This window comes from Synechococcus sp. CBW1006, assembly GCF_015840525.1.
Lineage (GTDB): Bacteria > Cyanobacteriota > Cyanobacteriia > PCC-6307 > Cyanobiaceae > CBW1002.
The window spans coordinates 2,863,813-3,762,740 of the sequence record NZ_CP060396.1 but is presented as its reverse complement, the minus strand read 5'-3'; the positions used below and the strand labels follow the sequence as shown (position 1 = coordinate 3,762,740).

At 64.5% G+C, this 898,928-nt stretch carries 902 protein-coding genes, 9 tRNA genes, 1 other RNA gene, 26 pseudogenes and 2 riboswitches (2 of these 940 only partly in view); of the genes and pseudogenes, 466 read left to right on the top strand and 472 right to left on the bottom strand.

The window, feature by feature from the left end; genetic code table 11:
• A protein-coding gene (locus tag H8F26_RS18600; RefSeq protein ID WP_197156454.1) for an FAD-linked oxidase C-terminal domain-containing protein crosses the window boundary here: on the bottom strand, window positions 1-1,383 show its 5' portion. The gene continues 84 nt to the left of window position 1, outside the view; the window shows 1,383 of its 1,467 coding nt (coding positions 1-1,383); it begins with the start codon at window positions 1,381-1,383; the stop codon falls past the left edge of the window.
• 265 nt (window positions 1,384-1,648) lie between these two features.
• Between H8F26_RS18600 and hemL the strand changes: the two genes are divergently transcribed.
• Window positions 1,649-2,887, top strand: coding sequence for a glutamate-1-semialdehyde 2,1-aminomutase (hemL, locus tag H8F26_RS18595; RefSeq protein ID WP_231598337.1), 1,239 nt, complete (start codon window positions 1,649-1,651; stop codon window positions 2,885-2,887).
• 9 nt (window positions 2,888-2,896) lie between these two features.
• Here hemL and H8F26_RS18590 read toward each other — a convergent pair whose 3' ends face one another.
• Window positions 2,897-3,151: a Nif11-like leader peptide family natural product precursor gene (locus H8F26_RS18590; RefSeq protein ID WP_197156452.1), complete on the bottom strand. Its 255-nt coding sequence runs from the start codon at window positions 3,149-3,151 to the stop codon at window positions 2,897-2,899.
• Between the two features lie 185 nt (window positions 3,152-3,336).
• On the opposite strand from H8F26_RS18590, the gene H8F26_RS18585 reads away from it, so the two are divergent.
• The 6 genes from H8F26_RS18585 to H8F26_RS19755 all read left to right on the top strand — a co-directional run bounded on the left by H8F26_RS18585 (window position 3,337) and on the right by H8F26_RS19755 (window position 7,580).
• Window positions 3,337-4,749 carry an NAD(P)/FAD-dependent oxidoreductase gene (locus H8F26_RS18585; RefSeq protein WP_197156450.1) on the top strand — a complete coding sequence of 471 codons (1,413 nt, stop codon included), beginning with the start codon at window positions 3,337-3,339 and terminating at the stop codon, window positions 4,747-4,749.
• A 16-nt stretch (window positions 4,750-4,765) separates the two neighbouring features.
• A complete protein-coding gene (locus H8F26_RS18580) occupies window positions 4,766-5,335 on the top strand; it encodes a DoxX family protein (protein WP_231597964.1) in 570 nt (189 codons plus the stop codon).
• A 4-nt stretch (window positions 5,336-5,339) separates the two neighbouring features.
• Entirely contained in the window at window positions 5,340-5,585 is a 246-nt protein-coding gene (locus tag H8F26_RS18575) for a hypothetical protein (protein WP_197156448.1), read from the top strand.
• 11 nt (window positions 5,586-5,596) lie between these two features.
• A complete protein-coding gene (locus H8F26_RS18570) occupies window positions 5,597-5,824 on the top strand; it encodes a hypothetical protein (RefSeq protein WP_197156446.1) in 228 nt (75 codons plus the stop codon).
• Window positions 5,825-5,895: 71 nt separating this feature from the next.
• Complete coding sequence (locus H8F26_RS19760) at window positions 5,896-6,822, top strand: TolC family protein (RefSeq protein ID WP_231597963.1); 927 nt, start codon at window positions 5,896-5,898, stop codon at window positions 6,820-6,822.
• Entirely contained in the window at window positions 6,765-7,580 is an 816-nt protein-coding gene (locus H8F26_RS19755; RefSeq protein ID WP_231597962.1) for a TolC family protein, read from the top strand. Before H8F26_RS19760 ends, H8F26_RS19755 begins: the two co-directional genes overlap by 58 nt.
• Here H8F26_RS19755 and H8F26_RS18560 read toward each other — a convergent pair.
• From H8F26_RS18560 to H8F26_RS18550, 4 genes are all read right to left on the bottom strand, one after another.
• Window positions 7,508-7,774 carry a hypothetical protein gene (locus H8F26_RS18560; protein WP_197159374.1) on the bottom strand — a complete coding sequence of 89 codons (267 nt, stop codon included), beginning with the start codon at window positions 7,772-7,774 and terminating at the stop codon, window positions 7,508-7,510. The genes H8F26_RS19755 and H8F26_RS18560 overlap by 73 nt on opposite strands.
• The gene (locus tag H8F26_RS18555; protein WP_231605347.1) at window positions 7,771-8,715 is read right to left on the bottom strand and encodes an NHLP bacteriocin system secretion protein; all 945 of its coding nucleotides are present in this window, start codon (window positions 8,713-8,715) and stop codon (window positions 7,771-7,773) included. The genes H8F26_RS18560 and H8F26_RS18555 overlap by 4 nt, the downstream gene beginning before the upstream one ends.
• A 96-nt stretch (window positions 8,716-8,811) precedes the next feature.
• On the bottom strand, window positions 8,812-9,084 hold the full coding sequence (locus tag H8F26_RS19750; protein ID WP_231605345.1) for a biotin/lipoyl-binding protein: 273 nt from the start codon (window positions 9,082-9,084) through the stop codon (window positions 8,812-8,814).
• A 17-nt stretch (window positions 9,085-9,101) separates the two neighbouring features.
• Window positions 9,102-9,911 (bottom strand): SDR family NAD(P)-dependent oxidoreductase, encoded by an 810-nt coding sequence (locus H8F26_RS18550; RefSeq protein ID WP_231598336.1) that lies wholly within the window; start codon window positions 9,909-9,911, stop codon window positions 9,102-9,104.
• A gap of 73 nt (window positions 9,912-9,984) precedes the next feature.
• On the opposite strand from H8F26_RS18550, the gene H8F26_RS18545 reads away from it, so the two are divergent.
• Together H8F26_RS18545 and H8F26_RS18540 are read left to right on the top strand one after the other, a co-directional pair.
• Entirely contained in the window at window positions 9,985-10,887 is a 903-nt protein-coding gene (locus H8F26_RS18545; protein ID WP_231605343.1) for a DMT family transporter, read from the top strand.
• Window positions 10,884-11,870, top strand: a complete 987-nt coding sequence (locus H8F26_RS18540; RefSeq protein WP_197156442.1) for a VOC family protein — start codon at window positions 10,884-10,886, stop codon at window positions 11,868-11,870. The genes H8F26_RS18545 and H8F26_RS18540 overlap by 4 nt, the downstream gene beginning before the upstream one ends.
• Before the next feature lie 24 nt (window positions 11,871-11,894).
• Here H8F26_RS18540 and H8F26_RS18535 read toward each other — a convergent pair whose 3' ends face one another.
• The 8 genes from H8F26_RS18535 to H8F26_RS18500 all read right to left on the bottom strand — a co-directional run bounded on the left by H8F26_RS18535 (window position 11,895) and on the right by H8F26_RS18500 (window position 22,292).
• Complete coding sequence (locus H8F26_RS18535; protein ID WP_197156440.1) at window positions 11,895-13,505, bottom strand: GMC family oxidoreductase; 1,611 nt, start codon at window positions 13,503-13,505, stop codon at window positions 11,895-11,897.
• A gap of 92 nt (window positions 13,506-13,597) precedes the next feature.
• Complete coding sequence (locus H8F26_RS18530) at window positions 13,598-16,333, bottom strand: glucosidase (protein WP_197156438.1); 2,736 nt, start codon at window positions 16,331-16,333, stop codon at window positions 13,598-13,600.
• Window positions 16,330-17,850, bottom strand: a complete 1,521-nt coding sequence (locus tag H8F26_RS18525) for a GMC oxidoreductase (RefSeq protein WP_197156436.1) — start codon at window positions 17,848-17,850, stop codon at window positions 16,330-16,332. Before H8F26_RS18525 ends, H8F26_RS18530 begins: the two co-directional genes overlap by 4 nt.
• Window positions 17,847-18,458 (bottom strand): heme-copper oxidase subunit III, encoded by a 612-nt coding sequence (locus tag H8F26_RS18520; protein ID WP_197156434.1) that lies wholly within the window; start codon window positions 18,456-18,458, stop codon window positions 17,847-17,849. The genes H8F26_RS18525 and H8F26_RS18520 overlap by 4 nt, the downstream gene beginning before the upstream one ends.
• 3 nt (window positions 18,459-18,461) lie before the next feature.
• The gene (locus H8F26_RS18515) at window positions 18,462-20,153 is read right to left on the bottom strand and encodes a cbb3-type cytochrome c oxidase subunit I (protein ID WP_197156432.1); all 1,692 of its coding nucleotides are present in this window, start codon (window positions 20,151-20,153) and stop codon (window positions 18,462-18,464) included.
• 10 nt (window positions 20,154-20,163) lie between these two features.
• Window positions 20,164-21,114, bottom strand: coding sequence for a cytochrome c oxidase subunit II (locus H8F26_RS18510; protein ID WP_197156430.1), 951 nt, complete (start codon window positions 21,112-21,114; stop codon window positions 20,164-20,166).
• 57 nt (window positions 21,115-21,171) lie between these two features.
• The gene (locus tag H8F26_RS18505) at window positions 21,172-21,795 is read right to left on the bottom strand and encodes a DUF2231 domain-containing protein (RefSeq protein ID WP_197156428.1); all 624 of its coding nucleotides are present in this window, start codon (window positions 21,793-21,795) and stop codon (window positions 21,172-21,174) included.
• Window positions 21,795-22,292, bottom strand: a complete 498-nt coding sequence (locus tag H8F26_RS18500; protein WP_197156426.1) for a DUF2231 domain-containing protein — start codon at window positions 22,290-22,292, stop codon at window positions 21,795-21,797. Before H8F26_RS18500 ends, H8F26_RS18505 begins: the two co-directional genes overlap by 1 nt.
• Before the next feature lie 153 nt (window positions 22,293-22,445).
• Here H8F26_RS18500 and H8F26_RS18495 point away from each other — a divergent pair, with 153 nt between their 5' ends.
• Entirely contained in the window at window positions 22,446-22,958 is a 513-nt protein-coding gene (locus H8F26_RS18495; RefSeq protein WP_197156424.1) for an HdeD family acid-resistance protein, read from the top strand.
• A 25-nt stretch (window positions 22,959-22,983) separates the two neighbouring features.
• Here the strand turns inward: H8F26_RS18495 and ggt are convergent, their stop codons facing one another.
• The 13 genes from ggt to H8F26_RS18425 form a co-directional block, all read right to left on the bottom strand.
• Window positions 22,984-24,948, bottom strand: a complete 1,965-nt coding sequence (ggt, locus tag H8F26_RS18490) for a gamma-glutamyltransferase (RefSeq protein ID WP_197156422.1) — start codon at window positions 24,946-24,948, stop codon at window positions 22,984-22,986.
• Window positions 24,948-28,958 (bottom strand): hydantoinase B/oxoprolinase family protein, encoded by a 4,011-nt coding sequence (locus H8F26_RS19745; protein ID WP_231605342.1) that lies wholly within the window; start codon window positions 28,956-28,958, stop codon window positions 24,948-24,950. Before H8F26_RS19745 ends, ggt begins: the two co-directional genes overlap by 1 nt.
• Window positions 28,959-28,963: 5 nt before the next feature.
• Window positions 28,964-29,935: a GNAT family N-acetyltransferase gene (locus H8F26_RS18475; RefSeq protein ID WP_197156420.1), complete on the bottom strand. Its 972-nt coding sequence runs from the start codon at window positions 29,933-29,935 to the stop codon at window positions 28,964-28,966.
• 79 nt (window positions 29,936-30,014) lie between these two features.
• Window positions 30,015-31,205, bottom strand: a complete 1,191-nt coding sequence (locus H8F26_RS18470) for a DUF3419 family protein (RefSeq protein ID WP_197156418.1) — start codon at window positions 31,203-31,205, stop codon at window positions 30,015-30,017.
• Between the two features lie 11 nt (window positions 31,206-31,216).
• On the bottom strand, window positions 31,217-34,000 hold the full coding sequence (locus tag H8F26_RS18465; RefSeq protein WP_197156417.1) for a PEP/pyruvate-binding domain-containing protein: 2,784 nt from the start codon (window positions 33,998-34,000) through the stop codon (window positions 31,217-31,219).
• The gene (locus H8F26_RS18460) at window positions 33,979-34,941 is read right to left on the bottom strand and encodes a hypothetical protein (protein ID WP_197156415.1); all 963 of its coding nucleotides are present in this window, start codon (window positions 34,939-34,941) and stop codon (window positions 33,979-33,981) included. Before H8F26_RS18460 ends, H8F26_RS18465 begins: the two co-directional genes overlap by 22 nt.
• Window positions 34,938-35,441 carry a hypothetical protein gene (locus H8F26_RS18455; RefSeq protein ID WP_197156413.1) on the bottom strand — a complete coding sequence of 168 codons (504 nt, stop codon included), beginning with the start codon at window positions 35,439-35,441 and terminating at the stop codon, window positions 34,938-34,940. Before H8F26_RS18455 ends, H8F26_RS18460 begins: the two co-directional genes overlap by 4 nt.
• 16 nt (window positions 35,442-35,457) lie before the next feature.
• Window positions 35,458-36,477: a hypothetical protein gene (locus H8F26_RS18450; RefSeq protein WP_197156411.1), complete on the bottom strand. Its 1,020-nt coding sequence runs from the start codon at window positions 36,475-36,477 to the stop codon at window positions 35,458-35,460.
• The gene (locus H8F26_RS18445) at window positions 36,468-37,739 is read right to left on the bottom strand and encodes a radical SAM/SPASM domain-containing protein (RefSeq protein WP_197156409.1); all 1,272 of its coding nucleotides are present in this window, start codon (window positions 37,737-37,739) and stop codon (window positions 36,468-36,470) included. The genes H8F26_RS18450 and H8F26_RS18445 overlap by 10 nt, the downstream gene beginning before the upstream one ends.
• A gap of 140 nt (window positions 37,740-37,879) precedes the next feature.
• The gene (locus H8F26_RS18440) at window positions 37,880-38,368 is read right to left on the bottom strand and encodes a YajQ family cyclic di-GMP-binding protein (protein WP_197156407.1); all 489 of its coding nucleotides are present in this window, start codon (window positions 38,366-38,368) and stop codon (window positions 37,880-37,882) included.
• A 47-nt stretch (window positions 38,369-38,415) separates the two neighbouring features.
• A complete protein-coding gene (locus H8F26_RS18435; protein WP_197156405.1) occupies window positions 38,416-39,768 on the bottom strand; it encodes a diguanylate cyclase domain-containing protein in 1,353 nt (450 codons plus the stop codon).
• A gap of 3 nt (window positions 39,769-39,771) precedes the next feature.
• On the bottom strand, window positions 39,772-40,851 hold the full coding sequence (locus H8F26_RS18430) for an RNA polymerase sigma factor RpoD/SigA (RefSeq protein WP_197156396.1): 1,080 nt from the start codon (window positions 40,849-40,851) through the stop codon (window positions 39,772-39,774).
• Window positions 40,852-40,933: 82 nt separating this feature from the next.
• Complete coding sequence (locus tag H8F26_RS18425; protein ID WP_231605341.1) at window positions 40,934-43,831, bottom strand: chemotaxis protein CheB; 2,898 nt, start codon at window positions 43,829-43,831, stop codon at window positions 40,934-40,936.
• A 343-nt stretch (window positions 43,832-44,174) separates the two neighbouring features.
• Here H8F26_RS18425 and H8F26_RS18420 point away from each other — a divergent pair, with 343 nt between their 5' ends.
• The gene (locus tag H8F26_RS18420; RefSeq protein WP_197156394.1) at window positions 44,175-45,239 is read left to right on the top strand and encodes a helix-turn-helix transcriptional regulator; all 1,065 of its coding nucleotides are present in this window, start codon (window positions 44,175-44,177) and stop codon (window positions 45,237-45,239) included.
• 82 nt (window positions 45,240-45,321) lie between these two features.
• Window positions 45,322-45,795: an MAPEG family protein gene (locus tag H8F26_RS18415; RefSeq protein WP_197156392.1), complete on the top strand. Its 474-nt coding sequence runs from the start codon at window positions 45,322-45,324 to the stop codon at window positions 45,793-45,795.
• A 27-nt stretch (window positions 45,796-45,822) separates the two neighbouring features.
• On the opposite strand, the gene H8F26_RS18410 is transcribed toward H8F26_RS18415, so the two are convergent.
• On the bottom strand, window positions 45,823-46,737 hold the full coding sequence (locus H8F26_RS18410; protein WP_197156390.1) for an SPFH domain-containing protein: 915 nt from the start codon (window positions 46,735-46,737) through the stop codon (window positions 45,823-45,825).
• Window positions 46,738-46,795: 58 nt separating this feature from the next.
• On the opposite strand from H8F26_RS18410, the gene H8F26_RS18405 reads away from it, so the two are divergent.
• On the top strand, window positions 46,796-47,215 hold the full coding sequence (locus H8F26_RS18405; RefSeq protein ID WP_231597958.1) for an NfeD family protein: 420 nt from the start codon (window positions 46,796-46,798) through the stop codon (window positions 47,213-47,215).
• Between the two features lie 13 nt (window positions 47,216-47,228).
• Here the strand turns inward: H8F26_RS18405 and H8F26_RS18400 are convergent, their stop codons facing one another.
• The 3 genes from H8F26_RS18400 to ebsA all read right to left on the bottom strand — a co-directional run bounded on the left by H8F26_RS18400 (window position 47,229) and on the right by ebsA (window position 49,314).
• A complete protein-coding gene (locus H8F26_RS18400; RefSeq protein ID WP_197156386.1) occupies window positions 47,229-47,741 on the bottom strand; it encodes a DNA recombination-mediator protein A in 513 nt (170 codons plus the stop codon).
• Window positions 47,742-47,806: 65 nt separating this feature from the next.
• Entirely contained in the window at window positions 47,807-48,883 is a 1,077-nt protein-coding gene (locus tag H8F26_RS18395; protein WP_197156384.1) for a phosphotransacetylase family protein, read from the bottom strand.
• Window positions 48,884-48,933: 50 nt separating this feature from the next.
• A complete protein-coding gene (gene ebsA, locus H8F26_RS18390; RefSeq protein WP_197156382.1) occupies window positions 48,934-49,314 on the bottom strand; it encodes a type IV pilus biogenesis protein EbsA in 381 nt (126 codons plus the stop codon).
• A gap of 67 nt (window positions 49,315-49,381) precedes the next feature.
• Here ebsA and H8F26_RS18385 point away from each other — a divergent pair, with 67 nt between their 5' ends.
• The gene (locus H8F26_RS18385; RefSeq protein ID WP_197156380.1) at window positions 49,382-50,155 is read left to right on the top strand and encodes an NAD-dependent epimerase/dehydratase family protein; all 774 of its coding nucleotides are present in this window, start codon (window positions 49,382-49,384) and stop codon (window positions 50,153-50,155) included.
• A 16-nt stretch (window positions 50,156-50,171) separates the two neighbouring features.
• Here the strand turns inward: H8F26_RS18385 and map are convergent, their stop codons facing one another.
• Complete coding sequence (map, locus tag H8F26_RS18380; RefSeq protein ID WP_197156378.1) at window positions 50,172-51,026, bottom strand: type I methionyl aminopeptidase; 855 nt, start codon at window positions 51,024-51,026, stop codon at window positions 50,172-50,174.
• 65 nt (window positions 51,027-51,091) lie between these two features.
• On the opposite strand from map, the gene H8F26_RS18375 reads away from it, so the two are divergent.
• The 5 genes from H8F26_RS18375 (at window position 51,092) to gltX (ending at window position 54,558) form a co-directional block, all read left to right on the top strand.
• Entirely contained in the window at window positions 51,092-51,445 is a 354-nt protein-coding gene (locus H8F26_RS18375; protein WP_197156376.1) for a peptidase, read from the top strand.
• Between the two features lie 270 nt (window positions 51,446-51,715).
• Complete coding sequence (rplS, locus tag H8F26_RS18370; RefSeq protein WP_197159339.1) at window positions 51,716-52,132, top strand: 50S ribosomal protein L19; 417 nt, start codon at window positions 51,716-51,718, stop codon at window positions 52,130-52,132.
• A gap of 34 nt (window positions 52,133-52,166) precedes the next feature.
• Window positions 52,167-52,239, top strand: a tRNA-Trp gene (locus tag H8F26_RS18365).
• Window positions 52,240-52,971: 732 nt separating this feature from the next.
• Window positions 52,972-53,045 (top strand) — tRNA-Asp (locus tag H8F26_RS18360).
• 28 nt (window positions 53,046-53,073) lie between these two features.
• A complete protein-coding gene (gene gltX, locus H8F26_RS18355; RefSeq protein ID WP_197156374.1) occupies window positions 53,074-54,558 on the top strand; it encodes a glutamate--tRNA ligase in 1,485 nt (494 codons plus the stop codon).
• Between the two features lie 91 nt (window positions 54,559-54,649).
• On the opposite strand, the gene H8F26_RS18350 is transcribed toward gltX, so the two are convergent.
• Window positions 54,650-55,930, bottom strand: a complete 1,281-nt coding sequence (locus H8F26_RS18350; protein ID WP_197156371.1) for a cation:proton antiporter — start codon at window positions 55,928-55,930, stop codon at window positions 54,650-54,652.
• Window positions 55,931-55,951: 21 nt separating this feature from the next.
• Window positions 55,952-56,194 (bottom strand): hypothetical protein, encoded by a 243-nt coding sequence (locus tag H8F26_RS18345; protein WP_197156369.1) that lies wholly within the window; start codon window positions 56,192-56,194, stop codon window positions 55,952-55,954.
• 111 nt (window positions 56,195-56,305) lie between these two features.
• Here H8F26_RS18345 and polA point away from each other — a divergent pair, with 111 nt between their 5' ends.
• Window positions 56,306-59,401: a DNA polymerase I gene (gene polA, locus H8F26_RS18340; protein ID WP_197156367.1), complete on the top strand. Its 3,096-nt coding sequence runs from the start codon at window positions 56,306-56,308 to the stop codon at window positions 59,399-59,401.
• Window positions 59,402-59,450: 49 nt separating this feature from the next.
• Here the strand turns inward: polA and H8F26_RS18335 are convergent, their stop codons facing one another.
• The 4 genes from H8F26_RS18335 to H8F26_RS18320 all read right to left on the bottom strand — a co-directional run bounded on the left by H8F26_RS18335 (window position 59,451) and on the right by H8F26_RS18320 (window position 63,662).
• Complete coding sequence (locus H8F26_RS18335; RefSeq protein ID WP_197156365.1) at window positions 59,451-60,197, bottom strand: hypothetical protein; 747 nt, start codon at window positions 60,195-60,197, stop codon at window positions 59,451-59,453.
• 70 nt (window positions 60,198-60,267) lie between these two features.
• The gene (glnT, locus tag H8F26_RS18330) at window positions 60,268-61,509 is read right to left on the bottom strand and encodes a type III glutamate--ammonia ligase (RefSeq protein WP_197156363.1); all 1,242 of its coding nucleotides are present in this window, start codon (window positions 61,507-61,509) and stop codon (window positions 60,268-60,270) included.
• Between the two features lie 63 nt (window positions 61,510-61,572).
• On the bottom strand, window positions 61,573-62,613 hold the full coding sequence (locus H8F26_RS18325) for an alpha/beta fold hydrolase (RefSeq protein ID WP_197156361.1): 1,041 nt from the start codon (window positions 62,611-62,613) through the stop codon (window positions 61,573-61,575).
• Entirely contained in the window at window positions 62,610-63,662 is a 1,053-nt protein-coding gene (locus tag H8F26_RS18320; RefSeq protein WP_370594651.1) for a fatty acid desaturase, read from the bottom strand. The genes H8F26_RS18325 and H8F26_RS18320 overlap by 4 nt, the downstream gene beginning before the upstream one ends.
• An 84-nt stretch (window positions 63,663-63,746) precedes the next feature.
• Here H8F26_RS18320 and H8F26_RS18315 point away from each other — a divergent pair, with 84 nt between their 5' ends.
• From H8F26_RS18315 to H8F26_RS18275, 9 genes are all read left to right on the top strand, one after another.
• A complete protein-coding gene (locus H8F26_RS18315) occupies window positions 63,747-64,319 on the top strand; it encodes a rhomboid family intramembrane serine protease (protein ID WP_197156359.1) in 573 nt (190 codons plus the stop codon).
• 138 nt (window positions 64,320-64,457) lie between these two features.
• A complete protein-coding gene (locus H8F26_RS18310) occupies window positions 64,458-65,588 on the top strand; it encodes a DUF4912 domain-containing protein (protein ID WP_197159337.1) in 1,131 nt (376 codons plus the stop codon).
• Window positions 65,589-65,999: 411 nt separating this feature from the next.
• Window positions 66,000-66,127, top strand: a riboswitch (guanidine-I (ykkC/yxkD leader).
• Window positions 66,128-66,218: 91 nt separating this feature from the next.
• A complete protein-coding gene (gene speB / locus H8F26_RS18305) occupies window positions 66,219-67,361 on the top strand; it encodes an agmatinase (RefSeq protein ID WP_231598335.1) in 1,143 nt (380 codons plus the stop codon).
• Between the two features lie 3 nt (window positions 67,362-67,364).
• Window positions 67,365-67,832, top strand: coding sequence for a hydrogenase maturation nickel metallochaperone HypA (locus tag H8F26_RS18300; RefSeq protein ID WP_197156355.1), 468 nt, complete (start codon window positions 67,365-67,367; stop codon window positions 67,830-67,832).
• A gap of 159 nt (window positions 67,833-67,991) precedes the next feature.
• Complete coding sequence (hypB, locus tag H8F26_RS18295) at window positions 67,992-68,735, top strand: hydrogenase nickel incorporation protein HypB (protein ID WP_197156353.1); 744 nt, start codon at window positions 67,992-67,994, stop codon at window positions 68,733-68,735.
• Window positions 68,735-70,123 carry a type III glutamate--ammonia ligase gene (gene glnT, locus H8F26_RS18290; RefSeq protein WP_197156351.1) on the top strand — a complete coding sequence of 463 codons (1,389 nt, stop codon included), beginning with the start codon at window positions 68,735-68,737 and terminating at the stop codon, window positions 70,121-70,123. The genes hypB and glnT (H8F26_RS18290) overlap by 1 nt, the downstream gene beginning before the upstream one ends.
• Window positions 70,124-70,353: 230 nt before the next feature.
• Window positions 70,354-71,310, top strand: coding sequence for an ABC transporter substrate-binding protein (locus H8F26_RS18285; RefSeq protein WP_231597957.1), 957 nt, complete (start codon window positions 70,354-70,356; stop codon window positions 71,308-71,310).
• 29 nt (window positions 71,311-71,339) lie between these two features.
• Entirely contained in the window at window positions 71,340-72,119 is a 780-nt protein-coding gene (locus H8F26_RS18280; protein WP_197156346.1) for an ABC transporter permease, read from the top strand.
• Between the two features lie 27 nt (window positions 72,120-72,146).
• Entirely contained in the window at window positions 72,147-72,932 is a 786-nt protein-coding gene (locus H8F26_RS18275) for an ABC transporter ATP-binding protein (protein ID WP_197156345.1), read from the top strand.
• A 54-nt stretch (window positions 72,933-72,986) separates the two neighbouring features.
• Here H8F26_RS18275 and H8F26_RS18270 read toward each other — a convergent pair whose 3' ends face one another.
• On the bottom strand, window positions 72,987-73,169 hold the full coding sequence (locus H8F26_RS18270; RefSeq protein ID WP_197156343.1) for a hypothetical protein: 183 nt from the start codon (window positions 73,167-73,169) through the stop codon (window positions 72,987-72,989).
• A gap of 39 nt (window positions 73,170-73,208) precedes the next feature.
• Between H8F26_RS18270 and H8F26_RS18265 the strand changes: the two genes are divergently transcribed.
• The 3 genes from H8F26_RS18265 to H8F26_RS18255 all read left to right on the top strand — a co-directional run bounded on the left by H8F26_RS18265 (window position 73,209) and on the right by H8F26_RS18255 (window position 74,812).
• On the top strand, window positions 73,209-73,877 hold the full coding sequence (locus H8F26_RS18265; RefSeq protein ID WP_197156341.1) for a TMEM165/GDT1 family protein: 669 nt from the start codon (window positions 73,209-73,211) through the stop codon (window positions 73,875-73,877).
• A gap of 298 nt (window positions 73,878-74,175) precedes the next feature.
• Window positions 74,176-74,337 (top strand): hypothetical protein, encoded by a 162-nt coding sequence (locus tag H8F26_RS18260; protein ID WP_197156339.1) that lies wholly within the window; start codon window positions 74,176-74,178, stop codon window positions 74,335-74,337.
• Window positions 74,338-74,347: 10 nt separating this feature from the next.
• Window positions 74,348-74,812 (top strand): DUF427 domain-containing protein, encoded by a 465-nt coding sequence (locus tag H8F26_RS18255; protein WP_197156337.1) that lies wholly within the window; start codon window positions 74,348-74,350, stop codon window positions 74,810-74,812.
• An 8-nt stretch (window positions 74,813-74,820) separates the two neighbouring features.
• On the opposite strand, the gene H8F26_RS18250 is transcribed toward H8F26_RS18255, so the two are convergent.
• Window positions 74,821-75,159: a circadian clock KaiB family protein gene (locus H8F26_RS18250; RefSeq protein ID WP_197156335.1), complete on the bottom strand. Its 339-nt coding sequence runs from the start codon at window positions 75,157-75,159 to the stop codon at window positions 74,821-74,823.
• Window positions 75,156-76,907, bottom strand: coding sequence for a circadian clock protein KaiC (gene kaiC, locus H8F26_RS18245; RefSeq protein ID WP_197156333.1), 1,752 nt, complete (start codon window positions 76,905-76,907; stop codon window positions 75,156-75,158). Before kaiC ends, H8F26_RS18250 begins: the two co-directional genes overlap by 4 nt.
• Before the next feature lie 64 nt (window positions 76,908-76,971).
• Here kaiC and H8F26_RS18240 point away from each other — a divergent pair, with 64 nt between their 5' ends.
• Entirely contained in the window at window positions 76,972-78,357 is a 1,386-nt protein-coding gene (locus H8F26_RS18240; RefSeq protein WP_197156331.1) for a 1-acyl-sn-glycerol-3-phosphate acyltransferase, read from the top strand.
• A 9-nt stretch (window positions 78,358-78,366) separates the two neighbouring features.
• On the opposite strand, the gene xth is transcribed toward H8F26_RS18240, so the two are convergent.
• Entirely contained in the window at window positions 78,367-79,200 is an 834-nt protein-coding gene (xth, locus tag H8F26_RS18235; RefSeq protein ID WP_197156329.1) for an exodeoxyribonuclease III, read from the bottom strand.
• Between the two features lie 184 nt (window positions 79,201-79,384).
• Here xth and H8F26_RS18230 point away from each other — a divergent pair, with 184 nt between their 5' ends.
• Window positions 79,385-79,702 carry a hypothetical protein gene (locus H8F26_RS18230; RefSeq protein ID WP_197156327.1) on the top strand — a complete coding sequence of 106 codons (318 nt, stop codon included), beginning with the start codon at window positions 79,385-79,387 and terminating at the stop codon, window positions 79,700-79,702.
• On the opposite strand, the gene H8F26_RS18225 is transcribed toward H8F26_RS18230, so the two are convergent.
• On the bottom strand, window positions 79,635-80,468 hold the full coding sequence (locus H8F26_RS18225) for a tetratricopeptide repeat protein (RefSeq protein ID WP_197156325.1): 834 nt from the start codon (window positions 80,466-80,468) through the stop codon (window positions 79,635-79,637). The genes H8F26_RS18230 and H8F26_RS18225 overlap by 68 nt on opposite strands.
• Window positions 80,469-80,589: 121 nt before the next feature.
• On the opposite strand from H8F26_RS18225, the pseudogene H8F26_RS18220 reads away from it, so the two are divergent.
• The 11 genes and pseudogenes from H8F26_RS18220 to H8F26_RS18170 form a co-directional block, all read left to right on the top strand.
• Window positions 80,590-81,207: pseudogene (locus tag H8F26_RS18220) on the top strand (hypothetical protein); the annotation flags it as partial.
• 161 nt (window positions 81,208-81,368) lie between these two features.
• Window positions 81,369-82,013: a hypothetical protein gene (locus tag H8F26_RS18215; protein WP_197156323.1), complete on the top strand. Its 645-nt coding sequence runs from the start codon at window positions 81,369-81,371 to the stop codon at window positions 82,011-82,013.
• Complete coding sequence (larC, locus tag H8F26_RS18210) at window positions 82,013-83,257, top strand: nickel pincer cofactor biosynthesis protein LarC (protein WP_197156321.1); 1,245 nt, start codon at window positions 82,013-82,015, stop codon at window positions 83,255-83,257. The genes H8F26_RS18215 and larC overlap by 1 nt, the downstream gene beginning before the upstream one ends.
• Window positions 83,254-84,384 (top strand): lysylphosphatidylglycerol synthase domain-containing protein, encoded by a 1,131-nt coding sequence (locus H8F26_RS18205; protein ID WP_370594650.1) that lies wholly within the window; start codon window positions 83,254-83,256, stop codon window positions 84,382-84,384. The genes larC and H8F26_RS18205 overlap by 4 nt, the downstream gene beginning before the upstream one ends.
• A 139-nt stretch (window positions 84,385-84,523) precedes the next feature.
• Window positions 84,524-85,030 (top strand): hypothetical protein, encoded by a 507-nt coding sequence (locus H8F26_RS18200; RefSeq protein WP_197156320.1) that lies wholly within the window; start codon window positions 84,524-84,526, stop codon window positions 85,028-85,030.
• A 110-nt stretch (window positions 85,031-85,140) separates the two neighbouring features.
• Complete coding sequence (locus tag H8F26_RS18195) at window positions 85,141-86,016, top strand: hypothetical protein (RefSeq protein ID WP_197156319.1); 876 nt, start codon at window positions 85,141-85,143, stop codon at window positions 86,014-86,016.
• Between the two features lie 232 nt (window positions 86,017-86,248).
• Window positions 86,249-86,737: a hypothetical protein gene (locus tag H8F26_RS18190; protein ID WP_197156318.1), complete on the top strand. Its 489-nt coding sequence runs from the start codon at window positions 86,249-86,251 to the stop codon at window positions 86,735-86,737.
• Between the two features lie 69 nt (window positions 86,738-86,806).
• The gene (locus H8F26_RS18185; protein ID WP_231605340.1) at window positions 86,807-88,015 is read left to right on the top strand and encodes a cation:proton antiporter; all 1,209 of its coding nucleotides are present in this window, start codon (window positions 86,807-86,809) and stop codon (window positions 88,013-88,015) included.
• Between the two features lie 73 nt (window positions 88,016-88,088).
• A complete protein-coding gene (locus tag H8F26_RS18180; protein WP_197156317.1) occupies window positions 88,089-88,577 on the top strand; it encodes a Fur family transcriptional regulator in 489 nt (162 codons plus the stop codon).
• Between the two features lie 401 nt (window positions 88,578-88,978).
• Complete coding sequence (locus tag H8F26_RS18175; protein ID WP_197156316.1) at window positions 88,979-89,572, top strand: Crp/Fnr family transcriptional regulator; 594 nt, start codon at window positions 88,979-88,981, stop codon at window positions 89,570-89,572.
• A 2-nt stretch (window positions 89,573-89,574) separates the two neighbouring features.
• Window positions 89,575-89,886, top strand: coding sequence for a hypothetical protein (locus H8F26_RS18170; RefSeq protein ID WP_197156315.1), 312 nt, complete (start codon window positions 89,575-89,577; stop codon window positions 89,884-89,886).
• 54 nt (window positions 89,887-89,940) lie between these two features.
• Here H8F26_RS18170 and H8F26_RS18165 read toward each other — a convergent pair whose 3' ends face one another.
• From H8F26_RS18165 to H8F26_RS18125, 9 genes are all read right to left on the bottom strand, one after another.
• A complete protein-coding gene (locus H8F26_RS18165; RefSeq protein WP_197156313.1) occupies window positions 89,941-90,540 on the bottom strand; it encodes a ferritin in 600 nt (199 codons plus the stop codon).
• 463 nt (window positions 90,541-91,003) lie between these two features.
• On the bottom strand, window positions 91,004-92,503 hold the full coding sequence (locus tag H8F26_RS18160; RefSeq protein WP_231597954.1) for an iron ABC transporter permease: 1,500 nt from the start codon (window positions 92,501-92,503) through the stop codon (window positions 91,004-91,006).
• Between the two features lie 132 nt (window positions 92,504-92,635).
• Entirely contained in the window at window positions 92,636-93,697 is a 1,062-nt protein-coding gene (locus H8F26_RS18155; RefSeq protein WP_197156309.1) for an extracellular solute-binding protein, read from the bottom strand.
• 152 nt (window positions 93,698-93,849) lie between these two features.
• A complete protein-coding gene (locus H8F26_RS18150; RefSeq protein WP_197156307.1) occupies window positions 93,850-93,993 on the bottom strand; it encodes a hypothetical protein in 144 nt (47 codons plus the stop codon).
• 84 nt (window positions 93,994-94,077) lie between these two features.
• A complete protein-coding gene (locus H8F26_RS18145) occupies window positions 94,078-94,668 on the bottom strand; it encodes a HupE/UreJ family protein (protein WP_197156305.1) in 591 nt (196 codons plus the stop codon).
• A 288-nt stretch (window positions 94,669-94,956) separates the two neighbouring features.
• Window positions 94,957-96,144, bottom strand: coding sequence for a GTP-binding protein (locus H8F26_RS18140; RefSeq protein WP_197156303.1), 1,188 nt, complete (start codon window positions 96,142-96,144; stop codon window positions 94,957-94,959).
• A gap of 67 nt (window positions 96,145-96,211) precedes the next feature.
• The gene (locus H8F26_RS18135) at window positions 96,212-96,655 is read right to left on the bottom strand and encodes a hypothetical protein (protein ID WP_197156301.1); all 444 of its coding nucleotides are present in this window, start codon (window positions 96,653-96,655) and stop codon (window positions 96,212-96,214) included.
• 109 nt (window positions 96,656-96,764) lie between these two features.
• Complete coding sequence (locus H8F26_RS18130) at window positions 96,765-97,313, bottom strand: GGDEF domain-containing protein (RefSeq protein ID WP_197156300.1); 549 nt, start codon at window positions 97,311-97,313, stop codon at window positions 96,765-96,767.
• A gap of 12 nt (window positions 97,314-97,325) precedes the next feature.
• Window positions 97,326-98,132, bottom strand: coding sequence for a PAS domain-containing protein (locus tag H8F26_RS18125; RefSeq protein WP_197156299.1), 807 nt, complete (start codon window positions 98,130-98,132; stop codon window positions 97,326-97,328).
• A gap of 412 nt (window positions 98,133-98,544) precedes the next feature.
• Here H8F26_RS18125 and H8F26_RS18120 point away from each other — a divergent pair, with 412 nt between their 5' ends.
• The 3 genes from H8F26_RS18120 to H8F26_RS18110 all read left to right on the top strand — a co-directional run bounded on the left by H8F26_RS18120 (window position 98,545) and on the right by H8F26_RS18110 (window position 102,347).
• Window positions 98,545-99,615 carry a multicopper oxidase domain-containing protein gene (locus H8F26_RS18120; protein ID WP_197156298.1) on the top strand — a complete coding sequence of 357 codons (1,071 nt, stop codon included), beginning with the start codon at window positions 98,545-98,547 and terminating at the stop codon, window positions 99,613-99,615.
• Between the two features lie 101 nt (window positions 99,616-99,716).
• On the top strand, window positions 99,717-100,565 hold the full coding sequence (locus H8F26_RS18115) for a hypothetical protein (protein ID WP_197156297.1): 849 nt from the start codon (window positions 99,717-99,719) through the stop codon (window positions 100,563-100,565).
• Window positions 100,566-100,721: 156 nt separating this feature from the next.
• On the top strand, window positions 100,722-102,347 hold the full coding sequence (locus tag H8F26_RS18110) for an iron uptake porin (protein WP_370594649.1): 1,626 nt from the start codon (window positions 100,722-100,724) through the stop codon (window positions 102,345-102,347).
• Here the strand turns inward: H8F26_RS18110 and H8F26_RS18105 are convergent.
• From H8F26_RS18105 to H8F26_RS18085, 5 genes are read right to left on the bottom strand one after another with little or no spacing between them, the layout of a single operon-like run.
• Entirely contained in the window at window positions 102,308-102,760 is a 453-nt protein-coding gene (locus tag H8F26_RS18105; protein WP_197156296.1) for a Fur family transcriptional regulator, read from the bottom strand. The genes H8F26_RS18110 and H8F26_RS18105 overlap by 40 nt on opposite strands.
• A 34-nt stretch (window positions 102,761-102,794) precedes the next feature.
• Window positions 102,795-104,141, bottom strand: a complete 1,347-nt coding sequence (locus tag H8F26_RS18100) for a hypothetical protein (protein ID WP_197156295.1) — start codon at window positions 104,139-104,141, stop codon at window positions 102,795-102,797.
• Window positions 104,138-104,902, bottom strand: a complete 765-nt coding sequence (locus tag H8F26_RS18095) for a TIGR03943 family protein (protein WP_197156294.1) — start codon at window positions 104,900-104,902, stop codon at window positions 104,138-104,140. Before H8F26_RS18095 ends, H8F26_RS18100 begins: the two co-directional genes overlap by 4 nt.
• On the bottom strand, window positions 104,878-105,843 hold the full coding sequence (locus tag H8F26_RS18090) for a permease (RefSeq protein ID WP_197156293.1): 966 nt from the start codon (window positions 105,841-105,843) through the stop codon (window positions 104,878-104,880). The genes H8F26_RS18095 and H8F26_RS18090 overlap by 25 nt, the downstream gene beginning before the upstream one ends.
• Window positions 105,840-106,307 (bottom strand): 6-carboxytetrahydropterin synthase, encoded by a 468-nt coding sequence (locus H8F26_RS18085; RefSeq protein WP_197156291.1) that lies wholly within the window; start codon window positions 106,305-106,307, stop codon window positions 105,840-105,842. Before H8F26_RS18085 ends, H8F26_RS18090 begins: the two co-directional genes overlap by 4 nt.
• A 162-nt stretch (window positions 106,308-106,469) precedes the next feature.
• On the opposite strand from H8F26_RS18085, the gene hisIE reads away from it, so the two are divergent.
• Window positions 106,470-107,147: a bifunctional phosphoribosyl-AMP cyclohydrolase/phosphoribosyl-ATP diphosphatase HisIE gene (hisIE, locus tag H8F26_RS18080; protein ID WP_197156289.1), complete on the top strand. Its 678-nt coding sequence runs from the start codon at window positions 106,470-106,472 to the stop codon at window positions 107,145-107,147.
• Here hisIE and H8F26_RS18075 read toward each other — a convergent pair.
• Complete coding sequence (locus tag H8F26_RS18075; protein WP_197159333.1) at window positions 107,144-107,872, bottom strand: esterase; 729 nt, start codon at window positions 107,870-107,872, stop codon at window positions 107,144-107,146. The genes hisIE and H8F26_RS18075 overlap by 4 nt on opposite strands.
• Window positions 107,873-107,969: 97 nt before the next feature.
• Between H8F26_RS18075 and H8F26_RS18070 the strand changes: the two genes are divergently transcribed.
• From H8F26_RS18070 to H8F26_RS18060, 3 genes are read left to right on the top strand one after another with little or no spacing between them, the layout of a single operon-like run.
• The gene (locus tag H8F26_RS18070; protein ID WP_197156287.1) at window positions 107,970-109,007 is read left to right on the top strand and encodes a metal ABC transporter solute-binding protein, Zn/Mn family; all 1,038 of its coding nucleotides are present in this window, start codon (window positions 107,970-107,972) and stop codon (window positions 109,005-109,007) included.
• A gap of 9 nt (window positions 109,008-109,016) precedes the next feature.
• On the top strand, window positions 109,017-109,793 hold the full coding sequence (locus tag H8F26_RS18065; RefSeq protein ID WP_197156285.1) for a metal ABC transporter ATP-binding protein: 777 nt from the start codon (window positions 109,017-109,019) through the stop codon (window positions 109,791-109,793).
• Window positions 109,777-110,619: a metal ABC transporter permease gene (locus H8F26_RS18060; protein ID WP_197159332.1), complete on the top strand. Its 843-nt coding sequence runs from the start codon at window positions 109,777-109,779 to the stop codon at window positions 110,617-110,619. Before H8F26_RS18065 ends, H8F26_RS18060 begins: the two co-directional genes overlap by 17 nt.
• Here H8F26_RS18060 and H8F26_RS18055 read toward each other — a convergent pair.
• Window positions 110,560-111,312 (bottom strand): peptidase, encoded by a 753-nt coding sequence (locus H8F26_RS18055; protein ID WP_197156283.1) that lies wholly within the window; start codon window positions 111,310-111,312, stop codon window positions 110,560-110,562. The two genes, H8F26_RS18060 and H8F26_RS18055, sit on opposite strands and share 60 nt — an antisense overlap.
• 194 nt (window positions 111,313-111,506) lie before the next feature.
• Complete coding sequence (locus H8F26_RS18050; protein WP_197156281.1) at window positions 111,507-112,004, bottom strand: DUF2214 family protein; 498 nt, start codon at window positions 112,002-112,004, stop codon at window positions 111,507-111,509.
• A gap of 303 nt (window positions 112,005-112,307) precedes the next feature.
• On the opposite strand from H8F26_RS18050, the gene H8F26_RS18045 reads away from it, so the two are divergent.
• The 5 genes from H8F26_RS18045 (at window position 112,308) to H8F26_RS18025 (ending at window position 114,968) form a co-directional block, all read left to right on the top strand.
• Window positions 112,308-113,231, top strand: a complete 924-nt coding sequence (locus H8F26_RS18045; protein WP_197156279.1) for a sigma-70 family RNA polymerase sigma factor — start codon at window positions 112,308-112,310, stop codon at window positions 113,229-113,231.
• Window positions 113,232-113,375: 144 nt separating this feature from the next.
• Window positions 113,376-113,720: a YkvA family protein gene (locus tag H8F26_RS18040; protein ID WP_197159331.1), complete on the top strand. Its 345-nt coding sequence runs from the start codon at window positions 113,376-113,378 to the stop codon at window positions 113,718-113,720.
• Entirely contained in the window at window positions 113,720-114,049 is a 330-nt protein-coding gene (locus tag H8F26_RS18035) for a hypothetical protein (protein WP_197156277.1), read from the top strand. Before H8F26_RS18040 ends, H8F26_RS18035 begins: the two co-directional genes overlap by 1 nt.
• 75 nt (window positions 114,050-114,124) lie before the next feature.
• Window positions 114,125-114,397 (top strand): hypothetical protein, encoded by a 273-nt coding sequence (locus tag H8F26_RS18030; protein ID WP_231605339.1) that lies wholly within the window; start codon window positions 114,125-114,127, stop codon window positions 114,395-114,397.
• 40 nt (window positions 114,398-114,437) lie between these two features.
• A complete protein-coding gene (locus H8F26_RS18025) occupies window positions 114,438-114,968 on the top strand; it encodes a phosphate-starvation-inducible PsiE family protein (RefSeq protein WP_197156275.1) in 531 nt (176 codons plus the stop codon).
• On the opposite strand, the gene H8F26_RS18020 is transcribed toward H8F26_RS18025, so the two are convergent.
• Window positions 114,874-115,404 carry a Nif11 domain/cupin domain-containing protein gene (locus tag H8F26_RS18020; protein ID WP_197156273.1) on the bottom strand — a complete coding sequence of 177 codons (531 nt, stop codon included), beginning with the start codon at window positions 115,402-115,404 and terminating at the stop codon, window positions 114,874-114,876. The genes H8F26_RS18025 and H8F26_RS18020 overlap by 95 nt on opposite strands.
• A 14-nt stretch (window positions 115,405-115,418) precedes the next feature.
• Window positions 115,419-115,895 carry a GNAT family N-acetyltransferase gene (locus H8F26_RS18015; protein WP_197156271.1) on the bottom strand — a complete coding sequence of 159 codons (477 nt, stop codon included), beginning with the start codon at window positions 115,893-115,895 and terminating at the stop codon, window positions 115,419-115,421.
• Window positions 115,896-115,985: 90 nt separating this feature from the next.
• Between H8F26_RS18015 and H8F26_RS18010 the strand changes: the two genes are divergently transcribed.
• Both H8F26_RS18010 and H8F26_RS18005 read left to right on the top strand, forming a co-directional pair.
• Window positions 115,986-116,363 (top strand): AbrB family transcriptional regulator, encoded by a 378-nt coding sequence (locus H8F26_RS18010; protein ID WP_197156269.1) that lies wholly within the window; start codon window positions 115,986-115,988, stop codon window positions 116,361-116,363.
• Between the two features lie 2 nt (window positions 116,364-116,365).
• Window positions 116,366-116,857, top strand: a complete 492-nt coding sequence (locus H8F26_RS18005; RefSeq protein ID WP_370594648.1) for a c-type cytochrome — start codon at window positions 116,366-116,368, stop codon at window positions 116,855-116,857.
• A 16-nt stretch (window positions 116,858-116,873) separates the two neighbouring features.
• Here H8F26_RS18005 and H8F26_RS18000 read toward each other — a convergent pair whose 3' ends face one another.
• The gene (locus H8F26_RS18000) at window positions 116,874-117,143 is read right to left on the bottom strand and encodes a YciI family protein (RefSeq protein WP_197156267.1); all 270 of its coding nucleotides are present in this window, start codon (window positions 117,141-117,143) and stop codon (window positions 116,874-116,876) included.
• A 98-nt stretch (window positions 117,144-117,241) separates the two neighbouring features.
• Here H8F26_RS18000 and H8F26_RS17995 point away from each other — a divergent pair, with 98 nt between their 5' ends.
• The gene (locus H8F26_RS17995; RefSeq protein WP_231605338.1) at window positions 117,242-118,471 is read left to right on the top strand and encodes an aminotransferase class I/II-fold pyridoxal phosphate-dependent enzyme; all 1,230 of its coding nucleotides are present in this window, start codon (window positions 117,242-117,244) and stop codon (window positions 118,469-118,471) included.
• On the opposite strand, the gene H8F26_RS17990 is transcribed toward H8F26_RS17995, so the two are convergent.
• From H8F26_RS17990 to H8F26_RS17975, 4 genes are all read right to left on the bottom strand, one after another.
• Entirely contained in the window at window positions 118,434-119,237 is an 804-nt protein-coding gene (locus H8F26_RS17990; RefSeq protein WP_197156263.1) for a class I SAM-dependent methyltransferase, read from the bottom strand. The genes H8F26_RS17995 and H8F26_RS17990 overlap by 38 nt on opposite strands.
• Window positions 119,238-119,505: 268 nt before the next feature.
• On the bottom strand, window positions 119,506-120,348 hold the full coding sequence (trpA, locus tag H8F26_RS17985; protein WP_197156261.1) for a tryptophan synthase subunit alpha: 843 nt from the start codon (window positions 120,346-120,348) through the stop codon (window positions 119,506-119,508).
• A 39-nt stretch (window positions 120,349-120,387) separates the two neighbouring features.
• On the bottom strand, window positions 120,388-120,723 hold the full coding sequence (locus tag H8F26_RS17980; RefSeq protein ID WP_197156259.1) for a DUF3007 family protein: 336 nt from the start codon (window positions 120,721-120,723) through the stop codon (window positions 120,388-120,390).
• A complete protein-coding gene (locus H8F26_RS17975) occupies window positions 120,720-120,962 on the bottom strand; it encodes an NAD(P)H-quinone oxidoreductase subunit L (RefSeq protein WP_197156258.1) in 243 nt (80 codons plus the stop codon). Before H8F26_RS17975 ends, H8F26_RS17980 begins: the two co-directional genes overlap by 4 nt.
• 44 nt (window positions 120,963-121,006) lie before the next feature.
• Between H8F26_RS17975 and H8F26_RS17970 the strand changes: the two genes are divergently transcribed.
• Together H8F26_RS17970 and H8F26_RS17965 are read left to right on the top strand one after the other, a co-directional pair.
• Window positions 121,007-121,090 (top strand) — tRNA-Leu (locus H8F26_RS17970).
• 196 nt (window positions 121,091-121,286) lie between these two features.
• Window positions 121,287-122,345: an integrase gene (locus tag H8F26_RS17965; RefSeq protein ID WP_231605337.1), complete on the top strand. Its 1,059-nt coding sequence runs from the start codon at window positions 121,287-121,289 to the stop codon at window positions 122,343-122,345.
• On the opposite strand, the gene H8F26_RS17960 is transcribed toward H8F26_RS17965, so the two are convergent.
• Complete coding sequence (locus H8F26_RS17960) at window positions 122,325-122,624, bottom strand: hypothetical protein (RefSeq protein ID WP_197156256.1); 300 nt, start codon at window positions 122,622-122,624, stop codon at window positions 122,325-122,327. The two genes, H8F26_RS17965 and H8F26_RS17960, sit on opposite strands and share 21 nt — an antisense overlap.
• A gap of 177 nt (window positions 122,625-122,801) precedes the next feature.
• Here H8F26_RS17960 and H8F26_RS17955 point away from each other — a divergent pair, with 177 nt between their 5' ends.
• Complete coding sequence (locus tag H8F26_RS17955; RefSeq protein WP_197156255.1) at window positions 122,802-123,950, top strand: hypothetical protein; 1,149 nt, start codon at window positions 122,802-122,804, stop codon at window positions 123,948-123,950.
• On the opposite strand, the gene H8F26_RS17950 is transcribed toward H8F26_RS17955, so the two are convergent.
• Window positions 123,924-124,997: an IS630 family transposase gene (locus H8F26_RS17950; RefSeq protein ID WP_370594615.1), complete on the bottom strand. Its 1,074-nt coding sequence runs from the start codon at window positions 124,995-124,997 to the stop codon at window positions 123,924-123,926. The genes H8F26_RS17955 and H8F26_RS17950 overlap by 27 nt on opposite strands.
• Window positions 124,998-125,113: 116 nt before the next feature.
• Here H8F26_RS17950 and H8F26_RS17945 point away from each other — a divergent pair, with 116 nt between their 5' ends.
• The 4 genes from H8F26_RS17945 to H8F26_RS17930 all read left to right on the top strand — a co-directional run bounded on the left by H8F26_RS17945 (window position 125,114) and on the right by H8F26_RS17930 (window position 128,980).
• Complete coding sequence (locus H8F26_RS17945; RefSeq protein WP_197156254.1) at window positions 125,114-126,847, top strand: DUF3987 domain-containing protein; 1,734 nt, start codon at window positions 125,114-125,116, stop codon at window positions 126,845-126,847.
• A 415-nt stretch (window positions 126,848-127,262) separates the two neighbouring features.
• Window positions 127,263-127,367 (top strand): type IV toxin-antitoxin system AbiEi family antitoxin domain-containing protein, encoded by a 105-nt coding sequence (locus H8F26_RS20320; RefSeq protein ID WP_197156253.1) that lies wholly within the window; start codon window positions 127,263-127,265, stop codon window positions 127,365-127,367.
• Between the two features lie 22 nt (window positions 127,368-127,389).
• The gene (locus H8F26_RS17935; protein WP_197156252.1) at window positions 127,390-127,641 is read left to right on the top strand and encodes a hypothetical protein; all 252 of its coding nucleotides are present in this window, start codon (window positions 127,390-127,392) and stop codon (window positions 127,639-127,641) included.
• A 784-nt stretch (window positions 127,642-128,425) separates the two neighbouring features.
• Window positions 128,426-128,980: a hypothetical protein gene (locus tag H8F26_RS17930; RefSeq protein WP_197156251.1), complete on the top strand. Its 555-nt coding sequence runs from the start codon at window positions 128,426-128,428 to the stop codon at window positions 128,978-128,980.
• 222 nt (window positions 128,981-129,202) lie between these two features.
• On the opposite strand, the gene H8F26_RS17925 is transcribed toward H8F26_RS17930, so the two are convergent.
• Window positions 129,203-129,436 carry a transposase gene (locus tag H8F26_RS17925; protein ID WP_197156249.1) on the bottom strand — a complete coding sequence of 78 codons (234 nt, stop codon included), beginning with the start codon at window positions 129,434-129,436 and terminating at the stop codon, window positions 129,203-129,205.
• Window positions 129,437-129,576: 140 nt separating this feature from the next.
• Between H8F26_RS17925 and H8F26_RS17920 the strand changes: the two genes are divergently transcribed.
• The 8 genes from H8F26_RS17920 (at window position 129,577) to H8F26_RS17885 (ending at window position 141,590) form a co-directional block, all read left to right on the top strand.
• The gene (locus H8F26_RS17920; RefSeq protein ID WP_197156247.1) at window positions 129,577-130,062 is read left to right on the top strand and encodes a hypothetical protein; all 486 of its coding nucleotides are present in this window, start codon (window positions 129,577-129,579) and stop codon (window positions 130,060-130,062) included.
• Entirely contained in the window at window positions 130,019-130,729 is a 711-nt protein-coding gene (locus H8F26_RS17915; protein WP_197156245.1) for a hypothetical protein, read from the top strand. The genes H8F26_RS17920 and H8F26_RS17915 overlap by 44 nt, the downstream gene beginning before the upstream one ends.
• The gene (locus tag H8F26_RS17910) at window positions 130,716-132,302 is read left to right on the top strand and encodes a hypothetical protein (RefSeq protein ID WP_197156243.1); all 1,587 of its coding nucleotides are present in this window, start codon (window positions 130,716-130,718) and stop codon (window positions 132,300-132,302) included. Before H8F26_RS17915 ends, H8F26_RS17910 begins: the two co-directional genes overlap by 14 nt.
• A 7-nt stretch (window positions 132,303-132,309) precedes the next feature.
• On the top strand, window positions 132,310-133,467 hold the full coding sequence (locus H8F26_RS17905; RefSeq protein WP_197156241.1) for an ATP-binding protein: 1,158 nt from the start codon (window positions 132,310-132,312) through the stop codon (window positions 133,465-133,467).
• Between the two features lie 11 nt (window positions 133,468-133,478).
• Window positions 133,479-134,738 carry a VWA-like domain-containing protein gene (locus tag H8F26_RS17900; RefSeq protein WP_197156239.1) on the top strand — a complete coding sequence of 420 codons (1,260 nt, stop codon included), beginning with the start codon at window positions 133,479-133,481 and terminating at the stop codon, window positions 134,736-134,738.
• 165 nt (window positions 134,739-134,903) lie between these two features.
• A complete protein-coding gene (locus H8F26_RS17895) occupies window positions 134,904-135,269 on the top strand; it encodes a hypothetical protein (RefSeq protein WP_197156237.1) in 366 nt (121 codons plus the stop codon).
• A gap of 472 nt (window positions 135,270-135,741) precedes the next feature.
• A complete protein-coding gene (locus H8F26_RS17890) occupies window positions 135,742-139,860 on the top strand; it encodes a tetratricopeptide repeat protein (RefSeq protein ID WP_197156235.1) in 4,119 nt (1,372 codons plus the stop codon).
• Window positions 139,857-141,590 carry a hypothetical protein gene (locus tag H8F26_RS17885; RefSeq protein ID WP_197156233.1) on the top strand — a complete coding sequence of 578 codons (1,734 nt, stop codon included), beginning with the start codon at window positions 139,857-139,859 and terminating at the stop codon, window positions 141,588-141,590. The genes H8F26_RS17890 and H8F26_RS17885 overlap by 4 nt, the downstream gene beginning before the upstream one ends.
• A gap of 18 nt (window positions 141,591-141,608) precedes the next feature.
• Here H8F26_RS17885 and H8F26_RS17880 read toward each other — a convergent pair whose 3' ends face one another.
• From H8F26_RS17880 to H8F26_RS17840, 10 genes and pseudogenes are all read right to left on the bottom strand, one after another.
• Window positions 141,609-142,082, bottom strand: a complete 474-nt coding sequence (locus H8F26_RS17880) for a YbjN domain-containing protein (protein ID WP_197156231.1) — start codon at window positions 142,080-142,082, stop codon at window positions 141,609-141,611.
• Window positions 142,083-142,837: 755 nt separating this feature from the next.
• Window positions 142,838-143,224, bottom strand: coding sequence for a hypothetical protein (locus tag H8F26_RS17875; protein ID WP_197156229.1), 387 nt, complete (start codon window positions 143,222-143,224; stop codon window positions 142,838-142,840).
• 8 nt (window positions 143,225-143,232) lie between these two features.
• Window positions 143,233-144,465, bottom strand: a complete 1,233-nt coding sequence (locus H8F26_RS17870; protein ID WP_197156227.1) for a VWA-like domain-containing protein — start codon at window positions 144,463-144,465, stop codon at window positions 143,233-143,235.
• A 22-nt stretch (window positions 144,466-144,487) separates the two neighbouring features.
• Entirely contained in the window at window positions 144,488-145,519 is a 1,032-nt protein-coding gene (locus H8F26_RS17865) for an ATP-binding protein (RefSeq protein ID WP_197156225.1), read from the bottom strand.
• 51 nt (window positions 145,520-145,570) lie between these two features.
• Window positions 145,571-145,729: pseudogene (locus H8F26_RS19740) on the bottom strand (AbrB family transcriptional regulator); the annotation flags it as partial.
• Window positions 145,730-146,215: 486 nt separating this feature from the next.
• A pseudogene (locus H8F26_RS19735) lies at window positions 146,216-146,470 on the bottom strand (toll/interleukin-1 receptor domain-containing protein); the annotation flags it as partial.
• Between the two features lie 89 nt (window positions 146,471-146,559).
• Entirely contained in the window at window positions 146,560-148,041 is a 1,482-nt protein-coding gene (locus tag H8F26_RS17855; protein ID WP_197156222.1) for an ATP-dependent DNA ligase, read from the bottom strand.
• Window positions 148,038-148,739, bottom strand: coding sequence for a hypothetical protein (locus H8F26_RS17850; RefSeq protein ID WP_197156220.1), 702 nt, complete (start codon window positions 148,737-148,739; stop codon window positions 148,038-148,040). Before H8F26_RS17850 ends, H8F26_RS17855 begins: the two co-directional genes overlap by 4 nt.
• 3 nt (window positions 148,740-148,742) lie before the next feature.
• Window positions 148,743-149,342, bottom strand: a complete 600-nt coding sequence (locus H8F26_RS17845) for a hypothetical protein (protein ID WP_197156218.1) — start codon at window positions 149,340-149,342, stop codon at window positions 148,743-148,745.
• Between the two features lie 101 nt (window positions 149,343-149,443).
• Window positions 149,444-149,956: a hypothetical protein gene (locus H8F26_RS17840; RefSeq protein ID WP_197156216.1), complete on the bottom strand. Its 513-nt coding sequence runs from the start codon at window positions 149,954-149,956 to the stop codon at window positions 149,444-149,446.
• A 183-nt stretch (window positions 149,957-150,139) separates the two neighbouring features.
• Between H8F26_RS17840 and H8F26_RS17835 the strand changes: the two genes are divergently transcribed.
• Window positions 150,140-150,436 carry a BRCT domain-containing protein gene (locus H8F26_RS17835; RefSeq protein ID WP_197156214.1) on the top strand — a complete coding sequence of 99 codons (297 nt, stop codon included), beginning with the start codon at window positions 150,140-150,142 and terminating at the stop codon, window positions 150,434-150,436.
• 12 nt (window positions 150,437-150,448) lie between these two features.
• On the top strand, window positions 150,449-151,351 hold the full coding sequence (locus H8F26_RS17830) for a S1C family serine protease (protein WP_197156212.1): 903 nt from the start codon (window positions 150,449-150,451) through the stop codon (window positions 151,349-151,351).
• A 129-nt stretch (window positions 151,352-151,480) separates the two neighbouring features.
• Here H8F26_RS17830 and H8F26_RS17825 read toward each other — a convergent pair whose 3' ends face one another.
• The 5 genes from H8F26_RS17825 to H8F26_RS19730 all read right to left on the bottom strand — a co-directional run bounded on the left by H8F26_RS17825 (window position 151,481) and on the right by H8F26_RS19730 (window position 156,310).
• Window positions 151,481-152,254, bottom strand: coding sequence for a hypothetical protein (locus H8F26_RS17825; protein WP_197156210.1), 774 nt, complete (start codon window positions 152,252-152,254; stop codon window positions 151,481-151,483).
• 61 nt (window positions 152,255-152,315) lie between these two features.
• Window positions 152,316-153,809, bottom strand: coding sequence for an IS66 family transposase (locus H8F26_RS17820; protein ID WP_197154297.1), 1,494 nt, complete (start codon window positions 153,807-153,809; stop codon window positions 152,316-152,318).
• Window positions 153,810-153,843: 34 nt separating this feature from the next.
• Window positions 153,844-155,262, bottom strand: coding sequence for a hypothetical protein (locus H8F26_RS17815; RefSeq protein ID WP_197156209.1), 1,419 nt, complete (start codon window positions 155,260-155,262; stop codon window positions 153,844-153,846).
• A gap of 44 nt (window positions 155,263-155,306) precedes the next feature.
• Window positions 155,307-155,573: a hypothetical protein gene (locus H8F26_RS17810; protein ID WP_197156207.1), complete on the bottom strand. Its 267-nt coding sequence runs from the start codon at window positions 155,571-155,573 to the stop codon at window positions 155,307-155,309.
• 518 nt (window positions 155,574-156,091) lie between these two features.
• Window positions 156,092-156,310, bottom strand: a complete 219-nt coding sequence (locus H8F26_RS19730; protein WP_231605695.1) for a hypothetical protein — start codon at window positions 156,308-156,310, stop codon at window positions 156,092-156,094.
• 411 nt (window positions 156,311-156,721) lie between these two features.
• On the opposite strand from H8F26_RS19730, the gene H8F26_RS17805 reads away from it, so the two are divergent.
• Window positions 156,722-156,895: a hypothetical protein gene (locus tag H8F26_RS17805; RefSeq protein WP_197156205.1), complete on the top strand. Its 174-nt coding sequence runs from the start codon at window positions 156,722-156,724 to the stop codon at window positions 156,893-156,895.
• Window positions 156,896-157,328: 433 nt separating this feature from the next.
• On the opposite strand, the gene H8F26_RS17800 is transcribed toward H8F26_RS17805, so the two are convergent.
• Entirely contained in the window at window positions 157,329-157,799 is a 471-nt protein-coding gene (locus H8F26_RS17800; protein WP_197156203.1) for a hypothetical protein, read from the bottom strand.
• Between the two features lie 306 nt (window positions 157,800-158,105).
• Here H8F26_RS17800 and H8F26_RS17795 point away from each other — a divergent pair, with 306 nt between their 5' ends.
• Window positions 158,106-158,966 (top strand): M28 family peptidase, encoded by an 861-nt coding sequence (locus H8F26_RS17795; protein WP_231605336.1) that lies wholly within the window; start codon window positions 158,106-158,108, stop codon window positions 158,964-158,966.
• Between the two features lie 909 nt (window positions 158,967-159,875).
• Here the strand turns inward: H8F26_RS17795 and H8F26_RS17790 are convergent.
• Window positions 159,876-160,943: a hypothetical protein gene (locus H8F26_RS17790; protein WP_197156199.1), complete on the bottom strand. Its 1,068-nt coding sequence runs from the start codon at window positions 160,941-160,943 to the stop codon at window positions 159,876-159,878.
• 137 nt (window positions 160,944-161,080) lie between these two features.
• On the opposite strand from H8F26_RS17790, the gene H8F26_RS17785 reads away from it, so the two are divergent.
• The 7 genes from H8F26_RS17785 to H8F26_RS17755 all read left to right on the top strand — a co-directional run bounded on the left by H8F26_RS17785 (window position 161,081) and on the right by H8F26_RS17755 (window position 171,360).
• Complete coding sequence (locus tag H8F26_RS17785) at window positions 161,081-161,440, top strand: hypothetical protein (RefSeq protein WP_197156197.1); 360 nt, start codon at window positions 161,081-161,083, stop codon at window positions 161,438-161,440.
• Between the two features lie 9 nt (window positions 161,441-161,449).
• Window positions 161,450-162,754, top strand: a complete 1,305-nt coding sequence (locus H8F26_RS17780) for a hypothetical protein (protein ID WP_197156196.1) — start codon at window positions 161,450-161,452, stop codon at window positions 162,752-162,754.
• Window positions 162,755-162,757: 3 nt separating this feature from the next.
• Window positions 162,758-163,201, top strand: coding sequence for a hypothetical protein (locus tag H8F26_RS17775; protein ID WP_197156194.1), 444 nt, complete (start codon window positions 162,758-162,760; stop codon window positions 163,199-163,201).
• Between the two features lie 23 nt (window positions 163,202-163,224).
• The gene (locus H8F26_RS17770) at window positions 163,225-164,631 is read left to right on the top strand and encodes a hypothetical protein (RefSeq protein ID WP_197156192.1); all 1,407 of its coding nucleotides are present in this window, start codon (window positions 163,225-163,227) and stop codon (window positions 164,629-164,631) included.
• The gene (locus H8F26_RS17765; protein WP_197156190.1) at window positions 164,628-166,331 is read left to right on the top strand and encodes a hypothetical protein; all 1,704 of its coding nucleotides are present in this window, start codon (window positions 164,628-164,630) and stop codon (window positions 166,329-166,331) included. The genes H8F26_RS17770 and H8F26_RS17765 overlap by 4 nt, the downstream gene beginning before the upstream one ends.
• A 64-nt stretch (window positions 166,332-166,395) precedes the next feature.
• Window positions 166,396-166,581, top strand: a complete 186-nt coding sequence (locus H8F26_RS17760; protein WP_197156188.1) for an RES family NAD+ phosphorylase — start codon at window positions 166,396-166,398, stop codon at window positions 166,579-166,581.
• Between the two features lie 90 nt (window positions 166,582-166,671).
• On the top strand, window positions 166,672-171,360 hold the full coding sequence (locus H8F26_RS17755) for a tetratricopeptide repeat protein (protein WP_197156186.1): 4,689 nt from the start codon (window positions 166,672-166,674) through the stop codon (window positions 171,358-171,360).
• Here H8F26_RS17755 and H8F26_RS17750 read toward each other — a convergent pair.
• The 3 genes from H8F26_RS17750 to H8F26_RS17740 all read right to left on the bottom strand — a co-directional run bounded on the left by H8F26_RS17750 (window position 171,332) and on the right by H8F26_RS17740 (window position 175,062).
• Window positions 171,332-173,395 carry an ATP-binding protein gene (locus H8F26_RS17750; RefSeq protein ID WP_197156184.1) on the bottom strand — a complete coding sequence of 688 codons (2,064 nt, stop codon included), beginning with the start codon at window positions 173,393-173,395 and terminating at the stop codon, window positions 171,332-171,334. The genes H8F26_RS17755 and H8F26_RS17750 overlap by 29 nt on opposite strands.
• A 138-nt stretch (window positions 173,396-173,533) precedes the next feature.
• The gene (locus tag H8F26_RS17745) at window positions 173,534-174,055 is read right to left on the bottom strand and encodes a hypothetical protein (protein WP_197156182.1); all 522 of its coding nucleotides are present in this window, start codon (window positions 174,053-174,055) and stop codon (window positions 173,534-173,536) included.
• Window positions 173,995-175,062: a C-type lectin domain-containing protein gene (locus tag H8F26_RS17740; RefSeq protein ID WP_197156180.1), complete on the bottom strand. Its 1,068-nt coding sequence runs from the start codon at window positions 175,060-175,062 to the stop codon at window positions 173,995-173,997. Before H8F26_RS17740 ends, H8F26_RS17745 begins: the two co-directional genes overlap by 61 nt.
• Before the next feature lie 364 nt (window positions 175,063-175,426).
• Here H8F26_RS17740 and H8F26_RS17735 point away from each other — a divergent pair, with 364 nt between their 5' ends.
• Entirely contained in the window at window positions 175,427-175,996 is a 570-nt protein-coding gene (locus tag H8F26_RS17735; RefSeq protein WP_197156178.1) for a LysR family transcriptional regulator, read from the top strand.
• A gap of 115 nt (window positions 175,997-176,111) precedes the next feature.
• Window positions 176,112-176,435 carry a hypothetical protein gene (locus H8F26_RS17730; RefSeq protein WP_197156177.1) on the top strand — a complete coding sequence of 108 codons (324 nt, stop codon included), beginning with the start codon at window positions 176,112-176,114 and terminating at the stop codon, window positions 176,433-176,435.
• Window positions 176,436-176,485: 50 nt separating this feature from the next.
• Here the strand turns inward: H8F26_RS17730 and H8F26_RS19955 are convergent, their stop codons facing one another.
• From H8F26_RS19955 to H8F26_RS17720, 3 genes are all read right to left on the bottom strand, one after another.
• Entirely contained in the window at window positions 176,486-176,614 is a 129-nt protein-coding gene (locus H8F26_RS19955; RefSeq protein ID WP_255518578.1) for a hypothetical protein, read from the bottom strand.
• A 252-nt stretch (window positions 176,615-176,866) separates the two neighbouring features.
• A complete protein-coding gene (locus H8F26_RS17725; RefSeq protein ID WP_197156175.1) occupies window positions 176,867-177,616 on the bottom strand; it encodes a hypothetical protein in 750 nt (249 codons plus the stop codon).
• 194 nt (window positions 177,617-177,810) lie between these two features.
• Window positions 177,811-178,050, bottom strand: a complete 240-nt coding sequence (locus H8F26_RS17720; protein ID WP_197156173.1) for a hypothetical protein — start codon at window positions 178,048-178,050, stop codon at window positions 177,811-177,813.
• A 172-nt stretch (window positions 178,051-178,222) separates the two neighbouring features.
• Here H8F26_RS17720 and H8F26_RS17715 point away from each other — a divergent pair.
• Both H8F26_RS17715 and H8F26_RS17710 read left to right on the top strand, forming a co-directional pair.
• Window positions 178,223-178,374 (top strand) — tRNA-Leu (locus H8F26_RS17715).
• Window positions 178,375-178,432: 58 nt separating this feature from the next.
• Window positions 178,433-179,416, top strand: a complete 984-nt coding sequence (locus H8F26_RS17710; protein WP_231605334.1) for an SDR family NAD(P)-dependent oxidoreductase — start codon at window positions 178,433-178,435, stop codon at window positions 179,414-179,416.
• Between the two features lie 14 nt (window positions 179,417-179,430).
• Here the strand turns inward: H8F26_RS17710 and H8F26_RS17705 are convergent, their stop codons facing one another.
• Window positions 179,431-180,108, bottom strand: a complete 678-nt coding sequence (locus H8F26_RS17705; RefSeq protein WP_197156169.1) for a serine/threonine protein kinase — start codon at window positions 180,106-180,108, stop codon at window positions 179,431-179,433.
• 156 nt (window positions 180,109-180,264) lie between these two features.
• On the opposite strand from H8F26_RS17705, the gene H8F26_RS17700 reads away from it, so the two are divergent.
• The 3 genes from H8F26_RS17700 (at window position 180,265) to H8F26_RS17690 (ending at window position 185,307) form a co-directional block, all read left to right on the top strand.
• Window positions 180,265-181,779, top strand: coding sequence for a cobaltochelatase subunit CobN (locus H8F26_RS17700; RefSeq protein ID WP_231605333.1), 1,515 nt, complete (start codon window positions 180,265-180,267; stop codon window positions 181,777-181,779).
• 94 nt (window positions 181,780-181,873) lie between these two features.
• Entirely contained in the window at window positions 181,874-183,109 is a 1,236-nt protein-coding gene (locus H8F26_RS17695; RefSeq protein ID WP_197154771.1) for an IS256 family transposase, read from the top strand.
• Between the two features lie 200 nt (window positions 183,110-183,309).
• Window positions 183,310-185,307, top strand: coding sequence for a cobaltochelatase subunit CobN (locus H8F26_RS17690; RefSeq protein ID WP_231605332.1), 1,998 nt, complete (start codon window positions 183,310-183,312; stop codon window positions 185,305-185,307).
• Window positions 185,308-185,820: 513 nt separating this feature from the next.
• On the opposite strand, the pseudogene H8F26_RS17685 reads toward H8F26_RS17690, so the two are convergent.
• From H8F26_RS17685 to H8F26_RS17675, 3 genes and pseudogenes are all read right to left on the bottom strand, one after another.
• A pseudogene (locus H8F26_RS17685) lies at window positions 185,821-185,952 on the bottom strand (AbrB family transcriptional regulator); the annotation flags it as partial.
• 1,126 nt (window positions 185,953-187,078) lie between these two features.
• On the bottom strand, window positions 187,079-187,789 hold the full coding sequence (locus H8F26_RS17680; RefSeq protein WP_197156167.1) for a restriction endonuclease: 711 nt from the start codon (window positions 187,787-187,789) through the stop codon (window positions 187,079-187,081).
• A 161-nt stretch (window positions 187,790-187,950) separates the two neighbouring features.
• Complete coding sequence (locus H8F26_RS17675) at window positions 187,951-188,124, bottom strand: hypothetical protein (protein WP_197156165.1); 174 nt, start codon at window positions 188,122-188,124, stop codon at window positions 187,951-187,953.
• Between the two features lie 230 nt (window positions 188,125-188,354).
• Between H8F26_RS17675 and H8F26_RS17670 the strand changes: the two genes are divergently transcribed.
• The 4 genes from H8F26_RS17670 to H8F26_RS17655 are packed head-to-tail and all read left to right on the top strand — an operon-like array spanning window position 188,355 to window position 191,494.
• Complete coding sequence (locus H8F26_RS17670) at window positions 188,355-188,999, top strand: hypothetical protein (RefSeq protein ID WP_197156163.1); 645 nt, start codon at window positions 188,355-188,357, stop codon at window positions 188,997-188,999.
• A 4-nt stretch (window positions 189,000-189,003) separates the two neighbouring features.
• Window positions 189,004-189,873: a Mov34/MPN/PAD-1 family protein gene (locus H8F26_RS17665; protein ID WP_197156161.1), complete on the top strand. Its 870-nt coding sequence runs from the start codon at window positions 189,004-189,006 to the stop codon at window positions 189,871-189,873.
• Complete coding sequence (locus H8F26_RS17660; RefSeq protein WP_197156159.1) at window positions 189,866-191,155, top strand: ThiF family adenylyltransferase; 1,290 nt, start codon at window positions 189,866-189,868, stop codon at window positions 191,153-191,155. Before H8F26_RS17665 ends, H8F26_RS17660 begins: the two co-directional genes overlap by 8 nt.
• A 9-nt stretch (window positions 191,156-191,164) precedes the next feature.
• The gene (locus H8F26_RS17655; protein ID WP_197156157.1) at window positions 191,165-191,494 is read left to right on the top strand and encodes a hypothetical protein; all 330 of its coding nucleotides are present in this window, start codon (window positions 191,165-191,167) and stop codon (window positions 191,492-191,494) included.
• A gap of 76 nt (window positions 191,495-191,570) precedes the next feature.
• Here H8F26_RS17655 and H8F26_RS17650 read toward each other — a convergent pair whose 3' ends face one another.
• Window positions 191,571-192,221, bottom strand: a complete 651-nt coding sequence (locus H8F26_RS17650; protein WP_197156156.1) for a hypothetical protein — start codon at window positions 192,219-192,221, stop codon at window positions 191,571-191,573.
• Between the two features lie 179 nt (window positions 192,222-192,400).
• Window positions 192,401-192,574 carry a hypothetical protein gene (locus H8F26_RS17645; protein WP_197156154.1) on the bottom strand — a complete coding sequence of 58 codons (174 nt, stop codon included), beginning with the start codon at window positions 192,572-192,574 and terminating at the stop codon, window positions 192,401-192,403.
• Between the two features lie 192 nt (window positions 192,575-192,766).
• On the opposite strand from H8F26_RS17645, the pseudogene H8F26_RS17640 reads away from it, so the two are divergent.
• Window positions 192,767-192,946 (top strand): annotated as a pseudogene (locus H8F26_RS17640) (SIMPL domain-containing protein); the annotation flags it as partial.
• A 1,032-nt stretch (window positions 192,947-193,978) separates the two neighbouring features.
• Window positions 193,979-194,413, top strand: a complete 435-nt coding sequence (locus tag H8F26_RS17635) for an ISAs1 family transposase (protein WP_231605331.1) — start codon at window positions 193,979-193,981, stop codon at window positions 194,411-194,413.
• A 150-nt stretch (window positions 194,414-194,563) separates the two neighbouring features.
• On the opposite strand, the gene H8F26_RS17630 is transcribed toward H8F26_RS17635, so the two are convergent.
• The 3 genes from H8F26_RS17630 to H8F26_RS17620 all read right to left on the bottom strand — a co-directional run bounded on the left by H8F26_RS17630 (window position 194,564) and on the right by H8F26_RS17620 (window position 196,358).
• Window positions 194,564-194,830 (bottom strand): hypothetical protein, encoded by a 267-nt coding sequence (locus H8F26_RS17630; RefSeq protein ID WP_197156152.1) that lies wholly within the window; start codon window positions 194,828-194,830, stop codon window positions 194,564-194,566.
• Window positions 194,831-194,977: 147 nt separating this feature from the next.
• Complete coding sequence (locus H8F26_RS17625; RefSeq protein WP_197156150.1) at window positions 194,978-195,547, bottom strand: hypothetical protein; 570 nt, start codon at window positions 195,545-195,547, stop codon at window positions 194,978-194,980.
• Window positions 195,548-195,812: 265 nt separating this feature from the next.
• A complete protein-coding gene (locus tag H8F26_RS17620; RefSeq protein WP_197156148.1) occupies window positions 195,813-196,358 on the bottom strand; it encodes a hypothetical protein in 546 nt (181 codons plus the stop codon).
• A gap of 990 nt (window positions 196,359-197,348) precedes the next feature.
• Here H8F26_RS17620 and H8F26_RS17615 point away from each other — a divergent pair.
• Window positions 197,349-197,618 (top strand): hypothetical protein, encoded by a 270-nt coding sequence (locus H8F26_RS17615; protein ID WP_197156147.1) that lies wholly within the window; start codon window positions 197,349-197,351, stop codon window positions 197,616-197,618.
• A 71-nt stretch (window positions 197,619-197,689) separates the two neighbouring features.
• On the opposite strand, the gene H8F26_RS17610 is transcribed toward H8F26_RS17615, so the two are convergent.
• The 3 genes from H8F26_RS17610 to H8F26_RS17600 all read right to left on the bottom strand — a co-directional run bounded on the left by H8F26_RS17610 (window position 197,690) and on the right by H8F26_RS17600 (window position 199,891).
• The gene (locus H8F26_RS17610) at window positions 197,690-199,399 is read right to left on the bottom strand and encodes a recombinase family protein (RefSeq protein ID WP_197156145.1); all 1,710 of its coding nucleotides are present in this window, start codon (window positions 199,397-199,399) and stop codon (window positions 197,690-197,692) included.
• Between the two features lie 77 nt (window positions 199,400-199,476).
• The gene (locus H8F26_RS20315; RefSeq protein WP_197156143.1) at window positions 199,477-199,644 is read right to left on the bottom strand and encodes a hypothetical protein; all 168 of its coding nucleotides are present in this window, start codon (window positions 199,642-199,644) and stop codon (window positions 199,477-199,479) included.
• A 43-nt stretch (window positions 199,645-199,687) separates the two neighbouring features.
• Window positions 199,688-199,891: a hypothetical protein gene (locus tag H8F26_RS17600; protein ID WP_231605330.1), complete on the bottom strand. Its 204-nt coding sequence runs from the start codon at window positions 199,889-199,891 to the stop codon at window positions 199,688-199,690.
• 63 nt (window positions 199,892-199,954) lie between these two features.
• Between H8F26_RS17600 and H8F26_RS17595 the strand changes: the two genes are divergently transcribed.
• Window positions 199,955-200,557, top strand: a complete 603-nt coding sequence (locus tag H8F26_RS17595; protein ID WP_197156141.1) for a short chain dehydrogenase — start codon at window positions 199,955-199,957, stop codon at window positions 200,555-200,557.
• Between the two features lie 390 nt (window positions 200,558-200,947).
• Window positions 200,948-201,280 (top strand): hypothetical protein, encoded by a 333-nt coding sequence (locus H8F26_RS17590; RefSeq protein ID WP_197156139.1) that lies wholly within the window; start codon window positions 200,948-200,950, stop codon window positions 201,278-201,280.
• Window positions 201,281-201,301: 21 nt separating this feature from the next.
• Here H8F26_RS17590 and H8F26_RS17585 read toward each other — a convergent pair whose 3' ends face one another.
• A complete protein-coding gene (locus H8F26_RS17585; protein ID WP_231597939.1) occupies window positions 201,302-201,739 on the bottom strand; it encodes a biotin/lipoyl-binding protein in 438 nt (145 codons plus the stop codon).
• A gap of 60 nt (window positions 201,740-201,799) precedes the next feature.
• Between H8F26_RS17585 and H8F26_RS17580 the strand changes: the two genes are divergently transcribed.
• Window positions 201,800-202,219: a DCC1-like thiol-disulfide oxidoreductase family protein gene (locus H8F26_RS17580; RefSeq protein WP_197156137.1), complete on the top strand. Its 420-nt coding sequence runs from the start codon at window positions 201,800-201,802 to the stop codon at window positions 202,217-202,219.
• A gap of 23 nt (window positions 202,220-202,242) precedes the next feature.
• Window positions 202,243-203,040, top strand: a complete 798-nt coding sequence (locus H8F26_RS17575; RefSeq protein ID WP_197156135.1) for a hypothetical protein — start codon at window positions 202,243-202,245, stop codon at window positions 203,038-203,040.
• A 28-nt stretch (window positions 203,041-203,068) separates the two neighbouring features.
• On the opposite strand, the gene H8F26_RS17570 is transcribed toward H8F26_RS17575, so the two are convergent.
• Both H8F26_RS17570 and H8F26_RS17565 read right to left on the bottom strand, forming a co-directional pair.
• Complete coding sequence (locus tag H8F26_RS17570; protein ID WP_197156133.1) at window positions 203,069-203,515, bottom strand: TspO/MBR family protein; 447 nt, start codon at window positions 203,513-203,515, stop codon at window positions 203,069-203,071.
• An 85-nt stretch (window positions 203,516-203,600) separates the two neighbouring features.
• Window positions 203,601-203,786 carry a hypothetical protein gene (locus H8F26_RS17565; RefSeq protein WP_197156131.1) on the bottom strand — a complete coding sequence of 62 codons (186 nt, stop codon included), beginning with the start codon at window positions 203,784-203,786 and terminating at the stop codon, window positions 203,601-203,603.
• A 146-nt stretch (window positions 203,787-203,932) separates the two neighbouring features.
• Between H8F26_RS17565 and H8F26_RS17560 the strand changes: the two genes are divergently transcribed.
• From H8F26_RS17560 to H8F26_RS17550, 3 genes are all read left to right on the top strand, one after another.
• Window positions 203,933-204,541, top strand: coding sequence for a flavin reductase family protein (locus H8F26_RS17560; RefSeq protein ID WP_197156130.1), 609 nt, complete (start codon window positions 203,933-203,935; stop codon window positions 204,539-204,541).
• Window positions 204,542-204,582: 41 nt separating this feature from the next.
• Window positions 204,583-206,355, top strand: a complete 1,773-nt coding sequence (locus tag H8F26_RS17555; protein WP_197159327.1) for an ATP-dependent DNA ligase — start codon at window positions 204,583-204,585, stop codon at window positions 206,353-206,355.
• An 83-nt stretch (window positions 206,356-206,438) separates the two neighbouring features.
• Window positions 206,439-208,922 (top strand): ligase-associated DNA damage response DEXH box helicase, encoded by a 2,484-nt coding sequence (locus tag H8F26_RS17550; protein ID WP_197159326.1) that lies wholly within the window; start codon window positions 206,439-206,441, stop codon window positions 208,920-208,922.
• Window positions 208,923-209,194: 272 nt separating this feature from the next.
• Here the strand turns inward: H8F26_RS17550 and H8F26_RS17545 are convergent, their stop codons facing one another.
• Window positions 209,195-210,685, bottom strand: coding sequence for an IS66 family transposase (locus H8F26_RS17545; RefSeq protein ID WP_197153750.1), 1,491 nt, complete (start codon window positions 210,683-210,685; stop codon window positions 209,195-209,197).
• 22 nt (window positions 210,686-210,707) lie between these two features.
• On the opposite strand from H8F26_RS17545, the gene H8F26_RS17540 reads away from it, so the two are divergent.
• Together H8F26_RS17540 and H8F26_RS17535 are read left to right on the top strand one after the other, a co-directional pair.
• Entirely contained in the window at window positions 210,708-212,816 is a 2,109-nt protein-coding gene (locus H8F26_RS17540; RefSeq protein WP_197156129.1) for a CHASE domain-containing protein, read from the top strand.
• 91 nt (window positions 212,817-212,907) lie between these two features.
• Complete coding sequence (locus H8F26_RS17535) at window positions 212,908-213,660, top strand: gamma-glutamylcyclotransferase (RefSeq protein WP_370594718.1); 753 nt, start codon at window positions 212,908-212,910, stop codon at window positions 213,658-213,660.
• A 45-nt stretch (window positions 213,661-213,705) separates the two neighbouring features.
• On the opposite strand, the gene H8F26_RS17530 is transcribed toward H8F26_RS17535, so the two are convergent.
• Entirely contained in the window at window positions 213,706-215,829 is a 2,124-nt protein-coding gene (locus H8F26_RS17530; protein ID WP_197156125.1) for a 4Fe-4S binding protein, read from the bottom strand.
• A gap of 78 nt (window positions 215,830-215,907) precedes the next feature.
• On the opposite strand from H8F26_RS17530, the gene pdeM reads away from it, so the two are divergent.
• Entirely contained in the window at window positions 215,908-216,576 is a 669-nt protein-coding gene (gene pdeM, locus H8F26_RS17525) for a ligase-associated DNA damage response endonuclease PdeM (RefSeq protein WP_197156123.1), read from the top strand.
• Here the strand turns inward: pdeM and H8F26_RS17520 are convergent.
• Window positions 216,533-216,970, bottom strand: a complete 438-nt coding sequence (locus H8F26_RS17520) for a CBS domain-containing protein (protein ID WP_197159325.1) — start codon at window positions 216,968-216,970, stop codon at window positions 216,533-216,535. The genes pdeM and H8F26_RS17520 overlap by 44 nt on opposite strands.
• Before the next feature lie 102 nt (window positions 216,971-217,072).
• Between H8F26_RS17520 and H8F26_RS17515 the strand changes: the two genes are divergently transcribed.
• The gene (locus tag H8F26_RS17515) at window positions 217,073-217,633 is read left to right on the top strand and encodes a CDP-alcohol phosphatidyltransferase family protein (RefSeq protein ID WP_231597938.1); all 561 of its coding nucleotides are present in this window, start codon (window positions 217,073-217,075) and stop codon (window positions 217,631-217,633) included.
• On the opposite strand, the gene H8F26_RS17510 is transcribed toward H8F26_RS17515, so the two are convergent.
• The gene (locus H8F26_RS17510; RefSeq protein ID WP_231605329.1) at window positions 217,602-218,522 is read right to left on the bottom strand and encodes an NAD-dependent epimerase/dehydratase family protein; all 921 of its coding nucleotides are present in this window, start codon (window positions 218,520-218,522) and stop codon (window positions 217,602-217,604) included. The two genes, H8F26_RS17515 and H8F26_RS17510, sit on opposite strands and share 32 nt — an antisense overlap.
• 67 nt (window positions 218,523-218,589) lie before the next feature.
• Window positions 218,590-219,696, bottom strand: coding sequence for an HD-GYP domain-containing protein (locus H8F26_RS17505; protein ID WP_197156119.1), 1,107 nt, complete (start codon window positions 219,694-219,696; stop codon window positions 218,590-218,592).
• 256 nt (window positions 219,697-219,952) lie between these two features.
• Here H8F26_RS17505 and H8F26_RS17500 point away from each other — a divergent pair, with 256 nt between their 5' ends.
• The 8 genes and pseudogenes from H8F26_RS17500 (at window position 219,953) to H8F26_RS17470 (ending at window position 227,348) form a co-directional block, all read left to right on the top strand.
• Window positions 219,953-220,588: a hypothetical protein gene (locus H8F26_RS17500; protein ID WP_231597937.1), complete on the top strand. Its 636-nt coding sequence runs from the start codon at window positions 219,953-219,955 to the stop codon at window positions 220,586-220,588.
• Window positions 220,585-220,770, top strand: a pseudogene (locus H8F26_RS19725) (hypothetical protein); the annotation flags it as partial. The gene H8F26_RS17500 and the pseudogene H8F26_RS19725, both read left to right, overlap by 4 nt.
• Window positions 220,771-220,875: 105 nt before the next feature.
• The gene (hisA, locus tag H8F26_RS17495; protein WP_231605667.1) at window positions 220,876-221,664 is read left to right on the top strand and encodes a 1-(5-phosphoribosyl)-5-[(5-phosphoribosylamino)methylideneamino]imidazole-4-carboxamide isomerase; all 789 of its coding nucleotides are present in this window, start codon (window positions 220,876-220,878) and stop codon (window positions 221,662-221,664) included.
• A gap of 249 nt (window positions 221,665-221,913) precedes the next feature.
• Entirely contained in the window at window positions 221,914-222,276 is a 363-nt protein-coding gene (locus tag H8F26_RS17490; RefSeq protein ID WP_197159322.1) for a Fur family transcriptional regulator, read from the top strand.
• A gap of 149 nt (window positions 222,277-222,425) precedes the next feature.
• Window positions 222,426-224,102 carry a DUF3685 domain-containing protein gene (locus tag H8F26_RS17485; protein WP_197156115.1) on the top strand — a complete coding sequence of 559 codons (1,677 nt, stop codon included), beginning with the start codon at window positions 222,426-222,428 and terminating at the stop codon, window positions 224,100-224,102.
• A 69-nt stretch (window positions 224,103-224,171) separates the two neighbouring features.
• The gene (locus tag H8F26_RS17480; RefSeq protein WP_370594647.1) at window positions 224,172-224,753 is read left to right on the top strand and encodes a thylakoid membrane photosystem I accumulation factor; all 582 of its coding nucleotides are present in this window, start codon (window positions 224,172-224,174) and stop codon (window positions 224,751-224,753) included.
• Between the two features lie 73 nt (window positions 224,754-224,826).
• Window positions 224,827-226,245: a class II fumarate hydratase gene (fumC, locus tag H8F26_RS17475; RefSeq protein WP_197159320.1), complete on the top strand. Its 1,419-nt coding sequence runs from the start codon at window positions 224,827-224,829 to the stop codon at window positions 226,243-226,245.
• A 185-nt stretch (window positions 226,246-226,430) separates the two neighbouring features.
• Complete coding sequence (locus H8F26_RS17470; RefSeq protein ID WP_197156113.1) at window positions 226,431-227,348, top strand: diguanylate cyclase; 918 nt, start codon at window positions 226,431-226,433, stop codon at window positions 227,346-227,348.
• A gap of 33 nt (window positions 227,349-227,381) precedes the next feature.
• On the opposite strand, the gene H8F26_RS17465 is transcribed toward H8F26_RS17470, so the two are convergent.
• Entirely contained in the window at window positions 227,382-227,642 is a 261-nt protein-coding gene (locus H8F26_RS17465; RefSeq protein ID WP_370594646.1) for a hypothetical protein, read from the bottom strand.
• Window positions 227,643-227,841: 199 nt separating this feature from the next.
• Here H8F26_RS17465 and H8F26_RS17460 point away from each other — a divergent pair, with 199 nt between their 5' ends.
• The gene (locus tag H8F26_RS17460; protein ID WP_197153752.1) at window positions 227,842-229,095 is read left to right on the top strand and encodes an IS256 family transposase; all 1,254 of its coding nucleotides are present in this window, start codon (window positions 227,842-227,844) and stop codon (window positions 229,093-229,095) included.
• Window positions 229,096-229,316: 221 nt separating this feature from the next.
• Here H8F26_RS17460 and H8F26_RS19720 read toward each other — a convergent pair whose 3' ends face one another.
• The 3 genes from H8F26_RS19720 to H8F26_RS17450 form a co-directional block, all read right to left on the bottom strand.
• The gene (locus H8F26_RS19720; RefSeq protein WP_370594645.1) at window positions 229,317-230,183 is read right to left on the bottom strand and encodes a DDE-type integrase/transposase/recombinase; all 867 of its coding nucleotides are present in this window, start codon (window positions 230,181-230,183) and stop codon (window positions 229,317-229,319) included.
• Entirely contained in the window at window positions 230,180-230,641 is a 462-nt protein-coding gene (locus tag H8F26_RS19715; RefSeq protein ID WP_231605328.1) for a helix-turn-helix domain-containing protein, read from the bottom strand. The genes H8F26_RS19720 and H8F26_RS19715 overlap by 4 nt, the downstream gene beginning before the upstream one ends.
• Before the next feature lie 416 nt (window positions 230,642-231,057).
• Entirely contained in the window at window positions 231,058-232,551 is a 1,494-nt protein-coding gene (locus H8F26_RS17450) for an IS66 family transposase (protein ID WP_197154297.1), read from the bottom strand.
• A 170-nt stretch (window positions 232,552-232,721) separates the two neighbouring features.
• On the opposite strand from H8F26_RS17450, the gene H8F26_RS17445 reads away from it, so the two are divergent.
• Complete coding sequence (locus H8F26_RS17445; RefSeq protein ID WP_231605327.1) at window positions 232,722-233,501, top strand: SIMPL domain-containing protein; 780 nt, start codon at window positions 232,722-232,724, stop codon at window positions 233,499-233,501.
• A gap of 3 nt (window positions 233,502-233,504) precedes the next feature.
• On the opposite strand, the gene H8F26_RS17440 is transcribed toward H8F26_RS17445, so the two are convergent.
• A complete protein-coding gene (locus tag H8F26_RS17440; protein WP_197156111.1) occupies window positions 233,505-234,884 on the bottom strand; it encodes a PhoH family protein in 1,380 nt (459 codons plus the stop codon).
• A gap of 125 nt (window positions 234,885-235,009) precedes the next feature.
• Here H8F26_RS17440 and H8F26_RS17435 point away from each other — a divergent pair, with 125 nt between their 5' ends.
• The 15 genes from H8F26_RS17435 to fba all read left to right on the top strand — a co-directional run bounded on the left by H8F26_RS17435 (window position 235,010) and on the right by fba (window position 248,565).
• Window positions 235,010-236,230, top strand: a complete 1,221-nt coding sequence (locus tag H8F26_RS17435) for a F420-0:Gamma-glutamyl ligase (RefSeq protein WP_197156109.1) — start codon at window positions 235,010-235,012, stop codon at window positions 236,228-236,230.
• Window positions 236,231-236,414: 184 nt separating this feature from the next.
• Window positions 236,415-237,428: a hypothetical protein gene (locus H8F26_RS17430; protein ID WP_197156107.1), complete on the top strand. Its 1,014-nt coding sequence runs from the start codon at window positions 236,415-236,417 to the stop codon at window positions 237,426-237,428.
• A gap of 67 nt (window positions 237,429-237,495) precedes the next feature.
• A complete protein-coding gene (gene ruvX / locus H8F26_RS17425; protein WP_197156104.1) occupies window positions 237,496-237,969 on the top strand; it encodes a Holliday junction resolvase RuvX in 474 nt (157 codons plus the stop codon).
• Window positions 237,970-237,990: 21 nt separating this feature from the next.
• Window positions 237,991-238,545 carry a DUF3727 domain-containing protein gene (locus tag H8F26_RS17420; RefSeq protein WP_197156101.1) on the top strand — a complete coding sequence of 185 codons (555 nt, stop codon included), beginning with the start codon at window positions 237,991-237,993 and terminating at the stop codon, window positions 238,543-238,545.
• Window positions 238,545-239,084: a YqeG family HAD IIIA-type phosphatase gene (locus tag H8F26_RS17415; protein WP_197156099.1), complete on the top strand. Its 540-nt coding sequence runs from the start codon at window positions 238,545-238,547 to the stop codon at window positions 239,082-239,084. Before H8F26_RS17420 ends, H8F26_RS17415 begins: the two co-directional genes overlap by 1 nt.
• Window positions 239,085-239,120: 36 nt before the next feature.
• Window positions 239,121-240,275: a glutamate 5-kinase gene (gene proB / locus H8F26_RS17410; RefSeq protein WP_197156096.1), complete on the top strand. Its 1,155-nt coding sequence runs from the start codon at window positions 239,121-239,123 to the stop codon at window positions 240,273-240,275.
• A 44-nt stretch (window positions 240,276-240,319) separates the two neighbouring features.
• Window positions 240,320-241,357, top strand: a complete 1,038-nt coding sequence (gene lpxD, locus H8F26_RS17405) for a UDP-3-O-(3-hydroxymyristoyl)glucosamine N-acyltransferase (RefSeq protein ID WP_197156094.1) — start codon at window positions 240,320-240,322, stop codon at window positions 241,355-241,357.
• Between the two features lie 87 nt (window positions 241,358-241,444).
• Window positions 241,445-242,524, top strand: a complete 1,080-nt coding sequence (gene leuB, locus H8F26_RS17400; protein ID WP_197156091.1) for a 3-isopropylmalate dehydrogenase — start codon at window positions 241,445-241,447, stop codon at window positions 242,522-242,524.
• A gap of 71 nt (window positions 242,525-242,595) precedes the next feature.
• Window positions 242,596-243,498 (top strand): phosphoribulokinase, encoded by a 903-nt coding sequence (locus H8F26_RS17395; RefSeq protein ID WP_197156090.1) that lies wholly within the window; start codon window positions 242,596-242,598, stop codon window positions 243,496-243,498.
• Between the two features lie 59 nt (window positions 243,499-243,557).
• Window positions 243,558-243,932 carry a hypothetical protein gene (locus tag H8F26_RS17390; protein ID WP_231597933.1) on the top strand — a complete coding sequence of 125 codons (375 nt, stop codon included), beginning with the start codon at window positions 243,558-243,560 and terminating at the stop codon, window positions 243,930-243,932.
• A 16-nt stretch (window positions 243,933-243,948) separates the two neighbouring features.
• Window positions 243,949-244,803, top strand: coding sequence for an A24 family peptidase (locus H8F26_RS17385; RefSeq protein WP_231597932.1), 855 nt, complete (start codon window positions 243,949-243,951; stop codon window positions 244,801-244,803).
• Between the two features lie 27 nt (window positions 244,804-244,830).
• Window positions 244,831-245,709: an acetyl-CoA carboxylase, carboxyltransferase subunit beta gene (gene accD, locus H8F26_RS17380; RefSeq protein ID WP_197156088.1), complete on the top strand. Its 879-nt coding sequence runs from the start codon at window positions 244,831-244,833 to the stop codon at window positions 245,707-245,709.
• Between the two features lie 6 nt (window positions 245,710-245,715).
• Window positions 245,716-246,123 carry a hypothetical protein gene (locus H8F26_RS17375; protein WP_231605326.1) on the top strand — a complete coding sequence of 136 codons (408 nt, stop codon included), beginning with the start codon at window positions 245,716-245,718 and terminating at the stop codon, window positions 246,121-246,123.
• A gap of 35 nt (window positions 246,124-246,158) precedes the next feature.
• Window positions 246,159-247,292: a Gfo/Idh/MocA family protein gene (locus H8F26_RS17370; RefSeq protein WP_197156086.1), complete on the top strand. Its 1,134-nt coding sequence runs from the start codon at window positions 246,159-246,161 to the stop codon at window positions 247,290-247,292.
• A gap of 199 nt (window positions 247,293-247,491) precedes the next feature.
• Entirely contained in the window at window positions 247,492-248,565 is a 1,074-nt protein-coding gene (fba, locus tag H8F26_RS17365; protein ID WP_197156084.1) for a class II fructose-bisphosphate aldolase, read from the top strand.
• Between the two features lie 97 nt (window positions 248,566-248,662).
• Here fba and H8F26_RS17360 read toward each other — a convergent pair whose 3' ends face one another.
• Entirely contained in the window at window positions 248,663-251,509 is a 2,847-nt protein-coding gene (locus H8F26_RS17360) for a UPF0182 family protein (protein WP_231605325.1), read from the bottom strand.
• A 158-nt stretch (window positions 251,510-251,667) separates the two neighbouring features.
• Here H8F26_RS17360 and thrC point away from each other — a divergent pair, with 158 nt between their 5' ends.
• The 4 genes from thrC to H8F26_RS17340 all read left to right on the top strand — a co-directional run bounded on the left by thrC (window position 251,668) and on the right by H8F26_RS17340 (window position 254,752).
• Window positions 251,668-252,966 carry a threonine synthase gene (gene thrC / locus H8F26_RS17355; RefSeq protein ID WP_197156082.1) on the top strand — a complete coding sequence of 433 codons (1,299 nt, stop codon included), beginning with the start codon at window positions 251,668-251,670 and terminating at the stop codon, window positions 252,964-252,966.
• Between the two features lie 38 nt (window positions 252,967-253,004).
• Window positions 253,005-253,280 carry a MoaD/ThiS family protein gene (locus tag H8F26_RS17350; protein ID WP_197156080.1) on the top strand — a complete coding sequence of 92 codons (276 nt, stop codon included), beginning with the start codon at window positions 253,005-253,007 and terminating at the stop codon, window positions 253,278-253,280.
• A 105-nt stretch (window positions 253,281-253,385) separates the two neighbouring features.
• A complete protein-coding gene (locus H8F26_RS17345) occupies window positions 253,386-254,372 on the top strand; it encodes a cupin (protein WP_231605323.1) in 987 nt (328 codons plus the stop codon).
• The gene (locus tag H8F26_RS17340) at window positions 254,369-254,752 is read left to right on the top strand and encodes a PAS domain S-box protein (protein ID WP_231597928.1); all 384 of its coding nucleotides are present in this window, start codon (window positions 254,369-254,371) and stop codon (window positions 254,750-254,752) included. The genes H8F26_RS17345 and H8F26_RS17340 overlap by 4 nt, the downstream gene beginning before the upstream one ends.
• Window positions 254,753-254,771: 19 nt before the next feature.
• On the opposite strand, the gene ftsH (H8F26_RS17335) is transcribed toward H8F26_RS17340, so the two are convergent.
• Window positions 254,772-256,571 carry an ATP-dependent zinc metalloprotease FtsH gene (gene ftsH, locus H8F26_RS17335; protein ID WP_231605663.1) on the bottom strand — a complete coding sequence of 600 codons (1,800 nt, stop codon included), beginning with the start codon at window positions 256,569-256,571 and terminating at the stop codon, window positions 254,772-254,774.
• A 268-nt stretch (window positions 256,572-256,839) separates the two neighbouring features.
• Between ftsH (H8F26_RS17335) and rpmF the strand changes: the two genes are divergently transcribed.
• Window positions 256,840-257,016 carry a 50S ribosomal protein L32 gene (gene rpmF, locus H8F26_RS17330; protein WP_197156077.1) on the top strand — a complete coding sequence of 59 codons (177 nt, stop codon included), beginning with the start codon at window positions 256,840-256,842 and terminating at the stop codon, window positions 257,014-257,016.
• Here the strand turns inward: rpmF and H8F26_RS17325 are convergent.
• From H8F26_RS17325 to H8F26_RS17315, 3 genes are read right to left on the bottom strand one after another with little or no spacing between them, the layout of a single operon-like run.
• Window positions 256,980-258,080 carry a hypothetical protein gene (locus H8F26_RS17325; RefSeq protein WP_197156074.1) on the bottom strand — a complete coding sequence of 367 codons (1,101 nt, stop codon included), beginning with the start codon at window positions 258,078-258,080 and terminating at the stop codon, window positions 256,980-256,982. The two genes, rpmF and H8F26_RS17325, sit on opposite strands and share 37 nt — an antisense overlap.
• Window positions 258,077-258,424, bottom strand: a complete 348-nt coding sequence (locus H8F26_RS17320) for a DUF565 domain-containing protein (RefSeq protein ID WP_197156073.1) — start codon at window positions 258,422-258,424, stop codon at window positions 258,077-258,079. Before H8F26_RS17320 ends, H8F26_RS17325 begins: the two co-directional genes overlap by 4 nt.
• Before the next feature lie 14 nt (window positions 258,425-258,438).
• Window positions 258,439-259,194 (bottom strand): HAD-IA family hydrolase, encoded by a 756-nt coding sequence (locus tag H8F26_RS17315; RefSeq protein ID WP_197156071.1) that lies wholly within the window; start codon window positions 259,192-259,194, stop codon window positions 258,439-258,441.
• 55 nt (window positions 259,195-259,249) lie between these two features.
• Between H8F26_RS17315 and recJ the strand changes: the two genes are divergently transcribed.
• From recJ to H8F26_RS17300, 3 genes are all read left to right on the top strand, one after another.
• Complete coding sequence (gene recJ / locus H8F26_RS17310) at window positions 259,250-261,184, top strand: single-stranded-DNA-specific exonuclease RecJ (RefSeq protein WP_197159312.1); 1,935 nt, start codon at window positions 259,250-259,252, stop codon at window positions 261,182-261,184.
• Window positions 261,184-262,509 (top strand): chloride channel protein, encoded by a 1,326-nt coding sequence (locus H8F26_RS17305; protein WP_197156069.1) that lies wholly within the window; start codon window positions 261,184-261,186, stop codon window positions 262,507-262,509. Before recJ ends, H8F26_RS17305 begins: the two co-directional genes overlap by 1 nt.
• A 158-nt stretch (window positions 262,510-262,667) precedes the next feature.
• Window positions 262,668-265,196: a sensor domain-containing diguanylate cyclase gene (locus tag H8F26_RS17300; protein WP_197156068.1), complete on the top strand. Its 2,529-nt coding sequence runs from the start codon at window positions 262,668-262,670 to the stop codon at window positions 265,194-265,196.
• A gap of 165 nt (window positions 265,197-265,361) precedes the next feature.
• Here H8F26_RS17300 and H8F26_RS17295 read toward each other — a convergent pair whose 3' ends face one another.
• Window positions 265,362-266,498, bottom strand: coding sequence for an IS5 family transposase (locus H8F26_RS17295; RefSeq protein WP_197153730.1), 1,137 nt, complete (start codon window positions 266,496-266,498; stop codon window positions 265,362-265,364).
• Between H8F26_RS17295 and H8F26_RS17290 the strand changes: the two genes are divergently transcribed.
• Complete coding sequence (locus H8F26_RS17290) at window positions 266,424-267,131, top strand: EAL domain-containing protein (RefSeq protein WP_197156055.1); 708 nt, start codon at window positions 266,424-266,426, stop codon at window positions 267,129-267,131. The genes H8F26_RS17295 and H8F26_RS17290 overlap by 75 nt on opposite strands.
• 291 nt (window positions 267,132-267,422) lie before the next feature.
• Here the strand turns inward: H8F26_RS17290 and psb30 are convergent, their stop codons facing one another.
• Window positions 267,423-267,530 carry a photosystem II reaction center protein Ycf12/Psb30 gene (gene psb30 / locus H8F26_RS17285; protein ID WP_197156052.1) on the bottom strand — a complete coding sequence of 36 codons (108 nt, stop codon included), beginning with the start codon at window positions 267,528-267,530 and terminating at the stop codon, window positions 267,423-267,425.
• A 173-nt stretch (window positions 267,531-267,703) separates the two neighbouring features.
• On the opposite strand from psb30, the gene H8F26_RS17280 reads away from it, so the two are divergent.
• The 11 genes from H8F26_RS17280 to fmt all read left to right on the top strand — a co-directional run bounded on the left by H8F26_RS17280 (window position 267,704) and on the right by fmt (window position 278,519).
• A complete protein-coding gene (locus tag H8F26_RS17280; protein WP_197156049.1) occupies window positions 267,704-268,063 on the top strand; it encodes a YkgJ family cysteine cluster protein in 360 nt (119 codons plus the stop codon).
• A complete protein-coding gene (locus tag H8F26_RS17275) occupies window positions 268,060-268,425 on the top strand; it encodes a TMEM165/GDT1 family protein (RefSeq protein ID WP_197156047.1) in 366 nt (121 codons plus the stop codon). Before H8F26_RS17280 ends, H8F26_RS17275 begins: the two co-directional genes overlap by 4 nt.
• Before the next feature lie 55 nt (window positions 268,426-268,480).
• Complete coding sequence (locus tag H8F26_RS17270; RefSeq protein ID WP_197156044.1) at window positions 268,481-268,849, top strand: TMEM165/GDT1 family protein; 369 nt, start codon at window positions 268,481-268,483, stop codon at window positions 268,847-268,849.
• A gap of 246 nt (window positions 268,850-269,095) precedes the next feature.
• Window positions 269,096-271,489: an RNB domain-containing ribonuclease gene (locus tag H8F26_RS17265; RefSeq protein WP_197156043.1), complete on the top strand. Its 2,394-nt coding sequence runs from the start codon at window positions 269,096-269,098 to the stop codon at window positions 271,487-271,489.
• Window positions 271,490-271,493: 4 nt separating this feature from the next.
• The gene (locus H8F26_RS17260; RefSeq protein ID WP_231605321.1) at window positions 271,494-272,111 is read left to right on the top strand and encodes a flavin prenyltransferase UbiX; all 618 of its coding nucleotides are present in this window, start codon (window positions 271,494-271,496) and stop codon (window positions 272,109-272,111) included.
• A 57-nt stretch (window positions 272,112-272,168) separates the two neighbouring features.
• Window positions 272,169-272,753, top strand: coding sequence for a hypothetical protein (locus H8F26_RS17255; RefSeq protein WP_197156038.1), 585 nt, complete (start codon window positions 272,169-272,171; stop codon window positions 272,751-272,753).
• A 62-nt stretch (window positions 272,754-272,815) separates the two neighbouring features.
• On the top strand, window positions 272,816-273,292 hold the full coding sequence (locus tag H8F26_RS17250) for a DUF2996 domain-containing protein (protein WP_197156036.1): 477 nt from the start codon (window positions 272,816-272,818) through the stop codon (window positions 273,290-273,292).
• 93 nt (window positions 273,293-273,385) lie between these two features.
• Window positions 273,386-274,495, top strand: coding sequence for a magnesium-protoporphyrin IX monomethyl ester (oxidative) cyclase (gene acsF / locus H8F26_RS17245; RefSeq protein ID WP_197156034.1), 1,110 nt, complete (start codon window positions 273,386-273,388; stop codon window positions 274,493-274,495).
• 190 nt (window positions 274,496-274,685) lie between these two features.
• Window positions 274,686-276,056 carry a TldD/PmbA family protein gene (locus H8F26_RS17240; RefSeq protein WP_231605662.1) on the top strand — a complete coding sequence of 457 codons (1,371 nt, stop codon included), beginning with the start codon at window positions 274,686-274,688 and terminating at the stop codon, window positions 276,054-276,056.
• A gap of 3 nt (window positions 276,057-276,059) precedes the next feature.
• A complete protein-coding gene (locus H8F26_RS17235; RefSeq protein ID WP_197156029.1) occupies window positions 276,060-277,433 on the top strand; it encodes a TldD/PmbA family protein in 1,374 nt (457 codons plus the stop codon).
• A gap of 21 nt (window positions 277,434-277,454) precedes the next feature.
• Entirely contained in the window at window positions 277,455-278,519 is a 1,065-nt protein-coding gene (gene fmt, locus H8F26_RS17230; protein ID WP_197159311.1) for a methionyl-tRNA formyltransferase, read from the top strand.
• 43 nt (window positions 278,520-278,562) lie between these two features.
• Here the strand turns inward: fmt and H8F26_RS17225 are convergent, their stop codons facing one another.
• The 6 genes from H8F26_RS17225 to H8F26_RS17195 all read right to left on the bottom strand — a co-directional run bounded on the left by H8F26_RS17225 (window position 278,563) and on the right by H8F26_RS17195 (window position 284,508).
• Window positions 278,563-279,999 (bottom strand): NAD(P)/FAD-dependent oxidoreductase, encoded by a 1,437-nt coding sequence (locus H8F26_RS17225; protein ID WP_197156026.1) that lies wholly within the window; start codon window positions 279,997-279,999, stop codon window positions 278,563-278,565.
• Window positions 280,000-280,006: 7 nt separating this feature from the next.
• Window positions 280,007-280,939, bottom strand: a complete 933-nt coding sequence (ppk2, locus tag H8F26_RS17220) for a polyphosphate kinase 2 (protein WP_370594717.1) — start codon at window positions 280,937-280,939, stop codon at window positions 280,007-280,009.
• A gap of 598 nt (window positions 280,940-281,537) precedes the next feature.
• Window positions 281,538-281,720: a hypothetical protein gene (locus H8F26_RS17210; protein WP_197156020.1), complete on the bottom strand. Its 183-nt coding sequence runs from the start codon at window positions 281,718-281,720 to the stop codon at window positions 281,538-281,540.
• A gap of 90 nt (window positions 281,721-281,810) precedes the next feature.
• On the bottom strand, window positions 281,811-283,175 hold the full coding sequence (locus H8F26_RS17205; RefSeq protein ID WP_197156017.1) for a DEAD/DEAH box helicase: 1,365 nt from the start codon (window positions 283,173-283,175) through the stop codon (window positions 281,811-281,813).
• A 150-nt stretch (window positions 283,176-283,325) separates the two neighbouring features.
• Window positions 283,326-283,679: a DUF6464 family protein gene (locus H8F26_RS17200; RefSeq protein ID WP_197159309.1), complete on the bottom strand. Its 354-nt coding sequence runs from the start codon at window positions 283,677-283,679 to the stop codon at window positions 283,326-283,328.
• A 13-nt stretch (window positions 283,680-283,692) separates the two neighbouring features.
• Complete coding sequence (locus tag H8F26_RS17195; RefSeq protein ID WP_197156015.1) at window positions 283,693-284,508, bottom strand: hypothetical protein; 816 nt, start codon at window positions 284,506-284,508, stop codon at window positions 283,693-283,695.
• A gap of 70 nt (window positions 284,509-284,578) precedes the next feature.
• Here H8F26_RS17195 and H8F26_RS17190 point away from each other — a divergent pair, with 70 nt between their 5' ends.
• The gene (locus tag H8F26_RS17190) at window positions 284,579-285,361 is read left to right on the top strand and encodes a hypothetical protein (protein WP_197156013.1); all 783 of its coding nucleotides are present in this window, start codon (window positions 284,579-284,581) and stop codon (window positions 285,359-285,361) included.
• Between the two features lie 20 nt (window positions 285,362-285,381).
• On the opposite strand, the gene H8F26_RS17185 is transcribed toward H8F26_RS17190, so the two are convergent.
• Window positions 285,382-286,122 (bottom strand): hypothetical protein, encoded by a 741-nt coding sequence (locus H8F26_RS17185; protein ID WP_197156011.1) that lies wholly within the window; start codon window positions 286,120-286,122, stop codon window positions 285,382-285,384.
• A 43-nt stretch (window positions 286,123-286,165) separates the two neighbouring features.
• Window positions 286,166-287,068 (bottom strand): hypothetical protein, encoded by a 903-nt coding sequence (locus tag H8F26_RS17180; protein ID WP_197156009.1) that lies wholly within the window; start codon window positions 287,066-287,068, stop codon window positions 286,166-286,168.
• A gap of 100 nt (window positions 287,069-287,168) precedes the next feature.
• Here H8F26_RS17180 and mfd point away from each other — a divergent pair, with 100 nt between their 5' ends.
• Both mfd and H8F26_RS17170 read left to right on the top strand, forming a co-directional pair.
• Window positions 287,169-290,783, top strand: coding sequence for a transcription-repair coupling factor (mfd, locus tag H8F26_RS17175; protein ID WP_197156007.1), 3,615 nt, complete (start codon window positions 287,169-287,171; stop codon window positions 290,781-290,783).
• 193 nt (window positions 290,784-290,976) lie between these two features.
• On the top strand, window positions 290,977-291,633 hold the full coding sequence (locus H8F26_RS17170; protein ID WP_197156006.1) for a hypothetical protein: 657 nt from the start codon (window positions 290,977-290,979) through the stop codon (window positions 291,631-291,633).
• A 90-nt stretch (window positions 291,634-291,723) separates the two neighbouring features.
• On the opposite strand, the gene H8F26_RS17165 is transcribed toward H8F26_RS17170, so the two are convergent.
• Window positions 291,724-292,551 carry a transposase gene (locus H8F26_RS17165; protein ID WP_197156004.1) on the bottom strand — a complete coding sequence of 276 codons (828 nt, stop codon included), beginning with the start codon at window positions 292,549-292,551 and terminating at the stop codon, window positions 291,724-291,726.
• 323 nt (window positions 292,552-292,874) lie between these two features.
• Here H8F26_RS17165 and H8F26_RS17160 point away from each other — a divergent pair, with 323 nt between their 5' ends.
• Window positions 292,875-294,131 (top strand): IS256 family transposase, encoded by a 1,257-nt coding sequence (locus H8F26_RS17160; RefSeq protein ID WP_197156002.1) that lies wholly within the window; start codon window positions 292,875-292,877, stop codon window positions 294,129-294,131.
• Between the two features lie 359 nt (window positions 294,132-294,490).
• Window positions 294,491-295,354 carry an IS3 family transposase gene (locus H8F26_RS17155; protein WP_231605660.1) on the top strand — a complete coding sequence of 288 codons (864 nt, stop codon included), beginning with the start codon at window positions 294,491-294,493 and terminating at the stop codon, window positions 295,352-295,354.
• Window positions 295,355-295,479: 125 nt separating this feature from the next.
• On the opposite strand, the gene H8F26_RS17150 is transcribed toward H8F26_RS17155, so the two are convergent.
• On the bottom strand, window positions 295,480-295,623 hold the full coding sequence (locus H8F26_RS17150) for a hypothetical protein (RefSeq protein WP_197156000.1): 144 nt from the start codon (window positions 295,621-295,623) through the stop codon (window positions 295,480-295,482).
• Window positions 295,624-295,867: 244 nt separating this feature from the next.
• Window positions 295,868-296,785, bottom strand: a complete 918-nt coding sequence (locus H8F26_RS17145) for an NAD-dependent epimerase/dehydratase family protein (protein ID WP_197155999.1) — start codon at window positions 296,783-296,785, stop codon at window positions 295,868-295,870.
• A gap of 431 nt (window positions 296,786-297,216) precedes the next feature.
• Between H8F26_RS17145 and H8F26_RS17140 the strand changes: the two genes are divergently transcribed.
• Window positions 297,217-297,444, top strand: coding sequence for a hypothetical protein (locus H8F26_RS17140; protein WP_197155996.1), 228 nt, complete (start codon window positions 297,217-297,219; stop codon window positions 297,442-297,444).
• Between the two features lie 119 nt (window positions 297,445-297,563).
• Here the strand turns inward: H8F26_RS17140 and H8F26_RS17135 are convergent, their stop codons facing one another.
• The 5 genes from H8F26_RS17135 to H8F26_RS17115 all read right to left on the bottom strand — a co-directional run bounded on the left by H8F26_RS17135 (window position 297,564) and on the right by H8F26_RS17115 (window position 300,748).
• Complete coding sequence (locus H8F26_RS17135; RefSeq protein WP_197155994.1) at window positions 297,564-298,346, bottom strand: phycoerythrobilin:ferredoxin oxidoreductase; 783 nt, start codon at window positions 298,344-298,346, stop codon at window positions 297,564-297,566.
• A complete protein-coding gene (locus H8F26_RS17130) occupies window positions 298,343-299,074 on the bottom strand; it encodes a 15,16-dihydrobiliverdin:ferredoxin oxidoreductase (protein ID WP_197155991.1) in 732 nt (243 codons plus the stop codon). Before H8F26_RS17130 ends, H8F26_RS17135 begins: the two co-directional genes overlap by 4 nt.
• 9 nt (window positions 299,075-299,083) lie before the next feature.
• Window positions 299,084-299,674, bottom strand: coding sequence for a phycobiliprotein lyase (locus tag H8F26_RS17125; RefSeq protein WP_197155989.1), 591 nt, complete (start codon window positions 299,672-299,674; stop codon window positions 299,084-299,086).
• Between the two features lie 28 nt (window positions 299,675-299,702).
• Window positions 299,703-300,416, bottom strand: coding sequence for a heme oxygenase (biliverdin-producing) (locus H8F26_RS17120; RefSeq protein ID WP_197155987.1), 714 nt, complete (start codon window positions 300,414-300,416; stop codon window positions 299,703-299,705).
• Window positions 300,417-300,532: 116 nt separating this feature from the next.
• The gene (locus H8F26_RS17115; protein ID WP_197155985.1) at window positions 300,533-300,748 is read right to left on the bottom strand and encodes a hypothetical protein; all 216 of its coding nucleotides are present in this window, start codon (window positions 300,746-300,748) and stop codon (window positions 300,533-300,535) included.
• 149 nt (window positions 300,749-300,897) lie between these two features.
• Here H8F26_RS17115 and H8F26_RS17110 point away from each other — a divergent pair, with 149 nt between their 5' ends.
• From H8F26_RS17110 to H8F26_RS17095, 4 genes are all read left to right on the top strand, one after another.
• Complete coding sequence (locus tag H8F26_RS17110; protein ID WP_197155982.1) at window positions 300,898-302,034, top strand: IS5 family transposase; 1,137 nt, start codon at window positions 300,898-300,900, stop codon at window positions 302,032-302,034.
• 477 nt (window positions 302,035-302,511) lie between these two features.
• Window positions 302,512-303,072 (top strand): class 1 C-phycoerythrin subunit beta, encoded by a 561-nt coding sequence (gene cpeB, locus H8F26_RS17105; protein WP_197159308.1) that lies wholly within the window; start codon window positions 302,512-302,514, stop codon window positions 303,070-303,072.
• Between the two features lie 52 nt (window positions 303,073-303,124).
• Window positions 303,125-303,619, top strand: a complete 495-nt coding sequence (gene cpeA, locus H8F26_RS17100; RefSeq protein ID WP_197155979.1) for a class 1 C-phycoerythrin subunit alpha — start codon at window positions 303,125-303,127, stop codon at window positions 303,617-303,619.
• A 46-nt stretch (window positions 303,620-303,665) separates the two neighbouring features.
• Window positions 303,666-304,343, top strand: a complete 678-nt coding sequence (locus H8F26_RS17095) for a HEAT repeat domain-containing protein (protein ID WP_231605320.1) — start codon at window positions 303,666-303,668, stop codon at window positions 304,341-304,343.
• 33 nt (window positions 304,344-304,376) lie between these two features.
• Here the strand turns inward: H8F26_RS17095 and H8F26_RS17090 are convergent, their stop codons facing one another.
• Complete coding sequence (locus H8F26_RS17090; RefSeq protein ID WP_231605319.1) at window positions 304,377-305,222, bottom strand: HEAT repeat domain-containing protein; 846 nt, start codon at window positions 305,220-305,222, stop codon at window positions 304,377-304,379.
• A 168-nt stretch (window positions 305,223-305,390) separates the two neighbouring features.
• Between H8F26_RS17090 and H8F26_RS17085 the strand changes: the two genes are divergently transcribed.
• Together H8F26_RS17085 and H8F26_RS17080 are read left to right on the top strand one after the other, a co-directional pair.
• Window positions 305,391-305,861 carry a DUF2656 family protein gene (locus H8F26_RS17085; protein WP_197155976.1) on the top strand — a complete coding sequence of 157 codons (471 nt, stop codon included), beginning with the start codon at window positions 305,391-305,393 and terminating at the stop codon, window positions 305,859-305,861.
• A gap of 430 nt (window positions 305,862-306,291) precedes the next feature.
• A complete protein-coding gene (locus H8F26_RS17080) occupies window positions 306,292-307,638 on the top strand; it encodes a HEAT repeat domain-containing protein (RefSeq protein WP_197155974.1) in 1,347 nt (448 codons plus the stop codon).
• Window positions 307,639-307,937: 299 nt separating this feature from the next.
• On the opposite strand, the gene H8F26_RS17075 is transcribed toward H8F26_RS17080, so the two are convergent.
• The 13 genes from H8F26_RS17075 to H8F26_RS17015 form a co-directional block, all read right to left on the bottom strand.
• Complete coding sequence (locus H8F26_RS17075; protein ID WP_197155971.1) at window positions 307,938-308,558, bottom strand: chromophore lyase CpcT/CpeT; 621 nt, start codon at window positions 308,556-308,558, stop codon at window positions 307,938-307,940.
• A 3-nt stretch (window positions 308,559-308,561) separates the two neighbouring features.
• Window positions 308,562-309,095, bottom strand: a complete 534-nt coding sequence (locus tag H8F26_RS17070) for a phycobiliprotein lyase (protein ID WP_197155970.1) — start codon at window positions 309,093-309,095, stop codon at window positions 308,562-308,564.
• 265 nt (window positions 309,096-309,360) lie between these two features.
• On the bottom strand, window positions 309,361-310,107 hold the full coding sequence (locus H8F26_RS17065) for a phycobilisome rod-core linker polypeptide (RefSeq protein ID WP_197155967.1): 747 nt from the start codon (window positions 310,105-310,107) through the stop codon (window positions 309,361-309,363).
• A 59-nt stretch (window positions 310,108-310,166) separates the two neighbouring features.
• Window positions 310,167-311,693 carry a phycobilisome rod-core linker polypeptide gene (locus tag H8F26_RS17060; RefSeq protein ID WP_197155965.1) on the bottom strand — a complete coding sequence of 509 codons (1,527 nt, stop codon included), beginning with the start codon at window positions 311,691-311,693 and terminating at the stop codon, window positions 310,167-310,169.
• A gap of 108 nt (window positions 311,694-311,801) precedes the next feature.
• Window positions 311,802-312,677, bottom strand: a complete 876-nt coding sequence (locus H8F26_RS17055) for a phycobilisome linker polypeptide (RefSeq protein ID WP_197155962.1) — start codon at window positions 312,675-312,677, stop codon at window positions 311,802-311,804.
• A gap of 209 nt (window positions 312,678-312,886) precedes the next feature.
• Complete coding sequence (gene hemH, locus H8F26_RS17050) at window positions 312,887-314,086, bottom strand: ferrochelatase (protein ID WP_197155959.1); 1,200 nt, start codon at window positions 314,084-314,086, stop codon at window positions 312,887-312,889.
• Between the two features lie 24 nt (window positions 314,087-314,110).
• Entirely contained in the window at window positions 314,111-314,806 is a 696-nt protein-coding gene (locus H8F26_RS17045) for a pentapeptide repeat-containing protein (protein WP_370594644.1), read from the bottom strand.
• Window positions 314,807-314,966: 160 nt separating this feature from the next.
• Window positions 314,967-315,566, bottom strand: a complete 600-nt coding sequence (locus tag H8F26_RS17040; protein ID WP_197155956.1) for a phycobilisome polypeptide — start codon at window positions 315,564-315,566, stop codon at window positions 314,967-314,969.
• Between the two features lie 31 nt (window positions 315,567-315,597).
• On the bottom strand, window positions 315,598-316,062 hold the full coding sequence (locus H8F26_RS17035) for a hypothetical protein (protein WP_197155954.1): 465 nt from the start codon (window positions 316,060-316,062) through the stop codon (window positions 315,598-315,600).
• A gap of 165 nt (window positions 316,063-316,227) precedes the next feature.
• Entirely contained in the window at window positions 316,228-316,986 is a 759-nt protein-coding gene (locus H8F26_RS17030) for a phycobilisome rod-core linker polypeptide (protein WP_197155953.1), read from the bottom strand.
• A 479-nt stretch (window positions 316,987-317,465) separates the two neighbouring features.
• Window positions 317,466-317,957 carry a phycocyanin subunit alpha gene (gene cpcA / locus H8F26_RS17025; RefSeq protein ID WP_197155951.1) on the bottom strand — a complete coding sequence of 164 codons (492 nt, stop codon included), beginning with the start codon at window positions 317,955-317,957 and terminating at the stop codon, window positions 317,466-317,468.
• Window positions 317,958-317,999: 42 nt separating this feature from the next.
• Window positions 318,000-318,518, bottom strand: a complete 519-nt coding sequence (locus tag H8F26_RS17020) for a phycocyanin subunit beta (RefSeq protein WP_197155949.1) — start codon at window positions 318,516-318,518, stop codon at window positions 318,000-318,002.
• A gap of 380 nt (window positions 318,519-318,898) precedes the next feature.
• Window positions 318,899-319,135, bottom strand: coding sequence for a hypothetical protein (locus H8F26_RS17015; RefSeq protein ID WP_231605317.1), 237 nt, complete (start codon window positions 319,133-319,135; stop codon window positions 318,899-318,901).
• Between the two features lie 187 nt (window positions 319,136-319,322).
• Here H8F26_RS17015 and H8F26_RS17010 point away from each other — a divergent pair, with 187 nt between their 5' ends.
• A complete protein-coding gene (locus H8F26_RS17010) occupies window positions 319,323-319,820 on the top strand; it encodes a transposase (RefSeq protein ID WP_370594643.1) in 498 nt (165 codons plus the stop codon).
• On the opposite strand, the gene H8F26_RS17005 is transcribed toward H8F26_RS17010, so the two are convergent.
• Window positions 319,754-321,304 carry an IS5 family transposase gene (locus H8F26_RS17005; protein WP_197155761.1) on the bottom strand — a complete coding sequence of 517 codons (1,551 nt, stop codon included), beginning with the start codon at window positions 321,302-321,304 and terminating at the stop codon, window positions 319,754-319,756. The two genes, H8F26_RS17010 and H8F26_RS17005, sit on opposite strands and share 67 nt — an antisense overlap.
• 142 nt (window positions 321,305-321,446) lie before the next feature.
• Between H8F26_RS17005 and H8F26_RS17000 the strand changes: the two genes are divergently transcribed.
• Complete coding sequence (locus H8F26_RS17000; RefSeq protein ID WP_231605316.1) at window positions 321,447-322,349, top strand: IS256 family transposase; 903 nt, start codon at window positions 321,447-321,449, stop codon at window positions 322,347-322,349.
• 272 nt (window positions 322,350-322,621) lie between these two features.
• On the opposite strand, the pseudogene H8F26_RS16995 reads toward H8F26_RS17000, so the two are convergent.
• From H8F26_RS16995 to H8F26_RS16965, 8 genes and pseudogenes are all read right to left on the bottom strand, one after another.
• A pseudogene (locus tag H8F26_RS16995) lies at window positions 322,622-322,969 on the bottom strand (transposase); the annotation flags it as partial.
• A 373-nt stretch (window positions 322,970-323,342) separates the two neighbouring features.
• Entirely contained in the window at window positions 323,343-324,944 is a 1,602-nt protein-coding gene (locus H8F26_RS16990; protein ID WP_197155943.1) for a vanadium-dependent haloperoxidase, read from the bottom strand.
• A gap of 87 nt (window positions 324,945-325,031) precedes the next feature.
• A complete protein-coding gene (locus tag H8F26_RS16985) occupies window positions 325,032-325,343 on the bottom strand; it encodes a hypothetical protein (RefSeq protein ID WP_197155941.1) in 312 nt (103 codons plus the stop codon).
• Between the two features lie 45 nt (window positions 325,344-325,388).
• A complete protein-coding gene (locus H8F26_RS19950; RefSeq protein ID WP_255518215.1) occupies window positions 325,389-325,520 on the bottom strand; it encodes a hypothetical protein in 132 nt (43 codons plus the stop codon).
• A gap of 442 nt (window positions 325,521-325,962) precedes the next feature.
• Window positions 325,963-326,568 carry a nitroreductase family protein gene (locus H8F26_RS16980; RefSeq protein ID WP_197155939.1) on the bottom strand — a complete coding sequence of 202 codons (606 nt, stop codon included), beginning with the start codon at window positions 326,566-326,568 and terminating at the stop codon, window positions 325,963-325,965.
• A pseudogene (locus H8F26_RS16975) lies at window positions 326,559-327,119 on the bottom strand (cyclic nucleotide-binding domain-containing protein); the annotation flags it as partial. The gene H8F26_RS16980 and the pseudogene H8F26_RS16975, both read right to left, overlap by 10 nt.
• Window positions 327,120-327,495: 376 nt before the next feature.
• Window positions 327,496-328,047, bottom strand: coding sequence for a mechanosensitive ion channel domain-containing protein (locus H8F26_RS16970; protein WP_197155935.1), 552 nt, complete (start codon window positions 328,045-328,047; stop codon window positions 327,496-327,498).
• Window positions 328,048-328,086: 39 nt separating this feature from the next.
• Complete coding sequence (locus H8F26_RS16965; protein ID WP_197155933.1) at window positions 328,087-329,115, bottom strand: ligase-associated DNA damage response exonuclease; 1,029 nt, start codon at window positions 329,113-329,115, stop codon at window positions 328,087-328,089.
• Window positions 329,116-329,224: 109 nt separating this feature from the next.
• Here H8F26_RS16965 and H8F26_RS16960 point away from each other — a divergent pair, with 109 nt between their 5' ends.
• Window positions 329,225-330,292 (top strand): class I fructose-bisphosphate aldolase, encoded by a 1,068-nt coding sequence (locus H8F26_RS16960; protein ID WP_197155931.1) that lies wholly within the window; start codon window positions 329,225-329,227, stop codon window positions 330,290-330,292.
• 29 nt (window positions 330,293-330,321) lie between these two features.
• Here the strand turns inward: H8F26_RS16960 and nadA are convergent, their stop codons facing one another.
• Window positions 330,322-331,293 (bottom strand): quinolinate synthase NadA, encoded by a 972-nt coding sequence (gene nadA / locus H8F26_RS16955; protein WP_370594642.1) that lies wholly within the window; start codon window positions 331,291-331,293, stop codon window positions 330,322-330,324.
• Between the two features lie 139 nt (window positions 331,294-331,432).
• On the opposite strand from nadA, the gene H8F26_RS16950 reads away from it, so the two are divergent.
• The 3 genes from H8F26_RS16950 to H8F26_RS16940 all read left to right on the top strand — a co-directional run bounded on the left by H8F26_RS16950 (window position 331,433) and on the right by H8F26_RS16940 (window position 334,601).
• On the top strand, window positions 331,433-332,353 hold the full coding sequence (locus tag H8F26_RS16950) for a TIGR04168 family protein (protein WP_197159304.1): 921 nt from the start codon (window positions 331,433-331,435) through the stop codon (window positions 332,351-332,353).
• Window positions 332,308-333,480, top strand: coding sequence for a hypothetical protein (locus H8F26_RS16945; protein ID WP_370594641.1), 1,173 nt, complete (start codon window positions 332,308-332,310; stop codon window positions 333,478-333,480). Before H8F26_RS16950 ends, H8F26_RS16945 begins: the two co-directional genes overlap by 46 nt.
• A 515-nt stretch (window positions 333,481-333,995) precedes the next feature.
• Complete coding sequence (locus H8F26_RS16940) at window positions 333,996-334,601, top strand: endolysin (protein WP_370594640.1); 606 nt, start codon at window positions 333,996-333,998, stop codon at window positions 334,599-334,601.
• Between the two features lie 123 nt (window positions 334,602-334,724).
• Here H8F26_RS16940 and H8F26_RS16935 read toward each other — a convergent pair whose 3' ends face one another.
• The gene (locus H8F26_RS16935; protein ID WP_197159302.1) at window positions 334,725-335,522 is read right to left on the bottom strand and encodes a TPM domain-containing protein; all 798 of its coding nucleotides are present in this window, start codon (window positions 335,520-335,522) and stop codon (window positions 334,725-334,727) included.
• Window positions 335,523-335,714: 192 nt separating this feature from the next.
• On the opposite strand from H8F26_RS16935, the gene H8F26_RS16930 reads away from it, so the two are divergent.
• Window positions 335,715-336,959, top strand: coding sequence for a class I SAM-dependent methyltransferase (locus tag H8F26_RS16930; RefSeq protein WP_370594639.1), 1,245 nt, complete (start codon window positions 335,715-335,717; stop codon window positions 336,957-336,959).
• A 63-nt stretch (window positions 336,960-337,022) separates the two neighbouring features.
• Here the strand turns inward: H8F26_RS16930 and H8F26_RS16925 are convergent, their stop codons facing one another.
• The 3 genes from H8F26_RS16925 to recQ form a co-directional block, all read right to left on the bottom strand.
• Window positions 337,023-337,682: an SDR family oxidoreductase gene (locus tag H8F26_RS16925; RefSeq protein ID WP_197155928.1), complete on the bottom strand. Its 660-nt coding sequence runs from the start codon at window positions 337,680-337,682 to the stop codon at window positions 337,023-337,025.
• A gap of 125 nt (window positions 337,683-337,807) precedes the next feature.
• Window positions 337,808-338,992 (bottom strand): 3-dehydroquinate synthase, encoded by a 1,185-nt coding sequence (aroB, locus tag H8F26_RS16920; RefSeq protein WP_197155927.1) that lies wholly within the window; start codon window positions 338,990-338,992, stop codon window positions 337,808-337,810.
• Between the two features lie 29 nt (window positions 338,993-339,021).
• Window positions 339,022-340,887 (bottom strand): DNA helicase RecQ, encoded by a 1,866-nt coding sequence (gene recQ, locus H8F26_RS16915; protein ID WP_231605315.1) that lies wholly within the window; start codon window positions 340,885-340,887, stop codon window positions 339,022-339,024.
• A gap of 39 nt (window positions 340,888-340,926) precedes the next feature.
• Here recQ and H8F26_RS16910 point away from each other — a divergent pair, with 39 nt between their 5' ends.
• From H8F26_RS16910 to H8F26_RS16895, 4 genes are all read left to right on the top strand, one after another.
• Window positions 340,927-341,853 (top strand): carbohydrate ABC transporter permease, encoded by a 927-nt coding sequence (locus tag H8F26_RS16910; protein ID WP_197155925.1) that lies wholly within the window; start codon window positions 340,927-340,929, stop codon window positions 341,851-341,853.
• Window positions 341,854-341,926: 73 nt separating this feature from the next.
• The gene (locus tag H8F26_RS16905; RefSeq protein WP_197155924.1) at window positions 341,927-343,270 is read left to right on the top strand and encodes a 5-(carboxyamino)imidazole ribonucleotide synthase; all 1,344 of its coding nucleotides are present in this window, start codon (window positions 341,927-341,929) and stop codon (window positions 343,268-343,270) included.
• 6 nt (window positions 343,271-343,276) lie between these two features.
• Window positions 343,277-343,458: non-coding RNA, 6S RNA (gene ssrS / locus H8F26_RS16900), on the top strand.
• Window positions 343,445-344,887: an APC family permease gene (locus tag H8F26_RS16895; RefSeq protein ID WP_197155923.1), complete on the top strand. Its 1,443-nt coding sequence runs from the start codon at window positions 343,445-343,447 to the stop codon at window positions 344,885-344,887. Before ssrS ends, H8F26_RS16895 begins: the two co-directional genes overlap by 14 nt.
• 43 nt (window positions 344,888-344,930) lie before the next feature.
• Here H8F26_RS16895 and H8F26_RS16890 read toward each other — a convergent pair whose 3' ends face one another.
• Window positions 344,931-345,578 (bottom strand): NAD(P)H-dependent oxidoreductase, encoded by a 648-nt coding sequence (locus H8F26_RS16890; protein ID WP_197155922.1) that lies wholly within the window; start codon window positions 345,576-345,578, stop codon window positions 344,931-344,933.
• Window positions 345,579-345,616: 38 nt separating this feature from the next.
• On the opposite strand from H8F26_RS16890, the gene H8F26_RS16885 reads away from it, so the two are divergent.
• Window positions 345,617-346,057: a hypothetical protein gene (locus tag H8F26_RS16885; RefSeq protein WP_197155921.1), complete on the top strand. Its 441-nt coding sequence runs from the start codon at window positions 345,617-345,619 to the stop codon at window positions 346,055-346,057.
• Window positions 346,058-346,073: 16 nt separating this feature from the next.
• Here the strand turns inward: H8F26_RS16885 and H8F26_RS16880 are convergent, their stop codons facing one another.
• Both H8F26_RS16880 and clpS read right to left on the bottom strand, forming a co-directional pair.
• On the bottom strand, window positions 346,074-346,349 hold the full coding sequence (locus H8F26_RS16880) for a DUF2103 domain-containing protein (protein WP_197155920.1): 276 nt from the start codon (window positions 346,347-346,349) through the stop codon (window positions 346,074-346,076).
• A 36-nt stretch (window positions 346,350-346,385) separates the two neighbouring features.
• Complete coding sequence (clpS, locus tag H8F26_RS16875) at window positions 346,386-346,691, bottom strand: ATP-dependent Clp protease adapter ClpS (protein ID WP_255518590.1); 306 nt, start codon at window positions 346,689-346,691, stop codon at window positions 346,386-346,388.
• Window positions 346,692-346,952: 261 nt separating this feature from the next.
• On the opposite strand from clpS, the gene petN reads away from it, so the two are divergent.
• On the top strand, window positions 346,953-347,054 hold the full coding sequence (petN, locus tag H8F26_RS16870; protein ID WP_197159300.1) for a cytochrome b6-f complex subunit PetN: 102 nt from the start codon (window positions 346,953-346,955) through the stop codon (window positions 347,052-347,054).
• A gap of 307 nt (window positions 347,055-347,361) precedes the next feature.
• Window positions 347,362-348,759, top strand: a complete 1,398-nt coding sequence (locus H8F26_RS16865; RefSeq protein ID WP_197155917.1) for a hypothetical protein — start codon at window positions 347,362-347,364, stop codon at window positions 348,757-348,759.
• Here the strand turns inward: H8F26_RS16865 and psb29 are convergent.
• Complete coding sequence (psb29, locus tag H8F26_RS16860) at window positions 348,722-349,453, bottom strand: photosystem II biogenesis protein Psp29 (protein WP_197155915.1); 732 nt, start codon at window positions 349,451-349,453, stop codon at window positions 348,722-348,724. The two genes, H8F26_RS16865 and psb29, sit on opposite strands and share 38 nt — an antisense overlap.
• Window positions 349,454-349,578: 125 nt before the next feature.
• Between psb29 and clpP the strand changes: the two genes are divergently transcribed.
• Window positions 349,579-350,169: an ATP-dependent Clp endopeptidase proteolytic subunit ClpP gene (clpP, locus tag H8F26_RS16855; protein WP_197155913.1), complete on the top strand. Its 591-nt coding sequence runs from the start codon at window positions 349,579-349,581 to the stop codon at window positions 350,167-350,169.
• 234 nt (window positions 350,170-350,403) lie between these two features.
• Here the strand turns inward: clpP and ftsH (H8F26_RS16850) are convergent, their stop codons facing one another.
• The 4 genes from ftsH (H8F26_RS16850) to pyk all read right to left on the bottom strand — a co-directional run bounded on the left by ftsH (H8F26_RS16850) (window position 350,404) and on the right by pyk (window position 355,937).
• Window positions 350,404-352,386 (bottom strand): ATP-dependent zinc metalloprotease FtsH, encoded by a 1,983-nt coding sequence (gene ftsH, locus H8F26_RS16850; RefSeq protein ID WP_197155911.1) that lies wholly within the window; start codon window positions 352,384-352,386, stop codon window positions 350,404-350,406.
• A gap of 101 nt (window positions 352,387-352,487) precedes the next feature.
• Complete coding sequence (locus H8F26_RS16845) at window positions 352,488-352,760, bottom strand: DUF1830 domain-containing protein (RefSeq protein ID WP_231597921.1); 273 nt, start codon at window positions 352,758-352,760, stop codon at window positions 352,488-352,490.
• 144 nt (window positions 352,761-352,904) lie between these two features.
• Window positions 352,905-354,134 (bottom strand): ABC transporter permease, encoded by a 1,230-nt coding sequence (locus tag H8F26_RS16840; RefSeq protein ID WP_197155907.1) that lies wholly within the window; start codon window positions 354,132-354,134, stop codon window positions 352,905-352,907.
• Window positions 354,135-354,152: 18 nt separating this feature from the next.
• Window positions 354,153-355,937: a pyruvate kinase gene (gene pyk, locus H8F26_RS16835; RefSeq protein WP_231605314.1), complete on the bottom strand. Its 1,785-nt coding sequence runs from the start codon at window positions 355,935-355,937 to the stop codon at window positions 354,153-354,155.
• A 44-nt stretch (window positions 355,938-355,981) separates the two neighbouring features.
• Between pyk and H8F26_RS16830 the strand changes: the two genes are divergently transcribed.
• Together H8F26_RS16830 and H8F26_RS16825 are read left to right on the top strand one after the other, a co-directional pair.
• On the top strand, window positions 355,982-356,311 hold the full coding sequence (locus H8F26_RS16830; RefSeq protein WP_197155905.1) for a nucleoside triphosphate pyrophosphohydrolase family protein: 330 nt from the start codon (window positions 355,982-355,984) through the stop codon (window positions 356,309-356,311).
• A gap of 40 nt (window positions 356,312-356,351) precedes the next feature.
• On the top strand, window positions 356,352-356,873 hold the full coding sequence (locus H8F26_RS16825) for a hypothetical protein (RefSeq protein WP_231605313.1): 522 nt from the start codon (window positions 356,352-356,354) through the stop codon (window positions 356,871-356,873).
• A 10-nt stretch (window positions 356,874-356,883) separates the two neighbouring features.
• Here the strand turns inward: H8F26_RS16825 and H8F26_RS16820 are convergent, their stop codons facing one another.
• The 4 genes from H8F26_RS16820 to ilvA form a co-directional block, all read right to left on the bottom strand.
• Window positions 356,884-357,372, bottom strand: a complete 489-nt coding sequence (locus tag H8F26_RS16820; RefSeq protein WP_197155903.1) for a hemagglutinin — start codon at window positions 357,370-357,372, stop codon at window positions 356,884-356,886.
• Window positions 357,369-357,665, bottom strand: a complete 297-nt coding sequence (locus H8F26_RS16815; RefSeq protein WP_197155902.1) for a YggT family protein — start codon at window positions 357,663-357,665, stop codon at window positions 357,369-357,371. Before H8F26_RS16815 ends, H8F26_RS16820 begins: the two co-directional genes overlap by 4 nt.
• A 24-nt stretch (window positions 357,666-357,689) precedes the next feature.
• Complete coding sequence (scpB, locus tag H8F26_RS16810; RefSeq protein WP_197155901.1) at window positions 357,690-358,238, bottom strand: SMC-Scp complex subunit ScpB; 549 nt, start codon at window positions 358,236-358,238, stop codon at window positions 357,690-357,692.
• Window positions 358,239-358,342: 104 nt separating this feature from the next.
• Window positions 358,343-360,043, bottom strand: a complete 1,701-nt coding sequence (gene ilvA, locus H8F26_RS16805; protein WP_197155900.1) for a threonine ammonia-lyase, biosynthetic — start codon at window positions 360,041-360,043, stop codon at window positions 358,343-358,345.
• An 87-nt stretch (window positions 360,044-360,130) separates the two neighbouring features.
• Between ilvA and dxs the strand changes: the two genes are divergently transcribed.
• Together dxs and H8F26_RS16795 are read left to right on the top strand one after the other, a co-directional pair.
• Window positions 360,131-362,050 (top strand): 1-deoxy-D-xylulose-5-phosphate synthase, encoded by a 1,920-nt coding sequence (gene dxs / locus H8F26_RS16800; protein ID WP_197155899.1) that lies wholly within the window; start codon window positions 360,131-360,133, stop codon window positions 362,048-362,050.
• Between the two features lie 28 nt (window positions 362,051-362,078).
• A complete protein-coding gene (locus H8F26_RS16795; protein ID WP_231605312.1) occupies window positions 362,079-363,278 on the top strand; it encodes an NAD(P)/FAD-dependent oxidoreductase in 1,200 nt (399 codons plus the stop codon).
• A gap of 110 nt (window positions 363,279-363,388) precedes the next feature.
• Here the strand turns inward: H8F26_RS16795 and psaK are convergent, their stop codons facing one another.
• Genes psaK through H8F26_RS16780 form a run of 3 tightly spaced genes read right to left on the bottom strand, consistent with a single transcriptional unit; the run spans window position 363,389 to window position 364,399 of the window.
• Window positions 363,389-363,646 (bottom strand): photosystem I reaction center subunit PsaK, encoded by a 258-nt coding sequence (psaK, locus tag H8F26_RS16790; protein WP_197155898.1) that lies wholly within the window; start codon window positions 363,644-363,646, stop codon window positions 363,389-363,391.
• A 55-nt stretch (window positions 363,647-363,701) separates the two neighbouring features.
• Complete coding sequence (locus H8F26_RS16785; protein ID WP_197155897.1) at window positions 363,702-364,037, bottom strand: DUF3593 domain-containing protein; 336 nt, start codon at window positions 364,035-364,037, stop codon at window positions 363,702-363,704.
• The gene (locus H8F26_RS16780) at window positions 364,034-364,399 is read right to left on the bottom strand and encodes a DUF2499 domain-containing protein (protein ID WP_197155896.1); all 366 of its coding nucleotides are present in this window, start codon (window positions 364,397-364,399) and stop codon (window positions 364,034-364,036) included. The genes H8F26_RS16785 and H8F26_RS16780 overlap by 4 nt, the downstream gene beginning before the upstream one ends.
• Window positions 364,400-364,455: 56 nt before the next feature.
• On the opposite strand from H8F26_RS16780, the gene csaB reads away from it, so the two are divergent.
• Complete coding sequence (gene csaB, locus H8F26_RS16775) at window positions 364,456-365,496, top strand: polysaccharide pyruvyl transferase CsaB (RefSeq protein WP_197155895.1); 1,041 nt, start codon at window positions 364,456-364,458, stop codon at window positions 365,494-365,496.
• Window positions 365,497-365,532: 36 nt separating this feature from the next.
• Here csaB and H8F26_RS16770 read toward each other — a convergent pair whose 3' ends face one another.
• The 9 genes from H8F26_RS16770 to H8F26_RS16730 form a co-directional block, all read right to left on the bottom strand.
• On the bottom strand, window positions 365,533-365,868 hold the full coding sequence (locus H8F26_RS16770) for an MliC family protein (protein WP_197155893.1): 336 nt from the start codon (window positions 365,866-365,868) through the stop codon (window positions 365,533-365,535).
• A 270-nt stretch (window positions 365,869-366,138) separates the two neighbouring features.
• The gene (locus H8F26_RS16765) at window positions 366,139-367,053 is read right to left on the bottom strand and encodes a metallophosphoesterase (RefSeq protein WP_231605310.1); all 915 of its coding nucleotides are present in this window, start codon (window positions 367,051-367,053) and stop codon (window positions 366,139-366,141) included.
• 24 nt (window positions 367,054-367,077) lie between these two features.
• Window positions 367,078-367,629, bottom strand: coding sequence for a peroxiredoxin (locus H8F26_RS16760; protein WP_197155891.1), 552 nt, complete (start codon window positions 367,627-367,629; stop codon window positions 367,078-367,080).
• A 70-nt stretch (window positions 367,630-367,699) separates the two neighbouring features.
• A complete protein-coding gene (gene rpmB, locus H8F26_RS16755; RefSeq protein WP_197155889.1) occupies window positions 367,700-367,936 on the bottom strand; it encodes a 50S ribosomal protein L28 in 237 nt (78 codons plus the stop codon).
• A gap of 120 nt (window positions 367,937-368,056) precedes the next feature.
• The gene (gene htpG, locus H8F26_RS16750; RefSeq protein ID WP_197155888.1) at window positions 368,057-370,006 is read right to left on the bottom strand and encodes a molecular chaperone HtpG; all 1,950 of its coding nucleotides are present in this window, start codon (window positions 370,004-370,006) and stop codon (window positions 368,057-368,059) included.
• 225 nt (window positions 370,007-370,231) lie between these two features.
• Window positions 370,232-370,456 carry a ferredoxin family protein gene (locus H8F26_RS16745; RefSeq protein ID WP_197155886.1) on the bottom strand — a complete coding sequence of 75 codons (225 nt, stop codon included), beginning with the start codon at window positions 370,454-370,456 and terminating at the stop codon, window positions 370,232-370,234.
• Between the two features lie 74 nt (window positions 370,457-370,530).
• Entirely contained in the window at window positions 370,531-371,703 is a 1,173-nt protein-coding gene (locus H8F26_RS16740; RefSeq protein ID WP_197155884.1) for an ATP phosphoribosyltransferase regulatory subunit, read from the bottom strand.
• Between the two features lie 47 nt (window positions 371,704-371,750).
• Entirely contained in the window at window positions 371,751-372,698 is a 948-nt protein-coding gene (locus H8F26_RS16735; protein ID WP_197155882.1) for an inositol monophosphatase family protein, read from the bottom strand.
• Entirely contained in the window at window positions 372,695-373,063 is a 369-nt protein-coding gene (locus H8F26_RS16730; protein ID WP_197155880.1) for a 2Fe-2S iron-sulfur cluster-binding protein, read from the bottom strand. The genes H8F26_RS16735 and H8F26_RS16730 overlap by 4 nt, the downstream gene beginning before the upstream one ends.
• 89 nt (window positions 373,064-373,152) lie before the next feature.
• Between H8F26_RS16730 and H8F26_RS16725 the strand changes: the two genes are divergently transcribed.
• Window positions 373,153-373,239, top strand: a tRNA-Ser gene (locus tag H8F26_RS16725).
• Between the two features lie 32 nt (window positions 373,240-373,271).
• On the opposite strand, the gene H8F26_RS16720 is transcribed toward H8F26_RS16725, so the two are convergent.
• The 4 genes from H8F26_RS16720 to pstC form a co-directional block, all read right to left on the bottom strand.
• A complete protein-coding gene (locus tag H8F26_RS16720; protein ID WP_197155879.1) occupies window positions 373,272-373,724 on the bottom strand; it encodes a hypothetical protein in 453 nt (150 codons plus the stop codon).
• Window positions 373,725-373,870: 146 nt separating this feature from the next.
• Window positions 373,871-374,686 (bottom strand): phosphate ABC transporter ATP-binding protein PstB, encoded by an 816-nt coding sequence (pstB, locus tag H8F26_RS16715; protein ID WP_197155877.1) that lies wholly within the window; start codon window positions 374,684-374,686, stop codon window positions 373,871-373,873.
• A 61-nt stretch (window positions 374,687-374,747) separates the two neighbouring features.
• Window positions 374,748-375,659, bottom strand: a complete 912-nt coding sequence (gene pstA / locus H8F26_RS16710) for a phosphate ABC transporter permease PstA (RefSeq protein ID WP_197155875.1) — start codon at window positions 375,657-375,659, stop codon at window positions 374,748-374,750.
• A gap of 75 nt (window positions 375,660-375,734) precedes the next feature.
• Window positions 375,735-376,688, bottom strand: a complete 954-nt coding sequence (pstC, locus tag H8F26_RS16705) for a phosphate ABC transporter permease subunit PstC (RefSeq protein WP_197155873.1) — start codon at window positions 376,686-376,688, stop codon at window positions 375,735-375,737.
• Between the two features lie 162 nt (window positions 376,689-376,850).
• Between pstC and dnaK the strand changes: the two genes are divergently transcribed.
• From dnaK to murQ, 4 genes are read left to right on the top strand one after another with little or no spacing between them, the layout of a single operon-like run.
• Window positions 376,851-379,145 (top strand): molecular chaperone DnaK, encoded by a 2,295-nt coding sequence (gene dnaK, locus H8F26_RS16700; RefSeq protein WP_197155871.1) that lies wholly within the window; start codon window positions 376,851-376,853, stop codon window positions 379,143-379,145.
• A 32-nt stretch (window positions 379,146-379,177) separates the two neighbouring features.
• A complete protein-coding gene (locus tag H8F26_RS16695) occupies window positions 379,178-380,221 on the top strand; it encodes a DnaJ domain-containing protein (protein WP_370594638.1) in 1,044 nt (347 codons plus the stop codon).
• A 59-nt stretch (window positions 380,222-380,280) separates the two neighbouring features.
• Window positions 380,281-380,685 carry a DUF3110 domain-containing protein gene (locus H8F26_RS16690; protein ID WP_197155869.1) on the top strand — a complete coding sequence of 135 codons (405 nt, stop codon included), beginning with the start codon at window positions 380,281-380,283 and terminating at the stop codon, window positions 380,683-380,685.
• Complete coding sequence (gene murQ / locus H8F26_RS16685) at window positions 380,682-381,728, top strand: N-acetylmuramic acid 6-phosphate etherase (RefSeq protein ID WP_197155867.1); 1,047 nt, start codon at window positions 380,682-380,684, stop codon at window positions 381,726-381,728. The genes H8F26_RS16690 and murQ overlap by 4 nt, the downstream gene beginning before the upstream one ends.
• Here the strand turns inward: murQ and mtnP are convergent.
• The gene (gene mtnP, locus H8F26_RS16680; protein WP_197155865.1) at window positions 381,698-382,630 is read right to left on the bottom strand and encodes an S-methyl-5'-thioadenosine phosphorylase; all 933 of its coding nucleotides are present in this window, start codon (window positions 382,628-382,630) and stop codon (window positions 381,698-381,700) included. The two genes, murQ and mtnP, sit on opposite strands and share 31 nt — an antisense overlap.
• A gap of 192 nt (window positions 382,631-382,822) precedes the next feature.
• Here mtnP and H8F26_RS16675 point away from each other — a divergent pair, with 192 nt between their 5' ends.
• Window positions 382,823-383,263, top strand: coding sequence for a peptidylprolyl isomerase (locus H8F26_RS16675; protein ID WP_197155864.1), 441 nt, complete (start codon window positions 382,823-382,825; stop codon window positions 383,261-383,263).
• Here H8F26_RS16675 and ribBA read toward each other — a convergent pair.
• Window positions 383,247-384,917 (bottom strand): bifunctional 3,4-dihydroxy-2-butanone-4-phosphate synthase/GTP cyclohydrolase II, encoded by a 1,671-nt coding sequence (ribBA, locus tag H8F26_RS16670; RefSeq protein ID WP_231597917.1) that lies wholly within the window; start codon window positions 384,915-384,917, stop codon window positions 383,247-383,249. The two genes, H8F26_RS16675 and ribBA, sit on opposite strands and share 17 nt — an antisense overlap.
• 68 nt (window positions 384,918-384,985) lie before the next feature.
• On the opposite strand from ribBA, the gene argC reads away from it, so the two are divergent.
• Window positions 384,986-386,074, top strand: coding sequence for an N-acetyl-gamma-glutamyl-phosphate reductase (gene argC, locus H8F26_RS16665; protein ID WP_197155862.1), 1,089 nt, complete (start codon window positions 384,986-384,988; stop codon window positions 386,072-386,074).
• Here argC and purN read toward each other — a convergent pair.
• Window positions 386,013-386,621, bottom strand: a complete 609-nt coding sequence (gene purN / locus H8F26_RS16660) for a phosphoribosylglycinamide formyltransferase (protein WP_231597916.1) — start codon at window positions 386,619-386,621, stop codon at window positions 386,013-386,015. The two genes, argC and purN, sit on opposite strands and share 62 nt — an antisense overlap.
• 130 nt (window positions 386,622-386,751) lie before the next feature.
• Here purN and H8F26_RS16655 point away from each other — a divergent pair, with 130 nt between their 5' ends.
• The 3 genes from H8F26_RS16655 to H8F26_RS16645 are packed head-to-tail and all read left to right on the top strand — an operon-like array spanning window position 386,752 to window position 389,811.
• Window positions 386,752-387,096, top strand: coding sequence for a DUF1257 domain-containing protein (locus H8F26_RS16655; protein ID WP_197155858.1), 345 nt, complete (start codon window positions 386,752-386,754; stop codon window positions 387,094-387,096).
• Between the two features lie 13 nt (window positions 387,097-387,109).
• On the top strand, window positions 387,110-388,876 hold the full coding sequence (locus H8F26_RS16650; protein WP_197155856.1) for a M61 family metallopeptidase: 1,767 nt from the start codon (window positions 387,110-387,112) through the stop codon (window positions 388,874-388,876).
• On the top strand, window positions 388,873-389,811 hold the full coding sequence (locus H8F26_RS16645) for an N-acetylmuramoyl-L-alanine amidase (RefSeq protein WP_231605309.1): 939 nt from the start codon (window positions 388,873-388,875) through the stop codon (window positions 389,809-389,811). The genes H8F26_RS16650 and H8F26_RS16645 overlap by 4 nt, the downstream gene beginning before the upstream one ends.
• Window positions 389,812-389,848: 37 nt before the next feature.
• On the opposite strand, the gene H8F26_RS16640 is transcribed toward H8F26_RS16645, so the two are convergent.
• A complete protein-coding gene (locus H8F26_RS16640; RefSeq protein WP_370594637.1) occupies window positions 389,849-390,631 on the bottom strand; it encodes a helicase DnaB in 783 nt (260 codons plus the stop codon).
• Between the two features lie 296 nt (window positions 390,632-390,927).
• Here H8F26_RS16640 and H8F26_RS16635 point away from each other — a divergent pair, with 296 nt between their 5' ends.
• Entirely contained in the window at window positions 390,928-392,529 is a 1,602-nt protein-coding gene (locus H8F26_RS16635) for a glucose-6-phosphate isomerase (RefSeq protein ID WP_197155854.1), read from the top strand.
• Between the two features lie 3 nt (window positions 392,530-392,532).
• Here the strand turns inward: H8F26_RS16635 and leuS are convergent, their stop codons facing one another.
• Window positions 392,533-395,238, bottom strand: a complete 2,706-nt coding sequence (gene leuS, locus H8F26_RS16630) for a leucine--tRNA ligase (RefSeq protein WP_370594716.1) — start codon at window positions 395,236-395,238, stop codon at window positions 392,533-392,535.
• Between the two features lie 64 nt (window positions 395,239-395,302).
• On the bottom strand, window positions 395,303-395,545 hold the full coding sequence (locus tag H8F26_RS16625; RefSeq protein ID WP_197155852.1) for a hypothetical protein: 243 nt from the start codon (window positions 395,543-395,545) through the stop codon (window positions 395,303-395,305).
• A gap of 81 nt (window positions 395,546-395,626) precedes the next feature.
• On the opposite strand from H8F26_RS16625, the gene dapF reads away from it, so the two are divergent.
• The 5 genes from dapF (at window position 395,627) to H8F26_RS16600 (ending at window position 400,842) form a co-directional block, all read left to right on the top strand.
• On the top strand, window positions 395,627-396,817 hold the full coding sequence (gene dapF / locus H8F26_RS16620; protein WP_197155850.1) for a diaminopimelate epimerase: 1,191 nt from the start codon (window positions 395,627-395,629) through the stop codon (window positions 396,815-396,817).
• Entirely contained in the window at window positions 396,798-398,072 is a 1,275-nt protein-coding gene (locus H8F26_RS16615; RefSeq protein WP_197155848.1) for a cysteine desulfurase family protein, read from the top strand. Before dapF ends, H8F26_RS16615 begins: the two co-directional genes overlap by 20 nt.
• Before the next feature lie 26 nt (window positions 398,073-398,098).
• Window positions 398,099-398,788: a DUF1995 family protein gene (locus tag H8F26_RS16610; RefSeq protein WP_197155846.1), complete on the top strand. Its 690-nt coding sequence runs from the start codon at window positions 398,099-398,101 to the stop codon at window positions 398,786-398,788.
• A 124-nt stretch (window positions 398,789-398,912) separates the two neighbouring features.
• The gene (locus tag H8F26_RS16605; protein WP_197155844.1) at window positions 398,913-399,440 is read left to right on the top strand and encodes a DUF4330 domain-containing protein; all 528 of its coding nucleotides are present in this window, start codon (window positions 398,913-398,915) and stop codon (window positions 399,438-399,440) included.
• Between the two features lie 91 nt (window positions 399,441-399,531).
• On the top strand, window positions 399,532-400,842 hold the full coding sequence (locus H8F26_RS16600) for a D-alanyl-D-alanine carboxypeptidase/D-alanyl-D-alanine-endopeptidase (RefSeq protein WP_197155842.1): 1,311 nt from the start codon (window positions 399,532-399,534) through the stop codon (window positions 400,840-400,842).
• 28 nt (window positions 400,843-400,870) lie between these two features.
• On the opposite strand, the gene H8F26_RS16595 is transcribed toward H8F26_RS16600, so the two are convergent.
• Both H8F26_RS16595 and coaD read right to left on the bottom strand, forming a co-directional pair.
• Window positions 400,871-401,830, bottom strand: a complete 960-nt coding sequence (locus H8F26_RS16595) for a hypothetical protein (RefSeq protein WP_197155840.1) — start codon at window positions 401,828-401,830, stop codon at window positions 400,871-400,873.
• 1 nt (window position 401,831) lies between these two features.
• Complete coding sequence (gene coaD, locus H8F26_RS16590; RefSeq protein WP_197155838.1) at window positions 401,832-402,323, bottom strand: pantetheine-phosphate adenylyltransferase; 492 nt, start codon at window positions 402,321-402,323, stop codon at window positions 401,832-401,834.
• 97 nt (window positions 402,324-402,420) lie between these two features.
• On the opposite strand from coaD, the gene H8F26_RS16585 reads away from it, so the two are divergent.
• The 5 genes from H8F26_RS16585 (at window position 402,421) to H8F26_RS16565 (ending at window position 407,405) form a co-directional block, all read left to right on the top strand.
• Window positions 402,421-402,915 (top strand): flavin reductase family protein, encoded by a 495-nt coding sequence (locus tag H8F26_RS16585; RefSeq protein WP_197155836.1) that lies wholly within the window; start codon window positions 402,421-402,423, stop codon window positions 402,913-402,915.
• 28 nt (window positions 402,916-402,943) lie between these two features.
• Window positions 402,944-405,076 carry an excinuclease ABC subunit UvrC gene (gene uvrC / locus H8F26_RS16580; protein WP_197155834.1) on the top strand — a complete coding sequence of 711 codons (2,133 nt, stop codon included), beginning with the start codon at window positions 402,944-402,946 and terminating at the stop codon, window positions 405,074-405,076.
• 77 nt (window positions 405,077-405,153) lie between these two features.
• Entirely contained in the window at window positions 405,154-405,444 is a 291-nt protein-coding gene (locus H8F26_RS16575; protein WP_197159290.1) for a hypothetical protein, read from the top strand.
• Between the two features lie 25 nt (window positions 405,445-405,469).
• Window positions 405,470-407,017, top strand: coding sequence for a cryptochrome/photolyase family protein (locus H8F26_RS16570; RefSeq protein WP_231605308.1), 1,548 nt, complete (start codon window positions 405,470-405,472; stop codon window positions 407,015-407,017).
• Window positions 407,018-407,042: 25 nt separating this feature from the next.
• Entirely contained in the window at window positions 407,043-407,405 is a 363-nt protein-coding gene (locus H8F26_RS16565; protein ID WP_197155833.1) for a hypothetical protein, read from the top strand.
• On the opposite strand, the gene H8F26_RS16560 is transcribed toward H8F26_RS16565, so the two are convergent.
• Window positions 407,393-407,680 (bottom strand): hypothetical protein, encoded by a 288-nt coding sequence (locus H8F26_RS16560; protein ID WP_197155831.1) that lies wholly within the window; start codon window positions 407,678-407,680, stop codon window positions 407,393-407,395. The two genes, H8F26_RS16565 and H8F26_RS16560, sit on opposite strands and share 13 nt — an antisense overlap.
• A gap of 510 nt (window positions 407,681-408,190) precedes the next feature.
• Window positions 408,191-408,895 (bottom strand): EF-hand domain-containing protein, encoded by a 705-nt coding sequence (locus H8F26_RS16555; protein ID WP_197155829.1) that lies wholly within the window; start codon window positions 408,893-408,895, stop codon window positions 408,191-408,193.
• Window positions 408,896-409,147: 252 nt separating this feature from the next.
• Here H8F26_RS16555 and grrP point away from each other — a divergent pair, with 252 nt between their 5' ends.
• The 8 genes from grrP (at window position 409,148) to H8F26_RS16520 (ending at window position 416,476) form a co-directional block, all read left to right on the top strand.
• Complete coding sequence (gene grrP / locus H8F26_RS16550) at window positions 409,148-410,020, top strand: extracellular substrate binding-like orphan protein GrrP (RefSeq protein WP_197155827.1); 873 nt, start codon at window positions 409,148-409,150, stop codon at window positions 410,018-410,020.
• 59 nt (window positions 410,021-410,079) lie between these two features.
• Window positions 410,080-410,493 (top strand): GrrA/OscA1 family cyclophane-containing rSAM-modified RiPP, encoded by a 414-nt coding sequence (gene grrA, locus H8F26_RS16545; protein ID WP_197155825.1) that lies wholly within the window; start codon window positions 410,080-410,082, stop codon window positions 410,491-410,493.
• On the top strand, window positions 410,487-411,692 hold the full coding sequence (gene grrM / locus H8F26_RS16540) for a cyclophane-forming radical SAM/SPASM peptide maturase GrrM/OscB (protein WP_197159288.1): 1,206 nt from the start codon (window positions 410,487-410,489) through the stop codon (window positions 411,690-411,692). The genes grrA and grrM overlap by 7 nt, the downstream gene beginning before the upstream one ends.
• A gap of 351 nt (window positions 411,693-412,043) precedes the next feature.
• Complete coding sequence (locus H8F26_RS19705) at window positions 412,044-412,331, top strand: transposase (protein WP_231598098.1); 288 nt, start codon at window positions 412,044-412,046, stop codon at window positions 412,329-412,331.
• Window positions 412,332-412,341: 10 nt separating this feature from the next.
• Window positions 412,342-413,214 carry an IS3 family transposase gene (locus H8F26_RS16535; protein WP_370594715.1) on the top strand — a complete coding sequence of 291 codons (873 nt, stop codon included), beginning with the start codon at window positions 412,342-412,344 and terminating at the stop codon, window positions 413,212-413,214.
• 59 nt (window positions 413,215-413,273) lie between these two features.
• Window positions 413,274-413,555 (top strand): thiamine pyrophosphate-binding protein, encoded by a 282-nt coding sequence (locus H8F26_RS16530; protein WP_231605307.1) that lies wholly within the window; start codon window positions 413,274-413,276, stop codon window positions 413,553-413,555.
• A 208-nt stretch (window positions 413,556-413,763) separates the two neighbouring features.
• Complete coding sequence (locus H8F26_RS16525) at window positions 413,764-415,293, top strand: IS5 family transposase (RefSeq protein WP_231605306.1); 1,530 nt, start codon at window positions 413,764-413,766, stop codon at window positions 415,291-415,293.
• A gap of 79 nt (window positions 415,294-415,372) precedes the next feature.
• Window positions 415,373-416,476, top strand: coding sequence for a thiamine pyrophosphate-dependent enzyme (locus tag H8F26_RS16520; RefSeq protein ID WP_231605305.1), 1,104 nt, complete (start codon window positions 415,373-415,375; stop codon window positions 416,474-416,476).
• A gap of 163 nt (window positions 416,477-416,639) precedes the next feature.
• Here the strand turns inward: H8F26_RS16520 and H8F26_RS16515 are convergent, their stop codons facing one another.
• Window positions 416,640-417,812, bottom strand: coding sequence for a DUF6398 domain-containing protein (locus tag H8F26_RS16515; RefSeq protein WP_197155823.1), 1,173 nt, complete (start codon window positions 417,810-417,812; stop codon window positions 416,640-416,642).
• A gap of 182 nt (window positions 417,813-417,994) precedes the next feature.
• Here H8F26_RS16515 and hemJ point away from each other — a divergent pair, with 182 nt between their 5' ends.
• From hemJ to H8F26_RS16500, 3 genes are all read left to right on the top strand, one after another.
• Entirely contained in the window at window positions 417,995-418,594 is a 600-nt protein-coding gene (hemJ, locus tag H8F26_RS16510) for a protoporphyrinogen oxidase HemJ (RefSeq protein WP_197155821.1), read from the top strand.
• Window positions 418,595-418,672: 78 nt separating this feature from the next.
• Window positions 418,673-419,350 carry a PHP domain-containing protein gene (locus tag H8F26_RS16505; protein WP_197155819.1) on the top strand — a complete coding sequence of 226 codons (678 nt, stop codon included), beginning with the start codon at window positions 418,673-418,675 and terminating at the stop codon, window positions 419,348-419,350.
• Window positions 419,351-419,378: 28 nt separating this feature from the next.
• Window positions 419,379-419,909, top strand: coding sequence for a hypothetical protein (locus tag H8F26_RS16500; protein ID WP_197155817.1), 531 nt, complete (start codon window positions 419,379-419,381; stop codon window positions 419,907-419,909).
• 28 nt (window positions 419,910-419,937) lie between these two features.
• Here the strand turns inward: H8F26_RS16500 and cobN are convergent, their stop codons facing one another.
• Complete coding sequence (gene cobN, locus H8F26_RS16495; protein WP_197159287.1) at window positions 419,938-423,777, bottom strand: cobaltochelatase subunit CobN; 3,840 nt, start codon at window positions 423,775-423,777, stop codon at window positions 419,938-419,940.
• Between the two features lie 73 nt (window positions 423,778-423,850).
• On the opposite strand from cobN, the gene H8F26_RS16490 reads away from it, so the two are divergent.
• The 3 genes from H8F26_RS16490 (at window position 423,851) to H8F26_RS16480 (ending at window position 428,980) form a co-directional block, all read left to right on the top strand.
• Entirely contained in the window at window positions 423,851-424,768 is a 918-nt protein-coding gene (locus H8F26_RS16490; RefSeq protein ID WP_197155815.1) for a branched-chain amino acid transaminase, read from the top strand.
• A gap of 19 nt (window positions 424,769-424,787) precedes the next feature.
• A complete protein-coding gene (gene metH / locus H8F26_RS16485) occupies window positions 424,788-428,630 on the top strand; it encodes a methionine synthase (RefSeq protein ID WP_197155813.1) in 3,843 nt (1,280 codons plus the stop codon).
• A 77-nt stretch (window positions 428,631-428,707) separates the two neighbouring features.
• Entirely contained in the window at window positions 428,708-428,980 is a 273-nt protein-coding gene (locus H8F26_RS16480; protein ID WP_197155811.1) for a DUF4090 family protein, read from the top strand.
• Between the two features lie 66 nt (window positions 428,981-429,046).
• On the opposite strand, the gene H8F26_RS16475 is transcribed toward H8F26_RS16480, so the two are convergent.
• Window positions 429,047-429,277 carry a hypothetical protein gene (locus tag H8F26_RS16475; protein ID WP_197159286.1) on the bottom strand — a complete coding sequence of 77 codons (231 nt, stop codon included), beginning with the start codon at window positions 429,275-429,277 and terminating at the stop codon, window positions 429,047-429,049.
• A 117-nt stretch (window positions 429,278-429,394) separates the two neighbouring features.
• Here H8F26_RS16475 and H8F26_RS16470 point away from each other — a divergent pair, with 117 nt between their 5' ends.
• Window positions 429,395-429,793 (top strand): DUF2237 family protein, encoded by a 399-nt coding sequence (locus H8F26_RS16470; RefSeq protein WP_231597912.1) that lies wholly within the window; start codon window positions 429,395-429,397, stop codon window positions 429,791-429,793.
• 9 nt (window positions 429,794-429,802) lie between these two features.
• On the opposite strand, the gene H8F26_RS16465 is transcribed toward H8F26_RS16470, so the two are convergent.
• The gene (locus tag H8F26_RS16465) at window positions 429,803-430,570 is read right to left on the bottom strand and encodes an SDR family NAD(P)-dependent oxidoreductase (protein WP_197155810.1); all 768 of its coding nucleotides are present in this window, start codon (window positions 430,568-430,570) and stop codon (window positions 429,803-429,805) included.
• A gap of 70 nt (window positions 430,571-430,640) precedes the next feature.
• On the opposite strand from H8F26_RS16465, the gene H8F26_RS16460 reads away from it, so the two are divergent.
• The 7 genes from H8F26_RS16460 to H8F26_RS16430 all read left to right on the top strand — a co-directional run bounded on the left by H8F26_RS16460 (window position 430,641) and on the right by H8F26_RS16430 (window position 438,835).
• The gene (locus H8F26_RS16460) at window positions 430,641-431,552 is read left to right on the top strand and encodes an NAD(P)H-dependent glycerol-3-phosphate dehydrogenase (RefSeq protein WP_197155808.1); all 912 of its coding nucleotides are present in this window, start codon (window positions 430,641-430,643) and stop codon (window positions 431,550-431,552) included.
• A gap of 28 nt (window positions 431,553-431,580) precedes the next feature.
• Window positions 431,581-432,498: a PhzF family phenazine biosynthesis protein gene (locus H8F26_RS16455; protein ID WP_197155806.1), complete on the top strand. Its 918-nt coding sequence runs from the start codon at window positions 431,581-431,583 to the stop codon at window positions 432,496-432,498.
• Between the two features lie 95 nt (window positions 432,499-432,593).
• Window positions 432,594-433,523: a SpoIID/LytB domain-containing protein gene (locus tag H8F26_RS16450; protein ID WP_197155804.1), complete on the top strand. Its 930-nt coding sequence runs from the start codon at window positions 432,594-432,596 to the stop codon at window positions 433,521-433,523.
• On the top strand, window positions 433,513-434,424 hold the full coding sequence (locus tag H8F26_RS16445) for an ATP adenylyltransferase (RefSeq protein ID WP_322758733.1): 912 nt from the start codon (window positions 433,513-433,515) through the stop codon (window positions 434,422-434,424). Before H8F26_RS16450 ends, H8F26_RS16445 begins: the two co-directional genes overlap by 11 nt.
• Window positions 434,425-434,654: 230 nt before the next feature.
• Window positions 434,655-435,458, top strand: coding sequence for a sigma-70 family RNA polymerase sigma factor (locus H8F26_RS16440; protein ID WP_197155803.1), 804 nt, complete (start codon window positions 434,655-434,657; stop codon window positions 435,456-435,458).
• 394 nt (window positions 435,459-435,852) lie between these two features.
• Entirely contained in the window at window positions 435,853-437,529 is a 1,677-nt protein-coding gene (locus tag H8F26_RS16435; protein ID WP_197155801.1) for a DUF3370 family protein, read from the top strand.
• Window positions 437,530-437,557: 28 nt separating this feature from the next.
• Window positions 437,558-438,835, top strand: coding sequence for a molecular chaperone DnaJ (locus H8F26_RS16430; RefSeq protein ID WP_197155799.1), 1,278 nt, complete (start codon window positions 437,558-437,560; stop codon window positions 438,833-438,835).
• A gap of 1,394 nt (window positions 438,836-440,229) precedes the next feature.
• On the opposite strand, the gene H8F26_RS16425 is transcribed toward H8F26_RS16430, so the two are convergent.
• Window positions 440,230-440,724 carry an allophycocyanin subunit alpha-B gene (locus tag H8F26_RS16425; RefSeq protein WP_197155797.1) on the bottom strand — a complete coding sequence of 165 codons (495 nt, stop codon included), beginning with the start codon at window positions 440,722-440,724 and terminating at the stop codon, window positions 440,230-440,232.
• A gap of 105 nt (window positions 440,725-440,829) precedes the next feature.
• Here H8F26_RS16425 and rlmD point away from each other — a divergent pair, with 105 nt between their 5' ends.
• The gene (gene rlmD, locus H8F26_RS16420) at window positions 440,830-442,359 is read left to right on the top strand and encodes a 23S rRNA (uracil(1939)-C(5))-methyltransferase RlmD (RefSeq protein WP_197155795.1); all 1,530 of its coding nucleotides are present in this window, start codon (window positions 440,830-440,832) and stop codon (window positions 442,357-442,359) included.
• A 31-nt stretch (window positions 442,360-442,390) separates the two neighbouring features.
• Here the strand turns inward: rlmD and pheT are convergent, their stop codons facing one another.
• Window positions 442,391-444,826: a phenylalanine--tRNA ligase subunit beta gene (gene pheT, locus H8F26_RS16415; RefSeq protein ID WP_197155793.1), complete on the bottom strand. Its 2,436-nt coding sequence runs from the start codon at window positions 444,824-444,826 to the stop codon at window positions 442,391-442,393.
• A 112-nt stretch (window positions 444,827-444,938) separates the two neighbouring features.
• Between pheT and rpmG the strand changes: the two genes are divergently transcribed.
• The 3 genes from rpmG to H8F26_RS16400 all read left to right on the top strand — a co-directional run bounded on the left by rpmG (window position 444,939) and on the right by H8F26_RS16400 (window position 447,531).
• Entirely contained in the window at window positions 444,939-445,133 is a 195-nt protein-coding gene (gene rpmG / locus H8F26_RS16410; RefSeq protein ID WP_197155791.1) for a 50S ribosomal protein L33, read from the top strand.
• A 122-nt stretch (window positions 445,134-445,255) separates the two neighbouring features.
• Window positions 445,256-445,477 (top strand): 30S ribosomal protein S18, encoded by a 222-nt coding sequence (gene rpsR / locus H8F26_RS16405; RefSeq protein ID WP_010308434.1) that lies wholly within the window; start codon window positions 445,256-445,258, stop codon window positions 445,475-445,477.
• Window positions 445,478-445,617: 140 nt separating this feature from the next.
• On the top strand, window positions 445,618-447,531 hold the full coding sequence (locus H8F26_RS16400; protein WP_231605304.1) for a ribonuclease catalytic domain-containing protein: 1,914 nt from the start codon (window positions 445,618-445,620) through the stop codon (window positions 447,529-447,531).
• On the opposite strand, the gene H8F26_RS16395 is transcribed toward H8F26_RS16400, so the two are convergent.
• Window positions 447,514-449,328, bottom strand: a complete 1,815-nt coding sequence (locus H8F26_RS16395) for an FAD-dependent oxidoreductase (protein WP_197155789.1) — start codon at window positions 449,326-449,328, stop codon at window positions 447,514-447,516. The two genes, H8F26_RS16400 and H8F26_RS16395, sit on opposite strands and share 18 nt — an antisense overlap.
• Window positions 449,318-449,965, bottom strand: coding sequence for a Mo-dependent nitrogenase C-terminal domain-containing protein (locus H8F26_RS16390; protein ID WP_197155787.1), 648 nt, complete (start codon window positions 449,963-449,965; stop codon window positions 449,318-449,320). Before H8F26_RS16390 ends, H8F26_RS16395 begins: the two co-directional genes overlap by 11 nt.
• A gap of 173 nt (window positions 449,966-450,138) precedes the next feature.
• Here H8F26_RS16390 and metG point away from each other — a divergent pair, with 173 nt between their 5' ends.
• Both metG and lptC read left to right on the top strand, forming a co-directional pair.
• Complete coding sequence (metG, locus tag H8F26_RS16385) at window positions 450,139-451,752, top strand: methionine--tRNA ligase (protein WP_197155786.1); 1,614 nt, start codon at window positions 450,139-450,141, stop codon at window positions 451,750-451,752.
• On the top strand, window positions 451,749-453,095 hold the full coding sequence (lptC, locus tag H8F26_RS16380; RefSeq protein ID WP_197155785.1) for an LPS export ABC transporter periplasmic protein LptC: 1,347 nt from the start codon (window positions 451,749-451,751) through the stop codon (window positions 453,093-453,095). The genes metG and lptC overlap by 4 nt, the downstream gene beginning before the upstream one ends.
• Here the strand turns inward: lptC and H8F26_RS16375 are convergent.
• Complete coding sequence (locus H8F26_RS16375; RefSeq protein WP_231597908.1) at window positions 453,001-453,696, bottom strand: cofactor assembly of complex C subunit B; 696 nt, start codon at window positions 453,694-453,696, stop codon at window positions 453,001-453,003. The genes lptC and H8F26_RS16375 overlap by 95 nt on opposite strands.
• A gap of 86 nt (window positions 453,697-453,782) precedes the next feature.
• On the opposite strand from H8F26_RS16375, the gene H8F26_RS16370 reads away from it, so the two are divergent.
• The 8 genes from H8F26_RS16370 to H8F26_RS16335 all read left to right on the top strand — a co-directional run bounded on the left by H8F26_RS16370 (window position 453,783) and on the right by H8F26_RS16335 (window position 459,987).
• Window positions 453,783-454,190, top strand: a complete 408-nt coding sequence (locus H8F26_RS16370) for a tellurite resistance TerB family protein (protein WP_197155783.1) — start codon at window positions 453,783-453,785, stop codon at window positions 454,188-454,190.
• A 16-nt stretch (window positions 454,191-454,206) separates the two neighbouring features.
• Window positions 454,207-454,944: a photosystem II repair protein Psb32 gene (gene psb32, locus H8F26_RS16365; RefSeq protein ID WP_197155781.1), complete on the top strand. Its 738-nt coding sequence runs from the start codon at window positions 454,207-454,209 to the stop codon at window positions 454,942-454,944.
• A 45-nt stretch (window positions 454,945-454,989) separates the two neighbouring features.
• On the top strand, window positions 454,990-456,135 hold the full coding sequence (gene pxcA, locus H8F26_RS16360) for a proton extrusion protein PcxA (protein WP_197155780.1): 1,146 nt from the start codon (window positions 454,990-454,992) through the stop codon (window positions 456,133-456,135).
• Between the two features lie 7 nt (window positions 456,136-456,142).
• Window positions 456,143-456,697, top strand: a complete 555-nt coding sequence (gene cobU, locus H8F26_RS16355; protein ID WP_322758740.1) for a bifunctional adenosylcobinamide kinase/adenosylcobinamide-phosphate guanylyltransferase — start codon at window positions 456,143-456,145, stop codon at window positions 456,695-456,697.
• Between the two features lie 3 nt (window positions 456,698-456,700).
• A complete protein-coding gene (locus H8F26_RS16350; protein WP_197155776.1) occupies window positions 456,701-457,171 on the top strand; it encodes a tRNA (cytidine(34)-2'-O)-methyltransferase in 471 nt (156 codons plus the stop codon).
• 211 nt (window positions 457,172-457,382) lie between these two features.
• A complete protein-coding gene (locus H8F26_RS16345) occupies window positions 457,383-458,339 on the top strand; it encodes a M23 family metallopeptidase (protein ID WP_231597907.1) in 957 nt (318 codons plus the stop codon).
• A gap of 59 nt (window positions 458,340-458,398) precedes the next feature.
• Window positions 458,399-458,472, top strand: a tRNA-Met gene (locus tag H8F26_RS16340).
• A 180-nt stretch (window positions 458,473-458,652) separates the two neighbouring features.
• Entirely contained in the window at window positions 458,653-459,987 is a 1,335-nt protein-coding gene (locus H8F26_RS16335) for a hypothetical protein (protein WP_197155772.1), read from the top strand.
• Window positions 459,988-460,187: 200 nt separating this feature from the next.
• On the opposite strand, the gene istB (H8F26_RS16330) is transcribed toward H8F26_RS16335, so the two are convergent.
• Entirely contained in the window at window positions 460,188-460,745 is a 558-nt protein-coding gene (gene istB / locus H8F26_RS16330) for an IS21-like element helper ATPase IstB (RefSeq protein WP_304623234.1), read from the bottom strand.
• 84 nt (window positions 460,746-460,829) lie between these two features.
• On the opposite strand from istB (H8F26_RS16330), the gene H8F26_RS19695 reads away from it, so the two are divergent.
• Window positions 460,830-461,117: a transposase gene (locus tag H8F26_RS19695; RefSeq protein WP_231597691.1), complete on the top strand. Its 288-nt coding sequence runs from the start codon at window positions 460,830-460,832 to the stop codon at window positions 461,115-461,117.
• 10 nt (window positions 461,118-461,127) lie between these two features.
• Window positions 461,128-462,000 (top strand): IS3 family transposase, encoded by an 873-nt coding sequence (locus H8F26_RS16325; protein WP_231598222.1) that lies wholly within the window; start codon window positions 461,128-461,130, stop codon window positions 461,998-462,000.
• Here H8F26_RS16325 and H8F26_RS16320 read toward each other — a convergent pair.
• The 3 genes from H8F26_RS16320 to H8F26_RS16310 all read right to left on the bottom strand — a co-directional run bounded on the left by H8F26_RS16320 (window position 461,931) and on the right by H8F26_RS16310 (window position 464,735).
• Window positions 461,931-462,275, bottom strand: coding sequence for an ATP-binding protein (locus H8F26_RS16320; RefSeq protein WP_197155770.1), 345 nt, complete (start codon window positions 462,273-462,275; stop codon window positions 461,931-461,933). The two genes, H8F26_RS16325 and H8F26_RS16320, sit on opposite strands and share 70 nt — an antisense overlap.
• A gap of 41 nt (window positions 462,276-462,316) precedes the next feature.
• Window positions 462,317-463,687 (bottom strand): IS21 family transposase, encoded by a 1,371-nt coding sequence (gene istA / locus H8F26_RS16315; RefSeq protein ID WP_197154250.1) that lies wholly within the window; start codon window positions 463,685-463,687, stop codon window positions 462,317-462,319.
• Between the two features lie 148 nt (window positions 463,688-463,835).
• A complete protein-coding gene (locus H8F26_RS16310; RefSeq protein WP_197155768.1) occupies window positions 463,836-464,735 on the bottom strand; it encodes a helix-turn-helix domain-containing protein in 900 nt (299 codons plus the stop codon).
• A 261-nt stretch (window positions 464,736-464,996) separates the two neighbouring features.
• Here H8F26_RS16310 and H8F26_RS19690 point away from each other — a divergent pair, with 261 nt between their 5' ends.
• Both H8F26_RS19690 and H8F26_RS16305 read left to right on the top strand, forming a co-directional pair.
• A complete protein-coding gene (locus H8F26_RS19690; protein WP_231605303.1) occupies window positions 464,997-465,338 on the top strand; it encodes a hypothetical protein in 342 nt (113 codons plus the stop codon).
• Between the two features lie 13 nt (window positions 465,339-465,351).
• Entirely contained in the window at window positions 465,352-465,720 is a 369-nt protein-coding gene (locus tag H8F26_RS16305; RefSeq protein ID WP_231605302.1) for a helix-turn-helix domain-containing protein, read from the top strand.
• Between the two features lie 188 nt (window positions 465,721-465,908).
• Here the strand turns inward: H8F26_RS16305 and H8F26_RS16300 are convergent.
• The 5 genes and pseudogenes from H8F26_RS16300 to H8F26_RS16280 form a co-directional block, all read right to left on the bottom strand.
• Window positions 465,909-466,994, bottom strand: a pseudogene (locus tag H8F26_RS16300) (IS256 family transposase); the annotation flags it as partial.
• 102 nt (window positions 466,995-467,096) lie between these two features.
• Window positions 467,097-468,323, bottom strand: a complete 1,227-nt coding sequence (locus H8F26_RS16295) for a transposase (protein ID WP_197155767.1) — start codon at window positions 468,321-468,323, stop codon at window positions 467,097-467,099.
• Window positions 468,324-468,466: 143 nt separating this feature from the next.
• Window positions 468,467-469,960 carry an IS66 family transposase gene (locus H8F26_RS16290; protein WP_197154297.1) on the bottom strand — a complete coding sequence of 498 codons (1,494 nt, stop codon included), beginning with the start codon at window positions 469,958-469,960 and terminating at the stop codon, window positions 468,467-468,469.
• A gap of 102 nt (window positions 469,961-470,062) precedes the next feature.
• A pseudogene (locus tag H8F26_RS16285) lies at window positions 470,063-470,350 on the bottom strand (transposase); the annotation flags it as partial.
• Between the two features lie 63 nt (window positions 470,351-470,413).
• Window positions 470,414-470,641, bottom strand: coding sequence for a hypothetical protein (locus H8F26_RS16280; RefSeq protein WP_197155763.1), 228 nt, complete (start codon window positions 470,639-470,641; stop codon window positions 470,414-470,416).
• A gap of 253 nt (window positions 470,642-470,894) precedes the next feature.
• Here H8F26_RS16280 and H8F26_RS16275 point away from each other — a divergent pair, with 253 nt between their 5' ends.
• From H8F26_RS16275 to H8F26_RS16255, 5 genes and pseudogenes are all read left to right on the top strand, one after another.
• The gene (locus H8F26_RS16275) at window positions 470,895-471,113 is read left to right on the top strand and encodes a helix-turn-helix domain-containing protein (RefSeq protein ID WP_370594636.1); all 219 of its coding nucleotides are present in this window, start codon (window positions 470,895-470,897) and stop codon (window positions 471,111-471,113) included.
• Window positions 471,114-471,187: 74 nt separating this feature from the next.
• Window positions 471,188-472,066, top strand: a pseudogene (istA, locus tag H8F26_RS19685) (IS21 family transposase); the annotation flags it as partial.
• A 622-nt stretch (window positions 472,067-472,688) separates the two neighbouring features.
• Complete coding sequence (gene istB / locus H8F26_RS16265; RefSeq protein WP_231597868.1) at window positions 472,689-473,483, top strand: IS21-like element helper ATPase IstB; 795 nt, start codon at window positions 472,689-472,691, stop codon at window positions 473,481-473,483.
• Window positions 473,484-473,890: 407 nt separating this feature from the next.
• Window positions 473,891-475,441 (top strand): IS5 family transposase, encoded by a 1,551-nt coding sequence (locus H8F26_RS16260; RefSeq protein WP_197155761.1) that lies wholly within the window; start codon window positions 473,891-473,893, stop codon window positions 475,439-475,441.
• Window positions 475,442-475,549: 108 nt separating this feature from the next.
• On the top strand, window positions 475,550-476,275 hold the full coding sequence (locus tag H8F26_RS16255; RefSeq protein WP_231605300.1) for an IS3 family transposase: 726 nt from the start codon (window positions 475,550-475,552) through the stop codon (window positions 476,273-476,275).
• A gap of 235 nt (window positions 476,276-476,510) precedes the next feature.
• Here H8F26_RS16255 and H8F26_RS16250 read toward each other — a convergent pair whose 3' ends face one another.
• The 11 genes from H8F26_RS16250 to H8F26_RS19680 all read right to left on the bottom strand — a co-directional run bounded on the left by H8F26_RS16250 (window position 476,511) and on the right by H8F26_RS19680 (window position 484,500).
• The gene (locus tag H8F26_RS16250) at window positions 476,511-476,747 is read right to left on the bottom strand and encodes a hypothetical protein (protein ID WP_197155759.1); all 237 of its coding nucleotides are present in this window, start codon (window positions 476,745-476,747) and stop codon (window positions 476,511-476,513) included.
• Window positions 476,748-476,796: 49 nt separating this feature from the next.
• On the bottom strand, window positions 476,797-477,159 hold the full coding sequence (locus H8F26_RS16245; RefSeq protein ID WP_231605299.1) for a carboxymuconolactone decarboxylase family protein: 363 nt from the start codon (window positions 477,157-477,159) through the stop codon (window positions 476,797-476,799).
• Window positions 477,160-477,199: 40 nt separating this feature from the next.
• Window positions 477,200-477,685 (bottom strand): ATP-binding protein, encoded by a 486-nt coding sequence (locus H8F26_RS16240; protein WP_197155757.1) that lies wholly within the window; start codon window positions 477,683-477,685, stop codon window positions 477,200-477,202.
• A gap of 6 nt (window positions 477,686-477,691) precedes the next feature.
• Window positions 477,692-478,015, bottom strand: coding sequence for an anti-sigma factor antagonist (locus tag H8F26_RS16235; RefSeq protein ID WP_197155756.1), 324 nt, complete (start codon window positions 478,013-478,015; stop codon window positions 477,692-477,694).
• A 41-nt stretch (window positions 478,016-478,056) separates the two neighbouring features.
• A complete protein-coding gene (locus tag H8F26_RS16230; protein ID WP_370594714.1) occupies window positions 478,057-478,338 on the bottom strand; it encodes a hypothetical protein in 282 nt (93 codons plus the stop codon).
• Window positions 478,339-478,428: 90 nt separating this feature from the next.
• Window positions 478,429-480,333 carry a glycogen debranching protein GlgX gene (glgX, locus tag H8F26_RS16225; RefSeq protein ID WP_197155752.1) on the bottom strand — a complete coding sequence of 635 codons (1,905 nt, stop codon included), beginning with the start codon at window positions 480,331-480,333 and terminating at the stop codon, window positions 478,429-478,431.
• Window positions 480,334-480,335: 2 nt separating this feature from the next.
• On the bottom strand, window positions 480,336-480,662 hold the full coding sequence (locus H8F26_RS16220) for an STAS domain-containing protein (RefSeq protein WP_197155751.1): 327 nt from the start codon (window positions 480,660-480,662) through the stop codon (window positions 480,336-480,338).
• 14 nt (window positions 480,663-480,676) lie between these two features.
• Window positions 480,677-482,506, bottom strand: coding sequence for an AGE family epimerase/isomerase (locus tag H8F26_RS16215; protein WP_197155750.1), 1,830 nt, complete (start codon window positions 482,504-482,506; stop codon window positions 480,677-480,679).
• A gap of 45 nt (window positions 482,507-482,551) precedes the next feature.
• Window positions 482,552-483,133, bottom strand: a complete 582-nt coding sequence (locus H8F26_RS16210) for a DJ-1/PfpI family protein (RefSeq protein ID WP_197155749.1) — start codon at window positions 483,131-483,133, stop codon at window positions 482,552-482,554.
• A 196-nt stretch (window positions 483,134-483,329) separates the two neighbouring features.
• Entirely contained in the window at window positions 483,330-484,163 is an 834-nt protein-coding gene (locus H8F26_RS16205; protein WP_231598221.1) for an IS3 family transposase, read from the bottom strand.
• A gap of 49 nt (window positions 484,164-484,212) precedes the next feature.
• The gene (locus tag H8F26_RS19680) at window positions 484,213-484,500 is read right to left on the bottom strand and encodes a transposase (protein WP_231597691.1); all 288 of its coding nucleotides are present in this window, start codon (window positions 484,498-484,500) and stop codon (window positions 484,213-484,215) included.
• 109 nt (window positions 484,501-484,609) lie between these two features.
• On the opposite strand from H8F26_RS19680, the pseudogene H8F26_RS20310 reads away from it, so the two are divergent.
• A pseudogene (locus H8F26_RS20310) lies at window positions 484,610-484,735 on the top strand (transposase); the annotation flags it as partial.
• 191 nt (window positions 484,736-484,926) lie between these two features.
• On the opposite strand, the pseudogene H8F26_RS16200 reads toward H8F26_RS20310, so the two are convergent.
• The 8 genes and pseudogenes from H8F26_RS16200 to H8F26_RS16170 all read right to left on the bottom strand — a co-directional run.
• Window positions 484,927-485,688, bottom strand: a pseudogene (locus H8F26_RS16200) (transposase); the annotation flags it as partial.
• A 29-nt stretch (window positions 485,689-485,717) separates the two neighbouring features.
• Window positions 485,718-486,941 carry a transposase gene (locus tag H8F26_RS16195; protein WP_197155748.1) on the bottom strand — a complete coding sequence of 408 codons (1,224 nt, stop codon included), beginning with the start codon at window positions 486,939-486,941 and terminating at the stop codon, window positions 485,718-485,720.
• Between the two features lie 102 nt (window positions 486,942-487,043).
• A pseudogene (locus H8F26_RS20305) lies at window positions 487,044-487,259 on the bottom strand (IS5/IS1182 family transposase); the annotation flags it as partial.
• Between the two features lie 107 nt (window positions 487,260-487,366).
• A pseudogene (locus tag H8F26_RS20300) lies at window positions 487,367-487,772 on the bottom strand (transposase); the annotation flags it as partial.
• A gap of 597 nt (window positions 487,773-488,369) precedes the next feature.
• Window positions 488,370-490,391 carry a PP2C family protein-serine/threonine phosphatase gene (locus H8F26_RS16185; protein ID WP_197155747.1) on the bottom strand — a complete coding sequence of 674 codons (2,022 nt, stop codon included), beginning with the start codon at window positions 490,389-490,391 and terminating at the stop codon, window positions 488,370-488,372.
• 274 nt (window positions 490,392-490,665) lie between these two features.
• The gene (locus H8F26_RS16180; protein WP_197155746.1) at window positions 490,666-491,049 is read right to left on the bottom strand and encodes an integrase core domain-containing protein; all 384 of its coding nucleotides are present in this window, start codon (window positions 491,047-491,049) and stop codon (window positions 490,666-490,668) included.
• A gap of 35 nt (window positions 491,050-491,084) precedes the next feature.
• Entirely contained in the window at window positions 491,085-491,420 is a 336-nt protein-coding gene (locus tag H8F26_RS20295; protein WP_370594635.1) for an IS3 family transposase, read from the bottom strand.
• Between the two features lie 115 nt (window positions 491,421-491,535).
• On the bottom strand, window positions 491,536-491,730 hold the full coding sequence (locus H8F26_RS16170; RefSeq protein WP_197155743.1) for a transposase: 195 nt from the start codon (window positions 491,728-491,730) through the stop codon (window positions 491,536-491,538).
• Between the two features lie 646 nt (window positions 491,731-492,376).
• Between H8F26_RS16170 and H8F26_RS16165 the strand changes: the two genes are divergently transcribed.
• Window positions 492,377-492,886 (top strand): carbonic anhydrase, encoded by a 510-nt coding sequence (locus H8F26_RS16165; protein ID WP_231605297.1) that lies wholly within the window; start codon window positions 492,377-492,379, stop codon window positions 492,884-492,886.
• An 876-nt stretch (window positions 492,887-493,762) separates the two neighbouring features.
• On the opposite strand, the gene H8F26_RS16160 is transcribed toward H8F26_RS16165, so the two are convergent.
• Window positions 493,763-494,974, bottom strand: coding sequence for an IS256 family transposase (locus H8F26_RS16160; RefSeq protein ID WP_197158913.1), 1,212 nt, complete (start codon window positions 494,972-494,974; stop codon window positions 493,763-493,765).
• 580 nt (window positions 494,975-495,554) lie between these two features.
• Between H8F26_RS16160 and ltrA the strand changes: the two genes are divergently transcribed.
• Window positions 495,555-496,673 (top strand): group II intron reverse transcriptase/maturase, encoded by a 1,119-nt coding sequence (ltrA, locus tag H8F26_RS16155; protein ID WP_197155739.1) that lies wholly within the window; start codon window positions 495,555-495,557, stop codon window positions 496,671-496,673.
• Window positions 496,674-496,721: 48 nt separating this feature from the next.
• Here ltrA and H8F26_RS16150 read toward each other — a convergent pair whose 3' ends face one another.
• Complete coding sequence (locus tag H8F26_RS16150; protein ID WP_197154297.1) at window positions 496,722-498,215, bottom strand: IS66 family transposase; 1,494 nt, start codon at window positions 498,213-498,215, stop codon at window positions 496,722-496,724.
• A 128-nt stretch (window positions 498,216-498,343) separates the two neighbouring features.
• Here H8F26_RS16150 and H8F26_RS16145 point away from each other — a divergent pair, with 128 nt between their 5' ends.
• Window positions 498,344-498,508 carry a hypothetical protein gene (locus H8F26_RS16145; protein ID WP_197155737.1) on the top strand — a complete coding sequence of 55 codons (165 nt, stop codon included), beginning with the start codon at window positions 498,344-498,346 and terminating at the stop codon, window positions 498,506-498,508.
• A gap of 564 nt (window positions 498,509-499,072) precedes the next feature.
• Here the strand turns inward: H8F26_RS16145 and H8F26_RS16140 are convergent.
• Complete coding sequence (locus H8F26_RS16140; RefSeq protein WP_197159279.1) at window positions 499,073-499,438, bottom strand: AbrB family transcriptional regulator; 366 nt, start codon at window positions 499,436-499,438, stop codon at window positions 499,073-499,075.
• Between the two features lie 381 nt (window positions 499,439-499,819).
• Between H8F26_RS16140 and H8F26_RS16135 the strand changes: the two genes are divergently transcribed.
• Entirely contained in the window at window positions 499,820-500,017 is a 198-nt protein-coding gene (locus H8F26_RS16135; RefSeq protein WP_231605296.1) for a hypothetical protein, read from the top strand.
• 244 nt (window positions 500,018-500,261) lie between these two features.
• On the opposite strand, the gene H8F26_RS16130 is transcribed toward H8F26_RS16135, so the two are convergent.
• Both H8F26_RS16130 and H8F26_RS16125 read right to left on the bottom strand, forming a co-directional pair.
• Window positions 500,262-500,429 (bottom strand): hypothetical protein, encoded by a 168-nt coding sequence (locus tag H8F26_RS16130; RefSeq protein ID WP_197155733.1) that lies wholly within the window; start codon window positions 500,427-500,429, stop codon window positions 500,262-500,264.
• 45 nt (window positions 500,430-500,474) lie between these two features.
• Window positions 500,475-501,707: a glycoside hydrolase family protein gene (locus H8F26_RS16125; protein WP_197155732.1), complete on the bottom strand. Its 1,233-nt coding sequence runs from the start codon at window positions 501,705-501,707 to the stop codon at window positions 500,475-500,477.
• Window positions 501,708-501,778: 71 nt separating this feature from the next.
• On the opposite strand from H8F26_RS16125, the gene H8F26_RS16120 reads away from it, so the two are divergent.
• From H8F26_RS16120 to H8F26_RS19665, 3 genes are all read left to right on the top strand, one after another.
• The gene (locus H8F26_RS16120) at window positions 501,779-502,129 is read left to right on the top strand and encodes a hypothetical protein (protein ID WP_197155731.1); all 351 of its coding nucleotides are present in this window, start codon (window positions 501,779-501,781) and stop codon (window positions 502,127-502,129) included.
• A 602-nt stretch (window positions 502,130-502,731) separates the two neighbouring features.
• Window positions 502,732-503,127 (top strand): hypothetical protein, encoded by a 396-nt coding sequence (locus tag H8F26_RS19670; protein WP_231605694.1) that lies wholly within the window; start codon window positions 502,732-502,734, stop codon window positions 503,125-503,127.
• Window positions 503,128-503,167: 40 nt separating this feature from the next.
• A complete protein-coding gene (locus tag H8F26_RS19665) occupies window positions 503,168-503,497 on the top strand; it encodes a hypothetical protein (RefSeq protein ID WP_231605693.1) in 330 nt (109 codons plus the stop codon).
• 317 nt (window positions 503,498-503,814) lie between these two features.
• Here H8F26_RS19665 and H8F26_RS19660 read toward each other — a convergent pair.
• Both H8F26_RS19660 and H8F26_RS16110 read right to left on the bottom strand, forming a co-directional pair.
• Window positions 503,815-503,934: pseudogene (locus H8F26_RS19660) on the bottom strand (gamma-glutamylcyclotransferase); the annotation flags it as partial.
• Window positions 503,935-504,004: 70 nt separating this feature from the next.
• Window positions 504,005-504,319 carry a hypothetical protein gene (locus H8F26_RS16110; protein WP_197155729.1) on the bottom strand — a complete coding sequence of 105 codons (315 nt, stop codon included), beginning with the start codon at window positions 504,317-504,319 and terminating at the stop codon, window positions 504,005-504,007.
• A 379-nt stretch (window positions 504,320-504,698) separates the two neighbouring features.
• On the opposite strand from H8F26_RS16110, the gene H8F26_RS16105 reads away from it, so the two are divergent.
• The 3 genes from H8F26_RS16105 to H8F26_RS16095 all read left to right on the top strand — a co-directional run bounded on the left by H8F26_RS16105 (window position 504,699) and on the right by H8F26_RS16095 (window position 505,891).
• Entirely contained in the window at window positions 504,699-504,863 is a 165-nt protein-coding gene (locus H8F26_RS16105) for a hypothetical protein (RefSeq protein ID WP_197155728.1), read from the top strand.
• A 274-nt stretch (window positions 504,864-505,137) separates the two neighbouring features.
• The gene (locus H8F26_RS16100) at window positions 505,138-505,437 is read left to right on the top strand and encodes a hypothetical protein (protein ID WP_197155727.1); all 300 of its coding nucleotides are present in this window, start codon (window positions 505,138-505,140) and stop codon (window positions 505,435-505,437) included.
• Window positions 505,418-505,891 carry a TA system VapC family ribonuclease toxin gene (locus tag H8F26_RS16095; RefSeq protein WP_197155726.1) on the top strand — a complete coding sequence of 158 codons (474 nt, stop codon included), beginning with the start codon at window positions 505,418-505,420 and terminating at the stop codon, window positions 505,889-505,891. Before H8F26_RS16100 ends, H8F26_RS16095 begins: the two co-directional genes overlap by 20 nt.
• Before the next feature lie 115 nt (window positions 505,892-506,006).
• Here the strand turns inward: H8F26_RS16095 and H8F26_RS16090 are convergent, their stop codons facing one another.
• From H8F26_RS16090 to H8F26_RS16080, 3 genes are all read right to left on the bottom strand, one after another.
• Window positions 506,007-506,255 (bottom strand): hypothetical protein, encoded by a 249-nt coding sequence (locus H8F26_RS16090; protein ID WP_197155725.1) that lies wholly within the window; start codon window positions 506,253-506,255, stop codon window positions 506,007-506,009.
• 322 nt (window positions 506,256-506,577) lie between these two features.
• Complete coding sequence (locus H8F26_RS16085; protein WP_197155723.1) at window positions 506,578-506,745, bottom strand: hypothetical protein; 168 nt, start codon at window positions 506,743-506,745, stop codon at window positions 506,578-506,580.
• Window positions 506,746-507,040: 295 nt separating this feature from the next.
• The gene (locus H8F26_RS16080; protein ID WP_197155721.1) at window positions 507,041-507,553 is read right to left on the bottom strand and encodes a hypothetical protein; all 513 of its coding nucleotides are present in this window, start codon (window positions 507,551-507,553) and stop codon (window positions 507,041-507,043) included.
• Window positions 507,554-507,827: 274 nt separating this feature from the next.
• Here H8F26_RS16080 and H8F26_RS16075 point away from each other — a divergent pair, with 274 nt between their 5' ends.
• Both H8F26_RS16075 and H8F26_RS16070 read left to right on the top strand, forming a co-directional pair.
• Window positions 507,828-508,052 carry a hypothetical protein gene (locus H8F26_RS16075; RefSeq protein WP_197155720.1) on the top strand — a complete coding sequence of 75 codons (225 nt, stop codon included), beginning with the start codon at window positions 507,828-507,830 and terminating at the stop codon, window positions 508,050-508,052.
• The gene (locus H8F26_RS16070) at window positions 508,052-508,438 is read left to right on the top strand and encodes a type II toxin-antitoxin system VapC family toxin (protein ID WP_231605295.1); all 387 of its coding nucleotides are present in this window, start codon (window positions 508,052-508,054) and stop codon (window positions 508,436-508,438) included. Before H8F26_RS16075 ends, H8F26_RS16070 begins: the two co-directional genes overlap by 1 nt.
• Window positions 508,439-508,479: 41 nt before the next feature.
• Here the strand turns inward: H8F26_RS16070 and H8F26_RS16065 are convergent, their stop codons facing one another.
• From H8F26_RS16065 to H8F26_RS16040, 6 genes are all read right to left on the bottom strand, one after another.
• On the bottom strand, window positions 508,480-508,647 hold the full coding sequence (locus H8F26_RS16065; protein ID WP_197155718.1) for a hypothetical protein: 168 nt from the start codon (window positions 508,645-508,647) through the stop codon (window positions 508,480-508,482).
• Window positions 508,648-508,901: 254 nt separating this feature from the next.
• Window positions 508,902-509,096 carry a hypothetical protein gene (locus H8F26_RS16060; protein ID WP_197155716.1) on the bottom strand — a complete coding sequence of 65 codons (195 nt, stop codon included), beginning with the start codon at window positions 509,094-509,096 and terminating at the stop codon, window positions 508,902-508,904.
• 124 nt (window positions 509,097-509,220) lie between these two features.
• Complete coding sequence (locus tag H8F26_RS16055) at window positions 509,221-509,649, bottom strand: type II toxin-antitoxin system VapC family toxin (protein ID WP_197155714.1); 429 nt, start codon at window positions 509,647-509,649, stop codon at window positions 509,221-509,223.
• Window positions 509,649-509,915: a ribbon-helix-helix protein, CopG family gene (locus H8F26_RS16050; RefSeq protein ID WP_197155712.1), complete on the bottom strand. Its 267-nt coding sequence runs from the start codon at window positions 509,913-509,915 to the stop codon at window positions 509,649-509,651. The genes H8F26_RS16055 and H8F26_RS16050 overlap by 1 nt, the downstream gene beginning before the upstream one ends.
• Window positions 509,916-510,061: 146 nt before the next feature.
• Window positions 510,062-510,517 carry a hypothetical protein gene (locus H8F26_RS16045; protein ID WP_231597904.1) on the bottom strand — a complete coding sequence of 152 codons (456 nt, stop codon included), beginning with the start codon at window positions 510,515-510,517 and terminating at the stop codon, window positions 510,062-510,064.
• Between the two features lie 44 nt (window positions 510,518-510,561).
• Complete coding sequence (locus H8F26_RS16040) at window positions 510,562-510,747, bottom strand: hypothetical protein (protein WP_197159373.1); 186 nt, start codon at window positions 510,745-510,747, stop codon at window positions 510,562-510,564.
• Window positions 510,748-510,789: 42 nt separating this feature from the next.
• On the opposite strand from H8F26_RS16040, the gene H8F26_RS16035 reads away from it, so the two are divergent.
• From H8F26_RS16035 to H8F26_RS16025, 3 genes are all read left to right on the top strand, one after another.
• A complete protein-coding gene (locus tag H8F26_RS16035) occupies window positions 510,790-510,957 on the top strand; it encodes a hypothetical protein (RefSeq protein WP_197159372.1) in 168 nt (55 codons plus the stop codon).
• A 99-nt stretch (window positions 510,958-511,056) separates the two neighbouring features.
• On the top strand, window positions 511,057-511,293 hold the full coding sequence (gene vapB / locus H8F26_RS16030) for a type II toxin-antitoxin system VapB family antitoxin (protein ID WP_197155710.1): 237 nt from the start codon (window positions 511,057-511,059) through the stop codon (window positions 511,291-511,293).
• Between the two features lie 8 nt (window positions 511,294-511,301).
• Window positions 511,302-511,700, top strand: coding sequence for a type II toxin-antitoxin system VapC family toxin (locus H8F26_RS16025; RefSeq protein WP_197155708.1), 399 nt, complete (start codon window positions 511,302-511,304; stop codon window positions 511,698-511,700).
• 78 nt (window positions 511,701-511,778) lie between these two features.
• Here the strand turns inward: H8F26_RS16025 and H8F26_RS16020 are convergent, their stop codons facing one another.
• Both H8F26_RS16020 and H8F26_RS16015 read right to left on the bottom strand, forming a co-directional pair.
• Complete coding sequence (locus H8F26_RS16020; RefSeq protein WP_197155707.1) at window positions 511,779-512,093, bottom strand: hypothetical protein; 315 nt, start codon at window positions 512,091-512,093, stop codon at window positions 511,779-511,781.
• A 76-nt stretch (window positions 512,094-512,169) separates the two neighbouring features.
• Window positions 512,170-512,334 (bottom strand): hypothetical protein, encoded by a 165-nt coding sequence (locus tag H8F26_RS16015; protein WP_197155705.1) that lies wholly within the window; start codon window positions 512,332-512,334, stop codon window positions 512,170-512,172.
• Between the two features lie 120 nt (window positions 512,335-512,454).
• Between H8F26_RS16015 and H8F26_RS19655 the strand changes: the two genes are divergently transcribed.
• The 5 genes from H8F26_RS19655 (at window position 512,455) to H8F26_RS15995 (ending at window position 515,799) form a co-directional block, all read left to right on the top strand.
• Window positions 512,455-512,742: a transposase gene (locus tag H8F26_RS19655; protein WP_231597691.1), complete on the top strand. Its 288-nt coding sequence runs from the start codon at window positions 512,455-512,457 to the stop codon at window positions 512,740-512,742.
• A 10-nt stretch (window positions 512,743-512,752) separates the two neighbouring features.
• Window positions 512,753-513,625: an IS3 family transposase gene (locus H8F26_RS16010; protein ID WP_231598222.1), complete on the top strand. Its 873-nt coding sequence runs from the start codon at window positions 512,753-512,755 to the stop codon at window positions 513,623-513,625.
• Between the two features lie 27 nt (window positions 513,626-513,652).
• A complete protein-coding gene (locus H8F26_RS16005) occupies window positions 513,653-514,864 on the top strand; it encodes a DUF6880 family protein (RefSeq protein WP_370594713.1) in 1,212 nt (403 codons plus the stop codon).
• Between the two features lie 307 nt (window positions 514,865-515,171).
• Entirely contained in the window at window positions 515,172-515,450 is a 279-nt protein-coding gene (locus H8F26_RS16000) for a CDGSH iron-sulfur domain-containing protein (RefSeq protein ID WP_197155701.1), read from the top strand.
• Window positions 515,419-515,799 (top strand): VOC family protein, encoded by a 381-nt coding sequence (locus H8F26_RS15995; protein ID WP_231605294.1) that lies wholly within the window; start codon window positions 515,419-515,421, stop codon window positions 515,797-515,799. The genes H8F26_RS16000 and H8F26_RS15995 overlap by 32 nt, the downstream gene beginning before the upstream one ends.
• A 487-nt stretch (window positions 515,800-516,286) precedes the next feature.
• On the opposite strand, the gene H8F26_RS15990 is transcribed toward H8F26_RS15995, so the two are convergent.
• The 4 genes from H8F26_RS15990 to H8F26_RS15975 form a co-directional block, all read right to left on the bottom strand.
• Window positions 516,287-516,619 (bottom strand): DUF86 domain-containing protein, encoded by a 333-nt coding sequence (locus H8F26_RS15990; protein WP_197155697.1) that lies wholly within the window; start codon window positions 516,617-516,619, stop codon window positions 516,287-516,289.
• On the bottom strand, window positions 516,619-516,906 hold the full coding sequence (locus H8F26_RS15985; protein WP_231605293.1) for a nucleotidyltransferase domain-containing protein: 288 nt from the start codon (window positions 516,904-516,906) through the stop codon (window positions 516,619-516,621). Before H8F26_RS15985 ends, H8F26_RS15990 begins: the two co-directional genes overlap by 1 nt.
• Window positions 516,907-517,110: 204 nt before the next feature.
• Window positions 517,111-518,247 (bottom strand): IS5 family transposase, encoded by a 1,137-nt coding sequence (locus tag H8F26_RS15980; RefSeq protein WP_197155695.1) that lies wholly within the window; start codon window positions 518,245-518,247, stop codon window positions 517,111-517,113.
• A gap of 422 nt (window positions 518,248-518,669) precedes the next feature.
• Complete coding sequence (locus H8F26_RS15975) at window positions 518,670-518,870, bottom strand: type II toxin-antitoxin system Phd/YefM family antitoxin (protein WP_231605292.1); 201 nt, start codon at window positions 518,868-518,870, stop codon at window positions 518,670-518,672.
• 194 nt (window positions 518,871-519,064) lie between these two features.
• Here H8F26_RS15975 and H8F26_RS15970 point away from each other — a divergent pair, with 194 nt between their 5' ends.
• Complete coding sequence (locus H8F26_RS15970; RefSeq protein WP_197155691.1) at window positions 519,065-519,706, top strand: hypothetical protein; 642 nt, start codon at window positions 519,065-519,067, stop codon at window positions 519,704-519,706.
• A 43-nt stretch (window positions 519,707-519,749) separates the two neighbouring features.
• On the opposite strand, the gene H8F26_RS15965 is transcribed toward H8F26_RS15970, so the two are convergent.
• Complete coding sequence (locus H8F26_RS15965) at window positions 519,750-520,481, bottom strand: chitin deacetylase family protein (protein ID WP_231605291.1); 732 nt, start codon at window positions 520,479-520,481, stop codon at window positions 519,750-519,752.
• Between the two features lie 511 nt (window positions 520,482-520,992).
• On the opposite strand from H8F26_RS15965, the gene H8F26_RS19650 reads away from it, so the two are divergent.
• Entirely contained in the window at window positions 520,993-521,280 is a 288-nt protein-coding gene (locus tag H8F26_RS19650; RefSeq protein WP_231597691.1) for a transposase, read from the top strand.
• Window positions 521,281-521,290: 10 nt separating this feature from the next.
• On the top strand, window positions 521,291-522,163 hold the full coding sequence (locus H8F26_RS15960) for an IS3 family transposase (RefSeq protein ID WP_231598222.1): 873 nt from the start codon (window positions 521,291-521,293) through the stop codon (window positions 522,161-522,163).
• Between the two features lie 213 nt (window positions 522,164-522,376).
• Here the strand turns inward: H8F26_RS15960 and istB (H8F26_RS15955) are convergent, their stop codons facing one another.
• The 7 genes and pseudogenes from istB (H8F26_RS15955) to H8F26_RS15925 all read right to left on the bottom strand — a co-directional run.
• Window positions 522,377-523,171 carry an IS21-like element helper ATPase IstB gene (istB, locus tag H8F26_RS15955; protein WP_231597868.1) on the bottom strand — a complete coding sequence of 265 codons (795 nt, stop codon included), beginning with the start codon at window positions 523,169-523,171 and terminating at the stop codon, window positions 522,377-522,379.
• A gap of 574 nt (window positions 523,172-523,745) precedes the next feature.
• Window positions 523,746-524,633, bottom strand: a pseudogene (gene istA, locus H8F26_RS19645) (IS21 family transposase); the annotation flags it as partial.
• A gap of 162 nt (window positions 524,634-524,795) precedes the next feature.
• Complete coding sequence (locus tag H8F26_RS15945; RefSeq protein WP_197155689.1) at window positions 524,796-525,185, bottom strand: type II toxin-antitoxin system death-on-curing family toxin; 390 nt, start codon at window positions 525,183-525,185, stop codon at window positions 524,796-524,798.
• Window positions 525,182-525,376 (bottom strand): DNA-binding protein, encoded by a 195-nt coding sequence (locus tag H8F26_RS15940; RefSeq protein WP_197155687.1) that lies wholly within the window; start codon window positions 525,374-525,376, stop codon window positions 525,182-525,184. Before H8F26_RS15940 ends, H8F26_RS15945 begins: the two co-directional genes overlap by 4 nt.
• A 128-nt stretch (window positions 525,377-525,504) precedes the next feature.
• Window positions 525,505-525,717, bottom strand: a complete 213-nt coding sequence (locus tag H8F26_RS15935; RefSeq protein WP_197155686.1) for a type II toxin-antitoxin system HicA family toxin — start codon at window positions 525,715-525,717, stop codon at window positions 525,505-525,507.
• Complete coding sequence (locus tag H8F26_RS15930) at window positions 525,717-525,914, bottom strand: type II toxin-antitoxin system HicB family antitoxin (RefSeq protein ID WP_197155684.1); 198 nt, start codon at window positions 525,912-525,914, stop codon at window positions 525,717-525,719. Before H8F26_RS15930 ends, H8F26_RS15935 begins: the two co-directional genes overlap by 1 nt.
• A gap of 36 nt (window positions 525,915-525,950) precedes the next feature.
• Window positions 525,951-526,337 (bottom strand): annotated as a pseudogene (locus tag H8F26_RS15925) (DUF3427 domain-containing protein); the annotation flags it as partial.
• Window positions 526,338-526,469: 132 nt separating this feature from the next.
• Here H8F26_RS15925 and H8F26_RS15920 point away from each other — a divergent pair.
• The 3 genes from H8F26_RS15920 (at window position 526,470) to H8F26_RS15910 (ending at window position 528,420) form a co-directional block, all read left to right on the top strand.
• Entirely contained in the window at window positions 526,470-526,907 is a 438-nt protein-coding gene (locus H8F26_RS15920; protein ID WP_197155682.1) for a hypothetical protein, read from the top strand.
• Window positions 526,908-527,118: 211 nt separating this feature from the next.
• Window positions 527,119-527,298 (top strand): hypothetical protein, encoded by a 180-nt coding sequence (locus tag H8F26_RS19640; protein WP_231605288.1) that lies wholly within the window; start codon window positions 527,119-527,121, stop codon window positions 527,296-527,298.
• A 3-nt stretch (window positions 527,299-527,301) separates the two neighbouring features.
• Window positions 527,302-528,420 carry a DUF262 domain-containing protein gene (locus H8F26_RS15910; protein ID WP_231605286.1) on the top strand — a complete coding sequence of 373 codons (1,119 nt, stop codon included), beginning with the start codon at window positions 527,302-527,304 and terminating at the stop codon, window positions 528,418-528,420.
• Between the two features lie 41 nt (window positions 528,421-528,461).
• On the opposite strand, the gene H8F26_RS15905 is transcribed toward H8F26_RS15910, so the two are convergent.
• Window positions 528,462-529,976: an IS66 family transposase gene (locus tag H8F26_RS15905; protein WP_197154224.1), complete on the bottom strand. Its 1,515-nt coding sequence runs from the start codon at window positions 529,974-529,976 to the stop codon at window positions 528,462-528,464.
• 124 nt (window positions 529,977-530,100) lie between these two features.
• Here H8F26_RS15905 and H8F26_RS15900 point away from each other — a divergent pair, with 124 nt between their 5' ends.
• From H8F26_RS15900 to H8F26_RS15870, 7 genes are all read left to right on the top strand, one after another.
• The gene (locus tag H8F26_RS15900; RefSeq protein ID WP_197155678.1) at window positions 530,101-530,832 is read left to right on the top strand and encodes a hypothetical protein; all 732 of its coding nucleotides are present in this window, start codon (window positions 530,101-530,103) and stop codon (window positions 530,830-530,832) included.
• Complete coding sequence (gene hsdR, locus H8F26_RS15895; RefSeq protein WP_197155672.1) at window positions 530,829-534,185, top strand: type I restriction-modification system endonuclease; 3,357 nt, start codon at window positions 530,829-530,831, stop codon at window positions 534,183-534,185. Before H8F26_RS15900 ends, hsdR begins: the two co-directional genes overlap by 4 nt.
• A gap of 124 nt (window positions 534,186-534,309) precedes the next feature.
• On the top strand, window positions 534,310-534,534 hold the full coding sequence (locus tag H8F26_RS15890) for a type II toxin-antitoxin system RelE/ParE family toxin (protein WP_304623227.1): 225 nt from the start codon (window positions 534,310-534,312) through the stop codon (window positions 534,532-534,534).
• A 4-nt stretch (window positions 534,535-534,538) separates the two neighbouring features.
• The gene (locus H8F26_RS15885) at window positions 534,539-534,820 is read left to right on the top strand and encodes a HigA family addiction module antitoxin (RefSeq protein ID WP_197155661.1); all 282 of its coding nucleotides are present in this window, start codon (window positions 534,539-534,541) and stop codon (window positions 534,818-534,820) included.
• A gap of 38 nt (window positions 534,821-534,858) precedes the next feature.
• The gene (locus tag H8F26_RS15880) at window positions 534,859-535,119 is read left to right on the top strand and encodes an antitoxin (protein ID WP_197155658.1); all 261 of its coding nucleotides are present in this window, start codon (window positions 534,859-534,861) and stop codon (window positions 535,117-535,119) included.
• 41 nt (window positions 535,120-535,160) lie between these two features.
• A complete protein-coding gene (locus H8F26_RS15875) occupies window positions 535,161-535,529 on the top strand; it encodes a PIN domain-containing protein (RefSeq protein ID WP_231605285.1) in 369 nt (122 codons plus the stop codon).
• Complete coding sequence (locus tag H8F26_RS15870) at window positions 535,529-536,989, top strand: N-6 DNA methylase (protein ID WP_231605283.1); 1,461 nt, start codon at window positions 535,529-535,531, stop codon at window positions 536,987-536,989. The genes H8F26_RS15875 and H8F26_RS15870 overlap by 1 nt, the downstream gene beginning before the upstream one ends.
• 436 nt (window positions 536,990-537,425) lie before the next feature.
• On the opposite strand, the gene H8F26_RS15865 is transcribed toward H8F26_RS15870, so the two are convergent.
• On the bottom strand, window positions 537,426-538,460 hold the full coding sequence (locus H8F26_RS15865; protein ID WP_197155644.1) for an IS5 family transposase: 1,035 nt from the start codon (window positions 538,458-538,460) through the stop codon (window positions 537,426-537,428).
• A gap of 48 nt (window positions 538,461-538,508) precedes the next feature.
• Here H8F26_RS15865 and H8F26_RS20290 point away from each other — a divergent pair, with 48 nt between their 5' ends.
• The 11 genes from H8F26_RS20290 (at window position 538,509) to H8F26_RS15810 (ending at window position 546,468) form a co-directional block, all read left to right on the top strand.
• Window positions 538,509-539,057 (top strand): restriction endonuclease subunit S, encoded by a 549-nt coding sequence (locus H8F26_RS20290; protein ID WP_197155642.1) that lies wholly within the window; start codon window positions 538,509-538,511, stop codon window positions 539,055-539,057.
• Window positions 539,058-539,102: 45 nt separating this feature from the next.
• Window positions 539,103-540,617, top strand: coding sequence for an IS66 family transposase (locus tag H8F26_RS15855; protein ID WP_197154224.1), 1,515 nt, complete (start codon window positions 539,103-539,105; stop codon window positions 540,615-540,617).
• A 306-nt stretch (window positions 540,618-540,923) separates the two neighbouring features.
• On the top strand, window positions 540,924-541,592 hold the full coding sequence (locus tag H8F26_RS15850) for a hypothetical protein (protein WP_231605281.1): 669 nt from the start codon (window positions 540,924-540,926) through the stop codon (window positions 541,590-541,592).
• Entirely contained in the window at window positions 541,589-542,380 is a 792-nt protein-coding gene (locus tag H8F26_RS15845) for an AAA family ATPase (protein WP_197155639.1), read from the top strand. The genes H8F26_RS15850 and H8F26_RS15845 overlap by 4 nt, the downstream gene beginning before the upstream one ends.
• Window positions 542,381-542,515: 135 nt before the next feature.
• Entirely contained in the window at window positions 542,516-543,172 is a 657-nt protein-coding gene (locus H8F26_RS15840) for an AAA family ATPase (protein ID WP_231605280.1), read from the top strand.
• The gene (locus tag H8F26_RS15835) at window positions 543,169-543,978 is read left to right on the top strand and encodes a hypothetical protein (RefSeq protein ID WP_197155637.1); all 810 of its coding nucleotides are present in this window, start codon (window positions 543,169-543,171) and stop codon (window positions 543,976-543,978) included. Before H8F26_RS15840 ends, H8F26_RS15835 begins: the two co-directional genes overlap by 4 nt.
• A 295-nt stretch (window positions 543,979-544,273) precedes the next feature.
• Window positions 544,274-545,224 (top strand): hypothetical protein, encoded by a 951-nt coding sequence (locus H8F26_RS15830; protein ID WP_197155635.1) that lies wholly within the window; start codon window positions 544,274-544,276, stop codon window positions 545,222-545,224.
• Window positions 545,221-545,676, top strand: a complete 456-nt coding sequence (locus H8F26_RS15825; RefSeq protein ID WP_197155633.1) for a PIN domain-containing protein — start codon at window positions 545,221-545,223, stop codon at window positions 545,674-545,676. The genes H8F26_RS15830 and H8F26_RS15825 overlap by 4 nt, the downstream gene beginning before the upstream one ends.
• Window positions 545,677-545,715: 39 nt before the next feature.
• Complete coding sequence (locus tag H8F26_RS15820; protein ID WP_197155626.1) at window positions 545,716-546,087, top strand: hypothetical protein; 372 nt, start codon at window positions 545,716-545,718, stop codon at window positions 546,085-546,087.
• Window positions 546,074-546,265 (top strand): BrnT family toxin, encoded by a 192-nt coding sequence (locus H8F26_RS15815; protein WP_231605279.1) that lies wholly within the window; start codon window positions 546,074-546,076, stop codon window positions 546,263-546,265. Before H8F26_RS15820 ends, H8F26_RS15815 begins: the two co-directional genes overlap by 14 nt.
• Window positions 546,262-546,468 carry a hypothetical protein gene (locus H8F26_RS15810; RefSeq protein WP_197155624.1) on the top strand — a complete coding sequence of 69 codons (207 nt, stop codon included), beginning with the start codon at window positions 546,262-546,264 and terminating at the stop codon, window positions 546,466-546,468. The genes H8F26_RS15815 and H8F26_RS15810 overlap by 4 nt, the downstream gene beginning before the upstream one ends.
• Before the next feature lie 11 nt (window positions 546,469-546,479).
• On the opposite strand, the gene H8F26_RS15805 is transcribed toward H8F26_RS15810, so the two are convergent.
• The 6 genes from H8F26_RS15805 to H8F26_RS15780 are packed head-to-tail and all read right to left on the bottom strand — an operon-like array spanning window position 546,480 to window position 550,266.
• The gene (locus H8F26_RS15805) at window positions 546,480-546,989 is read right to left on the bottom strand and encodes an HNH endonuclease (RefSeq protein ID WP_197155622.1); all 510 of its coding nucleotides are present in this window, start codon (window positions 546,987-546,989) and stop codon (window positions 546,480-546,482) included.
• Entirely contained in the window at window positions 546,965-548,239 is a 1,275-nt protein-coding gene (locus H8F26_RS15800) for an AAA family ATPase (protein ID WP_231605278.1), read from the bottom strand. The genes H8F26_RS15805 and H8F26_RS15800 overlap by 25 nt, the downstream gene beginning before the upstream one ends.
• Window positions 548,240-548,253: 14 nt before the next feature.
• Entirely contained in the window at window positions 548,254-549,195 is a 942-nt protein-coding gene (locus H8F26_RS15795; protein ID WP_197155620.1) for an HNH endonuclease, read from the bottom strand.
• Between the two features lie 50 nt (window positions 549,196-549,245).
• Window positions 549,246-549,632 carry a hypothetical protein gene (locus tag H8F26_RS15790; protein ID WP_197155618.1) on the bottom strand — a complete coding sequence of 129 codons (387 nt, stop codon included), beginning with the start codon at window positions 549,630-549,632 and terminating at the stop codon, window positions 549,246-549,248.
• Between the two features lie 11 nt (window positions 549,633-549,643).
• Window positions 549,644-549,907 (bottom strand): HEPN domain-containing protein, encoded by a 264-nt coding sequence (locus H8F26_RS15785; protein ID WP_197155616.1) that lies wholly within the window; start codon window positions 549,905-549,907, stop codon window positions 549,644-549,646.
• An 11-nt stretch (window positions 549,908-549,918) separates the two neighbouring features.
• The gene (locus H8F26_RS15780) at window positions 549,919-550,266 is read right to left on the bottom strand and encodes a nucleotidyltransferase domain-containing protein (RefSeq protein ID WP_197155614.1); all 348 of its coding nucleotides are present in this window, start codon (window positions 550,264-550,266) and stop codon (window positions 549,919-549,921) included.
• A gap of 172 nt (window positions 550,267-550,438) precedes the next feature.
• Here H8F26_RS15780 and H8F26_RS19630 point away from each other — a divergent pair, with 172 nt between their 5' ends.
• The 3 genes from H8F26_RS19630 to H8F26_RS15765 all read left to right on the top strand — a co-directional run bounded on the left by H8F26_RS19630 (window position 550,439) and on the right by H8F26_RS15765 (window position 551,489).
• Window positions 550,439-550,759: a hypothetical protein gene (locus H8F26_RS19630; protein ID WP_231605277.1), complete on the top strand. Its 321-nt coding sequence runs from the start codon at window positions 550,439-550,441 to the stop codon at window positions 550,757-550,759.
• On the top strand, window positions 550,756-551,001 hold the full coding sequence (locus H8F26_RS15770; protein ID WP_197155612.1) for a type II toxin-antitoxin system HicA family toxin: 246 nt from the start codon (window positions 550,756-550,758) through the stop codon (window positions 550,999-551,001). Before H8F26_RS19630 ends, H8F26_RS15770 begins: the two co-directional genes overlap by 4 nt.
• Before the next feature lie 278 nt (window positions 551,002-551,279).
• Window positions 551,280-551,489 carry an addiction module protein gene (locus H8F26_RS15765; protein ID WP_197155610.1) on the top strand — a complete coding sequence of 70 codons (210 nt, stop codon included), beginning with the start codon at window positions 551,280-551,282 and terminating at the stop codon, window positions 551,487-551,489.
• A gap of 212 nt (window positions 551,490-551,701) precedes the next feature.
• Here H8F26_RS15765 and H8F26_RS15760 read toward each other — a convergent pair whose 3' ends face one another.
• Window positions 551,702-552,331, bottom strand: coding sequence for a Fic family protein (locus H8F26_RS15760; RefSeq protein WP_197155608.1), 630 nt, complete (start codon window positions 552,329-552,331; stop codon window positions 551,702-551,704).
• Window positions 552,328-552,480, bottom strand: coding sequence for a hypothetical protein (locus tag H8F26_RS15755; RefSeq protein WP_197155600.1), 153 nt, complete (start codon window positions 552,478-552,480; stop codon window positions 552,328-552,330). Before H8F26_RS15755 ends, H8F26_RS15760 begins: the two co-directional genes overlap by 4 nt.
• 186 nt (window positions 552,481-552,666) lie before the next feature.
• Between H8F26_RS15755 and H8F26_RS15750 the strand changes: the two genes are divergently transcribed.
• The 8 genes from H8F26_RS15750 to dcd all read left to right on the top strand — a co-directional run bounded on the left by H8F26_RS15750 (window position 552,667) and on the right by dcd (window position 556,517).
• On the top strand, window positions 552,667-552,939 hold the full coding sequence (locus H8F26_RS15750; protein WP_197155598.1) for a DUF1778 domain-containing protein: 273 nt from the start codon (window positions 552,667-552,669) through the stop codon (window positions 552,937-552,939).
• A complete protein-coding gene (locus H8F26_RS15745; RefSeq protein WP_197155596.1) occupies window positions 552,939-553,439 on the top strand; it encodes a GNAT family N-acetyltransferase in 501 nt (166 codons plus the stop codon). The genes H8F26_RS15750 and H8F26_RS15745 overlap by 1 nt, the downstream gene beginning before the upstream one ends.
• A gap of 313 nt (window positions 553,440-553,752) precedes the next feature.
• On the top strand, window positions 553,753-554,019 hold the full coding sequence (locus H8F26_RS15740) for a type II toxin-antitoxin system RelE/ParE family toxin (RefSeq protein ID WP_197155595.1): 267 nt from the start codon (window positions 553,753-553,755) through the stop codon (window positions 554,017-554,019).
• A complete protein-coding gene (locus H8F26_RS15735; RefSeq protein WP_197155593.1) occupies window positions 554,012-554,347 on the top strand; it encodes a helix-turn-helix transcriptional regulator in 336 nt (111 codons plus the stop codon). Before H8F26_RS15740 ends, H8F26_RS15735 begins: the two co-directional genes overlap by 8 nt.
• Before the next feature lie 446 nt (window positions 554,348-554,793).
• Window positions 554,794-555,003, top strand: a complete 210-nt coding sequence (locus tag H8F26_RS15730; protein ID WP_197155591.1) for an addiction module protein — start codon at window positions 554,794-554,796, stop codon at window positions 555,001-555,003.
• Window positions 555,000-555,236, top strand: a complete 237-nt coding sequence (locus H8F26_RS15725) for a hypothetical protein (protein WP_197155589.1) — start codon at window positions 555,000-555,002, stop codon at window positions 555,234-555,236. Before H8F26_RS15730 ends, H8F26_RS15725 begins: the two co-directional genes overlap by 4 nt.
• 297 nt (window positions 555,237-555,533) lie before the next feature.
• Window positions 555,534-555,623: a hypothetical protein gene (locus H8F26_RS20285; RefSeq protein ID WP_197155587.1), complete on the top strand. Its 90-nt coding sequence runs from the start codon at window positions 555,534-555,536 to the stop codon at window positions 555,621-555,623.
• A 369-nt stretch (window positions 555,624-555,992) separates the two neighbouring features.
• Window positions 555,993-556,517, top strand: coding sequence for a dCTP deaminase (gene dcd / locus H8F26_RS15715; RefSeq protein WP_197155585.1), 525 nt, complete (start codon window positions 555,993-555,995; stop codon window positions 556,515-556,517).
• Between the two features lie 49 nt (window positions 556,518-556,566).
• Here dcd and H8F26_RS15710 read toward each other — a convergent pair whose 3' ends face one another.
• Window positions 556,567-556,842: a hypothetical protein gene (locus tag H8F26_RS15710; RefSeq protein ID WP_197159271.1), complete on the bottom strand. Its 276-nt coding sequence runs from the start codon at window positions 556,840-556,842 to the stop codon at window positions 556,567-556,569.
• Window positions 556,843-556,978: 136 nt separating this feature from the next.
• On the opposite strand from H8F26_RS15710, the gene H8F26_RS15705 reads away from it, so the two are divergent.
• The 4 genes from H8F26_RS15705 (at window position 556,979) to H8F26_RS15690 (ending at window position 563,739) form a co-directional block, all read left to right on the top strand.
• Window positions 556,979-558,484, top strand: a complete 1,506-nt coding sequence (locus H8F26_RS15705; protein WP_197155584.1) for a glycosyl hydrolase family 57 — start codon at window positions 556,979-556,981, stop codon at window positions 558,482-558,484.
• Window positions 558,485-558,528: 44 nt separating this feature from the next.
• Window positions 558,529-560,094 carry a class I adenylate-forming enzyme family protein gene (locus tag H8F26_RS15700; protein WP_197155582.1) on the top strand — a complete coding sequence of 522 codons (1,566 nt, stop codon included), beginning with the start codon at window positions 558,529-558,531 and terminating at the stop codon, window positions 560,092-560,094.
• 289 nt (window positions 560,095-560,383) lie between these two features.
• Entirely contained in the window at window positions 560,384-563,212 is a 2,829-nt protein-coding gene (locus H8F26_RS15695; RefSeq protein ID WP_231605276.1) for a cyclic nucleotide-binding domain-containing protein, read from the top strand.
• 122 nt (window positions 563,213-563,334) lie between these two features.
• Window positions 563,335-563,739 carry a molecular chaperone DnaJ gene (locus tag H8F26_RS15690; protein ID WP_197155580.1) on the top strand — a complete coding sequence of 135 codons (405 nt, stop codon included), beginning with the start codon at window positions 563,335-563,337 and terminating at the stop codon, window positions 563,737-563,739.
• A 222-nt stretch (window positions 563,740-563,961) separates the two neighbouring features.
• Here the strand turns inward: H8F26_RS15690 and H8F26_RS15685 are convergent.
• From H8F26_RS15685 to H8F26_RS15670, 4 genes are all read right to left on the bottom strand, one after another.
• Window positions 563,962-564,026, bottom strand: a tRNA-Leu gene (locus tag H8F26_RS15685).
• Window positions 564,027-564,293: 267 nt separating this feature from the next.
• A complete protein-coding gene (gene xisR / locus H8F26_RS15680) occupies window positions 564,294-564,497 on the bottom strand; it encodes an excisionase family protein (RefSeq protein ID WP_197155578.1) in 204 nt (67 codons plus the stop codon).
• 23 nt (window positions 564,498-564,520) lie between these two features.
• Entirely contained in the window at window positions 564,521-564,826 is a 306-nt protein-coding gene (locus tag H8F26_RS15675) for a hypothetical protein (protein WP_231605275.1), read from the bottom strand.
• A 495-nt stretch (window positions 564,827-565,321) separates the two neighbouring features.
• Complete coding sequence (locus H8F26_RS15670) at window positions 565,322-566,356, bottom strand: IS5 family transposase (protein ID WP_197154765.1); 1,035 nt, start codon at window positions 566,354-566,356, stop codon at window positions 565,322-565,324.
• A 115-nt stretch (window positions 566,357-566,471) separates the two neighbouring features.
• Here H8F26_RS15670 and H8F26_RS20280 point away from each other — a divergent pair, with 115 nt between their 5' ends.
• From H8F26_RS20280 to H8F26_RS15655, 3 genes are all read left to right on the top strand, one after another.
• The gene (locus H8F26_RS20280; RefSeq protein ID WP_197155568.1) at window positions 566,472-567,131 is read left to right on the top strand and encodes a YkgJ family cysteine cluster protein; all 660 of its coding nucleotides are present in this window, start codon (window positions 566,472-566,474) and stop codon (window positions 567,129-567,131) included.
• A gap of 236 nt (window positions 567,132-567,367) precedes the next feature.
• On the top strand, window positions 567,368-567,694 hold the full coding sequence (locus H8F26_RS15660) for a hypothetical protein (RefSeq protein ID WP_197155566.1): 327 nt from the start codon (window positions 567,368-567,370) through the stop codon (window positions 567,692-567,694).
• Window positions 567,695-567,764: 70 nt separating this feature from the next.
• Complete coding sequence (locus H8F26_RS15655; protein ID WP_197155564.1) at window positions 567,765-567,926, top strand: hypothetical protein; 162 nt, start codon at window positions 567,765-567,767, stop codon at window positions 567,924-567,926.
• A gap of 84 nt (window positions 567,927-568,010) precedes the next feature.
• Here the strand turns inward: H8F26_RS15655 and H8F26_RS15650 are convergent, their stop codons facing one another.
• Complete coding sequence (locus H8F26_RS15650) at window positions 568,011-568,514, bottom strand: type II toxin-antitoxin system YhaV family toxin (protein ID WP_231605274.1); 504 nt, start codon at window positions 568,512-568,514, stop codon at window positions 568,011-568,013.
• Between the two features lie 2 nt (window positions 568,515-568,516).
• Window positions 568,517-568,831, bottom strand: coding sequence for a type II toxin-antitoxin system PrlF family antitoxin (locus H8F26_RS15645; protein ID WP_197155562.1), 315 nt, complete (start codon window positions 568,829-568,831; stop codon window positions 568,517-568,519).
• 103 nt (window positions 568,832-568,934) lie between these two features.
• On the opposite strand from H8F26_RS15645, the pseudogene istA (H8F26_RS19620) reads away from it, so the two are divergent.
• Together istA (H8F26_RS19620) and istB (H8F26_RS15635) are read left to right on the top strand one after the other, a co-directional pair.
• A pseudogene (istA, locus tag H8F26_RS19620) lies at window positions 568,935-569,813 on the top strand (IS21 family transposase); the annotation flags it as partial.
• Between the two features lie 622 nt (window positions 569,814-570,435).
• Window positions 570,436-571,230 (top strand): IS21-like element helper ATPase IstB, encoded by a 795-nt coding sequence (gene istB / locus H8F26_RS15635; RefSeq protein ID WP_231597868.1) that lies wholly within the window; start codon window positions 570,436-570,438, stop codon window positions 571,228-571,230.
• Between the two features lie 213 nt (window positions 571,231-571,443).
• On the opposite strand, the gene H8F26_RS15630 is transcribed toward istB (H8F26_RS15635), so the two are convergent.
• The gene (locus H8F26_RS15630) at window positions 571,444-572,277 is read right to left on the bottom strand and encodes an IS3 family transposase (RefSeq protein ID WP_231598221.1); all 834 of its coding nucleotides are present in this window, start codon (window positions 572,275-572,277) and stop codon (window positions 571,444-571,446) included.
• Window positions 572,278-572,326: 49 nt separating this feature from the next.
• Window positions 572,327-572,614: a transposase gene (locus H8F26_RS19615; RefSeq protein WP_231597691.1), complete on the bottom strand. Its 288-nt coding sequence runs from the start codon at window positions 572,612-572,614 to the stop codon at window positions 572,327-572,329.
• Window positions 572,615-573,096: 482 nt separating this feature from the next.
• On the opposite strand from H8F26_RS19615, the pseudogene H8F26_RS15625 reads away from it, so the two are divergent.
• A pseudogene (locus tag H8F26_RS15625) lies at window positions 573,097-573,467 on the top strand (DUF3427 domain-containing protein); the annotation flags it as partial.
• A gap of 9 nt (window positions 573,468-573,476) precedes the next feature.
• Here H8F26_RS15625 and H8F26_RS20000 read toward each other — a convergent pair.
• A complete protein-coding gene (locus tag H8F26_RS20000; protein ID WP_370594712.1) occupies window positions 573,477-573,749 on the bottom strand; it encodes a HEPN domain-containing protein in 273 nt (90 codons plus the stop codon).
• Between H8F26_RS20000 and H8F26_RS20275 the strand changes: the two genes are divergently transcribed.
• Window positions 573,690-573,830: a hypothetical protein gene (locus tag H8F26_RS20275; RefSeq protein ID WP_231605272.1), complete on the top strand. Its 141-nt coding sequence runs from the start codon at window positions 573,690-573,692 to the stop codon at window positions 573,828-573,830. The two genes, H8F26_RS20000 and H8F26_RS20275, sit on opposite strands and share 60 nt — an antisense overlap.
• Before the next feature lie 36 nt (window positions 573,831-573,866).
• On the opposite strand, the gene H8F26_RS15615 is transcribed toward H8F26_RS20275, so the two are convergent.
• Window positions 573,867-574,190, bottom strand: a complete 324-nt coding sequence (locus tag H8F26_RS15615) for a nucleotidyltransferase domain-containing protein (protein ID WP_197155551.1) — start codon at window positions 574,188-574,190, stop codon at window positions 573,867-573,869.
• Between the two features lie 21 nt (window positions 574,191-574,211).
• Between H8F26_RS15615 and H8F26_RS19995 the strand changes: the two are divergent.
• The 9 genes and pseudogenes from H8F26_RS19995 to H8F26_RS15575 form a co-directional block, all read left to right on the top strand.
• Window positions 574,212-574,640 (top strand): annotated as a pseudogene (locus tag H8F26_RS19995) (DUF3427 domain-containing protein); the annotation flags it as partial.
• A 55-nt stretch (window positions 574,641-574,695) separates the two neighbouring features.
• A complete protein-coding gene (locus tag H8F26_RS15605) occupies window positions 574,696-574,902 on the top strand; it encodes a type II toxin-antitoxin system HicB family antitoxin (RefSeq protein WP_197155549.1) in 207 nt (68 codons plus the stop codon).
• A complete protein-coding gene (locus H8F26_RS19600; RefSeq protein WP_231605268.1) occupies window positions 574,895-575,110 on the top strand; it encodes a type II toxin-antitoxin system HicA family toxin in 216 nt (71 codons plus the stop codon). Before H8F26_RS15605 ends, H8F26_RS19600 begins: the two co-directional genes overlap by 8 nt.
• Before the next feature lie 6 nt (window positions 575,111-575,116).
• Window positions 575,117-575,440, top strand: a pseudogene (locus H8F26_RS19595) (DUF3427 domain-containing protein); the annotation flags it as partial.
• A gap of 28 nt (window positions 575,441-575,468) precedes the next feature.
• Window positions 575,469-575,687, top strand: a complete 219-nt coding sequence (locus H8F26_RS15595; RefSeq protein ID WP_197155547.1) for a DUF433 domain-containing protein — start codon at window positions 575,469-575,471, stop codon at window positions 575,685-575,687.
• Complete coding sequence (locus H8F26_RS15590; protein ID WP_197155545.1) at window positions 575,684-576,028, top strand: DUF5615 family PIN-like protein; 345 nt, start codon at window positions 575,684-575,686, stop codon at window positions 576,026-576,028. The genes H8F26_RS15595 and H8F26_RS15590 overlap by 4 nt, the downstream gene beginning before the upstream one ends.
• Window positions 576,027-576,356, top strand: a pseudogene (locus H8F26_RS15585) (DUF3427 domain-containing protein); the annotation flags it as partial. The gene H8F26_RS15590 and the pseudogene H8F26_RS15585, both read left to right, overlap by 2 nt.
• A gap of 42 nt (window positions 576,357-576,398) precedes the next feature.
• Window positions 576,399-576,695, top strand: a complete 297-nt coding sequence (locus H8F26_RS15580; RefSeq protein WP_197155543.1) for a nucleotidyltransferase family protein — start codon at window positions 576,399-576,401, stop codon at window positions 576,693-576,695.
• A gap of 40 nt (window positions 576,696-576,735) precedes the next feature.
• Complete coding sequence (locus tag H8F26_RS15575; RefSeq protein WP_197155541.1) at window positions 576,736-577,035, top strand: DUF86 domain-containing protein; 300 nt, start codon at window positions 576,736-576,738, stop codon at window positions 577,033-577,035.
• 18 nt (window positions 577,036-577,053) lie between these two features.
• On the opposite strand, the gene H8F26_RS15570 is transcribed toward H8F26_RS15575, so the two are convergent.
• The 5 genes from H8F26_RS15570 to H8F26_RS15550 form a co-directional block, all read right to left on the bottom strand.
• Window positions 577,054-577,551, bottom strand: coding sequence for an AAA family ATPase (locus H8F26_RS15570; protein WP_231605266.1), 498 nt, complete (start codon window positions 577,549-577,551; stop codon window positions 577,054-577,056).
• A 94-nt stretch (window positions 577,552-577,645) separates the two neighbouring features.
• Window positions 577,646-578,233, bottom strand: coding sequence for an AAA family ATPase (locus H8F26_RS15565; RefSeq protein WP_197155537.1), 588 nt, complete (start codon window positions 578,231-578,233; stop codon window positions 577,646-577,648).
• A gap of 545 nt (window positions 578,234-578,778) precedes the next feature.
• Complete coding sequence (locus H8F26_RS15560; RefSeq protein ID WP_197155535.1) at window positions 578,779-580,452, bottom strand: YdiU family protein; 1,674 nt, start codon at window positions 580,450-580,452, stop codon at window positions 578,779-578,781.
• Window positions 580,453-580,656: 204 nt separating this feature from the next.
• Complete coding sequence (locus H8F26_RS15555) at window positions 580,657-581,916, bottom strand: serine hydrolase (RefSeq protein ID WP_197155533.1); 1,260 nt, start codon at window positions 581,914-581,916, stop codon at window positions 580,657-580,659.
• 444 nt (window positions 581,917-582,360) lie between these two features.
• Window positions 582,361-582,873: a thermonuclease family protein gene (locus H8F26_RS15550; protein ID WP_197155531.1), complete on the bottom strand. Its 513-nt coding sequence runs from the start codon at window positions 582,871-582,873 to the stop codon at window positions 582,361-582,363.
• Window positions 582,874-583,332: 459 nt separating this feature from the next.
• Between H8F26_RS15550 and H8F26_RS15545 the strand changes: the two genes are divergently transcribed.
• Window positions 583,333-583,707 carry a DoxX family protein gene (locus tag H8F26_RS15545; RefSeq protein ID WP_197155529.1) on the top strand — a complete coding sequence of 125 codons (375 nt, stop codon included), beginning with the start codon at window positions 583,333-583,335 and terminating at the stop codon, window positions 583,705-583,707.
• A gap of 98 nt (window positions 583,708-583,805) precedes the next feature.
• Here the strand turns inward: H8F26_RS15545 and H8F26_RS15540 are convergent, their stop codons facing one another.
• Both H8F26_RS15540 and H8F26_RS15535 read right to left on the bottom strand, forming a co-directional pair.
• On the bottom strand, window positions 583,806-585,299 hold the full coding sequence (locus tag H8F26_RS15540; RefSeq protein ID WP_197155527.1) for an IS66 family transposase: 1,494 nt from the start codon (window positions 585,297-585,299) through the stop codon (window positions 583,806-583,808).
• Window positions 585,300-585,663: 364 nt separating this feature from the next.
• Complete coding sequence (locus H8F26_RS15535; protein WP_190545080.1) at window positions 585,664-585,807, bottom strand: chlorophyll a/b-binding protein; 144 nt, start codon at window positions 585,805-585,807, stop codon at window positions 585,664-585,666.
• A gap of 226 nt (window positions 585,808-586,033) precedes the next feature.
• On the opposite strand from H8F26_RS15535, the gene H8F26_RS19990 reads away from it, so the two are divergent.
• From H8F26_RS19990 to H8F26_RS15520, 3 genes are all read left to right on the top strand, one after another.
• Complete coding sequence (locus tag H8F26_RS19990; protein WP_197155519.1) at window positions 586,034-586,453, top strand: hypothetical protein; 420 nt, start codon at window positions 586,034-586,036, stop codon at window positions 586,451-586,453.
• A gap of 244 nt (window positions 586,454-586,697) precedes the next feature.
• Window positions 586,698-586,964 (top strand): hypothetical protein, encoded by a 267-nt coding sequence (locus H8F26_RS15525; RefSeq protein WP_197155517.1) that lies wholly within the window; start codon window positions 586,698-586,700, stop codon window positions 586,962-586,964.
• A gap of 72 nt (window positions 586,965-587,036) precedes the next feature.
• A complete protein-coding gene (locus tag H8F26_RS15520) occupies window positions 587,037-587,252 on the top strand; it encodes a chlorophyll a/b-binding protein (RefSeq protein ID WP_197155515.1) in 216 nt (71 codons plus the stop codon).
• Window positions 587,253-587,273: 21 nt separating this feature from the next.
• On the opposite strand, the gene H8F26_RS15515 is transcribed toward H8F26_RS15520, so the two are convergent.
• Together H8F26_RS15515 and H8F26_RS15510 are read right to left on the bottom strand one after the other, a co-directional pair.
• Window positions 587,274-587,570 carry a hypothetical protein gene (locus H8F26_RS15515; RefSeq protein ID WP_197155513.1) on the bottom strand — a complete coding sequence of 99 codons (297 nt, stop codon included), beginning with the start codon at window positions 587,568-587,570 and terminating at the stop codon, window positions 587,274-587,276.
• 70 nt (window positions 587,571-587,640) lie between these two features.
• Complete coding sequence (locus H8F26_RS15510; protein ID WP_197155511.1) at window positions 587,641-587,892, bottom strand: hypothetical protein; 252 nt, start codon at window positions 587,890-587,892, stop codon at window positions 587,641-587,643.
• A 104-nt stretch (window positions 587,893-587,996) separates the two neighbouring features.
• Between H8F26_RS15510 and H8F26_RS15505 the strand changes: the two genes are divergently transcribed.
• A complete protein-coding gene (locus tag H8F26_RS15505; protein WP_197155509.1) occupies window positions 587,997-588,329 on the top strand; it encodes a helix-turn-helix transcriptional regulator in 333 nt (110 codons plus the stop codon).
• A gap of 109 nt (window positions 588,330-588,438) precedes the next feature.
• Here H8F26_RS15505 and H8F26_RS15500 read toward each other — a convergent pair whose 3' ends face one another.
• Window positions 588,439-589,374, bottom strand: a complete 936-nt coding sequence (locus H8F26_RS15500; RefSeq protein WP_197155507.1) for a carbon-nitrogen hydrolase family protein — start codon at window positions 589,372-589,374, stop codon at window positions 588,439-588,441.
• Window positions 589,375-589,446: 72 nt separating this feature from the next.
• Here H8F26_RS15500 and H8F26_RS15495 point away from each other — a divergent pair, with 72 nt between their 5' ends.
• From H8F26_RS15495 to H8F26_RS15480, 4 genes are all read left to right on the top strand, one after another.
• Window positions 589,447-590,829 (top strand): glutamate decarboxylase, encoded by a 1,383-nt coding sequence (locus H8F26_RS15495; RefSeq protein ID WP_197155505.1) that lies wholly within the window; start codon window positions 589,447-589,449, stop codon window positions 590,827-590,829.
• Window positions 590,830-590,845: 16 nt separating this feature from the next.
• A complete protein-coding gene (locus tag H8F26_RS15490) occupies window positions 590,846-591,796 on the top strand; it encodes a DnaJ C-terminal domain-containing protein (RefSeq protein WP_197155503.1) in 951 nt (316 codons plus the stop codon).
• On the top strand, window positions 591,789-592,097 hold the full coding sequence (locus H8F26_RS15485; RefSeq protein WP_197155494.1) for a chaperone modulator CbpM: 309 nt from the start codon (window positions 591,789-591,791) through the stop codon (window positions 592,095-592,097). Before H8F26_RS15490 ends, H8F26_RS15485 begins: the two co-directional genes overlap by 8 nt.
• An 87-nt stretch (window positions 592,098-592,184) precedes the next feature.
• The gene (locus H8F26_RS15480; protein WP_197155492.1) at window positions 592,185-592,421 is read left to right on the top strand and encodes a hypothetical protein; all 237 of its coding nucleotides are present in this window, start codon (window positions 592,185-592,187) and stop codon (window positions 592,419-592,421) included.
• Window positions 592,422-592,558: 137 nt separating this feature from the next.
• Here the strand turns inward: H8F26_RS15480 and H8F26_RS15475 are convergent, their stop codons facing one another.
• A complete protein-coding gene (locus H8F26_RS15475; RefSeq protein ID WP_197155490.1) occupies window positions 592,559-592,858 on the bottom strand; it encodes a hypothetical protein in 300 nt (99 codons plus the stop codon).
• Window positions 592,859-593,078: 220 nt separating this feature from the next.
• On the opposite strand from H8F26_RS15475, the gene H8F26_RS15470 reads away from it, so the two are divergent.
• Window positions 593,079-593,669, top strand: coding sequence for a peroxiredoxin (locus tag H8F26_RS15470; RefSeq protein WP_197155488.1), 591 nt, complete (start codon window positions 593,079-593,081; stop codon window positions 593,667-593,669).
• Between the two features lie 195 nt (window positions 593,670-593,864).
• Here the strand turns inward: H8F26_RS15470 and H8F26_RS15465 are convergent, their stop codons facing one another.
• From H8F26_RS15465 to purS, 3 genes are all read right to left on the bottom strand, one after another.
• The gene (locus H8F26_RS15465; protein WP_197155486.1) at window positions 593,865-594,872 is read right to left on the bottom strand and encodes an LD-carboxypeptidase; all 1,008 of its coding nucleotides are present in this window, start codon (window positions 594,870-594,872) and stop codon (window positions 593,865-593,867) included.
• A gap of 16 nt (window positions 594,873-594,888) precedes the next feature.
• A complete protein-coding gene (gene purQ, locus H8F26_RS15460; RefSeq protein ID WP_197155484.1) occupies window positions 594,889-595,542 on the bottom strand; it encodes a phosphoribosylformylglycinamidine synthase subunit PurQ in 654 nt (217 codons plus the stop codon).
• A 75-nt stretch (window positions 595,543-595,617) separates the two neighbouring features.
• Window positions 595,618-595,875: a phosphoribosylformylglycinamidine synthase subunit PurS gene (gene purS, locus H8F26_RS15455; RefSeq protein ID WP_197155482.1), complete on the bottom strand. Its 258-nt coding sequence runs from the start codon at window positions 595,873-595,875 to the stop codon at window positions 595,618-595,620.
• 91 nt (window positions 595,876-595,966) lie between these two features.
• On the opposite strand from purS, the gene H8F26_RS15450 reads away from it, so the two are divergent.
• Window positions 595,967-596,356 carry a hypothetical protein gene (locus tag H8F26_RS15450; protein WP_197155473.1) on the top strand — a complete coding sequence of 130 codons (390 nt, stop codon included), beginning with the start codon at window positions 595,967-595,969 and terminating at the stop codon, window positions 596,354-596,356.
• Window positions 596,357-596,363: 7 nt separating this feature from the next.
• On the opposite strand, the gene cobW is transcribed toward H8F26_RS15450, so the two are convergent.
• From cobW to H8F26_RS15435, 3 genes are all read right to left on the bottom strand, one after another.
• Entirely contained in the window at window positions 596,364-597,464 is a 1,101-nt protein-coding gene (gene cobW, locus H8F26_RS15445; RefSeq protein WP_197155471.1) for a cobalamin biosynthesis protein CobW, read from the bottom strand.
• An 8-nt stretch (window positions 597,465-597,472) separates the two neighbouring features.
• Window positions 597,473-598,021: a HupE/UreJ family protein gene (locus tag H8F26_RS15440; RefSeq protein ID WP_231605265.1), complete on the bottom strand. Its 549-nt coding sequence runs from the start codon at window positions 598,019-598,021 to the stop codon at window positions 597,473-597,475.
• Window positions 598,022-598,185: 164 nt separating this feature from the next.
• Window positions 598,186-598,332: riboswitch (cobalamin riboswitch) on the bottom strand.
• A 127-nt stretch (window positions 598,333-598,459) separates the two neighbouring features.
• Window positions 598,460-598,975, bottom strand: a complete 516-nt coding sequence (locus H8F26_RS15435) for a pentapeptide repeat-containing protein (protein ID WP_197159267.1) — start codon at window positions 598,973-598,975, stop codon at window positions 598,460-598,462.
• 125 nt (window positions 598,976-599,100) lie between these two features.
• On the opposite strand from H8F26_RS15435, the gene upp reads away from it, so the two are divergent.
• Genes upp through ilvD form a run of 3 tightly spaced genes read left to right on the top strand, consistent with a single transcriptional unit; the run spans window position 599,101 to window position 601,906 of the window.
• On the top strand, window positions 599,101-599,763 hold the full coding sequence (gene upp / locus H8F26_RS15430) for a uracil phosphoribosyltransferase (protein WP_197155467.1): 663 nt from the start codon (window positions 599,101-599,103) through the stop codon (window positions 599,761-599,763).
• A gap of 34 nt (window positions 599,764-599,797) precedes the next feature.
• Window positions 599,798-600,190, top strand: coding sequence for a hypothetical protein (locus tag H8F26_RS15425; RefSeq protein WP_231605263.1), 393 nt, complete (start codon window positions 599,798-599,800; stop codon window positions 600,188-600,190).
• Window positions 600,191-600,235: 45 nt separating this feature from the next.
• The gene (gene ilvD / locus H8F26_RS15420) at window positions 600,236-601,906 is read left to right on the top strand and encodes a dihydroxy-acid dehydratase (RefSeq protein ID WP_197155459.1); all 1,671 of its coding nucleotides are present in this window, start codon (window positions 600,236-600,238) and stop codon (window positions 601,904-601,906) included.
• A 23-nt stretch (window positions 601,907-601,929) separates the two neighbouring features.
• Here ilvD and H8F26_RS15415 read toward each other — a convergent pair whose 3' ends face one another.
• The 7 genes from H8F26_RS15415 to glpX form a co-directional block, all read right to left on the bottom strand.
• The gene (locus H8F26_RS15415) at window positions 601,930-602,334 is read right to left on the bottom strand and encodes a hypothetical protein (RefSeq protein WP_197155457.1); all 405 of its coding nucleotides are present in this window, start codon (window positions 602,332-602,334) and stop codon (window positions 601,930-601,932) included.
• A gap of 4 nt (window positions 602,335-602,338) precedes the next feature.
• Entirely contained in the window at window positions 602,339-602,920 is a 582-nt protein-coding gene (locus H8F26_RS15410) for a CIA30 family protein (protein WP_197155455.1), read from the bottom strand.
• 42 nt (window positions 602,921-602,962) lie between these two features.
• A complete protein-coding gene (pgl, locus tag H8F26_RS15405) occupies window positions 602,963-603,679 on the bottom strand; it encodes a 6-phosphogluconolactonase (RefSeq protein ID WP_197155453.1) in 717 nt (238 codons plus the stop codon).
• Between the two features lie 76 nt (window positions 603,680-603,755).
• Window positions 603,756-605,174 carry an NADP-dependent phosphogluconate dehydrogenase gene (gene gndA / locus H8F26_RS15400; RefSeq protein ID WP_197155444.1) on the bottom strand — a complete coding sequence of 473 codons (1,419 nt, stop codon included), beginning with the start codon at window positions 605,172-605,174 and terminating at the stop codon, window positions 603,756-603,758.
• A 162-nt stretch (window positions 605,175-605,336) separates the two neighbouring features.
• Window positions 605,337-606,632 carry a glucose-1-phosphate adenylyltransferase gene (locus H8F26_RS15395; RefSeq protein WP_197155443.1) on the bottom strand — a complete coding sequence of 432 codons (1,296 nt, stop codon included), beginning with the start codon at window positions 606,630-606,632 and terminating at the stop codon, window positions 605,337-605,339.
• 104 nt (window positions 606,633-606,736) lie between these two features.
• On the bottom strand, window positions 606,737-608,047 hold the full coding sequence (locus H8F26_RS15390; RefSeq protein ID WP_197155441.1) for a glutamyl-tRNA reductase: 1,311 nt from the start codon (window positions 608,045-608,047) through the stop codon (window positions 606,737-606,739).
• 63 nt (window positions 608,048-608,110) lie between these two features.
• Entirely contained in the window at window positions 608,111-609,115 is a 1,005-nt protein-coding gene (gene glpX, locus H8F26_RS15385) for a class II fructose-bisphosphatase (RefSeq protein WP_197155439.1), read from the bottom strand.
• A 284-nt stretch (window positions 609,116-609,399) separates the two neighbouring features.
• Between glpX and rpe the strand changes: the two genes are divergently transcribed.
• Window positions 609,400-610,083, top strand: a complete 684-nt coding sequence (rpe, locus tag H8F26_RS15380) for a ribulose-phosphate 3-epimerase (protein WP_197155436.1) — start codon at window positions 609,400-609,402, stop codon at window positions 610,081-610,083.
• Between the two features lie 118 nt (window positions 610,084-610,201).
• Here rpe and ccsB read toward each other — a convergent pair whose 3' ends face one another.
• The 8 genes from ccsB to H8F26_RS15340 all read right to left on the bottom strand — a co-directional run bounded on the left by ccsB (window position 610,202) and on the right by H8F26_RS15340 (window position 619,715).
• On the bottom strand, window positions 610,202-611,116 hold the full coding sequence (gene ccsB, locus H8F26_RS15375) for a c-type cytochrome biogenesis protein CcsB (protein WP_197155435.1): 915 nt from the start codon (window positions 611,114-611,116) through the stop codon (window positions 610,202-610,204).
• A 33-nt stretch (window positions 611,117-611,149) separates the two neighbouring features.
• A complete protein-coding gene (locus tag H8F26_RS15370) occupies window positions 611,150-612,322 on the bottom strand; it encodes an LptF/LptG family permease (protein ID WP_197159265.1) in 1,173 nt (390 codons plus the stop codon).
• Between the two features lie 11 nt (window positions 612,323-612,333).
• Window positions 612,334-613,062, bottom strand: coding sequence for an LPS export ABC transporter ATP-binding protein (gene lptB / locus H8F26_RS15365; RefSeq protein ID WP_197155433.1), 729 nt, complete (start codon window positions 613,060-613,062; stop codon window positions 612,334-612,336).
• The gene (locus H8F26_RS15360; RefSeq protein WP_197155425.1) at window positions 613,059-613,460 is read right to left on the bottom strand and encodes a hypothetical protein; all 402 of its coding nucleotides are present in this window, start codon (window positions 613,458-613,460) and stop codon (window positions 613,059-613,061) included. The genes lptB and H8F26_RS15360 overlap by 4 nt, the downstream gene beginning before the upstream one ends.
• A 376-nt stretch (window positions 613,461-613,836) precedes the next feature.
• Entirely contained in the window at window positions 613,837-614,280 is a 444-nt protein-coding gene (locus H8F26_RS15355) for a DUF309 domain-containing protein (RefSeq protein WP_231605262.1), read from the bottom strand.
• Window positions 614,281-614,287: 7 nt separating this feature from the next.
• Window positions 614,288-616,096, bottom strand: coding sequence for a translational GTPase TypA (typA, locus tag H8F26_RS15350; protein WP_197155423.1), 1,809 nt, complete (start codon window positions 616,094-616,096; stop codon window positions 614,288-614,290).
• A gap of 254 nt (window positions 616,097-616,350) precedes the next feature.
• Window positions 616,351-618,993: a U32 family peptidase gene (locus H8F26_RS15345; protein WP_231605261.1), complete on the bottom strand. Its 2,643-nt coding sequence runs from the start codon at window positions 618,991-618,993 to the stop codon at window positions 616,351-616,353.
• On the bottom strand, window positions 618,990-619,715 hold the full coding sequence (locus tag H8F26_RS15340; RefSeq protein WP_231605260.1) for a D-alanyl-D-alanine carboxypeptidase family protein: 726 nt from the start codon (window positions 619,713-619,715) through the stop codon (window positions 618,990-618,992). The genes H8F26_RS15345 and H8F26_RS15340 overlap by 4 nt, the downstream gene beginning before the upstream one ends.
• A gap of 115 nt (window positions 619,716-619,830) precedes the next feature.
• Here H8F26_RS15340 and chlP point away from each other — a divergent pair, with 115 nt between their 5' ends.
• Window positions 619,831-621,231 (top strand): geranylgeranyl reductase, encoded by a 1,401-nt coding sequence (gene chlP, locus H8F26_RS15335; protein ID WP_197155415.1) that lies wholly within the window; start codon window positions 619,831-619,833, stop codon window positions 621,229-621,231.
• Between the two features lie 87 nt (window positions 621,232-621,318).
• Here chlP and glyS read toward each other — a convergent pair whose 3' ends face one another.
• Window positions 621,319-623,496 (bottom strand): glycine--tRNA ligase subunit beta, encoded by a 2,178-nt coding sequence (gene glyS / locus H8F26_RS15330; protein WP_197155413.1) that lies wholly within the window; start codon window positions 623,494-623,496, stop codon window positions 621,319-621,321.
• A 108-nt stretch (window positions 623,497-623,604) separates the two neighbouring features.
• Here glyS and sir point away from each other — a divergent pair, with 108 nt between their 5' ends.
• Together sir and H8F26_RS15320 are read left to right on the top strand one after the other, a co-directional pair.
• The gene (gene sir, locus H8F26_RS15325) at window positions 623,605-625,422 is read left to right on the top strand and encodes a sulfite reductase, ferredoxin dependent (protein WP_197155411.1); all 1,818 of its coding nucleotides are present in this window, start codon (window positions 623,605-623,607) and stop codon (window positions 625,420-625,422) included.
• Window positions 625,423-625,508: 86 nt separating this feature from the next.
• Window positions 625,509-625,859, top strand: coding sequence for a hypothetical protein (locus tag H8F26_RS15320; RefSeq protein ID WP_197155402.1), 351 nt, complete (start codon window positions 625,509-625,511; stop codon window positions 625,857-625,859).
• A 15-nt stretch (window positions 625,860-625,874) separates the two neighbouring features.
• On the opposite strand, the gene H8F26_RS15315 is transcribed toward H8F26_RS15320, so the two are convergent.
• From H8F26_RS15315 to H8F26_RS15265, 11 genes are all read right to left on the bottom strand, one after another.
• Window positions 625,875-626,618, bottom strand: a complete 744-nt coding sequence (locus H8F26_RS15315) for a M15 family metallopeptidase (protein ID WP_197155400.1) — start codon at window positions 626,616-626,618, stop codon at window positions 625,875-625,877.
• A 39-nt stretch (window positions 626,619-626,657) separates the two neighbouring features.
• On the bottom strand, window positions 626,658-629,111 hold the full coding sequence (recG, locus tag H8F26_RS15310; RefSeq protein ID WP_231605259.1) for an ATP-dependent DNA helicase RecG: 2,454 nt from the start codon (window positions 629,109-629,111) through the stop codon (window positions 626,658-626,660).
• 47 nt (window positions 629,112-629,158) lie between these two features.
• Window positions 629,159-630,628 (bottom strand): hypothetical protein, encoded by a 1,470-nt coding sequence (locus tag H8F26_RS15305; protein WP_197155398.1) that lies wholly within the window; start codon window positions 630,626-630,628, stop codon window positions 629,159-629,161.
• Window positions 630,629-630,653: 25 nt separating this feature from the next.
• Window positions 630,654-631,316 carry a translation elongation factor Ts gene (gene tsf / locus H8F26_RS15300; protein WP_197155396.1) on the bottom strand — a complete coding sequence of 221 codons (663 nt, stop codon included), beginning with the start codon at window positions 631,314-631,316 and terminating at the stop codon, window positions 630,654-630,656.
• A 247-nt stretch (window positions 631,317-631,563) separates the two neighbouring features.
• Window positions 631,564-632,280, bottom strand: coding sequence for a 30S ribosomal protein S2 (rpsB, locus tag H8F26_RS15295; protein ID WP_197155394.1), 717 nt, complete (start codon window positions 632,278-632,280; stop codon window positions 631,564-631,566).
• A 179-nt stretch (window positions 632,281-632,459) separates the two neighbouring features.
• Window positions 632,460-633,383, bottom strand: coding sequence for a glycosyltransferase family 2 protein (locus H8F26_RS15290; protein WP_197155392.1), 924 nt, complete (start codon window positions 633,381-633,383; stop codon window positions 632,460-632,462).
• 198 nt (window positions 633,384-633,581) lie between these two features.
• Window positions 633,582-633,737: a hypothetical protein gene (locus H8F26_RS15285; protein WP_011293689.1), complete on the bottom strand. Its 156-nt coding sequence runs from the start codon at window positions 633,735-633,737 to the stop codon at window positions 633,582-633,584.
• A gap of 114 nt (window positions 633,738-633,851) precedes the next feature.
• Window positions 633,852-634,604 (bottom strand): DevA family ABC transporter ATP-binding protein, encoded by a 753-nt coding sequence (locus H8F26_RS15280; RefSeq protein WP_197155390.1) that lies wholly within the window; start codon window positions 634,602-634,604, stop codon window positions 633,852-633,854.
• Window positions 634,605-634,681: 77 nt separating this feature from the next.
• On the bottom strand, window positions 634,682-635,869 hold the full coding sequence (devC, locus tag H8F26_RS15275) for an ABC transporter permease DevC (protein WP_197159260.1): 1,188 nt from the start codon (window positions 635,867-635,869) through the stop codon (window positions 634,682-634,684).
• 10 nt (window positions 635,870-635,879) lie between these two features.
• Window positions 635,880-636,800, bottom strand: a complete 921-nt coding sequence (locus H8F26_RS15270; RefSeq protein ID WP_231605258.1) for an HlyD family efflux transporter periplasmic adaptor subunit — start codon at window positions 636,798-636,800, stop codon at window positions 635,880-635,882.
• Complete coding sequence (locus H8F26_RS15265; protein WP_197155386.1) at window positions 636,797-637,537, bottom strand: phycocyanobilin:ferredoxin oxidoreductase; 741 nt, start codon at window positions 637,535-637,537, stop codon at window positions 636,797-636,799. Before H8F26_RS15265 ends, H8F26_RS15270 begins: the two co-directional genes overlap by 4 nt.
• Before the next feature lie 70 nt (window positions 637,538-637,607).
• Between H8F26_RS15265 and H8F26_RS15260 the strand changes: the two genes are divergently transcribed.
• Both H8F26_RS15260 and H8F26_RS15255 read left to right on the top strand, forming a co-directional pair.
• Window positions 637,608-638,903 (top strand): M16 family metallopeptidase, encoded by a 1,296-nt coding sequence (locus H8F26_RS15260; RefSeq protein WP_370594634.1) that lies wholly within the window; start codon window positions 637,608-637,610, stop codon window positions 638,901-638,903.
• Window positions 638,903-640,204 carry a pitrilysin family protein gene (locus tag H8F26_RS15255; protein ID WP_197155382.1) on the top strand — a complete coding sequence of 434 codons (1,302 nt, stop codon included), beginning with the start codon at window positions 638,903-638,905 and terminating at the stop codon, window positions 640,202-640,204. Before H8F26_RS15260 ends, H8F26_RS15255 begins: the two co-directional genes overlap by 1 nt.
• A gap of 55 nt (window positions 640,205-640,259) precedes the next feature.
• Here H8F26_RS15255 and H8F26_RS20270 read toward each other — a convergent pair whose 3' ends face one another.
• On the bottom strand, window positions 640,260-640,637 hold the full coding sequence (locus H8F26_RS20270) for an NAD(P)H dehydrogenase assembly family protein (protein ID WP_197155380.1): 378 nt from the start codon (window positions 640,635-640,637) through the stop codon (window positions 640,260-640,262).
• A 96-nt stretch (window positions 640,638-640,733) separates the two neighbouring features.
• On the opposite strand from H8F26_RS20270, the gene H8F26_RS15245 reads away from it, so the two are divergent.
• The 4 genes from H8F26_RS15245 to H8F26_RS15230 are packed head-to-tail and all read left to right on the top strand — an operon-like array spanning window position 640,734 to window position 645,755.
• Window positions 640,734-641,324, top strand: coding sequence for a biotin transporter BioY (locus H8F26_RS15245; RefSeq protein ID WP_197155379.1), 591 nt, complete (start codon window positions 640,734-640,736; stop codon window positions 641,322-641,324).
• The gene (gene lspA / locus H8F26_RS15240) at window positions 641,321-641,812 is read left to right on the top strand and encodes a signal peptidase II (RefSeq protein WP_197155377.1); all 492 of its coding nucleotides are present in this window, start codon (window positions 641,321-641,323) and stop codon (window positions 641,810-641,812) included. Before H8F26_RS15245 ends, lspA begins: the two co-directional genes overlap by 4 nt.
• A complete protein-coding gene (locus H8F26_RS15235; protein ID WP_197155375.1) occupies window positions 641,809-644,154 on the top strand; it encodes a transglycosylase domain-containing protein in 2,346 nt (781 codons plus the stop codon). The genes lspA and H8F26_RS15235 overlap by 4 nt, the downstream gene beginning before the upstream one ends.
• Entirely contained in the window at window positions 644,151-645,755 is a 1,605-nt protein-coding gene (locus tag H8F26_RS15230) for a YcjF family protein (RefSeq protein WP_197155367.1), read from the top strand. Before H8F26_RS15235 ends, H8F26_RS15230 begins: the two co-directional genes overlap by 4 nt.
• A gap of 357 nt (window positions 645,756-646,112) precedes the next feature.
• Here the strand turns inward: H8F26_RS15230 and H8F26_RS15225 are convergent, their stop codons facing one another.
• The gene (locus tag H8F26_RS15225) at window positions 646,113-647,552 is read right to left on the bottom strand and encodes a pyridoxal-dependent decarboxylase (RefSeq protein ID WP_197155366.1); all 1,440 of its coding nucleotides are present in this window, start codon (window positions 647,550-647,552) and stop codon (window positions 646,113-646,115) included.
• Between the two features lie 235 nt (window positions 647,553-647,787).
• Between H8F26_RS15225 and H8F26_RS15220 the strand changes: the two genes are divergently transcribed.
• The gene (locus tag H8F26_RS15220) at window positions 647,788-648,285 is read left to right on the top strand and encodes a nucleoside deaminase (protein WP_197159259.1); all 498 of its coding nucleotides are present in this window, start codon (window positions 647,788-647,790) and stop codon (window positions 648,283-648,285) included.
• Here H8F26_RS15220 and H8F26_RS15215 read toward each other — a convergent pair.
• A complete protein-coding gene (locus H8F26_RS15215; RefSeq protein ID WP_197155364.1) occupies window positions 648,203-649,393 on the bottom strand; it encodes an alanine--glyoxylate aminotransferase family protein in 1,191 nt (396 codons plus the stop codon). The genes H8F26_RS15220 and H8F26_RS15215 overlap by 83 nt on opposite strands.
• 55 nt (window positions 649,394-649,448) lie before the next feature.
• Complete coding sequence (locus tag H8F26_RS15210; RefSeq protein ID WP_197155362.1) at window positions 649,449-649,979, bottom strand: allophycocyanin subunit beta; 531 nt, start codon at window positions 649,977-649,979, stop codon at window positions 649,449-649,451.
• Window positions 649,980-650,183: 204 nt separating this feature from the next.
• Between H8F26_RS15210 and glnA the strand changes: the two genes are divergently transcribed.
• Together glnA and H8F26_RS15200 are read left to right on the top strand one after the other, a co-directional pair.
• On the top strand, window positions 650,184-651,560 hold the full coding sequence (glnA, locus tag H8F26_RS15205) for a type I glutamate--ammonia ligase (RefSeq protein WP_197155360.1): 1,377 nt from the start codon (window positions 650,184-650,186) through the stop codon (window positions 651,558-651,560).
• A 203-nt stretch (window positions 651,561-651,763) separates the two neighbouring features.
• Entirely contained in the window at window positions 651,764-652,822 is a 1,059-nt protein-coding gene (locus H8F26_RS15200) for a class I SAM-dependent methyltransferase (protein ID WP_197155345.1), read from the top strand.
• Between the two features lie 27 nt (window positions 652,823-652,849).
• Here the strand turns inward: H8F26_RS15200 and H8F26_RS15195 are convergent, their stop codons facing one another.
• Window positions 652,850-653,110, bottom strand: coding sequence for a hypothetical protein (locus H8F26_RS15195; protein ID WP_197155343.1), 261 nt, complete (start codon window positions 653,108-653,110; stop codon window positions 652,850-652,852).
• 36 nt (window positions 653,111-653,146) lie between these two features.
• Here H8F26_RS15195 and H8F26_RS15190 point away from each other — a divergent pair, with 36 nt between their 5' ends.
• Entirely contained in the window at window positions 653,147-653,443 is a 297-nt protein-coding gene (locus H8F26_RS15190) for a DUF6439 family protein (RefSeq protein ID WP_231597886.1), read from the top strand.
• On the opposite strand, the gene H8F26_RS15185 is transcribed toward H8F26_RS15190, so the two are convergent.
• Both H8F26_RS15185 and H8F26_RS15180 read right to left on the bottom strand, forming a co-directional pair.
• A complete protein-coding gene (locus tag H8F26_RS15185) occupies window positions 653,409-653,834 on the bottom strand; it encodes an ATP-binding protein (protein ID WP_197155341.1) in 426 nt (141 codons plus the stop codon). The genes H8F26_RS15190 and H8F26_RS15185 overlap by 35 nt on opposite strands.
• Window positions 653,835-653,866: 32 nt before the next feature.
• Entirely contained in the window at window positions 653,867-654,607 is a 741-nt protein-coding gene (locus H8F26_RS15180; RefSeq protein ID WP_197155339.1) for a GUN4 domain-containing protein, read from the bottom strand.
• An 80-nt stretch (window positions 654,608-654,687) separates the two neighbouring features.
• Between H8F26_RS15180 and mnmH the strand changes: the two genes are divergently transcribed.
• Genes mnmH through H8F26_RS15160 form a run of 4 tightly spaced genes read left to right on the top strand, consistent with a single transcriptional unit; the run spans window position 654,688 to window position 658,343 of the window.
• Window positions 654,688-655,818 (top strand): tRNA 2-selenouridine(34) synthase MnmH, encoded by a 1,131-nt coding sequence (gene mnmH, locus H8F26_RS15175; protein ID WP_197155330.1) that lies wholly within the window; start codon window positions 654,688-654,690, stop codon window positions 655,816-655,818.
• A gap of 23 nt (window positions 655,819-655,841) precedes the next feature.
• Window positions 655,842-656,210, top strand: a complete 369-nt coding sequence (gene psb28 / locus H8F26_RS15170; RefSeq protein WP_197155328.1) for a photosystem II reaction center protein Psb28 — start codon at window positions 655,842-655,844, stop codon at window positions 656,208-656,210.
• Between the two features lie 40 nt (window positions 656,211-656,250).
• Window positions 656,251-657,324: an AI-2E family transporter gene (locus H8F26_RS15165; protein WP_197155326.1), complete on the top strand. Its 1,074-nt coding sequence runs from the start codon at window positions 656,251-656,253 to the stop codon at window positions 657,322-657,324.
• Window positions 657,321-658,343, top strand: a complete 1,023-nt coding sequence (locus H8F26_RS15160) for an AI-2E family transporter (protein ID WP_197155316.1) — start codon at window positions 657,321-657,323, stop codon at window positions 658,341-658,343. The genes H8F26_RS15165 and H8F26_RS15160 overlap by 4 nt, the downstream gene beginning before the upstream one ends.
• 84 nt (window positions 658,344-658,427) lie before the next feature.
• Here H8F26_RS15160 and H8F26_RS15155 read toward each other — a convergent pair whose 3' ends face one another.
• From H8F26_RS15155 to rsmA, 7 genes are all read right to left on the bottom strand, one after another.
• Window positions 658,428-658,634: a hypothetical protein gene (locus H8F26_RS15155; protein ID WP_197155314.1), complete on the bottom strand. Its 207-nt coding sequence runs from the start codon at window positions 658,632-658,634 to the stop codon at window positions 658,428-658,430.
• On the bottom strand, window positions 658,634-659,605 hold the full coding sequence (gene secF / locus H8F26_RS15150) for a protein translocase subunit SecF (protein WP_197155312.1): 972 nt from the start codon (window positions 659,603-659,605) through the stop codon (window positions 658,634-658,636). The genes H8F26_RS15155 and secF overlap by 1 nt, the downstream gene beginning before the upstream one ends.
• The gene (gene secD, locus H8F26_RS15145) at window positions 659,602-661,119 is read right to left on the bottom strand and encodes a protein translocase subunit SecD (RefSeq protein WP_197155304.1); all 1,518 of its coding nucleotides are present in this window, start codon (window positions 661,117-661,119) and stop codon (window positions 659,602-659,604) included. The genes secF and secD overlap by 4 nt, the downstream gene beginning before the upstream one ends.
• A gap of 1 nt (window position 661,120) precedes the next feature.
• On the bottom strand, window positions 661,121-662,104 hold the full coding sequence (locus H8F26_RS15140) for a pyruvate dehydrogenase complex E1 component subunit beta (protein WP_197155297.1): 984 nt from the start codon (window positions 662,102-662,104) through the stop codon (window positions 661,121-661,123).
• A 175-nt stretch (window positions 662,105-662,279) separates the two neighbouring features.
• Window positions 662,280-662,597 carry a DUF3082 domain-containing protein gene (locus tag H8F26_RS15135; RefSeq protein ID WP_197155295.1) on the bottom strand — a complete coding sequence of 106 codons (318 nt, stop codon included), beginning with the start codon at window positions 662,595-662,597 and terminating at the stop codon, window positions 662,280-662,282.
• Window positions 662,594-663,547 carry a 4-(cytidine 5'-diphospho)-2-C-methyl-D-erythritol kinase gene (gene ispE, locus H8F26_RS15130; RefSeq protein WP_197155293.1) on the bottom strand — a complete coding sequence of 318 codons (954 nt, stop codon included), beginning with the start codon at window positions 663,545-663,547 and terminating at the stop codon, window positions 662,594-662,596. Before ispE ends, H8F26_RS15135 begins: the two co-directional genes overlap by 4 nt.
• A 60-nt stretch (window positions 663,548-663,607) precedes the next feature.
• On the bottom strand, window positions 663,608-664,462 hold the full coding sequence (gene rsmA, locus H8F26_RS15125; RefSeq protein ID WP_197155291.1) for a 16S rRNA (adenine(1518)-N(6)/adenine(1519)-N(6))-dimethyltransferase RsmA: 855 nt from the start codon (window positions 664,460-664,462) through the stop codon (window positions 663,608-663,610).
• A 93-nt stretch (window positions 664,463-664,555) separates the two neighbouring features.
• Between rsmA and H8F26_RS15120 the strand changes: the two genes are divergently transcribed.
• Window positions 664,556-664,825: a hypothetical protein gene (locus tag H8F26_RS15120; RefSeq protein WP_197155283.1), complete on the top strand. Its 270-nt coding sequence runs from the start codon at window positions 664,556-664,558 to the stop codon at window positions 664,823-664,825.
• Window positions 664,826-664,851: 26 nt separating this feature from the next.
• On the opposite strand, the gene H8F26_RS15115 is transcribed toward H8F26_RS15120, so the two are convergent.
• Entirely contained in the window at window positions 664,852-665,241 is a 390-nt protein-coding gene (locus H8F26_RS15115) for a YraN family protein (RefSeq protein WP_197155281.1), read from the bottom strand.
• 225 nt (window positions 665,242-665,466) lie between these two features.
• Between H8F26_RS15115 and H8F26_RS15110 the strand changes: the two genes are divergently transcribed.
• Together H8F26_RS15110 and H8F26_RS15105 are read left to right on the top strand one after the other, a co-directional pair.
• Window positions 665,467-665,910 (top strand): pentapeptide repeat-containing protein, encoded by a 444-nt coding sequence (locus H8F26_RS15110; protein WP_197159257.1) that lies wholly within the window; start codon window positions 665,467-665,469, stop codon window positions 665,908-665,910.
• A complete protein-coding gene (locus H8F26_RS15105) occupies window positions 665,904-666,359 on the top strand; it encodes a hypothetical protein (RefSeq protein WP_231605257.1) in 456 nt (151 codons plus the stop codon). Before H8F26_RS15110 ends, H8F26_RS15105 begins: the two co-directional genes overlap by 7 nt.
• A gap of 250 nt (window positions 666,360-666,609) precedes the next feature.
• Here H8F26_RS15105 and H8F26_RS15100 read toward each other — a convergent pair whose 3' ends face one another.
• Entirely contained in the window at window positions 666,610-668,067 is a 1,458-nt protein-coding gene (locus H8F26_RS15100) for an ammonium transporter (RefSeq protein WP_197155279.1), read from the bottom strand.
• Between the two features lie 296 nt (window positions 668,068-668,363).
• On the opposite strand from H8F26_RS15100, the gene H8F26_RS15095 reads away from it, so the two are divergent.
• The 5 genes from H8F26_RS15095 to H8F26_RS15075 all read left to right on the top strand — a co-directional run bounded on the left by H8F26_RS15095 (window position 668,364) and on the right by H8F26_RS15075 (window position 671,852).
• Window positions 668,364-668,705: a P-II family nitrogen regulator gene (locus H8F26_RS15095; protein ID WP_197159255.1), complete on the top strand. Its 342-nt coding sequence runs from the start codon at window positions 668,364-668,366 to the stop codon at window positions 668,703-668,705.
• A 142-nt stretch (window positions 668,706-668,847) separates the two neighbouring features.
• Entirely contained in the window at window positions 668,848-670,104 is a 1,257-nt protein-coding gene (locus H8F26_RS15090) for a glutathione S-transferase family protein (protein ID WP_197155277.1), read from the top strand.
• Between the two features lie 82 nt (window positions 670,105-670,186).
• Window positions 670,187-670,903, top strand: a complete 717-nt coding sequence (locus tag H8F26_RS20265) for a M23 family metallopeptidase (RefSeq protein WP_197155275.1) — start codon at window positions 670,187-670,189, stop codon at window positions 670,901-670,903.
• The gene (locus H8F26_RS15080) at window positions 670,900-671,487 is read left to right on the top strand and encodes a DUF2808 domain-containing protein (protein WP_197155273.1); all 588 of its coding nucleotides are present in this window, start codon (window positions 670,900-670,902) and stop codon (window positions 671,485-671,487) included. Before H8F26_RS20265 ends, H8F26_RS15080 begins: the two co-directional genes overlap by 4 nt.
• A gap of 215 nt (window positions 671,488-671,702) precedes the next feature.
• Window positions 671,703-671,852 carry a hypothetical protein gene (locus tag H8F26_RS15075; protein ID WP_197155271.1) on the top strand — a complete coding sequence of 50 codons (150 nt, stop codon included), beginning with the start codon at window positions 671,703-671,705 and terminating at the stop codon, window positions 671,850-671,852.
• A 141-nt stretch (window positions 671,853-671,993) separates the two neighbouring features.
• Here the strand turns inward: H8F26_RS15075 and H8F26_RS15070 are convergent, their stop codons facing one another.
• The 7 genes from H8F26_RS15070 to H8F26_RS15045 form a co-directional block, all read right to left on the bottom strand.
• Window positions 671,994-674,162 (bottom strand): glutamine synthetase III, encoded by a 2,169-nt coding sequence (locus tag H8F26_RS15070; RefSeq protein ID WP_197155269.1) that lies wholly within the window; start codon window positions 674,160-674,162, stop codon window positions 671,994-671,996.
• A gap of 76 nt (window positions 674,163-674,238) precedes the next feature.
• Window positions 674,239-674,631: a Hepatitis C virus core protein gene (locus H8F26_RS15065; protein ID WP_197155262.1), complete on the bottom strand. Its 393-nt coding sequence runs from the start codon at window positions 674,629-674,631 to the stop codon at window positions 674,239-674,241.
• A 37-nt stretch (window positions 674,632-674,668) separates the two neighbouring features.
• A complete protein-coding gene (locus H8F26_RS15060; RefSeq protein WP_231605254.1) occupies window positions 674,669-676,417 on the bottom strand; it encodes an NAD-dependent malic enzyme in 1,749 nt (582 codons plus the stop codon).
• A 75-nt stretch (window positions 676,418-676,492) separates the two neighbouring features.
• Entirely contained in the window at window positions 676,493-677,224 is a 732-nt protein-coding gene (locus tag H8F26_RS15055; RefSeq protein ID WP_197155260.1) for a pirin-like bicupin family protein, read from the bottom strand.
• A 16-nt stretch (window positions 677,225-677,240) separates the two neighbouring features.
• Complete coding sequence (locus H8F26_RS15050) at window positions 677,241-678,887, bottom strand: glycosyltransferase (RefSeq protein WP_370594711.1); 1,647 nt, start codon at window positions 678,885-678,887, stop codon at window positions 677,241-677,243.
• Window positions 678,888-678,893: 6 nt separating this feature from the next.
• Window positions 678,894-679,451, bottom strand: a complete 558-nt coding sequence (locus tag H8F26_RS19580; protein ID WP_231597883.1) for a hypothetical protein — start codon at window positions 679,449-679,451, stop codon at window positions 678,894-678,896.
• Window positions 679,451-680,158 (bottom strand): DUF4079 domain-containing protein, encoded by a 708-nt coding sequence (locus H8F26_RS15045; protein ID WP_197155258.1) that lies wholly within the window; start codon window positions 680,156-680,158, stop codon window positions 679,451-679,453. Before H8F26_RS15045 ends, H8F26_RS19580 begins: the two co-directional genes overlap by 1 nt.
• A 179-nt stretch (window positions 680,159-680,337) precedes the next feature.
• Here H8F26_RS15045 and H8F26_RS15040 point away from each other — a divergent pair, with 179 nt between their 5' ends.
• On the top strand, window positions 680,338-680,820 hold the full coding sequence (locus H8F26_RS15040) for a PilZ domain-containing protein (protein ID WP_197155256.1): 483 nt from the start codon (window positions 680,338-680,340) through the stop codon (window positions 680,818-680,820).
• A gap of 1,055 nt (window positions 680,821-681,875) precedes the next feature.
• Window positions 681,876-682,256, top strand: coding sequence for a hypothetical protein (locus tag H8F26_RS15035; protein ID WP_197155254.1), 381 nt, complete (start codon window positions 681,876-681,878; stop codon window positions 682,254-682,256).
• A gap of 30 nt (window positions 682,257-682,286) precedes the next feature.
• Here H8F26_RS15035 and H8F26_RS15030 read toward each other — a convergent pair whose 3' ends face one another.
• From H8F26_RS15030 to H8F26_RS15015, 4 genes are all read right to left on the bottom strand, one after another.
• Window positions 682,287-682,523, bottom strand: coding sequence for a hypothetical protein (locus tag H8F26_RS15030; RefSeq protein WP_197155253.1), 237 nt, complete (start codon window positions 682,521-682,523; stop codon window positions 682,287-682,289).
• 77 nt (window positions 682,524-682,600) lie between these two features.
• Window positions 682,601-684,178 (bottom strand): Na/Pi cotransporter family protein, encoded by a 1,578-nt coding sequence (locus H8F26_RS15025; protein WP_231597882.1) that lies wholly within the window; start codon window positions 684,176-684,178, stop codon window positions 682,601-682,603.
• A gap of 170 nt (window positions 684,179-684,348) precedes the next feature.
• Complete coding sequence (locus H8F26_RS15020; RefSeq protein WP_197155249.1) at window positions 684,349-684,819, bottom strand: thiol-disulfide oxidoreductase DCC family protein; 471 nt, start codon at window positions 684,817-684,819, stop codon at window positions 684,349-684,351.
• A gap of 23 nt (window positions 684,820-684,842) precedes the next feature.
• Window positions 684,843-685,082 carry a hypothetical protein gene (locus tag H8F26_RS15015; RefSeq protein WP_197155247.1) on the bottom strand — a complete coding sequence of 80 codons (240 nt, stop codon included), beginning with the start codon at window positions 685,080-685,082 and terminating at the stop codon, window positions 684,843-684,845.
• A 34-nt stretch (window positions 685,083-685,116) separates the two neighbouring features.
• Between H8F26_RS15015 and H8F26_RS15010 the strand changes: the two genes are divergently transcribed.
• Complete coding sequence (locus H8F26_RS15010) at window positions 685,117-685,596, top strand: secondary thiamine-phosphate synthase enzyme YjbQ (protein ID WP_197155245.1); 480 nt, start codon at window positions 685,117-685,119, stop codon at window positions 685,594-685,596.
• A 41-nt stretch (window positions 685,597-685,637) separates the two neighbouring features.
• Here H8F26_RS15010 and clpB read toward each other — a convergent pair whose 3' ends face one another.
• Window positions 685,638-688,256, bottom strand: coding sequence for an ATP-dependent chaperone ClpB (gene clpB / locus H8F26_RS15005; RefSeq protein WP_197155243.1), 2,619 nt, complete (start codon window positions 688,254-688,256; stop codon window positions 685,638-685,640).
• A gap of 221 nt (window positions 688,257-688,477) precedes the next feature.
• Between clpB and H8F26_RS15000 the strand changes: the two genes are divergently transcribed.
• On the top strand, window positions 688,478-689,245 hold the full coding sequence (locus H8F26_RS15000; RefSeq protein WP_231605252.1) for a hypothetical protein: 768 nt from the start codon (window positions 688,478-688,480) through the stop codon (window positions 689,243-689,245).
• A 24-nt stretch (window positions 689,246-689,269) separates the two neighbouring features.
• Here the strand turns inward: H8F26_RS15000 and H8F26_RS14995 are convergent, their stop codons facing one another.
• Entirely contained in the window at window positions 689,270-689,590 is a 321-nt protein-coding gene (locus H8F26_RS14995) for a hypothetical protein (protein WP_197155236.1), read from the bottom strand.
• A gap of 223 nt (window positions 689,591-689,813) precedes the next feature.
• On the opposite strand from H8F26_RS14995, the gene H8F26_RS14990 reads away from it, so the two are divergent.
• The gene (locus H8F26_RS14990) at window positions 689,814-690,062 is read left to right on the top strand and encodes a hypothetical protein (protein WP_231598312.1); all 249 of its coding nucleotides are present in this window, start codon (window positions 689,814-689,816) and stop codon (window positions 690,060-690,062) included.
• Here H8F26_RS14990 and H8F26_RS20260 read toward each other — a convergent pair.
• The 10 genes from H8F26_RS20260 to H8F26_RS14940 all read right to left on the bottom strand — a co-directional run bounded on the left by H8F26_RS20260 (window position 690,023) and on the right by H8F26_RS14940 (window position 699,745).
• Window positions 690,023-690,325, bottom strand: coding sequence for a Nif11-like leader peptide family natural product precursor (locus H8F26_RS20260; protein WP_197155234.1), 303 nt, complete (start codon window positions 690,323-690,325; stop codon window positions 690,023-690,025). The genes H8F26_RS14990 and H8F26_RS20260 overlap by 40 nt on opposite strands.
• A gap of 198 nt (window positions 690,326-690,523) precedes the next feature.
• A complete protein-coding gene (locus H8F26_RS14980) occupies window positions 690,524-690,865 on the bottom strand; it encodes a c-type cytochrome (protein ID WP_197155226.1) in 342 nt (113 codons plus the stop codon).
• 97 nt (window positions 690,866-690,962) lie between these two features.
• Window positions 690,963-692,015, bottom strand: coding sequence for an NAD-dependent epimerase/dehydratase family protein (locus tag H8F26_RS14975; RefSeq protein ID WP_370594633.1), 1,053 nt, complete (start codon window positions 692,013-692,015; stop codon window positions 690,963-690,965).
• Entirely contained in the window at window positions 692,012-693,070 is a 1,059-nt protein-coding gene (gene hemE, locus H8F26_RS14970) for a uroporphyrinogen decarboxylase (RefSeq protein WP_197155225.1), read from the bottom strand. Before hemE ends, H8F26_RS14975 begins: the two co-directional genes overlap by 4 nt.
• A gap of 555 nt (window positions 693,071-693,625) precedes the next feature.
• Complete coding sequence (gene glgB / locus H8F26_RS14965; protein ID WP_370594632.1) at window positions 693,626-695,929, bottom strand: 1,4-alpha-glucan branching protein GlgB; 2,304 nt, start codon at window positions 695,927-695,929, stop codon at window positions 693,626-693,628.
• A gap of 75 nt (window positions 695,930-696,004) precedes the next feature.
• Entirely contained in the window at window positions 696,005-696,790 is a 786-nt protein-coding gene (locus H8F26_RS14960) for a DUF3887 domain-containing protein (protein WP_197155222.1), read from the bottom strand.
• A 60-nt stretch (window positions 696,791-696,850) separates the two neighbouring features.
• Entirely contained in the window at window positions 696,851-698,431 is a 1,581-nt protein-coding gene (locus H8F26_RS14955) for a CocE/NonD family hydrolase (RefSeq protein WP_231605647.1), read from the bottom strand.
• A 56-nt stretch (window positions 698,432-698,487) separates the two neighbouring features.
• The gene (locus H8F26_RS14950) at window positions 698,488-698,673 is read right to left on the bottom strand and encodes a hypothetical protein (protein ID WP_322756999.1); all 186 of its coding nucleotides are present in this window, start codon (window positions 698,671-698,673) and stop codon (window positions 698,488-698,490) included.
• 207 nt (window positions 698,674-698,880) lie between these two features.
• Window positions 698,881-699,273 (bottom strand): DUF4332 domain-containing protein, encoded by a 393-nt coding sequence (locus H8F26_RS14945; protein WP_231605251.1) that lies wholly within the window; start codon window positions 699,271-699,273, stop codon window positions 698,881-698,883.
• Between the two features lie 4 nt (window positions 699,274-699,277).
• Window positions 699,278-699,745 carry a Ycf51 family protein gene (locus H8F26_RS14940; RefSeq protein ID WP_197155217.1) on the bottom strand — a complete coding sequence of 156 codons (468 nt, stop codon included), beginning with the start codon at window positions 699,743-699,745 and terminating at the stop codon, window positions 699,278-699,280.
• 67 nt (window positions 699,746-699,812) lie between these two features.
• On the opposite strand from H8F26_RS14940, the gene H8F26_RS14935 reads away from it, so the two are divergent.
• From H8F26_RS14935 to H8F26_RS14915, 5 genes are read left to right on the top strand one after another with little or no spacing between them, the layout of a single operon-like run.
• Window positions 699,813-704,246, top strand: a complete 4,434-nt coding sequence (locus tag H8F26_RS14935) for a translocation/assembly module TamB domain-containing protein (RefSeq protein WP_197155215.1) — start codon at window positions 699,813-699,815, stop codon at window positions 704,244-704,246.
• Between the two features lie 52 nt (window positions 704,247-704,298).
• Window positions 704,299-705,261: an ROK family protein gene (locus H8F26_RS14930; protein ID WP_370594631.1), complete on the top strand. Its 963-nt coding sequence runs from the start codon at window positions 704,299-704,301 to the stop codon at window positions 705,259-705,261.
• A 7-nt stretch (window positions 705,262-705,268) separates the two neighbouring features.
• Window positions 705,269-706,579, top strand: a complete 1,311-nt coding sequence (locus H8F26_RS14925; RefSeq protein WP_197155199.1) for a glutamate-5-semialdehyde dehydrogenase — start codon at window positions 705,269-705,271, stop codon at window positions 706,577-706,579.
• A 10-nt stretch (window positions 706,580-706,589) separates the two neighbouring features.
• Complete coding sequence (gene folB / locus H8F26_RS14920; protein WP_197155197.1) at window positions 706,590-706,961, top strand: dihydroneopterin aldolase; 372 nt, start codon at window positions 706,590-706,592, stop codon at window positions 706,959-706,961.
• Window positions 706,958-707,548, top strand: coding sequence for a triacylglycerol lipase (locus H8F26_RS14915; RefSeq protein ID WP_197155195.1), 591 nt, complete (start codon window positions 706,958-706,960; stop codon window positions 707,546-707,548). The genes folB and H8F26_RS14915 overlap by 4 nt, the downstream gene beginning before the upstream one ends.
• A 6-nt stretch (window positions 707,549-707,554) precedes the next feature.
• On the opposite strand, the gene H8F26_RS14910 is transcribed toward H8F26_RS14915, so the two are convergent.
• From H8F26_RS14910 to thrS, 5 genes are all read right to left on the bottom strand, one after another.
• Window positions 707,555-709,717 (bottom strand): M3 family metallopeptidase, encoded by a 2,163-nt coding sequence (locus H8F26_RS14910; protein ID WP_197155193.1) that lies wholly within the window; start codon window positions 709,715-709,717, stop codon window positions 707,555-707,557.
• Between the two features lie 52 nt (window positions 709,718-709,769).
• Complete coding sequence (locus H8F26_RS14905; RefSeq protein WP_197155192.1) at window positions 709,770-711,356, bottom strand: NAD(P)H-quinone oxidoreductase subunit 4; 1,587 nt, start codon at window positions 711,354-711,356, stop codon at window positions 709,770-709,772.
• Window positions 711,357-711,498: 142 nt separating this feature from the next.
• A complete protein-coding gene (thrB, locus tag H8F26_RS14900) occupies window positions 711,499-712,446 on the bottom strand; it encodes a homoserine kinase (RefSeq protein WP_197155190.1) in 948 nt (315 codons plus the stop codon).
• A 70-nt stretch (window positions 712,447-712,516) separates the two neighbouring features.
• Window positions 712,517-713,542: a glucokinase gene (gene glk, locus H8F26_RS14895; RefSeq protein WP_197155188.1), complete on the bottom strand. Its 1,026-nt coding sequence runs from the start codon at window positions 713,540-713,542 to the stop codon at window positions 712,517-712,519.
• Window positions 713,543-713,552: 10 nt separating this feature from the next.
• The gene (thrS, locus tag H8F26_RS14890; RefSeq protein WP_231605646.1) at window positions 713,553-715,283 is read right to left on the bottom strand and encodes a threonine--tRNA ligase; all 1,731 of its coding nucleotides are present in this window, start codon (window positions 715,281-715,283) and stop codon (window positions 713,553-713,555) included.
• A 242-nt stretch (window positions 715,284-715,525) separates the two neighbouring features.
• Between thrS and H8F26_RS14885 the strand changes: the two genes are divergently transcribed.
• A complete protein-coding gene (locus tag H8F26_RS14885) occupies window positions 715,526-715,951 on the top strand; it encodes a DUF2605 family protein (protein WP_197155186.1) in 426 nt (141 codons plus the stop codon).
• A gap of 17 nt (window positions 715,952-715,968) precedes the next feature.
• The gene (locus tag H8F26_RS14880; protein WP_197155184.1) at window positions 715,969-716,439 is read left to right on the top strand and encodes an NINE protein; all 471 of its coding nucleotides are present in this window, start codon (window positions 715,969-715,971) and stop codon (window positions 716,437-716,439) included.
• 2 nt (window positions 716,440-716,441) lie between these two features.
• Here H8F26_RS14880 and H8F26_RS14875 read toward each other — a convergent pair whose 3' ends face one another.
• From H8F26_RS14875 to H8F26_RS14855, 5 genes are all read right to left on the bottom strand, one after another.
• Window positions 716,442-717,032: a glycoside hydrolase family 104 protein gene (locus tag H8F26_RS14875; RefSeq protein ID WP_197155182.1), complete on the bottom strand. Its 591-nt coding sequence runs from the start codon at window positions 717,030-717,032 to the stop codon at window positions 716,442-716,444.
• Between the two features lie 348 nt (window positions 717,033-717,380).
• The gene (gene trpS / locus H8F26_RS14870; RefSeq protein WP_197155180.1) at window positions 717,381-718,394 is read right to left on the bottom strand and encodes a tryptophan--tRNA ligase; all 1,014 of its coding nucleotides are present in this window, start codon (window positions 718,392-718,394) and stop codon (window positions 717,381-717,383) included.
• Window positions 718,395-718,399: 5 nt separating this feature from the next.
• On the bottom strand, window positions 718,400-718,924 hold the full coding sequence (locus H8F26_RS14865; RefSeq protein WP_197155178.1) for a hypothetical protein: 525 nt from the start codon (window positions 718,922-718,924) through the stop codon (window positions 718,400-718,402).
• A gap of 15 nt (window positions 718,925-718,939) precedes the next feature.
• Window positions 718,940-719,473: a hypothetical protein gene (locus H8F26_RS14860; RefSeq protein WP_197155176.1), complete on the bottom strand. Its 534-nt coding sequence runs from the start codon at window positions 719,471-719,473 to the stop codon at window positions 718,940-718,942.
• On the bottom strand, window positions 719,466-720,383 hold the full coding sequence (locus H8F26_RS14855) for a cation diffusion facilitator family transporter (RefSeq protein ID WP_197155174.1): 918 nt from the start codon (window positions 720,381-720,383) through the stop codon (window positions 719,466-719,468). The genes H8F26_RS14860 and H8F26_RS14855 overlap by 8 nt, the downstream gene beginning before the upstream one ends.
• 155 nt (window positions 720,384-720,538) lie before the next feature.
• On the opposite strand from H8F26_RS14855, the gene H8F26_RS14850 reads away from it, so the two are divergent.
• The 6 genes from H8F26_RS14850 (at window position 720,539) to H8F26_RS14825 (ending at window position 727,457) form a co-directional block, all read left to right on the top strand.
• The gene (locus tag H8F26_RS14850) at window positions 720,539-722,005 is read left to right on the top strand and encodes a YcjF family protein (protein WP_197155172.1); all 1,467 of its coding nucleotides are present in this window, start codon (window positions 720,539-720,541) and stop codon (window positions 722,003-722,005) included.
• Window positions 722,006-722,352: 347 nt separating this feature from the next.
• Window positions 722,353-723,429, top strand: coding sequence for a photosystem II q(b) protein (psbA, locus tag H8F26_RS14845; protein WP_197155171.1), 1,077 nt, complete (start codon window positions 722,353-722,355; stop codon window positions 723,427-723,429).
• A gap of 382 nt (window positions 723,430-723,811) precedes the next feature.
• Window positions 723,812-724,642: a metal ABC transporter substrate-binding protein gene (locus H8F26_RS14840; RefSeq protein ID WP_322758828.1), complete on the top strand. Its 831-nt coding sequence runs from the start codon at window positions 723,812-723,814 to the stop codon at window positions 724,640-724,642.
• Entirely contained in the window at window positions 724,635-725,444 is an 810-nt protein-coding gene (locus H8F26_RS14835; protein ID WP_197155167.1) for a metal ABC transporter ATP-binding protein, read from the top strand. The genes H8F26_RS14840 and H8F26_RS14835 overlap by 8 nt, the downstream gene beginning before the upstream one ends.
• A gap of 1 nt (window position 725,445) precedes the next feature.
• Complete coding sequence (locus H8F26_RS14830; RefSeq protein WP_197155166.1) at window positions 725,446-726,300, top strand: metal ABC transporter permease; 855 nt, start codon at window positions 725,446-725,448, stop codon at window positions 726,298-726,300.
• Window positions 726,297-727,457 carry a DUF4336 domain-containing protein gene (locus tag H8F26_RS14825; protein WP_197155165.1) on the top strand — a complete coding sequence of 387 codons (1,161 nt, stop codon included), beginning with the start codon at window positions 726,297-726,299 and terminating at the stop codon, window positions 727,455-727,457. The genes H8F26_RS14830 and H8F26_RS14825 overlap by 4 nt, the downstream gene beginning before the upstream one ends.
• A gap of 21 nt (window positions 727,458-727,478) precedes the next feature.
• Here H8F26_RS14825 and H8F26_RS14820 read toward each other — a convergent pair whose 3' ends face one another.
• Both H8F26_RS14820 and lepB read right to left on the bottom strand, forming a co-directional pair.
• The gene (locus tag H8F26_RS14820) at window positions 727,479-727,838 is read right to left on the bottom strand and encodes a DUF760 domain-containing protein (protein ID WP_197155164.1); all 360 of its coding nucleotides are present in this window, start codon (window positions 727,836-727,838) and stop codon (window positions 727,479-727,481) included.
• Window positions 727,839-727,872: 34 nt separating this feature from the next.
• The gene (lepB, locus tag H8F26_RS14815; RefSeq protein WP_197159248.1) at window positions 727,873-728,469 is read right to left on the bottom strand and encodes a signal peptidase I; all 597 of its coding nucleotides are present in this window, start codon (window positions 728,467-728,469) and stop codon (window positions 727,873-727,875) included.
• Window positions 728,470-728,565: 96 nt separating this feature from the next.
• Here lepB and menD point away from each other — a divergent pair, with 96 nt between their 5' ends.
• From menD to murF, 6 genes are all read left to right on the top strand, one after another.
• A complete protein-coding gene (gene menD, locus H8F26_RS14810; RefSeq protein WP_231605249.1) occupies window positions 728,566-730,479 on the top strand; it encodes a 2-succinyl-5-enolpyruvyl-6-hydroxy-3-cyclohexene-1-carboxylic-acid synthase in 1,914 nt (637 codons plus the stop codon).
• A complete protein-coding gene (menB, locus tag H8F26_RS14805) occupies window positions 730,476-731,327 on the top strand; it encodes a 1,4-dihydroxy-2-naphthoyl-CoA synthase (protein ID WP_231605248.1) in 852 nt (283 codons plus the stop codon). Before menD ends, menB begins: the two co-directional genes overlap by 4 nt.
• 91 nt (window positions 731,328-731,418) lie before the next feature.
• Window positions 731,419-732,069 carry a L,D-transpeptidase family protein gene (locus tag H8F26_RS14800; protein ID WP_197155163.1) on the top strand — a complete coding sequence of 217 codons (651 nt, stop codon included), beginning with the start codon at window positions 731,419-731,421 and terminating at the stop codon, window positions 732,067-732,069.
• A 102-nt stretch (window positions 732,070-732,171) separates the two neighbouring features.
• Window positions 732,172-733,713: a glycogen synthase GlgA gene (gene glgA, locus H8F26_RS14795; RefSeq protein ID WP_197155162.1), complete on the top strand. Its 1,542-nt coding sequence runs from the start codon at window positions 732,172-732,174 to the stop codon at window positions 733,711-733,713.
• Window positions 733,706-734,569, top strand: coding sequence for a hypothetical protein (locus tag H8F26_RS14790; RefSeq protein ID WP_197155161.1), 864 nt, complete (start codon window positions 733,706-733,708; stop codon window positions 734,567-734,569). Before glgA ends, H8F26_RS14790 begins: the two co-directional genes overlap by 8 nt.
• A complete protein-coding gene (gene murF / locus H8F26_RS14785; protein WP_197155160.1) occupies window positions 734,554-735,999 on the top strand; it encodes a UDP-N-acetylmuramoyl-tripeptide--D-alanyl-D-alanine ligase in 1,446 nt (481 codons plus the stop codon). Before H8F26_RS14790 ends, murF begins: the two co-directional genes overlap by 16 nt.
• A gap of 27 nt (window positions 736,000-736,026) precedes the next feature.
• Here the strand turns inward: murF and H8F26_RS14780 are convergent, their stop codons facing one another.
• From H8F26_RS14780 to H8F26_RS14750, 7 genes are all read right to left on the bottom strand, one after another.
• Window positions 736,027-737,349, bottom strand: a complete 1,323-nt coding sequence (locus H8F26_RS14780) for a chloride channel protein (RefSeq protein WP_231605247.1) — start codon at window positions 737,347-737,349, stop codon at window positions 736,027-736,029.
• A 16-nt stretch (window positions 737,350-737,365) separates the two neighbouring features.
• Window positions 737,366-738,715 carry a bifunctional UDP-N-acetylglucosamine diphosphorylase/glucosamine-1-phosphate N-acetyltransferase GlmU gene (gene glmU / locus H8F26_RS14775; RefSeq protein WP_197155159.1) on the bottom strand — a complete coding sequence of 450 codons (1,350 nt, stop codon included), beginning with the start codon at window positions 738,713-738,715 and terminating at the stop codon, window positions 737,366-737,368.
• A 27-nt stretch (window positions 738,716-738,742) separates the two neighbouring features.
• Window positions 738,743-739,798: an MnmC family methyltransferase gene (locus tag H8F26_RS14770; protein ID WP_197155157.1), complete on the bottom strand. Its 1,056-nt coding sequence runs from the start codon at window positions 739,796-739,798 to the stop codon at window positions 738,743-738,745.
• Window positions 739,799-739,803: 5 nt separating this feature from the next.
• Window positions 739,804-741,129 carry a 3-phosphoshikimate 1-carboxyvinyltransferase gene (gene aroA, locus H8F26_RS14765; protein WP_197155156.1) on the bottom strand — a complete coding sequence of 442 codons (1,326 nt, stop codon included), beginning with the start codon at window positions 741,127-741,129 and terminating at the stop codon, window positions 739,804-739,806.
• A gap of 65 nt (window positions 741,130-741,194) precedes the next feature.
• Window positions 741,195-741,335, bottom strand: a complete 141-nt coding sequence (locus tag H8F26_RS14760) for a hypothetical protein (protein ID WP_231605246.1) — start codon at window positions 741,333-741,335, stop codon at window positions 741,195-741,197.
• A gap of 34 nt (window positions 741,336-741,369) precedes the next feature.
• Window positions 741,370-741,807, bottom strand: coding sequence for an Rrf2 family transcriptional regulator (locus H8F26_RS14755; RefSeq protein ID WP_197155152.1), 438 nt, complete (start codon window positions 741,805-741,807; stop codon window positions 741,370-741,372).
• A gap of 19 nt (window positions 741,808-741,826) precedes the next feature.
• The gene (locus H8F26_RS14750; protein ID WP_231605245.1) at window positions 741,827-743,440 is read right to left on the bottom strand and encodes a UbiD family decarboxylase; all 1,614 of its coding nucleotides are present in this window, start codon (window positions 743,438-743,440) and stop codon (window positions 741,827-741,829) included.
• Between the two features lie 52 nt (window positions 743,441-743,492).
• Here H8F26_RS14750 and H8F26_RS14745 point away from each other — a divergent pair, with 52 nt between their 5' ends.
• From H8F26_RS14745 to H8F26_RS14695, 11 genes are all read left to right on the top strand, one after another.
• The gene (locus H8F26_RS14745; protein WP_197155150.1) at window positions 743,493-744,248 is read left to right on the top strand and encodes a 2-phosphosulfolactate phosphatase family protein; all 756 of its coding nucleotides are present in this window, start codon (window positions 743,493-743,495) and stop codon (window positions 744,246-744,248) included.
• 85 nt (window positions 744,249-744,333) lie between these two features.
• On the top strand, window positions 744,334-745,152 hold the full coding sequence (locus H8F26_RS14740) for a carbon-nitrogen hydrolase family protein (protein WP_197155148.1): 819 nt from the start codon (window positions 744,334-744,336) through the stop codon (window positions 745,150-745,152).
• Window positions 745,153-745,187: 35 nt separating this feature from the next.
• Window positions 745,188-746,270, top strand: coding sequence for an N-acetylmuramoyl-L-alanine amidase (locus tag H8F26_RS14735; RefSeq protein ID WP_197159243.1), 1,083 nt, complete (start codon window positions 745,188-745,190; stop codon window positions 746,268-746,270).
• On the top strand, window positions 746,267-747,082 hold the full coding sequence (gene murI, locus H8F26_RS14730; protein WP_197155146.1) for a glutamate racemase: 816 nt from the start codon (window positions 746,267-746,269) through the stop codon (window positions 747,080-747,082). Before H8F26_RS14735 ends, murI begins: the two co-directional genes overlap by 4 nt.
• 32 nt (window positions 747,083-747,114) lie before the next feature.
• Complete coding sequence (sds, locus tag H8F26_RS14725; protein WP_197155145.1) at window positions 747,115-748,086, top strand: solanesyl diphosphate synthase; 972 nt, start codon at window positions 747,115-747,117, stop codon at window positions 748,084-748,086.
• 77 nt (window positions 748,087-748,163) lie between these two features.
• On the top strand, window positions 748,164-748,544 hold the full coding sequence (locus H8F26_RS14720) for a hypothetical protein (protein WP_197155143.1): 381 nt from the start codon (window positions 748,164-748,166) through the stop codon (window positions 748,542-748,544).
• A gap of 2 nt (window positions 748,545-748,546) precedes the next feature.
• Window positions 748,547-749,464, top strand: a complete 918-nt coding sequence (locus H8F26_RS14715) for a helix-turn-helix domain-containing protein (protein WP_197155141.1) — start codon at window positions 748,547-748,549, stop codon at window positions 749,462-749,464.
• A gap of 119 nt (window positions 749,465-749,583) precedes the next feature.
• Entirely contained in the window at window positions 749,584-752,112 is a 2,529-nt protein-coding gene (locus H8F26_RS14710) for a type II CAAX prenyl endopeptidase Rce1 family protein (RefSeq protein WP_197155139.1), read from the top strand.
• The gene (locus H8F26_RS14705) at window positions 752,109-752,414 is read left to right on the top strand and encodes a hypothetical protein (protein WP_197159370.1); all 306 of its coding nucleotides are present in this window, start codon (window positions 752,109-752,111) and stop codon (window positions 752,412-752,414) included. Before H8F26_RS14710 ends, H8F26_RS14705 begins: the two co-directional genes overlap by 4 nt.
• A gap of 5 nt (window positions 752,415-752,419) precedes the next feature.
• On the top strand, window positions 752,420-752,521 hold the full coding sequence (locus tag H8F26_RS19575; protein WP_231597873.1) for a sugar transferase: 102 nt from the start codon (window positions 752,420-752,422) through the stop codon (window positions 752,519-752,521).
• A gap of 3 nt (window positions 752,522-752,524) precedes the next feature.
• Window positions 752,525-753,025, top strand: coding sequence for an ATP-binding protein (locus tag H8F26_RS14695; RefSeq protein ID WP_197155135.1), 501 nt, complete (start codon window positions 752,525-752,527; stop codon window positions 753,023-753,025).
• Between the two features lie 43 nt (window positions 753,026-753,068).
• Here the strand turns inward: H8F26_RS14695 and H8F26_RS14690 are convergent, their stop codons facing one another.
• Both H8F26_RS14690 and H8F26_RS14685 read right to left on the bottom strand, forming a co-directional pair.
• Window positions 753,069-753,518, bottom strand: a complete 450-nt coding sequence (locus H8F26_RS14690) for a hypothetical protein (RefSeq protein WP_197155133.1) — start codon at window positions 753,516-753,518, stop codon at window positions 753,069-753,071.
• 94 nt (window positions 753,519-753,612) lie between these two features.
• A complete protein-coding gene (locus H8F26_RS14685; protein ID WP_197155131.1) occupies window positions 753,613-754,254 on the bottom strand; it encodes an HAD family phosphatase in 642 nt (213 codons plus the stop codon).
• Window positions 754,255-754,426: 172 nt separating this feature from the next.
• On the opposite strand from H8F26_RS14685, the gene acs reads away from it, so the two are divergent.
• Both acs and H8F26_RS14675 read left to right on the top strand, forming a co-directional pair.
• Window positions 754,427-756,394, top strand: coding sequence for an acetate--CoA ligase (acs, locus tag H8F26_RS14680; protein ID WP_197155129.1), 1,968 nt, complete (start codon window positions 754,427-754,429; stop codon window positions 756,392-756,394).
• Window positions 756,395-756,441: 47 nt separating this feature from the next.
• The gene (locus H8F26_RS14675) at window positions 756,442-756,990 is read left to right on the top strand and encodes a hypothetical protein (RefSeq protein WP_197155128.1); all 549 of its coding nucleotides are present in this window, start codon (window positions 756,442-756,444) and stop codon (window positions 756,988-756,990) included.
• 114 nt (window positions 756,991-757,104) lie between these two features.
• On the opposite strand, the gene H8F26_RS14670 is transcribed toward H8F26_RS14675, so the two are convergent.
• The 3 genes from H8F26_RS14670 to H8F26_RS19570 form a co-directional block, all read right to left on the bottom strand.
• Window positions 757,105-758,022, bottom strand: coding sequence for a polyphosphate kinase 2 family protein (locus H8F26_RS14670; protein ID WP_197155127.1), 918 nt, complete (start codon window positions 758,020-758,022; stop codon window positions 757,105-757,107).
• A 42-nt stretch (window positions 758,023-758,064) separates the two neighbouring features.
• On the bottom strand, window positions 758,065-758,559 hold the full coding sequence (locus H8F26_RS14665; protein WP_231605244.1) for a sodium-independent anion transporter: 495 nt from the start codon (window positions 758,557-758,559) through the stop codon (window positions 758,065-758,067).
• Window positions 758,560-759,042: 483 nt separating this feature from the next.
• A complete protein-coding gene (locus tag H8F26_RS19570; protein ID WP_231605242.1) occupies window positions 759,043-759,300 on the bottom strand; it encodes a hypothetical protein in 258 nt (85 codons plus the stop codon).
• 289 nt (window positions 759,301-759,589) lie between these two features.
• Between H8F26_RS19570 and H8F26_RS14655 the strand changes: the two genes are divergently transcribed.
• The 4 genes from H8F26_RS14655 (at window position 759,590) to H8F26_RS14640 (ending at window position 762,573) form a co-directional block, all read left to right on the top strand.
• Window positions 759,590-761,086 (top strand): dienelactone hydrolase, encoded by a 1,497-nt coding sequence (locus H8F26_RS14655; RefSeq protein ID WP_197155126.1) that lies wholly within the window; start codon window positions 759,590-759,592, stop codon window positions 761,084-761,086.
• A 299-nt stretch (window positions 761,087-761,385) separates the two neighbouring features.
• Window positions 761,386-761,703, top strand: coding sequence for an HPF/RaiA family ribosome-associated protein (locus tag H8F26_RS14650; protein ID WP_231605241.1), 318 nt, complete (start codon window positions 761,386-761,388; stop codon window positions 761,701-761,703).
• Window positions 761,704-761,860: 157 nt separating this feature from the next.
• Window positions 761,861-762,361, top strand: coding sequence for a hypothetical protein (locus H8F26_RS14645; protein WP_197155125.1), 501 nt, complete (start codon window positions 761,861-761,863; stop codon window positions 762,359-762,361).
• 26 nt (window positions 762,362-762,387) lie between these two features.
• Window positions 762,388-762,573 carry a hypothetical protein gene (locus H8F26_RS14640; RefSeq protein WP_197155124.1) on the top strand — a complete coding sequence of 62 codons (186 nt, stop codon included), beginning with the start codon at window positions 762,388-762,390 and terminating at the stop codon, window positions 762,571-762,573.
• A gap of 256 nt (window positions 762,574-762,829) precedes the next feature.
• On the opposite strand, the gene H8F26_RS14635 is transcribed toward H8F26_RS14640, so the two are convergent.
• Both H8F26_RS14635 and H8F26_RS14630 read right to left on the bottom strand, forming a co-directional pair.
• Window positions 762,830-763,252, bottom strand: coding sequence for a hypothetical protein (locus H8F26_RS14635; RefSeq protein ID WP_231605239.1), 423 nt, complete (start codon window positions 763,250-763,252; stop codon window positions 762,830-762,832).
• A gap of 204 nt (window positions 763,253-763,456) precedes the next feature.
• Window positions 763,457-764,602, bottom strand: coding sequence for a hypothetical protein (locus H8F26_RS14630; RefSeq protein WP_231605237.1), 1,146 nt, complete (start codon window positions 764,600-764,602; stop codon window positions 763,457-763,459).
• A 193-nt stretch (window positions 764,603-764,795) separates the two neighbouring features.
• On the opposite strand from H8F26_RS14630, the gene H8F26_RS14625 reads away from it, so the two are divergent.
• The gene (locus tag H8F26_RS14625) at window positions 764,796-765,995 is read left to right on the top strand and encodes an ABC transporter substrate-binding protein (protein ID WP_197155121.1); all 1,200 of its coding nucleotides are present in this window, start codon (window positions 764,796-764,798) and stop codon (window positions 765,993-765,995) included.
• Between the two features lie 16 nt (window positions 765,996-766,011).
• Here the strand turns inward: H8F26_RS14625 and H8F26_RS14620 are convergent, their stop codons facing one another.
• Together H8F26_RS14620 and H8F26_RS14615 are read right to left on the bottom strand one after the other, a co-directional pair.
• On the bottom strand, window positions 766,012-766,767 hold the full coding sequence (locus H8F26_RS14620; RefSeq protein WP_197155120.1) for a DUF1350 family protein: 756 nt from the start codon (window positions 766,765-766,767) through the stop codon (window positions 766,012-766,014).
• Between the two features lie 39 nt (window positions 766,768-766,806).
• Window positions 766,807-767,271 carry a peroxiredoxin gene (locus H8F26_RS14615; protein ID WP_197155118.1) on the bottom strand — a complete coding sequence of 155 codons (465 nt, stop codon included), beginning with the start codon at window positions 767,269-767,271 and terminating at the stop codon, window positions 766,807-766,809.
• Window positions 767,272-767,774: 503 nt separating this feature from the next.
• Here H8F26_RS14615 and H8F26_RS14610 point away from each other — a divergent pair.
• The 3 genes from H8F26_RS14610 to H8F26_RS14600 all read left to right on the top strand — a co-directional run bounded on the left by H8F26_RS14610 (window position 767,775) and on the right by H8F26_RS14600 (window position 769,694).
• Window positions 767,775-768,539: a 3'-5' exonuclease gene (locus tag H8F26_RS14610; protein WP_370594630.1), complete on the top strand. Its 765-nt coding sequence runs from the start codon at window positions 767,775-767,777 to the stop codon at window positions 768,537-768,539.
• A gap of 125 nt (window positions 768,540-768,664) precedes the next feature.
• Window positions 768,665-768,922 carry a hypothetical protein gene (locus H8F26_RS14605; RefSeq protein ID WP_197155116.1) on the top strand — a complete coding sequence of 86 codons (258 nt, stop codon included), beginning with the start codon at window positions 768,665-768,667 and terminating at the stop codon, window positions 768,920-768,922.
• Between the two features lie 10 nt (window positions 768,923-768,932).
• Window positions 768,933-769,694 (top strand): type 1 glutamine amidotransferase, encoded by a 762-nt coding sequence (locus tag H8F26_RS14600; RefSeq protein ID WP_197155115.1) that lies wholly within the window; start codon window positions 768,933-768,935, stop codon window positions 769,692-769,694.
• A 448-nt stretch (window positions 769,695-770,142) separates the two neighbouring features.
• Here H8F26_RS14600 and H8F26_RS14595 read toward each other — a convergent pair.
• From H8F26_RS14595 to H8F26_RS14555, 9 genes are all read right to left on the bottom strand, one after another.
• Window positions 770,143-770,216 (bottom strand) — tRNA-Pro (locus tag H8F26_RS14595).
• A 14-nt stretch (window positions 770,217-770,230) separates the two neighbouring features.
• On the bottom strand, window positions 770,231-770,590 hold the full coding sequence (locus tag H8F26_RS14590) for a hypothetical protein (protein ID WP_197155113.1): 360 nt from the start codon (window positions 770,588-770,590) through the stop codon (window positions 770,231-770,233).
• On the bottom strand, window positions 770,587-770,775 hold the full coding sequence (locus H8F26_RS14585) for a hypothetical protein (RefSeq protein ID WP_197155111.1): 189 nt from the start codon (window positions 770,773-770,775) through the stop codon (window positions 770,587-770,589). Before H8F26_RS14585 ends, H8F26_RS14590 begins: the two co-directional genes overlap by 4 nt.
• Window positions 770,772-771,116, bottom strand: a complete 345-nt coding sequence (locus H8F26_RS14580; protein WP_231597862.1) for a hypothetical protein — start codon at window positions 771,114-771,116, stop codon at window positions 770,772-770,774. Before H8F26_RS14580 ends, H8F26_RS14585 begins: the two co-directional genes overlap by 4 nt.
• A gap of 79 nt (window positions 771,117-771,195) precedes the next feature.
• Window positions 771,196-772,068 (bottom strand): lysophospholipid acyltransferase family protein, encoded by an 873-nt coding sequence (locus H8F26_RS14575; protein WP_231605235.1) that lies wholly within the window; start codon window positions 772,066-772,068, stop codon window positions 771,196-771,198.
• 90 nt (window positions 772,069-772,158) lie between these two features.
• Window positions 772,159-773,052 (bottom strand): alpha/beta fold hydrolase, encoded by an 894-nt coding sequence (locus H8F26_RS14570; RefSeq protein WP_197155109.1) that lies wholly within the window; start codon window positions 773,050-773,052, stop codon window positions 772,159-772,161.
• 32 nt (window positions 773,053-773,084) lie between these two features.
• Entirely contained in the window at window positions 773,085-773,744 is a 660-nt protein-coding gene (gene msrA, locus H8F26_RS14565) for a peptide-methionine (S)-S-oxide reductase MsrA (protein ID WP_231605643.1), read from the bottom strand.
• 96 nt (window positions 773,745-773,840) lie between these two features.
• On the bottom strand, window positions 773,841-774,104 hold the full coding sequence (locus tag H8F26_RS14560; RefSeq protein ID WP_197155105.1) for a hypothetical protein: 264 nt from the start codon (window positions 774,102-774,104) through the stop codon (window positions 773,841-773,843).
• A 110-nt stretch (window positions 774,105-774,214) separates the two neighbouring features.
• A complete protein-coding gene (locus H8F26_RS14555) occupies window positions 774,215-775,969 on the bottom strand; it encodes an ABC transporter ATP-binding protein (protein WP_197155103.1) in 1,755 nt (584 codons plus the stop codon).
• A gap of 103 nt (window positions 775,970-776,072) precedes the next feature.
• Between H8F26_RS14555 and H8F26_RS14550 the strand changes: the two genes are divergently transcribed.
• From H8F26_RS14550 to H8F26_RS14510, 9 genes are all read left to right on the top strand, one after another.
• Window positions 776,073-776,408, top strand: coding sequence for a DUF3288 family protein (locus H8F26_RS14550; RefSeq protein WP_197155101.1), 336 nt, complete (start codon window positions 776,073-776,075; stop codon window positions 776,406-776,408).
• Window positions 776,409-776,448: 40 nt separating this feature from the next.
• Entirely contained in the window at window positions 776,449-777,483 is a 1,035-nt protein-coding gene (gene trpD, locus H8F26_RS14545; RefSeq protein ID WP_197155093.1) for an anthranilate phosphoribosyltransferase, read from the top strand.
• An 80-nt stretch (window positions 777,484-777,563) separates the two neighbouring features.
• A complete protein-coding gene (gene carA / locus H8F26_RS14540) occupies window positions 777,564-778,733 on the top strand; it encodes a glutamine-hydrolyzing carbamoyl-phosphate synthase small subunit (protein WP_197155091.1) in 1,170 nt (389 codons plus the stop codon).
• Between the two features lie 88 nt (window positions 778,734-778,821).
• Entirely contained in the window at window positions 778,822-779,208 is a 387-nt protein-coding gene (locus H8F26_RS14535) for an STAS domain-containing protein (RefSeq protein ID WP_197155082.1), read from the top strand.
• A gap of 76 nt (window positions 779,209-779,284) precedes the next feature.
• Window positions 779,285-779,641, top strand: a complete 357-nt coding sequence (locus H8F26_RS14530) for a ribonuclease III domain-containing protein (protein ID WP_197155080.1) — start codon at window positions 779,285-779,287, stop codon at window positions 779,639-779,641.
• Between the two features lie 25 nt (window positions 779,642-779,666).
• Complete coding sequence (rlmB, locus tag H8F26_RS19565; RefSeq protein WP_231605234.1) at window positions 779,667-781,745, top strand: 23S rRNA (guanosine(2251)-2'-O)-methyltransferase RlmB; 2,079 nt, start codon at window positions 779,667-779,669, stop codon at window positions 781,743-781,745.
• Window positions 781,746-781,805: 60 nt separating this feature from the next.
• Window positions 781,806-782,066 (top strand): DUF1816 domain-containing protein, encoded by a 261-nt coding sequence (locus H8F26_RS14520; RefSeq protein ID WP_197155078.1) that lies wholly within the window; start codon window positions 781,806-781,808, stop codon window positions 782,064-782,066.
• Between the two features lie 30 nt (window positions 782,067-782,096).
• Window positions 782,097-783,557 carry an Asp-tRNA(Asn)/Glu-tRNA(Gln) amidotransferase subunit GatA gene (gene gatA, locus H8F26_RS14515; RefSeq protein ID WP_197155076.1) on the top strand — a complete coding sequence of 487 codons (1,461 nt, stop codon included), beginning with the start codon at window positions 782,097-782,099 and terminating at the stop codon, window positions 783,555-783,557.
• A gap of 188 nt (window positions 783,558-783,745) precedes the next feature.
• Window positions 783,746-787,300, top strand: coding sequence for a DNA polymerase III subunit alpha (locus H8F26_RS14510; RefSeq protein WP_197155074.1), 3,555 nt, complete (start codon window positions 783,746-783,748; stop codon window positions 787,298-787,300).
• 20 nt (window positions 787,301-787,320) lie between these two features.
• Here H8F26_RS14510 and H8F26_RS14505 read toward each other — a convergent pair whose 3' ends face one another.
• The 3 genes from H8F26_RS14505 to ruvA all read right to left on the bottom strand — a co-directional run bounded on the left by H8F26_RS14505 (window position 787,321) and on the right by ruvA (window position 788,836).
• Window positions 787,321-787,767, bottom strand: a complete 447-nt coding sequence (locus H8F26_RS14505; protein WP_197155072.1) for a PAM68 family protein — start codon at window positions 787,765-787,767, stop codon at window positions 787,321-787,323.
• A 9-nt stretch (window positions 787,768-787,776) separates the two neighbouring features.
• Window positions 787,777-788,046 carry a 30S ribosomal protein S15 gene (rpsO, locus tag H8F26_RS14500; RefSeq protein WP_197155070.1) on the bottom strand — a complete coding sequence of 90 codons (270 nt, stop codon included), beginning with the start codon at window positions 788,044-788,046 and terminating at the stop codon, window positions 787,777-787,779.
• An 88-nt stretch (window positions 788,047-788,134) separates the two neighbouring features.
• Complete coding sequence (gene ruvA / locus H8F26_RS14495) at window positions 788,135-788,836, bottom strand: Holliday junction branch migration protein RuvA (RefSeq protein ID WP_197155060.1); 702 nt, start codon at window positions 788,834-788,836, stop codon at window positions 788,135-788,137.
• A gap of 24 nt (window positions 788,837-788,860) precedes the next feature.
• Between ruvA and H8F26_RS14490 the strand changes: the two genes are divergently transcribed.
• Entirely contained in the window at window positions 788,861-789,325 is a 465-nt protein-coding gene (locus H8F26_RS14490; RefSeq protein ID WP_197159237.1) for a hypothetical protein, read from the top strand.
• Here the strand turns inward: H8F26_RS14490 and H8F26_RS14485 are convergent.
• Window positions 789,273-790,145, bottom strand: coding sequence for a DMT family transporter (locus H8F26_RS14485; RefSeq protein WP_197159236.1), 873 nt, complete (start codon window positions 790,143-790,145; stop codon window positions 789,273-789,275). The two genes, H8F26_RS14490 and H8F26_RS14485, sit on opposite strands and share 53 nt — an antisense overlap.
• A gap of 201 nt (window positions 790,146-790,346) precedes the next feature.
• On the opposite strand from H8F26_RS14485, the gene dnaG reads away from it, so the two are divergent.
• Genes dnaG through H8F26_RS14470 form a run of 3 tightly spaced genes read left to right on the top strand, consistent with a single transcriptional unit; the run spans window position 790,347 to window position 793,870 of the window.
• On the top strand, window positions 790,347-792,518 hold the full coding sequence (gene dnaG / locus H8F26_RS14480; protein WP_197155058.1) for a DNA primase: 2,172 nt from the start codon (window positions 790,347-790,349) through the stop codon (window positions 792,516-792,518).
• 43 nt (window positions 792,519-792,561) lie between these two features.
• A complete protein-coding gene (locus H8F26_RS14475; RefSeq protein ID WP_197155056.1) occupies window positions 792,562-792,831 on the top strand; it encodes a hypothetical protein in 270 nt (89 codons plus the stop codon).
• Between the two features lie 49 nt (window positions 792,832-792,880).
• Window positions 792,881-793,870 carry a sensor domain-containing diguanylate cyclase gene (locus H8F26_RS14470; RefSeq protein WP_197155054.1) on the top strand — a complete coding sequence of 330 codons (990 nt, stop codon included), beginning with the start codon at window positions 792,881-792,883 and terminating at the stop codon, window positions 793,868-793,870.
• Here H8F26_RS14470 and H8F26_RS14465 read toward each other — a convergent pair.
• The 8 genes from H8F26_RS14465 to H8F26_RS14430 all read right to left on the bottom strand — a co-directional run bounded on the left by H8F26_RS14465 (window position 793,847) and on the right by H8F26_RS14430 (window position 800,355).
• Window positions 793,847-794,071 carry a Nif11 family protein gene (locus H8F26_RS14465; RefSeq protein ID WP_231597858.1) on the bottom strand — a complete coding sequence of 75 codons (225 nt, stop codon included), beginning with the start codon at window positions 794,069-794,071 and terminating at the stop codon, window positions 793,847-793,849. The two genes, H8F26_RS14470 and H8F26_RS14465, sit on opposite strands and share 24 nt — an antisense overlap.
• Window positions 794,072-794,224: 153 nt before the next feature.
• Complete coding sequence (locus H8F26_RS14460; RefSeq protein WP_197155039.1) at window positions 794,225-795,538, bottom strand: Y-family DNA polymerase; 1,314 nt, start codon at window positions 795,536-795,538, stop codon at window positions 794,225-794,227.
• A gap of 10 nt (window positions 795,539-795,548) precedes the next feature.
• The gene (locus H8F26_RS14455) at window positions 795,549-796,022 is read right to left on the bottom strand and encodes a LexA family protein (RefSeq protein WP_370594629.1); all 474 of its coding nucleotides are present in this window, start codon (window positions 796,020-796,022) and stop codon (window positions 795,549-795,551) included.
• Between the two features lie 71 nt (window positions 796,023-796,093).
• Window positions 796,094-796,786: a DUF429 domain-containing protein gene (locus H8F26_RS14450; protein WP_197155035.1), complete on the bottom strand. Its 693-nt coding sequence runs from the start codon at window positions 796,784-796,786 to the stop codon at window positions 796,094-796,096.
• Between the two features lie 56 nt (window positions 796,787-796,842).
• Entirely contained in the window at window positions 796,843-797,394 is a 552-nt protein-coding gene (locus H8F26_RS14445; RefSeq protein ID WP_197155033.1) for a hypothetical protein, read from the bottom strand.
• 51 nt (window positions 797,395-797,445) lie between these two features.
• Window positions 797,446-798,831, bottom strand: coding sequence for an oxygen-independent coproporphyrinogen III oxidase (hemN, locus tag H8F26_RS14440; RefSeq protein WP_197155031.1), 1,386 nt, complete (start codon window positions 798,829-798,831; stop codon window positions 797,446-797,448).
• 71 nt (window positions 798,832-798,902) lie between these two features.
• Window positions 798,903-799,592: a biliverdin-producing heme oxygenase gene (locus H8F26_RS14435; RefSeq protein ID WP_197155029.1), complete on the bottom strand. Its 690-nt coding sequence runs from the start codon at window positions 799,590-799,592 to the stop codon at window positions 798,903-798,905.
• Between the two features lie 97 nt (window positions 799,593-799,689).
• Entirely contained in the window at window positions 799,690-800,355 is a 666-nt protein-coding gene (locus tag H8F26_RS14430; protein WP_197155027.1) for a Fe2+-dependent dioxygenase, read from the bottom strand.
• 184 nt (window positions 800,356-800,539) lie between these two features.
• Between H8F26_RS14430 and H8F26_RS14425 the strand changes: the two genes are divergently transcribed.
• From H8F26_RS14425 to H8F26_RS14410, 4 genes are all read left to right on the top strand, one after another.
• Window positions 800,540-800,791: a hypothetical protein gene (locus tag H8F26_RS14425; protein WP_197155025.1), complete on the top strand. Its 252-nt coding sequence runs from the start codon at window positions 800,540-800,542 to the stop codon at window positions 800,789-800,791.
• Window positions 800,788-801,726, top strand: a complete 939-nt coding sequence (locus tag H8F26_RS14420; protein WP_231597857.1) for an ion channel — start codon at window positions 800,788-800,790, stop codon at window positions 801,724-801,726. The genes H8F26_RS14425 and H8F26_RS14420 overlap by 4 nt, the downstream gene beginning before the upstream one ends.
• 196 nt (window positions 801,727-801,922) lie before the next feature.
• Window positions 801,923-802,699: an acyl-CoA desaturase gene (locus H8F26_RS14415; RefSeq protein ID WP_231605233.1), complete on the top strand. Its 777-nt coding sequence runs from the start codon at window positions 801,923-801,925 to the stop codon at window positions 802,697-802,699.
• Window positions 802,700-803,099: 400 nt separating this feature from the next.
• Window positions 803,100-803,474, top strand: coding sequence for a DUF6444 domain-containing protein (locus H8F26_RS14410; protein ID WP_197155023.1), 375 nt, complete (start codon window positions 803,100-803,102; stop codon window positions 803,472-803,474).
• 34 nt (window positions 803,475-803,508) lie between these two features.
• On the opposite strand, the gene H8F26_RS14405 is transcribed toward H8F26_RS14410, so the two are convergent.
• Window positions 803,509-804,645: an IS5 family transposase gene (locus H8F26_RS14405; RefSeq protein ID WP_197153730.1), complete on the bottom strand. Its 1,137-nt coding sequence runs from the start codon at window positions 804,643-804,645 to the stop codon at window positions 803,509-803,511.
• Between the two features lie 14 nt (window positions 804,646-804,659).
• Here H8F26_RS14405 and H8F26_RS14400 point away from each other — a divergent pair, with 14 nt between their 5' ends.
• Both H8F26_RS14400 and H8F26_RS14395 read left to right on the top strand, forming a co-directional pair.
• Window positions 804,660-805,988, top strand: a complete 1,329-nt coding sequence (locus tag H8F26_RS14400) for an IS66 family transposase (RefSeq protein WP_197155021.1) — start codon at window positions 804,660-804,662, stop codon at window positions 805,986-805,988.
• A 109-nt stretch (window positions 805,989-806,097) separates the two neighbouring features.
• Window positions 806,098-807,036, top strand: coding sequence for a phycobilisome rod-core linker polypeptide (locus H8F26_RS14395; protein ID WP_197159233.1), 939 nt, complete (start codon window positions 806,098-806,100; stop codon window positions 807,034-807,036).
• A gap of 147 nt (window positions 807,037-807,183) precedes the next feature.
• Here the strand turns inward: H8F26_RS14395 and H8F26_RS14390 are convergent, their stop codons facing one another.
• Both H8F26_RS14390 and H8F26_RS14385 read right to left on the bottom strand, forming a co-directional pair.
• Complete coding sequence (locus tag H8F26_RS14390) at window positions 807,184-808,485, bottom strand: NupC/NupG family nucleoside CNT transporter (RefSeq protein WP_231597855.1); 1,302 nt, start codon at window positions 808,483-808,485, stop codon at window positions 807,184-807,186.
• Between the two features lie 90 nt (window positions 808,486-808,575).
• Window positions 808,576-809,137 (bottom strand): annotated as a pseudogene (locus tag H8F26_RS14385) (ferritin family protein); the annotation flags it as partial.
• A gap of 198 nt (window positions 809,138-809,335) precedes the next feature.
• Here H8F26_RS14385 and H8F26_RS14380 point away from each other — a divergent pair.
• The 3 genes from H8F26_RS14380 (at window position 809,336) to gorA (ending at window position 811,842) form a co-directional block, all read left to right on the top strand.
• On the top strand, window positions 809,336-809,641 hold the full coding sequence (locus tag H8F26_RS14380; RefSeq protein WP_197155012.1) for a helix-turn-helix transcriptional regulator: 306 nt from the start codon (window positions 809,336-809,338) through the stop codon (window positions 809,639-809,641).
• 41 nt (window positions 809,642-809,682) lie between these two features.
• The gene (locus H8F26_RS14375) at window positions 809,683-810,336 is read left to right on the top strand and encodes a pentapeptide repeat-containing protein (RefSeq protein WP_231605232.1); all 654 of its coding nucleotides are present in this window, start codon (window positions 809,683-809,685) and stop codon (window positions 810,334-810,336) included.
• Window positions 810,337-810,435: 99 nt separating this feature from the next.
• Entirely contained in the window at window positions 810,436-811,842 is a 1,407-nt protein-coding gene (gene gorA, locus H8F26_RS14370) for a glutathione-disulfide reductase (RefSeq protein ID WP_197155008.1), read from the top strand.
• Between the two features lie 5 nt (window positions 811,843-811,847).
• Here the strand turns inward: gorA and H8F26_RS14365 are convergent, their stop codons facing one another.
• From H8F26_RS14365 to cysK, 4 genes are all read right to left on the bottom strand, one after another.
• Window positions 811,848-814,637, bottom strand: coding sequence for a cation-transporting P-type ATPase (locus H8F26_RS14365; protein WP_197155006.1), 2,790 nt, complete (start codon window positions 814,635-814,637; stop codon window positions 811,848-811,850).
• A gap of 81 nt (window positions 814,638-814,718) precedes the next feature.
• On the bottom strand, window positions 814,719-815,117 hold the full coding sequence (locus H8F26_RS14360) for a hypothetical protein (RefSeq protein WP_197155004.1): 399 nt from the start codon (window positions 815,115-815,117) through the stop codon (window positions 814,719-814,721).
• Window positions 815,118-815,271: 154 nt separating this feature from the next.
• A complete protein-coding gene (locus H8F26_RS14355) occupies window positions 815,272-815,736 on the bottom strand; it encodes a CAAD domain-containing protein (RefSeq protein ID WP_197155003.1) in 465 nt (154 codons plus the stop codon).
• A gap of 459 nt (window positions 815,737-816,195) precedes the next feature.
• Entirely contained in the window at window positions 816,196-817,173 is a 978-nt protein-coding gene (cysK, locus tag H8F26_RS14350) for a cysteine synthase A (RefSeq protein ID WP_197155001.1), read from the bottom strand.
• A gap of 238 nt (window positions 817,174-817,411) precedes the next feature.
• Between cysK and H8F26_RS14345 the strand changes: the two genes are divergently transcribed.
• Complete coding sequence (locus H8F26_RS14345; protein ID WP_197154999.1) at window positions 817,412-819,100, top strand: SulP family inorganic anion transporter; 1,689 nt, start codon at window positions 817,412-817,414, stop codon at window positions 819,098-819,100.
• Window positions 819,101-819,127: 27 nt separating this feature from the next.
• On the opposite strand, the gene H8F26_RS20255 is transcribed toward H8F26_RS14345, so the two are convergent.
• Complete coding sequence (locus H8F26_RS20255; RefSeq protein ID WP_370594628.1) at window positions 819,128-819,292, bottom strand: hypothetical protein; 165 nt, start codon at window positions 819,290-819,292, stop codon at window positions 819,128-819,130.
• Between the two features lie 54 nt (window positions 819,293-819,346).
• Window positions 819,347-819,823: a Coq4 family protein gene (locus tag H8F26_RS14340; protein WP_370594627.1), complete on the bottom strand. Its 477-nt coding sequence runs from the start codon at window positions 819,821-819,823 to the stop codon at window positions 819,347-819,349.
• Between the two features lie 103 nt (window positions 819,824-819,926).
• On the opposite strand from H8F26_RS14340, the gene H8F26_RS14335 reads away from it, so the two are divergent.
• Window positions 819,927-821,465: a SulP family inorganic anion transporter gene (locus H8F26_RS14335; RefSeq protein ID WP_197154997.1), complete on the top strand. Its 1,539-nt coding sequence runs from the start codon at window positions 819,927-819,929 to the stop codon at window positions 821,463-821,465.
• A 39-nt stretch (window positions 821,466-821,504) separates the two neighbouring features.
• On the opposite strand, the gene H8F26_RS14330 is transcribed toward H8F26_RS14335, so the two are convergent.
• From H8F26_RS14330 to corA, 7 genes are all read right to left on the bottom strand, one after another.
• The gene (locus tag H8F26_RS14330; RefSeq protein WP_197154995.1) at window positions 821,505-822,710 is read right to left on the bottom strand and encodes a cell wall metabolism sensor histidine kinase WalK; all 1,206 of its coding nucleotides are present in this window, start codon (window positions 822,708-822,710) and stop codon (window positions 821,505-821,507) included.
• 32 nt (window positions 822,711-822,742) lie between these two features.
• On the bottom strand, window positions 822,743-823,447 hold the full coding sequence (locus tag H8F26_RS14325; protein ID WP_197159232.1) for a response regulator transcription factor: 705 nt from the start codon (window positions 823,445-823,447) through the stop codon (window positions 822,743-822,745).
• A gap of 83 nt (window positions 823,448-823,530) precedes the next feature.
• Window positions 823,531-824,175, bottom strand: a complete 645-nt coding sequence (locus tag H8F26_RS14320) for a Crp/Fnr family transcriptional regulator (protein WP_197154993.1) — start codon at window positions 824,173-824,175, stop codon at window positions 823,531-823,533.
• Window positions 824,176-824,521: 346 nt separating this feature from the next.
• A complete protein-coding gene (locus H8F26_RS14315; RefSeq protein WP_197153730.1) occupies window positions 824,522-825,658 on the bottom strand; it encodes an IS5 family transposase in 1,137 nt (378 codons plus the stop codon).
• Window positions 825,659-825,855: 197 nt separating this feature from the next.
• Complete coding sequence (pstS, locus tag H8F26_RS14310; RefSeq protein WP_197154991.1) at window positions 825,856-826,878, bottom strand: phosphate ABC transporter substrate-binding protein PstS; 1,023 nt, start codon at window positions 826,876-826,878, stop codon at window positions 825,856-825,858.
• A gap of 179 nt (window positions 826,879-827,057) precedes the next feature.
• The gene (gene pstS, locus H8F26_RS14305) at window positions 827,058-828,038 is read right to left on the bottom strand and encodes a phosphate ABC transporter substrate-binding protein PstS (RefSeq protein ID WP_197154990.1); all 981 of its coding nucleotides are present in this window, start codon (window positions 828,036-828,038) and stop codon (window positions 827,058-827,060) included.
• 113 nt (window positions 828,039-828,151) lie between these two features.
• Complete coding sequence (corA, locus tag H8F26_RS14300; protein ID WP_231605641.1) at window positions 828,152-829,057, bottom strand: magnesium/cobalt transporter CorA; 906 nt, start codon at window positions 829,055-829,057, stop codon at window positions 828,152-828,154.
• A 517-nt stretch (window positions 829,058-829,574) separates the two neighbouring features.
• Here corA and H8F26_RS14295 point away from each other — a divergent pair.
• From H8F26_RS14295 to H8F26_RS14285, 3 genes are all read left to right on the top strand, one after another.
• The gene (locus H8F26_RS14295) at window positions 829,575-829,859 is read left to right on the top strand and encodes a hypothetical protein (protein ID WP_231605231.1); all 285 of its coding nucleotides are present in this window, start codon (window positions 829,575-829,577) and stop codon (window positions 829,857-829,859) included.
• The gene (locus H8F26_RS14290; protein ID WP_197154988.1) at window positions 829,856-831,028 is read left to right on the top strand and encodes an esterase-like activity of phytase family protein; all 1,173 of its coding nucleotides are present in this window, start codon (window positions 829,856-829,858) and stop codon (window positions 831,026-831,028) included. Before H8F26_RS14295 ends, H8F26_RS14290 begins: the two co-directional genes overlap by 4 nt.
• Window positions 831,029-831,117: 89 nt before the next feature.
• Window positions 831,118-832,053 carry a CHAD domain-containing protein gene (locus H8F26_RS14285; RefSeq protein ID WP_197154986.1) on the top strand — a complete coding sequence of 312 codons (936 nt, stop codon included), beginning with the start codon at window positions 831,118-831,120 and terminating at the stop codon, window positions 832,051-832,053.
• Between the two features lie 55 nt (window positions 832,054-832,108).
• Here H8F26_RS14285 and H8F26_RS14280 read toward each other — a convergent pair whose 3' ends face one another.
• Together H8F26_RS14280 and H8F26_RS14275 are read right to left on the bottom strand one after the other, a co-directional pair.
• Window positions 832,109-832,264: a hypothetical protein gene (locus tag H8F26_RS14280; protein ID WP_197154985.1), complete on the bottom strand. Its 156-nt coding sequence runs from the start codon at window positions 832,262-832,264 to the stop codon at window positions 832,109-832,111.
• A gap of 23 nt (window positions 832,265-832,287) precedes the next feature.
• On the bottom strand, window positions 832,288-833,517 hold the full coding sequence (locus H8F26_RS14275) for an FAD/NAD(P)-binding oxidoreductase (RefSeq protein WP_197154983.1): 1,230 nt from the start codon (window positions 833,515-833,517) through the stop codon (window positions 832,288-832,290).
• 191 nt (window positions 833,518-833,708) lie between these two features.
• Here H8F26_RS14275 and H8F26_RS14270 point away from each other — a divergent pair, with 191 nt between their 5' ends.
• The 3 genes from H8F26_RS14270 to H8F26_RS14260 all read left to right on the top strand — a co-directional run bounded on the left by H8F26_RS14270 (window position 833,709) and on the right by H8F26_RS14260 (window position 835,219).
• Window positions 833,709-833,921, top strand: coding sequence for an acetyltransferase (locus tag H8F26_RS14270; protein WP_197154981.1), 213 nt, complete (start codon window positions 833,709-833,711; stop codon window positions 833,919-833,921).
• Between the two features lie 164 nt (window positions 833,922-834,085).
• Complete coding sequence (locus H8F26_RS14265; RefSeq protein ID WP_197154980.1) at window positions 834,086-834,499, top strand: cupin domain-containing protein; 414 nt, start codon at window positions 834,086-834,088, stop codon at window positions 834,497-834,499.
• 162 nt (window positions 834,500-834,661) lie between these two features.
• Window positions 834,662-835,219 (top strand): thermonuclease family protein, encoded by a 558-nt coding sequence (locus H8F26_RS14260; protein ID WP_231605230.1) that lies wholly within the window; start codon window positions 834,662-834,664, stop codon window positions 835,217-835,219.
• Between the two features lie 164 nt (window positions 835,220-835,383).
• Here H8F26_RS14260 and ppk2 (H8F26_RS14255) read toward each other — a convergent pair whose 3' ends face one another.
• The 5 genes from ppk2 (H8F26_RS14255) to H8F26_RS14235 form a co-directional block, all read right to left on the bottom strand.
• Window positions 835,384-836,196 (bottom strand): polyphosphate kinase 2, encoded by an 813-nt coding sequence (gene ppk2 / locus H8F26_RS14255; protein WP_197159229.1) that lies wholly within the window; start codon window positions 836,194-836,196, stop codon window positions 835,384-835,386.
• Window positions 836,197-836,543: 347 nt separating this feature from the next.
• A complete protein-coding gene (locus tag H8F26_RS14250) occupies window positions 836,544-836,912 on the bottom strand; it encodes a hypothetical protein (protein WP_231597850.1) in 369 nt (122 codons plus the stop codon).
• Window positions 836,909-837,154 carry a hypothetical protein gene (locus tag H8F26_RS14245; protein WP_197154977.1) on the bottom strand — a complete coding sequence of 82 codons (246 nt, stop codon included), beginning with the start codon at window positions 837,152-837,154 and terminating at the stop codon, window positions 836,909-836,911. Before H8F26_RS14245 ends, H8F26_RS14250 begins: the two co-directional genes overlap by 4 nt.
• A gap of 45 nt (window positions 837,155-837,199) precedes the next feature.
• Window positions 837,200-837,826, bottom strand: coding sequence for a DUF4335 domain-containing protein (locus H8F26_RS14240; protein ID WP_197154976.1), 627 nt, complete (start codon window positions 837,824-837,826; stop codon window positions 837,200-837,202).
• A gap of 108 nt (window positions 837,827-837,934) precedes the next feature.
• A complete protein-coding gene (locus H8F26_RS14235) occupies window positions 837,935-838,495 on the bottom strand; it encodes a DUF3038 domain-containing protein (protein WP_197154968.1) in 561 nt (186 codons plus the stop codon).
• A 96-nt stretch (window positions 838,496-838,591) separates the two neighbouring features.
• On the opposite strand from H8F26_RS14235, the gene H8F26_RS14230 reads away from it, so the two are divergent.
• On the top strand, window positions 838,592-839,131 hold the full coding sequence (locus H8F26_RS14230) for an adenine phosphoribosyltransferase (RefSeq protein ID WP_197154967.1): 540 nt from the start codon (window positions 838,592-838,594) through the stop codon (window positions 839,129-839,131).
• Window positions 839,132-839,137: 6 nt separating this feature from the next.
• Here the strand turns inward: H8F26_RS14230 and H8F26_RS14225 are convergent, their stop codons facing one another.
• From H8F26_RS14225 to dapB, 5 genes are all read right to left on the bottom strand, one after another.
• Window positions 839,138-839,350, bottom strand: a complete 213-nt coding sequence (locus tag H8F26_RS14225; protein WP_197154965.1) for a DUF2949 domain-containing protein — start codon at window positions 839,348-839,350, stop codon at window positions 839,138-839,140.
• A gap of 12 nt (window positions 839,351-839,362) precedes the next feature.
• The gene (locus H8F26_RS14220) at window positions 839,363-840,562 is read right to left on the bottom strand and encodes an FAD-dependent monooxygenase (RefSeq protein WP_370594626.1); all 1,200 of its coding nucleotides are present in this window, start codon (window positions 840,560-840,562) and stop codon (window positions 839,363-839,365) included.
• Between the two features lie 55 nt (window positions 840,563-840,617).
• On the bottom strand, window positions 840,618-840,884 hold the full coding sequence (locus H8F26_RS14215; protein WP_197154963.1) for a high light inducible protein: 267 nt from the start codon (window positions 840,882-840,884) through the stop codon (window positions 840,618-840,620).
• A gap of 99 nt (window positions 840,885-840,983) precedes the next feature.
• Complete coding sequence (locus tag H8F26_RS14210; RefSeq protein ID WP_197154962.1) at window positions 840,984-841,628, bottom strand: hypothetical protein; 645 nt, start codon at window positions 841,626-841,628, stop codon at window positions 840,984-840,986.
• On the bottom strand, window positions 841,628-842,512 hold the full coding sequence (gene dapB, locus H8F26_RS14205) for a 4-hydroxy-tetrahydrodipicolinate reductase (protein WP_231597849.1): 885 nt from the start codon (window positions 842,510-842,512) through the stop codon (window positions 841,628-841,630). Before dapB ends, H8F26_RS14210 begins: the two co-directional genes overlap by 1 nt.
• 154 nt (window positions 842,513-842,666) lie before the next feature.
• Between dapB and H8F26_RS14200 the strand changes: the two genes are divergently transcribed.
• Window positions 842,667-846,674 (top strand): magnesium chelatase subunit H, encoded by a 4,008-nt coding sequence (locus H8F26_RS14200; RefSeq protein ID WP_197154960.1) that lies wholly within the window; start codon window positions 842,667-842,669, stop codon window positions 846,672-846,674.
• Between the two features lie 38 nt (window positions 846,675-846,712).
• Here the strand turns inward: H8F26_RS14200 and H8F26_RS14195 are convergent, their stop codons facing one another.
• The 5 genes and pseudogenes from H8F26_RS14195 to H8F26_RS14180 all read right to left on the bottom strand — a co-directional run bounded on the left by H8F26_RS14195 (window position 846,713) and on the right by H8F26_RS14180 (window position 866,310).
• Window positions 846,713-847,372 carry a response regulator transcription factor gene (locus H8F26_RS14195; protein ID WP_197154958.1) on the bottom strand — a complete coding sequence of 220 codons (660 nt, stop codon included), beginning with the start codon at window positions 847,370-847,372 and terminating at the stop codon, window positions 846,713-846,715.
• 190 nt (window positions 847,373-847,562) lie between these two features.
• Window positions 847,563-858,176, bottom strand: a complete 10,614-nt coding sequence (locus tag H8F26_RS14190; protein WP_197154956.1) for an immunoglobulin-like domain-containing protein — start codon at window positions 858,174-858,176, stop codon at window positions 847,563-847,565.
• Window positions 858,146-859,492: an immunoglobulin-like domain-containing protein gene (locus H8F26_RS20250; protein WP_370594625.1), complete on the bottom strand. Its 1,347-nt coding sequence runs from the start codon at window positions 859,490-859,492 to the stop codon at window positions 858,146-858,148. Before H8F26_RS20250 ends, H8F26_RS14190 begins: the two co-directional genes overlap by 31 nt.
• A 55-nt stretch (window positions 859,493-859,547) precedes the next feature.
• Window positions 859,548-865,571, bottom strand: a pseudogene (locus H8F26_RS14185) (beta strand repeat-containing protein); the annotation flags it as partial.
• A gap of 268 nt (window positions 865,572-865,839) precedes the next feature.
• The gene (locus tag H8F26_RS14180) at window positions 865,840-866,310 is read right to left on the bottom strand and encodes a hypothetical protein (protein WP_197154953.1); all 471 of its coding nucleotides are present in this window, start codon (window positions 866,308-866,310) and stop codon (window positions 865,840-865,842) included.
• A gap of 39 nt (window positions 866,311-866,349) precedes the next feature.
• Here H8F26_RS14180 and H8F26_RS14175 point away from each other — a divergent pair, with 39 nt between their 5' ends.
• Entirely contained in the window at window positions 866,350-866,490 is a 141-nt protein-coding gene (locus tag H8F26_RS14175) for a hypothetical protein (protein ID WP_197154951.1), read from the top strand.
• 9 nt (window positions 866,491-866,499) lie between these two features.
• Here H8F26_RS14175 and H8F26_RS14170 read toward each other — a convergent pair whose 3' ends face one another.
• From H8F26_RS14170 to H8F26_RS14160, 3 genes are all read right to left on the bottom strand, one after another.
• Window positions 866,500-867,873: an HlyD family type I secretion periplasmic adaptor subunit gene (locus H8F26_RS14170; RefSeq protein ID WP_231605229.1), complete on the bottom strand. Its 1,374-nt coding sequence runs from the start codon at window positions 867,871-867,873 to the stop codon at window positions 866,500-866,502.
• Window positions 867,874-867,959: 86 nt separating this feature from the next.
• Complete coding sequence (locus H8F26_RS14165) at window positions 867,960-870,119, bottom strand: ATP-binding cassette domain-containing protein (protein WP_231605228.1); 2,160 nt, start codon at window positions 870,117-870,119, stop codon at window positions 867,960-867,962.
• Complete coding sequence (locus tag H8F26_RS14160) at window positions 870,116-871,756, bottom strand: ABC transporter transmembrane domain-containing protein (protein WP_197154947.1); 1,641 nt, start codon at window positions 871,754-871,756, stop codon at window positions 870,116-870,118. Before H8F26_RS14160 ends, H8F26_RS14165 begins: the two co-directional genes overlap by 4 nt.
• A 329-nt stretch (window positions 871,757-872,085) precedes the next feature.
• On the opposite strand from H8F26_RS14160, the gene H8F26_RS14155 reads away from it, so the two are divergent.
• Window positions 872,086-872,760, top strand: coding sequence for a hypothetical protein (locus H8F26_RS14155; RefSeq protein ID WP_197154945.1), 675 nt, complete (start codon window positions 872,086-872,088; stop codon window positions 872,758-872,760).
• On the opposite strand, the gene folP is transcribed toward H8F26_RS14155, so the two are convergent.
• The 3 genes from folP to H8F26_RS14140 are packed head-to-tail and all read right to left on the bottom strand — an operon-like array spanning window position 872,742 to window position 874,581.
• Window positions 872,742-873,623 (bottom strand): dihydropteroate synthase, encoded by an 882-nt coding sequence (folP, locus tag H8F26_RS14150; protein WP_197154943.1) that lies wholly within the window; start codon window positions 873,621-873,623, stop codon window positions 872,742-872,744. The genes H8F26_RS14155 and folP overlap by 19 nt on opposite strands.
• Window positions 873,620-874,354 (bottom strand): triose-phosphate isomerase, encoded by a 735-nt coding sequence (tpiA, locus tag H8F26_RS14145; RefSeq protein WP_197154942.1) that lies wholly within the window; start codon window positions 874,352-874,354, stop codon window positions 873,620-873,622. Before tpiA ends, folP begins: the two co-directional genes overlap by 4 nt.
• Before the next feature lie 32 nt (window positions 874,355-874,386).
• Window positions 874,387-874,581 (bottom strand): RNA-binding S4 domain-containing protein, encoded by a 195-nt coding sequence (locus H8F26_RS14140; protein WP_197154940.1) that lies wholly within the window; start codon window positions 874,579-874,581, stop codon window positions 874,387-874,389.
• 44 nt (window positions 874,582-874,625) lie between these two features.
• Here H8F26_RS14140 and H8F26_RS14135 point away from each other — a divergent pair, with 44 nt between their 5' ends.
• From H8F26_RS14135 to H8F26_RS14125, 3 genes are all read left to right on the top strand, one after another.
• Window positions 874,626-876,362 carry an ABC transporter ATP-binding protein gene (locus H8F26_RS14135; RefSeq protein WP_197154938.1) on the top strand — a complete coding sequence of 579 codons (1,737 nt, stop codon included), beginning with the start codon at window positions 874,626-874,628 and terminating at the stop codon, window positions 876,360-876,362.
• A 61-nt stretch (window positions 876,363-876,423) separates the two neighbouring features.
• Window positions 876,424-876,807 carry a hypothetical protein gene (locus H8F26_RS14130; RefSeq protein WP_231597845.1) on the top strand — a complete coding sequence of 128 codons (384 nt, stop codon included), beginning with the start codon at window positions 876,424-876,426 and terminating at the stop codon, window positions 876,805-876,807.
• A gap of 27 nt (window positions 876,808-876,834) precedes the next feature.
• Window positions 876,835-877,056 carry a DUF6447 family protein gene (locus H8F26_RS14125; protein ID WP_197154936.1) on the top strand — a complete coding sequence of 74 codons (222 nt, stop codon included), beginning with the start codon at window positions 876,835-876,837 and terminating at the stop codon, window positions 877,054-877,056.
• A gap of 130 nt (window positions 877,057-877,186) precedes the next feature.
• Here the strand turns inward: H8F26_RS14125 and H8F26_RS14120 are convergent.
• The 3 genes and pseudogenes from H8F26_RS14120 to carB all read right to left on the bottom strand — a co-directional run bounded on the left by H8F26_RS14120 (window position 877,187) and on the right by carB (window position 882,763).
• Window positions 877,187-878,565, bottom strand: a pseudogene (locus tag H8F26_RS14120) (alanine/glycine:cation symporter family protein).
• 62 nt (window positions 878,566-878,627) lie between these two features.
• Window positions 878,628-879,356 (bottom strand): DUF3386 domain-containing protein, encoded by a 729-nt coding sequence (locus tag H8F26_RS14115; protein WP_197154934.1) that lies wholly within the window; start codon window positions 879,354-879,356, stop codon window positions 878,628-878,630.
• An 80-nt stretch (window positions 879,357-879,436) separates the two neighbouring features.
• Window positions 879,437-882,763 (bottom strand): carbamoyl-phosphate synthase large subunit, encoded by a 3,327-nt coding sequence (gene carB, locus H8F26_RS14110; RefSeq protein ID WP_197154932.1) that lies wholly within the window; start codon window positions 882,761-882,763, stop codon window positions 879,437-879,439.
• A gap of 129 nt (window positions 882,764-882,892) precedes the next feature.
• Between carB and H8F26_RS14105 the strand changes: the two genes are divergently transcribed.
• From H8F26_RS14105 to asnB, 10 genes are all read left to right on the top strand, one after another.
• Window positions 882,893-883,528 carry a DUF3318 domain-containing protein gene (locus H8F26_RS14105; protein ID WP_197154924.1) on the top strand — a complete coding sequence of 212 codons (636 nt, stop codon included), beginning with the start codon at window positions 882,893-882,895 and terminating at the stop codon, window positions 883,526-883,528.
• The gene (rsfS, locus tag H8F26_RS14100) at window positions 883,521-883,931 is read left to right on the top strand and encodes a ribosome silencing factor (protein ID WP_197154922.1); all 411 of its coding nucleotides are present in this window, start codon (window positions 883,521-883,523) and stop codon (window positions 883,929-883,931) included. The genes H8F26_RS14105 and rsfS overlap by 8 nt, the downstream gene beginning before the upstream one ends.
• Window positions 883,932-883,948: 17 nt before the next feature.
• Entirely contained in the window at window positions 883,949-884,452 is a 504-nt protein-coding gene (locus H8F26_RS14095) for a CGLD27 family protein (protein WP_197154912.1), read from the top strand.
• A gap of 57 nt (window positions 884,453-884,509) precedes the next feature.
• Window positions 884,510-885,478 carry an asparaginase gene (locus H8F26_RS14090; RefSeq protein ID WP_197154910.1) on the top strand — a complete coding sequence of 323 codons (969 nt, stop codon included), beginning with the start codon at window positions 884,510-884,512 and terminating at the stop codon, window positions 885,476-885,478.
• Window positions 885,479-885,565: 87 nt separating this feature from the next.
• Window positions 885,566-885,642: transfer RNA gene (locus tag H8F26_RS14085), tRNA-Met, on the top strand.
• A 99-nt stretch (window positions 885,643-885,741) separates the two neighbouring features.
• The gene (locus H8F26_RS19940; RefSeq protein ID WP_255518211.1) at window positions 885,742-885,867 is read left to right on the top strand and encodes a hypothetical protein; all 126 of its coding nucleotides are present in this window, start codon (window positions 885,742-885,744) and stop codon (window positions 885,865-885,867) included.
• 53 nt (window positions 885,868-885,920) lie between these two features.
• Window positions 885,921-887,345, top strand: coding sequence for an urea transporter (locus tag H8F26_RS14080; RefSeq protein WP_197154909.1), 1,425 nt, complete (start codon window positions 885,921-885,923; stop codon window positions 887,343-887,345).
• Window positions 887,346-887,367: 22 nt separating this feature from the next.
• Window positions 887,368-887,679: a hypothetical protein gene (locus H8F26_RS14075; protein ID WP_197159369.1), complete on the top strand. Its 312-nt coding sequence runs from the start codon at window positions 887,368-887,370 to the stop codon at window positions 887,677-887,679.
• Between the two features lie 154 nt (window positions 887,680-887,833).
• Window positions 887,834-888,934 carry an aspartate carbamoyltransferase gene (locus H8F26_RS14070; RefSeq protein ID WP_231605640.1) on the top strand — a complete coding sequence of 367 codons (1,101 nt, stop codon included), beginning with the start codon at window positions 887,834-887,836 and terminating at the stop codon, window positions 888,932-888,934.
• A gap of 55 nt (window positions 888,935-888,989) precedes the next feature.
• Complete coding sequence (asnB, locus tag H8F26_RS14065; RefSeq protein ID WP_197154906.1) at window positions 888,990-891,005, top strand: asparagine synthase (glutamine-hydrolyzing); 2,016 nt, start codon at window positions 888,990-888,992, stop codon at window positions 891,003-891,005.
• Between the two features lie 6 nt (window positions 891,006-891,011).
• Here asnB and H8F26_RS14060 read toward each other — a convergent pair whose 3' ends face one another.
• Window positions 891,012-891,878 (bottom strand): DUF1028 domain-containing protein, encoded by an 867-nt coding sequence (locus H8F26_RS14060; RefSeq protein ID WP_197154905.1) that lies wholly within the window; start codon window positions 891,876-891,878, stop codon window positions 891,012-891,014.
• Window positions 891,879-892,157: 279 nt separating this feature from the next.
• Here H8F26_RS14060 and H8F26_RS14055 point away from each other — a divergent pair, with 279 nt between their 5' ends.
• On the top strand, window positions 892,158-893,480 hold the full coding sequence (locus tag H8F26_RS14055) for a Zn-dependent hydrolase (protein WP_231605226.1): 1,323 nt from the start codon (window positions 892,158-892,160) through the stop codon (window positions 893,478-893,480).
• A 111-nt stretch (window positions 893,481-893,591) separates the two neighbouring features.
• Complete coding sequence (locus H8F26_RS14050; RefSeq protein WP_197159223.1) at window positions 893,592-895,244, top strand: GMC oxidoreductase; 1,653 nt, start codon at window positions 893,592-893,594, stop codon at window positions 895,242-895,244.
• A 222-nt stretch (window positions 895,245-895,466) separates the two neighbouring features.
• Here the strand turns inward: H8F26_RS14050 and H8F26_RS14045 are convergent, their stop codons facing one another.
• Together H8F26_RS14045 and H8F26_RS14040 are read right to left on the bottom strand one after the other, a co-directional pair.
• Window positions 895,467-895,712, bottom strand: a complete 246-nt coding sequence (locus H8F26_RS14045; RefSeq protein WP_197154904.1) for a DUF2811 domain-containing protein — start codon at window positions 895,710-895,712, stop codon at window positions 895,467-895,469.
• A gap of 427 nt (window positions 895,713-896,139) precedes the next feature.
• A complete protein-coding gene (locus tag H8F26_RS14040; protein WP_231605638.1) occupies window positions 896,140-897,210 on the bottom strand; it encodes a sirohydrochlorin chelatase in 1,071 nt (356 codons plus the stop codon).
• Window positions 897,211-897,524: 314 nt separating this feature from the next.
• On the opposite strand from H8F26_RS14040, the gene H8F26_RS14035 reads away from it, so the two are divergent.
• Both H8F26_RS14035 and H8F26_RS14030 read left to right on the top strand, forming a co-directional pair.
• Window positions 897,525-898,112, top strand: coding sequence for a ParB-like protein (locus H8F26_RS14035; RefSeq protein WP_323270848.1), 588 nt, complete (start codon window positions 897,525-897,527; stop codon window positions 898,110-898,112).
• Window positions 898,112-898,928 carry the 5' end (the start) of a cation:proton antiporter gene (locus tag H8F26_RS14030; RefSeq protein ID WP_197154902.1) on the top strand. Its footprint extends 1,304 nt past the window's final position, so 817 of the gene's 2,121 nt are visible here — the first part of the coding sequence; its start codon is at window positions 898,112-898,114; its stop codon lies beyond the right edge, outside the window. Before H8F26_RS14035 ends, H8F26_RS14030 begins: the two co-directional genes overlap by 1 nt.

The following is an 898,928-nucleotide window of genomic DNA, read 5'->3' as shown; positions in this document are numbered from 1 at the left end:
GGGAAAGATCTTGCCGGGATTGGCGAGGCCCTCGGGATCGAAGGCACGGCGCACCAGTTGCATGGTGGCCAGATCGTCGGGGGCGAACATCCAGTCGAGATAGCAGCGCTTGTCGTTGCCGACGCCGTGCTCGCCGGTGATGCTGCCGCCGGCCTCGATGCAGAGGCGCAGGATGTCGGCTCCGAGCTGTTGCACCCGGTCGCTCACGCCAGGTTCGTCGGCCCGGTAAAGGATCAGAGGATGGAGGTTGCCGTCGCCGGCGTGGAACACGTTGGCCACCGGCAGCCCGTACTGGCGCGCCAGCCGCTCGATCGCCGCCAGCACCGAGGGCAGGGCACTGCGCGGCACCACGCCGTCCTGCACGTAATAGGTGGGGGTGATCCGGCCCACTGCTGCAAAAGCACTCTTGCGGCCCTTCCAGAGCAGGGCCCTGTCGGCCTCATCGGTGGCCTGGCGGATCGTGCGGGCGCCGGCCTGGCGGCAGAGCGAGCCGGCCAGCTCCACCGCCGCGCTCACCTCCCGCTCCTGGCCATCGAGTTCGACCAGCAGCACCGCCGCCGCATCGCGCGGGTATTCATCGCGGCCGAACAGATCGTCCACGGCGTTGACCGTGAAGTTGTCCATGATTTCCATGCCGGCCGGCAGCACACCGGCCGCTGTGACCAGGCGGACCGCCTCCCCCGCCGCCTCCATCGAGGCGAAGTCGGCCAGGAGCACGGCCACGCTCTGGGGAGCGCGTAGCAGCCTCAGGGTGATGGCCGTGGCGATGCCGAGGGTGCCTTCACTGCCGATGAAGGCGCCGCGCAGGTCGAGTTCGGGCTGTTCGGCCAGGTCACCCCCCAGGCGGGTGATCGTGCCGTCCGGCAGCACCACCTCCAGAGCCAGCACGTGGTTGCTGGTGACGCCGTATTTGAGACAGTGCACCCCGCCGGAGTTCTCGGCCACGTTGCCGCCGATCGAGCAGACCACCTGACTGGAGGGATCGGGGGCGTAATAGAAGCCGTCTCCGGCCACGGCCCGGGTCACCCAGCTGTTGATCACACCGGGCTGCACGGTCACCTGGCGGTTGTCGAGGTCCACCTGCAGGATCGAGCGCATGCGGCTGGTGGCCACCACCAGCGCCTCCTGTTCAGCCACGGCACCGCCGGAGAGGCCGGTGCCACTGCCCCGGGCCACGAAGGGGATCTGCCCCTGGTCGCAGAGGCGCAGCAGCGCCGCCACCTGCTCGGTGGTCTCGGGCAGCACCACCAGGGGTGGCTGGTGGCGATGCAGGGTGAGCCCGTCGCTGTCGTAAGCCAGGAGTTCCTGGCGCTGTGCCACCACCGCTCGCGCCGGCAGGATGCGGCGGCATTGCCGTTCCAGAGCGGCCCAGTCGATCGTCACACGCCCCTGTCAGCCACCAAGAACTTACCGAGGCTGCACGCGGGGGTTCCGTTCTGGGTCAGGATGGGGGTCATTCCTGCGGTGTCGGGGAACACGACCCGTGGCAGCTTCCTCAGAGAAGCGCCACCAGATCGCTCCTGTCCGCTGGATTCTTCCACCGTTTTCGGACTCCGCCTTGACCTCGGCCTCCACCACGGCTCCAGCATCGGCTCCGGCCCTGAACACCACCCGTTCGGAGGAGCTCTTCGCCGCCGCCCAGACGCTGATGCCCGGCGGTGTCAGTTCGCCGGTGCGGGCCTTCCGCTCGGTCGGCGGCCAGCCGATTTTCTTCGATCGGGTCAAGGGCGCCTACGCCTGGGATGTGGACGGCAACCGCTATGTCGATTACATCGGCAGCTGGGGTCCGGCGATCTGTGGCCACGCCCATCCCGAGGTGATCGCCGCCCTGCACGAGGCTCTCGACAAGGGCACCAGCTTCGGTGCCCCCTGCGCCCTGGAGAACCAGCTGGCGGAGATGGTGATCGAGGCCGTGCCGTCGGTCGAGATTGTGCGCTTCGTGAACAGCGGCACCGAGGCCTGCATGTCGGTGCTGCGGCTGATCCGGGCCTTCACGGGCCGCGAGAAGATCATCAAGTTCGAGGGCTGCTACCACGGCCATGCGGACATGTTCCTGGTCAAGGCCGGCTCCGGTGTGGCCACCCTCGGCCTGCCGGATTCCCCCGGGGTGCCGCGCAGCACCACCGCCAACACCCTCACCGCTCCCTACAACGACCTGGAGGCGGTGAAGCAGCTGTTCGCCGCCAATGCCGGCGAGATCGCCGGCGTGATCCTGGAGCCGGTGGTGGGCAACGCCGGCTTCATCACCCCCGAGCCAGGCTTCCTCGAGGGCCTGCGCGAACTCACCAAGGAGCACGGCGCGCTTCTGGTGTTCGATGAGGTGATGACCGGCTTCCGGATCAGCTACGGCGGCGCCCAGGCCCGGTTCGGCGTCACCCCCGATCTCACCACGATGGGCAAGGTGATCGGCGGTGGCCTGCCGGTGGGTGCCTATGGCGGCCGGGCCGACATCATGGCGATGGTGGCCCCAGCCGGTCCGATGTATCAGGCCGGCACTCTCAGCGGCAACCCCCTGGCGATGACCGCCGGCATCAAGACCCTGGAGCTGCTCAAGCAACCCGGCACCTACGAGCGGCTCGAGACGATCACCAAGCGCCTCTCGGACGGCATTCAGCAGGGCGCCCGCGATGCCGGGCTGCCGATCACCGGTGGATCGATCAGCGCCATGTTCGGCTTCTTCCTCTGTGAGGGGCCGGTGCGCAATTTCGAAGACGCCAAGGCCGCCGACACGGTGCGCTTCGGCAAGCTGCACCGCGCCATGCTCGAGCGGGGCTTCTACCTGGCCCCCAGCGCCTTCGAGGCCGGCTTCACCTCCCTGGCCCACAGCGACGCCGACATCGACGCCACGATCGCCGCGTTCCGCGAGTGCTTCGCGGCGATCGCCTGATTCAGAGCGTCAGTCTTTGTCGGTGGCGCCGAAGCACACCATCAGGGCATCAGCCCAGCTGTTGATGCCCTCAAGGTGGTGATCGGGGGTCTCGGCCACGGCGCGGGCCTGCTCCCGTAGCAACGTGGTCTTGGAGATCGTGTCGCCCTGTTCCGCAGCGATCGCCACCACCTCGTCGAGACCGTTGGCGGCGTGCACCTTGTCCCGCAGGGCAGGGTCAGCGGCGAGGCGGGCGGTGAAGGAGCCCAGGGCGGCCAGGGTCATGGCGGAACAGGAGAGGACGGCCCCAGCATGGCCAAGGATTCGCTGCTCGACCGGTTACCCCGCGCGACCGTTGCATCCGCTCCACTGCTGCGCAGCTTGTCACTGCGTCGCCTGACCGCAGCCGGTGACATGGAACAGACTGATCCGGATGGCGTGAATAGGTTGCGCCCAGTGGCTGTGCGTCGATGGTGAAGGAACGCTTCTTCCTGGAACTCGAGCCCGCCGACGCCAGCCTCAAGGATTGCCCGCACGTGGTGATCGTGGGTGGAGGCTTCGCCGGTCTCAAGGCGGCCCACGTGCTGGCCCGCCAGCCGGTGCGGGTCACGCTGATCGACAAGCGCAACTTCAACCTCTTCCAGCCGCTGCTTTACCAGGTGGCCACGGGCCTGGTGTCCGAGGCGGATGTGGCCTCACCGCTGCGGCAGATGGTGGGGCAGGCCCCCAACGTGCAGGTGCTGCTGGGGGAGGTGGTGGATCTCGATCCGGTGGCGCAGGAGGTGGTGTTCAACGATCGCCGCTACCGCTACGACCACCTCATCCTGGCCGCCGGATCGGGCAGCACCTACTTCGGCCATGAGGAGTGGCGCCCACTGGCGCCACCGATGAAGATCCTCGAGCACGCCGATGAGATCCGCCGTCGCCTGCTGGAGGCCATGGAGGAGGCGGAGCAGACCCCCGATCCGGAGCGCCGCCGCCTGCTGCAGTCTGTGGTGGTGATCGGCGGCGGTCCCAGCGGCTGTGAACTGGCTGGCTCTGTGATCGCGCTGATGGGCCATGCGATCGCCCGGGATTTCCGCCAGCTCGATCCGGCCGACACCCGCGTCACCCTGGTGGATCCTGGCGATCGGCTGCTGCGGGCCATGCATCCGAGCCTGTCGAGCAAGGCGGGCGACTACCTGCGCAACGTGGGGGTCGAGCTGCTGCTGGGCGGGCGGGTGCAGAAGATCGAGGCGGACCGGGTGGTGGTGGGCACGGCCGCCGGCGAGCAGATCCTTGAGGCGGCCACGATCTGCTGGACCGCCGGTGTGCGTGCCTCCCACCTGGGCCGGTTGTTGGCGGAACGCTGTGGCTGCCCGGTGGATCGGGGCGGCCGGGTGGTGGTGGAGCCGGATTTCTCCGTGCCGGGACACCCGCAGATCCGTGTGGTGGGAGATCTCTGCTCCTACAGCCACACCGCCGATGGCAAGCCGCTGCCGGGCATGGCCGGCCCCGCTGTGCAGATGGGCGGCTGGGTGGCCCGCGATCTGCTGGCGATCAGCCGCGGCAGTCGCCAGGCCCCGTTCCAGTGGCTGGATCTGGGCAGCATGGCGGTGCTGGGGCCCTTCAATGCCGTGGCCGACCTGCGCGGCCTGCGGGTGAGCGGTCCCATCGGTTGGCTGCTCTGGGGCCTGGCCCACCTGGCCTTCATGCCGGACAGCGAGAACCGGCTGACCCTGCTCACCAAATGGCTCTGGCAGATCGCCACCCGTGAGCGCGCCTCCCTGCTGATCACCGGCCGCGCCAATCAGCACCTGCAGGTGGAGGTGGGGCTGGAGCGGCGAGAGGCGCAGGGGAAGGCCTCCAACGCAGCGGAAAGCAGCCCAGAGGCTGCAGGGTGAGCGGGTTCTCCCTACGGTGGCGGCAGATCCGGGCCACCCCCTGAGCGCCATGGAGCTCACCATCCTTGAATGGCTGCCGGTGGCCCTGCCGGCCTGGCTCGCCACCGCTGCTGTCTGGCTGGCTGGGGATTCCGGCTTGTTGCCCTGGGCCCTGTTGCTGCTGCGCCTTTTCCTGGGGGTGGCCTTCATCCGCCACGGCTGGCCCAAGCTTCGCCATCTCGATACCTGGGCGCGAGCGCTGAACACGCCGGTGTGGCTCTGCTTCCTCTCCGCCTTCTCGATGTGGGGCTCGGGCATCGCCCTGCTGCCGGGGCTGTTCACGCCCCTGGCGGCCCTCGCCATCCTGGTGTCAATGGCCTACGCGATGGTGCTGGAGATCGCCAAGGGCACGCCCTTCATCGCCCCGGATCCCTACCAGATTCCTCCCGGTGACTACGCCGGGCCCGGGGGGGTGGGGGAGCCGCCCAGCTGGGAGAAGGCCGCCGTCTATGTGGTGATGGCCCTGGTTCTGATCTGCAGCGGCGGCGGTGCCCTGTCGCTCGACAATCTGCTGATCGCCGACCTGATCGAGGCGGCCCTCGACTGAGCCCATGCCCGCGTCGCTCCGCTTCTGGGTGTATGGCCCCTGGGCCGCCTCCAGTCTTGTGGCGGTCCTGGCCGTGCGTCTGCTTCGCGCCGACGACGAAAGCCTCCACCCCCATGGCTGGGGCCTGGTGGGAAGCGCGATGATCTGCTTCTCGATCGGCTGTGTGGCCAAGCTCTCCTGGGAGCTGGCCCGGGCCAATCAGCGCCTGGCCGAGGAGCGCCGGATGCTCGAACGTCTCACCTCCCGCTGATCCCCTGCCCGATGCTCCCGAACCGGTTGCTCCTGGTGGTCACCCTGCCCTGGCTGGCGGCGGCTCTGGTGGTGCTGCTGGCCCTGCGGCAACGGGACACCAGCCTCCGCTGGGACTGGGGGCTGTTCGGCAGTGGGGCCATCTGTTTCTCGATCGGCTGCCTGGCCCGCACCAGCGCGATGGTGGCCGGAGCGTCCCGCGATGGCTCCAGCGGCCCTGGCACGCCGCCGCGGTCGTGATCGACGCTGGCGGGAAGGAGTGCCACCCTCGCCGCCGCCGTGGCTGGTTGCTGTCCGGGCTGATCGCACAGGTGCTGATCGCACCAGTGCTTCTGGCCCCGGGTCTGGCGGAGGCGGGGCGCGCAGGCCTGCCGCCCCCCTCGGAGCTGTTGCTGCGCAGCCTGGAGCGCTTCGAGCGAGATGCCGCTGCCCTGGATCAGGTGGTGCCCGCCGATGCGGTCGACCCCGCCGCTCCGCCCGGCCCGGCCGGTGGCGATGGTCTCAGCCCCGCCGAGCGGGGCCTGCTTGAGCAATTGGCCGCCCCGGCAGCGGCAACGATTCCAGCCGCCGCCGCTGCCGTGACGATCGAGCAGGAGGCGCGCCTCAGCCTGCCCGTTGCCCTGGCGCTGGCCCTGCGCAACAGCCCGGCCCTGGCCCAGGAGGTTGCCAGCGTGCAGGAGCGCCGCCAGTGGCTCCGCTCGGTGCGCGGCCGCTTCTGGCCGGAGCTGTGGCTGGAGCTCGGCGGCGGCGGCCGCCAGATGGCCAGTTACAACAAGGTGTGGCAGGACAACGCTGGTCTTTACCCAGCCGGATCCCCCTTCCTGGTGGATCCAAACGGCTGGAACCGGATCCGGGAAAACCGGCTGCTGGGCACCGCCGCTCTGGCGCTGCGCTGGGACCTGGTCAACTTCGAGCGGGGCGCGGCTCTGGCGGAGAATCGCCAGGAGCTTGAGGCCGCTGAACACCGCTACGCCAACCGTCTGCGCCAGCTGCAACTGGAGGTGAGCCTCAGCTTCTATTCCCTCCAGCTCGCCCAGCAGCTGCGGCGAATCCGCCAGGCCGTGGTCGAGAGCGATCGGGCTGTCTTGGCGGAGGTGATCGCCCTGGAGGGCAGCGGCCTGGTGCCCCGGCTCGAGATCGGCTGCGGGCCGAGGCCTCCCTGCAGCAGAGCCGTTTCCGGTTGGCCCAGACCGAAGCCCAGTGGCGCAGCCGCCAGCGCCAGCTCAGCAACCTGCTGAACGTGCCCTTCACGGTGACGCTCACCACACCGGAGGCGGTGCGGCTGCAGCCCCCCTGGCCCCTGGATCTGGAGCGCACCGTGGTGGCGGGCTTCCGCGATAACCCGGAACTGCTCGCCCTGCAGGCTGCCCGTCAGGCCCTGCTGCGCCAGGCCGACCGCCGTGCCGCCGAGTTGCTGCCGCAGTTGCGCCTCTATGCCAGGGCCGGCTACGGCGAGGGGATTGCGGACAAACCCGAGATCGAGCTGCGCGGCTGCTGCGCGGCCACCAACATCCCGCAGCTCTATCAGCAGAACGGCGCCTGGGAGGCGGGGCTGGAGCTGCGCTGGCGCCTGTTTGACGCCGGGGTGAGCAGCGGAGCCGCCGGAGCGAGCCGAGCTGCCGCTGAACGCACCACCCAGGCGCTGGCCGAGGGGCGCAATGCCATTCGCCAGCGGGTGGAGGCCGCCTTCTTCGAACACCGCGCCGCCCTTGAGCAGATCCTGGCGGCACGGGCCTCCTATGGCTCCGCCCGCGAGGCCTTCCGGGATGTGCGGGCCCGCTACCAGCTCGGGCTGGCCAACTACACCGATGTGAGCGACACGATCCGCCTGCTCACCCAGGCGATGGAGGGGGTGGCCGAATCGATCACCCTGGCCAACGGCAGCTACGCCCAGCTGCTGCGGGAGCTGCTGCCGGTTCCGGATCAGCCCGGCGCCCCGGTGTCGTTGCCGCTGGTGCTGCCGGCCGCTGCCGCCGGGGAGTCGACAGGCTCCTGAGGCCCCTGCGGCGCCCTGGAGCGCTGGACGCGCCGCGTCTGCCAGGCCAGGAAGCGCCAGAGCAACAGCAGCAGCAACACCGCAAACCAGAACCACACCTCCGGAGCGTTGGCATGCAGCAGCACCACCAGCAGGGCGATCTCCACGATCAGCAGCGGCAGTTCCCGGCCCAGCGGCGAGTTGGACAGCTTCATGGCAAGGATCCCTTCTGGCGCAGGGCCGGCACGTCCTGGCGCTCCTGGCCGAGGTTGCGGTAGGAGCCGGTGAGATCGCGGAACACCGGTAGGAGATAGCTGATCGGCGTGCGCCATTCCACGTAGCCATGGGCCCGCAGGGTGAGCCCGGCCCGGATCGGGAACACCGTGCTGCCGCGTGAGAGGGTCCAGCGGTAACCGGCAGAGCTGGGGGCCGTGCTGTCGGGGTCAGTGCTGTTGGGGGCCGTGCGGTCGTCAGAGTTGAGCAGGATGTCGACCCGCATCACCGGGCCGCCTCCCCCCAGCGCCTCGGCCAGCTGGGGATTGCCCAGGGTGGTGTCGATATCCTCCCGGGTGGCCGGCAGCAGCCCCACCTGCTTCACCTGGCCGGTGATCCCCCCGAAGCGGCCTCGCTCATCCCAGTCGGGCACCACCTCCATCGGCAGCGGCGGCCGCAGCCGGCGGGCATCGGCCGGGGCGAAGTAGGCCACGGCCTTCAGGGGGCCCTCCTCACCCTCGGCCAGGGTGCCGAGCCGCTGGCCCGGTTTGACCGACTGTCCCCGCACCACCTGCAGATCCAGCAGGGTGCCATCACGATCCGCCAGCAGGGTGCTCTCGTAGGCCAGGCGGGCACGCAGCACCCGCAGGCTGCGGCGACTGTCCTCGATCCCGTAGCGGCGCCGTTGCCGCTCCGTTTCGATCTCGAGCTTCACCTTCTCGAAGGCATCAAGGGCCTCCTTCTCGCGGATGCGCACGGTCTCGATCGCCACCGCCAGCTGGGTGCTGCGGTCTTCGGTGGCCACCACCTCCTCGGCAAGGGGGGCGACCACCCGTCGCTGGGCCAGCAGCTGGAAATCGGCCGCCTTCTGGTCGTAGGTGCGGCGCAGCGCCCCCAGTCGCTCCTCCTCCCGCCGCAGGTTGGCCAGCGCCGTGTCCCGCACCCGCCCCGCCGCCGCCAGCCGGAGCCGGTCGCGGCGGCTCAGGTCGGCATCGATGCTCTGGAGCTCACGCAGATCCCGCTCCTGTCGCTGTACCTCCTATTCCAGGGCCGGCAGGTCGAGGCGGAACAGCACGGTGCCGCGCCGCACCCGCTCTCCCGCCCGCACCGGGATGGCCAGGATCTGACCCTCAGCGCGGGCGTCCACCACCCGGGCGGCGTTGGGCACGATGAACACCCCCCGGCCCCGCACCTCGGTGGGCACCGGCCAGAACAGCACCCAGGCCGCCGTGAGCAGGGCGACCCCTCCCTGGGCCAGCAGCACCTGCCCCTCCGGATCGGCGACCTGGCGCCCCAGCCAACCGCGCGTCATCTGTCGCTGCTTCCGATTCAGAGGCCCGGGCTGCTCTGCATGATGCCGCCATCGGCGAAGATCGTGGTGGCGGTGATGTAACTGGCGTCGTCGCTGGCCAGGAAGGCCACCACATTGGCCACTTCCTCCGGCTGCGCCATGCGCCCCAGGGGAATGGCGGCATCCAGTTTGGCCAGCAGTTCCGGGTTGTTCATCGTGGAGTCGTTGATCGGGGTGGCCACAGCTCCGGGCCCCACGTTCACCAGGGTGATGCCGTGGGGGGCCAGTTCCAGGGCGGCGGTGCGGGTGAGCATGCGGACGCCCCCCTTGGCCAGGCAGTAGGGGGTGTTGTTCGGCATCGGCCAGTCTTCGTGCACCGAGGAGATGTTGATGATGCGGCCGCCGCCGCCCTGGGCGATCATCTGCTGGGCGGCGTACTGGGTGGCGAAGAACACACCGCGCAGGTTCACATCGAGCACCTTGTCGTAGTCGTCGGGTGTGGTGGTGAGAATCGAGGTGCGGGTTTCGATGCCGGCATTGTTGACCATCACATCCAGGCGGCCGTATTTCTCCACCGCTGCCTTCACCAGGCGCTGGAGATCGTCGAGCTTCGAGACATCCGCCTGCACCCCATAGCTGCTGCCGCCGAAGGCTCCGATCTCCCGTTCGATCTCCTCGGTGGCTTCGGGATGGGAGCGGTAGTCGATCACCACCTTGGCGCCGCGATGGGCCAGGGCTTCCACGATCGCCTTGCCGATGCCGCTGTTCCCGCCAGTGACGATCGCCACCTTCCCTTCCAACAGGTGGGCCAGGCTGCGGGCGGCTTCAGGATTGGCGGTGTTGGTCACAGTACCCACGGGTGACAGGGATGCCCTTGACGCTAAGCATGGGGCGATGGCGGAGACCACAATGGGCTCGTTGATGCTGGGTTCCGGCCTTCTGGTGCTGGCCTTTCTGGCCAACACCGCCCAGAGCGCCTTCGGCAAGGCCCTCGGCAGCGGCATGGGGGCGATGCAGTTCACCTGGCTCACCTTCGTGATCGCCCTTGGGCTGATCCTGCCCTGGCTGCTCTTGCGGGGCGGGCGGGATCTGCGCACGACCGTTCTGCATCTGCATGTGCTGCGCAGCTGCACCGGTCTGGCTGGATTCTTCCTGTTCATCACCGCGGCTCGGCTGGTGAATCTGGTCAATGCCAATGTGCTGCTGAACACCACGCCACTGTTCATCCCCCTGCTGGCCTTGCTGGTGCTCGGTCAGCAGGTGCCCCGCGCCCTCTGGGGGTGCCTCGCGATCGGCTTCGCCGGGATGGTGATCGTGGTTCAGCCGAATGCGTCACTGCTCACCCGTCCCGGTGATCTGCTCGGGCTGGCGGCCGGTCTGCTCTGCGCGGTGGAGTTTCTGGCCGTGAAACGGCTGGACCGCAGCGAATCGCCGCTCACCCAGATGGCCTACTTCCTGATCATCGGCAGCATCGGCGCCACCCTGGCGGTGCTCGGCCCCTTGCGGCCGCCAGGCGTTGGCGCAGCATTGCTCAGCGGTATTGACCCAGCGCAGTGGGCCACGGTCGTGGCCTCGGGAGCTTGCCTGGCCTGTTTTCAGTTCCTGTTGATCAAGGCCTACACCTATGCCGAACCGGGGGCGATCGGCGCTTTTCAATATTCCTCGGTCGTGTTTGCCGGTCTGATCGGCTGGATCTGGTTTGCCGAACAACCCACCCCACCGGTGTGGTTCGGCACCGCGCTGATCACCCTGGGGGGCGTGCTCAGCATCGTGCTGCAGCGGCCCGCCGTATCCGTTCACCCCGCGGCGGGCACCGAGTCATGAGCCCCTCCATCTGCCCCCGGCCGCAGATCCAGTCCGTCGCCTTCACCTGCCGCGATGCCGAGCGCAGCGCCGCCTTCTTCTGCGACAGCCTGGGCTTCACGCTGCTGGGGCAGGACTGCATCCAGGGGGGCGCTGAGGCCGCATTGCTGGGGCTGGGCCAGGGCCAGCTGCGCCGCCTGCGGCTGGGGGTGGGGCAGGAGCGGCTGGATCTGCTGCAGGTGCTGGATCCCGGTGCGGGCCAGCGGCCAGGCCGTGCGATCCCTCCCGAATCGCGCAGCTGTGATCTCTGGTTCCAGCACCTCTGCCTGGTGACGCCCGATCTCGAAACCCTGCACGGGCACCTGCAACCGTTGCTGGCCAATGGCTCGCTCACGGCCGTGTCGGAGGCCCCCCAGCGCCTGCCGGACTGGAACACCGCCGCCGCCGGCATCCGGGCGTTCAAATTCCGCGATGCTGATGGCCATAACCTCGAGCTGCTGCAGTTCCCGGCCGGCAAGGGCGATGGCCGCTGGCACCAGCCTTGCCCCGGCCCCCTCCCGAGGCTGCTCGGCATCGATCACAGCGCCATCGCCATCGCGGACACGGCCCGCAGCCGCGCCTTCTACGCCGCCGTGCTCGGCCTGGAGGCGCTGCCCAGCGGCGACAACAGTGGCCCGGAGCAGGATCGGCTCGACGGCCTCCGGGAGACGCGGGTGACGATCACGCCCCTGCGCTGCCCACAGGGCATGGGCATCGAGACCCTGGATTACCAGCTGCCCAACCGGGGGCGGCCGATGCCGGCCGATCAGGCCCTGCAGGACCTGGCCCACTGGCACATCCGTCTGGCGGTCAGCGATCTTGACCCGGTGGCTGCCCAGGTGGCTGCTTACGGCGGCCAGCTGCTGTCAGCCGGGGTGCTCGACCTGGGCGAGGCTCTCCCCCCTTGGCAGCGGGGATTGAGGCTGGCTGATCCCGATGGCCATGAGTTGATTGTCTTGGAGTGAGCGTTTTCGGGGGGGGCAGGGATTTCAGCGCAGCCGTTCGATCAGGTGATCCCCCACCCGCAGGGCGTTGGCGATGGCGGTGAGGGATGGATTCACGGCGCCGATGCTGGGCATGAAGCTGGTATCCACCACGTAGAGGTTGTCGAGCTCGTGGGCTTTGCAGTTCAGATCCAGCACGGAACTGGCCGGATCGGAACCGAAGCGGCAGGTGCCGGCCTGGTGCCCCACCGCCGCGATCGACATGGCGCTCTTGATGTAGATCTGCCGCTCCACCAGATGCTTGCGCAGGTAGAGGCGCTCCAGCAGGCCGGTGAGCCGGTCGGAGAGGTGCTTGGCGGCGCTCTGGTTGTTGGGCGTGTAGCTGAGGTGGATGTGGCCCTGGCTATCCACCGTGACCCGGTTGTCGGGGTGGGGCAGATCTTCCGAGGAGATCCAGAAATCGAGTGCGTGTGCCGCGATCCGGTCCATCGACCAGCCCGGCATCAGGAAGGTTTCCAGGGGCGCATAGCCCTTCATGATCGCGCCGTTCGTCTTGCCGGTCATCTGGATATTGCCCATCGGGTAGGCGAACTCGGCATCGCCGAGATACCAGTCGTTGATCGACACCGTTTTCTGAAACACGGTGGTGTTGGGCTCATGGGCCAGGGCCACCATCGCCTTGCTGTTGTGGAACATGTAATTGCGGCCCACCTGATCGGAACCGTTGGCCAGCCCCTGGGGGTGCTGGTCATTGGCCGATTGCAGCAACAGGCGGGCGCTGTTGGCGGCGCCGCAGCTCACCACCACCACATCGCCGCTCACCCGCATCGGCTCCCCATCCCGCTCAAGCTCCACCGCTGTGATGCTGCGGCCCGTGGCATCGGTGAGCAGACGCTGCACGTGGGCGCGGGTCAGCAACGACACCGTGGCGGCGGCCAGGGCCGGACGGATGCCGATCACCTCGGCATCGGACTTGGCGTGCATCAGGCAGGGAAAACCGTCGCAGCAGTTGCACTTGCGGCAGCGACTGAAAGCCATGTTGGCTTCATCGAGCAGCACGCCGCTGGGGGCATGAAACGGATGCAGTCCCGCCGATTTCAGATCATCCACCAGCCGCTGCATGCGTGGCTCATGGGCCACCGGCGGATGGGGATAGGGACCGCTGGCGGGCGGCTCGGTGGGATCCTCACCGCGCATGCCGTGCACGTGATACAGCTGCTCGGCCCGTTGGTAGAAAGGCTCAAAGTCGGCGTAGCGCAACGGCCAGGCCGGCGACAGGCCGTCGTGATGGGTCAGGGCCTCGAAGTCCTGCTCCCGCAGGCGGAAGTGGGCGGCGCCGTACATCTTCGTGGCACCCCCCACCATGTAGTGACTGCCGGGTTGAAAGGGCTGGCCCCGCTTGTCGAACCAGGTGTCTTTCGAGACGTAACGGCCTTTCTGAAACACCTCCTCGGCATCCCAGTTCTGGGGCTCCTGCGGCAGCCAGTCGCCGCGCTCCAGCACCAGAATCCGCAGGCCACTCGTCGCCAGATGGCGGGCCAGGGTGCCGCCACCGGCGCCGCTGCCGATGATCACCACATCGAAGTGATCGCCATTGTTCACGATCAACTGGCGCGGATCAGGCAGGGCTGAGGTGTGCAGGGACGGACCGGTCATCTCCATGGGAGCAGGGGGATCGGTGGAGAGGGAACAGTGCGGTGAGCTGAGGCTGCTCTGGCAGGAATGGTGGGATCATTGGGCTGTCCAGCTCAGCTCTCCGGATAGCGGGCCAGCTGTACCAGCATCTTGCAGACCATCGCCGTCCAGCCAGTCTGATGGGAGGCGCCGATGCCGCGGCCGTTATCCCCATCAAAGTATTCGTTGAACTGGATCAGGTCGCGCCAGCGGGGATCGTTGCGGAAGCTGGGCGTGTCTCCCCAGAAGGGCCGGGCGCCATCGTCTCCGAGCCGGAACAGGCCCACCAGGCGCTTCTCCAGCTCCAGCGACACCTGCCAGAGATTCAGCCAGCGCCCCGAGCGGGTCGGGAATTCCACCTGGAAACTGTCGCCATAGAAGTGGGCGAACTTCTGGAGTGCCTCGATCAGCAGATAGTTGATCGGCACCCACACCGGCCCGCGCCAGTTGGAATTGCCGCCGAACATCGCCACCGGACTGTCGGCCGGTGCATAGGCCAGGGTCTGGCTTTCACCAGCTTCGCAATAGGTGTAAGGGTGCTCGCCGTAGACCTTGGAGAGGGAGCGGATGCCGTGGGGTGAAAGAAATTCATCTTCGTCGAACAGCCGTTCGCAGATGCGCTGCAACCGTTCGCGGGGCACCAGGGCGAACAGGATCCGGTCGTTGTTCCAGAGGCCCAGATGCTCCGCCACCCAGGCCGGAGTGGTGCGCTCATGAATCAGCCAGGCCAGGGTGTTGCGCACATCCAGCACCGGCAGACGCAGCACGGTCTCCACATCGAAACTGGTCACGGCCAGCAGGGGGATCAGGCCGGTGATCGAGCGGCTGCGCAGATAATCAAAGCTGCCATCGGGCCGCTGGATCACGTCGTAATAGAAGCCATCCTGCTCATCCCAGCTGAGCACGCTGTTGTCGTCCTGGGAATTGAGCGCGATGGCGAGCTGCACATAATCCACCACGAAGCGCTCGCAGAGATCAGCCACATCCGGTTGCTCCCGGCTGAGTTCCACCGCGATCTGCAGCAGATTGAGGCTCAGCGAGGCCATCCAGGCGGTGCCATCGCACTGCTTGATGTGGCTGCCATCGGCCAGCGGGAAGCGTCGATCGAAAACGGCGATGTTATCGAGGCCCAGAAAGCCGCCGTCGAACACGTTGTCGCCGCTGCGGTCGTTGCGGTTGGCCCACCAGCCATATTCCAGCAGCAACTTGCGCAACGACCTGGCCAGGAAGGCTGAATCCGCTTCCTCGGTGTTCTTGCGATCGATCTGAAAGATGCGCATCGCCGCCCAGGCCCCGATCGGCGGATTTGGATCCGACAGGGCCCATTCGTAGGCCGGTGTCTGGGCGTTGGGGGCGGTGTAATGGGGGCTGCGCAGCAGCAGGCACTGCTCCTTGGCGGTGGTTGGATCAATGCCGGCGAAGGCCACCGCGTGGAACATCAGATCCCACTGGCAGAAATAGGGATACTCCCAGGCATCGGGCATCGCAATCACATCGTGCGCATGCAACCGCTGCCACTCGGCCGTGGCACTGTCCCAGCGCTGCGCCGGTGGGGGCGGCTGGGTCGGATCACCTTCCAGCCAGCGCAGCACGCTCCAGCCGTAGTACTTCTTGCACCACAGCAGACCGGCTGAAGCCGCCAGAAAGATGCGCCGGTCGTCGTCCCCGAGCCCGGGGGCGCACTGGCTGAAGTAGTCGTGCCATTGCTGCTCGCGCAGGTTCAGCAACCGCGAGAACTCCGCCCCAAAGGGATCCGGCGGCAAGGGATCGTGATCCGTCGAGTTCGGGTCGCTCGAAGCCGCGCTCGACGCGCCGTCGAGGGCCTGCAGCCGCAGATCCACCACCCACTCTTCGCCCGGTTCCAGCAGGCGCTGCAGCAGGATCGCCGCTTTGCTGCCACTGCCGGCCGGGTTGACGGCGCCCGTCTCGGCCGCGATCACATAGCGGTGAAACCCATCTTTCTGAAAGGGCGTTGGATTGGGCTTGCCGTACAGACGCGTGTGGTTGGTTTCGTTGTCGGTGAACAACCAGCGACCCGCTTCACCGCAGCGCAGGCCGTAGCGGCCCAGGTTTGGAATGGCCTCGCTGATCAGACCATCACCGCTGGCCTGCAGGCGATGCTCCACCTCTTCGGGATAGCCCCAGCTCCAGGTGTTACGCAGCCAGAGGGTGGGCAGCAGGGTCAGGGGCGCGGCCACACGGGCCCGGTTCACGGCCCGCAGGCGGATCAGGATGTCGGTGGCTGAGGCTTTGGCATAGGTGATCTCGAGATCGAAGTAGCGATCGTCCTCGAAGATGCCGGTGTCGATCAGTTCGTATTCCGGTTGATCGCGGCCGCGCCGGCCGTTCTCCTCCAGCAGCTGCTGGTAGGGAAACTGCCGCTGCGGATAGCGATACAGGCCCCGCATGAAGGCATGGGTGGGCGTGTTGGCCAGGTGGAAGTAGTAGTCCTTGATGTCTTCGCCGTGGTTGCCCTCCGGATTGCCGAGCCCGAAGGGCCGCTCCTTGAGGATCGGATCCACGCCGTTCCAGAGGGCCACCGAGAAGCAGAGCCGGCACTCGGCATCGCACAGCCCCAGCAGACCGTCTTCCCCCCAGCGGTAGACGCGCGAGCGGGCCTGGTCGTGGGGAAAGGAACGCCAGGCATCTCCATCGGCGGAATAGTCTTCCCGCACGGTGCCCCACTGGCGATCCGGCAGATACGACCCCCACAGATCCCAGGGCGCCAGTCCCTGATCCCGTTCAGCGATGCGGCGCGCCTCGCTCGAGTCGGAGTCGGCGGCCGTTGCGGCTGCGCTGGCCTCCGTCATCGCAGGCTGGCCTTGAGGCGATCGGCCAGGCGCAGGGCCAGGGCAATCACGGTGAGGCCCGGACCCACCGCCGGACAACTGGGCAGGATGCTGGCATCGGCGATCGAGAGGTTGGCCAGCTGATGGCAGGCTCCATCGAGATCCACCACCGACCGGGCCGGATCGCTGCCCATGCGGCAGGTGCCGCAGGCCAGACCCATCACACTCAGCGGCGCCTCGCCGCGGGGATAGATCGGCGCCGCCTGCACCACCGTGGTTTCGGGATCAGCCTCCACCTTCTTCATGGTGTCGAGCCAGCGGTACACCAGCCGGTCGTGGGCCTCCAGGTTGTTGGCCAGGTAGTTCACCTGCAGACTGCCGCCGCGGCGCAGGCTGATGCGGTTGTCGGGATCGGGCAGCACCGCGCTCATCGCCCACCAGCAGACCGAGCGCTTGGCCAGCCACTCGAGGGCGCTGTCCGGCAGCAGGCGACTCACCAGCGACAGTACCGGTGGTGATTCGGCGAAGAGCGTGTCCTGAAGCACGCCGCCGCCGTTCTGGATCGATCCCAGCGGGAACGAGACATTGCGATCGCCCCAGTAGTAATCCGTCAGGCCCAGGCTGGGCCCGTAGCTGCCGCTGCCGGGTTGGCTGGCGCGCTGCAGCAGGGCGCTGAGCTGCGGCTTCATCAGGTTGCGCCCCACCTGATCGGAGCCGTTGGCCAGGCCATCGGGATGGCGGTCGCTGATGGAGCGCAGCAGGATGGCGGGGGTGTTCACCGCACCGGCCGCCAGCACGATCTGATGGCCGCGGAACAGCCAGCGCTGGCCATCGATCAGGGCCTCCACCCCACGCACCTCGGTGCCGCTGGGGCTGACATGCAGTGTCTCCACTTCGGCGCCGTACCGCAGGGTGAAGCCCGACTGTGTGGTGGCCCGATCGATGCCGAACCGTTCGGCATCCCCGCTGGGATCGAGCGCCGAGGTGGACCAGCTCAGCGGCAGCGGGTAGGGATGCAGCCCCTGCCGCTCCAGCCCCTGCTGCAGCTGCTCCAGCAGCGGATCGATCGGCCGGGGCGGGTGGGCATAGTCGCCCTGGCGTGGTGGTTCGCACGGATCGAGACCGGCGCGCCCATGGACGCGGTAGAGGGTTTCGGCGCGGTCGTACCAGGGGGCCAGGTCGATGTAGCGCAGCTCCCAGTCGGGCGCGACCCCCTCCTGCAGGGGCAGCCCGCTGAACTCGGCCTCCCGCATCCGCTGCAGGGCACCGCCCCAGATCTTGGTGTTGCCGCCCAGGGCATAGACCATCTGCGGTGCGAACGGATCGCCGTCGCTGCCGAACCAGGGTTCGTCTGGGTGAAAGCGGGGCCGGCGGAACAGGTCCACATCGACCAGGTTCTGCTCGGCCAGGGGCAGGGGACCGCCCCGTTCCAGCAGCAGCACCGAATGGCCGGCGTCCGCCAGCTCACCGGCGAGGGTGCCGCCGCCGGCGCCACTGCCGACGATGACAACGTCGTAGAAATGGTCGTCGATGATCATGAGCGCTGCCAGACGTAGATCAGAACGAACAGCACGATCCAGATCACATCCACAAAGTGCCAGAACAGCGAGACGGCCACCACGCCGGTTTCGCCCTGGTCATAGTTGCCGGGGCGGAACGAGCGCTGCAGCATCAGGCCCATCAGCAGGATTCCCGTGATCACGTGCAGGCCGTGAAAGCCGGTGAGCACATAGAAGGTGCTTCCAAAGATGCCATCACCCAGACCGAAACCGAGGTGGAGCCATTCCAGGGCCTGGCCATAGACGAAGAAGCTGCCCATCGCCATGGTGAGCAGCCACCACAGCCGGAAGCCCACCAGCTGCTGGCGCTTGAGGCAACGCTCCGCCAGCCAGGCCACCCCGCTGCTGCTCACCAGCACAACTGTATTGAGCAGGGGCTCGCGGATCTCCAGCCCCTCCACCCCAGCCGGTAACCACACCGGCGACGACATCTTGAACACGGTGTAGCCGGCGAACAGGGCCAGAAAGATCACGCTCTCCGAGAGCAGGAAGATCACGAACCCGGTCAGGGTGTGATTGGCATGGCCGTGATGCGAGCCGCTCGCCGCGGCGGGATCGTCGGCAGGTAAGGGGGAGGAGAGGGTCATCGATCAGGCCTCCAGGGCGCGGGCGACATAGTGCGCTTCGTTCTCGACCAGGGGCTTGTTCAGGCCATAGCCGTAGGGGCCGCTGATCACGGTGGGAACGTCGTCTTCGAAGTTTTCAGCTGGCGGTGGTGAGGGCAGCAGCCACTCCAGCCCGATCGCCTGCCAGGGGTTGGGTGGCGCCTTCGGTCCGCGCGCCCAGGAGCTGACGATGTTGAGGATGAACGGAATCATGGCTACCCCCAGCAGGAAGGCACCGAGGCTGGCGAGCACGTTGGCGAAGGCGAACTCCGGGTCGTAGGAGGCCACCCGGCGGGGCATGCCCATCAGCCCGGCCCAGTGCATGGGGATGAAATTGAGCTGGGCACCCACGAAGGTGAGAGCGAAATGGAGTTTGCCGAGGCCCTCATAGGTCATGCGGCCGGTGAATTTGGGGAACCAGTGGTAGATGCCGGCATAGACCCCAAAGGTGATGGTGGAGAAGATCACCGTGTGGAAATGGCCCACCACGAAGTAGGTGTTGCCCACATGAATATCCACCGGCACGGTGGCCAGCATCACACCGGTGATGCCGGCGAAGATGAAGTTCACCAGGCCGCCCAGGCAGAACAACATCGCCGTGGTGAGCCGCAGCTTGCCGCGCCAGAGCGTGGCGATCCAGGCGAACACCTTGATGCCGGTGGGAACGGCGATCAGCATGGTGGTGACCATGAAGAGGTTGCGCATCCACTGCGGTGTGCCGCTGTAGAACATGTGGTGCACCCACACGATCAGGCTCAGCACGGTGATGCCGAAGGAGGCGATCGCCACCACCTTGTAGCCAAACAAGGGCTTGCGGGCGTAAACGGGGAACAGTTCGGAAAAGATGCCGAACACCGGGAGCACCATCACGTAGACGGCGGGGTGGGAATAGAACCAGAAGAAATGCTGATACAGCATCGGATCCCCGCCACCTTCCGGTCGGTAAAAGCTGGTACCGAAGCTGAGATCGAACAGCAGCAGCACCGCCCCGGCAGTGAGCACCGGCAGCCCCACCAGCTGGATGGTCTGGGCGGCCATCGCCGTCCAGCAGAAGATCGGCAGGCGGAACCAGCCCATGCCCGGGGCCCGCATGCGGATGATCGTGGTGACGAAATTGATCGCCCCCATGATCGAGGAGATTCCCGACAGGGCCACCGCCAGGATCCAGAGGAACTGGCCGTTGACAAAGTGGCCGAGCGGGTTCTGGATGCTCTGCGGCGGATAGGCCCACCAGCCGGAGCCTGAGGGTCCACCGGGCACCAGAAAGCTGGCCATCAGAATCACGCCGAAGACGGGAAACAGCCAGAAGGCCGCCGCATTCAGGCGGGGAAAGGCCATGTCCGGCGCGCCGATCATCGGCGGGATCAACAGGTTGTTGAGGCCGTTGAGGATCGGAAACAGGAACAGGAACAGCATCACTGTTCCATGCATGGTGTAGAGGCCGTTGTAGACGGATGGATCGACCAGATCCGCCGGTGGTGTGATCAGCTCACCCCGCATGATCATCGCCAGCACACCCCCCACCAGCAGATAGAACAGGGCTGTGGCGATGTACTGGATGCCGATCACCTTGGCATCGGTGTTGAAGCTGAAGAATCGCTTCCAGTTGTCCGGTGCTCCCGGCACTGGATGGGGTGTCTTGAGAACCCGCGGATCGAACGAGACGGAGGACGACATGGTGGCAGGCTCAGGACACATGAACGGCGGCGGGATCGGTGCTCACATGCACCAAGGGGGGTGGGGCCGGCGGCACGGTGGCCCAGCCGCGATCTCCCTCGGCCAGTCGCTTCTCGTAGAGCAGTCGGGCCTCGTTGTAGCCAGGTTTCAGCGGCTGCCGGGCGGCCTGCTCCAGCCAGCGCTGGAAGTTGGCCTCGCTTTCCACCACCACGTCGGTCTGGTTGGAGGAGAAGTAACCACCGCTGAACATCGAATCGCGCAGCCGGTAACGGCCCTCGCGGGTGGGGATGAGGCTGTAATCGATCACGCTGCCGGGGATCATGTCCTGCTTCAACCGGAAGGCCGGGATGAAGAAGCCGTGGATCACATCCGTGGCGATCAGGTGGAAGCTGGAGCGCAGGTTCAAGGGCAGGTGCAGTTCGGTGCTGTGCACGCCGTTGGGATAGACGAACTCCCACGACCACTGTCGGCCGATCACCTCGATCGGGCCGAAGCCGCCGGCTGCTGCCACGCCACCCGGCTCAGCCAGCGCCATGGCTTCGGCCGTGCCGGTGACGCGCACCTTGCCGCCGAGGGTGGCGAGGGTGTCGCTGACGCGGATGGCGTGCCAGGCGATCAGCATCACGATCACCAGGGGAATGATCGTCCAGGTGATCTCCAGCCGCAGGTTCCCCTCGATCGGGTCACCGTCGTCCATGTCGTATTTGGGGGCACGGTTGAACAGCAACGTCCAGCCGATCACGGACACGCACCCCAGGAAGATGAAGGTGCCGATCCCCGTTTCCAGGGCGAAGAGATCGTCCACGTAGGGCGCCGCCGCTGATGCTGGCAGCGGCAGCCACTGGTGCGACCAGTCGGCCATACGCAGGCTGGCGACCCCATCGAGCAGCAGCGCGATCGCCACCAATCCCAGGGTCCTGGGGCGGAGCGGGCCAGCGCTGGCGGCGGAGAGGTCGGTCATGGCGGGGCGGGACTGGGCGGAACTGAACGGGGCGAGGTTTTGGGGGTCAGGCCGGGATCAGGGCAGCCCCTCACCCAGGGCGAGACCCGCCGCCAGCAGTTGATCGGCGGTGACGTGCACGCCGAATTCGGCGGCCAGTTCGGCGCCGAGGGTGCCGTGCAACCCCAGCACCGCAAACAGGCCCAGGCCGACCAGCAGGTAGCTCCATTGCACCTGGCGGCCCAGGTCCTGGCGCCAGCGAAAGCGCTGCAGACCCCGCCAGATCGTCATCGCCACGATCACCAGCAGCAGGGCCACGCCGCCGACGCCGTGCCAAACCATGGTGGCCATGCTCTGCAGGCCAAGGGCGCTGGTCACATCGGGCAGCGGCACCGCCAGCAACATCTCGCCGAAGCCTGCCGCCACGGTGAAGAAGCTGAGCACCGCACAGGCCAGCAGGTTGTACCAGCCCACATCGTGAAAGCCGGAGCGCGTGATCGGCAGCGCCAGGAAGCGGAACACACGCTTCTCAAGGGGATAGAGCGCACCCACCACATCAAAGGCAATGGCGATCACGAACAGGCCGATCGTGAAATGCACCAAGGTGGGGTGAATCGGAATCGCATAGGGCAGCCCGTTCGGCCCCAGGCGTGCCGCAATCTGCTCGATCGGTGGTGGTTCGGGCAGGTAGAGAAGGGCCATCAGATCTGGGCGGCGCGCAGGGCTTCAACCACCTTCACGGTGTGCAGGCCGTAGATCCAGATCAGCTGGTTGCCCAGGGTGACCTGTACGGCCACGAGCACACCGAGCACGGCGCCAGCTCCGAGAAACGGCAGGGGGAGGCTGCGGGGATCCCGGCTGCGGATCACGTAGCGCCAGGCGGACAGCACCGCGAGCACGGCGGCCAGCGACCAGCCGATCGTGCTGTGCAGATTGAGGATGTCGCGCGAGGCGCCGTAGGGCGAGGCCAGGCCAGCCTCGATCTGGCCGAAGATGATCGCCACGAAGATCGCCACCGTGGCGACCAGCAGATTCCAGAAGCTCACCTCGAACAGGTTGGGCCGTCTGGCGAACACGCCGATGAAATCAAAGATCACGCTGATCACCGCCATGGCGATCACGAAATGGACAACGATCGGATGGATCGTGTCCATCCAGGGGAGGTTGTGATCGTTGAGGGGGGGCAGCAGCTCGAGCATGCGGACAGCATCGGGCCGGCATTACATCCAACCTTGCGCGGAGCTGGCAGGAAGCGCGGGCTCTGTGATGGATTGCGACAGTTGCATCGGCATTTGCACACCGAAAGTCGCGATGGCCGCGATTAGCTTTTCAAGACGCCGTTGTTGATTGCTGTGGCTGCTCCCGCCTCTCCCCTGCTGCGCTGGATCACCGCCGGACTGCTGTTTGCAGCGGCCGGTCTGGCGATTGTGATGCCCTTCGTCTCCGCCACCCTGCTCACCATCGGCATCGGCGGTGTGGCCATGGCGGCCGGTATCTCCCAGTTTCTGCGCATCAGTGGCGTGCCCACCACCCAGGCCAAGGTGCTGCGCGGTCTATCGGGCCTGCTCTATCTGGCCGGTGGCGTGTGGATCCTCTTCTTCCCTGTGAGCAGCGAAGTGAGTCTCACCCTGTTCGTGGGTTTCCTGCTGGCCTTCGAGGGTGTGATGGAGCTGGCAGCGGCGGCCGGCAGTGCGGCTCCGGCCCGCGGCCTGGTGCTGCTGGATGGCATCGTCACGGCGATCCTGGGGGTGATGCTGATCGCCGAATGGCCGGCCGACAGCCTCTGGGCGATCGGCACCCTGTTCGGTATCGCCCTGGCCTTTTCTGGGGTGAATCTGCTCACCGCGGCCCCTGCCGCCGAGTGAGCCAATGATGCACGGCAGTTGATCTTCACTCCGCCACGGTGGCTCCTTCGGGGCGGCGCGGATCCGCGACCCCGAGGCTGCCGCCACCGGCTGCCTTGGGCACCACCTCCACGCTGTTGGCCGATCCCATCGCCGCCGTCTTCACCACGTGGTGGCCCAGCTTCTCGAGCAGATCGATCGTGTCTGGGCTGAAGCCCTGCTCCAGGCTGATCTGATCGGGCCAGAGCTGGCTGTGCAGCCGCGGTGAGGCCACTGCCCCGGCCAGGTTGAGCCCGAACACCAGGCGATTGAGCAGTACCTGCAGCACTGTGGTGATGATGCGGCTGCCGCCGGGGGTTCCGGTGGCCAGCCAGGGCTCCCCATTGGCGCGGAACACCAGGGTGGGGCTCATCGAGCTCAGCGGCCTTCGGCCTGGGGCGATGGCGTTCGCCTCGCCCTGCCGCAGCCCGAAGGCATTAGCCGCACCGGGCAGGGCGGTGAAATCGTCCATTTCATTGTTAAGCAGATAACCCGCGCCCGGCACGCTGACACCGTTGCCGTAGGCGAAGTTGAGCGTGGTCGTGAGGGCCACCAAGCCTCCCTGGGCGTCTGCCACCGAGAGGTGGGTGGTGTTGGTTCCCTCCCGGCCCAGGGCTGGTTCGGCCGCCAGCTCCGCCGCGGGCCGGTGCCGTCGCCCGTTGATGCTGCGCCGCTGGGCGGCGAGCCGAGCCGGATCGAGCAAGCGATCCAGGGGCACCGCCACCTGATCGGGATCGCCGAGCAGGGCGTTGCGGTCGCGGAAGGCCAGATTCATCGCTTCCACCATCGGGTGGATCGTGGCGGCACCATTGAGGCCGCTCGCTTCGAGATCCAGCGGTTCGAGCAGCTTCAGCAGTTGCAGCAGGGTCACGCCGCTGCTGGGGGGCGGCTGGGTGAGCACGGTGGCACCGCGGAACTGCGTGCTGAGCGGCCGCACCAGCTGGGCCCGGTAGGCCTGCAGATCGTCGTGGCGGATCAGGCCACCGCGCTCGCGCATCAGGGCCACCAGGTTCTCGGCCGTGGGGCCCCGGTAGAAGCCGCGCTCCCCCTCGGAAGCGATGCGGCTGAGGGTGTCCGCCAGCTCCGGCTGGACCAGCAGCTCCCCCGGCGCGAGGGGGCGCGGTGCAGCGGCAGGGTGGGAAGTCGAGGCCGGCGCATTCGCCCCGAAGAACAGGCGCCGGGAGGTGGGATCGGCCTGCAGCAGCGGGGCGGCAGCGGTGAGGGAATCGCTCAGTACCCGGCCGACCCGGAAACCCTCTCGGGCGAGGTCGATCGCTGGTGCCAGAACGTTCCGCAGCGGCAGGCGGCCATAGCAGTGCTGGGCCAGGGTCAGGCCCGCCACCGTGCCGGGCACACCGGTGCTGAGCAGGCTGCGGGTGGCCCGCTGCCGGTCCACCGTGCCATCGGCGCGCAGGAACAGGTCGGGCCGGGCCGCCAGGGGCGCCTTTTCGCGGAAATTCACTGCCACGGCAGTGCCACCCCCCAGACGCAGCTCGGGATCGCGCTCCAGCGGGCAGCCACGGGCCGCTGCCGGTGAGGCTCCGGGTAACCAGAGCACCAGGAAGCCGCCGCCGCCGATGTTGCCCGCCTGGGGCAGGGTCACCGCCAGGGCGAAGGCCGTGGCCACCGCCGCATCCACCGCATTGCCCCCGGCCCGCAGGGTCGCCGCACCCACCTCCGAGGCGAGGCGGTCCTGGCTGGCCACCACCCCCCGCGGCGACCAGAGCGGATAGAAGCGCTGCCGTCGCTCCTGCAGATCGGCGGCGGCCGGCTGGGGCGGGCCCGGAACGGCAGCGGCGAGCCGAGTCGATTGTTCAAGGGCTGAGGCCGAGCCGATTGGCTGGCCCAGAAGGGCCAGGACGCCTGCCGCTGCCAGAACGCCAGTCGAAGGGCGAATGCCGCCTCGGAGCTGGGCTCGGCGGTTGCCCTCTCGGAGATGGTGATGGGGGGAGGGCCCGGGTGAGCGGTGCATCAGACGTCTCCCTGCTCCATGGCGCCAAAGCCGCCGCCGCCCGGAGTTTCCACCACCAGCCGATCGCCGGGCTCCACGGCAAGCTCAGCGCAACCGGCCACGGCCTCCAGGCTCCCATCGGCGCGCCGCAACCGATCGGTGCCGCACCGGCCCGGCTGTCCGCCCGCCAGGCCGAAGGGTGGCACCCGCCGCGAGCCGCTCAGCAGCGACACGGTCATCGGCTCCAGGAAGCGCAGGTCGCGCACCACCCCATCCCCGCCGGGCCAGTGGCCGGCACCCCCGCTGCCGCGGCGGATCGCAAAGCGCTCCAGCAGCACCGGGTAGCGGTCTTCCAGGATTTCCGGATCGGTGAGGCGCGAGTTGGTCATGTGGCTCTGCACCGCCGCCGCTCCGGCGAAGCCCCGCCCCTGACGATCGATGCCGGCACCGGTGCCGCCACAGATGGTTTCGTAGTACTGGCAGCGGTCGTTGCCGAAGCTGAGGTTGTTCATCGTTCCCTGCGCTGCTGCCATCACGCCCAGGGCGCCGAACAGGGCATTGGCCACCGCCTGGGAGGTTTCCACATTGCCGGCCACCACCGCCGCGGGCGGCTGCGGATGGAGCAGGCATCCCGGTGGCACCACGATCTCCAGGGGCTCGAAGCAACCCTCGTTGAGCGGAATCTCCTCCCCCACCAGGCAGCGGAACACGTAGAGCACCACGGCCCGGGTCACGGCCAGGGGCGCGTTGGCATTGTCGGGCTGCTGGGGGGAGGTGCCGCTGAAATCCACCACGGCCCGGCGGGCCTGCCGATCGACCCGAACCGCCACCTGAATCTGGCCGCCGTGATCGAGTTCGACCCTGTGCTGTCCGCCCTGCAGGCTCTCCAGCAGGCGGCGCACCGCCGCCGCGGCGTTGGCCTGCACATGCCCCAGGTAGGCCTGCACCTCCTGCAGCCCCTCCCGCTCGATCAGGCTCTGCAGCTCCCGCACCCCCAGCTGATTCGCCGCCACCTGGGCCTGCAGATCGGCCAGCAGCTGGCCGGGGTTGCGCACCGGTGGTGTGGCACTGCCCAGCCGCTCCTCCCAGGCCGCTCGATCAAAGCGGCCGCCGGCCAGCAGCGGCACGTTCCTCAGGAGCAAGCCCTCCTCGCCGATGCTGCGGCTGAAGGGCGGCATCGATCCCGGCGTGATGCCGCCCACATCGGCGTGGTGGCCGCGGCAGGCCACGAACAGGACCGGCGCGGCACCGCCCGCTGCCCCGGCGAACACCGGCGTCACCACGGTGATGTCCGGCAGGTGGGTGCCGCCGTCGTAGGGGTCGTTGCTGGCGATCGCATCGCCGGGGCGCAGGGGCGGCAGGCGACCCTCAGCCACGGCCCGCAGCAGGCTGAGCACGCTGGCGCCCATCGAGCCCAGATGCACCGGGATGTGGGGGGCGTTGGCCACCAGCCGCCCCTGGTGATCAAACAGGGCGCAGGAGAAATCGAGCCGCTCGCGGATGTTCACCGACTGGCTGGTCTGCTGCAGGCGCACCCCCATCTGCTCGGCGATGGCGGCGAAGCGGTGGTTGTAGAGCTCCAGCCGCACCGGATCGGCAGCTGCCCTGAGCTCGGCTTTCGCCGTGGGGGCTGCCGGATGGGCGGGCTCGGCTGCTGAACCGCTGGATGCTGGCGAGGCGGACGCGATCGCCTGCAGCAGCAGCTCGCCTCCGGCCAGGGCTCGGGCTGACCAGCCGGGTTCGAGCACCACCATGCCGGTGGTCTCGGCGATCAGGGCCGGGCCGTTCAGGTCACCGCCGCCCTTCAACTGGTGGCGTTGCAGCAGCGGCACCCGGCACCAGCCCTGGGCCGGCAGATACAGCCGTGCGGTGTCTGCGTCCTGATCGGGTTGTGGATGGGGCTGCGTTGCTGGCTCAGACCCGGACCAGGGCCCGAACGCGGATCCGGACTGGGACTTGATCTCAGACTTGGTTTTGGACTTGGTCTCGAACTTGGTTTCTGACTTGGTCTCGGCTTCGGACCGGCCTGAAGGCTGGCCTGGGCTGCTTCGATCTCGGTCCACAGGCCCGGCGCTGGCCGGCTTCGCTGAACCCCGACCACTCACCACCTCCAGCTCCAGCAGCTCCACCATCAGGGGCAGTTCAGGCATCAGGGGCAGTTCAGGCAGGGGCAGTTCAGGCAGGGGCAGATCAGGGGCGTTCGCCTCCTCCGCCCGCTCCTCCAGGGGTGTTGTCGAGGCTGCCGAGCTCCCGGGCACATAGCCGAAGCGCCGTTGGTGGGCGGCGATGAAGCCGCGCCGCAGCCCGGCCAGGTCGTTGGGCCAGCTCAGCCGCAGCCCCTGCTCACTGCCCGGCAGCCGCAGCTCCAGCTGCACCTCCACCGCCAGATCCACGAGGGAATCGCCAGCGGCCTCGAGCCGGGCCCGGCCCTGGGCCAGCAGCTGCTCCGCGTGGCCGGGCAGTGCCTCGAGCAGGACGGCATCGAGGGGTTGGCGCAGGTTCCGCTGCAACAACTGCCGTTGTTCGGCCAGCCCGATGCCATAGGCCGACAACACACCGGCGAGGGGGTGCAGCAGCACCCGGCGCACCCCCAGAGCTTCCGCCAGGCGGCAGGCATGCTGACCGCCGGCGCCGCCGTAGCAGACCAGCACCGCCTGACGGATGTCGTGGCCGCGTTGGATCGAGATCCGCCGGATCGCCTCAGCCATCCGCTCGATCGCCACCGCCAGCGCGCCCTCGGCTACCGCTTCCGCCGTGTAGGCCGTACCCATGCAGGCGGCGCCCATGGCGGCCGCCAGAGCCGCAAACCCCTGCTCGACCACGCCCCGATCGGGGGGCTGGTCGCCATCGACGCCGAACACCGCCGGAAAGTGCGTCGCCTGCAGGCGACCGAGCAGCAGGTTGGCGTCGGTCACCGTGAGGGGGCCGCCGTTGCGGTAACAGGCCGGACCCGGATCGGCGCCCGCCGAGCGGGGCCCCACCTGCAGCCGCTCGCCGTCGTAGTGGAGCACCGACCCGCCACCGGAGGCCACCGTGTGGATCGGCAGCCGGGGCGCCTGCAGCAGCAGGCCGCCGATCTCGGTCTCGGCGCTCCGGTCCCAGGCCAGGGCGCCACGGCCGGGATCGAAGTGGAACACATCGGTGGAGGTGCCGCCCATGTCGAAACCCACGATCGGGCTCGATCCCAGCCCCGCCGCCTCGGCCACGCGCACGGCACCCACCATGCCGCCGGCGGGGCCGGAGAGGATCGTGTCCTTGGCATGGAGCTGGCGTGGCGCGGCCAGGCCCCCGCTCGACTGCATCACCCGCAGGCGCGTGGCCGTGCCCAGGGCCGCCTCCACCTGGGCCAGATAGCTGCCCAGCACCGGGGCGATGCTGGCCTCGGCCAGGCTGGTCTGGCAGCGAGGCAGCAGCCGGGGCTGTGGACTGAGCCGATGGGAGAGCACCACCGGATCGAAGCCGAGCTGCTCCAGCCAGGCCCCCAGCCGCCTTTCGTGGTCGGGATTGCGCACGCTGTGGAGCAGGGCCACGGCACAGCCGCGGATGCCCTCGGCCAAGGCGGCACGCAGCTCCGCTTCCAGGCGTCCATCCAGCTGCAGGGGGCGCAGCTCCGCTCCCGATGCCGTGAGCCGACCCTCCACGGCGATCACCCGCTCCAGCAGGGGCTCGGGCCGTACGATCCGCAGCGCGAACAGATCCGGCCGGTGCTGATCTCCGATCCAGGGCAGGTCGCTGAGGCCCTGGTTGATCAGCAGCACCGCCGGCTGGCCGCAGCGCTCCAGCAGGGCATTGGTGGCCACGGTGGTGCCCAGACGCACCTCCTCGATCAAGCCGGCGGGGATGGGCGCCTGCTCCGCCAGCTCTGCCATCTGCCTCAGGGCCCGCACGGCGGGATCGCCCCGGCGGTGGGGCTGCACCGACAGCACCTTGGAGACGTGCAGCTGGCCCTGGGGATCGCGGCCCACCACATCGGTGAAGGTGCCACCCCGGTCGATCCAGAACCGCCAGCCGGAGGCGGGCTGATGCGTCATGCCGATCACTCCCCCGGGCCGGGGCCGAGGCGGCGGCCCAGCAGCACGTAACTCCTCAGGGGGCGAGCGTAGTGCCGGCTCAGGGCCTGCCCGGCTCCGTTCTCCAGCATCAGGGCATGCACCACCTGCCGGAAGCCCCGCTGCTGGGCCGCGGCGTGGGCCTGCTCCAGCAGCAGCCTCCCCAGCCCTGCCCAGGGGCGGCCCGGCAGCACCGCCAGGGTGCGGATCACCAGGGTGGTGCCGCTGGCATCGGCGGGATGGGCCAGCAGCAGACCCACAAGCTGCTCGCCGGCGAAGGCCAGCAGGCTGCTGTGGGGATCGATGCTGGCCAGGCCGCCGCTCTGGAGCTGGAGCCGGCAGAAGGTGTCCAGGGGCAGCGGCAGAAACCAGGGTTGCCGCTGGAAGGCCCGATGCAGCAGGCCGTGGACCTGGGGCAGCAGAGCCTGGACCTGGGCCAGCCCGGCCGTCGCGTCGAGCTCCGAGGCTCTGCAGATCCGCAGGGTCTCCAGGCGGGTGGGCCTGCCGCGCCGCCGCCGCTGGGTGAGGTCGTTGCAGAGAAAGGAGTGGTAGCGCTGTAGCACGCGGAAACCGCAGCGGCTCAGGGGCGCGATCCATTCGGGGCCGGGCAGGGGCTCGCCCCCGAAACCCGCCAGCGGGTCAGGTGCTGCAGCTGCCGGACTCATCGGCTCGCGGCAGCGGTAGGGCTGCCAGCTGCTGCCGTTCATCGGGGCCAGCACCTGGGTGCAGCCCTGCGTCTCCAGGCGCCGGCAGGCGTGATCGAGCAGGGTGCGGGCGGCGGTGAGATCGGTTGCGAAATCGGTGGAGAGATCGGCGGCGACAGCATCGCCGCCGGTGGGTTGGAACGCGCTCGGACCACGGCCAGACAGGGCGCCGATCGTTCCCAGCCGCCCACCGGCGATGGTCGGCGTGTGGTTCCACCAGAGGGTGCAGCGGGCCCGCTCCCGCCCATCCACCACCACCCTCCAGGCCTCATCGCCGGCCAGCAGAGGGCTGCCGGCCAGGGGATGGGTGCCGGCCGCTGCAGCCGAGCCTGGATCAAGCGGCAGAACGGCGGCGTTGATCGCAGACCTCCCCGGCCAGGCTCCAGTCCATCCTGGCGTCCGCCACCACCAGGCGCTTGTAGAAGAAGACCCGGTCGCGCCGGTGCAGCTCCGCTGCCAGGTCCGCCTGGTCCTGCCAGCTTGCCGGCGGCGCCAGGCGGCAGTCGCGGTCGGCGTGGCGGTTCCAGCAGACCAGGCGGCCACCTGGGGCCGAACGGCGGCGCAGGGCGCCCAACAGCTCCGCCGTGGCAAGTGGCGACTGGTAGTCGAAGAGGTTGCTGAGGTTGAACCGATCGAAGCGCTCGGACGGGTGGGTCGAGGCCAGGTACGCCTCCAGAGAGGTGGTCTGCAGGCGGAGCGCCGCCAGGTTGCGGCGCACCAGCGGCACCACCTCAGGCCGCAGGGCCCGGGGCAGATGGGCCCCGAAGCGGCCCCTCAGGATCCAGTGCAGGTAGGGATTCTCGGCGGGATCCAGGGCGATCAGGGCATGGCGCAGGCGCTCCACCAGCTGCCGGCTCTGGGAGCCCTTGCCGTAGAGCACCTGCTGCGGGCTGGTGCCCAGTCCGCCCAGCAGGAGACGCGAGAACACCAGATGGAGCAGCAGCCGCTGGCCGCGGCTCTGCCAGCGGCGCTGGAACCAGGCGCTGCGTTCCTCAGCATTCAGCCCCTCCAGCAGCGCCTGCCAGCCGTCGGGATCCGCCAGGCGGGGCACGATCCAGCGGCGGAAACGGGCCAGGTAGCGCTCAAACCGTCCGGCCTGCAGCACCCCCGCTGCGATCAGCTGCGGCTGCCGGTCCCAGAACTGGAGGGAGGCGGCATCGAGCCGCTCGCGGCAGCGCCGGTAGAGCTCCAGCCGGTGCAGGCCCACGGCTGGAGAAGAAGACTGCGGGCCCGCGAGTGACAGATCCCCAGTCGCTGGCTCCTCAGGTTGTTCCCAGGCCCCCAGAAACACCAGCAGCTCGCTCGGATCCAGGCAGCCGTAGGCCGCGGCCTTGAGGGCGAGCAGGGCGATCTGGGCGGGATGGCGGTCGATGGCGACCACCTGGCTGGCCCCTTCAGCGAGCAGGGCCAGGCTGTTCTCGCCGCCGGAGGCGATCGAGAGCACGCGGCAGCCCTGCAGGGGTGCCAGGGCCTCCACCAGCCGATCGGCATCCTCCCAGCACTGGCCATAGAGCAGGTGGGACATCCTTGGCCCCATCACCAGGTGCCGGGTTCGGGGCCAGCGCAGCGGCGGACCAATCCGCTGCCGCCATCGATCTCCAGCCAGTCGTCGTTCTGCAGCAGGGAGCTGAGGCCGGCCAGCTCGGTGACCATGGGCAGCCCCAGCTCCCGCGCCACGATCGCCACATGGGAGAGCACGCTGCCCCGCTCCACCAGCAGGGCGCAGGCCTGGGGGAAGAGCAGCACCCAGCCCGGATCGGTGCAGGCGGCCACCAGGATGCGCGGTTCGTTGGCGGTGGCCCCCGGCCCCTCCAGCCAGGCCCGCGGATTGTTCACCAGTGCCACCTTGCCCCGCACGCGCCCGGGGGAACAGGCCGTGCCTTGCCAGACGGATTCAGCGGTGGATGCGGCCACCTGTTCTGCGGCCGAATCCCCGGGATCGCTGAGGGGAGAGGCTGGCTTCGGAGGCGGCGGCAGGTCGAGCGTCGGCAGGCCCCGGGTTTCAAAGCGCCTCGGCAGGGGCGGCTGACGGCCGTGCCGCTGCCATTCGGCGCGGCGCAGGGCGACGAGGCCGCGCAGGTCTGTGGTGGTGCCATTGCCCTCCACCACCGCCATCACCTCGTCCACCTCCAGGAAGAACACATCCTCGGCGCGGTCGAGACGATCGAGGGCGGCCAGGCGACGGCCCAGCTCCAGCAGCAGGCGCCGGGCCAGGCCGAACACGCGGGTGCGCTCGAAGCGCAGGTTCTCCCGGTTCGCCACCAGCCGCCGCAGCTGACGACGTAATCCGAACAGCAGCCAGCGCTGGGGCCCGCGCAACACCCGTGCGGACTGCAGAGGTGCCGAGTCCGTGGCTTGAGCCGTGGCCTGAACCTGAGCCCTGGCCAGGCCTTGAGCCGGAGTCTGGTCCCGTGGAGCTGCCGGTCCCGAGGAAGGTCCCTGTTGGCTTCGCGCCGTCATCGCGGCCGCAGCAGCAGCAGCGGCCCCGAGGGTGCGCAGCAGGGGCAGGGGATCGTCGCGGAGGGTGAGGCTCTCGAGCTTGAGTTCCTCCAGGCAGCGATCGCCGAACACGGCGAGGTAATCGTTCAACGCTGCCTCCAGCTCGGGCACGGTGGCCAGGGCGCGGCGGATGGCCGGCAGGGAGCCGCGCCGCAGCAGGGTCACCAGAGCAGGCTGCTCCACGTCCAGTTCCACCACCAGCGCCGCCATCGCGGCGATGCGACGGGGCGGTTCGCTGCTGATCACCGATCCGATCTCGCTGATCCAGGCATTGCGCAGGCCCCCGCCCGCATCGAGGCCCCAGCGTTCCAGCAGGCGGCCCAGAACGCCGTGCAGCACCATGGCGTAGAAGTCGTTGATCAGGGGCGCATCCCAGCGGTTGAGCAACTCCGCTTCGATGGCGCGGTAGCGCTCCACCAGCTGATCCGGCCGGGCTTCCGCCAGCGCCGTGGCCTCGTGGGCAGCGGGCAGCACCCGATCCAGCCGGGCCAGAAAGTGGCGCCGCCGCCGCTCCAGCGTGAGGTAGTTGCCCAGCAGGGAGCCGCTCGCCCGCACCAGCCGCAGCAGATCCCGCAGGGGAGGCACCGGTGGCTCCAGCCGCAGCTGCTCCCGTTGACGGGGCTCCAGCGGTTGCTGCACCCCGAGCATCTGCTCGAGGAAGGCGGCATTGAGCCCATACCCCGGCAGCAGCGACAGCACCCGATACCAGCTGTGGAGGTTGTAGTAGATCCGCCCCTCCAGGAAGCCGATCATGGTGGCGAACACCCGCCGATGCCGGCGCACGCGGCTGGCGGGCACCCCCATGAACAGACAGAACTGGGTGTAGACCTCGGTGTAGGCCTTGCGGGCGAAGGAGAAGGTGAGCGGGGTGGTGACACCGCTGTAGCTCTCCACGATGTTGCTGTTGTCCCACAGCGCCACGACGCCATCGGGATCGGCGACCCGCGCCAGGGTGGTGATCGGGCGGGCCTGCAGCAGCCAGAGGCGTTCTGGCCCCCCCGGCCGCTCCGGTGCCTCGAGGGCCCATTCCACGTCCTGGGGGGTGCCGCAGTCGCGGGCGACCTGGCGCACTAGGTGATGCACCGCCAGCAGACGTTGCCTGTCCAGCAGGGGCCGACCGGCCTGGAGGGGGCGACTCTCCAGGATCCGGTCGTCCCAGCTGAGGCGGTACAGGTCGCCTTCGGCCCTTCCCGCCAGCAGATCGGCGGCCACGCCCGCCACCGCCTGGATCACGGTCACGCCCCGCTGCCCGGTGAGCGGATCGGCGCTGAACGCCACCCCGGCCACCAGGGGCCGGCGCATCGGTTGCACCAGCACGGCCGGCGCTGTGACGGGGGCTGGGGTGGAGGCTGCCGCCGAGCTGTAGGCCCGCACCGACGGCTCGAACGCCGAGGCCCACACCGCCAGCACCGCTCGAGCGAGGTCGTCTGGCTCCACCTCCAGCACGGAGGTGTATTGCCCCGCAAAGCTGCGCTGTCGTCCGTCTTCCTGAGGCGCAGAAGACCGCACCGCCAGCCGACCTCCGCTGGGCAACTGACTCTGCACGGCCCGGCGCATGTCGGCCTCCAGCCAGTCGGGCAGGCGGCGGGGGCAGGGGTGGTCGGGTTCCAGGGCCAGGGCGAAGGCCTCCGGCAGGATCACAAGCGCCGGCCCCACGGGATGGCCCAGGCCTGCCAGCCGGCGCAGGGCAGCCGCCTTGCCGCCCAGCCGTTTTGCCAGCTCCTCCTCCCGTTCCGGGGTGACCTCAGGCCCTTGCTCCAGGGGGATCCACCAGGCCTCGCGGCCATGCACCTCCATGCTCAACCCCGTCCCACCAGCCATCCAGGCCAGCCCAGGCTGAGGTAGAGGGCCAGGATCCACAGGGCCGTCGCCAGGGCCAGGGGTTCGGCGCCCCCCTCAGCGGCACCTTCAAGCAGGGCCGGTAGCCGGCGCAGCCGCAACCAAAGCACCACCAGGAGCGGCACCAGCACCAGCGCCACCAGGGCACCAGCCTGGATCTCCATCACGCCACCGCCGACAGCCATCGCCGCCAGCAGCGCCGCCCCGCCGGAGGCCAGCAGGCAGCACCACCACAGGGTCAGAGCCGGCCGCAGGCCCCAGAGGGCGCTCCAGGTCTCGACCCCCGGCTCTTCGGCGATCGGTGCCCGGATCTTGCGACCGAGTTCGATCACCAGTCCGGCCAGATAGGCGGTGATCAGATAGAGCAGCAGAGGGACCGGCGGCAAAGCCCCGCCCTGGACGGCACCGCTCTGCAGCCCGATCAGCAGAAGGGCCAGCAGCGGCACGATCACCATGTGGCTCAAGACGTAGACCACCAGGTGGGCCTTGAGCCAGCGGCGACAGCCGAATTCGGCGCACATCAGCAGCAGGTAGCCCCAGAGCACGGCCAGAGCCCCCAGAGCCGTGGGCGCGATCGCCAGCACCAGGGCCAGCTGCACGGCCGTAGCCACTACCCCCACCCCGGCCAGCTCCCGCAGGCTCACCAGTCCGCGCGGCACCGCCCGGTAGGGCCGCCAGCGGCGGTCGTCGTCCAGGTCCTTGAATTCATCGGCAATGCGCATCTGCAGAAACAGCAGCAGGGCCACCACCGATCCCGCCAGCAGCGCCAGCACACTCGCGGCCCTGGCCTGCAGGGCGGCGCCGTAGCCCACGGCCGCGCCGCTGAACACCAGGATCAGTGGCCCATGCTTCAGCAGGGGAAAACGTTCCCGCTGGTATTGCCACAATCGCAGCGCCAGGGGGGAGCGGATCACCCCGGTCATGGCTGGGCTTTGGTTGGGTGGGAATCGGCGGGGCGGGAATCGGTGGGGCGGGAATCGGCCAGGGCCGCCTCGATCTGCACCGAACTCCAACCGCCACGGGCCAGATCCCGGCGGATCCGCTCCGGTGCCATGCCCTGCTGCTGGGCACGGCCGGCATAGGTGGTGAGCCGCGTCACCATCGGGTCGCTGCCCGTCGCGGGCAAGGTCAGGGGCCTCCGCAGTGGGCCGGGCAGGATCAAATTCAGCATCCAGCCGATCAGCAGGGCCAGGGCAAGCCAGAACACCCCGCCGATTCCGGCCGTGCAGACCACCGAAACGAACAGAAGTGCTGCGGCATTGCCCACGGATCCTGTCATCACCACCAGGCCGATCAGCAGCACCGGCAGGCCCAGCAGCAGCAGCCACAGCACGGCTTGTAGCGATGGGGCTTTCCGCCTGGGTGCGGGGCGCTTGGATGGGGTGCCCGGCAGTGACGGCGGTGGTGGAGAGGCGGAGGTCATGGATGCATCAAGCCGTTCAGAGATGGTTGTCGATCACGATGTCCCAGTAGCGAACGAAGCAGATGATCAGGGCCAGATAACAGGGAATCGCAAAGGCGATTTCAATCGGAGCCCCCAGCAGCGGAATCGTGAATCCCGAGAAGTTCGCCACGGCGCTGGCTCCATAAACCCGGATCCCCAGGCTCCAGAGGGTGTATTCGATCGGCAGGGCGATGGAGGTGGCCACCATCAGCGCCAGCACGAATCTCTGGGCGATCGGACGGTGCGCAAAGGAAGACGACACAACGGCGGCGGTGATGGCGATCATCAGGATCCAGAGGCCGCTCATCAACACACTGATGTCGCGATAGAGCATCGACCAGGCCGGAAATCCACGGTTGTCGACCATGGGCTCCACCATCACTTCAAACAGCAGCACCGCCACCAGGGTCAGGCCCAGGCCGCGACCCCAGTGAATCCGCCGCATCGGCAGCAGCAATGGATCTTCCAGCACCAGGCACCAGTACTTGTAGAAGCACAGCACCAGGGAGGTGAACACGGGCACGTAGAACAGCAGCTGCAGCGGCACCCCAGCTACAAAGCCCCCCACCACGGCATCCAGCACTTCGGGCGCATAGCTGCGGATGCCCAACTGCACGACCAGAATTTCCAGGGGCAGGGTGAGCAGCGTGATCAGCAGCAGCTGCACGGTGAAGCGCCGCCAGGCTCGCCAGCGGGGCCGGAGTTGGTCGATGATCTCCACCACCAGCAGGAAAAAGACGCTCCAACCGAAGGTCAGAACCCAGCTGACATCCTGGTAGAGATAGGCCCAGCGGCCCAGGTGGGCGTTGTGCCACATCGGCGCCGTGAACAGCTCGAAGATCAGCACCCCCACGGCCATCAGACCCAGCCGGCTCGGTATCCGATCCCGGAAGCGTGCCAGCCAGGCAAGCGCCGCCAGGCCGAGCAGGATCACGGCGGCCACAAAGCCGAAGGAGGCACCGGTGAGGCTGCGATCCACCGCACAGGCAGTGAGCAGCAGGGGGGTCAGGGCCATGGTGAAGGCTCAGCGGCACTTCCGGCAGACACGGTCTGATCTGGCGAGGGAGCAACCGATGGAACAAGTGATGGAGCAATCGATGGAACAGTGGTGGCCGCCCCGCCCCGCACGGTGGGTTTGGCGCGAAACCCGGAATCCTTCACCTTGCAGCCGCCCCACTTGGCCCGCTGGAAATCTGGATCGTCGCTGAGGCGCTGCCAGACCCGCCAGAGCGGTTCCTGCACGGCATTGCCGAAGATGGCGTGGTTGAAATCACACGACATCACATCGCCATAGGGGGATAGATAGAAGTAACTCGTGCCGCAGGCGCAGCCCACACTGCGGTGGCTGCTGATGTAAGCCGAAAACACCACGCCGGGATAGCGCGGATCCGCATTCCAGCCATCGGCCGAGCGGATCATCCGCTCCACCCAGTCGTCGCCACCGGCATGGCCCTCGCGATCCACCAGATCATCGCGGTGCTGCAACCGACCGCTGGGCAGCGCATCGAAGACCAGCACTTCGTGGGCACCGACCCGGCGGGCCAGCTCCACCAGCCGCTCCAGTTCGCCGGCGGCATAGTCCTCCGGGGTGAGGGTGGCCGAGATGCCCACCGACAATCCCTGCCGGCGCGCCGCCCGCAGCCCCTGCAGGGCCCGCACGAACAGCCCCGGCAGGCCCCGGCGCTGGTCATGGCGAGCCGCATCGGCGGCATCGAGGCTCACGTAGACGCTGTCGAGGCCGGCGCGGCGCAGGGCCACCGCCTGCTCCGCCAGATGCCAGCCATTGGTGAACAGCAGCACGGTGGAGAGATCCTTGTTGACGCTGCGGATGATCTCGCTCAGATCGGGTCGCTGCAGCGGTTCACCGCCCACCAGGTTGATGATCGAAACGCCCAGCTCCTGGGCCTGACGGATCAGTTCCCGGGTCTGCTCAAGGCTCAGCAGCGGGCGGCCGGGTTCCTCGACGCCCTGATAAAAGCTGCAGTGGCTGCAGCGAGCGTTGCAGCCGTCGGTGACGGCCAGACTCATCAGATTGGGGATGTTGCGATTCTGGATGCCGCGGTAGAGCGTGCGGGCAATGAAGTGATGGGCCGGGCGGCTGAACAGTGCCGGGGTGGAGAGGGAATAAACAGGAAATCCATCACGAAAATGGATGATCTTGCTGTGATTCAGATAGATGCGGTAGAGCACATCCACGAAATCATGGGCGCTGCCCAGGCCATGGCTGAGCAGGAACCAGCTCAGCCGTAACTTCCGCAGCTGGGCGAGTCCGCGCATCGTGCCGCAATGTTCCGACCCTTCAAGGTATGGGGCCCGTCTGCGCCTGGACGTTTCTAACGATTATCTTAAGAAAGCCGCTGGCGCCTCAGGGTCCTGGCGCGGCCTGGGCTCAGTGTTTTCAGTTCAGCGGTTTCAGTTCAGCGGTAGTTCTCGAACTGGAGCGGCACCTCCAGATCTTCGCTCCTGAGCAGAGCGATCACCTGCTGCAGGTCATCCTTGTTCTTGCCGGTGATCCGCAGGCTTTCGCCCTGGATCGCCACAGTGACCTTCTTGATGGTGTCACGCACTTTCTTGCTCAGCGATTTGGCCAGCTCCGGGCTCAGACCCTTGCGGAGGGTCACCACTTGCCGCACCCGGTTGCCACCGGCCGGTTCGGGAGTCTGGAAATCGAAGATCTTGAGCGAAAGATCCCGTTTGGTCGCCTTCTGGCGCAGCACGTCTTCCACCGCCTGCAGGGTCATCTCGCTGGCGGTGGTGATCACCAGGCTGGTCTCCTCCAGCTCGATTTCGGTGCCGGAGTCCTTGAGGTCGTAGCGCTGGATCACCTCGCGGCGCACCTGATCAATGGCGTTCACCAGCTCCTGGCGATCGAAATCGGACACGACATCGAAGGAGTAGGAGCTCATTCGCGCAGAGAGTGAAGGCCTCAAGCAAATCGTATGTGTCTGGCGGCTCAGCAGCAGCTGGCCAGATCCGGATGGGCAGCCTGCAGCGGCGGCACTGCCACGGGAAAGCCCCGATTCCCGCCCTGGGACTTGGCCTGGCGCAGGGCTCGGCAGGTGCGGCTGAGCAGATCTTCGGGGCAGTCGCCCGGCTGCTCGAGGGTCACCCCCACGCTGAGCCGTGGCCGGATCCAGTGGCCGCTCACCGGCAGCGGCAGTGCCAGAACCCTGCGGATCGATTCGGCCAGTTGCACCACTTCCTCGAGGCTGCCCATGCCGGCGAAGACCGCCACCAGCTGATCGCCGCCCAGACGGGCCATCAGATCGCTGGGCAGCACCAGCCGGCGCAGGCGATCGGCAAGGGAGCGCAGCACCTGATCGCCGGCCTCGCGGCCATAGCTCTGGTTCAGGAGCCTGAACGCATCGAGATCCCAGCAGGCCAGCCCCACGGGCTGGCAGCGGCGCCAGCGGGAATGATCCAGCTGGCTCAACCGTTGCACGAGAGCCGTGCGGTTCATCAGGCCTGTGAGGCGATCGCTGCCGATGCCGGCCTCCCCCTGTGGTGCCCGTCGATGGGAGCTGTCGCCGTTGATCCGCTCTGCGGCGGCCCCATCCTGAAAGGCAAGAATCCAGCCACAGCAGGCACGTCCCTCGCCGGCCAGGGGCCAGCAGAGGCAGCGCATCCATCGGTCGGTGCCATCGCTGGCCCGAAGGCGCAGCACACTCTGCTGATCCGGGCAGAGGGCGAAGGCCTGGGCGGGATTGAAGTCCGGCAGGAGATCGACGTCCGGCAGGAGTTCAGCGAGGCTGCCACCCAGCAGTTGATGGGAGGTCCAGCCGAGCAGGGATCGCACCGAGGGGGTGATCCAGCGGATGCAGCGGTCTGCGTCGATTTCCACCAGAAACGCCGAGAGCGCCTCGGTCAACAGCCGGTGTCGGTAGGTCTCACTGCCCCGATCGAGGTGTACTGGAGCCAGGCCGCTCAGATCGGTGGCAACCAGACACTGGGTCTCGAGGTCACCATTGCGGAGGCCGCTGCTGCTCATCAGGGTGAGAACGGGCTCCCCGTTGCGATGCAGCAGCACCAGCTCGGCCTGTTCGGTGCGGCCTGGAGACACCTGCCGCAGGCGATCCACCGTGGGCCATTGGCTGGAGGGCGTCAGCGCGGTGAAGGGTTGCCCGCAAAGGGTCTCACGGGCATGGCCGATCAGGTCTGCCAGAGCCTGATTGGCGTAGTGCACCGCACCGGAACTGGAGAGGGTGAGCACGCCATGGCCCATCTGCTCGACGATGGCGCGGTAGGGCTGATCGACATCGACTTGAATGATCCTGGCAGCATTGGCAGGACCCAGTTGCGCAGTCATGCCTCAGGCCGTGCAGGGATCAAGAACCGGCGCCAGACAACGGCGCAGCTTCCGAAAGGTCTGTCGCTCCAGATTCTGAACCACACCTTTGGTCAGCCCCATCATCTCTGCGGTGGAGCTCAGGGAGCGACCATCCGGTTCGGCATAACGCAAGCTCAGAAGACGGCGCTCCCGGTGATCCAGTGCATCCACCTGTTCCCGCAACCACCGGTAATCCTCTTCCAGCACCGGAACACGCTCATCGGCAATCGCATCGATGAGGCAGAGATCGTCTGTTGCGCCGGCAATCGGCTGATGCAGGGAGGTCATGCGGCTGTGTCGAACGGCACGAAGCGAGGCCTCCAGCCGCTCCTCCTCCACATCAAGCGCAGCAGCCAGCTCGCGGGTTGTGAGGCTCCGATCGGAGCGGGCCTGCAGCCTATGGGCGCGGCTGACCAGGGTGATCATCGGGACCGGGATGCGGATGGGAGAGCCCGATTCCCTCAAGCAATTGCCGATCGCTTTGCGAATCCACCAGAAGGCGTAGGTAGAAAACTTATAGCCTCGTTTCGGATCAAATCGCTCCACGGCCTCAATCAAGCCCAGGTTGCCGGCCTGCAGCAAATCAAGCATTTCCAGATGAAGGCCATCGAGACGACTGCTGTATCGGCGTGCAATCATCACCACCAGCCTGAGATTGGCGGACACCATCCGGTTTCTGGCTCTCTCCGCACTGCAACGCAGAGCTTTCGTGGGCTGGGGATCCTTCAGCCATTGCTGCACGATGGCGGCCAGGTGAAGTTCCTCTGATGCCGTGAGCAGCGGAACTCGTCGCAATAAATACAAATATTCCGTGAGTCCATCGGACCCTGAATCAAGAGGCAACGGAGAGTATGACATTGGAAGGAAAGATGAACAATCAGGCGTTACGGCGTCTTGCGCCCCTCTTTCAGTCAGCCAAGGTCCATGGGTCTTTCGGGTTGGAAACGTGCCCCTCCGGTATGGAAAGCCGGTGAATGGATCACCTGCTTTTGGTTTCACATTACGCCGGAAGTGCCGATAGATACATCTGTTTGGCGTGGGCTGCACCTTTGCGTCAAACAAGCACCTCTTCGATAGTTATCTCGACGCTTGCCACCGTTTCCTGTACTCCATGCTTCAGGTCTTGTAGGGCTTGCAGGACTTGTTAGGCCGCCTCCGCTCGCTCCCCGAGGCCGAGGCCAGGCGTCACCTCGGTGAGCGTGCCCACCACGAAACGATCGTCGCCGTCCTTGACGACCCGGCCCGCCTCAACCACCCAGAGCGGCCGGCCTGAGCGGGTGGTGAGGCGGTAGCGCACGGTCCAGCGACCCTGGGTCCAGTCGCGGGCCGCCTCCACGCGGCCACGATCATCCGGCACGATCGCCTTGACGAACCGCTCTGGATGTTCACAGAGTTCGGCGGGGGACCAGCCCGTCAGGGAGTGGATGCGCTGGCTCACGTAGAGAAGCTCGCTCATGCCCTGATTCCACTTCCAGACCACCGCATCGAGGGCATCAGTGAGGCTGGAGAACTCGTTGAGGGCCGCCTCCGCCGCCCGGCTCATCTCCATCAGCTCGGACACATCGGTGAGGGTGACGATGGCGCCGCGGCGTCGACCTTCCAGATCCTGGTAGGGCAGCACCTGAATCAGGTAGGAGACATCTTCACTGCTGGCCTCGAGGCTTTGCCGCGGTTCGCCCTGCAGCACCGCCTCCAGGGCCTCCGGCAGCTGCGGCAGCGGCAGGGTGGTGGGAATGCGCAGCAACGGCTTGCCGAGATCGCTGGCCATCAAGGCGAAGACCCGCACCGCCAGAGGGGTGAAGCGGGTGACACAGAGTTGGCGATCGACGATCACCATGCCCTGGCTGAGCGAACTCTGGATGTTTTCCAGATCAGCGTTGAGCCGCTCCAGCTGTTCGCCGCGGCAGCTCAGCGTCTGGTTCAGCGTCGCCAGTTCCTGGTTGGTGACCTGCATCTCCTCGTTGGAGGCCTCCAGCTCCTCGTTGGACGACTGCAGCTCCTCGGACGACGCCTGCAGCTCCTCGGAAAAGGACTCCAGATCAGCATTCGCCTGCTCCAGTTCCATCAAGGAGCGCTGCAGGGTCTCCTGACTGCTCAGCAGTTTACGCTCAAGGCGCTGGATTTCGCGATCGAAGGCGGCATCCCGTTCCCCCGGTGGCGCCGTTGTGGTGAGGCCGGCCTCCTTCTCCCCCTGCGGCACAAAGCTGAGCAGCAGGATGGAACGGCCATCCACCGTCAGGCAGCGAAGCTCCAGCCGCACCCACTGGTCGAGGTCTTCCAGATGCACGGCGGTACTGCGTGCGGTGGTGTTGACGGCGGGGGTCAGCAGAAACAGGGCCCTGGCCTCGCTGCGCAGTTCGGGCCGGAGAAACGATTGGGCGGCTGTCGTGAGTCGCCCTTCCGGCAGGCGGCAGTAGGGGGTGATGTCGCCGATCACTTCCACCAGATCGTGCCATTCATCCAGCACGAGGCTGGGCTGGCAGAAGGCACGGATCAGCACCTCGAGCAGGGCCATGTGCTGCTCGGGGATGGTCTCTCGCAGCACGGTGATCGAACGGGTCGGAGCTGCAGCGAGCCCCTGCCGGCCCGCGGCAGGACCAGGCGGCAGGGGCTGGCGCGTGAGCGTGTCGCCGGAACGGTGGTACAGGTTCTGTTCCCCATCAGCCAAATGGAAACCGCTGATGCGGCTTCCGAGGGCGTCCGCATGGCCGAGGAACAACAGTCCTCCGGGCACCAGGGCAAAACTGAACAGGGCCAGCACCCGTTCCTGAACGGGTGCGGTGAAATCGATCAGCGTGTTGCGGCAGGCGATCAGATCGAGCCGCGGAAATGGTGGGTCCTTGCCCATGTCGTGGCGGGCGAAGACCATGCAGGTCCGCAATGATTCACAGATCACGTGTTCGGCTCCCCGATCCATCAGGAAGCGCTGGCGTAATTCCGCTGGAATCCCAGCCACTGCGGCATCTGGATACACTCCGAGGCGGGCGATCGACAGGCTCTGCTCACTGAGATCCGTGGCGAAGATCTTCAGCTGGGCAGCCAGATCGTGGGGATGGCCGAGCAGCTCACTGATCAACATGGCGATCGAATAGGCCTCTTCGCCGCTGGCGCAGCCCGGCACCCAGACGCGCAGGAAATGCGGTGCCGGGCGCCTGGAGAGGCCATCGAGCAGGAGCCGTCTCAGGGCCGAAAAGGCCTGGGGATCGCGAAAGAAGGAGGTGCCTGACGCCAGCAGGGTCTGGGCCAGTGCCTGGGCCTCTTCAGGGTCACCCTCCAGCAGGGGCATGTAGGCCTCCAGGTCGCTGAGCTGGTGGGTCGCCATGCGTCGTTCCACCTGGCGGCGCAGCGACGCCTCGGTGTAATGGGACGCATCCAGACCGGTGGCGCGCTGCAAGGGCTCGATCAGCGCGGACAAGCCGATCGGGGTGGCCGGCAGGCCGGAGCCAGGCGCTGGGGCCTCCTCGGCTGCCGCTGGGGTGAGGCTGTTCAGTCCGGCCAGATGCTGCCCGATCGCGCCCGCCTCCAGCACCAGCACAGCGCCGCCGAGGGTGATGGCTGCCCGCGGCATGGCGCCGAACTTCGCCTCTGCCGGGCTCTGGGCCAGGGTGAGTCCGCCCGCTTCCTTGACCGAGCGCAGCCCGAAGGCGCCATCGCTGCCGGTGCCGGACAGCACCACGGCCACTCCGTTGGCACCCCACTCCCTTGCGATCGAGGCCAACAGCAGGTCGATGCTGGGGGCTGGACCGTAGCGAGGAGCCGGCGCCTGAAGACTGAGGCGGTTCGCCACGACCGTGACGTCGTGGTTGGGCGGAACGATGGCGATCACATCGGGCTGCAGCGGTGCCCCATCGCGAGCCAGGACCACGGGCAAACGGCTGGTCCGGGCCAGCAGCTCGAGCAGGTGGCTGTGGTGGTCGGGATCAAGGTGCTGAGCCACCACATAGGCCTGTCGTCCGCCGGCCGTCAGCTGGCTGACCAGATCCGTCAAGGCCGCCAGGCCCCCGGCCGAGGTTCCGATGCCTACCACCCGGGTGATCGTCATGCCCTGGAAGGTTCTCATTCTTGGCGCACCGCGCTGGAGGAGCACGCCATGGGCAAAGGAGAGCCGCTGATCAACTTCAGCCTAGATCTCTGGATCGGTGATGCATCGGCTGGCGAAAGAGGCCAGGATCCAGGGGCCAGCGGCACTGCCACCAGTTTTTATCAGAACCATGCAAAATCGTTGGTGATGTGCAAGTTGCTGTTCAGCGGACGGTCGGTCCTTTGGCTTCGATCCATTAGCGTTTTCTGACTGTCGAAAACGGCGGTGGCATCGATGAACCAACTCGCGATCAGCCGATCTGCCATCCGATCAGCCTGCGGAATTGCGCTGGTCAGCCCTTAGCGTGGCCACCTCGATCCCGCACCCATTCGAGCCGCACCCCCAGGCCGCCGGTCTTACCAATCCCTTTCAGGCCAGGTTGCTGCGGATTGAGGACATCGCCCGCAGTGCCGAGTTGATCAGCACGGTGGTGCCACTGCAGCAGCTCGAAGCCGCCTCCGCTTCCGTGCCGTGGTGGCACTACGGATTCGAGTCGTCGTTCGGTGGCGTTGCGCTGGTGGCTGGCATCCTTCCCCCCTGTCATCTGCAAACGCAGGAGCACGATGGACTCACCGTTGTGCTGGGCTATGGAGGGGAGCAACGGGTCCGCCAGGAGTCCCACGAGTGGTCCTGTCAGGCGGATGACTGCCTGATTCTCAATGGCGCCGCCTATTGCTGCGACACCACAGCGGTCAGCGCCCTGCTGTGTCACCTGCGGCCGGAACGACTCCTGAGGACGGCCATGGTCATGGGAGGGCTCCAGCATTGTCCAGCGGCCTGGAAGGACTTGATGCAGCAGAGTCAGTGCAGGAAGCTCTCCGCCGACAGCGACGGGCCACCGCTTCAGGCCCTGGTTCGCCAGGAGATCAGCCTGGTCAATCAGCTGGTTGATGCCAGTCCGGTGTTGATTGAACGCCTGCAGGTGGATGAACGGATCTACCGGCTGATGGCGGCGATGATGCTGCCGGACTTGCTTCTGGACAGCCCTCTGGATCGGCTCAACCAGAAGGATCGGCAGGGCCGCGATACGTTTGATGAGTTGCTCGACTATATCAAGTTCAACCTTGCCCAGCCGCTCAATCTCACGATGCTGGAGTCGTATAGCCATTACTCCAGGCGCGCTCTGCAATATGCCTTCAAGGAGCGGTTGGGATGTACGGCAACCCAGTGGATCCGCAACCAGCGGTTGGATCAGGCGCGCCGTTGTCTGCAGAATCCTGCGCCTGGTGATTCGGTGGCTCAGATCGCCACCCAGTGCGGCTATCGCTCGCTCAGCCTGTTCAGCGTCGATTTTCAGCAGCGGTTCCATGTCAAGCCCTCGCAGTTGATGCGGGAGGCCCGGGCCACCCGCCCGCCGGAGTCGCGCTGAAGCTCCTGGGCGTCTGCCCTGCCTTGGGAAGGTGGAAGGAGTCGAGGCTTAGAACGGCTTTCGTTTCTCAGGCCCTCAGCTGATGCCGCCCTTCGCGCTTGCCCTGCTGCTCCCTCCGCTTTCGGCTGCTGCGCCGGGCGCCGCCTTCGCCTGGTCGCTGGTGCTGGCGGGTGCCGTGGTGATCGCCAGCCTGATTCCCCTCGCTGCCGGCCGCAGCCAGGCCGATTTCAGCCTGGCGGATCTCTCGGCGCCGCGGGCGATGTTCGAGCGGTTGCCGGCCTGGGGGAAGCGGGCCCAGTGGGCCCATCAGAACAGCTTTGAGGCCTTCGGCCTGCATGCGCCGGCCTGCCTGCTCTGCCTGATCCACGCCCCGTCGATACAGGCGGCCGTCCCCTGGATCGCCCTGGCGGCCTGGCTGCATCCGGCTGCGCGCTTGCTCTACATCGGCGCCTACCTCGCCGATCTGCCGCCCCTGCGCAGCCTCTGCTGGATCAGCGGCCTGCTCTGCACCGCGCTGCTGTATCTGGCCGGCCTCCAGGGGGTGCTGGCCGGCTGATCGGGCGGGAGTCCGCCCCATGGGTGATCAGCTCTTGTGATCTTGCAGGCCCTTGAGGGCGGCGAGCAGGGAGGCGGGGCTCTGGGGATCCACCATCAACACCGAGCCGCCTTCGGCCCGGGCCATTTCCTGCCCCATGGCCATCCAATCCTTGGCCAGCAGCAGCCGCAGGCTTTCGGCTGCGGCGGGATGGGTCTCGATCACCCGGGCCAGTTCCATGGCTGCTGCGGCCCGGGCCGCAGCCAACACTTTCTGCTGATTCGCCTGGGCTTCGGCCTCCATCACCAGCGCCGTCTTCTTCGCTTCGGCGTCGAGCACGAGGGCATCGGCGCGGCCCTTGGCGCCGTTGAGCTGGGCTTCTCGCTCCCCCTCGGAGCGCAGGATCGCCGCCCGCTTTTCCCGCTCGGCGGTCATCTGTTTCTCCATCGCCTGCTGCACCCCCTGGGAGGGCACGATGTCGCGCATCTCGACCCGGGTCACCTTGACGCCCCAGGGATCGGTGGCGGTATCGAGTTCCTTGAGCAGCGCCTCGTTCACCTCCTGGCGGGTGGTGAAGGTCTGGTCGAGGTCGAGCTTGCCCATCTCAGCGCGGATCTGGGTCAGCACCAGGTTGACCATGGCCGCCTGGAGGTTGTCGACGCCGTAGTAGGCGCGGGCATGCTCCAGCAGTTGCCAATACACCACCGCATCCACCTCGATCGAGACGTTGTCGCGGGTGATGCACTGCTGCGGCGGGATGTCCAGCACCCGCTCCTTGAGCGATTCGTGGCTCACCACCTTCTCCACCATCGGCATCACGAAGGAGAGGCCCGGCGTGAGCTGGCGGTCGTACTTGCCCAGGCGTTCCACCAGCATCGAGCGGCCGCCGCTGGTGATCTTGACGCTGCTGATGCCGAGGACCGCCAGCAGGGCCATGGCGGGAAGGGAGAGCAAGGCTTCCATCGGGTCGCTGCCGCAGTGGCTCCAACCTAGGCAGGATGAGAGCAGCGACAACCCGCCCTTGGCCTCTCTGATCTGGCTTGCCATTGCCGGCGGCCTGCTGCTGCTGGAGCTGGTCGGCGCCGAATTCGACGGTTGGCTGGTGGGGGCCGTGGTGGCCCTGCTCCTCTCGATCATCACCGCCCTGGTGCCCCTGGCTCCTGCCTTGCAGGGCCTGCTGGCTGCGATTCTGGCCGGAGCTGGATACACCCTGCTGTGGCGGTGGTCGCACCAGCGGCGTAGGCGGGCCCTGCCACAACAGGCGGGGCAGGAGACTGCCGAGGTGATCACTGGCTTTGACCGGCAGGGCCAGGGGCGGGTGCGCTGGAACGGTCAGAGCTGGGCAGCTGAGAGCCTCGAGCCGGAGCGGCTCCTTGAGGCGGGCCAACAGGTGACCGTGATGGGCCGCGAGGGCAATCGGCTGCAGATCCTGCCGCGCTGAACCGGAAGGCTCCTCAGTCGAAGAACAACAGGCTCACCACCTTGCCCATGTCCTCGGCGACCCGGCAGCTGGCCAGCAGGGTTTCGCTGTCGTGGAAGGCGTAGCAGATCAGCTGATCGCAGCGGGTGATGATGTCCTGGTTGCAGAGACTGCTCGCCATCGGCAGGGGCAGCTCATCGTGCTCGGGCTTCTCGACCAAGTGCAGCACCCGATCCAGTTGCTCGCGTGATTCGACGGGCTGGCGATCGAGACTCTGGGGCAGCAGCACCGTGAGGCGGGAAGCATCCACCTCCAGCACGCTGCGGATCACGGCGGCGTTGACACCCTGGGCTCCAGAGGTGATCAGGTTGTGACCCTCCTGGGCCAGGGAGCGGGCTACCACCTCCACCAGGTGCACCGAGACCACAGGCACATGGCGGCTGCCGAGGATGGCGATACGCCGCTTGCTGCGGTCCTGGAGCATGGCCAGCTCCTGGGCCAGCGTGTCGATCCGGTCCATGGCCGGCAGATCAAGGGACCGGGTCACCAGGTGCTAATCGCCGCAGTGGTTGGGGTGAAACTAGCAGCGTTCCGGAGGGTTCCGGGATCCGGCTACAACGCCGCTGGCAATTGCAGTCGCTCGAACAGCTGGCTGAAATCGCAGTGCTCTTCCACGAGGCGCACGGCATAGGTGGCCTTGACGGACTCATGCAACCGCACATGTCCGAATGCTCGCTCGATCACTTCCACGGTGGTGAGGGTGTCATGCTCTACCTTGAGCAGATGCACCTCCAGTTCCTCGGCACGGTTGATCAGCTGCGGCAGGGGATCTCCGGCCCCGGTCAAGATGAGGCACTGGGTGCTGGCCTCCAGCGCCGCCAGCTGGATGTCGGTGCGGTCTGCCCCTGTCACCACGGCCATATTGCGGCGACGCCGAAAGAATTCCATGGCGGAATTCACGTTCATCGCTCCGATCGAGAGTGTTTCCACCAGCAGGTCGAGGCGATCGCGGCAGCAGAGCACGTCGGCTTCCAGGCGCCGGCCCAGCTCCTCCACGGTGACGCTGCGCAGCAGCGGACTGCGCGGCATCACCCCGTAGACCGGCATGCCCAGACGCTCCAGGGCCGGTTGCACGTCTTCGCGGACCCGCGCCACCGCCTCCAGGGACACGGCGTTCAGCACAACGCCGGCCAAGCGCTCGCCGAGAAGCTCCCTGGCCTGCAGCAGCGGATCGACGCTGCTGCTGTCGGCCCAGAGATGCACAAGCACCACGGAAGCATCAAGCCCTTCCGCAAGCTGGGGCAGGCTCAGGCCATACAGCATCCCTTCGCTCAGGCTGCCGGCGGCTTCCAGAAGGGCCAGGCCGTCTCCGAATCCGATCAGGGTCTGGTGCAGCTGCTCCAGGGCCGGATCACTGGAGAGATCGCCGCGCATCAGCCGGTCGCGGGCATTGTCCGGATCGAGGACAGCCAGCGATGGCAGCAGATGGTCGTCGTCGAGGTGCAGGGTTTGGGCAATGAAGCGGACGTCGGCATCGATCCCCGTGGCTCCCGGTTCGGGGGTGGTGGCCAGGGGCTTGCCGAAGCGGATGACCGCCCCCAGGTGCAGCAGCTGCCTGGCCAGCCCCAGAACCACGGCCGATTTGCCGCTGAAGGGTTCACAGGAGCCGATCAGCAGGGGGGTGGGCATGAAATGGCCTCGCTGACCAGAGGATTGGTGGTCAATTTAGTCATCGTGCTTCAGGCGGTTCCTGACGGAGTGCCCTGCCCGATCAGCAGCCAGCGCCAGAAATTGGCCGGCAGCACCTCACCCTCCCGTTCCATCAGCAACGACAGCAGCTGATGGGTGGGGATGTTGAAGGAGTAGGTGATCGGCTGCCCATCGGGACTGAATTGCTCAGTGAATGTGAGTGTGCAGCGGGCCGGTTCCAGAGGGGCCGGCTCCGCCTGCCAGCGGAGCACGAAGGGATGGGTGCCGCCGTCGCGCAGAGGCCGCTTGCCTTGAAATTGCCCCAGAGCCAGCTGTCGCAGTGCCTCCTCGATCAGTGACTGACGCCCGAGTCCGCCGCAGTAGGGGGCGAACAACGGCAGAAGTGCTGCGTCCAGCAGGGGGGTGGGCATCAGCCTTGAAGGGATCCGATCGTGCTGCGATCCATGCTGGCGCGAAATCCCTGCCCCGCGCCAGACCATGAGTGGCCCGTCTGCCGACCTTCCGCTCCGCAGCCGCCCCACGGTGGCCATCACAGGCGCCAGCGGCGCCCTCGGGAAGGCCCTGCTGAAGGCCTGGCACTGCCGCGGCGCCGAACTGGTGGCCCTGACCCACGGCACCACGATGCTGAAGCTCCAGGACGAGGCCGGCGAGGCGATTCCCTTACGTCAGGTCACCTGGCAGGTGGGGCAGGAGGAGGAACTGAGTCCAGTGCTGGAGAGCGTGGATGTGCTCGTGCTCAATCATGGTGTGAATCTCTACGGTGCCCGTGACAGTGCCGCAGTCGCCACCTCTCTGGAGGTCAATGCCCTGAGCAGCTGGCGTCTGCTGGAGCTGTTTGCCCAGGTTGCCGAGCGGCGCAGCGCGGTTGAACGGCAGGGGCGACACCGCCCCGAGGTGTGGCTCAACACCTCGGAAGCGGAGATCCAGCCGGCCCTCAGCCCTCTCTACGAGATCAGCAAGCGCCTTCTCGGGCAGGTGCTCAGCCTGCGGGCCCTGGATCTGGCCGGCAAGCCAGGCTCAGGTCTGCGGCTCCGCCGCCTGGTTCTCGGGCCGTTCCGCTCGGCCCTCAATCCGATCGGGCTGATGAGCAGCGGCTTTGTCGCCCGGGAGATCCTGCGCCAGGCGGACTGGGATCTGGGGCTGATCATTGTGACGCCCAATCCTCTGACCTATGTCCTGATGCCGTTGACGACCTTGAGCCGCTGGCTGTACTTCAGGTTGTTCAGTGGTCGCTCAGGGGCCCCAGCGTAGCCCTGAACGGCCTGCTTCAGAAGTCGCGGTCGGTGAGGATCTCACAGCCGTCGCTGGTCACCACGATGGTGTGCTCCCACTGGGCTGAGAGGCTCCCGTCGACGGTCACCACCGTCCAGCGGTCGCGCAGGGTGCGGCAATCCTTGCTGCCGGCATTGAGGATCGGCTCCACCGCCAGGGTCATGCCCGCCCGCAGCTTCATGTTGGGCAGATCGCGGGTGCGGTAGTTGAACACCGAGGGCTCCTCGTGCAGGTTGCGCCCGACGCCATGGCCGGTGTAGTCCTCCACCACCGCATAGCCATGCGCTTCGACGTGATCCTGCACGGCACCGGCGATGTCCAGCAGGGTGTTGCCGGCCTTGATGCGCGCCAGCCCCTGCATCAACGATTCCTGCGCAACGCGGGACAGGCGCTCGGCTGCTTCGCTGACTCCCTCACCGACGCAGATGGTGACGCAGCTGTCGCCGTGGTAGCCGTCGAAGTAGGCACCGGTGTCCACCTTGACCAGGTCGCCGGGCTTGATCACCCGCTTGGGGCTGGGGATGCCATGCACCACCTCGTTGTTGATGCTGGCGCAGATGCTGGCTGGAAAGCCGTGGTAGCCCTTGAAGCTGGGCACCGCCCCCATGGCACGGATGCGGGTCTCGGCATGGCGGTCGAGATCGGTGGTGGTCATACCCGGCTCCACCAGCTCGATGATCTCGCGCAGCACCGTGGCCACGATGCGGCTGGCCTTGCGCATGGTCTCCACCTCGCGCGCCGATTTGATCTCAACCCCGCGGCGACTCTTCTGAATCCGAGGCCCGGTCTGGGTGACCCCATTGGTGGTGGCGGCCGTGGTGCTGGCCAGCAGATCGGCGAACAGATTCATCGGGCCATGCACGAGGCGTGGTTGCAAGTTATCAATGGCGGGGATGTCACTGCCGTGGAGTAACGATGGCGGGAAGGAACCCGGCGGCCCCACGCCCCTCCCTGGTGGTGCGTCTGCGCCAGTGGCACGGCAGCCTGGCCCCGGTCGTGCTGGCGCCGCTGCTGCTCACGGTGGCCAGTGGGGTGGCCTACCGCGTCCTGCGCGACTGGGCCGGCTGGGATCGGGATCGGGCTCACCTGCTGATGGTGCTGCACGAGGGCGAATGGCTGCGCCAGTGGTTCGGTCCCCATGGTGAAACCGTTTACGTGGTGCTGAATGGCCTGGGGCTGGTCTCGATGCTGCTCAGTGGTTCGGCCATGGCCTTCCAGCGCCTGCGGCGCCAATGGCAGAAGCTGCGTCAGGGCGTTGCTCAGGGCTGATGCCAGGGGGGGAGGCCCGAGGCCGACACGTGAGAAGGTAATCTCCTTGTTTGGCCAGGTGTCGCGGAGCTGGATGGCTCCCGCTACGGCACCCTTTGAATCGCAGGCTCCGGACTGCCATTCAGAGGACTCGCGGTTTCAGGCTGCGAGAGTGCCCCACGGACCTTCCGCCATCCCCCAACCTCCGGACCACCCCCGAACACCGACCAGCCCGTGACTGAGACCGCAGTGACAGAGACCGCAGAGAACCAGGCTGAAGCGACAGCCGACGTGGCGGAAACCAGCGCCGTGGCCACCCCCGCTGCCGCGGCTGGCGCCTCCACCGGCCGGCTCAGCCCCCAGGATCTGATCCGCGCCTTTGAGGCTGAGCAGCTCAAGAGCGATCTCCCCGACATCTATGTGGGCGACACTGTCAAGGTGGGCGTCCGCATCCGCGAGGGCAACAAGGAGCGTGTCCAGCCCTACGAGGGGGTTGTGATCGCGAAGCGCCACGGTGGCCTCAACTCCACGATCACCGTGCGCCGGATCTTCCAGGGCGTCGGTGTGGAGCGGGTCTTTATGCTCCACAGCCCCCAGGTCGCCTCCATCAAGGTGGAGCGCCGCGGTAAGGTTCGTCGTGCGAAGCTGTTCTATCTGCGAGACCGGGTGGGCAAGGCCACCCGTGTGAAGCAGCGCTTCGATCGCTGAGGTTCAGCCCTCGTTTCAACGGGGACATCGCCTTGCGCCGTTAGTTCAGTTGGTAGAACGCAGGTCTCCAAAACCTGATGTCGGGGGTTCAAGTCCTCCACGGCGCGTTCGATGTCCCCCCCCATGCCGTTTCGTCATCCAGAACATGGAGTTGGATCTACAGCCCGGCGATGTGGTGAAGGTGCTTGAGTCAGCTGCCCTCGGCTGGGTTCGTGCTCGTGTGATCCGTGTCAAGTCGGGTGGCCGTGTGGTTGTCCAGAGTGATCAAGGTCGTGAATTCACAGCCCGTGGTAATCAGGTGCGCCTGATTGAGCCGGCCGGTTTCAGGCCCTGACCGAGCCAAGCCTTGATGGTGGTGTAGAGATGTAGCTTGGTTGAAAGTTGTGAGTCTTCACGGCATTCGCCTTGATTCTTTCTGATCATCACTTTCAAACTTCATCTTCTTCTCGCCTTCAGGATTTCTGCTGCTGAGGTTGTCATCCTTCCTCAGCCATGCCGCCATGGCCGATTCCTCACGGACTCGGTCTTTTGGCGGTTTTGTGGTGCTGGTTGGATGGCCGTGGACCACGCCCGATCTTTCCCTTTCCAGGTCTCCGCACGGGTGCCGCCAGGCCTGATCCGCCGCCGGTTTGGCTGCCGGCCTGCGGCGCTGCAATCGGTTGACGAATGGACGGGTGAACGCCGATACTCATTGGGTCGGAGGGCGGTAACGTCCGCCGCCACGGCCACCGCGTTCAGGTTTGATCTTCGGGTTTCAATCCAAAGGACTTTGATCCAGCGGATCTCTTCGAAGATTGTTGCTGTTGTAGGTTGCCACTGGTCGTGCTTCTGGCCCGGCTGGGACTGTAGTTCAATCGGTTAGAGCACCGCCCTGTCACGGCGGAAGTTGCGGGTTCGAGCCCCGTCAGTCCCGTTTTTGATTCATCCGGAGATCGCCGAAGGTGACGGTACGGGTTCGTCTGGCTCCCAGTCCTACCGGCACGCTGCACATCGGCACTGCGCGGACAGCCGTGTTCAACTGGCTCTTCGCCCGGCGCCAAGGTGGCCAGTTTCTGCTGCGCATCGAGGACACTGACAAGGAGCGCAGCCGGCAGGAGTACACCGACAACATCCTGGAGGGCCTGGCCTGGCTGGGTCTGGACTGGGACGGGGAGCCGGTGATTCAGAGCACCCGTCTGGCGGAGCATCGGATGGCGATCGAGCAGTTGCTGGCCAGCGGCCATGCCTATCGCTGCTACGCCACCGAGGCCGAGCTGACGGCGATGCGGGAGCAGCAGGCGGCGGCCAGCAAGGCCCCCCGCTACGACAATCGCCACCGCGATCTCAGCCCCGAACAGGAGGCGGCCTTCATTGCCGAAGGCCGGGAGGCGGTGATCCGCTTCCGCATCGATGACGATGCCACGATCAGCTGGACGGATCTGGTGCGCGGTCCGATGCGCTGGGCCGGCAGTGACCTCGGCGGAGACATGGTGGTCGCCCGCAGGGCCCCGTCCGATCGGATCGGGGACCCGCTCTACAACCTGGTGGTGGTGGTAGACGATGCCGCCATGGCGATCACCCACGTGATCCGCGGCGAAGACCACATCGCCAACACGGCCAAGCAGCTGCTGCTTTACGACGCCCTGGGGTTGCCCCAGCCGGTCTTCGCCCACACGCCGCTGATCCTCAACAAGGAGGGCCGCAAGCTCTCCAAGCGCGATGGTGTCACCTCGATCAGCGACTTCCGCGGCATGGGGTATGACGCTGTCGCCCTCGCCAATTACATGACCCTGCTGGGCTGGTCGCCGCCGGAAGGCATGGGGGAACGGTTCACCCTCAGCGAAGCTGCCGCCGTGTTCGATTTCGAGCGCGTCAACAAAGCTGGCGCCCGCTTTGACTGGGACAAGCTGAACTGGCTGAACGGCCAGATCCTGCATGCCCTGCCTCCCAGCGAACTGAGAGAGCAGCTCCTGCCGCTCTGGGCCGAGCAAGGCTGGATTCCATCTGCCCAGATCGAGTCAGATCCAATCAAGCCAGCACAGATTGCAGCGTCACAGAGTCAATCCTGGCAACAGGCGCTTTGCGAGTTGATCGGCCCCTCCCTCACCTTGCTCGCCGATGGTGTGGACCAAGCCAAACCCTTCTTCGAGCGGCCGGAGCTGGATCCAGCTGCGCGCGACCAGATCGGCTCCGCCCCAGCCCAGGCAGCCTTGGCTGCCCTGCTGGAGTCGCTGCGCGGCCATGGTGTCGAGGCCCCGCTGGAGGCGGAGCAGGCCCAGCAGCTGCTGGGCGCTGCCTGCAAGGCGGCCGATGTCAAGAAGGGAGTCCTGATGAAAAGTCTGCGGGCTGCCCTCTTGGGCAGCCTCCAGGGCCCAGACCTGCTCAGCACCTGGTTGCTGCTGCACCATGACGGCGAGGATCTTCAGCGCATCGAGCGCTGCCTGTGAGGCCCACGGCCATCGGCTGAGCCCCGATCAGCTAGCTGGCCACCTGATGGAACCTTCTTCACCCCCTGAGCAGGGGTTGCATCGCCTGGCCTCAGGCTGAGGCTTCTGCGGTGGCTTTGCCGGCGTCTGCGTTGCCGCTCCGGGGGTCGCCGGCCTCAGGGCAGTCGGCCTCGGGATCGACGGGACTGATCAGCTGCAGCCGTTGGGCCAGCAGCCGGGCACTGAGTCCCTGCAGCCCGACGGTCATCAGGATCGTGAGGAAGACCAACCCCTGCAGCCGGCCTGCCCCAACCACACCCGCCTCCTCGAGACGAATGGCGAACAGGCTGGCCACGGCTGCGGTGACGATCCCTCGTGGTGCCAGCCAGCTGAGCAGGGTGCGCTGGGGCAGGGTGTACCCCATGCCCCAGGTGGCCAGGCCAATCGCCACCGGACGCACCACCACCATCAGGGCCAGCACGCAGGCCACCCCGCCCCAGCCGAGCGGGCTCAGCTCCGCCCAGCTGACATCGGCCGCCAGCAGCGGAAACAGCATCGTGATCGCCAACTGGGCCAGCTGACGAATCAGCCCGTCGAGTTCCTCCGCATTGGTATCGGGGCGGCGCCCCACCACCACTCCAGCCGCTACAGCAGCCGGCAGGCCCGATTCAGGTAACCAGTGTTCACAGGAGGAATACATCAGGAACAGCACCCCCAGGGTGAGCTGCAGCCGCAGGCCGGCCCGGGAGCTGGAGGGCAGGCGCCTCAGGGCTTCAGCCAGCAGGGCTCCACACACCAGGCCCACCACCAGCCCCACCCCGAGGCGCAGCAGCAGACCGGTGGCCACGGATCGCCAGCCCTGCAGATCGCCCAGCACCAGCTCGAGCAGGAGCAGCGCCAGCACCGCACCGATCGGTTCGAGCACCAGCCCCTCACCCTCCAGCACCTCCCCCAGGGGGGGCATCAGGCCGATCTGCCGCACCAGCGGGGTGACCACCGTGGGCCCGGTGGCCAAAACGATGGCGCTGAAGACACTGGCCAGTTGCCAGCTGAGGCCAGCCAGCCAATGGGCCGCCAGCAGGCCTCCCACCAGGGCCAGCACCAGACGCACCAGCACGATGCGCACCACGAGCCACTTGAGGGCATCGCCGGGCAGACGCAGGTTGATGCCGCCGTCGAAGAGCACCAGGCTCACCAGCAGGCCCACCACGGTCTCGAGGCCGATTCCCAGATCGAGCGGTTCGACCAATCCCAGCCCCGAGCGGCCGATCAGCAGGCCTGCAGAGAGCAGCAACACAACCCCCGGCAGACCGGTGAGCAGGGCGAGGGTCTGGGCCACGGCTCCGGAGAACACCGTGATGCCCCACAGCAAAGTCAGCTTCTCCGGAGTCATGCGGGAAGCCTCCGGTGGAGCTCAGTCATCCACCGATCCGAACTGGGGCTCGACCCGGATGCCGATCACAGCACTGGGGCGCACCACCAGGTATTCACCCTCCAGATCCCTGATCGGCACATTCACAAAGGCTTCCGGTGCGGATGCGGTGAGAACTTCGCCGTACCATTGCTGAAAGGCCTCCAGCGTGGCGAAGTGGATGACTTCGCGTTGGCCGCCGACAAGTAACAGATGAATGTCATAGCGGCGGGCGGTGCGGGCCATGGCGGCGAGTCGCAGCTGCGGTTCGGACCCAGGATGCCGCAAAGGACCGGGAAGGGCTTGCCCTCCTCTGGCAGGCTGGAGTGATCTGCAGGGTCCGACCGGCATGGCGGCATGGCATCGTTGATCGAGAAGGGCCATCCCGCTGCATCGCAGCCGTGCGCGACCGACGAGGTTGTCTCCCCTCCCGGTAGCAAGAGGCCACTTCTGCTGTTGGTGGATGGCCATTCCCTCGCTTTCCGCAGTTTCTATGCCTTCGCCAAGGGAGGTGACGGCGGCCTGGCGACCAAGGCCGGCGTGCCCACCAGCGTGACCTACGGCTTTCTCAAGGCTCTTCTTGACAACGCCCGTGGTCTGTCGCCCCAAGGGGTGGTGATTGCCTTTGACACGGCCGGCCCCACCTTTCGTCATGAGGCGGATGAGGCCTACAAGGCCCACCGGGATGAAGCCCCGGAGCACTTTTTCGAAGACCTGGCCAACCTGCAGGACATCCTCGCGGGCCCGCTCGACCTCCCCATCTGCATGGCCCCGGGGTTCGAGGCCGATGACGTGCTCGGCACCCTGGCCAATCGCGGGGCGGATGCCGGCTGGCGTGTGCGCATCCTTTCGGGCGATCGCGATCTGTTCCAACTGGTGGATGACCAGCGGGATATCGCCGTGCTGTACATGGGCGGCGGTCCTTACGTGAAGAATTCGGGTCCTGTGGAGATCCGCCGCGAGGGTGTGATCGCCAAGCTCGGTGTGCCGCCGGAGGAGGTAGTGGATCTCAAGGCTCTCACCGGCGACAGCTCCGACAACATTCCCGGCGTGAAGGGCGTGGGTCCCAAGACGGCGATCACCCTGCTCCGCGAGAACGGTGATCTCGATGGCGTCTATGCAGCCCTTGAAGCGCTTGAGGGCGCCAAAGCCAGCAAGGGCGCGATCAAGGGGGCTTTGAAGGGCAAGCTCAGCGCCGACAAGGAGAACGCCTATCGCTCCCGCATGTTGGCGGAGATCCTTGTGGACATTCCCTTGCCCAGGGAGCCGCGCCTGCGGCTGGGTCAGGTGAATGGGGAGGCTTTGGCCGGTGCCCTTGAGGAGTTGGAGCTGTTCAGCCTGATGCGCCAGGCCCCCAGCTTCAGCCTCGTTTTCTCGGCCGATGCACCGAACCCTGCTTCGGTGGCGGTGGAAGCCACGGCCGCGACAACGGCCTCCGGGGCAATGGCTGCCGTTGCAGCGGTCACCCCCGCGGCCGAGGTCAGTTCATCCCCGGCCGCGACCACTGGGGCTGGGGTGACTTCGGGTGCTGGGGAGGAAACATCCGCCCCGCCAGCTCTCAAGCCCGAGCTGATTCACAGCAACGAGCAGCTGGAGAGGCTGATCGTCCGGCTGATGGCTGCCACGGATTCTTCGGCCCCCATCGCCCTTGATACCGAAACCACCAGCCTCAATCCCTTCCAGGCTGAACTGGTGGGGATCGGGTTCTGCTGGGGGAATGGCCTGGAGGATGTCGCTTACATCCCGATCGGCCACGAGCCTCCGGATCCTGCGGCGCTGCAGGAGGCTTCACCGCTCCCCATGACCCAGCTGCCACTGGATCAGGTGCTCAGGGCGCTGGCTCCCTGGCTTGCCAGTGCCCAGCATCCCAAGACCCTGCAGAACGCCAAATACGACCGGCTGGTGTTGCTGCGGCACGGCCTGCCTCTGGCCGGGGTGGTGATGGACACGCTCCTGGCGGATTATCTCCGCGATGCCAATGCCAAACACGGTCTCGAGGCCCTGGCCCAGCGCAACTTCGGCTTCAACCCAATCGGATTTTCGGCGCTGGTGCCGAAAGGTGCCACTTTCGCCGCGGTGCCGATCGAGGCAGCTGCCTCCTACTGCGGCATGGATGTGCACTTGACCTGGAGGCTCACCGGGCTGCTGAAGCAGCAGCTGAGCGAGCTCGGGGAGGCTCTGCCCACGCTGTTGGAACAGGTGGAGCTCCCGCTCGAACCTGTGCTGGCGCTGATGGAAGCCACAGGCATCCGCATTGACAGCACCTATCTGAGCAGCCTGAGTCAGGAGCTCGCCGACGCTCTGGCCAGCCTGGAGCAGCGAGCGAAGCAAGCCGCAGGCGTTGAGTTCAACCTCGCGTCACCCAAACAGCTGGGTGAGCTGCTGTTCGACACCCTGGGTCTTGACCGCAAGAAATCGCGGAGGACCAAAACCGGCTGGAGCACCGACGCAGCCGTTCTGGAAAAGCTGGAAGATGCCCATCCGGTCGTACCGCTTGTGCTGGAGCACCGCACCCTCAGCAAGCTCAAGAGCACCTACGTGGATGCGCTCCCGGCCCTGGTTGAGCCTGAAACCGGTCGGGTACATACGGATTTCAACCAGGCCGTGACCGCCACCGGGCGGCTCTCGAGCAGCAATCCCAACCTGCAGAACATCCCGATCCGCACCGAGTTCAGTCGCCGGATTCGCAAGGCGTTTCTGCCCCAGGAGGGCTGGCAGCTGATCAGCGCCGATTACTCCCAGATCGAGCTGCGCATCCTCACCCACCTCTCGGGCGAGGAGGTGCTGCTGCAGGCCTACCGCAGTGGCGACGATGTGCATGCCCTCACCGCCAGGTTGCTGCTCGAGAAGGAGGAGGTCACTCCTGAAGAGCGCCGCCTCGGCAAGACGATCAACTTCGGGGTGATCTACGGCATGGGTGCCCAGCGCTTCGCGCGCGAGACCGGCGTCAGCCAGGCCGTCGCCAAGGAGTTCCTGAGCAAGTACAAGCAGCGCTACCCGAAGGTGTTCGCCTTCCTGGAGTTGCAGGAACGGCTGGCTCTCTCCCGTGGCTATGTGGAAACGATCCTGGGCCGCCGACGGCCCTTCGCCTTTGATCCCCATGGGCTGGGGCGCTTGCTCGGCAAGGATCCGCTTTCGATCGACCTCGCGGTGGCCCATCGTGGCGGTCTGGAAGCCCAGCAGTTGCGGGCGGCTGCCAACGCACCGATTCAGGGCTCTTCGGCAGACATCATCAAGCTGGCGATGATTCAGTTGCAGAGAGAGCTGCAGAGCCGCTCCCTGGCGGCTCGGCTTCTGCTGCAGGTTCACGATGAACTGGTGCTCGAAAGTGCCCCGGAGGCGGTGGAGGAGGTGCTGGCACTGACCCGTCGCACAATGGAAGGGGCCGTGAGGCTCTCGGTTCCGCTGAGGGTGGAGACCGGTGTGGGACCCAACTGGATGGAGGCGAAGTAGGGCCAATGCCCGTGCTTCGCTCGCATGTCTGGGTTGACGTGAGCGTTGCTCAGGGTGCCGCTGGTTTTGGTGCTGAGGTTTTGGGGGGCGCCGCTTTCGGTGCTGCTGGCTGCGGTGTGGAGGTTTTCGGGGCAGCAGTCTTCGGCACCGCAGGCTTCGGGGTCGTCGTCTTCGGTGCTGCTGACCTGGGGGCCGCATTGTCCGTCCCGGCTGACTGGCCAGCCGGGGGCGGGGTGGCTGGGGTTGAGGCCGGGGTGACGTTGGCGCAGAGGTTGGCCATCATTTCGTCCTCACCGCCCAGGGTGGTGGATTCGCCGCGGGAGAAGGGCAGCCGCCAGGTCTCCCAGGGGCTCTCACCCACCCGGCGGGTAAGTTTGAGGGTGTCACAATGAACGGCCACGCTGCCGGTCACAGGCGGGTCGCCGCACGAAACGCCCGTAGTGCGCACATTGCCCTCGGCCAGCCGCCAGCCGGCCCAGTCGTAGCGGCAGGCGCCAAAGACACGCCAGCGGGGTGCCTTGAGACTGCGGATTTTCTCCAGCAATGCCTTTTCGCGGGCTCCAGGTGCCTCGCCGTTGTCTGAGGCGGGGGCTGGTTCAGTGGCGGCGGGAGCCGGCGCAGCGGCACCACCACCCGGTTGGGCCTCCACCGCTGCAACGCCTCCCGGCTGCAGAGCCAGTTCCAGGGGCAGCAGCAGCGCCAGCAGCGGAACAGCCCCCAGACGCCAGGCCTGAAGGCGGGGTGGTGCGGGATCAGCTCCGGAGGGAGTGGCTGTGTGTGGGGTCGTCGTCGCCATGGGCCTCAGGCCTGCATTGCCTTGGTCTCAAGCCTGAAGCATGGCGGCCCTGCTTGCCAACCGGAACGGATCAGGCCGGTTGCAGGGCCTCGTACGCCGTGCAGAACGCTTCACCGAGCGCCTCACGCAGGATCCTGTCCTGCCGGAAGGCATCACGGGCTTCGGCCAGGCTGGATGGCAGGCGTGCCGCCTGATCGGCGGACGGTGGGGTGGCATCGGTGTCGGCATCGCTGCGCGGGCCGGGATCGAGCTGGCGCGCGATGCCATCCAGGCCGGCGGCCAGCGCCCCGGCCTGCAGCAGATATGGATTGGCGGCACCATCGGGCAGGCGCAGCTCCAGCCGTTGATCGTCTGGAATCCGCACCATGTGGGTGCGGTTGTTGCCGCCGTAGCTGATCCAGCCCGGCGACCAGTTGGAGCCGGAGGCGGTGTTGGTGCGGGCCAGCCGCCGATAGCTGGCAGAGATGGGATTGGTGAGGGCGCAGAGGGCGGGCGCATGGGCCAGCAACCCGCCCAGAAAGTGATACGCCAGCTTCGACAGGCCCAGGGGCCCCGCACCATCGTGGAACAGGTTGCGACCCTGATCGTCCCAGAGGGAGCAATGGAGATGGGCACCGTTGCCGGTGAGCTCGGCGACCGGCTTGGGGGCGAAGCTCACCCAGCGGCCGTAGCGCTCCGCCACCGCCTGGGCCATCACTCGGAAGAAGGCGTGGCGGTCCGCCGTGATCAGGGCATCGGCGAAGGTCCAGTTGATCTCGAACTGACCGTTGGCATCTTCGTGGTCGGCCTGGTACGGGCCCCAGCCCAGGGTTTCCATGCCATCGAGCAGTTCACTGATCAGCGGATAGTTGCGCATCAGGGCAAGTTGGTCGTAGCAGGGTTTGCTCTGCTGATCGTGGCGATCGGCGATCACTACCCGTTCCGGGTCGAGCAGGAAGAACTCAGGTTCCACGCCGGTGCGGAAATGCAGACCCTGGGCCGCCGCCCGTTCCAGCTGGCGCTGCAGCACCCGCCGTGGCGATTGCTCCAGCGGGATTCCCTCCACCACCAGGTCGGTGGCGACCCAGGCCACAGTCGGCTGCCAGGGCAGCACCATCAAGCTGGCGGGATCCGGGATGGCCAGCACATCCGGATCGGCCGGGCTCATGTGCAGCCAGGCAGCAAAGCCCGCGAAGCCGGCACCGCTGTCGGCCATCGCCGCCGCCGCCGTGGCCGGCACCAGCTTGGCCCGTTGCACCCCGAACAGATCGCAGAAGGAGAACAGGACATGACGCAGGTTGTGGTCGGCGGCGTAGCGAGCCAGGTCGGTCATGCGGGGGCTCAACGGTGAAGAGGTGGGTCGAAGTCGGGGTGAGTGGAGAAAGGCGAACGGGGATCAGTCGTTCGTCAGCGCGTCGGCGAGCAGCGTGTCCAGTGCCGCTCGGATCACGGCCTGCACCTCCGGAGCATCGCGCGGGTTTCCGGCCCGGTGGCCCAGCACCGACTCGATCCGGCGGAACTGCGCCCCGGGGATCAGGCGGGCCTCGGCGGCACAGTCGTCCGGCGTGAAATAGAGGTCGTGACTGCCGGCCATCACCAGGGTGTCGGCCGTGATCCGGCCCAGGGCTGCCGCGAGATCATCGCCGCAACCTGCCGCGGCGGCCACGTCGTTGGCCAGCCACACATCCAGCATGGTGAGCAGGTCGTGGGGATCGTGGCGCCGGTAGGCCGGCAACCAGGCCTGCTCCACGTACTCCTCCACGCTGGCGTAGCCCTGCCGCCGGTAGGGCTCCGCCCGGTAGAAGGGCTGGCTGGCGGCCCAGCTGGCATAGATCAGTGCAAAGGTGCGCAGCCCCGCCTCTGGAACCCCCTCAAAGCCCGTGCCGTTCCAGCAGGGATCAGCGGTGAGAGCCTGGCGCAGGCTGAGCAGGAAGAGACGATTGTGGGGGGTGGTGCGGGCTGTGCCACAGAGACAGCAGAGGCGCTGAGCCCGCTGCGGTTCCAGCACTCCCCAGTGATAGGCCTGCTGGGCCCCCATCGACCAGCCGTAGACCAGGGCCGGTCGCTCCACCTTGAACACCTCTTCCAGCAACCGCACCTGGGCCCGCAGGTTGTCGCGGTGATCCAGCAACCAGCCGTTCTCCGGCAAGCCGAGGTCGCTGTTGCTGGGACTGCTCGACACGCCGTTGCCGAACTGGTTCACCAGCACGATGCACCAGTGCTCGGGGTCGAGGATCGGTCCCACCACCCAGTCGATGTCGTCTGGCCGGGCTCCGTAGGAACTGGGATAGAGCACCAGATTGGAGCGATCAGCGGCCAGGGTTCCGTAGACCCGGTAGCGCAGCTGGGCCTGGGGAAGGATGCGGCCGCAGGCCAGCGAAACATCACCGAGCTCGAAGGTTTGATCGAGGTTGCTGCCCGGGTCGCCGCTGCTCACAGGGCCAGAGCCGCCAGGTTGCCCAGGAAGCCGCGATGCACCGCCAGATAACCCGGGGAGCAATGGACCAGTTGGGGGGCCAGCTGGTCGTGGGCCTGGGGCAGGGCGTGGAAAGGAAGGGAAGGGTAGAGATGGTGTTCCGTATGGAACGGCATGTTCCACATCAGCCAGCGCAGCGGCGCCAGGGTGAGGGTGGTGCGGGTATTGCGCAACCCATCGGCGCTGGTGCTGCAGCCCCCGTGTTCGGCGAGGAGCACAAACCGCAGCAGCGGCTGGCCCACCGCCAGAGGCAGGAGCCAGTCGAACAGCAGCAGCGGCCTACCCAGCGGAATCGAGACCAACAGAACAGCGGCGTAGACCGCAAATTGGAGGCGCACCGAACGGGCGACCGCGGCGGTGGCCTCCGGGGGGATGTAGGGGGCGCCTGCGAAGTCGCCCCGGAGCGCGCGCCAATGGCCCTGAATCTTGCCGAGCCACCAGGGCAGTCCGCTCAGCTCCAGCAGGTAGGCCGGCAGGGTGCTCGGTGGTGCGTCCTCCAGCTCCGGATCCAGCCCGATCTGGTGGGTGAAGCGGTGGTGCCATTGGTGATAGCGGCGGTAGAAATCAGCGTTGTAGAAGCTCAGAACGCCCATCCACCAGGCCACCGTATCGTTGATCGAACGGCTGGCGAAGGCGGTGCGATGGCCGCATTCATGCATGGCGCAGAAGCCGAAGGCCAGGGCCCAGCCCAGCAGCAGCACCCCTACCAGCTTCACCACCAGAAGCAGCGGTGGCGAAGCAGCGGGGATCAGGGCGGTTGGTGTGATCCACAGCGCCGCGCCCAGCCCCAGCAGGGTGAGATGGCCGATCAGCTGAGCCCAGCCCTCGTCATTGCGGCGGCGATTGAAGACGGCGAGCTGCTCACTGCTCAGCAGCAACGGCTGATCGCCAGGCTCGGCGGCCATCTCACCAGCGGGGGGGTCGGGGGGCAGGGCCGATGGAGCCATCCCCGGCGTGCTGCCAAGGGTCGGAGATTCGCTCGGGAACGGTTGGCCGGCGCGGGTGGGCACGCTCGAACAGGCAGGCTGAGCCCATCATCGTGTCGACAGGAGAACGGCTGGCGGGTTCAGACTGAACCTCCCATCCTTCTGTGCATGGCCGACAGCCTCTCTCAACGCCTGGATCGGGCCTTGGCCCGGGCTGGAACGACGGCAGTGCTGCCCCTGTTGATTCTGGCGATTCCCTGGACCCAGGAACTGATCGATCAGATCTTCTTCGGCGGAACCTGGAATCTGCCGATGGTGCGCGGTGGATCATTTCTCGGGGTGCTCACCGCCCCCTTCAGCCACAGCGGTTTCGCTCACCTGATCAGCAACTCCGTGTGGTTCCTGCCGCTGTCCTGGCTGGTGCTGGCCAAAAGTCATCGTGATTATCTCGCGGTATGGATCGGCGTCTACCTCACCGCCATCCCGGTGTGGCTGTTCTGGCCGATCGGCAGCCACGGATTGTCTGGAGTTGTGTATGGCTTGCTCGGTTATCTTCTCCTGATTGGTGTGCTGGAGCGGCGCCCGCTCTCGATCCTGATCACGTTGGTTGCCTTGGTGGGCTACGGGGGCCTGATCCCGACCCTCCTGCCCTTTCTGACCCCGCCTGGAGTCAGCTGGATCGGTCACGCCTCGGGATTTGCCGGAGGCGTGCTGGCTGCCCTGGCGGTGCACCGGGATTGAGGCGAGCGCCGGTCGTGCGGTGGCTCGTGCTGGGATCGCGATCCCGGATCCGGTGGCGATCTGCTGACAACGCGATCCGAAAACGGCGGGATTCCCCGACGATGGATGTCACAAATCTGAACGAAGCCGATGGAGTCCCTGGGTAAAGCCGTAGCCAATCTCTCCAACCTCACGATTCGACAGCTTCGTCAACTCGCCAGCAGCCTGGGGTTGCCCCGCTACAGCCTTGCCACCAAAGAGGGCTTGGTTCAGGCGATTGGTAAGCGAACCCAGATTCCCTACGGCGAAAGCAGTCCAGAGGCTGGGTCTGCCGCCCCGATGCCTGTCTCCATCTCTGAACCCACCGATGGCGTCAGTCCTGAACCGGTGGTTCCGGTGTCTGTGGAGGCGATGCAGACGCAGGTGGTGTTCTTGCCACGCGATCCCTCCTGGGCCTATTGCTTCTGGACCATCTCCCAGGAGGATCGCGAACGGATGGCCGCCTCAGGCGCCACCAGTCTCTGCCTGCGCGTGGCTGATGTGACAGGTCTCTCCGGCGGCACCGCCCATCCCCATGCCCTTCAGGAAGTGGTGGTCGAGTCCAGGAGCAGCGAGTGGTTCCTGCCGGTGCCGATGCCGGATCGTGATTACCGCGTCGAGCTTGGCGCCCGTCTCTCCGCTGGTGGCTGGCTCTCGTTGGCCTTCTCCTCAGTGGCACGGATGCCTGCCGCGGAACCCAGCATGGAGGTGGCCGATGCTTTTGTCCCCTTCGAGCTCGGGGTTCTGCCCATGGCCGATGCGAGTGTTGAGCCGACCATGCCGGCAGCACCAACGGGCCAGCATGAGCGGTTCTATCAGCAGTCCATGCGCCAGGTGCGTCGTGTGGGATCGGAAATCTTTCAGGACAGCACCGATGATCTCCATGGGGCTGGTCGCGCTGGCCTAACCGATTCCGGTGCCGGACCCTGGGCTAGCGGCCGGCAGGCCTCTGGCGTGGGTGGGGTGATGGCGCGTCAGCGCAGCTTCTGGCTGGTGGCTGACGCCGAACTGATCGTCTATGGCGCCACCGACCCGGCCGCGACGCTCAGCATTGGAGGCGAAACGGTGCCCCTCTCGGCAGATGGCACCTTCCGCCTCCAGGTTCCCTTCCGCGATGGCCAGCAGCTGTACGCGATCGAAGCCGTGGCAGCCGATGGCGAGCAGCGCCGCCACATCACCCTGCAGTTCGAGCGCAACACCCCCGAGGAGCACACCAATCCCAAGGACATGGCTGCTATGGAGTGGTTCTGATTCCGCAGTGTTGCCGCTGATGACAGGATGGATCCACCGCTTCAGCCGGTGACTCCGACCAACAACCCCAGGGCCCTCCATCCGGTCCTGGGGGTTTTTTGCATCCGTTGCACTCCGGTATGGAGAGGGACCTTCCGCCTGGCCCCTCACCGGTTGGCCAGACCTGCGAATGGGGAGCTCCGAGGGGCCAGCGGTCAAGGGGTGGGGCCTTTCCCCCAAGTCGCCTACGGATCGGCCATCAATGGCTGCGTCTCACGCGGAAACCTGTGGAAAAACCCCGGAAAATGGGGGAAAACTGCCCAGAACAGGGGAAAACCCCGATTTCACAGCCTTCGTGATCCTTGACGATCGACACCACTCGGTAGCGAAACGAACCTTGCCGGTCGACGACCTCGGTCACGATGAATCTGCGGAAGATGCCCCTAGGGTTCCGATCCCTTTTCAGGGATGACTGGTCCGAGAGGGGTTCACCGCTGGTGCTGTTGTCCCCTGGGAGAACGCCACCGGCGGCGGCACGGAGGGAGAAAAGCCCGGGAGACCGCAACGCCCAATCACTCCCGTGCCATGACTGATTCCAGTGGCGCCAGCGCTGCCTTTGACCGGCGCTCCGGCGGCAATCCATCTTTGGGCATGCAAGGGCGCCAGGCTCTAGAGAAGGAAGCGGCCCTGCCGCTGACGGGCTGGCAGATGGAAGTGGATCAGGCCCACGCCTGGGGTCTTGAGGCGGCCGAGAGCATCGTCGATCGGCGCATCTCCACCTTCTCGCGCGGTGAGCTGCCCCATTTTGCGGGCATCAATACCTTCATGAAGGCTCCTTACCTGGAGGACGTGCACCGGGTAGGTGAGTTCGATGTGGCGATCGTGGGAGTGCCGCACGACTCGGGCACCACCTACCGCCCCGGAACCCGCTTCGGTCCGCAGGGCATCCGCCGCATCTCGGCCCTCTACACCCCCTACAACTACGAAATGGGGGTGGATCTGCGCGAGTCGATCAAGCTCTGCGACGTGGGTGACATCTTCACCATTCCCGCCAACAACGAGAAAAGCTTCGATCAGATCTCCAAGGGCGTTGCCCACGTCTTTGCCAGTGGCGCCTTCCCGATCATCCTCGGTGGCGACCATTCAATCGGCTTCCCGACCGTGCGTGGTGTCTGCCGCCATCTGGGCGACAAGAAAGTGGGCATCATCCATTTCGATCGCCATGTCGATACGCAGGAGATCGATCTGGATGAGCGGATGCATACCTGCCCCTGGTTTCATGCCACCAACATGGCCAATGCCCCGGCCAAGAACCTGGTGCAGCTCGGTATCGGTGGCTGGCAGGTGCCTCGGGAAGGCGTGAAGGTCTGCCGTGAGCGCGGCACCAATGTGCTCACCGTCACCGACATCACCGAGATGGGGCTCGAGGCGGCGGCCAAGTTTGCGATCGAGCGGGCCACTGACGGCACGGACTGTGTCTACATCTCCTTCGACATTGATTGCATCGATGCCGGCTTCGTGCCCGGCACAGGCTGGCCGGAGCCCGGTGGCTTGCTGCCGCGCGAGGCCCTGAAACTGCTCGAACTGATCGTGCGCAATGTGCCGGTCTGCGGCCTTGAAATCGTTGAAGTCTCCCCTCCCTATGACATCAGCGACATGACCTCCCTGATGGCCACCCGGGTGATCTGCGACACCATGGCTCACCTGGTGGTGAGTGGTCAGTTGCCACGCCGCGAGAAGCCAACCTGGATCTCCCCGGACTGCAACATGCATGTGGATCAGGCCTGGAGGTGAGCCATGCATGAAGTCGATATGACCAAGTGCCTGTTGCTCTCGCTGCAGGAGTGGAAGCTTCAGCACGCTCCCCGCGTTCCTGTGGTGGAGGTGGTGCATCTTCAGGTGGGTGATTTCACCTGCGTCGAGCCGGATGCCCTGAGGTTCACCTATGCCGCGGCGGTGCAGACGACGTGGTTGGCGGGCTCAGAGTTACGGATCGAGCGCATTCCCCTGCAGGCACGCTGTGTGGTCTGCCAGGCCACCTACAGCCCGAATCCGCAGCAGGCCTACCAGTCCCCCTGCTGCAATCACCCGATGGAGGAGATCCTCAGTGGCCGGGAACTGAAGATCCGCTCCATCGATTACGGCTTCCCCGATGCGGCTGATCCAGCCCAATCAGCTCCTGACGGCACGGCCAGCCCAAGCCTGCGGTCGAGCCCTCGGCAACAGGCCGAAGCGATCGTGCCGGAGCCCTGCCCTGTGGCCTGAAGCCTCAGTCCGAGCCCGCCGTCTGCAGAAATCCTCCGCTCCAGCCTTTTGTCGCTCGGCTCGGAGCCCTCTCCCCGGTGAGCACTCCCCGGTGAACCTGAACTCCCGGTTTCCAGGGCGACCAGTGATCGATCCCGTTCTTCATTCTTGCTGACCCCCATGCACATGCCCCTTGAGGACAGCCTTGGACTCAACCTGTTGGCTGCCAATCAGCACCAGGCGGATCACAACCGCGCCCATTTTGACGCCTGGAATCTGCTGTGCCTCAACGTGATGAGCAGCCCCGGTGCCGGCAAGACCGCCTTGCTGGAGCGCAGCCTCGCCGATCTGGCCAGCCGCTGGCAGATGGCCGTGCTGGAGGGTGACATGACCACCCAGCTCGACGCTGAGCGACTGGAGGCGGTGGGTGTGCCTGTGGTGCCGATCACCACCGGCCGCGCCTGCCATCTGGATGCGGCGATGGTGAGTGGAGGTTTATCGCTGCTGCGTCAGCGCCTTGACCCGGCTGATCTGGATCTGCTCTGGGTGGAGAACGTGGGCAATCTGGTCTGCCCGGCTGAATTCGAGGTGGGCGAGCACCGCAAGGTGGCCCTGCTCAGTGTCACCGAAGGCGATGACAAACCGCTCAAGTATCCGGTGATGTTCCGCGAAGCGGATTGTGTGTTGATCACCAAGGTGGATCTGTTGCCCTATCTGCCTGTGGACGTGGAGCGGATCGAAGCCCATATCCATCAGGTCAATCCCCGCGCGGACGTCTTCCAGCTCTCGGCCATCAGTGGCATCGGCTTCGCTGCCTGGCACGACTGGCTGCAACGGCAACGCGATGCCACAACCTCATCCACAACCCTCTCTCCCAGGGTGCGGTCCGATCAGGCCAGTGCCGCCGCACTCGTGGGGGCTTGATGGTGTCGTCATTGACCCAGCCCCAGGTCACCCCTGGCTCGCTTCCCAGCGATCCTGCCGCCCTGCGGGACCACCTGCAGCGGCGTGGGGTTCGCTACGCCCTGGCGAGCTTCGTGGATCTGCACGGGATCGGCAAGGCCAAGGCGGTGCCGATCGACCATCTCCCCGACATGCTGGCGGGATCGGAGCTGTTCACCGGAGCCGCCCTGGATGGTGTGCCTCAGGACGTCAGCGACGGTGAAGTGGCTGCCATTCCTGATCCTGCCAGCACCACGGTGTTGCCCTGGCGGCCTGATGTGGCCTGGCTGGCCAGTGATCTGCATCTGCATGGTCAACCCTTCGAGGCCTGCAGCCGTTCGATCCTGGGCCGCGTGCGTCAGCAGGCTGCGGCGATGGGGTTTCGCTTTCAGCTGGGCATTGAAACGGAGTTCTTTGTGCTGCGCCGCAGTGCGGACGGCACCCTGGAACCTGCCAGCCACCGAGACACCCTCGATAAACCCTGCTACGACCTGATCGGCCTGCTCGACAACCTCGACTGGCTCGATGAGCTGGTGCAGGCCATGAACAGCCTCGGCTGGGGCGTGTACTCCTTCGATCACGAAGATGGCAATGGCCAGTTCGAGGTGGATTTCGCCTATGCCGATGTGCTCACCATGGCGGATCGGCTGATCTTCTTTCGTCTGATGGCCAAGGAGATCGCCCAGCGCCATGGCCTGATCGCCAGCTTCATGCCGAAGCCGTTCGCGAACCGAACCGGTAGCGGCGCCCACTACAATATGTCGCTGGCGGATCTGAACAGCGGCAGCAATCTGTTCGCGCCGGAGGCTGGTGAGGATGGTGGCATCAGCCAGCTGGCCCGTCAGTTCATCGCCGGCGTACTGCGCCATGCGCCTGCGATCTGTGCGGTGATCGCCCCCACTGTGAACAGCTACAAGCGGTTGGTGATGCAGGGGAGCATGTCGGGCTTCACCTGGGCGCCGGTGTTCATCAGCTATGGCAACAACAATCGCACCAATATGCTGCGGATTCCATCGGCGGGATCGCGGCTGGAATGCCGCGCTGCAGATATCTCCTGCAATCCCTATCTGGGATCGGCACTGATGCTGGCGGCAGGGCTGGAGGGAATCCGAAAGCAGCTCGATCCTGGCCCACCCAACCTCGACAACGCCTACACCCTCAGCCCAGAAGAACGGCAGCGTCGAGGCCTGACCCTGCTGCCAAGGACCTTGGAGGAAGCGATTGATTCTTTTGCAGCCGATCCATTATGCCGCTCTGTATTCGGTGATGCCATGTTCGACGCCTTTGTGACCTACAAACGTCAGGAATGGGCCGATTATCACGGTTCCATTTCCGAGTGGGAACGGCAGCGCTATCTCGAGTTCTTCTGAGCACTCCTCCACGTTTCCATCACACCGGCTGAACCCAATGACTTGTGACATCACCGTCCCTGTCAATCTCCAGACGATCGAGCCGGCCAGCTCCTGACGTCACCCCACTCCTGGTCACCTGTTCCCTGATTATTTGATCCCCCATGCGTCTTCGTTTCCCACTTCGCCCCCACAGCTCTGCTGGTCGCGGTGCCCGCAGGGGGCGCCTCCTTAGTCTGTCCTTGATCCTGATGGCTGCGCTTGGCAGCGGCCTGCTGGCGGCTTGCCAGAAGCCCACCGGTACCGAGGTGCCTGTTCGGATCGGCTTCAGCGCTTGGCCGGGTTGGATTCCCTGGCAGGTGACGGATGAGAAGGGGTTGTTCACCGCCGCCGGTGTGCCCGTGACGCTGCAGTGGTTCGACGGGTATCTCGACTCGATCAACGCGCTGAATGCCGGCCAGCTCGATTGCAACAGCCAGACGCTCGGTGACACGATCAGTTCGATCGCTGGTGGCGCCGATCTGCAGGTGGTGCTCACCAACGACAACTCAACGGGCAACGATCAGATCATCGTGGCTCCAGGCATCACCAGCGTGGCCGATCTCAAGGGCAGGAAGGTAGCCGCGGAGGAGGGCACCGTCGATCACTATCTGCTGCTTCTCGGCCTCAAGAAGGCGGGCCTTTCCTCCAGCGACATCACCTTTGTTCCTCTGGAAACCGGTGCCGCCGCCGCAGCCTTTGTCGCCGGCCAGGTGGACGCGGTCGGTGTCTTTGCTCCTTTCACGACCCAGGCCCTCAAGCGTGAGGGCAGCACCACCCTGTTCTCCTCCAAGGACTTCCCTGGCGCCATCAGCGACCATCTGGTCTGCCGCACGGAGTTCGTGGCAAAAAATCCTGAGAAGGTCCAGAAAATCGTCGATGCCTGGTTTGCCACGCTTGCCACGATGAAGGCGGAACCCGGACCCACGCTGGCGATTCTGGCCAAGCGTGCCGGTGTGAGCGAAGAGGAGTACAAGGCCTACGACGCCGGAACCACGATTCTCACCCTGGAGCAGAACCGGGAGGCCTTCAAGCCCGGCAACACGATGGCCTCTCTTCCCTTCGCGGCAGACCAGATCAGCCTCTTCCTCCAGGAGGTGGGCTTGGCCAAGACGCCTCCCAAGCTCGACGGACTGCTCGACTCCAGGTTTGTCGACGCCACTCCCTGACGTCCTCTCCCCCAACCGCCGCTGACGCGATGAGCACCCCACTGCGCCGCATCCAACGGGCCCTTGATCAACCCTGGCTTCTCGGAGTCTCCGGTCTCCTGGTGGTTCTGCTGGCTTGGTATCTGATCGCTTCCAGCGGCGTGGTGGATCCCTTGTTTCTGCCAAGCCCTGCTGCGGTGTGGGCGGCCGGTTCCGCTCAGGCTCGCGAGGGCATCCTGTTCAACGATGCCATGGCCAGTATTGGGCGGGTGATCGGCGGATTTGCACTTTCGGCAATCGTGGCCCTGCCCCTGGGGATCGCCATGGGCAGCAGCCGGGTGATCTGCCAGTTGCTGGAGCCATTGCTGGGACTGATCCGATACATGCCGGCGCCGGCCTTCATTCCGTTGCTGATTATCTACTTCGGCCTGGGTGAGTTACCCAAAATCCTGTTGATCTTTATTGGCACCCTGTTCTTCAATACCCTGATGATCATGGATGCTGTGAAGTTCGTTCCAATCGAGCTAATTGAAACGGCGCGCACCCTGGGGGGAAGATCCAGTCAGATCCTTCTGAAGGTGGTGACGCCCTGCATTGCACCTCAGGTTCTCGATGCTTATCGCATCAATATGGCGGCAGCCTGGAACCTCGTGATCGTGGCCGAATTGGTTGCGGCGAACGAAGGCCTTGGAAAACGCATTAGCCTGGCCCAGCGCTTTCTGCGAACGGATGAGATCTTCGTTGGTCTCATTGTCATCGGCCTGATCGGTCTTGCAATCGATCTCGGCTTTCGCTTTGTCATGAAACGCTCCTGTGCCTGGGCGAACTGAACCTTTCGCTGCATCGTCTCTTTCCCCATGCATCTCTCGGTCTGCGGCGTCAGCAAGTGGTTCGGTCACGGATCAGCCGCCAAGCTTGTGCTGGACAACATCTCTTTTGATCTTCATTCCGGTGAATTCGTGGCCCTGGTGGGCAGCTCAGGCTCAGGAAAATCCACCATGATGCGGCTGGTGGCAGGTCTCGAGCCTGCCAGCACCGGCAGGATTCTTGTGGATGGGCAGCCGGTGCGGGGGCCCGGTCACGACCGCGGCATGGTGTTCCAGAAGTACAGCCTCTATCCCTGGATGAGTGCCGCTGCCAATGTGGCTTTCGGCATGCGGTTACAGGGGCTGCCGGCCTCGGAAGTCAAGGAGCGCACCGCATATTTTCTGGAGGTGGTGGGACTGGCCGATGCGGCCCGCAGGCTGCCGCGCGAACTTTCGGGGGGCATGCAGCAGCGTGTTGCTATTGCCAGGGCCCTGGCGGCAGACCCCAAGGTGCTCTTGCTGGATGAACCGTTCGGTGCCCTGGACCTGCAGATTCGTGAGTCGATGCAGGAGTTCCTGCACGATCTCTGGCGGCGCACCGGCCTGACGGCTCTCCTGATCACTCACGATCTGGAAGAGGCCCTGCTGCTGGCCCAGCGGGTTCACATCATGGCGCCCCGACCCGGACGGCTTGTTCAGACGGTGGAGGCTGATCTGGACCGCAGGGATCTCGCCCATCTGCGCGTCACGCCGCGCTTCCTGGAGCTGCGCGAAGAGCTGGCTCGCAGCCTGCGACAACTGGACGCCGCAGCGTCCGCAGCGGTGTCTGCGACGTGAGTTCCATCGCAGTCTGGAGGCAGCAGGTCAGCGACGTGTTCGACCAGATAAATCCTAGGAAGGGCTGGGGTCCTGGAAGTGTTCCGGCAGAATTCCAAGATAGGCCGCTTCGCGGAACAGATCCTGCCGGGTGGCGTCATCGCCATGCTGCAGGGCCGCCTGATAACGCTGCCGCAACGAATCCACCAGGGACTGACGACGAGGCTCCGGGATGGAAGGGGAATCGGGGGTTTGCATGAGCCGATCCTATCGATTGCCATGGGGGAAGATGGCGCCATGAGCACCCCTTTCTTCAGCGATCCCGGCCTGGCGGCTTTTGGATCGGGGTTGACGGCGATCACCCTGGCAGAAGTCGGGGATAAGACCTTTTTTGTCGCCCTGCTGCTGGCGGCGCGTCACAGCGGTCGCACTGTGTTCCTCGGTGCTTTTGCCGCGCTCAGTGCTGTGACGCTTCTGTCGCTAGGAGTGGGCTACGGCTTGCGCGAACTGCTGCCGGCTGCGTTGATGCCCTGGTTGGCTGCCCTGCTCTTTCTGGGCTTCGGCGCCAAGCTCCTGCTGGATGCGCAACGCCTGCCGGCAGATGACGGATCGGACGAGGAGGAGGAAGCGGCCGCTCTCGTGCAGCAGGCGGAGGGGCGAGGGGAGGCCGATAAGCCCGGAGGTGTGATCTGGGAAGCCTTCAGCCTGGTGTTTCTGGCCGAACTCGGAGATCGGACCCAGATTGCCACCATCCTGCTGGCCGCCGCTCCGGCCTTCACCTTGGTGGGCCTGGTGGCCGGCACTCTGCTGGGCCATGCCCTTGTCACGGCCCTGGCGATCCTGGCCGGCAAGTGGATCGGCCAGCGCATTCAGGAGCGACTGCTCTATCGGCTCAGCGGGGGCCTGTTTCTGGCGTTCGGTCTCGTTTCGCTGCGCCAGGCGATCGGAGTGATGGCCGACAGCTGAGGGTCGGGGGTGTTGCTCTGTGCGCTGTTGCGGTGGCTCATGTTTTCCACAGGCCCTGCGCTAGCCAGTCGATCAGCCAACCCATGTTTGGTCTGAACTGTGGAAAACAGTCCGTTTTCTGGGGAAAGCTGCTGCGTTTTGTGGAAAACCAACGCGTTGTGGTTTTTCTTTCTCTCTCGGATGCAACCTGGCCTGGATCCAACAGCGCGCCTTTTCCGGGTACTGGCTGGGGATGTGGCGGTCCGTGGACAACCCGGAATCGGCTGATTAGGTTCCAGATATCCGCACGGGGAACGCCATGCACACCCATGACATGGAAAACCATGACAACCTCTACGCCGATGAGGTGGCCATGGTGGCCGGCGAAACCGGCGCCGATGCCCAGATGCATGCCTATTGGGCAGTCGGAGCCATTGCCGTGATGGTTTCCGTGCTCGGCATCGCCCTGATCGTGACCTGAGTGAGCCTGGATGGAGCGGGTTGACGCCTACCCTCGTCCACCTCGGCTAGAGCCATGTCAGCGGCACATCCGCGTGGAGGCTCTGGGCATGGTGCTGGCTGAGACGCACCTCAGCCTGCGGGTGCTTGAGACCTTCCATCCACCCACCTATTACCTGCCTCCCGAGGCCGTCAATCACGCGATGCTGCAGCCTGCCCCTGGCTCCAGCTTCTGTGAATGGAAGGGGGTGGCTCGCTATTTCGATCTGGTGGCTTCTGATGCGCGGCTCGAGCGGGCAGTCTGGTGCTACGCCAACCCCACGGCAGCGTTTGCTGCCTTGGCTGGCTGGTTCGCCCTCTATCCCGCTCTCATGGATGGGTGCTGGGTGGAGGGTCAGCTCGTGCAACCCCAGCCCGGCGGCTTCTATGGCGGCTGGATCACACCGGATCTGATCGGACCCTTCAAGGGGGATCCGCTGCATCCGGAACTGATCTGAGCCTGAACTCATTCGATCGCCTGGTTCAGGAAGTCGTCTTCTTCGCTCAGCAAGTTCTCGATGGGTGTGATGTCGAGTGCGGCCCGCACCACATCTTCCTTGGTGAGATCACCGACGATCCGGCGCAGTGGCTTTGGCAGGCGTTTCACGAGGGTGGGAATCGCCAGGATGTGATCCTGCTCGAGTGCTTCTGGGTGAAGCTCGATATCCACGACCCTGAGCTCTACGCGGCCGGCGAGGTCTGTTGTGCAGATGCGTCGGATCGTGGTGATCGCCTGGCTCGAGCGGAGTGAACCTCGCTTCACATACAGGGTCAGTTGCCAATGACGTTGCACTGTCTCTGTCATGCCCTCTCCTCCCGCTTCTGCACCACCGAAGCATTGTTGGCTTGCAACGCACTCTCCCGTTGCTGCTCATCTCGCAGTTCGGCTTCAAAATCAGCTGTCTCCGATTCAATCTCTGTCTGCAGGGCGAGGATCTGGGCCTCCACCGCTGCCCGACGGCTGGACAGGGTTCGTCGGCGTCGCTCGATATCAGCGTCGCGGCTGGCGATGGTTGCGGCGCGGCGCGCCTGCTCAATCTGGCGGCCTGAGCCGGTGATCACCCCCAGGGGTCCCACCTCCACATCCAGCAGCTCCGGGCCCTGATCGGTGAGCAGGAACTCCCGCACCTGATTGGAGTGGGCCATGCCCCGGCTCTTGATCACATAGAGCAGCCGGTTGCGTTCGCCATCGTGCTCCACGTTGCGCAGTTCCAGCCAGGTATCGGTAAGGGAGGAGACCCCGATGGCACTCGAGGCCTCCATACCGGGTTGGATCAGGGTGGTGAACATGAAGGTGATCTGGCGGCTCTTGAGCAGGTCGATCTCCCGGGTCACCATGGCGGCCACCTCATCGTTGGCGCCCACATGGGCAACACTGGCCATGGCATCGATCACGGCCACAGTGGGCTGGTGATCCACCAGTTGCTGCTCCAATCGACCGAGATGCTCTTCAAGGCCGAAACTGGTGGGACGATGGCAGGCAATTCTGAGCAGGCCCGCGGTGATCCACGGCTGCAGATCGACCCCGACTGAGCGCATGTTGCGGATCAGCTGTGCAGGGGATTCCTCAAACGACATCAACAGCGCCCGCTCGCCACGCCGGCAGGCGGCATCCAGGAAATAATTCGCCAGGGTGGTCTTGCCGGTGCCGGCACTGCCGCTGATCAGCACGGTGCTGCCACGGTAAATACCTCCGCCCAGCATGTGATCGAGGCGCGCTACACCGCTGGAAACCAGTTCATTGCTGGCCTCATATTCCAGTCCCAGGGAGGTGATCGGCAGCACAAGAAAGCCACGTTCCGTGATCAGGAATGGGTATTCGTTCGTGCCATGTTCCGAGCCCCGATATTTCATTACGCGCAAACGGCGGGTGGAGATCTGATTCGCGACACGGTGATCCAGCACCACCACGCAATCGGACACATACTCTTCCAGGCCAAAGCGGGTCAGGGAATCGCCCCGGCCCCGCTCCCCGGTGAGCACCGTGGTGAGCTGACGCTCCTTGAGCCAACTGAACAATCGGTCGAGCTCACTGCGCACGGTGAAATCATCGCCGAACGCCCCCAGCAGCAGTTCGATCGTGTCAATCGCTACCCGCTGAGCCCCGATCCGCTCCACGGCCCGCTCCAGCCTCAGGAAGAGGCCGTCGAGATCGAAGCTCCCGGCTTGCACCATCTCCGAGGGCTGGATCAGGCAGGGTTCGATCAGGATCTGGCCGGCCTCAATCAGAGCAGGCAGGCCGAATCCCAGCGAGGCCATGTTCTCGAGGATGTTCTGACGCGATTCCTCAAAGCTGAGCATCACGCCTGCTTCGCCGTAGTCGCGTGCACCCTTCACCAGGAACTCCATGGCGAAGAGGGTCTTGCCGGATCCGGCCCCTCCGGTCACCAGGGTGGGACGACCCCGCGGCAGGCCGCCCCGGGTGATGGCATCAACACCGTCGATCCCGGTGGGGGCCTTGTGGAGCCTTGGCGCCGTCGCGTTTTCGGAGAGGGGGAAGGGGGAAATCAGAGGAGGTGGCTGAAGTGCTCTGCACCTTATGGCTGGATCCATGAGCCACCAGCACGGTGCGGGACCCAATCCTGCCCGAGGCTGGCGTTCAGCCGCGGTCTCCGCCATGCCCCGCTCCTCGATCCGGGCGGCTCAGCCGCCCCTTCGGTTTCTGCCGCCGCGTCAGAGCCCCCGCTTGCGTCGTGCCCTGGGGCTGCTGCTACCGCTGCTGCTGCGCGGTCGTGGTCTGCAGCATTGCCGCATCGAGGGTGTGGAGGCGCTGGCCCACCTGATCGAGGCCCAGCAGAACGGTCGCTGTCGCCTGTTGATCGGTTTTCGCCATCCCAGCACCACCGATCCCCTGGTGATGGCCCACCTGCTGTGGCAGGCGGTTCCGGCAGCCGCCCGGCGACTGGGGCTGTCGCTGCAGGCCCCTGTGCACAGCCAGTTCCTCTACGACCGCGGCATTCCGCTCTGGGCGGGTGCCGGGGTGGGCTGGCTGTTGTCTCTTCTGGGAGGAATCCCGATCCGGCGGGGGCGGGTCGATCGCCCTGCCCTGGCTGCAGCCAGGGCGGTGCTGCTGGATGGGCCGCACCCGCTCGCCGTCGCTCCCGAGGGGGCCAACAACAACCTCTCCGGCCAGATGGCGCCCCTGGAATCGGGTCTGGCCCAGCTGGCCTTCTGGTGTGCTGGAGATCTGGCGGCCAGGCATCGGTCCGAAGCGGTGCAGATCGTGCCCGTGGCCATTGCCTACCACTGGGTCGAGGCCAACTGGGAGTCTCTGGATCGGCGCCTGGCTCGGCTGATGCAGCATCTGGGGCTGGAGCCGGATGGGTCCGGCAGTGGGGATGCGGAGGTTCGCTACGACCGCCTGCAGAGGTTGGGGGAACGGTTGCTGGCGGTGCTTGAAGGCCTCTACGCCCGCCGCCATGATCTGCCGGCAGTCCCGCCGGCATCGTTGCAAGGCAGCGATCCCGCCTCCTCCCCGGCCGATCATCTGGCCGAGAGGATAGAGGCCCTGCGTCAGCGGGCCCTGGCGGTGGCCGAATCACTGTTCGGCCTGCCACCTCGAGGCACCCTGCAGGAACGGTGTCGCCGGATCGAGCAGGCCGGCTGGGAGCGGATCTACCGCGACGATCTCACCGCTCTCCTGCCGGTGGAGCGCAGCCTGGCGGACTGGGAAGCCCGTGAAGCGGATCTCCGCATGGGGCACATGCGCCTGGTGGAGTACTTCGCCAGTGTCAGTGGCGCCTACGTGGCGGAGCGGCCCTGCTTCGATCGCTTCGCGGAGGTCGTCACGATCCTCGAGGACGCGATCGCCTGGATTGAGGACCAGCCTCTGCCTCGACGGCCTTCCTTCGGGCCCCGGCGTGTGATCGTCAGGGTGGGAGACGCCTTGTCCCTGGATGGGCGGCTGGAGAGCTACCACCGCGACCGGCGCCAGGCCGTGCAGGAACTCACGGCTGCCGTGCAGCAAGCCCTTCAGGGTCTGATCGGCAGTGCAGGGTCTTGAGATCAGCCGTCATTCCGCAGCTGAGTCGTCATCCCCTTGCTCATCTGGTGGCCAGGCGAGGTTCACCACCACGGGTGCATGGTCGCTGGGTTGCACGTTCCCGCGAAGCTGTTTGTGGATCACGCAACCGGTGGCGCGGGCTTGCAGCTCTTCGTCCAGGTAGATGTGGTCGATGCGCCAGCCCCGGTCCCGCTCCCAGCCGCCGCTGCGGTAGTCCCACCAGCTCCAGTGGCCGGCCTCGTGTTCGAACAGCCGAAAGGCATCCACCAACCTCTCGGCAAGCACCCGGCGCAGGGCCTGGCGTTCCGGCTCACTGGCCATGATGCCGCCCGTGAGGCGACCCGGATCGTGGAGGTCGCGGTCTTCCAGTCCGATGTTGAAGTCGCCCACAATGCAGAGGGGCTCCCCCTGCTGCGCCAGCACGTCCAGATACCGCTGCAGGCAGCTGAGCCAGGCGAGTTTGTAGGGGTACTTCTCCGACTTGAGCGCAGAGCCGTTGGGGACGTAGAGGTTGAGGATCCGCACGCCATCGATCCAGGCGCTGATCATCCGCTTCTGCTCACTCAGGGCCCGTGCTTCGGGATCGTCGGGGAGCAGGGCGGTGAAGCCCACCTGAACGTCCTCGATCGGCAGGGTGCTGAGGATGGCGACGCCGTTGTAGGCCTTCTGCCCGCTGATCGCCACGGCATAGCCAAGCTCTTCGAAGGCCGCCAGCGGGAAGAGATCGTCGGCCACCTTGGTTTCCTGCAGGCACAACACCTCAGGCCGCTCCTGTTCCAGCCAGGCCAGCACCTGGTCCAGCCGGGTGCGCACCGAATTGACGTTCCAGGTGGCGATGCGCATCGGGAGCCGACAGCGAAGACCACCGGAGGACTAGCAGATCGCCGTTAACATGAACTGCCATGAGAGGAGCGTGGCGATGTGCACCCAACTGATCCCACGACGGATCGCCGGGTCGTTCCCAGATAGGACCACGGCTGCGTCGGCCTCCCTGAACCGGCTTGGGCTTCCGGTCTGCCGCAACGGGTTGGCCCTGCTCACTCTGCTGTTCAGTCTGGCGCCGTCCATCCCAGCCCTGGCCCAGTCTCAGCAGCAGAGCTGGAACCAGCCCTACGGCATGAGCAGACAGGAGAAGGATCTGCTCGATTACGGCCCGGGCAGCGGCCGGGGCGATTCGATCCTCGACACCACGAACCCATTGGATCTGATGAACAAGATCCGCAAGGGCACGGCCATGGACAACGCCACACCGCCCGGAGACGCGGTGGATCAGGCCCTCAGGGACTTTGACGCTCAGCAGCGTCCGCCGACTTCTGGGGCGAGCCAGATGGTGACGAGCCCCTGAGGGGCGCCAGGCCCCAGGCGGCTGCAACCTTGTCGAGGCGCCGGTCCACCGTCTCTGGCTGCAGCTGTCGGGCCTGGGCGAGCAGCTCCTGGGCCCCCTTGGTCTCACCCTTTTCCTGCAGCAGCAGGGCCTGGGCCAGCAGGGGCCTCACATCCCTGGGGAAGGCAGCTCCAAGCCGCAGATAGATGGCCCTGGCCTGGCCTGGCTGCCCTCGCTTCTGCAGCAGATCGGCCAGCAGCAGCCCCACCCCCATCGCCTCGGGGCGCACCTGGGGCTTGCTGAGGCGTTCGAGGGTGGCCTGCAGCTGGGCCTGGGCCTGATCGCCCCGACCCTGCTCAAGCTGCAGCAGGGTCATCAGCTGCAGGGCTTCGATTCGATCAGGCTTGAGGTTCAGCAGTTGGCGCACCTCCCGCTCGGCGCCGGGCCGATCGTTCTGGTTGCGGCGCAGTTCCGCCAGCAGCAGCCTCAGGCTCCAGCGCTCCGGCTGGCGATCGGCCATGGGTTCGAGCAGGGCGATTGCCTCGGGCCGGCGATCCAGAGCGACCAGCAGCTCCAGCAGCCGCTGCTGGTCCGCTTCGCTGGACTGCCCCTTGGCATGGCGATTCTCCAGGGTGCTGAGTTGCTGCAGCAAGGCATCGCGGGGCTGATCGTCACCCTGCCGCCTGGCCTGCCACGTCCCCATGCTCCAGCCTCCGGCCACGGCCAGAACGGCCAGCAGCAGCACCAGCAGGCCTTTTGGGCGCAGAACCTGGCTGCGGCTTGACATCGTCGCGTTGGTGGCAGCGACTCCGAGTCTGCCCTGGCCCGGAACGGGCTGGGCCAGGACTGGCTGGCTACATTGACCCGCACCGGGTGGCCCTCACGGGCCGGCCCCCACCCGAACCCTGATGCGCCAACACCCCATTTCCCCGGTCACCGAGCCGTTGCAGTACCGGGCCATCGGTGTGGTGCGGGGCGTCTACCAACCGGAAGATCCTGAACAGCTCACCCGCGGCCGGCTGCTCACCGATGATGGTGGCGAACTCGAGGCCGTGGTACTCGGACGGCTGCTGACGCTGATGCGGCGCCACCTCGATCTGGCCGAACCCCACCTCTGGGTGGTTTACCCGCGTACCCGTGATGAAGGCACCCTGCACCTGCAACTGGTGGGGGTGTGGGAGCCGAGCACCCTGGACAGCGAGGCCCACTCCGCTGATGAGCCTCTGTCCGACAGCCTGCCGGAGGGGGATGACTACTTCTCGATCCGCGGTGAACTGATCTTCACCAAGCCCGAATCCAACGATCTGGTGGTCAAGGTTCGGGTGTTGCCCAAGCCGGACGGCAGCCGCCCTACCCCGTTCAAGGTCCAGCTCAAGGGTGATGTCCCCCTGCAGCATCTGCGGCACTTCGTGGCCCTGGATGGGCGCCGGCGTGGCCAGGAGTTGCATGTGGAGCAGATCGAGGTGATCGGGCCGGTGAACCAGCGTGGCAACCGCGGTGGCAAGGGGCGTCGTGGTGGCGGAGCTGGCAGCGGTGAGCGAGGCCGTAAGGATGCTGTCCGCAAGGAGCCCGCACGCAACGAGACAGGCCGCGGCGGCCCAATGCTCCCGGTCGTACCAACGCCTGGAGAGAGCAGCTCCGGTGGCCTGCACCGCGCCGCCATCAGCCGTCCCAGCCGCTGACGACCATGACCCAGCCGCTCATGGCCGGACTGGCGGTGCTGCTGATGAGTGTGCTGGCCCTGGTCGGGCCGGCTCTGAGTGTCTCACCCTGGTGGATCACCCTTCTGGCGGCCTTGGGGCTGGGCAGCCTCAGCCTCGATGCCGCCCGCTATGGCGGCCGGGGCGGCCACCTGCTGGCTGAGGCCCTGCCTGGTGGTCAGGCGCGCCTGCGGCGCATCGCCGTCCATGAAGCCGGCCACCTGCTGGTGGCGGAAGCCGAGGCCATGCCGGTCAAACGTGTCCTGGTGGGTAGTCTGGCCTGCCTGCAGGCAGGGCTGCAGAGCGCCGGCTGTACCGAGTTCGCTCCCCCTGAGCACGCCAAATTGCCGGCGGAGGAGCTGCGGCGCTGGAGTCGGGTGCTGCAGGCTGGCATGGCCGCTGAGGCTCTTCTTTACGGCGAGGAGCGTGGCGGCGCTGATGACCGCGCCCTGCTCGGACGCCTCTGGGGCATCTCCGGCTTCGATGTGGACACGGCCCAGCGGGAGCTGAGGCGGGCCCGCCGGGAGGTGGATCTGGCGCTGCGTCAGCAGCGCGACTCTCTGGAGGCAACGGCTGAGCGCCTGCTGGAAGCGGCGCCGCGCCTGGGTCGCACCGCTAACGCCCCGACCTGATGGCCCTGGCACTGCTGGATTGCCCCACCGGCCTGGCGGGCAACATGGTGCTGGCTGCGCTGCTGGACCTGGGTCTGCCGGAGGCCGCCATCCATGCACCCCTGGCGCAGCTCGGCCTGGCGGATCGCTATCGGTTGCGGATTGAGGAGCGGCGCAGCGGCGGTCTGCGGGGTCTGCATCTGGAGGTGGAGACCCTCGAGTCCCAGCCCCCTCATCGCCACTGGGGCAGCCTGCGCCAGCAGCTCAGCAGCAGCCCTCTCGATCCGGCCCTGCGGCAGCGGGTGCTGGCGGTGTTCACCCTGCTGGCGGACGCGGAGGCCACCGTGCACGGCCATGTCCCCGAGCAGGTGCATTTCCACGAGGTGGGCGCCCTCGATGCCCTGGTGGATGTGGTGGGTGTCTGCGCCGGGCTGCTCCATTTCGGTGTGACGTCGCTGCGGTGCACGGTGCCGCCGGCGGGCCATGGCACGGTCCAGACGGCCCATGGTGTGCTGCCGCTGCCAGCGCCGGCCGTCCTGGAGATCGCACGCCGCTGTGGCTGTCCGCTCGGCTCGAGTGAGGGTTTCCCGGCCGGTGAACTCACCACCCCCACGGGGCTGGCTCTGGCGGCCTGCTGGAGCGATGGCTTCGGGCAGGCGCCGAGCCACGTGCCCCTGCGGATCGGCGTGGGGCTGGGCAGCCGCAGCCTGGATCGCCCCAACCTCTTGCGCCTCTGTCTGGCCCGTGCGGTGGAACCGCCCACCGGCGATTCGTCTCCGGAGCCTGAGGCGCCTGGAGCTCAGCCCCGCCTGGAGACGATCGTTCAGCAGCAGGCCCAGATTGACGATGCCACCGCCGAAGATCTGGCGTTCCTGGCCGAGGAGCTGCGGCAGGCCGGTGCCCTTGAGGTGTTCAGCCAGCCGATCGGCATGAAGAAGGGGCGGCAGGGCAGCCTGATCACCGCGCTGGTCAGCGAGCCACAGCGGGCCGCCCTGCGGCAGGTGTGGTGGCGGCACAGCACCAGCCTGGGCCTGCGGGAACAGATGCAGCAGCGCTGGGTGCTTCCCCGAGGCATCGAGGAGCTCTCCACGTCCCTCGGTCCGGTGCGGTTCAAGCGTCACCTGCGGCCCGATGGCCTGGCGCGGTGCAAGGCTGAATACGACGACCTGGCAGGGCTGGCTCGGCAGCACGGGCTTCCCCTGGCCGTTGTGCGCGCCGTTGTGGATCGCTGTCTGGACCAGAGTGGACCCGAAGCGCAACGTTGAGCACCAGGCGCGATGGCGCCCGCTTCTTTGCTCCCCCTTCTCCCTTCCTCGTGTCGTTGCCCCCCGCCCTTGCGAACCTGTTGCCCAGATCGCGGCAGTGGTTCGCGTCTCTGGCTGCCCTGGTGAAGGCCTGGAGCCGGAGACTGCCGGCCCTGCCGCCTTTGCCCGGCGGAACCCGGCTCTGGGTGACGCTGCTCAGCTTCGGCTTTCTGTTGGCGGCCTTGCAGGGGCATGGCCGCCAGCTGCTGCGCTACGGCCTCGATCGCCAGGGCTGGTGGTGGCTGACCCTCGGGGTGGGCGTGAGCCTGCTCAGCCTGGTGGTGAATGGCCTGGCCTGGAATGTGATCCTGCGCTGGCTGGGGCTGCGGCCCCGCTGGGCCGCAACGACGGTCGTGTATCTGAGTACCAACCTGCGCAAGTACCTGCCAGGAGGGATCTGGCATCTGGCCGGTCGCGTGCAGGTCCTGCGCCGTGGGGACACCCCGTTGCTGGCGACTCCGGCAAGTCTTGGCCAGGCGCTGCTGGCAGTGCTGCTGGACCCCCTGCTGGGGGCCATCGCGGCCCTGGCCCTGGTGGCGCCGGAAGCCCTGCTCCAGGGTCGCTGGTGGAGTGGCCTGCCCTGGCTGCTACCCCTGCTCCTGCTGGTTCCCCGCTGGCTGAAGCCCCTGCTGCTGCGGCTCGAACAGCAACGGGCCCGTCAACTGGCCCTTGCCGATCCCTCTCTCCAGAACGCCTCTGAATCAGCCGACCTGGGCGTAGCTCCGCCGTCCCATGTGCCCTGGCTCCCCTTTGGGGCCATGCTCTTGTTTGTGCTGCTGCGCTTCGGCGGATTTGCCTGCTGCGTGCTGGCCTTCGATCAGCAGAACGCCCTGGAGTGGAGTGGCTGGCTGGCTGGCTTTGCCCTCGCCTGGACGGTGGGCCTGGTGGTGCCCGGCGCCCCGGGTGGTCTGGGGGTGTTTGAGGCGGTGCTGTTGTTGCGCCTCGGTGGCTTGCTGCCGGAGGCGCCGCTGCTGGCGGTGGCCCTGAGTTACCGCGCGGTGACCACGGCCGCCGATCTGCTCGGGGCCGCGACCGCCCGGGCCGACCGGCCAGAGCCTCTGGCCGGCATGACCGGGACCTCCCGCTGAGCTGGCCAGGGGGATAGTCAGCTCTGCTCCATCGATGGGATCACAAATCCGGCAGGTTCGGTCGTTTGTTGTGGACGATCTGTCCCCCGTTGCCACGATGAAAGCGATTCCCCGCAATTTGCTGAGGCTCGCTCCATTCATGCCCACTCGACACTCCTGGCTCGTGGCCGGTGGCCTGATCGCCTCCGGCATGGCCGCTCTGTTGCTGTCCCCGACGCCTGTTCGCGCCGAAGTTCTCTACAAACTCGATACGATGTGCTCCGTCAAGGGCGGCGCTCCCCAGCCCTGCACGGTTGAGGCGATCGACGAAGGCGACGCCACCCTCTATCGGCACACGATCGGCAAGACCGTGGCAACCATCCGCGTCACCGATCAACCGGTGACCATGGCCTTGCAGAAGCCTGGTGGTGGCTGGATGACCCTGGTGAATGCCGGTGCACGCTTCTCCACCAACACGATCTGCTTCAACAACCGGGATCTGTGCGTGGTGAATCCGAACTATCTCAACAGTGTTCGGGAGGACAATCCAGACTCCATGGATGGCCGTGATCTGGTGATTGTGCACTTCAATCAGGCCGGCCGGGTGAATGTGTCCTGCTACGACGATGGCTGCGATGTGGTCAAGCATGAGGTGGACAAGAAATGACACGTCTTGCAGGCCTGTCCCTGCTTCTGGCTGGCTGGATGGCCGCTCCCCTGGCCCCAGCGCTGGCTATCCAACCCCTGGATCACGCATCCACGGCGGCATCGCCCACAATGTCCCCTGATGCGCTGATCGCCCGAGGCGGCGGCGGGGGTTCCCGCGGTGGCGGTGGATCTCGCGGCGGCGGTGGTGGATCTCGCGGCGGCAGTGGATCTCGCGGCGGCGGTGGTGGAACCCGCCGCACGGGCTTCAGCGGTTCCGGCACCACTCTCAACCGAGGCTCCAGCAGGCCTTCCGGTGGCTGGAGTCAACGGGCCAGCTCGCCGAGCTCCCCCAGCCTCAATCGCCCCAGCAACATTGGTAACCGCAGCAGCACTGGGAATCGCGGCACTGGCAGCCGCAGCATTGATACTCGCAGCGTTAACCGAGATCTCAACCGGAGCGGCAACCGGGACCGGGACCTGAACCGCAATGTGAGCCGGGATCTCAATCGGAACGTCAATCGGGATGTGAACCGCAACGTCAACCGCAACGTTCATCGCGATGTCAACTGGAACCGCAGGGTGAATGTGCGCGATGTGAACATCCACGCCGGCTGGGCTCGTCCCGGCTGGGGCTATGCCAGACCCTGGAACACAGGTTGGTATAGCGTCTCCCGGACGTCGTCCTGGGGTTGGTGGGGTGCCAATGCGGCCCTCTGGGGGATCGGCGCCCTGGCCACGGCGTCAATCATTAACAATGCTGTGGACAATGCAGTGAGCAACAATGTCACGTACATTGTTGTACCCAACACCGATTACCAGCTGCTCTATGGATCAGTCCAGCCGAGCGGCAGTTCTGCGGTGACCTTTGCGGTCACGGCCGATGACGCGACCTATCAGCTCACTGCCGATTGCAATCGCGGCACCCTGGACGGACGCAACCCCAATAGCGCCGAAGAGGCTGAACTGATCAATGCGGCCTGTCAGGTGGCCTTCGGTTCTGTCTGAGCTGCTTCGTGGCCTGAGCTGCTTCTTGGTCTGAGCTGATGCCCTGATGCTGTCCGTCTTGTCAGATGGTCATCCAGCTGTTCAGATGGTGAGCCAGCTGGATCATCATCCAGCTGGCTGGTCATCGGAGGGCAGGCGGGGACCCAAGAGATCTGGGGCCAGCAACACCGGCCCCGGTAATCTTGACCAACGGCGATTTCGCCGTTGGCTCTTGATCCTTTACTCCAGGCCCATGGCACGCGTTCTCCGTTCCCTGTTGTTGTCCTCCGTTGGCCTGGCCCTGGGTGGTCTGAGTCTGATGGGCGGTGCTGAGGCCCAGGAACGCTGCACCTTTCTGCAGCCGATCGGTGGAGACGGATCATCGCCGATCGTGTCCAAGTCTGTGGGCCGCGGCAAGGTGATGCCGTTCACCCGGCCGAACTGGAACACCGATTTCATCGTGGATCAGCCCTTCAGCAGCTACAAGTTCTTCTTCACGGCTAATTCCTCCGATCCGAAAGCACAGTATCCGGTGGAAGGATTCATGAAGTTCAGCGATGGCACCTCCCTGCAGGTGATCAATGAATCCATGAGTCCGCCGATCGGTACCGGTCGCATGTTCGGCCCCTTCCAAGCGGTTCCTGGCAAGCAGGCCAGCCAGATGAATTTCAAGGTAGGCGCCAGTAATGATCCAGGCGCTCTCGGCTTCAGTTATCGCATCTCTGTGCAGGGATGCAACTGAACCACCATCGCAGGTCTGCGACTGTCGCTCCTGGGGCTCCCACGGGTTGCCTGGATTGATCCGGTAGCGATGATCACGTCGTATCTCGACTGGGCGATCCTTGCCGTCCTGGTGTTCGCCTACGGCTTGGTGGCCGGGCGGCTGAAACAGACCCCCCTCTCCGGAGCGGTGGTGTTTCTGCTCACCGGTCTGATCCTGGGGCCGGCTGGCCTTGGCTGGCTGGGCATCAATGTGACCTCGGAGAACCTGCGGACCATCGCCGAACTCACGCTGGCGTTGATCCTGTTCACCGATGCCGCGACCGCCAATCTGCCGGTGCTGCGCGACAGCCGGCGCCTGCCGATCCGTCTGCTGGCGCTTGGCCTGCCCCTGACCATTCTGCTGGGCATGGGCGTGGCTCAGCTGCTGCTGCCTGCGCTCAGTCCGGTTGAGGCGGCGATCCTGTCGGTCGTTCTCGCCCCCACCGATGCCGCCCTCGGCCAACCGGTGGTGACCAATCCGGCGGTGCCCGTTGCCGTGCGGGAAGACCTCAGTGCCGAGAGCGGTCTCAACGACGGGATCTGCGTGCCGTTGCTGCTTTCCCTTCTGGCCATGGCGCAGAAGGGCAGTGGCGCCGGCGATGGGGTGCTGCTGTTGGGTTGGCTGTTCCTGGAGCAGGTGGGACTGGGGCTGGTGCTGGGCTGCGGCCTGGCCTTTCTCGCCGCTCGGTGCCGCGATCTCTGCCTCAGGCGTCGCTGGATCACCAGCGACTGGCAGCCGGTGCTGGCGATCGCCCTGCCGGTCTGTTGTTTCGCCCTGGCCCAGCAGCTGGGAGGCAGCGGTTTCATCGCCTGCTTCTGTGGTGGCCTCACCTTCGGGGGCCTGACGCCGCAGGAGCGCAAGCAGGAGGAACTGGTGGCCGCCGAAGCCACCGCCGATGTGCTCTCCCTCCTGACCTGGGTGGCCTTCGGTTCGGCCGTCGTGGCCCTGAGCTTCCCTCAGCTTTCCGCCACAACCCTGCTATATGGCCTGTTCAGCCTGACGCTGGTGCGGATGGTGCCGGTGGCTCTGGCGACTCTTGGACTGCGAATCGGACTTTGGACCACCCTGTTCGTGGGTTGGTTCGGTCCGCGCGGCCTGGCCAGCATCGTCTTCGGCCTGCTGGTGCTCGACAGTCCGCTCGTCCACGGCAGCACGATCGCCTCGATAGCCGCGTCCACCGTGCTGCTCAGCATCGCGGCCCATGGCCTCAGCGCCCTCGGCCTGGTGACGCGCTACGGCCGCGTCAGCCGCTCCTGATCGACTCGCGAGGTTTCAAGAGGACCCACTGTTCTCAACAGGACCTATTGTTGAGAAGATCTGTCGAGCCTCGGTGTCCACCCGTCCCGCCGCCGGCCTTGGCAGCCCCTCCGGCCTCGATCCCAGCGCGGCGGGCCTGCGCAGCAGCCTGCATGACCGAGGCCAGCGCCTCACCCCCCAGCGTCAGCGGGTGCTCTCCCTGTTCGAGCGGATCGGCGAAGGGACCCACCTCAGCGCCGAAGACGTCCACCAAAGCCTGCTCCGGGCCAGGGAGCGTGTCTCCCTGGCCACCGTCTACCGAACCCTGCGGCTGCTCAGTTCCATGGGGCTGCTTCAGGAGCTGGAGCTGCCGGAAGGGGGACGCCGCTTCGAGCTGACCGGCGACACCCATCGGGATCATCACCATCTGGTCTGCATCCGCTGTGGCCGCACCGAGGAGTTCGAGAACGGTGCCGTGCTGGCGGCCGGCGAAGCGGCAGCCAAGGTGCAGGGTTTTCGGATGTTGGAGTGCGTGCTCAACGTGCGCGCCCTCTGTCCGAGCTGCGCCGCCGAGTCGACCTGAAGGCGGCCCTGCTGGTTGCACCGTTCGGGGAACCTGGGGTGGAGAGCCACGCCTCTGAGAGAGGAGAGGTCCCGGGAAGCTGCAACTGCTGATCGGCCCACTCGGCCGTGAGGGCGGCCAGCAGGCTGGCCCGGTCGCCACGAAGACGAAACATCGGTGCGGTGCGTCGGTCGTCTTCAGGTTGGAAGGACCGTGCGGCTCAGGCGGTACGGATGTGACGGCGTCGGGCAACCGATGGCACGGTTGAGCGCATCTCACGCACGGACCCGACGACCCGACGCCCTTGCAACTAGCAGTTGTTATTGAGAATCGCTTGCAAAAGGGGGCGTTGTTGTTTAGGTTGCGAGTCATTCGCATTAAGCCCGCAGGCGGTTCTGAGCCCCCTGTGGCCACGCCCATCCATGAGCTTTCGTTTCCTGCCCGACGCTCCGGCCTCCAGCGTGAGGGTCCCCATCGGTCAGACCGTGCTGCTGGATCCCGGTCTGCGCGCTGAAGGCAGCTGCATCGAGGTGCTCGAGGGGATTGCCCGCGTCTACTGCCCCTGCGAGGAAACCGAAGGCATGACCCTCGCCTTCCTCCAGCCCGGCGACCAGCTCTGCACGGATCGTCTCTGCAGCGAAGGGGTCTGCGTCGAAGCTCTCACCCCCCTGGTGTTCCGCACCGACACCGAGGCCGCCGGCAGCGGTTTCGATCCGGTGAATGAGTGGACCCTGCAACTGCTGCGTATCCGCCATCTCGGCAACGCCGAACAACGGCTGCATGCCCTGTTGTCGTTGCTGGTGCGGCGGCTGGGGCGGCGTTGCGGCAACTGGTGTGATCTGCCCTTCCGCCTCACCCACGAGCGCATTGGCGAACTGATCGGCACTACCCGCGTCACCACGACGCGCCTGATCTCCCGCATCCGCCAGGCCAGGTTGATTGAGGTGCCCAGTGGCGCCTCGGTGCTGCGCCTGGCACCAGAACTGGTGGAATCGGCACCTCTGGCGGCTGCCTGATCATGACGTCACCCAGATCAGCTAACCCAACCAAGCTGGGGACAGCCGCAAGCGACCGGACCAGCGACAGCCTGATCACAAGCCTCTGCCGCGAAGCCGATGGCGTGCGCCAGCGCTGCCGTCAGGTGATCGCAGCGCTCGGCTCCACGCAGGAGCAGCGGCTGATCCTCCGTCTGGAGCGGGAGCGAACGCTGCTGCTGCAGCGGCTGCAGGATCTGCGCACCACTGGCCTGGTGCTCCGTCGCCAGGGCCTGAGGCAGTCGATCAGCCTGGCTTTGCTGCTGGAACTTTGCAGTCGTCCACTCTGTACCTGAGACCGGACCCCAGATTGGATCCGGTTCGGCACCATCTGTTCAGGCGGTCTCCGATCAGGCTAGCTGCGCTGGGCTGTGCTGGCCCGCTGCCAGTTCTCCATCGATCAGTAGAACGGCAGCCGGTTGGTTCTGGCTGAGCCGCACCCGACCCAGCAGATGGGCCACCTCATTTTCGGAGGTGATCTGGCCCTGAATCAGGGGGTCGAGAAAGACAGTGGTGCGCGTATCGCCGGATCGTTCAGCCATCGCATAGATCTGTTGCAGCGATGTGGTGAGATCGGCTTCCATCTGGAAGACGGCCGTGAGGATCTCCTCAAGGCCGATCCATCCCTGTCGGGGGGCTGGGATGTCGCGCAGGGGGACCGCCTGGCCGCGGGCGACGAGATAATCGGCAAACTGCGCCGCGTGCTGGCGCTCACTCTCGGATTCCAGCTTGAAGTAGTTGGAAAAGCCGCGCAGATCCCGCTCCCCGAACCAGATCGCCAGGGCCCAGTAGGAGAGGCTGGCCTGCAGTTCCAGCATCAGATGCTCCTGCAGAGCTTCCAGCAAGGAGGGTTCCATGGCCTGGGCCACGGGTCTGCGGAAGGCTCCGATGCCGATGGCTGGCAGGGTCGCCTCAGCGGCGGTGGTGAGGCTGGTCTCAGCTGGTCCCATGCATTGGCTGGCAGTGGAGCTCAGCGTACCCAGATCAGGCAAAGACCGGCCATGCCCCACCCTGTGCCATTGGTTACGTGGCGAGGTGACCAGGCCTGGCCGGCGGCGAATTGCTCCGGAAACGTTCCTACGATGGCGATCAGACATCCAGTCGTCGAGTCACGGCTGTCAGAGCACAGTTGTCAGAAGACGGTTGTCATGACCCGCCTGTCATGACCCGCTTGTCATGATCAAGCTGTCCTGACCCAGCTGACCTGCAAGACGTTCTGGTTGCCGCCCTTTCCCCGTTCTCCTTTCCACCATTTCCTGCCATGTCCCAGCCTCTCGGCCCCAGTGACGACCCACGCCTGCAGGCTCAAGAGCCGGTTGCGCGTGTCAAGACTCTGCGTGTCGCCAAGAAGAAAGGCTGCAAGAAGTCGAAATGCTCCAAATGGAAAGGCGGTCAGTGCCGCTGCGGCCGCGATTAGTGCGGACCCCGCTGCCGTTCCAGGGTGGGGACCAGGGCCATGGCTGCCGCCAGCCCGAGCAGCAGGATCAGCAAGGCCGGTACCAGGGCTGCCCCCACCCGTTCATCGCTGGCGTACTGATACACCCGCACCGAGAGGGTGTCGAAATCGAAGGGGCGTAACGCGAAGGTGAGAGGCAGTTCCTTCACGGTGTCGACAAACACCAGCAGAGCTCCCACCAGCAGCGGACCACGCAGCAGCGGCAGGTGGACCCGCTGCAGCACCTTGAGCCAACTGCATCCCAGGCCGGTGGCAGCCTCATCGACACTGGGGGGAATGCGCTCAAGCCCCGCATCCAGTCCACCCTTGGCCACCGCCAGAAAGCGATCGGCATAGCCCCAGACCAGCAGCAACAGGGGACTCAAGGCCCAGGGCCCGCCCAGCAGCATCAGGGCCAGGGCCAGCACGGCCCCCGGCACGGCGTAGCCCATGCCGGCCAGAAAGGTGATCCGGCGCAGCAGCACCTGGGGAATCCAGCGTTTGGAGATGGCCAGCACCAGGCCAGCTGCGACCGTGAGCAGCGCCGCCAGCAGGGCCAGAGCGAAGCTGCGCAGGGTCAGGGCGATCAGGTCTTGGATCGATTCGCCGTGCATCTGATCCCAGCTCGACACGGCCCAGAGCAGGGGAAATCCCAGTGCCAGCAGGGGGGGCGACAGGGTGATCACCTGGGCCAGAGCGGCCCGCCAGCCGCTCAGGGGCCAGGGCTGCAGCCGGTCTCCCGGCGAGCCCATCCCCCAGCGACGGCTGCGGTGGCGGAGCTGCCGCTCGGCTCCGACCAGCACACTCACGATCACCAGAGCGGCCAGGGCCAGCCCCACGGCGCCCTGCGGATCACCATCGTTCTGCCAGCGTTGCAGGATTCCCACCGAGAGGGTGGGAACGCCGAGCAGTTCCACGGCTCCCAGCTCATTGACGACCTCCATGCCGCTCAGGGCGATGCCTGCCCCGATCGATGGCAGGGCCATTGGCAGGGCCACCCGGCGAAAGCTGCCCCAGGGGCCCACGCCAAGGCTGCGGGCCGCCTCGATCTGGCGGCGTCCACTCACGGCAAAACTCTCGCTGCCGAGCAGGAAGACGTAGCTGTAGGTGCTCAAGGTGAGCACCAGCACAGACCAGGCCAGGCCATGCACGCGCAGACCGTTGCGGCTGCCCAGATCCACCAGGGTGGCGGCCAGCAGGTAGGCCGGAGTAGCCAGGGGCAACAGTTGGGCAATGGCAAGCCAGCGCCGTCCTGGGAAGCTGCAACTGGCCGTGAGCCATCCGGTGGTGGTGCCGAGAACGGCGCCGATCACACCGACCAGCAGCAGCAGGGTCAGGGTGTTACCCAGCTGCAACAGGCCGCCGGGCCCCAGATCCAGAGGCTGCGCGGCAGCGCCGGAGAAGGCGAACTGGACAAGGCCGATCAGTGGGGCGAGGGCGAGGAGGCAGATCAGCCAGACCGCCAGCCCGAGGAGCAATCGCCGCGGTGGTCTGCTCTCAAGGTGATCGACGGGCGATGGCGGACCTGGACCTAGCTCGGTCTCGGGGGCCACCGAGCCTGAAGCAACGGCAGGCAAGAAAGAATCCACGCAATTTTCAGTCGCCAGTCATCATGACCAGCCGTTGGCCTGCATCAACTCCACGGCCTTTCGGTTCTTCTCGCCCATCTGCTGCACCGAGACCCCATCATCTCGGAATGGTCCGAAGTCCTTGAGGATTGCACTGCTGCCGTAACCCTTGAGCGGATATTCAAAATTGGCCTCGGCATAGCCCTCACCGCCGCTGGGGGACGCCAGGAACTCGATCAGACGGGTGGCGGCCTCCGCCTGGGTTGAGTTCCGGGTCACGCCTGCCCCGCTGACGTTCACATGAGCCGGGTCGGGGAACACGACCTTGAGCTGCTTGGCCAGGGACTGATCCGCTTCGCCGCTGAGACCGGCGAGCATGCGACCCACGTAGTAGCTGTTCACCAAGGCCACGCCACACTCTCCCTTGGCCACCGCCCGGGCCAGGGGGGTGTCGGAGGTGTAGAAGGGTTGGCTGACATTGGCCACCATGCCCTTGATCCAGCTGACCGTGGCCGGTTCACCCCGTTGAATCAGCTGATCGGCCACCAGGGATTGGTTGTAGACGCTGCGGTTGTTGCGCAGGCAGAGCTTGCCTTGGAGGGCGGGCTTGGCCAGATCGGCATAGGTGCGAATTGTGGCTGGATCCACCATGGCTGGATTCACCACGACCATGCGTACCCGACGGGTGAGTGCGAACCAGCGGCCCTGCGGATCGCGGAGGTTGGCGGGCACATCGCGATCCAGCTGCTTGGAGCTCACCGGCTGGAACAGATCCATGCCCGCGGCCTTGTCAAGGCGGGCAGCATCCACAAGCACCAGCACATCGGCCGGACTGTTGGCTCCTTCGGTGCGAACCCGTTCGATCAGGGCATCGTCCTTGCCTTCCAGCAGGCGCACCCGGATGCCGGTCTGCTCGGTGAAGCGGCGGTAGAGCTCCTTGTCGGTGTTGTAGTGACGGCCGGAGTAGACCCCGAGTTCCTGCACCGGAGTGCGGCCCATCCGACGGACGACCACGGCGGCCCCCGCCGCCACGGCCAGCAGGGCCACAAGCCCAGCGATCACAGGGACGGAAACCGGACGGCGGGGTTGATTGCTGCGAGACATGGAAAAAGGGACCTGCGCTGAAGATCCGAACGTTGTTGGCGGACCCTACGCAGCAGTTCTGCAGAGACCACGACACAAATGAAGCGGCCCGACGTGACATTGGTCACGCCGGGCCGGAGGGATCTGCAGAAACGGATGGTTCGTGCCGGGATTCAGCGTTGACGGCGCACCGGGATGGGAACCAACACCGGCTGCATCAGACCGCCGCCACCACTGTCGTCGTCGGAGTCTGCCGTGAGCCAGAAGGCGAGACCGAACAGTGCGAGCACTCCGGTGAAGACAAGCAGTTCAGCCATGGCATCCGGTGCGTGTTCGGCTCAGCGTAGCCACGCTGAACAGGGTGGGTGTAGCCGACATGGCGGTTTTCCTGCCTTGGGATCTCAGCTCAGGGGCGCCAGGGCCAGCACGCCGCCCGCCAGGGTGAGCAGCAGGGCCAGTCGCGCCGTCCAGCCTTCCGGAAGACGGCGGACCGCCAGGAAGGAGCCAGCCACCACAGCGCTGGAGGCCAGTCCCACCCCCAGCCACCAGGTCAGGGCACCGCTGGCCTCCTGGCCATGCAGCAGAGCATGGATGGCCACGGCCAGGGCCACTGGACCTCCGACCAGCGCCAGGGCGGGCGGCCTGGAACGACGCTGAACCTGCAGGATCAAGGCACCCACACCGGAAACGGCAAGAGCCGCCAGGGTTTCGGCCAGTGGGACCTGGGCGCCGCCAGTGCCGATCACAGCACCGATTGCCGCGCCGACCAGGGCGAACACCAGCAGACCGGAGCCGATGCAGGAGGCTGCGGCCCCAACTCCCAGCAACAGCAGGAGATGGTCCAAGCCGAGCAGGGGATGGGTGAAGCCACTGCCGAAGCCTGCATCGGCGACGCCGTGGGCGGAAGCGGGCAGGGCCGAGAGAAGGCTGAGGCCAAGGCCTGCCGCCGCGGCCGGCAGCAGGGATCGGCGGATTGAGGGGGGCAGAAGCATGGATGACTCTGTCCGCGCCAGCGCGGTTGGGGAGGGGTGAGCGGTGTTCAGGGAGGCTGGTCCCATCCATGCATCCATGGCCTGCATGGATCGGGCCGGCAGATGTGTCAGTGCAGGGTCAGTGTCGGCAGAAATCAGGGCCGGTGATGGCAGCCAAGGGACAGCACGTCGAGAGAAAGGACTGAAACCAGTATCTCGCCTGCTGTCACAGGGCATCGCAGCAATGGAGACAGTGGTGCTGAGAGCGCCAGGGAGTTAGCCCCACCGCTGCCGCTCTGGCTGCCGATCTCAGGCGAAGCCCTTGCCGGCATGTTTGGCCACGCAGGCCTGGAGTTGCTGACGCAGGCGGGTGTGGTCGAGATCGCGGCCAATCAGCACGATCTGATTCTTGCGCTCATCACTGGGCCAGTCGCTGTCATCGATGGAAAAGCGCTTGCCGGCCAGGTGGAACACGTGGCGCCGCTCACTTTCGTTGAACCAGAGGATCCCTTTGGCACGAAACACACTGCCAGGCAGCTGGTTGTCGAGAAAATTCTGGAACTTGCGCAGGGCAAATGGACCATCGGCAGCGAAGGACAGGGAGGTGAACCCTTCGATCGCCAGATGATCGGGGTGGGCGCCGTGATCATGGTGATGCCCGCCGTGGCCGTGATCGGCATGACTGTGATGGTTGTGATCGTGCTCGGTGTGATCGTGCACGCAATGGCCGTGTTCGTGATCACAGGCGTCGTGATCCGCCGCAGCGGCGGCCCGCTCCTGCTCCGCCTGCTGGCTGGTCGCCACTTTGTCGCTTTCGAACAGGCCCACGCTGAGCAGCAGAGGCAGTGGCACTTCCCCCTTCACCGATCTGAGAATCCGGGCATCGGTCTTGATCGTGCGTAGTTGCCGTTCCAGCTCGGCGAGCCGCTCTTCCTCCACCAGATCGCACTTGTTCAGCAGCAGCATGTCGCTGTAGACGATCTGGGCGCGACCCACTTCTCCGGCCAGAATCTCTTCGCCGAAGTTCTCCGCATCCACCAGGGTGATGATCGAATCGAGGCGGGTCTGCTCGCGCAGATCGCTGCCGAGGAAGGTCATCGCCACCGGCAGAGGATCGGCCAGACCTGTGGTTTCAACCACCAGGTAATCGACGGGGTCAGGACGATCGAGGATGCGGTACACGGCCTCGAGCAGTTCACCGTTAATCGAGCAGCAGATGCAACCGTTGCTGAGCTCGACCATGTCTTCACCGGTGGTGACGACGAGATCATTATCGATGCCGATTTCACCGAACTCGTTCACCAGAACGGCCGTCTTCACCCCCTGCTGATTGGAGAGGATGTGATTCAACAAGGTGGTTTTGCCGGCGCCGAGGAAGCCGGTCAGGATCGTGACTGGCAGGCCTGAGGGCAGCGGCTCCGTCGTTGCCACGGTCGCCGGATCCTGCAGGGGCGCTGTGGCTTCGCTGGCGGCGACACGGCCTGGGGCGGGAGACATGCGCGGTGGGGGAGGACAGCCTGTCTTCAGGGTAAGCGGGCGCGGAGGCTGGTGGCTGCGGCTGGAATCAGGACGGCAGGGCCTGCCGCCACCAGCGCCACCCCTCCAGGTTGATCGCCAGCCCCAGCAGCACCAACACGACCATCAGCACCACTTGACCCAGGCGCGAATCCGGGACGACGATGTCGGCGATCAGGTGGGGAATGTTGGTGATGGTGTAGACGATGCTGAACCAGAAATGAAGGCGCCGCCAGGGTCGCCACCGCCGAGATCCCTGGGGATCACTGGCCGCATAGGCGATCAGAAGCACGGCTAGAAGTGGCAACAGGAAGTATCCCAGCATCGCCCCGAACAGCAGAGGCAGCTGGGCAGCATCCACATGGCTCTCGATCTCCGGCGATTGGCCATGAAACAGAGGCATCAGCCCCAGCTCGACATGGAAGAGCATGGCCAGCAACCAGCAGATCCAGAGGCTGCGCAGTCGCAGGGCGTAGTCGATTGGGAACGTCATCAATGCAGCTGGGAACTGTCGGCTCGGGGCCTCTGCCGCTTCAGTCTGGACAGGATTTTCGCCATTGTTTTCGCCACTGACTTCTCAACGTTGATCGGCTCTCAGGGTTTCAATCATCCAGGACTGGGTCGTAGATCTCCACGGAGTCCCCTTTCTGTCGCTTGGCGCGATACATGGCCAGATCCGCCTGATGCAGAAGGTCAGCAGCAGCTGTGAGAGGGTCGGAGGTCATGGCGATGCCGATGCTGATGCGTGGTTGCAGCACTGCGGTGTCAACGTGCAGCGTGCTGCCCACCTGCTTCTTCAGCCGATGGGCCATGGCGAGCGCCTGCTGCCGACTGCCGCATTGCTCCAGGACAACGACGAACTCGTCTCCAGCAAAGCGCACCAACACGTCGTCGGGGCGCAGTGCGGCCTGAAGACGCTTGGTGATGGCCACGAGCAGGCGGTCACCCACAGTGTGGCCGTAGGTGTCGTTCATTTCCTTGAAGCGGTTGAGATCGCAGAACATCACCACTGCCTGACCGGCGTGGCGGTGCAGGCGATCAAGGGCGGTCTGCAGGTAGTCGCCGAGGGAGCGTCGATTGGGCAGGCCAGTGAGCGGATCCTGGTAGGCCTGGTTCTTGAGATGCTGCAGGTTGTGATGGCGTGAGGTCACGTCCCGCTGAACCTAAATCCAGTGGGTGAACCAGCCGCTGGGGTCCTGCAGTGGGGAGATCGCTATGTCCACCCAGTAGGTGCTGCCGTCCTTGCGGTAATTGAGCACTTCGGCGTTGAAACTCCGCCAGTTTTCCAGGGCCGTGCGCATGCCGGCCCGCACCAGAGCACTGGTCCCGGCTCCCTGGAACATCCGCGGACTGCGTCCCAGAACTTCCTGGTAGGAGTATCCGGTCTGGGAAAGCAGCGCGGCATTGGCATAAAGAATCACGGGGCCAGGAGCTGCGAAGGGCTCAGCTGTGGTCACCAGCACCACGTCGCCGATCGCGTGCAGCAACCGCTCAAACAGTTCCACACGTTGGCGCGCGATGGCCTCGGAGCCACGCTGTGGCTGGAGCAGGCTGGGGCCAGCGAAGCCTTCCTCAAAGGCGAGCAGTCCGACCCCCACGCCATCGTCGGTGCGAAACAGTCTCACCAGCAGAGATGTTTCCTGCCAGGGGAGCCAGAGATCACGAGGACCCTCCTGGGTCATCACCAGGCTGTGCAGCTGGATCGCTTCGGCCAGGGCTGGCCAGAACGGCAGGAGGGCGCCACCGATCGCTGCGCTCAGACCCTCTCCCAGACAGGCATGGGCCTCGCGATCGGCGTAGAGGATCGTGAGGCAGGCCTTATCGATGCCAGGGCTTTGGGGGTCAAGGCCCCTGATCAGCAGCAGACCATCGCCGGGAAGCAGCAGAAAGGGTTCGAGGCCGGCAGAGGAATCCTCCGGGCGCAGAATCACTCCGGTGATCGTTGATTCGCTGTCAGACGCACGCTCCATGGGCTCCGGGCGGGATCGACCCGGCGGATCAAGGCTGGCTTGATCAACCGCGGAGCCGCTGGATACGGATTGAATATCAATGCTAAAGGGTCCTATTGCTGACCCCCCCCGAAGTGTTCCAACAATTTGCTCATTATGCATCAAATCATCTCGCTGGCCATAGACTTGTGGCGCTGGAAACATGTTTCGTGATCCAGGCCTCCACGTCATCCGCCGCTGCGGCGTATCGAGCCGGAGAGGCTTGGGCCACGACCCTGCGGTGCGGCAAGAGGTGAGAAGCCTGTCGGCGGACCTGCCGGACCTTCCATCGGAATCCCGGTAACGGCGGCTTAGCTTGATCGCCTTGCGTTGACGTGGGCACTGCAGAGGATCAGCTCCCAGGCCCCCGTACCTGACCTCTTTGTCCGCCTGCATGCAAGGCCCACCCGATTCCGGCCAGCTCTCTTCAGGTCAGCTGCCTGCCAATCAGCCCTCCTCCAGTCAACCGACGCGATGGAGTCGGCGCCAGATCCTTCCCCTCGCGGCCGGAGCCCTGGGGCTGGGCCTGGGGGGTCTGCTGTTGCCGCGGTCCGGCGGGGTTGGGCGACAGCCTCCCGCCGGTCAACGCCATCCACCGCTGTCCCCTGCCGGCGAAGGGGATAGGCCGCTTCCCTTCGACCCGATGGCGGTCCTGCGGGAGTTCCACACCGGTACCGTCCGGCGGGAAGACGGCCGCATCGTGCGGGAATTCGATCTCACGGCCGATACCACCCTGCTGCCGCTCAACCCGGCCGTGACCTTCAAGGCCTGGGCCCTGAATGGACGGGTGCCCGGTCCGACCCTGCGCGCCAATGCCGGCGATCGCTTGCGGATCGTGTTCCGCAACCAGGACAGCACCTCCCACAGCCTCCACTTTCATGGCATCCATCCGGCGGCGATGGATGGGATCCGGCCCGTGCGCCATGGGCGCAGTACCGTCTATGAATTTGATGCCGAACCTCACGGCATCCATCCCTACCACTGCCATGTGGCCCCGGTGACCCGTCACGTGAGTAAAGGGTTGTATGGCCTGTTGATCGTGGATCCTGTCACGCCACGACCGCCCGCCGACGAACTGGTGCTGGTGATGGGGGGCTATGACCTGAAGGGCCAGGGGCGCAATGATCTGTATGCCTTTAATGGCATCCCGAATTACTACCGGGATCATCCGATCGATCTCTATCAGGATGCTCTGATTCGCCTTTATGTTCTCAACATGGTGGAGTGGGATGGGCCGCTGACCTTTCATCTTCATGCCAACATCTTCAAGGTGTATCGCTCCGGTCTTTCCTCCACTCCGGATGAGCTGAGTGATGTGATCACCATGGGTATGGCGGAGCGCCATATTCTGGAGTTCAGCTATCGCTACCCTGGCCTATACATGTTTCATCCCCACCAGGATCAGATCGCCGAGCGCGGCTGCATGGGGCATTTCAACGTTGTGCCGCGCCCGATCAACGGTTGATCACGCGGCCAGGTCACGTTCGTCACACTTCAGCGTGACAGAAGGCTTTGCCCTTTGCCGAGGCCGGCGGAGGATCGCCCCATCCAGCTGTTGCCGATTCCATGGGTCAGGGGCGCCGTGCCATTGAACTGTTTCTCGCCCTCGGTGCTTCGGCGGGTCTGGCTGTGGGCTGCGGTCTGCCCTATCAGGACGGCGCGGCGGGGCCCGAGAGCGGCGGCGCCACTGCCACGTCCCCTGCCCCTGGCGCAGGCCACCACGAAGGTGGAGAGGGCGGCGAGGGAGGCGAAGGCGAAGTCGGGCACGGCGACACCGGCCATGGCGAACGCATGGATCCAGGTTCACCGCTCACCTACGCCACGGTGCTGGGCCTGATGCAGGGGCACCTGCTGGTGGCCGGCGAGCTGATGCAGCGGGGCCGGGCCGCGGATGCCGAACCCCACCTGGCCCATCCCGCCGATGAGCTCTACGGCGACCTGGAGCCGGAACTCAGCCGCCGGGGGGTGCCTCCCTTCCAGGGCAAGCTCACAGTGCTGCAAGACCTGATCCGCACAGCTCCCACGGCACCGGCCACGGCGCAAGCGGTGGAAGAGGCCCGCCGCTCGATCGATCAGGCCATGGCGGTGCTGCCGGAATGGGAGCGCCGCGATCCGGCCTTTGTGGCGACGGTGATTCGGGAGTTGCTCAACACCGCCGCCAGCGAGTACGAGGCGGCCATCACCGATGGCCGGATCGCTGAAACGGTGGAATACCAGGACTCCAGGGGATTTGTTCTCTACGCCGAGCAGCTCTTCAGCGGCATCGCGCCGCAACTGGCAGCCAGCGACCCTGCTCTGGAGCGGAAGCTGGCGTCCACCTTCGCGGCCCTGAAGCCGGCCTGGCCCGATCCGCTGCCGCCCAGTCGCCCCGTGCTCACGGCTCAGGAGGTGCGGCAACGGACGGCCGCCCTCTGAGAGAGGCCGCTCTGAGCGACTCCCTTTGGACACTCCTCCAACAGGGCGGAGCGTCGACTGAGGCATCCGGTTGATCCAGCAAACTGCTGCAACGGTGAGAATGATTCTTGCTCTTGGCGCAGGGCGCTCGCCGCTTTGTCGCCCCTGATCCCACCGATGTCCCAAACCCCTTCAGCCTTTGTGACGCATCCGATGGTCAGCCCCGCCGCCGCTCGCCGCCGTGCCTGCCTCGCCCCTCTGGCGGCAACGCTGCTGCTCAGCCCCCTTGCCGCTGAGGCAACGGAGCTGAATCTCGAGGGGATGAACCGTTACGCCGCTGCCGCCGGCCTGGAGGGCCAGGAGCAGGTCACCAGCATCAACCAGTTCTCCGACGTTCGCCCCACGGACTGGGCCTACCAGGCTCTCAGCAACCTGATCGAGCGCTACGGGTGCGTCGCCGGCTATCCCAACGGCACCTACAGGGGCGGTCAGGCCATGAGCCGCTACGAAGCGGCGGCCCTGCTGAACGCCTGCCTCGATCGGATCACCGAGGTGACCGACGAGCTCAAGCGCCTGATCAAGGAGTTCGAGAAGGAGCTCGCCGTCCTCCGCGGCCGCGTCGACGGCCTTGAAGCCAAGGTGGGCGAGCTGGAGGCGACCCAGTTCTCCACCACCACCAAACTCTCGGGCCTGGCCACCTTCGTGCTGGGGGGCAATGCCTTTGGCGGCAGCGCCGCCGCGCTGGTGGAGGACAGCCGCCGCCGCTTCGGTGCCACCACGTTCAATTACGACGTCCAGCTCAATTTCGACACCTCCTTCACCGGCAAGGACCTGCTGCGCACCACCCTGCGCGCCGGCAACTTCGAAGGAGACAGCAACAGCTTCGGCGGTGCCGGTCCGACCAACCTCTCCCAGCTGGAGACCGCCTTCCAGGAGGAGGGCGGTCCCAATGTCGTGGGGATCGATCGGCTCTTCTATCAGGTGCCGCTCGGCTCCGGCCTTACGGCCACCATCGGCGCCCGGGTGGGCCAGGAGGACATGCTGGCCCTCTGGCCCAGTGTCTACCCCGATTCTGCGGTGCTGGACGTGCTCACCCTCAACGGGGCACCGGCGGCCTACAACAAGAATCTCGGCGCCGGCGCCGGCCTCTGGTGGCAGAGCGACGGGGGTCTGAGCCTCAGCGCCAGCTACGTGGCGGCCCATGGCCAGGAGGGCAATCCGGCTCAGGGCGGCATCGCCACCGATGGCGCCGGGGGCACCGGCACGGTGCAGATCGGCTACGGCCAGGAGACCTGGGGCGTGGCCGCGATCTGGTCACGCATCCAGAACGGCAACGACCTCGTGGTCTACGGCACCCCCTTCACCCTCGACAGCTACCTGTTGCCTGGCAGCACCGATGCCTTCGGACTGAGCGGCTACTGGCAACCGCAGACGACGGGCTGGATTCCCTCGATCAGCGCGGGCTGGGGCATCAATCGCAGCCGCTACGACGATGCCCCGGCGGGCAGTGTGCGCACCAGCCAGTCGTGGAGCGTGGGCCTGCAGTGGCTCGACGCCTTCGCCAGCGGCAATGCCGCCGGCATGGCTGTGGGACAGCCCACCTTCGCCACCAGCCTCGAGGGTGGCGACACACCCCGCGACGGCAATTTCGTCTGGGAGTGGTGGTACAAGATGCAGCTCACCGACAACATTTCGGTGACGCCGGCGCTCTTCTACCTCAGCCGCCCGCTCGGGCAGGACAGCCCGGACGGCCGCAGCTTTCATCAGTTCGGCGGCCTGGTGAAGACCTCCTTCAGCTTCTGATCCGCTTCGGTCTCCTGCCGCTGCCGGCAGTCGCGGCACAGCCCGAAGAATTCGAGGGTGTGGAACAGGGGCTGGAAGCCGGCCAGGTCCCCGTCCGGCAGGGCCAGGCCATGGACGGGGCAGTGGTGCAGCACCAGGGAGGTGCCGCAGTCGACGCAGGTGAGGTGGTGTTCATCCCGCTCGGTGGGGGCGAACAACGCTTCGCCCGTGGGTAGATGGCGGCAACGCACCAGCCCCCGCTGCTGGAGTTGGCGCAGGTGCCGGTACACCGTGGCCAGCCCCATGGCCTGGGGACTTCCCCGCAGGCGGGCGTGGAGCTCCTGGCCGGAGAGTTCCGCATCGGCCCGGCCGAGCTCCTCCAGCAGACCCTGCTGGCGAGGCGGAAGTCGATCAGTGGTGGGGGGCGGACCCATGGAACGCGAAGCGACAGGCGACGGGGGGTTTGTTCTACCCCGCCGGTAGCCATTGCGCCTGCAGCACGGGCTGATCGAGAGGATCGAGTTCCAGGCGAGTGGCGTCGATCAGTACGGCGCGCGCCGCCGTCACGGTCTGCTTCGGACCCGTCGTGCTGCCCGCCGCGGCGACGGGCCGGAGCGTCGCCAGCAGGCGGTCGGTGCTGGGGTCGTACTGCAACCCCGTACCGGGCTCCAGTTCCCAGCCCGTCAGGGTGCGGCGGCGCAGCAGCCGGCCCTGCCGATCGAGGGAGAGCAAGGTGAGGCGTTGGGCCCCGGTGGCGTCCAGCAGCAGCACCCAGACCCGCTGGCCGCCCCGATCACAGGCACTGGCCATCAGGGCTTGCGAACCCACCCAGAGATGTCGCGGTGCCTGGCCGGGTTCCACCAGCTCCAGCGATCGGCGGAAATCGGGCCAGTGGCGCACCAGCAGGGCCCTGCCGGCCTGGGGGCAGAAGCTGCTCAGATCCCGGCTGCCCGGCAGGATCTGGCGCCGGGCAACCCGGGGGGGCAGATCCACCAGGGCCAGTCCCTCAGGCAGGGGCACCACCGCCGCTCCCCCCTCCGGCAGCAGCTGCACCCCCCCGGAGGCCTCCAGATCGAGCAGGCGTGAGTCGCCCCCAGCTGACCAGAGGCGCAGCACCGATTCTCCCGGCATGCCCATGGTGGACTGGACCAGCAGATCGCCGCGCTGGTTGCCGCTGAGGTGGGCAAACGTGAGGCTTTCGGGCAGCAGAGGTTCCAGGCGGCCCGCCTGGACGGGGCCCAGTCCCTGGGCCAATGGGGCGAGGTTGCGTTGCCGCAGGGGCAGGCGCCAGACCCGGTGCTCCCCCTCCGGCGAACGGCTCACCAGAGCCAGCGAGCGGCCGCCGCCGGTGGGCTGGACCTGCAGGATCCGGTGCCACACCGGCGAGAGGGGATGCCAGCGACCGTCCCGCTCCCGCAGCTGCAGCTGTTCGCCCCCCGGCACCGGCACCACGGCCAGCACCCGCGGCCGCGGATCCCACCACCAGGCGCCAGGCCGCAGGGCCAGCCCGCGCCGATCGCGCCCCTCCAGCTCCAGGCGCAGGGGCTCGCTCAGGCGTTGCCCCGCTGAAAGACTCAGCATCAGACCATCGCCCTCCCCCAGCCAGCGGTGCTCCAGGGGCGGCTGCAGCCGACTGGACCTGGCGATGCTGGCGCTGTCCATCGGCCGGCTGAAGCGGCTGCGCAGGGCCGCAGGGCCGGAGCTGGCGGGCGCCGGTTCGAGGGCCTCCAGCCTTGGAGGCTGGCGCAACAGCCATTGCTGCTGCGCCAACGCCAAAACTGCCGGGACCCCGAGGGCGAGCAGCAGCTGCCTCATGGCTCCAGGGGCCGGGCCGGCCGTGGGATCTCTCGAATCTGGGTGGGCACCACCACCAGACGCTCGCCGCCGGGCTTGCTTTCCAGGGCCATTCGCCCCTCGAGGGCAAGCCACTGGTCGGCCCGAGGCAGGGGCGAGGTTGTCGGCCAGCGGACCGGCATTCCCACGGGGGTGGCATCGGCCAGGCAACAGCGCACGAGCAGGCGGGCCAGCTGCGGAGGTTCCCCCTCCATCGGCAGCACGAAGCCGCTGATGCGCACCGGATCACCGACGAACAGGCGGGGATCGGGCTGGCTGCGCAGCAGCCGGACCCAGTCGGTGAGGCTGCGCTGGGCCGGGGGCAACACGAAGCTGAGGCCCTCCTCGCTGGTGGTGTCGCGGGGGCGCTGGCCCGCCAGATCCGCAAAGGAGGGGTTCGGCGGCACGGCCAGCACCAGCAGGGCGAGCACCGCAGTGCCCAGTAGCCCCGGTAGTTGGTTACGGCGCAGCCGATCCGCTCCAGGGGCCCCGGCCTTGCTTCCCTGGCGCCAGGCCTGGGCCATCTGCAGGACTCCCAGCAGCAGCAGCAAAGCCCCGGCCAGCCAGACCAGCGGATGGAACACCTCGCGCAGCAGCAGGGCGAGCCGGTCGCTGGCGGCACTCTGCAGCAGCACCAGCCCCCACAGGCCCAGTCCCAGGCCCCGCCAGAGGGCGGCCCGCCGGGGCAGATCCCCCCAGCCGGGGCGATGGGGTGGGGTCAGCCGCGCCACAGGTTCACCCATTGCCCAATCAGCAGCACCGTCAGGCTCGCACCGGCGGCGGTGAGGGCCAGTCCTACGGGACGCAACAGCAGCCCCAGCAGACCGACCAGCTTGAGGTCGATCACCGGCCCGAGCAGAAGGAAGGCCAGCAGTGCCCCGGGGGTGACCTGGGCCGCGAAGCTCAGGGCGAGGAAGGCATCCACGCTCGAGCAGACCGAAACGATCAGGCTGAGCAGCATCAACGCCACGATCGACAGGGTGGGGGCGCCGCCCACCGCCAGCAGCCACTCCCGCGGCACCAGGGTCTGGACCAGGGCCGCCATGACGCAGCCCAGCACCAGCAGCACCGCCAGATCGAGGAACTCCTGGCTGCCGTGGCGCAGCACCTCAGACCAGGGTGGCCGCGGCGGGTTGACGGCCGCCGGCACCATGGCGGCATTGCCCCCCAGCACCCCCGTGCTGCGCTCCAGCAGGTTCACGCTGGCCAGGGGCTGATGCAGACGCCGTTCGGCCAGCAGATCCGGCTGCAGCAGGCGGGATTCCGGCAGCAGCGCCAACAGGCTCGCCAGAGCCAGGGCCACCAGCACGGCTCCCAGGGGCCGGGCCAGCAGCAGCCAGGGCTTGTTGGGGAAAGCGGCCCAGGTGCCGGCCAGCACGATCGGGTTCAGCACCGGCGCGGCAAACAGGAAGCCCAGGGCTGTGCCCAGGGGCGCCCCACCGGCCAGCAGGCGGCGGGCCACCGGCACATTGCCGCACTCACAGGCCGGTAGGGCGAAACCGAGGGCAGCCCCGGTAAGGGGACCGCCCAGGGGATGGTGGGGGAGCTGTCGCAGCCAGCGGCCGCCGGGGGCCAGCCAGCGGGCCACCGACGAAATCAGCACCCCCAGCAACAGGAAGGGCATGGCCTCGATCAGCAGCCCCTGGAACAGGGCCCAGGCCGTGGCCAGCCGGGCCGCGTTCATCCGGCCACCTCCGTCCGGAACCAGGTGGGGGTGGCCTCGTAGCAGGCGGCGTTCTTCTCGTTTTCACGGGCCTCCACCTTCCAGCAGCAGGCACGCCCCTCCTCCTGCTCCCGCAGCAGGGTGTTGGCCCAGCCCCACACCAGCTCGGCGCTGGCCTCCATGCCCACGTTGTCCATCACCCGCAGATCGAGGGCGCCGCGGGCGTGCAGGCGTTGCCAGTCCGGCAGGAGCGGGTCGTCGGCATTCACCAGGAAGGTGTGGTCGAACTGGTCGGCGAGGCGCTGCTCCAGGCCGCTGAGGGCTGAGAAGTCCACCACGAAGCCGTGCTGGTCCAGCTGGTGAGCCCGAAACCAGACGGTGAAGGAGCGGCTGTAGCCGTGCACGAAACGGCAGTGGCCGCTGTGGCGCCACTGGCGATGGCAGCAGGGATAGCCGCTGAAGGTCTTGGAACAGGTGTGACTCAAGGGGCTCGGCGGACCGGCGGCAAGTCTGCTGTGTCCTGCGGCCGGTCGGGGCGCTGCAGGGCTCTGCGGGAGCTATCGGCGGGAGTGGGCGGAATCCGTGGGCGTCGGAAGGCGAAACTGGCTGTGGTTCCGCTTCCGACTGACCTGCGGGTCCCGATGACCATGACCGAACCCCTGGAGGGAAGCCTTCATTCGTTGCCCCCGCTGCGCTTCAACGACGCTGGCCTGATCCCGGCGATCGCCCAGGACTGGCTCGATGGGGCCGTGCTGATGGTGGCCTGGATGAACCGGGAGGCGATCGAGCGCACCCTCTCCAGCGGCGAGGTGCATTACTGGAGCCGCTCCCGGCAGGAGCTCTGGCACAAGGGCGCCACCAGCGGTCACTTCCAGCGGCTGCGGGGCCTCCGCTACGACTGCGATGCCGACGTGCTGCTGCTGACCATCGAGCAGATCGGTGACGTGGCCTGCCACACCGGAGCGCGCAGCTGCTTCTACGACCAGGGCCCGCTGGCCACCGCCGGTGGAGCGGAGGCCCCGCCTCCCCCTGCCGACGCCTGCACCGAACTGATGCGGGTGATCGAGGGCCGCCGCGACCAGCCGGAACCGGGCAGCTACACCAACAAGCTGCTGGAGGGGGGCGATAACCGCATCCTCAAGAAGATCGGTGAGGAGAGCGCTGAGTTCGTGATGGCCTGCAAGGACGACGACGGCCCTGCGATCGCCGGCGAGGCGGCGGATCTGCTCTTTCACCTGCAGGTGGCGCTGGCCCACCACGGGGTGAGTTGGCGGCAGGTGCAGGAGGTGTTGGCCGCCCGCCGTGGTGCCCCCCGCCGCGGCTAGTCAGGGCAGCCATTGCCTGGGCCTGCACCCTCGCCCAGCCCTGCCACCACTGCTGGCCACCACTGCGCCGCCACTTCCGGTGTGCCGTACCACCGCGGTCCGAAGGCGCCACCATGGGCCACCCCGGCCAGGGTGATCGCCTCGGATCCAGCCAGCAGGGCCGAAGTCACGGGCACAAGACCATCGCCAGGGGCGTCGGCATCGCCGCAGATGTTGCGGTAGGAGGACGGAGCGAGGCGGCGGGCGGTGGAGCTGAAGGCAGCGGGTGGGAGGTCCCCCGCCACCGAGACGTAGCGCACCTGATCGGCGAAGGGGCAACCGGGCAGCTCCCGGTCGACCCGTTGGCGCAGCGGCGTGGCCCGCCGCGCGGTGTGGGGACTGCCGAGCATCACCAGGGTGTCGGCTCGGGCTTTGCCGTTGTAGGTGCGACCTTCAAAGGGTTGATCCGCCAGGAAGAGGCGCAGCATCACCCCACCGGAGCTGTGGCCGATCAGGGTGACGCGGCCCGTGGAGGAACGGGCGGCCTGTTCGGCCACCAGGACGGCGACCCGATCGAGCAGCCGCACCCAGCCGAAGGGGAAGGAGGTGAGCAGCCAGTCGAACCGGCTGGCGGGCACCAGCAGCACCGGCTGGGAGGTCTGGTCCTGGAGCCAGAGCCGCAGGGGTTCGTAGGCCTCGGCGGTGATCAGGAAGCCACCGAGGATCACGATCGGCTGCTGGGTCATCGCCGGGGGCGTCACGGACAGGCCACCAGCCAACCATCCCCCCGGCAGGATCGGCCCAATCACCTGGGAGAATGATTCTCATGCTTCTGGCGTTGCCATGGCCTCCCTGCTTCCCACGTGCCTGGGCGTCCTGCCGGGGGTGGCACTGCTGCTTCTGGCCGGATGCACTGCCCCCGTCGGTGGGCCCGCATCCCCGCCGACCGCTGAAACCGGGAGGGCCGAATCCGGGGCGATGCCACCTCGGCCGGTGGTTGTCACCACGGTGCTGCCGATCACGTTGCTGACCCGGGCCGTGGCCGGCGACTGCGCCACGGTGGAGCCCCTCTTCCCCTCCACCACCGATCCCCATGACCTGCAGGTGCGACCGGCCGAGATGGCCCGTCTCGCCCGGGCCAGGGTGCTGGTGCGCAACGGCCTCGGCCTGGATGACTTCCTGCTGCCCCTGATCGACGGTGCCGGCCGTTCTGATCTGCGGGTGATCGAGGCCAGCCGCGGTGTCACTCCCCTGCCGGCGGACCACGACGATGGCCATGGGCATGGCGGTGACCACGACCATTCAGACAGCCATGGGGATGTGAATCCCCATGTGTGGCTCGACCCCCTGCGGGCCCGTCAGCAGGTGGGCACCATCCGCGATGGGCTGATCGCCGCCGACCCCAGCTGCCGCAAGGGTTACGACGAGCGAGCGGAGGCCTTCTCGCGACAACTCACCGCTCTCCACCAGACGCTGGATCGCCAGCTGACTCCCTATCGGGGCCGCACCGTGGTGACCTTCCATGATCTGCTGCCTTACTTCGCGGTGCGCTACGGACTCCAGCGGGCCGTGCTTGTCAGCCTGCCCGGGGAGAGTCCCTCCATCGCCGCCCTCGAGCAGGCCGGTCGCATCGCTCGCCGGGAGGGTCTGCGGGGCCTGCTGGCCGAGCCCCAGCAGAACAACCGGGCCCTGGTGGCCCTCTCCCGTGATCTGGGTCTGCCGATCCTGCGCTTCGATCCGTTGGAGCGGGGTGAGGAGAGCAGCGAACCGTCCGCCGCCCGCTATCTGCGCACCATGGAGGCGAACGGTGCCGCGGTGGCCGCCGCGCTGGGAGGGTCGGCGGCCCGGTCCGCCGGGGTGGGCGCTCCCGTGGATCGCTAGGTTGAAGCGATGGCGGAAATGATTCTCGAAGTCAGCGGCCTCACGGTGCGGCGGCGGGGTACCACGGCGGTGGAGAACGTCAGCTTCTCGCTCGCCGCTGAATCCGATACCGCGCTGGTGGGCCCCAATGGCGCCGGCAAGAGCACCCTGGTGCAGGCCATCCTCGGTCTGCTTCCCCATCAGGGCGGCCAGGTCCGGCTGCTGGGCGAACGCCTGGATGGCCGGGGCCGCCTTCCCGTCAGCGTGCGCGAGCAGATCGCCTATCTGCCGCAGCGGCTGGCCCTGACCGGACCCATCCCGCTCACCGTGACGGAATTCGTGGGTCTCGGCTGGGATGGCACCAGACTGCGCCTGCCCTGGAGAGGCGAGGGGCGACGCCGTGATGCCATCCGCTCCGCCCTGGCCAAGACGGGCTGCGAAGGCTTCGCTGAGCAGCGGATCAGTGACCTCTCCGGCGGGCAGCTCAAACGGGTGCTGCTGGCCTTCTGCGTGGTTCGCCCCCGCCGGCTGCTGGTGCTCGATGAAGCCCAGGCGGGCCTCGATCCCCAGGCCTCGGAGGCCTTCCAGCAGCTCCTGTTCAGCCTGCGGCGCAGCGAGGGCTGGACGATCCTGCAGGTCTCCCACGACCTCGACATGGTGCGCCGCACCTGTGATGGGGTGCTCTGCCTCAACCGCAGCCTGCGCTGCTCCGGCAGCCCCGATCATGCCCTGAGTCAGGCCCAGCTGGAGCGGCTCTATGGCCGCGACTATCTGCCCTATCACCACCACCATGGCGCCGGTGGGTGACGCGGTCTCGTTTCCGGAGCTGCTCGCCCTGCCCTTTCTGCAGCGGGCACTGCTGGCGGGTGCCCTCACCGGCGCCCTCGGAGGCGTGCTGGGCAGTTTCGCGGTGCTGCGCCAGCTCTCCTTCTTCAGTGATGCCCTGGGCCACTCGGCCCTGCTCGGCATCAGCCTGGGCGTGGCCCTGGGACTGAATCCCACCCTGGTGCTGATTCCCTTCGCGGTGCTGTTCGCCCTGCTGGTCAATCACCTGGTGGAGCGCAGCCAGCTGCCCACCGACGCCCTGCTCAACATCATCTACTCCTCCTCCCTGGCGATCGCGGTGGTGGCCCTGAGCCTGCTGCCCGGGTACCAGGGCGGGCTCCAGCAGCTGCTCTTCGGCGACATCCTGGGGGTGGACGGGCTTGATCTGCTGCTGGTCACTCTGTTGCTGCTGGGGGTCGGCACTTACCTGTTGGCGACCCGCAGCAGCCAGATCCTGCTCAGCCTCGATGAGTCCCTGGCCCTCTCCCGCGGGGTGGAGGCTCAGCGGCAGCGCCTGCTCTTCGTGGTCGTGCTGGCGGTGGTGGTGGCGGTGTCGATCAAGGCGGTGGGGGTGCTGCTGATCAGTGCCTTCGTGGTGATTCCGGCCTGCGCCGCGCGGCTGGTCAGCCGCCACTTCGGTGGCTATGTGCTGCTGGCCGCCGCCCTCGGCAGCGGCGGCGCCGTGGTGGGCGTGCTGGCCTCAGCGTTTCTCAACCTCCCCTCCGGCCCCTGCGTGGTGATCGTGCAGCTATTGGGCTTCCTGCTCGCCCTGGTTGCCGGTCGGGGGCTGCAGGGCCGGGCCGCCTGATCCGGGGGCGAACACACTGGGCTGCCGCTGCAGCCAACGGAGGGTGGCGCGGTCGCGGGGACCGATCTCCAGCACCGGCTTTGCCCCTGGCACCGCCGCCATCACATCCGCAGGCTGGTCGCTGTGGCCCCACAACCCGAAGGCATGGCCCAGTTCATGCAGGGCGGTGGCTTCGATGCCCAGCTGCCGCTGGTTCGGAGAGAGCAGCACCCGCAGGCGGGGCTCCAGTTGCCAGGTCGCCCCCTGCCTCACCCAGCGCGCCCCCAGGAGCTCGGCGCGCCCATGGCTGGCCCGTTGCTCCCCCTCCAGAAGCCGCAGCGGCGGCCGCCGGCGCAGCACCTGGATCTGGGCTGCGGCAGGATCCTCCACCCGCTCGATCACCAGCAGCTCCTGCCAGCGGGCCAGGGCCGCCTCCACCGCCTCGCTCCAGCGACGATCCCAGAGGGAGGCGTTCTCCCCCAGAGGTTCGATCCAGACGCACCAGGGAGAGCGGTGAATCCAGCCCCAAGGGCCAGGCTGGAGCCGGTGGCGGTAATCCTCGGAATCCTCCGGGCTGGCTGGTGCCGGTGCACTGGGGATGGATGGCCCGGTGATCGGAGCTGCGCTGATCGGTGCCGCGCTGATCGATGTCCTGGTGATCGAGGCTTTGTTGATCTGAGTTTTGAAGACCGGGGTTTCCGGGGGAATGGCCACCAGTACGGCCTCAGGCACAGAGCAGGAAGGCCGGCCTGAGTTTTGCGGCGCTTCCACCGCAGGGCCAGATCGGGGTGGAACCGATCCGGCCGCCAGAGCTGGCTCGACCGTGCCGAGCAGCAAGGCCAGGAAGCCGATCCTCGACAGCCCAGGGCCGATGATTCTTTTGCCAGCCTGCTTTGCCCGCCCAGCCCTCACCCGGCACCACCGGGCAGACCGACGCCGCGGGCCATCAGGGTGGCCAGCAGGGGGATCGCTGCGAATCCGGCCAGCTCGATGTTGAGGATCCAGCTCAGACGCTTGGCCAGTCCCTCGCTCACCTGGGGAGCCTCACCCTTGCGCAGCGGGATGGCCCAGAGGATGTAGGTGATCGTGGGATAGAGCGACAGGGCTCCCACTGAGAGGTACAGGCCCACCTTCCACCAGAACAGGGGGTTTTCGGTGTAGAAGGCGCTGCCCTGGCCGAAGTGGAGCACGCGCAGGATGCCGCTCCCCAGCAGGGCCAGGGCTGCCAGGCCGTAGATCACGTCCGTGATCACCATCAGGGTGGCGTCCTGCTTGCTGGGGTTGGGGCGGATCAACCGCCGCTCCAGCACCAGGGCCCCGAAGCAGAGCATGAAGCTGAGGTAGTGCACATAGGCCACTCCGGCGCTGGTGAGCACCGGGGTGGGCAGGGCGGCGAAGCCAGGCATAGAAGGGGTGAAGCGATGGCAGTGACGGTAGCCAAGGCACTCCAGCCTCAGCGGGCGGCCGCCGCTGCTCCGGACAGACCACTCGCCTGGACAATCCTCTCGGCTGGGGCCGCCGCATCCACGGATCCTGGCCGACCAGTCTGACGGGCTGCAATTGTAATCAGATGAAAGTGTAAGAATTGGAAGAGAATATGTAATCAGTCAAAGGTTACGAAGAGAGTCGAAACGTTGGCTGTTATTCATCTGGCTCGTGCCCCCTGATCAAATCAGCCTAGGTTCAATTCAGTCTCGGTAGTGGTTGTAATGGCGACATCGCTCAGCGCGTATCTCGGTGAAATCGGTCGGCATCAACTTCTCACTCCCGAGCAGGAGCTCACCCTCGGGCGAAAGGTGCAGGCCATGGTGGGGCTGCAGGAGCGCTGCCACGAGGCCGGCGGCAGCGGCCCCGCTTGCGATTACAGCGATCTGGAGCGCCGCACCATGCGTCTTGGGGAGCGCGCCAAAGACCAAATGATCACCGCAAACCTGCGGTTGGTGGTGAATCTGGCCAAGCGCTACCAGGGCAAGGGTCTGGATCTTCTCGACCTGATCCAGGAAGGCACCCTTGGGCTCACCCGCGCGGTTGAGAAGTTCGATCCCACCCGCGGCCATCGCTTCAGTACTTATGCCTACTGGTGGATTCGTCAGGGGCTGAACCGTGCCCTGTCCACCCAGAGCCGCACGATTCGGATTCCCGTCAATGTGAACGAGAAGCTCACCAGGCTGCGCGCCGCCAAGGCCCGCTATCTCCAGGCCAATGGTCTACCTCCCGCCGCCAAGGATCTGGCCCGGATGATGGAGTTGCCCCTGGCCGATGTGGAGGACCTGCTGGGCTGCGAGCTGCGCAGTGTGACCGTGAGCCTGCAGGGGGTGGTGAAATCCAAGGCCGATCCCTCCGAGCTGGTGGACGTTCTGCCCAGCAACGAAATGCCGCCGATGGAGCGGGCTGAGCTGGCCGAACGCAGTGCGTCGGTGTGGGCGCTGCTGGAGCAGGCCAACCTCACCCCCAAGGAGCGCACTGTGGTGCTGTTGCGGTTCGGGCTGGATGGCAGCAACGAATGGCGCACTCTGGCCGAAGTGGCCCGACAACTGGCCTGCAGCCGTGAATATTGCCGTCAGGTGGTTCAGCGGGCCCTGCGCAAGCTGCGGAAAGCCGGCATCGAGAGCGGTCTGGTGGAAGCAGAATGAAGCTTCCGCGCGATCGGCGCCATGACTTCCAGCTCTGCGGCATCTTCAGCACGCCCTTCCTCCTTCGGGGCTGATTCCTTCGCAGCGGATTCCTTCGCAGCTGCTGACCGCGCAGCTGACGGCTTCGATCCCGATCCGCCTCGAATGGAGGTAGAAGCCGAAGTACTCGAAAGCCAGGTGGTTGACGAGGCCGTGCTGCTGCGCCTGCTGCGCCGCGCCGGCCGGTTGGTGGCACGACCGGCCCTGGAGTGCCTTGAGCTGCTGCTGGATGCCTCCACCCCCGCCCAGGTGCGGTTCACCGTGCTGGCGGCCCTCACCTACCTGCTGGTGCCGATCGACCTGATTCCGGATTTCATTCCGGCGGCTGGCTTCAGCGACGATCTGGTCGCGATCACGGCCCTGCTGGGGCTCTGCACGCGCCATCTCACCCCCGACATCAAGCGCCGGGCACAGCGCAGACTGGATCGCTGGTTCCCCCCCGGCCGTTGATGCCGTCCCTGAGCACCGATCAGCGCGAAGATCTCCAGTCTTTCCTCAAAGACTGGCTCCGCCATGCCGGCCGCAACCAGGCCGATCTGCGGCGGGCGCTGCGGGCTGCTTCGATTCGCATGCCTGTACTGGTGGACGTGCTTGAACAGATCCACCACGCCGATGGATTGACGGGCCTGGCGGAGCGGCTCTGCGGCATCGAGGAGCTCTGGCAGCAGGAGGATCAGGGGGTGGACCCTCAGGCAACCGTGGGCCATTCGGCCCTGGACGACCAGCTGGGTGAACTGGACCTGTTGTTGCGGGAGATCCGCGGCGATCATCAGCCCTGACAGCCAACCGGCAAAGTGTGGCCAACCAGCCCATTCCATCCCTTCCAGTCCGACGATCCCCTTGCCTTCTCTGACATGACGACCTCGCGCCGCACCAGCCACCCATTCCTTGCCGGCCTGGCCTTGATCACGGCTTCCACCAGCCTGGCTGTGCTCTGTGCGGACCCCGCCAGAGCCCAGAGCCAGAGGTTCCTGCTCGGCCCGGGCAGCTCGGTCGGCCCCTCCACCAAGGTGAAACCTGAGAACTGCGTCACCGCCGAGGATGGTTCGATCACCTGTGACACCAAGCTGGAGAATTCCCCCAGCGACACGCCGGCAAGGCCCCAAATGGATCCTTTCCCGAACTGACTGACCCAGAGTCGACAGCGATGCGCATGCAGCCGTGCAGATGAAAACGAGGCCCTGGTTTCGGCGTGTCACCGATGATGGTGGCTTCCTGCATCTGATCGATCGAGGGGAGCAGCAGCTGGCCAAGCTGCTGGCCCTGGTGCTCTGCGTGGTGATTGCCGCCGCCACCTTCGAGCTGGTCGGAGTTGTGATCGGTTCGCTGTTCACCTCCAACCGCCGTTGGATGGGGGACGACCTCACCGCAGTGCTGGGTGATCTGCTCAATCTGCTGATCGCCCTGGAGGTGCTGCAGAACATCACCTCCTATCTGCGTCGCCACGTGGTGCAGATTGAGCTGGTGCTGCTCACCGCGATCACCGCCGTGGCACGGAAGGTGATTGTGCTGCCACCCGGTGCGGAGAACAAGCCGCAGTTGCTTGTGGGCCTGGGGATCGCGGTGCTCTGTCTGGCTGCTGCCTTCTGGCTGGTGCGCAGCCTCAGTCTGCGCAAGCCGCCTTCGAGAACAGGGCCAGCCATACGGAACCGGGAGCTGGATCCGTCCTCTCCAGACGATGGGCACGATGAGCACTGATCCAGAGGCTGTCTCCGGCTGTGAGTTGCCGTGCCTCGGGTTCATCAGCAAAGCGCACTGTGGCGCTGCCGCGTAGCAGGACCACCCATTCGTGCTCCTCCTGGTCGTACCAGAAGTGGTCGGGATTGGCGTAGTCGCAGGAATGGATCCGCTCCAGACGCAGGTCCGGCCCCTCAAGTAGCAGTCGGGTCTCTTCGGTTCCAGCGGCTGGACAGGAACCAGCCAGCAGGTTGTCATCCCCGGCGGCGGGGTTCTCCTGCTCTCCCCAGCGGCGACCGATCTCAAACCCACAGCGGCGCGCCAAGCTCACCACCTGATGGTGATCGTTGCAGTCGCGCAGGGCCTGGCGCAGGGCTGGATCCGCTTCGCTGAGGGCCACGAAGGCCTGGAGCTGCCGTACCTTCTCGAGGAACTGCTGCAGCTGGGCTTCGGCCATGGCAGGAGCACGGATCAACGGAGAGCCTTGATCATCCGCCAGCGCAGGAACGTCGCTCCGCCGAAGAGCACCACCTCCTCTTCCTGCACGTCCCAGCCGAGTCGCGTCAGCAGGGGCCGTGACAGCTGGCTGGCCTCGGTGCGCAACTGCGCGCAACCCTGCCGCCGGGCATGGGCTTCAAGCTGGAGCAGCAGGGCCGTGGCGCGCCCCTGGCGGGATGAACGGCCGCGGCAATAGAGCAGAGAGAGTCGATCAATCGGATCGAGCACAGCGAAGGCTTCGATCCTCTGGGAATCGTCTGCCGCGCAACTGGCGAGGCCGTAGCCGTTGCAGAGGGCGGAACGCACCGCATCGCCGCGAGCAGCGTTGGTGGCCCAGGCCTCGATCTGTGTGGTGCTGTAGAGACCCTGAGTCTGGGAGATTACGGCGTCGTGATAGAGGTCAATCAGCTGGTTCAGATCCTCGGCAACCAGCGGACGGATGAGGGTCATGAAACTTGAGTCGGCATGGGTTGGTGTCACGACAACAGCTATGGCTGGTGTACGTTACGGAGGTCGGTCAATCGCTAGCGGAGACATTCCATGCTCATCGGAACGGAACTACTGGCCAAGGTCAAGGAACTGGGTGATGCCAGCAAGTCGGAGATCGTCCGGGAATGCGGCTATGTGTCCTCCAAGAAGGATGGAGGCGATCGACTGAATTTCACCGCCTTCTACGAGGCCCTGCTCGAAGCCAAGGGCGTGGCTTTCGGTGGTGGCGGCAAGGTTGGTAAGGGTGGACGAAAGCTCAGCTACATCGCCACGGTTCAGGGCAATGGCAACCTGCTGATCGGCAAGGCTTACACCGCCATGCTCGAACTGGAACCCGGTGAGGAGTTCGAGATCAAGCTGGGTCGTAAACAGATCCGTCTGCTGCCGGTGGGTGCCGTGGAAGAGATGCTCGAGGACGAGGACGAGTGAGATTGCGGCGCAAGAGTTCATGGGGTGGCCTGGTCACCCCATGGCTGCTGGTGCTTGGGCTGGTCGCTTCGCTGCTGACCCTCCAGCCCAGTGCCTCCCTGGCTCTGGCTGATGCTGAGCTCAGGTCTTCACGGATCAGTGCTGTGCAGATCACTGCTGCCCAGATCAGTGCTGCCCAGATCAGTGCCGAGCAGATCCGTCCTGCGACGATCGCTACTTCTCCCTCAAGCGGTGCTCAGCTGTTCGAGAATCATTGTGCCGGTTGTCACCTGCAGGGGGGCAACATCATTCGACGCGGCAAGACCCTCAAACTGGCGACCCTGCAACGCAATGGCATTGCTGATGCCGAAGCCGTTGCGGCGATCGCACGGGCTGGCCTGGGTCAGATGAGCGGCTATGCCGAGGTGCTCGGAGACGAAGGCGTGTCTGTGGTGGCGGCCTATGTGTGGCAGCAGGCCGAGGCCGGCTGGCCCAGAGAGCCTCGGGGTACCTGAGCCCACGCCTGGCTCTTCAGAACGCCTGGATCCAGGGATAGACCGCAACGGCCGTCCAGATGCCGTTGCGCCAGTAGACGTCGGATTTGACCAGGTCTTCAACCTCCTGCAGAGATCCGGCCTCGAAGATTCCGAACACGTGGGTGCTGGCTTCGGTGGGTCCAAGGGTGACCAGGGTTCCAGCCTCTTTGAGGCGCTGCAAACCCGCCAGGTGCTCCTGGCGGTAGGGCGTGCGTTTTTCGAGAGCGTTGTCGCAGTAGGTGCCCCAGAGCACAAACTTCGCCATCACCAATCGGTCGGTGTGGTCCGACAGTAAGGCCCATGGGACAGCAATCCGTCACAGCAGGAAGCAGCTCGGCAGGGTGGTCTGAGCGCGCGTCAGCCGTGCCACCAGCCGCCGCCAGGCTGGAGGCGGTGGCCAGCCCTGTGATTCCGGAGGTGGCGGCCCTGACCCGCCAGACCCCCGGCACCCTCTCCCTGGCCCAGGGGATGGTGCACTGGGCTCCGCCGCCCGGGGTGGATGTCGCCGTTCGGCAGGCTCTCGACGCCGCTGCCAGCCAGCCAGGCGGCTGCAGCGCCGCCCTGCATCGCTACGGTGCCATGGCCGGCGAGCCGGAGCTGCTGGCGGCGATCGGCACGAAGCTGCGGCACCAGAACCAGCTGGATCTGGAGGGCAGCGCCCTGCTGGTCACGGCCGGCAGCAACATGGCCTTCAACGCTGTGGCCCAGGTGATCTGTGATCCCGGCAGTGAGGTGTTGCTGCCGGTTCCCTATTACTTCAACCACGCCATGGCGATCCAGCTGGCTGGCGGCGTGCCGGTGCCGGTGGAGGCCGGCTGGATTCCGGACCCAGAGATTCTGGCCAGGGCGATCACACCGCGCAGCCGCGCGATTGTGACGATCTCCCCCAACAATCCCAGCGGCCTGGTGATTCCGGCATCGGTGCTGGCGGCGATCAATGTCCTGTGCGAGCGCCACGGCCTGTTCCACATCAACGACGAGGCCTACGAACTGTTCGTGCATGGCGCCGAACCCCACTGGAGCCCGGGCTCCCTGGCGGGCAGTGGTGCCCACACCATTTCGCTGCATTCCCTCTCCAAGGCCTATGGCATGGCGGGCTGGCGGATCGGTTATGCGGCGTTGCCCCAGCAGCTGATGGCCGCTGTGGCCAAGGTGCAGGACACGGTGATGATCTGTCCGCCCCTGCTCAATCAGCGGGCTGCCCTGGCGGCCCTGGAGGCTGGCCCAGCCTGGTGTGCATCGCGCATCGCGGCCCTGGGGGAGCGTCGCCGCCAGCTGGTGAACGCCCTGAATGAGGCGTCTGAAAGCCTGCCCTGTGCCCTGCTGGCCCAGCCGGATGGGGCCTTTTATGCCCTGCTGCGCATCGATGCGCCTGGCGGCACCCTGGGTTCGCGGGATCTGATGCGGCGGCTGGTGCTGGAGCAGCGACTGGCCAGCGTGGATGGTGCGAGCTTCGGGCTGGAGGAGCAGAGGCACGGCTGTGTGCTGCGGCTCAGCTACGGCATGCTCAATGCAGCGGAGCTGGAGGAGGCACTGCGGCGCCTCAGGCAGGGCATCAAGCTACTGATCCAATCCGGCCCCAGCGGCCCATGAATGGCCAGGTGAGATCGATGGGAGCCGCACCATTCTGCGGCCAGAGCGCCCACAGGTCCCTCTCCGCCTCCACCAGGGGATCGACCCCCTGCTCCCGAGCCCGCTGTACGGCAGACCAGGTGCCCAGATGGCCGAGGAAGGTGGCCAGGTCCCAGTGACGCTCAATCGCCAGATCGTCGGGGAAGGGCCATTCCTCTGCGGGAAAGGTCAGATCCTGGTAGGCGTTGTCGACCAGCCGTCGCTCGGGAGGCCACCAGGGCGCCAGGGTGTCGCTGTAGAACGTCTCAAACCAGGCGCGCAGTGCCGCGGAGGGCATGTGCACGGGCAGGTAGCCGATCCAGGCCATGGCGGCACCCGGTCGTGCCACGCGATGCAGCTCGGCTTCGAAGGCGGGTCCGGCGAACCAGTGCACCGCCGCGGCCACCATCACCCCTGAAACGCTGGCGGGCTCCAGGCCACTGGCTGTCGCGGAAGCGCAGCGGTAGTGCACCCGCTCCTGCACTGCGGCCGCTGCCAGTTGCTCGGCACTGGCATCGGTGGCGATCACCTCGCTGAAGTGGCGGGCCAGGGCCAGGGAGGCCTGGCCGCTGCCGCAGCCGCAGTCCCAGACCCGATCACGCTGGGGACAACGCGCCGCGAAGCGGGCGAAGAAGGGCTCTGGATAGGTGAGCCGGTAGCGGGCGTAGTCGCCGGCCACGGCGCCGAACCAGCGGGAAGCGGCCGGAGCACCTGGACTCGTGGACTCTCCTGGTGCGTTTGCCGGCATGAAAGCCATCATGGAGGCAACGGCATGTGGGTGATGGCCCTCCAACGAACCCTCCAGCGGCTCCAAGGCCGTTCTGTTGCAACCCCATTCCTCCTGGTGGTTGCTGGGTTGTTGGCTTTGCTTCCGGCAGGTTGCGGTCCTGCCCTGCAGGTTCAAGCCAACGACCAGCCGGACGTCCCTTCCCCTCAGCCAATCGGTGCAGCCGTGGTTGCAGCCGTCGACATGGCCAACCCCCGGGGCCTCGCCTGAGCCCCCTACCCAGCAAGACTCAGGCGTCCAGACCCAGACGCAGGGTCGAGCAGAACCGGCCGGCAGCAGCGGCGACATCCTCTCCGGCGGCATGGGCTTCGGCCATCACCTTGACCAGAGCGCTGCCCACGATGGCTCCGTTGGCGCCCCAGTCACGCACCTGGCGGGCCTGCTCAGGTCCGGAGATGCCGAAGCCCACGGCCACGGGGGTGCCGTCGCTGGTCTTGAGCTGCTGCACCAGGCTGCCGACGCGGCTCTGCAGGCTGGTCCGCACCCCCGTCACGCCGGTGACACTGACCAGATAGGTGAACCCTCGGCTGGCGGCATGGATGCGGGCCATCCTGTCGGCTGGAGTGGTGGGGGCCACCAGCAGCACCAGGTCCAGCCCTTCGGCGGCGGCGATCGGCGAGAGCTTTTCGGCTTCCTCCAGAGGCAGATCGGGAACCACCAGGCCGGCGGCACCGGCGCTGGCGGCCTCCTTGCAGAAGGTCTCCATGCCCCGGTTGAGCAGGGGATTGCTGTAGGTGAACAACACCACCGGCGTGCGGAGCGCACCGCGCAGACCATCCAGCAGCTCCAGCACGGATGCCGGCGTGGTTCCGGCCCGCAGGGCGCGGCTGGCGGCGGCCTGAATCACCGGGCCATCGGCCAGGGGATCGCTGTAGGGGATTCCCAGCTCAATCAGATCGGCGCCGTTCTGCTGCAGTGTCAGCAGCGTCGCAGCGGTGGTGGCCAGATCGGGATCGCCGGCCATCAGGAACGGCATCAGGGCGCAGCGTCCCTGCTCAGCGAGGGAGGCGAACCGCTGGTCGATGGCCGTAGCAGCGCTGCAGGCGGAAGGTGTCGCGGCAGAGGGGCTCATCGGCCGGTCCGAAGGGGCGTCGAAAGCGAGCCTATGGGGTCACATGTCGGCGTCGGCCTGGAGCTGGCCCACCTCAGCCAGGAGCTTCTCTTGCTCCTCGGGGCTGAGGGAATCGAATTTGGCCTGCAATTGCTCAATCGTGTGGGCGTCGTAGGCCTCGCGGTAGGTGCGACGCTGCTCCATATAGGTCATTTTTCCCGTCACCACCCGCAGCAGGTAGGTAGCCGTCCAGCCCACCACCACCAGCACCAGCAGCACCGAAGAGGCGATGCCGGCACTGAAGCCCTCGTAACCAGTGGCGGTGAAAATGCCATAGCCAATCCCGCCAAGCCCGAAGACCAGCAGACCCAGCAGGATCGCCTGAGCGCGGCTCATGAGCCCGCGTCTCCCTGGCCTGCCATGCGCAGGTTGATGAAGGGAGAGAACAGGATCAGGCCGGGGAAAAAGAGAAACACCAGGCCGTAGACGCCGAAGCGCTCAATCTTGCCCATCACATACCAGCGCTTCACCATCCACCAGTAGAGGGCCAGGGGCACCACCACCAGGTAGGCACCCGCGAGGGCAACAAACGCTCCAAGCCCGAGCAGGTTGTCTGCCGTGAGGAAGCCGGGCATGACCAATCGGAGCACCACTGCGGCGAATTTAGGATGGCTGCGCCGGGGGCATGGCGGAATCGGTAGACGCAGCGGACTTAAAATCCGCAGGTGGCGACACTGTGGGGGTTCAAGTCCCCCTGCCCCCATCGCGATGAAAGCTTGCCGCAACTGAATTTTGGCAAGGCGCTGATGGTCGAGGCGGTTTTAGGGCTAGGCACGATTTAGGCACGAAAATGCCCAAAAAGGGCCAAACTAGGCACGGTTTTAGGCACGCCTGCCATGCCTTCCAGGGACCCGTATCTGACCCGTGTCAACCGGGCTCTTAAGGAGCTGGGATGCAGGGTGGCGATTGAGGTTGCCCCCTCCGGCAAGCGCCTGCGGCTCAGAAGCACGATGCCGCTGCCCGACGGCTCCTGGAAGCAGCAGCGCATCAGCACCCCGATTACCTACCCCGCGGGGTTGGAGCAAGCCCGCAAGCTGGCCGAGGAGCTCGGCCGGGATATCGAGCTCCACCGCATGGGGTTGGACCCCTTCCCCTTTGAGCGGTGGTTCGATGACTCCCACAAAAGTGGAGGCGGGAAGAAGGGTGGGGAGGCCGAAGACGGGATCAGCGGCGTGCAGGCGATCCGCCGCACCGAGCAATGGTGGATCCAGCAGCGCAGGCGTGGTGTGAGTGCCTCGGTCTCCTGGGCCACCGACTACGCCTCGCCCCTCAAGCCACTGCTGTCTCTGGAGAAGATCGATCTGAAGGTGCTGACCGCTTTGGTCGAGAGCAAGGAGGTAGGGAGCCGCAACCGGCGTCGGGCTTCGATCGCGACCGTGGCAGTGGCCCGTGCGATCGAGCTGGGCCCGGAAGCCGTCCAAAAGCTCAAGGATCTCGGCAAGGGGTGCACCCCACAGAAGGATGCCGCCCCGCGTGAGCTGCCCACGGATGCGGTGATTCTTGAGGTGATCGATGCGTTGCCGGCCGATTGGCAGTGGGTTGCCGGTGTTTGCGCCACCTTTGGCACTCGCCCCCATGAGGCACTGATGAAGGCTCAGGTCCAGCCCAATGGCCTCGTGGCGATTGAGGGAGGAAAAACCGGAGCCCGCCAGGGGCTGCCACTCCCGAAAGCCTGGATCGATCGCTGGTCGCTTGAACGCAGGCGCCTGCCCGGCATCAACCTCGATCGGGACCACCGCACGGTGGGGGCACAGCTGGGTGTGGCGCTGCGGCGGTTCGGGGCACCCTTTCAGGCCTATGACCTGCGCCATGCCTGGGCGGTGCGGGCGATTCACAACCCGCAGATCAGCCCGTCGCTGGCGGCCAAGAGCCTCGGGCATTCCCTGATGGTGCACACCTCGCTGTACCAGCGCTGGTTCGACAGCGCCTCGATGGCGTCACTTGTTGCGCAGATGTGAGGCGAAGCCTTCCACGTCCACGTAAAGCGTCCGGCGCCTGCCGGTCTCGCCGGTGGTGGCGCTGACGAACTGAGGCGGGATCCGACCGCGATCGATGGCGACCCGCAAGGCACGGGCGCTGGGGAAGTGAAGGGCCCTGGCGGCTTCCGACAGGGGCAGCCAGGGGCTGCTGCTGAGGGTGGGCTTGAGCTCCAGCCTCGCCTGGATCACATTCAGCTGGGCGCAGATGAGATTGAGTTGCTGCTTGATGTCATCCGCAGCTGTCAGAGATGGGCTCATGGCAGTTGGATTCTCGCAACACCATTTGAGTCCCTGAGATCAGCGATTGAGCGCTGTTGAACCGTGCAAACCGTGTAAGTCCTGGATATCTGCACGGTTTGCACGGTTCAGGGGCATCCATGCAGGCCGTGCAGGAGGTCAAATAAAAAGGCCGCAGCGAAGTTCGCCGCGGCCCTGTTGTTTCGGTCGATCGATTATGGCATCTCCGGCGATTGCTGCGGCTGCTTTCTGCTGCACTGTTCCACAACAGAAAGATGCATTCTGGGCTCCCTACGACCAGGGGGATCGCCCATGAACCCCTGTGAATACAGCGCTCTGAGGGAAGCGACCGGCCATCTGTCCCGGCTGGGGCTCAGCCTGCAGACGGTGATTCCGGTGGCGCTTCCCGCCGAGTCCTATCCCGCGACCAGAAAGAACAGCTCAACCGGTCAGCGGGAAATTCAGCGCGACAAGAATGGCAAGCCTCTGCCTGCCTATGCGGGCAAGAATCCGAGTTTCTGGAAGGCGGATGGAACGCCGACTCAGACGAGTCACCGAAAAGCGGTGGATGAGGCAGAGCTGCTGGCAAGAATTGATATTGCGGAACGCCTTGGAAAGCCGATCGGTCTGGCTGTCATCCCATCCACGGATGTGGTGGTGATCGACTTCGATCGCAAGAATTATCCATCACAGGAAGCTTGCGACCGTGAATGGCTGGGATTGCTGGATCTTTATCCAGAGCTGACGCAGACCCGCATTGAGCGCACGCCCGGCGGCGGGGTCCACATTTACGTGCGACCGGCTGACGGGATGGCCAGCTGGCGGAATGCGGCAGGGAAACGGCACTGCCATTTCACGACCGTTCCTGGCGGTGAGCATCGCGGGGAGGTGCTGGCCGGCACCCGGGTGTGCGTCTGTGCGCCAACCCGCAACGGAGCCGGTGCCTATGAGCTGGTCAATCCCGATCACGCCTACAGCCTGGTCGAGGTCAGGGCCCTCGGGGCCATAGGCATCTACCCCAGGGCAACGGCGACCGGTTCGACCACGAAGCCGCCCCAGAGGCAAAGCCGAACCACGAGCACGCCACCGCAGGGCTCTGCCTCGGCAGCGCCGGCACTGGCGGAGTTGATCGGCAGCAAGGCCAGGGATGTCCTGGCAGGTGGCTGCCCCTATCGCGGAAGTGAGGGAGCGGCGGTGGATCGCAGCGCTCAGCTCACAGGGTTCGTGAAGGAGCTCTACAGCTGGGTCAACCTGCTCGATGCCCACGGTCTGCGCTTCAGCGGCAGTCCGGACGATCTGATCCAGCAGGCTGTCGCGGTCCTAGTGTGCCGTCCCGGAGATTTGTGAGCAAAGTCGCTGGAGCTTTTCAAGTATTGAGTCCGCCGTCGCGGTCCAGTTGAACGGCGCCTTGGTCTTGTTGTAGGCCGCCACGAACTGCTCGATCTTGGCGATCAACTCCTTGACGCTGGAGAAGCTGCCGCGCCGGATCGCCCGCTGGGTGATGATCCCAAACCAACGCTCCACCTGGTTCAGCCAGGAGGCGTAGGTGGGTGTGTAGTGCACGTGGAAGCGAGGCCGCTGCGCCAGCCAGGCCCTCACCTTGGCGTGCTTATGCGTGCAGTAGTTGTCGACGATCAAGTGGACATCAAGCTCCTCGGGGACGGACCTCTCGATCTGGCGCAGGAACCCCAGGAACTCCTGATGCCTATGGCGTGGCTTGCATTGGCTGATCACCTCGCCTGTTGCCACATCCAGAGCAGCGAACAGGGTGGTGGTGCCGTGGCGGATGTAGTCATGGGTGACGCCCTCGACGTAACCGAGGCCCATGGGCAGCAGCGGCTGCGTCCTGTCCAGAGCCTGGATCTGTGTCTTCTCGTCGACGCAGAGCACCATCGCCTTGTCAGGTGGATTCAGATAGAGGCCGACGATGTCTCTGACCTTCTCGACAAAGAAAGGATCCGTCGACAACTTGAACGTCTTCTGGCGGTGCGGCTGGACGGAGAAGGTCTGCAGCCAGCGGTGAACGGTTGTTTTGGAGATACCTGTGGCAGCCGCGAGTGAGCGCGCGGACCACTGGGTACTGCCGTCGGTGGGTTTGGTCTGCAGGGCCCGGTTGATCACCTCAGCCACCTTGTCGTCTTCATAGGTGCGGGGCCGGCCGGGCCGCAGCTCGTCATGGAGCCCTTCCAGTCCAAGGTCCCGGTACCGCTTGCGCCATTTGCCAACGGTCATCCCCGTCAGTCCCATTCGTTTGGCGATCGCCGTATTGGTTTCGCCTGCTCCGCAGGCCAGGACGATCTGGGCTCGCTGCACGATCGAATGCGGCAGCGACCGGGAATTCGCAAGGGCCCGCAACTGCTGAGCTTCGTCCTCGCTGAGGACCAGCGGAGGCATCGGACGACCAAGCGCCACAGGGCACCTCGGGTGACACCCCTGATTTTAGCTGTTATTTCCAGGACGGGACACTAGCCATCGAGGACAAGGCGGATCGTGTCCTGGCCACGATCGACTTGGATCACTGCCGGCATCGGGACAGTGATGCCGCCCTGCGCCGTTACCAGCGCCTGAGCAGCGGCTCAGTCGGCACCCCAGGATCCTCTGGGTCCCCTGGCTCCACAGGTGCGCCTCCAGCGGCGGCAGGGCAGGGAAAGCCCACGTTGCAGCAGGCTCTGGAGGAGCTGGCGGCAGCAGGCCTCAGTGGCTCAGAGCTGTCCTTTCGCCTGGAGCGCATCGCCGGCGACCACGACCGCGGCCTGCGGGACGTGCAGGGTCTGTACCGGGAGCTGATCCAGGAGCAGGAAGCGTCCCTCGATGCCGACGACTCCCTCGATCAGCTGGAGCAGCTCGGTGGCACGGTCGACCTGGACGTCAGCAGCCTGATCCCGCCGGTGTTGTTGGAGGCGCTGGAGGCGATCCGGCGCACAGCGGAGTTTCAGCACAGCACATTGCTGGCTGTCCTGCTGGCTGGGTTTTCAGCCGCCCTGCCGCTGCGCAGCTCGATCGAGCTGGATCCGTCAGAAGACTTCAGTCAGCCGCTGACCCTCTGGGTGCTGTTGCTGATGCCCAGCGGTGAGCTCAAGACCCCCCTGCTTTCGCGGCTCCTGGTCCAGCCCTGGCAGCAGTCAGTCGATGGGGTCGTGGAGCAGGCCCATAGGCGGCAGATGCAGGAGTGGGAGCTCAGAAAGCTGGACGCCGACAACGGGGCCAGCCCGCCAGCGGGCCCCCCTCCCCGGATGCCCCAGACCCTGATCACGGAAGACCTCACCGTGCCCGGCGTGGAGGTTCACCTGGAGATCCACGACAAGTGGGCCAATCGCTCGGTCTGCATCTGGCTGGATGAGGCCGCGGCCACCCTGCGGCAGATGGCGGATCCAGGGCGTGCCGGTAAGGACGCAACGCTCGGAGGCTGGCTCCTCTCCCGTTACGACGGCACCGGTGCCCGTGGCGCCAAGGTCGATCAGAGCCGGGAGAGGCAGTACAGGAGCTGTCGCCTGGCGATGGTGGCGGGCTGTCAGCCGGAGGTGTACCGGGAGATCACTGGTGATGCCGACCAGTCAGGTCTGTCAGCTCGCTTCATCGTGATCGAGCAGTTGAGCGTCCAGCAGCACTTCCCCACCAGCTGCTCCGATGAGGACATCCGCCAGGCTGAGGCTCTCAAGCAGCTGCTGATTCGCTGTTACGGGGCTCTGGCGAGGCAGGAGCAGCTCCAGCTGCGGCTGACTCCGGAGGCATTTGAGCTGTTCCAGGCCGAGCGTGCAGCGATGTATCAGCGCAAGCGCGCCAGTGTCTCCGCTGCCGAGCGCTCCCTGGCGAACAAGGCCGCCGGGCGGATCGGCCGGCTGGCCGCTCTGTTCCATCTGCTTTGGTGCCTGGCTGAACGGCCCGAGGGGCCCATCTCCCTGGGGAATGGCCTGGTCGGTGTGGAGGCGATGCAGCGGGCGATCCGCTTCAACAGGTTTCTGCTCGATCAGACGGTCGGTGTGCGACTCACGTCAGCCGGCAACAGCGAGCTGGGAGCTCTGATGCTGCGGCTGCAGCGGGTTGCCTGGGAGAAGAAGATACCGCTGTCTCTGAGCACGCTGCGCCGTGCCCTGAGCGGCAAGCAGCGGCCTGAGTCCAACGAAGTGCTACACGCCCTGCAGGTGCTGCAGGAGCGGTGCTATGGCGAGCTGGAGCAGATGGAATACAAGGGGCAGCCTGGCTGGAGATACACGGCCACCAAGCCGTTGCTGGCTTCCAGCTGAGGCGGTGTGCTCCACCGCTTGGGGGTGATCCACCCCTGCACAGCCACCGCTTGATCCACCGCTCCAAACGGCCAGAATGCTTGTCAGGTCTGACGTTCAGCCCATAGGGGTGGAGGGTTGGTTGCTGACCCGTGAATGTGGCCATGGCTCAAGGCGCGTCGATAGTTCCTGAAGCACTCCCAGAGTCCACCCATTGGGGGTGATAGGTGCTCAGATCCCAGTTCAGACAAGAGAAGAGAGAGATTTTCCCTCCTCCTTTAGGGGTGGACCGAGGGGTGGCCAAGGGGCGGCCAAGCCCTGGCAAGGGGTGGAGATGCGACGAATACTGCACAGCTGGGTACAGATGTGCAGCTTTGGCGCATGATGTGTGGCCATGACCGCAGTGCTCGACAGGAAATAGACGGCCCTGACGCTTGTGCGCCGCAAGGACCTGTTCCGCACCGGGGAGGCCGTGGCTGTTGGCGTCGATCACTCGACCCTGGCGCGTCTGTGCGAGAGCGGCCGTTCGCAAACACGTTGATCTGCTGATCGTGGCCAGGTGAGTGCCCAGACTGGGCTGCTGCGTCTGGATCAGCCTGCCTCGGGGTGTCTACAGGCCCGCCCTGCAGTTCCCCTTGCTTGAGGTGATCCAGGCGCAGCCGGCGCTGCATCGCCTGCAGATAGAGATGCAGCGCTCCGGTCCGATCCGCCTGAAGATCTACGGGGTGGAGAAAACCCTGGTCGATTGCTTCCGCCACCGCCGCTGGCTCGGCATGGAGCCGGTACTGGAAGCCCTCAAGGATGCAATCAACTAGCAACAGCTGAATGTGGATGAGCTCTGGCAGCAGGCCCGGGCCCAGACTGAGCAGTGTCCAGCACCGCAGGCATGGCCAGCACCATGCCCAGCCTGCGGCGCGATGCTGGCAGTAACGATCGCCGGATTGTTGCCTAACCCCCCATTGGGGAAAGGCCAGCCGTTGAGGCATGTCGCGATACCCTAGATCACCTTGAACGTATATTGCAATGCCACCGATGAACACCCGCAGTGAGACAATGAGCATCATGAGTCCAGTGCCACACGGGATGCAAGATGGCCCCGCATTAGTCGCCACCAAAATATATTGACTGCTAACACGTGCGAAGCCCTGGTCAAACATTGCTGTTGGTCAAAATGGGTGTTGCAACCATTAACCGCCAAAGATCGGCGCCCATTGCGGAGGAGATTGGCGGCTAGCTTGCGGGACCCGTGTCGATGGCATGGTCACCGGTTATAGGACACAGCGGAATGGCAATCGCTGAACATATAGCAGATGCTAGCCTCGGTCGCTATGTCAAGGCTGTTAACATCGTGCGGGTCCTATATGCCATACCCCCTTAGTGCGACGCCGCGAGGCCGCAGGAAAAAGCCACTGATAGAGTTTCAAGCATAGCTAGACCCCGCACATAGCCCCATTGCACTATGTCTACGTTCTGCCCCAGAAGCCAGTGATACCAGTACTTTTGGCCGAATCACCCCGGAAACTTTAGCCGCATTTGCATCAGCAGCACCCCGCCGGTCAGGCACTGCCCGACTGAAAACGGCGCCGGTAGAGTGCTGGCATGGCACACACTCTCTCGATCACTGGCTATTGCGCCTATCGCCGCGAACGTGGCCTTGCTTGCGCCTATACGACGGTCAAGCAAGCTCTTTCACAAGGCAAAATCCGCCAGGGTGTAAAGAGACATGGGCAGCGAGTGCTAATCGACCCGGAGATTGCCGACCGTGAATGGGCCGAATCAGTGCTCAGCCATCAGGGGCGACAGGTGAATATCAGCGGCGACCCGGTGGCGGCGGATGGCGACTGGGCCCCTAGGGCGGTGTCGCAAGCACGAAAGGAGGCAGCGCTAGCAGAAATGGTGGAACTTGAGCTACAAGAAAGGCGCGGCAGTTTGGTGTCTATTGATGAAGTAGAAGAGCTATGGTTTGTAGCAGCCCGGCAGATTCGTGACGCGATGGAATCAATTCCGGCAAGAATCCTGGGGCGAATCTCTGGGATCCTGGGAATCATCGAGCCGGTTCAACAATCCGAGCTGAATGAAGTGCTGGAAGGTGAGATCAGATCTGCCCTAGAAGGCCTATCCCGCAGCATGAAGGATATTCAAGTCCCGGAATAGCCAGCCCATGGGCACGTGGGCAAAGGCCGGGCTAACGCGACCAAGGGTGGCAACTCCGCTGCCTGCCTGGCCGCGAGGCTCATGAAGGCAGGCCAGGCGAGCGCAGCGAACACTGCGTCCGCAGACTGGATCTGTCCGGCGCCGCAGGCTTCTCGTCCTGTTGACCATCGCCATGGCGCTGATTCGTCTCTGACCGACTTGGCCAGACAGGGGCATTCCCCCTCAGCCTGTCGCTGCCACCAGCCCCGGCTGCTGTGATCGTCTGTAGCGGAACAGCTTGAGCAGGTTGTGTGTCGCAGCGATCAGGTGCCATTCGCCGTCGACCTTCTGCAGGCCTCGCAGCAGGAAGCGCCTCAGGCCTCTGGCTTCCTTGATCTGACCGTTCACCGGTTCCACGATCGCTTTGCGCTGGGCGTAGATCTTTGACCCCTTCTTGCTTCTGAGCTTGCGGGCCATCCGGGTTTTCTCATCGGCATCTTTGGGCAGCGGTCCGCGTTTCGGCGGTGGTGGCTTGCCATGCGGCAGGCGGCCGATGCTTCTGCTTCCTTGGCGGCGTCAGCCTGGGCTCTGGCCTGATCGGCCTCCTCCTGCCGTTGATGTGCAGCCGCAGCGGTGGTCTCGGCTTCCATCTGCTTGTGACGCAGCTCATCGGGCAGCTCACTGCCGCGATTGCCCTTGCCGGAACGACGATCTTCCTGGGCATCGAGGATTTCGGCCTTGCACATCAAGGCGTTGAACTCCTTCTCGAGCTCCTTCTCGGCCCTGAGCATGCGCTCGTGGCTCATGGCTTTGTGCTTGAGATCCAGCAGGACAGACACCTGACGGTCCTCGGCCAGCTACTCACACGGCGAGGGATGCAGCAAGGTGGTCTGATCCGGCTGCCAGGGGCGAAAGGTCTTGCGGTTCTGCATGCCCCATTCTCTCGCCCAGATCCATTGCAGTCACTGGGATCTGGGCAGATTCAGGGCGTCTGTGGAGTGTCGCGAGTGGTTCTATGGGCGACAGACCCTTATATTCAGAACAGCGTCTTCTTAGCCGATGGCAGCATTCTTCAGCACCTTCACCGCATCCGAGCCAGATGATGACGGTGACATCATCACTGAAGTTGAGCTGACGATCACCAACGGCACGCCCGGACCAATCCATCGGATTTATTTCAGAAGCTTGCTTCTTGGCGATCAGGACGCCTGCTTTGAAGGTGTCGATAGCTACGAAGACGCTTTTCTGGCACCAGCTGAATCAAGCACAATTAGTCTCGGTAGCAGCGTCAATCAGCGCGAGGTTCAGGAATCCAGCATTTCCATTAAAGCGACAGGCCAGCTTTGTCGGCGTGATTACGCCTTGCTAGGTGAGCTGCCGATTCCCGAGCCTGGTGAATCAATGCGCCTGCACCAGCAGCCAAACTTTGATTGGTGCAATAAGTCTTTGACGGTATTTTTCTCTCGGACTGAGACTGATTCCGACGGCGATTTCAACCTTGAGTACAAATGCCTGATCGGCAATGTCGGCACTCAGCACTTGAAGAGTGTCATTTTTCGAGCCGTGCTTATCGACTCGGAAGGCATTGAGATTGAAGACAAAGAACACGAGGAGGAGATTCAGGCGGAATCATCCATATTCATTAGCGATTACTTTTATCGTCCAAAAGCGAGTCAGTTGGTGGGGGGCAAGGTGATCTTCTCGATCAAGGCTCTTGTTCCTGTGGAGCGCTTTGAGGCTTCTGAAACCACCAGCCTTGCTGACGATTGAATCTAGAGGTGTTTCCATGGGAAAACGTCAGTTACTGCTCGGCTTCCTCCGGAAGATACTGCTGGGCGAAAAGACTGAGGAGGCTCCGGTCAGTAGGTCTGTTCCAAGCGCGATTCCTGTTCAGCCCGCCAGTTCTTTTCAGGCGATGCCATCCAGTGCAGCTCTTCTGAGTGAAGAGATAGCCGCCTCAGCGCCAGCCTCGAAAGCATCTAGCACCACAGCCACCCACATTTCAATGCCTGAAGGCTTTCCTGTTGTATCCGCTGAAATCCGTGATCTGCTTGCCTCCGCTGACTGGGAGGAGGTGAATCAGGGTCTGGAGTTGCTGGCCTCTATCCATGGAGCCGAACAGCTCGCAATTTTTGCCGCGCTGATCGATCCGGCCGGACTTCAGATTCGTGATCGCGATCGATGGGCCTCCGTGCTTGGCATCAGCGAGCTTCATACTCTCAATGCTGTTGCCAAGCTTGCTGGCATCAGTGGTGCTCTTTCTGGCATTAGGAGCATCACGATTCAACGGAGTACCTTTGCTGAATCGGAGCTTCACCTGGATCTCTCACTGTTGGCGGAAGCTGAAGTACTGGAACAGTTGTTCGTCAACGGGCCAGAACTGTCTTCGCTTAGCTTCCTTTCGGGCCTGCAATGCCTGAAGAAGTTGGTGTTGATCTCTGATAGTGTCGATTGGGATAGTGATGAGGATGCAGGGTGCTTTGATAGCCTCAGGCAGCTGCAGTTTCTGGCAGTCTCCAATTGGCCTTGGGAGGACCTGAGCGCACTGGAGCAATGCAAAGCCTTGGAGCACCTGGAACTACGAGGTGGTGAGCTGGAAGGGCTGAAAGGTATTGAAGATCTTAAGGGGCTTCGTTCTCTCTCCCTATCTGACTTCAATTCCCTTAGTGATCTCGATGGTCTTGAGGCTCTCTCCAACATCCAGAAGCTGAGTTTGCGCAGCCTGTCCGTGGATGCCATTGAAGCTGTCACTGAACTGAGACAGCTTGAGTCATTTGTTTTGGAGGCTTCTGAAGCTGTCGATGTCACACCCCTGGGGCAGCTCCCAACTCTCCATTCAGTCGACATTGACTGCAGCGAGGGTACAGGTTTCGGGGCACTGGTTGGCTGCCCGAAGCTCACCGAGGTCAAGCTTGGATTGGTGCCTGATCATGTCTGTGGAGACTCGTCCCGTTGCCGGCTGGGCATCTCTGAGTTCGAAACGCTGATGACTACCTGGAAGGCTGTGAACGTCAGCTCCCGCAAGGTATGTAGAACATTCGCGGGATCCGACGACATCGGTGTTTTTCTGCTTGGCCTCAACCTGCTCGAATGCGTGTCAACCCAGATCAGTGTCGAGCAGTTGCGCCAGCGGTTGGACCTGCTGAGCCTTTGTTACGGTGATCAGCTCAGGAGCCGATGTTACTGGCCTGTTGCGGCAGGCGGCGGTGAGGGGTTCAGTCAGTCGCATCCTGTGGGCCAGTGGATGGATCGATCCCGTCGTGCCGGTGGCCTGACAGCCGAGGCCTGCATGGAACTGTCCGCCGTTCTGGCCGAATACCTGCCCACCATCCCCCAGCGTTGAGCCAGCAATGCCAGCCAGTGATGCCTATGGAGCCAAACTTGATGCCCTCAGCCTGGAGCGGATTCTCAGCCACATCTTCCGCACCAATCTGGCCAATGAGGAGAAGGCCTCCGGCAGCGGACCCGACGCACCCCTGAAGCGGCCCACTCCCATCTGCATCTGGGGTAGCCACGGCATCGGCAAAACCTCGCTGATCAAGGAGTTCGCCAATCGGAATGGCTGGAAATTCCGCTACTGCGCCCCGGCTCAGTTTGAGGAGATGGGAGATCTGCATGGCCTACCCGTCACTCACGATCCCGATCCGCAGGTGCATGGTGACGAGACGACGATCTACCTCCCACCTGATTGGGTGCCCAAGCAAGAGGATGCCGGGCCGGGCATCCTCCTGCTCGATGATATCAACCGTGCGGATGATCGCATCCTGCGCGGGCTGATGCAGCTGCTGCAGGAGTTCGAGATGTTCTCCTGGACACTCCCTCCGAAATGGCAGATCGTCTGCACCGGCAACCCCGACTCCGGTGACTATTCGGTCACCAGCATGGATGACGCCATGCTGACCCGCATGCTCCACTTCACCATGGTCTACGACCTGAAGGCATGGCTGGCTTGGGCCAATACCCATGGTGTGGATCAGCGCGGTATTGCCTTTCTGATGACCTACCCGGAAACGGTTTCAGGTCAACGCACCACACCCCGTTCCCTGGAGCAGTTCTTCTCCCAGATCAGCGGAATCCCGGATCTGCGCAAGGAGCTGGAGCTGGTGAGTGCCCTGGCCCACAGCGCGCTGGATGTAACCACCGCCACCGCCTTTGTGGCCTTCGTCAATGACGAGCTTTCCCAGCTGGTGAATCCCGAGGACATCCTGGATCCAGCACGATGGCCGGACGCCGAACGGCGCTTGCGTGAATTGGCCCAGGGCAGTGAACAAGCCAAGCGGGTGGATCGGCTGTCGACGATCTGCACCCGCCTGGCCCTGCATTTACGCAGGAACGGCCAGCAACTCGACGATCGCGCTGCCGATTGTCTGTGCAGCTTCGTGGTGCATCCCTCTCTCCCCGGGGATCTGCGTTTTTCCCTGCATCGGGATCTGGTGCAGATCGGTGGACGGGTGGCAATCGCCATGCGGCGAGAGGATGTGGCTAAGGCGATCACAGCCGTTCTCTGAGCACCACCGCCGTGGAGAACTCCCTGCTGCAACGGGCTGAATCGGAGCTCGATCAGGCCATCGTGATGGTGCTACGCAAGGAGCCGTTCTATGGCCACCTGCTTGGCTCGGTGGTGCGGAGAATCGATGCGCGCATCGCTACCGCTGCGGTGACACTCTCACCCGTGGGAGTGAGCCTGGTGGTGAACCCTGAGTTCTTCCTTGAGCGGCTCAGTCCTGAAGAACGCTGCGGGGTGATCAAACATGAGATCCTGCACCTGGTGCTGCGTCATCTATTTCGCTTCGAGGATCCAGGCACCGATCGCATGCAGCTCAACGTGGCGGCCGATCTGGTGGTGAACCAACTGGTGCATCCCTGGCCCCTGCCCGCGTCGGCAATCACGCTGGCCTCGTTCCCTCAGCTGCAGCTGCGTCCTGGAAAAAGCGTAGAACACTACTACAGGCGTCTGGAGCAACAATGCCGTCAGGCTTCCGGTTTTGAGAGCACGTTGCGCCGGCTCTGTGACGGCAGCCCGAGCGACCATGGTCACTGGGCTGCTGCCGGCGGAGAAGGATTTTCCAATCCCGGCTCTAGCGAAGTCATGGATGCCGGCAAACCATTGGCACCAGAGCTCAGCGAACAACTCACTCGTATTTTCGAGGAGGCCTTCAACCGCCAGGTACAGCGCGCCCGGGCTCGGTTGTCCGATCGGCAGTGGGGTGATCTGCCCGGCTCCATTCGTTCGCTAGTGGAATCAGCTGCCAAGCAGGCCACTGCGACGGTGGATTGGAAGCGTGCACTACGGCTGTTTGCTTCAGCGGGTTACCGCACCCGGGTGGTGGCCACCACCCGTCGACGTTCCAAGCGTTTCGGCACGTATCCCGGGGTGCGCATCAGCAGAGAGCGCAGCCTGGCGGTGGTGGTGGACACCTCTGGTTCTATCGGACCACAGACGCTGGCACTGTTTTTTGCCGAAATCGATCGGATCAGCCACACCGGCGCCGACATTCTGGTGATCGAGTGCGATGCAGCGGTGGGTTCCACCTACACCTATCGGGGAGTGCCCCCCAGCCAAGTGCATGGTGGTGGTGGCACCGCCTTCAACCCGGCTTTTCGCTGGCTGCGCGAGGAGTCGCGTAAGCGGTATGACGGCTGTATTTACCTCACGGATGGCTATGCCGATGCACCCACCGTGCGTCCTCCCTGCCGTCTGCTCTGGGTGATCTCGCCTGATGGGAGGGGCGGCGAACACCTGCGCTGGGGGAAACAGATCCAGATGGAGGGAATCTGACGCTAAGCTCAGAACCAATGAGGCGGAACGGTTGAGCGAATCGGCTTGCTCCCTCACCGTGCTTCGCAGGAGAAACGCTGTGCGCCGCCTGCTTTCCCCATACCATTGTTCCCGCGCAACGTCCTGATTGTGCCCAAAGTCCTCTTAGCTGCTGAGCAGAACGACATGAGCAAGTTTGTCAAAGCTATTCTTTTTGCCAGTGCTGCGACGCTGGCATCGGTTGCCATGGAAGCCAGTGCCATTGCTCGCCCATTTCTCTATATGGCCAGCTTTGACTACAGCGGGCCCTACAAGCAGTGTGTGGCTAATGCGGAGAAGCTCCTGCGCAGCAGCGGCATCAGCCGTGAGCTGGAAAAGAAAGAATACGAAGAGAGCAAATCTGCCGTGGTCTTCGCCTTCAAGGATGATGATGCGATCACGGTTGAGATTCAGTGCATTCAGAAGGCCGGCATCTCATTGCTGGGTGTTGCTGGACTCGATAATGAAGGCACCTGGGAGCTTTTTAATGAGCTCAGTGCTGCAAGTTGGTGAGTGTCTCGCCTGCCCATCTCACCGGGCAGAAGGGGTGACCTCCAGATGGCAGTCCTTGCCGTCCCGTCTCTCTTGACGACAAGAGGCACGGATCACCGCCAATGACAGATCCTTTCAATGCAGCGCGCTCCACAGGTCGCACACGGTGATCGGAGCCACCAGACCATTGATCACGTGGTGATTGGTGACCACGTCATCAGGAGCGTCAATCCAACCTGATCCCTGGCTGTTTTCTGAGAGGCCTCCGCTGTATCCCTCGATGGTGACGGTAGAGGGAAGGGCAGGACCATGGCGTGATCCGGTGCCAAAGACCTCCACCAGGCGGCACGACAGGCGGAAGCCGGCATCAAGCCCCTGGTCTCGGCTCTCGCCGTCGTTCGCAGCAGACGCTGCAGCCCTGATCGCTCAGCGGATCTACCATGTGAGCACCCCAGATCCGTTGCGGCAGCTATGCAGTTGCTGCACACCTCCGATGACTGATCCTGTTGTGCCTGCAGCTGCAGTGGCCTCCGCAGAACCCCAATCCCGTGAAGTGCGGGTGTTCCTCTCGAGCACCTTCCGGGATTTCATGGACGAAAGGGATCTGCTGGTCAAGCAGGTGTTCCCCTCCTTGAGGAGAAGGGCTCAGGATCGAGGGGTGGAGGTTGTCGACGTTGACCTGCGTTGGGGCATCACTGAGGAGGAGAGCCAACAGGGAAACGTGATTGGCATCTGCCTGGCAGAGATCGAACGCTGCAGGCCGTATTTTGTCGGCATGCTCGGGGAGCGTTACGGTTGGACGCCGCAACAGGGTGACTATCTCCCGGAGCTGCTGGAGCGCGAGCAGCTCCAATGGCTCAAGGGCTACCAGGGCGCCGCCAGCGTCACGGAGCTGGAGATTCTGCACGGAGTTCTGAACGATCAGGAGATGGCTGGGCGGGCCTTCTTCTATTTCCGGGATCCGGCATGGAGCCGGCAGCAAACCGAACCAGGGTTTATCTGTGACACGCTCGAGGAAGAAGCCAGGCTGGCCGATCTCAAGCAGCGCATCCGTGGCAGCCGCTTCCCTGTTGTTGAAAACCTGGCCACACCCCAGGCGATTGCCGATCAGATCGCACAGGATCTCTGGGACCTGATCGATCAGCAGTTTCCAGCGCAGGAGCAGCCTGATGCACTGGAGAAGGAAGCCCGCAAGCATGCCGACTACCGCCGCTCCCGCACCGGAGCCGGGCAATACGTGGGTGGTGAGGCCTACATCCAGCAGCTGGAGCAGTGGCTGGCGGCGGGGCGGCAACAGATCCTGATCACGGGGGAATCAGGAGCAGGCAAAAGCGCGCTGATCGCCAACTGGATGGAGGCCCATCAGCAGGCCCATCCGGAGGATGTGGTGTATGCCCACCACCTGGGCTGCACCAATGACGCCAATGCGCTGCGGCCGCTGCTGGCCCGGTTGATCGATACCGCCTCAGCTCAGCTGCTGGAGGCCGGCCTGATCCCAGAAGCGCTGGCAGTACCGGAGGACTGGTGGGAGCTGGTGGCCAGGGTGGCTGAAACGCTGCAGAGCCTGGGGCACTTGGCAGGGCGAAACGGCTACCGCTGGATCTGGGTGCTGGATGGTCTGGACCGCCTGGATCCCGACGATCAGAACGCCCTGCCGTGGCTGCCCCAGAACCTGCCGGCAGGGGTGCAGGTGGTGGCCAGTGCGCTGGCCTGCCCGGCGCGAACGATCCTCAGCCAGCGGGATTACACCACCTTGACGATCGAGCCGCTGGCTGCGGCGGAGCAGGAGCTGCTGATTCAGCGCTATCTCCAGCGCTACACCAAGGAACTCGATGGTGGCCTGCGCCAGCAGATCCTGCGCCATCCACTGGCGGGATCACCGCTGTTCCTGAAGGTGCTGCTGGAGGAGCTGCGCCAGTGCGGCCGCCACGACACCCTCAAGGAGCAGCTGGACTTTTACCTGAGCTCCCAGACCATTGATGACCTGTATGAGCGGGTGCTGGAGCGCCTGGAGAACGACGGCTGCGGAGAGAATGTTCGCAGGGTAATGACGGCACTCTGGGCCAGCCGGGCAGGGCTCAGCGAACCCGAACTGCTGGCGATCACGGGTCTGGCTCCGTTGCAGTGGGCACCGATCGATCTGGCGTTGGAGAAGGCCTTTGGCCGCAACGGCAACCGGCTGGTGTTTGACCATGACTTTCTGCGGACTGCTGTTGGGGATCGCTATCTGCCCACGGAAGAGCAGAGGAGACAGGCGCACAGTGATCTGGCCGACTGGTATGAGGCGAAGGAGGGATGGGATGAACGGGATGCCGAAGAGCTGCCTTGGCAGTGGCAACAGGCTGACCGGTTGAAAGATCTACGGGAGCACCTTCTCAATCCCGTGCATCTTGCCTATCTGTGTGAATATCGTGGTAGCCGCGAAACGATTAACTATTGGCTGGCGGCTAGGGGCGACGGGGGCGCCGATGATGGCGAGCTGGATGAGCTGATTGCAGAGGACTTGGAGGCAGAGATCGAGAAGCGGCGTGAGGATGCAGAGGATCTGATCTGGTTTTTGGATCGGATCGCAGCGTTGTTGGATGAAGTCGGACTCTATCGCGAGCCACTGCTAAAGCTAAGGACCCTGTCGTTGGTGCTGGAGGAAGCATCAGAAGACAGAAGTGAAGAATCCATGCTTGTCAGCCTGAACTGGCTAGCAGACGCCCAGCGAGATCTTGGCCAATACGATGCTGCATTGCCGCTCTATCAGCGGTGCCTGGAAGCCCAAGAGCGGCTGCTGGGTCCGGAGCACCCCTCCACGCTCACCACGGTCGGCAATCTGGCCGGGCTCTATCAAGACAAGGGCGAGTACGAGCAGGCAGAAGCCTTCTACAGCCGCGCCCTGGAAGCCCGTGAGCGGCTGCTGGGTCCGGAGCACCCCTCCACGCTCACCACGGTCAACAATCTGGCCTTGCTCTATCAAGACAAGGGCGAGTACGAGCAGGCAGAAGCCTTCTACAGCCGCGCCCTGGAAGCCCAAGAGCGGCTGCTGGGTCCGGAGCACCCCTCCACGCTCACCACGGTCGGCAATCTGGCCGGGCTCTATCAAGACAAGGGCGCGTACGAGCAGGCAGAAGCCTTCTACAGCCGCGCCCTGGAAGCCCGTGAGCGGCTGCTGGGTCCGGAGCACCCCTCCACGCTCACCACGGTCGGCAATCTGGCCGGGCTCTATCAAGACAAGGGCGAGTACGAGCAGGCAGAAGCCTTCTACTATCGTGACTTGGAGGCTAGTGAGCGGCTGCTGGGTCCGGAGCACCCCTCCACGCTCACCACGGTCGGCAATCTGGCCTTGCTCTATCAAGACAAGGGCGACTACGAGCAGGCAGAAGCCTTCTACAGCCGCGCCCTGGAAGCCCAAGAGCGGCTGCTGGGTCCGGAGCACCCCTCCACGCTCACCACGGTCAACAATCTGGCCGGGCTCTATCAAGACAAGGGCGAGTACGAGCAGGCAGAAGCCTTCTACAGCCGCGCCCTGGAAGCCCGTGAGCGGCTGGTGGGTCCGGAGCACCCCTCCACGCTCACCACGGTCGGCAATCTGGCCGTGCTCTATCAAGCCAAGGGCGACTACGAGCAGGCAGAAGCCTTCTACAGCCGCGCCCTGGAAGCCCAAGAGCGGCTGGTGGGTCCGGAGCACCCCTCCACGCTCACCACGGTCGGCAATCTGGGCCTGCTCTATAAAGCCAAGGGCGACTACGAGCAGGCAGAAGCCTTCTACAGCCGCGCCCTGGAAGGCCAAGAGCGGCTGGTGGGTCCGGAGCACCCCGACACGCTCATCACGGTCGGCAATCTGGGCCTGCTCTATAAAGCCAAGGGCGACTACGAGCAGGCAGAAGCCTTCTACAGCCGCGCCCTGGAAGCCCGTGAGCGGCTGGTGGGTCCGGAGCACCCCGACACGCTCAGCACGGTCAACAGTCTGGCCTTGCTCTATCAAGACAAGGGCGACTACGAGCAGGCGGAAGCCTTGTTCATCCGCGCCCTGGAAGCCCGTGAGCGGCTGGTGGGTCCGGAGCATCCCTCCACGCTTACCACCGTTTACAACCTGGCTGAAGTGCTGTCGCAGCTGGAGCGCCGTGCAGAAGCCATCCCCTTGCGCCGGCGTGAACTGGCCTGGTGCCGTGAGCAGAATGGAGACAACGATCCAGGCACTCTCACCTCGATCAACGATCTGGCGATCGACCTCCGCGAAACTGGCGAGCTGGAAGAGGCAGAAACCCTCTTCCGCGAACTGGTTGCTGGTAGCCAGGAGGTACTTGAAGCTGGCGACTTCCGGATTGGCCGTGCTCTTGGCGGCCTGGCCAAAACTCTGGAAGCCGCCGGCAAGTTGGAGGAAGCTCTGGCTTATCGCCAGCAGGCCCTTGATCACCGGCTGGCCTATGAAGGCCCTGATGACTGGTGGACGAACCGTGGACGCCTCGATCTGGCCCGGGTCCTGCAGAAGTTGGGACGCCAGGCCGATGCCCTTGCACTGCTGCAGGAGTTGCAGGTGAGCATGGATCGCATTGACGAGCCTGATGATGATGACCAAGCTCTGCGGGCAGAAGCCGATGCTCTGCTGAGCGCCCGCCAGTGATAACCACTTCGTCTGAGCTGCAACCCACTGATGTGCTGCTGGCCCATGGCCTGCTGCAGGATCCCGGGCCGGTTCCCCTGGTCATTGCGGTGGCCGGCCACCGAGATCCGCGGCCCGAGGTGCTGCCCCTGCTGCAACGTCAATTCCGCCAGCAGCTTGAGCAGCTCCTGCGGGAGCTGTCCCATACTCCGCTGCTGATGCTCAACGGCCTGGCGGAAGGCATCGACAGCATCGCCGCCCGTGTGTTCCTTGAGGTGGTAGCCGCAGATCAAGAGCGGCGTGGTGCTGCAGCGCCCCATCACCAACTGGTGGCGGTACTGCCAAAGCCTCCGGACGCCTATCGCCTCGATTTCACCGATCCCGCCGCCCTTGAGGAGCTCAACCAGCTACTCACCTGCTCCGATGGCGTGCTGGATCCCGACAACTGCGCCGATCTGGCGTTGCCTCCTACAGCCGATGGTCGGCCCAGGTCGGCTGATGATCCGGCCTGCTACGGGCAGCAGGGCGTGTTTCTCGTGCGGCACTGCTATGTGCTCTTTGGCTTCTACGACGGCGTGGAAACCCGGCTGGTGGGCGGCACCTCCCAGACCGTCGCCATGCAGAAAGGTGACATCCACCCTCTGTTCCTCAGCGTGGATGAAGTGTTGGCCACCAAGGAACCAGGTGTGCTGGTGCTGCAGCACACACCGCGCATCAAGTCCGGTGGCTCAATCGAGGGGGCAGGTCGTGTGACCTTCTGGCCGGAAGCAACGGGTTCCGGCCATCACGACAGCGTGATTCCTCAATCCCTGCTGGCCATGCCCCATCGCCTGGAAGAGATCAATCGTGCACTTCTGCAGCCTGGTTTTGAACCCACCTTCTACGTCAACGAAGGACGCTTCACCCGCCTGTGGAGCTGGGCTGATCGCGCCGCTCGGTTGAACAAGGGCCGCTATGAGAGCTGGTGCGCTGTGCTGGTGATTGCAGGGCTGGTGCTGGTGCTGGCAGCCCAGCTCGCACCCGTGGCCCAGGGTGTCTGGTGGGCGCTGCTGCTGCTGGCCTTTGTGCTTTTCCCTCGGCTTCAGCAGGGGCCCAAGCACGAGTTCATCGCCAAGCGCTGCCTGGCAGAGTGCCTCACGGTTCAACATCTCTGGTTGGCCCTTGGCATCCCCGATGACGCAGCCGATCTGTTCCATACCCGCAGCAATAGCGAACTGAACTGGATCCGCACCGTGCTGCGGGCCGTTCGGGTGCAACTGCTCGCCTGTCACACCCACGAGCCCCTCAGCTACGGCCATGCCCTGACAAAGGCCAGGCTGTGGATCGATGGACAGGTGGATTTTCTGCAGAAACGCATCGGCGACTTTGAAGTGCTGGCTCGCCGCTGGCAGCTGGCGGCGATGATCCTGGCCGTGGCTGCCGTGGTGGTGGCTGCAGCCCAGAGCATGCCCGGCATGTCGGATGTTCTGGCGGCCTGGGTGGTGGTGCTGCTGGGTGGTTTTGCTTCCGCCCGCGCCTACAGCTCGCTGATGGCCTACGCCGACACTGCCGATCGCTATGGCCGCAGTCTGCAGCAGTTTCAACGCGGCCAACAAGCGCTGGCCTCGATTGATCCGTCGTTACCCGCCGGCGATGCATCAAAACGGGATCGGGAACGGATTGCGGTGGAAGCCGTGGGCCGAGAAAAACTGGATGAACTGAATGACTGGGTGACCAGTCAGCTCCAGAGGGAATATGCCCCCGGCCCCTGACTGACTGGTCAGACAATTTTAAACTTCCACCTCATCCTCGTCTACTTCAATGAAACGCTCACCGCCAAGCCTTGTTTTAAGGCGGTCGTCATAGAGATCGGCGATGTCTATCATCTCCGAGATAATATAGGAGACGAGTTCGGGGCTGGGATTCTCGGCAAAGTACTGGTAGTAATAGCGCACATCCTTGTGTTGCATATTATAATAAATCTGCCCTAGTGAGAGGTCGTTGTTAATCTCATTCAGCAGTGCATAGAGCGCTGGACTTTCTTCTATGTCACGAAGGATAGCGCCCCTGAAGATGAGGGCAGGTGGATCCTGACCAATGCCCACGAAGAGGCCCGAACTGTCTCCAGTGCAAAGAATGTCGCCATCCTCATCAACTTTTACGGAATCGGGATCAATAGAGCACAGCAGCCCGACCGCCTTCTTGGCAATTGCCAATAGCGTGTCTCTGTCGGGCCCTTGGAAGGAGAGGGTGTCATCAGCCATTAGGGGGAGCCTCGCTAGCGCCTCTATACTTTACAGCCTTTAGAGCTCTTTTCCTCTGCACAATTAGCTAGACCACCGGCGCCGCTGGTTGCGGGCTCTGTGGATCACGCAACCGATCCTGCGACGGCGGAGCAGCCGGTGGTTGGCGCGGGCGAGATAGGCTGCATCCGCCACGATCTTGCGCGGTCTGCTCCTCGGTCTGCCGCGCTGACCGCTGTGCACCTGCAGTCTGCCGAACGTCTATCATTGATGGCATTTACTGGATCTGCAGTAAAATGGATAGCGGAAGTCTTGTCGAGAAAATTCAGATCGTAGGTAGATTGCCAAATAAACATTCAGATTCGTATGGCAAGTTGCTATTTCATGGTTCCATAATGTAATGTCACATCTTCGCCGCAACATTTAACAATCAGCGAGTCAGAAGTTTGTAAGCCGCTTAGCTCGCAAAGCTGGGAAGTTGCAGGAATCCCATCAGAACTTGGGCGGCCATTCATGCTTACAGGAATGATTTCTAGCTGGATTTCGATCGATTAGACCTTATTGTGAAGACGGCTTATTCTGCTTCTTCGATGTTAACCCTAATGGGCAGTTTGCGTGGTTGAATTCAGGCAATGTAGCTGGTCTTCTCGACTGGATCGCTGAATGTCTTGCTGTTTAAGCCTAGCATTAGATGTATACTCGTGGCTTTTCTGTTCAAAGGTGACGGATAAGATTGCCAAGCAGAAATGCTTAATTGCATGTCAATGATGTCGACCTCACAAAACCTGCGATGAACAACAAACCCACGGAAGCTCAGCTCCTGAACGCAGCAAAGCAGGCCGTTGGCTCGCCGCCAGCTCAGGCTCTGTTGCCACCAGTAAGTCGGCATCCTCTGGAATGGCGGCGACCTTGCCACCTTCTCGGCAGAACGCCTCGATCAACGAGGGATCAGACGCGCGATCCGTCAGCCAAATTCTGATGTAGCGATAACGGCGTGCCGGGTCAGGCTCGGACCAGTTGCCCGGCAAATCAAGCTCACTGAAGACGACCGTGCCGCAAGCGTCCACTTGGAGGTTGATGTCATCGGAGCGTTCCACGCAGTAGCCCAACAGGCGCAAGGCACGCTCCGGGGTGGTGGCGAGGCTCAGGAGAAGGTGTTTCATCGATTTGCTCAGATCAAGCGACAGATTTCGCCGTAGGGGATGTCTTCGCTGGGTAGCCCGCCCGGCACGATCACCCAGAGCACCGGCAGCTGGGGCGCCTCATTGGGAAAATCTCCATAGCCATCGGTGAGATAGACGCACACCGCCTCCTGATCGCCGCTCCAGGCTTCAAGGGCCGCCTTGAAGAACGGACAGAAGTCGGTACCGCCGCCACCCTCTGGCTCAGGAAGGTCGCGCTGCGCATCGATCCTGTAGGGGCCGTAGCAGGAGGCATCGGCATACCAGAGCTGGCAATCCAGCATCGGGTAGGCCGAAAGGATGCCACTCAATTCCCCGAGAAACAGCGACATCTGTTCGTCGTCAATGGAGCCACTGGTGTCGATACAACAGAACACCTGCACGCCCTCGCCCTCCAAATGGTCGAGGTAGAGGCCTCGATGCAGAAAGCGGCGATCGAAACCGCTGAAATCGGTGGGGGTGCGCACCAGATAACGCCACAGCAGCGACCGCCAATCAATCTGGGGATCGGCAATTTCGCCGAGGTGGCGCTGCATCCCTGCCGGCAGGCTGCCCTGGCCCTGGCTGCTGGCCAGCACCTTCGCCTGCTGGATCGCCTGCTTCCAGTGGGCCTCCAGGGCGCTGCGGTCGTGGAGGTTGTGCAGCTCGCCTGCCGGATCGTGGCTGTTGCCCGGGCCATTCGCCTTCGCTTCAGCATTGCCGCCAGCTTCTCCTCTTACTCCTTCGTCGTCTCTATCGCCTACTCCTGATTTCATTGAGCCTGGCTTGATCAGATCAGCCAGGGGCAGGGTGGGATGCTTTTTTTGGGGCTGTTTCTGGAGCAATTCATAGATCTCCTCGACGCTGAGGTGCTCAAGCTCCTTGTTGCGGATAGCGCTCTGGGGTAAAGCGACACTCTCCTCAGCCGCCACCATGCCATTCACTACGATGTCGGCAGCGATGTTGAACAGCTCGGGGTCTCGTACACCTCGACGACTGGGATGGAGCAGGGCGGCATGCAGCAGTTCATGGAGAAACACCGCATCGCGCTCTGCCGGCTTGAGATCGCCGTAGCCCTCGGGATGAAAGAACAACAACTTCCCGTCGGTGGCGGCGACGGAAACCTCCTCGGTGAAACGAACATCAACAAACAGCGCCAGCGCAGCGAAGAACGGTGAATGACGCCGCAGCCGGATGCGGGTGGCGCTGATCAGATCACTCAGTTGTTCGGCGGTGCGGCTCATGGCGTCGGGGCAGCGCAGGAGCTCATTGGTGGATCAGCTGGCTGTAGTGCTCGAGGTACTTCTGAATCGCTGCATCCTTCATCACCACTTTGGCGAGGTTGGCCAGCTGCTTCCGCCGCTGGAACTGGTTGACAACATCGGCGGCATAGAGCTGAACCCATTCTTCACTGGCCTTGGCGATCAACCACTGAAACACTGCGAGCACCTGCGCTGGCTTCTTCGAACGCACCGTGAGTCCTGTTGTTGTAGCCCAACGACTGGATGCTTCGTTCGGGAAGGCGATCTTGTCGCCCTTTCCGGCAGCGATCGCATCGAGATCGGGGAGGTCGTCGTAGACAGCGAGATAGGCGCGGAATTCCGAGGCCGCACCTTCCCCAACTGCCGCATCCACCGGAAGGTTGGCGCAATGCAACCGACTGGCCATCTCCCATGTCCGCGGCGAAGGCCAGGCCGGTGTCTTGGCGTCAAGCTTGTGGAGCAAGGTGGGGCGGAAGCCCAGGAAGGCGATCACCTGCTCGGAGAAGCCTCGCTCAAGAGCATGGCTCTTGAAGCTGTCGAAGTCGGCCGCTACTGTGAGATGCAGAAAGCGGTTGGCCAGAGGGGCAGGCATTTCAAAGACAGATGCCCGATCTTCCTTCCTGTTTCCTGCGGCCCAGAGAAACCATCCATCTGGCACCACATAGCTGCCGACGCGGCGATCAAGAATCAATTGCTGTGCGACACCCTGCATCGCAGGAGGTGCCATGTTCAACTCATCAAGGAACAGGATGCCTTTACCCTGACGCGGTAGAAATTCAGGGGGATACCAGGTTGAGGTACCGGTAGCATCATCCTTGGCCGGTGGAACGGGTACAGGAAGGCCGCGCAGATCGGTCGGGGCCAGCTGGCTGAGCCGTAGATCGATGAAGTTCATCCCGGCTTCCTGCGCCACCTGAGCGACGATGCTCGACTTCCCGATCCCAGGAGGACCCCAGATCATTGTGCTGATCGGTAGATCCGATGTCACCAGCTGGTTGAGGTAGCTGATCAGTTGGGAGGGCTTGAGGGAGGTCATTAAAAAATGGCTAGAGAACGGTTGCGAAAAATAATTTCACTAGCTAAAGTGAACCCCTTTTGCTTCCAGCAGCGCAGCATAAAACGCTTGATGGTTCAAGCGCTCTTTACCATCAGCCGTGAAGACCACATAGCCGCAGCTACGAACCAGATCCGATTTGCGTGCATCTCCCAGCTCTTGGACCTTTGCAAGTAACTCAGAGCCGCGCAGAGGAACTTTTGTTGCGCCTTCAAGGCTGCTTGAAGAAAATTCCAGATTCGCCAGTCTTATTTCATTTCTGCGGAGCATTATTTTAAAAAAATCCCCAGGCTTGCAACATAGAAGATGCAGCACATAAGGGGGGATCACGATATTGTTAGCACTATCAACTGTTACAAGATTTTCAGGGTGATCATTTCCGAGTGGCACCAAACGGATTGCGCCTTCTTCAACCAGCATGGAGAACTGGTCTCCAGGGAGGAGATCTAAGAGTGACGTGTAGTCCCTGTCGAGAACCAACCTAAACTTATTATTAACTTGCACTGAGTAGCTCAGTCTGCGAGGGAGCTTCTCGTCCAAAACCTGTGGTAATACACTCCTGAGATCTGACTCTAGAAGCCTTGTGACGTTATTGAGATTTCTCAGCACTCTTTCAGTTAGAAGCTCGAAGTCCTCGTCATTACTGGATCCGAAAGCATCAAACCAGTGCGTTTTGGCGAGGTAGTATTCAAATTCATTCTCTGGCTCAATGGGCTCTGTCCTGAAGGGTATAATCATTTTCTTAGCCCTATCGGCAAGCGTCAATTCATTGACTACTTGCCGAGAGTTCATGGAATCTACGGTCCAGATTAGAACCATGATCTGTGAATTCTTGATTGCCCTGGGAATGGCGGCAGCCCAGCTTTCGCCGTGGATAATATCGTCTGGAGCTTTCCAGCACCGAATACCCTTGGACTGCAGATATTGCTTCATTGCATCGGCGATCAACTTATTGCAAGTGGAGTAGCTGATAAAGACGTCAAACGCCATCGTTGATGAGCCTGAGATGTGGCTGTCTTGTGTCATGGCTGCTTGACTTTCCGAGCTTTTACAGTGGGCTTCTTGTTCGTTGCTTTTGTGGCTGAAGGTTTACTTTCAGTCTCTGATGAGATGGGCTGTAGTGTCCCGTCCACCTCCTCCCATCCCTTCTTGATGTTCTCGGCAACCATTGCATCTGCAATCGCATTCGCCTCCTCCTCCGTTCGAGCGGTCCGCAAAGTGCGCTCCAGAGGTGTTTTGCGATCAGCGCTGTAATCGGTGAAGTGAACCAGCCAAGCGGGCCAGCCAGGCCAGGCTTCCTCCTTGCCGCTCCTCCAGACCAGCAGCTTGCGAACGGCGATACCGCCTTTGCCTGCTTTGGTCCACACCTGTCGGCGCACGGGGTGGCTAAGTGGTAATTGACGTGGCTCCACTGCAGCCTGCGCCCCGAGCTCCGGCAAGTGCTCTTGCAGTTGGCTCAGCCGTACGTCGAGGCCATCTGCCGTCTTGTCGGTGCGGCGGCGTACGACGACCGGGTGAATCATGCTGGCTGAATGGGCATCCACGATTGGCTGCCACCCCTCTTCTCTTCCATGACGGAGCACCCAGCGAAGCACGGGCTCGCCGTCGCTGCCGTCTGTCTGTAGATCGGTGCAATTGAGCTCTAGCACCAGCTCCGGTTCTACGAAGCGATAGAGGCTCCCATCGCTACTGGAGTGTCGGAAGCCGCTGGTGCATTCCAGCGGCGCAAGGGCGGCGAGTAATTCGCGGCGCATGTCCTCCCCGGGAAAGTTACCGCAAGCACCTAGTAGTTGGATGTTGTCGTCGTCACGGCGAAGACCCAGCAGCACGGAGCGCACCTGGTCCGGCTCGCTCGCCCTGGTGGTGAAACCAACGACCACGGCGTCGAGACTGAAGGATGGCTTGATCTTGTAGATCTCACCGACTGAGCTGCGGACCACAAGTCCCTCAGCCTTGCCGCTCTCCACCCAGTTCTGCACGTGGGAGCGCAGCTCTCCAGGCTCCTGGAGTTCCTCGGTTGCCACCACCGAGATCGGATGCGCCGCATCCGAATCCACCAATCGCTGCAGGATCTCCAGCCGCTGGTGGTAGTCCGCCGGAGGGGCTGATCCATCCAGCTCGACCACATCAAAAGCGGCCAAGGCCAGCGACTGCTCCTTCCCGTCCGCCAGTGCAGCCGCAACGTCACCCACCCGCTCACGGGCCTCTCCCTTGGCGGGTACATGCAGTTCGCCGGCAATGACCAGTGGCTGCGGACAGCGCTGCGCAATGGACGTCAATGCATCGAGAAGTGGTCCCTTTTCAATCAATCGCCCGCCACGGGCAAACAGGCATGCCTTCCCCTGGTGCAGCTCCGCCAACCAGAGCTCACCATCAATCTTCCGGCTGACGAAGCAGGGCGCATGGGGAATCAGCTGTAGATCACCGGGCCTGATCGCGCGATAGCACCCAGCCACTGAAGCTTTGTAGCGCCGGGCCAGGGATTCAAGTCGGGAATCAGTCATGAGCGGGCCGGGGGCTGTTTGAGCTCGAGGTTGGACAGCCGTAGCAGCAAGCAATAGCCGTTGTCACTGACACGGCCTTCCAAGAAGGCACGCCAGGGCAGACCATTGAGCTGCAACACCAGAGGATCACGAGACTTCTCTCCTGCGCCAAGAAGCACCATCTCATCGGCCTCATCGAGTTCTGCGGCAATGCCGTGCAGGAATTCGTAGGTGAGGCCGTCGGTGTGCCAGAGCTGAAGCGTGCGGGTGAAGGCAAAACGGCGCACCGCATCCAGTCGCTTGATCCGGTTCTTTGTGAAGCGCACAGGAACGTCTTCGCTCACATTGGGAAGCCGGTCCTCCGGGGATCGTCGTTCTTTTTCCTGGCCGAACGGGTCCAGGAGAATTTCAACTACATCTGGAGCCAAGCGCAGCACCTCACGGTTGCTGTCGAGATAGACTGTCCTCGTGCGATCAACTGGACGGCCAATCAGCTCAAGGTCGACGTCAGGATCAGCATCAATCAAAGCTTGAGCGAGCTCTGGTCCATGGGTCAGGTGCAGGGCCTCGTGGGTGTTCGCTTCCCCAGAGGCCAGGTATCGGCGCATGGACACAGGCCGACCGTTGACAACCTTTTGCGGCGGTGGCTGCTCCTTGACGGAGACGAACCGAACGAAGGCGTCGCGGGCATTGGCGTCAGCCAGGTGAAGAGTACGCATCGTTCAGAGCATCTCGAAATCGAGGTCTTCATCGGCTGCCTCGTCGTCCTCTGGTGGCGGGGGGGCATTCGGGGCCAGAAAGCGGAGCTCGATCGGCACACCGACTAACAGGAAGTAGCCGTGTTCATTGGCGGTAAGAAATCCGGTTTCTGAACGGAAATCAGCTCTGTAATTGAAGGGAAACCGCCAGAGATGACCAGCCTGCAGCGATGCAGCGAGGCCGTCGTCCATGGATTCGGGCTCAAGGCAATAGACGGATGTGACGGCAAGGTCCAACAATTCAGTGGCGGGCAATGGCCCCTCAAGATCCATCGGCTCTCCCAGGGTTGAGGCGACCTGCGAGAGGGGTGCGCCATCGCTGTCCTGGGCTCCGATCTCCCTGGTCTCCACTTGGCGCCCATCGGGATCAAACCATCCCTGAGCCGTCATACCTGCAGTGATCAGAACGGCACCGTCATCGGTCAGGGCGGCTCGGGTACAGGGCTGACCAGCTGAGTCGACAGGGATCCGGCGCCTGGCGCCATACAGCTTGCGACGCTCAAGCTTGCTGAGCTGGAACGAGCTCGTCGCGCCGAGGTGAGTCACCACAACAGGCTTGGCCATGCTGCTGAGTCCGATGGAAACAACCTACGCCATCAGAGATGGCATCCCCTGCTCGGTGTCAACTACTTGGGCGGGTTTGCGCAATTACGTTGGCGGGTTGGTCAGCCCATCCCCTGCCATGGCACCCCGCCGCAGAGAGCCAGAGCGTTCTGCAGCGCCTCAAACAGAGCCACAAAGCTCTCGCCGCCATGAATCACCGCCACATGGCACCAACCCGAGAAGGGCAGGCGGAAGTTGAAGAGCCGGTGCTCCAGCACCTCACCGGCCACGGTGATCGGCTCGCCGTTGAGCAGCGTGAACTCGGAGATGCCCATCACGCCGGCGCGGTGCTTTTGCAGATACATCACCTCCTTGGCGGGACCCTGCAGCGCCCGCCACTGCTCCAACATCGGCACCAAGACGCTGTCCCAGACATCCGCGAGGGGATCGGCACGGGTGCGCCAGGTCCGGCCCGGCGGATGCTGGTGGCCTTGGGGTTGCAACTCACCTCGATCGATGCGCTGAGCGCTGCGCATCGAGATGCCAACGGCATCAGCAGCGATCTGCTGGCTGAGCCCCTGGGCTCGCTTGTCCATGTACCGCTCCTTGATCCGCAACGACAGTTGGGCGGGCATCGCGGGGCTCCGGTTGGCGATCGGAGCCCTGTTGTCGCGCCTTGAGACCCGTCTATGTAGTTGCGCCCGCGTACCTAATCGTCGCCGTGCAATCCCCGTTTATTCGCTGAGTGCATAGTCTTGTCAGTGGCTTGCCATCCTGATGAGGGCGTAGTCTGGGGTCACTTGGCAAGGTCTCGCGCGATGAATGACAGTGAACCGGTGGCAGGCTGGGACTGCGAAACGATCCCGGTGTGCAGCGATGCATTTTCAGGCCTGACGGTGGTTATCACAGGCAAGCTGGAGCGCATGGAGCGCAAGGAGGCAGAGCGCTTGGTTGAACGAGCAGGCGGGAACGCCGTTGGCTCGATCAGTGGCAAGACGGATCTCCTAGTCGCGGGCGAGAAGGCAGGCAGCAAGCTGTCCAAGGCCAAGGAGATGGGCGTGGACGTGATCGATGAGGCTGCCTTCATCGCCAGGCTTCAACTTGTTCTCCCCTGAGGACCTGTGCTCATGACGGCCGCGCTGCAGGCTCTGAACGACGAGCTCACCGGCTTGATCCGCCGGGTCTTGCCATCGACAGTGACGATCGAGGGCTATAGCAAGGATCTCTCTGAAAACAGCCAGGGATCCGGCTGGATCTACGCACCCGGCCTGGTGGTGACCAACCATCACGTCATCGACGGCATGGCGAACCCGGTCACCGTCAGCCCGGTTGGGCGTGCCGGCATTACGGGTGACGTGATCGGCAGCGACCCGGAGAACGATATTGCTGTGATCCGCGTTGAGGGGCTGGACGGCCAGCCTCTGCAGCTTGAACCGGAACCACCCAGGCTGGGGGAACTGTGCGTTGCGATCGGGTCACCCCATTCCTACCGGGAATCGGCCAGTCTCGGAATCATCAGCGGCCTGTCCCGCCAGATCCGGTTGGCGGATGGCACCGTGATCGAGGAAATGATTCAGACGGATGCGTCGGTGAATCCGGGAAATTCGGGTGGACCACTGGTCAATATTCATGGCCGAATCGTCGGCATGAACTCCATGGGGCCAGCGGAGACAGTGAATATGGCCGTACCTGCCGAAACACTCGGCGCTGTTGTTCCTGAGCTGGTGAGCCATGGCAGTGTTCTGCGCGCCAGCATCGGCATTTCGATTGCGGTTATTGAGCACCCCGTTGACCTTGGCCTCCAGCGGGCCATCAGTGTGCGCAAGGTGAAGGACGCAGATCAATCTCCACTGGAACGTGGCGACATCCTGCTCCAGATCAATGGCAGACAGCTGAGGCGGCGTATTGATGTGATACGAGCACTGGGACGAGAAACGGTCGATCAGCGAGTGACCGTCTTGATCGAGCGAAACGGTGAGTCCAGGACGGTGGAGGTTCTGGCGAAAGCGAAAACCTCCTCCCGAGGCTGAGTTCGTCGTCAGCCATATGCACAACGCAGAGACCATACACTATTGTGCGACAAATCTGGTAGGTAGCAATCGAAAGATAGGACGCCTCGGACCCACAAAGACTTCAGGGTGCTGCTTTTGTTCGACAACTTATGAGGCTAGCAACTGCATTTTGACTTTTGCAACCTTTGAAGCAGTATTAAATGTGCAACCGCCAAGCTCTGGCAAGGACCCCGCAGGGAACTGCAAATATTCTAGGGCATTCATGTTGAGGATCGGCCGGAGTTCATCCTTCTTGATCTGCCTATTGTCAAGATCAAGAGCTATCAAATTCTCCAAGCGGGTTAGATTGGTCAAGTCAATATCCCTATAGCAAACCAGTCTGAGCCTGCAGACTGGTAGTTTTGACAACATCTCCACAACCGCATCTGGCAAGCTCGATTTGCCTTCCATCTCGATGTTGATCCAAAGGTCTTGATTGCTGGCAAGTGGCGTAAGATCATTGATCGTTGGAATCCTCGACATGGTTAGCAGTATTTCTGGGATCTTTATGCTCATGCGCAGATTCTCGACTGTCTCCAAACCGTGCACTGTCTGAAGATGCAGATGTTTATCGTAGGTAGGGGGAAGATCGCCAATCTGGCGCGTTGCCAGATCGGTCAGGAATAAATGCCTCAAAGAGTCGGGCCAACGCTCAGGCATCTTGACCAGCTTTGTGCATCCTGAAATGGAGACACTCTCTAGATTGGGGAGACTGCCTAAAACTCCCATGTCAACAAGGTTACTACAATATTTGATAATCACCTCCTCAATTGTTGAGAGTGCTGCCAAATCATCAATAGTGGTCAGATTCTCTAAATCTTTGAGAACCAACCTTTTAAGACTCTGTATCCGTTCAGGGGCCGTGACGCAGCCGCGCAGCATTCACCGCCCTTGATCGCTGATCACCAAGCGACCACAGACACCACGATCGATGACGGCCGGCTCAGGGATTCGGCAACAGCGATGGCATCTCACCGCCGCGATGATGGGCGATCAAGGCCTGCTCCAGGAACTGCCAGATATCACGGCCCTGTTGCCGCAGGCTGGTGGTGACCGTGAGCAACCTGCTGCGGCAGATTGCACCCTGGCGGGATTGGACGCCATGGCTGATCTTGCGCTGAATCACCGAATGGCGCAGGGCACGCTCGGCTGCGTTGTTGGTGGGCTCGATCCCTTCAATCTCCAGGAAGGTCCAGAGGCCATCGCTCACTTGCAGCAACTGATGGCAGGTACGCACCGTCTTGGCCCACGGCGTTCGCTCGCCGCGCTGGCAGCCCAGCTCCACAACCCGCTGCAGCGTGCCCACAAACGCCTGGCGGATCGGCCGACAGCCCTGCTGCAACGTGGACCAGTCGATCGTTCCGTCTTTGTAGCGGTGCCACTGGGCAAACAGCTGCTGCTGCAGGCCCAGCAGCTCCGCTCCAATCTCACCGCTGGCGCCCTGACGGTCAGCGATGGCGGTGAGATCGCGGATCACGTGCGCCCAGCACAGCTGGCGCTGCTCCAGCGGGAGATGGTTGTAGGCGGAGAAGCGATCGCTCACCACAATTCCGCCAAAGGCATTCCCGAGCAGGTCGATCGCGGCGGCAGCCGAGCGGCTCAGGCTCTGCAAGAACACTGTCACCCCCATGGCGGTCACCATGACCCACTCCCAGCCGCGCCGGCCATCGGGGTTGCCACCGTCAGCATTACCGGTGGGGGCACCGGTTTCATCGACGTAGACCACCGACTGCTGACGGGCAAACGCAAGGGCCTCCTGCATGGGCTGCTCCAGTGCTGCACTCAAGCGCTGGCGGATAGTGGCCATCGCTCCCCGGCTGATCTGTACCCCCAGCAGCTGATCCAGCAGCGCCTGGGTCTTGCTGAAACTCAACGGGAAGGCACTACCCAGCAGACCCACCAGAGCACTGAGCCGGGGACCGTAATGGCTTACTTCCACCTCCGCCGGTAACGAGGCACAGGTGCTGGTGGAACAGCAGGGGCAGACCAGGCGGTGCAGCCGGTGCTCGATCACCAGAGGCGTGATCGGTGGAATCTCGATCACCTGGTGCCTCAAGGGCTCGGGATCCTGACCCTGTAGCAACGTGCCGCAGCGGCGGCAGGCCTGGGGGTGGTGCTCGACCACCTCATCCACCCGCTCGATCGGCAGCAGCTCCGGCCCAGATCCGGGATGGCCCGGCTGGCCGCCGCGCTTGCGGCCACTGCCCTTGCGTCGTTCGGGCGGCCTAAACCCCTGGCCATCACTGGAGGGAGGCTTGGAAGAATTGCGGGAGCTGCGGCCGATCCGCTCGCGCAGATGGGCCAGTTCGGTCGCCAGGGCGGTGAGCTGGACGCGGAGCTGCACCATCTCCTCCTGTTGAGCCAGGATGAACTCCCTGGCACCAGCTGGCCACGACAACCAGTCCACCTCGGAAATGCCAGCAGGAGGGGCGCCCATCTCAAGCAGTCTCTGCCTGAGATGCAAACGGGAATCAGGACGCCGTCAAGGGTTCAGCAGAGACGATGTTCGCCGCGTGCTGTCCCGACCCCTGAATGCTTACAAGACTCTTTAGCTTATCAATGCCTTTGAGGTTTGAAAGCGGCAGGTCCCCTAGCTCAAGACAGGCACCCTCAAAACACGGAAAATACTGCAAGCTGTCAATGGCTGCTTTCCTGATGCGCAGATGATCTTCAGTGATCCTCGCCGTCTCCAGGCCACGGAGACTGGGCAACTGCTTGCAGATGTCGATATTGAGACCTTCAATTTGCTGGCAACCGGAGAGCGGCTCTAGCGTCGTGATACCCGTGCCAGATAGATTAATGTATTTCAAGGACTTGCATATAGCCGAAAGGGGAGTCAGGTCTGTAATGGAAGTATGGCTAATATCAATTGTTGATAGATGAGTGCATTGAGATGCGCCGTCGATCTCCTTGAACTCCGCGCCGACCAGTGTCAAGTCTTTGAGCTTCGGAGCATCCAAGTAGTCAAATTGTATTGTTGCACCATCTGCCATGCTTAGAGATAATTCGGTTAGGCTCAAAAGCCCTGACCAACTGGCCGATAAACGAAAAGAATGCCTGGTTTTGTCAGGTTCGAGAATGTGAATGCGTATTTTCTCTACATTCTCGAATGACTTTAATTCCGGCAGTGCGATCGCTTCGATATGATCTAGGCTTTTAATGCCTAGCCGCAACGCTTCGGCTCGACTGCCAGCAGGAGATCGGGATAGGATTCCGAGCAGTGCGTAGTAAGAGTAGGGATGAGTGAAGGAGTCACCAAGTCTGAATCGTCTACCAGGGAACAGCTCCCCATCGACAACTTCCACTTGGTCAAGCAATGGATCACCGGCAGTGGGATCCGTTTGAAGGAGAGCTTCCAGGAGATCCAGTCCTTCGTTGATCGTAGGGATTGATCGACGTCGCAGCTTTGCCCAGCAGGCCTTGAGATTCTCTGGAAGGCGAGGCACCGGCGTGAGATTTGGATCTACAGGGGCTAGTAGCCGGTCTGCTTGCAGGACATCGTTCAGCAAGGAGGCAAGCTCGGCATCGTCGATGACAAGCTTGCGGGGATGCTGCCGCCTGAGATCGTTGATATCGCCTGAGTCACCGACAATCAGATCAGCCTCTGCAGGCTCTTCACAGATTGCACCCCCTGCCTCGAGGATCAGCCGAATGAGCTCGAGGTCGGGGTTATTGGCTACAAGGTTGATCTGCATGTGTTGACATGGCAGCTCATCGATCAGGGCAATCTCCGACGATTCATCAAAATGGATCATGAAGACACCTTCGGCCGACTGACCAAGCGCGCTGGCTACGCAATGGCTTGTGACTGCAAAGCCCTTGTCAAGCAGATGGTTGACAAGACGCATCAGTCGGTCGGGATTGTTGGCAAGAGAAAACAGTGCTTGCATTGGAGGCTGAGATCAATGGAGGTGCGGCATGAGCGCTTTTGACGTCACTCATCATCTGCTAATTCATACTCTCTCAACTCCTCCAAAAGCTCCATGACTGAATCAAGTCCATGGCTAGCAATGTGTGCTTCGACGTCGACCGTTGGGAATTCGTGGAAGATATAGATGAAAGCTTCAAAGACATCCTGCGAAGTGCTGCTAAGGTCTTTGATGTCATCGCTATGCCGATCTCGAAAGATCCGTGCATCTTCGTAAGCTTCATGGAATTCTTTGTATTCAGCCTTTGGCACTCCATCAAAGCGGCGCGGCAATATCCACACTGCTCTACAGTAGGCTCCTTGCCTCTCCACGGTGAACCAGAAATAAAATCTTGATCGAGTTTCGCAACTAGCTCAAGCAGGTCGTAGCCAGTGAGTCGCATCCTTTGAGCTGCAATGCCGCTGCAGGGGACGGACCTTCATCGATGGTAAGGCTGAACTCAGTCATGGGCTTGACCTGTGAAGAATCCCTATGGGCGGCTGCCATGGCTCTCAGGGACAACCTGGGATGGCAGGGCTGATTAATCGGTATGCCGAGCTCAGTGCCTGAGCTGGTTTTCGCCAGCCCAGCAGTGCCAGCAAGCCGGGACTGTCATGGGCCAAGGCGGCCTGCTGCCCCGAGTGCCCTTGCAGAACACCGCCAGGATGGTGGCGCTGCCAGGCCAGTTCTCCACCACCCACTCCGGTGCGGGCAAGCCCCGCAGCGTCCAACGCAGGTCACGTCCGTGCTTACGCTCGCGACGACTGCATTCGAACACTGCCTTGCGGCCATAGGTCAGGCGATCTCGCCTTTACAGGGTCCGCTGCAGCGGAAGCCAGTTCACATCAGGCTTCTGCCGCTGTAGGTGCTCCAGCAGCGTGATCGGCGTCAACGCCGGCGCTCGCTGCAGCAACGGCATCAGCTCCTCCTCCCACACCCCCGCAAGAGGATCGGGCGGGTGTGGAGGAAGATCAGTGGAGATGTCCCCATCCGCGCCGATGCATGGGCCTGGCGTGAAGACATTGGTCAAGACATCGCCGTGCACTGACAAATGAGAATCAATCATTGAAGCCGATCAGCGACTTGAGCGTTTCAGTCAAGAGCTTGAGATCAAGCGATCAGAGATGTTGCATCTCTGAGGGGATGGAGTGGCTAACCGCACATGGCTAGCTTGATTCAAGTTGACTTGAGCATGATGATCTAGACTGTCAACTGGCCACGTCGTCAAGCAGTCTGGAGTCCACGCGTAGCGAGAAAGAAGATCTGAGCCAGGCTGCACAAGAGATCCCAGCCCAGCCGGACGCGAAGCCGCTCGACGGTGTTGGTCCAGGCAATCGCGTCTGGGCACTTCGTCCTACGGGATCAAGCAGCTCGTCGATCGCGCGAATCTTTGCCGCTGCCAGCCCAGGGTCGCAACACTGAGATCAATCACAGCAACCCCATGACCCGCATCACCATCCAGTGGCAAAACCAGTTCGGTTTCTGGCAGCACTACACCACCAGCCACCACGAGGCCAGTGCCTTCCGCAGTGCCCAGCAGCGTGCCCGCTCCACCGGCAGGCGCCATCGCCTGATCGACGACGAAGGGCGGGTGCTTGACATCATCGAGCCATGAGCTCTGATGATCAGGAGGCCCAGGGGCCTCCTGCAGACGTTCGCTTTCAGACGTTCGCTCCCTTCATCTCAAGCTTCAGCGCCAATCCTCCAGGGGATTGCCGGTCAACAACCTGAGTCCGTTCCCGCTGGGCAAGGTGGTCAATCCTTGAACCCCGAGGGAGTGATGAGCTGGGCCAAGGGATTCCTGAACGGAAATCGGCCAGAGCAGACCTGGTTCAACCGGCACGGACTCAACCCCCACCGCTGCTTCGCCCCTGCGAGCTCGCCCTGCACCGAGCACCTGCGGCTGAACAGGGCCAGCTGGGTGAGGGTGAACTGGCAGCTACAGAGAGAGGAGGACATCAGGTCAATGAGCAGAGATCAATGAACGGAGGACAGGACTGAAAACGACAGACGGAGGGGGAGGGACAGGCTGGATTCGGGGTGGAGGTTCAATCCAGGTCGATGGATTCGAGCAGCAGCCGGCTGCGCATCAGCCGGTCGGCATCGATCGACCAGGCGACGATCTGGGAGTGCTTGGCGTCGGTGTCGTCCTGCATCTCCTTCACCACATCGTCGTGGAAGCTCTCCAGATGGCGCACGATGGTCAGGGCGATCTGCTGGTCTTCGGCGGCATCGGTGTCGAGCTTCTCGATCAGATCCAGCACCTCCTTCACCTTGGCGCTCTGCTGGCGCTCAGGCTTTTCGGGGCGCTCGGGCTTGTTCTGCTGCATGGCGATCAGTTCCTGGGGGCTGTTGGGGATCTCGGAAGCAATGGGCTGGGGCTGCTCGGCTTCGACCATTTCGGGGTGCACGCCTTCGTTGGGATCGATGGCCTTGCCGCCGCAGTAGCGGTAGCGACCGCTGCGGCTGCGGTGCTCATCCGAGGAGGGGTTCTGCGGATGGTCGGCGGGGGAGCTCATGTGTGATTCAGCGGGGATGTGATCAGAATCACCCCAATCAACAGTGCAGGGATGACTTCCCATGCGATCAACAACGAGCCACTGCGGTGCAAGGCTTCTCAGGCGTAGCCACTTCCCGCTCCGCTCTGGCAATCACCTCCTTCATGGGTGAACAGCCCAGGCTTGCAGCTGCTGATCGCCCCTCTCCCGGAACAGGGCAGCAACGGCGTTGTTCGCGTGAAAGATCCACGAGAAGCCAGGCAATCCATGCAACCTGAGCAACAACGCAGACCCGCTGGAGGACTCAGCCACTTGATGCATTCACCGTTGTCCAGGATCAGTCCTGACCCATCCCGCCGCAAAGGCCTGCAGCAGCGATTGCGGATCCATCTGGAGCAGCTGGTGCGGCCCCGCCATCTCCACTGGGATCCCCTCGGCCTGATGGCGGTACGCAGCTATCTGCTCGAGCAATTCAACCGCCTGGGTGCGGTCGAGCAGCAATCCTTCGAGGAGGGTGCCGGTGAGGGGATCAATGTGATCCTGCGCCTGCCGGGTCAGGAGGCACAGCTGGCGCCGTTGCTGGTGGCCGCCCACTACGACGGTCCGATCAGCTCTCCCGGTGCTGACGACAACGCCTCCGGACTGGCGGCTCTGCTGGAACTGGCCGGTCGCTGGGCAGCGATCCCGCCCCGGCGGCCGGTGTGGATCGTCGCCTTTGATCAGGAGGAGTGGGGCATGCTCGGCAGCAGGGCCCTGGCCCGGCAGCTCAAGGCCAGCGGCCAGCCGCTGCAGCTGATGCTCAGCCTGGAGATGCTCGGTTACACCGCCGCACGCCAGAGCTATCCGCTGGCGCCGATGCGGAGGCTCTACGGCGATCGGGGCGACTTCATCGCCCTGGTGGCGAACATCGCCGCCACCTCTCTGCTGCCTGGTCTGGCCAGTGGGATGGGCGCGCACGTCAGGACCAGGGTGCTGCCGGTGCCCTTCCACGGGCGTCTGCTGCCGGATGTGCGGCTGAGTGACCACAGCCCCTTCTGGGATGCGGGCTACAACGCCGTGATGGTGACCGATACCTCCTTCTTGCGCAATCCCCACTACCACCAGCCCAGCGACACGATCGATACGCTCGACCTGCCATTTCTTGCAGCCGTCACCGATGGCCTGGATGCGGCGCTGCGGGAGCTGTAGATCGCTGCGGCCGGGTGGTGGTACGTGGGATCCGCTTGCCTGATGATTCAAGAGGCGGAATGCCTGGCAGGCTTACCTCACCCTTAAACAGTATTGGCCGGACGTGATCCATCCATTCGGGCAGCCGGAGCCTGTCTTGTGGATGGCTTCGCGGGCATTCTGGGTCGCCAGGCAATACGGGCCGGAAGTGATGAACCCAGAGGGACAGGTTCCGACGCGCTCGATCGCGCCACGGGCATTGGGGCCTGGAGTGCAGTAGGCCCCGGAGCTGATGTAATTCGATGGGCAGTTGCCCTGTCGTGGCAGGGGTCGCACAGGCTGCTGAGCCAAGGCGATGGCTGGCAGAAGAGCCACCAGAACTGTGAGCAGTTTTTCGGTCATCATGAGAGGGTTGTGTGAGCTTCTGGAGGTGACGATCCGGGCCTAGCGACGCTTCCGGGTCTGTCTGGTGCGCCTGGCCTTTCTCGTCCCATTCCGTTGGGCCAGGGTGCGGCCCTGCCCCCGCCGACTCCGGCTATCGATCTTGCCAGTCTTTATCCGCTTCAAGGAAAACATGGAGTTGTTGTGGTGTGATGGAAGTACAGAGTTGTGAACCCCAGCGCAGACAACAAGATCTGACCGTGAAGGAACCCGCCGGGATCAGTGCTGATTCACGGTGTCCAGCAAAGGGCGAACGCCCATCAGGCGAGCCCTAAAACAGCCCCTTGGAGAGCGACGGGCACTTCTGCGCGACGTCTGCGCGAATCGCCTCGCGCACTACTGCCCAATCGGTCCTGGGGCAGGAGGGCGGGCGTGAGGAGTGAAACCATGGAATCGGCGGCGGTGAGCATCACCTTCCCGCCAGTCAGGCTCTTCGGGGACTGATCACGTGCGATCAACGTTGCGATCAACGCGTGGTGCGAATCCCGATCAGGCACGTCCCCATGGATAGTCCTCCAGCACACGCTGCAGCGCCGCCAACATGGCGGTCACATCGATGGGGGTGACGGCGCGGCGGGCTCCGCTGCGACTGGGGTGGCCCATCCAGTTGCCGAAGACGCGCACCTGATGCAGACAGCTGAGGATCCACGGGTTGACCTGCTCCCGCGTCAGCACCTGCAGCCCCTGGTAGAGGGTGCCGCGACGCCAGCCAAGCCGTTGGCGCACCAGCCGTTCCACCAGGCGACGGCCATGCAGTCCCAGAGCCACTGCCGTGGTCTGCAGTCCGCCGAGCTGATGCACCAGCTCGGCCACGTCCCCTTCCACATCCAGCTCAGGGTGCCGGCGGCTGAAGCTCTGGAGTGCGGCGAGAAGCTCGTGCGGCGCCAGACCCCGGCCCGCCAGGTCCAGCAGCTGGCGCTCGCTGGGATTGCGCTGCAGCTCCTCGTCAATCCGGGTGGCCAGCTGTTCGAGAGGCGCCCGCTGGCGGTCGAACAGCACCAGCCGCTCCAGGTCGGGAACGTGGCGGAAGCCATCACGGCAACGTTCAAGCAGGGCGGGAAAGAGCCGCTCTGGCTGCACCCCCTGGTTGCCGGCGCTGAGCAGCGGCGTGGCCACGCTGGGGCAATCGATCCCATGGAGAGGAAGCAGCGCCAGCAGGCAGAACAGCTGCTGGAAGGCAGGCCAGGCGTTGGGCGGTGCCGAGGCGGCCGGGTCAGGGGCCGTGGCCGGGCTCTCCACCACGGCGATCCGCCCGAAGCGGGTGCGGGAGTTCCGGGGCCACCGGTCGTCTGGCAGCTGCTCCGCCAGGGGCGGACTCACCCAGGCGCCTACGGGTCCCCCGGTCAGATCGAGGGCCCGGGGCAGCGTGCCCAGCTTCAGCCCACAGGTCTCCTGGAGCCGGGCCACCAGCGTTCCGGGCACGGGGTCGTAGTTGCCCGCATAGGCCGACACCACCAGCAGATCAGCCTGCAGGCCAAGGGCGAACAGCTCACCGGCCCGCAGCTCCAGGTTGCGCTCGGCTGCACCCGGGTCGACGTCGAAGGCGTTGAGCAGCACGGGGGATGGCGGCGAGCCTGGCTGGAACAGTATGTGGAAACCGCATGGTTCGCGGCTGGATCACGGCAGCGAGGTGCTACGGATCGTTGTTGGGATGTGCTGTTTCCCCTAGGATCCGCCGATACGACGACGCATGGATGGCCGCCGACGAGCAAGGGAATGACGGCCTGTCAACACCACCGCCTCACCCCGAGTTGCGTGGCTATAACGCTGCTGACACCATGCCAAGCAACGTATCCGAGCTGCTCACCCGCGCCCAGCTCGACAATGCACGCGATGTCTACAGGTTGATCGAATCGCGCAGTGAACTCAATCCTTACCAGGACCGAGAGCTGGCCGTGAAGATCATTAACAAGCTGGTTGGCTTCCATGATGATTGCATCGACAAGCTGATTGAAGATGGGAAGGCCGAATCGATTCCCGGCTGGGCGATCGACCTGCATCGCCTCAAACTGGCGATCGATTTTCTGGAAGGCGTTGACCTCTCGGATGATTGAGCCATGGGTATGACACCGAGCCAGGGAAAAGCGGGCAAGATCGACATCGAGGCCCTGTTCAACTGGTTGGAGCAGCAGCCGGAGCTGGAGCACCTGCGGGCCAGGGCTGATGGTGCTCTGTGCGAGTACAAACCCGGCGAACAGACTGCTCAAGAGCGCATCACGGTCAACGACAAGCTGGAGATCGGTGCCAACAAAAAGAGTTGGTTCCGCGGCTTGAAGGAAATTGTCTGGGTCCCTGCCCAAAACATGAGAGGGACAGCCTTCGCGACCCACGAGCTGGATGCCTCGCTTGGCTCGGTGGCAAAGCTGATGTCCATCTCCAGCCTCTGGGACTTCTTCACCACCATTCCACTGTTTCAGTTCAGCCTGTCGGGCCCGCTTGGCTTGGCCTCGGGGCCAGGGGCAATCGTGCTTTCATTCCTGTTGCTGTACGCGTCAAACACCTCCGGTGAAAACGCGACCAACCGCAGCAAGGGCCATGGCTCGAAAGCCACGTGGAGCCTGGCAGCGTTTGTTGTTCTCTGTACCGCTAAAACCCTGTTTTCAGGCGTGGGTGTGGACCTCTGGATCGGCGCCAAGGGAATTGCGTCCACCTATGCGGCCGAGCTGGCGGCCACCAAGCTGGCCAGGGACAAGACCGAGCTCAAGCGCCTGCAAACCGGAGGTGCCGATTTCGAGGCAGCCGCCAGGAGCTGCTCCGATCTCGAGCAGCAGATGAAGAGCCTCGATCGCAACAGGAATGAGACGCAGTACATCTCCCTGTTTGTGCGCGCCTATGGACCCAATGCCGTGACGGTGGCTGACCGAGGACTATCGCCGCCGCAATTGATTGAACGCTATGGCTCTGTCGGCTCCATCCCTGGAGTCTGTCGTCAGCGCAATGTCCTGCGGGCCCTCAACATTGAAAAAGCCAAACCCCTGGAGGCATCCATTGAACGGAAGTCCCAAGCCCTTGCCCAGAAGCCACCATTGGCTTTCCTGGAGCAGGAGGAGCCCGAGCTGTTCCGTGAACATTTCCGCAATGTGAACGGCAGGTTTGAGTGGGTGAACGGCACGGAGGCCGTGGGCCAGGCGACCAATCAGTTCTATGCCAATTTGTTCGCCGGCAAGTTCGGACTGCTGGGATTTTCGCTGTTCACCCTTTCCGTTTCGGTGATCCTGACAGGGGCGGCCGCGATCATGCTTTACCTCATCTCCCTCAACACTCAGGTCAAGGCCTCCTTCACGGAAGACCTCAAGGAATTCCGTGATAAACGGCTGGAGGAGTACCAGCAACGCATCGTGACTGAGAATCTGAACCGCGAGGACTGAGCCATGCCCTGGATTCCCCTGGAGTCGCGTCCAGCCGAGCTGCAGAGCCAGGTGGCGGCAACCAGCTCCGCTGCCGACGTGGCTGCGGCCACCTACTACAACCAGAACGACCTTGGCCTGTTGCCGGATGTCGACCTCGCCGCCTGGTTAAGGCAGGCCAGGTCCGATGCAACCCCCCAGGGGCAGCCCTCTGCAGGGCCTGATGCGGAGCCAGAGGAGCTCCCTGAGATCGGGGAGTCAGAGGCCTACGACGTGCGAACTCTGCGTTGGCTGAGGCTGAATGGGCGTACGGCGGCCGACAAGGCCTACGCGAAGCAGCTCTATCGCCAGTTGTTGTTTTCACTGTGGCGAAAGCATGTGGCCCAGACTGGACAGACTTATTACCCGAAGCTGCTCAATGACCTGAAGGATCACTATCGAATGATGTGTGACCCCAGCCTCAACTGACCTTGTTCGTCCTGGCGGCAGGGGTGGTACTTCCGCCTGCAGGGGAGGCTGAAGTGCTGGCGAACCGGCAGGAAGTCTGGCGTCATCTGGCCCTCGAACTCGCCGAGCAGGTCGGTGCCGCCAGCTCCAGCTGTTCCTGTGCTCTGTGGATCAGCTGCGCCGATGGTCTGCCCCCGCCGGATGCGCTCAGCGGCGCCGTTGCCGAGCTCGTCGCCAGTTTGCCCGATCTCACCCTGGTGAATTCCACCACCTGTCTGGTCGATCAGCCCCGTTGGCTGCTGGCGAGCCAGGTGGTGGTGCTGCTGGGCTTTGAGCCCGGGCCCGACGGCACTGGCGCCAGCGTGGACCGGCTGCGCAACGAGCGCCTGAACGGTGCCTTGCCGCAGGACACCACCATTGCCCTGACCCTGCATCGCCATCACGATGGCGTGCGCCACGCTCGCTACGCCGGGGCGACGCCGCTGGGCGCGGATCAGACCCACAGACCTCCAGCACGGGCGCTCGCCGCGTCTGCGACGGACTGGCTTGAAGCGCGGCAGCGTCTCACCGATACGGCGCCCTGCTCTGCCTTCACGCCGCAGGGCTGGAGCACCGCGCTCTGTGTGGCCTGGGCGCTGGAGCGGAGCCGCACCCTGCTGCGCCGCAGCGACCGGCGGCTGCTGATCAAAGCCCTGGCCCTGGCGACGCTGCTGGTGCTGTTGGCTCCGTTGCTGCATCAGCTCACCACCCGCTTGATTCCTGGGGTGGTGCTGTTGGCGGTGGGCGCCCTTGGGCTCAGGTATCAGCCCCTGCGGCAGAGGGCGCAGCGATGGTGGTGCCTGGCCCAGGCGCTCTGGGTGCAGGACACCTGGCACCGGTTCGGTCTGGCGGATGGGGTGGCCGAACAGCTGCCCCTTCGCCAACCGCTCGACTCGGGACAGCTCGGCCAGCTGCGCCAGCTGCTGCATGCCCATGACCTGGCCCTTGCCCTGGCGGACCCTCCGCCGCCCTGGGGTCGAGCGGAGCTGGCCGATGCCATCGAGGGGCTGGAGCAGCACTGCGACCTGGTGGCAGCCACCATCCGCTACCGCCTGGGCGAGCAGAGGCTGATGGTGGTTCCTGCCCTGGTGTGTGGCGTGCTGCTCCTGGGGGTCGCGGTGGCCAACGCCGTGGTGATCAAGCAGGCGATCCTGGCGGCGGCAACGGCCCTGATCGCCCTGTGGCTGCATCGGCCCCTGCCGCTGGTGCGGCGCGAGCGGCTGGTGCGGCACCTGCGGGCGCTGCAGGCGGAGTTGCCCGAACTGCGGCGCGGCCTCTCGGGTGCCGATCTGAGCGAACCGAACCTGAGGGCGTCGCTTGTGGCCAGCATCCATCGCATCGGTGCGGAATGGATCGATCTGGCCAAAGATGCGCTGGAGGCTTCCGCCTCGACCTGGACGTTAAGCCCATGAGCCCTTCCGATCTGCCCGCGGCGGTTTTGATGGATCCCAGCCCCGTGCCGCTGGTGGTGGCGGTGGTGGGCCACCGGGATCCGATCGCCTCCGAACTGCCGCGGCTGCGAGATGCCTTCCGCCGGGACCTGGAGGAGCTGCTGCTGAAGCTGCCCCACACTCCGCTGCTGATGCTCAACGGCCTGGCCAGCGGGATGGACAGCGAGGCGGCGGAGGTGTTCCTGGAGGTGATCCAGGGAACACGCAGGCGGGGAGCCGGTGGCCCCGGGCATCAGCTGGTGGCGGCCCTGCCCAAACGGGTGGCCAACTACCGGCTCGACTTCCAGGATCCAGATGAGCTGCAGCGATTCGAGGCGCTGCTTGACCGTTGCGATGCGGTGCTCGATCCCTCCAACTGCGATGAACTGCGGGGCGATGCAGCCCCTGGCGACGACCTGCCCAGCCCCGCCTGTTACGGGCGGCAGGGGGTGTTTCTGGTGCGGCACTGCTACCTGCTCTTTGCCTTCCACAACGGCTTCGAGACCATGGAAGTGGGCGGCACGGCCCAGTCGGTGGCGATTCAGAAGGGGGAGGTGCATCCGCTGTTTCTGAATGTGGATGAGGTGATCGCCACCCGTGAGCCCGGGGCCCTGATCGAATACGACACGCCACGCCACAAGAACCGGTTTGAGGGGAAGCGGCAGCCGCACACCTATTGGCTGGAGTCGCAATGCACAGCGCCCCGCAATGCGAAGCAGGGCGCCCCAGAGCCCTTTGCTCTGCAGAATCTGCTGGCGATTCCGCGCCAGCTGGAGACGATCAACCGCAGCATGGCCACGGAGCCCGGCGAGCCCCTTCCCTGGGCCGCGCGCCCCACGGCCCTGTGGCACTACGCCGATGCGATCGCCACCCGCGACAAGGCGCGCTATCTGCGCTGGGCCCTGGTGCTGATGATGGCGGGCTGGCTGATCAGCCTGCTGCTCTCCCAACAGCCGTGGCAGTCGGTGGGGTTGGTGCTGATCGTGGCGGCCCTGCTGTTGTTTCCCCGTTTCCAGAAGGGCCCCAAGCACCGCTTCATCGTGCACCGCTGCCTGGCTGAAAGCCTCACGGTGCAGGACCACTGGGCTGAACTGGGGGTGGAACGCGATGCCGCCGACCTGTTCTACAGCCAGATCCACCGCGACCTGGGCTGGATCCGCACGGTGTTGCGGGCCCGACGGGTGCAGCTGCTGGTGCGCTTCAGCCGGGAGCCTGAGCCGATCGAACCGGTGGCGAAAAGGGTGCAGGGCTGGATGGAGGGTCAGGTGACCTGGCTGGACGGCACAATTGAGCGCCAGGCCCGTCAGGACCGCTTGCTGCTGCGGGCAGCCCTGGGCTGTTTTGTGGCGGCGCTGGTGCTGTCGCTGGCCACGATGCTGATGGCTGAAGCATCGCCGGCTCTGGCCTGGATCACGGAGGCCTGCATCGCCAGTTTCGTGGCGGTGCTGGCCTACCGGGAACTGCTGGGCTACGAGGAAACCAATGCCCGCTACGCCCGCAGCCGCGACCAGTTCCGGCGGGGCCTGAAGGCCTTTGAACAGGCCCTGCGCACGGCGGCCGATGAACCCCACCGCCTGCAACGGCTGCGCTGCGCCCTGGAGGCGGTGGGCCGCGAAAAGCTGGATGAACTCAACGACTGGGTGGCCGACCAGCTGAAGCGGATGTACAAGCCGGGGGGGTGAGGCCTCTGCTCAACTGACCCAAGCTGAACCGCTGGCTGGTGGAGATCGAGATCCCACTGGAGCAGTGGGAGCGGCATCGCGGCGCTGGGGCGCCCAGTGTCTGGGCGGCGGGGCCTCGCTGCTGGCGACGGTGCCCTCGGTGATCGTTCCGGAGGAGTCGAATGTGCTGATCAATCCCAGGCATCCTGGCTGCGCTGAGCTTGTGATCCGTGTCCACCGCCAGTGGAACTACGACGATCGGCTGTTGTAGGTCTCGCGGCTTGTTGTTCGCACCAAGGCAAGGGCACTGAAATCGCCACTCCCCCTACCCTGGCTTCAGGCCACTTCGTCCCGGTTGCGCATGCCCTCGGATCGTCCCCAGGTTCGCGCCTTTCTCTCCTCCACCTTCTCTGATTTCCAGGAGGAGCGCGATCTGCTGGCCAAGCAGGTGTTTCCTGCCCTGCGCCAGAAGGCCAGGGAGCGGGGCGTGGAGGTGGTGGATGTGGACCTGCGCTGGGGCATCACCCAGGAGCAGAGCGAACAGGGAAGAACGCTGCCGATCTGCCTGGCGGAGATCGATCGCTGCCGGCCGTATTTCATGGCCCTGCTCGGTGAGCGCTACGGCTGGGTTCCGGATCCTGGGCAGTACAGCCCGGAACTGCTGGAACGCCAGGGCTGGCTGCGGGAGCACCAGGGCGGCACCAGCGTGACGGAGCTGGAGATCCTGCACGGTGTGCTCAACAACCCGGACATGGCCGGGCGGGCCTTCTTCTACTTCCGTGATCCGGCTTACAGCACGGCCAGGGTTGAGGCGGGTGAGGAAGGCTGGCGCAGCGAGGGTGAGCAGGAACGCCAGAAGCTGGAGACCCTCAAGCAGCGCATCCGCGCCAGTGGCTTTCCAGTGGTGGAGGGGCTGGCCGATCCGCAGGCGATTGCCGAGCGCATCGAGGCTGATGTGTGGGCCCTGATCGATCAGCAGTTTCCCGAGGGCGAACAACCCGATGCGCTGGCCCTGGAGGCCGCCAGACATGCCAGCTACCGGGCGGATCGAACCGGCCTGTATCTGGGCGGCGAGGGCTATATCGAGCAGCTGGAGCAGTGGATCAAGGCGGGTGAGCAGCGCATTCTGATCACCGGCGACTCCGGCAGCGGCAAGAGTGCCCTGATCGCCAACTGGATAGCCGCGCATGAGCAGAGCCAGCCAGGCGATGTGATTTACAGCCACCACCTGGGCTGTACGAATGATGCCAACGCCGTGCGCCCCCTGCTGGCACGGCTGATCGACACCGCCGCCCAGTTGATTGAGGAAGACATCAAGGTTCCCCAGGACTGGTGGGAGCTGGTGGCCGCGGTGGGCGAGACCCTGGCTCGCCTGAGCATCTGGGCCCGGCGGCACAAGCGCCGCTGGATCTGGGTGCTCGACGGCCTTGATCGCCTGGCGCCCGACGACCAGCAGGCCCTGCCCTGGTTGCCGCTGACCCTGCCCGAGGGGCTCCAGGTGGTGGCCAGTGCCTTGGATTGCCCGGCCCGCACGATCCTGCAGGAGCGGGGCTACCGCAACCTCACGATCGGTCCGTTGCAGAGAGCCGAGCAGGAGGCCCTGATCGATCGCTACCTCCAGATCTTTGCCCGCCAGCTGGAGGCTGGCCTCAAGGAGCAACTGCTGGCCCATGCCCTGACGGGTTCACCGCTGTTTCTGCGGGTGCTGCTGGAGGAGCTGCGCCTCTGCGGCCGTTTCGACACCCTGGCGGAGCAGCTGGAGTTCTACCGGAGTGCCGCCACGATTGATGACCTGCTTGAGCGGGTGCTGGAACGGCTGGAGGCCGATGGCCACGGCGAGGCCGTGCGCAAGGCGCTCACGGCCCTGTGGGCCAGCCGGGCGGGATTGGGTGAACCGGAGCTCCTGGAGATCACGGGGCTGCCGCCCGCAGGCTGGGCACCGATTGCCATCGGATTGCAGGAGGCGCTGAGCCAGAGCAATGGCCGGCTGGTATTCGGCCACGACTATCTGCGAATTGCCGTGGAAGATCGCTACCTGCCGACCGACCAACTGCGGCGCCAGGCCCATAGCGATCTGGCGGACTGGTATCTGGACAGGGATGGATGGGACGCACGTGATTCTGAGGAGCTGCCCTGGCAGTTGCAGCAAGCCAACCGCCTGGAGGATCTGCGGAACTGGCTGATGGTGCCAGGGATCCTGGCCTCCTTAGTCGGAGACCAAGGCAGCCGCGAGGTGGTCAACTACTGGCTCCTCGCCAGGGCCGAGGGAGATGGCGAACTGGATGAACTGATTGCTGATGCAGTGGCAGAAGAGATCGACCAACGACAAGACAATGCAGACAATCTGATCTGGTTTGTGGACCGGCTAGCCGATTTACTTGATGAGGCAGGTCTGTACCGGGAGCTGCTGCTGACGTTGAGAACCCTGTCGCTGCAGCTGGAGGAAACGACCGAGGGCCGAGATGAACAATCGCTGCTGAGCAGCCTGGCCTGGCTGGCTATTGCCCACAGCGCCAAGGGCGACTACGACCAGGCGGAGGCGTTTTACACCCGCTGCCTGGAAGCCCGTGAGCGACTGCTGGGGCCTGAGCACCCCGACACCCTCATCACCATCAACAATCTGGCCGAACTGTTCCGCAACAAGGGCGACTACGACCAGGCGGAAGCGTATTTCAACCGCTGCCTGGAAGCCCAGGAGCGGCTGCTGGGGCCTGAGCACCCACACACACTCACCACCATCGTCAATCTGGCCGGTCTGTTCCGCAATAAGGGCGACTACGACCAGGCGGAGGTGTTGTACAAGAGAGATCTGGAGGCCAGTGAGCGGCTGCTGGGGCCTGAGCACCCCTCCACCCTCACCACCGTCGGCAATCTGGCCGGTCTGTTCCAGGACAAGGGCGACTACGACCAAGCGGAGGCGTTTTACAAGCGCTGCCTGGAAGCCCGTGAGCGACTGCTGGGGCCTGAGCACCCCGACACCCTCACCACCATCGGCAATCTGGCCGGTCTGTTCCGCAATATGGGCGACTACGACCAGGCGGAAGCGTCTTTCAACCGCTGCCTGGAAGCCCAGGAGCGGCTGCTGGGGCCTGAGCACCCCTCCACCCTCACCACCGTCGGCAATCTGGGGCTGCTTTACAGCAACAAGGGCAACTACGACCAGGCGGAGGTGTTGTACAAGAGAGCTCTGGAGGCCAGTGAGCGGCTGCTGGGGCCTGAGCATCCCCACACCCTCGCCACCGTCGGCAATCTGGGGCTGCTTTACAGCAACAAGGGCAACTACGACCAGGCGGAGGTTTTGTACAAGAGAGCTCTGGAGGCCAGTGAGCGGCTGCTGGGGCCTGAGCACCCCGACACCCTCACCACCATCGGCAATCTGGCCGGTCTGTTCCAGGACAAGGGCGACTACGACCAGGCGGAGGTTTTGTACAAGAGAGCTCTGGAGGCCAGTGAGCGACTGCTGGGGCCTGAGCACCCCTCCACCCTCACCACCGTCGGCAATCTGGCCGGTCTGTTCCAGGACAAGGGCGACTACGACCAAGCGGAGGCGTATTACAAGAGAGCTCTGGAAGCCCGTGAGCGACTGCTGGGGCCTGAGCACCCCGACACCCTTACCACTGTCAATAATCTGGGGCTGCTTTACAGCGACAAGGGCGACTACGACCAGGCGGAGGCGTATTACAAGAGAGCTCTGGAAGCCCGTGAGCGACTGCTGGGGCCTGAGCACCCCGACACCCTTACCACTGTCAATAATCTGGGGCTGCTTTACAGCGACAAGGGCGACTACGACCAGGCGGAGGCGTATTACAACCGTTGTCTGGAAGCCAGTGAGCGGCTGCTGGGGCCTGAGCACCCCGACACCCTCACCACCGTCGGCAATCTGGCCGGTCTGTTCCGCAACAAGGGCGACTACGACCAGGCGGAGGCCTATTTCAACCGTTGCCTGGAAGCCCGTGAGCGGCGGCTGGGGCCTGAGCACCCCGACACCAACAACACCCGCTACATGCTGGCAGATTTGCTTTCTGATCAGAAGCGCTACGACGAATCGATCCCGCTGCGCCGCAAGGAACTCGAAGTGGCAGCCAAGCGTGATGGCCGTGATGCACCAGGCACCCTCACCTCGATCCAACGGTTAGCAGAAGATCTCTACCGGAATCACGAACTGGAGGAATCTGAACAACTCTACCGGGAAGTCCTGTCAGGGCGCATCACGGCTCTTGGTGATAACGATGTCACCACCATGGCAAGTCGCTATGGGTTGGCACGCACCCTCAGTGCATTGGGCTGCTACTTCGAGTCAATTGAACTCAGGCGTGTGGAGCTGGCGTGGTGTGAAGTGCAGACCGACATTGAAGATTCCGGCACCCTCATCTCAATGTATGGCCTTGGCTGTGATCTGCTGAGCGCCGGAGAGGAGGCGGAAGCGGAGGATCTGCTCACGCGCTGCCTGGAGGCCCGTGAGCGGCTGCTGGGGCCTGAGCACCCCGACACGATAAGTACAGTATTCAAACTTGCAACCGTTCTGAGCAACCAAGAACGCCATCAAGAAGCTATTCCCCTGCGCCGGCGTGAGCTGGACTGGTGCCGACAGCAAAGCGGTGATTGTGATCCAGGTACCATAACCTCGATCCACAAGTTGGCGATCGATCTGCGCGAAACCGGGGAGTTGGAGGAAGCAGAATCCCTCTTTCGAGAACTCATAGCAGCGCAGAAGCAGTCACTGGATCCAGACGACTTTGAGATCGGCACTGTCTTGGGCGACTTTGCCGTAACCCTTTGGAGATCCGACAAGGATGAGGAGGCCATGCTCTATGCCCAACAAGCTCTAGATCACCGCCTTCGCTTCGAAGGGCCAGGCAGTTGGTTCACGAATTCCGAACGCCTTTCAGCGGCTTGGCTGCTTGGCAAGCTCGGGCGCAATACAGAAGCACTGGAGCTGCTTGATCAGCTGCAACGCAGCCTGGGCACAAAAGCAGAACCGGACGACGACGATCGCAACCTCCTGGAGGAGGCCGCCGAACTCACGGACGAGATCCGGGCCAGCCTGTAATCCCCTCCCCATACCCACCCAGCCACCGCCGGAAGTCCACATCCCGCTCTGATGTCCACTGCGGCACATCAAGTTCTACCGGATAGGGATGGCTGGAGTCGACGCTGGGCTCCAGGCAGTGGGGCGCCTGGGGGTGGGGGGTCCAGCCATCGCCCGGCAGGGGTCTGGAGAGGCGGATCTGGCACAGCGGAAAGCGCTGCAGACCCTCCCGCAGGAACCCGAAGACCGCTGCTGTGCAGTGGAACCGCACCGTCACCAGCCAGGGCGCCATTCGCTCCGGCTCGTCGCTGGCCAGATCCAGCTGGGCCTGCAGGTCGTCGCCGAAATAGATCCCGCCGCACACCTCCATCAGCCGCGCGAGCCGCGCCACCGCCTCCCGGCGCCGCTCGGGGGGCCGCTCCGGTGGCCGTTGCTGGCCGCGCTCCAGCTGGCGCCAGCCCAGCCGGTCGAGCCGTTCGCAGCGGATCAGGCCCTCGCTCCGGCCGACTCCATCCTCCTCATAGGCCAGATACCAGCCGATGTTGTGAAACACCAGCTGCAGCGGCCACACCCGCAGCTCCCCCTCCGGCGACTCCGCATGGCGTGCACTGCCCCCATAGCGCTGCAGCACCACCCACTGATCGGCCTCGATCGCGGCCTCCAGCTTTTCGGCCTGGTGGGGCAGCGCCAGCGAATCGCTGCGCACCAGCTCCGGATGCACGATCGAGCGGTTGGCGAACACCCGCACCGGCAGGGCATCCTCCGGCAGAATCCCTCCCCAGCGCAGCCGTTCCTCCAGCTCCTGCAGCAGGTCCTGGGCTGAAGGGTCCCCCAGCCGGCCGGCCTCCTGGGCCACCAGGTGGTGCAGCTCCAGCAGCCGCCCCGCCGGCAGCAGCGCTGTGCCCAGGCCATGGCCATGGCGCACGTTGTCGTTGCGGGGGCGGAAGCCGTAGGGGCTCAGCACCAGCTGGATGTCCTTGCGCAGACTGGCGGCGGCCCGTGGTGCGTAGGTCCCCTCGATGCCCTGCAGCTGGTTGATCAGATGTTGCGCCAAGGGCGTCCCGGCCTGGCGATCGAAGGGCTGCTGCAGCAGGTGGCGCAGCAGCACCATCACCCGCACGAACACCGCCCGGTCGGCCAGGTGGGGCCAGCCCCCCAGATCGGCGGGTCCATCCGCCAGCCGCGGTGGTGGCATGATCGGCGTGCGCACCGGTCGGGCCTGCAGGAATCCCTGGCGTTCCAGCCAGGCCAGATCCATCTCCAGCGCATCCACATCCGCGTAGCAGCGGCCCCGCAGCGGCCCCAGCAGGGCGGCAGCCCGCTGGGCCATCGACCCCTCAGGCAGCGGGCCGGCGATGTCTTCGAGCTCGCGGCGGCTGGCATGGTCGCTGGCGGTGAGCCCCGGGAAGCGGCTGAGCAGTTGCAGGAGATAGAGCAGCCGCTCCAGATCCAGCAGCCGCGAGTAGCCATGCAACTCGAGCTTGCTGTAGCGGCTGCGGAGCGCCCGGATGCTTCGGTCCAGCCCCTCCAGCTTCCGTTGCAGCATGGCCTCGGGATCGGATTCCGTACCGGGATCCAGCTCCAGTACAGCCGCAAAACCCTCGGACCGATCAGGCTGGAAGCCCTCCTGTTGCAGTGCCCCGTACAGCCTGCACAGCACGGCTTCAGGCACGGGCTGGGGGCGCTGGCGATTCCAGGCCTGGCAGACCGGGAGTTCCGTCTGCAGCCACCAGCCGATCCACTCCACCGGCTGCGGCAGCGCCAGGGCCTGGGTGAGGGCGAGGCGCCAGGGTCGCCGGGCATGGGTGGCATCGACGATCACGCTGCGGCCTGCCGCCACCGCAGCCTGCAGGCGCTCCTGCAGCAGGGCCTCCAGTTCCGGCCAGGGGCCCTGAATGGAGGGGTCGCCGTAGAGCTCCGCGCGCAGCTGGTCAGTGGCCAGGATCTCGGCCGGCTGGTCGGCGCTGCCCACCAGAGGCGCCAGCAGGGCGGCGAGGCTGCTCTTGCCGCTCCCGGGCGGGCCGATCAGCAAATGGCAGCGCAGGAAACCGGTCATGGCACCCAGCCTGCCTGGTGAGCGGGTCTGCGGCCATCCCGGGCAACACCTTGCACTTCAGCCGCCCGTGATCGTTGATTCCCGGCGATGGATCCACCGGAGCAGGAGGTGACTCCAGGCGACTCAGGCACCAAACAGCTACTGACCATTCAGCAGCGTTTCCGTTGGGTCTCCGGACTGTCCGTACAGCACACTGAGATCAGTGTCTGCCGACCCTGTGAAGGTTGTTCCTGCCGCCGGTGCGATCGTCGCCACCAGTTGCTTGGAGCTGAAGATCTGATAGCCAGTCGTGATTGTCTGCCGTCTCCAGCCCCGGCCCGATGTCTTCGTCTGGGCGACGATGTCGTAGGAACCCTGGAGGCCCGACAACACAATGAAGTCTTCCCCTTGGGTGTAATGATTGATCTGTGCCGATCCGGTATTGACACCGCTGTAGGCATCACCGCTGAAGTCAGAGGTTCGCAGATCAAAGACATCCAGTGCGCCCTGGGTGCCGGTCAAGACGTCCACGGCTTTGGTTTTACGCTCCTGGGAACTGGCGAAGATGCCGCCACCGATCATCCAGTTGCGATAGGAGCTACCCGTGATCGTGTCGGCATTCAGATTGCCATCAATGACCAATTGCCCATTGAAGGTTGGTCGCTGCAGGTCGCCAGGCACCCCTGCGCCCCTTCTTTTGGAGCAACTGGAAGGTCTATGGAGAAGACCAGGGGGATTTCAGCGATTCCGTCAATGTTCCGCTCTGATTCCGCTAGATCGTCCCACTTGCCATTGTCTGTTGATACCGAGTCTGAACTCAGATAGGTCATAACGGCATAGTCCTGGCCGGTTCCAGAGAAGAAGGTCGAATTATCGGGTTGTCCTGTAAGCCAGTTGGTAGAATTAAAGCTCTCTCCCGACGACCAGACCCAGGTCCCCTCGATCGTTGCATCCGTGGCTCCGATCCAGTGGCTGGGGCGGGTCTGGTTTCTCTCCAGGCCAACGGAACCGGGAGCAGGGTCTGGATAGCTGAAGTTGTCCTGCAGGAACTGGTTTTCATTCGCATCACCCACAGTTGCGAGATGACCGCCCAGTGCCACCGCGTTCGCTTCTGCCTGCGTCCAGGTGGGCCCCTGGACAATTGTGTAGAGGCTGTTGGCGCGGATCAAGCTGACAGCGGCATTCTCCACTGGCACGTTTATCAGATTGATCGTTGCTGAACCGGAATCGTTCTGTGTTCTCAGGGCTGCCTTCTGCCCATCGCCAAGAATCTCTCCTGCCAGCAACCTTGAAAACATCTCTCCTTCATCGCCAGCAGTGTCCTCCGCATTCAGAAGTCCATCCAGGTGATGCCCGAGTTCCTCGGTGAGCACGGCAAACACCTGCGCCTTGCTCGCCGTGACCAACCAATCAGCGTTGAGATAGATCTGCCCTGTGGCTTGGGCATACGCAGCTTTCGCTCCATGGATGTCTGCCGAGGAGAGCAGCCCGATGGAGGGTAGGGAATGGAAGTCAGCCGCAGACCACTGACTCACCAGTTTCGTGAATTCCTGAGCATCCCCTGGCACCAGGAGTGCCTCCTGGGCAGCGGCGGTCAGGCGACCGTCGGACGCCCACGCCACCAGCATCTCGTGCCATTCGGGCAGAAGATCGGTCAGAAGCTCAGTGGACGTGTCGGCGCTTGTCATCGGCACTGCTACAAAGATCATTGATTCGATTCAATCCCAGCCAGTTATTTCTGATTTCCGCCTTGGGACTATCACCAGATCGATGCTAAGCCGCGGGCGTCCGAATCGAGCCCTTCTGGCTCTGGTTCTTGATGCTGATTCTGCATAGATCGGCGCTTCATGCATTCTTTGCATAGCCCTGGCATTGGTGCGGTCTCTTTGCTTTGATTGCTTCTGCAGCCCAGCTTGTCCGTTGAGCGTGTCCACTGCCCGTACGGACGGCATGCTGGGGACATGGGTCACGGGTTGCAGTAGTTGTTCGCATGGATCCTGGGCTCGAACTGACCTGGAGCGCAGAAGCTGGGCGCCTCAGCCGTGTGATCCGATGCGCCAGACCTCCTCCGCTTACGTCATCCCCAACGCCCTGCGGGATCTTGTGTTGCTTGATCTGGTGTCGCTAACCGGAAGCACCACGGGAGCAGGCCAGCACCTGCATCTGTCGCAACCCACCGTGAGCCGGCGCTGCCGGCGGCTGGCGGCGGAGCTGGGGCTGGGTCGCCGAGATGGGGGTGCCATAGGTGATCGCTATGGCGACTCGATCTGCCTGCGGCTGCTGCGCAAGGGGGTGAATCGCCATCGCTGGGATGCGGGGGTGTTGCGGCTGGGGGGCTGCCGCGCAGAGGCGCAGCACCTGGCCGCTCTGGCGGGGATCGAGTGGGTGGCGCTGGATCGGGTGCCTGTGCAGCGCTGGCCGATGTTGCTGCGCCGCGAGCTGCTTGATGGGGTGGTGGTGAACGCCGCGGATCCGCTGGGCGTTGCATGGCACGGCTGTCAGCGCCATGGGCTTCGGCTCGGGGCAGGCTGCAGCGCGGTGCAGGCACGCCGCCACCCGATGATCCGGCGGTTGCTGCAGGCTCGCCTTGGCGGTGACTCGGTGTCGGAGCTGGTGGCGTGAGGCGCTGGCTGGATCCGATCGGACTGGATGCGGTGGGCGTCATCAGCATTGTGATCGCCGCCGGCGTTGTGGTGCTGGGCTCCTGCTCGGTGGTGGCCCCCTGCGTCATCGCTGGATGGGTCCCAGAGCCCTCCCCCTGGATAGCCAAAAGCTGCTGGCGGTTGACTGCGGTGTGGACTGCGTGGCCTACCGCTACCCGCTCGCAGCAGCCACCCTTGGCGGCGATGGAATCATCCGGTTTCCGGTGCGCATCGAGGTGGAGGTGAGTCGACCTTGGCCGGAGGAACAGTTCCGCTCCCGCTATGGCCCCGGAACGGTGATCCGCCGTGATCTGAGTCTCGGGATCGCTGTGTGGAGGAAGACCCCGAAGACCGGCTGGATCCTGGATCCGGGCTCAGGTGATGGCTTCTGGCCGGGTTTGTGGTCGGCAGTGATGTGACGTTGAGGGTTGAGAATGGTGTCGTCACATGCGCCTGCTGCGTTACGGCTTCAGCCGAGCGGAACGTGCCTGAAGGGTTCGCGCCGTAAGCGCCGGTAGACATCGAAGTCGCTGTCGTGGTCCACCAGGTGATAGCGCCGGGGTTGACGGCTGCTGCAGCTCGGCAAGGCGGTGGGCATCGGTTCAGAGCTCAGCTTGGTAGGGGGTGGATCGCTCTGGGCGGTCGTGCTGATCGGCTCGGCCGCTCATTTCTGGCTCACTCTGAGCAGCCATCGGTCTCAGCTCTGATCGTCAGGTTCTAGATTTTCCGTGCAGACATGAAGATGTCTCTAATGTGCCTATCTACTTTGATCTGTCTCCTTGATTGCAAGGCAAAACCCCATCAGCGGCCACAACGTGGGCCCTTCGGCTCACCGGATAGGAAAGCCGGCTCAGCCTTCCTGGCGCTCACTGAGTTGCTGAAACTTCCAGCCGCGATTTTTCCCTCCCCCATCCTCTGCGGCTTCCACCACGTACCAATGGGACCCCATTTTCAAAGGGCATGGTCCAAGACCTCCACCATTCGTCCAGGCAGATTCCGCCTGACGTCGGATGGTTGAATCATTGTAATTGAGAATCTTGGAAAGCTCAAAAGACGTGTAGATGCGCGGGTCAAGCTGTACCGCAGGAAGCTTCTGGTGACTCTCGCCCAGTGGCACAAGCAGTTCGCTCTTGAATTGCTTGTGGCGATCCGAGGATGTGGTCAGGCCGAGCTGGGCACCGATGAAACTCTGCACGATCCGGTTGAACTCAAGGCTCTGATCCGAGGTGATCTGGTGTTCATTCAGTTTCCACCAGGTGATGAGCAAACTCATCCCCTCCCGGGCATCGCTGGGGATCTCCTCCGAGCGCACGAAGCGACTCAGCTGCTCCAGAACCCTCCGGCCGCCTTCGTCCTCGAGGCTGTCATCAAGCCAACCTGTCGGCTCTGGATGGCTCGGGGCCTCCGGGATTGGGCTGAGCGGCTGTCTGTCCCGGAAGGCTTCTCGGCTTCTTTCAAAACGAAGGACGATCTGTGTCGGCAGGCGGGGAACCGCATGGATGCGGGCCGGAGCGTGCAGATCGGCGAGGGCAGCGACGGCGCCGAGGTTGCCAATCGAGCCGAGGGGGGCAATGGCATTGAGCCCCAGTCCGATCTCCATGGAGGCGATGCGGGGGGCGCAGGCCTCCGCGATCCGGCGGAGCGACTCGGTGCCGGCCAGGGCATCGAGGCCCACGCCAATGGTCGGTATCCGCAGCCGCTCCATCAGCCCCTTGCACGGATTCGCAATCTCCGCCAGGCGCTTCCAGCGCTCGCTCTCCGACTCCAGCAGAGGGTTCATGCCTTGCAGGGCCGTCATGCCGGCAACTCCCGGAGGCGATCCAGATCGGCAGAAATCAGGTTCCAGATCTGGATGTCTGCAGTCAGGCCCCTGGCGAAATTCGCCTCAAGCGCAGAGGTGAGAGCCTTCACCCTGCTGGCCTTGGCGAGCGCCGCCGCCGCGCTGTGCCGCCTTGCCAGAGCCATCCCTTCCTGCAGGGCTCTTTCCTCGCCTGCGGTGGTGAGGGTCTCGGCTGGCGCTCTTGAGATGGACATACCCATGGTCGCCGGTCGAGCCGCACCCGGTATGACTGAGGCTCATCTGCGACGAAGTGTAGCGGGATTTCCCGATCTGCTCCCAGGCGTTCCCACCACTGCTGGTGCCAGGGGTCTCGATCAGCTGCGCTGGGCACCATCAGTGGATTCCTACCGCCAAGACATGCCCTCTGGGGCGATGATGCTCAAATCGGGCCAGCTGCGTCCACGATTAGGCACGAACTAGGCACCCCTTGGCTGAGAAATCCTTTGAAAGCTGCTTTTATGACGGACTTAAAATCCGCAGGTGGCGACACTGTGGGGGTTCAAGTCCCCCTGCCCCCATCGCGATGGCTGTGATGACCACACTGTGACCAGCACAGCAGGTGGCCCGTCAAGACACGTGCTGCTCACCGGTGGCAGCTCCGGCATCGGCTTTCAGGCAGTCGCCCAGCTGTTGCAGGCCGGCCACCGCCTCACCGTGCTCTGCCGGGATGCCGCCACCGCCGATCGCCTGCGCCGCCAGCTCAGCGGCCGGCTCCAGACCATCCTCTGCGATCTGGCTGATCTGGCCAGCATCGAGGCCTGCGCGGATGCCCTGCTGGCGGCAGCAGGGCCGATCGACTCGCTGGTGCTCAACGCCGGCCTGCAGTACAGCGGTGCGGCTGAGCCCCGCTGGTCAGTGCAGGGCTTTGAGCTCACCATCGCAGTGAACCACCTGGCTCACCAGGCCCTGCTGCAGCGACTGTTGCCCCTGCTGCTGCAGGGCATCGCGCCGCGACTGGTGGTCACGGCCTCGGAGGTGCACGACCCCAGCACGGCCGGCGGCAAGGTGGGCCAGCCCGCCGGTCTCGCTGACCTTGCCGGCCTGCGGCAAGGGCCCGGTGCCGCAATGCTGGATGGCGGCGCCTTCCATGCCGAAAAGGCTTACAAGGACAGCAAGCTCTGCAACCTGCTGATGGCCCGGGAAGTGGAGCGGCAGCTGCGGCAGGAGGGCACGCCCTTGCCCGTGCTCGCCTGGAGCCCGGGGCTGGTGATCCCCCGCGGCAACGGCGGCTTCTTCCGCTACAGCCAGCGCCATAACCCGACCGGCCAGATCCTGTTCGCCCTGGTGGCCCGCGACCTGCTGCGGCTCACCGAAACGCCCCAGAGAGCTGGTGCCCTGCTGGCTGGCCTGGCCACCGGGTCACCGCCGCAGCCCAGCGGATTCCAATACTGGAGCAACCGGGTCCTGGGCCCAGGCAGGCGACGGTTTGAGGTCAGTGAGCCCAGTGCCGAGGCCTGCTCAAGCGACCTGGCCCGTGAGCTCTGGACCCTCTCGGCCCGGCAGCTGGGCATGGCGCCTGAGCAGGGTTTTCCGCACGCAAGCCCCAAATCAGTGCCGTGAGGCCCAACGGCCACTCAGTGGCTGCGGCCCTGCGAATTCAGGCGCCGATAGAGGCGGTAACTCCTGCGCACCAGGTCAAGCACAGGTCCTGGTGCCTGCAGGCCCAGGGGGGCGATCAGGGGGCGATACAGACGGTGGTAAGCCCAGCGCAGGTCCTGCCATGCCCGGCAGGGTTCCGGGTTGAGGAAGTCCGAGATGTCCACGATCAGGCCCCGCCCCTCGTGGACCATCACATTGCGGCCATGCACATCGTGACCGTGCAGTCCGCGGCTGACGGCATAGGCGATGGCCTCATCAATGTCCTGCATCGCCTGCAGTGGGATGGGACTACCGGTGCGGATGCAGTCGTACAAGGTGATCCCCTGCAGACGCCGAAGCACCAGATAGCCCTCGCCCACGTGAAAGCACTGGGAGTAGGCGGCATGGTGGCCGATGCGGCGGTACACCTCCGCCTCCTGCTCAATGCCTGGTCGACCCGGTGCGTAGAACTTCACCACCTGCTCGGGATGGTCAGGGTGAACGAGCACCGCGGCGTAGTTGCCGCAACCAAGCGTGCGCCAGGGCTGGGGGATCCTGTCCACGCGGACGGGGTCATGGGGATCGACGCTTCGAATCAGCAGCCCGGGGCGCAGCTGGTCTTCAACCCGCTCCAGCAGTGTCGACAAGCGGTGGTCGGCCGTGCGTTCGTTCACTGATGGGCCTGAAGAGCGAGGTCGCTTCTCGAGCTGGAGGCATTGACTGAACCATTATCGATTCATCAAGCAGAGGTTGCGGCCCGGTCACCACTTGAGCCAACGGACTGATCAGGTCCGCAGCAGAATCAAGTCATGGCGATGCGGGGGGCTGCCATGAAAAGGATCGTGCTGCTGGCCGGCTTCGAGGCCTTTAACGCCGGTCTCTACCGCCAGGCGGCTGAACAGGCGATGGCCCAGTGCCCCGAGCTCTCGATCGCCGTGTTCAGCGACCGTGACCTCAGCGATCGCCCGGCTGATGTGGCAGCCGCACTGGAGGGTGCCGATGCCTTCTTCGCCAGCCTGATCTTCGATTTCGATCAGGTGGAGTGGCTGCGCCAGCACGCGGTGACGGTTCCGATCCGGCTGGTGTTCGAGTCAGCGATCGAGCTGATGGAGCTCACCCGGTTCGGGCGGTTCACGATCGGAGGCAGCAGTGCCGGTATGCCGCGGCCGATCCAGGCCCTGCTGGCCAAATTCGGCAGCGGACGGGAGGAGGACAAGCTGGCTGGCTACATCGGCTTCCTCAAGGTGGGGCCGAAGCTGCTGCGCTTCCTGCCCTTCCGCAAAGCCCAGGACCTGCGCCACTGGCTGATCCTCTACGGCTACTGGAACGCCGGCGGCAGCGAGAACGTGGCGGCCCTGTTCCTCTATCTGGCTCGCCATGGCCTCGGCCTCAGGCCTGGGGCGATCCCGCCGCCAAGGGAATCGCCGAATCTCGGTCTGGTCCATCCCGATCACGACGGCTTCTTCCTCTCACCACGGGAGTACCTGGCCTGGTTCCACCAAACGCGGCCCCAGAGCGCAGCCGGGCATGGCAACTGGCCGGTGGTGGGGCTCCTGCTCTACCGCAAGCATGTGATCACGGCCCAGCCCTACCTTCCCCAGCTGATCCGCGCCTTCGAGGCCGCCGAACTGGTGCCGCTGCCGGTGTTCATCAATGGCGTGGAAGGGCACATGGCCGTCCGCGACTGGATGACCAGCGCCACCGAACTGGCCACCGCTCAGGTTGCCGAGCAGACCTCCGAGCAGACCTCCGAGGCTCCGGCCAGTGGTGCCCGACGGGATGCCGTGGCTGTGGACGCCATCGTCTCCACGATCGGCTTTCCCCTGGTGGGCGGCCCGGCCGGTTCGATGGAGGCAGGCCGCCGCGAGGAGGTGGCGCAGCGCATCCTGCGGGCCAAGAACGTTCCCTATCTGGTCTCTGCACCGCTGCTGATTCAGGACCTGCATTCCTGGACCCGCCAGGGGATCGGCGGGCTGCAGAGCGTGGTGCTGTTCGCCCTGCCCGAATTGGACGGCGCCATTGACCCCGTGCCTCTGGGGGGACTGGTGGGCGATCGCATCTATCTGATTCCCGAACGGCTGCGGCGACTCACCGGGCGCCTCAAGGCCTGGATCGCCCTGCGTCGCAAACTCGCCGCCGAACGTCGACTGGCGATCGTTCTCTACGGCTTCCCGCCTGGCTATGGCGCCACCGGCACCGCCGCTCTGCTGAATGTCCCCGACTCCCTGATGGCCGTGCTGAAGGCGCTGGCGGCTGAGGGCTACGACGTGGGCCCCCTGCCGGCTTGCGTCCCCTGTGTTGGTGTAAATCCCTGGGGACCTCAACCCCGGCGTAGCCGGGGTTGAGCGCGCACCTCAGACGTTCCGCTCAGCGGCCAGCGTTGCAAGGGGTGGGCAGGCCCGTGACCCTGGTTTGAGCACTACCTCAACCAGACGAACCATGCCCACGTCCAATCGTGCCGCAATTGAGCTGGCGCCGCTACTGGATGGCAGCAGCGCCGGTGAGCTGATCCCCGAGCTGGTGCGCCACGGCCTGCAGCAGCTGATCGAGCTGGAGGTCGCTGCCGTGCTCGGCGCAGAGCGCCATGAGCGCAGCGAGGAGCGGCTCGGCTACCGCAACGGCTACCGGCCGCGCACCCTGGCCACCCAGGTGGGGGACATCGATCTCCGCATCCCCAAACTGCGCTCCGGCAGCCACCTGCCCTCGATCCTGGAGCCGCGCCGCCGTGTGGACCAGGCCCTCTACGGCGTGGTGATGGAGGCCTATGTCGGCGGCATCTCAACGCGCAAGGTCGACGCCCTGGTGGCCGCCCTGGGAGTCCAGAGCGGCATCTCCAAATCTCAGGTGAGCCGCATCTGCGCTGACATCGACATCCAGGTGCAGGCCTTCCTGAACCGCCCCCTTGAGGCCACCGGCTACGCCTACCTGTACCTCGATGCCACCTATCTCCACGGGCGTCTCGGCAAGGCGATGCAGGTCTGCTCCAGGGCTGTGGTGGTGGCCATGGGCGTCAATGCCGATGGTCGCCGCGAGCTGCTCGGCATCAAGGTGGGCGACAGCGAAACCGAGAGCTTCTGGAGCGAGTTCATTGGCTCGCTCAAGGAGCGCGGCCTCACTGGGGTCAAGCTCGTGATCAGCGACGCGCACGTGGGCCTCACCAAGGCGATCCGGCGGATGCTGCAGGGCAGCTGCTGGCAGCGCTGCAGGGTCCATTTCGCCAGAAACCTGCTCCAACGGGTGCCCAAGGCCCACCAAGGCATGGTCACCGCTGCCTTGCGCTCGGTGTTCGCCCAGGAGAAAACGGACGAAATCGAGGCCCGCTGGGACGATCTGGCCAGCTCACTGGTGGATCGCTTCCCCAAGGCTGCTGAGCTCATGCTGCACGCCCGGGAAGACGTGCTCGCCTTCCGTCACTTCCCGCCTCAACACTGGAAAAAGACTTGGAGCACCAACCTGCTCGAGCGCCTCAATGAGGAGATCAAACGCCGCACTCGGGTGGTTGGCATCTTCCCGAATGACGCCTCGATCACCCGCTTGGTGGGGGCTGTGCTGCTGGAGCAGGACGAGCACTGGCAGCTGGAGGGCCGGCGCATGTTCTCCGCCGAGAGCATGGCCGCCATCCCCTCACTGGCGGAGCTGCCCACGCAGCCTTCCTTGCAAGAAGCAGCGGCCTGAGCCTCAGGCCCCAGGAGATCGCGCCGTAGCGCCCCCACAGGGCGCAGCGGCGGCGATCACCGCCCGGGGGCCGGCACCGCAGACGTCACGACCAAGATTGCAGGTGTAGCCCACAACCGATCGGCAATCCAGACGAAAGACTTGACAAGTCAATCGTCTGGATTCATCGTGAAATAACGAGGTGCACATGCGCCTCGAGAATGACAGCCCGTCATTCACCCCTGTTCTCCCTCAGTCCAGGGCAATCGGGCCTCGGGATTTACACCACGCCAAGGGACGCGGCCCCCCTGCCGGCCAGTGGTGAGGAGCTGATCCGCCAGGTCAAGGACGCCGACGACGCCTGGGTTGCCCGCATTCCCGAAGGGCAGAGTTTTGAAGACACCGGGAGCGTCACGGTGACGGCGGACACCCTGCGCCAGTGGCTGGGACCGCTGCACACCGCTCGGATCGAAAGGCAGTGGGGGCCACTGACGGCCACCGGCATCCGCACCCTCGGGGATCGCTTTCTCCTGGGCGGAGTGCGGCTTGGGAAGGTGTGGATCGGGGTGCAACCGCCCCTAGGGGTGGCAGGCGATCCGATGCGGCTGATGTATGAGCGGGATCTCACCCCCCACCCCCAGTACGCCGCCTTCTACGGCTGGCTGCAGCATGGCTTCAAGGCTGACGCGGTGCTGCACTTCGGCATGCACGGCACGGTGGAGTGGCTGCCCGGTTCGCCCCTGGGGAACACGGGCACCTCCTGGCCCGACCTGCTGCTGGGCCACCTGCCGCATCTGTATGTCTATGCGGCCAACAACCCGTCTGAGTCGATGCTGGCCAAGCGGCGCGGCTATGGCGTGATCGTTTCCCACAACGTGCCGCCCTACGGCCGCGCCGGCCTCTACCGGGAACTGATCGCCCTGCGGGAGCTGATCGCTGAATACCGGGAGGATCCCGAGCGCAACGAGGCCCTGCGGGAGGGCATTCTCAAGCAGGTGAGCGACAGCAGCCTCGATGCCGACTGCCCTGCACCCGGCAACGTTCGCACCGACCAAGGTGCCTTCCACACCTGGGTCGTGCGCCTCAGTGGCTATCTGCAGCTGCTGGAGAGCCGCCTGTTCTCCAGTGGTCTTCACACGCTCGGCCTGCCGCCGGATCAGGAGCAGCGGCTCGGGTACCTCAGGGCCTACGTCGGCGACGCGCTCGAACCGGAGTTGCTGGAAGCGATCAGCCGGCTGACCCCTGCCGCCGATCAGCCGATGGTGCGCGCCCAGGCGGCGGAGCTCGAGCACCTCCATCCCGGCTTGTCAGCTGAGCAATCCCAGCGGCTGCTGGATGCTCTGACCGTCTGCCAGCTGCTGGAGCGCAGCACCGAGGAGATCGACCATCTGCTCGATGGCCTGGGGGGCGCCTACATCCCCCCTGCTCCCGGTGGTGATCTGCTGCGCGACGGCCCTGGCGTTCTGCCCACCGGCAGGAACATCCACGCCCTCGACCCCTACCGCATGCCCTCGCCGGGGGCGATGGTGCGGGGCCGTGCGATCGCCCTGCGCATCCTCGAGAAGCACCGGAGCGAGAATGGCGGCGCCTGGCCCGAGACCGTGGCCGTGATGCTCTGGGGCCTTGATGCGATCAAGACCCGCGGCGAATCGCTGGCGATCCTGCTGGAGCTGGTGGGTGCCGAACCGGTGAAGGAAGGCACCGGTCGGATCGTGCGCTACGACCTCAAGCCCCTGGAGGCCCTCGACCACCCGCGCATCGATGTGCTGGTCAACCTGTCGGGGATCTTCCGCGACAGCTTCGTGAACATCATCGAGCTTCTGGACGACCTGTTCCGCCGTGCTGCCAGCGCTGATGAACCGGAGGAGCGCAACGCCATCCGCCGCCACGCCCGGGCGCTGCAAGCCCAGGGGATCGACAACCCCACAGCCCGTCTGTTTTCCAACCCCGCCGGTGACTTCGGCTCGCTGGTGAACGATCGGGTCACCGATGCCAACTGGGAGAACGGGGAAGAGCTGGCGAGCACCTGGCAGGACCGCAACGTGTTCAGCTATGGCCGCGCTGACAAGGGCCAGGCTCGCCCCCAGGTGCTGGCTGCGTTGTTGCGCAGCACCGAACGGGTGGTCCAGCAGATCGACTCGGTGGAGTACGGCCTCACCGACATCCAGGAGTATTACGCCAACACCGGCGGCCGCCATCTGCATGTGCCCGGCCATTGAGGATTGCCCTGGAACTTCAGGAATCGATCACATCCAGAAGGCGCCAATCGTCATCGACCTAGCGATGCCGTTTACCTGTGCTTTTACCACGGTTCTGGGCAGTTCGAAAGGCATCAGCATCGTTGTGGTTGGCCTGTAAGGGCTGCCAGCGACGGAACTGATTCTCCAGTTCGATGTTGACTATTGGCATATCCATAACGCCAGATTGACCGTACTCAAAAAACTTAATTGTAATTGGAACAATGAAATAGCCCTTGCAAACGGCAAAGGGCTACGCCGGTTATCGCTATAGGGATACAACTGTTGCGGCACAGGCCTTTGATTTATGTCTAGCACCAAGACAAAGCTTTGGCAACATCGCAAAAAATCTCGCAGAAACTCAATCAATACACAATATTGCATTAGGAATGTGTTTAACTTCCTTTCATTAAGACTAGAACACACATGTTCAACATGTAGCAGCACAGCCACACTTCGACTTATATAGAACAGATCGCAATTGTGAAATCAGAAAACGCCCTTGGCCTTCATCAAAGCATCATAGAAGGCAGTAAAGTGGAGGGCCTCTTTACCCGACTTGCCAATAGAGAAGTAGCCACAAGAGCGCACAAGATCTTCCTTACTAGCATCTCCAAGCTCCTTCATCTTTGCCAATAAGTCATCGCCTGTAAGATGGGTAGAAGTAAAAGGAAACTCAGCGACGTCTCCATCCTTCAAGGATTGCTCTTCCCGATATTGTTGCGTGAGAAGCTCTGATAGTCCGAATGACTCAGGCTCAACAATACAGCCATTCTCACCAAAACCCTCTAAATCGTACCAAGTTGATCCTAGATTGTAACAACATCCATCTTGCAGGTAATTTTCGTCGCCAAGCCATTCATTAAGCTTATCTTGACTAAATACTTTTGTTCCGTCGTCAAGCATTACTAGCCACTGATTAATGATATGTGTGGGCCCGCTCATTAAATAACGGGCTCCAATCCATCTGAAAAGTATCAATTCATTATTGCTCCCATCCACTTCAAGAAATGGCTCTGATAAATTTACCTCGATAGTTCTCACAAACTCAAAATTATTTTCTGATAGTATGTTAACGTTGTCCACAACATACTCAGCAGTGAAATTATCATTTGCCAATTCCAAGGCTTCATTTGTGTTGCCATTCCTAAGTAGAGAAACAATTTCTTGGTACCATGGCTCAGTGACTATTTCATCTATATCTCCCGGATATGCGCCTTGACAATAGCCTTCAAGAACGAATTGGGTTGATTCCATTTAAGTAAAGCATGAACAATATCTATTATGGCTGTGTTCTTATTGTTTGTCAACTATTAATTTGCCCTCGCATAATGACTCAGCTCACCCTCTCGCTCTGGAATCTGCAACGACATGCGGTGACCCAAGGCCTTTAATCTCGTGCGCTGAGTCACTTCTCAGCCTCACTAACGAACGCGGAATTAAGGCTTAGTCCAGATAACAATAGAGTGAACTATGTTTGTTATCATTGCGTAGTTTGGATGCACACCTAGTGTGCGGTCCCGGAAATGATAGCTTGAATCAGGAATGTCACTGAGGTACCCTTGGATTCCCCAGCCCTTCACTAGACATTGATCGACCAACAGCAGAACTCGGGACCGGATTGACATATCCGGAATGCCAAGATGACGCACATCTCTCTATTCGTTTTCCGTCACAGTGTTCGCCAACTGGAACCAAGAGAACTGAGCCAAGACTATATGACTCTTCGGCGAGGTATTGGATCAGGTGAGCATCAATATGTCGACGCAAAAAACAAAGCCTTGCAAGATGGACATTCCACTTTGCCTCTCCTGCCCGCAGCAAGTCTGAGCTTCTGGCCACATCGCTCGCACGCAATCACCACACTATTGCTTGAGGTAGCCTGAGCACTCTTCTGATCCTGGAGCCTTTCGCTACTGTTCCCGCTGCCGGCCTTTTGGGTTTGACGAATTAGCTTAGCCAGCCCATCTCGATCAATCAGCTCGCAGGAGGAATGACTCGCAAGCTTCTCCGCGCCAGGCGTAAAATAGTTATTGGTGACAACCATCGCCTTGTTGCACTTGTATTTGTGCATTCCCGCAACGGCTTGCTGAACGCCGCCCAGACTCACAGCTTTAGAATAGCGCTTGACTTGTATTGCGATCCGCTCTCCGCCACGCTTGGCCACCACATCTACGCCAAAGTCTCTGCTTTGCTGGGTCACGGATGCTTGATAGCCAAGCTTGCGGAATAGAGCAGCTATATACTCCTCGAATTCAGCCCCCTCCATCTCGTCGATTTCAGCAAGGTCATAGGTCGAGAGATCTTCTTGACGTTCAATCCAGTGATAGAGCAGCCATCCAAGCAGGATGACCGCTGCGATGGAGAGGAATGCATAAGGGTAGGATACTGCAGCTCCCAGAGCGGCCAGGATGGCAATCAGAATGAGAGTTGGTGAATCGAATTGCTTGCGTCGCCTGGCCATGCTGGTTGCACTTGTTGGAAAGAACCTATCACGACAAGCCCTATCTCCTCGCAACTCTTGACTGGTGCAGCCTAATGCATGACTCACACTGTGACTTGATTGCTTGAGGAGGAAACCGCGTGCACTCTCTGAACAAACTCGGGCGATGAGGTGAGCCTGGTCTAAGGATCAACCACATCCAGCAGTTGTCCCTCATCATCGACCAGGCGATAGCGTTTACCGGTAGATCGAGCGCGCTGCTGTGCGGTCCGGTAGGCATTGGCCTCGTTGTGCATCGTCTGCACGTGCTGCCAACGTCCGAACTGGTTCTGCACCTCGATGTGGATTTTCGGCATGCCGATGCGTCTGTGGTTGATGTTGCTGCTTAGCTTGCTCCACCATGACAATGATGGCAGTCGTCTACTGCGAATGACGAGCGGTTGAACGCCAACCCCTGTGGTCGTTGCTGTTTAGTCGAGTGGCGCATCCGTGGCCGCTGATGCGTTGGTTGGGCCGTCTTTCGCACAATGCAGGCTCGCGTGGAAGTACCTGGCCCCGACCATTGCCTCAGCCCATTCCACCCGCCATGAATCCCCCTCTCAAGGACGCCGCCGCCGAACGCCGTCGCCAGCTGGCGGCCCAGCTGCTCCGCGGCGAATCCGTGATGGTCACCCAGCAGGGGGCCATCCAGCCGCTGGGCTCCAACGCCAGCAGTGGCAGTGCCGCCATCACCGTGCCTGAGGGCAAGCTTGCTGCCCCCTCTCTCTACTGGTACGAGCGCGATCCGCAGCTGTTTCAGGGGGAGTTGGAGGCAATGAACCACTTCTTCCCCCAGTTCCGCCCCGATCGGCTGCCCGATGGCCGCATGTCCTGGCTGGGCTCCCTGGCCAGCGGCCTGCCCGGCAGCGAGCGCATCTGGCATCTGCAGCTGGTCTACGACCACGACCATCCCCACAACAACGACTATGGCGGCTCCATCAGCGTCTTCTCGATCGAGCCTGATCTGCTGACGCTGGAGGCCCAGCTGGGTGAATCGATCCCCCATACCCTGCGCCATCCGGATGGTGGGTTGAGCCTCTGCACCGTGGAGGCCGGCAGCTTTCGCAGCGACAGAAACCGCAGCAGCACCGCCGCCAGCAGCCTGGCCTGGGCCGCCAAGTGGATTGCTGCCTTCGAGCTGTGGATGCTCGGAGATCTGAGCAGCGAGCAGTTCAGAGGACATCACATCTGAGCCGATGTTGAACCTCCACTTCTGGCCGCGTACCTCTGAGCGTGTCATCTTCTCGAGCCGTGCCCATGCGGCGATCGTGGCCGAAACCCACGCGCAGCATCCCAACGAAACCGGCGGCATCCTGCTCGGTCACCACAGCCAGGGTCGCTGGCATGTGATTGAGGCGATCGATCCAGGTCCGGCCGCCCGCTTCTCGCCCGCCACCTTCGAATACGACACCACCTATGTGACCCACCTGGCCCGCAAGATGGCCGGTGTTTATGAAGAGCCCCTCAGCCTGATCGGCCTCTGGCATCGCCATCCCGGCAGCTTTGATCGCTTCTCCGCGGAGGATGACGTCATCAACCGCCGCTACGCCGAGCAGTCACCTGCCGGGGCCATCTCCTGCCTGGTCAACCTCGATCCCCATTTCCGGATCACGGCCTATCACGTACCGGCCGACCTGGCCTATCGGCGCCTGCCCATCTCCTGCGGGGATCAGGCCATCCCCAGGGCCCTGCTCGAACCCCGCCACCGCAGCTGCCTGCACCCCGCCGCGCTGGAACACCACCGCCAGCAACGGGTTCTGCAGACCCTGCTCGCTGCATGTGTGGATCGCTGCTCCACACCACAACCACTGGCCCCGGGGCTGACGGCGCTGTTGGAGCCGCTGCTGGAGCAGCTGGAGGCGCAGGATCGCCTTGCCTATGCCCTACAGCCCTGCGGCAGCGATCTCTGCCTGGCCCTGGTGGAGCGCTCGGGCCCGCAGCAACGCGCCCTGCTTCTTCAGGCCTGCGAGGACCAGTTGTGGGTTCAGGTTCCTGGATCCAGGGAACGACTCCGCTTGGAACCCGAGCAGCTGTCGCTGTTGTGGACAGAGCCCTGCCATGCCTGATCGCCCCTCACCACCCCAATCCCACGTGCGCACGACCGTGCTTTTTCCCGCCGATCTGGCCGGCTGGCCGGACGGCAGCCCCCTCTACGGCTACGCCCACCCCGACACAGGTCAGACGCTGGTCCTGGACAGCTGTGGCAACCAACCTCCGCGGCATCAACCCCGAGCTGTGCTGCTCGGTTGGCTGGAACCCCAGGCCACTGGCAATGACGAGCTGGCAGCCGCTGACGCCCCATCGCTTGTGGTGCGCCGCGATGGCGAGTTGCTGCGCTTCTGGCTCGACGGCCAGCCCTGCCAAGCCCAGCCCTACGACCTGGAGAGCGCCCTGTTTTCCAGACACACGTGCCTGCTGGAGGAGCGCCGCCTGCAGGACGCGGGCGTCATCATCTGCGGCTGCGGCTCGGTGGGCGGCCTGGCGGCCCTGGAGCTGGCCCGCAGCGGTGTGGGGCGCTTCCTGCTGATCGACCCCGACCTGCTGTCGCTCGAGAACCTCTGCCGCCATCCCTGTGGCCTGGCTGACGTGGGCCGCCGCAAGGTGGATGCCACCGCCGAGCGGATCCATCAGATCAATCCCAACGCGGTGGTGCAGGTGCAGGCCACGACGATCGAGCGGCTCGATCCGGCCGTGGTGCAGGCCTTCGCGAGTGGGGCGGAGCCTTCCGGAGAAGCGCAATGTGCTGAAGCCGCACGGCAGGGCGGGCCGATCACGCTGATGCTGGCCTGCGCCGACAGTCGCAGGGCTGATCGTCATGCCGCACGCCTCGCCGCCGCGCTGGAACTGCCCTTTCTGGCGATCGGCCTGTGGGAGCGGGCCTTCGCGGGTGAGATCTTCTACAGCCACCCGGCTGAGCCGATGCCCTGCTACGGCTGCGCCTTCGAGGAACTGAGCCAGGGAGGGCAGGGCAACCACGGGACCGGAGAAATGGGTGGAGAGGAACGCCAGAGCCTTCAGGCTCTCAGCGGCAAGCAGGAGTCGCAGCGACGCTTTTATGCCACAGAAGCAGCACTCGAGAAGCTCGACTTCCAACCGGGTCTCGGCATCGACATCGCCTACGTCACCCAGATCGGCCTCAAGCTCGCCCTCGATCTGCTGAACCTCCACACCCCCTCCTACGCGCCAAGGCTGCTCGGCAAGCTCAGCCAGTTCACGTTGGTCTGCAACAGCAACGATCCCCGTCTCGGCGGCGAGCGGGCCGAGATCTTCTCCCATCCACTGCAGGTCACCACCTCCATCCAGGTGGGGTACGGCCAGGGGTGCCCGCCCTGCCGCTGGAGGGACTGAGGCGTCGCCATGCCATTCAACGACAAAGGCGAGTTCATCCGCTCTGAATCCCCGCCAGCCCCACGCTCCACTCCCTCCCGCGCCAGCAGCGGCCAGCACCACGTTATTCCGCCCGGTCGAGCACGGGTCACCAGCAGTGCTGATCGCCCCCAGCAACCACGATCCCAAGGCCATGCCTCCGGGCCTGACCCCTGGGAGGTGGTCGGAGCCGTCCTGGCCATCGTGATCGGGCTTGCGGTACTGGCCGGCGCGATCTGGCTGGTGGTGGCGTTCTACCAGTGGTTCCTCATCGGTCTGGTCCTCTGGCTGATCAGCTCGATCCGCAAGCTGTTCAGCTGAACTGGCTTGACTCGGCGTCCTGGTCTGTGACAGACCTTGCGTTGTGCTCGATAGCCCAGAAGCTCGGCAAGCCTCATCATGCCGTCGAGCCGGATTGGCCCGCCTGCAACAACCCATAGCCGCCCGTGATCACCTGACCATCGGATCCCAGCAAAAACCGTCGTTGTGATTGGCCGACCTGCATCCCACCGATCGGTCTTGAATTCTCAAACGTGACGGGAAGACGGCGGGGGTTGATGCCGTACTGGTCAAACCAGGTCTGCTCGCGCCGTGTCCATTGCAGATACCCCTTGGCCCGGAAGCGCCTGAGCTCTCGAGAAGCCCAGCCCTCCGCTTGCTCACGGCTATTGCAGAAGGCCTTGGGCACGTCCCTCACGCCATAGACCGCCGGCATGTAGCGGACCCAGACGTATGCATCCATCGGTTCATCGGCCCAGGCCTCCCAGGCGCGACGATCCGCTTCCAACTGCTGCTCGGCCTCCTCCTGATCGAGCTCCAGGCAGCGGCGCAGCTCCTCAGGATCACGCTTGAGAGCATTGATCAGCTTCTCGAGCCATTGATCCGTGATCGGCTCTCCCACCTCAAAGCAGCCGATCAGGCTGCCCACTCTGGAGATGTTCGTGGCGCCGAGCAGGGCTGCGACCTGACCAGGCCTGAGGCCCAGCTTCTTGCGCTGAGCCATGAGAAGCCGCGACAGATGGGTCGTGCGGCGAGCACCGAAAGACATCTTAAATTCAGGTAGCGTTCCTGCTCATCAACCCTTCAGGGTTCCAGGATTGACCACCTTGCCCAGCAGGAACGGACGGCAGGTTGGTGACTGGCAATCCCCTGGAGGATTGGCGCCGGTGCTCGGGATGAACGGAGCGAACTCTTGAAGGAGGCCCCTGGGCCTCCTGGCACAAGAACTCAGGGCTCGATGATGTCGAGCACCCGCCCTTCATCGTCGATCAGGCGATGACGCTTGCCGGTGGAGCGGGCACGCTGCTGGGCACTGCGGAAGGCACTGGGCTCGTGGTGGCTGGAGGTGTAGTGCTGCCAGCGGCCGAACTGGTTCTGCCACTGGATGGTGATACGGGTCATGGGCGTTTCTGTGAATGATCTCAGTGTTGCGACAGTGCGGCAAAAAATGAAGCTGACTTGTGCGAACCACGAGCTGGTCGTACGCGAAGGCGGAGCTGGGGGTGGGCCTGACCAATGCCAATGGGGTGCTGATCGGGTGCTGGGATGTCGCCAAGATCCATCGGATCTCTTGAGAGATCGGTGCGCTGGTGGGCTAGGGCGATTGCCAGGGAGGCGGGCTCCAGCGTCGGTGCAATCACCAACGCCGACACGGGTTCATTCCAGATCACGGCGCCGAGTTCTACCGAGGCCAGCGATACGGGCTCCTACGACACCGGCACCATCGACAAGGACATCACCGCCGTGATGGCCGTGACCTTCCGGGTGGAGTGAAACCCACCGGGTCGCGGCAGAAGAGCCAGCGGGTCGATCAGCAGGTGATCCGTCGGTGTGAAGCGCATGGTGATGGCGGAATCAGGTAGAGAGGGTCCCTCCGCTGATCCAAATCCGTCGCTATGTTGGTGCAGATAGACAACCAATCGGCGGTCGCACCGGGAAAATCTCCGGAAGCGCCGACCGCGTTGACGGGGGATAGGCAACACACGCCGGTAGCAAGCCAAGCCTTCGTCGTACACGGGTCATCCCAAACCCTGGCCGAACGTGATCTGCGCCCTTCATTGGCGCCACCAAGAGCTCAGCTGCTGACATTGAGGGCGTGCTTCGCAGGAAGACTTCTCATAAGAGGAGCCGGATCGCCAAGGCTGCAGGCATCGCCTCGGAGTCCATTCCCTTGTCCCGGTTCCTGACGCAGCCTCTGGAGCTGCTCGCCACGCTCGTGCCCGTGCTGCTCCTGGCTGTGCTGGTGGCCAGGGCAGAGGAGTCCAGGCCGTGCGCGGCCACACCTGCACTCCAGCGCCCCGCTGTTCCTGCAGACGTGCGTGGCTCAGGGGGCAGCGAAACAGGGATTTCCACCCACTCCCAGCTGGTCTGCGGATCGGAAGCCCCAAGGATCTGGTGATTGGTGGGTTCAACGCCACCACGACTGGAGCTGGAACGGGATCAGGGCGTTGCTGATTCCATCGCTGGGGTGGATGGGGTGCAGGTTCACCACCGCCTGGTGCATCAGCCCAACGCAACCTCCAGCCGGCGGAGGCGCATCAGCTGATCAGCAGCCCACGACTCCGCCTGCACTTGGCTGTTGCAGAAGGCCTTGGGAAGCTCTCGCCCGCCGTAGACCGCCGGCCCATAGCGGATGGAGAGAAAGGGAGCGATCGGTTGGGCATGGCCAGGCCTGCTACGCCACTGGCGAAAGCCACGAGCGGGCGGTGCTGCGGCAGCTGCTTGGCGAGCTGGATCTGGAGGGCGTGCTCATCCAGGCGGATGCCCTGCATACCCAGAAACCGTTTTTCAGCAGCTCCAGGAGCAGTGGGCGACTTCCTCCTGACGGTCAAGGCCAACCAGAAGACGCTGCATCGCCAGAGCTGCAGCCACTTCCAGGGCAAGCGCAAGATCCCTTTCGTGGCGACGGATCACGAGATCAGCCACGGCCGACAGATCAACTGGACTCTGCGTGCCAATGCGGCCCCAAAGCACATCGCTCAGTCCTGGATCGGCACCAGCTCGATCGTCGAGGTGGTGGCCACCGGAACCCTTGACGGCAAGCCCTGTCATGCCACGCATCTGTTTCTCACCAGCCTGGGCACCACCCCAGCAGCGCTGCTGCAACTGGTGCGAGACCGCTGGAGCATTGAGTGCTGGCACTGGATCCGTGACACCCAGCTCCATGAAGATGCCCACCGCTACCGGGGCAATGGTGCTGGCGTGATGGCCGCGGGCCAGCCATCCCCGAATCCATGGTGAGACTTTGAATCAGCCCTGGGACGGCTCGGGCCCCCCACCAATCGCTGAACCTCATGCCGTCCGGGACGGCCAGGGACGTATCGGACATGGTGCCGGGTCGTCTCGGGTTGGGCTGTGGCTGTCGCCCCGTAGCGGCGATTGCCAGCGGCATCATCCAATTGGGTGAGGGTCGATCACCGTTCCGAGTGATTGTCCCGCCAGCCAGACCGCAGGCGCATCCTTGAACAGCTGCAGATCGCGCAGCATTGCGGCGGCGCGGCTCCGTTCGGCTTCCACCTCCCCACGGTCTGGGCTGCCACTAGCCGTCACCCATGTTTGCTGCAGGGCTTCAACGTATTGCTCCAGGGGTATCGCCCCACCGTCGTGGCGGTAGCAGTCGCGTTCGCTGGGGTGCTCGGTCAGGGAGAACCCAAGCACCGCCCGACTGGCCTCATGGCAGGTGGTGGCGATCTCCAGTAGGCGATCGAGGCTGAGCTCACAGTCCTCCGGCTCCAGGTGCGTCGGCGGGCCGGTGATGGCATACCGCTCTGAGTGACGCTGCGCCTGTTTTTTGCACCGTTCGCTTCAGGTGCGGGCGGTCTTGCGTTTCACCTGAAACAGCTCACCGCAGACTCGGCAGCGTCCCGTGCGGCTGGCCAGTTCGGTCGATCGTTGCCGCCGCTGCTGCCGCTTGCGTTCGGTGATCTGATCGACCGCGACCGCATCACAGGCGGCGCTGCATTGCTGCCTGCCGCCGAACAGTCGCGTGGTGAGGAACAGCCCATCGCAGGCGCGGCAACGGCTGAGGCGATTCAATCCGTCAGGCAGCTGCAGGTGCTCGCAGGTCTGGCGCCCCAGGTCGATGCACAGGGCACTGCTACCGCTGCGAGCAGCCCTGCCACCGCTCGTTCGCAGGCGATCGTGCGAGTAGTCGGGGGGCAGCCCGAGGCGTTTCTCCATGGCGTTGAGATCCGACCACCACTGCCGTGCGACGGGGTCGCCGTACTCGGGCTGTGGCTTGCGCTGCCGCCATTCGTAGAGCGCCTGTTCCTGGCGGTCGATATAGCTCCAGTGATTGGCGAGTTGCTGCGCGGTGTCGCCCGGCAGCTCTCCTGCAGGAAGCCGATCCATGGTGTCCCCGTAAGTGGTCCTCATGGGGCGCCGTCCCCGTTGGGACAGCTTACCGGGACAGTTCCATCGGCGCCCAGCGGGCCGGGCCGCCGGAGCCCAGGCTCCCGGAATCGGGAACCCCCCCACGCACACGGCACCTGCCGCGCCGTGGCAGCGGGCTGCTTCCGCCGGCGGCTGCCGGGGGAAGCAGAACCTCCTGGCAGCCGTCGGCAGTGGGATGCCCCCCGGCGCCGGGGGGCGCCGGAAGCAATACCTCCTGACGGAAGTAGCAGAAACCGCGCCGGGCTGGCTATTCCGATACCTTCATGCTACGGGATAACCCTTCCAGGGCAGATCTAATCTCACCTTCCAGCACCTCATTCAGCTTGGATTGTTGAACCGGGTCGATGACTCCCATGATTCCAGAGATTCGCCCCAGGATTCTCGCCGGAATTGATTCCATCGCGTCACGCATCTGCCGACACACGACGAACCATAGCTCTTCTACTTCATCAATAGGCACCAAGCTTCCGCGCCTTTCTTGTAGTTCTAGTTCCGCCATTTCTGCTAGCGCTGCTTCCTTCCTTTCTTGCGACACTGCCCTAGGGGCCCAGTCGACATCCGCCACCACCGGGTCGCCGCTGATATTCACCTGCCGCCCCTGATGGCTGAGCACCGATTCGGCCCATTCGCGGTCGGCAATCTCCGGGTCGATTAGCACTCGCTGTCCATGTCTCTTTACACCCTGGCGGATTTTGCCTTGTGAAAGAGCTTGCTTCACCGTCGTATAGGCGCAAGCAAGGCCACGCTCCCGGCGATAGGAGCAATAGCCAGTAATCGAGAGAGTGTGTGCCATGCCAGCACTCTACCGGCGCCGTTTTCAGTCGGGCAGTGCCTGACCGGCGGGGTGCTGCTGATGCAAATGCGGCGAAAGTTTCCGGGGTGATTCGGCCAAAAGCGCTGGTATTACTGGCTTCAGGGGTAGAACGTAGACATAATACAATGGGGCTATGCGCGGGGTCTAGCTATGCTTGAAACTCTATCAGTGGCATTTTCCTGCGGCCTCGCGGCGTCGTACCTATAGGGGGAGGTATAAAGGACCCGCACGATGTTAGCAGCCTTGACATAGCGACCGAGGCTAGCATCTGCTATATGTTCAGCGATTGCCATTCCGCTGTGTCCTATAACCGGTGACCATGCTATCGACACGGGTCCCGCAAGCTAGCCGCCAATCTCCTCCGCAATGGGCGCCGATCTTTGGCGGTTAATGGTTGCAACACCCATTTTGACCAACAGCAATGTTTGGCCAGGGCTTCGCACGTGTTAGCGGTCAATGTATTTTGGTGGCGACTAATGCGGGGCCATCTTGCATCCCGTGTGGCAATAGACTCATGATGCTCATTGTCTCACTGTGGGTGTTCATCGGTGGCATTGCAATAAGGGACAGCGGCCACTGGGATGTATGGCGACAGCCAGATAACGCAAGCCCTCCAGGTGAGGAGAGAACGAGGAGCGTGGTGGGTCGGAATCGATAGACATGGTAGGGTCAAGACAGTCATGAACTCTGATGACCTACGCGGGTGCTGGGCTGTCTGGGCGCCGTAGCCAACGCGAGAAGCTGAGCATCAGTCATGGTGGAGAAGGTAGTGAAAGCGAGGTGGCCCAGTGGGCCAAGTAATCCTCCTTGGGCATAGCCGTATATATGGATGAGTCGACCCGCAAAAAGTAGCCAGCTATAGAAACCTTCGATGCCTATCGACAGGTTGGATCTAGCCACGCGTTCCCCTGCCCCAGTCTTCCGGCAATGGCATCCAAGGCATGGCTTTCAACGCAAGATGCGGCCGATTTGTTAGGTATTCGCCGGCAGTTCCTCCTGGAGAGTGCTGAGCGTCTGGAGGTCCTGGGCCAGGCCCTCAAGCGCCAGTGCCGCTGGAGGTTCGACCCTGACGGCCCCCAGGACGCCTATCAGGCCACCTGCAGGCGGCAGCGGCACAGCGGGGCTCCACCCCCGGACGCGCTCTCCGTGGCCCGCCTGCGGGCTGCCAAGGCCGAGCTGCCCGCCCGGAGCGCCGAGCTGCAGATCGCGCTGGCCAGAGAGGTCGCCGATACGCTGTGAGTCTTGGTTGCAGACCTGGAAGGTGTCACCCGAGCAACGGCAACGGCTGATCAGGGCCATGACCAGGGGGCTCAAGCCTCAGCGGAGCTGAGCCGCCGCTCCACCCTTGCGGAGAAGTCCTGAGCTTTCCTGTCAGCTGCCTCTCGCACCCAATCTGGCACCGCCTCCTGCGAAATCTTCCCGCTGTCCGCCAGCGCTACGGCGACCACCGAGCTGAGCCCCTCCTCCACCACCGTTTCGGGCAGGCCGCGATACCGCAGGGCCCAGGCCTGATGGTGCCTGCCGTCGAGTTCCATGGCCCAGCTATTCCGCACCGGATCGGTGGCCGTGATCCGCACCCCCGAGGCCAGGAGCCAGGCATTGAACCGCTGCCGCACCTCCGGCTGCTGGAGGCTCTCGGCGATGAACTTCTCCACCTGCCCGTGGATGGCCTCCTCCAGCTCCAGACCGGTGAGGTGGGCACCCATCTCTGCCTGTCGCCGCTGGAGCGCCTGGAGCGCCTCCTGGGCCTCGCTGGCGGCGGCGAGGGCCTGGTCCACCTGCGCGGCGATCAGATTCGCTGCCTTGGCGCTGAGCCTACCCTCGCCTAACAGGGAGCCGAGCTGGGCCTGGGAGCGCTCGGCCTGGGCCTGGTGCTTGGCCACCTCCGCCTCGGCCGCGAGGATTTTCTGGCGGAGTTTGCGATCCTCATGCCGGCGATCTGAGGCGGTGAAGTAGTGTCTCCAGCGTTCACGCATTAGGGCGCGGAGTATCACCTCCTCGTCGTACTTGACGTTCTGGCTGTCACAGTGCCCGTGGCGCTTTCCCACGCAGGTGAGGTATTCGTAAAGGGTCTCCCCGCTGCGGCTACGGCGTGACTGGTAGCTGAGCAATCTTCCGCAGGTGCAGTAGGAGTGACCTTGAAAGAGATTGCGGATCGCGTCACCCTTGCCAACCTGTCCCTTACGGCTGTTCCGCAATGTGATCAACTTGTGGCAGCGGTCGAACTCGGCGCGGGTGATCACCGCCGGAAAGTAACCCGGCACCACCGTGCCATCGCTCCAGGGGCGGTCGCCGACGATGCGCGGGTCGCTGATGACCTTGTGGACGTTGGCATATGCCCAGGTGCGCCCCTTGGCAGTGCGGAACCCCTCAGCGTTGAGCGCCTGAGCGATGCGGATAAGCCCGAGACCTTCGAGGCAAAGCTGTGTCATCCGCTGCACGGTGGCGGCGTGGGTGTTGAGCACGTAGTCGGCGCCATCCCAGCCACACCAGAAGGGCCTGAACCCGGCGATCTTCTCGCCCTGGAGTGATCGCTCGCGGCGGTGCCGCCAGGAGGCGTCGATCCGCTCCGAGAGCTTGGCGCTGTAGTCATGGGCGGCGTCCGCCCGGATGGTGAGCATCAGCCGCACGGCCAAGTTGGTGTCGTAGATGTCGCGATCCACGATCCGATCGTCGCGGCACACCCCGAGCGCCACCCCTGCGTCGAACAGACCCAGCAGGAGCGCCTGCTGGCGGCTGGCCACCTCACGGCTGAACCGATCGAGGTCTTCGACAACGAGGATGGTGCCCATCGGCCAGTGGCCTGCCATGGCCGCCGCGATGAAGGCAGCCAGACCACCCTCGCGCCGGTGGCGGCCCTTGAACGCCGACACTCCCTCATCGACCACGGCGGCGGGCGCGGGCGTCAGGCCGTGGCGGCTGCAGAAGGCGGCGAACGCTGCTGCCTGGCGATCGAGGCCGGAGCGAGCCTCGCCGACCTGCTCGCCGGTGGACACCCGCTGATACGAGACCGCCAGCATCTTCGTCATTTCTTAAGAATTCTCCTTCCGGCATGACACGGGCCCTGGAGGCTGGAGCCCGAGAACCCTCTCCACAGCTAGCACACCCCGTATCTGTCAAACAAACTATTTGCCCCCATACCGGTGAACAGGGCGAGATCCAGTTCTGCTGTGCTCTGCCTGCCGTCACCGCTTGCTTCATCGGGCAACACCCCCACCACCAGGTGCCCCTCCACCCGAGCTGCGCCGCGGCTGGCCGCAGCCATCACCCCCGCCGGCCGGCCACCGGTGAGTAGCACCGCTGGCGGGTCATGTTGTCAGTCCAGCCCTGGCAACGACTGGTGAGGTGAGCAGCGGGATGCAATTGGGGCCGGCGTGGTGCCTGAACCAGTGGCTGGTCATGCAGACCTTGCGGCTGCGGGTGCGTAGCAGCACCTCCTGATCGAGGTAGGGCCACTCCTCGATCGGTTGCTCCAAGGATCCACTGTCGCTCATCGACAGGATGGGCCTCAAGGTTGGGAAGCAACACCGCAAGGGATTATTTTTCAGAATCGGCCAACGAAGAGACGTCTTCTTATGAGAATTGTGCTCATCGGAGCAGCTGGGACCATCGGCCAGGCGGTTGATCAAGCCCTTGCAGAACGGCACCAACTGATTCGCGTCAGCCGCACCAGGGGCGATCAGCAGGTGGACATTGCCCAGCCGGAATCCATCCGAGCGTTGTTTGAAGCGGTGGCTCCGTTCGACGCTGTGGTCTGCGCAGCTGGGCAGGCCGCTTTTGGATCAATCGCAGACTTGTCCGATGACGACTTTCAACTCGGTCTCACCAGCAAGCTGATGGGGCAGGTCAATCTCGTCCGTCTGGGTCTGGCTTCGATCTCAGATGGAGGCTCGTTCACACTGTCAAGCGGCGTTCTGGGTCGGAATCCTGTTCCAGACAGCTGCTCGATTAGCATGGTCAATGCCGGCCTCGACGCCTTCACGCGGGCAGCAGCGCTGGGGATGCCCCGAGGGGTACGCATCAACGTGGTGTCGCCACCGTGGGTTCGCGAGACGCTGCTTGCATTGGGGCGCGATCCCACGCCAGGTTTGTCCGCTTCGGTCGTCGCGAAGGCGTACGTCGACAGCGTGGAAAGCGAGATGACCGGCGAAAGACTCGATCCACGCGACTACGTGTAAGCAGATGCTTCAGACTCCGGCTCTTGATCCTATGCTGGGGAGTCTGCTTCTAGCGCATGAAAGATGGCGCCACAGTGCTGTCCTTGGCGGCAAAGTACCTGTTGGATGGGGATTTGGATCTGGCGCTGGAGCTTGTTGGCAATCAATGTCCGATTATTCCATGGGACAGTCGGAAGGCAGCGCCTGGAGGGAGTGGAAAAGAATGAAGAAGTGCTCCTTTGCCGTCGGAACTTGTTGAGGCCAGGACCTATACACAGCTTCAGTCGCTCCAGGTGTTCCATGATGATGGTTGCATTGATCGGTACACCGGTAGAAGGCTCATGTGCCCTGCGGCGTTGTACGCGCTATCCCATGCAATGCCATTGGTGTTTCCATGCAATTGACACGCCGGTGGAGCGAGCCCTTTCCGCCCTGCGCAAACTGCGCAACGCCTTTGCCCATTCAGCAGAGTCTGCGTCTCTCGCTGATCAGAGCCGCAGCTCCCGGTTGGCAGAGATCTATGCGGAGGCTCGCACCAATCCCCTCTGGGCGCCGCGGGAAACAGTGCTGGCCGCCCAGTTGCCTTCCCCCCAGGGGAACCTCGACCCCCATCTCCGCGGCTACATCCTGTTGATCACGATTCCGGTGGCCTTCCTGGAGGCCACGGCCCAGCAGCTGGAGCCCTTCAAGCCGCCGGTGGTGATGGGGTTCTCGGGTGTGATGCGCCAAAGGACCACTTGGTGAGCAGTCCTGAGAGCAATCGGCTCAGCTCCTCTCCCCTTGGGCGCTGCTGTCGCTTGTGATCTGTCCATCCTGAAGCCGCACGATCCTGTCACTGCGATGGGCCACCGCCGGATCGTGGGTCACCAGCACGATACCCGCCACCACCCGATCCCCCTGATCCACCAGCAGTTGGCTGACGCGCCCGGGCTGCTTGGGGCTGATGTTCACAGGCGTGATCGGCCGGATCGATCCCGCCGCCGTCACCCGGATCGCAATCGCACGCTGCTGCACCGCGGCTGTCTGGGCGGCAAGCGCACGCTCCTCCTGCGAGCGCCGGTTCTGCTGCCACAGCAGCCAGCCGCCACCGGCTAATCCAACCGCCAACAGGGCGATCAGGGGCAGCCGCATGCTGAGCCCATGGCGGCCTGGCGTGAGGGTCGGTGGACCCAAGGGAAGGGAGAGCGGAGGGTCTGCGTCCACCACCCTCCCTAGCCAGGGTGACCAGACTGTGACCCAGGATCCCCGTAGTCGTGACAGGCCATGACCCTGACCCCTGATCCGGTGCTCGTCTACGACGGTGGCTGTCCGTTCTGCAGTCACTTCGCCGTTCTCAGCGAGCTGCGCGGTGGGATTCCCGGTCTGCGGATCGTCGATGGCCGCGACGCTGCAGAGCTGCGGCACCGGCTGGCAGAGCGAGGCTTCCATCTGCGGGATGGGGCGATGCTGCTGCAGGGGGAGCAGGTGCTGCATGGCGCTGCGGCGATCACCTGGATCTGTGAGCGCCTGCGCCCCAGCGCCCCCTTGCTGCAGGTGCTGGGTCCGTTGTTTCGGGGACCGGAACGGGGCCGGCGCCTCTATCCGTTGCTCCTGCTGGGCCGCCGCCTTGCCCTCGCCCTGAAAGGGCTGCCCGTGGATCCGGATGGGCCGTCGGTGCCGCTGATGCAGCATGGCCAGCGGTAGATCCTTGGGCGCTCAGGAATCCGATGACCGATGCAGCCACACCTGATGCAGCCACCTGGCTGAGCGATCTGGGTGATCTGTTCGATCGGGTGGAACAGGTGGCCGGTGTGCCTCTGCAGACCCTGTGGGTGTCGGAGCTGGAGGATCAGTCGATCCTGCTGCCCGCCAGCGACGCCGATCCGGTGCATCGCATTCTCTACAGAGACAACACCCACGAGACCACGCCCTATCTGGTGGCGATGGAGGCGGTGCAGCTCCTGCGCGTTCTGCAGGCTCCCGGCGAGCAGCAACTGGCGATGCTGCCGCGGCGGGAGGCGCGGGAGCGGGTGGTGAGCGAGGCGGAGCGACGCAACCGGGATCTCTCGCTGGCGCAGCAGCGTCAGGTGGGGCTGAATCTGTACAACACCACCCTCAGCCAGTTACGCACCGTGCCGCCGGCGATGGCGGTGGATCGCTGGTTGTTCGAGCAGTTGCCCCAGCTGCGCAGCCGCCAGGACGCTTTCCTGCGGCAGCAATGCCAGGAGCTGGCGGAGGGCCTGGCCCTGGGCATGGATCGGCGCATGCCACCCCTGGTGCTGCAGGCCAACAGGGCCATGGATGCCGCCTACGCGATTCATGCCGCCACCCTCAGCGGCGTCCCGGAATTCTCGCTTCCCTACCAGGGAAGTGCCTGGGAGGAGCTGGGCACCGAGCTGCTGCAGCTCGCTCAGGCCTCGACCTCGGATGCGGCCGAATCCACGGAGGTGAGCGATCCGGATCGCCAGGTGATCGATGCCTGGGCCGAACGCCTGGGCATCGCCCGCTGGTACGACTGGAGCTGAAGGGCTGCTGACGTCAACGCCCAGCGGCTCAGCGATTCAGCCGCTCCATTCGCCAGGTCACGAACGTGCCCACCGGGCTCCAGAGCAGGAAGGGCACCAACAGCCCTGCCGCCGGCCGCGACACCGGCAGCACCGAGACGGCCAGACCCACGCCCCAGATCCAGCCCGCCAGGCCAACGGCAGTGCCGTTTCGCAGCCGGCGCGTGCGGCAGATCACCCAGGTGTAGCTCTGCACCAGCAGCAGCAGCAGCAGGAAGCCGGCCATGGCACCAGCGCTGGCCGTGGCCTGCCATACCAGCAGGGCCGAGCCGTAGAAGCAGAGGTAGATCGCCAGCCAGATCAGCGGGATCCATCGCTCGAAGGTGAGCCATCTCGGCCGGCGTAGCTGCAGAAACCATCGGAACTCCGCGCGGGACGGATTGAGCAGTGCCCCGACGGCCACGATCACAGCCAGGATCACCAGTGCAGCCAGCATTGCTTCAATCCCATCACTTCCAGGCTGATGCGCTAGGCCCTGCGTGGAGGTTCTGCCAAGCGTTTCTGTGATGTGATGGTGTTGCTCAAGGCTTGGTGGGGGCAGCGCCGGCAGATGCCGCTGGCGACACGCCTGGTGACACACCTGGCGACGCGGTTGGCGGTGGATTGAGGGAGTCGTCGAGGCCCAGGTCGATTTCCCCGATCCAGAGCACCAAACCGGCCAGGCAGGCCAGGGCTGCGAGCAGCAGCAGCCAGTGACGACGATCCATGGCGCAGCAGATCAAGGGCTGCGGAATTTCAGCACGTCGCTCGGGGGGCGGAGCCGTGCCTCCAGATCTCAGGACCCTCAGCCAAGACCTGGTGCAGCATCATTCGCTTGACGTTCAGGGTGCGCTGTATGGCCGAGCCCGCGCCGATGCGATCCATCGATCCCGACAGCCTCGATGGCGGCGCCCTGTATCGGCTCTGCACCAGCCTGGTGGTGCCTCGGCCGATCGCCTGGGTGAGCAGCATCAGCGGCGACGGTCAGCCCAACCTGGCGCCGTTCAGCTTCTTCAATGCCCTGAGTGATCAATCGGCCGTGCTGATGGTGTCGATCGGTGCCCACCGGGATCGCGAGAAAGACACCCTGCGCAATCTCCGTCAGACCGGCTGCTTCGCCGTGCATGTGGTGGATGAAGCGTTGGTGGAGCCGATGAACATCACCGCCGCCGACTATGCCCCGGGCATCAATGAATTCGAGGCAGCGGGGCTCCAGGCCGTGGCCTGCAGCCGCATCGCCGCCCCCCGGATCGAGGCCGCTGCGGCCTGCATGGAATGCGATTGCATCGATCTGATCCCAGTGCCCGGCACCCGTTTCACCATGGCCCTCGGCCGCATCGTGATGGTCCATGTCCAGAGCCGCTGCCTGACGGAATCCGGCATGGCCTCGCCGGAAGCGCTCCGCCCCGTGGGGAAACTGGCCCTGAATGCCTATACCAAACTCGGCGAACTCTTCGAGCTGCAGCGTCCCAGGCTGGGGTGATCCGGATCCGCCAGGATGGCACCAGCGTCCATTGGCCCGGCATGCAGGCGTTCGTGGCCCTGTTCGCCCACCTCGATCACACCACCGCCACCCGCGCCAAGGTGGAGGCCCTGGCTGCCTACTTCGCCGCCACCGCTGCCCGTTCCCCCGCCGATGCGGCCTGGGCGCTGCACTGCCTGCTCGGCAAGCAGCGCCGCCGCCTGATCACTGGTCGCCGCCTGCGCCAGATCTGTCTCGAGGGCACCGGCCTGCCGGACTGGTTGTTCGACGACTGCCATGCCCAGGTGGGCGATTCCGCTGAAACCATTGCCTTGCTCTGGCATCAGACCGCCCCGGAGGTTGCCCCACCACGCACCACAAGGGCCGCCGCACCACCCGCCTCGGATCCCACGGCTCTTCTCCCTCCCATGGCCCTCCCCCTTGCCCACTGGATGGAGCAGCTGCTGCCCGGCCTTGCCGGGCTGGAGGGCGAGCAACAGGCGGCTGCCGTGCAGGCCCTCTGGCAGCAGCTGCAACCGCAGGAGCTCCTGGTGGCCAACAAGCTGCTCACCGGTGGCTTTCGCGTCGGCGTCGCCCAGGGACTGGTGATCCGGGCGCTCGCCCAGCTCAGTGAGCTGGAGGAGCCGTTGCTGGCCCATCGCCTCATGGGCGGCTTCCAGCCCGGTGCCGCCGCCTGGACGCAGCTGCTGGCTCCCGCCGAAGCCGGCGGCGCCTGCAGCAGTCGCCCCTATCCCTTCTTCCTGGCCTCCCCGCTGGAGGCCAGCACGCACTCACCTCTTCCGGGTTCCCCCGCCGATTGGCTGGTGGAGTGGAAATGGGACGGCATCCGCGGCCAGCTGATCCGCCGCGCTGGTGAGAGCTTCCTCTGGAGCCGCGGCGACGAGCTGATCAATCCGGTGTTCCCCGAGCTGATCGCCCTGGCGGACAGCCTTCCCGATGGCACCGTGCTCGACGGTGAGGTGATCGTCTGGCCGCAGGAGGCCGATCGTCCGGCCCCCTTCGCCCAGCTGCAGCGCCGCCTGGGCCGCAAGGCACCGGGCCGTTCGATCCTGGCGGAGTGCCCCGCCGCTTTCGTGGCCTACGACCTGCTGGAGCAGGGGGGCCGCGATTGCCGTTCCGAACCCCTGAGCCTCCGCCGCGCCGCCCTGGAGGCTCTGCACCGGCAGGTCACTGCGGCGACACCCACCCCCGCAGCCGGGCTCCTGCGTCTCTCCAGCCTGCTGCCGTTCGATCACTGGGACGCGCTCGAACCGCTGCGGCACCACTCTGGCGCCGCCGGCGCGGAGGGTCTGATGCTCAAGGCCATCGCCTCGCCCTACCTGGCCGGTCGGCGGCGGGGCCACTGGTGGAAGCACAAGAAGGAGCCGCTGCGCCTCGATGCGGTGATGCTCTACGCCCAGGCCGGCAGCGGCCGCCGCGCCAACCTCTACACCGACTACACGTTTGGCTTGTGGGAGCGGGATCCGGCTGATTCCAGCGGCGATGCCGGCCAGCTGGTCACCTTCGCCAAGGCCTATTCCGGCCTCGATGATGCCGAGATCAGCGAGCTCGATCGCTGGATCCGCAGCCACACCCTGCAGCGGTTCGGGCCGGTGCGGGCCGTGGCGCCGGACCAGGTGTTCGAGCTGGCCTTTGAGGGGTTGCAGCCCTCCCGTCGCCACCGCAGCGGCATCGCCGTGCGCTTTCCCCGCATCGCCCGCTGGCGTCGTGACAAACCCGCCGCCGAAGCCGACAGCCTCGCTGCGGCGCGGCGCCTGCTTGAGAAGCAGTCCGATCTGGGCCAGTCCGACCAGGCCCAGTCCGATTCGTGCTGACCGTGGTTGTACGGAACAGCCGCAGCCACCGTGCCCTGCTGGCTCCGATCGAGGCCTGGTTCGCCCAGCGCGGCTGGCGGCCGATGCCATTCCAGCGGCAGTGCTGGACCGCCGATCTGCAGGGCCGCAGTGGCCTCATCCAGGTTCCCACCGGCTCCGGCAAGACCTACGCGGCAGTGATGGGCCCGATCGCCCAGCTGCTGGCCGAGGCGGAGGCCGCCGGCGGAGCCGGCCTGGCTCCCGGGATTCGCCTCCTCTACCTCACCCCGCTGCGGGCCCTCAGCCGCGATCTGGCGCTGGCCATCCGCGAACCGATCGAGGCGATGGCCTGGCCCCTGAAGGTCGGCATCCGCAACGGCGACACCAGCAGCAGTGAGCGGACCCGCCAGCTGCGCACCCCGCCCCAGATCCTGATCACCACGCCGGAGTCCCTGTCGCTGCTGCTGGCGAACCAGAGGGCTGCGGAGTTGTTTGCCCAGCTCGATGCGGTGGTGCTCGATGAATGGCACGAGCTGCTCGGCAGCAAGCGCGGCAGCCAGAGCGAGCTCTGCCTCAGCTGGCTGCGCCGCCAGCGGCCGGGGCTGCGCACCTGGGCGATCAGCGCCACGATCGGCAACCTCGAGGAGGCGGCGCGGGCCGCCGTGGGGGTGAGCGACATCGATCCTCTGATCGTCACGGCCCGGCTGAAGCGCCAGACCCGCATCCGCAGCCTGCTGCCGGAACGGATCGATGGCTTCCCCTGGGCCGGTCACCTTGGCCTGCGCATGTACGAGACGCTGGTGGATGGCCTCGAACCGGGTGTTGCGACCCTGCTGTTCACCAACACCCGCAACCAGGCCGAGCGCTGGCACCAGTGCCTGCGCTACGCCTGCCCGGAGATGGAGGGCGCCCTCGCCCTGCACCACAGCGCCATCGACCGCTCCGAACGGGAGGCGATCGAGAGCGGCGTCAAGAACGCCGAGATCCGCTGGGTGGTGTGCACCAGTTCGCTTGATCTCGGCGTGGATTTCCAGCCGGTGGAGCGGGTCGTGCAGATCGGCAGCGCCAAGAACCTGGCCCGCTTGCTGCAGCGGGCGGGCCGCAGCGCCCACAGCCCCGGTGGCATCTCCCAGGTGCTGTTCATGCCCACCAACGCCCTCGAGCTGCTGGAGGTCAGCGCCATGCGGCGGGGTCTGGCCGCCGGTCTGGTGGAGCAGCGCCGCCCGCCTGACGCTCCGATCGATGTGCTGCTGCAGCACCTCACCACCCTGGCCTGTGGCCCCGGCTTCAACCCTGAGCAGGAGCTGGCGACGGTGCGTACGGCCTGGAGCTACCGCCAGCTTGATGACGCCACCTGGCAGTGGTGTCTGCGTTTCCTGGAGGACGGGGGCGATTGCCTGGGGGCCTATCCCCGCTACCGCAAGTTGCAGCGGGCGGCGCTGCTGCCTGACCGCATCGACCGCGAGCGCCCGCCCAGCCCCGGAGAACCCTTCGCCTATGTGGTGCGCGAGCCGGCGATCCAGCGCCTGCATCGGCTGCACATCGGCACGATCACCGCCGATCGCGCCGTTATGGTGCGCGTCGTGCGCGGCGCCGTGCTGGGCCACGTGGAGGAGGCCTTCATCTCCCGCCTCAAGCCCGGCGATGTGTTCTTCTTCGCCGGTCGCCAGCTGGAGTTCGTGCGGCTGCGTGAGATGACAGCCCAGGTGAAGGCCAGCAACCGCCGCAGTACCACGGTGCCGGCCTGGGCGGGGGGGCAGATGGCCCTCTCCGATCTGCTCAGCACCCAGCTGCGGGCCGAGCTGCACCGCTGTGCCCTGGCTCTGGCCCGATCGGAGCCGAATCCCGCCGGCCTCGACACCCCGGAATTACGCGCTCTCGAGCCCCTGCTGCGCCGCCAGGCGGATCTCTCCCATCTGCCGCTGGAGACGGAATTCCTGGTGGAGATCTGCTCCAGCCGCGAGGGTCAGCACCTCTATGCCTACCCCTTTGATGGCCGCTTCGTGCACGAGGGCCTGGGCTTCCTCTGGGCCTGGCGCCTGGCCCGCTGCCAGGCCACCACCTTCACGGTGTCGGTGAATGATTGCGGCTTCGAGTTGCTGGCCCCGCGTGGTTACCCCCTGCTGGAGCTGTTCGAGCTGCAGGCGGAGGAGCTGCTCGACGACTCCTGCCTCGAACGTGATCTGGAGCAGGCGGTGAATCTCTCCGAGCTCTGCCGCCGCCGCTTTCGTTCCATTGCCCAGATTGCCGGGTTGGTGCGTCATGGCTACCCTGGACAGTCCAAAAGTGGTGGCCAGCTGCAGATCAGTGCCGCCCTGCTGTTCGAGGTGTTCGGTCGGCATGAGCCGGACAATCGTCTGCTGGAGCAGGCGCGCCGCGAAGTGATGGCCGAGCAGCTGGAGTTGCCCCGGCTGCGCCAGGCCCTGCGGCGGCTGCTACGCTCCGAGTTGCGCCTGGAAACCCCACAGCGGCAGGGTCCTCTGGCTTTCCCTCTGCTGGTGGAGCGGCTGAACAGCCGCATGAGCAATGAATCGGTGTTGGAGAGGGTGCGTCGCCTGATCGCCGAGGCTGAGCGGCGCGAAGGCTGATGAAGAGCTGTTCGGTTGGGTTGGCGTTGCCGTTTTCTGGGCTCCAGAGCAGCCATACTGAAGGGGCGATCTCCTGCTGGCCTGCATTCCCACGGCGCTCCAGTTCCAGCCATGACGGATAGCGAACCCCCTCTGGAGGCAACGAGCGAAGTTCCGTTCTGGAGACAACGACACGTATGCGTTCAGGGGTCGGGACGCCCCACCGCACGAATGCAAGCCTGATCGCTCACCGCTGAGCGATCAGAGACTCTTCCTTGTCCTTTCTTCTGCCTTCAGGGATCGCTCAGCAGTGACGGCATCACCCCATCGCGGTGATGGGCGATCCAGGCCTGCTCCAGGAACTCCCAGACATCCCGCCCCTGTTGCCTGAGGGTAGTGGTGACCGTGAGCAGGCGGCTCCGGCAGATCGCACCTTGGCGGGATTGGACTCCTTGACTGATCTTGCGCTGAATCACCGATTGGCGCAGGGCACGTTCTGCGGCGTTGTTGGTGGGCTCTATTCCCTCGTTCTCCAGGAAGGTCCACAACCCACCTGTCACCTTCTGGAGCTGCTGGCACGTGCGCACTGTGCTGGCCCAAGGCGTTCGCTCGCCGCGCTGGTAGCCGAGCTCTACTACCCGCTGCAGCGTGGTCTCAAAGGTCTGGCGGATCGGCCGGCAGCTTTGCTGCAAGGCGGGCCAGTCAATCTTTCCCTCCTTGTAGCGGTGCCAGTGGCCAAACAGCTGCTGCTGCAGGCCCAGCAGCTGGGCTCCGAATTCAGCGCTGGCGCCCGGGCGTTCGGCGATGGCCGTCAGGTCGCGGATCAGGTGCGCCCAGCACAGCTGGCGCTGCTTGGTGGGCAGGTGGTTGTAGGCCGAGAAGCGATCGCTCACCACAATCCCGCCAAAGGCGTTCCCCAGCAGCTCGATGGCAGCGGTCGTCGATCGACTCAGCCCTTGCACAAATACCGTCACCACGGCGGTGACCATGACCCACTGCCAGCCCCGCTTTCCAGTGGGATTGTTGCCGTCGGCATTGCCGGTGGGGGCGCCAGTTTCATCTACGTAGGCCACCGGCTGCACGCGGGCAAAAGCAAGGGCCTCCTGCATGGGCTGCTCCAGTGCTGCACTCAAGCGCTGGCGGACCCGTGCAATCGCGCCGCGGCTCATCTCCACTCCTACCAGCTGCTGGAGCAGGGCCTGGGTCTTGCTGAAACTCAACGGAAAGGCACTGCCCAGCAGGCCCACCAGTGCACTGAGCCTTGGGCCGTAGTGACTGGCCTCCACATCCGCCGGCAACGAGGCGCAGGTGCTGGTGGAACAGCAGGGGCAGACCAGGCGATGCAGCCGGTGCTCGATCACCAGCGGGGTAATCGGCGGGATCTCGATCACCTGATGGCGCAGGGGATCGAGATCCTCTCCCTGGAGCAAGGTGCCACAGCGGCGGCAGGCATCAGGGTGGTGATCCACCACCTGATCCACCCGCTCGATCGACAGCAGCTCTGGTCCGGATCCGGGATGGCCCTGCTGGCCGCCCCGCTTGCGGCCACTGCCCTTGCGCCGTTCTGGCGGCTTAAAACCCAGACCATCACTGGAGGGAGGTTTGGATGAGTTGCGAGAGCTGCGTCCGATCCGCTCACGCAGGTTTGCCAACTCGGTGGCCAAGGAGGTGAGTTGGCCGCGCAACAGCTCGATCTCCTGCTGCTGGGCGTTGATCAGCGCTCTGACGCTGGCGGGAGTTTCCAGCCAGTCGGCTTCTGGAATTCCAGCCGGATGTGCGGTCATCACAGGCGGGTCTCTACCTGAGATGCAACCGGAAATCAAGCTGTCGTCAAGGGTTCAGCAGGGCCGATGTTCGCCGCGAGCTGTCACGCCCCCTGAACGGATACAACGACACTTTGTCTATCAGGTGTTGCCGCAGGTTGTTTTCTCCCTAAGTCTGTTGCTCACGGCCGTGGCCGTGGAGTCTGCACGACAGCGGGGGATCAAGGAGCATCTCCGCCTCGAAAAGGCGCTGGCAGATGATATCCGGGACGCGGTCGAACGGCGTTTTGAGGTCAATACGGCTCTGCTCTCCTCGGTGGTGGGCTTGTTCAACGCCTCAGAGGATGTGGAACGGCAGGAGTTTCAGAGCTTCTTCCGTGAGATCGCAGGAACGGCAACCAATCTCAGAGGGATTCAAGGAGTTGGCTTTTCGCGATTGATTCCAGAAGGCCAACTCAAGCCCTTCTTGAATAGCATGCGATCGAAAGGGCGCAGCGATTTTCGCGTATTCCCTGAGGGCCGGCGACAAATTTATACCACAATTGAGTTTCTTCAGCCAAGCGACTGGCGTAATGAGCGAGCAGTCGGCTATGACATGTATAGCAACCCTGTGCGGCGTGAGGCGATGAAGCGTGCCGCGCTGACGGGGCTCCCCTCTCTTTCTGGGAGGGTGAAACTTCTTCAGGAAAATTCAGACGATGTCCAGGCAGGGGCGCTGCTTTATCTGCCCATCTTTCGTGATGGCAGTCGCATGCACGTCAAGGGTGTGTTTTCCCCGGCAGGACGTGGAGATGCTGCGTTCAAGGACTTGCTCGGTTGGGCTTACTCCCCCCTGCGGATGGCTGATCTGGTCCAGGCTGCACTGGTGCCGATCAGGAACCCTTATCTCCGCCGAGCCAGCTTTGCATTGTACGACGGCAGTCTTGCGACACCAAGTGAACTGTTGTTCAGTCAGTCGGCTGGACGGGTGTTAACCCAGCAGGCGGATGGGTCTGGTACTCCCGATTTGAAGTATGCCTCCTTCTCGAGATTCAATGTTGGCGGCAGGACCTTTCTGCTTGGCGTTCAGTTGGGTCGAACCAGTGGACAATTCTGGGGGCTCAATGCCATCGCCTGGATCACCCTTGCGATTGGTGTTGTTTTCAGCAGCGCCATCTGCGGGATCACCTGGCTGCTTGTCCGGAATCATCGGTTGGTGCTGAATCAGCTGACCATCTCGCAGGCCCGCAACCGGGAGCGGGCCCTGGCGGCCACTGTCTTCGAGCAATCGTCGTATGGCATCACCATCACCGATTCAGATGCAAGACTGATATCCTGCAATCAGGCCTTTTCTCAACTCACGGGCTATAGCCGGCAAGAGTTGCTTGGCCAAAATATGAGCATCCTCAAGTCCAACCGGCATGACAAAGCTTTCTTTCGACAGCTCTGGGAGTGCCTTCAGCATCAGGGTCGCTGGGAAGGAGAGATCTGGAACCGCCTGAAGAATGGCGAGTTGAGGCGGCATGAACTCACCATCAAGGCGGTCTGCAACGACGGTGAACAACTGATTTGTTATGTGGGGATGTTGCACGACATCAGCGATCGCTACAGGCAGGAGGCTGAGATTCGTTTCCAGGCTCGGCATGACTACCTCACAGGCCTGCCCAATCGCGCCGAGCTGATTGTTCAGATGGATCAGGCCTTGGCCCGGGCCAAGCGCTATGGCTTGCGGGTGGCGCTGGTGTTCCTGGATCTCGATGGCTTCAAGCCCATCAATGATCAGCTCGGCCATGCCACAGGCGATCGTGTGCTCAAGACCGTGGCGGCACGCCTTCAGCTGGTGATCCGTGAAAGCGACACCCTGGCCAGGCAGGGTGGTGATGAATTCGTGTTGCTGATTCCCCAGGCTTCCGATCAGAACGGACTGATCACGCTGGCGCACAAACTGCAGGAGCAGGTGGAGTTGCCCATCCCCGAGCTGGAGGGGCTACCGCTGTCTGTGAGCATCGGTATCGCCCTGTTTCCGGACCATGCCGCCAGCGCTGAGCAGTTGCTCCACCTGGCGGATCAGGCCATGTATCAGGCCAAGCAACAACGTCAGGGCTCCAGTGGACATGTCGCCATCGCAACCCCCGACGCAGGGGAAGCGATGCCATCGCAACGCCCTGCCTGAGAGGCTGGGCTCAGTTGCTCAGGCCCGTTCGAGTCGTTTGACGATCCAGGTCATCAGGCCGAGCGAGGCCGCCAGAGCAAGCAACAGCGCAATGGTCATGGACGACATCAGCAGGTCAACGGATTATCCCAGTCGCGCTGCCACCCCTGGCCTGCAGGCCGTCTTCGTCTACGGAACACTGCTGCGGGGCCATCGGAACCATGGCTGGCTGGCTGGAGCTCGGTTTCTGGGCCGGGGGTGCCTCGGCGGAGCTGTTCTCTATGACCTTGGCCCCTTCCCGATGGCTGTTGAGATGGATGGCTGCTTCCCTGTCGCCTCGCCCAGCGCATCCGCGTCGCCATCATCCCCAACCCCCTCAACCGAAAACGGGGTCATCCACGGGGAGGTCTATGCCGTGAATGAGGCTCAGCTTGGCGATCTCGATCGGCTGGAAGGTGTGCCGCGGCTCTATCGGCGCCAGCGGCTTGTTCTGCTGGATGGTCGAGAGGTGTGGGTCTATCTCGGACGGGCCCGGCAGGTGCGGCATGTGGCGCCGATTCCCGATGGCCGTTGGCGCGGACCTCGCCAATCCCGGGGGACGCGGCGCTCACCCGTCACGCCGCTGGCGCTGTCGGGATGGTTGGCGTTGGGGCTTGGGTTCATGCCCAGCCAGGTCCATGCCGACAGCCGCCACGACTGCCAGCTCTGGAGGGGGAGCAGCGGCAGCCAGCGGGCGATCGTGGGTAACCGGCTCGGCGCTGAGCATCTGCTCACCAAGGATCACAAGCTGGCCCAGACCCCCACGGATCAGCCCGTGGCGCTCTATCGCCGCAGTGATCTCGAGCGCCTCTGCCGTGGCTACTGATCGTCTGAGCCACGGATCTTCAGTTCCGCAAAGGCAGGACCGGGTTCAGGGCAAAGCCACCAACCAGCGACCGCCCGCACCGAGGCCCAGCACCAGCAGGGGACCCAGAAGCCAGCGCCAGCGGTCTGCCTGGCGCAGGCGGCGCTGCAGCACCCACGACCCCACCACCCCCACCAGCACCACCAGGCTCTGGCAGAAGGTGATCACGTGCGGATCTGCACTCCAGCCCGGCAGGGTTGCCGCCAGATCCGGCGCCAGCGGCGTCAGGCTCACCGGCAGCAGCTGGCCGGCCTCGACCATGCCCAGCGGCAGGTAGCGGGCCAGCAGCAGCGCCCAGAGCAGGGGCAGCAGGCCGTAGAGCACCCGCTGGCGCCGCAGCGGCACGGCCAGCCAGCGGGTCGCCAGGAAGGCGGCGGCGGGCAGGGCCAGAGCCAGGCTCGCGAAGGCCAGCCGGGGCAGCAGCGGTCCGCTCTGCAGCGACAGGGGCGCCAGCGGCAGCCAGCCCAGCAGCTTCGACCAGTAGGTGAGGGTCACGCCACCCGCCAGCACCAGGATCAGGCCGGTCTCACCGGCCGGTGGCGCCATGCTGCGCTGGATGTCTGCGGCGGGGGGGCGCAGGCGCAGCTGCACCGAGCGGTGCGGGCAGGCCTGGGCGCAGGTGAGGCAGAGCACGCAATTGCGGTTGTCGGCCAGGTGGGCCGGATGGGTGCCCACTGGGCAGCCGCCGGTGGCCATCCCCTCGCCTTCGGCGGGGCCGCCCTTGAAGCAGGCGTAGGTGCTGCAGCTGCCGCTGCAGGTGCCCACCTGGGCGCGCAGTTCCAGGATCGAGAGCTTGGCGAACAGGCCGTTCATGCCTCCCACCGGGCAGAGGTAGCGGCACCAGAAGCGTTTCTCGAACAGCAGCGAGCAGACCACCGCGCCGGCGGTGATCAACAACAGCAGGCAGCTGCTCAGCCTGGCCGTATTGGGCAGGTCGGCCAGGTCCTCCCAGAGCAGGATCGCGGCAAAGCCGGCCGCCAGAACCGGTGCCCCCCAGCGATCCGTATCGCCGCGAGGCCAGGGGCGCGGCTTCAGGCCGAGGCGACGCCCCAGCCGCTGCACGATCTCGCCCCAGACCATGAAGGGGCAGAAGGAGCACCAGAGCCGGCCCACCAGGGGGTAACCGAGCAGGATCAGGGGCCACCACCAGGTCCAGAACAGGTTGAGCCCGCCGTTGCTGGCCCGGTCCTGGGGGCCCAGCCACAGCCAGAGGTTCACCAGCACGAACACCCAGCTGACCAGGCCGAACAACAGGCCGTTCCAGAGCCGTGGGGATCGCATCAGGTCACGCAGCATCGGCTTCCAGCGCCAGAGGTCGAAGCGCAGACCCTGATAGCGATGGCTGGGGCCGGTCCAGAACACATCTTCCGGTAATTCGGCCGGTTGCTGGGCACTGCACTGGCGCAGGGCCCGGGCGATCAGGCCATCGAGTTCGCGCAGGTTGTTGGGGAAGTCGTAGGTCTGGAGCCGCTTCACCACCGTTTCGGAGACCTCCGGTGGCTGCTTCCAGCCAAGCTTGCGGGTCCGCTGCCGCACGCCGTAGCGCAGCCATTCACCCAGGTCCTTGCGCCGCACCCGCAGGGGCGGAACCCGGATCTGGGCCCCGAGGCCCTCGAAGCCCGGCACCGGCGCCTCGGCGGTGAAGAACACCCGGCCGCTGAAGTGGTGCACGGGCGCCGATTCGCTCGGCCCCCGCCATTTGCCCGTGCGGGCCAGTTCGAGCAGGGCCGGCAGCAGCTCCGGGTCGACCAGATCCACCTGGTCGATCAGCAGGGACCCGTCCCCCAGGCAATCGAGCACGCTGCCCTCCCCCTGGCCGCTGGCAGGACCGAACAGATCCGAGCCATCGGGCCGCAGCAGGGCGCCGTTGAAGCGCACCAGCAGGCGGGTGCGGCGACGAGACCCGAAGTGGATCAGGGCCGCGATGTTGTCCTTCTCCAAACCTGGTTCGCCGCTGATCAGCACGGGCGGCGCCAGGGGATCGGCCGCCGCCTTGCGGATGTCGTCGCGAAGGCGCTGGGCGTAGCGGCTGCTGCCGACGATGCCGCGCCGCACCCGGCCCTGCACGAAGGGCGCCAGTTTCAGCAGGCAGGCGGTGCTGTCGGCCGTGGCGGGAGACGGCGAAGACACGCGAAGAAACCTTGGGAACCATCAGCATGGCCCGATTCGGGGTGGGATGGCCCTGCTGCGGTGGAGGGATGTACGCGGATGACCGTCTTTCAGTGGGGCCAGCACCAGCTGCTGTTCCTGGGGGACAAGGCGGTGTGGGATCCGCGGCAGGGCCTGCTGCTGGTGGCGGATCTGCACCTCGGAAAGGCCGAGACCTTCCAGGCCCATGGCATCCCGCTGCCCAGCGATGGTGATGGCGCCACCCTCAACGTCCTGCTGGCCCTGGCCCACCGCTGGCGGCCCCGCCGGGTGGTGGTGCTGGGGGATCTGATCCACAGCCGCCTTGGGCTCACCGCCGAGTTGCGCCAGAAGCTGGCCGCCCTGCCGCAGCTGCTGGGCTGCCCCCTGCAGCTGATCGGCGGCAACCACGAACGGGGCAGCTGGATCGATGGGCTGCCCCAGGAGCCCGCCCAGGCGGCAGGCGCCCTTTGGCTCAGCCACGAACCCGATCCGCGGCCGGGACGGCTCAACCTCTGCGGTCATCTGCATCCGGTGGCGCTGCTGGGCCGGCGTGGCGATCGCCTGCGCTTGCCCTGCTTCGCCTACGACCCCCAGGGCCAGCGGCTGGCTCTTCCCTCCTTCGGGCAGTTGACGGGCGGTCATCCCCGTCCCCAGGGTGAGCAGCTCTGGCTCGTGGCCGAAGGGACCGTGGTTCCGCCAACGCTCACTCCACCGTCGCCAGGGCCCGCACCACGTCGCCACGGGTGAGCACTCCCACCGGCCGCTGGTCGGCATCGAGCACGAACAGCCGTTGGGTGCTGCTCTCATGCAGTTGCCGTGCCGCGGCGGGCAGGCCCAGATCGGCGGGGCAATGGTGGGGATGGCGGCCCATCACCTCCCCCACGGTGCTGCCGAGCACCTGATGCACCTGTTTGTCCCATTGCAGGGGATTGCGCAGGTAGATCACCGCATCGAGCAACATCACATAGGGCCCGGCATCGAAACCGCTCTCGCGCACCATCAGATCCTGCTCGGTGAGCTCACCCACCAGCTCGCCAGCGCTGCCCACCACCGCCAGGGCGCCGATGTGGTGCTGGCTCATCAGCTGCACCGCATCCTGCAGGGGGGTGTCGGGGCCCACGCTCAACACCGGCGCGGACATCACTGCGGAGACCGGCTGTTGCACCACGGTGACCAGAACGAACTGCGGCCATTCTGCGGCGGGGAGGGTTCAGGATCGGCCTCACGCCACATGCCCCCTGCCATGGCCTCCCTCCGGCGCGCTGCCGATGCCCTCACCGTGCTGCGGGCCCTGCTGGGGCTGCCCCTGCTGCTGGCCCTCGCGGCTGGCTGGCAGGGGCTGGCCTGGATCCTGCTGCTGCTGGGGGGCCTCAGCGATGCGGCCGATGGTGCCCTGGCCCGTCGGGCCGGCGGTGGCTCGGTGTGGGGCGCCCGCCTCGATCCCCTCACCGACAAGATCCTGATCAGCGCCCCCCTGCTCTGGCTGGGGGCCGCCGGAACCCTGCCGCTCTGGGCCGTGTGGCTGCTGCTGGCCCGCGAGCTGTTGATCTCCGGCTGGCGGGCCGGCCAGAGCAGCGGTGGACCCGCCTCGGCCTCCGGCAAGGCCAAGACGATCCTGCAGTTCGCCGCGCTGCTGCTGCTGCTCTGGCCCGAGACGTGGAGCCTGGCTGGGGTCGCCTCGCCGGGGTTGCCCCTGGTGCTGCGGCAGCTGGGCTGGTGGCTGTTCTGGCCCTCCCTGCTCCTGGCCCTCAGTTCAGCCCTGGGCTACCTGGTCAGCCGGCCAGCAGCCGCTCGTCAGAACTGAAATCGGGACTGGTGGGCATCCGCAGGGCGTAATCGTTCACGAAGCTGTCGCGGAGGCACTGATCCAGGTCGTGGGCGGGGCTCCAGGCCAGTTCGGAGCAGACCCGGTGGATGTCGGTGAGGAAATGGTTGAGGCGCAGCGGAAAGGCCTTGCGCGCCTTGGGATCGAGACCGGCGGGATCGAAGCTGCGGATCGGCACGGCGGCGGGATCCTTGCCGCAGGCGCGGGCGGCCGCCTCCACCAGTCCGGTGAAGGTGACGCCCTTGGCCCCCGTGCAGTTGTAGATGCGGTTGGTGGCCGCCTCCACCTCGATGCAGCGCGCCATGGCAGCGGCCAGGTCGTTGACGTGGCCCAGCTGGGTGATGGTGCTGCCATCGCCGGGCAGCGGCACCGGCCGATCGTGCACGATCCGATCAAAGAACCAGCTCTCGACGGGGTTGTAGTTGCCGGGACCCACGATGTAGGTGGGCCGGAAGCTGGTGAAGGGGATGCCCTGCTGTCGCAACCAGGCTTCGGTGTCGGCCTTGCCGGCGTGACGGCTGGCCGGATCGGTGGGGGATTCCTCGTCGAGGGGCCACTGGGCGCTGTCGGCGTAGACGCCGGCGGAGCTCACATAAACGAAGCGTTGGCCTGGCGCACCGGTGCGCTCGATCACGGCGCTGGAATCGCTGAGCGTGCGGCCGGAACTGTCGACGATCACCTCGAAACGGCGCCCCCGCAGCTGGTCCAGGCTGGCCGGGTCGGTGCGGTCACCCACCAGGTGCTCCACCCCGGCAGGCACCGCATTCCTGCCGCGGGTGAACAGGGTGAGTGCATGGCCGGAGGCGATCAGCTGCTCCACGAGGGGCTTGCCCACGAACCGGGTTCCGCCCATCACCAGGATCTTCACGGCCGCATCACCAGGAACTGGCGCCATTGTGCTGGGCCCGGCGCCGCCGCTCAGACCCGGCGCCGACTCAGGTCTCAGCGAAGCGGTGACGGATGGCCTCCACCTGGTCGCTCTGGCTGCGCACCACCGCGACACAGTCGGGATCCAGGCTGCCCTCGCTGACCAACCGCTCGAGTTCGGTCAGGGCTTGCTCCACCGACCAGGGCTGTTTGTAGGGCCGCACGCTGGTGAGGGCATCGAGGACATCGGCCACGGCCACGATGCGCGCCTCGATCGGAATCTCATCAGCCCTGAGGCCAGCGGGATAGCCCGATCCGTCGAGGCGCTCGTGATGGCCGGCCACGATGTTGCGCATCACGATCGAATCGGCCAGTTCCTCCAGGGCGAACTGTCCGATGATGCGTTCAAGGATCGCGACACCCTTGTTCACATGGGTCTTCATCACCTCCCTTTCGGCAGCATCAAGACGTCCGGGCTTGAGCAGGATGCTGTCTGGGATGCCGATCTTGCCGATGTCGTGCAGGGGGGCGAACAGGAAGACATGCTCAACGAACTCATCGCTCAGGCTGAACTGCGGGGCGACGCCCTTGGCAATCAGGCGGCAGTAGTGCGCCATGCGTTCGAGATGGGTGCCGGTCTCGAAATCACGCAGCTGGGCAAAATCCCTGGCCACGCTGGCGGAAGCGAGTAATGAGCGGACCACACCGATCTCCTGGGAGATCGTCATATTGATCAGCTTCGAGAATAAGGAGAGATTGCGCTGTACTTCCGGCGTGAATGCAGCCGCCTGGCAAGAGTCGTAGAAGAGGAAGCCGATGAAATTGTCATTGTCAAACAGTGGAAGTGTTAACGAGGATCGATAGTCTTGCTCCAGTAACCATTTGGAATGCTGGTTGCCGGCTTGGATTGTGCTGGGGATGTCGTCGATCACGCGGTGCCGCCGGGTTCGGACTAACTCGCTCAGGGATCTGCTGCCGCCCAGGGGGAATTCATAGGCTGCGATCGCTGCGCCGCTGCGGGTGCTGTTGATGAACGTCTTCAGCAGATCGGTGCCTGGGTCGTAGAGAGCACAGGCGATCCGATCAATGGTCGGCACCAGATCCAGGAGCTGCTGGTGCAATTGCTCCAGCCGTTGGGTGAGCGCATTGCCCGCACTCTTCAGATGCAGGGGCAACCCAGGCAGAGGGGTCTGAACCTCTTGTGGTTGAACCTGTTGAGGTTGAACCTCGTCCGACGACGAGGCCCCGGGGACGGGAGTGGGGGTGGATCTCATCGGTGGCACCGGCGCCGGTCCAGTGGGGCAACCGCCCAGGCCGACCGGTTCAGCATGGCTCACCAGGCAGCTCTGAGGCCATCCAGCTCTGAGATCATCGGATGGCGGCAGGGCTCGCCAGGATGGCGACGCAGCAGGGAGGGCCCTTGGGGCCTGGATGTCGTTCACTGCAGGGGTGATCGCCGCCGCGACGAAGCCTTTGGATTCCCTTTCCGCTCCTGATCCTTCGGGTCTGCCTGATGGGGTCACCCTGGAGGCGCTGGAACGCCGCTGTCGCCGCCAGGGCAGCGGTATCGGCGCGCCGCAGCTCGAGGCCTGCTGGTGTCTGCAGAGCGTCTGGCGCAAGGGTCGGCAGACCCCGGATCGGGTGGCCAGTCCCCTGCTGCAGCTGCTGGGGGCACGGCTGGAGATTCGCAGTGCGACGTCTGCGCCAACGACCACCACGGTGCCCCTTCCTGCGCCTTCACCTGCGTCTGTCTCGGTGGATTCATCAACCCTTCACCTCACCAATGCGGTGCGCCTGGGGCGATTGGAGCTGCGCTTCAGCGGCCAGGGTGCCTTGGTGGGCAAACGGCCTCTGCTCCGCTTCAGCTTCAACCTGTTGGAGCTTGGCTGGTTGGAGGCCAACGGAGGCTTCCGGCCGCTGTGGAGCCGCCCCCTGCCGGAAGGCGGTGATCCGCGGCGCCAGCCCTTCTTCGCCCTGATCGCGGCCGAGTCCGACTGGCTTGCGGCCCGGGGCCGCGGCGGCGGCCTGGCGCTGTGGCGGCGGCGCGCAGAGGCTGATCTGCGATGACACCACAGCCAAGGGGCCGCGGGGCTGGCCGGCGGCAGCTGGCCCGGCACTGGACGGCCCAGGACAGGAGCCTGGCCCGCAGCCAGGGCTATCGCCACTTCACCCTGGTGGGTCGACGGGGACGGGCGCGCGATCCGATCGCCGCCTGCGCAGCCGAACTGGAGGCGGTGCTGCAGCCCGGTTTCCGGCTGCTGGTGCCGTTGCCGGAGCTGCACGACCCCAGCCTCTGGTGCAGCGGCTGGCTGTCCCTGCCTGCCAGGGAAGATGGGGCCAGTCACCGCCGCCCCATGCAGATTCTCCCCGCCATCGACCTGTTGGCCGGTCAGTGCGTGCGGCTGCACCAGGGCGACTACGACCAGGTGACCCGCTTCAGCGACGACCCCGTGGCCCAGGCCCTCGCCTGGCAGCGCCAGGGAGCGGAGCGGCTGCATCTGGTCGATCTCGACGGCGCCCGCTCCGGCGAGCCGGTCAACGATGGGGCCGTCAAGGCGATCACCGCCGCCCTCGACATCCCGGTGCAGCTCGGCGGCGGCGTGCGCTCCCTGGAGCGGGCGGAGGAGCTGCTGGCCTGCGGCCTGGATCGGGTGATTCTGGGCACGGTGGCGATCGAGCAGCCGCAGCTGGTGCTGCGTCTGGCGGAGCGCCATCCCGGCCGGATCGTGGTGGGCATCGATGCCAAGGACGGCAAGGTCGCCACCCGCGGCTGGATCGAGGAGAGCACGGTCGAGGCCACGGCCCTGGCCCAGAGTTTCGCCGGCAGCGGCATCGCCGCGATCATCAGCACCGACATCGCCACCGATGGCACCTTGGCGGGCCCGAACCTGGAGGCCCTGCGCGCCATGGCGGACGCCAGCCAGGTGCCGGTGATCGCCTCCGGTGGCATCGGCTGCCTCGAACACGTGCTGTCGCTGCTGCCGCTGCAGGCCCTGGGGGTGGAGGGCGTGATCGTGGGCCGGGCCCTCTACGACGGGCGCCTCACCCTGGCCGATGCGCTGCACGCGGTTGGTGAGGGCAGGCTGCAGGACGTGCCACCGCTGGGGACACCGTTTGGCTTGGGTGGGGGCGTCGTCGCCTGAACCGCTTCCCCCCCTACAGCTGTCGCCCCCCTATAACAGAGCCATACCCACTTCGCTTTACCCGTGGTCGCCGCCCCCGCCGAATCCGTCGCTCCGGCACCGGCTGGGTCGGCTGATGCTCAATCGGGATGCGTCGCCGCCGAATCCCTGGCCGCCTCCGGCTCCACCGAAGACTCTGGCCTCAACTCTGATGAGCCCCGTCTGCCCGGCAGCGTCGACGACGTGTATCAGCGGTGCCGCGATCTGGGGATGCGGCTCAGTCGCCAGCGGCGCATGGTGCTGGATCTGCTCTGGGCCGAACGGGATCACCTCAGCGCCCGCGACATCTTCGAGAAGCTGAACGATCTAGGCCGCAACATCGGCCATACCTCCGTTTATCAGAACCTTGAGGCGCTCCAATCGGCCGGCGTGATCGAATGCCTCGACCGCGCCAATGGCCGGCTCTATGGCTACCGCGCCGATCCCCACAGCCATCTCACCTGCAGCGAGACCGGCGCCATCCAGGACCTGGACGTGGTGCTGCCCGAAGCCCTGGTTCGGCAGATCGAAGAGCTCACCGGATTCGCGATCGAGTCGTACACCCTGCATCTCACCGGCCGGCCACGCCGCTGAGTTTTCAGCGGTTCCAGCCCCATCACGTCGATCGCCGACGCTGAGTTCACCCCGTCAAAGCACCTGGTCAGTCCATCCGGTCAACCCGCCACACCTCTGGAGTTCTGAGGCAGTGATCGGTACCTTGGGCCCACTCCGTGCCCCTGGGCGTGCGTTCCACATCGGGCTCGTCGCCCCCTGACTCCGTTCCGCAGCTGCTGCTGTTGGCCGACCCCCTGCTGCGCCATGGGCTGGCGAGCCTGCTCAGCGGTGAGCCCAGCGGCTACCGGGTGGCCCTCACTGCCGAGGCGCTTCAGGGTGCGCCGCAGTTGATCCTGTGGTGCCTGGCGGCCCCCTTGCCCGCACCTGAGGCCTTGCTGACCGAAGTGCAGCACCTGCAGGAGCGCTGGCAACCGGCACCGATCCTGCTGACCCTGCCCGCCGGGGCCACCGACCGGCGCGAACAGTGGCTGGCTCTGCCGGTGCAGGGACTGCTGCAGGACCCCGACCCCGACGCTCTGCTGGAGGCGATCACGACCTTGCTGGCCGGCGGGCGGGTGGTGCACCTCGCTGCCAGCGGCAGCGCAGCGGCGGCTCCGCCGAGCAGCGCGCCGGTGCTGGGGCTGGGTCAGTGGTTGCTGCTCAGCGGGCTGCAGCAGATCGATGCCGATCTGGCCCTCTGCGCCCACCTGCTCGATCCGCCGCCGCAGAGCCTGTTGCAGCAACTGCTGCTGGAGGGCCGCCAGCGGGAGCTGCGGGTCGCCCGGCAGTTGCTGCTGTGGATCTGGGCACCGGCCCAGCTGGCCTGGAGCCAGGAGATCCCGGAGCTGCCGTCTCCCCCCGATGAGGCCAGCGGCACGGCCCTGACCCGCCGCTCCAGCACCAGCCTCACCCTGCGCCAGCGGGATGCCAGCAGCGTCTGGCAGGCGATCCGAGCCCGCCTGCAGGAGACCTGCCGCGCCGAGCTGGCCAACCGCAGTGGCCTGCTGCTGGCCCTTGAGGGGCTCAGCCCCAGCCGCCGGGAAGACCTGCTGCTGGCCCTGCTGGAGCAGTTCGACCGCCTGCGCCTGCGGCTGATGCAGGACAACCAGCGTGGTGTGGCCCTGCAGGACAGCTGGCGGGCCTGGCAGGCGGAGCTGCGCCGCGAGGCCCTGCGCTGCATGGCCGGCACCTACGTGCAATTGCCCTGCGATGGCAGCCTCCGGCCCGTGGCCGACACCCTGCTGGCCAGTGCGGCACTCACCGACGACGACCCGGAACTGCCCGATCCCCAGCCGATGCTGATCAGCCTGGTTCAGGCCCAGCCGGTGATGGTCGACGGACGGCTGCTGGCGCCGGATGAACCGCTGGCCTTGCTCCACCTCGAACTGCTGGTCAGCAACTGGCTGGTGCGCAGCGCGGAGCTGATCTGCCTCGATGTGCTGGCCTGCTGCGGGGCCTGGCCGGAACTGCGCCGCTATCTGCTGCGGCCCGAACTGCTCTCGACCCGCAACCTGGAGCGGTTGCGCAACCGCCTCAGCGCCCAGCAGCGCTGGAGCGAATGGTTCGAGCGGCCCGTGCTGCTCTACGAAAGCCGGCGGCAGTTGTTCCGGCTCGACCAGGGTGCCATCGAGACCCTCGCCCTCACCGAGCCCCGTGATCAGGAACTGCGCCGGCTGGGCTGGTGGCAGCAGCTGGTCACCCTGGCGCTGGAGGGCCGCGATGCCCTGGCTCCCCAGCTCCAGGCCCTGCTGCGCCGGCTCGGCGATTTCGTGGTGGTGCTCCTCACCCAGGTGGTGGGTCGCGGTCTGGGCTTGATCGGCCGCGGCATCCTGCAGGGCATGGGCCGCAGTGTGGGCCGCAGCTGATCCCCTGCCGGGCTGGCCAGGTCAGTCCAGACGGGCGCGCGTCACAATGGCGCCACCCGCCCATGCCCGTTGTTGTCTTCGGCCCTGCTTCCTGTTCTGCGGCGCGCCATCACCCGGCTGGTGGCGCTGGTGCTGCTCAGCCTCGGCCTGGTCGCCCTGCCCGCCGGAGCCCAGGCCTCGCTCACCAACGACAACTACGACGGCAACATCTACGCCCTCTACGCCGGCAACGGGTCGCTCGTGCCACCCCGCAACAGCCTGGCGGACGCCCTGGCGGCTCACCGGCCGTCGGTGGTGATCTATTACCTCGATGATTCAGCCGCCAGCAAGCAGTTTTCGCCGGTGGTGTCGGAGCTGCAGCGGCTCTGGGGCAACAACATTGACCTGCTGCCCCTGGTGACCGATCCGCTTCAGAACCGGCCCGATGGCGGCAGCAGCGATCCGGCCCACTACTGGAAGGGCACCGTGCCCCAGGTGGTGGTGCTGGATGGAGACGGCACGGTGCTGCTCGACGCCGCCGGCCAGGTGAACCTCGAGGCGATCAACGATGCTGTGAGCCGCGCCACCGGGATCGCCCTGCCGGAAGGGCAGGCCACCAGCACCACCGTCAGCTTCAACGAACTCAATGCCGAGGTGGTGACCAGCCGCTGAGGGGTGGCCCGATCCCTGTCCAGTTTCTGATCCAGTCCCAGCCCAGGTCGTGCCCCCGTCTCTGCCCCAGATCGTGCCCCCGTCTCCGCCTCTCTCTCCGTCCCAGCCCGGTGCTGCCGCCACCCGGATCGAAACGGACAGCCTTGGGGAGGTGGCGGTTCCGGCCGGCCATCTCTGGGGAGCCCAGACCCAGCGCTCCTTGCGCTATTTCGGCTTCGGGCAGGCCATGCCCCTGGAGGTGGTGCATGCCTTCGCTCAGCTCAAGGCGGCCTGCGCTGAGGTGAACCACGAGGAGGGCAAGCTCACCGCCGATCTGGCGGAGCGGATCGTGGCTGCGGCCGAGGCGGTGGCCAACGGCGAGCTGGATGGCGAGTTTCCGCTGCGGGTGTGGCAGACGGGCTCCGGCACCCAGACCAACATGAACGTCAACGAGGTGATCGCCAACTTGGCGATCAGGGCCGCTGGCGGTGTGCTGGGCAGCAAGAGTCCGGTGCATCCCAATGATCACGTCAACCTCAGCCAGTCGAGCAACGACACCTTCCCCACGGCCCTGCACATCGCCGTGGTGATTGGCCTTGAACGCCGACTGAGGCCAGCGCTGCAGGCCCTGATCGAGGCGCTGCGGGCCAAGGCCGAGGCCTATGCCGACGTGATCAAGATCGGTCGCACCCACCTGCAGGATGCGGTGCCCCTTGGCCTGGGCCAGGAGTTCGGCGGCTACGTGGCCCAGCTGGAGCTGGGCCTGGAGAGCCTCAAGGCCACCCTGCCCCAGGTGCACCAGCTGGCGATCGGCGGCACCGCCGTGGGCACGGGGCTGAACGCCCCGCGGGGCTACGGCGAGAAGGTGGCCGCCCGCCTGAGCCAACGGATCGGGCTGCCCTTCACCAGCGCGCCCAACAAGTTCCAGGCCCTGGCGGGCCATGAACCGCTGGCCGCCGCCCATGGCGCCCTCACGGTGCTGGCCGGCAGCCTGATGAAGATCGCCAACGACATCCGCTGGCTCGGCAGCGGCCCCCGCTGCGGCCTCGGGGAGCTGATCCTGCCGGAGAACGAGCCGGGCTCCTCGATCATGCCCGGCAAGGTGAATCCCACCCAGTGCGAGAGCCTCACCATGGTGGCGGTGCAGGTGATGGGCAACAACACCGCCGTGCAGATGGCGGCCAGCCAGGGAAATTTCGAGCTGAATGTGTTCAAGCCCCTGATTGCTCACAATCTGCTGGAAAGCATCGAGCTGCTGGCGGGGGCCTGCTCCAGCTTCCGGGAGCACTGCATCGAGGGCCTGCGGCCAGATGAGGGCCGCATCGAAGCGCTGCTGGATCAGAGCCTGATGCTGGTGACGGCGCTCACGCCGGCGATCGGCTACGACCGGGCCTGCTCGATCGCCAAGCATGCCCACCAGCACCAGCTCAGCCTGCGGGAAGCGGCCCTGGTGCTGGGCGACCTCACGGCCGAGGAGTTCGACCACTGGGTGCAACCCGAGCAGATGGTGTGAGCCTGCAGAGAAATCCGGCACATGGGTGGGGCTTCACCCGTACGGCCAACGACTCCAAGGGCGAACAGCATTGAAGAGCCTTGCAGACCAGGCTCCAGATGGCGCAAATCCCTTCATTCTCTGTCTGAATGAACTCTTGCCCAGCAGGATGATCCCAGGTGTGCTGAACCCCTCGCTTCCGTTCCATGACCAGCGCTGCACTCCCCGCCGATGAAGCTCTGCGCCTGGAGGCACTGCAGCGGAGCGCGCTTCTGGATGGTCCCAACGAAGAGAGGTTTGATCGATTGACCCGGCTGGCCCGACGCCTGTTTGATGTGCCGATCGCCCTGGTGACCCTGGTGGATGCCAACCGGCAGTGGTTCAAATCCTGCATGGGGCTGAATACAACTGAAACCCCTCGCGATGTGGCTTTCTGCGCACACGCCATCCTGGAAGACCACATCTTCCTCATTCCCGATGCCCGTGCAGACCAACGCTTTGCGCACAACCCCCTGGTCACTGGCGAGCCGAACATCCGCTTCTACGCAGGCAGGCCCTTGAAGGATCTCCAAGGCTTTGCCCTTGGAACCCTCTGCCTGATCGATCAGAAACCCCGCGAGCTGTGTGACGACGATCTGGCCACATTGGAGGATCTGGCGCAGATCGCGGAGAGTGAACTGGCCGGCTTCCAGCTCTCGATCACCGATGAACTCACCGGGATCACGAATCGGCGGGGATTCCTGAATCTTGCAGCCTACGGCCTTACGCTCTGCCAGCGCCAGAAGCTCCCGGCAACATTGGTGTTCTTCGATCTCGATGGGCTGAAGGCGATCAACGACACCAGGGGCCACGCCGCCGGCGATGGCCTGATTCGTCAGTTCGCCTCACTGCTGGCGGTGGCCTTCCGCAGCTCGGATCTGGTCGCTCGGTTGGGAGGCGACGAGTTCGTGGCATTGCTGGTCAACGTCACCGTGAGTGACGCGCGCAGGGCAGTGGCAGCCCTGGAGCTTGCAGCCATTCAGGAAAAACAGAAACCCGAGAATACGTGGGACTTGCAGTTCTCCTGCGGGGTCGTTGCCTTCGATCCATCACGCCATGGAAGCATCTCTGATCTGATCCGGTGACTTTCAGGGAAGGTGTCACTCCTTGGCTGCCATTTAGACGGCCTCGGTTAAGGGTAGCGCGAGGATCGGATCGGGTTCCTCTGGTGGCTTGTTGATCCACACTTCTTCGGGTTGACGCCAGCAGCGGGTGCTTCGGCTCCAGCGTCTTGGATGGGCCTGACGGGCCTTCTCGTAGACATTGGCTCGCTGCTGGCAAATTGCCTTCGCGGCACCGCTGTGACGCTGGTGAGGCGTCACGAATTTGATGCCGCTGTGGCGGTGTTGATGGTTGTACCAGTCGACAAACGCCGACACCCACTCACACGCCTCTTCTTTGCTGGTAAACGGCCGACTGGGGCTGGCGTCCCAAGGCTTGGTGTAAATCCCCCGGCACCCCCACCCCGGCGTAGCCGGGGTGGGCCGCGCACCTCAGGTGGCTGGCCCAGCGGCTGGCGTTGCAAGGGGTGGGCAGGCCCGTTTCCCTGGTTCGAGAACCACCTCAACCAGACGAACCATGCCCAAGACTTACTGTGCCGCACCCGACCTCGCGCCGCTACTGGATGGCAGCACTGCCGGTGAGTTGATCCCCGAGCTGGCCCGTTACGGCCTGCAGCAGCTGATCGAGCTGGAGGTCGCTGCCGTGCTGGGTGCCGACCGCCACGAGCGCACCGAGGAGCGGCTCGGCTATCGCAACGGTTACCGGCCCCGCAGTCTGACCACCCAGGTAGGCGACATCGACCTGCTGATCCCCAAACTGCGGGCTGGCAGCTTCCTGCCCTCGATCCTCGAGCCCCGTCGCCGGGTGGAGCAGGCCCTCTACGGCGTGATCATGGAGGCCTACATCTGTGGGGTCTCCACCCGCAAGGTGGATGCCCTGGTCGCCGCCCTGGGATCCCAGAGCGGTATCTCCAAATCCCAGGTCAGTCGCATCTGCCAGGAGATCGACCAGCAGGTGCAGGCGTTCCTGAGCCGGCCCCTGCAGGAGTCCGGCTACGCCTACGTCTACCTGGATGCCACCTACCTCAAGGGCAGGCTGGGCAAGGCCCTGCAGGTCTGCTCACGGGCTGTCGTCGTCGCCATGGGGGTGAACGCGGACGGCCGCCGGGAGTTGCTGGGTCTCAAGGTGGGCGACAGCGAAACCGAGGGCTTCTGGAGCGAGTTCATTGCCTCGCTCAAGGAGCGCGGCCTCACTGGCGTCAAGCTGGTGATCAGCGACGCCCACGTGGGCCTCACCAAGGCCATCAGGCGCCAGCTGCAGGGCTGTGTGTGGCAGCGCTGCCGCGTCCACTTCGCCCGCAACCTTCTCCAGCGCGTCCCCAAAGCCCACCAGGGCATGGTCACCGCCGCCCTGCGCTCGGTGTTCGCTCAGGAGGATGCCGGAGAGATCCTCAGCCGCTGGGATGACCTGGCCGCCTCGCTGGCGGAGCGCTTCCCCAAGGCCACCGAGCTCATGAACGAGGCCAGAGAGGACGTGCTGGCCTTCCGTCACTTCCCGCAGCCTCACTGGAAGAAGGTCTGGAGCACCAACCTGCTGGAGCGGGTCAACGAGGAGATCAAGCGCCGCACCCGCGTCGTCGGCATCTTCCCCAACGACGCGTCGATCACCCGCCTGGTGGGCGCGGTGCTGCTGGAGCAGCACGAGCATTGGCAGCTGGAAGGCCGCCGCATGTTCTCCGCCGAAAGCATGGCTGCCATCCCGGAGCTGGAGGATCTGCCGGCCCTGCTCAGCGCCGCCGCCGCAGAGGTGCAAGACGCAGGCCCCAGGTGATTGAGGTGGCAGCGCCCCCACAGGGCGCAGCGGCCTCGATCGCCGCCCGGGGGCCGGCGCTGTAACCCCTGGGCTGCATAGAAGACTCCTGCCGCTCACAACACAGCCGCGATCAGACGAGAGACTTGACAAGTCAATCGTCTCGTTTCATCGTGGAAGAACGAGGTGCATCTGCACCTCAGGAATGACAGCCCGTCATTCCACCCTGTTCACCCTCTGAGTCAGGGCATTCGGGCCTCGGGTTTTACACCACGCAAAGGGACGCGGCCCCGACTGGGGTAGTCGGGCCGGTACTTGAACGTGCGGAACAAGGCTTCCGAGAAGGGATTGTCATTCGAAACCCTGGGCCGAGAGAACGACCGCAGGACACCCAACTCCTCCAGCCGCGCCTCGAGTGTGGCGGCGCGCATGGCATTGCCGTTGTCGGCATGGAGGATCAGCGGCAGGGGGGTGGACTGGTTGGCGCCACATCCCCTTGGGCGGCGGTAACGCTCCTTGAGACAGGCTCGCTGCACCAGATCCGCCGCGATCTCAGCCGATTCCACCTCAGCCATATCCCAGGCCACCACCTTGCGGCTCCAGACGTCGACCACTAGGTAGAGGTAAAGCCACACACCCCGGACTGTGGTCGGCAGATAGGTGATGTCCCAGCTCCAAACCCGGTTTGGGCCATCCGCCCTGAGGCGCGGCACGGAGCGCGGTTCCTGCGGCAACCGGGCCCGCCCACGTCGGTGACACTGCCCTGCCTGGTGCAACACCCGGTAGAAACTGCTCTCGGAGGCGATATAGAGGCCCTGATCCGCCAGCGCTGGCACGATCTGCCCGGGCGGAAGCGAGGCGTACTCCGGTTGGTTGCACGTCAGCAGGATCCGCTGGCGCTCCTCCTCCGTCAGCCGGTGAACGACCAGGCGAGGACTTCCTTTACGGCGGTCCTCGCCGTCCCCATCACCCAGAAAGGCCTTCCGCCATCGTTTGAGGGTACGCAGGCAGATGCCGATCTCACCGCATGCGCTCACCAGGCCGGCTCCAGCCGCATGCGCCTCGCCGATCAGCTCGATCACCTTCCGCCGGTGCGCGGCGCTGGTCAACCTTCCGCGTCCTCCGAGCAGAAGGCATCCCACTTTTTTCGCAGCACCAGCAAGGCCGCCGCCTCCGCCAGGGCCTTCTCCTTGCGCTGCAGCTCCTTCTTGAGTGCTTTGATCTCTCGCTGGTCCTGGGCACGGAGCCTTTCGAGCTCCTTTTGCTCGGCCATCGTCAGCACCGGCTTGGCGTTGGCATCCTGAGCGGTCTGACGCCAGCGGCTCACCTGCTCAGGAAAGAGCCCCCGCTCGCGGCAATAGGCACTGAGCTCAGTGGCGTTCAACCCGGCCGTCTCCAGCACCACCGTGAACTTGTCGGCAGCACTCCAGCCATCTGGTTCCTTCTGAGATGCCGGCACCACCTCTCCCTGCAACCGCCACGTCTTCCTCCATTTGTAGAGGGTGATCACGTGGATGCCCAGCTCTTCTGAAATCCGGGCCACGCTCTGCCTGTGCGGCGGGCTCATCCGCCTTCTCACATCAGCCTTGACGGCCTCGCTGTAACGACGCATTGGTCATGTCCTCAAGCCCCCGGATGTACGGATGAGAGGGGTGACATCTTTCCTGAAACCGGGGGATCGAGGAGGGAGATGCTCTGATGTACCAGGCGAAACGAAAGAAAAGCTAGAATCACTAAACTATCTTTTCACGTCTCCTTGCTGAGTGGATGCACCATGCACTCGCGAGGCACCAGTGGATGAACCTTGGCATCCATCCGCGCCCGAGACGGGGCATTGCAATCCTTCGCCCATCAGATCAGCTCTAGGGACCACCGTAAGCTTTCCGTATCCGTTCAGGGGCCGTGACGCAGCCGCGCAGCATTCACCGCCCTTGATCGCTGATCACCAAGCGACCACAGACACCACGATCGATGACGGCCGGCTCAGGGATTCGGCAACAGCGATGGCATCTCACCGCCGCGATGATGGGCGATCAAGGCCTGCTCCAGGAACTGCCAGATATCACGGCCCTGTTGCCGCAGGCTGGTGGTGACCGTGAGCAACCTGCTGCGGCAGATTGCACCCTGGCGGGATTGGACGCCATGGCTGATCTTGCGCTGAATCACCGAATGGCGCAGGGCACGCTCGGCTGCGTTGTTGGTGGGCTCGATCCCTTCAATCTCCAGGAAGGTCCAGAGGCCATCGCTCACTTGCAGCAACTGATGGCAGGTACGCACCGTCTTGGCCCACGGCGTTCGCTCGCCGCGCTGGCAGCCCAGCTCCACAACCCGCTGCAGCGTGCCCACAAACGCCTGGCGGATCGGCCGACAGCCCTGCTGCAACGTGGACCAGTCGATCGTTCCGTCTTTGTAGCGGTGCCACTGGGCAAACAGCTGCTGCTGCAGGCCCAGCAGCTCCGCTCCAATCTCACCGCTGGCGCCCTGACGGTCAGCGATGGCGGTGAGATCGCGGATCACGTGCGCCCAGCACAGCTGGCGCTGCTCCAGCGGGAGATGGTTGTAGGCGGAGAAGCGATCGCTCACCACAATTCCGCCAAAGGCATTCCCGAGCAGGTCGATCGCGGCGGCAGCCGAGCGGCTCAGGCTCTGCAAGAACACTGTCACCCCCATGGCGGTCACCATGACCCACTCCCAGCCGCGCCGGCCATCGGGGTTGCCACCGTCAGCATTACCGGTGGGGGCACCGGTTTCATCGACGTAGACCACCGACTGCTGACGGGCAAACGCAAGGGCCTCCTGCATGGGCTGCTCCAGTGCTGCACTCAAGCGCTGGCGGATAGTGGCCATCGCTCCCCGGCTGATCTGTACCCCCAGCAGCTGATCCAGCAGCGCCTGGGTCTTGCTGAAACTCAACGGGAAGGCACTACCCAGCAGACCCACCAGAGCACTGAGCCGGGGACCGTAATGGCTTACTTCCACCTCCGCCGGTAACGAGGCACAGGTGCTGGTGGAACAGCAGGGGCAGACCAGGCGGTGCAGCCGGTGCTCGATCACCAGAGGCGTGATCGGTGGAATCTCGATCACCTGGTGCCTCAAGGGCTCGGGATCCTGACCCTGTAGCAACGTGCCGCAGCGGCGGCAGGCCTGGGGGTGGTGCTCGACCACCTCATCCACCCGCTCGATCGGCAGCAGCTCCGGCCCAGATCCGGGATGGCCCGGCTGGCCGCCGCGCTTGCGGCCACTGCCCTTGCGTCGTTCGGGCGGCCTAAACCCCTGGCCATCACTGGAGGGAGGCTTGGAAGAATTGCGGGAGCTGCGGCCGATCCGCTCGCGCAGATGGGCCAGTTCGGTCGCCAGGGCGGTGAGCTGGACGCGGAGCTGCACCATCTCCTCCTGTTGAGCCAGGATGAACTCCCTGGCACCAGCTGGCCACGACAACCAGTCCACCTCGGAAATGCCAGCAGGAGGGGCGCCCATCTCAAGCAGTCTCTGCCTGAGATGCAAACGGGAATCAGGACGCCGTCAAGGGTTCAGCAGAGACGATGTTCGCCGCGTGCTGTCCCGACCCCTGAATGCTTACAGCTTTCCTTACGTAGGGCTGCACTCCGACCCAGCGGCGCTTGCATCGGAGCAGCGAAGGTCCTGCCATGTCCACCCCCGCATCTCCCGCCCCGGATCGGGGCAGCGCTGCCGCCTTTCTGGGTCCGCTGCGGCGCACACCCCCCCTGGTGTTCGCCATGGCGGTGCTGGGGTTGGGCCTGGTCACAGCCAGTGCCGTGGCGGTGAAGGGGCTCCGTCGCGCCAACGACGCCATCACCGTGACTGGCGCCAGCACCGAACGCATCCGCAGCGACTTCGCCGATTGGATGGTGGTGGTGAGCGCCGGCGGCGCCAGCCAGCAGGAGTCGTGGCAGGCCCTGCAGCCGCTGGTGCAACGCAGCCGCACCTGGCTCCAGGAGCAGGGCATCGCGGCGGCGGAGCTCTCGCTTGATCCGGTGCGTTCGGACCGGGAGGAGGTGCGCGATCCCCGCACCGGCGAGTTGCGATCGGTGAGCTGGACCAGTCGCCAGACCCTGCGTATCGCCAGCCCCGATGTGGACCGGATCGCGCGGGTCTCGGCCGGCATTGGCAGCCTGATCGGCGAGGGCATCCCGCTCACGATCGAGGAGCCGGCCTACACCTTCACCAAGCTGGCGGAGAAGCGGGTGGACATGCTCGCCAAGGCCACCCGTGATGCGCGGCAGCGGGCCGTTGCCATCGCGCGCGAGGCCGGCAGCGGCATCGGCGCGATCACCAACGCCGACACTGGCCTGTTCCAGATCACCCGTCCCAACTCCACGGACATCGGCGACGGTGGCTCCTACGACACCCGCACCATCGACAAGGACATCACGGCGATCATGGGGGTGACCTTCCGGGTGGAGTGAGGCTCAGAGGAGGTTGGCCGCCAGTTCCGCCAGGGCCGAGCGCTCACCACGCAGCAAGGTGACATGGCCCGCCAGGGGCTGGCCCTTGAAGCGCTCCACCAGCCAGGTGAGGCCGTTGCTTTCCGCATCCACGTAGGGATTGTCGATCTGATAAGGATCGCCGGTGAGCACGATCTTGGTGCCCTCGCCCACCCGGGTCACGATCGTCTTCACCTCATGGGGGGTGAGGTTCTGCGCCTCGTCCACCACCATGAACTGGCGTGGAATCGAGCGGCCGCGGATGTAGCTGATCGCCTCCACTTCCAGCAAGCCCATCCCCTTCAGATCCGCCCAGCTGTTGCGTGGCCCCCGCTGGCCGGCCCGCATCGACCCGCGGTCTTCGCCGCCGAGCAGGAAATCGAGGTTGTCGATGATCGGTTGCATCCAGGGACCCATCTTGTCCTCCAGATCCCCCGGCAGAAAGCCGAGTTCCTTGCCCAGGGAGATCACCGGCCGCGTTACCAGCATGCGGTCGTAGCGGTGCTCATCCGCCACCTGATGCAGCCCCGCCGCCAGGGCCAGCAGGGTCTTGCCGGTGCCCGCCTTGCCCACCAATGTCACCAGCTGCACGGCCGGATCCAGCAGCAGATCGAGGGCAAAGCTCTGCTCGCGGTTGCGGGCCTGTACCCGCCCCAGCTTCACCTTCGTCACCCGCTGCAGCGGATGGATCGCCCCATCGGCCGCGTCATAGCGGGCCAGCAGGGTGTGGCTGGGCTGGGCTGGATCCACCAGCATCACCCCTTCATTGGCCTGCAGCGTTCCGCCGGGAATGGCCCCATCCGGCAGCGCCGCGATCGCCAGTCCCCCATCTCCTTTGACCTGATCCATCCGGCCTGCGTCGATCCAGACCTCGCAGACGCCGGGATAGAGATCGGCGATGTCCACCTTGTCGGTGGTGTAATCCTGCGCGGTGAGTCCCACCGCATCGGCCTTGATGCGCAGGTTGGTGTCCTTGGTGACCAGCACCACCGGAGGTTGGCTGCCCATCACCTCCGAGAGCCGCTGCTCAAGGGCTACGGCCAGGATGTTGTTGTCGCCATTGCCAGCCTTCAGTTCCGGCGGCAGTTGGGTGAGGGTTTCACTGCGGCAGAACACCACCTTGAGGTGTCCGCCATCCCTGCCGTCGAGCGGCACTCCTTCCGAGAGATTGCCGCGGCTGCGCAGGTCGTCGAGCAGGCGCGACACCTGGCGGGCATTGCGCCCCTTTTCAGAGGGATCGCGCTTGAAGCGATCGATCTCCTCGACGACCTCGATCGGAATCACGACGTTGTTGTCTTCAAAGCGACGCATCGCCTCGGGGTCGTGCAGCAGCACATTGGTGTCGAGAACGAAGGTCTTGCGCATACCGGAGCTCTCGCCCGATCGGTGCTGGCGAAGCTAGGGCGGCCAGGCCATCTACGCTCCGGCCGTTCGCGCCTCGTAGCGAATCGGATCGGCGGCGCCGATTCCCAGCTCTTTTGTCCCCGCCCTTGCCCGTGCTGCTCCCCTCGATCCTGCTGGTGGCCCTCGCCTTCGGCCTCACCCTGCTGTGGCTGGAGCTGCGCCACCGCCTGAGGCCCGCATCGCCCCTGCGGCTCAGTTCCGGTGCCTGGCGGGTGCAGCGCTGCAACGCAGGCGGCAGCTCAGGTGAACAGGGCGATGCCGGCAGCGGCGGCAGCGTGGAGCTGAGCGGCAGCCTGACGCTGCGCAATCCCCACCCCCGCATGGAGGTGTTCGTGCCGGAGCTGCGGGTCAATCCCGTGCTGCTCGGCCGCGGTGATCTCTCCGCACTCCGCGTCTCCACCCGGGTGACGCCCCATCACCCGGATGAAGACGCCCGCTCCGATGGCTACTGGTTCGCCTACATCCTCAAGGGCCGCAAGAGCACCGAGGTGGAGGTCTCGGTACGGATCAGCGCAGCGGCAGACGTGGACCTCCGCTCCCTGCTCGACACCCTCTGGCTGGAGGTGTTCTGGATCAACTACGGCCCCTTCGGCCGACTCGAGCGGCGTGACGGACTGCTGGTCCCCCTGCGTAAGCCTGGTGTGCTCACCGAGGTCGAGGCCCCCTGGCGCGAGGGTGAACGCTGCCGGGTGTTGCCGATCCGCACCCATCTGCTGGGGGTGCTCGACGATCCCGAGGCTGTGCTGCAGCGCTACGCCGGCCCTCTGCTGCAGCCCGGCGACATCCTCACCATCGGCGAGACGCCCCTGGCGGTGATGCAGGGCCGCTACCACCATCCCGCCACGGTGCAGCCCTCGATGCTGGCCCGTCTGCTCTGCCGTGTGTTCCATCCCACCAGCAGCCTGGCGAGTGCCTGCGGGCTGCAGACCCTGATCGATGTGGTGGGTCCGGCGCGGGTGCTCTGCGCCTGGCTGGCGGGATCGGCCATGAAGCTGGTGGGGCTCAAGGGTGGCTTCTACCGACTGGCCGGGGATCAGGCCCGCCTGATCGACGACATCACCGGCACCACCCCCCCCTACGACCAGACGATCGTGCTGGGCCCGCATCAGCCCGAGGACGTCTGTGAACGCCTGGCTGCCGCCCTCGGTGTGGGTGTGGCGATCGTGGATGTGAACGATCTGGGCCGCGTCAAGGTGCTGGCGGCCAGCCAGGGTTGCGATGAAGCCCTGCTGCAGAGAGCCCTGCGGCCCAATCCGGCCGGTAATGCCAACGAGCGCACGCCGCTTGTGCTGGTACGCCCGGCCTAAACTGGGACAAGGCCTGCGAGGGTCGCCACGCTGCGGGAACGCCGTGCCAGCCGCCATCAGCCGCAACATCAGCGCTGCCCGATCCACGTCTGGGCACGCCACCAGCTCGGGTGAAGGCAGTTCACATCCGGCCGATCAGGCTGCGGCTACGCCGCCATCGGCAGGAATTCCCGCCGACTGGGGCGTGCAGCCGCTGCAGCCCTGGCATCTGCCGCTCCTCGATGATCCGGCCTTCCTGCCGCTCCAGCCGCTGCTGCAGCGGGCCGTGCTGCTGGCCCTGCCGGCCCGGCTGATCCATGCCCTCACCCCCCGCCAGCCCCTGGCTCCCCAGGTGCTGGTGGCGACGCGCATGCTCTTCGGAGCCAGCCTGCCGCTCGGACTTGTGGTGGTGCGTCCCCTCAACCGCACCGGCAGTTGCTGGCAGGTGCAGCATCTGCGGCTGGCCCGTGGACTGGAGGGCGATCCGGGTCGCCGTTGCGTCGCTGTGGCCCTGCTGCGGGAAGCGATCCAGCGCACCACCGGAGCCACCAGCTGGATCGCCAGCGCCGCCAGCCTCGACACTGACCGCCAGGCCCAACTGCGCGAACAGGGTTTTCAGCCCCTGCGCACCGACCGGATCTGGCGCTGGCAACCCCAGGGGCAGGCTCCCCAACCCATCCCATCGGAGCTGCAGCTGCGTCGCCTGCAGCGCCGCTCCGGACCATTGCTCTGGCATCTGGAGCAGGCCGCCTGCCCCGCCCAGCTGCGCCAGTTGCTCGATCGCCGCCCCGAAGATCTGCTGGATCAGAGCCAGAACCGCGGCTGGATGCTTGTCGATCCCTGTCGGGATCAGGCGGTGGCGGGGGTGCGCTGGCTCGGCGACCATCCCGGCGGGGGCCACGACGTTGAACTGAGCGTGCATCCGGGCTGGGTGGAGCTGGTCGGTCCGGCCACCGAACTGCTGCTGCAGCGCCTGGCGGCCGAGCTGACGCCGACCGAACCCCTGTGGCTGGCCTGCGACGTGACCCAGCCCTCGCCGCACCAGTGGCTGGAGCACCTCGGTGCAGAGGCCTGCGGCGAACGGATCCTGATGGCCCGCAGCGTCTGGCGCCGTCAGGAACGGGCGGTGGTCCACCCGGCGATGAAACGCCTCACCGCCCTGCTGGAACCCCTGCAGCCCCGCCGGCGCCCGGTTCCCTCCCCGCTGCGGGACCATTGAGCCAGGCCATCAAGCCTCGCCATCCAACTCTGCGCCCTCGCCCCCGCGCAGCCTCCCCACCCCCCGGATGCCTGTCCCCCGTCGCCGCTCGGTGCTCGCCCTCGACGTGGGCCGCAGGCGCATCGGCCTGGCCGGCTGTGACCCGCTCGGTCTCACGGTCACATCGCTGCCGCCGTTGCGGCGCGGGTCCTTCCCGGCCGATCTGGCTGTGCTGGAGCCACTGGCTCGCCAGCGCCGCGTTGAGGCCCTGGTGGTGGGGCTGCCCCTGGATCAGCAGCAGCAACCCACCGCCCAGGCGGTCCATTGCCGCCGGTATGGCGAACGGCTGGCCCGGCAGCTGAACCTGCCGCTGGCCCTGGTGAATGAGTTCGCCAGCAGCTGGGCCGCCGCCGAGCTCCATGGCCTGCACGGCGATCGCAGCGGCGCCCTGGACAGCGCCGCCGCAGCCCTGTTGCTGGAGCAGTGGCTGGGGGAGGGTCCCGAACCGGTCCTGCCGGCGACCCCGAATTCCTGCAGGTCGGACCATGCTGATCCATCCTGAGGGGGACAACGCTCCTCCCCCATGAGTCCCGACGGACCCACGACCCCGTCCTCCGGTGATGTGCCCACGGTGCTCGTGCGGGACAGCCAGCAGCGGCAACTGCTCTGCTTCCTCGAGCAGCTGATCCCGCTGGATGGCAACGACTACGGGCTGCTCACTCCGGTGGACACCCCGGTGTGCCTGTTCCGGCTCACCGATGACGAGACCAACCCGGAACTGATCGACACGATCGAGGGCAACGAGGCGATCTTCTCGGTGGCGGATGTGGTGCTGCAGGAGCATGACCTGACCCTGGTGCGCTCAGCGGTGACTCTTACCGTGAGCGGCGAGCTCGATGAGCCCGATCCTGACGACTTCGACGAGGATGAGGACGAGGATGAGGACAGTGAGACCTATGAGCTGCTGATCCAGTTCAAGGCGGATGGTCAGGACTATGGCCTCTTCATTCCCCTCGATCCCTTCTTCGTGGTGGCCCGGATGAACGGCAGCGAAGCCGTGCTGGTGGAGGGCGAGGAATTCGAGCGGATTCAGCCCCGCCTCGAGGCGGAACTGGAGGAGCGGGAGCAGGGGGACTGATGCCCAGCCGGCATGCAGCCAGCCTTGCCGCCCTGCCGCGGCTGCTCACACCCGATCTGGTGGTGCAGGGAACTCTGGTGGACCTCTCCCTGGAGCGGCTGCAGGACCAGTCGATCGCCGCTCTGGTGCTCGATGTGGACCGCACCATGCTGCCGCGTCACCGTTCCGAGCTGCCGGCCCGGGCCGAGCAGTGGTTGCGACGTGCCCAGGCACGGATGCCCTTGCACCTGCTCAGCAATAACCCATCGCGGCGGCGGATCGGTGGCCTCGCCCAGCAGCTGGGGCTGCCCTTCACCACCTCGGCGGGCAAGCCGCGCCGCTCCGCCCTGAGGAGGGTGCTGGCGGACCTGGACCTGCTCCCCGAGCAGGTCGCCCTGATCGGGGATCGTCTGTTCACGGATGTGCTGGCGGGTAATCGGCTGGGCCTGTACACCGTGCTGGTGCGGCCGATCGATCCGAATGGGGAGCCGTGCCGGCAGGATCACCTGCAGCGGATCGAGCTGGGCCTGGCGCGCTGGATCGGAACCCCCCTGGCCTGATCGGATGCCGACCCGTGCGCCTCACCCTCTAGGCGGATGACCAACAGCAGTCCTGCAGGCGGCGGCCTGCGTCGTGTGATCAAGGTGGGGACCAGCACCCTGCAGGGTCAGCCCGATCGGCCCACGAGCGCCGTGGTTCACGACCTGGCCGCCAGCCTCAGTCGCCAGCAGCGTCGTGGCGATGCGATCGCCCTGGTGACCAGTGGGGCCGTGGGCCTGGGCTGTCGCACCCTGGCGCTGGAGCAACGTCCCAGCGAAGTGGTGGCGCTGCAGGCGGCGGCGGCGGTGGGCCAGGGGCAGCTGATGGCCCTCTATCAGGACGCCTTCGCGGTGCGCGGTGCGCGGGTGGCCCAGGTGCTGCTGACCCGCGGCGATCTGGCCTCCAGGCGGCGCTACCAGAACGCCTGCCGCACCCTGGAGCAGCTGCTCGCCTGGGGGGTGGTGCCGGTGGTGAACGAGAACGACACCCTCGCCACCGAGGAGCTGCGCTTCGGCGACAACGACACCCTCTCGGCCCTGGTGGCGGTGGCGATCAACGCTGACGAACTGATCCTGCTCACTGATGTGGATCGCCTCTATTCGGGTGATCCCCGCAGCGATGCCGAGGCGGTTCCGATCGATGAGGTGCGCGATCTGGCGGAACTGGAGAGCCTCCGAGGCGTGGCCAAGGGAGGCGGTCGCTGGGGGACCGGCGGCATGACCACCAAACTCGCGGCGGCCCGGATCGCCACGGCCAGCGGCATCCGTGTGCGGCTCGCCGATGGCCGTGATCCCGCCGTGCTCGATGCCCTGCTGGCCGGTGAACGGGTGGGCACGGTGTTCCATCCCTCCACCACTCCGTTGCCTGATCGCAAGGGTTGGCTGGCCCATGCCCTGCTGGCCAAGGGCAGCCTCACCCTGGATGCCGGCGCCGAGCGGGCCCTGGTCCATCGGGGGGCGTCCCTGCTGGCGGTGGGGATCCGTGCGGTGGAGGGCGACTTCCGCCGCCGCGATCCCGTGCGCCTGCTGGCCGCCGATGGCCGGGAGCTGGGCCGTGGTCTCTGCAGCCTCAGCAGCGACGAGCTGCGTCAGGTGGTGGGGCTCAGCAGCGAGGCCGTGCGCAGCCGGCTCGGGGCAGGTGGAGATGCGGTGGGCGATGCAGTGGTGCACCGCGACCACCTGGTGCTCACCTCCGTGCCGCCGCCAGCCTGACGGAGCCCAGCCCTACGATCCGGCCTCGATCCCTCCTCCCAGGCATGCGTTTCAGCCAGCTGCTCGGCCAGCTCAGCCAGGTGGCGGAGAGCACTCCCAGGGATCTGGCTGCAGACCCGGAGATCGGCGGCGCGGCTGCCCTGGATCAGGCCAGCGGTGGTCAGCTGAGTTTCCTGGAGCCCGGCAACGCCCTGGCGGCGGCCCTGGCTGCCACTGGCGCCAGTGCCGTGTTGCTCCCGGCCGACGCCGATCTGCAGCACCAGGCCAGCGAGCGGGGCCTGGCCTGGGTGGCCCTGGCCGATCCGCGCCTCGGATTCGCCGAAGCCCTGGAGGCCCTTTACCCACGGCGTCCCCTGCCTGCGGGGGTGCACTCCAGTGCCGTGCTCGATCCCAGCGTCCAGCTCGGTGAGGCGGTGCACGTGGGTGCCCATGTGGTGATCGGCGCCGCGGTGACCGTTGGCAACGGCTGCACCCTGCACCCCGGAGCTGTGCTCTACGACGATGTGCAGCTCGGCGAGGGCTGTGAGATCCATGCCAACGCCGTGCTCCACCCGGGCAGTCGCCTCGGCCGTGGTTGCGTGGTGCACTCCAACGCTGTGATCGGCTCGGAGGGGTTTGGCTTCGTGCCCACCGCCGCCGGCTGGCGCAAGATGCCCCAGACCGGGCTGGTGGTGCTCGAGGATGGCGTGGAAGTGGGCTGCGGCAGTACCATCGATCGCCCCTCGGTGGGCGAGACCCGCATCGGTGCCGGCAGCAAGATCGACAACCTCGTGCACGTCGGCCATGGCGTGGTGACCGGGCGGGGCTGTGCCCTGGCGGCCCAGGTGGGCATTGCCGGCGGTGCCCGTCTCGGCAATGGTGTGATCCTGGCCGGCCAGGTGGGCGTGGCCAACAAGGCCGTGATCGGCGATCGGGCGATTGCCTCCTCCAAATCCGGCATCCACGGAGAGGTGGCCGCCGGTGAGGTGGTGAGTGGCTACCCCGCCATCCCCAACCGGCTGTGGCTGCGCTGCTCGGCTGCCTTCAACAAGCTGCCGGAGATGGCCAGGACCCTGCGGCAACTGAAAAACAGCTCCAGCTGAGGAGCCTGGTCCGGGAGCTCTGAATCCGTGCCCAGAAGGTCGCGGCGTAGCCTCGCGCCCAGCCCGCTTGTCGCTCCTCCGGCTCCCATGACCAGCTACCGGATCACCCTGCTTCCCGGCGACGGCATCGGCCCGGAAATCACCGCGGTGGCCCGGCAGCTGCTGGAGGTGGTGAGCCAACGCCATGGCTTCAGCCTTGTCTTCGACGAGCAACCGATCGGTGGTGCCGCCATCGACGCCTGCGGTGAACCCCTGCCCGCCAGCACCCTGGCGGCCTGCAAGGCGGCCGATGCCGTGCTGCTGGCGGCGATCGGCAGCCCCCGCTTTGATGCCCTGCCCCGCTCGCAGCGGCCCGAGACGGGTCTGCTGGGCCTGCGGGCCGGCCTGGAGCTGTTCGCCAACCTGCGGCCGGTGACGATCATTCCCGCCCTGGCTGACGCCAGCAGCCTGCGGCCGGAGGTGATCGAGGGCGTCGACCTGATGGTGGTGCGGGAGCTCACCGGCGGCATCTATTTCGGCCAGCCCAAGGGACGCGTCGAGGCCGATGGCCACGTGCGCGCCTTCAACACGATGGTCTATTCCGACCACGAGATCGACCGGATCGCCCGGGTGGGCTTCGATCTGGCCATGCAGCGCGGCCGCAGGCTCTGCTCGGTCGACAAGGCCAATGTGCTGGATGTGAGCCAGCTCTGGCGCGATCGGGTGGAAGCGATCGCCTGCGACTACCCGGAGGTGGAGCTCAGCCACATGTACGTGGACAATGCCGCCATGCAGCTGGTGCGGGCACCGAAGCAGTTCGATGTGCTGCTCACCGGCAACCTGTTCGGCGACATCCTCAGCGACGAGGCCGCCATGCTGACCGGCTCGATCGGCATGCTGCCCTCCGCCTCCCTCGGATCGGACGGGCCGGGGCTGTTCGAGCCGGTGCATGGATCAGCCCCGGACATCGCCGGGCAGGACAAGGCCAACCCGATGGCCATGGTGCTCAGCGCCGCCATGTTGCTGCGGGTGGGCCTCAGGCAGGACGCGGCCGCCGCGGCTCTGGAAGGGGCCGTGGATCGGGTGCTGGCGGCTGGCTACCGCACCGGTGATCTGCTCAGCGAGGGCTGCAGTGTGCTGGGCTGCAGCGCCATGGGTGAGCAGCTGCTGGCGGCGCTGGAGGCCTGAACCAGGCGCCCAGCAGGGAGGCGGACCGGCGACCTGCAAAACTCACTACGGTTTTTCTGCAGTCCGCGCCGATGTCGAAGCGTCACCCCGTCGTCGCCGTCACCGGTTCCTCCGGCGCAGGAACCAGCACGGTCAAGCGTGCCTTCGAGCACATCTTCGAGCGAGAAGGCATCCAGCCTGCGGTGGTGGAGGGCGACAGCTACCACCGCTACGAGCGCGGCCCCATGAAGGAGGCCATGGCGGCAGCCCTGTCTAAGGGCGAGAACTTCTCGCACTTCGGTCCCGAGGCCAACCTGTTCGACAAGCTCCAGGAGCTGTTCCAGAGCTACGGCGAATCCGGCGGTGGCCAGAAGCGCTACTACCTCCACTCCGTTGAGGAGGCCGCTGATCACAACAGCCGCCTCGGCACCAGCCTGGAGCCCGGCCAGTTCACCCCCTGGGAACCCATCCCCGCCGGCACCGACCTGCTCTTCTACGAGGGTCTGCACGGCGGTGTGGTTGGTGAGGGCTACGACGTGGCATCCCTGGCGGACCTGCTGGTGGGCGTGGTGCCGATCACCAACCTGGAGTGGATCCAGAAGATCTCGCGCGACAACGCCGAACGTGGTTACTCCGCCGAGGCGATCGTCGACACGATCCTGCGCCGGATGCCGGACTACATCAACCACATCTGCCCGCAGTTCAGCCGCACCGACATCAACTTTCAGCGGGTGCCCACCGTGGACACCTCCAACCCCTTCATCTGCCGCAACATCCCCACCCCGGATGAGAGCTTCGTGATCATCCACTTCCGCAAGGGAGCCCGGGACAAGTGGGGGATCGACTTCCAGTACCTGCTGGACATGATCCACGATTCCTTCATGTCCAGCCCCACGAGCATCGTGGTGAACGGCGGCAAGATGGGCTTTGCGATGGAGTTGATCCTCACCCCGATCATCCATCGCATGATCCAGGACAAGAAGACGCTCGCCTGAGTTCCAGCTCAAGCCCGGTGCACGATTGGTCTCACCCCCTGCCAAGACCTCTAAGGTGGGTGAATCAGTCGGACAAGGTGGGGCCGATTCCCTTCACCGGACGTGCCACTTCTTCCCCCTCCTTCCTGATCCAGGGAGCCAATGGATCCACTGGCTCGTCTCCGCGGCCGGAACTGCGGCTGGATCAGATCGATAGCCGTCAGGTGTTTCAAGACGCCCGCAGGGCCTATTTTCACTACCTCGAGCAGTGCCCGGGTGGGGCCGAACCCATCGGCATCATCTGGCAGCAGGCTCCGGTTCCGCCGCGGGTGGTGTTCGAGTTGCCGGTGCTGCTGCCGGAGGAACACTTCGTCCCGATTGAGATGATCCGGGGCCGGCCCAACCGCACTGCCTCCACCCGGCTGCGCAATCCGCGCTCCAATCTGCGCCCCTGAACCCGCCGCGTCAGCCATGCTCAGCAGCAACGGGTCGCCCCTGATCATGGAGCCCTCGACCCTGCCCCTGCTTGCCGCGGTCCTCGGTGCCTGCGTGGGCAGCTTTCTGCAGGTGGTCGCCTTTCGCCTGCCTCGGCAGGAGTCGCTCATCCATCCCGGCAGCCACTGCCCCCACTGCGGCACCCCGCTGGCCTGGTTCGAGAACGTGCCCGTGCTGGGCTGGCTCTGGCTGGGCGGCCGCTGCCGGACTTGCCGCCGCAGCATCAGCCCGCGCTATCTGCTGGTCGAACTGCTCTGCGCCGGCCTGTGGGTGGCGATGGTGTTTGCCCAGCCGGCCGGTCTGGGGCCGGCCCCTGCCGCCTGGATGCTGGTGGCGGCGGGCTGGCTGCTGGTCAGCTGGCTGATCCCGCTGGTGCTGGTCGACCTCGACGCACTCTGGCTGCCTGAGCCCCTCTGCCGCTGGGGACTGTTGCTTGGGCTGGCCTGCACGGCGGTGATCGGCTTCAGCCAGGGTGAGGAGGTGGGCCGGGCGCTGCTGTTTCAGCATCTGCTCGCCGCCGGGATCGGCCTGCTGGGTTTCGAGGGCACCAGCGCCCTGGCCGAACGGCTCCTCGGCCGCCCTGCCCTGGGCCTGGGCGATGCCAAGTTGGCTGCCCTGCTGGGAGCCTGGCTCGGTCCCACCGGTCTGGGCCTGGCCGTGGCCCTGGCCATCGGCGGCGGAGCAGTGGTGGGCGGGCTGGCCCGCCTGCTGGGCCGGCTGGGTCCGCAGCAACCCTTTCCCTTCGGTCCGTTCCTGGCCTGCGGTGGCGTGCTCGTCTGGATCGGCGGCCATGGCCTGTGGCTGCAGCTGCTGGGCTGGCCCGGTCCTTAAATGTGATCGGATCCTCCGAGTTTTCCCGTGTCGCTGTTCGACTGGTTCGCTGACCGCCGCAAGGCTGCACCAGTGGTGCGCGTCAACCAGGAAAGCGATGAAGGCGATGGTCTCTGGAGCAAGTGCCCCGAGTGCGGCCTGGTCACCTACCGCAAGGATCTGCAGGCCAACGCCAGCGTCTGCAAGGGATGCGGCTATCACCACCGTATCGACAGCGAGGAGCGCATCCGGCTGCTGGCCGATGAGGGCAGCTTCGAGCCCCTTGACACCGAGCTGGCCCCCACCGATCCCCTGGCCTTCAAGGATCGCCGCCACTACGCCGACCGGCTGCGCGACAGCCAGCGCAGCACCGGCCTGCGCGATGCGGTGGTGACGGGGTTGTGCCACCTCGATGGCCATCCGCTCGCCCTGGGGGTGATGGACTTCCGCTTCATGGGTGGTTCGATGGGTTCGGTGGTGGGCGAGAAGCTCACCCGTCTGATCGAGAAGGCCACCGATCGCCAGCTGCCGGTGCTGATCGTCTGCGCCTCCGGCGGTGCCCGCATGCAGGAGGGCATGCTCAGCCTGATGCAGATGGCCAAGATCTCCGGGGCGCTGGAGCGGCATCGCCGGGCCGAGCTGCTCTACATCCCCCTGCTCACCCATCCCACCACCGGCGGAGTGACCGCCAGCTTCGCCATGCTGGGCGACCTGATCCTGGCCGAACCGAAGGCGCTGATCGGCTTCGCCGGCCGCAGGGTGATCGAGCAGACCCTGCGCGAGAAGCTGCCCGATGGCTTCCAGACCGCTGAATACCTGCAGGATCATGGCTTCGTGGACACGATCGTGCCCCGTCCCCAGCTGCGCAGCACCCTGGCCAGCCTGCTGCGGCTGCATGCGCCCAAGACCTGTCTGTCCCTGTCCTGAGCCCCCATGGACGATGTGATGCACCGCTGGATCCGTTATCTGGGCCGCCTCGGCCTGAGCCTGGCCCTGCTGCTGCTGCTTGCCCTGCCGGCCCAGGCTGGTTCTGTCGACTGGCGGGAGCTTCCCGCCACCGAGGAGGGCAAGCAGTGGTGGGATGCGGGCAGCCTGCGGCGCACCCGTGACGGCAACCTCAGCGTGTTGTCACGCTATCTGCCGCCTCCGGAAGAGGAGGGTCGCCCTCGCCTCGGTGATCTCTATGTGATGGAGCTCGACTGCGGTCAGAAGCTCTACCGCGACACTGCCGTGAACGGCGTTCCCCGATTCAAGGCCGACTGGCAGCCAGCCGGTGGTGATCAGCTGCTCGACGCCATGATCGACGCCGTCTGCGCCGCCGGCTCCGACCTGCCCGCCTGAGTGGCCCCAGTCGCTCTCCCTTCCCGATTGTCACAATGAGTCCAGCTCTGTCGACCCTTGGCGGCCGCCGTTCCAGCCAGCCGGTGCGGGTGGCCGTGGCGGGTCTGGGTTTCGGGGAGACGGTGCATCTGCCCGCCCTGCGCAGTGGCCTTCTCACCGAACCGGTGGCCCTGTGGCATCCGCGGGCCGAGCGATTGGAGCAGGCCTGTCACCGCGCCGAACTGCCCGGCCACACCGATTTCGATGCCCTGCTCGGCGACCCGCAGATCGAGGCGGTGGTGATCGCCACCCCACCGGGCCCCCGGTTTGATCTGGCCCGGCGCGCCCTGCTGGCGGGCAAGCACCTGTTGCTGGAGAAGCCCGTGGCCCTGGAGGCGGCCCAGATCGAGGAGCTGCAGCGCCTTGCCCTGCGGCAACGCTGCTGTGTGGCGGTGGATTTCGAATACCGGGCTGTGCCGTTGTTTCAGCAGATGGCAGCCCTGATCGCAGAGGGGGTGCTGGGTGATCCCTGGCTGGTGAAGCTGGATTGGCTGATGAGCAGCCGCGCCGATGGCCAGCGTCCCTGGACCTGGTATTCCCAGGTGGAGCAGGGCGGCGGGGTGCTGGGCGCCCTCGGGACTCACGCCTTCGACACGCTCCACTGGCTGGTGGGCCCGACCCGCAGCCTTCGGGCCCAGCTCAGCACTGCCATCACTGAGCGTCCCCTGCCGGGGCCGGGCGAGGGTCGGGCGGCGGTGGATGCCGAAGACATCGCCCTGCTGCAGATGGTTCTGGGCACCGCCTCTGGCGTCCGCACCCCGGCCCAGGTGACGCTGGCCTCGGTGACCCGTCAGGGCCGGGGCTACTGGATCGAGCTCTATGGCAGCGAGGCCACCCTGGTGCTGGGTTCGTCAAACCAGAGCGATTATGTGCACGGCTTCCAGCTGTGGATGGCCCGGCCGGGCGAGGCGCTGCGGCCGCTCCCAGCCGATCCGTCACTCGCCTTTGCCCGCACCTGGGAGGACGGCCGGGTGGCACCGGTGCAGCGGATTCAGCAGTGGTGGGCCGAGGCGATCCGCGAGGGCCGTCCGATGCTGCCGGGCCTGGCGGAAGCGGTGGCGAGCCAGCGTTGCTGCGACTGGGCACGGCAGGGCACGTCGGGCGAAGCGTCCCTGGCGCTTGATCCCTGAGTCAGGCCGTGGAGCGGCACTGGTGAGGGCCTGGGTCTTGAGGGGGATCCCCTAGACTCGCCGCCAGACCAAGGCGGGTTGACCGACCCCGGCCCGGCTCCTGAGCCGGACCCCTTCAGAGCACGGCTCCACCCGAGCACGGCCCTACCTGTCCCCTGGTGTCACCCAGTCCCATACCCACCGATCCGAGGTTCTATCCATGGCGCTCGTTCCGCTTCGGCTGCTGCTCGACCACGCCGCTGAGAACGGCTACGGCATCCCTGCCTTCAACGTCAACAACCTGGAGCAGGTGCAGTCGATCATGGAGGCTGCCTACGAGACCGACAGCCCCGTCATCCTGCAGGCATCCCGCGGTGCCCGCCAGTACGCCGGTGAGGCCTTTCTGCGGCACCTGATCCTGGCCGCCGTGGAAACCTATCCCGACATCCCGGTGGTGATGCACCAGGACCACGGCAACAGCCCTGCCACCTGCTTCGGTGCCGCCGCCAACGGTTTCACCTCGGTGATGATGGACGGCTCACTGATGGCCGACGCCAAGTCGCCGGCCAGCTACGAGTACAACGTGGCTGTGACCAAGGAAGTGGTCGACGTGGCCCACGCCATCGGCGTGAGCGTCGAAGGCGAACTGGGTTGCCTGGGTTCCCTGGAGACCGGCATGGGTGAGGCCGAGGACGGCCACGGTTTCGAGGGCAAGCTCGACCACAGCCAGCTGCTCACCGATCCCGCTGAGGCCGCCGACTTCGTCGCCAAGACCAAGGTCGACGCCCTGGCCATCGCCATCGGCACCAGCCACGGCGCCTATAAGTTCACCCGCAAGCCCACCGGTGAAGTGCTGGCGATCAGCCGCATCGCTGAAATCCACAAGGCCATCCCCAACACCCACCTGGTGATGCACGGCTCCTCCTCGGTTCCCCAGGAGTGGCTGGACATGATCAACAAGTACGGCGGCGCCATCCCCGAGACCTACGGCGTACCCGTCGAAGAGATCCAGGAGGGCATCCGCAATGGCGTGCGCAAGGTGAACATCGACACCGACAACCGCCTCGCCTTCACTGCCGCCGTGCGGGAAGCCGCCTTCAAGGATCCCGCCAACTTCGATCCCCGCCACTTCAACAAGCCCGCCCGGGCCTACATGAAGCAGGTGTGCCTGGATCGCTACCAGCAGTTCTGGTGTGCCGGCAACGCCAGCAAGATCAAACAGCGCGACATCAACTACTACGCCGCTCTCTACGCCAAGGGCGAACTCGATCCCAAGACCGCCGTGGCTGCCTGATTGATTCCCGGTACGTCACCGGTTGACAAGCAGGTCACATTGAATCGGTCCAGGGGAGCATAAGCTCCCCTTTTTTCATGGATGCATGCCGCTCTGGCTAAGGATCAGCTATCGGTGCCTGAGGTGAAGGACTCGCTTGGGTCGCCAGGTTGGAACGACGCGGATCGAGGAGGGCCTCAATCCCTTTCTCCAGGGTCTCCTCCATGGCGATGCGAGTACCGTCGCTCACCACCACCCGCGTCAAGGTGGGCAGACCGCCGTTGCGCGCCTTGAGATACACCGGCTCGACATAGAGCAGCGCCTCGCCAACCGGCATCACCAGCAGATTTCCCTGGATCACCTGGGAACCAGCTCGATCCCAGAGACCGAACTGCTGACTGATCCTGGGATTCTGATTGATCAGGGCCTGAATCTGCTCTGGCCCGAAGATCGGTGTCTGGCTGGGGAAGCGCAGCAGCACCAGTTCACCGTAGTGGGGAGCATCGCTGCGTGCCGCAAGCCAGCCCGCCAGGTTGGGGCGTGCCAGGGGGGTGAGGGGCTGCAGCAGCAGGAATTCAGGTTGTTGCCGGCCAGCCACCTGGCCGCTGATGTGATATGGCTTCACCGGCACCTGACTGTTGCCGTAGAGCTCCATCGGCACCTGCCAGACGTCGTCGCCGCTGTAGAACACGCGGGGATCGGTCACGTGATAGCGCAGCAACTGGGTCGTCTGTAACTCAAACTGGCGCAGGGGATAGCGGATATGGGCCTGCAAAACGTCGGGCATCTTCCAGAGGGGTTGAAACAACCCCGGGAACAGACGCCTCCAGCTGGCGATGATCGGGTCAGTGGGCTCACTCACATACAGCTGCACGGAGCCGTTGTAGGCATCGACCACAGCCTTGACGGAATTGCGCAGATAGCGGATGTCCGGGTCGCCTGGCACGGCGGCGCTGTAGGGATAGGTGCGGCTGGTGGTGAACGCATCCACGATCCAGTACTGATGCTGCGCGCGGGGGAAGTGGCCATCCTGCCTGAGTTGGACTGAAACCAGATAGGGCTCATTCTCGAAGCGGAGAAACGGCGCCAGGGTGCGAAGTCGTTCACGCACCTCGCGGCGCAGCAGCAGGCGGGTCGAGCTGGTCAGAGCCCCCTGGCTGAGCAGTTTCGGTTCGCTCAGGTAAAGCGATGCCGCCAGCCGCTGCCAGGGATGGCCGATCGGTACGCCGGCGGTGCCGCTGTACCGCGAATAGAAGTTGTCGTCTCCCTGGGGGTAATCGAACTCTTCCACCTTCGACGGAGCCAGGGCATAGGGGGAGCTGAGGGCGCCGAAGTAGAGCGCCGGCCGGCCGATCGGGATGCCGGCCTTCACGGCTGCGGCGCTGATCCCCAGTTGACGACTGCCCTGCACTCGGGTGGAAGCGCCCAGATCACTGATGAAGAATTCAGGCAGTCCATCCGGACCGCTGGTGTTCACCGGCGACACCGTGAAGCCATTGCCGTGGGTGAAGACCAGATGGCGGTTGAGCCAGGTGCGCGCCGCCGTGGGCAGGGCCGCCTGATCCATTTCCCGTGGCGTGATGATCACCTGTTGCCGCCCGCTCCCCTGGCTGTGGCGCAGTGCGTAGCGATCGACGGCCGGCTCGGAGAAGCGGTAGTAGACACGGAGCTGCTGCAGCTGGCGGTTGGTGGCCAGCAGGGGCTGGCTGTCCCAGAGGCGGATGTTGCGCAGGGTGGCCTGACCCTGCTCGACATCGGCGCGGGTCAGCCGGTCGCGTGGGTTGACATTGCGACTGGAGATCCGATCCAGCTGAAAGGCATGGCGGGTCGCTCGGATCGAGCGCTCCAGGTAGGGGGTCTCCCGCTCGAGCTCCCGCGGCTTGACCACCAACAGCTGAACCAGCGGCAGCAGCAGGGCCTCCACCAGTGGCGTGGCCGCCAGGGCGAGAGCCGTGCAGCCGATGGCGGCCCCCCGCAGGCCCCGCCGCGGCAGGGGCACCAGAATCACCACCGCCAGCGTCAACGCCAGCAGGGCGGCGAGGGTGCGCAGGGGTAAGGAGACGTGCACATCGAACCAGCCAGCTCCGGGCACGCTGCCCACGGTGCTGAGCAGGAGCTGGTGGCGTCCCAGCCAGAAGGCGGCGGCGGCCAACAGGGACAGGGCCGCCAGGGGGGCGCGCAGGGCCAGCAGCTGGGGGGGGGTGAAGCCGGCGAAACGGCCATCGCTGAGCTGGGGTGGCCGGGCCAGCACACCCCAGAGTCCGCAGGCCAGTCCTCCGATCAGCAGACAGCTCAGCAGGGTGAGCAGAAAGGCGAGTGCGGGGAAACGCAGCAGGGCGAAGCTGATGTCGGCCCCGAGCAAGGGTTCGGTGATCCCCGCATCGCGGGCCACCAGGGCCACGCTCCAGAGGCTCCAGCCTCGAGCCAGGGCCATGGCTCCCGCGGCACCCAGCACACCCGCCACCAGCCGCGCCGTTGCCATCGGCCGGATCAGCAGAGCCAGCAGGACCAGGGCGCTCGCCAGCAGCATGGGCATGGAGGGAGGCCCCTCCAGGGCGATCAGGCCATGCAGGCGGCTCGGATCGAACGGGGCCAGCAGCAACCGCCGGGCCAGCCACAGCGCAATGGTCAGGGCCACCACCTGCAGCCCGGCCAGCAGGGTCAGAACGCCGCCATAGGCCAGGGGCGGCAGGGTGTGGCGCTCCGGAGCGAGGCGCGGCAGACGCCAGAGATGACGAAGCCAGAGCTGCAGCCCCAGTGCCAGGGCCAGACCCACCCCGAGCCCTGCCAGCTGCAGGGTCCAGCGCAGCAGAAGCACGCCGCTGAAACCGAACTGGGCGAACCACTGCCACTCGATCCAGAGGCGCGCTGAGCTCCAGAGCAGCAGCACGCCCATCATCCCCACCACCAGAGAGAGGAGCAGGCGCTGGGGAAGGGAGAGGCCGGACAGCCGCGGCGTTGTCATGGGCACGCGGATCGCTGATTGAGCGTAGGCAGGCGCGTTGCAGCCAGCACCAGCAGCGCGACAGCCAACGTCACGATTGAAATCCCTACTCTCAAAGTCGGGATTGATGCAGGCTGCTCGAAACCGCTGATAGCCTCTGTTGAGCTTCAGTCGTAGCCGTGACGGTCACCCTCTCCCGCTCCACCCTGACGGGGCCCACCTTCACGGGGCTGCGCTGCAAGGAATGCGGCCACGCCTATGAGGCCACCGCCCGTCATGTCTGCGAAGACGTCTGCTTCGGGCCGCTGGAAGTGGTGTACGACTACGACGCGATTCGCGCCCGCGTCAGCCGCGCCACGATCGAGGCCGGCCCCACCTCGATCTGGCGCTATCGCGAGTTTCTGCCGATCCAAGGCGACCCGATCGATGTCGGCACCGGCTTCACGCCCCTGCTCAAGGCCAACCGTCTGGCCCGCCGGCTCGGTCTCAAGAATCTCTACATCAAGAACGACGGTGTCAACATGCCGACGCTCTCGTTCAAGGATCGGGTGGTGTCGGTGGCGCTCACCCGGGCCCGCGAACTGGGCTTCACCACGGTGAGCTGTGCCAGCACCGGCAACCTGGCCAATTCCACCGCCGCCATCGCCGCCCATGCCGGCCTGGAATGCTGTGTGTTCATCCCCAGTGATCTGGAGCTGGGCAAGGTGCTCGGCACCCTGATCTACAACCCCACCCTGATGGCGGTGAAGGGCAACTACGACCAGGTGAACCGCCTCTGCTCCGAGGTGGCCAACACCTATGGCTGGGGGTTTGTGAACATCAATCTGCGCCCCTATTACTCCGAAGGTTCCAAGACCCTCGGCTACGAGGTGATCGAACAGCTCGGTTGGCAACTGCCCGACCACATCGTGGCGCCCCTGGCCTCTGGTTCCCTGTTCACCAAGATCCGCAAGGGCTTTGATGAATTCATCAAGGTAGGCCTGGTGGATGAGAAGCCGGTGCGCTTCAGCGGCGCCCAGGCCGAAGGCTGCTCCCCGATCGCCCAGGCCTTCGCCGAAGGCCGCGACTTCATCACCCCGGTGAAGCCCAACACCATCGCCAAGTCGATTGCCATTGGTAACCCCGCCGATGGTCCCTATGCCATCGACATCGCCAACAGGACCGGTGGCAGCATCGCCGCGGTCAACGACGAGGAGATCGTCGAGGGCATCAAGCTGCTGGCAGAAACTGAGGGCGTGTTCACCGAGACCGCCGGAGGCACCACCATCGCCGTGCTCAAGAAGCTGGTGGAGCAGGGCAAGATCGACCCCAACGAAACCACCGTGGCCTACATCACCGGCAATGGCCTCAAGACCACCGAAGCCATTGCCTCCGCCATCGGTGAACCCTTCCTGATCGAAGCCCAGCTCGACAGCTTCAACAGTGCCTGGGAGCGGGCCCAGGCCCTGCACCGGGCCGACTGGGACACGATCGGCTGATCGCTCGTTCTTCGCTCTGTTTCTTCTTTCTTTCCTCCATGGCGATTCAGGTTCTGATCCCCACCCCCCTGCAGAAGTTCACCAGCAACGCCGCCAGCGTTGATGTGGACGCCACCAGTGTCGACGAGTTGCTTCAGGCCCTCGAAGGCCATTTCCCCGGGATCCTGGCCCGTCTGTGTGACGAGAACGGCAAGTTGCGCCGTTTTCTGAACGTCTACGTCAACAGCGAGGACATCCGCTTCCTTGACAACCAGGCCACCCCACTCAAAGACGGCGACGAAGTCAGCATCGTGCCCGCCGTAGCCGGCGGCTGACCAGGAGGGGAGGCCCATGGTTTTCCGCGCCCAGCTGTGCCTGCCAGCACTCAATGGGGCAGGGATTGTCCATAGGCTCAGCGCATCTTCCGTGCAGCTGGATCCATGACCCAAGCTCCCGATGCCCCCATGGCACTGAAGCCGGATCAGAGCGCCGCCCTGTCGATGGCGGCGGCGGGCAAGGCCCAGCTCTTTGACTACCGCCAGGCCGCCAATCCGGTGCGGCGCGGCCTGACCGAGCCGATCCCGGAGGGGCGCTGGGGGCCTGAGCTGCACGCCAACGGCCCCAGCGCCATTCTTCCCCTCGATCTCAGCGACGAACTGGGTTGTCGGGGTCCGGCCACCAGTCCTGCCCTGAGTGCCAACTTCATCCGCATCCTGGCGGGTGAAACAATCAGCGCCGGGGCCAATGCCACCAGCTTCCTGTTTTATGTCTGGCGTGGGGCCGGCCATTGCCTGCGGCCAGCCGGTGCCTACGGCGGTCCGTTGAATCAGCCCTGGAGCCAGGGGGATCTCTTCGTGCTTCCCTGCGGTGAGGCGGCCCAGCTGGAGGCCCAGGAGGAGAGCGTTCTCTACTGGGTCCATGACGAGCCCCTGCTCAACCACCTGGGGGTGAGCGCCGATCAGCCCCGCTTCGAGCCCACCCACTACCCAGGCGAGTGGCTGCGGCGGGAGTTGGCGGCCCTGGCGGCCGACCCCAGCAGCGCCCGCAGCAACCGCCTCAGCCTGCTTCTGGCCAACAGCGATCTGCCCAGGAGCCGCACCGTCACCCACACCCTCTGGGCCATGTATGGGTTGGTACCGGCCGGGGCCATCCAGCCCCCCCACCGCCACCAGTCGGTGGCCCTCGACCTGGTGATCGCCTGCGCACCGGGCTGTGCCACCCTCTCTGGGCCCGAGCTCAATGCTGATGGCACGATCCGCAATCCCCTGCGCATGGAGTGGGAGCCCGGGGCAGCCTTCGTGACCCCGCCGGGCCACTGGCACGGTCACATCAACGAGAGTGGCGAAGACGCCCTGCTTCTGCCGATCCAGGACGCCGCCCTGCACACTTACCTGCGCAGCCTTGACATCCGCTTTTCCGCTCCTTGAACGACACTCTGACCAGCATTGAGCAGCTGCGGCACACCGGGCATCCCTTCATCTTGGCCGATCACCAGGGTCTGATCCTGGAAGTGAACGACAGTTTTGAACAGGTGTATGGCTGGCATCAGGCCGACCTGGTCGCCAAGCCGCTCAGTGTGATCCTGCCGGATGCCTTCAAACTGTCCCATCACCTTGGCTTTTCACGCTTTCAGGTCACTGAAGAATCGAAGGTGCTCAACCATCCCCTGCGTCTGCGCACGGTCTGCAGCTCCGGCGCCGAAGTGGTGTCGGAGCACTACATCGTGGCCGAAAAGCGTGGCGATTACTGGTGCTTCGGCGCCACGCTCACACCCCTGCCTGAAGGCACCGAGCCCACCGTGGGCTGACCTGATCAGTGAGGGCGGATCAGATCCGGCAGGCTGAAGAGACCGAGGCTGCAATGTCTTCGGCCACTGCAGGCGATGGCTGGCCGGCACCGGCTGAAGCGGCGGCGGATTCATAGGCCTCCACGATCCGGCGGAAGTCCTCACCCTGCAGCGTTTCTTCCTCCACCAGGCGATCCACCAGGTCGTCGAGCAGGGGGCGGCGTGTCTCCAGAAGAGACACCGCCTGATCGAGGGCTTCCTGGGCCAGCGTGCGCACCCGCAGGTCAATCTCGCGGCCGGTGCGATCGGCGTAACCCGGACGGGTATGGATCAGATCACGGCCCAGAAACACTTCGGCACCATCACCCTCCAGAGCCACTGGCCCGAGGCTGGAGAAGCCATAGCGGGTGACCATTTCGCGGCAGATCCTGCTGACCAGCAGCAGATCTCCACTGGCACCCTGGGTCACTTCGCTGGCCCCGAACACGACAAGCTCAGCGGCTCTGCCGCCCAGGGCCACCACCAAGCGAGCCTGCAGATAGGCCTTGGTGATCAGGCCGGAATCGAGGATGTCCTCGTCGGGCATCATGCGAGCAAAACCGCCCACACCACCAGCCCGAGGGAGCAGGGTCACCTTGTCGAGTTTGTCGGCATGGGGCACCAGCGTGGTGAGCAGGGCATGGCCCACCTCGTGGTAAGCGATCAGGCGTTTCTTGGCACCGTCCTGCAGGGGAGCCACCGTCAGCCCCATGGTGATCCGCTCGAGCGCATCGGAGAGGGCGGCATCGTCGAGAACGGTCTGCTGTCTGCGGGCGGTGAGGATCGCGGCCTCGTTCAGCAGGTTGGCCAGGTCGGCACCTGAAAAGCCTGGGGTGCGGCTGGCCCAGACCCCGAGGCTCACCTTGGGACCCAGGGGCCGGCTGCGGGCATGGACCGCCAGGATGGCCTCGCGGCCGCGTCGATCCGGCAGGTCGACAGTGATGCGGCGATCGAACCTGCCGGGCCGCATCAGGGCCGAATCCAGCACATCCGGACGGTTGGTGGCCGCCAACAGAATCACGCCGGAGTTTTCCTCGAAGCCGTCCATCTCGGTGAGCAGCTGGTTCAGCGTCTGCTCGCGCTCGTCATTGCCGCCACCGATGCCGGCGCCGCGCTGGCGTCCGACCGCATCGATCTCGTCAATGAAAATGATGCAGGGCGCCTTGGCCTTGGCTTTGCGGAACAGATCGCGAACCCGGCTGGCGCCGACTCCCACGAACAATTCGACGAATTCCGATGCCGCCATCGAGAAGAACGGCACACCGGCTTCGCCGGCGATCGCCTTGGCCAGCAGTGTCTTGCCGGTGCCGGGAGGGCCCACCAGAAGAACACCTCTGGGGATCTTGGCACCGAGGCTGGTGAAGCGCTCCGGTGACTGCAGAAAGGTCACCACCTCCTGCAACTCCTCCTTGGCCTCGCCGATGCCGGCCACATCTTCGAACCGCACCGTCACGGTGCCGTCCTCCTGAAGCCGCGGCTGGCTGCGGCCGAAGCCCATCGCCTTGTTGGCCGCCGAGGCGGAGCGGCGTAGCAGCAGACTCAGCCCTGTGAGCAACAGCACCACCAGCAGCACGTTGCCCAGCAGGCCTGCCGCGGCCTCGTCCTTGCGGTCGTCGCGCACCGTGAGCGGCACGCGAGCCTCCTCCGCGGCGCGCAGCAACATCTGGTCGTTGCTGAACACCGCCACCGACTCCTTGCGGCCGTCCTGGAAGGTGACGCGCACCTCCCGCTGACGTGGCGACAGCTCCAGGTCCTTCACCAGGCCCTTGTCCAGATCCCGGAGCAGCTGGCTGTAGCTCAGCTCGGCAGGGCGGCCTGAACTGGTGCCAGCAGCCGAAGGAGCAACAGAAGAATCTGCGGCGGCTTTCGCCGGAGCCTCTGCGCCGGAGGAGGGAGAGGCGGCGCCAGGAGCGGCACCATCAATGGGTTTGGACTTGGGATCCCCGTTCGGGGAGGCCGTTGAAGGGCTGGCGCTCACGGGATCTTCGTTCTGAAGACGAGCTTAGCGATTTGACGAAAGGCAAGTTGACCACGGAAGATCGTTGTTTGGCTGCTAAGGAAACCCAGGGATGGCTGTTCCCAAGAAGAAAACCTCCAAGGGCAAGCGCAATCAGCGCCATGCCACCTGGAAGGGCAAGGCTGTTGTGGCGGCCCAGAAGGCCCTCTCGATCGGCAAAGCCGTGTTGAGTGGCCGTGCCCAGGGCTTCGTCTACCCCGTTGCTGACGACGACTCCAGCGCAGACTGAGGATGGAAGTCGGCCTGAGGGCCTGGACCGCTCCAGAGGCAGCGGCGTCTGCTGTCCAGCAGGATCACAGCTTCAGCGGACAGGTTCTGGTACCAGTTGGGCGGCAGGCTGTAGATGCAGGAGCGCACCAACCCCTCCAGACGCTCCATCGGTAAAGCCGATCCACTCAGTCGGCGTTGCCTTGCTTCGGCCTGAAAGCGCCAGCGCCGCGCCAGGCTCCAGCGCTGGGGGCGCAGTTGCCATAGCGCACTCAGCTCCTGCCAGAGGGGCTGATAGCTCTTGAGATGGCAATTCCAGATCGGCAGCCAGGCCTGTTCCTCCGCACTCAACCCCGGAGGGATGAGGCTGATCAGCCGATCAGCAGTGGCGCTGTGCGTTCCTGCGAATCTTTTTTCGGCCGCGTAGCTCTCGCTGGAAAGAAGGGCCTGAAGAGTGGCTTCCGGTATCTCCCGGCAGCCCAGGAGCCAGCCGTCGAGCAGGAGCAGCTGCGGTTCGCCTTGCCACTGGCCACAGCGATCCCCTTCCCCCTGCCGCAGCCGCTTATCAAAGCGGGGCAGCACCAGCGTTCCGCCCCGGCGCCACTGGGCGATGGCAGCCTGGGCCAGGGCGGGATCGTGGCTGCCGGGTGGACCGCGCAGCACACCGAAGGGATTGCCGGCCATGGCCTGCTTTCGCTCCGTCCAAGGCAGATAGAGGTCGTCGATCGATGCCACCGCGATCGGCAGGTCCAGCTCCCGGGCGAGGCGTGTGATCAGGGCCAGCAGGGTGCTCTTGCCGGCGCCGATCGGGCCATTCAGGCCGAGCACATGGCGTTCGCCGCTGTCGACCAGCTGGCGGCAGCGTTCCAGCAGCGGCAGCCAGCCGCCCCAGAGCAGCGATGGATGGGCCGTCGGCGCTGGGCTCAGGTGCGCCAGTTGGGTCTTCCACTTCTGCACCCAGCTGACCGGCTCAGTGACGCCGCCGATGGCCAGCAGGTCTCTGTAAGGCTGTTCAGGAAACATCCTGGCCGGTTCCGGTAGCCAGAGCGGGGCGGCGGAATCGGTATCGGTCACGACGCGACTCACGATCCCAGCTTGAACGCCTCCAGCACCACGGCGTACACCCCACCCATCCGCAGGTTGTCAACCAGAACCCAGATCAGGGGTGGCTCCTGCCGGACCCAGCGGGTGCGGAGCCGCACCAGCAGTTCGGTCCCCAGCACACAACCCAGCACCACCATGGGCCTCCCTCCTGGGGCCTTCAGCAGGAGTAGGGAGGTGAGGTTCTGGCCCAGGTAGAAGCCGATCAGCAGGGCCAGCAGGGCCAGGCTGCGCACCCGCCAACCTCCTGCCACCGCACCGCGCAGCTGCTGCAGCCAGCGGTCCTGGGCCTGTTGCCAGCGGGTCTGGCTGAGGGGAAGGCGGGTCATGGGCGTGCCGGATTTCAGGCCGGATCCAGCAACGATTGCAGATAGGAGAGCGTGATCTCCCCCTGCACGCAAGTCGGCCCCCGCTCGATCCGGTTGGGATGCTCCGCCTCACCAAGGTGATCCACCACGGCGGCGGCCTTGGCGAAGGCCTGGGCCGGCTCGGCCGCGCTGAAGGCGCTGCGGCTGATCAGGCAGGTAAGCCCCGCCCCGCAGGCGGCCCGCAGACCGTTGACGGAATCCTCAAGGGCGATGCTGCGGCCGGGCGTCGCCCCCAGCTGCTCGCAGCCGAGCCGATAGGCCTCGGGGTCGGGTTTCTTGCGGGTCACGTCGCCTCCGCAGATCCACACCGGAAGCAGGCTGACCGCTTCAGGCAGCTGCGCCTCCATCAGAGCTGCCACCGCCTCGCGTCCGCTGGTGGTCACGATCGCCTGGGCCAGCCCTGCTGCTGCCGCCTGCCTCATCAGCCGCACCACACCGGGTCGCAGCTCCACCCGCCCCTCGCCCAGCAGGCGGCGGTAGTGCTGTTGCTTGCGGCGTTGCAGCGCCTGCACCCGTTCCGGGTCCGGCGCGACGCCCTCCACCTCGGTGAGGAAGGCGCTGATCCGCTCGTGGCCGCCGCTGATCGCCAACAGGCGGCCGTAGGTGTCCACATCCCAGTGCCAGGGCAGGCCCGCCTCGGCGAAGGCAGCGTTGAAGGCCGGCCGGTGTCCGTCGCGCTCGGTTTCGGCGATGGTGCCGTCCACATCCCAGAGCAAGGCCTCCAGTGGCATCGGCAGGTTGACAACGTCTGACCTCAGGCTGCCAGGCCTGCGGCAGCGCCGCAGAATGGGGAGCCTTCGCCGCGCACCGTTGCTCCCTGAGCATCCCGAGCAACGCTGGCAGCTACCGCCGCCCTTGCCCGCAGGCGATCTCACGCCCTCGCTGGATGGCCAGGCATTGCCAGCCGAGCTGCTGGCGGTGTTGCGTCGCCGCGGGCTGAAGAGTGCCGCCGCGATCGAGGCCCTGCTCGATCCACCGGCAGCCCCCGATCCCCATGCCCATTTCGCCGATCTGGCCGTGGCGGTGCAGCGGCTGGAGCAGGCCTGTCGCGAGGGTGAACGGTTAGCGATCTGCGGCGATTACGACGCCGATGGCATGACCAGCACGGCCCTGCTGGTGGGGGTGCTGCAGCGCCTGGGCGCCCGGCCGATGGCCGCCATCCCCAGTCGGCAGGACGATGGCTACGGCCTCAATGCCGCCATGGTCGAATGGCTGGCCGGCGAAGGGATTGCCCTGCTGGTGACGGTCGACAACGGCATCGCCGCCGCGGAGGCCCTTGAGCGCGCCCGCCAGCTGGCCGTGGAGGTGATCCTCACCGACCATCACACGATTCCTGAGCAGCGGCCGCCCTACCTGGCCCTGCTCCATCCGGCCTGCACGCCGCCCGAGTCCCCCTTCCGCAGCCTGGCCGGGGTGGGCCTCGCCTACGTGCTGGCCATGGCCCTCAGCCAGCAGATGGGCAGCCGCCAGGGCCTGGACGCTGCCCGCGATCTGTTCTGCATCGGCACCATTGCCGACATGGCGCCCCTGCTGGGGGTGAACCGGCGCTGGTTGCTGGATGGCCTGCCCCAGCTGCGCCGCAGCCGCCTGGCCGGCCTGCAGGCCCTGCAGCGGGTGGCGGGCCTGGAGGACGATGCTGTGGATGCGCAGGTGGTGGGTTTCCAGCTCGCTCCGCGGATCAACGCGGTGGGGCGCCTCGGCGATCCCGAGCTGGTGGTGGAGCTGCTCACCACCGACGACCCTGATCGCGCCCTGGAGCTGGCGCGTGACTGTGAAGCCCTCAACCGCCAGCGGCGCGAACTCTGCGGCGCCATCGAGGCCGAGGCCATTGCCCTGGTCGACGCCGATGGCCCCCATCGCAGCCACTTCCTGCTGCTCGCTCAGAGCCATTGGCACCACGGGGTGATCGGCATCGTCGCTTCGCGCCTGGTGGAGCGCTATGGCCGGCCGGTGGCCCTGCTGGCCGGCGAGGGAAACGGCCGCTTGAGGGCCTCGGTGCGGGCCCCGCGTGGTTTTGCCGTGGACAGGGCTCTGCAGGAGTGCACCGATCTGCTGGAGCGCCATGGCGGCCATCCCGCCGCCGGGGGGTTCACGGTGCTGGCCGAACGGGTGGCGGCCCTGCATGAGCGGCTCGATGGCCTCGCCGCCGCCTGGCTGGGGGGCCAGGCCGGTGGCCCGGTGGTGGAGCCGGATGCGCTGCTGCGGTTGGAGCGGATCGACCGGCCGTTCTGGCGGCAGCTGCAGCGGCTCGAGCCCTTCGGGATCGGCCATGCCACGCCGGTGTTCTGGGCTGCGGACTGCCAGGTGAGCAGCCAGAAGTTGCTGCGTGGTGGCCATCTCGAGCTGGAACTGCGCCAGGGGGAGGCGGCCCTGCGGGCAATCGCCTGGCGCTGGCAGGGCGAGGCTGTGGTGCCACCGCGGGTGGACGTGGCTTTCCAGCTGCGCAACAACCGCTGGCAGGGGACCGAACGGCTGCAGCTGGAGTTGGTGGCCCTGCGACCCAGCGGTGCCGAGGAGGTGCTGCTGCAACGGGCCCATCGCACCTACCGATGTCGCCGCCAGGGGGAGGCGGTGCTGATCTGCAATGCCGCCGGTGAGAAGCTGCTGTCTCTCCCCGATGGTCGCCTCACCGACGCGGATAGCGGCTGCAGCCGGCCCGAGCATCCGTACCTGCGCACCCTGGTGCAGGAGGCTTCGATGGCCCTGGGACTGGTGGCCTGATGGTGCGCCCCAGCCCCCGTGCCCAGATCCAGCATCTCGGTCGCCATCTGATCGACCTGGGATTTCTCGGCCTGATGGTGGGGGCCGCCTGCTGGCCCCTGAACCTGGTGGACCGCTGGCAGGATCGCCTGCTGGAGAGGATGCCCGGTTTCGGCGGGGGGGCGTGGTCGGCCGCCAGTCTGGCGCTGGTGCTGGTGCCGCTGGTGGTGATGCCCCTGCTGCTGGTGCTGCAGGCGGGCCCCTGGAAGGACGGGCGGGGATCGGGCATCCCCCAGACGATGGAAAGCCTTCACGATCCGGAGCGGCGGGAGCTGCTGCTGGCGGCCACGCCCACCTGGCGGCGCTCCCTGCTCTGGACGGTCGCCAGCCTCGCCCTGTTCTCGCTGGGACGGGAAGGCCCGGTGGTGCAGGTGGGGGCCAGTGTGGCCCATGCCCTGCGCCGTCGCTTCCCGGCGCTGCTGCGGGGGCTGGTTCCTGGCGGCGTATTGGCGATCGCTGCCGGAGCCGGTTTGGCGGGTGGCTTCAACAGCCCCCTGATGGGGGTGGTGTTCATGGCTGAGGAGCTCACCGGTCGCTTTCAGTCGGCCCTGATCTGGCCGGGCTTGATGGTCTGTGCCACCGCTGCCCTGATGAGCCATTGGGGTGGCGAACCGCTCTACGGACTTGGGGTGGTGGCCAATGCCACCCCTGAGACCGAACTGCTGCTCTGGGCGGTGCCGATCGGCCTGTCAGCCGGACTGCTGGGGGGGGCGTTTGCCTCGCTGCTGCTGGCGACAGCGCGACAGCTGCGCGTTCGGGTGCTCCGCCACCCCTGGCTCTGGGGGCTGGGGCTGGGTCTTCTGGTCAGTCTGATGCTGCTGGTCAGCGGCGGCCTCAGCGGCGGGGATGGCGAGCGCCTGATGACCCTGCTGATCGATGACCAGAAGCCCATTGCCACCGGCTGGCGGTGGTTGGGGCTGTTGGTTCTGCGAATTGTGGCCCCGATCATCCCGCTGGCGGCAGGTGTGCCAGGCGGCCTGATCGATCCGGCCTTCACCCTGGGGGCCGTCTTCGGCTCCGGGGTGATCGAGTGGTTCGGTGGTGATCCTCACGTGGGTCTGGCTCTTGGCATGGTGGCGGCCCTGGCCGGCGCCACCCAGTTGCCGGTGATGAGCATGCTCTTTGCCCTGCACATGGCAGGAGATCAGCAGCTGCTGGCCGGCCTGCTGCTGGCAGGGGCCCTGGGGGCCTATGCAGGGCGGATGTTGCTGAAATTGCCGGTGTACCACGCTCTGGCGGCCCTGGATCAGCCGAATTCGAACGCAGGCAGCGAGGCTACGTCGTGAAGTGATGTTGCATCGTCTGAGGCCCAGACCGCTTGCATCGGTGCGCGGCATTGCTGGCACATAGAATTGGATTTGGAGGAGTCCTGACTCAGTAATCGCCTCCCTAGGGCTATCTCCTCTCCGGTAAGGGCCCACCACAGACGAGGCAGTACTGCATCATGGGTAAGGCCATCCCTGGTCGTGGTGGTGGTCGCAGTGATGAGAGGAGCGGAGCCCATCGAGGACAAAGCAAGCGGGCCAGGCCTGCCCGTCCTCACAGTGATGTTTCGAAGGACTCGAACTTTTCGCCCACCTCCGTCGGGCTGGCTGAGCTGGAGGCACCTCTCGATCTGATCGAGTGCAATGACCTCTCGATTCGGCGACCCGATGCCGTACAAGCTTGCGCAGCCGTACTCATCTTCGCCGAGGGAGAGCATCCCTTGGTGGCAGCCTCGGAGAACTGTGCGGCTCTGTTTGACCTCAGCCTGCCGGAGCTGTTGAAGCGCTCACCTGAGCAGCTCTTCGGTGGGGAGGCTGCCGCCGTTCTCGCCGGGGTGTTGACCCAGGATCGAGGTCTTCAGAATTTTTCCCTCGAGACCAGCAGCGGTCTTTCCCTTCAGGCGAGCTGTTTCTCCTGCAGGCCCTACGTGGGGCTCTGCCTGGAGCACCCGAGCCTTGCGGACCATGCCGGTCGGCAAGAGGAGCCGAGTCCAACGGAGCTGTTGCGATCCATCACCACCGCCACTTGCCTGCTACAGACGATCGATGAAGCCTCGGAGGATGGATTGGAGCCTTTCTCCAACACCATGGTGAACGTGGTGCGCACCATCACCGGATTTGACCGGGTGATGCTCTATCGCTTTGATTCTGATTGGAACGGCATTGTCATTGCTGAAGATCGGGCCCCAGAGGTGGCGACCTCCTACCTGGGATTGCACTTTCCTTCTTCGGACATTCCCAGGGCAGCGCGGCAATTATTTCATGCCAATTCGGTACGCACCTTGGTGGACATGCAGCGCCCAGCTTCAGCTCTGCAGTACACCAAGGCGTATAGCCAGGCTCAACCTGTCGATTTGGGCCAATGCCATTATCGCGATGTGTCGGATGTTCATCGTCGCTATCTAGTCAACATGGGAGTGCGTTCTTCCCTCACTTTCGCATTGTCAGTCAATAACAAGCTCTGGGGGCTGATTGCCTGTCACAACATGGACCGCTCCCGGCAGATCAGTCCCACTCAGCTGGTCATCTTCAAAAGTTTTAGTGACATTATGTCAGTGGGGCTCTCGCGGATCTTGGCGCGGCAAGAGAAGCAGGCTCTAGATGAGATCACGAGACTTTGCAATTGGATTCGCGATCAGTCGGCCAAGTCAGTTTCCACTAACTTTGTAGAGGTAATTCTCAGGCCAATCGTTGATCAACTGCCTGATCTTATCGGTTGCGATGGATTTGTCTACATCTCTCCGACGGTACTGTTTTCCAGTGATAACGCTCCCAGTGCTTCCGGCATCGAGAAAGTGCGTTGTTTCTTTCGTGATTGGTCGCGTCATCAGCAATCATCCAGTCTAATCACAGCACGTCTGCGTGATTACGGTGTTTCCCTCTCCAGTTCAGATCAAACGAAGGCTGCTGGTGTCATTGCGATTCAAAATGCTGATGATGCTACGAAGATGTTGTTATTCCGCCGACCCCGATTATTCTCTAGCACCTGGGCTGGAGATCCGAAGCATCGTGTGGTCAGGCTTGAGGGTGGTGGTGGGCTTGACCCCCGTTCCTCCTTTGAACGTTTTGTCGAGGAAAATCATCACAGCTGCTTGGAGTGGACCCTGGCCGACCAGGCCGTGGCGTTCCAGCTGTTTGATACGCTCAGCCATGCTCAATTTGTGATGGATCGCCGCGACAGTGTCGAGGCACTGAAAATCGCGAAGCTAGAAGCGATTGAGGCAACCGAACGCATGACTCATGCAGCCATGCACGATGAGCTCACGGGATTGGCAAATCGGCGCATGCTTGAGATTGAACTGCAAGGCTCGATTGAACGGAGTCTCCTCAGCCTCGATGAGCCTGAAGCTAAGCTCACGGCACTATTGCATCTCGATCTTGATGGATTCAAGCGGATGAACGATACCCTTGGTCATGATTCAGGTGATCAGTTGCTGGTCATGGTCGCTCATTCAATTCGTGGATGCCTTCGGCGCGAAGATCTGGCGGCGCGAATGGGTGGCGATGAGTTCATCGTACTAACTTCTTGCGGCCGAAGTAAGGATGCTATTGAAGCATTGGCTTCGAGATTGCTTCAGGTTCTGAGCAATCCAATCCAGATTTCGGGTAAAGTCTGCCGGATCAGCGCAAGCATCGGCATCGCGATTGTCAATCGCCAGGATAATTCGTCCTCAAGCCTGCTGCGTCGAGCGGATATTGCTCTGTATGAGAGCAAGCGAAAAGGCAAGGGCTGTTATTCTTTCTATGATGAAAATCTCGATAAGGCTTTTAATCAGGAAGTTCAGCTTGCCGAGGAATTTGAGATCGGTTTTTCCCGATCCGAATTGCTACTTTATTACCAACCCCTCTTTCGTGCCGATTCTCGCCGCTTGGTAGGGGCTGAGGCTCTGGTGCGCTGGAATCACCCCAGGATGGGATTGCTTGCACCGGGACAGTTCTTCAATGCTGTGGATCAGGCCAGGATGATGGCCGCATTAGGAGTTTGCTGAAAAACCAACCCACGAGCCAGTTTTCCACAGGCATCAGTGGATTTCCGGCTCAAAAAGACGGATCGGCGGCTATCAGAGCCGCAAACAGCCCGATTTCGGCATCGTTGGCCTCTCTGCAAGGCATTGGTTGAGGCCTATTGGGCACACCTCTGGACAACGGGCTGTTCATGCCGCCTCCATCGCGGGCTTGAGCAGGTTGCCCAGGCGGATCAGGTTGTAGGCGATCACATGCAGGCCAAACACGGCGCCGACCTTCTCGGTACCGCGCAGTTTGAACTGGCGCAGCCCTCCGAACGCCTTGATCCAACCAAACACCTTTTCGATCCCCCGGCGGGCGTTGATCGATTTGGAGTAGCCCACGTGACGGGTGGTGCGGCCATCAATGGCTGAGCCACCGCTGCGGGCCGTGTTCTGGGCCACGTGGGGCGTGACACCGATCCGCCGCATCTCAGCGACAAACCCTTTGGTGTCGTAGTTCTTGTCGGCGCCGACGGTCTTCTGGTGGGCACCGGTGAGGTCTGCTGCCATCTCTTTGGCGGCATCCCGCTCACCGGTGCCCGTGGCCTGGGTGACGCGGCAATCGACGATCAGGTCGTGGCGGTTGTCCATGAGGACATGGCCCCGATAGCTCAGCTGCGCTGGATGGGCATTCGATTTCCGGGCCAGCCGTGCCTCAGGATCGGTGCTGGAGCGGTGGGTCTCGTTGCTGAGCTTGATGCCGCGAAAGTCCCCTTTGGCGCGCTTCTTTCCCTCTTTGGGAGCACCGAATCCTTCGCCAGGACCTGTGGGCGGAGGCGGAGGATCCTCCTGGCCATCGATCCGCTCCAAGGAAGCGTGTGACGCCCAGGCCTGGAGCAACGTGCCGTCCACCGAAAAGTGCTCGTCACTGAGCAGCGGTTTGACCTCGGGTGCTCCCATCAGCTTCTCCAGGAACAGCCCCATGACGTCGTCAGTGAGGAGCCGATCACGATTCTTGGTGAATGTGGTCGGATGCCAGATCGCATCGTCAGGGCTCAAGCCCACAAACCAGCGGAACAGCAGGTTGTAGTGGACCTGCTCCAGCAGCAGCCTCTCGGAGCGGATGCCGTAGAACGCCTGCAACAACGAGGCCAGCAGCAGCTGCTCTGGCGGCACCGATGGTCTCCCTTCTGAGGCATACAACCTGCAGAAGGTGGGATTGAGTCGATCGAGGGCCTGATCCGCCAGCTTGCGAATCCGCCTGAGTGGATGGCTGGTCGGGATCCGCTCCTCGATCGAGACGTAGGAGAACAAGGAGCCGCTGCGCTCCTGCTGACCTCGCATCAAACCTGGGGCAGTTGCCCTATTTTCGCAGAGGCGGCGGGGTTTTTCAGCAAACTCTTAGATCATTTCTCCCTGAGCCAGGCGCGTGACGATCTCCGGAGATGGATGGAGCAGGGGTTGTCGCTGAGCAAACTATCCGTGAATGTGTCTGCGGATCGGTTGCTATCACAGGATCTTGTCAAGCACGTCCGCGCTCTGGACTTCCCTGATGGGGTACTCGTGTTTGAGCTGCTTGAGTCGATTTATCTGGATTATCCCGATCAGGATCTCCTGGACAAGATCCGCGACCTGCAGGATCTGGGGGTACGAATCGAGCTGGACGACTTCGGCACAGGACGCACCTCTGTGATCAGCCTGATGTCCGTCAAACCCTCCGGCATCAAGCTGGATCGAGGCCTGGTGATTCCAAGCCAGGAATCGCAAGACGCTCGGTGTCTGATGAAATTGGTGGTCGATATGGGCCACTCACTGGGGATCTCCGTAACGGCAGAGGGAGTGGAAAACATGGGAACCGCAAAGCTGGCGCACGACTTTGGATGCGACATGTTGCAAGGATATGGACTGGGAAGGCCAATGCCCCCAGATCATTTCCTGGGCTTCGCACTGAAAAATCATGCAGAAACTATGGCCTAGATCAGCATGCACCCTCATCATGCCAAGACCGAAACTAATAATATGATGGCGTGATCCCAGCCGTTTCATTATCTCTATTAAGCATCATCAAGTAATGCTTATTCTGTTCACGCGCTCGTTTTTGATGCAAATCCCAGCTGCTTAAGTGGGCAAAGTAGATACAGGATCAAATGACTGCGAAATGAGTGAATTGATCGTGCTGATAAATAATCAACGAACTATTTGAGATCAGTGCAACTCACAACGGCTCGGACGTCATTGAGCCAAAGGAGTTGATCCGTTGGGCGCTTTTCAGAGTGCGCCGCGACGGTAAAAGAGGATGAAGATCACGGCCGGCCCGGCAATGGTGATCAAGGCCAGGGCAGCGAAGTTGGCAATCAGGTGAAAATCAATGCCCATGAGGGGTCAGGTCGGTTGTGGATTTGCCCCGCACTCTACGGATGGCCTGGGGGGAGGTCCTGACCTGCGCGTTGATTGTGAAGCGATGTCACAACCGCCCGGCTTCGGGCTGCCAACCCGCTGTCTGCGAGGCCCCTCGCCATGCTGATCGCTGGAATCACCATTTTCTTTGCATGAGTAAGCCGGAACGCTGGCAGTGCATCGCCTGCTGCGGCGCCTGCTGCCGGCTCGATCCCAGCCTGCGCGAGGACGCGATCGCGGCGCTCAGCGACGAGCAGCGCCGCACGTACCTCGCGATGGTGGGCGAAGACGGCTGGTGCATCCACTACGACACCGGTGCCCGTCGATGCCGGATCTACGAGGATCGGCCTGATTTCTGCAGGGTTGAGAACCTCATGGCCCTGTTCGGCGCCGAGGCCGGTGAGGCGGATGCCCTGGCGATCGACTGTTGCAAGCAGCAGATCCGCAGCGAATACGGCGGCCGTGGCAGGGTGATGCGGCGATTCCGGCGCGCCATTCGCCAACGGCCATGAGCAGCACCTCCGGCAGCGACAACAGCCACGCCGGCAGCTGGGGAGCTGCCTTCCTCACCACAGCCACCACCGTGTTTCTGGCGGAGCTGGGGGACAAGACCCAGCTGGCCGCCCTTCTGCTGTCGGCGCAGTCCGGTCAGCCGGTGGTGGTGTTCATCGGGGCCTCCCTGGCCCTGATCAGCTCCAGCCTGGTGGGGGTGGTGCTGGGCCGCTGGCTGGCCAGTGTCATGCCGGCCCATCAGCTCGAGCGACTGGCCGGGCTGGTGATGGTTGCTCTGGGGCTCTGGCTCGGTCGCCAGGCCGTGCTTCACCTGTCTTCGCTGCACCCTGACCTGCTGCATCTCCCCCAGATCCAGCCCTGAAGGGCCTCGCACCGAGGTCTACCCCTGTGGCTTCCTTCGAACTCCCGCCCTTGCCATGCCGCTCGCCCTCCTGGCTTCAACCTTCGCCACGGTGTTTCTGGCGGAACTGGGCGACAAGACCCAGCTCGCCATCGTCACGATCAGCGGCACCTCCAGCCGCCCCACGGCGGTGTTCGCCGGCAGTTCCGTGGCCCTGGTGCTGGCCAGCCTGCTTGGGGCGGCTGCCGGTGGCTCCCTGTCCAGTGTGGTGCCCACCGATCTGCTGCAACTGGTGGCCTCCCTTGGCTTTCTGGTGATCGGCCTGCGCCTGATTCAGCGCTCCAGGGTCAGCGAGGACGACCTGGCCGGTGGCGAAGCACTGGCCGGTGACGATCTGGTGAGGGTCGACGGGGTGGTGTCCAGAGCTCAGGAACCCCCGGCCTGAGCGATCCGATCCCCGGCTTCACATCGATCCGGCACTGAGATCGTTCCTCCTGGTTGGTCGACTGGCTGGTCGTCTGGTTGTTCGCCTGGGTTCTCCCCTGGTCATGGTCTCGGCTTTGTTGTGGGGCCAGGGTCGGCTGCTGCCTAGAGTCTTGTCGAGAAAAGCATCGCTGCCGCGCCCACGCTTCACGGCCGGACAGCTTCGGTGCCTTTTGCCGTCACGGTTCCACCAGCGCACCCTCGCCGCATGAAGTTCACGGTCGCCGACCTGCTCGACCAGCTCACACCCGACAGCACCGTGCCCGTGGCACAACTGGAGAAGGCCCTCGGTCTCTCCGGAGAGCCTGAGCAGCAGCACCTGCGCATCGGCCTCGATGGTCTGGTGCGTCTGGGTCTGCTGGAGGAGAGCGAGGCCGGTCTGCAGCGGCGCCAGGATGACACCCTGATCGAGGCGAGGCTGCGCTGCTCGAGCAAGGGCTTCTGCTTTGCCCTGCGGGATGACGGCGGCGAAGACATCTACATCCGTGACCACCAGCTCAACCACGCCTGGAACGGCGATCGGGTGCTGGTGCGCATCACCCGCGAGGGTGGCCGCCGCCGTTCACCCGAAGGCGGCGTGCAATGCATTCTGGAACGGGCCACCAGCAGCCTCCTGGCCCAGGTGGAGGAGCAGAACGATCGGCTGTTGGCCGTGCCGCTTGACGATCGGCTGCTCACCAGCCTGGAGCTGCCCAGTGCTGATGCCGTTCACCTCGACCCCAGCCAGTCTTCGGTGGTCGAGGTCATGGTGGACCGTTACCCGGTGGGCCAATTCGCTCCCCAGGGCCACGTGGAGCGCCAGCTGCCCATCCACGGTGGCGTGGAGGCCGACCTCGACCTGCTGCTCACCAAACATGGCTTGCGGGAGCGGCCTGCCGCACCGCGCGCCACCCTCCGGACCCCGGCTCCCAAGGATCGGATCGATCTCACCGCGCAGACCACCCTGCTGCTGGAAGCCTGGAGCAGCGAGGCCCCGGGGCTGCCGGCGCTGGCTCTTGAACCCCGCGAAGACGGCGCCGGCTGGCGACTGTGGGTCCATGCCCCCTGCGTGGCGGAACGCCTGGCCCTTGGCTCCTCGCTGGATCTGTGGCTGCGGGAGCAGGCCGAGGCCTTCTGCGTCGGTCCCTCCTGGCTGCCCCTGCTCACCCCTGCCCTGGCCAAGGCGAGTGCGTTCCAGCCCGGCCGCAGTGAGTCGGCCCTCTCGGTGGCCCTTGATCTCTCCCCCGACGGCGCGCTGGAGCATTACCGTTTCAGCAGGAGCACAATCCGCCCCACGGCACGGGTCGACCTGGCCGCCCTCACGGCCCTGGCGGAGCGCAAACCCAAGGCCCGCACGGTGCCGGCCGGCCTCAAGGCGCTCAAAGATCACATCCCGCTGATCGAACAGCTGATTGGTGTTGCTGAGCTGTTGCGCCAGCGCCGTTTGGCGGGGGGCTCGATCGATCTGGCCCTGCCGATGCCTGCGATCCCCGGCCTTGGCGATCTGCTCACCCCTGGCCCCGATGGCGCCAGCCAGGGCTGGATGGTGGACCTGCCGCTGCAGCATCCCGTGGCCCTGCTGCGGGAAGCCGTGTTGCTGGCCCATCGTGCTCTGGGGGGGCACCTGGCCGCCCTGAACCTGCCGGCCCTGTATGCCATCAATCCAGCCGCCGAAGCGAGCGAACTGAACGAGGTGGCCAAGGCTGCCCTGGCCCTCGAAATCCCCCTGGAACTCTCGGCTGAAGGCAATGCCAGCGCCGCCGAGCTGGCCGCCGCCTTCGCCGCCACCGACCGCAGCCGGGTGTTGCAGCAGCAGTTGCGCGACACGCTGGAGCCTGTTCAGATCAGCGAGGTGCCGGGTCCCAATGCGGTGGCAGGCGAGGAGGTGGCGGTGGCTCCCTGGTGTTGCCCCGGTCTGCACTACGCCGACCTCTGGAACCAGCAGCTGCTCACCAGCCTGCTGGTTGATGGCAAGGATCGCCCCACGGTCCGTCACAAGGTGACCGTCGATCTGGCCAGTGATGCCTGCCGTTCCGCCACGATCGATTGGTCGTTGCTCACTCCCAGCCAGCTGACTCCTTATCAGGAGGCGATCGCCCACGGCCTGGCCCAGAGGCTTCAGGGCCGGGCTCGCTTCCTGCAGGAGGTACAGAGCGATGCCCTCGCCATGGCCCAGGCCCGGCAGGCCGAGCCGCTGGTGGGTCAGGTGATGCCGGGGGTGATCAGTGGCGTGCAGAGCTACGGGTTCTTCGTGGAAGTGCCGCCCTCCCAGGTGGAAGGTCTCGTGCACGTCAGCTCCCTCAAGGACGACTGGTACGAGTACCGGGCCCGCCAGAACCGATTGGTGGGGCGTAAGAACCGCCGCACCTACATGTTGGGCGATGCCGTGGAGGTGGAGATCCAGAAGGTGGATGCCCTGCGCCATCAGATCGACCTGGTGGTGCTGCTGCCCGAAGGCGATGACCTGACAGACAGCAGCGAGATGACCAGTAGCTCCGGGCCTGATGCTCTGGGTGCCTCCTCCTTCGACAGCCCTGGCTTCGCCGCCTCTGCTGACGGGACTTCCCAGTTCGGTGCTGACGAGGACGAATCCTCCAGCGACGACGACCTCAGCCAGGACTGAGCGCGTGACCCTGCCGGTGGTGCTAGCCGTGTCCGGGGCCTCCGCTCAGCCCCTGGCTGAACGGGCCCTGCAGCTGTTGCTGCAGGCCGGAGAAACCGTGGAGATGGTCACCAGCCGTGGCGCCATCGGGGTCTGGCAGGCGGAACTGGGCCTGCGGGTTCCATCCGAACCCGACCTTCAGGAGCGGTTCTGGCGTGAGCGCACCGGTTGCAACGGCGGCCAGCTCCGCTGCCACCGCTGGAATGACCAGGGGGCGGCGATTGCCAGTGGCAGCTACCGCACCCGCGGCATGGTCATCCTGCCGGCGAGCATGGGCACGGTGGGGCGGATTGCCTCGGGCGTGGCCCTCGATCTGGTGGAGCGTGCCGCCGATGTTCACCTCAAGGAGGGCAGACCGCTGGTGATTGCCCCGCGGGAAACTCCCTGGAGCCTGGTGCATCTGCGCAATCTCACGGCCCTGGCCGAGGCCGGCGCTCGGATCGCGCCGGCCGTTCCCGCCTGGTATCAGCAGCCCCGCAGCCTCGACGACATGGTGGATTTTCTGGTGATCCGCGTCTTCGACGTGCTGGGTTACGACCTGGGCCCGCTCAACCGCTGGCAGGGCCGGCCGGCGCTGCGTTGAATCTGCATTGCATTGCACCTGTGCTGTGTTGAGTCCCTGCCGAGCTGATCCCCTGCTGTGACTCCGCTTCTGCGTCGCCTGCTGTTGCTGCCCTTGCTGGCGCCCCTTCTGGCGGTGCTCGTGGTGGCTGCCCTCAATCCCCGTCCGCCCTTGCGGCTGCGGCTGCTGCTCTGGGTCAGCCCGCCGCTGCCCAGCGGGCTGTGGCTGGCCACCGCCGGCCTTGCCGGAGCGGCCCTCAGCGCCACCGCCACGGCCCTGGCCCTGCGGGGGGGATCATCAGGCCCCACTGCGGCGGAGTCGCCGCCGTTTACAGCAAGGCGTAGCTCCCGCACGGGTGCCGAGGCCGGTTCGGAGTCCTGGTCGGAGGGGGCTGGTCGCCAGGAACCCTGGGACGCCCCCCCTCCCGGCACTGCCGGGCCGGGCCGCTCCCCCGGCGAACCACCGCCGACTGTGAGTGTTCCCTATCGGGTGGTGCGGCAGGGATCGGCAACGGCCCAGGCGACCACGACAACAGCGGCCCGTGCCGCGTGGACAGCTGAGCCGAGGGCCGCTGCCTCCAGGTCCGCGGGCGCCGCATCCTCGGATGGGTCCAGCGCAGACCTTGGAGACTGGGGAACCCCGCCGCCCGGCGAAGACTGGTGAGCAGGTACTCCGTCAGGACTGCCTAGAGTCGATACCAGCACCCCGCTACGAGGCCAGCTCCGGTGAGCGATTCCGCCAATCCCGCCCCTCAGCCTGCCGCCAGCCCGGCTCCTGCCAGCCCAGCCGCCGCTGCTCCTGCTGCTGCCGCTGCTGCGGCGAAGCCCAAGGCCAAGCCACCGGCCCCGGAAGACCAGCCCTTCGCCAGCTTCGTGCCGGACCTGCTGCTGCCGGCCCTGGCCAAGGAGATCGAGGCCTATGGCGGCCCAACTCCCGACCTTCGCTTCTGCGAGGGCCCGATGCCGGTGGTGGGCAGTCCATGTTGGATGGTGCAGGGCAGCCTGCCGGGGGATCGCCGCTTCTGGCTCTGCTTCACCCAGCCGGACATCTCCAGCGCCAAGACCGTGGCGGTGGCCGAGTCGGGCAGTGAACCCAGCCTGCTGGAGTCGTTTCTGATCGACGAGCGCAAGATCACGCTGGCTCTCCTGGTTTCTCGCCTGGTGCAGCGGCTGAATGGCCAGAAGTGGCTCGGCCCGAACTGATCACTGCCTCCAGATCGAGACGCACTGTCACATCCAGTCGGCAGCGGAGTTGCCCCCACTACGATGGGGCCACGCTCGATGCCGACCTGCGCGATGGTGCCACCCGCTGCCACGACCGCCCCAGCCGCAGCCGCGATCCCCGATGCCGCCATCGGCACCGCGGATGCGCCGGCGTTCAAGGATCCGGTGAAGGACACGATCCTGACGCCGCGCTTCTACACCACGGATTTCGACGCCATGGCGGCGATGGATCTGCGGCCCAACGAGGTGGAGCTGGAGGCGATCTGCGAGGAATTCCGCAAGGACTACAACCGTCACCACTTCGTGCGGAACGAGGAGTTTGAGGGCGCGGCCGACAAGCTCGACCCTGAAACCCGCAAGGTGTTCGTGGAGTTCCTTGAGCAGAGCTGCACCTCCGAATTCTCGGGCTTCCTGCTCTACAAGGAACTCAGCCGTCGGATCAAGGAGAAGAATCCGCTGCTGGCGGAGTGTTTCGCCCATATGGCCCGCGATGAGGCCCGGCATGCCGGCTTCCTCAACAAGTCGATGAGTGATTTCGGGCTGCAGCTGGATCTTGGCTTCCTCACCGCCAACAAGGCCTACACATTCTTCAAGCCGAAGTTTATCTTCTACGCCACCTATCTCTCCGAGAAGATCGGCTACTGGCGTTATATCGCCATCTACCGGCACCTTGAGCAGCACCCGGAAAGCAAGATCTTCCCGATCTTCAACTTCTTCGAAAACTGGTGTCAGGACGAGAACCGCCATGGCGATTTCTTTGATGCCCTGATGAAGGCCCAGCCCGACACCGTGCGCGGCTTCACCGCCCGCCTCTGGTGCCGCTTCTTCCTGTTGGCCGTGTTCGCCACGATGTATGTGCGCGACGTGGCCCGCAAGGAGTTCTATGAAGCCCTGGGGCTCGATGCCCGCGATTACGACAAGTACGTGATCGCCAAAACCAACGAGACCTCCGCCCGCGTCTTCCCCGTGGTGCTGGATGTGGAGAACCCCAAGTTCTACGAGCGCCTTGAGCGCCTCGTCCAGAACAACGCTGCCCTCGCCGCTGCCGACAGCTCCGAGGCTCCCGCTCCGATCAGAGCCCTGCGCAAGCTTCCCTTCTGGGCGGCCAACGGCCTGGAGATGGCGAAACTGTTCCTGATGGCGCCCATCCGCAGCGAGCGCTTCCAGCCGGCGGTGCGCTGAGGCCGGGCTGCCTGGCTAGCCTCACTGCCATCACCACTGGTCTGCAGCCCGCTGCGACTGGCCGGTGATGGCTTTTTGATTTCTGCAAGACACCGCCTTGGTCGCGTCCCTCCCCAGCAACGCTCCAGCGGCCGAGGCGCCGCGCGCCAGTGCCGGCCCTTCCGGTTTTGATGCCAGCTGGAGTGGTCGCCTGGAGCCTCTGCTCAGCGCCGGCCGCGGTGCTGGTGCCGATCTGGTGGAGGTGTTTCTCGAGCGCACCGACCACCTTGGCGTGCTCGCCGAACAGGACACGATCACCAACGTGAGCCCGGCCTTCGGCATGGGTGCCGGCATCCGCGTCTTCCTCGGGGAACGGGATGGCTTTGTCTCCACCAATGATCTCAGTGCGGCGGGTCTGATGGCCGCCCTTGATCAGGCTCTGGGCATGCTGGCTCTGGTGCGCAGTGTCCCGGATCGATCCCCCTTTGAGGGTCTTCCCGGTCTGCGTGACTTTGGTGCCGCCAAGCTCGACTGGCTCGACCGCTGCCCCGACCTGCGCGAAGCCACCCATCGTTTGCTGGAAGGCACTGATCGGCTGCAACGGCATGGCAGCCACCTTCAGGCCCGCCGCGGCAGTTACGCCCGCGACTGGCAGGAGGTGCTGGTGGCCGCCAGCGATGGCACCTTTGCCCGCGATATCCGGCTGCATCAATCCGTGGGACTGAATGTGCTGGCCGCCGATGGCGATCACCGCGCCGGCGTGGGACGCCGCTACGGCACCTCCGGCCGACCGGACGACCTGCGCCAGTGGAACGCCGAGACCTCAGCCCAGGAGGTCTGTGCCAGCGCCAGCACCATGCTCTACGCCGACTACGTCGAGGCCGGACAGTGCCCGGTGGTGCTGGCCAACCGCTTCGGCGGCGTGATCTTCCACGAAGCCTGCGGCCATCTGCTGGAAACCACCCAGGTGGAGCGGGGCACCACTCCCTTCGCCGACCGGGTCGGCTCCGCGATTGCCCATGAGGCCGTCACCGCCATCGACGAAGGCCTCAGCGATGGCGCCTTCGGTTCCCTCTCGATGGATGACGAGGGCATGGAGCCCCAGCGCACCGTGCTGATCGAGAATGGCGTGCTGCAGCGTTTCCTCAGCGACCGCGCCGGCGAGCGGCGCACCGGCCATGCGCGCACCGGCAGCGGCCGGCGCCAGAGCCATTCGTTTGCCGCCGCCAGCCGCATGCGCAACACCTACATCGCCGCTGGACCCCATACGCCCGCTGAGCTGATCGCCTCGGTGGATCGGGGTCTCTACTGCAAGGCCATGGGTGGCGGCAGCGTCGGACCCACCGGCCAGTTCAACTTTGCCGTGGAGGAGGGCTATCTGATCGAGAACGGTGAACTCACCAAGCCGGTGAAGGGCGCCACCTTGATCGGTGAGGCCAAGGAGGTGATGCCCCGCATCTCCATGTGCGCCGATGACCTTGAACTGGCTGCGGGCTTCTGCGGCTCGGTGAGCGGCAGCATCTTCGTGACCGTGGGCCAGCCCCACATCAAGGTGGATTCGATCACCGTGGGAGGCCGCTGAGTCATGACCCGCTCTCCTTCCGGTCTCGATGCCGAGACCCTCCGCTCCCGCCTCGATCAGATGGCCGCCCGTTCGGGCATTCGCCAGTGGGATCTTGGTGCCGCCTGCAGCACCGACACCTCGGTGCAGGTCGACCGCGGCGAGGCGAAGCAGATGAAAGGGGCTCAGCGCAGCTCCATCACCGTGCGGGTCTGGAACGACGACGGCCTTGTGGGCATCACCAGCACCTCTGATCTGTCCGATGCCGGCCTGGAGCGGGCCCTGGCCGGTGCCAGTGAGGCCAGCGCCTTCGGGAATGCCGACGACATCCCCGCCTTCTCGCCCCTGGCCACTGCGCCGTTGCAGCCCCTGGATCAACCGATCAAGGACCCGGTCAGCATCCTTGATCTGCTCGCCACCCTCAAGGATGCGGAGCACCAGCTGCTGGAGAGCCATCCCGCCATCGACACCGTTCCCTACAACGGTCTGGCCCAGCGCAGCAGCGACCGCATCTATCTCAACAGTGCCGGTGCCTGCCGCCAGCAGCAGCTCACCACTGCCAGCCTCTATCTCTACGCCCGGGCCGAAGAAGCCGGCCGCAAACCACGCAGTGCCGGTGCGGTGCGCCTGGCCTACGGCGCCGCTGACCTCGACATCGCCGGCTGCATCGAGGAGGCCGCTGGGCTCACGGCCTCCCACCTCGATTACGCCCCGATCGAGACCGGCCGTTACACCTGCGTGTTCAGCCCCGAGGCCTTTCTTGATCTGATCGGCGCCTTCAGCAACCTGTTCAATGCCCGCGCCGTGCTCGATGGCGTCAGCCTCAGCAACCGGGAGTCGCTGGGGGAGTCTCTTGCCGTTCCCTTCCTCGACCTGCACGACCACGGTCGCCATCCCGGCAACATCGGCGCCTCTGCCTTCGATGGTGAAGGCACACCCACGGCCCGCTTGGCCTTGCTGGAGGGGGGCGTGTTGCGCCATTTCCTCCATTCGGAAGCCACCGCCCGTGCCTTTGGTGTGGCTCCCACGGGCCATGCGGGCATGGGTGCCAAGGTGTCGGTGGGTCCCGATTGGTTTGAGATCGGTCCCACCCCGGGCAGCGGCGGCGGCCAGCAGGGCCTGAATCGCTTCACCGCTGCCGATCCGATCGTCTGGATCGACTCACTCTCGGCGCTTCATGCCGGCGTCAAGGCCAGCCAGGGGTCGTTCTCCTTGCCCTTCGACGGCTGGTTGCTCAGACGCGGTGAACGCCGCTCGATCGAGGCCGCCACCGTGGCCGGGGATATCCGCCAGGTCTTGAAGGCGATCGTCGGTTTCGAGGGGGAGCCGCAGATCACCCCGGATGGGGTCTGCCCGCATGTCTGGGTGGAAGGGCTTTCGATCACCGGCGAGGCCTGACGCTCCGGCCCCGCGATGGCGTTGAAGATCCTGTTCTGGGGCACTCCTGCCTACGCAGTTCCCAGCCTTGATGCCCTGGTGGCAGCAGGCCATCAGCAGGTGGGCGTGGTGACCCAGCCGGATCGGCGGCGTGGCCGTGGCAAGGCGCTTCAGCCTTCGCCGGTGAAGGCACGGGCCCTGGAGCTGGGCTTACCCGTGTTCACACCCGAACGGATCCGACGCGAACCCGAGTGCCAGGCCCAGCTGGCTGCCCTCGGCGCCGACCTCTACGTGGTGGTGGCCTTCGGCCAGATCCTGCCGCCAGCGGTGCTGTCCCAGCCGCCGCTGGGCTGTTGGAACGGCCATGGCTCCCTGCTGCCTCGCTGGCGTGGCGCCGGCCCGATCCAGTGGAGCCTGCTGGAGGGGGATGCCGAGACCGGCGTGGGGATCATGGCGATGGAGGAGGGGCTCGATACCGGGCCGGTGCTGCTGGAGCGCCGTCTGCCGATCGGCCTGATCGAGAACGCCGAGCAACTCGGCCAGCGGCTCAGTCAGCTCACCGCCGAGCTTCTGATCGAGAGCCTGCCCCTGATCGAGGCGGCCGGATCCGGCCCGGAGGCGGAGCGGCTGCAGCGGCTCGGGGTACGGACTCAGAGCGAAGAGGGCACGACCTACGCCCGCATGCTCACCAAGGACGACCTCCAGATCGACTGGGCCAGCTCGGCCCTGACCCTGCATCGCCAGGTGATGGGCCTCTACCCCGGCGCCGTGAGCCAGTGGCGGGGCAAACGCATCAAGCTGCTGGCCACCGAGCCTCTGGTGCAGCGCCTGCGCGACCAGCTCAGCGAAGCGGGGGCGGCGTTGTGTGATCGCTGGAGTCAGCCAGGAGTGCCAGAGCTCCCCACGCAGTCAGGAGTGCCCGATCCTTCGAGTGAGGCCGTTCCTGGCACGGTGCTGGCCGTGGCACAGGGGGTGGGACTGGTGATTGCCACGGGTGGTTGTCCCGTGTTGCTGCGCACGGCGCAACTGGAGGGCAAGGCTCCTGCGGCGGGCCAGAGCCTGCTGCAACAGCTGGGGGCCCAGCCAGGGGATCGCTTCGGCGTCTGATCCTGGCTCCGACGCGCTGGCCCAACCGGCGTCTGAGCCTTGATCAGGCTGCCGTTGCCTCTTCTTGAGCCGGAGTTTCAGACAGGGATACCGTGGCTGGCAGTCGTTCGGAACGTTCGGCAGGCATCAGTCCCACATCGACACCCAGGTGCTGATCCGGGCGGCCGGTGATCAGCAGGGCCGTGCGCTGGCGGGTGGCGATCTGCCACATCCACTTGCTGAACAGCGCGATCCGGTTCTCCGTGTCGGGGATGAAGGCCAGATGGGCCAGGGCCCAGACGATCCAGCCGGCCAGGCCGGTGAGATGCAGGCCGCGCAGATCCGCCACGGCATACCAGGGGCCGATCACCGCCATGCTGCCCAGATCCATCCAACGGAACGGTGCATGGGGCTGGTCGTTGAGCTTGGCGAGCAGGTCGCTGGCCACCCAACCGCCCATCTGCACGGCCGGTCCGGCCATGCCAGGCACGGCTTTGCTGTCCTGGGTGTGGCTGTAGCAGCAGAGATCACCCACCACCCGGATTTCGGGATGGCCCGGCACCGAAAAATCCGGGTTGACCACCACACGACCGCCCCGATCCAGCTCACAGCCGGTGGCGTCCGCCAGACGCTTGCCCAGCCTTGAGGCCCGCACACCGGCCGTCCAGCAGATGGTTGCCGCTTCCAGCTCGTCTACGAGTTTGGTGGCGGTGCTGCGCATCAGAACCCGGCCGGGCTGAATGCTCTCCACCATGGTGTTGAGCCGCAGATCCACCCCCTGACGGGTGAGATAGTGACCGGCATCGGCGGATAGGGCTGGCGCCATGGTCGGCAAGACCCGATCCACCGCATCGAGCAGCACCACCTGACAGTCTTCGCGCTTCAGTTGTTTGAAGTCGCAGCGGACGGAGCGGTGCATCAGCTCGATCAACGAACCGGCCAGTTCGCAGCCGGCCGGACCTGCCCCCACCACCACGGCGGTCTGCAGAAAGCGACGGCGTTCCGGATCGCGGGTCTGTTCCGCTTCCTCGAGGGCCATCAGCAGGCGCCGCCGGATTTCATCGGCGTGCTCCAGGATCTTCATCGGTGGCGCCAGCGGCCGCCACTCCTCGCGGCCGAAGTAGGTGCTGCCCGACCCGCTGGCCAGGATGAGGTGGTCGTAGCTGAGGCGGCGATCGTTGAGCACCACTTCGCGCTTGTCGGCATGGATGTCCACCACCTCGCCCAGCAGAATCTGCAGGTTGGGGGCCTGCCCCACCATCTGCCGCAAGGGTGAGGCCACATCGGCCTCGGAAACCAGGCCTGAGGCCACCTGGTAGAGCAGGGGCTGGAACAGGTTGAAGTTCCGCTTATCGATCAGTGTGACCCGAACATCCTTGTTCTTGAGGGTGTGGCAAACCTTCAGACCCGCAAACCCACCACCCACCACCACCACATGGGGACAGCTGCGCAGCGACTCCTGGGGGGGATCGAGTTCGAGATAGTAGTGCTGGTTTGCCATTGCCGGCTCAGGGATAGCAGTTGGGAACAAAGAACTGCTCATTCATCGGCGGCCGTTGGTAATCACCACCGCTCTTGCGAGGTGGGAGTTCAATGGCTTCGGGCGTCATGTCCTTGTATGGCACCTTGCTCAACAGATGGCGGATGCAGTTGAGCCGGGCGCGACGTTTGTCATCCGCCTCGACGGTGAACCAGGGTGCTTCGGGGATGTTGGTATGCAGGAACATGTCGTCTTTAGCCTTGCTGAATTCCACCCAGCGATCCCTGGATTCGAGATCCATCGGGCTCAACTTCCAGCGGCGGGCAGGATCCTGGAGCCTGGAGCGGAACCGTGCTTCCTGCTCGTCATCGCTGACCGAGAACCAGTACTTGATCAAGGTGATGCCACTTCTGACCAGCATCCTTTCGAATTCGGGACAAGACAGCATGAATTCATCCACCTGTTCAGGCGTGCAGAATCCCATCACCCGTTCCACGCCGGCCCGGTTATACCAGCTGCGATCGAACAGAACCAGTTCGCCAGAGGAGGGAAAATTCTCGACGTAACGCTGGAAATACCATTGATTTTTCTGCCTGTCCGATGGGGTCCCCAAGGCCACCACATTGCAGCCCCGGGGATTGAGGGGCTCCGTGATGCGCTTGATCGTGCCGCCTTTTCCGGCAGCATCGCGGCCCTCAAAGAGGATGATAATGCGATAGCCAACATGTTTGATCCAATATTGCATCTTCACCAGCTCCACTTGCAGCCGTTCCAGCTCTTTCTCGTACAACTTGCGATTCAGTTTGGGTTGCTTGCCTTCGGAATTGACGGAGAAGTCGTCGAGAATCGGCGATGGATGGTAGCGGTCAAGGGAGACAGCCTTGCTGGGTCCATGCTTGCTCTTGCCACTGATGAGATTGTTGGCTTTCTTCTTTTTCTTCTTCTTTTTTTTCTCCTTCATGCCATTCTTGATTTCCTTCTTGTCTTTGGCCGTTTCGGTCAGGTCCATCTCCAGTTCATTGTCTGCCATAGGGACGAAGTCGATCGGCGGCATTGACCAAGTTAAGCCCCCTGGGCCTTCAGCCGTTGGCCATCGTCGCTACAGCATCTCAAACCCATCACTATTTGCGTGATCTCGACGGAATCAAGTGGTGTCGTTCGTGTTGTTCTTTCAAGACTTCAGGTCGAACCTGGCAGGCCTGCTCTGAATTCAGAGGCTCTGCTGGATCCTGTCGGGGTGGCCTGGGCAAGTGACGTGGGCAAGAGACTGGAGAAAGATTCGTCATGGCACGGATGTGAGTCTGAAGCTCAGATCCGGCGAGTGCTTTGGCTTGCCAGCCCCTCCTTGATCCAGGTGTTCCGATGGATGGCTAGCGCCAGATCACAAGATGACGATCAGATCAATCTTCTCTGGAGACGAATTGATGATTGCCATTGCTCGTGATTGATGACATCCACAAGATGGCAAGGATTCAGGAATGGCCTCAACTACAGATAAACCATTGTGCACGAAAGCCATGGGTTTGACCAATGGCACAAGTCGAATCAGTGGCAGAAGCTCAGACCAGTGTCGAGGAGCGGTGGCTGTCGTGCAGACCTTCGAGCTGGCTGTAGACCGACACCAGCTGATCACGGATGGGCGCCGAATCGGAGATGCGATTAAGCGACAGGAGCATCGATTCGATCTGGGCCTTGCAGTCGATCAGAACGCGGCATTCGGTGCTTCCGGGTTCGTAGGGCATGGAGCTGCGAGAGCTGGAGGCAGGGACACCGCTATCTGAACGCACTCTGCTGATTCGGACTGTCAAAACGACTGCGGTTTTGACAGATGCTCAGCCCCGTCGCTGGGGCCGCCGGCCGGATTCAGGGCGACCTGCTTCGGACCGCCCGCCGCCCCCACCACGGCGGCCACTCGGTGCAGATGATGAAGGCCTGCGGCTGCCTGTGCGGGGTGGGCCGCCCCGGCCCCGGCCGCCGCTCAGATCCAGGGGAGGCGCTGACAGAACCTTGGGTTCAAACCCAGGCACCTCCTGGCGCGGCAGGGCGGTGCCGATCATCTTCTCGATGGCACGCAGCAGCTCATGCTCCTCCGCCGCCACGAGAGACACGGCGTGGCCGTTGTGGCCGGCACGGCCGGTGCGGCCGATGCGATGGACATAGTCTTCCGCCTGGTTGGGCAGATCCAGATTCACCACGTGGGGCAACTGGTGAATGTCGATGCCGCGGGCGGCAAGATCGGTCGCCACCAGAACCCGCAACTCGCCGCTCTTGAATCCCGCCAGGGCCCTGGTGCGGGCCCCCTGGCTCTTGTTGCCGTGGATCGCCGCCGCCGCCATCCCCTCCTGGGTGAGCCGTTCGGCCAGGCGGTTGGCGCCGTGCTTGGTGCGGGAGAACACCAGCACTTGCCGCCAGTCATTGCTGGCAATCAGATGGCAGAGCAGATCCGGTTTCCGCCCCATGTCGCAGGGATGGAGGATGTGCTCCACCGTGGTGGCGGTCCGATTCTCGGGGGAGGCCTGAAGCTGCAGGGGGTTGTGCAGCAGCCCCGTGGCCAGCCGGCGGATCGAGGGGTTGAAGGTTGCTGAGAACAGCAGGTTCTGACGCTTGGCCGGCAGCAGGGCCAGGATCTTCTGGATGTCGCGGATGAAGCCCATGTCGAGCATCCGATCGGCTTCATCGAGCACCAGGATCTCGACGCGATCCAGGCGGAGAGCCTTCTGCTGATGGAGATCCATCAGCCGACCGGGCGTGGCCACCAGCACGTCGGTGCCACGCTGCAGACGGGAGATCTGGGGATTCACCTTCACTCCACCGAAGACCACGTCGGAGCGCAGATCCAGGTAGCGGCCATAGGCGGTCACGCTCTCACCCACCTGGGCGGCGAGTTCGCGGGTGGGGGTGAGCACCAGGGCTCGAACCACGCCGGCCCGGGCATGGGGCCCATGGCGCAGACGCTCCAGCATCGGCAGGGTGAAGCCGGCGGTCTTGCCGGTGCCGGTCTGGGCGGCGGCCATCACGTCGCGGCCGCTCAGCACTGCCGGAATGCAATCCCGCTGAATCGGCGAGGGAACCCGATAGCCCTTGTCGGCCACAGCCCTCAACAGAGGCTCGCCGAGCCCAAGAGAGTCGAAGTCGACGGCGGGGGGCTCGCCGGTGGAATCGGGAGAGCGCTGCAGGGGAAGCCATTCGTGGTTCATCACCCTAGGGGGTGGGGTCGGAACTCCCAGCCCCGTGACAGGCAGGCTCACGATGGAATGCAGCGACGCAGCGGTCTGCTGCTCCTTGAGTGCTTTGCTTCGCTCAGAGAGCCAGCGTGATCGTCACGACCGGACCGCTCGGACACCGGTTCATGTGGTGGCGTTGGTGAAGTGGGCGCAGCGGTCACAGGGCCCCTCCGGGAGCACGGCGCAGCGGAGCAAGGGCGTGCGGGCATTGAAGCGGCAGGAGGGATCACCGATCACCCACCGGCCCTGCCACCACCGGGCATCGGCAGGCTGGCTCTGGGCTTTCACCTCCAGAGCGATGGTCGCCAGCTCGTAGCGGCCGTTGCGCAGTTGATAGCGGTGCCGGCGTTGCAGCACCAGAAAGCTTGTGCCTCCGCAGGTGATCCAGCGGCCGGGTTGGGGGATCTCGCCGAGCTCGGCCACCTCAAGCCGATCCAGCAGCCGGTCGCTGTCGATCTGGCGCAGTTCCACCCGCAGGCGGCTGGTGGTCTCAGGGTCGGCCATGGCCGCTCTCTTCGAGGTCGAGGCTCCTGCTGGGCAGGCTCCCTGTCTCCAGGGCAGGGACGGGACGGCGCACTGAGAAGCCCCAGGCGAACAGCAGTCCCACCACGATCAGCAGCGACCATTCCGGCGGCACCACCTGGGGCAACGCCAGCCGCAGCAACAGGCGGATGCCCACCAGTCCCACCGCCAGGTAACCGGCCGTCTCCAGATGGCGGAACACCCCCAGCCAGCGGATGAACAGTTCGGCGGTGAGCCGCAGCGCGATCACCCCCAGAACGCCGCCGAGCATCACCAGCCACAGCCGATCACTTACCGCCACCGCGGCGGCGACGCTGTCGAGGGAGAAGGCCAGGTCCGTGAGGGCCAGGGTGGCCACCACCGAACCCAGCGAGGCATGGTGATGCCCTTGAGACGGGTGGGAGCCATGGGCTGGCAGAGCCTCAGGCCTGGCTCCCTCCTCCGGCTCGTCGTCGTCTGCGTTGAGTCCGAGCAGCTGGCTGCCGCTCAACCAGAGCAGATAGCCCGCCGCCAGGAGCTGGAGGGGCCAGAAGTCGAGCACCCACTCCGCGGCGGCGATCAGGCCGAGGCGGAACACCAGAGCCAGGAGCAGGCCAAGGTTCAGGGCCTTTTCCTGGCCGGCGCGATCGCCCACCCGGCGGGAGATCGCGGCCAGGGCGATGGCGTTGTCGGCCGAAAGCACTGCCTCCAGCGCCAGCAGCAGCGGCAGCAGCAGCAGCACCTCTCCCCACTGATCCGCCGACGCCAGTAATGGGGTGATCGACTCGATCGACTCCGCTTCCATTGCGCTTCCCGGCGACCGCAGCGGGGCCTGAAAGGGTCACTCTAGAAACGCGCCTTCCTCCTCCACTTCGATGTTGCTCGAGGTCCAGCTGGTCCACGCTGAAGTGGGCGCCCGGGTGGTGCGGGCCCATGCCGTTGCCGCTGGCGTGCCCCTGGGCAGCGCCCTGGGGGAAGGCGCGACGGCTGAGGAGGCGGAAGATCGAGCCCGGGAACGGCTGCTGGCTCAGATCGGCCCTCTTGCTTATTCCGCACTGGTGCATCGCCCTGCTGCGGTCAAGCCACCTCCGCAGCCTCCATCGTCACAGCCGTCAGTCCCGCAGCCGCGACCCCACCCAGCACCGATCGCCCCATCCGGTCCTGTCGACCTCACGCCTGCCGCCAAGCCAGTGGAGCCCGAACCCGAACCTGCCGCCGAACCTCAGGCCCCCGCTGAGCCCGCCGCCGAACCGCCCCTGGATCCTGAAGACTGGAGCGCTGAGTTGGCCCGACTCGATCTCGCCCTGCAGCGCCTGGGTTGGAAGCGGGAGCAGGAATGCCTCTATCTGGAGAGGGCCTTCGGCCATCCCAGCCGCAGCCGCCTCACCACCTATGCCGATCTGATGGCTTATCTGCGGGCGGTGGAGAGTCTTGGCGTGCCCAGCGATCCAGCTGCCGCGCCGCTGCCGCTGCGCCGCTGCGATCTGCTCAGTCAGTGCGATGGATTGCTGCAGTTGCTGGGCTGGGATGCCCAGCGAGGTCGGCGATTCCTGGAGGAGCAGTTCAACCGCGGCAGTCGCCAGCAACTCAGCGACGATGAATTGCTGCGGTTCAACATGCTGCTGGAGACCGCGATGCTGGAGCAGGCTGCGACCTGACAGAGAGCCAATCTCCTGGCTCAGCTCAGACAGTGGCTCTCGACCAGGGCACGCCCCAGTTCGAGATGGTGCTGGTTGGCATAGGCCTCCCGCTCCAGTACCTGTTCACTGGGTGACGCCTTGGCATAGATCGGCTCATCGAGGTTGCGTTCCAGCCGAGCATCCATGCGCGTGGTGAGCCCCAGCGGCCGTGGTGCCGCGCGCAGATTCCCGTTGCCGCAGCTCTGAGCCACGTGAATCGCCTCATGGTTGAGCACTTTGGCAAATTCCTCGCTGCCCTTCTCCACCACATCCGGGCGGATGCGCAGGGTGCCGGCCCTGGGATCCCACTCGCCTGCCGCACCCTGTTTGTGGGGCTGCACCAGGTCGATGCGCACCTGCGCCCGCTCCAGGCTGTCAAGCAACGCCACGATGGCGTTGCGTTCCTGCAGAAAGCTGGGGGGGCGATCAATCAGGTCCTTGATCTCCGGGATGGAGAGCTCTGGATCGCCGCTGCGGCGTTTGTAGAGGTAGCGGGTGCCGCCATCGGGCAGAGCCTCGGCGCGGGGGATCCATTCGCGATCTGCGGCGGCCAGATCGTCCATCAACTGGGCGCGGGCCTGGGGGTCCAGGCCCGCCGGACCCTCCTCCACGCGGGCATCGATGGCAGCATTGGTGCCAGAGGGTTGGTCGGGTCCCAGCAGCCGGGGGAGGATGAGAGCCCCCAGGCCGAGGAGCAGCAGGGTTCCAGCCAGCATGGGCCAGGGTCCCGTCGAGGTCATCCGCACAAGCGGGTGGCCGCAGCGGCCGCAGAGCAACGTGCCGTCAGCGCGGCGGTGGGCCCGCAGGGGCTGGGATTGACAGGTGGGACAGCGGTAGACGGCCAGGACCGGAACCGGCGCGTTTGCCGGACTCGCTCGATCCAGTCTGGCCAGCACCAGGCCGGCAGTGCCGCCGCAGAAGCTGCAGGCTCAGATCAAGTTGATTGTGGTTGGCGTAGGCCTCCTGCTCCACAATCCGTTCCGTGGGCGAGGCACTGGCATAGACCCGATGGGACAGCTGGCGATCGAGGACCGCGGAGGCTGGTCGCGGTAAGCCGAGGGGCTTTGGCATGGAGCGCAAGCGGCCGCTGCTGCAGCTCTGGGCCACATGGATCGCTTCGTGGTTCAGCATGCGGGCGAAGCTGCGGCTGCCCCGATTGGCGGCGTCTGGCCGGATGCGCAACACGGCTGTCTTCGGTTCCCATTCCGCCAGGGCGCCACTCTTGCGGGGCGGGCCCAGCACCAGGGTGACGCCGAGGCGGCGCAGGGCCTGCAGGAGGGCGGTGATCACAACCCGTTCTTTCTCGTAGCTCGGCGGATTGGCAACCAGACGGCGCAACTGGGTCGCCGTGAGAGGCGTCTCGCCCGGTTCCCTGCGGTAGGTGATGGCGACCCCGCCGCCGGGACCGGGGATGGAGGTCATCCGCGGCCGGCTGCGCTGATCCCCTTGATCGAGCTGGCGAAACAGCTGCAGCTCCTGACTGGGGGTGAGGGCGGCGTCCTGGGGCCGCAGGGCCGTGGCGGCACTGGCCTGCCGCAGCCAGGTCCGGCCAGGGCCCAGACCGGCTGCCAGCAACGGTGCCAGGACCAGCAGGGTTCCTGTGATCGTTGCCACTCCATCCATGCGCCTGGCCCCTTGAGGGGATCCGGCAGGGCAGCGCCAGGAGAATCGCGGAGGGAATCGCATCACGATCTCCAGGCTGCAACGCCGCGGCCCTTCTGGCCAGACCATGCCGCGATGCCCGCCACCGGTTGCGAAGATCTGGGGTCGTTCGCCCCAGCTCCCGATGCCCCTCACCGCCCTGGTGCGTCAGCTGCAGCAGGCGACCCTCACCAGTGAGGTGCTGGAGCGCAGCAAGCGGCCCCAGCGCCTGCGGCTGAGCGGTGCCGGCCGGGCGGCGCGGGCCCTGGTCAGCAGTGCCCTGGCGGGGGCCGCCGACGCGCCGCTGCTGGTGGTGGTGCCCACCCTTGAGGAAGCCGGCCGCTGGGCGGCCCTGCTGGAGCTGATGGGCTGGGGCAGCTGCCAGCTCTACCCCACCAGCGAGGGCAGCCCCTACGAGCCCTTTGATCCCACCAGTGAGATCACCTGGGGTCAGCTGCAGGTGCTCAGCGAACTGCTGGACGGGACGGAGCAGGGGGCGAAGACTGGCAACGCCCGTCGCCTTGCCATCGTCGCCACGGAGCGGGCTCTCCAGCCACACCTTCCGCCGCCCGAAGCCCTCAGAGCCGAGTGCCTGAGCTTGCGCAAGGGCGATACGGTCGATCTCGAGGTGCTGGCTGCAACGCTGACGCGCCTGGGTTACGAGCGGGTGCCCACGATCGAGCAGGAGGGCAGCTGGAGCCGCCGCGGCGACATCGTCGATGTGTTTCCAGTGAGTGCCGAGCTGCCCGTGCGGCTGGAGTTCTTCGGCGAGGAGCTGGAGAAGCTGCGGGAGTTCGATCCGGCCTCGCAGCGCTCCCTTGATGGGATCGCCGTGGTGCGGCTCACCCCCACCGGCTATGGCCCGCTGATCGCCGAGGCCCTGCGCGAGTCGATGCCCGATGGGCTGGAGCAGCTGCTCAGCCCCGAGGCCACTGAGCAGTTGCTGGAGGGCGGCACGCCGGAGGGGATGCGGCGCCTGCTGGGTCTGGCCTGGGAGCGACCCGCCTCACTGCTCAGCTATCTGCCGGCCAACACCCTGATCGCGGTGGATGAGCGGCGCCATTGCCTCTCCCATGGCCAGCTGTGGGTCGACCACGCCGGCGACCACTACCGCGATGTCTGCGAGGAATTGGCGCGGGCCTCGGGCGACACCGATGCCGCCGCCATCGCTGCCCTGCTGCCGCCGCTGCTGCACCGTCCGCCGCTCGAGGCCCTGGAGCAGACCGATGGCTTCGCCGGCTTTGATCTGGCGGAACTGCACGAGACCGACAACCACCCCAACAGCCTGGATCTGGCCAGCCGCTCGGTGCCGGCCTATCCCAACGCCTTCGGCAAGCTGGCGGGCCTGGTCAAGGGCTTCGTGGCGGAGAAGGCAAGAGTGTGGCTGCTCTCGGCCCAGCCCAGCCGCGCCGTTGCCCTGCTGGAGGAACACGACTGCCTCGCCCGCTTCGTTCCCAATCCGGCCGACTTTCCGGCCATCGATCGATTGATCGAGCAGTACACCCCCGTGGCGCTCAAGACGCGGGGCACCGCTGAGATCGAGGGCCTGCAATTGCCGGCCTGGAAGCTGGTACTGATCACCGATCGCGAGTTCTTCGGCCAGCACGCCCTTGCGGCCACAGGCTATGTGCGCCGGCGTCGCAAGGCCGCCAGTCGCACGGTCGACCCGAACAAGATGCAGCCGGGTGATTTCGTGGTGCACCGCAACCATGGCATCGGCCGCTTCCTGAAGCTGGAAAAGCTGGTGATCAGCGGTGAATCGCGCGATTACCTGGTGGTGCAATACGCCGATGGGTTGCTGCGCGTCGCCGCCGACCAGCTGGGCAGCCTCGGCCGCTACCGCGCCACCAGCGACAACCCGCCGGATCTGAACCGCATGGGCGGTGTGGCCTGGACCAGGGCCAAGGAGCGGGCCCAGAAGGCGATCCGCAAGGTGGCGCTCGATCTGGTGAAGCTCTACGCCGAACGGCACCAGGCACCGGGGTTTGCCTTCCCCGCGGATGGCCCCTGGCAGAACGAACTCGAAGACTCGTTCCCCTACGAACCCACCCCCGATCAGGTGAAGGCGATCGCGGACGTCAAGCGTGACATGGAGCAGTCCAAGCCGATGGATCGGCTGGTCTGCGGCGACGTGGGCTTCGGCAAGACCGAGGTGGCGATCCGCGCCATCTTCAAGGCCGTCACTGCAGGCAAGCAGGTGGCGATGCTGGCCCCCACCACGGTGCTGGCGCAGCAGCACTGGCGCACCTTGAGTGAGCGTTTTGCCCCCTATCCGCTCAAGGTGAGCCTGCTGAACCGCTTCCGCACCGCTACCGAACGCAAGGCGATCAGCGAGGGGCTGGCCGCCGGCACCGTGGATGTGGTGGTGGGCACCCATCAGCTGCTGGGCAAGGGCACCCGCTTTCAGCAGCTGGGCCTGCTGGTGGTGGATGAGGAGCAGCGTTTCGGTGTGAATCAGAAGGAAAAGATCAAGGCACTGCGGAAGGATGTGGATGTGCTCACCCTCTCGGCCACGCCGATCCCCCGCACCCTCTACATGAGCCTGTCGGGGGTGCGGGAAATGAGCCTGATCACCACGCCGCCGCCGATGCGTCGCCCGATCAAGACCCATCTGGCCTCCCTGGATGAAGAGGCGGTGCGCAGTGCCATCCGTCAGGAACTGGATCGCGGTGGCCAGGTGTTCTATGTGGTGCCGCGGGTGCAGGGGATTGAGGAGGTGGCCGCCCAGCTGCGGGTGATGCTGCCGGGGTTGCGGCTGCTGGTGGCCCACGGCCAGATGGCGGAGGGAGAACTGGAGAGCGCCATGGTGGCGTTCAATGCCGGTGAGGCCGATCTGATGCTCTGCACCACGATCGTGGAGAGCGGTCTGGATATTCCCCGCGTCAACACGATCCTGATCGAGGATGCCCACAAATTCGGCCTGGCCCAGCTCTATCAGCTGCGTGGTCGGGTAGGACGCAGCGGCATCCAGGCCCATGCCTGGCTGTTCTATCCCGGTGATGCGTCCCTCAGTGAAGCGGCGCGGCAACGGCTGCGGGCGATTCAGGAATTCGCCCAGCTCGGCAGTGGCTACCAGCTGGCCATGCGCGACATGGAGATCCGCGGCGTGGGCAATCTGCTGGGGGTGGAGCAGAGCGGCCAGATGGAAACGATCGGCTTCGATCTCTATATGGAGATGCTGCAGGAATCCCTCGCGGAGATCCAGGGGCAGGACATCCCCGCCGTGGACGACACCCAGATCGATCTACCGATCACGGCCTTTATCCCAGGCGACTGGATCACCGAGAACGACGAGAAGATGGCGGCCTACCGGGCGGCTGCCGACTGCTCCAGCCAGGAGGCTCTGGTGGAGCTGGCCGCCGGCTGGGTCGATCGCTATGGCGCCATCCCGGCACCGGTGATCTCGCTGCTGCAGCTGATGAAGCTGAAGCTGCTGGCCAGGCGTTGCGGCTTCTCCCGCATCAAATCAGAGAAACCCAACATCGCCCTGGAAACACCGATGGAGGAGCCCGCCTTCCGCCTGCTGCGTCAGGGTCTGCCCCAGCACCTGCACGGCCGGTTAGTCTATCAGGCCGGTAGTGGCAGCACCGCCAAGGTGCTGGCCCGTGGCCTGGGGGTGCTGCCGATGGATAAGCAGCTGGACCAGCTGATGGAATGGCTCAACCAGATGGCCGCCCAGATCCCCGGGGCGGACGGCCTCACCGAGACTGAGCGGGCAGCGCAGATGAAGGCCCAGAACCAGGCGGTGCTGAGCCTTTGAACGGCGATGATGGCAGTGATCGCTGTGGTGGCCAACCACCATGAACAGAACCAGCTGCCCAGGCGCAAGCCCATGCTCCAGGAGCCAGCCCATGGCCCAGACGCAAGCCGGATGTTCTGTTCCCGCCCGCAGGTGAGATGACACGGCTGGCCGGCTGGAACAGGGTTGGTCTGGAGGCTCGTTTATTCTTCTGATGTTCAGCCAGCTCCTTTCCGCCTCCAAAGCCTCCAAGGCGCTCAGCGAGCGCCTGCGCCTGATTCGCAATTACCAGAACGACGTTTTCCCACCGCAATTTCGTCGTGACAATCTGATCTTTCTGCCGATCCCATGCAGTGGCGGAGATCTTTTCCTTGATGCCTATCTTGGTTTCCAGATCAGGCCTCTGACGGTGGAGGAATGTTTCAGGTGCGATCGGCTGTTCTTCAGTTCAGCGTTTGTCTATGCTTTTGTCCGTCATCCGATCGATCGCTTTCTCGCGGTTATGCGCCGTGTGGATGCGGGCCAGCAGATCACTCAGCTGACCGCTTTACGCCGTGAATTGATGCGTTTTGGATCGTCAGCAGATGCGATTGCCGCCAACGTTGAAGCCGATTCACCGTTGCTGTCCCATCCCCTGTTTCGACCTCAGCATAGGTTCCTGGAGTTCAAGGAAAAGCTCTATGTTGATCGTGTGTTCAAGGCGGAGACCTGGAAAGCCGATCTTGATCTGTTGCAGACAATCACAGGCATCCAGCTTCGCTCACCCGACCCTGTCCAGGTGGAAGCGGCCCTGTCAATCGATGCGTCAGCATCAGGGCTAAGTGATGTGGCGATCGCCAACCTACGCAGGATCTATGCTAGGGACTCCTGAAAAAGATTCTCGGCCCATCGGCGCCGGATTCGTCCGTTTGCTTCGCGTTAATCAGGCTGGCAAGCGCGATGACATCAAGTCGGCCAGATCTCAAAAGCCTGGCTTGCAGATGCCCTCAGGCGCTCTGATCGCTGACCAGGCCATCAAAAAGCTGTAGATCCACCCATAAAGAAGGACAAAAAAGAGGCGCAGCAGCCTCAAGACCTTTTCCGCGCACATCACGACAAAGGCCATCGAGATGGAGGATTCGGCACCAGCTGGTAGACGAGCCATGATCAGATCCAGGGAATACTTGCGCTTTCCAGAGCCAAAGACGCCTTCCACTTCATTGCGTCGAGCTTGATCAGATCGGAGCTGGTGCTTGTGTGCAGTGGTGACATCAGGATCCTTGGGCGGGCGACCCAATCGCTTGCCGGAGAGGCGAATACCGTTCCTCGTGCAGAAATGCCTATTCTTGGCCGTGATATAAATCCGGTCGGCGCAGATTCGCTCTGGGTAAGATCCTGTATCCAGCTTGTATTTTTCCGCCTGAGCGATAAGGCCTTCTCCTTCGTTGTAGGGGTTCCAGCTTATGCGGTGCAAGAACGGAAAGCCGTTATGAACCGAAACACTGATTTTGGCTCCAAACTCCACCGCAGCACGTGCTTTGCCTCGCACCATTGGGCGGATATGGGTCTGCACAAGATTCACCAGGCGGTCTGGAATGCTGTTGGTCTGAGAGGCGAGCAGAAGGCCCTGTTGCCGCTCCAACTCGCTGCAGGCCAACAACTTCTGCCACCAATGCCTCTTAAGCTCGGAAAGCCTTGCCCCGCAGCCGATCAGAGCATCAATGGCCTTGAGATTCTGCCGCACATAGCCAAGCTGATGTTTAATGGCAGCCTTCACTTTGCGGCGACGTGGTCGTTTTTGCTTCGCCACTCTCAGGAAATGAGCACGAGCAAGGCCACGGTCGTAGCGAGGTCGATGTCTCCTGAATCCCGATGACTGACTGCACAGATCATCAATGACTCCCTCGGTCGTTGTGCGAGCCTCGTTGAGGAGCTTGAGGTCTCTGGGATAGGTGATGTCGGCTGGAGTGCAACTGGCATCAAAGCAGCGTCCCGTGGAGTGGTGTAACTCAGGAGGAGCAGCCCCGGCGTAGCCGGGGCTGACGGCTCGCCTCCCTCAGTTCTCTGTTATGGCAATGGGTGGGCCGGTCTGTGACCCTGTTCGGAGCACTACCACCAAACCGAACACAGACCATGACCCTTTCCCATAGTGGCGCCTCCGAGCTGAGACAGCTCATGGAGGGCACCACCGCTGGCGCGTTGATCCCGGAGATCGTGCGTCGGGGCTTTCAGGACCTGCTAGAGGCCGAGGTTTCCGCGCTCACCGGAGCCCAACTCCACGAGCGTTGCCCCGATCAGCGCTCTACGCACCGCAACGGCTACCGCAGGCGACTGCTCACCACCCAGGTGGGCGACCTGACCCTGGCCATCCCAAAGCTGAGGCAGGGCAGCTTCTTGCCCGACTGGCTGGAGCCCCGACGGCGGATCGACAAGGCCCTCTACGCCGTGGTGATGGAGGCCTACACCGGCGGCATCTCCACCCGCAAAGTCGACGCCCTGGTGGAGGCTCTGGGCGGCGACAGCGGCATCTCCAAATCGGAGGTGAGTCGCATCTGCCAGGGCCTTGATGAGCAGGTCAAAGCCTTTCTGGGCCGGCCACTGGAGCATGCCAGCTTCCCCTACGTCTACCTCGACGCGACCTACCTTCACGGCCGTCTGGGCCGCAACCTGCAGGTGGTCTCCCGGGCGGTGGTGGTGGCGATCGGGATCAATGCCCTCGGCTACCGCGAGGTACTGGGAATCGCCGTGGGCGACAGCGAGGCCGAGGGCTTCTGGCGCCAGTTCCTGGGCTCACTCAAAGAGCGTGGCCTGACTGGCACGCGGCTGGTGATTTCGGATGCCCACCTGGGGCTGACAGCCGCGATCAAGCGCATGTTCCAGGGCAGCAGCTGGCAGCGGTGCCGAGTGCACTTCCTGCGCAACCTCCTGAGTCATGTCCCAAAGGTTGGCCAGGACATGGTGGCGGCGGCGATGAAAGCGGTGTTCGTGATCCAGAAGCCTGAGCAGGTCAGAGCCCACTGGCAGCAGGTCACCGAGATGCTGCGCAAGCAGTTCCCCGGCGCCGTGCCCGTGATGGAAGCCGCCCGGGACGACGTGCTGGCCTTCCTGCACTTCCCCCAGGAGCACTGGCGCAAGATCTGGAGTACCAACCCGCTCGAGCGCCTCAACAAGGAGATCAAACGCCGCACCAACGTGGTCGGCATCTTCCCCAATGACGCCGCGATCGTGCGGTTGGTGGGCAGTCAGCTGCTGGAGCAGCAGGAGGAATGGCAGCTGGAGCGCCGCCGCTTCTTCTCCGAGGCCACCATGGCAAAAATCCCCGAGCTCGAGGAAATGTTGGAGCCCACCGATGGTGATCCGGCCAAGCGGGCGGCAGTAGCCATGAGCTGAAACGCACCAACTCCTTCCTCGATCTACACGAATCCCCTCGATCGCTGAGTTGCACATTCAGCGATCAGGGTTCATAGTGGAACGATGGAGCTGCGCAATCAGCTCCCAAGCAGTCATCCCCTGACTGCTCCTGATCACCCTCCTGAAAGGGTCACAGGACCTCCTGAGTTACACCACTCGAAGGGGCGCTACCCTGGAGGGTGCCAGCGACCTGTTCACCCGTGGCAACAAGACACAGGCCAAGGACGAGAGCCAGGCCAAGGAGGCTGAGCTGTTCCAGCAGATCGGCAAGCTCCAGATGGAGCTGGAGTGGCTGAAAAAAAAGTCTCAACTGCTCTGATGCCCGTGTACTACGCAAACTGGTCGATCATGACCATCCTGAGCTCACGGTCAGCCGCCAGTGCGAGCTCCTCGGATTGTCACGATCGACCCTCTACTACAAGCCCGTGCCTATCAATGAGTCCACCCTGCGGATCATGGCAAGGATCGATGCCTTGTACCTGGAGGATCCCACCACCGGTAGCCGGCGAATGGTGCAGTACCTGGACAGAGAAGGAATCCCCATCAGCCGTGACCGTGTCCGAAACCTCATGCGGCGCATGGGTTTACGGGCGATCTATCAGAGACCAAGGACAACAGTTCCTGGTAGCCCATCCGAGCGTTTTCCCTGCCTGGTGGACCTCCAGCAGCTCAAGGCCCCAGATGAGGTCTGGGCGACGGATATTACCTACATCCCGCTGCGGAAAGGCTTCCTGTACCTGGTGGCCGTTGTCGATCTGTTCTCACGGCATGTGCTCAGCTGGAAACTCTCCAACAGCCTTGACACGGAGTTTTGCCTGGAGGCCCTGGAGATGGCTCTGGCCAGTGGCCGCAAGCCACAGATCTTTCACTCGGATCAGGGGTGTCAATTCACCTCTGGAGGCTTCGTGGCGCGGCTCAAGGCAGAAGACATCAAGATCAGCTGGTCAGGCAGGGGGCGGTGCTTTGACAACATCCTGGTGGAGAGGCTCTGGCGCACCGTCAAATATGAGGAGGTCTACCTCCGCGCCTATGGCGATGGCTGGGAAGCTGAGATCAGCCTGGCCCGCTTCTTCTGGAGGTATGGCCATGTAAGACCACACAGCTCCCTGGGAGGCAAAACTCCCCATGAGGTCTACACTGAGACCAAACCCTGTTCCTCCCGCCCGGAGTTAACGATGTCAGGGGCCGAATCTGTCCAATAAAAGCCATCCACCTTAGTCAGTCAAGCCTAGAGATGGATGGAAGTGTTGGCCGCACAGGCCATGAAGTTAATTTCTTCACTTCCCGCTCCAGATCCACGATGATTGCTCTATCCGCGGCAGGATGATCAAACCATGATCCTGAAATCGATCGCCGCAACACCCTTCGCTGCCAGCGAGCGGCCGTGGATCCGGTTCGGGACAAACCAGCTTGCCAGCACGATCTTTTTCAGACAATCACCGGCTGGTCTGGGGTAGAGCAGGTGGTACAACCCGGCCAGTGGCCAGATCGCACGACTGCAGGGCATCTGATCGATGAATTTGATGCTAAAAATTTTCAGAAGTATGATTGGAACGGCTATTTAACGACAATCTATTGTGTAGTCTGCCAGCAAGTTTGCCCAAGGGGCCATTCGATCTGAACTTTGGCTGCCTGTTGAACCCAGGCAACTTTGTGCATCTTATGATTGAATACGGTGAGGAGCATTTGCTGGATCGAAGGGTTGAACACCTCCATCAGTCCGCCATACATGGCTGAGTCAAAGTGAAGCCAAGTTGCTTGAGCTTGGCATTGCTCACTCTGGCGTTGAGCACACGATCGGTTGTGTCCATCGTCAACCATCTTGTCATCGGCAGGCCAGCCTGCTCGCACAGTCGATCGCTGAGCTCCTGACCGGTGAGCTGGGTGTCATTCACCAGATTGTAGGTGTCATTGAGATTGCGTTCAAAAGCGAATGAAACGCCACGAACAATATCATCAAGATGAATCCAGCAAGGCACATTCCGACCATTGCGCTGTACGAGTCCGCCTGCCGCTGAGAGGAGCATGCCAGGAATATCGCGTCCAGGCCCATAGATACCGCCCAGTCGTAGAATGCAGACATTGATGTTCTCTGATCGGACGGATTGAATCATCTCTTCGGCTCTTGCCAGCACCTCATTGACCGGGTGAAACGAGTCGAGTGGGTCACTCTCATCTGTTAATGCACCACGCCGGTTGCCATAGACGCCGCAACTACTCAGATGGACCAATTGAAGAGGGGCATCGCTTGGACGCCGACCCAAGGCATCAAGTAAAACTTGAATTCCGCCAAGAAATGTTTCTCGGTATTGAACGACATCAACCTGAGCACTCTTCGAAGGTGCAAACGACACCAGAATCCCATCAAGATTCCCGAAAAAGTCAAGGCTGCTCCGGGAATCTGTGGAATCAAAAACTACTGGCGAATCAACGAGCTCGGCCAGCTCAGTCAAGCGTTCATGTCGGGTTGTGGTTCCCCAGAGTTCATGCCCCTCTTGCTTCCAGTCCTTGGCGACCGCCTTACCCACGTAGCCGCAACCAAGGATGGCGCGCCGTTCACCGGAGGGCAGGATGGGGCGTCGCTCCTTGGCCAGCAACTGGTAAAGCGATGCCAGATCAGGAGAGGGCGTCATTCAACTGTTACGTTTCTTAAACCTTAGCCAACAGATCGCTGATGTGTGTGTTCGTGCCTACCGTTTCTCTCCATCAGGAGGCTTTCTGGCTCTGCCTTGCGTGAGAGGGTGGTTTGAGGCGCGCTGTTCCAATGTCCAACTTCCGGATCACTGGGGAGGGACTGGAGGGCTTTCGGGTGACCTGTCCAGGTTGCAGTGGTGACGCCCTCGTTCTGGCCCTCATCGACCGGGACATGCGGAGCGATAAAGTGCACCGGCGCAGCGATGACGGTCGCAATTGGTGGTTTCAAGTGACCTTTGGCCCCGAAGGGACTGGAGCCAACGAAGACAGGTCTGTCACCAAGGTTTTCAGCGTCTATCGAATCGAAGATTAATGGTTAGATTGACAGTGCTGGTCTATCTCACCACTGCTGATACGGAAATCCCTGCTGGTGTCAAGCAACCAGCCGTTCAGCGAGTGGGAGAATGTCATCTCCATTAACGCCATGACGATGGCTCCGGGCGACCGGCTGGTGGTCCGCAGCACGAGCATCCTGATCAAAGGTGAGAGCGACAGGGGGAGCGGGCACGGCGTACCGGCAGGGCAACCCGCTAACGTAATCGCGCAAAGCGCGGTGGTGCATCAGGCCAAAGAGCATGCCGAAGTTCCGTCCCGGTGATAGCGATGCGGAGAGGCAGCCATTGAGCAGACCGAGCCCGAACAGGAAAACCAAAATGAAAAAATGGGTGCCATGGTCGGAGCTGCCACGGCCGTCCCTTTCTGCCGGTAGGGCTGATCTCAGAGGTCGAAAAGAACCCTGTGGATGTAGGCTTCGGTCCACTCCTTCCCATGGAATCGACTGAGCATCCCGCGGGCTGGATCCTTCTCCGCGCGGTAAGCCACATAACGGTGCTGCCCGGCCAGCAGCTCTTGGCGGCGCTCGTCGCTCACGGGCTCCGCCTCGGCCACCAGCTGGAGGTAAAGGTCAAGGTAGGCCACGAAGGCCGGGAACACTGCGCTCTCGATCAGTGTGTCGCCGTCGCCCTCCAAGGGAAGCCTTGTCCAGAGGAATCCTGGCGAGAAGTAAGGCTCAGCCTCGGCTGGAATCGGCCCACCCGAGGGAAGAACCTTCTGCCACTGCTCCCAGATTGGCAGCAGTCGCTCCCACACAGGGGTGGTGTGTCGTTGGTCGGCCTTCAAGGCTGGCTGAAGGTCAAGCGCGATCAGGTGACCCGACGGCAAGGTGACCAGATCGGCGCCGAAGAATGGCAGATCGAAATCACAGGAGGGATTAGCCACGAAGTTCAGCACTGAGGCGGCACTGCCCGCTTCCACGCAGGCCGCCCGCACCTGCCGTAGTTTCGACGTGCTGCAGCCCCAGGAGGCGGTGGTCACAGCAACCGGCTGGGCCTTGGAGCCGGCGATCCCCTCACGACGAAGAAACTGCGCTTCGATCGGATAGGCGGCCGGCTCGAACGGCTGCAGAGCGGCGACCGCATGGTCGAGGAAGGGGGCCCAACGCCAGCCGCCAAGGGCAACGGGATCGAGGCTGCAAGGCTGGGGCAGGGCGGAAGACGTCATCGGGAAATCTCGGTGGGAGGAGCCGGTACAGGGCCACTGCCGGGGAACAGAAACTCCTTCAGGAAGCGATCCGACCAGGCTTTGCCGAAATGGCTGGTGAAGAGACCATGGGCGGGATCTCGTTCTGCGCTGTATACGTCGTAAGCATCCTGAAGGCGTTGTACCTCTTCCGGATTCAGGCCAGCGACCGTTTGGGGGCGGTCATGGAGGGCCCAGTAGCTGGCGAGGAACGCCGTGAACGCCGCAGGCAGCGAACCCTCGGCTTGTTCGGCGTTACCCCTGCAGAAGAGAAGCCATGGCGAGAAGTACTGGTGCGGATCGTAAGAGCGCATGGTTTCCTCGCCGTTCAGGTCTGGGAATCGCTCATGAAGCTGCCGCAGATCTTCCAGGTGATGGGCCAGATACTCCGGCGTCTGGAGCAAAGGTTGGAAATCGAGAACTGCGACCAGTTTTTGGCGGGTTCCGAACCACAGCAGGTCGATCCCCAGCAGTGGCTGATCGCGGTTGAATTCGGGATACGCTACGGAATTGAGCACCTGGAGGCTCTCCCCGGCATCAAGCCGGGTCACCCGCCACCGGCGAATGCCAGGCAACTGCCAGAGCCAACTGCGGATCACGCTGGTGCCCTTGGCAGAGCGGCACTCTGCCAGGCCGTTCGGTATCTGCAGGGATTCGCCTCCCCTGGACCGGATCTGTGCGTGAAGCTCGTCGAGGAAGGGATCGAACATGGTGTGCAGTTAGCTTGCTGAAGCAGGCGGCTGTGAGGCGGGTGGGAAACGCTCCCGTGCCGTTGCCCTGATGGCTTCCAGCTGAGCGCCATTGGGGCAGCGCAGCTCGGTGCAGTAAGTCGTCATGCTGACGCCATCAAGGAATTGCACACTGCTTACACGGATGCGTACGCCTTCGGTGACGAACCAGCAGCGCTCTATCCCTACATTCGTGTCGTAACGAGTGGTAATGGTGAGCATGCCGTCCTCGGCAAAGCAATAGTTGCTGATCACGGGTTGTTTCTCTATGTAGCCCTTGTCCCGGAGTAGAAATCCATGGCGTGGGTTCTCAATGTTCACAACATCTAGCAGAACGGCGGCATGGTCCTCACTGCGACTGTTCTCCTTAAGGTTGCTCTCCCACCAGAAGCGCGCACCACCTCTTACCTGGCTTGTGGCCACCCCAAGGCTTTCGCAGATCTTCCGTACAGCCGAATCTGATGCACCAAAAGGCTCGATGGTGAGATTGGAGTCACCGGCTTCGTCGTCCTGGTGATCCAGATGGTGCACGGCGCGGCGCGTCAGCCAAGTTCCGGAGCTGGCGCCCAGGAAATCCGCCATGGTCAACGGTGGAAGCACTGCCATGTTCTCAGGCGACCACGGCCTCGGTGCTGCCGGTCCGGAGTCGCCGGGTGAGGAAGCCGAAAAGAACCTTCCCGATGGCGGCGACCAGATTTCCCTCCAGTTCCTGGAACATCTTCATATTGCAGTGGAAGGCCTGGTTCGCCTCCGCCACGATGCGGTCTGCCAAGGTCTGATCGATGGGGAGGCTGTCGAGGATGGTGCGGTAGTTGGTCTTGAAGGCCTTTTCGTCGTCGATGGCATCGAACTCGTAGAAGCGCAAGCCGTCGTGCTCGCCCAGGCTCATGGCCTTCTGGGCGATGTTCTTGAGGATCTGGCCCCCGGAAAGGTCGCCGATGTAGCGCGTGTAGTGGTGACCCACCAGCAGCTCAGGGGCCGTCTGGGCCACCTCGTGGATGCGGGCCACGTAGTCCTGGGCGCCTGGGGTGGCTTTGACCTGATGTCGCCAGTCAGGGCCGAAGTAGAAGGCCAGGTCCTGCTCCAGTGCAGGCCGCCGGTTGAGCTGGGGGAAACTGATCGGACCCACAACCGGGTGATCGGCGAGTTTGCCGATCTCCTCCTCCATGGCGCTGTACACATGCCAGAGATCACCCACCAGGGTGCGGTAGCTGGCCTTGTCGACCACCCCCTTGAGGAAGCAGCTCACGAAGCCTGTGTTCTCAGCCATGGTGTGGGCCTTCTTTGTCCCCTCCCGCAGCTGGAGAGCAAGGTTGACAGCCATGGCTACAAGGAACGAATGGATTCTGGCTTGAACCTAAGGGAGGATCGTCCGGGATCAGCTCAGGAAGTTGCAGCCCTCAATGCAAGGCCAAGCATGCACGGCTGGTCTGCATCGGATCAGGAAGGAGCGTTCGCATCGAGTTGGCTAGCCAGCTGGATCAGGACCGCTTCGATGCGCTGCAGTTCGGCGTGGGAGGAGAGGGTGGCCTCCACCTGCTTCTGGGGGAGCTTGAGCCGCTGGCCCATGGCCTTCACATCGGTGACCAGGCGGTCGCGGTAAGCGGTGAGCACTTCGATTGACTCGAGACAGTCCTGATGGCTGGGATCGGTCATGGAGCGGAGAAGGTTTCTCTGGCCAGGGTAGGGAGTCATACGACCCCAGGGGTCATCACTGCGTCCCGAATCTCCCTGGTGGGGGGGGGCTAGGAGTTCGCTGAAAAACCCGGCCACCTCTGCGAGAATGGGCCAGCTGTCCAGCCCAGATGCGAGGTCAACGGGAGCGCAGCGGCTCCCTGTTCTCCTACGTGTCGATTGAGGATCGGATCCCGGCCGGCCATCCGCTGCGGCGGATCCGCAAGCTGGCCGATCAGGCCCTCGATCGCCTCAATCCCACCTTCTGTGATCTGTACGCCGCAGAAGGCCGGCCATCAGTGCCGCCGGAGCAACTGCTGCTGGCCTCGTTGCTGCAGGCGTTCTACGGCATCCGCTCGGAGCGGTTGCTGCTCGAGCAGCTCCACTACAACCTGCTGTTCCGCTGGTTTGTGGGGCTGAGCCCAGATGATCCGATCTGGCATCCCACCACATTCACAAAAAACCGGGAGCGGCTGCTGAACGAGCAGGTGATGGGGAAGTTCCTGGAGAAGCTGATGGGTGCTCCCGAGGTCAAGCCGCTGCTCAGTGACGAGCACTTCTCCGTCGATGGCACCTTGCTGCAGGCCTGGGCCTCCCATGCCTCACTGGAGCGGACCTGTGGGCAGGACGATCCGCCGCCACCGCCGTCAGGCCCTGGCGAGGGTTTTGGCGCTCCAAAGCCCGGCAAGAAGCGAGCGAAAGGGGATTTCCGCGGCATCAAGCTCAGCAACAAGACCCATCGCTCCAGCGTCGATCCAGACGCGCTGCTGTGCCGGAAGTCCAAGGCCCACCCCGCACTCCCCAGCTACCGGGGGCACGTGCTCATGGACAACCGCCATGCCCTGATCGTCGACTGCCGCGTCACACAAGCGACGGGCACCGGGGAGAGGGATGCCGCCAAAGCGATGGCGGCTGCCGTCCCCGGTGCCCACCAGAAGACCATCGGCGCCGACAAGAACTACGACACCAAGGGCTTTGTCGCCGAGATGCGCCGCATCGCCGTGACACCGCATGTCGCTCAGAACACCAGCCGCCCTGGTGGTTCCGCCATCGATGGCCGCACCACCCGCCACGTGGGCTACGCCAAGTCGATCCATGCCCGCCGCGGCATCGAGAAGGTGTTTGGCTGGATCAAACAGTGGGGAGGTCTGCGCCAGTTCAAGCTGCGCGGCACCGAGAAGGTGAGTGCGGTGTTCGGCCTGAATGTGATCGCCTACAACCTGATCCGCCTGGGCAACCTGCTCAAACCGGCGATGGCGGCGGCGTGACCAGCGGGTTGCCCAGAGGTGTGGCCAGGCGGCCGCGCTCAGAGAGCCCCAATGCGGCAAAACACACCAAAAGGGGAGCTCTGAGCCGCTGAAACCCTGAAAACCAGCCCGATAGGAGCTCCGGCCCAGGTCTCAGGAGGGAAAAACGCGACTTCTCAGGCGGTTTTTCCGCAAACTCCTAGGCCCAGGCCGAGGAGATTCTCCAAACGGGAGCCCTTGGCCAACCCGAGAGATCAGTTGCGCGCCAACGCATCTGGGCCGGCAGTCCAGGGCCTGGGAATCGCTCGATCGGGCTTTGATCACGAAATCTTGCGTTACCCTCCTATCGGCAGCCCCGACAATGCAGTCAGGCTAGTTTCATGGGGCTTCAATCCTCAGGACCAGCTCAATAGCGGCTTTTCAATTGCCTTTGCGGCAACTTCGAAATGCCCGAGCCCGAAAGAAGCTTCCCAAGTCCCTAACCAGGCTTCTCCCAAAATGCTCGACGCCTTCTCCCGCGCTGTTTTAAGCGCAGATTCAAAAAATGCTGCTATCGGCACCGGTGAACTGGCTGCTCTTCGTGGCTATGTTGCTGCGGGCAACAAGCGTCTTGACGCCGTCAATGCCATCTCCTCCAATGCATCCTGCATCGTCTCCGATGCGGTCACCGGCATGATCTGCGAGAACACCGGACTGATCCAGGCCGGTGGCAACTGCTATCCCAATCGCCGCATGGCTGCATGCCTTCGCGACGGTGAGATCGTGTTGCGTTACATCAGCTATGCCTTGCTGGCCGGTGATCCCTCCGTTCTTGACGACCGTTGCCTGAACGGCCTGAAGGAGACCTACATCGCTCTGGGCGTGCCCCTTCAGTCCGCCGCCCGTGCCGTGGGAATCATGAAGGCGTCTTCCACCGCTCACATCAACGAAACCAACACCACCGGCACCAATCCGGACGAGACCCGTTTCCGCAAGATGGAAACCATCCAGGGCGATTGCTCCGCACTGGTGGCCGAAGCAGCTTCCTACTTCGACCGCGTAGCCAGCGCTCTGGCTTGATCGGCTTCATCCTGTAGTCTTTTCACCCTTTTTCCATCCTAGGAACCATTCAATGAAATCTGTTGTCACTACTGTCGTGACCGCTGCTGACGCCGGCGGTCGCTTCCCCAGCCAGAACGACCTTGAGGCCGTTCAGGGCAACATTCAACGCGCCACTGCCCGCCTGGAAGCCGCTGAAAAGCTGGCTGCTGGAATGGACAAAGTTGTGCGAGAGGCCGGCGATGCCTGCTTCAAGAAGTACCCCTATCTCAAGCAGCAGGGCGAAGCTGGTAGCAACCAGACCAAGGTTGACAAGTGCTACCGCGATCTCGGCCACTACATGCGCCTGATCAACTACTGCTTGGTGGTGGGCGGCACCGGCCCCCTCGACGAGTGGGGTATTGCCGGTGCCCGTGAGGTTTACCGCACCCTTAACCTCCCCACCGGCGCCTACGTAGAAGCACTCACCTACACCCGTGACCGGGCTTGCGCCCCTCGCGACATGAGCCCTCAGGCTCTGAACGAGTTCAAGAGCTACCTCGATTACGCCATCAATTCCCTCTCCTGATTGTGGGGTGATTCCACGGGGGGAGGCCTAAGGCCTCCCTTTTTTATTGACTGTAGGTTTCTTCCGCCTTTCCCTTAGTAACGTCAACATCCCGATGGCTACTGCCACCAGCACCGGCTCCCTCGATCAGCTGTTCGACGATCTTGGGCATCCCAATCCCTACGTGCAGACAGAGGCGTTTCTGGAGATGGTTCGGCACCATGCCGATGCTTCACTGCCTCGGCTGCTTCTCATGCTGGATCATCAGGATGTGGTGAGGCGAAGGGCAGCGGTGCGCGCTCTTGGTGTTTTCGCGGATCGGGCGATGCTGCCGCTTGCCGCCAAGTTCCACGCAAGTTCCGATGCGACAGTGCGCGCCAGTTGTGTGAAGGCCTATGCCCAGATCGCTTCCAATCGATCCGGCATCGACTTTCCTCCTGAAGCCATGGCTGTTCTTGAGGCCGCCTTGCATGACGGATCCCCCGTGGTGGCGATCACCGCTGTGATGGCCCTTGGCCAGGTTGGCATGCAGGCACTGCCGCTCTTGCTCCAGGTCTGCCGAGGGAACAACGAGGCGCAGGCAGTGGCGGCTGTGACCGCCATGGCGGTCATCGATCATCCGGATGTGGCTGCTTGTCTGATCGAGTTGTCCACAGCCGACAACACCGATCCCTACGTCCTGGAAACGGTGATCTCCTCGTTAGCCAGGTTGGACGATCTACGGAACCGACAGGTATCAGCCTGATGGAGGTCAACCACGATGACGCTCAGAGATCCGTCAGACGTCGTCAACATCTCGTTGATGTTTACGCAGCTGCTGAAGTGAAACCTGCAGCACAGGTTTGACTTGATCGCTGGCTTCTGCAGCGAGAGCAACCTCAAGCTCGGAAATGGCATCCATGGCTCGCAGCTTCATCAACGAAAGGGCGGCATTTTTGCGTACCTGATCCGAACTGTCGCGCAGCAACGGCTGCAGGAGCGGTGATGCCCAGATCGGATCATGCAGCTTCCCCAGCAGAGTGGCGGCCTCTGCGCGCACCAGTTCAGCAGGATCGCCGAGAGCCTCGATCACCAGCAACCTGGCTTCTTGATCGTTGAGGGCCTGGATCTGCTCACCAAGGGCCGCAATGGCCGCCGTACGCACTTCAGTGTGAGCAGAACGGGCGGCACGGCGCAGTGCTTCTGGTGCCTGGGCACCGACGAAGGCAAGTCCCCAGCTGGCCAGACCCATGTGCATGGCGGTGCTTTCGGGATTGGAGAGAACAGCGATCAGAGCCTCCACGGCGCACTCGCCGGTGGCGGCCATAGCACCAACGGCGGAGCCTTGCACGACTGGATCCGGATCATTGAGAAGTGCAGCCAGGAGGTCGGGGAGGGCAACCGGATCACCGATCAGGGTGAGAGTTTTGGCGGCTGCACGGCGTACGGTCACATTGTCGTGGGTTCGCAGGGCCTGGCACAGAGCCGGAACGGCTACGGAACCGACGGCACCGAGGCTCTCGGCAAAGGTGAGCCGCATCAGACCCCGTGGATCGCCGAGCCCCGCCACCATCTTGTTGATCAACTCCTGATCTCCGGGGGGGCGATCTCCCGCACGCAACTGGCGCTTCAGCTCCGAAGCCAACAGGGCTGCTTCCGCTTCACTGAGGGAGGTGGACGTCGATTCTGGCGTAACTGGTTGAGTCTGGTGGATCAAGGTGGCGCGGCATCCCAGCACCTATTCTTGACGCTCAGCCAGTCGGCACCCGGCTGGCGTGTCTCCCCGTAACATGTACTTCATTGGCGCAAAGCAATGACGACCTTCTTCGTATCCCACAACCTGCAGGTGGCCAGTGATTCTTGCCCCCCTTGGGATGGGCAGAAACTGGCGGAAGGGCTGAAACGGTTCTGCCCAGAGGTCACCTCTGCGGAAGCACTCTCCCACCCTCACTGGCGTCTCCAGATGGAGAGCCCGCTGGATGCCGCACGTTTTGCCGAGGAACTGGTGCGAGGTTGGTCCTCACTACGCAGCGAATGCGGCCACAGTGTTCAGCACGTTTTTTTAGCGCTTGGAGGGCGTAGGGACACCCCCGCAGCCAGCTCTTCTCCGCTCGGTTTGGGCGCCTGGGGGGTCGACGTCGTCGAGACTCCTGATGCAGTTGCTTTTCTGGAGGGCATTCAATGGGAACAACTCAAGGCATGCCGCCCCGCCGATGGCGTGTTTGAGGTGCTCTACAAGCCGCTCCAGGTGTCAGCTTCAGGTACGCTTGCTCCTGGAGGCTGACTTGGCTGACTGTCGGCTGCCGCGCTTACTCTCTTTGGCCCGATCAGGCTCCGACTGCTCGGCTTCAGTTGATGGGAGTGCTTCCAAGCTCGCCTTAGTTGAACTTGGCTGGTGTGTTCCACCGTCATCACCATGGGTGTTAGATAGGCTATTGACAGTCAGTGTCAATCCCTGCCGGCGAAGTACATGCATCACGGCGCTCAGGGTTTGCAGTGGGACTCGAATTGTCCTGCATGCGACGTGCCCACCACTCAAGGATCCGATCACGCTCACGTAAAATGTCTCACCCATTCTAGTGGCCATGCTTTCTTGGGTAGTATAGTCGGACCGCCACTAAGCCGTGTCGGGCTCACCCATCGCTACACATTCTGACACCTGCCTGCGCTGCCGTGATCGTTAGTGCATGGCACAATGATCGATGTAATCAAGGATGAACGAACCTGTGAGTTCAACCCGCTTCAATAACATACATCCGGGTCTTACTCAGGAAGAGGCCTTGCGCATCCTGGCTCTACCAGTCGACCAGTTGGAGGCAAGCAGTGATCGCTACATGGCAGCGGCCCAATTGCTCAACTTTCCAGGCAGGCAATCCGAATTTGCTTTGCTTCAGCTCCTCGCAGATTCTGACGACACGCAGGCAACCCTACTCGCCAAACGCAAAGCCGTGGAAGTGTTGGCACGCCTCGGTTGCAGAGATGCGATCAAAAGTATTGGCACGTGCCTAGTCAGTGACGACCATTACTTAGTGGAGAATGCTGCCTGGGCCTTACATCAGTTGGATTGCCAAGATCACTATATCATCAAACAGATGATGGCCCTTTTGGCAGATCAACGACAGAATCGGCGTGTGCTGATTCAGAGTTTGGCGGGGTTAGGGCTTGTGCAAGCAGTTCCTGAGATTAGGTCTCTCCAAGATGACGATGCCCCGGGTGTCCGTGGTGCAGCAATCGCGGCTTTGGCTACTCTGGACGGATCAAGAGATCGGATCCTGAGCCTTGGCGAACTTCTGTTTCTGCCTAATCAGATGGACCGGCAGTCGGCTATTCAGGATGTGATTGATGCCGGCGCAACAGAGCTGCTGGCGGAGGTTCTGCGCGCACCTGTTTCGCCTGTGTTTCGGATGCGGGCGGTGCGTCTGCTCTGGCCTCAATCCCAGCCGCTGAGCAACGGCCTATCGCTCTTGGAGACACTTGATTCGCTGCTACTGGACTCCCCTGCAAGCCTTCAACTCGTTCATCGCTATGCCGAACAACAAGAGTCTCTGTTTTTAATTAATGAGTTGTTTGGCACTGATTTCAGCCGCTGCTATCTTGCGCTGCAAGCACTTGCCGACGAACAGGGTGACCGCCTATGGCCTCTGCTTGAGCAGCGTTGGCTGGAGGAGGCTCACAACGACTATGGAGCTCACTACTTCTTTCTGCGCCTGTTTTCCATGATTGATAGCTGGGGGGACGAAAAGGGTAAGGTTGAAATGCTTTGCGAAGATGCCATCTTCAACCGCCGGCCACAGTTTGCCAAGTCTCGGCCAGCGGCGATTCTGGCTCTATTGGATCTTCAACCCGTCAGATTGAGGTCGCATTTTGCACAACTGCTTGATCCTGAAGCGGAGTCGAACTGGGAATGCCGCTATGCGACGTGGATGGCGGTAGAGCAGATGGTGTCAACAGGAATGTCAGTCGGCACTCAAGTACTGCCACAGTTTAACAACTTTACTGATCCATGCGCTTTTGTGGAGAGCAAGAAACAGAGCGTAGCTAGGCTATTCGCTGATTTCTGAAAACCGTGTCTTCGTACTTCCATTGTTTGCCCAATAGCTAACTATGGCATGCGCTGCAGGCCGTGGAACTCTTGCAGATGCACGAAGAATCTTGAAAGTGCGCTTTGGGCCCATCGGCCAGGCGCCTACTTCCCTAATTGTAATGATCTCACCTCCTAATGAAAGCAGACATTGTTCGAAGCGCTCAATCAGAGATTGATCAACTGTCTCAAAGATAAAATCAGTCCCACGACAAATCAGATGCTGCGAACGGATCCAGTATTCTAGCTGTTGATGAGGATTCTTTGTGTCCATAATCTTTAGCAAATCTCGTGATCATCCTGTAGCCAGGCTTCATCGAGATGGTCGCCAAAGCGTTGTGATCGGACAAAGCGTAGTGGGCCATGCTCAGCTCCCCAGAGATAGGCGTGTGTGCTGGGGTCAAAGCCACGATCTTGACTTACCCAGAAATTCTCTCCAAAGTTAACTTCGCTGACAAGATAGGTGAGCTGACCATCTCTAGGGATCAGGCATCTGCAGCCCGGTTCCACTTCACCCAAGAAAGAACCATCTTCCTTCTGCCGAAAGACCATCGCGCAGCCTGGACGGGGCAGCAGATCACTGGCGACGATGCCAGACAATAGTTCGGGCCGAGATCCTGCTCCAGCCGTTCGAATTCCGTTGCGAAGGCCAAAGTTGAGCATCAGAAGATGATCGTCAGCAGCGATCAAATGATGAACTCCTTGACGGTATGGGCGCCAAGGATCATAATCATAACTCTGTTCAGAGTAAAACCAAGGCCCACGAAGGATACTCCAACGAATCGGACGGAAAAAAATATTAATATGTGAAAATCTGGTTGGTTCCGCCCGTGCCTGTAGATGGTTACTGAAACAGCCTGAGAGTGTTTGAGCAAAATATAGTACGGAAGAAGGATCCATTGCTCAAGTTGCTAATCTTTTGACTTCTGAGCTGAAGGAAGTCTGCAGTATGCCAGACCCCTCTGAAGTACGAAGAACAGATGATCGGCAACGTACATGCTCAGAAAGAAACCAGATGCGCTCCTCGGCTATCGATTGGCCATAGACAGACTTGAGGATAAATGTGCCATCATCAAGAAAGCTGTAAGATGACATTACTGCTTCCGATTCTGCATATCCTTTGCTCCGCATAAGTAGGCCCGTTCGCTTGGTTTGAGGAATGGGAACTAGGAAGCAGGTGCCTTGGGAAACTGCCGTAGGATCATCGGGTTCCCAGTCTGACTCTGCTTCCCAGGTCATCTGAAAAGGGCTTGAGATTGTTCCAGGAATGATCGGCACTGAAAGCAGAAAGTTAACGAGTTCTTGATTATCTGCTGGTAAGCGCTCAATCATAATATTGCTGATAACATCTTCAAATTGCCTGAATGCGAGAGAGTGTGCTGAACGCATAGAGCGCCATTGGCCCTCTGATTGGGCAACGAACTGCTCAATGCTCATGTCTCAATTGCTCTAGGTGTGGGAGCCTATCAGTTTCTAGGCGGGCGGCCTGCACCATGTGGACCAAGCTGTTGATCATCAAATCCATCGCTACAGTCGAGTTGGCCTTGGACATTATGGATTGGACCTGTGCGGACTCAGATTGGGATTGCATGATGGTTCAAGGAGATCAGCCAGTGGTGGGAAGTGCAAGAATGCTTCTCAAAAGATCAAACATCGTTGACTGTCCCACCACAAGCCAGACTAGGAGTGCAGAATCTTCCGATCAGCCATTTGTCACGGACAGAATTGAACCACCACGACGTTGCACACTCTGTAGGGTGGAGGTGAGGCTGCTGAAGGGGACAACGGAGATTTGAACAGCGCGTCGGTTCACTCCTGTTGGAGACGATGTGCTCCAACTAATGCGGTAGCGACGCTGATTGCGGCTTGAATGTGCACCCCGGTTACCGCGAGCAGCCGAAGTCGGTGCCGATCCCGTTGCAAGACTTGCTTTCAGGATCGGGCGTGTGCCACCATCAAAGGCTGCGAAATCACCCCTGAGATTCAGGGAACGGACATAGGTCAGATTGCTCTCACCAGTGGTGGTGACGGTGGTACGCGAGTACGGAACGCTGTCGAAACCGAAGGCGTCGGCGTACTCAGCGGAATACACGTAACTGTCTATTTCGGCTTGATACCCTTCAGCTGCAAGACGCTGAACATGCTCACTCAGTTCAGTTTGGTTGCGTGGTGCTCGGCCGAGCAGGTGCTTGAAGTTGAGTTCAACGAATCGATAGGGACCATTCTTTTCGAGGAATAGACTTCGATAAGTGTCTGAGGATGCAAGGGCAGAAACTAGCCCCTGAACTGTGAGATCTCCCTCGAGGAATAGGCTTTCAGCAGTCGGAACGAGCTGCTCTTCCATCAAGTGTGCATTGCCAAACACCTGACGGTAGGCAGCCCGCAGCACATCCTGTGCATGGGCAGGGTCATGCACTGTTGAAGTGGCGAGAGTAATGGTCTTTGTCATGGAGAAAAGAGCGAAGGGAGAATGGAGTGCTGAGAACGAAATAGTAGGAATAGCCAGTCTTAGGCAACTTCAGTGATTGAGATGATGCGTCCACCACGACGGTGGATGTAGGCCAATTGCGTGGTCATGTCCTTACCAGAGACAAGGTAACTGGCGTTTGGTGTGCGCTGGCGGCCGCCTGCGGGTTGCGCCTGAACGGCAATCCGATAGCGCTTTGTGGTGGGGTCGACCGAACCGCTGAAGGCCGAGCGGCGGTTCAGGCGCACCGTTGTGGTGCTCCAGCCGCTTGGCAGAGCCTTGGCACCCAACGAAGTCACAAGGCTGGAAGAGCTTTGAACGGTGTCGCTACTGGAGTAGCCCTGCACGAGCGCCAAGTGACGATTGAACCCGATCTGGTCGCGGCCATTCTCCGTTTGAATGCGGGCGAAGGGAACAGTGTATTCGCCAAAGCACAGTTGGTATTCGCTGCCATCAAGGTAGCTGCTGATTTCTGCTTCGTAGCCTTGAATCGCCAGTCGCTGGATGTGTTCACTCAGTTCGGCCTGGGAAGCAGGCGCGCGGCCGAGCAGATGCTTGAAGTTGAGTTCTACGAAGCGATAGGGAGCATTGCTTTCGAAGAAACGGCGCCTGTATTCCGGTGAACAGGCAATTGCGCGCACCAATTCACGGGTGCTGAGATACCCCTCTGCAAACTTGCTTTCGGCGCTGAGAACCCGTTCGCTTTCCATGAGATGGGGGTTGCCCATCACCTGGCGGTAGGCAGCACGGATCAAGCCCTGAATCTGATCGGGTGTGTCTCCTGGGACACGTTGGAAGATTTCCTGGCTGCGCTGACCGAGCCCAAAACCCACATACAGATCTCCACGCAGCGGAATGGAATCTCCTCCATCGCTGCTGCTGCGACGCACAGGCGCATACACACTACGACCTGTGGCCGTTCCGCCGAAGCCTCCAGAGCTTTGCGCTCGATACACCTGGGCCGGTACACGAATCGTGATTGGCTGATTCCTAGCCAGACTGCCGAGAAGCTGACTCATGGAGCCAATGGCGGAATCGCTGCCAGCAAAGTTTTGCTCCAGGGCGGCGATTCTATTGAATGCGGATTGAGGCGAGCCTGCAGGGCTGTTCCAAGTGCGGATGTAAGGGGCCGTGTGGTCCCCAAAAGAGTTTTCGTACTCCTCGGAATCAATGAGGGCATCAATGCTGGCGTCAAAGCCGGCGTGAGCTATTCTCGCCACTTCGGTGCTCACTTCTGCCTCATCAATAGGCGGGCGTCCAAGTAGATGTTTGATGGCCAGTTCAACGCAGCGATGTGGCGTTACCGCTTCGTAGAAGCGTGAGCTGTAGAACGTTGACTTCGCGAGGGATCGAACGAACTCTCTGACCGTTAGGTTTCCATGTTTCAGCTGTGATTCCGAAGACTCGAGACGCTCGCTTTCCATCGGCATGGTGTTGCCGAAAACATGCCTGTAGCAGGCGCTGATCACTTGGCTCAGACTGGATTCGTCATCACCAGCTTTATAGGTAACTGGATTGGTAAGAAGAGACGTAGCGCCAAAGCTGAGGGCAAAGGATTGGTTGCACATGACGTGGGGCGGGGGTGGGGAGGAGATTGGGGTGTGCTGGGGCAGCGAGCGACTATGCCGCCAAACAGGTTTGGACGTTCTCTGAGTCAAGTGGCAATCATTGAAGAATCATATAGCGGCAATACTGGCGATCACTCCTCCTTCGCGATGAATCTGCTTATACTTAGTTGATAGCTGATTGAAGGGTACGAAGTAGGTTCGGTTCGATTTCTTGTAACGAGAAACCGGTTTTACGTTATTGGCGCGATACGCCGTAACATCCACTCGATAAATGCGCCCTTCTGCTCCAGCGCCTACTCCCAAGCGCGTCTGAGCATCCTGGAGATTAGAAGATGGCCTGAAACTCCACCCCTGGCTGTCGGCGGAGGAGGGTGGAATCACTGCAACCGCTCGGTTGAGATAGGCATTTCCACCGAGTCGCGAAGCCTTACCGGCAAGACTGCCCTTGAGGCTGCTGCTGCTGGCTCCCCTGAGCAACTGGAAGCTCCAGGTGAACTCCTGCATGGTGAGACAGCTTTCCGTCTTCCAACCCCTCTGGAAGGGAATAGTCCACTCACCGAAGGCGCTCTGGTATTCGTCTGAATCGATGAAGCTGTCGATGTCTGCGTCATAGCCGTGACTATCGAGGCGCTCTGCGTGGGCACGCATCTCTTCAAAATCTGCAGGTGCACGGCCCAGCAGGTGCCTGAAGGCCAGTTCGATATAGCGGTAGCGTGTGCAGGCATCGAAGAATCGAGCCCGATAGAGATCGCTCTTGGCGATGGTGCGAATGAACTCACGTACGCTGATCTCACCCAGCTTCAGCTGGGACTCTGGAACCAGTTGGCGCTCGCTCTCCATCACATAGGCGTTACCCAACACTTGGCGGTAGGCGGCCTGAATCAGCTGCTCTTTGTTCGCGCTGCTATCACCAGGAAGCAGCTCGAGGGGTCCTTCGCTGTCGAATCGTTCAACGCCCAGGATCGAGGCGGGGCCGAAAGACATGAGATACCTTTCCTTAGACTACTCGTTGAGCATGGTATGATTTAGGGCAAATTTAGCAGTAGTTTCACAAATCGCAACTCTCTCCTTTTCTGGCTGGCTGGAGGAACTGGTGTTCTACACAGCCCATTGCTGCAGGCCCATCGTGACTGGGTAATCTGTTTCCCATGAGGCACGGGCACCAGCCGAACACAGTGGATATCCCGGAGTTTTCAAAGCAGCCCTAGGCCATGCAGTGGCCCGTGCCGACTGATCACCTCCATCAGGAAGGCGGCAATGCCGAGCATCGCCAGCCGGCCGTTCCAGAGTTCGGAGCTGTTGTTCCAGCCCCAGCCCCACTTGTCCTGGGGGTTGAGATTCACCTTGGTGGGCAGCTGAGCGGCTTGATCGAGATCGGTTTCCGTTTCAGCCATCGCCTGCTGCACCAGGTCGGTCAGGGCGGCAATGAACGCCGGATCCGTGTCCAGCGCCGGTACGCGACGGAAGTTCTTCACGCCGGCTGCTGTGGCGAGTTCACGGTATTCCATGTCGATTTCCTCGAGGGTTTCGATATGCTCACTGACAAAGCTGATCGGCACTACCACAAGATCTTTCACTCCTTGCTCCCCCAATTCCTGCAGGGCATCTTCGGTGTATGGCTTGAGCCATTCCACCGGACCGACACGGCTCTGGTAGGCGAGGGTAAAGGGGTTGGTATGGCCCAGCTGCTGCTCCAGGCGCTGAAGGATCAGCTTGCTGCAGGCCACGATCTCCAGTTGATAGGGATCTCCGGCATCCTCCACATAGCTCTTTGGCACACCATGGGCGCTGAAGAACACATGAGCGGCTGCCGGATCCCCACAGGCTTCTATTTCGCGGGCGATCAAACTAGCCAGCGCTTGGATGTAGCCGGGATGGTCATACCAGCTACGGATGCAGCGGATTGGCAGGCGGCTGAAGGCCGGATCGGTGTTGCGCAAGCGCTGCAGCTCGCGGAAGCTTGAGCCACTGGTGCTGATCGAGAAGTGAGGGTAGAGCGGCAGCACAACCACTTCATCCACTCCATCGGCCTTGAGGTCTGCTACCGCGGATTCGGTGAACGGATGCCAGTAGCGCATGGCTACGTAGCTGTTGGCATCCACTCCATGCTGTCGCAGGCTGCTCTGTAGCTCTCGGGCCTGCTGCTCGGTGATGCGTCGCAACGGCGAACCGCCACCGATTGAGCGGTAGGCCTGCCGCGACTTGCCGCTGCGTAAGCTGCTGATCAGCCAGGCGAATGGCTTCTGCAGTGCCGATAGTGGCAGGCGGATGATCTCCGGATCGGAGAACAGATTGTACAGAAAGGGCCCGACGTCCTGGATGCGTTCCGGTCCGCCAAGGTTCAGCAGGAGCACGCCGACTCGGGGCTTTCGTTTCGTTGCAGAAGGTTCCATACCGTCAGTAATTCAAGATTGGCTTCAGCCAAGAAGGCTTTCGCGCGTCGTTCGGCGTGTCAGTGGGTTCCAGCAGTCGAGTTCCTGGAAGGCCCTGCCAAGCAGAGATGTTCGAAGGGCATCGGGGTAGATTGCATCTGAAAAGTCTGCCCCGCGAATGCAGCCAGCGGTGCTTAATTCAACGTTGTTGAGATCTGCACATCGGAAATCTACATAGTCAAGCTGGCAGTTCAGGAATCGAGTCTCCTCACATAAAGCACCTCTCAATCTGGCATGGCGTAGATCTGCTCCAGCCAGTCGCGCGCCACGCAGGCAAGCACCAGAGAGATCAGCTCCACTGAGATAGGCGCCCATCAACGATGCTTCTTCCAGATCCATCTCGGAAAGATCCGCACTGTTGAGAAAGGCCCCATTCAGCTTTGCCTGCGGGCCGATCGCCCCACAGCTTCGGAAATCGAAGCCGTTCGGCCAGATTGTATGACTGTCATAGCGAGCCAGTCGGAGATCCGTGCCTTCAAGTCGGCAGCCATGAAGGTCAACACCTCTGAGATCTACTCGGCATAATCGCGCTTTAGAAAGATCTATCTCACCCAGTGTTAGGTTGCGCCAGTCGGCTCCCCTGGCGTCAAATGCGCCTTCATGCACATTGCCAGGAGGTTTCTGCTGTTCGGGGGTGGTGCTGTAAAAGGAGAGTGAAGCCAAGCGGGAAGGTGAAGTCACGATATCTGTAGATTTGTTGTTTCGTTTGGATATTGGCATCTAGTTTGCATTTATCGCCATGGGCTTCGATCCAATGGCGCTCCAGGCCAAAGCAGGAATGTAGTTTGAATCGGTTGGCAGGCTTTAGACACCGGCGCTATAAGTGATTGAACTAACAAGATCATAGGAGAGCCTCAGTGGCTGAATTGGATATCTGTTGCAACTGTTGGATCATCTGCTCAAGGTGCAGAAGGGCCTCTCCTAAAAGGGATGCATCACTTGGGCTCGAATAGGTTGAATAGTCTGAAAGTGCCTCAGCCTTGAGAAAACCTATCGCAAGCGCCATGCTGCTGATTGGCACAGCTAGTTCCCGATACAAAACACCAAGGCCCTTTACTCCGGGAAGATGGGTGAACGCTGGGCGACCTGCCGCAACGGCATAAATGGTTACTCTCAGAAAATGCCAGCAGTCGCGCCAACACGCTTCCGCTCTTGCCTCAGGGTATAGTGCACCGCCGGGCAGGATTAAGCCTGGATCTTCCAGAAGCAATCGACTCTTGGCAGAGGCAACGATCAGTGGAGTGTTTGATTGAAGCCGCTGCAGATGATCAGCATTGACAGCAGTGAAACTACAGATGACGCCCAAGTCATGGCCGCTCAATGGCCGAGCTTCGGTATCTGCTTGCTGAATTCTTTCACGAACTGACGATGGCAGAGATTGATCGTACATCAAGCCGAGTATGCGCGCCTCGGCTCTTAGCTGTTTCAGTCTTTCGTCCATGGGATCATTCAGGGTTCAGCTGTTTCAGGTCTTAGGTGCTTGCAGTGGCTTGAAGCGTGGTGTCACCTGAGTCTTGCTCCTGATGGAGAACGGGCGTGGCGACGAGGTGGCCATGGCGCTCAAAGTAAAGTGCCCAGGTAACTTTTCCGGCAATACCCGGACAGTTCAAGAGGACAGAATTCACCAAGCCAGAGTTTAGGCCAAGAGCATGCAAAAGCAACCTGCAATCATCTTGACTCCTTACAGAAGCAGGGCGAATTGCTGCTCCTACGACCCAGCCGAGTGAGGTATCTTCAAGTGGCCCCGTGGAACTTAAGCAAGCCAACAGGAGATTGGTGTCCTCACCAGCAATTTGCTTATGCTCTAATCTCCATAGCTCAAGATTCTGAGGATTCAGGGAAATTCGGAATCCGGGCTGACTGGCGTCAGGGACAACCTCGTCTTGGCCTTGATGGGCGCCGATAATAGCATTGAGCTGGCGAAGGGGATCGGTCATCTCAGTTCTCGTTACAGGGAGAAGATCTTAATCTGGCTCACCTTCTGCAGTACGACAGCATAACCCTTCACCTCGGCCATCAGTTGAGCCCATCAGTAGCTGGATTGACCATGAACCCATGGCTCAAAGGATGATGACTGTAACCCGGCTGCTTTGTACTCACTTCTATTTTACTCCAGTGCTCAGCATGGCAGCTGCGATCCAGAGCACGAGTCCCGTGATCACGAAACCACCGGTCGCCACGGTGTTCTGCCAGAGCTTGCGAGCCCACGGTGCTGGGGCGTTGGCGAGCCAGGCCGGTCGTTTGGTGATCGCATTCTGCCAGTCCTGCTTGGCGGGAGCTCGCATGGCGGCTTTGTCCCTCCAGGCACTGTCGTAGCGTGGGGCCTGCTGGTTGAAGGGCATGGTGCCCAAGACTTGGCCCGGCAATGTGCGTGACCTCTGGCAGGGAACAGCATTGTATCCAAATGTATCCATGTATTCTTCTGAATCCAGTAGTGTATTAATAAACGCACCCAGACCCTGCTGGGCGATCAGGATGGAGTAGGCGAGCCGTTCACGATTGCCGTGTACAGGACGGCCTAGGACCCGGTTCACCACCTGCTCAACCATGCGGTAGTTGTTGTTGCAGCGGTAGAAATCGTCCCGGAATTTGCGAGACAGCAGCAGACCACGCACGAAATCCCGCATCGTGATCTGACCGTTTCGCAGCTGCGACTCAAGCGCTGGATCACGATCGACCTTGAAAGCGTGAAAGAAGATCTGTTGGTAGGCCTGTGCAATCTGGCTCTCAAAGTTGCTGTTGCCGCTGAGCCCACCAGCTTCGGACTGTAACTCACGGCTGTCCTGTCCGCCGGGCACAAGGAAGCTGTTCACCCGTGCATTCATGGTAAGCAGCTGTGTAGCAAGAAGCGGGAGGGCCATGGGCGAATACAATCTGTTGAATTATCCAACGCCTTTATGCTGCATCAGATCTCGTCAGGATGCATGTACATCAAGCTTCACTTCTGTTGATCTGGTCAGCGGACACTCCCCTTGCCTGTGGCTGCGACTCGAGGGAGCCGGCGCCTGGGTGCATCCAGAAGCAAGTTGCTGAGCAGGCCTTTGCCGCTATGGGGGTAGTGGCAGCATCGAGTGCCCCGTCGATCGACGGCGAGGCAGACTTTGTTTACTTGGAGGATCCAATCTTTCGTTACTGGTGCTCAGTCTTGGTTGTATTCGGCGCAGGAGTCGATTGAGCTGGTAGAGGCCCCCTGCCCATGCAGAGCGGCGTTGGTTCTGACGCATTCCCTAACATCTGTTGGTGGCATTGTCAGCCAGTAGCAGGCATAAAAAAGGGCTCCGACTGGAGCCCTTTGCGCTATGGTAGTAATCCGGTGTTGAGCCAGGGGGCTAGAACGAGGTCAAACCAACGCGTTGATGGCGTAGTCGATGTAGTTGTTGGCCTCGGTTGCCGCTTCCCCGCTAAGTCCGTGGTTGGACTTAATGTAACTCAGTGCTTCCACGTACCAGGACGGGGAGAGCTCAAACGACCGGTTGATCTCATCGATACCAGCAATCAAGTATTCATCCATTGGGCCAGTTCCGCCAGCCACAAGGCAGTAAGTGACCATTCGGAGGTAGTAACCGATGTCACGAGCGCACTTGTCTTTGCCACGTTGGTCGGCTGCGTAATTGGCCCCTTGCATCTGGATTGTGTAAGGAAACTTGCTGTAGACTGCTTGAGCAGCACCATTGACCAAGTTGTCAGCTTTCGAAGTCAAGGCCTTGGCTGCTTCAAGGGCTACCTTGGCCCGTGTGAAACGTCCAAATGCTGCGTTGATTTCGGTGTTGCTCAAGAAGCGTCCTTGAGAGTCAGCTGAGGAAACGGCTTCGGTTAGGGGAGTCTTTGACATGGTTGAGGGGGCGGATGAATGGAAACCTGATCGGGATGTTGATCAGCCGACAGCGGCGGCGGCGCGATCGAAGTAAGTACCGATCTCGGAGACGAGGGCGGTGCAGTTACCAGAGGTGATGCCGGTGCGGTCATTGACCGTGGCAACCGCAGCTTCCTTCATCTTGCGAACACCCTCAGCAACTGATGCTCCAGGGGTGCCAAGGGCCAAATAGGTTTCACGAAGCCCGTTGAGGCAGCGATCTTCCAGCACAGAAGCGTCGCCGGCGAAAATGGCGTAGGAGATGTATCGGAGGATGATCTCCATGTCGCGCAGGCAGGCGGCCATGCGACGGCTGGTGTAGGCATTCCCACCTGGGGCAATCAGGCTTGGCTGCTGAGCGAAGAGTTCGCGAGCAGCGTTGGTCACGATCTTGGATGCATTGGATGTGATCCGGTTGACTGCATCCATGCGCTTGTTGCTGTCGGCCACCATCGCCGCAAGGGCGTCGATCTGACCAGCATTGATGAATTCGCCGCGGGCATCAGCCTGAGCAACGACCTTGGTGAAGGCGTCGAACATGTAAAAAAAGCTCCTGTTCTCGACGGGTTTGGGTCGGGAGTTGTGTATTCAACACGGTGAAGGCGCCATAAGGGACCTCACCTTCCAGGTGTTGGAGTCTGGTGAAGACCGGCAGAACCGGTTAGCCGGCTACGCCGAGCGACGCCCAGAAGGACCTCGGCTGGACCTAGGTATTTTTGTCCCTTGGGCCTTCGGTTTGGCCGATGATTCACAAATGGTCATCCCTGGATAAAGCGTTGCCGCGCAGGCCTTCTTGGGTGTTTGCCTCTGGTTGCGAACCCGTGGAGCCCCTTTGTGCCGCTGGTCCAAGACATTTGTGTTGCCCCTTGAACAGCAGTCGAGGGGTCCTAGGTCGTGATTTTCCCTCTGCTAACCGCCTGTCACATCAGTGAACTTGCCAGTTGCCCAGCTTCCAGTCCAGGGGCAGCGGCTCCAGTTCGCATGGCATCAATCGTGAGAGTGCCCCAATTCTTTCCTTCTGGCCAGTCAGCAGGCTTGATCAACGCATCAAGTTCTAGCTGAGCGCCTCCTCCACTGGAATCACGATCATCATGGTCGTCATCGTCTGCTGCCTGAGCAAGTGCTTCTAGAAGGATCTCTTTGCCGCGCTGCACCACCAGCTCGTTGATACGGCGCAGATCCTCGTCAGAAAAACGCTGCTGGCGTCCCCAGCAGTGGTGTAAATCCCCTGGGCCTCAGCCCCGGCGTAGCCGGGGCTGAGCGAGCACACCTCAGACGCCTGGCGTTGCAAGGGGTGGGCAGGCCCGTTTCCCTGGTTCGAGAACCACCTCAACCAGACGAACCATGCCCAAGACCCATCGTGCCGCAGTTGACCTGGCGCCGCTACTGGATGGCAGCAGTGCCGGCGAGCTGATCCCGGAGCTGGCCCGCCACGGCCTGCAGCAGCTGATCGAGCTGGAGGTTGCCGCCGTGCTGGGTGCCGACCGCCACGAGCGCACCGAGGAGCGGCTCGGCTATCGCAACGGTTACCGGCCCCGCAGTCTGACCACCCAGGTAGGCGACATCGACCTGCTGATCCCCAAACTGCGGGCTGGCAGCTTCCTGCCCTCGATCCTCGAGCCCCGTCGCCGGGTGGAGCAGGCCCTCTACGGCGTGATCATGGAGGCCTACATCGGGACTCCTGAAAAAGATTCTCGGCCCATCGGCGCCGGATTCGTCCGTTTGCTTCGCGTTAATCAGGCTGGCAAGCGCGGTGACATCAAGTCGGCCAGATCTCAAAAGCATGGCTTGCAGATGCCCTCAGGCGCTCTGATCGCTGACCAGGCCATAAAAAAGCTGTAGATCCACCCAAAAAGAAGGACAAAAAAGAGGCGCAGCAGCCTCAAGACCTTTTCCGCGCACATCACGACAAAGGCCATCGAGATGGAGGATTCGGCACCAGCTGGTAGACGAGCCATGATCAGATCCAGGGAATACTTGCGCTTTCCAGAGCCAAAGACGCCTTCCACTTCATTGCGTCGAGCTTGATCAGATCGGAGCTGGTGCTTGTGTGCAGTGGTGACATCAGGATCCTTGGGCGGGCGACCCAATCGCTTGCCGGAGAGGCGAATACCGTTCCTCGTGCAGAAATGCCTATTCTTGGCCGTGATATAAATCCGGTCGGCGCAGATTCGCTCTGGGTAAGATCCTGTATCCAGCTTGTATTTTTCCGCCTGAGCGATAAGGTCTTCTCCTTCGTTGTAGGGGTTCCAGCTTATGCGGTGCAAGAACGGAAAGCCGTTTTGAACCGAAACACTGATTTTGGCTCCAAACTCCACCGCAGCACGTGCTTTGCCTCGCACCATTGGGCGGATATGGGTCTGCACAAGATTCACCAGGCGGTCTGGAATGCTGTTGGTCTGAGAGGCGAGCAGAAGGCCCTGTTGCCGCTCCAACTCGCTGCAGGCCAACAACTTCTGCCACCAATGCCTCTTAAGCTCGGAAAGCCTTGCCCCGCAGCCGATCAGAGCATCAATGGCCTTGAGATTCTGCCGCACATAGCCAAGCTGATGTTTAATGGCAGCCTTCACTTTGCGGCGACGTGGTCGTTTTTGCTTCGCCACTCTCAGGAAATGAGCACGAGCAAGGCCACGGTCGTAGCGAGGTCGATGTCTCCTGAATCCCGATGACTGACTGCACAGATCATCAATGACTCGCTCGGTCGTTGTGCGAGCCTCGTTGAGGAGCTTGAGGTCTCTGGGATAGGTGATGTCGGCTGGAGTGCAACTGGCATCAATCGTGAGAGTGCCCCAATTCTTTCCTTCTGGCCAGTCAGCAGGCTTGATCAACGCATCAAGTTCTAGCTGAGCGCCTCCTCCACTGGAATCACGATCATCATGGTCGTCATCGTCTGCTGCCTGAGCAAGTGCTTCCAGAAGGATCTCTTTGCCGCGCTGCACCACCAGCTCGTTGATACGGCGCAGATCCTCGTCAGAAAAACGCTTGCGAAAGTGCACCATCATCGAGGCATCAAACGGTGCCTTAGCTGTGTAGCCCGCAAAGCCGAGAAAGAACTGAATATAGGCGTTCTCTCTGATCTGATGGACTGTCTCTTCGTCGGTGAGCCCTAACTTCTGTTTGATGTAGAGAGCACCAAAGGCCATTCTCACTGATTTGGCTGGAGCGCCAATTGTGGCGCTGAATTGAGGGGCATAGGTTTCTTCCAGCTCATCCCATGGGATCAGCCCCTCCAGTTGAACCCAGCGATTCTCGGGATCAAGTGTGCCGCCAAATGGCAGGTGGAACTCCTTGATTGAGATCTGACCGTTATTGTGCCTCCGGTACATATTGAGCGATCAGGAGTAAAGGCAATCACGGATTGCCTGATTCACGGCTACTTTAGCGGTTTCTCATGCTTGAGACCAGCTGCGGCGCAATGGATCTGGATTTTTCAGGAGACCCTACATCTGTGGGGTCTCCACCCGCAAGGTGGATGCCCTGGTCGCCGCCCTGGGATCCCAGAGCGGTATCTCCAAATCCCAGGTCAGTCGCATCTGCCAGGAGATCGACCAGCAGGTGCAGGCGTTCCTGAGCCGGCCCCTGCAGGAGTCCGGCTACGCCTACGTCTACCTGGATGCCACCTACCTCAAGGGCAGGCTGGGCAAGGCCCTGCAGGTCTGCTCACGGGCTGTCGTCGTCGCCATGGGGGTGAACGCGGACGGCCGCCGGGAGTTGCTGGGTCTCAAGGTGACAGACAGCGAAACCGAGGGCTTCTGGAGCGAGTTCATTGCCTCGCTCAAGGAGCGCGGCCTCACTGGCGTCAAGCTGGTGATCAGCGACGCCCACGTGGGCCTCACCAAGGCCATCAGGCGCCAGCTGCAGGGCTGTGTGTGGCAGCGCTGCCGCGTCCACTTCGCCCGCAACCTTCTCCAGCGCGTCCCCAAAGCCCACCAGGGCATGGTCACCGCCGCCCTGCGCTCGGTGTTCGCTCAGGAGGATGCCGGAGAGATCCTCAGCCGCTGGGATGACCTGGCCGCCTCGCTGGCGGAGCGCTTCCCCAAGGCCACCGAGCTCATGAACGAGGCCAGAGAGGACGTGCTGGCCTTCCGTCACTTCCCGCAGCCTCACTGGAAGAAGGTCTGGAGCACCAACCTGCTGGAGCGGGTCAACGAGGAGATCAAGCGCCGCACCAGGGTGGTCGGCATCTTCCCTAACGACGCGTCGATCACCCGCCTGGTGGGCGCGGTATTGCTGGAGCAGCACGAGCACTGGCAGCTGGAGGGACGCCGCATGTTCTCAGCCGAGAGCATGGCCGCCATCCCGGAGCTGGAGGATCTGCCGGCCCTGCTCAGCGCCGCCGCCGCAGAGGTGCAAGACGCAGGCCCCAGGTGATTGAGGTGGCAGCGCCCCCACAGGGCGCAGCGGCCTCAATCGCCGCCCGGGGGCCGGCGCTGTAACCCCTGGGCTGCATAGAAGACCCCTGCCGCTCACAACACAGCCGCGATCAGACGAGAGACTTGACAAGTCAATCGCCTCATTTCATCGTGGAAAAACGAGGTGCATCTGCGCCTCAGGAATGACAGCCCGTCATTCCACCCTGTTCACCCTCTGAGTCAGGGCATTCGGGCCTCGGGTTTTACACCACGCAAAGGGACGCGGCCAAAACGCTTGCGAAAGTGCACCATCATCGAGGCATCAAACGGTGCCTTGGCTGTGTAGCCCGCAAAGCCGAGAAAGAACTGAATATAGGCGTTCTCTCTGATCTGATGGACTGTCTCTTCGTCGGTGAGCCCTAACTTCTGTTTGATGTAGAGAGCACCAAAGGCCATTCTCACTGATTTGGCTGGAGCGCCAATTGTGGCGCTGAATTGAGGGGCATAGGTTTCTTCCAGCTCACCCCATGGGATCAGCCCCTCCAGTTGAACCCAGCGATTCTCGGGATCAAGTGTGCCGCCAAATGGCAGGTGGAACTCCTTGATTGAGATCTGACCGTTATTGTGCCTCCGGTACATATTGAGCGATCAGGAGTAAAGGCAATCACGGATTGCCTGATTCACGGCTACTTTAGCGGTTTCTCATGCTTGAGACCAGCTGCGGCGCAATGGATCTGGATTGTTCAGGAGTCCCCAAGAAGTCTTGTGGTATCAGGCTTCGAGAGATAGTGACACTTGGATCACACCAGCAGCGAATAACTCTGTTCAGGAGAAAGTTCCTGCCTCAGAGGTTGACGAGGGGGCCTGTTCAGAATGGCCAGTTCGCCTCAACTGGCTATGGACCGTATATAACTGAGCTCACGATCATGCTTTTGGCTAAACCATGGAGGCATCTTGATTCTTTCGGAGACGTTGTAAGTGTCAATTCTAAAGCATCCGGTAGCGGCGGTATTTACGACCAGAGATCAGAGATCTGATTGAATACAGCTTCGCCTATCTGCTGCCCAAGCAGGAGCCCACCCTGGTTTGCGTCGTCAAAATGAATGCCACCATAAATACGAGAAATCCCTGATTCCAGCCAGGCGTCTTGCCATGTAGCCCATGACAGTGTAATCGGGATATTCTTTGACTTCTCAATTAGTGATGTTGTGGTTACAGAGGCGCCAAAATATGCGTTGCCAGTGATAAGATCGATAATCTTGCCAGCGGCAGAGGAAAACGTACTGTGCCCAGATACAAATTCGGCAAAAGGCGGAGAGTATCCTGCTCCAAGTGTCTGATACGTCTCCCAGTCGACGCCATTGATAAGCTCTCGCTGCTGTGTCTCTCTAGAGTAGGCAAAGACTTGAATTCCAGGAGCCAGCAAATCCTCGTCGCGTAGCAGGCCAAGACGACTGAGTTCTGTGATCGCTGATTGAGGCCGACCATAATCAGTTTCTGTCTTTAAGCCCCAGGCGGCCACCCCAGCTGAATGAAGGGCTTGTCCGATAGCAAAGAAGAGACGTGCGTCTTCGCTTCGATTGTTATCGTTTAGCTCTGATGCAAATCTGCCGAATTCCATCCATGTACCAGGCGGGAAGCCTGTTCCTGCTCCATCCTCCCAGAACTCTGCAATCAGCTTCTCTTCTGGCGTGAGATTTGCGCTGGCGTCGACAACGCGCTGAGCCTGAGCGATGAACCTGGGGTTGATCAGTGTACCTATGAGCTCAGTGGTAATGGGCTGGGTTTGTCCATCATAAGTTATTGTCCCATTGGCCAAGTCATATGAAGCACCATCAACAAGTAAGAAAGGCTCGGGTCGTGAAACGCTATCCTTGAGAGTATCCAGCTTTTTCCCGCCAAGAATCTGACGTACATCTCCCCACTGCGGCGTCAAGAATGTTTGCAAGCCACTGGATGGATCTCCCCCTACACGGTACTCGGGGCTCCAGCGATCTATGATCCGAATCTCTGTCGGCCCGCCATTCACGGACTCGTAATTGACAGAATCAGTAGAGCCGTCGTTGGCATAAAAATCATTGACACGGACTGCAATCTTATTGCCAAGCTTGCGTGCCTTCGCATCTAACTTGGATGGAATCGATTTTAAAATACTTGGCAGTGATAGCTCAATCAGCGGCGCTGAGTCGGGAGCTTGCGCAAGCATCGTTGCGCCGGCTGCGTAGGCAGTTACATTGTCTATGAACTTTTCACGGAGTTCATCGCTTAGATCTTTGGTGAATTTTATGACTTGACGCTCAAGTAGTCGGTCCGACTTCTTCGATCCTAGGCTTGTGAAGCTATTGGGGTCAAAAAGTTGATCAGCTTCGTAAAATGCCGAGCCTGCTGCTGCATAGAAACGTGCCGCAATTGTCGGTCCGATGAGGCCGTCTATCTTGACGGTCTTCGATGCAACCGCTTCGGTCGCTAGATGTGCGAGTTCGAAGATGACAGTCGTATTGCCATCTGTGCTTACTGTTTCGGTGTTAAGGGTAGGGGAGTCGAGATCAACCCGCTGCAGGATTGGTGTCGAGACTTCTATCGCGTCCAGGGCGCGCCTTTCTGAGTTCGACACAGTTCCAAGATAGAACGATCCTCTTGTCTAACCCATCGTGGTCCCGAACCATCTCTTGGGCCTGAATCGGCTAGAACTCATCTGACTTTATTCAGGGCTGATGGCCTGAGCTGGTTCTCGCCAGCCCAGCAATGGCAGCAAGCCCTTGATGTCGTGCGACAACGCGGCCAGGTCTTTGATGATCGACCAGAACCCATCGAAGTGCAGCGCATCCATCGTCAGGCTCCTGAGCGTGGCCATGATCTGAACGCCGTTGTCCTCGCGGTCGCGTTGGGCGCCTTTCTGTCGCTGGGTATCGCGAGACCGGTGCCAGCTGTTCTCCATGTTCCGGCGATTACAGACCTGCTGCGGCAAGGCCCCGGCACCGACGAACCGGTAGCAGAAACTGCCCTGGTTCATCCACGGCATCCACTGCTCGCCTCACCTGCTTCCAGATCGCTGGCTTCACCTGTCACTCATCCTGCAGGCTCGGCCGAGGCCCGGCCCCAGCATCAGGGCCGGATCCATCGCCAGTGCCTGGCGGGCGCTGGTGTCTACATCCAGCAGCACCGCAGAGGCGGCCAGCTGCTGGACCATGCAGGGGGGCGTTGCAGCACAACGGGCAATCCTAATGCCGGAAATGTCAAGCTTCCGATGCAGGAAGACGTGGTTTTTGATGTAGCCAAGAACGAGACGGCCAAGGCGTTTCGTCTGGGCACCAGCTTCTACTCCCTCTTCTTTTTCCAGTCACTCCTGCTTCTCAGGGGCGACCGTGGCGAGTTTCTGAACCCCCTGTGGCTCAGCAGCTTGGTCTTCACCGTCTCGTCGGTGATGTCGTTCCATTCCAGCACCCCCTCAGGTTGCTTTGTTGCCCGCAGATCCGCCCCGCCCAGGGCCGTGAGCGCCCCCAGGATTGTCCTGAAGCTCGGCAGCGTCGCTGAGGTGGCTCCTGACGGTCGTGGTCAATGGGGGCACTGCCCTGCCTCCAGTGATCCCAGCAGGATTGGGGGCCGACAAGCTTGATGTGCCCTGCAATGGCTCAGAACCCGTTTTCGACCACGAGCTCCTTCAGCGGGAGCTGGCCGGGCTTTGGCCAGGGCTCCTGGGTGCCCTTGCCGATCGCCACCATCGGCCCCATCACGTGGTCTGCCGGCAGGTGGATCAGCTCGGCCAGTTTCTCGATCTCGAAGCCGATCATCGGACAGCTCTGATAGCCCATGCCGGTGGCGGCCAGCATCAGGGTCTGCATGGCCAGGCCGATCGAGCGCTGGGCTTCATCGCGCTGCAGCCACTCCCTCCCGTCATGGAAAGGGCCCATCCAGCCCACCAGCAGATCGGCCACCGGCTGGGGAGCTCCTGCCCAGTAGCGCTGCGGCTGCTTGCTCCAGGCCTTGACGTCGGCGGTGAACAACACCAGCAGCGAGGCATCGGTGATCTGGGCCTGGTCGTTGCCGTACTCCTTGCGGATCGTGCTCCGCAGCGCCGGATCACGCAGGATCACAAACCGCCAGTGCTGGATGTTGAAGCTGGTGGGCGCCTGGATGGTGGCCTCGAGCAGCCGCCGTTCCTCCTCCGCGGTCAAGCGATGGATCGGATCGAAGTGCTTCACGGCCCGCCGCGCGTAGATGGCGTCGATCACGTCCATGGCAAGGCGGGGCAGAGGTTCTGGATGTCGACCCTATCGGCCCCGGCTGGATTTCTCCAGATCTCCACAATCCTGCCGCTGACCAAGCCGGTCACGGGGGGGCACGGGACAGTCGATTGGTCGTGTCGGCTGCATGGTTGGTTGGACAGCACCTCTCGCAGCCGATCGCGCAACCTCTGCAGCGGCTGCACCAGGTCGACATCGTCCAGCAGGCCTCGCTCGGGCAGGCAGGTTTCATCGCTGCGCCGCACATCACTGAAGCGGGCCACGGCCTGCGACACCGTCTCCGAGAAGTCGGGTCTAGCCGCCAGCAGTTCCCTGAAACTGCCACTGGGGATGTCAAACACGAGGCTGTCTTCCGTGGCCCACATCGAGGTGGGATAAGCCACCGGCAGTCGATGGGGTTGTTCACCGAAGAACTCCGCCTCACCGAAGCTGAACAGTTGGCGGCTGATGCGATCCGTCTCCTGGATGGCGGTGATGCGACCCTCCAGTACCAGATGGAGCGCAAGACTGTCTTCTGCCTTGTGGATCAGCACCTCTCCGGCTGCAACCCTTCGGCGAGCGTCGCTTCCACCAGTTCACGCAGCCTGCGGGCATCGAGATTGCTGAAACAGGGAATCTCTGCCAGCCGCTGCTCCCGTGCCGGCAGGGGCTTCGGATGAGGCTTCGGTTATGGCGCGGTGGGCGTCTCACCGGCCTGCGGCCTCGCCATCCTGCTGGGCAGGAGTTGCATCATCTGCTTCTCGCCCTGAAGGTGAATCCCACGGGCGCTGAGTCCATGCTGAATGGCGTAAGTCAGGGCGCTGCGCAGCAGGGCCTGGCTATGGATGGCGCTAGTCCAGACCCACAACTCGAACTCCAGCTTCTGTGGCACCGCCAACCCCGCCTCCAGCAAAGCCTCCGTCACTAGCAGGGGTTACAGCTCTACATCACGCTCACCACCACATCGACCCGCCCGTCGCTGCTCGCGTCGCTGAGCTTGTGTACCGGGGTGTTGGTGATCATGGCGTTGGGCAGCACGATCTCTGGCCCCTGGAACGTGCGGATCACCGTGGAGCGAAAGGAGATCTCGCGGATGTAGTCGCAGATGGAGGCGGATTCGATCAGATCGCCCACCTTGAGCCTGCTCTTCAGCAGCAGGGTGAGGCCACTGCTGAGGTTGCGGGTCAGGTCCTGCAATCCGAAGCAAACACCGACGCTACGGGCCCCGTACATGACTGCCAGGCCCCGGAAATCGAGCCCCATGCCCTGGGCCACGGCCACGTCGCCGAACGCCGCCAGTCCCAGGGCCAGCAGCGTTCCGATCGCCTCGCGGCGACTTTCCTTCAGGCCCAGCCAGACCAGCACCCCCTTGGCCAGCACAAAGCGGAGCAGTCGTGCCGCCGCGGTCACGACCAGCAGCAGGCCTCCCACCTGCAGCAACCGGAGTAATGACAGCGATTGCCGCCCCAGCGGAATCAGCGGTGCGCTGAACAAGCGGTGCGCTGAACAGCCGTGGCAGCCAGTTCAGTGGGATCAATCCATCTCGGCTCCATCCTCCCCCCGATCGGCCACGCCGTGCCCCTCCAGTGGTTCGGCGCTGATCCCCTCGATCTCACGCAGATAGCGGGCTAGGCTATCGGCCTTACCATGGGTCACGTACACCTGCCGGGCGCTGGTGTCCTTGACCGTGCGCACCAGGCCGTCCCAGTCGGCATGGTCACTCAGCACGAATCCGCGTTCGAAGCCCCGGCGTCGCCGGGCGCCGCGCACCGCCATCCAGCCGCTCACGAAGGCCGTCTGGGGCCATCGGAAGCGCTTTATCCAGGCTGAACGATGGGCGGCCGGTGGCGCGATCACCAGGCGGCCCGCCAGGGAGTCGCTTCGCGGGATTGCGCTCACTGCCTGGGTGGGGGGCAGTGCCATGCCCGCCTCGCGGTAGGCCGGCATCAGGGCCTGAACGGCGCCATGGAGCAGCACTTCGTCGCTCACACCGATGGCGTGGAGTTCCGCCAGGATTCGCTGCGCCTTACCGAAGGCATAGGCAAACAGAATCGATGGACGATCCGGTGCCGTCTGCCACCACCGCTGGATCTCAGTGGCCACCTCGGCGCCGGGACGCCAGCGGTAGATCGGCAGGGCGAAGGTGGCTTCTGTGATGAACACATCGGCCTGCACAGGTTGGAACGGCTGGCAGCTGGGATCGGCGCAGCGCTTGTAATCGCCGCTCACCAGCCAGCTTTCGCCGCCGGCCTCCAGCCGCACCTGGGCCGAACCGAGCACATGGCCGGCGGAATGGAATGACACCCGCGCCGCGCCGATTCTGAGCTCCTGGTCGTAGACGACGCGGTTCAGCTCAATGGCGCTGCCGAGCCGTTGCCGCAGGATCGCCTCACTGGCGCCGATCGCCCAGTATTCACCGCAGCCGGGGCGGGCATGGTCGGCATGGGCGTGACTGATCAACGCCCGCGGCACCGGTCGCCAGGGATCAATCCAGGCCTGGGCCGCCGGGCAGTACAGGCCCTCGGGGGTGAGCTGCAGCAGACCATCCGGCGGCAGGGGCATGGCGCGGAACGAACAGGGTGCTGGCGCGATCACCGCATCCTGGCGATGCTGCGCCGTTGACGGCGCGCTGCAGTCCCTCTAGCCATGGACTAACTGATGCAGCAGGCCCATGGCGCTCGACGCCTTTCGCGAAGAGCTGGCGAGCACGGCGGCCGCTCTGGCGGCTCCAGGCACCGGTCTGCTGGCGGCCGATGAATCCACCGGCACGATCGGCAAGCGCTTTGCGGCGATTGGAGTGGAGAACACCGAGGAGCATCGCCGGGCCTATCGCACCCTGCTGGCCACCGCCCCAGGCCTGGGCGACGCGATCAGCGGCGTGATCCTCTACGAGGAAACCCTGTTTCAGGATGCCCCTGACGGTGGCTCGATTCTTGATCTGTTCAAGGCCCAGGGCCTGGTGCCGGGGATCAAGGTCGATCAGGGGGTGGAGCCTCTGGCCGGTGGGCTGTCCGGTGAGAGCTGGTGCACCGGCCTCAAGGGTCTCCAGCAGCGGGCCGCCCGGTACTACGAACGTGGTGCCCGCTTCGCCAAATGGCGCGCGGTGCTGCGCATCACCGCCGATGGCTGCCCGTCGGAGCTCTGCGTGCGTGAGAACGCCTGGGGGCTGGCCCGTTACGCCCGCACCGTGCAGGAGGAAGGACTGGTGCCGATCGTGGAGCCCGAAATCCTGATGGATGGCGACCACGACATCGAGACCACTGCCGCGGTGCAGGAATGGGTGCTGCGCCTTGTCTACGAGGCCCTGGCGATCAACGGAGTGTTCCTCGAGGGCAGCCTGCTGAAGCCGTCGATGACCTTGCCGGGCATGGGTTGCGCCCAGGCTCCAAGCCCCGAGCAGGCCGCCGCTTATACCCTGCGCACCCTCGAGCGGACGGTGCCGGCCAGTGTGCCGGCGATCCTGTTCCTCTCCGGTGGTCTCAGCGAAGAGGAAGCCAGCGTCTATCTCAATGCCATCAATGCCGCCGCCGATGGGGCTCCCTGGCATCTGGGTTTTTCCTATGGCCGGGCCATGCAGCAGTCGTGCCTGAAGCACTGGGCCGGCGTTGACATCGAGGCCGGTCATGGGGCCCTGCTGGCCCGGGCCCGGGCCAATGGGGATGCGGCGCGGGGGATCTACGTGCCTGGCTCCCAGCCCTCCGATGGCAAGTCTCTGTACGTGGCCAACTACAGCTACTGAGCAGCCCAGGCAAGCTCCAGGGAGGCTGCTCAGCGGCTCATCTCCAGCATCCGCTGGATCGGCATCAGGGCTCTCTGGCTGGTGGATTCATCGAGTTCGATCGCCGGGCTGAGATCCCGCAGGCAGCGCCACAGCTTCTCCAGGGTGTTGAGCCGCATGTAGGGGCAGCTGTTGCAGCTGCAGCCATCGGCTCCGGGCACCTCGAAGAACGTCTTGGAGGGCGCCGCCTTGCGCATCTGGTGGAGGATCCCTGGTTCAGTGAGCACGATCAACTCCTGGGCCGGGCTGGCTGCGGCGCGGTGCAGCAGCTTGCTGGTGGAGCCGATGAAGTCCGCCAGGTCCAGCAGATGCTCCTGGCACTCGGGGTGGGCCAGTACCTCGGCGTCCGGGTGCTCCAGTTGAAGCTGCAGCAGCGCCTGCTCACTGAAGGTCTCGTGAACCATGCAGCTGCCGGGCCAGAGGGTGAGCTCCCGGCCGCTCTGGCGCTGCACCCAGCGGCCCAGGTTCTGATCGGGAGCGAACAGGATCGGCTGGTCGGCCGGTAGTTGCTGCACCAGATCCACGGCGTTGCTGCTGGTGCAGATCAGATCGCTCTGGGCCTTCACTGCTGCGGAGCAATTGATGTAGCTCACCACGAAGTGCTCGGGATGCTCGGCTCGAAAGGCGGCGAAACCATCGGCCGGACAGGCATCCGCCAGGGAGCAGCCGGCCTCCAGGTCGGGCAGCAGAACGGTCTTGCCGGGATTGAGGATCTTTGCGGTCTCGGCCATGAAATGGACGCCGCAGAACACGATCACGTCGGCGTCGGTGCTGGCCGCCTTGCGGGAGAGTTCGAGCGAATCACCGATGAAGTCGGCGATGTCCTGAATGGCGTCGTCCTGGTAGTAATGGGCCAGGATCACGGCCCGCCGCTCGCGGCTGAGCTCGCGGATCGCCGCCGCCAGATCCCTGGGCACCTCCAGGGTGTCGGTTGCGTTGGTGAGCTGGGCGGCTGAAACCAACCGGAACCTCGGGGCAGGCAGGATGATCCCAGCCTAGGGATCCGTATTGGCTGAACGATCGGTCTCCGCAGCAGGCCTTTCCCGCTCAGGTGGCTCCCCGTCGGGCGGTCCCTCATCCGGAGCGTCCTGCGGCACGCTGCTGAGGATCGCGATCGCCGGTGATCCCCATGATCAGTGGGACCAGAGCGATCACGCTCTGCTGGAGCTGATCCGGCCCGATGCCCTGCTTCTGGTGGGGGATTTCAGCGACGGCAAGCCCCGCATCCCCTCCCTGCTGCGCCGCCTGGAGCTGCCGCTCGCCTGCATTCTCGGGAACCACGACAGCGGCCACGATTCCAGCGGTCGCACCCTGCAACGCCAGCTGGACCTGCTCGGTGATCTCCACTGCGGCTGGGATCTGCGGCAGCTCTCCCCCCCCGGCCTGGCGGTGGTGGGGGCACGACCCGGCAGTGCCGGCGGCGGTTTTCACCTGTCCCGCGCCGTGCGAGCTGTGTTCGGACCGGTGGAGATGCGGGAATCGGCCCGGCGCATCTGTGAGGCGGCGTTGTCCGCCGATCCCTCCCTGCCGCTGCTGGTGCTCTCCCACTGCGGTCCGAGTGGCCTGGGCAGTGAACCGGGCGATCCCTGTGGCCGCGACTGGAAGGCCTCCGCCGGCGACTGGGGCGATCAGGATCTGGCCCTGGCCCTGGAAGGGATCCGCCGTCAGCGGTCCGTTCCTCTGGTGGTGTTTGGCCACATGCACCATGCCCTCAGGCGTGGACAGGGGGAGCGGCGGAGCTTCTGCCGCGATCGCAGTGGCACCGCCTACCTCAACACCGCCTGTGTGCCCCGCCATGGAGAGGATCAGGCCGGCCGCACCCTGCGCCACTTCAGCTGGGTGGAATTCCGGGGAGTGGAGCTGGCGGCCGTGAGCCACCGCTGGTATGGCCTGGATGGCTCCCTGCATTACGAGCAGAAGCTCTGGCGGTCTGAGCCAGCCCCAGGCCCGGCTCCCCTGGCTCCCCCTGCCGCGGCATGCTCCGCAGCCGTTACCGACAGCACGGCCTGTTCCTCATGTTGATCCTGGCCTGCGTCAGTGCCCACGGTTTCGGGCATGGATCCCGAACGGCCTCCGTGCTGGCCGAACTCGTCAAGCTGCGGCCCGGCTGGCGGCTGGTGCTCAGCACGGCTCTGCCTGCCTCGTTCCTGGAGCTGGCTCTTGGGCCTGTTCCCCATGAGCAGCGGCCTTGCCGCTGGGATGTGGGGGTGATTCAGGCCGATGCCCTTGGCGCCGATCCGGCCGCCACCCTCGAGGCGCTCGAGGAGTTGGAGCGGGCCTTGCCGGATCAGCTGGAGCGGGAGGCGTCCTGGTTGGTGGAGCAGGGGGAGCCTGCCCTGGTGCTGGGCGATGTGCCGCCGGCGGCTGCCCAGTTAGCCGGCCGTACGGGACTGCCCCTGGTCTGGTTGGCCAGCTTTGGGTGGGATGCGATCTACGGGCCGATGGCCGCCGATCCCCAGCTGGAACCGGATCAGGCCAAGCGTTTCGCAGACTGGGCCGAGCACTGCCGCACCCTGTACCGCTGCGGGGATCTGCTGCTGCGCTGTCCGCTGGCCCTGCCGATGCCCTGGGATCTGCCCGAACAGGCGATCGGCCTCACCAGCAGCAGCCCCCGGCTCGATCTGGCTGATCTGGCGCAGCGGCTGCAGCTACCTCCTGATCGGCAGAGCTGTGTGCTGATCAGTTTCGGCGGCATGGGCTTCCCGCTCGATCCGGCCTTGCTGGCCCGCTGGCCCGACCATGTGTTCCTTGGGCCCGATCCCGCCATGACGGCCGCACCCAATGGCCGGCTCCTGCCGCCTGGGGTGCGACCACTCGATGCAATGCCCCTGATCGGTCGGTTGATCACCAAACCGGGTTATAGCAGTTTCTGCGAGGCCCTCAGCCAGGACGTGGGCATCCACCTGGTGCATCGCGAGGGTTTTGCCGAGGCGGCGGTGCTGGAGGCGGATCTGCAGCGGATCGGCTGGCATCGGCTGCTCAGCCAGGAGCAGCTGCGACGCGGCGACTGGCAACTGGATCAGCCCTTGCTGCCCCCAACCGGAACTCCACTCCCGACCCAAGGGGCTGCTGAGGCCGCTGCAGCAATCGTTACCCTTGCTGAGGAAAGATCAGCAGTGCCGATGTATCTGCGGCGCACAATTGGATGATCTGTACCCAAAATCCCTCGAAATCCTGTCGGGACGGTGGTTTGAATGCTGCAGTTCCGTTTCTGATGCGAGTGGACACTCGTGCGACCGTCACGATCAAGATCGCGTTGGGTGCCCTCGTTAGCCAAATTGGCCTCGCATTGAGTCTCATGCTTCCAGGCTGATGTCGAAGAATTCCGCCGGCGATGGATCGGTGCTTTCTCTCCAATTCGGTCAATCATCGAGCAAGTAAGGTTCAGTTTTTTTACAACTCCTTCTACATTCCTTTTGATTTCCGCGTGATGCGTCATGCGGACTGCGCCATTCCACGGCTATAGGGATTTGTTTCCTAGCCCTGCCTTGACCTGTCCTTCGCTGCATCCGTTTTGCTTCGTCGCTCCTTTTCACTGATTTCGGCCCTCTCAATGTTGGGCTCCGCCAGTGCCTCTGTCCTGGCAGCTCCGGCCGGAGCCGCCGAAGCCACTGATCCCTGGAGTTCCCTGCCGCAGGCTCCGGCCCCTCGAGTTTCCACCCGGATGGTCCAGCCGTCCACGCCACCGCCTGCTCCGGCCATCTTCGCCATCACCCCCGAGCGTCGTGCCCTGCTCAACACGATTCGCTACGCGGAGGGCACCTGGGCCAACGGTGGTGACCTCGGGTACTGGATCATGTTCGGTGGTGGCCTGATGGACAGCCTCGAACGCCATCCCAACCGAGTGGTGCGCTCGGCCCGCTATGCCAGTGCCGCAGCCGGTGCTTACCAGTTCATGCCCTTCACCTGGACGATGGCCAGTCAGGCCCTGGGCCTCGTGGGCTTCAATGCCCACGCTCAGGACCAGGCAGCCATTTTCCTTGTCCAGCGTCGCGGTGCTCTGGCCTTGGCTGATCAAGGGGAACTCACGCCCCAACTCGTGGCAAAACTCGCTCCGGAATGGGCCTCCTTCCCTACCCTGGCGGGCTCCAGCTTCTATGGCCAACCCGTGAAGCGCTACAACGACCTGAGGCGCTTCTACGAGGAAAATCTGGCCCGGCTCCGAGGCGAGTTGCAGCGTGAATTGCAACTGGCTTCGGTTCCAGCCCGCCCAGCCTGCGATGACGACTCCCTGAAGTGCCGTCTTGAGGCCGTGGGATCGGCGCGTTGAGGTTCAGGCCTCTTCGCCCCAGTGTCGGGCGCTGAATCGACTGGTCTAGTTCCTTTCAGGACCGGCAGTACCAGACCACTGGCGTTTCCGGTCCCTTTCTTGGATCTGAGACTGAATTCGGGTTCAGGAGTTTGAGCTTGGATCCGACCCTTCCGCTGGCAACTTGTGGCGACCGATCGTGGCGCCTGCAATCTGATAGGCAGCCAGGGCGGCGCCGAGAAAGGCCAGGGAGTTGCGGACCACCGGCAGCAGATCACTGGTACGGGTCACCACCGGTCCCAGCCCCAGGGCGCCGAACAGGATCAGCCACAGAGGGGAGAGCAGCATCACCCATGCCCACTCCACCCGGCGCCCCTCCTTGCGGGGATAGGCCGCGATCCCCGCGATCACGCCGCCAAGGATGGAGGTGGAGAGGGTGAGCAGCCATTGCTCGCGGGGCAGGCCTGGCACCACCTGACAACCGCCCCGTTCCAGGCAGCCCTCCACTGCGGTGAGTGCAGCCACGATGGCGCCGTCTTCGCCATGATCGCGCACGTAGTACTGGTTGCCGTAGCGCGTCTGCAGCTCCACCCAGAAGGTGCGCGGCATCAGGGCGAACAGGGCTTCACCCACGTTGAAGTTGAGCAGGTTGCCGCCGCGGGGATCGGCCACCAGCAGCAGGCTGCGCTCATCCAGATCCCAGAAATCCCGCACCGCCAGCCCCGGGGTGCGTTCGTACTGGGTCAGCACCCGCAGCTTCCAGCCGCTGCTCTGCTCGAAGCCCTCGAGCTGCTGCTCGAGGCTGTTGCGCTGCTGGTCGGTGAGGGCCTTGGCCAGATCGATCACCGGGGTGGGGTGATCCGGCAGTAGCTCCGGGTTGTCGTAGGCAAAGGCCGGCGCTGCGGCCAGGCCAGCGAATCCCAGGCCCCCCAGCAGCAGCATCAGGCCCAGGGCCAACCCCGCCAGCCGCTGCCGAAAGGTTGCACGGTTCTGTTGCAGTCCAGAGCTCCTGTTCGGGCCGAGGCTGTCAGGCCTGATCTGCTTGGCCCCGATCCCCTCAGCCCCGATCGTCTCGATGCTGCCCATGCCGACTGCTTCAGTAGCTCTGCATTCTCTCCGTCCAGGCCGGCTGACGTGACCCGCCCCCCTGCTCCCCGGCCGGCCCCCGCCAGTTCCGCTCCAGAGGCCTCCACGCCGCCGGCCTGGCTGCTGGAGCGGCTGCACAGCGCCGGTGGTTCGGTGCCCTTCCGCACCTTCATGGCCTGGGCGTTGCACGATCCCGAGCACGGGGCCTATGGCAGCGGCCATCTCCGCATCGGCCCCCGCGGTGATTTCGCCACTGCCCCCTCCCTGGGGGGCGAATTCGCGGCTCTGCTGGCTCCCCAGCTGGCCGCCTGGCTGGAGGAGCTGGCGGCCCAGGGCAGCGGGCCCCTGGCCCTGGTGGAAACGGGCCCCGGCGAAGGTCAGCTGGCCTGCCAGCTGGCCGAAGCCCTGCAGCAGCACTGGCCCCAGCTGGCGGCCCGCACCGAACTGGTGCTGGTGGAGCCCAATGCCGGCATGGCCGAACGCCAGCGGCGCCAGCTCGAGGGCCTCAGCCTGCCGCTGCGCTGGGCCAGCTTCGAGCAGCTGGCGGCGCAGCCGCTGCGGGGGGTGGTGCTGGCCCACGAGGTGCTCGATGCCCTGGCGGTGGAGCGGATCGTCTGGGACGGGGCCCTCTGGCGCCAGCAGGTGGTGGCCCTGCACGAGGGGGGCAGCGCCGGGCTCGCGCTGCGGCTGGAGCCCGGCAAACCCCTGGAACCAGAGGCCCTGGCGCAACTCGCAGCCCTGGGGCTCCCGCCCAGGGCCAGCGAGGCCGCTGCTGGCCCCGCCGTTCCGCCGCTGCCTGCGGGTTGGTGCACGGAGCTGCATCCCGAGCTGGCCCCCTGGCTGCGCAGCTGTGCCGCCGGGCTGAGTCGGGGCCGGCTGCTGGTGATCGATTACGCCCTCGAGGCCCGCCGCTACTACGCCCCCCAGCGCCAGGACGGCACCCTGATGGCCTACCGCGACCAGACGGCCAGCGCCGATCCCCTGCGGGACCCTGGCCACTGGGATCTCACCGCCCACATCTGCCTGGAGAGCCTCGAGGCGGCGGCCCTGGCGGAGGGATGGCAGCCCCTGGGACAGTGCCGCCAGGGTGAGGCGCTGCTGGCTCTGGGGCTGGCCGAACGGCTGCATGGCCTGCAGCAGGGCAGCGGCGCCGATCTGGCCGCCTTACTGGCCCGCCGCGAGGCCTTGCTGCGGCTGGTCGATCCCCATGCCCTCGGCGATTTCCGCTGGTTGGCCTTCAGCAAAGGCGAGCCAGGTTCCTTGTCCACCCCAGCCTTTCTGCGCCAGCCCTGAGCCGAAGCAGCCCTGAGCTGCCCACACCGCCCGCGGGCTGAGCCTGCGGGATCGGTGGTGAGCTCAGGCCCCCAGCCAGGTGCCCAGGCTCTGGGGCGGCAGAGCATCGCTGCTGGTGATCTCCACGATGTGGCCGATGCTGGCCGGGGTCTCGAGGGCCTCCAGGCACACCTGGGCCACCAGCCGCCGGGGAATGCTGTCGCTCTCCTGCTCGTCGGGGCCGCTGAACCGCACACCCTCGCTCTCCAGACCCTCCTCCCGCTCGCTCAGTCCCCCGGGCCGGATCACGGTCCAGTCGAGGCCGCTGCTCTCCAGCCAGGTCTCACCCAGCCCTTTCCACACCAGGATCAGACCGAACAGGTTGAGGGGGTGCAGCCAGCGACCGGCGCAGAGTGAACTCACCAGCACCACCCGTTGCACGCCGGCGTCACGGCAGGCGGCGATCTGGTGCCGGATCGCCAGGGCATCCACCTTCAAGGGGCCGAGCAGATCCACCGAGGGCCGGGCGCCGGTGGCGATCACCAGAGCATCGCAGCCGCTCAGGGCCGCCGCAAGGGCGACCTGATCGTGGAGCTGCAGTCGCACCACCTCCGCCCCCTCAAGACCAGCCGGCAACTGGGACTCGGGGCGCACGATCGCCCGCACCGCCTGGCCGCGCTTCAGGGCCTCCTGCACCACCCGCCAGCCGGTCTTGCCGGAGGCGCCGCTCACCGCCAGAGTCATGGTTCTGATCGTTTTGCCTGACCCTAAAAAGGCCAGCCCATATCCAGCTGCTTCGATCAACCGGACCGATCAGCCGATCCCGATCCAGGGGGCCTGATCAGGCAGCACTGCGCAAGCTGAGTTGATCAAACGGCACTGATCAGCTCCGGGGAATCCACCCGATCCGGCGCTGTGATCCGATCCAGGGCCGCCAGGATCGTGGCGGTGTCCACGTCGTCGCGGATCTCCACCGTGCCGATCGCCGTGGGCAGCACGAACCGCACCCGGCCCTGCTTCACCTTCTTGTCGCCCTGCAGGCAGGCGAGCACCGCCTGCGGCTCCAGCGGCGGCCAGGCCAGGGGAAGCTGGGCGGCGGCGATCAGGCGGCGCTGCCGCTCCTGGTCGTCTTGGCTCCACAGACCCCGTTCCACGGCAATGGCGCCGGCGGCCAGCATCCCCAGCCCCACCGCCTCGCCGTGCAGGTAGGTGCCGTAGCCGCTGAGGGTCTCCACCACATGGCCGAGGGTGTGGCCGTAGTTGAGGATCGCCCGCAGGCCCCCTTCCCGTTCGTCGGCGGCCACCACGCGCGCTTTGGCGGCGGCGGAGCGCAGCAGCAGCGTGTCGAGCAGGGCCGGACCCACCGCCTCGCGGCTGGCCAGACCGGCGTGTGCAATACCGACTGGGGAGGTGGCGGCGGCTTCCAGGGCCCCGAACAACTCGGGATCGCCGATCACGCCGTACTTGATCACCTCGGCCATGCCCGCCCGGAACTCCCGCTCGGGCAGGGTGGCCAGGGTGAGCGGATCGATCAGCACCAGCTTCGGCTGGTGGAAGGCGCCGATCAGGTTCTTACCGCCGGCGTGGTTCACGCCGGTCTTGCCGCCGATCGCCGCATCCACCATCGCCAGCAGGGTGGTGGGCACCTGCACCACGGCGATGCCCCGCAGCCAGGTGGCGGCGGCGAAGCCGGCCATGTCGCCCACCACGCCGCCACCGAGGGCCACGATCAGCGAGCCGCGCTCCAGCTTGCGGGCGAAGGCGGCGTCGTGGATCAGGGCCACGGTGGCTGGAGTCTTCTGGTCTTCGCCAGCTTCGATCACCAGGGTGCTGGCCTCGAAGCCGGCGGCCGACAGGCTCGCCAGGGTGGTGGCGCCGTAGTGCTCCTGCACCACCGGATTGGTCACCACCATCACCTTGGTGCCGGCCCTGACCCCACGGTCACGGATCTGCTCCCCCAGCCGCTCCAGGGCGCCTGCGCCGATCACCACCGGATAGCCGTTCTGCTCCAGGGCCACCTCGATCGTGCGCAGGGGCTGGAGGGCGGTGCTCATCGCTGTGGCGCGGCTGATAGGCCCTGAGGCTACGGCGACGGACTGGCGCTGGAGGCCAGCAGCTCCAGCAGGGCGGTGCCGTAACGCTCCAGCTTGGCGGCGCCGATACCGCCGACGCTGCCCAGTTCCGCCAGGGTGCTGGGCCGGCGGGCGGCGAGCTCCAGCAGGGTGCGGTCGTGGAACACCACGTAGGGGGGCACTCCCTGCTGGCGGGCCTGGTCGGTGCGCCAGCTCTTCAGGGCTGCCGCCAGCTGCGGATCGGCTTCGCCCCAGTCCGTGGAGGCGGCCGCCGCCGCCGAGCTGCTGCGACCGCTGCTGCGCCGCCGCTCCCTGCGCGGCGGCGGCAGGGGCAACTCCAGCGGCGTCTCACCGCGCAGGACCGGCCGCACGGCGGCCTCGGCTCCCCAGCGCAGGCCGCCATGGCCCTCCGGCACCGGCTCCAGCAGGCCCAGGGCGCAGAGCTGGCGGATGAGGGCCCGCCACTGCTCCTTGTCGAGCTCCGTGCCGATGCCGTACACGCTCAGGGCGTCGTGGCCGAGGCTGCGGATCCGTTCGGTGCTGGCTCCAAGCAGCACATCGACCAGATGGGCAGCGCCGAAACGGTGGCCGGTGCGGTGCACCGCCGAGAGCAGTTTCTGGGCCGCCACCGTCACGTCATGGCGGGTCTGGGGTTCAAGGCAGGCGTCGCAATTGCCGCAGGGCTGATCCAGCGCTTCGCCGAAGTGGCGCAGCAGCACCTGGCGGCGGCAGCTGGCGGCCTCGGTGAAGCCGATCAGGGCGTCGAGCTTGCCGTGCTCGATCCGCTTCTGGGCCAAGGGGGCCTCGGAGTCGTCGATGAAGCGGCGCAGCTGGGGTACATCGCCCGGGCCGTGGATCATCCAGGCCACCGCCGGCAGGCCGTCGCGGCCGGCCCGGCCCGTCTCCTGGTAGTACGCCTCCAGGCTCTTGGGCAGGTCCACGTGGGCCACGAAGCGCACATCCGGTTTGTCGATGCCCATGCCGAAGGCAATCGTGGCCACCACCACCACACCGCCGCCGCGGCGGAAACGATCCAGGGCCCTGCTGCGCTCAGCGGCCTCCATGCCGGCGTGATAGCCCACGGCGTCGTAGCCGGCCCCCTGAAGCGCCGCCGCCAGCTGGTCCACCCGGCTGCGCGAGCGGGCGTAGACGATGCCGGAATCGCCGCGGTGCTCCTCCAGAAACCGCAGCAGCTGGGCCTTCGGCTCCTCCTTGCCCCGCAGCAGATAGCGGATGTTGGGCCGGTCGAAGCTGGCCAGGAACACCCGACCCTGCTGCAGGCCCAGCCGGTCGACGATCTCGTCACGGGTGCGGGGATCGGCTGTGGCTGTGAGGGCCAGCCTGGGCACCTGCGGGAAGCGGTCCGCCAGGATTCCCAGCTGGATGTACTCGGGCCGGAAGTCGTGTCCCCACTGGGAGACGCAGTGGGCTTCATCGATGGCGAACAGGGCCAGTTGCCGTTCCGCCAGCCGCTCCAGCAGGTCGCCGGCCAGCAGTCGCTCCGGCGAGACGTACAGCAGATCCAACGCCCCCTCGTTCAGCTGGCGCCAGAGGGAGGCACTCTCCTGCGGATCGAGGGCGGAGTGGAGCGCCGCCGCCGCCACACCGGCCTGACGCAGCGCCTCCACCTGGTCCTGCATCAGGGCGATCAGGGGTGAGACCACCACCGCCAGCCCGGGCCGGCACAGGGCCGGAATCTGGAAGCAGAGCGACTTGCCACCGCCGGTCGGCATCAGCACCAGGGCCGAGCCGCCGTCGATCACGTGGCGCACGATCGACTCCTGGGGCCCGCGGAAGCTGGCATAGCCGAACACCTGCCGCAGCACTTGCAGCGGATCGTTGATAGCACCCTCCACCCTGTCGTTGCCCTGCGACACGCTTGTGGTCAGTCCGTTGCTCTCTTCCACAATGGCGCCATGACACGGTCTTCCCCCCAGGATTCCCCAAGGCCGCCGGCCGCCGCCGCTCCGGGGACCGGTGCCCGCAGCGCCTGGACCTTCCTGGCGCCGGCGCTGCTGCTGCTGGCGTTGTCGGTGCTGATCCCAGCGGCGATGGCACTGCTGATGAGCTTCACCCAGTCGGGGCTGGACGTGAACGAGCCGCTGCGGTTCATCGGCCTGGCCAACCTGCGCCGCCTGCTCGCCGATCCGATGTTCTTCCGGGTGAGCGGCACCACCTTCCTCTATCTGGTGGGGGTAGTGCCTCCGATCGTGCTCGGTGCCCTCGCCCTGGCCGTGCTGGTCAACCAGTCCTTGCCCGGCATCCACTGGTTTCGCGCCGCCTTCTACACACCGGTGCTGGTGTCGATCGTGGTGGCGGCGATCGCCTTCCGCTGGCTCTATGCCGAGAACGGCCTGATCAATGGCTGGCTGGTGGCCCTGCTGGGGGAGCGCTTCTCGCCGATCGCCTTTCTGTCGTCGCCCGCGCTGGCCCTGCCCTCGGTGATGCTCGTGACCCTCTGGAAGGGCCTCGGTTACTACATGGTGATCTTTCTGGCCGGTCTGCAGGGCATCCCCACCGACCTCTACGAGGCCGCCGAACTCGATGGCAGCAGCGGCTGGCGCAAGCATCTCGACATCACCCTGCCGCTGCTGCGCCCCTACCTCACCCTCGTGGCGGTGATTTCGGCGATCGCCGCCACCAAGGTGTTCGAGGAGGTGTATCTGATGACCCAGGGAGGTCCGGCCGATTCCACCCGAACCCTGGTGTATTACGTCTACGACCAGGCCTTCGCCGAGCTGGAGATCAGCTACGCCTGCACGGTGGGTCTGGCCCTCTTCCTGGCGGTGCTGCTGCTCAGCCTGCTGCGCTACCTGTTCGCCGGCGATCGGGGGTTCACCTGAGCGGAGTGGCAGGATCGTCGATTGGCCCGATCCCGCCGCCCTGATCCGGCAGCCCCGATCCCACCGAGGTGCGATGACCCCACTGGACGACTCCAAAGCTGCCGCGATCGGCGTGGTGGGCGGTGGCCAGCTGGCCCGGATGCTGGCCCAGGCTGCGGCGGAGCTGGGGGTGCCCCTGCATGTGCAGACCCCCTCGGCCAGCGATCCGGCTGCACCCCTGGCCGCAGAACTGGTGCTGGCCGATCTCAGCGATGCGGCCGCCACCCGGCGCCTGGCAGAGGATTGCGCCGCGATCAGCTTTGAGAACGAATGGCTCGACCTTGAGGCGCTTGCCCCCTTGGCCGACGATGGCATCCGCTTCATTCCCAGCCTGGAGGCCCTGCAGCCCCTGATCAGCAAGCGCAGCCAGCGGGAGCTTCAGCAGCGGCTTCAGTTGCCGTCCCCCCGCTGGTTCCCCCTGGATCTGGCCTTGCCGCCGCTCTTGCCAGTGCCGGCTGCCGCGGTTGCAGGCCCCGCCGGCGTGCCGGCCGGCTCTGCTGATGCCGCTCTGCCCTCAGCCGACACCGATGGCATCGGGTCCGCGACGAGCGATCGCCGTGCTCCCAGGCTGCCGCAGGGGTTCAGCTACCCCCTGATGGCCAAGGCGGCTCGCGGCGGCTACGACGGCAAGGGCACCGCCCTGCTCCAGGGTCCTGAGGATCTTGAGGAGCTGCTGGAGCGTGTCGATCCGGCCACCTGGATCGTGGAGGAGTTCGTCGCCTTTGAACAGGAGCTCTCGGTGGTGGCCTGCCGCGACCGGCATGGCCGGGTGCTTTGCTATCCGGTGGTGCAGACCCACCAGCATCAGCAGGTGTGCGACTGGGTGCTCGCCCCAGCGGCCGTACCCCATGCGGTGCAGGCCTACGCCCGCAATGTGGCCTCCTCCCTGCTCACGGCCCTGGACTACGTGGGGGTGCTCTCGATCGAGTTCTTCTACGGACCCGCCGGGTTGTTGATCAATGAGATCGCGCCCCGGACCCACAATTCCGGCCACTACACGATCGAGGCGGCACGCACCAGCCAGTTCGCCCAGCAGGTGCGCATCGTGGCCGACCTGCCGATCGCCTCCCCCGACCTGACGGTGCCCGGTGCCCTGATGGTGAACCTGCTCGGATTCGAGCAGGGCAACGCCGACTACGGTCCCCAGCGCGCTGCCCTGGCCCAGCTGCCTGCAGCCCATGTGCATTGGTATGACAAGACCGGCAGCAGCCTGGGGCGCAAGCTGGGTCACGTCACCCTGTTGCTGAAGGGAGCCAGCCATGAGGCCCGGGCCACCGAGGCCGAGCGGCGCCTGGCTGAGGTGCGCACGATCTGGCCCCTGCCTGCGGCGCAGCCGGATGGGCTGGAGGACGCTCGAAGGGCACCGATTTCCGCTTAAGGTGGTTCCGGGCTGCTGTGTTGGTGACTGCCTTTCACAGTTTTCTGATCTGACTCCCTTTCGATATGGGGGGTCTGCAGCGACGGCAACGTAAACCGGTCTCGAGCCGGAAACGAAGCCCCGCCTTTGACCCCCCTCCTGGTTCTTCCAGGTCGAACACTGGGGCAAGACGGCATGGCGGTCCACCCCATTCCGGGTTCCCGGAACCCCGGATTCAACCGGGAGTTCTTCGCGGTGCCTTCTCCATCTGAGTCCCCCCCCAGCCAGGGCTCGTTGCTCCACATCCTCGGCGCCAGCTTTGGCATCGCCGGTGCTGTGGGTAGTTCGATCGGTGCCGGCATCCTGCGGACACCGGGCCTGGTGGCGGCCCAGCTGGGCAGTGCTCCCCTGATGCTGCTGGTCTGGCTGGGCGGTGGGATCTACTCCCTGTTCGGCGCCCTGGCGGTGGCTGAGCTGGCCGCAGCCTTGCCTTCGGCCGGTGGCTGGTACGTCTACGCCCGCCGTGCCGCCGGCGATCAGGCCGGCTTCTCGGTGGGCTGGATCGACTGGCTGGGTCAGTGCGCCGGTCTGGCCTGGGTGGCGGTCACGATCGGTGAATACAGCGCAGCGCTGTTGCCCTGGCTGCCAGTCGGCAGCAAGGCGATCGGCCTGGTGGTGTTGTTGACCTTCGCCCTGGTCCAGTTGCTTGGCCTGGCGGCGGGCAGCCTCAGCCAGAAGCTGCTGAGCCTTGCCAAGGCCGGGGCATTCCTGATCCTGATCGCCGCCTGTTTCTGGTTTGCACCACACGCGGCCAGCAGCGCAGCCCCGGCGTCCGCCGGGCCCCTGGCCGATGCCTCACTGACCCCGCCGCAGGGGCGAGCTCTGGCCGTGGGCCTTGTCTTTGCGCTTCAGGCGGTGATCACCACCTACGACGGCTGGCACAGCCCCATCTATTTCGCGGAGGAGTTCTCCGATCCCGCCGCTGCCCTGCCCCGATCCCTGGTCGGTGGCGTGCTGGCGGTGACCGGCCTCTACCTGCTCGTCAACCTGGCGCTGCTGCAGGTGCTGTCGCTGCCGGAGCTGGCCGGATCGCGGCTTCCCCTGGCCGATGCGGCCCGGCTGTTGTTCGGCGGCGGAGGGGCGCAACTGATCACGGTGCTGGCCTTGATCTCCTGTCTGGGCCTGATCAATGCCGTGATCATGGCGGCCCCGCGGGTGCTCTACGGCCTGGCTCGAGACGGACTTTTCCTCAATGCCGTGGCAGGGGTCAGCTCTGCAGGAACACCACTGTTCGCCCTCGGAATCACGACGCTGACGGCGGCGGCGCTGCTGCTGGTGGGCGACTTCGCCATCCTGCTGGGCATGGCCGCCTTCTTCTATGTGTTGCTCTATGCCACGGGGATCGCGGCCCTGTTCGTGCTGCGCTGGCGGGATCCAGAGCTGGCTCGGCCCTTTCGCGACTGGGGCTATCCCTTCACCGCAGCCACGGTGGGGATCACCTCCTTGGCCTTCCTGGTGGGGGAGGTTGTCTCCGATACGCGCAACAGCCTGCTGGCCGTGGGGTTGATCCTGCTCAGCTGGCCGTTGCATCAGGCGTTTCGGCGGCTCAGCCTTCGATTAGCTGAATGCATCAGCTGAACCAGTCAGCTGAAATCAAGAGGCTGAGAACGGTTCACCGCGTTCAGAGTCGCTCGATCAGGCTGCTGCCGCGATAGCGCACCTTGGCCAGCCTGGCGTACTTGTCGTCTGGCTGGCGATAGCCAGCCGCGCAGACCACACAGGAGCGGTAGCCACTGGTCTCCAGATCCAGGATGCGGTCGTAGTCCGTGGGGCTGAAGCCTTCGATCGGACAGGTGTCCACCCCCAGCAGGGCAGAGGCGGTCATGAAGGTTCCCAGGGCGATGTAGACCTGATTGCTGGCCCAGCGTTCGATCTGCTCGCTGCGGGGCCCGTCGACCAGATCCTTCTGCATCATTTCTCGATAAAACGCCAGCTGTTCCACCGGGACGCCGCGCACTTCGCTGGTCCGTTGAATCAGTCGGTCCAGTTCCGCGGCTCCGATGGTCTGCTGGCGCAGGAACACAACAAGGTGGGAGCAGTCGGTGACCTGACTCTGATCCCAGGAGTGGGGGCGCAACTGCAGGCGCAAGCCCGGATCTGTGATCACCAGGAATTTCCAGGGCTGCAGCCCGTAGCTGGACGGGCTCAGCACCAGAGTCTGCTCAAGAGCAGCCCAGGTCTGGGCGTCGATGCGGCGGGACCGATCAAAGACTTTTGTGGCATAGCGCCAGTTCAGGGCCTGCAGGAGCTCAGACGGGGGCAGGGACATTGGGTAGGAGGGCAGCAACCCTCACCGCGTGGTTGGTGATGGGCCGCATCATTCTGAGGGTCGAATCCCGGAGTGTGGTGATGGGTGAGTTCCAGAACGCGTTCAATCAGTTGCTTGGCCTGGCTCCCGGGCCTGTCTTCCCCAGGGCTCGTCAGCTCTACCTGCGGAAGTACTGCCTCGAGGGCCGTGAAGCTGTTGGCCGATTCCGTACCTTTCTGCTTGAGGAGGAGATCCAGGAGAGCAATGAGGGGGTGGTGCGGGTGCGGGCCCTCGCTTTTGCGGTGGTGCACTGGCAGGCAGCCCAGCTGCCTCTGGCCAGCTACAGCGCCTATCTGGCGGAGCAGTGGCAGATCGAGCCCCAGCAGCTGCAGCTGGTGGAGGCGGAGTGGTTCCGGCAGGGAGGTGCCTATGCCCGCTTCACGGCGCCGGCGGTGTTTGAACGCAGCAGCAGCGGTGAGCTGCTGATGGCGGATGGCTGACGGTTCCCGGCAGGTTTCAGGCCGTCAGGCTGTCGAGGGCCTCCTGGAGACGTTCGCGACTCCAGCTGGTGACCACAAACACCTCCTGGGCCGTGCTGCCGCGGCGGGCCACCAGCTTGTGCCCCCCCGTGATCGGCGTTGAGACCCGCAGGCGCAGCAAAGGGCTTCGCCCCCGTACGCGGCTGATCACCGCCGGGGTGATCGTGTCGATGCCCGGCTGGCGGGCCAGTTGTCGCAGCAGCGGGACCAGCCCTTCCACATAGGTGCTGTGGGTGATCACCACGCGGCCCATGGCTTGATCCCTCCGGAATGATTTCAGTCCCCAGCGTCAGTCCCGTTGCAATGGGGCCATGGTGAGGCCCTCGGCGGCGAGCAGCTGGTGGTAGAGCTCCGCCTGCTCCAGGGGACCAGTCCAGACCACCGCCGAACCCTCACCGTCGATCCGGTGCGCCAGGTCCCAGGCTCGATCGGTGAGCATGCCGGGAATGTGACGCACCAGGCACTCCACCACGTGCTGGAAGGTATTGATGTCGTCGTCGAGCACAACCACCCGCGCTTCGGGGTAGGGAGCCCGCTCCAGCAGCGTGGCTGATCGTGTTGCCGTGCCGGGAGTCGTGACGGTGGCACGGGTCAGACCGAGGGGCAAGGCGGAACCGTCAGACGAAGGAGAGCCGAGGGACGAAGGGGAACCGTGGGCCATGGAACGAGCGGGAGGAGACGGCAGGGCCCCTGACGCGGGCCGGAGACGTGACGACGGGTCGGCCGGACCGAGCAAATCGGCTGGACCGATGGCAGCGTGGGAGTCGAACCCCATTGTGGGGCGCGAGTGCCCCGAGCTGTGCCGGTGGCCTGCCCCATGTCTGGCTACAGTGGGATGACGACAATTCCTGATCCGATGCTGATCACCCTGGGCTGGGCTTCGCTTGCTGCCATCTTCAGCTTCTCGATCGCCATGGTGGTGTGGGGCCGCAATGGCGACGGCACCTTGAATTTCTGAAACTCTCCCTCCACATCCCGTGCCTGAAGCGACCTTCGGCGGCTCCAATCTGCTGGCGCTGACCGCCGTGGTTCTGTTGCTCTTTGTGAGCGTTGGGGTGATCTATCTCTCGGCGATTGAGTGGCGCGACCGTCGCCGGCGTTACGCTCACGAACGCGTTCAGGCTGGTCAAGACAGAAGGGGAGGCGTCAAAGGCAAGTCTGCAGCTGCCCCAGCACGATCGGCTTCCCCGAAGCCACCACGGTGACACCTTCGCTATGGCAGCGTGCCCGCAGACCAAGCCAGCCGTAGACCAAGCCAGCGCCTGATGGACCGGCTTCCCTTGCTGGCCCGTTACCCATGGGTCCGGCCTCAATCTCCCCGGATTCCTCTACGGATCACAGCACTGACCCTGTTGCTGCTGATCCTGTTACCTGTCTGGCAGCTGCAGCGTCAGCCCCGTCCCCGTGCCCAGGGGCTCGAGCGGGTGATGGCCCTTGCTGCCCTGATCCAGAGTTTTTCAGCCACTCCCCAGCGGCCTGTGCCGACCCTCTGGCAGGAGCGGCTTGGCAAGCCCTTGGCCGAGCGTGTCTGGCGGCAGCAGCGCACTCCCTGGTGGCAGCTCTGGAGCCGCAATGGTGACGGTGGCGTGGTGCTGGCCCTGCCGGCTGCAGCCCTTGTTGGGATCCCGACTGCGTCCAGACCGGCTCAGATGCTGGTGGTGGACGATCTTCTGTTGCTCGCGCCCGATCCCCTCACACGTCAGTGGCTGAGCCAGCAGCTGAGCAGCCGTCCCCGCCCCCTGCGGGGTCTGGAGAGGGTCTGCCTTCAGCGACTGGAAACCTCCCAGGCTGTCTTCTGGACTCCCACCGCCCTGGCGGAGATCGCTGGACCCGTGGCTCCGCTGCTGCAGCGCTTTCAGGAGGGCTGTCTGAATCTCAACCTGGCTGGAGCCGGCCTGGCATGGAGTGGAGAGGCTGCGGCGGCGACAGGGCTGCTCTCAGGTCCCGGTTCTGTGGTGGCCGCCAGCGCGGAGCGCGGCCCAGCAACTCCCCTTCCCCTCGCCTCGGACGTGCTGCTGGAATTGCGGGGCTCGTCCCTCGATCTGGTGCTGCAGTCCCTGCTGGCACGGCAACTGATCCGGGATCCGCTGGCCGCTCGTTATGGCATGGGCCCGGCCCAGTTACCACTCTTGCGTCAGGCTCCCTTCCGTCTGCGGGTCCGTCCTCTCGCCTCAGGCCCCTTCCAGGCCGCCCTGGAACTGCAGCTGGCGGTTGGGTCCGATCGCAAGGCCTGGATCACGATCCTGTCCGCCCTGCGGAGCGCTCTGGAAGAGCAAGGGCTGCAGATCATGGCCACCGCAACGGCCGACCCACTCCCCACGGCCACCTGGACCCGGGAGGATGGGGTTGTGATCGGAGGCTGGCGCTGGGTGAGTGTGCGCGGTGCGGCTCCCGAGCTGCAGTTCTTTCTTGGCCCGCTGCCTAAGACGGCCGTCCAGGAGTCCGCACTGGCGGAGGCCCTGCCCCCTGAGGCCAGACGTCTCAGCCAGCTGAGCCTGCGTCTGCAACCTGCCGAGCTGGAGGAACGAGGGTTGCTTCCTCCTGCATTACCGGCCGTGATCCGCTCGGCCAGTCGACTGGAAGTGACCGCCTTGGCAGATCAGGCGGGACGCAACCCAGATCCCCTCAGCCTGCTGACGGGACACCTTGATCTGAACCCTTGACCTCACTGGCGATCTCTCGCTCCTGCTCCGTGGCGATTGCCTGGCGTTCACGGCGACGCCGATCGGCAGCGACGGTCTCCTCCATCAGCTCGACCGCCTGGGCCATCTTTTCGAGGTTGCTGGTGTAGAGCGTCAGGTCCTTGTCGAGGCGCTCACGCAAGAGGCCCATGGCCTCTCCCACATCGTGGGCTGACTGGCGCAGGGCCTGGGGATCCAGGGACTCGGCTCCGCGAGCCTTCTCCAGCAGGCTCAGCAGACCGACGGCCATCAGGCGGGAGTAATGGAAATCGGCACGCTTCACATTGGCCAGCACCGTGGCGACCGGCTCGGGGGCTCCGGCACCCTGCTGTTCGATCCATTGCTTGACCTCGTCGACACTGTGCTCGCCCATGGCGGCCATGGCGCCATCGCGGAGCTCGCGCAGGCGGGTGGCGTCGAAGCCCGAAGAGGTGCAGAGGGCCTCCAGGAGTCTGTCGCGCTGTTCAGGGGGCCGGTACCCCTTGGAGAAGCCGTCAAACACCTGCATCAGCCCGGCGGCAAACAGGGAATCGGCCTGAAATCCTTTCTGCCGGCTGAGCAGATGCAGCTCCACCAGCAGTTCGTCCACCATGCGCCGGTAGAGGGGTGCGATCACATGGGGGAAGGCGCGATGAAAGACGCGCTTGCTATCGGCGACGGTGAGGCAGGCGCTCACGCTCCTCGGGCAGTGTGGTTCTGACCATAGCGCTGCTGCCTGCGGGGCCCGGATCTGTTCGTGCTTTGCCGATTCCGTTGCCACTCCTGGATCAGTAGGATCGCGCCAGCCATCGTTCCCAGCCCATGATCCCGATCGTGATCGAAGAGTCGGGACGGGGAGAGCGCGCCTTTGACATCTACTCGCGCCTGTTGCGCGAGCGGATCATCTTCCTTGGCGAACCCGTCACGGCCGAATCTGCCAACCGTGTGGTGGCCCAGCTTCTGTTCCTCGAAGCCGAGGACCCGGACAAGGACATTTTCCTCTACATCAACTCTCCAGGAGGTTCCGTCTACGATGGCCTCGGCATCTTCGACACGATGCAGCACATCAAACCAGATGTGCAGACCGTGTGTCTTGGCCTGGCGGCCTCGATGGGTGCGTTCCTGCTCTGCGCTGGCACCAAGGGCAAGCGCAGCAGCCTCACCCATTCCAGGATCATGATTCACCAGCCCCTGGGTGGTGCCCGCGGCCAGGCCAGTGACATCCGGATTCAGGCGGATGAAATTCTTTATCTCAAAAAGAAGCTCAACCAGGAGCTTTCCGATCGCACAGGCCAGCCCCTCCCCCGCATTGAGGAAGACACGGATCGCGATTTCTTCATGTCTCCAGCCGAGGCTGTCGACTATGGCCTGATCGACAAGGTCATTGACAAGCGCCCAGTCCGTGCCCTCTGAGCCCTGTTTTCGGCTATGGGTCCTGCTTCCCGCTCAGCTCGCCGCTTGAAGATCCTGCTTCGAGATTCGCCCTGAGTCGTTGAGTCACTCTGCGTCTCTACGACGCTGTACTGAACACAGGGCTTCTTCCACCCAATCGCAACGAAAAAGCCCGCCATATGGCGGGCTTTTTATGGGTGACGTTCAAATTCTGATGTCGCTTAGCTGGTCCTCAAAGGCAGCCGCCGAAAATGCTCATGCCTGAACAGCTGGTTCCGGCTCAATACCTCCAGGGCTAGAAGCGCTGTCCTGGTTTAGAGCCTCGCTCTGCAGCAGTGGAGAGAAGCGCTCTTTCTCGGGAATCTGAGCAAATTCCGAAACGATGGCACGGAACTCGTCACCATTGAGGGATTCTTTTTCGATCAGAAGTTCAACCACTCGATCCATGCAGTCTCGGTGCTGGGCCACCAAGGCCACCGTTTCGGCGTAAGCCGTCTGCACGATCTGGCGAACGGCGTCATCGATCTTGCTGGCCAGCCGATCGGATCCATCATTGCGGGTCATCAGGTCACGGCCCAGGAATACCTCCTGATTACCGGCCTCAAACGACACCTGGCCCAGATCACTCATGCCGAAGCGGGTCACCATCTGGCGGGCGATGGAGGCCACCTGCTGAATGTCACCACCGGCTCCCGTGGTGACCTCCGAGTGGCCGAACACCACATCCTCTGCGGCTCGACCACCCAGGGCCCCCATGATGCGGGCCCGCAGCTGTGCCCTGCTTACCAGCATCTGCTCCTCATCCGGAGAGAACCAGGTGAGCCCCTGGGCCTGACCGCGAGGGATCAGGGTGACCTTCTGCACAGGGTCATGGGCTTTGACAAGGGTTCCCACCAAGGCATGGCCAACTTCGTGGTAGGCAATCAGCCGTTTGCTGCGCCCATCGGTGAGTGGTTTGCCCTCCATACCGGCAATCACCCGATCAACAGCGTCGTCAATCTCGGCGAGGCCGGTGGCCTGTTTGCGGCGACGGGCCGTCAGGATGGCAGCCTCATTGAGCAGATTTGCGAGATCAGCGCCGGAGAAGCCGGGGGTGCGGCGGGCAATGGTCTCAAGACTCACATCATCGGCGAGGGTTTTGTCGCGGCTGTGAACCTTCAGCACAGCGAGACGACCTTTGATGTCAGGGACATCCACCTGAACCTGACGGTCGAAGCGACCCGGTCGCATCAGGGCTGAATCGAGGACATCCGCTCGGTTGGTGGCAGCGATGATGATGATGCCGCTGTTCCCCTCAAAGCCGTCCATCTCAGTGAGCAGCTGGTTGAGGGTCTGCTCCCGCTCGTCGTTGCCGCCTCCGATGCCGGCGCCGCGCTGACGACCCACCGCATCGATCTCGTCGATAAAGATCAGACACGGACTGTTTTCCTTGGCGCGCTTGAAGAGGTCACGCACACGGCTGGCTCCGACGCCAACGAACATCTCGACGAACTCGGATCCTGAAAGCGAGAAGAACGGCACGCCTGCCTCCCCAGCGATCGCCTTGGCGAGCAGAGTTTTGCCGGTGCCGGGAGGGCCCACCAGAAGCACACCCTTGGGAATCTTGGCCCCGACCGAGGTGAAGCGTTCAGGGGTCTTCAGAAAGGTCACGACCTCCTGGAGATCCTGTTTGGCTTCTTCCACACCGGCCACATCGTCGAATTTGACGCCGGTTTCGGCTTCCATGGCGAAACGGGCTTTGGTCTTGCCGAACTGCATCGCCTGGCCAGGACCACCAGGCATGCCCGAGGAGCGACGGGCCAGGAAGATCAGCGAGCCGATCAGGAGGAGCGGAAAGAGCAGATTGCCGAGCAGGCCCAGAACAGGAGGAGCATTCTTTGGAGGATGAATGTCAAAGCTGATGCCTTGCTCCTTGAGCTTGTTCACCAGCTCAGGTGCCACCCCGGGCAGATCAACCCTGAGGCGCTGAACCCTGTTGTCAAGGTCGGGGTCAACAGCTTCGATCACGGCACTGCGGCCTCCATCAAAAATGTCGACGGCCGTCACACGACCGGCATCGACATAGTCGAGAAACCGCCCATAACTCATGCGGGCCACCGCCGTGTTTCGGGGTGCCGCTGCGGTGCCATCGGGCTGGAGCCGGGAAGTGACCCCGCTGCCAAGCAGTTGCCAGGCGAGAAAGCCGGCCACAGCCAGCGGTAGCAGCCAGAGAGCGATCAGACGCCAGCGCTGGTTCATACCTGAGAGTAATTCTTACCAACTGTAACGCTGCGACAGCGCCAACTGGAGAAAGTTCTTCAAATGCTCCTTGCCATCGCGTGGCCAGCGCTGAAGCTGGATCAGCCGGTCTGAAGCCAGGGGGTGGGCGCGGGGGTCAGGTTCATGGTGGTTGGGCTGAAGGGCTGTTCGATCAGCAGTTCACGACCCTGAAGACGCTCCAGAAGTTCCGGTCCCCCGAGCCCATGGGTCCAGATTTCCACGTCGCCCTCGGGGGGGCAGTGAAAGCTGAGCAGCTCAAAGGGGAACACCACGCGTTCCAGGTAAAACTGATCCGGTCCACAGCAGCGCACGATCACCATGCGCTCTGTGGTGTTGCGATATCCGCAGGACATCAGTTCCAAGGCCAGAGACAGGTGGGATTCTTGGAACCATCAACCCATTAACCCCGTCTCGGTTTGGTGACCATGGCCACGCTTTTTCGGGTTTAACAGTTTCTTCGGTCTTGACCGGGCATCCGCGGGGTTGGCAGGGGAGCCCTACAGACTGCGAAGCGCCACGATCGGATCCAGCCGTGCTGCCCGCCTGGCCGGGACGACGCCGAAGAACAGGCCGATTGATCCCGACAACCCCACGGTGATCAGCACCGTTCCAGCGCCCACAGCCGCCGGTAGGGGTGTGAAGGTTGCCACCGCGGCCACCGCCGCCAGTCCCACGGCACTGCCGATCACGCCGCCGAGGCTGGAGAGCACCAGGGATTCCACCAGAAACTGACGCAGCACGTCGCTGCTGCGAGCACCCAGCGCCTTGCGCAGGCCGATCTCCTGGGTGCGTTCGCTGACCGACACCAACATGATGTTCATGATGCCGATGCCGCCCACGAGCAGAGAGACGGCCCCGATCGCCGCCAGCATCAGGGTCAGCCCACCAGTGATCGTGCTCACGATCGTCAGGGCATCCTTCTGGGTGCGCACGGCGAAGTCGTCCTCCCGCAGCAGGCGGTGGCGCTGGCGCAGCAGGTTGGTGATCTGAAACTTGGCGGCGTTGATGCTGTCGTCGTCGCGGGCTTCCACGCTGATGAAGTTGAGACTCACTCCATAGGTGGGATCACGGCCGCTCAGTTTGCTCACCATGGTGGTCAGGGGTACGTAGGCGGCTTCGTCCTGATTGGAGCCGAACACGGCCCCCTTGGCCCCCAGAACGCCGATCACCTCAAACGACTGATCGCGGATGCGCAGTTGCCGGCCGATCGCGCCTCCGGTGGGCAGGAGCTTGTCACGCAGATCGGGGCCGATCACGGCCACATTGCGTGCGGAGCTCAGATCGCCGCTGTTGAAGAACCGGCCCTGGGCGAGATCAAAGCTGCGTACGGTCAGGAATTCCGGCGTCACCCCCGACACAGACGCGGAGGTGCTCAGACCGCCTGCCTGGATGACTTCGCTGAGGGTGATCTGGGGGGCGACCCGCCGCACGCTCGGCACCTGGGAGGCGATCGCTTCGGCATCCTCCAGCACCAGCGTTTTGGGGAAGTCGATGCCCTGACGACGGGTGTCGTTATTGCCCGGCACCACAAACAGCACGTTGGCTCCGAGGGTGCTGAGCTGGCCTTCGGCCAGGTTCTGGGCTCCCTGACCCACCCCCACCAGGCTGATCACCGAGGCATTGCCGATCACGATGCCGAGCATGGTGAGCAGGCTGCGCAGCCGGTTGGAGCGCAGGGTGGTGAGCGCCATCCCGACCGTTTCGGCCAGCGGAAGTCTCGAGGCCATGGAGGGGATGCAGCCGACCTACAGGATGGACCGATAACCGTCGGCGTTGTGGCTGCGAGCACCACGGTGCACCAACCCCTCCGGAACATCCAGGGTGACGATCTCCCCCTGTCGCAGATCCGTGGTGGCATTGATCACACCCACGATCGCCGGGATGCCGATCCGTTCGGCGATCACGGCGGCATGGCTGTCGCTTCCCTCGGTTTCGGTGATCATCCCCTTGGCCTTGCGGATCGCATCCACATAGGCGGCGGAGGTTTCCGGCACCACCAGAATTTCACCCACCTGCAGCATGGCGGCCTCTTCCGGGGTTCTGGCCAGCCGTACCCGGCCACTCACCGAGCCGCCACCGACGCCGGTGCCCCTGCCCAGCACTGCCGAGACGATCCCCACCTTGATGAAGTCGGTGGAGCCACTGATGCCAGCCAGGGTGCCGGCGGTCTGGACCACCAGATCGCCATCGCTGAGCAGAGCCATCTCGCGGGCGATGCCCATCGCCATGCTGAAGGTGCTGGTGCTGGAGTTCTGCTCCTTCACCAGCAGGGGCGTCACGCCCCAGACCAGTTGCAGTTGCCGTGCGACCGCCACGTCACCGGTGATTGCCAGGATCGGTGTGCTCGGCCTGAACTTGCTGACATTGCGAGCGGTGGCGCCGCTCTTGGTGAGCGTCAGGATCGCGGAAGCACCAAGCTGGCGGGCGATGCTGCTCACCCCCTGGCTGATGGCGTTGGGGATTGTGTTGGCCAGATGGCTGTCAAGCGTGCGGCGCGGGTAATCGCGCTCGATGCGTCGCGCGATCTGATCCATGGTGGCCACAGCTTCCACCGGGAAGTCCCCCACGGCTGTCTCGTTGGAGAGCATCACCGCATCGGTGCCGTCGAGGATGGCATTGGCCACATCGCTCACCTCGGCGCGGGTGGGCCTGGGGCTGGACGCCATCGAATCGAGCATCTGGGTGGCCGTGATGATCGGGATGCCGAGGCTGTTGGCCTTGCGGATCAGCTCCTTCTGAAGCAACGGCACTTCCTCAGCTGGCATCTCCACACCGAGATCACCACGGGCCACCATCACCCCGTCACAGAGGGGAAGGATGGCGTCGATCTGATCGATCGCCTCGAACTTCTCGATCTTCGCCACCACCGGCGTGTTGTGACCCTGGCTGTGGATCAGATCGCGGATCTCCTGCATGTCGGAGGGGTTGCGCACAAAGCTCAGAGCCACCCAGTCGACGCCCTGCTGCAGTCCGAAGGTCAGATCTTCGCGATCCTTGTCGGTGAGGGCTCGGATCGAAAGCTGCACATCGGGGAAGTTGACCCCCTTGTTGTTGGAGAGAACCCCGCCGACCGTGACGCTGCAGTGAAGGGTCTGCTCGGCCTGATCCACCTCCTCCACCAGCATCTCGACCCGGCCGTCATCGAGGAGGATGCGGCTGCCGCAGGGCACTTCGTCGGCGAGTTTGTTGTACGTGACGGTGGCGATGGTCTGGTCGCAGCTCACATCCCTGGAGGTGAGACTGAAGCGATCACCGTTCGCCAACGTGATGGGGCCGCCAACGAAGCGCCCCAGGCGGATCTTCGGACCCTGCAGATCCTGAAGGATGCCGATGTTGGCTCCCATCTGATGCGCCACCTGCCGGATGGTGGCGATCCGGGTGGCATGGTCGGCGTGATCGCCGTGGGAAAAATTGAGCCGGAAGGTGGTGGCACCGGCTTCGATCAGTTGCCTGAGCCGTTCCGGCGATTCGGTGGCGGGCCCGATGGTGGCCACGATCTTGGTGCGACGCATGGGACCGGACAGAACCATCGGTGACAGCCGGAAACTACCATCCAACCTGACGATCTCCAGTCATGGATTTGCGCAGCTATCAGCAGCGCTCCCGGGCCACGGCCCGTTACCCCGATGCTGGTGCCAACCCGATCTATCCCACCCTCGGCCTCTGCGGTGAGGCCGGCGAGGTGGCCGACAAGGTGAAGAAGGTGCTGCGGGATCGCGGTGGTGTGTTCGACGCCGCCGTGCGGGAGGGCCTCAAGGCGGAGCTGGGGGATGTTCTGTGGTACGTGGCTCAACTGGCCACCGAACTGGATTTCGATCTGGAGGAGGTGGCCACCGCCAATCTCGCCAAACTGGCCAGCCGGGCAGCCCGCGACGTGATCGGCGGCAGCGGCGACGATCGCTAGGGCGGATTCGGTAGACCGGAAGGCAGTTTGCGTCTCTGCCATGCACCGCGTCCTGGCGGCGTCCTGGGAAACGTCCTTGCGCGTCCTGCGGCATGCTTTGGTCGTGGGGCTGCTGCTGGGCTCATTGCTGGGGGGGGTCGCCCCTGCGCTGGCGGCCGAGCTGGGCGTGCGCGAGGTGGTTCTGGAGCCCTGCCCCCGCAGTGATGTGGGTGCCCAGCCGGAGCAGGGACGCAGCGGCACAGCCAGTTGTTACGCGTTGCGGGGCGTGGTGGCAAACCCCAGCCGTCGGGCGGTGGTGGATACGGATGTCTACGCCGTGATTCTCGATGCCAGTGGCGAGCCGGTGCTCCAGAACCGCACCCGGGTGGGCTCGATCGGTGATGTGCCGCCCGGCGACTCCGCCTTCGCTCTGCGTCTGGCTGTGCCGGCTGGAACCCCTGGCCCGCTGCAGGTTCGCCATGTCAAGGCGCGGGGATTCAGCGCGCCCGTGCGGCGGCGTGCGGGTGAGAACGATGAACTGCTGCCGCTTGAGCAGGCCCTGGATCCTGTCGACCCTGCCTGAGTGTTGCTGCTCAGGGGTGGTCGCGGTGGATATGGCCATCGCGCCAGCTCCAGATCCACGGACTCAAGGCCAGCAGTTCCTGAAGATCCTGCCGCTGCCGCAGGCTCAACGGGATGAATTCAGTGGCGTAGCTGAACTGGGGATCCCGCACCGACTGGTTCAGCACGATGCTGCCCTCTTCCCCCGAAAACGAGCGATGCAGGGTGCCGATCGGGATCTGCAGGGCACCCATGGCCCGCTGCAGATGCACGACATGGTGCGGCTGATCCCAGGAGGGGTTGAGCAGCACGAAGGTGCGGCTGCCACTGAGCACCAGGTTGTGATCCACCTGATGCTGGTGCCGGTAGAACTGAAAAAAGTCCTCGTCGTCGGGGGGAGAGACAGCCGGACCCTCGTGGACCACCACGTCGGTGCCATTGCTGTGGGGAACGCTGGCATCGAAGAAGGTCACCAGCGGGGTGTGCCGGAAGACGTGGATCGGAACGAAGGTGAGGGTCATCCGTACATCGACGCCTGGGCCATCAGCGAGGCGCTGGCACCGCCCAGCAGGCTCTGGAGCAGTTGCAGGGCGATGAAGGCCAGAATCGCCGACAGGTCGAGGCCACCCAGGGGTGGGATCAGGCCCCGGAAGGCATTGAGGTAGGGATCGGTGATCGAGCTCACGGTGGAGAGCAGCGGGTTGCTCCAGTCCAGGTTGGGGAACCAGCTCAGCAGGACCCGCACCAGCAGGATCAGCGTGTAGATCTCAAGGGTTCTGGCCAGAACGGCCAGCAGCAGGCTGAGGATTTCCATGGGTCGGGTGCCGTCTGCTCGACTCTATGCAGCCTTCTGATCCGGAGCCCGATCCGGAGACGGTGGGGATTCCCCGTTCGCCGCTCCCTGCTCGTCGGCCCGGGCCGGCAGCACGGCGAAGGTACGGTGAAACTTCTCGCTCAGGCTGATCCAGTAGGAGCGCCCATCACTCTGGCGTTTCCGTTCAATGAAATTCTGAGCGAGCAGTTCCTTGATGTGGTCGTAGGCGCCGGAGCCACGCAGCTCCACCAGATCGGACTGCAGCAGTCGCTTCTTCAGCGCGATCGTGGCCAGGGTACGCAGGGCGGCGGTGGACAGGTCCACCGGCAGAAGGCTCTGGACCAGATCGCCGAGGCTGTCCTTGAGCTGCAGCCCGTAGTGCTTGCCCTCCTGGCGGATCTCGAGGGCCGTATCACGATGGGCGTAATCGGCGATCAGGGCGATGAGGCCCAGTTCGGTCTCTTCTGGGGTGGTGGCCGCGATTGCGGCCAGTTCCACCAGGCTGAGGGGGCGCCCCTTCAGATAGAGGATCGCCTCGAGGCGTGCCGGCAGGGAGAGGGTGTCTCGGGCCATCGACGCGAGAGCAGGGGGGAAAGGGCGGCGCTGCGGGCGTCACCGAAACCTAGCGGAGCTGGCAAGGCCAGCTCTGGCGGCCGATTGCACGATCTCGGCATGGCCTATTCGCCGGCCGTGGGCTGCTCCAGCCTGTTGGGAGGTTGATCGGCTCCCAGGAACAATCGGTAGGCGGGATTGCCCGTCTCGTTCCAGTGGCGATAGGCCAGGCCTGCCAGAAACTGCTCCCAGGCCGCCTGCTCGTTCGGAGGCACCTGCAGACCCACCACGATCCGCCCCACGTCGGCGCCCTGGTTGCGGTAGTGAAAGATGCTGATGTTCCAGCTGGCATGGAGTGCCTGCACGAAGGTCATCAGGGCACCCGGTTTTTCCGGGAACTCAAAGCGGTAGAGCAGTTCTTCGCTCTGGGCGGCGGCGGCTACGGCACCGGCGGGCAGGCGTCCACCCACCATGTGGCGCAGGTGCAGCTTGGCCAGTTCGTTGTCCGAGAGATCGAGGCAGGCGAACCCGCCGCTTCGCAGTTCCCCGATCAGCTGCCGGGTGTCGCGGTGGCCGCGGATCTGGACCCCGATGAAGATGTGCGCCACCCGGGGATCGGCCATGCGATAGCTGAATTCGGTGAGGCTGCGCCCCCCCAGGAGCTCACAGAACTGACGCAGGCTGCCGGGCCGCTCCGGAATCTCCACGGCCAGCATCGCTTCGCGCTCCTCGCCCAGTTCGGCCCGTTCCGCCACGAAGCGGAGTCGATCAAAGTTCATGTTGGCGCCGCAGGCCACTGCCACCAGGGTCCGCCCTTTCAGGCCCCGCCGTGCCACGTCGGCCTTCATGCCGGCCACCGCCAGGGCTCCGGCCGGCTCGAGGATCGAGCGGGTGTCCTCGAACACGTCCTTGATCGCGGCGCAGATCTCGTCGGTGCCCACGGTCACCATCGCATCCACGTATCGCTGCGCCAGCGCGAAGGTGTGCAGCCCCACCTGCCGCACCGCCACCCCATCGGCGAACAGGCCGACCTGCTCCAGGATGACTCGCTCCCCGCAAGCCAGGGAGCGGGTCATCGCATCGGCGTCGGTGGGTTCCACGCCGATCACCTCCACAGCGGGCCAGAGGCTTTTCACATAGGCGGCGATGCCGCCGATCAGGCCGCCGCCACCCACTGCCACGTAGATGGCATCGGGGGGTGAGGAGCACTGCCGCAGGATTTCAAAGGCGATCGTGCCCTGGCCGGCGATCACCTCCGGATCGTCGAAAGGGTGGATGAACGTGAGTCCGCGCTCGATCTCCAGCCGCCGGGCTTCCGCGCAGGCCGCGTCGTAGTTGTCGCCATGCAGCACCACCTCGGCGCCTCGGGCCGCCACGGCCCGCACCTTCATCTCCGGCGTGGTGACCGGCATCACGATCACCGCGGTGCAGCCGAGCTTGCGGGCCCCGAGGGCCACGCCCTGGGCATGGTTGCCGGCGCTGGCGGCGATCACCCCCCGTTCCAGCTCGGCGGCAGAGAGCGACGCCATCTTGTTGTAGGCGCCCCGCAGCTTGAAGCTGAACACCGGCTGCAGGTCTTCGCGCTTGAGCAGCACGGTGTTCTCAAGCCGGCCCGAAAGGTTGGGGGCCGCATCGAGTGGCGTTTCGATCGCCACGTCGTAGACGCGCGCCCGCAGGATGCGTTGCAGGTAACTGCTCGCTTCGGGCAACGGCTCGTCCCTGCCGTTGGCATCACTGCCGAAGGCCTGCCCGTCGGTGGTCGGCCCGCAGCTGGTCTGGGACGCGACGGCGCGGGATGAAGGGGCACTGGAGCGTGGGTCGATCATGGGCGTCAGTGTCGCAACCCCCTGTAGCGGATGTCGCCGTCCCCCGGGAACGACCACCTAGATTGACCTCCACGAGAGAGCCAGGGCATGCATCTCAGCGAGCTGAGTCACCCCAATCAATTGCATGGGCTCAGCACCGCTGACCTTGAGGCGATCGCACGACAGATCCGGGAGCGCCACCTGGAGGTGGTGTCCACCAGCGGCGGCCACCTCGGTCCTGGACTTGGCGTGGTGGAACTCACCCTGGCCCTCTATCAGACCCTCGACCTCGATGAGGACCGGGTCGTGTGGGACGTGGGCCATCAGGCCTACCCGCACAAACTGATCACCGGCCGCTACAACGATTTCGACAGCCTGCGCCAGAAGAGCGGGGTGGCCGGTTATCTCAAACGCAGCGAGAGCCGCTTCGACCACTTCGGTGCCGGCCACGCCTCCACCTCGATCTCGGCTGCCCTGGGCATGGCCCTGGCGCGAGATCGCCGTGGCGAGGATTTCAAATGTGTGGCCGTGATCGGTGATGGCGCCCTCACCGGTGGCATGGCCCTGGAGGCGATCAACCACGCCGGCCATCTCCCCCGCACCCGATTGCTGGTGGTGCTGAACGACAACGACATGTCGATCAGCCCGCCGGTGGGGGCTCTCTCCACCTACCTCAACCGCATGCGGCTGAGCCCGCCGGTGCAGTTCCTCTCCGGCAACGCCGAGGAGGCCATCCGCCATCTGCCCTTCCTGCATGGCGAGCTGCCCCCGGAGCTGGAGCGCATCAAGGAGGGCATGCGCCGCCTGGCCGTTCCCAAGGTGGGTGCCGTCTTCGAGGAACTGGGTTTCACCTACATCGGCCCGATCGACGGCCACAACATCCCCGAGATGGTGCGCACCTTCGAGCTGGCTCATCGCACTGAAGGCCCCGTGCTGGTGCACGTGGCCACCACCAAGGGCAAAGGCTATCCCTATGCCGAAGCCGATCAGGTGGCCTATCACGCCCAGTCGGCCTTTGACCTTAAAACCGGCAAGGCCTATCCCTCCAGCAAGCCGAAGCCGCCCAGTTACAGCAAGGTCTTCGGTCAGACCCTGGTCAAGATCTGTGAGCAGGATCCGCGGGTGGTGGGAATCACCGCCGCCATGGCCACGGGCACCGGGCTGGATCTGCTCGAGAAGGCCCTGCCCAAGCAATACATCGATGTCGGCATCGCCGAGCAACACGCCGTCACCATGGCGGCCGGCATGGCCTGTGAGGGGCTGCGGCCGGTTGTGGCGATCTACAGCACCTTCCTGCAGCGCGCCTATGACCAGCTGATCCACGATGTGGGCATCCAGAACCTGCCGGTCACCTTTGTGATGGACCGGGCCGGCATCGTCGGAGCCGACGGCCCCACCCATCAGGGCCAGTACGACATCAGCTACCTGCGTGCCGTGCCCAACTTCACGGTGATGGCTCCGAAGGACGAAGCCGAACTGCAGCGCATGTTGGTGACCTCCATCCACCACACCGGCCCCTGCGCGATTCGCATCCCTCGCGGTGAAGGCGAGGGGGCTCCGCTGATGGAAGAGGGCTGGGAGCCTCTGGAGATCGGCCGGGGTGAACTGCTCACCGATGGCGACGACCTGCTGATCGTGGCCTATGGAGCCATGGTGGCGCCAGCCATGGCCACCGCCGGTCTGTTGCAGGAGAAGGGAATCCGGGCCGCCGTGGTCAATGCCCGTTTCCTTCGCCCCCTTGATGAAGCCCTGATCCTGCCGCTGGCTCGCCGCATCGGTCGGGTGGTGACCATGGAGGAGGGTGCCCTGCCCGGTGGCTTCGGTGCGGCCGTGGTCGAGAGTCTCAACGATCACGATGTGCTGGTACCGGTGCTGCGCCTCGGCATTCCTGACGTGCTGGTGGATCACGCCACCCCGGAGCAGAGCAAGCTGACCCTGGGTCTGACGCCACCCCAGATGGCGGAGCGGATCCAGCAGCGCTTTGCGGGCGTCTTCGTGACCGCGGAACGCCAGGCGCTTCCGGTCTGAGCCGGGTGCATCACAGAACGGCTGTGCCGTGATCGACGGCGAGCATCTCACATGCGACGTGCTGATCGTTGGAGCAGGGCCGTCTGGGGGCCACCTGGCCCGGCTGCTCGCGAGCCACGGTGTGGATGTGCTGCTGGTGGATCAGCTGCCCGATCTGAGGCGGGCGGCCTTCAGCAGTGCTGCCCTGCCGATCGAGGCTGTGGCATCGTTTGGCCTGCCGGCTGAAGTCGTGGCCAGCCGCTGGCGCAGCTGGCAGTTGATCGGTCCAGCCCAGGCCTCGCGCCACTGGAGCTCGGCCGTACCCCTGGGGGTCGTGCTCGACTTCGGCGCCCTGCGGCTCTGGTTGGCGGAGCAGTGCCGCTGCTGGGGGGGACGCGTCGAGCTGGGCCTTCGGGCCCTTGGCTGTCAGGAGGTGTCTGGTGGTCTGCTCACCCACCTGCGCCGCAGTGATGGTTGCCCTGTGGTTGTGCGCAGCAGCTGGGTGGTGGATGCCAGCGGCCAGGGGCGCGCCCTGCTGGGCGATCCGTCAGAGCTGGTGGTGGGGCGTGGCGTGGAATGGCTGCTGCAGGTGGATCCTTCGCCAGCGCAGCGCTGGGCCGATCAACTCACCTTCCTGCTCGGCAGCGACTGGGTGCCTCAGGGCTATGGCTGGGTGTTCCCGATGCAATGCGGCCGGCTGAAGCTGGGGGTCTGCCGCCTGGATCAGCCGCTCTGTGCCTCCTCCTCCAGCCGCCAGCGTCCCCTTGGGCCTGATCTGCAGACCCTGCTGTGCCGCCTGGATCTGGACGGTGCCCGGGTGCTGGACCGCCACGGCGGCCTGATTCGCAGCCGTATCGATCGCCGTGAGCCCCATGGCCGCGGGCGCCTGATCGGCCTGGGTGATGCGGTGAGCACCGCCAACCTGCTCGGTGGTGAGGGGATTCGCCATGCGATGGCCAGCGCTGGCCTGCTGGCGCCGCTGCTGTTGCAGGAGCGTGATCCTGATCGCCTGCGGCGGCGCTACCAGCGGCAGTTGAGCAGGCACTTCGGCTGGCGCTGGCCCCTGAGTGGCCGGCTGGCACGGCGCACCTGGCTGGCGTTGCGGGATCGCCGTGCTGATCACCGTCTGGAGAGGTTGCTGGCCGGCCTCGAGACCTGCGAGGCCGCCGATCTTTCCGCCCTGCTGTTCGACTACCGCTTTGAGCGGTATGGCCTGCGGGCGTTGCCCTATCTGCTGGGCTGGCGCTGACGACGTCGACGTCTGGCTGGATTCCGTCTCGGTCTGGTTCCCATCAAAAAAGCGGCCCCTTGGGACCGCAGGCAGGCCAGGTCTCTGGCCTGCGATCTCAATCGGCGGGTTCAGACCACGCCGCGGGAGGCCAATCCGAGGATGGCGCCGATGCCGAAGATGTGCCCCAGGCTGGTGGTGGCCAGCAGGGAGGCATGGCTCATGCCGCCGAACATGGCGGAGTTGGGCAGTTGGGCGCCCACATTGGGCTGTTGGATGGTGGCCTTGCCGATCGCGATGGCGATCACGTTGCAGACGATCATCACCAGGGCCACTTTCGGGGACCAGGAGATAGAGGCAGGGGCCAGAGCCAGAAGCGGAGCGATCATGAAGCAAAAGCCGACGACCCATCTTCCGGGCAGCGCGGCCTTCAGCCGATTCCCCTTAAGACTTGTTCATGCCGCCGGCGCTGCCTTGGCGGACGCTGCCCACGCCGGCGAAGCCCAGCAGCACCAGCAGGTTGCTGATCGTGAGGAAGCTCTCAGCCCCGCCGTGGAGCAGGTCGACGTTGGCGAGCTGGTCGCCGAAGCGCACCTGGGCGATCACCGCCGCCACGATCGTGATCGCCACGAACAGAAGCGTGGCCTGGAAGCCGCGCAGGGCCAGGCGCGGGAATCCACGGATCCTTGACGCCCACCAGAGAAAGGCCAGATAGGGCAGCAGGGAGAGCACGAACAGGGGTGCCGGATCGATACGGGCCAGCAGGGTCAGAACGCTCATGGCTGGCTGGTCGGCAGGGTGGAGCTGATGACGGTTCCGGGGGGTGAGACGTCGGCGGCACTGGTCGGCAGGGGCTGGTGGCGCCAGAGATTCCAGGCCGCCAGCGCCAGGGCGGAATTACCGAGGGCGGTGCATCCCGCCTGAAAGACCACCAGCCCATCCAGGGCCGGGGTGTTGTCGAACAGGTGCCAGGTGCAGGCCGCCATGGCGCTCACCAGGGCCGGCAGCATCGCCAGGGCCAGCCAGCGCCAGCCCCCCTCCTGGCGGCGACGTCCCCAGACCACCACCGCCACGATCGCCGCCATCCACTCCAGCACCGAGGTGATGTGGATCCACCAGGTGGGCAGGGACAGGGCATGCATGGCAGGGGAGCCCGCGGTGATCCGTAATGTACGGAGCCTGCCCGGGTGCGTGTTCCATGCAGGCCCTGCTCTGCGGTTATTACGGCGAGCACAACCTCGGCGACGACGCCCTGCTTCAGGCCCTGCTGGCCCAGCTTCCCTCGGGTTGGAGCGCCCTGGTCACCGCCCACGACGAAGCCGAGGTTCAGCACCGATTCGGTGTGAAGACGGTGCAGCGCCGGGGGGTGGCGGGGGTGCTGCGGGCCTTGGATCGCTGCGATGCCCTGGTGTTCGGCGGCGGCAGCCTGCTGCAGGACTCCACCAGCTTTCGCAGCCTTCTGTATTACGCCGCTCTGATCCTCAAGGCCCGCTGGCAGGGGAAACCGGTCATCCTCTGGGGTCAGGGCCTCGGACCCCTGCGCCGCCGTCGCAGTCGCGCCCTGGTGGGGTTGGTCCTGCCCAGGGCCACGGCGATCAGCTGGCGAGACCCGGACTCCGCCAGCCTGGCCAGACGCTTGGGTGCCAAGGGTCTGGTGGGCAGCGACCCGGTCTGGGGCCTGGCGGTCACAGCTCCTTCTGCGTCTCCGCAGGAGCGGCCGATCGTGCTCTGCTGGCGACCAGTGGCGCAGCTGCGGGGCGAGGCCTGGCGGCCCTACCTCGAGGCAGCCGCGGCCCTGGCCCTGTCGGCCGATCGCACCGTGCTGTGGATGCCATTTCACCGGCACCAGGACCAGGGCCTGCTGGCCCGTCTTGAGGCTGAAGGATTGGTGCCGCCAGCCTTGCTGGAGCGCAGCCGCGAGCTGACGGTGCGCTGTCCAGAGGAGGCGATGGCCGTGTTCGCCCAGGCCGGTCTGGTGATTGCCATGCGCCTGCATGGACTGATCCTGGCTGCCCTGTCCGGAGCTCCCTGTGCGGCTCTCAGCTATGACCCCAAGGTGGCCGTTGCCGCAGCGGCGATCGGTTGTCCTTGTCAGGATCTGGCTGATCTGCCCGACTCTGCTGCCCTTCTCGCCTCCTGGCGCGCCGTGCTGGATGTGCCGATGGAGCGCGAGCGCATCGAAGCTCAGCGCGCTGACGCAGCTGTTCACCAGCAGCTCCTGCTCCAGGCCCTCCACTGAATCGCGAGTGGCATGGCTGCTGACACGAGCGGATTGTCAGGGGCGTTTCAGCCTGCAATCCTCCAGGCTGGTCTCCCAGCTGCCATCGGATCCTCGGGTCTGTGCGAAGGCTCCATCGCCCTTGACCCACCACACCATTGAGGCGTCGTCGCTGTAGCGGGCACCCGACCCGGAGACGATGTTGGGCAGGGTCTGCCGGCTCCCCCCAGGCAAGATCAGGCGGACAAAGGCAAGGCTGTCGTCGTTGAGGCTGTAATAGCTGGCTCTCACCTCTCCGCCGCCGCGGCAGCGATAGTGGGCTTGTTCACGCAGCTCCACACGCAGGGGTGCCGCCTCGGTCAGGGGAATCCGCCCTTTCAGAGACGCGGCCATGGCCGAGCCCTGCAACAGCGGCATCAAACCCAGGGCAAGGCTTGACCCGACCAGTCTCGGAAGCGTGAGAGTCGTCATGGAGACGGATCAGGATGGAGAGAAATCAGCATGGCGACAGATCAGGCCGTGCAGTTCTGGTTGCCAGGCTGTTTCATGCAGGACCGCCGGACAGCATGCCGCTGGAGACCATGGACTAGGCAGCTATACCGCTGAAAGTCGTGCACCTGGATTGTGGGCTGAGGATTGTGAGCTGACAACGCGGGCTCGTGCTCAGGGTTGCGCCGTCAGTTGCACCTGATCGATACGCTGTCCCTTGCTGTCCCAGGCCCGCAGCTCAAGTTGGGTGGGAGTGAAATCGAGTTCAGCGAAGCTGTAGACACTGGCGGCCCGGGCGCTGCGGGCGTTGGCTTTGACCGGTCGCAGCCAGGCCCCAGCACCGCCCACCGTGAGGTAAGTGATGCCATCAATCGGCTTTGTGCGCTCGTAGTTGTGCTCGTGGCCGTTGATGTACAGCTGCACGCCGTGTCGTTTGAACAGTGGTGTGAGTCGATGGATCAGGTGCGGCTGGTCGCCGTAATGACCCGATGAGTAAATCGGATGGTGGCCTACCACCACCTTCCAGGGGGCCTTGGAAGCGCTCAGGGCACTCTGAAGCCACGGTAACTGTCGGTTCCAGTCGGCGTTGCCATTGGTGTCGAGCAGAAAAAACTCCACCGGCCCTCGTCGCAGGCTGTACCACCGTCCTGCCATGCCGAAGGGTTTGTAGTGGAGCTGCGGAGTGCCGTTCGCGGTGCGGATGTCGTGATTGCCCAGCACCGCATGAAAGGGCACCCCCGCCTGAAGCAGGGCCCGGTAGGGACGCTCAAAGGTGGACTGCACCAGCTTGATGTTGCCGTCTGGATAGATGTTGTCTCCGCCCATCAGCACCAGATTGACTGGCTCTCGGCGATGCAATGCGGCCATGCGATCGGCCACGGCCTGTTGATTGGCGTTGCCGCTGCCGCTGTCAGCGATCGCCAGAACCCGCAATCTGGTGGGCGGGCCCTGACTTGCAGACCGGCCAGACCGGGGAATGAACCAGGGCGCTGCTGCGATGGCGATGCCCAGAGAGGGCAACATTCTGAGCAACTGACGGCGGCGCAGCCGAGGCAACTGGCCTTGCAGACTCCGGGGGAACGGGGCCATGGGGCGGATATCGCAGCCGACACCCTAGGGGTGTTTGCCCTGAATGCTTTGCAGTGCGGCCAGCACCTCCTGGCTGTGCAGGGTGGGGCGAACCGCCACCCAGCGCTGCCGCAGGATGCCGGCCGGATCGATCAGAAAGGTATGCCGTTGTGAGAATGGGGGGATCCAGGAGCCGTAGCGTTGGCTCACGGTGCCACCCGGATCAGAGAGCAGAGGGAAGGCCAGCCCTTCGCTGTCGCAGAAGGACGCGTGGGCCTCGGGATCATCGGCGCTGATGCCGACCACGTTGGCATCCAGCGCAGCAAAGGCGGCCAGGTCACGCTGGAAGCCACGAGCTTCGAGCGTGCAACCGCCGGTGAAATCCTTGGGATAGAAATAGAGCACCAACCAGCGGCCGGCGAAGTCGGTGAGACTGCGGTGGATGATGGCTCCAGCCACGACGCCCTCAAGATCAAAGGCCGGAGCCTCTGTATCGAGCGAAGGAAGTGTGCCTCCCATTGCAAAAGCCTGCCTGGGATGTCCAAGCAGGCCAAGAGCCGCCATGGCCAGGCCTTGAAGAAGGGGTCGGCGATGCATGGCAGGATTCAGAACTTGATGGCGGCGTCAGCCTCAGCTGCCCCAGCAGAGCGGCCGGAGCCGATGCTCTTCAGATTTTGGCCAGGTTGACCCCCAGTTCGCGGGCATAGGCACCCAGGCCTTTCTTCTGAATGGTCTTGAGGGCACGGGTGGAGACCCGCAGCTTCACGAAGCGTTTGCCCTCGGCCCACCACAGGCGTCGCTCCTGGAGGTTCACCTGCTGAAGTTTCTTGGTGCGCACGTGGGAGTGGCTGACGGCCATCCCGTTGTTGGCGCGCTTGCCGGTGAGCTGACAAACCCGGGACATGACGTTCTACCGAAACAACACAACGCTCGGGCATCAACGCCCAAGCGAAGATCTTACCAAAGGGGCCCCAGGCATGGTTGGGGCCCCGGTTCAAGCTGGCCCGGAGGGCCGGATTCAGCTTCAGAGGCCCCGTTCCATCAGCCGGCCCATCAGATCACCGCTGCGCTGCTGGAAGCCCGCCAGCTGATTCGGCTCCAGACCTCCCACAGCCAATCGGGCCAGCTCATAGATATGGCGGCTCAGGTCGCTGGAGAGTTGCTGACTGGGGGAGCTGGCCGCAGCGGCGGGCGAGGTGAGAACCGCGCCAGCGGAGAGCTTCAGCAGGCCCTCCACAAGCCGGTGACGGCGGTTGATCACCAGCACGTGATGATCGGGCAATCCCGGCAGGCGCTGCTCCATCAGGGCGCCCATGTCGTTGATACGGCGCATCTGTTCCGGCAACAGGATCAGGGCGGCCGGGGCACTGTCGCCCTTGAGGGCCTGCACCTGGATGGTCACCCTGTCGTCGTTCAGGGCACTGCGGAACAGGTCTCGCAACTTCTCAGAGGCGTCTTTGCCATCGGCATCGGCCAGCTCGCTCTCCTGTTCCTTGAGGCTGTCGTCGAGTTCGGCATCGACCCGCTGGAATTTCAGCTCCTCGTGGCGGTGTTCCAGCCAGGGGATGAACTGGGTGTCGATGAAGGTGTCCGCCAGCAGCACCTCGGCGCCCTGGCTGCGCCACAGGGCCAGTGCCCCGGCCTGGCCGGCTTCATCGGTGCAGTAGAGGATGCGTTTGTCGTTGCCGGCAGTGAGGCGGCTGCGATAGCCGGAGAGCGTGGTGTAAGTCTTCCCATCGGTGGGGATGGGATCGAGGGCAGTTGCTTCGGCAGCGGCGTTGTCATCGGTATCGCTGGAGGGCGATTCAGCCGCAGGAGCCGTGGTGCCGAACAGCACCAGATCAGCCACCTGGTCGGCGAACTTCTCGTCTTCCATGGCACCGATCTTGATGAAGGGGGCCAGCGATTCCCAGATCTCGGCGTAGCGCTTCGGTTCGTCGCGATGCAGCTGCTTGAGCCTGTCGCCCACCTTCTTGGCCACGAAACCGCCGATCGAGCGCACCCGTCGGTCGGTCTGCAGGGCCGAGCGGCTCACGTTCAGGGGAATATCCGGCGAATCGATCACGCCGCGCAGGGGCAGCAGATAGCGCGGCACCACCTCCTTGATGGAGTCGCTCACAAACACCTGGTTGCAGTAGAGCCGGATCTCTCCCTTCTCCCAGTCGGCCCGGCCGCTGGAGCGGGGGAAGTAGAGAATTCCCTGGAGGTTGTAGGGGTAATCGGTGTTGAGATGCACCCAGAGCAGCGGGTCACCCTGGAAGGGGTAGAGATACCGATACAGCTCGATATAGTCGTCATCCTTCAGCTCGCGGGGGCTTCTGCGCCACGGCGCCTCCCGCTTGTTCACCGTTTCACCCTCGAGCTGCACCGCCACCGGCAGGAAGTCGCAGTAGGTGGTGATCAGGGTGCGGATGCGGGAGGGCTCGATGTATTCGAGTTCCTCCTCCATCAGGTGCAGGATCACATCGGTGCCCGGCTCGCTGCGCTCAGCGCTCTCGAGGCTGAAATTGGGCGAGCCATCGCAGCTCCAGCGCACGGCCTCGCTGCCGTCGCGGGCGCTGAGCGAGACCAGCTCCACCTGCCTGGCCACCATGAAACTGGAGTAGAAGCCGAGGCCGAAGTGGCCGATGATGGCGTCGTCTTCCTGCTTGTATTTCTCGAGAAAGTCTTCAGCGCTGGAGAAGGCCACCTGGTTGATGTAGCGCTTCACCTCATCGGCTGTCATGCCGATGCCGTTGTCGCTGATCGTGAGGGTCTTGGCGTCCCGATCGATGCGGATCTGGATCTCGCCTTCCTGACCTTCACTGCAATCGCCGCCCATGGCGGCCATGCGGCGCTTGCTGATGGCATCGACGCCGTTGCTCACCAGTTCCCGCAGAAACACCTCATGACCGCTGTAGACGGCCTTCTTGATGATCGGGAAGATGTTTTCTGTATGGATCTGAATCTGGCCTGTCTCTTCCAGCACCGGCATTGGTCAGGTTTGGATCACTGCTGCTGACCGTAGAGGCCTGGTGGTGAACTGCTCAAGCCATCAGAGGGAGGGGTCTCCGAACTTGTCGCTTGATGCCATCAGGACAACCTCACTGAAGCCACCACAACTCGAGAAGGTCGAGTCGGCCTCTCAACCGTCTTGTTCTTGTTGGGGGTCAGGTGCCTGGGAAGCGGGAGACACGCTGCCGTATGGATCCCCGCAGCCTCAGCCTGCTCGCTGGAGCTCGGGTTTCTCTTCCGGAAGGATGGCCCCCTCCACGGGGCATACCTGCAGACAGATGCCGCAGTCAATGCAGGTGTCGAAGTCGATCCAGAAAAAGCCCGTGCCCTTGCTGTTGGCCCCCTGGCCGGGATGAATGCAGGCCACCGGGCAGGCATCGACGCAGTCGGCCACGCCCTCGCACACATTGGTGACGATCGTGTGGGCCATGCAGGGTTGAACCGGTGGGCTCTGATCCTAAGGATTGGCTTTCGGCCTCTGTGCTTCCGGCCACTCCGGGGCATTCAGTCCGGCAGCCAGATGGCTCCACGACAGCCGCGCTCGCGGGCGATGGTGTCGGCCTCGGCCTGGCTGGCACAGGATTTCGGGCCCAGTTCCGCCGCTTCCTCGGCGACGTGCAGTTGTTGGAGCCGCTGCAACGCCTTCGGCAGGCCAGCGCTGGTGCGACAGCTCACCAGCCAACGCGGCTCGGCCTGCCCCTCGGCGCTGCCCAGCAGGTCACGGATGGCATCGATCGCGAAGGCAAAACCCACCCCCGCCGCCTGGCCGGCATCGCTGCAGAAGCGCCCCACGAGCTTGTCGTAGCGCCCCCCGCTGGCGATGTCGCGGGGGGCGTCTGCAGCCTGGCAGACCAATTTGATCACCAGGCCGTCGTACAGGGCGAAGTGAGGCTGAAAGGTGGGATCGAGTTGCAGGGCCACTCCAAGTGATGCCGCCATCGGTGCAACGCTGGCCAGGGTCTGGGCGAGCTCGTTGAGCGGCTCGATCGGCCCGAGCCATTGCTCGAGCTGGTACAGCACCGCCGTGGGTTCTCCCCGTAGCCGCATCAGTTGCTGCAATTGGCTGCGCTGCCCTCCCAGCAGCGCTAGCTGGTCAAGGGCGAGGGGATCGAAGCTGGTGAGGGCCTGTCGCACCGCACCAGCCAGCTCGACAGGAATCGATGCCAGCAGGGCCGAGAGGATGCCGTGGTGCCCCACCAGCAACCGGGGCTGGTGGTGGGGCTGCAATCCCAGGGTGGCGGCTGCGGCGAGCAGCAGATGCAGCAGTTCCGTGTCTGCCGCGGCGGAGGGCTCCCCCAGCAGCTCCACGCCGCATTGCACCTGTTCGCTGATCCGCTGGTCGCCGCCATCGGCGATCACGCTGCGGAAGGTGTTGCCGCTGGCCCACAGCCGCAGGGGCCGTGGCCGGCCGGCCAGGCGCGTGCTGGCGGCCCGGGCGATCGAGGCTGTCAGTTCAGGACGCAGGGCCAGCGGATCGTCGGAGGCAAGCCGAACCATCTCGCTGGCGGCGATGGCGCCACCGGCTTCGAGGGTGTCGATCCGCTCGATCGTGGGGGGGTCCACCTCCTGATACCCCCAGAGGCGGAACACACCAGCCAGCAGCTCCACCAGCCTGCGGTTCCTCTCCACCTCGCGCGGGTGGCGGTCCCGGGCGCCGGCGGCGGGTTGCAGAGCCATGGCGATCGGGCGAGGGAGAAGGCTGGGCGATCCTATGGACCGCACCGTCAGGGTCCATCCAGCTCAGGGGCTCCGAAGCTGGCGCCGCTCAGCGGACGGCAGGCGGCCAGGCCTGCCACCAGGCCACCATGCAGCTGGGGGCCGCAGGCGATCAGGCGACCACTGCTGAGATCGAAGGGACTGCCGTCGTAGCTGCTGATCAAGCCACCGGCCTGTTCCACCAGCACCACGCCGGCGGCCAGATCCCAGGGGGACAGGCCGCGCTCCCAGTAACCGTCCAGCCGTCCTGCCGCCACAAAGGCCAGATCCAGGGCGGCGGCACCAGCGCGCCGCACGCCGTGGCTGCGGTGGGTGAAGTAGGCGAACTCGGCGTAGTTGTTGTCGAGGCGGTTGGTGCGGTCGTAGGCGAAGCCGGTGACCAGCAGTGCGTCACTGAGTCGGTCGCAGCAGCTCACCTGCAGCCGGTGGCCATTGCACCAGGCCCCCAGGCCCGGCGCGGCCCAGTAGAGCTGATCGAGCCCCGGTGCGGCCAGGGCGCCGAGCAGGGGCTGGCCCTGCCAGGTGAGGCCCACGGAGGTGCCATAGAAAGGAAACCCATGGGCGTAGTTGGTGGTGCCGTCCAGAGGGTCCACACACCACTCGAGATCGCCGGAGCGTTGGCGGCGACCGCTCTCCTCTGCCAGCACTCCGATCTGGGGTGTTTCCGCCTCCAGAAAGGCCAGCACGGCGGCTTCTGCGGCCAGATCAGCCTCGGTGACCAGATCGCCGGCGCGACCCTTCTCGCGGACCTGCTCGAGCTGACCATCAAAGCGCCGCAACTGGGTGCCACCGGCCTCGGCGGCGCGGCGGGCGATGGCCACCAACCGCTCCAGCTCGCCGAGGGAGAGGCCCGAGGCCGCCAGGGCGTCACCGGACACCGACAGCGGCGGACTCACGAGACCATCGGTCCGAGCGTTCGACGGGGCGGTGGGCAGGGAGCTGGTGGAACCGCTCATTCGTCGTCGAGGGGCAGGCCGGCACGCACCTTGCCACGGCCGAAGAACCGACCGAACTGCAGGTCATAGACCTCGTCTTCGTCCTGGGTTTCGACTTCAAGCGGTCCGAGGGCCCTGGCCACGCAGAGCAGGCCGTAGCCCTTGGCGCGTAGCTCCCGCGACAGCCCCAGGGCTTCGCGCTGGTCGATCTCCCCGGACAGCACCCGCACCGCGCAGGCCGTGCAGCAGCCGTTACGGCAACTGAACGGCAGCGGTTCACCCTGCTGCTCGAAGCTACGCAGGATGTACTCCCCTTCCGGCACCTCCCTGCGGATCACCCGGTTGGCCTGACGCCAGTGGACCGTGATCGGATGGCTGCGGGTCATGAACAGGAACGCTGGAGGGGCGGGGTCGATGGGCGGGAAGCCGCCGGACCTGCTGCTACATTGCCACTTGGTTGCCCCATTTTGCCCCCGGAGAGGTGGCCGAGTGGTCGAAGGCGCAGCACTGGAAATGCTGTATAGGGGCAACTCTATCGAGGGTTCGAATCCCTCCCTCTCCGTTACCTCCGCCGGCTCTTGAAGCCGGCTTTTTTTATGGATGACCGGAGCGATGTCTGCACAGTGATCCTTGCCCCTGATCCTGGCGATCGTGGTCTGAGTTCATTCGGATTAGGCCTTGAATGCGCCTTACATTGCGAGCTTCATGGCATGCCTGCCATCGTCGTCGTTGCGGCGCAGTTGGTTGCAGAGGCGGCATCTTGAGCGATTCCTCCGATTGTCCCTTGTGCGCTGGTTCCAGGCTGCCTGCCTCGATCGCCGCTGAACGATCCCGGATCCGACGCCGCCGCCAGCGCCGATAGGCCACCACGCTCCAGAGCATCTCCGCCACCATGAAGGGCCAGACACCCGCCAGAAGCCCGTAGATGCCGGAGGCCAGGCAACCAGCCGCAAACACCAGGATCCAGCCGGCCGCGCTCTCTTCCTGGATGTAGGCGATCAGCATGACCGCGACCGCGGCTACCCCGAAGATCGTGAGGGAATCCATGGGCAAGCGGGCGCAGGCTTGTCAATCGTGGAGGTTCAACTCACCCGGAATTCAATTGAATGTCAATTCTGGTGAAGCAAGTCTCGTCAGAAGAAGACCAAGGCAGCAGCAAGTTTCATCGTGAGCCGATTCACTGGTCGCTTGACTCAGCCGAAGCGGCCGGAAACATAGTCCTGCGTGGCCTGTTGCCCCGGGGCATTGAAAATCCGCTCAGTTTCACTGAACTCCACCAGATAGCCCACCTTGCCGGAGCCTCCCTCCACGGCCTCGGCATTGAAGAAGGCGGTCATGTCCGCCACCCGCACGGCCTGCTGCATGTTGTGGGTGACGATCACAATCGTATAGCTGCGCTTGAGCTCGTGCATCGTCTCCTCGATCTTCAGGGTGGAGATCGGATCAAGAGCTGAGCAGGGTTCATCCATCAGGATCACCTCCGGCTCGGTGGCAATGGCGCGGGCGATGCAGAGGCGCTGCTGCTGGCCGCCGGAGAGAGCGAGGCCGCTCTCCTGCAGTTTGTCTTTGCATTCTTCCCACACGGCCGCCTTGCGCAGGGAACGTTCGACCAGTTCATCCATGTCGCCGCGATAGCCATTGATCCGGGCACCGAAGGCGATGTTCTCGTAGATGGTCTTGGGAAAGGGATTGGGCTTCTGAAACACCATGCCGATCCTCCGGCGTACTTCGACCGGATCCACATGGGGTTCGTAGAGGTCGTGGTTGTCGAAGATCACCCTGCCCTTGAGATGGCAGCCCGGGATCAGATCGTTCATCCGGTTCAGAGCTCGCAGAACCGTGGACTTACCGCACCCGGATGGACCGATGAAGGCCGTGACCTGGCCGTGAGGGATGTCGATGTAGACATTACGGACTGCCTCAAACTTACCGTAGGAGATCGTCACGTTCTGCAGTGACATGCAAATGTCTTGTGCGAGAGCCTTTGGTTTTTGCAGCGTGGAAGTCATCGGAGCAGAGCGGGGGGAATCGGGCGGGGAGTAAATCGGTACTACAAACGAAGAAGAGAACTCATCTCTGGGCGATGCTGCTGAACCAGCGGGCCAGCAGATTGGCGATCAAGATCATCACCACTAGCACGAATGAGGCGGCCCAGGCCAGGGCGTTCTGCGCCTCGTAGGGCATGATCGCGAAATTGAAGATCAAGACCGACATCGTCGCGATCGGGCTCAGCAGACTCTCCGGCCAGAAGTAAGAGAACAGGGCTGTGAAGATCAGCGGAGCCGTTTCTCCTGCGGCCCGAGCGATTGCCAGCACCACGCCGGTGGCAATCGGCGTGAAGGCCGACGGCAGGGTGATCCGCACGATGGTGACGAAACGGGAAGCACCGACGCCATAGGCACCCCAGCGCAGTTCCTGCGGCACCAGCTTGAGACCTTCGTCGGTGGTCTTGATCACGGTGGGCAGCATCAGCACGGCCAGGGCCAGGCCGCCAGCCAGGGCGCTGTAGCTGCGGTCGAAGAGAATGCGTGAGGCGACGATCGCCCCGTACACAAACACGCCGCAGATGATCGAAGGCACCCCCGCCAGCACGTCGTTGCCGAAGCGCACAAAGCGTGCGAACCACCCACCCATCGAATATTCGCTCAGATAGATCCCCCCTCCGACGCCCACTGGGATCGCCACCAGAGCAGCGACCAGGGTGACGACCAGCGTGCCGAGCACCGCATTGCCGATGCCTCCCCCGTCCAGGCCCGGAGGCGGCGGCAGCTCGGTGAAGAGCCCCAGGGTGAGCAGCCTGCCCCCCTGGACCAGCACGTGGAAAATCACCAACACCAGCGGCAGGATGGCGATGGCGGCAAACAGTCCGGCAACGCCTGTCAGCAGCCGATTACTGCGGTTGCGTTTCAGGCCCGGATCGAAGCTCAGCGGCCGTCGGTCAAACAGATCGTCCTGCGCCGGGCCGATGGTGCTGCTGCTCATGGGGGCGGAGGAGGAAGGCAAGGGGGGTGGGGGGAGCTGGGGCGAAAACCACTGAATCAAGCCGAAGCAGGACGCTCAGTAGCGAAGGCTGAGGCGTCGTACCAGCAACTGCGCCAGGACGTTCACAGCGAAGGTGAGCACCATCAGCACCAGGGCCGCATACATCAGTGCCGAAACCTGAATGCCGGAGGCCTCACCGAACTGGTTGGCGAGCATGGCGGAGATTGTGTTGCCGGGAGCGAGCAGAGAGAAGCTGAAGTTGAGCGAATTGCCGATGATCATCGTCACGGCCATGGTTTCGCCCATGGCCCGGCCCAGCGATAACATCACCCCCCCGACGATGGCCGAGATCGCTGCTGGAAGAATGATGTTGAAGATCGCGCCCCAGCGGGTGCTGCCAATGCCGTAGGCGGCCTGACGCAGCTCAAGGGGAACCTGGTTGAGCGCATCGCGAGAGATGGCCGTGATGATCGGCAGAATCATCACCACCAGAATCAGGATCGCTGGAGCCATGCCCGGTCCCTGGGGAACCGTGTCAAAAAACGGCGTCCAACCCAGCAGCCGATGCAGCAACTCCAGGGCTGGGCGGATGGCTGGCTCCATCACGAAAATCGCCCACAGCCCCAAGACCACCGAGGGGATGGCAGCCAAGAGCTCGACCATCAGACCAATGGCACTGCGCAGCCCGGTGGGGATCAGGTCTTCGGTGATGAAGATCGCGGTTCCCACGCCCAGTGGCACGGCAATGGCCAGGGCCAGAAGGGACGACACCATCGTGCCGTAGATGGCCACCAAGGCTCCGTACTGATTGTTGACCGGATCCCAGGCGGAGCTGACCAGGAATCTCGCGCCGAAGGTGGCAATGGCCTCGTGGGCGCCTTCGGCGATCGTGAGGAAAATGCCCAGGAGCAACAGGGCCACCACGGAAGCCAAGGCCAGGGTGAGCTGGCGGAAGCCGATGTCCAGAAACCGTTCGAACGCCGGACGACGACGGAGGGTGAAGGCGTCGTTACTGGAATCCGTCGTCATGGGGGGGCGGAGCAGATCACGGTGATGTGCGAACGGCACCGCCCCTCGAATCTAAGGAAATGGGTTGTCCCAACCGTTTAAAGCCCGATTAACGGCCCGGCTCCCCTTGAACGGAGTGCCCACAGCGGGAGTCGGTAGCTTTGGGGCACGCAACGGGAATTCATGGGCCGCATCGTGGGCATCGACCTGGGCACCACCAATTCGGTGGTGGCGGTGCTGGAAGGTGGCCGTCCCCAGGTGATCGCCAGTGCCGAAGGCGGTCGCACCACCCCCTCTGTGGTGGGTTTCAGCCGGGACCAGGAGCTGCTGGTGGGCCAGCTGGCGCGGCGTCAGCTGGTGCTCAACCCGCGCAACAGCTTTGCCAACCTCAAGCGCTTCGTGGGGCGCAGCTGGGATGAGCTCGATGAGGGCAGCCTGGCGGTGCCGTACACGGTGCGGGCCAACGAGGCCGGCAATGTGCGGGTTGTCTGCCCTGCCACCGAGCGGGAGTACGCCCCTGAAGAGCTGGTTGCCAGCATCCTGCGCAAGCTGGTGGACGATGCCGCCACCTACCTGGGCGAGCCGGTGGAGGCGGCGGTGATCACCGTGCCCGCCTATTTCAACGACGCCCAGCGCCAGGCCACCCGTGATGCCGGCCGGCTGGCGGGCATCGCCGTGGAGAGAATCCTCAACGAACCCACCGCCGCTGCCCTCGCCTACGGCTTCGATCGCAGCAGTGCCAAGCGGGTGATGGTCTTTGACCTGGGAGGCGGCACCTTTGATGTGTCGGTGCTGCGGATCGCCAACGGGGTCTTCGATGTCAAGGCCACCAGCGGCGACACCCAGCTGGGTGGCAACGACTGGGATCGCCGCATCGTTGACTGGCTCGCTGATGCCTTCCAGAGCGATCACAGCATCGACCTGCGCCGCGATCGTCAGGCGCTGCAGCGGCTCACCGAGGCGGCAGAGAAGGCGAAGCAGGAGCTCAGCGGCGTACAGAGCACGCCCATCTCCCTGCCCTTCATTGCCACGGGCCCGGATGGCCCCCTCCATATCGAGACCACCTTGGAGAGGCGGGTGTTCGAAAGCCTCTGCCCTGATCTGCTCGATCGCCTGCTACGACCGGTGCAGCGGGCTCTGCGGGATGCCGGCCTTGCCTCAGAAGATATCGACGACGTGGTGCTGGTGGGCGGCTCCACCCGCATGCCGATGGTGCAGGTGATGGTGCGCACCCTGATCCCGCGGGAACCCTGCCAGTCGGTCAACCCCGATGAGGTGGTGGCGATCGGAGCCGCTGTTCAGGCCGGCATCCTCACCGGTGAGCTGCGCGATCTGATGCTCAACGACGTCACGCCGCTGTCGCTTGGCCTCGAGACGATCGGCGGGGTGATGAAGGTGCTGATCCCGCGCAACACGCCGATTCCGGTGCGCAAGAGCGATGTGTTCAGCACCTCGGAATCGAACCAGAGCTCCGTGGAGATCCACGTGCTGCAGGGGGAGCGGCAGATGGCCGAGGGCAACAAGTCGCTGGGGCGTTTTCGCCTCTCCGGCATTCCGCCAGCGCCGCGGGGGGTGCCCCAGGTGCAGGTCTCGTTCGACATCGACGCCAATGGATTGCTGCAGGTGTCAGCCACCGACCGCACCACGGGCCGCAAGCAGAGTGTGTCGATCCAGGGGGGCTCCAACCTCAGCGAGGACGAGATTCAGAGCCTGCTGGCGGAGGCCGAGCAGAAAGCCGGCGAGGATCGCCGCAAACGGGCCGAGGTCGATCGCCGCAACCGCGCCCAGACCCTGGTGGCCCAGGCCGAACGGCGACTGCGGGATGCGGCCCTGGAGCTGGGGCCCTACGGGGCGGAGCGGCAGCAACGGGCTGTGGAGCTGGCGGTTCGCGATGTGCAGGATCTGCTGGCGGATGGTGATCTCGGCGAACTGGATCTGGCGGTGAGCCAGTTGCAGGAGGCCCTGTTCGGCCTCAATCGCCGTCTGCTGAGTGAACGCAAGGCCGAGAGCGGCCCCTTGCAGGGCCTCAAGAACACGCTCGGCTCCCTCAAAGATGAGCTGTTTTCCGATGACGACTGGGACGACTGGGATGGTCCAGGCCGTGCTGGCCGCTCCGATGCCGATCGCTGGGGCTCCGGCGCCTATGGCGGACTTGGCGGCGTGGGGCTCGATCGGGAACCGGCCATGCCTCGCGAGAGCCGTTGGGGGGGGGCCGGCGGCTTCCCGAGTGAGCAGGGCCTGCGCATGGATCGTGCTCCCAGGGACCGCTCGTATTCCGAGACCGGCTACTCCCAGTCCGCCTACCCAGAGCCTCCCCCGTACCGCGGCAATGACCTCCGCGAACCTGCCTATCGCGATCCCGACCGCCAGGATCCAGACAACCGCTTGGACGAGAGCCGCCGGCGCGCTGCACCCCGTCCCCCCGGCCGGCCGCCGCGCTCCGAGTGGCGCGACGATGACCCCTGGGGCGAGATCTGAGCCTGGGAGACGCGCAGACCGGGATGCCAGCGATGGGGATGCCAATGATGGGTGCCGGCAGCGCCCCTGACCACTGGGCGGTGCTCGGGCTAGAGCCTGGCAGCGACGCCTCCAGCCTGAAGCGGGCGTTCCGGGCTCAGGCGCGCCGTTGGCATCCCGACCTGAACGGCAATGATCCGGTGGCCGAGGAGCGTTTCAAGCTGGTCAATGAGGCCTACGCGGTGCTGTCCGATCCGCAGCGCCGCCGGGCCTGGGAAGCCGGCGAGGGAAATGCGGCCGGGGCGTCGTCATCCGATCCCTTTGCGACGGGCTTTCCGGAATTCCATGACTACCTCGAGACCCTGTTCGGTCGTGGGCGCAACCGGCGCAGGCAGGTTGAGGACACGGAACCTGTGGACGCTCCAGGCACCGCCCACGCTCCGGGTCCCCAACCTTCCGATTCGGTCGCGTCATGGGGAGGGCCGTTCGGTGCCGGCCGCAGCAGGGATGGGGATCTCGATTCCGAGGATCCCGGTCTTGATGGCCAGAGCGGTGAGGTGACAGCCGCCGCCGCGTCGCCGCCGCCGGTGCTGTTTGCCGAAGATCAGGAAACGGTGCTCGATCTCACCCCTGAACAGGCCCTCAGCGGGGCACCGGTGCAGTTGGAGCTGTCAGACGGCACGGTGGTGGAGGTGAGCACGCCGCCCCTGGCCGGGGATGGCTGGCGGCTGCGGCTGGCCGGAGTGGCTCCCGGTGGCGGCGACCATTTCCTGCAGCTGCGCGTTCGCACCGCCGAGGGGTTACGGGTCGATGGGCTGCGCGTGTCCTACGCCCTGGAGCTCCAGCCGCCCGATGCCGCCCTGGGCTGTGAGGCGGTCGTGCCCACCCTGAACGGACCCGTGAAGCTGCGGGTTCCGCCCGGGTCGTCGTCGGGGCGGCTGCTGCGCCTGCGGGGCCGGGGGTTGCGCCTCGGGGAGCAGTGCGGCGATCAGATCGTGGAGGTTCGGGTGGTGGTGCCCGAGCTGCTCAGCGATGCGGAGCAGGCGCTCTATCGCCGGCTGCGGGAGCTGGCCGCCGAGGCCGCCTCGGATCACTGAAGTGCCGATCAGGCAGATTCGGATCAGTGAGACACTGACCAGGTTCTGGTTGGCCTGCCATGGCGGTGCACGTTCTGCTCTTCGATGCCGGTAGCGAGAGTGAAGGCATCCACTCCCTGGAGGTGAGCGGTCGCACCGTGGTGCTGCTGTTTGAGGACCGCGACGACGCTGAGCGCTATGCCGGTTTGCTTGAAGCCCAGGATTTCCCCGCTCCCACGGTGGAAGCGCTGGATCGGGAGGAGATGGAACTGTTCTGTGACCAGTCCGGTTACGAGGCCCGCTTCGTTCCGGCCGGATTCCTGCCCCAGTCCGCCGAGGAGCGGCTGCTGATCGCTCCACCTGAACGCAACATGGACGTGAGCCAGTGGCAGGAGCAGGCGCTGGAGCAGGCGATTCCAGAACCGATCAGCTCCGGTAATGCCGACCTGGAGGCCTTCCGCCGCCAGCTGGAGGGGCTGTTGTGAGTCTGGAGCCATCCAGCACGGGCAGCGATCGGGGTCATCTGCTCACCGAGCAGCCCAACCCCGCCAGCGAGGGGCTCGACCGGCTGTCTACCGATGCCCTGGTGGACCTGTTCTGCGAGAACGAGCGCGGCCCTCAGCGGGCTGTGGCCGGCGCCGCCGGGGTCCTCGCCCAGGCCATCGATGCCATCACCGATCGTTTGCGTGCCGGCGGCCGCCTCTTCTATCTGGGTGCCGGCACTTCAGGCCGTCTCGGTGTGCTCGATGCGGCGGAGTGCCCACCCACGTTCTGCACCCCGCCCGAGCTGGTGCAGGGGGTTCTGGCCGGCGGAGCCGCGGCCCTGCTGCGCAGCTCGGAAGGCCTGGAGGATCTGGCCGAGGCGGGCCGCCAGGATCTTGAGGCCCGCGGCTTCAGCGGCGCCGATTGCCTGGTGGGGATCGCCGCGGGAGGCACCACCCCCTACGTGCATGGCGGCCTCACCTATGCCCGCGAGATCGGTGCCCTGGCCATCGCCATGGCCTGCGTGCCCGCCGCCCAGGCCCCCATGCCCTGCGACCTCGATATCCGCCTGCTCACGGGACCGGAGCTGCTGACCGGCTCCACCCGTCTCAAGGCCGGCACAGCCACGAAGATGGCGCTCAACATCCTCTCCACCGGCGTGATGGTGCGGCTGGGCAAGGTGCACGGCAACCGCATGGTGGATGTGGCGGTGACCAACAGCAAGCTTGAGGATCGGGCCCTGCGCATCCTGCGGGATCTGGCTGGCGTCGACCGGCAGCAGGGTGCCGAGCTGCTGGATCTGACCGGTGGATCCGTGAAGCTGGCCCTGCTGCTGGCGGCCCTGATCACAGCCAACAGAGACGCAGCCAGTGATGCCGCCCCTGAACAGGGTTCTGCCGCCTCTGCCGCAGCATCAACCCTTGAGGTGGCCCGTGGCCTGCTGGATCAGCATGGTCCCTCCCTGCGGGCCACTCTGGCCGTTGCAGGGGTGGACCTGGCGCCAGGGGTTGAGGTTCAGGCCGCCGCCTCAAAGGCTCCCCAGTAGGGGGTGGTGAACAGATCGACCCGGCGACGGGTTTCCGGGGGGACCTGATCGGCGGGCGTCATCAGCGCATGCCGCAGCGCATGGTGGGCGGTGCTGGGCGGGCGCAGTTCACCGAGCCGCTCCACGGCCATGCGCACGATCTGCTGGGCCAGGGTCGCGTTAGCCCCCAGGTTGTCGATCACCATTTCGACGCTGACTGAGGCATGGTCGTTGTGCCAGCAGTCGTAGTCGGTCACCATCGCCAGGGTGGCGTAGGCCATCTCCGCTTCCCGGGCCAGGCGGGCCTCACTGTGGTTGGTCATGCCGATCACTGAGCAGCCCCAGCTGCGGTACAGCTCCGATTCAGCCCGGGTGGAGAAGGCGGGTCCCTCCATACACAGATAGGTGCCGCCGCGATGCAGGGCCCGGCCACCGGGCATCAGACTGTCACCCACATCGGAGAGCAGGCGGCTGAGGGTGGGACAGAACGGATCAGCCACGCCCACATGGGCCACGGCGCCCTCACCGAAGAAGGTGAGCGGCCGCTGGTGGGTGCGATCAATGAACTGATCAGGCACCAGCATGTCGAGCGGGCGGAAGTGCTCCTGCAGTGACCCCACCGCCGAGACCGACACGATCCAGCGCACCCCGAGCGAGCGCAGGGCCCAGAGGTTGGCGCGGTAAGGCACCTCCGTGGGGGTGTAGGTGTGATGCCTGCCGTGGCGTGCCAGAAACACCACCTCGGCGTTGCCCAGCCGCCCGAGCCGAAGGTCGTCCGAGGTGGGACCGTAGGGGGTGTCGACCGTGATCTCACGCACGTCTTCCAGCCCATCCATGGCATAGAGCCCGCTGCCGCCCAGAACGCCGATCCGGGCACTGGCCAGATCGTCCCGTGAGGAGGTGCTTGCAGAGAGTGGGGCCATCGAAAAGAAATCTGGCGAGGGAAGGGCCTTAGTGCCTGGAATCGTCAGCCCTGCGGGCCGAAACTGGGTGAATCACTGCGGCTGTTCTACCCCACGGCACCGGAGTCCGGCGACCGGGCGGTGATCCCCCGCTGCGACGACCCGGCGGAGCAGGGCGAGCTCGATACAGTCCTCCTTTCTGCTTGCTTCCCTGTGACCAAAGCCGTGATGGAGACCGACGCCGGCACGATCGAGCTGGAACTGTTCGATGCCGATGCACCGGGCACCGTCGCCAATTTCGTCAAGCTGGCCGAAGAGGGCTTCTACGACGGTCTTGCCTTCCACCGCGTCATTGATGGCTTCATGGCCCAGGGCGGTTGCCCCAATTCCCGCGAAGGTGCCCGTGGCATGGCCGGTACCGGTGGCCCCGGTTACACGATCCCCTGCGAGATCAACGGCAACAAGCACCAGGCCGGCAGCCTTTCGATGGCCCATGCAGGCAAGAACACTGGTGGCAGCCAGTTCTTTCTCTGCCATGGCGCCCAGCCCCACCTCGATGGGGTGCACACCGTGTTCGGTCACACCGGCAACATGGATGTGGTGATGGCGCTGCGCAACGGCAGCCGCATCAACACGGTCACCATTCAGAAGTGACCGGTGCGGCCCAGTGCAGGAAGGCATTGGGTTCGAGCGTCAGCCGGGGGGCCGGGGCGTTGCGCAGGGCCACCAGGTCCCGATGCTCTGGCTCGAGCAGGGCGCTGGGGTGGGCGGTGCGCTGAGCATCCGGGGCCAGGAGAAGGCTCACCGCCGCGGTGGCCTCCCAGCTGGCCATCAGTTGTAAGGCCTCGATCAGCACCCCTGCCTCCAGGGCTTCGCCCGCCGTGGCGGTGAGCAACACCGCCAGCTGCGGCTGATCCAGCAGGGCGAGCAGACGCACGTGTTCCTCCCGTTCCAGCAGCACCTCCCGGCGGCTGGCCCAGACCTCCAGGGACTCCATGTGCCGGGCAAGGACGGCTTCATCGCTCTGTCCGCGCCAGGCCAGCACCGCCGTGGGTTTGTGGGAGTCGCGGCCCATCAGGTGGCCGAGCTTGGTGCGCTTGGTCTGGAGGTAGGCGGCATTGTGCTGGCCCGCATCCATCACCAGGGGCACCCGATCCACCACCTCAAGTCCATAGCCGCCCAGGCCGGCGATCTTACGGGGATTGTTGGTGATCAGCCGCAGCCGCTGCACCCCCAGGTCGCTGAGAATCTGGGCTCCCACGCCGTAGTTGCGCAGGTCTGCCGCAAAGCCCAGGTGTTCGTTGGCTTCCACGGTGTCGAGGCCCCCATCCTGGAGGCTGTAGGCCCGCAGCTTGTTGATCAGGCCGATGCCGCGGCCCTCCTGGCGCAGGTACACCACCACGCCTTCACCGGCGGCCTCGATCATCTGCATGGCGGTCTCCAGCTGGGGCCGGCAGTCGCAGCGCAGCGACCCGAAGGCGTCGCCGGTGAGGCATTCGGAGTGCACCCGCACCAGCACCGGGCCAGTGGAGGTCTCCGGGCTGCCCTTGACGATCGCCACATGCTCGCTGCCGTCGAGCTCGTTGCGGTAGCCGATCGCGCGGAAGGTGCCGAAGGCGCTGGGCAGGGCGGCCTCCGCCTGGCGGCGGACGAAGCGTTCGGTGTCGAGTCGGTAGCGGATCAGATCGGCGATCGAGATCAGCCGCAGGCCATGCCGCCGGGCGTAGCGCGCCAGCTGGGGCAGGCGGGCCATGGAGCCGTCGGGGTTCTGGATCTCGCAGATCACTCCGGCGGGATACAGGCCGGAGAGGCGGGCCAGGTCCACGGCCGCTTCCGTGTGGCCAGCCCGCTTCAGCACCCCGCCCTGACGGGCCCTGAGGGGAAAAATGTGGCCCGGGCGCCGCAGATCCGCTGGCCGGGAGTGGGGATGGATCGCCACCTGGATGGTGCGGGCCCGGTCTTCGGCGGAGATGCCGGTGCTGACGCCGTTTTCCGGGCCGGCGTCGACGCTCACCGTGAAGGCCGTCTGGTTGCTGTCGGTGTTGCGATCCACCATCAGGGGCAGATCGAGGGCATCGAGCCGCTCCCCCTCCATGGCCAGGCAGATCAGGCCCCGGGCCTCGGTGGCCATGAAGTTGATCTGTTCGGGGGTGGCGAACTGGGCGGCACAGATCAGGTCGCCTTCGTTTTCGCGGTTTTCGTCGTCCACCACCACGATCGATTCGCCGTTGCGGATGGCCGCCAGGGCGTCGGCGATGGCGTCGAAGGCGATGGCCTCGAGCTGGAACGGTTCGGAAAGGGCGGTCAAGGCCAGCGACCGAGTCGCAATGGTCCTTTATAGAGCCCGGTACGATCTGGCGTTCCCGCCGATTCGGCATGGCTCCCTCCTCAGTCCCTGCCGCGACCATTGCCCGGGTGGCGGTGATCGGAGCTACCGGCTATGGCGGTCTGCAGACCCTGCGGTTGCTGCATCAGCATCCGCAGCTGCAGGTGACCTACCTCGGCGGTGAACGCAGTTCCGGCAAGCGCTGGCGCGATCTGGTGCCGTTCCTTCCCTTGCCGGGGGATCCAGTGGTCCAGTCACCCGATCCCGAGGCGATCGCGGCGGCGGCGGATCTGGCGGTGCTCAGCCTGCCGAATGGCCTGGCAGCCCAACTGGTGCCGCCTTTGCTGGAGCGGGGCGTGAAGGTGGTCGATCTCTCCGCCGACTACCGCTACCGCTCCCTCAGCCAATGGCAGGAGGTCTACGCCACCGAAGCGCGCCAGGTTCCCCGCAGCGACACCGATCTGTGCCAGGAGGCAGTCTATGGGCTGGTGGAGTGGGCGGAAGAGCGCATTCGCGGCGCCCGGCTGGTGGCGGCGCCCGGCTGCTTCCCCACCGCCAGCCTGCTGGGCCTGCTTCCCTTTCTGCAGCAGGGTCTGATCGAGACCCGCGGCATTGTGATCGATGCCAAGACGGGCACCTCCGGCGGTGGTCGGGCCGCCAAGGAGCACCTGTTGCTGGCGGAGGCCAGCGAAGCGGTGGCCCCCTACGGCGTGGTGGGTCACCGCCACACCAGTGAGATCGAGCAGCTGGCCGGTGAAGCTGCCGGGCGTGCCATCCAGCTGCAGTTCACGCCGCACCTGATGCCGATGGTGCGGGGTCTGCTGGCCACGGTGTACGGGCGGCTGCGGGATCCGGGCCTCACCGCCGACGACTGCACCACCGTGCTGGCCGCCGCCTACCGCCATGCCGACTGCGTCGAGGTGCTGCCGGTGGGGACCTATCCCTCAACCAAATGGGTGCGGGGCACCAACCGAGCTCTGATCAGCGTGCAGGTGGATCCGCGCACCGGCCAGCTGATCGTGATGAGCGCCGTCGACAACCTGATCAAGGGCCAGGCGGGCCAGGGGGTGCAGTGCCTCAACCTGATGGCGGGCCTGCCGGCCGCCACTGGGCTCCCCCTGCTGCCGTTCTACCCCTGAGACGCTGGGCGGCGATGGCGACCCCCAGCGGCAGGATGCGGTGCTCCTGGATCTGAATACGCGCAGCTAGGCTGCCGCGATCATCACCGTCGAGCACCGGAACGGCGGCCTGGATCAGGATCCGGCCACTGTCCACCTCCTCGCAGACCAGGTGAACGGTGCAGCCCGCCAGTCGCACCCCTGCATCCAGGGCCTGCCCCACCGCATCGACGCCGCGGAAGCTGGGCAGCAGTGAAGGGTGGATGTTGACCAGTCGATCGGGATAGGCGGCGATCAGCACCGGTGTGACGATCCGCATCCAGCCTGCCATCACCACCAGGTCCACCTGCGCGTCCTGGAAGCTCTCGCTCAGGGCCCTGTCGAGCGCTTCGCGGCTGGGCTGAAGCCGATGGTCGAGGGTGTGGCAGGGGATGCCCAGCCGCTCAGCCCGCTGCGCCGCGCCGCAACCGGGGTTGTTCACCACCAGACGCTCCACCGTGCCGTGCAGCACCCCGCTGCGGCAGGCGTGCACAAGAACCTCGAAGTTGGTGCCGTTGCCCGACGCCATCACCCCCAGCCGCAGGGGAGGGTGCCGCTCAGACTCGGATCGGGGCTGGGATTGGGACGGCGGTTGTGGCAATGGCCACTGGATTGCCAGTCCGGAATCGCTAGTGTTTAACGAAGCGGGCCTGGTGTCCATGTCCCATCTCTCCATCCTGCCCACGGTGCTGCGCGATGTCGATTGCCTGGCAGCCAGTCTGACTTCCATGGGTTTTGAGCCCCGCTGGGGGGGTGTTCTCAAGGGTTTCGCCGGCGAGAGTGAGCCAGTGCAACTACAGGTGAAGCTTGGTTCTCACGGCATTCTGGGCTGGGCTCCAGCTGCGGATGGAAGCCTCGCCCTTGTGGGCGATCTCCAGCGGATCAGCCGTTCGCGAACGCTGCAGCGCCTGCTCTCCGAGCTCACCCGCCACTACGCCAGCCGCCTGGCCCTGCTGGAAGCCCAGGCCTCCTTTGATGGTGCCAGCGTGACGCTCGTTCCCTGATCCGCGGCTGCCGGTGCCTCTGCTGACGCTGGATCTTTCGGAGCCCCATCAGCATCTGGTGCGGGCCAGGCTGTCGTTCAAACCGCGAACGGATTGCCTCCGTTTCAGCTTGCCGCGCTGGACACCCGGTTCCTATCTGTTGCGGGAGTACGTGCGCCACCTGGAGGGCTTGCAGGTGGTGCAGGCCGCCCGAGTTCTGCAGCCCCGCCGGCTGGGGCCGAGTCTCTGGCAGCTTGATGGGGTGGGTCCGGAAGACCTGACGATCGCGTACACGCTCCAGGCCACCGAGCTGACGGTGCGAACCTGTCACCTCTCCGGCGACCACGGCTTTCTCGCTCTGGCGGCGGTGCTCCTGCTGGTGGACGGCGAACGCTGGTCTCCCCATGACCTGGAGCTGCGCTTGCCGGACGGGTGGGAGCCCTTTGTGCCCCTGCCGCGCAACGACCGGGGCCACTGGTGCGCCTCCGATGCTGATCAGCTGATCGACACGCCGGTCGAAGCCGGTCCCCACCCCTGCCATGGTTTCACGGTGGCTGGGGTGCCCCACCGCTGGGTGGGCTGGGGCGGTGATCTGCCGGCACTGGATCAGGCCTGGCTAAGCGATGTGGAGAAGGTCTGCCTGGCCTGCTGCCGCCTGATGGGCGAAGCGGCACCGGCAGCACCGGACTATCTGTTCGTGCTCCATCTGCTGGACAATGGCTATGGCGGCCTGGAGCACGACCGCAGCACCGTGCTGCAGTACGGCCGCCGTGCCCTGGCCAGGCCCGATGGCCGGCGCAAATTGCTGCAGCTCGTGGCGCACGAATACCTGCACCAGTGGAACGTGCGGCGCCTGCGCCCGGCGGAACTGACGCCGATCGATTACGGCACTGCTGCAATCGTGCCTACCCTCTGGTTTGCCGAGGGCGTGACCAGTTACTTCGACCAATTCCTGCCCCTGCTGGCCGGCTGCAGCGACGAAACCGCCTTGCTGGAGGATCTCGGTGCCGACCTGAGCCGGTACCGCCTCAATCGAGGGCGGCGGGTGCAAAGCCTGCGGAGTAGTAGTGAGGAGGCCTGGGTCAAGCTCTATCGAGCCGATGCCTATTCCCCCGACAACCAGGTGAGCTATTACCTCAAGGGTGCTGTGCTCGCCCTGGTGCTCGATCTGCACCTGCGGCGCTCCGGCTCCTGCCTGGCCCGGGTGCTTCGGAGGCTCTGGATGATGCTCGGTCGCTGCGGACGGGGATACCGCGAGGCCGATCTGCTTGAAGCCTTCACTGCTGAGGCTGCCGATCTGGCTGCCCTGCTGCCTCGCTGGCTTGAGGGCACGACCGAGGCGGAGGAACCGGATCTGGATGGCTACCTTGCCAGTGTGGGCCTGCAGCTGCTGCCGGAACTGCAGGATCACCCCGATCTCGGGATCACTGTTGATGAGGCGAGCCCCGGGGTGATCCGCGTCAAGGGGGTGGTGCGGGGCGGCGCGGCCGAGCAGGCCGGCCTTGATGTGGGCGATGAGCTTCTGGCGGTGGATGGCCAGCGTCTCCGGGCTGTCGCAGATCTGGAGACCATCTGGAACGATCCCCTGCGTCCTGCCTGGAATGCAGCTGCGGACGACGCTGGGGCTCCGGTCGCAGCGATCCCAGCCTTGGAGTTGCTGGTCTGCCGCGATGGACTGGTCCGTTCCTGTTGGCTGCAGCCGGGGCCGCCGGCGGTGAAGAGCTGGTCTTTGCAAGCGGATCCCTCCGCCGGGGCCGCTGCCCTTGCCCAACGCACCGCCTGGTTCGGGGTGGTGCCATGAGGCGGGCCCGCGTGGTGCTGCGGCGGCGTTGGCGCCGCTGGAGCTCTCCCTCTGCCACCGTGATCGCCCCTCCGGCCCTGGTGGCCATCGCTGCTGCCGGGCTGCTTGGCCTGGGCGGACTGGGCTGGATGGCGCGCCAGCTGATCGCCTCTGCCAGCGGCGCGGAGGGACGCCCCTCTCTGCTGGAGATTCTTCAGGAGGTCCGCCAGCCGCCGATGGCGCCGGAAGCAGGCCGGCGTCAGGCTCCACCACCACCCCAGAGGCAGGCCTGGCGTTCGCCTTTGCGCCCCTCCTGCGCGCCACCTGCCGAGGCCCTGCGCCAGCGCCTGGAGAATCGCCTGGTTGTTCTGCAGAACACGCCCCATCGCGTGGCCATTGATCCCAGCAATTTCGGCCAACGTTTCGATCACGATGCCTTCGGCAATCCGGTGGGTTCCACCCCGAAGGTGGTGGTGCTGCATGAGACGGTCTACGGCATCGGCTCGGCCCTCAACACCTTCCTCACCCCCCATCCGAACGACGATGACCAGGTCAGCTACCACACCCTGATCGGCGGTGATGGCGCGGTGCTGAACACGGTGGATCCGTCCCTGCGGGCCTTCGGGGCCGGCAATTCCGCCTTCAATGGCCTCTGGGTGATCACCAATCCCAGGGTGAGTGGCTCGGTCAATAACTTCGCTCTGCATCTCAGCCTCGAAACGCCGCTGGATGGTGAAGACAACGACCCATCCCACAGCGGCTACAGCTCCGCCCAGTACGACGCCATGGCCGTGGTGCTGACCGACTGGATGCGGCGGTTTGGCTTTCCGGCCCAGAACATCACCACTCACCGCTACGTGGATCTGGGCGGTGAGCGGGGCGATCCCCGCAGCTTCGACTGGCGGGCACTTGAGGTCCGGCTGGCGGCTCTCGGGATGCTCTGTCCATCCCGCTGAGGCCAGCCCAGCGGTCTTGAACCTGAGAGCTGCTGGATCAGATCAGCGGAGGGAGCTGCTTGCGGCGGTTGCCGTAGAGGAGGGCGTGGAGCTCAGGGTCCTGCATGTAGCGCAGCACCCGTGCGGGATAGTCCAGCTTGCCGTTGTGCAGGTAGGCCAGGGTGGCGAGAGCCTTGGCTTCCTGGGGGGAGCGGCTCGCGATCGGCGGGAGGGGAGCGGTCAGTTCCAGTTCCTTCTGGAGGCGCTCGAACTTGCCCACCAAGAGGGTCACGTTCTGCTCCGGGTCCAGCAACGCATCGCGAGCCGCCTCCAATTGCTCCGGTGTCGCATCGGCAGGGAGCAGGCCCTGGTGCACCATCTCCCCTAATCCAAGCTGGGCTGGGCCGAGAGTGCTGAACAGGCCGGAATGGGCTGCGATCGGGTGGCTTTCGCCTGGCTTGGCGTGCTGCATCTCATCGAACAGCACGGCAGCCACGAGCATCGGATTGACGCGGCGTCGCAGGGACTCACTCAGGATCACCGGCCGCAGCTCCTCCAGGCGGGTGAGGGTGTGGGAGCGGAGCGGTTCGAGCTGGTCGAGGCCTTCGGTGAGCAATTGGGCCAGGCGTGGCTGAGGTCCATGGACCCCGAAGCGCTTCTGCAACTCCCGCAGTTCCTCGGGGGTGAAATCGATCGGATTGACCCGCTGGCCCTCAGTGACTGAGCCGACAGCAGCGCGACTGTCGCCGCTGATGGTGCTGCTCTGATCCGGAGCGTTGATCAGGGATTCCAGGGGGTGTTGCGCTTCGCCAACACCACCCAAGGCGGTGGCGAGCAGCACTGTGGCGGCTGCAAGCTCACATCGACGCTTCCGACCAGGTCGTCCGGTGGCGGGAGACGCGGAATGTTCTGCGGTGCCTGGCCCTGAGCAGAGCGAAGGAGCACCTGAGACTTCTCCGGAGACACGATGGTGCAGGAAACGCAGCACGAAGGGGGAGAGTCCTGAAGGGGAACTGGGAGTCTTTAACAGAAAGTTTAAAGAGATTCGGCCCCATCTCTGAGCAGGAGTGTGCGGTTGCGGTTCTTCTCGCCCCCCCGATACCGTCGATTTGATCACCGCAGGCGGTTCCAGGCCCCATGTCCCAGCTTCCCGCTTTCAACGGCCACGATCCGGCGACCCAGTGGGACCGCTTCTGCGCCCTGCTCTGGCACGACGAGGCCCTGGGCTTCTGGCTGGATGTGAGCCGCATGGCGCTCGATCAGCCCGGCCTTGACGCTCTTCGTCCACGCTTTGCCCAGGCCTTTGAGGCGATGGCGGCCCTGGAGGCCGGAGCCATCGCCAACCCCGACGAACAGCGCATGGTGGGGCACTACTGGCTGCGGGCACCGCAGCTGGCCCCCAATGCCGAGAGCGGCGCCCACATCGCCGGCGAAGTGGACCAGATCGAGACCTTTGGACGCCGCATCCTCGCCGGGGAGCTGATGGCCCCCTGCGGCCGCCCCTTCACGGATGTGCTGTGGATCGGCATCGGCGGTTCGGGGCTGGGGCCGCTGCTGATCATCCGCGCCCTTCAGGAGCAGGAGGCGGGCCTGCCCTTCCACTTCTTCGACAACGTCGATCCCCAGGGGATGAGCCGCACCCTGCGGGCCCTGGAGGAGCGGCTGACCACCACCCTGGTGATCGTCGTCAGCAAGTCCGGCGGAACGCCGGAACCGAGGCTGGGCATGCAGCAGGCCCGAGCCCGCCTCGAGAGCCGCGGCGGCACCTGGGTCGCCCAGGCCGTGGCCGTGACCATGCAGGGCAGCCAGCTCGACCGCCTCGCCGAGCAGGAGGGCTGGTTGCAGCGCTTCGACATGTTCGATTGGGTCGGCGGGCGGACCAGCATCACCAGCGCCGTGGGTCTGCTGCCCGGGGCCCTGGCGGGTGCAGACATCCGCTCCTTCCTCGGCGGCGCCGCCGCGATGGATGAAGCCACGCGGGTGGCCCGCCTCGAGAGCAATCCCGCTGCCCTGATGGCCGCCTCCTGGCACCAGGCGGGTGAAGGCCATGGCGCCCGCGACATGGTGGTGCTCCCCTACCGCGATCGCCTCGAGGTGTTCAGCCGCTATCTGCAGCAGCTGGTGATGGAGTCGCTCGGCAAGCAGCGCGATCGCGCCGGCCAGATCGTCAACCAGGGCATTGCCGTGTACGGCAACAAGGGCTCCACCGATCAGCACGCCTATGTGCAGCAGCTCCGCGATGGGGTCGACAACTTCTTCGTCACCTTCATCGAAGCCCTCGATGATCCGGCCGATATCGAACCGGTTGAGGGAGATCGTCCCGGTGACTTTCTCGAGGGCTTCCTGCAGGGCACCCGCTCAGCACTGATGGAAGGAGGACGGCAATCCATGGCGATCACCCTGCGTCGCTTCGATGCCCGAGCTCTCGGTGCCCTGATTGCCTTGTTCGAGCGGGCCGTGGGCTTCTACGCCGAACTGGTCAACATCAATGCCTACGACCAGCCCGGTGTCGAGGCCGGCAAGAAGGCGGCCGCGGTGATTCTGTCGCTGCAGGAGCAGCTCGAAGGCCGCCTTGCCGATGGCCAGCCCCGCTCCCTGGCTGCCCTCCAGAACGAACTCGGATCGGACAGTCCCGAACCACTCTTCTGGATCCTGCGTCACCTCTGCGGCAACGACCGCGGCTATCAGGCGGATGGGAACTGGGGCGAGCCGGCCTCCCTGGTGTTCCGTCGCGCCTGAGCCTCAGGGCACCAGGTTCACCAGCTTGCCCGGCACCACGATCACCCGACGCGGTGCCTGACCCTGGAGCCACCTGGCGGCGATGTCGCTGGCCAGGGCCAGGCGTTCCAGGGTGGCGGCATCGGCATCCGCCGGCACCTCCAGGTTGCCGCGCACCTTGCCCTTGACCTGGATCACCAGGGGGATGGTGCTGCGCACCAGGGCTGAGGCGTCGGCAGTCGGCCAGGGCTGGGCGTGGATGCTGGTGGTGGCCAGGTCATCGCTGTCGCGGCGGCCGCCGAGTTTCAGCCACAGCTCCTCGGCCAGATGCGGCGCGAACGGCGCCAGCAGCAGCACCAGGGTGCGCAGGGCTTCGGCGGCGAAGGCGTCGCCACTGGCCGCCAGATGGCTGGCCATGGCATTGCTGAGCTTCATCAGCTCCGACACGGCCGTGTTGCACTGCAGCTCCTCGCCGGTCAGGTCATCAGTCACGGCGGCGATGGCGGTATGCACCGCCCGGCGCAGCTCCCGTTCGTCGTCCAGGAGGCCAGGGCTGCCCCCTGACGCCGCGATCGCCTCTGCCACGGCCTCCGCGTTGCCGGCCCCAGCGGCCAGGCTCAGACCTCGCTCCGCAGCGGCATCCACCAGGCGCCAGATCCGCTGCAGGAAGCGATACTGACCCTCCACATCGGCGTCGTCCCATTCGAGATCCTTCTCGGGTGGCGCCTTGAAGAGGATGAACATGCGCGCCGTGTCGGCGCCATAACGGTCGATCACCACGGATGGATCAACACCGTTGTATTTCGACTTCGACATCTTCTCGTAGAAGACCTCCAGAACCTCGCCGGAGATCGGGTCGCGCGGATCGGTGGGGTCAGCCACATCCGCCGGCGCGATGTACTTGCCGCTGTGGGGATTCTTGTAGGTGATCCCCTGCACCATGCCTTGGGTGAGGAGGCGTTTGAAGGGCTCATCGAAGCCCAGCAGACCGCGATCACGCAGCACCTTGGTGAAGAAGCGGGAGTAGAGCAGATGCAGGATGGCGTGTTCGATGCCACCCACGTACTGATCCACAGGCAACCAGGCATCCACCGCCTCGCGGCTGAAGGGAACCTGCGTGTTGCCGGCGTCGCTGTAGCGGAGGAAATACCACGAGGAACACATGAAGGTGTCCATGGTGTCGGTCTCGCGGCGGGCGGGTTTGCCGCAGCAGGGGCAGTCCACCGTCACCCAGTGCTCCAGCTGGGCCAGGGGCGAGCCGCCCCTGCCGGCCAGCGCTATGCCCTGGGGCAGCTCCACCGGAAGCTGCTCGGCTGGCACCGGCACCACACCGCAGGTTTCGCAGTGGATCACCGGAATCGGACAGCCCCAGTAGCGCTGACGCGAGATCAGCCAATCGCGCAGGCGGAACTGCACCTTGCCCGTGCCCCATCCCTGTTGCTCCGCCGCCGCAGTGATGGCCTGTTTGGCCTCGCGGCTCGGCATCCCATCGAACGGGCCGGAATGGATCAGCACCCCCGATTCGGTCCAGGCGCCTCCCTCGAAGGCGTGCTCATCGCTGCCTTCGGGAATGATCACCTGCCGCACCGGTAGTTCGTATTGGCGTGCAAAGACGAAGTCCCGATGGTCGTGGGCGGGCACGCCCATCACGGCGCCGGTGCCGTACTCCGCCAGCACGTAGTCGGCGATCCAGAGGGGGATCAGGCCCCCCGTGGCGGGGTTGCGCACCATGGCACCGATCGGCACGCCCCGTTTGGGCTTGTCTTCGGCGGTGCGCTCCTGTTCGCTCTGGCGGCTTACGAGTGCGCAGAAGGCTTCCACGTGGATCGCCTGCTCCGCAGTGGTGAGCTGGGCCACCAGGGGATGCTCCGGCGCAAATACCACATAGCTGGCGCCGTAGATCGTGTCCGGCCGGGTCGTGAACACGGTGATCCGTTCACCGCTGGGCTCTCCCCTGGCGTCCACGACCTCGAAGCTGAGTTCAGCTCCGGTGCTGCGGCCGATCCAGTTGGCCTGCATGGTGCGGACCCGCTCCGGCCAACCCTGCAGCGTGTCGAGGTCGTCCAGCAGCTGGTCGGCGTAGGCGGTGATCTTCAGGAACCACTGGCGCAGCTTGCGCTTCTCCACAAGGGCGCCGGAGCGCCAGGAGCGGCCTTCACCGTCTACCTGTTCGTTGGCCAGCACCGTCTGGTCGATCGGGTCCCAGTTCACGGTGGCGTCCTTCTGGTACGCCAGACCGGCGTCGAGGAACTGCAGGAACAGCCACTGGGTCCAGCGGTAGTAATCGGCGTGGCAGGTGGCCACCTCGCGCTCCCAGTCGATCGAGAGGCCCAGCTGGTTGAGCTGGGCGCGCATCGAGGCGATGTTCTGGTCGGTCCAGGTGCCGGGCTCCACGCCTCGCTCGATGGCGGCGTTCTCGGCCGGCAGGCCGAAGGCGTCCCAGCCCATCGGATGCAGCACCGCCTTGCCCCGCATCCGGGCCGCCCGGGCAATCACATCGGTGATCACGTAATTGCGCACATGCCCCATGTGCAGATTCCCTGAGGGATAGGGGAACATCGACAGGGCGTAGAAATTCTCACCGTTGCCTGGCTCCGGCGTGCGGTGCAGCTGGTGGCGATCCCAGAGCTCCTGCCAGCGCGTTTCGAGGGCCTGCGGCTGGTAACGGGAGGAATCGGTCACGGCGGAATCGGTCACGGCGCGGGCCCGGCCGTGGAAGACGGGCCGCAGGGCAGCCTGTGATCGTGCCACAGGCCTGCTGGCTCAGCCTGGTGGTCCCTGCTGATCCCATGGGTCAGCCGAGGGCGCGGAGCATGCTGATGGAGCGGCGGTTGATCAGCATCAGTGGCCGGCCGTCCTCGTGCTGCAGCCCGATGTATTCGAGGTCCTGCCAGAGGATGACGCCCTCCAGTTCGCTGCCGCTCTGGATCAGCACGCTGACGGGCTTGTGTTCCCGGATCATGTCCTGAATGTGGCGGATGCCCGGCTGGGTGGTGTCGAGAATCGGTCCGCGGCGGTCGGTGTACGGGTTGTCCATGGCGGGCGCACGGGCTGTTCGGCTGCCGGGCTGGTGGGGCGCCCTTCCTAGGATCACCCTCAGCTCCTGTCGCGCACCATCGTGCTCCAGTTCAGCAAGTACCAAGGCCTGGGCAACGATTTCCTGATGCTCGACGGGCGCAACGCCCCCGAGGAGGACGACAGCCTGGGCCTCACCTCCGAGCTGGTGCGCCGTCTCTGCGATCGGCGCTTCGGTGTGGGCGGCGACGGGGTGATCCTGGCCCTGCCTCCGGGCCAGGGGGGAGAGCTGCGGATGCGGATCTTCAACGCCGACGGCACCGAACCGGAGATGTGTGGCAACGGCATCCGCTGTCTGGCCCGCTTCCTGGCTGACAGCGATGGCGATCAACCGGGCCGCCAGTGGCAGATCGAGACCCTGGCGGGCCGGATCGTGCCGGAGCTTCAGGAGGACGGCACGATCCGGGTGGACATGGGCAGGCCCCTGCTCGACCCCGAGGCGGTCCCGACCACCCTGCCCGTGGGCGAGGCCGGCATCCCCCAGGGGGATCTGGAGGCCGCTGGCTACACCTTTTCGGTCGGCGCTGCCGGCATGGGCAATCCCCATGTGGTGATCCCGGTCACCGATGTGGCGCTGGTGGAGCTGGACAGCTTCGGCGCGGCGCTGGAGGTGCATCCGGCCTTCCCCGCCCGCACCAACGTGCACTTCGTACAAGTGCTCTCCCCCACCCATCTGGTGATGCGGGTGTGGGAGCGCGGCGCCGGGCCCACCCTGGCCTGCGGCACCGGTGCCTGCGCCACCCTGGTGGTCTGCCACCGGCTCGGCCTCAGCGAACGCCGCGCCCGGCTCGATCTGCCCGGTGGGCCCCTGGAGATCGACTGGGACGAGGCCACGGACCATCTGTTCATGACCGGTCCGGCCGAGGCCGTCTTTGACGGCGTGGTGGCTCCAGCCCTGCTGGATCTTGATCAGTACGGTCCGGGCGAGCAGGGTTCTGTCGAACCGGAACCATCACCTCCTGCCCCTTCTGCTGCAGCTGCTGCTGAGGTTGCAGATCCAGATCCAGAGGCTGTTGCCACAAGCCCTACCTCTGCCCTGCCCGAGGTCAACTGTGCCGTGGTCTGTGTGAACGGCTGTGTGCGGCCGGATGCCTGCCCCAGCGCCGAGGCCCGCGCCCGCGTGGCGGCCCTGCTGGAAAGCCGCTCCCTCGACGACCTGGTCGCGATCGCCACCAACTCCCTGGACGACCGCACCCGGGCACGGATCGAAGCGAATGGTCCCCTTGGCGGCTGAGGTCTACCTCGACGCCTGTGCCACCAGTCCGCCGGCTCCGGCGGTGCTGGCGGCCATGGCTGCCGCTGACGCGGAGGCCTGGGCCAATCCCTCCAGCCTGCATGGCTACGGCCTGGCGGCGGCCGAGCGGCTGGAGCGCAGCCGGTTCTCGATCGCCACCCATCTGGGGGTGGAGCCCGATCGGCTGGTGTTCGTCTCCGGCGGCAGTGAAGCCAACCATGCGGCCCTGCTCGGCATGGCGGCTCGAATGCATCCGGGCCGGCTGCTGATTTCTTCAGTCGAGCACCCGGCTCTGGCAGCGGCGGCAGCCCGGCTCCAGGCCCGTGGCTGGCAGGTGCAGGCCCTGCCTGTCGATCGTCGTGGGGTGGTACGCCTGGATCGGCTCGAAGAGCTGCTTCAACCCCCGACCCGGCTGGTCTCGGTGATCTGGGGCCAGAGCGAGGTGGGGGCACTGCAGCCGATCGAGGCCATTGGCGCCGGCTGCCGAGCCGCTGGAGTGCCGTTCCATACCGATGCGGTCCAGGTGGTGGGACACCGCGGCGTCGATCTGGGTCGCCTGCCGGTCGACCTGCTCAGCCTCACCGCCCACAAGTTGCAGGGACCACGGGGGATCGGTGCTCTGGTCCTGGCGCCGGGGGTGGAGATCGACCCCCTGATCGGCGGCGGCGGCCAGGAGGGCGGGCGCCGGGGCGGAACCGAGCCGGTGGCCCTCGCCGCCGGCTTCGCCACCGCACTGGATCTGGCCGCTGCGCGGCTGCACGGCCATGGTGGCCTCGATCCGCTTCTCCCCCTGCGTGACCGCCTGCTGGAGACACTGCTGAGGCTCGAGGGAGTGCGACTCAGCGGGCCCGATCCCGCCGATCTCGATGGACGCCTGCCCCACCACATCAGTCTCCTGGTTTCCGATGTCGCTGGCCGCCCGCTGGCGGGCCGTGATCTGGTGCGGGCGCTGTGGCGCCACGGCTATGCGGTGAGCAGTGGTTCGGCCTGCAGCAGTTCCGTCCGCGGAAGTTCTGTACGGAGCAGGTCTACCCGCACCGCTGGCTCCGGCGGGGATCCTCGGCTGCTGCGCCCGGATGCCAGCCCCGTGCTGCTGGCGATGGGGTACAGCCCGGATGAGGCGGCCAGCGGCCTGCGTCTCAGCCTCGGCCCCTGGCTGAGCCAGGCGGATCTGGAGGGATTCCCGGCGGCATTGCAGCGGGCCCGTGCCGACCTCACAGCGGTTTCAGCCGGCAATGACGGGCGGGCTGGGTAGGGTCGCGCCGATCCCGCCCCTTGCCGATGCTTCCCGCCGATCTGCGCGCCGCCGAGTCGCAGGCCCTCGAGGCGCTGAAGGCCGCGCTCCTCGCCGACGCCAAGGGCCGCTGGACCGTGGAGTGGCGCTTTGAAGGGTTGCGGGTGCTGCCGGTGGTGCTGCGGCTGGCCGCAGCGTTGCAGGAGGCGGGCCAGGAGTTGCGGCTGCTGTTCAGCGATGCCGGTGCCACCGCCCTGGCGAAGCGTGATGCTCCTGATCTGGCCGGTTGCATCGCCAGTTTCAGCGACCAGATCCGCAGCCAGAGTGAGGCCCCGGGCAACGAGCTGCTGCTCCTGGTGGGTGCCAGCCAGGCGGACTATGAGCTGGTGGAGCAGGTCTGCGGCGGCCATCGCGGCGCCGTGGTGCTGGTGAACGGGTCCCTGGAGGATGCGGCGGTGGGGATCGGCAGCGTCGCCCGGGAGCGGCGGCGGGGCTTCCTCGCCGGCTGGCAGAGCGCCTACGCGCTGCTTCCCCAGGCGGAGGCGACCCTGAGGCGCGCCTATCCCGACCCCTGGGAGCTCTACCGCCTCGATCCCGATGGCTACCGCCTCTGCACCACCTTCGAGCAGAAGCCCGATGCCGAGCAGCAGGCCCTCGCCCTGGCCGGAGAGGAGGGCCTCGATCTGGGCGGACAGATGCGGGTGCTGGATCAGTTCATCGAAGGCCTGCGCAACTGAGGCCAGCGGGTCTGTGCCACGGAAGCCAGTTGGCCTTTGCAATGGAAACCAGCACCATCGCTTTCGCGTTGGGGCTTGAGGGCCATGGTTGCCCTCCTTACACTTCCCTCAAAGATGGAGGCCCATGGCTGATTCCCCCGCATCCCGACCCCGCGGCTGGAGCCTGGTGGATGCGGGAGCAGCTGTTGCCGTGCTGCTGGCCGCCGCTGGCGTGATCTGGAGCCCGAAACTGAGCAGTGCCGTGGCGAAGGCCACCGGTGATCTGCGGCCGGTCAAAGTCATGGTGGATGTGAGGGGTGTCCCTGTGGCTGACCCTGGCGCCCTGATCTCCGCCATCGAGACGGAGCGCAAGGTAGCGATCGTGATCCGTAACCAGCCTCACGGCACCGTGGCGATCCAGAAGCTGATCCCACTTCAGAGCCGCCTCGTGGCATTGCAGCCGAATGGCTCGGTGGTCACGGCGATTGATCCCAACCAGGCCGTCTTCGGCCGTTTTGATGCCCGGTTTGTGCTGGAGGGCCAGGGCCGCAGGAGCGAGGGTGGGGTGGTCTTCGGTAACCAGAGCCTCAAGATCGGTGCTCCGGTCGAGCTGGAGGGCAAGCAATACCGCGTGCAGGGTGTCGTGACCGACCTCCAGGTCGGGGAGGGTTGAAATGGGTTCCGATTCCTTGCTCAAGGCGAACCCCTCGACCCCGCTCAACCCGTCGCCATGGCTGAGCTTGTCCCAGCAGTCATCGCAGCCCATGAGTCTTCCCTGCAGGTCTGCCCTGGCCCTCACGGCTTTCAGCCTGCTGGCCGCGCCGCTCAGCGCCTTTGCCCAGCAGCGGCCGGCGGTTCTGGCCGCGCCGCCTCCGGTGGCTCTGCAGCCGGTCCAGGCCCTGAGCCTGCCGGCCACGCCCCAACCGGTCGGCCTGCCGCGCCTTCAGACCCAGGTGAGCTGTCCCGCCCTGCAACAACGGCTCTTGGCCGCCCTGGGTGGCGAACGGTCGGTCTGGAGCGTCTCGGTGGCGGATTCCAGCGGCCGTCTGCTGGCGGACGTGAACGGCACCCAGCCCCGCATTCCGGCCTCGAACCAGAAGCTGATCAGCACCGCTTTCGCCCTCGATCGGCTCGGTCCGGACTATCACCTCAGCACCCGCCTGTGGCGTTTGCCCGATGGCACCCTGCGCCTCACCGGCGAGGGCGATCCCGATCTGGCGGTGCCACAGCTTCAACGCTTCGCCAAGCTCGCCCTCGGCTCCGGTGGTGGCCCCGGTGACACCCCCGGTCTGGTGACCCTGCAACTGGCCGAGGAGCCGGCCCAGGCCTGGTGGCCCAAGGGTTGGCACCCGGCCGATCGGGCCTATGCCTACGGCGCTCCGATTACGCGCCTGGCCGTCACCAGCAACGCCATTCACGATGCCGTGGCCAACCCGCCCGCTCGTCTTCAGGCGCTGTTGCAGAAGCTGATGGTCCAGCAGGGCGGCAAGGCTCGTCTGGCCCTGGTTTCAGCCGCCACACCCCTGCCTGCCGATGCGGTGTTGCTGCATGAAGAGGCCTCGTTGCAGATGTACGGGCTGCTCAGCCTGGCCAACACCGAAAGCCACAACTTCACGGCCGAGGTGCTGCTGCGCCAGGCCAGCGGCACCTGGGATCTTGATCAGGCCCGGCAGGCGGCGACCCTTTGGCTCACGGAGCAGGGATTGCCGACCGAGGGCTTGCGGGTCGTGGATGGCAGTGGTCTGGACCGGGCCAACCGCCTCACCAGCCGGATGCTCGCGGCCCTGCTGCTGCGCATGGATCAGCACCCCTATGGCCGCCAGTACGTGGCCTCGATGGCGATCGCAGGTCAACGCGGCACTCTGCGCAACCTCTTTGTGGGAACACCGCTGCAGGGCCATTTCCACGGCAAGACCGGCACGATCAGCGGGGTGCGCTCGATCAGTGGAGTGCTCGATTCCCCGGACGGCACCCGTTACGTGAGTGCCATCTCCAACGGCGCCGCTGCTCCGAACACCACCATCGGTCGAGTGCTGCGCCAGGCCCAGACAGCCGGCCTCTGCCCAGCTGTCTAGTTGGTGCCCAGTGGGTCTGAGGTGTTCGTCAGCCTTTACCGCCGGCCACTTGCCGCAGCCGACTGGCGGCTCGGCGGGCCCGGCTGACCGATCCGCCGGAGCCCTCAGCGGCCTCTGCTGGAGATGATGCCGAGGTGGTTGGCCGGCTGGCGGTGACGGACTCCTCGGTCTGCATCCGCACCAGTTCCCTGCGGCCGGCCAGCACCACCTGGCTGAGGTCCTTGAGGCGGCCCTCCAGCTCCCCCAGCACCTGCTCTGCGTAGCGATTGGCCCCCTCCTGCACCGTGGCCGACTCCTGACGGCTGCGGGCGATCAGCTGTTCGCACTGCTGCTGGGTCTGTTGGCGGAACTGCAGCGCATCGTTCTGCAGCCGTTCGGCTTCCGCCTGGCTTTCGCGCTGGATCCGCAGACCTTCCTGGCGAATGCCCTCCAGCTCCTGCAGGCTCTGCTGGCGGGAGCGCTCGTGCTGTTCCAGCAGGAGGCGGTTGCGTTCGGTCGCCTCCTGCTCCATCTGCTGGCGCCGGCCCTGGGCTTCCTGTTCCAGGTGCTGGCGCCTGGCGGCGAATTGCTGCTCCATCTGGGCGAGCCTGGTTTGGTGCTCCTGTTCGGCCTGGGCAGCCTGCTGACGGGCCTGTAACAGCACCTGCTCGCACTGCTGGCGAGCCTGTTCGCGCATCTCGGAACTCTGCCGTTCCGCTTCCTGGCGCACCGAAGCGTTCTGAATCAGCTGCTCCCGCTCCCGCCGCGCCTGGGCGACGATCTCCTCAGCCTGCTGGCGGGCCTTCACGATGAAACTCTCCCGCTGACGGATCAGCTCGTCCGCCTGCTCGATCTGACCAGGCAGAGCCTCCCGCAGCGCATCCATCAGCTCGATGGCGTCCTGCTCGTTGACCAGCCGCCCACCGCTGAAGGGGATGCGGCTGCCATCGAGCACGAGCTCCTCAAGCTGCTCCAGCTGATCGAGCACGGTGATGCGCAACTCGGACATCTCAGGCCGTCGGGGATGTCCGATTAAAGAGCCTGGCCAGATCTTCCGCCACTCCCGCCGGCACCATGTGGCGCACATCGCCGCCGAAGCGGGCGACCTCCTTGACCACCGAACTGCTCAGGAAGCTGTGGTGCACCGCGGTGGCCAGGAACAGGGTTTCCACCGCGGGCGCCAGGCTCTTGTTGGTGTGGGCGATCTGCAGTTCGAACTCAAAGTCGCTCAGGGCCCGCAGGCCCCGCAGGATCACGGCGGTGCCGCACTGGCGGGCGAAGTCGACGGTGAGTCCGTCGAAACTGCCCACCTCCACACCGGCGAGGTGGGCGGTGGCGGCCTGGATCTGCTCCAGGCGTTGTTCCAGAGTGAAGGCGGGGCGCTTGCCCGGGTTCTGCAGCACCGCCACCATCACGCCGTCGAACAGGCCGGCGGATCGCTCGATCAGGTCGAGGTGGCCCAGGGTGAGGGGATCGAAGCTGCCGGGGTAGAGGGCGCGCATCGCTCGGTTCCTGCTGGCGGCCAGCCTATGGGCTGCTTCACCTGCGGATGGCTTTCTAGAGTCAGGACAGCCGCGGGCGTCCGCGCCCTCCCCTGCCATGTCCGACCAGCCCGGCCTGAACGCCGAAGCCAAGAAGGTGCTCCTGCGCAAGATCCCCCATGGGGTGTTCATCTGCGGCGTGACCGAAGGCGAAGAGGTGAATGGCTTCACCGCCAGCTGGGTCACCCAGGGATCGTTCGAGCCGCCGCTTGTGGTGATGGCCGTGCGGGCCGATTCCACCAGCAACGGCATCATCCAGCGCACCAGACGGTTTTCCTTGAACGTGCTGAGCTCCGATCAGAAGGATCTGGCGGCCGTGTTCTTCAAGCCCCAGAAAGCCATGGGTGGTCGCTTTGATGCCGCACCTTTCAGCTTCGGCCCCCTCGGCCTGCCGATTCTCAACGACGCCCTGGGCGGCGTTGAGTGTGAGCTGGTGGGGCAGGTGGCCCACGGTGATCACACCGTCTTCGTGGGTGAGGTGAAGAGCGCTGTGCTGCACCGCGATGCCAGTGCCCTGGAGCTGAGCAGCACCGGCTGGCAGTACGGCGGCTGATCCCACGCAGCACCCGGTGGTTTGCCCCGTGGCTGAGTCCCTCCCCGAGCCCGCCGGGGCCACCCAGCGCCCCCTGATCCAACAGCCTGAGCGTCTGCGGGCCCGCCTCAAGGCGGTCCCTGCGGAGCCGGGTTGCTATCTGATGCGCGACGCCGACGATCGCATCCTCTACATCGGCAAGGCGAAGCTGCTGCGCAACCGGGTACGCAGTTACTTTCAGGCCTCCCAGGGGCACAGCCCCCGCATCGGCCTGATGGTGCGGCAGGTGTGTGAGATCGAGTTCATCGTCACCGACAGCGAAGCGGAGGCGCTGGCGCTGGAGTCGAACCTGATCAAGCAGAACCAGCCGCACTTCAACGTGCTGCTCAAGGACGACAAGAAGTATCCCTATCTCTGCATCACCTGGAGTGAGGCCTATCCGCGGTTGTTCATCACCCGCCGCCGCCGCTTGCGCAGCCCGCTGGATCGTTTCTACGGGCCCTATGTGGATGTGGGACTGCTGCGCCGCACCCTGGGCCTCGTCAAGCGGGTGTTTCCACTGCGGCAACGGCCCCAGCCACTACATCGGGATCGCACCTGCCTGAACTTTGATATCGGCCGCTGCCCTGGTGTCTGCCAGGAGAAGATCAGCTCGGACGATTATCACCACATCCTCCGCAAGGTGGCGATGATTTTTCAGGGCCGCAATGATGAGCTCCTGGAGTTGCTGCAGGTCCAGATGGAGCGCTATGCCGAGCGGCTCGATTTCGAGGCGGCAGCTCGGGTTCGCGACCAGCTGCAGGGTCTGGCCAACCTCACCGCTGATCAGAAGATGAGCCTGGGGGACAGTTCCGTCTCCCGCGATGTGCTGGCCCTGGCGGCGAATGACCGGCTGGCGGCGGTCCAGCTGTTCCAGATGCGCGCCGGCAAGCTGGTGGGTCGACTCGGTTTCACCGCCGATGCGGTGGCCCTTCCCGCTGCGGAGGAAGGAGCTGGCGGGGAGTTGCCAGCCGCGCCGGAGCGGCAACAGGCCCTGGGCCGGATCCTGCAGCGGGTGATCGAGGAGCACTACAGCCAGGTGGAACCGGTGGAGATTCCGCCGGAGCTGCTGCTGCAATACCCCCTGCCCCAGCAGAGCCTGATTGAGGACTGGCTGGCGGAGCGGCGCGGTCGCCGGGTGAAGCTGGTGGTGCCGCAGCGGCAGCAGAAGGCCGAGCTGATCGAGCTGGTGGTTCGCAATGCCGGCTATGAGCTGGAGCGGGCCCAGCGCAGCAGTGAACAGAACACGCTGGCGACGGAAGATCTGGCCCAGCTGCTCGATCTGACCCATCCACCCCGCCGCATCGAGGGCTATGACATCAGCCACATCCAGGGCAGCGATGCGGTGGCGTCGCAGGTGGTGTTTCTCGATGGCCTGCCAGCCAAGCAGCACTACCGCAAGTACAAGATCCAGAGCAGTTCGATCCGATCCGGCCACTCCGACGACTTCATGGCCATGGCCGAGATCATGCGTCGCCGCTTCCGCCGCTGGGCCCAGGCCAAGGCCGAGGGGGCGGATCTGCGTGAGCTGCGGCGGGCGGCCGATTCGGCGCTGCACACCGGCGGGCTCAATGACTGGCCGGATGTGGTGATGATCGACGGCGGCAAGGGGCAGCTCTCGGCGGTGATGGAGGCCCTGCGGGAGTTGAATCTCGATGAGGACCTGGTGGTCTGCTCCCTGGCCAAGCAGCGGGAGGAGGTCTTTCTGCCCGGTGCCCGGGAGCCGCTCGAAAGCGAGCCCGAGCAGCTGGGTGTCCAGCTGCTGCGTCGCCTGCGCGATGAAGCCCACCGTTTCGCTGTGACCTTCCACCGGCAGCAGAGGGGGGAGCGAATGAAACGCTCCCGCCTCTCCGATATTCCGGGTCTGGGGCCCAAGCGCGTCAAGGAGCTGCTGGCTCACTTCCGTTCGATCGATGCCATTCAGCTGGCCAGTGCCGAGCGGATTGCCGAGGCTCCGGGGGTGGGGCCGGCCCTGGCGCAGCAGATCTGGGCCTATTTCCACCCGGATGCGGATGCTGACACCCCCGACATCAACACCGACACCGACACGGCACCAGCAGCGGATCCGGATCCACGCCTCACCGATTCCACTCCTGACTGCGGCAGCCAGGAGAATGGAACCCCTCTGGAGCTCGCCGGTTGAGGCACATCCCTGGCCTGCTGCTGAATGGTCTGCTGCTGAGCCTTCTGGCGGTGGCGCTTCCCCTGCTGCCCGTGCCCGTGCCACTGGACTTTGCACCGCAGGCTCTGATACCGCAGTCCTGGATCCCGCAGGCCCTGGCGGAGCCGGGCCTGTGCATCGGACCGGTCTGCGCAGATCAGATCACCCGCAGTGCCAAGCACCATTTCCAGTTGCGCCTGCGGGTGAGCGATCAGCAGGGGCACCACGAGCGGTTGGTGGTGGATTGCCGTGATGGGCGCCTCAGCCCGGCGACGGGACCGGTGGAGCGGGGCTATGTGGCGGCGGTGACCCGGCGCGCCTGCCGTCTCAGCGGTGAGCCGATTGGCTGACCTCGCGCCCAGGCTGGGGGTTTGGGTGCTGATCGATCAGCTCAGCGCCGATCAGGCCGCCCTGGCCAGCACCGGGCCGGGGCAGGCGCGGGTGCTGTTGGTCGAGAGCGCCGCGGGACTCCGCCGCCGGGCGTCTCATTGCCAGAAGCTGGTGCTGCAGTGGAGCGCCCAGCGGCACTTCGCCATCGTGCTGCGGCAGGTGGGCTGGGAGGTGGATCACCGTGAGGCGGCCAGCTCCGGTGAGGCGGTGCGGGGCTGGATCGCCGAGCACCGGATCGAGGAGCTGCGTCTGATGGAGCCGGCGGATCGGGAGTTTCGCCAGGCCATCGATGCCCTGCGGCTCCCGGTGCGCCTGGTGTGGCTGCCCAGCAACGCCTTCCTCTGGAGCCGGGAGGCGTTCTCGGCGTGGGCCGGGCGCCAGAAGCAGTGGCGCCTGGAATTCTTCTACCGCGAGGGGCGCCGCCGTTTCGGCGTGCTGCTGGAGGGGGAGGGCAAGATGGCCCGTCCCCTGGGTGGCCAGTGGAACTTCGATGCCGACAACCGCAAGGCACCGCCGCGGGGGCTGGAGGGTCCGGCACCGTTGGTCTTTGCCCCGGATGCGATCACCGAGGCGGTGATCGAGCGGGTGGAGCGGCTGCAGGAGCAGCGGCGCGCGGAAGGGCTGCCGCCACTGCCGGGCAGTCCCCGTCCCTTCGGCTGGGCGGTGAGCCGGCAGCAGGCCCTGGCAGTGCTGGAACACTTCATTGCCACCCGCCTCGATGGCTTCGGGCCGTATCAGGACGCCATGGTGCAGGGGCAGCCCACCCTCTGGCATGCGCTGATCTCGCCCTATCTGAACCTGGGGCTGCTCCATCCGCTGGAGGTGATCCGCCGGCTGGAGACGGCGGGCCTGGAGCGGGGGACGCCCCTGGCGGGGCTGGAGGGGGTGATCCGCCAGATCCTCGGCTGGCGCGAGTACACCCATGGCCTCTACCACTGGTTCGGTGAGGCCTATGCCACCAGCAATCACTTCGGCCACCAGCGACCATTGCCGGCGTTCTTCGAGGAGCTGGGCGGCAGCGGCATGGCCTGCCTCGACACGGTGCTGGCGGAGCTGAAGGCCACCGGTTACGCGCACCACATCCAGCGGCTGATGGTGCTGGCCAACTATGGCCTGATCGCCGGCCTCGATCCCCAGGCCCTCACCGCCTGGTTCCATCGCATGTTCATCGACGGCCACGACTGGGTGATGCAGACCAATGTGCTGGGGATGGCCCTGTTCGCCGATGGCGGGCGCCTGGCCAGCAAGCCCTATGCCGCCAGCGGCAACTACATCCGCCGCATGAGCAACTACTGCCAGGGCTGCCGCTACGACCCCCGCCAGCGCAGTGGCCCGCAGGCCTGCCCGCTCAATGCCCACTACTGGGATTTCCTCGCCCGCCACCAGTACGAACTGAGCCGCAACGGCCGCATGACGCTCGTGCTGCGCCAACTGGAGAAGATCCCTGAGGAGGAACTGACGGAGATCCAGGCGACGGCGGAGCTGCACAGTGACGGCTGGCCTCTCGGCGATCAGAGTCGCGGTCGGGGCTGAAAGCCACCCCTCCCGAGACCGCGAGATGCCACATCTGCCGGGATCCAGAACGGTGGAGCGGCGGGTGAGCTGGATTGCGCCGCTCGGCCTCAACCTGGAGTTGGAATGGCCGAAGGGCCTGCGGCAGCCGATCGTGTTCCACGCCGTGCCCACCAATCCCCAGGACACGCGAGTCAGCCGCTTCTACGTCCGCAACGACACCGAAGAGCAGGTGCCGGCTGCTGCCATGGTGCGGTTCGAGCGGGGCCTGATCGATCAGGACCGGGCGATTCTCACCGCCGTGGCCGCCGTGCTCGAGCCCTGGCCGACAGGAGAGCATCTGATCGAAGCCGACCAGCCGATCGCCCTGATGCGCCAGCGACTGATGGATCTGCTTCAGTTGCGCTGAACCAGCAGATCGCAGGGGTGTGGTTTGTGGCCGAAGGCGATCGGGCTGCCGGTGATCGCCTCCAGGTAGCGGAAGAAGCGATACACCGGCGGGTCATTGACGTTGGCATGACCAACCGGAATGCGGCCGCCACCCAGCAGCTCTGCCTGGCCTTCGATGAAGGGGCGGCCCTCGTCGTTGTTGTGATTGGAGAGATCCCGCAGTGCCCTGAGCGCAGCGTGGTGGTGTGCCGCGATCGTCGGGCACGAACAGCACCGCCAGATGCAACCCATCATCCAGTTTATTGAGCCACAGATTGGGGGCGCCTCCCACCTGACAACGACAACGTCATCCTATGGAGGAAGGCGTTACCTATCCAACGAACGCTTCAATGGGTGAGCCATGGTTCAACCCCTGCTGAAAGGGAGGATTGGATCGGCTGAAACTAGCGGATTCAAGAGCTTGGATCTCTCAAATGAGAAACAGCACTAAATGGGAGGGATTTCGGAAATATGGATCTTAAGGAGAATGGATCTGAAAAGAGGAGTGAGTTATAAGGATACCTTTTCTTGGGCGATCAGCTGTCAAGAGCGTCTAACCTTCATTGTATGGCTGCTGTCGACAAGGATGACCATTGCTGATAACTGCTGTTGAACTTCCTTGCCCGTTAACCAGGCATGCAATGGCGAAGAATGCGGCCATTGAGGATGTTTTGGATCAATCCCTGGCGAGGTTTTTTGCTGTGATCAGCAAGCGATGTCTGAATCGAATGATCGGGGAACAAACAGTGCACCCCTCCAATCCGTTCAGCGTTCAGGCCCATCCAGTCCAAGCTTGTCATCCACTGATGGGGGGGCAATGCTTGCGGTGTGGGCATCGGATGGATCGGACAGGCCCACGCCATCGAAGAGGTGGCGGCCGGGCGCCTCAGGGGAGGGATCGAACCAATACTGTTCCACCAGCGTCAGGAAAGCCTCGCGTGGCAGCAGGCCTGCCGGCAAACCCAGGCCGGCGAGCATCGCATCGAGGTTGGCGGCGATGCTGCCGGTGGGATGGCCGTAGGCGGAGGCGAAGGACGCCAGGTCGTCGAGGCAGAGCATGCCATCGCCATCGAGGTCGAGCACGTCGAAAAAACCCCCGGCGGACCGGGCGATGAACCGCCGTGCACCATCCGGATCGGCCTGGAAGGCAGCGAACACCCGCGCGTGGGAGGCCACGAACTCCACCTGAGTCACCTGTCCGTTGTGATCGCTGTCTCGACGCGCGTTTTCGTGCCTGTAGGTGTCGAGAAGAAGCTGCAGCAGATTCGGGAAGGGAGTCCTCCGACCCTGCCAGCGCTGAGCGAGCTGAGCAGCCACCGGCTCGAAATCGCCGCGCAGGGTGTGGCGTCCGTCGCCATCGCGGTCGTAGAAGGCAAACAGGCGGAGATAGCGGTGGATCAGCTGGACCGGCAGATGCCCTGCCGGAGCCTGGGGCGCCGGGCGCTCAGGTCGTTCAGAGCCGTTCACCATCCATGGGACCGGGGAATCAGCTGACGCTACCGGCACTGACGGCACCCATGGGGCCTGGCACGCCCCTGAGATTGCATCGGGAACCAGGGCAACGTTCCCCTGGCGGTGGCCAGTGCGATCAACACCGCAGGATGCCCGCCCTGGCCAGGACCGATGGTGCCTGACTCAGCCAGCCTTCCTTTCAATATGTATGTCCTGCCGACTGGCCCCAGCGGTACCGGATATCCATGGATGGTCGTTCAGCGGATTCCGATGCGTTCCCGGCTCGTCCCCGTCCTGGGTGCCCTCGTGCTGCTGGCCGGTCTGATGCCGCCTCCCGCCCAGTCCCGCCCCGCGACGGGCGAACTGAGGGCCGTGGTCTTCGATGCCGTTCTGCCGTTCATCGAGAAGCGGGGCGACAGCTATGAGGGTCTCGCCGTTGATGTGCTCAACGCCGTGAAAGACGAGGCGGGGGCCACAAGCCTTCGCTTCATGCCGGTGGCCAGCATCGATCAGGGGTTCGACGCCATCACCACCGGCAAGGCCGACATTGCCTGCGGCGTGGCCTTCACCTGGCCCCGAACCCGGCAGGCGCTCTTCACCCTTCCCTTCGCCATTGGTGGCACCCGCCTGCTGGCACCCGCCGGTGTCGATGGCACACCTGACTCCCTGAGCGGCAGAACCGTGGGGGTGGTGGACAACTCCGCCGCCGCCCAGGTCATCGCCAGTGTGGTGCCTGCGGCCAAGCTCAGGGGATTCAAGACTCCGGCAGAGGCCCTGGCCGCTTTGAATGACAACACGGTGGACATCCTGGCAGGCTCAAGCCTCTGGCTGGCCGCCAACAGGGGGTCTGGCAACAAGAAGCTAGTGCCCGACTACCCCTATGCCCGAACCGGCATCGGTTGCATCGTGGCGCAGAGCAATCCTGGCTTGCTGACCGCCGGCAACCTGGCCATCGCCCAGATGATGCAGGCCTATGTGGACGGCGACAGCGGTTCCCGTGAGATGGTGAATCGCTGGGTGGGACCTGGCAGCGCCATCAAACTCTCCGAAGAGCAGATCAGCGACTTTTACGCGTTGATCCTGACTTCCACGGCGGAGATCTCCACCACCGTGAAGCCGCCGGACCAACAGGGTGCCGAGTGATGCTCCCGTTCTGATTCCTCCCCTCTGAGTGCCATCACCGTCCGCACCCTTCTGTCCTGATGAAACGCTCCCTGATTGCCTTCCAGGTTCTGCTGGCCTGCAGTGCCGCTCTCTGCCAGAGCGCCGAAGCTTCGCTTGTCTACGGCCAGCCGGATCCTGCCAACAGTCTCGACAGCCGCATTGAGACCGTCAGAAATGGCGACTGGAGCAATCTGCTGCGACCCACTGCCGTCGAGGGCGAGCAGATTGCCAAGAGCAAGTGGGGTAACGGCGGTGGTCACGCCTTCAAGAACACCCGTGGCAGCGGCAAGTGGAGCAATGGCAAAGGCGGCGCCAAGTGGAGCAACAGCCGCCCCACCTGGAGCAATGGGTCCTACCGCGGCGGCTGGGGGAATGGGGGCAGCTCCGCCTGGCGCAACGGTGGCGGTGATGCCTGGCGCAATGGGTCTGGTCGTACGTTCATCAACTGGTGATCCGAGCCTCTTCTGCCGGGCCTGATCTCAGCCGCTTCGGCCCCATCGGCCTGGTGGTGGTGCAGTCGACCTCGTTGTGCAACCTCGACTGCTCCTACTGCTATCTGCCGGATCGCCAGAAGAAACGAGACTTCGACCTCAGCCTGCTGCCGCTGCTGATGCAGCGCATACTGGAGAGTCCCTATTGCGGACCGGAGCTTGCCCTGGTGTGGCATGCCGGCGAGCCGCTCACTCTGCCCTGTAGCTGGTACGACGAAGCGACCGCGATCATCCGCCGGTCGTTGCTGGAGTGGCAGGCGGAGGAGATCGAGTTCACGCAGCATGTGCAGACCAACGCCACCCTGATCAACGACGCCTGGTGTGAGTGCTTCCGTCGCAACAGAATCGTGGTGGGCATCAGCGTGGATGGCCCCGAAGATATTCACGACGCCAACCGTCGATTCCGCAACGGCCTGGGGTCCCATGGCCTGGCGATGAAGGGGATCGAGGCCCTGCATCGCCATGACCTGCCCTTCCACTGCATCTCCGTGATCACGGCGGCAGCGATGGAGCAACCGGAGCGGATCTACCGCTTCTTCCGCGACAACGGCATCAGCGCCGTGGGGTTCAACGTGGAGGAACAGGAGGGGATTCACACCAGCTCCTCGATGCAGGGGCAGGACCGGGAGGAGCAATATCGGCACTTTCTGCGAACGTTCTGGGATCTGAGTGAGCAGGACGGCTTTCCCGTCATCCTGCGGGAGTTTGATCAGGTGATCGGGCTGATCCAGGATCAACGCCGCATGCAGCAGAACGAACTCAACCGGCCCTTCTCGATCCTGAGTGTCGATGCCCTTGGGAATTTCTCCACCTTCGATCCCGAGCTGCTCTCGGTGGCCAGCGACACCTACGGCAGCTTCAATCTCGGCAATCTGCGTGAGATGTCCCTGGTGGAATCCACCACAACTGAACGCTTCCATCGCCTCTGGGGCGACATGGCGGAAGGCGTGGCGAACTGCCACCAGAGCTGTGAGGCCTTCGGCTTCTGCGGAGGCGGGAACGGCAGCAACAAGTTCTGGGAGCACGGCAGCCTGCGGGCCAGTGAGACCCACGCCTGCCGCTTCGGCACCAAGATTCCCGTGCAGGTTCTGCTGGAGCGCTTCGAGCAAGGGCCGCCTCTGCAGCCATCGCCTCCCGTTCCGGTACCGGGCGAGACCTGAAGGCCACCTTGCCCCTGCCCTGGATGTTGGCAGTCACGCGCCCCAAAAAGTCATTACGACTCTAACGGAAGTGTTTGCAACGGCGTCTTGAGAGTTGGCTTCTTACCTTCCTATTGGCCTGAATAACCGTAATGATGAGTTGCTTGCAAACCGAATCAGGAGAAAGGCTAAGTTTGGTCTGTTGTCGATCCGACAATGTCTCAGCTCACCGTTGCTCAGTATGTACTGACTCGTCTGGCGCAGCTGGGCCTTGATCGCATTTTCGGCGTACTGAGGTGGTCTGGTTTTTCTGGACAGGGCCCATCGTTAACCTCTGAGGCGGGGCACCTCCCCTGAAAGGGGCTCCCACCGATGAGCAAACGCCGCACTCACAGCCCCGAGTTCAAGGCCAGGGTCGCCATGGAGGCGATCAGTGGCCGCAAGACGATCCAGGAGATCGCCGCTGATCACGCTATTCACCCAATCCAGGTGAGCCAGTGGAAGCGGCAGCTGCTGGACGGCGCCAGCGAGCTGTTCACCAGGGGCAAGAAGACCAAGGACAAGGACGAGGGGCAGGCCAAGGAAGCGGAGCTGTTCCAGCAGATCGGCCGGCTCCAGATGGAGCTGGAATGGCTCAAAAAAAAGTCTCAGCTGCTCTGATGCCCATGAACTGCGCAAGCTGGTCGATCACGACCACCCTGAGCTCAGTGTCAGCCGCCAATGTGCGCTGCTGGGGCTGCCTCGATCCACGCTGTACTACCAGCCCACACCGGCGCGGGAATCGACGCTGCGGATCATGGCCAGGATCGATACTCTCTACCTGGAGGATCCCTGCTGCGGCAGCCGCCGGATGGTGGGCTATCTGGCCAGAGATGGGATCCCGATCAGCCGTGACCGGGTGCGAAACCTCATGCGCCGCATGGGTTTACGGGCGATCTACCAGAAACCGCGCACGACGATTCCGGGTCATCCATCCGAGCGCTTCCCCTGCCTGGTGGATCTCAGCCTGGTCACGGCAGTGGATCAGGTCTGGGCCACTGATATCACCTACATCCCGCTTCAGAAAGGCTTTCTCTACCTGGTGGCGATCGTGGATCTCTTCTCCAGGAATGTTCTCAGCTGGAAACTCTCCAACAGCCTTGACACGGAATTCTGCCTGGAAGCCCTGGACGTGGCGCTGGGGGCTGGCCGCAAGCCACAGATCTTCCACTCCGACCAAGGATGCCAGTTCACCTCCACGGACTTCGTGGCAAGGCTGCAAGCCGAGAAAATCAGGATCAGCTGGTCCGGAAGGAAACGCTGCTATGACAACATCCTGGTGGAAAGGCTGTGGCGCACAGTCAAGTACGAGGAGGTGTACCTACGTGCCTACAGCGATGGCTGGGAGGCAGAAATCAGCCTGGCCCGCTTTCTGTGGAGGTACTGCCATGTAAGGCCCCACAGCTCTCTGGGAGGTCGAACTCCCCATGAGGTCTACACTGAGAACGAATCCTGTCCCTCCCGCCCAGGGTTAACGATGTCAGGGACCAAACCTGTCCAATAAATGGCACCCACCTCATACCGGGCGACTATGCCTTTTCAATCGATGATGCGACTGAAGCCGTGCCCGGCCTGAGCTGGGTGGCCTGTGCCAATGAGCTCAACGCCGCCGATGCCGCCGATGGTTACGCCCGCATCCGCGGGGCGGCCATGCTCTCAACCACCTATGGGGTGGGTGAACTGTCAGCCATCAATGGCGTCATGGGCAGCAAAGCCCATCGCCTACCGGTCTTTCACCTCGTGGGCATGCCCAGCGAACGTATCCAGAAGCTGGGTCTGATCACTCACCACAACCTGGGCGATAACGTCTACAACCGCTTTCAATCTCTCTCTGCCGCCGCCTGATGTGTGAGCGCCGTGCTCACCCCTGACAACTGCATCGATGAACTGGAACGGGTGATCCGAGCGGCTCTGCGCCAGTGCATGCCCACCTACATCGGGCCTCCTGAGAAAGGGCAAAGCGGCTGCGCCGCAGTGGATCCGAGCAGATTTCAACTGTAGAATGTGCTCAATTCGGCTCGATATCGCCGAAAAGCAGTCCAGAGTTTTCCACATGTATCGGCGCGAGCATCGTCATCAGCTCTCGTTTGAGGATTTCTTCTTGCCGTTTGGCGGCAAACTCTCTGGTGACAATCGCTGGATCAAGCTTGCTGAGCTCATTCCCTGGGATGAGCTGGAGGACGACTACGCGTCGCAGTTCTGCAAAGGCTTTGGGGCACCTGCCAAGCCATTTCGAATGGCATTGGGTGCCCTGATCATCAAAGCTCGCATGGCGATCACAGACGAGGAGCTGGTTGAGCAACTCAAGGAAAATCCGTACCTGCAATTCTTCATTGGATTAGAAGCGTTCCAGTTCTCAGCACCGTTCGATCCATCGATGATGGTCTATTTCCGGAAGCGCCTGCCGGAGTCAGTGATCAACGACTGCAACGAACGGATCGTGCGCCATGGGCTGAATGTGATCCAGGCCGCAGATGCCGACGATGATCAAGGTGCAGACAAAGGTGGCGGTTCTTCCACGGGGCATGGCAGCAATGATCACACGTCTATGCCATCGGCCAACCAAGGCACACTCTTGATTGACGCCACATGCGCACCGGTTGACATCCGCTATCCGACTGATTTATCTCTGCTCAATGAAGCCAGAGAAGTTACAGAAAAACTGATTGATGCGATGCATCCGCCGATCAGAGAGGCGTTTGGCCAGAAGCCACGTACGCATCGAAAGAAAGCCCGTCAGCAGTTTTTGGCAGTGGCAAAGAAGAAGCGCCCTCGCATCAGCAAGATTCGAAGAGCGATTAAGCAGCAGCTCGGCCATCTTCAACGGAATCTTGGCAGTATTGATGCCCTGATCGCTTGCGGTGCCTGCCTTTTGGCTGCAGGAAGACACTGGTATCACAAACTCTTGGTGGTCAGCGAGCTGGTTCGCCAGCAGAAGATTCTCTACCACTCAGACAGCAGAAGCATCCCCAATCGGATCGTGAGCCTCTTCCAAGCTCACATCAGGCCCATAGTTCGTGGCAAAGCCAGATGTAATGTCGAATTCGGAGCCAAGATCTCAATTTCAGTTACGGGTGATGGATTCACCTACCTAGACCGCCTGAGCTACGACCCCTACAACGAAGGAGAAGATCTAAAGGCTCAGGCAAGAGCCTATCGCCGTCGTCATGGTCATTATCCAGAAGTGATCTGTGCCGATCAGATCTATCGGACTCGAGCGAACCGCGCTTTCTGTCAGCGTCATGGGATTCGCCTGAGTGGACCTCGCCTTGGTCGGCCCAAGAGCGATCCTGAGCTTGTGGCAGAAGAGAAGAGACAGTTTCTTGATGATCAACGGCAACGTAACGCGGTAGAAGGCAAAATCGGACAGGGGAAGCGGCGATTTGGATTGGGTCTGATTCGTGAGAAGCTCGCTGCCACCCAAGGATCAGCCATTGCATTGGCTGTACTGGTGATGAACCTCGAGAAGCTGCTGGAGCTTCTTTTTGTCCTTTTTGCCTTCTTGTTTCAGCTCCTGATCGGCACTGAATCCATCCGAAGAGGCGAGGAGCGACTCCTGAGCAATCAACCGGCTGCAGCCTGAGCAACACTCAGAGGTCAGCCGGCCCTCCCCATATTGTTGCCCTGGGGGTGGTTCTTACCTTCTCAGGAGGCCCTACATCGTGATTTCAGAGGCGAATGGCAACATGCCGGTGCTGGGCAGCGCCATCTCCGGGGCAGCGATCACGGCGATCAAGCGTCAACGCAGCGTCCCTCAAGAGTTGGAGGCTGCCATGGCGGCGATCCTGTCCCGGTTGTCGGCCGCCCACAATCCCGTCGCGGTGGTGACGCATCTGGTCTCGCTGCTGGGCGTGCGTGATCTGGCCCTGGATGTCATCCGCCAAGCCAACCTGCCCACCGCCGGCACGCCGAACGAGAAGGGAACCATCGATGAATCGATGCCGCAATACATCGGCCTCTATGCCGGCGACTGGACGTCGTCTGACGAGGTGCGTGCCCTGGTGGGCCAGGCTGATCTGGTGCTTGATATCGGTGGCATCGTGACCACTGAACTGAACACGGGGTTGTGGACGGGCAACTACGACCCGGCCCGCATCGTTTCGATTCAGGACAACTGGGCGAGGAGCGGCGAGAAGGTGTTTCTCAATGTCGCCATTGATGATGTGCTCACGGCACTGAGTCAGAAGGTGAGCCCGCGGGCTGCCGGCCATGATCTGAAGCTGGAGCCGGCACCGCATGTAGGTGCCGCCGAGGATCCTCTCTCTTCGGCAGCGTTCTATCCACGGCTGCAGCGCTGCCTGAAACATGGCGACACCGTGGTGATCGAAACAGGCACCTGCATGACCCATCTCAACCGCATGCTGCTGCCGGCTGGAGTCACGGCGGAGGGACAGGGTCTGTGGGGATCGATCGGTTGGGCCACCCCAGCCTGCCTTGGGGTGGCCATGGCCAAGACAGACGGTCGCACCTGGATGGTGACGGGCGATGGATCCCACCAACTCACCCTCAACGAACTCGCCGTGATGGGGCGTTACGGCATCAAGCCGGTGATCTTTGTGCTCAACAACGGTCTTTTCGGCATTGAGGATGTGATCAGCGAGCGTGGCCATGCCTACGATGACCTCGCTCCGGTGCAGTACTACCGGCTGCCGCAGGCCTTCGGATGCAAGAACTGGCTCACAGCCAAAGTGAGCTGGGTCGCCGAGCTGGATCGCATTCTCGATCAGATTCCTGGACACGACGGCGCGCGGCCTACATCGAGGTGATGATTCCCGGGGAAGAGAGTCAACCGCTACCTGCCTCCACCATCGACAGTGGCTACAAGCTGACGACGCCTAATCCCGACTGACCAACGCATCGCCACACTGATGCGGCGGAGTTGCCAACGCTGGCACCTGGGGCCGCCAGCCACCTGGGGCCGGACTCGTTTCAGTCCTCTGCGTTTCCCCTCTGCGCCCGCAGGGCCGGCACGTAGGGAATCAGGCCAAGAGCGCAGGCCTCTATCTGAAACTCCAGCGGAAGCCTGCGGGCATCGAGCAGGAAGCCATCGACCTCCACCAACCAGGCGACGGGATTGCCGTCCATCCGGCTGGGCCTGGTCCACTGAGGATCGAGCTGGCCAATCTTCAGGAGGTCGCGCACCTTCTTGGAATAGCACTGGCCTGTCTGGTCCGAAACCCCGAAGTAGGCGTAGATCTCGGTTGCTTTGCAGTGCGGGGTCTGGCTGCGATCAAACAGAAAATTCACCATGCCCATCGCATGCACCACACCGGCACACCAGGAAGCCTCCCGGCCGCCCAGCAGGGGTGAGGGGCGCTTGCGGGCCATGGCCGCCACCGCCGCGTAGCAGAGCTGGCGATACTCCCCATCCAGTCGATCGCGGCAGAACGGATCGATCGCCTCCATCAGCGACGCCACCTTCTGGCGCAGCGCGTTGGGAATCCGCTCCTTGGCAGAGGAATCATCCTCTGCACCGGCTAGTTCCTCTTCCGGTTCCATCACCAGAGAGATCGTGATCGAGGCCTCCTGCCCCTGGGCGGACACCCGGAAGCGCTTGCGGAGGCCTTCAGCGCCATCCCAGTACTGCGGCAGGTCCGGCACGGCGTCGATCAGTTGCACGAGGGCTCGTGCCACAGCCTCGAGGCGGCGCAGGTCCGCCTCGGCGGGGGGCGCCAGGCTCATGTCCGGCTCAAACAACATCGGCGAGGGGTAAGCATCACCCCGCGCCACGCGCCACTGATGCTGCTCGATCTCTCGCCGAAGCGAAGGCGGCAGGGCCCGCTTCGGATCGAAGCTGATCGCCCGGTGGCGGGGTACCGCCAACGGAAACATCACGGCATTGCGTGAGGCCACCTCGCCAAGCTCCACGTAGCGATCAAAGGCTGCGGGCGAATCGAACAGCAGCACCCCATAACTCTCGCCCCCCTGGCCGAGCACCGCTCCTGTCCATTTCTTCACCCCCAGGGCGGAGCACGTCACCTGGAACAGGTGCCCATTGCTCGGGAACAGCCGCCAGGGAGACCGTTCATAGAGCTCCGCTGTAGCCTCAAAAAAGCTCCCCATCGCCTCGGGGGTCACATCCTGCGTGAGGTAGCTGTGCATCCGCAGCTGTTCGGGAGGCTCTCCCGATCTTTCGTAGGAGTTGTCCTGCCTTGGCGCTGCTTTCCTGCCTCGCCCAGAACCGGCGGAGGGGCGGTGTCGAGGAGGCGTCACGCAGCACTTGCGACCCCTCCCATCATCCCGGATGTCGGGTCCTAGCCTGCGGCCACGCGACCCAATGCTGCATGCCCCTGGCCTTCGCCTGGCCGCCCGAGGCCTATCTGTGGTTCAAGACCCTCCACATCGTGGGTGTGGTGGTCTGGTTCGCCGGGCTCTTCTACCTGGTGCGTCTGTTCATCTACCACCGCGAGGCTGAGGAGCTCGAACCCAGCCTGCGCACTGCCTTTCAGCAGCAATACGCCTTGATGGAGCGGCGTCTGGCCAACATCATCACCACCCCCGGCATGGTGGTGGCGGTGGTCTGTGCAGCTGGCCTGCTGAGTGTCAATCCTGCCTGGCTGCATCAGGGTTGGATGCACGCCAAGCTCGCCTTTGTGGCGGCGCTGCTCGCGTACCACGCCTTCTGTTATCGGCTGATGGGCCAGTTGCAGCAGGGCAACTGCGGCTGGAGCCCGAAGCAGCTGCGGGCCCTCAATGAGCTGCCCACCCTTCTGCTGGTTGTGGTGGTGATGCTGGTGGTGTTCAAGAACCAGTTCCCTACCGGCGCCGCCACCTGGTTCATCGTGGCCCTGGTGGTGTTCATGGCCGCCTCGATTCAGTTCTATGCCCGCTGGCGTCGTCTGCGGGCCGAAAGGCTGGCGGCGGCCGACTCGCTGGTGGGCTGACGGTATGCCCTGCCAGCTTGGCCTCGAACCCTTTGTTCTTCCTGCCCCGTCGAAACCAAGGCCTCGCTGCTGATGGAGATGTCTTTCCCCCAGCTGCGTGACGAGGCCGCCAACCACCCTCTGGCCAGGGTGCTCCGAACAGTCTCGGCAGACAGCTGTCCAGGTCGGCTCAACTTCCATTGCCACACCACCTGCAGCGACGGCAGCCTGCATCCCCGCGAGCTGGCCCGCCAGGCCGCTGCGATCGGTCTGGACCATTTCGCGGTGACGGATCACCACGCCATGGCGGCCTATCCGCAGGTGCAGGCGGCCCTGAATGAACTGGCGTCTGAAGGGTTGACCGTTCCCACCCTCTGGAGTGGCGTCGAGATCAGCTGCCTACTGGAGGGTTGTCTGGTGCATGTGCTGGCCCTGGGCTTCACCCCTGACCATCCCGCCCTGGCGATCTACCTGCGCGGCGAGGCGGTGGTGGGACCGGCGCTTCGCTCCGAGGCCGTGGTGGCGGCCATCCGCTCCGCTGGAGGCCTGGCCTTGCTGGCCCATCCGGCCCGCTACCGGCTGAGTCACCAGCGCCTGCTGACGGCCGCCGCCACCCAGGGATTTGACGGGGCCGAAGCCTGGTACGACTACGCCATGCAGGGTCGCTGGGCGCCGACACCGCTGGTGTGCGAAGCAATCGCCGGCGCTCTGGCTGAACGTGGCCTTTTGCAGAGTTGTGGTACCGATACCCATGGGTTGGAGCTGCGGGGCCGCTAGGCTCAGTTGACGCCTTTCTTCAACGCCGATGGGCCTCTTCGATCGTCTGCTCGGTTCCCGTAACGCTGCGGCGGCCTCGAAGCCGGCCTCCAAACCCAAGAAGGAAGCCGAAGCGTTCTTCCTGGAGCCAGACGCCTCCACCAGCATGGGGGATGTGAACTTCATGCGGCGCTCCAACACGATTCGCCATACCTTCCCGGGTACGGCTGATAACCCCGGCAACAAGGAGATGGTGCAGGAGGTGGCCTCGATGGAGGCGCGTCTGGAACGGGCCTCGGAAGGACTCCCCGGCATGGCTTCCGCCAGCGCTGAGATGAATCTCACCGGCGGTGTGCCCAAGCCGGTCAAGAAGACCTTTGCCAAGCAGATGTCCGCCGCTGAGCTGGAGCAGCGGCTCAAGAGCTCGGCCGTGACCGGCGTGAACGTCCCGGGTGGGGCCGCTGCCGCCAGGAAGCAGAACGACACCGACGCCAACGACCAACCGGCGATCACCCGTCAGCAGGGCAAGCCCGGATCGATCGATCCGTTCAAGTCCATGGTCAAGGATCTCAACGCCTGAGCGGCAGGCTGGGGCGCTTGATCAGGCCCTAACGGGCTTCGATCATGGCCTCACTGTCCAGAAGCAGCTGGCGTAGCTGGTCCAGCTGCTTCTGGTTTGCGCTCTCCCAGAGTCCGCGGTGGTGGGCCTCCAGCAGTCGTTCGGCCATATCTCGCAGGGCCCAGGGGTTGGCGCCCTGCAGGAACTGGCGCACGGTTGCGTCCCCCAGCCAGCGGTCACAGAGAGCTCCGTAGCTCCAGTCGGGTACGCGGCCGGTGCTGGCGTCGTAGGCGAACAGGTAATCCAGACTGGCCGCCATCTCGAATCCCCCCTTGTAGCCGTGCTCTTGCATGGCATCGATCCAGCGGGGGTTGAGCACGCGGCTGCGGAGCACCTTGTCGAATTCACGCTCCAGCCGATGCAGGCGTGGCCGCTGGCTGCGGGAGTGGTCGCCGAACCATAGGGCCGGAGCTGAGCCCCTGATCGCTTCGGCGGCGGCGCTGAGGCCTCCCTGGAACTGGTAGTAATCATCCGAGTCGAGCAGGTCGTGCTCGCGGTTGTCCTGGTTGTGCAACACCACCTCAACGTGGCGCAGCCTCTCCTCCAGACCGCTGCGATCGATGCGGGCATCAATTGCTCCGGGGGCCAGAGCCGTCGAGCCGGCTGAGCTGCCCAGACCGGCGTCTCCGTCATATCGCCACTGACTCCAGTTGAGGAAGGCCTCGCCCAGATCGCGGCGCTCCTCCCATTGGCCGCTGTCGATCAGGCCCTGCAGACCGGCGCCGTAGGCCCCTGGCGCCGATCCATAGACACGGCCGCTGTGGCCCTCGCGGCGGGCCGCCGCCGCCAGGGGATTGGACTCCTCGGCTTCATCCAGCGCCGCCACCATGGCCGTGGCCCGGTTGAACCAGCCCACCAGTTGGGGAAAGGCATCGCGGAACAGTCCCGAGATCCGCAGGGTCACATCCACCCGTGGACGCTGCAGCACGCTCAGGGGAATCAGCTCGAGATCCACCATCCGCCGGGTCGGACCGTCCCAGACCGGTTGCACCCCCAGCAGGGCCAGGGCCTGGGCGATGTCTTCGCCACCGTTCCGCATCGTCGCCGTACCCCACACCGACAGGGCCAGGCAGCGCAGGTCGTCGCCCTCTTCCTGGAGGTGCAACTCCAGCAGCAGAGCGGCACTGCGGCGTCCCAGATCCCAGGCCGCTTCGGTAGGCAGGCCCCGCAGATCGACCGAATAGAAGTTGCGACCCGTGGGCAAGAGATCGGGGCGGCCGCGGGTGGGGGCACCGGAAGGCCCGGCGGCGATGCGCTCGCCGGCCAGTCCCCGCAGAAAGGCCTGCTGTTCGGCATCGCCACAGGCCAGCAGCCGTGGCAGCAGAACGGTCTGGACCCTGTCCAGGGCGGCTGCCGTGCTGGCGCCCCACACCGGCGGCTGGGCTGCAGCTGTGACCCCGGAATCGCTGTCTTCAGGGTCCTTCAGCAGCGGCTGGAGCAGCGCCAGAGCGGCCTGCTCCAGCAACACCACACCATCGCCCACGTGGCGCAGGGGTACCGAGCACTGCTGAGCCTGCAGCGCCTGCAGACGTTGCCGGTCGAGCTCGCTCAGGCGCGCCTCCTCCGGATCGCTCCAGGGGTCGAGGTCGAGGTTGAGGTCCCGGGCCAGCGCCTGCGTGAAACCCGGTTGGCGGTCCTGCGGTGCGCGGGCCAGGCAAAGCAGCAGTTCGGTCAATTTGCCGGCCGACGGCAGGGTGCCGTAGGTGTGCAGCCCCAGGCGGATCTGAGCCTCCTTCAGCTCGCAGAGATAGCCATCGGCTGCCTCAAGGCGCTCCTCCAGAGTCCGGATGGCAGCCGATTCTTCCTCTTCCTGGCAACTGCCGGGCTCCAGGGGAAATTCCAGTCCCTCCAGACGTTCGGCCAGCCGCTTACGCAGGGAGATGGCGCGTTCGCTGCCCAGTTGGCAGGCCTCCCAGTATTCGTCGAGCAGTGCCTCCAGTTCCTGCAGTTCGCCATGGAGCCCGGCCCGCCCCAGCGGTGGGGTGAGGTGATCGAGGATCACCGCCTGGGCCCTGCGTTTGGCCTGGGACCCCTCGCCCGGGTCATTGACGATGAAGGGGTAGAGGTGCGGCATCGGCCCCAGGGCCCATTCCGGATAGCAGTCGGACGAGAGGCCCAGGCCCTTTCCCGGCAGCCATTCGAGATTGCCGTGCTTGCCCACATGCACCACCACCTGGGCTGCAAAGCTCTGCCGCAGCCACAGGTACTGGGCCAGGTAGGCATGGGTGGGCGGCAGATCGGGGCTGTGATAACTGAGGCTGGGATCGCGGTCATAGCCCCGTTCCGGCTGGATCAGCAGCACCACCCGCCCGAAGCGCAATCCACGGATCGGAAAGCCGGCCGCCTCCAGGCCGCCATCCCGCTCCGGCGGGCCCCAGACGGCTTCCAGCCGCTCCCGGCCTGCCGGCGGCAGGGATGCGTACCACTGCAGGTAGCGCTCCAGGGGAAGGTGCTCCAGGGCCGGGCGGTGACCGCTCTCGGGGTCGTTGCTGCGGCCCGCCAGCAGGCGCTGGATCAGGGCGTCGCCATCGGCGGGCAGTGCCGGCTCGTGACGGGTAGCACCAAGGGCAAGGTCCTGGTCGGGATCCGCCAGGTCGTAGCCGGCCTGCGCCAGCCACTGCAGCATCAGGGCGGCGCTGGCTGGCGTGTCCAGCCCGACACCGTTGGCCAGGCGACTGTTGCGCGTGGGGTAATTGGCCAGCACGAGTGCCACGCGCCGCTCCGCGGCCGCAGTCGTTCGCAGGCGGATCCAGTGGGCCGTGAGCTGGGCGATCCAGGCCAACCGCTCCGGGTCGGGCCGGTAACGCGTCAAGGCCACGGATAACCGTTCACTGGCTTGCTCGGTTTCCTTGAAGGCGCCGATGCGGGTGGTGAGCCGGCCATCCAATTCCGGCAACGCCACCTGCAGCGACAGATCCACGGGCCCGAGGCCAATGCTGCTGGCCTGCCAGGTGGCGCGCGGCTGGCCGCTGGTGAGCAGCTGCAGCACCGGCACATTCAGGGCCTCCCACAGCGGCGCCCCCAGCCCTGCCTCCGAGACGCTCACCGAGGCAAAGGCGGTGGCACAGAGCACCGCCTGCACCTGTTCGCGGCTCAGGAGGTCGGCCACGCCCCGTTGCACGACCGCATCCCGCAGTCCGCTGACCCACAGGGCCCGGGGACAGAGCCCCTGCCCCCGCAAGGCCTTGAGACAGTCCTCCACCAGGGCCAGATCGCCGGCCTGGTGCAGGGCCCGGTAAAGCAGCAGCCCCACCCGCGGGCCCGGATCGTTCTGCCAGTCGTGGGGCAGGGGATCGGCCAGCGGGCTGGGCTGCGGCGGGACCACTTCCCGCCCCTCCAGGAGACAGCGCAGGCTGCGCAGCATCCGACGCAGGTTCTCCGCCCCGCCTTCCCGCAGGCAGCCGGCCAGGCCGATGGCCAGAGCTGGTGGGACGCTGCCCAGGTTCGCCAGGGCACGGTCTTCGTCGGCGGTGCCGGCCAGCACCACCAGCGCTCGTCTGTCTGGATCCTGCTGCCACCAGTCCTGCAGGCGCTCCAGGCCATAACTCCAGTGACCCTTCCCCCCCAGCAGGCGCACCACCACCATCCGGGCTGCTGCCACTGTGCTGGCGACGTAGTGATCGATCACGGCCGGATGGACCAGCGCCGCCAGGTTGAGGGCGCGAAGGTCACTGCCGAGCAGATCCGGCTCAGCCACCAGCAGGGCTTCCAGCGCCACGATGTCGGTGTCGGCACTGGTGAGCAGCAGCACCGGCGCCGCTGGCTGTTCAACGAACGCTCCCTGCGCCGCCTCCTCGGCTGAACCTGGAACCGTGGCCAATCGATGCATGGCCTCATCCTGGGTGCTTGCGGGCACGGTCGGGGCCTGGCAGTGAGAAGATCGCTCCAGAAACGCCGGTCCGATGCATCAGTTCCTCCCCTATGCCTGGTTCGGCGGTCAGTGCGTGCCATTTGCAGAGGCGACCCTGTCGGTGGCCACCCACGCGCTCCATTACGGCACCGGCGCGTTCGGGGGGATGCGGGCGATCCCCAATCCAAGCGATTCCAGTGAGATTCTGCTGTTTCGTGCCGATCGCCATGCGCGCCGCCTCAGTCAGAGCGCGCGGCTGCTGCTCACGGAACTGAGCGAGGAAACGATCCACGCAGCCATCCACGCGTTTCTGCAGGCGAACAAACCCACCTGTCCGGTTTATCTGCGGCCATTCGTCTACACCAGCGATCTGGGCATCGCCCCGCGCCTGCACGACATCCAGACCGACTTTCTGATCTACGGCATTGAGCTGGGCGACTATCTGTCTCCCGAAGGGGTGAGCTGCCGCATCAGCTCCTGGACCCGCCAGGAAGATCGCTCCCTGCCGCTGCGCGGCAAGATCTCCGGCGCCTACATCACCAGTTCCCTGGCGAAAACAGAGGCAGTGCGCAGTGGCTTTGATGAAGCTCTGCTGCTCAACAGCCGCGGCAAGATGAGCGAAGCCAGCGGTATGAATCTCTTCATCGTGCGCGATGGTGTGCTGATCACACCCGGCGTGGATCAGGATATACTTGAGGGCATCACCCGGGCTAGTGTGCTGGAACTGGCCCGCGACATGGGCATCCCCACCCTGGAGCGACCGGTCGACAAGACCGAGCTCTTTGTGGCCGATGAAGTGTTTCTCAGTGGAACCGCAGCGCGGGTCACACCGGTTCGGCGGGTGGAAACCACCGACCTTCCCGTGCAGAGACCGATCATGGAACGGCTGCGCGAACGCCTCACCCTGATCACGGAGGGCCGGGATCCCGCCTATGACCATTGGGTGACGCGCATTCGCCTCGAGGCCTGAGCGACAGGAACACCCGCAGATGGTCATCACTGCCCCCTCCTCTCCGACCGAAGGTTCTGCCAACGCAGGGCCCCGTCAGCAGCGCACTGGATTTCTGGAGCGCCTTCATGGCCCCCATCGTCCGGTGTTGGTGTTCGACGGCGCCACCGGCACCTCGCTGCAGCAGATGAATCTGACGGCCGAGGATTTCGGTGGGGCTGCCCTGGAGGGTTGCAACGAGGTTCTGGTGATGTCCAGGCCCGATGCCGTGCAGGCGGTGCACCGCCAGTTCCTTGAAGTTGGCGCCGATGTGATCGAGACCGACACCTTCGGTGCCACGTCCCTGGTGTTGGCTGAATACGACATCGCCGATCAGGCCTTCGCCCTGAACAAACGGGCCGCCGCGTTGGCCCGTGAGATGGCCGATGCCTACAGCACCCCCGACAAACCGCGCTTCGTGGCGGGTTCGATGGGTCCCACCACCAAGTTGCCCACCCTGGGCCACGTTGCCTTCGAGACGATGCGGGCCTCCTTCCAGGAGCAGGCCGAGGGCCTTCTGGCGGGAGATGTGGATCTGTTCATCGTCGAGACCTGCCAGGACGTTCTCCAGATCAAAGCGGCCTTGCAGGGCCTGGAGGCGGCATTCAAGGCCACAGGTGAGCGAAGGCCTCTGATGGTCAGCGTGACCATGGAGACCACCGGCACGATGCTGGTGGGTTCGGACATAGCCGCCGTGGTGGCGATCCTGGAGCCCTTTTCGATTGATGTGCTCGGCCTCAACTGCGCCACTGGCCCGGAGCAGATGAAGGAGCACATCCGCTACCTCAGCGCCAACAGTCCCTTTGTGGTGAGCTGCATCCCCAATGCCGGCCTGCCCGAGAACATCGGCGGGGTGGCCCATTACCGGCTGACGCCGCTGGAGATGAAGCTGCAGCTGCTGCACTTCGTCGAAGATCTCGGCGTCCAGGTGATCGGAGGCTGCTGTGGCACCACCCCCGCCCACATCGGCGCCCTGGTGGAGCTGGCGGCCGAGCTCAGCCCAGCCCCCCGCGAGGTGCGTCGCTCCGATGCACCCCAGGCTGCCGATGGCGATGCCACCCACAGCGGCCCGCGGCCGTTGTTGCGCTACGAGCCCGCTGCTGCCTCGATCTATGGCACCACGCCGTATCACCAGGACAACTCCTTCCTGATCATCGGCGAGCGGCTCAATGCCAGTGGCAGCAAAAAGGTGCGCGAACTGCTGGCGGCGGAAGACTGGGACGGTCTGGTGGCCGTGGCCCGCAACCAGGTGAAGGAGAACGCCCACGTGCTTGACGTCAACGTCGATTACGTGGGCCGCGATGGTGAACGCGACATGCACCAGCTGGTGAGCCGGTTGGTGACCAATGTCAATCTGCCGTTGATGCTCGATTCCACCGAGTGGCAGAAGATGGAGGCCGGCCTCAAGGTGGCCGGTGGCAAGTGCATCCTCAACTCGACCAATTACGAAGACGGCGACGAGCGTTTCTTCAAGGTGCTGGAGCTGGCCAAGGCCTACGGCGCTGGTGTGGTGGTCGGCACCATCGATGAAGAGGGCATGGCACGCACGGCGGAGCGCAAGTTCGCCATTGCACAACGTGCTTACCGCGATGCCCTGGAGTTCGGCATCCCTGCCCATGAACTCTTTTACGACCCCCTGGCCCTGCCGATCTCCACCGGCATCGAGGAGGATCGGCTCAATGCTGCCGCCACGATCGAATCGATCCGCCGGATCCGCACGCAGTTGCCGGGCGTGCACGTGGTGCTGGGCGTCAGCAATGTGAGTTTTGGACTGTCACCAGCTGCCCGTATCGTGTTGAACTCCGTGTTCTTGCACGACTGCTGCGCGGCCGGCATGGATGCCGCGATAGTCAGCCCGGCCAAGATTCTGCCGCTGGTGAAGATCAGTGAGGAGCACCAGCAGGTCTGCCGCGATCTGATTCACGATCGCCGTCGCTTTGTGAATGCCAGCGAAGCTGGCATTCACAAAGCGACGGAGGCGGCAAAAGCTGGAGCGGTCTGCAACTACGACCCGCTCACGGTGTTGACCACCCTGTTCGAAGGGGTGAGCGCCCGTGAGGCGCGGGCTTCGGGGCCATCGCTGACCGATCTTCCTGTGGAAGAGCGGCTGAAACAGCACATCATTGATGGGGAACGGATCGGCCTGGAGCCAAGCCTCGATGAAGCCCTGGCCAGTTATCCGCCGCTGCAGATCATCAACACTTTCCTGCTGGATGGCATGAAGGTGGTGGGCGAACTGTTCGGTTCCGGCCAGATGCAGTTGCCCTTTGTGCTGCAGAGTGCTGAAACCATGAAGTCGGCGGTGGCCTATCTCGAGCCCCACATGGAGAAGCAGGAGGGGGAGAGCAGCAGCAAGGGCAAGTTTCTGATTGCCACCGTGAAGGGCGACGTCCACGATATCGGCAAGAATCTGGTGGATATCATTCTTACCAACAATGGCTATGAGGTGATCAATCTCGGCATCAAACAGAGTTGTGATGCCATCATTGAGGCCCAGCAGAAACACAATGCCGATTGCATTGCCATGAGTGGTCTGCTGGTCAAATCCACGGCCTTCATGAAGGACAACCTTGAGGCCTTCAATCAGGCCGGCATCGGTGTGCCTGTGATTCTCGGTGGTGCTGCACTGACGCCGCGCTTCGTCAACGGTGACTGCCGCGCCGCCTATCGCGGCCTGGTGGTCTATGGCCGCGATGCGTTTGCCGATCTGCGCTTCATGGATGCCTTGATGGATGCGAAATCAGCCGGCACCTGGGATGATCAGAAGGGTTTCCTGGCGGGCGTTCCCGAAGGGCTTGGTCTGGCCAGTGCCGAGGGTGACGCGGGCCCTGAGGATGGTGCCACCACTCCCGCTGAAACGTCTTCAAGTCAGACATCTTCGTCTGAGACATCTGCGGACATTGCGTCCCAGCTTCACTCCGGTGCTGTTCAGCCTGCCGGCTCCATCTCCCCTGGCCCCAACGACCATCGTTCTGAGATGGTGCCCGAGGAGCCGGCCCTGACCCCACCGTTCTGGGGCAGCAGAGTCCTCAACGAAAACGACATCGATCTAGAGGAGGTGTTTGCCTACCTCGATCGTCAGGCCCTGTTCGCTGGCCAGTGGCAATTGCGCAAAACCCAGCAGCAATCACGTGCCGACTACGAAGCCATGCTGGTCGAGAAGGCTGAGCCCGTGCTGCAGCACTGGAAGCAACGGTGCATCAACGAAAGCCTGCTGACCCCGCGGGTGGCGTATGGCTATTTCCCCTGCGGCCGCAGCGGCAATGCCGTGGTGATCTTTGATCCCACGGGTCTGGCTGAATCGGATAGCCCCAGCCAGGCGGGCCGCGAACTGGGCCGTTTTGAACTGCCGCGTCAGCGGGCTGGCAACCGCTACTGCATCGCCGATTTCTACCGCGATCTGGTGATCGGTGCCGATGGAGAGCCCAGGCCTGCCGACATGATGCCGATGCAGGCGGTGACCATGGGGGAGGGGGCCACCACGTTTGCGCAGCAGCTGTTCCAAGCGGATCAATACACGGATTACCTCTATTTCCATGGCCTTGCCGTGCAGATGGCCGAGGCCCTGGCGGAGTGGGTCCATGCCCGCATCCGAAAGGAGCTCGGCTTCGCCGCCGAGGAACCCGCGGCCCTTCGGGATGTGCTGGCGCAGCGCTACCGAGGCAGCCGCTATTCCTTCGGCTATCCGGCCTGTCCCAATGTGGCCGATTCCCGTCCCCAGCTGGCATGGCTCGGTGCCGAGCGCATTGGTCTGTCCATGGATGAGAGTGATCAGCTGGATCCTGAGCAGAGCACCACAGCCCTGGTGGCACTGCACAGCAAGGCCCGCTACTTCAGCGCCTGATCTCGGCCGTCTGCCCTTGGCCGTGCCTGCTGCCCCAGGGTCATGGCAGGCTTTTGCCGCCTCTCTGTTTGCGATCCATGGCCATTGCCGGACCCGGTGGTGTTGATGCCGCCATTGCCTCCGGGCTTGATCTCGATGGCACCCCCATTCCCGTCGAGATGGTGGAGCTCTACAACGAGGTGATGGAGCTCGAAAGCCAGCGTTCCCGCAGCGGCGTCAAGAAGTCGATGCGAAACCGCATCGTCAAGACCGGCTCCAAGCACTTCGATCAGGCCTCTCTGGATGCCCGTCTCAAGGCTGCCGGCTGGGACGGCCTCAAGGACAAGGAGATTGCCTTCTTCTATTCCTGAGCGCCGCTCCTGGGGCTCCAGCCTCGGATCCCTGGCCCTGGCGGTCAGGGACGCGATCGGGTCAGCTCAGTCGGCACACATGGCCTCGAGCGTGTCGATCACCTCCTGCTGGAACTCCTCGAGCTCGGTCGAGTCACTCAGATCAACCCCCTCACCGGCAGCGTTCTGAGTCAGTTCCTGAAAGTGAAACGCTCCTTCGCCGTGGGCCAGGAACTCCATGGCGGAGGGTTCACCGCTCTCCTTGTAGGCGTCGCACAGGGCCATGAAGGCCGCGTCTTCGGTGAAATCCCAGCTCATGAAGGGGGGTGGCAATCAACGACCTTTAACGCCTACCCCCCGGATCCCGTCAACCTCCTGGGGAAAGCTTGTGCCAGTCCTTCGTCAGACTGCGACACAACCGCCCCCCCTACGGCCGTGTCCAGCTCCGTTCCTGACTCGCCCCTGGTTTCCGCCTCCGAGGCGCGCAACGTGCTCGACCAACCCCTGGAGCTGTGCGGCTGTGCCCCGTTGACCGGGTGGCATCGCGACGGCTACTGCCGCACCGATCCCACCGATCTGGGCCGCCACACCGTCTGTTGCGTGGTCAGTGAGGCGTTCCTCACCTATGCCCGTGCCCAGGGCAACGACCTCACCACGCCCGTTCCGGAGTTCCAGTTTCCCGGCCTCAAGCCGGGAGATGCCTGGTGCGTCTGCGCAGCCCGCTGGCTGGAGGCCTACGACGACGGTATGGCGCCGCCCGTACGGCTGGCGGCCTGCGAACGCTCCACCCTTGAGATCATCCCGCTGGAGGTGCTGCGCGAGCATGCCGTCTGAGCCGCCTGCTCACCAGGGAATCGCCGCCCCGTCCCATGCCCAGAAGTTGCCGCTCTGCTCCGGCCCCAGGCCACTGATCACATCCAGGAGGTGATCAGCGGCCCGCCGGGGTGTGAACAACTGCTCGGCTGGCACCGAGCCGCGAAAGGGGGCTGAGAAGGCGGTGGCCGTGGTGCCGGGGTGCAGCAGGCTGACGCAGGCCAGGGGCAGCCGTCGTTGCCACTCCAGGGCCAGGGTGCGCAGCAGCTGGTTCTGGGCGGCCTTGGCGCCCCGGTAGGCGTACCAGCCGCCGAGCCGGTTGTCGCCGATGCTGCCCACCCGGGCCGACAGGCTGGCGAACTGGCAGGGCTCGCATCGCGGCAGGCAGGGCTCCACGGCTTGCGCCAGCAGGATGGGCCCGAAGGCATTCACCGCGAAGCTCTGCTCCAGGGCCTGGCGCTTCACCTGGCTGAGCCGCTTTTCCGGTTGGAGAGCAGGGGCGTGCAGCAGACCAGCGGTGTTGATCACCAGCCGCAGGGTCGGCGCCGTGGCTTGGATCCGTGCGGCAAAAGTGCCCAGGCTGAGGTCATCGCTCAGGTCCAGAGGCAGCCAGACCACCTCCTCCGGCAGGCGATCGGGCCGATGGCGACCGGCAGCATGCAGCCGCAGCCCCGGAGCACGCTGTTGCAAGGCCTCCAGCAGGGCCATGCCGATGCCGCCGGCTCCCACCACCAGCGCTTCCCCCTGCCAGCGCTCCAACGGGGCCAGGGCCGCGGAGGGCTGCGGTGGATTCGGCATGGCAGGGATCCCTGGATGGCGCATGATGACGGCCCCACCGCGGCAGTCGCGGCTTCTCGTCCGTTTGCGCATGGCTCTGAGGCTTGTCGTTCTGGGCCGCGGTGCCTGGGGCACCACCCTCACCGATCTATGGCGCCGCGCCGGTCATCACGTCGTGGTCTGGTCGCGCCGGGATGGCGGCGATGCCAAGGCGCTGCTGGGCGATCGGGATCTGGTGGTGGCGGCCGTGGCGATGGCCGGCATCGAGCCCCTGGCGAGCCAGTTGAGCGCCGCCTGGCCGGACGATCTGCCCCTGTTGAGCTGCAGCAAGGGTCTCGATCCGGATCGGCTCTGCACCGCCACCCAGCTCTGGCGGCAACACCTCGCGAACGCAGCGCTGGCGGTGCTGAGCGGTCCCAACCTGGCCACGGAGCTGCAGCAGGGTCTGCCCGCCGCCAGCGTTCTGGCCTCCCAGAAGGCGACGCTGGCCCGCCATCTGCAACGGGAGCTCAGCAGCGACAACCTGCGCCTCTACACCAATGCTGACCCGATCGGCGTCGAAGCCGCCGGGGCCCTCAAGAACGTGATGGCCCTGGCGGCCGGCATCTGCGACGGTCTTGGCCTGGGTGCCAATGCCCGCGCCTCGCTGCTCTGCCGGGGGCTGGCGGAACTCGGCCTGGTGGTGCGCGGCATGGGGGGTGATCCCGCCACCACCTATGGCCTGGCGGGCCTGGGGGATCTGCTGGCCACGGCCACCAGCTCCCTGAGCCGCAACTATCGCTGCGGCGTTCTGCTGGCGGAGGGGCTGGACGAAACCGCCGCCATCGCCCGGATCGGGGCCACGGTGGAGGGCCGTGCCACCGCCAGGGCCGTGCTGCGGTTGGCCCAACAGAACGGTTGGCATCTGCCCATCTGCGATCAGGTGGTGCAGGTGCTTGAGGGCCGCACGACACCCCGCCGGGCCGTGGCGGATCTGATGGAACGGCAGCTCACGTCAGAGTGATCTGCCCACCTTCATTCGCGCCTGCGTGATGCTCCCAGCCCTGCTGATCGAGGCCTTCGCCGAACGGCCCCTGGCCGGCAACGGTGCCGCCGTTGTGCGGCTGGAGCGACCCGCCAGCGACGCCTGGCTGCAGGGGGTGGCCACCAGCCTGCGCCAGTCGGAAACGGCCTTTCTGCTGCCAGCGCCTGGCGGAGGCTGGGCCCTGCGCTGGTTCACCCCCAGCTGTGAGGTGCCGCTCTGCGGCCACGCCACCCTGGCTGCGCTGCTGGCGCTGGGGGCCTGGGGCCTGTTGGAACCTGGCGCGTCCACTGCCCTGCTCAGCCGCAGTGGCCCCCTGGTCGTGCAGCTGGCCGAAGACGATCCGGGCCGTGGACGGATCGAGCTCCCGAGCGCACCGCTGCAGCCGGCAGAACTGCCGGATCCGCTGGCGGCGCTGCTGCATCGTCGACTCGGCTCAGGCGTGGAGCAGTACTGGCATTCTGCGCTGGGGTACTGCGTCGCTCTGTTGCCGCCGGCGGCCCAGCTGGGCCAGCTCGATGGTCTGGCAGCGGAGCTGCAGGGGGAGGCGCGGGCAGGGCTTGTGCTGATGCAGCAGTGCGCCCAGACCAGCCATGCGGAGGGCGCTGACGTTGCTTCTAGCGAGCTGGTCGGTGGCCGCCCCGCCGACTACCGCCTGCGCTTCTTCGCCCCGGGGCTCGGCATCGATGAGGACCCGGTCACCGGATCCGCCCATGCCCTGGTGGCCCCCTACTGGATCGAGCGCCTCAACCGGCCGGTGGTGGGCTGGCAGTGTTCCAGCCGGCCAGGCGGCATGCTCTGTGAGGCGGCATCTTCAGGCATGATCCGCTTGACCGGTACGGGCCATCTGTTGTGGAACGGCAGCTTGCAGGCAGAACCCGATGGCAGCGGTGCCGAGCGCTGGGCAGCACTCTGGGCCGCTGCCTGAACCTGCCCTGGCTGCCTCCGTTCAGCCGGCGTCTGCTGCTGACCGGCCCCCTGGCGGCGGGAGCTCTCGCCGTCGGTTTTGCGGCCCAGGGCCTCATGGCCAGCAGCCGCGGCACGGCCGACGACGATCGCCTGCTCGCAGCCCTGGTGGCCAGCCCCACCACCACCACGACGGCCTCCCGCAGCGCGGCCGGCACCGCAGCTGGCGGTGAGGAGCGGATGGCGCCGACCCAGGACCAGCTGAGCGGCCTCCAGGCCGAGCGGGCCGCCAGTGCGGCGTCCCAGCGCCTCGATCTGGTGGAGCCTGGGGCTGGTGCACCGGTGGCCCTGGAGATCCGCGTGGCCTTACTGGGGGCTGCCGGCCAGCCCCGACTGGGGGCCAGCGGCCCCTGGCAGCTGCTCAGCCGCGACGGCCGCCTGCTGCAGCAGGGTTCCGCTGGCGATGCTGTGGCCCTGGGGGCTCTGCCATCCGGCCTGGCGGAAGCCTGGTTACAGACAAGTTCCGGCGTGCTGCTGGTTGATGGCCAGGCCTATGCAGGCCGCTTGAGGCTCCTGCTCAACGGCAGTGGCGTGGAGCTTGTCAACCATCTTTCGCTCGAGGACTACGTGGCCTCGGTGGTGGGGGCGGAAATGCCCAGCAGCTGGAACATGGAGGCCCTGCGGGCCCAGGCCGTGGCGGCCCGTTCCTATGCCCTGGCTCACATGGCCCGGCCGGCCAGCCGCCATTGGCACCTGGGCAACACCACCCGCTGGCAGGCGTATCGCGGACTGGCCAGCGTCAGCGAGCGAACCCGACAGGCAGCTGCCTCCACCGCCGGCCTGATCCTCAGCTACCAGGGCGGGATCGTCGAAAGCCTCTACGCCTCCACCCAGCAGATCAGTTCGGAGGCCCATGGCCATCTCGGCGCCAGCATGAGCCAGCACGGTGCCCAGGATCTGGCTGAGCAGGGTCTTCGGTACAACCAGATCCTCGGCCGCTACTACCAGGGTGCCTCCCTGGCCCGCCTCAAGGCCGGTGCCGGGTAACTCCCTGATGCGGGGCACGCGTCCCGGCCAGCGCGCCGCTCGGCTCTGGCGTCGTGCCCTGGCCGTCTCTGAGCGGGCCTTGGCCGCCGGTGCCCTGGTGCCACTGCGTACGGAGCGGGTGCCCCATCCGAGCAGCGCCCCCTTCGTGTTGCGTCGACTGCTTTCCAGCACCCCCAAGCATCTGCGGGCGGGCGGGCCCAAGCCGAACCCATTCCTGCCCTGGGAACCGCTGCTGCAGGTGGAGCTGCTGGGCGAAAGCCATGTGGTGCTGCTCAACAAATTCCCCGTGCAGCGGGGCCATCTGCTGCTGATCACCAGCCAGTGGCAAGCTCAGGCCGGTTGGCTGCAGGAGAACGACTGGGCCAGCGTGGCCCACGTAGCCAGCGATACCGGCGGGCTCTGGTTCTTCAACAGCTGTGCCGAAGCCGGGGCCAGCCAGCCGCATCGGCATCTGCAGCTGTTGCCGCGCCACCCCGGCGAACCGAGCTGCCCGTTGGCTCCGAGGCTGCGCTGCCAGCTCGATGGGCTGGCTCCTGCCTGGCCCTGGGCCTACAGGCTCAGCCGCCGCCACGATCCACTCGGCTGCTCCGACCTGCCCAGCCTTTACCAGGAGCACTGCCGTTCCCTCGGCCTGGGCAGCCCGGAATCCGATCGTCAGCCCCGTCACCCCTACAACCTGCTCTTCGATGACGACTGGTTCCTGACCGTGCGGCGGGTGCGGGAACATGCGGCCGGTTTCAGCGTCAATGCGCTCGGCTTCGCCGGCTGCCTGCTGTGTTGTCCATCCTCACGTCTGGACTGGATTGAGACAGAGGGCCCCTTTCGATTGCTGCAAGAGGTGGCGGCATCGCCCGAGCTCCTGCTTGAGTCCCAGATCGAGGGACTGACCGCCCCCGACTGATCCCTGCGGGCTGATCACTGCCGACCGGACCCTCTTGAACAGGCTCCTCCCGCAGTCACGGTGCAGCTGGCGACTGGAAGGCTGGGCTCGAAGGCCGTGGATTCACGGAATCTTGCCCCTCCGGCCGGCTGATTCCGTGGAATCGCGGTTGAGGACGACGCCCGGCTGCGGCTGAGTGAACCGAGGAGACCCCCACCGGTGCTCTCCGATGGCCATTCGCCTCCGATTCGATGTCTCGCCGTTGTCTGCCAGCACCAGCCGCCGCTCGATCCACCGCCGAGCAGCGCCGGAATGCACGCGTGCTCCAGTACCGCCAGATTGTGCGGCCCCTGGCCCTGCACTATTCCCGCTGCTGCCGTGAGCCCCTGGATGACCTCCTGCAGGTCGGGATGCTGGGGCTGCTGCGCGCCGCCGAGCTCTACAACCAGGACCGCGCTGTGCCTTTTGAGGCCTTTGCCCGGCCCCATGTGCGGGGCGCCATCCTCCACTACCTGCGCGATTCCGTCGGTTGCGTGAGGCTGCCCCGTCGCCAGGTGGAGATGCTCGATCGGTTGCGGGTGCTGGGACGGGAGATCGAATGCCAGCAGGGGCGCACCCCCGGCTCCGAGGAGCTGCGGCGGGCTCTGGGCCTCAGCCCCGAGCAGTGGCATGTGCTGCGCCAGGGGGAGCAACTCAAGCGTGCCGCTTCGCTGGAGGGTCTGGTCGGAACCGAACCCACTGCCCTGCCGGATGCCAGCCGGGAGGAAGTCTCAGGCGGTCACGATGACCTGACTGGCTTCAACGGGAGCAGCCCGACATCGGTGGAGCGGCTGCTGGCCAACCTCGACCCGGCTCTGGCCACTCTGGTACGCCAGGTCGTTCTGGGAGGCTGGAGCTATCGCCGCGTCGCCCGGCAGCTGCAGGTGAGTCCGATGACGGCCCGCCGCTGGTTTCTTGGAGCGCTGGATCAGTTGCGCAGCCAGTGGGGGCAACTGAGGCTCAATCCTGAGGGTCCAGCGGCTGGTCTCGGCGCATCTGTGCTTCCAGGGTGTTGATCGCGGCTGTCACTGCCGCCAGCTGCCGCTCGATTCCATCGCGCCAGAAAGACAGCATGCGCAGCTTGCGTTCCTGGTAACGCCGCCGACTGGTGCGGCTGTCCTCCTCGGAGGCACAGCAGGGGAAGGGCGGAAACATGAGAAAATTCTGTGGATCCGTCTGGTTCTAGCCTGCGACTCAGCGCCTCTGAGACTTGCCCACTCCCATCCTCGTCTACCAGAGATCGTTGAGATGCTCCGCTGGGCCCTCCCCTTACGCTTGCCTTCCCCAGGCAGAGTGGCCCCATTCTGGGTTCAGCAGGAAGCCTCGCCCCCAACTGCGAAGAAAATCACAGATCATGTGCCGTTGCCAGTCGCAAGACACAGTTTGAAAGAGGTCGGTCCCGCTGGTTCTATGCAGCTGGTTTCAGTCCTGCCAGCCGTTTCGGCTGTCCTGCTTGGTTCGGCGCTGGTCCTGCAGGCTCCGGCTGCTTCGGCCTATGTGGCGTTGATGGCTGGTCAGCAGGCACGCCCACTCAACGGCACCTTCAACAACGTGCCCGTGCTCCACTCCAACCAGCCGGAGGAGGTGGAGGGGCCCGGCATCTTGATCACCACCACTCCCGGCAGCTCAATCGCTGCGGAGACGGGCCAAGCCCTCCGCAATTCTGAATTCACCTTCAACGGAGACTTCGGCCTGCACCTGCATCACAAGTATTTCCCCCCCAACCGCAAGAGCATTTCTCCGCAGGATCGCCGCGCCCAGCTCACCCTGGCGGCGATCCTGATCAATCCCGGTGTGCGGCCCGTTCACATCCGCTTCAAGAACGGTGCGGTCCGCAACAGTTTCGAAGCGCCTTATCTGGCCAACAATCTGATGGGAGTGAAGCCTTTGGGCCCCAGGCCATGGAACACGGGTCCTGGAGATGCCACGGCGGTTCAGATGCTGCGGGGTCGCCTGGATCGAAATCTCACCGATGAGATCACCATTCCTGCTCGCAGCCGGGTCGTGCTGTTCAACACGGCCCTTCCGGCCCTTGGGATTGCCAATGCCCTGCTGCGAGGTCACAGCGATGGTCCCTTCCAGGTGGCTGTGGTGGCGGCGAAGGACCCCACCAGTGATCGAGACATCCTGGCGGTGCTCGATCAGGGGCGTCTGGCTCCGGGTCGGGTCTATCTCAGTCGCATCGCCGACATCCAGAACCGCCAGATTTTTTCCCGGGTGGGGGGCGTGGCCCTTGGCGATGCCTACAAGGCCAGCATTCGTCATGACCTAGGCAGCCAGGGACCTCTTCACGTGCCGTTGACCAGCACATTCCGCCATCACTTCGGGACCAGCGACGTGCAGGTGAATGCCTTGGCGACCCGCATGATCGATTCGTCGCTTGACAATGTGGGCACCTATGGCGTTCGCTTCGACGTCGATCTACAGCTCACCGGCAATGGACCGTATGAGCTGGTGATGAGCCATCCGTCTCCCAGTGGTGGCCGACATTTCACCGCTTTCCGAGGCTCTCTGCAGGTCACGACTCCCGAAGGTCTGCAGGAAATGCACGTCGGCATGCGTTCTGGTCAGAGCCTCTCGCTCACCTCCCTGCAATTGCAGCCTGGGGTGGTCAATACCGTGCGGGTGAGCTTGGTTTACCCAGCCGATGCGACCCCTGGCCACCTTCTCAGCGTTGTGCCCAGCTCCCAGTTGGCCCTTGTGCAGGAGCGGGAGCGACAACTGGAGCTGGCTCGTTCATCGGTGACCCGTCCGAATGCTCCGCCACCTGCTGTTCCGCCTGCGGTCGCCAACAATGGCCCCGCCCTGGTTCCTGCGCCGGCGGTCCAACCAGCCGGTCCTCAGGTGCCTCGACCAGCTGTGGCTCAGCCCCGCCCGCTCGTGACTCCCGGACCTCATCGCTGGGAGCCGCCGACCCCGCCCCTTCCCCCGATCAACCATTCCGTCAGTCCGTCACGGTCGGCAGCCGCTGCCACACAGGTCCCCGTGGTCCTTCCACCGGTCAGGGTCAGTCAGTCGTTGATTGAGCGCTACCGGGACGCTGTGGAGGCTCAGCAAGACATCATGCGCGGCCTTGTGGGCCGCTGAGCGAATCACATCGTCGGTGGAACCAGTAGTGGACTCGGCCCAGAGAGAGCGGCGCAGGATCAGTCTGGAACTGCCGGTTGAACTGGTCGCCCAGATCGACAGTCTGCGGGGGGAATGGGGTCTACGCAGCCGGGGCGACATCCTGGTGCGGCTGCTGCAGGGTCTCTTCGAGGATGACCTTCCGGAAGAGACGCTGGAGGTCGTGGAACTCTCCAGCGGGAGTTGGCCAGTGAGGACTGTCTCCCCGGAGGCAGTCCCCAGAGACACCGTGGGGTCGGACGTGACTGCCACCGAGACGATGCAGTCTCCGCCAGAGGACCTGGGGAGCGCCGCTGATGAGGCGAGCGACTGGACCACGGCTGGGCTTGGCTCGCCGCTTCCTGCCCCAGGAATGCCGACACCGGAGCCAGAGATCCTGGATGGGAGCAGGCACTCTGCGCAGGACCTGGTTGCAGAAGAGGATGCGCCTGAGGATCCGGAGGACGAGGAGTTCAGCACCGCCCTCGACGAGCGCGGCTCCCTGGTGCTGGTGCCCCGCAGGCAGGTGGCTCTGCGAGCCACTGGAGATCCGATCGCATCGCCCCGTGCCCCGTCGGAGGTTCCTCCACCGTCCAGTGGGGGCAGCCCTGGCGGTATCGATCTGCCGGGCTTCGTTCAGCGCCGCTCCGATCGCCTGCGGCGTAGTCTGCGGGTCCGGCCTGGCTCGATCCAGACGGATGATTCCCTGCCGACGGTGCCGGCGGCATCCATTCAGCGGGCCCTCACGGCAGCTGCCCAGCACTGGAGTGATCTTTACGGCAGCGAACCCAATGAGGCCGTGCTCGAAGCCGCCATGGTCTGGTTGGCTCAGGACATCTGGCCGCACGCCGACCAGAGCGAGGGACGGGCGTTCACCTGGTCCCTGGCCAGTGCATTGGTACGGTGCTTTGTCCCCAGCTGGGAGGCGGGTCCTGCCAGTTTTGAGCGGGTGATGGTGATGGCGGGGCTGCTGGAAGACCCTTTCAGTGCCGCCACCCTGGAGCTACGCCTTCCGACGTTGATTCGACGTTTTGTGCATCGGTTTCGCAGGCGCCGCCCCGGGACTTCATTCCTCACCCTGGAGCACACGATGACCCTCCATGGCGCCCTCAAGCTGCTGCAATTGCCAACAGCACCGGGTCATCAGCTCAGCCTCCGCCAGATCCGGGAGTCTTACCGCGAGATGGCTGTGCTCCATCATCCCGATTCAGGCGGCTCCGTGGATGTGATGCGACGTCTCAATGAGGCCTATCACATGCTCAAGGAGCTCTACCGCGGATCCAGCTGAGAACGCTGCTCTGGCTGAGTGGATCAAGCCAAGACCTCGCGTCAGCGCTGATCGCACAGTCTGCTGGATGACCGATTGCAGCGACCCGCTGCAGGGACCTGTTGCGTGGACCATGGGTTCTCGTTCGTCTTGAGGCTGTCCCGATGTGTGTCCAATGTCGTGTCGATAGCGAGAGGTTGAAATGCGATCTCGTGAGCCCGGCGGGCCTTCAGGGCCGGATGTGTTGACCATCGGCCGGTGTTCAGGGGAGGGGGGTTGCGGGCATTGTCCATGCATCTCGCCTGAGAAGCTGGACGAGACCAGCCATGGGACTCAGTCGGGGACCATGCGCCTAGACCTTCTCAACTGGGTCCCATACCAGGACTGATTCAAAGTCTTGAATGGGCCTCGTGGGACTACTGCGAAGGGATGGGTTTTCGTTCTTCCTCGGAATGGCTGAGTGGTTCGCTTGACCTTTGCTCGGTCCTTTGCAGCTGGATCGTGACTCCGCAGGGTTGGATCGATTCTTATGCGAACTCCATTGGCTTCTTCATCTGATTCTGATCACGACATTCAGAAAAATCGTGGAATCCAGCTGCCATATTTGTCTGTCTTGGGATGCAGAGGTGAGGCGAGCCGCTCTGGATGCAGGGCTGTGCTTCGGGCTGATACTTGGTGCTTGGGGCTTGAAGACCCTGCTGGAGCCACCATTGTCTGGGAGATGACCTCCGGGTCCGTCTGGATGGCGTGCCCGTGCCCACGCGCCGCCCACTGTGTCCAGTGGGGTGTGAACAGACTGTCCAAGTCTTGATTGACTGCTTGAAAGCCAAGTCAGGAACTGTGCTCTGGGAGTCTGCGTACCTGCTTTTGAAGCAGGTACGCATTCGGAGAGCGGGTGATGGCGGACTGGTGATCGGTTCGGATTTCGCCTCCCCAGGACCTTGTTGTCGTGTGCGCCCGCAGGGGGTCTCCGGCACCCCTGCGGGGCCAGGTCGAAATCAGGCCATTCTCTTCCTGTCTATCCCGAATGAGACGCCTATGGGTCTTGTCTATGGTCCCTAATGAGACTCGTGCGTCGGGTCCGGATGTCAAACGTGCGGATGCCAAACGTGCGGATGCCGAACGTGCGGCATCCAGTTCTGCCGGCTTGCTCGGATCGGGAACGTTGCCTCGATGTCGGTCGTTGACGGCTGTACGGCAGAGCCTGCTCACACATCCAGGCTGTGTCTCTTGTTCAGACCAATATGGCGACTTGGTCGGGATAGCTGAGACGCTGGTGCTCCTGGCGAATCACCTGCCGATGCTTCCTGACGTGCTCATCCTGGGAAGCCCCTTGACCAGTCACCCGATCGAGAGAGCATGAAAAAGCCGCGCCTGTAGGAGACGCGGCGGAAGATGTGTGTCCGTCAGGTGCTTCAGGTGGTGGTCTGCATGCCCTGAATCAGAAAGTCAAAATAGGGACCAGCCGTAGCCGCTTGCTCAGTGCTCAGCAGCGATAGGGCGGCTTCCCGGAGGGTGCGCATGGCTTCGACCATACCGGGCATGGGAACACCGAGGCTGTTGTACATCTCGCGGGCACCCTCCAGGCCGATCTTCTGGATCTGCTCGGTGCTGCCAGCCAGAACGCCATAGGTGACCAGCCTGAGGTACCAGCTGTAATCCCTCAGGCACTGGGCACGCTGCTTCTGGCCATAGGCGTTGCCACCCGGGGCCACGTAATCGGGCTTGCGGGAGAACAGCTGTTTGGCTGCCTCATCGATGATTTTTTTCTCGTTGTCCGTGAGCACCTTCACGATCGACAGCCGCTGGCCGCCTCCGGTGAGGAAGTCCACCATCGAGCGCAGCTCGCCGCCGGTGGGATAACGAAGCTGATCATCGGCCTGGAGGATCAGATCCCGAACGACGCTCATTTCTGCTGCCACGTGCACGCACCACTTTATCGAGATCTCGTCTCCGATTCGCCTCCTGAGCCGAACGTGTTACGCCCCTTTGCAACCTGGTCTGCCCAGGGGCCGATGATCAAGGCCAGTGTCTGCCTCCCGCCCGTGTCGAAATCCAGGGACCATCAGACCCGGGCCCGCGTGGCAGTGGGGTCTCTGCTCTCGGTGGAGATCGCCGATCTGGGTCGCGATGGCCAGGGCGTGGGCCGTGTGGGGGATCAGGTGGTCTTCGTGGCCGACGCCCTGCCCGGCGAGCTTGTCCGCGTGCGGGTGGTGCACCAGGCCCGGCGCCACCTGGTGGCGGAACTCAAGGGGATCGAACGCCCGTCCCCCGACCGGCGCCAGCCCCCCTGCATCCTTTCGGACAATTGTGGCGGCTGCAGCCTGCAGCATTGCAGCGATGCCGCCCAGGTGTCCTGGAAGCAGGGGATGGTGGGCGAGGTGCTGCGGCGCCTCGGCGGAACGGACCTGCCGCCCCTGCCCTTGCTGGCAGCGGAGTCTCCGCTCGGCTACCGCAACCGCGCCGTGATTCCGTTGGAGCTCACTGACGAGCTGCGGCTGCGGGCCGGGTTCTACCGACGCGGCTCCCATCAGATCGTCAACATGAACCACTGCCCGGTGCTGGACGCCCGGCTGGATCGGCTGATCGAACCGTTGAAGGAGGATCTGGAGGAAGCCGCCTGGCCGGTGGATCGCCATGGCCGCAGCGGTGGTGGTCTTCGCCATCTGGCTCTGCGGGTGGGCCACCACACCGGCGATGTGCTGATCACCCTGATCGCCAGCAACGACAACCTGCCGGGCCTCGATGCGCTGGCCAGCAGCTGGATGGATCGCTGGCCCGAGGTGGTGGGGGTGTCGCTCAATCTCCAGCCGGAGCCCAACAACAAGCTGATGGGCCATGAGACCCGCACGCTCTGCGGGCGGGACTGGCTGGAGGAACGCTTTGCCGGCCTGCGCTATCGCATTGCCGCCGACACCTTCTTTCAGGTGAACACGGTGCAGGCCGAGCGGGTCGTGCCCCTGCTTCTGGCTGCACTGAAAGCCGCTGGCACGAGCCGCTCCGTGATCGATGCCTACTGCGGCATCGGCACCTACACTCTTCCGATCGCGGCCGCCGGCTATCGGGTCGAGGGCATCGAGGCACACCTGGCTTCGGTCCAACTGGCCCGCCGCAATGCTGAATCCAATGGTCTGAGCGCCTTGGCACGCTTCAGCAACTCGGATGTGGCCGAGGCTCTGGCCCATTCGCTACCCGGCGCTGGCGCCCTGTTGCTCGATCCGCCCCGCAAGGGCCTGGAGCCGCCGGTGCTGGAGGCCATCCTGAACTCCCCCCCACCGCTGCTGCTCTATCTCAGCTGCGACCCAGGCACCCTGGCCCGGGATCTCGGTCGCCTCTGCGGCACCAGGCAGGCTCCTCAAACGGATCCATCCGTCGGCGCTGAGGCCAGTGCCGACGCTGAGGCCAATGCTGACGCTGGGACCGGGGCAGAAGCCTTGGCCGAGCCGGAAGCTGCACGGTTCCGGCTGCTGAGCGTGCAACCCCTCGATTTTTTCCCCAACACCAGCCACGTGGAAACCCTGGTGGTGCTGGAGCGCTGCGCCTGAGCTCAGCGATGCCCAGGCGGTGAACGCAGGCTCAGCTGCGCAGCTGGGCCCCGAACTGCTTTTCGAGCGCCGCATGGATCTTCGCCTGGGCCCCATCCACCTGATCGTCGGTGAGGGTGCGCTTCGGATCGCGGTAGCGCAGCCGGAAGGCCTGGCTGCACTGGCCATCCCCCAGCTGCGTGCCCTCATAACGATCCACCAGCTCCGCCTGCTCCAGCAGGGGTCTGCCCGCCTTGCGGATGGTGCTGAGCAGGTCGGCCGCCCGGGTGGCCTGCGGCACCACCAGGCCCAGATCCCGCTCGGAGGCCGGCACTGTGGCGAAGGGAGCGAAGGCGGGTTGCCAGCGGTTGCGGCGTGTGGCGGCGCAGAGCAGCGGCTCCAGGGCCAGGGTGAACAGGTAGGTGGCCTCCGGCAGGTCGTGTTGGTCGGCCTGCTCGGGATGCAGCTGGCCGAACCAGCCGGCCGGCCGGCCCTCGACCAGCAGCGTGGCAGCACGACCGGGATGCAGCAGGGGCTGATCGGTGAGCGGGCGATCGTCCACGGGCAGCTTCAGGGTCTGCAGCGCCGCCTGCAAGACGCCCCGGGCCTGGAAGTAGCCAGGCGGCTGGGGTTTGCCGCTGCTGGTCCAGCGCTCGGCGCGGCGTTCGCCGGCCAGCACCCCCACCAGCTGCTGCCGTTCGACACCATCGGCATCGAAGACCTGGCCGATCTCGAAGGCCCAGAAGCCGTTTTGGGAGGCCTGGAGGTTGCGGCGGGCCGCCTGGAGCAATTCTTCGTGCAGGTTGTCGCGCAGATGGCCGTAATCCGCCAGCAGGGGGTTGGCCAGTGGCAGCCGTCCGGCAGCCTGGGGCACCAGCGAGAGGCTGCAGGTTTCCTGCAGACCAGCCGCGCAGAGGGCGCGGCGCAACCGGCGCTCGGCCAGCTGGGCAGGTTCGAGGCCGCCGGGGAGCAGGGGGTCGGGCAGATGGCAGGCGAACTGGTCGTAGCCCACCAGGCGGGCCACCTCCTCGATCAGATCCACTTCCCGCTGCAGGTCCATGCGGCGCGAGGGGGGGACGACCACACTCCAGCCATCGTCGCTGTCCTTCAGCACGCAGCCCAGGGCCGTGAGGGTGGCCGCGATGCGCCCCTCCTCGAGATCCTCTTCTTCGCCGTCCACCACCACCGGCCCGAGCAGGTTGTGCAGGGCTTCGCGGCGCAGCCTCAGGGGCTGAACCGGCTCCTGGGGCCGCTGATGCAGCCAACGGCCCTCCAGTTCGGCGCCGGCCAGCTCGATCAGCAGCTGCACGGCCCGATCCGCGGCCGCCAGGGTGGCTTCCCGCGGCAGACCCTTCTCAAAGCGCAGGCTGGCCTCGGTGCGCAGACCCTGGCTACGGGCCGACCGCCGCACGGCCTGGGGCGCAAACACGGCGGCTTCCAGCCACAGGGATGTGGTGTCGTTCTGAACCGCCTCCTCAAGGCCGCCGATCACGCCGGCCAGGGCAATCGCCTGATCGGCGTAGGTGACCACCAGGGCTTCCTCATCCAGGGTCCGCGACTCGCCATCGAGGCTGGTGAACGACTCCCCGCTGCGGGCCTGCCGCAACCCCAGGGCTGCCGGTTCGGCCTGGCCAGCGGTCTTGTGCGCCAGGCGATTGCTGTCGAAGGCATGCAGGGGTTGACCGGTTTCCAGCATCACCAGGTTGGTGATGTCCACCACCGTGTTGATCGGTCGAATGCCGGCACGCTCCAGACGCTGCTGCAGCCACTGGGGTGACGGCGCCACACGCACGCCCTTCAGGGCCGTGACGCTGAACAGTCCACCGGCTTCGATCGCCAGCCTCGAGGCTGCATCGATTGCCAGGGGTGCGGCTTCGATCGCGGGCGCGGCCGGGGGCAGGCTGGTGGAGGCCTCCAACAGAGCCGCCACTTCACGGGCAATGCCCTGCATCGACAGACCATCCGGCCGGTTGGCGGTGATCGCCAGCTCCAGCACCTGATCGTCGAGGCCCAGATGCGGCCCCACAGGTTGGCCCGGCAGGGGTACGGACGCGAGCAGATCATCCAGAACGGCAATCCCGTCGCTGGCGTCGGGCAGGCCGAGTTCCCGCAGGGAGCAGATCATGCCGCTGCTGGCCACACCCCGCAGTTCGGCTGGCTTGATCGTCAGATCCACCGCCGGCAGGGTGGTACCCACCAGGGCCACCGGCACGTGGATGCCAGCGCGGACATTGGCGGCGCCACAGACAATCTGCAACGGTTCTGCGCTGCCGACATCGACCCGGCAGACGCTCAGTTTGGTGGCATCCGGATGGGGCCGGCGATCCGCGACGAGCCCCACGACCACCCCAGAGGCCTGGGCCGCCAGGTCATGAATCTCCTCGACTTCGAACCCGGCGACCGACAGCCGCTCAGCCAGGAGCTGTGGCTGCAGATCGTCCGGCTCGCAGGTCACGAGCTCCTTCAACCACTGGAGCGAGACCCGCATCCATTCAGTCCATCAACGGCCGTCGATCCTAGGGAGCGGAGGGGTAGGGAACCATCACACGGTAAAGTCTTCGTTTGTCACTTCGCATCGCACACGCGGCGCAACGTCCTTTATGGCCAAAAACAAGGGCGTCCGGATCGTGATCACTCTCGAGTGCACCGAATGCCGGTCCAACCCCGCCAAGCGGTCTCCTGGTGTGTCCCGCTACACCACCCAGAAGAACCGCCGCAACACCACCGAACGGCTGGAGCTGAAGAAGTTCTGCCCCCACTGCAACGCCTCCACCAACCACAAGGAAATCAAGTGAGGTCCGGGCGGAAGCAGTGGTCTGCTTCCGCCTCATCCTGATTTCCAGCCGCTCCTGCCTGCGGGCCGGAGCTCAGGGGTTGCCGTTGCAGCCGCAGTTTTTTCGTCTTCTCTTTCTTTTCGATGGCCAGTTCCTTTTTCAAGAAGCGTCTCTCCCCGATCAAGCCGGGCGACCCGATCGACTACAAGGATGTCGATCTGCTCAAGAAATTCATCACTGAGCGCGGCAAGATCCTGCCCCGCCGTCTGACGGGCCTCACCGCCAAGCAGCAGCGCGATCTCACCAACGCCGTCAAGCGTGCTCGCATCGTGGCCCTGCTTCCCTTTGTGAATCCCGAGGGCTGATCCCTCTGGCTTCCCAGACCCTCCAACCCGGCGATCTGGTCGGACTGAGCACGGACAAGGGGCCCCAGCTGGCCCTGGTTCGAGGTCTGCAGTCTGGCAAAGCCAAGGTCCTGGCCGGTTTTCTGGCCCGACCGCAGCAGTTGCCGCTGCGTCAGATCACCCTGCTGATCCCCCTGCCTTCAGGAGCTGATGTTCCTGCGGGTCTGGGGGCTTCGCCATGGAACCTCTCCGCAGAGGTTGTGGCCGAGGTTTTGCCGTCCCGACGGCAGCTTGGCGAGGCCTGGCACCTTCTGGTGGAAGACGGGCAGCCCCAGCCACTCTCGGATTTCGCTTCCCTGCTCGGCGATGGGGCCAACCCCGCCCTGCTCGCCGCCTGCTGGCTCTGGCTGGAAGGCGACCAGCTGCTGTTCCGCTGGCGACACGGGGTTGTGGAACCCCGGCCGGTGGATGAGCTGCGGCGCCTGCGGCGCGACCGGCGTCGTGAACGCCTGGTGCTGGAGCGCCGCCGCCGCTGGCATGAGGCCCTGCGGCGGCGCCAGCCTCTGGATCCCACAACTCTCGATCCCGAGCATCGCCGCGATCTGGAGCTGCTGATGCTCTGGGCCGGGGGCGACAGCACCGACCCCCTGCCGCTGCAGCTGCGCCAGGCGCTGCAGGTGGCCCACTGCCCTGCCGAGACTGGAGCGATCCGCCACCTGATGGTGGACCTGGGTCTCTGGCAGCCGCACCACCTGCCTTCCCTGGCTCGCAGCCACTGGCAGCACGGCTTCTCCGACGAACTCCTGACGGAGGCCGAAGAGCTTGTCGCCCAGGCGGATCAGCCCCAGCCCGGCGATGAGCAGCGGCGGGATCTCACCGGGCTCCGGATGGTGACGATCGACGATGCCGACACCCGCGACATTGACGACGGCCTCTCGCTCGAGACCTTGCCGGGTGGTGTGCAGCGCCTCTGGATTCATGTGGCCGATCCGGGTCGACTGGTGCCGGCGGGTTCAGCGCTCGACCTCGAAGCCCGACGCCGGGCCAGCAGCCTCTACCTGGCGGGGGGAACCCTGCCGATGTTTCCGGAGTGCCTCTCCACCGGTCCCTTCAGCCTGGTGCAGGGCCGTCGCTGTGCGGCCTGGAGTCTCTGGGTGGAGCTCGATGCCACCGGCGCCGTGGCCGACTTCGGCCTGCAGCGCAGCTGGGTTCAACCCACCTATCGCCTCTCCTACGCCGACGCCGACGAGCTGATCGAACTGGCGCCGCCGCAGGAGGCTGATCTGCTTTGCCTGCACCAGCTGCTGCTGCGCCGGCGTGGCTGGCGCCAGCAGCATGGCGCCCTGATGATGGATCAACCCGAAGGCCGCATCCGCGCCGCCGGCGACGAGCCGGTGCTGGAGATCGTCGAGCCGGGTCCATCGCGGCTGCTGGTGGCCGAAGCGATGATCCTGGCGGGGGCCGTGGTGGCCGAGTTCGGTCGCCGGGAGGGTCTGGCACTCCCCTACCGCAGCCAGCTTCCGACTGAGCTGCCGTCGCCGGCCGAGCTTGAGGCGTTGCCACCGGGGCCGGTGCGCCACGCCGCCATCAAGCGCTGCCTCAGTCGCAGTCACACCGGTACCCAACCGGCTCTCCACTTCAGCCTCGCTCTGGAGGGATACGCGCAGGCCACCTCACCGATCCGACGCTACGGCGATCTGCTCGTGCAGCGCCAGCTGCAGGCCGCCCTGACGGATCAGGCGCCATTGCCGGAGGAGGACGTGGCGGCGTTGCTGAGCGAGCTGGAGGATCCGGTCAAGCAGGGGATTCAGATCAGCCGTGAGGATCACCGCCACTGGCAGCAGGTGTGGTTCGCGGCCCATCAGCGTGACCAGTGGCCCGGGGTGTTTCTGCGCTGGCTCCGTCCGCAGGAGCGGCTGGCTCTGGTGCATGTCGAAGACCTGGCCATGGATCTGGTGGCGGAATGCCCCGAAGGCAGCGATCCGGGCGATGCGCTGCTGCTTCGGGTTCTCGAGGTGGATCCCCTGCGCGATCAGCTGCGTCTGCAGGGGCGGGCCTCAGTCGGCCAGGCGTGAGGCCCGCAGCCAGGGCCCCCAGGGGTTGGCATGGGCGACCAGCCGCACCGATCGGGGGCTGTCGAGCTGCAGCAGCCACTGGTGCAGCTCCGGCTCCAGGGTGATCAGGGGCCAGTCGCGGCCAGCCTCGGCCTGGCTTGGGCTGGATACGCGCAGCCGGTAACCCCCCTGGCCATCGGGCCGCAGCTCTCCCTGCCAGAGCCGCTCGTGGGGTGAGGCCGGTGGCTGGTGGCCGGGCTGCGCCGGGCCCATCCAGGTTCCTGTAGGCGAGAGCAGCGAGGGATCATCGAGCACCTGCTTCTGCCGCTTCCGCCGCTGCGGATGGTGCCAGGGGGTGTCCCACAGGGGCACGGGGCTGGCTGGGGCCAGGCGGTCGTCGATCAGGGCCTCCTGTAGTGTTCGCACCTGCAGCTCGGCTGGCGTACAACCGTGGCGCAGGCAGAGCGCGGCAGCCAGTCCGGCGGCCTGGCCGATGTTGAGCACAAGCGGCTGCAGCCGGGTTGCGCCGTTGGCCATGTGGCTGACGCTGAGGCACTTGTCGGCGGCGAGCAGGTTGCTCACCGTCGCGCTGACCAGGGCGCCGTAGGGAAGCGCGAAGGGCGTGCCGCTCCAGCGGCCGCCCCAGCGGCAGCTCTTGGGCGCCAGGGGCCAGTCACCGCCCGGGTAGTGGTGGTCATTGGCGTAGTTCCCCACCGCAATCGCTGCAATCGCGCCGCTGGCCTCCAGCGGCAGGGCCGCGATCGAGGCTCCCTCCCCCTGGGGCAGCAGGTGCTGTTCCAGCACCAGATCCCGGCCCACCAGCCGGCGCCCTTCTCGCCAGTAGGGCATCAGGGCCAGGGCTCCGGGAAAGGCATCGCCGGCCACCAGAGCTCCCTCGCAGGCCTGCTCGAGGGATGCCAGGAAGGCCAGGCTGTGGGCCTGCATGGCCCGCTCCAGCGCGTTGTCCTGGAGGGCATCGCCCGAAAAGGCCCGCTCCAGCCCCTCGTGCCAGTCGTTGCCACAGAGCGGCCAGTTGAGCATCACCAACCCGCCGGGCAGGCGGCCATAGGTGAGGGTGCGCTCCAGGCCAAAGCGGCTGCAGGCCTGCTGGAAGGGTTCCGCCAGGTCAGGCGGCTCTGCGGGGGCCGGCAACCGCTCCTGATCCAGCTGGCCCATCACCACCCAGGTGGGCGACTGCACCGGCTGGCGGCGAAAGAACGGATCGCCGGTCAACCGCTCCCGGCTGGGGGCACTGGGTTCGCCATGGTCTTCGGCGGCTTCCCAGCCCAGCCGGAAGGGGGCCTCTGCCAGGGGAAACAGATCACCGCGGTCGCTGCCGTCGATCACCAGCTGCGGCTCGATCCAGGGGCGCTCGCCCTGGTTCGTTCCGCCCTCAGGGCCGACCTGGACGCGTACAGCGCTGATCCGATCGCCCTGGCGGCGCACGTCGAGCAGGCGACAGCCGGGCCACCAGCGCAACCGCGGCTCCGCCGCCACCCACTCCTGCAGGATCGTCTCGGCCGTTCGCGGCCGGAACCCGAAACAGCTCACCCAGTTGTGATCCAGGCCGCTGGGCTCGCGGTGTTCCAGGGCCCGCAGCAGGGCACCCCAGAGGCCGCTCTGCCACGGAGAGAGTTCATTGCCATCCGGGGCACAGACGCCGGCTGCGCTGAGCATGCCGCCCAGCCAGGAGGCGGGGGTGAGCAGCAGGGTGTCGGCGCCGCTGCGGGCTGCCTGGAGGGCGGCGGCGACGCCGCCGCTGCCGCCGCCCCAGACCAGCACCTGGGGGGTAAGGCCGGCGTTGAGATCAGGTGGCATCAGTGCCATCCGACTCCTCGAGGCGGCAGAGGCAACGGAAGCGCAGGGCCACCAGCTGGTCGTAGAGGGGGTTGATCTTGCACATCGGCGGGATGTGCACCAGCTTGCGGCCAAACAGCACCACGTCCCGCTCGAAGGGGCACTGGGCCGGGATCAGCTTCACCAGAAAGCGTGCCACCGCCGGATCATTCGGCTCGATGCCATCGAGCCACTGGCGCAGGCCGTCGAGGGCCTGGGGATGGGGCACGCCGCAGGCGTCCACGCTCAGCTGGGCCACCACCGCCTCAGCCACCTGCAGCTCGCGGCTCCAGCGCTGCAACAGGTCCAGCTCCACCTCGCTGATGTGGCCATCGGCCAGGGCCACCATCACGGCGCTGCGCAGGAACTGCTCGGCCAGCTCCGTGCCCACACCGAAGCGATGCACCAGGGCGCCGTCACCGGGTTGCTGGATGCCGTCCCAGGAGTCGTCGGGCAGTTCTGCCTTGAGCTCATGGATGAGCAGGTGCTGCTCCTCCTCGGAGAAATCTCCATCCGCCAGGGCGAGCTGGTGCAGCGCCCCGAGCCAGATGTGCCGGCAGGCCGGGCTGAGCCCGGCATCGAGGCTGCACAGCCCGGTGGTCTCGGTTCCTTCCGGCATGGCAGGCGAAGGGGAATGGGGAGAGAGAGGAGAGTGGATCCTGGTCCGGAACCGTCCCGGGGCTCTCGGTAGGATCCGGCCCCGACGCAGGGCCGCGGGCGCAGGTCTGAGAGGGCGGCGCAGCGAGAACCAATCTCCCGCCACTCCGGTCCCCCGCCACCAGCCTCCGGCCGATGTCCTACACCCTCACAACTCCGCTCTATTACGTCAACGACCGGGCGCACCTGGGCAGCACCTACACCACCCTGGCCTGTGATGCCATCGCCCGTCATCGTCGTCTGTGCGGTGATCAGGTGCACTTCATCACCGGCTGCGACGAGCACGGCCAGAAGATTCAGCGCACTGCCGAGGCGGCGGGCCTCACCCCCCAGGCCCATTGCGACAGCGTCAGTGCGTCCTATCGGGATCTGTGGTCGCGCTGGCAGATCAGCAACGATCGCTTGATTCGCACCACCGATCCCCGCCATCGTCAGCTGGTTGAGCAGTTCTTCGCGCGGGTGGAGGCCAGCGGTGATGTGGTGGAGGGACGCCAGCAGGGTTGGTATTGCGTCGCCTGCGAGGAATTCAAGGATGACGCCCCCGGCGCCGAGGATCCCGAGTGTTCCATTCATCAGCGCCCCCTGGAATGGCGCGATGAGGTCAACCTGTTCTTCCGTCTGTCGCGCTATCAGGCACAGATCGAGGAGCTGATTGCTCGACCGGGCTTCATCCAGCCAGCCAGCCGCCGCCGGGAGGTGGAGAATTTCGTGGTCCAGGGGCTGCGCGATTTTTCGATCTCCCGCATCGATCTGCCCTGGGGCATTCCAGTGCCCGGTCACCCAGGCCACACCTTCTATGTATGGTTCGACGCCTTGCTCGGCTACCTCACCGCCCTGCTCGAACCGGACGAACCGGTGGTGCTGGACCAGATCCTCCAACGTGGCTGGCCGGCGCAACTGCATGTGATCGGCAAGGACATCCTGCGTTTCCATGCTGTCTACTGGCCGGCGATGCTGTTGTCGGCCGGATTGCCGCTGCCGGAACGGGTGTTCGGCCACGGCTTTCTCACCCGTGAGGGCCAGAAGATGGGCAAGTCGCTCGGCAATGTGCTCGATCCGGTGGTGTTGCTGGAGCGGTGCGGCCGTGATGCGGTGCGGTGGTACCTGCTGCGCGATATCCCCTTCGGCGACGACGGTGACTTCCAGCAGCAGCGCTTCAGTGATCTGGTGAACAACGATCTCGCCAACACGATCGGCAACCTGCTCAACCGCACCTCCTCGATGGCGCGGCGTTGGTTCGACGGGGGCGTGCCTCCAGCCGGAGCGGGGGAAGATCCAGCCCATCCCCTGGCGCTGGCCGCGCAGGACGCGGCCGATCGCAGCGCGGCCGCTCTGGAGGCTCTGGATTTCCGGACGGCAGCTGAGGCCGTGCTGGGCCTGGCCATCGCGGCCAACGGCTTCCTCAATGAGCGGGCTCCCTGGAGCCGCATGAAGCAGGAGGGCCAGGGCGAGGTGGTGGCGGCCGATCTCTATGCCGTGCTCGAGGCCACCCGCTGGGTGGGGGTCCTGCTGGCGCCTCTGCTGCCGGAGCTGTCGGATCGCATGCTGGAGCAACTCGGCCAGGAGCCTTTTGAATCCGGCACTGAGACTTTGCCCTCGCCTGCAGCCCTATCGCTTGAAGCTGCGTCCACTGCCGCGACACCGACGGCCTGGCAGGTCGCCCAGCAATGGGGCCGTCTGCAGCCGGGTCTGGAACTGCCCGAACCTTCCCCCGTGATGGGTCGACTGGAGTTGGACTCCCCCCTGTGAGCTGCCCACCCCTCCGCCTTCCCCGCCGGGGGCCCCGCCCCGGCTGGTTTGCGCTTCTCTTTCTGCCTGCCCTGCTGGTCGGCTGCGCTCCGAACCTGCCGGAGCAGGCCGAGGATCCCCTGCCCTTCGTGTTCCGTTCCCTGGATCTGCGCCAGCAGGATCCCAAGGGCCGTCCCGCCTGGGAGCTCAGAAGTCCTGAGGCCCGTTACGACCTCAATCGCCGCATCGCACGGGCGCGCTCGCCGCACGGCCTCATCTATGCGAAGGGCAAGCCGCTCTATCGGATTGAGGCCACCAGCGGCACCGTGCTCAACGATGGCCAGGTGATTCAGCTGGAAGGGGGGGTCCGGATCCAGCGCCTTGGCAGTCAGCCGGTGCTGATCGAGGGCGAACGGGTGCGCTGGATTCCTTCCGAGCAGCTGATGGAGATCGATCTGCGTCCCAGCGCCACCAACCAGGAAACCCGCCTGGTGGCCCAGAGGGCCCGCTTCCTGATTGACCAGGACAAGCTTGAGTTGCGTGGTCAGCCTGAGCTGCAGCGCTGGACCAAGGCTGCCAAGGGCGATGGGAAAGGCGCAGGCAAGAGCGAAGACAGGCGAGTGCCACCGAGAGCTGATGACAAAGCCACCGCTACCAGCAATGGCAAGGACGGCAGCAAGGCAAAGCCAACAGCCTCTGAACTCGCTTACGCCATCCCCGCTCTTGCCACACCGAAACGCAGGCCGGATGTGATCATCCGCGCCACCACAGCCGACTGGTACCCGGGCAGCGGCCGCCTGATCGCCATCGGCCCCCTGCGGGGCACCCGCACCCTCAAGCCAGGAGTGGTTCAGACCCTCACATCCCCTGCCCTGGAGGGCAACACGATCCAGCAGGTGCTGCGCTTGCAGGCTCCCGTGCTGTTCGAGGACCCAACCAACAAATCCCGCCTGCGGGCCCAGGCCACCCTGCTCGATCTCGAGAAGCAGATCGCCAGCACGGACCTGCCGATGGAGGGCCAGTTCGGCGATCTGCAGGTGCGCGGTGAAGCTCTGGAGGTGCAGCTCGATAAGGAGCTGGCCACGATTCCGAGGGGTTGCCAGCTGGATCAGCCCGGTGATTCGTTGCGTGCCCAGCGGTGTCAGTGGAACTGGAAGACCCAGGTGATCGAGGCCGATGGAAACGTGGTGCTGCGGCGCAAGGCCAACGACCAGATCACCCGCAGCCAGAAGCTGCGGGGTCGCATGGGTTCCAAGGGGCTGGCGGTGTTCACGACTCCTGGTGCCCGGGTGCAGACGCAGCTGACGATTCCGAAGGGGTCGGGACAGACGACGAAACGCGAACCGGAGCCAATTCGTCTTTGAGTTTGCGGGCCCAGCCCTCGGTCCAGGCGAGGTCGCTGCGGCTGAAACAGCGGGGTGACCAGCCCCCCAGCAGGATCCAGCCCTGATCACCGATCGGCTGTACCAGCACCGATGGCACACCAGCCAGCAGGGGTTCGAATTCGGCCCTGCCGGGGTACAACTTGAGATTCACCAGCGACACGGCCTTGCCGCTGCGGCGGCTGCGCTCGCAGATCGCTCCAGGGACGAAGGCTTCGCTCTGGAGCAGGCCTCGCCGTAACAGGGTGGTGCCGCGCCAGTGGATCAGCACCACGGCGGCCGGGGTTGCAGTGAGCAGCATCTGGCTGCCCCATGCCAGTTCTCGGGCCAGTGACTCGGAGCACTCCCGACTCAGCTGGAGCCCCTGCTCTCCTTCCAGGGCGACACGTTCGGAGGCCTCGGGGATGGCCCTGGTCCACAGCACTCCCACCAACATCAGCCCGACCGCCAGCAGGCTGGCCAGAACAGAGGCGCGCTCCAGCGCGGGAGACGGAGGCCCGGCCGTGAGCTGGTTGGCCACCAGCAGTGCCAGCCCCAGGATCCCGATCCCCAGGCTGAAGCGGGCCGGTAGGGGCAGGTCCATGGGGAAAGGGGCGCAGGTGGATCAATCGCCAAGGATGCCGGATTCACCGGTCCTTGCTGCAATGGAATCTGATCTGCCTTCTTCCCATGACTCCGAGTCAGGCCTTTGCCGCGGTTGCCCTGGCGGCGGTGGCCTGTGACGGCACCCTGGGCCGCGATGAGGCCCGGGCGCTGCGCAGCCAGTTGGAGTTCCGAAGCCCCTACCGCAATCTGAGCGAGAAGGCGATGGGGGATCTGTTCGATGGGCTGCTCAATCAGTTACGCCAGTCCGGCTGGCGAGCCCTGCTGCATGAAGCGATCCCGGCGCTGGATCCTGGGCAGCAGGAAACCTGCCTGGCGATGGCTGCCCAGCTGGTGCGTTGCGACCGCGTGGTGCAGGCCGCCGAGGAGGAGTTGCTCGAGCAACTGGCCAGCGAATTCAGGCTGGGCGAGGGACGCGCTGCCCAGATCCTCGATGTGATCGCCGTGCTGAATCGCGACAGCCTGGCCGGCTGAGTGCAAACTGGAATCCATGCACTTCGCATCCCGCCAGGTGGTTCTGCCCGCTGCTGCTGGTTCCCTTAACCGTCCGGACACCCTCCCCGTCTGGCACCGCTGGCTCCTGGCCGTCACGACGGCCCTGGTGCTGTGGCTGGTTCCAGCTCCGGTGGCGCTGGCGGTTTCGGCAGCGGATCTGCCTGATCTGCCAGCCGGCGAGCATGTGCTCGACACCGCCTCCGTTCTGAGCCGGGCAGCCAGCTCGGAGCTGGAGATCAAGCTTGCGGCCTTCGAAGGGGCTCACATTGATGCGCGGCTGGTCACCTTGAACCGGCTGGATTACGGCCTTTCCCTGCCGGCAGTGGGACGGGAGCTGATCGAGCGCTGGAAGCAGGCTTCCAGTCCTGATCCGCTGCTGCTTCTGTTGATCGACAGCCAGACCAACACGGCCGCTGTGGTGGTGGATCCTGCCCTGAATGGCCAGTTGCCCCGCGATCTGCTCACCAGCACCGCCCGCAGCACGATGGCGACTCCGCTGCGGGATGGGGCCCGTTATCGGCAGGCATCAGTCGAGGCTCTGGATCGCCTGGCTCTGGTGCTTCAGGGTGGAGAGGATCCTGGAGAAGCTGCCGAGGCCGAAGTGGTGAGCCTGCCCTCCAATGTGCCCAGCCGTGAGGAGACCGCCAACAGCAATGCCTTCACCTGGGTGATCGTGCTGCTGGTGGTGGGCACAATTGTGCCGATGCTGACCTGGTGGGTCTTCTCACGCTGAGCCTGACAGCCGAAGATTGGTGTTCACGATCGCCGCCGCCACTCCATGGGCCTGACCGACTGGATCGGAGCCTTCGGCCGTGCCCAGGCCAAGGATTTCAGCAGTGACCTGGCCCGCGGCTATGAAGCTGCGCTTCTGATCCAGAGTATTGAGCTGGAGTATTACAACGACAGGCCCGTGCGCCCTGAGATCGAACTCAGCGTTCCGCGCTCGGTTGAGGCCCAGGTGCTGCGTCGCTTTCGCGTCGCCCTGCAGCTGTGCCGCACCGCCCTGGACATGATCGAGCCCCATCGCCAGGAACTGGCCGGCCAGGATCTGCGTCAGGTGCAGCTGATTGAATCGGTGGTCGGGCACTACACCAAACGACCACAGCGCCTGCCCAAGATCAGCCGATCACCGGAAGTGCTGCCCCGCAGCCTCATCGGGGTGGTGGACCAGGTGAGGCGCCAGCTGGATCCGGAAGCCGAGGCCTCGGTGCTGGCCGGCTTCCGGCGCCGGCGCGATTCCACCCTGGTCTCCCTGCGGATCCTGTTGCTGCTGATCCTGGTGCCGGTGCTGATGCAGCAGGTGAGCCGCGCCTATGTGTTCTCGCCACTGGTGGATCGATTTGCACCGGATAATGCCTTTCTGACCTATCCCAAGCCCCAGCTCGAGGAGAGGGCTGTGGAGAAGCTGCGGGTCTACCGGGAGGAGATCGAGTTCGACGCGTTGCTCCAGGGCACGGCCCTCCCCTCGCGCGAGGAACTCCATGCCTTGCTGGCCAAGCGGGCTCAGGATCTGAAGGAGGAGGCGGATCAGGACAGCACGCATGCCATCAAGAACGTTCTCGCCGACCTTGGCGGTCTGTTCGGGTTCATCGCCGTCTGCGTGTTCGGCCAGAGGGACATCCAGGTGCTGCGCAGCTTTCTCGATGAGCTGGTCTATGGCCTGAGTGACAGCGCCAAGGCTTTCGCCATCATCCTGTTCACGGACATCTTCGTGGGTTTCCACAGCCCTGAGGGCTGGACCGTTCTGCTGGATGGGGTGGCCAATCACCTGGGATTGCCGGCCAGGGAGAATTTCATCATGTTGTTCATCGCCACCTTCCCGGTGGTACTGGCGACGATTTTCAAATACTGGATCTTCCGTTATCTCAACCGTGTGTCTCCATCGTCCGTGGCGACCCTGCGCAACATGAATGGTGGGGGCTGAGCTGGGCTTGCGCGGTTGTCTGACCCTGGTGAGTGGCCCCAGCAGCGGCGGCAAGAGCCGCTGGGCCGAGCACCTGGCCGCCCGTTCGGGCCGCCAGGTGGTGTATCTGGCCACTGGGCCCTCCCTGCCGGAGGATCCCGCTTGGCAGCAGCGGCTTGCCCTGCATCGCCGCCGCCGCCCCTCAAGCTGGCAGAACCGCGAGGTGGGGCGCCACCTGGCCGAGGCCCTGCAGGAGCTGGGCCCCGATCAACTTGCGCTGGTTGATTCGCTCGGCACCTGGGTGGCGGCCGGGCTCGACTGGGACGGGGAGACCTGGGAAACGGCCTGTGCGGGCCTGTTGGAGGCGATCGGCCACTGCGCCGCTCCTGTGGTCCTCGTCTGTGAGGAGGTGGGCTGGGGGGTGGTTCCCCCCACAGCCATCGGCGGATTGTTCCGCGATCGGCAGGGCCGCCTGCAGCAGCGGTTGATGGCTCTGTGCACGGGAGCCTGGCTGGTGCTGCAGGGGCGGGCTGTTGATCTGCTGGCTCTGAGCCAGCCCGTACCAGAGCTGCTGGAGCCCTGAGCGATGCCACAGGTCGTGCTGTTCCAGCCTCAGATTCCTCCCAACACCGGCAATGTGGCCCGCACCTGTGCCGCCACCGGCACTGAACTGCATCTGATCGAACCGCTCGGCTTTCAGATCGATGATCGGCAGCTGCGCCGCGCCGGCCTGGACTACTGGCCCTGGGTGCGCCTGCATCGCCATGGCGACCTGGAGGCTTTCCTGCAGGAGAGAGCGCGTCGTGGCGGTCGACTCCTGGCCCTGAGCAGTCATGCCGAGCATGGCTACACCGATCTGGCTTACAGAGACGACGACTGGCTGCTGTTCGGGCGGGAAACGGACGGATTACCGAACCCGGTTCAGGCCCTCGCAGACGACTGTCTCACCATTCCCATGGCCTGCGGTCAGCGCCATGGGAATGGTGGCGTCAGGAGTCTCAACCTATCCGTAGCGGTCGGGGTGGTGCTGTTTGAGGCGCTGCGGCAGCTTTCCTGATGCCAGAAGCCAGGATTGGCCTGCATTCTTACGCTGAGACACCTGTTTTCGGTGTCGATGCTTGCTTGCTTGCAAGGGTTCGGGGCGCTACTGTCTGCGCTGCCCGGAGATGGTGGCTTCTCTACCGGGTCTTGTCCGCATGAACTGAAACTCCATGAAGCCTTGGCTGATCCTTTTACCCGCTGTTGCCACGATTCCCGCTGTTGGGCTCATGGCACGCGCCGATTGGAGCGGTGATCGTGTCGAAAACGCTCTGGTTGCCTCTCTCCCAGCCGCCAGCCTCGACAAGCTCTGGGTAAAGGTGCGTCAGCCGGTTTCGATCGAAGATCTCTCCAACGAACTCAGCGTTGACGAGACCCGGTTGGCCAAGCTCAACGACGTCAACGAAGACCACGAATTCGAATCCGGTGACTGGCTTGTGTTGCCGTCCCAGAGCAGTCGAAAGGCAAAGTTTCTGCTGGCGCTCGACACCAGTGAATTACGTCGAACACCCCCTCTGCAGCAGCCGCCCCCGCTGGAGCAGTCCGGGGTGGTTCGCCTAGGCGACACTCTGATCAAGATTGCCCAGCGTTATGGGGTTACCTTGCAGGAGCTTCTGCGCCTGAACCCTGGCCTTGAAACGGCCCGCCTGGTGGCCGGTAGTCAGGTTCGCCTTGCCCAGTCATCTCCGGGGCGCTCGCGCATGGTTCTGGGTCTCAAGCCCGTCGGCAGTGGTGGCCTCAGCTGGCCCGATCAGCCAGATCTTGGCCCCGAGCGGCGCTTCGGTGGCGGAAATGACGCGTCCCGCACCACCTGGATCTGGCCCGCACAGGGCACCTTCACCTCCGGATTCGGCTGGCGTTGGGGGCGGATGCACAAGGGTATCGACGTGGCCAACAACGTCGGCACCTCCATCGTGGCCGCCCGTTCCGGGAGGGTTTCCTTTGCTGGCTGGCACGACGGCGGCTACGGCTACCTGGTGGAACTGACCCACGACGATGGCAGCCGATCTCTCTACGCCCACAACAGCCGCCTGCTGGTGCGGGTCGGTGAAGAGGTGAACCAGGGGACCCAGATCTCCCAGATGGGCAGCACCGGACGCAGCACCGGCCCTCACCTCCATTTTGAAATCCATCCCCCATCCAGGGGCGCCGCAAATCCCCTGCAGTTCCTGCCACCCCGCGCCTGAGCAGCATCTGTCCGGCTGGATCCTGGGGGAACGGTCATCCTTTACACTTCCCAAGGCAAGGCTCGGTAGCTCAGCTGGTTAGAGCGTGGGATTCATAACCCCAAGGTCGGGAGTTCAAGTCTCCCCCGAGCCATAGTTTTTTGCCCTGCTTCGGCGGGGCTTTTTGCTGTCTGGGACTGGGTTTTCAGGAATTCCACAGCTGGGACCAATCTGAGCCACTTGGTACCAGTAGAGGCCACTTGTAGCCCAAACGTGCAAAGCACTTTGCACGTTTTTGGGGAACACTCACAGGGGCCCGTCGCTCTCGGATCCCATGCCTGAGACCACTTCTCCAAGCCTTCCGTTCTGGGATCAGTGCGTACAGGAGCTCAAGGTGCGGCGGTCGCGCTTCCGCATTCGGCGGCACCCCGGCAGCCCTTTCATCTACGTGCGCGAGATGGTGGATGGACGCAAGCTCGGCGAGTTCTCGCTTAAGCCGAAGCGCTGGTGCAGTCGCGACGACATCGAGGAAGCCCGCGATCTCTGCATTCAGGGCCACCGGCAAGGCACCTGGCCTGCCCCGCAGGCTCCGAAGCCAGAACCGACTGGTCCTGGTTGGTCTGAGATGGCAGAGGCCTGCATTGCCGATATCAAGCTCCGGATCTGTAAAGAGGGCAGCAGGGCCCACGCCATCAACGATCTGAGCAAGCGGATTGCCCACTTCAAAGGACCCGTCGAAGCCAAGCGCCTTCAGGCCTGGGTTCTGGAACACGATCCACGCCTCCAGCTCAAGAGCTTCAACCGGCGGATCGAGACGCTCAGCCAGATCCATCGCAGTGGCCAGATGGACCTGACCGCTGAGCTGCAACGGCTCCGTGACCTGCGCCCCAAGGGAGCCGCCGAGAAGATCCGCAAGGCTTCTTCGATGCGGGTGCGGGTGATTCCGGCCGATGAGGACTTGCAGCACTGGCTGGACCACCTGGAGCCCTTCCACCAGTGGGTGTTCGGCTGCATCGCCACCTATGGACTTCGTCCCCATGAGCTCTGGCACGCGGAAGGGATCGACAGCCAGGGGTGGATCAGCATCCCCGGCGACATGAAGACCAAAACCGGCGAGCACTTTGCACCACCGGTACCGGAGGCCTGGGTGGAGCGTTATGACTTGCGCCAGAACTGGGAGCAGTTCCACGGTCAGCTCAACGCTCGCTGGACCGTTCGATTTGCTGATGTCTCGGGCGTCAAGATCGCTGTAAACAACGTCGCCGTGTCGAACTCCCTGTACAAGGAGTTCCAGCGCAAGGGCCTTCAGAAGCTCTGGGCGCCTGTGGCCGATGGCGAGGGAATGGACTGGGTCCGCCCATACGACCTCCGGCACGCTTACGCGATTCGCTGTGCCACCTCAACGGAAACAGCAGACGCGTTTGATGACGACATGGCCACCTGGATGGGGCATGGGTTGGATGTACACCGCCGGATCTATCTCCGGTGGCTCAGCTCAAGCCGGCGCAAGGAATCGCTGCAGCGGCGGCGAGGAGGCGGGCCTGCCATCAATCGGATCCAACCCTTTGCTTCGGTGCTGGCTGAAGAGGGATCGTTGGCTCTACCTGAGGGGATCACTCCCGAGCTGCTCGAGATGGCACTTAAATTGAAAGCGGCCGGCCTCGGGTGAGGTACGGCCGCAGGCGCATCAGGGCTCAGGCAGAACCCTCATGTCAAGCGACATCCGGAATTGGTCCTCCGGCGACACGAAATCTGGCCCACCCTGTGGGGCTCGAACCCCGGCTTGTTGACGCCGTAGCCGGCGCCGGTAGGTCTTGCTCATCAGTCGTTGGTGATGTGGATGGGGGTGGATCGGGAGGAACGGGATGCTCATGGGCTCCCTTCCTCCCCGGTGGCTGGGATGGTGCTCACCGCACTGCTGCTCCTGAGCAGACCGGAGCGGCGTTTCTCACGCAGGCGGTAGCTGTCGCCCCGCACGGTCAGCACATGGCTGTGGTGCAACAGCCGATCGAGGATCGCGGTGGCGACGACCTGATCGCCGAACACCTCGCCCCACTCCATAACAGGGCGGTTGGAGGTGATCAGGACGCTGCCGCGCTCATAGCGGCGGGAAATCAGTTGGAAGAACAGGTGTGCTGCATCGGGCTCCAGCGGCAGATAGCCCAGCTCGTCAATGATCAGCAGCTTGCTCTTGCCGTACTGGCTCAGCCGGCTCTCCAGCGCCGTCTGGTTATGGGCCCGGGCCAGGGTGGAGATCAGCTCCATCGCCGAGACGTACTGCACGGTGTAGCCCTTGCTCACCGCCTCTCGGCCCAGAGCGACGGCCAGGTGGGTCTTGCCTACTCCAGGCGGACCGAGCAGCAGCAGGGTGTCGCCGTTGGCCACCCAGCGGCAGGTGGCAAGTTCCCGGATCTGGCCAGGATCCAGGGAATGAGGTGGTCTGGCTTTTCTGGACAGGCCCCATCGTTAACCTCTGAGGCGGGGTACCGCCCCTGAAAGGGGCTCCCACCGATGAGCAAGCGCCGCACCCACAGCCCCGAGTTCAAGGCCAGGGTCGCCATGGAGGCGATCAGTGGCCGCAAGACGATCCAGGAGATCGCCGCCGACCACGCCATCCACCCGATCCAGGTGAGCCAGTGGAAGCGGCAGCTCCTGGACGGTGCCAGCGAGCTCTTCACCCGAGGCAAGAAGACCAAGGACAAGGAGGAGGGGCAGGCCAAGGAGGCGGAGCTGTTCCAGCAGATCGGACGGCTGCAGATGGAGCTGGAGTGGCTCAAAAAAAAGTCTCAACTGCTCTGATGCCCGTGAACTGCGCAAGCTGGTCGATCACGACCACCCCGAGCTCAGCATCAGCAGGCAGTGTGCGCTGCTGGGGCTGCCTCGATCCACGCTGTACTACCGGCCGACACCGGTCCGTGTATCGACGCTGCGGATCATGGCCAGGATCGATGCTCTCTACCTGGAGGATCCCTGCAGCGGCAGCCGCCGGATGGTGGACTATCTGGCCCAAGATGGTATCCCGATCAGCCGAGATCGAGTGCGAAACCTCATGCGGCGCATGGGATTACGGGCGATCTACCAGAAGCCCCGGACGACGGTTCCAGGTGATCCGTCCGTGCGGTTCCCCTGCCTGGTGGACCTCACGCAGGTCACGTCGGTGGATCAGGTCTGGGCGACCGACATCACCTACATCCCTCTGCAGAAAGGGTTCCTCTATCTGGTGGCGATCATGGATCTCCATTCCAGGCATGTGCTCAGCTGGAGGCTCTCCAACAGCCTTGACACGAAGTTCTGTCTGGAGGCCCTGGAGATGGCCTTGGGAGGCGGCCGTAGGCCAGAGATCTTCCACTCCGATCAAGGCTGTCAGTTCACGTCCGCTGACTTTGTGGCCAGACTCAAAGGGGAGCGGATCCAGATCAGCTGGTCCGGCAGAAAGCGGTGCTACGACAACATCCTTGTTGAACGGCTGTGGAGGACTGTCAAGTACGAGGAGGTCTACCTACGGGCATACAGCGATGGCTGGGACGCTGAAATCAGCCTGGCCCGCTTCCTGTGGCGGTATTGCCATGTAAGACCTCACAGTTCCCTTGGAGGCAAAACTCCCCACGCGGTCTACACTGAGGCCGAACCATGTTCCACCCGTCCTGGGTTAACGATGTCAGGGGCCGGAACTGTCCAATAAAAGGCACCCACCTCAGAAGGCTGGGCCTCGTACTCGAACCCTTCCAGGGTCCGCACGAACGGGAACTTGGCGATGCTCATCGCCATCGCGATTCGCCGCTGGTCCTTGCGGGCGATCTCCGCCGCACACAGCCAGGTCAACGCCTCGCGCAGGTTCAGCTCCTTGCGGGCCACTTCCTCAAGCAGGTTGTCGAGCTGATCTCGAATAGCGGTCAGTCGCAGGCGGCTGAGCATGTCGTCGAGATCCTCGATGGGGACAGGCGGCATCGTGGCCATCGGCTGCAGGCGACGATCCGGTTGCCCGGTTTTGGCAGGACTCATGCCGCCACCTCCTCGCCCACCTCGGCGGCATAGACCGCCAGGGAGCGGGCCAGTTCTGAGCTGCGCATCACGCCGGTCCGCCGCCGCGTTCCGCCCCCACAGGGCGGGGACGTGGTGGAGGCGGACCCAACGCAGCTGGCGCCATCAGCTGAGGGCAGTGACCGTTCGGCCAAGTCCTGCTGCGGCGCTGGCACCAGGCCATCCCAGTGCCCCCGCAGCACGGAGCGATGACGCCGATTGGCCGCCACGCGCTCATGTCGGGCGACGACACGGCCGCCATGGCGGATCAGCACCTGCTGATCCCGCAGCAGAACACTCACCCGCTGCTTGAGCAGCTTCCAGGGGACGCTGTACCAGTTGCCCTCCACCTCGACGCAGGCGTCGTTGTGGACCACCCGCACCAGCTCCCGCTCCGCCAGGAACGACGGTTTATGGGGCAACGGCTGCAGGGCAGCGGCTTCCTCCCGCTGGAAACGCACCACCGGCTGTTCACCGGTCGTTCCGTGGATGCGAACATCGGCCACCTCCCGGCTCCAGCGCTCCAGGTGCGCTTCCAGCGCCTCCCAACTGGCGAATTCCCGGCCGGCCACCGCATTCGTCTTGACATAGCCGACACCGCGCTCGTCCTTTCCCTTGGTACGGGCCCGGTAGGGCCGGCAGGCTTTGGGAAGGAATCCCCAGTAGCGGGCAAAGGCATCGAGCCGTTCGTTGAACACCAGCACCTGGCGAGCCGGATCGTGCTCCTTGACCAGGGCACGGGCGTTGTCGAACAACACCTCGGCCGGCACCCCCTGCCAGTGGCGGAAGGCCTCCTCCATCGCCAACAGCCAGTTGACCTGGCGCTCGTGCCGATAGGCGCGCACCACCAGCCGCCGCGAGTAGCCCAGGGTCAGCACGCACAGGTGCACCTTGAGCCGTTCACCAGCGATGCGGGCATAGGTCTCACCGAAATCCGCCTGCAACTGCTTGCCCGGCGGCGTCTCAAACCGGACCGTCGCCAGTGCTGCAGCCCGCAGCTCCTGCCGCCACTGCCCCACCGCCCGCTCCACGGTGCGCAGTGATACGGCGATGCCCTTCTCGCTAGCCAACTCCTGGCGCACCACATCGGCATTGCCGTTGTGGGCAAGGAACCGTTCCCTGAGCCAGTCGCACTGACCATCGAGAACGCCGATCCGCCGAGGTTTGCCGTAGGCCTCCCAGCCTCCCTGCCGCCGGTACTTGCGGACGGTTTCAGGTGAGCAGCCCAGTTCCTTGGCGATCCGCCGGCGGCCCCAGCCAGCTGCGGTGAGGCCAAGGATCGCCTGGACTTCCTCTGGAGTTTCCAACGCCGCATCCCGGGAGCTCTGCTCCTGAGGTGACAGCACCACGGTCAGGGCGTTGGCCCTGGTCAGTGGCTCGCAGAGGGGGGCCAGATTTCGTGTCGCATCTGGGCCAGTTTTCGCTGTCGCCTGTCACGTCCGAGGGCTTGCTCGCAAACTCGCGCTGGAAGTCAACGCTGAAGTTGGCGGCATGGCGTTAGACGCACTCCCTGGCGATACGAATCACGGTGTCACCTGGCTGGGGTGCAGTCAGCCGCTCCATGGCCATCTCCAAGCGCTGACGACGAACGAACTGCATGGGGGTGCAGTTGAACCGCTCGCGGAACAGGGTGGTGAGATGGCGGGCTAAGAAGTGGCTCAACCGCTCCAGATCGGCCATGGGCAGCGGAACTGCGCGGTTGGAGCGGATGTAATCCACCAGCTCATCGACCCCGGGGCTCCAGCGCCTGCGTCCTTGCTGCCGTTGACGCAGACGATCGATGTGGCCGCTCTGCTGCAGCAACGCCACGGCGAGATAGCGATACAGCTGGCTGCCAAGCCCCAGTGCTTTGGGTAACCAGCGCTCTTGCTCCAGGAGCTGATTCACGTGTGCAAAGAAGCCGAATAAGGCGCCGGAATCGGCCTTCTTGAGCTCCAGTAGGGCCGGGATGGTTTGAGTGCAGCTGTGATCAAGGAGATTCTCTACGGTCTGCTGCAGCAAGGCGTTGTTAATGTTCAGACAGATGCCTGAGCAGTAGTTGCAGTGATAGACCCCACCGTCATTCTGGGTGAGCAGGACATCCCCGGCTTCGGTGTCTCGATGGGTGCTCCCATGTCGGTAGAAATAGGTGCCAGAGAAACTCGCGACCAGCGTCGCAACGTCACTGAGCTCTTGCCTAGAGATCAAGGGAGAAATCCGCCCTGAGTGGATCACCAAACCAGCAAGATCCACCAAGGAAAACTGCGCAAGAAAGAGTCGGTCCTGAACCAACGGCACGATCAAGCGCTCACCCATGGCAGTGGAGGATTGCTCGGCATAAGTGCAGGCATCTGACTCGATCTCAACGCCCAGTGCGCTGAGCGGCAGAGGGACTGCCGCCAGTACATCAGGGCTCATGCCCCCACCCATGCGGGGGGGGGGGGGGGGGGGGGGGCGTGGCTCAGGGCATCAGCGGTAATGGCTTAGGCAAGAAATGGTGATGTGGTAGAGCTAAAGAGCAGCCGGCAGTTTAGCAGGCATTACAGGCAATTATGCAGGTGCAAAAGGACATTACTCATTCATAGTTCTGTCGGTCTTCAGGAGAGACAGTAGGTTTTGAGAGGCAAAGACATCACGGTAGAAAGTCAGCTGTTCACTCTTGAAGTAGCAGCCTCCCCGATGACCGCGACGGACCCAACAGACGGTTCCCTTGGCAAGAGTTTCACCGCTCTCATCGTCAAGACAGTGCCATTCAAAATGTACGAACTCACCCCAAAACATGACGATGGGCCAGCACATGGTGACATTTGGCTGTGCGATCAAGGCCCACCAATTGCGTTCACGTTCGGTTTGTTCAGTCAGACCATAAAAAGGACCATCCTGGCAAAAGTAAACAAAATCTTCACGGTACTCACCACGGAGCCCCCTCTGCCAGGAAAGTTGACGCCTCTCCATTTCGATCACCAAGGGGGCTTGATGGAGCAGAGCAATGCGTCGCTACAGCGAGGCCGTCAAGGCTGATGTGAGAAGGCGGATGAGTCCGCCCATGCGGCAGAGCGTGGCCCAGATCTCAGCAGAGCTGGGCATTCACGTGGTCACCCTCTACAACTGGAGGAAGGCCTGGCGGTTGCAGGGAGAGGTGGTGCCGGCATCCGAGAAGGATCCTGAGGGTTGGAGTGCCACGGACAAGTTCACGGTGGTGCTGGAGACCGCTGGTTTGAACGCCACCGAACTCAGCGCCTACTGCCGAGAGCGGGGTCTGTACCCGGAGCAGGTGGAGCGGTGGCGGCAAGCATCCCAGGATGCCAACGAGAAGCCAGTGCTCACCTTGAAAGAGCAGAAGGAGCTTGAACGCCTCCGCGCACAGGATCAGAAGGAGATCAAGCGGCTCAAGCAGGGGTAGCGCCCCTGCGAGTGGTGTAACTCAGGAGGTCCTGTGACCCTTTCAGGAGGGTGATCAGGAGCAGTCAGGGGATGACTGCTTGGGAGCTGATTGCGCAGCTCCATCGTTCCACTATGAACCCTGATCGCTGAATGTGCAACTCAGCGATCGAGGGGATTCGTGTAGATCGAGGAAGGAGTTGGTGCGTTTCAGCTCATGGCTACTGCCGCCCGCTTGGCCGGATCACCATCGGTGGGCTCCAACATTTCCTCGAGCTCGGGGATTTTTGCCATGGTGGCCTCGGAGAAGAAGCGGCGGCGCTCCAGCTGCCATTCCTCCTGCTGCTCCAGCAGCTGACTGCCCACCAACCGCACGATCGCGGCGTCATTGGGGAAGATGCCGACCACGTTGGTGCGGCGTTTGATCTCCTTGTTGAGGCGCTCGAGCGGGTTGGTGCTCCAGATCTTGCGCCAGTGCTCCTGGGGGAAGTGCAGGAAGGCCAGCACGTCGTCCCGGGCGGCTTCCATCACGGGCACAGCAGTGGGGAACTGCTTGCGCAGCATCTCGGTGACCTGCTGCCAGTGGGCTCTGACCTGCTCAGGCTTCTGGATCACGAACACCGCTTTCATCGCCGCCGCCACCATGTCCTGGCCAACCTTTGGGACATGACTCAGGAGGTTGCGCAGGAAGTGCACTCGGCACCGCTGCCAGCTGCTGCCCTGGAACATGCGCTTGATCGCGGCTGTCAGCCCCAGGTGGGCATCCGAAATCACCAGCCGCGTGCCAGTCAGGCCACGCTCTTTGAGTGAGCCCAGGAACTGGCGCCAGAAGCCCTCGGCCTCGCTGTCGCCCACGGCGATTCCCAGTACCTCGCGGTAGCCGAGGGCATTGATCCCGATCGCCACCACCACCGCCCGGGAGACCACCTGCAGGTTGCGGCCCAGACGGCCGTGAAGGTAGGTCGCGTCGAGGTAGACGTAGGGGAAGCTGGCATGCTCCAGTGGCCGGCCCAGAAAGGCTTTGACCTGCTCATCAAGGCCCTGGCAGATGCGACTCACCTCCGATTTGGAGATGCCGCTGTCGCCGCCCAGAGCCTCCACCAGGGCGTCGACTTTGCGGGTGGAGATGCCGCCGGTGTAGGCCTCCATCACCACGGCGTAGAGGGCCTTGTCGATCCGCCGTCGGGGCTCCAGCCAGTCGGGCAAGAAGCTGCCCTGCCTCAGCTTTGGGATGGCCAGGGTCAGGTCGCCCACCTGGGTGGTGAGCAGTCGCCTGCGGTAGCCGTTGCGGTGCGTAGGGACTCCTGAAAAAGATTCTCGGCCCATCGGCGCCGGATTCGTCCGTTTGCTTCGCGTTAATCAGGCTGGCAAGCGCGGTGACATCAAGTCGGCCAGATCTCAAAAGCCTGGCCTGCAGATGCCCTCAGGCGCTCTGATCGCTGACCAGGCCATAAAAAAGCTGTAGATCCACCCAAAAAGAAGGACAAAAAGGAGGCGCAGCAGCCTCAAGACCTTTTCCGCGCACATCACGACAAAGGCCATCGAGATGGAGGATTCGGCACCAGCTGGTAGACGAGCCATGATCAGATCCAGGGAATACTTGCGCTTTCCAGAGCCAAAGACGCCTTCCACTTCATTGCGTCGAGCTTGATCAGATCGGAGCTGGTGCTTGTGTGCAGTGGTGACATCAGGATCCTTGGGCGGGCGACCCAATCGCTTGCCGGAGAGGCGAATACCGTTCCTCGTGCAGAAATGCCTATTCTTGGCCGTGATATAAATCCGGTCGGCGCAGATGCGCTCTGGGTAAGATCCTGTATCCAGCTTGTATTTTTCCGCCTGAGCGATCAGGTCTTCTCCTTCGTTGTAGGGGTTCCAGCTTATGCGGTGCAGGAACGGAAAGCCGTTTTGAACCGAAACACTGACTTTGGCTCCAAACTCCACCGCAGCACGTGCTTTGCCTCGCACCATTGGGCGGATATGGGTCTGCACAAGATTCACTAGGCGGTCTGGAATGCTGGTGGTCTGAGAGGCGAGCAGAAGGCCCTGTTGCCGCTCCAACTCGCTGCAGGCCAACAACTTCTGCCACCAATGCCTCTTAAGCTCGGAAAGCCTTGCCCCGCAGCCGATCAGAGCATCAATGGCCTTGAGATTCTGCCGCACATAGCCAAGCTGATGTTTAATGGCAGCCTTCACTTTGCGGCGACGTGGTCGTTTTTGCTTCGCCACTCTCAGGAAATGAGCACGAGCAAGGCCACGGTCGTAGCGAGGTCGATGTCTCCTGAATCCCGATGACTGACTGCACAGATCATCAATGACTCGCTCGGTCGTTGTGCGAGCCTCGTTGAGGAGCTTGAGGTCTCTGGGATAGGTGATGTCGGCTGGAGTGCAACTGGCATCAATCGTGAGAGTGCCCCAATTCTTTCCTTCTGGCCAGTCAGCAGGCTTGATCAACGCATCAAGTTCTAGCTGAGCGCCTCCTCCACTGGAATCACGATCATCATGGTCGTCATCGTCTGCTGCCTGAGCAAGTGCTTCCAGAAGGATCTCTTTGCCGCGCTGCACCACCAGCTCGTTGATAAGGCGCAGATCCTCGTCAGAGAAACGCTTGCGAAAGTGCACCATCATCGAGGCATCAAACGGTGCCTTGGCTGTGTAGCCCGCAAAGCCGAGGTATCCGTTCAGGGGCCGTGACGCAGCCGCGCAGCATTCACCGCCCTTGATCGCTGATCACCAAGCGACCACAGACACCACGATCGATGACGGCCGGCTCAGGGATTCGGCAACAGCGATGGCATCTCACCGCCGCGATGATGGGCGATCAAGGCCTGCTCCAGGAACTGCCAGATATCACGGCCCTGTTGCCGCAGGCTGGTGGTGACCGTGAGCAACCTGCTGCGGCAGATTGCACCCTGGCGGGATTGGACGCCATGGCTGATCTTGCGCTGAATCACCGAATGGCGCAGGGCACGCTCGGCTGCGTTGTTGGTGGGCTCGATCCCTTCAATCTCCAGGAAGGTCCAGAGGCCATCGCTCACTTGCAGCAACTGATGGCAGGTACGCACCGTCTTGGCCCACGGCGTTCGCTCGCCGCGCTGGCAGCCCAGCTCCACAACCCGCTGCAGCGTGCCCACAAACGCCTGGCGGATCGGCCGACAGCCCTGCTGCAACGTGGACCAGTCGATCGTTCCGTCTTTGTAGCGGTGCCACTGGGCAAACAGCTGCTGCTGCAGGCCCAGCAGCTCCGCTCCAATCTCACCGCTGGCGCCCTGACGGTCAGCGATGGCGGTGAGATCGCGGATCACGTGCGCCCAGCACAGCTGGCGCTGCTCCAGCGGGAGATGGTTGTAGGCGGAGAAGCGATCGCTCACCACAATTCCGCCAAAGGCATTCCCGAGCAGGTCGATCGCGGCGGCAGCCGAGCGGCTCAGGCTCTGCAAGAACACTGTCACCCCCATGGCGGTCACCATGACCCACTCCCAGCCGCGCCGGCCATCGGGGTTGCCCCCATCGGCATTACCGGTGGGGGCACCGGTTTCATCGACATAGACCACCGACTGCTGACGGGCAAACGCAAGGGCCTCCTGCATGGGCTGCTCCAGTGCTGCACTCAAGCGCTGGCGGATAGTGGCCATCGCTCCCCGGCTGATCTGTACCCCCAGCAGCTGATCCAGCAGCGCCTGGGTCTTGCTGAAACTCAACGGGAAGGCACTACCCAGCAGACCCACCAGAGCACTGAGCCGGGGACCGTAATGGCTTACTTCCACCTCCGCCGGTAACGAGGCACAGGTGCTGGTGGAACAGCAGGGGCAGACCAGGCGGTGCAGCCGGTGCTCGATCACCAGAGGCGTGATCGGTGGAATCTCGATCACCTGGTGCCTCAAGGGCTCGGGATCCTGACCCTGTAGCAACGTGCCGCAGCGGCGGCAGGCCTGGGGGTGGTGCTCGACCACCTCATCCACCCGCTCGATCGGCAGCAGCTCCGGCCCAGATCCGGGATGGCCCGGCTGGCCGCCGCGCTTGCGGCCACTGCCCTTGCGTCGTTCGGGCGGCCTAAACCCCTGGCCATCACTGGAGGGAGGCTTGGAAGAATTGCGGGAGCTGCGGCCGATCCGCTCGCGCAGATGGGCCAGTTCGGTCGCCAGGGCGGTGAGCTGGACGCGGAGCTGCACCATCTCCTCCTGTTGAGCCAGGATGAACTCCCTGGCACCAGCTGGCCACGACAACCAGTCCACCTCGGAAATGCCAGCAGGAGGGGCGCCCATCTCAAGCAGTCTCTGCCTGAGATGCAAACGGGAATCAGGACGCCGTCAAGGGTTCAGCAGAGACGATGTTCGCCGCGTGCTGTCCCGACCCCTGAATGCTTACAAGCCGAGAAAGAACTGAATATAGGCGTTCTCTCTGATCTGATGGACTGTCTCTTCGTCGGTGAGCCCTAACTTCTGTTTGATGTAGAGAGCACCAAAGGCCATTCTCACTGATTTGGCTGGAGCGCCAATTGTGGCGCTGAATTGAGGGGCATAGGTTTCTTCCAGCTCACCCCATGGGATCAGCCCCTCCAGTTGAACCCAGCGATTCTCGGGATCAAGTGTGCCGCCAAATGGCAGGTGGAACTCCTTGATTGAGATCTGACCGTTATTGTGCCTCCGGTACATATGGAGCGATCAGGAGTAAAGGCAATCACGGATTGCCTGATTCACGGCCACTTTAGCGGTTTCTCATGCTTGAGACCAGCTGCGGCGCAATGGATCTGGATTTTTCAGGAGTCCCTGCGTAGAGCGCTGATCGGGGCAACGCTCGTGGAGTTGGGCTCCGGTGAGCGCGGAAACCTCGGCCTCCAGCAGGTCCTGAAAGCCCCGACGCACGATCTCCGGGATCAACGCGCCAGCGGTGGTGCCCTCCATGAGCTGTCTCAGCTCGGAGGCGCCACTATGGGAAAGGGTCATGGTCTGTGTTCGGTTTGGTGGTAGTGCTCCGAACAGGGTCACAGACCGGCCCACCCATTGCCATAACAGAGAACTGAGGGAGGCGAGCCGTCAGCCCCGGCTACGCCGGGGCTGCTCCTCCTGAGTTACACCACTCCACGGGACGCTGCTTCAAGCAGGAGCTCCGCCGCAAGGAGAAAGCCCTGGCGGAGGCGGCTGCACTGCTGATTGCCTCAAAAAAGATTCAGGCCTTCTGGGGAGAGGACGGGGACGATTGACGTCGCCTGACGATCGCCGGAAGGCCCTGGACATCCTTGATGAGGGCATGGCCAATGGTGCCCGAGCCCGTGAGCTGGCCTTGCTGCTCGGCGTGGGGCTCACCACGCTTCAGCGCTGGCGACGTCAGTTTGTTGGTGACGGTGATGGCGTCGACCGGCGCAAGGGCAGCCACCGCCACGTGGCACACCGCCTCTGTCCGGCGACGATTAGGTAGGCGGGTCCGCGCAACTACATAGGCGGGTCTCAGGACGCGACAACAGGGTTCCGATTCCGGTCTGGAGCCCTGCCATGCCCGCCCCTCTGTCGTTGCGGATCAAGGAGCGGTACATGGCAAAACGGGCCAATGGGCTCAGCCAACAGGTGGCGGCTGATGCGGCGGGGATTTCGGTGCGCAGCGCGCAACGGATCGATCGGGGTGAGCTGCAGCCCGAGGGGCAACAGCAGCAGCGGGGTCGCCATTGGCGCACCCGAGCCGATCCCCTGGCCGAGGTCTGGGAGAGCGTGCTGGTGCCGATGCTTGAGAAGGCGCCGCAACTGGAACCCCAGACCCTGCTGCTTCACCTGGAACAGCTCAGGCCTGGCGAGGAGTGGTACCGGCGCAAGCGGACCCTGCAGCGCCGCGTCGAGCAGTGGCGGGCCCTGCACGGCCCGGCCCAGGAGGTGATGTTCCTGCAGCAGCACCGGGCCGGTGTACTGGGGATCTCGGATTTCACGTTGCTCAAAGGTGAGCCGATCACCGTGGCGGGGGAGGTGCTGGAGCACCGGCTGTTCCACTTCCGCCTGCCCTATTCGGGCTGGTGCCATGTGGCGGTGATCCACGGCGGCGAAAGCTTTGTCGCCCTATCCGAGGCCCTGCAAAACGCTCTCGCTCTTTGCGGTGGGGTGCCGGCGGAGCACCGCACCGACAGCCTGAGTGCTTGCTTCCGCAACCGCGACGGCAGCTACGCCGGCGATTACACGAGCCGTTACCGCGAGCTGTGCGCCCACCTGGGGGTGATCGCCACCCGCAACAACCGCGGCGTTGCCCACGAGAACGGCGCGATCGAGGGCCCGCACCGGCACTGGAAACATCGGCTGGAGCAGCAGCTGATCCAGCGCGGCAGCCGTGATTTCGCCACCGAGGCCGACTACCGGCAGCTCGTCGCCCAGGTCACCAACACGCTCAACAGCCGCTACCAGGTGCAGGGGAACCTGGAGATTGAGCAGCTGCATCTCCAGCCCCTGCCGGTGGAGCGCTTTGCCGACTACGAGCCGGTGGTGGCGCGGGTGCGGAGCACCAGCACGATCGAGGTGCGCTCGGTCACCTACAGCGTCCCCTCGCGGCTGATCGGCCAGCAGCTGACGGTGCACTTGCGCCATGACCGGCTGGATCTGTTCCTGCGCAGCAAGTTCGTGGAGACCCTGCCACGGTTGCATCGGCGAGCGGGAGAAAGCGGGCCGTTGCGGCGGATCGATTTCCGCCACGTGATCGAGAGTCTGCGCCGCAAACCCCGGGCGCTGCTGCGTGCCCAGCTGCAGTCCGACCTGCTCCCCGGAGAGACCTGGCGTCAGTTGTGGCGCTTGCTTTTGGCGGCCCTGCCGCCGGATGAGGCCGCCAAGGTCATGGTGGACGCCCTCCATGTCGCTGCCCGGACGGACGATCTGGCCGGTGTGGAGCGGTATCTGCGGCGTCAGCTCCGCCGCGGTGAGCTGAACCTCACGGCCCTGCGCGATCACTACGGCCTGCGGCCCCCCCGGGGCCTGGCGGCCATGCCCCAGCTCGACATCCCCGAACACACCCTCAGCAGCTATGACGAACTCCTGGTTGGAACCCCCGAGCAGGCCGGCACTGGAAACGGCTCTGCCATCGGTGTTGAAACAGTTGAAACTGCCCCAGTTCCGCAGCCAGTGGCAGGCGGCCGAGCAGCAGGCCACAGCCGCTGGCTGGAGTCCAGCCAGCTACCTCTATGTGCTGGCAGAGCAGGAACACCAGCAGCGGCATCAAGCCCGTCAACGGCGGCTGTTGCATGAGGCCCAGCTGCCGGTCCCCAAGACCCTGGCGGACTACGACTGGAACGCCATCCCGGATCTTGAGCGTCCTCAGATCGAGCAGCTCGCCCACGACACCGGCTGGCTGGATCGGGCCGAGAACCTGCTGCTATTCGGTCCCAGCGGTGTGGGCAAAACCCACCTGGCAGCAGGCATCTGCCGCAGCCTGATCGCCCTGGACCGCACGGCGCGGTTTTTCTCCGCCACCACGCTGGTGCAGGAGCTGCAGCGCGCCAAAGCCGATTACGCCCTGGCTAAGGCCCTGACCCGACTGGATCGCTTTGCCCTGCTGGTGATCGATGACATCGGCTACGTCCGCAAGGACGAGGCCGAGACCTCGGTGCTGTTCGAGCTGGTGATGCACCGCTACGAGCGCAGATCCCTGTTGGTGACCAGTAACCAGCCGTTCAGCGAGTGGGAGAACGTCTTCTCCACCAGCGCCATGACCGTGGCAGCGGTGGACCGGCTGGTGGACCACAGCACGCTGATTCAGATCAATGGCGAGAGCTACCGCCGCAAACGGGCACGGCGGATTGACCGCTCCAGCGCAGGCTGATTCGTCGCCGCGACCAGGCGTCAATTACCCGCCAACCACAAGCCAACCCCTGGCGCCAGGTGCCGGTGATGAGCTCCGCGCTGCCGTCGGACCGTGGGGTCCGCCGGCTCGTGCGCTCCGCTGCAGCGCTCAGGCGGGACAGCAGCAAGAGCACCGGCCAACGGGCTTGACGCCTGGGGCCGATCAGAAGATCCCGGCTCCATGGCAGAGGACCGGGCCAGGGTGGCTCACTTTTCGCTGTCGCCTCCCCCTGCCATGGCAGGGGGAGGACCCGGGGTAACCCGCCTACGTAGGGTCTCCTGAAAAATCCAGATCCATTGCGCCGCAGCTGGTCTCAAGCATGAGAAACCGCTAAAGTAGCCGTGAATCAGGCAATCCGTGATTGCCTTTACTCCTGATCGCTCAATATGTACCGGAGGCACAATAACGGTCAGATCTCAATCAAGGAGTTCCACCTGCCATTTGGCGGCACACTTGATCCCGAGAATCGCTGGGTTCAACTGGAGGGGCTGATCCCATGGGATGAGCTGGAAGAAACCTATGCCCCTCAATTCAGCGCCACAATTGGCGCTCCAGCCAAATCAGTGAGAATGGCCTTTGGTGCTCTCTACATCAAACAGAAGTTAGGGCTCACCGACGAAGAGACAGTCCATCAGATCAGAGAGAACGCCTATATTCAGTTCTTTCTCGGCTTTGCGGGCTACACAGCTAAGGCACCGTTTGATGCCTCGATGATGGTGCACTTTCGCAAGCGTTTTTCTGACGAGGATCTGCGCCGTATCAACGAGCTGGTGGTGCAGCGCGGCAAAGAGATCCTTCTGGAAGCACTTGCTCAGGCAGCAGACGATGACGACCATGATGATCGTGATTCCAGTGGAGGAGGCGCTCAGCTAGAACTTGATGCGTTGATCAAGCCTGCTGACTGGCCAGAAGGAAAGAATTGGGGCACTCTCACGATTGATGCCAGTTGCACTCCAGCCGACATCACCTATCCCAGAGACCTCAAGCTCCTCAACGAGGCTCGCACAACGACCGAGCGAGTCATTGATGATCTGTGCAGTCAGTCATCGGGATTCAGGAGACATCGACCTCGCTACGACCGTGGCCTTGCTCGTGCTCATTTCCTGAGAGTGGCGAAGCAAAAACGACCACGTCGCCGCAAAGTGAAGGCTGCCATTAAACATCAGCTTGGCTATGTGCGGCAGAATCTCAAGGCCATTGATGCTCTGATCGGCTGCGGGGCAAGGCTTTCCGAGCTTAAGAGGCATTGGTGGCAGAAGTTGTTGGCCTGCAGCGAGTTGGAGCGGCAACAGGGCCTTCTGCTCGCCTCTCAGACCAACAGCATTCCAGACCGCCTGGTGAATCTTGTGCAGACCCATATCCGCCCAATGGTGCGAGGCAAAGCACGTGCTGCGGTGGAGTTTGGAGCCAAAATCAGTGTTTCGGTTCAAAACGGCTTTCCGTTCTTGCACCGCATAAGCTGGAACCCCTACAACGAAGGAGAAGACCTTATCGCTCAGGCGGAAAAATACAAGCTGGATACAGGATCTTACCCAGAGCGAATCTGCGCCGACCGGATTTATATCACGGCCAAGAATAGGCATTTCTGCACGAGGAACGGTATTCGCCTCTCCGGCAAGCGATTGGGTCGCCCGCCCAAGGATCCTGATGTCACCACTGCACACAAGCACCAGCTCCGATCTGATCAAGCTCGACGCAATGAAGTGGAAGGCGTCTTTGGCTCTGGAAAGCGCAAGTATTCCCTGGATCTGATCATGGCTCGTCTACCAGCTGGTGCCGAATCCTCCATCTCGATGGCCTTTGTCGTGATGTGCGCGGAAAAGGTCTTGAGGCTGCTGCGCCTCTTTTTTGTCCTTCTTTTTGGGTGGATCTACAGCTTTTTTATGGCCTGGTCAGCGATCAGAGCGCCTGAGGGCATCTGCAAGCCATGCTTTTGAGATCTGGCCGACTTGATGTCACCGCGCTTCCCAGCCTGATTAACGCGAAGCAAACGGACGAATCCGGCGCCGATGGGCCGAGAATCTTTTTCAGGAGTCCCTACGTAATTGACGCGACCCGCCTACGTAGTTGACATCGGGCACCGCCTCAGTGAGGAGGAACGCCAACGGATCCTGCTGACCTGCAATGAGCCTGAATTCGCGGCGCTTCCGCCTGGGCAGATCGTGCCGGTGCTGGCGGATCGCGGGTTGTATATCGGCTCAGAGCGCAGCTTTTACCGAGTTCTCCATGCTCACGGCCAGGTTCACCGGCGGGGCCGTGCACGGCAACCACAGGAACCAAGACCCGTGCCGCGGCTCAGGGCTCTCGCTCCGAACCAGCTCTGGAGTTGGGACATCACCTATCTGCCCACCACCGTGCGAGGTGTGTGGCTGTACCTCTATTTGGTCATCGACGTCTGGAGCCGCAAGGTGGTGGCCTGGGATGTTGCTGAGCGAGAAGATCCAGCCATTGCAGCGGATCTGGTCAGCCGGGCTTGCCTGAGAGAGCGGATCAGCAAGAGGCGCCGCCAACCTCTGATCCTCCACGCTGACAACGGCAATGCCATGCGTGCGTCGACGCTGGAAAGCAGGCTGGAAGAGCTGGGCGTGCTGAGATCCTTCTCTAGGCCACGGGTATCGAACGACAACCCTTACTCGGAATCCCTGTTCCGCACGGCGAAATATCGGCCTGACTACCCGAGACGACCATTTGCCAGCAAGGAAGAGGCCTGCCAGTGGGTGGCGTCGTTTGTCGATTGGTACAACCACCGGCACCGCCATAGCGGCATCTAATTCGTGACGCCCCACCAGCGCCACAGCGGTCAGGCCGTCGAGATCTGTCGTCACCGTTCTGTCGTCTACGAGCAGGCTCGCCAGCGAAACCCACGCCGGTGGTCACGATCAACACGCTGCTGGCGTCAACCGGAAGTGGTTTGGATCAATCCACCACCAACCGAACATGACCCCAGTCCAGCTAAGTTGACGATGGCTGCTTGAACAGCAGCAGGGGCGTCATCTTTCCTGGCAGTCACCGGAGCAGATCGCCGCGTGCACGCCGCAGCGCCTCACAGTGAGTAGGCCACGATTCCATATTCTCAGCCTCAATCTGATCCGCGTCATACTCCGTGCTGATGGAGGGAAGTTCCTGTTCTCTTTTAGCGAGAATGGCTTCAGCCTGCTCAATAAGCTGATCGCCTAATTGCGTAGAAACAAGACCTGGCCTGGAAAAGTCGGCCGAAAGATGTTCGTAGTACTTGCGTGCCATTGCTGATCAGTATTGGTGGGAGGATGGGGGGCATTTGTCAGATCACCTCTTAAGTCCGGGATCTGATCTCTTTCAGTTTTCCAAAGGCACCGGCCGCTTTATTGAAGCCACAGTAGGCACATGTGAACAGGAGGAGCTCTTCAATCTCTTCAATGGTTGCACCTTGCTTTAGGGCCATGTTCACATGTGCTTCGAACGGAGTTCCTGGCCCATCGAGAGACTGGTTGGCCACATCCAAAGCAATTGTAATCAAGCACTTTATCTTTTGAGAGATAATTGGTTTGCCCCAGACTTCTCCACAGACCCTGATGCAGAGCTCACCAAAATCCGGATTGATTCCGAGAAGGGCTTGCAGAAGGTCATGGTCATCGGTGACAGCATTATTCATGGTGGGGTTGGTGTCTGCGGTCATGGCTGCATGGAGTGGATTTTGCAGGAGGGACGCGAGGGTCTCACGGTTGCATAACTACCTCGGGGTTGCAGGCCATACAGAGCTCATACACATTGTTCCCATTAATCCAGTCGTATGAAACCTTGTCGACGGACTGTTCAATGAGAAAGATGCCTAGCCCACCGATCTTCCGCTCATGGACGGGTTGATTCGTATCGAGTGGAGGCCCTTGATTGAAATTAGGATTAAACTGAATTCCCGTATCGCTCGTGCGAAGCACAAGCCAGGGTTCTCCATCCTCATTTCGTAGCATCAGAGAAACTGCCAGCTTGGCGTCCTTGTCTGCGACAGATTTGTTGGCGTTAGCAGCTCGAATGATGTTTGAGATGAGCTCTTCGTAGGCGAGCTTGAGCTTGTAAGCGCGTGACTCATCTGCGATGACACGTTGGATATGCTCGGTAGCAAAATCAATGAAATGCTCCCAGTGATCCATTGATGCAGGAGCCTCAATGCTGCCAAGCTCTTTACCGCCGATAGAATCTCTCATTACATTCTAAATCTCCTCCTCACTGTCGACAATCACGACAGCCTGAGCCAGGCCTGTCTTCGTGACTGTGTCGATAATCTGCTCGGATGCACCCACCAGGTAAAGGCGGGATGTATGGGGCATTTTCTGCTTGGCAAAAACAATAGCTCTGAGTCCGGCACTGCTGACAAAACCAACATCCAGAAGATTCAGGCGAAGCTGCTCTAACGCATGAAGGTCCAGTGAAGTCAGCTGGCTGAGTAGGTCTGGGGCTGTTTTTGTGTCGAGATCTCCTGAGAGCACCAGGGTTGCATGGATGTCGCCTTGGAGGATGTCAAATGTCAGAGACATAGTTGTGGAGTGCAGCGGTGAAAGTGAGCAGTTGTTGACAACTACGTCTCAAGGGGAGACGCGGAAAAGATGACGACAGATCTTTCTCCTACCAAAATGCCGTGATTAGCATAAGCAATGGCTTGAGTCAGATTGGGTGATTGGTTGTCACCAGTGTTGAAATGCAATTGCCAACCGTAGCCCGAAGGCAGTGGAGGTAAATCGAACCAGCTGGCGTAGTGAGCCGTGTTAGTGGCGACATAAACCGCATCCATGACATCTGAATTAGGCTGATCACAGCTCATCAGCCATGCGAGTTGCCTGGATTCATCTGACCAGTTCACTTGCCATGGGGTTGTGCCATGAAAGCTGCAGCTAGGCAGATGCCTGCTGCCGCCATGCGTAAAGCTGTTAAGAGGTGTGCCCAATAGGCCTCAACCAATGCCTTGCAGAGAGGCCAACGATGCCGAAATCGGGCTGTTTGCGGCTCTGATAGCCGCCGATCCGTCTTTTTGAGCCGGAAATCCACTGATGCCTGTGGAAAACTGGCTCGTGGGTTGGTTTTTCAGCAAACTCTTAATACGCAAGCAGGGATGCTGTTGCCTGAAATGAATCAGTGCTTGCGTATACTCAAACAGTGCACGGTTGCTTTCAAGCAGAGCCCAATCGACCCATGACACAGGTGAGTCAATGCAATAAGCATTGTTATTGCCATGCTGTGAGCGTCCAAACTCATCACCCATCAGCAGCATGGGTGTACCTCGGCTTGTCATCAGCATGCTCAATGCATTCATGCATTGCCTTATTCGCAAGGCCAGAATGTTGCTGTTATCAGTCGAGCCTTCGGCGCCACAGTTCCAGCTGTAATTGTCATCACCGCCATCACGGTTGTTTTCGCCATTCGCTTTATTGTGCTTCTCATTAAAGGAGACAAGATCCGCCAATGTGAAGCCGTCATGGCAGGTGATGAAGTTGATGGATGTCGCTGGTGAGCGACCATTCCATTGATAGAGGTCGGGTGAACCCTGAACCCTTTGTGCCATTTCACCGACCTGCCCTTGATCCCCTTTCAGATAACGCCTCGCAGTGTCTCTATATTTACCATTCCACTCAGACCATCGACCAAAGGCCGGAAATGTACCTACTTGGTAGAGACCACCGGCATCCCACGCTTCGGCGATTAGCTTGCATGATGAGAGGATGGGATCAAAAGCAAGCGATTCCAGCAAGGGAGGATTGTTGAGTGGTGCCCCCCAGGGATCACGTCCTAGGATGCTGGCCAGGTCAAATCTGAAGCCATCAATGTGGTATTCAGATGCCCAATAGCGCAAGCAGTCTAGAACAAGGTTCCTGACAACCGGATTGTTGCAGTTAAGAGTATTGCCTGTCCCGCTGAAGTTAAAATAGTATCCTTCAGGCGTCAGCATATAGTAAATCTTGTTGTCCAGTCCCTTAAACGAGATCGAGGGGCCGCGCTCATTGCCTTCAGCCGTGTGGTTGAATACGACATCAAGGATGACCTCTATACCGGCCTTGTGGAGCTGCTTGACAAGTTGCTTGAACTCGTCAACCTGCATCCCAAACCTTCCGGATGCCGCAAAACCAGCCTTGGGTGCGAAAAAGGCTACAGTGCTATAGCCCCAATAGTTATACAGCTTTTCGCTGGTATCCGGATGTGTTTTTGAGTTTTCGAATTCATCGAATTCGAAAACTGGCATTAACTCTACAGCATTGACGCCAAGCGATTGCAAGTATGGGATTTTCTCAGCAATGCCTGCGTACGTTCCCTTAAACTTGACGCCCGAAGACTCGCTCTTGGTGAAAGAGCGCACATGTAATTCATATATTATAAGATCGGCGTCATTGATCTCGAGGGGAGAGTCTCCTTCCCAGTCAAAGTCATCGAACGCCACTCGGGATCGATACTGGTACTGTTTGTTCCAATCGGGCTCAACTCCCCATTCATCTCGTCCCGAAATAACCCGGGCATAGGGATCCATGAGAATGTTATCTGGATTGAAGCGATGCCCTACTTCAGGCATGTAGGGGCCGTCTATCTTAAAGCCGTACTCAACATCTTCATGGTCGAGGTCGTATACTACGATGGAGTAGACGTCACCAATCCGGTAGTGATCCGGAATCTTGATTTCGGCTAATAAAGACCCCTTTGATCGGCTGAATAATACAAGCGTGCAGGATGTTCCCGCCGACGTATAGACCGAGAAATTAAGTCCGCCCGGTACTGAGGACACACCGAATGGCAATGGTCTTCCAGTTCGTATGCGATAACCTGCAAGCGTATCAGTGGGTAGATTGTCAATTCGTTCAAGGTCCGTCACAGCTATGCTCCTGGAATGGCTTGCAGTGTCTCATAGACCGTAAAGAATTCAAAGAAGCCAGTGACTTTCATCGTGTCAGCAATGTCATCTGCGACGCCAATAAGGACAAGATCGACACCCATATCTTGAGTTTTGCGTTGTAGGGTCAGCAACGTTCTTAAGCCAGCACTCGACATGAATGGCACGTCTGTTAACTCAAGGGCGACAGGCTGCGATGGCTTGAGTTCGGTGTCAATGAAGTCACGCAGTTCACCGACGGTCTTTGAATCGATCTGACCGCTGACTCGGATCACCTGCCAGTTGCCGTATGTTTCAAGTTGTACTTGCATGATTCTGCCCTCCTTCACTTTGGCGAAACGGTTACTTTGACTTGGAGTCGATGCTCAGATTCTGGCAGCTTAACTGTCAGCGCATCTGCATCAAAGCCTGTATATGCCTGACTATCAATCTCACAGCTACTGATGTAGACAGACCCCTTAGGGAGGATATCTGGCTCTACCCTGAGAATTCCATCCTTGAAGCCACCAGGCAAGGGCTTGAAGAACAAATCCAAAGGCCGCTTCTTGATCAACAGATCGATATAAACAGTAGACAAAAAGCAAAGCTCGGTGGAATGATACGCACTCATGGAGTGACTACCCTTGAATCGTTCTGTGCCTACCAAGTAAGGAATGCCGTTCGCCAGGACATTGAAGTAGACACCCCCGTCATTGTTGTCTAAGAAGAAAGCATTGTAGAAAGCCGCCGCTTCTTCGGCATACTTCTTGTATTCAGTACTGTCAGGCATGTGCCCTTGCAGAATTAGATAGGCTAGAATTCCTTGCTCTTGTTGCCACCAAGCTTTGCGGTCATGCCATGCATAGCGGTGGAACTTCTCATTGGGATCGAGCACACGCTCGACAACGTCATACCAGCCGAAGCGCTGATTATCATAACCCACCTTGGGCATTAAGTAAGCAATCTTCTTGGCAATATCAAGGTATTTATCTTTACCCATCTCTGAATAAAATCTCATGAGATTCCACGCGACTTTGAGATTATGGCCAACAACCGCGCGGTTTTGCTGCCATCCCCATGATTGGTCCTTGCTCCAATCGTCAAAGAACTTCTCTTGCACGAACGGGCTGTTGTCGTAGTCAGGGAAATGTTTGCTAATTGTATCGAAAGTATCCTCAAGCATCTTCTTATAATGCTCTTCGCCCGTTGCAAGCCAGAGATTGATTAGATACGCGGGGGCGTGATCGCCCACCGAGTTCCAATTCTTCTTAGCTTTGTTGCGGCCCAGGCTTTCCTCATGGGCACTCAGGGTTACAGCATGGATGTGTGAATAATAGCCGCCTTTTTCATGGTCTTTAAAGCACTCGTCAAATAGATCGACAGTCTTTTCCGCATCATCGAGGATGCGCGGATCACCCGTGAGCCTGTAGGTTTGTACGGGCCCTGCGAGTGCATAGATCTGCTCGTAGGCGGGGATGCAATCGTAGTCATCTCCGAACTCCGACACCAACAGTTTTTGTTCTTCCCCACCACTGCCGACTTTTTGGCCGTGATACCAGTAGATGAGACCGGTATCTGTATCCGTAAATCTCATCTTATCGCGCAAATACTCGGTACCCTTTTCAGCTGCATCAAGGTACAACTCTTTGCCCGTAAGCATGTAGGCGCAGGCCATGCCGTATACCATTCTGGAGATGGTATCCGTCTCTTGCAGGTAATCCTCTTGCTTTTTCCCGCCTGTAAGGCTGATCAGTGTCCGGTAGTGATGGTAATCAATGGCTGATTCCGGTGCATTGAACTGCCATTTGCAGTACGAGGCTGCAATCTGATCAATTTGCTTGACCCACCAGCCTTTTTCATCTGCATAGCGATACTCATCCTTAGCGTCACCAGCGAAGATGATGTAGTTCGCTTCAAACTTAACTCTGTCTTCCGGGAAGAAGGTGCCATAGACAAAGACCATCTGACCAGGCACCAGCAGCTTCTGGAGATCACCGGACCGGTCTGGCCATCCCTCGCCCAGATTCTGGGTCTGCTTGGCATAGGTGTTGCCGGTTAGCTTTGCTTCATAGTTTCTGTCATCAGAAGTTTTGATGCCAATTAGCTTATTGCCTTCGTCGTAGCTGGTGACATAGCCTGAGATCAGATCCGAGAATGTGAAGGTGAGATCATTCATGATGACTGTGATACGTGTCTAATAGTGTGTAGTAAATGCCCCTGATTAGAGGCTTTGCAGCGCCGTTTTGAATCGCTCTACAAAAATATCAACGCAGCCTGGATGCTTACCTGTAATCAGGAGGCCTTGCTGATGCAGTTCGACGGTGCTACCTGCATTGACCATGATGTTTCCGCCTGCATTGGCCACATCACAGACAATATTATGGGCGCAGGTGACTTCTCGACCCTTGATCAAGCTCGGATCTGCACAGAAGAGCCAAAGCGAATGGCAGATTGTACCGATAGCCAAATTGCCTTGATCCATTAAGGATACAGCTTTGCGGAGAAGCTGGACGGCAGGAGCTTGATTGGTCGCGCCGAGTGTTTCCTCGTAACGCAGCCTATCCATCGCATAGCCACCAATCAGAATCAGTCCCTGGTAATCGGCCAGATCAATCTTGCTCACACAAAGACTCACCTCTACGTTGCTGGTTTTATCGTTGCCCTCAAAGTTCAGCGTATCATTACCCCAAAGGTAGGAAGCATACTCAACCTCAATGTCAACGCTAGGGAAGAAATCGTTGAAAACGTTATATTCGGTTTCGTCGTAGTGCTCTTCAATGAGTACAAGCACTTTTTTGGGCATTCACTTAGTCCATAATATTATTTAAACCATACAGCAAAAATCGAGGTTCAGCACCCTTTTGCGCTTTTTCTCCATATTGTGCCTCTTTCACTGTGTCAAGAGCTTCTTAGTCAGAGACGAGACTCATCATCTCTTCATAGTTGCTGAGCCAAGCCCAAGGAATTCCTTTGGGATCTGCCTCTGAGGTGGGTGCCTTTTATTGGACAGTTCCGGCCCCTGACATCGTTAACCCAGGACGGGTGGAACATGGTTCGGCCTCAGTGTAGACCGCGTGGGGAGTTTTGCCTCCAAGGGAACTGTGAGGTCTTACATGGCAATACCGCCACAGGAAGCGGGCCAGGCTGATTTCAGCGTCCCAGCCATCGCTGTATGCCCGTAGGTAGACCTCCTCGTACTTGACAGTCCTCCACAGCCGTTCAACAAGGATGTTGTCGTAGCACCGCTTTCTGCCGGACCAGCTGATCTGGATCCGCTCCCCTTTGAGTCTGGCCACAAAGTCAGCGGACGTGAACTGACAGCCTTGATCGGAGTGGAAGATCTCTGGCCTACGGCCGCCTCCCAAGGCCATCTCCAGGGCCTCCAGACAGAACTTCGTGTCAAGGCTGTTGGAGAGCCTCCAGCTGAGCACATGCCTGGAATGGAGATCCATGATCGCCACCAGATAGAGGAACCCTTTCTGCAGAGGGATGTAGGTGATGTCGGTCGCCCAGACCTGATCCACCGACGTGACCTGCGTGAGGTCCACCAGGCAGGGGAACCGCACGGACGGATCACCTGGAACCGTCGTCCGGGGCTTCTGGTAGATCGCCCGTAATCCCATGCGCCGCATGAGGTTTCGCACTCGATCTCGGCTGATCGGGATACCATCTTGGGCCAGATAGTCCACCATCCGGCGGCTGCCGCTGCAGGGATCCTCCAGGTAGAGAGCATCGATCCTGGCCATGATCCGCAGCGTCGATACACGGACCGGTGTCGGCCGGTAGTACAGCGTGGATCGAGGCAGCCCCAGCAGCGCACACTGCCTGCTGATGCTGAGCTCGGGGTGGTCGTGATCGACCAGCTTGCGCAGTTCACGGGCATCAGAGCAGTTGAGACTTTTTTTTGAGCCACTCCAGCTCCATCTGCAGCCGTCCGATCTGCTGGAACAGCTCCGCCTCCTTGGCCTGCCCCTCCTCCTTGTCCTTGGTCTTCTTGCCTCGGGTGAAGAGCTCGCTGGCACCGTCCAGGAGCTGCCGCTTCCACTGGCTCACCTGGATCGGGTGGATGGCGTGGTCGGCGGCGATCTCCTGGATCGTCTTGCGGCCACTGATCGCCTCCATGGCGACCCTGGCCTTGAACTCGGGGCTGTGGGTGCGGCGCTTGCTCATCGGTGGGAGCCCCTTTCAGGGGCGGTACCCCGCCTCAGAGGTTAACGATGGGGCCTGTCCAGAAAAGCCAGACCACCTCACTCTATCTGTGTGCAGTGCTTTACCTGATTTATGTGCTGATCAGATTTATCGGAGAAGATCAGATCGTGCTTTCTGCCAGCGTCACGGAATCCGTTTAAGCAGCCCCCGGCTGAGACACCCGAAGATCGATCCAGAGTTGGAGGCCGCGGAGAAGTAGCGGTTCATCGACATCCAGCACTATAGGAATGCCGTTGAAGGGAAGATTGGCCAAGTAGGGCCTCCTGAAAAATGAATTCGGAGTCAGCCCAAACAAAAAGGAGACCTCTTGAGCACGCAGCCCGATCATCATGCTGCAGCTATCTGAGGCTTCAGAGGCACAGTGCGAATACTCCGACCGCCTTCCTTGACCAGGAGGAGGCATAGCAGGGCCGTAAAAAGGACAAAAAGAAGCTCCAGGAGCTTCTCGAGGTTCATCACCAGAACATTCAGTGCAATGGTTGAACCTTGGGTGACAGCGAGTTTCTCCCGGATCAGGCCCAATCCAAACCGTCGTTTGCCCTGACCGATCTTGCCCTCGACGGCATTGCGTTGTCTCTGATCATCCAGGAACTGGCGCTTCTCTTCAGCCAATAACTCTGGATCACTCTTGGGGCGACCGAGCCTTGGACCACTCAAGCGAATGCCGTGGCGCAGGCAGAAAGCTCGATTGGCTCGAGTTCTATAGATCTGATCTGCACAGATCACTTTTGGGTAGTGACCATGACGGCGGCGATAGGCCCTTGCCTGGGCTTTCAGGTCTTCTCCTTCGTTATAGGGATCAAAGCTGAGTCGATCCAGAAACGCAAAGCCTTCACATGTCACGGAGATGGAAATCTTCGCTCCGAACTCAACGTTGCAGCGTGCCTTACCACGCACGATGGGCCTGATATGGGCTTGGCTAAGGCTGACGATGCGGTCGGGAATGCTTCTGCTGTCAGACTGGTCAAGAATGTTCTGCTGACGGACAAGCTCACTGACAACCAAAAGCTTTTGGTAGGCATATCGACCAGCCGCCAAAAGGCTTGCACCACAGGCGGTTAGGGCGTCGATACTAGCCAGATTACGCCTGAGATGACCAAGCTGCTGTCTGATCGCCTTACGGATTTTATTAATTCGAGGCCTCTTCCTGGCTGAGTGACACATCTCAGTCGCAAGACTCACGCGACAGCCAGCTGCGGGTTGTGCTGGCGAGTCGGTCGTGATCGTGGTGGCAGCTCAACCTTGGAGAACCAAGTCCGAGCCTGCTTGTGCTGTGCCTTGCGGCTTGGGATGCAGGGCTCCAGCTCCTGCAGTGGGATCGATAGCCAGGCCATCAACCTGACGGTGGCATCGGCGACGACCATCTGCAGAGCACCCAGGCCGATGCGCAGAAAGCTCATGCCGCGCCTCCAGTGCGGATCCACCTGTCGCCTGAGGCCCGCCAGGCTGAGGGCATAGCCCTGCAGACACCCTGCCAGCACAGCGATGGCGACCACCAGCAGCAGCCGATCAATCCGCTGCGGGTCCCGCAGGCCGCTGTCAGCCAGCTGGAACACCCCGGACTTCTGATCGCGGAACAGCTGTTCGCAGCAGAAGCGCCGTCCGTAGCTCCAGACCAGATCCAGGCTCGGTTCTGCGTTGCTGATCAGGTACCAGGGCTCTTCCACTGGCAGGCCGGTGGGATGGGCCAGCACCAGGTTGGCTGTGTGAGATCCGTCAGCCCAGAGCCGCACGTTCCGGAAGCCACGGCATTGCCCGCGGCGTAGCCGCAACCGCCGCACCTGACAGCCCAGAGGCGCTGCGGTGCCGTGGATCTCGGTGTCGCGGGGCAGGCGCATCACATAGGTCCAGCCGGGTTGGTTCTCCAGCCAGCCCAGCAGTTCAGCGCAGGGAAAGGCCCGATCGGCCAGCAGCGTGATGGCTCCGAATCCAGCCAGGAGCCGATCCACCTTCTCCAGCAAGCCGATCGACACCGCCGCGCTGACGCTGGCGCTGGGATGCTCCAGGGTTTGCCACAGCAGCGGAATGGCCCGGCCGTGGCAGACGACCGAGACCACCACCACGCAGATGCGGTTCCAGAGCATGGTGGTATCGAGAGCCAGATGCAAGGCTTGGTCTGGGTTCTGCCAGCCCTGGATCGCCCAGAGGATCAGCGGGCCATAGAGGCTCTCGGCATCAATTCGGCTGTTGGCCAGCCAGCGCTGACAACGCCGCTGCCAGCTGGCCGCCAGGCAACGCCCCAGCGGCAGGCGCGTCTTCCAGTGATCAAAACAGACCGTTTGACTCAGCAGCAACCCGGCCACCATCCAGCCCAGGAGCACCAGATGCCGCTGGTCGCGAGCCGGGCAGTGTTGACGGAGAAAGCCGGTGAGCTCACAGTGGAGCCGGGCGTGGGAATCCACGAGGGATTGGCTTGGTGTGACAACCCCAACCTCTCACGGCTCCCTGCCCACCTAATCAACTGAGACCCGTTCTGTTGCAACGGGTCTCGGACTTGTGTCGGGCAGCCAGGGCCTCTTCTTCTTGGCCACGGCTAGAAACTGCTGCCTGGCTTGCTTGCGGTGCGTCCGAGGCTTATGGCCAAAAGCATCTCGGATCTGAGCATGCCTCGAATCGATCAATGCCTCGGTCAATTCTCGGGCTTCATTGAGCAGCGAGAGATCGGTGGGGTGACGAATATCTGCCGGAACACATGTTGCATCAATCAGCAATGAGCCCTGATTGGGTCGTTGCGTTTTGGATCCAATCTGCTGATCGACTGGGCGTGCGGCTCCGCCTCCATGGCTGCTGTCGTCATCGTGATCAGTAGCTGCTGCAGAGCGGATCACATTCAGGCCATGACGCACGATCCGTTCGTTGCAGTCATTCACCACCGATTCCGGAAGCCGTTTCCGGAAATACACCATCATCGATGGGTCAAATGGAGCTGAATACTGATAGCCCTCCAGTCCAATGAAAAACTGGAGATAGGGGTTCTCTTTGATCTGCTCAACGAGTTCTTCATCCGTGAGCCCCAAGCGGGCTTTGATGATCAAAGCTCCCAGCGCCATGCGAAATGGCTTCGCTGGAGCACCAAACCCCTTGCAAAACTGGGATGCATAGTCATGCTCCAAGTCGTCCCACGGGATCAGCTCGGCCAGCTTGATCCAGCGATTGTCACCGGAGAGTTGGCCACCAAATGGCAGGAAGAAATCCTTGAACGAGAGCTGATCACGATGCTCACGCCGATACATGTGGAAAACTCTGGGCGGCTTTTGGGCGCAAATGACCCCATTTGCCTACATTTTACCGCCAGAAACTGCTCACATCCATTGCGCCGCAACTGATCTGGCCTTATTCAGGAGGCCCCAAGTAAAGAGGCTTTTGGACTAGGACTGATTCGTGAGAAGCCTTCTGCGACGCAGGGGTAACTGTTGCACTGAATGTTCTGGTGATAAACTTCGAAAACTTCTGGAGCTTTCTTTATAATCGCGTTGCCATGCATTTTCCTCGCCATTGACAGTGATCAGTGTAGTTGCACTATGTCCTTAAATCCTCAGATGGCTGTGACGTGATGATTGGGCTGAATGCTCAGGCAAGTCCCATCTTTTTTGGCGCTAGCCCCAAACCAACTTTCCGAGGACGCCCCACCATAATATCGTTTTACCTATTTACGTTAGGGCACCTCGAAAAATACGGGATCTGCTGGATCCGGCAATTGAGACTCATTCTCCCGTCAAGCGTGGCTTGAGTGCTCCGTCTTGGTAGAGGCTATTTTTCGAGGTGCCCGTTATTTCTTGCGGGATCAAATGTTGGCTTGTCGCCAGAGATTGTGGATCTCCTGAGTCGCCTTAAGTCTTAATCTTCATTACGAGTATAGTCGTGTCATCAAACTGTTCCGCCCCTGATCTGTATTCATTGACCTGCTCTATCGTATCTGTCATGACTTTAGTTGCTGTCATTGCTGCGGGCTCTACCATCGCTAGCATTGTTTCGAGTCTTCTTATTCCCCACGCTTCACCTTCTGGGTTTCTAGCATCGATTAGCCCATCTGTGTAGGTGAATAGCATTTCACCAGGGTTCATGTCAGTGCATTTTGCAGTGTACTTGGACCCTGGGAAGATCCCCACTGCGGGACCGCTATTCTCTAGCTTCTCAATGACTCCTCTTGCTCGGATAAGTAGTGGTGATTCATGGCCAGCACACACATAACTTAGACGCTTCAGCCTATTCTCGTAAGCGCCTACAAATATTGTAGCAAATATGGCAGATTGGCCATGTCTTTTCGACATGTAGTCATTTACCTGAGTGATCGAACTCTCTAGGATATCCGCGGCATCAGATCTTTCGTCACCCTTTGACTCTTTGAGTAGTGCATAGTGAAGGAGGCTCTGAAATACGGACATGAATAGAGCGGAAGGTATACCCTTGTCACAGACATCAGCAATGATGACATAGGTCAGATCTTCATGAATTATCACATCATACCAGTCGGCGCCTACTTCATAGGCTGGATCAAAGTCCCCGGCTAGCTCAACTACGTCTGTTGATGGTAGCGATTGGATGATAAATTCTTTCTGGATATCGGCTGCAATCTGTATCTGCTTATCAGTTACTGCATGGGCAAGCTTCGCGTTTAGTAGAGCCCTCAGTTGTTTGCCAGTCTGATTTATATCATCATACAGCATCCCTATTTCGTCGTTCCTGTTATCGACAATCATATTGTCAAAGTTCCCAACTCTGAACTCGCGTACACCAGCGGCGGCCACTTGAATTGGCTGTGCAGCTTTTCGACAACTAATTACTACTACTAGTGTGATCATGCTGACAACGAGAAGTTGTCTAATTGCACTTTCGAGAACTTGCTGATATACCTTTGCCAAGGCAGAGTCTCTGTCACTTATTGCCACTATGTTCCAGTCTGCGTCTATTTTTTGGCTATATGTCAAAAACCAATGACCACTTGCCTTTATTTGATTTTGCTGCCCCCTCGTTGTTGCTGCCTGTCCAGCTCTGACTATTGGCCCCCATGGTCCATTGATTAGCTCAGTTGGTTTGAGAGTCGATATGTCATCATTGATTTTACTCACCGGAAAGATAACGTAGCCATCCCTGTGGACCATTAGTACCTCTATTCCTGTAAACACCTTATTCTGAAGAGAAATAAATGCCTGATTGCTACTTGCTCCTTTTTTTGCTGAGTCGCCGTCTTCGCTAATGCTTAGGCGAGCAGCCTCTGCCTCCATTCCCGAATCCTTTCCCGTGTCCCTCAGTTGAATGACGCTTGAAAGCACGCCTACTGGTTTAGCTGATGATGTCATGTATGGATTATCTCCGACTCCGTACACTGGTATACTGTTGACAAAGCATGCTGATCCTGTTAGGCAGTCGCCAAGCAGAGCCCATGAAGGTTCTCCATCTATCGATTTCTGAAAGTAAGATCTTTTCAAAACATGCGATTGCGTTACTGCCTTCTTGATTCCAGATGTTGTTGCTACTAGGCTTCCATCTCTCGACCAAAGCCGAATTGATCGATCTGGAAATACTACTGGAATGCGATCAAAGATCATTTGGGATTCCTCTTGATCAAGTTGTCTAATAGATGGAATATACGCCAAGACGTCTAGTAGATTGCCTATGCTTTCCTGCCATCTCTTTATGTCCATAGCGACAGCCTTGCCTTCTGCGACTAATCTTTCTTGTGACAATTTGATTACGTAGTCTCTATCTCTCAGTACACTGAAGATGTTGAAAGGAATGAGGATGGCTCCCATTCCAAGCCAGATACTGGTGATCAGCTGGTTTTGCAGCGATTTTGGTCGCCGGATTTTCTTGATTAGCTTAATTCGCCTGAGCCAGTCCATCTTGGCCATCCTGATTACGCCACCATGATGATGATATTGAATGAGTTCCCTGATTTCGAGTAGCTCTTTTGCTTCTCCTCAGGTCTAGAGCTGTGGCTTGCGAGGGAAGTCAATTTTGGACATTCTAATTTTAGCCTGTGTTTTTTTCGTTCGTAGGAATTTGCGGAAAATTTCCGGAAAGGCCGTGCTTTCCCTCTCGAGAGCCCATTTGCCTTCGCTCGGGCTGGTTATGGGCGTTTCACTAACTAAAGCGGCCGATTTCAGGCCTTCTTCCCCGTTGGCGTTATCTGAGCACGGCTGTCGGGCCACACCTATGGGCCCCTGCGCAGACCGGCGACGGCCTCCAGAAAACTGACGTGAGCCCTTCATTGGTCCAGCGCCAGCGATCAGCCAGGAGTTGAGCCTCGGGAGCCGTGGTGAACAGCTCGGTGTTGAGGAACTCATCACGGAAGCGTCCGATGAACGATTCTGCAACGCCGTTCTCCCATGTGGATCCAGGCTCGATGTAGACCGTGATGGTTCTGTCGCTGGCCTCGCACCAGTCCCGTAGTGCCTGGGCGATGAACTCAGTACTGTTCTCCGAGCGGATGTATGCAGGTGCGGGGTCAAGGCTCGTGAGCTCCTGAAGCACCGCCACCACATCCTTGGCCTTGAAGCGCCTGCACACTTGGATGGCCAGTTAGAGACGGCTGCGCTCGTCGATCACGTTGAGGAATTTAAGCCGGTGGCCGTCAGCGTTGGCGTTGAACTGGAAGTCCATAGCCCAGGCCGGGCCCGATTCTGCTTTCTCGGTGTGGGGCGTTGGAGCCCCTCCTCGTGCCAGAGCCGGTGCACCTGATTGTGGTTCACCAGCCAGCCTTCCCTGCTGAGCATGCGGTTCGCCATCCGCCGACCCCAGCGGATGTGCTCGCCCGCGATCTCCCGGAGGCTTAGCCGCAGATTGGCCTCCTCAATCTCGACAACCTTGACTGAATGTCGTTGAGTGCTGCGCTGTTGGCCCACCACCTTGCAGGCGAACCGCTCCGATACCTGGAACATGGCGCGCAGGGCCTCAACAACCCTGTTGCTCCGCAAGGTGCGCTTTGCAGCGCAACGTCGTTTCGGGTTCAGAAGTTTCCCTCGGCCAACTCCTACGGCTGTGCCGGGCCTGCGGCTAGAGCATTGCCTTCTCCAGCTCAGCCTCGGCCAGTAGCTTCTTGAGACGGGCGTTTTCCTTTTCCAGCTGATTCAACCGCTTGGCCTCCTCGGCCTGCATACCCCCGTACTGCTGTTTCCATCGGTGGTAGGTCAGTTGGGGGACTTCGATGGCGCGGCAAACGTCGGCGACAGTCTTGCCCTGGGTGATCAACTACTCAGCGGTTTCGAGCTTGCTGATGATCTGCTCAGCTGTGTGGCGGATTTGTGTCATGGTGAATTCGCCGGCCCAGTCTGGCCGGATGAGGACTCTCATTCACCGTGGTCCGATTTCCAGGGGCGACGTCAGGATGCGGACACCCAGACGCATCCGGGCATCAGGGATGGCCTTGAGGTAGCGCATTGAGAGGGGGCGATCCCACCGATATCAACCCATGCTCGCAGCCCCACCAACAATGCCTGTGACACACTTCGAATCATCCCTGGGTCTTGACCGCTGTTCTTGGTAGGAGACTTCTTGTGTTACGCCGACAATGCGCAGAAATAAAGCACGGTTCGGGCATTCTTGTTCAGTCGCCCTATACTCGAAATGAAGCGGAAGCGCTTCCACTGTCCGCTTCTAAACGATGACCAGCCGCCGCCGCCTTCTAGAGGGCTTTTCTCTTTCTGCGGGCATTGCTGCAACGAGTGCACTACACAGCATCCTCCAGCCAGCTTCCGCCATACCTCAGACGGATCTTCGGGCTGAGCTTGATTCATGCACCCCACAGGGGGATCTTTTTGAGGCATTGCTACAGCGAAACCAAATCTTCAGCAAAGCCTGGCGTCGCAGTATGCAGAGCTCCGACCCTAAGACTAGGATGCAGATCAAGCAGGCTATCTTTGATGAAAGCTGTCACATTAACCCCCAAGCCTTAGTCCAGGGACAGCGCCCTTGGGCAGCCATTCTAAGTTGCGCTGATGCCCGTGTAGCACCAGAGTGGATTTTTGGGCTCGGATCTGGTGAGTTGTTCCAAGTGCGAGTCGCTGGTAACAGCGCCTTCAATGACGGCATCGCCAGCCTTGAATACGCGGTAGCCGTGCTAGAAACGCCTCTAATTGTTGTAGTCGGTCACAGTGGTTGCGGCGCTGTTAAGGCTGCAATGGGCAAAGAACCTCTGACACCGCTGCTCGAGGATCTCGTGCAGCCGATCCGAGAATCACTTCGATCCGGCGACGATCTCACACAGGCTATTCAGGGCAACGCCCAATATGCAGCCAGGCAAATCACGCAGCGAAGCAACTTAATCGCCGAAGCCAAGGACAGCGGCAAAGTGCGCATCATCCCTGTCTATTTTGACCTGAATAGCGGGCTAATAAGCAAGCTTTAAAGCACATAGGCCAGAAACCCTTGGCCCACTCCACAGGGATTTCATTGTTAGAACCGCCAATGCCAGAGCCTGGGCTGCAAGCAGGGCCTGGTCCCAACGCCCTGTCACGGCACCATCGATCACGAACAGCGCGGTGGTGATCCCTAGGGCAGCAAGCGTGAGGCGGGATGAGTGGCAGACATCGTCGATCGCGTCGCTGCGTTCATCCAAGGCTCTGTTCTCCACCGAGGCGGGCCTTGCTGCGGATCAGCCAGCGGAATCCATCAAAAAGGTGCCTCGTAGCGGGCGCCTTATCACCGGTTGCGGATGGTCACCTTGGCAGTTGGGATGCCCTCCGGTCGGGTGCCTGTAGTTCAACGATCACGATGGGTTTGTCCCCGTGGTTGTCTCCCTGCCGTGTCGCGGCAGGGATCGAATGGACGAGTGACGGCACTGAGCAGAGATACTCAAGGCTTGGCCTGCTCAGTTGTTCACTCCGCCTGGGTTATGCAGCCCAGGTTTTGACGGTGGGGAGTGTGTTGGTGGCATATGACTCAAGCTCTACTGGATGGCGCTCACGCCGCGCCATCGAGGACAAGGTTTGTGCTGGTGTTTGACGCATTTCGAGGGCCGCGTCCCTTTGCGTGGTGTAAAACCCGAGGCCCGAATGCCCTGACTCAGAGGGTGAACAGGGTGGAATGACGGGCTGTCATTCCTGAGGTGCAGATGCACCTCGTTCTTCCACGATGAAACGAGACGATTGACTTGTCAAGTCTCTCGTCTGATCGCGGCTGTGTTGTGAGCGGCAGGAGTCTTCTATGCAGCCCAGGGGTTACAGCGCCGGCCCCCGGGCGGCGATCGAGGCCGCTGCGCCCTGTGGGGGCGCTGCCACCTCAATCACCTGGGGCCTGCGTCTTGCACCTCTGCGGCGGCGGCGCTGAGCAGGGCCGGCAGATCCTCCAGCTCCGGGATGGCAGCCATGCTTTCGGCGGAGAACATGCGGCGGCCTTCCAGCTGCCAATGCTCGTGCTGCTCCAGCAGCACCGCGCCCACCAGGCGGGTGATCGACGCGTCGTTGGGGAAGATGCCGACGACGCGGGTGCGGCGCTTGATCTCCTCGTTGACCCGCTCCAGCAGGTTGGTGCTCCAGACCTTCTTCCAGTGAGGCTGCGGGAAGTGACGGAAGGCCAGCACGTCCTCTCTGGCCTCGTTCATGAGCTCGGTGGCCTTGGGGAAGCGCTCCGCCAGCGAGGCGGCCAGGTCATCCCAGCGGCTGAGGATCTCTCCGGCATCCTCCTGAGCGAACACCGAGCGCAGGGCGGCGGTGACCATGCCCTGGTGGGCTTTGGGGACGCGCTGGAGAAGGTTGCGGGCGAAGTGGACGCGGCAGCGCTGCCACACACAGCCCTGCAGCTGGCGCCTGATGGCCTTGGTGAGGCCCACGTGGGCGTCGGAGATCACCAGCTTGACGCCAGTCAGGCCGCGCTCTTTGAGCGAGGCGAGGAACTCACTCCAGAAGCCCTCGCTCTCGCTGTCGCCCACCTTGAGGCCCAGCAGCTCACGGCGACCATCGGCGTTGACCCCCATGGCGACGACGACGGCCCTTGAGCAGACCTGCAGGGCCTTGCCCAGCCGGCCGTGGAGGTAGGTGGCATCCAGGTAGACGTAGGCGTAGCCGGACTCCTGCAGGGGCCGGTTCAGAAACGCCTGAACCTGCTCGTCGATGTCCTGGCAGATGCGACTGACCTGGGATTTGGAGATACCGCTCTGGGATCCCAGGGCGGCGACCAGGGCATCCACCTTGCGGGTGGAGACCCCACAGATGTAGGCCTCCATGATCACGCCGTAGAGGGCCTGCTCCACCCGGCGACGGGGCTCGAGGATCGAGGGCAGGAAGCTGCCAGCCCGCAGTTTGGGGATCAGCAGGTCGATGTCGCCTACCTGGGTGGTCAGACTGCGGGGCCGGTAACCGTTGCGATAGCCGAGCCGCTCCTCGGTGCGCTCGTGGCGGTCGGCACCCAGCACGGCAGCGACCTCCAGCTCGATCAGCTGCTGCAGGCCGTAACGGGCCAGCTCGGGGATCAACTCACCGGCAGTGCTGCCATCCAGTAGCGGCGCGAGGTCGGGTGCGGCACAGTAAGTCTTGGGCGTGTGTCACGAGTCAGCAGGTGAAAGCCAAGGCTGATGAAACTGCATCGGGGATGGGAGTGTGGCCTCCCGGGATCGGCCTGCAGGGGCTGGTACCAAACCACCCCGTGCTGCTGCGTTCAAAAGACGTGGTGGTGAGCGACGGGGAAACGGCGGACTGGATCCGTCAGGTGTGCGACGAGAAGGTGAGCGCAAGCGAACCGTTGATGACGCGCCGATATCTATTTCAGACGCTGCCAAAACGGGAGGCGGCCCAAATCTCCTGGATCAGTGTGGACAGAGCCTGTCTATGGACCACACGGCAGCCGGCGTATAGACGGCACGAGCTCATCGCAGGCCCTGATGCGGAACGTGAGAACCTGCCATGGAATGCCAAGGGAACATCCCAAGTGGTCACCACCATGAGGGTCAATACCGATGTCTGTGGCAGGGGCGGAGCAACCCGTAGTAGCGATGATGGGTCTGTAACGGACTCGGAGCCAAGGGGTTGCATCATCCCGTTTGGAGTCTCCCATCAACTGCCTACGGCAGGAGGAATGGGATGACAACAGACAAGCCGCTACCGATTACCAAGGTGATGGTCTGGAAGGCCTATCAACAGGTGAAACGGAACGGACAGGCGGCCGGTGTGGATGGCCAAAGCCTGGACGACTTCAACAAGGATCTGGAGAATAATCTCTACAAACTCTGGAATCGGATGGCATCAGGAAGTTATCTTCCGCCACCAGTTCGGCGTGTGGAGATTCCCAAATCCGGTGGAGGCGTCAGGCCGCTGGGTATCCCGACGGTTGCTGATCGCATCGCACAGATGGTGGTCAAGCAGGTGCTGGAGCCAGAGCTGGAGCTGATCTTTGATCAGGATTCCTACGGCTACAGACCGGGCAAGTCAGCGCATCAGGCAGTAGAGGTCTGCCGTCAGCGCTGCTGGAGGTCCAACTGGGTTCTCGATCTCGACATCAAGGGGTTTTTCGATGCTATCGATCACGACCTGTTGATGCGCGCGATCAAGGCCCATACCTCCGAGCGCTGGGTGGTGCTCTACCTGCAACGATGGCTGCAGGCACCGGTTCTGTTGCCGGATGGCACGCTCCATCCCAGGGACCGGGGCACACCGCAAGGTGGTGTCATCAGTCCACTGCTGGCCAATCTGTTCCTGCACTATGCGTTTGATGTGTGGATGCGCCGGAGCCACCCGGCCATTGCCTTTGAGCGCTATGCAGATGATGTGATCTGTCATTGCCACAGCGAGAAGGAAGCTCGGCGGTTGCTGGAGGCATTGCAGGATCGCTTTGCGTCCTGTGGCCTCCAGCTTCATCCCCAGAAGACCCAGGTGGTCTACTGCAGGGATAGCAACCGCCGGGCACCGTTTGCTGATGTCACGTTCACGTTTCTTGGTTTCGCGTTTCGGCCACGTGTGTCTCGCAATTCTCGCGGAGTCATCTACACAGGCTTTTTGCCGGCAGTGAGTCCGCAGGCTCTCCAGCGTATGCGGGAGAGGATTAGGTCGATAGGGCTTCCATCGCTCGTGTATCTGTCGCTTGAGGAGATCGCTAAAGTGCTGAATCCAGTGATTCGTGGCTGGATTCAGTACTACGGTCGTTTCTATAGGAGTATCCGTTCAGGGGCCGTGACGCAGCCGCGCAGCATTCACCGCCCTTGATCGCTGATCACCAAGCGACCACAGACACCACGATCGATGACGGCCGGCTCAGGGATTCGGCAACAGCGATGGCATCTCACCGCCGCGATGATGGGCGATCAAGGCCTGCTCCAGGAACTGCCAGATATCACGGCCCTGTTGCCGCAGGCTGGTGGTGACCGTGAGCAACCTGCTGCGGCAGATTGCACCCTGGCGGGATTGGACGCCATGGCTGATCTTGCGCTGAATCACCGAATGGCGCAGGGCACGCTCGGCTGCGTTGTTGGTGGGCTCGATCCCTTCAATCTCCAGGAAGGTCCAGAGGCCATCGCTCACTTGCAGCAACTGATGGCAGGTACGCACCGTCTTGGCCCACGGCGTTCGCTCGCCGCGCTGGCAGCCCAGCTCCACAACCCGCTGCAGCGTGCCCACAAACGCCTGGCGGATCGGCCGACAGCCCTGCTGCAACGTGGACCAGTCGATCGTTCCGTCTTTGTAGCGGTGCCACTGGGCAAACAGCTGCTGCTGCAGGCCCAGCAGCTCCGCTCCAATCTCACCGCTGGCGCCCTGACGGTCAGCGATGGCGGTGAGATCGCGGATCACGTGCGCCCAGCACAGCTGGCGCTGCTCCAGCGGGAGATGGTTGTAGGCGGAGAAGCGATCGCTCACCACAATTCCGCCAAAGGCATTCCCGAGCAGGTCGATCGCGGCGGCAGCCGAGCGGCTCAGGCTCTGCAAGAACACTGTCACCCCCATGGCGGTCACCATGACCCACTCCCAGCCGCGCCGGCCATCGGGGTTGCCACCGTCAGCATTACCGGTGGGGGCACCGGTTTCATCGACGTAGACCACCGACTGCTGACGGGCAAACGCAAGGGCCTCCTGCATGGGCTGCTCCAGTGCTGCACTCAAGCGCTGGCGGATAGTGGCCATCGCTCCCCGGCTGATCTGTACCCCCAGCAGCTGATCCAGCAGCGCCTGGGTCTTGCTGAAACTCAACGGGAAGGCACTACCCAGCAGACCCACCAGAGCACTGAGCCGGGGACCGTAATGGCTTACTTCCACCTCCGCCGGTAACGAGGCACAGGTGCTGGTGGAACAGCAGGGGCAGACCAGGCGGTGCAGCCGGTGCTCGATCACCAGAGGCGTGATCGGTGGAATCTCGATCACCTGGTGCCTCAAGGGCTCGGGATCCTGACCCTGTAGCAACGTGCCGCAGCGGCGGCAGGCCTGGGGGTGGTGCTCGACCACCTCATCCACCCGCTCGATCGGCAGCAGCTCCGGCCCAGATCCGGGATGGCCCGGCTGGCCGCCGCGCTTGCGGCCACTGCCCTTGCGTCGTTCGGGCGGCCTAAACCCCTGGCCATCACTGGAGGGAGGCTTGGAAGAATTGCGGGAGCTGCGGCCGATCCGCTCGCGCAGATGGGCCAGTTCGGTCGCCAGGGCGGTGAGCTGGACGCGGAGCTGCACCATCTCCTCCTGTTGAGCCAGGATGAACTCCCTGGCACCAGCTGGCCACGACAACCAGTCCACCTCGGAAATGCCAGCAGGAGGGGCGCCCATCTCAAGCAGTCTCTGCCTGAGATGCAAACGGGAATCAGGACGCCGTCAAGGGTTCAGCAGAGACGATGTTCGCCGCGTGCTGTCCCGACCCCTGAATGCTTACCTATAGGACAGAACTGATCAGGAAGTTGTATCGCTACCTGGATGACAGAATTGCAGCCTGGTTACGGCAGAAGTACAAAAGGCTGCGGGGTCGTCGGCTCCAAAGCTGGCGAGTACTTGCCAGGATCAGGTCTGGACATCGTGATCTGTTCGCGCACTGGCGTCGAGTCAGTGAAGTGGCATGTGGATGATGGGAGCCGTATGACGCGAGAGTGTCACGTACGGTTCTGTGAGCACCTCGGGGGGAAGTTCCCCGGGGTGACTCGACATGGTTCGTCTGGTTGAGGTGGTTCTCGAACCAGGGAAACGGGCCTGCCCACCCCTTGCAACGCCAGCCGCTGGGCCAGCCACCTGAGGTGCGCGGCCCACCCCGGCTACGCCGGGGTGGGGGTGCCGGGGGATTTACACCAAGCCTTGGGACGCCAGCATTTCGAGCGCACCTCCGTTGTGCGCACCGGCTCGGGTGATCCCTGGCCAGACTCTGTTGGAGGCAGAGGTGTCGGGGTGGTTCCCGCTCCTCCCCTCAATTTCACGTTACGCCGATTGGTGATGAGCTGTGGCTGCGCAGAGGTTCCTCTTCCCGAACATCGTGTCGCAATAGAAAACCCCCGGCGGGTAGGCCGAGGGTCCTAAGAAGTAGCCGAGTAAGGGGGGCTTGGCGCTCAGCGGGGTGCTGCGTTCAGGTGCACGTTTGCTCTCGCTGAGCGTTCACCGCCAGCTCGTGGAATGGATACGCATGATGCCCAGAGAGAGCCTCACTCCTCCTCGTCCACCCCACCGGCGGGGATCAGCCGAACCTGCTTGCGCCCCAGCTTGATCTCAAACTCATCGCCGGGCTTGAGGTCGAGCATGGCGGTGTAGGCCTTGCCAATCAGCAGGTTGCCATTGCCCTGCACGGTGGCGGTGTAGCTGAGCTTGCGGCCACCCTTGCCCCGGCCCACGCCATCGCTGCCCAGGCTCAGGCCTTTGGCTTCCAGCAGGGCTTCATAGAAGGCCGTGAAGTTGAGGCGCTCGCCGCCATCTTTCTTGGTGCTGACGTAGCCGCAGCTACGCACAAGGTCTGATTTGGAGACGTCGCCCAGCTCCTTCACCTTGGCGAGCAGGTCATAACCGGTAAGCATTGGGAATGAATCGATCAAACGCAAAGACATTAACGACCCCACCAGTCGTTTGCCAGGCTCAGTCTCTGTAATAGCCAGTCACCAGCAGCCGCCCTGATGCCCCCTGGTTTGATCTGATACCACTGGCAGCTGCCCAGCGACCTTTTCTGTCCACAGGGCCAGCTGACGATGTCACTGCTCTCGAGGGGTTGGGGGACTCGACCATCAATGCATGGTTTGTATCTATCGACGGTGGTTACGCATCCGCTCGGTTGCCGGGAGTGGCAATACGGGGAAAGCCACACACAGAGCTGCTTTCTTCTGAATTCCTGCGGAATCTCTTGAACCCGAAGATCATCCGTAGATTTCGTTGCGCAGTCGTTTGAACTCGCGACAGTGTGAATGCAACTGGTGAAATGCTGCCCTCTGGTGATCGTGATTCAAAGCCGCGCAAGTGGTGAACTCGTCTGGCGTGACGAAGTTTCAAGGCTTAGCCACTTTAAGGCCTATATGACGGCCAAAGCGAAAGCTCGGCTGACTGGCCGTGTCTATCGCCTGGTGGATCGAGATGGTGTTGTTCTGGAACAGATCTTCTATTAACGCGCTCCTGTCCTCCGCGACGTTTGTCTCAGCGCTCAATTAAGCGTTGAACAGCTGTACTGTGACGCGGGCACGAGCTGGATGGTTGGCTCCAGTTATGGCGTGCCGACAATCGCTATCGCCTCTCGGGTTTGACCCGCCTTGTATTGGCACTAAAAAAGGAGGCCTCCTCAGACCTCCTTGGACAAGCAGTTGTCATCCTCTGCCTGGCTGGGTTGTAACACCACTTGTGGGGGTGATGCCATCAAAGGCTCAGCAGTAAGCGCTCCAGTCGGACAACCTGATAACGGTTGGCTTCTGTAGGCAGGCTGCTGTACATCGCCCAGCACTGGCGCAACTGGGCTTCTAATCCGAGCCGCACATGGTGATCGCTGTGCAGGGGGATGGTCGCCATGGCGGGAGTGAAGGTCATAGGTGATCGGGCGCAACTGCTGGAAGTGTTCCCCGCTTTGGCACGTCAGCTGCTTGGGCTGATCTCTATCCACCAGCCGCTGCCGGCGCCCTCCACCATCCAGCGGCGCCCCCAGTTGCGCTCGGAATAGCGCTGAGCCGCTCCGCTGCCAATGGCGGTGTTCACGTAGCCGCCGTTCACCAGATCGGCTTCCCCGTTGGGGTCATGCATCAGGAACTGGCGCATAGCTGGATCCCAGCCGATCACCAGGCTCCAGTGGCCGCCGCCGTTTGGGGCCGAGACAGGGCCTTTGTGGAGCCAGCCCACCGGGCACGGGAGTCCCCGTTTGAGTTGCTCGATCAGGTCTTCGATGGACCCGTCCGTTCGAAAGCGCGCCTGCAACCCAACGCTCTGAAGCGCTTTCACCTGGGCGTTGGCATTAGTTGTGTCGCCATGGCGTTGCACCAGCGCCAGGTATTGATCGTCCAGTTGGCCGTTGCCTGTGAGGGCACCGGGTTTCAGGAATGCAGCGGCCATGGCGCAACTCGATGAGAAGCACATGCGCGGCCCTTGGCTGGTGGCGCTGTCGTTTTGGCTCAGGTAGGGCACCGGCAGTTCGATGAGGCCTGGCGCCTCCGGCTTGGGGGGCTCAATCGATCGCGCCCCTGGAGTACGAAAGACCTCCGCGAAAGCACCCCGTTGCACCGCGGTGAGTGAGCGCTCCAACTGCAACCAGGCCTCTTGTTGGTGCGCCAACCCTTTGTGGTGATGCACCGCGTCCAGGAGCTGGATCGGCTTGTGGCTGGGGACCGGAGCTGAACTCGCCGTTTGGGTTTGTGGAGCAGCGGCCTCTGGCATCCGTGCATGGGACACCTCAGCAGCCCTGCGGCGCTTGAGACCTTCAACGGGGCCGTTGGGGCCTTTGTGCCAGCGGGGGAGTTCTTGGGCGATCACCACAGCCGGGCATTCACCGGCGAGCAGGCGCTTGCGCAGGGTGGAGCGCTCGAGGGCTCCCGCGCCGACGTTGAAACAGAAGCTCATCAGGGCATCGCGTTGACGAGCCGTGAGGGTGACGCCGGAGAGGAGCCGATCCACTGCGCCAGCCGCCTCAGCCACGTCTTGCTTGAGCCAGGCCTCCGCCTGTTCCTGCGTGATCGTCAGTCCCGGGATCACCTCCGCGCCGGTGTGGCCGTACCCGATGGTCCAGGGATCACCGCCACTGGCGGGGTCGGGATAGGCGCTCAGGCGGCAGCCCTCCCAGGTTTTGAGCAGGGTCCAGCCCTCAGGGGAAAGCGGCATTGAGGAATCGCGGAGAACCCTTGAGGGTTCCGGCGGCCGCGGAACCCTTTCAAGCAGTTCGAACGCGCTCCATGGATTCCCGCCGGCTGGTGGTCTGGATCTCCACCGGGATCCTTGGATTCCAGGGCGCCACGCTGGCGTTTGATCTGCTCAATTGCACCGCCCTCAGCTGGCTGTATGTACGGATGAATGGGTTGCCGGCGCTGGAGCGGCGGGTGGACGATCCAGGCAGTTCTGGTGGTGCTGTGGATCCCGATGCACCGCAGCAACCATCGGGCGCTTCAACACCCGAGCACCCTGTGGCGTTGTTCTGCGCCCGCCCCCAGGGCCGCATTGATGACGCGGTGAATCAGGGGCTAAGCATCCTGGCTGGCCTGGCCCTGGGTGGCTCGGTGAGCGGTCGGGGGCAGGGCCAGCCCTGAGGTCAATGGAGTGCCAATAGCCTCCATTACATGCCCCACGACCTATGAGCGCTACGGCAGAAAGCCAGTGGATCTGCACGCGTCAAATGGCTGCACAGCTCAGCGTTCACAGAGTCACCCTGCAGCGGCTGAAATCAGCTGGCTACTTCCGCTCTGGGCACCATTACCGAAAAGCCAACCCGCTGGCTCCTCGGTCCAACATCCTCTGGCACCAGCAGCGCGTTCTGATTCGACTCAAGGCCGAATAGCTAGCGAACGAGACTGGCGAGACGCCAACAGCCAAGGTCAAGATCTGTAAAACGTGCAAAGCCACGTGCAAAGTCGAGGAGCGTGCCCTTGTCACTGCAGTCGATCTCCGCCAATTTCTCGAGATTCATAACCCCAAGGTCGGGAGTTCAAGTCTCCCCCGAGCCATTCGCATGTTTGCTTGAAATCAGGGGCTTTTTGCTTTCTGGGACTGGGTCCTGGGGGATTCCACACCTGAGACCACACTGTCCAGGTTGTAGCCGGTAGGAGCCTCTAGAAGCCATTGGTTGTGAACCTGTTCACAACCTGCTCCGACGGCTTCGGGGAATACTCCTGCGAGCCGCAGGGTCCGTGCCTTGCCGTCTCGCCTTTCTCATCGCATCGATGCCTGGGACCACTGCGCCCGCGAACTGGTGGCCAGGCGGTGCCGCTTCCGCCTCCGCCGCTACGACCGCAGCTCGTCGATCTACGTGCGCGAACTGGTGCAGGGGGTCCAGGTGCGGGAGTTCTCCCTGGCTCCGCTGCAGCACCGCCGCGACGAGGACGTCGAGCGGGCCCGGGATCTGTGTCTTGAGGGGGCATCGCAAGGGCCAGTGGCCCGAACCCCTGGCGGCCCGTGGCCGGACCTCGCGCCTCCGCTGGCAGGGCCTGGTGGAGGCCTGCATCGCCGATATCGAGGTGAGGATCTGCAAGGAGGGCAGCCGCGTCCACGCCATCAACGACCTGAAGCTGCGGGTTGCCCGATTCCGTGACCCGGCGGATCCCCAACGGCTGCTGAGCTGGGCCATGGAGGTGAACCCGCTCACCCACCTGAAGCGGTTCAACCGCCGGATCGAGACCATCTCCCAGATCCACCGCAGCGGCCTGATGGATCTGACGGCCGTGCTCCAGCAGCTGACGGGGATGAGGCCCAAGGGTGCCGCCGAGAAGATCCGTAAGGCCTCGTCGATGCGGGTGCGGGTCATCCCTCCGATGCTGACCTGGAGCACTGGCTGGATCGGCTCGAGCCCTTTCACCAGTGGGTATTCGCCTGCATCGCCGTGTTCGGGCTGCGGCCCCATGAGCTCTGGCACGCCGAAGGCATCGACGACCGGGGCTGGATCAGCATTCCCGGCGACATGAAGACCAAGACCAGCGAGCACTTCGCCCCCGCGGTTCCCGAGGCCTGGCTGGAGCGCTATCAGCTGCGGCAGAACTGGGATCTCTTCCACGGTCAGCTCAACGCCCGCTGGACGGTGCGCTTCGCGGAGATCTCGAGCGTGCGGATCGCCGTCAACAACGTCGCCGTGTCCAACGTGCTCTACAAGGAGTTTCAGCACAGGGGGCTCCAGAAGCTCTGGGCGCCGCGGGCCGAGGGGGCCGGCATGGACTGGGTCCATGAACACCTCGCCATGGATCACGGCACTGGAGTGATCCTCCAGCACGGCCATCGGATAGCCACCGAGGGAGTACAGGCGGTCACCTGCAAGGCGGTGACGCCCAAGAAACAGGGCCCCACGGAGCCAGTGGTGGTTGGACTGGCCGCGCTTGAGGCTGCCATAGATAAAGACATGGTTCATAGGGGGGATTGGAGAGGATGGGGGTTGCGGGTTGCTGATGCTGCTCAGCGAGGCCGGGAACTGGGGGCGTTCATACCTGGGGACGCCGTCCTCGCCGGGCGAGCCGGTCCTGATTGCCCTCCCGGCCGATCAGGCAAAGCATTCGGCGCTCAATGGCCCGAAATTCCTGGCGGTCGTTGATCTCTTCATCAAGGGAATGGATGCGGCTTCCCTGGCGAAGCAGGAAGTTGGTGGTCATCTCGGCGGAGAAGCCATGGCCTTCACAGGCTTCGCGAATCGCCTGGGCCATGCAGTCCAAGGCCGGCTTGACGGGCCGGTAGTTGGCCTTCAGTACCCCTTGAAGGCGAAAAGCCTCAATCACGAGGGCATATTCGATCGGACCCATGGGCGTTCTCGGTTTGGTTGACGCTTATCAGCATCCCGCTTATGCCCTCAAGAGTCACTGCGGATTCACTGCGGAGTCGTCAAGATCCCCAAAACAGCGGCCCCCAGAGGAGGCCGCAGGAGAGCGCCAAGGCTGATTGAAATCAACTACGCTTCGTCTGAATGTTGTGGAGCTAGTTATAGGTGTAGAGAAGGCTATGGATCTGCTTGTACAGCTGCATCTTCATCTCCTTGCTGAGGCGAGAGATCCTGAAGTCGAAGCAGTAGTTCTGCCCGTTCAGGTTCAGCGCCGGCCCGGCTTTCTTGTAAAGCGCAGGATCCGCGCACCGGGAGGCCGCCTAGGAATGGGCTGAGGACCGGCGGCAACGTGAACCTGATCGATGTCGCCATCGTTGGGAGCCCAGCTCGTTGAAGACGCCCATCGCTATGCCACCCGGGCGGGCATAGCGGTCTTCCCCTTTCTGCGCACCATCGTGATGAGCCTGCTCAGGCGTGGCGACAACCGCTCGATTCGCCAGCGCATTTGCGAGCAAGCTGGCCTATGACATCAGAGGAATGCTGGCGTCGGGAGGCGTGACAGAAGCCGGGGCTGCCATGCCTTGACCACGCTTTTCGAGAGCCCTGATGACTGGCTGGAATCCGGTCCTCGATCGAGACGCAGCAGACAGCGAGCCGATGTGCTCCTGTTGGAATCAATGACCTTGCCGAAAGTTCAACCATCCGGACATTTCGGATCGTTGGAATCGAGAGCCAACGCGAGCGCCGCTCACGCCCACATACCCACCAAGCCAGTAAGCTGGTTTCCCAGGCTGGGGGGTGATGAAGACGACGCTGGACCTTCCGGATCACCTGATGCGCCAGGTGAAGCAGCGGGCCCTGCAGCAGGGGCGGCCGATCAAGGAGCTGGTGGCCGACTACATCCGCCAGGGGCTGCATGGCCCCGCTCCCCTGCCGCAGCCCAGCAAGCGCGAGGTGCTGGAGGTGGACGCGGAAGGACTGCCGCTGTTTCGCCCTGACCCTCGGCTCAAGCGGCATCCCATCGATGTGGTCACAGCGCTGCGGCTGGAGCAGGAGACGCTGATGCAGGAGGACCGCCAGCGTGCCGGCCTGTCTGCTTGACAGCAATGTGTGGCTGGCGGCGGCCTTCAGCGAGCACCCGGCACATGCGATCGCTCGTGGGGTGCTGCGCTCGGCCAGCGCGGTGGAACCGGCCTTGTGGTGCCGCGCCACCCAGCAGAGTTTTCTGCGTCTGGCCTCCACGCCGGTGATCACGCAGGCTTATGGCGTACCGAAGGCCACCAACGGCGATGCCTGGGCCGCACTGCAGGCGTTCCTGGCGCTGCCGCAGGTGGATGTGATCGATGAGCCGCCTGATCTGGGGCGTCTTTGGTGCCAGCTGGGCGCGATTGAGCAGACCGCCCCGAAGCGCTGGATGGATGCCTACCTGGCCGCCTTCGCGATCGCTGCTGGCCTTCCACTGATCAGCCTCGACCAGGATTTTCGCCAGTTTGAGCAGGAAGGGCTCACGTTCCAGCTGCTGCAGGCGGATGTCCGTGCAGAAGACGCACCATGAGCTTTCCCTCAGTTACCCGGCCTGCGGATTGACTGCGGACTCGGGAGGATCCCCAAAAAGCGGCCCCCAGAGGAGGCCGCTAAAGGACGTCAAGCCAAGCCCAAGCCGAGCGAGATCAGCTGTGCTCACTCAGGATGTTGTGGAGCTCCTTGTAGGTGTAGACAAGGGCCTGGATCTGCTTGTACAGCTGGGTCTTCATCTCCTTGCTGAGGGGGGTGATCTTGAAATCGAAGTAGTAGCTCCGCTCGCTCAGGTTCAGGTGCAGCCCCATCTCGGCGATGTCGCCGGCTTCGATATCGGCCATCGAGATCTTCTGGACCTCGAACGGGTCATTCTCGGCTTCGAAGTGATTGTTTTTCGTCATGGATAGGGTTGAGCCTGGGTGAGGTTTTTCTTTTCTGTCGCTATTAAGGTCAGCCTTGTCTATTTGGCCAGATTTCTGGCCTATCGATCAATCGGCCTAAGACCGTACCACGGTTTCTGATGCCTTTGGGCTACGCCTTCTTTCAAGGCGTAGCGGGAGCCTTCAAGGAGCCCCGTCCCCGTAGATCGAAGGCCCTTTCGCCAGGCCCGGGAAGCAGGCGCGCCAGGCTGACCACCATCGACATCGAGGCACCACTGAGGGCGGAGAGGCCAGCCGCCTGGATCGATGCCCGCAGAATCCTCTGCTTGCCAGCGCCAGAAGCCTATATCCAGCTCTGACGTTGGCGGAGCAGGTGCCAGGCCAGGACGATCGAGGCCGCGATCAAGGCTGCTTCCACCCCATGGGCCGCCATGTCGGCCGGCACCCCGGGAGCCAGCAGCGCATCCAGGCCGCCATCGACATGGGCACGGGCGATCTCGGCAGGGTTCATCGCTTCGGCGCCGCGGCTGCGGTTCCAGCTGGCGGTCTCGAACTGCCAGCCCTGATCTGCCGTTCCCCCCTGGGACTGGGGCCACCAATGGCTGAGGTCCTTATCGGCCAGCCAGCTGCGGATGGCGTCGTGGGGAGAGTCACTGCGCAGCAGCAGCTCGGGGAGCTGGCCCTGCAGTTCTGCCGCGTGGCTGGTGAGCCGTTCCTGGAGGCCAGCGCTTTGTTGCGGATCCAGGAGTGGCTCCTGGATCCGTGTGATCAGTGCCGCCCCAGCCAGCCGGTCGCAACCTCCCGCTTCATGCTGAGAGAGAGGCGGAGCCAGACCTGCTCAGCAGTTGGCTGAGGTTCACGCCCGCATCAAAGGCGGCACGGTGCAGATCACGGCGCTGCTCATCGCTGAGGCCATCCCAGAAGGCATGGACCAGATCCAGCGACGCCTTGCCCATCCCTACCAGGCCCACCAGGGTCAGGGGGAAGCCCAGCCAGGGGAAGACCAGCAGGACAACGCTCAGCACTGCACTGACCGCAGCCCCCTGCTTGGTGGTGGCCCAGACGCTTTCGGCGATCACCTGGATCTGGGTGGCGCGATTGATGTCGCCCCGCTTGCGCATCGCCTCGGTGCGCAGGCCGGTGAGCAGCGCCTGGTAGATGGCGTAGACCAGCATCCCGCCGACGGTGGATTCTCCGATGAACTCAGTGCCGGTCAGGGCACCCTGGTTTCCGTTCAGGTCAATGGAGGCCAGGCCAGCGGCCGGTGCGATCTCCCAGCCGGCGCGGGGGATGCGGTAGGGATCACGTTCTCGGGTCATGGGAGGAGTGCAGGGGAACTTCAATCTGGGGCTGACGGGGGCTGAACGGGGGCCGATTCGTGCGAAGTACCAGCTGGAGGTGGTTTGGGGGTTGCTGCCGGTGGGTGTCAGAGGGCGGGCAATGCCTCATCTGTTGTTCGTGCGGATTGAGCAGAAAGAATGGATCCGACGGTTGGTGCCATTGCCTTGTCTGGGCGTGCCGCCCATGGCTGGAGGGAGTGGAAGACCGACATTTGCCCCTAAGCTGCTAGCAGATTGCAAGCAGGAGGCCATCGTGTCGCGTACCCTCTACATCCGCCACGTGCCCGACGATGTGGCCGAGCGCCTGGAACAGCTGGCCCGCCGCGCCGGACTCCCCTTGAGCACCTTTGCCCTGCAGGAGCTCTGCGAAACCTCACGCCGCGCGGACAACGCCGATCTGCTCCAGGCTTTGCCCTCGGCCACCATCGAGCCCGGCGCGATCCTGGAGGCCCTGCGCCAGAGCCGCGCCGAACGCTGATGGTGGTGGTGGTGGATGCCTCGGTGCTGGTGGATGCCCTGTTGATCGATGGCCCTGCACGTGCACGGCTCGCGGATGCCAATCTCCAGGCGCCGGAGCTGATCGATGCCGAGCTTCTCTCGGTGCTGCGCCGCCTGGTGTTGGCCGATCTTCTGCCCGAGCAGCACGCCCTGCAGGCCCTGGCCACCAGCCAACAGCTGGGGCTGCGGCGGCACACCAGCCGCCACCTCTGGCCACGGGCCTGGGAACTGCGGGCCAACCTCACGGCCTACGACGCCCTCTATGTGGCCCTGGCCGAACAACTCGGCGCCACCCTGCTCACCGCCGATGCCCGTGCCGCCCGCGCGCCCGGGCTGCAGTGCCCCGTGGAGGTGATCGCTTCCTGAGCATCCATTGCAGGAACAGACGAAAGATGGCAGCGGGGTGTTCAAAGGGCGGCGCAGACCAGCATCCCGCCGATGGTGGATTCTCCGATGAACTCAGTGCCGGTCTGGGCACCCTGGTTTCCGTTCAGATCAATGGAGGCCAGGCCAGCGGCCGGTGCGATCTCCCAGCCGGCGCGGGGGATGCGGTAGGGGTCACGTTCGCGGGGCATGGGGTTGGTGCGTCTAGAAACCAATCCTGGATCAACAACTGAGGTGGAGGAAGGCAGTCCGCCGATGCGAACGACGGGACAGGGGGTGTTTGAAGGATGACTTGTTGATTGCTGCGATCGGCTTTTGGGTGCCACAACCCGGCCATGCAGCAGGGATTACTGATCAGCCAGCCCACGATCGGCATCGTCAGGTCGCACGACCGGAGCGACCACGCCCTCTGCCTGTCCGACCACGCTGGACCAGGAGCCACCGTTCATCTCACCGTTTCTTCTGTCCTTGCTTCCACCAACTCCAGTAGCTCCGCCAGCAGATGCCGCAGAGCTGGCCCTTTTTCGGGGTGGTGCACAGCTGCGTCGGCCCTGCAGGTGATCAAGGTTTCGAGTGTCTGGAGGGTGTTGGTGGTGTCCATCAGCAACTCGATCGAGATGGCTGCGGTGGTTAAAGGCAAGGTGGGGAATGCAGTGTCCACAAAGAGTTCCCCAAGGCGGCGCAGGTGCTCCAGGGCGGCTCGAGCTCAGTTGCAGGGCTTATCGCGGGAACATCCCATTGAATGGTCATGCTGCGTCAGAGTCTCAGCCGAGCGGAACGCGTCTGAAGGGATCGCGCCGGAAGCGCCGGTAGACATCGAAGTCGCTGTCGAGACTGAGGATCTCGGCCACATCCAGCCGCTCCGAGAGTGTCACCAAGGTGAGATCGGCGAAATCGCCGGGCAGATCGGCAGTGCGTTGATTGAGTTCCGCGATACGGGCGTAATCCACTGGCAGCAGGTTGATCACCTCAATGCCACAGCGGCTGACGGCCCCGAGCAGATGGTTCTGAGCGGCCATGACGCGGGAATCACCGGGATGACCCAGCAGCCAGAGCACCTCGGCGATGCAGATCGGTGAGGTGATCAATTGAGCGGCAGTCTGATCAAAGAAGGCCACGACGGCCTGGTGCAGTGGCTCCTGCTGTTGGTAGTAGCTCAACAGGATCCCCGAATCGACCAGGATTCGCCGCATCAGCGCCGCTCCATCCGCCGCGCTGCAAGTCTCTGGCCGAGGAGTCGGCGCCGCTCCTGACGCTCTGAACTCCCCGACGGCAAGGTGTCGAGAAAGCTGCCGGGATGACCACCCAATTGCTGGGTGATCGACGGGAGGGGCTGGCGCTGCTGCCAGCGTTCTCGGATCAGCTGGCGAATCAAGGAGCTCTTGTCCTGTCCCGTTTCTGCCAGAAGCTGCTCGAGGCAGTGCTCTGTATCGGCGTCAAGCCTGACGGTGAGGGGCATGACGAGCAGGGCCCGATCCCTGTATTACAAGCATGCCCATCGTAGTACCGGTGGTTGGATGCTGGGGCTTCCGGCCATGGCGCACCGGGAGAGTGGGCAAGAAAAAGCCCCGGGCGCCGGGCCCAGGGCTTCTGTGATGGGTGGCTTCACCCCTTGATCGAGCGCAGCTCCCAGAAGCAGCTCCCCACGGTGGCGGTGGCATCGCCGCTCTGCTGTTCATAGGCCTGGCGGGCCTTGAGCTGGCATTCGATCTCCTTGCAGCTGAGGCTGTAGCGCCTACTGGGCAGTTGCTGCCTGAGGTCACCGCGCAGATGGGCCAGACGCAGATGTTCCTGCAGCTGTTTCTGCTCTGCCGCCAGGAATTCCAGCTCCTGCTTCACGGCAACGAGTCGCTCCAGGCTGCTGCTGATGGTGTCGGGCGCAAAGCGGGGATCGTTGAAGTCCGCGCTGGCGGGCAGGATCCCCAGACCAGCCAGCAGCAGCAGCGCCTCCGGCGATCCGGGGGCAGGCTCGGCGCTCACGGGGGGCTGCGCGGCACTGGGGCTCAAGGCGGTGGTCATGGTCAAGGAGGGCATGGCGGCGGTCATCGGGGTGGTGGTCATGGGCGAACGGAATGGGGAATCGGCGATCAGGGAGATTCAGGCGCTCAAGTCACCAGCGCAGCGAGCTGCATCTGGGCCTCGAGCAGCTCCTCTCGCCGCAACAGCTCGATCGGGGCCGGCAGCGAGCGGCGATCGATCGGGTAGCTGCGCAGCAGCGCTCGCAGCTCCACCACTGAGAACTCGCTCCAGCGGTCCACCTGCGCGCCGGCGGGGGCGGCTCTGGTCGGCAACGGCGCTTCCCAGGCCGTCTCGACGGGGCGGGGTGGTTGTTGGTGGGCTGCACCCCGTGGGGCAGAGAGCTGCTCCACCAGGCCTTCTCCAGGGGCTTCCGCACCGCGTTTCAGGTTCCCGACTCCCAACCATCCCTGGCCGGGCTGATCACCACCAACCGGCACCGGCGCTGGATCGAGACTTTTCTGGCGGGGATCGCTCCAGCCTGAATCTCAGCGATTCCCCTGAATGGCTCGGGTGGATGACGCGGCCATCCACCCTGGCATTCAGGGGATAGACTTCGTGTATATCCCAGATGGGTGCTCCCCGTGGCGGCTGTCACCAAGCTCTTCCTCAGTAACCGCAGTCAGGCTGTGCGCATCCCCGCCCATCTGCGCCTGCCTGACTCCGTGAAAGACGTGGAGGTCCGGGCCTGCGGCGAGGAGCGCATCATCTCTCCGCTCGGTCGCCGCTGGGACACGTTCTTTCAGGATGCGCTGCCTGTGCCGGATGACTTCCTGCAGGAGCGGGCGACTCAGGATCAACCGGAGCGCGAGGCCTTCTGACACGGAAGATGTTGCGCTATCTGCTGGATACCAATATCTGCATCTATGTGATCAAGCAAAGGCCGGCTTCGCTGCTTGAGAGATTCAACGAGAATGCTGCCCAGATGGGGATCTCTGCGATCACCCTGGCCGAGTTGCTGCACGGGGCTGAGAAGAGTTCCCAGCCCCGGAGATCTCTTGCCGTTGTGGAGGACTTCTGCAGTCGCTTGGATGTGCTCAGCTACGGAGCCAAAGCTGCGCAGCACTATGGACTGATTCGCGCATCCCTTGAGCGGCGTGGATTAGCGATTGGTGTGAATGATCTGCACATCGCTGCCCAGGCCCGCAGTGAGGGCCTGACCCTGGTCAGCAACAACCTGCGGGAATTCGAGCGGGTGGACGGTCTGTTGCTCGACAACTGGGTCTGACGGCACCTCTCCATGCCCACTTGAATGACGCAGGGGGGCCGCCAGCCAAAAGGCCGGCCTCTGGCCGGCCCCAGGGCATCAGCAGGCCCCGCCCTCTGGAGCCTCTTCTCCATCCGGCGCCTGGCTCTCCTGGGCCTCGATCTCGGCCTGCAGCCTGGCTTCAAGCCCCTGATCGATCGCATCGATGCGCTCCAGGAAAGCCGCCATCACCGGCAGCACCTCCTCCTCCAGCAAGGTGAGCTCCTCCTCCCCATAGGGATGATCGATCCAGCAGCGGCGGATCGGCCGGCCTTCGGCGCTGTGGGTGCGCAGGATCCACTCCAGCGCCTTCTGGCACGACTCCACCAGGGAGACCGGATCCTGCGGGGAATAACGAACGACTGAGCTGACCATGAACCATTGACGCCATCCGGCGCAGCGACGGGACACCGCAGGGCCGCCCCGCCCGGCAAGGGGCGCCGACCCTCGATCAGGTGCGCTGAGCACCGGCGGCAACGCCGGGGCGATCGCACCCACGCAACCAGCAGCGGCGCCTGGCGCAGCCCTTGCCCAGGGGCGAGCCTGGAGGTGCCCGGCGCGGAGCATCCTGCGGTGCGGCGAAAGCGGCGGCGGCACGCAGACTGATCCCCGCCACTCCCGCTTTCGCCAGCTGGTCCGCCCTGGTGCGTCAGCAGTGAGGTGGTCTGGCTTTTCTGGACAGGCCCCATCGTTAACCTCTGAGGCGGGGTACCGCCCCTGAAAGGGGCTCCCACCGATGAGCAAGCGCCGCACCCACAGCCCCGAGTTCAAGGCCAGGGTCGCCATGGAGGCGATCAGTGGCCGCAAGACGATCCAGGAGATCGCCGCCGACCACGCCATCCACCCGATCCAGGTGAGCCAGTGGAAGCGGCAGCTCCTGGACGGTGCCAGCGAGCTCTTCACCCGAGGCAAGAAGACCAAGGACAAGGAGGAGGGGCAGGCCAAGGAGGCGGAGCTGTTCCAGCAGATCGGACGGCTGCAGATGGAGCTGGAGTGGCTCAAAAAAAAGTCTCAACTGCTCTGATGCCCGTGAACTGCGCAAGCTGGTCGATCACGACCACCCCGAGCTCAGCATCAGCAGGCAGTGTGCGCTGCTGGGGCTGCCTCGATCCACGCTGTACTACCGGCCGACACCGGTCCGTGTATCGACGCTGCGGATCATGGCCAGGATCGATGCTCTCTACCTGGAGGATCCCTGCAGCGGCAGCCGCCGGATGGTGGACTATCTGGCCCAAGATGGTATCCCGATCAGCCGAGATCGAGTGCGAAACCTCATGCGGCGCATGGGATTACGGGCGATCTACCAGAAGCCCCGGACGACGGTTCCAGGTGATCCGTCCGTGCGGTTCCCCTGCCTGGTGGACCTCACGCAGGTCACGTCGGTGGATCAGGTCTGGGCGACCGACATCACCTACATCCCTCTGCAGAAAGGGTTCCTCTATCTGGTGGCGATCATGGATCTCCATTCCAGGCATGTGCTCAGCTGGAGGCTCTCCAACAGCCTTGACACGAAGTTCTGTCTGGAGGCCCTGGAGATGGCCTTGGGAGGCGGCCGTAGGCCAGAGATCTTCCACTCCGATCAAGGCTGTCAGTTCACGTCCGCTGACTTTGTGGCCAGACTCAAAGGGGAGCGGATCCAGATCAGCTGGTCCGGCAGAAAGCGGTGCTACGACAACATCCTTGTTGAACGGCTGTGGAGGACTGTCAAGTACGAGGAGGTCTACCTACGGGCATACAGCGATGGCTGGGACGCTGAAATCAGCCTGGCCCGCTTCCTGTGGCGGTATTGCCATGTAAGACCTCACAGTTCCCTTGGAGGCAAAACTCCCCACGCGGTCTACACTGAGGCCGAACCATGTTCCACCCGTCCTGGGTTAACGATGTCAGGGGCCGGAACTGTCCAATAAAAGGCACCCACCTCACAGTTCGGGAGCATCCGGGGCTCGCGCAGCTTCATCGACCGACAGCAGCTCAGCGCGCTGGCCAAGGAACTGCTCCGCCAGCTGGACGCCATCCGCGGGCCGATCGCCGCGAGCGATCCCTCCCTGGCCCTGGCGCTGCTGTGGGAGTTCCTCGCTCTCAGCCGGAACGTGCTCGCCCGCTGCGATGACAGCAACGCTGAGATGGATGAGCTGTTCCGGGAGGCATGCCACGCCCTCCCCCCCGTGGCTCTGGCGGCACGGCCGGAGCCTGCAGCGCTGGCGCGACAGGTGTTCGAGGCCCACTGCCACGACGACGACGGCATCGTGCACGGCCTGATCGAGAAGCTCGCCGAGTCGCTTGGACCCACCGGCCTGGCGGCGCTGCGGCAGCTTTTCGAGCAGCTGGCCCAGCAGCCAGCCGCGGTGCCGCCCCAGCAGGAGCAGTCCCGGTTCTGGACCGCACAGTCCGGCCTCAGGGCCGTTGCCGAGGCGATGGGGGATGTGGATGGCTACATCGCCCAGTACGGCGAACGGCAGCGGCGCGTTCCCCGCATCGCGGCCGGGATTGCACAGCGGCTGCTCAAGGTCGGGCGAGCTGAGGAGGCCCTGCGGTTTCTGCAGGAGGGTTCTCCGGAGCGCTCCCCCTGGCCGGTGCTCGACTGGGAAGACGCCCAGATCGCCGCCCTGGAGGCCCTCGGCCGCACCGATGAGGCCCAGGCGGCCCGGTGGCACTGGTTCGAGCAGACCCTGATGGAGACCTATCTGCGCGATTACCTCCAGCAGCTGCCCGCTTTCGAGGACGGGGAGGCTGAGCAGCGCGCCATCGACTTCGTGGCTGCCAGGCCGGATCTTTTCGAGGCCCTGTCTTTTCTGCTGGAGTGGCCCACGGGCCTGAACCGCGCGGCCCAGGTGATCGTGCAGCGCCACGGTGAACTCAACGGTGCCCACGACGGGCTGTTCGACGCGGCAGCGGAGCGCCTGAGTGCAGACCATCCGCTGGCGGCCACCCTGGCCCTGCGCTGCATGGTGGATTTCGCGCTGACCAATGGCTGCACCTGCCAATGCGGTGCCGCCGCCGGCCATCTGCACACCTGCCAGCAGCTGAGCTCTCGCATCAGCGACTGGGGCGAAATCCCACCCCATGAGGCCTACCTGGCAGCGATCCGCTCCACCCATGCCCGCAAACGCGGCTTCTGGAGCAAGGCCAGGCCCCTGGGCCTCTGATCCGGCCCTGCTGCAGCCAGCGCCGTTCTGCATGGCCACGACGAACCGTCGCCGCCGCGGGCGGGGAGCACCACGGGAACGGCGTGAACCCTCCCAGCGTGCCCACCGCGTCAGCGGCGGCAAGGATCAGGCCGGGCCGCGGTGTCTGCAAGCCGCACCTCTCGGTGCGACGCGGTCCTTGTCGCCTCTGCCGCAGCGGGTCTCGGTCGGTGGTTCCACGCCTTCCTTCCCATGGCACTCCCCACCGCTCCCTGCTGCGAGATCCGCTGCCTGCTCCTGCACGTCTACCCCGATGGCATCAAGGCCTATGGCCACCCCAGGTCCTGAACCGCTGGAACTGCCCGCCGGGGTGCATCAGCTGTGCGGTTGTGGTCGCAGCCGTCAGGGCTGGTTCTGCGATGGTGCCCATCTGGGAACAGGCCGGGTGTCCTACGAGCTGCGCCTGAGCGAGGCGGCCACGATGCTGCTGTGCCGCTGCGGCCGTTCGCACCGCTATCCCTCTGCGACGGCCGCCATACCGCCCAGCCCCGCGGGCCCTGGTGGCGGCCATGGGGATGAGCGCCTCGATCGTGCTGGCCGCCGATGATCCGGCTGGCCTGGCCCGCTTCTACGGCGCACTGCTGCAGGTGGAGCCGCAGCCGGGGCTGAGTGGCACCCACTGGCGGGTGGCCTGGCCGGCCGGTGGTTGGCTGGAGATCTACGCGCCATCGCGCAGCCATCCCCAGCCGCAGCAGCTGGGACGGCTGGCGCTGTGCCTGCAACGCCAGGCGGATCGCACGGGCGCTGTTGCCGTGCTCAACACCTGGATCACCGCGGCGCTGGGCCTGGGCGCCTCGCTGCAGGAACCGCCACGCGTGGAACCCTTTGGCGCAGAAGCCTGGCTGCTGGATCCGGAGGGCAACCGGTTGCTGTTGCTGGTGATGCCAGCAGCGTGAAGTCCCCTTCATGAAGCCCCATTGCCCTTGGTGAAGAGCGGTTTCGTTCGCGCTCCAGCTCTTGTCCTGAGCCGCCATCCGTCCGATCGTGAGTCGATCGACACCCGGGAGGCTCCAGCGCATGGAAGACACCCCACCTGAGCAACCGTCAGGAGTGCGCTGACGATCCGGCCCCTGCTCCAACACTCTCAACGGATCACTGACGTTCCTGGCGTGTCGCGGCTGTTTTGCTGAAACAACCCTGGCGCCGTCCATTGCACCGCCTCAGGTGCCCCGGACCCAACGGAACGTCCCGATAGACCCCTGGCCCCAGGTGCCAGCGTCAGCAGCTCCGACCTCACAACCCACGATTCAAGCCCGGTGGCCTCGTCACTGGGCTTTGTCGTGTTTCCGACGACAATCAAGGCGATCAGCAAGGCATCAACTCCAGAGAGGCTCTGCTCACCTCAGTTCCTGAGGACTTCTGATCGATTCAGAAGTCACCTGATCACACGCTGATCAGAGGCTCAATCTGTACCAGCAGCGCAGGCAGTTGCTCGCTCAGGGTGATCCACACCTCCTCAAGGTCCACGCGGTCATAGGCATGGATCAGCACATCCCGCATACCTGCCATCTCCAGCCAGGGGATCTGTGGATGTTGCTTGCGGCAGGAGTCGCTCAGCCACTTGGTGGCTTCCCCAATGATCTCCAGATTGCGCACCACGGCATCCTGGAGAACGTCGCTGGCCATGAATGTCTCGCGATCGGGAATGGGGAATCCTTGAACCCGTCGGATCGTGGTCAGGATGTCGCGCAAGGCATCACGGTCCCTGGGCTCCATCACAGAGGGATCGCGTCCCGCTCAGCCGAGGCCAGAGCGGTGGGCCTGAGATTGCGGCGGCGAATCAGATCAACGCGGCAGTGCAGCGTGTCTTCCAGGGCCTGCTTCAGGGCAATGCGATCCAGGAGACCGGTGCGTGGAGGCAGATCCACCAGCAGATCCAGATCACTGTCGGGTCCAGCCTGATCAAGGGCCACGGACCCAAATGCCGCCAGATTGCTGGCGCCATGGGCCATGGCGATCTCCCTGATCCTTGGAGCCTGTGCCAGTAGGTCGTCGAGGCGCATGGCTGCCCAGAAGCCATTGGTAGCCTAAGAGTTTGCTGAAAAACCAACCCACGAGCCAGTTTTCCACAGGCATCAGTGGATTTCCGGCTCAAAAAGACGGATCGGCGGCTATCAGAGCCGCAAACAGCCCGATTTCGGCATCGTTGGCCTCTCTGCAAGGCATTGGTTGAGGCCTATTGGGCACACCTCTGGACAACGGGCTGTTCATGCCGCCTCCATCGCGGGCTTGAGCAGGTTGCCCAGGCGGATCAGGTTGTAGGCGATCACATGCAGGCCAAACACGGCGCCGACCTTCTCGGTACCGCGCAGTTTGAACTGGCGCAGCCCTCCGAACGCCTTGATCCAACCAAACACCTTTTCGATCCCCCGGCGGGCGTTGATCGATTTGGAGTAGCCCACGTGACGGGTGGTGCGGCCATCAATGGCTGAGCCACCGCTGCGGGCCGTGTTCTGGGCCACGTGGGGCGTGACACCGATCCGCCGCATCTCAGCGACAAACCCTTTGGTGTCGTAGTTCTTGTCGGCGCCGACGGTCTTCTGGTGGGCACCGGTGAGGTCTGCTGCCATCTCTTTGGCGGCATCCCGCTCACCGGTGCCCGTGGCCTGGGTGACGCGGCAATCGACGATCAGGTCGTGGCGGTTGTCCATGAGGACATGGCCCCGATAGCTCAGCTGCGCTGGATGGGCATTCGATTTCCGGACCAGCCGTGCCTCAGGATCGGTGCTGGAGCGGTGGGTCTCGTTGCTGAGCTTGATGCCGCGAAAGTCCCCTTTGGCGCGCTTCTTTCCCTCTTTGGGAGCACCGAATCCTTCGCCAGGACCTGTGGGCGGAGGCGGAGGATCCTCCTGGCCATCGATCCGCTCCAAGGAAGCGTGTGACGCCCAGACCTGGAGCAACGTGCCGTCCACCGAAAAGTGCTCGTCACTGAGCAGCGGTTTGACCTCGGGTGCTCCCATCAGCTTCTCCAGGAACAGCCCCATGACGTCGTCAGTGAGGAGCCGATCACGATTCTTGGTGAATGTGGTCGGATGCCAGATCGCATCGTCAGGGCTCAAGCCCACAAACCAGCGGAACAGCAGGTTGTAGTGGACCTGCTCCAGCAGCAGCCTCTCGGAGCGGATGCCGTAGAACGCCTGCAACAACGAGGCCAGCAGCAGCTGCTCTGGCGGCACCGATGGTCTCCCTTCTGAGGCATACAACCTGCAGAAGGTGGGATTGAGTCGATCGAGGGCCTGATCCGCCAGCTTGCGAATCCGCCTGAGTGGATGGCTGGTCGGGATCCGCTCCTCGATCGAGACGTAGGAGAACAAGGAGCCGCTGCGCTCCTGCTGACCTCGCATCAAACCTGGGGCAGTTGCCCTATTTTCGCAGAGGCGGCGGGGTTTTTCAGCAAACTCCTAAGAGAAGCGACTCAGCTCGCCCTGCCTCGTGAGGCCATGGTCACTGGTGGACTGGCCGGTTGCAGGGAACTGGTTGGAACCGCCCTGGTCGAGGCCTCTGATTCATTGATAGATCCGCTGGACCGCCGCGTCAGTACGGCAAACCGTTCACAGCTGCAGGGAGGTCGTACCACAAGCGACAGGACGGCTGGCGGTCCGAGCACCGAGGTGGAGAGCCTGGCTGCGCGGGGTGAGCGGGCGGTGGCCAACAGCTTCAGGCACGGCTACACCTCTCGGTAGCGGCCATGAACAGGAGCGGCACTGGGTAACTCGCCAACGGGGACTCTGCCTTGATCAGCACAGCAGCCGAGGCATGGCGCGGCTCAGCCGCCTTGCCCAGCGCCTTCAAACAGAGCAGCAATATCGCCGGCAGCCATTTGATCGAAGTCGTCGGGCACGCTGCACTGGTCCCCCAGCAGGCCCAGGCGGCGCACCATCGGCCGGCCGGCCATGCCGATCACAAAGGCTTCACCTGCCGCTGCATCCTCCACCAGGCGAGAACGATGCGTCTTGTCGTCATGCATGGTCTCCGGACGCATGTGGAGTGGCGCAGCTTTGAGGTTGGTTCCACGATAATGGGAGCAACGACGTGAGCTTCTGATGTTCAGGATTCATACCCACGATTCCTGGGGGATCGTGAATGTCGGGACCTTTCAGTCCCAGGAAGAAGCACGTCAGGCTTTTGCGTCATTGTGCGAAGACCCCTGGTACAAGAGTGATGGAACTGTCAAGGGTATTGAGCTGGTCCAGGCCTCTGCTGAAGGCGTTCAAAGGCTGGACTGGTACGCACTTAAAGACGTTCGTGATTAGGGAGTTCTTGGGCAACCACCTGCTGAACATCTGCCGTCAAGTCACAGGTATGAATGTCAAGACTCTGTTCAAGGAAGCTCATGGTTTGTCCAGGTCTGCCCTGGCGCAGCGACGAACACCTCGATGGAACACCTTGATGGAGCAGCCCGTGCAAGAGCTGGTGCAATCCTTCACCTCCTGCACCTTGCCCAGAAGCGAGTGGACCCACCACGCCCATCTGAAGATTGGACTGTGGCATGTGCTTCATGCGTCTCCAGTTGAGGCGCTCGAAAAACTCCGTGATGGAATCAGAATCTACAACGCAGCCACCGGCATAGAAAATACTGAAAGCCAGGGATACCACGAAACGATCACGCGGTTCTACGTGTGGATCATTCATGGCTTCCTGCAGAAAACAGATCGCACGCAACCGATCGAGGACCTGGCTGCGGAGCTGATCGCCCGCCATGGCGAACGGTCTTTGCCCTTGCAGTACTACAGCCGTGCTCTTCTCCATTCCACAGCTGCTCGGCTGCGCTGGCAGGCGCCAGACTTACGTCTATTGGAATGAGGTGGCAATTCAGGCTCTGCGCTGATCCTTCTTCTAGGCGCAGTTACTCCGCATCGAGCAGCTCCGCCAGCGGCACGAACGTATACCCGAGCCGTTGCAGGTCGGGAATGATCCGGCGCAGGGCTCGGAGGGTTCGCCCACTCAGGGCCGGCGTGTCGTGCAGCACCAGGATTCCGCCGGGATGGGCGTTGATCCGCACGAACCAGCGCATGAAACCCAGCGGTGGCCGCAGGGTATCCCAGGGGAAGATCGAGGCCAGCACCAGGCGGTAGCGGCGGCCGCGCAGCCACTCCACCATCGGCCGGTGAAACCATCCCTGTCCGGGTCGGCACCAGCACCAGGTGAGCCGTTCCGGCAGAGCGGCCCGCTCGATCGCCCGCTGGGTGTCGCGCAGTTGCTGCAGAAAGGCCGGCTCCGCCAGGGTGGCGGTCCGCTCATCCCGCCAGAGGTGGTTGCCGAGGTCGTGGCCCTCCTGCAGGGCCCTTCGTGGAAAGTGCGGATCGCGCTCCAGATGGGAGCCGACCAGGAAGAACGTGGCCGGCACATCCAGCTCCCGAAGCAGATCCAGCAAGGCCCCGGAACCTGGCCCGCTCGGCCCATCGTCGATGGTGAGGGCCAGCCGCCTGCGATCCGCCGCTCCGCAGAACACCACCTCCGGATGGCGCCGGGCCAGAACCGTGCGGATCAGCAGGGAGGGCAGCAGCAGCCCGAACGCCACCAGATCACTCAGCAGTATCAGGCTGAGGGCCAACAACAGCAGGGGGATCCCATCCATCGGGCATTTCTTCGATGGCCCCCCATTCTCGAGCCCGTGCGGGCACACCAGCAGTCCGCCAGATCAACGGCGTTTGGCAGCAGGAGATCCCTGCCTGCTCAAGCCGCTGGCGGTTGAGAGCTGGAGCCACACTCCACTCGCAAAGGCAATGCAACTGCATTACCTTTGTATTGGTTCCGCTGGGTGGTCCGATGGCTCCTCTTTCCTCGTCTGCAGCGGCCGCTTCCGCCGTGGACGCTCCCCAGCAGGAGGTGGAATCGACGCTCACCGATCGTTACCAGACCACCGTTCCGCAGCCTGCCCGATGTCAACTACGTAGGCGGGTCGCGTCAATTACGTAGGCGGGTTACCCCGGGTCCTCCCCCTGCCATGGCAGGGGGAGGCGACAGCGAAAAGTGAGCCACCCTGGCCCGGTCCTCTGCCATGGAGTCTGAGGTGGTCTGGCTTTTCTGGACAGGCCCCATCGTTAACCTCTGAGGCGGGGTACCGCCCCTGAAAGGGGCTCCCACCGATGAGCAAGCGCCGCACCCACAGCCCCGAGTTCAAGGCCAGGGTCGCCATGGAGGCGATCAGTGGCCGCAAGACGATCCAGGAGATCGCCGCCGACCACGCCATCCACCCGATCCAGGTGAGCCAGTGGAAGCGGCAGCTCCTGGACGGTGCCAGCGAGCTCTTCACCCGAGGCAAGAAGACCAAGGACAAGGAGGAGGGGCAGGCCAAGGAGGCGGAGCTGTTCCAGCAGATCGGACGGCTGCAGATGGAGCTGGAGTGGCTCAAAAAAAAGTCTCAACTGCTCTGATGCCCGTGAACTGCGCAAGCTGGTCGATCACGACCACCCCGAGCTCAGCATCAGCAGGCAGTGTGCGCTGCTGGGGCTGCCTCGATCCACGCTGTACTACCGGCCGACACCGGTCCGTGTATCGACGCTGCGGATCATGGCCAGGATCGATGCTCTCTACCTGGAGGATCCCTGCAGCGGCAGCCGCCGGATGGTGGACTATCTGGCCCAAGATGGTATCCCGATCAGCCGAGATCGAGTGCGAAACCTCATGCGGCGCATGGGATTACGGGCGATCTACCAGAAGCCCCGGACGACGGTTCCAGGTGATCCGTCCGTGCGGTTCCCCTGCCTGGTGGACCTCACGCAGGTCACGTCGGTGGATCAGGTCTGGGCGACCGACATCACCTACATCCCTCTGCAGAAAGGGTTCCTCTATCTGGTGGCGATCATGGATCTCCATTCCAGGCATGTGCTCAGCTGGAGGCTCTCCAACAGCCTTGACACGAAGTTCTGTCTGGAGGCCCTGGAGATGGCCTTGGGAGGCGGCCGTAGGCCAGAGATCTTCCACTCCGATCAAGGCTGTCAGTTCACGTCCGCTGACTTTGTGGCCAGACTCAAAGGGGAGCGGATCCAGATCAGCTGGTCCGGCAGAAAGCGGTGCTACGACAACATCCTTGTTGAACGGCTGTGGAGGACTGTCAAGTACGAGGAGGTCTACCTACGGGCATACAGCGATGGCTGGGACGCTGAAATCAGCCTGGCCCGCTTCCTGTGGCGGTATTGCCATGTAAGACCTCACAGTTCCCTTGGAGGCAAAACTCCCCACGCGGTCTACACTGAGGCCGAACCATGTTCCACCCGTCCTGGGTTAACGATGTCAGGGGCCGGAACTGTCCAATAAAAGGCACCCACCTCAGCCGGGATCTTCTGATCGGCCCCAGGCGTCAAGCCCGTTGGCCGGTGCTCTTGCTGCTGTCCCGCCTGAGCGCTGCAGCGGAGCGCACGAGCCGGCGGACCCCACGGTCCGACGGCAGCGCGGAGCTCATCACCGGCACCTGGCGCCAGGGGTTGGCTTGTGGTTGGCGGGTAATTGACGCCTGGTCGCGGCGACGAATCAGCCTGCGCTGGAGCGGTCAATCCGCCGTGCCCGTTTGCGGCGGTAGCTCTCGCCATTGATCTGAATCAGCGTGCTGTGGTCCACCAGCCGGTCCACCGCTGCCACGGTCATGGCGCTGGTGGAGAAGACGTTCTCCCACTCGCTGAACGGCTGGTTACTGGTCACCAACAGGGATCTGCGCTCGTAGCGGTGCATCACCAGCTCGAACAGCACCGAGGTCTCGGCCTCGTCCTTGCGGACGTAGCCGATGTCATCGATCACCAGCAGGGCAAAGCGATCCAGTCGGGTCAGGGCCTTAGCCAGGGCGTAATCGGCTTTGGCGCGCTGCAGCTCCTGCACCAGCGTGGTGGCGGAGAAAAACCGCGCCGTGCGGTCCAGGGCGATCAGGCTGCGGCAGATGCCTGCTGCCAGGTGGGTTTTGCCCACACCGCTGGGACCGAATAGCAGCAGGTTCTCGGCCCGATCCAGCCAGCCGGTGTCGTGGGCGAGCTGCTCGATCTGAGGACGCTCAAGATCCGGGATGGCGTTCCAGTCGTAGTCCGCCAGGGTCTTGGGGACCGGCAGCTGGGCCTCATGCAACAGCCGCCGTTGACGGGCTTGATGCCGCTGCTGGTGTTCCTGCTCTGCCAGCACATAGAGGTAGCTGGCTGGACTCCAGCCAGCGGCTGTGGCCTGCTGCTCGGCCGCCTGCCACTGGCTGCGGAACTGGGGCAGTTTCAACTGTTTCAACACCGATGGCAGAGCCGTTTCCAGTGCCGGCCTGCTCGGGGGTTCCAACCAGGAGTTCGTCATAGCTGCTGAGGGTGTGTTCGGGGATGTCGAGCTGGGGCATGGCCGCCAGGCCCCGGGGGGGCCGCAGGCCGTAGTGATCGCGCAGGGCCGTGAGGTTCAGCTCACCGCGGCGGAGCTGACGCCGCAGATACCGCTCCACACCGGCCAGATCGTCCGTCCGGGCAGCGACATGGAGGGCGTCCACCATGACCTTGGCGGCCTCATCCGGCGGCAGGGCCGCCAAAAGCAAGCGCCACAACTGACGCCAGGTCTCTCCGGGGAGCAGGTCGGACTGCAGCTGGGCACGCAGCAGCGCCCGGGGTTTGCGGCGCAGACTCTCGATCACGTGGCGGAAATCGATCCGCCGCAACGGCCCGCTTTCTCCCGCTCGCCGATGCAACCGTGGCAGGGTCTCCACGAACTTGCTGCGCAGGAACAGATCCAGCCGGTCATGGCGCAAGTGCACCGTCAGCTGCTGGCCGATCAGCCGCGAGGGGACGCTGTAGGTGACCGAGCGCACCTCGATCGTGCTGGTGCTCCGCACCCGCGCCACCACCGGCTCGTAGTCGGCAAAGCGCTCCACCGGCAGGGGCTGGAGATGCAGCTGCTCAATCTCCAGGTTCCCCTGCACCTGGTAGCGGCTGTTGAGCGTGTTGGTGACCTGGGCGACGAGCTGCCGGTAGTCGGCCTCGGTGGCGAAATCACGGCTGCCGCGCTGGATCAGCTGCTGCTCCAGCCGATGTTTCCAGTGCCGGTGCGGGCCCTCGATCGCGCCGTTCTCGTGGGCAACGCCGCGGTTGTTGCGGGTGGCGATCACCCCCAGGTGGGCGCACAGCTCGCGGTAACGGCTCGTGTAATCGCCGGCGTAGCTGCCGTCGCGGTTGCGGAAGCAAGCACTCAGGCTGTCGGTGCGGTGCTCCGCCGGCACCCCACCGCAAAGAGCGAGAGCGTTTTGCAGGGCCTCGGATAGGGCGACAAAGCTTTCGCCGCCGTGGATCACCGCCACATGGCACCAGCCCGAATAGGGCAGGCGGAAGTGGAACAGCCGGTGCTCCAGCACCTCCCCCGCCACGGTGATCGGCTCACCTTTGAGCAACGTGAAATCCGAGATCCCCAGTACACCGGCCCGGTGCTGCTGCAGGAACATCACCTCCTGGGCCGGGCCGTGCAGGGCCCGCCACTGCTCGACGCGGCGCTGCAGGGTCCGCTTGCGCCGGTACCACTCCTCGCCAGGCCTGAGCTGTTCCAGGTGAAGCAGCAGGGTCTGGGGTTCCAGTTGCGGCGCCTTCTCAAGCATCGGCACCAGCACGCTCTCCCAGACCTCGGCCAGGGGATCGGCTCGGGTGCGCCAATGGCGACCCCGCTGCTGCTGTTGCCCCTCGGGCTGCAGCTCACCCCGATCGATCCGTTGCGCGCTGCGCACCGAAATCCCCGCCGCATCAGCCGCCACCTGTTGGCTGAGCCCATTGGCCCGTTTTGCCATGTACCGCTCCTTGATCCGCAACGACAGAGGGGCGGGCATGGCAGGGCTCCAGACCGGAATCGGAACCCTGTTGTCGCGTCCTGAGACCCGCCTATGTAGTTGCGCGGACCCGCCTACCTAATCGTCGCCGGACACGGCTGGTGATCTGTTTGCAGAATCACCTCATTCCGAGCTCTTGATCATTTGCCGAACCCAGTTGCTCAACGCCTGGCGCCCAAGCGCTCCGGAGGCCACAGCCAGAATGGTGGCTTCCGCTGCTTCCGTCGAAGCCGTCAGTTCATACCCATTGAGCATCAGCATGACTTCCATGGCGGCATGACCGATGCGTTTGTTGCCATCCACAAAGGGATGGTTCCTGATCAAAGAAAAGCCAAGTGCTGCTGCCTTATCGACGAGAGTGGGATAGAGATCAGTACCCGAGAATGTCTGGCGGGGCTGCGAGAGTGACGCCTCCAGCAGGCCGAGGTCCCGCAATCCGGGCAACCCACCAGAGGTGACGATCAGACGGCGATGCAGCTCCAGAACCTCGCTGAGGCTGAGAAAGCGGATCAAGCCAGGCGCCGGTAGAGCTCCTTATTCTTTGCCAGCACTTGGGAGGCGGCGACCTCAAAGTCAGCGGAGGGCCTGCTCAACAGATCGCGAACAGCAGCTGCCGCCAGGTCCTGCTGGGCCACGTTGAGCCGTACCGCCACCTCGGCGAGGGCACGGGACTGCTCTTCATTGAGATTGATGGCGAGGGCCATGGCACTCCTCCAAGACTCTCACTTTAGGAGGGTTGATGGGGGTTGCCTCCTCAAACCGCCAACCCCATCCCCTCCATCCACCCCGCCGGGATGGGCCTCTCCAGCCGCCAGCGGTTCATCCTCCTGTCTCAGAGCAATTCCAGGAACTGCTGAGGCGTCAGGCCTGCATCCCGGGCAATCGCGCCCATGGTGATGGCGTTGATCAGATCATGACGGGGAATGACCAGGCGCCGCTCGCCGTTGCTCATGATCAGATGCCCGGATTCCCTCACCACCCGATAGCCAAGTTTCTGGAATACCCGCACCGCCTCCTTCTGGCTGATCCCCGGAAGCCTGGGCATTACACGCTCAGCTCCAGCGTCTCCACGGTCTTCACGCCGGACTCCTCGGCCTCAACCTCAAGCCAGAGGGTGATGGCCTCGCGGATGTTGCTGAGAGCTTCCTCGCGGGTGCTGCCCTGGGAGTGACAGCCAGGCAGGTCGAGGCAGCTCACAGCCCAGCCTTCTTCGGTTTCCAGCAGGCGGATGCGGTAGGTCATGGAGCCGGCGCCTTGGTGGGACCAGTCTGGCTGTTCTCAAACCGCCAACCCCATCCCCTGCATCCACCCCGCCGGTATCGCCCGCTCCAACCGCCACCGAATCGCCATCGGCCTCTCCCCCACTGCTGCGCAGAAGCCTTCGGCTACGTGGCTTTCGTAGGTGGCAAACCCCAGACACCGAAACGGCTCGGTGACACCCCCGGCGCGCCCACCTTCGCGCCGGTGCTCCCGCACGAACAGCAGCACCCTTGAACCCCGCTCCTCGTGGTGGATGTAGCGCTGCCCGGTGGGGGAGGCGGCGGTGGTGGTGCTCTGGCTCTCCCAGAAGAGGGCTTCGCTCATGTTGAGGGTGATGAACAGCAGGTCGGTCTGGCTGGGTTCGTGCCAGAGGACGCCTTCGCGGTGGATCCAGGGGGCGGCGTCGCGTCGTGAGGCTGTCTGCCCTCCTCCCCTGGACTGTGCGAGGAACACAGGACCGCTGTGTTCGAGCTGCGTTGAACGGCACGGCCAAACCGAGCAGAATTGGCCAAGGTGAAACAAGCCGAATGTATCCCCATGCCGCTTCGCTCAGCCACAGAGTTCCCAGTTAGCCCCGACGCGGAGGCTCTGGAGACGACCTACCTGGAGTGCCGCGCAGCCCTCGTTTCGGCAAACCGCTCCCGCGGGATCCTCAAGGCCCAGAGCGATCGGCGGGGTGTGGTAATCGCCGAGCTGCAGCGGGAACTGCAAGACCTTGAGGCCGACCTGGGCGATGAGGCGCGGGCCAAGGCCCGTCTGCATGCGATGAACAGCCGTCTGGTGGAGGTGATCCGCGAGCTGGAGAGCACGGGTGATGCGATCGCGGAGGTCGTGGAGGAAAGCGAACGGCAAAGTGGCTTCTGGCTGGTGCGGATGTTCCAGGAACTGGTGGTGCTGGTGCGCCAGTGGCGATCGGTGAAGGCCAAAGCAACAGCCATTGCTACGGAAGCCAATCAACTGGGGCCGCAGGCCTGACCCGATGGCATCGCCCACGACATCGATTGCCGATCTCCTGGAAGCCACGAGCCGGGAACTGGCTGGCACCGATGCCCGCGTGTATCGGCGGGTTGGTGTCCATTTGCAGCGCACCTCACAAGCGATCGAGGATCTTGCTGGGCAGGCCAGCGCAGGGGGAGATTCGCGAGCTTTGGCACTCCTGGGCCGAGGCAGCTTCCTGCAGCAGTCCGTGGCCACCCTCAAGGGCCTCTGCAAGGCCCATGGAATCAGGGGCTACAGCAAATTGAAGAAACCAGCGTTGGCTGTCGTTCTCGAGCTGCATGGGATAGAGCCACCGCCCAGGCCATTGGAGAGCTTTAGCAAGAAGGAACTGATCGCTTTGGTGCGTCAATTGCTGGAGCAGAACTAAGGGATGGCCACACAGCGTTATTCCGTCACTCCTCACCCCTTCGATACCTTGTTGACCTGGGTGAAGAGTGGTGAAATCGCCATCCCGGAGATCCAGCGGCCCTTTGTGTGGGAAGCCACCAAGGTGCGCAACCTGCTGGACTCCCTCTATCAGGGCTTTCCGGTGGGCTATTTGATTGCCTGGCGAAATCCCACGGTCAAGCTCAAGGACGGCACCACCTCGGCTGGTAAGCGAATCCTGATTGATGGGCAGCAGAGGGTGACTGCCTTGATGGCTTCTCTGTTGGGCATGGAGGTGCTCACCAAGAACTATGAACGGGTACGCATCCGCATTGCCTTTAACCCGCTGGCAGAAGGTGACGAGCCCAGCTTTGAAGTGAGCAACCCTGCGATTGCCAAGAACCCGCTTTGGATTCCAGATGTCTCGAAGCTCTTCCAGTCCGATGCGGATCTGTTTGATCAGACGGACGCGTATGTGGCAAGGAATCCAGAAATTGATCGGAATCTGGTTGGAAAGTCGCTCCAGAGGCTTCTGAAAATCGTCAATAACTCCGTTGGCTTGATCGAGCTGGCTGAAGATCTTGACATTGAGACTGTTACCGAGATCTTCATTCGCGTTAACTCGGCTGGTGCAGAGCTCTCCCAGACCGACTTTGCCATGTCGAAGATCGCCGTTAATGAGGCCTATGGCGGCAATACGCTCCGCAAGGCCATTGAATACTTCTGTCATCTGGCGATCTCGCCAGACTTTTACTCCCAGATCGAGAAGAGCGATCCGGAGTTCACTAGATCGGAATTCTTGCCCAAGATGGCTTGGCTCAAGGATGTCAACGACGATCTCTACGACCCTACCTATACCGATATGTTGCGTGTGGCCTTCACCTCGGAGTTTGGTCGCGGCAAGCTCCAGGATCTGGTGGCCCTGGTTTCGGGCAGGAATTTCGCCAGCAAGCAATACGAGGAGAACATTGCAGAGGAATCGTTCGCCAAGCTGAAGCAAGGTGTTCTTGCCTTCATGAGCAAGACCCACTTTGATCGGATCATTATGATCCTGAAGTCTGCGGGGTTGTATCCGTTCAGGGGCCGTTACGCAGCAGCGCAGCATTCCACCCTTGATCGCTGATCAACGAGCAACCACAGACACCACGATCGATGACGGCCGGCTCAGGGATTCGGCAACAGCGATGGCATCTCACCGCCGCGATGATGGGCGATCAAGGCCTGCTCCAGGAACTGCCAGATATCACGGCCCTGTTGCCGCAGGCTGGTGGTGACCGTGAGCAGCCTGCTGCGGCAGATCGCACCCTGGCGGGATTGGACGCCATGGCTGATCTTGCGCTGAATCACCGAATGGCGCAGGGCACGCTCGGCTGCGTTGTTGGTGGGCTCGATCCCTTCAATCTCCAGGAAGGTCCAGAGGCCATCGCTCACTTGCAGCAACTGATGGCAGGTACGCACCGTCTTGGCCCACGGCGTTCGCTCGCCGCGCTGGCAGCCCAGCTCCACAACCCGCTGCAGCGTGCCCACAAACGCCTGGCGGATCGGCCGACAGCCCTGCTGCAACGTGGACCAGTCGATCGTTCCGTCTTTGTAGCGGTGCCACTGGGCAAACAGCTGCTGCTGCAGGCCCAGCAGCTCCGCTCCAATCTCACCGCTGGCGCCCTGACGGTCAGCGATGGCGGTGAGATCGCGGATCACGTGCGCCCAGCACAGCTGGCGCTGCTCCAGCGGGAGATGGTTGTAGGCGGAGAAGCGATCGCTCACCACAATTCCGCCAAAGGCATTCCCGAGCAGGTCGATCGCGGCGGCAGCCGAGCGGCTCAGGCTCTGCAAGAACACTGTCACCCCCATGGCGGTCACCATGACCCACTCCCAGCCGCGCCGGCCATCGGGGTTGCCCCCATCGGCATTACCGGTGGGGGCACCGGTTTCATCGACATAGACCACCGACTGCTGACGGGCAAACGCAAGGGCCTCCTGCATGGGCTGCTCCAGTGCTGCACTCAAGCGCTGGCGGATAGTGGCCATCGCTCCCCGGCTGATCTGTACCCCCAGCAGCTGATCCAGCAGCGCCTGGGTCTTGCTGAAACTCAACGGGAAGGCACTACCCAGCAGACCCACCAGAGCACTGAGCCGGGGACCGTAATGGCTTACTTCCACCTCCGCCGGTAACGAGGCACAGGTGCTGGTGGAACAGCAGGGGCAGACCAGGCGGTGCAGCCGGTGCTCGATCACCAGAGGCGTGATCGGTGGAATCTCGATCACCTGGTGCCTCAAGGGCTCGGGATCCTGACCCTGTAGCAACGTGCCGCAGCGGCGGCAGGCCTGGGGGTGGTGCTCGACCACCTCATCCACCCGCTCGATCGGCAGCAGCTCCGGCCCAGATCCGGGATGGCCCGGCTGGCCGCCGCGCTTGCGGCCACTGCCCTTGCGTCGTTCGGGCGGCTTAAACCCCTGGCCATCACTGGAGGGAGGCTTGGAAGAATTGCGGGAGCTGCGGCCGATCCGCTCGCGCAGATGGGCCAGTTCGGTCGCCAGGGCGGTGAGCTGGATGCGGAGCTGCTCGATCTCCTGTTGCTGCCTCTGGCACTGACTGACCAGCTCAAGAAATCCAGCCTTCACTCCCACCGGGGTGGCGGCCCAATCGGCTTCTGAAATCCCGGCCGGTGGGGTGGTCATCGCAAGGAGTCTCTTACTGAGATGCAACCAGGAATCAAGCCACCGTCAAGGGTTCAGCAAGCCCGATGTTCGTTGCGAGCTGTCCCGACTCCTGAACGGGTACGCGGGGTTTGTGACCAGTGACTTGATTCGCAGCCGCAATGCGATCAACTTTGCTTACATCTTCTATCTGAGAGGGCGGCGAGAGAATCTGCCGCCACACGAGATCGAGAGCCTGGTGCGGCGTTGGTTTGCGATGTCGATTCTCAGAGGCCGCTATTCGGGCAGCCCAGAAACAGCCTTCGATTTCGATATCCGCCAGATTGATTCTCAAGGTCTTCAAGTGTATGCGGAGACTGTCATCGAGAATGAGTTGCCTACTACATTCTGGACCGGGATGTTGCCCCAGTTGATGGACACGTCGTCTTCGACAAGCCCGTACTTCATCGCCTACCAGGCGGCCCAGGCCCGGCTCGGTGATCGCGGCTTCCTCTCGGCTGGAATTTGCGTGCGGGATCTCTTGCTCAATCGCGGCGACAAGCACCATGTATTGCCACGTAAGCATCTGCAGCGGGCGGGAGCTTCCAGAAGCAGCTACAACCAGATCGCCAACTTCGTGATGGCCCAGAGTGAGATCAACATCGCCATTGGCGACAATGCGCCTGAGGTCTACTTTGGCGAGCTTCGCGAGCAGGTAAACGGTGGCCCTAAGCGTTATGGCGGCATCACCGATCCAGAAGAACTGAAGGCCAATCTGGTGATGAACTGCCTACCTACGAGTCTGTTGGATGGAGAGCCTTTAGACTACGACACCTTCCTGGTGGAGCGGAGGCGGTTGATGGCCGACAAGATCCGCCAGTGGGTTGAGGTGCTGTGACCACCAACTTCGCCCAGCTGCGTCCCTACGACGAGCAGCTGTTCCGGCTGGGCGTGCTGGCCGAGCGCTACTTCCCCGAGGATCCCAATACAGCGCTCATTAAATTGCGTCAGCTCGGCGAGCGGTTGGCCCAGCAGGTGGCGTCCCGATTCGGGGTGTTCACCAGTCTTGAAGAATCACAGCTGGCCTTGATCCGCCGGCTGGAGCTGGAGGGACTGATCGAGCGAGAGGTGGCCGGCCTCTTCCACGATCTGCGCAAGACCGGCAATGCGGCCACCCATGGGCTCCAGGGCGACCATGCCAGTGCTTTGAGCACCTTGAAGATTGCCTGGCAGCTGGGGGTGTGGTTTCACCGCACGTTTGGTGATCCGGAGTTCCGCAGCGGACCCTTTCGGCCTCCACAGCCGCCCGTTGATGAGAGTGAGGAACTGAGCCAGGAGCTGGCATGTCTGCAGCGCGCGCTCGACGCCTTTCGGGCGAACGAGACGGCGATGGCCGAGCAGCTCAGTGCCGCTGAGGCACAGCTGCAGCAGGCCCTGGGCGAACAGCAGCAATGGGAACAACTCGCCGAGCAGGTGGAGGCCGACAAGGCTGCCCTCGCTGCCCAGCTGCAGGAGCTGCAGAGCGCTGCCGCTCAGCAACCAGCAGCCGTGACTTCAGGTCTGCGGCAGGCAGCGCGCACAGCCGCCGCGGCGATCGAGCTGGATGAGGCCGCCACCCGCCAGCTGATTGATGAGCAGCTGCGGGCAGCCGGGTGGGAGGCGGATACCCAAGCGCTGCGGTATGGAGCGGGGGCTCGGCCGCAGAAGAACCGCAATCTCGCCATTGCCGAGTGGCCCACCAGCAGCGGACCGGCCGACTACGTGCTGTTTGTGGGGCTCACGGCCATCGCGGCGGTGGAGGCCAAACGGGCCAACAAGGATGTGGCGGGCGTGCTGCCCCAGGCCCAGCGCTACTGCCGCGATTTCCAGCCCAGCAGCGCCACGGAGGAGCCCAGCCAACAGTGGGGCCCGGATGGGGAGTACCGCATCCCCTTTGCCTTCTCCAGCAACGGCCGGCCGTTTCTGCAGCAGCTGCGCACCAAAAGCGGGATCTGGTTTCGGGATTTACGCCGCAGCGAGAACCTGGCCGTTCCCCTCGACGGCTGGTATTCCCCGGAAGGCCTGAGGGAGCTCGCCCGGCAGGATGTGGCCGGGGCCGATGCGCAGCTGCGCCGGGAGGCCTTCAGCTACGGCTTTTCGCTGCGCCCCTACCAGCGGCGCGCGATCGAGGCCACCGAGGCGGCGATCGCCGCAGGCCAGCGGGAGCTGCTGCTGGCGATGGCCACCGGAACGGGGAAAACCAAAACCTGCATCGCCCTGATCTACCGGCTGCTCAAGACGGGACGCTTCCGGCGAGTGCTGTTTCTGGTGGATCGCTCGGAGCTGGGTACCCAGGCCGCGGATGCCTTCAAGGAAACGCGGATGGAGAGCCTGCAGAGCTTCGCCGACATCTACGGCATCAAGGAACTGGGCGAGCGCGAGGCTGAATCCGACACCAAGGTGCACATCGCCACCGTCCAGGCGATGGTGCAGCGGCTGCTGCTGGGCAGCGAAGAAGACAAGCCCACGGTGGACACCTATGACCTGATCGTGGTGGACGAATGCCATCGGGGCTACCTGCTGGATCGGGAGCTCAGCGATCGGGAACTGCGCTTCCGTGATTTCAACGACTATGTGTCGAAGTACCGGAGGGTGCTGGAGCGGTTTGATGCCGTGAAGATCGGCCTCACGGCCACACCGGCCCTGCATACGGTGGAGATCTTCGGCCAGCCGGTGTTTGTGTACAGCTACCGCGAGGCGGTGGTGGATGGCTACCTGGTGGATCACGAACCACCGATCCTGATCTCCACGGAGCTCTCCAGCGAAGGCATCCGCTGGGCCGCAGGAGAGGAGGTGAAATCCTACAACCCCGGCACGGCCCAGATCGAATTGTTCACCACGCCCGATGAGCTGCGCTTCGCGGTGGAGGCGTTCAACCGCCAGGTGATCACAGAACCCTTCAACAGGGTGGTGTGTGAGGTGCTGGCGAAGGAGCTGGATCCACTCTCGCCGCACAAAACCCTGATCTTCTGCGCCACCGATGCCCACGCCGATCTGGTGGTGCTGCTGCTCAAGGAAGCGTTTCGGGAGCATTACGGCGAGGTGGCCGATGACGCGGTGGCGAAGATCACGGGCGCCAGCGACAGGCCGAAGGAGCTGATCCGCCGCTACAAGAACGAAGCCTTCCCCAATGTGGCCGTCACGGTGGATCTGCTGAGCACCGGGGTGGATGTGCCGGCCATCGGCAACATCGTGTTCCTGCGGCGCATGAACAGCCGCATCCTGTATGACCAGATGATCGGCCGTGCCACCCGCCTGTGCGAAGCAATCGGCAAGGACAGCTTCCGCATCTTTGATGCCGTGGGCATCTACCAGGCCCTGCAGAACTTCACCCAGATGCAGCCGGTGGTGGCGAACCCGAAGCTCAGCTTCAGCCAGCTGCTCGGTGAACTGGAGAGCACCGGCGAGGAGGAGAGTGAGCTGGTGCGCGAGCAGCTGATCGCCAAGCTGCGGCGCAAGCAACGGCACCTGAGCGAGAACGCCGAAGCGCGGTTCCGGCTGCTCACCGGCGAGGAACCGGCCGCCTTCATCAGCCGCCTGCAACAGCTGCCGATCGCCGAGGCCCGCCGCTGGCTGGGCACCCTCAACGGTCTGGGCGAGCTGCTCGATGAGCAATGGCAGGGGCCTGCTCAGCCCCAATTCGTGTCGGAGCACGACGACGAGCTGCGCGCGATCGAGCGGGGCTATGGCGACGCCACCCGCCCGGAGGACTACCTCGATGGCTTCACCGCCTTCGTGCGTGATCCAGGCAATGAGTTGCCGGCTCTCACCACCGTGCTGCAGCGGCCCTGGGAGCTCACCCGCAAAGACCTGCGGGAGCTGAAGCTGGCTCTCGATCAGCGCGGCTACAGCGAAGCCACCCTGGCCACCGCCTGGCGGGAGACCACCAACCAGGACATGGCGGCCTCGATCATGGGGTACATCCGCCAGGCGGCCCTCGGTGATCCGCTGGTGCCCTATGAGCAGCGGGTGGAGCGGGCCCTGCAGCGGATCCTGGCCTCGCGCGCCTGGACCACGCCCCAGCGGCAATGGCTGCAGCGCATCGCCAACCAGACCAAGGTGATCAAGATCGTGGACCGCGAAGCCCTCGACGACGACGCCCTGTTGTTCCGCCGCGAAGGGGGCGGCTGGCCACGGCTGAACAAGCTCTTCGGCGGCGAGCTGGAGACGGTGCTGCACCGCTTCCAGGAAGCGGTGTGGGAGGCGGCTTGACCCGCTGTACCAAGGCTTCATCAAGGCCCACGTGCCGCATGGGCACGCCAAACGGTGGTATCATCAACGAGTGATCAGGTCGTTTCGTTGCCGAGACACCCTTGCGCTCTTCGAGGGTCGGCCGGTGAGGCGCTTCGGCAGCATCGCCCGCGTGGCTTGCCGCAAGCTGGCCATCCTCGATGCCGCCGGCTGCCTCAACGATCTGATGATTCCGCCAGGCAACCGCCTGGAGCCGCTCCGCGGAGACCGCCATGGCCAGCACAGCATCCGCATCAACGATCAGTTCCGGCTCTGCTTCGTCTGGACGGAAGCCGGCCCAGAGGAGGTTGAAATCGTTGACTACCACTGAATTGATGCTGGTGCCCCCGGGTGAGGTGCTGCTGGAGGAGTTCCTGCGGCCGATGGGAGTCAGCCAGTACCGGCTGGCCCTGGCCATCGGCGTGCCGGAGAGCCGCATCAACGCGATCGTGAAGGGGCGGCGGGCGATCACCGCCGACACCGATCTGCGCCTTTGCCGGTTCTTTGGCCTCAGCGAGGGCTTCTGGCTGCGGATGCAGGCCAGCCATGACCTGAAGCTGGCCAAGCAGGCACTGGCCAGTGTTCTGCCAGCGATCGAGCCGTTGCAGCACGCCTGATCTAGTCTTGGTATCGACCGTCTCGGAGGGCGAGAGCGATGCGCGCCAAGCTGTTCCGCAACGGCCGCAGCCAGGCGGTGCGCCTGCCGGCTGCCTTTCGCTTCGAGGGAACGGAAGTGGAGATTGAGCGCGACCCGGAAACCGGCGCCGTGGTGCTGACGCCGGTGCGGCCATCGGCCCGTGCATTGCTGGAGCTGAGGGATGCGTTGCTGCAGGAGCCTGGCTTCGGTGCCGAACTGGATGCGTTGTTCGAGGGGTTGCACGACACCCGTCCTGCCGAACCGGTGGACTTCCCCTGATGGCTGCGGGGAACGAGAGGTTGATGCTGGACACCAACGCCATGAGCGCCTTTCTCCAACGACGCTCGCCACGGCTGGATAGCTGGGTGCGTGAGCAACGTTGTTGCCTGTCCGCCATTGTTGTGGCCGAGATCCGCTACGGGCTGGAGAAGCTGCCGCCCACTTCGCGGATGCAGACGCGGTTACAGGAGCTGGCGGAGGCCACCCTCGAGACCCTGGAGATCCTGCCCTGGTCGGAAGCGTGCACGAGGATCTACGGCCGGCTGCGCGCCGATCTCGAACGCCATGGCAAGCCTCTGGCGGTGATGGACCTCCTGATCGCCAGCCATGCCCTCAGCGAAGGCTGCGCCCTGGTGACGGCGGATCGGGCCTTCGCCAAGGTGGCCGAACTCCACCTGGAGGCCTGGTGATGCCCACCACCACACACGACATCGTCGCCAAGCTCTGGAACCTCTGCAATGTGCTGAAGGACGACGGGGTGACGTACCACCAGTACGTGACGGAGCTCACCTATCTGTTGTTCCTGAAGATGGCCAAGGAAACCGGCACCGAAGCCGGGATCCCTGAGGAGTGGCGCTGGGATGAGCTGGAGCCGCTCCAGGGACTCAAGCAGCTGGAGCACTACAAGCTGCTGCTGCTGGAGCTGGGCAGTTCCAGCAGCGGCAGCTCACTGCTGGTGCAGGAGATCTTCGCGAATGCCACGTCGTTTATCCGCAAGCCCGTCACGCTGAACAAGCTGGTGGAGGAGATCGACAAGCTGGATTGGTACAGCGCCCGCCAGGAGGGTCTGGGGGATCTCTATGAGGGGTTGCTGCAGAAGAACGCTGAGGAGAAGAAATCGGGGGCAGGCCAGTACTTCACCCCCCGGCCGCTGATTGATGCCATGGTGGCGGTGATGCAACCGCAGCTGGGGGATGTGATCCAGGATCCGGCGGCGGGCACCGGCGGCTTTCTGATCGCGGCCCAGCACTGGATCCGCGAGCATCAGGAGATCAGCGAGCTGGATGAGGCGCAGCAGAAGCGCTTCTACCAGAGCACGTTCTACGGCATGGAACATGTGCAGGACACGCACCGCCTGGCACTGATGAACCTGATGCTGCACGGGCTGGATTCGGTGCATGGCGAGGGCGGCATCCGCTATGGCGACACCCTCAGCAGCGATGGCGAGGGGCTGCCGAAGGCCAGCTTGATCCTCACCAATCCGCCCTTCGGCACGAAGAAGGGCGGCGGGCTGCCCAGCCGCAAGGATTTCACCTTCCCCACCAGCAACAAGCAGTTCTGCTTCCTGCAGCACATCTACCGGGCGCTGCAACCCGGCGGCCGGGCGGCGGTGGTGCTTCCGGACAACGTACTGTTCGAAGGCAACGTGGGCAAGCAGATCCGGGCGGACCTGATGGACAAGTGCAACCTGCACACGATCCTGCGGCTGCCCACCGGCATCTTCTACGCCCCGGGCGTGAAGACCAATGTGCTGTTATTCACCCGCGGCACGAGCGATCGGGGCAACACCGAGGCGGTGTGGGTGTACGACCTGCGGGCCAACATGCCGGCCTTCGGCAAGCGCACCCCCCTTACCCGTGAGCATTTTGCGGCGTTCGAGGAGGCCTTTGGCCCGGATCCGCTGGGGTTGGCCCCGCGAACCGCCACGGGGCCTGAGGGCCGCTGGCAGCGCTTCAGCCGTGAGGAGATCGCCGCCCGTGGCGACAGCCTCGATCTGGCCTGGCTGAAGGATGACTCGGCTGAGGATGGCGCCGCCCTGCCGGAGCCGGCGGTGCTGGCCCAGGAGGCGATGCTGGAGCTGGAAGGGGCGCTGGAGGATCTGCGGGCGATCCTGGCGGAGCTGGGAGAAGAGGTGGAGGAGTTGGTGTGATGGAGGGGCGGGAGTTGCCGGTTGGGTGGGAAGTTGCGAATGGTTTAGATGTATTCGAACTTGTTACAAGTGGATCAAGAGGATGGGCTAAATATTATTCAGATGATGGGCCATTGTTTATCCGCATAGGCAACCTAGATCACGACTCGATCGAGCTTGATCTGCGAGATGTGCAGAATGTAAGGCCTCCTGTTGGTTCGGAGGGAAATCGTACTCGCCTTGAACCGAATGACATTCTAATCTCCATCACTGCAGAGCTCGGCATGGTCGCCCTGGTTCCAGAGGGCCTGGGAGAAGCCTATGGCCACCTCGAATAATCAGCTATTCGCAAGGTCTCTGTGGACACGAAAAAGCCGCCGAAGAGGCGGCAGAGCATGAGAGCCTTATATCGTCTATTGACGAGATCTCCTGAACTATGGGAGCTTCTCTGGGAGATTCATGCAACAGTTGCTATATGGGAAGAGCGCTGGAGATAACGAAGGAAGTTGAAGGTCAGGTTCTTGAGGCCCCACCAAGCATCATTCCTTTCTAGCCCAATTTTTCTTGTCAGTTTTCCACCCATGGACATAGTCATGCAGCCGAAGACATGCTCCACACAAGCTCTGATTGACGACTTGACACGATTCAGTTCCTTGGCTTTGTCGCTGAGAGGATGATTGCGAGCACCTTTTTCATGGATCAGGCTTTCGAAGCCACCTAGACTCAGAAGATCCTCAAAGCATTCACCTGAATACGCTGAGTCTGCCCAAACAAAGTCATGTTCGTTTTCTGGATCCAGCAAGCGTGGGAGCAACTGGCTGTCGTGAATGTTGGCAGGAGTGACAGCATATCGGCGGATGAATCCATGGTCAACATCGATACAGATGCTGTTCTTGTAACCGTAGTAACTGATGCCGTTCTTTTTTGTCCAGCGAGCATCTAAATCCTTCTGCTGCAAGCGATCTGGGTTTTCATCCCAGCCCTCCGGCAGCCTCCCGGCTTTGATTTCTTTGTTCTCCTCGCGGGTATTGCGTTGCTTGGGAACCGGAACAAGAGTTGCATCGATGATCTGGCCACCGCGGGCTTGGAGGCCCTGGGAGCGGAGGTATGCCTCAAACATCTCGAAGAGCTCCTCGATAACTTCCGCCTTGCGCAGTCGCTCTCTGAAGAAGGCGACTGTGGTGGCATCAGGAATGCTGTTCATCACACCAAGCCCGACAAACTCCTCAAAGGAGCGCCTGTCATTCACCTGAAATTCAAGCTCTTCATCGCTGAGGTTGAAAAGCTGCTGGAGAACGAGCATCTTGAAAAGGATCAGCGGATCAATCCTCTTGCGCCCTGCATTAGTCTTGCGCTTATGGACATAGCCCTTGTCAAGCAGTGGGCGGAATGAATCCCAAGGGATCGATTCAGAAAGTCGCTGAAGAACCGGCTTCTTCTCCTTGAGCTTTGCGACTCTTTGCTGTTCGTCCCAGAAGCCTCTCTGACCCACTGCAGAATTAGAATGTCATCAATCTAATATTAGCTCAGATTAGGCATATTGCATTGGCTTGTTGATTTATCGAGGTGCCCCTATGTCAATCAACATGTTGCCTTGGCTCGGCCCAGCTCAGAGATAGAGGCCCGATTTCTCGCTTGGTATCTGGCTTCAGAATCCGATGGAAAGCGCCAGCTGCTTGAAGCTAAGCGAGGAGCAACGAAGGTTGGCCTGGGGCTTCCTGATATTCGAAACCTCTTCCTTCCCCTTGCCCCCCTCAACGAACAACGCCGCATTGCCGCCAAGCTCGACACCACCCTCCCCGCTGTCGAGGCCTGCCGCCAGCGGCTCGATGGCGTGGCGGCGATCCTCAAGCGCTTTCGCCAGGCAGTGCTGGCGGCGGCGACGTCGGGGGAGTTGACGCGGGAGTGGCGGGAGGAGATCGGGAAGAGCCTGGATGCCTGGACAGCCCGAACAGTTGGCGATGTCGTGACAGATATAGAAGCTGGTCTCAACGTGCAATGCGAAGAGCGCCCTCCAGCGGACAACGAGAGGTACCCGTTCAGGAGTCGGGACAGCTCGCAACGAACATCGGGCTTGCTGAACCCTTGACGGTGGCTTGATTCCTGGTTGCATCTCAGTAAGAGACTCCTTGCGATGACCACCCCACCGGCCGGGATTTCAGAAGCCGATTGGGCCGCCACCCCGGTGGGAGTGAAGGCTGGATTTCTTGAGCTGGTCAGTCAGTGCCAGAGGCAGCAACAGGAGATCGAGCAGCTCCGCATCCAGCTCACCGCCCTGGCGACCGAACTGGCCCATCTGCGCGAGCGGATCGGCCGCAGCTCCCGCAATTCTTCCAAGCCTCCCTCCAGTGATGGCCAGGGGTTTAAGCCGCCCGAACGACGCAAGGGCAGTGGCCGCAAGCGCGGCGGCCAGCCGGGCCATCCCGGATCTGGGCCGGAGCTGCTGCCGATCGAGCGGGTGGATGAGGTGGTCGAGCACCACCCCCAGGCCTGCCGCCGCTGCGGCACGTTGCTACAGGGTCAGGATCCCGAGCCCTTGAGGCACCAGGTGATCGAGATTCCACCGATCACGCCTCTGGTGATCGAGCACCGGCTGCACCGCCTGGTCTGCCCCTGCTGTTCCACCAGCACCTGTGCCTCGTTACCGGCGGAGGTGGAAGTAAGCCATTACGGTCCCCGGCTCAGTGCTCTGGTGGGTCTGCTGGGTAGTGCCTTCCCGTTGAGTTTCAGCAAGACCCAGGCGCTGCTGGATCAGCTGCTGGGGGTACAGATCAGCCGGGGAGCGATGGCCACTATCCGCCAGCGCTTGAGTGCAGCACTGGAGCAGCCCATGCAGGAGGCCCTTGCGTTTGCCCGTCAGCAGTCGGTGGTCTATGTCGATGAAACCGGTGCCCCCACCGGTAATGCCGATGGGGGCAACCCCGATGGCCGGCGCGGCTGGGAGTGGGTCATGGTGACCGCCATGGGGGTGACAGTGTTCTTGCAGAGCCTGAGCCGCTCGGCTGCCGCCGCGATCGACCTGCTCGGGAATGCCTTTGGCGGAATTGTGGTGAGCGATCGCTTCTCCGCCTACAACCATCTCCCGCTGGAGCAGCGCCAGCTGTGCTGGGCGCACGTGATCCGCGATCTCACCGCCATCGCTGACCGTCAGGGCGCCAGCGGTGAGATTGGAGCGGAGCTGCTGGGCCTGCAGCAGCAGCTGTTTGCCCAGTGGCACCGCTACAAAGACGGAACGATCGACTGGTCCACGTTGCAGCAGGGCTGTCGGCCGATCCGCCAGGCGTTTGTGGGCACGCTGCAGCGGGTTGTGGAGCTGGGCTGCCAGCGCGGCGAGCGAACGCCGTGGGCCAAGACGGTGCGTACCTGCCATCAGTTGCTGCAAGTGAGCGATGGCCTCTGGACCTTCCTGGAGATTGAAGGGATCGAGCCCACCAACAACGCAGCCGAGCGTGCCCTGCGCCATTCGGTGATTCAGCGCAAGATCAGCCATGGCGTCCAATCCCGCCAGGGTGCGATCTGCCGCAGCAGGCTGCTCACGGTCACCACCAGCCTGCGGCAACAGGGCCGTGATATCTGGCAGTTCCTGGAGCAGGCCTTGATCGCCCATCATCGCGGCGGTGAGATGCCATCGCTGTTGCCGAATCCCTGAGCCGGCCGTCATCGATCGTGGTGTCTGTGGTTGCTCGTTGATCAGCGATCAAGGGTGGAATGCTGCGCTGCTGCGTAACGGCCCCTGAACGGATACAACGAGAGAGGCCTTGTAAAAATCAGCGCTGTCACATGGGGAACCTATGACGAAGATGAAAGCAAGACACTGAAGCCAGAGCAACAGGTCTTGGAGAGAAATCGAATTCGACCTGGCGACTTCCTGATTTCAAGGGCTAATACCATTGAGCTTGTCGGGCAATGCGTAATCGTTCATGAGGCGAGGCGCGCTCTGTACCTGTCCGACAAGGTGCTTCGCCTCGTCATGCCTGAAGAGTGGAAACAATGGTTGCTTATGTGCCTGCGTTCCGAAAATGGTCGTCGCCAGATAGAGGTCTTATCAAGTGGGAATCAGCTATCCATGCGGAATCTATCGCAGAAGAATCTTCTGTCTATCAAAATTCTTCTGCCTCCAAGGGATGAACTTGATCAAATCGAGAGTTGCTCGAATAGTCTCTTCGACCTCGCTGACCAGCTCGAAGCCAAACTCACCGCCGCCCGCAGGATTGTGGAGCACCTCACGCCAGCCCTGCTGGCCAAGGCCTTCCGCGGTGAGCTGGTGCACCAGGACCCCAGCGATGAACCAGCAAGCGTGCTGCTGGAGCGGATCCAGGCGGACAGTCAAGCCAACAATGCCAAGGGGAAAACCATCCGGTCCAGGCGAACCATCACGAATCGATCACGAACGAAGACCGTATCACCCACGAACATGCTCACACGCGATCAGATTGCCCAAAACCATCTCAGCTCCATCCTTAAGGAATGCGGATCTCTCTCGGCTGAGGCTCTTTGGAGTGCCTCTCAGCTCGAGATTGACGATTTCTACGATCAGCTGAGGCACGAAGAGTCGCACGGCTTCTTGCGTGAGAACCGCAGCGACTCTCCTGATAGCTCGCGGCTGATAGAGAGTGCCGCATGAGACTCGATTGTCTAACTATCCCAAGCTATCGAAACCTCCAGTCCTTTACGATCGATTTTGATGAGTGCCAGGCGACGACGGTTTTGATCGGGCGAAACGGCTCAGGTAAATCTAATCTATTCGAAGCGATTGTTGAGATCTTCCGAGAGCTTGAATCTGGTGGTCCGCCACCATTCGCCTACATACTTGAGTATTCATGTCGTGATCATAAGATCAGGATTGACGCTGATCCTGGCCGAGCAAGCAAACGTCTCGCTATTTCTGTAGACGGCACGGGAATAACTCAGGCAGCGTTTAAGCAAGGCCTCCAAGATCTACTGCCGAACTACATCTTCGCGTATTACTCGGGCTGGAGTAGCCGTTTAGAGCGCCACTTCGATCGACCAACCCGCAAACACTATGCCGCCATTCTTAATGCTCGCCACAAGCAGTTTCCCCTGCGAAGGATGTTTTTCTGCCGCAAGGAGTACAGTCAACTTGTCCTTCTGGCATTCTTTCTTGAGAAGACGGCGGCGGCGCGTGATCTGCTTGAGAAGTATCTGGGAATCAAGGGTTTCGTCTCAGCTCTTTTCGTGCTAAAGACCCCATGGTGGCGGGGAAGCGGGGCTCCAAAGAAAATTCAACTCGAAGAGGGCGATGCCCGATTCTGGTACGCGCGAGGTGCATTTAAGGACTTTCTTGATCGTCTTTGGGAATGTTCGCTAGCGCCAATCCGCAATAGCGAAACCGTGGACCGCGATGTTCGCAGGCAAGGTGAAACCACAGAAAGGCTCTACTTGTTCGTCTAGAACGAGGCTGATCTTGAGGGGCTTAAGCAAGGTGAATCTGATTCAAAAGATCTTTTCGGCTATCTCGAGAGCCTCTTCCTCTGTGACCTGATAGACGAAGTCCGGGTAACAGTCGAAAGAACTGATGGTACGCGTGTGAAGTTCACGCAGATGAGCGAAGGCGAGCAGCAGCTTCTCACTGTCCTCGGCCTCCTTCTATTTACGCAAAATGATGAGTCACTGTACCTGCTCGATGAGCCCGACACGCATCTAAACCCAGTTTGGACTTATGACTTTCTCAAGCTCCTCCAGGACAACATTCGGGCCGATAAGGGTCAGCTGCTTGTGGCAACTCACAACCCGCTGATGATTGGCAATCTGCGTAAGAACCAAGTGCGCATTCTTTCCGTTCAAAACGAGATCGTCGTTTCGCGGGAACCCGAGGATGACCCGCTTGGGATTGGGGTTGAGGGTCTCCTTAAGTCGGAACTGTACGGATTACGCTCAAGCCTCGCGCCTGAGATTCTGAAACAGATGGATCGCCACTACTTTCTACTTGGGAAAGAGAACCTTGCTGACAGTGAGCAAGACGAGCTGAGGGAGCTCGCTGCAGAGCTTAATGAGCTTGGCATAGTTAGGTCTCACCCGAACCCGTACTTTGAAAGCTTCGCTGGTGCTCTGGCACGGCGTGTCCCACACGATGAGACCGTTTTCACTAGGGCGGAGATCCAAGCGCAGGTTGAGGTGGCGAATGAAGTGTTAACTAAGTTAATCGAGGAAGAGAGATCTCTCCAAGATGAATGTAAGGCGTGAGGCACATCCCGCTCCACAACAACTGCCCTGATCCCGATTGGTGTGAACGGGCAGCCACTCTTCTCGATCAGCTTAAAGCTGCACCTGATGTTGCAGCGCGTCATGAGCTTATTGATGGCAACACATCTCTTTGGCGCGAGCTAAAGGAATGGCTGCTTGCACTCTCCCATGGAAAGTGCTGGTTTTCTGAAGCGAGGGATTGTTTCAGCTACTGGGATGTGGAGCACTTTCGCCCGAAGAAGAACGTTAGGAATGTGCGTGGCTCCTCTGGCGAAGGTTACTGGTGGCTAGCATTTGATTGGCACAACTTTCGTATCTGCGGGAATGTCGGCAATAGAAAGAAAGGTGCATATTTCCCATTGCGTGACGGCTGCCCCCATGTTGGGCCACTTGGTGACCTCCGGTACGAACAGCCACTGCTGCTTGATCCAGCTGATGAAGATGATCCCAATCTGCTTTTCTTCAATCTCGAGGGTGAGGCGATACCTGAGCCACATGTAACTGATGCATGGGAGCGGGACCGAGTCGAATATTCTGTAGAGCGCTATAAGCTCGATTATCCACCACTTTCTAACAGCCGAAAGTTGGTCTGGGCCGAATGCTGGAGTCAGGTCCAACAGTATCTTGCTGAGTTGGCGAGATATCAAGGTGATCCTGCCAATGCGATTGCACGGGAGGGCATGAGGAATGCGGCTAGGGCAATAAGAAAGATGCTTCGAGAGGAGAGCGAGTTTTCTTCGGTTGCCAGGGCTTGTATTGAAAGCTCAGGAGATCCCCGCGTACAAAGTCTGCTTAGAACTGCATGAAGTGGCTGGAATGACAGATTCTTTACTGACCTGCCCACGCATATACACCTGGGAGCTGCTCCTGCTGCCTGCTTGCCGTTGGGTTGCCTTTAGAATAGTGCACCATTTCCTGAAGTCGTTCCCATCACCCGAACGCCCTGTGAGCAAGATAAGAGCCTATTTCCAGCAAGGTGTGCGGGCCACATTGAAGGAGAGAGAAATGGAGGTATTCACAACCGTTCTATGAACCTGCTCCAACCACAGCCTCTGCAACGGCCTACGGTGGATCCCGATTGTGAGGCACTGGTCCTTCAGCGTGAAGCGACATCGGCTGGTTCTGGAGGGGGGCGATGCTGAGGCGCTTCGCATCAGCGACGACCAACTCGCGGAGCTCTTGGCGGCTCTCAAGGAGGGGGCGCGCCTCGCGTTGCGCTTTCAGGCGGAGGGCATCAGCAGCCAAACGGGCCCCAGACCCCGCTGGCTGGAGGCCTGCACCAACCATGTGATCACAGGCCTGAGCGCCGGCTCTGCGGTGCTGGAGCTTGAGGCGCCCACCCTGGAGGAGGCCGCCCCTGACGTCTTCCCATCGATAGTCCAGTTCAGCCTGTTGGAGCAGGAGGAGCCCCCCGTTCCACAGGGCAGCACAGCCCTGGAGCTCTTCGCGTTGGTGCTCCGGCAGATTCAGCAGGGGGATGGCTCCACCCTGAAAGCCGATCGGGCACTCCTGGAGGGTTGCCTGCGCTTTGCCCGCGTGCCCGGTGGATCCTTCAGTGGCATCAGCCTTGGGCCCATCGACGGCGAGGGTCCGCCCGTGATCCTCAAGGCCTCAGACATTCCCCTCATCGAGGCGTTGGTGCAGCAGACGCCCCTCCCCCAGGCCATCCGCTTCACCGCCAAGCTCGACACCATCTCCTCCACCAGGCCGTCGGTCACCCTGCTGAGCGACGACGGCGAGAAGATCGTGGCAAGGCTTCCGGGCAGCGTCACCACCGAAGAGTTGCGGACCCTGTTCGGGCAGCGAGTGATGGTTGCAGGCATCGGCCACTACCGCCCATCGGGACGCGTGCAACAGATTGCCATCAGTCAGATCCACCTGGCTGCAGCATCTGATGAGCTATTCAGCGAAACTCCCCGGGCGTGGGGCTCGACATCTCTGTTTGCGCCCGCCACTCAGGAGCCTGGATCCGGTGTCGCGAACTTCTTCGGCACCTGGCCAGGGGAAGAGTCTGACGACGACCTCACGGCTGCCCTCTCCGCCATTCGATGACGGCTGCTGCAAATGCCGGCAGGCCCTTCCTGCTCGACACCAGCGTGATTCTCCACCTGGTGCGAGGGAATTCTCTCGGGCGGCAGATACGAGACACCTATGACTTGCTTCACTGCCAGCCTCGGCCTTTGGTCTGTGTGGTGAGCCTGGCCGAGGCGCGGGTGCTGGCGGAAACCAATGGCTGGGGCGAAGCAAAACGCAATGCCCTGGACATGGCCTTCCGCTCCCTGACGGTTGTGAACATCAGCCATCCCACCGTAATCGATGCCTATGTGAAACTCGACCTTCATGCCCGTTCCCATCCGCTCGGGGCACGCAGGATGGGCAAAAACGATCTGTGGATTGCTGCGACTGCCGTTGCCGCTGATGCTTTCTTGCTGACGACGGACAAAGACTTTGAATGCCTGATCCCATCCCATGTTCATGGACAGGTGATATCTGCATCCTGTTGATACGCCGGTGGCACTTACAGGAACACCCGCCCCACCCCCTTGGCGACCCGCGCCGTCTTCTCCTTCACCGGCTTTCCCAGCGTGTCGGAGTGCCACCTCTACCTCCACCATTACGGCTACCCCACTGGGGCCGCCTGGCGCTTTGCGGCGGCACTGCGCGAAACCGCTGACGCCTCCAGCTTCCTCGCTGCCTTCCTGAGCACCCAGCAGCAAGCGGAACCCTTGGCCAGCCCTGATCAGGCCGCCGATGCCGAGTACCGCTACCGGGTGCAGCGGCTCCCTGGCACCGATCCCTACCTTGAAGTGCAGTGCTGGCGTCGGCTTCCGGGTGGCGACAGCTGGATTCCCCGCTGCGGGCCCATGCCGCTTGCTTCCTTCATCCAGCGCTTCCTGCCCGGTGATCCGCTTTGACCCGGCCAAGCGCCTGCGAACCCTGGAGCAGCGTGGCCTGGATTTTCTCGATGCCAACAGCGTCTTCGCCGGCCCCACGATCCTGTTCCCTGATCGCAGGAGAGACTATGGTGAAGTCAGAATTGTCTGTGTTGGATTGCGGCATCAGGCACATCATCTCCATGCGAAAGGCCAATGAGCGAGAGCAACATCGTTTTCTCCCCCACCTCTCTTGAAGGCAAGATCCATTCTGATCTTCAGCGCGTGGATGCCCATGAAATCCAACCCGAAGAGTATGAGGAGATCCCCGAAATCACCGAGGAAGATCTCACACACGCCGTGATCAAGCGCCCGGGCCAGCCTGAGCAAGCTTTACTGGAAGCGCCAACCCAAGCATCTTGACCCATTCGCCCTCAACGCCTCAGCACTTCCCGGTGGGCACTTAGGAACATCTCCTGCTCACGGTTGAACGGGCGAATCAGGTTCGCTCCTTCGATGCCCCAGCAGCGCAGGGCTTCCCCAGCCGCTTCGTGCTGCCAGATCAGTTCACCGCCTGAATCGAAGCTGATCCAGTGGCGATCAAACAGTTTGTCCACATGGGGGGAGAGCAGCAGGCCATTGGCGCCGCTCAGCCGTTCGCTGTTGCCGCAATCGCGCCAGGGCTTGATGTGGCTGGCCACCAGGAACTCCTGACGCGCCAGTCCCGTGACCCGGCAGGCCGGCTCCAGCTCCGACACCCAATGGCGAAACACCCCCTGCCCTAGCCGCAGCCGCTGCATGTCATCGAGCAGCGCGGCGGTGTACTCCCCCTCTTCCGCCAGCACCACCAGGTGCACCCGCACCGCCGGATCGGCGTGCTCTTCGATCAGCTGGAGCAACAGCAGCCCCAGGGGTTCGCTCAGCCCAGCTGCTGCTGCCGCCACTCCGGCATCGCTCGCACCATGAAGGCGTCAAACATCGGCACGGTGAAGGCTGTCTGCCCATGGGCAGGGCTCCAGATCATGCCCTTCTTGATCAGACCGCTGCGCAAAGGGCCGGCGGTCTGCACGCTGATTCCCAGCACTTCGGCGATATCTCCGGATCGATGGGGGCCTGCTCCCAGCGATGCCATGGCACGCAGGTAGTCCTGCTCCCGTGGTGTGAGCCGATCGAAGCGCACACGGAAGAAGCTCCTGTCCAGCGCCTCCGTTGCCAACGTGCTGGCCTGCTCCACATCGCTGGCCTGGATCGGCGATTGCTTGGCGGTGTTCCAGGAATGCTTGCCCCACTCCTGCAGGAAATAGGGGTAGCCCTCCGTGATGGCCAGGATCTTGGTCAGCGCTTCGCTGTCGATTGCCTCGCCTTCTTCCTCAATGGGGTCCTGAAGTGCCGAGCGGGCAGCCTCAGGCAGCAACGGCCCCACTGCCGGATAATCAAACAACCGTTCGGCGTAAGACTTCGCTTCACCGGCAAGCGCCGCTACCTGAGGCAGGCCAGCACCGAACAGGATCACGGGCCAGCCCCGTTGCGCAATCCTGTGCATGGCCACGATCAATCCGCGCAGATCCTCTTCGGAGAGATATTGCACCTCATCAAGAAGAAGCACCACGGTTTTCCCGGCCGCCTGGGCTGCTTTGCCCACACAAGCCATCAGCTCGGGCAGATCCACTTCAAGATTGCCGCTGTCAGCCACCGTTTCCGGTGCGATGGCCACGTCGATCTCTCCAATCGACACCGTGAAGGCGCTGGCAAAGCCACGCAAGGCTCCGAGTGCCCGTTGAGCAAGATCTCGAGCCTGCTCCACTCGGCTGAGCTTCAGCAGCACGGCCTTGAGGGCCGGGGCCAGGAAGGCCGCCAGTCGCTGCCCTTCTGGAGCCTCAAGCGTCACCATGATCGCCCCCATCTCTTCTGCGATCTGCCCAATCCGGTTGAGCAGCACGGTTTTACCCACGCCACGCAGTCCCAGGAGCATCTGGCTTTTCTCCTGCCGTCCACGGGCAATGCGCTGCAAGGCGATCGTGGCCGACTCCACAATCGCCTCCCGGCCCGCCAACTCAGGCGGCCGCGCCCCCGCACCAGGAGAAAACGGATTGCGGGTGGGGTCCATGCTGCGTGGCGTCAAGTTGAAAAGAGATATCGCAATCTTATCTGTGTATGGCCGGTTTATCAATGTATGGCAAGGCCTCCGGTGCATTCCGTTGTCGGTGCTCAGCAGCGCAGCACCTCCCGATGGGCACTCAGAAACTTCTCCTGCTCCCGACTGAACGGCCGAATCAGGTTCGCCCCCTCGATTCCCCAGCAGCGCAAGGCCTCCCGGGCTGCCTCGTGTTCACAGATCAGCTGTCCGCCCCCATCGAAGCTGATCCAGTGGCGATCAAACAGTTTGTCCACATGGGGGGAGAGCAGCAGTCCATTGGATCCGCTCAGCCGTTCGCTGTTGTCGCAGGATCGCCAGGGCTTGATGTGGCTGGCCACCAGGAACTCCTGCCGCGCCAGCCCCGTGACCCGGCAGGCCGGCTCCAGCTCCGACACCCGATGGCGAAACAACCCCTGCCCCAGTCGCGCCTTGGTGAGCGCATCGCGCTCGGTGCTGCTGGGCACCTCCCGCAACCGCTGCATGTCATCGAGCAGCGCAGCGGTGTATTCCCCCTCCTCCGCCAGCACCACCAGGTGCACCCGCACCGCCGGATCGGCGTGCTCCTCGATCAGCTGGAGCAACAACAGCCCCAGGGGTTCGCTCAGCCCGGCCAGGTACACCCCCTGGTTGCCCCGGCCTGTGCTGGTGCTGACCGGGCTGTGGCGCTTCGGCAGCAGCGGTTGCAGCAGCGCAAAGAACGTCTGCGGCACCAGCGCCTGGCGCAGCGGCTGCCAGTTCACCCGCACCAGCCAGCCCTCCTGGCTCCAGTTCTCCCCCGCTGATCCGAACTCCGGCGGCTTGGTGGCCGTGACCGCCGCCGTTTCCACCAGGCCCAGCTGGCTGATCCGCCCATTGGCATAGCTGAACACCACATCCCCCCGCTGGCAGCGGCTGAGGTTGTCGTAGGTCACGTTGCGGGCGCCGTTGGCATTCGCCTTCGGCGACCAGATGTAGCCGCCGTCGGTCTCCTGCCGGTACGTCTGCTTGTGGTTCACCCACCAGTAGGAGGGCACGGATTCAGACAAGGCTGGCCTCGTTGTAGCCGTGGTGGGGCGGTGTGTCCTCAGGCGGGCCGTCTCGATGGAATCACCACCTCACCCCGTTGCTCGCGGAATCCGTCCAGCCGCTGGCGGCACAGCTGCAGCAGCGCGTCGCGCTCGCTGTCGCTCAGCTCGTCGCCGCCGATCAGGCTGTAGGCGCCGTTGCCGTAGTGCGTGATGCCGTTGCCGGTGAGCACCTTGCCCATCATCCGCTTCACCCGCTCGGTGTAGTAGTTGATCTGGGTCACGTCCTCCCCCAGGATCCGCCGGGCGATGTCCTGCGCCGGGGCCGGGCTGTGGCGGCCCAGCAGTTCCAGCAGCATCAGTGGTTGGTAGATGTGGCTCATGCGCATCCGCTCGGCGATGTACTCGCGGAGGCGCTCGTAGGTAGTGGAGGGGTTTGGGGGCATGGGAGACCCCATCAGGGATCACGGTCAGAACCTGGCAGGATCAGTTCGTTCACACGCACCAGCAGCGCTTTCACCTGTCGGTTGTAGTGCGTTCGATCCAGCCCCAGAGGGGTGGGATCAGCGTCATAGCGGAATTGCACGGCGTAAACGGTGAGCTGAGCCAGCGGCTCCAGATCTGCCGTGCTCTCACCGGCTGCGGCGAGGAGCAGCAGCAGCCGACGCAGATCATGGGTGAGAGGCGCATCAACGTCCAGATGCAGCAGCCAGGCTTTCAACGCCTTCCGGCTCAGAGAGCACCATCGAGCAAGCGCCCCTCCCGATAGGCCCTGCCGATCACGTGACTGCGCCAGTGGCGGCGCTCCACGCACTCCTGCTGCGAATAGAGCAGAAGATCGAGGGACACATCCGCCTGAGCCAGCTCGTCCCAGAGCTGGTTGAGCACCTCGAAGCGGTGGTGGCCTTCAAGCCAGGCATCCGGTGCGGTGATCAGCAGGTCGATGTCCGATTTCGGCCCCGCTGTGCCACGCGCCCGGGAGCCGAACAAGCGCACTTCGGCGGCTGGGATCCTTTGCCGGATCACAGCCGCCATCCGCTGGAGGCGCTGCTCGATCGGTGGCGCGGCGGCGCTGGTCATGCCGCCATTCTGGGCAGGGTCTTATCGGGCTGGTAGCGGGGGAGGGAAACCGGGCTGGGGGTGTGATGGGTCATGGGTTGATCCTGGCGGCTCCCGTACGCATCTGCCAGGGTCGTCTTTGGGCGGCCCGTCAGGCGGAACCCCCTGCTGGGATCCCTTCTGGTGAGGGCGCGTGGCGGCTGCAGCCAACCCGGCTCCAGCTGTGGCTGTGCCGCCCCAGTCCCTCTGCCCAGACAGAGTCAGCATCCTGCCCACCACTGCCAGACTGGTGCCGCTGGAGGGCGTCATGCAGGAAATCCTTTTCGTGGTCGAGGAAGCGGAGGATGGCTCCTTCCGAGCCAGTGCAGCTGCCGCCGCGATCCACACCGAGGCCGACACCCTTGAGGAGCTCCACCGGGAGATCCGCGACGCCGTCGTCTGCCACTTCGATCCCGGCCAGGCACCGCCCCTGATCCGCCTCCATCACGTGAGGCAGGAACTGCTGGCCCTGTGAGGATTCCGCGGGACGTCAACGGCCACCTCCTGGCCGAGCGCCTCCATCGCCATGGCTACGCGGTGACTCGCCAGACAGGCAGTCACATGCGGTTGACCCGAGATGCCGCCGGCCAGCAGCAGCACCTCACGATTTCGGCCCACAAGCCCCTGAGGGTTGGCACCTTGCGGCAGATCCTCAAGGACGTGGCCAGCCAGGTGGGCTGCTCGATCGAGGAGCTGATCGGCAGCCTGGATCTTTGAGGCCCCCGGGGGCTTCTCCCCCAAGGCCGGCTCCAAGAGCATGAGCGGTTGGATGATGGGGCTCATGCGCATGCGCTGGGCGATGGCGTGCCGGAGGCGCTCGTAGTTGGGGGAGGGCTGTGGGGGCATGGGGGAATCCTGGCTTGGGTGTGACGGGGGGTGGCACTGACCAAGGAGAAGCCTTGGCGTCATGTCATGCCCTTCCCCGGACCCTGCTCCACGCCAGGAAGCGTGCCTACGATGGATTCCTTGCCTGAGGTGTGATGGCGTTTGCGCCCATGTCCGACCCGCTCCAACTCCACCAGAGCGAGCGGCTGGCCCTGGCGATCGCCCTCTGGGACAGCCTCGAGGACCAGGACAGGGATGGGGCGTTGTCGGTCGACCCTGCTCTCTGCGCGGAGCTCGACCGGCGCTTGGCGTCCCATCTCGACAACCCGGACGCCGCTGTGCCCTGGGATCAGGTGCGGAGCCAGCTCGGCCTCGGCTGACCATGCGCCCGGTTCGCTGGATGATTGAAATGCCTTGCCCTGGTGCCAGAATTACTGTTCCATCGATGTCCTGATGACCCAGACCGACCCAGAGCTTCAGCGGCTGCGACAGCAGGCCAGTTCACTGCCGCTGGGTTCGCGCATCATCCGTGCGGTGGCCAGTTCCACGGCCATAGAAACGGGTCAGTCGGTTGCTGAAATCGAACGTGAACTCAGGAATCGACAATCCCCCCAGTCAACACCTGCCTGAACAGATCCTCCATCGGAGTGACATTTAGCACAGACCCCGCCCGGATCGCGGCGAAGTACAGGTCCCGCTGACGATCCCATTCTGAATAGTCGAGCGGACCAATCCCCGCTTGGCACGCCATCACATCTGCCAGCAGTCGGGCTATTCGACCATTGCCTTCGCGGAACGGATGGATGAGCACGAATTCAACATGCACCTCGGCAAGTCCCCTGATCAGATCACCCATCGAGTCTGGGGTGAACGGAGTCAGCCGACCCAGATACTCCGATTCGAAAGACTTGAGCAGATCTGGAAAAAGGTGAGCACTCGCGAAAGGAAAGCCTTGTTTGCTCAGATTGAACGTTCGTACCTTTCCTGCCCAGGAATAGACAGACCCCAGCCATTGCCGATGCCAGTCGATCAAGTCTGAAACGCTCAGGCGGTTGGTAGGAGCCCCATTCCCGATGATCGTTTGATAGAGATCGAGAAGCAGGTCCCGTTCCACGACCTCCATCACCGCCGGATCCGTGATGCCCAGGCGATTGCTCAGAACCAGACCATTCGATCCTGGCTCACTCTCCGCGACAGAGCCAACGACCTTGTAGCGACTCATCGGTTCTCTCCCAGGATCTGCTGAAGCTCACTGGCCCCGCAGCGCTCACAGCGGCTGGCCTCCGGCAGCAGCTCGATTGGTCTCATGCGCATCCGCTCGGCGATGGATGCCCGCAGGTGCTCGTAGGTGGGCAAACGGACCGGGGGCATGGGGGCATGCTGGCTTGGGGTGTGACGGGGGTTGGCAGTGATGGAGGAGGAGCGATGGCCCCTTTCCTCCATCCCCCCCACCCGATGGGACCGACGCCATGGCTCCCTGCTGATATGGACCAAGGGCACGAAGGTAGACACCGTCTATCCATGGAACTAGGCTGCACGAAGGTTTGCGGCACAGCCGTGGCTGCCACCCCTCGCCTCAGCTGGAACCTGCGGGTCTCGCCCGACGATCAGGCCCTGATCGATCGCGCCGTCCGTGCCTCCGGGCTCACTCGAACCGACTTCGTTCTGCAGGCGGCCCGCACCGCCGCCCGTGAGCTTCTGGTCCAGCAGAGCTGGCAGTCCGTGTCGTCCGAACATTTTGACCAGCTTCTCCGCCTGCTGGATGCTCCCCCAGGCCCCAGTGACCGCCTGCAACGCACCATGACCGCGCCGAGGCCCTGGCAACGCTGATGGAGCTGCTGGTGCCGCAGCCCCTGGCCAGCCACCACGGCACCGCCGGCTTCGACTGCGGCGACACCAGCCTGGATCACTGGCTCCGGCAGCGTGCCCTGCCGAATCAGCAGAGCGGTGCCACACGCACGTTTGTGGTCTGCGATGGCGACGGCACCGTCAAGGCCTATGGGGCTCTGGCCTCCGGTGCCGTGGCGGTGGCCTCCGCACCCGGGAGCTTTCCTCGCAATAGGCCCGATCCCATCCCGGTTGTACTGCTGGCACGGCTGGCGGTCTGCCGCGGTGTGCAAGGTCGCGGCATCGCGCGTGCCCTGCTTGCCGATGCGTTCGAGCGGGTCCTTCAGGCCAGCGAACGGATCGGCGTTCGCGGCATCGTGGTCCACGCTGCTTCCGCGGACGCCCGTAACTTCTATCTGCACATGGGTTTCGATCCCTCACCCATCGATCCCGACACCCTCCTGATCCGTCTCTCGGATGTGGCGGCAACCCTGGGGTTGTGAGCGGCCGTAGATGGAGGCTTCGTAGCCGTAACCCCCTCGCCGCTGATCAGCGAGGTTCCGCTGTTCCTGTTCCGGGTGATGACCCAGCAGTTCCATGAGCATCAGCGATTGATCGATGGGGCTCATGCGCATCCGCTCTGCGAGGGACTGCTGGAGGCGTTCGTCGGTGGGGGACGGGTGAGACGGGGGTGGAACTGACAAAGGAGAAGCCTCGCTGCCGTGGCGCTCACGCGCTCTCCTTCACCCCACAACGGCCTGCCGCCCAGAGCCCATCAGCGGGTCAGCCCCGTGGGCACGTAGCACGCGCGCTAACATGGAGGGATCGTTTCGGCTTGAGTACTACAACGCTCGTGTTCGCGAGGACATCAAGGACAGGCCTCCTCACTCCAAAGCCATGGGCGGCGGCCTGTTCGAACTCAGGCCCAGAGGCCGTTCCGGCATCGGCCGGGCCTTCTACTGCTTCTGCGGTGGCCGGGTGATCACCGTGCTCCATGCCTTCGTGAAGAAGACCCAGAAAACACCCAGGCGTGAGCTCCTCATCGCTCGCGAACGCCTCAGGAACGTCAAACGCCATGCCTGACATCCCCTATCAACCGGTCATCCGCGATCGCGGCGCCGAACGCGCCCGGCTCGATCAGGTGCCGGGCTACAGCGAAGCGCGGCAGGAGGCCGCCGTGGAATTCCGTCTGCTCCGGCAGCTCCTGGAGGCACGCCAGCGGGCCGGTCTCACCCAGGAGGAGGTCGCCGTGCGGATGGGCACCACGCGCAGCGCCATCAGTCGGCTCGAGGGATCCCGCAAGCACATACCCGCACTGTCCACTCTCCGCCGCTACGCCGATGTGCTCGGCTGCGATGTGGAAATCCAGCTGGTGCCTCGAACCCCTGATGAAGCTTCACCGCCTTGGTGAGCGGCGGTGGAAGGCATCGAGGCGCTGGCGGCACATCTGCAGCAGCACGTCGCGCCCCTCGCCGTAGCGGGTGATGCCGTTGCCGGTGAGCACGCGGCCCACCATTCGTTTCCCCGGATCCGCCGGGCGAGGTCCTGGGCCGGGCTGGCTGTTGCCTGGCAGATCCGTGGCCCAGCAGTTCCAACCGCTGCGCGGAAGCCTGCGGGTACAGCATCAGCGGTTGATCGATGGGGCTCATGCGCATGCGCTCGGCGATGTAGGCGTGGAGGCGCTCGTCGGTGGGGGAGGGGTGTGGGGGCATGGGGGGGATCCTGGCTGGGGTGTGACGGGGGTGGCACTTGTACGCAGAAGCCTTGCTGCCGTCTCCTCGATCCATCCCATCGCGTCCTCCGTCGTGGAGCGTGCCTACCCTGTGTTCTCAGCCGTCCGCCGTGGCGATGACACCCATGTCTGACCTCCTTCAGCTGCCCCAGAGCGAGCGCCTGGCCCTGGCGATCGCCCTCTGGGACAGCCTGGATGACGAGGCCCGAGATGGGGCGCTGCCGCTCGATCCCGACCTCTGCGCTGAGCTGGATCGACGCTGGACGGCCCATCTCAGCAACCCTGACGCAGCTCTGGGCTGGGATGAGGTGCGCAGCCAGCTCGGCATCCGATGAAGCTCCCTGCAGTGCGCTTCCTACCGGAGGCGCTGGAGGAGCTCCTGGAAACCCAGCACTGGTACGGAACGCGTGAGCCGGCGTTGGCCAACGACTTTGCCCAAACCGTTGCTGCTGCGGTGGAGTGCATTCGCCACAGTCCCCAATCCTTCCCCTTGATTCACGGCCGGATCCGCAGGCTGGTGCTGGAGTCGATTTCCCTATGCCGTCTATTTCCGCGAGCAGGGCGCTGAACTCTTCGTGATCGCTCTGCACGGCCGCCAGGATCCCCACCGCTGGCAGCAGCGCTCCTGAATGGGCGTCGCCGCCCCAGTGCTGGCATGGGTTCTGGCACCGGGTGGCACGGGGAAACCAGCGGGGGCCGTAGCTGGCCTGTACACCGCGGAAGTCGGTGGTATGGGTGTCGCTCAGCTCGTCGCCGCCGATCAGGCTGTAGGCGCCGTTGCCGTAGGCGGTGATGCCGTTTCCGGCGAGAGGGGGCCGATCTACTGCCGATCGCCGTTCAGGCGCATCACGCGCTCGTCGATGGTGTGCATGTGGCCCGCCTGCTGGAGCGGCTGTCTTCCCTCTGCCGTGATCCGCAGCAGGTGGTGAGCCTGGGGGATGCGGCAGCGTTCTGAGCCGCTGCCGCAGAGCCCCCGGGAGTAGGTGAATCTGGCCAGGCTGGTTCTGCTCAGCTCAGCAGACAGGGTTCACGCTCCACCCCTGCAAGCTGGCTGGGGGTTTCCCTGCGGAAACTCTTGAGCTTGTGATTGTGTGCCTGTAATTCCTCCACTAACACCTGGCAGGCGTTCTCCGGCATGGTGTGGTCACCGCGTCAAAGCTGGCGTGTTGCCGAGGTGGTGCCGCCAGGCCCATGGCTTATCAGCGAGAAGGCTGCTCCAGCTCAGAAGCCTTCGGCTTGAGGATCGTCTTCAGACCCTGCTGCGCTACCAACACCCAGCCGACCGCCTGAGACAATCCAACCTCGGCGACCCCCAGGGAAAGACATGACCGTTCTGGGGAGAGAGGCGATCCTGCAGGCGATCCAGCAGGGCTCCATCACGGTCACCCCGTTCGATCCCGAACGCCTGGGTCCCGCCTCGCTCGACCTCACCCTCGCCCCCACCTTTCGCGTGTTCCGCAAGGTTCACGAGGTGATTGAAGTGCGTGAGCACACCGATTACAGGCAGCTCACCGAGAAAATCGAGGTGCCGGAGGGCCAGCACATCCTGATCATGCCGGGCGAAACGGTGCTCGGCATCACCCAGGAGCGGCTGCGCCTGGGCCCCGGGTTGTGCGGCTGGCTGGAGGGTCGCAGTCGCTTCGCGCGGCTGGGCCTGATGGTGCACATCAGCGCCCCCTTCATGGGGCCGGGGATCGACAGTCAGCAGGTGCTGGAGATGAGCAATTTCGGCCCCGCTCCCCTGGCTGTGCATCCCGGCACCGCGATCTGCCAGTTCGTGTTCCAGAAGCTGCAGGGCAGCGAGAGCTACGCCGGACTCTTCGCTGGCCAGACGGAAGACACCTTTTGAGCGTCGGTGCTTTCACGCGTTTCCCTTGGTTGCTCCAGGTCCGCTGAGATCAGAAAATGCCCAGGGTTTTCTTCTTGCAATACCCCGCCCCAATGTTCATCCAGCCCGAGTCACAGGGCTTGCCGTCGGTGGGCTTCACCTCGTAATAGATGGGTGAATTGCAATGCTGCTTCAGGTCATTCACATACCCAAGCGGGCACTCATCATAACCCGGCAGTTTGGGAATCCGCTTCTGAGCCGCTGCTGGCCCAGGCGCCAGCAGCGGCAGGGCCAGAGGCGGCAGGGTCAGAAGCACAGTGGCCAGACCCAGGGGTAGCGTCTGCACTGGACCAGCAAGCAACTGGTCAAACCCTAGGAGTTTGTCGCGGGTCGTGCCACCTGCCGTCGCCGATCCCGCCAGCGACGACGGCGGAGGCGGGGCGAGCAGCTCGGGGCCAGCTGGGGTGAGCAGAATGGCGACCATGCAGAGCAGACAACCGCCAACCCCACTGCCACCGATCGCTGGCTCTGAAGCCGAGATCCTTGCGCTTGTTCAGGATTCCGGCCCGGTGGCGCTGCCGCACACCAATCTCCACCTGGAGCAGATCCGTTCAGGCTTCGCCTGCGCGCTCCACATGCATCAGCCCACGATTCCAGCCGGGGCGCATGGTGAACTCATCTCCCATCTTCAGTACATGCTGGAGCATCCGGGCGAGGGCGATAACCACAACGCCGAACCCTTCGCCCAGTGCTACAGGCGCCTCGCCGACATCATCCCCCAGCTGATTCAGGAGGGCTGCAACCCCCGGATCATGCTCGATTATTCGGGCAATCTGCTCTGGGGCGTTGAGCAGATGGGCCGCCACGACATCCTCGAGGCCCTCCAGAAGCTCGCCTGCGATCCCACCCTCCAACCCCATGTGGAGTGGCTCGGCACCTTCTGGAGCCATGCCGTGGCGCCCTCCACGCCCATCCCCGACCTGAAGCTGCAGATCCTGGCCTGGCAGCATCAGTTCGCGGCCCTCTTCGGCAAGGAAGCCTTGCAACGGGTCAAGGGCTTTTCACCCCCGGAAATGCACCTGCCCAACCACCCCGACACGCTCTATGAATTCGTCAAGGCCCTCAGGGAGTGTGGCTACCGCTGGCTGCTGGTGCAGGAACACAGCGTCGAGAACTTCGATGGCTCCGGCCTGTCTCAGGAGCAGAAATACATCCCCAACCAGCTCGTGGCCCGCAGCTCCAGTGGCGAAGAGGTCTCGATCACGGCACTGATCAAAACCCAGGGCTCCGACACCAAGCTGGTGGGGCAGATGCAGCCCTGTTACGAAGCTCTGGGGCTCGGCCGGCAAGTGCTGGGAGACACCACGATTCCTTCGCTCGTTTCCCAGATTGCCGATGGGGAAAATGGTGGCGTGATGATGAATGAGTTCCCGCCTGCTTTCGTGCAGGCCCATCACACCATTGCATCCCATGGATGTGAACCAGGCACGGTGGCGATCAATGGCACGGAATATCTTGAGTTGTTGGAGGCCGCTGGGGTGTCATCCCAGGATTTTCCGCAGATTCAGGCGGTGCATCAGCACAAGCTGTGGCAACAGCTGAGCGGATCGCCGACCCCCGCCGCCATTCAGGCGGCGATCACCCACCTCCAGGCCACCGATCCCTCCTTCTCGATGGCCGGCGCCTCCTGGACCAACAACCTCAGCTGGGTGGAGGGCTACGCCAACGTGCTGGAGCCGATGAACAGCCTCAGTGCCCAGTTTCACCAGCTGTTTGATCCCCTGGTGGCGCACGACCCCGCAGTGACCCAGACCCCGCCCTATCAGCAGGCCCTGCTCCATCTGCTGCTGCTGGAAACCAGTTGCTTCCGCTATTGGGGACAAGGCACCTGGACCGAGTACGCCCGCGAGATCCACCGGCGCGGCCAAGCCGCGATCGCTGCCGTGCCCTATGGCTTCTCCCGGTCCATGGAGCCGGGCGCGTCCTGACCGCTGAAGGCAGGATGGGGGCGTTGTCTCTGCGTGTCGGCTTGATGCTGCTGTCCGGACCTGCCCTCACGCTGCCCGACCGCCTCGATGCGCTTCTGGAGGTGGGGCTGGTCCGGGATCCTGACGGTCCAGCCCTGCAGGATCTCCATACAAGCCTCAGCTGGAGGCAGCTGGCAGAGCGGGTGGAACGACTGACTGCCGCCTACGGCACCATGCCGCTGAAGGCTGGCGACCGGGTGGCGTCCTTGATGCCCAACCGGGTCGAGCTGGTGATCCACTACCTCGCTTGTCTGCGGCTGGGCCTGGTGATCACACCGCTCAACTACCGCTATGTGGTGCCCGAGATCGACCATGCCCTGCGGGTGAGCGGGGCGGTGCTGCTGCTGTATCACCAGGAGCGCCTGGCTGATCTGGAAGCCACGCAGCTGGCCGGATCCCTGCCTCTGGGGCTGATCCGCTTCGAGGATGGGCAGAGAGCGGCAGGGGCTGAAGGCGAGAGGTGCCTTGAGACTCTGCTGACCACGCCTGCCACCGGGGAGGAACTGTCCTGCCTGCCAGCGGAGGCCCCCGCGATCATTTATTTCACCTCCGGCAGCACTGCCAAGCCCAAGGGGGTGACCCACAGCCGCGCCAGCTATGGAGCGACGCTCGCCAGCCTGGCCCAGGTGATGGAATACGCGCCGGGGGAGCGTCTGATGGTGGGCTGCTCGCTGGCCCATGCGGCGGCCTCGATGTACGGACTGGCAGGCCTCTCGCTGGGGGTCACCCTGGTGGTGGCGACCGAGAGTGACAACCATGCCCTTGAGGCGCTCCTGCATCGCCGCCAGCCGAATCTGCTGCTGATGTTGCCGGCACCGCTGATGGGCCTGATGCATGACCGCGATCTGAATCCGGCCGATTTCGCCGACGTGCGCCTGTGCCTCTCCGGTGGTGACAAGGTTCCCCTGCAGCTGCAGCGGGATTTCAAGACCGCCGTGGGTTTTTCGATCGACGAATGCTTCGGCATGAGTGAATGCGGTGTGGCCACGATGTCTCCGCCTTCCGGCGAGAACCGGGTCGGCTCGGTGGGTCGGGTCTGCCCCGGTTTCGAGTGCTCCATCCGCAACGAGGAGGGCCGCGAACTGCCGGTGGGAGCAGAAGGAAGGTTGTGGCTGCGTTCGGCGTCGGTGATGACGGGCTACTGGGACAATCCCACCGCCACAGCCGAGACGATTGTGAACGGCTGGCTCGACACTGGTGACGAGATGCGCCTGGACGCGGACGGCTACCTGTGGTTCTGCGGCCGACGCAAACAGATCATCGTTCACGATGCCTCCAACATCTGTCCGCAGGACGTGGAGGATGCCCTCTGCGAACACCCTGCTGTGGAACTGGCCGGAGCGATCGGCATCCACGACGTCATGCACGGGGAGAACGTGCGGGCCTACATCACTCTCCAGCGTGGGTCCCAGGCTCCGATGGCCGCCGAGCTGATTCGCTTTGCCCGCGAACGCATCGGTTACAAGGCACCGGAGGAGATTGTGGTGCTGGCGGAGATGCCCCTCAACCCGAGCGGCAAGGTGGACCGCGTCGCGCTCAAAGCGATGGCGGCTGAAGCTCCCAGGAGCTGAAAACTGGCGAAAGCCATCAAAGACTGTCTTGCCTTCGTAGAAGCTCTCGACTCAGCCCCAACCCTGATCGACCATTCCCTGGGAGGAGTCGTCGCATAGAAGCTTGCGGCCATCAGCTTGGCCGAAGCGATTGTGCTGTTTATTGGCAGTGTCCATTGGAGCATCGTCCCGATGACCATGACACCCACCGATGACGCGGCAGTACAGAAGCAGTACAGACGCGCAGATCGCCACGGTTAAGAACAGATCCTGCAGCCGCCGGGGGCCATCGCTATGGTCAGAGCCTCCGGTGTGTCGCAGTGAGGACGGCCAGGTGACGGAACGGCGCATGCATCTGGTGCGGTGGGCACTCACCACCGGCTGGCTGCTGATCATCGCCTCGCTGCTCTACGACCCGTTCACGCCGCGCTTCACCGAGCCGGACCATCCCTGGAGCCCGCTTCGGCTACCGGCCGACTGCGTGCCGGTGCAGGGAACCTGCCTGACGGAAGCCCCCTATCCCCTCGGCACCACCCTGTTCTGGGGGCTGGTGGTGCCGGCGGGCGTTTTTGTGCTGCTGGTGTTCGGCCACGAACTCTGGCGGCGCATCTGCCCGCTCTCCTTCCTCTCCCAGATCCCCCGCGCTCTGGGGCTGCAACGCCAGATCACCCGGGTGAATCCTAAAACCGGAGAAAAGCGCTTCCAGCTCGCCAAGGTGCCGGGCGATTCCTGGCTGGGCAAGCACTATTCCCAGCTGCAGTTCGGCTGGCTCTATGTCGGCCTCTGCGGCCGCATCCTCTTCTTCAATGCCGACCGGCTGGTGCTGTTCGCCTGGCTGAGCTTCACCATCGTCTGCGCCATCGCCGTGGGCTGGCTGTATGGCGGCAAGAGCTGGTGCCAGTACTTCTGCCCGATGGCGCCGGTGCAGAGCATCTACTCCACCCCCACCGGCCTGCTGGGCAGCAGGGCCCACATGGCGGCCACGCCGATCACCCAGTCGATGTGCCGCACCGTTCAGCCCGATGGCGCCGAGCAGAGCGCCTGCGTGGCCTGCCAGCAACCCTGCATCGACATCGATGCCGAGCGCACCTACTGGGCCCGGCTGCCCACCCCGGTCTTCGCCTTCGAGCGCTACGGCTACGTGGGCCTGGTGCTGGGGTACTTCCTCTACTACTACCTCTACGCCGGCAACTGGGACTACTACTTCTCGGGAGTCTGGCTGCGTCAGAGCGACCAGCTCGCCCTGCTGCTGCGGCCAGGTTTTGTCCTGTTCGGCCAGCCGATCGATGTGCCCCGGCTGGTGGCCGTGCCCCTGTTCCTGGGGCTGTGCACCTGGCTGGGGGTGCTGGTGGGCCGGGCGATCGAATCGGGCCTGCGGGGGCAGGTGCGCCGCAGCGGCGCTGAGCCCGATCGGGATCGCATCCGCCACCGGGTCTTTCTGGTGGCCACCTATCTGGTGTTCAACTTCTTCTTCCTGTTCTCCGGCCGGCCCCTGATCCTGCTGCTGCCCGCCTGGGTTCAGTACCTCTACGACGTGATCCTGGTCGCGCTGAGCACCCTCTGGCTCTACCGGGCCTGGGGGCGTTCTCCAGCCCTCTACGGCCGCGAGAACCTGGCGGAGCGCTTCCGCAAGCAGCTGGCCCGCATGGATCTCGACGTGGGCCGCTACCTGGATGGCCGGTCCATCGCCGATCTGGGCACCGAAGAGGTCTACGTTCTGGCCAAGGTGCTGCCTGGCTTCACTGGCCAGAAACGGCTGGAGGCCTACAAGGGCGTGGTGCGGGAGGCCCTTGAGGAGGGCTTCGTCAATGCAGCCAGCAGCCTGGATGTGCTCAAACAGATGCGCCTGTCGCTCGGCATCAGCGACGACGAGCACCGCCAGCTGCTGGAGGAGCTGGGGGTGGAGGATCCCGGCCTGCTTGATCCAGACAGCCGCCGCAGCCTCGAGGATCAGATTCGCCTCAGCGGCTATCGCAAGTCACTGGAGAGGCTGCTGCTGGTGCAGAGCCTCGGTGATGGCAGCGGTCGGGCTGGTGCCCGCGGTGATGCCCGCGACGACTGGGGGGCGTTGCGGGCACTGCGGCGGGAATACGGCATCTCCCTCGGTGAGGAGCAACGGGTGCTGGGCGACATTTCCCCCAGGGCCGCTGCCATCCGCAAGCTGGAGCTGTTGCTGGATCGGCTGCCGGCCCTGACAGGCGGCTACCGGGCCCTGCATCAGAGCGCCCTTCGTGACCAGACCGCTGTGCTGGATCTGCTGGACGACCGTCTCCAGTTACGCAAGGAGCTGACGCTTCGGGCCATCCTCGCGGGCCTGGTCACCCTCCAGGAGGATCCGGTGGTGCCGGCATTGGTGCAGCGCCTGCAGGCCATCTCGCCGCTGGGCCTGCCGGAGCTGGTTCAGGGTGACGACTGGGCGGGTCGCCTGCCGACCGCCGTGGCCGAAGCCCTCGCCCAGCCAGGCGGGGAGATCGCCTCCTGTCGTCTGGACTTACCCGTGGCCGACACGCTCACCTTCCTCGACAGCCTGGCGGCTGACCCCAGCCCCACCATGGCGGCCGCCGCTCTGTATCTCACCGCCTGCCTGGATGCTGAACGGGCCAGGTCACTGGCGGTCCAGGTGAGCGGCAAGGACACCCCACCCCTGCTGGCTCAGACGGCCCAGGCCGTTGGGGCTCTGCAGGGCCCGCCGGCTCTGAGGGATTGTCCGGAACTGGAGAAGCGGGTGTTCCTGGCCACCAGCGATTTCTTCCGCCGCAGCGATGCCGACACCCTGGCCACCCTGGCCGAACAGGCCGACATGCGCAGCTTCTGCCGCGGCGATCTGATCACCGAGGCCGGCGACACCTGCCGTGAGCTGCTGCTGCTGATCGAAGGCCGGGCTCAGGTGCGCCACCGCGACGGCGAACGGGAGTGGCTGGAGGACATGGAGCCCGGCCGGGTGCTCGACGAACTGGAGGTGCTCACCCACAGCACCTCGGAGAGCACGATCGTGGCCGAAGCCGATGGCACCCGGGTGCTGGCGGTGCCGGTGGATTCCTTCGATGTGGTGCTGGAGCGGGATCCCGATTTCGCCCGCCGGGTGCTCGAGTTGGAGAGCGCCCAGCTGCAGCGGCTGATGCGGGCGAAGGCGGGCTAAGGAGCGTCCAGCCGCTCAACAGCTGTGATCGGACAAGGCCCTGTCTGTCAGCACGCCGTCCGGATGTCCAGGGGGCTGGCTGATGGAGGAAGCTGGATCAATTCATTGATGCGTGTGCTGCGATGCCCCAGACCCTGCGAGAGCGATCGATGCCTCTGGTGGTGTCCCGTTTCACGAAGGAGGAATCATCCAGGTCCGCATCTGATCCTGGTGCTGCCTCCAGAGGCTTCGGTGGGTCCGGAACGGAAAGGAACGGCAGGCGCCGAAAGACCGGCAAGAAAAAAACCCCTGCCCTCAGCCAGGCCGACTGGGGGCCCCTCGGCAAGCACCCTGACATGGACGCGATCGTGGCGCGGCAGCGGTTGCACCTGCCCCTTTCGGGCCGGATCCGGGAAAGCGACGTCACCCGGGCCTGGAAGAACGCCGCAGCGGAACATCATCCCGATCGGGGCGGTGCCCATGACACCATGCAGCGCGTCAACGGTGCCAGGGATCTTCTGCTGGGTCGGGGACTTGCTGGCTGTTGATGTCTGATCTATCGACAAGGTGTTCCAACGGGGCTTTCAAAACCCTCACCCAATAATCAGTGAGTCAGATCGGTTGTCTTCAAACAGCGGATCCAGAAACAAGAGGGATGATCAACAGGCCCCTTGATCGTGCCGATGGCGGGGATTTCGTTTCCGGACTCCTCAGCCTCAATGCCAAGACGGACAACCATCCTCACAGGTCGGTGACCGTTGAATCAATAATGGCTCGGGGGAGACTTGAACTCCCGACCTTGGGATTATGAATCCCTTTGATTGGAGCAAAACCCTTGCAGTAGCTGGGTTTGTCGATGAGGGATTCCCCGTCAGGTTCACAAGTTCACTGAATCTTCATCGAATCCGGCCTCTGGGGCGCTCTGCTGGCCCGCTCCCCCGAGGCACCTCTGCGACGGCGAAACCCTCTTCTTGAGACAGGTGAGCCGGACCGCTGCCCCCTACCCCCGCAGCTGCAAAACCACCCCGCAAGGCAACGCCATCGACCCCAACGACAGCCTTGCCTTGTCGTTCAGCCCCTGGGCCTTCTGCTGAAGGCTGCCTCAGGGTGTATCGACCCGCAGGAGAACACCCTGCTGGTGCCACACGGTGTTGGAACGCGGTGCCAGCGGGTTGGCCATTCGGAAGTGGTGGCCGCCCCGGAAGAAGCCGCCCTTCTTCAAGCGCTGCAGGGTGACGCGGTGGATGCCAAGCAGTTCGGCCATGTGCTGTGTGCTGACCCACAGCCCAGGGGTCGTGGTGCTCATCGGATCTCCACAGGTCTCGGAGGCTATTGGGGCCGGGCGCAGAACAGTGACAGCGGATGCACCAGCGGGGATTGACCTGAATCCTCCACCGGTGGCGTGGAGGCATCGGGAACCAGCACCCCGGCCTTCCCCATGGAGCGCTGGGCCCCGGGCTCGCCGGCCGGGGAGACAGAACGCTGCACCGCGGCGTCAAAGCCGTTCAGGCGCACGTACAGCCAGGAGAGGGCGGTGCAGTTGAGCAGGTCGAAGCACAGGGTGAGGCCCTGAAAGCCCAGGATTCCCGACAAGATCCAGACCACCAACCGGCGGGATTCCATGGCGCTTGGCAACGGCTACCCCAGAGGGTTCCGGGCCGGCAGTGCAGCAGCCCCGGCGCGTCGACGCTCCGAACCGCCATGGTGACCACCATTGGCAGGCACCATGACCATAGGCTGGGTGATGGACAGCACGGGACTGTTTCAGTCAGGCCGCAGCCAGGCGGGGGCTCCGGCCACGTTGCTGATCCCGCGGGACTGGGCCAGCTTCCGCAGCTCCATCCTGGTGAGGGTGGCGAGGGCCAGGGCCTGGGGCCCTAGTGTGCCGTCCCGCAAATAACAACTAGAATCCGGGGTGTCGCTAGAGGTGCTCCGTGGCACTAGGCCTTCCGATGAATCTACTGGTCCTCAGTGAGTGCCAACCAGAATTACATAGGGCCACCTCGAATAATCAGCTATTCGCAAGGTCTCTGTGGACACGAAAAAGCCGCCGAAGAGGCGGCAGAGCATGAGAGCCTTATATCGTCTATTGACGAGATCTCCTGAACTATGGGAGCTTCTCTGGGAGATTCATGCAACAGTTGCTATATGGGAAGAGCGCTGGAGATAACGAAGGAAGTTGAAGGTCAGGTTCTTGAGGCCCCACCAAGCATCATTCCTTTCTAGCCCAATTTTTCTTGTCAGTTTTCCACCCATGGACATAGTCATGCAGCCGAAGACATGCTCCACACAAGCTCTGATTGACGACTTGACACGATTCAGTTCCTTGGCTTTGTCGCTGAGAGGATGATTGCGAGCACCTTTTTCATGGATCAGGCTTTCGAAGCCACCTAGACTCAGAAGATCCTCAAAGCATTCACCTGAATACGCTGAGTCTGCCCAAACAAAGTCATGTTCGTTTTCTGGATCCAGCAAGCGTGGGAGCAACTGGCTGTCGTGAATGTTGGCAGGAGTGACAGCATATCGGCGGATGAATCCATGGTCAACATCGATACAGATGCTGTTCTTGTAACCGTAGTAACTGATGCCGTTCTTTTTTGTCCAGCGAGCATCTAAATCCTTCTGCTGCAAGCGATCTGGGTTTTCATCCCAGCCCTCCGGCAGCCTCCCGGCTTTGATTTCTTTGTTCTCCTCGCGGGTATTGCGTTGCTTGGGAACCGGAACAAGAGTTGCATCGATGATCTGGCCACCGCGGGCTTGGAGGCCCTGGGAGCGGAGGTATGCCTCAAACATCTCGAAGAGCTCCTCGATAACTTCCGCCTTGCGCAGTCGCTCTCTGAAGAAGGCGACTGTGGTGGCATCAGGAATGCTGTTCATCACACCAAGCCCGACAAACTCCTCAAAGGAGCGCCTGTCATTCACCTGAAATTCAAGCTCTTCATCGCTGAGGTTGAAAAGCTGCTGGAGAACGAGCATCTTGAAAAGGATCAGCGGATCAATCCTCTTGCGCCCTGCATTAGTCTTGCGCTCATGGACATAGCCCTTGTCAAGCAGTGGGCGGAATGAATCCCAAGGGATCGATTCAGAAAGTCGCTGAAGAACCGGCTTCTTCTCCTTGAGCTTTGCGACTCTTTGCTGTTCGTCCCAGAAGCCTCTCTGACCCACTGCAGAATTAGAATGTCATCAATCTAATATTAGCTCAGATTAGGCATATTGCATTGGCTTGTTGATTTATCGAGGTGCCCATAGGATGCATGGGTGCATGATCTGACAGAACAGAATGAACACCAGGTCGACGGCCGGTATCGACACCAATTCTGAAACATCGCAGACTGATGTGGCTGAATCACTCTGCTCGACTTGTGGCTTTTGCTGCAGCGGTGCTTTCTTCTATCGCACTGTAGTAACTGAGGAAGAGGTCTCTTGCCTCACGTCTCTATCGGTACCAGCAAAGCCATATCGCCATAGCAAGTTCAGCATTATGCACCCATGCAGTGCACTCTCAGAATGCAAGTGCTCAATTTATAGCCAGAGGCCACAGGATTGTAGAGACTGGAGCTGCAAGCTTCTGATAGCGACAGAATCCGGAACCATTCCCTTTTCAAGCGCGAAGGCCATCATCGCCAATGGAAAGTCGAAAATCTCATCCCTGACCACTCGAATCAACTCCTTCTTGCCTCCAGAACGATCAGGCACGACGAACTTTTACCTATTGCTTCACAAGCTTACCGACTACGTTGAAGAGAGCATAATGAGTGGCAGGCCAGAGGGCGTCGGCCGTAAAGCACTTCAACTCATTGGGGCCACTAGAGATTACCTCGTTCTGATCAACGAGCACTTCAGGTCACCCAGTCTTCTTGGAAGGATCAACACTCAAATCGACTCAGTAGGCACAGCAAGCCCGGAAAGTCTTAGTTCTGAGGTATTGATCTTCGGATGAACTCAGTTCAACCTGCTCGGGATCTATGGTTCGGGTACTCGTTCAGGGGGGGGTAACTGATACGGCGACGACATCTTCGCTTCGGCGAATGCAACCCCCAAGCGGCAATCAGTCACGATGCCTTAATCCAGGCCACGGTGCACGGCGACGATTAGGTAGGCGGGGGGTCCGCGCAACTCCATCGGCGGGTCTCAAGGCGCGACAACAGGGCTCCGATCGCCAGCCGGAGCCCCTCGGTGCCCGCCCAACTGTCGTTGCGGATCAAGGCGCGGTACATGGACAAGCGAGCCCAGGGGCTCAGACAGCAGATCGCTGCTGATGCCGTTGGCATCTCGGTTCGCAGCGCTCAGCGCATCGATCGAGGTGAGTTGCAACCCCAAGGCCACCACCAGCAGCCGGGTCGGACCTGGCGCACCCGTGCCGATCCCCTCGCGGACGTCTGGGACAGCGTCTTGGTGCCGATGTTGGAGCAGGCGCCCCAACTTGAGCCCCAGACCCTGCTGCTCCATCTGGAGCGGATTCACCCTGGCCAGGAGTGGCACCAGCGCAAGCGCACCCTGTAGTGGCGGGTGGAGCAGTGGCGGGCGCTGCAGGGCCACACCAAGGAGGTGATGTTAACGAAGAACAGCGCCCGTGCTGCTCACCACTAGCTTGGAATCAGCAACGATGTTGATCGGCTCTGTAGGGGGAATGACTGTCAGTCTGAATCCGTTGATGGAATTGGGGAAGGTGAACCAGATTGACCGGCCTTCTTCCGCCGCCGATGAAGCCTTCAACGATGGATTGCCGATCTGAATGGCTGCATTCACCAGTTATGACAGCCGTGTGTTGCGTCGGCGCAGGCTCGAGGCTCAGCCTCACTGACACTCCACCGTCCGATCAATCCAGCTGCTCGCTGAGCCGCTGCAGACGCCCGCCGGTCTGGCTCGCTTCCTCCAGGAGCTCCTCCCAGTCGTCTGGCGGATGGCCACGGTCCACCATCGACTGGAACACCCGGTAGGCATCCGTCTTGCTGCCGTAGGCCCGCTTGGTATCTGTGTCGTTCACCCAGCCCAGCACGATCACCTTCGAGCGATTGTGAAAGCGAAAGAACAGGCGAAACTGCTGAAAGAACTTGGCCCGGCGCCAGTGCCGATGCTCAGCGCCCAGGGTTGATCCCTGCTGGTACTCCTTGCGGCTGGGGTCCTGAGGAATGTCCTGGAGCATCAACCGTGCGATGGCAGCCAGGCGCTTGATGGTGTTCTTGCTGCGATATCCGAGGGGGTCCTTGCGTCGCAACATCTCGACCTCCGCGATCAGCGCCTCCAGCTGATCCAGGAACAACGGGTGTGCAACCACCAGCCACCCATGGGCCACCAGGGGCGCTGCATCGGCCTTGCCCACGATCAGATGGTGTCGCCGCAGCCGATGTTTCCGAAGTCGGTATCGCAGCCGCCGGTCTCGTCGTCGTCCGGCAGCGGTGCATCGAGATCCACCTCGATGCCTCCAACCAGATCCTGCAGGCGGGCGACCAGATCAGCAGCGATGGGCTTGAGGCGCTCGGGATGGCTGGCGATGTCCTGCTCCAACAGCGCCAGGAAGGGAGCGAGGGCCGGATCGTCGTCGGGCTCTGGGCTGACCCGCTCCAGGACAACCTCGCCGTTGGCGCGGAAGGCGTAGCGGATGCGGTCGCGTTTGCGCAGCCCCAGGGCCCGCCGCACCGGCTGCGTGTCCGGCGACGATTAGGTAGGCGGGTCCGCGCAACTACATAGGCGGGTCTCAGGACGCGACAACAGGGTTCCGATTCCGGTCTGGAGCCCTGCCATGCCCGCCCCTCTGTCGTTGCGGATCAAGGAGCGGTACATGGCAAAACGGGCCAATGGGCTCAGCCAACAGGTGGCGGCTGATGCGGCGGGGATTTCGGTGCGCAGCGCGCAACGGATCGATCGGGGTGAGCTGCAGCCCGAGGGGCAACAGCAGCAGCGGGGTCGCCATTGGCGCACCCGAGCCGATCCCCTGGCCGAGGTCTGGGAGAGCGTGCTGGTGCCGATGCTTGAGAAGGCGCCGCAACTGGAACCCCAGACCCTGCTGCTTCACCTGGAACAGCTCAGGCCTGGCGAGGAGTGGTACCGGCGCAAGCGGACCCTGCAGCGCCGCGTCGAGCAGTGGCGGGCCCTGCACGGCCCGGCCCAGGAGGTGATGTTCCTGCAGCAGCACCGGGCCGGTGTACTGGGGATCTCGGATTTCACGTTGCTCAAAGGTGAGCCGATCACCGTGGCGGGGGAGGTGCTGGAGCACCGGCTGTTCCACTTCCGCCTGCCCTATTCGGGCTGGTGCCATGTGGCGGTGATCCACGGCGGCGAAAGCTTTGTCGCCCTATCCGAGGCCCTGCAAAACGCTCTCGCTCTTTGCGGTGGGGTGCCGGCGGAGCACCGCACCGACAGCCTGAGTGCTTGCTTCCGCAACCGCGACGGCAGCTACGCCGGCGATTACACGAGCCGTTACCGCGAGCTGTGCGCCCACCTGGGGGTGATCGCCACCCGCAACAACCGCGGCGTTGCCCACGAGAACGGCGCGATCGAGGGCCCGCACCGGCACTGGAAACATCGGCTGGAGCAGCAGCTGATCCAGCGCGGCAGCCGTGATTTCGCCACCGAGGCCGACTACCGGCAGCTCGTCGCCCAGGTCACCAACACGCTCAACAGCCGCTACCAGGTGCAGGGGAACCTGGAGATTGAGCAGCTGCATCTCCAGCCCCTGCCGGTGGAGCGCTTTGCCGACTACGAGCCGGTGGTGGCGCGGGTGCGGAGCACCAGCACGATCGAGGTGCGCTCGGTCACCTACAGCGTCCCCTCGCGGCTGATCGGCCAGCAGCTGACGGTGCACTTGCGCCATGACCGGCTGGATCTGTTCCTGCGCAGCAAGTTCGTGGAGACCCTGCCACGGTTGCATCGGCGAGCGGGAGAAAGCGGGCCGTTGCGGCGGATCGATTTCCGCCACGTGATCGAGAGTCTGCGCCGCAAACCCCGGGCGCTGCTGCGTGCCCAGCTGCAGTCCGACCTGCTCCCCGGAGAGACCTGGCGTCAGTTGTGGCGCTTGCTTTTGGCGGCCCTGCCGCCGGATGAGGCCGCCAAGGTCATGGTGGACGCCCTCCATGTCGCTGCCCGGACGGACGATCTGGCCGGTGTGGAGCGGTATCTGCGGCGTCAGCTCCGCCGCGGTGAGCTGAACCTCACGGCCCTGCGCGATCACTACGGCCTGCGGCCCCCCCGGGGCCTGGCGGCCATGCCCCAGCTCGACATCCCCGAACACACCCTCAGCAGCTATGACGAACTCCTGGTTGGAACCCCCGAGCAGGCCGGCACTGGAAACGGCTCTGCCATCGGTGTTGAAACAGTTGAAACTGCCCCAGTTCCGCAGCCAGTGGCAGGCGGCCGAGCAGCAGGCCACAGCCGCTGGCTGGAGTCCAGCCAGCTACCTCTATGTGCTGGCAGAGCAGGAACACCAGCAGCGGCATCAAGCCCGTCAACGGCGGCTGTTGCATGAGGCCCAGCTGCCGGTCCCCAAGACCCTGGCGGACTACGACTGGAACGCCATCCCGGATCTTGAGCGTCCTCAGATCGAGCAGCTCGCCCACGACACCGGCTGGCTGGATCGGGCCGAGAACCTGCTGCTATTCGGTCCCAGCGGTGTGGGCAAAACCCACCTGGCAGCAGGCATCTGCCGCAGCCTGATCGCCCTGGACCGCACGGCGCGGTTTTTCTCCGCCACCACGCTGGTGCAGGAGCTGCAGCGCGCCAAAGCCGATTACGCCCTGGCTAAGGCCCTGACCCGACTGGATCGCTTTGCCCTGCTGGTGATCGATGACATCGGCTACGTCCGCAAGGACGAGGCCGAGACCTCGGTGCTGTTCGAGCTGGTGATGCACCGCTACGAGCGCAGATCCCTGTTGGTGACCAGTAACCAGCCGTTCAGCGAGTGGGAGAACGTCTTCTCCACCAGCGCCATGACCGTGGCAGCGGTGGACCGGCTGGTGGACCACAGCACGCTGATTCAGATCAATGGCGAGAGCTACCGCCGCAAACGGGCACGGCGGATTGACCGCTCCAGCGCAGGCTGATTCGTCGCCGCGACCAGGCGTCAATTACCCGCCAACCACAAGCCAACCCCTGGCGCCAGGTGCCGGTGATGAGCTCCGCGCTGCCGTCGGACCGTGGGGTCCGCCGGCTCGTGCGCTCCGCTGCAGCGCTCAGGCGGGACAGCAGCAAGAGCACCGGCCAACGGGCTTGACGCCTGGGGCCGATCAGAAGATCCCGGCTGAGGTGGGTGCCTTTTATTGGACAGTTCCGGCCCCTGACATCGTTAACCCAGGACGGGTGGAACATGGTTCGGCCTCAGTGTAGACCGCGTGGGGAGTTTTGCCTCCAAGGGAACTGTGAGGTCTTACATGGCAATACCGCCACAGGAAGCGGGCCAGGCTGATTTCAGCGTCCCAGCCATCGCTGTATGCCCGTAGGTAGACCTCCTCGTACTTGACAGTCCTCCACAGCCGTTCAACAAGGATGTTGTCGTAGCACCGCTTTCTGCCGGACCAGCTGATCTGGATCCGCTCCCCTTTGAGTCTGGCCACAAAGTCAGCGGACGTGAACTGACAGCCTTGATCGGAGTGGAAGATCTCTGGCCTACGGCCGCCTCCCAAGGCCATCTCCAGGGCCTCCAGACAGAACTTCGTGTCAAGGCTGTTGGAGAGCCTCCAGCTGAGCACATGCCTGGAATGGAGATCCATGATCGCCACCAGATAGAGGAACCCTTTCTGCAGAGGGATGTAGGTGATGTCGGTCGCCCAGACCTGATCCACCGACGTGACCTGCGTGAGGTCCACCAGGCAGGGGAACCGCACGGACGGATCACCTGGAACCGTCGTCCGGGGCTTCTGGTAGATCGCCCGTAATCCCATGCGCCGCATGAGGTTTCGCACTCGATCTCGGCTGATCGGGATACCATCTTGGGCCAGATAGTCCACCATCCGGCGGCTGCCGCTGCAGGGATCCTCCAGGTAGAGAGCATCGATCCTGGCCATGATCCGCAGCGTCGATACACGGACCGGTGTCGGCCGGTAGTACAGCGTGGATCGAGGCAGCCCCAGCAGCGCACACTGCCTGCTGATGCTGAGCTCGGGGTGGTCGTGATCGACCAGCTTGCGCAGTTCACGGGCATCAGAGCAGTTGAGACTTTTTTTTGAGCCACTCCAGCTCCATCTGCAGCCGTCCGATCTGCTGGAACAGCTCCGCCTCCTTGGCCTGCCCCTCCTCCTTGTCCTTGGTCTTCTTGCCTCGGGTGAAGAGCTCGCTGGCACCGTCCAGGAGCTGCCGCTTCCACTGGCTCACCTGGATCGGGTGGATGGCGTGGTCGGCGGCGATCTCCTGGATCGTCTTGCGGCCACTGATCGCCTCCATGGCGACCCTGGCCTTGAACTCGGGGCTGTGGGTGCGGCGCTTGCTCATCGGTGGGAGCCCCTTTCAGGGGCGGTACCCCGCCTCAGAGGTTAACGATGGGGCCTGTCCAGAAAAGCCAGACCACCTCAGACTCCATGGCAGAGGACCGGGCCAGGGTGGCTCACTTTTCGCTGTCGCCTCCCCCTGCCATGGCAGGGGGAGGACCCGGGGTAACCCGCCTACGTAATTGACGCGACCCGCCTACGTAGTTGACATCGGGCAACCAGCCGCCTCATTCGGCCCGGAAAGGATGGGCGCCAGCTCAGGAGTTCCCTGGGGCTTCCCAATCTCCCTCGGCCTTGGCAATCCACTCCGGAACGGCCGACCAGGGCTCAACCATGGAGCACCTCGCCATGGTCGAGAGCTTCGCGCACGACCGGATCACCTCCCGATAGCGAATCTCGATCTCTTCCGGCCTCCGGACTAGAAGATCCAGGGGAAAGTGCGCCTGACAGAGTCGCCGCATCTCACGGATCTTGTCGAAGCCGCCTACTGCTGCGCAGAAGCCTGGCGGCTTCGGGATTCTGCGCGACGACGCCCCCTGGATCCACCGCGAAGGCGTCCTCTGGCACGAACCCAGCCAGACCGACCTGCTGTTCGTGACCCTCAACAAGAGCGAAGCCCTCTTCTCCCCCTCCACCCGCTACCGCGACCTGGCTCTCGGCCCGTTCCTGTTCCACTGGGAGAGCCAGAGCACCACCACCGCCGCCTCCACCACCGGGCAGTTGTCACCGAGCCGTTTCGGTGTCTGGGGTTTGTCCGCTACGAATGCCACGAGGGGGAGCGGCCGATGGCGATTCGGTGGAGGCTGGAGCGGGCGATCCCGGCGGGGTGGATGCAGGGGATGGGGTTGGCGGTTTGAGGATGCCGTTCAACCGGCTTCAGAATGGGTGCCCAGCCACCCGGAAAGCCGCTGCCTCACGCCTTGGGTGATGGCAACGGCCCTGGCGGCGTCCTCTGCTTGGGCCTCCATCCCCGGGTAGCGAAACATCACCCCTCCCTGGGTGATCCGGGTCAGATCGGAAGGATCAGCCTCCCAATCCGGCATCAGGATCCCGAGCTGCCTGGAGAGTTCCCGCAGATCATGGATCTTCTGCACAGTCTGCCCATGAGCAATCAGGGCTGCCTTGAAGTACTTCTCCAGACACTGCTGAGCGTGAAAGACCACCGCATCCTCATGCCCTGGCTGCTGATGAACAACTGCATGGCCCGCCAATCTCCCTAGGCCTTGCTGATCCACTCGTCAACAACAGGATTGCGCTCAGCCATGCAACACCACACCGTGGTCGAGGGCTGCACGGATGAATGGGTCTCCCCAGCGGTAGCGCCTGGGTATGTCCTCCGGTCGCCAAAGAAGCATGTCCAGAGGAAACTCAGGGTGGCAAACCTCGCGGATTTCCAGGATCTTCTCCAGGGCTCTCCCTTCAAAGGGCATCACGACCAACACATCGGCATCCGACTCCAGACGGGCTGTTCCTCGTGCCATCGAGCCGAACAGAATCACCTGCTCCGGGGCAAACGCCTCCACCAGGCGATCGGTGAAGGCCTTCAGGGCTTCCTGAGTGACGAGCGGTGCCTTTCCCATGCTTCCATCATCGCCGGCTATGCCAGGTGCTTGACCTTCAGCCAGGCAGCCGCAGCCTGGCGCCACGACCTGCACCAACTGCTGGAGTTGCGGCCCTGGGCCCGGCCTATCCCGGTGCGCGTCCACGGCCGCTACAGCCGGGCCGAAATCGAAGCGGCCTACTGCTCTGCGCAGAAGCCTGCGGCTACGGGATCCTGACGGGCGACGCCCCCTGGATCCACCGCGAAGGCGTGCTCTGGCACGAACCCAGCCAGTGCGATCTGCTCTTTGTGACCCTCAACAAGAGCGAATCCCTCTTCTCCCCCACCACCCGCACCCGCGACCTGGCCCTGGGCCCCGCGCTGTTCCACTGGGAGAGCCACGAGGGGAGAGCGGCCGATGGCGATTCGGTGTCGGCTGGAGCGGGCGATACCGGCGGGGTGGATGCAGGGGATGGGGTTGGCGGTTTGAGGGGGCAGCGGCAATGGCCAGATCCCATCAGACTGAGCTCACTGGACCGGCACCGATGGAACTCACCGCTGTGCTCACACCTGCGGAAGAAGGCGGGTATGTGGCCTTCAACCCTGAAACGGGCACCACAACGGAAGGGGAATCCATCGAGGAGGCCCTCGCCAACCTGCGCGAAGCCACCACGCTCTATCTGGAGGAGTTCCCCGCCGTGATCAAGGGCCACCCCCTGGTGACCCTGTTCACCGTTCCAGCGCATGCCTAAGCTCCCGCACCTTTCCGGTCGGGAGATCATCCGTGCGCTGGAACGCCTGGGTTTCAACGCCGTACGCCAGAACGGCAGCCATGTGGTGATGCGATGCGGTAGCCGGGGTTGCGTCGTTCCTCTCCACAAAACGGTCAAGATCGGCACCCTCGCGGGTCTGCTGAGGCAGGCCAAGGTGGATGTGAGCGAGTTTCTGGATCTGCTCTGAAACGGATCTCTCTTCTCCCCCTCCACCCGCTACCGCAACCTGGCGCTCGGTCCCTCCCTGTTCCTCTGGGAGAGCCAGAGCATCACCACAGCCGCCTCCCCCAGCGGCCAGCGGTACATCCACCACGAGACGCGGGGTTCACGGGTGCTGCGGTTCGTGCGCGAGCACCGGCGCGAAGGGGGCCGCGCCGGGGGTGTCACGGAGCCGTTTCGGTGTCTGGGGTTTGTCCGCTACGAAAGCCACGAGGCGGAGCGGCCGATGGCGATTCGATGGAGGCTGGAGCGGGCGATACCGGCGGGGTGGATGCAGGGGATGGGGTTGGCGGTTTGAGAATGCTCAGGCCGGCTAGATTGCTGGAATGAGTGATTCACGCATCACCTACAACCCTGCACAATGCGGCGGCAAGCCCTGCATCCGGGGGATGCGGATCCGGGTGAGCGATGTGCTTGATCTCTACGCGGCCGGTCTCAGCCCCGACCAGATCCTTGCCGAGCTACCGGATCTTGAGCCCGAAGATCTACAGGCTGCTCTCACCTATGCCGCTCGCGAATTGGATCACCCGGTTCTGGTGGCGTGATTCTCTGGCTTGATGCCCAGCTCTCGCCAGCCCTGGCGACCTGGATCATGGCGCAATGGCCTCACATCCAAGCCGTGCCTCTCAGGAATCTCGGCCTCAGAGATGCCGAAGACCGTGACATCTTCGCCCACGCGAAGACCGCAGGTGCCGTTGTGATGACGAAAGATCGCGACTTCCTCGCTCTCCTCTTCAAGCAAGGTCCCCCACCACAGGTGATCTGGCTTCGTGTGGGAAACAGCTCCAACAAAGCCCTTCAAGCGGTTCTGCTGCGAACGCTTGATCAGGCCATCGCCAGCCTTCTTGAAGGAGAGCCATGGGTAGAAGTTCGTTCATCTGTCTGACGACGCCCTCTTCTCCCCCACCACCCGCACCCGCGACCTGGCCCTGGGCCCCTCCCTGTTCCTCTGGGAGAGCCAGAGCATCACCACAGCCGCCTCCCCCAGCGGCCAGCGGTACATCCACCACGAGACGCGGGGTTCACGGGTGCTGCGGTTCGTGCGCGAGCACCGGCGCGAAGGGGGCCGCGCCGAGGGTGTCACCGAGCCGTTTCGGTGTCTGGGGTTTGTCCGCTACGAAAGCCACGAGGCGGAGCGGCCGATGGCGATTCGATGGAGGCTGGAGCGGCCGATACCGGCGGCTTGGCTACCGGTGATGGCGTTGGCGGTTTAGCGTTCGATCGCTTGCCGAGCGCCTCCCACAAGCTCCTGCGCAATGGCTGAGACCGCCGACGACCTGATCCGCCTGCTCAGAGAGCACGCGCCCGATTGGAGCGAGCGCTTCGGTGTGCGCAGCCTCCGGATCTTCGGCTCATGGGCACGGGGAGCGGCCACTCCAGAGAGCGATGTGGATCTGCTGGTGGCGTTCGAAGCCCCCTCCACCGCCAGGCGGTTCTATGGCCTCCAGGTGTTTCTGGAGGATCTTCTCGGCAGGTCCGTGGACCTGGTGACGGAACAGGCACTCAGGCAGGAGTTGCGGCAGAGCGTGGAGGCTGATGCCATCAGCATCTGATCGCCCGTCTGGTCGTGACTGGCGGCTCTACGCCCGGGACATGGATCAATTTGCACGTCGAGCTGTGGACTACTGCGCTGGTCTGAACCGCGACCAGTTCTTCGACAACCAACTGGTACAGGACGCGGTTCTCCGCAACATCGAACTCATCGGCGAAGCAGCAGCCCGCATCCCGCCTGAGGTAAGACTTGCCCATCCAGAGATCGCCTGGCGTGAGATCGTGGCCATGCGCAATCAGCTGATCCATGGCTACCTGGGTGTCGACCTTGATGTGGTCTGGGATGTCGTGCAGGTGGAGCTGCCCCTGCTGATCACTCAGCTCGAGGCCGTGCTGGCCTGAGACGATCAGCTTTCACATTCATGGCCTTGGTCTCGCTCTGGCGAGTCCCCCTCCGCAACGACGCCCCCTGGATCCACCGCGAAGGTGTGCTCCGGCACGAACCCAGCCAGACCGCCGCGGCCAGACCGTTCTCATGACAGCCTGCAGCTCCTGGCGGTGCAGGCTGGTGGGGTGATGGCTCACAATGCCGCCCACGTTCAGCTCCGGCGCCGACTGGCCGACGTTCCGCCGATGACGTGGCCCACAGCACCCCGGCTGAAAACGTTCGGCCGCTTTCTGCTGCGCGGCCTGCGCATCGGCGCCAGCACGGTGTCGGTCTTCGTTGAGCACCAGCAGCGGCGGCAGGCGCGGGCTGAACAACGCCACCGTCAGCAGGATGTAGCGCAGCGTGCCGTCCGAGAGTTCCGCGGCATCCAGCGGCCGCAGCAGGCCCGGCTGGTGGAAGCGCAGCCGGAACAGCCCCTCCCCCGTGTTCACGCTCAGATGGCACCGGGGCCGGCAGGTCGCCCCCGTCACCGGCCAGGGCGAAGCAGCGGGTGCCCACCCTTGGCTGCCGCGCCGGCGCGCCGGCATCGGTGCGGAAGCTGTCGTAGAAGCGCCAGCTCAGGATCTACTCACGCGGCAGGTGCACCTCCGGCTGCTCCTGCGGATCGGCGCCGCTCTGGAACAGGCTCCGGTCGGGATCGGCCTGCCCGCTCGAGCGGCTGAGCACGGCGCGGGGGTGGAAGCTGCCGCCGGCCCAGAACCATTCCCCCTTCAGAGCCGGATCGAGCGCGAAGGCCGTCTGCCGCTCCTGGGGGTAGCCCAGCGCGATCGCATAGGAGAAGGGATCGGCCGAAAAGCCCAGGCGCAGCCGCACCGGTGCCTGGCGCGCCCCCCCCTGCACCGGCTGCTCCCCCTGCCGCATCTGGCGGCTCAGCCGTTCCGGGCCGGCCCACAGCACCGCCGGCAGGCCGCCCTCCCGGGCCAGGGCCCCCACCATCTCGCCGCGGTCCGCGGACACGATCAGGCTCAGGGCCCGGTAGAGATTCGACTTTCCGCTGCCGTTGGCCCCCGTCACCAGCGTCAGCCGGTCGAGGGGGAGCACCACGGTCTGCAGCGAGCGGTAGCCGCTCACCGCGAGATGGCGGATCGTCATCGCGGCGGCAGCGGCGGTCAGGACGGGGGCATTCCCCGTCGCCCAGGTAGACCAGCGCATCCCCGTGCACCCACAGCACCCGGCCGTTCTGGCCCGGGTAGCCCACGCGGCACCAGGTGCCCTGGCTGTTCGAGGTGCAGGAGAGCTTGTCGAGGGTTTCGCCCGACACGCCCATGCCCGCGATCGCCGCGCCGAAACTGGGCTGGGCGTAGAGGGTCACCGTGTTCTGGCCGTGCCCGTTGAGTTTCACCTTGCTGTGGGCGGTGTGATCCACGGCCGCCGCCGGCTGGCTGCGCACGCTCGACACCGAGATCCGGTTGCCATCGCCGCCCTTCTCCACCAGCTCGAAGCTGTGATGGCCACTCATCAGCCAGAGGCGTCCCTGTTCATCGCGCATCGGCCGCCTGTCGGTCGTGGGAGGCCCGGCCGGCACGAAGCGGTAGATGGCGCCGGCAAGCGCTGTGCGTCCAGTGGGTTGCGCTGAAGCCCGCTCACCGGGCTGATCTCGGTCTGGCGCTGGCCCGGCGGGAAGCCGCCACCTTGATCAGCGTGGATCGTCTATCGCCTGCAGCAGCTGGCCGAACGGGTGCTGCCCTGAGCACCCGTCACGACGAACAGCTGTAGTGCGACACGCCCCCGGCGTTGAAGAATTCCCGGGGCTTGAGGCGGTCGTACGTCGCCTCCAGCTCCGGAGGCAGCTCGTCGTAGGGATGGCGGAACACCTCCTGAAGTTCCCTGACCAGGCTGAAATCACCTTCCGCAGCCTTCTCATAGGCCGGAGCAATCAGCCACTCGCGCCAGGTCACGGCCGGGTTCACCCGTTTCATCGCGGCGGATGTCGCGTTGATGTCGCCACCTGCCGTGAGGCGATCCCGCCAGCGTTGCAGCCACTGCGTCCACTGCCCATCGAGCTGCTCAGAGCTGGGCAGGTAGAAGCTCTCCTGCAGAGCAGAGACGTGCTCGGGGATGTCAGACAGCCTGCGGAAGAAGATCGTGTAATCCAGCTTGGAGCTCACCATCAGCTGCAGCAGTTCGTTCACCAGCTCGGCGTCGGTGTTGATCAGGCCGAGCTTGCTGGCCCACATCGCCTCGAGCGCCTGACCCATCGCTTCAGCGAACCCGTCGCGGATCGCATCCAGCCTTGCCAGCGCCTGCGTGTTGCCCTCGAGCAGCGGCAGCAGCGATTTGCAGAACATCCCGTAGTTCACTTCCGCCGCCGCCGGTTGGTTGAAGAAGCAGAAATGCTCGCCGCCGCCGGTCCAGGGCTGAAAGCGCGGATCAAAGCGTTCGCAGAAGCCGAACGGGCCGTAGTCGAGCGTGTAGCCACCGGCGGCGCAGTTGTCGCTGTTGAAATTGCCCTGGCAGTAGCCCACCCGCATCCAGTGGGCCACCAGGGAAGTAAGCCGCCCGCGGAACAATCGCGCCAGCTCCACCACCTGATCGCTGAACTCCAGAGCTGGATCAATCTCCGGCCGGTAGTTCCGCTCGATCAGGTGCGCCACGATCATCCGCAGCTCGTTCCGTGCATCCGGGTGCGCACCGCTGCGGGCGCGACGGGCGAACAGCTCCAGCTGCCCCACCCGCAGAAACGAGGGGGCCACGCGGGTGGTGATCGCCGCCGGGTTGTCCACCAGGATGTCGGGATCGAACGACCTCGAGTTCGGGGAGTACCAGGGCCGGCGCACCGTTTCGGCCCGTGACATGTACAGCGTCAGCGAGCGGGAGGTGGGCACCCCCAGGGCGTGCATGAACTCCTGCGCCAGAAACTCGCGCACACTGGAGCGGAGCACAGCGCGTCCATCAGCGCCGCGGCAGTAAGGCGTGGGGCCACCGCCTTTGAGTTGCATCTCCCAGCGTTTGCCCTTGAACACACCTTCGAACACGGAAATGGCCCGGCCATCGCCATAGCCGTTGCCGGTGCCGAACGGGCACTGCTGGATGTATTCGGTCCCGTAGATCGAGAGGGCATAACCGGTGGCCCAGCCAAACGGTCGCATCGGTTGCATCGCCACGCTGATGTCGCCGGAAAACAGACGGCGGAACTGGTCGTCGTGGGCCAGCTCATCGCTCAGGCCCAGGTCGTGGAACAGGGTTCTGCTGTGCGCCACCACCTCCGGCGCGGGAATCGCCGTGGGTTTCACCGGCACGTAATGACCGGAGAACACCTGGCGGGGCTGGTGATCGTGGCCATCGCCCCTGGCCTGAGGATCCGGCTGCAGTGCATCCAGCAGCGAATAGTCGGCCCGTTGGGCAAACTCCGCGAAGGTGGTGGTCGTCACTCCTTTCGTCACTGTTGTCGGCACTGGTCTCTCGGGGTGTTGAGCCGCCTGGGCATGGCCCTGACGCTGAGGTCATCATCCTGGCGAGCCCGCCGCCATCAGCGGCGGCCTTGCCGGTGTCACGCCGGCAAGACGTTCGATTCCAGCTTGAAGGTTTGCGCCTGATGAACGGCCTGCTCAATCACCGACACGCCTGAACCCGCCTCAGCTGGCGTTGGGGTTGGGCCTGATGGGCGGGCGTTCCTCCGGCGCCAGGTAGGCGCCGATCGCGCGAAAGATGTCATCAGCTGAGTTGCGGTACGCACCGCTGGAGTCGAAGGCCTGTTCGTCGAAGGTGACCGCCACCGCAATCGCGATCTTCTGCGAGGGCAGGTAGGCCATCACCCCGGCCTGTCCAGAGAACAGCGGGTTCTGCAGCAGCCAGGGGCCCGAGAGGACGATCCCGATCCCATAGGTGTAGAAGTCGTTGAGGGTGGCGCAGGTCGCACAGCCCTCGATCGGCTTGCCGAAGCCCCGAAGCTTCGGAGCGATCTGCAGCCTGTGGGTCTCCGGCGACAACAGCCGACCCGTCCCGATCGCCTCGGCGGACGTCGCCATGTCGTGGATGGTGGTGTACTGGACCGCTCCGCGGCTGAGAGTCCACGACGGGTTCCAGTAGGTCGACTCCTCGTAGAAGCGCGTTCCTGGGGCGATGCCGAGGGCCTGGCGCCGTTCCGACGAGAAGGCGTGAAGCACCGGCGGCGCGATCACGGGCGTGCCGCCGGGATCCCGGGTGTTACGGATGTTCAGGGGTCCGAAGATCCGCTCCTGCATCAGCACGGGCATGGTATGGCCCGTGATTCTCTCCAGCGCCAGACCGAGGAGAACGTAATTCGTGTGCGCGTAATTCCAGCTCGTTCCGGGTTCGTACCAGAGCGTCTGAAGGTTCGCGTAGGAGAGCAGATCCTGTACCGAAAACTGACGGAACGGGTTTTCGAGCAGAGCCTGGACGAACGCGTCGTTGCCGATCACGTAGTCGCGGTAGCCGGATGTCATCTGGGCGAGCTGGCCGAGCGTGACCCGATCCGCATTCGGGATGTCCGGCAGCCAGGTCGAGAGCTTGTCGTCGAGACGCACCTTGCTCTCGTCGACCAGTTGCAGCAGCAGCGTCGCCACGTAGGAGATGGCGACCGCACCGTTGCGGAAATGCATGTCCTCCGTGGCGGGCACGCCCGTCACCGACTCGCCCATCGCCTCGGTGACAACCTCCTTGCCGTCGATCGTGACGCGCACAATCACCGCCCGCAGGTGATCAACAGCCATACGGTTGCGAACGATCCGCAGGATGGCGGCCGCCTGGGGCGAATCCGCCGCGGCTGCCTCGCTGGCCTGCATGGCCCAGACGGGGTCAGCTCCGCTCAGGCAGAACGCGAGCACACCGCCCAGGACGCGCCTGGCCCGTAGGGCGAACCAGCGGCCATCCATACCCGCTCGAGCAGGAAGAGGCAACGCTACGTCGCCTTGTCGCTTCATCGAGAAACCACCGGGATCCATCACGATCGGGCTGGGCGAATCATGCCTTGCATGGACCACTGCGCATCGGATCAAGCGACGTGACCTTGACCGACGCCAAGGAAGATCCTGCACAGCCTGGGTGCAGCTTCGCAGGAATCTCCAGCTTCGATGAGGCGACGTGTTGTGACGTGTGCTTCGTCACCCTCAAGAAGAGCGAGCGGCTACTGGGAGAGCCAGAGCCTCACCCGCGAATCCTCATCCACGGGGCAGTGCTGGATCCACCACCTTGAGCGCGGCAGGCGGGTGCCCCCCTACCAGGAAGTTGACGCCAGCTTCAGCCGATTGCTTCGGCGTTCGATCCGGAGCCGGAGTCGGAGTCGGCGGTGGAGGTGGCGGTGGCGGTGGCGGTGGCGGTTAAATCGATCCCTTCCGTCTGAACACCCAGGGCCTGGTGATCCCTCCAGGCACCTGCCACACGCCATGGCGATGCCGGGAGGCCCGGTACTCGGCATCGAGATACTCCTTGGTGTCGCACTGGCCCAGGTACTTGCGGTAAGCGAAGGCCTGGCCGTCTTCCACCAGCGCCAGACCCAGGTTGATCGCGCCGATCACTTCGGCCACGGTGCGGCCGTAGCGGTCAGTTGCTTTCACCGCCAGCGCCACCGGCGTGCCGATCGGCAGACGCATCTGCAGGTACCGGCGGGCCTGAGGGCCGTAGGGGCTCTGATCCATCTCCGGTGCATCGATGCAGGCCAGCCGCACCGTGATCACCCGGCCGGCCTGCTTGACACGGATCGTGTCGCCATCGCCGATCGAGAGCACCGTGGCACGACTGATCGGGGGCTGAGCCGTCTGGGCGCCGGCCAACGGCATCAACAGGGTGACCAACCCCAGAAGGCCAGGCAGTGGAAGAAGGGTGCGGGCCATCGCCACAGTCTGGATGTCAGGCAAGTACCGCGATTGCCCGAGGCCGTCGCCCGTCCGATCGTGAATCCATCGAAATCGGAAGACTCCAGACCATGGATGACACCCCACCCCAGCAACAGCCAGGAGTGCGCTGACGATCCGGCCCCTGCTCCATCACTTTCAACGGATCACTGGCTTCCCTGGCATGTGTCAACGTCGCCGTCGATGGCACCCGTCCATGGCACCGTTCACGAGCCCGGCCCACAAGCCACCGCTTCAGCTAGGTGCCCAGGATCCGACGGGAAGCCCCACTGGATCCCTGGCCCCAGGTGCCAGCGTCAGGAGCTCCGCTCACACCATCCTCCATCCAAGCTCGGTGGCGGTGAGCTGCAAGCCAGTCGTGGGTTGTTGCAGAGCCGGGTTCTGCACACCCAGGGAGTGCGCGGCACCCCACAATGCCGTCACAACGAACCGACACCCATGCGTGCGCAGCCATCGGGTCTCTCCCTGCTGAACCGAATCGCGCGGGTGCTGCTGTGCCTGGTGTTCATCCATGCGGTGATCGGCAAGCTGACGGGCTTCACCGGCGTGGCTGGTGCCATTGCCGCCAAGGGATTGCCGCTGGCACCGTTGTTGCTGGGGATCGCCATGGCCTTGATGGCCGTAGGCTCAGTGCTGGTGATCAGCGGCTGGAAAGCACGACTGGGAGCGGTGCTGCTGCTGGTGTTTCTTGTACCCACCACGCTGCTCTTCCACGCTGATGTGAATGACAGCGGCGAGCGGATTCAGCTGCTCAAGAACCTGGCGATCATGGGTGGTCTTCTGCTGGTGGCTGATCAGCACGACAAAGCCTGAACGTATCCGTTCAGGGGCCGTGACGCAGCAGCGCAGCATTCCACCCTTGATCGCTGATCAACGAGCAACCACAGACACCACGATCGATGACGGCCGGCTCAGGGATTCGGCAACAGCGATGGCATCTCACCGCCGCGATGATGGGCGATCAAGGCCTGCTCCAGGAACTGCCAGATATCACGGCCCTGTTGCCGCAGGCTGGTGGTGACCGTGAGCAGCCTGCTGCGGCAGATCGCACCCTGGCGGGATTGGACGCCATGGCTGATCTTGCGCTGAATCACCGAATGGCGCAGGGCACGCTCGGCTGCGTTGTTGGTGGGCTCGATCCCTTCAATCTCCAGGAAGGTCCAGAGGCCATCGCTCACTTGCAGCAACTGATGGCAGGTACGCACCGTCTTGGCCCACGGCGTTCGCTCGCCGCGCTGGCAGCCCAGCTCCACAACCCGCTGCAGCGTGCCCACAAACGCCTGGCGGATCGGCCGACAGCCCTGCTGCAACGTGGACCAGTCGATCGTTCCGTCTTTGTAGCGGTGCCACTGGGCAAACAGCTGCTGCTGCAGGCCCAGCAGCTCCGCTCCAATCTCACCGCTGGCGCCCTGACGGTCAGCGATGGCGGTGAGATCGCGGATCACGTGCGCCCAGCACAGCTGGCGCTGCTCCAGCGGGAGATGGTTGTAGGCGGAGAAGCGATCGCTCACCACAATTCCGCCAAAGGCATTCCCGAGCAGGTCGATCGCGGCGGCAGCCGAGCGGCTCAGGCTCTGCAAGAACACTGTCACCCCCATGGCGGTCACCATGACCCACTCCCAGCCGCGCCGGCCATCGGGGTTGCCCCCATCGGCATTACCGGTGGGGGCACCGGTTTCATCGACATAGACCACCGACTGCTGACGGGCAAACGCAAGGGCCTCCTGCATGGGCTGCTCCAGTGCTGCACTCAAGCGCTGGCGGATAGTGGCCATCGCTCCCCGGCTGATCTGTACCCCCAGCAGCTGATCCAGCAGCGCCTGGGTCTTGCTGAAACTCAACGGGAAGGCACTACCCAGCAGACCCACCAGAGCACTGAGCCGGGGACCGTAATGGCTTACTTCCACCTCCGCCGGTAACGAGGCACAGGTGCTGGTGGAACAGCAGGGGCAGACCAGGCGGTGCAGCCGGTGCTCGATCACCAGAGGCGTGATCGGTGGAATCTCGATCACCTGGTGCCTCAAGGGCTCGGGATCCTGACCCTGTAGCAACGTGCCGCAGCGGCGGCAGGCCTGGGGGTGGTGCTCGACCACCTCATCCACCCGCTCGATCGGCAGCAGCTCCGGCCCAGATCCGGGATGGCCCGGCTGGCCGCCGCGCTTGCGGACACTGCCCTTGCGTCGTTCGGGCGGCCTAAACCCCTGGCCATCACTGGAGGGAGGCTTGGAAGAATTGCGGGAGCTGCGGCCGATCCGCTCGCGCAGATGGGCCAGTTCGGTCGCCAGGGCGGTGAGCTGGACGCGGAGCTGCACCATCTCCTCCTGTTGAGCCAGGATGAACTCCCTGGCACCAGCTGGCCACGACAACCAGTCCACCTCGGAAATGCCAGCAGGAGGGGCGCCCATCTCAAGCAGTCTCTGCCTGAGATGCAAACGGGAATCAGGACGCCGTCAAGGGTTCAGCAGAGACGATGTTCGCCGCGTGCTGTCCCGACCCCTGAATGCTTACGCCTGAACAGCTGCCAAGCCCAGCGACCGGAGCGATGGAGCCAGGGAAGGAATTGCCCCAGAGTTGGACAACGGAAAACCCCTAGGCAGTGCCCAGGGGTTTTTAGGGATTCATGTCAGGGCGAAGCTCTGGAAGATCAGCGGGAGTTCGTCGGTGCCAGATCGCTGGGGCGGCTGAGCACAAAGGTCACCATCCCGGTGAGAACCACGACCAGAGCAATCAGGCCGGTGATGGCAGCGGTGTAATCGGTACTCATGATGATCAACCCAGACCGATCTGGGACAGGATGCCCTGGCCGGTGAGCAGCTCGGTGCCCAGGCCGATCACGAAACCGAGCATGGCAAGGCGGCCGTTCCAGGTCTCGGCGAAGGCCACAAAGCCGAAGCGGGCCGAAGAGTCAGTCATGGGTATTGCGGTTTGTTTCTTGAATTGTAACAGATTTTGAAGCGATCGGGACGGAGCCTGTCTGATCTGGCCGGCCCCGATCAGAAGCCCTTGCTAGGTCTTGAGGGCATCCGCCAGGCCTGAGCCATGACCGGAATCCGCAACGTCTGGCTTGTGATGGCCGCTGGCCTGGCCTTCTCCCTGTCAGCGCCTGGATCGGGGCTGGCCAGGCCGAATCCAGGCGGTCTTGGGGGTCCTGCTTCAGGAGCTGGACTGGCTCCCGGTGCTGGGTTCGGAGCGGCAGGGGCAGGACTGGATCGAGAACCCGGAGTGGGTGCCGGTGGTTTCGGTGGGCCGGCCTCGGGTGCGGGTGTCTTGCCGGGGGCCGGTTTCGGTGAGGCTGGCGCTGGGCTGGAGCGGCGTCCGCTCGGCAATCCCGGTGGTGCTGGTGGGCCTGCATCCGGTGCCGGTGTTCTTCCTGGTGCTGGCTTCGGAGCTCCGGGGGCTGGTCTCTACAGACGCTGAAACGCTGTGGCCAGCCCTTTCCCCTCCTGGTGGGCCGGGTTTGCTTCCCCTGCTGCAACCCGAAACGTTGTCTGACGATCGCGGGGTCTATGGCCTCGCAGAGCTGCGGGCCCATGCGGAAGACAGCGCCAATCCGGGTTGAGGCAAGCCGGCTCTTGCGTACCTTCAATCGCTTCATGCTCCTTCCGCGACCCGCTCCTCTGCGCGCGTTGCTGCTCAGGGGTCTGATTCCCTGGGCTCCCCGTCTCCCCCATCTCGCGCTTCGTCGCATTCCGGTGGCAGCCAGCCACATGGCGGCCAGCCGCTGGCTTGGCTGCGAGGGATGAAGCGTCTCATCAGCGGCACCGTCTCGATCCCCGCCCCCGGGAGAACGGTGTCTCCGCTGGTTGCAGTGTCTCACCGAGCGGTTGATGGAGCAGCTCACCGCTTCCGACCGGCTGACAATCGTGAGTTTCGACGATGCCGTGGCCGTGGCCGTGGCCGTGGTGGTGGTGCCGTCGCGCCCGGCCGGTGATTCAGAGCCCTTCTTCGCCGCGATCAACACCCTCAACTGCGGTGGCGGCAGCTCTGGGGCAGAGCCTGGCCCTCCTCCCATTCCTCGCGCCCGTACAACGCACCATCCAGGAGCTGCGCATCGCCTCCCTGAGTTGTGACCACTGACATCCCGCTGTCAACAGGCCCGCGCAGGCGGACCCATAGGCTCTGAGCACCTCCGCAGCACTCCCTTGCCTGACCGTTCGTTCCACTACGAGCCGCTGGAGCGGTTCGGAGAAGGACTCACCACCAGCCGACCCTGGAATGCAGCAGCGTTGGCAGGCGTGGAGCGGCTCAATGGCCGCGTCGCCATGCTCGGTTTTGCTGCGGCGGTTGCTGGTGAGTGGATCACGGGTCATGGGCCAGCCGGGCAGGTGTTGGCGCTGCTGCGCTGGTACCTGGGCTGAGAGCCCTCCGCAGACCCATCGTCAGCTGCTCTGTCGGACCCGCTTCACGGCCAGGCCCGCCTCTGCTGCGGTGACGGTGGCCAACAGCACCAGACCGATCAGCCCCACCAACTGGTTCTGAGCCTCGGCTGCCGCATCGGCGTTCTGGCCCAACACGGCTCCAGATACGAACCAGGCGGTGGCGAGAGCTGATGTGATCCAATACGCCTTCCAGCGGCGTTGATAGAGATAGCCGGCCCCGAGGCCGGGGAGAACATTCAGGACAACCGCCACCCAGCCGGCGGAGGCAGCAAGGATTTGCTCACGGGTCGGGGTCATCGATCAGGGGATGGGTCCTGCACTCTGGCGGCGGAGCGTCAGCCCTGCGGCACCGGCAGCCGCAGGCTGCTCAGCTTCGACAGCCCCACCAGCAGTGCCGAGCACCACCGAGCTTGGTGACGGGGCCGAATTCCACGTTCAGCGCCTCCTCGCCAGCGATCACCCCCTTCACGGGGCAGGCCACGATCACCCGCTTCAGACCCGGTTCGGCGCAGTCGGGCCCAAGGGTTTCGGCTGTCTTGAACCGACCGCTGCAGTCGAGCATCAGGCCGACACCGGCAGCCTTGCAGGGCACGGCGGTGGGATCGGTGTGCTGGGTCATGCACCGATGCGACCGAAGCCGTTGATGCCGATCGTCATCCGGAAGGCACGGGGTGTGCCGACCATAAATCAACTAGAATTGATTCAATAGGTATCGCTATGCACATGAGCTCTCCCGGCGCTGTTGCCCGCTCTTCTCTGCAGGCCGACCAGGCCCGAGCGCTGCTCAAGGCCCTCGCCGATCCCCTGCGCCTGCGGGTGATCGAAACCCTCGGCAGCGGCGAGCGCTGCGTCTGTGATCTCACCACCGACCTCGGCCTGGCCCAGTCGAAGCTCTCCTTCCACCTCAAGGTGCTCAAGCAGGCCGGGCTGCTGGACGACCGTCAGGAGGGCCGCTGGATCTACTACCGCCTGCGCTCTGAAGCGATCGAACAGCTGCGCGGTTGGCTGGCGGAGCTGGGTGCCCAGTGCAGCACGCCCGCTACCCCCTGCCCATGAGCACCATCACACCGGCGATCCAGTGAGCTGAGCACCAGCCGGCCAAGCCATGTCGCCCGGCTGGCCGGTCTCGTGGCTGGTCGGGTGCCCGCTGCCGGGGAGGCCGGTTTCAATACAAATCCGTGCGCCGATCCTTGAGATAGGTGGTGTTTTCTGGATGGCTTGGGCCGTAGTCACCAGGAAGGCAGTCAGCCATCAACAGTGTGGGCTCGGCACGGGCAGCCACCAGAGTGTCGCCGTGGGGCCCGCAAATGATGCTGTTGCCCAGATACGCCGCCTTGACCTGACCATTGACGTGTTCTTCCCCGCAGCGGTTGGCGTAGGCCACGAAGCAGCCGTTCTGGAAGGCATGGGCCGGCACCAGGGTTCTCGAGACATCGGGGTACGGCTGGGTCGTCCGCTGGCCAGTGCTCAGCTCAGCCCAGGTGTCGGCGGCCGTCGGAATCAGAATCAGCTGGGCCCCCTCCAGTGCCAGTCGCCGGGAGAGCTCGGGGAACTCGGCTTCGTAGCAGTTGAGCAAGCCCACGGAGATCCCGTTCACCGGGTGCACCGAAAAGGCAGGGCCCTCTTCAGGATGCAGGTACCCAGGATGCCAGCAGCGTTTTTCATCCGGTCCCCACAGATGGGTTTTTCGGTAGTTGCGTAACAGGCGGCCGCTGTGATCGAACAGGGCAATGGCGTCGTAGAAGCGCTCCTCTCCGGCCACCACAGCCCGTTCCGGATAGGGACAGGCCACCGCCAGCCCGTTCCTGCGGGCGGCTGCCGCCACCCTCTGGAGACTGGTTCCATCCAGCGGCTCCGCCAGCTGCCGGGCCAGATCCGGCGTCACGATGTAACCGCTCAGGTAGAGCTCCGGGAAGGCCAGCAGCTGCACCCCAAGGCTGGCAGCATGGGCACAGACTTGCTCCAGACGCAGGAGGTTCTCCTCCACCGCATCAGCTGTGGCAGCCGAACCCGTGCCTTGCCAGAGACCGAGCCTGATGCCCTCCCCGGCCGCTGGTGGCTGGGTCAGGGTGTAACTGAGCAGGCGATGGTGAGGAACCATGGGCCGATGGGGGGATGCCTTCCGACTTAAATACTGAGACAACCCTGCAGGCAATCTTCAGTGGCCCAGCGCATGCGTTCGTCTCAGCTGGATCTCACGTCCCAGCTTGGCAGCCGCCTCCGTCATCAGAAGCCGGCTGCTGACGTACCCCGCGACCGCCTGAGCGAAGAGGGCTTGCCGGCAGACTTGACCTATCAGCTGGTGCACGACCATCTGATGCTGGATGGCAATGCACGGCTGAATCTGGCCACCTTTGTGGGCACCTGGATGGAGCCCGAGGCGCGGCGCCTGATGGAGGAATGCGCCGACAAGAACATGATCGACAAGGATGAATATCCCCAGACCGCTGAACTCGAGGAGCGTTGTCTGAAGATTCTGGCCTATCTCTGGCATGCGCCCGATCCTGATCAAGCGATTGGTACCTCCACCACAGGCTCCAGTGAAGGCTGCATGCTGGGGGGACTGGCTCTCAAGTGGCGCTGGCGGGAGCGTCGCCGGGGAGCTGGTCTGGACGCCTCGCGCCCCAACCTGGTGATGGGGATCAACACCCAGGTCTGCTGGGAGAAGTTCTGCACCTATTTCGATGTGGAACCGCGGCTGGTGCCCCTGGAGCAGAACCGGTTGCACCTCACTCCCGAGGAAGCCCTGAAGCAATGCGACGAGAACACCATCGGTGTGGTCGGCATCGTGGGCAGCACGTTCGATGGAAGTTATGAACCCATTGACGCCCTGCAGACCGCTCTCGATGCTCTGCACCAGCGCAGCGGTCTTGACATTCCGATCCATGTGGATGCGGCGTCCGGTGGTTTCGTGGCTCCGTTCAATTCGCCGGATTGGGCGTGGGACTTCCGCCTCTCGCGGGTGGTTTCGATCAGCTCCAGTGGCCACAAGTATGGGGGGGTGTTGCCCGGGGTGGGCTGGGTGCTGTGGCGCAGTGGTGACCATCTGCCGGAAGAGCTGCGCTTCAATGTGAATTACCTCGGCGGCGAGATGCCCACGATCGGGCTCAACTTCTCGCGCTCAGGCGCCCAGGTGGTGGGTCAATACTTCAACTTCCTGCATCTGGGGCGACAGGGGTACAGCCAGCGGATGGCCTCTCTCGAAGCGATTGCCTGTCACCTGGCCGATGGCCTGGCAGCGATGGAACCCCTGAGGCTGGTGAGCCATCCCCGCGGCCAGCTGCCCGTGTTCGCGGTGGAGTGTGATCCGAGCATCAAGAACTGGACGGTCTTTCACCTTTCAAAAATGATGCGCTCTCGTGGATGGCAGGTACCTGCTTATACACTTCCGGCCAACCTGCAAGACCGTGCCGTGCTGCGTTTCGTGATTCGAGCCGGCTTCAATCAAGACATGGCCGACCAGTTACTGGCAGACGTGCAACGGAACCTTGCCTGGCTGGCCACGGCTCAAACACCGCTGCCATCTTCCAGCGACGAACTTGGTTTCCGGCATTGATCAGGAGTGAGTCCCGATGAAGTTCAAGGATTATTACGAGATTCTCGGCGTCGAGCGTGGGGCCAGCGAGGACGAGATCAAACAGGCCTATCGCCGACTGGCCCGCAAATTTCACCCGGACATTTCCAAGGAAAAGGGAGCCGAAGAGCGGTTCAAGGAGATCAGTGAGGCCAACCAGACCCTCTCCGACCCGGAAAAGCGCCGGGCCTACGACGAACTGGGTCGCCATCGCCCCGGTGAAGACTTCCGACCATCACCAGACTGGGATACCCGCTTCTGGCAGGGCCAGGCCGGCGAGGAGGTGGATCTGGCCGATCTGTTCGAGCAGATGGGCTTCCGTTCGGCGCAGCGGCGACACCAGGGGGGGCCTGGCTTTCCGATCCGCGGTCAGGATGTGGAGGCTGTGGCCAACCTCAGCCTTGAAGAGGTGTGCCATGGCACCCAGGTGACCCTGGAGCGGAAGGAGCCTCGCCTGCGCCCCGACGGGACCATGGAGCGTGCCTCGACCACGGTGCGCATTCGGGTGCCGAAGGGAGTGATCGATGGAGAGCGGTTGCGGATTCCCGGGCGGGGCCTGGCAGGCAGTGGCGGCGGGCCGGCGGGAGACGTCTATCTCGACATCCACCTCCAGCCCCATCCACTTTTTCGCGCCGTGGGGCATGACCTCTACCTCGAGCTGCCGGTGACCCCATGGGAAGCGGCCCTGGGTGGAGAGATCGAGGTCCCAACCCTTGATGGCCAGGTGCGTGTCACGGTGAAGGAGGGCGCTCAGGCCGGCCAGAAGCTTCGCCTGACCGGCAAGGGGCTGCCAAAGCGCAAGGAGGGGGCGGGCGATCTCTATTGCGTGCTGCAGATCGTGATGCCGAAGCAGATCGACGACCGCGAACGGGAGCTCTATCGTGAGCTGGCTGCTGCCACCTCCTTCAACCCGCGCACCTCATTCCCTGGAGCTACGACCCATGGCTGATGACCTGTTGATTCCGGTGGAGAGCGAAAGCCGAGTCGAGCTGGAGGAGTTACTGGCGGCCTCAGGCCTGGAGCATGGGGAAGTGGTGGAGTTGGTGCAGTTCGGTGTGTTCGAAACCAGAGTGAGTGCGTCGGGCTGGAGCTTTCATTCCTGCACGATTCACCAGGCGCGTCGTGCCGCAGACCTGCGCAATACGTTTGGCCTCAACCCCCCCGGCATGGCCCTTGCCCTCACCTACCTGGAAAAGATCGAGGCCTTGGAACACCGCCTTCGGGAGCTGGAGTGTCTGCTTCCTCGCTGAGTCTGCTGAATGCGGCCTTCACGCGACTGAAAGGCTTGGCATTGGTTGCGAGAGCTGGTCTAAATTAGGAAATCCTTCATGATGGCCATGAATTCGTCAGACCTCTCCCCGGTTCAATCCAGCTCGCGGCAGTTTGTTGGTAGCCACCTCAGCGTGCGGAATGTCAGTGATCTTTCGCTTTATGAGGATCACTCTGTCATCATTCAGAAGCTCTGCAAAGAGCTTGGTTTTGAGAAACCTGCCACGGCAATGGCCTGGGTGTTTGACCAGCTGGAGCAGTCGAAGGATCTGCAGAAAGCCATCTTTGACCTGCTGAATGATTAACAATCTACCAGGCAAGCAGACGGCAAATTCAAGACTTTCGTTGGCAGGCTAGCGGTCTCAGAATCGTGATGTGACCGTACAGGAACCGCAAACAACTCTTTTCAGATCCTGGCGACCAAGCAGAACCTGCCGGCCCATCAGCGCATTTCAATGGCGTTGAGCCGATCACGGAAGGACTGCCCGGCATCTGAGGAGGTCAGGCTTGCGCCACCACTGTCCATACGGGCCTGGGGGCGACGGATTCGGCCCTGGCTCTGACCGCCCCGACGGACGGCCACCGTGCGGATCACGGCTTTGCCCCGTCCGGCTCCAGCGGCGGGATCGGTCTCCACCTGCCGCTCCAGGGGATGGGCCTGCAGTTCGCTGCGCAGCTGGTTCAGCAGCCGGAAATGACCGGTGGTGCTGAATTTACGGAGGATCAGGGGATCCCAGCCCATGGGGTCATCGCGTCTTGTAGCACCAGCCTATGGCGGCGCCGCTAGGCCCTGCTTCGCCGAGGCACGCGAGATCCGTGATAAATTGTTGAAGTTCAACTGGAAGCCGATATGACTTCGCATTGGGACAGGCCCGAGGTCGGGATTTTGGGACCGCGCTTCGAGTCTGTTCGCTTCTGCCAGCTGGACTTTCAATCCTTCTGATTCCCACTTCGCTTCCGCCATGTCCCGGCTCGTCGGTCTGCCCGCTCCTGATTTCACAGCCACCGCCGTGATCGACCAGGAGTTCCAGGAGGTCACCTTGTCCCAGTACCGCGGCAAGTACGTGGTGCTCTTCTTCTACCCGCTCGACTTCACCTTCGTGTGCCCCACGGAGATCACCGCCTTCTCTGATAGTTACGGCGAATTCTCCAGCCGCAACTGCGAAGTTCTGGGTGTTTCGGTCGACAGTCAGTTCAGCCACCTGGCCTGGATTCAGACCGAGCGCAAGAGCGGCGGCATCGGCGATATCGCCTACCCCCTGGTGGCCGACCTCAAGAAGGACATCGCCCGCGCCTACGAGGTGCTGGATGAAGAGGCCGGCGTGGCCCTGCGGGGTCTGTTCATCATCGATCCCGATGGTGTGATCATGCAAAGCACGATCAACAACCTGCCCGTGGGCCGCAGCGTCGATGAAACCCTGCGCCTGCTGCAGGCCTTCCAGCACATCCGCAACAATCCGGATGAAGTCTGCCCGGCCAACTGGACCCCTGGCGATAAGACCATGAATCCGGATCCGGTCAAGAGCAAGGACTTCTTTGCGGCAGTGAACTGATCGCAACTCAGCCGATCAGATTGAAACGTTCAGGTTGGGCTGATCCCAACAGAGCAGGCAGCTTCTGTCCTGGAGGCAGCTGAACTTTTTCCCATTGCTGATTGCATCAGCTACTTGTCGTTTGGTTTCAAGGTTCTGGGCCCGTGAGGGCCCTTTTTCATGCCTGGCGTCCTGACCTGGCACCTCAGCGCTGATTCACAGCAGTGTCAGGGTTCCAGCGCTGCCATCCAGTCGGGCCCGATGGCCCAGGGGCAGGGCCAGATTCGGCCTGCCATGCCCCACGGGCAACCGACCCACCAGGGGGATGCCCAGATCACCGAAGCGCTCCCGCAGCACCTCCTCCATCGAGAGATCGCCAGGCATCACGTCATCCGGGGTCCACTGGAACCGGCCCAGTCCGATGCCGGCCACCCCTGCCAGCAGCCTGGCGCTCCTCCATTGGGTGAGCATCCGATCCACCCGGTAGGGGGCCTCACCCACATCCTCAAAGACCACAATCCGCCCCCGCAGATCCGGCAACCAAGCGGTGCCGATCAGATGCGTCGCCACCGTGAGGTTGGTCACCACCAGGGGCCCTTCCGTGATGCCGCTGCGCCAGCCCTGTCCCTGGAGGGGGTCGACCGGCTGGCGCCGCAGCAGGTGCACCAGCCGCTGCCATTGGCCGGCGTCGCCGTGCAGGCCCCCATGGATCGCGCCGCCCAGACCAGCCGCGCACTGGGCCAGCAGCAAGGCGCTGGCATCGGAGAAGCCCATCAGCCAGATCGGCCGAGGCGGCGGTTGCCAGCCACTCTCGAGCAGCCGGGCACTGCCCCAGCCGGCTGTGACGGCCAGTACGCCCTCCGCCCGTTGGTCACCGATCGCCTGCTCCCAGGCCAGGCAGCGTTGGCGGTCTGTACCCGAGAACCAGTGCCAGCGCTGACGGGTCGCTGGCGGCACCAGCAGCTCCCAGCCGGCGCTCGCGATTCGCGCTTCCAGGCTGGTCTGTTCCGATTCGGGATCCTCCCACCAGGTGCCGGGTGCGATCGCCACCAGCCGGCTGCCGGCCGTCAGGGGCGGTGGCATGGGCAGGGCCGGAGCCTGCCCGGCGGGTCCTTGGGAAAGGGCATCTGCTGGGCCAACCCCTGCCGCTCGGACCGCCGCCGCCATCCCCACACCACCAGCCCCCGCCAGCGCAGCCAGAAAGGAACGGCGGTGCAACGTCATCTGCAGACGGGCTGGCTCAGGAGCCCACCGCCTCCAGCAGGCGCCGTCCATCCATGCCGCCGGTGACGGGATCGCAGGCCCGTTCCGGGTGGGGCATCAGACCAAGCACATTGCCACCGGCATTCGTAAGGCCGGCCACGTTGCCCACGGAGCCGTTGGGGTTGTCGGCATAGCGCAACACCACGCAGCCCTGATCCTCCAGCTGCTTCAACCGCTCGGGTTCCACCTGATAACGACCTTCACCGTGGGCAATCGGCAGGGTGATGCTCTCACCGGCTCCATAGCCGCCGAGCCAGCGGCAGTGACCCGGTTGCACCTCCAGGCGGCTGGGTTCACAGAGGAAGTGCAGCTTCTCGTTGCGGGTGAGCGCCCCAGGCAGCAGGCCCAGTTCCGTCAACACCTGAAAGCCATTGCAGATGCCCAGCACCGGTCCGCCCCGCTCCGCGAAGGCAAGCACCTCCTGCAGCACCGGCGCGAACCGGGCGATGGCGCCACAGCGCAGGTAGTCGCCATAGCTGAAGCCTCCGGGCAGCACCACCGCCTCCAGCCCGGCGAGATCGCGCTCCTCATGCCAGAGGAAACGGGTGGAGCGACCCAGGCAGCCCTCCATGGCCCAGCGCACATCCCGGTCGCAGTTGGAACCGGGGAACACCACGATGCCGATGGTCATGAGGGGGAAGTGGGGTGCGGGTACTGCGAGTGGGTGAAGCCGAGCCTGGTCCGAAGCGCTTTGGAGCCGCCTGGATCAACCGAGCTCCTGCAGGTCGAGGGTCCAGTTTTCGATCACCGGGTTGGCCAGCAGCCGATCGCTGAGCAGTTCAGCCTGGGCCTGGGCCGTGGCGCGGTCGGGCGCCTCCAGCTCCAGTTCGATCGCCTTGCCGATCCGCAACCGCGTCACCCCATCGACCCCCAGGCGGGCAGCGGCGGCCCGGGTGGCTTCGCCGGCCGGATCGAGCACCGAGGGGCGCAGGGACACCTGAACGCGAGCGCTGTAGAGGGGCACCGGGGCTGTCGGAGATTTGTTAAATCTTGGCAGCCTATCGCCCCCTTGACAGCCGCGGTAGTCAGCTTGAAGGGGTACCAGCTGCCCCGCCGTGCTGCCCGTGTCTCCATCGCTGGATCTGTGGCAACCGGTGGTGATGCTGGCGCTGTTGCTTGGACCGATCGCTGCACTGCCGGCCCAGTCGGATCCTGGCGGCTCCGATCCGGAACCAAGCTCCAGCTCTCCGATCGTGAGTCTTGATTGCCGCCTGGCCGATGGGCCCTGGCAACCCTGCGCGATGACGGTGATGAGCATCGGTGAGCGCTGGCAGCTGCAGGTGGGTGAGCGCCGCTACGACTTCCAGCACGACGGATCCGGCAGCGTGCGCATGCGCCAGGACCAGGCCGCTGGAGGCTGGCGCGAGGTGGAGAGCACCTGGAGCGCCGATGCTTCCCTCTGCTGGGATGGACTCTGCGCCCGAGGTGATATCCCCCTCGACTGAATCACCGTCAAGGTGCAGGGGCAGAGTCGAGTGCATCGAGCAGGCAGACCTTGCAGGCCTCCGCGTCGAGACCCAGCCCCAGGGCCACCAGTTCAAGCCCAGGCTCGCCGGCCAGCTGGCTGGAGGGGGCGGTTTCGTACCAGCACTCCAGACGCGGACCCACGGCCTGAATCTGCAGGGGGCGTGGACGGCCCTGATGCCACAACCAACCCTTGAGCCGGATCAGCCCCTGGCGCTGGATCAGCTCAGCGATGGCTGGCTCCACCTGCTGACGCGACCAGTCGCCGGCCAGGCGCAACACCGCCGATCCCATCGCCACGTGGGCGTGGTCGTGGTGTTGATCGTGGTCGTCGGGATGGTGGTCGTGGTCGTCGTCGAGGTGCTCGCCGTGCTGATGAGCGTCAGCCTCGTCTGGCCGGCGGAGCTGCAGCACCAGCTCCGGGCTGATGTCACCCCGCTGCATCGGCAGAACGGCCGTGGCGCTGCGCAGGTGTGGATGGAGCTGCTGGCGCAGGCGATCGAGATCGTCTGGGCTGATGCGATCGGCTCGGCTGATCAGCACCAGATCCGCCGCCTCGAGCTGGTCTTCGAACAGGTCCTCGATCGCCGTGGCGTGATCCAGGCTCGGATCCGCCAGGCGTTGCGCCTCCAGCACAGCCGGATCCGCCACCACATGGCCAGCCGCCAGCGCTTCACCATCCACCACGGTGACCACGGCATGGACCCGCGTGCGGGTGCGGATCTCAGGCCAGCGGAAGGCATCCACCAACGGAGCCGGCAGGGCGAGGCCACTGGTTTCGACGACGATGCCGTCGAGCTGGTCCGAGCGCTCCAGCAGCCGCGTCATGGTGGGCAGGAAGTCGTCCTGCACGGTGCAGCAGAGGCAGCCGTTGGTCAGTTCCACCAACCGGCCTTCGGCTTCCTCTTCCGGGCAGAAGCCGCAATCGCGCAGCAGCGATCCATCGATGCCCACATCACCGAATTCGTTAACGAGAACGGCGAGACGCTGACCGCTGTTCAGAAGCAGATGGCGCAGCAGGGTGGTCTTGCCGGCGCCAAGAAAGCCGGTCACCACCGTGACTGGAAGGCGGGAATTCAAGGGGGCCATGGTTGGGTTCAGCCCACCAGGCTCGACCAGGCCCAGGCGCCACCGCAGCCGATCAGCCCGGCCGCAATCAGGCGCTGGCGGGTCGGGGTGAGGCTGGCAGCGGCACGGCGCATCGCCCAGAGCGACACCAGCAGCAGAGCCATCTGACTGAGCATCAGGCCGATCAGATAGCTGCCGGTCGGACCGGCCGTCCAACCCAGAACGGCATCACTCAGCACGTAGCCATGCAAGGCAAAGGCAGGCACCAGAACCCATCGGGGCAGCCTGTCGAGCAGAACCAGGCCCACCAGGGTGAGGGTGAACGCCACGGCTGCTTCGGCTCCGGGCAGGTTGGGCAAGGCCAGCCCCAGAGCACTGCCACCCAGACCGGTGGCCAGCAGGGCCACCATCCAGGTGGCACGCTGCTGCAGCCCCACCAGCGACAGGGCCAGCAGGAAGAGCAGATGGTCGGGACCCAGAAGCGGATGGGCCAGGCCGCTGATCAGTCCATGGATCGGCGTGGGCTTCAGCCCCATCAGCTCCATGGCATGGTGCGCCTGTGCCGGCCCCGACAGCAACAGACCAGCCAGCAGAAGGATCGGCAGGCCACAGAGCGGCAGGAGACTGGAGCGAAGACGTCGGACTGGGGCAACAGATTCCGGGGACTGTGGCGTGCGAAGCCAGAGGGGGCCGGAGCCCTCCTGGGAACCAGGGAAAGACATGCAGGGGTCCGGTCCGCGCCGGGATCTAGAGAGCAACCGGTGGGCGTTCTGGCTGGGCTCCAGGACTGGAGCCATCACAGCTGCGGGACAGCGCCGGATTTTCACCGGACTTTCCCCGTTACCTCCGGAGGCTGTTCCCCTCCGAAACCGGAGCTCGAATCTATGCGGTCAGACAAGCAGCGGGCTTTGCAGCGGTCGCCATGGCAATCCAACGCATCAAGGGATTCGTCTCACCTGGGCTTGGTCGGCTTCGGTCTGGTTGGCCGTAGCTCGACTGGCCTCGGCTTGGTTTGCTCAGCGGCAACCCAGGCTTTCGGCTGTGCTGACGCCTGTGACTGGATTGGAGCCGCTGGCTCGCTTGCAGAGGGCCTTCTGTTCGGTCAGATCGAGCACCGCATCGCTGAAATCGGCGCCGCTGATCTCGGCATCGCGGAAGCGGCTCTGCATCAGCATGGCGTTGCGCAGCCGGGCGTCCCGGAGATCGGCACCATCAAACCGACTGGCGTAGGCCACCACATCGCCCAGGTCGGCCCCCTGCAGATTGGCGCCGCGCAGGTTGCTGGAATTGAACACGGCACCCCGCAGATCGGTGTCGCTGAGGTCGTAGCCCTGCAGCTCGGCCTTGAGAAATTCCTGCTGCTTCAGGTCGCGGCCGTGCATGTCCGGTTGCAGGTCCTGGACGGACCGTTGGCCGCGCAGCTCCGGCGCCGTGATCGCCCCAGCTGGAAGGGCTCCGCCGAGCCAGGCGGGTCCGGCGAGCAGCACGGACGTGCTCAGCAGCAGAGCGAGTGGGGCCTTCCTGCTGAGCATCCAGCCGCCACAACGGGCCAGGAACCGCAGACAACGGCGGAGCATCACGGCGCGGGTACGGTGGCCCTTCAAGTTATGCCAAGGGGTTCGCCAGCGCGAGCACCCCTGGCAACGGCCTCCTGTTCATGAGCATGTCCCTGCGGGTGGTGGTGCCACCCCATCCCCTGATCGGCCACTGGCTCACGTTGCTGCGCGATGCCCAGACCCCGCCCGCCCTCTTTGCCACCGGCATGGCCGAGCTGGGACGCTGGCTCACCTACGAAGCCCTGCGCGACTGGTTGCCCCATCAGCGGGTGACCGTCCAGACCGACCTGGCCTCGACCGAAGGCACGGTGGTGGATGCCTCGGTGCCGGTGCTGGTGGTGCCGATGCTGCGGGGCGGGCTGGGGCTCTGGCAGGGAGGCCAGACCGTGCTGCCCGTCGCCACGGTGGCCCATGTGGCGGTGCAACCCACCGGCTCCGGCGATCTGTTCTGGGCACTCGACGCCCTGCCCGCGGTGATCGCTTCCCGGGTGGGGGTGCTGGTCTACGCCCCGGAAATCGGCGATGGGCGCGACCTGATCGCCGTGCTGCAGCGCCTGCAGCAGCGGGGCGTGGAGGGCCAGCGGCTGCGGGTGATCTCAACCCTGGCGGCCCGTCCCGGTCTGAGTGCCATCGCTGAAGCTTTCCCGGATCTCACCGTCTATTGCGCCTGCATCGACGCTGAGCTGGATCCGGCCGGCAGGCTCTCACCGGGAATCGGCGACGTTGTCCTTCGCTTGTTCGGCAGTCTCGGGGCTGCTGCCTAGGCTCAGGTTCGTCGCTCCCGTACCGGAAGAGCCCATGTCCACCTCTCGCCGTTCCTCGGGTCCGGATGCAGGCGGCAACCCTGGCTATGGCAGAAGCAGTCTGGTGCTCAGCGCCTTCGCCGGTGCGGCACTGGGGGCGGCAGGACTGGGCTGGTGGCTGCTCAATCAAGCGGATCGCCGCCGCCAGCGACTGCGGCAGGAGCGACTGCTGCGCCTCTCACGCCTGCAGGGCGCTGGAGCCGGGGACAGCGGATCTTCGGATGAGGGCCTGACCTCCAGACCAGCCGATGGCAGCCCCAGCGAGGCCCAGTTGCACGACAAGGTGCAGCAGCTCAACCAGGCCATTGAAGATGTGCGGCGACAGCTCGAAAGCCTCACCACCAACGGTAATCGTGCTGTGAATCGGGCTTCCAACGGAGACAGCTGAGCCGGATCGGTAGGTTGCTCTCACAGCCAGTTCCGCTCGCCCGCCATGCTCCGCTCCGCTGCCATCACCCAGGGCATCCAGCGTTCACCCAACCGGGCCATGTTGCGGGCCGTTGGTTTTGGAGACGGCGACTTCAACAAACCGATCATCGGCATCGCCAACGGCTACAGCACGATCACGCCCTGCAATCTGGGGCTGAACGATCTCACCCGTTGCGCCGAGCAGGCTGCCCATGCCGCCGGGGCCATGCCCCAGACCTTCGGCACGATCACGGTGAGCGATGGCATCTCGATGGGTACCGAGGGGATGAAATATTCCCTGGTCAGCCGGGAGGTGATCGCCGATTCGATCGAAACCGCCTGCAACGCCCAGAGCATGGACGGGCTGCTGGCGATCGGTGGCTGCGACAAGAACATGCCAGGCGCCATGCTGGCCATGGCCCGCATGAACATTCCGGCCATCTTTGTGTATGGCGGCACCATCAAGCCCGGCAAGCTCGGCCCCTGCGATCTCACCGTGGTGAGTGCGTTTGAGGCGGTGGGTCAGTTCTCCGGCGGACGCATCGCCGAGGAGGAACTGGTGGCGATCGAGAAGAACGCCTGCCCGGGTGCTGGAAGCTGCGGCGGCATGTTCACCGCAAACACGATGAGCTCCGCCTTTGAGGCGATGGGGCTGAGCCTTCCCTACAGCTCCACCATGGCGGCCGAAGATCCGGAGAAAGCCGAGAGTGCGGCCCGATCAGCCGAGGTGCTGGTGGAGGCGATCGCCAACAACATCCGCCCGCGCGACCTGCTCACCCGCGAGGCCTTTGAGAATGCGATCAGTGTGATCATGGCGGTGGGCGGTTCCACCAATTCAGTGCTGCACCTGCTGGCGATCGCCCGCACAGCCGGCGTGGAACTCTCGATCGATGATTTCGAGCAGATCCGCCAGCGGGTGCCGGTGATCTGCGATCTCAAACCCAGCGGCCGCTACGTCACGGTGAATCTGCACCAGGCCGGAGGCATTCCCCAGGTGATGAAGCTGCTGCTGGATGCCGGCCTGCTGCATGGCGATTGCCGCACGATCGAAGGCAAGACCCTGCGGGAGGTGCTGGCCGACGTCCCCAGCCAGCCCCCCGCCGATCAGGACGTGATCCGTCCCCTCTCCAACCCTCTCTATGCGAAGGGACACCTGGCCATCCTCAAGGGAAACCTGGCTCAGGAGGGTGCGGTGGCCAAGATCTCAGGAGTGAAGACCCCGGTGATCACTGGCCCGGCCCGGGTCTACGAAAGTGAGGAAGCCGCCTTGGCCGCCATCCTCGATGGCCAGATTCAACCCGGCGATGTGGTGGTGGTCCGTTACGAGGGCCCCGTTGGCGGTCCCGGCATGCGCGAGATGCTCAGCCCCACCGCCGCGATCATCGGTCAGGGTCTGGGCGAATCGGTGGCCCTGATCACGGACGGCCGCTTCTCCGGTGGCTCCTACGGCCTCGTGGTGGGTCACGTCGCCCCAGAGGCCGCCGTGGGAGGCACGATCGCTCTGGTGGAGGAGGGCGACAGCATCACCGTGGATGCCAGGCAGCTGCTGCTGCAGCTCAACGTGGATGAGGCCGAACTGCAGCGGCGCCGTGCCGCCTGGGTCAGGCCTGAACCTCGTTACCGCACGGGTGTGCTGGGCAAGTACGCCCGGCTGGTCAGCAGCAGCAGCCTCGGGGCTGTGACCGATCCGGTCTGACCCTTGCGCTCAGCTCCGAGAGTTCAAGCCTGAGGGTCTGCCTTTGAGCCCAGCAGGGCTCGCAACCGCCGGGCCAGGGCCTCAAGCCCTGCGCCGTCGGCGGGCCTCTCACAACGCAGACCGGTGACCCCATCCATCCAGACCGGATGGTTGCCATGCCAGAGCATCGGTCGATCCGGGTCGTGGCGCCAGGCCAGAGTGAGGTTCAGGGTTCCACCACTGCGGTAGAGCTCCAGATCCAGGTCATCGTCTGGCCGACGTTCCCCATCGATCGCCCGTGCCTCCAGGCGCAGGCAGCAGTCGCCCAGGTCGTCGTGCGGCGGACCAGCTACCTGATCAGCCTCGCGATCGAGCAGCACGGCATGGCGCAGGGGCTTGCGGCAGAGGTCGGCGGCGGCAGCCACCAGTTGGGACAGATCGGTGGCCATCGCCTCAGGCCACGGCCCGGATCGCTTCAATCACCAGGTGGATCGGCCCGGCACGGAAGCCACTGTTGGAGCCGCCATCATCGGCGAATCGGGAATGGAGCAGCTGCAGGCGCGTGATCCGGCTGGGATCGAAGCGCAGGGGCAGCCCCAGGGGTCTGGCCCGTACCGATGGCCGCAGATCAGCAAAGGCAATCCTGATCCGGCTGAGCTCACCGGCGGGTTGGGTGGCGAACTCCGCGACCCAGCGCAGACCACCGGGGATCAGCTCCGTCATGCCACCCAGGCCATCGGCGCAGGCAACCGCCAGCTTGTAGCGGCGGCCATCGGCCCTGAGATCCAGTTCAAAGGCCGCGTAGGCCGACAGATCGAGCGGCGGGCCGAACACGGGGGAGCGGCAGCTGATGAAGCCACCGCCCGCTTCGATCACCTCGCCATCGAACACCAGCCCACCGCTGCCCGCCTGAGTGCTGCCGCGGCTCTGGCCCCCCATCACGGTGTCGTTGAGGGCATGCCAGCCGCTGAAGCCATCGCCGGCCACCAGGGTGAGCGACGCGGGCTTTTCGGTGGAGGGGCTGGAAGACGCCATGACGAAGGAACCAGAACTGGCTTCAGCCAATCCTGGCGCCTCTCAGGCAGTCGCCGTGCCGGCGGCAGCGGCATCGGCCAGGATCAGCACCTCAGTGGCCGGACTTACCAGCCGGGCTGGGGTGCGTTCCACGGATTCCTGGGGATCCAGCAAGCGCCGCAGGGCCTCCGCCTTAGTGGCGCCGCTCACCAGAAAGATCACCTGCCGTGCCGCCGAGAGCACCGGGGCTGAAAGGCTGAGGCGCGGCAGCCCTTTGCCTTCGCCGATCGTGACCGGCTTGACCCGCTCCAGGCAGGCTGCCGTCCCAGGAAACAGGGAGGCGGTGTGGCCGTCATCGCCCAGGCCCAGCAGCACCACATCAAAGATGGGGATGGCACCAGGGCTGAGTTGAGCCAGCAGGGCGGTGTAGGCCTCGGCGCAGGCCTCAGCCGAGCCGACCTCGGTGGGAACCGGGTGGAAGCGGGCGCCGTGACCGGGTCCACTCTCCAACAAGGTTTCCCGCAGCATGCGCGCATTGCTGGCCGCAGCATCCGGGGGCACCATCCGCTCATCGCCGAGCAGCACATCCACCCGCTCCCAGGGCAGGTGTTCCTGTCCCAGCAGGGTGTAAGCCGCCCGAGGTGTTTCGCCACCCGCCAGGGCGATCAGGGCGCGGTCGCGTTCGGCCAGTGCCAGATCGAGGCGAGAGGCGATCGTCTCGGCAACACGACGGGCGAGGTCGTCAGCGGAGGAGGTAACGACAAGGCGGTAGGTGGTCATGGCAGGCAGCTCCAGCTCCGGTGCGTGGCGTTCCGTTGTGTTGCCGATGGCTGTGTTGCCGTCGGTTGGCTTGTCTTCAATCGAGCCACTCGGTGTGGAAACTCCCCGGGCGATCCGTGCGCTCGTAGGTATGGGAGCCGAAGCAGTCGCGCATGGCCTGCACCAGGTTCTGGGGCAGGCGGCCGGTGCGATAGCTGTCGATGTAGTCGAGGCTGCTGCTCAGGCAGGGCACCGGAATGCCCGCCAGGGCGGCGCCGGCCACCACCTGGCGCAGGCCCGGCAGGCGGCGGTTCACCTGGTCGGCGAACCAGGGATCGAGCATCAGGTTGGGCAGGTTTGGATCAGTGGCATAGGCATCCTGAATCCGCTGGAGCAGGCGGGCCCGAATAATGCAGCCTCCCTTCCAGATCTGGCCGATGGCCGAGAAATCGAGCTGGTAGTCGTGGATTGTTGAGGCCGCCTGCAGCAGAGCCATGCCCTGGCCGTAGCTCACGATGCAGGCCAGGATGCAGGCATCCCTGAGGGGCTCCATCCCCGAGGCCGGTTCGCCCAGATCAAAGCTGTGGGGTGCCGGTGCCGCCAGCACGGATTTGGCCGCCAGGCGCTCCGGCCTCAGGGAACTCAGCACACGGGCATTGAGAGCCGCGTAGATGGTGGGAACCGGCACCCCCATCTGCAGGGCGCTCTCCACCGTCCAGAGGCCGGTGCCCTTCTGGCCGGCCGCATCGACGATGAACTCCACCAGATCGGCTCCGCTCTCGGGATCCTTGGTGCGCAGGCAGACTTCGGTGATCTCGACCAGGAAGGAAGCGAGCTCCTCCATGGTGTTCCACTGGCCAAGCACGTCGGCCATGGCATCGCCATTGAGGCCGGCCACCCGCTTCATCAGGTCGTAGGCCTCGGCCAGAATCTGCTCGATCCCGTATTCAATGCCGTTGTGGACGGTCTTGACGAAGTGGCCGGCACCGCCGGGCCCGATGTAGGTCACACAGGGGCCGTCTTCAACCTTGGCGGCCATCTTGCGTACCAGGGACTCGATCGCGTCGTAGGCGGCGCGGGTGCCCCCCGGCATCATGCTGGGACCCTCAAGCGCGCCCTTGGCGCCACCGCTCACACCCATGCCGATGTAGCCGAAACTCTTGCTCTCGAGTTCCGCCACCCGGCGTTCTGTGTCGGTGTAGAGGGAATTCCCGCCATCAATCAGCAGGTCGCCTTCCTCAAGCAGCGGTGAAAGCTGGGCGATCATCGCGTCGATCGGTGCCCCCGCCTTGACCATCATCAGGATGCGGCGCGGCCGCTCCAGGGCCTCCACAAACTCTTCGAGGGTGGCGGCGCCCACGATGTCCTTGCCGGCACCGCGGCCGGCCAGAAATTCGTCGGTCTTGGCGGTGGTGCGGTTGTAGACGACGCTGGAGAAGCCATTGCGCTCGGCGTTGAGCACCAGGTTCTCTCCCATCACGCCGAGACCGATGAGGCCGAAATGCGCCTTACTCATGAATTCGAAATTGAGGATCCGGTCGAAAAACCGTAGACCTCAAGTGTGGCCAGGCTCAGGGCCAATGGTCAGGCTTGTCACAGGATTGGGCTGGGATGTCAGCGATTCCTGGCTTGGGCGACTGGTCGCCTGAGCCGCAGAGCGATACAGGCTGGACGGTGTTCAGATCACCATGCCATCGGGAATCGTGCCGTTCTTCACAACCACCACAATGCCATTGCGAATATAGAAATTGAGCTCAGGACGATCGGCTTCCTCCACTTGATCCTTATTCACGATCGCCACATTGGAGCCGATCCGCACATTCTTGTCGATGATTGCCCGCTTGATCGTGGTGCCCTTGCCGATACCGATCGGCAGCCCGCCACGTTCCCGAAGCACCAGCCGTTCTTCACTCGATTCAAAATAATCCGATCCCATCACCAGGGTGTCCTGAAGAACCACCTCGTTTTCCACCCGGGTACGAACCCCGAGGACGCAGTGGTGAATGCTGCAGGCTTTCAGCATCGACCCTTCCCCGATGATCGATTGCGTGACCTGAGCATCCCAAAGCTTGCTGGGGGGTAGATAGCGAGGGCGTGTATAGATGGGAAACTTTTCGTCGTAGAACGAAAAGGCAGGATTAGGTTGATCGGTCAGCGCAAGGTTGGCTTCGTAGAAGGCACCGATCGTTCCGATGTCTTCCCAGTAGTCATCAAATAGAAAACTCTGCAGATTGTCGCCCCGCTCCAGGGAAGCCGGAATGATCTCCTTGCCGAAATCCGTGGACTTGGGATGGGATGCCAGCAGATCAAACAGTGTGTCCCGGCTGAACACGTAGATGCCCATCGACGCCAGATGGGGCCGTTTCGCGGCTTCCTCTTCGGAGAGCCCAAGGCTGCGGGTGTCCACTCGCATCGCCTCAAGAGCCTCTCCCTTTGGCTTCTCGCGGAATTCCTGAATCTGCCCGGCTGAATTGGTGCGCATCAGGCCGAAACTTTCGGCGTCTGCCGGATTGACCGGCAGAGCCCCGACAGACAGATCGGCACCGGTATCAATGTGGTGCTGGACAAACTTGCTGTAATCCATCCGGTAGAGCTGGTCACCGGACAGAATCAGGTAGTGATCCACGTCCCATTCCTGGAACAGCCACTGGTATTTGCGCACCGCATCGGCCGTGCCCTCAAACCAGCTGGGGCTGTCTGGGGTCTGCTGAGCAGCCAACACCTCGACAAAACCCTGCCCGAAGCCAGCCGAGAGGTTGTAGCTCATCGTGAGGTGACGATTGAGCGAGGCACTGTTGAACTGGGTCAACACGTAGATCTTGTTGATCTCCGAGTTGATGCAGTTGCTGATCGGGATGTCGATCAGACGGTATTTACCAGCCAGAGGAACAGCAGGCTTGGCCCGCATCTTGGTGAGAGGGTACAGGCGAGTTCCGGCTCCTCCGCCGAGAATAATTGCCAGAACTCGCTTCATGAATCAGCGCCTCTCAATGTTCGTCGTCTTGGTCAACCGTACTTGAGTGACCTGCTGTCAGGCGAGTCTCCGCAGCACTTCGATGCCTGTCCCAGATCACCAGATCAGGTCTCGTTGCTGCCGTCGACCAGCTCGAACAGATCCTGCAGCACCTTCATCGCCGTGTGGCGTTGTTGACGCGGCTGGGGGGCCCGCAGGTTGGTCACGGGAGTGTGGAGGATCTTGTTGATGATTCCCTTGCTGAGCGCCTCCACCACCTTGCGCTCCCTTGCCGAGAGATCCGGGCCCATGCGGCTCAGGGCTTTCTGAAGTTCCTGCTCGCGGATGTCCTCCAGCTGGATCCGCAGCCGGTTCACCACGGGCACGGCTTCGAGGCCATCCCACCATTCCAGAAACAGCCTTGCCTCCTCCTCCAGCAGGCCTTCGGCTTCGACGGCGATCTCTCGACGGGCCTCCTGGTTGCGGGCCACCACTTCCTGGAGGTCGTCCACATCAAAAGCCTCGACACCAGCCAGGTCGCAGGCATCGGAGGCGATGTTGCGGGGGACACCGATGTCCACCAGCATCAGGCTGGATCGGCGGTTCAGCCGCTTCAGTCGCTCCGCATCGATGATCGGGTCATCAGCGGCGGTGCTGGTGAACACCAGTGAGCAGGTGCTGAGGCAGTGATCCAGGTCCACCAGGGGTCTGCACTGCACGGGCAGATCCGGGAAATCGGCCGCCAGGGTTTCGGCCCGACTCACGGTGCGGTTCAGCAGCACCACACCCCGACAGCCCTTGGCCGCCAGATGCTGCAGCAGCAGCCGGGACATGCGTCCAGCCCCCACCACGGCCACCTGCTCCTGGTCGAGCGGGACCAGGTCGTCCACTCCTCGGGCCTGGCCGACCTTCAGCTGGGCCAGCTCAACGGCCGCTGAGCTGATCGATACGGCCCCGGTGCCGAGATTGGTTTCGGTTCGCACCCGCTTGCCGGTACTCACCGCCTGGTTCAGCAGGCGGTTGAGAATCGGGCCGAGGGAGCGGTGCTCCTGGCCGAGCCGCACCATCTTCTTCACCTGGGAGAGGATCTGGCCCTCGCCCAGCACCAACGAGTCGAGGCCGGCAGCCACCCTCAGCAGGTGGGCAATGGCATCTTCATGATGAAAGGTGAAGAGATGCGGGCTGAGCTCATCGACGCTCAGGCCGGAATGCTGGCTGAGGAAGGAGCCCACAGCCGAGATGCCCTGGTCGGGATGCCGCAGCAGGGCATAGATCTCCAGCCGGTTGCAGGTGCTGAGGATGGAGGCCTCAAGCACCTGCTCATCGGAGCGCAGTTGCTGGAGAGAGGCCTCCATGGTCTGCTCCGGCATGCTCAGGCGCTCCCGGATCTCCACAGGAGCCGTGCGGTGGCTCAGGCCGACAACGGCAATGTGCATGGAGGCAGACCTCTTGGCGCGGACGGTTTGTCGCGGACGGATTGACGCGGACAGTTGGGGTGATCAGCGCAGCGCGATGCTCTGGGCACCGGGCTTCATGTGGATGGTGTCGGTGAAGCGGGCGGTGCTGTCCAGGGTGCTGATCACCAGGGAGCTGGTGCGGGTGCAGTCCTTCTCGAATTTCACCCCGTTGAACAGCAGGCCATCGGTGATGCCACTGCCGGCGAAGACCACGTTCTCTCCGGAGGCGAGCTCCTCAGCTTCGTAGACCTTGTCCACGTCGGTGATACCCATCTCATTGAGGCGGGCGATGTTGCCCTCCTTGGTGTAATCGGCCCACTCGGAGGTCTGGGCGACGGCGGGGTCGTAGACCAGCTGCCCCTGGAAATGGCCACCCAGGGCCCGCATGGCGGCGGCGGAGATCACACCCTCGGGTGCCGCGCCGATGCCCATCAGGCAGTGGGTGCCGGTGCCGGCGAAACCACAGGCGATGGCAGCCTGCACATCCCCATCGGAGATGGGCTGTACACGGGCGCCGGTGGTGCGGATTTCGGCGATCAGGTCCTTGTGACGGGCACGATCCATCACCACGATCACCAGCTCGCTGGTAGCGAGTCCCAGGCACTCGCTGAGGATGGCGATGTTCTCGGTGGCACTCTTGCGGATGTCCACCTTGCCCTTGGCGGCCGGGGGAGCGGCCAGCTTCTTCATGTAGAAGTCGGGGGCGTTGAACAGGCCACCGCGGTCGGAGGCAGCGAGCACGGCCATGGAGCCACGCTGGCTGTTGGCGCAGAGGTTGGTGCCTTCGCAGGGATCAACGGCGAAGTCGACCCCAGGACCGCTGCCACTGCCCACTTCCTCACCGATGTAGAGCATCGGCGCTTCATCGCGCTCGCCTTCGCCGATCACGATGCGGCCCTGCATCTGGATCTGGCCCATGCGTTTGCGCATGGCTTCAACGGCTGCTGCGTCGGCTTCGTCCTTCTTGCCCAGGCCGGTGAGCTCAGCGGAGGCGATGGCGGCCTGTTCGACGACCTCGAGAATTTCCTGGATAAGAGTGCGATCCACAGCAGTGCGGCAGGGGTGACTGCCTCAACGAGGGGACCGGCAGACCGGGCAGGCGGGAAGCGCCAGTGCTCGGATGCTGCTGTGCAAACGCTTCGGAGACCAGGGCCAGGTCCGGCGGATGGCCGGTCTCGGCGGAAGGTTCCAGCCGCTGCAGGGCCTCTCAGACTTGAAGCGGGCCAACTGTATCAGCGACCACCGCGGGCCCCTCCCATTGCCCGCCGCCCAGGGTCGGGAAAGGCCGCTTCCTACAATCGGTGCACCCCTTCGTACGACAGGTCCCACCCATGAGCACCAAGCCCCTGGTGATCTCCCCATCGATCCTGTCGGCCGATTTCTCTCGCCTCGGCGATGACGTGCGCGCGGTCGACGAAGCCGGTGCCGACTGGATCCATGTGGATGTGATGGATGGGCGCTTCGTGCCGAACATCACCATCGGTCCGTTGATCGTTCAGGCCCTGCGGCCGGTCACCTCCAAGACTCTCGACGTGCACCTGATGATCGTGGAGCCGGAAAAGTATGTGGCTGACTTTGCCAAGGCCGGCGCCGATATCATCAGCGTTCAGGTCGAGGCCTGCCCCCATCTGCATCGCAATCTGGCCCAGATCAAGGATCTCGGCAAGATGGCTGGAGCCGTGTTGAACCCCAGCACACCGATCGACACCCTCGAGTACTGCCTCGAGCTCTGCGACCTGGTGCTGGTGATGAGCGTCAACCCCGGCTTTGGCGGTCAGAGCTTCATTGAGAGCCAGGTGCAGAAAATCCGGGACCTGCGACGCATGTGTGACGCGAAGGGCCTGGATCCCTGGATCGAAGTGGATGGCGGCATCAAGGCTGAGAATGCCTGGATGGTGATCGAGGCTGGAGCCAACGCCATCGTCAGTGGCTCCGGGGTGTTCAACCAGCCCAGCTATGCCGAAGCGATCACCGGAATCCGCAACAGCAAGCGGCCCCAGCCGGCCCTGGTCTGAATCGGACTGGTTGCTCAGCACCAACAGGCTGACAATCTAATTACGATTCAGCCCCCTGGTTCCAGGGGGCTTTCTTTTGGTTTGAGCCGTTGCGAGGACGCCTCTCTCTGATGGCATGTCAAGCCCCTAGGAACCAGCCATAGCTGTGCAGGCCGATGCCGAGAAGATTGACGCCGATGTAACACACCACAATCACCACCAGTCCAGCAGAGGCCACGAGCGCAGGGCGACGACCCTGCCAGCCCCGGATCAAGCGGGTGTGGAGATAGGCCGCATAGACCAGCCAGCAGATCAAGGCCCAGGTTTCTTTGGGATCCCAGCTCCACCAGCTTCCCCAGGCCTCGTTGGCCCAGACGGCACCGCTCACCAGTCCCACTGACAGGAGCAGGAACCCCACGGTGATCGTGCGATAGCTGAGGCTGTCGAGCTGCTCGCTGATCGCAAAACCTGTGCTGTGCAATTCCACAGCGTCGGGCGCTCCGGCACCGACCAGCTGGGATTTTCGGTAGGCACCCGTGCCGATCGAGCTGCTGCGCAGCACCAGATCATTGCCGCGATCCGTGAACAGCACGGCAATCGAGAGCAGTGACCCCACCAGCAAGGCTGCATAGCTCACCATGATCACGCTCACGTGCATGATCAGCCAGCTGGAGCGAAGGGCCGGAACCAGGGGCGAAGCCTCCTGCATCGTGTCCGGCAGGGCGAAGCTGGCGAAGGCCACACAGCCGAGGGCAATCGGAGTGGATGCCGCCGGCACCAGGGGGGAGGGCCAGGAGCGTTCCACCAGCAGCTGGGTCAGCGTGCAACCCCAGGCCAGGAAACAGAGCGACTCGTAGAGGTTGCTGATCGGAAAGTGACCTGAATCCCACCAGCGCAGCACCAGCTGGGCGGTGAGGCAGAGGTTGGCGGCGGCCACCAGCAGCGTCACCGCTGAACTTCTGCGGCCAGAGCTGAGGGACCAGAAGGACAGAGGCAGCACCAGCAGGAGCAGGCCGAAAGCCGTGAGCCCAAGTCCAAGAACCGGATCAATCACCAGAAACTGCAGCGACCGCGCCAGTCTGCCGCTTCAGCGGCTGGCCTGACGCAGCAGCACCAGTCCGCCGGCCAAACCGATGCCAACCGGCAGCCAGGCAGCCATCACGGGAGAGAGGGTACCGGTGATGCCCAGCGAGCTGAAGATGAACGACATCAGGTAATACACGAAGATCAACAGCACGCTGATTCCAAAGCCCTGGCTGCGGCTTGTGCGGGAATTCGGACGGACCCCCAGACTGCTGCCGATCAGGCCGAACACCAGACAGATGGCGGGGAAGGCAAATTTCTCCTGGATACGCACCCGCAACCGCCGGGCTTCCTTCTGATTGTTGGCCGCCAGCAGGAGCCTTTCAGCACGGCGAGCCTGGCCCACCGTCATCAGGTTGGCATCGGTGGGGAGCTTGGCCACCTCCTCGACATCCCGACTGAGTGGATAGAAGTAGCGGTCAAAATTGGCAGAGGTCGTGGTGTCGTTCGCCTCATCGACACTGACGATGCGGCCATTGCGGAACTCCCACATCGCTTTGGCCTCGTTCCAGCGGCCGGTATTGGCCATCAGCATCTGACGCTGGCCGGTCCGTGAGAAGTCAATCAGGGTGACATCCTTCATCTCCCCATTGCTGAACTCCTGGGCATAGAACAGCTGGGTCATGCCACGAACGCTTTCTCCATCGGGTCGTGAGATCCTTCCAAACCGCGAATAAAGAGTGTGACGTCCCCGTTCAGCCGCGATGGCCTTGCCGAGAGCCTGATCCAGCGTGATCGAGGCGGAGAGGTTGGCCCTCGGCACGATCACATCGTTGAACACGAAGGTGAGCAGACTCATGGCCACCGCAAGGGCAACGGCGGGTGCCACCATCCGCTTGGTGCTCACCCCCACGCTGCGAAGAGCGGTGAGTTCGCTGTTGCCGGACAGCCGGCTATAGGCCAGCAGGGTGGCCATCAGGGTGGCCATGGGGAAGGACAGCACCAGAAAGCCCGGCAGACGCAGGCCGAGCACCTGCATGGCCGCGGTGAGCGGCAGGCCGGCCTCCGCCACCTTGCGGACCAGCTCAAAGACAACGCCCACGGACAACGAGACGGCCGTGAAGGCGGCGATGCCGAACAGCAACGGACCAACCAGCTCAGCGATGAGCCAGCGATCCATCAGGGGCAGCCAGTGGAGGCTGAAGCGAATCGGGTGGCGTTGAAAGCGCTGCAGCATCGAGGCGGTGGTCACAGTTGGAAAGCCTCGCCGAGATAGTGGCGACGAACCAGCGGATCGTTGGCCATCGCGGTGGAGGTGCCCGAGGCGAGGATGCGTCCTTCGGTGAGGATGTAGGCCCGATCGGTGATTGAAAGGGTCTCGCGTACGTTGTGATCGGTGATCAGCACACCCATGCCGCGGCTGCGCAGATTGGCGATCAGCTCCTGCAGATCGGACACGGCCATGGGATCGACCCCGGCAAATGGCTCATCGAGCAACAGGTAACGCGGGCCAGTCGCTCCTACGGCCAGGGCTCGCGCCACTTCCGTGCGGCGGCGCTCGCCTCCGGAGAGTTGAAACCCTTTGCGGTTCTGGAACGGACCCAGGTGAAACTCCTCGATCAGGGTCTCAAGCCGCTGCCGGCGCAGGCTGCGGGGTGTGCGGCTCTGCTCAAGGGCCAGCCGCAGGTTTTCGCGCACCGTGAGCGTGCGGAACACACTCGCTTCCTGGGGCAGATAGCCGATGCCGAGTCGGGCGCGGCGCGGCATCGGCAGTTTCTGAACAGGCATCCCATCCAGCAGCACCTGCCCCCGGTCTGGCCGCAGCAGGCCGGTGACGAGGTTGAAGGTGGTGGTCTTGCCGGCACCATTGGGGCCGAGCAGGCCCACCACCTCTCCAGGGGCAAGCTCAAGGCTCACGTCTTGCACCAACGGGCGGCCAGCGATGGTGAGCGCCGCCTCCTGAACCACCAGGCTCATGGCTGGTTGGCGCCCGAGGTGGAGTCGGCCGGATCAGATGGCTCGGGTGCTGACACTGGGCTCCTGGCCGTGCCTTCCGCGCCCGGGGCAACAGGGGCAGGCTTCTGAAGGGCATCAACCTTCAGCTTGCTGAACACCTGCTGTTCGCCGAGGGGTTCGGCCTTGACGCGCTCGTTCTCCACCCAGTAGTACACGCGCTCGGCCTTGATCGAATGGCCATCGCTCTGAATCACGTCCACATCGCCACTGAGGATCACCAGACCCTCCTGGCTGAAATATTGCGCTTGGCGGGCCGTCGCCACGACCCGTTCATCGGGATAGACGATGCGAACGTTGCCTGTGGCCGTGATCACCCCGGTGCGGTTGTCGGCCTGCTGCAGGTCGGATTCAATCGTCACCAGACCGGTGGTGGGCGTTTTGGCGGGTGGCCCAGCTGCTGCCGGGGCTGCAGCCGGGGGAGTTGCCGCAGCTGGGACTTGCGGTTCTGCCGATCCTGGTTGGGGTGTGCTGACAGGAGTCGTCAGCGCCGCTGGCGGAGCCTCGGGGACGCCAACCGCCCCCTCCTGAGCCTTGACCGGCACCCCGGTCAACGAGACATGTCCAAGCAGAAGGGCCAGCATCCAGCCCAGCTGCAGCCTTCGGTGCGTTGATGCAGGCGGTGTCGCCCTGACCCGGAACTCCGGGAATTCCCCGGTGGCAAGGTGAACCCCCGAAGCGTGGCCGTGGTCAACATCCAACCCCAAGAGAAGAGCCACGGCAGCACAGCACGACAATTTACAGAGGTCCCGGAGGGGCCTTCTGGCATGGGGGACGCAGCTGCACGAATGCCAGCTGATCCATGGCAAGGGGCAAGGGCTCGCCACCCAGCTGCAGGGTCTGCAGCTGGGCGAGAGCTGGCTGGCGCAACCGCTCGAGATCGAGGCCCAGGGCTGTGGGTCCGCAGGGCCCAAGGCGCCCCACGCCCTCTCCCAGCAGCACCATGGCCCCCCTGAGATTGCCGCGCCCCAGGTGAATCTGGGCCACGGCAATCTGCAGGATTCCCTGCAGCACCGGCCTGAGGGGGCCCTGAGTTTCATGCCAGAGCTCCTCGAAACCATCGTGGCAGTCGTACCACTCGCCGGCATTGAACAAGCGCACGGCTTGATCGAAGCGCGGATCCGCAATCAGCTGAGACTCGTGCGGATCAACATCATTCGGCTCGGCTGCGGAATCCGTCACACCGGAGTCAGCGCTTGGCGGGCTTCTTGGCGGGAAGCTTGCGCAGACGGATCGACTCGGGAGTCACTTCGAGCATCTCGTCGGGACCGATGTACTCGAGCGCACGCTCGAGGGTCATCTGGATCGGCGATTGCAGGGTATCGAGCACCTCGGCACCCGCGGAGCGGATGTTGGTGACCTGCTTGGCCTTGCAGACATTGAGCTCGAGATCCTGGGGGCGACTGTTCTCACCCACGATCATGCCCTTGTACACCTTGGTGCCTGGAGTGATGAAGAACTGGCCGCGATCTTCGGCGCCCTTGAGCGCATAGAAGGTGGCTGTACCTTCCTCAAAAGCGATCAGGACGCCACTGCGACGGGCATCCACGTCGCCCTGCATCGGGCGATAGTCGAGGAAGGAGTGGCTCATGATCCCCTCGCCACGGGTGGCGCGGATGAACTCGCCACGGAAGCCGATCAGGCCGCGGGAGGGCACCACGAACTCCAGCTGGGTGCGGCCATCACTGGTGGTTTCCATGTTCTGCATCTCGCCCTTGCGAATGCCCAGCTTTTCGATGCAGGCGCCCACCGACTCTTCAGGAACATCCATCACAAGCGCTTCGAACGGCTCATGGGGGGTGCCGTCGATGGTGCGGTAGATCACCTGGGGCTGGCTCACCTGGAATTCGTAGCCCTCCCGACGCATCGTTTCAATCAGGATGCCCAGATGGAGTTCACCCCGGCCGCTCACGGCCCAGCGGTCGGGTGAATCGGTGTCTTCGACACGCAGAGCCACGTTGGTGAGCAGTTCCTTCTGGAGGCGATCGCGGATCTGCCGGCTGGTGACGAACTTGCCTTCCTTGCCGGCGAAGGGCGAGTCGTTGACCACGAAGGTCATCTGCAGGGTGGGCTCATCCACCTTGATCAGGGGCAGAGCCTCGGGGTGATCCGGGCAGGCGATGGTTTCGCCGATGTTCACCTCATCGAAACCGGCCACCGCCACCAGATCACCGGCGCTGGCCTGCTGGATCTCCACCCGTTGCAGACCCTGGAAGCCCAGCAACTTGCTGATCCGCCCGCGCTTGATGCTGCCGTCGTCGCGGATCAGGGCAGCGGTCTGGCCCGACTGGATGGTGCCGTTGTGGATCCGGCCGATCATGATCCGGCCGAGGAAATCGCTGTAATCCAGCGTGGTGACCTGCATCTGCAGGGGCTTGGTGGCATCGCCCACCGGCGGTGGAACATGGCGCAGGATGGCATCGAAGAGCGGCTTCATGGTGTCGCTTTCGGTCGCCATGTCCGGCTTGGCGTAGCCCCCCATGCCACTGCCGAAGAGGTAGGGGAAATCGCACTGGTCGTCGTCGGCACCCAGCTCGAGGAAGAGATCGAGAACCTTGTCGACCGCCTGTTCGGGATCGACCCTGGCCCGGTCGATCTTGTTGACGAACACGATCGGCCGCAGACCCTTTTCCAGGGCCTTCTTGAGCACGAAGCGCGTCTGGGGCATGGGCCCTTCGTTGGCGTCGACGATCAGCAGACAGCCATCCACCATGCCGAGCACCCGCTCCACCTCTCCGCCGAAATCGGCGTGTCCGGGGGTGTCGACGATGTTGATGCGGATGCCGCTGTAATCCACCGCCGTGTTCTTGGAGAGGATCGTGATGCCCCGCTCCCGCTCCAGGTCGTTGGAGTCCATCACGCAGGTGGGCACCGCCTCGCCTTCGCGAAAGATGCCCGACTGGGTCAGCAGGGCATCGACCAGGGTGGTCTTGCCGTGGTCAACGTGGGCAATGATCGCAATATTGCGAATCGGGGCGCCTTTAATGTCGCCGCTCATGGGCAGATCTTCGTGATGGAGGGGTCTATGGGTTCGGTCCTATGGGTTCGGTCTTCCGAGTCGTTCAGAAATTCCGGGATGTCCGCGTTGCCGGAATGACCGGCCACACCACACATCGCAAGCGCGCAGATGCCCTGATCAGGGGGTCACACCCCTGAATCCTGAAATGCGGGCGCCTGGGCACTGAAGCATCCGTAGCTCAAGCGATGACCAATGGAGCGAACGTTCATCCTATCTCAGTCTCTGGACGGGTCTCAATCTCTGGATTGGCGTGAGACCCGATCCCGCAGGGTGCCGCGCGTCACGCCAAGACGACTGTCGAGATTCTCGTTGCGCCACAGATCACGGCCGCTGAGGCGGCCGTCCAGGGCCTGGCGATAGAGGTCGACGCGTCGCCGTGTCGCCTCGGCGTTCTCCTCCAGCAGCTCCAGGCGCAGGTGCCGCACCCCGGAATCCAGTAACGCGGGCAAGGCCTCGGCAGCGGTCTGGGCCTTGCCGTTGAAGAGCGTGTTGCGACAGCCCAGATCGGCCCGCAGTGGATGCTCCACGCCGCTGCGATCGCGCAGGCGTACCTCGTGCTGCTCACAGGGACGGCCGCAATCGGTGTGGTCGTGACCGTCGGAGAGAAAGGCACAGAAGAGGCAATGCTCCATGTGGAACAGGGGCATGTGCTGGTGGACCGTCACCTCAAGACGACCGGCCGGGCAGCCGCGGATCAGGTCCTGCAGCTGGCTCAGGGCAAGGTCGTAGCTGGCGGTGACCCGCTGCAGACCCCAGTGGTCGAGATACCAGTGCGCCGCCAGGGGGTTGGCCACGTTCAGGCTGAAATCACCGATGCAGGGAGCCAGGGGCGTCAGCCGCTCCAGTTGATCGGCGTTGCGCACCAGGAAACCATCGGGCCGGGCTCTCCACAGGGGCTCCAGGCTCCAGGCTTCATCGGGGCGGGTGATGCGGGCGCCGGCCAGCCAGATGCCTCCCGGCCAGCAGCCCCTGCCGAGGGCCACGGCCTCGCGCAGGTCGGCCGGTTGCTCCAGATCGGCGATCACCTGGGCCACAGGCAGTCCCTGTAAGGCCTGCAGCTGCTCGAGGCTGCGCACCAACACCACCAGCTCCGGCTCAGTGCTGGAGCTCTGCTGCAGCTCGGCGGCACTCCAGGCCTGAATGGCCTGGGCTGGCGTCCATGCTGGAGCGTTGGACAAGGCTCCCAATGGCCACGGTTTCCCTGAGGTGCTCGAGCCACTGGCCAGCAGGGGGGTCAGCGCCGCGACCAGCCCCCGGCGCAGGCGATTGAGTTCGGTGACCGGCAGGAACAACCCGGCTGGCAGGTCCACATCCAAGGATCCAAGCCGCCATCCCGTCCCACCCAGCCGACCCAGCTGTTGCTCCAGCCGCTGGCGATCCAGGCCTGGGCCCCTGGCGCTCTGCAGCGGTAAATCCGTGTACCACTGAAGTGGGGGCTCAGGCAGGGTCCCAGTGCCATCCACAGCCAGCAGTTCCAGCTGCAAGGGCTGATCGAGGGCCCCGCGCACACGCAGGTGCAGAGCACGGGCAAGCTCGGGTGTGTCCGCCGTTGCCAGGCGTCGCCAGCGCTTCTCCAGGGCGGGATCGCTGCTCAACCAGCAGGGGGAACCAGGTGGCAGAGTCTCCGCGCTGATCCTCCCCGGGCCGAGCCGCAGGGCCAGCCGGCCTTCACCGCGCGACTCCACTGCCATCACCCGGCCACCGATCTCCTCGGGTGGCACCAGGGGGGCGGAGCCCGCCAGTTCGAACACCAAGCCATCCCCAGGCTTGAGCGACGTGATGGTGTCCAACAGCCACCAGCCGCCGCGGGCCTCCTGGCCGCGATAGTGACCGATCTGGGGGCCCCGCTTCTTGCTCCAGCGACCATGCACCAGCTGGCGGTGGTCCACACCGTGCAGCCAGCCGCTGGAGAGCCCTCGCGAAAAGCTCAATTCCAGTTCATGGCGCCTGGAAGGCTCGGGGGGCTGATCGGCAGAGACCTCCGAGCGGGATTCCGAGACGAGCTGCGCAGGGCTCGTTGCCGTTGCCAGACGATCAAGGCTCTGGCGGTAGGCGGAGGTCACCGCCGCCACATAGGTGGGGTCCTTGAGGCGCCCCTCGATCTTGAGGCTGGCCACACCGGTATCGACCAGCTGGGGCAGCAACTCCCAGGCGGCCAGGTCCTGGGGCGACAGCAGATAACGCTGCGTTCCAAGATCCCGTTCCACCCCATCCACGATCAGCTGATAGGGCAGGCGGCAGGCCTGGGCGCATTCCCCCCGGTTGGCGCTGCGCTGGCCCAGGGCCTCACTGGTCAGGCACTGGCCCGAATAGGCCACGCAGAGGGCTCCATGCACGAACACTTCCAGGGGCATCGCCATACCGCGCTGGCGCTGTTGCCGATCGATCCGCCTGAGATCCCGCAGGCTGAGCTCGCGGGCCAGCACCACCCGATCGCACCCCAGCGCCTCGGCCTGGGCCACCCCTGCTGCACTGGTGATCGACATCTGGGTGGAGCCATGCAGGCTCAGCCTCGGCACGACCTGGCGCGCCAGCCGACACAGACCCACGTCCTGCACGATCACCGCATCCACACCCGCGGCGTCCGCCTCCAGCAGCAGATCGGCGGCCTGCTCGAGCTCATCGGGGAAGATCAGCACGTTGAGGGTCAGAAACCCCCGGATTCCGCGCCGGTGCAGCCAGTCCATCAGCTCCGGCAGATCCTGGCGGCTGAAGTTTTCGGCCCGCAGGCGGGCGTTGAAAGCCTCCACACCGAAGTAGACCGCGTCGGCGCCATTGGCAGCTGCAGCCTTGAGCGACGCCCAGCAGCCCGCCGGCGCAAGCAGTTCCGGCATGGTCAGCGGGACCTGGATGGCCGTGGCAGGGTTGTTGCTCATCGCGCCAGTCTCTGGGCGGGCTCAAACAGCTTCAGGGCGTCCGCTGATCCTTCGAACCGCCAGTGCCAGGGCTCATAGCTCACGCCCTGGGGATTGTTCTGCGGGAAGGAGAGCTGAAAGTGAAAGCGAGCGGCATTGGCCTGCAACCAGCGGAAGGCTTCGGTGCGATCGAAAGCCTCAGACAGATTGGTGGCGGGATCGCGCCCATCGCCCAGATCCACGGCATACCCGGTGCTGTGCTCGGAGAACCCCGGCGGCGCACTGACACGAGCCCGTTCCTGGGCGCTCTGGTTGCGTTCGGCCTTGATATCAAAAAAGATCGACTTCTGCAGCGCAATCGAGCGAAAGGCGCTCAGCACCACCAGATCCACCCCATCCGCAGCGGCGGCCCGTTGCATCGCACCCGCGGCAGCGGCGGCTTCCGGCTTCAACTCCAGTCCTGGCGACAGCTCCAGCTCCACCAGCTGGTCGCGGGGGACCTCGGGGTAGGGGTGATGGCCGAGCAGGCGCCCATCGGCACTGAGCCGGGCATTGAGCCCCTCCACCGGCAGGGGCTCCAGCCAGCGACGCCATGGTCCTGGAACCAGCAGCAGCACGGCGGTGGCGCCGATCAGGCCCAGGACCAGTCCCACGAAGGCGGTGCGCTTGGAGGGCCGGCGCGCCAGGGTCGCGGGCGATCGCCGGGCCAGAGGAATGTCTTCACCGATCACGGGTGCCGGCACCCCTCCATCCACAGCGTTTCAACAATCGTACGGACAGCTCCTTTCAAGCCCCCGAACGGATCGGCAACAGTGTTAGCTTCCAGCCGAGGATCCTTCTGGCGGAGCAGGTTTCAAGATGTTGCGCGTTGCGGTAGTGGGCGGTGGCCCGAGCGGGTCCTGTGCTGCGGAAGTGCTCGCCAAGGCGGGAATCGAGACCTGGCTGTTCGAGCGGAAACTCGACAATGCCAAACCCTGCGGCGGAGCGATTCCGCTCTGCATGGTCGAAGAGTTTGATCTGCCCGAATCGATCATCGACCGCAAGGTGCGAAACATGCGGATGATCTCCCCCTCCAATCGGGAGGTGGACATTCATCTGGACAATCAGAATGAATACATCGGCATGTGCCGGCGCGAGGTGATGGATGCCTTCCTGCGCAACCGTGCCGCTGATCTGGGCGCTCACCTGATCAACGGACTGGTCACGAAGATCGACACTGGTGTGGCCCGCCAGGGTCCATACACCCTCACCTATTCCGATTACGCCTCCGGTGAGGCGACCGGCGAGGCCAAGACCCTGGAAGTGGACCTGATCATCGGCTCCGATGGCGCCAACAGCCGGGTGGCCAAGGCCATGGATGCCGGCGACTACAACGTGGCCATCGCCTTCCAGGAGCGGATCAAATTACCGCCCGAGGAGATGGCCTATTACGAAGATCTGGCAGAGATGTATGTGGGCACCGATGTGTCCCCCGATTTCTATGCCTGGGTCTTCCCCAAGTACGACCATGTGGCTGTCGGCACCGGCACCATGCAGGAGAACCAGGCCTTGATCAAGGGTCTGCAGGTCGGCATTCGCGAGCGGGCCAAGATGCGCCTGCTCAACGGTGAGGTGATCAAGGTGGAAGCCCACCCGATCCCAGAACATCCCCGTCCTCGCCGCATTGTCGGACGTATGGCTCTGGTGGGGGATGCCGCCGGCTATGTGACCAAGAGCTCGGGTGAGGGCATCTACTTCGCTGCCAAGAGCGGGCGCATGTGCGCTGAGGAGATCGTGGCTGCCAGTGCTGGTGGAACCCGAATTCCCAGCGAAGCTGATCTGAAGAAATACCTGAAGAAGTGGGACCGAAAGTACGGTGCCACGTACAAAGTGCTCGAGATTCTGCAGAACATCTTCTACCGCAACGATGCCGCCCGCGAGGCCTTCGTCGAGATGTGCGACGACAAGGATGTGCAGAGACTCACCTTCGACAGCTATCTCTACAAACGCGTTGTGGCGATGAATCCCTGGCAGCAGCTCAAGCTGACCCTGCTCACTCTTGGCGCTGTGTTGCGCGGCAACGCCCTCGCGCCCGGCACCTACAAGCCGGTGCCCAGTGCCGTGCGATCCGAGGAGGAGGCCGGAGCGCTTCTGGCCGTGAGCGCGATCAAGGGAGGCATCAAGGTGGCCAACCAGAAGAAGCCATTGGCCCGTCCAGAAGCCAGCAGCACACCCGAAGGCAGCAGTGAAGAGCGAGAACCGGCACTGGCGGGCAAGTGAAGCCCGGCCAGTACACAACACCACGGAAATCAATGGCCCCTGGAGCGGGCCATTTTTTTATGGATCAAACGAGCATCAGATCCGATCTCAGCCGCTGATCCGGCTGAAATCGGCCAGAACGGTGGCCTGATTGCGCAGCACCCCCAGCAGATTGAGGCGATTGCGGCGCACGGCCGGATCGTCCACCATCACCAGGACGCTGTCGTCGCCATCAAAGAAGGCGGCCAGAACTTCGGCGCTGCCCACCAGGCCATCGGCCAGTGCCTGATAGCCGTCCTGCTTGCCGCTCAGGGAGCTGGCGACCGCCAGGGGTTCGAGCTGCTGCAGCACCTCCAGCATGGCCACTTCACTGCTCGTTTCGAACAGCTGCGCCTCCACCACCCCAGCCGGATTCAGCACCAAGGGGTCCAGATCTCCTTTCGCGGCGAGCCTGGCGGCTCGGGTCACCACCGCCTGCAGGGCCGAAAGGGTGCCGCAACCCCGAAGACTGCGCAGCAACTCGGCCCGCCGCCGGGCATCGGCCGGATCCCTGAGCACCCGCTCCAGGGCCATCGCATCCCCGGCGACCGCCTGCACCAGATCCGCATCGATGCCCTCCTCCTCCAGCAGGCTGATCAGACGTTGCCGCAGCAAGTCGCCCAGTTCGGCGGCCAGAGCCTGGGGATCCACCGCGAAGTGGGGCAGCAGCTCGGCCCAATGGTCTGCAGCCCGATGGAGCAGGGCATGCAGATCCAGAATCCAGTTGCGCTCCCAGAGGATCTGAAGAAGGCCGTTGCCGGCGCGGCGCAGGGCGTAGGGGTCGGAGGAACCGCTGGGGCGTTCTCCCTTGGCGTAGATGCTCAGCAGCAGTTCCAGCCGTTCAGCCAGGGCAACAATGGCGCCGGCATCGGAGCCGGGCAGAGCGTCGCCGGCTCCCCTGGGCAGGTAATGCTCCAACACCGCCAAAGCAACCGGCCGCGGTTCTCCCTCGGCCAGCAGATATTTGCCCCCGATCACCCCCTGAAGCTCGGGGAACTCGCCCACCATCTGGCTGACCAGATCGTGCTTGCAGAGATGGGCAGCACGGCGGGCGTGATCCGCGGTGACGGTCGGAAGATCGAGCTGCTCGAGCAGCACATCGGTGCACCACTCCAGCCGCTCGCAGCGATCCCGCAGGCTGCCCAGTCCCTTGGCGAAGGCCACCCGGTGCAGCTGATCGCGCCGATCGATGCTGGCCACGGCCCGGTCGGCCTCGAGGAAAAAGGCGGCGTCAGCGAGGCGGGCTTTGAGAACGCGCTCGTTGCCACGGCGCACGGTGTCCTTGGCTTCCGGCAGGCCGTTGCCGATGCAGAGGAACCGAGGCAGCAGGCTGGAGCGAGCCTCCAGGGCCAGGGGATCCCGCTCCGCCTTGAGGCGATAGAGAGGCACGTAGCGCTGATGGGCCCGCATCACGGTGCTGAGCACCTCGGGTGGCAGGTCCAGGGAGTGATCGCTGATCGCCCCTTCGATCAGCAGCGGTGCCTCCACCAGATCGGTGAGCTCCTCAAACAGCTCCTGAGGCAGATCGGCCTGGGCCGCCAAGGCGGTGGCAGACGCTTCGATCATCCGGAGGATCTGATCGGCACGGAGCTGGCGATCCACGACCACACCAGAAGCCGCGAGAGCGGCCTCATAGGACTCTGCTGACGCGATGGTCACATCGGTGCCGGAGAGGCGATGCCCCCGGCTGCGGTTTCCCGCCGTCACCTGGGGATCACTGCCCGCCAGCGTCACAGGCAGAACCTTCTCTCCCAGCAAGGCCACAAGCCAGCGAATCGGCCGGCTGAAGCGATCGTCGCCCTCGCCCCAGCGCATGAAACGACGGCCCTGAAGCCCGTTGATCCAGGCCGGCACCAGGTCGGTGAGCAGATCCGAAGCGGCACGGCCCGGGTCGAGGATGCGGGCGAAGACAAAGGGACCCTTGGGGGTGTCCCGGACCTCGAGCTGCTCGGCGGCCACGCCGCAACGGCGGGCGAAGCCGATGGCCGCCGCTGTTGGGGCACCATCCCGGAAGGCCTGGGCTTCAGGGGGCCCCTTGCGTTCCTCCTCCAGATCCTCCTGCCGTTCGGCAAGTCCATCGATCAGCACCACCAGCCGCCGCGGTGTGCCGAGGCAGCGCACACGCCCAAAGCTGAGGCGGCTCACCAGCAGATCGGCGCTCACCAGCTGTTCCAGCTGAGACAGGGCGGATTGAGCGAAGTCGGCGGGCAGTTCCTCGGTACCGATCTCCAGCAGGAAGGTGGACACGCTCCAGCCACAGCAATGGACGACTGTATTGAACGGTGTGGGGACGACCCCTCTGTTTGGCACACCGTTCGCTAGTTTCGAGTCCTTCCCGTGCCCGCCGGATCCGCAATGCCCAAGACGACGGCCCCCGCCAGCGCGTCGGCGGTGTCGACCCCTGAGGCAGAGACGGGATCCGAGACCAGCCTGAATCCAGCCATTGCCGCCAAAGCCCCGTCCAAGCTGGAGGGTCTCAAACGCGAAAGCGGCTTTCTGCGAGAACCTCTGGCCACGGAACTGGTCAATGGTGTCTCACATTTCAGTGAGAACGCCGTTCAGATCCTCAAGTACCACGGCAGTTACCAGCAGGACAACCGCGACAACCGCGAGAAGGGCAAGGAGAAGGACTGGCAGTTGATGCTGCGCCTGCGCAACCCGGGTGGTCGTATCCCCACCGATCTCTATCTCGCCCTGGATACGTTGGCCGACCGGCTCGGCAACGGAACTCTGCGGATCACCACCCGCCAGGCCTTCCAGATGCATGGGATCCGCAAGGGGAACATCAAGGAGGTGATCGGCACGATCATCCGATCCCTGGGCTCCACCTTGTCGGCCTGCGGCGACATCAACCGCAATGTGATGGCCCCCGCCGCTCCCTTTGAGAAGGGTGGCTATCCAGCGGCCCGAGAGCTGGCCGATCAGATCGCCGACCTGCTTGCTCCCCAGGCTGCGGAGGGCACCTACCTGGACCTCTGGGTGGATGGCGACCTCAGCTACCGCATCAAAGCGGCGGCTCCGGTCCGCAAGGCGCGGCAGCGGCAGGTGGACGGCCACATCTACAGCGGCACGCCCGAAGAGCCTCTGTATGGAACCACCTATCTGCCGCGGAAGTTCAAGGTGGCGGTCACCGTTCCCGGTGACAACTCCGTTGACCTGCTCACCCAGGACGTGGGCCTGGTGCTGTTCACCGATCCTTCCGGCCGTCCCCAGGGCTGCAACGTGTATGTGGGAGGCGGCATGGGCCGCACCCACAACAAGGAGGAAACCTTTGCCCGCATCGCCGATCCGCTCGGCTATGTGGCGGCGGATGGGATCTTCGATCTTCTGCAGGCGATCGTGGCCCTGCAGCGCGATCACGGTGACCGCCACCAGCGGCGCCACTCGCGCATGAAATATCTGATCCACGACCGCGGCATCGCCTGGTTCCGCGACGAACTGCAGCAGCGTTACTTCTCCCATCCGATCAAGGGTCTGCGCCAGGAGCCCACCACCAAGCTCACCGACTACCTCGGCTGGCATCGTCAGAGCAGTGGCCTCTGGTTCGTGGGACTGCCCGTCCTCTGTGGCCGCCTCGAGGGAGATCTCAAGCTGGGCCTCCGCAAGCTTGTCGATACCTTCAAGCTGGAGGTGCGCCTCACTCCCAACCAGGACCTGCTGCTCTGCAACATCGGCACCAGCCAGCGGGCCAGCCTGCGCTTGGCCCTGGCTGATCTCGGTTTCGAAACGCCGGAGGCGCCGCCGCTGCTTGCCCGCCACGCGATCGCCTGCCCAGCCCTGCCCACCTGTGGACTGGCGATCACCGAATCGGAGCGCATCCTGCCGGCGGTACTGGATCGATTGGAGGCACTTCTGGGCCGGCTCGGCATTGATCGGCAGATTCTGGTGCGCATGACCGGCTGCCCGAACGGTTGCGCCCGGCCGTACATGGCGGAAATCGGTCTGGTGGGAAGTGGCGTCGATCAGTACCAGCTCTGGCTCGGCGGCTCGCCCAACCTCACCCGGCTGGCCCAGCCTTACCTGGAGCGCATGCCTCTTGAGAATCTTGAGGCCACCCTGGAGCCGCTGCTCAGGGCCTGGGCTGAACGGGGAGGGCGGCGCAGCTTCGGCGACTTCGTGGCCCGTGAAGGCGATGCAGCCGTCCGTGATCTGCTGACCGCTGCCAGCCTCTGAGACTGATCAGCTCAGCCCGTATCCGTTCCCATCTCCTCATCCCGCTCCGGGTCATGCAGCAGCACCGTTCCACCCAGCGTCGTCTGATGCCCAGGGCCCGGCAGCTGTATCTGCTGGCGGTTGTCTGTCTGTCGATCGGAACGGCCGCCCTGGCGGAACCGGCCAAACCGCCCCGTCCCCCCGGCAAGCCCACCATTTACCAGCCCGATCAGCAGACCTGTCAGGTGAGCACGATCACCGCGGCGTACCAGCGGCATCTGGCGCCCTTCGCCGACCAGCCAGAGGCCGTGAAACAGAAGCTGCGCGGGATGCAGGCGGACATGACCAGCCGAACGATTGATGGCTGCCTCTCCCAGGGCCTGCTCAGTGCCGGCGAGGCTGCCCAGTTACGCCGCAAGCTCGGCCTGCATTCAGGCCCCACGGCCCCAGCCCGTTAGGCCTGCCGCAGCCCATCAATCCAGACAGCGCCCGTAACGGGCCTGTGCAGCTCCCTGGCGCCAGGCCCAGAGCTGGTCGCCGTGGCTGAAGTGCCACCATTCATTGGGGTGTTGCCGGAACCCGGCCGACTCCATCGCCTGCCGTAGCCCTTGGCGTCGCCGCTGCCAGGTGCCCGCCTCACTCGAGGGGTCTTGCTCCGCGGCGGCCCGGTAGTGATCGGGTTCCGATACAGCATCGAGCGCATCGATGGCGCCCCCCATCGCCAGAGGAACTCCGGCGGAGTCCGCCAGGGTGAGATCCACGGCTGCTCCGGTGCTGTGGGGCGGTGGCGTGGCCGGATCGTCGCTGGGTGGAGCCCAGAAGCGACCCACCTGCTCCACCACCTGCCGCTGGGCAGGGGCGATGGCGTCGGCCTCTGCGTCGCCCTGTACCAGGGCGAGTGCCGGAGCTGGATCCAAGCCCAGTCGACCACACCCCTCGATCACGGTATGGCGCACCATGAAGCGCTGGACGGCCACCGGCCGCCAGGCATCAAAAATGGCAAGCCTCCAGCCCGGGTGGTGGCGCTGCAGTTGTTCCTGAGCCTGCAACAGCCGCTCGATCACACCGCGACGCAGGCGAAAGGGCCCTTCCGCCGTGCCATAGGGGGCGCCAAGCACCTGGTACGGATGGGGTTCCAGCCGCAGCAGCGCCATCGGCAGCGCCTCGAGCGGCTCGCCAGCGTCATCGATCGGGATGGCACTCCAGGGACGCAGCATCGGGGAATCAAGCAGGGGGTTGGCAGAATGGCCACCCGCTCAATTCAAGCGGGCCGCTTCCAGCTGCCGCTGCCGCTGCTCCGCCAGCGCTTCGGCCAGGCCACGATGGTGCTCCAGATTGGGATCCGCTGCGATCAACGCCTGGGCCACATCCCGGGCCAGCTCCAGCACGGAGCCATCGTCCGTGAGGCTGGCCAGGGCCAGATCCGGCAGACCGGACTGCCGGGTTCCGAGCACCGCACCGGGCCCACGCAACTGCAGGTCCATCTCGGCAATGGCAAAGCCATCGCTGCTGCCCACCAGCACCTCCAGCCGCTGCCGTGCCAGGGCGTTGTTGCCGTCATGGATCAGCAGACACTGGGAGGCGGCGCTGCCACGACCGACGCGGCCGCGCAGCTGGTGCAGCTGAGCCAGTCCGAAGCGCTCGGCATGCTCGATCACCATCACGCTCGCCTCCGGCACATCCACCCCCACTTCCACCACCGTGGTGCTGACCAGCACCTGGCAGTCGCCGTTGGCGAAGGCCGTGAGCACCCTCTGCTTGTCGTCGCTGCCGAGCCGGCCGTGCAGCAGACCCACCTGCAGATCGGGGAAGACCTCCTCCTGAAGCTGCCGGTGCACGGCCACCGCTGAGAGCAGGTCGATCTTTTCCGATTCCTCCACCAGGGGCAGCACCACGTAGGCGCGCTGCCCCGCGGCCACCTGCTCCCGGATCAAGGCATGAACCTCATGGCGCTGGCTGGCACGCAGGCAGCGGGTCCGGATCGGCTGGCGACCGGGGGGCAGCTCGTCGATCTGACTCACGTCCAGATCGCCATGCAACGACAACGCCAGGGTGCGGGGAATCGGCGTGGCCGTCATCGTGAGCAGGTGCGGCTGCAGGCCCTTGGCCAGCAGACGGTTGCGCTGACGCACGCCGAACCGGTGCTGCTCGTCCACAACAACCAGACCCAGCCGCTGGAACTGCACCGGGTCTTCCAGGAGCGCGTGCGTTCCCACCAGCACCTGCAGCTGGCCGTTGATCAGGTCCTGGAGCAGCTCCCGCCGCCGCGCCGCCGGAGTGGATCCGGTGAGCAGGGCGCTGCTGACATGAAGCTGCGGCAGCCAGGCACCGATCTTGGCGACATGCTGCTCGGCCAGCACTTCCGTCGGGGCCATCAGCACCCCCTGGCAACCGGCCTCGACGGCGATCAGCAGGGCCGCCAGGGCGACCACGGTCTTGCCGCTGCCCACATCCCCCTGCACCAGGCGGGCCATGGGCTGGGGGCGGGCCAGGTCGCGGCGGATCTCGCTCAAGACCCGTTGCTGGGCACCGGTGAGGGGAAAGGGCAGCAGGTCCAGGAAGCGCTCCACCAATGTGGGAGTGGGAGTTGGACTGGCAGTGCCGGTCGTGCCATCAGTGGTGCCGCCGGCCGGAGATTGCAGCACCGGTGCGATCCGACTGCGGAACTCCTGCCGGCGGCGGCACAGCGCCAGTTGCAGCAACAGGAACTCATCGAAGACCAGACGCCGCCGGGCCGCCTGCAGCTGGGCTGCATCGGTAGGACGGTGGATCGCCACCAGGGCGCCGGACCGTTCCATCAGCGCGTGGTGCTGACGGATCGCCAGGGGCAATGGATCGGGCTGAGCCGACGCCAGGCCGAGCACCCCTGCCACGATCTGACGCAGCCGATCGGCACCCAGCCCTTCGGTGAGGCCATAGACCGGCACCATGCGGCCGATCTGCTCGGATCGCACCAGGGCACGGGGGTCCTCCAGCACCTCAATCAGCGGATCCTGGAAACAGGGGCCGTAGGGGCTGTCCTTGACCAGCCCGCTCACAGCCACATCAGCGCCCGGCGGATAGAGACGCTGCTGGCCCTTCAGCCAGCCCGGCGAGGCGAAGCGTTTTCCGGCAAAGAAACGGGAGACCCGCAGACGACCGGTGCAGTCCTGCAGATGCAGCTCCAGGATCGAGAGGTTGGGGTTGCGCGGGCTGTTGAAGGCATGGCAGCGCCGCACGCTGGCCACGATCGTGGCGGTTCGGCCCGGTTCCAGGGCGGAGATGCGCACCAGATGGGCGTAGTCGAGGTAGTCGCGTGGGTAGTAGTGCAGCAGGTCTCTGGCCAGCAGCAGTCCCAGGGCCGCCAGGCGAGCGGCGGTTTTCGGCCCGACGCCGGGCATCTCTGCCAGGGGGGTGTCGAGCTGCAGCCGCCCGGAGCCACGACGCGGGGCCTGGCAGGAATCGGGGGAGAGCCGCAGTCGGGGTGGAGCCACGGGGCTGCTGGGTTGCCGGCTCCGTTGCCAGTCGTGCAGCCACTGGCGGCAGCGGCGCACCAGGCTCTGACGGCGGGCCACACTCAACTGGCCATAGGTGGCGAAGGCCTCGGCAAAACTCCGGGCCTGGCTCCGTTCCTCCGTCCGGAGCGATAGCGGCACCGCCTGCCAGCACTCCGCCGCAAAGGCACTGAAGCGCTGCTGACGGCCCATCAGATCGACACAACCCCGCTCCACCTCAAGGCGCAGGGCCTGTTGCAGATCCCGGAGCCACCGCTCCGCGTTCAGCTCGCCGGTGGCTCCTGCGGGGAGCCTTCCCGCTGGGAGATCTCCTGTGGGGATGGCTCCTGAGTTGGATTCAGCCTGTTGTTGTCCTCCAGCCACAGAACCTCGGCTTCCAGCACCTGGATCCGCCGCTCCAGACGGCGAAACTGCTCAGCCATTCTGCGATCCTCCTGCAGCATCTGCTCCAGCCTTCGCCGGCAGGTTCGCAGGCTGGGCAGCTCCAGTTCGAGATCAGCCGAACGCAACAACAGCGCGATCGACTCGAGACTGCCCTGCCCACTTGGATCGGGGAAGGACAGAGCCAGTCGTACCAGGTTGGGTCCCGCTGGCAGGGTATCCACCTGGCCCTGCAGCACCGCATCAAGCAGGTTCACAGGCAGCAGGCTGCGGATCAGCCCCAGGCGCAGCAACTCCACATTGATCGCATGGGAGAGATTGCGCAGCCGGCGTGTCAGCGCCGCCTCCATGCCCTCGAACCACAGCGTCAGCCCCACAGGATCCGCAGGCAACGATCCCTGAGTCCAGAGAGACTCTTGTGTGGTGGAGTCCGGCGCAAGCTGACCTGGCTCATCCTGGGCAGTCTCAGGCTGATCAATCTCAGGCAGAGCTGATTCAGGAAGACCCGAGCGAAACTGATTCGACTGAGCTTGATCCTGTTGATCAACACGACCGGATCGAGTCTGGTCACTCAGGCCGGCGGGACCATCACGCAGGGAAGCCTCCAGCAACTGCCCGAAGGCCGCCATCAAGGCCGAATGGGAGCCCTCGGACTCTGGATCGGATGATCCGGGGGACTCCACCCCAGGGATCTCCAGATCCTCCTCTGCGAGGCCGTCATCCAGTCCGTCGTCGAGGCCGTCATCAAGCCCCTCGAGGTCAAACACATCGCTGTCTGGATCAGCAGGCCCCTCGGCGTCGCTGGGCTGATCGATGGAAACGGCTCCACGGGCCGCTGCTTCCGAAGCTGCCAGCGGTGATGGCAACCCGGAGGTGAACAATTCCTGGCCGGCCAACAGATCAGTGGACAGGGGCAGATCGAGTCCCAGACGGATCGACCCCTGAGGCAGTGGTTCAAGCTGCTCTCGCTCAGGAGGTTGCACCGTCTCCTCGACGGAGTCACGCAGCGACTGCAGAAACCGGCGCTGCTGGCGCTGACTGCGAGCAATCTTCTGCTGGGCCTGTTGGTGAGCCAGAACCGCGAGCTGCTCGACCGTGAGCAGGGTGCTGCACCGTTCCACCAGCGCCTCAAGACGGCGATGCAGTTCCAGACGCTGGGGCGGCCGCAGAGCGGCATAGCGTTGGGGAAAAACCTGCGTGGCCAGATGAAAACAGGCCTGCTGAATCCGGTTCAGCAGGCCTTCGCGCAGCACCTGGAGATACAGGGCCAGGGCTCTGTATCGCTTGGCATTGCCACGTTTCACCTGGTCGATCAGGGCCAGACGGGTTCGTCTGGCTTCGAGCAGGGACATCGGTGAGTCGGGAGTGATCAGCGGCTCAGGCTGCCTTGCCGGACATGGCGGCCACTTCGGCGGCAAAGTCAGACTGCTCGACTTCAATTCCTTCGCCGAGGGTGTAGCGGGTGAAGCGACGCACCTGGATGTTTTCGCCCACTTTGCCGGCCACCTGCTTGACCAGTTCCGCCACGGTCAGGGTGTTGTCCTTGATGAAGGCCTGCTCCAGCAGGGCCATCTCCTTAAGACGCTTACCGATGCGGCCTTCGACGATCTTCACCTTCATCTGCTCTTTCTTGCCCGCCAGGTCATCGCGGCCCATCTCGATCGCCTTCTCGCGCTCGGCGATCTCGGCAGGAATGTCGTCGACGGCGACATATTCCACACCCGGGCAGGCGGCGATCTGCATGGCGACGTTGCGCAGCAGTTCCTGGAACACTTCGCCTCGAGCGACGAAGTCGGTCTCGCAGTTCACCTCCACGAGTACGCCAACACGGGCACCCGTGTGGATGTAGCTGCCGATGGCGCCCTCAGCGGCCGTGCGGCCAGCTTTCTTTTCGGCGCTGGCAATGCCCTTCTGGCGCAGCCACTCGCTGGCCTTGGTCATGTCCCCGGCGGATTCGGCCAGGGCCTTCTTGCAGTCCATCATCCCTGCGCCGGTCTTGTCGCGCAGTTCCTTGACAAGCTTCGCTGAAATCTCAGCCATGGGTGGGGTGGAAAGGAAGGAAAGGTGCCCAGTGTCTGAAGCCGCCTGGGCGTCGCGGCAGACCCGTGTGACCAGCCAGCGCCAATGCGGTGGACCGGCGAACTGGCGTGGCGTAGCGCCCGAGTCTCTCGAAAGAGGAAATGAGGAATGGAGGAGAGGCCGCCAGACTCTCCCCCTCTGGATCGCGTCCACCACCAGGGCGGACAGTTCAGACGACGATGGTGTAACCGGGTTTGTTCGAGACGACTCAGCTCTCGTCGTCGGCACCGCGCTGGTCCTGCGCACCGTGACGGCCTTCATTGATGGCATCGGCGAGGCGGCCGAGCACCAGCTGCACCGAACGCACGGCGTCGTCGTTGCAGGGAATCGGCACGTCGCAGAGGTCCGGATCGCAATTGGTGTCGAGCATCGACACCAGGGGGATGTCCAGCTTGCGGGCCTCGAGCACCGCGTTGGTCTCACGGCGCTGGTCCACCAGAACAACCACGTCCGGCAGGCGGCGCATGTTCTTCAGGCCACCCAGATACTTCTGCAGACGCTCCAGTTCACGTCGCAGGACAGCGCCTTCTTTCTTGGGGCGCATGGCGATGGCACCGGAGCTCTCCATGCGCTCCAGGTCCTTGAGGCGGTCGATGCGGGCCCGCATCGTGGTCCAGTTGGTGAGCATGCCGCCCAGCCAACGCTGGTTCACATAGGACGCGCCGCAGCGGGTGGCCTCAATGGCGATCACCTCGGAGGCCTGCTTCTTGGTGCCCACGAACAGGAAACGCTTGCCGCTGCGGGCGGCATTACGCACCCACTTGTAGGCATTGTTCATGCAGACGGCAGTCTGCACGAGATCGATGATATGGACCCCGTTGCGCGCGCAATAGATGTAGCGCGACATTTTGGGATTCCAGCGGCGGGTCTGGTGCCCAAAGTGGGCACCCGCCTCCATCATTTCGGAAAGGGTGACAACAGCCATGAATCGGGAAGTTTCGGGTTGGCCTCCACCTGCCTGGGATCCGTTGGCACGACTGAAAGACGCCAACTACCCTGCAAGGAGGGATTGGCAACGTCATGCCCGATCACCCGAAACGGACAGGTGTGCGGTGAATAGGACCCAGACACCGTATCAAATGGTGTTGCTGGCTCCACAGCCCCTCAGGCCTGGCGCGCTTCCCCATACAGCGCCCGAACGCCGATGCGGTTGAGCGGCAGCCGCAGCAGCTCCATCGCCAGCCCTGCCTTGCCATGGCGAATCAGCCAGGCCAGCAGAGGTCTGAGGCTGCGTTCATTGAGCAGACCACCCAGCGTGAGCAGCTCCCAGAGGGCGCGATGCAGCCAGGTGTACTGGATGATGAAGCGCACCCGCCGGGTGGGGTGCTTGCGGAAGAACACCAGCCCCATCTTGGCCCGCTCGCGTTCGACCCGGATCAGATCAGGGATCTGCTCAAGGCTGAGGGGCGGATGCCAGTGATAGCCGGCGGCTTCAGGACAACGGACCAGCACCACACCAAGCCTGCGCAGTCGTTCCCCCAGCTCCAGATCCTCCCAGCCGTAGAGGCGAAAGCTGGTGTCGAACAGGCCGGCGCGCTCCAGCAGCTCCCGATCGATCGCCACGTTGCCGGTGGCGAAGTAGGCCCAGGAGTGGTCGTTGAGCTTGTGCGGTTCGCTGGTGGGTGCCTCGAAGTTGGCGGTGTTGATCACGGCGCCATAGGTGAAGCAGAGCTTGTCGCCGCGGCTCTGCCAGCTGCGCTGCAGGGCGCGGGCATGGCAGCAGAGGAAGTCGGGCAGCACCACCAGATCGCTGTCGATGAACACGATCACATCGCCGTGGGCATGATCGACACCGCGGTTGCGCCCTTCGGCCGGGCCTCCGTGTTCCTGGCGGATCAGGCGCACATGGGGAAGCAGATCGGCCTGCTGCTCAAGCCAGGTGACGGTGTCGTCGGTGGAGCCGTCGTCGACCAGCACCACCTCGAAATCCTCAACCGGCGCTGCCAGCTGCTGAGCCTCCAGTGCCAGCAGGCACTTCCGCAGGATCGGCAGGCGGTTGTAGGTGGGGATGACGACGCTCAGAAACATGGCCGCACAGGAGGAGGGACGTGGCTCGGCTCTGCAGAACCAGAGGCAGCAGCGAGGCGCTGAACAAGAGGCGCGCCAGTGAGAAGGAAGCGAGCGGGCGGGCGGGCGCCGGGCAAACAGTCAGCCGGGCAAACAGTCGGGCGAAAAAAAAGGATCCCGCAGGATCCTTGACTCTCCGGGCCCAGCAAGCAGCTGGACTCAATCAGCAGCGCCGCCGTTGTTGGCCGTGCCGGTCACGCCATTGCCGGCCCCTTCACCGCGGCCATCGTTGCGCAGCTTGCGCTTCTTGAACTTGCGCGCGTAAGCGCGATTGCGTTCCTGTTTTTCCTTCTTGAGATTCCTGCGCTTGGACATACGGCCTGCGGTAAGTGGAAATGACTGAACTTCAACCCTAGCCAATCGTCAGACACCGTCCGGCTGGGGATTCCCGAAACACCGCCCAGCCCAACACCCCGCTCCAGACCTGGCTCAGGCCGTGGCATTCACCAGCGGCCGTGGATCTGCCTGCTCCTGCAGGCAGCCATCCTCCATCCGCACCAGACGATCCGCCACATCGAGGATGCGGGGATCATGGGTCACCATCAGCACCGCGCAGCCCTGCTCCCGGGCCAGCCCCCGCAGCAGCTCCACCACTTCACGCCCACTGCGGCTGTCAAGGGCGGCGGTGGGCTCGTCGGCCAGCAGCAGGCGCGGATGGGAAGCCAGGGCACGCGCGATCGCCACGCGCTGCTTCTGGCCACCGGACAGATCGTGGGGCAGCTTGCCGAGGTGATCGCCCAGGCCCACGGCCCGCAGCCATTCACGGGCCTGGTCGCGGCGGGCGCGATAGCCGAGACCGGGGAGCAGGTCGGAGCCCATCTGCACGTTCTGCTCAGCGCTGAGGAAGCCCAGCAGGTTGTGCCCCTGGAAGATCATGCCGATCTGACGGCGAAGCCGCTGACGCTGGCGCCTGTTGGAGTCGAGCAGCTCCTGGCCGAGCACCCGCACCGATCCCTCCTGCACCTGGCGCAAGGCCCCCACCAGGGTGAGCAGGGTGGTCTTGCCGCAGCCGGATGGTCCTGTGAGCAAGACCACCTCGCCGGGATGAATCTCCAGATCGATCCCCTGCAGCACCTGCCGTTCCATGGCGCCGCTTCCGTACCAGTGGCTCAGGCCCCGCAGCGCCACGCTGGGGCCGCCCTGCTGGGGCGCATTCGCGGTGGCAAGAGGGTCGACGGACATGGCCGGGGAAGGGGAACGGAAGCGGTCTGAAAGGAGGTCCTGAAGAGAGATTCAGAACAGAGATTCAGAGAAGAGCATCAGAAGATTTCAGCTGGATCGGCATCGGCCAACCGGCGCATGGCCAGGGCCGCTGAGCCCATGCACATCACCAGGATCAGGCCGAAGACCAGCACCGCCCGAGGCGTGTCCATGCCCACCGGCAGGTTGGTGGCGTTGCGCACCAGCACGTAGAGGCCTTCGCCGGCGGCGTAGGCCGGCAGGTAGCCGAGGATCGCCAGAAAGAAGCCTTCACGCGCCACCACGCCCAGCAGGGTGGAGAGGCGGTAACCCATGGCCATCAAGGTGGCGTATTCGGGCAGGTGATCACTGACGTCGGAATAAAGGATCTGGTAAACGATCACACAGCCCACGATGAAGCCCATTGCCGCACCGAGGGTGAAGATGAAGCCGATCGAGGTGCTGTCGCGCCAGTAGTTCATCTCGAAGTTGATGAAGCCCTGCTTGGTGTAGACGCGCACGTCCTGCGGCAGGGCCGCCTCCAGGCGACGCTGCACAGCTGCGGGGTCGGCTCCCGGTCGCAGGCGGATCAGACCGACTTCGATGCTGCCGGGTGGCGTTTCGGGCAGAAGGCTGAGATAGGTCTCGCTGCTGGTCAGCAGATTGCCATCGGCGCCGAACGAGGTTCCCAGGGCCACCAGCCCCGCCACCCGCACCCGTTTGCCGGAGATTTCACTCTCGACCAGCCGGCCCTGGCGGAACCATTCGGCCACAGGGCCGAATTCCGGCCGGGACAGCTCATCGAACAGCACCCGACCCCGCTGGGTCAGCACCTGGCTCTTGGCAGCCAGGCTGGGATCGGTGAACAGGGGGTCGTCGGGCTCGAAGCCCAGGGTGAGCAGGGAGCGGGTGGCCCGGGTCTGGGGATTGCGCCAGAGCAGCAGACTCCAGTGCACCGGGGTGATCCCGGCCACATCCGGATCGGCCAGGGTCTGAACCAACCGGCGCCGAGGGAAGCCCGCCATGCTCACCGAACTGCTGGAGCGGGGGCTCAGCAGCACCAGGTCGGTATCGAAGAGCTTGTGGATCGTGACACTGGCATCGAACAGTCCGTCGCGGAAGCCGAACTGCATGAACATCAGGATGCCGGCGAAGCAGATGCCCGCCAGGGCCACGGCCAACCGGGCCGGCTGACGGGTGAGCAGCAGCCAGGACATCGGAATGCGCCTGGACGACCACAGCGAAGCCAGTGCCGCCAGGGGTTGCATCCGATTCACCTCAGCTCTCGAAGCGGGTGACGATCTTGAGGCCGGCGAGGCGACGCACCCGTTCCATATCGGCTGGATCAATCGCCAGACGAACCTCCACCACCCGGGCATCGGCATCGCCGGTGGGGTCGGTGGAGAGCACATCCCGCTGGCGCACCTGCGGGCTGATCCGGATCACGCGGCCGGCCAGGCTGCCACTGAACCCGCCGTTTTCGCTGGTGATCCGCACCTTCTGCCCCAGCCTGATCCGGTCGATATCGCTCTCGTAGACCTCGGCAATGGCTTCCATGCCAGTGCCACCACCAAGCTCGAGAATGCCGTTCGCCCCCGGACGCTCGCCCGCCCGGGTCCAGATGTGCAGCACGGTGCCATCGATCGGGGCCCTGAGTTCACTATCCACCAGGTCGGTTTCGACCCGGCGCAGCTCCGATCGGGCCTCGTCGAGATTGCCTTTCAGTTCGAGCAGCTTGATCTCCCTCACCTCCAGATCACCAGTGGCGGTGGCTCCGGCGTTGGCGAGGCGGCGGTAGCGGCTGGTTTCCCGCTCCAGCAGCACCAGTTGATTCTGGAGACTGTTGATCCGGGTGATGAGCACATTCTTCTGAGCCAGCAGGCCAGGTCGGCTGTCGAAGGTGGCCAGAACCTGTTGGCGCCGCACCAAATCGCCTTCCTCGACCAGCAGGGTTTGGATGCGTGGGCTCCCCCCCATGCCGTTCATCGGTTCGGCCAGCTTGCGCACATCACCGTCCGGCTCAAGCCGGCCCAGGGCGGAGACCGCCTCCAGCGTCTGGGTCGTGGCAGTCGCAGGGGCCGGAGCAGGTCGGGCCGGAGGCGTGGACCGTTGTCGCAACAGGATCACTCCGCCGAGCACCAGCACCAGCAGGCCAAGACCCAGGACCAGGGGGCGGGAGTGGAGCCCTCCGAGACTCAAAGCGGCGCCGGGTCGTCGAACAGCAGCTCCTCGATGTAGCGGTCGGCCCATTCGGGGTTGAAGGCTTTCTCCAGGACCCGCCTGGTCTTGTCGTTTTGTTTCTGCTGCTTGCAATAGTGGAGCTGACCAGCCCAGCGCTTGATCGTATTCGGATGTTGGCTGGATTGCGGTTCCGTGCCCCTGATCGCCTCGCCCAGGATCTGCAGGAAACAGGCCACCTCCTCGATGAACCACTCCTCTTCCTGGGGATTGGCCGGCCTCACGAAGCGCACGTGCCGGGAAAAGATCGAGCCCCACGGGGGTAGTTCCCGTTCGCCTTCATAGGTGTGGCGTTCTCGCCCCTCCAGGGCTGCATCGATTCCTTCAGGGAGATCCCCACGCACCGGAGAGAGATCCACGATGGCGGCCGACACTCCGCCGCGCCCCGCCACGATGTCGGCGCCGAAGACGGGCAGGTCGTAGCGAGGATCCGGAAAGAAGACGCAGTGGAGAATCTGAAGGCCGGCCCCTAACCGTGCCGTTTCCAGGTGCAGCTTGCGCAGCCCACGGCACTGACGCAGTTCGTTGCGGATGAACAGGTGCTCGCCATCGAGGCTGCCGGTGATGGCCTCCAGGGCTGGGTCCACCGCCAGCGGTGCCAGCTCCGGCAGGAGCGCCCATTGCTGGCGGATTCTCTCGGCCAGAGCATCCACCAGGGGATGGACACCCTCGGCGCGCTGGGCCTCAGTGCTGGGCATGGGCGGCAGGGACGGGCGCGTGCCGCCGGTGGCAGCAGCAGAATGCAGATCCTGCCATGCGTCTGCCACCGTGCCCGTTGCCGTGCCCCAGGGGGCGTCGCCGCTGCTGCTGCCGGAGCTGGCGCCCCCTCAGCTCGACCATCTCGCCAACGGGGCTCCGGTGGTCAGCCTGTCCCTGCCGGACGCGCCGCTCATCTGCCTCAACCTCTGGTGCCGGGCCGGCAGTGCCTGGGAGGCTCCGCAGGAGAGCGGTGTGGCCCACTTTCTCGAGCACATGGTGTTCAAGGGCAGTGCCCACCTCGAGGCCGGTGAGTTTGACCGGCGCATCGAGGCCCTGGGTGGCAGCAGCAATGCCGCCACCGGCTTCGATGACGTGCACTATCACGTGCTGATTCCACCCGACGCGGCCGATCAGGCCCTCGATCTGCTGCTGGATCTGGTGCTGCGCCCTCGCCTGGAGGAGGAGGCCTTCGCCATGGAGCGCCAGGTGGTGCTGGAGGAACTGGCCCAGAGCGAAGACCAGCCCGAGGAGATCGCCATGCAGCGCCTGCTCGCTCTGGCCTGCCCGGATCACCCCTATGGATTGCCGATCCTGGGCCGCCGCGACGCCCTGCTGCAGCACACGCCCGCTGTGATGGGCGAGTTCCAGCGGCGGCTCTATGGGGCAGACCGTTGCATCCTGGCCCTCAGCGGCTGCCTGGAGACGGGTCCCCTGGCCGCGGACCAGCGGTTCGATCGGCTGAGCGGCAGTGCCCTGGCCGAGCTCGACGCCAGCAGCGATCCACCCTCGCCGCCGGCCCTGCGTCTCCGCCCTGGAGTCCACCGTCTCGCCATCCCCAGGCTGGAAGCTGCCCGCCTGCTGATGGCCTGGGCCCTGCCCGCGGCCGTTGAGCAGGAGGCCGTGATGGGCGCCGACCTGCTCACCACCGCCCTGGCGGAGGGGCGTCGCAGCCGGCTGGTGGATCGGTTGCGGGAAGATCTGCGGATCGTTGAGAGCGTCGATCTCGACCTGCACGTGCTCGAGTGCGGCAGCCTGGCGCTGCTGGAAGCGGTTTGCGAGCCCGAGGATCTGCCGGAAGTGCGCCGGGTGATCGCCCAGGTGTGGCAGGAGCTCGGCGAGACGGCCCTGCCGGAGGCCGAGTGGCAGCGAAGTCGGCGCCTGGTGGCGCATGCCTATCGATTCGGGCTCGAAGCCGCTGGTGGGGTAGCCGGACTGATCGGCGCCAATGGGCTCTGGGGCCGCCATGCTCCTCTCGAGCAACCCCTGCAGCTGCTCGAGACCTGGAGCCCCGCTCGCCTGCAGCAGAGCATGCTGCCCCTGTTTGATCCAGCCCTGGCCTGCGTGCTGGAGGCCGTTCCCGCCTGATGCCCCTCGCGACGTTGTCTTTGTTCCGCACCACGCCGGAGACCATGCTGCTGCCGGGCGGCCTGCCCCTGGCGGTGGTCCATCGCCCCGGGCCGGCGATCCTGTCGGCACGGCTCTGGATCCGGGGAGGCAGCAGCCTCGATCCAGCGGGAGCCTGCGGTGCCCACCAGATTCTGGCTGGCCTGATGACCCGCGGCTGCGGCGACCTGGGTCCGGAGGCCCTCGCCGATCTGGTGGAGGGATGCGGCGCCGCGCTCCGCTGCGAGGCCTCCGAAGACAACCTGCTGCTGAGCCTCAAATGCGCCAGGGAGGATGCCGATCTGCTCCTGCCGCTGCTGCTGACCATGGTGCAGAGCCCCTGGCTGCGAGCCGATCAGTTTGAGCTGGAGCGGCAGCTCAATCTGCAGGCCCTGCAGCGCCAGAAGGAGGATCCGTTCCAGCTCTGCCACGACCGTCTACGCCAGCAGCTTTATGGGAACGGGCCCTACGGTCATGACCCCCTGGGGCTCGAGGCGGACCTGCAGGGCCTGGAGCTGGAGGCCCTGGATCCGCTGCGCCAGACCCTCGGGGCGCACGGCGCCGTGCTGGTGCTCTGCGGTGATGTGCCTCAGTCGTTGATCACGCTTCTGCAGCGCAGCCTGGAGGCGTCACCCTGGAGCAGCCAGGCGCCGTTGAAGGGGACTGGTCCCCTGGGGTGGCCGGGGGAGCGCCTGGCCCTCTGTTCCCAGGACACCGAACAGATGGTGCTGATGCTCGGTGCAGCCACCGTGCCCCTGGGCGAACAGGATGGTCTGGCCCTGCGGCTGCTGCACAGCCATCTGGGCATGGGGATGTCCAGCCGCCTGTTCGTCGTGATGCGCGAAGAGCAGGGGCTGGCCTACGACGTGGGTGTCCACCTGCCCGCCCGCCGCGGCGCCGCCCCGTTCGTGTTCCACCTCTCCACGTCGGCCGATCGCGCCGCCGATGCCTGCCGCTCGCTGCTGGACGAATGGCAGCGACTGCTGGAGCACCCGCTGGACGCTGAGGAACTGGAGCTGGCCCTGGCCAAGTTCCGTGGTCAGGACGCCATGGGCCGGCAGACCTGCGGCCAGATCGCCGACCGTCTGGCCCTGGTGTTGGGCCATGGACTTCCCACGGATTACGTGGACCAGGCCCTGGAGCGAGCCGGCCAGTTCGATGGTGCAGCCCTTCAGGCAGCGGCACAGCGTTGCCTGCGCCGCCCCCACCTCAGCCTCTGTGGACCGACCGCGGCGTTGGAAGGAGCCGCAGCCGTCTGGACAGCCCACCCGTTATCGACCTGACGGTGTCGCCTTGCCCTGACTCGGTCTGAGCTGGTCAGCGAGGTTACTCAGATGCTCAGCAGAGCTTCAGATCATCGCTGTTGATCAGGAAGCTGCCGCGACGGAATCGCACCGAGACCTGACCCATCATCCGGATGGCTGTGACCGTGCCGACCTCGCCCGGATCGACCAGATCGGGGGGGCGCAACATCGGCATCGGGTCAGAAGTCTTCAGATAGCGCAAGGGCCGGCATACCTCGACCCTCGCTCCAATCTGGAGAGCAACCGTCTCGGGTTCCTGGGGAATCGCGGTTGCCGCGTCTTCCTGTCCCGGATGGTCATGTCCACCAACGTCCTTCACGGCATCACCTGATGCCGCCTCACCCGAGGCTGCGGCCTCGATCGGAACGCCTTGGCCTGGCGGAGGTGCCTGTTCGGGCTGTCTGGGTGGCATGGGCCTGAACTCCGCCCCCGAACCTGTCTGGCCCGAGGGTGTCTGGTCAGGTGAACCTAGCTGCAGCAGGATGGCGCCAGCCCTTTGGTTGTGCCGTTGCGGGCCCTTGCCACCTGGAGCGGCGCCATCGCCGGACTCCTGCTCATCCTGGTTGGAGGCCTGATCCAGGCTGCCGTTCCCCTTCCCTCCGGAGGTCTGGACGATCTCACGGGTGCCTGGACGCTGGTCAGCCTGCCGATCACCCTGCAGGTCCCCGGCCTGTTGCTCACGGCGCTGGTCTGCGGCCCGCGCAGCAGCATGCTCGCGGCCGTTGCGTACCTCAGCGTGGGGCTGTTCCAGCTGCCGGTGTTCTATGGCGGTGGTGGCCCCTCCTATGTGCTGGATCCCGGCTTCGGCTATCTGGCCGGGTTTCTGCCGGCGGCCTGGCTGACGGGCCGTCTGGCCCGCCAGCCGGGCATGAACGACCCCCTCTCCCTGGCCGGTGCTGCCGCCATCGGCCTGCTGGTGATTCAGTTGTGCGGCATCGCCAACCTGCTGCTCGGGGCTCTGGCAGGCCGTTGGAGCGGCACCCTGGTGCCGTTGCTGATGAGCTATTCGATCGGGCCCCTCTTGCCCCAGCTGATGCTCTGCTGCGCCGTTGCCGTGGTGGCCCTGCTGCTGCGGCGCCTGCTGCTCCTGCCCTCATGATCCGTTCAACCCTCTGGCGCCGACCCAACCGCCGCCAGCTGCTCTGCCTGGGGCTGGCGGCTCTGCTGGTGATCCTGGATCAGCTCAGCAAGCACTGGGCCTTGAAGCAACTGGCCGCCGGTCAGGTGGACACCCTGATTCCCGGGATCCTGCAACTGCGCCTGGTGTTCAACACCGGAGCCGCCTTCAGCCTGTTCACCGGCTCCACCGTCGCCCTGGGTCTGGTGAGCCTGCTGGTGGCCCTGGGGTTGGTGCTGTGGCTTCTGGCCCAGCCCCGCATGGGGGTCTGGCAAGCAGCCGGTTGCGCATGCTTGCTGGGGGGAGCCATCGGCAATGGTGTCGATCGCTGGCGCCTTGGAGCCGTGGTGGATTTCCTGGAGTTCGTGCCGGTGAGCTTTCCGGTGTTCAACCTGGCGGACGTGGCGATCAACGTGGCCGTGGCCTGTTTCCTGCTGGATCTGCTTGGCCGGCCCCGTTCGGTGGCATGACCGGTCTCCCTCTGGCAGCAGCGCAACTGGAGCTCTACGGCCTCGATGGCTCCCGGAGGGATCCCCTGCCGCGCCATGGCCATGGCACCGCATCTCCCGGGCGAGGCGGGCCTCCATCGGCCTCCGCTGCAGCAGCAGAGCATGCCGAGGCTGAACGCACCAAGCTTGAGCAGATCAAGCCTGAGCGCACGCTCCGCCTGCATGGCGGTCTCTGGCGCATCGGCCGGGATCCCGACCTGGAGATTGTGATCGATCACCCGGCCGTGAGTCGTGAGCACGCACGTCTGGAATGGCGCGGTCAGCATTGGCTGCTTCAGGACGCCGGCTCCACCAACGGCCTCTGGTGGCAGGGTCGGCGCGTGCAGGAGCTGCTGCTGCGGGACGGTGACGCCGTGGCTTTCGGCCCGGAAGAACGCGGGCCGGTGCCGCTGCTGGTGTTCCGCCAGCCGATGCAGCGCCGCCTGGCCCCCCTGCTGCGGGGCACCTGCCTGGCCCTGGCCGGTCTGGCCGGTGGCGGGGCTCTGCTCCTGGGCCTGGCCCTGTGGCAGGCGCCGATCCGCGGCAGTCTGGCCAACGTGCGCGGCCCCTTGGCGCTCTACGACCGCAACAACCGGCCGCTCAGCTCGGCGGAGGGCGTGGAGCATCGCGAGCTGGCCGCCTTGCGGGACTACCCGGGTGTGTTGATCGATGCACTGCTGGCCAGTGAGGACAGCCGCTTCTGGTGGCATCCGGGGGTGGATCCCATCGGGACAGGCCGGGCCCTGGTGACCAACCTGGTGGGTGGCCGCGTGCTGGAAGGTGGCAGCACCCTCACCCAGCAGCTGGCCCGCAGCCTGTATCCGGAGCAGGTGGGACAGGGGGAAACACTGGGTCGCAAGTGGCGGGAGCTGCTGGTGGCCCTTCAGCTGGAAGCCCGCTTCAGCAAGGCCGATCTGCTGCTGAGTTATCTCAACCGTGTCTACCTCGGGGTGGGCTGGGGCTTTGAGGATGCCGCCCGCCACTACTTCGACAAACCGGCCGCTCGCCTGGAGCTGGAGGAGGCCGCCCTGTTGGTGGGGCTGCTGCCCTCCCCTAACGGCAATGATCCCTGTGTGGCGCCCGAGGCCGCTCTGGACTCTCGAAACCGTGTGCTGGCCAAGATGGCGGACACCGGCCGAATCGGTCGCGATGCGGCCCGCCGGGCCCGCCGCCGCCCGGTGCAGCTCGCTCCACAGGCCTGCCGATCCAATGGACCTGGCCGCAATGCCCCGTTCTACAGCGATCAGGTGCGCCGTGATCTGGAGGCCCTGGTGGGGCAGGAGGTGGCACAGGAGGGCAACTTTCTGATCGATACCCACCTCGATCCAGCCCTGCAACAACGGGTGGAACGGCAGCTGCGCGACACCCTGGCTCGGCCGGCTTTCAGCGGCGTCAGCCAGGGTGCCGTGGTGGTGCTCGACAGTCGCAGCGGCGGCATCCTGGCCATCGCCGGCGGCCGCGACTATCGCCAGAGCCAGTTCAACCGCGCCTCGATGGCCCTGCGCCAGCCGGGCAGCACCTTCAAGCTGGTGCCCTATCTGGTGGCCCTGGAGAAGGGGGCCAGGCCGGGAGATCGGATCGGCTGCGGCCCCCTGCAATGGCGTGGTCAGTTCTTCGCCAGCACTTGCGGCGGCAGCCTCAGCCTGCGGCAGGCCCTGGCGCGCAGCAGTAACACCGCTGCGCTGCGGCTCACCCAGCGGGTCGGCCTGGAGGCGGTGGTGAACAAGGCCCGCGTGCTCGGCATCAGCAGCCCCCTGGCGGCCGTGCCGGGGTTGGCCCTGGGACAGAGCGAAGTGACGCTGCTGGAACTCACCGGTGCCTACGCCGCCATCGCCAACAACGGCCTCTGGCATCAGCCCAGCACGATCCGCCGCCTCACCGATGCGGAACTCTGTGGCGGGGGTGCTCGGCTGGCCGATCCCGCCACCCTCCAGCGCTGCAAAGCCAGTGCGGCGGGCAGTGCCGCGGGCAGTAGCCGTGGCGAGAGCGATCCAGGCGGGCGTCAGCCCACCGCCACCGTTGCCCCTGGCAGGCGGGTGAGCAGCGAAGCCACGGCCCGCGCTCTCCAGGATCTGTTGCGCGCGGTGGTGCGCAGTGGCACCGGCAGCGCCGCCTACCTGGGGGGGCAGGAGGGTGGCAAGACCGGCACCACCAACGAGGGCAGGGATCTGCTCTTCGTGGGGTTCGAGCCGCGGCGCCACTGGGTGATTGGCGTCTGGCTCGGCAATGACGACAACCGCCCCACCCACGCCAGCAGTGCCCTGGCCGCGGGCCTCTGGGGCGATCTGGTCCGAGGCGCAGGCACCACGAGTCCAACACCATGAAGCTGCCCGCCAGGCCCTGGATCTGGCTCGTCGTCGCCCTGGCGGTGCTGGTGCTGGTGGGCATGGTGCTGCAGACCGTCAATCAGCTGCTCTGGCAGTTGAGCTACTGGCTCCCAGGCTGGCTGGTGGGCCCGATCGCCCTGCTGCTGCTGGCCGGGCTGCTGCTGGTCCTGGCCCGGTTGGTGTGGCCCTGGCTCCAGGGAGGACGGCGCCTCGGCCGTTCCAGCCGCAGCGGCTCTGCCGCTGGTGAGCTGCCGCCGCCACCGAACAATCGCCAGGAGGCGGCCCAGAGCCAGCTGGCCTCGATTGATGCCACCCTCGATCGCGTCCGGGATGCGGTGGCTCGCGAGGCCCTGCGGCAGGAGCGGGAGCGGGTGCAGGCGGAGCTGGAGCGCGGCGATCTGGTGATCGTGCTGTTCGGCAGTGGTTCGGCCGGCAAGACCTCCCTGATCCGCGCCCTGCTGGGCGAGCTGGTGGGAGAGGTGGGGGCCCCGATGGGATCCACCGTCGGCTCGAACCGCTACCGGCTGCGGCTGCGGGGATTGCGCCGGGCGGTGATCCTGGTGGACACACCCGGCATCCTGGAGGCCGGCGTCGATGGGCAGCGACGGGAGCAGGCCGCCCGCGATCAGGCGGCCCGGGCCGATCTTTTGCTGCTGGTGGTGGACGGAGATCTGCGGGCCAGCGAGCTGGAGGTGTTCGACACCCTGGCCGGGCTGGGCAAACGCCTGCTGCTGGTGCTGAACAAGTGCGACCTGCGCGGTGAACGGGAGGAACAGCGGCTGCTGGCTCTGCTGCGCCAACGTTGCCAGGGCCGCCTGACCGCCGCTGATGTGGTCAGTGCCAGTGCGTCTCCCCAGAGCGTGCCGATGCCAGGGGGCCGTCCGCTGCAGCCTCCGCCTGAAGTCGACGCCCTGCTGGGCCGGCTGGCGGCGGTGCTGCACAGCGACGGCGAAGAGCTGATCGCCGACAACATCCTTTTGCAGAGCCGCCGACTGAGTGAGGCCAGCCGCGCCCTGCTGGCCCGCCAGCGCCGCAGCGATGCGGACCGGATCGTGGATCGCTACATGTGGATCAGTGCCGGGGTGTTGGCGGTCACGCCCCTGCCAGGGGTGGATCTGCTCGGTGCCGCCGCCGTGAATGCCCAGATGGTGGTGGAGATCGGCCGGATCTACGGCATCACCCTCAGCCGCGCCTCAGCTCAGGATCTGGCCCTCTCGGTGGGTCGCACCCTGGCGGGGCTGGGGCTGATCAAGGGGGGCGTGAGCCTGTTGAGCGGGGCTCTCAGCCTGCAGCTGCCGACCCTGCTGGTGGGTCGCGCGATTCAGGCGGTCAGCGCCGCCTGGCTGACCCGGGTGGCAGGGCGGAGCTTCATCACCTACTTCGACCAGGACCAGGACTGGGGGGATGGCGGCCTGCAGGAGGTGGTGCAACGCCAGTTCGAGCTCAACCGGCGGGAAGGAGCCCTGCGCCGCTTTCTCGACCTGGCCCTGCGCCGCGTGGTGGAGCCCCTGCAGCGGCCGGAGCAGACTGCATTGCCGCCACGCCGAAGGCCTCAGGCGGAGGCGGCAGCAGGGGACCTTGACGATCCAGAACCGTGATCAACACCAGGTAGGCCACCCCGATCAGGATCGACAGGGCCCCGGTGACGATGGCCACCCACTGTCCACGCCGCCGATCCCGTTCGACACCGCCAGGAGCACCAGCCGCTGCTGTGGCCCTAGGGGAGCGGGTGGCATCCTCGGAGATGCCGGCATCGTCCGAGCGTGCAACATCCGAACGGGCAGCATCGCCGGAGCGAAACGGAGCGGGAGCGAGCGTGTCGGGCGTCTCCGGAGCGGATGGGTCCATAGCGGTTGGAAAGGAGGACGAAAAAGGAGAGGGAAAAGAAATGGGATAGGGAATGGAAAAAGAAACTGGATATGGAAAGCGGAAATGGTGATCAGGCCGGGTCGTCTTCAGGGCTGCGGTAGAAGCGAGGCGTGCACCAGCTGCGCCAGCCGCTCCAGGTGCTCGGCCCTGGTGTGGGGGTTGCCGAGCACGGCCTTGAGGTGATGGCGGCCGCCGTACAGGGGCCGCGACAGCATCAACTGCTCGGCCAGAAGGCGCTGGCGGGTTTCGGCGCTCCAGTGGGTGGCCTGCTCGGCGTCATAGCCGGCGGGGCAGAAGGCGAGAAGGTGCAGCTGGCCGTCCTTGAGGTCGAGCCGGTCACCAGAGGCCAGCAGCTGGCGCAGATGTCGCCGCCGCTCGATGGCGCCATCCAGCACCGCTTCGATTCCCGCCAGGCCCAGTTGCCGAAGGCCCAGCCAGAGCTTGAGGATTTCGGCGGGACGGGTGCCCTGCAGCCCTGCCTCGCCGCCATGGCTGCCCCCCCAGCTGGGCTCCATGTAAGGAAGCCCCGTGCCGAACACCTCCTCCAGACCTGCCGGATCAGCCAGCAACAGCAAGGAGGAGGTTTTGGTGATGCCCAGAAGCTTCTGGGGATTGAGGGTGATCGAATCCGCCTGAGCCAGACCCGCCACCCGGTGGCGATGGCGATCACTGAGGGCGTACACCCCTCCGATCGCCCCATCCACGTGCAACCAGATCCCCTGGCGCCGGCACAGATCCGCCACCGGCTCGAGGGGATCCACCGCTCCCCGCACGGTGGTGCCGGCGGTGGCCACCACAGCCAGAACCGGCACTCCCTGGGTTCTCAGTGTCATCAGCCTGCTCTCCAGAGCCTCGATGGCAAGACCGCCCGAGGCATCGGTCGGCAGCGTGAGCAGGGCCGTGGCCGGCAGTCCCATCACCGTGAGGGCCTTGGCCAGGGAGACATGGGCATCCTGGCTGCAGAGGACCACCGCCTGGCCGCAACAGGCCAGGCCAGCGCGGTGGCGTGCCAGCACCAGAGCCATCAGGTTGCTGAGGCTGCCACCGCTGGCCGGGATGCCACCGGCACCGGCCGGCAGACCGATCGCTTCGGCCAGCCAGCTGCAGAGACTGCGCTCCAGCCGACTGAGGCTGGGGGAGAGCTCCTCCGCCAGCAGGTTGTTGTTGAGACCGGCGCAGATCAGATCGCCCACGATCGAGGCCGCCAGGGGCGGGGGGTCCAGGTGGGCCAGGGCTCCGGGGTGGTGGGGGTTGTAGGCCCCATCCATCAGTTGCTGGAGATCGGCCAGCAAGGCTTCCGATGGCAGGCCGAAAGCCTCAGGAACCGCGCTGGGAAGCACACTCAGACCAGGCAGGGGCGAGCGGGCCAGGCTGCTGCCCATCCAGGCCGTGAGCTGGCTGGCAGCCCGATGCAGAAACGACTCCAGGGCCGCATCCGGCTGGGCAGGATCGGCAAAGGGCAGGGGCGAGGCGGCCCGCAGAGCTGGTGGCGCGCTGGCCAACGGCGGACGGTCAAGGTCTCCCATTCTCACCTGAGGGGCGCAGCATGGTTCAGGCCCTGGTTTGGCCGGGCTCGCCCCGCTGCCACGATCGATGCCGACACTCCGTCGGGACGACCGGCCCCACCAGCCCTTGCCGACCCAACAGCTCCTTGATGATCCGCTCGGTTCGGGGGATCCTCAACTCCTGCACGATCAGAACCACAGGCCTGCCGAGCTGGCATCAAGAGCAACGATCGAGCACACCAGGCTGGAGAGCTGGATGGATCGGTTGCTTCGCCATGCAGCCGCTGTGGGGGAAACCGGTGAGATTCCTGTCGCGGCCGCGATGCTGGATGCCCAGGGACGCTGCATCGGCTGGGGCAGCAATCGGCGCCATCGCGAGATGGATCCGCTGGGGCACGCCGAGCTGGTGGCCCTGCGCCAGGCGGCGCTGTTGCTCGGCGACTGGCGTTTCAACGCCTGCACCCTGGTGGTGACCCTCGAGCCCTGCCCGATGTGTGCCGGCGCCCTGGTGCAGGCGCGGGTCGGACGGGTGGTCTATGGCGCCCCGGATCCCAAGCGGGGCGCATTGGGGGGGTGCCTGGATCTGGCCAGCGATCCCAGCGCCCACCACGCGATGACCGTGGTGGGCGGGGTGCGCGGCGAGCAGGCTGGAGCTCAGCTCACGGCCTGGTTCAGGCAGCGGCGGAGCGGAAGGCGGGCAGCTCGGCCTCGAACAGATCCAGCAGCCGATCGACGTTCTCGGCGCGACTGTTGAAGCCCATCAGACCGATGCGCCAGACCTTGCCGGCCAGCACACCGAGACCACCACCGACCTCGATGCCATGGGTGTTGAGCAGATGGAGGCTGAAGGCCTTGCCATCCACGCCCTCCGGAATGCGCACGGTCGTGAGGGTGGGCAGGCGCAGCTCTTCAGGGACGTGGGGCTCGAGACCGAGGCGCTCCAGACCGATCCAGAGGCGCTCCGCATTGGCCCGGTGACGGGCCCAGGCATTCTCCAGACCCTCTTCAGCCAGCAGACGCAGCGCCTCGCGCATGCCGAAGTTCATGTTCACCGGGGCGGTGTGGTGATACACCCGGTTGCTGCCCCAGTACTGGTTCAGCAGGCTCACGTCGAGGTACCAGTTCGGCACCTTGTCCCGCCGGGCCGCCAGTTTGGCCTCGGCCCGGGGCCCCATGGTGAAGGGACCGAGGCCTGGAGGGCAGCTGAGGCCCTTCTGGCTGCAGCTGTAGGCCAGATCCACCTTCCAGTCGTCCAGGAAGACGGGGATCGCCCCCAGGGAGGTCACGGTGTCGAGCAGGAGCAGGCAGTCGTATTGCCGGCAGAGCTCACCGATGCCCTCCATGGGCTGGCAGACCCCGGTGGAGGTTTCGGCATGCACCATCGCCAGGATGGCGGGGCGATGGTGTTGCAGCGCCGCCTCGATCTCCTCCAGGGTGAACGCCTCGCCCCAGGGGCGTTCGATCGTGGCCACCTCCGCCCGGTAGCGGCCGGCCATATCCGCCAGTCGGAGGCCGAAGTAGCCCTTCACGGCCACCAACACCTTGTCACCCGGTTCCACCGTGTTGGCCAGGGTGGCTTCCATGGCGGCACTGCCGGTGCCGCTCATCGGAATGGTGAGGCGATTGTCGGTCTGCCAGGCGTAGCGCAGAAGCTCCTGCACCTCGCCCATCAACTCCACGTAGAGCGGGTCGAGATGGCCGATTGGCGTCCGGGACAGGGCCTGAAGCACCGTGGGATGGGCATTGGAGGGCCCGGGTCCGAGCAGAAGACGATCCGGTGTGGCGATCGGACCGAGCGTGCAGCGGTGAGCTTCGCTGAGCTGGTGATCGCCGACGGGCGGACGGGCAGGAGTGGAGACCAAGACCGAGGGCGGAGGGGGGTGAGACGATTGAGCCTAAACAGAGAGCTGCTGCTGGTCAGCGGGCACGCACGTTGGTGGAGGCCAGACCACGGCAGAGGTGATCAAAAGGAGCCTTCACGACCGAGGCCAGCACGGCCGCCTCAGCAACTCCGGCCTCGGACAATTGTTCACACACCACCTCGCCCAGCAGGGCGATCCCCCGGACGGTGGGACCGGTGGGAACCCCAAGGCTCTTGTACGTGTCGTCGAGACCGTTGAGCACCCGTTCGTTGAGGATCGTGGCGTCGTCAGCGATCAGGGCGTAGCTGGCATAACGGAGGAAATAGTCCATGTCCCGCAGACAGGCGGCCAGACGACGGGTGGTGTAAGCATTTCCTCCCGGCAGGATCAGTTCAGGATCCTCTTTCCAGAGCCGTTGCGAGGCTTCGCGAACGATCTCGGCGGCGTCTCGGTTGATCAGCTCCACGGCCGCCAGACGAAGAGCGGACTGGGAGTAAAAGCCCTTGATGCGGTCGATGGCATCGCGATCTAAATAACGACCGAGCTGGTCGTAGCGGCCGATCAAACCAGTGATGGCATCGCGCATGGGTGTTGTGGATCGACGCACCTGCAGCGGAAACTAGCACTCACCAACCGGCAACATTCCTGCTGCCAGGCGCGTTCTCGGCAAGTTGACAGAAACGGTTACGCAAAGTGGCGCCATCGGACCAGACCTGGCGAGTGAGCTTCGGGGCGATCCCTACCGTTCAGTCAACCCGTGGTCTGCGCGGGCTCCCCCCACCACTTCGTCATGGCCCAAACCGCCCGGGACGTTCTGAGCCAGATCAAGGACGAGGGAATCGAACTGATCGACCTCAAAGTCGCTGATCTTCATGGCAGATGGCAGCACCTCACCGTGTGCGCTGACCAGGTCAACGCCCGGGCTTTTGCCGACGGGCTCGCCTGGGACGGTTCGGTATTCCGCGGCTGGAATCCGGTTCAGGACTCAGCGATCGCCTTGGTGCCCGATCCCGGCACCGCCTGGATTGATCCCTTCCAAAGCCACAGGACCCTCAGCCTGATCTGTTCCATCCAGGAGCCCCGCAGCGCCAAGCCCACAGGCCGCTGTCCCCGCTCCCTGGCCCAGAGGGCCTTCACCTATCTGGGCTCGACCGGTCTTGCCGACACGGCGTACTTCGCGCCCCAACCGGAATTCTTCCTCTTTGACGACGTGCGCTACAGCTCCAGCGAGGCGGGCTGCTCCTACAGCATCGAGTCGATTGAGGCTGCCTGGAACCAGGGCCACGTCGACGACGGCGGCAACCGCAGCGACGCCGATCAGGACTTGCGCAGCGAGATGGTGCTGTTGCTGGGCTCACTCGGGGTTCCGATGGACAAGCATCACCATGCGGTGACGGCATCGGGGCAGCACGCACTGGGCATGAAGGATGCGGAGTTGATCAGCGCGGCGGACAACCTGATGATCACCCGCTATGTGGTGCGCAAACTGGCCAGAAAATATGGACGGTCGGCCACTTTCATGCCGCAGCCAGTCTTTGGCGCGAACGGCTCTGGACTGCCTGTCCACCAGAGTCTCTGGAAGGCTGGCCAGCCCCTGTTCTTCGGGGAGGGCACCTACGCCAACCTCTCCCAGACCGCTCGCTGGTACATCGGCGGTCTGCTGCGCCATGCGCCCAGCGTTCTGGCCTTCACCAACCCGGGCACGAACAGTTACAGGCGTCTGGTGTCGGGCTTCGCAGCGCCGGTGAACCTGGTGTATTCCCAGGGCAACCGCTCAGCGGCCGTCCGCATTCCGATCACGGGCCCCAGCCCCAGGGCCAAACGGCTGGAGTTCCGATCCGGCGATGGCCTGGCCAATCCCTACCTTGCCTTCTCGGCGATGCTGATGGCCGGACTGGATGGAATCAGGAACCAGATCGATCCCGGTGACGGCATCGATGGGGATCTGATCGCACTTCCGGCCAATCAACGGGCCAGGATTGCATCGCTTCCGGCCTCCCTCAGTGGCGCTCTCGAGGCCCTGGAGGCTGACCAGGACTACCTGCTGGCGGGCGGCGTGTTCAGCGAGGATTTCGTCGCCAACTGGATCGCGATCAAGCACGCGGAGGTGCAGCAGCTGCGTCAGCGCCCCCACCCCTACGAATTCAGCCTCTACTACGACATCTGACGCCTGAGGATTGACCGCATCGCAGGAAACCTCGCATCCCAGGGCATTGCAGAGCGCAAGGCTGAGCAGATCTCAAAACGGATCAGGTGTACGGATCAGGTCTCAGGAACGGATCCGATCGCGAAGCTGATCAGGATCCTGGCTCACGGATGAGCATTCCAATCCGTTGGAATGCACCCAGACGTTGTCGCTTCGGCCCTTCCATGTCCGATCAGCTCAGCAAGCTGGCTTATCACACCCTGCAGCAGGGCAAGAGTCTGGTCGGGCTGGCCCACAAGGAAGTGAGCAGCCGCCTCATGGACCTGATCAGTCCTGAGGTCAGCGCCCGCACGGTGCCGGTGCCACCGGCCCTGCTGGCCATGCTGCAGGCATCGATGCAACGTCTGCTGGATCGGGACTGGCAGGAGGCGGAACAGGGCCTCTATCCGGCCTCCCTGCTGTTCGATGCCCCCTGGCTTGACTGGGCCAGCCGGTACCCGCTGATCTGGCTCGATATTCCGGCCACCTGGACCCGCCGCCGGGAGCGGAAGGTGCGCGACCTGCCCCGCACCATCGATCCCGCTGCCTACCCGGACTACTACCTCCAGAATTTCCATCACCAGACCGACGGTTACCTCAGCGACCACTCCGCCGCCCTGTATGACCTGCAGGTGGAGCTGTTGTTCAACGGCACCGCCGATCCGATGCGGCGACGGGTCCTCGGCCCCCTGGTTCAGGGCCTCAAGGCCTTCACCGATCGGCCCCCGGGCTGCCTGCGGGTGCTCGACGTGGCCACCGGTACCGGTCGCACCCTGCGCCAGCTGCGTGGTGCCCTGCCCAAGGCCCAGTTGATCGGCATCGATCTTTCCACCGCTTACCTGCGGCAGGCCAATCGCTGGCTCGCCGTGCTGCCTGGCGAGCTGCCCCAGCTGATCCAGGGCAATGCCGAAACGCTGCCCTTCGCTGAGGCCAGCCTGCAGGGCGCCACCTGCGTGTTTCTGCTGCATGAGCTGCCGGGGTCGGCAAGGCAGGCCGTGCTCAACGAGATCCAGCGGGTGCTGGAGCCCGGTGGCGTGCTGGTGCTGGCGGATTCGGTGCAGCTGAACGATTCGCCGGAGTTCGCCGCGCCGATGGAGAATTTCCGGCGAGTCTTCCACGAGCCTTACTTCCGGCACTACATCGAGGACGACATCGACGCGCGGCTGACGGAGGCCGGATTCGAAGACATTGCTGCCGAATCCCATTTCATGACCCGCGTCTGGACCGCCCGCAAACCGCTCTGAGCCGAACCGCTGTCCGGCGGGTGCAGCTCAGCGTTGAAGCCACCAGGCCAGGATCAGGCCGGCACCGGCTCCCCTCAGGCCGACCCAGAAGTGGCGTCCAGCCTGGGGTTGCCGCAGCCCCTGGGGCAGGGGATCGAGCAGGCGCTGGGCAATGGCGAGCCGTTGCCGTTGGCGACGTTGCCAGGCAGCCTGTCCGAGCTGCCGAGGAGCTGCACTGGCCATGGTGAGCACGGCAGCCAGCTGATGCAGGGCACCGATCGGGCGGGTGCGGCGCGTGGGGTGAGGCATCCCGCCAGGATGGGCGCCGCCGTTGTGTGTTGTCCAGTGACCCAGTCAGCTGCTGTGAAACGGGACTGGCCCCCGCAGGCCCTGGAGCAAGCCGTGGCTCTGCATCGCAGCCTCAGCATCGGAGACCGCGACTGGCACGCCCTCAAGGCCCAACGGCCGCGCCGTGGCGCGGAGCAGATTGCGGCGGCCCTGGTGCAGCTGCTCGGAGAGGACAGCCCGGCCTCGACCAGCTCAACCGCAGCGCGGGAGCGGGCGATCGCGTTGTTGGAGCATGGCCTGGCCTGGCTGCGTCAGGAGATCAGTGATCCGGGCTGTCCAAGCCACGGGCGTTGAAGCGGGAGCGCCGAACGGCCAGTTGGAGGCGGTTCCCGCGACCGCTCCAGCGCACATCATCAAAGCAATGGTGGATCAGGAACAGGCCCCGGCCGCAGGGGGTGTCCTCGTGGTCAGGCAAGGCGTGGCCGCGATGGCCTGCCGGCACACCAGGTCCCTCATCCTGCACCTGCCAGACCAGCCAGCGCGGCGTCTGGATGCGGCGAATCCGCAGGCATTTCCGCGGATCACAGCCGTTGCCATGGCGCACGGCATTGACCAGGGCCTCCTGGAGACCCAGGTGCAACTCAGCCAGGGTGCTCTCGCAACGCACCGGCTCCAGCAACAACTCCACCAGCGGAGCCAGCTGCAATGTGGAGGGAGTGATGAAATCGGACCAACGCAACGCCAACAGATCAGGATCCGCAGCTGCCGGAATTGACCCTACCCCGCGGCCTTCTTGATGCGCTGCCGCAGGGCGGGATGGCGCAACAGTGCATCCATCAGCCGCACCCCTCGCAACTGGTTGAGCAGGGGCATGTGTCCCTCGGGCGCCTCGATCGACCAGGTGAAGGAGCCTGGATAGCGTGTCCAGAGGCCCTCGTGCTTCCAGCCCAGGCGTGGCCAGAGCAGCTCCCAGCGACCGCCACAGGCGGCCAGCAGGCGACCCTGAACGGAGAAACCGAAGCGACCGCGTGAATAGACTAGCCAGAGCCGATCGAGGCTCTCCAGGTCCACGCCCGCGATCGCTGGCACCTCGCTGTAATACACGTAGCCCCGTTGCATGGCGCCGCTGCCGGCAAGCTGGCGCAACAGCTCACTGGTGATCCGATCGGCCGCCTCGAAGTCCTGCAGCATCAGATGGCGCTGCAGAGGGGCGTAGTCCAGCCCTGCACCGCTGGTCACCGCCAGCCAGCCGTCCGGATAGCGGGCAAGCACCTGCTCGCGCAGCTCCTGATCGCCCGCCTTGAGCAGGAGTTGCAGCAGAAAACCCAGGGCCCAGTCGTCACCGGTGGCATCCCAGCCATCAAGGCGGTCACCGATCAGCGGAGCCAGCTCGGAGGCGCGGCTCTCAAGCTGGCCCAACAGGCTGCGCCGTTGACGCGGGGAGGCGGAGAGGAAGCGCTCCAGCAGCTGATCTGGCGCCGCACTGGCGGCGACGGAAACCGGGGAACCGGAGAGCATGGTGGGGAACCAGCCAGAAGGGGAGCCAGTGTTGGCCCACTATGTCAGTCGGGTCTGAGGACGCGCAGCGCCCCACCGCCATGAGCCTCCGCAACAGCCGATCCTCTGACCTAGATCCCACGGTGCCGCCTGGGATCGCCAGCACCTCCGCAGAGCCTGCGGCACTGCCGGTCAGTGCCTTTCTGGCGGCATCTGGACCAGTGGTGGATGTGCGCAGCCCCGGCGAATTTCGCCAGGGCCATATCCCCGGTGCCTGCTCGTTGCCCCTGTTCAGCGATGAAGAGCGCGCCGAGATCGGCACTTTGTACAAGCAGGAGGGCCGCCCCAGTGCGGTTCGGCACGGCCTCGAGCTGGTCGGTCCGAGGCTGGTTGACCTGGGAGACAGGCTGAGCGAACTGGCCAACGCCGATTGCAGCGGAACACCGAAGGTGTCCGATCTGCGGCTGCACTGCTGGCGTGGTGGCATGCGCTCGGGAAGTGTCGCCTGGCTGGCCTCCACCCTGGATCTGCCGGTGGTCCTGCTGGAGGGGGGCTACAAGGCCTTCCGTCGCTGGGTGCTGCAGAGCTTCGAGCAGCCCTGGCCGCTGCGACTGCTGGGGGGACGTACCGGCTGCGGCAAGACCGATCTGCTGGAGGCGATGTCCGCCCGGGGAATGGCGGTGATTGATCTGGAGGGCCTGGCCCATCACCGTGGCAGCAGCTTCGGCGGCCTGGGACAACCGGAACAGCCGAGCAGCGAACATTTCGAGAATCGACTGGCGCTGGCATTGCTGCACCAACGCGAAGCCAATGCCATCTGGGTGGAGGCCGAAAGCACCCAGGTGGGACGCTGCCGGATTCCGCGGGGGTTCTGGCAGCAGATGGTGCAGGCGCCGGTGTTGGAGATCCAGCGCACCGAGCCGGAACGGATCGAACGGTTGGTGGCGGTGTACGGCCTCCAGGATCCCGACGGTCTGCGCCAGGCCACCGAACGGATCGCTCGCCGGCTGGGTCCGCAGCGCACGGACGCTGCCCTGAAGGCGATCGCAGTGCAGGACTGGGCCAGCGCCTGCAAGGCCATGCTGGATTACTACGACCGCTGCTACGACCACGAACTGGATCGTCACCCTGCGCCCAGCCTGGGACGGCTGGATCTCAGCGGCCTGAACGACACGGATGCCGCCATGCGGCTGGAGAGTCACCTGCTGGGCAGCGAGCCGGTGTCTGCCTAGGATCAGTTTTTGCCCGAGCCATCATGGGTGCCGCCATTCAGTTCTTCCGTGGTGTGGATGAGCCGGTGGTGCCCGATATCCGTCTGACCCGCTCCCGCGATGGCCGCACCGGGCAGGCCCTGTTCGTATTCGAAGAGCCTCAGGCCCTGGCACCCGAAGCATTGGGCGACATCACCGGCATGTTCATGCAGGACGAGGAAGGCGAGATGGTGACCCGCGAGGTCAAGGCCCGCTTCGTGAACGGCAAGGCCAGCGCCCTGGAGGCCACCTACACCTGGAAGAACACCACCGACTTCGAGAGGTTCATGCGCTTCGCTGAGCGCTATGCCGACAGCCATGGTCTGGGATTTTCGGGCCAGGAAGACAAGGAAAGCGAGGACGAGGACTCCTGATCCCAGCTGAGGCCAGGCTCGACCAGCAGAGGATGGGATCGTGACCTTCGGCCAGTGGCTCGGGCTTGCTGCCCTGGTTGCCTCCCTGCTGCTCCTCTGGAGCCTGCGGGAGGCCTTGGTTCTGGTGTTCGCCGCGGTTGTGCTGGCGATGGCGCTCTGCACCCTGGTGGGCCAGCTGCGCCATCGATTGCGCTGTCCGCGCCCACTGGCACTTCTGCTCAGCCTCGCACTGCTGCTGGTTGTGGTGCTGGTCGTCGGCACCGCCGTGATCCCTGCCTTCGTGGGGCAGTTTTCAGAGCTCCTGCAGAAGATTCCCCAGGCTGGTCGTGCCTTGCTTGAACTGCTTCGGCAGGCCATGGACAGCGCCAGCAGGATGCTGTACGGCCGAAGCGATGGCACTCTCTCCTGGTTGCAGCATGGGCTGCAAGGGGCCAATCCCGCCGGGGATCTGGCCTCCCATCTCAGCGGCGGCGCCGTTCGCATCCTTGGACTGGCCGGCAATGTCGGCGCCGGCCTGATCCAGACCCTGTTTGTGGTGGCGGTGGCGCTGATGATCGCCAGCCAGCCGGAGGCGTACCGAGAGGCTCTGCTGCTTCTGGTGCCGTCGTTTTATCGGAGGCGGTTCCGCGCCGTTCTGGTTCAGTGCGGCAATGCCCTCAGTGCCTGGATGGTAGGGGTCCTGATCAGCTCCACCTGCGTGGGGGTTCTGGCGGCCATCGGCCTATCTCTGCTCGGGGTGAAGCTGGTGGCCGCCAACGCCCTGCTGGCCGGACTGCTGAACGTGATCCCCAACGTGGGCCCTACGCTCAGCACCCTGTTTCCCATGTCCGTGGCGCTGCTGGAAAGCCCCTGGAAGGCCCTGGCGGTGCTTGGCCTCTATGTGGCGATTCAGAACCTGGAGAGTTACGTGATCACTCCCTCGGTGATGCACCACCAGCTCCAGTTGCTCCCGGGCCTCACCCTGATGGCCCAGTTGCTGTTCACGGTGCTGTTCGGCCCTCTGGGCCTGCTGCTGGCCCTGCCCCTGGCCGTGTGCCTGCAGGTGATCATGCGGGAAATCGTGATCCGCGACATTCTTGATCCCTGGAAGACGCAGAGGGCCGCTGCGCCATGAGTTCGCGCACCCTGCTCGGTGCCCTCGCCCTGATCGTGCTGGGCCTCCTGACCTGGGAGCTGCGATGGGTGTTGCTGATTCTGTTCGGCGCGATCGTTCTGGCGGTGGCGCTCGACGTCCCAATCACGCTGCTGCGTCGGTTGCTGCCCCTGAACCGACCGGCAGCCCTTGCCCTGGTGCTGCTGGTGCTGCTGGTGGCCGGCACCCAGTTGGGCGGCCTGCTGCTGCCGGAGCTGTTCACCCAGGTGAACGACCTCATCCAGCTGTTGCCCGCCCTGACCCAGAAGCTGGCCGCGCTCGCCGCCAACGTGCCCGGCTTTGATCGGCTTGAACAGCAACTGCTGGAGGGCAGCACCTGGGAGAATCTTCAGCCGCTCGGAGGCCAGCTGATCGGGGTGGCCGGTGGTGCTGCCAACAGCACCATCCAGCTGGTGTTGATGGTGTTGCTCGCCATCCTGTTGGCCCTGGATCCCCGCAGCCATCAAGGACTGGTGGTGGCGGCCACCCCGCGCTTCTACCGGCTGCGCATGCGGCAGTTGCTGGGAGACTGCCGCGAAGCCCTGGGAGGCTGGCTGGCCGGGATGACCCTGTCGGCCGTAGTGGTGGGTCTGCTCACCTGGGCCGGACTCTCCCTGTTGGGCGTGCCGCTGGCCCTGCTCAGCGCGCTGGTCTGTGCCCTGCTCACGTTCGTGCCCACCATCGGTCCCACGGCTGCCACCCTGCTGCCCCTGGCCATGGCCCTGCTGGTTTCGCCCGCCAAGGTGCTGCAGGTGCTGATGCTGCGGCTGGTGCTGCAGAACGGCGAGGCCTTTCTGCTCACACCGGTGCTGCTCAGCCGAACGGTGAACCTGCTCCCTACCGTGGCCCTGATGGCCCAGCTCTGCCTGGGAGCCCTGTTGGGGCTGCCCGGCGTGCTGATTGCCCTGCCGTTGGTGGTGGTCTTGCAGGTGATCGGTCAGGAGGTGGTGGTGGCTGAGATCATGGATCGCTGGGATGGAACCCGGCCGAGAAGCGATTGAGCCAGCTGACTACCAGCAATCTCACTGAGCGGGAGCGGGAGCTGCAGAAGCGAGCTGGATGGCTGAATCCGTGCTGGCCAACACTCAGCGGCGGTAGTGCCGCCACAGCGACGGTTGCAGCAGCAGCACCAACACGGCCAGGGGATGGGCCCGGATCGCAAACCCCAGTGCCGTCAGGGTCACGTGATCCAGCAACAGCTGCAGTTCGACCCGAAGATCCGCGAGGGCGAACAGCAACAGGGCGATCGGGACAAGAAGGCCTGCCCTGCCTCGCCGCACTGGGGTCTCCATCAACGGGACAGCAGTGGCAGAAGGGTCGGAGCGATGCCGATGCTCGACCAGCTGCCAACAGAAATGCCGATGGTTAGGGCCACAGCGAACCAGAACAGGCTGCTACCTCCGAAGAAGATCAGGGCCAGCAGTGGTAACAGGGTGGTGAGCGAGGTGTAGAGCGAGCGGGTGAGGGTGGCATCCACAGCGACGTCCACCTGATCGATGAGCGAAAACTGGCCAATCAGGGATTTCTGCTCCCGAATCCGGTCGAACACCACCACGGTGTCTGTCACCGAATAGCCGGCCACGGTGATCAGAGATACGGCAAAGAGCGAGTCGACCTCAATCCCTTGGAGCAGACCGAGCCAGGCGAACACCCCACAGGTGATCAGCACATCGTGACCCAGAGCCAGCAGGGCCAGAAAGGCATAGACACGGTCGTAGCGGAGGGTGATGTAGGCCGCGATTGCCGCAAAACTCACCAGCAGAGAAATCAGGCTGCCTTGCAACAGCTGCGCTCCGAGCGTGGGGCCGATCGTATTGACCGAGGTACCGGCCTGATCGAGCGGACCCACATCCGCGGCCATCTCCTCAATCACCGCAGCGCTCTGGGCCGGCGCCAGAGCGGGCAACCGCAACACCACGGACTGGCCCTGATCCAGCACCTGCACGGCGACGCTGGAGATGTTCGGTGCCTGCTCCTCTGCTTCGCTGGGGAGGCTGATCCGGGCCAGGCGCTGCTGGATCTCCTGTCCATTGATCGCTGAGCAGGCGCCTGGATCACAGGCACGCTCGATCTGGATCTGGGTGCCGCCGGTGAAATCGAGCCCCGGCTTCAAGGGTGCACCGATGGAAGGAGTGAACCAGCAGATGGCCAGGCCGATCAGGCTCAACAGGCAGGCAACCCCAGACCCGATCCAGGCGACGCGTCGATGCCGGCTGATGCGGAAATAGCGAAGGGGTGGAAGGGAAGCAAGGCTTGCGGTCATGCGGCGGTGCCGGGGAGCTGGGTGGCAGGCAGGAAGTAAGTGGAACGGCGCAGGCTTGGATAGCTCATCAGCAACCGCAGCAGCGTTCGGGTACACGTCAGTGCGGTGAACAGGCTCAGCAGAAGACCGATCCCCAGGGTCACGGCAAAACCCTTGACCAGGCCGGTGCCGAGCGCGAACAGGGCGACGCAGCTGATCAGTCCCGTGACGTGCCCATCGAGGATCGACGACAGGGCAAGGGAGAAACCGGAATCGATCGATCGGATCAAGGTGGTGCCCTGGCGCAGTTCCTCCTTGACCCGCTCGAAGATCAGAACGTTGGCATCGACCGCGATGCCGATCGACAGGATGAAGCCTGCGATCCCCGGCAGGGTCAGGGTCACCGGAATCAGGGCGTAGATCGCCAGGTTGAACAGGGCATAGAGGCTCAGGGCCACCACCGCGACCAGGCCCGGCAGGCGATACACCCAGACCATGAAAACCGCCACCAGAGCCAGGCCTGAGAGAGCGGCCAACAAGCTGGTACGGACGTTTTCAGCCCCAAGGGACGGACCCACCGTTCTGACCTCCACCACCTTCACAGGCAGGGGCAGAGAGCCGCCGCGGAGCTGCACTTCCAGATCCCTCGCTTCCTCGGCACTGAAGTTGCCGGTGATGCTGGCGGAGCCACCGGCGATGCCGGCAGCCTTGAACTCAGGTCCCACGGTGGCCTCGCTGATCGATCGACCGTCCAGCACGATCCCAAGCAGGCGACCTGTGCCGGCGATCGACTGGGTGAGGGTGGCGAACTTCTCCCCGCCTTCGCGATTGAACCCGAGGGTCACTTCCCAACCCGCTCCGCTCTGCTGCTGCTGGCGGCCGGCAGTGACCAGATCCTTACCGGTGAGGCCTGTGGGTTCAAACAGGTCGACAACCCGGCTGTTGACCGCTTCCAGGAGCAACCTGAGCTGGTCAATTTCGCTGCTGCCGGCTGGAACGGTGAGGCCCATGCTGCGCATGGCATCGGCCAGTTCGTCGGCCTGGAAATCAGGCGGCGGCTCCGGATTCGGAGCTCCAGGGGCAGTGGGCGGCTCGTTGACCTCTGCGGTGCGGCGCTCCTTGCTGCGTAGAACGGCTTCGGATTGGCGTTTGAGCGCCAGCAGGCCGCGCAAGGCCTGCTCAGTCCCGGGCTTCTGGGTGCGGAACTCAAGCAGGGCCGTGGTGCCGAGCACTTTGGCGGCACGACTGGGATCCTGCTCGCCGGGCAGCTGCAGAACCATCTGGTCGTTACCCACCGTCTGGAGAGTGGATTCGGCCACGCCCAAGCCATTGATGCGGCGATCGAGCACCTCCTTGACAGCCTCGAGCTGTTCCTTGTCGACTGTCTTGATGGCACCGGCCGGCAGCACCTGCAAGGTCAGCTGGCTGCCGCCGCGCAGATCCAGACCGAGCTGCAAGGGATAGCTGGCAAGAAGGGCTCCAGCGGCGATCGCCAAAGCCAGGATCAGGGCGAACCACCCCTGTTGTCGTGCCATCTCAGATCAGGCCCGCCTTGAGCTGCCGAGCAGCGTCCACGATCTGGTGGGGCTGAATGATCGTGAGATTTTCCAGGGCACCGTTGTAGGGGGTGGGGATGTCCTGGGAGGACAGCCGCACCGGCCGCGCATCGAGATCGTCGAAGCAGTGCTCCGTGATCAGGGCGATCAGTTCGGCGCCGATGCCGCCGGTCTTCATGCACTCCTCCACCACCAGTACCTTGTGGGTCTTGCGGATGGAGCGGGAGATCGTCTCCATGTCGAAGGGCTTGAGGCTGATCAGGTCGATCAGATCAACGCTGACCCCCTCGGCTTCCAGTTGCTCCACTGCCTTGAGGCAGTGGTGACGCATGCGCGAATAGGTGAGGATCGTCACGTCGCTGCCCTGCTGCACAACCTCGGCCTGGTCAAGGGCGCAGACGTAGTCGCCGGCGGGGATGTCCTCGGAGAGGTTGTAGAGCAGCACATGCTCGAAGAAGAGCACCGGATTGTTGTCGCGGATGGCGGCCTTCATCAGGCCTTTGGCATTGGTGGGGGTGCTCACCGCCACGATCTTGATGCCAGGCACCGCATGGAAATAGGCCTCGAGGCGCTGGCTGTGTTCCGCGCCCAGCTGCCTCCCGACCCCACCGGGGCCGCGCACGACGGTGGGAATGGTGTAGTTGCCGCCGCTGGTGTAGCGCAGCATCCCCATGTTGTTGGAGATCTGGTTGAAGGCCAGCAGCAGGAAGCCCATGTTCATGCCCTCCACGATCGGGCGCAGGCCCGTCATGGCAGCGCCCACGGCCATGCCTGTGAAGCTGTTTTCGGCGATGGGCGTATCCAGCACCCGCAGTTCGCCGTACTTCTCGTAGAGATCCTTGGTGACCTTGTAGGAGCCGCCGTACTGGCCCACGTCTTCTCCCATGACGCAGACGTAGGGGTCACGGGCCATCTCCTCGTCGATGGCGTCGCGCAGGGCGTTGAACAGAAGAGTTTCAGCCACTGCCAAGCGGTGTCCAGATTCGCGCCAACTTATCTCAGCCGCCCGCTGCAAAGGTGCTCAGCAGCAGCACCGAGAGCAGCAGGCCCGGCAGCAGCAACGTGACCAGCAGGCCCAGGTCGTGGGGAGTCATCGGATCAGGTCCACCATCAGGGAAGACCGTGCGAGGTCCCCGAGCTTAAGGACTCTGCTCGCTTCCGGCAGGCACCAGGCTGCGCAGGAACACCAGAAACAGCCCCAGGCCGATGAAGCCAAAGCTGAAGGTGGCCAGAAAGCACATCCCCACCACCAGGGTTTTCACGGCGGTGGCGATGCTCTGGGCCATCGCCGAGCCGTAGCTGGGCGGATGGTCGATGTAGTACCCCACGACCCGCTGGCTCACCCCCAGGCTGAGCCAGCCCAGCAGGGCACTGGTGAGGGCACCCGAGAGAAAGCTGAGCGGGCCCTTGCGGGGCTGGGTGGTTGTGGAGGGCGTCGCCTCCTCGGATTCACTCATCGGTCGGCACAGGCGAGTGGGTCCAGGCTGACACCGGAGCTGCTGCAGCGGCAGCACCAGGCCTCGAAGCCAGCGTCCCTCAGTGGTGTCGCCAGGTGTTCCAGGGCCCTCTCCGCATCGGCCACCGTGCTGAACAGGGCAAACAGGCTTGGACCAGACCCGCTCATCGCCACCTGCTCGGCCCCCGGGGCCTGCCGCAGCAGAACCAGCCCCTCACGGACGCAGGCCACCTCTGGCTCCACCACCGTCTGGAGATCGTTGCGCAAGGGCGGCCAAGGGCCATGGCCCTGCAGAGCCGCCAGCATTGGCCCCTGCCGCAGGGCCTGACGGCGCTGCTCAAAAGCGGATTCACCCTCCACATAGGTGGCCTGCCTCCGCAGGCGGCATAACCCGTAGGCCCAGGGGGTCGACACGCTCACATCGGGATGCTTGATCAGCAGCACCCCGAGGCGCGGCGGCTCGGGCAAGGGCACCGGCTCCAGCCGCTCACCTCGCCCGAAACAGAGCTGGGTACCGCCGACCAGGCAGTAAGGCACATCGGAGCCGAGCTCTGCCGCCAGATCCAGCAGTTCGGAGCGATTCAGTTGCAGATTCCAAAGGGCATCCAGGCCCACAAGGGCCGCCGCCGCGTCACTGCTTCCTCCCGCCAGCCCCGCTCCGATCGGGATCCGTTTCTCCAGGCGCATGGACGCGCCGAGGTCGAGCCGACCCACGTGGCGCCGCAACCGATCCGCAGCCTTCACAATCAGATTGTTGCCATCACTCGGAAGGTCAGACCGATCACTCGACAGTGTCAGTTCCGCATCAGGGCGCGCCTGCAGACACAGCCGGTCTTCCAGATCGAGGGTCTGCATCACCATGGCCAGCTCATGAAAGCCATCCGGCCTCAGACCCAGCACTTCCAGGTGCAGATTGATCTTGGCGGGGGCCCGCACAATGAGCTCAGCCATGGCAACAGGCGGCGGCGGCATCTGCCGCGTGGACTGGGCCTGAGTCTGCAGGAGCTGGGTTCAGCACTCAGTGGAGCTCGATTCTCCTCCGATTGGTTGAACCTGAGAGCCATAGGGCTCCAGGGCCGTAGCCAGGGCCACCCATTGGGCAGGTGAGAGCATCTGGGGTCGGTCCTGAAGGTCGATCCCGGCCTCTGCCGCCACGGCAAGCAACTCCTGGTCACCCACAAGGCCGCAGAGACTGTTGCGCAACATCTTGCGCCTGGCGGCAAAGCAGCGGCGCAGCAACGACTCCACGGCCCGGGCCAGACGGGGTTCAAGGCGGTCGGAAGCCGCCATCGGCTCCAGGGCAATCACTTCGGACATCACCTTCGGCGGCGGCTGAAAGCACCGAGGCGGCACACTGCAGACCGAATGGCAATGCGCCAGCAACTGCATCCGCACACTCAGCGCCGAGTAGGCACTGCTGCCGGGACGGGCTCGGATCCGCTCTCCCACCTCCTGCTGCACCAGCAACACCAGGCGTGCGTAGGGCGGCTCCACGGGCCGATCGAGGCGGCCCAGCAGCCTTTCCAGCAGGGGTCCCGTGATGTTGTAGGGGATGTTGGCCACCACTTTGTCGGCTGCTGGCAAGGCAACCACGAGGGCATCGCCTTCGATCAAATGAAAGCGGTGATCATCTGAAAAGCGCTGTCGCAGGCCTTGAACCAGGTCACGATCCAGCTCCACCGCCTGCACAGATGCCGCCGGCGAAGCCAGAAGCCGTTCCGTCAGGGCTCCGCGTCCAGGCCCCACCTCCAGGACCCGATCTTCAGGCCCAAGCTGAGCGGCGGCCACGATGCGATCCAGAACGCTCTGATCGATCAGCCAGTGTTGGCCAAAGCGTTTGCGCGCCCGGTGGGCAGCGAAAGTCATGGCAGGCCGGGAACAAGCATCCAGATTGCAGCGCCACAGGCCCAGCCTGGCTATCAAGAGAGAAGCCTTGCTCGTCGTTGCGAGAGATCTTCCATGCTCCGCCACCCTCCGAACCTGATCTGCATCGGCTGCGCTCTGATCGGCACGGTGCTGTCCTGGCCGTCACCGGCCCAGGCCGGCAGTGCAACCGCTGAATCGGTCTGGGACAAGTCCAATGCCCTGCAGCGGGCCATGGAGCAGATCCCTGCCGGAGCCACGGTCACAGGGCAGCGCTGCGAAGAATTCGGGGTGGGATTCAACAACACCCGCTACCGCTGCTCGGTGGAATACACCACTGATCCGCCCCCGACCCAGGCGCCCTAGGAGCGGTGGTTGCCAGCAGACCACCCTCAACCCAGACCAGCCTCAATCCGCAACCAGCGCACCGCATCCAGCCCCACCGGCAGCGGTACCAGGGCCAGCACCACCTCCACCGGCCGATCTCCCAGATGGGGATGGGCTGCCAGCCAGCACGCCCATGCCCGGGCCAGACGCCTCCGCTTGATCACGCCGAAGGCCGCTACACCGCCTCCATCACGGCCTGAACGCCGCCGCGCTTTCACCTCAACCAGCAGCAACCGCCTGGGCTTTGCCAACACCAGGTCCAACTCACCCCAGCGGCACCACCAGTTGCGGGCAAGAACGGTCCAGCCATGTCGCTGCAGCAGCAACGCCGCCCAGTCCTCTGCCCCCTGACCCCGCTCCCGGGTGGAGGCTTTGCATCGTCGGTGGAGTCCCATCGATCCAGAGCATGGGGTGACTTGAGCAGAGTTCCCCAGCGGTGTCATCGCGGCAGGAAGACCGTCCCAAACTTTTCCTAGGGTTGGACCACCCGTCGATTCGCTATGGCCAGGGCCTCCCAAGGAGCCTCTCCGAGCCTGCTGGACCTGGTGCCATGCCACTCCGCAGGGCTCAAACTGGAACGTCTGGGCCGCTTGCTGGCTGGATGCCTGAGCGCCATCGTGATGCTGCTGGGTGTTCTGAGTTGGGCAGCACCTGCTCCAGCAGCGATGGACTATGCCAAGCAGGTGCTGATCGGGGCGGATTTCCGGGAAGCGGATCTGCGTGGTGTCACCTTCAACCTCACCAACCTGCGCGATGCCGATTTCACTGGAGCCGATCTCCGCGGCGCCAGCCTGTTCGGCGCAAAGCTGCAGGACGCAAGCCTGAGAGGAGCGGATCTGCGCGAAGCCACTCTGGATTCGGCGGTCTTCAATGGAACCGACCTTCGCGATGCGGTGCTTGAAGATGCCTTTGCCTTCAACACCCGCTTTCAGAGTGTGGCCATCGATGGTGCCGACTTCACCAATGTTCCATTGCGCGCCGATGCGCTCAAGACTCTCTGTGCCTCAGCCAGCGGCACCAACCCAATCACTGGTCGCAACACCCGCGACACCCTGGGATGCTGACCATCATGAGCTTTGATGCCCATAGCCTGGAACGATTGAAGCAGCTGGGACGAGCCTTACCACAGCCGCTGCCTTTGCCTCAGCCCAAGCCAGCGCCTGGCCATACGACCAGTGAGCGACGCCATCAAGTTGAAACCGAAGAGGACCCGGCCGAACTGTTTCGCCAGCTGATGCGGGTCAGTCCCGACGGGACAGTGCCGCCCCATCTCATGGATCGGTTACGTCAGATGGAGGTGAAGACATCCAGCAACCCTGAGCCCGTGAAGGCAGACGCTCTGGATGACAATCGGCGAGTCCGGTCCAGCGGCCAACAACGGCAAGGGCGGCAGGGGAAGCAGCGAGGCAAAACAACCGAAAAAGCCGGACGACATGAAGCCGAACTGAAGAGTCAGAATCAAGAACTGTATGCCGCTTTTCAGCAGCTTCTGCTAGAAGACGATGATGGTTGATGGCTAACTAAATAGGAAAGACCATATCGCTGATGCTTTGTTGCGCATGTCATCAAAAATGCGAGAAGAAGGCCCCCAACAAAAGAGAATCAAGAAACATGTGTCTTATCTCCTGATTCAAAGAAACTCCTCACCTTTAAGGGCCTCCCCTGTCGACAAAAAAAATCACCGATCCGGAGAGCAGGCCCAGGAGCGGTGATTGAATCAACAAAATTCTGAAACCCTAATGAGGATTATCGGAATTTAAAGTTCACTTTGCAGAAGATGCAAAGTCGGGATAAGCTTCCATGCCATGCTCGCTAATGTCGAGACCTTCGATTTCTTCAGACTCTGACACCCGAATGCCTCCAAACATGGCACCAATGATCGACCAAACGATCAAAGAGGTGATCACAGCGAAAATGCCATAGGCAAGGACGCCGACGATCTGATAGCCGAATTGGGTGAAGCCATGGCCGTAGAACAGGCCTTTCTCCTGATTGAACAGCCCAACTGCAAGGGTTCCCCAGATTCCACAGGTGCCGTGCACGGAGAAGGCACCAACCGGATCATCAATCTTCAGGCTGTCGATGAAGGCAACCGAGAAGACCACGAGGCCGCCACCGATGAAGCCCATGACCCAGGCACCAGCCATCGAAATGCCGTCACATCCCGCAGTGACACTGACCAGACCGGCAAGGATGCCATTGATGGTCATGGTGAGGTCGGGCTTTCCACCTCGAATCTGGGAGATGACAGTTCCGGAGATCGCACCACCAGCAGCACCCAAGGTGGTGGTCACGGCGATGTAAGGAACAGCCTGATCCATGGCGAGTTGGGATCCAGGGTTGAATCCATACCAACCGATCCAGAGGATCAGGCAACCGAGAGTCGCAATGGCCATGCTGTGACCAGGCAAAGCCATCGGCTTGCCGCCCACGAATTTACCGATCCTGGGACCAAGCAGGATTGCACCGACCAGGCCAGCCCAGGCTCCGAAGGAGTGAACGATCGAGGATCCAGCAAAATCAATGAAACCACCGGCTTCGCCACCGAGACTGGAAAGCCATCCACCATTCCATTGCCAAGCGCCGGCAATGGGATAGAGAAATCCAACCAAAATCAGCGAGAAAACAACAAACTCGCCAAACTTGATCCTTTCAGCAACAAGTCCGGAAACGATTGTGGCCGCCGTAGCAGCAAATGCAACCTGGAAGAAGAAGTCAACAGAAGGAACAAGGCTGCCTTCGGTGACCATTTCAGCAGTTACTTCGGGATCAAAGAAAAGCCCGTTGAAGTACAGCCAACCATCAACCAGCGCATCGCCGTACATCAGCGAAAAGCCAATCAACCAATAGGCGCTTGCCGCAAGAGCAAACACAATCAGGTTCTTCAGCAGAATGTTGACAGCATTTTTTTGCCGGCACATTCCCGCCTCCACCATGGCGAAACCGGCGTTCATGAAAACGACGAGGATCGCGCAGACAAAGATGAACATGTTGTTGGCCAGGAACGCTGGCGTGAGCTCAGGGAGCTCAGCCGCGTGGGCCGACAGGTTGAAAACGCCCAAACCAAGCAAGGCCAGTGGCACGCAGGCCAGCCAGGTGAGGGAGCGTTGGGATGAGAGACCCCGAATGCTGCGAACAATCAGCGACGGAGCCTCAATGAGACTGGCCTCCTGCAGACGCCTCGAGGCGGTGCGTCTGGGGGCGCGCGGAGCAACTGTCATGGAGCGTGATGACTCAAAAAAAAGCAGAGGCTGCACGGGAGTGGAAGGCCATGAAGCCCTTCCCTGAGGTCCAAAAGTGCTCGTTAAGGCACCTTTGCTAAGTGTCCGTCGCTACCAAATCGCCAATCCGTGCCTCCAGGGGCCTGTCATTCCTCAATCCACACCGTCTGGCTGATTCCCATGCAAGCGGCAGCTGTGTCAGCGATTCGTCGCATCTGCCGTTGCATCTGGCAACATTTGCTACACACCTCCGGGCGGACCCTGACAAAGTGGAGATCCAGCCACTTGCCAAAGCCTTGAAACAGATTCAGGCCATCATCCGTCCCGAAAAGCTCGATCCCGTCAAGGACGCACTGGTGGAACTGGGCATCAATGGGATGACCGTGACCACCGTCCAGGGCTTCGGCAAACAGATGGGGCACACAGAGGTGTATCGCGGTGTGAAGGTGGAAGCACGTCTTCTCTCCAAGACTCTCCTGACCTTGGTGGTGACTGACGAAAGCTGTGACAAGGTCGTGGAGGCTCTGCTCAAGAACGCCCAGACCGGTGAGATTGGCGACGGCAAGATCATTATTACCAACGTCGAAAATGCTATTCGCATCCGGACCGGTGAATCCGGAGATGTCACTCTGATCTGAAGCTCACTGGTCTGATTGCTTACTGAAAATTCCTTTATTGATCAGTTCGCTCCTTAGTCCTTCTGGGCTGAGGGGTGTTTTTATTATGTGGCTGGTTTTGTGAGCGTCACGAGTAGAGGCTCGATACTCCATGATTGTTGTCATGCCTTCCGAACTTTCGCCAATCCCATTCGAGGCCTGCTTGCCACTTGACTGGCTCAGCCTCGAGACGCTTGCAGCTTCACTGGACGATCCTGTTGAAGGTCTGACCAATTCCCAGGCGACCTTGAGGCTGTTCGGACAACCCGAGACTTCCGTTCGGGTCACCCTGTACCGCGACCACCACGCCTGGTGTCCGTATTGTCAAAAGGTCTGGCTGTGGCTGGAGGAGCGGCGGGTTCCCTATCGCATCCGCAAGGTCACGATGTTCTGCTACGGCGAGAAGGAGTCCTGGTACCGCCAACGGGTTGCCTCGGGGATGTTGCCCGCTCTGGAGATCGATGGACATCTGGTTACCGAGAGCGATCGCATCCTGGAAGCTCTGGAAACAACTTTTGCTCCACTCGGTCCAGGCATGAACGATCCCACTGTGCTGCCCCTGCGGCGCCTGGAACGCCAGATCTTTCGATCCTGGTGTCAGTGGCTCTGCACACCGAGCCGTTCCATCGACGACGACAGTCACCGCCGTGATGCGTTTCGCCGTGCTGCCCAGTGCATGGAAGCAGAGCTGCAGCACACTCCTGGCCCCTTCCTGCTGAGTGACTTCAGTACGGCTGACCTGGTTTTCGTGCCTTATCTCGAGCGGATGGCGGCTAGCCTCCTTTACTACAAGGCTTATGCCTTGCGTCAGGAGCATCCAGCCATCGATCGCTGGTTCCAGGCCCTTGAGCGACGCCCCACGTATCTCGGGACCCAGAGCGACATCCATACCCACGCCCACGATCTGCCCCCTCAGATGGGTGGCTGTTATCCCAGTGGCACGGCTGAACAGCAGGCCATCGCCAGTCGAGTCGATCGAGGTCCATGGCCCATTTGTGAGCCCGACCCCGAAACGTCTGCACCCGTGCCGCCGGATGCTGCGGCCGTAGCCCTCGCCAGGGTTCTGCGGCATCGGACTGTGCTGGTGGCGCGCCAACCCTCCAACAGCGGCTTTGATCAGGCCCTGCGTGCTGCTCTCACCCGCCTGATCCAGGGGACGGCATGCATTCCACCTCCAGGCAGTGCCGTCCGGCTGCGTGACCTGCGGGATCACATCTGCGTTCCGCGCGATATGCCGCTTCATTCAGCCCGGCTGCTGCGCCAGGCCCTTGAGGACACAGCAAAGCTCGATCCACGCAGCCCCGACGATCAACCACCAGCCCTCTCACAGCGCCATCGCCGGGATCAGGATCCGCGTCCATTCCTGACAGCCAGTCGCTGAAGCTGTCCCTGCCACTGGACGGTGGCGCGGCTTCAGTTCACCGTGTGGCTGTTCTGGTCGTTCCGCTTGAACGGGTGATGTGATGGCCGCTTCAGGCTCTCTGGCCCTGCTGCTTGTTGTCCTAGGGGGAGCCCCAGCCTGGGCGTCATGGGACGAAACCGCAGCGCCGGGAATTCCCCCCAGACCAGCGACCATTCCCACGCGTCTGGCGGTGGCCGATGTTCTGCCATCTGCTGGCTCGTTGGACGATCGCGCTGCGGACCACAGCAACGCGGTTTCAGGTGTGCAATCCATTCCTCCACTGCTGGATCCCTTGGCTGGAGCGACCCAGCAGGTGGATCCCTGGGGTTGGCGCTTTTCCGAAGCCCGCGGAGCCTGGAGAATGCATACGGGCCTCGACCTCGCCGCACCCGCTGGAACTGGTGTGCGAGCCAGCCTTGCAGGGACCGTTGTTCTGGTTGAATCCGTTGGTGGGTATGGCCTCACCGTGGTGCTGGCTCACACCAGCCAACTTGAGACGCTCTACGCCCACCTGGAATCCACGGATCTCCAACCAGGCGATGCGGTCCAGGCTGGCCAGCCGATTGGCCGCGTCGGCATGAGTGGGCAGGCCACCGGTCCCCATCTTCATTTTGAACTGCGACGCCGTGGCGATGTTGCGGTTGAGGCACTCGACCCCACCCCCCATCTGACTCGACTTCTACCACCACCAGTTCTTCCGCCGCTTCCAGAGTCAGCACCGGGAACGTTGGCAGCGCTCGCTGAGTCCAGCCAAGCAACCAGTCAAGGCGCGCCATGACCTCCAGCTTCGACATCACAAGGCTGAATCCTTGGAAAAGGACCCGGGTTGGATTGGTGCTGTTGTCCTGTCTGGCTTGCGCAGCAGTCTTCCAACCCCTGAGAAGTGGAGCTGTCGAGCTACGCGGCAGCACGGTGTTCCTCAGAGCCCCCTGGAAAGTAGATCTGAGGAGTTATTACACCAATGTCTTCGAGCGTTGGGCTGAGTACTACTTCACCCTCACCCTTGCCGAGGATGCTGGTGCATCACTCGGCGGTCTCACCATTCAGCAGACTCGCGGTGCAGACTGGCAATTCCCCTTCAGCCCGGAGAGAACCCGGGCCTTTCTAGGGCAACCCCGTCACGGTGGAGCTCCAGTCCCGGTTGAAGCCAGCTTTGACCCAAGTCTCCGCCGCTTCAAGCTGAGCTTCCCAGAGCCGATACCGCCCGGAAACACGATCACAGTGATGATCAAGCCATGGCATAACCCTGCCCAGGCTGATACGTACATGTTCCAGGTAGAAGCCATTCCAGCTGGACCCAACCCAATACCATCAGCCGTTGGATCAGGAACCCTGCGGATCTATTCCATCGATCGTTATTGATTCAACAGCCTGGGTATCTGAGTGTTCGCCAATCTCCATTGGTTGTACTCACTTCAACCCCAATTCCGACCGGACCGCCCACGGCACCACCCATTTCCTGCCACCAACTGATCGCTTCACTCCAGGCTGACTCGAGCGAGTCATAGAGATCATCCAGAACCGGGTGAGGCATGCCCTGCAGGTCGACCAACCGATACAGGCGTGGACCAACGGCATTGAAGCCGCCACCTCGCTCGAAAGGGCGCGGTGGAGACGAGCTGGACGTGCTGCTGCGCAAGGAGGGAGAACGGGAAGCGCTGGCAGGCGACATCGATGCAGACATCGGCAAGCAACTCAGAGACCATCAAGGATCATCGCTCCTGTGACAGCTGCTGACTGTCACCTTTACGACATCTTCAGAAGCTCACGCTCCAGGGCGCCAGCGCTGCTTCGGCAGAAAGCCCCGAAGGGCGAGCCTTCGGGGCCAAGAACAACCCGATGTGAGTAGGGGCTGAATCAGGTCAGACTCAACGCAAGAACAGCATCTCCTGGTAGGAAGGCAGGGGCCAGAGATTGTCGTCCACCAGGGCTTCCAGCCCATCCACTGCAGTGCGCAGGTCTGACATCAAGGGAAGCAGTGTTTCAGCACAGTGCCGCATGTGGGCCTCGGTGCCGTGGGGGGGCTGATCAATCGCCGTCTGGAGGGAGCCACTGACTTCCATCAAGGTCTGGCTGAGGGAGGCAACCGCATTCTGGGTTTCGGGAGACACCTGCAGGCCCATGGCGGTCTGCAACTGCAGCGAGCCAGCCAATTCACCCAGATAGCGCATGGCGGCAGGGTAAATCTGAGACCGGGCAATCTGCACGGCCAGCTTGGCTTCCACTTCAATCGCAAGAATATATTGCTCTGCGTAGACCTCGAATCGGCTCTCCAGTTCGACCGGTGTCAGCACACCGGTGTGCTCAAACAGTTCACGAGTGGAAGCACGTTGCAACACCGGCAGGGCATCCGCTGTGGTACGAAGATTCTCAAGACCACGCTCTTCAACAGCCATGCGATGCCAGGCATCGGAATAGCCATCGCCACCGAAGACCACGTTGCCGTGCTTCTCCATGACCTCTTTGAGCACAACCAGACTGGCTTCTTCCACGGAGGTTCCACTGGACAGCTTGGCTTCCAGCTGATCGGACACCCAGGCCAGTGAATCGGCCAGAATCGTGTTCAGAGACACCAGCGGTCCAGCCACAGACTGGCCCGAGCCCACGGCACGGAATTCGAAGCGATTACCGGTGAAGGCAAAGGGAGACGTGCGGTTGCGGTCGCCGGCATCCTTGGGGAATTCGGGAAGGGTCGCCACACCGAAATCCATCATTCCGCCGATGGATGAACTACTCAGGCGTCCCTCACGGATCTGGTTGAACACATCCTCAAGCTGACTCCCCAGATAGACCGAAATGATCGCCGGGGGTGCTTCGTTGGCCCCAAGACGGTGGTCGTTGCTGGCCGTGGCGATCACCGCCCGCAACAGTGGACCATAGAGATGGACACCTCGGATCACCGCACCGCAGAACAGCAGGAACTGCAGATTCTCGTGAGGCGTGTTGCCGGGATCGAGGAGGTTGCCCTGGGTTGCGTTGCCGATCGACCAGTTGACATGTTTGCCGGAGCCGTTGATGCCGGCAAAGGGCTTTTCATGCAGCAGGCACACCATGCCGTGCTTCTTGGCCGTGTTGCGCAGCACGGTCATGGTCAGCTGCTGGTGGTCGGTGGCTACATTGGCCGCCTCAAAATAAGGAGCAATCTCGAACTGGGAGGGAGCCACCTCGTTATGGCGGGTCTTGGCGGGAATGCCGAGCTTGTAGAGCTGACGCTCCACGTCCTGCATGAACACCTGCACCCGTTCGGGGATCGCGCCGAAGTAGTGGTCATCGAACTGCTGGCCCTTGGCAGACGACTTGCCGAACAGGGTGCGACCTGCCAGCAGGAGGTCGGGGCGCAGAGGCAGATAGGCATTATCGATCAGGAAATACTCCTGCTCCGCGCCACAGCTGGAGTTCACCTGAGCGATGTCGGTTTCGCCCAGGAGACCCAGCAGCCGCTGGGCCTCGGCATTGACAGCGGCATTGGAGCGGAGCAGAGGGGTCTTCTTGTCGAGGGCCTCGCCCGTCCAGGAGACGAAGACGGTGGGGATGCAGAGGGTGACGCCATTGGGCGTCTCCATCAGATAGGCCGGACTGGTGATGTCCCAGGCGGTGTAGCCGCGGGCCTCGAAGGTGGAGCGGATGCCGCCATTGGGGAACGAAGAACCATCCGGCTCGCCCTGCACCAGCAACTTGCCGGTGAATTCCGTGATGGCGCTGCCATCTCCCTGGGGAGAGATGAAACCATCATGTTTTTCGGCCGTGGAGTTGGTGAGGGGATAGAAAACATGGGAGTAATAAAGGGCACCCCTTGCCGTAGCCCATTCCTTCATGGCCTGGGCCACCACATTGGCCACCGACACATCGAGCTTGCTGCCGTCCTTGATGGTGCGCTGCACCGACTTGAAAATCTCCTTCGGCATCGCCGCCTTCATTTTGGCGAGCGTGAATACGTCACTGCACCAGAGCTCTTCAAGGCTCTGGACCGGAGCGGTGGCCACCGGCTGTCGTTGCTGAATCTGCTGTGCAACGGCGAAGCGCTGGGGGCTGGGCATGGTGAAGGACGAGAGGCGGATGAACGACATCCAATCCCGAGACCCCTCCCTCTCCTTGCAGCGGTTGCTACAGAACTCAGCCCAGGTAATGGCGATGCACCGGCCGGCACCAGTAGACCAGCAGCGCCACGTTGGTGACCCACAACAGAGGAAGCACCAGGGCCAGAACCGGTCGGCCAGAGGCCACCAGAGCCAGTCGCACGATCCCATAGGAGAGGCTGGTCGCCAGACTCATGGACAGGGCGACGATCGCCAGAATCTGACCCCAGCGTCGCCAGCGCAGCAGGGCGATACAGGCCACAAGACCCACGACGATCGTGGGCAGGACAGCGCTGCTGATCACCACCAGATTGGCGACCTTCAGGTCAGGATCCAACAGAATCACCGCGATGCCTAGGGGGATCGCCAGGATGTTGGCGATCAGTCCGGCCCAGGCCAGGCTCTGATAGCCACTTGGGGGATCCTGCATGTGGGGAGGGGTCAGTGCGGGGGACGGGGGGACGGGCTCAGATGGCTTGCACCGGGCCATAGTCTGCGCTCCAGCGCGCCGCCTCCAGGCAGGCCAGGGCCTCCGCTTCCGTGGTGGCATGTCGGGCCAGGCCCTCGGCCATGGCTGTGATGGCCACGGCTTCGGCCACCGTGGCGGAAATCGACTGCACCTCTGAAAGCGACGGCATCAGCGGAGCGTCCGGATCCTTGGTCGCTGGGATCCTCTCCGCCAGGGCCAGGGTTGCGGATTCGATCATCGCCTCACTCACCTGGCGCGCTCCCACGGCCACTGCCGCAAAACCCAGGCCCGGATAGAGGAAGCAGTTGTTGCATTGCCCGATCCGTCGACTCTGACCTTCGACAACCACGGGATCAAAGGGGCTACCCGTGGCCACCAGGGCCCGCCCATGGCTCCAGGCCAGCAGGTCGGCCGGAGTGGCCTCACCCAGGGTGGTGGGGTTGGAGAGGGGAAGAATCACCGGACGGGGCACCACGGACCCCGGCAAGCTGGTCCCTCGGGTTGAACCATCGCCGTCAAGGCCACCCAGCATCGTCTCCACCACCTCCCGGGTGAAGGCCCCGGCCACCGTCGAGGTGCCGATCAACACGCTGGGCCGCACCGCTTCCACCACCGCCAGCAGGCCAATCCGGCCTGAGGCATCACGGCGGAAGCTGCCGGCCTCCTGACGGGGACGACCGAAGGCCGCAGCGGCCTCACCCGCGTCACCGTCCAGCAGCAGGCCGTCGCGATCAATCGCCCAGATGTGGGCCCTGGCCTCCGCCTCCCCCATCCCCTCGGCCCGCAGTAACCGCACCAGCCGATCGGCGATCCCGCAACCGGCGGTGCCAGCGCCGAACACCACAATCCTTTGCCCGCTCAGCTGCCGCCCCTGACCGCGGCAGGCCGCCAGGATCGCCGCTGCGGCCACCCCACTGGTGCCCTGGATGTCGTCGTTGAAGCTGGGAATCCGTTGCCGGTACAGCGCCAGGTTGTGGCGCGCCTGGTGCGTGCCGAAGTCTTCCCAGTGCAGCAGGCAACCCGGGAAGGTACGCTCCACCGCGCCGATGAAGCGCTCGATGAATCGGTCGTAGGCCTCGCCCCGCAGCCGCGGCTGGCGCAGCCCCGGATAGAGGGGGTCATCCAGCAGCTCCTGGCGGTCAGTCCCCACATCCAGCACCACCGGCAACATCTGGGCCGGATGGAGACCGGCGCAGAGGGTGTAGACGGCCAGCTTGCCCAGGCAGATCTCGATGCCCCCCACCCCCTGATCCCCGATACCAAGGATCCCCTCCGAATCGGTCACCAGCACCAGATTCACGGGTCGGCCCGCCGCAGCCTGTTGCAGCAAGGTCTCAAGTCGGTCCTGCTGGGACGGCAGCAGATAGACCCCCTGACTGGGACTGCGATAGCGGTGGCCGAAACGCTGGATGGCGCGCCCCACGGTGGGGGTGTAGACCACGGGCAGCACCGCCTCGATGTGATCGCTGAGGAAGCGGTAGAACAGCACCAGATTGCTCTGGCGAAGCTGAGCCGCAAAGGCGAATTTCTGCAGGTCGTCGTCGAAAGCCTCGAAGATCCGCCAGGCACGCTCGGCCTGCAGCTCCAGTGATTCCTCCTGCCAGGGGAGCAGCGCCTCGAGGCCGAGCTCCCGTCGCTCCTGTCTGGTGAAGGCCGTGTCCTTGTTGAGCAGAGGATCGGCCAGAACGGCGGCCCCCCGCAGACGCGTGGCCTGCACCGGATGGATCGCGTGGGACGGAACAGACACCGGAGACGACCTGGCAACCGACAGACAGCGCTGCCGGAGGGGGTCCTCACCCTGCCATGGGCCCGGGCTGGGTAATCAACGCAGCTCGAAGAGCAGCACGTCGGCGGGCTCCCTCCCCGCACGGAAGGCCCCGATCGAGGCGGCGTCAAAGCCGAGACCGTCACCCGCCAGCAAAGGAGCGCCAGCCTCGGCAATCTCGAGACTGCCCTCGATCATCTGGATCCATCCCTGGGTGCCGGGCTCGAGCGGGTTGGCCAGACGATCGCCCGGCTGGGGCCTGGCCCGCCAGAGCCGTACGGGGCGCTCGATCGCCATGGCACCGCCAGATCCTTCCGGATCGAGCAGGAGGGTCCAACCAGCGCCGATGGCGAAGGGCTTCTGCTCGTAGGCGGGCGGAATGCCGCGGCGGCTGGGCTCGATCCAGATCTGCAAGAGCCGGCAGGGCGTGGAGCCGCCATTGATCTCGCTGTGGACCACACCGGTGCCGGCACTCATCCGCTGGACTTCACCAGCTCGCAGGATCTCGGCATGGCCCATCGAGTCGCGGTGATGCAACTCCCCCTGCACCATCACGGTGATGATCTCCATGTCGCGATGGGGATGCATGCCGAAGCCCCGGCCGGCGGCGATGGTGTCGTCGTTGATCACCTTCAGTGGGCCAAAGCCCATCCAGGCGGGATCAAAGTGATGCGAGAACGAAAACGTGTGCCAGCTCTCCAGCCAGTCGAAGCTGCTGTGGAACCGCTCGCCAGCACGGCGACAGAGCAGCAACGGAGAGGGCCTGGTCTCAAGGGGAACGGCGGGCATGGGGGTCAGGCGAACGTCAGGAAACTCTGCGATCCCTTGCCGTGCCTGGCAAGTCTTCAACCCAGCTCCGCTGGGGGATCAGGCTGCGCTGAAACCAGGTCTCGGGCCCGCAGGGGCGCAGCAGCAACCGCAGCACCGCCGGCAGGGCCAGCAGCTCGAAGGGCGCCGTGCGCTGCGGCCAGAGCCGATCACGGCGGTACAGAAGCGTCTGCAGCTGGTCACGCTGCTGCGGCGACAGTGCTCCCCAGCGCCCCGCCAGGCGCCAGCCATCCCGCCGCCGGTCGCCCAGCGAGGAGATGAGCAGCGGCGACTCCAGAAGCTCCAGGGGCACTGCGTCCAGACCGGGCAAGCCCTCCACGGTGCAGACAACGTCTGACGACGTGATACAGGATTCTGCAGCCGGCGATGACTGAGCAGGGGCCTCCAACTCGATCCCCTCTTCACTGATCGCCATCACGCTCAGGCTCAGCGGTGGCAGCGGAGCCCCCTCCTGGATCGGGGTCAACCGGATCAGCGGCTTCGGCTCGAGCCGGAACCAGGGGAGATCGCTGTCGGCGCTGCGATCCCAGCAGCAGCGCACCGCCAGCAGCAGGAGCAGCAGGTTCGTGCAGGCCCAGACCATGGTCACAACCCTGGTGGCGGGCGGAAGCGGATCCAGAGCCGCGAGCTCTGGGCCGGTGAGGGGCCCGTTCAACAGATGCACCAAAGCGATCAGCTGGAGGCTGAGCAAAAACAACAAGGGGAGCAGCAGTTGTCGTGACGGTCCAAGCCGGCGGCCCCAGGGACGCTGCTTGGGCGTCACATGAAAGCGAAGGGGGCGCCCGAACAGGGTGGACAGCACCGCGCCAGCCAGAGGGACGACAAACAACCAGCGGTACAGCTCAGGCAACAGGGCCGTGCGCGCATGGCCACTCAACCAGCGGCTGAGAAGCATTTGCGCCAGAAAGAGAGGCAGCGCTTCACTGAACAGGCCGGCGGCAGTGAGACGGATTGGTGCCACCCCGAGCAAGCCAAGGCTCAGCGGAAACAGCAACAGCAGCAGCTGAGGCAGCACATTGAACCAGTGCAGGATCCCCTCGAGATAGGCCAGGCGCTGCAGTGGGGTCAGGCCACGGATGCGGAAGGGGCTGGCTCCGGTGCGCAGGATCTGCAACGTGCCGCTGGCCCAGCGGCAGCGCTGGCGAGTCATGGCGGCTGCGGTGAGCGGAGCCAGGCCGGCGCTGAGCTTTTCGGCCACGAAAATGTTGCGGTATCCGGCGGCTGCAATCTGGATTCCCGTGGCCAGATCTTCCGAAGATGTGGCGGTAACGAAGCCGCCCACCTGCTCAAGGGCGCTGCGGCGCATCACGAAGGATGTGCCGGCACAGACCACGGCACCGAGGGCCTGCCGAGTGGGTTCGATCCAGCGATAGAAAGTTTCCTCGTCAGGCAGCAGCCATCGCTCCATGGACGCATTGCGTACCACGGGATCAGCATTCATGTAACTCTGCGGGGTCTGCACAAACCCAACGCTGGAGTCATCGAACAGCCCTACGGTGCGCCGAAGGAATCCATTCAGTGGAACCACGTCGGCATCGAAGACAGCCACGAGGTCACCACTGCTGTGCAGAAGGGCATGGTTCAGGTTGCCGGCCTTGGCATGGAGCCGTTCCCCACGACTCAGGTAGAGTCATCCCAGCCGGCGGCAGAGCAGCTCCAGCTCAGGGCAGGCAGCGTCATCGAGCAACCAAACGGTCTTGATGGGATAGTCCATCGCCAGACAACCGCGCAGGCAGCGTTCCACCAGGCCAAGCGGCTCGCCATAGGTGGGGACGAACACATCGACCCTGAGCAGAGGGTTTGCCGAGAGGGAAGCAACCGCCGACTCCTCATCGCAAAGATGCAGTACGGACGGTGGGTCGCTCTCAGTTTGCCTCGCTGTCTGGATGCATGGAACAGCGACAGGGGTGTCCCGACGGTCAGCCGCAGAAGCAAGGGCATGCTGGGTCATCCGGCCTTCCAGCCGGGCGGCGGCGGCGGCCACAGTGGCCGTCACAGGAGGAGGGGGTATCAGGGTGAACCAGAGCTGCAGGAAGGTGGTGGCCAGCAGCAGCAACTCAGCCGCCAGCAGCAGAAGGCTCAGGCCAGTTGACAGGGGTGAACTGAGGTTGAGCGTGCTGCCGCAACGCCAGATCAGATAACGCGCTGCCAGAACGGTGAGCAGCGCCACAGCCCAGGGAAGACGCATCAACCCGCTGGCGGCTGGAGCGGCGGGCAGACCTGACGAACAAAGTCGCAGGTCGCAATGGCGGGTTTCTGCCAGTTCAGGGGGATTTCCAGCAGATCGCGCGGCCCACTGATGCCCTGGGCAAGAAGCAGCAGACCCGCCAGGGCACTGGCAGTCAGGTGAAGGCGACGCCAGGGGAGGCTGCGAAGAATCTCGGGGCGTGCCGCGACACCGAAGAGCAGCAGGCCGGTGAGTCCGACCCCTCCCCAGAAGTGGGATTGCCAGAAGGCCGGGTCAAGTGGATTGTCGCTGAGTCGCCAGACCTCAGGCTGCATACCCAGGCCGATGACGCCGATCCAGCACAACAGGGCAAACGTGGCCCTGTAGGGAGCGGCCTTGGCCCGCCAGAGCAGCACGAGGGCAGCAGTTGTACCGAGCAGCACCAGCACGAGCAGGACCAGGCGTCCTGCGCCGCCTTCGAAGGCGGAGAGGGGATGCTTTGTCGCGATCACCACGCTGAGAGCCACCAGCTCGATTGCCACCACCGTCGTGGCCAGCCAACGGCCCAGATCGGCATGTTCTCGGCCACTGGTGGGAGGGGTCTTGGCCTGCTTGAGGCGCCGCTGGCGGGTCTGCTGAGCCAGACGGAGCACGATGCCGAGCAGTGGATAGACCACCACCACAGCCAGCACGGGATGTATCAGCCACAACCAGTCGATCGTCTGCATGGTGGAAGCTTGACTCGTGAAAACCGTAGGGGAATTACCGCTGAGTTTCAGCAACGGATTTTCCTGAGGGAGGACTCCCGCGCTCTGGTCCAGCCCTGGCCCACCGCCCCCGGACGGTGTGTAGTACGGCGAACAGCGACGACGCCCGTAGAGCGAGCGCCTGGCAGGGGGCTGATGTTTTGCCGGAGCCGTTTGCAGCAGGCATCGCAGACTCCCAGAACCGCTGGGGGGCGCTGCCTGCTGAAATGTGGGAAGCTCTGGCTGAATACCGTCGGATCACAGCCACATCTATGGTCGAGCAGCCAAGGCGGGAAGAGAGATTTCTTCTGCCGGCCATCACGATCTGGATCGGTGCCATCTTCACCGTGAATGACCTGCAACACCACGGCAGACTCTGGGATATCAGCTGGTCGGGATGCTGCCTGCTATTTCCTCCTGGCGAAAGAGTGAATGCCAGTCAGAAGGGATCACTGTTGATTTCCCATCCCAGCACCAACAGTGTGATCCCCACCGCAGTTATGGTGATGTGGGTGGACAGGGAAGCTGGCGGCACCTATGCCGGCTGTCGCTTTTCCCGAAGGGTTGATTTCAGTCAAACCTTTCTCAGGGGCCTGATGGTTCCTCATGAAGCAGTCCGTCCCCCGGGAGGTCGTCTTCTCTGAGATTTCAGCACCTTAGGGCTCCTTGGCTACAGGGACCCCATGGCGCGCCATTCCCCGGAAAGAGTTGAGTGATGAAGCGGCATGGTTCAGCTGTTGACTCATAAAGATCTGCATCCGACCGACGAGCGCCTGCAACGACCCTTGGAAAGGTTGGAAACATTGCAAGGTCACTCCGGGGGGAACCCCATTCAGCTGTTGCATGGCTTTGCCAACCAATTCAGCCAGTCACAGATCTTGGGATTGCGACGGCGGAAACCCTGATGGTGACTTCTTCTACCAAGGTTTCATCAACTCATTCACGTCATGGTTCCGCACTGGCATTGATTGATGCGAAGTCTGATTGCAACCTTGCCACGCAGAAGGTCCGGCACTAGAAGCGCCGGACCTCATTGAGCAGCCTTAAAGGTTCGGCGCCGATCGTGAGCCGAATCTCTGCTGCTTGCCTGGATTGTCAATGGATCAGGCCGTCGGCCTGGCAAAAGTCCGATCACGGCAATCGAATCATCCCGCAAGGAGATCAAGAAGAATGATCAAGGGTGCCGTAGCTTCGGGGCAAATTGTATTGACTCTAACTCTGAACTCAATACCTCCAAGGCTGTGATGTGGAAGGTGAAACGTTGACAACAAACAGAATCACGAAGGACGGCGGTATGCAAGAAGCAGAGAAGACGTAGAGCAACTGGCTTGCGATCCTGGGGCCGATGGTTCAGGCGAACATCTGCTGAGCCCAAGGGCACCTGTCGCGATGCGAAGGGCGATAGCGAATTGCAAAAATCCAGACGATCGTTCCTGGGTCAGCCAGAGAATAATCGCTTCGGAGAGCAGTTCAGACCATCGTGCAGATGTTGATCTTTAGTTGAGACTGTTGGAGCAGGACGCAGGATGTCAGTTGACTCTGAACTGATGACGCGGTGGAGTTTCATCCATCTCTGGTCCTCCGAATCTTGATGGCTTCAGTCTTGCTCTGAGCACCAGTTCCGTCCATAGGTATTGATGCCTCAGCCTGTCGTCTTTCCCTGGGCCTGCCGCGGGCAAGGCGCTCCGGCAAGATTGGGATGCCCTCGCCCCGAACCATGGCCCGCTTGATGGTGGTGCTGAAGCCCGTCGTCGCCTGTGCGGCCGGGGAGTTGATCCCCCAGCTTGAGCCGGTGCTTCAGGCCCTTGAGGCCACTGTGGACGAGCGCAGTGCCACGCACCTGGGCGGAAGCTTCGTGCAGGCGCCCGTGGGCCTGAAGGTTCAGCTCTTCGGCGACGTGCAACCCCGCTCCGATGGATACGAACTCGAAATCGTGTTGATGAGTGGCGAGCCGATGGCAGGAGGGTCCCGCAACACCCGGCTGGCCCTTGAAGGTCTGCTGAGCGAAGTGGAGACCCGTTCCCCTGGCCTGAAGGTGGTGTTCCGCTCCGATCGGGATGGCCCCTGCCGCCCCCGTTAGAGCTGCCACCCCCGGCTGGAGCAAAGGATGTCAGGCGGCGGCGGCATGGCGGCCGCTGCGTGCCATGAGGCCTTCCTGATCGGCAGGCACCACCAGAATCTCCAGGGGGCTGAGCCAATCGAGGGCTTCCTCCAGCTCCTGCCTGGGGCGGCGGTCGTGCTTGCCGATGCCACCGGTGAGCACCGGCACATCCACCCCTGCCAGGCTGGCCGCGCCCTTCGCGGCTGACGTCGGGATGGCGATCGCGAAACTGAAGGATGTTTCCACAGGGTGGCCGCGTTCTCTGAGGACGCCGCAGCATCCCTGGGTTGATCAGCCTTGCCTGATCAGGGAGGAGAAACCATTCATGTCATGGCTCGACCGGTGTCCTGGGGAACAGGCCCAGCATGGTCGAGATGGTGACCAATCCGCTCGATGTGGAGGCAGACCCGTTCCAGCCAACGCATCGCCTCGAGCTCTCGCGTGCCCTCCTCCACATCGAGATGACCCAGGGCCACCTCCTGCATCACCTGGTGGCGGCAGTGGTGCTCCTGGCTTGCCAGAGTGCGCACCAGGGCTCCACTGGCGCTGGAGATCCCAGCCCAGTCGTGCTGCACGGCCCTGAGAACCACAGCGTCGAGCAGAGCGGCAAACTGCTGCCGTTCTTCAGCCAGCTGGCTGGAGCCGATCAGGGTGGCGAGGCGATCGGGTTCCTCCTCGCAGCGCTCATGCAACCGCTGCAGGTGGTCGAGCCCATGCAGCAGGTGGATCAGGCGCTGACCGCTGTGGCGTTCCAGATGATCGAGATGGATCTGATCGAGGTAGGTCTCGGTGCGGTCAAGATCAGCCTGGAGGTTGGCGAGCTGGTGTGGCAGCCGCGGTGGCGGCTGGGCAGCTGCCGGCGGACCGGCTCCCCCCAGAGACCGGCGCAGCAGCTCCAGCAGCTCGCGCAGCTCCTGTTCGACCGCGCGGCGTGCCTGATCAATGGCCAGGTGGGCATCGTCGGGGGGAGCCTGGTCCAGGGCATCGGCCCAGGAACGGGGACCCGATGGCACCAGGGCGCGGATCAGGTGCGCGAAGGCGCCCGTGAAGGGCAGGGCGAGAGCCACCCCCAGCAGATTGAAGCCGCTGTGAAAACTGGTCAGGGCAAATTCCGGCTCGGCGGCCAGGCGCTGCGGCCAGATCTCCTGCCAGAACCAGACCACGGGGTTGAGCAGAATCAGCCCCACCAGAGCACTGAGCAGGTTGAAGCAGAGGTGAGCCATGCCGGTGCGACGGGCGCTGATGCTGCTGCCCAGGGCCGCCACGACCGCACTGACCGAGGAGCCCACGTCCATGCCCACCACCAGGGCTCCGGCCTGGCCCAGATCGAGTCCCCCCGCGGCGAGGGCCATCAGGGTGCTGGCCACTCCGGCGGCGGAGCTCTGGGTGATCACAGTGGTGACCAGACCCAGGGCCACCAGCTGCAGGCGGCCGAGCCAGTGGCTGCCATCGAATCGCGTCGGATCGAGCAGCAATCCCTGGCCAGCCATGGCGGCCTTGATGCCGTCGAGCCCCAGGAAGAGAAGGCCAAAGCCCGCCAGGGCGAAGCCGATCACCGCCCAGCGGCCCCTGCCGAAGATGCGCAGCAGCGCGCCCACCAGAATCAGCGGAAGCAGGGCGCGACCCAGAGACCAGCGGATCCCCAGCAAGGCCACCAACCAGCCCAGGGCAGTGCTGCCCAGGTTTGCCCCGAAAATGATGCCGAGCGAATCGGGGAAGCGGATCAGCCCTGCCCCGACAAATCCCACGGTGGTGACCGTGGTGGCGCTGGACGACTGCAGCAGCGCCGTGGCAACGGCACCGGTCACCGCCCCGCTCAGGGGAGTGCGGGTGAAGCGCAGCAGGGCGGTACGCAGCTGGGCACCAGCCAGGTTCCGCAGGTTCTCGGTCAGCACCGACATGCCGAGCATGAACAGGCCGAGCCCTCCGAGTGCGCTCAGGAGTCGGGTCCCCGCGTCGATGGATCCAGCTCCTGAGGATGGCCTGTTGCTGCACTGTTGCAACGGCTGCGGCTGACCACCTGACTTGGCAAAGGAATGCAGCGTGCGCGCCTCCAGGCGGACACGCTGCGTCAGAGGGAGCAGCGCCCCTCGCGTTCACAACAGAGCTGATCAAGGGACGGCCGGCCGGTGAGCCGCAGCCGCCAGAGGGCCCACAGGCGATAGAGGCCATCGGCGATGCCACGCAACAACGGCCAGCGGCTGGGGGCATAGAGCCAGCCCAGCCCCACCAGCGCATAGGCCCGTCGGAAGACCTCCACATCACGCACCACCTCGCCACTGCCGGTCAGGCCATGGATGCGCTCCATCGCATCGCGATAGCTGATCTCGCCATGGCTGGAGGGGTCGTAATCGACCGCAGCGACATCGACGAAGGCGAGCCGTCCATGCTCACCGTCACGCCTGCGCAGGAAGCGCACCTCCCGCAGGCAGAGCGGACAGCCTCCGTCGTAGAGGATCGTGAGGTCTGCAGCAGCGGCACCGGGGGCGGGGAATGGACCGCCGGAAGGGCTGGCGACGGTCTGGAGGGGGGTCTGGCTCATTTCTTGCAGAAGAAGGACCTGGTTCACTTCTTGCGGCAGTAGCTCCCGCCCACGTTCATCCATCCTTCCGGACAGGCTTCACCGTTGGTGGGCCGCACGGTGTAGTTCATCAGGCCCAGGGTGCTGCACTTGCCATTGAGGGTGTCGACGTAGCCCATCGGGCAGATCGAGCCGATCTTGGGCACCACCCGCTGCGCCTGGGCCGGCAGGGCCAGGAGCGCCAGGGCCGAAAGGCCAAGCATCCATGCAAACGGATTGCGCATCGAGGAATGGAGCGTCTGCTTCTGATCCGATGCTATGCAGCGCAACCGCCCGATTCGAACCGTGCTCCGCCAGAGCCTGCACCGCCTCAGCGTCACCACCTGCGGCGACGGCTTCACCGATCTCACCGCCGAGCTGCAGCTGCGGATCGCCAGCAGCGGCCTGCACAGCGGTCTCGCCACCCTGGTGGCACTGCACACCAGTTGCAGCCTCACCATCAATGAGAACGCCGACCCTCGGGTTCTGGATGATCTGGCCGCTTACCTGCGGGCGCTGGTGCCCCAGGAAGGGGTGCGGCCGATCAGTGGCGAAGGTGGCCGCTACCGCTACCGCCACGACGATGAGGGCCCCGACGACATGCCAGCCCACATCCGCACCAGCCTCACAGCGACCAGCCTCAGCCTTGCGTTTGAGGAGAAGCGCCTCGTGCTGGGAACCTGGCAGGCGGTCTATCTCTGGGAGCACCGGGCCGTGCCCCACCGCCGCCAGCTGAGCCTTCACCTGATCGGTGACTGAGGCTGATCGGTGACTGGGGCGGCCCAGCCTTCACACCACCCTCACACCAGCACCGGCAGGCGGGCCGCTTCAGCCAGGCTGATCTTCAGCCGCTCGGCCTCCACCTCCACGGCGATGGTGGAGCCGGCCGGAAAGCTTCCGGCCAGGATCGCCTTGGCGATCGGGGTTTCCAGTTCCCGCTGGATGGCCCGCTTCAGCGGCCTGGCGCCGTAGACGGGGTCGTAGCCCACGGCCGCCAGCCAGTCGAGGGCTTCGGTGGAGAGCTGCAGCGAGAGCTTGCGCTCCTCAAGGCGCCTGGCCAACCGGTGCACCTGCAGATCGACGATCTGGCGCAACTCCTCGGCCTTGAGGCTGTGGAAGATGATCGATTCATCGAGGCGGTTGAGGAACTCGGGGCGGAAGTGGCTGCGCAGGGCCTCATTCACCCGCTTCTCCATCTCTCCATGGCGGGCGGGATCGCCGGCCAGATCCAGAATCGAGGCGCTGCCGATGTTGCTGGTGAGAATCAACACGGTGTTGGTGAAGTCCACCGTGCGTCCCTGACCATCGGTGACGCGGCCGTCGTCGAGCACCTGCAGCAGCACATTGAACACATCCGGGTGGGCCTTCTCCACCTCGTCAAACAGGATCACGGCGTAGGGGCGGCGCCGCACCGCTTCGGTGAGCTGACCACCCTCTTCGTAGCCCACGTAGCCCGGAGGAGCTCCGATCAGGCGGCTGACGGCATGCTTCTCCATGTACTCGCTCATGTCGATGCGCACCATCGCCTCTTCCGAATCGAAGAGCTGCGAAGCGAGCGCCTTGGACAGCTCCGTTTTGCCGACGCCGGTGGGACCGAGGAACAGGAAGCTGGCGATCGGCCGGTTCGGATCACTCAGGCCGGCCCTGGAACGCTGAATCGCATCGGCCACAGCCGTGACGGCCTGCTGCTGGCCAATCACACGGGTGTGCAGATCCTGCTCAAGGTTGAGCAGCTTCTCCATCTCGCTCTGCACCAGCTTGGCCACCGGAATGCCGGTCCACTTGGCGATCACCTCAGCGATGTCGTCTTCGGTGACCTCCTCCCGCAGCAGCGTTTTCTCCCCATCACCGGCGTTGAGCACGGCCTCCTTGGCGGCCAGCTTCTTGTTGAGTTCGGCCAGGGTGCCGTATTCGAGTTCGGCGGCCTTGTTGAGGTCGTAGTTGCGCTTGGCCTGCTCAACCTGCAGCTGCACCTGCTCGATCTCCTCCTTGATGGCACCGAGTTCATCGATCGAGCCCTTCTCCGCCTGCCACTGAGCATTGAGGGCGCTCTGCTGTTCACTCAAATCCGCCAGCTCCTTTTCAAGCCGCTCCAGCCGATCCTTGCTGGCCGCATCGGATTCACGGCCGAGCGAGAGCTTCTCCATCTCCAGCTGCAGGATGCGGCGATCGAGTTCATCGATCTCCTCAGGCTTGGAGGTGATCTCCATCTTGAGGCGAGCAGCGGATTCATCCACCAGGTCGATGGCCTTGTCCGGCAGGAAACGATCGGCGATGTAACGACTCGACAGCACGGCGGCGGCCACCAGGGCGTTGTCGGCGATGCGAACGCCATGGTGCACTTCGTAGCGTTCCTTCAGGCCCCGCAGGATCGAGATCGTGTCCTCCACCGTGGGCTGATCCACGAACACCTGCTGGAAGCGGCGCTCCAGGGCCGGGTCTTTCTCAATGTGCTGGCGGTGCTCATCCAGCGTGGTGGCACCGATGCAGCGCAGTTCGCCCCGGGCCAGCATCGGCTTGAGCAGATTGCTGGCATCCATGGCGCCGCCGGTGGCACCGGCCCCCACCACGGTGTGGATCTCGTCGATGAACAGCACGATCTGGCCCTCGGAGGCGGTCACCTCCTTGAGCACGGCCTTGAGCCGCTCCTCGAACTCGCCGCGGTACTTGGCGCCGGCAATCAGGGCACCCATGTCGAGGGAGACGAGCTGGCGGTTCTGCAGGGCCTGGGGAACGTCACCGTTGACGATGCGCTGGGCCAGACCCTCGACGATGGCGGTCTTGCCGACGCCGGGTTCACCGATCAGCACGGGATTGTTCTTGGTACGCCGCGACAGGATCTGGATCGTGCGGCGGATTTCCTCGTCGCGGCCGATCACTGGATCGAGCTTGCCCTCGCGGGCTGCGGCCGTGAGATCGCGGCCGTACTTCTCCAGAGACTCGTACGTGCCTTCGGGATTCTGGTCTGTCACTGTCTGGCTGCCGCGCACGGCTTCAATACTGGTCTTCAGCGTCTTGGCGTTGACGCCGCACTGGCTGAGCAGCTGCCGGCCGCAGCGATCATCCGCCACCAGGCCGAGCAGAAGATGTTCGATCGAGATGTAATGATCGCCGAATTCGGCCTTGGCCTGATCGGCACGGTCAAAGCAGACATTCAGGGCCTTGCCCAGGTACACACTCTCGGGGGCAGCCCCAAGGCTGGGCTGAGAGGCCAGAAAAGCCTCCACCTTCTGGCTGAGGGTTCCCACATCCACGCCGGCCTTCTCAAGGATCCGGCCGGCCAGTCCCTGCTGGCTCAGCAGGGCCGCGAACAGATGCTCGGTTTCCATCTGCTGCTGGCGCTTCTGCTGGGCCAGCTGCTGGGCCGCCACGACGGCGCCCCAGGCCTTCTCGGTGAACAGCTCAGCGGTGGGATGCATGGCGAAACCTTCCTGATCGGGTGCTTGAGAAAACCGTATGGGCAGACCACAGAGCCCAGGGAGAGGAGCACCGAACCGGATCGGTCGGTGCTCCCCCTTCAGGTTGGGCAGGCCGTAGCCAAATGGCGAAAGAACCGATCCGCGAGGGAGCCGTTGCCGCGTGGCACCGGCGGGGCAGACCATCGAATCCGCACATCCTTGGCTAGCTATGGATCAAGAGTGTGCGCACTCCGTTCCCCCGTCGCTTTGCTCCCGCCATGGCTTGCCTGCCACGCCGCTGTTTTGCCGGAACCCGCAGGGCTGGTGTCCTGGCCCTGGTGGCTGTTCTCAACCTCTCAGCGATCAGTGCCCAGGCCCGAGGTGGCGGCGGCGGTGGCCATGGGGGCTGGGGCGGAGGTGGGGGTGGTTATCACTTCAGCGGTGGGGGAGAGGCCTGGCGTGGAGATGGCGACGCCTGGCGCGGTGGCTACCGGGGCTACCACCCGATGTACGGCCCTGGTGCACGCCCGGGCTGGGACAGCATCGACGTGAACCGAAATCTGAACGTCGAGAACAATTTCTATAACCGCCCTTATAACGGCTGGCATTCCAACTGGGCCAATGGCGGTTACTGGAACAACCGACCCTGGAACCACGGCTGGTATGGCTGGCAACCCTCCACCTGGGGCTGGTGGGGAGCCAATGCAGCCGCCTGGGGGGTCGCCGGGCTGGCAACAGGAGCTGCCATCACCAGCCTGGTGAATACGGCCTCCCAAGAACAATCGCCGGTGATCGTGGTGCCCCAGACCAGCATCCAGCTCAACTACGCCTCCGTGGATCCGGTGGGCACCTACGGAGTGAGCTTCACCTACTCCATGGACGATGGCGCCACCTTGTTGGGAGCGGCCAACTGTCAGGCCGGTCTGTTGAACGGCCAGATTCCTGACACCGTCGACCAGGCGCAGCTGCTCAATACCGTCTGCCATGTGGCCTACGGCAGCGGCAGCTGAGAAGCGGCCTGCCGGTCGGAAACCTCAACGGGCAGCTGGCGCTATGGGGTTTCCTGATCCTGGAGGGGTCAGCTGGAAGGCGCCGCTGTCACGCGGGCACAGACGGGTCGGGCAGCCATTGGAGCCGTAAATGGCATCGGCCTGCGAGAGGCAGCCGCGGGCGTTCTTGGAGGCAACCTGACTGGGCCTGAGTCGCAGGGGTTGAAACAGGGACTGGCTCTTGGGAACCACCAGGGGGCAGGGCGGGTAGGCAGGCAGGCCCTGGACGGCGTAGGGCTGATTCTGGGCCAGGGCGAGTGCCGGCCGCAGCAGGGGCAGCAGCGCCGCCGCAACCAGCGAGCCCACCAGTCCTGAGCGAAGTCCCATCGTCCACATCAAGGGCCACTCTGGGCATGATGGGCCGGATTGGGGATCCTGTGGGGGTTGCTCTTCCAGGTCCGAGCCATTTGTGGCCGAGCCGACGCTGTCAGAAGCCACTCTGGCGACAACCAGCGTGTATGCAACGCAGCCATCGGCAACCAGCGTCTCTGAACTCATCGATTCTGAACCCAACGTCTCCGTAACCACCATGTCTTCAACCCCGCCACCCAAGCAGGACCTGGCAGAACCCACTCCCCCTGTCCCCGACGCGCAACTGGTGCAGGATCTGGTCGAGGCCTCGCGGGCTTTTGATGCCACGGCAGCCGATCCAGAGAGGAACTGCTGGATGGCCGTTCATCAACACGTGCATGGCGTGCTTCCCAGCGAATACGACATTCGCGAGGTACCCGAAGATCTTTATCTGGCGGTGCTCGCCTGCCGTCGCGCCGCCAGCTGAGCGGCCTGACTGGGCAACACCGGTGAGGAACCCCACAGGGATCCGATCGCCGAGACCCTGCTGGCTTCCAGGAAGCTGGCGGCATGATCAGCCGAACGCGCATCCTGCAGATCCGTGACCTGGATCTCGTATCCGCGCAAACGCGCCTTGCCAACCACTGAAGTCCAGCTCTGGCCCGCGGCAAAACAACCCCGCAGCTCCTCTCGAAGGGCGGGATCGCGTTCTGCATCGGCAACCAGCCGGATGAGTTGCTCTCGTGACATCGCCTGGATTCCCTGGCTGAAGTCAGGATGGCGGGCCAGTCGAACGGGTGCCAGCGATCGACATCAATGGCAATAGGCCATCAGGGATCGAGGATCGAGGGGCAAATTGGTCGGCAAGCAAAAAAGGTGTGATCGAGGCAAATGATTGCCTGATCACACCCGAATGAAGCTATTGAATGGCAAGAAGCCAGATGCAGATCAGGCCCAGCCTTTGGACGACATGTCTTCAACGTAGGCGGCCACATCAGCGATATCGGCTTCGCTCAGCTTGCCGAGGAAAGCCGGCATGGCGTTCTTGCCCTTGGTGACTTGAGCAGCAATGGCAGCCTCGTGACCGCTGCTGTAGTCAGCCAGGTAGGCCTCCAGGGCATCCTGCTTGAGAGTGCGCTCAGCATTCACCACATTGCCACCACCCATGTGGCAGGCAGCGCAGTTGGCGGAGAAAATCTGGCCACCGTGGGCCACGTCAGCGGCGAAGCTAGGTGCTGCCCCCAGCACCAGCGCCAGGCACAGAGCGAGCAGTGAAAAAAGACGGCGCATCAAAGCAGGTGCAACCAGACAAAACTAAGGGGCAGAGGTCGGCAATGTTGCGGCTGCAAGGCAGATCTGCAACATTTTCTTGTGCTTGCAGCCTGCTTCAGTCCATCCGGCCGCGGTGGGGAACGGCCGCGGTCTCCAGCACCGCCTCCAGGGTGGGGGCGAGGCTCACCCTGCCGAAGCGCTCCGGCGGACTCACCGGCTCATGAACGAAGTGGCGCTGTCGGATCGAGAAGCGATCCCAGGCATTCACCTCGATTCGCAGCAGGCGGATCAAGGCCTCGATCAGCCAGCCCTGCAGATCCACCCCGATCGAGGGCCACCAGCAGCGCCGCCAGCGGCAGAGGATCCGCACGGTGTCGTTGATCTGGATCGGTGCCTGACCCAGCACCAGGCGTCTCACCACACCTTGGCCAGGCTCGGGATTGGGCTCGTGGGGGTGGGTGGCCAGATGGGCGCAGACCGTGGCGATGTCGGCCGCATGGATGAAATGGAAGCTGGCATCGGTTCGCAGCCAGCGGGCCAGCCATAACCAGCCGATCGCCTCCTTGAGGCCCGCCGTGAGATAGCTGGTGGGATGGGGGTCGCCGGACGTGACCCTCCCGCCGAACACCAGCGTGGGGAAGACGGCCACGATCCGCTCAGCCAGGGGATGGCCCTCCAGCTGTTCGAGGCACTGGGCCTTGGTCTGGATGTATTCCGTGCCATAGGCCATGGCTTCCGGCAGGAGTTTCAGCTGTCGATCGAGGATGCTGGCGGTGGAGAAGTAGATCACCTGTTCCAGCCGCGCGGGATTCACCAGTTCCAGCAACCGCTTCACCGCCACCACATTCACCTGGCGGGCCCGCTCCGGATCCCCCCAGGCGGTTGCGGTGTGGATGACGCGGGTGGCGCTGGCGATGGCGTCGGCATGGGGATCCAGCTCACGAAGATCACCCACCAACAGCGTGATCCTGGGATCGTTGGGATCCACGACCTTCAGCTTGGAAGGATCGCGCAGCAGCAGCAACAGATCCGCATCGCTGTTGCGGTAGAGGGTTTCGGTGATGTACTGACCAACGCAGCCGCTGGCACCGGTGATCAGGATCCGAGCCCTGGACGGCACGCCGGGATCGGCGATGGCACGGCCGGCTTCGGTGGCCGTGGTGCTCAAACGGCCGCTCCGAGCAGCTCATGGACGGCCTTGCCGGTCTCGAAGAACACACGGGCGTTCTCCTCGGGAGTGCCCGGCAGGATGCCATGGCCAAGGTTGAGGATGTGTTTGCGGCCCTTGGCCTTGCGCACGGTGTCGAGGATGCGCTCGCGGATCGCCTCCGGGGTGCCGAACAGCAGGCCGGGGTCGACATTGCCCTGAACGCCGAGGTGCTGGGGCAGCCGGGCACAGCCATCGGCCATGTCCACGGTCCAGTCGAGCGACACGATGTCGACACCGGTGCGGCCCATCCGCTCCAACACACCGGCACTGCCGGAGATGTAGAGAATCAAGGGAGTGTCGGGGTGGGTGGCTTTCACCTGATCGATCACCCGCTTCTGGTAGGGAGCCGCGAAGACGTCGTAATCGATCGGGCTGAGCTGACCGGCCCAGGAGTCGAACAGCTGCACCACCTGGGCTCCCGAGTCGATCTGGTAGCGCACGTAAGCGGCGATCGAATCCGCCAGGTGGCCCAGCAACTGGTGCAGCAGCGCCGGCTCCCGGAAGGCCATCGCCTTGATCACGGAATAGGTCTTGGAGCTCTTGCCCTCCACTGCGTAGGCCGCCAGGGTCCAGGGCGCGCCGACAAAACCGAGAACAGTGGCCGCGTTGCCCACATCCTGGCGAAGGCGAGACAGCACCTCACCAACAAAGGGGAGGGCCTCGGCGGGATCCAGGGGACGCAGCGCATCCACCTGGGCCTGGGAGCGAATGGCGGGCTCGATGATCGGCCCCTTGCTCTCGATGATGTCGAAGTCGATCCCCATGCCAGGCAGGGGCGTGAGGATGTCGGAGAACAGGATCACGCCATCGGGCTGGAAGGCGTGAAACGGCTGCATCGAGATCTCGTAGGAGAGATCCGGGTTCTCGGAGCGCTCGCGGAAGCCGGGATGACGATCGCGCAGATCGCGGTAGACCTTCATGTAACGGCCTGCCTGGCGCATCATCCACACCGGCGGACGCTCCACCTGCTCACCTCGGGCGGCGCGCAGCAGCAGGGGGAGGGTGTCGGCCATGGGGGTCGTCAGGGCAGGGGAATCGCGATCGGAAACCTAGCCGAGAGCCTCGGCGGAGGGCTCATGCCCAGGGGGCGCCACGACCGACTTGACGGTCACTCCAAAGCTGAGAGGCTGAAATAAAGTGTATCAATAGCCGAGCTAGCTATACTCTGCTGGAAGATTCTTCGTGGTAATGCTATGTCAGAAGCCAGGGCAATTGAGGCGGAATCTCCTGGATGATTGAACCGTCAATAGTCAGGTTCCAGCAGTCCAGAAATCTCTGAATGTAGCCATCAAGCACTGCTGCTCACACTTCTGCAATCAATCGACAAGGACTGCCGCCAGGATTCAGTCACTGGGGGTCAGCGTTCGATCTTGCGGAGAAAAATCTCTCCAGCAGAAGCCCGACCTGAGGACAGGTCTTGCCTGCGAATCTGGGCATAGTCTAAGAGCCGTCTCAGTGGATTCTGCTCTCTCCGACCCGAAGTTCACTCAGGCAAATTCATACCAGGGCTGACCCTGGATTCTGGAAGCGGCCTGACAGCTGGGTATGCAGATCTCTTCTGTGGAGACTCAGGCTTCCCCTGTCGCGTCAGCGGCTGAAGAGATCTGACTGCGGGCCTCATCACGGCGAAGAATCAGCACACTCAAGGGCGGCAGGCAGAGATCCAGCGCCTGGTCGTAGCCGTGGATACTCCAGGGATCAGTGAATTTTCCTCCGAGGTTGCCAAGATTGCTGCCGCCGTAGCGAGCACTGTCGCTGTTGAACACCTCGGCGTAGAAGCCCTCGATCGGGACTCCCACCCGGTAGTGGGAGTGGCTCTGAGGCGTGAAGTTCGCCACCACCAGCAGCCAGCCACCACCGGTGCTGTCGCGGCGCATGAAGCTGATCACCGAGTGGCGGTTGTCGTTGCAGTCGATCCACTGGAAACCGTACTCATTGAAATCATCGCGCCAGAGTGCTGGTTCCGCCTTGTAAAAGGCATTGAGATCATCCACCAACCGCTGCAGGCCCAGGTGAGACTCGTACTGGAGCAGATCCCATTGCAGATCTCCCCAGACATTCCATTCAGCCCGCTGGCCGAACTCCATGCCCATGAAGATTGTCTTCTTGCCCGGGTGGGTCCACATGTAGGTCAGCAGTGCTCGAACATTGGCAAACTTCTGCCAGTCATCGCCGGGCATCTTGTGAAGCAGGTTGCTCTTGCCATGCACCACTTCATCGTGGCTGAGGGCGAGCATGAAGTTCTCGGTATAGGTATACCAGATTGAAAACGTGATGTTGTTCTGATGGAACTGCCGGAACCAGGGATCGAGCTCGAAATAATCGAGCATGTCGTGCATCCAACCCATGTTCCACTTCAGGTTGAAGCCAAGGCCACCGATGCTGGTGGGCTGGGTCACCATCGGCCAGGTGGTGGATTCCTCCGCGATCGACAGAGCACCTGGGAAGTGCTGGAACAATACATAGTTCGCCTGCTGCAGGAAGCGCACAGCTTCGAGGTTCTCACGTCCGCCATTCTCATTCGCCAGCCACTCTCCATCCGGGCGCAGATAGTCGCGATAGAGCATCGAGGCGACCGCATCCACACGGATGCCATCGATGTGGAACTGATCAAACCAGTACACCAGATTCGCCACCAGGAAGTTACGAACCTCATTGCGGCTGTAGTTGAAGATCAGCGTGCCCCACTCCTTGTGCTCGCCGATGCGCGGATCGGCATGCTCGTAGAGGTGCGCGCCATCGAAGAAGGCCAGGCCATGGCCATCCTTGGGAAAGTGGCCGGGAACCCAGTCGAGAATCACACCGATGCCCTCGGCGTGGCAGCGGTCCACGAAGGCCCGGAACTCATCAGGGCTGCCGAAGCGGCTGGTGGGCGCATACCAGCCGGTCACCTGATAACCCCAGGAGCCATCGAAGGGATGCTCGGAGATCGGCATCAGTTCGATGTGGGTGAAGCCGCGGGCCTTCACGTAGGGGATCACCCGATCGGCCAGCTCCGGGTAGGTGAGCAGCCGGGCACCCGGTTTGAGATCGGCCGCAGCCACCGGCTCCCTCACCGAGCCGTCAGGTTCCACATAGGGCTGATCGGCGCTGGCGTGCATCCAGCTACCCAGGTGCATCTCGTAGACCGAGATCGGCTGATCGAGCGGGTTGGCCGCATCCCGCCGGGCCATCCAGTCGGCATCATTCCAGGCGAAGCTGGCCAGCCCTGCGATCCGCGAACTGGTGTTGGGCCTCACCTCGTGCTGGAAGCCGTAGGGATCGGCCTTCTGGTAGCAGTGGCCCGCCTGGGTGCGGATCTCGTACTTGTAGAGCTCGCCGCGGCGCAGACCCGGTACGAACAATTCCCAGCAGCCGCCCAGCCGCGATTGCATCGGATGATGGCGACCGTCCCAGCTGTTGAAGTCGCCCAGGATCGCCACACTGCGGGCGTTGGGCGCCCAGAGGCAGAACTGCACCCCGGCGACGCCATCCCGCTCGCCGGGGTGGGCCCCCATGCGGTGCCAGATGTGGTGATGGTTGCCTTCGGCGAAGAGATGGCGGTCCATCTCACCCATCCATTCCTGGCGGAACGCCCAGGGATCGTGCTGAACGTGCTCGATGCCGCCCCGTTGCACCCGCACCTGATAGGAGCAGCCGGGATCCCCCTCGACCTCGGCCTCAAACAGCCAGGGATGGTTCGGGGTCGCCATCGCCAGGCTGCGGCCGTTGCAGAGGAGTTCGACCTGATCGGCCTCAGGCATCCAGATCCGCACCACCCAGCCGCCATCCGGCAGGGGCTGGGGCCCAAGAACCGCAAGGGGGTGATCGTGCCTGCACTCCGCCAGCCGTTGCCCGTCTTCAACCATCCAATCGAGGCAGACCAGGGCCATATCCATTGACGTGCTGGGCCGGAGCTTAAGCCGCTTTGCCGGGGCCAAGCGGCGGCTGGGCCCCGCTGTTGAGGATCAGAAGGCGTCGAGGGGGAAATCGACCCCGATCACCTGGCCCTGCAGGTTGAGAATCACGAAGAGGTTGTCGGTGAGCCGCCCGAACTGGGTGGTGACCAACACCAGCTGCTGCGCCTCATCCCGGCCGGCGAAAACGCTGCCCCGCACCCGCTGGAACGGACCGGTGAGCTTCTGCAGACCCTGCCAGCGCTCCTGCAAGGCGGCCGGCAGCATCTCCTCCTGCATGGCGGCGGACATCAGGCTGCGGGCCGTCAGCACCCGCCCAGCGGCCAGATCCTCAATGAATTTCACGGCGGTGTCCTCGACGGGGATCTGGCTGCGATCGAGCTCCCAGCCGAGAATCTTGCCCTCCCCATCCAGAATGAGCGTGAGGGGCCGGGTGCCACTGGGGGTGACCAGTTCCGCCTCCACCGTGCCGTCATCGGCGCCGAGCACCAGGGATTCGATCCGGGTGCTGCGCACGCCACCCAGCGAGGCGAGGCGCTCCTGCATAGCGGCAGGGGTTGTGAAGCGTCGCACGGGCTCAGCCAGATAGCCATAGAGAGCCCTGGCATCGCTTTGCTGGATGGCGAGCAGGATCCTCTCGGCGGCCTTGCGCAGCTTCTGCTTGGTCTGCTTGCGTTGGGGGCTTGCGACTTCAGCCACCAGGGTGGGGGCTCCATCCCCGTTCCCCTCCAGCGAGCCGAGGCCCGCAACAACCGGTCGAGCACCGAGACAGAGCGGAGTGACCACGCCACCCAGCAGCAGCAATGACAAGGGCAGAGCAGGACGGCGGTGAAGCACGGCAGGGGGTGCGCGGTGGCGACAGTTTGGCCGAAACCGGGATGGTCGAAGCACGTTGCCCTAATCCAGCCCCTCTGATGCCAAGGAACGCAGGCGCAACCGGGCGCCCGGAAGCCTGAACTGAAGAGTGATCACCCGATGGCGGTGGGTCACCGGCCCGGGCGCAACATCCGGGTCTCCCGAGTTCACTCCGATCTGCGGCCAGGAGGAAGCCCCCAGGGACAGGCGCAGGCGCTCGCCGGGCCGCAGCGCCAGCAGCACCGGCTGAAACAGGAGGCTGCGGGGCTGGGGCAGGCCTGAGAGGTTGTTCCGGCAGCGGAGAACCCCGGTGCTCCATTGCCGCACCCCCGTGCCATCCGCAGCCACCACGGAGAGGGCACCGCAGAGGTCGTAGCTGGCTTGATCAGCAGCCACGTCGATGCAGAGCTCGGGCTGGCCGAACAGCTCCAGGGGCTCGGCCAGGGGGGGCGTGCTGAAGCAGGCCACATCGCTGCGGGCGTCCAGATCAGCCCGGTCGACCGGACCGGCATCCAGGCCCAGATGGCCGCCCCGGCCAGGCAGTGGCCTCCAGGGATCGTGCACCAGGGTCAGGGTGCATGCACCGGCACCATCCGCAGGCCCCTCAGTGCTGACCCCGGGGATGAGTTGGCCTTCGTCGACGCGGACGGCCGCCAGCCCCTGACTTCGGAGCCACCAGGCGTCGGCAGAGGGAGCGGCAGGATCTGGGGATCGCCAGGCACCGTCTCCCAGGCGCTCGAGCAGCAGCGGCGGGGGCAAGGGTCCCGGGGGGCTCATCGAGACCTCCGATGCCTTCAGGTGCCGATCGAAGAAGGCCAGCTGCAGGGCATCGAGCCCGCCGCGCCAGTTCAGATGAGACCAGGCACCGATGCGCAGCCAAGGATCACCCCCCGCCGCCTGGGACCGCCGCCACAGATCCAGCACGCCGCGAAGATGGGGGTCGTACCAACCGCCGATCAGTAGCATCGGTCGGCGTAGCAGCTCCAGGGGCACTTGATGGCAGGTCCAGCCCTCCGAGATGGCAGGTTCACGGCCTAACCAGGTCAGACCCATTCCCAAGGGGTCGTGGCGCTCAAGCAGGTTCACGCCCTCCTGCAGAAATGTGCCGGTTTCGAGGCTGCGCCGGATCTCCAGCCAGCCCTCTCCGTCAGAACGACGGGCACAGCCCTGGGCCGCCAGCTGCAGGGCCCAGCCCAACCCCAGGGCCCACCAGTGCGCCCCCCCCTCACTGGCCCAGTGGCAGCGTTCATCAAGACCGCAATGGGCCGGTGCAAGGGCATCGGGGAAGTCCTGCGGGACGCTCCCGTCCGAGAGCACCTGGGTGAGCCCCTGATAGGAGAAGCCGTACGTCCCCACCCGTCCATTGGCGTGGTCCAGGTGGCGAGCCCAGCGCACACAGTCAGCACCATCGGAAGCCTCCTGGGCGAAGCCTCTGAACTGGCCACCGGACTCCCCACGTCCGCGCACATCGACCACTACCACCTGATACCCCTGAGCGGCATACCAGGCGGGATGGGCGTAGGTCACCGTTGAGGCGATCGCCCGGCCGTAGGGCTGACGCATCAACAGAACAGGCCAGAAACCGGATCCCCGCGGCCGCCAACGCCGGGCTGCCAGGCTCACCCCGTCGCGACACAGGAGGCGGAGGTCCTCCTGGGCCACTGCCAGTGGTGCGGAGGTCAGCGAACCTCAGGGCAGTGAAGCCCGATCACGTAGGTGGTGAGCACCTCGGCATCGACGGGGGTGAGACCCCGCTGCTGCGCGATGCGACTCACCGCCTGCGGGGAGGTGGCTGACATGCCCTGGCTGTTGAACTGCCGCAACTGAGCACAGATGCTCTGCGCCAGGGCAGGGTTCTGCTTCACCGATTCGAGGAGGGGCGAAGCAGCCAAGCCAGCGCTACCGAGGGGGTAGGTGGCAAAACCGAAAAGGAGAGCCCCGGCGCCAGTCAACAAACGATGCAAGGCGAGGCGTGAGGAGTTCAGGAGTTTGGAGCGGTTCGGCATGGTGCCACCCATCGGGGGCTGCATCCATTCCAGTCAGCGGCAACCGGCATCGGGTCGGTACGGGTGTCAGTTCCGGGAGCGACCGAGGCCTTCCCGGGCGGCGGCGATCCACTGCCGCAGTGTGGATAGTTCCAACGCCGGAACCGCCATGCCGGTGAGGCTGCGCTGCAGGCGGCCCATCTGCACCCACAGGCGCTGGGGATCGGCCTGGGCAAGGCCGCGACGGTCCGCAATGCCGGCGTAGAGCAGCAGCGCCGCCTCTGAAGGGTGAAGGCCCACCTCGCAGACCAGTCGCGCCTGGGCACGAAGCTTGATCAGTTGCTTCTCGCTGGCGCCACCGCCGCTGCCGAGATCCCGCAGGGCACGATCGTCCAGCCCGGCCAGTTGTTCCCAGGCCACGATGCCGGCCTGCTCCAGCCGACGCTGCTCGCGATGACAGTGGCGGGGCAGGGGCAGCAAGCGATCAGCCTGCCAGCACGACCGAACCATCCCGCAGGCTGCGGGTGGCCTCACCCAGCACCACCGGACGGCTCAGGCCGGGCGCCACCGTTTCGAGTCGGCGCAGCCTGACCCGCACAAACCCATCCGCGGAATTGCGGCCGCTGCCCCGCAGGTTGCTGGCCACCTGCTCCAGGGTCGGGGCCACAGCGGCCGGGTCGAGATTGGCGGGCGCCGCAGCGATCACCAGATCACCGCCGTTGTCGAACACCACGGGTACGGGCACCGCCCCCTCGATCGACACCCGCGGGCTGTAGCTCACGGCAAAGGCCAGGCAGGAGAGCGACAGCAGGGCGGTGAAGCTGGTGATCCCCACCAGACGGAAGCGAATCCCCCAGGTGGCCAGGAAGCCGATCCCGGTGAGAAGGGCCAAGCCGCCGCTGGCGGCGCCGAGCCATTGGCCCGCCGTGAACAGGATTGGATCGGCAGGCATGGGGGCTGGTCAAGCGGCAGATGACTTTTATATTGCGCCCGTCGAAGACACGGGCAGACCCAGGGGCATGGCGGGCTTGCCGGATTCATCACCATCGGCGGCCAGCTGGTACCGGACGACGACACCCCTCTCCTGCCGGCTGCCCTGGCTGCTCGGCCTTGGCGCTGCCGCGGGTCTGGCCTGGTTTGGGGCTGACCACCTGGCCCGCACCGTCTTCGACCACTGGAAACCACGGCTGGAGCGACAGCTGAGCCAGGTGCTGGGCCATCCGCTGCAGCTCGGGCCTTACCAGGGAATCGGCCTCTCGGGGCTGCAGGTGGGACCCTCGAGCCTGGGGCCAGGTGCCCAGGACCGCTCCGAGGCCAGGGTGGCGGGCCTGGGTGTGGCTCTCGACCCGTTTGCGAGCCTGCAACGCTGGACTCCGGTGCTGGATCTGCAGGTGCGCGGTGCCGAAGCCGATCTGCGCCGCAATGCACGCGGTCAGTACTGGGTCCTGGGTAGCCCAACTCGCAACCAGAAGCCACCATCACTGGAGCTGCGGATCAACCTTGCTGATCCGGCACAGCTGCGGATCGCCCCTGCCGGTGTCGACCTGCGCCTCGGCGGCAGGGTCGGCCTGATGCTCCAGGAGCGTCGGATCGACCTGAGCGGCCGTCTGCAGCCGGCCGAAGGTCCTGGGCTGGTGGCGATCGAGGCGGGGGGGCGCTGGGATCGCCAGCGCTGGCAGGCACAGCTCAACCTCCAGCGCCTGCCGGTGAACCTCCTGCAGCGGTTCACGCCCCTGCAGGGCCACACCACCGGGCAGCTGGACGGCCGCCTGGTCCTGGCCCTGAGCCAGGGACGGCCCAGCTGCCGCGGAGCCGTCAGTCTCAAGCAGCTGCGCTGGCGACCCCCTGGGGCGAGCCCCGGCAGCACCACCGGAACGGGAAAACGAGCCGCAACCGATATCAGCAGCCCCACCGCAGACCTGCGCTGCGAAGGCGACAGCCTGGTGCTGGAGCGGAGCATCTGGGGATTGGGAGGCTGGAGCGGCAGCCTGGCCGGTCGGGCCCACCTGCCCCGCCAGCAGGTCAGCCTCAGCTTCAAGGCCCAACCACCACGTCGGGCTCGGGGCAGCCGCACCGCAGCGGCCTTGCCGGCCTTGCCGGCCTTGCAGGGAACGGCGGCCGGCCGCTGGAGCCGTCAGGGCCTGGCGGTCTCCTCTCTGCAGGTGAAGGGCGGTCGCTCCCAGCTGTCGGCCTCCGGCAGGGTGGGGCCGCTGCTGGCGTTGAACGGAACCTGGCGGCTGGATCCCAGCGACCTGCCACTGCCACCCAGCGCCCCCTCCTGGCTGACCGAGCAGACGCTGGCGGGCAGTCTCCAGCTGAGCGGGACTGCGGCGGCACCGGCGTTGGCGGTGCAGGTGCCCCGGCTCACCAATCCCCTCACGGGAGACCTACGGGCTTCTCTGGTGTGGCGTAAGGGGTTGCTGCGGCTGGATGACCTCAGGGGTCCCTACCTGCAGGCCAGCGGTCAGCTGCCGTTACAGCCCTCCCATGAAGGCGGTCTGCGCACCGGGCCGCTGGAAGCTCAGCTGCAGCTCACAGCCTTTCCCCTGCAGAGGCTGGATACCCTCGTCGGCACAAGCCTGCGGGGTGAGCTCAGCGCCTCCGGCCGGATCCACGGCCCGCTGCAGGATCTCAGCCCCGACCTCGACCTCGAGCTGGCTGGCCCCGGTGCCGGTCCCCTCAGCCTGAGCGAGACCTGGCAGGGCCAGCTCAAGGGCACCGGTGCAGGCGCCAGTGCCCTGCAGATGCAGGCCAGCACAGCCAGCGGCGGCAGCCTCAAGGCCGGCCTGGACCGTTCCTGGATGCCGGTGGCCCTCGAACTGACGCGAGGTGGTGGAACGCTCACTCTGACGGGCCGTCCAAGCGCCTACCGCTGGCAGGCCAGCGCCTTCCCTCTTCAGGGCCTGACCCTGGCCTTGGGCCCCCGCAAGCACCCCCAGCCATTGCAGGGCGAGCTCAGCGGTGACGGCAACCTGGCGTTGCAACCACTGGCCTTCGGCGGCTGGGTGACCCTCGCCCAACCGGTCTTCCTTGGTGTGCGGGCCCAGGAGCTGCAGGCCGGATTGCGCTATGCCGACCGGCGCTACCGGCTCACGGCTGATCTGGAACCCCTGGCAGGCGGCTCCATCGCCGCCACCCTCACCGGCCGATGGCAGGGTGCCTACCGGGCCCAGCTGGAGGGACGGGGCCTCACCACCGATCTGTTCCGTCAGCTGGCCCAGGCCCTCCCTCTCTGGCGTGGTGAGGAAGGTCCTCCCCAGGGCAATGCCGCCGACCTCGGCGATCTGGTGATCGATCAGCTGGGGGGCAGCCTGCAGGACCAGCTCATCGCCCTGCAGCGCGCCCGTGAGCGACTGAACCTTGAAGCTGCAAACTCTGCCCCCGAAGACCTGCGCGAGCGCCTTGCCGCCACCCAGGCGCTGGTCGACACGGACCTCACCCTCAGCGGACCGAACCTGGCCCAGACCCACGTGGATCTGAGCGCCAAAGGCCATCTCTGGCTGCGGGGCACCGCTGAGGACCAGGCCCTGGCCCTGGACCCGTTTGTGGTGAGTCTGCAGGGGCCCATCCGCCATGGCGAGGGCAGCTTTGATCTGGCCAGCCTGCCGCTCAGCCTGCTGGCCTTGCTCACCCCCGTCCCCGGAAGCCTGCAGGGATCGCTCTCGGCTAAAGGACGGTATCGGCTGGGCAACGGCCAGCCGGAGCTTGAGGCCGAGCTGGCCCTGCATCAGGGGCACCTGGGCGAAGCCGATCTTCAGCTGGAGCGGGGCAGCGTACTGCTCAAGGATGGTTTCCTCGACACCGACCTGGCCCTGCGTGCTGCCGGAGCCACGAGCGCCGTCGATTTCACCGGCCGCATCCCACTGGATCCTCAGGCACAGGGTCTGGAGGTGCGCCTGGCCAGTCGCGGCGATGGCCTGCGCTTCCTCACGACCCTGGCCGGGTCGACGCTCGACTGGAAAAAAGGTAGTGCCGACATGCAGCTGCTGGTGCGGGGCAGCCTGGCCGATCCGATCGCCAACGGCTTCCTGAGGCTGCGCGAGGGCGAACTGCGCTTCATCGGCCAGACGGTGACGGCCCTCGAGGCCACGATGCTGTTCGACTTCCAAGAGCTCCTGCTGCAGGAACTCACGGCCCGGGTGGGCGAGAAGGGTCAGGTCGAGGGCAAGGGAAAACTCGGTCTGGTACGGCCGGTGTCACCTGAACCCAGCCTCACCCTCACCCTGAAGCAGGTGCCATTCAAGCTGCAGCGGATCGACGCCTTCAGCGACGGTCAACTGGCCTTTGGCGGCAGCCTGCGGGCTCCACTGCTGGGCGGAAATCTGGCGATCCGACAGGGAAGCGTCAATGTCCAGCCGGGCCAGGTGGCTGCCGGCGCTGATGGAGCGGGGGCAAACCAATCAAGCGATGGAGGCGAATCCGACGCCAGCAAGCCAGCCGCAGGAGCCAACCCGGATGTCAATGAACTGCTGCAGCGCAACTGGGCCTTTGACCAGCCGCTGGTGCTGCTGGGCCCGGAGGTGGACAGCAGCACCAGCGACGCCCTACGCAAGGCGATACCGAATTTTCCCTACCTGCGATTCAGGGATCTGACCCTGCGGCTCGGTCCTGATCTCAAGGTGACCGTGCCGAACGTGGCCAGCTTCAGCACCGGTGGCTCCCTGCGGCTGAACGGACCGCTGGATCCGAGCCTTCAGGCCGCCGGCGTGGTGCGGCTGCTGGGCGGTCGGCTCAACCTGTTCACCACCAGCTTCAACCTCGACCCCGATGCCCCCAACGTGGCGGTGTTCACGCCGTCGTTGGGACTGCTGCCCTACCTGGACATCGCGTTGCGCACCCGGGTCTCCGAAAATCTCTCCAGCAACCTGGGCGCCAACACCGGTTCAGGGCTGAGCCTGGCGGAACTGGAGGCCCAGGGAGGCTTCAGCTCCTTCAACCAGCTCAAGCTGGTGCGGATCACCGTGAGTGTCAGCGGGCCGGCCGATCGCATTGCCGAGAACCTTCGGCTCACCAGTGATCCACCCCTGCCGGAGGAGCGGTTGGTGGCCCTGATCGGCGGCAACTCCCTGGCGGGGCTGAGCGGCGGCAATGCCGGTGCCGCCCTGGCCACGGCCCTGGGGCAATCGTTGCTCTCGCCTCTGCTCGGTTCACTCAGCGATGCCTTCGGGCAGCGGGTCAGCTTCGCCCTTTACCCCACCTACGTGAGCCCGGTGGTGTCCCAGGCCGAGGAACTGCGCTCTCGCCAACTGCCGCCGCAACTGGTGCTGGGCTCGGAAATCGGCCTCGACATCACCGAGCGCTTCAATGCCGCGGTGCTGGTGGCACCGAACCGCTCCGACATCCCTCCACAGGTGACCCTGAACTACAAGGCCTCCGAGAACATCAACCTGCAGGGGTCGTTCGACACCCAAGGGGCCTGGCAGACTCAGATGCAGCTGTTCTTCCGTTTCTGACTCAGTTGTTGAAGGTGGCGCGGCAGGATCAGCCGGCCCTGCCATGGCGGCGATGGCCCAACTGATCGGGATCGACGTCGGCGGAACCGCGATCAAGCTCGGCCGCTTCGACCAGGACGGCCACTGCCTGGCGGAAGCGGAGGTGGCCACGCCCCAGCCGGCCATGCCCGGTGCCGTGACCATGGCGATCGCCGAAGCTGTGGAGACCATCGACCCGCAGCGGCTGGCGCCATGGGTGGGCATCGGCCACCCGGGCCCCAGCGACCAGGCGGGTCGTGTGGCGCGCATCGCGATCAACCTGCCCGGCTGGCAGGACGTCCCTCTGGCCACCTGGCTGGAACCGATGCTGGAGCGTCGGATCACTCTGGCCAACGATGCCAACTGTGCAGCCCTGGGTGAATTGCGCTTCGGCGCGGCACGCGGCTGCCGTGACGTGGTGCTGCTCACTCTGGGAACGGGGGTTGGAGGGGCGGTGATCCTGCAGGGCAACCTGTTTCTCGGCCATCGTGGCGCCGCTGCCGAACCGGGTCTGATCTGTCTCGATCCGGATGGACCGGAGTGCAACAGCGGCAACCGCGGCTCCCTGGAACAGCACTGCAGCATCAGCGGTCTGCAGCGGCTCAGCCCCCTCTCACCCCAGGAGCTCTGCCAAAGGGCCGATGATGGAGATGCTGCCGCGATCGAGGTCTGGAGTGCCTATGGACGGCTGCTGGGGGTGGGGATCACCTCACTTCTGTACCTGTTCACGCCGGAGCGGGTGCTGATCGGCGGCGGCCTCAGCGGCGCCTGCCACCATTTCCTGCCAGCCGTGTGGGAGGAAGTGACGCGGCGGGTGCTGCCGGTGAGCCGCGAGGGCCTGGACATCCGCCCCTGCGAGCTCGGCAATGGCGCCGGCCGGCTGGGGGCCGCCCTGCTGGCCCTTGAGCGCCTCAGCGCTGGGGAGACAACTCTGATCGGCGCAGCGGAAGTCGACACGATGGAGGTCGACGGAGCAGCGGCTGACGGCTTGGGATGATGAATGGATGAGCCCGTCCATCCCCGATCCGAGCCCGGAACTGCTGCGACGCGCCGCCGCCGTTCGCCGGGCCGCCACCGCCCTGAGCCAGCTCAACGACGACGCCCGCCGCCAGGCGTTGCACGCCATGGCCGACGCCCTCGAAGCCGAGGCCGACCGGATCGTGGCGGCCAACCAGGAGGATCTCGAGGCCGCAGCGACCGACGGACTGGCCCCAGCCCTGGTGGCACGGCTCAAGCTGGATGCCGCCAAACTCGCCGGCGCGATCGCCGGAGTTCGGCAGGTGGCGGACCTGAGCGATCCCATCGGCCGACGCCAACTTCACACCGAGCTGGATCAGGGGCTGGTGCTGGAGCGTGTGAGCGTGCCCCTGGGCGTGGTGGGGGTGATCTTCGAGGCCAGGCCCGATGCGGTGATGCAGATTGCCGCGCTGGCGATCCGCTCTGGCAACGGCGCCATCCTCAAGGGCGGTCGTGAAGCCAGCCGCAGCTGCCAGGCCATCCTCAACGCCCTGCAGCAGGGCCTGGTCAACAGTGCCGTGTCTCCGGACGTGCTGGACCTGCTCACCACCCGTCAGGAAAGCCTGGCCCTGCTCAAGCTCGATGGGCTGGTGGATCTGATCATCCCGCGCGGATCCAATGCCCTGGTGCGTTTCATCCAGGACAACACCCGCATCCCCGTGCTCGGGCATGCCGATGGCATCTGTCACCTCTACGTGGATGCCGCAGCCGATCCGGCCCAGGCGCTGAGGGTGGCCCTGGACAGCAAAACCCAGTACCCGGCGGCCTGCAACGCAATGGAAACGCTGCTGGTTCATGAAGCGATCGCCCCCACCTTCCTGCCACAGGCGATCGATACCTTCGCCGCCGCCGGTGTCGAGCTGCGGGGTGATCCGGCCGCATGCCGATTCGGCATCACACTGGAGGCAACGGAGGACGACTGGCGCACCGAGTACTCCGATCTGGTGCTGAGTGTGAAGCTGGTGCCGGATCTGGAGGCTGCCCTGGAGCACATCCGCCAGTACGGATCGCGCCACACCGATGCGATCTGCACCACCGATCCCGTCGCGGCTGATCGGTTTCTGGCGGCGGTGGACAGCGCCGGGGTGTATCTCAACTGCTCCACCCGCTTCGCCGATGGCTTCCGCTATGGCTTCGGAGCGGAAGTGGGCATCAGCACCCAGACCCTGCCACCCCGGGGCCCGGTGGGGCTGGAGGGGCTGGTGACCTACCGCTACCGCCTGCGGGGCGACGGTCATATCGCCTCCGACTACAGCAGTGGCATGCGTCACTTCCTGCACCATCCCCTGCCCCTCTGAACAGCCCCGCATGCTCATCCATGTGCGCGATCTACGGCTCTGGGCCCACGTGGGTGTGCTGGATGAGGAGCGGCAACTGGGCCAGTGGTTCACGGTGTCGTTCAGCCTCGACGCCGGTCTGAACGCCGCCAGCCAGAGTGATCAACTCGAGGACACCCTCGACTACAGCCTGGCGATCCGTGCCCTGCAGCAGCAGGCGAACCAGCTCTGCTGCCTCACGATCGAGCACTACGCCAGCCGCATGCTGGATCGGCTTGAACAGATCTATGGGCCCGTGCCGATGCGGCTGGAACTCTGCAAGTGCCAGGCACCGGTTCCGGGATTCACAGGACACGTGGCCGTGGAGCTGACGCGCAACTGGCCGGCCACGGACCTGCGGTGAGCCCGCCTCTGGTGCTGGTGCATGGGCTGTGGGACACACCGCGCCTGTTTCGCCACCTCGAGGCCGCCCTGGCCGGTGGCCGAAGCGAGCGGCTCGTGCCTCATCTCCCCCATCGCTGCGGGCACACCTCCCTGACGGTGCTCGCTGAACGGCTTGGCGAACGGATCAAGGCCACCTATGGCGCCGATCTCCCCATCGATCTGCTCGGCTTTTCGATGGGCGGTGTGATTGCCCGCCTCTGGCTGCAAGGGCTGGGTGGGTATCGGCGCACACGCCGCTTCTTCAGCCTCGGCAGCCCCCAGCAGGGCAGCCTGCTGGCCCTGCCCTGGCCCCAGGCGCTGATGCCGGGCCTGGCGCAAATGAAGCCCGGCAGCCCGCTGTTGCGTCAACTCAATGACTATATCTCGACGCTCAAGGCTGTGGAATGCCACAGCCTTTTCTGCCGCTGGGACCTGATGGTGGTACCCGGCTGGACAGCCGTGCTGCCGGTGGGAACGCGCCAGGAGCTTCCGGTCTGGACGCACCGGCAGCTGCTCACCGATCCCGCCGCCCTGACTCCTCTGACAGCCTTGCTGCTGCAGGAGTAAGGCAGCTCAGGCCGTCACCAGGCCCGAATGACGAATCAGGGCATCGGTGCTGGGAGCACGGCGACGGAAGGCCGCAAAGATCTCCGCCGGCGAGCGGCTGCCCCCCAGGCTGAGCACGGTGTCGCGGAAGCGGCGACCGGTGGCCACCACCGCCTCGTCCCGATCCAGGCCCACCTCCTCAAAGGCACTGAAGGCATCGGCGCTGAGCACCTCGGCCCACTTGTAGGAGTAGTAGCCGGCCGCATACCCCCCCGCGAAGATGTGGGAGAAGGCGCAGAGAAAGGCGTCGTCGTCGATCGGAGCCAGGACTGTGGTGGTCCTGGCGATGGCCCGTCGCATCTGGTCTGGGGTGAGGCCACAGCTGGGCGTCCAGCTGCTGTGCAGGCGCAGGTCGGTGAGGGCGAAGTGCACCTGCCGCAGCGTGGCGCTGCCGCCCATGAACGTGCGCGCCGCCAGGAGCTTGCGGTAGTCGGCCTCGGGCAGGGGCTCGCCGCTCTGCCAGTGGCGGGCCATACCCATCAAGGTGGCGCGGTCATAGCACCAGTTCTCCATGAACTGGCTGGGGAGCTCCACCGCGTCCCACTCGACGTTGTTGATGCCGGCCGCCTGGGGCCGCTCCACGGTGGTGAGCATGTGCTGCAGGCCGTGGCCGAATTCGTGGAAGAGGGTTTCCACCTCCTCGAAGGTCATCAGGCTGGGCACCTCCCCGACCGGTGGGCTCTGGTTGCAGATCAGATAGGCCACGGGCAGCACGGGCTGGCCCGCCTCACTGCGGCTGCGGCCGAGGCAGTCATCCATCCAGGCGCCACCGCGCTTGCTGCCGGGGCGGCTGAAGGGATCCAGATAGAAGAAGGCCAGCGGCTCCCCACTGGCGGCATCCAGCACCCGGAAAAAGCGCACGTCCGGGTGCCAGAGCGGCGCCTCACCATCGGCCACCTCGATGCGGATGGCAAACAGGCGCTGGCAGAGGTCAAACAGTCCCTGGAGCACCTGCTCAAGGGGAAACCAGGGCCTCAGGGCCTCACTGTCGAGATCAAAGGCCTCGCGGCGCAGCACCTCCGCCCAGAAGCTCACATCCCAGGGCTGCAGATCGCTGGCCTCCGGGGCGTCGTGGCGGCCGGCGCAGGCCGCCAGCTCCTTCAGCTCGGCCTCGGCCACCGGGTAGGCCGCAACGCGCAGCTCCTCCAGCAGACGCTCGACCGCCTCGACGGAGTCGGCCATCTTGGCGGCCAGGCTCACCTCGGCCCAGTTGGCAAACCCGAGCCGCTCCGCCTGCTCGCGCTTGAGGGTGAGGATGCGCTCGATCAGCGGGGCATTGTTGAGCTCGCCACCGGAGGCGCGGCTCACCTGGGCGCGGTAGACCCGCTCCCGCAGATCACGGCGCCGGCTGTACTTGAGGAAGGGAAAGGCGCGCGGCGCATCGAGCCCCAGGCGCCAGGGGCCCTCGGCCGCCGTGGCGGGGCTGCCATCGGCGCGGTTGTCGCCGGCCTCGCGGGCCGCCTGGGCCAGCAGCTCCCGCAGGCTGGCGGGCAAGCCCTCAAGATCGGCCTCATCGCTCAACACCAGGCTCCACTGGTTGGTGGCGTCGAGCACATGGTTGCTGAAGCTCGTGGCCAGTTCCGCCAGCTCCTGGCTGGCGGCGCTGAAGGCCTCCTGGGCCGGGCCCTCCAGACCCACGCCGCGCAGCTGCATGTCCCGCAGTTCAGCGGTGAGGATGCGCTGCTGGGTGGCATCGAGGCGCAGAGCGGATCCCTCGGCGGCGCCTTGGTGCTGCGTGTCCAACGCCTGCAGGGCGGCATAGACGACTGAACTCTGGCCAGCCCGGTTGCCGAAGGCGACCACTCCACCCTGCTGCTGCTGGTGGGCCTGCCGCAGCTCCGGCGTGTTGCAGACCCCGTTGAGATGACTCACCACACCCCAGCTCCAGCGCAGCCGCTCCCCCAGCCGCTGGAGCGGATCCATCACCTCGTTCCAGGTCAGGGGAACGTCGTCATGCAGCCGGGAGCTGAGTTGATCTTCCAGGGCCGAGAGGCCAGCGTTGAGCTCTTCCAGTAACGCCGGAATGGCCTGATCCACCTGCTCCGGAGTGATTGCATCGAACGGGGGCAGTCCCTGACCAACCAGCAACGGGAGGCTGGGATCGGCAATGGCAACGGCGCTGGGCGTCATGGCTGGGAGCAGTCTGGCTCCCATTCCACAGGGTTGGCGGAGCGGCCGTGGTTCAGCCGAGGGCGGTCAACCGACCCAGGGCGATCTGGGCCTGATCGGCCAGCTCGGTGGCCAGGGCATTGGTGCTGGCTTCGTAGAAGTCGATCGCCACGCGAGGCCAGAAGCCGATCACGAGGGTCGGAACCAGCAGGCTGAGGCCGATCAGGAGCTCGCGCGGCTTCATATCGCCCACCACGGCCAGGGCGGGGATTCTGGGTCCGAAGAACACACGCCGGCAGAGCGAAAGCAGATACACCGGCGTCAGCACCAGGCCGATGGCCGCCAGCACGATCGTGATCACCCGGAATCCCACGGTGAATCCGTCATTAGCGGTCACCCCGAGGAAGACGGTGATCTCACTGACGAAGCCGCTCATGCCCGGCAGGGCCAGGGAGGCAAGACAACTGGCCAGGAAGAAGGCGAAGGTGATCGGCAGGGCCTTGGCCAGGCCGCCCATGTTCGGGATCGAGAGGGTCTTGGTGCGCTCGTAGAACACGCCGGTGACGAAGAACATGGCCGCGGCGATCAGGCCATGGCTGATCATCTGCAGCTGGGCACCGCTGATGCCGAGCGCATCAATGGCACCGATGCCCAGCAGCACGAAGCCCATGTGGCTCACCGAGCTGCAGGCGATGCGGCGCTTGACGTTGTCCTGAGCGAAGGCATTGAAGGCGCCGTAAATGATGTTGACGATCCCGAGCACGATCAGCGCAGGAGCCAGTTGCAGATGGGCTTCGGGCAGCATCTGGACGTTGAAGCGCAGCAGGGCATAGCCCCCCATCTTGAGCAGGACACCAGCCAGGAGCATCGAGACCGGCGCATTCGCCTCGCCATGGGCATCCGGCAGCCAGGTGTGCAGCGGGAAGATCGGCAGCTTCACGCCGAAGCCCACCAGGAAACCGAGATAACAGAGCAATCCGAAGGTTCCACCGGGGGAGCGGGCGGCCAGCTCGGACAGATTGAGGGTGAATCCATCACCGGACAACGCCAGGGCCAGACCACTGATCAGGATCAGCAGGGACGCCGTGGCGGTGTACAGGATGAACTTGGTGGCGGCGTACTGGCGCTGGTTGCCACCCCAGATGGCGATCAACAGATAGACGGGAACCAGCTCGAGCTCCCAGGCCAGGAAGAACAGCAGGAAATCCTGGGAGAGGAAGACCAGTCCCTGGGCTGAAGCCTGGATCAGCATCAGCGCGAAATAGAGGCGTGTCTTGCGATTCACCGACCAGCTGGCCGCCACCGCCAGCAAGGTGACCAGCCCGCTCAGCACCACCAGGGGAGCGGAGAGGCCATCGGCGGCAAGCGACCACTCCAGGCCGAGGGCAGGAACCCAGGGCACCCGCTCGACCAGCTGAAGACCGCTGAGGCCACCTTCGAAGTGGCGGCTGAACACCCAGAGCATCAGGGCGAAATCCAGCGACAGCACCCCGAGGGCGATGCCCCTCGGCAGACGGGGATCGCTGCCATCTCCCGGCAGGAGGGGCATGACCAGGGCTGCCGCCGCCGGCAGCAGCACGATCAGGCTCAGCCAGGGAAAGGAGGCGGAATCGAACACAGAGGGGGAGGACGCGACCAGAAGGAAGAGGTTGGCGTCCATCACCAGAAAGCGACTTGTTGTTGGCCTCCTGAACCCCGAACCACAACGTTCTGTGGCACGTGAAGGAAGTTGCGGCGAATCTATCAGCTCGACGGTCTCATCCTGAGCAGAAATACTCAGCCCACAGGGTTGATCTGCCGGCTCAGCGCAGGGGCAGGGGTTCCCACTGACTGCCGCGGTGGCGGATGCCCAGAACTTCGGAGCGGGCCGACACCCCCTCCCGCTCCCAGGCGGTCACCATGGCCTGGCCCACCGCCTCGGTCACAGAGTCTGTGCCCAGGGCCAGCAACGTGGGACCCGCTCCACTGATCACACAGCCCCAGGCGCCAGCCGCGATCGCCGCCTCCCGCACGGCCCGTCCCCCCTGGATCAGCCCCCAGCGGTAGGGCTCGTGCAAACGGTCGTGCATGCCATCGGTGATCAGATCCCCGTTGCCGGTGCGCAGCCCCTGCAACAGCAGCGTCAGAGCACCGAGATTCATCACCGCATCGGGGATCGGGATGCTCTTGGGCATGGCCCGGCGCGCCTCGCTGGTGGTCAGCCGGATCGACGGGATCGCCACCACGACCCTGACCTGATCCGACCATTCACAGCGCACCACCCGCCAGCGATGCGACGCCGCCTTGGCGGTGAGGCAGAGGCCACCCACAAGGGACGGCACCACGTTGTCGGGATGGCCCTCGATGTCGATGGCCAGCTCCAGCAGCTTCTCCTGACTGAGAGGTTCACCCACCAGGGCATTGGCGCCCACCAGGCCCGCCACGATTGCCGTGGCACTGCTGCCGAGGCCACGGGCCGGCGGCACCGCCAGGCGGACGCGAGCCTCCAGGGCCACCGGCTCCTCGCCGGCCTCCCGCCAGACCCGCTGGGCGGCTCGGTACACGAGGTTGTCGGGCCCACCGCGCAGGTGGGCGCCTTCGCTGCCCTCGATGATGAGATCGAAGCGATCACTGCCGCCTTCGATGCAACGCAGCTCGAAGCGGTTATCCAGCGGGAGCGCCGCTCCCAGGCAGTCAAAGCCGGGCCCGATGTTGGCTGTGGTGGCGGGCACATCCACCAACACGCCCTGGCCGATCTGGGGACGCACCATCGGTATCTGCCTTCCGCACACGGGTCCTAAGCGGCCAGTGTCCCACCCGCTGGGGCGGGAGCGGGTGCATTCAGTGCAGCAGCATGCGCGCGCGACAGGCGGCGCTGAACAGACCGATGCCTTCATCGACCACAGCCGTGATCGGCAGGGAGGCGAGCTGGGGACGCAGGCGCCCCTTGCCGAGGAAAGCCTCCCGAAACGTTGTGGAGCCCAGCTCATCGAGCAATTTGGCAGCAGTGCCGCCGGCCAGCCAGAGGCCTCCTCGGCTGAGGCCGGTGAGGGCCAGGTCCCCACAGACGCTGCCATAGGCCCCCAGCCACAGATCGAGGGCCTCCAGGGCAAGCGCATCGCCACCGGCGGCGGCGCGGGCGGTGGCGGCTGGCAGATCCTCAGGAGCTTCTGTGCTGTCTCCCTGCAAGGCCGCCTGCCAACGCTCGGCCACCGGGGCCAGGGGGTGGCCCTGGGCGGCGGGCCGCTCCGCCAGCAGCCAGCGGGCCACATGGCCAAGCCCGGTGCCACTCACCACCCGCTCGATCGAGACCCGCTCCAGCTGGAGGTCTGCCTGCAACCAGCACTTCAGCTGCCATTCGGACTCGGAGCGCGGTGCGAAGGTGCCGTGGCCCCCTTCGCTGGCCATGGCCTGCAGGCCCTCACTGGTAGGAACCCCGTAGGCCACACCCAGTCCAGTGCCAGCCCCCACGATCAGCAGGGGGGCTGAAGGCTCAGGCACTCCGGGATGAAGCTGCACCTGCTGATCGGCGCCGAGATGGGGCAGGCCGTAGACCAGCACCGCGAAATCGTTCTCGAGTTCGAGCCTGGGGATCGTGCACTCGCGAGCAAGCGCCTCACTGCTCAACTGCCAGGGGAGGTTGGTGAGCTGGGCCCGCCCAGCCTGCACCGGTCCAGCCACGGCCAGACAGGCGGCATCAGGCCGCTCCTCACCCTCCAGGAACGCCTGCACCATCGGCGCCAGATCGGGCCAGGCGGCGGAGGTGAAACGCTGCTGCCGCAAACACTCCAGTCCATCCGCTGTGCTGCGGTACAGAGCCAGGAGTGTCTTGGTGCCGCCGATGTCACCTGCCAGCAGGGTGGTCATCAGGCCGGCCTCAGGCCTGGATCGGTTGGTCAGCCAGGACCAGAGCGGCACCTCGCTGCTGATTGGCCAGGGTGGCGGCCGCGATCAGGTCAGACCCCGCCACGCTGCCCAGATCTCCATCGCGGCGGCTGCGCAGGCTGACCGCACCGGCCTCGGCTTCCTTGGCACCGATCACCCCAAGCACCGGGATCTTCATCTGCTCGCCATTGCGAATCAACTTGCCCAGACGATCGCCGGAGTGGTCGATCGTGGCGCGAACGCCGGCGGCCTTGAGCTGGGCCATCAGCGCCTCGGCATAGGGACGCACCTCATCGGTGACCGGCAGCAGACGGATCTGCTCTGGGGCCAACCAAAAGGGGAAATCGCCGGCGTAGTTCTCGGTCATGATGCCAAAGAAGCGTTCCAGCGAGCCGAAGATGGCGCGGTGGATCATGATCGGTCGCTGGCGGCTTCCATCGGCAGCCACATACTCGAGGTTGAAACGCTCGGGCAGATTGAAGTCGAGCTGGATGGTGGAGCACTGCCACATCCGGCCGATGGCGTCCTCAATTTTGAGGTCGATCTTGGGCCCGTAAAAGGCACCACCGCCCTCATCCACTTTGTAGGCCCAGCCCTTGCGATCCAGCGCCTCGATCAGACCCTGCGTGGCCAGGTTCCAGACGGCATCATCGCCGATTGATTTCTCCGGCCGCGTGGAGAGATTGATCTCGTAGCTCCGGAAATCAAAGGCGGACAGGATCGTTTCGGTCAGATTCAGCACCCGCAGGATCTCATCACCGATCTGCTCCGGCAGACAGAACACATGGGCATCGTCCTGGGTGAAGCCCCGCACCCGCATCAGGCCATGCATCACGCCGGGCCGCTCGTAGCGATACACGGTGCCGAGCTCAGCCCAACGGATCGGCAACTCGCGGTAACTCCGCAATGTGCTGGCGTAGGTGAGCACGTGGAACGGACAGTTCATCGGCTTGAGCTGGTACTGGCGCTCGTCCACCTGCATCGGCCCGAACATGCTCTCGCTGTAGAAGTCGAGGTGGCCGGAGGTCTTCCAGAGGCTGATGTCCGCCACGTGGGGGGTGTACAGCAGCTCATAGCCGTCGGCGAAGTGGGCCTCGCGCCAGAAGTCTTCGATCAGCAGGCGCATGCGGGCACCACGCGGATGCCAGAACACCAGGCCGGCTCCGGCTTCATCCTCGATCGCGAACAGGTCAAGGTCGGTGCCGAGGCGGCGGTGATCGCGGCGCAGGGCCTCCTGCTTGCGGTGCTTGTACTCCGCCAGCTGCTCGGGGGTCTCCCAGGCGGTGCCATAGATGCGCTGCAGCTGGGCCTTGGTCTCATCCCCGCGCCAGTAGGAGCCGGCAACGCTTTCGAGCTCGAAGGCCTTGGGGTTGAGTTCGCTGGTGTTGGTCACATGGGGGCCGGCGCAGAGATCCCACCACTCCTCGCCCAGCGTGTAGAGGGTGATGGGCTCGCTGAGGCCCGCCAGAATCTCCAGCTTGTAGGGCTCGTTCTGGGCCTTGATCTTCGCTTCAGCCTGCTCGCGGCTCACGGCGATGCGCTCAAGCGGCAGCCTGCGATTGATGATCCGGATCATCTCCTTCTTGATCGCCTTGAGATCGGCTTCCGTGAACGGATCCGGATTGTCGAAGTCGTAATAGAAGCCGCTCTCGGTCCAGGGGCCGATGGTCACCTGCGCCTTGGGGAAGAGCTTCTGCACTGCCATCGCCAGCACATGGCTCATCGAGTGGCGAATCTTCAGCAGCTGCTCGCTCTCGCTCGTTTTCGGCAGGACCAGCGGAGCCGCCGCTGCCTCAACGGCTGGCTCCGTGCCAGTGGTGCTGCCGCTGCCGCTCGGTGCAGGATCGGCGGAGCGGGTCACGGTCACGGCACAGGAGTCGGTCGAAGGGCGATCCTACGCAGCCCCATCGAGCCCTGAACAGCACCGATCGCTCTGGCTGGGGTGATCGTGCCTAGCCTGCTGAGATGGGCCAGTCCGCGTTTCCTGATCCCTCGGATCCAATTTCGGATCCATTGCCAAGGCCACTTCCAGAGCCAGCGACAGGGCCAGCCACGGGGCCGCTGCCGGGTGGCTCCCCCGAAGGCGCCCTGCTCGATGGGCTGCTCAACCCCCTGATGGATGACTTCAGCGACTGGCTGCAACGCGGTCAGGTGTTGTTGCAGCACTGCCCGGAGGCGGTGATGCCAGCCGCCGAACGCCAGGCTCTGGCGGAGTCCCTGGAACAGGCCCTCAAGGACGTGGCCGCCGCCCGTGCCCTGCGGGCCGCCATCTCCACCCCGATGGCCCTGGACATGGAATCCCTGGCTCCCTGGCATCAGCTGGTGCTCCGGGTCTGGGCCCTGGCAAGCCGGCTTCGGCAGGCGGGCATTGTGGTTCCTGCAGCTCCCTGACCACGTCAACACGGTCTATGCCTTCCCTTTCGCCGGTGCTGCCTCCGGAACGCCGTCACGTTGCCGTGGGCTATGTGCTTTGGGCCCTGGGCCTGATCGGGGTCTGCGGCCTTCAGCGCTTCTACACCCGACGGCCGGTGAGCGGCACCCTGTGGCTGCTCACCCTGGGGTGTTGCGGCATTGGCCAGCTGGTGGATCTGTTCCTCATGCCCGAATTGGTACGCACGGCCAATCAACCCCTGGCCCTGCATGAGGCCCTGGCGGCCGCCGATGCGGAGAAGACCCCCAGCCTGCAGCGTCAGCTGCTCGTTCTGGCGCGCCAGGCAGGAACCAAGGGGTTCACCATCAACGACGCCATGCTGGCGCTAGAGCTGGGCCGTGATGATGACGTCACCACGGTGCGTCAGGAAATCGATCAGCTGATGGGGGAGCACCTGCTCGACGTCGGGAACGATGAGCGCGGCCGGGTGGTCTACCGCGAATTCTGAGCTCAGGCCTGGCCTGCCTGCCGTTGCCGCTGCAGATCGGCCCGATAGAAGCGCACCAGCTGGTCTGCCCGCTTCACAGGCTGGCCGTAGGCACTGCCGCCATGGCTGGCCGGCAGGGAGGCCCACTCGTTCGCCAGGCGGGCCAGCACCGTGGCATCCAGGCCCCTGCGGTCGAACAGATCGAGAACACCGCGGCGATCCACCAGGAACAGGGCGGCCTGGTCCTGGCTGGCGGGGCCGAAGTCGGGCAGACCAAGGCGCTGCTGTGCTTCCCGCCAGGTTCCCGGCAGGAACTGGTAGGCACCGGCGGCGGCGCTGGTATACCGCCGCCTGACCGTCACCTCGGGATGGCGCGCCAGGCTGGCAAAGCGGCCGCCCCCGTAGAGAACCCGGTAACCGTCATGGCTGCCGCCCACCCAGGTGCCTTCGGCGAAGCGGATGGTGTTGAGCAGGGCGCGGCGCTCTGGACTGATGGCATAGGCCGTGGCCTGGCCTCCGGCCAGAGCGGCGGTGGCGGCCTGGTGCTGCTGCACGGCCGGAACCGCCTCGGGCTGCCTGCCGGGTGCCGGTGCCACCAAGGGCAGGAGCGGCAAGGCGAGCAGCAGGGAGAAACGGGATCGGGTCGAAGAAATCAGAAGGGCTGATCGCGAGTCCAGAGAGACTGACGGTTAGCTGGGAGGGGCCGCCACCCCCATGCACTGGGGGGTGGACAAAGCTCCCACGGCGTACTTTCGGACTGGGGATCATGAGTCCAGGCTCCATGAGCAAACCGCAACACAAGCCGAGCCAAGGGAGCTGACACGTGGGGCTTCGCCGTCGCTACCTGGGCATCACCACCGAGGGAACTGACAGTCTGATCAGCTGCACTGATCAACGAGCAGCCCTTCGATCAGCAGAAGATCACAATTGATGACGATCCACACCCGCAACGACTGATCGACCTACGAGCGTGGATAAAAGCCCAGCGCGTCGCGCAGGCGCTGGAGGGTGGTGCTGGCCACGGCCTCGGCCCGCTCTCTGCCCAGCTCCAGAACCTGCTGCAACTGGCTCGGGTCGCTGCGCAGATCGCGGTAACGCTCCTGAACCGGACGCAGGGCCTCCACCACCGTTTCGGCCAGCAGTGGCTTGAAGGTGCCCCATCCCATGGAGGCGCACTGGGCTGTGGCCGCCTCGCGCCCCAGGCCACTCAGAACCGCATACAGGCCCAAGAGGTTGTCGGCTTCTGGACGCTCGGGGTTGCCGAACTCGAGGCCCAAGGTGGGATCGGTCTTGGCACGCTTGATCTTTCTGGTCACCAGCTCGGGGGGGTCGAGCAGGGTGATGCGAGAGCCCTCGTTGGGATCGCTCTTGCTCATCTTGCTGCGGCCATCGGTGAGGCTCATCACCCGGGCCCCGTCCTGGAGGATCAGCGGTTCAGGCACCCGCAGCAGCGGCTCCTCCTCACTGCCGAAGCGGCTGTTGATCCGCTGTTGGGCAATGTCACGGGCCAGCTCGAGGTGCTGCTTCTGATCCTCGCCAACCGGCACCAGGTCAGCGTCATAGAGAAGGATGTCCGCCGCCATCAGCACCGGGTAATCCAGCAGACCGGCGGAGACGTTGTCGCCCTGCTTGACCGCCTTCTCCTTGAACTGGATCATCCGCTCCAGCCAGTTCAGCGGGGTGACGCAGTTCAGCAGCCAGCAGAGCTCGCTGTGGGCCGCCACGTGGCTCTGGACGAACACCGTGGAACGCTGCGGATCGATGCCGCAGGCCAGGTAGAGCGCCGCTGTGGTGAGGGTGTCCTCAGCAAGCCTGGCCGGGTCGTGGGGCACGGTGATCGCGTGCAGGTCCACAACACAGAAGAAGGTGTCGTGGCTGTCCTGCAGGCCGACCCAGTTGCGGATCGCGCCGAGCCAGTTGCCCAGATGCAAGGCACCGGTGGGTTGGACACCGGAGAGAACCCGTTGCCGAGCCATCGCAGTCAGCCGGCGGCGGCCACTTCAGAAGCTGTCGCTTCAGGTGTGGCTGGTTCCGAATCGGTGGATTCGCTGCTGTCGGTCTCAGAGCTGATCAGCTGATCGTCAGCCGGGGCTTCGGCAGGAGCCACCTCCTCTTCGATCGGCGTCGCGGCGGGGCGGGCCGGACGGGCAAAGGGGTTGGCCCGGGCCGCTGGTGCCGGACGGCCTTCGCCACGACGAATCTCGTTGCGGCGCGTTGGGCGGGAATCACCCGATGGCCGGGCATCACCCTGGGCGCGGTGCTCGGCCAGCAGGGCATCGAGCTGACCCTGGTCCAGCATCTGGCCCAGGCTGCGCACGGCAAAGCCCAGCACGGCCACGGTGGAGCGCAGACCGAAGGCCTCCTGCAGAGCCCGGGCCGAGCGCATCTCGTTGTCACTCAGGCGGATGCGAAAACCACCGGGCTCACGGTTGGGACCGGGGCGGCCACCACGGCTGGGTGCGTCGTGCCGGTCCTTGGAGATGGAGGGGGTGGTGTCGTCGGCCATTGCCGCAGCCCTGAGTCAGGCGCAAGTGTGCCGCATCGACGGACAGGTGGAGGCGAACGGTCGTTGCAGCCAGTGCAGACGGTGGGTCTCACCGCTGCCTTGGCGGGGCAGGACCAGCAGGGGCAGGTGAGGAACACCACACTCGAGGCTGTGGCGGTAGCAGCGCAACAACTCCAGGTAGGCCGGCAGGGTCCAGCCGTCATCACCGCGCATCTGCCGGCTCCAGTAGCGCCGCAAGGCCTGCTGGAACGGCAGGAGGTCAAACTCCTCCCAGCACTGCAGCTGTGCGGCCCAGTCCTCCAGGCCCTCTGCCCGCAGCTGGCGGAATCGCGCGAGCTCAGGAGCCTCACCGCTGCCATCGGGAGGCAGGGCCGTCGCCAGGGATTCGACCGGAACCACCTCGAGCCGCAACCAGCAGCGGTCCAGCAGCAGTACCGGCAGCTGACCATGCCAGGCGGGAGCGGCGCGCAGGTCGGCAATCAGGCGATTCACCAGCGCCATCTGGCTCGGCCGCAGCAGCGGTGGATTCCCAGGCAGCAGATCAGCCATGGGTTCCTCGGAAGGTGATCTCCGCACTGGCGTATTCCGGGGGCTCAAGGTGGATGGTGCAACGCACCGGGCCGAAACGCTCCTCCAGGTGTTCCTCCACCAACTCAGTGATGCGATGGGCGGTGGGCAGATCGTTGGCCGACACGACGAGGTGCATGTCGATGAACACCTGCTGACCGAGCACACCACGACTGGCGATGTCGTGGCAATTCAGCACTCCGGGTACGGCCATCGCCACGGCATGGATGGCTTCCGGAGCGATCGCGATCTGGTCCACCAGCCAGGGGAGATTCGTGGTGATCACCGACCAGCACACCTTGACCAGCAGCACGCAGAGCGGGATCGCCAGCGCTACATCCAGCCAACTCTGACGCAGGAACACCGCACCGCAAAGGCCGACCAGCACCACGAGGGTTGTCCAGATGTCGCTGCGGGTGTGCAGGGCGTCGGCGATCAGCAGCCGGCTGCCGAGTCTGCGTCCTTCGCCGTGTTCGTAACCAGAGAGGAGAATGTTGAAACCCAGGGCCAGCAGCAGCAGCAGCAGCTCCGGCGCATCCACCCGCAGCGGGGTCAGACCGACACTGATCCGCTGCACGGCCGTCTGCAGGATCTCGAAGGCCGCGAACAGGATGAAGGCGGCGATCGCCAGGGCGCCGACAGCCTCGTATTTGTGGTGGCCATAGGGATGATCCCGATCGGGGCGAGGATCGGAGAGATCGTTGGTGAACAGGCCCAGCAGGCTGGAGAGGCCATCGGTGGCGCTGTGCATGGCATCCGCCAGCACCGCCAGAGACCCCGTGAACAGTCCGACCGCCAGCTTCAGCAGGCTCATGACCACGTTGACCGCCAGGGCGATCAACAGGACCCGCTGCACCTGCCCGCGATTGTCGGACCCCGCCCCGACGGCCATGTCCGGATCTCGATGCGCGTGGCTCCCAAACCTATTGGCAAATCCACAGAACACGGTGCTCACAGAAGCCAGCGATGGTGGCCGGCGCTACGGGCGGCTGATCCGGAGGCGGCTGAGCTAGAGATTCGGCATGTTCGGGTCCCAGCCGTTCCTTCGTGACCAGCCCAGACCACCCCAGCCCAGCGGCTCCTGGTGCCGCCACGGATTCAGCGGCAACCGAACCGGCGACCGATCCTTCAGCTCTGGGTCCAGCGGTGCGGCGTCTGCTGCGTCGAGGGCCCTGGTTGCCCGTGGTAGTCGTGGCAGGGAGCGGCTGGCTGGTCAGCGATCTGCTCGGCCATGTCGGCCATGGGCTGATGGCAGCGGCGCTGCCGGCCGCCGCCGCCGCCGCTGGCCTGGTCTGGCTCTCCGGCAGGGGGACGGTCACCGCCAGACTGCCGGCCACCGCGAGCGGATTGCTGCAGCGCTGCGAAGGCCTGATGGAGCAGTTCGGCCAGCTGGAAGGGGCGGAGGGGCCTCGGCAGCAGGAACGACGGCGCGAACTGCAGGAGTGGCGCTCCAGCCAGGAGGAGCCCGGCCTGAGCCTGGCGCTGGTGGGGGTTCAACTTCCGGAAGCCACCGCGATGACGCCGATGCGTGACGCCCTGCGGGGTCGGGCCGCCCTGGCGTTGCACTGGGCCCGGCCTCTGCCGGCGAGCAGCCCGGACTGGCGCTGGCCAACCCTGTTCGAGCGCTGTGATGTGCTCCTGTACCACCTGCGGCTGCCCCTCAGCGCCGCGGATCTCCGTTGGCTGGAAGGCCTGGACGACTGTCCCTGTCTGTGGCTGCTGGCCACGTTCCACGGGTCCGTGCAAGACGGGTCGGCGCAGCGCATGCGCCAGGAGCTGGCCGCCCAGCTGCCTGCGGGGCAGGCGGCGCGGGTTCTGTTCTGGGATGGGTCGAGCGAGACTCTCGCGGCTGCCCTGGAACCGCTGGCGCTGGATCTGCGGCAGCGACCGTTGCAGCTCCGTCGTGACGCCCGGCTGCGCAGCCTGCGCCTGCTGCATCGCCGCTGGCAGGCCGACCTGGAACAGCTGCGCCGCCAGCGCTGGATCCAGCTGCAGCAGCGCACCCAGTGGATCGTGGCGGCGGGGGTCTTCGCCGCTCCGGTGCCCAGCCTGGATCTGCTGGTGCTGGCGGTGGCCAACGGCCTGATGCTGCAGGAGATGGCGCGCCTCTGGGGCTGCTCCTGGTCGATGGCACAGTTGCGCGACGCGGCCCTGGAGCTGGGCAAGGCAGCCCTGGCCCAGGGCGTGGTGGAGTGGAGCACCCAGGCCCTGGCCGCCGCGATCAAGCTGCATGGAGCCACCTGGTTGATCGGTGGCACGGTGCAGGCAGTCAGCGCGGCTTACCTGACGCGGGTCGTGGGCCATGCCATGGCCGACATGCTGGCCCTGACCGCCGGAGTGGCCGCCCCTGATCTGGAACGGATCAAGCGCCAGGCACCGCTGCTGGTCGCCCGGGCCGCCGAGGCCGAGAAACTCGATTGGGCAGCCTTCCTGCAGCAAGGTCGCAACTGGGTGCAGGAACAGTCCAACCGCATCAACGGCGCCGTACCAGCTCTGCCGCAGGCCTCGACCTGAACAGATGTAACAGGATCGTTACTTCTGAAGTAAAGCAACCTGAAGCAACGAAACAATGTATTTCCCAGGCAGCGAATCGCCGGCGCTCTCTAATCAGTTCACGTAACGTTTTTCTAACCGTTCGGGATCATCCCGTCGGCTGATCGCTTCGGTTGCATTCCGGGTTTCCCCGGCTGATGTTCCCTGGAGCGGTTGCGGGTTGCCGCTGTGTCGCCAGACGTTGCCCGGCCCATGGTCTCCCCATGGCATCGGCAACTCTCAGTGCACCAGCGCAGTGCACAAACGCAGTGCACTAACGCAGCGCACAAGCGGACCCCATACCTCCATCCCATCCGTCCTCTTCATCCATGACCACTGCCGTCCGCAGCGGCCGCAGCGGAAGCTGGGAAAGCTTCTGTGAGTGGGTCACCTCCACCAACAACCGCATCTACGTGGGTTGGTTCGGTGTGCTGATGATCCCCTGCCTGCTGGCCGCCACCATCTGCTATGTGGTGGCGTTCATCGCCGCCCCTGCCGTCGACATCGACGGTATCCGTGAGCCGGTCGCCGGCTCGCTGATCTACGGCAACAACATCATCTCCGGTGCTGTTGTTCCCTCCAGCAACGCCATCGGCCTGCACTTCTACCCCATCTGGGAAGCCGCCAGCCTCGATGAGTGGCTGTACAACGGCGGTCCCTATCAGCTGGTGGTGTTCCACTTCCTGATCGGCATCTCCGCCTACATGGGCCGGCAGTGGGAACTCTCCTACCGCCTCGGCATGCGTCCCTGGATCTGCGTCGCCTACAGCGCTCCGCTGTCGGCAGCCTTCGCCGTGTTCCTGATCTATCCCTTCGGTCAGGGCTCCTTCTCCGATGGCATGCCGCTCGGCATCTCGGGCACCTTCAACTTCATGCTGGTGTTCCAGGCTGAGCACAACATCCTGATGCACCCCTTCCACATGCTGGGGGTGGCCGGTGTGTTCGGCGGCAGCCTGTTCTCCGCCATGCACGGCTCCCTGGTGACCTCGTCGCTGGTGCGTGAAACCACTGAGAGCGAGAGCCAGAACTACGGCTACAAGTTCGGCCAGGAGGAAGAGACCTACAACATCGTGGCTGCCCACGGTTACTTCGGTCGCCTGATCTTCCAATACGCCTCCTTCAACAACAGCCGCAGCCTCCACTTCTTCCTGGCCGCCTGGCCGGTGGTCGGCATCTGGTTCACCTCCCTGGGCGTGAGCACGATGGCCTTCAACCTGAACGGTTTCAACTTCAACCAGTCGATCCTGGATGGCCAGGGCCGGGTCGTGAACACCTGGGCCGACATCCTCAACCGCGCTGGTCTGGGCATGGAAGTGATGCATGAGCGCAATGCGCACAACTTCCCGCTCGACCTGGCAGCCAGCAGTGCCGCACCTGTGGCCCTGACGGCACCCACCATCGGTTGATCCCAGGGGGCCGCTTCGCCACGCTGATCCCACGATCCCAGCGGAAGCGTCTCGATTCGATCCACAGCCCTGCAGGGTTACTCCTGCGGGGCTTTCTGATGCCTGCCCGTCGCTGGTTCAGCGGCGGGGTCTGCCCGCCAGGGTGCCTAGGCTCTTTCTGGTTATGCCGGCCAGCTTTCCGGCTTTCTGTTCCACCGTGCCATCCCCGTGCTTCGTCCATCGACACCACGCTGACCAGACCAGATGGCCCAGGCGAGCCGGCCTGGCCCTGATCGCGCTCCCCCTTCTGCTGGTCACGGCGGGGTGCTCCGCTCCTCCCACGGTGTCGCCACGGGATCAGGTTTCAGCAGGCTCACCCTCAGCATCCGAGGGGCGTCCCTTGGTGCTCACCACCTTCACGGTGCTGGCGGACATGGCCCGCAACGTGGCCGGAGATCGACTGGAGGTGGCCTCGATCACCAAGGTGGGGAGCGAAATCCATCACTACGAGCCCACGCCCAGCGATCTGCGCCGCGCCCAGGGTGCGGTGATGGTCCTGGAAAACGGCTTCAATCTGGAGCGCTGGGCCCAGCGTTTCACCGACACCATCCAGGGAGCACGACGGGTCGTGGTGACCGAGGGTATGGATCCTCTGCCGATTCGCAGCGATGGACTGGAGTCCACCGGCAGCACAGGCCCAGGCGTGCCCAATCCCCATGCCTGGATGTCGCCCAGCCGTGCCCAGCACTATGTGGACACGATCCGGGACGCCTTCATCGACCTGGATCCGGCCGGAGCCGCCACCTACCGCCGTAATGCCGAGGCCTACAAGCAGAAGCTCGCCCAGCTCGATCAGGATCTGCGTCGCTCCCTGGCGAGGGTGCCGCCCAACCAGCGGATGCTGGTGACCTGCGAGGGAGCGTTCAGCTATCTCGCCCGCGACTACGGATTGCAGGAGGGCTACCTCTGGCCAGTGAACGGTGAAGGGGAAGCCACCCCTCGGCGACAGGCCCGTCTCACCGACGAAGTGCGTCGCCGGAAGGTCCCGGCGGTGTTCTGCGAAAGCACCGTCAGCGACAAAAGCATGCGCCAGTTAGCGGCGGCCAGTGGAGCCCGCTTCGGCGGTACGTTCTACGTCGATTCGCTCTCGGATCCCACAGGTCCCGCGCCTAGCCTGTTGAAGTTGCAGCGACACAACGTCGATCTGATCGTGAAGGGGCTCACGAATGACTGACGCCGCCTGGGGTGCCGATCACAGCACGGCAGGCCAGCTCCGGTCAGGCCTGCGGCTGGAGGTGGAGAACGTCAGTGTGGATTATCACGGAAGCGTTGCTCTGCACGGAGCCAGCCTGGTGCTACCTGCCGGCAGTATCTGTGGTCTGGTTGGCATGAATGGGGCTGGCAAATCCACCCTGTTCAAGGCCTTGATGGGCTTCATCCAACCCTCCTGCGGACGCATCCGCGTCAATGGACTGGGGGTTCAGGATGCGCAGCGCCAGCACGCCGTGGCCTACGTGCCCCAGAGCGAGATGGTCGACTGGGACTTCCCGGTGAGTGTGGAGAACGTCGTGATGATGGGGCGCTATGGCGCCATGAACCTGCTGCGCATCCCCCGTTCCTCCGACCATGCCGCCGTGCGTCATGCCCTCGAGCGTGTGGAGCTGTGGGCCCTGCGCCACCGCCAGATCGGTTCGCTCTCCGGCGGACAACGCAAGCGGGCCTTTCTGGCCCGTGCCCTCGCTCAGGGCGCCTCGGTGCTGCTGTTGGATGAACCCTTCAATGGGGTCGACATCCGCACCGAAAAACTGATCGTTGATCTGCTGCTGCAGTTCCGCCAGGAAGGTCGCTCGATCCTGATTTCGACGCACGACATGGCCCACGTGCGCAGCTTCTGCGATCAGGTGGTGCTGATCAACAAGACCGTGCTGGCCTACGGCGAAACATCCGAGGTGTTCACACCCGAGAATCTGGCCCGCACCTTCGGTGGCGAGGTGCCCGTGATGGGACCGGCCGCCACTGGTGGCGAGGGCTGCTGAGATGGATCTCGCCACCCTGTTGCTGGAGCCCCTGCGCCACGACTTCATGGTCAAGGCGCTGCTGGTGAGCCTGTTGGTGGCAAGCGTCTGCGGCATGCTCTCCTGCTTCATGACCCTCAAGGGCTGGGCCCTGATGGGGGATGCCGTATCCCACGCCGTGATGCCGGGCGTGGTGATTGCCTACGCCCTGGGGCTGCCCTACGCCCTCGGTGCCTTTGTGTTCGGTGTGGGCTCGGTGGCCTCGATCGGTTTCATCAAGCAGAAGACACGGGTGAAGGAGGACACGGTGATCGGCCTGGTGTTCACCGGATTCTTTGCCCTGGGAATCACGCTGGTCTCGAAGGTGCGCAGCACGATCGATCTCACCCACATTCTCTTCGGCAACGTCCTGGGAATCTCGCCGGAGGACGTGACCCAGACCCTGGTGATCTCCCTGATCGTGCTGGCGGTGTTGCTTGTGTTCCGCCGCGATCTGGTGCTGTTCTGCTTCGATCCGACCCACGCCCGCTCGATCGGCATCCGCACCGGAGTGCTCCACTACCTGCTGCTGTCGATGCTGTCGCTGGCGGCGGTGGCCGGGCTGCAGACCGTGGGCATCATCCTGGTGGTGGCCATGCTCGTCACCCCTGGGGCCACCGCCTATCTGCTCACCGATCGATTCGACCGGATGTGCTGGCTGGCCATGGCCAGTGCCTCCCTGGCCAGCCTGCTGGGGATCTATGCCAGCTATTGGTTCGATGCCTCCACGGCCGGCTGCATCGTGCTGTGGCAGACAGGCCTCTTCCTGATGGCCCTGCTGTTCGCGCCTCGCCATGGACTGCTGGCCCACCGCCGCCACCAATCCCAGCCACGATGATGGCGCCTGAGTCTCTGGCAGATCAGCGCTGGCCCTGGTGGCCCCTGCTGCCCCTCTACCCCTACGGCCAACGTCGCACCCTGGTGCGAGAACTGATCGCCGATCAGGTGTGGAGCTTCGAGCAGCTGCAGGGGATCTACTACGTGGCCGTGCCGATCCGGATGACGGTGCTGCGGCTGCAGCAGGGACTCCTGCTCTACGCGCCGGTGGCACCAACGCCAGAAGTACGGCGCCACCTGGCTGCCCTGGAGCAGATCCACGGACCGGTCTGCACGATCGTGCTGCCCACCAGCTCCGGCCTCGAGCACAAACTGCCGGTTCCGGCCATGGCCCGCGCCTTTCCCAAGGCGCAGGTGTGGGTCAGTTCAGGTCAGTGGAGCTTTCCGCTGAATCTGCCCCTGAGCTGGCTGGGATTTCCTGCCAGGCGCACCCACATCCTCGGCAGCGAGGGCTATCCCCATCCCGGTGAGCTGGAGTGGTGCAGCCTCGGTCCACTCAATCTCGGTCTGGGAACCTTCCAGGAGGTGGCCTGCCTGCACCGCGCCAGCGGCAGCGTGCTGATCACCGACGCCCTGGTGAGCATCGGGGATCAGCCACCGCAGCTGTTCGACGCCGACCCGACGCCACTGCTCTTCCACGCCCGTGAACGGGCTGAAGAGCCCCTGGTCGACAGCCCGGCCCAGCGGCAGCGCGGCTGGAAGCGGCTGGTGCTGTTCGCGTCCTACCTCAGGCCCGCCAGTGTGGCCGTACCGCCCCTGGCGCAGGTGCTCGGCCACAGCCTCGCGGCAGGTCTTCGCCAGAAGCGGGCCCACTTCGGCTTTTATCCCTTCCGCTGGCAGCCGGGCTGGGAGCAGGACTTCGAGACCCTGCGGGGCGGCCAGAGCCTGCAGGTTGCCCCGGTGCTGGAGCGGCTGGTATTTCCGCGCTGCCGTCAGGCGCTGGTGGACTGGCTGGTCCAGCTGGGCCGCTGGGGCGAGATGCGGTGGTTGATCCCTGCCCACTACGACGCCCCGGTGCCCTGCCACGGCTCCGATCTGGAAGGATTGGCCAGCCAGCTTGAGCAGCGCAGCTGGGCACCGGATAGCGGCGGATGGGAAGTGCTCGCCAGCATCGACCGGCAATTGCTGCGCCTGGGGCTGGTTCCAGAAAATCCCTGATCTGGGATCAGAACTGTCAGTTCAGAGCTTCAGTTCGCCTGGGCAGGCTTCGTCGTCGTCGTCAAGGCCGCCGATGCCGATCAGGGAGGAATCCAGTTCCATGCGCTGCTCCATCTGGCGAAGGAAATAGCCCGTCATCATCGCGGAGGCCAGAAGACCGGCGAGATTGTCACGGCTGGCCTGGATCTTCACCTCAAACTGTTCACCCGGCAACATTCCGAGCAGACCCTGCACATTGTGGCGAATGATTTCCTGCATATCCGGGCTGGCCGAGCGCGCCACGCGCTGGAGCACATCCGGGGATTGTTCCTGCAGGTACTGAATCAGCGAATTGCTGCTGATCGCTTCGGTATCGGTCTTCAGGAACTCCGGGTTGAACATCTCCCTCCGGGGTGCTCTGGAACACGCCTGCACCCTAACCCAAGTGTTCGTTAGCACCATCGAGATCAGCGGACGGCAATCGCGGCAACGATCCGAAGCGTTGCAACGGCCAGTACCGCCACAGGGCCGAGCCGATCAGGCAGTCATCCGGCAAGCTTCCCCAGAGGTGGGAATCGAGGCTGCTGTTGCGGTTATCGCCCAGCACGAAATGATGTCCCGCAGGCACGGTGAGGGGTTCCAGGTCGTAATCGATCAGCTCAGGAGCCCAATCGAGGGAAACGGGTTCGCCGTTGCGCCAGAGGCGGCCCTGCCGCACCTCCACCCGATCGCCAGGTTCGGCCACGATCCGCTTGATCAGGGCAGCCTTGGGGTCGTAACCCGCCGCGATCAGGGGGCTGGGGGGATGGAATACCACGATCGTGCCCAGGGGCAGGGGCAGATCCAGGCGGGCGCGCAGCTTCTCCACCAGCACCCGATCCTCCAGCTGCAGGGTGGGCAGCATCGAGCCAGAGGGAATCCAGCGCGGTTCCAGCACCCACCAACGCAGCAGCAGGGCCAGCACCAGCCACAGTAGCAGCGACTGCAACTGGCGCCGCACGGCCTGCCACCAGCTCGCGCCCTCGGCTGCCATCGGGGAGGTGGACTCGTTGCTCGGCATCGCGAGAATTCGGGGGCGGGCCGGCCGGTGAGGATGATCGGCCCATCTTGACCAACGGAGGCAACGCCAGTGGCGGCCGCGGCCCAGCGCAACCTGCAGGCGGCCCTCACCCTGCTGGCGGAGCTGCAGAGCGCTGGCCTGCAGCATCTGGTGTTGTGTCCTGGCAGCCGCTCCGGTCCTCTGGCAGTGGCCGCAGGGCTGCAACAGCAACGGGGCCTGCGGCTGCACACCGCGATCGACGAGCGCTCGGCAGCCTTCTTCGCCCTCGGATTAGGTCGTGCCGAGGGTCGGGCCGCCGCGGTGGTCACCACCTCCGGCACGGCGGTGGCGAATCTGCTGCCGGCCGTGGTGGAGGCCGACTACGGCGCCATCCCCCTGCTGCTGCTCACGGCCGACCGTCCCGTCGCCCTGAAGGGATGCGGTGCCAATCAGACCGTGAACCAGCAGGATTTTCTGCGCGCCAACTGCCGCTGGTATGGAGAAGGCCCGCCCGAGGGACTGGCCGATGCCAGCGAGACATCGCTGCGCAACCTGGCGTGGCAGGCCATGGCCGCCACCGCCGGATCCCCTGCTCCATCAGGACCGGTGCATCTGAATCTGCCCTTCAGCGAACCCCTGCACGGCAACGCCACCGACCTGCTGGCTCTGGCGGCGGCAAGCCTTCCAGAAACACCCAATCGAGCGTCTTCAGAGCTCCTCGATCCATCCGTTGCACACCCGTTCAATCCTGAGCCTCCTGATCAGCCCGTCGGGCAACGTGCCGAGCCCTTAGGACAACCTGCCCAGCCAGCGGCCACCCACTCCAGCCCTTTGGCCGGTTCACCTGGCGATGCACCCCACCTGGATCCCGACCTCCCCGGAGTGGTGGTGGCGGGACCCTGGCGCGGGCCGATGGCAGCCTTTCCTGCCTTCCTGGAGGCCCTGCGCCAGTGGCAACGGCGCAGCGGCTGGCCGGTGCTGGCCGATGCGCTCTCCAGCCTGCGTGGCTGTCCTGGTCTGGAACTGATCTGCAGCTACGACCTGCTGTTGTGCCACCCCGACCTGCTGCTGGGCCCGACCGATCTGGCCAGCCCTCAAGGGCAGCCCTTGCAGGTGCTGCGGCTGGGTCCACTGCCGGCCAGCCGACGGTTGCAGCAGTGGCTGGGCACTGGCCACCAGCGGCAGGTACTGATCAGCGAAGCGGAACCACGGCCCCTGGATCCGCTCGGCACCGGAGCCCTGCAGTGGGATGGGGGGTTGGTCTCCTGGCTGGCCTCCGCCCCACCGGCCTGGCGATCGGGCTCCCCGGCGCCCGACTGCCTGGCCCTGGGGAGGCAATGGCACCAGGCGGAACGGGCGATGCAGACGTGGCTGGATCAGAAGCTGCAGCCAGACCCTTCCGCCGGGCTCAACGAACCGGGCCTGGCCCGATGGTTGAGTCAGCGGCTGCCGGCCGATCTGCCGCTGCTGCTGGCCAACAGCAGTCCCGTGCGGGACTGGGAGAGCTTTGGCGCGCCGAGCGCCCCGCACCGCCCCGTGTTCTCCTTCCGCGGCGCCTCCGGCATCGACGGCACCCTCTCGCTCGCCTGCGGCATCGCCGAAGCCCTGGGGGCGGCGGTGCTGGTCTGCGGTGATCTGGCCCTGCTGCACGACTGCAACGGCTGGCTCTGGCAGCAGCAGCTGCGCGGCCGGCTCACGGTGCTGCTGATCGACAACGGCGGCGGCGGCATCTTCGAGCAGCTCTCGATTCGACCCAGCGACGAGGCACTGCTCGATTTCGAGCGTCTGTTCGCCATGCCGCAGGCGGTCGATCCCTGTGCCCTGGCCGCCGCCCACGGAGTCCCGGCCCGTTCGATCGACCGTTGGAGCACCCTGGAGGAAACCCTGGCCTGGGCCCTTCAACTCCCGATGGCCCTGGTGCGGTTGCGGACCGACCGCCGCGCCGATGCCAGCCGGCGCCAGCACTTGCGCACAATGGCGGCAGCACGACCCGATCCCTCTTGAGCACGCCCCCCCAGCCGGTGATCTGGCAGAGCACCGGGTCGTATGAGGACATCCGCTTCGAGATCAGTGAGGAGGGAATCGCCCGCATCACGATTGATCGTCCCCATAAACGCAACGCCTTCCGGCCCCGCACGGTGCAGGAGCTCTGCGACGCCTTTTCGCGGGTGCGCGACAACCCCCGCATCGGCGTGGTGCTGTTCACCGGTGCCGGTCCGGCAGCCGATGGCGGCTGGGCCTTCTGCGCCGGCGGCGACCAGAGCGTGCGGGGTGACGGCGGTTACCTGGATGAGACGGGCCTGCCTCGCCTCAATGTGCTCGACCTGCAACGGCTGATCCGCAGCCTGCCCAAGGTGGTGATTGCCCTGGTCGCCGGCTACGCCATCGGCGGCGGCCAGGTGCTGCATCTGCTCTGTGATCTGAGTCTGGCGGCGGAGAACGCGGTGTTCGGCCAGACCGGGCCCCGGGTCGGCAGCTTCGACGGCGGTTTCGGCGCCGGCTACCTGGCCCGGGTGGTGGGGCAACGCAAGGCCCGCGAGATCTGGTTTCTCTGCAGGCAATACAACGCCCAGGAGGCCCTGGCGATGGGGTTGGTGAATCAGGTGGTGCCCCTGGAGCAGCTGCAGGCCGAGGGAGTGAGCTGGGCCCGCCAGGTGCTGCGCCACAGCCCCACGGCGATCCGCTGCCTCAAGGCCGCCTTCAATGCCGAAACCGACGGGCTGGCGGGCCTGCAGGAACTGGCGGGTCAGGCCACCCATCTCTTCTACCGAACCGAGGAGGGCCAGGAGGGTCGCAATGCCTTCCTTGAAAAACGCGAGCCCGACTTCTCCTCCTCAGCCTGGCTACCTTGACGGTGGATCACTGCCATCGGATCTGCTCCAGCTCGTGCGCCCCGCCCACCGATCCGAACCGCTACCTGAACCGCTGTTGTGGTCACGGCCGATGCCGGACAAGCGGTTCCAGCCGTTCCAAAAGGCGGATCCCATCTGCCGCGGGCTGCGCCAGACCACCCTGGCTGGACTGATCACCCTGGGACTGGCAGCGGGACTGATCGCTCCTGACGCCCATGCCAGCACTCAGACCAGTGCCGGCAGCCAGCTGGTTGACACCAAGCAGGGCGTGGCCGTGGCCACCCCAGCCTCAGACGAGGCCCCCGGTGGACGGGAGCTGGTGCTGGATCGCCGCCAGCGACGCCTGCTGGTGCTCGAGAACGGCCAGGAAATCCGGCGCTTTCCGGTGGCGGTCGGCATGCCGGGCTGGGAAACCCCCGTGGGCCGGTTCGAGGTGATGGAGCTGCGGACCAATCCGGTCTGGCAGCACCCGGCCAACGGCCGCCTGATTCCCCCCGGACCGGCCAACCCCCTCGGCAGCCGCTGGATCGGCTTCTACCGCGACTGCAAGGGCCGCCGCGGCTTCAACGGCCAGGAGCACCTGGTGGTGCAGGGGTGCGTCACCGCCGGCTTCCATGGCACGCCCAACCGCGCCAGCGTCGGGCAGGCGGTATCGCACGGCTGCGTTCGCCTGTACGACGAGCACGTGCAGGCGCTGTACAACCTGGTCCAGCTGGGAACCCCCGTCACGGTCCTGCCGTGACGGTGCCGAGCCGACAGGACTGACCAGGCTGAACGGGGCAGTCCGTTGGCATGGCTCTGTGGAAAGCGCCCGTAATATGCCGCCACCTCTGGCAGGATTTCGATGCGGGTGTTGTTCGCCGCCGCAGAATGCGCGCCCATGATCAAAGTGGGCGGCATGGGGGACGTAGTGGGCTCCCTGTCCCCTGCCCTGGCTGCGCTTGGCCATGACGTGCGCATCATCATGCCGGGTTACGGCAAGCTCTGGAGTCTTCTGTCAATTCCAGACGAACCGATCTGGCGTGGACACACGATGGGCACCGATTTCTCGGTGTTTGAAACCCGCCACCCCACCAACGGGCTGCCGATCTATCTGGTGGGTCATCCGGTGTTCGATCCGGAGCGGATCTATGGCGGTGAGGATGAGGATTGGCGCTTCACCTTCTTCGCCAGCGCCACCGCAGAATTCGCCTGGAACGGCGGTTGGAAGCCGCAGGTGCTGCACTGCCACGATTGGCACACCGGCATGATCCCGGTGTGGATGCATCAGGACCCCGAGATCAGCACGGTCTTCACCATCCACAACCTCAAGTACCAGGGTCCCTGGCGCTGGAAGCTGGAGCGGATGACCTGGTGCCCCTGGTACATGCAGGGCGATCACACCATGGCGGCGGCCCTGCTCTATGCCGATCGGGTGAATGCCGTCTCACCCACCTATGCGATTGAGATCCGCACCCCCCAGTACGGCGAACATCTCGACGGGCTGCTCAATTACATCAGCGGCAAGCTGCGCGGCATCCTCAATGGCATCGACACGGAAGACTGGAATCCGGCGACCGATCCCACCCTGCCGGCCACCTTCACGCCGGCCGATCTGAGCCCTCGGGCGCGCAACAAACGGGCTCTCCAGGAACGCATGGGTCTCAGCCTGAGCCCGCGCACCTACCTGATGGGCATGGTCAGCCGGCTGGTGGATCAGAAGGGGGTGGACCTGCTGCTGCAGGTGGCAGACCGGGTGCTCGCCTACACCGACAGCCAGATCGTGGTGCTCGGCACCGGCGATCGCGGCTATGAATCGGGCCTCTGGCAGATGGCGGCCCGTCATCCAGGCCGCTTCGCTGTGTTTCTCACCTACGACGATGCCCTGTCACGGCTGATCTACGGCGGCAGCGATGCCTTCCTGATGCCCAGCCGCTTCGAACCCTGCGGCATCAGCCAGATGCTGGCGATGCGCTACGGCTCGGTGCCGGTGGTGCGCCGGGTCGGCGGACTGGTGGATACCGTGCCGCCCCACGATCCGATTGCCGGCACGGGAACGGGCTTCTGCTTCGATCGCTACGAGCCGGTCGACTTCTTCACCTCGATCGTGCGCTCCTGGGAGGCCTACCGCCACCAGAGCAGCTGGGAGGAGTTGCAGCACCGCGGCATGACCCAGGACATGAGCTGGAGCCGCTCCGCCCTCGAATACGACGTCATGTACCGCGATGTCTGCGGCGTCAAGGAACCCACCCCCCTGGCGGAGGACGTGGAGCGCTTCTCCCAGGGCCAGGATGCCGATCCCAGCCTGCGGGGTGGCCATGCCCCCGCTCCCGATGCCTCCCTGACCCAGGAAGGGCGCGGCAGCCGCAATCCACTCAACCTGCTGCGCCGCCGCCTCAATGGGTGAACGGGAGCGGGGCGAACCGGTCGCCCTGGAGTCTCGCCCCACCGCCACCGCCCCCCTGCCAGCTGTCTACGAAAGTCCGTGGCGGCTGCTGGGACGCGACCTGACGGCCGTTGCGGCCAGTCTGCGGCTGCTGGCCCGGGAGATCCTGCGGCGCAATAACAGCGGCGATCTGCCGCGACCGGGGCCCTGGCCCCGCGACCTTGCCCCCCTGTTCTGGCCGCTGGTTCTGGCGGTGGCGCTGACGCTCAGCGGCCTGCTGTTCTTGACCCTGCAGCGCCGCCCAGCCGTGGCTCCACCTCCTGCTGCCCAGGGGGTGATGGACGGCACCCGGCTGACCAGTGGTGGAGAAAGCCCAGGCACCCAAGCCCAGCAGCCCCCGATCGGGCGCAACACCAACAGCCAGCAGCGCAGCGCGACGATCAAGGCCACCAAGGGCACAACAACAGCCAACGGCACGGATCAGGAGCTGCCCCAATCGGAGGACATCACCGAATCAGCTGACCCGCAGCCCACGGACACCTCGACCAGGGACACCCCGACCACGGCCAGTCAGGCGGACAGCGGCTACATCGCCGATGGCGACGGTCTGATCGAAGGACCGGCCACCTGGCTGGAGCTGATCGAGCAGCCGAAACTCGGCAGCGTGATCCTGCGGCTGGATGCGCCCTACAGCCTGCTTCGGCCGGAGCAACGGCAACAGCTGGCCGAGCGCTGGTGGGAGCGCGCCCAGAGCCAGGGGTTCGAACGCCTGGAGCTGCGCGACATCCATGGGCGCCTGCTGGGGCACTCCGCAAGGCTCGGATCCGGCATGATCCTGCTCGATCCTGGCCTGCTGCCCCCATGGCGATCCGCCTGAATGAACTGGAGGAGCTCTGGGGCGCGCCCCTGCGGGCAGCAGCGGAGCATCAGGACGTCCAGCCCGGGGCAGGGCTGACGGAGCTGCGTATCGAACCCGATGCCATCTGCACCGACAGCCGTCGCCTCCAGCCGGGAGATCTGTTCGTGCCCCTGGTGGGCGAGCGCTTCGATGGCCATGCTTTCCTGGAGGAGGCCCTGTCCTGCGGCGGCGCGGCGGCGGCGGTTGCCCAGGCCGATCGGCTGACGCAGAGTCAGCGAGAGCACCTGGCGGGTCTCGGGCGACCGCTCTGGCTCGTGCCAGACACGCTGCTGGCCTATCAGCAGCTGGGATCGCTGTGGCGCAAGCAGCTGGGAGTCCCCGTGGTGGCGGTGACCGGTTCAGCCGGCAAGACCACCACCCGCGAACTGATCCGCGCTGCCCTGGCAGACGTGGGGTCTGTGGTGGCGAGCAGCGGCAACGAAAACAACGACATCGGCGTCCCCCTCACCCTGCTCAAGGCCAACGAGTCCACAGCCGCCCTGGTGGTGGAGATGGGCATGCGCGGCCTGGGTGAGATCGAACGGCTCAGCCACTGCGCCACTCCCGATGTGACCGTGATCACCAACATCGGCACGGCCCACATCGGCCGCCTCGGCAGCCGTGAGGCCATCGCCCAGGCCAAGTGTGAAATCTGCCTCGGCCTCAAACCCGACGGCCTGCTGGTGATTCCGGCAGGGGATCCGCTGCTTGAGGCGGAGTTGGCGAGAGTCTGGTCGGGCGCGGTCTGGCGGGTGGCCCTCAGCAGCGACCCAGCTACGGAACCGCTTCCACCGGCTGATTGGATCGGTCATCTCAACGACGATGGCAGACGCCTGGAGGTGCACCACAACGGCCGGATCGAGTCGGTGAGCCTGCCCCTGGAGGGACAACACAACGCCAGAAACCTCCTGCTGGCGCTGGCCGTGGCCGATCGGCTGGGCGTGGAACCCCAGGCCCTCACGGCTCTGGAGGTGGACGTGCCCGGCGGCCGCAACCGGCGGCGGCAGATGGGTGGCCTCACCGTGCTGGATGAGACCTACAACGCCTCGCCGGAGGCGGTGCTGGCGGCCCTGGAGCTGCTGGCATCCCAACCGGGACGCCGGTTCGCCGTGCTCGGCACCATGCTGGAGCTGGGTGATCGCAGCCTGGACCTACACCGTCAGGTGGCCGAACGCGCCGCGGCCCTGGGATTGGATGGACTGGTGATCGTGGATGGTGGCGCGGAAGGCGAGGCCATGCTCGAAGCGGCACGGTCTCTGCCCAGGCTGGCGCGCGTCTCTGAGGCGATTGAAGCGATGGATCCGCTACGGGGCTGGCTCAACGCCGGCGATGTGGTGCTGCTCAAGGCGAGTCGGGGCGTGGCCCTGGAACGGCTGTTGCCGTGTCTGGAGCAGGAGAGCTGGAACTGATCGAAGCCTTCAGCCCGTTGTGAGCGCTCAACCCGGCTGACGACGAGAGGCGAGCAGCCGATCCATCTGGCAGGTGTTCCAGGTGGAGCCTCCCCAGCGCTCGCCGATCGCCGCAGCCAGGGCCGAGGCCACCAGCAGCCAGGGCAACAGCTGGGCATCACCCTGCAGGGTGAACACAAACACCCCACAGAACAACGGGGTGCGGCAGGCCCCGCTAAACAGCGCCGCAGCCGCCACCGCAGCAACCGCCGCCTGCTGATCGGCTGGCAGGGCCTGGATCCAAGGGGCGATCAGCACCGCACCGAGGCTCATGGTGTCGTGCATCAGGCCACCCGGTGCCCCCACGGAAATGCTGAGCAACGGACCCAGCAGACGGGGCAAGCCCGCCCAAACCGGCGAGGACGAGTCACCAGCCAGGCCCGGGCCGAGGGAGAGGGAGCCATCGTTGAGGCTGAGACCACCGCTGGCGAGGGCCAGCAGGGCAAAGGCCGTGGCCAGCGCCAGGGCCGCCCGCCAGGGGTGGCTGCGCAGCAGGCCGGCCACCCAGGCGCTGCAGGGAATCAGCAAGCGCACGAACAGCACCCCGAGCAGACCCATCACCAGCGTGGTGAGCAGCAGGGTGGGCCAGAGGGCAGGAGGCAGAAGCCGCCCCAGGGGCAGCTGGGCCAGCGCCGCCAGCCGGGCCGGCTGAGCCTCGGAGGCGGAGCCGAAGGCCTCGGACAGCACCGTGCCGAGACCCGCCAGCAACAGGGTCGGGAAAACCAGCGGAAAACCCTTGACGGCGCTCAGCTCCTCGAGGCCATAGGCCACCCCCAGCAAGGGGGAGCGGAACGCGGTGCCAAGTCCGGCCGCTCCTCCGATCGCCACCAGCAATAAGGTGGGCAGCAGGCGAAGTGGGGTGAGCCAGCGGCGCAGGCCCAAGAGGCAGGAGGCGCCCAGGGCGGCAGACGGGGATTCCGTCCCCACCGACAACCCAGCCAGATGGGTGAGGGCCAGGAGCGGCAGCCGTGCGAGCTGAACCCGCCAATCCAGGCTGGCCAGATACGCACCTTCGTCGCGGGCGGAGCTGCCGTCGGACGCCTCAGGGGCCGGGCGCTGCAGCAGCAGCAACCCCGTGAGGCCCCCACCTCGGCCCCTTGCCAGCGGACCCCAGGCCAGCCCCACGAACAGCAGCGTGCCCGCCAGGGTGATCAGCGGCAGCCAGAACGGCAGGGCCTCGGACCCGCCCAGGGGCCACAGCCGCTGCAGACGGAATCCCTGCGCCGACAGCCATTGATAGGGCTGCTCCGCCGCGGTGATCACCACAGCGGACAGCAACAGCGACAGCAGCAGGGGGAGGGAGAGCAGCACGATGGAGCCGTTGCGATCAGACAGGGCCAGGCCAGTTCTCCTTGATCCACTGACGGGCCCGGCCGATCGCCAGGGCACCGCTGGGCACGTCCCGGGTCAGGGTGGAGCCGGCCCCCACCGTGACCCGCTCCCCGAGACTGATCGGGGCCACCAGCACCGAATTGGCCCCGGTCTTGCTGCCGGCCCCGATCACGGTGCGGTGCTTGCGGAGGCCGTCGTAGTTGGCGGTGATCGTGCCGGCACCCACATTCACGCCGGCGCCGAGATCGGCATCGCCGATGTAGCTGAGGTGATTCACCTTCACCTCCGCCTCCAGCACGCTGTTCTTGATCTCCACGAAGTTGCCGACGCGGCAGCCAGCCGCCAGGTTGCTGCCGGCCCGGAGCTGGGCGAAGGGCCCGATCGCGCAGCCATCGGCGACAACAGCGCCGCGCACCACCGAGTGGAGCACCTCCACGCCACAACCGAGTTCAGAGTCTTCGATCAGGCAGCCTGGACCGATGCGGCAGCCATCGCCGATCACGCTGCTGCCCCGGAAATGGCATTGCGGTTCCACCACCACGTCTCGGCCGAAACGGCTGCCATCGCTGAGGGTGCAACTGGGTGGATCCACGAAGGTGACCCCCTCGGCCATCCAGTGGCGCCGCAGCCTGTCCTGGAGCACGGCTTCACACTGGCTGAGCTGCAGGCGGTCGTTGACGCCGTTGATCTCATCGGGATCGCTCACCTCCAGATGGAAGGCCGGCTGCAACAGAGCCACCGTGTCGGTGAGATAGAGCTCCCCCTGGTCGTTGTCTGATGTGAGCAGGGGGAGCACCGCCGCCAGTTTTGGCCAGTCGAAGCAGTAGATGCCGCCATTGATCAGGTCGGTGTCTCGCTGGGCCGGGTTGCAATCGCGATGCTCCACGATGGCGCTCACCTGCCCCTCGGCATCGGCGAAGACGCGGCCGTATCCGGTGGGATCGTCGAGCCGGGCGGTGAGCAGGGTCACGGCAGCGCCGCTCTGGCGATGGCGGTCCAGCAGCTGCTCCAGGGTGTCCGGCCGCAGCAGCGGCACATCGCCGTTCAACACCAGCAGCTCGCCGCTGAAGCCCGCCAGCGGTTCGAGCAACTGCTGAACGGCGTGGCCGGTGCCGTTCTGCGGCTGCTGCAGCACGTACTCCAGACCGTTCAGATGGCTCAGCTCCTGCTCGACGCGCTCGGCCTGGTGGCCCACGATCAGCAGCTGCCGCTCAGGCTCCAGGGTTCGGCAACTGCGCAGCACCCGCTCCACCAGGGTGGCGCCGGCCAGCGGCTGCAACACCTTGGGGCGGTCGCTCTTCATGCGGGTGCCCTTTCCGGCGGCCAGAACGGCAACGGCGAGCATCAGTGAAGGCGGCATCTGCGGCGGAATCTACCGGCGGTGACCCTCCAGGCCCCAGCGACGGCGCCAGGCACTGCTGGGTTCGGCACCAGAGGTGGCCTGCTCCAGCTGGCGGCGCTGATGGATCGCGGCCGCGGTGGAGCAGCCGCTCGGGTCGCGGTAGGGGTGGCCGGCGCTGGTCGTGAGGTGCTCCCACTCCATCGGCGTGAGCGGCCGCAACCTGTCGGATGGGGGCAGCGGCTCTGGACTGGCGGCCGTGCCCCCACTCCAGCGGCGGCGGCCAGAACCCGCGCCAGGCATCGCCGGATTCGGGGGCGATGGGATCGTGCTCAACTGAAGACCAGCCCGACGCAGGGTCTGGCGCACGGCCGCCGCCGAGCAGTAACTCAGCCAGCGCCCCTGGGGAGCCAACAGGCTCGCCAGCGCAGCCAGCACCTCCTCCGTCCAGAGCTGCGGGCAATGGGCTGGCGAGAAGGCATCCATCAGCACCAGGTCACAGCGGCCGGCCAGCTCCGCGACCAGGCGAGGCAGGCTGCGGCGCGCATCGCCCCAGAGCATCGAACCGCGAAACAACGGGTCCAGCGATGCAGGATCCAGAACTGCCCTGTCCAGCAAACCCGACCCCTGGCAAGCTGAATCCTGCGAGGCCAAATCCTGACCCACTTGGCCGTGAAGGGTCTCCAGCACTGCCAGAGTGGAGGGCAGCCACTGGGCGCGGAAACCTGGGGCGGCCAGGGAAAGGGCGAGCGGTTCGGGATCCAGCTCCAGGCCCCACCAGCGCAGCCGCAGGCCCCGGGCGGCGGCGGCCTCGATCAGGGCGGCGGTGTTGGTGCCCGTGCCCACACAGCACTCGACCACCAGCAACTCCCGGCCGGCCGGGAAACGCTCCAGTTCGGCCGGCCCCACGAATTTGGCCAGGGCTTCGGCCAGGGCACCCTCAGCGCTGTGGAACGCCTCACCGAAGGCGGTGCTGTAGAGGCTGAAGCTGCCGTCAGCCGTGCAACGGGACTGGAGAGCGCTGCTGGAGAGAGCGTGTCGGGAGCAGGCCGTGGTGTTTGCGGCTGAGGCGGCCGCTGAGGTGGCCACGGACCTCAGGCCCGCAGCCGAGCCAGATCGTCCCAGAAGCCGGGATACGACACAGCTGCCGCCTCGGGTCGCGCCAGGCTGGTGGCACCCTCTGCCACCAACGACGCGACCGCCAGGCTCATGGCCACCCGGTGGTCGGTCTCGCTGTCCACGGCGGTGCCGTGCAGCACGGTGGGACCGGTGATCGCCAGGCCATCGGCGAACTCCTCCAGGCGAGCGCCCATGGCGCCGAGCTGGCGGGCCATCACCGCCAGCCGGTCGGTCTCCTTGACCCGCAGCTCCTCGGCATCGCGGATGCGGCTGACCCCCTCGGCAAAGCAGGCCGCGACGGCCAGCACCGGAATCTCATCCACCAGACGGGGAATCAGATCACCGCCGATGTCGAACGCCTGCAGGGGCCCATGGCAGACGTGCAGATCCCCCACCGGCTCGCCCGCCACATCACGGGCATGGCGCACCTCGATGGCGGCACCCATTTGCCGCAACACCTCGAGAATGCCGGTGCGGCTGGGATTGAGTCCCACATTTTCGACCGTGAGCTCGGCTCCAGGGGTGATGGCGGCAGCCACCAGCCAGAAGGCCGCGGAGCTGATGTCGCCAGGCACCACCACGCTCTGCCCCCGCAGAGCCGGGCCTGGGGTCACGGTCACGTCGTTGGCGGCGGAGCCACCCACCACCAGGTGGGCGCCGAAGGCCCGCAGCATCCGTTCGCTGTGGTCGCGCGACTGGGCCGGTTCGATCACGGTGGTGGGACCCTCGGCGGTGAGGGCCGCCAGCAGGATGGCGCTCTTCACCTGGGCCGAGGCCACCGGCGTGTAGATGGTGGTGCCGCGTAAGGGCTGACCCAGCACCGCCAACGGCGCAAAGTTGCCACCCTTGCGGCCATGGATCTGGGCACCCATGCCGGCCAAGGGTTCCCCGACACGCCGCATCGGCCGACCCCGCAGGGAACGATCGCCGCTGAGTACGAAGTGGCGGCCGCAGCGACCCGCCAGCAGCCCCAGCATCAGGCGCATCGTGGTGCCGGAATTGCCGCACTCGAGCACATCGCCCGGTTCCTGAAGCCCATCCAGCCCCACCCCCTGCACCAGCACCGGCTGGCCGGCCTCGATCGGCGAGACCTCCACCCCCATGGCCCGCAGGCAATCGGCGGTGCTGAGCGGATCCTCGGCGGGCAGCAACCCCTCAATGCGGGTCTCCCCCTCGGCGATGGCGCCGAACAGCAGAGCCCGGTGGGAGATCGACTTGTCGCCCGGCACCCGCACCCTGCCCCGCAGGGAGCCTCCGGCCGGCAGGTGCAGCGGGGCTGGAATCGCGGCGGCGGAGGTCAAGGGAACCGGTCGGAGCGGGATCTTGATCCTATGGAGAGCCCGCTGCGGGCTTCCGCTGGGAGGGCTCAGCCGGGGTTGGGGTTGCCAGGGCACCGGGCGAGCAGGGCCGCTGCAGCCAGGATCAGGGCCACCAGCAGGGCCGACAGCAGCATCGCCGCCACGATCTGCCCCTGCTCCAGGGCAAAGGCGACGCCGAACGCCCCCACCACGCCGATCAGCCCAACGGGTCAGATCAGCCGATCAACCCAGCAGCAGGCCCTGCTCCTCCCCGATCGAAGCCTCGGCACTGCGCAGATCGAACAGCAGTTCAGCCAGAGTGAGGCGGCCCAGCTCCCGCTCCATGGCGCGGCGCAGGCGCTGCTCCAGGGCCGCCGCGACCCGATCGCTGGCCTTGGGCAGCTCCAGGGAGGCGGGGTCTTCGCTGGGGTCGGCGGAGACCGCCGCCAGAATGGCCGCCAGGGGGATTTCCTCTGTTGGCAGAGCCAGACGGAAACCGCCGCGGCGACCGCGGCGGGATTCGAGCAGCCCGGCGCGGCGCAGCCCCAGGAGCTGCTGCTCCAGCATCGGCGCGGGCAGCTCCAGAGCAGTCGCCAGGTCGGTGCTGGATCGCCAGACCTGCGGCGCCAGGGCCAGCTGCAACAGGGCCTTGAGGGCGTAGAGCCCACCTTTCTTCAGCATGGCTCTGGCCGCTGGGGCGTCATCGCAGGTTGGCCAGCCGTTCCAGCACGTGCTCGAGGGTGTACCCGAACAGGGCCGGATCGGGCTGGTTCTGGCCCACGTCCGCCAGCCCCAGCTCCTGCCAGCGGGCATCGAGGCGGGCCTCCAGCTCGGCAGGCCGGCGGAGTGGTTCACCCCAGGGATGGCGCTTCTCGGGGCCGATCTTGGTGGTGGCATCAATCGCCAGGCGGCCACCCAGACCCAGCCGCTCGCTGGCGAAATCAAGGCTGTCGAACGGGGTGTTCTCCAGCACGAACAGATCCCGCTGGGGATCCACCTGGGCACTGATGGCCCAGATCACCTGGCGGGGATCGCGGATGTTGATGCTCTGATCCACCACCACCACGAACTTCGTGTAAGTGAACTGCGGCAGAGCACTCCAGAAGGCCATGGCGGCACGCCTGGCCTGGCCGGGATAGGCCTTGTCGATGGCGATCACGGCCAGCTTGTAGCTGAGGCCCTCCATCGGCAGGAAGAAATCGACGATCTCCGGGATCTGCTGCCGCAGGATCGGGGTGTAGATGCGGTTGAGGGCGATGGCCAGCATCGCGTCCTCCTTGGGGGGCCGGCCGCTGAAGGTGGTGAAGTAGATCGGGTCGCGCCGCTGGGTGACGCACTGAAACCGCACCAGCGGTGAGGCCTCGACACCGCCGTAGAAGCCCATGTGGTCGCCGAACGGGCCATCGGCCAGCTCCTCGCCGGGGGTGATCGTGCCCTCCAGCACCAGCTCACTGTGGCTGGGAACTTCCAGATTCACCGTCTTGCACTTGGCCAATCGCACGCCCTCACCGGCGTAGAGGCCGGCAAACAACCACTCGCTCAACTGCACCGGGATCGGCGTCGCCGCCGCCATCACCAGCAAGGGGTGCACCCCGATGGCGATCGCGATCTCCAGCGGCTTGCCCAGCGCCGCCGCCTTGCGCAGGTGGCGAGCGCCGCCCCGCACACTCAGCCAATGCACCGTCATCGTGTTGATCGACTGCCGCTGCAGGCGGTAGACGCCCACGTTGGGGGTCCCCGTTTCCGGGTCCTTGGTGATCACCAGACCCAGGGTGATGATGCCGCCGGCATCGCCCGGCCAGGGCCGCAACAGGGGCAGGGCATCGAGATTCACCTGGTCCCCCTTGAACACCTGCTGGTGGCAGGGGGGGGTGAGGTCGAGATCGGGGCGGGCCTTGACCAGATCCCAGAGCAGGCCGCCGAACCTGGCTGCTTCCTGCAGCCCCTTGGGGGGGCGAGGCTGTTGCAGCAGGGCCAGCCGCTCGCCGAGGGCCTCGAGCTCCTCGGGTCGCTCCATGCCCATGCTCCACAACACCCGCTCCTGGGTGCCGAGCAGGTTCACGGCCACCGGCATCGTGCTGCCGATCACGTTCTCGAACAGCAGCGCCGGCCCGCCAGCGCTCAGCACCCGATCGGCGATGGCCGCCAGCTCCAGATCGGGATCCACCGGGGCGGTGATGCGGCGCAGCTGACCGCGCTGCTCCAGCAGGGTGAGATACCCGCGCAGATCACGGCGGGACGCGCCGTTGAAACCCCGGAATGAACCCGCGTCCACCGTTGGCCCGCCAGCCTGAACGCCGATGCTCCGCACCATCACCAATCCCTTGCGGTGCCTACTGTGACGCACCCCTGTGGCGACCGCGGCCGTGCTCCTGTCCTATTTCCATACCTCCGAATGCGTCCCCCCGGTGACGTCCGTGGCGGAAGGCGGCCCGGATGCCGCGGTGGTGATCGATGTGCTGCGAGCCACCACCACGATCGCCTGGTCCCTGAAGAACGGCGCCGAAGCGATCCAGGCCTTCGCCGACCTGACGGAACTGAACACCGCCGCCGCCGCCTGGCCCGCCGAACATCGCCTCAAGGCCGGCGAGCGCGGCGGCAAGCGGGTGGAGGGCTACGACCTGGGCAATTCGCCCCTGGCCGTGGTGCCGAAGCTGGTGGCCGGCAAACGCATCTTCATGAGCACCACCAACGGCACCCGCTCCCTGGCGGCGGTGCAGGCGGTGCCCCAGCTGCTCACGGCCTGCCTGCCCAACCGCAGCGCCGTGGCCCGGCGACTGGTGGAGACCGGCGCTGAGCGGGTCTGGATCGTGGGCAGCGGTTGGGAGGGGGATTACTCCCTGGAAGACAGCCTCGCGGCCGGCGCGGTGGCCTCGGCCGCCATGGAGATGGCGGTGGCCCCCCACGTTGGCGTGCGCTGCGGCAATGACGAAATGCTCGCCGCTCTGGCCCTCTGGCAGCAGTGGCGCCACGACACCGAAACCTGCCTGCGTGCCGCCAGCCACGGCCAGCGGCTGATCGGGCTTGGCAACCACGACGAAGACTTCGCCTGCTGCGCCGCCGTGGACACCCTGACGATCGTGCCGCGGCAGAGCGCTCCAGGGGTGCTGGAAGCCAGCTGAACCGGCCCTTTTCGGTGGAGAGAGCGGCGGGCTGGAAGGGGCTGGGCATGTCCCTTACAGTTCGCCGGTCGTGACGGGATGACGGGTGAGCAGTTTTCTGGCGGCAGCACTGCAACTCACCAGCACTCCGGATCCTGACGCCAATCTCGCGGCTGCCGAGGAGCAGATCGAACTGGCGGCCCGCCGTGGCGCTGAGCTGGTGGGGCTGCCCGAGAACTTCGCCTTCATGGGAGAAGACAGCACCCGGATCGACCTGGCCGCCGACCTGGCCGAGCGCTGCAGCCGCTTCCTGGTCACCATGGCGCGCCGCTACCAGGTGACCCTGCTCGGTGGCGGTTTTCCCGTGCCGGCCGGTCCTGGTCACACCTTCAACCGGGCCGAGCTGGTGGGCAAGGAAGGACAGCTTCTGGCCCGTTACGACAAGATCCATCTGTTCGATGTCGACCTGCCGGACGGCATCACCTACCGCGAGTCGGCCACGGTGCAGCCCGGCCAGCAGCTGCCCCCCGTGGTGGATGTGCCCGGCCTCTGCAGGATCGGTCTGTCGATCTGCTACGACGTGCGCTTTCCGGAGCTCTATCGCCACCTGGCCCAGGCGGGAGCCGAACTGCTGATGATCCCGGCGGCCTTCACCGCCTTCACCGGCAAGGATCACTGGCAGGTGCTGCTCCAGGCCCGGGCGATCGAAAACACCGCCTATGTGGTGGCCCCGGCCCAGACCGGCCTTCACTACGACCGGCGTCAGACCCATGGCCATGCGCTGGTGATCGATCCCTGGGGCACGGTGCTGGCCGACGCGGGCGTGGCCCCCGGCCTGGCCGTGGCACCGGTGGATCGGGATCACGAAGGCCGGGTCAGGGCTCAGATGCCGAGCCTTCAGCACCGCCAACCGGCGTTGTTCTGACCGGTATGCCGTTCTTTCGCATGCCCCTGTTTCGGATGACGCTCAAGCGCCTGCCGCTGTTCCTTGCCCCACTGCTGCTGGCGTTCGCTGCGCTTCCCGCGTGGGCTGCCAGCACCCTTGGCGCCTGGCGCATCACCCGCGAGGGCATTCTTGAGCTGCGCACGACCCCAGGCGTTCAGATCCAGGCCTTCTTCGAGGAGGGATCCGGGGGGCGCGGCCCCCGGATCTGGGTGGATCTGCCCGGCGCCCCCCAGCGCAGCCGCTCGATCAGCGGTGGCGGAGCGATTCGAGAAGTACGGATCGGAAAGCCCGATCCCGGAACCACGCGACTCGTGGTCGAGTTTCAGCCAGGCACCCGTCTCGACCCCCGCCAGCTGAGACTGGTCGGCACCTCCCGCGACCGCTGGCGCATGGATCTGCCGGGGCTTCCGAGGCGCTCGACAGTCGCCATGGGCGAGGGCGATATCAACGCTGCCACGGTGGCCAGCGCCGGATGGACCAGAGGTGGCGGCAATTTCAGTTCGGCCACCACACCACTGTCAGCCGATGGCCTGCCAGTGGTGCCGAGAGGCCGCTTCAAGGTCGTGATCGATCCAGGCCATGGCGGCCCCGATCCAGGTGCGGTCGGGATCGGTGGATTGCGTGAAACCAACGTGGTGCTTGATGTGGGGCTGCAGGTGGCCCAGCTGCTCCAGGCCAGAGGCGTGCAGGTTCTGATGACCCGCACTTCCGAGGTGGACGTCGACCTGCCCCCGCGGGTGTCCCTGGCCAACATCAACCGCGCCGATGTGTTCGTGAGCATCCATGCGAACGCTCTGAGCATGGCGCGGCCGGACGTGAACGGAATCGAGACGTTCTATTTCCAGGGCAGCAATTCCAGACAGCTGGCCGCGTCTCTGCAGCGGCAGATGCTGGCGATCTCTCCCGGCACTCCGGATCGGGGTGTCCGCACCGGGCGCTTCTACGTGATCCGCCGCACCGTGATGCCGGCCTCCCTGGTGGAGATGGGATTCGTGACCGGCAGGATCGACGCCCCCCGCCTGGCCGATCCGAACTTCCGCCGCCGCATGGCCCTGGCCCTGGCGACCGGAATCCTCGAGTACCTGCAACGCTCTTGAGCCTTCTCATCGGCCTGTTCGACAGTGGTCTCGGTGGTCTGACCGTGCTGCGCCAGATCCAGGCGCTCTACCCCCATTCCCCCTGCCTCTACCTCGGGGATACCGCCCGGGTTCCCTATGGCGAGCGCACCCCTGACGACATCCGCGCCATCGCCGCTGAGGTGGTGCACTGGCTGCGGCTGCAGGGGGTGGGTGTGCTGGTGATGGCCTGCAACACCTCCAATGCCCTGGCCCTGGATGTGGCCGTGGCCGAAGCAGGTGTGCCAGTGGTGGGCCTGATCGACAGTGTCGCCAGCGAACTCTGCAGCGACCGGATCGGGGTACTCGCCACCCCAGCCACGGCGGCCAGCGCGGCCTATGGCCGAGCGATCCATGCCTGCCGTCCGACGGCCCGGGTGATCGAGGTGGGCTGCCCGGCCTTCGTGCCCCTGATCGAAGCGGGCAATCTGGAGGATCCAGCCCTGGAAGAGGCGGCTCGGGGGTACCTCCAGCCGATGATCGCCGGCGAGGTGGACACGATCGTGCTGGGCTGCACCCACTACCCCCTGCTGCGCCCCTTGCTGCGCCGGCTGCTGCCTCAAGGGGTTCGCCTGGTCGATCCGGCCCAGGCTGCCGCCCGGCGTCTCGGGCCCCTGCTCGGCAACCTGGGCGATTCGCCGGAAGTGGACCTGGAGAACGATCCGATCGACCCGCCGAGGCTGCTCTACCGCTACTGCGTCACCGGCTCGGCCAGTGGCTTCGCCAAGGCCGCGACCCGTTGGCTGGAGCGGCGGCCACGGGTGGAGACGGTGGAGCTCCGGACGCCCTCCTGATCCTTCTAGGATCGGCTCACCAGGGAGGTGTCGTGGCCACGGTTGCAGAACTTCTTCAGCCGGTCGAGGCCGATCTCGACGCCTTGCTTGCCGATCTGCGCAGCCTGATCGGAGCCGGTCATCCGATCCTTCAGGCAGCTGCTGAGCACCTGTTCGCCGCCGGCGGCAAGCGCCTGAGGCCTGGCATCGTGTTGCTGCTCTCGCGGGCCATCGATCCTGATGGGGCCCTCGGTTCCCGCCATCGGCGTCTCGCCGAGATCACCGAGATGATCCACACCGCCTCCCTGGTGCATGACGACGTGGTGGATGAAGCCTCCACCCGCCGTGGTGTGGCCACCGTGCACAGCCGCTTCAACTATCGGGTGGCGGTGCTGGCAGGGGATTTCCTCTTCGCCCAGGCCAGCTGGCATCTGGCCAACCTCGACGACCTCGAGGTGGTGAAACTGCTCAGCCGGGTGATCATGGACCTGGCGGACGGGGAAGTACGCCAGGGCCTGTTCCGCTACGACACCGGCCAGAGCTTCGAGACGTACCTCGAAAAGAGCTACTGCAAGACCGCTTCCCTGATCGCCAACAGCGCCCGCGCTGCCGGCGTGCTGGCCGACCTGCCGCAACCACGCCTGGAAGATCTCTATCGCTTCGGTCGTCAGCTGGGCCTGGCCTTCCAGGTGGTGGACGACATCCTCGATTTCACCGGCAGCGACCAGCAGCTCGGCAAGCCCGCCGCCAGCGACCTGGCCGCCGGCTACCTCACGGCTCCGGTGCTCTACGCCCTGGAGGAGAAGCCAGCTCTGGCTGGGCTGATCGAGCGGGAATTCTGTGAAGCGGGCGATCTTGACCAGGCCCTGGCTCTGGTGCGGGGCTGCGAGGCCATTCCCCGTTCCCGTGCCCTGGCCGAACAGTTCAGCCGCGAAGCCCATGAAGCCCTGCAGTGGCTGCCGGCCTCCGAAGCCAGCACCGCCCTGCTGGCCCTGCCGGAGTTTGTGCTGAGCCGTCTGTACTGAGACCGGGCCGGTGCAACCTGGGTTGGCTGACGCCGCAGAATCACGGACTTAGAACGCAGGCAGCTGCACTCCACCTCATGGGCCTGCCGTCATTCTCGCTCCGGAGCCTTCCGCTGGCTGCCACCACCGCAGCCGCCGCCCTGGTGATGGTCTGCGCATCCCCTGGGGTCGCCCAGCAGATGGACGCCAGCCAGGTGCGAGCCGCCAACCTGGCCCGGATGGAGGCGGAACGCATCAACGGCGGGCTGAGCCGCTACACCACAGCTGCCTGCATGCACCAGCGCGGCGGCGGCGACTGCATGATCCAACGCACGGATCAGGGTTATCTGTTCGAATTTCTGGGGGGCGTGCCCGGCTGGCAAACCATGAACAAGCCCGCCACCATTCAGACGACGATTCTAATCTCGCCTGACGGCCGTGACATTCGCCAGGTGGACTACAACGGCACTCCCCGTTAACCGTGACCCAGAACCCGCGCGACTCTGACGCCACTGCTTCCGCCGTCTCCCCGGACGGCCCCGACGCCCCACCCGATCCGGAGCTGATCCTGCGGTCGATGGGCCACCAGTTAAAGCAGGGGCGGGAAGCACGGGGACTGACCACATCGGCGCTGGCCGAAGAGCTTTATATGCGGGCCGAACAGGTGGAGGCCCTGGAGGCAGGCGACCGCGCCCATCTTCCAGAGATGGTGTATGTGATCGCCCAGGCGCGGCGCATCGCCAAGCGCCTCGGACTTGATGCCAACGGCGTGATCGAGCCCCTGCTCGACATCCGGCCCGGGGCTCACCACCCGGCTGGATCCATCAGGTCCGCCACCGTCGAGCCCCAGCGCCCGCTCACCCCCTCCTCAAGCGCAGCGCCGCCGGTCCAGGCCCGGCCTGCCACGCAAAGCTCCACCTCAGCTGCGGTCCCGGGGTTGACCTCCACAAAGCTGGTGGGTCCCACGCCAGTTGCCGGCTCTCCATGGGTCGGGCGGCTTTTTCCCCTGGCGGTGCTGCTGCTGGCCCTGCTGGGGGCTGGCCTGGCCTGGCAGCGCTGGGGCAGCGGTGGCTTCAAGGGTGGCGATGCGATACCGGCCGCAGGCAACGGCTCCCAGCCAGCGGATCAAGCCAAAGCCAGCAGCACCAGCCTGCAGCTGAGCAGCCGCGAACCCACCTGGCTTGAAGTGAAAGACGACAAAGGCAACAGCCTGTACCGCGGGCTGTTCAAGGGCTCGAGCCGGTTCTCCCTGGGCGAGGGCCTGGAGGTGCTGGCCGGCCGGCCGGATCTGCTGATGGTGGAGCGCGCCGGCCAGACCGCCGAGCCATTGGGCCGCATCAACGATGTGCTCTGGTATCGCTTCTCAGCCGAAGGCCAACGCCTCGAAGACCCCTCCTGACGCCAGATCCACCCTCCAGGCTCACGAGAGCTCGATCGTTTGCTGGGGCCCGTCAGGGTCGCTGGCTCAGCCCCTGCCGGGCCACGATCCATCGGATCCTTGGCCTGCTTCTGGCCGGAATGCTCAGCATCGGCCTGGCGAGCTGGGCCGGCGACGCGCCTCCCCTGGGCGGGTCATCCCCGCCGGACGGGGTGTCCAGCTACGACCTGGCCCAGCAGGCGGCATTCAACCGGCCGGCCTTCTACCCGGTGGATCAACGGCTGGATCCGGAGCTGTTCCGATCCAATGGCGATTGGATCGGCCGGCTGATCCTGCCGGAGGCCAGCCCTGGCACCGCCGGCGTCCAGACCGCCAGCGGCGGGGCCGACGACGACTGGGTCTGGATCCAGCTGGAACAGACCCCCGCCAGCTTCCGCCGGCTGCAGGGCCAGACCCTGCGACTGACCTGGCAGGACACCCCCCGACTGCGGGCACTGGTGGAGGCCGTCCGCACCGACATCCACCTCGGCGCGGCTGCCGATCGGGCCGAGGCCGCCGGCAATGTGGTGCCGCGCCGCCTGGATGGACGCCGCCGGGTCGGTCCGCTGCAGAGCCTGGCGGGGGCACGGCCCAACGACGATCTGCAGGTGCGCCTGGAGCAGGTGGAGGTGGTGGCCGGAACACCGCCAACCCTGACCATCGGGCGGCCACCGCTGCAGATCACCGGTCGCTGGGTGGCGCTGGTGCGGATCGTGAAGCAGAGCGGACCCAACGGCGAGAGCCTGCTCGTGCGGCATTTCAACCGCCGCAGCGGCAGATTTGATGGCCCCGAGCAGACCATGCGCCTGCCCCAGCAGCCCCGGGATCGCAACGGCCGTTGGCTGTCGACCCCCAGGGGGCTGGCAGGCAGCCCGGCCGGTTCGGATGGCTGGTACCTCTACGGAGCCCAGGACGCCAACGGGCTGTTCACCGTGCAGGCCCTGGAGCCCCGCCAGCTGATCCGCCCCGGCGCCGATCAACAGGTGCCGGGCCTGAATGCGGGGCTTCGGTATCTGCGCGAGGGGAACTGGCTCCACACTCCGGAGCGGCGCGGCAGCCTCGGGCGGATCCTGCTGCAGGGCTCTTCTGATGCCATGGGCGTAGCGGCGACCACGGGCGGGGCAACAGCCACGGGGACCGCTGAAACGATTGGCCCTGCCTGGACGCTCGGCCGCCGCGCCCTGGTGCTCCACCTGTTCGGCGGCATCGGTGGCCCCGGCGGAGAGGCGCGGGGCAGCACCACGATCACGGGCCACTTCGCCCTCGGTGAGGCCAGCGTGGTGGAAGACCCCTTCACGGGCCAGCCGCGCCTGGCGATCCGCTACCACCAGATCTACGCCAACAACCCCAACGGCATCGTCGCCGGCACCCAGGACTGGTCGGCCTACATGGGCGATCTGCAGCGGGGCTGGCTGGGTAGCCGCCCTGTCTCGGATGTGCTGATCCCCGAAGACACCTTCAGCGAGCTGCGCATCGGTGGCACCCGGCTGTCCCTGCTGGATGAACTGGGGCTTCAGGCGGAAGTGCTGATGGCCCGCTACCGCAGCGGCGACGGCACCGGTCTCTCGAGCGTCACTCCGGCCACCTCCTGCGTGCAGGACTCCAGCCAGGCGCTCTATGCCGCCCTGCGCCGACTGCGCACCCAGGTGCAGGCGGATCCGGCCCTGCTCGCCTGGCTGAAGGCCCATCCCGACGACCCCAGCAGCCGGGTGTTCCGCCAGCAGCAGGAGCTGGCCGATGACCTGGATCGGTTGCTCACCCCCCTGGGGATGGCCCGCTCCGACTGGCAGGGCAATGCTGAACGGGTCGAGGTCGCGATCAGTCGTGCCGGCCTCACGGGTGCCGAGGCCACATCGTTCCGGCGCGGCCAATCGGTGACGGACATCCTGCTGAGCTGGCGGTCGCTGCTGCCGCGCGGTGCCCACGACGCCATGGCCAGCGTGTTTCTGCGCCATGGCTCACCGCTGCTGCTGCTGCGCACCAACCAGGTGGCCGGCGGCGATCCCAGCCTCGAACCCCTGGCCCCGACCCTGCTGCTGGGCCGGATCCCCCCCCTGGCGACCCTGCTGAGCCGCATCGCCTCGGCCCTGCTCACCCCCCTGACGCCCACCGGAGTGACGCTCACGGCGGTCCTGCTGGTGGGCTACGGCGCAGTGGCGCTGGCCTGCGGACGGCGTAACGGCTTCCTGCCCCGCCACTGGCGCTGGCCGAAGCCACTGCCGGGGCTGGTCTCCAGCCTGGCCCTGCTGCCGATGCCGGCGATCGGCGAGGAACTGGTGTTCCGGGTGGCCCTGCTGCCCCAGCCCGATTCCGGCGCGTCTCTCGCCACAGGCCTGGCCTGGGGAGCCCTCTCCACCGGCCTGTTCGTGCTGTATCACCCCCTGGCGGCGGCTCTTTGGTACCCAGCGGCGCGCAGGGTCTTCAGCGACGGCCGCTTCCTGAGCCAATGCCTGGGGCTGGCCGTGGTCTGCCTGGTGGCCTTCGCCGCCACCGGATCCCTGGGGCCACCGGTGCTGATCCATTGGCTGGCCGTGAGCCTGTGGCTGGGCCCCCTGGAAGGCCGCCTAAGATTCACATCGAGGCCAGTCGAGGCCACGGAAGCAGCCCCTGCCCCAGTGCGATCACGGTGAACCACGGCAGCTCCACAACCGCCGACCCTTCACCAGACGCGGGAGCCGACGGGGGCATTCCGATCCCGTCTGATGAAGCCGGCCGACTGCGGGCCCTGCGGCGCTATCAGATCCTCGACCAGCCACCCAGTCAGGCTTTCGACCAGATCACCCAGCTCACCAGCCAGCTGTTCGGCGTTCCGATCGCCGTGATCTCGCTGGTGGATGAGGATCGCCAGTGGTTTCTGTCGCGCACCGGGCTGGAGGCGCGGCAGACGGACCGCCAGGTGGCCGCTCCAAGGTTCTCGACTTCGAAGACGTGATCAAGATGGATCTGCGCTATCAGGAGAACTGGAGCCTGGCCTATGACCTCAAGCTGATCGTGCGCACCTTCCTGGTGATCTTCAGCAAGCGTTCCGGAGCCGCCTGATCCATGGCTCTACCAGGCCCCGGCGGCGATCGCGAGCGTCGCTTCGCCAGCCACCTCGATGCCATTGCTGAGCTGCTCGACTGGTTCGAGCAACAACAGCCCGCCGGGGTGGATCCCATGGTGTGGATCCAGGCACAGACAGCCCTGGTGGAGGCCTTCACCAATGCGGTGCGTCACGCCCATGCCACCCTCCTGCCGCCACCGGAGGTGGTGGTGCGCCTGGATTGCACTAGCGGCACCCTACGGCTCTGCATCCACGATCAGGGCGATCCGTTTGACATGGAAGCGGCCTGGAGCGAACCGGAGGAGGGGGCCGACTCTGATGATGGCTCAGAGGATCTTCCCAGCCTCGATGACGACGGCCTGCCGATCCTGCCGATGCGGGATGCTCACTGGGGCCTGATCATGCTGCGCAAACTGCAGCAGGATTTCGGCTGGTCCATCCGCTACGACGGACTTCCCGACGGCGGCAATGTGCTGGTGCTGGAGCACCCCCTGGACTGAGACTGCCTGCGATGACGAACGCCTGGGCTGAGAACGCCTGAGCTCAGCCCCGGTGAGCTGAATGCCCTGAATTGGCATCGGGACCAGCCGGTGGAGCGAACAGATCAACGCGGAACCAGTCTGGCCGGCCACAGGCCTCTGGATGCAGCCAGGTCCAGCGTGTCCAGAGTTCCAGAAAGAGGTTGGTGTCCTGCGGACCCCTGGCCCAGCCATAGCCCACGGAATCACCCCAGACCACCGGAGGTCGACCGGCGTAGACGTGGCGCCCCCGAGCGGCTCCAACTTCGCTCACATGCAGGATCGGACTGCCCTGGTAAGTGAACACCGGGCGCTTCTGCCGAACCCGCTCCGGATCCGGCACCCGGAACCACACCTTCTTGCTGTGCTGCAGATACCAGAAACGCCAGGAACAGGCGGGCGACACCCGATCATGATGGGTGGTGAAGAGTGTGCCGCGCACCTGCAGATCAGGAGGAGCCGAGGGCAGCTTCACAGCGCGAAGAGGGAAAAACGACGTCGGGCCCAGCCCGCAGGACCCGACCATCATCAGAGCGGCCAGCTGTGGCAGGAGCCGCGACAGAGAACGCTCAGGACAGATGGACCTGCTCCAGGGACGTCAGGCACACCACGCCGGCAGGGTAAGCCGTGCAGGCGGATCCCGGTGGCACCAGAACGTGCACGTGGCAGCCAGCCGCCAGGGCCGAGCGACAACCGGCCTGGGAGTCTTCAAAGGCCCAGCAGTCGCCTGGGTTCACCCCCAGGCGTTGGGCAGCCAGCTGGAAGATGTCCGGTGCCGGTTTGCCCTGGCGCAGCTCCGGATCGTCCCCATACACCCGCTCCACAATCAGTGAGAGCCAGGGATGGGGAGCGGCCTTGATCGCCACAGAGGCCTCTGCACTGCTGGTGGCCAGGGCCATGGGGATGCCGAGCTGGTGGCAGCGTTGCACCAGTTCGGGGGCACCGGGCATCGGCAGGGCCTGGCCCAGCAGGGCTTCCGCAATCGGCTGGCGCACCGCCAGCAAAGCCTCCACACTCACAGACCCCGGCAGCAAGCTCCGCACCTGCTCCGCGCAATCGAGGCGCCGCCGACCCCGCAGATCGAGCAGCTGGGCCTCGGTGAGATCCCCACCGAAATGGCAGGCCGCCTCGCGCCAGGCCCGGCCGTGCAGGGGCTCGGTATCGAGCAGGAGACCATCCAGGTCGAACAGGCAGGCGGCAGGGGGAGGCATCAGCGCATCCTCGCGCCTGAGGATGCTTCACTGCAGCCGCATCACCACAGCCGCAGCCCCGCAGCCTCCCGCAGCCGCAGCCTGGACCTGCACACTTGAACAAGCGTGTCACCCCACAGCCGCCGTCCGGGGCGCCTCGCTTGAATGCCATCTGGCCGGCAGGTTGGTTGCGATGGGCGAAACCACGATCGAATCCGTGCTCCAGGAGGGGCGGGTGTTCGCGCCGCCAGCGGAGCTGGCCGCTTCCGCCGCCATCGGCAGCATGGAGGCCTACGAGGCCCTGGTGGCACGCATCGAAGCCGATCCCGATGCCTTCTGGGGTGAGCAGGCACGCCAGCACCTGCACTGGTTCGAGCCCTTCGACACGGTGCTCGACTGGAGCAACCCTCCCTTCGCCCGCTGGTTTGAGGGGGGCACCACAAACCTCAGCTTCAACTGCCTCGATCGGCACCTGGAGGGCCCCCGAGCCGACAAGACAGCCCTGATCTGGGAGGGAGAGTCCGGCGATGAGCGGCGCTTCACCTACCGGCAGCTGCACGCCGCGGTGTGCCAGGCGGCCAATGCGCTCAAGGCGCTCGGCATCGGCAAGGGCGATCTGGTGGCCCTGTACATGCCGATGGTGCCGGAGGCGGCGATCGCCATGCTGGCCTGCGCCCGCATCGGCGCCCCCCATTCGGTGGTGTTCGGCGGCTTCTCCGCCGATGCCCTGCGGGATCGGCTCAACGATGGCGCCGCCAAGGCGGTGATCACCGCCGATGGCGGCTTCCGCAAGGACAAGGCCGTAGCCCTCAAGCCAGCGGTGGATCAGGCCCTGGCCGGTGGCGCCTGCCCGAGCGTGGAACAGGTGCTGGTGGTGCAGCGCACCAACCAGGAGGTGGCGATGACCTCCGGCCGCGATCAGTGGTGGCACGAGCTGGTCGAGGGCCAGAGCAGCGATTGCCCCGCTGAGCCGATGGCCAGTGAAGACCGCCTGTTCGTGCTCTACACCTCAGGATCCACGGGCAAACCGAAAGGGGTGGTGCACACCACCGCCGGCTACAACCTCTGGGCCCATCTCACCTTCCAGTGGATCTTTGATCTGCGCGAGCACGACATCCATTGGTGCACGGCGGATGTGGGCTGGATCACAGGCCATACCTACATCGTCTACGGCCCCCTTTCCAATGGCGCCACCACCGTGATGTACGAGGGCGCACCACGGCCCTCCAAACCGGGAGCCTTCTGGGAGGTGATCCAGAAGCACAGGGTGACGATCTTCTACACCGCACCCACCGCCATCCGCGCCTTCATGAAAAACGGCCGGACTGTGCCCGACCAGTACGACATGAGCAGCCTCAGGATCCTTGGCAGCGTGGGGGAGCCGATCAACCCCGAGGCCTGGATGTGGTATCGGGATGTGATCGGCGGCGACCGCTGCCCGGTGGTGGATACCTGGTGGCAGACCGAGACCGGCGGCGTGATGATCAGCCCCCTGCCGGGCGCCATCCCCACCAAGCCGGGCTCCTGCACCCTGCCCCTGCCGGGCATCGCAGCCGATGTGGTGGATCTGGAGGGCAACTCCCAGGGACCGGATCAGGGCGGATATCTGGCGGTGCGTCGTCCCTGGCCCGGGATGATGCGCACAGTGCATGGCGATCCGCAGCGCTTCCGCAAGAGCTATTGGGAGCACATCCGTCCAGCCGATGGCAGCTGGCTCTATTTCGCCGGTGATGGCGCCCGTCGCGATGCCGATGGCTACTACTGGGTGATGGGCCGGGTCGACGACGTGATCAATGTCTCGGGCCACCGTCTGGGCACGATGGAAATCGAATCGGCTCTGGTCAGCCATCCGGCCGTGGCCGAGTCGGCAGTGGTGGGTCGACCCGACGAGCTCAAGGGCGAAGGCATCGTCGCCTTCGTGACCCTCGATGCCGGCCAAGAGGGCGAGGAGTCCCTGATCGCCGAGCTGCGCGCCCATGTGGGGAAAGAGATCGGACCGATCGCCCGACCCGATGAGATCCGCTTCACCGATGCCCTGCCCAAGACCCGCAGTGGCAAGATCATGCGCCGGATACTGCGGGCCCTGGCTGCCGGTGAAGAGGTGAGCGGCGACACCTCAACCCTGGAAGATCGTTCGGTGCTGGATCAGCTGAGAGTCTGAAGCATGGTCACCAACCAGGCGCTCCATCCAGGAAAACGAGACGATCCATGACCCGAAAGCCCGTCCAGGACTTTTTCCTGTTCCTGATTGGCAGTGCTCTGTTTGCAGCCGGGATCTTTCTGTTCACCAATCAGGTGATCGTGGGTTCCAGCACCGGGATCGGCTTTGGCATTCACTCGGGGCGCGGATGGAACCGGGGAGGTGGATCCTTCTTTGGTGGGCTCTTTGCATTTGGGAGTGGCCAGGGATTCGGCCTGCTGATGATCCCCTTTGGAACAGGAGTTGCCTTCCTGCTGGCGGATGTCTACCGAAAACTGGGCTGGTTCCTGATCTGGACATCCTCAGCCGCGATTGGAGCTGCCGTACTGCAGAGCCTCCTGTTCAGCTTCAGACCAGCCAGCCTCTGGAGCCTGATCGCCATGGTCTTCATGATTGGAGGGGGAGCTGGGCTGATGCTCAAGTCGTTACGCAACTACCAGGATGAAGAGCGCGGTCGCGTGGACCGCAATATCGACAACTCCAGACAGGTGATCGAGGAGATGAGGGAAGAACTGGAACGGCTGAAGTCAAAGATCGATATGGACTCCAAAGGCTAAGCAGAGTCTGGACAACTGGGCAACCCAGCAATCGGATCGAACCAGGGCCCGAGATTCAACTCCATGGTTGAAGACAGTATCTCAAGAGGCTGGCCAGCAGATTCAGATTCAGAGTCAGGCTTTATCTTCATTGAGCAGTTGCTGCTTGGCGGCCTCGAGATGCTGACGAGCCTCTTCAGTGATCACAGGATACTTCAGATCCAATGAATCCAGAGTCTCAATGATGGCTGCCGCCACCACGATCCGCGTGAACCACTTGTTGTCAGCTGGCACGACATACCATGGGGCAACCTTGGTTGCGGTGTTTCGGATCATGTCCTCGTAGGCATTCATGTAGTCGTCCCAGTAGGCGCGCTCCTTGATATCATTGGCCGAGAACTTCCAGTTCTTTTCGGGAGTCTCAAGCCGCTCAAGAAAGCGTTTCTTCTGTTCCTTTTTTGAGAGATGCAAGAAAAACTTGCGCACAACCACACCATTATTAGAGAGATATTGTTCGTAGTGTCGGATATCGCGGAATCTCTCTTTCCAGATGTCCTTGCCCATCAACGGCTCCGGCAGTGTTTGTTGATGCAGAAGCTCAGGATGGACACGCACCACCAGCGTCTCCTCATAGTAGCTACGATTGAAGATGCCGATTCGCCCCCGCTCTGGCAGGGCGAGATTACAGCGCCAGAGAAAGTCGTGATCCAGGTCTACAGATGAAGGCGCCTTGAAGCTGCTGACCTGACAACCCTGGGGGTTGACCCCGCTCATCACATGCTTGATGGTGCCGTCCTTGCCGGCAGCATCCATGGCCTGAAAGGCCAGCAACATAGCCCAGCGGTCCTGGGCATAGAGCATGTCCTGAAACGCCGCCAGCAGCTCAACGCCCAGGGCCAGAGCTTCCTTGGCCTGGGGTTTGTGCTCCTGTTCAAGATGGAGCGTATTGTTGGGATCGATATCCTTCAGCCTGAACGACTCTCCGTCATCGACGCGGAAAGGCTTGGCGAAGTCCTTGGCTCGTTGAATCAGTTTCCTTTGTTCTTTGTTCATGGTGGGTTTGGTTCTAACCACTCCTGACATCCAATCTATGGGCTAACGGGAAGTCTCGATTGAACAGGACCATAAAGTTATTGATGATGCAGGTCTCAATGCGAAAGCCGCCATGACAGGCATCGCAGAAGGTGAGGTCATTGGGCAAAGATGTGCATATAGTGCGTGAATGGCTTGCTTCACTGTCGCAAAGATGCCAACACTGTTGTCTCCAGTCCCGATCCCCATGCCAAATCGGTGCAGCTCCTTCAACATGGCCGTGGAACTGGTGACCAGGGCAAACTCGATCCCTGACTGGCGGAGATGGTCACGCAGTTCCAGCAGGGCCTTGGCAGCGGAGTAGTCGATGTCATCAATGCCGGAGGCATCCACCACCAGGCCGCGGATCACGGCATCCGGTTGACTGGTGATCGCCATCAATTCCTGAGTGAAGCGATTGGCATTGGCATAGAACAGATTGGCCTCGAAGCGGTAGGCCAGAATCCCAGGCGAAGCCAGCACATCGGTGGCCAGCTGATGACGCTGCAGCGGCAGCAATCCAGCTGGTCGCGGCAGCCGTTGAAGCAGGGATGTCACGCAGTGGCGGCGATGGTGGAATCGAGAATGGGGTGGAAGCGGTGGAACTGCCGGGCCAGGCCATTCTGAACAACGGCCACCAGCAGGGCCCGACCGGAATCCAGGTTCAGTTGCATCAGCACTTCTTTTCAGCTGAACTCTCCGGTTCAGCTCACTGTTCAGCTCTCTGCTGAGTTTTTCAGTCCTTCAAGCCAGGCCAGAGAAACGTATTGAATCGTCGCCCACCGAGTACTGCCTGAAAACCCAGGGTGTTCGGCGTGGATAAACTCACGACGGCGCCCATCTGATCCGCGAGCTTGACACCTGTGGAGCGCCTGAGGCGTAAAGCACTACACATCCAGTTGATAGCACCCAGCACGGGGAGTCAGCCCCTCCTCAAAAGGTTGGATGCTGCAGAGAAATGGATTGGCAAAGGCCCTGCGGAACATGTAGAAGTCAGGCTGTCTATAGCTGGCAACAATGGTGCTCCACCTGAATGCCGTCAGCCTGAAGTGCTTCCCGCGCAACCTCCTGTTGCATGGAATCCGATACTTTTCGATAATCCAGAATGACAACTTGATAGTGTTCGCTACGGATCTGGGCCATGACCTGGCTCAGGCTGCCCTTGGTGGAATGAAACCAGATCTGAGGCTGGGACAGCCAGGTGCCGTAGGGAGCCGCGTCGGCAACTGCCGGCGGCAACGCCATCACCGTTGCCGCCAAGGATAAGAGAATCTTCCGTATTCAAGGATTGTGGTCAATCATGACGTGGAATCCGATGAACTGAGTCACCGATCCTGAGGCCAATGTCCAGGGCCTGCGCTAGAGGCGCACGAACGATTGACTCCAGTGTGCGTCAGGCTCGCCTGTCGTTCCGCACATCTGGCTGGGCTGGTCCAGTCGAACTTGCTCGCCACTGGCCGCATGAGGCCATGTCAGATTCTCTCCATTCCAGAGACTGAACAGTCTGCTGGCTCACCTGCGGGTTGGCTGCCCTGCCATCCATCTCACCATGCCGCTTCTGCGCCCGATCCCGTTACTCGCCCTCGGGCTGATCCTGGCTCCACCGGCCAAGGCCCTGGAACTGATTGAAATCCGCCTTCCTCTGGTCGACACCGGCGTCAGTGTGCGGGTGGCGGAACTGAAAGATCCCAAGAGCCTGCTGACCGGAACCAGCGATCTGGCCCAGCTCGATCAAGCCACCAATGGCAAGTTCGGCAGCCGGCTGATCTCCCTGCTTCAGGCTCCCCTTCCCATCCCCATTGGAGCCATCGCCAAGGAATCGGCGGGTTCTCCCCTGATGGCTCAGGTGCTGCTGATTCTGGAGGCACTGGTGCGGGTCGATGGCCTGGAGACCCCTCCCGATCCTCAACAGATCGTGGCGACTCTCGAACGACGTTCCGCCAAGGGCCACCTCAGCCTGCTGGATGTACTGGAGGTGCTCCCCGGACGCAGCGCCTCGATCGAACTGGATCAGGTGGTGTTCGTACTGGATCGGCTGGTGCGTCAGCAGGAACCCGCCGAAAGCCTGATCAACAGCGGCAAACCGGCCGGCATCGATCCGGCCCTCAGCCTTCCAGGGCCCATCAAGCCGATCCGCCAGCAGGTGGCCATCGCCGTCTCGCACCGCCCCGAGCCACTCCAGGTGGTCACGATGGCGCCCAGCAGCGATGGTAACGGCCGTCTAGTGGTCATCTCCCATGGACTCTGGGACGATCCGGTGAACTTCGAGGGCTGGGGCGCTCACCTGGCCAGCCACGGCTACACCGTGCTGCTGCCCCGCCATCCGGGCAGTGACCAGGCCCAGCAGCAGGCCATGCTCGCCGGTCGGGTGCCGCCGCCGAACCCCGACGACCTGCGGCTGCGCCCCCTGGATGTGTCAGCGGCGATCGATGCCGCCGCCGCCGGCAGCCTGGCTCTGCCGGCCCCCGTGCGCACGGACCAGGTGGTGGCCATGGGTCAGTCGTGGGGGGCGACCACGGTGTTGCAGCTGGGTCGCTCCTGCGAGAACCTGAGGGATCCGGCCCGCAACCTCAGCTGGGTGCTCCAGTGCAGCTTCCTGACCAGCGCGAACCGGGCCGGCGGGGCTGACCCCCGGGTCACGGCCGTCGTGGCGGTGAGCCCGCCCATGCGCCTGCTCTTTGATGTGGGAGCCGCCAAGGCGATGAATGGGAGGGTCCTGCTCGTGAGCGGCAGCAAGGACTGGGTGGTACCGGCAGGGCCCGAGGCGATCACACCGATGGCCCAGGAAGCCCGCAACAGTGGCGGTGGCCATCGCCTCGTGCTGGCCCAGGGGGGAGACCATTTCAACCTTCGCTCGATCGAAGCCGACGGTGGCGGCCCCCTGCGTGGCCTGCTTCTGGCCTGGACAGAGGGCGCCTTCGCAGCGGGGCCGGCCGCCGCACCGGGACCCAGCGCACCAGCGTTGCTGCCAGCGGATGGCTGGGGTGACACCAGCTTCGCCCTGGTGGATGTGACTCCCCAGCTTCCGGCGCTGCCGACGCCCTGATGGAACCCTGCTCCGCCTGATCACGTGAACCGTGTCACCTCAGCCTTGGCTGCCTGGCTGGATCAGCGAAGGGAACGGCTCAATCGCCCCTGCATATGTAGGAATCAGAGGGAAGATAGTGCTCCCCAGAACGAATGGGAGGGAGACGGGGAGAGAGGGAGAGGAAGGTAGAGAACGAGGGGGCAGAGGGAGCAATGATCAGCCTCTGATATCGGGATGTGAAGCCATGATGGGCATACCATCCAAGTCTTGCTAGTGAGTAGGCAGACAAACAACATTCATCCACACTGGAGAGAACCGTGCAGATTCAAGTCAATACAGACAAGAACATCTCTGGGCATGAAGCTTTGGCACAAAGTGTCGAAACAACCTTGAATCACACTCTGGCACGCTTCACCGATCATATCACCAGGCTGGAAGTTCACCTGAGCGACGAGAACAGTGCCTCAAAGTCTGGCCCCGTTGACAAGCGATGCCTGCTGGAGGCACGGCTCGCGGGACGACAACCAACATCTGTCAGCGATCAATCCACGACCATTGATCAAGCGGTATCTGGCGCTGCCCATAAGATGGTGAGGTTACTGGAAAGTGAACTAGGCAAGCTTGACAATCACTAGCCTTTGATCAGTCAGCACTCAGTCTTATCTCTTGTAACATACCAGCGAATCGCGCCAAAAGTGTCTGCCGACCAGAGTCTCTGGTACCCAGTCAGGCCTGCCTTCCAGATCGGCCTGGACAATGGAAAGAGCTACGACCTACCACTGATCGAGCACAATGGGCGCCTGGATGAAACGTCCGTTGACTCTGACGATAGTTGTATTGATCATCGCTGGATGGGCTGTTGTCTTTGACTTGCTTCGCAACGGCTTCTCACTCGCCTCTGCCTGCGACTTCGGATTCGGCAGACGACATCAAGACTTGCAGATCCAGTTTCTCCGCACCATGTTCAAGGAGCCCCTTCCCGAGAAGATCAAAATTGATGCCTTTGCCTGCGGTGGCTTTCAGGATTTCACGGTGACGTCAAGATTTCGCCTTCAAACGCAGGATGGCGCCAAGCTGCTTGAGGCGCTAACGCGAACATACTCCTCGCCTCAGAACAGCGAGTTTGTCAAAGATGCTGAGAAACGACAATCAGTCGTGACGTTTCCAGATGGCAAGCTGACCAGCTTTTATCTTCCTGGCGTCAAGGTTGTCTACAGCAGAGAAATCAAGGTCAGGTTTCCTGCCAACAGCACCAGCGAAGCTACGATTGATTTTGTTGGCACCCAGTGGTGAGAATCCAGCACCTCCATGCCGATCCCATGACGCCTCCATCCACGCAGCACGTGCTCATCATCCACGAGGTTGCCGACTATCCCGCCTGGACCTCACTTGACAATGCAAGGCGCTTTTTCGACTCGCCAAAGCTGGAAAGAATCAGGGTGGAGGCTGGCGTCAAGTCTCCGGAATTCATTGACCTGAAACAACTGGAAGCGGGCATTCTATGAAGGCAGGCTGCCCGGATTCGCCATGAACCGATTGGATCACATCTGTTTGCTGGCAGAGCACAACAGCTGGATAGACACCAAGGTCTTTAAGGCTGACAAAGCGCTGAAAACCGCATAGCTCAATCCCAACAGAGGAGCCTTCCTGGGCTCCATTCATCAAATTCCCGCGAAGCCTTCCCAGCGCATGGTCTGATGGCTCCAACAGCATCGTTGGCAGAGATAGCTCCCATAGATCCGATGGATCCGATGGATCCGATCAATGTCTGAAATCCTTCTGCCGCACGGCAGCCAGAAAGGCGTGCATGCTGACCGGATCCTTGAAGCCATCGGATCCCTTGACACCGCACTTCACATCCACGCCAAAGAGCTGAACCTTCTCGATCGCCTGGCCCAGGTTCGGGGCATCGAGGCCACCGGCCAGATTGAGCGACACGGGCAGGCTGCCCCGGATGGGGATCACGTTGGGGCTCTCGCCAGGGCGGATGCGGGTCCAGTGGACCGTGGTGCTCTTGGCTGAATCGCTCAGGGTCTGCAGAGCCAGGATCAGGTGGGCCTGGCGGGCAATCAGATCCGCCGATCCGCGCGAGCCGATCTCCTCATCGGGGTTGAACAGCACCGTGATCGTGGCGAAATCGCGGACGTTCCGTTCGGCCGTCAGCTCCAGGGCCCGCAGGATCATCACGGACCCACCCTTGGCATCCGCCACACCGGGAACATGGTGTCGTAGTGGACCATCAGCAGGATCCGGCGGCTGCCGGCGCCTCGGATCCGGCCCACCACGATGTCGCCCACGGAGGGCTTGGCCGGCAGACGCTCCTGCTCCGCCTGCGTTCAACCCTGGAGGAGGAGGTTGCCTGGACCATCACCATCCACTTGGGAGTTGTCATCCGCCTGGCGGCAGGTTCACCCAACAGAGCCAGATGCTCAGGCCACTGATCAACACCATGGCCAGGGGCCAGATGTCATCAAGGCGATGCAGCCGCTGCTGCAGGATCTCCTTGCCGTCCCCATCGGGCATGGCTTCCATGTCGCTGTAGCGGCGGCCGATCCAGATCACCAGCACAAACGCCATCAGGGTGACCACGTAGGCCACCACGTACACCTGGTCGAGAAAGGTGAGGAACGGCAGCTGGGGCAACTCCGCGCGGTAGGTCTGCTGCAGAAACACGAGGGTCAGCAGCACCGTGACCGGGATACTGGCGCGGGCATCCTGTTCATCGGGCCGCACCTTGAACACCAGCAGCACCATCACCATCAGCACCGCCAGGGGCAACAGCAGGCGCCAGAAGGCTGCCCAGGCGGAGATGCCGAAGGAGATATCGAACACCACCTGGCTGTAATCGTTCTCGGCACCACCCAGACCGAAGTTGGTGGCGTAGTGGTGCCGGTACTCCGCGATCGACCAGCCGCGGTTGAGCCAGCCGATGATGCCGGCGTAGAGCCCCATGCCACTGTTCTGGAGATCCGGTTCGAGCCGGAGGCTGGTGTAGTCGAGGGCGCCATCGACGTCGTCGACCTCCAGCACCAGGGGCAGACTCACGGTCATGAAGGGAAAGTGGCGGAAACTGGCCTTGTCGATGTAGAAGCGCCCGATGTAGTTGAACAACTGGTAAAAGCTGCCATCAGCGAGGCGTACCGGACGATCGACCAGGGGCCGCAACACCGGATCAGCATCGGACAGCAGGCCGTTGAGCAGGGTGAAGCGGCGGTCGATGCTGGTGTTCTGCGCTTCGAGATAGCGCTGCAGGGGCTCGTCCCAGCGCAGCCACACGTAGCCACTGGACGAATAGCTGGGGATGTTCAGTTCGAGGTCGTAGGTGCTGTTGACATACACCCCCACCTGCACATGGTTCGCGGCCCGTTCCAGAGCCACCTGGTCTTCGCGGGCTTCCGTCGCGTTCAGCCGCTCCCCTCGCAGGGAGGTCCATCCACCGCCGGCCAGCAGGGCCGGATCGGTGCTGAGGGCCCGGGAGGCCGAGGACAGCCGCAGCGAGTCTCGGCTGCGCACCTGGGCGACATCGATCCGCATCAGCCCCAGAATCAACAGGGCGACGGCAAGAACAACGGACCCAATGGCCAGACCATTCCAGCGCTTCCGCCGTCGACCGGGCGCCCTGCCTTCGGAACCTCTCGGTTCTGGACCTGGCGGTTCCGGGAGACCGGACTCAGGCAAGGGCTCATCGGAGTGCATTGGCGCCTTGCCACCACGCCTGACCCTAGGGATGACCGGCAGCACTGCCGGCAAGGCGGCCCTGGCCCTGGTCGTCCTTCCCCTGGCTGCCCTACTGCCGAGCGTGCTGCGCCTGCCCTCGATGGCGACGGCAGCGACAGCAAGGATCTCCGGTGCTCCTGGATCCGCCGCAAGCGCTCCGGAGCTCGTACTGGGACAGTCAGCACCCTTCAGCGGCCCCTCTGCCCAGCTGGGCCAGGAGTATCGGCTCGGCGCCCAGGCCTGGTTCGCGGAGGTCAACCGCCGCGGTGGGATCCATGGACGCCGGATCCGCCTGGTGAGCCACGACGACCGCTATGAACCGGAACTGACCCGCCGCAACACCGACAGGCTGATCCAGCAGGACAGGGTCCTGGCCCTGTTCGGCTACGTCGGCACCCCCACCGTGAAGGCCGTGTTGCCGGCGGTGGAGCGCGAACACATCCCCCTGGTCGCCCCCCTGACCGGAGCGATGCTGCTCAGGGAGCCGCGGCGGCCGCTGGTGTTCAACCTGCGGGCCAGCTACCAGGCGGAACTCGACCAGATCGTCGCTGCCCTGGTGCGCGCCGGCCGCCACCGGATCGCCGTGCTGCACCAGAACGATGCCTTCGGCGACGACGGGCTGGCCGCCACGCGACGGGCCCTGCAGCGCCATGGACTCCAGCCGGTGGCCACGGCCGGCGTGGAGCGCAACTCCAGCGCCACCAAGACTGCGGCCCGCACCCTGCAGGCGGCCAACCCCAGCGGGGTGGTGATCATCAGCTCTTACCCCGGTGCGGCAGCCATCAGCCGCGACCTGCTGACCCTGGGCAGCAAGGCGCAGCTGATGACGGTCTCCTTCGTGGGCAGCCGGGCCCTGCAGCAGGCCCTGCCCGATGGCCAGTCGACCGGGATCGGCATCAGCCAGGTGGTGCCCTTCCCCTGGAACCGCCGGATCCCGGTGGTGGCGGAGTACCAGCGGCTGATGCAGCGGCAAGCCACCGAGCCCCAGTACGGCTTCACGAGCCTGGAAGGGTTCCTCGCCGCCCGCCTGATCAGCGAAGGGCTGCAGCGGGCCGGGCCCAACCCCAGTCGCAAGGGGCTGACCCAGGCCCTGGAGTCGATGGGGCGCGTCGATCTGGGCGGCTTTCCCCTGGAACTGAGCCCCAGCGACCGGCAAGCCAGCGACTTCGTGGAGCTGACCTACCTGGGCTCCCAGACGTGGGAGCCCTGATCTGTGGCGCTCCTGGCTAAGGCACCCCAGACCAGGCCGTGATCTGATCCACCAGCCGTTCCATCCCCCGTTGCCGGGCTGGATCGTCGGCCCAGGCGCCCAGCAGCTGCTTGCGCAGGCCGCCGCTGGCGGGGGTGAGGTGGTCACCGGGCAGCTCCAGCAGCTCGGAGCAATCACCGGACCGCGCCTGCAGCACCCCCAGCAAGCGGTTGCTCTGATCAATGCCGTCGCGGTTGAACCGCACCAGCAGGTTGCGGGGCTGGCGGTAGGTGGCCCCAACCTGGAGCAGGGTTTCCTCCGGCGAGGGACTGAACTCACTGCGGAACTTGAATTGTTGTCCCAGTTCCGCCAGCAGCGGCACCGAACGCTCCGCCGAGAAGTTGTTGAAGCTCAGGGCCACCAACCCGTCACAGCGGCGACCGCCATCCGGAGCCAGCAGATGCAGCTTGCAGCCGAGACTGTGGCCCAGCCGCAGCAGCGGACCGGAGGTGGGTCCCGGCGTTGGGAAGCCACTCGTGGTGGCGTCGTCGCCGAGCCGGAACCGTCGGAACAACCGCCAGGCGGCACTGGCCTGGGCCTGGTGATCGAAGCCTGGCACGTAGCTCCAGGCATGCACCCGCCAGTGGCGAGCCGCCAGGGCCTCAAGGAAACGCCGGTAGCTGAGCTGGGGGGTGGCAGCCAGATAGCTGCCACCGATGAACTCGATCAGGCCCCGCGGCGCGCCGGCCGGCTCCAGCTGCCAGAGCTCCCCCTGCTGCCACCATCGCGCCATACCCGCTGCTCCTGTTGATCGACCGACGCCCCTCTGGCCTCAGGTTGGCTGAAGTTGCTGCAGGGCCTGGATCGCCTCACGCCGGTGGGCGGGGCCATCGAGAAGGTTGTTGAACACATGCCGCACCGTGCCCTGCCCATCGATCACATAGGTGACGCGCCCCGGAAGCAGGCCCAGCACCCCAGGCACCCCGAAGGCCTTGCGCAGGCCGTTGCCCCGATCCACCAACAGCGGATAGGGGAGCTGGTGACGGCTGGCGAAGCGCTGATGGCTGGCGGTGTCATCGCCGCTCACGCCCCATACCTCAGCGCCGAGGGCCTGCAGGTCGGTGTAGCTGTCACGGAAGGCGCAGGCTTCCATCGTGCAGCCCGGGGTGTCGTCTTTGGGATAGAAAAACAGCACCAGGGCCTTGCCGCCCAGCTGATCGCTGCGCCGCTCAACGCCGTTTTGATCAGGCAGGGCCACCAGGGGGGCCCGATCACCGGGGGCAAGGGGGCGTGCCAAGAGCTTATGGAGAGAACCCAAACCCTAAGCAGGCTGACTGACAGAACGCTGCGGATCCACTGGGACGGAGGGTGCTTGCTGCGCAGAGCCCCTGCGGCTGAGAGCATGGGGCGGCAAGCAGGGCGGTGATGGCGTCGCACTCCAGTCAGTCGCACTCCAATCAGTGGCACCAGGACGACCTGCTCAGCCTGCTGGGCGGATCTGTGGAGACGGGCGCTCCTGCGCCCAGGGATCCAGAACCTGCGCCGGAGCCGGCCCTCGACACAGCAGACCCTGCTCTGAAGACAACCATCGCCTCCCAGGACTCAGAGGGCGAGCAACCGGAACCATCACGGCAGACGGAGCCACAGAACCCGGCATCCACGCCAGCGCCCATGCCGGTTGAGATCCCCAGAACCGTGTCCATCTCCAATTCCGAGTCCCAGGCCCCATCCACCACTGCTTCGCAATCGGTTTCGCGATCGGCGTCGCAATCGGCATTGCAGCCTGCTGCGCCATCAGCGGTGCCGCAGCGCCTCCTGATCCTGGACACCGAAACCACAGCTCTCTCCCCTGCCGATGGCAGCTGCATCGAGGTGGGGGCGGTGCTGTTCCATGTCCCCAGCCGCGCCGTGCTCAGCCAGGTGTCGTTCCTGCTGCCCTGCAACGCCAATCCGGCAGAGCATGTGAACGGCATCGCCGCCGAGTGGACACGGCTGGAGCAGCCCTGGCAGGCCGGGCTGCAGTGCTTCCTGGCGATGGCCGCCGCCGCCGATGCGGTGCTGGCCCACAACGCCGCCTTCGATCGCCAGTGGTTCGGCCACGGGGAGCTGCCGGCCCTGGAGCGGCCCTGGATCTGTTCGATGGAGGAGATCCGCTGGCCGGCCGAGAAGCACCTGCGCTCCAACCCCTCCGTGCGGGACCTGGCCCTGGCCTACGGGGTCCCCGTCTGGGCCGCCCATCGCGCCCTCACCGACTGCATCTACCTGGCCCAGGTGTTCGAGCGTTGCAGCGATCTGGACACGCTGCTGGCCGCGGCCCAGGAACCGCGCCATCTCTACCGCGCCAACCTCAGCTATGCGGAACGCCACCGCGCCAAGGAGGCGGGTTTTCGCTGGAACGACCCCGTGCCAGGAGCCTGGAGCCGCCGGCTGAGCGAGTCTGAGGTGCAGGCCCTGGGCTTTCCCGTCCAGCAGGTCGAACTCGATCGAGAGGAGCGACCAGCAGGCTCTGGAGCCATCACCGGCAGCAGCCAGCCCACCCGGCGGACACTGCCTCGCTCGGCCTGACCGGATCAATCCGACCGAAACAAGCGGATCTGAGTCGCCGTCCAACTCCGAACTCCTGCGACTGAGTTGAAGACAAAACAGCCAGGACTCAACAGGCTGGAGAAGCCACGTGCCGGGCTGCAGTGATGACCAGCGGAAGTGAGCCCGGCCCCCACTGGTCTCTGGTCGATGTGCCGCAGCAGCGCATCCGCCGTTGGAAGAACGTGCGCACCTGGGCGCGGCTGATCCGGGAAGCCGAAGCGCTCTGGCGGGTGGACGTCCGGGCCCTGCATCGCCTGGCGGCCCTGGAACTGGGCCAGTTGCTGCAGGAGGTGCCGCCACGCCTGCGGCGACGCGTCAATCGCTGGCTGCGCAGGATGGGCGTGGTGACACGGCTGGAATGAGCCCAGGGCGATGACCGAACTTCTCGTGATTCAGCACCTCGATCGGGAAGGGCCTGGCCGCTTCGCAGGCGCAGCCCGCGCCAGAGGCTGGCAGGTGAGCGTCTGCCGGCCGGATCGGGGTGAGGCTCTGCCGGCAGCGACCCCCAACGGCACCCCCACCGACCAGGTGCTGCTGGTACTGGGCGGACCGATGGGCGTGGCCGATCTCGGCAACGATGCCTTTCCCTGGCTCGAGGCGGAGCTGGAGCTGATCCGCCAGCGGGTGGAGGCGCAGCAGCCAGTCCTGGGGATCTGTCTGGGTGCCCAGTTGCTGGCCCGGGCGATGGGGGGCGATGCGGTGCCCCTGGAGGTGGCAGAGCCGCCCCGGCCATTGCGGGAAGTGGGATGGGGAGCCGTGACCTGGACGACGACGGCGGAGCAGGAAGCTGTGCTGCAGGGCCTGGCCGCCAGTGAACTGGTGCTGCACTGGCACGGCGATCGGATTGTGTTGCCACCGGGCGCCACCCTGTTGGCCTCAAGCCTTCACTGCGTCGAGCAGATGTTCCGAATCGGCCGGCACGCCTGGGGCCTGCAGTTTCATCTGGAGGTCACACCGGAGCTGCTGGAGCCGTGGCTGCTGCAGGATCGGGCCTACGTGATCGAAGCCCTCGGGGCTGATGGCGTCGAGCGCATCCGCCGCGACGGACGGCACTGGCAGGCCAGCACCGAGGCCAGCGCGACGCTGCTGATCGAGAACCTGCTCAGTGCCCTGGAGGCGTGCCTGCGTCGATGAGCCTCGGGCCATCCATCGAGTGCACGCTTGTCAACCGGAACAAGCCACTGAACCGAAGCACTGGGAAGAACAGGTCAAGGAGGAGAAGCAAGACGACGAGAAGGAATCCGCTTGCCGTCGAGAGATCATGAAAATGGAGGATTCAGAGTTCAGATCCAAACCCAGAGTTCTGATCGTGACTGCCGAGACAGGGTGAGATTTTCAAAGCAAGCGTTCTGTATTCAGAGCCAGTGCCAGTGTTCTGAGCCCAGAGCTCAGAGCTCAGAGCTCAGTGCTCGAAGAATGTGCTGAACAACCCTGTCGGCGACTCCTTCGTCACCAAGTACTGAGTGGTGCGCTTTGAGTTCTAAGTCAAAAACAGCAGGCATAAAAAACCGCCCTGTTCAGGACGGTTATGAGATAAAGAAGCGGCTGGATGGAAACCGCTGCGCTGTTGCCGTTGATTCAATCGGAGCGGCGGGATTTGAACCCACGACCCCCACTACCCCAAAGTGGTGCGCTACCAAGCTGCGCTACGCCCCGGCGAATGAAAATTATCACAGCGTCTGCCGGGCTCGCCCCTGGATCTGGCGGCGCTTCAGGCGACGCAGCAGCCGGGCCGTGAGCTTGTCGCGGCTCAGACCGGCGTAGCCGCACACCCGCAGCTGACGGGCCAGCAGGCGCAGCTGGGCCAGGGTCATGGTGGCGAGTCGCAACTCAGGCAACCGCTCCCACGCCTGGCTGGTGACCGGCAGATCAGCACCGCCGCGACCCTCGCGGAATCCGACCAGGGCACTCCCGGCCATCCACTCGGGAATCAGAACGAACAGCACCGCCAGCAGGCCGTAGAGCTCCACCAGCCCGCGGGGCAGGGGATGCAGCTGGCGGCGGCTTCCAGGGGGCCTGGAAGGGGTCACAACAGACCCCGCTCCGTTGAGCCAGCCATCGGTCGGTCGATGGTGGCGGATGGGGCGGAATCGCGCCACTGCATCGGGGGTTCTCCACCGGGGTTGAGGCGCACGGTCCAGAACACCAGGGCGAAACAGAGACCCACCGTGGCCAGGATGCCCACGATCACGATCCGATCGGGAAGTGGCGTCATACCTGTTCGGTGCGGATGCACTGCAACCGGATTGGCAGCTTCTCCAGGGTGAGCTCATCGCCGCGCAGGATGACCAGCATGCCGTCGTTGCGGTAGCGGATCCCCGGTTCGGCGGAATCCTCGCGGAACAGAGTGGAACGGAAGCGGCCGGCGATCAGGGAGGCCTGGGCGTCGTTACGTTCCAGCACCAGCTGAGCCTTGTCGGCGCAGAGAAACTTCTCCTTGATGCCGTAGTCCTCCCACCAGGGGGAGGACATGGCGATCAGGGGTCCGAAAAGCAGGCCGAACAGGGGGACAGTCATCCTCCGCAGGGTGGTGGCGGGCTGATGATCAGCGTTCATAACGCACCCACGGCTCTCAGGCAGTGGCCCGTGCGAAAAGCACCATAGCCAGGCTCTGCAGGGAATCCTTCGCGGCGGATCATGGTTTGAACCATGCGCCCCGCCTTCCGCCCGTCACCTCAGCACGCAACTGGTCGAGTTCGGTCTGCATGCACCCCACCACCCGGTCGTAGCAGGCCTGCACGTAAGCGCGGTCGCGGCTGGCGGCATGGCCGCTGCTGGGCAGATGGATTGGCTGGCAGACCCGCGTATGGATCACCGTGGGCAGGGGGAGATTGGGCAGAGGCCCCACCGCCAGGCCCCAGGGAAGTCCCAGGTAGAGCGGCATCACTTCCGGATCGAGGCCCATCAGCCAGGGCATGCCGTGGTCATGCAGACGCCGGGCGGCGGGGTAGCAGTCCTCGATCACGTACAGGCTGTCATGACTGCCCCAGGAGATCAGGGGCACCAGCGGCAGGCCATGCCAGATCGCCAGCCGCAGAAAACCGGTGCGGCCGCCGAAGTGGATGCGACCCCGCAGCCGATGGGGCCGGAAGGCATCCTGGCCACCTCCGGGATAGACCAACAGACTGTCGCCCTGGCGCAGGACTGCCAGGGCCTGGCGCGGATAGAAGGGAATCGCCCCGACCCGGGCAGCCAGATCCGCCGCGAAGGGATAGGCCTGCCACACCTTGGCGTGGGCCAGTCCATAGACCCGCCGCTCCAGGCCGTAACGGCGAAACCAGTCGTAGAGAAACATCGGCAGGTCCGGTGTCGCCAGACCACCGTTGTGGGAGCCCACGAACATCAGCTGGCCCGAGGCCGGCACATGCTCCCAACCGCTGGTCTGCACCCGGAAGTAAGACCGGTAGAGCCAGCCCCACAGCGGCATCAGCCGCCGGATCAGATCGGGATCCCGCTGCCTCCCCGGATGGGGATCAGGATCGGGCGAGCGGTTCAGGGGCCTGGCCAATACCGAGGCTCAATGTATGGCCGTTTCCAGCTGCAGCGTGATGGAATCCAAGCCAGGCGGGCTCCAGCGAGAACGGCTCAGGCCGAGACCTCAGGCCTGCTGGGCCATCCAGGTATGCACCGCCTCCACCGCCTGGTCCGGCGTCTCCCAGGGGAGCACGTTGCGACCGCCCAGCAGACGGGCGGAGGCCCTGGGCAGCCGACCCGCATAATCGGCTGCCTTGATCTGGGGGGTATCGCGTTTGCCGCGGCGGCTGATGCCGCTGGCCTGGTCGCCGAACAGGGCCAGCACCGGCACCTCCAGCTGGCGGAGGCGGTCGCTGTAATCGCGGCGCCAGAACCCGGCCAGAAACGAAAACACGGCATGGCGACTGGCCAGATCGCGAGACCCCTCCCGCAGCATCGACAGCCACTCCGCATCGACATCCGAGGAGCGGGCGAACAGTTCCTTTTCCGAAAAGGAGCGCAGGAACCGCTCGGTGCGGGCGTAGCGGTAAAAGAGGCCGCCCAGGGGGGTGTGGAAGAAGCCACGCCAGAGAGCGTTGGCCAGCCGCTCATCAGCCGGCCCCGTCATCACCTTCCAGGAGGGCGGGCCGAACAGCACCATGCCGCGAATCGCCTGCGGCCGCAGGGCCTGCAAGTCCAGGGCCACCGGCAGGGAGGCGCCCTGCACCAGCAGCCACACCGGCCGGCGCACCCGTTGATCCAGCAGCACGGCAATCTGGTCCGCCCAGTGCTCGGGGCGGAGGATCCGGTCCGGCATGGCGGAACGGCCGCAGCCGATCAGATCCGGATGAATCAGGGGTTGGGGCAGGCGGCGAGCGTTCCATTCATGGCTGAACCGCTGCCAGAAGGCACCGGACAGCCCTACACCGATCGGGTGAAGCGAAAGGATCGGATCGGCGCTTCCGGCCTCCAGATCGCCCTCCACCCGGCAGAAACAGGCCTGGCCCTCCCAGTCGTAGGCAAAGGTGGAGCGGGGCACAGGGCGAAAAGAGCGACCTTACGAGGACTGGATTACGAGGCCTGGATCGGTGTGTTGTCGCTGCGCAGCACGCAGTGGGCGATGCTCCAGTCGTACTGCTTCCAGACCGCATCCCCGAGCCGGTAGGCGGCTGCGGGGAAGGCACCGAGGCGCACACCCGTGGGCTGGGCGGAGCAGTAGGGCCGGCTGCCGGGCTTGGCCAGATACTGCTGGTGGTAGGCCTCGGCGTAGAAGAAGGGCCGATCCGCGGCGATCTCGGTGGTGATCGTGCCCAGACCAGCCGCCTGCAATTGCTCCTGATAGGCGGCGCCACTGGCCCGCGCCAGGCTCAGCAATGCCGGATCGTTGGCATAGATGGCGGAGCGGTACTGGCTGCCGCAATCGTTGCCCTGGCGATTGCCCTGGGTGGGGTCGTGGCACTCCCAGAACAGCTTGAACACATCGCTGGCGTCCACCACCGCCGTATCCCAGACCACCCGCACCACCTCGGCGTGGCCGGTGCGGCCGGAGCAGACCTGGTCGTAGCTGGGATGGGGCGGGTCACCGCCGGCATAGCCCACCGCCGTGGTGACGACGCCGGGCAGGCGCCAGAACCCCTTCTCGGCGCCCCAGAAGCAACCGCAACCGAACAGGGCCTCGGCCTGCCCCTCCACCAGCGGAGCCGCCAGGGGCGTTTTCAACACGGCATGCAGAACGTCGCCTGCAGGGGTGTGATCACGGGTCGACGAACCGGACGGGGAGGTGGCAAAGAGCCCGAACACAGAGATAGGAACCGAGAGAAAACGAGCCTAGGAAGGGCCACCGCCAGTCGCGCTGGGCTCCAGGGCAATGTGGTTCAACAGGGTGGTCGTGAAGGCGAATAACAGGAACGGCAACGACAGCACCAGGATCACGCCCACTCCCACCAGGGCGAAGATCGGCTTGCTGGCTCCCATCAGCGCCATGCCAGCCGCAAGGCTGGCGAAGATCACCAGCATCCAGATCAGGATCTGGCCGTAGATGTCACCGAAGGTGAGCGTGCAGCGCAGGTTGTAGCCCTTGGAGGGATCCATGGGGTCGGGGTCCCGGCAGAGAAGATGGGTGCTCTCACATAAGCGGGCCGCAGCGGTGTTGTCCGCAGCCCTCAACATCACTTCAGGCAGTCGATCCCAACAGGGAGGGTTCAGGTCTCGACCACCTGCAGCCGCTCCTCGGCCTGTTGCCGCTCCCACAGGCGCCGGTAGGTGCCGCTCTGATGGATCAGATCACGGTGGTGACCCTGTTGCACCAGGCGGCCATCCTCCAGCACCAGCACGCGGTCGCAGGCGGCGGCGGCCGAGAGCTGGTGGCTCACCATCAGGATCGTGCGGCCCTGCTGCTGCCGCACCGAGGCGAGGATTTCAGACGCCGTGGTGTTGTCCACGCTGGCCAGGGCATCGTCGAGCACCAGCAGGGGTGCCTCCACCAGCAGGGCCCGGCCGAGGGCGGCACGCTGGCGCTGGCCGCCGCTGAGGGTGATGCCCCGCTCGCCCACCAGGGTGGCGTAGCCATCGGGGAAACCCTTCACATCAGCCTCGAGGCGGGCCTGCCGGGCCGCCAGCTCGACCCGCTCCTGCGGCGCCTCCGGAACTCCGTAGCGCAGGTTGTCCGCCAGGGTTGCCGTGAACAGATAGCCCTCCTGGGGCACCACCGCCACCCGCTCGCGCAGATCCGGCAGCGACAGGTCGGTCACGTCGACTCCATCGAGGAACAGCTGACCGGGCTCCACGGTCACCATCCGCCCCAGGGCCCGCACCAGGGTGGTCTTGCCGCAGCCCACCGGCCCCACCACCGCCACCAGCTCACCGGGCTCCAGCCGGAAGCACACATCCACCAGGGCCGGTCGGGGAGCGTCGGGGTAGCGCACACAGAGGCCTCGGGCCTCCAGCGCCCCCCGGGGCGGCTGGGTCGCGGGCACCGGCTGTATGGGCGACACGATCTGCGGCTGACGCTGCAGCAGCTCTTCGACCCGCTCCAGGCTCACCTGCCCGGTCTGGAAGGTGTTGAGCGTGAAGCCGAGCAGGGCGGTGGGGAACACCAGCCGCTCCACAAAGAGGATCAGGGCCACCAGATCGCCGATCGTGAGCCGGCCGCTCTCCAGCTGGCCGCTGCCCAGGGCCAGGAGAAGCAGCAGGCTGATCGAGGAAATGCCCTCCAGCAGGGGGAACAGGGTGCTGCGGGTCCGGGCCAGCCCCAGGGCGGCATCGCGATAGACGCGGTTGCGGGCCGCGAAGGCCCCCTGCTCGGTGCGCTCCTGGCCGTAGATCTTGATGGCGCTGATGCCGGAGAGGTCTTCCTGGATCAGGTCGCTGAGGCCCGCCAGGCTTTCCTGCTGGCGACGCTGCTGACGCATCATGCGGCCGCCGAACAGGCGCACCACCATCAGCATGAGCGGATACAATCCCACCGCCGCCAGGCTGAGCCAGGGGTCGATCATCAGCATCGCCGGCAGAGTCAGGGCATAGGCGAGGGCGGTGTTGGTGAGGCTGAGCACCGCGAAGCCCAGCAGCCGGCGCACGTTCTCGACATCGCTGGTGGCGCGGCTGATCAGCTCACCGCTGCCGGTGGCCTGCACCCAGCCCGGCTCCTGGCGCAGCAGGTGGCTGAAGATGCGCTCCTTCAGGGTCGCCTCCACCTGGCGACCCACGCCGAACACCAGCATCCGTGACCACAGCCGCGCCGCCCCCATCACGCTGGCCAGCGCCAGGATCAGCGCCGCCTGGCGCAGCACATCCTGCATGGAGAAGCCATCCTGCAGATCGTCGATCACCCCCCGCACCTGCAGGGGAATCGACACGCTCAGCAGGTTCACCACCACCAGCACCGCCGCCCCGAGCAGCACCGTTCGTCGGTGCGGGCGCAGGTAGCGAAGGATGAGGGCGAGCCGTGGGGCGCTCATGGCAGGGCCGTGCGGCGAAGCGAAGGTCCAACTTACGGAGGGTGCTCCACCGCCGCGTCGGCACCATGCCCCAGGCTGGAACGCTGCCCTGCCCGCGCAGCCCATGGCCTCCGATCCGTCGGCCCCCCACCAGAACGAGCAGAGCCATCCGCTCCACGCCAGCGACCGCGACACGGTCGATCGCCTGCTCGCCGCCGCCACGCCCACCGAGGCGGATCTGGTCGATGCGGCCCGCCTGTTGATGCGCTACCAGGGCTTCCCCGGCGCCCGCGACGTGCAGGACGATCTGGAGAAAGTGCTGCGCCTCTGGGGACTGGAGCGGCAGGCCTTGCATCAGCGCACCCGCGCCATCTGGGCGGCGGGCTTCCGACCTGGAGCCGCCGCCGCCGCCAACGAACCGGTGGGGTCGGGCTTCGACACAGCCGATCAGGAGCCCTGACGGCCCCGATCCCTAGCCTGCCGGCAGCTGCAGTGCTTCGATGGCCCATCCCCTGTCGCCGCCGGCGCTGCTGGAGCAGTTGCTGGCGGGGCGCGACCTCAGCGGCGAGCAGGCCACCGCCCTGATGCGGGCCTGGCTGGAGGAGCAGCTGGAGCCGGTGCAGACCGGGGCCCTGCTGGCCAGCCTGCGGGCCAAGGGCGTCAACGGCGAGGAACTGGCCGCCCTGGCAGAGGTGCTGCGCCAGGCCTGTCCGCTGCCCGGGCCCCGGCCGCCCCTGTTCCTGGTGGATACCTGCGGCACCGGTGGGGATGGGGCCGACAGTTTCAACATCTCCACCGCCGTGGCCTTCGTGGCGGCGGCTGCCGGCGCCCATGTCGCCAAGCACGGCAACCGCAGTGCCAGCGGACGGGTGGGCTCGGCCGACGTGCTCGAAGCCCTCGGCCTGCGGCTGCAGGCTCCCCAGCCCCAGGTGGTGGCGGCCCTGGAAGAGACGGGGCTCACCTTCCTGTTCGCGCCGGGCTGGCATCCGGCCCTGGTGGGACTGGCCCCGCTGCGCCGCAGCCTCGGGGTGCGCACCGTGTTCAACCTGCTCGGACCGCTGGTGAACCCGCTGCGACCCGATGCCCAGGTGCTCGGCGTAGCCCGTGACGATCTGCTGGATCCGATGGCCGAGGCCCTGCAGCGCCTCGACCTGGAGCGGGCCGTGGTGGTTCATGGGCACGGCGGCCTCGATGAAGCCTCCCTCTCGGGCCCCAATGCGCTGCGGTTGCTGGAGAACGGCACGATTCGCCAGGAGACGCTCGACCCCACCGACCTTGGCCTCACCCCGGCACCTCTGGCGGCCCTGGCCGGCGGGGATGTCGCCACCAATGCGGCGATCCTCGAAGCCGTGCTGCAGGGCCGCGGCACCACCGCCCAGCGCGATGTGGTGGCCCTCAACGCCGCCCTGGTGCTGTGGGCCGCCGGCCGGGCAGCCTCGATCCCGACGGGCCTCGAACAGGCTCTGGGCGTGCTGACCGGCGACGGGGCCTGGCAGCGTCTGCTGGCCCTGCGGCAGCAGCTGGCGGCGGCCTGAGGCGGAGCAGCGAGGCGAAGCAGCAAGGGGGTGACGGCAGCGAACACTGCCGGCCCGGGTCTTCAGGGATGATCGGGGCGATGTCGCACCTGAGCGCCGTGCCAGAGCCCACCTCCGACGCCCTGCTGGTGCTCGCCGATGGCACCCTGCTGCGCGGCACGGCCTTCGGGGCCATCGGCACCGCCCTCGGTGAGGTGGTGTTCAACACCGGCATGAGCGGGTATCAGGAAGTGATGACCGACCCGAGTTACACGGGCCAACTGGTCACCTTCACCTATCCGGAGCTGGGCAACACCGGGGTCAACGCCGCCGATCAGGAGGCGGAGGCGCCCCACGTGCGTGGCGTGATCGCCCGCCAGCTGTCGCCTGTGGCCAGCAGCTGGCGGTCCGAGGGTGATCTCGATGGCTGGCTGCAGCAGCATGGGGTGGTGGGCATCCGCGGCATCGACACCCGTGCCCTGGTGCGCCATCTGCGCGAGGGCGGCGCCATCAACGGGGCGATCAGCAGCGACGGCACCACCCCCCAGGCCCTGCTGGAGCAGGTGCGTGAGGCCCCGGTGATGACAGGCCTGAACCTCGCCGAACAGGTGAGCACCCGCCAGCCCTACGACTGGGATCGACCCTGCGCTGCCGGCTTCGATACGCGCCTGCAGTCGGGGCCTGAGCAGCCCTACCGGGTGGTGGCGATCGATTTCGGCATCAAGCGGGCCATCCTCGATCGGCTCGTGGCCCACGGCTGCACGGTCACGGTCCTGCCGTCCGATGCCAGCCTTGAGCAGGTGCTGGCACTGCAGCCGGAGGGGGTGTTCCTCTCCAACGGCCCCGGTGATCCGTCGGCGGTGAGCAGTGGCATCCATCTGGCCAAGGGCCTGCTGAAGCAGCCCGATCTGCCGGTGTTCGGCATCTGCCTCGGTCACCAGATCCTCGGTCTGGCCCTGGGCGGCACCACCTTCAAGCTCGGCTACGGCCACCGCGGCCTCAACCATCCCTGCGGCTCACCGGGTTCGGTGGAGATCACCAGCCAGAACCATGGCTTCGCGATCGACGCCACCTCCCTGCCCGAAGAGCAGGTGACGGTGACCCATCTCAATCTCAACGACGGCACGGTGGCGGCCCTGGCCCTGCGGCACCAACCGGTGTTCGGCGTGCAGTACCACCCGGAAGCCAGCCCCGGCCCCCACGACGCCGATCACCACTTCGGCCGCTTCGCGGCGCTGATGGCGGACCGGCGTCTGGACAAGACGCCCTGAAAAGGCTGAGCCCAGCCTGCCTCATCTGCAGTCTGTGTCACCTTCAGGACGTTTGCGGCGATATCCCTACACTGCGCGCATTCGTCCTGTGACGGGAGCTGGAGCGATCAACGACCTGCAACGACTCACGGTGTCCCTGCGCGGCGGTTGCGAGCGCCGCAGCGATTGTCTGCTGTTTCATTTCACCGGTCAGCTCGACGCCTACTCGGACAAGCAGTTCAACGAATTCGTCGTTGCCCAGCGCACCGGCGAGGCCCTGCCTGTGGTGATCGACCTCAGCCGGATCGATTTCATCGATTCCTCCGGCCTCGGCGCCCTGGTGCAGCTCGCCAAGCAGTGCACCACCGATGGCACCGGCTTCGTGGTGGTGGGCAACGCCCGCGTGGTGCAGACCGTGAAGCTGGTGCGGCTCGAAGCCTTCCTCCACCTGCAGCCCGACCTGCCCACGGCCCTGGCCAGCCTTGCCACCGCCTGAGACGACAGCCAGTGCCAGCTCGGCAGGAGCTTCCTCCACTGCCTGGCTCGCGGCCATTCCTGCCGTGCCACCCGGCATGGCTCTCGGCCCCCTGCAGCTGGCCTGGCTCGGTGATGCCGTCTGGGAGCTGCACCAGCGACGGCGCCACTGCGACCGGGCCGAGCGCTCCGTCACCCTGCATCGGGCTGTGGTGGGAGCTGTGAAGGCGGAGGCCCAGGCCCGTGCCCTGCTGCGGCTTGAGCCGCTGCTGGACGAGCAGGAGCGTGACCTGGTGCGACGGGGTCGGAATCGGGCCGGTCGCGGGCCGCGGCGGGGTGATTCAGCCACCTACGGCCAGGCGACGGGATTTGAGACAATGGTGGGCTGGCTCTTTTTGCAGAATCCGCAGCGGCTCGCCAAGCTGCTCGATCACCTGGAGGAGACCGACCCATAACCCCGTTCCATCCGCCGACATCACCATGAGCCCACGGTTCGATCGCCAACCGGACAAATCCATCGGCCGGGGAGGACGGGACGGAGCACGGGACAACGGACGGGATGGCGGACGCGAGAGTGGACGGGACGGAGCCCGGGATGGCGGGCGCGACGGTGAGCGACATCCCCGCTTCGGCCGACCGCGCCCGGGAGGCGCCGCCGGTCGAGGCAGCTGGGGCGGACGCACAGAGGCTCGGGGCGAGGGGTCAGCGGCAGGTCGGCCTGATGGGCGGCGACCGGATGCGCGCCGAATCGAGCGAAGCCGGCCGGAAGGCGGCCGCAGCGAAGGGCGACGCCCCGCCGGCCAGGGAGGGCGTTTCGAGCCCCGCGGCCAGATGCGTGATCGCGGCGGCGATCGGCCCTTCGGCAAGCCGCCCCAGCGTTTCGCCGGCCGCAGCGATGCTCGCGACGAGCGCGGCGATCGGCCGGAGCGGCGGCCGGAAGGACGCAGCTTCGAACGACGGCCCTTGGAAGCCCGCGGCGACGACAGCACGGGCGAGCTGCGTCGTGGCATGAGTCGTGGGGAACCGCGCCGTTTCGAAGGGCGTGCAGCCGGCAGCAGCCGCTTTGCCGCCGGGGGTTCCCGCTTCGGTGGCGGCGGTTCGCGCTCCTCCAGCGGTGGCTCCCGCTTCGCCGGCGGCGGCTCCCGCTTCGCGGGCAGCAGCAGCCGCGATGGCAACCGGTTCAGCCGGCCGGGCCGCAGCGATGAGCGGCCGCCGGCCAGCCGACAGGAGCCCGAACCCAGCGGCGAATCGGAAAGCTTCGGCGGCGACACTCCTCCGGACCTGCTCTGGGGCCGTCATGCCGCCCAGGCGGCTCTGGAAAGCGGCCGGCCGATTCACCGGGTCTGGTGCACGCCGGAGATGCGCTTCAGCCCCAAATTCCTGCAGCTGCTGCGGGAGGCCAAGGCCAGTGGTGTGCTGGTGGAGGAGGTCACCTGGGCCCGCCTCGGCCAGCTCACCAGCGGGGCCGTGCACCAAGGGATCGTGCTGCAGACCGCCGCGGCCGAAACCCTCGATCTGCCCAGCCTGATCGAGGGCTGTCGCGAGATCGGCGAACCGCCCCTGCTGATGGCCCTCGACAGCGTCACCGATCCCCACAACCTGGGCGCGATCGCCCGCAGCGCCGAAGCCCTCGGGGCCCACGGCCTGGTCCTGCCCCAACGCCGCAGCGCCGGCCTGACCGGCTCAGTGGCCAAGGTGGCCGCCGGCGCCCTCGAACATCTGCCGGTGGCCCGGGTGGTGAACCTCAACCGCGCCCTGGACACCCTCAAAAAGGAGGGCTATCGCGTCGTGGGCCTGGCCAGCGAAGGCAGCGTCACCCTCGAGGAGGCTGACCTGGATGGTCCGCTGGTGATCGTCACCGGCTCAGAAGGTGACGGGCTGTCGATGCTCACCCGCCGCTCCTGCGACCAGCTGGTGCGCATTCCTCTGCGGGGCGCCACCCCCAGTCTCAATGCCTCGGTGGCCACTGCCCTGATGCTCTACGAGGTGGCCCGCCGCAGCTGGATGAAGACCGTGCTGGGCTCCGCTCCGGCGCCGCGGATTGTGCGGCCGGCCCTGCCCAGTGCCGCAGCTGTCACCATGCCGGCTGTCTCCAGCGAACCAGAGTTGGACGACGAAGACGCACCCGAGGCAGCCGCATCCGCGCAACCTGTCGACAGCCAGGGGCTGATCCAGGAGGCCACCAACTTGGTCGACACCCCTGATCCCGACCCTGCCGATCGCAGCACTCTCGATCTCGCCAACTCCCCGCTCGACACGGCCGAATTGGACCCAGCCCCCCTGGAGGCCGCCCCTCCAGAGTCTGCTCAGCTTGGGGCTCCCCTCCTGGGCACCGTCGGTCACGACGCTGCCGATCTCCCGATGGCCGGCACCAGTGCTGCCCTGGTCCATTCCGATGACAGCAGCGCTGCTGAGGATCACGGGCTGCAGGACCAGGGAGCTGGCACCCCGTTGGAGGATCCGGCCCCGGACGCGCTCGTCAGCGACGACTTCACCGCCTCCGAGACTGGTGATGCCTACGGCGCCGCTTCCGGCTTTGACGGAGATATCCGGCTCTGACGGCATGGCGGATCAGAGGCCGATGACCTGGGCAGAATGGAAAGGACTGGCGCCCTTTTGATGAATCCCCTGCTCTGGCCCACGCGGAGTGTTGTGAATGGGCTGGGACTGGCCTGGTGGGCCCGGATCGAAACCCATGACCCCGAAGCCGTGTACTGGTTCGGCCCCTTCCTGCGGCGCCGTTCGCTGGAGGCCGCCCTGCCGGCCTTCCTCGCCGATCTGTCCGAAGAGAAGCCCGGATCGATCGAGCACGAGCTGGTACGCACCCACAAGAGCGAACCCCTGACCGAATTCCCCGACGACGGCGAGGGTGCCGACTGATAGCGTCCATCGCAGTCGGGATCAGGGTGGATGGGGATCGCCGCATGGCGTGAGCAGCTGAACAGCGGCGAGGTATCCGCCCGCGAGCTCACCGATCACCATCTGGCCCGCATCGAGGCCGTGGATCCCACCATCCACGCCTTCCTCGAGGTGACCGCCGATCGCGCCCGCGCCGACGCCGATCGCATCGATGCGGCACGGGCCGCGGGTGAGGAGCTCCCCCCCCTGGCTGGCGTTCCGCTGGCGATCAAGGACAACCTCTGCACCAAGGGGATCCGCACCACCTGCTCCAGCCGCATGCTGGAGAGCTTCGTTCCGCCCTATGAATCCACCGTCACCGAGCGGCTCTGGAACGCCGGCGGCGTGCTGCTCGGCAAGACCAACCTCGACGAGTTCGCCATGGGCAGCTCCACCGAGACCTCGGCCTTCGGACCCAGCCGCAATCCCTGGGACCCCGACTGCGTACCGGGCGGCAGCTCCGGTGGAAGCTCCGCTGCCGTGGCAGCCGGCGAAGGCCTTGCAGCCCTCGGCTCAGATACAGGTGGATCGATCCGCCAGCCCGCCTCCTTCTGCGGGGTGGTGGGTCTCAAGCCCACCTACGGCCGGGTGAGCCGCTGGGGGCTTGTGGCCTTCGCCAGTTCCCTCGATCAGGTGGGTCCGTTCGCCACCAGCGTGGCCGATGCGGCCGAGATCCTGCAGGTGATCGCCGGCGCCGACCCCCGCGATGCCACCTGCCTCAAGGCTCCTGTTCCCGATTACCTGGCCGCGCTGCGCCAGCCGGTGGCGGGCCTGCGGGTGGGCCTGGTGCGCGAGTGCTTCGAAGCCGAAGGGCTCGACCCGGAAGTGAAGGCCTCGGTGATGGCCGCCGCAGCCCAGCTCGAGGCCCTCGGCTGTGACCTGGTGGATGTGAGCTGCCCGCGCTTCAACGACGGCATCGCCACCTACTACGTGATCGCCCCCTCGGAGGCCAGCGCCAACCTGGCCCGTTACGACGGCGTCAAGTACGGCTACCGGGCCGAAGGAACCGGCAGCCTGGCCGAGATGACCTCCCGCAGCCGCGCCGAGGGCTTCGGCGACGAGGTGCAGCGCCGCATCCTGATCGGCACCTACGCGCTCTCGGCCGGCTACGTGGACGCCTTCTACAAGAAGGCCCAGCAGGTGCGCACCCTCATCCGCCGTGATTTCAATCGCGCCTTCGAGACGGTGGACGTGCTGCTCACCCCCACCTCCCCCACCACCGCCTTCCGCTTCGGTGCCCACAGCGACGACCCCCTGGCCATGTACCTGGCCGACCTGCTGACCATCCCGGCCAACATGGCCGGCCTGCCGGCGATCAGCGTTCCCTGCGGCTTCGATTCCAAGGGCCTGCCGATCGGCCTGCAGCTGATCACGGGCGTGCTGGAAGAGGAGCGCCTGCTGCAGGTGGCGCATCACTACGAGCAAGCCGCCGATGTGATGGCCAGCCGACCGGAAGCCGCCCTGGTGCCCTGAGCCATACCGCTGCCCTGGCCCGGAATCGCAGGCGGCACCAGGACCACCAGATCCGGTGTTTCAGAGCGATCCAACTGCTCTGAAACACCGGATCTGGGGTGAATCGGGTCCGGCGGGCCTAGGGTGCACGGGGCCCCGTTGTCTGCGGTGGCCTGCCGTCTTCAGCCCGCTTCACCCCCGGCAACCCCTTGGCCTTCGTCCCTCTCCACAACCACAGCGACTACAGCCTGCTGGATGGGGCCAGTCAGCTGCCGGCGATGGTGGAGAGGGCTGTGGAGCTGGGCATGCCCGCCCTGGCCCTCACCGATCACGGTGTGATGTACGGCGCGATCGAGCTGCTGAAGCTCTGCAAGGGCGCCGGCATCAAGCCGATCATCGGCAATGAGATGTATGTGATCAACGGTTCGATCGAGGATCCGCAGCCGAAGAAGGAGCGCCGTTACCACCTGGTGGTGCTGGCCAAGAACGCCACCGGCTACCGCAACCTGGTGAAGCTCACCAGCATCAGCCACCTGCGCGGCATGCGCGGCCGCGGCATCTTTTCACGCGCCTGCATCGACAAGCAGCTGCTGCAGCAATACAGCGAGGGACTGATCGTGGCTACCGCCTGCCTCGGCGGCGAAATCCCCCAGGCGATCCTGCGGGGCCGGCCCGATGTGGCGCGGGAGGTGGCGGGCTGGTACCAGAGCGTCTTCGGAGACGATTTCTACCTCGAGATCCAGGACCACGGCGGCATCGAAGACCGGATCGTCAACACCGGCATCGCCGCGATCGGTGCCGAGCTGGGAATTCCGCTGGTGGCCACCAACGATGCCCACTACCTCAGCGTGGGGGATGTGGAAGCGCACGATGCGTTGCTGTGCGTGCTCACCGGCAAGCTGATCACCGACGAGAAGCGGCTGCGCTACACCGGCACCGAATACATCAAGAGCGAGGCGGAAATGCGCCAGCTCTTCAGCGATCACCTCGAGCCGGCGGTGATCGAGGCGGCGATCGCCAACACCGCCAAGGTGGCGGAGAAAGTGGAGGACTACGACATCCTCGGCCGCTACCAGATGCCCCGCTTTCCGATCCCGGAGGGGCACACGGCCGTGAGCTATCTCACCGCCGTGGCTGAGCAGGGCCTGCGGGCGCGGCTGAAGCTGGCCGAGGGAGACGGCTTCGATCCCACCTACGGCGAGCGCCTCGCCTTCGAACTGCAGGTGATGGAGCAGATGGGCTTCCCCACCTACTTCCTGGTGGTGTGGGACTACATCCGCTTCGCCCGCGACAACGGTATCCCGGTGGGTCCGGGACGGGGATCGGCCGCCGGATCACTGGTGGCCTACGCCCTGGGGATCACCAACATCGACCCGGTCACCAACGGTCTGCTGTTCGAGCGCTTCCTCAACCCGGAACGCAAGTCAATGCCGGATATTGATACCGACTTCTGCATCGAGCGCCGCGGTGAGGTGATCGAGTACGTGACCCGCCGCTACGGCGAGGAGAAGGTGGCGCAGATCATCACCTTCAACCGCATGACCTCGAAGGCGGTGCTCAAGGACGTGGCCCGCGTGCTCGACATTCCCTATGGCGAAGCCGACCGCCTGGCGAAGCTGATCCCGGTGGTGCGGGGTAAACCCGCCAAGCTGAAGGAGATGATCGGACCCGAATCACCGGCGCCGGAGTTCCGCGAGAAGTACGAGAACGACCCGAAGGTGAAGCACTGGGTGGATCTGGCCCGCCGGATCGAAGGAACCAACAAGACCTTCGGCGTCCATGCCGCGGGCGTTGTGATCGCCGCCGATCCCCTCGATGAGCTGGTGCCACTGCAGCGCAACAACGATGGTCAGGTGATCACCCAGTACTTCATGGAGGATGTGGAGTCGATGGGGCTGCTGAAGATGGACTTCCTCGGCCTCAAGAATCTCACCATGATCGAGAAGACGCTCGATCTGGTGCAGCAGAGCTGTGGCGAACGCATCGATCCCGACGATCTGCCGCCCGCCGATGAAGGCACCTTCGCGCTGCTGGCCCGCGGAGATCTGGAGGGCATCTTCCAGCTGGAATCGAGCGGCATGCGGCAGATCGTGCGCGACCTCAAGCCCTCATCCCTTGAAGACATCTCCTCGATCCTGGCCCTGTACCGACCAGGGCCTCTGGATGCGGGCCTGATCCCCAAATTCATCAACCGCAAGCATGGCCGCGAAGCGATCGACTTCGCCCACGAGACCCTGAAGCCGATTCTGAACGAAACCTACGGGATCATGGTCTATCAGGAGCAGATCATGAAGATCGCCCAGGACCTGGCCGGCTACTCCCTCGGTGAGGCCGATCTGCTGCGGCGGGCGATGGGCAAGAAGAAAAAGAGCGAGATGGAAAAGCACCAGAGCCTCTTCGTGCAGGGTGCCACGGAACGCGGAGTCGATCCGAAGCTCGCCGAAGCGCTGTTTGAGCAGATGGTGCTGTTCGCCGAATACTGCTTCAACAAGAGCCACTCCACCGCCTACGGCGCGGTGACCTACCAGACCGCCTACCTCAAGGCCCACTACCCGGTGGCCTACATGGCGGCGCTGCTCACGGTGAATGCCGGCGACAGCAGCAAGGTGCAGCGCTACATCGCCAACTGCAACGCCATGGGCATCGAAGTGATGCCGCCGGATGTGAATGCCTCCGGCATCGATTTCACCCCCGTGGGTGATCGCATCCTCTTCGGCCTCTCGGCCGTGCGCAACCTCGGCGATGGCGCCATCCGCCAGTTGCTTGAGGCCCGCGGCAGCGATGGAGCCTTCCGCTCCCTGGCGGATCTCTGCGACCGGATCCCCTCCCAGCAGCTCAACCGCCGCGCTCTGGAGGCCCTGATCCACTGCGGTGCTCTCGACGCGCTCGAACCCAGTGCCAACCGGGCCCAGCTGATGGCGGATCTGGATCTGGTGCTCGACTGGGCCAGTTCCCGCGCCAAGGACCGGGCCAGTGGCCAGGGCAATCTGTTCGACCTGCTCGGTGGTGGCCTGGCCAGTGGTGGTGCCGCGCAAGACAGCACCACAGCAGGCGGTTCGGCCAGCGGCGACCTCAGCACCGCCCCCAAGGCGGCCCCCGTGAAGGACTATCCCCCCACCGAGAAGCTGCGGCTGGAAAAGGATCTGGTGGGGTTCTATCTGTCCGACCACCCGCTCAAGCAGCTGGCCCAGCAGGTGAAGTTGCTGTCACCGGTGAGCCTGGCGGCCCTGGAGGAGCAGGCGGACAAGGCCAAGGTGAGTGCGGTGGTGATGGTGCCGGAGCTGCGTCAGGTCACCACCCGCAAGGGCGATCGCATGGCGGTCCTGCAGCTGGAGGATCTCACCGGCAGTTGCGAGGCGGTGGTGTTCCCCAAGAGCTACGCGCGGCTCGCCGATCACCTGATGGTGGATGCGCGGCTGCTGATCTGGGGCTCGGTCGACCGGCGCGACGACCGGGTTCAGCTGATCGTGGACGACTGTCGCAGCATCGAAGACCTGCAACTGCTGCTGGTGGAGCTGCCCGCCGAGGCCGCTGCCGACATTGGTGTGCAGCATCGGCTGCGCGAATGTCTGCAGCGCCACCGTCCGCCCCAGGACGAAGCGGGGTTGCGGGTGCCGGTGGTGGCGGTGGTGCGACAGGCCGAGAAAACCCTCTATGTGCGCCTGGGCCACCAGTTCTGTGTGGCCGATGCCGAAGCTGCCGTCGCCACCCTGGGCTCGGCAGACTTCCGGGCGACGTTGCGCTCTCCCCTCAAGGCGGGGTAGGACTCAAGGCGGGTAGGACCTCACTCAGCCGGGCTGCCCTGACGCATGGCCCGCACAGACTGACGCAGTCGTCCGAGATTGACGCGGATCTGCTCCAGCCCCAGCAGGCTGCCCGGCACATCTTCCCAGCTGGAAGACAGAACGCCGTAGCTCAGGCCGACCAGACCCAGCAGGAAAAACGCTCCGGAAGTCACCAGGGTGAGGGCGGGAGCGATGTCCACCACACCTCGGCTGACCAGAAAATAACTGGCCACGAACACCCCCATGCCAAGAGCGGAGGGAATGCCGGTGGCAATGGCGATACGACGGGCCATGCGATTGGCCACCATCTCAGGAATGGCCTGCTGACCACGGGAGGCTTTGGCGCTGCCCGAGGCTTTAGGGCTGATTGAGGATTTGGCAGTGGCCTTTGCAGGCTTCCTGGACCCGCGGGGCTCAAACGGCTTGGGCTGTCCCTGGCGGGCCATGGCGAGACCTCAGCCGCGGATGCCGAGGGTGGCGATCAGAGAGGTGTAGCGATCCTCGCTGTTGCTGCGCAGGTAGGCGAGCAGCCGCTTGCGGCGACCGATCATCTTCAGCAGACCCTGGCGGGAGGAGAAATCGTGGATGTTCTTCTGCAGGTGTCCGCTGAGCTGACTGATGCGCTCGCTCAGCATCGCCACCTGCACTTCGACCGAACCCGTGTCGGTGCCGTGGGTCTGATGGCTGTTGATCAGTTCCTGCTTCTGGATGGTGTTGAGCGGCATGGGGGCGGCGTCTGGCCCGTAACGAACAAACATCTACCCTACCTTCCGGCAGAACAGCTCTCTGGCTGGCCATTCCTTCCTGTTTTGGTCAGGCCGCTGGCCGCGACAGCCAGCGCAGGCAGGCCGCCAGCCAGGTCTCGGCGTCGCCGCAGAGGCCCAGCTCGCCCTGGGCAACAGCGACGGCATCACTGGCCGCCACGGCCCGCAGGGCCCGGTGAATCTCCAGCACCTCATAACCGAGGGCCTCGAGCGTCTGCTCCACCTCGCTGCGGGTGGACGCGACCAGGGCCGTCGCCGCGCCCTCCGCTCCAGCGGTCGGACTCTCCGCCCAGTCGTCGAAGCCATCCACCACGCCGTCCAGCAGGTCAGTGAAGCGCTCCTGCAAACGGCTCCGCAGTTCCACCGACAACCGCTCCGCCGTGCGCTTGCCCACCCCGGGGGCACTGCTGAGCTGGCGCAGATCCGCCTGGACGATGGCGCGGGCCAGCTCCTCGGCCGCCATCGCACCCAGCAACCCCAGGGCCATCTGCGGGCCCACGCCACTCACGGCCACGAGCTCTCGGAACAGGTCGCGCTCCTGCCGTTGGGGGAAGCCGTAGAGCGTCCAGGCATCGTCCCGGATGGCGTGATGGATGTGCAGGCTGAGCCGCGACCCAGCCGACGGCAGCTCCCGCCAGTGCCGCTGGCTCAGTTGCACCTCATAGCCCACGCCCTGGCAGAGCAGCAGCAATCCGCAGCGCGCCCCCTGCTGCCAGGGATCGCTCACCTGCCCTTGCAGCCAACCGATCATGGGGAAGCTCGCTTCGTCGCCCCCATGCTGCCCGCCCTGCCACCCCCCTCGCAGTTGCGCCGGCTGCTCACAGGCAGCCTGATCCTGCTGGCGCTGCTGCTGCCGCTGAGCCTGGGGGGATGTGGCGGCGTGGGGCAGCCGCCGCGATCGGTGCTGCTCAGCGCCCTGGGCCTGCAGATCGACCTCACCCAGGGAGCCATTGCCCAGGCCCTGGCCCTGGAGCCGGCCGGCCCGCCCGAGGTGAGCCGGGTGCGGCTGGAGCACCAGGAAAGCCTGGCCATCGGCGAGGCCAAGGGCCTGCACCTCAACGGCCGTTTCGACTGGCGCCTGGCCGGCGATCCCATCCGGGTCGATACCCCCTTCGATCTCTATCTGCAGCGGGGCGAGCGGGGCCAGAGCTGGCGGCTGGCTCAACCGACCGGCAGCAGCGACGGTCTCAACCAGGACTGGCTGACCTACCCCCTGCCCCTGAACGGCCACTCAGGCTGAGCAAGGTGGCCAGCAGCACCAGGACCGCGCCCAGGAGCGTCCAGCCATCGATCCCCTCTTGGAAGATGAGCCAGCCCCAGAGCCCGGCGAACACCACCTGGGCGTAGCTGATCGCCGTGGCCTTAGCCGCCGGCAGGGCGGTGAGGCCCCGGGTGAGCCACACCTGGCCCAGCTGGGTGAACAATCCGACCCCCACCAGCCAGAGCAGCTCCACCGGCGTGGGCATCACCGGATCGAGCGCCACCAGCGGCAGGCTCAGGGGCACGGCCACCAGGGGGAAATAGAACACGATCACCAGGGGATGCTCACTGCGGCCCAGCTGGCGCACGCTCACGTAGGCCAGGGCAGTGCACAGGGCTCCGGCCAGGGCGATCAGCACCGGAATCAGCGGCAGGGAAGGGGCGGAGGCCCGGCCCATCCCGCCCAGCAGCGCCGCCGGCTGGGCCACCAGCAGCACCCCCAGCCAGCCCACCGCCATGGCCGCCAGCACGCGCCGGCCGATCCGCTCCCCCAGGGCCAGCCAGGCCAGCAGGGCGGTGAAGGTGGGGTAGAGGTACTGCAGCACCGTGGCTGACGCGAGCGGCAGCGCCGCCAGCGCCGCGTAGACGCACAGCAGCGCCAGGGTGCCGATGGCCCCCCGCACGATCAGCAGGCCACGCCGGCGGCCCCAGGGGTCGATGTCGGCGCGGCGCAGCAACCACCAGCTCAGGGCCACGCTCAGCAGCGCCCGGGCCAGCACCACCTCGGCGGCGGGGATGCGGGCGCCCACCTGCTTGACGCACACCCCCATCAGGCTGAAGCTCAGGGCGCTGAGCAGCATCGCCCGCACGGCGGCGGCCTCGATCGGGGTTGACCCCAGCGGCAGAACGCGCACGAGTGTCCCTGGCGGGCTGCTCAGGATCGCACTCTGCAGCCAGGCTGTGCCATCGAAACGGCAGCGGCTCCCTCCTGATCCCTGCAGAATCGCCCTCAGTCTCTCTCCTCCCTCCTCTCTCCTCTCCTTTCCCCCTCCGCCTTTTCCTTGAGCCTGCCCCGCCTCCACCCCCGCACGATCGAGGCCGTCAAGGAACGGGCCGACATCGTCGATGTGGTGGGCGAGCACGTGGTGCTCAAGAAGAAGGGGCGCGAGTTCGTGGGGATCTGCCCCTTCCACGACGACAAATCACCGTCGATGACGGTGTCGCCAGCCAAGCAGTTCTATTACTGCTTCTCCTGCGGTGCCGGCGGCAACGCCATCAAGTTCCTGATGGAACTGCAGCGCCAGAGCTTCGGCGATGTGGTGCTGGAGCTGGCGCGCAAGTATCAGCTGCCGATCGAGACCGTCGACGGACCCCAGCAGGAACGGCTGCGCAAGCAGCTGTCCCGCCGTGAGCAGCTGCATCGGGTGCTCACCCTGGCGGCGGGCTGGTTCCGCAGCCAGCTGCGCAGTCCCGAGGGCGCCGCGGCCCTCGCCTACCTCAAGGACAACCGCGGCCTCAGCGAAGGCACTCTCGAGACCTTCGAGCTGGGCTACGCCCCGGACCGTTGGGACGGTCTGCTCACCCACCTGCAGCAGGTGGAGGGCCTTGGGGTGGATCTGCTGGAGGCCGCCGGGATGGTGGTGGCCCGCAAGGGCGGTGAGGGCTTCTACGACCGCTTCCGCCATCGCGTGATGGTGCCGATCAAGGACCGCCAGGGCCGGGTGATCGGCTTCGGTGGCCGCAGCCTCGATGGCGGCGAACCGAAGTACCTCAACTCCCCGGAAACGGAGGTGTTCGAGAAGGGCAAGCATCTGTTCGGCCTCGACCGGGCCACCGTCGCGATCCGCAAGGACGACCAGGCGGTGGTGGTGGAGGGCTATTTCGATGTGATCGCCCTCCATGCGGCCGGCATCACCAATGCGGTGGCGGCCCTGGGGACAGCGTTGAGCAGTCAGCAGATCACCCAGATCTGCCGCGGCTGCGACAGCAAGCGGCTGATCCTCAATTTCGACAGCGACGGCGCCGGCGTGCGGGCCGCCCAGCGGGCGATCGGCGAAGTGGAGCAGCTGGCCCTGCAGGGGCAGCTGGAGCTGCGCGTGCTGCACCTGCCCGCCGGCAAGGATCCCGACGAGTTCCTCAGGCAGCACGGCCCCGGCGAGTACCGCGCCCTGCTGGAAGCCGCGCCCCTCTGGCTCGACTGGCAGATCGAGCAGGTGCTGGCCGACCGCGATCTCGCCCGGGCCGAGCAGTTCCAGCAGGCGGTGGCTGGCCTGGTGGAACTGCTCGGCAAACTCCCCCAGAGCGCCGTGCGCAGCCACTACCTGCAGCAGGTGGCGGAGCGGCTCAGCGGCGGCCAGGCCCGCCTGGCCCTGCAGCTGGAGGAAGACCTGCGCCAGCAGGTGAAGGGCCAGCGCTGGCACGGACGCTCCCAGAAGTGGGAGCAGCCCGGCGAAGCGGGACTGCGGGAACGGGCCGAGGCGGAGGTGCTGCGGCTCTACCTCCACTGCCCGCTGCACCGGCCCCTGATCCGGCGGGAGCTGCGGCAACGGGACCTGGAAGACTTCGCCCTGCAGCACCATCGCCTGCTCTGGGCCGCGATCAGCGCCCTCGAGGAAGACAACCTCGGGGCCGGCCGGCTGGAGGCGATCAACCGCGGCAGTGATGGCGGAGAGGATCTGGCTGATCTGGATCTGCCACGGTTGCTGGGCGATCAGCTGGTGGTGGAGCAGAGCGCCCTGCTCAGCCGTCTGACGCCGCTGCTGGAACCCAGCGAACTGCATCGCATGGCCCTGGCCCAGCCCGAGCTGCAGCTGCGTGGCACCACGGCCGTGCTCGAGCGGCAGCGGGCCCTGAAGCGCTGCCGACACCTGCTCGATGCCTGGAGGTCCCAGAACCTGGAAACGCTGGAACGCTGTCTCGCCCGCCTGCTGAACCCCATCGATGCCCCCACCGCCACCAATCTGCCGGGAGCGGCAGAGGCCAGCACAGCAGCAACCACGGATCCGGCACGAGTTACGGATCCGGCACGAGCCACGGCTCCGGCGGAAGCCGCCCTGGACATGGAGAGCCGCATCGAGGCCATGTTCGCGGAGCTCAACAGCGACGCCCTGCGCTTCCAGGACCTCTATTACAACGAGCGTCGCTATCTCGAGCAGCTCGATGCCCGCCGCCGCGCCGGCTATGAGGAGCTGGTCCGGGAAGCCAGATCGGAGCTGACCTCGGGCCCGGCCTGAGGCTGTCTGCCTTCACAATGAAGACAGCGTGCATGGTGTCGCCATGGGCTTCTACGAGGTTCTCTGGCATGGCGAGCAGATCGGCGACGGCGCCGACCTGGCCGAGGCCCTGGAATGCTTTGCCGCCGTTCGCCCGGATGATCAGGATTGGGAGCAGGCCTGCGCCGCGCCGGGCGCCGAACCGATGGTGCGCCGCTACGCCTCCTTCGATGCCTTTCTCGACAACGCCGATGAACTTGAGACGCTGCCGGTGACCGCCGCCATGATCAGAGAGGCCCTTGGCGATACGCCGCCGGACGGCCACCTGCTCTGATCGCCGTCCTCCGGCCTCACCGGCACTCCCTGTTTGTCTCCGCACCGCCATGGCCAGCTTTCCGATTCCTGCCGATGAACAGGAGCGCCTGCGTGATCTGGAGCGGCACGATCTCAAGGGCCATGCCGATGATCCCCACTTCGATCGGATTCTCACCCTGGCCCGGAGCCTCTACCAGACTCCGATCGCCGTGATCTCCCTGGTGGAAGCCGATCGGCAGTGGTTTCTCTCCCGTCAGGGCCTGACGGTGCGGGAAACACCGCGGGAGCAGGCCTTCTGCGGCCACACCATTCTCGGAGACGAGGTGCTGGTGGTGCCCGATGCCCTGGCCGACGAGCGCTTCTCCACCAATCCCCTGGTCACGGGCGATCCCCACATCCGCTTCTACGCCGGAGCGCCGCTACGGACGCCCGATGGGCACAAGCTCGGCTCTCTCTGCGTGATCGACCGGGAACCGCGCCAGCCCAGCCCTGAGCAGATCGATCAGCTGAAGCTGCTGGCCGACCTGGTGATGCGCGAGATCGAACTCCGGCGGATGAGTCACCACTGTCCGGTGACCGGACTGCCGCAGCGCACCCTGCTGCACAAACTCGGCACCAAGGAGTTCGAGAGAGCGCTGCAGCACGACCTGCCCCTGTCACTTCTGTGCATCGACCTCGACAATTTCCGCCTGATCAACAACCGCTGGGGCCACCCCGCCGGTGATCAGGTGCTCCGCGACGTGAGCCAGCTCTGCCGCAGCCTGCTGCCGGAGCATGATCTGGTGGTGCGCATGGGGAACAGCGAATTCGCACTGCTGATGCTGGAGCGCGACAGTGACTCCGCCCTGCAGATCGCCGAACAACTGCGCGAGAGCGTTCACCACCTCCCTGGCGTGTTCTCCCATTCCGGCTACCAGCTCCAGATCAGCGGTGGACTCACCAGTCGCACCGCCGGCGACACCAGCTTCAACGATCTGCTGCACCGCGCCGAACATGCCCTGGATCTGGCCAAGACCAACGGCCGCGACCAGGTCTCACGCCTGATGGGAGCTGACTGAGCCAGCCACCGCCTGCCGCGCTACAACCTCGCGACTGCGCTGATCGTCCTGGCGGGCACGTTTCAGATCGACGGCGCTGATCCCATAGCCGAGACGCCGTGCCGTGCGAATCAGATCGGCGGTGTTGCGGCAGCGGCGCAGACGGGCACGCATCCGCTCGTCCCTCTCGGCATCCACCACCAGGCGGTGAAGATTCTGCATGCTCATGACAACCTCCCAGAAGGATTTCGGCCGGAGCGGATGTCACTCAGGGGCTCCGGAATGCATCGACCTTATCGGTGTCATCACGCCAGTCCAGCGCCAGTCGCATCCGGTCGGATCTCAGCGGCCGCCAGTCACGATTCGGTTGGATGTTCAGCCAGCCTGCACCCAGGGCAGATCGCTCAGACGCGTGGTGGCGGCACGGGAGAGCCGGGAACGGCGCATCATCCAGGCGGGCCGCAAGCCACAGGCCGCCCACTGCACCGTGCCTCGACCGTAGCGGCGGTTCAGGGCATCGATCGTGGCCAGAAGGGCCTCACGGCGCTGCTGCTGCTCCAGCGGCATCGGTGCCAGCAGATGGTGCTGCAGCTGCTCGAGGGGCTGGAGCTGCTGCAGCAGCACACCGGCCTTCTGCAACGGCTTGTGGGGCCGGAACAGACGCTCGGCCAGGGGAAGGGCGGCGGCCAGCAGCACGGCGGTGTCGTTGCTGGCCAGGGGCAGCTGCACCGTGGCGGCATTGCTGTAGAAGCGGCTGCCATCGAAGGGGCTGCTGCGCACGAACACGGTGATCGCCCCGGCCCGCTGCCGCTGACGCCGCAGCTTCTCGGCGGCGCGGCTGAGATAGGTGGCGATCGCCTCGCGCAGATCCGTCAGCGTGGTGACGGGCTGGCTGAAGCTGCGGCTGACGCAGGTTTCCTGCTTGGCCGGCGGCAGGCTCACCAGGGGCAAGCAGCTCCGGCCGCGCAGTTCCTCCTGCAGCCGCAGACCCACCACGCCGCACCGGCGGCGCAGCTCGCCGCTGGCCAGATCGCGCAGCTGGCGGGCATCGGCGACGCCGCGCAGGCGGCACCAACGCGCCAGCTGGCGGCCGATGCCCCAGACGTCCTCGATGGCGACGGATTCCAGCCAGGGGTCAGGATCCGCCACCGCCCCCAGATCGAACACCCCACCGTGGCGGGGATCGCCCTTGGCCAGACGGTTGGCGATCTTCGCCAGCACCTTGGTGGGCGCGATGCCCACCGCCACCGGCAGACCGAGATGGCGCTGCACCTGAGCCCGCAGCCGCCGCCCCCAACTCGTGAGATCACCGCCAGGCCTGAGATCCGCGCCGCTGGGATCGCCGGCTGCAGGCCGATGCAGGCGACCAAAGGCCTCGTCGATCGAATAGACCTCCAGCTCCTCCACCCAGGGCTCGATCGTGGCCATCAGCCGCTGGCTCATGTCGGCATAGAGGGCGTAATTGGAGCTGCGCACGATCACCCCCAGCCGCTCCAGCTCGCGACGCACCTGGAAATAGGGCTGGCCCATGGGAATGCCCAGGCTGCGCGCTGCGGCGCTGCGGGCCACGATGCAGCCGTCGTTGTTGGAGAGCACCACCAGCGGCCGGCCGGCCACGGCGGGATCGAGGGCCGCCTCGCAGGAGGCGTAGAAATTGTTGGCGTCGATCAGCACCGTGGCCAGGGCCATGGGAGAGCGCTCAGAGCGGGTGGATCACGTGAATGGCCACGCCCCAGAGCCGGTCATCGTCCGCCGCCCCCAGCTCCAGCAACGGATAGGCCGGATGGGCCGCCTCCAGCAGCCAGCGCCCCTGCTGCCGCACCAGGCGCTTGAGCGTGAAGGCCCCCTCCAGCACCGCCACCACAATCCGCCCGGGGCGCGGTTCCAGGCTGCGATCCACGATCAGCAGATCGCCGTGGTGAATGCCGGCCCCGATCATCGAATCACCGCTGACCCGCAGGAAAAAGGTGCTGCTGGGATGGCGGATCAGCACCTCGTTGAGATCGATGGCCGCCTCCATGTAATCGTCCGCGGGGCTGGGGAAGCCGGCCGCCACCGCCTCGGCGGCGAGGGGCAGGGCCAGCGGCGGGCGCTGCGGCTCCAGGCGCCAGGGCCCGGCAACGGCCGGCTCCGGCGGCGGCGCGGGTGGCGATGCGGGTGGCGGAGCGGGCAAGCAGGAACGGGGACGGGATCCGGACACGGCAACCAGCCGAACCAGCTCACAGTAGTTCATCTGTACCAGATTCAGACCAGAATCTGCATCGGTAGGCCCGTGCCGTCGAGGTCGCCGCCGAGGCGCAGGGCCGTGCCGGCCTCGATGCGCGCGGCGCTCCACAGGGCCGCCAGGGCATCGAGGATGTCGTCATCGGCCACCTGGCGGCGCAGGAAACGGGCGCGGATCGCGGCCGCCGCCCCCGGGAAGGTCCGCTCCACCAAGGCCAGGCGATCGGCGGCGCCGGCGGCGCTCTTCTTGGGGTGCGGCATCGGCACACCACCGTTCCACTCGCGGAAACACAGCTCCGGGTGCACCTCCACCAGGCAGCGGGCCTGCCCTGGATCGCGCTGCAACCAGGCGTCCACCTGGCGCACCTTGGCGAGGATGTGGAACGCCTGCTTGCTGAGTTTGCAACCCTGGGCCGCCTGGGACAAGGCACAGGCCTCCGGGTAGCTGGTGGCGGCCAGCACGCCGCGCAGGGGCGCTGAAAAGACACTGCTGCGGCGGGGGCCCAGCAGGCGGCGGGCTTCGCGATCGCAGCGGCGGGGCCCGGCTTCGGGCAGACCGATGGGGATGTCGATGGCGGTGAGCTGCCAGCCCGGCCCCTCCAGCAGCTCAAGGGCGGAGGGGAACAGCCGGGCGGTGACGGGCTCCCCCGGTCCCTCGCAGGACACCGCCAGCCAGCCGGCCCGGCAGCCATCCACCCCGCGCAAGCCCTGCATGCCGTTCCGTCCGTGCTGGGGAGGCGATCCTGGCGCGCGGCTGTTGGCCGCGGCCCTCAAGGCCCTGGGGCAATCCATTCCAGCCGCCGCACGCTGCGCCGCAGCACCTCCACCAGCTCGCCGCGCATCAGCAACCCCGTCCCGCCCCACACCAGGCGCAGGGCAAGATCGAGCGGACCGGCGCCGAGGTCGCGCAGCGGCATGAAGCCAAGTCGCTCGAAATAGCGCACCAAGCGGCGGTGCTGACGCGGATCGTCGCGGATGGCGAGCAGGCGCGCCTGGCGGCAGGGCGTGCACTCCAGGGCCCAGGCGCCGGTGGCGGCCCAGATCAAGGGGCCCACCGCGGCGGTGTCCTGTCCCTGCACCCGCATGGTGTCGAGCTGCAGGCCCGCGGCCGTGGGGAGCGCCCAGCCCTTGAGCTCCCCCAGCAGCAGGGGAGGCTGCTGCGGCCGCGAGCGGGCCACCACCACCCGCAGGCCCCGGATCCCCAGACGGTCGGACACCTGCAGGCGCAGAAGCAGGCCGCCGCCTGCGGCACGGCGTTCCAGATCCGCCAGGGAGGGCAGCGCTGCCAGGGCCGGCAGCGCTGACGGGGAGGCAGGGGCCATCGCACCGGCAGCCAGACCAGGCCATCCTGACGGCGGGCCGCCGCGCAGGTGTCAGACCAGCCGGGAACCGCTGGCCCGCCGGCGCTGCTCCGGATCGAACACCGCGGCGATCGAGCGGATCAGCCAGCGGCCCTGGGACGTGACCTCGACCAGGCCCTGATTGCCCTGGCGCTGCAGCTGCACCAGGCCATCCGCGGCCAGGGCCTGAAGGTCGTGCCACTCCTGCGCGAAACCCTCCAGGGGCAGCGCAACCCGGAAGCGGCACATCACCTCCTGAATCAGCCGGCGCCGTTCCAGCACCGCCGGATCGCGCACCACCAGGCCCCGTTCCACCGGCAGGCGACCGGCCTCGAGCGCGGCGTAGTAGGCGCGCAGATCACGCAGGTTCTGGCTGAACAGATGGGGGAACTGGCTGATCGCCGTGGGGCCCACCCCCAGCAGATCGAGCTCACCACCGGTGGTGTAGCCCTGGAAGTTGCGGTGCAGCCGGCCCTCGCGGGCCGCGACCGCCAGGCTGTCGCCCGCCAGGGCGTAGTGATCCATGCCGATAGCGTCGTAGCCGGCGGCGGCGAGCAGCTGGCTGGCGGACTCCAGCATGGCCAGCCGCTGGTGCTGGCTGGGCAGATCCTCGGCCGCGATCTTGCGCTGCAGGGGCAGTTGCTGCGGCAGATAGGCGAAGGAGAACAGGGAGATGCGATCGGGCCGCAGCTCCCGCACCAGCTCCAGGGTGGTGCGGAAGCGCTCCGGTGTCTGCAGCGGCAGGCCGCAGATCAGATCCACGTTGACGCTCTCGAACGAGGCCTCCCGCATCCAGGCCATCGCCCGGCGGAGCTGCTCGACGGGCACCACCCGATTGACCGCCTTCTGTACCTCGGGATCGGCATCCTGGATGCCGAAGCTGATGCGATTGAAGCCGAGCCGGCGCAGGCCGAGCAGCTCGTCACGGCTGAGGAACTCGGGATTCACCTCGATCGAGGCCTCCAGATCGGTGGCGAGATCGAAGTGCTGATCCAGCAGCTCCCACAGCTGCCCCTGTTCCGCCGGCGTGAGGTAGTTGGGGGTGCCGCCGCCCCAGTGCAGCTGCCCCACCCGCCGCCGCTGGCCCGCGGCGGCCCCGATCAGCTGCAGCTCCCGCTCCAGCGCCTGCAGATAGGGGCCCACCACCCGGGAGCCGGCCTGGGTGGTGACCCGGTTGCAACCGCAATACCAGCAGGCATGGCGGCAGAAGGGCACATGGACATACAGCGACAGGGGTTCGGCAGCGGGCCTGGCCAGCTGGGCCGCCAGATCGGCGGCGCCCACCGCCTCCGAGAAGGAGGCGGCGGTGGGGTAGCTGGTGTAACGCGGCACCGGCTTGTCGTACTTGAGCAGCAGCGCGATCGGGGTGGAAACCGAGGGCTTGGCGGCAGAAACGGAACGGGACGGCGCGAACGTCATCAGATCGGGGGCTAGGGGAGCGAAGGGTGCGGCGAGAGCGGATGGGGAACGGCTGGACAGCGGCGCTCCGCTCAGACCAGCTCGCCCAGTTCGGCCAGCAGGCGCTGGGTGGCGAGGAAGGCGTCCTCCGCTTCCTGCAGCAGCTCCTGCTCCTGGGACTCGCTGAGCCGCAGCTGCTCGAAGCCGTCGTGGAGACCCTGCTTGAGCTCACTCAGGGGCCGGTCGAACTGCCAGAACTCCACGGCAGGCAGGCCGTGGCGGCGCAGGATGGCATTGGCCTGCTCGCTGAGCTGCTGCCCGCCGGAGAGATCACCGCCGTAGCGCACATACACGTGGGCGAGGAAGCGGTGGGGCGCGGTCTCAGCGAGGGTGGAGAGCTGCTCGAGCCAGGAGCTGGCGGCGGCAGACGGAGACGTGGCGGGAACGGCCGCAGCCTCCAGCTGGGCCAGGTCATGGCCGAGGGCGGCGCTGCGAGCCAGATCAGCCCAGGGCAGCGTGGCCCCGAGGGCCTCCGCCAGGGCCGGCCCCCGCCGCTCGATCAGGGCGTAGGCGGGTGCCAGGGCCCGCAGCAGGTCGGCCAGCTGCAGCGGACTGGCTTCTCCGGCCAGCAGCGAGCGGGAGAAGGCCATGCCTTCCGCCTTGTGGTGCGCGGCGCCGATGCGGCCATGCAGCCGCCGGACGCGTGGCCCGAACCCCTTGCGCATCACGGCATCGGCAGGCCGGGCATGGTCCGAGATGGACCCGGGGATGGCAGCAGTCATGGGCGGACACGCCGAAAGCGACGAAGCAACAGTCAAACTGTATAACGCTACTGTTGTTACGCAGAAAAATTGTTACATGGCTTCCGGGGCGCCGGCCTCACTCGCCCCACATCCGCAGCAGGTTGGTGTAGCTGCGGCAGAGCAGATCGAAGATCTCCCCCTTGCCCTGCTGCTGAAACAGGGCCCGCCGCGCCGCGTCCAGCTCAAACAGCAGTTCCCGCTGTTCACTGCTGCGGATGCGACTCTGGATCCAGCCCACCGCCACCAGGCGCTCACCGGCGGTGACCGGCTCGACCCGATGCAGCAGGGTGCTGGGATACACGATCGCCTGGCCTGAGCCGAGACGCACGCGCTCCTCCCGATCCGGCGACTCCAGCACCAGATCACCACCCTCGTAGGCCGCTGGATCGGTGAGGGCCACCGTGAAGGACAGGTCAGAGCGACCACCGGCCATGAAGGCGTTATCCACGTGGCGCCCATAGCCCTCGCCAGGGCCGGTGAGGCTGAACAGCACCCCATGGACATGCAACGGCAGGGCCGCCGAACGCACCAGCGGATCGGCCAGCAGGGCCTCCCGCACCTGAGCCTCCAGCTGGTGATGCAGGTCGGAGCCCCGCTCCAGCTGCCGGTTGCGTTTCACCCCGCGGGCATGCCAACCGGCGGTTTCGGCACCGGGCCGCCAGGGAGCGTCGTCGGCCCGCAGCGCCTCAGCCAGGGCACGGGTCGCCTCAGGGCTGAACAGGGGCTCGACAATGAAGCGCATGAACGGAGGCCGTCGGTGGATCCCACCATGCTTTGCCGTTGGATCACGCCGCGCTGTGCCTGTTGATCCGCGCCACTGCGGCGGTTGATCACGTCAGCCAGGCCGATGGATCACGACCTGCTCCGCCCAGCAGCCACCGCCGGGCGCGGTCTCCTCAAGAATGGTGGCCAGTCGCACCACCTCCATGGCCCGCCCCAGCATCGCTCTGTTTCTTGCCACCGCCGGCCTGATGGCCGGAGCCGTGGGCTGCGGCAAGGCACCCGACTCCGGCAGTGGCGGCGAAGAGTCGTCCGGCATGAGCACGCCGGCTCCGCAGACCGCACCGAAGATGCAGAAGGAAGCGATGGGCGAGGGGGCGATGCAGGGCAAGACCAAGGATCAGGAGATGCACGGTTCAGATGAAGGCGGTGAAGGCGGCGAAGGCGGCGAGGAGTGAGCCAGAGGCGGCCGCAGCGTCGACCCGAACAACGGGAACAGGCCAGACGCCTGAGGGGCCTGCTCACGATCACCGAGGCACAGAGCGGATTCCGCCACTGGCGAGAGCCCTACCTGCTGATGCTGTCCGTGTCGTGGCCCCTGTTCCTGGGGCTGATCACGACGCTGTACCTGCTGATCAACCTGCTGTTCGCCGCGCTGTACCGGCTGGATCCGGCCGGCATCGGCGGGGTTTCAGGCGGAGGCGCGGCCAGTTTCGCGGACGCCTTCTTCTTCAGCGTCCAGACCCTGGGCTCGATCGGCTACGGCGTGCTCCACCCCAGCAGCCTCACCGCCCACCTGATCGTGACCGCCGAGGCGCTGACGGGGCTGATCTTCATCGCCCTCACCACCGGCCTGGCCTTTGCCCGCTTTTCCCGCAGCTCGGCCCGGATCCGTTTCTCCAGCCTGGCGGCGGTGCATCCCTACAACGGCGTTCCCACCCTCACCTTCCGGGTGGCCAATGAGCGACGCAACACCATCCTGGGAGCGAATCTGAAGGCCTACCTCAGCATCGACGAGCGCAGCAGCGAAGGCCACCGGATGCGGCGACTGCATCCCCTGCGCCTCAGCCGGGAAGACGGCATCGCCTTCACCCTGGCCTGGACGGCGATGCATCCGATCAACCGCGACAGCCCCCTGTGGGGACTGGGTCCCGACCAGCTGGCGGTGGACCATGCCGAGGTGGTGGTGTCCTTCAGCGGCACCGACGGAATCCTGGAGCGTCCGATCCACGCCCACGCCAGCTATCCGGTCGACTGCATCGCCTTCGGGCGCTGCTTCGTGGACATGGTGGAAACCGACGGTGCCCGGGCGGTGATCGACTTCTCCCGCTTCCACCAGACGCGCGCCTGCCCGATGCCAGACCCAGGGGAAGAACGGGCGGAGGAAGGCTGACCGTTCAGTCGAGCCGTGTCGGCTGCCTAGGATCAGTCCTGCTGTGAGCTGATTTCTGATCCCTCTTCGCCGCCGGCTGGCCTACGGATATGGCCCCGTTCTGATCATCCTCAGCCATCTGGGCTGCCTGCTGCTGCTGAGCACGGGCCTGGAGCTGGGAGCAGCGCTGTGGGCCGTGGGGCTGTATCTGGCGCGGATGCTGGCCACCACGGCGATCTACCACCGGCTGATCACCCACGGCAGTTACCGGGCACCGCGGCCGATCTGGTGGCTTGGCTCCCTGGTGGCGGCCTCCGCCGGACAGATGGGACCGAGCTGGTGGAAGGCCCATCACCAGCAGCACCATCGCCATGTGGACACCCCCCGCGACCCCCACAGCCCCCTGCAGCCGGCGACGGGCTGGTGGCATGGCCTCTGGCGTTCCCAGGCGGGCTGGCTGCTGAGCAGCAGCTTCTTCCCCGAACAGCTGCCTGCGGATGTGGAAGCCGATCCGGTGCTGCGGGCGATCGACCGCTTGCACATGCTGCCGGTGCTGGCCCTGGCGGGCCTCTCCTACGCCCTGGGCGGCCTGCCCTGGCTGGCGGCCTTCTGCCTCAGCACCACGGTCCTGTTCCACGGCGTGGCGACGGTGAACTCCGCGGCCCACCTCTGGGGAGAGCAGCCCTTCGAGAGCGGCGATGCCAGCCGCAACAACCGCTGGGTCGCCCTGATCACCCTGGGTGAGGGTTGGCACAACCTGCACCACGCCTTCCCCTCCTCAGCCCGCCAGGGCCTGGGCCTGCGCCAGGGCGAACCGGTTGTCCTGCCCGATCCCACCTATCGCTTCATCCTGCTGCTGAAGCAGCTGGGCCTGGCCAGCCAGCTGCGCCTCCCCTCCGACCAGGCCCTGCGGGCCCGTCGCCGCCAAAGCGGTGGCAGCACAGCTGACCTGATCCGACTGGACAGCCATCAGGCCAGCCGCATGCGGGCCTGACGCCGAAGCCCGGGCGAAGCTTCAGCTTCAGGGACGAGGAGCCAGGAACGGAGGCCCAGGAGCTCGAGAGATCAAGAGCTCAGGGGGTTCGAGCCGGAGGGGATGGATAGGGAGGTCGACCGGACGAGATGCTCATAACATGACTACATATTTCGTGAGCAAACGCATCATTCAAGCAGTAGATTCGTAGAGTTTGCATACAGCGACGCCGTTGCATGATTTCCTCGGACAGTTACACCTAGCATCGCGCCGGCCATGACTGTTGCCATGTGCCCTCCCCTAGCCCTTTTGCCATTCGTACCCGTTCAGGAGTCGGGACAGCTCGCAACGAACATCGGGCTTGCTGAACCCTTGACGGTGGCTTGATTCCTGGTTGCATCTCAGTAAGAGACTCCTTGCGATGACCACCCCACCGGCCGGGATTTCAGAAGCCGATTGGGCCGCCACCCCGGTGGGAGTGAAGGCTGGATTTCTTGAGCTGGTCAGTCAGTGCCAGAGGCAGCAACAGGAGATCGAGCAGCTCCGCATCCAGCTCACCGCCCTGGCGACCGAACTGGCCCATCTGCGCGAGCGGATCGGCCGCAGCTCCCGCAATTCTTCCAAGCCTCCCTCCAGTGATGGCCAGGGGTTTAAGAGTTTGCTGAAAAACCAACCCACGAGCCAGTTTTCCACAGGCATCAGTGGATTTCCGGCTCAAAAAGACGGATCGGCGGCTATCAGAGCCGCAAACAGCCCGATTTCGGCATCGTTGGCCTCTCTGCAAGGCATTGGTTGAGGCCTATTGGGCACACCTCTGGACAACGGGCTGTTCATGCCGCCTCCATCGCGGGCTTGAGCAGGTTGCCCAGGCGGATCAGGTTGTAGGCGATCACATGCAGGCCAAACACGGCGCCGACCTTCTCGGTACCGCGCAGTTTGAACTGGCGCAGCCCTCCGAACGCCTTGATCCAACCAAACACCTTTTCGATCCCCCGGCGGGCGTTGATCGATTTGGAGTAGCCCACGTGACGGGTGGTGCGGCCATCAATGGCTGAGCCACCGCTGCGGGCCGTGTTCTGGGCCACGTGGGGCGTGACACCGATCCGCCGCATCTCAGCGACAAACCCTTTGGTGTCGTAGTTCTTGTCGGCGCCGACGGTCTTCTGGTGGGCACCGGTGAGGTCTGCTGCCATCTCTTTGGCGGCATCCCGCTCACCGGTGCCCGTGGCCTGGGTGACGCGGCAATCGACGATCAGGTCGTGGCGGTTGTCCATGAGGACATGGCCCCGATAGCTCAGCTGCGCTGGATGGGCATTCGATTTCCGGGCCAGCCGTGCCTCAGGATCGGTGCTGGAGCGGTGGGTCTCGTTGCTGAGCTTGATGCCGCGAAAGTCCCCTTTGGCGCGCTTCTTTCCCTCTTTGGGAGCACCGAATCCTTCGCCAGGACCTGTGGGCGGAGGCGGAGGATCCTCCTGGCCATCGATCCGCTCCAAGGAAGCGTGTGACGCCCAGGCCTGGAGCAACGTGCCGTCCACCGAAAAGTGCTCGTCACTGAGCAGCGGTTTGACCTCGGGTGCTCCCATCAGCTTCTCCAGGAACAGCCCCATGACGTCGTCAGTGAGGAGCCGATCACGATTCTTGGTGAATGTGGTCGGATGCCAGATCGCATCGTCAGGGCTCAAGCCCACAAACCAGCGGAACAGCAGGTTGTAGTGGACCTGCTCCAGCAGCAGCCTCTCGGAGCGGATGCCGTAGAACGCCTGCAACAACGAGGCCAGCAGCAGCTGCTCTGGCGGCACCGATGGTCTCCCTTCTGAGGCATACAACCTGCAGAAGGTGGGATTGAGTCGATCGAGGGCCTGATCCGCCAGCTTGCGAATCCGCCTGAGTGGATGGCTGGTCGGGATCCGCTCCTCGATCGAGACGTAGGAGAACAAGGAGCCGCTGCGCTCCTGCTGACCTCGCATCAAACCTGGGGCAGTTGCCCTATTTTCGCAGAGGCGGCGGGGTTTTTCAGCAAACTCTTAAGCCGCCCGAACGACGCAAGGGCAGTGGCCGCAAGCGCGGCGGCCAGCCGGGCCATCCCGGATCTGGGCCGGAGCTGCTGCCGATCGAGCGGGTGGATGAGGTGGTCGAGCACCACCCCCAGGCCTGCCGCCGCTGCGGCACGTTGCTACAGGGTCAGGATCCCGAGCCCTTGAGGCACCAGGTGATCGAGATTCCACCGATCACGCCTCTGGTGATCGAGCACCGGCTGCACCGCCTGGTCTGCCCCTGCTGTTCCACCAGCACCTGTGCCTCGTTACCGGCGGAGGTGGAAGTAAGCCATTACGGTCCCCGGCTCAGTGCTCTGGTGGGTCTGCTGGGTAGTGCCTTCCCGTTGAGTTTCAGCAAGACCCAGGCGCTGCTGGATCAGCTGCTGGGGGTACAGATCAGCCGGGGAGCGATGGCCACTATCCGCCAGCGCTTGAGTGCAGCACTGGAGCAGCCCATGCAGGAGGCCCTTGCGTTTGCCCGTCAGCAGTCGGTGGTCTATGTCGATGAAACCGGTGCCCCCACCGGTAATGCCGATGGGGGCAACCCCGATGGCCGGCGCGGCTGGGAGTGGGTCATGGTGACCGCCATGGGGGTGACAGTGTTCTTGCAGAGCCTGAGCCGCTCGGCTGCCGCCGCGATCGACCTGCTCGGGAATGCCTTTGGCGGAATTGTGGTGAGCGATCGCTTCTCCGCCTACAACCATCTCCCGCTGGAGCAGCGCCAGCTGTGCTGGGCGCACGTGATCCGCGATCTCACCGCCATCGCTGACCGTCAGGGCGCCAGCGGTGAGATTGGAGCGGAGCTGCTGGGCCTGCAGCAGCAGCTGTTTGCCCAGTGGCACCGCTACAAAGACGGAACGATCGACTGGTCCACGTTGCAGCAGGGCTGTCGGCCGATCCGCCAGGCGTTTGTGGGCACGCTGCAGCGGGTTGTGGAGCTGGGCTGCCAGCGCGGCGAGCGAACGCCGTGGGCCAAGACGGTGCGTACCTGCCATCAGTTGCTGCAAGTGAGCGATGGCCTCTGGACCTTCCTGGAGATTGAAGGGATCGAGCCCACCAACAACGCAGCCGAGCGTGCCCTGCGCCATTCGGTGATTCAGCGCAAGATCAGCCATGGCGTCCAATCCCGCCAGGGTGCGATCTGCCGCAGCAGGCTGCTCACGGTCACCACCAGCCTGCGGCAACAGGGCCGTGATATCTGGCAGTTCCTGGAGCAGGCCTTGATCGCCCATCATCGCGGCGGTGAGATGCCATCGCTGTTGCCGAATCCCTGAGCCGGCCGTCATCGATCGTGGTGTCTGTGGTTGCTCGTTGATCAGCGATCAAGGGTGGAATGCTGCGCTGCTGCGTCACGGCCCCTGAACGGATACTGCCATTCTTCGCATAACCCTGGTCAGAGCGCCCCAGCTGGGCATTGATCGCTTCGCCAATGATCGCGACAAGGAAAGCTGGTCGCACGCCTCATCCGAGGACCGAAGCACCATCATCCGGGCGGTCTATCGGCAGGTTCTCGGCTATCAATACGTGATGGCCAGCGAGCGGCTGAGCGCCGTGGAATCCCTGTTCCGCAACGATTACCTCAACGTCCGCGAGCTGGTGCGGGCCGTCGCCAAGAGCGGCCTCTACCGCAGCCGCTTCTTCGAGAACAGCAATCCCTACCGTTTCATTGAGCTCAACCACAAGCATCTGCTCGGCCGGGCTCCCCAGAACAAGGCGGAGATGCTGCATCACTTCACAATCCTGCAGGAGCAGGGTTATGATGCAGAGATTGATTCCTACATCGATAGCGTCGAATATCAGGAGCGTTTCGGTCAGGATACCGTTCCCTATCTGCACGGCTGGGATTACTCCAAGGGCCATGAGGGCCGCCAGTTCTCCTGGCTGATGCAACTGGCCCGTGGCGCCGCCGCCTCAGCCAAGGGCGACGCCTCCGGCAACCAGTTCCGGCTTGGGAAAGCCCTCCATCAGGATCGGGCTCTGCCCGTCCAGGGTTCGGCACCCCGAGTGGTGATTGTCTCCACCGAAGGACCGTTCCAGGCCCTGGTGAGCACGACCCACGATCTGGGCGAGTCGTTCGAGTCCGGTGAGTTCCGCAGCACCCCCACCCAGAGCCATCGCCGCGAAGCCCTGCGGGTGGATGCCGGCAGCCGCAGCAGCGACGCCTCTGGCCGCGTGGTGACGATCACCGCCACCGGCATCGCCGACAATTCCTACGTCCGCAGTGGTGCCTACGTGCTGCGGATTCCCTTCAGCCGCATGAATGAAGCCCTGCGTCGGGTCAATCGCCTCGGCGGCCGGGTTGTGGATGTAGCGGTGAGCTGAGAGCTGCTGCCCAGGGTCACCAACAACACCTGAGCAGTGGGGGCTCCCCGATGGCGGGAGCCCCTCAACCAAAAGTTTTCGGCGCGTCGTCATGCTTCGGGCCAGCACATCTGGTGCCCGCAGCTCTGGCATCAGCACCAACAACGCTTATGGTGTCAAGGAGAATCCCGTGAATCCACCCAGCAACCCTGCCACTGCACCGGTGAGCAGGCAGGCCAGCGTGGAGGCCAGCAGCACGCGCCAGGCCAGCGTTCCCACCACTCCCTTCTGCTCGGGCGCCAACGCACACAACCCCCCCACAAAGATTCCCAGCGAGGGGAGATGGGCAAATCCGCAGAGTGCGTAAGCGAGGATCACCACCGAGCGCGGATCGCTCCATTGGCCCGCCTGCAGGCTGCTGGCCAGACTGACGAACGCAGGCACCTCCGTGGCCACCAGCCGCAACGCCAGCAGTTCCGAAGCTGGTACCGCGTCGCTGAAGGGCACTCCGATCATCCACACAAACGGAACAAACACCCAGGCCAGCAGGGATTGCAGCGTGGCCTGCGGCTGGCCGAACCAGCCGCCCACCCAGCCGATGCCTGAATTGGTCAAGGCGAGCAGTCCAACGAAGGCAATCAGCACGGCCGTGATGCCCACGGCCAGCTTCAGGCCATCATTGGCGCCCTGGGTGATGGCCTCCACGCTGCTCCCATAGCGCACCTCTTGCACCGGCTCGGGCAGCAGCGGCCGTGATTCGCTGGCTGGTACAGGCAGCCGCACCAGCGGTGCCGGCACCAGGAGGCGCGCCATCATCACTGCCGCCGGAGCACTCAGCAGGTTGGCCGTGATCAGATGGCCGGCAATGCCCGGAAAGTGGGGCTGGAGCACACCCACATACAGCCCCAGCATGGTGCTGGCGATGGTGGCCATGCCGGCGGTGAGTACCACCGCCAGTTCATGCGGCTGGGCAGTGGCCAGATAAGGGCGAATCGTGAGCATCGATTCAATCCCCACAAACACATTGCTGGCGGTCACGGTTGCCTCCACGCCTGTGATTCCCAGGCTCCGGCGGAAGAAGCGCGCCAGAGTGGCAATCACCCTCTGCATGACCCCCAGGTGATAAAGCAGAGCGGTGAGAGCTGCGAAAAAAATGGCAATCGGGAAGGCCTGGAAGGCCAGGATCAAGCCCAGGCTGCCCTGTTCGCCCGCGGGCACCGCCAGCGGGCCAAACACGAATTCAGCACCCGTGCGGGCAGGCGCCAGTAGCGCCACCACAGCCCCATTCAGCCAGGAAAACACCACCCGGCCGAACGCCAGCTGAAACAGCAACACCCCAAGCCCCAGCTGGGTGGCCAGGGCCACCCCGATCAGCCGCCAGGGCGTGGCCCTCCGATCCTGCGAGAACAACCACGCCACCAAGAGCAGCAGTGCAATTCCCAGAGTTCCTCGCACCGCCTGCCAGAGCATGGTCCTTTTGCCACGGGTGCTGTAGCGGCGTCAACTTAAGGCGGCGCGGCCCATGCTGCGGCCATGGCTGAGATGGCAGAACATTGGAGATCGACGAAGCAGTCGCCCTTGAAGCCCCTGACGCAGGCCAGGCCAGCAACGGATCAACAGGTTGAAAAGTCTCCATGCCGATTCGCGTCCTGACACCAGGGCTCGAAACAATCGAACAACGGCGCGAAGGCATGGTCAGGATGGGCCTTGAGAGGGCGGTCGATGAGGATGGAACGCCAGGTGCCGATGTATTTTGAGAGGCAGAACGAATCCAGCACCCAGCTGAGCGGAAACCAGGTGATCGGCCGCTTGGTGCCGAGGCTGGGCAGATCGATCTCGATGCCTTCGGCCATCAGGGCACGGTTGAGAAAGCCGGCATGGCGCGCCTCATCGCGGGCCATCAGGTTGAACAGGCGGCTGAGCTCCGGACGGCCAGCCTTCTGCAATCGGCGGGAGAGCTCCTTGAACAGCAGAAAGCCGGAATATCCAATACGCACGACTGCACCAGATCACTCTCTTGGGCCTCCGTCTCCGCTGCTGAACGATGACCCAGCCGGTTCAACGGCGCCTTGCGATCAACGTGCTCGCGGTTGTCATCAGCCTCCATCGCGCCGAGCATGGAATGGACTCGAAGCCGGGGCGAGGGCGCGACCGGAACGGCCGGGCTGTGCCGGGCTGGGACAGGACAACTTGAAACAACGTCATCGCAATACAACGTCTTGCCAGTTTTCTTGAAACAGCAGAGCGCGTTGAGGAGATGATGGAGATCCACGCTAGGCTTGGGCTCCAGCCATCGCCGCCTGCTGCGGCCCTCTCCGCGATGGACGCCCTCGCCGAATACTTCAAGGTCTTTTCCGAACCCAACCGGCTCGCCGTGCTCGACGCCCTGCGCGCTGGACCGCTCAACGTGACGGCCGTGGTGGAGAAGACAGGCCACAGCCAGGCCCTGGTATCGAAACACCTCAAGCTGCTCACCATCGCCGGTGTGGTGCGGCGACGGCCGGAGGGAAGCCTGGTGTTCTACGAGGTGATCGATAAAAGCGTGTTCAAGTTGCTGGCCCGCGCCGAAAAGTTGATGCTCTCGGCGAAGCGCCAGCAGATCGACGCCCTGGCGGCGATCCTCTGACAGGCTGCCGAGCTGCTGTGTCGTCTCCCTCCTCTGCAGACGTGCCTGTCTCGCCAGGTCTGCCCACCGATCTTGCAAGCCTGCGCCAGGCCCTCGCCGCTGGAGATCGGCAGTTCCCGGGCCTGCAGCTCCGTGATCTCGATGGTGTCGATCTCGACCTGAGCGACTGTGACCTCAGCGGAGGCACCTTCCAGGAAGCCCGCTTCGGCCGCAGCCGCTGGCAACGGGCCCGGGTGACCGGTTGCCGTTTCCAGGGGGCCCTGCTCTGGGGAGCGGATCTCTCCGGGCTGCAGGCCGCGGGTTCCTTCTGGCACGACGCCGATCTCTCCGGCGCCCGGCTCCAGAACGCCGACTTCTCCGGGGCCCTGATGCACCGCTGCTGCCTGCGGGGGGTGGTGGCAGCCGGCAGCCACTGGCGCGACACCCGCCTGGTGGAGGCCGATTTCCGCAGCGGCCTCGACCAGCTCACTGATCTGGGCCGGGCCGATCTGCGGGGTGCCGATCTCAGCTATGCCCAGCTGCAGGGCTCCCAGCTGCACGGCGCCGACCTGCGCGGCGCCTGCCTCTACGGCGCCAACCTCTCGGGCGCCGATCTGAGTGAAGCCGATCTGAGCGGCTGCGACCTGCGCGACACATCCCTGGCCAGCGCCCGGCTCGACAAGGCCGTCCTCAGCGGCACCCTGCTGCCCGACTGAACGCCCCCTGATCACCTGACCTCAGAGACCTCGCCCAAGTGAGTTCGCCTGATTGACATAGCTTGAGGCCCAGCGATAGGCATCGAGAGCTCCCCGGCCATGAGCGACCACTTCGATCTGATCGTGCTCGGTGCCGGCTCCGGCGGCCTGGCCGCCGCCAAGCGTGCCGCCTCCTACGGCGCCCGCGTGGCGATCGTGGAGGGGGATCGGGTGGGCGGCACCTGCGTGATCCGCGGCTGCGTGCCCAAGAAACTGCTGGTCTACGGCTCCGCCTACAAGCACCTGCTGGCCGATGCGGCCAGCTACGGCTGGTCGATGGGAGAGGTGCGCCACGACGCCGGCACCCTGCTCGCCAACGTGCGCGCCGAAGTGGATCGGCTCAACCAGTTGCACATCGGCCTGCTCGAGAAGGCGGGGGTGGAGCTGGTACGTGGCTGGGGCCACTTCCTCGATTCCCGCAGCGTGGCAGTGACGGCAACACCAGCCACCCTCCGTGACCAGTCCTCGGAATCGGATCCGGCCCCCGGCAGCCCGCCCCGCATCCTGCGCGGTGAACGGATCCTGATCGCCGTGGGGGGCCGACCCACCCGCCCGCTGATCCAGGGGGCCGAGCATTGCTGGGTGAGCGACGACCTGTTCCTGCTCGAATCCTTGCCGGAACGGGTCGTGATTGTGGGTGCGGGCTTCATCGCCTGCGAATTCGCCTGCATCCTCAATGGGCTCGGCGTCCAGGTGACCCAGCTGGTGCGCGGTGATCACCTGCTGCGCGGCTTTGATCTGGAGGCCGCCCACGCCGTGCAGGAGGGCATGGAAGCGGGCGGCATCGACATCCGCTTCGCCCACAGCCCCGCCCAGATCGCAGGAGAGCCGGGGGCCCTGGTGGTGACCACCCAGAGCGGCGAACAGATCGCCTGTGGTGGGGTGTTGCTGGCCACCGGCCGCCATCCCTATCTGGAGCCTCTGCACCTGGATGCGGCCGGCGTGGCCACAGACAACGGCCGGCGCATCCCGGTGGACAGAAACCAGGCCACCAACGTGCCCCATATCTACGCGGTGGGAGATGCCACCGACGTGATCAACCTCACCCCGGTGGCGGTGGATGAGGGGCGCGCCTTCGCCGACTCGGTGTATGGCGGCAAACCCAGGCAGGTGAACCATGACCTAGTGGCCAGTGCCGTATTCAGTCAGCCGGAACTGGCCACGGTGGGCCTGAGCGAAGAGGAGGCGATCGCCCGCTGCGGCCCTGAGGGCCTGCGGGTGCATCGGGCCCGGTTCCGCCCCATGGCCCAGGCCCTGCCCGCTCGAGGTCCGCGGGTGCTGCTCAAGCTGGTGGTGGAGGCGGCCACCGACAGGGTCCTGGGGGTTCAGATGGTGGGTGAGCACGCCGCCGAGATCATCCAGATGGCCGCCATTGCGATCGGCATGGGAGCCACCAAGGCGGACTTCGACCGAACCATGGCCCTGCACCCCAGCGTGTCTGAAGAATTCGTGACCATGGCCAACTGAGCCTGTCAACCGGCACGCTGCAGCGGCAGCAGACCCTTGCGCAGATCATCCGCTAGCAGGATGGTCACCGGCGCCACCAGCATCCAGGGCAGCCAGGCGGCAGGGAAGGGGGCCATGGCGAACAACTCCGCCAGGGCCGGCGTCAGGATCAAGGCGGCGGTGAGGGCCAGCTCGGCCATGACCCCAATCCAGAGCAGGGGATTGTCCCGCCAGGCCGGCAGCGACCAGCCGCTGCTCCGCTCCCTGCGGCAGGCCAGCAACACACCCACCTGGGAGAACACGATCAGGCAGAAGGCCACGGCGGAGGCCTGCCGCTGCAACCAGAGCAACTCGGCTGGAGCACTGCGATGCAACAGGGCCGGCGCCAGCTGCCGCAGCGCCGCCAGATCAAAGCCCGCCCCCTGCCACACCAGCAGATAGCCCCCCATGGCCAGCACGGCCTCGATCAAGCCGAGGAACAGGTAGGCCCGCAGCAACAGGGCTCCGCTCAGCAACGGCGTATCCCGCTTCCGCGGTGGTCGGCGCATGCCACCGGCCTCCGGTGGCTCCGCCCCCAGACCCAGGGCCGGCAGCAGATCGGTGCCCAGATCCACCGCCAGGATCTGCAGCACCGTGAGGGCCGCGGGGATGCGCAGCGCCACCATCGCCAGGAACGGCAGGATCTCCGGCACGTTGGAGGCGAGGATGTAGGTGAGAAATTTGCCGATGTTGCTCACCACGGCCCGCCCGTAGCGGATCGCCTCGATGATCGTGGCGAAGTTGTCGTCCAGCAGAACGATGTCCGCCGCTTCCCGGGCGACATCGGTGCCATTGCATCCCATCGCCAGGCCCACATCGGCGGCTCGCAGGGCCGGGGCATCGTTGACACCGTCGCCGGTCACGGCCACCACCTCCCCGAGGGCGCGATAGGCCTGCACCAGCCGTAGCTTCTGCTCTGGAGCCATCCGGGCAAACACCAGGCGGGTGCGGAATTTGAGCAGCTGGCGCAGCTGCACATCACTGATCCGGGCCAGGGCGTCACCCTCGATCACCCGCACCGGATCCGCCTGACGGACGGCGCTGGGCTCAAGCAGGCCGATCTGCTGGGCGATGGCCTGGGCGGTCACGCCGTAGTCGCCCGTCACCATGGTGACCTTGATGCCGGCCTCGCGGCAGCGCCGGATCGCCTCGGGCACCTCCGGCCGTGGGGGGTCGTACAACCCCAGCAACCCCACGAACACCTGCTGCTGCTCCACAGCCTCACTGGCATCCGTGCCGGACCCGCCATCGTGGGGCAGCAGCCGTATCGCCACGGCGATCACCCGGTAGCCCTGGCTCGCCAGCCGGTCATTGGCCTCGCGGATGCGGCGACGCTCGGGCTCCAGCAAGGGGATCGGACCCGCCGCAGCCATGCCCGACACGCAATGGTCGAGCACTTCCAGCGGCGCCCCCTTGGTGATGACCAGAGCCTGGGACTCCAGCCAGCCCCAGCCCTTTCCACCGGACTGCCAGCCCGGGCCCGCCTCCACCACCACGCTCATGCGACGGCGGTGCGAATCAAACGGAATCTCCTGGCGGCGGGGATGGAGCTGGGGCAACCGCTCGGGGTTCAGTCCGGCCGCATCGGCCGCCACCAGCAGGGCCGCCTCGGTGGGATCGCCCACCACATGCCGGGCCGGGGCCAGCTCGAGATGGGCGTTGGAACACAGGCACGACCAGACCAGCAACCAGTTGTGCAGCAGCGGGTCCGGGTTCGGCAGCCAGGTGTCCTGCACTGCCATGCGATTGCAGGTGAGGGTGCCGGTCTTGTCGCTGCAGATCACGCTCACCGACCCGAGCGTTTCGATCGCCGACAGACGCCGCACCAACGCGTTGCGCTGGGCCATGCGGCGCACGTTCAGGGCCAGGGCGAGGGTGACGCTGGGGAGCAGTCCCTCCGGCACATTCGCCACCAGGATCCCCACGGCGAACACCAGGCCCTCCAAGGGCCCCATGCCGACAAACACGAGGCTGAGACCGAACACGAGCAGCCCCATCGAGACCGCGATCGTGGTGATCACCCGCACGATGCGGGCCACCTGCCGTTCGAGGGTGCTGGGGCTGCGTTCGGTGCTGGCCGTGAGGTGGGCCACCTGACCGAACTCGGTCTCGGCGCCGGTGGCATAGACCACGGCGATGCCACGGCCGGCGGTCACGGTGGTGCCGGCCAGCACCAGATTGGAGCGCTCGCGCGTGGGGATCGGATGGTCACTGCGCTCCGGCGGCAGCGTTTCGGCCTGACGGGCCACCGGCAGGGATTCGCCGGTCAGAACCGACACATCCAGATAAAGCCGGATCGATTCGAGCAGGCGCCCATCCGCCGGCACCTGATCGCCTTCCTCCAGGGCGACCCGATCGCCTGGAACGAGCTGATCGGCCTGGCAGGTCTGCAGCTGACCATCGCGCCACACCTGCACTTGGCGGGGCAGGGCGCGCGTCAGGGCAGCCAGGGTGCGTTCAGCCTGGAATTCCTGCCAGAAGGAGAACGCCCCGTTGATCAGCACCACGGCCCAGATCGCCCAGCCGAGGGCCGGGGTCCCTGCAACAAAGGCCAGGCCGCCGGCGATCCAGAGCAACAGGGCCATGAAATGCACCAGCTGATCCACGAACCGCAGCCAGAGGGAGCGGCGACGCAGGGCCGGCAGACTGTTGGGCCCGAAGCGCTCCAGTCGCCGCAGAGCCTCGGCGCTGCTCAGCCCGGTCGGGGTGGTCTGCAGGGCGTCGCACACCTCGCTCTGCGGGAGCGACCAGATCGGCTGGGCGGCGGAGAGCAGCACGAAGGCTGAGCGGCAGGGTGATCCAAGAGTGGATCGCCAGACTCACGGCGTCAGTGCTGGCGGGCAGTGCCTTTTTGAAGCTCAGGAGACGTCGATGCCCCAGGCCTGGCGGATCGCTGGATTGGTCAGTTCCCAGGCGTGCTCGGTGGGAACCACGGCAGCCCGATGCCGAGCCGGCTGAAGCTCGCGGCGCTCCATCTCAGCGTGCAGCAGGCTGATGAAGCGTTCACTCTCCTGGCGCAGCAGGGCCACATGGGCGGCACCGCCGGCCGCCGCGCGCATCTCTGGCTTGCTGGCACAGAGATCCAGACCCTGCAGATGCTCTTCCAGCCAGACCGCCTCGTATTGGAGCATCGAATCGCTGCAGTCGTGCAGCTGCCGTTCGTAGGCAGTCAGGTGCCCCTCCAGCTGGGCCGGCGGCGTGGCTGGAGAAGGCGCCTTTGCATTGAGGCGCTGCATGATCTCGCGGAGATGGCTCATGCCTCGGCTGCAGACGGAACAATCGGTTTGTTGGGAGGGTAGGAGCGGCCGTCAGCTCCGCGACCCAGGCGGTGCCATGCCGTTACGGAAGCCGTGATCGACTGAAGCCGCTCCAGACCAGGCCGGTTCTGACCGAAATCCGTCGTGACCAGGCCTAACCCAGCAGATCCTTGCGGATCTGGTGGATGCGGCTGAGCAGCTCGGCGCGCTTCTGCTGCCGCAGGGCGTTGCGGGCGAGAAAATTAAGCACAGCCACCAGACCGACCAGCTCCAGCAGGCCACCAATCAAGGGCAACTCATCGATGGCCTGCAAGGTGGCACCCGTGAGCTTGAGCGCCACACCGGCCACCACGGCCAGGAGCAGCAGCCGCGCCACCGGCAGCAGATCCTCGAAGGACTTCAGCTGGGATGCTCCAAGCTTGCCCAGCACCTGATTGAGAAACTGGAGCGGCAACCGCAGGGCCTCTGCGGCAGAGGTTTCGGCCGCTGCCCCTGCTGGCTGCGCTGGCCGCGGGGCCAGGGGCGCGGGCTCAGCCACCGGAATCACAGGATGGATGGCCTGCACCACAGGCTTCTCAGGCAGATCCTCCAGAACGGGGGCGGGGGCAGGGCTCGCCACCGGGACAGCCGTCCCAGGCATGACCTCAACGTGAACATCCCCCTCTCTGGCGGCTTCGGGCGCTGACGCGATGGCCGCAACAGGGTTCTCGAGCAGAGGGGCCTTCAGCTCAGAACCGGACTGCAGCTCAGCGACAGGCTCCGGCGACGGCTCCGCTGACGGCACCGGCTCAGCGACAGTCCCTGGCACACCCGCTGAAGGCTGGTGCATCTCGGGCTCAGAGGGAGCTGACTGCGCTGGCTCAGACGACTCGGCTGGTGGATGAAAAGCTTCTGGCTGAGCATCAACTGGTTGCTCTTCAACTGGTTGCGCTTCAGCTGGTTGCGCTTCGACAGGTTGCGCTTCGGCTGGGATACCAGCTGGGGAGTCGTTCTCCGGCATCGGACCTTCGGCTGCGACGGATCCTCCCCTTATACAAGGCCTCTCCCGCACCCTTCATCGGTGTCAACACGGGTTGGTTCAGACCGCCAGGCCACGCTCGTTGAACACGCCTTCGAAGAGGGCCGAACTGAGATAGCGCTCACCGGAATCGGGAAGCACCACCACGATCGTCCTGCCGGCGAAAGCCTCCTCCCGCGCCAGCCGCAAGGCTGCCACGGTGGCCGCTCCGCAGGAAATGCCGGCCAGGATGCCCTCCTCGCACATCAGACGGCGCGCCATGCCCATGGCCTCGTCGTCGCTCACGGTTTCGACGCGATCGACCAGATCCAGATCCAGGTTGTCGGGCAGGAAACCGGCCCCGATGCCCTGGATCTTGTGGGATCCGGGCTGCAGCGGCAGGTTGGCCTTCGCCTGGCTGATCACCGGACTGTTGACCGGCTCCACCGCCACCGAGACCAACGGCTGGCCCAGAGTGGTCTTGATGTAGCGGCTCACGCCGGAGATCGTGCCGCCGGTGCCGACCCCCGCCACCAGAACGTCCACCTCGCCATCAGCGTCGTTCCAGATCTCGGGGCCCGTGGTGTCGTGGTGAATCTGGGGATTGGCGGGATTACTGAACTGCTGCAGCAGCACGTAGCGATCCGGATCAGACTCGGCCAGCTCCTTGGCAGCCCCGATCGCCCCGCCCATGCCCAGCCGCCCCTCGGTGAGCATCAAACGGGCGCCATAGGCCGTAAGCAGCTTGCGCCGCTCCAGGCTCATGGTTTCCGGCATGGTGAGCGTCAGGGGAATACCGCGCGAGGCCGCCACAAAGGCCAGGGCGATGCCGGTGTTACCGCTGGTGGGTTCGATCAGTTCCTTGCCCTGACCCAGCCGTCCGGCCTGCTCGGCCTGCCAGATCATGGCCGCACCGATGCGGCACTTCACCGAATAGGCGGGATTGCGCCCCTCGATCTTGGCGAGAACCCTCGCCCCGCAACCGGCCGTGACCCGGTTGAGCTGCACCATCGGGGTATTGCCGATGCTGAGGCTGTTGTCGGTATAGATCGGGCTCATCCGCCGGTACCAAATCCGCTGGCACCCTAGGCAGCCCCTTTTCGGATGCCTTCAGCAGGAGCAAAACCCTGGGAAAACAGGCCATATGGACAGTGTCTTTGTGAAGAGCGATGGCCCGGTTTCCGGATGAGCCCACGCGAACGGAGCCTCATCCCTAAGGTTCGCGTCACTCCGGCGGCCTGTATCGGGCAAGCATCTGACGCTGTGCCTTCGGAACATTTCCCTTGTCTGCATCTCCATGTCGCCTCCCGCTGCGCCGGCGTTCTCGCCCTCGGCAGTGTTCAACCGGATCAGCTCCCAGCACATCAAGGGGGACCTGTTCGGTGGCGTCACCGCCGCGGTGATCGCCCTTCCCATGGCCCTGGCCTTCGGTGTCGCCTCCGGAGCTGGTGCCGCCGCAGGCCTCTGGGGGGCCGTGCTGGTTGGCCTGTTCGCCGCCCTGTTCGGCGGCACCCCCACCCTGATCTCGGAGCCCACCGGTCCGATGACAGTGGTGATGACGGCGGTGATTGCCAAACTCACCTCCCAGAATCCGGAACACGGCCTGGCCATGGCCTTCACCGTGGTGATGCTGGCGGGTCTGTTCCAGATCCTGTTCGGCTTCCTGAAGCTGGGCCGTTACGTCACGATGATGCCGTACACCGTGATCTCGGGCTTCATGTCCGGGATCGGCTTCATCCTGATCATTCTTCAGATCGGTCCCTTTCTGGGGCAGGCGATTCCCAAAGGTGGGGTGCTCGGCACCTTGAATGCCCTGCCGGGCCTGATCACCAGCGCCCGGCCCACCGAAGTGATCCTGGCGGTGATCACCCTGGCGATCCTCTGGCTGACGCCATCGAAGGTCAAGACGATTGCACCGCCCCAGCTGATCGCCCTGATCCTGGGCACGCTCCTGTCCCTCTCGCTGCTGAGTGGCGGCGGCGATGGTGAAGAGATCCGCCGGATCGGCGAGATCGCCTCCGGTTTTCCGAAGCTGCAGCTGCCCTACTTCTCCCTGCCCCAGCTGGAGACGATGCTCGTCAACGGCGCCGTGCTCGGGATGCTGGGCTGTATCGATGCCCTGCTCACGGCGGTGATCGCCGACAGCATCACCCGCACCGAGAGCGATTCGAACAAGGAGCTGATCGGCCAGGGCCTCGGCAACCTCGTCTCGGGCCTGTTCGGCGGCATCGCCGGTGCCGGCGCCACCATGGGCACGGTGGTGAACATCCAGGCCGGTGGCCGCAGCGCCCTTTCGGGCATCACCCGCGCCCTGGTGCTGATGCTGGTGATCCTGGCGGGCACGCGCCTGGCGGCCCAGATCCCCCAGGCGGTGCTGGCCGGCATCGCCCTGAAAGTGGGTGTCGACATCGTCGACTGGAGCTTCCTCAAGCGCGCCCATCGGATCTCGATCAAGGGCGCCCTGATCATGTATCTGGTGATCGGCCTCACCGTGCTGGTCGATCTGATCGCGGCCGTGGGCATCGGCGTGTTCATCGCCAACATCCTCACCATCGACCGGATGAGTTCGCTCCAGTCGAAGCAGGTGAAATCCGTCAGCACCGCCGACGGCGAGCTCAATCTGCCCAGTGAGGAGAAGGCCCTGCTGGATCGGGGCAACGGCAAGGTGCTGCTGTTCCAGCTGACCGGCGCCATGATCTTCGGGGTGGCCAAGGCGATCGACCGGGAGCACAACGCCATCGGCAGTTGCCAGGCCATCGTGTTTGACCTCACGGAGGTGTCCCACCTGGGGGTCACCGCAGCCCTCGCCGTTGAAAACGCGGTGGAGGAGGCCCTGGAGAAAGGTCGGCAGGTGTTTGTGGTGGGGGCCAACGGCACCACCCGCAAGCGGCTCGAGAGGCTTGGTCTCTACGCCAAGCTGCCGGCGGATCACCTCGAGATCAGTCGTCATGAGGCGCTCGAGCGAGCGGTTGCGGGTCTCGTCTGAACGCAGGGAGATTCTGCGGGGCTCGGCTCAGGCGGCGGGTACTGCTGGGGTCAGTCCATAGGGCTCACCATCGGCGGGTTCGAGGATCCCCAGCTCCTCCCGCCAATCGGCCACCGGCCTGTGCCAGCCCTCTTCCCAGTGGGCCACGGCCAGGCAACTCGCCTGCCGAGCCATCGCCATGCCGTGCGCCACAGCCGCGCTCAGTCGCGGCAGGCGCTCGGTCTGGAAGCGGAAGGTGGCCAGTTGTCAGGCTGTGGTGAGCAGCACGTAGGCGGGAAAGCCGATCTGACAGGCGGTGATCGCCAGCACCCCACTTTCCCCTTCGGAAACCGTGCCGAATCCACTCACCACATGGTGGATATCGTGGGTGGTGGCGATGCGCTGGGTCAACCAGTGGGCCTGGGTTCCCGTGGGCCTGGGCCGGAAGAATTCAGGGTCGTAGTCGAGCTGACGAATCAGCTGGGCGTAGCTGCGGCCCAGGCTTCCCTCCGGCAGCTGGATCAGCCGATCCAGATCCGGCTGCAGGGGCGGGTATCGGGCATCCATCATCGCGGCGCCGCCAGGGACGCTGCGAAAGCGGCCGATGCAGGCCTCCATCTGCGGTGTGTCGAGCATGTTGTCGACCAGATCCGCCACCGAACCCAGGTCGCCGCCACTGCGGCCGATCGCCGCCAGCAATTTGAGGTTGTTGGCGGCCCTGAGCAGTTCACCGAATCGAGCCATCCCTGGACGCGCGCCTTGATCCAGCATCGCCCCACCTCTGGCAACGCTGACCGGTGGGCGCCTGCGACGCTGGACAGCCAGCCAACAGATACCCAAACTCCTGATGCAAGTCCCGCTGCGCGAGTGGTGGCAGCAGCCCCACCGCGACGTCCTCTCCGGCCTGGTGGTGGCCTTTGCCATGATCCCCGAGGCGATCGCCTTCTCCGGCATCGCCGGGGTCGATCCCAGTGTGGGCCTGTTCGGTGCCTTCTGCCTGGCGGTCACCCTGGCGATCGTGGGCGGCCGCATGGCGATGATCACCTCGGCCACCGGCTCCACGGCCCTGCTGATGACCGGCCTGGTGCAGCAGGGCGATGCCCTGGGGGCGGGCCTGGGGCTGCAGTTTCTGCTGGCCGCCGGCATCCTCACGGGCCTGCTGCAGATCGCCTGGGGCTATCTGCGCCTGGCCCATCAGATGCGCTTCGTGCCCCAGCCGGTCATGGCTGGTTTCGTCAATGCCCTGGCGATCCTGATCCTGCTGGCCCAGCTCCCCCAGCTCGGCCTCGACGCCTTCCACCCCGAGGTGGTGACGGTGCAGCCCGCCCAGTTGCCGGCGGTGTGGGGCCTGACCCTGCTCACCCTGGTGCTGATCTATCTGCTGCCACGGGTCACCAAGGTGATTCCCTCGGCCCTGATCGCCATCTTGATCACCACGGGGATCGCCATCCAGCTGAAGCTGGATGTGCCCACGGTGGCGTCGCTCGGCACCCTGCCCCAGGGTCTGCCGAGCTTCGGTCTGCCCCAGGTGCCCTTCAACCTCAACACCCTCGGGCTGATCCTGCCGACGGCTCTGGCCATCTCCCTGGTGGGGCTGATGGAGACCTTCCTCACCCAGGACATCCTCGACGACATCACCGACCAGACCAGCCACAAGAACGTCGAGGCCCGCGGACAGGGGATCGGCAATATCGTCAGCGCGCTGTTCGGCGGCATGCCGGGCTGTGCCCTGGTGGGCCAGTCGGTGATGAACGTGGGGTATGGCGGCCGCACCCGGCTCTCCACCCTCACCTCGGGCATGAGCCTGCTGGCGATGATCCTGCTGGCCCGCGAGTGGGTGAATCAGATCCCCATGGCCACCCTGGTAGGCGTGATGATCATGATCGCGATCAACACCGCCAATCTGCGCTCGATCACCGAAATCCGCCGAATCCCCCGCAGCGACACCGCCGTGATGGTGCTCACGGTGGTCATCACCGTGCTCACCCACAACCTGGCCATCGGTCTGCTGGCGGGTGTGGCCCTGGCGGGCATCCTGTTCAGCCGTAAGGTGGCCAAGGTGATCGAGGTGGAGAGTCGCCTCGACGGCGACGACCATCGCATCTACACGGTGCGGGGTCAGCTGTTCTTCGTGAGCAGCATCTATTTCCGCCAGGGCTTCGATGTGCATGAGCATCCGGCCCGGGTCAGCATCGATATGGGAGAGGCGCACATCTGGGATCAGAGCGGAGTCACCGCCCTCGATCAGGTGATCCGCCGCATCAAGCTCGGAGGCAGCTCCGTGGAGGTGATTCACCTCAACCCCGCCAGCACCGACCTGTTCGCCCGGATCGGCATGGCAGAGGAGGCCGGCGGACGCGGCGGAGACCTGGCTGGAGCCCACTGATGACCTGGACAGCCGGATTGCCATCCCAGACTGACGGCCTTAGCGGCCCGATGGCCAGGCGCTGAACGGACGCTCCAGCCGGCGTGTGCCCCGCTCCGGCAACCACAACTCCAGAACCGCACCCCCCCCGGGGTGGTTGCGGGCCTGGACCCGTCCACCCTGGGTCACGGCGATCTGCTGCACGATCGACAGGCCCAGGCCACTGCCGGTTCGTTTGCTGCGCACCCGGGAGGGATCGCCGCGATAGAAGCGCTCGAACAGATGGGTCAGATCCTGCTCGCTGAGGCCGGGGCCGTGATCACGAACGCTCAGCAGTGTCCAGTCGCCACTGCTGACCAGTTCCACCTGAACCGCCGTGCCATCAGGCGCATAGCGGATGGCGTTATCGAGCAGGTTGAGCAGGGCCCGATGCAGCCGCGACCCATCGCCCCACACCACCGTCGGGGCCGGATCCTCCCCTTCCGGCTCCGGCGGCTGTCGGGGCACCCGGTGCAGGGCCAACTGGATCCGGCGCTGTTCCGCCAGGGGACGCAGACCTGCCCACACCTTTTCCACCAGGGCACCCAGATCGACCGGATCGCTGCGACCCGGATCTCCAGGCAGGGCATTCTCCAGCCGCGAAAGCTCCAGCAGATCCCCCACCAGCTGCTGCAACCGCAGCAACTCCCGCTGCAGCCGCTCCACCAGCACCGCATGGCGGCTGTTCACCTGGGAAGCGAGGCTGTCGCCCACCAACAGCAGGGCCGTGAGGGGGGTCCTGAGCTCGTGGGCCACATCGCTGACCCAGCGCTCCTGCTGCTCCAGCTGGGCTTCCAGGGAGCGGCGGGTCTGCAGCAGCACCGCCACCCAGCCATCGTCACCGGGGAGGACATGCACCTCCAGATCCTCTTCCCCGTGCTGCCATTCCAGCCGTTGAAGCCGCTGCTGGCTGCGGGCGCTGTCGATGGCGCTGCGCAGCTGCGGTGCACGGCAGAGTGCCTGAAGCGGCTCACCCCGGTGGAGACCAGCCGCTGGTAACTGCAGCAATCGCACAGCACGGGGATTGATGGTGCGGATCACACCCTCCCCATCCAGCAGCATCCAGCCCAGGGGTGCCGCCTCAATCCAGCGCAGCAGCTGGCGACGGCCGGGGCGTTGCGACGGTATGGCGTGCCCCCGCCCTCGCCGCCGAGACCAACCCGCCAACCACCAGCCAGCCAGCAGACCCGCTGCCACTCCAAGCCCAAATCCGACCACAACGTTCATCTCACGGCCGCAAGCGGCCCCACCGGCACGCCTCAGCCGAAGCGATAACCGAAGCCCCGCACCGTCTGCACATGCTGCGGTGCCGACGGATCATCTTCGATCTTCTCGCGCAGCCAGCGGATGTGGACATCAACGGTCTTGGGATCACCGAAATAATCGAATCCCCAGAGACGTTCCAGCAGTTTGTCGCGGCTCCAGACCCGGCGTGGATGCTGCATGAACAGCTCCAGCAGCCGGAATTCGCGGCGGGAGAGGTTGACCTCCAGACCGTCGCGCAGAACCCGGCATTCCTCCGGATAGAGGCAGAGGTTGGCGTGCTGCAGCATCTGGCGCTCATCCCGCTGCTGCAGGGTGCTGCGGCGCATCAGGGCGCGGCAGCGGGCGACCAGCTCACGCATGCCAAACGGCTTGACAAGGTAGTCATCAGCTCCCACCTCGAGGCCCAGCACCCGATCCGTTTCCGAATCGCGCGCGCTCACCACCAGAATCGGGGTCTGGTTGTGCACCTGGCGCAGCTTTCGACAGAGATCAAGGCCCCCCAGACCGGGCAGCATCAGGTCCAGCACCACCAATGCAAATCCTTCGCTCCCCTGCTCCGTCGCATCGGAGTGGAGGAGATCAAGGGCCTTGCGGCCATTGCTGCAGCCAGTCACGGCATAGCCCTCGAGGGCCAGGGCCTCACAGACGGTCTCACGGATGGTGTCGTCATCCTCGACGACCAGAACAGAGGCAGGCATACCCCCATTGTTGGTGATGGGAGCCTGGTTCAGCAGAGTGGACTGCTCGGCCTCACCCAACGGTGCCACGACCAGGGTCGCCGTCATGGGCGGATCTTGCGGGACGGGGTGAAGCCGATCACCAGGCGACGCTCGTCGTCGATCTGCAACCAGCCTTCGTCGCGCAGCACACCGAGGATGCGCGTCACGGTGACGCGGGTGGTGCTGAGGGCACTGGCGAGATCCTGGTGGGTGAGGCGCAGGTTGAGGCGCAGCCCCTGGGGGCAAGGCTGGCCATACTGCTCAGCCAGCAGCTCGAGGAAGCCGCGCAGCCGCTCCTCGATGCGTCGCAGACCCAGCAGGGCCAGCATCGCCTCACTCTGGCGTTGACGGGCCGCCACGGCACGCAACATGGCCGTGGCCAACTGAGGATCGTTCTGGATGTCCTGTGAGGTGAAGCAGAGCAGGTCCGTATCGGTCACCGTGATCGCCTGGAAGGCCTGCACATCGGTGAGTGGCTCGCCGAAGGGTTCATTCGGACCGGCCAGACCAAGCAACAACTCATCGCCGTGAATCGATACCGCACCGAGTTTCACCATGCCCCGCACCACCAGCCAGATGGTGTGACGCAGTAACGGCACACTGCTGCCGGCAGCGAGATGAACCAGGCTGCGTTTCTGATAGCACTCCTCCAGCACAGCCCGGAAGCCATCGCTGCGGCCTGCTTCCGGGGAAGGGGTGAACACCATGAGGAGTGCCGGGTGGCGGTTTGCACGCGATTGTATGGAGCGCGACACGCCCCAAGCACCAAGACGAGGTAGTGCCTTGATTAAGTCGAGGCTAAGAGCGCCTGGACAGGTCGTTCAGGCCAGGGGTTGGGCAAAGCATTACGCCGAACATTGACCTCGAACCCAGTTAGGAGTTTGCTGAAAAACCAACCCACGAGCCAGTTTTCCACAGGCATCAGTGGATTTCCGGCTCAAAAAGACGGATCGGCGGCTATCAGAGCCGCAAACAGCCCGATTTCGGCATCGTTGGCCTCTCTGCAAGGCATTGGTTGAGGCCTATTGGGCACACCTCTGGACAACGGGCTGTTCATGCCGCCTCCATCGCGGGCTTGAGCAGGTTGCCCAGGCGGATCAGGTTGTAGGCGATCACATGCAGGCCAAACACGGCGCCGACCTTCTCGGTACCGCGCAGTTTGAACTGGCGCAGCCCTCCGAACGCCTTGATCCAACCAAACACCTTTTCGATCCCCCGGCGGGCGTTGATCGATTTGGAGTAGCCCACGTGACGGGTGGTGCGGCCATCAATGGCTGAGCCACCGCTGCGGGCCGTGTTCTGGGCCACGTGGGGCGTGACACCGATCCGCCGCATCTCAGCGACAAACCCTTTGGTGTCGTAGTTCTTGTCGGCGCCGACGGTCTTCTGGTGGGCACCGGTGAGGTCTGCTGCCATCTCTTTGGCGGCATCCCGCTCACCGGTGCCCGTGGCCTGGGTGACGCGGCAATCGACGATCAGGTCGTGGCGGTTGTCCATGAGGACATGGCCCCGATAGCTCAGCTGCGCTGGATGGGCATTCGATTTCCGGGCCAGCCGTGCCTCAGGATCGGTGCTGGAGCGGTGGGTCTCGTTGCTGAGCTTGATGCCGCGAAAGTCCCCTTTGGCGCGCTTCTTTCCCTCTTTGGGAGCACCGAATCCTTCGCCAGGACCTGTGGGCGGAGGCGGAGGATCCTCCTGGCCATCGATCCGCTCCAAGGAAGCGTGTGACGCCCAGGCCTGGAGCAACGTGCCGTCCACCGAAAAGTGCTCGTCACTGAGCAGCGGTTTGACCTCGGGTGCTCCCATCAGCTTCTCCAGGAACAGCCCCATGACGTCGTCAGTGAGGAGCCGATCACGATTCTTGGTGAATGTGGTCGGATGCCAGATCGCATCGTCAGGGCTCAAGCCCACAAACCAGCGGAACAGCAGGTTGTAGTGGACCTGCTCCAGCAGCAGCCTCTCGGAGCGGATGCCGTAGAACGCCTGCAACAACGAGGCCAGCAGCAGCTGCTCTGGCGGCACCGATGGTCTCCCTTCTGAGGCATACAACCTGCAGAAGGTGGGATTGAGTCGATCGAGGGCCTGATCCGCCAGCTTGCGAATCCGCCTGAGTGGATGGCTGGTCGGGATCCGCTCCTCGATCGAGACGTAGGAGAACAAGGAGCCGCTGCGCTCCTGCTGACCTCGCATCAAACCTGGGGCAGTTGCCCTATTTTCGCAGAGGCGGCGGGGTTTTTCAGCAAACTCTTAGAAAGCCGCCAGAGATCGAGGGAACAAGAACCCTCAACCCTGGCGGGAGCCAAACCACGGATTCTTCCCAGACGATGCCCAGCGTTGCTGAGAACCGTTTCGTGAGAATCCATTGGTGAGAAGTCAGTGGGGAACCATCAGCTGCCGATCTTGGCCACTTCGGCGCGAGCCTTGTTCAGCACCTCACCGGTGAGGGGGACATAGCCGAGCTCAGCTGCCTGCTTCTGCGGGGCCTCACCCAGGGACCAGTCGAGGAAGTTGCGCACGGCCTCGGCCTTCTTGTCGCCATAGCCAGTTTCGTAGGCCAGGATCCAGGTGAAGGCCACGATCGGGAAGCTCTCAGCTCCAGCGGGGTTGCAGTCTTCACCACCCAGTTTGTCGTTGAGTACGACATTGTTGAGCGCTGCGGCGCCACTGGCCACACTGGCAAGCACGAATTGACCATCCTTGTTCTGCAGCGCCACTGGGCGCAGCGGATCCCGCACATAGGCAAGGTTCACATAGCCGATCGAACCAGGAGTGTTGGACAGCAGGCCAGCCACGCCCTCGTTACCCTTGGCCCCCACGCCAACGGGCCAGTTGACGCTCTTGCCCTTGCCCACACTCTTGCTCCACTCAGGCGAAAAACAAGCCAGGGAGTTGGTGAAGGCGTAGGTGGTGCCGGAGCCATCGGATCGGTGGGCCACCGTGATCGGCTTCGACGGACAACCGAGATCCTTCCAGTCCTTGATCTTGCCGAGGAAGATATCGGCGAGTTGAGCCTGGGTGAGTTTCAGATCGGGACAATCGGCATTGTTGTAGGCCGGCGTGACTGTGCCGCCCAACATCGGAATCTGCAGAGCACCCCGCTGGCCCGCCGCACCTGCCTTGAAGTCTTCCTCGCTGAGTTGCTCATCACTGGCACCAAAGTCCACCGTGCCGGCGGCAAACTGACGCACACCCGCACCTGATCCCACCGACTGATAATTCACCTGATTGCCGGTTTCAGCCGCATAGTCGCTGCTCCAGCGTTGATAAGCCGCCGCAGGAAAGGTTGCCCCTGCTCCACTGATGGTGGTACCGCCTCCGCCTCCACCTCCGCAGCCGGTCAGACCGATCGCCGTGAGAGTCGCCACCGCCGCGATGGCACGCGGACGGAGGAGGGAGCTGGGAAAAGCCATGGACAGAAAGAGGGGTTACAGGACGTTGATCGTAGACAGCGTGCTCGAGAGCGAGCTCCAATGGCGACGAGTTGGTGTTCCCGCTAGCGGGCAAGCTTTGGAGAACGCTGCATCGGCGGATCCAAGGAAGAGCGGGCTGAACCAGCAGCGATGGATGGCGCCGGTCCAGCCCGCGGAAATCACTTGCCGATGCGAGCCACAGCCTTGCGGGACGCGGCCAGGATATTGCCCTTGAGCGGAACATAGCCGAGGTTATCGGCCTGGTCCTGGGCAGCGGGGCTGAGCAGATAGTTCATCGCCCTCTGGATCGTGGCGGCCTTGGCACCGTTACCTTTCTGATAGGCAAGGATCCAGGTGAGGGTCGAAATCGGATAGCTGGCTGCACCGGCGGGATTGGGATCCTCCCCGGCCAGGTTGCTATCCAGACGGATGTTGTTCAGTGCCGCGGCGCCGCTGGCCAGATTCGGCAGCACAAACTTGCCTGCCTTGTTCTGCAGAGCTGCTGCCTTGATCTTGCCCCTGACAAAGGCCTGGTTCAGATAGCCGATTGAGCCACTGGTGTTGCTGATCACACCAGCCACTCCCTCATTGCCCTTGCCGCCGATACCAACGGGCCATTTGACGGTCTTTCCCTCACCAACCTTGCTTTTCCAGGTGGGAGAAAAGGCCGAAAGCGAGTTGGTGAAGGCGAAAGTCGTGCCGGAACCGTCAGAACGGTGCACCACCTTGATCGGGCCCTTGCCGCACTTGAGCTGATCCCAGGTCTTGATGGTGCCCAGGAAGATATCGACTGCCTGCTTCTGCGTGAGCTTCAGGTTCGCGCAATCAGGCTTATTGTAGGCAATCGCGATCGTGCCTCCCACGGTGGGGAACTGAACCACGCCGCGCGACACCTTGGCAGCTTCAGCAGCTTTAATCGGTTCATCGGTGGCGCCAAAATCCACGGTGCCGGCAACGAACTGACGCACACCGGCGCCAGAACCAACAGCCTGGTAGTTCACGCGCGTCCCGGTCTTGGCAAGCCCATCAAAGGCACGCAGGTAGAAGGGAGCCGGGAATGTGGCGCCGGCCCCATTGAGAGTGGACTGGGCGGATGCTGCGGCTCCGGCGCCAAGTGCTGCCAGGGTTCCGAAGATCAGGGCCTTCTTGACGAAGGTCATTGAATAGCCATGGGGTGGGGCCCATCCTGGATAGCAACTGGCCGGTACGCCAGTCGTTATTGCAGGGTTAAGGCGAGGCATCCCCGTCGTCTGCGCGACACCCAACCGGGGATTCAACGACGCGGCGTCGTCCAATCTTCGAACCAGCCACGGCGCCAAAGCCAGGAGGCCTGGAGAACAGCAACAGCGCCCATCAGCAGGATCACTGTCAGATAACCATAGCGCCAGTGAAGCTCGGGCATCACGTCAAAGTTCATGCCATAGATTCCTGCAATAAAGGTAAGCGGGGCAAAGACACTGGTGAGGATTGTGAGTGTCTTCATGACCTGGTTCATGCGATTGCCGATGCTGGCGGCATAGGCCTGTGTGATCGCATCACACTGGGCCCGCAGCGATTCACACTGATCAAACAGCAACTCCACCAGGTCAGCCATCTCCTGAAATCCGCCCAGGGCCTCGGGGCCCAGCAGCTGCTGGCGCTGGCGCAGAAGGGCTCGGATCTGATGGCGCAACGGCCAGATCTGGCTGCGGATCGTGCGAACGCCACTACGAAACTGTGTGGTTCTTCCCAATACAGTTGGCTTGGGTTGGCGTAGGGCGGCAGCTTCCAGGTCATCCAGTCTGTTAGCAATACTCTCCAGCATCGGGAACAGATCATCAAGCAGATCATCGATCAGAAAATGCAGCAGATCGTCCAGATCGCGATGCTCCACTGCTCCGGCCCGAGAGATCAACCAGTCGGTAAGGTCCGCAAACGGTTCTCCGCTGCTGGCCTCCTCCAGCGTGACCAACAGATCGGGCAACAGAAGCAATCCCACCTGCTCACTCACCAGATGGGCAGGATCCTTGGCGAAACCCAGCCGGTGCAGCACCACCAGCACCGCCTCGCCAAAGGAATCGACCCTGGGCCGCTGAGGCACGTCCAGCAGGGGAGGCAGCAGCTCCGCTGGCACGTCGAGGCGCGCCAGCAAGGCCTCGATCCGACGGCGATCCCGCAGCCCACTGATCCGCAACCACACTGGCAACTGCCGCTGTCGTGCCACATCCAGCAGGCTCTCGTCGCCGGTCTGCACCTGACGGAGCACAGGCCCCTCAGGCAGAAACACGACAGCGGAAAACGTGGTGGGCCGTTGCCCGCCGTGCACATACAGGTGACTGGGCAGATTGGCCGGTCTCTCCTCCAGACGCTGGGAGGTCAGAGCTCCAGGCGTGAGACGCAGCACCGTTCCTCCGGGATGAGCCAGCCATGGAACACCCTGCCCCCACTGAGAAGGGCCGCCTGAAGAAGCAGGCAGATGCCCACCGGTTTTAGCCAGGAACGCTGCAGGAAGGCCATGGCGTTGACAGTGGAATCACGCCCCCCATTCCAGACTTGCTGCAGCCGTGGAACAGTGCCGTGCATCACAGCCGGCTGAAGCGTCGCAGCACCCCGGCAAACCGCCAGCTGAGGCGGAGCCGGAAAGCTTGAGCCAGTCTTAACCAACATCGCCGAACCAGCCTGACTAAATTGAGAGGATCAGAACGTTAAGGATGATCTTGGGCGACGAACGCTCAGAACTCGCCCAATCGAGCTCGGGTTGGGCTCCGGATGGAATCCAATCACCGATGGAAGCCCATGGAGGCTACTGGGGATCTGGGTGGTCTCCCGAGAGGCTGGTGTTCCATCAAAATCTTGAATCCTTTGCTGAGCGGGTCGGCCTGATCGTGGGATTACAGGCCAATGGCAAGATCTCCCAGGAACAGGCTTATGCCGAAATCCGGGCGATCTGGAAAGATTTGCGCTATAGCAAAGATGCGTTACTCGACACGAAGACTCCATGATCGTGGCGGCTCCGGTCGCCCCTCCTGCCGATCTGCCCTGTCCGCTCTCCGCTGGCTGGCAATTGCTCTTCACCCAGACCATGCCCCGCAGGGGAACGGAGGGAGAGCCGATCGGAGGCTTTTCAGGGGCTGTGTACGAGCCTGAAGACGATGTGCTCTGGCTGATCAGCGATACACCCCGCGGCCAGCTGCTCGGCTGGCGTGGTCTTCGTCAGATCCTGAGGGGCCCCAATGGGATGGGCCTCCATCCGATGGGATCGAACCGGAAGGAGGAACCGCAACTCCTGCAGCTGTTTGCCACCATTCCCTTGCAGAGCGGAGAAGCCGGCAACGGCAGCGGCAGCGGCAGCGGCAACAGCTTTCGACCTGAGATGGATGGCGAAGGGCTGGTGCTGCAGGGCTCTGACGCCTGGGTGGCCAGCGAAGGGCGCCTGACACCGGCACAGCCGGCCAGGTTGCTGCGCTTCGATCGCCACTCCGGGGCACTCAGGCAGGCCATCCCTCTGCCTGAGGCATGGCACCTTCGGACCCGATCTGGCCTTGCGCCGAACGGCGGACCGGAATCCCTCACCCTGCTGCCTTCTGGCTCGACAACACCGAACCCAACGCTGCGGCTGCTGATGGCGACAGAACAGCCGCTGTTGCAGGATTCAGCCCGGGAGCGTCGCACCCTGCTCTGGTCCGTGCCGGCCAGCTCAGCTGACATCACCAGCCGGGTGCTGCCTCCCTTGCTGGCTCCAGACGTGAGTGAAGCCTGGGGGCTCACGGATCTTCTGGCCTTGTCGGGTCCATCCGCCACGCTCCCCACCCTGGCCCTGTGGCGATCCTTCACACCTCCAGGCTCCTGGCGAGCCGAACTGAGCCTCGTCGAACTCCAACAGGACCAATGGCACAGGAAGGCCCGCTGGGATCTGATCAGCAGCGGGCTTCCACCCGACAACTGGGAAGGATTGACCCAGGGGCCCACTCTGGCGGATGGTCGCTCCAGCTTCGTGCTGGTGAGCGACGACAACTTCAACCCCTTCCAGCAGAACCTCCTGGCGGTGATCGCGCCCCGGCATCAGCCAGGCTGCAGTCACCAGGGAGACCTGGCGCCCTCAGGGCAGCAGAACCGTGCAGTGACGCTCCGCACACCTAAGGTCAGTGGAGGAGGCCAGGCAAAGCAATAACCCAGCCTGAACGTCTGACTCACCTCGCGCTGGCAGGTTGAACCATGAGCGGATTCTCAGTCCTGATCACCCTTGCAGACAGCAAAGCCATGGCCACGTCCCCCCGTTGTGGCGATTATGTGGCCGATCTGATTCAGAAGCAGACCCGGCGGATTGGCAGACTGCATCCCGAAGTTCTGGCGGATCAGGACCCCGAAGCTCTGCACCAGCTGCGGGTGACACTGCGTCGCTTACGCACGGTGCTGAATCAATTCGAAGCAGCTTTGATACTTCCCGATGGCGTAAGTGAGCAACGCCTGGCCCGCGTCACACGCCAGACGGGACTGACCAGGGATCTGGACGTGCTCAGGCAGCGACTGGAGCTCGATCTGTTTCCCGCCCTGCCCATCTCTGCCGATGGTGAGGACTCCGATCCAACGATCAAGGCGAAGGCCTTGAAGCGGCTGCTTAAAGGGCTCGCACGCAACCGCCGCCAGGCCTTTGAAGGATTGGAAAAAGCTCTGCAGGATGCCAACTATCTGAAGATGTTGGCACGGCTGAGCAAATGGCTGAGAAAGCCGGATTTCACCATTCTTGGGCAGCAGCCGATCGGCGATTGGCTGGTCGAGTGGCAAGGATCTCTCAGCCATGGATTGTTTCTCCATGCGGGTTGGCAGGAAGCCAATCCACGCGACAAGTCGTTACACGAACTCCGAAAGCGGATCAAGGAGGCGCGCTACGCGCTCGAAAACCTTGAGCCTTTCCTGCCCAGCGGCGGTCACCATTGGATTCAGGAGTTGAAGCTCGCACAGGAGTCCCTTGGTGAGCTCCATGATCTTCAGGTTCTGGCCGATGTGATCGGCGAACAGGAGCTGCGGCCACGGGTGGCTGACCTGCCTGAGCTGGGGGTAGCCATCCAGCATCAGCTGGACCGCTGCTGGGAAGACTGGCAAACGCTCGCCAGTCGCCTCAAGGCGAGGGATCGGCGCTGGGAATTTCAGGGCCTGTTTCTCAGCTCATGCCCAGGAGTGACCGATGAAACCTGACAAAAGGTCCGGCCAGCGTCGTCGCGCCCGGGGCCATGGCTCAGACCACCCGGCCTCACAGGTAGAGCATCCCAAAAGCTGCCAGATTCATCAGAGCACAATCCGTCACTGGTGCAGCTTCGTATCGGATCCCGATCATCCCGGCCAGCAGATTCCTCTCTATGTCCTGGAGCAACGCCAGCGGGCTGCCAGTTACACCCAGCAGCACCATTAGGGGAGTTCAGGTAGGGGAGTTCAGGAGACGCCCGGCATGAACTGACGTTCATGTCCATAGCCCTTCAACATACGGTTCCAGTAGAGCCAGGGCAGCACCTTGGTCTTGACGATCCACATGGTCCAGCGCTCCTGGGTGGGATCGCAGGGGAAGGATGGTTTGGGATTGCCATCATAATCAAACTCAGCCATGATCGTTTTGCCATAGCCAGTGATCAGCGGACAGCAGGCATAGCCGTCGTAACGGGCCTCCAGGGGACGTTGATCGAGGAAGGCCAGCAGGTTGGCCACCAGCACCGGCGCCTGGCCCCTCACCGCCGCAGCCGTCTTGGAGTTCGGTAGAGACGAGACATCCCCCAGGGAAAAGACGTTCGGGAAACGAACATGCTGGGTCGTGAACTTATCCACCTCGACCCAACCACCCGGGCCAGCCACGGCCAGGGGACTCTCGGCCACCACATCGGGCGCTGCCATCGGTGGGGTGACATGCAGCATCTCGTAGGAGATCACTTCTTCACGGATGGTGTCCCCGTCTTTCACGTGGAACACGGCCTCCTTGCTCGAGGCACGCACCTCCTTGAGGGTGTGCAGAAAGTTGGTGGTGATGCCACGGCGTGCCACCACCTTCTTGAGGGGCTCAGCATAAATCGGGATGCCGAAGATTCCCGGAGTTGCCGTGGCATAGATCACCTTGGTACGGGAAGCGACCTCCGGCGAGCGTTTGAACACGTCGTCGGCCATGTACATGATTTTCTGCGGTGCACCGGCGCACTTGATCGGCGTCTCCGGATAGGTGAACACGGCATTTCCACCCTTGAAGTTCTGAATCGTCTGCCAGGTGTAGGCAGCGTGCTCCCGCGAATAGTTGCTGGTGACACCGTCGCTGCCCAGCGCCTCGCTCAGGCCCTTGATCCGCTCCCAGCAGAGCTTGATGCCGGTCGCGACCACCAGCACGTCGTAGGTGATCGTGGCGCCTCCGGCGGTGCGCACCGCATTGGCATCAGGATCAAAGCTCGCGACGGCATCATGAATCCAGACCACGCCCTCCGGGATCAGGTCCACTTCCAGCCGGTGGGTCTGCTCCAGGGTGAAGACACCGCCGCCCACCAGGGTCCAGCCAGGTTGGTAGTAGTGATCCCGCGACGGCTCGAGGATGGCGACCTCCAGCTCCGGCCGGGCCCGCCGCAGCTGGCTGGCCGCGGTGAGGCCGGCGGTACCGCCGCCAAGGATCAGGATCTGGTGATGGGCCATGGTCCGGCCGACAACGAAGCTGGCCTTGATCTACCTGGATCCTGCGCCTTCGTCCAGGAAACCGTCACGGGAGTGGTGCAAAGCCGGTGAGGCCGGCCACAGAAGACAAGCAAACGTGACGACCGATACCGAACCGCGGCGGTTGTGATCAGACTTGAGAAAACCCTGACCCCGTGGGGCTGGAGGTCGTCATGTTTCTGAAATTGCGCCAGGAGGACGAGGCCCTTGTTGAAGTGCTGGACCTGAAGCAACTGTTTGATCCCTTCGCGGCGCGGGTGCTGGGGCGCTTCCACGCCGGAGAGGAGATGCAGGAACCCGAGCCTTTCGGCAAAGCAGATCTGCAGTTTCCCTCCGGGGAAGGCCTGCCGCGCTGCTGGGTCGATCCCGACTATCGGAAGCTCTGAGTTCATGGAGCGACGCTGCATCAACAGCAGACAACCAGACCGGAAAACAGAGCAGGCCGGACAACAGCCATGCCGTGGAACCCTGACTGGGGCCCAATCGGGTAGCAAGTAACACCAGAATCCCAGGAAGTTGTTGCAAGTCTTCATCCACTTGCAACAACTCCATGGGCCTGGCCCGACACATTGAGCTCCTGCAGATTCAGCGATCCTTCTCCGGTCACACCCTGTTCTGCGAGCCACAAGCCAGCGATGAAACCCTGATCGCCGAGGTGGGCACCGATCGGATCGATGAACTCTTCTGCCACCGAAACCAGACGGATCAGCTGATGGTGCTGCGCGGCTCGATTGATCTGGTGGTGTTGCAACAGAAGCGTCTGCACCACATCACCCTGCGTGAGGACGAGCCCGCATGGGTACGCATTCCCCCTGGGGTGCCCCATGGCGCGATCAACCGCGGCCGCACTCCAGCCCTGGTGGTGAACGCGGTGCTGCGCCATGGGCCAAACGACCCCCGCGACTACCGCCCCCGGCGGGTACCGGAGGCCCTGCTCGATCAGTGGCGCTCCCTGGCGGCCTGAATGCTCGTCACCGCAGTGCCGAGCGGGGCGACTCTGCCTAGAGTCCCGCCCAGCCGCCTCTGCCGATTGGGTTCCGCCCCTGCCCCCTGCTCTCGATCAGCAGCACCACTGCCATCACTTCCGTCTGCCCGTGGAGCCGCTGCCATCAGGACGGCCTCGAGGGTGGTACGTGGCTCCCTGGCAGTGCTGCTCCCCCTGAGCCTCGTCAGTGGTGGGGCCCTGGCAGAAGCCGTCATCCCGACGCAACCGGCAGTGAGCGCGCCACCCGGTAGCGCTCTGCTCTCCAGCGCCACGGTGATTCATGTGTCCACAGGTCAGGATCTGCTGGTCAACGTGAAGGGACAGGAGCGACGGGTGCGGCTGGCCTGCATTCAGGCCCCACGCCCCCAGCAGCAACCCTTTGCACGTCAGGCACGCCAGCTGCTGCTCGACAGCCTGCCTGCCGGGACTGCCGTGACCCTGGAACTGCGCGCCCGAGATGTGTTTGCCCGGGAGGTGGCGGTGGTGCGACACCAGGGCCAGGACGTGGCAGCCCGCCAGCTGCAGCGTGGCGCTGTCTTCGTCTTCGACGGTTATCTCGGCCTCTGTGACGATCTCCCCTATGCCTCCCTGGAGGCCGAGGCACGCCGCCGCAAGCTTGGCGTCTGGTCGACGCCCGGAGGGATTGAACGCCCCTGGGACCTGATCCAACGGTTGGGCGACACCACCGCTGAACCTTGATCCAGCGCGAACACGCCCCATTGCTGCTGCACCCGCATGACTCCTGAACCTCGCGAACGTCCCGCCTGGATGAACTGGATGTTTCTCGTCATTTTCCTCTGGTCGTCCTGGCAACTGGCCGGCTACTGGATCGAGCGGCTGCACGGCTAGGTTCACATCCCGATTCAGGGATAACAATTGGGCACGAAGAATCGCTCATTGATCGGCGGCCGGTCAATCCATGGGGCCGACCGGCGGGGTGGCAAAGCAATCTTGGGTGGGGTCATGTCGGTATACGGCACTTTGCTCAGCAGGTGGTGAATGGTATTGAGGCGAGCCCGGCGTTTGTCATCCGCCTCCACCGTGAACCAGGGTGCCTCCGGGATGTTGGTGTGGGCGAACATGTCATCCTTGGCCTGCGAAAACTCGATCCATCGATCGCGAGCCTCCAGATCCATCGGTGAGAGTTTCCAGCGCCGGGTGGGGTCATCGATGCGCGCCTGAAACCGGGCCTCCTGTTCCTCGTCGCTCACGGAAAACCAGTACTTGAGCAACACGATGCCGGAACGTACGAGCATCCGTTCGAACTCCGGACACGACTGAGCGAACTCCTCCACTTCAGCCTCACTGCAGAACCCCATCACCCGCTCCACTCCGGCGCGGTTGTACCAGCTGCGATCGAAGATCACGATCTCACCGGCGGAGGGGAAATGCTCCACATAGCGCTGGAAATACCACTGGCTCTTCTGCTGATCCGAGGGGGTTCCCAGTGCAACCACACGGCAGCCGCGTGGATTGAGCGGTTCGGTGATGCGCTTGATCGTGCCACCTTTACCTGCCGCATCCCGGCCTTCGAACAACACGATCAGGCGAAAACCGCTGCTCTTGATCCAGTACTGCATCTTCACCAGCTCCTGCTGCAGGCGGGTGAGCTCCCGCTCATAGGCTTTACGATCGAACTTCGCCGTGGACTCGCCAACGCCCCTGAGCTCAGCCATGGGCAGCGAATCCACCGCCACGTCGGTGAGGTCATCAAGCTGGGCGGAGGGGTAATACCGATCGCTCAATGCTCCGAAGTGAAGACGCACGGCCGGAATCGCGTCGCCGGTCCTGCGACCGCGGGTGGTCTTGGAGGTTGGTCTCGATAGGCGCGGCTTCTGATCTGTGGCCGCCACTTGTCTGGCACCGTTCTCCAGGGCTCTGGCACTCCCCTTGCCCTTGCCACTCCCCTCGCCCTTGCCACTGCTCCTGGCTTTGCCCTCCACGTCAGACCTGGCCGGACTGGATTTGCCGCGTTTGACCATCGCTTCATCACCGGGAGGACACTCCTGATGGATAGCGCTGATCAACTCGGCCGGCGAGGCTGAGGCAGGAAGGCCCGCACGAAGCGAAGAACCGCCGCCACAAGCAGCAGCAGGCCCGCCACCGCCACCGCAAGCACCAGCGCGAGGGCGGCAAGCTGAAGCATTCCCAGCAGGAAACTCCCGAGGCCGTCGATCAGGTTGGCGATCGCCGTGCTGACCAGAAGGATCGTGTCAAAGCGACTGGGCAGCTGCAGCAGGCCCACCAGCAGACCGGCACCGAGCGCGCCCAGGGCCAGAGCGGCGAACACCTGGCGCCAGCGGGGCGGGCGACGACGCCTTCCCCTGAACACATTGCGCTGCTTGGGCCCACTGGTGCGGGGCAGATGGATGGCGGGTTGATCGCGGCTCATCCTTCAAGCCGATGACCGGCCCCTCGCATCCAGCGCTCGAATTCCATCAGCACCAGCTCGTTGGGGCAATCCACCAGGGACAGATCTCCCACCGTGCAGTCGCCCTGGCCGCCGTGGTGCAGGGAGAGATGGAACGTCCTGCCGCTCAGCCCGCAGACCTCAGGGTCGCTGCGCACCACCACATCGAGGCTGGCGCCGAGGCGGGTGACGCGGCGCCGCAGTTCCGACCAGGTGAGAGACATGGGATGGCTGCCGCCTACAACCACTCCAGTGTGACCAGCCACCGTTCAGGGGGGAGACGCAACCGGGGCCTCGTTGGCGGCGGCCGGCGCGGCCCGCTCATCGGGGGCGACAGGCTTCAAGGGAGCCGGTGGCGGCACCAGCCAGCCGAGGCCGGCGCTGACCGCCAGCACCACGACCCCTCCCAACGGCGCCGCCAGACGTCGACGCAAAGGGACCCGCTCCAGGAGCTCGCGGGTGCGCAACGGCTGGGGCTCCGGCACCTCCCAGCGCAGGGTGACGCGCCCATCGAGGCGCACCTGATCCAGCACCCGCACCAGATCCGCAAGCTCGGCGTCGTCGAGCACCACCTCCAGAGGGGGCGTATCGGGCTGACTGCTGCGCAGCTGCAGCCGGTGTCCACCACCGGACTTGCCCCGGATCTCCACCGGCAGGTCGGCACCACCCACGGGCCGGTCCACGCCGCTGATCAGTTGCCGCGCGTAGGGAAGCACCACCTGCATGAGCGCCATCAGGTGCTCCTTGCGTCCCTCCAGTTCGGGACGGCCGGTCCACTGCAGCGACCAGCCGGTGAGGATGCCGATCACCGCACCGCTGTGCCCCACCGACACATCGGGCAGGCCCTCCAGTTGCAAGCGGCAGCTGGTCTGGTCGTAGCGAAAGGTCTGCTTCAAGGGAACGGGGAACGGGCAGGGGGCGGAGGAAGGGAAGGCGGCCGGCGAAGCAACGTGAGGGTCAAAGCAGGCCGCTGATCAGGGGGCTCCTGATCTGGAAGCCACCGATCAGGGTGCCGCATCCCGCAGGCTGGCCCGCATCCGCTCGAAGCCGCCGGGACCGGCCCCCAAAGCCAGGGCCTGAATGAGGCGACGGCGCTGGTCGGCGCCGCCCTGCGGATCGAGCAGTTGCTGCACGCCACCACGGCGAGGGTTCATGCGCTCATTCAGCAGCTCGGCCAGCCGGGCTTCGAACAGGGCCCAGCGCTGGCGGGTCAGCGCCTCCGGTTCCGCCTGGGAGAGCAGGGCACGCAGCATCGGATAAAGCCGATCCGCCAGGGCGCAGAGGATGCGGATCAGGGCATCGGTCTCAGCCTCGACGAGCGAGCCGCGGCGGGTGGTGCGGCGCAGGGGGTTGTGGCAGCGGCGCTTCCACAGCTCCACCCGGTTGGGGAAGAGGCCGGAGAAGCCCAGCTGCTCGCTCATCCACACCATGGCTTCGCCGCCGTTGAGATCAAGGGCCTCAACGGCGAGCAGCATCAGGTCGAGCCGCTCGACGCCGCGCCTGGGCAGCGGCTCGCCCCCCACAGGCTGAGTCTCGGGGTGCTGCACGGGGAGGGTCTGGACCATGGCTGCGATGATGCCAGCGGCAGAGCCCTTCCGTCACGCCCGCTGGGGTTTCCGCCGCGCCGCTTCCGTCCGATTCACCCCTCCGTCAGCCCCGCCATGGTCGCCAGCCCATCCCCGCTCGATCTGCGGCAACTGGTGCGCGACATCCCTGACTTTCCCAAGCCGGGCATTCTGTTTCGCGATCTCACGCCCCTGATGCGGGATCCGGATGGCTGGCAGGAGGTGATCCGCCAGCTGGCGGTGCTGTGTGAGCGCCTCCAGCCGGATCTGATCGTGGGCATCGAATCACGGGGCTTCATCGTGGGCACGGCCCTGGCCACGGCCACCCGGCTGGGCTTCGTGCCGGTGCGCAAACCCGGCAAACTGCCTGGCGCCGTGACCGGTGTGGATTATGAGCTCGAGTACGGCAGCGACCGGCTCGAGATCCACAGCGATGCCCTGGCCGCCGGCGAACGGGTGCTGATCGTCGACGATCTGCTGGCCACCGGCGGCACGGCCTCAGCCTGTGCCGAGCTGGTGCAGGCGGCCGGCGGTGAGCTGTGCGGCTTCGGCTTCGTGGCCGAACTGGCGGCTCTCAAAGGCCGTCGCCGCCTGCCGGAGCAGCACCCGATCGAATCGCTGATCATCTACGCCTGAACCATCTCAGGTGTGGCTGTTCTGCCAGCGCAGCACCTGATCGAACTGATCGAGGCTGATCAGCCCGAAGCGCCACAGCACCACCGGTAAGGGCGCCTGCTCGAGCCGGGCCTGGCGCAATCCCAGCGCCAGGGCGCTCTCGCTCAGGCCCAGCTGCAGCCGCAGATACTGCACCAGGGCCGAGGGCGGGGTGGGTTGGGGCGTGGTGCTGATCACCATGGCGTCATGGTGTCAGGTGCGGCTGGGAAGGCAAGTCCCGTTGGTCATCTGCGACAGCACCAGCCGCCGCAGCGGCGCGAACCTCTGCAGCAGCAGCACGGCCAGGCGGCGCGGCGGCAGCAGCAGGGGCAGGCGGGTGGAATAGAGCCGCACCAGCAGATCGGTCACGAGCAGGGTGGCAAGCAGATCGGGCCAGCGGCGGCGTGCGTAGGCGGCGGGCAGCCGGCGGGGCCGCAGCCGGCCCGAGGCGACGCGAAGGGCCAGCCGGTGCAGCACCGCCACGTCGCGCCAGCAGAGGTTGAGGCCCTGGCCGCCCACCGGATGGCAGCGGTGGGCGCTCTCCCCCACCAGCACCAGCGAACCGCTGTGCAGGCGATGGGCCAGCAGCCGCTCCACCGGGAAGGCCCGCGGGGTGTCAAGCAGAGCGTCGGGCTGGAAGCGATCCGGCAGGGTGCCGGCCAGGGCATCGAGAAAGGCCGGGCCACCGAGCTGCTCCAACTGGCGGCAGCGGGCCACCGGCGCGCTCCAGACCACCTGCACCTGCTGGCCGCCGAGGGGCAGCAACGCGAAGGGACCTTCGGGGCGGAACAGCTCCCAGGCCTGGTCGGGGGCGCTGCCACGCAGCTGCACCTGGGCGGTGAGGCAGGCCTGCCGGTAGACACGCCGCCAGACACCGATGCCGCGGGCGGTGCGCAGGGGCGAGGCCGGCCCATCGGCAGCCACCAGCAGATCGCAGGCGCCAACCGCGGCATCGTCCGGGCGGCTGCCCTGCTCGAGCTGCAGGGTCACGGCGGGATGGGCCTGCAATCGCTCCAGCAGCACCGCCAGGAGGGGGCCATGCTCTGCGATCCAGCCCACGGCGGCAGCGCCTCCTGCCGGCACTGGATCCACCGGAGCGAGATCCGCGGCCACGAACCCAACGCCAAAGTCACCGCCTGGATCGAGCGCCAGATCACGCAGCTGCAGGTCCCGGAAGGGAGTCAACAGCGGCTCGAGCGCCTGCCACAGCCCCAGCCGCTGCAGCAGGCGCCGGCTGGAGTGGGTGAAGGCATAGGCGCGGCTGCGTTGCTGCAGCCGCTCGGCATCGAGGGGATCCACGAGGCGAACAGCCCAGCCGGCATCAGCCAGGGCAAGGGCCGCCAGGGCGCCGGTGGGGCCGGCTCCGTGAACCCGCGCCTGCAGCGGCAGGGTCATCCGATCGGGTGGCAACAACAAAAAACCGCAGCGGTTTTCCGCTGCGGTGGGGAGATTAAAGCGAGCGGCTGGCTCAGCCGATGCCGAGCAGACCGCGGGTGAAGGCTTCGCCGCCGAGGGCGATTTCCGTGGCGATCAGGGCGATGAAGCCGAGCATGGCCATGCGGCCGTTCAGCTTCTCGGCGCGCTCATGGAAGCCCCAGCCGCTCTCGGCGCTCACCACTTCCATGCGGGGCTCGCTGGCGAAGGCATTGAGGCGACCACCGTCTTCGGTGGTCACGGTGGCGCCGCGGATGACGGCGGCGGCAGCGGCGGGGGTGGTAGCGGTGGCTTGAGCCATGGAGACCTCGTTACGGGGTGTTACGAAGACTGTAACGCAATGTTTCGTTTCTGTCAGCAAACCCGCCTTGATGGGCAGCTGGCTCAGGCCAGGCCCGCCTCAGCGCAGCCGCCGCAGGCAGAGCTCCTCAAACGCCGGCCGCAGCAGGTAGGGGTACTCGCCCACCCACAGCTTCGGCTGCGGCAGCCAGGCATCGCTGATCGCGCCGATGCGGGCGAAATCCTTGCGTTCACTCAGCACCAGGGCGCGCACCACCATGCCCCGCCGGATCGCCTGGTGCTTCTTCTCCATCGGAAAGCGCACCTGGCCCAGGTAGCCCTCCTCATCTTCGAGCTCGAGGCAGAGCCAGGTGCGCTTGTTCTCCACCAGTTCCAGCCGCCCCTGCTTGCCCGCCTGCTCGCGCCGCTCCTCCACCACCTCACGGGTGTAGAGATCGCCCACCTCACCCTCGAACAGGGCCGCCACCGGATAACGGCGCAGGGTGGCGTTGCGGCGCCCCGCCTCGAGGATCGGACCCCAGAGCATGTAAAGCAGGAACACAAAGCCCACCACCAGCCACACCGGCCCGAAACGGCTGGAGAACAGGCTCTGGGCCACCAGCAGGGAGATCACCCCGCCGATCAGCGAGATCAGCAGCCGCTGCAGCACTTTGCGCGGATTGCCGCTGGAGGCCGCGAACTGGGGACCGGTGGCCACCGCCGGAATCAGCCGCGATAGTTCACCCGGTTTCAGGGGCAGCAGCATCAGAGCAGCCGCTCCAGGCCGTAGACCAGGCCCCCCAGCTTGCGCACCTGCCGCACGGTGAGCAGCACCCCGGGCATGTAGGCCGAGCGGTCGATCGTGTCGTGGCGCAGGGTGTAGGTCTCGCCGGGGGCGCCGAACATCACCTCCTGATGGGCCACCAGGCCCGGCAGGCGGATCGAATGCAGCCGCAGCCCGCTCTCCCGCAGACCACCGCGGCAGCCCGCCAGGCTTTCGTGCTCCTCCACCTGGGCCGGATTGAAGGCCTTGCCCAGATCCTCCATCAGTTCGGCGGTCTTGATGCAGGTGCCGCTGGGAGCATCGGCCTTGCGGTTGTGGTGCAGCTCGGTGAGCTCGGCGAAGTCGTAGAAGCGGGCGGCGGCGGCGGCGGCCTGCTGCAGCAGCACCATGCCCACCGAGAAGTTGGGGATCACCGCTCCCCCCACCGACGCCTTCTCACTGAAGCTGGCCAGATCCGCCAGCTGCTGCGGGCTCAGCCCCGTGGTGCCGATCACCGGATGCACCCCGTAGGCGATCGCGGCGCGGGTGTGCTCGTACACCACCGACGGATGGGTGAAATCCACCAGCACGGCACCGCCGCCGGGGCCGGCGTTGCGCACGCTCTGGCTCACCTGGCAGAGGGTGCCCTCGAGATCGGCGGTGATCGCCAGCTCCAGCTCCTCCAGCCCCAGCTCAAGCCCGACGTCGACACCTTCCTTGCCGGGGGTGGTGTCGATCGCGCCGACCAGGGCGCAGTCCGGTGCCGCCAGCACGGCCCGCACCACCTCGGCGCCCATGCGGCCCAGGGCACCGGCCACCACCACCGGGATCGGAGCAGCGGCGGGGGTGGCGGAAGGCATGGCTGGGGGAACGGGAGCGCTCGTCATGGCGATCGGCGGAACCAGGCGAGCCTATGCGGGCTTCCGAACCGGCCATTACGCCGGCAAGGGCCGATCCGCAAGCCCTGTAACGCCTTGAAAGAAGGGCTCGCGAGAGTGCACGGCCCTTCGTAGGCTCCTTCACATTGCTCAATCCGCCCGCATGTTCACGCAGGTCCGCTCCGCCAACCGCCGGGTCAGCCCTGCCAGCCGTGAGGGCCGCGCCGTGATGAAGGCGGTGTATGTGGTGCTGGAGCCCCAGTACCAGAACGCCCTCACCACCGCTGCCAACAGCCTCAACGACCAGAACGGTCCCCTGGCGATCGAACTGAGCGGCTACCTGATCGAAGAACTGCGCGATCCGCAGAACTACGCCGATTTCTGCGCCGATGTGGCCGATGCGGATGTGCTCATCGCCTCGCTGATCTTCATCGAAGACCTGGCCCAGAAGGTGGTGGAGGCGGTGGCGCCCCACCGCGACCGGCTCAAGGCCGCCGTGGTGTTCCCCTCCATGCCGGAGGTGATGCGTCTCAACAAGCTGGGCACCTTCTCGATGGCCCAGCTGGGCCAGAGCAAGAGCGCCATCGCCAGCTTCATGAAGAAGCGGAAGGAGGCCAACAGCGCCGGCTTCCAGGACGCGATGTTGAAGCTGCTCAACACCCTGCCCACGGTTCTCAAGTACCTGCCGGTGGAGAAGGCGCAGGATGCCCGCTCCTTCATGCTCAGCTTCCAGTACTGGCTGGGCGGCACGCCAGACAACCTGCGCAACTTCCTGTTGATGCTGGCCGATAAGTACGTCTTCCCCCGCAGCGGCCATGACCGGCCGGAGCTGCAGGTGGCCGAGCCCGTGGTGTTCCCCGACCTGGGCATCTGGCATCCCCTGGCTCCGGGGATGTTTGAAGATCTGAAGGAATACCTCAACTGGAACACCAGCCGATCCGACCTCTCCGACCAGGCCCGCCAGGGCCCGGTGATCGGCCTGGTGCTGCAGCGCAGCCACATCGTGACCGGCGATGAGGCCCACTACGTGGCCGTGATCCAGGAACTGGAATACCGCGGCGCCACCGTGATCCCGGTGTTCTGTGGCGGGCTCGATTTCACCAAACCGGTGAATGCCTTCTTCTACGACCCGCTCAACCCCGACCAACCGCTGGTGGATGGGGTGGTGAGCCTCACCGGCTTCGCCCTGGTCGGTGGCCCCGCCCGGCAGGATCACCCCAGGGCGATCGAGGTGCTCAAGACCCTCAACCGCCCCTACATGGTGGCGCTGCCGCTGGTGTTCCAGACCACCCAGGAATGGGAGGAGAGCGACCTGGGGCTGCACCCGGTGCAGGTGGCCCTGCAGATCGCCATCCCCGAGCTGGATGGGGCGATCGAGCCGATCGTGCTGAGCGGCCGCGACGATGCCACCGGCAAGGCCCACACCCTGCAGGACCGGGTCGAGGCGATTGCCGAGCGGGCGATCCGCTGGGCGTCGCTGCGGATCAAGCCCCGCAGCGACAAGAAGCTGGCAATCACCGTGTTCAGCTTCCCTCCCGATAAGGGCAATGTGGGCACCGCCGCCTACCTGGATGTGTTCGGCTCGATCCACCGGGTGCTGGAGGAGATGAAGCGCAAGGGCTACGACGTGCAGGGCGTGCCCCACACCCCCAAGGCACTGATGGAGGCGGTGATCAACGATCCCGAGGCCCTGCAGGGGGCACCGGAACTGGCGATCGCCCACCGCATGAGCGTGGAGGAATACGAGCGGCTCACCCCCTATTCCCAGAGGCTGGAGGAGAACTGGGGCAAGCCCCCCGGCAACCTCAATTCCGACGGCACCAACCTGCTGATCTACGGCCGCCACTTCGGAAATGTGTTCGTGGGGGTGCAGCCCACCTTCGGCTACGAGGGCGACCCGATGCGGCTGCTCTATTCCCGCAGCGCCAGTCCGCATCACGGCTTCGCGGCCTATTACACCTATCTGGAGAAGGTGTGGGGCGCCGATGCGGTGCTGCACTTCGGCACCCACGGCTCGCTGGAGTTCATGCCCGGCAAGCAGATGGGCATGAGCGAGATGTGCTATCCGGATTCCCTGATCGGCGCCCTGCCGAATCTGTACTACTACGCCGCCAATAACCCGTCCGAAGCCACGATCGCCAAGCGACGCGGCTATGCCGCCACGATCAGCTACCTCACCCCCCCGGCCGAAAATGCCGGTCTCTACAAGGGGCTGAAGGAGCTGGGCGAGCTGGTGGGCTCCTACCAGCAGTTGCGCGAAAGCTCCAGAGGTGTGCAGATCGTCAACGCGATCGTGGAAACGGCGCGCCAGTGCAATCTTGATAAGGATGTGACCCTGCCGGAGGGGGAAGCCGCCGAGCTGAATCTGGATGGCCGCGATGCCGTGGTGGGGGCGGTGTACCGCCAGCTGATGGAGATCGAGAGCCGGCTGCTGCCCTGCGGCCTGCACACGATCGGTAAGCCCCCCACCGCCGAAGAAGCGATCGCCACCCTGGTGAACATCGCCGCCCTGGAGCGGGAAGAGGAGGGCATCCGCTCCCTGCCGGCCCTGCTGGCCCAGAGCCTGGGGCGCACGATCGAAGCGGTGTATCGCGGCAACGATGAGGGGGTACTGGCCGATGTGGAGCTCAACCGCCGTATTACCGAAACCAGCCGCCTGGCAGTGGGGGCGATGGTGCGGGAGGTGACGGGCCGCGATGGCCGGGTGACGCTGCGGCGCAACTTCGGCTGGCTGGTGAGCCTGCTGGAGCGGATCGGCTTCAAGCTGCCCAGCCCCTGGCTGCGGGCCTGCTGCGCTGCGGGCTTTGTGAGCGTGGATGCGGGCGAACTCGACAAACTGTTCGCCTACCTGCGCTTCTGCCTCGAGCAGATCTGCGCCGATATGGAAATGGAGAGCCTGCTCAAGGCCCTCGATGGCGAATACGTGATTCCAGGGCCGGGCGGCGATCCAATCCGCAACCCGGGGGTGCTGCCCAGCGGCAAGAACATCCACGCCCTCGATCCCCAGGCGATCCCCACCCGCGCCGCCATCGCCGCCGCCAAGGTGGTGGTGGATCGGCTGATCGAGCGCCAGAAGGCTGAGCAAGGCGCCTGGCCCGAAACCATCGCCTGCGTGCTCTGGGGCACGGACAACATCAAGACCTACGGTGAATCCCTGGCCCAGATCCTCTGGTTCATCGGTGTGCGGCCGGTGCCCGATTCCCTGGGCCGCGTCAACAAGCTGGAGCTGATTCCGCTTGCAGAGCTGGGCCGTCCGCGGATCGATGTGGTGGTGAACTGCAGCGGTGTGTTCCGCGATCTGTTCATCAACCAGATGGGCCTGATCGATCAGGGGGTCAAGATGGCCGCCGAAGCGGACGAACCGCTGGAGAGCAACTTCGTGCGCAAGCACGCCCAGGAGCAGGCGGCCGCCAATGGCATCAGCCTGCGCGATGCCGCCACCCGCGTGTTCTCCAATGCCAGCGGCAGCTACTCGTCGAATGTGAACCTGGCGGTGGAGAACAGCACCTGGGAGGAGGAAGGGGAGCTGCAGGAGATGTATCTGAGCCGCAAGACCTTCGCCTTCAATGCCGACAATCCCGGCGAGATGAACCAGAAGCGGGAGGTGTTCGAATCAGCGATGAAAACCGCTGACGTGACCTTCCAGAACCTCGATTCCGCTGAAATCTCGCTCACCGATGTGAGCCACTACTTCGATTCCGATCCCACCAAGCTGATCCAGGGCCTGCGCGACGATGGCAAGGCACCGGCGAGCTACATCGCCGATACCACCACCGCCAACGCCCAGGTGCGCTCTTTGAGTGAAACGATCCGCCTCGATTCCCGCACCAAGCTGCTCAACCCCAAGTGGTATGAAGGCATGCTCAATTCCGGTTATGAGGGCGTGCGAGAGGTGGCCAAACGGCTTAACTTCACGCTTGGCTGGAGCGCCACCAGCGGCTCGGTGGATAATTTCGTCTATGAGGAAGCCAACGACACCTTCATCAACGATCCCGAGATGCGCAAGCGGCTGATGGACCTCAACCCCCACAGCTTCCGCCGCATCGTGGGCACCCTGCTGGAGGTGAATGGCCGCGGCTACTGGGAAACCAGCGATGAGAACATCGCCCAGCTGCAGGAGATCTACCAGGAGATCGAAGATCGGATTGAAGGCGTTACGCCCCAAGGCTGAACCTTCAGAAGCCAAACCGCAAAACTCAGGCTGAAGACCTAATTGAGCAGATAACCCACACCACGGATGGTCTGAATGAGCGGCTCCAGATCGGGCCGCTCAATTTTTTTACGCAAATAGCGGATATACACTTCCAGGATATTGGCATCACCAAAGAAGTTCTCCCCCCACACCGCCTCCAGGATGCGTTGCCGCTCCTGCACTTGGCCGGCGTGGCGCAGCAGAAACAGCAGCAGGTCGTATTCCTTCACCGAGAGTTTGATCGCTGTTCCGGCCCTCTGCACCTCACGGGTTTCGGTATTTAAGATCAGATCCTTGTGGCAGAGCAGATCGCCTGCGGCATCCACATGGCCCATGCTGGAGCGACGCTGCCAGACACGCAGTCGGGCCAGCAGTTCTTCGATGGCGTAAGGGCGGCTGATCACGTCGTCGGCACCAGCATCCAGAAGGGCGACGCGATCCTGATAATGGTTGGAATCGCAGAGCGCCAGCAGAGGCGTTGTGCAACCGGATTCGCGCAGCCGGGAGCTGAGCTGTGCCACATTCACGTCTGACATGGAGGCATCCATGACGGCCGCAAGGAAGGGGAGCTGCTGAAACTCAGCAGCCGCCATGGCAGACGTGGTGCAGAGAGCCACACGGTACCCAACACCGCGAAACGTTTTTGCCAGGAGCTGGGCTTCGTTGCCCTTGGCCAACAACAAGAGGTGGCCATGCTCCACGGAAGCCAATGGCAAAAGGGACACGGCCAGAGCAGAAGCCCATCAAGAGATCAGTGGACAGTCATAGGACGAATCAACGAGCAAGGGAAGCAACGGTTCAACAGGAAAAACCGCCCCAGATCAAAGGAAAGGGGCGGCACAGGTCCTGGTGTTGGCAGGTCAGACCTTAGCCGATCGCGCTGGGGTCGTCGTAGACAGGGTGGATGCTGCCATCATCAAAACTCGTGGAATGGCTGAGCGGATCATCCTGAGGAAGATCCTGCGTATCGGTGCCATCGTCGGCAGCAGCATCAAAGGAGCTGGCATCCAAAGCGGCAGAAGAGCCATCATCGAAACCAGGATCGAGGTTGGTACCGAAAGCAGGATCTGTATGGATGATGTCGTGTTGATAATCCGCCAAGTGCTCATCCGTTACTGGTTGCTCAGCGACCAACTGATCAACCAAAGCAGAAATATCCTGAACTTCAGCCTGAACAACTGAAGTGTCGGGGATCACAGCATCACTACCACCAAAGGGATCGATACCGACATGATCCATTGTCAGCAACTCCGGATTAGCCAAGGCGTCGTCAATCAAGGAAGCAAACGAAATATCATGAACAACATCAACGCCTTGATCGACACTATCGACAAGTGGCAGAGATTCGCTCAGGCTGATCGCAGCAACCTGGTCAATCGGATCAGACGGGTCAACTGGCAAAGAAGCAGCTTCTGCAACAAAGGCATCACCTGGCTGCTGAGCAACAGCTCCATCAACTGGATCTACTGGAAGCGCTGGATTCAAAGGATCCAACACGACGTCAGTGGACACCTCGGCCGAATCATTGAGTGTCGCAAACGAAACATCCTGAACAAGTCCAGTAGTGCCATCGGCATACTCGAGAGATGTGCTGCCATGGACAAGCACATCGCCTTCGGCAGTTGTATAGGAAACCCCGTCGCTACTGAGACGAATAGAAGTAATATTTACCTCCGCGAGGCTGCGGAATTCACCCACATCGGTTTTACCATCAGAATTAGCATCTTGCCAGAGACCAAACTTGCCAAACTCAGCATCGCTTGAGTCAAAGACACCATCTTGGTTCGTATCAAACGCAAGCCTTAGTCCCTCTAGATCTGTTGTAGCATCTGGATGGTATTGGGCAAAAGAGATTTCAGAACCGTCATTGATGATTCCATCAGTATTTTTGTCGTAGGCCAACAGAGCATCCTCTGGGCCGACCCAGGCGGATAGCTCCGGTGTCCCGTCACCGTTGTAATCGAAGACAACGGGGCTGGCCTGTAGCGAAAGATAGCTCAAGCTGCCATCCTGGTTAGCATCAACAGCGAGCGGAACTACTGAGGGATTCCATGTCAACGTAAAGCTTCCACCGATCGAGTCGCCGTCGCGATCTGTCAAAGTGAGGTCAAAGCTCTTGGAAACGGGCAAACCAGTATCGACAGTGACAATCGAGATGCCGCCAACAGAAAACTGCGCATCATCATTTGCGTTGGCAATCTCTAGACGGTCATAACCATTAACGGTATAAACAACCGCCCTATATTCCTCTGTCACATTCTGAAGGCGCACTCCATTGGCGCCATCAAACGTATACGTTATGCCATTCACGGTGCCACTTCCCGTGCCGGTTGACACGAGAGTAGTTCCATTGTAAACTTCTACCTTTGTGATTGCAACCTTGACATCATTAGCATAGTTTGTATCATCATTGGCATCGTAAGCTGTTAAGGTAAAACCAGTAGACCCTGGATTGCCAGGGATTTGAGTAACTTTGAAGCCAAAACCGTTAACTGTCGTATGCGAGATAATCGGAGTAGCACCGACTGTAGTAAAGCTACCGAAGTCAATACGGAGGGTTTCGGAGTTATCAATATTATTATTAGCAACAGCAATGTCGTTAGCATTTGTATTCACTGAGGCCTCAACACCATTCACGGACCCAGTCAAAAGGAGTTCTACAGGCTTGGTTGTATCACCATCGCCTACCACCCAGGCAGAGAGATTACCGGCCTTGATACCACTAAGATCCGAGAAGCTCGTACTAGCCCCATTGTCGATCTTGGCAAACATCGCCACACTATAAATATCGCTAGCCAAAACAGTGCTATTGTCTGGAGCCAGTGTAATCGTGAACACCTTGCCGCTTACAGCATCCGTACCCGTTGCACCAGTCAGAGTCTTGCCATCAGACGAGAGATAATACTTAATCGATTGTCCTCCTGAGGTGAGGCCACTTGCTTGGCCAGACGTGATCCCTGAGAAGCTGATACTGCCGGCACCATCGGCTCCATAGTTGTTGTCAATGTTCCCATCGGCATCTAGTTTACCCGTAGTGGTGCTGCCGATCGCGTTGATTAATGTCGAGGAGGTGGGAGCGATCAGCGTGGGACCATCATCCTTGAACACTAGGTTCAAACCGATATTCAACGAAGCGGTGGAGGAATCACCGTCTTTATCGGTGATCGTGGCGTTGAGCGAGACGAGGGAATCGGCCGAGAGTGACTTGGAATCGTCGGGGTTGCTGGCGTTGGGATGAACGACGGCACGGATCTGATCCAGTGTGACCACACCCGTGGTCGAGTCGACCGCGACAGTGAAGACCTGATTGCCTGACGCGACAGTCTCTTGAGTGGTGGCGGTCGAGCCGACGACCTGTCCACCAATCAGATACAGATTCACCGCAGCATTGGTAGCGGTATCAACCAGCCCCGAAGCACCACCTGCAGTGGTCAGGGCGTAGGCGATGCTGCCAGCACCATCAGCTCCGTAGACGGAGGTGAAGGCAGAAGCGAAGGAAGTCGATGCATTGGTCGACAGGCTGGTTTCATCAACGGTGAGGACGGGCTCGCTGGTGGTAAGGGCCGTGATGCTAGGCACATCATCCGTAACTTGGATGTCTAACGAAGCCGTTCTGAAGTCACCATCCGTGTCACTCACGGTCACCATCAGACTTTCGACAATACTGTTTTCACCCGCGCCCGGCGAATGAGTCAGTGTATTATCATCAAGGGTATAACTGTAGTTAAACGTACCTCCAACTAGTTCACCGGTGGTGGCATCCGTATCAGCACTGAAACCCGTAATCGTCAGCGTGCCGTAAGCAGCTGTCGTCACCTCTGTGCCGTCACCGACATAAACACCATTGGCAACTAACGCCGTCGTTCCAATGGTCACATCATCAGCGCCATCGACTGCAGTAAAAGAGAAAGATCCAGTCTTCGTCAACGCACCGAGATTCGGCGTTGTACCATCAGGGAGATCGTCCTCGTCAACGATTACTTCAGCGCCGTTTCCATCAAGGCCTGTGATCGTGACGAAATGGTCAACCAGTGCTATTGAGCTCGTATCTAAATCCTCATAGTTACCACCAGTCGCTCCAGTGATCGCGACTTGATCAGCAGTCGGAACACTAAAAGTATTACTAGTTCCACTGGTTTGGCCAGCCAATATTGTGATTACTTGCCCATTGTCTAGCTGCAGAATCAAATCCGTCTCCGGCGCATTGTCCACCGTTGCAGTAATACTAGCCTCATTAGTATCTTCATTAATCAATGCATTACTCAATGTGACCGTCGTGATATCATTATCGTCGAGGATTATCGTGCTCACCTCCGTCTGATCCGCCACCAGATTCTCAAACGCTCCCAGACCACCTGCATTCGCTTCCACCACCGAGGCGATGCTGTTGCTGATGCTGTCCGCTTCCCGATAGACATCATCACGATTCACCGCAACCGGCGACGAGTCACCACTGCTCGTATTCGCAGCAATCGTGATCGTCTCGTTATTCGCCAGCGTCACCGTGATATCGTTCGCCGTCGTCACCGCAACGCCGTTGGCGTCCACAAGGCTCGCCGTGTAGACAATCGAGCCGGCATCTTCTCCCGTGCTCGGCGTTGCCGTCAGCTTCACCGTCACCGCATCGCTGTCATCGGTGATCGTCGTGCTCACCTCCGTCTGATCCGCCACCAGATTCTCAAACGCTCCCAGACCACCTGCATTCGCTTCCACCACCGAGGCGATGCTGTTGCTGATGCTGTCCGCTTCCCGATAGACATCATCACGATTCACCGCAACCGGCGACGAGTCACCACTGCTCGAATTCGCAGCAATCGTGATCGTCTCGTTATTCGCCAGCGTCACCGTGATCTCGTTCGCCGTCGTCACCGCATTGCCGTTGGCGTCCACAAGGCTCGCCGTGTAGACAATCGAGCCAGCCTCTTCTCCCGTGCTCGGCGTTGCCGTCAGCTTCACCGTCACCGCATCGCTGTCATCGGTGATCGTCGTGCTCACCTCCGTCTGATCCGCCACCAGATTCTCAAACGCTCCCAGACCACCTGCATTCGCTTCCACCACCGAGGCGATGCTGTTGCTGATGCTGTCCGCTTCCCGATAGACATCATCACGATTCACCGCAACCGGCGACGAGTCACCACTGCTCGAATTCGCAGCAATCGTGATCGTCTCGTTATTCGCCAGCGTCACCGTGATATCGTTCGCCGTCGTCACCGCAACGCCGTTGGCGTCCACAAGGCTCGCCGTGTAGACAATCGAGCCGGCATCTTCTCCCGTGCTCGGCGTTGCCGTCAGCTTCACCGTCACCGCATCGCTGTCATCGGTGATCGTCGTGCTCACCTCCGTCTGATCCGCCACCAGATTCTCAAACGCTCCCAGACCACCTGCATTCGCTTCCACCACCGAGGCGATGCTGTTGCTGATGCTGTCCGCTTCCCGATAGACATCATCACGATTCACCGCAACCGGCGACGAGTCACCACTGCTCGAATTCGCAGCAATCGTGATCGTCTCGTTATTCGCCAGCGTCACCGTGATATCGTTCGCCGTCGTCACCGCAACGCCGTTGGCGTCCACAAGGCTCGCCGTGTAGACAATCGAGCCGGCATCTTCTCCCGTGCTCGGCGTTGCCGTCAGCTTCACCGTCACCGCATCGATCGTGTCTTCCACAACGACCTGCGCCGTCGCTGTCGTATCCAGCGATTCGTATTCCGCTCCGCCCGTATAGCTGCTGATGCTGACCGTATTGGTCTCGCCATCCACATACGGATCATCGCCCTGCACCACAAACTCGCTGGATGTCGCGGTCGTCTCCCCGACTGCAAACGTGATCGTCGCGCCATTATCCAGCGTCAACACCAGCGGCTCATCCGTCGGCGCATTGTCGATCGTCGCACTGATCGTCGCCGTTCCACTTCCCTCATCCACCGTCACATCACCCAGGCTCACCGCCGTGATGTCGGTCGTGTCTTCCACAACGACCTGCGCCGTCGCTGTCGTATCCAGCGATTCGTATTCCGCTCCGCCCGTATAGCTGCTGATGCTGACCGTATTGGTCTCGCCATCCACATACGGATCATCGCCCTGCACCACAAACTCGCTGGATGTCGCGGTCGTCTCCCCGACTGCAAACGTGATCGTCGCGCCATTATCCAGCGTCAACACCAGCGGCTCATCCGTCGGCGCATTGTCGATCGTCGCACTGATCGTCGCCGTTCCACTTCCCTCATCCACCGTCACATCACCCAGGCTCACCGCCGTGATGTCGGTCGTGTCTTCCACAACGACCTGCGCCGTCGCTGTCGTATCCAGCGATTCGTATTCCGCTCCGCCCGTATAGCTGCTGATGCTGACCGTATTGGTCTCGCCATCCACATACGGATCATCGCCCTGCACCACAAACTCGCTGGATGTCGCGGTCGTCTCCCCGACTGCAAACGTGATCGTCGCGCCATTATCCAGCGTCAACACCAGCGGCTCATCCGTCGGCGCATTGTCGATCGTCGCACTGATCGTCGCCGTTCCACTTCCCTCATCCACCGTCACATCACCCAGGCTCACCGCCGTGATGTCGGTCGTGTCTTCCACAACGACCTGCGCCGTCGCTGTCGTATCCAGCGATTCGTATTCCGCTCCGCCCGTATAGCTGCTAATGCTGACCGTATTGGTCTCGCCATCCTTATACGGATCATCGCCCTGCACCACAAACTCGCTGGATGTCGCGGTCGTCTCCCCGACTGCAAACGTGATCGTCGCGCCATTATCCAGCGTCAACACCAGCGGCTCATCCGTCGGCGCATTGTCGATCGTCGCACTGATCGTCGCCGTTCCACTTCCCTCATCCACCGTCACATCACCCAGGCTCACCGCCGTGATGTCGGTCGTGTCTTCCACAACGACCTGCGCCGTCGCTGTCGTATCCAGCGATTCGTATTCCGCTCCGCCCGTATAGCTGCTGATGCTGACCGTATTGGTCTCGCCATCCACATACGGATCATCGCCCTGCACCACAAACTCGCTGGATGTCGCGGTCGTCTCCCCGACTGCAAACGTGATCGTCGCGCCATTATCCAGCGTCAACACCAGCGGCTCATCCGTCGGCGCATTGTCGATCGTCGCACTGATCGTCGCCGTTCCACTTCCCTCATCCACCGTCACATCACCCAGGCTCACCGCCGTGATGTCGGTCGTGTCTTCCACAACGACCTGCGCCGTCGCTGTCGTATCCAGCGATTCGTATTCCGCTCCGCCCGTATAGCTGCTGATGCTGACCGTATTGGTCTCGCCATCCACATACGGATCATCGCCCTGCACCACAAACTCGCTGGATGTCGCGGTCGTCTCCCCGACTGCAAACGTGATCGTCGCGCCATTATCCAGCGTCAACACCAGCGGCTCATCCGTCGGCGCATTGTCGATCGTCGCACTGATCGTCGCCGTTCCACTTCCCTCATCCACCGTCACATCACCCAGGCTCACCGCCGTGATGTCGGTCGTGTCTTCCACAACGACCTGCGCCGTCGCTGTCGTATCCAGCGATTCGTATTCCGCTCCGCCCGTATAGCTGCTGATGCTGACCGTATTGGTCTCGCCATCCTTATACGGATCATCGCCCTGCACCACAAACTCGCTGGATGTCGCTGTCGTCTCCCCGACTGCAAACGTGATCGTCGCGCCATTATCCAGCGTCAACACCAGCGGCTCATCCGTCGGCGCATTGTCGATCGTCGCACTGATCGTCGCCGTTCCACTTCCCTCATCCACCGTCACATCACCCAGGCTCACCGCCGTGATGTCGGTCGTGTCTTCCACAACGACCTGCGCCGTCGCTGTCGTATCCAGCGATTCGTATTCCGCTCCGCCCGTATAGCTGCTGATGCTGACCGTATTGGTCTCGCCATCCACATACGGATCATCGCCCTGCACCACAAACTCGCTGGATGTCGCGGTCGTCTCCCCGACTGCAAACGTGATCGTCGCGCCATTATCCAGCGTCAACACCAGCGGCTCATCCGTCGGCGCATTGTCGATCGTCGCACTGATCGTCGCCGTTCCACTTCCCTCATCCACCGTCACATCACCCAGGCTCACCGCCGTGATGTCGGTCGTGTCTTCCACAACGACCTGCGCCGTCGCTGTCGTATCCAGCGATTCGTATTCCGCTCCGCCCGTATAGCTGCTGATGCTGACCGTATTGGTCTCGCCATCCACATACGGATCATCGCCCTGCACCACAAACTCGCTGGATGTCGCGGTCGTCTCCCCGACTGCAAACGTGATCGTCGCGCCATTATCCAGCGTCAACACCAGCGGCTCATCCGTCGGCGCATTGTCGATCGTCGCACTGATCGTCGCCGTTCCACTTCCCTCATCCACCGTCACATCACCCAGGCTCACCGCCGTGATGTCGGTCGTGTCTTCCACAACGACCTGCGCCGTCGCTGTCGTATCCAGCGATTCGTATTCCGCTCCGCCCGTATAGCTGCTGATGCTGACCGTATTGGTCTCGCCATCCTTATACGGATCATCGCCCTGCACCACAAACTCGCTGGATGTCGCGGTCGTCTCCCCGACTGCAAACGTGATCGTCGCGCCATTATCCAGCGTCAACACCAGCGGCTCATCCGTCGGCGCATTGTCGATCGTCGCACTGATCGTCGCCGTTCCACTTCCCTCATCCACCGTCACATCACCCAGGCTCACCGCCGTGATGTCGGTCGTGTCTTCCACAACGACCTGCGCCGTCGCTGTCGTATCCAGCGATTCGTATTCCGCTCCGCCCGTATAGCTGCTGATGCTGACCGTATTGGTCTCGCCATCCACATACGGATCATCGCCCTGCACCACAAACTCGCTGGATGTCGCGGTCGTCTCCCCGACTGCAAACGTGATCGTCGCGCCATTATCCAGCGTCAACACCAGCGGCTCATCCGTCGGCGCATTGTCGATCGTCGCACTGATCGTCGCCGTTCCACTTCCCTCATCCACCGTCACATCACCCAGGCTCACCGCCGTGATGTCGGTCGTGTCTTCCACAACGACCTGCGCCGTCGCTGTCGTATCCAGCGATTCGTATTCCGCTCCGCCCGTATAGCTGCTGATGCTGACCGTATTGGTCTCGCCATCCTTATACGGATCATCGCCCTGCACCACAAACTCGCTGGATGTCGCGGTCGTCTCCCCGACTGCAAACGTGATCGTCGCGCCATTATCCAGCGTCAACACCAGCGGCTCATCCGTCGGCGCATTGTCGATCGTCGCACTGATCGTCGCCGTTCCACTTCCCTCATCCACCGTCACATCACCCAGGCTCACCGCCGTGATGTCGGTCGTGTCTTCCACAACGACCTGCGCCGTCGCTGTCGTATCCAGCGATTCGTATTCCGCTCCGCCCGTATAGCTGCTGATGCTGACCGTATTGGTCTCGCCATCCACATACGGATCATCGCCCTGCACCACAAACTCGCTGGATGTCGCGGTCGTCTCCCCGACTGCAAACGTGATCGTCGCGCCATTATCCAGCGTCAACACCAGCGGCTCATCCGTCGGCGCATTGTCGATCGTCGCACTGATCGTCGCCGTTCCACTTCCCTCATCCACCGTCACATCACCCAGGCTCACCGCCGTGATGTCGGTCGTGTCTTCCACAACGACCTGCGCCGTCGCTGTCGTATCCAGCGATTCGTATTCCGCTCCGCCCGTATAGCTGCTGATGCTGACCGTATTGGTCTCGCCATCCTTATACGGATCATCGCCCTGCACCACAAACTCGCTGGATGTCGCGGTCGTCTCCCCGACTGCAAACGTGATCGTCGCGCCATTATCCAGCGTCAACACCAGCGGCTCATCCGTCGGCGCATTGTCGATCGTCGCACTGATCGTCGCCGTTCCACTTCCCTCATCCACCGTCACATCACCCAGGCTCACCGCCGTGATGTCGGTCGTGTCTTCCACAACGACCTGCGCCGTCGCTGTCGTATCCAGCGATTCGTATTCCGCTCCGCCCGTATAGCTGCTGATGCTGACCGTATTGGTCTCGCCATCCTTATACGGATCATCGCCCTGCACCACAAACTCGCTGGATGTCGCGGTCGTCTCCCCGACTGCAAACGTGATCGTCGCGCCATTATCCAGCGTCAACACCAGCGGCTCATCCGTCGGCGCATTGTCGATCGTCGCACTGATCGTCGCCGTTCCACTTCCCTCATCCACCGTCACATCACCCAGGCTCACCGCCGTGATGTCGGTCGTGTCTTCCACAACGACCTGCGCCGTCGCTGTCGTATCCAGCGATTCGTATTCCGCTCCGCCCGTATAGCTGCTGATGCTGACCGTATTGGTCTCGCCATCCACATACGGATCATCGCCCTGCACCACAAACTCGCTGGATGTCGCGGTCGTCTCCCCGACTGCAAACGTGATCGTCGCGCCATTATCCAGCGTCAACACCAGCGGCTCATCCGTCGGCGCATTGTCGATCGTCGCACTGATCGTCGCCGTTCCACTTCCCTCATCCACCGTCACATCACCCAGGCTCACCGCCGTGATGTCGGTCGTGTCTTCCACAACGACCTGCGCCGTCGCTGTCGTATCCAGCGATTCGTATTCCGCTCCGCCCGTATAGCTGCTGATGCTGACCGTATTGGTCTCGCCATCCTTATACGGATCATCGCCCTGCACCACAAACTCGCTGGATGTCGCGGTCGTCTCCCCGACTGCAAACGTGATCGTCGCGCCATTATCCAGCGTCAACACCAGCGGCTCATCCGTCGGCGCATTGTCGATCGTCGCACTGATCGTCGCCGTTCCACTTCCCTCATCCACCGTCACATCACCCAGGCTCACCGCCGTGATGTCGGTCGTGTCTTCCACAACGACCTGCGCCGTCGCTGTCGTATCCAGCGATTCGTATTCCGCTCCGCCCGTATAGCTGCTGATGCTGACCGTATTGGTCTCGCCATCCACATACGGATCATCGCCCTGCACCACAAACTCGCTGGATGTCGCTGTCGTCTCCCCGACTGCAAACGTGATCGTCGCGCCATTATCCAGCGTCAACACCAGCGGCTCATCCGTCGGCGCATTGTCGATCGTCGCACTGATCGTCGCCGTTCCACTTCCCTCATCCACCGTCACATCACCCAGGCTCACCGCCGTGATGTCGGTCGTGTCTTCCACAACGACCTGCGCCGTCGCTGTCGTATCCAGCGATTCGTATTCCGCTCCGCCCGTATAGCTGCTGATGCTGACCGTATTGGTCTCGCCATCCACATACGGATCATCGCCCTGCACCACAAACTCGCTGGATGTCGCGGTCGTCTCCCCGACTGCAAACGTGATCGTCGCGCCATTATCCAGCGTCAACACCAGCGGCTCATCCGTCGGCGCATTGTCGATCGTCGCACTGATCGTCGCCGTTCCACTTCCCTCATCCACCGTCACATCACCCAGGCTCACCGCCGTGATGTCGGTCGTGTCTTCCACAACGACCTGCGCCGTCGCTGTCGTATCCAGCGATTCGTATTCCGCTCCGCCCGTATAGCTGCTGATGCTGACCGTATTGGTCTCGCCATCCTATACGGATCATCGCCCTGCACCACAAACTCGCTGGATGTCGCGGTCGTCTCCCCGACTGCAAACGTGATCGTCGCGCCATTATCCAGCGTCAACACCAGCGGCTCATCCGTCGGCGCATTGTCGATCGTCGCACTGATCGTCGCCGTTCCACTTCCCTCATCCACCGTCACATCACCCAGGCTCACCGCCGTGATGTCGGTCGTGTCTTCCACAACGACCTGCGCCGTCGCTGTCGTATCCAGCGATTCGTATTCCGCTCCGCCCGTATAGCTGCTGATGCTGACCGTATTGGTCTCGCCATCCACATACGGATCATCGCCCTGCACCACAAACTCGCTGGATGTCGCGGTCGTCTCCCCGACTGCAAACGTGATCGTCGCGCCATTATCCAGCGTCAACACCAGCGGCTCATCCGTCGGCGCATTGTCGATCGTCGCACTGATCGTCGCCGTTCCACTTCCCTCATCCACCGTCACATCACCCAGGCTCACCGCCGTGATGTCGGTCGTGTCTTCCACAACGACCTGCGCCGTCGCTGTCGTATCCAGCGATTCGTATTCCGCTCCGCCCGTATAGCTGCTGATGCTGACCGTATTGGTCTCGCCATCCTTATACGGATCATCGCCCTGCACCACAAACTCGCTGGATGTCGCGGTCGTCTCCCCGACTGCAAACGTGATCGTCGCGCCATTATCCAGCGTCAACACCAGCGGCTCATCCGTCGGCGCATTGTCGATCGTCGCACTGATCGTCGCCGTTCCACTTCCCTCATCCACCGTCACATCACCCAGGCTCACCGCCGTGATGTCGGTCGTGTCTTCCACAACGACCTGCGCCGTCGCTGTCGTATCCAGCGATTCGTATTCCGCTCCGCCCGTATAGCTGCTGATGCTGACCGTATTGGTCTCGCCATCCACATACGGATCATCGCCCTGCACCACAAACTCGCTGGATGTCGCGGTCGTCTCCCCGACTGCAAACGTGATCGTCGCGCCATTATCCAGCGTCAACACCAGCGGCTCATCCGTCGGCGCATTGTCGATCGTCGCACTGATCGTCGCCGTTCCACTTCCCTCATCCACCGTCACATCACCCAGGCTCACCGCCGTGATGTCGGTCGTGTCTTCCACAACGACCTGCGCCGTCGCTGTCGTATCCAGCGATTCGTATTCCGCTCCGCCCGTATAGCTGCTGATGCTGACCGTATTGGTCTCGCCATCCACTATACGGATCATCGCCCTGCACCACAAACTCGCTGGATGTCGCGGTCGTCTCCCCGACTGCAAACGTGATCGTCGCGCCATTATCCAGCGTCAACACCAGCGGCTCATCCGTCGGCGCATTGTCGATCGTCGCACTGATCGTCGCCGTTCCACTTCCCTCATCCACCGTCACATCACCCAGGCTCACCGCCGTGATGTCGGTCGTGTCTTCCACAACGACCTGCGCCGTCGCTGTCGTATCCAGCGATTCGTATTCCGCTCCGCCCGTATAGCTGCTGATGCTGACCGTATTGGTCTCGCCATCCACATACGGATCATCGCCCTGCACCACAAACTCGCTGGATGTCGCGGTCGTCTCCCCGACTGCAAACGTGATCGTCGCGCCATTATCCAGCGTCAACACCAGCGGCTCATCCGTCGGCGCATTGTCGATCGTCGCACTGATCGTCGCCGTTCCACTTCCCTCATCCACCGTCACATCACCCAGGCTCACCGCCGTGATGTCGGTCGTGTCTTCCACAACGACCTGCGCCGTCGCTGTCGTATCCAGCGATTCGTATTCCGCTCCGCCCGTATAGCTGCTGATGCTGACCGTATTGGTCTCGCCATCCACATACGGATCATCGCCCTGCACCACAAACTCGCTGGATGTCGCGGTCGTCTCCCCGACTGCAAACGTGATCGTCGCGCCATTATCCAGCGTCAACACCAGCGGCTCATCCGTCGGCGCATTGTCGATCGTCGCACTGATCGTCGCCGTTCCACTTCCCTCATCCACCGTCACATCACCCAGGCTCACCGCCGTGATGTCGGTCGTGTCTTCCACAACGACCTGCGCCGTCGCTGTCGTATCCAGCGATTCGTATTCCGCTCCGCCCGTATAGCTGCTGATGCTGACCGTATTGGTCTCGCCATCCTTATACGGATCATCGCCCTGCACCACAAACTCGCTGGATGTCGCGGTCGTCTCCCCGACTGCAAACGTGATCGTCGCGCCATTATCCAGCGTCAACACCAGCGGCTCATCCGTCGGCGCATTGTCGATCGTCGCACTGATCGTCGCCGTTCCACTTCCCTCATCCACCGTCACATCACCCAGGCTCACCGCCGTGATGTCGGTCGTGTCTTCCACAACGACCTGCGCCGTCGCTGTCGTATCCAGCGATTCGTATTCCGCTCCGCCCGTATAGCTGCTGATGCTGACCGTATTGGTCTCGCCATCCACATACGGATCATCGCCCTGCACCACAAACTCGCTGGATGTCGCGGTCGTCTCCCCGACTGCAAACGTGATCGTCGCGCCATTATCCAGCGTCAACACCAGCGGCTCATCCGTCGGCGCATTGTCGATCGTCGCACTGATCGTCGCCGTTCCACTTCCCTCATCCACCGTCACATCACCCAGGCTCACCGCCGTGATGTCGGTCGTGTCTTCCACAACGACCTGCGCCGTCGCTGTCGTATCCAGCGATTCGTATTCCGCTCCGCCCGTATAGCTGCTGATGCTGACCGTATTGGTCTCGCCATCCTTATACGGATCATCGCCCTGCACCACAAACTCGCTGGATGTCGCGGTCGTCTCCCCGACTGCAAACGTGATCGTCGCGCCATTATCCAGCGTCAACACCAGCGGCTCATCCGTCGGCGCATTGTCGATCGTCGCACTGATCGTCGCCGTTCCACTTCCCTCATCCACCGTCACATCACCCAGGCTCACCGCCGTGATGTCGGTCGTGTCTTCCACAACGACCTGCGCCGTCGCTGTCGTATCCAGCGATTCGTATTCCGCTCCGCCCGTATAGCTGCTGATGCTGACCGTATTGGTCTCGCCATCCACATACGGATCATCGCCCTGCACCACAAACTCGCTGGATGTCGCGGTCGTCTCCCCGACTGCAAACGTGATCGTCGCGCCATTATCCAGCGTCAACACCAGCGGCTCATCCGTCGGCGCATTGTCGATCGTCGCACTGATCGTCGCCGTTCCACTTCCCTCATCCACCGTCACATCACCCAGGCTCACCGCCGTGATGTCGGTCGTGTCTTCCACAACGACCTGCGCCGTCGCTGTCGTATCCAGCGATTCGTATTCCGCTCCGCCCGTATAGCTGCTGATGCTGACCGTATTGGTCTCGCCATCCTTATACGGATCATCGCCCTGCACCACAAACTCGCTGGATGTCGCGGTCGTCTCCCCGACTGCAAACGTGATCGTCGCGCCATTATCCAGCGTCAACACCAGCGGCTCATCCGTCGGCGCATTGTCGATCGTCGCACTGATCGTCGCCGTTCCACTTCCCTCATCCACCGTCACATCACCCAGGCTCACCGCCGTGATGTCGGTCGTGTCTTCCACAACGACCTGCGCCGTCGCTGTCGTATCCAGCGATTCGTATTCCGCTCCGCCCGTATAGCTGCTGATGCTGACCGTATTGGTCTCGCCATCCTTATACGGATCATCGCCCTGCACCACAAACTCGCTGGATGTCGCTGTCGTCTCCCCGACTGCAAACGTGATCGTCGCGCCATTATCCAGCGTCAACACCAGCGGCTCATCCGTCGGCGCATTGTCGATCGTCGCACTGATCGTCGCCGTTCCACTTCCCTCATCCACCGTCACATCACCCAGGCTCACCGCCGTGATGTCGGTCGTGTCTTCCACAACGACCTGCGCCGTCGCTGTCGTTTCCAGCGATTCGTATTCCGCTCCGCCCGTATAGCTGCTGATGCTGACCGTATTGGTCTCGCCATCCACATACGGATCATCGCCCTGCACCACAAACTCGCTGGATGTCGCGGTCGTCTCCCCGACTGCAAACGTGATCGTCGCGCCATTATCCAGCGTCAACACCAGCGGCTCATCCGTCGGCGCATTGTCGATCGTCGCACTGATCGTCGCCGTTCCACTTCCCTCATCCACCGTCACATCACCCAGGCTCACCGCCGTGATGTCGGTCGTGTCTTCCACAACGACCTGCGCCGTCGCTGTCGTATCCAGCGATTCGTATTCCGCTCCGCCCGTATAGCTGCTAATGCTGACCGTATTGGTCTCGCCATCCTTATACGGATCATCGCCCTGCACCACAAACTCGCTGGATGTCGCGGTCGTCTCCCCGACTGCAAACGTGATCGTCGCGCCATTATCCAGCGTCAACACCAGCGGCTCATCCGTCGGCGCATTGTCGATCGTCGCACTGATCGTCGCCGTTCCACTTCCCTCATCCACCGTCACATCACCCAGGCTCACCGCCGTGATGTCGGTCGTGTCTTCCACAACGACCTGCGCCGTCGCTGTCGTATCCAGCGATTCGTATTCCGCTCCGCCCGTATAGCTGCTGATGCTGACCGTATTGGTCTCGCCATCCACATACGGATCATCGCCCTGCACCACAAACTCGCTGGATGTCGCTGTCGTCTCCCCGACTGCAAACGTGATCGTCGCGCCATTATCCAGCGTCAACACCAGCGGCTCATCCGTCGGCGCATTGTCGATCGTCGCACTGATCGTCGCCGTTCCACTTCCCTCATCCACCGTCACATCACCCAGGCTCACCGCCGTGATGTCGGTCGTGTCTTCCACAACGACCTGCGCCGTCGCTGTCGTATCCAGCGATTCGTATTCCGCTCCGCCCGTATAGCTGCTGATGCTGACCGTATTGGTCTCGCCATCCACATACGGATCATCGCCCTGCACCACAAACTCGCTGGATGTCGCGGTCGTCTCCCCGACTGCAAACGTGATCGTCGCGCCATTATCCAGCGTCAACACCAGCGGCTCATCCGTCGGCGCATTGTCGATCGTCGCACTGATCGTCGCCGTTCCACTTCCCTCATCCACCGTCACATCACCCAGGCTCACCGCCGTGATGTCGGTCGTGTCTTCCACAACGACCTGCGCCGTCGCTGTCGTATCCAGCGATTCGTATTCCGCTCCGCCCGTATAGCTGCTAATGCTGACCGTATTGGTCTCGCCATCCACATACGGATCATCGCCCTGCACCACAAACTCGCTGGATGTCGCGGTCGTCTCCCCGACTGCAAACGTGATCGTCGCGCCATTATCCAGCGTCAACACCAGCGGCTCATCCGTCGGCGCATTGTCGATCGTCGCACTGATCGTCGCCGTTCCACTTCCCTCATCCACCGTCACATCACCCAGGCTCACCGCCGTGATGTCGGTCGTGTCTTCCACAACGACCTGCGCCGTCGCTGTCGTATCCAGCGATTCGTATTCCGCTCCGCCCGTATAGCTGCTGATGCTGACCGTATTGGTCTCGCCATCCACATACGGATCATCGCCCTGCACCACAAACTCGCTGGATGTCGCGGTCGTCTCCCCGACTGCAAACGTGATCGTCGCGCCATTATCCAGCGTCAACACCAGCGGCTCATCCGTCGGCGCATTGTCGATCGTCGCACTGATCGTCGCCGTTCCACTTCCCTCATCCACCGTCACATCACCCAGGCTCACCGCCGTGATGTCGGTCGTGTCTTCCACAACGACCTGCGCCGTCGCTGTCGTATCCAGCGATTCGTATTCCGCTCCGCCCGTATAGCTGCTGATGCTGACCGTATTGGTCTCGCCATCCTTATACGGATCATCGCCCTGCACCACAAACTCGCTGGATGTCGCTGTCGTCTCCCCGACTGCAAACGTGATCGTCGCGCCATTATCCAGCGTCAACACCAGCGGCTCATCCGTCGGCGCATTGTCGATCGTCGCACTGATCGTCGCCGTTCCACTTCCCTCATCCACCGTCACATCACCCAGGCTCACCGCCGTGATGTCGGTCGTGTCTTCCACAACGACCTGCGCCGTCGCTGTCGTATCCAGCGATTCGTATTCCGCTCCGCCCGTATAGCTGCTGATGCTGACCGTATTGGTCTCGCCATCCACATACGGATCATCGCCCTGCACCACAAACTCGCTGGATGTCGCGGTCGTCTCCCCGACTGCAAACGTGATCGTCGCGCCATTATCCAGCGTCAACACCAGCGGCTCATCCGTCGGCGCATTGTCGATCGTCGCACTGATCGTCGCCGTTCCACTTCCCTCATCCACCGTCACATCACCCAGGCTCACCGCCGTGATGTCGGTCGTGTCTTCCACAACGACCGTGGCCGTGTCATCTGTGTTCAGATCATCGAATCCACCACCTGTCGATCCAATGATCGACACCACAATCTCTTCAGAATCAATAAACGGATCATCACTGGGAGCATCAAAGGGATCCGAAGTTCCGGTCGTTTCTCCGACTGGAATCGTGATCGTCACACCATTGTCAAGGCTGATCACCAGATCAGTCCCAACCACTGGACTATCAACAGTGGCAGTAATCGTGGCGCTGCCACCCTCATCAACCGTCACATCTCCGAGGGTGACCGTGCCTGTAACAGGCGGAATGGGAGGCTCAGGTGTCGGCCCAGGGGTGGGCAGGGGCGTAGGCGTTGGGGGAGGGGTGGGCTCAGGAGCAGGTGCTGGAGTCGGTGCCGGATCCGGAGTGGGAGCCGGTGCCGGCAGAGGAGGGGTGGGTGTGGGTTGAGGGGTAGGTGTAGGGGCCGGCTCAGGCGTGGGAGTTGGGCTGGGCTCAGGCGTCGGCGAGGGCGACGGTTCGGGTGATGGAGAGGGCGTGGTCTCTGGATTGTCAAACGCCGTGAGGGTGGGGGTCCCGGTAGAGGTGTCGACGGACGCAAGATTCGCGAGAGCAGGGCTCGAGCCAACAAAACGAGTGCTTGTGGACGGAGAGGCTCCGCCACCGCCTAGGGAGGGGAGGCCCCCGCTGCCACCACCTGCAGGGATGAACGGACCATCGCTGGAAGAACCACCAACAGGAAATGTTGTGCCAACATCACCCGGCGACGGCTGGTCAACCTGCTCCGTGAAGTTGTCGAAACTCTGGGTGGGGAGGGAAGAGGCACCGGAATCGGGATCGATCCAACCACTTTCCTGGTAGTTCGGATCAAAGGCGACGGATGCGGCAGCCTGCCGTTGGATCTCCTCAGACTGATTCGCCACCGAATCTGCACCAGCCGACTCAGTGGTTTCAACCGGATTGGATCCAGTGATGTCGTCAGCCATGGGGGGTCTGGGCAGGGGGTCACGCTCACCAGAGCAGGACCGATCGGATCTCACTGGTGCTTGATGCCTTTACCGTAGATGAGCTGACCACAAGCCAACAGGGCGGCTTCCCGTGATTCCGGGAATGCTGGAAGCATCTGAGCGATAGATTTCGGCGACGCAGCCAAGATCCCAGTCGCCGCAAGGGATCTGAAGAGCTGAGAGGAAGCTGAGAATCAAGCAGAATGCCGACGTTACAAAGACATCAACCTGTGGAAAACAAACGGAATCAGCAATCGAAACTCTGAATTTCCTGAACCTCTGAAGAAGCCTGCTCCAGCAAAGGCTGCTGGGTCTGCGACATGTCGAGCAACGCCTGTACATGCCCGTCCAAGGCTCCGAGCACGGCGGCGCCATCGGCATTGCCAAGGTCGTCGTACACGATGGCATCATGATCAGCCAGTCCCTGATCATGAAGCGTGTCGGCCAGCGCGTTCAGAAGATCCTGCTGAATCTCATGGTATTGCTCCAGCGGCAGGCCTTGATCCTCAAGATAGGTACTCACTGTCTGGTCGAGGCCATAGGCCAGCTCAGCTGTTCCCAGGCGAGGAGCCGAATCCATCGACTCCGCAGGATCAGGATCGATCCGGCCGAGTCCATCGAGATAAACGGCCACCAGATCATCGAGAGCAAGATCACCTGCTCGGCCGCCAGTAGGAAAGTTCTCGCCAAGGAGCGAGACAGTCTGCTCGGCAGACATCGATCGACACACGGTGAAGACACCGACCCTAAGGGCACCATGAACGCTGAGGCAATGCAGCAAGGCTTGAATCCGATCACGATCGGCGTCTCCATCGCCAGATCAACCGTGGAGATCGCCCTGCAGAGCCGAAAACAGCAGATGCAGCAGCAAGTTTGGTACAAGCTGAAAGGATGCTGAGAAACAGACTCAGCGAGACTCTCGCAGGGCCGAATTCAAGGTGCGGGTGAATGGCTGGAAGAGGTAGCGAAGGACACTGCGCTTGGGTCCCTCAATATCAGCAACGACAGGCATACCAACCTGTATCGGAAACTTCTTGTCGCCGGAGCCAACGTACTGCTGATCCAAGGAGATCCTAGTCTCATAGTAGTACTGCCGATCGTCAGGATCTTGAACCGTAGAGGGGGAGATATTCAGGACCTTCCCTGAAACTGATCCATAAATACTGGAGTCAAACGGCTTCAGCTTCACGCTCACGGTCTGCCCCTTGCTCACAAAACCGATATCTGTCGATCGCACCCGGGCTTCAACAATCTTGGGGGAGTTGGTGGGGACCAACGACAACACCACGGATCCAGGAGCAATAACGCCACCCGTCGTCTTGAAACGGAGATCATTAACCTCTCCACTGATCGGAGCCCGGATTTTGGTACGGTCCAGCTGGTTACGCAGCTTCTTGATATTCTGCGACACGACTGCTTCCTCGTTCACCAAGGCAGCAATCTGGCTGCGCTCCTCAAAGCGGATCCCGGAGTTGAGGCTGCGTAGCTCCGCTTCAGCCTGAAGCAACAGCTTGGTGGCTTGAGCGCGGGTACCCAGCAACGAAGCCATCTTGGTCTGAGACTCGGCCACCTGCTTGTCAACCTGTAACAAATTGAGCCGGGATGCCGCACCTGAAGCCACAAGGTTGGCATACATCTGCCGCTGCTCCTTAAGCAAATTCTGCTCAACCCGATAGCGCTGAATCTGAGCGTCAAGACCCTTCAGCTCTTCTCGCTTCTCATTGATCTTTTCATTCACCTGCCGAATCTGGTCCGTACGGTTTTCAATCCGGCTATCTAGCAAGTCACTTTGCGCCTTGGAGACTTTGTCACTCGCACTTTGACTTAAAGATCCGCTCTCTCCACGGATCGCCGCCTGAAATTGACGCTGCTGCAGCATCAGATTGCGAAGTTGCTGTTCGATAGCTCGGTATTCGCTTTCGACAAGATTGGGACGCAACTGCAACATCACCTGTCCTTGGCTCACCATATCGCCGTCGCGAACATCAACCCTCTCGACAATGCCGCCCTCAAGGTGCTGCACAACAGACACTTCACCCTCCGGAATCACCTCCCCCGAAGCGCTCACAACCTGGGTGATCGGCGTCAGTGCCGCCCAGGGGAAAAAAATCAGAACAGCGGCACCAAGACCATACAGCGCGTAGCGCAAATAGCGGTTATCAGGTTTTTCCTCCAGTTCGAGGGCCTGACTGAGGCGATGGCGTCCCACCAGTGTGATGGCATCCGGCGTGTCACTGCCGAGCAACGGCGACGCAAGCCCTCGGTCGGGAGGAAGGCTCAAGGAAGACTCTGGGATCGCCGGCAAGTTGGTCATGGGAAGAAAGAAAGCGAGTGGATCTGGAGGACCTGATGACGTGTCAACAGGACTCAGGATGCAGGTTGTGGCTGCTTCATCTGCGATCGCAGCTCATCAGCTGTGCCTTGGAAGACCGTGACCCCCTTATCGAGAATGCAGAGGCGATCGGCCCGCTCCAGCAAGAGTTTGTTATCAGTAGCCAGAATGACGCTGCGGTCCTGGCCCGAGAGGCTGCAGCGCCGAAGACTGGGCAACACCTCCAGCACGGCATCGAACTGGGCCGGTGCGAGGCCCTGACTCAGATCGTCCAGGAGCAGAATCGGAGTGTCCTTGATCACGGCTTGCGCAAGGGCAAAGAGCTTGCGAATGCCTTTCGGAAGTTGAAATACAATTTCGTCTGTCAGGGCAGTTTGCAAGCCGTCGGGAAGATTCTCCAGAAAATCTAGAATCCGCAGCTGGTGGCAAACACCGCGGACACCAGAAAGGGTGGCGTCTGGGTTCATGGCTGTGAGGTTGGATAGTACCGTACCCGGCAAAAGCTGAACATCAGACATCAAGTAAGCGATATTCCTCTGGATTCCGTCCACACCAAATTGGCGGTAATCCTTGCCATCGAACAGCAACGTACCACTGACCAGCGGAAAGAGCTGATCAATGACTCGCAGCACGGTCGATTTACCACAACCGGAATTACCTGTGATCGCAAGGATTTCACCAGGAGATACTGTCAGCGAGACCCGCGTGATCGCGAATTTGTTTTCAGTCCCCAGCCGGCAAGCAGCGGAGTCGAGCAGGATCGATCCCCGCAATCGTGTCGTCGAAGTCGTATCCTGTGAAGCCCTCGGTTGGGAAGCTGATCGGATCTTGAGAAACTGATCCAGCTGCTGATACTGATTGCGCATGGTGGTGTAACGCAACAAGGCACTCATCAGCAGCTGGAAAGGTCCGAAGATCCTCCAGACAAAGAACATGGCAGCGATCAGATTTCCGAACTGCGGAGCCACCACATTGTCCAGACCTGCTTCTCCCTGGGCGATGTTCAGGGCCATCAAGGCCCCGATCGCCAGGGTCAGAACCCCGGCAAGCTGAGACGTGGTGCTGGAAATCACCTGTAATCGGCCAACCTGGCCGTTGATGGTGAGAGCAGAAACACTGCTTTGGGCAGAAAGTCCACGGAGCCGCTGCAGCCACACCCACTCGACGTTGGCAAGCTTCACCTCGAGAAAACGATGCACAAGCTCAAGCTGAGCTTGGCTGATGCTGGTGCCAGTAGCCTGATTGAGGGTTGCAGCGCCTGAGTAATAGCGGCTCATCAACCAGACCAGAAGTCCGCTGACCAGCATCAAGACAAGCGGGACCAGGACCAGCCAGCCGGCAATGAATGCCACCGCAGCCAGATATACCGTGATGAAGGGAAAATCCAGGCAAGCCAAGGCCAGGGGGCCTTGCACATAACCAAGCAGGCTCTCGAGATTGCGGAAGCGGCTGGTCAGACCAGATTGGCCGAGGGACTCAATCTGACGGTAGTCAAGACCGAACAATTTCTCCACCAGACTCACTCCCAGCAGAGCTTCAAGCCTGCCGGAAAGCTGCGAAAGAGAAGACGCACGCCACTGGCGCAGGTTCCAGTCAAGGAAAAACAGCACAACCACTCCCAGGAAGATCCAGAAAGTTGAAGTCAGGCTATTACTTGGAATGGAAATATTATAGATTGCCCGCATATAAAAGGGCAAGGCGAGCCCAAGAAGCGCAAGAGCAAAGCTGATTGCATAAAGAACACAGATGCGATTGCTGAAACGATAGAAAATCTGCTTCAGCAGAGTGATCCGTTCCGTGCTGCCCCGATCCTGAAGCCACACCAGCTGACCAGAAGCCGGAATCTCGGTAAGGGCACAACGGCCGAACACATTCCCGGCCACCAGATCATCCTTGGCGGTGAGCGAGATCACGTAGGCAATATTGTCTGGGCTCACATAAAGAGCCGGCAACAACTGTGGATTGAGTTGACTCCAAGCCTGAACTGTTTCGGTACGGCTGCCGTAACCCAGACGCAGCAACAGGTTGCGGGCATCAACCAGATCCATCTGGCGAGGGTCTCGGCCCACCAGCTCAAACAACTCCTCGGGGCGCCCCGTCCACATCAGCTGCTGCAACAGCAGCCTGACGCAGAAGGCCATCGGCGCTTCCTGGCTGAGCGTGAGATCACGCAGCAGAACGGTGCGGCTGGTCACGCGATCACCTCAGGAAGACGAATGGGAAGTTGGATCTGCTGATCGCTGATCGAAACCAGTACGTTACCCACACCATTGAGCAACACCGTGGTATGACCCTTGGTGCGCTTGAGCACGCGCTCCAGGCCATCGATGAACTGCTTGCCATAAGAACAATCACTCAAATCAATCATCACAACTTTCGGATCTGTCGCCAGAGCACGGACCAACTGAAACAGATGCAGGGCATCACTGGATAGTCCACTGGGCATTGAAGTGCCAATCGTGGTGTTATATCCATCCGGAAGGGAGCGAACCTTGGCGTCAAGCCCAATCAGATAAGACCAAAAAAGAGCTCGTCTTCGATAACGAGTCGGCTGAAAACTAGTGATATTCTGCAAAAGAGTCCCCTCAAAGAATTCCATCGAGGGATCCACATACACGATCTCATTCCTGAGCGAGTCTCGGCGAAAGGAAGCTATTGGAATGGTGTCAACCTTCAAGTTGAGGAAAGTCTCGACCTGAATCATTGCCAGAAAGAGGTGACGCACATCGCCACCAAAACTGGAGTCCTTCAGCAACACCGAGGAACCGATCAGAATCGGCTCCAGAACGTGTCCCTCGACTTCCAGCTGAAGCGACTTCTCAAGATTCAGCTCCTCGTTACCACCAATTGATTCCGTTGGGGTGGCCATCAACAGGTCGAATTCCTGTCGCGCATGGGTGAGACGCCGGTAGCTGTTCCAAAGCCCCATGGCCTGTTGCCAGGGGGAAAGGATCTTGCCGCCAAGCAGCAGGGCAGCGGCCAGAGCACCAGACAGCAGATCACCACGGATGACCAGGAAAGCACCCCACGTGATGATCGCCGCCATGGTGAGCTGCGACATCAGGGAGCCAAAGGCCTGGTAACGGCCATTGAACTGGTTGGATTGCATGCGCTGCCAGGCCAGCTCCTCCTGGCGATGCTCGTTTCCCACAAGAAACTGACGACCCAGACCATTGGATTTGATCAGATTGATCGCATCCATCAACCTGTTTTGATAATTGAGTCGATCCAACTCAAGGCCATCATTGCGCCTGGAAATCTCTTCATATTGACGAGCAAAAGAAAGAGAACGCAGCAGATACACCACAATCGCCAAAACAGCGATGAAGCCAACACTGCCAGCAATCAAAAATAGAACCAGAACAAAGATCAGTGAAAAAGCCAGATCAATCGCAGTATTCAGCGCCTGCAGGGAACTCTCATCGCGCAGGAGGTTGATACTGTTCAATCGCTCGGCATGGGTCGTGGGCGGAGTGCGCAGATAGTCATCAAGACGCATCTGAGAAAAGTGGCTCAACGCCATCAAGCGCCGGCCATGCTCGATCCGTGCACCATCAGCGCCGGTGAGGGTGAGACGCACCGTTTTCAACCAGCCCGAAAGCAGCATCAACACCACAACTCCCACCGTGAGCACCCAGAGGCTTGAGGTGGAACTGGTGGGCAGAATTGAGGTATAGACAATATTGATGTAAAGTGGCGAGGAGAGCTCAAGAAGATTGATCAGAATCGAACTGATCAGGATTGGCCCCAATTGATACCGACTCCAATCCAGTTCGCGCAAGGACTGAAAGTATCGATGCCGGATCAACTCCTCAATGAGCTCCACAGCCATGCCGATGGACTGCCTGATGGAAGACCACCAGGAGCTGAGTGTGCTGAACGCCAAGGCCACAAGACTGTCTCGAAATCTCAACGGAATGGCTGAGACATCGCACAAACCATAGTCGATAGCACAGCCTAGCCACGCCCGCAAATTGGGGCTGGAATGAAATCAAGCCTAAATATCTCTTAATTCTCATATTCGTCTTGAGGCAAGACAACTGCTCGTGGTTGGGTGGTTATGTTGGACCCGTTGCCATGAAAGGGCCGTTCGTGAACCAGCCCAACAGGGCGCATTCCCCAGCAATCGCCAGCGCGAGCATCGCCAGTCTGCCGTTCATCATGTATCGCTTCCGCCTCAGCTCCGATCAGGTGCAGGTGGAGCTTGTGGCCAATGGCAACAGCCAGCGGGTGCCGTTTCAGGTCCTCGGCCCCACGAGCGAGGTGGCCTTTCTGGAGGAGCTGCTGGAACAGCAGTTCGGTACCCTCACGATCAATCCGGCCGAGCTTTTCTCGTTTCTGGAATCAGACTGCTGGGTGAGGCAGTGCTTCGCCGAACCCCAGCTGGTGGAGGGGGATCTCAAGGCCTCCCCCTCGCAGGACACCAGCTTTCAGCTGCAGACGCTTGGCAACAAGCTCGTCCAGGCTGGCATTCTGACGATCGATGAGCTTGAGCATCTGCTCGAGGACTATCGCCCCTTTTCGGAGACCCAGCGCTTCGGCGAATTCCTTCGTCTGAATCTGCAGGTTCCGCCCCAGCTTCTTGACCTTCTGCTCAACCCGGCTCTGTTTGACGAGCAGGGGTTCAACGAGAAGCGACTCGGCGACAGGCTGGTGGAGATGGGCTGCATCAGTCAGAGCCAGCTGGATGGGGCCCTGGCTCAGCAGAAGCGTGAAGGCGGCCGCATCGGCGAACTGCTTGCCCAGAAGGGTTTGATCTCCGAGACCACGGCCCGTTTTTTCTCCATGGCCAGGGTGAACGACAAGGGGCAGATCGACTACAACGCCGTCGCCTGAGCAGGTTCCCGCGGAAGCCTGTCGCGGTAGAGAGCATCGGCCATGCGCGCCGTCTGCACGATCGGACCGACATCGTGCACACGCAGCACATCCGCCCCCGAGGCGATCGCTGCCACGCAGACCGCTGCCGTGCCCCACAGGCGAGCCCGGGGGCGCTGTTCCTGCAGCACCTCACCGATGAAGCGCTTGCGGGACGGACCCAGCAACAGCGGAAAACCCTCGCTCCGGAGCTCGGGCAGGCCCCGCAGCAATGCCAGGTTCTGCGCCGTGGTCTTGGCGAATCCCAGGCCGGGGTCCCAGAGAATCTGACTGACCTGCACACCTGCTGTGAGGGCCCGATCCGTGGCGCGCAGCAACTCGTCGCGCACGGTCGGAACCACAGCACCGTAAGTCGCCATCCTGTCCATGGTCTGGCTGTCGCCGCGGCTGTGCATCAGCACATAGGGACACCCCGCTGCCGCCACCAGGGGCAACATCGCCGGATCCCGTCGACCGCCGCTGACATCATTGATCCAGTGGGCGCCGGCCTCCAGAGCCGCTTCGGCCACTGCCGCATGAAAGGTGTCGATCGAGAGCCGCGGCGCGGCGCCCCCCCCCATCGCCTGCAGGATCAGGTCCAGGCTGGGCATCAGCCGCTGCAGCTCCACGTCCGCCCCCACCTCCACAGCTCCGGGGCGGGTGCTCTGGGCGCCGAGATCGAGCAGGTCGGCGCCCTGCTTCTGAAGGATCAGGGCCTGGCGCAATGCAGCCTCGGGGGCGAGGAAGCAGCCACCGTCGCTGAAGGAGTCGGGGGTGAGGTTCACGACCCCCATCACGAGCGTGCGTTCGCCCCAGAGCGGCAGCGCCGCCGGCGCGGACCTCATGCCGGCGGCTGGTAGTTGGCAATGCGGGCGAATCCCTGGGGATCGAGGGAGGCGCCGCCCACCAGCACCCCATCAATCTCCGGCTGGGCCATCAGCTGGTCGATCGTGGCAGGGTTCACCGAACCGCCGTACTGGACGATCACGCCATCGAAACCCACCCAGCCGCGGATCAGGCCACAGATGCGGTTGGCCTCATCGGCGGCGCATGTCTTGCCGGTGCCGATCGCCCAGATCGGTTCGTAAGCCACGATCAGCCGCTCCGGATCGATGCCCTCGAGGCCCTGCTCCACCTGGCGGTGGATCACCCGCTCGGTTTCGCTGGCCTCCCGCTGGTCGAGGCTCTCGCCCACGCACAGGATCGGGATCAGGCCGGCCGCCTGGGCGGCGCGGGCACGCAGATTGATCTGCTCGTCGGTCTCGCTGTAGTACTTGCGCGGCTCGCTGTGGCCCACGATCGCGTGGGTCACGCCATGCTCCAGCAGCATCGGCGCCGAGACCATGCCGGTGTAGGCCCCCTTGTCTTCCCAGTGCACGTTCTGGGCCGCGATCTGCACGCCGGAACCGGCCAGGGCGGCACTGAGGGTGGGGATGGCGGTGAAGGGTGGCGCCAGCACCACCTCCCGATCAGCGGGCAGATCCTCCACCGAGGGCTTGAAGACCTCCGCAAAGGCCTGCGCCTCGGCGCAGGTCATGTGCATCTTCCAGTTGCCAGCGATGACGGCCTTACGCACCAGCAGGTCCTCTCGGCGAAGTGAGGCAAACGCTATCTGGCGGTGGGATCGGGCACCACCAGCACCTCCCGTCCATCGACCTCCACGACATCGCCGAGGCCCAGCTGCCGGCCCCGCCGGGTCTCGATGGCACCGTTCACCCGCACGTCACCGCGCTGGATGCGGAGCTTGGCCTCTCCACCGGTGCCCACCAGCCCCTGCCATTTGAGGAATTGATCAAGCTTCATCGAATCAGGGGCTGATCGCGGCGGACGATTGATAAGGTTCGCCGATGTTCGCACCCTCGCCGGCCGGCTTCCGGCGTCTCCTGCCCCTGCTGGCGCCCCACCGGCGCCGCCTGCTGGCAGGTGGGCTCTGCACCCTGGTCTACGTGGCCTGCTGGCCGTTGCTGGCCTGGCTGGCGGGTCGTCTGATCCCAGCGATCGGTGCCGGCGATTTCCGCCGTGTGCTCGAGTCGATCCTGGCGGCGCTGGCGGTGTTCCTGGTGCAGAAGGCCGCCCAGTTCGGCCAGGACACCCTGCTGGCCGGCCCGGCCCTGCAGGTGAGCCAGGAGCTGCGTCGCCGCCTGTTCTCGCGGCTGCAGCAGCTCGATTTCGGAGCCCTCGAAAAGCTGTCGGCCGGCGATCTCACCTACCGGCTCACCGAAGACGCCGACCGCGTCGGCGAGGTGATCTACAAGACCATTCAGGACACCACCCCCAGCGCCCTGCAGCTGGTGGTGGTGCTGGGCTACATGGTGTGGCTCGACTGGCCGCTGGCCCTGGCCACCCTGCTGCTGGCTCCGGTGGTGGCGCTGCTGGTGAGTGTCTTCGGCGCCCGGGTGATGACCGCCGCCGAGCGCAGCCAGAAGCAGGTGAGTGATCTGGCTGCCCTTCTGGGCGAGGCGATCGGCGGGCTGCCCCTGGTGCGCGCCTACGCGGCCGAACCATGGCTGCAGCAACGCTTCGATCGGGAGATCGACCTGCACCGCCGCGCCCGTTACCGAACGCTCCAACTGCTGGCGCTGCAGCATCCGGTGGTGGGCTTTCTTGAAGCCGGCGGCATCCTGGCCGTGCTGCTGATCGGCGCGGCCCGCATCCAGGCCGGTGGCCTCGACAGCCAGGGCTTCAGCAGCTACGTGGCGGCCCTGTTGATGCTGATCGATCCGATCTCGCACCTCACCACCAACTTCAACGAATTCCAGCAGGGACAGGCCTCGCTGCGGCGGCTGCGGGCGATCGAGGCTGAGCCCACCGAGCCTCCTGACCATGCCGATGCCCAGCCCCTCGGCCAGGTCCGCGGTGAACTGGTGCTGGATCAGGTGAGCTTCGGCTACCCGGGCGGCAGCACCGTGCTGCACGACCTCGACCTGCGGGTGGAACCAGGACAGGTGGTGGCCCTGGTGGGACCCTCGGGCGCCGGCAAGAGCACCCTGTTCTCGCTGTTGCTGCGGTTCAATGTGGCCGGCACGGGTCAGGTGCTGCTGGACGGCCAGAACCTCGCCAACCTGCGGGCCCGCGAGCTGCGCCAGGCCGTGGCGCTCGTTCCCCAGCAGAGCAGTGTGTTCTCCGGAACCGTGGCCGAAGCGATTGCCTTCGGCCGGCCGGCCAGTCTCGAGCAGATCCAGGCCGCCGCCCACACCGCCAATGCCGCAGGGTTCATCGAGGCCTTACCCCTCGGCTACGCCAGCCGTATCGAGGAGCGGGGCAGCAACTTCTCCGGCGGCCAGCTGCAACGGCTGGCCATCGCCCGCGCGGTGCTGGGCGATCCGGCGGTGCTGTTGCTGGATGAAGCCACCAGCGCCCTGGATGCCGAGGCTGAAGACGCGGTGCAGCAGGGTCTGGAGCAGGCCATGGCCGGGCGAAGCGTGCTCGTGATCGCCCACAGGCTGGCGACCGTGCAGGAAGCCGACAGGATCGTGGTGCTCGATCGGGGCCGCATCGTCGAGCAGGGCAGCCACGCGGAGCTGATGGGGCACGCCGGCCGGTACCGCGAACTCTGCGAACGTCAGTTCATCCATCTCGGATGACGATCAGTGGCATGATCATTTTTGAGCGTCGCGGGTCTGATTCCCTGCTTGCCCAATCGCCATGGATCCCGAGCCGCAGCCTGCCGAGCCCACGCCATCCAACCCCAAGCCAGCGGAACAGCCCCGCAAGCAACTGAAGAAGCCGGTGGCACCCCCGGGATGGGAATACCGGGTGCTGCACGTCAACGTGGACAACAACAGCACCCCTGGACCGCCGAATCCAAAGAAGGACAGTGCCAAGCTGGGGGGCGCTCTGAGTCCGGAATTCCTTAAACGGGAGTTCCCGGATCAGTACAAGAACGCAGACTATAAGGTGATGCACCCAGCCGAACAGCTCCAATTCTTCCTCAACCAGCTGGGTCGTGATCGCTGGGAGTTGGTGGAGGCGGCCCAGGTTGGAACGCTGTTGATGTTCATTTTCAAACGCCCGGCCATCCCTGCCTAAAGTGAGGCCTGATTCAATGGGTTCCCAGTGACCGACTCCAACCTGCAGCAACCTGTGCTGACCTTTGAGGGCAAACGCTATGACCTCAACACCCTGCCCCCGGAGGCGAAGGAGCTGGTGCGGGGCATGCAGGTGGCCGATACACAGCTTCGCATGCACGAAGACACTCTCAAGGTTCTTGCGATTGGACGGCAGTCCATGGCGATGCAGCTCAACGAAAAACTGAAGGAGATCAGTCCGCTCCCCTAGGCTGACCGAGGGAATCGCCGAGGGCGATAGCGGAAAACTGACGCCTTCATCCGATTCACTGACCCTCCCGCCCCATCCAGGCTCCCGTCAGTCAACGAGTTGGACTGACGGGAGCCTGCCCAGCATGGCTTCAATCCTGATCAGCAGAATCTTCGATCACCACGGCATCAAAGTTGTAGCGGCGTGTCAGCTCAAACACCGTGCCGGAGAGCAGCAGCAAGCCGATCAGGTTGGGGATCGCCATCAGACCGTTGAGGATGTCAGCAATCGTCCAGACGATTGAGGTGGTCTGTACCTGGGCCAGGGCATTGGGGCCAGACTGGGAGCTGATGGCGCCCAGCACCACGGCCACGACCCAGAGGTAGCGGAAGGGCTTGATGCCCCGCACTCCCACCAGGAATTCGAGGCAGCGTTCGCTGTAGTAACCCCAGCCCAGAATGGTGGTGGCGGTGAAGAACACCGTGCCGAAGGTCACCAGCCACATGCCACCTGGCATCCCCCAGTCGAACGCACTCATGGTGAGCGCCACACCGGTTTCGCCGGATTCGTAGGCGCCGCTCATCACGATCACCAGGGCCGTCATCGTGCTCACCACGATGGTGTCGATGAAGGTGCCCAGCATGGCAATGCTGCCTTGCAGCACCGGATCACCGGGCTTGGCGGCTGCCTGGGCAATCGGTGCCGTACCGAGACCGGCTTCATTGGAGAAGATGCCGCGGGCGATGCCCTTCTGGATCATCACCCCCAACGCACCACCGGCCATGGACTGAGCGGTGAAGGCATCCGAGAGAATGGTCCCGAAGGCCATCGGGATGCGGTCGTAATTGCCAACCAGGATCACGATCCCGCCCAGCACGTAGACGATCGCCATGAAGGGCACCACCACCTCGGTGACCCTGCCGATCCGCTCAATGCCGCCGATCAGACCAGAAAGGTGATGGCACCCATCACCACGCCGGTGACCAGCTCCGGCACCCCCATCGACTTGTGCAGGGCGAGGGCAAGCTCATGGGACTGCACACTGTTGCCGATGCCGAAGCCGGCCAGGGTGCCGAAGATGGCAAACAACGCCCCAAGCCAGGCCCAGCGCGGACCCAGACCGTTGCGGATGAAGTACATCGGCCCTCCCACGTGCTCACCGAGCTCGTCAACCTCGCGGTAGTGCACCGCCAGCAACGATTCGGCGTATTTGGTGGCCATGCCCACCAGGGCGATCAGCCACATCCAGAACACCGCCCCTGGCCCGCCCGTTGCGATGGCGCCGGCGACCCCGGCCACGTTGCCGGTGCCGATCGTGGCAGCAAGGGCGGTGGTGAGGCTCTCGAAGGCATTCACATCGCCCTCTCCCTTGGTGTTACCTATCGAGGCGATGGCCTGCCGGAAACCGAAGCCGATGCGGCGGAGGGGCATGAAGCCCAGTCCCACCATCAGATAGAGGCCGGTGAGGCCGATCAGCCACAACGTGATCGGACCCCAGACAATGCCGTTGATCTGGTCGAGAACCTGCAAGACAGGGGAGGACGCAAGTGCGCCGATGGTCTCACGGGCACTGCCCAGTGGCCAGCCATCCCTCAGGCGAGAGGTTGCAGATCCTCGAATCGGAAGCTCTGACGGCCGGAATCTCCCTCAGAATCCGTCTCGATCACACGTTCGCCCAGCACCCAGGGACCCGCTTCTGTGAGAGGCACAAAGGTATCGGTGAAACGGCTGAGGCCACCACGGAGGGCACCCGTGGCGGGATCGCTGTATTGGCTGGTGTATTGGTGGCTGAGATAGCCATGGCCGGTGTCGGTGGTGCTTTCGGTGAAGATCGTCACAACGGTGCCATGGATGTGGCGGTGCACCATCGTCACCACGTCGTTGTGGATGCGGTAGCGGTCGCCTACGCCCTTGCCACCCACGATCACCTCGGTGCCCACGGCATCGGTCTCGCCAGCCGTGAAGGTATTGGCGCCGTGGGTCTGCTCGAAACTGCGGCGCACCCGGTGGATCGCCACTTCCCACAGCTGGGAGGCCACGGCCTTGTGCACCTCCTCATCGTCGAAGCCCTCCACCGTGGCCTTCAGATCGGCACCCACCGTGAAGCTGCCCTCCAACCGCCGCTCGCCCTGCTCCCACACGCAGCGGCCGCGGTAGCCACCGAAGCCAGGATCCCAGGTGTAGCGGTTCTCGTAGGCGGCCCGGAAGGCGGCGGTGCAATCGCTACCCGGGGCAGGCACGCTGCCGCCGGTCACAGCGGGGTTGGAAGCGGCGGTCGAAACGGCGGAGGTCGCGGGCGCGGGGCTGGAGGCCAGGGTCATGGGCGGCGGGAGATGGTGGCCAAACCCTACCCAGGCCGGCAGCGGCCGGTGTTGAGGCCTGCTGCGGCCAGTGCCAGTGCTCAGGCCACCGGCGCCGCCACCCGGTGAATGTCCTGCAGGGCCACGACCTCGAGAGTCTGCTGTTGCAGCGCCGCGATCGCCTCCACCGCAGCCAGCCCACCGGCCAGGGTGGTCACCGTGGGCACGGCGTAATCGAGTGCCGCCCGGCGCAGGTAGGTGTCGTCGTGGGCGGCCTGGCGACCGATCGGCGTGTTGATGATCAGCTGGATCCGGCCGGAGCGGATCGCATCCTCGATGTTGGGCCTGCCCTCGTGCACCTTCAGCACCCGCTCCACCGGCAGGCCGCCGTCTTCCAGGGCGGCGGCGGTGCCGCTGGTGGCGATCAGGGAGAAGCCGAGCCCATGCAGGCTCCGGGCCACCGGCAGCAGGCCGGCCTTGTCGCGATCGTGGGTGGAGAGGAACACGCTCCCCCCGGTGGGCAGGGCATCGCCGGCGGCGATCTCGGCCTTGGCGTAGGCCATGCCGAAGCTGCGGGCGCTGCCCATCACCTCGCCGGTGGAGCGCATCTCGGGTCCCAGCACGGTGTCGGATCCAGGGAACCGTTTGAACGGCAGCACCGCTTCCTTGACGCTCTGCAGCGGCGGCACCGGTTCGGTGGTGAGGCCGAGATCCGCCAGGGTGCGGCCGGCCATCAGCTGGCTGGCCACCTTGGCGAGGGCCACACCGGTGGCCTTGGCCACGAACGGCACCGTGCGGGAGGCGCGCGGGTTGGCTTCGATGATGTAAACCGTCTGGCCGCTGGCGGCATCCCCCTGCACGGCGAACTGCAGGTTGATCAGGCCGCACACCTCGAGAGAACGGGCCAGGGCCGCGGTCCACTGGCGGATGGTGGCCAGGGCCTCGGCACCGAGGGTGCGCGACGGCAACGCACAGGCGGAATCGCCGGAGTGGATGCCGGCCGGCTCAATGTGCTCCATCAGGCCACCGATCACCACCCGGCCCTCCCGGTCGCAGAGGGCATCGACATCCACCTCCGTGGCGTTCTCGAGGTACTGATCGATCAGCACCGGATGGTCGGGAGACACCTGCACCGCCTCGACCATGTAGCGGTTGAGCTCGCTCTCATCGGCCACCACCTCCATGGCCCGCCCGCCCAGCACGTAGCTGGGGCGCACCACCACCGGGTACCCCACCCTGGCGGCCACGGCCCGGGCCTCGGCATCGGTGCGGGCCAGGCCGTTGCGGGGCTGGCGCACCTCCAGCTGGCGCAGGATCGCCTCGAACTGCTCACGGTCTTCGGCGCGGTCGATCGATTCCGGTGAGGTGCCCCAGATGCGGGTGCCGGTGGCGGCACCCTCGGGGCTGTTCAGCCAATGGAGCAGGGGGATCGCCAGCTTGAGCGGCGTCTGGCCGCCGAACTGGACGATCACTCCCTCCGGCTTCTCGGCCTCGATCACGTTGAGCACGTCTTCGAAGGTGAGGGGCTCGAAGTAGAGCCGGTCGCTGGTGTCGTAATCGGTGGACACCGTTTCCGGGTTGCTGTTCACCATCACCGTGGCGAAACCGGCCTCCTGCAGAGCAAAGGAAGCATGCACACAGCAGTAGTCGAACTCAATGCCCTGGCCGATGCGATTGGGGCCGCCGCCGAGGATCATCACCTTGCGGCGGGTTTCGGGCTGCACCTCGTCTTCCGGTGGCACCAGCTGCAGCGAACCGTCGGCGGCGATGCGCTCCAGGGGGCGCTCGTAGGTGGAGTAGTGGTACGGGGTGCTGGAGGCGAATTCGGCGGCGCAGGTATCCACCGTCTTGAACACGGCCCGCACCCCCAGTGCCTGGCGATGACGCCGCACCGCCAGCTCCTCGCTGCCGGTGGCCCAGGCGATCTGGCGATCGGAGAAGCCCAGCTGCTTGAGCTCCAGCAGAGCGGCGGCATCGAGCTGCTCCAGCCGACGACCCTGAAGTAACCGGCCTTCGGCCTCGACGATGCCGCGCAGCTTGGCCAGGAACCAGGGATCGATCGCGGAAAGCCGGTGGATGTCCGCGTCGCTGCGGCCGGCGCGCATGGCGTCGCGCACGGCGAAGATCCGTTCGGGGGTGGGGGTGCGCAGGGCCCGCTCCAGCTCCGTGCTTTCCAGCTGCCGCTCGGGACGGTCGCAACCCCAGCCGGCATGGCCGGTCTCGAGGGAACGCAGGGCCTTCTGGAACGACTCCTCGAAGCAGCGGCCGATCGCCATCGCCTCCCCCACCGACTTCATCGAGGTGGTGAGCACCGGTGAGCTGCCCCGGAACTTCTCGAAGGCGAAACGCGGAATCTTGGTCACCACATAGTCGATCGTGGGCTCGAAGCAGGCCGGCGTGGCGCCGGTGATGTCGTTGATGATCTCGTCGAGGGTGTAGCCCACCGCCAGGCGGGCGGCGATCTTGGCGATCGGAAAGCCGGTGGCCTTGGAGGCCAGGGCGGAGGAGCGGCTGACGCGGGGATTCATCTCGATCACCACCACATCGCCGTTGGCGGGATTGATCGCGAACTGGATGTTGCTGCCGCCGGTGTCGACCCCGATCTCGCGGATGATCGCGATCGACTGATCGCGCAGCCGCTGATACTCCCGGTCGGTAAGGGTCTGGGCCGGCGCCACCGTGATCGAATCGCCGGTATGCACCCCCATCGGATCGAGGTTCTCGATCGAGCAGACGATCACCACGTTGTCGGCGGTGTCGCGCATCACCTCCAGCTCGAACTCCTTCCAGCCCAGCAGCGACTTCTCGATCAGGATCTGGGAGACGGGGCTGGCCTCCAGGCCGCTCTTGCAGAAGGCGCGGAATTCATCGGGGTTGTAGGCGATGCCCCCGCCGGAGCCGCCCAGGGTGAAGGCGGGGCGGATGATCCGCGGATAACCCCCGATCTCCTCGCCCACGGATTCGGCCTCCTCCAGGCTGGTGGCGATGCCGGAGGGGCACACGGCCACACCGATCCGCTCCATCGCCTGCTTGAACAGGTCGCGGTCTTCGGCCTTCTCGATCGCCTCCAGATTGGCGCCGATCAGCTCCACCCCGTAGCGCGCCAGGGTGCCGTCGCGGGCGAGGGTCACCGCCAGGTTGAGGGCGGTCTGGCCGCCCATGGTGGGCAGCAGGGCATCGGGCCGCTCGATCTCGATCACCCGAGCCACCACTGCGGGGGTGAGCGGCTCGATGTAGGTGCGATCCGCCATGTCCGGATCGGTCATGATCGAAGCCGGATTGCTGTTCACCAGCACCACCTCGAACCCCTCGGCCCGCAGGGCCTTGCAGGCCTGGGTACCGGAATAGTCGAACTCGCAGGCCTGACCGATCACGATCGGCCCCGAGCCCAGCAGCAGGATGCGACGCAGGTCCGTGCGGCGGGGCATGGGGGGGCGATGGCCAAACGGGCTCAGCCTCTCATGGGCCCTGGCTGGTTCCCGTGCTGGATGGCACCAATATCACCTTGAGCCAGGCCCTCGCTAACGTGGAATCAGGATCCACTGGTGCGTCTGTCGATGAGTGAACTCCAGCGCCTGAAGGGGCAGCTGCCACCGGAAATGCAGAGCTGGGTGTTCGTGGAAGCGGCCGCCTCCGCCGATCCACCCCTGATCACCATCGAGGAGATCGGTCGTGACGAGGTCGAGATCCAGGTCGACCTGGAGAGCTGGGACCAACTGGCCCTCGACCACCGCAACCTGCTCTTCTGGCATGAGGTGGGCCGCATCCAGAACGATGCCGTTCCCCGCGATGGCTGGGAAATGGCGGCCCTGGCCATCGGCCTCGGCGGCGCCATCGGCGAACTCTGGGTGCAGGACGGCCTGCTGCTGCTGATGGCCCTGGGCCTCTCCGGCTTCGCCGGCTACCGGCTCTACCTGAAGAACAATTCCGAAAAGCGCCTGCAGGACGCCATCGCGGCGGATGAGCGGGCGATTGACCTGGCCACCCGCTTCGGCTACAGCCTGCCCAACGCCTACAAGAGCCTCGGCGGTGCCCTCAAGGTGCTGGTGGAGCAGACCCGCAAGAAGAAAAAGCGCGGCTTCTACGAAGACCGGCTCGAAGCCCTGCGCAAGAGCGCCGAGCGGGCCCGCGCCGAGATGGCCCAACAGCAGGGGTCCCGTCAGTCCGTCACCAGCGAGAACGTCTATGGCTGAAGCCTCCGCCCCAGCACTCAGCACCATCGACCCCCAGGACAGTGAGGCCCTGGCCCGCCTGGCCGCTGACGCCTGCGACGACCGCAAGGCCGTGGACATCCGCCTGATCCGGGTCGATGAAGTGTCATCGCTGGCCGACTGGTTCGTGATCTGCAGCGGTCTGTCGGACGTGCAGGTGCGTGCCATCGCCCGCTCAGTGGAAGACCGGCTCGAAGCCGAGGCGGGCCGTCTGCCGTTGCGCCGTGAGGGCCAGGCCGAAGGACGCTGGGTGTTGATCGATTACGGCGAGGTGATCGTGCATGTGCTCACCCCGGACGAGCGCAGCTTCTACGACCTGGAAGCGTTCTGGGGCCACGGCGAACAGCAGCGCTATCTAGGCTCTGCGCAGCTTTCGGCGTCCTGACGGACGCATCACGTCCGATGGCTGGCCCGGCGATCGACACCCCCTGTCCGGTTCCGCCGGAACAGCGTCCGCTGGAGGAGTACGGCCAGCTCTGCCGCTCCTGGTTCTTCGCCTGGCCGTCCAACGATCTGGCCGGTCTGCTGCGGCCCCTGGCGATCAGCTGGCTGCTGGTGGCACCGCTCACCCTGCTGATCGCCAGCGGCAGTGTGCCCCTGCGCCATGACCCGCCGCGGTTGATCCTCTCGGGCCTGGTGGCGGCGGTGGTGGTTCCCCTGCTGCTGCTGCTGCGCCAGTGGCTGGGCTGGACCTACGTGCACAAGCGGCTGCTCTCGGAGCGGGTGGAGTACGAGGAATCCGGCTGGTACGACGGCCAGGTCTGGGAGAAGCCGCTGGCCTGGCGAAGTCAGGATCTGCTGGTCTCCAAGCACCAGGTGCGGCCGGTGCTGCGGCGGCTGCAGCAGGCGTTGGCCCTGGCCGCTGGCCTGCTGTTATGCGGGACCAGCCTCTGTCAGGCTCTCTGAACCTCTGCCGGGCACCCGCAGGCCGGAGGTGTTCACCCGCTGATTCATGACGTCCGCATGACTCTGTCCTCCAGCTTCGGCAGCTCCCGGCCCGGGATTCCGCCCCTGGAGGTGCGCCTCCTGCGGGAGGGGATTCCGGAATCCAGCCACCGGGTTCACGCCGTGGTGTGCGATCAGCGCGGCCGGGTGCTGATGCGGGCAGGCGACCCCCAGCGGCTCAGCTTCATGCGCTCGGCCCAGAAGCCGTTCCAGGCCACCGTGTTCGTGAGCTGCGGCGCCGCCGACATGGGGGACAGCAGTGATCGGAGCCTGGCCATCGCCTGTGCCTCCCATGCCGGCACCCCCGCCCATGCCCGCGAGGCCTTCAGGCTGCTCTGGCAGGCGGACCTGGAAACCGAGCAGCTGCAGTGCCCCGTTCCGGCGGGCGCCACCAGTCCGCTGGAACACAACTGTTCCGGCAAACATGCCGCCTTTCTGGCTGCCTGCCGGCGCATGGGCTGGTCGCGCGAGACCTACCTGCTCGATGACCATCCCCTGCAGCAGGAGGTGCGCAAGCGGGTGGCGGAGCTGCTGGCCCTGCCTGCGGCCGAGCTGGTGTCGGCGCGGGACGACTGCGGCGCCCCGACCCTGCAGCTGCAGCTGGCCCAGATGGCCCTGTTGTTCGCCCACCTGGGAGCCTCGCAGCAGCCCGACCTGGAGCGGCTCTCGCGGGCGATGCTGGCTCACCCCGAGCTGGTGGCCGGCGAAGGCCGCTTCGACACCGAACTGATGCGCCACAGCCACGGCCAGGTGGTGAGCAAAGGTGGCGCCGAGGGCATCCAGTGCCTCAGCCGCGTGGGGGAGGGTCTGGGCGTGGCGATCAAGGTGGAAGACGGCTCCTCCCGCGCCAAGCACGCCGTGGCGCTGCACCTGCTGGAACAGCTCGACTGGCTGATGCCCATGACCCTCGATGAATTGCGGGGCCGCTTCCTGCAACCCGCGCCGCACCTCCAGCTGCAGGTGAACGGCGAACTGCGCTTCGACTGAGCCACGCTTCAACTGTGCTGCCGGGCGGGGCTTCAGGGGCTCCAAAGTTCAGGACGGACACCCCAGGTGTTATCTTTCTGGGGTCGCCGCGGGGTAGAGCAGTCTGGTAGCTCGTCGGGCTCATAACCCGAAGGTCGCGAGTTCAAATCTCGCCCCCGCCACCAACTTGACGATCTCAATCAAGCTCTCGGATTCCCGGGGGCTTTTTTTGTATCCAGCCCGATCCTGGTGCCATCCCTGCATCCCCAACCTTCCAGAACTCCGTGAGCGAATTCCACCAGGCCGTGCTGCTGTTCAGCCTTGGGGGAATCGTCACCCTGGCCACGGTGGTGATGATCCTGCGGGGGCATTGGTACTGGCAGGGCCGCGATCCCTTCGACCCCTCCTGATCCGGTGATCTGATCCAGCCTTCCGTGCTCTCCCACACCGTTCGCCCCGCGCCATGACCGACACGCCCCTGCTGGACCCGGGCATCGCCTGGTTTCTGCTGATCGCCTTCTCGGTGCTCTGGATCAGCCTCGGGATCTGGTGGGGCCGCCGCGGATCCGGCGGCGATGCCGACGATTATCTGCTGGCCGGCCGCAACATCGGTCTGGCCCTGAGCACGGCCACGCTGATGGCCAGCTGGGTGACGGGCAACACCACCCTGGCGGCCCCGGAGGTGGGCTACACCCTTGGTCTCTGGGGCATGTTCGGCTACGCCCTGGCCGGCCTGGGGCTGCTGCTGTTCGCCCCCCTGGCGATCCGGATCAAGCGGGTGATGCCCACGGCCCGCACCAGCGGCGACTTCGTGCGGCTGCGCTATGGCCGGTTGGTCTGGGCCGTGTTTCTGGTGATCACCATGGTGTACACCGCCGGCTTCCTGATCACCCAGGGCATGGGGGCGGGCCTGCTGCTGCAGGCGCTCTCGGGCTTCGATTACCGGCTCGGCATGCTGGTGGTGATCAGTGTGTCCACCGTCTACACCCTGTTCGGCGGCATGCGCGCCGTGGTGGGCACGGACTTCATCCAGTCGCTGCTGATCATGGCGATCCTGGTGGTGGTCGCCGTGCTGGGGTACAGCCACTTCGGCGCCGGCGAGATCTATGCGCGCCTGGCCAGCGATCACCCCTCCCGCCTCAACCTGCTGCTGCCGGCGGGCCTGCTGTTCGCCTGGAACACGGGCCTGTTCAGCATGGGAGAGGTGTTTCACAACAACATCTGGTGGTCGCGCGTATTCGCCAGCCGCGAATCGGTGGTGTTTCGCTCCTTTGTGTTCGGCGGCTTCGCCTGGTTCACCGTGCCGATCGTGACCGGCTCGATCGCGCTGATGGCCCTGGCTCAGAACTTCGAGGTGCCGCAGGTGAACATGGTGTTTCCGATCGTGGCCGCCAAATTGCTGGGTTCGGCCGGCGCCATGATGGTGTTCGTGATCATCTTCTCCTCGCTCACCTCCACCCTCGATTCGCTGCTGGCCTCCACCGCCGATCTGCTGGCCGAGGATGTGTACGTCAAGATGCTGCGGCCCGAGGCGAGTGATGCCGAAGTGAAGCGCGCCGCCCGCCAGATCGTGGTGGGGCTGGGCCTGGTCACGGTGCTGCTCTCCTGGAACTACATCACCTCGATGTACCAGTTGCTGCTGTTCACCGGAGCGCTGGTGGCCTCCACGATCTGGCCGATCGCCTGCGGGCTCTACTGGAAAACGGCGAACCGCACGGCCGCCCTGCTGGCGATGCTGATCGGGTCGGCGGTGGGGCTGACGGCCTACGTGCTGATCGCTCCCTACTGCGCCGCCCTGCTCTCGGCCAGCGTCTCGGCGCTGGTGATGGTGATCGGCACCCGCCTGGCCCCGGAGACGTTCGACTGGCGAACCCTGGCCCGCACCTGATCACCGCTTCCTTTCTGCCGCCATGGCTCGCTTCCGATCCGCCGATTCCGATTCCGCGCCTCCCAGCCCCAGGCCCCCTTCATCCCGCTGGCGGCTGCTGTCCAGGCGCAGTGGTGTGGGGGCCGGCCTTCTCCTCGCCGGCCTCTGGGGGCTGGCCAACCTGGCCGGCAGGGCGGCGGCATCGCCTGCCACCCCTGACGACGCTCCGCAGCTGCTGGCCGGCAGCCTGCTGTTCCAGCTGATCGTGCAAGGCAGCATCGTGGGCCTGCTGGCCGCCACCTTGATCCTGGTGGGCATCTGGCTGCATGAACTGCGCCACGGCCGGGTCTGGTGAGACACGGGGTTCAGGCCCTATCGGCGGGTCACAGACATTTCGGCGGCAAAAACGAAAAACAATCGTAAAAGCCCTGGCAGAGTTACATCGGCTCCCACCACCGTGGCGCCAGGTGTGGAACGATCGGTCAGGCGCACGAATCGGGGTGACAGCACTGCAGCGACGGCGAACCGAACTGATCGATGCGACCCAGTTCGATCGCCACTGCCCGGACGTGTACGGCAGCGCCCACCCCAAGGCGCTGCTGGCCAGCATCCCTGAGATCGGCGAGCCGCTGCAGCCCCTGGCCACACAGCACGTGATCGCCAGCGGCCAGTTCGAGGCGGGCACCCTGCTGCAGCTGTTCCGGCTGGCGGCCAAGTTCGAGAGCAACCCGGAGCGCTACATCCGCATCAACAAGCCGCTCACCGGCAAGATCCTGATCAACGCCTTCTTCGAGCCCAGCACCCGCACCCGCCTCTCCTTCGCCAGTGCCTGGCACCGCCTCGGCGGCGAGACGATCACCATCGGTGACCGCTCCACCACCGGCATCGCCAAAGGGGAGTCTTACGCCGACATCGGCGAGATGTTCAACCACTACGGCGACTGCGTGGTGCTGCGCGACTCGGTGGAAGACTCGGTGTATCAGATGACCCGCTCCCTGCGGATCCCGATCATCAATGCCGGCAACGGCACCGATGAGCATCCCACCCAGGCGATGGCGGATCTCTACACGATGTTCAAGTGGCGGCCGGAGCTCTGCCAGGCCGCCGTGCCCGCCAGTGCCCAGGTGCGGATCGGCATCGTGGGGCTGCCGAACCGGATGCGGACGGTGCGGAGCCTGCTGCGCACCCTGGCCCACTTCCCCACCATGGCCCGTGAGGTGGTGATCTTTCACGACCCGGGCCTGTCCCCGGAGCAGATCTTCGATCCGGGGCAGCGGGAGGAACTGGAGGAAGCCGGGCTGGTGCTGAGCACCAGCACCGACCTGAGCAGCGAGCTGGGTGAACTGGATGTGATCTACATCAACGCCATCGCCTGGGTGGGCGACGGCTATGAGACCCACGGCCGCAGCTTCCGGCTCAGCGCCGATCTCCCCCTCAAGCCCGGCGCGATGGTGCTGCATCCGCTGGCCCGCGGCGTGGAGCTCTGCACCAGCCTCGACCGCACGCCCCACAACTGGTACTTCTCCCAGGCCCGCGGCGCCGTGTTCGTGCGCATGGCCCTGCTCACCTGCATGGTGGAACGCACCGAGCGTGTGCTCGACGTGATCTGACCCGGCAGCTCCACCCGACCACTTCCCACGCGCCAACCCAGAGAGGAACGAATCCATGTGCGGCATCGGCGGCATCGTCCATCGCCATCGCGACCAGCCGGTCGATCCCCAGATCCTGGTGAACATGGCGGCGATCCAGGTCCACCGCGGCCCGGATGGCTTCGGCTACGAGGTGCTCAACGACGCCGGCGTGGGCTTCTGCCATGCGCGCCTCTCGATCATCGATCTGAATGCGCAGCGGGCCCGCCAGCCCTTCCTCTCGGAGGACGGCCGGGTGCTGATGGCCCACAACGGCGAGTTCTACGACTTTCAGCGCATCCGCGCCCGGCTGGAGGCGGAAGGCGTGCGCTTCACCACCAAGAGCGACTCGGAGATCCTGCTGCGGCTCTACCTGCGCGACGGCCTGGCGCGCACCCTGCCCCAGCTGCGCGGTGAGTTCGCCTTCGCCCTCTACGACCGCGGTGATGACAGCCTCACCCTGGTGCGCGACCGGTTCGGCATCAAGCCCCAGTACTGGTGCGAAACCGACGACGGCATCGTGTTCGGCTCGGAGCTGAAGGTGCTGTTCGCCCATCCGGCGGTGCAGCGGCGCTTCAGTGCCACCGGCCTGTTTCACCAGCTGATGCAGACGATGGTGCCCGGCACCACCGCCTTCGAAGGGATCCACCAGGTGAAGCCCGGCCACCTGGTGCGGATCAGCCGGCGACCGGGGGGCGAGCTCAGCATCACCGACGAGCGCTACTGGGATGTGGACTTCCCCAGGAGCCACGACCGCGACCGGGGCCGCAGCGAGCAGGAGCATGTGGACGCCGTGCGGGAGGCCCTGCTCGAAGCGGTGGAAGCGCGGATGGTGGCGGACGTGCCGGTGGGTTGTTATCTCTCCGGCGGTATCGACTCCTGCTCGATCCTGGGGCTGGCGGCGGCGATCAGCCAGAACCCGGTGAAGGCGTTCACGATCGGCTTCGACGACAGCCGCTACGACGAAACGCCGATCGCCCGGGAGATGGCCGAGGCCACGGGCGCCGAGCAGGACGTGATGACCCTGGCGGCGGCGGATCTCTACGGCCACCTCGAGGCCACGATCTGGCACACCGAACGCACGATCTACAACACCCTGGCGGTGGCCAAGTACCTGATGAGCCGCCACGTGCATGCGGTGGATTACAAGGTGGTGATGACCGGCGAAGGCTCCGATGAGCTGTTCGGCGGCTACCCGGCCTTCCGCCGCGACATGTTCCTGCACGGCCTCGACGAGCTGCCGCCGCAGGAGCGGCGGGAATGGGAGGAGGCTCTGCAGGAGAGCAATGCCCTGGTGCAGGGGGCGATGCTGGCCGCTGACGCGGTGGAGGATCCCGCCCTTGAGGCGGTGGTGGGCTTCACCCCCAGCTGCCTGCAGCCCTGGTTGGCCTGCGCGCCCCTGGTGCCGCCGCTGCTGAATCCGGAGCTGCGGCAGGAGCTGGAGGGGTACCGGCCCGGCGCCGCCATCGCCGCCACCCTCGATGGCGACCAGCTGGAGGGGCGCCATGCCCTCGACAAGGCCCAGTACGTGTGGATCAAGACCATGCTCGAGGGCCAGATCCTCACCTGGGGTGGCGACCGGGTGGACATGGCCAACTCGATGGAGGCCCGCCCGGCCTTCCTCGATCACCACCTGGCGGCGGTAGCGGTGCAGGTGCCGCCGGAGCTGCGCATCAAGGGCCGCACCGAAAAATACGTGCTGCGCGAAGCCATGCGCGGCCTGCTGCCGGAGGTGCTCTACAAACGCGAGAAGTTCGCCTTCATGGCACCACCGGCCCACACCGATGCCGCCAAATGGGGCCGGATGATGGAGCTGGCGGATCAGTACCTCAGCGACACGGCGATCGAGGCGGCTGGACTGTTGAGCGTCGAGGGCGTCCGGGCCCTGTTCGCCCGCCACGACGATCCCGGCACCACGGCCGCCGAACGGGTGCAGATGGATGCCGTGATCAACCACCTGCTCGGGGTGCAGATCATGCACCGCTTCTTCGTGGCCGACGATGTGCCGGCAAGGGCAAGGGCCGAGGCCGACCGACTCGGCTGGACGGTGTAAGGACGCTCAGGCCACCCGGCGCCGCAGCCCGGGCCAGGTCCAGCGACGGCGGGCGGGGCGGATCGGCTCCACAGCCGCCAGCCCGGGCTGGGTGAGCGAAGCAGGTGCGGCAGCCGGCACGGCAGGAGCTGGTGGCACGGCGGCCGTATGGCTTGAAGGCACGGCGACCAGTGGCGGAAATGCACTGGTGGGCGCAGGCAGACTGGCCAGCACCGGCAAGGTGTCGCGGAAGGAGGTGTAGTAGGGCTGCGTGGTTTCCGCCAGGATCTCCCGCAGGGCCACCAGGGGATCGGGGTGGTGATCGACGCGGAAATCGTGCAGGGGATACAGCTCCTGGTGCATCACATAGAGCGCTGCCGACTGACGACCGCGGTGATCGCCACCGGCCGCCTCAGCGGCCTCCAGGGCCCGCATCAACCGCTCGCTGAAGGGCAGATCGGCAGCCAGGGCAGCCTCATACGCCGCGGCCATCGCCTGCACCGGTTCGGGACCCGTGAGGAAATTTCCGGCCACCGAATAGCCCTCACCGGTGTGATGACCCGCCCAGCCACCGCAATGGGCGCCGGTCCAGGCGGCCGCACGGCCATCAGCGTCGACCAGATGCACCTGGCGATGGTCGCGGCCCGGATCGTCCTGCATCAACGAGTCGAGCACCGTCTGGGCGACGGAGACAGGCTGAGGCGTGCCCCGCAGCAGGGTGAGACGATCCAGGCCCCAGGGGCCGAGCAGGGGATTGGTCGACGACTGGGTGGCCACAGCTCCCACACCAGCGCGGGCATGGGGCACGAGAGAACCCACCGCCAGGTGCTTGGTGGCAACGGCTACGCCGGTCATGCCGGTGGACGGATCCCAGGCGACGATCGAGTAGGTCATCGGGGGCGGGAAAGGCGTTCCCAGGCCAGAAATGAGTGGTGTTGACGCTAGGTAAATCTGCTGGTGGCGCTGTCGTCATCGCCACCATCCGAGCCACCATCCGAGCCGCCAGCGGAACCACCAGCTGAGCCGTGCAACAGCCGCCTCCAGAGCCCATCAGGTTCCAGGCCCGAATCCAGACCTGATCCAGACCTGATCAAGACCTGATCGAGAGCTGATGAAGACCAGAATCGACGACAACGATCGAGAGCAGCTTCAGCTCCGCCGCCGCCGCGTTCCTTGACCCTCTCCAGCGACCCCCGATCCAGCCACCTCCTGGCCGGCGCCCAGCCGGGCGGATCCAGCCTGCCCGCGGCCAGTCCCGAACGCCTGCCGGCGCTGTCGATCAATGACACCCGGCTGGCGGACCGCCTCGAGCAGCTGGGCCGGATCGGCCGGCAACCCTCCGGCGCGATCCGGCGGCTGGCCTTCAGCCCGGAAGACCTGCAGGCCCGCGCCCTCGTGCAGGGCTGGATGGAGGAGGCCGGTCTGGAGGTGCGGATCGATGCGGCCGGCAACCTGATCGGCCGGCTGGCGGGCCGGTCGCCGCAGCGCGGCTGCCTGGCCACCGGCTCCCACATCGACACCGTGCCCTCCGGTGGGCTCTACGACGGCGCCCTGGGGGTGATGGGCGGCCTCGAGGTGGCCCAGACCCTGCAGGAGGCGGGGGTGCAGCTGGACCACCCGCTCGAGGTGATCGTCTTCGCCGATGAGGAGAACACGATGGTGGGCTGCAAGTCGATGGTGGGGCGGGCTCCCGCCGAAGCGGAGGCCTACCGCACCACGACCGGTGAGCCGATCGCCACCTGTCTGGAGCGGATCGGCGGCGACTGGCAGCAGCGGAGCACCGCCCAGCGGCGCCCCGAAGACCTCGCCTGCTTCCTGGAGCTGCATGTGGAGCAGGGGGGCGTGCTCGAAGCGGTGGGCAAGCAGATCGGCGTGGTGGAAGGGGTGGTGGGGCAGCAGCGCTACACCATCACGGTGGACGGCCAGGCCAACCATGCCGGCACCACACCGATGGGAATGCGCCGCGATGCCCTCACCACGGCGGCCCAGCTGGTGCTGGCGATCGAGGATATGGCCCGCCATTTCCCCGGTGATCCGGTGGCCACGGTGGGCAAGCTGCAGGTCTGGCCCAACGCGGCCAACATCGTGCCGGGGCGGGTGGAGATGACGCTCGACATGCGCGATCTCTCCCACGACGTGATTGATCACATGCGCGCCCACCTGCAGCGCAAGATCGAGAACATCGCCGTGGCCAGCCGCACCCGCATCGCCCTGGAGCCGCAGTTCGTGGTGGATCCCACCCCTGCGGCGGCGGCCGTCCAGGAGGTGATCGTGCAGAGCTGCGAGGCGCTCGGCTACAGCCACACCCACCTGCCGAGCCGCGCCAGCCACGACGCCCAGGAGATGGGCCGTCTGACCCTGATGGGCATGGTGTTCGTGCCCAGCCGCGACGGCGTCAGCCATTCGGCCCAGGAGTTCACCTCGCCGCAGCAATGCGCCGCCGGGGTGCAGGTGCTGCTCGACAGCCTGCTGCGCCTCGATCGCCAGCTGGCCTAGCAGTAGTTTCGCCGCAGCAATTCCCGCCGCCCCTTGGTGCCGGCCTCCTCTTCCCCTGAAGCCTGGGACGCGATCGTGGTGGGGTCGGGGGCCACCGGTGGGGTGGCGGCGATGGTGCTGGCGGAAGCCGGCGCCCGGGTGCTGGTGCTGGAGGCCGGCCCTGATCTCAGCCCGCGCCAGGCCCTGGGCAGCGAACCGGCCAACAGCCTGCGGAGGATCAGCAGCCTGATGGCCGGCAGCCAGCGCCTGCAGGCCGAGCACCCGGGCTACTGGAAGGCCAACCCACGGCTCTACGTGGATGAGCGGGCCCTGCCCTACAGCACGCCGCCGGATCGGCCCTTTCTCTGGAGCCGCGGCCGCCAGGTGGGCGGCAAGAGCCTCACCTGGGGGGGCATCACCCTGCGGCTGTCGGAGGCGGAATTCCGGGCTGCCGACCGGGATGGCCACGGCCCCTGCTGGCCGATCGGCAGCCGTGATCTCGATCCCTACTACAGCCGGCTGGAGCGGTTTCTGGGGGTGCACGGCGGCCGCGATGGCCTGCCCCAGCTCCCCGATGGCGACACCCGGCCTCCCCTGCCCCTCACCCCGGCGGAACGGCACCTGGGGGCCAGCATCGGGCGCAACCTGGCCCTGCCCCTGATCTGCTCGCGCGGCTTTGCCCTGCACCGGCCCAGCCCGGAGCAGCCCTGGCCCGCCTCCAGCTCCCCCGGCGGCGCCCTGGCCCGGGCGCGGGCCACGGGGCGCGTGCAGCTGCGCAGCGAGGCGGTGGTGAGCCACGTGGAGCTCGATGCCGGCGGCAACCGCGCCGAGGCGGTGGTGTTCCTCGATGGCCGCAGCGGCAACCTGCAGCGCCAGACGGCGCGACTGGTGGTGCTGTGCGCCTCCACGATCGAGACCCTGCGCATCCTGCTGCACTCCAGCGAGGAGCAGCGCAGCGGCGGCCTGGTGGATCCCTCCGGCACGTTGGGGCACTACCTGATGGATCACATCTCCACCAGCCGCTTCTTCTCGATCCCCGACCAGCCGGCACCTGAGGGGCCCACGGAGCTGTCGGGGGCGGGCAGCTGCTTCATCCCCAACACCGTGAACCTGCCCGCGAGCATGAAGACCACTGCGCTGGGCAAGACTGGGGCACTGGCCGGGGCGACGGACGAACCTCCTCCGGATTTCCTGCGCGGCTACGGGCTCTGGTGTGCGATCCAGCGCATGGATCCGCCGAGGCCCTTCCAGCGGCGGCCAGGCGAAGCGGTGGGCTTCCTGATCGGCCACGGCGAGGTGCTGCCCCAGGCGCACAACCGGGTGAGCCTCGATCCGGATCTGCGCGACGGCTTCGGCCTGCCGGCCGCCCACATCGACTGCCGCTGGGGCGAGAACGAGCGGCGGATGGTGGATCACATGCACCGCCGCATCGAAGCGGCGGTGACCAGCGCCGGCGGCACCATCCGGCCGCTGGACCAGCTCTACGTGCTGCCCCTGGTGGAACCCCTGGTGAAGCGTGGCGCCGCCTTCGCCCCAGGGGCGGCACCGCCGGGCTACTACATCCACGAACTGGGCGGGGCCCGCATGGCCGCCCGTGAAACAGACGGCGTGGTGAACCGCTGGAACCAGTGTTGGCGTGCTCCCAACCTGCTGGTGGTGGATGGGGCCTGCTGGCCCACGGCCGGCTGGCAGAGCCCCACCCTCACCGAGATGGCGATCACCTGGCGCGCCTGCGCCGCCGCCGCCGAGCGGCTGGGGCGGGGTGACGAGGCCCTGGAGGCCTGACTGAGGCCTCGTGGACGGGTCGCCAGAGCCGCAAAGCTTCGGTCAGGGGCTGCTCACCCTGGGCCCAAAGCGGTGTCGGTCACCACAATCCCTGGGGCGGCTTGCCCGCACACTATGCGGGCGACCTTCCAATGGGTCGGGCAAGGGAGAAACCAGGGGCGGGGGTTGGCACTCCCGCCTTTTTTATTGGGTGTCGTCCTGAACCGATGCATGGTTCGATTCTCAGGGCCGCAGGAACAGGCCGTTGAGGTAGTGCTGCGTCACGCAGCTGTCGGTGCAGCCGTTCTGGAACAGGAAGCCGGCCAGGGCGGAGGTCATCAGCCGGTACTGGTCCCACTGGGGATGGTGGCCGAGGAAGTCGCGCATGCCATCGAACAGGGCTTCCGGCACCTCGGCCTCGAGGCTGACGCGGCTGTGGGCAGGGTCACTGCCGAAGCTGCCGCTGAAGCCTTCCGAGGGAGCTGCCATGAACGCCTGAGCGATTGAGACCTTCAGTAGGCCACGGCAGCCAGTGCTCCGTCAAAGGCCGTGACCCCGCCCTGCACTCCGGGGTCTCACCGCTGAGATCTCTGTTGCTGCAGGGGATCGACCCAGGGTCCAGGGGGCCATTCCCGCAACCGTCGCCCCCAACGGACCGGTGTCAAGGGGCGTTGCCTGGGGAATCGGGCGATTCCCCAGCACCCCCCATCCCAGCGGGGCCGCAAGCCGAACACCTGGGGAAAAACAGGCATGGCTCTGGGGAAAACCGCGGAGAAGCCGGGAAACCGACGGACCGCCAGCACCGATCAGCGCTGCTGATCGTCAGCGTGTCTCTTGAGACTCAGGTCGTGAATCCCAGGGTCAAGACCTGCGCTGGCCCTGCTGCTGGACCTGCTGCCGGCCCTCACGCTGCCCTTCAGCCGCGCAGGGTTCGTGGGCCCAGGGGGTGGTCGGCGTGGGGATAGGGGGGATGGTGATGGCCGGGCTCCGCCTCCTGCGCAGACCCATGGGCGTGATCGTGGCTGTGGGCAGCGGCTGCCCCCCCCAGGGGAATCGGCACCCCATCCGGCTGGCAGGCGCCGGTGCATTCGCGCTCGCAGAGGGTGCAGCTCTCGACCAGACCCTCGACATGGTGGTGATGGCTGTGCTGCGGCGCCCCCACCTCCCGCTCGAAACCCAGCACCTGGGCGCGGTATTTACAGAGCGAGCAGTTCATGGCGGTGTCGCCCCGCAGCACCTCGTCGACCCGTTCGGCAAAGGTGGCCAGCACCAGCGGGTGATCGCCCAGGTAAGACGCAGACACCATCTCCACGTCGGGATGGTCGTCGGCGACGCGCTGGCTGTGCTGCAGGATCCGGCTGACCAGCACGCCGGAAAAGAGGAAGTAGGGGAACACCACCAGCCGGCGGTGGCCCAGCTTGACCACCTGCCGCAGCCCCGGCTCCACCAGGGGAAAAGTGACGCCGGAATACACGGTTTCACCCCAGCCGAAGCCGAAGCCCTCCACCAGCATCCGCGTCACCTTGGCCACGTTGGAGTTGGCGTCGGGATCGGAGGAGCCGCGCCCCACCACCACCAGGCAGGTGTCGTGCGGGCCCACCGGCTCCTCACCGCGGGCGCGGGCGGCGGCATCGGCGGTCGCGATGGCCTCGCGGATGCGGGCACCGGCCGCCTGGATCATCTTCAGGTCAACCCCCAGCTCGCGGCCGTAGTCGATCACCAGGCCCGTCTCGGCGGCGTAGGTGTTGAGCACCGAGGGGATGTCGTTCTTGGCGTGGCCGGCGGCGAACAGCATCGCCGGCACCGCCAGCACGTGGCGCACCCCCTGCTGCCGCAGCCGCTCGAGGCCATCGCGCAGGATCGGGCGGGCGAACTCGAGATAGCCGTAGTCGACCGGGACCGGCGCCAGCCGGGCGCGCAGCTGCTCCGCCAGGGCGGCGAACTCGGCCACCGCCAGGCGGTTGCGGCTGCCGTGGCCGCACACCATCACGCCGATCGGTCCGTGGGCACTCTCCAGCGGGCGATCCAACGCGGTGGTGCTCCCAGGTGGCGTGGTCACGGGGTTGGCCTGAGGCAGCCACTCCGGTGCCGGAACGGAAGTAGGGGCCATGGAGTCCTGAGCAGGAGCCGACCCTATCCGGCACCGAGGCCGCCGCAGCCCGGCCCGCCGGGAACACCCCGCCCCGGCTTCCTGCGAGACCAGGCTGATCGCGCCAGGATTGGGAGATCCGCGCAGGACCCCTGCACCTTCTCCCCTACGACCCCCTGCCACCGCCCCAGCCGGATGAGCCCCTGCTGGAGGTGCCGATCGCCTCGCTGCGGCCCACCCAGCTGTGCGTGGGCCGGGCCGAGGTGCAGCGGCGCCACGCCGATTTCTCCCGCGACAGCCCCGACGACAGGCGCGCCTACCTGCGCAAGAAGCCCGTACCCATGGCGCGCAACGCCGCCGGATTGCTCTGGATGGTGGACCGCCATCACCGGCTCAGCGGATTGTTCTCCCTCGATCCACTGGCTTCCGCGTTCGGTTACGTGGCCCTGGAGATTGCAACCACGGATCTCAAGGCCAGCCTGAGCGCCCTGCATCAACGCGGCTGGCTGTATCTCTATAACGGCCGCGGCCATGGTCCGCTCGATCCCGCCGCGCTGCCCAACCATCTGGGGGAGCTGCAGGATGACCCCTACCGCAGCCTGGTCTGGAAGCTGAAGCAGGAGGGGGTGATCGCCCCGGCCCCCCTGATTCCCTTCCACGAGTTCCGCTGGGGAGCCTGGCTGCGCCGACGCTCCCTGCCACCCTTCAGCTCCATGCGGCTGGAGCCGGCCCTGCCAGCCGCCCGGGCCCTGGCCCGCTCCACCGCCGCCTCCCACCTGGCCGGCTGGCAAGGGCTGTAGTGGCCGAGTATCTGGCTGCCAATCCGCTCGGCAGCTTCGCTCTGCTGCTCGCCCTGAGTGTGCTGGTGCCGCCCCTGTTCCGGCGGATGCGGCTGCCCGATCTGGTGGGATTGCTGGTGGCCGGTGTGCTGGTGGGACCCCATGCCCTCGGCTGGCTCACGCCGGACAGCCCCACCGTGGCCCTGCTCTCCGATGTGGGCGTGGTCTATCTGCTGTTCATCGCCGGTCTGGAGATCGACCTGGCCGAATTCCAGCGGATCCGCCAGCGTTCGTTTCGCTTCGGGCTGCTCACCTTCAGCCTGCCGATGGTCGCCGGCACGGCGCTGGGCTTCTTCAGCGGCTTCGGGGCGGTGAGCGCGGTGCTGCTGGGCTCGGTTCTGGCCTCCCACACCCCTCTGGGGTACCCGATCGTGCGCAGCTACGGCGCCATGCGGGAGGAATCGGTGACCGTGGCGATCGGCGGCACGATCTTCACGGACATCGCCTCCCTGCTGGTGCTGGCGCTGTGCATCAGCCTCGGCCAGGGCAGCTTCTCAGCCCTGGGGCTGGTCGGGCTGCTGGTCAAGGTGGCGGTCTTCGCCACCACCACGGTGGTGGTGATCCGGCGTCTGGGCCATGCCCTGGTGCGCCGCAGCGGCGACGGCGACGGGCGGCTGCTGGTGGCGGTGCTGCTCGCCCTGTTTCTCTCGGCCGTCGGAGCGGAACTGGCCGGGGTGGAGAAGATCGTGGGGGCCTTTCTGGCCGGGCTGGCGGTGAACGCCGTGCTGCCGGAGGGGCCGGTGAAGGAGCAGGTGATCCTGGTGGGGGCCAGCCTGT

Bases quoted from the DNA above. Each gene is read 5' to 3' on its own strand.
- H8F26_RS15615 (WP_197155551.1), bottom strand. From the start codon at position 574,190: ATGGGAAAGGCACCGCTCGTCACTCAGGAAGCCCTGAAGGCCTTCACC.
- glnT (WP_197156363.1), bottom strand. From the start codon at position 61,509: ATGACCGACCTGGCTCGCTACGCCGCCGACCACAACCTGCGTCATGTC.
- H8F26_RS14930 (WP_370594631.1), top strand. From the start codon at position 704,299: ATGGCCCAACTGATCGGGATCGACGTCGGCGGAACCGCGATCAAGCTC.
- H8F26_RS17135 (WP_197155994.1), bottom strand. From the start codon at position 298,346: ATGACGTCTTCCGCCCTGCCCCAGCCTTGCAGCCTCGATCCCGTTGCC.
- H8F26_RS14935 (WP_197155215.1), top strand. From the start codon at position 699,813: ATGGCGGGCTTGCCGGATTCATCACCATCGGCGGCCAGCTGGTACCGG.
- H8F26_RS17195 (WP_197156015.1), bottom strand. From the start codon at position 284,508: ATGGAAGCGGAGTCGATCGAGTCGATCACCCCATTACTGGCGTCGGCG.
- H8F26_RS17290 (WP_197156055.1), top strand. From the start codon at position 266,424: ATGGCTGGTCGGGATCCGCTCCTCGATCGAGACGTAGGAGAACAAGGA.
- H8F26_RS17855 (WP_197156222.1), bottom strand. From the start codon at position 148,041: ATGACTGATTCCCGACTTGAATCCCTGGCCCGGCGCTACAAAGCTTCA.
- H8F26_RS14980 (WP_197155226.1), bottom strand. From the start codon at position 690,865: ATGCGCCGTCTTTTTTCACTGCTCGCTCTGTGCCTGGCGCTGGTGCTG.
- H8F26_RS15280 (WP_197155390.1), bottom strand. From the start codon at position 634,604: ATGTCCGTCGACCCTCTTGCCACCGCGAATGCGCCCCAGCAGGGCGGC.
- grrA (WP_197155825.1), top strand. From the start codon at position 410,080: ATGAAACGCTCCCTGATTGCCTTCCAGGTTCTGCTGGCCTGCAGTGCC.
- H8F26_RS17520 (WP_197159325.1), bottom strand. From the start codon at position 216,970: ATGTCCGCGCCGGTGTTGAGCGTGGGCCCCGACACCCCCCTGCAGGAT.
- H8F26_RS17415 (WP_197156099.1), top strand. From the start codon at position 238,545: ATGCCCAGCCGGCATGCAGCCAGCCTTGCCGCCCTGCCGCGGCTGCTC.
- H8F26_RS14555 (WP_197155103.1), bottom strand. From the start codon at position 775,969: ATGAGCGCCCCACGGCTCGCCCTCATCCTTCGCTACCTGCGCCCGCAC.
- H8F26_RS18435 (WP_197156405.1), bottom strand. From the start codon at position 39,768: ATGACTGCGCAACTGGGTCCTGCCAATGCTGCCAGGATCATTCAAGTC.
- H8F26_RS16235 (WP_197155756.1), bottom strand. From the start codon at position 478,015: ATGTCTCTGACATTTGACATCCTCCAAGGCGACATCCATGCAACCCTG.
- recJ (WP_197159312.1), top strand. From the start codon at position 259,250: ATGGGGAGCCTTCGCCGCGCACCGTTGCTCCCTGAGCATCCCGAGCAA.
- H8F26_RS16745 (WP_197155886.1), bottom strand. From the start codon at position 370,456: ATGGCCCACACGATCGTCACCAATGTGTGCGAGGGCGTGGCCGACTGC.
- H8F26_RS17420 (WP_197156101.1), top strand. From the start codon at position 237,991: ATGAGTCCCGACGGACCCACGACCCCGTCCTCCGGTGATGTGCCCACG.
- H8F26_RS17890 (WP_197156235.1), top strand. From the start codon at position 135,742: ATGACTGATCCTGTTGTGCCTGCAGCTGCAGTGGCCTCCGCAGAACCC.
- H8F26_RS18250 (WP_197156335.1), bottom strand. From the start codon at position 75,159: ATGACAGAGACAGTGCAACGTCATTGGCAACTGACCCTGTATGTGAAG.
- hemE (WP_197155225.1), bottom strand. From the start codon at position 693,070: ATGGCCGACACCCTCCCCCTGCTGCTGCGCGCCGCCCGAGGTGAGCAG.
- H8F26_RS17005 (WP_197155761.1), bottom strand. From the start codon at position 321,304: ATGTACCGGAGGCACAATAACGGTCAGATCTCAATCAAGGAGTTCCAC.
- H8F26_RS17595 (WP_197156141.1), top strand. From the start codon at position 199,955: ATGAGAATTGTGCTCATCGGAGCAGCTGGGACCATCGGCCAGGCGGTT.
- H8F26_RS15370 (WP_197159265.1), bottom strand. From the start codon at position 612,322: ATGCTGCAGCGCTTTCAACGCCACCCGATTCGCTTCAGCCTCCACTGG.
- H8F26_RS14990 (WP_231598312.1), top strand. From the start codon at position 689,814: ATGTCTTCAACCCCGCCACCCAAGCAGGACCTGGCAGAACCCACTCCC.
- H8F26_RS15200 (WP_197155345.1), top strand. From the start codon at position 651,764: ATGTCCGATCAGCTCAGCAAGCTGGCTTATCACACCCTGCAGCAGGGC.
- H8F26_RS14435 (WP_197155029.1), bottom strand. From the start codon at position 799,592: ATGACTGCTGCCATCCCCGGGTCCATCTCGGACCATGCCCGGCCTGCC.
- H8F26_RS14880 (WP_197155184.1), top strand. From the start codon at position 715,969: ATGCCTTCCCTTTCGCCGGTGCTGCCTCCGGAACGCCGTCACGTTGCC.
- H8F26_RS15935 (WP_197155686.1), bottom strand. From the start codon at position 525,717: ATGCCCAGGCTTCCGGGGATCAGCCAGAAGGAGGCGGTGCGGGTATTC.
- H8F26_RS14075 (WP_197159369.1), top strand. From the start codon at position 887,368: ATGGCTCGCTTCCGATCCGCCGATTCCGATTCCGCGCCTCCCAGCCCC.
- H8F26_RS14505 (WP_197155072.1), bottom strand. From the start codon at position 787,767: ATGGCCCGCCAGGGACAGCCCAAGCCGTTTGAGCCCCGCGGGTCCAGG.
- H8F26_RS16020 (WP_197155707.1), bottom strand. From the start codon at position 512,093: ATGGTCAGCTCAGTCGTTCGTTATTCCCCGCAGGATCCGGTCTCCCTG.
- H8F26_RS14520 (WP_197155078.1), top strand. From the start codon at position 781,806: ATGAATCCCCTGCTCTGGCCCACGCGGAGTGTTGTGAATGGGCTGGGA.
- H8F26_RS14390 (WP_231597855.1), bottom strand. From the start codon at position 808,485: ATGCTCTGGCAGGCGGTGCGAGGAACTCTGGGAATTGCACTGCTGCTC.
- H8F26_RS14685 (WP_197155131.1), bottom strand. From the start codon at position 754,254: ATGCCTCCCCCTGCCGCCTGCCTGTTCGACCTGGATGGTCTCCTGCTC.
- H8F26_RS18140 (WP_197156303.1), bottom strand. From the start codon at position 96,144: ATGTCTCCCGCCCCAGGCCGTGTCGCCGCCAGCGAAGCCACAGCGCCC.
- H8F26_RS14360 (WP_197155004.1), bottom strand. From the start codon at position 815,117: ATGAGCCATCTCCGCGAGATCATGCAGCGCCTCAATGCAAAGGCGCCT.
- H8F26_RS15735 (WP_197155593.1), top strand. From the start codon at position 554,012: ATGCCTGACATCCCCTATCAACCGGTCATCCGCGATCGCGGCGCCGAA.
- H8F26_RS14245 (WP_197154977.1), bottom strand. From the start codon at position 837,154: ATGTCTCTCACCTGGTCGGAACTGCGGCGCCGCGTCACCCGCCTCGGC.
- H8F26_RS17450 (WP_197154297.1), bottom strand. From the start codon at position 232,551: ATGGGCGCCCCTCCTGCTGGCATTTCCGAGGTGGACTGGTTGTCGTGG.
- H8F26_RS17620 (WP_197156148.1), bottom strand. From the start codon at position 196,358: ATGGCACACACTCTCTCGATTACTGGCTATTGCTCCTATCGCCGGGAG.
- H8F26_RS15800 (WP_231605278.1), bottom strand. From the start codon at position 548,239: ATGCACCGGAGGCCTTGCCATACATTGATAAACCGGCCATACACAGAT.
- lspA (WP_197155377.1), top strand. From the start codon at position 641,321: ATGATCCGTTCAACCCTCTGGCGCCGACCCAACCGCCGCCAGCTGCTC.
- H8F26_RS17845 (WP_197156218.1), bottom strand. From the start codon at position 149,342: ATGGCCAAGCCTGTTGTGGTGACTCACCTCGGCGCGACGAGCTCGTTC.
- H8F26_RS15465 (WP_197155486.1), bottom strand. From the start codon at position 594,872: ATGACGTTGCACCGCCGTTCCTTTCTGGCTGCGCTGGCGGGGGCTGGT.
- H8F26_RS14410 (WP_197155023.1), top strand. From the start codon at position 803,100: ATGACCACCCCACCGGCCGGGATTTCAGAAGCCGATTGGGCCGCCACC.
- H8F26_RS16945 (WP_370594641.1), top strand. From the start codon at position 332,308: ATGCTCCGCAGCCGTTACCGACAGCACGGCCTGTTCCTCATGTTGATC.
- H8F26_RS16880 (WP_197155920.1), bottom strand. From the start codon at position 346,349: ATGGGCCGCGTGGTGATCACCCACAGCACCTATGTGGAAGGGCTGGTC.
- gatA (WP_197155076.1), top strand. From the start codon at position 782,097: ATGGGGATCGCCGCATGGCGTGAGCAGCTGAACAGCGGCGAGGTATCC.
- H8F26_RS18030 (WP_231605339.1), top strand. From the start codon at position 114,125: ATGACGACCTCGCGCCGCACCAGCCACCCATTCCTTGCCGGCCTGGCC.
- H8F26_RS16220 (WP_197155751.1), bottom strand. From the start codon at position 480,662: ATGCAAGTACAACTTGAAACATACGGCAACTGGCAGGTGATCCGAGTC.
- H8F26_RS14640 (WP_197155124.1), top strand. From the start codon at position 762,388: ATGACGCCTCCATCCACGCAGCACGTGCTCATCATCCACGAGGTTGCC.
- H8F26_RS14140 (WP_197154940.1), bottom strand. From the start codon at position 874,581: ATGAAGCTTGATCAATTCCTCAAATGGCAGGGGCTGGTGGGCACCGGT.
- H8F26_RS15470 (WP_197155488.1), top strand. From the start codon at position 593,079: ATGTCCCGGCTCGTCGGTCTGCCCGCTCCTGATTTCACAGCCACCGCC.
- H8F26_RS19745 (WP_231605342.1), bottom strand. From the start codon at position 28,958: ATGACGCATCAGCCCGCCTCCGGCTGGCGGTTCTGGATCGACCGGGGT.
- H8F26_RS18050 (WP_197156281.1), bottom strand. From the start codon at position 112,004: ATGCCTGGCTTCGCCGCCCTGCCCACCCCGGTGCTCACCAGCGCCGGA.
- speB (WP_231598335.1), top strand. From the start codon at position 66,219: ATGCAAGGGCGCCAGGCTCTAGAGAAGGAAGCGGCCCTGCCGCTGACG.
- H8F26_RS16925 (WP_197155928.1), bottom strand. From the start codon at position 337,682: ATGACTCTGGCGGTGAGCGGCGCCTCCGGCAAGACCGGCTGGCGGGTG.
- H8F26_RS14345 (WP_197154999.1), top strand. From the start codon at position 817,412: ATGTCGCCTCCCGCTGCGCCGGCGTTCTCGCCCTCGGCAGTGTTCAAC.
- H8F26_RS14835 (WP_197155167.1), top strand. From the start codon at position 724,635: ATGACTGACGCCGCCTGGGGTGCCGATCACAGCACGGCAGGCCAGCTC.
- H8F26_RS14550 (WP_197155101.1), top strand. From the start codon at position 776,073: ATGGCCTCCGATCCGTCGGCCCCCCACCAGAACGAGCAGAGCCATCCG.
- H8F26_RS15515 (WP_197155513.1), bottom strand. From the start codon at position 587,570: ATGACCCCGACCCGTGAGCAAATCCTTGCTGCCTCCGCCGGCTGGGTG.
- H8F26_RS15870 (WP_231605283.1), top strand. From the start codon at position 535,529: ATGCCCACCACCACACACGACATCGTCGCCAAGCTCTGGAACCTCTGC.
- H8F26_RS17545 (WP_197153750.1), bottom strand. From the start codon at position 210,685: ATGACCGCACATCCGGCTGGAATTCCAGAAGCCGACTGGCTGGAAACT.
- H8F26_RS15740 (WP_197155595.1), top strand. From the start codon at position 553,753: ATGGAGGGATCGTTTCGGCTTGAGTACTACAACGCTCGTGTTCGCGAG.
- H8F26_RS18500 (WP_197156426.1), bottom strand. From the start codon at position 22,292: ATGCTCGAGCTGCTGCCCCCCCTCAACGATCACAACCTCCCCTGGATG.
- H8F26_RS17580 (WP_197156137.1), top strand. From the start codon at position 201,800: ATGACCCTGACCCCTGATCCGGTGCTCGTCTACGACGGTGGCTGTCCG.
- H8F26_RS16345 (WP_231597907.1), top strand. From the start codon at position 457,383: ATGGCACGCGCCGATTGGAGCGGTGATCGTGTCGAAAACGCTCTGGTT.
- H8F26_RS15535 (WP_190545080.1), bottom strand. From the start codon at position 585,807: ATGACTGACTCTTCGGCCCGCTTCGGCTTTGTGGCCTTCGCCGAGACC.
- dapB (WP_231597849.1), bottom strand. From the start codon at position 842,512: ATGACGAGCGCTCCCGTTCCCCCAGCCATGCCTTCCGCCACCCCCGCC.
- H8F26_RS18560 (WP_197159374.1), bottom strand. From the start codon at position 7,774: ATGAAGCTGTCCAACTCGCCGCTGGGCCGGGAACTGCCGCTGCTGATC.
- H8F26_RS16210 (WP_197155749.1), bottom strand. From the start codon at position 483,133: ATGCCCAAAAAAGTGCTTGTACTCATTGAAGAGCACTACGACGAAACC.
- purN (WP_231597916.1), bottom strand. From the start codon at position 386,621: ATGGCGTCGGGCAACGGCACCAACTTCGAGGTTCTTGTGCACGCCTGC.
- H8F26_RS18540 (WP_197156442.1), top strand. From the start codon at position 10,884: ATGAGCCCCTCCATCTGCCCCCGGCCGCAGATCCAGTCCGTCGCCTTC.
- H8F26_RS15395 (WP_197155443.1), bottom strand. From the start codon at position 606,632: ATGAAGCGAGTTCTGGCAATTATTCTCGGCGGAGGAGCCGGAACTCGC.
- H8F26_RS15315 (WP_197155400.1), bottom strand. From the start codon at position 626,618: ATGCTGCGTCCCTGGAGTGCCATCCCGATCGATGACGCTGGCGAGCCG.
- H8F26_RS17785 (WP_197156197.1), top strand. From the start codon at position 161,081: ATGGCCGCCGACGAGCAAGGGAATGACGGCCTGTCAACACCACCGCCT.
- H8F26_RS17535 (WP_370594718.1), top strand. From the start codon at position 212,908: ATGGTCATGGACGACATCAGCAGGTCAACGGATTATCCCAGTCGCGCT.
- H8F26_RS16585 (WP_197155836.1), top strand. From the start codon at position 402,421: ATGTCCGACCAGCCCGGCCTGAACGCCGAAGCCAAGAAGGTGCTCCTG.
- H8F26_RS17925 (WP_197156249.1), bottom strand. From the start codon at position 129,436: ATGGCCCGCAAGCTCAGAAGCAAGAAGGGGTCAAAGATCTACGCCCAG.
- H8F26_RS16615 (WP_197155848.1), top strand. From the start codon at position 396,798: ATGGTCCCCTTGGCGGCTGAGGTCTACCTCGACGCCTGTGCCACCAGT.
- H8F26_RS17780 (WP_197156196.1), top strand. From the start codon at position 161,450: ATGACACCGAGCCAGGGAAAAGCGGGCAAGATCGACATCGAGGCCCTG.
- H8F26_RS18450 (WP_197156411.1), bottom strand. From the start codon at position 36,477: ATGGCCCTGACCCCCCTGCTGCTCACTGCCTGTGCGGTGGATCGCAGC.
- rpe (WP_197155436.1), top strand. From the start codon at position 609,400: ATGAGCACCAAGCCCCTGGTGATCTCCCCATCGATCCTGTCGGCCGAT.
- H8F26_RS16760 (WP_197155891.1), bottom strand. From the start codon at position 367,629: ATGCATCGCCGACCCCTTCTTCAAGGCCTGGCCATGGCGGCTCTTGGC.
- H8F26_RS18135 (WP_197156301.1), bottom strand. From the start codon at position 96,655: ATGACGTTCCCAATCGACTACGCCCTGCGACTGCGCAGCCTCTGGATC.
- hemN (WP_197155031.1), bottom strand. From the start codon at position 798,831: ATGACGTTCGCGCCGTCCCGTTCCGTTTCTGCCGCCAAGCCCTCGGTT.
- H8F26_RS17065 (WP_197155967.1), bottom strand. From the start codon at position 310,107: ATGACAAAGACCATTACTCTCGCCACTTCAACAGTGCATGACCCTGCC.
- H8F26_RS15565 (WP_197155537.1), bottom strand. From the start codon at position 578,233: ATGCGCTGGTCTACCTGGGCGACGGGGAATGCCCCCGTCCTGACCGCC.
- H8F26_RS16830 (WP_197155905.1), top strand. From the start codon at position 355,982: ATGGATTTGCGCAGCTATCAGCAGCGCTCCCGGGCCACGGCCCGTTAC.
- H8F26_RS14910 (WP_197155193.1), bottom strand. From the start codon at position 709,717: ATGACGCCCAGCGCCGTTGCCATTGCCGATCCCAGCCTCCCGTTGCTG.
- H8F26_RS19575 (WP_231597873.1), top strand. From the start codon at position 752,420: ATGGATCTGCGCTATCAGGAGAACTGGAGCCTGGCCTATGACCTCAAG.
- H8F26_RS18125 (WP_197156299.1), bottom strand. From the start codon at position 98,132: ATGGAGCGTGCGTCTGACAGCGAATCAACGATCACCGGAGTGATTCTG.
- H8F26_RS18470 (WP_197156418.1), bottom strand. From the start codon at position 31,205: ATGTCCCACCTGCTCTATGGCCAGTGCTGGGAGGATGCCGATCGGCTG.
- H8F26_RS18300 (WP_197156355.1), top strand. From the start codon at position 67,365: ATGCATGAAGTCGATATGACCAAGTGCCTGTTGCTCTCGCTGCAGGAG.
- H8F26_RS17010 (WP_370594643.1), top strand. From the start codon at position 319,323: ATGCCCAAGACCCATCGTGCCGCAGTTGACCTGGCGCCGCTACTGGAT.
- H8F26_RS15970 (WP_197155691.1), top strand. From the start codon at position 519,065: ATGGAACTGTCAAGGGTATTGAGCTGGTCCAGGCCTCTGCTGAAGGCG.
- H8F26_RS17440 (WP_197156111.1), bottom strand. From the start codon at position 234,884: ATGCGCAAGACCTTCGTTCTCGACACCAATGTGCTGCTGCACGACCCC.
- H8F26_RS17825 (WP_197156210.1), bottom strand. From the start codon at position 152,254: ATGCTGCGCGGCTGCGTCACGGCCCCTGAACGGATACAGAGTCTTAAA.
- H8F26_RS15115 (WP_197155281.1), bottom strand. From the start codon at position 665,241: ATGGGACTCCACCGACGATGCAAAGCCTCCACCCGGGAGCGGGGTCAG.
- H8F26_RS14445 (WP_197155033.1), bottom strand. From the start codon at position 797,394: ATGGCCCCTGCCTCCCCGTCAGCGCTGCCGGCCCTGGCAGCGCTGCCC.
- H8F26_RS14475 (WP_197155056.1), top strand. From the start codon at position 792,562: ATGGGCTTCTACGAGGTTCTCTGGCATGGCGAGCAGATCGGCGACGGC.
- secD (WP_197155304.1), bottom strand. From the start codon at position 661,119: ATGGCACGACAACAGGGGTGGTTCGCCCTGATCCTGGCTTTGGCGATC.
- acs (WP_197155129.1), top strand. From the start codon at position 754,427: ATGGGCGAAACCACGATCGAATCCGTGCTCCAGGAGGGGCGGGTGTTC.
- H8F26_RS15880 (WP_197155658.1), top strand. From the start codon at position 534,859: ATGCGCGCCAAGCTGTTCCGCAACGGCCGCAGCCAGGCGGTGCGCCTG.
- rlmD (WP_197155795.1), top strand. From the start codon at position 440,830: ATGATCAAGGCCAGTGTCTGCCTCCCGCCCGTGTCGAAATCCAGGGAC.
- H8F26_RS15305 (WP_197155398.1), bottom strand. From the start codon at position 630,628: ATGTCCCTGCTCGAAGCCAGACGAACCCGTCTGGCCCTGATCGACCAG.
- H8F26_RS15825 (WP_197155633.1), top strand. From the start codon at position 545,221: ATGACGGCTGCTGCAAATGCCGGCAGGCCCTTCCTGCTCGACACCAGC.
- rpmF (WP_197156077.1), top strand. From the start codon at position 256,840: ATGGCTGTTCCCAAGAAGAAAACCTCCAAGGGCAAGCGCAATCAGCGC.
- H8F26_RS17815 (WP_197156209.1), bottom strand. From the start codon at position 155,262: ATGCAAGCACTGTTTTCTCTTGCCAACAATCCCGACCGACTGATGCGT.
- H8F26_RS16500 (WP_197155817.1), top strand. From the start codon at position 419,379: ATGGGCCTCTTCGATCGTCTGCTCGGTTCCCGTAACGCTGCGGCGGCC.
- H8F26_RS18150 (WP_197156307.1), bottom strand. From the start codon at position 93,993: ATGGCTGAACTGCTTGTCTTCACCGGAGTGCTCGCACTGTTCGGTCTC.
- H8F26_RS16080 (WP_197155721.1), bottom strand. From the start codon at position 507,553: ATGACCCGAGAACGTGATCCCTACCGCATCCCCCGCGCCGGCTGGGAG.
- H8F26_RS16655 (WP_197155858.1), top strand. From the start codon at position 386,752: ATGTCCCATCTCTCCATCCTGCCCACGGTGCTGCGCGATGTCGATTGC.
- H8F26_RS19750 (WP_231605345.1), bottom strand. From the start codon at position 9,084: ATGACGCGCGGTTGGCTGGGGCGCCAGGTCGCCGATCCGGAGGGGCAG.
- hemH (WP_197155959.1), bottom strand. From the start codon at position 314,086: ATGGAACCTTCTGCAACGAAACGAAAGCCCCGAGTCGGCGTGCTCCTG.
- H8F26_RS18115 (WP_197156297.1), top strand. From the start codon at position 99,717: ATGGGTCAGGGGCGCCGTGCCATTGAACTGTTTCTCGCCCTCGGTGCT.
- H8F26_RS14215 (WP_197154963.1), bottom strand. From the start codon at position 840,884: ATGGCTCAAGCCACCGCTACCACCCCCGCCGCTGCCGCCGCCGTCATC.
- H8F26_RS18190 (WP_197156318.1), top strand. From the start codon at position 86,249: ATGGCACGCGTTCTCCGTTCCCTGTTGTTGTCCTCCGTTGGCCTGGCC.
- H8F26_RS16250 (WP_197155759.1), bottom strand. From the start codon at position 476,747: ATGGCACGCAAGTACTACGAACATCTTTCGGCCGACTTTTCCAGGCCA.
- H8F26_RS15875 (WP_231605285.1), top strand. From the start codon at position 535,161: ATGAGCGCCTTTCTCCAACGACGCTCGCCACGGCTGGATAGCTGGGTG.
- upp (WP_197155467.1), top strand. From the start codon at position 599,101: ATGAGCATGTCCCTGCGGGTGGTGGTGCCACCCCATCCCCTGATCGGC.
- polA (WP_197156367.1), top strand. From the start codon at position 56,306: ATGGCATCGTTGATCGAGAAGGGCCATCCCGCTGCATCGCAGCCGTGC.
- lepB (WP_197159248.1), bottom strand. From the start codon at position 728,469: ATGGCAGCCGAGGGCGCGAGCTGGTGGCAGGCCGTGCGGCGCCAGTTG.
- rlmB (WP_231605234.1), top strand. From the start codon at position 779,667: ATGAGCCCACGGTTCGATCGCCAACCGGACAAATCCATCGGCCGGGGA.
- aroB (WP_197155927.1), bottom strand. From the start codon at position 338,992: ATGAGCACCGCCCTCCAGCCCCTGCGCACGATCGAGGTGGCCCTGGAG.
- H8F26_RS14405 (WP_197153730.1), bottom strand. From the start codon at position 804,645: ATGCGAGGTCAGCAGGAGCGCAGCGGCTCCTTGTTCTCCTACGTCTCG.
- H8F26_RS15100 (WP_197155279.1), bottom strand. From the start codon at position 668,067: ATGACAGTTGCTCCGCGCGCCCCCAGACGCACCGCCTCGAGGCGTCTG.
- H8F26_RS16490 (WP_197155815.1), top strand. From the start codon at position 423,851: ATGCATCAGTTCCTCCCCTATGCCTGGTTCGGCGGTCAGTGCGTGCCA.
- H8F26_RS14800 (WP_197155163.1), top strand. From the start codon at position 731,419: ATGCCGGACAAGCGGTTCCAGCCGTTCCAAAAGGCGGATCCCATCTGC.
- H8F26_RS17775 (WP_197156194.1), top strand. From the start codon at position 162,758: ATGCCCTGGATTCCCCTGGAGTCGCGTCCAGCCGAGCTGCAGAGCCAG.
- H8F26_RS15045 (WP_197155258.1), bottom strand. From the start codon at position 680,158: ATGCAGACGATCGACTGGTTGTGGCTGATACATCCCGTGCTGGCTGTG.
- H8F26_RS18065 (WP_197156285.1), top strand. From the start codon at position 109,017: ATGGCGGAAATGATTCTCGAAGTCAGCGGCCTCACGGTGCGGCGGCGG.
- H8F26_RS17185 (WP_197156011.1), bottom strand. From the start codon at position 286,122: ATGACCTCGACGGGACCCTGGCCCATGCTGGCTGGAACCCTGCTGCTC.
- H8F26_RS14380 (WP_197155012.1), top strand. From the start codon at position 809,336: ATGGACGCCCTCGCCGAATACTTCAAGGTCTTTTCCGAACCCAACCGG.
- H8F26_RS16765 (WP_231605310.1), bottom strand. From the start codon at position 367,053: ATGGCCCCGTTCCCCCGGAGTCTGCAAGGCCAGTTGCCTCGGCTGCGC.
- H8F26_RS15780 (WP_197155614.1), bottom strand. From the start codon at position 550,266: ATGACCAGCGCCGCCGCGCCACCGATCGAGCAGCGCCTCCAGCGGATG.
- H8F26_RS14285 (WP_197154986.1), top strand. From the start codon at position 831,118: ATGGCCACGTCCCCCCGTTGTGGCGATTATGTGGCCGATCTGATTCAG.
- H8F26_RS18345 (WP_197156369.1), bottom strand. From the start codon at position 56,194: ATGGCCCGCACCGCCCGCCGCTATGACATTCATCTGTTACTTGTCGGC.
- H8F26_RS15545 (WP_197155529.1), top strand. From the start codon at position 583,333: ATGCGTGCGCAGCCATCGGGTCTCTCCCTGCTGAACCGAATCGCGCGG.
- ltrA (WP_197155739.1), top strand. From the start codon at position 495,555: ATGACAACAGACAAGCCGCTACCGATTACCAAGGTGATGGTCTGGAAG.
- H8F26_RS15080 (WP_197155273.1), top strand. From the start codon at position 670,900: ATGACCTCCAGCTTCGACATCACAAGGCTGAATCCTTGGAAAAGGACC.
- pstB (WP_197155877.1), bottom strand. From the start codon at position 374,686: ATGACTTCCACGCTGCAAAAACCAAAGGCTCTCGCACAAGACATTTGC.
- H8F26_RS16215 (WP_197155750.1), bottom strand. From the start codon at position 482,506: ATGAATGATCTCACCTTCACATTCTCGGATCTGATCTCAGGCTATGTC.
- H8F26_RS17650 (WP_197156156.1), bottom strand. From the start codon at position 192,221: ATGTCTTTCGGTGCTCGCCGCACGACCCATCTGTCGCGGCTTCTCATG.
- H8F26_RS14750 (WP_231605245.1), bottom strand. From the start codon at position 743,440: ATGGTGCGGAGCATCGGCGTTCAGGCTGGCGGGCCAACGGTGGACGCG.
- cobW (WP_197155471.1), bottom strand. From the start codon at position 597,464: ATGGCCCCCTTGAATTCCCGCCTTCCAGTCACGGTGGTGACCGGCTTT.
- H8F26_RS15110 (WP_197159257.1), top strand. From the start codon at position 665,467: ATGCTGCTGGGTGTTCTGAGTTGGGCAGCACCTGCTCCAGCAGCGATG.
- H8F26_RS17345 (WP_231605323.1), top strand. From the start codon at position 253,386: ATGACCCAAGCTCCCGATGCCCCCATGGCACTGAAGCCGGATCAGAGC.
- secF (WP_197155312.1), bottom strand. From the start codon at position 659,605: ATGACCGCAAGCCTTGCTTCCCTTCCACCCCTTCGCTATTTCCGCATC.
- H8F26_RS16865 (WP_197155917.1), top strand. From the start codon at position 347,362: ATGGACCGGCTTCCCTTGCTGGCCCGTTACCCATGGGTCCGGCCTCAA.
- H8F26_RS16120 (WP_197155731.1), top strand. From the start codon at position 501,779: ATGGATTCCCGCCGGCTGGTGGTCTGGATCTCCACCGGGATCCTTGGA.
- H8F26_RS15390 (WP_197155441.1), bottom strand. From the start codon at position 608,047: ATGCACATTGCCGTTGTCGGCCTGAGCCACCGCACGGCTCCTGTGGAG.
- H8F26_RS15015 (WP_197155247.1), bottom strand. From the start codon at position 685,082: ATGCGCAATCCGTTTGCATGGATGCTTGGCCTTTCGGCCCTGGCGCTC.
- H8F26_RS15035 (WP_197155254.1), top strand. From the start codon at position 681,876: ATGCCCTCGCCCCGAACCATGGCCCGCTTGATGGTGGTGCTGAAGCCC.
- acsF (WP_197156034.1), top strand. From the start codon at position 273,386: ATGGTGCCACCCGCTGCCACGACCGCCCCAGCCGCAGCCGCGATCCCC.
- H8F26_RS18000 (WP_197156267.1), bottom strand. From the start codon at position 117,143: ATGGCGAAGTTTGTGCTCTGGGGCACCTACTGCGACAACGCTCTCGAA.
- H8F26_RS20270 (WP_197155380.1), bottom strand. From the start codon at position 640,637: ATGCCACCCAGACAGCCCGAACAGGCACCTCCGCCAGGCCAAGGCGTT.
- H8F26_RS17830 (WP_197156212.1), top strand. From the start codon at position 150,449: ATGACGGCCGCGCTGCAGGCTCTGAACGACGAGCTCACCGGCTTGATC.
- H8F26_RS17305 (WP_197156069.1), top strand. From the start codon at position 261,184: ATGGTGCGCCCCAGCCCCCGTGCCCAGATCCAGCATCTCGGTCGCCAT.
- H8F26_RS15155 (WP_197155314.1), bottom strand. From the start codon at position 658,634: ATGGAGACCCCAGTGCGGCGAGGCAGGGCAGGCCTTCTTGTCCCGATC.
- H8F26_RS16980 (WP_197155939.1), bottom strand. From the start codon at position 326,568: ATGGACGTGATCGACGCCATCTACGCGCGGCGGGCCGTGAAGCACTTC.
- ilvA (WP_197155900.1), bottom strand. From the start codon at position 360,043: ATGATCGACCCACGCTCCAGTGCCCCTTCATCCCGCGCCGTCGCGTCC.
- H8F26_RS16105 (WP_197155728.1), top strand. From the start codon at position 504,699: ATGTCGCCATCGTTGGGAGCCCAGCTCGTTGAAGACGCCCATCGCTAT.
- H8F26_RS19600 (WP_231605268.1), top strand. From the start codon at position 574,895: ATGCCTAAGCTCCCGCACCTTTCCGGTCGGGAGATCATCCGTGCGCTG.
- H8F26_RS14265 (WP_197154980.1), top strand. From the start codon at position 834,086: ATGGGCCTGGCCCGACACATTGAGCTCCTGCAGATTCAGCGATCCTTC.
- H8F26_RS17660 (WP_197156159.1), top strand. From the start codon at position 189,866: ATGCCTGATCGCCCCTCACCACCCCAATCCCACGTGCGCACGACCGTG.
- H8F26_RS18455 (WP_197156413.1), bottom strand. From the start codon at position 35,441: ATGACCTCCGCCTCTCCACCACCGCCGTCACTGCCGGGCACCCCATCC.
- H8F26_RS18285 (WP_231597957.1), top strand. From the start codon at position 70,354: ATGGCTGCGCTTGGCAGCGGCCTGCTGGCGGCTTGCCAGAAGCCCACC.
- H8F26_RS15345 (WP_231605261.1), bottom strand. From the start codon at position 618,993: ATGAGCAACAACCCTGCCACGGCCATCCAGGTCCCGCTGACCATGCCG.
- H8F26_RS17975 (WP_197156258.1), bottom strand. From the start codon at position 120,962: ATGCCCGGCTTCCTCACGGCAGACAACCTGCTCGGGCTTGGAGCGTTT.
- H8F26_RS17690 (WP_231605332.1), top strand. From the start codon at position 183,310: ATGACAGCCCGTCATTCACCCCTGTTCTCCCTCAGTCCAGGGCAATCG.
- H8F26_RS17145 (WP_197155999.1), bottom strand. From the start codon at position 296,785: ATGACGCCCTCTCCTGATCTGGCATCGCTTTACCAGTTGCTGGCCAAG.
- lpxD (WP_197156094.1), top strand. From the start codon at position 240,320: ATGCGTTTCAGCCAGCTGCTCGGCCAGCTCAGCCAGGTGGCGGAGAGC.
- H8F26_RS14645 (WP_197155125.1), top strand. From the start codon at position 761,861: ATGGGCGCCTGGATGAAACGTCCGTTGACTCTGACGATAGTTGTATTG.
- H8F26_RS15025 (WP_231597882.1), bottom strand. From the start codon at position 684,178: ATGTCGGTGCTGACCGAGAACCTGCGGAACCTGGCTGGTGCCCAGCTG.
- H8F26_RS17565 (WP_197156131.1), bottom strand. From the start codon at position 203,786: ATGGATCGTCGTCACTGGCTGCTGCTGCTCGCAGCCCTGGCCTGCCTG.
- H8F26_RS17555 (WP_197159327.1), top strand. From the start codon at position 204,583: ATGCAGGCGTTCGTGGCCCTGTTCGCCCACCTCGATCACACCACCGCC.
- istB (WP_231597868.1), top strand. From the start codon at position 472,689: ATGACGAACTCCTGGTTGGAACCCCCGAGCAGGCCGGCACTGGAAACG.
- H8F26_RS17550 (WP_197159326.1), top strand. From the start codon at position 206,439: ATGCCATTCCAGCGGCAGTGCTGGACCGCCGATCTGCAGGGCCGCAGT.
- H8F26_RS17270 (WP_197156044.1), top strand. From the start codon at position 268,481: ATGCCGCTCGCCCTCCTGGCTTCAACCTTCGCCACGGTGTTTCTGGCG.
- H8F26_RS15940 (WP_197155687.1), bottom strand. From the start codon at position 525,376: ATGGCCCTCGCCATCAATCTCAATGAAGAGCAGTCCCGTGCCCTCGCC.
- H8F26_RS18395 (WP_197156384.1), bottom strand. From the start codon at position 48,883: ATGCCCACCCCCCTGCTGATCGGCTCCTGTGAACCCTTCAGCGGCAAA.
- H8F26_RS16840 (WP_197155907.1), bottom strand. From the start codon at position 354,134: ATGGCCTCGAGACTTCCGCTGGCCGAAACGGTCGGGATGGCGCTCACC.
- H8F26_RS14330 (WP_197154995.1), bottom strand. From the start codon at position 822,710: ATGAACGTTGTGGTCGGATTTGGGCTTGGAGTGGCAGCGGGTCTGCTG.
- H8F26_RS17445 (WP_231605327.1), top strand. From the start codon at position 232,722: ATGTCCACCCCCGCATCTCCCGCCCCGGATCGGGGCAGCGCTGCCGCC.
- H8F26_RS16090 (WP_197155725.1), bottom strand. From the start codon at position 506,255: ATGACGAAAAACAATCACTTCGAAGCCGAGAATGACCCGTTCGAGGTC.
- H8F26_RS18105 (WP_197156296.1), bottom strand. From the start codon at position 102,760: ATGGGTCCGCCCCCCACCACTGATCGACTTCCGCCTCGCCAGCAGGGT.
- pdeM (WP_197156123.1), top strand. From the start codon at position 215,908: ATGACCGTCTTTCAGTGGGGCCAGCACCAGCTGCTGTTCCTGGGGGAC.
- H8F26_RS14040 (WP_231605638.1), bottom strand. From the start codon at position 897,210: ATGGTGTGCGGCCACGGCAGCCGCAACCGCCTGGCGGTGGCCGAGTTC.
- H8F26_RS18170 (WP_197156315.1), top strand. From the start codon at position 89,575: ATGACGTCACCCAGATCAGCTAACCCAACCAAGCTGGGGACAGCCGCA.
- H8F26_RS14470 (WP_197155054.1), top strand. From the start codon at position 792,881: ATGGCCAGCTTTCCGATTCCTGCCGATGAACAGGAGCGCCTGCGTGAT.
- H8F26_RS18375 (WP_197156376.1), top strand. From the start codon at position 51,092: ATGGCGGGAAGGAACCCGGCGGCCCCACGCCCCTCCCTGGTGGTGCGT.
- scpB (WP_197155901.1), bottom strand. From the start codon at position 358,238: ATGGCCCGAGACACCCTCTCCCTGCCGGCACGCCTCGAGGCGATCCTC.
- H8F26_RS17040 (WP_197155956.1), bottom strand. From the start codon at position 315,566: ATGGACGAAAGACTGAAACAGCTAAGAGCCGAGGCGCGCATACTCGGC.
- H8F26_RS15755 (WP_197155600.1), bottom strand. From the start codon at position 552,480: ATGCCCCCGGTCCGTTTGCCCACCTACGAGCACCTGCGGGCATCCATC.
- H8F26_RS15065 (WP_197155262.1), bottom strand. From the start codon at position 674,631: ATGCAGGATCCCCCAAGTGGCTATCAGAGCCTGGCCTGGGCCGGACTG.
- H8F26_RS17205 (WP_197156017.1), bottom strand. From the start codon at position 283,175: ATGAACCACGAATGGCTTCCCCTGCAGCGCTCTCCCGATTCCACCGGC.
- H8F26_RS14925 (WP_197155199.1), top strand. From the start codon at position 705,269: ATGAGCCCGTCCATCCCCGATCCGAGCCCGGAACTGCTGCGACGCGCC.
- H8F26_RS19690 (WP_231605303.1), top strand. From the start codon at position 464,997: ATGACCGCGACGGACCCAACAGACGGTTCCCTTGGCAAGAGTTTCACC.
- pstS (WP_197154991.1), bottom strand. From the start codon at position 826,878: ATGGCTTTTCCCAGCTCCCTCCTCCGTCCGCGTGCCATCGCGGCGGTG.
- H8F26_RS16940 (WP_370594640.1), top strand. From the start codon at position 333,996: ATGGTCCAGCCGTCCACGCCACCGCCTGCTCCGGCCATCTTCGCCATC.
- H8F26_RS16625 (WP_197155852.1), bottom strand. From the start codon at position 395,545: ATGGACAACCCGTACACCGACCGCCGCGGACCGATTCTCGACACCACC.
- rpsO (WP_197155070.1), bottom strand. From the start codon at position 788,046: ATGCCGCTCAACACCATCCAGAAGCAGGAACTGATCAACAGCCATCAG.
- H8F26_RS16515 (WP_197155823.1), bottom strand. From the start codon at position 417,812: ATGCACAGCTACCTCACGCAGGATGTGACCCCCGAGGCGATGGGGAGC.
- H8F26_RS15725 (WP_197155589.1), top strand. From the start codon at position 555,000: ATGAAGCTCCCTGCAGTGCGCTTCCTACCGGAGGCGCTGGAGGAGCTC.
- H8F26_RS17610 (WP_197156145.1), bottom strand. From the start codon at position 199,399: ATGCTGGCGGTCTCGTATCAGCGGGTGTCCACCGGCGAGCAGGTCGGC.
- H8F26_RS17720 (WP_197156173.1), bottom strand. From the start codon at position 178,050: ATGTCCATCTCAAGAGCGCCAGCCGAGACCCTCACCACCGCAGGCGAG.
- pyk (WP_231605314.1), bottom strand. From the start codon at position 355,937: ATGGTTCTGTCCGGTCCCATGCGTCGCACCAAGATCGTGGCCACCATC.
- psaK (WP_197155898.1), bottom strand. From the start codon at position 363,646: ATGATCGCTCCGCTTCTGGCTCTGGCCCCTGCCTCTATCTCCTGGTCC.
- H8F26_RS15320 (WP_197155402.1), top strand. From the start codon at position 625,509: ATGCCCAGGGCCCGGCAGCTGTATCTGCTGGCGGTTGTCTGTCTGTCG.
- H8F26_RS17740 (WP_197156180.1), bottom strand. From the start codon at position 175,062: ATGACAAGCGCCGACACGTCCACTGAGCTTCTGACCGATCTTCTGCCC.
- H8F26_RS18510 (WP_197156430.1), bottom strand. From the start codon at position 21,114: ATGACCGACCTCTCCGCCGCCAGCGCTGGCCCGCTCCGCCCCAGGACC.
- trpA (WP_197156261.1), bottom strand. From the start codon at position 120,348: ATGAGCCCCTCTGCCGCGACACCTTCCGCCTGCAGCGCTGCTACGGCC.
- H8F26_RS14290 (WP_197154988.1), top strand. From the start codon at position 829,856: ATGATCGTGGCGGCTCCGGTCGCCCCTCCTGCCGATCTGCCCTGTCCG.
- pstC (WP_197155873.1), bottom strand. From the start codon at position 376,688: ATGACGACGGATTCCAGTAACGACGCCTTCACCCTCCGTCGTCGTCCG.
- H8F26_RS18225 (WP_197156325.1), bottom strand. From the start codon at position 80,468: ATGTCAAGCCGCAGCCAGGTTCTGCGCCCAAAAGGCCTGCTGGTGCTG.
- cpeB (WP_197159308.1), top strand. From the start codon at position 302,512: ATGCTCGACGCCTTCTCCCGCGCTGTTTTAAGCGCAGATTCAAAAAAT.
- H8F26_RS14275 (WP_197154983.1), bottom strand. From the start codon at position 833,517: ATGGCCCATCACCAGATCCTGATCCTTGGCGGCGGTACCGCCGGCCTC.
- H8F26_RS18575 (WP_197156448.1), top strand. From the start codon at position 5,340: ATGCCCGCGTCGCTCCGCTTCTGGGTGTATGGCCCCTGGGCCGCCTCC.
- H8F26_RS17905 (WP_197156241.1), top strand. From the start codon at position 132,310: ATGCCAGCCAGTGATGCCTATGGAGCCAAACTTGATGCCCTCAGCCTG.
- H8F26_RS17075 (WP_197155971.1), bottom strand. From the start codon at position 308,558: ATGGATCCTTCTTCCGTACTATATTTTGCTCAAACACTCTCAGGCTGT.
- H8F26_RS14830 (WP_197155166.1), top strand. From the start codon at position 725,446: ATGGATCTCGCCACCCTGTTGCTGGAGCCCCTGCGCCACGACTTCATG.
- H8F26_RS14090 (WP_197154910.1), top strand. From the start codon at position 884,510: ATGACTCTGTCCTCCAGCTTCGGCAGCTCCCGGCCCGGGATTCCGCCC.
- pstS (WP_197154990.1), bottom strand. From the start codon at position 828,038: ATGACCTTCGTCAAGAAGGCCCTGATCTTCGGAACCCTGGCAGCACTT.
- hisIE (WP_197156289.1), top strand. From the start codon at position 106,470: ATGACCGAACCCCTGGAGGGAAGCCTTCATTCGTTGCCCCCGCTGCGC.
- H8F26_RS17915 (WP_197156245.1), top strand. From the start codon at position 130,019: ATGGCAGCATTCTTCAGCACCTTCACCGCATCCGAGCCAGATGATGAC.
- H8F26_RS17470 (WP_197156113.1), top strand. From the start codon at position 226,431: ATGACCAGCGCTGCACTCCCCGCCGATGAAGCTCTGCGCCTGGAGGCA.
- H8F26_RS14425 (WP_197155025.1), top strand. From the start codon at position 800,540: ATGGCCCGCCCCAGCATCGCTCTGTTTCTTGCCACCGCCGGCCTGATG.
- H8F26_RS16245 (WP_231605299.1), bottom strand. From the start codon at position 477,159: ATGACCGCAGACACCAACCCCACCATGAATAATGCTGTCACCGATGAC.
- psbA (WP_197155171.1), top strand. From the start codon at position 722,353: ATGACCACTGCCGTCCGCAGCGGCCGCAGCGGAAGCTGGGAAAGCTTC.
- H8F26_RS15435 (WP_197159267.1), bottom strand. From the start codon at position 598,975: ATGCTCAGCAGGAAGGCCCCACTCGCTCTGCTGCTGAGCACGTCCGTG.
- H8F26_RS17665 (WP_197156161.1), top strand. From the start codon at position 189,004: ATGTTGAACCTCCACTTCTGGCCGCGTACCTCTGAGCGTGTCATCTTC.
- H8F26_RS17990 (WP_197156263.1), bottom strand. From the start codon at position 119,237: ATGCCGGCAAACGCACCAGGAGAGTCCACGAGTCCAGGTGCTCCGGCC.
- H8F26_RS18570 (WP_197156446.1), top strand. From the start codon at position 5,597: ATGCTCCCGAACCGGTTGCTCCTGGTGGTCACCCTGCCCTGGCTGGCG.
- ilvD (WP_197155459.1), top strand. From the start codon at position 600,236: ATGCTCCGCTCCGCTGCCATCACCCAGGGCATCCAGCGTTCACCCAAC.
- H8F26_RS17460 (WP_197153752.1), top strand. From the start codon at position 227,842: ATGCCCAAGACTTACTGTGCCGCACCCGACCTCGCGCCGCTACTGGAT.
- H8F26_RS18075 (WP_197159333.1), bottom strand. From the start codon at position 107,872: ATGACCCAGCAGCCGATCGTGATCCTCGGTGGCTTCCTGATCACCGCC.
- H8F26_RS20280 (WP_197155568.1), top strand. From the start codon at position 566,472: ATGAACACCAGGTCGACGGCCGGTATCGACACCAATTCTGAAACATCG.
- H8F26_RS17360 (WP_231605325.1), bottom strand. From the start codon at position 251,509: ATGACAACGCCGCGGCTGTCCGGCCTCTCCCTTCCCCAGCGCCTGCTC.
- H8F26_RS16435 (WP_197155801.1), top strand. From the start codon at position 435,853: ATGCAGCTGGTTTCAGTCCTGCCAGCCGTTTCGGCTGTCCTGCTTGGT.
- devC (WP_197159260.1), bottom strand. From the start codon at position 635,869: ATGCAACCCCTGGCGGCACTGGCTTCGCTGTGGTCGTCCAGGCGCATT.
- H8F26_RS16305 (WP_231605302.1), top strand. From the start codon at position 465,352: ATGAGTCCGCCCATGCGGCAGAGCGTGGCCCAGATCTCAGCAGAGCTG.
- H8F26_RS15415 (WP_197155457.1), bottom strand. From the start codon at position 602,334: ATGGCCACCGATCTGTCCCAACTGGTGGCTGCCGCCGCCGACCTCTGC.
- H8F26_RS16185 (WP_197155747.1), bottom strand. From the start codon at position 490,391: ATGGCCAAGATGGACTGGCTCAGGCGAATTAAGCTAATCAAGAAAATC.
- H8F26_RS16390 (WP_197155787.1), bottom strand. From the start codon at position 449,965: ATGCCGGAAGGAACCGAGACCACCGGGCTGTGCAGCCTCGATGCCGGG.
- H8F26_RS16525 (WP_231605306.1), top strand. From the start codon at position 413,764: ATGTATCGGCGCGAGCATCGTCATCAGCTCTCGTTTGAGGATTTCTTC.
- H8F26_RS18425 (WP_231605341.1), bottom strand. From the start codon at position 43,831: ATGACGATCACCCGGGTGGTAGGCATCGGAACCTCGGCCGGGGGCCTG.
- H8F26_RS18530 (WP_197156438.1), bottom strand. From the start codon at position 16,333: ATGACGGAGGCCAGCGCAGCCGCAACGGCCGCCGACTCCGACTCGAGC.
- H8F26_RS14865 (WP_197155178.1), bottom strand. From the start codon at position 718,924: ATGGCCGACGACACCACCCCCTCCATCTCCAAGGACCGGCACGACGCA.
- H8F26_RS17315 (WP_197156071.1), bottom strand. From the start codon at position 259,194: ATGCCACTGGAGGCCTTGCTCTGGGATGTGGACGGCACCATCGCCGAA.
- H8F26_RS20260 (WP_197155234.1), bottom strand. From the start codon at position 690,325: ATGTCACGAGAGCAACTCATCCGGCTGGTTGCCGATGCAGAACGCGAT.
- H8F26_RS14135 (WP_197154938.1), top strand. From the start codon at position 874,626: ATGTTCGCACCCTCGCCGGCCGGCTTCCGGCGTCTCCTGCCCCTGCTG.
- H8F26_RS16890 (WP_197155922.1), bottom strand. From the start codon at position 345,578: ATGTCCCTGCCCCCGTCTGAGCTCCTGCAGGCCCTGAACTGGCGCTAT.
- H8F26_RS14720 (WP_197155143.1), top strand. From the start codon at position 748,164: ATGGGCCTGCCGTCATTCTCGCTCCGGAGCCTTCCGCTGGCTGCCACC.
- H8F26_RS16905 (WP_197155924.1), top strand. From the start codon at position 341,927: ATGACCCCACTGGACGACTCCAAAGCTGCCGCGATCGGCGTGGTGGGC.
- H8F26_RS14635 (WP_231605239.1), bottom strand. From the start codon at position 763,252: ATGATCCTGCGGGCCCTGGAGCTGACGGCCGAACGGAACGTCCGCGAT.
- ispE (WP_197155293.1), bottom strand. From the start codon at position 663,547: ATGGCTGAGCTCATTGTGCGGGCCCCCGCCAAGATCAATCTGCACCTG.
- H8F26_RS14280 (WP_197154985.1), bottom strand. From the start codon at position 832,264: ATGGTGCTGCTGGGTGTAACTGGCAGCCCGCTGGCGTTGCTCCAGGAC.
- H8F26_RS17625 (WP_197156150.1), bottom strand. From the start codon at position 195,547: ATGAGGACCACTTACGGGGACACCATGGATCGGCTTCCTGCAGGAGAG.
- H8F26_RS15180 (WP_197155339.1), bottom strand. From the start codon at position 654,607: ATGCTCTCCGGTTCCCCGGTTTCCGTCGCCGCCAGTGCGGCGCCAGAT.
- H8F26_RS16140 (WP_197159279.1), bottom strand. From the start codon at position 499,438: ATGCTTACCGGTTATGACCTGCTCGCCAAGGTGAAGGAGCTGGGCGAC.
- H8F26_RS16935 (WP_197159302.1), bottom strand. From the start codon at position 335,522: ATGCTGCTGCTGGGGGGCCTGGGATTCGCTGGCCTGGCCGCAGCGCCG.
- H8F26_RS16605 (WP_197155844.1), top strand. From the start codon at position 398,913: ATGGCTGATTCCCCCGCATCCCGACCCCGCGGCTGGAGCCTGGTGGAT.
- H8F26_RS14605 (WP_197155116.1), top strand. From the start codon at position 768,665: ATGACCAGCGGAAGTGAGCCCGGCCCCCACTGGTCTCTGGTCGATGTG.
- H8F26_RS17725 (WP_197156175.1), bottom strand. From the start codon at position 177,616: ATGGAGATCGGACTGGGGCTCAATGCCATTGCCCCCCTCGGCTCGATT.
- H8F26_RS16895 (WP_197155923.1), top strand. From the start codon at position 343,445: ATGGCGGTCCACCCCATTCCGGGTTCCCGGAACCCCGGATTCAACCGG.
- H8F26_RS15765 (WP_197155610.1), top strand. From the start codon at position 551,280: ATGTCCGACCCGCTCCAACTCCACCAGAGCGAGCGGCTGGCCCTGGCG.
- typA (WP_197155423.1), bottom strand. From the start codon at position 616,096: ATGAGCGGCGACATTAAAGGCGCCCCGATTCGCAATATTGCGATCATT.
- H8F26_RS17850 (WP_197156220.1), bottom strand. From the start codon at position 148,739: ATGCGTACTCTTCACCTGGCTGACGCCAATGCCCGCGACGCCTTCGTT.
- H8F26_RS17950 (WP_370594615.1), bottom strand. From the start codon at position 124,997: ATGCCTCCGCTGGTCCTCAGCGAGGACGAAGCTCAGCAGTTGCGGGCC.
- H8F26_RS16320 (WP_197155770.1), bottom strand. From the start codon at position 462,275: ATGGCCACGATGCCGCCTGTCCCCATCGAGGATCTCGACGACATGCTC.
- glmU (WP_197155159.1), bottom strand. From the start codon at position 738,715: ATGCTCGCCGTTGCCGTTCTGGCCGCCGGAAAGGGCACCCGCATGAAG.
- H8F26_RS17570 (WP_197156133.1), bottom strand. From the start codon at position 203,515: ATGCTGGCTGCACTGGTGATCCTGGCTGTGATCGTGGCCGTCGGGGCA.
- metH (WP_197155813.1), top strand. From the start codon at position 424,788: ATGGTCATCACTGCCCCCTCCTCTCCGACCGAAGGTTCTGCCAACGCA.
- glnT (WP_197156351.1), top strand. From the start codon at position 68,735: ATGGTGTCGTCATTGACCCAGCCCCAGGTCACCCCTGGCTCGCTTCCC.
- psb32 (WP_197155781.1), top strand. From the start codon at position 454,207: ATGCACTTCGCATCCCGCCAGGTGGTTCTGCCCGCTGCTGCTGGTTCC.
- H8F26_RS14340 (WP_370594627.1), bottom strand. From the start codon at position 819,823: ATGGCTCGATTCGGTGAACTGCTCAGGGCCGCCAACAACCTCAAATTG.
- H8F26_RS17490 (WP_197159322.1), top strand. From the start codon at position 221,914: ATGCGGCTCAGTCGCCAGCGGCGCATGGTGCTGGATCTGCTCTGGGCC.
- H8F26_RS14710 (WP_197155139.1), top strand. From the start codon at position 749,584: ATGCTCAGCATCGGCCTGGCGAGCTGGGCCGGCGACGCGCCTCCCCTG.
- H8F26_RS17280 (WP_197156049.1), top strand. From the start codon at position 267,704: ATGAGTAAGCCGGAACGCTGGCAGTGCATCGCCTGCTGCGGCGCCTGC.
- H8F26_RS18515 (WP_197156432.1), bottom strand. From the start codon at position 20,153: ATGTCGTCCTCCGTCTCGTTCGATCCGCGGGTTCTCAAGACACCCCAT.
- H8F26_RS17120 (WP_197155987.1), bottom strand. From the start codon at position 300,416: ATGGCTGTCAACCTTGCTCTCCAGCTGCGGGAGGGGACAAAGAAGGCC.
- H8F26_RS17560 (WP_197156130.1), top strand. From the start codon at position 203,933: ATGCGATCCATCGATCCCGACAGCCTCGATGGCGGCGCCCTGTATCGG.
- H8F26_RS18175 (WP_197156316.1), top strand. From the start codon at position 88,979: ATGAGCTTTCGTTTCCTGCCCGACGCTCCGGCCTCCAGCGTGAGGGTC.
- istB (WP_231597868.1), bottom strand. From the start codon at position 523,171: ATGACGAACTCCTGGTTGGAACCCCCGAGCAGGCCGGCACTGGAAACG.
- ftsH (WP_197155911.1), bottom strand. From the start codon at position 352,386: ATGAACCAGCGCTGGCGTCTGATCGCTCTCTGGCTGCTACCGCTGGCT.
- H8F26_RS16815 (WP_197155902.1), bottom strand. From the start codon at position 357,665: ATGGAAATCCTCAGCCTGCTGCTGGCCGTTCTGGCCAGAACCCTTGAG.
- H8F26_RS18060 (WP_197159332.1), top strand. From the start codon at position 109,777: ATGGCGCCGGTGGGTGACGCGGTCTCGTTTCCGGAGCTGCTCGCCCTG.
- H8F26_RS17835 (WP_197156214.1), top strand. From the start codon at position 150,140: ATGAATGACAGTGAACCGGTGGCAGGCTGGGACTGCGAAACGATCCCG.
- H8F26_RS15975 (WP_231605292.1), bottom strand. From the start codon at position 518,870: ATGCATGACGACAAGACGCATCGTTCTCGCCTGGTGGAGGATGCAGCG.
- H8F26_RS17920 (WP_197156247.1), top strand. From the start codon at position 129,577: ATGTGCAGCCGCAGCGGTGGTCTCGGCTTCCATCTGCTTGTGACGCAG.
- H8F26_RS14105 (WP_197154924.1), top strand. From the start codon at position 882,893: ATGAGTGAACTCCAGCGCCTGAAGGGGCAGCTGCCACCGGAAATGCAG.
- H8F26_RS17130 (WP_197155991.1), bottom strand. From the start codon at position 299,074: ATGTTCGATCCCTTCCTCGACGAGCTTCACGCACAGATCCGGTCCAGG.
- cysK (WP_197155001.1), bottom strand. From the start codon at position 817,173: ATGAGCCCGATCTATACCGACAACAGCCTCAGCATCGGCAATACCCCG.
- H8F26_RS16610 (WP_197155846.1), top strand. From the start codon at position 398,099: ATGCTTCCCGCCGATCTGCGCGCCGCCGAGTCGCAGGCCCTCGAGGCG.
- H8F26_RS16770 (WP_197155893.1), bottom strand. From the start codon at position 365,868: ATGGCCGCGTCTCTGAAAGGGCGGATTCCCCTGACCGAGGCGGCACCC.
- H8F26_RS16555 (WP_197155829.1), bottom strand. From the start codon at position 408,895: ATGGTGAACGGCTCTGAACGACCTGAGCGCCCGGCGCCCCAGGCTCCG.
- petN (WP_197159300.1), top strand. From the start codon at position 346,953: ATGCTGATCACCCTGGGCTGGGCTTCGCTTGCTGCCATCTTCAGCTTC.
- H8F26_RS14130 (WP_231597845.1), top strand. From the start codon at position 876,424: ATGGATCCCGAGCCGCAGCCTGCCGAGCCCACGCCATCCAACCCCAAG.
- H8F26_RS14250 (WP_231597850.1), bottom strand. From the start codon at position 836,912: ATGAGCCGCGATCAACCCGCCATCCATCTGCCCCGCACCAGTGGGCCC.
- H8F26_RS14625 (WP_197155121.1), top strand. From the start codon at position 764,796: ATGACCGGCAGCACTGCCGGCAAGGCGGCCCTGGCCCTGGTCGTCCTT.
- glgA (WP_197155162.1), top strand. From the start codon at position 732,172: ATGCGGGTGTTGTTCGCCGCCGCAGAATGCGCGCCCATGATCAAAGTG.
- H8F26_RS14095 (WP_197154912.1), top strand. From the start codon at position 883,949: ATGGCTGGCCCGGCGATCGACACCCCCTGTCCGGTTCCGCCGGAACAG.
- pheT (WP_197155793.1), bottom strand. From the start codon at position 444,826: ATGCGGGTCTCGCTCCAGTGGTTGAAGGAGCTCGTGACCTGCGAGCCG.
- H8F26_RS14825 (WP_197155165.1), top strand. From the start codon at position 726,297: ATGATGGCGCCTGAGTCTCTGGCAGATCAGCGCTGGCCCTGGTGGCCC.
- H8F26_RS19580 (WP_231597883.1), bottom strand. From the start codon at position 679,451: ATGCGTCTTCCCTGGGCTGTGGCGCTGCTCACCGTTCTGGCAGCGCGT.
- H8F26_RS14485 (WP_197159236.1), bottom strand. From the start codon at position 790,145: ATGCTGCTCAGCGCCCTGAGCTTCAGCCTGATGGGGGTGTGCGTCAAG.
- H8F26_RS16465 (WP_197155810.1), bottom strand. From the start codon at position 430,570: ATGCCGAATCCACCGCAGCCCTCCGCGGCCCTGGCCCCGTTGGAGCGC.
- H8F26_RS18465 (WP_197156417.1), bottom strand. From the start codon at position 34,000: ATGGCTGGTGGGACGGGGTTGAGCATGGAGGTGCATGGCCGCGAGGCC.
- glk (WP_197155188.1), bottom strand. From the start codon at position 713,542: ATGACCACCCTGCTGGCAGGTGACATCGGCGGCACCAAGACACTCCTG.
- H8F26_RS14160 (WP_197154947.1), bottom strand. From the start codon at position 871,756: ATGGCTGTGGAGCTCATTGAGGAGTTGATCCGGCATCGATACTTTCAG.
- H8F26_RS17030 (WP_197155953.1), bottom strand. From the start codon at position 316,986: ATGGCCCTCCCGCTTCTTGCTACACAGCTGCTTACCATGAATGCACGG.
- H8F26_RS15905 (WP_197154224.1), bottom strand. From the start codon at position 529,976: ATGACCACCCCACCGGCCGGGATTTCAGAAGCCGATTGGGCCGCCACC.
- H8F26_RS15010 (WP_197155245.1), top strand. From the start codon at position 685,117: ATGCAGCGCAACCGCCCGATTCGAACCGTGCTCCGCCAGAGCCTGCAC.
- H8F26_RS17020 (WP_197155949.1), bottom strand. From the start codon at position 318,518: ATGTTCGACGCCTTCACCAAGGTCGTTGCTCAGGCTGATGCCCGCGGC.
- rpmB (WP_197155889.1), bottom strand. From the start codon at position 367,936: ATGTCCCGGGTTTGTCAGCTCACCGGCAAGCGCGCCAACAACGGGATG.
- istB (WP_231597868.1), top strand. From the start codon at position 570,436: ATGACGAACTCCTGGTTGGAACCCCCGAGCAGGCCGGCACTGGAAACG.
- tsf (WP_197155396.1), bottom strand. From the start codon at position 631,316: ATGGCTGAGATTTCAGCGAAGCTTGTCAAGGAACTGCGCGACAAGACC.
- ggt (WP_197156422.1), bottom strand. From the start codon at position 24,948: ATGCACCGCTCACCCGGGCCCTCCCCCCATCACCATCTCCGAGAGGGC.
- H8F26_RS14180 (WP_197154953.1), bottom strand. From the start codon at position 866,310: ATGTCTGCCGAGCAGACTGTCTCGCTCCTTGGCGAGAACTTTCCTACT.
- H8F26_RS14335 (WP_197154997.1), top strand. From the start codon at position 819,927: ATGCAAGTCCCGCTGCGCGAGTGGTGGCAGCAGCCCCACCGCGACGTC.
- H8F26_RS16820 (WP_197155903.1), bottom strand. From the start codon at position 357,372: ATGACCCTCACCTTCGTTCCGATCCACGTCTTCCGGCACACCCCGCTG.
- larC (WP_197156321.1), top strand. From the start codon at position 82,013: ATGGCCCTGGCACTGCTGGATTGCCCCACCGGCCTGGCGGGCAACATG.
- H8F26_RS14430 (WP_197155027.1), bottom strand. From the start codon at position 800,355: ATGCGCTTCATTGTCGAGCCCCTGTTCAGCCCTGAGGCGACCCGTGCC.
- H8F26_RS18195 (WP_197156319.1), top strand. From the start codon at position 85,141: ATGTCCCCTGATGCGCTGATCGCCCGAGGCGGCGGCGGGGGTTCCCGC.
- H8F26_RS15930 (WP_197155684.1), bottom strand. From the start codon at position 525,914: ATGACCTACCGCATCCGCCTGCTGGAAACCGAAGAAGGCTGGGCTGTG.
- H8F26_RS15505 (WP_197155509.1), top strand. From the start codon at position 587,997: ATGAGCTCTCCCGGCGCTGTTGCCCGCTCTTCTCTGCAGGCCGACCAG.
- H8F26_RS16100 (WP_197155727.1), top strand. From the start codon at position 505,138: ATGAAGACGACGCTGGACCTTCCGGATCACCTGATGCGCCAGGTGAAG.
- H8F26_RS17085 (WP_197155976.1), top strand. From the start codon at position 305,391: ATGACGACCTTCTTCGTATCCCACAACCTGCAGGTGGCCAGTGATTCT.
- H8F26_RS17385 (WP_231597932.1), top strand. From the start codon at position 243,949: ATGCTCAGCAGCAACGGGTCGCCCCTGATCATGGAGCCCTCGACCCTG.
- H8F26_RS15195 (WP_197155343.1), bottom strand. From the start codon at position 653,110: ATGCCTCACCCCACGCGCCGCACCCGCCCGATCGGTGCCCTGCATCAG.
- H8F26_RS14630 (WP_231605237.1), bottom strand. From the start codon at position 764,602: ATGCGGATCGATGTCGCCCAGGTGCGCAGCCGAGACTCGCTGCGGCTG.
- H8F26_RS19705 (WP_231598098.1), top strand. From the start codon at position 412,044: ATGAGCAAACGCCGCACTCACAGCCCCGAGTTCAAGGCCAGGGTCGCC.
- H8F26_RS18525 (WP_197156436.1), bottom strand. From the start codon at position 17,850: ATGATCATCGACGACCATTTCTACGACGTTGTCATCGTCGGCAGTGGC.
- H8F26_RS16240 (WP_197155757.1), bottom strand. From the start codon at position 477,685: ATGAGAGATTCTATCGGCGGTAAAGAGCTTGGCAGCATTGAGGCTCCT.
- H8F26_RS17765 (WP_197156190.1), top strand. From the start codon at position 164,628: ATGAGCCCTTCCGATCTGCCCGCGGCGGTTTTGATGGATCCCAGCCCC.
- H8F26_RS17820 (WP_197154297.1), bottom strand. From the start codon at position 153,809: ATGGGCGCCCCTCCTGCTGGCATTTCCGAGGTGGACTGGTTGTCGTGG.
- mfd (WP_197156007.1), top strand. From the start codon at position 287,169: ATGCCCCTCACCGCCCTGGTGCGTCAGCTGCAGCAGGCGACCCTCACC.
- psb30 (WP_197156052.1), bottom strand. From the start codon at position 267,530: ATGGGCATTGATTTTCACCTGATTGCCAACTTCGCTGCCCTGGCCTTG.
- H8F26_RS16375 (WP_231597908.1), bottom strand. From the start codon at position 453,696: ATGGACCTGCCCCTACCGGCCCGCTTCAGCCTGGGGATCGGGATCCTG.
- H8F26_RS17055 (WP_197155962.1), bottom strand. From the start codon at position 312,677: ATGTCTTTCGGCCCCGCCTCGATCCTGGGCGTTGAACGATTCGACAGC.
- H8F26_RS18070 (WP_197156287.1), top strand. From the start codon at position 107,970: ATGGCCTCCCTGCTTCCCACGTGCCTGGGCGTCCTGCCGGGGGTGGCA.
- dcd (WP_197155585.1), top strand. From the start codon at position 555,993: ATGACCGTTCTGGGGAGAGAGGCGATCCTGCAGGCGATCCAGCAGGGC.
- H8F26_RS14225 (WP_197154965.1), bottom strand. From the start codon at position 839,350: ATGGTGATCAGCACCACGCCCCAACCCACCCCGCCCTCGGCCCTGGTG.
- H8F26_RS16350 (WP_197155776.1), top strand. From the start codon at position 456,701: ATGCCACAGGTCGTGCTGTTCCAGCCTCAGATTCCTCCCAACACCGGC.
- H8F26_RS15160 (WP_197155316.1), top strand. From the start codon at position 657,321: ATGAGTTCGCGCACCCTGCTCGGTGCCCTCGCCCTGATCGTGCTGGGC.
- H8F26_RS15490 (WP_197155503.1), top strand. From the start codon at position 590,846: ATGAAGTTCAAGGATTATTACGAGATTCTCGGCGTCGAGCGTGGGGCC.
- H8F26_RS15845 (WP_197155639.1), top strand. From the start codon at position 541,589: ATGAGACTCGATTGTCTAACTATCCCAAGCTATCGAAACCTCCAGTCC.
- H8F26_RS18015 (WP_197156271.1), bottom strand. From the start codon at position 115,895: ATGACCCTCATCCGTCCGCTGGTTGCCGAGGATCTGAACCAGCTGATT.
- H8F26_RS17060 (WP_197155965.1), bottom strand. From the start codon at position 311,693: ATGTGCAACCAATCCTTTGCCCTCAGCTTTGGCGCTACGTCTCTTCTT.
- mnmH (WP_197155330.1), top strand. From the start codon at position 654,688: ATGAGCCTCCGCAACAGCCGATCCTCTGACCTAGATCCCACGGTGCCG.
- H8F26_RS15595 (WP_197155547.1), top strand. From the start codon at position 575,469: ATGAGTGATTCACGCATCACCTACAACCCTGCACAATGCGGCGGCAAG.
- H8F26_RS15605 (WP_197155549.1), top strand. From the start codon at position 574,696: ATGGAACTCACCGCTGTGCTCACACCTGCGGAAGAAGGCGGGTATGTG.
- H8F26_RS16370 (WP_197155783.1), top strand. From the start codon at position 453,783: ATGACTCCGAGTCAGGCCTTTGCCGCGGTTGCCCTGGCGGCGGTGGCC.
- H8F26_RS15230 (WP_197155367.1), top strand. From the start codon at position 644,151: ATGAAGCTGCCCGCCAGGCCCTGGATCTGGCTCGTCGTCGCCCTGGCG.
- ebsA (WP_197156382.1), bottom strand. From the start codon at position 49,314: ATGCCCACCCCCCTGCTGGACGCAGCACTTCTGCCGTTGTTCGCCCCC.
- folB (WP_197155197.1), top strand. From the start codon at position 706,590: ATGCTCATCCATGTGCGCGATCTACGGCTCTGGGCCCACGTGGGTGTG.
- H8F26_RS16565 (WP_197155833.1), top strand. From the start codon at position 407,043: ATGCCACATCTGCCGGGATCCAGAACGGTGGAGCGGCGGGTGAGCTGG.
- H8F26_RS18315 (WP_197156359.1), top strand. From the start codon at position 63,747: ATGGCCGACAGCCTCTCTCAACGCCTGGATCGGGCCTTGGCCCGGGCT.
- ppk2 (WP_197159229.1), bottom strand. From the start codon at position 836,196: ATGGCTGAGCTCAGGGGCGTTGGCGAGTCCACGGCGAAGTTCGATCGT.
- H8F26_RS16130 (WP_197155733.1), bottom strand. From the start codon at position 500,429: ATGACCTTCACTCCCGCCATGGCGACCATCCCCCTGCACAGCGATCAC.
- dnaK (WP_197155871.1), top strand. From the start codon at position 376,851: ATGGGCCGCATCGTGGGCATCGACCTGGGCACCACCAATTCGGTGGTG.
- H8F26_RS15885 (WP_197155661.1), top strand. From the start codon at position 534,539: ATGCTGGTGCCCCCGGGTGAGGTGCTGCTGGAGGAGTTCCTGCGGCCG.
- lptB (WP_197155433.1), bottom strand. From the start codon at position 613,062: ATGAGCCTGGTGGTTCAGGAGGCGGCGCTCACCATCGCTGGCCGCCCG.
- H8F26_RS14855 (WP_197155174.1), bottom strand. From the start codon at position 720,383: ATGGCCGTCGGGGCGGGGTCCGACAATCGCGGGCAGGTGCAGCGGGTC.
- H8F26_RS14115 (WP_197154934.1), bottom strand. From the start codon at position 879,356: ATGACCCTGGCCTCCAGCCCCGCGCCCGCGACCTCCGCCGTTTCGACC.
- H8F26_RS17735 (WP_197156178.1), top strand. From the start codon at position 175,427: ATGCGCCAGACCTCCTCCGCTTACGTCATCCCCAACGCCCTGCGGGAT.
- H8F26_RS14885 (WP_197155186.1), top strand. From the start codon at position 715,526: ATGGGCCAGTCCGCGTTTCCTGATCCCTCGGATCCAATTTCGGATCCA.
- H8F26_RS16475 (WP_197159286.1), bottom strand. From the start codon at position 429,277: ATGAGCTGGGATTTCACCGAAGACGCGGCCTTCATGGCCCTGTGCGAC.
- H8F26_RS16335 (WP_197155772.1), top strand. From the start codon at position 458,653: ATGCCTGAGACCACTTCTCCAAGCCTTCCGTTCTGGGATCAGTGCGTA.
- H8F26_RS16260 (WP_197155761.1), top strand. From the start codon at position 473,891: ATGTACCGGAGGCACAATAACGGTCAGATCTCAATCAAGGAGTTCCAC.
- H8F26_RS16425 (WP_197155797.1), bottom strand. From the start codon at position 440,724: ATGAGCGTCGTTCGGGATCTGATCCTCCAGGCCGATGATCAGCTTCGT.
- H8F26_RS19950 (WP_255518215.1), bottom strand. From the start codon at position 325,520: ATGGTCCAGCAGCTGGCCGCCTCTGCGGTGCTGCTGGATGTAGACACC.
- H8F26_RS14755 (WP_197155152.1), bottom strand. From the start codon at position 741,807: ATGCTGAAGAAAGGTGGGCTCTACGCCCTCAAGGCCCTGTTGCAGCTG.
- H8F26_RS16730 (WP_197155880.1), bottom strand. From the start codon at position 373,063: ATGACCCGCAGCCATCCGATCACGGTCCACTGGCGTCAGGCCAACCGG.
- H8F26_RS16450 (WP_197155804.1), top strand. From the start codon at position 432,594: ATGGCCAGCAGCCGCGGCACGGCCGACGACGATCGCCTGCTCGCAGCC.
- H8F26_RS15475 (WP_197155490.1), bottom strand. From the start codon at position 592,858: ATGGGCTGGGATCCCCTGATCCTCCGTAAATTCAGCACCACCGGTCAT.
- H8F26_RS15055 (WP_197155260.1), bottom strand. From the start codon at position 677,224: ATGCCCGCCGTTCCCCTTGAGACCAGGCCCTCTCCGTTGCTGCTCTGT.
- trpD (WP_197155093.1), top strand. From the start codon at position 776,449: ATGGCCCATCCCCTGTCGCCGCCGGCGCTGCTGGAGCAGTTGCTGGCG.
- H8F26_RS16065 (WP_197155718.1), bottom strand. From the start codon at position 508,647: ATGCCCCGCGAACGTGACCCCTACCGCATCCCCCGCGCCGGCTGGGAG.
- H8F26_RS14235 (WP_197154968.1), bottom strand. From the start codon at position 838,495: ATGGTCCAGACCCTCCCCGTGCAGCACCCCGAGACTCAGCCTGTGGGG.
- gorA (WP_197155008.1), top strand. From the start codon at position 810,436: ATGAGCGACCACTTCGATCTGATCGTGCTCGGTGCCGGCTCCGGCGGC.
- H8F26_RS20295 (WP_370594635.1), bottom strand. From the start codon at position 491,420: ATGTTCCAGGTATCGGAGCGGTTCGCCTGCAAGGTGGTGGGCCAACAG.
- H8F26_RS16960 (WP_197155931.1), top strand. From the start codon at position 329,225: ATGGCGCTCGACGCCTTTCGCGAAGAGCTGGCGAGCACGGCGGCCGCT.
- H8F26_RS15920 (WP_197155682.1), top strand. From the start codon at position 526,470: ATGCCGCTTCGCTCAGCCACAGAGTTCCCAGTTAGCCCCGACGCGGAG.
- H8F26_RS17300 (WP_197156068.1), top strand. From the start codon at position 262,668: ATGGGTAAGGCCATCCCTGGTCGTGGTGGTGGTCGCAGTGATGAGAGG.
- H8F26_RS17655 (WP_197156157.1), top strand. From the start codon at position 191,165: ATGCCATTCAACGACAAAGGCGAGTTCATCCGCTCTGAATCCCCGCCA.
- pxcA (WP_197155780.1), top strand. From the start codon at position 454,990: ATGGGCCTGACCGACTGGATCGGAGCCTTCGGCCGTGCCCAGGCCAAG.
- thrS (WP_231605646.1), bottom strand. From the start codon at position 715,283: ATGAGCCATGTGCTGGCGATGGCAGTGCAGAAGCTCTTCCCCAAGGCG.
- H8F26_RS15105 (WP_231605257.1), top strand. From the start codon at position 665,904: ATGCTGACCATCATGAGCTTTGATGCCCATAGCCTGGAACGATTGAAG.
- rsfS (WP_197154922.1), top strand. From the start codon at position 883,521: ATGGCTGAAGCCTCCGCCCCAGCACTCAGCACCATCGACCCCCAGGAC.
- clpP (WP_197155913.1), top strand. From the start codon at position 349,579: ATGATCCCGATCGTGATCGAAGAGTCGGGACGGGGAGAGCGCGCCTTT.
- H8F26_RS15510 (WP_197155511.1), bottom strand. From the start codon at position 587,892: ATGACCCAGCACACCGATCCCACCGCCGTGCCCTGCAAGGCTGCCGGT.
- H8F26_RS17645 (WP_197156154.1), bottom strand. From the start codon at position 192,574: ATGACCCGTATCACCATCCAGTGGCAGAACCAGTTCGGCCGCTGGCAG.
- H8F26_RS14560 (WP_197155105.1), bottom strand. From the start codon at position 774,104: ATGGATCCCTCCAAGGGCTACAACCTGCGCTGCACGCTCACCTTCGGT.
- metG (WP_197155786.1), top strand. From the start codon at position 450,139: ATGTCCTACACCCTCACAACTCCGCTCTATTACGTCAACGACCGGGCG.
- xth (WP_197156329.1), bottom strand. From the start codon at position 79,200: ATGCGCATCGCCACCTGGAACGTCAATTCGGTGCGCACCCGGCTGGAC.
- H8F26_RS16600 (WP_197155842.1), top strand. From the start codon at position 399,532: ATGAGTCTTCCCTGCAGGTCTGCCCTGGCCCTCACGGCTTTCAGCCTG.
- H8F26_RS14415 (WP_231605233.1), top strand. From the start codon at position 801,923: ATGCTGGCCACCACGGCGATCTACCACCGGCTGATCACCCACGGCAGT.
- H8F26_RS17895 (WP_197156237.1), top strand. From the start codon at position 134,904: ATGAGCAAGTTTGTCAAAGCTATTCTTTTTGCCAGTGCTGCGACGCTG.
- H8F26_RS15225 (WP_197155366.1), bottom strand. From the start codon at position 647,552: ATGGGAGACCTTGACCGTCCGCCGTTGGCCAGCGCGCCACCAGCTCTG.
- glnA (WP_197155360.1), top strand. From the start codon at position 650,184: ATGGCCCAAACCGCCCGGGACGTTCTGAGCCAGATCAAGGACGAGGGA.
- H8F26_RS16785 (WP_197155897.1), bottom strand. From the start codon at position 364,037: ATGAGCGTTCTGACCCTGCTGGCCCGTATCGATCCGGCACCCCTGTTC.
- H8F26_RS14460 (WP_197155039.1), bottom strand. From the start codon at position 795,538: ATGGCCCTGGCCACGGTGCTGATCGACGCCAACAATTTCTACGCCTCC.
- H8F26_RS17070 (WP_197155970.1), bottom strand. From the start codon at position 309,095: ATGAGCATTGAGCAGTTCGTTGCCCAATCAGAGGGCCAATGGCGCTCT.
- H8F26_RS16045 (WP_231597904.1), bottom strand. From the start codon at position 510,517: ATGACCACCACCCCGATGACCGCCGCCATGCCCTCCTTGACCATGACC.
- H8F26_RS17840 (WP_197156216.1), bottom strand. From the start codon at position 149,956: ATGCCCGCCCAACTGTCGTTGCGGATCAAGGAGCGGTACATGGACAAG.
- H8F26_RS17350 (WP_197156080.1), top strand. From the start codon at position 253,005: ATGGCGATTCAGGTTCTGATCCCCACCCCCCTGCAGAAGTTCACCAGC.
- H8F26_RS15220 (WP_197159259.1), top strand. From the start codon at position 647,788: ATGGATCGGTTGCTTCGCCATGCAGCCGCTGTGGGGGAAACCGGTGAG.
- H8F26_RS18445 (WP_197156409.1), bottom strand. From the start codon at position 37,739: ATGCGCGGACTCGCCCAGCTGCGGAAGTTACGGCTGAGCTGGTTCCTG.
- H8F26_RS16885 (WP_197155921.1), top strand. From the start codon at position 345,617: ATGGGCCGCATCATTCTGAGGGTCGAATCCCGGAGTGTGGTGATGGGT.
- H8F26_RS17700 (WP_231605333.1), top strand. From the start codon at position 180,265: ATGAAAAGGATCGTGCTGCTGGCCGGCTTCGAGGCCTTTAACGCCGGT.
- H8F26_RS15980 (WP_197155695.1), bottom strand. From the start codon at position 518,247: ATGCGAGGTCAGCAGGAGCGCAGCGGCTCCTTGTTCTCCTACGTCTCG.
- H8F26_RS15550 (WP_197155531.1), bottom strand. From the start codon at position 582,873: ATGGCCCGCACCCTTCTTCCACTGCCTGGCCTTCTGGGGTTGGTCACC.
- H8F26_RS15730 (WP_197155591.1), top strand. From the start codon at position 554,794: ATGTCTGACCTCCTTCAGCTGCCCCAGAGCGAGCGCCTGGCCCTGGCG.
- H8F26_RS14045 (WP_197154904.1), bottom strand. From the start codon at position 895,712: ATGGCAGCTCCCTCGGAAGGCTTCAGCGGCAGCTTCGGCAGTGACCCT.
- H8F26_RS15555 (WP_197155533.1), bottom strand. From the start codon at position 581,916: ATGGATGGCCGCTGGTTCGCCCTACGGGCCAGGCGCGTCCTGGGCGGT.
- H8F26_RS16480 (WP_197155811.1), top strand. From the start codon at position 428,708: ATGGCCATTGCCGGACCCGGTGGTGTTGATGCCGCCATTGCCTCCGGG.
- H8F26_RS14325 (WP_197159232.1), bottom strand. From the start codon at position 823,447: ATGCCTGCCTCTGTTCTGGTCGTCGAGGATGACGACACCATCCGTGAG.
- H8F26_RS16055 (WP_197155714.1), bottom strand. From the start codon at position 509,649: ATGCGGCGAATCCTGGTCGATTCGGGGATCCTGTTGAGCTACTACCAA.
- H8F26_RS15090 (WP_197155277.1), top strand. From the start codon at position 668,848: ATGCCTTCCGAACTTTCGCCAATCCCATTCGAGGCCTGCTTGCCACTT.
- cpcA (WP_197155951.1), bottom strand. From the start codon at position 317,957: ATGTCAAAGACTCCCCTAACCGAAGCCGTTTCCTCAGCTGACTCTCAA.
- map (WP_197156378.1), bottom strand. From the start codon at position 51,026: ATGAATCTGTTCGCCGATCTGCTGGCCAGCACCACGGCCGCCACCACC.
- H8F26_RS14620 (WP_197155120.1), bottom strand. From the start codon at position 766,767: ATGGCGCGATGGTGGCAGCAGGGGGAGCTCTGGCAGCTGGAGCCGGCC.
- H8F26_RS16845 (WP_231597921.1), bottom strand. From the start codon at position 352,760: ATGTCCTGCGGATATCGCAACACCACAGAGCGCATGGTGATCGTGCGC.
- H8F26_RS17755 (WP_197156186.1), top strand. From the start codon at position 166,672: ATGCCCTCGGATCGTCCCCAGGTTCGCGCCTTTCTCTCCTCCACCTTC.
- clpB (WP_197155243.1), bottom strand. From the start codon at position 688,256: ATGCATCCCACCGCTGAGCTGTTCACCGAGAAGGCCTGGGGCGCCGTC.
- H8F26_RS15255 (WP_197155382.1), top strand. From the start codon at position 638,903: ATGCCCCTCGCGACGTTGTCTTTGTTCCGCACCACGCCGGAGACCATG.
- H8F26_RS15020 (WP_197155249.1), bottom strand. From the start codon at position 684,819: ATGAGCCAGACCCCCCTCCAGACCGTCGCCAGCCCTTCCGGCGGTCCA.
- H8F26_RS14230 (WP_197154967.1), top strand. From the start codon at position 838,592: ATGGTCGCCAGCCCATCCCCGCTCGATCTGCGGCAACTGGTGCGCGAC.
- H8F26_RS15410 (WP_197155455.1), bottom strand. From the start codon at position 602,920: ATGGCGTCTTCCAGCCCCTCCACCGAAAAGCCCGCGTCGCTCACCCTG.
- hemL (WP_231598337.1), top strand. From the start codon at position 1,649: ATGCCCGGCGGTGTCAGTTCGCCGGTGCGGGCCTTCCGCTCGGTCGGC.
- H8F26_RS15425 (WP_231605263.1), top strand. From the start codon at position 599,798: ATGTCCACCTCTCGCCGTTCCTCGGGTCCGGATGCAGGCGGCAACCCT.
- H8F26_RS15995 (WP_231605294.1), top strand. From the start codon at position 515,419: ATGAGCGCCTCGATCGTGCTGGCCGCCGATGATCCGGCTGGCCTGGCC.
- H8F26_RS15495 (WP_197155505.1), top strand. From the start codon at position 589,447: ATGCGTTCGTCTCAGCTGGATCTCACGTCCCAGCTTGGCAGCCGCCTC.
- H8F26_RS16050 (WP_197155712.1), bottom strand. From the start codon at position 509,915: ATGCCCCTCACCGTCAGGCTTGACGCCGATACAGAGCACTGCCTCGAG.
- H8F26_RS17730 (WP_197156177.1), top strand. From the start codon at position 176,112: ATGGGTCCCAGAGCCCTCCCCCTGGATAGCCAAAAGCTGCTGGCGGTT.
- H8F26_RS16690 (WP_197155869.1), top strand. From the start codon at position 380,281: ATGGCGGTGCACGTTCTGCTCTTCGATGCCGGTAGCGAGAGTGAAGGC.
- H8F26_RS14320 (WP_197154993.1), bottom strand. From the start codon at position 824,175: ATGGTGTTCACCCCTTCCCCGGAAGCAGGCCGCAGCGATGGCTTCCGG.
- H8F26_RS16455 (WP_197155806.1), top strand. From the start codon at position 431,581: ATGCTCCCAGCCCTGCTGATCGAGGCCTTCGCCGAACGGCCCCTGGCC.
- H8F26_RS18415 (WP_197156392.1), top strand. From the start codon at position 45,322: ATGCCGCCCTTCGCGCTTGCCCTGCTGCTCCCTCCGCTTTCGGCTGCT.
- ppk2 (WP_370594717.1), bottom strand. From the start codon at position 280,939: ATGAAGGAGAAAAAAAAGAAGAAGAAAAAGAAGAAAGCCAACAATCTC.
- H8F26_RS20315 (WP_197156143.1), bottom strand. From the start codon at position 199,644: ATGGCTGCGGCCAGCCGCGGCGCAGCTCGGGTGGAGGGGCACCTGGTG.
- H8F26_RS17875 (WP_197156229.1), bottom strand. From the start codon at position 143,224: ATGAAACACCTTCTCCTGAGCCTCGCCACCACCCCGGAGCGTGCCTTG.
- H8F26_RS15485 (WP_197155494.1), top strand. From the start codon at position 591,789: ATGGCTGATGACCTGTTGATTCCGGTGGAGAGCGAAAGCCGAGTCGAG.
- hisA (WP_231605667.1), top strand. From the start codon at position 220,876: ATGCAGATTCTCCCCGCCATCGACCTGTTGGCCGGTCAGTGCGTGCGG.
- H8F26_RS18025 (WP_197156275.1), top strand. From the start codon at position 114,438: ATGAAAACGAGGCCCTGGTTTCGGCGTGTCACCGATGATGGTGGCTTC.
- H8F26_RS14860 (WP_197155176.1), bottom strand. From the start codon at position 719,473: ATGGCTGATCTGCTGCCTGGGAATCCACCGCTGCTGCGGCCGAGCCAG.
- H8F26_RS17575 (WP_197156135.1), top strand. From the start codon at position 202,243: ATGACCGATGCAGCCACACCTGATGCAGCCACCTGGCTGAGCGATCTG.
- H8F26_RS17515 (WP_231597938.1), top strand. From the start codon at position 217,073: ATGGCCTCCCTCCGGCGCGCTGCCGATGCCCTCACCGTGCTGCGGGCC.
- H8F26_RS17235 (WP_197156029.1), top strand. From the start codon at position 276,060: ATGACCCGCTCTCCTTCCGGTCTCGATGCCGAGACCCTCCGCTCCCGC.
- H8F26_RS16460 (WP_197155808.1), top strand. From the start codon at position 430,641: ATGGCTCTGAGGCTTGTCGTTCTGGGCCGCGGTGCCTGGGGCACCACC.
- H8F26_RS15700 (WP_197155582.1), top strand. From the start codon at position 558,529: ATGCTGCTGTCCGGACCTGCCCTCACGCTGCCCGACCGCCTCGATGCG.
- H8F26_RS14200 (WP_197154960.1), top strand. From the start codon at position 842,667: ATGTTCACGCAGGTCCGCTCCGCCAACCGCCGGGTCAGCCCTGCCAGC.
- H8F26_RS17960 (WP_197156256.1), bottom strand. From the start codon at position 122,624: ATGAGCCCATCTCTGACAGCTGCGGATGACATCAAGCAGCAACTCAAT.
- carA (WP_197155091.1), top strand. From the start codon at position 777,564: ATGTCGCACCTGAGCGCCGTGCCAGAGCCCACCTCCGACGCCCTGCTG.
- H8F26_RS14315 (WP_197153730.1), bottom strand. From the start codon at position 825,658: ATGCGAGGTCAGCAGGAGCGCAGCGGCTCCTTGTTCTCCTACGTCTCG.
- H8F26_RS14675 (WP_197155128.1), top strand. From the start codon at position 756,442: ATGACCCGAAAGCCCGTCCAGGACTTTTTCCTGTTCCTGATTGGCAGT.
- ruvA (WP_197155060.1), bottom strand. From the start codon at position 788,836: ATGATCGGTTGGCTGCAAGGGCAGGTGAGCGATCCCTGGCAGCAGGGG.
- H8F26_RS17170 (WP_197156006.1), top strand. From the start codon at position 290,977: ATGTTCAGCCAGCTCCTTTCCGCCTCCAAAGCCTCCAAGGCGCTCAGC.
- H8F26_RS18145 (WP_197156305.1), bottom strand. From the start codon at position 94,668: ATGCTTCTGCCCCCCTCAATCCGCCGATCCCTGCTGCCGGCCGCGGCG.
- H8F26_RS18035 (WP_197156277.1), top strand. From the start codon at position 113,720: ATGCCGTCCCTGAGCACCGATCAGCGCGAAGATCTCCAGTCTTTCCTC.
- H8F26_RS16695 (WP_370594638.1), top strand. From the start codon at position 379,178: ATGGGGATGCCAATGATGGGTGCCGGCAGCGCCCCTGACCACTGGGCG.
- H8F26_RS17865 (WP_197156225.1), bottom strand. From the start codon at position 145,519: ATGACCTCCCTCAAGCCCTCCCAACTGATCAGCTACCTCAACCAGCTG.
- H8F26_RS18460 (WP_197156415.1), bottom strand. From the start codon at position 34,941: ATGACCGGGGTGATCCGCTCCCCCCTGGCGCTGCGATTGTGGCAATAC.
- H8F26_RS18110 (WP_370594649.1), top strand. From the start codon at position 100,722: ATGTCCCAAACCCCTTCAGCCTTTGTGACGCATCCGATGGTCAGCCCC.
- H8F26_RS14585 (WP_197155111.1), bottom strand. From the start codon at position 770,775: ATGACGCCACTTCCCGATCGGATCGTGATCGTGGGCATCCTGGCCACG.
- H8F26_RS15790 (WP_197155618.1), bottom strand. From the start codon at position 549,632: ATGCCCCCAAACCCCTCCACTACCTACGAGCGCCTCCGCGAGTACATC.
- pgl (WP_197155453.1), bottom strand. From the start codon at position 603,679: ATGACCACCTACCGCCTTGTCGTTACCTCCTCCGCTGACGACCTCGCC.
- H8F26_RS15500 (WP_197155507.1), bottom strand. From the start codon at position 589,374: ATGGTTCCTCACCATCGCCTGCTCAGTTACACCCTGACCCAGCCACCA.
- H8F26_RS17295 (WP_197153730.1), bottom strand. From the start codon at position 266,498: ATGCGAGGTCAGCAGGAGCGCAGCGGCTCCTTGTTCTCCTACGTCTCG.
- H8F26_RS18185 (WP_231605340.1), top strand. From the start codon at position 86,807: ATGATCACGTCGTATCTCGACTGGGCGATCCTTGCCGTCCTGGTGTTC.
- rpmG (WP_197155791.1), top strand. From the start codon at position 444,939: ATGGCCAAAAACAAGGGCGTCCGGATCGTGATCACTCTCGAGTGCACC.
- H8F26_RS15265 (WP_197155386.1), bottom strand. From the start codon at position 637,537: ATGCCCAGCACTGAGGCCCAGCGCGCCGAGGGTGTCCATCCCCTGGTG.
- H8F26_RS18095 (WP_197156294.1), bottom strand. From the start codon at position 104,902: ATGGGTGAACCTGTGGCGCGGCTGACCCCACCCCATCGCCCCGGCTGG.
- leuB (WP_197156091.1), top strand. From the start codon at position 241,445: ATGACCAGCTACCGGATCACCCTGCTTCCCGGCGACGGCATCGGCCCG.
- H8F26_RS18385 (WP_197156380.1), top strand. From the start codon at position 49,382: ATGAGTGGCCCGTCTGCCGACCTTCCGCTCCGCAGCCGCCCCACGGTG.
- glgB (WP_370594632.1), bottom strand. From the start codon at position 695,929: ATGGCCCTGGTCTGCCTCGATTGGATGGTTGAAGACGGGCAACGGCTG.
- H8F26_RS14060 (WP_197154905.1), bottom strand. From the start codon at position 891,878: ATGACCTACTCGATCGTCGCCTGGGATCCGTCCACCGGCATGACCGGC.
- H8F26_RS15855 (WP_197154224.1), top strand. From the start codon at position 539,103: ATGACCACCCCACCGGCCGGGATTTCAGAAGCCGATTGGGCCGCCACC.
- psb28 (WP_197155328.1), top strand. From the start codon at position 655,842: ATGGGTGCCGCCATTCAGTTCTTCCGTGGTGTGGATGAGCCGGTGGTG.
- kaiC (WP_197156333.1), bottom strand. From the start codon at position 76,907: ATGGATCCAGCCATAAGGTGCAGAGCACTTCAGCCACCTCCTCTGATT.
- H8F26_RS14450 (WP_197155035.1), bottom strand. From the start codon at position 796,786: ATGCAGGGCTTGCGCGGGGTGGATGGCTGCCGGGCCGGCTGGCTGGCG.
- purQ (WP_197155484.1), bottom strand. From the start codon at position 595,542: ATGACCATCGGCATCGTGGTGTTCCCCGGTTCCAACTGCGACCGGGAT.
- H8F26_RS18240 (WP_197156331.1), top strand. From the start codon at position 76,972: ATGCCCCGCTCCTCGATCCGGGCGGCTCAGCCGCCCCTTCGGTTTCTG.
- H8F26_RS17670 (WP_197156163.1), top strand. From the start codon at position 188,355: ATGAATCCCCCTCTCAAGGACGCCGCCGCCGAACGCCGTCGCCAGCTG.
- xisR (WP_197155578.1), bottom strand. From the start codon at position 564,497: ATGAGCACCACGACCCCTGGGCTGTGGGTCAGCACACAGCACATGGCC.
- H8F26_RS17800 (WP_197156203.1), bottom strand. From the start codon at position 157,799: ATGAGCTCCCCCGCCGACCATCCGCAGAACCCCTCCTCGGATGAGCAC.
- H8F26_RS17675 (WP_197156165.1), bottom strand. From the start codon at position 188,124: ATGCCGAAAATCCACATCGAGGTGCAGAACCAGTTCGGACGTTGGCAG.
- H8F26_RS18520 (WP_197156434.1), bottom strand. From the start codon at position 18,458: ATGACCCTCTCCTCCCCCTTACCTGCCGACGATCCCGCCGCGGCGAGC.
- H8F26_RS15910 (WP_231605286.1), top strand. From the start codon at position 527,302: ATGGCCACACAGCGTTATTCCGTCACTCCTCACCCCTTCGATACCTTG.
- H8F26_RS17115 (WP_197155985.1), bottom strand. From the start codon at position 300,748: ATGACCGATCCCAGCCATCAGGACTGTCTCGAGTCAATCGAAGTGCTC.
- grrP (WP_197155827.1), top strand. From the start codon at position 409,148: ATGCGTTCCCGGCTCGTCCCCGTCCTGGGTGCCCTCGTGCTGCTGGCC.
- H8F26_RS18200 (WP_197156320.1), top strand. From the start codon at position 84,524: ATGCCCACTCGACACTCCTGGCTCGTGGCCGGTGGCCTGATCGCCTCC.
- H8F26_RS16780 (WP_197155896.1), bottom strand. From the start codon at position 364,399: ATGCATGCCCTGTCCCTGCCCACCTGGTGGATCCACATCACCTCGGTG.
- H8F26_RS18020 (WP_197156273.1), bottom strand. From the start codon at position 115,404: ATGGCCGAAGCCCAGCTGCAGCAGTTCCTCGAGAAGGTACGGCAGCTC.
- H8F26_RS18040 (WP_197159331.1), top strand. From the start codon at position 113,376: ATGGAGGTAGAAGCCGAAGTACTCGAAAGCCAGGTGGTTGACGAGGCC.
- H8F26_RS17750 (WP_197156184.1), bottom strand. From the start codon at position 173,395: ATGACCGGTTTCCTGCGCTGCCATTTGCTGATCGGCCCGCCCGGGAGC.
- H8F26_RS17695 (WP_197154771.1), top strand. From the start codon at position 181,874: ATGCCCACGTCCAATCGTGCCGCAATTGAGCTGGCGCCGCTACTGGAT.
- H8F26_RS14905 (WP_197155192.1), bottom strand. From the start codon at position 711,356: ATGGACGCCAACCTCTTCCTTCTGGTCGCGTCCTCCCCCTCTGTGTTC.
- H8F26_RS17110 (WP_197155982.1), top strand. From the start codon at position 300,898: ATGCGAGGTCAACGGGAGCGCAGCGGCTCCCTGTTCTCCTACGTGTCG.
- H8F26_RS17225 (WP_197156026.1), bottom strand. From the start codon at position 279,999: ATGGCAAACCAGCACTACTATCTCGAACTCGATCCCCCCCAGGAGTCG.
- H8F26_RS18590 (WP_197156452.1), bottom strand. From the start codon at position 3,151: ATGACCCTGGCCGCCCTGGGCTCCTTCACCGCCCGCCTCGCCGCTGAC.
- H8F26_RS14210 (WP_197154962.1), bottom strand. From the start codon at position 841,628: ATGCTGCTGCCCCTGAAACCGGGTGAACTATCGCGGCTGATTCCGGCG.
- H8F26_RS16310 (WP_197155768.1), bottom strand. From the start codon at position 464,735: ATGAGCCCTGATGTACTGGCGGCAGTCCCTCTGCCGCTCAGCGCACTG.
- H8F26_RS14530 (WP_197155080.1), top strand. From the start codon at position 779,285: ATGGCTCTCGGCCCCCTGCAGCTGGCCTGGCTCGGTGATGCCGTCTGG.
- H8F26_RS17370 (WP_197156086.1), top strand. From the start codon at position 246,159: ATGAGTCCAGCTCTGTCGACCCTTGGCGGCCGCCGTTCCAGCCAGCCG.
- H8F26_RS17540 (WP_197156129.1), top strand. From the start codon at position 210,708: ATGCAACCGGAAATCAAGCTGTCGTCAAGGGTTCAGCAGGGCCGATGT.
- H8F26_RS15760 (WP_197155608.1), bottom strand. From the start codon at position 552,331: ATGAGTCGCTACAAGGTCGTTGGCTCTGTCGCGGAGAGTGAGCCAGGA.
- H8F26_RS18010 (WP_197156269.1), top strand. From the start codon at position 115,986: ATGCTCATCGGAACGGAACTACTGGCCAAGGTCAAGGAACTGGGTGAT.
- folP (WP_197154943.1), bottom strand. From the start codon at position 873,623: ATGAGGTCCGCGCCGGCGGCGCTGCCGCTCTGGGGCGAACGCACGCTC.
- argC (WP_197155862.1), top strand. From the start codon at position 384,986: ATGGCTCCCTCCTCAGTCCCTGCCGCGACCATTGCCCGGGTGGCGGTG.
- H8F26_RS16505 (WP_197155819.1), top strand. From the start codon at position 418,673: ATGTCTTTCCCCCAGCTGCGTGACGAGGCCGCCAACCACCCTCTGGCC.
- H8F26_RS14465 (WP_231597858.1), bottom strand. From the start codon at position 794,071: ATGCAGAATCTTCACCGCCTGGTGGTGGATGCCGAGAGGGACGAGCGG.
- H8F26_RS14490 (WP_197159237.1), top strand. From the start codon at position 788,861: ATGCTGCCCGCCCTGCCACCCCCCTCGCAGTTGCGCCGGCTGCTCACA.
- H8F26_RS14580 (WP_231597862.1), bottom strand. From the start codon at position 771,116: ATGAACGCTGATCATCAGCCCGCCACCACCCTGCGGAGGATGACTGTC.
- H8F26_RS18535 (WP_197156440.1), bottom strand. From the start codon at position 13,505: ATGACCGGTCCGTCCCTGCACACCTCAGCCCTGCCTGATCCGCGCCAG.
- H8F26_RS18585 (WP_197156450.1), top strand. From the start codon at position 3,337: ATGGTGAAGGAACGCTTCTTCCTGGAACTCGAGCCCGCCGACGCCAGC.
- H8F26_RS16645 (WP_231605309.1), top strand. From the start codon at position 388,873: ATGAGGCGGGCCCGCGTGGTGCTGCGGCGGCGTTGGCGCCGCTGGAGC.
- H8F26_RS16635 (WP_197155854.1), top strand. From the start codon at position 390,928: ATGTCCCAGCTTCCCGCTTTCAACGGCCACGATCCGGCGACCCAGTGG.
- H8F26_RS17265 (WP_197156043.1), top strand. From the start codon at position 269,096: ATGAAGTTCACGGTCGCCGACCTGCTCGACCAGCTCACACCCGACAGC.
- H8F26_RS18350 (WP_197156371.1), bottom strand. From the start codon at position 55,930: ATGACTCCGGAGAAGCTGACTTTGCTGTGGGGCATCACGGTGTTCTCC.
- chlP (WP_197155415.1), top strand. From the start codon at position 619,831: ATGTTGCGCGTTGCGGTAGTGGGCGGTGGCCCGAGCGGGTCCTGTGCT.
- H8F26_RS17805 (WP_197156205.1), top strand. From the start codon at position 156,722: ATGACCCGCATCACCATCCAGTGGCAAAACCAGTTCGGTTTCTGGCAG.
- H8F26_RS17980 (WP_197156259.1), bottom strand. From the start codon at position 120,723: ATGAGCCGCGCTCAGGCGATCCTGCTGGGTCTGCTGGTCTTCGGGCTT.
- H8F26_RS18270 (WP_197156343.1), bottom strand. From the start codon at position 73,169: ATGCAAACCCCCGATTCCCCTTCCATCCCGGAGCCTCGTCGTCAGTCC.
- H8F26_RS14735 (WP_197159243.1), top strand. From the start codon at position 745,188: ATGACGCTCAAGCGCCTGCCGCTGTTCCTTGCCCCACTGCTGCTGGCG.
- sir (WP_197155411.1), top strand. From the start codon at position 623,605: ATGCCCAAGACGACGGCCCCCGCCAGCGCGTCGGCGGTGTCGACCCCT.
- trpS (WP_197155180.1), bottom strand. From the start codon at position 718,394: ATGGCTCGGCAACGGGTTCTCTCCGGTGTCCAACCCACCGGTGCCTTG.
- H8F26_RS15290 (WP_197155392.1), bottom strand. From the start codon at position 633,383: ATGTTTCTGAGCGTCGTCATCCCCACCTACAACCGCCTGCCGATCCTG.
- cpeA (WP_197155979.1), top strand. From the start codon at position 303,125: ATGAAATCTGTTGTCACTACTGTCGTGACCGCTGCTGACGCCGGCGGT.
- H8F26_RS17395 (WP_197156090.1), top strand. From the start codon at position 242,596: ATGTCGAAGCGTCACCCCGTCGTCGCCGTCACCGGTTCCTCCGGCGCA.
- H8F26_RS15480 (WP_197155492.1), top strand. From the start codon at position 592,185: ATGAATTCGTCAGACCTCTCCCCGGTTCAATCCAGCTCGCGGCAGTTT.
- H8F26_RS16280 (WP_197155763.1), bottom strand. From the start codon at position 470,641: ATGACCCTTTCCCATAGTGGCGCCTCCGAGCTGAGACAGCTCATGGAG.
- H8F26_RS16910 (WP_197155925.1), top strand. From the start codon at position 340,927: ATGACACGGTCTTCCCCCCAGGATTCCCCAAGGCCGCCGGCCGCCGCC.
- H8F26_RS16025 (WP_197155708.1), top strand. From the start codon at position 511,302: ATGTTGCGCTATCTGCTGGATACCAATATCTGCATCTATGTGATCAAG.
- H8F26_RS18440 (WP_197156407.1), bottom strand. From the start codon at position 38,368: ATGAGCTCCTACTCCTTCGATGTCGTGTCCGATTTCGATCGCCAGGAG.
- H8F26_RS14820 (WP_197155164.1), bottom strand. From the start codon at position 727,838: ATGTTCAACCCGGAGTTCCTGAAGACCGATACCGAAGCGATCAGCAGC.
- H8F26_RS14940 (WP_197155217.1), bottom strand. From the start codon at position 699,745: ATGCCTGCCGATCCAATCCTGTTCACGGCGGGCCAATGGCTCGGCGCC.
- ruvX (WP_197156104.1), top strand. From the start codon at position 237,496: ATGCCTGTCCCCCGTCGCCGCTCGGTGCTCGCCCTCGACGTGGGCCGC.
- H8F26_RS18280 (WP_197156346.1), top strand. From the start codon at position 71,340: ATGAGCACCCCACTGCGCCGCATCCAACGGGCCCTTGATCAACCCTGG.
- H8F26_RS19650 (WP_231597691.1), top strand. From the start codon at position 520,993: ATGAGCAAGCGCCGCACCCACAGCCCCGAGTTCAAGGCCAGGGTCGCC.
- carB (WP_197154932.1), bottom strand. From the start codon at position 882,763: ATGCCCCGCCGCACGGACCTGCGTCGCATCCTGCTGCTGGGCTCGGGG.
- H8F26_RS16985 (WP_197155941.1), bottom strand. From the start codon at position 325,343: ATGAACCAGGGCAGTTTCTGCTACCGGTTCGTCGGTGCCGGGGCCTTG.
- H8F26_RS17680 (WP_197156167.1), bottom strand. From the start codon at position 187,789: ATGGCCAGGCGACGCAAGCAATTCGATTCACCAACTCTCATTCTGATT.
- H8F26_RS15985 (WP_231605293.1), bottom strand. From the start codon at position 516,906: ATGCGCCTCGACGACCTACTGGCACAGGCTCCAAGGATCAGGGAGATC.
- H8F26_RS14270 (WP_197154981.1), top strand. From the start codon at position 833,709: ATGTTTCTGAAATTGCGCCAGGAGGACGAGGCCCTTGTTGAAGTGCTG.
- fba (WP_197156084.1), top strand. From the start codon at position 247,492: ATGGCGCTCGTTCCGCTTCGGCTGCTGCTCGACCACGCCGCTGAGAAC.
- H8F26_RS18275 (WP_197156345.1), top strand. From the start codon at position 72,147: ATGCATCTCTCGGTCTGCGGCGTCAGCAAGTGGTTCGGTCACGGATCA.
- H8F26_RS18045 (WP_197156279.1), top strand. From the start codon at position 112,308: ATGGCGACATCGCTCAGCGCGTATCTCGGTGAAATCGGTCGGCATCAA.
- murF (WP_197155160.1), top strand. From the start codon at position 734,554: ATGGCGATCCGCCTGAATGAACTGGAGGAGCTCTGGGGCGCGCCCCTG.
- csaB (WP_197155895.1), top strand. From the start codon at position 364,456: ATGCAGGCCCTGCTCTGCGGTTATTACGGCGAGCACAACCTCGGCGAC.
- htpG (WP_197155888.1), bottom strand. From the start codon at position 370,006: ATGCCGGTGCTGGAAGAGACAGGCCAGATTCAGATCCATACAGAAAAC.
- H8F26_RS16735 (WP_197155882.1), bottom strand. From the start codon at position 372,698: ATGAGCGGTTCCACCAGCTCCCTGCCCACCGCCCCGTCGAACGCTCGG.
- H8F26_RS19695 (WP_231597691.1), top strand. From the start codon at position 460,830: ATGAGCAAGCGCCGCACCCACAGCCCCGAGTTCAAGGCCAGGGTCGCC.
- H8F26_RS14155 (WP_197154945.1), top strand. From the start codon at position 872,086: ATGTATCGCTTCCGCCTCAGCTCCGATCAGGTGCAGGTGGAGCTTGTG.
- dxs (WP_197155899.1), top strand. From the start codon at position 360,131: ATGCATCTCAGCGAGCTGAGTCACCCCAATCAATTGCATGGGCTCAGC.
- H8F26_RS16720 (WP_197155879.1), bottom strand. From the start codon at position 373,724: ATGGATTCCCTCACGATCTTCGGGGTAGCCGCGGTCGCGGTCATGCTG.
- H8F26_RS16560 (WP_197155831.1), bottom strand. From the start codon at position 407,680: ATGATGGGTTGCATCTGGCGGTGCTGTTCGTGCCCGACGATCGCGGCA.
- H8F26_RS16085 (WP_197155723.1), bottom strand. From the start codon at position 506,745: ATGAACCCTGCCGAGATCGCCCGTGCCCATGTCGATGGCGGCCTGGAT.
- H8F26_RS19655 (WP_231597691.1), top strand. From the start codon at position 512,455: ATGAGCAAGCGCCGCACCCACAGCCCCGAGTTCAAGGCCAGGGTCGCC.
- H8F26_RS17375 (WP_231605326.1), top strand. From the start codon at position 245,716: ATGGACGATGTGATGCACCGCTGGATCCGTTATCTGGGCCGCCTCGGC.
- asnB (WP_197154906.1), top strand. From the start codon at position 888,990: ATGTGCGGCATCGGCGGCATCGTCCATCGCCATCGCGACCAGCCGGTC.
- H8F26_RS15235 (WP_197155375.1), top strand. From the start codon at position 641,809: ATGACCGGTCTCCCTCTGGCAGCAGCGCAACTGGAGCTCTACGGCCTC.
- H8F26_RS14655 (WP_197155126.1), top strand. From the start codon at position 759,590: ATGCCGCTTCTGCGCCCGATCCCGTTACTCGCCCTCGGGCTGATCCTG.
- H8F26_RS16295 (WP_197155767.1), bottom strand. From the start codon at position 468,323: ATGATGGTGCACTTTCGCAAGCGTTTCTCTGACGAGGATCTGCGCCTT.
- H8F26_RS17180 (WP_197156009.1), bottom strand. From the start codon at position 287,068: ATGCGATTCCCTCCGCGATTCTCCTGGCGCTGCCCTGCCGGATCCCCT.
- H8F26_RS15070 (WP_197155269.1), bottom strand. From the start codon at position 674,162: ATGCCCAGCCCCCAGCGCTTCGCCGTTGCACAGCAGATTCAGCAACGA.
- H8F26_RS17930 (WP_197156251.1), top strand. From the start codon at position 128,426: ATGGCACACACTCTCTCGATCACTGGCTATTGCGCCTATCGCCGCGAA.
- H8F26_RS15810 (WP_197155624.1), top strand. From the start codon at position 546,262: ATGAGCGAGAGCAACATCGTTTTCTCCCCCACCTCTCTTGAAGGCAAG.
- H8F26_RS18335 (WP_197156365.1), bottom strand. From the start codon at position 60,197: ATGGCGACGACGACCCCACACACAGCCACTCCCTCCGGAGCTGATCCC.
- H8F26_RS14175 (WP_197154951.1), top strand. From the start codon at position 866,350: ATGAACGCTGAGGCAATGCAGCAAGGCTTGAATCCGATCACGATCGGC.
- H8F26_RS14670 (WP_197155127.1), bottom strand. From the start codon at position 758,022: ATGAACAAAGAACAAAGGAAACTGATTCAACGAGCCAAGGACTTCGCC.
- H8F26_RS15135 (WP_197155295.1), bottom strand. From the start codon at position 662,597: ATGAGTGAATCCGAGGAGGCGACGCCCTCCACAACCACCCAGCCCCGC.
- H8F26_RS16740 (WP_197155884.1), bottom strand. From the start codon at position 371,703: ATGGCTCTGCAACCCGCCGCCGGCGCCCGGGACCGCCACCCGCGCGAG.
- H8F26_RS15285 (WP_011293689.1), bottom strand. From the start codon at position 633,737: ATGTCCAAGCGCAGGAATCTCAAGAAGGAAAAACAGGAACGCAATCGC.
- rpsR (WP_010308434.1), top strand. From the start codon at position 445,256: ATGGCCAGTTCCTTTTTCAAGAAGCGTCTCTCCCCGATCAAGCCGGGC.
- thrB (WP_197155190.1), bottom strand. From the start codon at position 712,446: ATGGTGCGTCCCCAGATCGGCCAGGGCGTGTTGGTGGATGTGCCCGCC.
- cobN (WP_197159287.1), bottom strand. From the start codon at position 423,777: ATGCATCGATTGGCCACGGTTCCAGGTTCAGCCGAGGAGGCGGCGCAG.
- H8F26_RS16125 (WP_197155732.1), bottom strand. From the start codon at position 501,707: ATGCCGCTTTCCCCTGAGGGCTGGACCCTGCTCAAAACCTGGGAGGGC.
- rpsB (WP_197155394.1), bottom strand. From the start codon at position 632,280: ATGGCTGTTGTCACCCTTTCCGAAATGATGGAGGCGGGTGCCCACTTT.
- H8F26_RS15690 (WP_197155580.1), top strand. From the start codon at position 563,335: ATGCCCCAGACCCTGCGAGAGCGATCGATGCCTCTGGTGGTGTCCCGT.
- H8F26_RS17500 (WP_231597937.1), top strand. From the start codon at position 219,953: ATGTCGTTCACTGCAGGGGTGATCGCCGCCGCGACGAAGCCTTTGGAT.
- H8F26_RS17210 (WP_197156020.1), bottom strand. From the start codon at position 281,720: ATGCCCTACGAACCCGGAAGCACCGAATGCCGCGTTCTGATCGACTGC.
- H8F26_RS17080 (WP_197155974.1), top strand. From the start codon at position 306,292: ATGAACGAACCTGTGAGTTCAACCCGCTTCAATAACATACATCCGGGT.
- H8F26_RS18120 (WP_197156298.1), top strand. From the start codon at position 98,545: ATGCAAGGCCCACCCGATTCCGGCCAGCTCTCTTCAGGTCAGCTGCCT.
- gndA (WP_197155444.1), bottom strand. From the start codon at position 605,174: ATGAGTAAGGCGCATTTCGGCCTCATCGGTCTCGGCGTGATGGGAGAG.
- H8F26_RS15540 (WP_197155527.1), bottom strand. From the start codon at position 585,299: ATGGGCGCCCCTCCTGCTGGCATTTCCGAGGTGGACTGGTTGTCGTGG.
- H8F26_RS20265 (WP_197155275.1), top strand. From the start codon at position 670,187: ATGGCCGCTTCAGGCTCTCTGGCCCTGCTGCTTGTTGTCCTAGGGGGA.
- H8F26_RS16150 (WP_197154297.1), bottom strand. From the start codon at position 498,215: ATGGGCGCCCCTCCTGCTGGCATTTCCGAGGTGGACTGGTTGTCGTGG.
- H8F26_RS15120 (WP_197155283.1), top strand. From the start codon at position 664,556: ATGCTCCGCCACCCTCCGAACCTGATCTGCATCGGCTGCGCTCTGATC.
- H8F26_RS17320 (WP_197156073.1), bottom strand. From the start codon at position 258,424: ATGACCCGCCTTCCCCTCAGCCAGACCCGCTGGCAACAGGCCCAGGAC.
- H8F26_RS19955 (WP_255518578.1), bottom strand. From the start codon at position 176,614: ATGCCCACCGCCTTGCCGAGCTGCAGCAGCCGTCAACCCCGGCGCTAT.
- mtnP (WP_197155865.1), bottom strand. From the start codon at position 382,630: ATGGCCCCACTCTCTGCAAGCACCTCCTCACGGGACGATCTGGCCAGT.
- H8F26_RS14695 (WP_197155135.1), top strand. From the start codon at position 752,525: ATGGCTCTACCAGGCCCCGGCGGCGATCGCGAGCGTCGCTTCGCCAGC.
- H8F26_RS17880 (WP_197156231.1), bottom strand. From the start codon at position 142,082: ATGGCTGATGACACCCTCTCCTTCCAAGGGCCCGACAGAGACACGCTA.
- H8F26_RS15990 (WP_197155697.1), bottom strand. From the start codon at position 516,619: ATGGAGCCCAGGGACCGTGATGCCTTGCGCGACATCCTGACCACGATC.
- H8F26_RS19680 (WP_231597691.1), bottom strand. From the start codon at position 484,500: ATGAGCAAGCGCCGCACCCACAGCCCCGAGTTCAAGGCCAGGGTCGCC.
- proB (WP_197156096.1), top strand. From the start codon at position 239,121: ATGACCAACAGCAGTCCTGCAGGCGGCGGCCTGCGTCGTGTGATCAAG.
- coaD (WP_197155838.1), bottom strand. From the start codon at position 402,323: ATGCGCGCCCTCTACCCCGGCAGCTTCGATCCCCTCACCCTGGGCCAC.
- H8F26_RS14080 (WP_197154909.1), top strand. From the start codon at position 885,921: ATGACCGACACGCCCCTGCTGGACCCGGGCATCGCCTGGTTTCTGCTG.
- H8F26_RS14790 (WP_197155161.1), top strand. From the start codon at position 733,706: ATGGGTGAACGGGAGCGGGGCGAACCGGTCGCCCTGGAGTCTCGCCCC.
- H8F26_RS20275 (WP_231605272.1), top strand. From the start codon at position 573,690: ATGGATCTTCTGCACAGTCTGCCCATGAGCAATCAGGGCTGCCTTGAA.
- H8F26_RS17125 (WP_197155989.1), bottom strand. From the start codon at position 299,674: ATGGCGGATTTCCTGGGCGCCAGCTCCGGAACTTGGCTGACGCGCCGC.
- H8F26_RS18545 (WP_231605343.1), top strand. From the start codon at position 9,985: ATGCTGGGTTCCGGCCTTCTGGTGCTGGCCTTTCTGGCCAACACCGCC.
- H8F26_RS18260 (WP_197156339.1), top strand. From the start codon at position 74,176: ATGCACACCCATGACATGGAAAACCATGACAACCTCTACGCCGATGAG.
- H8F26_RS15210 (WP_197155362.1), bottom strand. From the start codon at position 649,979: ATGCGCGATGCCATCACTGGTTTGATCGGCCGCTACGACCAGCTCGGT.
- pstA (WP_197155875.1), bottom strand. From the start codon at position 375,659: ATGAGCAGCAGCACCATCGGCCCGGCGCAGGACGATCTGTTTGACCGA.
- H8F26_RS17190 (WP_197156013.1), top strand. From the start codon at position 284,579: ATGTTGCTCGAGGTCCAGCTGGTCCACGCTGAAGTGGGCGCCCGGGTG.
- hemJ (WP_197155821.1), top strand. From the start codon at position 417,995: ATGCCCCTGGCCTTCGCCTGGCCGCCCGAGGCCTATCTGTGGTTCAAG.
- H8F26_RS16965 (WP_197155933.1), bottom strand. From the start codon at position 329,115: ATGCCCCTGCCGCCGGATGGTCTGCTGCAGCTCACCCCCGAGGGCCTG.
- H8F26_RS15580 (WP_197155543.1), top strand. From the start codon at position 576,399: ATGGCTGAGACCGCCGACGACCTGATCCGCCTGCTCAGAGAGCACGCG.
- H8F26_RS19615 (WP_231597691.1), bottom strand. From the start codon at position 572,614: ATGAGCAAGCGCCGCACCCACAGCCCCGAGTTCAAGGCCAGGGTCGCC.
- H8F26_RS17160 (WP_197156002.1), top strand. From the start codon at position 292,875: ATGACCCTTTCCCATAGTGGCGCCTCCGAGCTGAGACAGCTCATGGAG.
- H8F26_RS16395 (WP_197155789.1), bottom strand. From the start codon at position 449,328: ATGCCACCTGATCTCAACGCCGGCCTTACCCCCCAGGTGCTGGTCTGG.
- H8F26_RS16440 (WP_197155803.1), top strand. From the start codon at position 434,655: ATGTCTCGCCGTTGTCTGCCAGCACCAGCCGCCGCTCGATCCACCGCC.
- H8F26_RS17035 (WP_197155954.1), bottom strand. From the start codon at position 316,062: ATGACCGATCCCCTTCGCCAGCTCAATGCTATTATCGGCGCCCATCAA.
- H8F26_RS18165 (WP_197156313.1), bottom strand. From the start codon at position 90,540: ATGGGACCAGCTGAGACCAGCCTCACCACCGCCGCTGAGGCGACCCTG.
- H8F26_RS18155 (WP_197156309.1), bottom strand. From the start codon at position 93,697: ATGTCTCGCAGCAATCAACCCCGCCGTCCGGTTTCCGTCCCTGTGATC.
- H8F26_RS18505 (WP_197156428.1), bottom strand. From the start codon at position 21,795: ATGGCCCTTCTCTACCTGCCCGAACCACCACCGATCGAGCAGATTGCG.
- H8F26_RS15745 (WP_197155596.1), top strand. From the start codon at position 552,939: ATGGAGCTGCTGGTGCCGCAGCCCCTGGCCAGCCACCACGGCACCGCC.
- H8F26_RS18410 (WP_197156390.1), bottom strand. From the start codon at position 46,737: ATGGAAGCCTTGCTCTCCCTTCCCGCCATGGCCCTGCTGGCGGTCCTC.
- H8F26_RS15965 (WP_231605291.1), bottom strand. From the start codon at position 520,481: ATGGATGGGATCCCCCTGCTGTTGTTGGCCCTCAGCCTGATACTGCTG.
- H8F26_RS16825 (WP_231605313.1), top strand. From the start codon at position 356,352: ATGCACCGCGTCCTGGCGGCGTCCTGGGAAACGTCCTTGCGCGTCCTG.
- H8F26_RS17870 (WP_197156227.1), bottom strand. From the start codon at position 144,465: ATGAGCCGCACCGCCGAACAACTGAGTGATCTGATCAGCGCCACCCGC.
- H8F26_RS16000 (WP_197155701.1), top strand. From the start codon at position 515,172: ATGGCCACCCCAGGTCCTGAACCGCTGGAACTGCCCGCCGGGGTGCAT.
- H8F26_RS15575 (WP_197155541.1), top strand. From the start codon at position 576,736: ATGGATCAATTTGCACGTCGAGCTGTGGACTACTGCGCTGGTCTGAAC.
- H8F26_RS14050 (WP_197159223.1), top strand. From the start codon at position 893,592: ATGGTGCTGGCGGAAGCCGGCGCCCGGGTGCTGGTGCTGGAGGCCGGC.
- H8F26_RS19715 (WP_231605328.1), bottom strand. From the start codon at position 230,641: ATGAGCCCGCCGCACAGGCAGAGCGTGGCCCGGATTTCAGAAGAGCTG.
- H8F26_RS16595 (WP_197155840.1), bottom strand. From the start codon at position 401,830: ATGTCCGAGTTGCGCATCACCGTGCTCGATCAGCTGGAGCAGCTTGAG.
- H8F26_RS16135 (WP_231605296.1), top strand. From the start codon at position 499,820: ATGCAACTGGTGAAATGCTGCCCTCTGGTGATCGTGATTCAAAGCCGC.
- H8F26_RS18215 (WP_197156323.1), top strand. From the start codon at position 81,369: ATGACCCAGCCGCTCATGGCCGGACTGGCGGTGCTGCTGATGAGTGTG.
- H8F26_RS15705 (WP_197155584.1), top strand. From the start codon at position 556,979: ATGCAGAGCAGACAACCGCCAACCCCACTGCCACCGATCGCTGGCTCT.
- H8F26_RS18100 (WP_197156295.1), bottom strand. From the start codon at position 104,141: ATGAGGCAGCTGCTGCTCGCCCTCGGGGTCCCGGCAGTTTTGGCGTTG.
- H8F26_RS16165 (WP_231605297.1), top strand. From the start codon at position 492,377: ATGCAGATCAAGCAGGCTATCTTTGATGAAAGCTGTCACATTAACCCC.
- rsmA (WP_197155291.1), bottom strand. From the start codon at position 664,462: ATGACTTTCGCTGCCCACCGGGCGCGCAAACGCTTTGGCCAACACTGG.
- H8F26_RS16110 (WP_197155729.1), bottom strand. From the start codon at position 504,319: ATGGGTCCGATCGAATATGCCCTCGTGATTGAGGCTTTTCGCCTTCAA.
- H8F26_RS17275 (WP_197156047.1), top strand. From the start codon at position 268,060: ATGAGCAGCACCTCCGGCAGCGACAACAGCCACGCCGGCAGCTGGGGA.
- H8F26_RS18255 (WP_197156337.1), top strand. From the start codon at position 74,348: ATGGAGCGGGTTGACGCCTACCCTCGTCCACCTCGGCTAGAGCCATGT.
- H8F26_RS16290 (WP_197154297.1), bottom strand. From the start codon at position 469,960: ATGGGCGCCCCTCCTGCTGGCATTTCCGAGGTGGACTGGTTGTCGTGG.
- H8F26_RS18090 (WP_197156293.1), bottom strand. From the start codon at position 105,843: ATGAACGCGGCCCGGCTGGCCACGGCCTGGGCCCTGTTCCAGGGGCTG.
- hypB (WP_197156353.1), top strand. From the start codon at position 67,992: ATGCACATGCCCCTTGAGGACAGCCTTGGACTCAACCTGTTGGCTGCC.
- H8F26_RS18265 (WP_197156341.1), top strand. From the start codon at position 73,209: ATGAGCACCCCTTTCTTCAGCGATCCCGGCCTGGCGGCTTTTGGATCG.
- H8F26_RS14600 (WP_197155115.1), top strand. From the start codon at position 768,933: ATGACCGAACTTCTCGTGATTCAGCACCTCGATCGGGAAGGGCCTGGC.
- H8F26_RS16070 (WP_231605295.1), top strand. From the start codon at position 508,052: ATGGTGGTGGTGGTGGATGCCTCGGTGCTGGTGGATGCCCTGTTGATC.